The sequence below is a fragment of the Pseudidiomarina marina genome, from assembly GCF_003987045.1.
GTDB classification, from domain to species: domain Bacteria; phylum Pseudomonadota; class Gammaproteobacteria; order Enterobacterales; family Alteromonadaceae; genus Pseudidiomarina; species Pseudidiomarina marina.
The window spans coordinates 402,038-1,171,544 of the sequence record NZ_PIPZ01000001.1 but is presented as its reverse complement, the minus strand read 5'-3'; the positions used below and the strand labels follow the sequence as shown (position 1 = coordinate 1,171,544).

General features: G+C 47.1%; 715 protein-coding genes, 32 tRNA genes, 1 other RNA gene, 3 pseudogenes and 1 other annotated feature (1 of these 752 only partly in view). Of the genes and pseudogenes, 434 read left to right on the top strand and 317 right to left on the bottom strand.

Going from position 1 to position 769,507, the window contains the following annotated elements; genetic code table 11:
• Positions 1–440: 440 nt before the first annotated feature.
• The 4 genes from cysN to CWI76_RS05610 all read right to left on the bottom strand — a co-directional run bounded on the left by cysN (position 441) and on the right by CWI76_RS05610 (position 4,385).
• On the bottom strand, positions 441–1,847 hold the full coding sequence (gene cysN, locus CWI76_RS05625) for a sulfate adenylyltransferase subunit CysN (RefSeq protein WP_126759331.1): 1,407 nt from the start codon (positions 1,845–1,847) through the stop codon (positions 441–443).
• Between the two features lie 13 nt (positions 1,848–1,860).
• Positions 1,861–2,763, bottom strand: a complete 903-nt coding sequence (gene cysD / locus CWI76_RS05620; protein ID WP_126759330.1) for a sulfate adenylyltransferase subunit CysD — start codon at positions 2,761–2,763, stop codon at positions 1,861–1,863.
• A 94-nt stretch (positions 2,764–2,857) separates the two neighbouring features.
• Positions 2,858–4,147, bottom strand: a complete 1,290-nt coding sequence (locus CWI76_RS05615) for a HipA domain-containing protein (RefSeq protein ID WP_126759329.1) — start codon at positions 4,145–4,147, stop codon at positions 2,858–2,860.
• Between the two features lies 1 nt (position 4,148).
• Positions 4,149–4,385, bottom strand: coding sequence for a helix-turn-helix domain-containing protein (locus CWI76_RS05610; RefSeq protein ID WP_126759328.1), 237 nt, complete (start codon positions 4,383–4,385; stop codon positions 4,149–4,151).
• Between the two features lie 203 nt (positions 4,386–4,588).
• Here CWI76_RS05610 and cysC point away from each other — a divergent pair, with 203 nt between their 5' ends.
• Entirely contained in the window at positions 4,589–5,188 is a 600-nt protein-coding gene (gene cysC / locus CWI76_RS05605; protein WP_126759327.1) for an adenylyl-sulfate kinase, read from the top strand.
• Complete coding sequence (locus CWI76_RS05600) at positions 5,178–6,155, top strand: hypothetical protein (protein ID WP_126759326.1); 978 nt, start codon at positions 5,178–5,180, stop codon at positions 6,153–6,155. The genes cysC and CWI76_RS05600 overlap by 11 nt, the downstream gene beginning before the upstream one ends.
• Positions 6,156–6,207: 52 nt before the next feature.
• On the opposite strand, the gene CWI76_RS05595 is transcribed toward CWI76_RS05600, so the two are convergent.
• Both CWI76_RS05595 and CWI76_RS05590 read right to left on the bottom strand, forming a co-directional pair.
• Positions 6,208–6,489 (bottom strand): helix-turn-helix domain-containing protein, encoded by a 282-nt coding sequence (locus tag CWI76_RS05595; protein WP_126759325.1) that lies wholly within the window; start codon positions 6,487–6,489, stop codon positions 6,208–6,210.
• Positions 6,486–7,817, bottom strand: a complete 1,332-nt coding sequence (locus CWI76_RS05590) for a type II toxin-antitoxin system HipA family toxin (RefSeq protein WP_126759324.1) — start codon at positions 7,815–7,817, stop codon at positions 6,486–6,488. Before CWI76_RS05590 ends, CWI76_RS05595 begins: the two co-directional genes overlap by 4 nt.
• 242 nt (positions 7,818–8,059) lie before the next feature.
• Here CWI76_RS05590 and CWI76_RS05585 point away from each other — a divergent pair, with 242 nt between their 5' ends.
• From CWI76_RS05585 to galE, 5 genes are all read left to right on the top strand, one after another.
• Positions 8,060–9,196: an SEL1-like repeat protein gene (locus tag CWI76_RS05585; RefSeq protein ID WP_126759323.1), complete on the top strand. Its 1,137-nt coding sequence runs from the start codon at positions 8,060–8,062 to the stop codon at positions 9,194–9,196.
• Entirely contained in the window at positions 9,193–10,038 is an 846-nt protein-coding gene (locus CWI76_RS05580) for a sel1 repeat family protein (RefSeq protein ID WP_126759322.1), read from the top strand. The genes CWI76_RS05585 and CWI76_RS05580 overlap by 4 nt, the downstream gene beginning before the upstream one ends.
• A gap of 174 nt (positions 10,039–10,212) precedes the next feature.
• Complete coding sequence (locus tag CWI76_RS11685; protein WP_241967958.1) at positions 10,213–10,566, top strand: hypothetical protein; 354 nt, start codon at positions 10,213–10,215, stop codon at positions 10,564–10,566.
• Positions 10,518–12,110, top strand: a complete 1,593-nt coding sequence (locus tag CWI76_RS05575) for a polysaccharide biosynthesis protein (RefSeq protein WP_241967957.1) — start codon at positions 10,518–10,520, stop codon at positions 12,108–12,110. The genes CWI76_RS11685 and CWI76_RS05575 overlap by 49 nt, the downstream gene beginning before the upstream one ends.
• 102 nt (positions 12,111–12,212) lie before the next feature.
• Entirely contained in the window at positions 12,213–13,232 is a 1,020-nt protein-coding gene (gene galE, locus CWI76_RS05570; RefSeq protein WP_126759321.1) for a UDP-glucose 4-epimerase GalE, read from the top strand.
• Between the two features lie 65 nt (positions 13,233–13,297).
• Here the strand turns inward: galE and CWI76_RS05565 are convergent, their stop codons facing one another.
• Positions 13,298–14,680 (bottom strand): MBL fold metallo-hydrolase RNA specificity domain-containing protein, encoded by a 1,383-nt coding sequence (locus tag CWI76_RS05565; RefSeq protein WP_126759320.1) that lies wholly within the window; start codon positions 14,678–14,680, stop codon positions 13,298–13,300.
• Between the two features lie 175 nt (positions 14,681–14,855).
• Here CWI76_RS05565 and CWI76_RS05560 point away from each other — a divergent pair, with 175 nt between their 5' ends.
• The 5 genes from CWI76_RS05560 to pgsW all read left to right on the top strand — a co-directional run bounded on the left by CWI76_RS05560 (position 14,856) and on the right by pgsW (position 21,086).
• Positions 14,856–15,143: a hypothetical protein gene (locus tag CWI76_RS05560; protein ID WP_126759319.1), complete on the top strand. Its 288-nt coding sequence runs from the start codon at positions 14,856–14,858 to the stop codon at positions 15,141–15,143.
• A 97-nt stretch (positions 15,144–15,240) separates the two neighbouring features.
• The gene (locus CWI76_RS05555) at positions 15,241–17,937 is read left to right on the top strand and encodes a putative bifunctional diguanylate cyclase/phosphodiesterase (protein WP_126759318.1); all 2,697 of its coding nucleotides are present in this window, start codon (positions 15,241–15,243) and stop codon (positions 17,935–17,937) included.
• A gap of 192 nt (positions 17,938–18,129) precedes the next feature.
• The gene (gene pgsB, locus CWI76_RS05550; protein WP_126759317.1) at positions 18,130–19,335 is read left to right on the top strand and encodes a poly-gamma-glutamate synthase PgsB; all 1,206 of its coding nucleotides are present in this window, start codon (positions 18,130–18,132) and stop codon (positions 19,333–19,335) included.
• The gene (pgsC, locus tag CWI76_RS05545; RefSeq protein WP_126759316.1) at positions 19,332–19,907 is read left to right on the top strand and encodes a poly-gamma-glutamate biosynthesis protein PgsC; all 576 of its coding nucleotides are present in this window, start codon (positions 19,332–19,334) and stop codon (positions 19,905–19,907) included. The genes pgsB and pgsC overlap by 4 nt, the downstream gene beginning before the upstream one ends.
• Before the next feature lie 27 nt (positions 19,908–19,934).
• Complete coding sequence (gene pgsW, locus CWI76_RS05540) at positions 19,935–21,086, top strand: poly-gamma-glutamate system protein (RefSeq protein WP_126759315.1); 1,152 nt, start codon at positions 19,935–19,937, stop codon at positions 21,084–21,086.
• 574 nt (positions 21,087–21,660) lie between these two features.
• Here the strand turns inward: pgsW and CWI76_RS11620 are convergent.
• Complete coding sequence (locus CWI76_RS11620) at positions 21,661–21,816, bottom strand: hypothetical protein (RefSeq protein WP_198678563.1); 156 nt, start codon at positions 21,814–21,816, stop codon at positions 21,661–21,663.
• 207 nt (positions 21,817–22,023) lie between these two features.
• The gene (locus CWI76_RS05535) at positions 22,024–23,217 is read right to left on the bottom strand and encodes a DcaP family trimeric outer membrane transporter (RefSeq protein ID WP_198678562.1); all 1,194 of its coding nucleotides are present in this window, start codon (positions 23,215–23,217) and stop codon (positions 22,024–22,026) included.
• 371 nt (positions 23,218–23,588) lie between these two features.
• Between CWI76_RS05535 and acs the strand changes: the two genes are divergently transcribed.
• The 5 genes from acs (at position 23,589) to CWI76_RS05510 (ending at position 33,180) form a co-directional block, all read left to right on the top strand.
• Complete coding sequence (gene acs, locus CWI76_RS05530) at positions 23,589–25,532, top strand: acetate--CoA ligase (protein ID WP_126759314.1); 1,944 nt, start codon at positions 23,589–23,591, stop codon at positions 25,530–25,532.
• A gap of 188 nt (positions 25,533–25,720) precedes the next feature.
• Positions 25,721–26,368 carry a response regulator transcription factor gene (locus CWI76_RS05525; RefSeq protein WP_126759313.1) on the top strand — a complete coding sequence of 216 codons (648 nt, stop codon included), beginning with the start codon at positions 25,721–25,723 and terminating at the stop codon, positions 26,366–26,368.
• A 121-nt stretch (positions 26,369–26,489) separates the two neighbouring features.
• Positions 26,490–28,598, top strand: a complete 2,109-nt coding sequence (locus CWI76_RS05520) for an Ig-like domain-containing protein (RefSeq protein ID WP_126759312.1) — start codon at positions 26,490–26,492, stop codon at positions 28,596–28,598.
• A gap of 97 nt (positions 28,599–28,695) precedes the next feature.
• Complete coding sequence (locus CWI76_RS11745) at positions 28,696–32,625, top strand: S8 family serine peptidase (RefSeq protein ID WP_198678561.1); 3,930 nt, start codon at positions 28,696–28,698, stop codon at positions 32,623–32,625.
• 75 nt (positions 32,626–32,700) lie between these two features.
• The gene (locus tag CWI76_RS05510) at positions 32,701–33,180 is read left to right on the top strand and encodes a hypothetical protein (protein ID WP_126759311.1); all 480 of its coding nucleotides are present in this window, start codon (positions 32,701–32,703) and stop codon (positions 33,178–33,180) included.
• Between the two features lie 19 nt (positions 33,181–33,199).
• On the opposite strand, the gene CWI76_RS05505 is transcribed toward CWI76_RS05510, so the two are convergent.
• The gene (locus tag CWI76_RS05505) at positions 33,200–36,646 is read right to left on the bottom strand and encodes a PAS-domain containing protein (RefSeq protein WP_126759310.1); all 3,447 of its coding nucleotides are present in this window, start codon (positions 36,644–36,646) and stop codon (positions 33,200–33,202) included.
• A gap of 273 nt (positions 36,647–36,919) precedes the next feature.
• Between CWI76_RS05505 and CWI76_RS05500 the strand changes: the two genes are divergently transcribed.
• From CWI76_RS05500 to CWI76_RS05460, 10 genes are all read left to right on the top strand, one after another.
• Positions 36,920–37,186, top strand: a complete 267-nt coding sequence (locus CWI76_RS05500) for a DUF4212 domain-containing protein (protein ID WP_092856100.1) — start codon at positions 36,920–36,922, stop codon at positions 37,184–37,186.
• Between the two features lie 11 nt (positions 37,187–37,197).
• Positions 37,198–38,910 carry a sodium:solute symporter family protein gene (locus tag CWI76_RS05495; RefSeq protein WP_126759309.1) on the top strand — a complete coding sequence of 571 codons (1,713 nt, stop codon included), beginning with the start codon at positions 37,198–37,200 and terminating at the stop codon, positions 38,908–38,910.
• A gap of 134 nt (positions 38,911–39,044) precedes the next feature.
• Positions 39,045–41,039: a DUF294 nucleotidyltransferase-like domain-containing protein gene (locus CWI76_RS05490; RefSeq protein WP_241967956.1), complete on the top strand. Its 1,995-nt coding sequence runs from the start codon at positions 39,045–39,047 to the stop codon at positions 41,037–41,039.
• Positions 41,039–41,653, top strand: coding sequence for a 3'-5' exonuclease (locus CWI76_RS05485; protein WP_126759308.1), 615 nt, complete (start codon positions 41,039–41,041; stop codon positions 41,651–41,653). The genes CWI76_RS05490 and CWI76_RS05485 overlap by 1 nt, the downstream gene beginning before the upstream one ends.
• A 216-nt stretch (positions 41,654–41,869) precedes the next feature.
• Complete coding sequence (locus CWI76_RS05480) at positions 41,870–44,791, top strand: TonB-dependent receptor plug domain-containing protein (protein ID WP_126759307.1); 2,922 nt, start codon at positions 41,870–41,872, stop codon at positions 44,789–44,791.
• Between the two features lie 104 nt (positions 44,792–44,895).
• Positions 44,896–46,860: a S9 family peptidase gene (locus CWI76_RS05475; RefSeq protein ID WP_126759306.1), complete on the top strand. Its 1,965-nt coding sequence runs from the start codon at positions 44,896–44,898 to the stop codon at positions 46,858–46,860.
• 232 nt (positions 46,861–47,092) lie between these two features.
• Positions 47,093–48,625 carry a TonB-dependent receptor plug domain-containing protein gene (locus CWI76_RS11775; protein WP_338068854.1) on the top strand — a complete coding sequence of 511 codons (1,533 nt, stop codon included), beginning with the start codon at positions 47,093–47,095 and terminating at the stop codon, positions 48,623–48,625.
• Positions 48,603–49,919 (top strand): TonB-dependent receptor domain-containing protein, encoded by a 1,317-nt coding sequence (locus CWI76_RS11770; RefSeq protein ID WP_338068853.1) that lies wholly within the window; start codon positions 48,603–48,605, stop codon positions 49,917–49,919. Before CWI76_RS11775 ends, CWI76_RS11770 begins: the two co-directional genes overlap by 23 nt.
• A gap of 94 nt (positions 49,920–50,013) precedes the next feature.
• Positions 50,014–51,576: a tetratricopeptide repeat-containing sulfotransferase family protein gene (locus tag CWI76_RS05465; protein ID WP_126759305.1), complete on the top strand. Its 1,563-nt coding sequence runs from the start codon at positions 50,014–50,016 to the stop codon at positions 51,574–51,576.
• Positions 51,576–53,054: a tetratricopeptide repeat-containing sulfotransferase family protein gene (locus CWI76_RS05460; protein WP_126759304.1), complete on the top strand. Its 1,479-nt coding sequence runs from the start codon at positions 51,576–51,578 to the stop codon at positions 53,052–53,054. The genes CWI76_RS05465 and CWI76_RS05460 overlap by 1 nt, the downstream gene beginning before the upstream one ends.
• On the opposite strand, the gene CWI76_RS05455 is transcribed toward CWI76_RS05460, so the two are convergent.
• The 3 genes from CWI76_RS05455 to rpsT form a co-directional block, all read right to left on the bottom strand.
• Positions 53,043–54,653, bottom strand: a complete 1,611-nt coding sequence (locus CWI76_RS05455) for a tetratricopeptide repeat protein (RefSeq protein ID WP_126759303.1) — start codon at positions 54,651–54,653, stop codon at positions 53,043–53,045. The two genes, CWI76_RS05460 and CWI76_RS05455, sit on opposite strands and share 12 nt — an antisense overlap.
• Before the next feature lie 86 nt (positions 54,654–54,739).
• Positions 54,740–54,816 (bottom strand) — tRNA-Arg (locus CWI76_RS05450).
• 82 nt (positions 54,817–54,898) lie between these two features.
• A complete protein-coding gene (gene rpsT / locus CWI76_RS05445) occupies positions 54,899–55,159 on the bottom strand; it encodes a 30S ribosomal protein S20 (RefSeq protein ID WP_126759302.1) in 261 nt (86 codons plus the stop codon).
• A gap of 152 nt (positions 55,160–55,311) precedes the next feature.
• Between rpsT and CWI76_RS05440 the strand changes: the two genes are divergently transcribed.
• From CWI76_RS05440 to ispH, 9 genes are all read left to right on the top strand, one after another.
• Complete coding sequence (locus tag CWI76_RS05440) at positions 55,312–55,668, top strand: four helix bundle protein (RefSeq protein ID WP_126759301.1); 357 nt, start codon at positions 55,312–55,314, stop codon at positions 55,666–55,668.
• A 54-nt stretch (positions 55,669–55,722) separates the two neighbouring features.
• A complete protein-coding gene (murJ, locus tag CWI76_RS05435) occupies positions 55,723–57,282 on the top strand; it encodes a murein biosynthesis integral membrane protein MurJ (protein ID WP_126759300.1) in 1,560 nt (519 codons plus the stop codon).
• A 245-nt stretch (positions 57,283–57,527) separates the two neighbouring features.
• A complete protein-coding gene (locus CWI76_RS05430; RefSeq protein WP_126759299.1) occupies positions 57,528–57,806 on the top strand; it encodes a type II toxin-antitoxin system prevent-host-death family antitoxin in 279 nt (92 codons plus the stop codon).
• Positions 57,790–58,137, top strand: coding sequence for a hypothetical protein (locus CWI76_RS05425; protein ID WP_126759298.1), 348 nt, complete (start codon positions 57,790–57,792; stop codon positions 58,135–58,137). Before CWI76_RS05430 ends, CWI76_RS05425 begins: the two co-directional genes overlap by 17 nt.
• A gap of 81 nt (positions 58,138–58,218) precedes the next feature.
• Positions 58,219–59,145 carry a bifunctional riboflavin kinase/FAD synthetase gene (ribF, locus tag CWI76_RS05420; RefSeq protein ID WP_126759297.1) on the top strand — a complete coding sequence of 309 codons (927 nt, stop codon included), beginning with the start codon at positions 58,219–58,221 and terminating at the stop codon, positions 59,143–59,145.
• Between the two features lie 136 nt (positions 59,146–59,281).
• Positions 59,282–62,134 (top strand): isoleucine--tRNA ligase, encoded by a 2,853-nt coding sequence (gene ileS / locus CWI76_RS05415; RefSeq protein ID WP_126759296.1) that lies wholly within the window; start codon positions 59,282–59,284, stop codon positions 62,132–62,134.
• Positions 62,127–62,636: a signal peptidase II gene (lspA, locus tag CWI76_RS05410; RefSeq protein ID WP_241967955.1), complete on the top strand. Its 510-nt coding sequence runs from the start codon at positions 62,127–62,129 to the stop codon at positions 62,634–62,636. The genes ileS and lspA overlap by 8 nt, the downstream gene beginning before the upstream one ends.
• Positions 62,633–63,073 carry an FKBP-type peptidyl-prolyl cis-trans isomerase gene (fkpB, locus tag CWI76_RS05405; protein ID WP_126759294.1) on the top strand — a complete coding sequence of 147 codons (441 nt, stop codon included), beginning with the start codon at positions 62,633–62,635 and terminating at the stop codon, positions 63,071–63,073. The genes lspA and fkpB overlap by 4 nt, the downstream gene beginning before the upstream one ends.
• 114 nt (positions 63,074–63,187) lie before the next feature.
• Positions 63,188–64,129 (top strand): 4-hydroxy-3-methylbut-2-enyl diphosphate reductase, encoded by a 942-nt coding sequence (ispH, locus tag CWI76_RS05400; RefSeq protein WP_126759293.1) that lies wholly within the window; start codon positions 63,188–63,190, stop codon positions 64,127–64,129.
• A 108-nt stretch (positions 64,130–64,237) separates the two neighbouring features.
• Here ispH and CWI76_RS11740 read toward each other — a convergent pair whose 3' ends face one another.
• The gene (locus CWI76_RS11740; protein ID WP_126759292.1) at positions 64,238–64,621 is read right to left on the bottom strand and encodes a type IV pilin protein; all 384 of its coding nucleotides are present in this window, start codon (positions 64,619–64,621) and stop codon (positions 64,238–64,240) included.
• Positions 64,622–64,689: 68 nt separating this feature from the next.
• Between CWI76_RS11740 and CWI76_RS05390 the strand changes: the two genes are divergently transcribed.
• The 18 genes from CWI76_RS05390 (at position 64,690) to CWI76_RS05305 (ending at position 80,305) form a co-directional block, all read left to right on the top strand.
• Complete coding sequence (locus CWI76_RS05390; protein ID WP_126759291.1) at positions 64,690–65,217, top strand: GspH/FimT family protein; 528 nt, start codon at positions 64,690–64,692, stop codon at positions 65,215–65,217.
• Positions 65,211–65,822, top strand: a complete 612-nt coding sequence (locus CWI76_RS05385) for a prepilin-type N-terminal cleavage/methylation domain-containing protein (RefSeq protein ID WP_126759290.1) — start codon at positions 65,211–65,213, stop codon at positions 65,820–65,822. Before CWI76_RS05390 ends, CWI76_RS05385 begins: the two co-directional genes overlap by 7 nt.
• Positions 65,812–66,909, top strand: a complete 1,098-nt coding sequence (locus CWI76_RS05380; protein ID WP_126759289.1) for a pilus assembly PilX N-terminal domain-containing protein — start codon at positions 65,812–65,814, stop codon at positions 66,907–66,909. The genes CWI76_RS05385 and CWI76_RS05380 overlap by 11 nt, the downstream gene beginning before the upstream one ends.
• Positions 66,899–68,827: a type IV pilus modification PilV family protein gene (locus CWI76_RS05375; RefSeq protein WP_126759288.1), complete on the top strand. Its 1,929-nt coding sequence runs from the start codon at positions 66,899–66,901 to the stop codon at positions 68,825–68,827. The genes CWI76_RS05380 and CWI76_RS05375 overlap by 11 nt, the downstream gene beginning before the upstream one ends.
• Positions 68,828–68,907: 80 nt before the next feature.
• Positions 68,908–69,552: a cytochrome c biogenesis heme-transporting ATPase CcmA gene (gene ccmA, locus CWI76_RS05370; RefSeq protein WP_126759287.1), complete on the top strand. Its 645-nt coding sequence runs from the start codon at positions 68,908–68,910 to the stop codon at positions 69,550–69,552.
• Positions 69,545–70,228 carry a heme exporter protein CcmB gene (gene ccmB, locus CWI76_RS05365; protein ID WP_126759286.1) on the top strand — a complete coding sequence of 228 codons (684 nt, stop codon included), beginning with the start codon at positions 69,545–69,547 and terminating at the stop codon, positions 70,226–70,228. The genes ccmA and ccmB overlap by 8 nt, the downstream gene beginning before the upstream one ends.
• Position 70,229: 1 nt before the next feature.
• Positions 70,230–70,982 carry a heme ABC transporter permease gene (locus CWI76_RS05360; RefSeq protein ID WP_126759285.1) on the top strand — a complete coding sequence of 251 codons (753 nt, stop codon included), beginning with the start codon at positions 70,230–70,232 and terminating at the stop codon, positions 70,980–70,982.
• A complete protein-coding gene (gene ccmD, locus CWI76_RS05355; RefSeq protein WP_126759284.1) occupies positions 70,972–71,205 on the top strand; it encodes a heme exporter protein CcmD in 234 nt (77 codons plus the stop codon). Before CWI76_RS05360 ends, ccmD begins: the two co-directional genes overlap by 11 nt.
• Complete coding sequence (gene ccmE, locus CWI76_RS05350) at positions 71,189–71,713, top strand: cytochrome c maturation protein CcmE (RefSeq protein ID WP_126759283.1); 525 nt, start codon at positions 71,189–71,191, stop codon at positions 71,711–71,713. The genes ccmD and ccmE overlap by 17 nt, the downstream gene beginning before the upstream one ends.
• Positions 71,710–73,683 (top strand): heme lyase CcmF/NrfE family subunit, encoded by a 1,974-nt coding sequence (locus CWI76_RS05345; protein ID WP_126759282.1) that lies wholly within the window; start codon positions 71,710–71,712, stop codon positions 73,681–73,683. Before ccmE ends, CWI76_RS05345 begins: the two co-directional genes overlap by 4 nt.
• Positions 73,670–74,242: a DsbE family thiol:disulfide interchange protein gene (locus CWI76_RS05340; RefSeq protein ID WP_126759281.1), complete on the top strand. Its 573-nt coding sequence runs from the start codon at positions 73,670–73,672 to the stop codon at positions 74,240–74,242. Before CWI76_RS05345 ends, CWI76_RS05340 begins: the two co-directional genes overlap by 14 nt.
• Positions 74,242–74,727 carry a cytochrome c-type biogenesis protein gene (locus CWI76_RS05335; RefSeq protein ID WP_241967954.1) on the top strand — a complete coding sequence of 162 codons (486 nt, stop codon included), beginning with the start codon at positions 74,242–74,244 and terminating at the stop codon, positions 74,725–74,727. Before CWI76_RS05340 ends, CWI76_RS05335 begins: the two co-directional genes overlap by 1 nt.
• Positions 74,724–75,923: a c-type cytochrome biogenesis protein CcmI gene (ccmI, locus tag CWI76_RS05330; protein WP_126759280.1), complete on the top strand. Its 1,200-nt coding sequence runs from the start codon at positions 74,724–74,726 to the stop codon at positions 75,921–75,923. The genes CWI76_RS05335 and ccmI overlap by 4 nt, the downstream gene beginning before the upstream one ends.
• Positions 75,924–76,037: 114 nt before the next feature.
• Complete coding sequence (locus CWI76_RS05325) at positions 76,038–76,769, top strand: MlaA family lipoprotein (RefSeq protein WP_126759279.1); 732 nt, start codon at positions 76,038–76,040, stop codon at positions 76,767–76,769.
• A 97-nt stretch (positions 76,770–76,866) separates the two neighbouring features.
• Positions 76,867–78,363, top strand: a complete 1,497-nt coding sequence (locus tag CWI76_RS05320) for a peptide MFS transporter (RefSeq protein WP_126759278.1) — start codon at positions 76,867–76,869, stop codon at positions 78,361–78,363.
• A gap of 27 nt (positions 78,364–78,390) precedes the next feature.
• Complete coding sequence (gene galU, locus CWI76_RS05315; RefSeq protein WP_126759277.1) at positions 78,391–79,275, top strand: UTP--glucose-1-phosphate uridylyltransferase GalU; 885 nt, start codon at positions 78,391–78,393, stop codon at positions 79,273–79,275.
• 182 nt (positions 79,276–79,457) lie between these two features.
• Positions 79,458–79,766, top strand: coding sequence for a hypothetical protein (locus CWI76_RS05310; protein WP_126759276.1), 309 nt, complete (start codon positions 79,458–79,460; stop codon positions 79,764–79,766).
• 191 nt (positions 79,767–79,957) lie between these two features.
• Positions 79,958–80,305, top strand: a complete 348-nt coding sequence (locus CWI76_RS05305) for a hypothetical protein (protein WP_157980807.1) — start codon at positions 79,958–79,960, stop codon at positions 80,303–80,305.
• On the opposite strand, the gene cmoB is transcribed toward CWI76_RS05305, so the two are convergent.
• Positions 80,289–81,272 (bottom strand): tRNA 5-methoxyuridine(34)/uridine 5-oxyacetic acid(34) synthase CmoB, encoded by a 984-nt coding sequence (cmoB, locus tag CWI76_RS05300; RefSeq protein ID WP_404408441.1) that lies wholly within the window; start codon positions 81,270–81,272, stop codon positions 80,289–80,291. The genes CWI76_RS05305 and cmoB overlap by 17 nt on opposite strands.
• A gap of 38 nt (positions 81,273–81,310) precedes the next feature.
• Positions 81,311–82,042 carry a carboxy-S-adenosyl-L-methionine synthase CmoA gene (gene cmoA / locus CWI76_RS05295; RefSeq protein ID WP_126759274.1) on the bottom strand — a complete coding sequence of 244 codons (732 nt, stop codon included), beginning with the start codon at positions 82,040–82,042 and terminating at the stop codon, positions 81,311–81,313.
• Positions 82,043–82,219: 177 nt separating this feature from the next.
• Between cmoA and aspS the strand changes: the two genes are divergently transcribed.
• From aspS to CWI76_RS05215, 16 genes are all read left to right on the top strand, one after another.
• A complete protein-coding gene (gene aspS, locus CWI76_RS05290) occupies positions 82,220–83,986 on the top strand; it encodes an aspartate--tRNA ligase (RefSeq protein WP_126759273.1) in 1,767 nt (588 codons plus the stop codon).
• Between the two features lie 25 nt (positions 83,987–84,011).
• The gene (ruvC, locus tag CWI76_RS05285; RefSeq protein ID WP_126759272.1) at positions 84,012–84,533 is read left to right on the top strand and encodes a crossover junction endodeoxyribonuclease RuvC; all 522 of its coding nucleotides are present in this window, start codon (positions 84,012–84,014) and stop codon (positions 84,531–84,533) included.
• Positions 84,530–85,150, top strand: a complete 621-nt coding sequence (gene ruvA, locus CWI76_RS05280) for a Holliday junction branch migration protein RuvA (protein ID WP_126759271.1) — start codon at positions 84,530–84,532, stop codon at positions 85,148–85,150. The genes ruvC and ruvA overlap by 4 nt, the downstream gene beginning before the upstream one ends.
• A gap of 216 nt (positions 85,151–85,366) precedes the next feature.
• The gene (gene ruvB / locus CWI76_RS05275) at positions 85,367–86,368 is read left to right on the top strand and encodes a Holliday junction branch migration DNA helicase RuvB (protein WP_126759270.1); all 1,002 of its coding nucleotides are present in this window, start codon (positions 85,367–85,369) and stop codon (positions 86,366–86,368) included.
• A gap of 442 nt (positions 86,369–86,810) precedes the next feature.
• Positions 86,811–87,248 carry a tol-pal system-associated acyl-CoA thioesterase gene (ybgC, locus tag CWI76_RS05270; RefSeq protein WP_198678559.1) on the top strand — a complete coding sequence of 146 codons (438 nt, stop codon included), beginning with the start codon at positions 86,811–86,813 and terminating at the stop codon, positions 87,246–87,248.
• The gene (gene tolQ, locus CWI76_RS05265; RefSeq protein ID WP_126759269.1) at positions 87,238–87,933 is read left to right on the top strand and encodes a protein TolQ; all 696 of its coding nucleotides are present in this window, start codon (positions 87,238–87,240) and stop codon (positions 87,931–87,933) included. The genes ybgC and tolQ overlap by 11 nt, the downstream gene beginning before the upstream one ends.
• The gene (gene tolR / locus CWI76_RS05260; protein WP_126759268.1) at positions 87,930–88,364 is read left to right on the top strand and encodes a protein TolR; all 435 of its coding nucleotides are present in this window, start codon (positions 87,930–87,932) and stop codon (positions 88,362–88,364) included. Before tolQ ends, tolR begins: the two co-directional genes overlap by 4 nt.
• On the top strand, positions 88,364–89,290 hold the full coding sequence (tolA, locus tag CWI76_RS05255) for a cell envelope integrity protein TolA (RefSeq protein WP_241967953.1): 927 nt from the start codon (positions 88,364–88,366) through the stop codon (positions 89,288–89,290). Before tolR ends, tolA begins: the two co-directional genes overlap by 1 nt.
• Before the next feature lie 12 nt (positions 89,291–89,302).
• Positions 89,303–90,658, top strand: coding sequence for a Tol-Pal system beta propeller repeat protein TolB (tolB, locus tag CWI76_RS05250; protein ID WP_404408431.1), 1,356 nt, complete (start codon positions 89,303–89,305; stop codon positions 90,656–90,658).
• Between the two features lie 54 nt (positions 90,659–90,712).
• Entirely contained in the window at positions 90,713–91,252 is a 540-nt protein-coding gene (gene pal / locus CWI76_RS05245) for a peptidoglycan-associated lipoprotein Pal (RefSeq protein WP_126759266.1), read from the top strand.
• An 18-nt stretch (positions 91,253–91,270) separates the two neighbouring features.
• The gene (ybgF, locus tag CWI76_RS05240; protein WP_126759265.1) at positions 91,271–92,014 is read left to right on the top strand and encodes a tol-pal system protein YbgF; all 744 of its coding nucleotides are present in this window, start codon (positions 91,271–91,273) and stop codon (positions 92,012–92,014) included.
• A gap of 139 nt (positions 92,015–92,153) precedes the next feature.
• Positions 92,154–92,229: transfer RNA gene (locus CWI76_RS05235), tRNA-Lys, on the top strand.
• A gap of 31 nt (positions 92,230–92,260) precedes the next feature.
• Positions 92,261–92,336, top strand: a tRNA-Lys gene (locus CWI76_RS05230).
• 72 nt (positions 92,337–92,408) lie between these two features.
• Positions 92,409–93,455, top strand: coding sequence for a quinolinate synthase NadA (gene nadA, locus CWI76_RS05225; RefSeq protein WP_198678558.1), 1,047 nt, complete (start codon positions 92,409–92,411; stop codon positions 93,453–93,455).
• Positions 93,456–93,553: 98 nt separating this feature from the next.
• The gene (gltB, locus tag CWI76_RS05220) at positions 93,554–98,017 is read left to right on the top strand and encodes a glutamate synthase large subunit (RefSeq protein WP_126759264.1); all 4,464 of its coding nucleotides are present in this window, start codon (positions 93,554–93,556) and stop codon (positions 98,015–98,017) included.
• On the top strand, positions 98,017–99,432 hold the full coding sequence (locus tag CWI76_RS05215; protein WP_126759263.1) for an FAD-dependent oxidoreductase: 1,416 nt from the start codon (positions 98,017–98,019) through the stop codon (positions 99,430–99,432). Before gltB ends, CWI76_RS05215 begins: the two co-directional genes overlap by 1 nt.
• Positions 99,433–99,491: 59 nt before the next feature.
• Here CWI76_RS05215 and CWI76_RS05210 read toward each other — a convergent pair whose 3' ends face one another.
• The 5 genes from CWI76_RS05210 to CWI76_RS05190 all read right to left on the bottom strand — a co-directional run bounded on the left by CWI76_RS05210 (position 99,492) and on the right by CWI76_RS05190 (position 103,974).
• Positions 99,492–100,301, bottom strand: coding sequence for an SDR family oxidoreductase (locus CWI76_RS05210; RefSeq protein WP_126759262.1), 810 nt, complete (start codon positions 100,299–100,301; stop codon positions 99,492–99,494).
• A gap of 2 nt (positions 100,302–100,303) precedes the next feature.
• Entirely contained in the window at positions 100,304–101,083 is a 780-nt protein-coding gene (locus tag CWI76_RS05205; RefSeq protein WP_126759261.1) for a ZIP family metal transporter, read from the bottom strand.
• Positions 101,084–101,100: 17 nt separating this feature from the next.
• Complete coding sequence (ggt, locus tag CWI76_RS05200) at positions 101,101–102,825, bottom strand: gamma-glutamyltransferase (protein WP_126759260.1); 1,725 nt, start codon at positions 102,823–102,825, stop codon at positions 101,101–101,103.
• A gap of 92 nt (positions 102,826–102,917) precedes the next feature.
• A complete protein-coding gene (locus CWI76_RS05195; protein ID WP_126759259.1) occupies positions 102,918–103,232 on the bottom strand; it encodes a HigA family addiction module antitoxin in 315 nt (104 codons plus the stop codon).
• Between the two features lie 651 nt (positions 103,233–103,883).
• Positions 103,884–103,974: transfer RNA gene (locus CWI76_RS05190), tRNA-Ser, on the bottom strand.
• 285 nt (positions 103,975–104,259) lie between these two features.
• Here CWI76_RS05190 and CWI76_RS05185 point away from each other — a divergent pair.
• On the top strand, positions 104,260–106,131 hold the full coding sequence (locus CWI76_RS05185; protein ID WP_126759258.1) for a propionyl-CoA synthetase: 1,872 nt from the start codon (positions 104,260–104,262) through the stop codon (positions 106,129–106,131).
• Between the two features lie 12 nt (positions 106,132–106,143).
• On the opposite strand, the gene CWI76_RS05180 is transcribed toward CWI76_RS05185, so the two are convergent.
• The 6 genes from CWI76_RS05180 to CWI76_RS05155 form a co-directional block, all read right to left on the bottom strand.
• On the bottom strand, positions 106,144–107,127 hold the full coding sequence (locus CWI76_RS05180) for a mechanosensitive ion channel family protein (protein ID WP_126759257.1): 984 nt from the start codon (positions 107,125–107,127) through the stop codon (positions 106,144–106,146).
• A 6-nt stretch (positions 107,128–107,133) separates the two neighbouring features.
• Positions 107,134–107,607, bottom strand: coding sequence for a bacterioferritin (gene bfr, locus CWI76_RS05175; RefSeq protein ID WP_126759256.1), 474 nt, complete (start codon positions 107,605–107,607; stop codon positions 107,134–107,136).
• A gap of 9 nt (positions 107,608–107,616) precedes the next feature.
• Entirely contained in the window at positions 107,617–108,090 is a 474-nt protein-coding gene (gene bfr / locus CWI76_RS05170) for a bacterioferritin (RefSeq protein ID WP_126759255.1), read from the bottom strand.
• 33 nt (positions 108,091–108,123) lie between these two features.
• On the bottom strand, positions 108,124–108,345 hold the full coding sequence (locus tag CWI76_RS05165) for a bacterioferritin-associated ferredoxin (RefSeq protein WP_126759254.1): 222 nt from the start codon (positions 108,343–108,345) through the stop codon (positions 108,124–108,126).
• Positions 108,346–108,560: 215 nt separating this feature from the next.
• Positions 108,561–109,007, bottom strand: a complete 447-nt coding sequence (locus tag CWI76_RS05160; RefSeq protein ID WP_157980806.1) for a DUF3429 domain-containing protein — start codon at positions 109,005–109,007, stop codon at positions 108,561–108,563.
• A complete protein-coding gene (locus CWI76_RS05155) occupies positions 109,004–109,978 on the bottom strand; it encodes a calcium/sodium antiporter (RefSeq protein ID WP_126759252.1) in 975 nt (324 codons plus the stop codon). Before CWI76_RS05155 ends, CWI76_RS05160 begins: the two co-directional genes overlap by 4 nt.
• 115 nt (positions 109,979–110,093) lie before the next feature.
• Between CWI76_RS05155 and CWI76_RS05150 the strand changes: the two genes are divergently transcribed.
• Positions 110,094–111,059, top strand: coding sequence for a CorA family divalent cation transporter (locus CWI76_RS05150; protein WP_126759251.1), 966 nt, complete (start codon positions 110,094–110,096; stop codon positions 111,057–111,059).
• On the opposite strand, the gene CWI76_RS05145 is transcribed toward CWI76_RS05150, so the two are convergent.
• The 3 genes from CWI76_RS05145 to CWI76_RS05135 are packed head-to-tail and all read right to left on the bottom strand — an operon-like array spanning position 111,036 to position 114,839.
• Positions 111,036–112,160 (bottom strand): ABC transporter ATP-binding protein, encoded by a 1,125-nt coding sequence (locus CWI76_RS05145; RefSeq protein WP_126759250.1) that lies wholly within the window; start codon positions 112,158–112,160, stop codon positions 111,036–111,038. The genes CWI76_RS05150 and CWI76_RS05145 overlap by 24 nt on opposite strands.
• Entirely contained in the window at positions 112,141–113,811 is a 1,671-nt protein-coding gene (locus CWI76_RS05140; protein ID WP_126759249.1) for an ABC transporter permease, read from the bottom strand. The genes CWI76_RS05145 and CWI76_RS05140 overlap by 20 nt, the downstream gene beginning before the upstream one ends.
• Complete coding sequence (locus CWI76_RS05135; RefSeq protein ID WP_241967952.1) at positions 113,811–114,839, bottom strand: Fe(3+) ABC transporter substrate-binding protein; 1,029 nt, start codon at positions 114,837–114,839, stop codon at positions 113,811–113,813. Before CWI76_RS05135 ends, CWI76_RS05140 begins: the two co-directional genes overlap by 1 nt.
• Positions 114,840–114,985: 146 nt before the next feature.
• Between CWI76_RS05135 and CWI76_RS05130 the strand changes: the two genes are divergently transcribed.
• From CWI76_RS05130 to CWI76_RS05070, 13 genes are all read left to right on the top strand, one after another.
• A complete protein-coding gene (locus CWI76_RS05130) occupies positions 114,986–116,788 on the top strand; it encodes a cation:proton antiporter (RefSeq protein ID WP_126759248.1) in 1,803 nt (600 codons plus the stop codon).
• A 223-nt stretch (positions 116,789–117,011) separates the two neighbouring features.
• Entirely contained in the window at positions 117,012–117,491 is a 480-nt protein-coding gene (locus CWI76_RS05125; RefSeq protein WP_126759247.1) for a hypothetical protein, read from the top strand.
• 10 nt (positions 117,492–117,501) lie between these two features.
• Positions 117,502–117,816 carry a BolA/IbaG family iron-sulfur metabolism protein gene (locus CWI76_RS05120; RefSeq protein ID WP_126759246.1) on the top strand — a complete coding sequence of 105 codons (315 nt, stop codon included), beginning with the start codon at positions 117,502–117,504 and terminating at the stop codon, positions 117,814–117,816.
• A 92-nt stretch (positions 117,817–117,908) separates the two neighbouring features.
• Positions 117,909–119,087, top strand: coding sequence for an enoyl-ACP reductase FabV (gene fabV / locus CWI76_RS05115; protein WP_126759245.1), 1,179 nt, complete (start codon positions 117,909–117,911; stop codon positions 119,085–119,087).
• 269 nt (positions 119,088–119,356) lie between these two features.
• Positions 119,357–120,697, top strand: coding sequence for a Na(+)-translocating NADH-quinone reductase subunit A (locus tag CWI76_RS05110; protein ID WP_126759244.1), 1,341 nt, complete (start codon positions 119,357–119,359; stop codon positions 120,695–120,697).
• Between the two features lie 2 nt (positions 120,698–120,699).
• A complete protein-coding gene (locus tag CWI76_RS05105) occupies positions 120,700–121,899 on the top strand; it encodes an NADH:ubiquinone reductase (Na(+)-transporting) subunit B (RefSeq protein WP_092855951.1) in 1,200 nt (399 codons plus the stop codon).
• On the top strand, positions 121,892–122,668 hold the full coding sequence (locus CWI76_RS05100) for a Na(+)-translocating NADH-quinone reductase subunit C (RefSeq protein WP_126759243.1): 777 nt from the start codon (positions 121,892–121,894) through the stop codon (positions 122,666–122,668). Before CWI76_RS05105 ends, CWI76_RS05100 begins: the two co-directional genes overlap by 8 nt.
• On the top strand, positions 122,668–123,300 hold the full coding sequence (locus CWI76_RS05095) for an NADH:ubiquinone reductase (Na(+)-transporting) subunit D (RefSeq protein WP_126759242.1): 633 nt from the start codon (positions 122,668–122,670) through the stop codon (positions 123,298–123,300). The genes CWI76_RS05100 and CWI76_RS05095 overlap by 1 nt, the downstream gene beginning before the upstream one ends.
• Positions 123,301–123,310: 10 nt before the next feature.
• On the top strand, positions 123,311–123,919 hold the full coding sequence (nqrE, locus tag CWI76_RS05090; protein ID WP_126759241.1) for an NADH:ubiquinone reductase (Na(+)-transporting) subunit E: 609 nt from the start codon (positions 123,311–123,313) through the stop codon (positions 123,917–123,919).
• A 45-nt stretch (positions 123,920–123,964) separates the two neighbouring features.
• A complete protein-coding gene (gene nqrF / locus CWI76_RS05085; protein ID WP_420849466.1) occupies positions 123,965–125,206 on the top strand; it encodes an NADH:ubiquinone reductase (Na(+)-transporting) subunit F in 1,242 nt (413 codons plus the stop codon).
• 34 nt (positions 125,207–125,240) lie between these two features.
• Positions 125,241–126,263, top strand: a complete 1,023-nt coding sequence (locus CWI76_RS05080) for an FAD:protein FMN transferase (protein ID WP_126759240.1) — start codon at positions 125,241–125,243, stop codon at positions 126,261–126,263.
• 14 nt (positions 126,264–126,277) lie between these two features.
• On the top strand, positions 126,278–126,508 hold the full coding sequence (nqrM, locus tag CWI76_RS05075) for a (Na+)-NQR maturation NqrM (RefSeq protein WP_092855940.1): 231 nt from the start codon (positions 126,278–126,280) through the stop codon (positions 126,506–126,508).
• A gap of 18 nt (positions 126,509–126,526) precedes the next feature.
• On the top strand, positions 126,527–128,674 hold the full coding sequence (locus CWI76_RS05070) for an aminotransferase class V-fold PLP-dependent enzyme (RefSeq protein WP_126759239.1): 2,148 nt from the start codon (positions 126,527–126,529) through the stop codon (positions 128,672–128,674).
• On the opposite strand, the gene CWI76_RS05065 is transcribed toward CWI76_RS05070, so the two are convergent.
• The 4 genes from CWI76_RS05065 to CWI76_RS05050 form a co-directional block, all read right to left on the bottom strand.
• Complete coding sequence (locus tag CWI76_RS05065) at positions 128,627–129,604, bottom strand: WD40/YVTN/BNR-like repeat-containing protein (protein ID WP_126759238.1); 978 nt, start codon at positions 129,602–129,604, stop codon at positions 128,627–128,629. The two genes, CWI76_RS05070 and CWI76_RS05065, sit on opposite strands and share 48 nt — an antisense overlap.
• 62 nt (positions 129,605–129,666) lie before the next feature.
• Positions 129,667–131,898: a heavy metal translocating P-type ATPase gene (locus CWI76_RS05060; protein ID WP_126759237.1), complete on the bottom strand. Its 2,232-nt coding sequence runs from the start codon at positions 131,896–131,898 to the stop codon at positions 129,667–129,669.
• A 10-nt stretch (positions 131,899–131,908) separates the two neighbouring features.
• Positions 131,909–132,196 (bottom strand): metal-sensitive transcriptional regulator, encoded by a 288-nt coding sequence (locus CWI76_RS05055; protein ID WP_198678557.1) that lies wholly within the window; start codon positions 132,194–132,196, stop codon positions 131,909–131,911.
• A 223-nt stretch (positions 132,197–132,419) separates the two neighbouring features.
• A complete protein-coding gene (locus tag CWI76_RS05050) occupies positions 132,420–133,169 on the bottom strand; it encodes a YciK family oxidoreductase (RefSeq protein ID WP_126759381.1) in 750 nt (249 codons plus the stop codon).
• A gap of 258 nt (positions 133,170–133,427) precedes the next feature.
• Between CWI76_RS05050 and CWI76_RS05045 the strand changes: the two genes are divergently transcribed.
• From CWI76_RS05045 to CWI76_RS05030, 4 genes are read left to right on the top strand one after another with little or no spacing between them, the layout of a single operon-like run.
• Positions 133,428–135,890, top strand: coding sequence for a VolA/Pla-1 family phospholipase (locus CWI76_RS05045; protein ID WP_126759235.1), 2,463 nt, complete (start codon positions 133,428–133,430; stop codon positions 135,888–135,890).
• 60 nt (positions 135,891–135,950) lie between these two features.
• Complete coding sequence (gene sohB, locus CWI76_RS05040) at positions 135,951–136,949, top strand: protease SohB (RefSeq protein WP_126759234.1); 999 nt, start codon at positions 135,951–135,953, stop codon at positions 136,947–136,949.
• 46 nt (positions 136,950–136,995) lie between these two features.
• Positions 136,996–137,571 carry a DNA endonuclease SmrA gene (smrA, locus tag CWI76_RS05035; protein WP_126759233.1) on the top strand — a complete coding sequence of 192 codons (576 nt, stop codon included), beginning with the start codon at positions 136,996–136,998 and terminating at the stop codon, positions 137,569–137,571.
• A 14-nt stretch (positions 137,572–137,585) separates the two neighbouring features.
• A complete protein-coding gene (locus tag CWI76_RS05030; RefSeq protein WP_126759232.1) occupies positions 137,586–138,284 on the top strand; it encodes a hypothetical protein in 699 nt (232 codons plus the stop codon).
• Between the two features lie 119 nt (positions 138,285–138,403).
• Here the strand turns inward: CWI76_RS05030 and CWI76_RS05025 are convergent, their stop codons facing one another.
• Positions 138,404–139,690: a dicarboxylate/amino acid:cation symporter gene (locus CWI76_RS05025; RefSeq protein ID WP_126759231.1), complete on the bottom strand. Its 1,287-nt coding sequence runs from the start codon at positions 139,688–139,690 to the stop codon at positions 138,404–138,406.
• 196 nt (positions 139,691–139,886) lie between these two features.
• Between CWI76_RS05025 and olsF the strand changes: the two genes are divergently transcribed.
• On the top strand, positions 139,887–141,593 hold the full coding sequence (gene olsF / locus CWI76_RS05020) for a bifunctional ornithine lipid synthase OlsF (protein ID WP_126759230.1): 1,707 nt from the start codon (positions 139,887–139,889) through the stop codon (positions 141,591–141,593).
• Positions 141,594–141,657: 64 nt separating this feature from the next.
• On the opposite strand, the gene CWI76_RS05015 is transcribed toward olsF, so the two are convergent.
• Positions 141,658–142,254, bottom strand: a complete 597-nt coding sequence (locus CWI76_RS05015; RefSeq protein ID WP_126759229.1) for a Yip1 family protein — start codon at positions 142,252–142,254, stop codon at positions 141,658–141,660.
• Positions 142,255–142,445: 191 nt separating this feature from the next.
• Between CWI76_RS05015 and miaE the strand changes: the two genes are divergently transcribed.
• Entirely contained in the window at positions 142,446–143,195 is a 750-nt protein-coding gene (gene miaE / locus CWI76_RS05010) for a tRNA isopentenyl-2-thiomethyl-A-37 hydroxylase MiaE (protein ID WP_126759228.1), read from the top strand.
• A 20-nt stretch (positions 143,196–143,215) separates the two neighbouring features.
• Here miaE and CWI76_RS05005 read toward each other — a convergent pair whose 3' ends face one another.
• Both CWI76_RS05005 and CWI76_RS05000 read right to left on the bottom strand, forming a co-directional pair.
• The gene (locus tag CWI76_RS05005; RefSeq protein ID WP_126759227.1) at positions 143,216–143,959 is read right to left on the bottom strand and encodes a UDP-2,3-diacylglucosamine diphosphatase; all 744 of its coding nucleotides are present in this window, start codon (positions 143,957–143,959) and stop codon (positions 143,216–143,218) included.
• Positions 143,960–143,962: 3 nt separating this feature from the next.
• Positions 143,963–144,460: a peptidylprolyl isomerase gene (locus CWI76_RS05000; RefSeq protein ID WP_126759226.1), complete on the bottom strand. Its 498-nt coding sequence runs from the start codon at positions 144,458–144,460 to the stop codon at positions 143,963–143,965.
• A gap of 155 nt (positions 144,461–144,615) precedes the next feature.
• Here CWI76_RS05000 and cysS point away from each other — a divergent pair, with 155 nt between their 5' ends.
• The 3 genes from cysS to CWI76_RS04985 all read left to right on the top strand — a co-directional run bounded on the left by cysS (position 144,616) and on the right by CWI76_RS04985 (position 148,534).
• Complete coding sequence (cysS, locus tag CWI76_RS04995; protein WP_126759225.1) at positions 144,616–145,998, top strand: cysteine--tRNA ligase; 1,383 nt, start codon at positions 144,616–144,618, stop codon at positions 145,996–145,998.
• Between the two features lie 118 nt (positions 145,999–146,116).
• The gene (locus CWI76_RS04990; RefSeq protein WP_126759224.1) at positions 146,117–147,649 is read left to right on the top strand and encodes a M17 family metallopeptidase; all 1,533 of its coding nucleotides are present in this window, start codon (positions 146,117–146,119) and stop codon (positions 147,647–147,649) included.
• A gap of 30 nt (positions 147,650–147,679) precedes the next feature.
• Positions 147,680–148,534: an MBL fold metallo-hydrolase gene (locus tag CWI76_RS04985; RefSeq protein WP_198678556.1), complete on the top strand. Its 855-nt coding sequence runs from the start codon at positions 147,680–147,682 to the stop codon at positions 148,532–148,534.
• Positions 148,535–148,597: 63 nt separating this feature from the next.
• Here CWI76_RS04985 and CWI76_RS04980 read toward each other — a convergent pair whose 3' ends face one another.
• From CWI76_RS04980 to CWI76_RS04970, 3 genes are all read right to left on the bottom strand, one after another.
• Positions 148,598–148,996, bottom strand: a complete 399-nt coding sequence (locus CWI76_RS04980) for an acyl-CoA thioesterase (protein ID WP_126759223.1) — start codon at positions 148,994–148,996, stop codon at positions 148,598–148,600.
• A 54-nt stretch (positions 148,997–149,050) separates the two neighbouring features.
• The gene (locus tag CWI76_RS04975; RefSeq protein WP_241967951.1) at positions 149,051–151,123 is read right to left on the bottom strand and encodes a S9 family peptidase; all 2,073 of its coding nucleotides are present in this window, start codon (positions 151,121–151,123) and stop codon (positions 149,051–149,053) included.
• A gap of 322 nt (positions 151,124–151,445) precedes the next feature.
• Positions 151,446–153,608, bottom strand: coding sequence for a TonB-dependent receptor domain-containing protein (locus CWI76_RS04970; protein WP_126759221.1), 2,163 nt, complete (start codon positions 153,606–153,608; stop codon positions 151,446–151,448).
• A gap of 150 nt (positions 153,609–153,758) precedes the next feature.
• On the opposite strand from CWI76_RS04970, the gene CWI76_RS04965 reads away from it, so the two are divergent.
• The gene (locus tag CWI76_RS04965) at positions 153,759–155,387 is read left to right on the top strand and encodes a M28 family metallopeptidase (RefSeq protein WP_126759220.1); all 1,629 of its coding nucleotides are present in this window, start codon (positions 153,759–153,761) and stop codon (positions 155,385–155,387) included.
• A 207-nt stretch (positions 155,388–155,594) separates the two neighbouring features.
• Positions 155,595–158,540 carry a TonB-dependent receptor plug domain-containing protein gene (locus CWI76_RS04960; protein WP_198678555.1) on the top strand — a complete coding sequence of 982 codons (2,946 nt, stop codon included), beginning with the start codon at positions 155,595–155,597 and terminating at the stop codon, positions 158,538–158,540.
• A 79-nt stretch (positions 158,541–158,619) separates the two neighbouring features.
• On the opposite strand, the gene CWI76_RS04955 is transcribed toward CWI76_RS04960, so the two are convergent.
• Complete coding sequence (locus tag CWI76_RS04955; protein ID WP_126759219.1) at positions 158,620–160,995, bottom strand: zinc-dependent metalloprotease; 2,376 nt, start codon at positions 160,993–160,995, stop codon at positions 158,620–158,622.
• A 43-nt stretch (positions 160,996–161,038) separates the two neighbouring features.
• Here CWI76_RS04955 and CWI76_RS04950 point away from each other — a divergent pair, with 43 nt between their 5' ends.
• Positions 161,039–161,524 (top strand): HIT domain-containing protein, encoded by a 486-nt coding sequence (locus CWI76_RS04950; protein ID WP_126759218.1) that lies wholly within the window; start codon positions 161,039–161,041, stop codon positions 161,522–161,524.
• Here CWI76_RS04950 and fldB read toward each other — a convergent pair.
• Positions 161,499–162,032: a flavodoxin FldB gene (fldB, locus tag CWI76_RS04945; RefSeq protein WP_126759217.1), complete on the bottom strand. Its 534-nt coding sequence runs from the start codon at positions 162,030–162,032 to the stop codon at positions 161,499–161,501. The genes CWI76_RS04950 and fldB overlap by 26 nt on opposite strands.
• Positions 162,033–162,162: 130 nt before the next feature.
• Between fldB and CWI76_RS04940 the strand changes: the two genes are divergently transcribed.
• On the top strand, positions 162,163–162,450 hold the full coding sequence (locus CWI76_RS04940) for a YfcL family protein (RefSeq protein ID WP_126759216.1): 288 nt from the start codon (positions 162,163–162,165) through the stop codon (positions 162,448–162,450).
• On the opposite strand, the gene mnmC is transcribed toward CWI76_RS04940, so the two are convergent.
• Positions 162,407–164,293 carry a bifunctional tRNA (5-methylaminomethyl-2-thiouridine)(34)-methyltransferase MnmC2/FAD-dependent 5-carboxymethylaminomethyl-2-thiouridine(34) oxidoreductase MnmC1 gene (gene mnmC, locus CWI76_RS04935; RefSeq protein WP_126759215.1) on the bottom strand — a complete coding sequence of 629 codons (1,887 nt, stop codon included), beginning with the start codon at positions 164,291–164,293 and terminating at the stop codon, positions 162,407–162,409. The two genes, CWI76_RS04940 and mnmC, sit on opposite strands and share 44 nt — an antisense overlap.
• Before the next feature lie 133 nt (positions 164,294–164,426).
• On the opposite strand from mnmC, the gene fabB reads away from it, so the two are divergent.
• From fabB to purF, 10 genes are all read left to right on the top strand, one after another.
• Complete coding sequence (fabB, locus tag CWI76_RS04930; RefSeq protein ID WP_126759214.1) at positions 164,427–165,638, top strand: beta-ketoacyl-ACP synthase I; 1,212 nt, start codon at positions 164,427–164,429, stop codon at positions 165,636–165,638.
• 109 nt (positions 165,639–165,747) lie between these two features.
• Positions 165,748–166,959 (top strand): 4-phosphoerythronate dehydrogenase, encoded by a 1,212-nt coding sequence (locus tag CWI76_RS04925; protein ID WP_126759213.1) that lies wholly within the window; start codon positions 165,748–165,750, stop codon positions 166,957–166,959.
• Positions 166,959–167,975: an aspartate-semialdehyde dehydrogenase gene (locus tag CWI76_RS04920; RefSeq protein WP_126759212.1), complete on the top strand. Its 1,017-nt coding sequence runs from the start codon at positions 166,959–166,961 to the stop codon at positions 167,973–167,975. The genes CWI76_RS04925 and CWI76_RS04920 overlap by 1 nt, the downstream gene beginning before the upstream one ends.
• A 63-nt stretch (positions 167,976–168,038) precedes the next feature.
• On the top strand, positions 168,039–170,180 hold the full coding sequence (locus CWI76_RS04915; RefSeq protein WP_126759211.1) for a FimV/HubP family polar landmark protein: 2,142 nt from the start codon (positions 168,039–168,041) through the stop codon (positions 170,178–170,180).
• Entirely contained in the window at positions 170,180–170,977 is a 798-nt protein-coding gene (gene truA / locus CWI76_RS04910) for a tRNA pseudouridine(38-40) synthase TruA (protein WP_126759210.1), read from the top strand. Before CWI76_RS04915 ends, truA begins: the two co-directional genes overlap by 1 nt.
• A 99-nt stretch (positions 170,978–171,076) precedes the next feature.
• Positions 171,077–171,940 (top strand): acetyl-CoA carboxylase, carboxyltransferase subunit beta, encoded by an 864-nt coding sequence (accD, locus tag CWI76_RS04905; RefSeq protein WP_126759209.1) that lies wholly within the window; start codon positions 171,077–171,079, stop codon positions 171,938–171,940.
• 3 nt (positions 171,941–171,943) lie between these two features.
• Complete coding sequence (gene folC, locus CWI76_RS04900; RefSeq protein ID WP_126759208.1) at positions 171,944–173,227, top strand: bifunctional tetrahydrofolate synthase/dihydrofolate synthase; 1,284 nt, start codon at positions 171,944–171,946, stop codon at positions 173,225–173,227.
• Positions 173,228–173,230: 3 nt separating this feature from the next.
• A complete protein-coding gene (locus CWI76_RS04895; RefSeq protein ID WP_126759207.1) occupies positions 173,231–173,770 on the top strand; it encodes an SPOR domain-containing protein in 540 nt (179 codons plus the stop codon).
• A 72-nt stretch (positions 173,771–173,842) separates the two neighbouring features.
• Positions 173,843–174,334 (top strand): CvpA family protein, encoded by a 492-nt coding sequence (locus CWI76_RS04890; protein ID WP_126759206.1) that lies wholly within the window; start codon positions 173,843–173,845, stop codon positions 174,332–174,334.
• 15 nt (positions 174,335–174,349) lie between these two features.
• A complete protein-coding gene (purF, locus tag CWI76_RS04885) occupies positions 174,350–175,864 on the top strand; it encodes an amidophosphoribosyltransferase (protein WP_126759205.1) in 1,515 nt (504 codons plus the stop codon).
• 58 nt (positions 175,865–175,922) lie between these two features.
• Here purF and astB read toward each other — a convergent pair whose 3' ends face one another.
• On the bottom strand, positions 175,923–177,260 hold the full coding sequence (astB, locus tag CWI76_RS04880) for an N-succinylarginine dihydrolase (RefSeq protein WP_126759204.1): 1,338 nt from the start codon (positions 177,258–177,260) through the stop codon (positions 175,923–175,925).
• Between the two features lie 246 nt (positions 177,261–177,506).
• Between astB and topA the strand changes: the two genes are divergently transcribed.
• From topA to CWI76_RS04825, 11 genes are all read left to right on the top strand, one after another.
• The gene (gene topA / locus CWI76_RS04875; protein ID WP_126759203.1) at positions 177,507–180,140 is read left to right on the top strand and encodes a type I DNA topoisomerase; all 2,634 of its coding nucleotides are present in this window, start codon (positions 177,507–177,509) and stop codon (positions 180,138–180,140) included.
• Positions 180,141–180,247: 107 nt separating this feature from the next.
• The gene (locus tag CWI76_RS04870; RefSeq protein WP_126759202.1) at positions 180,248–180,682 is read left to right on the top strand and encodes a hypothetical protein; all 435 of its coding nucleotides are present in this window, start codon (positions 180,248–180,250) and stop codon (positions 180,680–180,682) included.
• Positions 180,679–182,160, top strand: a complete 1,482-nt coding sequence (locus CWI76_RS04865; RefSeq protein ID WP_126759201.1) for a hypothetical protein — start codon at positions 180,679–180,681, stop codon at positions 182,158–182,160. The genes CWI76_RS04870 and CWI76_RS04865 overlap by 4 nt, the downstream gene beginning before the upstream one ends.
• Positions 182,160–182,738 carry a hypothetical protein gene (locus tag CWI76_RS04860; protein ID WP_126759200.1) on the top strand — a complete coding sequence of 193 codons (579 nt, stop codon included), beginning with the start codon at positions 182,160–182,162 and terminating at the stop codon, positions 182,736–182,738. The genes CWI76_RS04865 and CWI76_RS04860 overlap by 1 nt, the downstream gene beginning before the upstream one ends.
• 9 nt (positions 182,739–182,747) lie before the next feature.
• On the top strand, positions 182,748–183,296 hold the full coding sequence (locus CWI76_RS04855; protein ID WP_126759199.1) for a hypothetical protein: 549 nt from the start codon (positions 182,748–182,750) through the stop codon (positions 183,294–183,296).
• Entirely contained in the window at positions 183,293–183,703 is a 411-nt protein-coding gene (locus CWI76_RS04850; protein WP_126759198.1) for a hypothetical protein, read from the top strand. The genes CWI76_RS04855 and CWI76_RS04850 overlap by 4 nt, the downstream gene beginning before the upstream one ends.
• 2 nt (positions 183,704–183,705) lie before the next feature.
• Positions 183,706–185,094: a GspE/PulE family protein gene (locus tag CWI76_RS04845; protein ID WP_126759197.1), complete on the top strand. Its 1,389-nt coding sequence runs from the start codon at positions 183,706–183,708 to the stop codon at positions 185,092–185,094.
• Positions 185,085–186,107 (top strand): type II secretion system F family protein, encoded by a 1,023-nt coding sequence (locus CWI76_RS04840; protein ID WP_126759196.1) that lies wholly within the window; start codon positions 185,085–185,087, stop codon positions 186,105–186,107. The genes CWI76_RS04845 and CWI76_RS04840 overlap by 10 nt, the downstream gene beginning before the upstream one ends.
• 66 nt (positions 186,108–186,173) lie before the next feature.
• Positions 186,174–186,614, top strand: a complete 441-nt coding sequence (locus CWI76_RS04835) for a type II secretion system protein (protein WP_126759195.1) — start codon at positions 186,174–186,176, stop codon at positions 186,612–186,614.
• A gap of 240 nt (positions 186,615–186,854) precedes the next feature.
• Positions 186,855–187,574: a type II secretion system protein gene (locus CWI76_RS04830; RefSeq protein WP_126759194.1), complete on the top strand. Its 720-nt coding sequence runs from the start codon at positions 186,855–186,857 to the stop codon at positions 187,572–187,574.
• Positions 187,547–188,266, top strand: coding sequence for a TadE/TadG family type IV pilus assembly protein (locus CWI76_RS04825; protein ID WP_157980805.1), 720 nt, complete (start codon positions 187,547–187,549; stop codon positions 188,264–188,266). Before CWI76_RS04830 ends, CWI76_RS04825 begins: the two co-directional genes overlap by 28 nt.
• A 2-nt stretch (positions 188,267–188,268) precedes the next feature.
• On the opposite strand, the gene folD is transcribed toward CWI76_RS04825, so the two are convergent.
• Positions 188,269–189,132 carry a bifunctional methylenetetrahydrofolate dehydrogenase/methenyltetrahydrofolate cyclohydrolase FolD gene (gene folD, locus CWI76_RS04820; RefSeq protein ID WP_126759192.1) on the bottom strand — a complete coding sequence of 288 codons (864 nt, stop codon included), beginning with the start codon at positions 189,130–189,132 and terminating at the stop codon, positions 188,269–188,271.
• 265 nt (positions 189,133–189,397) lie between these two features.
• Here folD and CWI76_RS04815 point away from each other — a divergent pair.
• The 12 genes from CWI76_RS04815 (at position 189,398) to ppiD (ending at position 199,667) form a co-directional block, all read left to right on the top strand.
• A tRNA-Pro gene (locus CWI76_RS04815) sits at positions 189,398–189,474 on the top strand.
• 18 nt (positions 189,475–189,492) lie between these two features.
• Positions 189,493–189,569: transfer RNA gene (locus CWI76_RS04810), tRNA-Arg, on the top strand.
• Positions 189,570–189,597: 28 nt separating this feature from the next.
• Positions 189,598–189,673 (top strand) — tRNA-His (locus CWI76_RS04805).
• A 38-nt stretch (positions 189,674–189,711) separates the two neighbouring features.
• Positions 189,712–189,788 (top strand) — tRNA-Pro (locus CWI76_RS04800).
• 109 nt (positions 189,789–189,897) lie between these two features.
• Positions 189,898–191,037 (top strand): GGDEF domain-containing protein, encoded by a 1,140-nt coding sequence (locus CWI76_RS04795; RefSeq protein WP_126759191.1) that lies wholly within the window; start codon positions 189,898–189,900, stop codon positions 191,035–191,037.
• A 164-nt stretch (positions 191,038–191,201) separates the two neighbouring features.
• Positions 191,202–192,500: a trigger factor gene (gene tig, locus CWI76_RS04790; protein WP_126759190.1), complete on the top strand. Its 1,299-nt coding sequence runs from the start codon at positions 191,202–191,204 to the stop codon at positions 192,498–192,500.
• Between the two features lie 107 nt (positions 192,501–192,607).
• Positions 192,608–193,225, top strand: coding sequence for an ATP-dependent Clp endopeptidase proteolytic subunit ClpP (clpP, locus tag CWI76_RS04785; RefSeq protein WP_126759189.1), 618 nt, complete (start codon positions 192,608–192,610; stop codon positions 193,223–193,225).
• Position 193,226: 1 nt separating this feature from the next.
• The gene (gene clpX / locus CWI76_RS04780) at positions 193,227–194,513 is read left to right on the top strand and encodes an ATP-dependent protease ATP-binding subunit ClpX (protein ID WP_126759188.1); all 1,287 of its coding nucleotides are present in this window, start codon (positions 193,227–193,229) and stop codon (positions 194,511–194,513) included.
• 144 nt (positions 194,514–194,657) lie between these two features.
• On the top strand, positions 194,658–197,006 hold the full coding sequence (gene lon, locus CWI76_RS04775) for an endopeptidase La (protein WP_126759187.1): 2,349 nt from the start codon (positions 194,658–194,660) through the stop codon (positions 197,004–197,006).
• A gap of 312 nt (positions 197,007–197,318) precedes the next feature.
• On the top strand, positions 197,319–197,591 hold the full coding sequence (hupB, locus tag CWI76_RS04770; protein ID WP_055438316.1) for a nucleoid-associated protein HU-beta: 273 nt from the start codon (positions 197,319–197,321) through the stop codon (positions 197,589–197,591).
• Positions 197,592–197,598: 7 nt separating this feature from the next.
• Positions 197,599–197,675, top strand: a tRNA-Asp gene (locus tag CWI76_RS04765).
• Positions 197,676–197,780: 105 nt separating this feature from the next.
• Positions 197,781–199,667, top strand: a complete 1,887-nt coding sequence (ppiD, locus tag CWI76_RS04760; protein WP_126759186.1) for a peptidylprolyl isomerase — start codon at positions 197,781–197,783, stop codon at positions 199,665–199,667.
• A 55-nt stretch (positions 199,668–199,722) separates the two neighbouring features.
• Here ppiD and CWI76_RS04755 read toward each other — a convergent pair whose 3' ends face one another.
• The 6 genes from CWI76_RS04755 to CWI76_RS04730 are packed head-to-tail and all read right to left on the bottom strand — an operon-like array spanning position 199,723 to position 206,631.
• Positions 199,723–201,444 (bottom strand): BatD family protein, encoded by a 1,722-nt coding sequence (locus CWI76_RS04755; RefSeq protein ID WP_126759185.1) that lies wholly within the window; start codon positions 201,442–201,444, stop codon positions 199,723–199,725.
• A complete protein-coding gene (locus tag CWI76_RS04750) occupies positions 201,438–203,243 on the bottom strand; it encodes a VWA domain-containing protein (protein WP_198678554.1) in 1,806 nt (601 codons plus the stop codon). The genes CWI76_RS04755 and CWI76_RS04750 overlap by 7 nt, the downstream gene beginning before the upstream one ends.
• Positions 203,236–204,222 carry a vWA domain-containing protein gene (locus CWI76_RS04745; protein ID WP_126759183.1) on the bottom strand — a complete coding sequence of 329 codons (987 nt, stop codon included), beginning with the start codon at positions 204,220–204,222 and terminating at the stop codon, positions 203,236–203,238. The genes CWI76_RS04750 and CWI76_RS04745 overlap by 8 nt, the downstream gene beginning before the upstream one ends.
• On the bottom strand, positions 204,215–204,697 hold the full coding sequence (locus CWI76_RS04740) for a DUF4381 domain-containing protein (protein ID WP_157980804.1): 483 nt from the start codon (positions 204,695–204,697) through the stop codon (positions 204,215–204,217). Before CWI76_RS04740 ends, CWI76_RS04745 begins: the two co-directional genes overlap by 8 nt.
• A complete protein-coding gene (locus CWI76_RS04735) occupies positions 204,694–205,674 on the bottom strand; it encodes a DUF58 domain-containing protein (protein ID WP_126759181.1) in 981 nt (326 codons plus the stop codon). Before CWI76_RS04735 ends, CWI76_RS04740 begins: the two co-directional genes overlap by 4 nt.
• On the bottom strand, positions 205,675–206,631 hold the full coding sequence (locus CWI76_RS04730) for an AAA family ATPase (protein ID WP_126759180.1): 957 nt from the start codon (positions 206,629–206,631) through the stop codon (positions 205,675–205,677).
• 172 nt (positions 206,632–206,803) lie between these two features.
• On the opposite strand from CWI76_RS04730, the gene fadI reads away from it, so the two are divergent.
• From fadI to CWI76_RS04715, 3 genes are read left to right on the top strand one after another with little or no spacing between them, the layout of a single operon-like run.
• Entirely contained in the window at positions 206,804–208,114 is a 1,311-nt protein-coding gene (gene fadI / locus CWI76_RS04725; protein WP_126759179.1) for an acetyl-CoA C-acyltransferase FadI, read from the top strand.
• Complete coding sequence (gene fadJ, locus CWI76_RS04720) at positions 208,114–210,237, top strand: fatty acid oxidation complex subunit alpha FadJ (protein ID WP_126759178.1); 2,124 nt, start codon at positions 208,114–208,116, stop codon at positions 210,235–210,237. Before fadI ends, fadJ begins: the two co-directional genes overlap by 1 nt.
• Positions 210,238–210,283: 46 nt before the next feature.
• Positions 210,284–210,481: a hypothetical protein gene (locus tag CWI76_RS04715; RefSeq protein WP_126759177.1), complete on the top strand. Its 198-nt coding sequence runs from the start codon at positions 210,284–210,286 to the stop codon at positions 210,479–210,481.
• On the opposite strand, the gene CWI76_RS04710 is transcribed toward CWI76_RS04715, so the two are convergent.
• The 5 genes from CWI76_RS04710 to nadK all read right to left on the bottom strand — a co-directional run bounded on the left by CWI76_RS04710 (position 210,456) and on the right by nadK (position 219,024).
• Complete coding sequence (locus tag CWI76_RS04710; RefSeq protein WP_126759176.1) at positions 210,456–213,050, bottom strand: EAL domain-containing protein; 2,595 nt, start codon at positions 213,048–213,050, stop codon at positions 210,456–210,458. The genes CWI76_RS04715 and CWI76_RS04710 overlap by 26 nt on opposite strands.
• A 71-nt stretch (positions 213,051–213,121) precedes the next feature.
• Positions 213,122–215,881 (bottom strand): insulinase family protein, encoded by a 2,760-nt coding sequence (locus CWI76_RS04705; RefSeq protein ID WP_126759175.1) that lies wholly within the window; start codon positions 215,879–215,881, stop codon positions 213,122–213,124.
• Positions 215,882–215,976: 95 nt separating this feature from the next.
• Entirely contained in the window at positions 215,977–216,330 is a 354-nt protein-coding gene (locus CWI76_RS04700) for an outer membrane protein assembly factor BamE (RefSeq protein WP_126759174.1), read from the bottom strand.
• 49 nt (positions 216,331–216,379) lie between these two features.
• The gene (recN, locus tag CWI76_RS04695) at positions 216,380–218,056 is read right to left on the bottom strand and encodes a DNA repair protein RecN (protein WP_126759173.1); all 1,677 of its coding nucleotides are present in this window, start codon (positions 218,054–218,056) and stop codon (positions 216,380–216,382) included.
• Between the two features lie 77 nt (positions 218,057–218,133).
• Positions 218,134–219,024, bottom strand: a complete 891-nt coding sequence (nadK, locus tag CWI76_RS04690) for an NAD(+) kinase (protein ID WP_126759172.1) — start codon at positions 219,022–219,024, stop codon at positions 218,134–218,136.
• A gap of 124 nt (positions 219,025–219,148) precedes the next feature.
• On the opposite strand from nadK, the gene grpE reads away from it, so the two are divergent.
• The 4 genes from grpE (at position 219,149) to CWI76_RS04670 (ending at position 223,996) form a co-directional block, all read left to right on the top strand.
• Complete coding sequence (gene grpE, locus CWI76_RS04685; protein WP_126759171.1) at positions 219,149–219,760, top strand: nucleotide exchange factor GrpE; 612 nt, start codon at positions 219,149–219,151, stop codon at positions 219,758–219,760.
• Between the two features lie 89 nt (positions 219,761–219,849).
• Entirely contained in the window at positions 219,850–221,760 is a 1,911-nt protein-coding gene (gene dnaK, locus CWI76_RS04680) for a molecular chaperone DnaK (RefSeq protein WP_126759170.1), read from the top strand.
• A 108-nt stretch (positions 221,761–221,868) separates the two neighbouring features.
• Positions 221,869–223,008, top strand: coding sequence for a molecular chaperone DnaJ (gene dnaJ / locus CWI76_RS04675; RefSeq protein ID WP_126759169.1), 1,140 nt, complete (start codon positions 221,869–221,871; stop codon positions 223,006–223,008).
• 175 nt (positions 223,009–223,183) lie between these two features.
• The gene (locus tag CWI76_RS04670; RefSeq protein WP_241967950.1) at positions 223,184–223,996 is read left to right on the top strand and encodes a M48 family metallopeptidase; all 813 of its coding nucleotides are present in this window, start codon (positions 223,184–223,186) and stop codon (positions 223,994–223,996) included.
• A gap of 162 nt (positions 223,997–224,158) precedes the next feature.
• Here the strand turns inward: CWI76_RS04670 and CWI76_RS04665 are convergent, their stop codons facing one another.
• On the bottom strand, positions 224,159–224,473 hold the full coding sequence (locus tag CWI76_RS04665) for a DMT family transporter (protein WP_126759168.1): 315 nt from the start codon (positions 224,471–224,473) through the stop codon (positions 224,159–224,161).
• 355 nt (positions 224,474–224,828) lie between these two features.
• On the opposite strand from CWI76_RS04665, the gene CWI76_RS04660 reads away from it, so the two are divergent.
• From CWI76_RS04660 to greA, 5 genes are all read left to right on the top strand, one after another.
• Positions 224,829–226,070 carry a dicarboxylate/amino acid:cation symporter gene (locus CWI76_RS04660; protein ID WP_126759167.1) on the top strand — a complete coding sequence of 414 codons (1,242 nt, stop codon included), beginning with the start codon at positions 224,829–224,831 and terminating at the stop codon, positions 226,068–226,070.
• 20 nt (positions 226,071–226,090) lie between these two features.
• Complete coding sequence (gene dapB / locus CWI76_RS04655) at positions 226,091–226,897, top strand: 4-hydroxy-tetrahydrodipicolinate reductase (protein ID WP_126759166.1); 807 nt, start codon at positions 226,091–226,093, stop codon at positions 226,895–226,897.
• A 243-nt stretch (positions 226,898–227,140) separates the two neighbouring features.
• Positions 227,141–228,280 (top strand): glutamine-hydrolyzing carbamoyl-phosphate synthase small subunit, encoded by a 1,140-nt coding sequence (carA, locus tag CWI76_RS04650; RefSeq protein WP_126759165.1) that lies wholly within the window; start codon positions 227,141–227,143, stop codon positions 228,278–228,280.
• A 2-nt stretch (positions 228,281–228,282) separates the two neighbouring features.
• Positions 228,283–231,507 (top strand): carbamoyl-phosphate synthase large subunit, encoded by a 3,225-nt coding sequence (gene carB, locus CWI76_RS04645; protein ID WP_126759164.1) that lies wholly within the window; start codon positions 228,283–228,285, stop codon positions 231,505–231,507.
• Positions 231,504–231,980: a transcription elongation factor GreA gene (gene greA / locus CWI76_RS04640; RefSeq protein ID WP_126759163.1), complete on the top strand. Its 477-nt coding sequence runs from the start codon at positions 231,504–231,506 to the stop codon at positions 231,978–231,980. The genes carB and greA overlap by 4 nt, the downstream gene beginning before the upstream one ends.
• A 23-nt stretch (positions 231,981–232,003) precedes the next feature.
• On the opposite strand, the gene CWI76_RS04635 is transcribed toward greA, so the two are convergent.
• On the bottom strand, positions 232,004–232,273 hold the full coding sequence (locus CWI76_RS04635) for a helix-turn-helix domain-containing protein (RefSeq protein WP_126759162.1): 270 nt from the start codon (positions 232,271–232,273) through the stop codon (positions 232,004–232,006).
• A gap of 151 nt (positions 232,274–232,424) precedes the next feature.
• Between CWI76_RS04635 and CWI76_RS04630 the strand changes: the two genes are divergently transcribed.
• The gene (locus tag CWI76_RS04630) at positions 232,425–232,904 is read left to right on the top strand and encodes a helix-turn-helix domain-containing protein (RefSeq protein WP_126759161.1); all 480 of its coding nucleotides are present in this window, start codon (positions 232,425–232,427) and stop codon (positions 232,902–232,904) included.
• A gap of 10 nt (positions 232,905–232,914) precedes the next feature.
• Here the strand turns inward: CWI76_RS04630 and yhbY are convergent, their stop codons facing one another.
• The gene (gene yhbY / locus CWI76_RS04625) at positions 232,915–233,223 is read right to left on the bottom strand and encodes a ribosome assembly RNA-binding protein YhbY (RefSeq protein ID WP_126759160.1); all 309 of its coding nucleotides are present in this window, start codon (positions 233,221–233,223) and stop codon (positions 232,915–232,917) included.
• A gap of 81 nt (positions 233,224–233,304) precedes the next feature.
• Here yhbY and rlmE point away from each other — a divergent pair, with 81 nt between their 5' ends.
• From rlmE to CWI76_RS04540, 17 genes are all read left to right on the top strand, one after another.
• Positions 233,305–233,931, top strand: coding sequence for a 23S rRNA (uridine(2552)-2'-O)-methyltransferase RlmE (gene rlmE, locus CWI76_RS04620; protein ID WP_126759159.1), 627 nt, complete (start codon positions 233,305–233,307; stop codon positions 233,929–233,931).
• 45 nt (positions 233,932–233,976) lie between these two features.
• Positions 233,977–235,902, top strand: coding sequence for an ATP-dependent zinc metalloprotease FtsH (gene ftsH, locus CWI76_RS04615; protein ID WP_126759158.1), 1,926 nt, complete (start codon positions 233,977–233,979; stop codon positions 235,900–235,902).
• Positions 235,903–235,961: 59 nt separating this feature from the next.
• Positions 235,962–236,780: a dihydropteroate synthase gene (gene folP, locus CWI76_RS04610; RefSeq protein ID WP_126759157.1), complete on the top strand. Its 819-nt coding sequence runs from the start codon at positions 235,962–235,964 to the stop codon at positions 236,778–236,780.
• Positions 236,777–238,117, top strand: coding sequence for a phosphoglucosamine mutase (gene glmM, locus CWI76_RS04605; RefSeq protein WP_126759156.1), 1,341 nt, complete (start codon positions 236,777–236,779; stop codon positions 238,115–238,117). The genes folP and glmM overlap by 4 nt, the downstream gene beginning before the upstream one ends.
• Positions 238,118–238,207: 90 nt before the next feature.
• A complete protein-coding gene (tpiA, locus tag CWI76_RS04600) occupies positions 238,208–238,972 on the top strand; it encodes a triose-phosphate isomerase (RefSeq protein WP_126759155.1) in 765 nt (254 codons plus the stop codon).
• A gap of 3 nt (positions 238,973–238,975) precedes the next feature.
• Complete coding sequence (gene secG / locus CWI76_RS04595; protein WP_126759154.1) at positions 238,976–239,302, top strand: preprotein translocase subunit SecG; 327 nt, start codon at positions 238,976–238,978, stop codon at positions 239,300–239,302.
• Between the two features lie 26 nt (positions 239,303–239,328).
• Positions 239,329–239,413 (top strand) — tRNA-Leu (locus CWI76_RS04590).
• A gap of 65 nt (positions 239,414–239,478) precedes the next feature.
• A tRNA-Met gene (locus tag CWI76_RS04585) sits at positions 239,479–239,555 on the top strand.
• Positions 239,556–239,714: 159 nt separating this feature from the next.
• Positions 239,715–240,173: a ribosome maturation factor RimP gene (rimP, locus tag CWI76_RS04580; RefSeq protein ID WP_126759153.1), complete on the top strand. Its 459-nt coding sequence runs from the start codon at positions 239,715–239,717 to the stop codon at positions 240,171–240,173.
• A 24-nt stretch (positions 240,174–240,197) separates the two neighbouring features.
• A complete protein-coding gene (nusA, locus tag CWI76_RS04575) occupies positions 240,198–241,697 on the top strand; it encodes a transcription termination factor NusA (RefSeq protein WP_126759152.1) in 1,500 nt (499 codons plus the stop codon).
• A gap of 23 nt (positions 241,698–241,720) precedes the next feature.
• Positions 241,721–244,393 carry a translation initiation factor IF-2 gene (gene infB, locus CWI76_RS04570; protein ID WP_126759151.1) on the top strand — a complete coding sequence of 891 codons (2,673 nt, stop codon included), beginning with the start codon at positions 241,721–241,723 and terminating at the stop codon, positions 244,391–244,393.
• A 6-nt stretch (positions 244,394–244,399) separates the two neighbouring features.
• Complete coding sequence (gene rbfA / locus CWI76_RS04565) at positions 244,400–244,819, top strand: 30S ribosome-binding factor RbfA (protein WP_126759150.1); 420 nt, start codon at positions 244,400–244,402, stop codon at positions 244,817–244,819.
• Positions 244,820–245,761 carry a tRNA pseudouridine(55) synthase TruB gene (gene truB, locus CWI76_RS04560; RefSeq protein ID WP_126759149.1) on the top strand — a complete coding sequence of 314 codons (942 nt, stop codon included), beginning with the start codon at positions 244,820–244,822 and terminating at the stop codon, positions 245,759–245,761.
• Positions 245,762–245,882: 121 nt separating this feature from the next.
• The gene (gene rpsO / locus CWI76_RS04555) at positions 245,883–246,152 is read left to right on the top strand and encodes a 30S ribosomal protein S15 (RefSeq protein ID WP_092855684.1); all 270 of its coding nucleotides are present in this window, start codon (positions 245,883–245,885) and stop codon (positions 246,150–246,152) included.
• Between the two features lie 178 nt (positions 246,153–246,330).
• The gene (pnp, locus tag CWI76_RS04550; protein WP_126759148.1) at positions 246,331–248,466 is read left to right on the top strand and encodes a polyribonucleotide nucleotidyltransferase; all 2,136 of its coding nucleotides are present in this window, start codon (positions 246,331–246,333) and stop codon (positions 248,464–248,466) included.
• Positions 248,467–248,613: 147 nt separating this feature from the next.
• Positions 248,614–249,510 carry a lipoprotein NlpI gene (gene nlpI / locus CWI76_RS04545; protein WP_126759147.1) on the top strand — a complete coding sequence of 299 codons (897 nt, stop codon included), beginning with the start codon at positions 248,614–248,616 and terminating at the stop codon, positions 249,508–249,510.
• Between the two features lie 12 nt (positions 249,511–249,522).
• The gene (locus tag CWI76_RS04540; RefSeq protein WP_126759146.1) at positions 249,523–250,350 is read left to right on the top strand and encodes a hypothetical protein; all 828 of its coding nucleotides are present in this window, start codon (positions 249,523–249,525) and stop codon (positions 250,348–250,350) included.
• On the opposite strand, the gene CWI76_RS04535 is transcribed toward CWI76_RS04540, so the two are convergent.
• The 23 genes from CWI76_RS04535 to CWI76_RS04425 all read right to left on the bottom strand — a co-directional run bounded on the left by CWI76_RS04535 (position 250,331) and on the right by CWI76_RS04425 (position 271,799).
• Positions 250,331–250,732 carry an MAPEG family protein gene (locus CWI76_RS04535; RefSeq protein WP_126759145.1) on the bottom strand — a complete coding sequence of 134 codons (402 nt, stop codon included), beginning with the start codon at positions 250,730–250,732 and terminating at the stop codon, positions 250,331–250,333. The genes CWI76_RS04540 and CWI76_RS04535 overlap by 20 nt on opposite strands.
• Positions 250,729–251,694, bottom strand: a complete 966-nt coding sequence (gene lipA, locus CWI76_RS04530) for a lipoyl synthase (RefSeq protein ID WP_126759144.1) — start codon at positions 251,692–251,694, stop codon at positions 250,729–250,731. The genes CWI76_RS04535 and lipA overlap by 4 nt, the downstream gene beginning before the upstream one ends.
• Entirely contained in the window at positions 251,678–252,343 is a 666-nt protein-coding gene (gene lipB, locus CWI76_RS04525; RefSeq protein ID WP_126759143.1) for a lipoyl(octanoyl) transferase LipB, read from the bottom strand. The genes lipA and lipB overlap by 17 nt, the downstream gene beginning before the upstream one ends.
• Positions 252,333–252,599: a DUF493 family protein YbeD gene (gene ybeD / locus CWI76_RS04520; protein ID WP_126759142.1), complete on the bottom strand. Its 267-nt coding sequence runs from the start codon at positions 252,597–252,599 to the stop codon at positions 252,333–252,335. The genes lipB and ybeD overlap by 11 nt, the downstream gene beginning before the upstream one ends.
• A gap of 3 nt (positions 252,600–252,602) precedes the next feature.
• Positions 252,603–253,451 carry an aminotransferase class IV gene (locus tag CWI76_RS04515; protein WP_157980803.1) on the bottom strand — a complete coding sequence of 283 codons (849 nt, stop codon included), beginning with the start codon at positions 253,449–253,451 and terminating at the stop codon, positions 252,603–252,605.
• Positions 253,452–253,474: 23 nt separating this feature from the next.
• A complete protein-coding gene (locus CWI76_RS04510) occupies positions 253,475–254,647 on the bottom strand; it encodes a serine hydrolase (protein ID WP_126759140.1) in 1,173 nt (390 codons plus the stop codon).
• A gap of 132 nt (positions 254,648–254,779) precedes the next feature.
• The gene (locus tag CWI76_RS04505) at positions 254,780–255,583 is read right to left on the bottom strand and encodes a septal ring lytic transglycosylase RlpA family protein (protein WP_126759139.1); all 804 of its coding nucleotides are present in this window, start codon (positions 255,581–255,583) and stop codon (positions 254,780–254,782) included.
• Between the two features lie 3 nt (positions 255,584–255,586).
• Positions 255,587–256,573, bottom strand: a complete 987-nt coding sequence (gene mltB, locus CWI76_RS04500; RefSeq protein ID WP_126759138.1) for a lytic murein transglycosylase B — start codon at positions 256,571–256,573, stop codon at positions 255,587–255,589.
• Positions 256,574–256,593: 20 nt separating this feature from the next.
• On the bottom strand, positions 256,594–257,721 hold the full coding sequence (gene rodA, locus CWI76_RS04495; RefSeq protein WP_420849465.1) for a rod shape-determining protein RodA: 1,128 nt from the start codon (positions 257,719–257,721) through the stop codon (positions 256,594–256,596).
• Positions 257,690–259,564: a penicillin-binding protein 2 gene (gene mrdA / locus CWI76_RS04490; RefSeq protein ID WP_126759136.1), complete on the bottom strand. Its 1,875-nt coding sequence runs from the start codon at positions 259,562–259,564 to the stop codon at positions 257,690–257,692. Before mrdA ends, rodA begins: the two co-directional genes overlap by 32 nt.
• Position 259,565: 1 nt before the next feature.
• Positions 259,566–260,036, bottom strand: a complete 471-nt coding sequence (gene rlmH, locus CWI76_RS04485) for a 23S rRNA (pseudouridine(1915)-N(3))-methyltransferase RlmH (protein ID WP_126759135.1) — start codon at positions 260,034–260,036, stop codon at positions 259,566–259,568.
• Entirely contained in the window at positions 260,036–260,359 is a 324-nt protein-coding gene (rsfS, locus tag CWI76_RS04480) for a ribosome silencing factor (RefSeq protein ID WP_126759134.1), read from the bottom strand. Before rsfS ends, rlmH begins: the two co-directional genes overlap by 1 nt.
• A gap of 83 nt (positions 260,360–260,442) precedes the next feature.
• Positions 260,443–261,072, bottom strand: coding sequence for a nicotinate-nucleotide adenylyltransferase (nadD, locus tag CWI76_RS04475; RefSeq protein WP_126759133.1), 630 nt, complete (start codon positions 261,070–261,072; stop codon positions 260,443–260,445).
• Complete coding sequence (holA, locus tag CWI76_RS04470; protein ID WP_126759132.1) at positions 261,069–262,088, bottom strand: DNA polymerase III subunit delta; 1,020 nt, start codon at positions 262,086–262,088, stop codon at positions 261,069–261,071. Before holA ends, nadD begins: the two co-directional genes overlap by 4 nt.
• 5 nt (positions 262,089–262,093) lie before the next feature.
• On the bottom strand, positions 262,094–262,582 hold the full coding sequence (locus CWI76_RS04465; protein ID WP_126759131.1) for an LPS-assembly lipoprotein LptE: 489 nt from the start codon (positions 262,580–262,582) through the stop codon (positions 262,094–262,096).
• 3 nt (positions 262,583–262,585) lie between these two features.
• Positions 262,586–265,171 (bottom strand): leucine--tRNA ligase, encoded by a 2,586-nt coding sequence (gene leuS, locus CWI76_RS04460; protein WP_198678573.1) that lies wholly within the window; start codon positions 265,169–265,171, stop codon positions 262,586–262,588.
• Between the two features lie 43 nt (positions 265,172–265,214).
• Positions 265,215–265,406: a hypothetical protein gene (locus CWI76_RS04455; RefSeq protein ID WP_126759129.1), complete on the bottom strand. Its 192-nt coding sequence runs from the start codon at positions 265,404–265,406 to the stop codon at positions 265,215–265,217.
• A gap of 63 nt (positions 265,407–265,469) precedes the next feature.
• On the bottom strand, positions 265,470–266,987 hold the full coding sequence (gene lnt, locus CWI76_RS04450; RefSeq protein WP_126759128.1) for an apolipoprotein N-acyltransferase: 1,518 nt from the start codon (positions 266,985–266,987) through the stop codon (positions 265,470–265,472).
• Positions 266,988–267,866: a CNNM family magnesium/cobalt transport protein CorC gene (gene corC, locus CWI76_RS04445; RefSeq protein ID WP_126759127.1), complete on the bottom strand. Its 879-nt coding sequence runs from the start codon at positions 267,864–267,866 to the stop codon at positions 266,988–266,990.
• Between the two features lie 18 nt (positions 267,867–267,884).
• Positions 267,885–268,367, bottom strand: a complete 483-nt coding sequence (gene ybeY, locus CWI76_RS04440; protein ID WP_126759126.1) for an rRNA maturation RNase YbeY — start codon at positions 268,365–268,367, stop codon at positions 267,885–267,887.
• Positions 268,364–269,353 carry a PhoH family protein gene (locus tag CWI76_RS04435; RefSeq protein WP_126759125.1) on the bottom strand — a complete coding sequence of 330 codons (990 nt, stop codon included), beginning with the start codon at positions 269,351–269,353 and terminating at the stop codon, positions 268,364–268,366. Before CWI76_RS04435 ends, ybeY begins: the two co-directional genes overlap by 4 nt.
• 15 nt (positions 269,354–269,368) lie before the next feature.
• Positions 269,369–270,811, bottom strand: coding sequence for a tRNA (N6-isopentenyl adenosine(37)-C2)-methylthiotransferase MiaB (gene miaB / locus CWI76_RS04430; RefSeq protein ID WP_126759124.1), 1,443 nt, complete (start codon positions 270,809–270,811; stop codon positions 269,369–269,371).
• Between the two features lie 103 nt (positions 270,812–270,914).
• A complete protein-coding gene (locus CWI76_RS04425; protein WP_126759123.1) occupies positions 270,915–271,799 on the bottom strand; it encodes a DMT family transporter in 885 nt (294 codons plus the stop codon).
• Positions 271,800–271,843: 44 nt separating this feature from the next.
• Here CWI76_RS04425 and CWI76_RS04420 point away from each other — a divergent pair, with 44 nt between their 5' ends.
• Both CWI76_RS04420 and CWI76_RS04415 read left to right on the top strand, forming a co-directional pair.
• On the top strand, positions 271,844–272,197 hold the full coding sequence (locus CWI76_RS04420) for a DMT family protein (RefSeq protein ID WP_126759122.1): 354 nt from the start codon (positions 271,844–271,846) through the stop codon (positions 272,195–272,197).
• Positions 272,198–272,211: 14 nt separating this feature from the next.
• A complete protein-coding gene (locus tag CWI76_RS04415) occupies positions 272,212–273,336 on the top strand; it encodes an FAD-dependent oxidoreductase (RefSeq protein WP_126759121.1) in 1,125 nt (374 codons plus the stop codon).
• Between the two features lie 175 nt (positions 273,337–273,511).
• On the opposite strand, the gene CWI76_RS04410 is transcribed toward CWI76_RS04415, so the two are convergent.
• The 8 genes from CWI76_RS04410 to CWI76_RS04375 all read right to left on the bottom strand — a co-directional run bounded on the left by CWI76_RS04410 (position 273,512) and on the right by CWI76_RS04375 (position 276,962).
• A tRNA-Leu gene (locus CWI76_RS04410) sits at positions 273,512–273,598 on the bottom strand.
• An 18-nt stretch (positions 273,599–273,616) separates the two neighbouring features.
• A tRNA-Gln gene (locus tag CWI76_RS04405) sits at positions 273,617–273,691 on the bottom strand.
• A gap of 30 nt (positions 273,692–273,721) precedes the next feature.
• Positions 273,722–273,796: transfer RNA gene (locus CWI76_RS04400), tRNA-Gln, on the bottom strand.
• Between the two features lie 28 nt (positions 273,797–273,824).
• Positions 273,825–273,909 (bottom strand) — tRNA-Leu (locus CWI76_RS04395).
• A 16-nt stretch (positions 273,910–273,925) separates the two neighbouring features.
• Positions 273,926–274,002 (bottom strand) — tRNA-Met (locus tag CWI76_RS04390).
• Positions 274,003–274,150: 148 nt separating this feature from the next.
• The gene (locus CWI76_RS04385; protein ID WP_126759120.1) at positions 274,151–274,867 is read right to left on the bottom strand and encodes an SIMPL domain-containing protein; all 717 of its coding nucleotides are present in this window, start codon (positions 274,865–274,867) and stop codon (positions 274,151–274,153) included.
• 34 nt (positions 274,868–274,901) lie between these two features.
• Positions 274,902–275,567, bottom strand: coding sequence for an SDR family oxidoreductase (locus CWI76_RS04380; protein WP_126759119.1), 666 nt, complete (start codon positions 275,565–275,567; stop codon positions 274,902–274,904).
• Positions 275,568–275,576: 9 nt separating this feature from the next.
• Positions 275,577–276,962: a class II fumarate hydratase gene (locus CWI76_RS04375; protein WP_126759118.1), complete on the bottom strand. Its 1,386-nt coding sequence runs from the start codon at positions 276,960–276,962 to the stop codon at positions 275,577–275,579.
• Between the two features lie 119 nt (positions 276,963–277,081).
• On the opposite strand from CWI76_RS04375, the gene CWI76_RS04370 reads away from it, so the two are divergent.
• From CWI76_RS04370 to CWI76_RS04345, 6 genes are read left to right on the top strand one after another with little or no spacing between them, the layout of a single operon-like run.
• On the top strand, positions 277,082–277,756 hold the full coding sequence (locus tag CWI76_RS04370) for a cupredoxin domain-containing protein (protein ID WP_126759117.1): 675 nt from the start codon (positions 277,082–277,084) through the stop codon (positions 277,754–277,756).
• A complete protein-coding gene (locus CWI76_RS04365; RefSeq protein WP_126759116.1) occupies positions 277,757–280,063 on the top strand; it encodes a bifunctional diguanylate cyclase/phosphodiesterase in 2,307 nt (768 codons plus the stop codon).
• Positions 280,056–280,907 (top strand): DUF3034 family protein, encoded by an 852-nt coding sequence (locus tag CWI76_RS04360; protein WP_126759115.1) that lies wholly within the window; start codon positions 280,056–280,058, stop codon positions 280,905–280,907. Before CWI76_RS04365 ends, CWI76_RS04360 begins: the two co-directional genes overlap by 8 nt.
• Before the next feature lie 10 nt (positions 280,908–280,917).
• Entirely contained in the window at positions 280,918–281,334 is a 417-nt protein-coding gene (locus tag CWI76_RS04355; protein WP_157980802.1) for a group I truncated hemoglobin, read from the top strand.
• 27 nt (positions 281,335–281,361) lie between these two features.
• Positions 281,362–282,738, top strand: coding sequence for a YfcC family protein (locus CWI76_RS04350; protein WP_126759113.1), 1,377 nt, complete (start codon positions 281,362–281,364; stop codon positions 282,736–282,738).
• Between the two features lie 41 nt (positions 282,739–282,779).
• A complete protein-coding gene (locus CWI76_RS04345; protein ID WP_198678553.1) occupies positions 282,780–283,679 on the top strand; it encodes a sulfurtransferase in 900 nt (299 codons plus the stop codon).
• Between the two features lie 12 nt (positions 283,680–283,691).
• On the opposite strand, the gene ychF is transcribed toward CWI76_RS04345, so the two are convergent.
• From ychF to lolB, 6 genes are all read right to left on the bottom strand, one after another.
• A complete protein-coding gene (gene ychF / locus CWI76_RS04340) occupies positions 283,692–284,783 on the bottom strand; it encodes a redox-regulated ATPase YchF (RefSeq protein WP_126759111.1) in 1,092 nt (363 codons plus the stop codon).
• Between the two features lie 2 nt (positions 284,784–284,785).
• Positions 284,786–285,379 (bottom strand): aminoacyl-tRNA hydrolase, encoded by a 594-nt coding sequence (pth, locus tag CWI76_RS04335; RefSeq protein WP_126759110.1) that lies wholly within the window; start codon positions 285,377–285,379, stop codon positions 284,786–284,788.
• Between the two features lie 6 nt (positions 285,380–285,385).
• On the bottom strand, positions 285,386–286,060 hold the full coding sequence (locus tag CWI76_RS04330; RefSeq protein WP_126759109.1) for a 50S ribosomal protein L25/general stress protein Ctc: 675 nt from the start codon (positions 286,058–286,060) through the stop codon (positions 285,386–285,388).
• A gap of 126 nt (positions 286,061–286,186) precedes the next feature.
• Complete coding sequence (locus CWI76_RS04325; protein ID WP_126759108.1) at positions 286,187–287,134, bottom strand: ribose-phosphate pyrophosphokinase; 948 nt, start codon at positions 287,132–287,134, stop codon at positions 286,187–286,189.
• A 1-nt stretch (position 287,135) separates the two neighbouring features.
• Positions 287,136–288,014 (bottom strand): 4-(cytidine 5'-diphospho)-2-C-methyl-D-erythritol kinase, encoded by an 879-nt coding sequence (gene ispE / locus CWI76_RS04320; RefSeq protein WP_126759107.1) that lies wholly within the window; start codon positions 288,012–288,014, stop codon positions 287,136–287,138.
• Complete coding sequence (gene lolB / locus CWI76_RS04315) at positions 288,002–288,634, bottom strand: lipoprotein insertase outer membrane protein LolB (protein WP_157980801.1); 633 nt, start codon at positions 288,632–288,634, stop codon at positions 288,002–288,004. The genes ispE and lolB overlap by 13 nt, the downstream gene beginning before the upstream one ends.
• 100 nt (positions 288,635–288,734) lie before the next feature.
• Between lolB and hemA the strand changes: the two genes are divergently transcribed.
• From hemA to kdsA, 8 genes and pseudogenes are all read left to right on the top strand, one after another.
• Complete coding sequence (gene hemA / locus CWI76_RS04310) at positions 288,735–289,985, top strand: glutamyl-tRNA reductase (RefSeq protein WP_126759105.1); 1,251 nt, start codon at positions 288,735–288,737, stop codon at positions 289,983–289,985.
• 15 nt (positions 289,986–290,000) lie between these two features.
• A complete protein-coding gene (prfA, locus tag CWI76_RS04305; RefSeq protein ID WP_126759377.1) occupies positions 290,001–291,089 on the top strand; it encodes a peptide chain release factor 1 in 1,089 nt (362 codons plus the stop codon).
• Positions 291,086–291,946: a peptide chain release factor N(5)-glutamine methyltransferase gene (gene prmC, locus CWI76_RS04300; RefSeq protein ID WP_241967948.1), complete on the top strand. Its 861-nt coding sequence runs from the start codon at positions 291,086–291,088 to the stop codon at positions 291,944–291,946. Before prfA ends, prmC begins: the two co-directional genes overlap by 4 nt.
• Positions 291,936–292,439 (top strand): annotated as a pseudogene (locus CWI76_RS04295) (response regulator); the annotation flags it as partial. The gene prmC and the pseudogene CWI76_RS04295, both read left to right, overlap by 11 nt.
• Positions 292,440–292,555: 116 nt before the next feature.
• On the top strand, positions 292,556–292,927 hold the full coding sequence (locus CWI76_RS04290) for a SirB2 family protein (protein WP_126759103.1): 372 nt from the start codon (positions 292,556–292,558) through the stop codon (positions 292,925–292,927).
• Between the two features lie 108 nt (positions 292,928–293,035).
• Positions 293,036–293,839 (top strand): SirB1 family protein, encoded by an 804-nt coding sequence (locus CWI76_RS04285; RefSeq protein ID WP_126759102.1) that lies wholly within the window; start codon positions 293,036–293,038, stop codon positions 293,837–293,839.
• Between the two features lie 25 nt (positions 293,840–293,864).
• A complete protein-coding gene (locus tag CWI76_RS04280; RefSeq protein WP_126759101.1) occupies positions 293,865–295,115 on the top strand; it encodes a DUF819 family protein in 1,251 nt (416 codons plus the stop codon).
• A gap of 40 nt (positions 295,116–295,155) precedes the next feature.
• On the top strand, positions 295,156–296,001 hold the full coding sequence (gene kdsA / locus CWI76_RS04275; RefSeq protein WP_126759375.1) for a 3-deoxy-8-phosphooctulonate synthase: 846 nt from the start codon (positions 295,156–295,158) through the stop codon (positions 295,999–296,001).
• A gap of 43 nt (positions 296,002–296,044) precedes the next feature.
• Here kdsA and CWI76_RS04270 read toward each other — a convergent pair whose 3' ends face one another.
• A complete protein-coding gene (locus tag CWI76_RS04270; protein WP_126759100.1) occupies positions 296,045–296,668 on the bottom strand; it encodes a hypothetical protein in 624 nt (207 codons plus the stop codon).
• Between the two features lie 112 nt (positions 296,669–296,780).
• On the opposite strand from CWI76_RS04270, the gene psrA reads away from it, so the two are divergent.
• Together psrA and CWI76_RS04260 are read left to right on the top strand one after the other, a co-directional pair.
• Positions 296,781–297,413 carry a TetR family transcriptional repressor PsrA gene (psrA, locus tag CWI76_RS04265; RefSeq protein WP_126759099.1) on the top strand — a complete coding sequence of 211 codons (633 nt, stop codon included), beginning with the start codon at positions 296,781–296,783 and terminating at the stop codon, positions 297,411–297,413.
• Positions 297,414–297,487: 74 nt separating this feature from the next.
• Positions 297,488–299,791: an acyl-CoA dehydrogenase gene (locus CWI76_RS04260; RefSeq protein WP_126759098.1), complete on the top strand. Its 2,304-nt coding sequence runs from the start codon at positions 297,488–297,490 to the stop codon at positions 299,789–299,791.
• Positions 299,792–299,854: 63 nt separating this feature from the next.
• On the opposite strand, the gene ettA is transcribed toward CWI76_RS04260, so the two are convergent.
• The gene (gene ettA, locus CWI76_RS04255; protein WP_126759097.1) at positions 299,855–301,522 is read right to left on the bottom strand and encodes an energy-dependent translational throttle protein EttA; all 1,668 of its coding nucleotides are present in this window, start codon (positions 301,520–301,522) and stop codon (positions 299,855–299,857) included.
• A 147-nt stretch (positions 301,523–301,669) separates the two neighbouring features.
• On the opposite strand from ettA, the gene glyA reads away from it, so the two are divergent.
• The 4 genes from glyA to ribBA are packed head-to-tail and all read left to right on the top strand — an operon-like array spanning position 301,670 to position 305,643.
• Complete coding sequence (gene glyA, locus CWI76_RS04250) at positions 301,670–302,926, top strand: serine hydroxymethyltransferase (protein ID WP_126759096.1); 1,257 nt, start codon at positions 301,670–301,672, stop codon at positions 302,924–302,926.
• 20 nt (positions 302,927–302,946) lie between these two features.
• A complete protein-coding gene (nrdR, locus tag CWI76_RS04245; protein WP_092855582.1) occupies positions 302,947–303,396 on the top strand; it encodes a transcriptional regulator NrdR in 450 nt (149 codons plus the stop codon).
• Positions 303,389–304,513 carry a bifunctional diaminohydroxyphosphoribosylaminopyrimidine deaminase/5-amino-6-(5-phosphoribosylamino)uracil reductase RibD gene (gene ribD / locus CWI76_RS04240; RefSeq protein ID WP_126759095.1) on the top strand — a complete coding sequence of 375 codons (1,125 nt, stop codon included), beginning with the start codon at positions 303,389–303,391 and terminating at the stop codon, positions 304,511–304,513. The genes nrdR and ribD overlap by 8 nt, the downstream gene beginning before the upstream one ends.
• Positions 304,510–305,643: a bifunctional 3,4-dihydroxy-2-butanone-4-phosphate synthase/GTP cyclohydrolase II gene (gene ribBA, locus CWI76_RS04235; protein ID WP_126759094.1), complete on the top strand. Its 1,134-nt coding sequence runs from the start codon at positions 304,510–304,512 to the stop codon at positions 305,641–305,643. Before ribD ends, ribBA begins: the two co-directional genes overlap by 4 nt.
• Here the strand turns inward: ribBA and CWI76_RS04230 are convergent, their stop codons facing one another.
• Genes CWI76_RS04230 through CWI76_RS04215 form a run of 4 tightly spaced genes read right to left on the bottom strand, consistent with a single transcriptional unit; the run spans position 305,644 to position 309,553 of the window.
• Positions 305,644–306,519, bottom strand: coding sequence for a ketopantoate reductase family protein (locus CWI76_RS04230; protein ID WP_126759093.1), 876 nt, complete (start codon positions 306,517–306,519; stop codon positions 305,644–305,646).
• Entirely contained in the window at positions 306,520–307,854 is a 1,335-nt protein-coding gene (locus tag CWI76_RS04225) for an AmpG family muropeptide MFS transporter (protein WP_241967946.1), read from the bottom strand.
• On the bottom strand, positions 307,851–308,435 hold the full coding sequence (locus CWI76_RS04220) for a peptidylprolyl isomerase (RefSeq protein ID WP_126759092.1): 585 nt from the start codon (positions 308,433–308,435) through the stop codon (positions 307,851–307,853). The genes CWI76_RS04225 and CWI76_RS04220 overlap by 4 nt, the downstream gene beginning before the upstream one ends.
• A gap of 2 nt (positions 308,436–308,437) precedes the next feature.
• Entirely contained in the window at positions 308,438–309,553 is a 1,116-nt protein-coding gene (locus CWI76_RS04215) for a methyltransferase (protein WP_126759091.1), read from the bottom strand.
• Between the two features lie 238 nt (positions 309,554–309,791).
• Here CWI76_RS04215 and CWI76_RS04210 point away from each other — a divergent pair, with 238 nt between their 5' ends.
• From CWI76_RS04210 to CWI76_RS04195, 4 genes are all read left to right on the top strand, one after another.
• Positions 309,792–310,883 carry a ketoacyl-ACP synthase III gene (locus CWI76_RS04210; RefSeq protein ID WP_126759090.1) on the top strand — a complete coding sequence of 364 codons (1,092 nt, stop codon included), beginning with the start codon at positions 309,792–309,794 and terminating at the stop codon, positions 310,881–310,883.
• On the top strand, positions 310,876–311,622 hold the full coding sequence (locus tag CWI76_RS04205) for an enoyl-CoA hydratase-related protein (protein ID WP_126759089.1): 747 nt from the start codon (positions 310,876–310,878) through the stop codon (positions 311,620–311,622). The genes CWI76_RS04210 and CWI76_RS04205 overlap by 8 nt, the downstream gene beginning before the upstream one ends.
• A gap of 89 nt (positions 311,623–311,711) precedes the next feature.
• Positions 311,712–311,809, top strand: an RNA gene (gene ffs, locus CWI76_RS04200) — signal recognition particle sRNA small type.
• Positions 311,810–312,024: 215 nt separating this feature from the next.
• Positions 312,025–313,119 carry a tryptophan 2,3-dioxygenase family protein gene (locus tag CWI76_RS04195; protein ID WP_126759088.1) on the top strand — a complete coding sequence of 365 codons (1,095 nt, stop codon included), beginning with the start codon at positions 312,025–312,027 and terminating at the stop codon, positions 313,117–313,119.
• Between the two features lies 1 nt (position 313,120).
• On the opposite strand, the gene priC is transcribed toward CWI76_RS04195, so the two are convergent.
• Positions 313,121–313,399: a primosomal replication protein PriC gene (gene priC, locus CWI76_RS04190; RefSeq protein ID WP_157980800.1), complete on the bottom strand. Its 279-nt coding sequence runs from the start codon at positions 313,397–313,399 to the stop codon at positions 313,121–313,123.
• Between the two features lie 394 nt (positions 313,400–313,793).
• Here priC and CWI76_RS04185 point away from each other — a divergent pair, with 394 nt between their 5' ends.
• From CWI76_RS04185 to CWI76_RS04090, 21 genes are all read left to right on the top strand, one after another.
• Positions 313,794–314,576 (top strand): DUF3450 domain-containing protein, encoded by a 783-nt coding sequence (locus tag CWI76_RS04185; protein ID WP_126759086.1) that lies wholly within the window; start codon positions 313,794–313,796, stop codon positions 314,574–314,576.
• Entirely contained in the window at positions 314,573–315,934 is a 1,362-nt protein-coding gene (locus CWI76_RS04180) for a MotA/TolQ/ExbB proton channel family protein (protein WP_126759085.1), read from the top strand. Before CWI76_RS04185 ends, CWI76_RS04180 begins: the two co-directional genes overlap by 4 nt.
• A 4-nt stretch (positions 315,935–315,938) precedes the next feature.
• Positions 315,939–316,463 (top strand): MotA/TolQ/ExbB proton channel family protein, encoded by a 525-nt coding sequence (locus CWI76_RS04175; RefSeq protein WP_126759084.1) that lies wholly within the window; start codon positions 315,939–315,941, stop codon positions 316,461–316,463.
• A 12-nt stretch (positions 316,464–316,475) separates the two neighbouring features.
• Positions 316,476–316,877 (top strand): ExbD/TolR family protein, encoded by a 402-nt coding sequence (locus CWI76_RS04170; RefSeq protein WP_092855554.1) that lies wholly within the window; start codon positions 316,476–316,478, stop codon positions 316,875–316,877.
• A 2-nt stretch (positions 316,878–316,879) separates the two neighbouring features.
• Positions 316,880–317,491 (top strand): energy transducer TonB, encoded by a 612-nt coding sequence (locus tag CWI76_RS04165; protein WP_092855552.1) that lies wholly within the window; start codon positions 316,880–316,882, stop codon positions 317,489–317,491.
• Positions 317,492–317,494: 3 nt separating this feature from the next.
• Positions 317,495–318,802, top strand: coding sequence for a tetratricopeptide repeat protein (locus CWI76_RS04160; protein WP_241967945.1), 1,308 nt, complete (start codon positions 317,495–317,497; stop codon positions 318,800–318,802).
• A 147-nt stretch (positions 318,803–318,949) separates the two neighbouring features.
• Positions 318,950–319,375: an HvfA family oxazolone/thioamide-modified RiPP metallophore gene (locus CWI76_RS04155; RefSeq protein ID WP_126759083.1), complete on the top strand. Its 426-nt coding sequence runs from the start codon at positions 318,950–318,952 to the stop codon at positions 319,373–319,375.
• Complete coding sequence (locus tag CWI76_RS04150; RefSeq protein ID WP_126759082.1) at positions 319,348–320,175, top strand: HvfB family MNIO-type RiPP peptide maturase; 828 nt, start codon at positions 319,348–319,350, stop codon at positions 320,173–320,175. Before CWI76_RS04155 ends, CWI76_RS04150 begins: the two co-directional genes overlap by 28 nt.
• A complete protein-coding gene (locus tag CWI76_RS04145; protein ID WP_126759081.1) occupies positions 320,172–320,933 on the top strand; it encodes an HvfC family RiPP maturation protein in 762 nt (253 codons plus the stop codon). The genes CWI76_RS04150 and CWI76_RS04145 overlap by 4 nt, the downstream gene beginning before the upstream one ends.
• A gap of 44 nt (positions 320,934–320,977) precedes the next feature.
• Positions 320,978–321,103: a hypothetical protein gene (locus tag CWI76_RS11735; RefSeq protein WP_276567247.1), complete on the top strand. Its 126-nt coding sequence runs from the start codon at positions 320,978–320,980 to the stop codon at positions 321,101–321,103.
• A 24-nt stretch (positions 321,104–321,127) separates the two neighbouring features.
• Complete coding sequence (locus CWI76_RS04140; protein ID WP_126759080.1) at positions 321,128–321,523, top strand: response regulator; 396 nt, start codon at positions 321,128–321,130, stop codon at positions 321,521–321,523.
• Between the two features lie 8 nt (positions 321,524–321,531).
• Positions 321,532–322,050, top strand: coding sequence for an adenine phosphoribosyltransferase (apt, locus tag CWI76_RS04135; protein ID WP_126759079.1), 519 nt, complete (start codon positions 321,532–321,534; stop codon positions 322,048–322,050).
• A 48-nt stretch (positions 322,051–322,098) separates the two neighbouring features.
• Positions 322,099–324,030 (top strand): DNA polymerase III subunit gamma/tau, encoded by a 1,932-nt coding sequence (dnaX, locus tag CWI76_RS04130; protein ID WP_126759078.1) that lies wholly within the window; start codon positions 322,099–322,101, stop codon positions 324,028–324,030.
• Positions 324,031–324,051: 21 nt separating this feature from the next.
• Positions 324,052–324,384, top strand: coding sequence for a YbaB/EbfC family nucleoid-associated protein (locus CWI76_RS04125; protein WP_092855538.1), 333 nt, complete (start codon positions 324,052–324,054; stop codon positions 324,382–324,384).
• Positions 324,385–324,397: 13 nt separating this feature from the next.
• A complete protein-coding gene (gene recR, locus CWI76_RS04120) occupies positions 324,398–325,006 on the top strand; it encodes a recombination mediator RecR (RefSeq protein ID WP_126759077.1) in 609 nt (202 codons plus the stop codon).
• A 113-nt stretch (positions 325,007–325,119) separates the two neighbouring features.
• A complete protein-coding gene (gene htpG / locus CWI76_RS04115) occupies positions 325,120–327,006 on the top strand; it encodes a molecular chaperone HtpG (protein WP_126759076.1) in 1,887 nt (628 codons plus the stop codon).
• A 162-nt stretch (positions 327,007–327,168) separates the two neighbouring features.
• A complete protein-coding gene (adk, locus tag CWI76_RS04110) occupies positions 327,169–327,813 on the top strand; it encodes an adenylate kinase (RefSeq protein ID WP_126759075.1) in 645 nt (214 codons plus the stop codon).
• A 104-nt stretch (positions 327,814–327,917) separates the two neighbouring features.
• Positions 327,918–328,322 (top strand): MAPEG family protein, encoded by a 405-nt coding sequence (locus CWI76_RS04105; protein ID WP_126759074.1) that lies wholly within the window; start codon positions 327,918–327,920, stop codon positions 328,320–328,322.
• Positions 328,319–329,122: an alpha/beta fold hydrolase gene (locus tag CWI76_RS04100; RefSeq protein WP_126759073.1), complete on the top strand. Its 804-nt coding sequence runs from the start codon at positions 328,319–328,321 to the stop codon at positions 329,120–329,122. The genes CWI76_RS04105 and CWI76_RS04100 overlap by 4 nt, the downstream gene beginning before the upstream one ends.
• On the top strand, positions 329,119–330,294 hold the full coding sequence (locus CWI76_RS04095; RefSeq protein ID WP_126759072.1) for an aminotransferase class V-fold PLP-dependent enzyme: 1,176 nt from the start codon (positions 329,119–329,121) through the stop codon (positions 330,292–330,294). Before CWI76_RS04100 ends, CWI76_RS04095 begins: the two co-directional genes overlap by 4 nt.
• Before the next feature lie 10 nt (positions 330,295–330,304).
• Positions 330,305–331,702, top strand: coding sequence for an MATE family efflux transporter (locus tag CWI76_RS04090; protein WP_241967944.1), 1,398 nt, complete (start codon positions 330,305–330,307; stop codon positions 331,700–331,702).
• Here CWI76_RS04090 and hisIE read toward each other — a convergent pair.
• From hisIE to hisG, 8 genes are read right to left on the bottom strand one after another with little or no spacing between them, the layout of a single operon-like run.
• Positions 331,693–332,307 (bottom strand): bifunctional phosphoribosyl-AMP cyclohydrolase/phosphoribosyl-ATP diphosphatase HisIE, encoded by a 615-nt coding sequence (gene hisIE / locus CWI76_RS04085; protein WP_126759071.1) that lies wholly within the window; start codon positions 332,305–332,307, stop codon positions 331,693–331,695. The genes CWI76_RS04090 and hisIE overlap by 10 nt on opposite strands.
• 21 nt (positions 332,308–332,328) lie before the next feature.
• The gene (hisF, locus tag CWI76_RS04080) at positions 332,329–333,105 is read right to left on the bottom strand and encodes an imidazole glycerol phosphate synthase subunit HisF (RefSeq protein WP_126759070.1); all 777 of its coding nucleotides are present in this window, start codon (positions 333,103–333,105) and stop codon (positions 332,329–332,331) included.
• Complete coding sequence (gene hisA / locus CWI76_RS04075) at positions 333,087–333,824, bottom strand: 1-(5-phosphoribosyl)-5-[(5-phosphoribosylamino)methylideneamino]imidazole-4-carboxamide isomerase (protein ID WP_126759069.1); 738 nt, start codon at positions 333,822–333,824, stop codon at positions 333,087–333,089. Before hisA ends, hisF begins: the two co-directional genes overlap by 19 nt.
• Positions 333,805–334,422 carry an imidazole glycerol phosphate synthase subunit HisH gene (hisH, locus tag CWI76_RS04070; RefSeq protein WP_126759068.1) on the bottom strand — a complete coding sequence of 206 codons (618 nt, stop codon included), beginning with the start codon at positions 334,420–334,422 and terminating at the stop codon, positions 333,805–333,807. Before hisH ends, hisA begins: the two co-directional genes overlap by 20 nt.
• Positions 334,419–335,504, bottom strand: a complete 1,086-nt coding sequence (gene hisB / locus CWI76_RS04065) for a bifunctional histidinol-phosphatase/imidazoleglycerol-phosphate dehydratase HisB (RefSeq protein WP_126759067.1) — start codon at positions 335,502–335,504, stop codon at positions 334,419–334,421. Before hisB ends, hisH begins: the two co-directional genes overlap by 4 nt.
• Positions 335,501–336,610 carry a histidinol-phosphate transaminase gene (gene hisC, locus CWI76_RS04060; protein WP_126759066.1) on the bottom strand — a complete coding sequence of 370 codons (1,110 nt, stop codon included), beginning with the start codon at positions 336,608–336,610 and terminating at the stop codon, positions 335,501–335,503. The genes hisB and hisC (CWI76_RS04060) overlap by 4 nt, the downstream gene beginning before the upstream one ends.
• Complete coding sequence (hisD, locus tag CWI76_RS04055) at positions 336,607–337,905, bottom strand: histidinol dehydrogenase (RefSeq protein ID WP_126759065.1); 1,299 nt, start codon at positions 337,903–337,905, stop codon at positions 336,607–336,609. Before hisD ends, hisC (CWI76_RS04060) begins: the two co-directional genes overlap by 4 nt.
• A 3-nt stretch (positions 337,906–337,908) precedes the next feature.
• Positions 337,909–338,817: an ATP phosphoribosyltransferase gene (gene hisG / locus CWI76_RS04050; protein WP_126759064.1), complete on the bottom strand. Its 909-nt coding sequence runs from the start codon at positions 338,815–338,817 to the stop codon at positions 337,909–337,911.
• A 436-nt stretch (positions 338,818–339,253) separates the two neighbouring features.
• On the opposite strand from hisG, the gene CWI76_RS04045 reads away from it, so the two are divergent.
• The 10 genes from CWI76_RS04045 to CWI76_RS04000 all read left to right on the top strand — a co-directional run bounded on the left by CWI76_RS04045 (position 339,254) and on the right by CWI76_RS04000 (position 348,797).
• A complete protein-coding gene (locus CWI76_RS04045) occupies positions 339,254–341,179 on the top strand; it encodes a DNA repair helicase YoaA (RefSeq protein WP_126759063.1) in 1,926 nt (641 codons plus the stop codon).
• On the top strand, positions 341,176–341,880 hold the full coding sequence (gene tsaB / locus CWI76_RS04040) for a tRNA (adenosine(37)-N6)-threonylcarbamoyltransferase complex dimerization subunit type 1 TsaB (RefSeq protein ID WP_241967943.1): 705 nt from the start codon (positions 341,176–341,178) through the stop codon (positions 341,878–341,880). Before CWI76_RS04045 ends, tsaB begins: the two co-directional genes overlap by 4 nt.
• Before the next feature lie 134 nt (positions 341,881–342,014).
• Positions 342,015–342,587 (top strand): Slp family lipoprotein, encoded by a 573-nt coding sequence (locus CWI76_RS04035; protein WP_126759062.1) that lies wholly within the window; start codon positions 342,015–342,017, stop codon positions 342,585–342,587.
• 19 nt (positions 342,588–342,606) lie between these two features.
• The gene (locus CWI76_RS04030) at positions 342,607–343,518 is read left to right on the top strand and encodes an alpha/beta fold hydrolase (RefSeq protein WP_126759061.1); all 912 of its coding nucleotides are present in this window, start codon (positions 342,607–342,609) and stop codon (positions 343,516–343,518) included.
• Between the two features lie 79 nt (positions 343,519–343,597).
• Positions 343,598–345,277: a long-chain-fatty-acid--CoA ligase FadD gene (gene fadD / locus CWI76_RS04025; protein WP_126759060.1), complete on the top strand. Its 1,680-nt coding sequence runs from the start codon at positions 343,598–343,600 to the stop codon at positions 345,275–345,277.
• 3 nt (positions 345,278–345,280) lie between these two features.
• Positions 345,281–346,414, top strand: a complete 1,134-nt coding sequence (gene rnd, locus CWI76_RS04020; protein ID WP_126759059.1) for a ribonuclease D — start codon at positions 345,281–345,283, stop codon at positions 346,412–346,414.
• Between the two features lie 2 nt (positions 346,415–346,416).
• A complete protein-coding gene (locus CWI76_RS04015; protein ID WP_126759058.1) occupies positions 346,417–346,698 on the top strand; it encodes a YcgL domain-containing protein in 282 nt (93 codons plus the stop codon).
• A 38-nt stretch (positions 346,699–346,736) separates the two neighbouring features.
• The gene (locus CWI76_RS04010; protein ID WP_241967970.1) at positions 346,737–347,684 is read left to right on the top strand and encodes a lytic murein transglycosylase; all 948 of its coding nucleotides are present in this window, start codon (positions 346,737–346,739) and stop codon (positions 347,682–347,684) included.
• A gap of 6 nt (positions 347,685–347,690) precedes the next feature.
• On the top strand, positions 347,691–348,335 hold the full coding sequence (locus CWI76_RS04005; RefSeq protein ID WP_126759056.1) for a fumarylacetoacetate hydrolase family protein: 645 nt from the start codon (positions 347,691–347,693) through the stop codon (positions 348,333–348,335).
• Between the two features lie 3 nt (positions 348,336–348,338).
• Positions 348,339–348,797, top strand: coding sequence for a YcgN family cysteine cluster protein (locus CWI76_RS04000; RefSeq protein WP_126759055.1), 459 nt, complete (start codon positions 348,339–348,341; stop codon positions 348,795–348,797).
• Here CWI76_RS04000 and dsbB read toward each other — a convergent pair.
• Positions 348,794–349,315, bottom strand: coding sequence for a disulfide bond formation protein DsbB (gene dsbB / locus CWI76_RS03995; protein WP_126759054.1), 522 nt, complete (start codon positions 349,313–349,315; stop codon positions 348,794–348,796). The two genes, CWI76_RS04000 and dsbB, sit on opposite strands and share 4 nt — an antisense overlap.
• Before the next feature lie 186 nt (positions 349,316–349,501).
• Here dsbB and fadR point away from each other — a divergent pair, with 186 nt between their 5' ends.
• Positions 349,502–350,212: a fatty acid metabolism transcriptional regulator FadR gene (gene fadR / locus CWI76_RS03990; protein ID WP_126759053.1), complete on the top strand. Its 711-nt coding sequence runs from the start codon at positions 349,502–349,504 to the stop codon at positions 350,210–350,212.
• A 47-nt stretch (positions 350,213–350,259) separates the two neighbouring features.
• On the opposite strand, the gene CWI76_RS03985 is transcribed toward fadR, so the two are convergent.
• Both CWI76_RS03985 and sodB read right to left on the bottom strand, forming a co-directional pair.
• Complete coding sequence (locus tag CWI76_RS03985) at positions 350,260–351,336, bottom strand: NADH:flavin oxidoreductase (RefSeq protein ID WP_126759052.1); 1,077 nt, start codon at positions 351,334–351,336, stop codon at positions 350,260–350,262.
• A 134-nt stretch (positions 351,337–351,470) separates the two neighbouring features.
• Positions 351,471–352,052, bottom strand: coding sequence for a superoxide dismutase [Fe] (gene sodB / locus CWI76_RS03980; RefSeq protein WP_126759051.1), 582 nt, complete (start codon positions 352,050–352,052; stop codon positions 351,471–351,473).
• 249 nt (positions 352,053–352,301) lie between these two features.
• On the opposite strand from sodB, the gene CWI76_RS03975 reads away from it, so the two are divergent.
• The 3 genes and pseudogenes from CWI76_RS03975 (at position 352,302) to CWI76_RS03965 (ending at position 355,989) form a co-directional block, all read left to right on the top strand.
• Complete coding sequence (locus tag CWI76_RS03975) at positions 352,302–352,640, top strand: Grx4 family monothiol glutaredoxin (protein ID WP_126759050.1); 339 nt, start codon at positions 352,302–352,304, stop codon at positions 352,638–352,640.
• A 27-nt stretch (positions 352,641–352,667) separates the two neighbouring features.
• Positions 352,668–353,273 (top strand): annotated as a pseudogene (locus CWI76_RS03970) (peroxiredoxin).
• Between the two features lie 250 nt (positions 353,274–353,523).
• Positions 353,524–355,989 carry an endonuclease gene (locus tag CWI76_RS03965; protein ID WP_126759049.1) on the top strand — a complete coding sequence of 822 codons (2,466 nt, stop codon included), beginning with the start codon at positions 353,524–353,526 and terminating at the stop codon, positions 355,987–355,989.
• Positions 355,990–356,039: 50 nt separating this feature from the next.
• On the opposite strand, the gene CWI76_RS03960 is transcribed toward CWI76_RS03965, so the two are convergent.
• Complete coding sequence (locus CWI76_RS03960; protein ID WP_126759048.1) at positions 356,040–356,732, bottom strand: aspartate/glutamate racemase family protein; 693 nt, start codon at positions 356,730–356,732, stop codon at positions 356,040–356,042.
• A 76-nt stretch (positions 356,733–356,808) separates the two neighbouring features.
• On the opposite strand from CWI76_RS03960, the gene CWI76_RS03955 reads away from it, so the two are divergent.
• The 6 genes from CWI76_RS03955 to CWI76_RS03930 all read left to right on the top strand — a co-directional run bounded on the left by CWI76_RS03955 (position 356,809) and on the right by CWI76_RS03930 (position 361,141).
• Positions 356,809–357,357 carry a DUF924 family protein gene (locus tag CWI76_RS03955; protein WP_126759047.1) on the top strand — a complete coding sequence of 183 codons (549 nt, stop codon included), beginning with the start codon at positions 356,809–356,811 and terminating at the stop codon, positions 357,355–357,357.
• Positions 357,357–358,154, top strand: a complete 798-nt coding sequence (locus CWI76_RS03950; RefSeq protein ID WP_126759046.1) for a DUF429 domain-containing protein — start codon at positions 357,357–357,359, stop codon at positions 358,152–358,154. Before CWI76_RS03955 ends, CWI76_RS03950 begins: the two co-directional genes overlap by 1 nt.
• Before the next feature lie 116 nt (positions 358,155–358,270).
• A complete protein-coding gene (locus tag CWI76_RS03945; protein WP_126759045.1) occupies positions 358,271–358,864 on the top strand; it encodes a cold shock and DUF1294 domain-containing protein in 594 nt (197 codons plus the stop codon).
• A gap of 51 nt (positions 358,865–358,915) precedes the next feature.
• Complete coding sequence (locus CWI76_RS03940) at positions 358,916–359,386, top strand: GNAT family N-acetyltransferase (RefSeq protein ID WP_126759044.1); 471 nt, start codon at positions 358,916–358,918, stop codon at positions 359,384–359,386.
• A 76-nt stretch (positions 359,387–359,462) separates the two neighbouring features.
• On the top strand, positions 359,463–360,728 hold the full coding sequence (locus CWI76_RS03935) for a DEAD/DEAH box helicase (RefSeq protein ID WP_126759043.1): 1,266 nt from the start codon (positions 359,463–359,465) through the stop codon (positions 360,726–360,728).
• A 17-nt stretch (positions 360,729–360,745) separates the two neighbouring features.
• Positions 360,746–361,141: a hypothetical protein gene (locus tag CWI76_RS03930; RefSeq protein WP_126759042.1), complete on the top strand. Its 396-nt coding sequence runs from the start codon at positions 360,746–360,748 to the stop codon at positions 361,139–361,141.
• A gap of 23 nt (positions 361,142–361,164) precedes the next feature.
• Here the strand turns inward: CWI76_RS03930 and CWI76_RS03925 are convergent, their stop codons facing one another.
• Positions 361,165–361,452, bottom strand: coding sequence for an alpha/beta hydrolase (locus tag CWI76_RS03925; protein WP_241967942.1), 288 nt, complete (start codon positions 361,450–361,452; stop codon positions 361,165–361,167).
• A 171-nt stretch (positions 361,453–361,623) separates the two neighbouring features.
• Between CWI76_RS03925 and CWI76_RS03920 the strand changes: the two genes are divergently transcribed.
• Positions 361,624–362,070 (top strand): hypothetical protein, encoded by a 447-nt coding sequence (locus CWI76_RS03920; protein WP_126759041.1) that lies wholly within the window; start codon positions 361,624–361,626, stop codon positions 362,068–362,070.
• A 291-nt stretch (positions 362,071–362,361) separates the two neighbouring features.
• Positions 362,362–362,721, top strand: a pseudogene (locus tag CWI76_RS03915) (DUF6988 family protein); the annotation flags it as partial.
• A gap of 66 nt (positions 362,722–362,787) precedes the next feature.
• On the opposite strand, the gene CWI76_RS03910 reads toward CWI76_RS03915, so the two are convergent.
• Positions 362,788–363,156, bottom strand: coding sequence for a VOC family protein (locus CWI76_RS03910; protein WP_126759040.1), 369 nt, complete (start codon positions 363,154–363,156; stop codon positions 362,788–362,790).
• Positions 363,146–364,015 (bottom strand): alpha/beta hydrolase, encoded by an 870-nt coding sequence (locus tag CWI76_RS03905; RefSeq protein WP_126759039.1) that lies wholly within the window; start codon positions 364,013–364,015, stop codon positions 363,146–363,148. The genes CWI76_RS03910 and CWI76_RS03905 overlap by 11 nt, the downstream gene beginning before the upstream one ends.
• A gap of 267 nt (positions 364,016–364,282) precedes the next feature.
• Between CWI76_RS03905 and CWI76_RS03900 the strand changes: the two genes are divergently transcribed.
• Positions 364,283–364,720, top strand: a complete 438-nt coding sequence (locus CWI76_RS03900) for a nucleoside deaminase (RefSeq protein ID WP_126759038.1) — start codon at positions 364,283–364,285, stop codon at positions 364,718–364,720.
• 10 nt (positions 364,721–364,730) lie between these two features.
• Here the strand turns inward: CWI76_RS03900 and CWI76_RS03895 are convergent, their stop codons facing one another.
• The 11 genes from CWI76_RS03895 to rsxA all read right to left on the bottom strand — a co-directional run bounded on the left by CWI76_RS03895 (position 364,731) and on the right by rsxA (position 372,991).
• The gene (locus tag CWI76_RS03895) at positions 364,731–365,327 is read right to left on the bottom strand and encodes a DUF2238 domain-containing protein (protein WP_126759037.1); all 597 of its coding nucleotides are present in this window, start codon (positions 365,325–365,327) and stop codon (positions 364,731–364,733) included.
• A 33-nt stretch (positions 365,328–365,360) separates the two neighbouring features.
• On the bottom strand, positions 365,361–366,056 hold the full coding sequence (locus tag CWI76_RS03890) for a DUF5020 family protein (RefSeq protein ID WP_241967941.1): 696 nt from the start codon (positions 366,054–366,056) through the stop codon (positions 365,361–365,363).
• Positions 366,057–366,164: 108 nt separating this feature from the next.
• Entirely contained in the window at positions 366,165–366,797 is a 633-nt protein-coding gene (rnt, locus tag CWI76_RS03885; protein ID WP_126759035.1) for a ribonuclease T, read from the bottom strand.
• A complete protein-coding gene (gene gloA / locus CWI76_RS03880) occupies positions 366,794–367,198 on the bottom strand; it encodes a lactoylglutathione lyase (RefSeq protein ID WP_126759034.1) in 405 nt (134 codons plus the stop codon). Before gloA ends, rnt begins: the two co-directional genes overlap by 4 nt.
• Positions 367,199–367,207: 9 nt before the next feature.
• Positions 367,208–367,846: an endonuclease III gene (gene nth / locus CWI76_RS03875; RefSeq protein WP_126759033.1), complete on the bottom strand. Its 639-nt coding sequence runs from the start codon at positions 367,844–367,846 to the stop codon at positions 367,208–367,210.
• A 5-nt stretch (positions 367,847–367,851) separates the two neighbouring features.
• Positions 367,852–368,553, bottom strand: a complete 702-nt coding sequence (locus tag CWI76_RS03870; RefSeq protein ID WP_126759032.1) for an electron transport complex subunit E — start codon at positions 368,551–368,553, stop codon at positions 367,852–367,854.
• Positions 368,550–369,197: an electron transport complex subunit RsxG gene (rsxG, locus tag CWI76_RS03865; protein ID WP_126759031.1), complete on the bottom strand. Its 648-nt coding sequence runs from the start codon at positions 369,195–369,197 to the stop codon at positions 368,550–368,552. Before rsxG ends, CWI76_RS03870 begins: the two co-directional genes overlap by 4 nt.
• Entirely contained in the window at positions 369,194–370,252 is a 1,059-nt protein-coding gene (rsxD, locus tag CWI76_RS03860; RefSeq protein ID WP_126759030.1) for an electron transport complex subunit RsxD, read from the bottom strand. The genes rsxG and rsxD overlap by 4 nt, the downstream gene beginning before the upstream one ends.
• Positions 370,249–371,847 carry an electron transport complex subunit RsxC gene (rsxC, locus tag CWI76_RS03855; protein WP_126759029.1) on the bottom strand — a complete coding sequence of 533 codons (1,599 nt, stop codon included), beginning with the start codon at positions 371,845–371,847 and terminating at the stop codon, positions 370,249–370,251. Before rsxC ends, rsxD begins: the two co-directional genes overlap by 4 nt.
• A complete protein-coding gene (rsxB, locus tag CWI76_RS03850; RefSeq protein ID WP_126759028.1) occupies positions 371,847–372,410 on the bottom strand; it encodes an electron transport complex subunit RsxB in 564 nt (187 codons plus the stop codon). The genes rsxC and rsxB overlap by 1 nt, the downstream gene beginning before the upstream one ends.
• Entirely contained in the window at positions 372,407–372,991 is a 585-nt protein-coding gene (gene rsxA, locus CWI76_RS03845) for an electron transport complex subunit RsxA (RefSeq protein WP_126759027.1), read from the bottom strand. Before rsxA ends, rsxB begins: the two co-directional genes overlap by 4 nt.
• A gap of 186 nt (positions 372,992–373,177) precedes the next feature.
• On the opposite strand from rsxA, the gene CWI76_RS03840 reads away from it, so the two are divergent.
• Together CWI76_RS03840 and CWI76_RS03835 are read left to right on the top strand one after the other, a co-directional pair.
• Positions 373,178–373,717 carry a phosphatase PAP2 family protein gene (locus CWI76_RS03840; protein ID WP_198678551.1) on the top strand — a complete coding sequence of 180 codons (540 nt, stop codon included), beginning with the start codon at positions 373,178–373,180 and terminating at the stop codon, positions 373,715–373,717.
• A 27-nt stretch (positions 373,718–373,744) separates the two neighbouring features.
• Positions 373,745–374,803, top strand: a complete 1,059-nt coding sequence (locus CWI76_RS03835; protein ID WP_126759026.1) for a glycosyltransferase family protein — start codon at positions 373,745–373,747, stop codon at positions 374,801–374,803.
• 1 nt (position 374,804) lies between these two features.
• Here the strand turns inward: CWI76_RS03835 and CWI76_RS03830 are convergent.
• From CWI76_RS03830 to CWI76_RS03820, 3 genes are all read right to left on the bottom strand, one after another.
• A tRNA-Asn gene (locus tag CWI76_RS03830) sits at positions 374,805–374,881 on the bottom strand.
• Between the two features lie 36 nt (positions 374,882–374,917).
• Positions 374,918–374,994, bottom strand: a tRNA-Asn gene (locus tag CWI76_RS03825).
• A 621-nt stretch (positions 374,995–375,615) separates the two neighbouring features.
• Positions 375,616–376,803, bottom strand: a complete 1,188-nt coding sequence (locus CWI76_RS03820) for a pyridoxal phosphate-dependent aminotransferase (protein WP_126759025.1) — start codon at positions 376,801–376,803, stop codon at positions 375,616–375,618.
• A gap of 154 nt (positions 376,804–376,957) precedes the next feature.
• Between CWI76_RS03820 and CWI76_RS03815 the strand changes: the two genes are divergently transcribed.
• The 4 genes from CWI76_RS03815 to CWI76_RS03800 all read left to right on the top strand — a co-directional run bounded on the left by CWI76_RS03815 (position 376,958) and on the right by CWI76_RS03800 (position 381,283).
• The gene (locus CWI76_RS03815; protein WP_126759024.1) at positions 376,958–378,376 is read left to right on the top strand and encodes an MATE family efflux transporter; all 1,419 of its coding nucleotides are present in this window, start codon (positions 376,958–376,960) and stop codon (positions 378,374–378,376) included.
• Positions 378,373–380,388: an excinuclease ABC subunit UvrB gene (gene uvrB, locus CWI76_RS03810; RefSeq protein WP_126759023.1), complete on the top strand. Its 2,016-nt coding sequence runs from the start codon at positions 378,373–378,375 to the stop codon at positions 380,386–380,388. Before CWI76_RS03815 ends, uvrB begins: the two co-directional genes overlap by 4 nt.
• 183 nt (positions 380,389–380,571) lie before the next feature.
• The gene (locus tag CWI76_RS03805; protein ID WP_126759022.1) at positions 380,572–380,781 is read left to right on the top strand and encodes a DUF2061 domain-containing protein; all 210 of its coding nucleotides are present in this window, start codon (positions 380,572–380,574) and stop codon (positions 380,779–380,781) included.
• Positions 380,782–380,812: 31 nt separating this feature from the next.
• Positions 380,813–381,283 carry a DUF2919 family protein gene (locus CWI76_RS03800; RefSeq protein WP_126759021.1) on the top strand — a complete coding sequence of 157 codons (471 nt, stop codon included), beginning with the start codon at positions 380,813–380,815 and terminating at the stop codon, positions 381,281–381,283.
• A 142-nt stretch (positions 381,284–381,425) separates the two neighbouring features.
• Here the strand turns inward: CWI76_RS03800 and CWI76_RS03795 are convergent.
• Positions 381,426–381,501: transfer RNA gene (locus CWI76_RS03795), tRNA-Val, on the bottom strand.
• Between the two features lie 27 nt (positions 381,502–381,528).
• Positions 381,529–381,604, bottom strand: a tRNA-Val gene (locus CWI76_RS03790).
• 248 nt (positions 381,605–381,852) lie between these two features.
• Between CWI76_RS03790 and gltX the strand changes: the two genes are divergently transcribed.
• From gltX to CWI76_RS03755, 7 genes are all read left to right on the top strand, one after another.
• A complete protein-coding gene (gene gltX, locus CWI76_RS03785) occupies positions 381,853–383,262 on the top strand; it encodes a glutamate--tRNA ligase (protein ID WP_126759020.1) in 1,410 nt (469 codons plus the stop codon).
• A 56-nt stretch (positions 383,263–383,318) separates the two neighbouring features.
• The gene (gene can, locus CWI76_RS03780; RefSeq protein ID WP_126759019.1) at positions 383,319–383,951 is read left to right on the top strand and encodes a carbonate dehydratase; all 633 of its coding nucleotides are present in this window, start codon (positions 383,319–383,321) and stop codon (positions 383,949–383,951) included.
• Positions 383,952–383,970: 19 nt separating this feature from the next.
• Complete coding sequence (locus CWI76_RS03775; RefSeq protein WP_126759018.1) at positions 383,971–384,582, top strand: class I SAM-dependent methyltransferase; 612 nt, start codon at positions 383,971–383,973, stop codon at positions 384,580–384,582.
• Positions 384,583–384,723: 141 nt separating this feature from the next.
• A tRNA-Ala gene (locus CWI76_RS03770) sits at positions 384,724–384,799 on the top strand.
• A 49-nt stretch (positions 384,800–384,848) separates the two neighbouring features.
• Positions 384,849–384,924 (top strand) — tRNA-Glu (locus CWI76_RS03765).
• Between the two features lie 103 nt (positions 384,925–385,027).
• Positions 385,028–385,103, top strand: a tRNA-Glu gene (locus CWI76_RS03760).
• Between the two features lie 111 nt (positions 385,104–385,214).
• Positions 385,215–385,290, top strand: a tRNA-Glu gene (locus CWI76_RS03755).
• Positions 385,291–385,470: 180 nt separating this feature from the next.
• Here CWI76_RS03755 and CWI76_RS03750 read toward each other — a convergent pair.
• On the bottom strand, positions 385,471–386,094 hold the full coding sequence (locus CWI76_RS03750) for an arylesterase (RefSeq protein ID WP_126759017.1): 624 nt from the start codon (positions 386,092–386,094) through the stop codon (positions 385,471–385,473).
• A 2-nt stretch (positions 386,095–386,096) separates the two neighbouring features.
• Here CWI76_RS03750 and CWI76_RS03745 point away from each other — a divergent pair, with 2 nt between their 5' ends.
• Positions 386,097–386,777 carry an ABC transporter ATP-binding protein gene (locus CWI76_RS03745; RefSeq protein WP_126759016.1) on the top strand — a complete coding sequence of 227 codons (681 nt, stop codon included), beginning with the start codon at positions 386,097–386,099 and terminating at the stop codon, positions 386,775–386,777.
• Positions 386,767–389,292, top strand: coding sequence for an ABC transporter permease (locus tag CWI76_RS03740; protein ID WP_126759015.1), 2,526 nt, complete (start codon positions 386,767–386,769; stop codon positions 389,290–389,292). Before CWI76_RS03745 ends, CWI76_RS03740 begins: the two co-directional genes overlap by 11 nt.
• A 21-nt stretch (positions 389,293–389,313) precedes the next feature.
• Here the strand turns inward: CWI76_RS03740 and CWI76_RS03735 are convergent, their stop codons facing one another.
• Genes CWI76_RS03735 through CWI76_RS03725 form a run of 3 tightly spaced genes read right to left on the bottom strand, consistent with a single transcriptional unit; the run spans position 389,314 to position 391,031 of the window.
• Complete coding sequence (locus tag CWI76_RS03735; RefSeq protein ID WP_126759014.1) at positions 389,314–390,171, bottom strand: alpha/beta hydrolase family protein; 858 nt, start codon at positions 390,169–390,171, stop codon at positions 389,314–389,316.
• Positions 390,172–390,177: 6 nt separating this feature from the next.
• A complete protein-coding gene (locus CWI76_RS03730; protein WP_126759013.1) occupies positions 390,178–390,477 on the bottom strand; it encodes a YciI family protein in 300 nt (99 codons plus the stop codon).
• On the bottom strand, positions 390,477–391,031 hold the full coding sequence (locus CWI76_RS03725; protein ID WP_126759012.1) for an inner membrane-spanning protein YciB: 555 nt from the start codon (positions 391,029–391,031) through the stop codon (positions 390,477–390,479). The genes CWI76_RS03730 and CWI76_RS03725 overlap by 1 nt, the downstream gene beginning before the upstream one ends.
• Positions 391,032–391,167: 136 nt before the next feature.
• Between CWI76_RS03725 and CWI76_RS03720 the strand changes: the two genes are divergently transcribed.
• Positions 391,168–392,073: a TIGR01777 family oxidoreductase gene (locus CWI76_RS03720; protein WP_126759011.1), complete on the top strand. Its 906-nt coding sequence runs from the start codon at positions 391,168–391,170 to the stop codon at positions 392,071–392,073.
• On the opposite strand, the gene trpA is transcribed toward CWI76_RS03720, so the two are convergent.
• From trpA to smpB, 7 genes are all read right to left on the bottom strand, one after another.
• Positions 392,045–392,854 (bottom strand): tryptophan synthase subunit alpha, encoded by an 810-nt coding sequence (trpA, locus tag CWI76_RS03715; RefSeq protein WP_126759010.1) that lies wholly within the window; start codon positions 392,852–392,854, stop codon positions 392,045–392,047. The genes CWI76_RS03720 and trpA overlap by 29 nt on opposite strands.
• On the bottom strand, positions 392,851–394,056 hold the full coding sequence (gene trpB, locus CWI76_RS03710; RefSeq protein WP_126759009.1) for a tryptophan synthase subunit beta: 1,206 nt from the start codon (positions 394,054–394,056) through the stop codon (positions 392,851–392,853). The genes trpA and trpB overlap by 4 nt, the downstream gene beginning before the upstream one ends.
• Positions 394,053–395,465 (bottom strand): bifunctional indole-3-glycerol-phosphate synthase TrpC/phosphoribosylanthranilate isomerase TrpF, encoded by a 1,413-nt coding sequence (trpCF, locus tag CWI76_RS03705; RefSeq protein WP_126759008.1) that lies wholly within the window; start codon positions 395,463–395,465, stop codon positions 394,053–394,055. The genes trpB and trpCF overlap by 4 nt, the downstream gene beginning before the upstream one ends.
• Positions 395,458–396,462 carry an anthranilate phosphoribosyltransferase gene (trpD, locus tag CWI76_RS03700; RefSeq protein WP_126759007.1) on the bottom strand — a complete coding sequence of 335 codons (1,005 nt, stop codon included), beginning with the start codon at positions 396,460–396,462 and terminating at the stop codon, positions 395,458–395,460. Before trpD ends, trpCF begins: the two co-directional genes overlap by 8 nt.
• Before the next feature lie 2 nt (positions 396,463–396,464).
• Entirely contained in the window at positions 396,465–397,106 is a 642-nt protein-coding gene (locus CWI76_RS03695; RefSeq protein WP_126759006.1) for an aminodeoxychorismate/anthranilate synthase component II, read from the bottom strand.
• The gene (locus CWI76_RS03690) at positions 397,096–398,712 is read right to left on the bottom strand and encodes an anthranilate synthase component 1 (RefSeq protein ID WP_276567246.1); all 1,617 of its coding nucleotides are present in this window, start codon (positions 398,710–398,712) and stop codon (positions 397,096–397,098) included. Before CWI76_RS03690 ends, CWI76_RS03695 begins: the two co-directional genes overlap by 11 nt.
• 95 nt (positions 398,713–398,807) lie before the next feature.
• Positions 398,808–398,905, bottom strand: a sequence feature (Trp leader region).
• Between the two features lie 137 nt (positions 398,906–399,042).
• Complete coding sequence (gene smpB, locus CWI76_RS03685) at positions 399,043–399,522, bottom strand: SsrA-binding protein SmpB (protein WP_126759005.1); 480 nt, start codon at positions 399,520–399,522, stop codon at positions 399,043–399,045.
• A gap of 140 nt (positions 399,523–399,662) precedes the next feature.
• Between smpB and CWI76_RS03680 the strand changes: the two genes are divergently transcribed.
• The 3 genes from CWI76_RS03680 to sixA are packed head-to-tail and all read left to right on the top strand — an operon-like array spanning position 399,663 to position 400,970.
• Positions 399,663–400,100, top strand: a complete 438-nt coding sequence (locus tag CWI76_RS03680) for a type II toxin-antitoxin system RatA family toxin (protein WP_126759004.1) — start codon at positions 399,663–399,665, stop codon at positions 400,098–400,100.
• 3 nt (positions 400,101–400,103) lie between these two features.
• Positions 400,104–400,475, top strand: coding sequence for an RnfH family protein (locus CWI76_RS03675; protein WP_126759003.1), 372 nt, complete (start codon positions 400,104–400,106; stop codon positions 400,473–400,475).
• 3 nt (positions 400,476–400,478) lie between these two features.
• Entirely contained in the window at positions 400,479–400,970 is a 492-nt protein-coding gene (sixA, locus tag CWI76_RS03670) for a phosphohistidine phosphatase SixA (RefSeq protein WP_126759002.1), read from the top strand.
• A 153-nt stretch (positions 400,971–401,123) separates the two neighbouring features.
• On the opposite strand, the gene smrB is transcribed toward sixA, so the two are convergent.
• Positions 401,124–401,627 (bottom strand): endonuclease SmrB, encoded by a 504-nt coding sequence (smrB, locus tag CWI76_RS03665; RefSeq protein ID WP_126759001.1) that lies wholly within the window; start codon positions 401,625–401,627, stop codon positions 401,124–401,126.
• Positions 401,628–401,728: 101 nt separating this feature from the next.
• Between smrB and prmB the strand changes: the two genes are divergently transcribed.
• The 5 genes from prmB to CWI76_RS03640 are packed head-to-tail and all read left to right on the top strand — an operon-like array spanning position 401,729 to position 405,622.
• Entirely contained in the window at positions 401,729–402,637 is a 909-nt protein-coding gene (gene prmB, locus CWI76_RS03660) for a 50S ribosomal protein L3 N(5)-glutamine methyltransferase (protein WP_241967940.1), read from the top strand.
• A 48-nt stretch (positions 402,638–402,685) separates the two neighbouring features.
• Positions 402,686–403,789 (top strand): chorismate synthase, encoded by a 1,104-nt coding sequence (gene aroC, locus CWI76_RS03655; protein ID WP_126759000.1) that lies wholly within the window; start codon positions 402,686–402,688, stop codon positions 403,787–403,789.
• Between the two features lie 30 nt (positions 403,790–403,819).
• Positions 403,820–404,356 carry an elongation factor P hydroxylase gene (locus tag CWI76_RS03650; RefSeq protein WP_126758999.1) on the top strand — a complete coding sequence of 179 codons (537 nt, stop codon included), beginning with the start codon at positions 403,820–403,822 and terminating at the stop codon, positions 404,354–404,356.
• Complete coding sequence (locus tag CWI76_RS03645) at positions 404,353–404,487, top strand: entericidin A/B family lipoprotein (RefSeq protein ID WP_156265926.1); 135 nt, start codon at positions 404,353–404,355, stop codon at positions 404,485–404,487. The genes CWI76_RS03650 and CWI76_RS03645 overlap by 4 nt, the downstream gene beginning before the upstream one ends.
• On the top strand, positions 404,480–405,622 hold the full coding sequence (locus CWI76_RS03640; protein ID WP_126758997.1) for an ATP-NAD kinase family protein: 1,143 nt from the start codon (positions 404,480–404,482) through the stop codon (positions 405,620–405,622). The genes CWI76_RS03645 and CWI76_RS03640 overlap by 8 nt, the downstream gene beginning before the upstream one ends.
• On the opposite strand, the gene CWI76_RS03635 is transcribed toward CWI76_RS03640, so the two are convergent.
• Positions 405,619–405,939 carry a 2Fe-2S iron-sulfur cluster-binding protein gene (locus CWI76_RS03635; protein ID WP_126758996.1) on the bottom strand — a complete coding sequence of 107 codons (321 nt, stop codon included), beginning with the start codon at positions 405,937–405,939 and terminating at the stop codon, positions 405,619–405,621. The genes CWI76_RS03640 and CWI76_RS03635 overlap by 4 nt on opposite strands.
• A 135-nt stretch (positions 405,940–406,074) precedes the next feature.
• Between CWI76_RS03635 and CWI76_RS03630 the strand changes: the two genes are divergently transcribed.
• Positions 406,075–407,376 (top strand): NCS2 family permease, encoded by a 1,302-nt coding sequence (locus CWI76_RS03630; protein ID WP_126758995.1) that lies wholly within the window; start codon positions 406,075–406,077, stop codon positions 407,374–407,376.
• Between the two features lie 5 nt (positions 407,377–407,381).
• Complete coding sequence (gene gpt / locus CWI76_RS03625; protein ID WP_126758994.1) at positions 407,382–407,867, top strand: xanthine phosphoribosyltransferase; 486 nt, start codon at positions 407,382–407,384, stop codon at positions 407,865–407,867.
• A gap of 86 nt (positions 407,868–407,953) precedes the next feature.
• Here gpt and CWI76_RS03620 read toward each other — a convergent pair whose 3' ends face one another.
• Both CWI76_RS03620 and tsaA read right to left on the bottom strand, forming a co-directional pair.
• Positions 407,954–409,660 carry a proline--tRNA ligase gene (locus CWI76_RS03620; protein WP_126758993.1) on the bottom strand — a complete coding sequence of 569 codons (1,707 nt, stop codon included), beginning with the start codon at positions 409,658–409,660 and terminating at the stop codon, positions 407,954–407,956.
• Positions 409,661–409,730: 70 nt separating this feature from the next.
• Positions 409,731–410,441, bottom strand: a complete 711-nt coding sequence (gene tsaA / locus CWI76_RS03615; RefSeq protein ID WP_126758992.1) for a tRNA (N6-threonylcarbamoyladenosine(37)-N6)-methyltransferase TrmO — start codon at positions 410,439–410,441, stop codon at positions 409,731–409,733.
• A 233-nt stretch (positions 410,442–410,674) separates the two neighbouring features.
• Between tsaA and CWI76_RS03610 the strand changes: the two genes are divergently transcribed.
• Complete coding sequence (locus CWI76_RS03610) at positions 410,675–411,322, top strand: hypothetical protein (protein ID WP_126758991.1); 648 nt, start codon at positions 410,675–410,677, stop codon at positions 411,320–411,322.
• 48 nt (positions 411,323–411,370) lie between these two features.
• On the opposite strand, the gene CWI76_RS03605 is transcribed toward CWI76_RS03610, so the two are convergent.
• From CWI76_RS03605 to CWI76_RS03560, 10 genes are all read right to left on the bottom strand, one after another.
• Positions 411,371–411,775 carry an H-NS family histone-like protein gene (locus CWI76_RS03605; protein ID WP_126758990.1) on the bottom strand — a complete coding sequence of 135 codons (405 nt, stop codon included), beginning with the start codon at positions 411,773–411,775 and terminating at the stop codon, positions 411,371–411,373.
• Positions 411,776–411,892: 117 nt separating this feature from the next.
• Positions 411,893–413,536: an electron transfer flavoprotein-ubiquinone oxidoreductase gene (locus tag CWI76_RS03600; protein WP_126758989.1), complete on the bottom strand. Its 1,644-nt coding sequence runs from the start codon at positions 413,534–413,536 to the stop codon at positions 411,893–411,895.
• Between the two features lie 3 nt (positions 413,537–413,539).
• Positions 413,540–415,753 (bottom strand): putative bifunctional diguanylate cyclase/phosphodiesterase, encoded by a 2,214-nt coding sequence (locus CWI76_RS03595; RefSeq protein WP_126758988.1) that lies wholly within the window; start codon positions 415,751–415,753, stop codon positions 413,540–413,542.
• Positions 415,754–415,775: 22 nt separating this feature from the next.
• Positions 415,776–417,719: an acetoacetate--CoA ligase gene (locus CWI76_RS03590; protein ID WP_126758987.1), complete on the bottom strand. Its 1,944-nt coding sequence runs from the start codon at positions 417,717–417,719 to the stop codon at positions 415,776–415,778.
• Positions 417,716–418,627, bottom strand: coding sequence for a hydroxymethylglutaryl-CoA lyase (locus CWI76_RS03585; protein WP_126758986.1), 912 nt, complete (start codon positions 418,625–418,627; stop codon positions 417,716–417,718). The genes CWI76_RS03590 and CWI76_RS03585 overlap by 4 nt, the downstream gene beginning before the upstream one ends.
• A 9-nt stretch (positions 418,628–418,636) precedes the next feature.
• Positions 418,637–420,595, bottom strand: a complete 1,959-nt coding sequence (locus CWI76_RS03580; RefSeq protein WP_126758985.1) for an acetyl/propionyl/methylcrotonyl-CoA carboxylase subunit alpha — start codon at positions 420,593–420,595, stop codon at positions 418,637–418,639.
• 13 nt (positions 420,596–420,608) lie between these two features.
• Positions 420,609–421,394, bottom strand: coding sequence for an enoyl-CoA hydratase-related protein (locus CWI76_RS03575; protein ID WP_126758984.1), 786 nt, complete (start codon positions 421,392–421,394; stop codon positions 420,609–420,611).
• Positions 421,395–421,403: 9 nt separating this feature from the next.
• Complete coding sequence (locus tag CWI76_RS03570) at positions 421,404–423,011, bottom strand: carboxyl transferase domain-containing protein (RefSeq protein WP_126758983.1); 1,608 nt, start codon at positions 423,009–423,011, stop codon at positions 421,404–421,406.
• A gap of 32 nt (positions 423,012–423,043) precedes the next feature.
• Entirely contained in the window at positions 423,044–424,213 is a 1,170-nt protein-coding gene (locus CWI76_RS03565; protein ID WP_126758982.1) for an isovaleryl-CoA dehydrogenase, read from the bottom strand.
• Positions 424,210–424,641: a MerR family transcriptional regulator gene (locus CWI76_RS03560; protein WP_126758981.1), complete on the bottom strand. Its 432-nt coding sequence runs from the start codon at positions 424,639–424,641 to the stop codon at positions 424,210–424,212. The genes CWI76_RS03565 and CWI76_RS03560 overlap by 4 nt, the downstream gene beginning before the upstream one ends.
• A gap of 191 nt (positions 424,642–424,832) precedes the next feature.
• On the opposite strand from CWI76_RS03560, the gene CWI76_RS03555 reads away from it, so the two are divergent.
• A complete protein-coding gene (locus CWI76_RS03555; protein WP_126758980.1) occupies positions 424,833–426,011 on the top strand; it encodes an acetyl-CoA C-acyltransferase in 1,179 nt (392 codons plus the stop codon).
• Here CWI76_RS03555 and CWI76_RS03550 read toward each other — a convergent pair.
• Both CWI76_RS03550 and CWI76_RS03545 read right to left on the bottom strand, forming a co-directional pair.
• Entirely contained in the window at positions 426,008–426,856 is an 849-nt protein-coding gene (locus tag CWI76_RS03550) for an EamA family transporter (protein ID WP_126758979.1), read from the bottom strand. The genes CWI76_RS03555 and CWI76_RS03550 overlap by 4 nt on opposite strands.
• 14 nt (positions 426,857–426,870) lie before the next feature.
• A complete protein-coding gene (locus CWI76_RS03545; RefSeq protein WP_126758978.1) occupies positions 426,871–427,758 on the bottom strand; it encodes an AraC family transcriptional regulator in 888 nt (295 codons plus the stop codon).
• A 291-nt stretch (positions 427,759–428,049) separates the two neighbouring features.
• Between CWI76_RS03545 and CWI76_RS03540 the strand changes: the two genes are divergently transcribed.
• The 8 genes from CWI76_RS03540 (at position 428,050) to rlmM (ending at position 436,477) form a co-directional block, all read left to right on the top strand.
• Entirely contained in the window at positions 428,050–429,549 is a 1,500-nt protein-coding gene (locus CWI76_RS03540; RefSeq protein ID WP_126758977.1) for a CoA-acylating methylmalonate-semialdehyde dehydrogenase, read from the top strand.
• A gap of 12 nt (positions 429,550–429,561) precedes the next feature.
• Complete coding sequence (locus CWI76_RS03535) at positions 429,562–430,719, top strand: acyl-CoA dehydrogenase family protein (protein ID WP_126758976.1); 1,158 nt, start codon at positions 429,562–429,564, stop codon at positions 430,717–430,719.
• 32 nt (positions 430,720–430,751) lie between these two features.
• A complete protein-coding gene (locus tag CWI76_RS03530; protein ID WP_126758975.1) occupies positions 430,752–431,876 on the top strand; it encodes an enoyl-CoA hydratase/isomerase family protein in 1,125 nt (374 codons plus the stop codon).
• A gap of 164 nt (positions 431,877–432,040) precedes the next feature.
• The gene (gene mmsB, locus CWI76_RS03525; RefSeq protein ID WP_126758974.1) at positions 432,041–432,934 is read left to right on the top strand and encodes a 3-hydroxyisobutyrate dehydrogenase; all 894 of its coding nucleotides are present in this window, start codon (positions 432,041–432,043) and stop codon (positions 432,932–432,934) included.
• Positions 432,935–432,955: 21 nt separating this feature from the next.
• Positions 432,956–433,720, top strand: a complete 765-nt coding sequence (locus CWI76_RS03520) for an SDR family oxidoreductase (RefSeq protein ID WP_126758973.1) — start codon at positions 432,956–432,958, stop codon at positions 433,718–433,720.
• A gap of 6 nt (positions 433,721–433,726) precedes the next feature.
• Positions 433,727–434,629, top strand: coding sequence for a transcriptional regulator GcvA (locus CWI76_RS03515; protein WP_198678571.1), 903 nt, complete (start codon positions 433,727–433,729; stop codon positions 434,627–434,629).
• Positions 434,622–435,257 carry an alpha/beta family hydrolase gene (locus tag CWI76_RS03510; protein WP_126758971.1) on the top strand — a complete coding sequence of 212 codons (636 nt, stop codon included), beginning with the start codon at positions 434,622–434,624 and terminating at the stop codon, positions 435,255–435,257. The genes CWI76_RS03515 and CWI76_RS03510 overlap by 8 nt, the downstream gene beginning before the upstream one ends.
• A 128-nt stretch (positions 435,258–435,385) precedes the next feature.
• Positions 435,386–436,477 (top strand): 23S rRNA (cytidine(2498)-2'-O)-methyltransferase RlmM, encoded by a 1,092-nt coding sequence (rlmM, locus tag CWI76_RS03505; RefSeq protein ID WP_126758970.1) that lies wholly within the window; start codon positions 435,386–435,388, stop codon positions 436,475–436,477.
• Between the two features lie 87 nt (positions 436,478–436,564).
• On the opposite strand, the gene CWI76_RS03500 is transcribed toward rlmM, so the two are convergent.
• The 4 genes from CWI76_RS03500 to queF all read right to left on the bottom strand — a co-directional run bounded on the left by CWI76_RS03500 (position 436,565) and on the right by queF (position 440,265).
• Positions 436,565–437,569, bottom strand: a complete 1,005-nt coding sequence (locus CWI76_RS03500) for an isocitrate dehydrogenase (protein ID WP_126758969.1) — start codon at positions 437,567–437,569, stop codon at positions 436,565–436,567.
• Between the two features lie 96 nt (positions 437,570–437,665).
• Complete coding sequence (locus tag CWI76_RS03495) at positions 437,666–438,037, bottom strand: DUF3192 domain-containing protein (protein ID WP_126758968.1); 372 nt, start codon at positions 438,035–438,037, stop codon at positions 437,666–437,668.
• A 22-nt stretch (positions 438,038–438,059) separates the two neighbouring features.
• Positions 438,060–439,415, bottom strand: a complete 1,356-nt coding sequence (gene ppnN / locus CWI76_RS03490) for a nucleotide 5'-monophosphate nucleosidase PpnN (RefSeq protein ID WP_126758967.1) — start codon at positions 439,413–439,415, stop codon at positions 438,060–438,062.
• Between the two features lie 19 nt (positions 439,416–439,434).
• On the bottom strand, positions 439,435–440,265 hold the full coding sequence (gene queF / locus CWI76_RS03485) for an NADPH-dependent 7-cyano-7-deazaguanine reductase QueF (RefSeq protein ID WP_126758966.1): 831 nt from the start codon (positions 440,263–440,265) through the stop codon (positions 439,435–439,437).
• A 95-nt stretch (positions 440,266–440,360) separates the two neighbouring features.
• Here queF and syd point away from each other — a divergent pair, with 95 nt between their 5' ends.
• From syd to CWI76_RS03470, 3 genes are all read left to right on the top strand, one after another.
• Positions 440,361–440,936, top strand: a complete 576-nt coding sequence (gene syd / locus CWI76_RS03480) for a SecY-interacting protein (RefSeq protein WP_126758965.1) — start codon at positions 440,361–440,363, stop codon at positions 440,934–440,936.
• Between the two features lie 129 nt (positions 440,937–441,065).
• The gene (locus tag CWI76_RS03475; RefSeq protein WP_126758964.1) at positions 441,066–441,728 is read left to right on the top strand and encodes a GNAT family N-acetyltransferase; all 663 of its coding nucleotides are present in this window, start codon (positions 441,066–441,068) and stop codon (positions 441,726–441,728) included.
• A complete protein-coding gene (locus CWI76_RS03470) occupies positions 441,715–442,050 on the top strand; it encodes an Mpo1-like protein (RefSeq protein WP_126758963.1) in 336 nt (111 codons plus the stop codon). The genes CWI76_RS03475 and CWI76_RS03470 overlap by 14 nt, the downstream gene beginning before the upstream one ends.
• Here the strand turns inward: CWI76_RS03470 and CWI76_RS03465 are convergent.
• Together CWI76_RS03465 and CWI76_RS03460 are read right to left on the bottom strand one after the other, a co-directional pair.
• Entirely contained in the window at positions 442,047–442,358 is a 312-nt protein-coding gene (locus CWI76_RS03465; protein WP_126758962.1) for a DUF3301 domain-containing protein, read from the bottom strand. The two genes, CWI76_RS03470 and CWI76_RS03465, sit on opposite strands and share 4 nt — an antisense overlap.
• The gene (locus CWI76_RS03460; protein ID WP_157980799.1) at positions 442,355–443,380 is read right to left on the bottom strand and encodes a DUF3549 family protein; all 1,026 of its coding nucleotides are present in this window, start codon (positions 443,378–443,380) and stop codon (positions 442,355–442,357) included. The genes CWI76_RS03465 and CWI76_RS03460 overlap by 4 nt, the downstream gene beginning before the upstream one ends.
• A gap of 72 nt (positions 443,381–443,452) precedes the next feature.
• Between CWI76_RS03460 and CWI76_RS03455 the strand changes: the two genes are divergently transcribed.
• Both CWI76_RS03455 and truC read left to right on the top strand, forming a co-directional pair.
• A complete protein-coding gene (locus CWI76_RS03455) occupies positions 443,453–443,797 on the top strand; it encodes a YqcC family protein (RefSeq protein ID WP_092855290.1) in 345 nt (114 codons plus the stop codon).
• Positions 443,790–444,527 carry a tRNA pseudouridine(65) synthase TruC gene (gene truC / locus CWI76_RS03450; RefSeq protein WP_126758960.1) on the top strand — a complete coding sequence of 246 codons (738 nt, stop codon included), beginning with the start codon at positions 443,790–443,792 and terminating at the stop codon, positions 444,525–444,527. Before CWI76_RS03455 ends, truC begins: the two co-directional genes overlap by 8 nt.
• Here truC and dapD read toward each other — a convergent pair.
• Genes dapD through map form a run of 3 tightly spaced genes read right to left on the bottom strand, consistent with a single transcriptional unit; the run spans position 444,524 to position 448,792 of the window.
• A complete protein-coding gene (gene dapD / locus CWI76_RS03445; protein ID WP_126758959.1) occupies positions 444,524–445,348 on the bottom strand; it encodes a 2,3,4,5-tetrahydropyridine-2,6-dicarboxylate N-succinyltransferase in 825 nt (274 codons plus the stop codon). The genes truC and dapD overlap by 4 nt on opposite strands.
• A 45-nt stretch (positions 445,349–445,393) precedes the next feature.
• The gene (glnD, locus tag CWI76_RS03440) at positions 445,394–447,997 is read right to left on the bottom strand and encodes a [protein-PII] uridylyltransferase (RefSeq protein WP_126758958.1); all 2,604 of its coding nucleotides are present in this window, start codon (positions 447,995–447,997) and stop codon (positions 445,394–445,396) included.
• Positions 447,998–448,003: 6 nt separating this feature from the next.
• Positions 448,004–448,792: a type I methionyl aminopeptidase gene (map, locus tag CWI76_RS03435; protein WP_126758957.1), complete on the bottom strand. Its 789-nt coding sequence runs from the start codon at positions 448,790–448,792 to the stop codon at positions 448,004–448,006.
• Positions 448,793–449,062: 270 nt separating this feature from the next.
• On the opposite strand from map, the gene rpsB reads away from it, so the two are divergent.
• The 17 genes from rpsB (at position 449,063) to CWI76_RS03350 (ending at position 465,873) form a co-directional block, all read left to right on the top strand.
• Positions 449,063–449,794, top strand: coding sequence for a 30S ribosomal protein S2 (gene rpsB, locus CWI76_RS03430; protein WP_126758956.1), 732 nt, complete (start codon positions 449,063–449,065; stop codon positions 449,792–449,794).
• A 25-nt stretch (positions 449,795–449,819) separates the two neighbouring features.
• Positions 449,820–450,698: a translation elongation factor Ts gene (gene tsf, locus CWI76_RS03425; protein WP_126758955.1), complete on the top strand. Its 879-nt coding sequence runs from the start codon at positions 449,820–449,822 to the stop codon at positions 450,696–450,698.
• A gap of 113 nt (positions 450,699–450,811) precedes the next feature.
• Complete coding sequence (gene pyrH / locus CWI76_RS03420) at positions 450,812–451,558, top strand: UMP kinase (RefSeq protein WP_092855274.1); 747 nt, start codon at positions 450,812–450,814, stop codon at positions 451,556–451,558.
• A 76-nt stretch (positions 451,559–451,634) separates the two neighbouring features.
• Positions 451,635–452,156, top strand: coding sequence for a ribosome recycling factor (frr, locus tag CWI76_RS03415; protein WP_404409981.1), 522 nt, complete (start codon positions 451,635–451,637; stop codon positions 452,154–452,156).
• Positions 452,157–452,237: 81 nt separating this feature from the next.
• The gene (gene uppS, locus CWI76_RS03410; protein ID WP_126758953.1) at positions 452,238–453,011 is read left to right on the top strand and encodes a polyprenyl diphosphate synthase; all 774 of its coding nucleotides are present in this window, start codon (positions 452,238–452,240) and stop codon (positions 453,009–453,011) included.
• Position 453,012: 1 nt separating this feature from the next.
• Positions 453,013–453,876: a phosphatidate cytidylyltransferase gene (locus tag CWI76_RS03405; protein WP_126758952.1), complete on the top strand. Its 864-nt coding sequence runs from the start codon at positions 453,013–453,015 to the stop codon at positions 453,874–453,876.
• Between the two features lies 1 nt (position 453,877).
• Entirely contained in the window at positions 453,878–455,068 is a 1,191-nt protein-coding gene (gene ispC, locus CWI76_RS03400; protein ID WP_126758951.1) for a 1-deoxy-D-xylulose-5-phosphate reductoisomerase, read from the top strand.
• Positions 455,068–456,423 (top strand): sigma E protease regulator RseP, encoded by a 1,356-nt coding sequence (gene rseP, locus CWI76_RS03395; RefSeq protein WP_126758950.1) that lies wholly within the window; start codon positions 455,068–455,070, stop codon positions 456,421–456,423. The genes ispC and rseP overlap by 1 nt, the downstream gene beginning before the upstream one ends.
• Positions 456,424–456,461: 38 nt before the next feature.
• The gene (gene bamA, locus CWI76_RS03390; protein WP_126758949.1) at positions 456,462–458,978 is read left to right on the top strand and encodes an outer membrane protein assembly factor BamA; all 2,517 of its coding nucleotides are present in this window, start codon (positions 456,462–456,464) and stop codon (positions 458,976–458,978) included.
• Between the two features lie 20 nt (positions 458,979–458,998).
• The gene (locus CWI76_RS03385) at positions 458,999–459,514 is read left to right on the top strand and encodes an OmpH/Skp family outer membrane protein (RefSeq protein ID WP_157980798.1); all 516 of its coding nucleotides are present in this window, start codon (positions 458,999–459,001) and stop codon (positions 459,512–459,514) included.
• A 4-nt stretch (positions 459,515–459,518) separates the two neighbouring features.
• Positions 459,519–460,538 (top strand): UDP-3-O-(3-hydroxymyristoyl)glucosamine N-acyltransferase, encoded by a 1,020-nt coding sequence (gene lpxD / locus CWI76_RS03380; RefSeq protein WP_126758947.1) that lies wholly within the window; start codon positions 459,519–459,521, stop codon positions 460,536–460,538.
• A 29-nt stretch (positions 460,539–460,567) separates the two neighbouring features.
• Entirely contained in the window at positions 460,568–461,020 is a 453-nt protein-coding gene (gene fabZ, locus CWI76_RS03375; RefSeq protein WP_126758946.1) for a 3-hydroxyacyl-ACP dehydratase FabZ, read from the top strand.
• Positions 461,021–461,788 (top strand): acyl-ACP--UDP-N-acetylglucosamine O-acyltransferase, encoded by a 768-nt coding sequence (gene lpxA, locus CWI76_RS03370; RefSeq protein ID WP_126758945.1) that lies wholly within the window; start codon positions 461,021–461,023, stop codon positions 461,786–461,788.
• Positions 461,789–461,809: 21 nt separating this feature from the next.
• Entirely contained in the window at positions 461,810–462,955 is a 1,146-nt protein-coding gene (lpxB, locus tag CWI76_RS03365) for a lipid-A-disaccharide synthase (protein WP_126758944.1), read from the top strand.
• A gap of 115 nt (positions 462,956–463,070) precedes the next feature.
• Positions 463,071–464,030, top strand: a complete 960-nt coding sequence (locus CWI76_RS03360; RefSeq protein ID WP_126758943.1) for a glutathione S-transferase family protein — start codon at positions 463,071–463,073, stop codon at positions 464,028–464,030.
• Positions 464,027–464,857 (top strand): pirin family protein, encoded by an 831-nt coding sequence (locus CWI76_RS03355; RefSeq protein WP_126758942.1) that lies wholly within the window; start codon positions 464,027–464,029, stop codon positions 464,855–464,857. The genes CWI76_RS03360 and CWI76_RS03355 overlap by 4 nt, the downstream gene beginning before the upstream one ends.
• A 44-nt stretch (positions 464,858–464,901) precedes the next feature.
• The gene (locus tag CWI76_RS03350) at positions 464,902–465,873 is read left to right on the top strand and encodes an NAD(P)H-quinone oxidoreductase (RefSeq protein WP_241967939.1); all 972 of its coding nucleotides are present in this window, start codon (positions 464,902–464,904) and stop codon (positions 465,871–465,873) included.
• An 8-nt stretch (positions 465,874–465,881) separates the two neighbouring features.
• Here the strand turns inward: CWI76_RS03350 and CWI76_RS03345 are convergent.
• Positions 465,882–465,966: transfer RNA gene (locus tag CWI76_RS03345), tRNA-Tyr, on the bottom strand.
• Positions 465,967–466,052: 86 nt separating this feature from the next.
• Here CWI76_RS03345 and xerD point away from each other — a divergent pair.
• The 5 genes from xerD to lysS all read left to right on the top strand — a co-directional run bounded on the left by xerD (position 466,053) and on the right by lysS (position 472,169).
• Positions 466,053–466,976 (top strand): site-specific tyrosine recombinase XerD, encoded by a 924-nt coding sequence (xerD, locus tag CWI76_RS03340; protein ID WP_126758941.1) that lies wholly within the window; start codon positions 466,053–466,055, stop codon positions 466,974–466,976.
• Positions 466,977–467,010: 34 nt separating this feature from the next.
• Positions 467,011–467,742, top strand: coding sequence for a bifunctional protein-disulfide isomerase/oxidoreductase DsbC (gene dsbC, locus CWI76_RS03335; protein WP_126758940.1), 732 nt, complete (start codon positions 467,011–467,013; stop codon positions 467,740–467,742).
• Between the two features lie 2 nt (positions 467,743–467,744).
• Positions 467,745–469,457 (top strand): single-stranded-DNA-specific exonuclease RecJ, encoded by a 1,713-nt coding sequence (recJ, locus tag CWI76_RS03330; protein ID WP_126758939.1) that lies wholly within the window; start codon positions 467,745–467,747, stop codon positions 469,455–469,457.
• A 57-nt stretch (positions 469,458–469,514) separates the two neighbouring features.
• Positions 469,515–470,613, top strand: a protein-coding gene (prfB, locus tag CWI76_RS03325; RefSeq protein WP_126758938.1) for a peptide chain release factor 2 whose coding sequence is annotated in 2 segments (ribosomal slippage) — positions 469,515–469,589 and positions 469,591–470,613 — 1,098 coding nt in all. Because the reading frame shifts where the segments join, the coding sequence is not laid out codon by codon here.
• A 47-nt stretch (positions 470,614–470,660) separates the two neighbouring features.
• On the top strand, positions 470,661–472,169 hold the full coding sequence (lysS, locus tag CWI76_RS03320) for a lysine--tRNA ligase (protein WP_126758937.1): 1,509 nt from the start codon (positions 470,661–470,663) through the stop codon (positions 472,167–472,169).
• 137 nt (positions 472,170–472,306) lie between these two features.
• Here the strand turns inward: lysS and CWI76_RS03315 are convergent, their stop codons facing one another.
• From CWI76_RS03315 to ygfZ, 3 genes are all read right to left on the bottom strand, one after another.
• A complete protein-coding gene (locus CWI76_RS03315; RefSeq protein ID WP_126758936.1) occupies positions 472,307–473,461 on the bottom strand; it encodes a trans-sulfuration enzyme family protein in 1,155 nt (384 codons plus the stop codon).
• A 105-nt stretch (positions 473,462–473,566) separates the two neighbouring features.
• Complete coding sequence (locus CWI76_RS03310; RefSeq protein WP_126758935.1) at positions 473,567–474,055, bottom strand: FKBP-type peptidyl-prolyl cis-trans isomerase; 489 nt, start codon at positions 474,053–474,055, stop codon at positions 473,567–473,569.
• Positions 474,052–474,996: a tRNA-modifying protein YgfZ gene (gene ygfZ, locus CWI76_RS03305; protein WP_126758934.1), complete on the bottom strand. Its 945-nt coding sequence runs from the start codon at positions 474,994–474,996 to the stop codon at positions 474,052–474,054. The genes CWI76_RS03310 and ygfZ overlap by 4 nt, the downstream gene beginning before the upstream one ends.
• A 108-nt stretch (positions 474,997–475,104) precedes the next feature.
• On the opposite strand from ygfZ, the gene CWI76_RS03300 reads away from it, so the two are divergent.
• Together CWI76_RS03300 and CWI76_RS03295 are read left to right on the top strand one after the other, a co-directional pair.
• Complete coding sequence (locus CWI76_RS03300; RefSeq protein WP_126758933.1) at positions 475,105–475,377, top strand: FAD assembly factor SdhE; 273 nt, start codon at positions 475,105–475,107, stop codon at positions 475,375–475,377.
• 17 nt (positions 475,378–475,394) lie between these two features.
• Positions 475,395–475,694 carry a YgfX family protein gene (locus tag CWI76_RS03295; RefSeq protein ID WP_126758932.1) on the top strand — a complete coding sequence of 100 codons (300 nt, stop codon included), beginning with the start codon at positions 475,395–475,397 and terminating at the stop codon, positions 475,692–475,694.
• On the opposite strand, the gene nadB is transcribed toward CWI76_RS03295, so the two are convergent.
• On the bottom strand, positions 475,638–477,239 hold the full coding sequence (nadB, locus tag CWI76_RS03290) for an L-aspartate oxidase (protein WP_126758931.1): 1,602 nt from the start codon (positions 477,237–477,239) through the stop codon (positions 475,638–475,640). The genes CWI76_RS03295 and nadB overlap by 57 nt on opposite strands.
• A 173-nt stretch (positions 477,240–477,412) precedes the next feature.
• On the opposite strand from nadB, the gene rpoE reads away from it, so the two are divergent.
• The 16 genes from rpoE (at position 477,413) to CWI76_RS03210 (ending at position 494,052) form a co-directional block, all read left to right on the top strand.
• Positions 477,413–477,991 carry an RNA polymerase sigma factor RpoE gene (gene rpoE, locus CWI76_RS03285; RefSeq protein ID WP_126758930.1) on the top strand — a complete coding sequence of 193 codons (579 nt, stop codon included), beginning with the start codon at positions 477,413–477,415 and terminating at the stop codon, positions 477,989–477,991.
• A 20-nt stretch (positions 477,992–478,011) separates the two neighbouring features.
• Positions 478,012–478,644: a sigma-E factor negative regulatory protein gene (locus CWI76_RS03280; RefSeq protein WP_126758929.1), complete on the top strand. Its 633-nt coding sequence runs from the start codon at positions 478,012–478,014 to the stop codon at positions 478,642–478,644.
• A complete protein-coding gene (locus CWI76_RS03275; RefSeq protein WP_126758928.1) occupies positions 478,637–479,629 on the top strand; it encodes a MucB/RseB C-terminal domain-containing protein in 993 nt (330 codons plus the stop codon). Before CWI76_RS03280 ends, CWI76_RS03275 begins: the two co-directional genes overlap by 8 nt.
• On the top strand, positions 479,626–480,060 hold the full coding sequence (locus CWI76_RS03270; protein ID WP_126758927.1) for a SoxR reducing system RseC family protein: 435 nt from the start codon (positions 479,626–479,628) through the stop codon (positions 480,058–480,060). Before CWI76_RS03275 ends, CWI76_RS03270 begins: the two co-directional genes overlap by 4 nt.
• Positions 480,061–480,152: 92 nt before the next feature.
• The gene (gene lepA / locus CWI76_RS03265; RefSeq protein WP_126758926.1) at positions 480,153–481,964 is read left to right on the top strand and encodes a translation elongation factor 4; all 1,812 of its coding nucleotides are present in this window, start codon (positions 480,153–480,155) and stop codon (positions 481,962–481,964) included.
• A 35-nt stretch (positions 481,965–481,999) separates the two neighbouring features.
• Positions 482,000–482,935: a signal peptidase I gene (gene lepB, locus CWI76_RS03260; protein WP_126758925.1), complete on the top strand. Its 936-nt coding sequence runs from the start codon at positions 482,000–482,002 to the stop codon at positions 482,933–482,935.
• Positions 482,936–482,938: 3 nt separating this feature from the next.
• Positions 482,939–483,634 (top strand): ribonuclease III, encoded by a 696-nt coding sequence (gene rnc, locus CWI76_RS03255; RefSeq protein WP_126758924.1) that lies wholly within the window; start codon positions 482,939–482,941, stop codon positions 483,632–483,634.
• Positions 483,631–484,539, top strand: a complete 909-nt coding sequence (era, locus tag CWI76_RS03250) for a GTPase Era (protein ID WP_126758923.1) — start codon at positions 483,631–483,633, stop codon at positions 484,537–484,539. The genes rnc and era overlap by 4 nt, the downstream gene beginning before the upstream one ends.
• 3 nt (positions 484,540–484,542) lie before the next feature.
• Entirely contained in the window at positions 484,543–485,244 is a 702-nt protein-coding gene (gene recO / locus CWI76_RS03245) for a DNA repair protein RecO (RefSeq protein ID WP_126758922.1), read from the top strand.
• A 14-nt stretch (positions 485,245–485,258) separates the two neighbouring features.
• Entirely contained in the window at positions 485,259–486,005 is a 747-nt protein-coding gene (pdxJ, locus tag CWI76_RS03240) for a pyridoxine 5'-phosphate synthase (RefSeq protein ID WP_126759366.1), read from the top strand.
• Positions 485,989–487,296: a 23S rRNA (uracil(1939)-C(5))-methyltransferase RlmD gene (gene rlmD, locus CWI76_RS03235; protein ID WP_126758921.1), complete on the top strand. Its 1,308-nt coding sequence runs from the start codon at positions 485,989–485,991 to the stop codon at positions 487,294–487,296. Before pdxJ ends, rlmD begins: the two co-directional genes overlap by 17 nt.
• Before the next feature lie 4 nt (positions 487,297–487,300).
• Positions 487,301–489,490: a GTP diphosphokinase gene (gene relA, locus CWI76_RS03230; RefSeq protein ID WP_126758920.1), complete on the top strand. Its 2,190-nt coding sequence runs from the start codon at positions 487,301–487,303 to the stop codon at positions 489,488–489,490.
• On the top strand, positions 489,487–490,290 hold the full coding sequence (mazG, locus tag CWI76_RS03225; RefSeq protein WP_126758919.1) for a nucleoside triphosphate pyrophosphohydrolase: 804 nt from the start codon (positions 489,487–489,489) through the stop codon (positions 490,288–490,290). Before relA ends, mazG begins: the two co-directional genes overlap by 4 nt.
• Before the next feature lie 146 nt (positions 490,291–490,436).
• On the top strand, positions 490,437–492,074 hold the full coding sequence (locus CWI76_RS03220) for a CTP synthase (protein WP_126758918.1): 1,638 nt from the start codon (positions 490,437–490,439) through the stop codon (positions 492,072–492,074).
• Between the two features lie 34 nt (positions 492,075–492,108).
• Entirely contained in the window at positions 492,109–493,407 is a 1,299-nt protein-coding gene (eno, locus tag CWI76_RS03215; RefSeq protein WP_126758917.1) for a phosphopyruvate hydratase, read from the top strand.
• 18 nt (positions 493,408–493,425) lie between these two features.
• The gene (locus tag CWI76_RS03210; protein WP_126758916.1) at positions 493,426–494,052 is read left to right on the top strand and encodes a hypothetical protein; all 627 of its coding nucleotides are present in this window, start codon (positions 493,426–493,428) and stop codon (positions 494,050–494,052) included.
• Here the strand turns inward: CWI76_RS03210 and CWI76_RS03205 are convergent.
• Positions 494,049–494,774: a sulfite exporter TauE/SafE family protein gene (locus tag CWI76_RS03205; RefSeq protein ID WP_126758915.1), complete on the bottom strand. Its 726-nt coding sequence runs from the start codon at positions 494,772–494,774 to the stop codon at positions 494,049–494,051. The two genes, CWI76_RS03210 and CWI76_RS03205, sit on opposite strands and share 4 nt — an antisense overlap.
• Positions 494,775–494,881: 107 nt before the next feature.
• Here CWI76_RS03205 and ftsB point away from each other — a divergent pair, with 107 nt between their 5' ends.
• The 9 genes from ftsB to rpoS are packed head-to-tail and all read left to right on the top strand — an operon-like array spanning position 494,882 to position 501,209.
• On the top strand, positions 494,882–495,169 hold the full coding sequence (gene ftsB, locus CWI76_RS03200) for a cell division protein FtsB (RefSeq protein WP_126758914.1): 288 nt from the start codon (positions 494,882–494,884) through the stop codon (positions 495,167–495,169).
• A 5-nt stretch (positions 495,170–495,174) separates the two neighbouring features.
• A complete protein-coding gene (gene ispD / locus CWI76_RS03195) occupies positions 495,175–495,897 on the top strand; it encodes a 2-C-methyl-D-erythritol 4-phosphate cytidylyltransferase (protein ID WP_126758913.1) in 723 nt (240 codons plus the stop codon).
• A complete protein-coding gene (gene ispF / locus CWI76_RS03190; protein WP_126758912.1) occupies positions 495,888–496,373 on the top strand; it encodes a 2-C-methyl-D-erythritol 2,4-cyclodiphosphate synthase in 486 nt (161 codons plus the stop codon). Before ispD ends, ispF begins: the two co-directional genes overlap by 10 nt.
• Entirely contained in the window at positions 496,366–497,436 is a 1,071-nt protein-coding gene (gene truD / locus CWI76_RS03185) for a tRNA pseudouridine(13) synthase TruD (RefSeq protein WP_198678550.1), read from the top strand. The genes ispF and truD overlap by 8 nt, the downstream gene beginning before the upstream one ends.
• 4 nt (positions 497,437–497,440) lie before the next feature.
• Positions 497,441–498,196 carry a 5'/3'-nucleotidase SurE gene (gene surE, locus CWI76_RS03180; protein ID WP_126758910.1) on the top strand — a complete coding sequence of 252 codons (756 nt, stop codon included), beginning with the start codon at positions 497,441–497,443 and terminating at the stop codon, positions 498,194–498,196.
• Entirely contained in the window at positions 498,193–498,828 is a 636-nt protein-coding gene (locus CWI76_RS03175) for a protein-L-isoaspartate(D-aspartate) O-methyltransferase (RefSeq protein ID WP_126758909.1), read from the top strand. The genes surE and CWI76_RS03175 overlap by 4 nt, the downstream gene beginning before the upstream one ends.
• Positions 498,825–499,403 (top strand): YqaA family protein, encoded by a 579-nt coding sequence (locus tag CWI76_RS03170; RefSeq protein WP_126758908.1) that lies wholly within the window; start codon positions 498,825–498,827, stop codon positions 499,401–499,403. Before CWI76_RS03175 ends, CWI76_RS03170 begins: the two co-directional genes overlap by 4 nt.
• Positions 499,339–500,244, top strand: coding sequence for a peptidoglycan DD-metalloendopeptidase family protein (locus tag CWI76_RS03165; RefSeq protein ID WP_241967937.1), 906 nt, complete (start codon positions 499,339–499,341; stop codon positions 500,242–500,244). The genes CWI76_RS03170 and CWI76_RS03165 overlap by 65 nt, the downstream gene beginning before the upstream one ends.
• Positions 500,241–501,209: an RNA polymerase sigma factor RpoS gene (gene rpoS / locus CWI76_RS03160; RefSeq protein ID WP_126758906.1), complete on the top strand. Its 969-nt coding sequence runs from the start codon at positions 500,241–500,243 to the stop codon at positions 501,207–501,209. The genes CWI76_RS03165 and rpoS overlap by 4 nt, the downstream gene beginning before the upstream one ends.
• A 42-nt stretch (positions 501,210–501,251) precedes the next feature.
• Here rpoS and mutS read toward each other — a convergent pair whose 3' ends face one another.
• Positions 501,252–503,834, bottom strand: coding sequence for a DNA mismatch repair protein MutS (mutS, locus tag CWI76_RS03155; RefSeq protein ID WP_126758905.1), 2,583 nt, complete (start codon positions 503,832–503,834; stop codon positions 501,252–501,254).
• A gap of 52 nt (positions 503,835–503,886) precedes the next feature.
• Here mutS and CWI76_RS03150 point away from each other — a divergent pair, with 52 nt between their 5' ends.
• From CWI76_RS03150 to CWI76_RS03140, 3 genes are read left to right on the top strand one after another with little or no spacing between them, the layout of a single operon-like run.
• The gene (locus CWI76_RS03150) at positions 503,887–504,369 is read left to right on the top strand and encodes a CinA family protein (protein WP_126758904.1); all 483 of its coding nucleotides are present in this window, start codon (positions 503,887–503,889) and stop codon (positions 504,367–504,369) included.
• 58 nt (positions 504,370–504,427) lie between these two features.
• A complete protein-coding gene (gene recA / locus CWI76_RS03145) occupies positions 504,428–505,495 on the top strand; it encodes a recombinase RecA (protein WP_126758903.1) in 1,068 nt (355 codons plus the stop codon).
• A gap of 26 nt (positions 505,496–505,521) precedes the next feature.
• Entirely contained in the window at positions 505,522–506,559 is a 1,038-nt protein-coding gene (locus tag CWI76_RS03140) for a patatin-like phospholipase family protein (RefSeq protein WP_126758902.1), read from the top strand.
• Positions 506,560–506,676: 117 nt separating this feature from the next.
• On the opposite strand, the gene putP is transcribed toward CWI76_RS03140, so the two are convergent.
• The 7 genes from putP to pspF are packed head-to-tail and all read right to left on the bottom strand — an operon-like array spanning position 506,677 to position 514,619.
• Complete coding sequence (gene putP / locus CWI76_RS03135; protein ID WP_126758901.1) at positions 506,677–508,200, bottom strand: sodium/proline symporter PutP; 1,524 nt, start codon at positions 508,198–508,200, stop codon at positions 506,677–506,679.
• Between the two features lie 4 nt (positions 508,201–508,204).
• Entirely contained in the window at positions 508,205–509,005 is an 801-nt protein-coding gene (locus CWI76_RS03130; protein ID WP_126758900.1) for a peptide ABC transporter ATP-binding protein, read from the bottom strand.
• Entirely contained in the window at positions 508,998–509,996 is a 999-nt protein-coding gene (locus CWI76_RS03125) for an oligopeptide/dipeptide ABC transporter ATP-binding protein (RefSeq protein ID WP_126758899.1), read from the bottom strand. The genes CWI76_RS03130 and CWI76_RS03125 overlap by 8 nt, the downstream gene beginning before the upstream one ends.
• Entirely contained in the window at positions 509,993–510,892 is a 900-nt protein-coding gene (locus tag CWI76_RS03120) for an ABC transporter permease subunit (protein WP_126758898.1), read from the bottom strand. The genes CWI76_RS03125 and CWI76_RS03120 overlap by 4 nt, the downstream gene beginning before the upstream one ends.
• Entirely contained in the window at positions 510,882–511,910 is a 1,029-nt protein-coding gene (locus CWI76_RS03115) for an ABC transporter permease (RefSeq protein WP_126758897.1), read from the bottom strand. Before CWI76_RS03115 ends, CWI76_RS03120 begins: the two co-directional genes overlap by 11 nt.
• A complete protein-coding gene (locus CWI76_RS03110) occupies positions 511,897–513,519 on the bottom strand; it encodes an ABC transporter substrate-binding protein (protein WP_126758896.1) in 1,623 nt (540 codons plus the stop codon). Before CWI76_RS03110 ends, CWI76_RS03115 begins: the two co-directional genes overlap by 14 nt.
• The gene (pspF, locus tag CWI76_RS03105; protein ID WP_126758895.1) at positions 513,519–514,619 is read right to left on the bottom strand and encodes a phage shock protein operon transcriptional activator; all 1,101 of its coding nucleotides are present in this window, start codon (positions 514,617–514,619) and stop codon (positions 513,519–513,521) included. The genes CWI76_RS03110 and pspF overlap by 1 nt, the downstream gene beginning before the upstream one ends.
• 214 nt (positions 514,620–514,833) lie before the next feature.
• Here pspF and pspA point away from each other — a divergent pair, with 214 nt between their 5' ends.
• The 12 genes from pspA to CWI76_RS03045 all read left to right on the top strand — a co-directional run bounded on the left by pspA (position 514,834) and on the right by CWI76_RS03045 (position 527,484).
• The gene (gene pspA, locus CWI76_RS03100; RefSeq protein ID WP_126758894.1) at positions 514,834–515,511 is read left to right on the top strand and encodes a phage shock protein PspA; all 678 of its coding nucleotides are present in this window, start codon (positions 514,834–514,836) and stop codon (positions 515,509–515,511) included.
• Positions 515,512–515,593: 82 nt separating this feature from the next.
• The gene (pspB, locus tag CWI76_RS03095) at positions 515,594–515,830 is read left to right on the top strand and encodes an envelope stress response membrane protein PspB (RefSeq protein ID WP_092855145.1); all 237 of its coding nucleotides are present in this window, start codon (positions 515,594–515,596) and stop codon (positions 515,828–515,830) included.
• Positions 515,827–516,222: an envelope stress response membrane protein PspC gene (pspC, locus tag CWI76_RS03090; RefSeq protein WP_126758893.1), complete on the top strand. Its 396-nt coding sequence runs from the start codon at positions 515,827–515,829 to the stop codon at positions 516,220–516,222. Before pspB ends, pspC begins: the two co-directional genes overlap by 4 nt.
• Positions 516,223–516,418: 196 nt before the next feature.
• Positions 516,419–517,660, top strand: coding sequence for a trans-sulfuration enzyme family protein (locus CWI76_RS03085; protein ID WP_126758892.1), 1,242 nt, complete (start codon positions 516,419–516,421; stop codon positions 517,658–517,660).
• Positions 517,653–518,456 carry a phenylalanine 4-monooxygenase gene (phhA, locus tag CWI76_RS03080; RefSeq protein ID WP_126758891.1) on the top strand — a complete coding sequence of 268 codons (804 nt, stop codon included), beginning with the start codon at positions 517,653–517,655 and terminating at the stop codon, positions 518,454–518,456. The genes CWI76_RS03085 and phhA overlap by 8 nt, the downstream gene beginning before the upstream one ends.
• A 40-nt stretch (positions 518,457–518,496) precedes the next feature.
• Entirely contained in the window at positions 518,497–518,841 is a 345-nt protein-coding gene (locus CWI76_RS03075; RefSeq protein WP_126758890.1) for a 4a-hydroxytetrahydrobiopterin dehydratase, read from the top strand.
• A 113-nt stretch (positions 518,842–518,954) separates the two neighbouring features.
• Positions 518,955–520,505: a transcriptional regulator TyrR gene (tyrR, locus tag CWI76_RS03070; protein ID WP_126758889.1), complete on the top strand. Its 1,551-nt coding sequence runs from the start codon at positions 518,955–518,957 to the stop codon at positions 520,503–520,505.
• A 485-nt stretch (positions 520,506–520,990) separates the two neighbouring features.
• Complete coding sequence (hppD, locus tag CWI76_RS03065; RefSeq protein WP_126758888.1) at positions 520,991–522,055, top strand: 4-hydroxyphenylpyruvate dioxygenase; 1,065 nt, start codon at positions 520,991–520,993, stop codon at positions 522,053–522,055.
• On the top strand, positions 522,048–523,193 hold the full coding sequence (locus tag CWI76_RS03060; protein WP_126758887.1) for a homogentisate 1,2-dioxygenase: 1,146 nt from the start codon (positions 522,048–522,050) through the stop codon (positions 523,191–523,193). The genes hppD and CWI76_RS03060 overlap by 8 nt, the downstream gene beginning before the upstream one ends.
• 6 nt (positions 523,194–523,199) lie before the next feature.
• A complete protein-coding gene (locus CWI76_RS03055; protein WP_126758886.1) occupies positions 523,200–524,225 on the top strand; it encodes a fumarylacetoacetate hydrolase family protein in 1,026 nt (341 codons plus the stop codon).
• Positions 524,226–524,239: 14 nt separating this feature from the next.
• Complete coding sequence (gene maiA / locus CWI76_RS03050; protein ID WP_126758885.1) at positions 524,240–524,881, top strand: maleylacetoacetate isomerase; 642 nt, start codon at positions 524,240–524,242, stop codon at positions 524,879–524,881.
• Between the two features lie 131 nt (positions 524,882–525,012).
• Complete coding sequence (locus CWI76_RS03045) at positions 525,013–527,484, top strand: S9 family peptidase (protein WP_126758884.1); 2,472 nt, start codon at positions 525,013–525,015, stop codon at positions 527,482–527,484.
• 92 nt (positions 527,485–527,576) lie between these two features.
• Here CWI76_RS03045 and rne read toward each other — a convergent pair whose 3' ends face one another.
• Positions 527,577–530,591 (bottom strand): ribonuclease E, encoded by a 3,015-nt coding sequence (gene rne, locus CWI76_RS03040; RefSeq protein WP_126758883.1) that lies wholly within the window; start codon positions 530,589–530,591, stop codon positions 527,577–527,579.
• 549 nt (positions 530,592–531,140) lie between these two features.
• Between rne and rluC the strand changes: the two genes are divergently transcribed.
• From rluC to CWI76_RS02960, 16 genes are all read left to right on the top strand, one after another.
• Complete coding sequence (gene rluC / locus CWI76_RS03035; RefSeq protein WP_126758882.1) at positions 531,141–532,106, top strand: 23S rRNA pseudouridine(955/2504/2580) synthase RluC; 966 nt, start codon at positions 531,141–531,143, stop codon at positions 532,104–532,106.
• Complete coding sequence (locus tag CWI76_RS03030; RefSeq protein ID WP_126758881.1) at positions 532,103–532,744, top strand: HAD family hydrolase; 642 nt, start codon at positions 532,103–532,105, stop codon at positions 532,742–532,744. The genes rluC and CWI76_RS03030 overlap by 4 nt, the downstream gene beginning before the upstream one ends.
• Before the next feature lie 39 nt (positions 532,745–532,783).
• A complete protein-coding gene (locus tag CWI76_RS03025; protein WP_198678549.1) occupies positions 532,784–533,392 on the top strand; it encodes a Maf family protein in 609 nt (202 codons plus the stop codon).
• A gap of 44 nt (positions 533,393–533,436) precedes the next feature.
• On the top strand, positions 533,437–533,961 hold the full coding sequence (gene yceD / locus CWI76_RS03020) for a 23S rRNA accumulation protein YceD (protein WP_126758880.1): 525 nt from the start codon (positions 533,437–533,439) through the stop codon (positions 533,959–533,961).
• Positions 533,962–533,980: 19 nt separating this feature from the next.
• Positions 533,981–534,151, top strand: coding sequence for a 50S ribosomal protein L32 (rpmF, locus tag CWI76_RS03015; protein WP_034729259.1), 171 nt, complete (start codon positions 533,981–533,983; stop codon positions 534,149–534,151).
• A gap of 21 nt (positions 534,152–534,172) precedes the next feature.
• Positions 534,173–535,201, top strand: a complete 1,029-nt coding sequence (gene plsX, locus CWI76_RS03010; protein WP_126758879.1) for a phosphate acyltransferase PlsX — start codon at positions 534,173–534,175, stop codon at positions 535,199–535,201.
• A gap of 8 nt (positions 535,202–535,209) precedes the next feature.
• Positions 535,210–536,169: a beta-ketoacyl-ACP synthase III gene (locus tag CWI76_RS03005; protein WP_126758878.1), complete on the top strand. Its 960-nt coding sequence runs from the start codon at positions 535,210–535,212 to the stop codon at positions 536,167–536,169.
• A 13-nt stretch (positions 536,170–536,182) separates the two neighbouring features.
• Positions 536,183–537,100 (top strand): ACP S-malonyltransferase, encoded by a 918-nt coding sequence (fabD, locus tag CWI76_RS03000; protein ID WP_126758877.1) that lies wholly within the window; start codon positions 536,183–536,185, stop codon positions 537,098–537,100.
• 1 nt (position 537,101) lies between these two features.
• A complete protein-coding gene (fabG, locus tag CWI76_RS02995) occupies positions 537,102–537,848 on the top strand; it encodes a 3-oxoacyl-ACP reductase FabG (RefSeq protein WP_126758876.1) in 747 nt (248 codons plus the stop codon).
• Between the two features lie 151 nt (positions 537,849–537,999).
• A complete protein-coding gene (gene acpP, locus CWI76_RS02990; RefSeq protein WP_126758875.1) occupies positions 538,000–538,239 on the top strand; it encodes an acyl carrier protein in 240 nt (79 codons plus the stop codon).
• A gap of 45 nt (positions 538,240–538,284) precedes the next feature.
• Positions 538,285–539,079: an aminodeoxychorismate lyase gene (gene pabC, locus CWI76_RS02985; protein WP_126758874.1), complete on the top strand. Its 795-nt coding sequence runs from the start codon at positions 538,285–538,287 to the stop codon at positions 539,077–539,079.
• Positions 539,046–540,065 carry an endolytic transglycosylase MltG gene (gene mltG, locus CWI76_RS02980; RefSeq protein WP_157980797.1) on the top strand — a complete coding sequence of 340 codons (1,020 nt, stop codon included), beginning with the start codon at positions 539,046–539,048 and terminating at the stop codon, positions 540,063–540,065. The genes pabC and mltG overlap by 34 nt, the downstream gene beginning before the upstream one ends.
• A complete protein-coding gene (gene tmk, locus CWI76_RS02975) occupies positions 540,065–540,697 on the top strand; it encodes a dTMP kinase (protein WP_126758872.1) in 633 nt (210 codons plus the stop codon). The genes mltG and tmk overlap by 1 nt, the downstream gene beginning before the upstream one ends.
• Positions 540,698–540,700: 3 nt before the next feature.
• A complete protein-coding gene (locus CWI76_RS02970) occupies positions 540,701–541,666 on the top strand; it encodes a hypothetical protein (RefSeq protein WP_126758871.1) in 966 nt (321 codons plus the stop codon).
• Positions 541,648–542,013: a PilZ domain-containing protein gene (locus CWI76_RS02965; protein ID WP_126758870.1), complete on the top strand. Its 366-nt coding sequence runs from the start codon at positions 541,648–541,650 to the stop codon at positions 542,011–542,013. The genes CWI76_RS02970 and CWI76_RS02965 overlap by 19 nt, the downstream gene beginning before the upstream one ends.
• 24 nt (positions 542,014–542,037) lie before the next feature.
• On the top strand, positions 542,038–542,820 hold the full coding sequence (locus CWI76_RS02960) for a TatD family hydrolase (protein WP_126758869.1): 783 nt from the start codon (positions 542,038–542,040) through the stop codon (positions 542,818–542,820).
• Between the two features lie 208 nt (positions 542,821–543,028).
• Here CWI76_RS02960 and CWI76_RS02955 read toward each other — a convergent pair whose 3' ends face one another.
• The 3 genes from CWI76_RS02955 to sppA are packed head-to-tail and all read right to left on the bottom strand — an operon-like array spanning position 543,029 to position 547,274.
• The gene (locus CWI76_RS02955; RefSeq protein ID WP_126758868.1) at positions 543,029–544,372 is read right to left on the bottom strand and encodes a sodium-dependent transporter; all 1,344 of its coding nucleotides are present in this window, start codon (positions 544,370–544,372) and stop codon (positions 543,029–543,031) included.
• Between the two features lie 34 nt (positions 544,373–544,406).
• Positions 544,407–545,417 (bottom strand): asparaginase, encoded by a 1,011-nt coding sequence (gene ansA, locus CWI76_RS02950; RefSeq protein WP_126758867.1) that lies wholly within the window; start codon positions 545,415–545,417, stop codon positions 544,407–544,409.
• Between the two features lie 3 nt (positions 545,418–545,420).
• Complete coding sequence (gene sppA / locus CWI76_RS02945; RefSeq protein ID WP_126758866.1) at positions 545,421–547,274, bottom strand: signal peptide peptidase SppA; 1,854 nt, start codon at positions 547,272–547,274, stop codon at positions 545,421–545,423.
• A gap of 148 nt (positions 547,275–547,422) precedes the next feature.
• On the opposite strand from sppA, the gene CWI76_RS02940 reads away from it, so the two are divergent.
• Positions 547,423–547,974, top strand: a complete 552-nt coding sequence (locus tag CWI76_RS02940) for a nitroreductase family protein (protein ID WP_126758865.1) — start codon at positions 547,423–547,425, stop codon at positions 547,972–547,974.
• A 58-nt stretch (positions 547,975–548,032) separates the two neighbouring features.
• On the opposite strand, the gene asnS is transcribed toward CWI76_RS02940, so the two are convergent.
• Positions 548,033–549,433, bottom strand: a complete 1,401-nt coding sequence (gene asnS, locus CWI76_RS02935; RefSeq protein WP_126758864.1) for an asparagine--tRNA ligase — start codon at positions 549,431–549,433, stop codon at positions 548,033–548,035.
• A gap of 83 nt (positions 549,434–549,516) precedes the next feature.
• On the bottom strand, positions 549,517–550,800 hold the full coding sequence (gene bioA, locus CWI76_RS02930; protein ID WP_126758863.1) for an adenosylmethionine--8-amino-7-oxononanoate transaminase: 1,284 nt from the start codon (positions 550,798–550,800) through the stop codon (positions 549,517–549,519).
• Between the two features lie 121 nt (positions 550,801–550,921).
• On the opposite strand from bioA, the gene bioB reads away from it, so the two are divergent.
• Genes bioB through bioD form a run of 4 tightly spaced genes read left to right on the top strand, consistent with a single transcriptional unit; the run spans position 550,922 to position 554,632 of the window.
• Entirely contained in the window at positions 550,922–551,962 is a 1,041-nt protein-coding gene (gene bioB / locus CWI76_RS02925; protein ID WP_126758862.1) for a biotin synthase BioB, read from the top strand.
• Positions 551,963–551,979: 17 nt separating this feature from the next.
• Positions 551,980–553,113, top strand: a complete 1,134-nt coding sequence (locus CWI76_RS02920) for an aminotransferase class I/II-fold pyridoxal phosphate-dependent enzyme (protein ID WP_126758861.1) — start codon at positions 551,980–551,982, stop codon at positions 553,111–553,113.
• Positions 553,110–553,895, top strand: coding sequence for a methyltransferase domain-containing protein (locus tag CWI76_RS02915; protein ID WP_126758860.1), 786 nt, complete (start codon positions 553,110–553,112; stop codon positions 553,893–553,895). Before CWI76_RS02920 ends, CWI76_RS02915 begins: the two co-directional genes overlap by 4 nt.
• Before the next feature lie 2 nt (positions 553,896–553,897).
• Positions 553,898–554,632, top strand: coding sequence for a dethiobiotin synthase (bioD, locus tag CWI76_RS02910; RefSeq protein ID WP_126758859.1), 735 nt, complete (start codon positions 553,898–553,900; stop codon positions 554,630–554,632).
• On the opposite strand, the gene pepE is transcribed toward bioD, so the two are convergent.
• Entirely contained in the window at positions 554,627–555,331 is a 705-nt protein-coding gene (gene pepE / locus CWI76_RS02905) for a dipeptidase PepE (protein ID WP_126758858.1), read from the bottom strand. The two genes, bioD and pepE, sit on opposite strands and share 6 nt — an antisense overlap.
• Before the next feature lie 150 nt (positions 555,332–555,481).
• Between pepE and htpX the strand changes: the two genes are divergently transcribed.
• The 3 genes from htpX to CWI76_RS02890 are packed head-to-tail and all read left to right on the top strand — an operon-like array spanning position 555,482 to position 558,588.
• Positions 555,482–556,354, top strand: coding sequence for a protease HtpX (gene htpX / locus CWI76_RS02900; RefSeq protein WP_126758857.1), 873 nt, complete (start codon positions 555,482–555,484; stop codon positions 556,352–556,354).
• A 16-nt stretch (positions 556,355–556,370) separates the two neighbouring features.
• The gene (locus tag CWI76_RS02895) at positions 556,371–557,729 is read left to right on the top strand and encodes a class II 3-deoxy-7-phosphoheptulonate synthase (protein ID WP_126758856.1); all 1,359 of its coding nucleotides are present in this window, start codon (positions 556,371–556,373) and stop codon (positions 557,727–557,729) included.
• Between the two features lie 28 nt (positions 557,730–557,757).
• Positions 557,758–558,588, top strand: coding sequence for a DUF1338 domain-containing protein (locus CWI76_RS02890; protein WP_126758855.1), 831 nt, complete (start codon positions 557,758–557,760; stop codon positions 558,586–558,588).
• Here CWI76_RS02890 and ppsR read toward each other — a convergent pair.
• On the bottom strand, positions 558,585–559,412 hold the full coding sequence (gene ppsR, locus CWI76_RS02885) for a posphoenolpyruvate synthetase regulatory kinase/phosphorylase PpsR (protein WP_126758854.1): 828 nt from the start codon (positions 559,410–559,412) through the stop codon (positions 558,585–558,587). The genes CWI76_RS02890 and ppsR overlap by 4 nt on opposite strands.
• 131 nt (positions 559,413–559,543) lie before the next feature.
• Between ppsR and ppsA the strand changes: the two genes are divergently transcribed.
• Together ppsA and ydiJ are read left to right on the top strand one after the other, a co-directional pair.
• Positions 559,544–561,925 (top strand): phosphoenolpyruvate synthase, encoded by a 2,382-nt coding sequence (gene ppsA / locus CWI76_RS02880; RefSeq protein ID WP_276567245.1) that lies wholly within the window; start codon positions 559,544–559,546, stop codon positions 561,923–561,925.
• A 29-nt stretch (positions 561,926–561,954) separates the two neighbouring features.
• Entirely contained in the window at positions 561,955–565,017 is a 3,063-nt protein-coding gene (gene ydiJ / locus CWI76_RS02875; RefSeq protein ID WP_126758853.1) for a D-2-hydroxyglutarate dehydrogenase YdiJ, read from the top strand.
• On the opposite strand, the gene CWI76_RS02870 is transcribed toward ydiJ, so the two are convergent.
• Positions 565,014–566,057 carry a Glu/Leu/Phe/Val dehydrogenase dimerization domain-containing protein gene (locus tag CWI76_RS02870; RefSeq protein WP_126758852.1) on the bottom strand — a complete coding sequence of 348 codons (1,044 nt, stop codon included), beginning with the start codon at positions 566,055–566,057 and terminating at the stop codon, positions 565,014–565,016. The two genes, ydiJ and CWI76_RS02870, sit on opposite strands and share 4 nt — an antisense overlap.
• A 223-nt stretch (positions 566,058–566,280) precedes the next feature.
• Here CWI76_RS02870 and CWI76_RS02865 point away from each other — a divergent pair, with 223 nt between their 5' ends.
• Complete coding sequence (locus CWI76_RS02865; protein WP_126758851.1) at positions 566,281–566,703, top strand: DUF4826 family protein; 423 nt, start codon at positions 566,281–566,283, stop codon at positions 566,701–566,703.
• Here CWI76_RS02865 and CWI76_RS02860 read toward each other — a convergent pair.
• From CWI76_RS02860 to CWI76_RS02840, 5 genes are read right to left on the bottom strand one after another with little or no spacing between them, the layout of a single operon-like run.
• On the bottom strand, positions 566,700–567,848 hold the full coding sequence (locus tag CWI76_RS02860; protein ID WP_126758850.1) for a cupin domain-containing protein: 1,149 nt from the start codon (positions 567,846–567,848) through the stop codon (positions 566,700–566,702). The genes CWI76_RS02865 and CWI76_RS02860 overlap by 4 nt on opposite strands.
• The gene (gene purB, locus CWI76_RS02855; RefSeq protein ID WP_126759363.1) at positions 567,845–569,218 is read right to left on the bottom strand and encodes an adenylosuccinate lyase; all 1,374 of its coding nucleotides are present in this window, start codon (positions 569,216–569,218) and stop codon (positions 567,845–567,847) included. Before purB ends, CWI76_RS02860 begins: the two co-directional genes overlap by 4 nt.
• A complete protein-coding gene (gene hflD, locus CWI76_RS02850; protein ID WP_126758849.1) occupies positions 569,218–569,877 on the bottom strand; it encodes a high frequency lysogenization protein HflD in 660 nt (219 codons plus the stop codon). The genes purB and hflD overlap by 1 nt, the downstream gene beginning before the upstream one ends.
• A complete protein-coding gene (gene mnmA, locus CWI76_RS02845) occupies positions 569,877–570,998 on the bottom strand; it encodes a tRNA 2-thiouridine(34) synthase MnmA (RefSeq protein WP_404409979.1) in 1,122 nt (373 codons plus the stop codon). The genes hflD and mnmA overlap by 1 nt, the downstream gene beginning before the upstream one ends.
• Before the next feature lie 49 nt (positions 570,999–571,047).
• Positions 571,048–571,665, bottom strand: coding sequence for a pseudouridine synthase (locus CWI76_RS02840; protein WP_126758847.1), 618 nt, complete (start codon positions 571,663–571,665; stop codon positions 571,048–571,050).
• 124 nt (positions 571,666–571,789) lie between these two features.
• Between CWI76_RS02840 and CWI76_RS02835 the strand changes: the two genes are divergently transcribed.
• Both CWI76_RS02835 and CWI76_RS02830 read left to right on the top strand, forming a co-directional pair.
• Entirely contained in the window at positions 571,790–572,602 is an 813-nt protein-coding gene (locus tag CWI76_RS02835; RefSeq protein WP_126758846.1) for a DUF2189 domain-containing protein, read from the top strand.
• 2 nt (positions 572,603–572,604) lie between these two features.
• Entirely contained in the window at positions 572,605–573,435 is an 831-nt protein-coding gene (locus CWI76_RS02830) for a glucosaminidase domain-containing protein (protein WP_126758845.1), read from the top strand.
• Here CWI76_RS02830 and ttcA read toward each other — a convergent pair.
• The 10 genes from ttcA to ccoN all read right to left on the bottom strand — a co-directional run bounded on the left by ttcA (position 573,410) and on the right by ccoN (position 582,498).
• Positions 573,410–574,363 (bottom strand): tRNA 2-thiocytidine(32) synthetase TtcA, encoded by a 954-nt coding sequence (gene ttcA / locus CWI76_RS02825; protein WP_126758844.1) that lies wholly within the window; start codon positions 574,361–574,363, stop codon positions 573,410–573,412. The genes CWI76_RS02830 and ttcA overlap by 26 nt on opposite strands.
• 46 nt (positions 574,364–574,409) lie before the next feature.
• Positions 574,410–575,339: a universal stress protein UspE gene (gene uspE, locus CWI76_RS02820; RefSeq protein ID WP_126758843.1), complete on the bottom strand. Its 930-nt coding sequence runs from the start codon at positions 575,337–575,339 to the stop codon at positions 574,410–574,412.
• A 69-nt stretch (positions 575,340–575,408) separates the two neighbouring features.
• Positions 575,409–576,080, bottom strand: a complete 672-nt coding sequence (locus tag CWI76_RS02815; RefSeq protein WP_241967936.1) for a sulfite exporter TauE/SafE family protein — start codon at positions 576,078–576,080, stop codon at positions 575,409–575,411.
• On the bottom strand, positions 576,058–576,270 hold the full coding sequence (gene ccoS / locus CWI76_RS02810; RefSeq protein ID WP_126758842.1) for a cbb3-type cytochrome oxidase assembly protein CcoS: 213 nt from the start codon (positions 576,268–576,270) through the stop codon (positions 576,058–576,060). The genes CWI76_RS02815 and ccoS overlap by 23 nt, the downstream gene beginning before the upstream one ends.
• The gene (locus tag CWI76_RS02805) at positions 576,270–578,699 is read right to left on the bottom strand and encodes a heavy metal translocating P-type ATPase (protein ID WP_126758841.1); all 2,430 of its coding nucleotides are present in this window, start codon (positions 578,697–578,699) and stop codon (positions 576,270–576,272) included. The genes ccoS and CWI76_RS02805 overlap by 1 nt, the downstream gene beginning before the upstream one ends.
• A gap of 3 nt (positions 578,700–578,702) precedes the next feature.
• Positions 578,703–579,200 carry a FixH family protein gene (locus tag CWI76_RS02800; protein WP_126758840.1) on the bottom strand — a complete coding sequence of 166 codons (498 nt, stop codon included), beginning with the start codon at positions 579,198–579,200 and terminating at the stop codon, positions 578,703–578,705.
• Positions 579,201–579,262: 62 nt separating this feature from the next.
• A complete protein-coding gene (gene ccoP / locus CWI76_RS02795) occupies positions 579,263–580,210 on the bottom strand; it encodes a cytochrome-c oxidase, cbb3-type subunit III (protein WP_126758839.1) in 948 nt (315 codons plus the stop codon).
• On the bottom strand, positions 580,203–580,394 hold the full coding sequence (locus CWI76_RS02790) for a cbb3-type cytochrome oxidase subunit 3 (RefSeq protein ID WP_126758838.1): 192 nt from the start codon (positions 580,392–580,394) through the stop codon (positions 580,203–580,205). The genes ccoP and CWI76_RS02790 overlap by 8 nt, the downstream gene beginning before the upstream one ends.
• A gap of 1 nt (position 580,395) precedes the next feature.
• Positions 580,396–581,016 (bottom strand): cytochrome-c oxidase, cbb3-type subunit II, encoded by a 621-nt coding sequence (ccoO, locus tag CWI76_RS02785; RefSeq protein WP_126758837.1) that lies wholly within the window; start codon positions 581,014–581,016, stop codon positions 580,396–580,398.
• A gap of 12 nt (positions 581,017–581,028) precedes the next feature.
• A complete protein-coding gene (ccoN, locus tag CWI76_RS02780) occupies positions 581,029–582,498 on the bottom strand; it encodes a cytochrome-c oxidase, cbb3-type subunit I (protein WP_126758836.1) in 1,470 nt (489 codons plus the stop codon).
• A gap of 223 nt (positions 582,499–582,721) precedes the next feature.
• On the opposite strand from ccoN, the gene CWI76_RS02775 reads away from it, so the two are divergent.
• The 9 genes from CWI76_RS02775 (at position 582,722) to fabA (ending at position 593,171) form a co-directional block, all read left to right on the top strand.
• The gene (locus CWI76_RS02775; protein ID WP_126758835.1) at positions 582,722–583,114 is read left to right on the top strand and encodes a hypothetical protein; all 393 of its coding nucleotides are present in this window, start codon (positions 582,722–582,724) and stop codon (positions 583,112–583,114) included.
• A 72-nt stretch (positions 583,115–583,186) separates the two neighbouring features.
• Positions 583,187–583,666 (top strand): NfeD family protein, encoded by a 480-nt coding sequence (locus CWI76_RS02770; protein ID WP_126758834.1) that lies wholly within the window; start codon positions 583,187–583,189, stop codon positions 583,664–583,666.
• The gene (locus CWI76_RS02765) at positions 583,663–584,589 is read left to right on the top strand and encodes an SPFH domain-containing protein (protein WP_126758833.1); all 927 of its coding nucleotides are present in this window, start codon (positions 583,663–583,665) and stop codon (positions 584,587–584,589) included. Before CWI76_RS02770 ends, CWI76_RS02765 begins: the two co-directional genes overlap by 4 nt.
• A 143-nt stretch (positions 584,590–584,732) precedes the next feature.
• The gene (locus CWI76_RS02760) at positions 584,733–585,779 is read left to right on the top strand and encodes an efflux RND transporter periplasmic adaptor subunit (RefSeq protein WP_126758832.1); all 1,047 of its coding nucleotides are present in this window, start codon (positions 584,733–584,735) and stop codon (positions 585,777–585,779) included.
• A complete protein-coding gene (locus CWI76_RS02755; RefSeq protein ID WP_126758831.1) occupies positions 585,776–588,862 on the top strand; it encodes an efflux RND transporter permease subunit in 3,087 nt (1,028 codons plus the stop codon). The genes CWI76_RS02760 and CWI76_RS02755 overlap by 4 nt, the downstream gene beginning before the upstream one ends.
• Positions 588,862–589,398 (top strand): SRPBCC family protein, encoded by a 537-nt coding sequence (locus CWI76_RS02750; RefSeq protein ID WP_126758830.1) that lies wholly within the window; start codon positions 588,862–588,864, stop codon positions 589,396–589,398. The genes CWI76_RS02755 and CWI76_RS02750 overlap by 1 nt, the downstream gene beginning before the upstream one ends.
• 310 nt (positions 589,399–589,708) lie before the next feature.
• Positions 589,709–590,569 carry a TraB/GumN family protein gene (locus CWI76_RS02745; protein WP_126758829.1) on the top strand — a complete coding sequence of 287 codons (861 nt, stop codon included), beginning with the start codon at positions 589,709–589,711 and terminating at the stop codon, positions 590,567–590,569.
• 67 nt (positions 590,570–590,636) lie between these two features.
• Positions 590,637–592,550, top strand: a complete 1,914-nt coding sequence (locus CWI76_RS02740) for an AAA family ATPase (protein ID WP_126758828.1) — start codon at positions 590,637–590,639, stop codon at positions 592,548–592,550.
• Positions 592,551–592,658: 108 nt separating this feature from the next.
• Positions 592,659–593,171 (top strand): 3-hydroxyacyl-[acyl-carrier-protein] dehydratase FabA, encoded by a 513-nt coding sequence (gene fabA, locus CWI76_RS02735; protein ID WP_126758827.1) that lies wholly within the window; start codon positions 592,659–592,661, stop codon positions 593,169–593,171.
• A gap of 65 nt (positions 593,172–593,236) precedes the next feature.
• Here the strand turns inward: fabA and rmf are convergent, their stop codons facing one another.
• From rmf to rlmKL, 5 genes are all read right to left on the bottom strand, one after another.
• Positions 593,237–593,410 (bottom strand): ribosome modulation factor, encoded by a 174-nt coding sequence (rmf, locus tag CWI76_RS02730; RefSeq protein ID WP_126758826.1) that lies wholly within the window; start codon positions 593,408–593,410, stop codon positions 593,237–593,239.
• 221 nt (positions 593,411–593,631) lie between these two features.
• Positions 593,632–595,380 carry a DUF3466 family protein gene (locus tag CWI76_RS02725; protein WP_126758825.1) on the bottom strand — a complete coding sequence of 583 codons (1,749 nt, stop codon included), beginning with the start codon at positions 595,378–595,380 and terminating at the stop codon, positions 593,632–593,634.
• A 7-nt stretch (positions 595,381–595,387) separates the two neighbouring features.
• Positions 595,388–597,295 carry an ATP-binding cassette ATPase Uup gene (uup, locus tag CWI76_RS02720; RefSeq protein WP_126758824.1) on the bottom strand — a complete coding sequence of 636 codons (1,908 nt, stop codon included), beginning with the start codon at positions 597,293–597,295 and terminating at the stop codon, positions 595,388–595,390.
• Positions 597,292–597,528 carry a glutaredoxin family protein gene (locus CWI76_RS02715; RefSeq protein ID WP_126758823.1) on the bottom strand — a complete coding sequence of 79 codons (237 nt, stop codon included), beginning with the start codon at positions 597,526–597,528 and terminating at the stop codon, positions 597,292–597,294. The genes uup and CWI76_RS02715 overlap by 4 nt, the downstream gene beginning before the upstream one ends.
• Positions 597,521–599,668, bottom strand: coding sequence for a bifunctional 23S rRNA (guanine(2069)-N(7))-methyltransferase RlmK/23S rRNA (guanine(2445)-N(2))-methyltransferase RlmL (gene rlmKL, locus CWI76_RS02710; protein WP_126758822.1), 2,148 nt, complete (start codon positions 599,666–599,668; stop codon positions 597,521–597,523). Before rlmKL ends, CWI76_RS02715 begins: the two co-directional genes overlap by 8 nt.
• 173 nt (positions 599,669–599,841) lie before the next feature.
• On the opposite strand from rlmKL, the gene CWI76_RS02705 reads away from it, so the two are divergent.
• Positions 599,842–599,918: transfer RNA gene (locus CWI76_RS02705), tRNA-Met, on the top strand.
• A gap of 125 nt (positions 599,919–600,043) precedes the next feature.
• Here the strand turns inward: CWI76_RS02705 and CWI76_RS02700 are convergent.
• The 16 genes from CWI76_RS02700 to CWI76_RS02625 form a co-directional block, all read right to left on the bottom strand.
• The gene (locus CWI76_RS02700; protein ID WP_198678548.1) at positions 600,044–601,747 is read right to left on the bottom strand and encodes a 5'-nucleotidase C-terminal domain-containing protein; all 1,704 of its coding nucleotides are present in this window, start codon (positions 601,745–601,747) and stop codon (positions 600,044–600,046) included.
• A 42-nt stretch (positions 601,748–601,789) separates the two neighbouring features.
• Entirely contained in the window at positions 601,790–602,338 is a 549-nt protein-coding gene (locus tag CWI76_RS02695) for a cell division protein ZapC domain-containing protein (protein ID WP_126758820.1), read from the bottom strand.
• A gap of 60 nt (positions 602,339–602,398) precedes the next feature.
• Positions 602,399–603,406 (bottom strand): quinone-dependent dihydroorotate dehydrogenase, encoded by a 1,008-nt coding sequence (locus tag CWI76_RS02690; RefSeq protein WP_126758819.1) that lies wholly within the window; start codon positions 603,404–603,406, stop codon positions 602,399–602,401.
• A 1-nt stretch (position 603,407) separates the two neighbouring features.
• Complete coding sequence (locus CWI76_RS02685) at positions 603,408–608,252, bottom strand: NAD-glutamate dehydrogenase (protein ID WP_126758818.1); 4,845 nt, start codon at positions 608,250–608,252, stop codon at positions 603,408–603,410.
• Between the two features lie 218 nt (positions 608,253–608,470).
• Positions 608,471–611,092: an aminopeptidase N gene (pepN, locus tag CWI76_RS02680; protein WP_126758817.1), complete on the bottom strand. Its 2,622-nt coding sequence runs from the start codon at positions 611,090–611,092 to the stop codon at positions 608,471–608,473.
• A gap of 22 nt (positions 611,093–611,114) precedes the next feature.
• The gene (gene nhaC / locus CWI76_RS02675; protein WP_126758816.1) at positions 611,115–612,578 is read right to left on the bottom strand and encodes a Na+/H+ antiporter NhaC; all 1,464 of its coding nucleotides are present in this window, start codon (positions 612,576–612,578) and stop codon (positions 611,115–611,117) included.
• Between the two features lie 22 nt (positions 612,579–612,600).
• On the bottom strand, positions 612,601–613,986 hold the full coding sequence (locus tag CWI76_RS02670; protein WP_126758815.1) for a sodium-dependent transporter: 1,386 nt from the start codon (positions 613,984–613,986) through the stop codon (positions 612,601–612,603).
• A 90-nt stretch (positions 613,987–614,076) separates the two neighbouring features.
• On the bottom strand, positions 614,077–616,143 hold the full coding sequence (gene prc, locus CWI76_RS02665) for a carboxy terminal-processing peptidase (protein WP_126758814.1): 2,067 nt from the start codon (positions 616,141–616,143) through the stop codon (positions 614,077–614,079).
• 12 nt (positions 616,144–616,155) lie between these two features.
• Positions 616,156–616,824, bottom strand: coding sequence for an RNA chaperone ProQ (gene proQ / locus CWI76_RS02660; RefSeq protein ID WP_126758813.1), 669 nt, complete (start codon positions 616,822–616,824; stop codon positions 616,156–616,158).
• Complete coding sequence (locus tag CWI76_RS02655; RefSeq protein ID WP_126758812.1) at positions 616,814–617,107, bottom strand: hypothetical protein; 294 nt, start codon at positions 617,105–617,107, stop codon at positions 616,814–616,816. The genes proQ and CWI76_RS02655 overlap by 11 nt, the downstream gene beginning before the upstream one ends.
• Positions 617,108–617,164: 57 nt before the next feature.
• Positions 617,165–617,626 carry a GAF domain-containing protein gene (locus CWI76_RS02650; protein ID WP_126758811.1) on the bottom strand — a complete coding sequence of 154 codons (462 nt, stop codon included), beginning with the start codon at positions 617,624–617,626 and terminating at the stop codon, positions 617,165–617,167.
• Between the two features lie 10 nt (positions 617,627–617,636).
• Positions 617,637–617,930: a YeaC family protein gene (locus tag CWI76_RS02645; RefSeq protein ID WP_126758810.1), complete on the bottom strand. Its 294-nt coding sequence runs from the start codon at positions 617,928–617,930 to the stop codon at positions 617,637–617,639.
• Positions 617,930–618,259 carry a hypothetical protein gene (locus CWI76_RS02640; RefSeq protein ID WP_126758809.1) on the bottom strand — a complete coding sequence of 110 codons (330 nt, stop codon included), beginning with the start codon at positions 618,257–618,259 and terminating at the stop codon, positions 617,930–617,932. The genes CWI76_RS02645 and CWI76_RS02640 overlap by 1 nt, the downstream gene beginning before the upstream one ends.
• A gap of 126 nt (positions 618,260–618,385) precedes the next feature.
• Positions 618,386–620,068: an alanine/glycine:cation symporter family protein gene (locus tag CWI76_RS02635; RefSeq protein ID WP_126758808.1), complete on the bottom strand. Its 1,683-nt coding sequence runs from the start codon at positions 620,066–620,068 to the stop codon at positions 618,386–618,388.
• 60 nt (positions 620,069–620,128) lie between these two features.
• A complete protein-coding gene (locus tag CWI76_RS02630) occupies positions 620,129–621,259 on the bottom strand; it encodes a M14 family metallopeptidase (protein WP_126758807.1) in 1,131 nt (376 codons plus the stop codon).
• Positions 621,260–621,320: 61 nt separating this feature from the next.
• Complete coding sequence (locus tag CWI76_RS02625) at positions 621,321–622,766, bottom strand: glyceraldehyde-3-phosphate dehydrogenase (RefSeq protein ID WP_126758806.1); 1,446 nt, start codon at positions 622,764–622,766, stop codon at positions 621,321–621,323.
• A gap of 143 nt (positions 622,767–622,909) precedes the next feature.
• On the opposite strand from CWI76_RS02625, the gene pyk reads away from it, so the two are divergent.
• The gene (pyk, locus tag CWI76_RS02620) at positions 622,910–624,346 is read left to right on the top strand and encodes a pyruvate kinase (RefSeq protein ID WP_126758805.1); all 1,437 of its coding nucleotides are present in this window, start codon (positions 622,910–622,912) and stop codon (positions 624,344–624,346) included.
• 73 nt (positions 624,347–624,419) lie between these two features.
• On the opposite strand, the gene CWI76_RS02615 is transcribed toward pyk, so the two are convergent.
• From CWI76_RS02615 to CWI76_RS02605, 3 genes are read right to left on the bottom strand one after another with little or no spacing between them, the layout of a single operon-like run.
• Positions 624,420–625,277 carry a DUF6279 family lipoprotein gene (locus tag CWI76_RS02615; protein WP_126758804.1) on the bottom strand — a complete coding sequence of 286 codons (858 nt, stop codon included), beginning with the start codon at positions 625,275–625,277 and terminating at the stop codon, positions 624,420–624,422.
• Positions 625,278–625,289: 12 nt separating this feature from the next.
• Positions 625,290–626,117, bottom strand: coding sequence for a LytR/AlgR family response regulator transcription factor (locus tag CWI76_RS02610; RefSeq protein ID WP_126758803.1), 828 nt, complete (start codon positions 626,115–626,117; stop codon positions 625,290–625,292).
• A 2-nt stretch (positions 626,118–626,119) separates the two neighbouring features.
• A complete protein-coding gene (locus CWI76_RS02605; protein ID WP_126758802.1) occupies positions 626,120–627,193 on the bottom strand; it encodes a sensor histidine kinase in 1,074 nt (357 codons plus the stop codon).
• Positions 627,194–627,344: 151 nt separating this feature from the next.
• Here CWI76_RS02605 and CWI76_RS02600 point away from each other — a divergent pair, with 151 nt between their 5' ends.
• A complete protein-coding gene (locus CWI76_RS02600) occupies positions 627,345–629,126 on the top strand; it encodes a M61 family metallopeptidase (RefSeq protein ID WP_126758801.1) in 1,782 nt (593 codons plus the stop codon).
• Here the strand turns inward: CWI76_RS02600 and CWI76_RS02595 are convergent.
• The 3 genes from CWI76_RS02595 to CWI76_RS02585 are packed head-to-tail and all read right to left on the bottom strand — an operon-like array spanning position 629,071 to position 631,524.
• Entirely contained in the window at positions 629,071–629,931 is an 861-nt protein-coding gene (locus CWI76_RS02595) for a M23 family metallopeptidase (protein ID WP_126758800.1), read from the bottom strand. The genes CWI76_RS02600 and CWI76_RS02595 overlap by 56 nt on opposite strands.
• Positions 629,924–630,805, bottom strand: a complete 882-nt coding sequence (locus CWI76_RS02590; protein WP_126758799.1) for a 6-carboxytetrahydropterin synthase — start codon at positions 630,803–630,805, stop codon at positions 629,924–629,926. Before CWI76_RS02590 ends, CWI76_RS02595 begins: the two co-directional genes overlap by 8 nt.
• A 50-nt stretch (positions 630,806–630,855) precedes the next feature.
• Complete coding sequence (locus CWI76_RS02585; protein ID WP_126758798.1) at positions 630,856–631,524, bottom strand: LysE family translocator; 669 nt, start codon at positions 631,522–631,524, stop codon at positions 630,856–630,858.
• Between the two features lie 45 nt (positions 631,525–631,569).
• On the opposite strand from CWI76_RS02585, the gene CWI76_RS02580 reads away from it, so the two are divergent.
• Positions 631,570–632,487 carry a LysR family transcriptional regulator gene (locus tag CWI76_RS02580; protein WP_126758797.1) on the top strand — a complete coding sequence of 306 codons (918 nt, stop codon included), beginning with the start codon at positions 631,570–631,572 and terminating at the stop codon, positions 632,485–632,487.
• Here CWI76_RS02580 and CWI76_RS02575 read toward each other — a convergent pair.
• From CWI76_RS02575 to CWI76_RS02530, 10 genes are all read right to left on the bottom strand, one after another.
• Positions 632,453–633,931, bottom strand: coding sequence for an FMN-binding glutamate synthase family protein (locus CWI76_RS02575; protein ID WP_126759361.1), 1,479 nt, complete (start codon positions 633,929–633,931; stop codon positions 632,453–632,455). The two genes, CWI76_RS02580 and CWI76_RS02575, sit on opposite strands and share 35 nt — an antisense overlap.
• 106 nt (positions 633,932–634,037) lie before the next feature.
• Positions 634,038–634,625: a CBS domain-containing protein gene (locus CWI76_RS02570; protein ID WP_126758796.1), complete on the bottom strand. Its 588-nt coding sequence runs from the start codon at positions 634,623–634,625 to the stop codon at positions 634,038–634,040.
• Positions 634,626–635,052: 427 nt separating this feature from the next.
• Positions 635,053–635,139, bottom strand: a tRNA-Leu gene (locus CWI76_RS02565).
• A gap of 28 nt (positions 635,140–635,167) precedes the next feature.
• Positions 635,168–635,241 (bottom strand) — tRNA-Cys (locus tag CWI76_RS02560).
• Positions 635,242–635,249: 8 nt separating this feature from the next.
• Positions 635,250–635,324 (bottom strand) — tRNA-Gly (locus tag CWI76_RS02555).
• A 79-nt stretch (positions 635,325–635,403) separates the two neighbouring features.
• A complete protein-coding gene (pgsA, locus tag CWI76_RS02550; protein ID WP_126758795.1) occupies positions 635,404–635,952 on the bottom strand; it encodes a CDP-diacylglycerol--glycerol-3-phosphate 3-phosphatidyltransferase in 549 nt (182 codons plus the stop codon).
• Between the two features lie 15 nt (positions 635,953–635,967).
• Positions 635,968–637,833: an excinuclease ABC subunit UvrC gene (gene uvrC / locus CWI76_RS02545; protein WP_126758794.1), complete on the bottom strand. Its 1,866-nt coding sequence runs from the start codon at positions 637,831–637,833 to the stop codon at positions 635,968–635,970.
• Entirely contained in the window at positions 637,826–638,485 is a 660-nt protein-coding gene (locus tag CWI76_RS02540) for a LuxR C-terminal-related transcriptional regulator (RefSeq protein WP_126758793.1), read from the bottom strand. Before CWI76_RS02540 ends, uvrC begins: the two co-directional genes overlap by 8 nt.
• Positions 638,486–638,625: 140 nt before the next feature.
• Positions 638,626–639,417, bottom strand: coding sequence for a thioesterase family protein (locus CWI76_RS02535; RefSeq protein ID WP_126758792.1), 792 nt, complete (start codon positions 639,415–639,417; stop codon positions 638,626–638,628).
• Between the two features lie 300 nt (positions 639,418–639,717).
• Positions 639,718–639,809, bottom strand: a tRNA-Ser gene (locus tag CWI76_RS02530).
• A 251-nt stretch (positions 639,810–640,060) separates the two neighbouring features.
• On the opposite strand from CWI76_RS02530, the gene CWI76_RS02525 reads away from it, so the two are divergent.
• Genes CWI76_RS02525 through CWI76_RS02505 form a run of 5 tightly spaced genes read left to right on the top strand, consistent with a single transcriptional unit; the run spans position 640,061 to position 642,169 of the window.
• Complete coding sequence (locus CWI76_RS02525; RefSeq protein ID WP_126758791.1) at positions 640,061–640,735, top strand: Bax inhibitor-1/YccA family protein; 675 nt, start codon at positions 640,061–640,063, stop codon at positions 640,733–640,735.
• Between the two features lie 13 nt (positions 640,736–640,748).
• Positions 640,749–641,117, top strand: a complete 369-nt coding sequence (locus CWI76_RS02520; protein ID WP_126758790.1) for a DsrE/DsrF/TusD sulfur relay family protein — start codon at positions 640,749–640,751, stop codon at positions 641,115–641,117.
• Positions 641,118–641,127: 10 nt separating this feature from the next.
• Positions 641,128–641,475 (top strand): DsrE family protein, encoded by a 348-nt coding sequence (locus CWI76_RS02515; RefSeq protein ID WP_126758789.1) that lies wholly within the window; start codon positions 641,128–641,130, stop codon positions 641,473–641,475.
• Between the two features lie 9 nt (positions 641,476–641,484).
• Complete coding sequence (locus CWI76_RS02510) at positions 641,485–641,802, top strand: hypothetical protein (protein ID WP_126758788.1); 318 nt, start codon at positions 641,485–641,487, stop codon at positions 641,800–641,802.
• Positions 641,803–641,839: 37 nt separating this feature from the next.
• Positions 641,840–642,169 carry a TusE/DsrC/DsvC family sulfur relay protein gene (locus CWI76_RS02505; protein WP_126758787.1) on the top strand — a complete coding sequence of 110 codons (330 nt, stop codon included), beginning with the start codon at positions 641,840–641,842 and terminating at the stop codon, positions 642,167–642,169.
• Positions 642,170–642,174: 5 nt separating this feature from the next.
• Here the strand turns inward: CWI76_RS02505 and serS are convergent, their stop codons facing one another.
• The 6 genes from serS to lrp form a co-directional block, all read right to left on the bottom strand.
• Positions 642,175–643,473 (bottom strand): serine--tRNA ligase, encoded by a 1,299-nt coding sequence (gene serS / locus CWI76_RS02500; protein ID WP_126758786.1) that lies wholly within the window; start codon positions 643,471–643,473, stop codon positions 642,175–642,177.
• 19 nt (positions 643,474–643,492) lie between these two features.
• Positions 643,493–643,858: a fluoride efflux transporter CrcB gene (gene crcB / locus CWI76_RS02495; RefSeq protein ID WP_126758785.1), complete on the bottom strand. Its 366-nt coding sequence runs from the start codon at positions 643,856–643,858 to the stop codon at positions 643,493–643,495.
• The gene (locus tag CWI76_RS02490) at positions 643,851–645,191 is read right to left on the bottom strand and encodes a replication-associated recombination protein A (RefSeq protein WP_126758784.1); all 1,341 of its coding nucleotides are present in this window, start codon (positions 645,189–645,191) and stop codon (positions 643,851–643,853) included. The genes crcB and CWI76_RS02490 overlap by 8 nt, the downstream gene beginning before the upstream one ends.
• On the bottom strand, positions 645,178–645,831 hold the full coding sequence (gene lolA / locus CWI76_RS02485; protein WP_126758783.1) for an outer membrane lipoprotein periplasmic chaperone LolA: 654 nt from the start codon (positions 645,829–645,831) through the stop codon (positions 645,178–645,180). Before lolA ends, CWI76_RS02490 begins: the two co-directional genes overlap by 14 nt.
• A gap of 24 nt (positions 645,832–645,855) precedes the next feature.
• Entirely contained in the window at positions 645,856–648,246 is a 2,391-nt protein-coding gene (locus CWI76_RS02480; RefSeq protein ID WP_126758782.1) for a DNA translocase FtsK, read from the bottom strand.
• A gap of 145 nt (positions 648,247–648,391) precedes the next feature.
• Positions 648,392–648,883, bottom strand: a complete 492-nt coding sequence (gene lrp, locus CWI76_RS02475) for a leucine-responsive transcriptional regulator Lrp (RefSeq protein ID WP_126758781.1) — start codon at positions 648,881–648,883, stop codon at positions 648,392–648,394.
• 168 nt (positions 648,884–649,051) lie between these two features.
• Here lrp and ald point away from each other — a divergent pair, with 168 nt between their 5' ends.
• The 4 genes from ald (at position 649,052) to infA (ending at position 652,391) form a co-directional block, all read left to right on the top strand.
• Positions 649,052–650,179 (top strand): alanine dehydrogenase, encoded by a 1,128-nt coding sequence (gene ald, locus CWI76_RS02470; protein ID WP_126758780.1) that lies wholly within the window; start codon positions 649,052–649,054, stop codon positions 650,177–650,179.
• A gap of 156 nt (positions 650,180–650,335) precedes the next feature.
• Positions 650,336–651,295, top strand: a complete 960-nt coding sequence (gene trxB / locus CWI76_RS02465) for a thioredoxin-disulfide reductase (protein ID WP_126758779.1) — start codon at positions 650,336–650,338, stop codon at positions 651,293–651,295.
• A 38-nt stretch (positions 651,296–651,333) separates the two neighbouring features.
• A complete protein-coding gene (gene aat / locus CWI76_RS02460) occupies positions 651,334–652,032 on the top strand; it encodes a leucyl/phenylalanyl-tRNA--protein transferase (RefSeq protein ID WP_241967935.1) in 699 nt (232 codons plus the stop codon).
• 140 nt (positions 652,033–652,172) lie between these two features.
• The gene (infA, locus tag CWI76_RS02455) at positions 652,173–652,391 is read left to right on the top strand and encodes a translation initiation factor IF-1 (protein WP_054487875.1); all 219 of its coding nucleotides are present in this window, start codon (positions 652,173–652,175) and stop codon (positions 652,389–652,391) included.
• A gap of 17 nt (positions 652,392–652,408) precedes the next feature.
• Here infA and clpA read toward each other — a convergent pair whose 3' ends face one another.
• Entirely contained in the window at positions 652,409–654,682 is a 2,274-nt protein-coding gene (gene clpA, locus CWI76_RS02450) for an ATP-dependent Clp protease ATP-binding subunit ClpA (protein WP_126758777.1), read from the bottom strand.
• Between the two features lie 40 nt (positions 654,683–654,722).
• Positions 654,723–655,031 (bottom strand): ATP-dependent Clp protease adapter ClpS, encoded by a 309-nt coding sequence (gene clpS, locus CWI76_RS02445; protein ID WP_126759360.1) that lies wholly within the window; start codon positions 655,029–655,031, stop codon positions 654,723–654,725.
• A 262-nt stretch (positions 655,032–655,293) separates the two neighbouring features.
• Here clpS and cspD point away from each other — a divergent pair, with 262 nt between their 5' ends.
• Positions 655,294–655,506, top strand: a complete 213-nt coding sequence (cspD, locus tag CWI76_RS02440) for a cold shock domain-containing protein CspD (RefSeq protein ID WP_126758776.1) — start codon at positions 655,294–655,296, stop codon at positions 655,504–655,506.
• A gap of 71 nt (positions 655,507–655,577) precedes the next feature.
• On the opposite strand, the gene yejK is transcribed toward cspD, so the two are convergent.
• Positions 655,578–656,621, bottom strand: a complete 1,044-nt coding sequence (gene yejK / locus CWI76_RS02435) for a nucleoid-associated protein YejK (RefSeq protein WP_126758775.1) — start codon at positions 656,619–656,621, stop codon at positions 655,578–655,580.
• A gap of 71 nt (positions 656,622–656,692) precedes the next feature.
• On the opposite strand from yejK, the gene CWI76_RS02430 reads away from it, so the two are divergent.
• The 3 genes from CWI76_RS02430 to CWI76_RS02420 all read left to right on the top strand — a co-directional run bounded on the left by CWI76_RS02430 (position 656,693) and on the right by CWI76_RS02420 (position 658,690).
• Positions 656,693–656,914 carry a YejL family protein gene (locus CWI76_RS02430; RefSeq protein ID WP_092854893.1) on the top strand — a complete coding sequence of 74 codons (222 nt, stop codon included), beginning with the start codon at positions 656,693–656,695 and terminating at the stop codon, positions 656,912–656,914.
• A gap of 15 nt (positions 656,915–656,929) precedes the next feature.
• Positions 656,930–658,546: a DUF3413 domain-containing protein gene (locus tag CWI76_RS02425; RefSeq protein WP_126758774.1), complete on the top strand. Its 1,617-nt coding sequence runs from the start codon at positions 656,930–656,932 to the stop codon at positions 658,544–658,546.
• A 67-nt stretch (positions 658,547–658,613) separates the two neighbouring features.
• Positions 658,614–658,690, top strand: a tRNA-Pro gene (locus CWI76_RS02420).
• Positions 658,691–658,701: 11 nt separating this feature from the next.
• Here CWI76_RS02420 and CWI76_RS02415 read toward each other — a convergent pair.
• The 8 genes from CWI76_RS02415 to CWI76_RS02380 all read right to left on the bottom strand — a co-directional run bounded on the left by CWI76_RS02415 (position 658,702) and on the right by CWI76_RS02380 (position 667,082).
• Positions 658,702–660,576, bottom strand: a complete 1,875-nt coding sequence (locus tag CWI76_RS02415; RefSeq protein ID WP_126758773.1) for a diguanylate cyclase domain-containing protein — start codon at positions 660,574–660,576, stop codon at positions 658,702–658,704.
• A gap of 118 nt (positions 660,577–660,694) precedes the next feature.
• Positions 660,695–662,095 carry a DUF3482 domain-containing protein gene (locus CWI76_RS02410; protein ID WP_126758772.1) on the bottom strand — a complete coding sequence of 467 codons (1,401 nt, stop codon included), beginning with the start codon at positions 662,093–662,095 and terminating at the stop codon, positions 660,695–660,697.
• Positions 662,083–663,396: a DUF2868 domain-containing protein gene (locus CWI76_RS02405; protein WP_126758771.1), complete on the bottom strand. Its 1,314-nt coding sequence runs from the start codon at positions 663,394–663,396 to the stop codon at positions 662,083–662,085. Before CWI76_RS02405 ends, CWI76_RS02410 begins: the two co-directional genes overlap by 13 nt.
• Positions 663,397–663,510: 114 nt before the next feature.
• The gene (locus CWI76_RS02400; protein WP_126758770.1) at positions 663,511–663,747 is read right to left on the bottom strand and encodes a hypothetical protein; all 237 of its coding nucleotides are present in this window, start codon (positions 663,745–663,747) and stop codon (positions 663,511–663,513) included.
• 140 nt (positions 663,748–663,887) lie between these two features.
• Positions 663,888–664,223: a YbjQ family protein gene (locus tag CWI76_RS02395; protein WP_126758769.1), complete on the bottom strand. Its 336-nt coding sequence runs from the start codon at positions 664,221–664,223 to the stop codon at positions 663,888–663,890.
• Positions 664,220–664,615: a zf-HC2 domain-containing protein gene (locus CWI76_RS02390; protein ID WP_420849468.1), complete on the bottom strand. Its 396-nt coding sequence runs from the start codon at positions 664,613–664,615 to the stop codon at positions 664,220–664,222. Before CWI76_RS02390 ends, CWI76_RS02395 begins: the two co-directional genes overlap by 4 nt.
• A 44-nt stretch (positions 664,616–664,659) precedes the next feature.
• Complete coding sequence (locus CWI76_RS02385) at positions 664,660–665,166, bottom strand: RNA polymerase sigma factor (RefSeq protein WP_126758767.1); 507 nt, start codon at positions 665,164–665,166, stop codon at positions 664,660–664,662.
• An 89-nt stretch (positions 665,167–665,255) separates the two neighbouring features.
• Entirely contained in the window at positions 665,256–667,082 is a 1,827-nt protein-coding gene (locus CWI76_RS02380) for an ABC transporter ATP-binding protein (protein WP_126758766.1), read from the bottom strand.
• 126 nt (positions 667,083–667,208) lie between these two features.
• Between CWI76_RS02380 and CWI76_RS02375 the strand changes: the two genes are divergently transcribed.
• Genes CWI76_RS02375 through CWI76_RS02365 form a run of 3 tightly spaced genes read left to right on the top strand, consistent with a single transcriptional unit; the run spans position 667,209 to position 670,234 of the window.
• Entirely contained in the window at positions 667,209–668,894 is a 1,686-nt protein-coding gene (locus tag CWI76_RS02375; RefSeq protein WP_126758765.1) for a carbon starvation CstA family protein, read from the top strand.
• Positions 668,895–668,903: 9 nt separating this feature from the next.
• Complete coding sequence (locus CWI76_RS02370) at positions 668,904–669,176, top strand: cory-CC-star protein (protein WP_126758764.1); 273 nt, start codon at positions 668,904–668,906, stop codon at positions 669,174–669,176.
• Between the two features lie 56 nt (positions 669,177–669,232).
• Positions 669,233–670,234: an ArsA family ATPase gene (locus CWI76_RS02365; protein ID WP_126758763.1), complete on the top strand. Its 1,002-nt coding sequence runs from the start codon at positions 669,233–669,235 to the stop codon at positions 670,232–670,234.
• Here the strand turns inward: CWI76_RS02365 and CWI76_RS02360 are convergent.
• Both CWI76_RS02360 and CWI76_RS02355 read right to left on the bottom strand, forming a co-directional pair.
• Positions 670,231–670,821: a YqaA family protein gene (locus tag CWI76_RS02360; protein WP_126758762.1), complete on the bottom strand. Its 591-nt coding sequence runs from the start codon at positions 670,819–670,821 to the stop codon at positions 670,231–670,233. The two genes, CWI76_RS02365 and CWI76_RS02360, sit on opposite strands and share 4 nt — an antisense overlap.
• A gap of 5 nt (positions 670,822–670,826) precedes the next feature.
• Positions 670,827–672,179, bottom strand: a complete 1,353-nt coding sequence (locus CWI76_RS02355) for a M28 family metallopeptidase (RefSeq protein ID WP_241967967.1) — start codon at positions 672,177–672,179, stop codon at positions 670,827–670,829.
• A 100-nt stretch (positions 672,180–672,279) separates the two neighbouring features.
• Here CWI76_RS02355 and CWI76_RS02350 point away from each other — a divergent pair, with 100 nt between their 5' ends.
• Positions 672,280–673,302, top strand: a complete 1,023-nt coding sequence (locus CWI76_RS02350; RefSeq protein ID WP_126758760.1) for a zinc-binding alcohol dehydrogenase family protein — start codon at positions 672,280–672,282, stop codon at positions 673,300–673,302.
• Between the two features lies 1 nt (position 673,303).
• On the opposite strand, the gene CWI76_RS02345 is transcribed toward CWI76_RS02350, so the two are convergent.
• Positions 673,304–673,747 (bottom strand): hypothetical protein, encoded by a 444-nt coding sequence (locus CWI76_RS02345; RefSeq protein ID WP_126758759.1) that lies wholly within the window; start codon positions 673,745–673,747, stop codon positions 673,304–673,306.
• A gap of 136 nt (positions 673,748–673,883) precedes the next feature.
• Between CWI76_RS02345 and CWI76_RS02340 the strand changes: the two genes are divergently transcribed.
• From CWI76_RS02340 to CWI76_RS02330, 3 genes are all read left to right on the top strand, one after another.
• A complete protein-coding gene (locus CWI76_RS02340) occupies positions 673,884–675,029 on the top strand; it encodes an efflux RND transporter periplasmic adaptor subunit (protein WP_126758758.1) in 1,146 nt (381 codons plus the stop codon).
• 3 nt (positions 675,030–675,032) lie between these two features.
• Positions 675,033–678,140 carry an efflux RND transporter permease subunit gene (locus CWI76_RS02335; protein ID WP_126758757.1) on the top strand — a complete coding sequence of 1,036 codons (3,108 nt, stop codon included), beginning with the start codon at positions 675,033–675,035 and terminating at the stop codon, positions 678,138–678,140.
• 68 nt (positions 678,141–678,208) lie between these two features.
• Positions 678,209–678,733, top strand: a complete 525-nt coding sequence (locus CWI76_RS02330) for a DUF2937 family protein (protein ID WP_126758756.1) — start codon at positions 678,209–678,211, stop codon at positions 678,731–678,733.
• Between the two features lie 2 nt (positions 678,734–678,735).
• On the opposite strand, the gene CWI76_RS02325 is transcribed toward CWI76_RS02330, so the two are convergent.
• The 5 genes from CWI76_RS02325 to CWI76_RS02305 all read right to left on the bottom strand — a co-directional run bounded on the left by CWI76_RS02325 (position 678,736) and on the right by CWI76_RS02305 (position 682,920).
• Positions 678,736–679,077 (bottom strand): hypothetical protein, encoded by a 342-nt coding sequence (locus CWI76_RS02325; protein ID WP_126758755.1) that lies wholly within the window; start codon positions 679,075–679,077, stop codon positions 678,736–678,738.
• Between the two features lie 52 nt (positions 679,078–679,129).
• Entirely contained in the window at positions 679,130–679,648 is a 519-nt protein-coding gene (locus tag CWI76_RS02320) for a YgjV family protein (RefSeq protein WP_126758754.1), read from the bottom strand.
• A 66-nt stretch (positions 679,649–679,714) separates the two neighbouring features.
• Positions 679,715–681,382, bottom strand: coding sequence for a M28 family metallopeptidase (locus CWI76_RS02315; RefSeq protein ID WP_126758753.1), 1,668 nt, complete (start codon positions 681,380–681,382; stop codon positions 679,715–679,717).
• A gap of 13 nt (positions 681,383–681,395) precedes the next feature.
• Positions 681,396–681,833: a DUF192 domain-containing protein gene (locus CWI76_RS02310; protein ID WP_126758752.1), complete on the bottom strand. Its 438-nt coding sequence runs from the start codon at positions 681,831–681,833 to the stop codon at positions 681,396–681,398.
• A gap of 121 nt (positions 681,834–681,954) precedes the next feature.
• Complete coding sequence (locus CWI76_RS02305) at positions 681,955–682,920, bottom strand: DUF4382 domain-containing protein (RefSeq protein WP_241967934.1); 966 nt, start codon at positions 682,918–682,920, stop codon at positions 681,955–681,957.
• A 200-nt stretch (positions 682,921–683,120) separates the two neighbouring features.
• On the opposite strand from CWI76_RS02305, the gene CWI76_RS02300 reads away from it, so the two are divergent.
• Together CWI76_RS02300 and CWI76_RS02295 are read left to right on the top strand one after the other, a co-directional pair.
• Complete coding sequence (locus CWI76_RS02300) at positions 683,121–684,050, top strand: gluconeogenesis factor YvcK family protein (RefSeq protein WP_126758751.1); 930 nt, start codon at positions 683,121–683,123, stop codon at positions 684,048–684,050.
• 9 nt (positions 684,051–684,059) lie between these two features.
• Positions 684,060–686,717, top strand: coding sequence for a M14 family metallopeptidase (locus CWI76_RS02295; protein ID WP_126758750.1), 2,658 nt, complete (start codon positions 684,060–684,062; stop codon positions 686,715–686,717).
• Here CWI76_RS02295 and dcd read toward each other — a convergent pair whose 3' ends face one another.
• Both dcd and apbC read right to left on the bottom strand, forming a co-directional pair.
• The gene (dcd, locus tag CWI76_RS02290) at positions 686,718–687,308 is read right to left on the bottom strand and encodes a dCTP deaminase (protein WP_126758749.1); all 591 of its coding nucleotides are present in this window, start codon (positions 687,306–687,308) and stop codon (positions 686,718–686,720) included.
• A 22-nt stretch (positions 687,309–687,330) separates the two neighbouring features.
• A complete protein-coding gene (gene apbC / locus CWI76_RS02285; RefSeq protein WP_241967933.1) occupies positions 687,331–688,395 on the bottom strand; it encodes an iron-sulfur cluster carrier protein ApbC in 1,065 nt (354 codons plus the stop codon).
• 116 nt (positions 688,396–688,511) lie between these two features.
• On the opposite strand from apbC, the gene metG reads away from it, so the two are divergent.
• From metG to msrB, 4 genes are read left to right on the top strand one after another with little or no spacing between them, the layout of a single operon-like run.
• Positions 688,512–690,545, top strand: a complete 2,034-nt coding sequence (gene metG / locus CWI76_RS02280) for a methionine--tRNA ligase (protein ID WP_126758748.1) — start codon at positions 688,512–688,514, stop codon at positions 690,543–690,545.
• Complete coding sequence (locus tag CWI76_RS02275) at positions 690,545–691,735, top strand: class I SAM-dependent rRNA methyltransferase (RefSeq protein WP_126758747.1); 1,191 nt, start codon at positions 690,545–690,547, stop codon at positions 691,733–691,735. The genes metG and CWI76_RS02275 overlap by 1 nt, the downstream gene beginning before the upstream one ends.
• Before the next feature lie 44 nt (positions 691,736–691,779).
• Entirely contained in the window at positions 691,780–692,151 is a 372-nt protein-coding gene (locus CWI76_RS02270) for a histidine triad nucleotide-binding protein (protein WP_126758746.1), read from the top strand.
• 6 nt (positions 692,152–692,157) lie between these two features.
• A complete protein-coding gene (gene msrB, locus CWI76_RS02265; RefSeq protein WP_126758745.1) occupies positions 692,158–692,601 on the top strand; it encodes a peptide-methionine (R)-S-oxide reductase MsrB in 444 nt (147 codons plus the stop codon).
• A 46-nt stretch (positions 692,602–692,647) separates the two neighbouring features.
• On the opposite strand, the gene ggt (CWI76_RS02260) is transcribed toward msrB, so the two are convergent.
• A complete protein-coding gene (ggt, locus tag CWI76_RS02260; RefSeq protein WP_126758744.1) occupies positions 692,648–694,399 on the bottom strand; it encodes a gamma-glutamyltransferase in 1,752 nt (583 codons plus the stop codon).
• 111 nt (positions 694,400–694,510) lie between these two features.
• On the opposite strand from ggt (CWI76_RS02260), the gene CWI76_RS02255 reads away from it, so the two are divergent.
• The gene (locus CWI76_RS02255) at positions 694,511–695,134 is read left to right on the top strand and encodes a rhomboid family intramembrane serine protease (protein WP_126758743.1); all 624 of its coding nucleotides are present in this window, start codon (positions 694,511–694,513) and stop codon (positions 695,132–695,134) included.
• 68 nt (positions 695,135–695,202) lie between these two features.
• Here the strand turns inward: CWI76_RS02255 and CWI76_RS02250 are convergent, their stop codons facing one another.
• From CWI76_RS02250 to gyrA, 11 genes are all read right to left on the bottom strand, one after another.
• A complete protein-coding gene (locus CWI76_RS02250; RefSeq protein WP_126758742.1) occupies positions 695,203–695,505 on the bottom strand; it encodes a ComEA family DNA-binding protein in 303 nt (100 codons plus the stop codon).
• A 124-nt stretch (positions 695,506–695,629) separates the two neighbouring features.
• On the bottom strand, positions 695,630–696,328 hold the full coding sequence (pyrF, locus tag CWI76_RS02245; protein ID WP_126758741.1) for an orotidine-5'-phosphate decarboxylase: 699 nt from the start codon (positions 696,326–696,328) through the stop codon (positions 695,630–695,632).
• On the bottom strand, positions 696,329–697,486 hold the full coding sequence (lapB, locus tag CWI76_RS02240) for a lipopolysaccharide assembly protein LapB (RefSeq protein WP_126758740.1): 1,158 nt from the start codon (positions 697,484–697,486) through the stop codon (positions 696,329–696,331).
• The gene (locus CWI76_RS02235) at positions 697,486–697,746 is read right to left on the bottom strand and encodes a lipopolysaccharide assembly protein LapA domain-containing protein (protein WP_157980796.1); all 261 of its coding nucleotides are present in this window, start codon (positions 697,744–697,746) and stop codon (positions 697,486–697,488) included. The genes lapB and CWI76_RS02235 overlap by 1 nt, the downstream gene beginning before the upstream one ends.
• Positions 697,747–697,822: 76 nt before the next feature.
• Entirely contained in the window at positions 697,823–698,107 is a 285-nt protein-coding gene (locus CWI76_RS02230) for an integration host factor subunit beta (RefSeq protein WP_126758738.1), read from the bottom strand.
• Between the two features lie 52 nt (positions 698,108–698,159).
• Positions 698,160–699,836 (bottom strand): 30S ribosomal protein S1, encoded by a 1,677-nt coding sequence (gene rpsA, locus CWI76_RS02225; RefSeq protein ID WP_126758737.1) that lies wholly within the window; start codon positions 699,834–699,836, stop codon positions 698,160–698,162.
• 112 nt (positions 699,837–699,948) lie between these two features.
• Positions 699,949–700,650 (bottom strand): (d)CMP kinase, encoded by a 702-nt coding sequence (gene cmk, locus CWI76_RS02220; protein WP_092854813.1) that lies wholly within the window; start codon positions 700,648–700,650, stop codon positions 699,949–699,951.
• A gap of 86 nt (positions 700,651–700,736) precedes the next feature.
• Positions 700,737–702,044: a 3-phosphoshikimate 1-carboxyvinyltransferase gene (gene aroA, locus CWI76_RS02215; RefSeq protein WP_126758736.1), complete on the bottom strand. Its 1,308-nt coding sequence runs from the start codon at positions 702,042–702,044 to the stop codon at positions 700,737–700,739.
• Between the two features lie 9 nt (positions 702,045–702,053).
• The gene (hisC, locus tag CWI76_RS02210; protein ID WP_126758735.1) at positions 702,054–703,154 is read right to left on the bottom strand and encodes a histidinol-phosphate transaminase; all 1,101 of its coding nucleotides are present in this window, start codon (positions 703,152–703,154) and stop codon (positions 702,054–702,056) included.
• 89 nt (positions 703,155–703,243) lie between these two features.
• A complete protein-coding gene (gene serC / locus CWI76_RS02205) occupies positions 703,244–704,326 on the bottom strand; it encodes a 3-phosphoserine/phosphohydroxythreonine transaminase (protein ID WP_126758734.1) in 1,083 nt (360 codons plus the stop codon).
• 4 nt (positions 704,327–704,330) lie between these two features.
• On the bottom strand, positions 704,331–706,985 hold the full coding sequence (gene gyrA, locus CWI76_RS02200) for a DNA topoisomerase (ATP-hydrolyzing) subunit A (protein ID WP_126758733.1): 2,655 nt from the start codon (positions 706,983–706,985) through the stop codon (positions 704,331–704,333).
• 142 nt (positions 706,986–707,127) lie between these two features.
• Between gyrA and ubiG the strand changes: the two genes are divergently transcribed.
• From ubiG to CWI76_RS02170, 6 genes are all read left to right on the top strand, one after another.
• A complete protein-coding gene (gene ubiG / locus CWI76_RS02195; protein ID WP_126758732.1) occupies positions 707,128–707,838 on the top strand; it encodes a bifunctional 2-polyprenyl-6-hydroxyphenol methylase/3-demethylubiquinol 3-O-methyltransferase UbiG in 711 nt (236 codons plus the stop codon).
• A complete protein-coding gene (locus tag CWI76_RS02190; protein ID WP_126758731.1) occupies positions 707,817–708,491 on the top strand; it encodes an HAD family hydrolase in 675 nt (224 codons plus the stop codon). Before ubiG ends, CWI76_RS02190 begins: the two co-directional genes overlap by 22 nt.
• A 378-nt stretch (positions 708,492–708,869) precedes the next feature.
• Positions 708,870–711,209 (top strand): class 1a ribonucleoside-diphosphate reductase subunit alpha, encoded by a 2,340-nt coding sequence (gene nrdA, locus CWI76_RS02185; protein WP_126758730.1) that lies wholly within the window; start codon positions 708,870–708,872, stop codon positions 711,207–711,209.
• A 37-nt stretch (positions 711,210–711,246) separates the two neighbouring features.
• Complete coding sequence (nrdB, locus tag CWI76_RS02180) at positions 711,247–712,377, top strand: class Ia ribonucleoside-diphosphate reductase subunit beta (RefSeq protein ID WP_126758729.1); 1,131 nt, start codon at positions 711,247–711,249, stop codon at positions 712,375–712,377.
• A 7-nt stretch (positions 712,378–712,384) separates the two neighbouring features.
• On the top strand, positions 712,385–712,648 hold the full coding sequence (gene yfaE / locus CWI76_RS02175; RefSeq protein ID WP_126758728.1) for a class I ribonucleotide reductase maintenance protein YfaE: 264 nt from the start codon (positions 712,385–712,387) through the stop codon (positions 712,646–712,648).
• Positions 712,649–712,752: 104 nt separating this feature from the next.
• Entirely contained in the window at positions 712,753–713,019 is a 267-nt protein-coding gene (locus CWI76_RS02170) for a GrxA family glutaredoxin (RefSeq protein ID WP_126758727.1), read from the top strand.
• On the opposite strand, the gene hrpA is transcribed toward CWI76_RS02170, so the two are convergent.
• The 3 genes from hrpA to CWI76_RS02155 are packed head-to-tail and all read right to left on the bottom strand — an operon-like array spanning position 713,005 to position 718,310.
• Complete coding sequence (gene hrpA, locus CWI76_RS02165; protein WP_126758726.1) at positions 713,005–716,745, bottom strand: ATP-dependent RNA helicase HrpA; 3,741 nt, start codon at positions 716,743–716,745, stop codon at positions 713,005–713,007. The two genes, CWI76_RS02170 and hrpA, sit on opposite strands and share 15 nt — an antisense overlap.
• Before the next feature lie 56 nt (positions 716,746–716,801).
• Entirely contained in the window at positions 716,802–717,221 is a 420-nt protein-coding gene (locus tag CWI76_RS02160; protein ID WP_126758725.1) for a CBS domain-containing protein, read from the bottom strand.
• Between the two features lie 54 nt (positions 717,222–717,275).
• Entirely contained in the window at positions 717,276–718,310 is a 1,035-nt protein-coding gene (locus CWI76_RS02155) for an isoaspartyl peptidase/L-asparaginase family protein (protein ID WP_126758724.1), read from the bottom strand.
• 287 nt (positions 718,311–718,597) lie between these two features.
• Between CWI76_RS02155 and sbcB the strand changes: the two genes are divergently transcribed.
• The gene (gene sbcB, locus CWI76_RS02150) at positions 718,598–720,031 is read left to right on the top strand and encodes an exodeoxyribonuclease I (RefSeq protein ID WP_126758723.1); all 1,434 of its coding nucleotides are present in this window, start codon (positions 718,598–718,600) and stop codon (positions 720,029–720,031) included.
• Between the two features lie 26 nt (positions 720,032–720,057).
• Positions 720,058–721,695: a GMC family oxidoreductase gene (locus CWI76_RS02145; RefSeq protein ID WP_126758722.1), complete on the top strand. Its 1,638-nt coding sequence runs from the start codon at positions 720,058–720,060 to the stop codon at positions 721,693–721,695.
• Positions 721,696–721,700: 5 nt separating this feature from the next.
• Here the strand turns inward: CWI76_RS02145 and CWI76_RS02140 are convergent, their stop codons facing one another.
• Positions 721,701–724,034: an efflux RND transporter permease subunit gene (locus CWI76_RS02140; RefSeq protein ID WP_126758721.1), complete on the bottom strand. Its 2,334-nt coding sequence runs from the start codon at positions 724,032–724,034 to the stop codon at positions 721,701–721,703.
• An 18-nt stretch (positions 724,035–724,052) separates the two neighbouring features.
• A complete protein-coding gene (locus tag CWI76_RS02135; RefSeq protein WP_198678547.1) occupies positions 724,053–725,213 on the bottom strand; it encodes a WD40/YVTN/BNR-like repeat-containing protein in 1,161 nt (386 codons plus the stop codon).
• Positions 725,214–725,435: 222 nt separating this feature from the next.
• Here CWI76_RS02135 and CWI76_RS02130 point away from each other — a divergent pair, with 222 nt between their 5' ends.
• The gene (locus tag CWI76_RS02130; RefSeq protein WP_126758719.1) at positions 725,436–726,791 is read left to right on the top strand and encodes a DUF1329 domain-containing protein; all 1,356 of its coding nucleotides are present in this window, start codon (positions 725,436–725,438) and stop codon (positions 726,789–726,791) included.
• Between the two features lie 85 nt (positions 726,792–726,876).
• Here CWI76_RS02130 and CWI76_RS02125 read toward each other — a convergent pair whose 3' ends face one another.
• Genes CWI76_RS02125 through CWI76_RS02110 form a run of 4 tightly spaced genes read right to left on the bottom strand, consistent with a single transcriptional unit; the run spans position 726,877 to position 730,199 of the window.
• Positions 726,877–727,746, bottom strand: coding sequence for an NAD(P)-dependent oxidoreductase (locus CWI76_RS02125; protein WP_126758718.1), 870 nt, complete (start codon positions 727,744–727,746; stop codon positions 726,877–726,879).
• Entirely contained in the window at positions 727,743–728,678 is a 936-nt protein-coding gene (locus CWI76_RS02120; protein WP_157980795.1) for a diacylglycerol/lipid kinase family protein, read from the bottom strand. Before CWI76_RS02120 ends, CWI76_RS02125 begins: the two co-directional genes overlap by 4 nt.
• Positions 728,671–729,444, bottom strand: coding sequence for a methyltransferase (locus CWI76_RS02115; protein WP_126758716.1), 774 nt, complete (start codon positions 729,442–729,444; stop codon positions 728,671–728,673). The genes CWI76_RS02120 and CWI76_RS02115 overlap by 8 nt, the downstream gene beginning before the upstream one ends.
• A complete protein-coding gene (locus CWI76_RS02110; protein WP_126758715.1) occupies positions 729,444–730,199 on the bottom strand; it encodes a Nif3-like dinuclear metal center hexameric protein in 756 nt (251 codons plus the stop codon). The genes CWI76_RS02115 and CWI76_RS02110 overlap by 1 nt, the downstream gene beginning before the upstream one ends.
• Positions 730,200–730,345: 146 nt before the next feature.
• On the opposite strand from CWI76_RS02110, the gene CWI76_RS02105 reads away from it, so the two are divergent.
• On the top strand, positions 730,346–730,759 hold the full coding sequence (locus CWI76_RS02105) for a hypothetical protein (RefSeq protein WP_126758714.1): 414 nt from the start codon (positions 730,346–730,348) through the stop codon (positions 730,757–730,759).
• A 49-nt stretch (positions 730,760–730,808) separates the two neighbouring features.
• Here CWI76_RS02105 and CWI76_RS02100 read toward each other — a convergent pair whose 3' ends face one another.
• Genes CWI76_RS02100 through CWI76_RS02055 form a run of 10 tightly spaced genes read right to left on the bottom strand, consistent with a single transcriptional unit; the run spans position 730,809 to position 739,254 of the window.
• Positions 730,809–731,339 carry a DUF3833 domain-containing protein gene (locus CWI76_RS02100; protein WP_241967932.1) on the bottom strand — a complete coding sequence of 177 codons (531 nt, stop codon included), beginning with the start codon at positions 731,337–731,339 and terminating at the stop codon, positions 730,809–730,811.
• Positions 731,336–731,878 carry a chalcone isomerase family protein gene (locus CWI76_RS02095; RefSeq protein WP_241967931.1) on the bottom strand — a complete coding sequence of 181 codons (543 nt, stop codon included), beginning with the start codon at positions 731,876–731,878 and terminating at the stop codon, positions 731,336–731,338. The genes CWI76_RS02100 and CWI76_RS02095 overlap by 4 nt, the downstream gene beginning before the upstream one ends.
• 18 nt (positions 731,879–731,896) lie before the next feature.
• Positions 731,897–732,430 carry a DUF2878 domain-containing protein gene (locus CWI76_RS02090; RefSeq protein ID WP_157980794.1) on the bottom strand — a complete coding sequence of 178 codons (534 nt, stop codon included), beginning with the start codon at positions 732,428–732,430 and terminating at the stop codon, positions 731,897–731,899.
• Positions 732,421–733,659, bottom strand: a complete 1,239-nt coding sequence (locus tag CWI76_RS02085) for an SAM-dependent methyltransferase (protein ID WP_126758712.1) — start codon at positions 733,657–733,659, stop codon at positions 732,421–732,423. Before CWI76_RS02085 ends, CWI76_RS02090 begins: the two co-directional genes overlap by 10 nt.
• A gap of 12 nt (positions 733,660–733,671) precedes the next feature.
• The gene (locus CWI76_RS02080; RefSeq protein ID WP_126758711.1) at positions 733,672–734,421 is read right to left on the bottom strand and encodes a DUF1365 domain-containing protein; all 750 of its coding nucleotides are present in this window, start codon (positions 734,419–734,421) and stop codon (positions 733,672–733,674) included.
• Entirely contained in the window at positions 734,411–735,691 is a 1,281-nt protein-coding gene (locus CWI76_RS02075; protein WP_126758710.1) for an NAD(P)/FAD-dependent oxidoreductase, read from the bottom strand. Before CWI76_RS02075 ends, CWI76_RS02080 begins: the two co-directional genes overlap by 11 nt.
• Positions 735,692–735,743: 52 nt before the next feature.
• The gene (locus CWI76_RS02070) at positions 735,744–736,460 is read right to left on the bottom strand and encodes an SDR family NAD(P)-dependent oxidoreductase (RefSeq protein ID WP_126758709.1); all 717 of its coding nucleotides are present in this window, start codon (positions 736,458–736,460) and stop codon (positions 735,744–735,746) included.
• Positions 736,457–736,894, bottom strand: coding sequence for a nuclear transport factor 2 family protein (locus CWI76_RS02065; RefSeq protein ID WP_126758708.1), 438 nt, complete (start codon positions 736,892–736,894; stop codon positions 736,457–736,459). The genes CWI76_RS02070 and CWI76_RS02065 overlap by 4 nt, the downstream gene beginning before the upstream one ends.
• A gap of 21 nt (positions 736,895–736,915) precedes the next feature.
• Positions 736,916–738,322 carry a deoxyribodipyrimidine photo-lyase gene (phrB, locus tag CWI76_RS02060; protein WP_126758707.1) on the bottom strand — a complete coding sequence of 469 codons (1,407 nt, stop codon included), beginning with the start codon at positions 738,320–738,322 and terminating at the stop codon, positions 736,916–736,918.
• The gene (locus CWI76_RS02055) at positions 738,319–739,254 is read right to left on the bottom strand and encodes a YbgA family protein (RefSeq protein ID WP_126758706.1); all 936 of its coding nucleotides are present in this window, start codon (positions 739,252–739,254) and stop codon (positions 738,319–738,321) included. The genes phrB and CWI76_RS02055 overlap by 4 nt, the downstream gene beginning before the upstream one ends.
• A gap of 137 nt (positions 739,255–739,391) precedes the next feature.
• Here CWI76_RS02055 and CWI76_RS02050 point away from each other — a divergent pair, with 137 nt between their 5' ends.
• The 3 genes from CWI76_RS02050 (at position 739,392) to CWI76_RS02040 (ending at position 741,386) form a co-directional block, all read left to right on the top strand.
• The gene (locus CWI76_RS02050; protein ID WP_126758705.1) at positions 739,392–740,015 is read left to right on the top strand and encodes an LON peptidase substrate-binding domain-containing protein; all 624 of its coding nucleotides are present in this window, start codon (positions 739,392–739,394) and stop codon (positions 740,013–740,015) included.
• Between the two features lie 125 nt (positions 740,016–740,140).
• Complete coding sequence (locus CWI76_RS02045) at positions 740,141–740,722, top strand: sigma-70 family RNA polymerase sigma factor (RefSeq protein WP_241967930.1); 582 nt, start codon at positions 740,141–740,143, stop codon at positions 740,720–740,722.
• A complete protein-coding gene (locus CWI76_RS02040) occupies positions 740,715–741,386 on the top strand; it encodes a ChrR family anti-sigma-E factor (RefSeq protein ID WP_126758703.1) in 672 nt (223 codons plus the stop codon). The genes CWI76_RS02045 and CWI76_RS02040 overlap by 8 nt, the downstream gene beginning before the upstream one ends.
• A gap of 70 nt (positions 741,387–741,456) precedes the next feature.
• Here the strand turns inward: CWI76_RS02040 and CWI76_RS02035 are convergent, their stop codons facing one another.
• The 7 genes from CWI76_RS02035 to thrS form a co-directional block, all read right to left on the bottom strand.
• Positions 741,457–741,747, bottom strand: a complete 291-nt coding sequence (locus tag CWI76_RS02035; protein ID WP_126758702.1) for an integration host factor subunit alpha — start codon at positions 741,745–741,747, stop codon at positions 741,457–741,459.
• Positions 741,748–741,750: 3 nt separating this feature from the next.
• Positions 741,751–744,138 (bottom strand): phenylalanine--tRNA ligase subunit beta, encoded by a 2,388-nt coding sequence (gene pheT, locus CWI76_RS02030; protein ID WP_126758701.1) that lies wholly within the window; start codon positions 744,136–744,138, stop codon positions 741,751–741,753.
• Positions 744,139–744,154: 16 nt separating this feature from the next.
• Positions 744,155–745,135 (bottom strand): phenylalanine--tRNA ligase subunit alpha, encoded by a 981-nt coding sequence (gene pheS / locus CWI76_RS02025; protein ID WP_126758700.1) that lies wholly within the window; start codon positions 745,133–745,135, stop codon positions 744,155–744,157.
• Between the two features lie 128 nt (positions 745,136–745,263).
• Positions 745,264–745,617, bottom strand: coding sequence for a 50S ribosomal protein L20 (rplT, locus tag CWI76_RS02020; protein WP_055437818.1), 354 nt, complete (start codon positions 745,615–745,617; stop codon positions 745,264–745,266).
• A 16-nt stretch (positions 745,618–745,633) separates the two neighbouring features.
• Complete coding sequence (rpmI, locus tag CWI76_RS02015) at positions 745,634–745,831, bottom strand: 50S ribosomal protein L35 (protein WP_034729724.1); 198 nt, start codon at positions 745,829–745,831, stop codon at positions 745,634–745,636.
• Positions 745,832–745,924: 93 nt separating this feature from the next.
• The gene (gene infC / locus CWI76_RS02010) at positions 745,925–746,467 is read right to left on the bottom strand and encodes a translation initiation factor IF-3 (RefSeq protein ID WP_126758699.1); all 543 of its coding nucleotides are present in this window, start codon (positions 746,465–746,467) and stop codon (positions 745,925–745,927) included.
• A 19-nt stretch (positions 746,468–746,486) separates the two neighbouring features.
• The gene (thrS, locus tag CWI76_RS02005; protein ID WP_126758698.1) at positions 746,487–748,403 is read right to left on the bottom strand and encodes a threonine--tRNA ligase; all 1,917 of its coding nucleotides are present in this window, start codon (positions 748,401–748,403) and stop codon (positions 746,487–746,489) included.
• A gap of 86 nt (positions 748,404–748,489) precedes the next feature.
• Between thrS and CWI76_RS02000 the strand changes: the two genes are divergently transcribed.
• Complete coding sequence (locus tag CWI76_RS02000; protein ID WP_126758697.1) at positions 748,490–749,395, top strand: DMT family transporter; 906 nt, start codon at positions 748,490–748,492, stop codon at positions 749,393–749,395.
• Positions 749,396–749,505: 110 nt separating this feature from the next.
• The gene (locus CWI76_RS01995) at positions 749,506–749,715 is read left to right on the top strand and encodes a CPXCG motif-containing cysteine-rich protein (protein WP_092854729.1); all 210 of its coding nucleotides are present in this window, start codon (positions 749,506–749,508) and stop codon (positions 749,713–749,715) included.
• On the opposite strand, the gene CWI76_RS01990 is transcribed toward CWI76_RS01995, so the two are convergent.
• Both CWI76_RS01990 and CWI76_RS01985 read right to left on the bottom strand, forming a co-directional pair.
• Positions 749,712–750,248 (bottom strand): hypothetical protein, encoded by a 537-nt coding sequence (locus tag CWI76_RS01990; RefSeq protein ID WP_126758696.1) that lies wholly within the window; start codon positions 750,246–750,248, stop codon positions 749,712–749,714. The genes CWI76_RS01995 and CWI76_RS01990 overlap by 4 nt on opposite strands.
• A gap of 14 nt (positions 750,249–750,262) precedes the next feature.
• Positions 750,263–750,868 (bottom strand): riboflavin synthase subunit alpha, encoded by a 606-nt coding sequence (locus CWI76_RS01985; RefSeq protein WP_126758695.1) that lies wholly within the window; start codon positions 750,866–750,868, stop codon positions 750,263–750,265.
• A 24-nt stretch (positions 750,869–750,892) separates the two neighbouring features.
• Between CWI76_RS01985 and CWI76_RS01980 the strand changes: the two genes are divergently transcribed.
• The 4 genes from CWI76_RS01980 to CWI76_RS01965 all read left to right on the top strand — a co-directional run bounded on the left by CWI76_RS01980 (position 750,893) and on the right by CWI76_RS01965 (position 754,545).
• Positions 750,893–751,960 (top strand): DUF3080 family protein, encoded by a 1,068-nt coding sequence (locus CWI76_RS01980; protein ID WP_126758694.1) that lies wholly within the window; start codon positions 750,893–750,895, stop codon positions 751,958–751,960.
• A 105-nt stretch (positions 751,961–752,065) separates the two neighbouring features.
• Positions 752,066–752,494 carry a DUF6746 family protein gene (locus tag CWI76_RS01975; RefSeq protein WP_126758693.1) on the top strand — a complete coding sequence of 143 codons (429 nt, stop codon included), beginning with the start codon at positions 752,066–752,068 and terminating at the stop codon, positions 752,492–752,494.
• Positions 752,494–753,330, top strand: coding sequence for an AAA family ATPase (locus CWI76_RS01970; protein ID WP_126758692.1), 837 nt, complete (start codon positions 752,494–752,496; stop codon positions 753,328–753,330). The genes CWI76_RS01975 and CWI76_RS01970 overlap by 1 nt, the downstream gene beginning before the upstream one ends.
• Positions 753,331–753,333: 3 nt before the next feature.
• A complete protein-coding gene (locus CWI76_RS01965) occupies positions 753,334–754,545 on the top strand; it encodes a vWA domain-containing protein (RefSeq protein ID WP_126758691.1) in 1,212 nt (403 codons plus the stop codon).
• On the opposite strand, the gene CWI76_RS01960 is transcribed toward CWI76_RS01965, so the two are convergent.
• Entirely contained in the window at positions 754,487–754,936 is a 450-nt protein-coding gene (locus CWI76_RS01960; protein WP_126758690.1) for an RrF2 family transcriptional regulator, read from the bottom strand. The two genes, CWI76_RS01965 and CWI76_RS01960, sit on opposite strands and share 59 nt — an antisense overlap.
• A gap of 112 nt (positions 754,937–755,048) precedes the next feature.
• Here CWI76_RS01960 and CWI76_RS01955 point away from each other — a divergent pair, with 112 nt between their 5' ends.
• The 7 genes from CWI76_RS01955 to CWI76_RS01925 all read left to right on the top strand — a co-directional run bounded on the left by CWI76_RS01955 (position 755,049) and on the right by CWI76_RS01925 (position 762,259).
• The gene (locus CWI76_RS01955; protein ID WP_126758689.1) at positions 755,049–755,282 is read left to right on the top strand and encodes a hypothetical protein; all 234 of its coding nucleotides are present in this window, start codon (positions 755,049–755,051) and stop codon (positions 755,280–755,282) included.
• Positions 755,283–755,393: 111 nt separating this feature from the next.
• On the top strand, positions 755,394–756,431 hold the full coding sequence (locus CWI76_RS01950; protein ID WP_126758688.1) for a cytochrome P450: 1,038 nt from the start codon (positions 755,394–755,396) through the stop codon (positions 756,429–756,431).
• Between the two features lie 58 nt (positions 756,432–756,489).
• Positions 756,490–757,137, top strand: coding sequence for a TetR/AcrR family transcriptional regulator (locus tag CWI76_RS01945; protein WP_126758687.1), 648 nt, complete (start codon positions 756,490–756,492; stop codon positions 757,135–757,137).
• 16 nt (positions 757,138–757,153) lie between these two features.
• Complete coding sequence (locus CWI76_RS01940; protein WP_126758686.1) at positions 757,154–758,812, top strand: isovaleryl-CoA dehydrogenase; 1,659 nt, start codon at positions 757,154–757,156, stop codon at positions 758,810–758,812.
• Between the two features lie 73 nt (positions 758,813–758,885).
• Positions 758,886–760,373, top strand: a complete 1,488-nt coding sequence (locus CWI76_RS01935) for a class I adenylate-forming enzyme family protein (protein ID WP_126758685.1) — start codon at positions 758,886–758,888, stop codon at positions 760,371–760,373.
• Positions 760,374–760,509: 136 nt separating this feature from the next.
• Positions 760,510–762,066 (top strand): AbgT family transporter, encoded by a 1,557-nt coding sequence (locus tag CWI76_RS01930; protein WP_126758684.1) that lies wholly within the window; start codon positions 760,510–760,512, stop codon positions 762,064–762,066.
• A 116-nt stretch (positions 762,067–762,182) separates the two neighbouring features.
• Positions 762,183–762,259 (top strand) — tRNA-Val (locus CWI76_RS01925).
• 235 nt (positions 762,260–762,494) lie between these two features.
• Here CWI76_RS01925 and CWI76_RS01920 read toward each other — a convergent pair.
• Together CWI76_RS01920 and CWI76_RS01915 are read right to left on the bottom strand one after the other, a co-directional pair.
• Positions 762,495–763,649: a PIN domain-containing protein gene (locus CWI76_RS01920; protein WP_126758683.1), complete on the bottom strand. Its 1,155-nt coding sequence runs from the start codon at positions 763,647–763,649 to the stop codon at positions 762,495–762,497.
• A 148-nt stretch (positions 763,650–763,797) separates the two neighbouring features.
• Positions 763,798–763,998: a helix-turn-helix domain-containing protein gene (locus CWI76_RS01915; protein ID WP_126758682.1), complete on the bottom strand. Its 201-nt coding sequence runs from the start codon at positions 763,996–763,998 to the stop codon at positions 763,798–763,800.
• Between the two features lie 133 nt (positions 763,999–764,131).
• Between CWI76_RS01915 and CWI76_RS01910 the strand changes: the two genes are divergently transcribed.
• Genes CWI76_RS01910 through CWI76_RS01900 form a run of 3 tightly spaced genes read left to right on the top strand, consistent with a single transcriptional unit; the run spans position 764,132 to position 766,613 of the window.
• Positions 764,132–764,341, top strand: coding sequence for a hypothetical protein (locus tag CWI76_RS01910; protein WP_126758681.1), 210 nt, complete (start codon positions 764,132–764,134; stop codon positions 764,339–764,341).
• Positions 764,342–764,353: 12 nt separating this feature from the next.
• Positions 764,354–765,541, top strand: a complete 1,188-nt coding sequence (locus CWI76_RS01905; RefSeq protein WP_126758680.1) for a site-specific integrase — start codon at positions 764,354–764,356, stop codon at positions 765,539–765,541.
• A gap of 1 nt (position 765,542) precedes the next feature.
• On the top strand, positions 765,543–766,613 hold the full coding sequence (locus tag CWI76_RS01900; protein ID WP_157980793.1) for an HD domain-containing protein: 1,071 nt from the start codon (positions 765,543–765,545) through the stop codon (positions 766,611–766,613).
• Here the strand turns inward: CWI76_RS01900 and CWI76_RS01895 are convergent.
• Positions 766,572–769,507: the end of a tyrosine-type recombinase/integrase gene (locus tag CWI76_RS01895; protein ID WP_126758678.1), read on the bottom strand. 2,956 nt of this gene lie beyond the right edge of the window; the window shows 2,936 of its 5,892 coding nt (coding positions 2,957–5,892); its start codon lies beyond the right edge, outside the window; the stop codon is at positions 766,572–766,574. The two genes, CWI76_RS01900 and CWI76_RS01895, sit on opposite strands and share 42 nt — an antisense overlap.

Below are 769,507 nucleotides of genomic sequence, written 5' to 3'. Positions count from 1 at the left end.
TCGTTTTGTTTCAGAATCGCTAAGATCTGACTGTCTGTGTATCGTGATTTGCGCATAGAAAACTCCTTCGTTTTAGTTTAACGGAATTTTCTACTTATAACTGCTCCGATTTTTCGGGGGGATTACAGAGATACTCAGGGAAATTTTGTCAAAATTTGTTCCTAAAGATGTAGAATTTGTTTTCTGTATCGTTCACAAAAATAGAGCGTTAAGTAATGCTCACGTTATCGGAAACTATATTTCTGGTCGATCAAAGGATTATGGTCTCAAGGAAAAAAACGTTGAATTAAATAATTTCTACAATGACATCATCACTCAGCCTTTAGATTTCTATGTAGAGAACTTTCCAGAATTAGCCTGTAATTAAATAGTTGAATATTGAGTAGGTGGGGTGCAGTCCTTACTCCGCACCCTGCGGGTTCGGCGTAAAAACTGCACCCTTACACTTCCTTGGCGCCCCAGTGGGGGAAGTGTTTGCGCACGTAGGCGTTGAGGTTTTTCTCGAATTCGCTGACTTCGCCGGGGGCGGCGGTTTGATCGGTCAAAGGCTGATGCACCATGCCGGCGCCGACGGTGGCGTTGGTGAGTTTGTCGATGAGAATGAAGGCGCCGGTGCTGCGGTTCATACGATACTTATCGAACACCACACGCTCGTGCACGTTTACATCCACTAAGCCAATTTCATTGAGCACCAAGGTTTCGGCATCGGCCTCTTCTAAGGTATTCACATCCACGCGGTAACGTACATTTTCCACCACACAGGTGGTGAGTTTGCTGCCCATCTTCAAGTAGTATTCTTTATACGGCACGAGGCCGTCCTCGTTTAACCACACCATTTTGGCGCGCAGCCGACTCGACATATGCGGCATGGCGTTCTTCTCAACAATCATATCCCCACGGCTAATATCAATTTCGTCATTCAGCGTCAGCGTCACTGCTTGCGGGGCTTGCGCTTGGCTGATCTCGCCGTCAAAGGTGTAAATGCTTTTGATGGTTGAAATTTTGCCCGATGGCAACACCCGAATGGTATCGCCTACTTGCACCGAGCCCGATGCGATGGTGCCTGCGTAACCACGAAAGTTTGGTGTTTCGGCGGTGTTGACGCGGTTCACGTACTGTACCGGGAAGCGAAAGTCGCTGTGATCGCCATCGCGATTAATTTCGAGTGTTTCGAGGTATTCCATCAGCGTGCGACCACGGAACCACGGCGTGTTCGCGCTTTTGTGCACCACGTTGTCACCGTCAAGCGCGCTAATTGGCACGAAGTGGATGTCTGGAATATCGAGCTGACCGGCTAGCTTCAGGTAATCGTCTTGAATGGCTTTGTAGCGGGCTTGGTCGTAGTTAATTAAATCAATTTTGTTAATGGCAACAATGGCGTGCTTGATGCCCAGCAAGCTGACGATGTAGCTGTGGCGCTTGGTTTGGGTTTGTACGCCTTTGCTGGCATCAATCAAGATTATGGCCAGTTCGCTGGTGCTGGCGCCGGTTGCCATATTGCGAGTGTATTGCTCGTGCCCGGGCGTGTCGGCAATGATGAACTTGCGCTTGTCGGTGCTGAAATAGCGGTACGCCACGTCAATGGTGATGCCTTGCTCGCGCTCGGATTGCAGGCCGTCGACTAAGAGTGAGAGGTCAACTCTGTCACCTGAGGTTTTCGAGTCTTTCGTGATAGTTGCCAGTTGGTCTTCATAGATCATTTTGCTGTCGTGCAGCAGGCGGCCAATGAGTGTGCTTTTGCCATCGTCGACGCTGCCGCAGGTGATAAAACGCAGCAGCTCTTTGTTCTCGTGCTGTTGTAGATATTTGAGAATATCTTGTTCGATTAATGGCGATGCGTGGCTCACTTTTTGTTCCTCATTAGAAATACCCTTCCATTTTCTTCTTTTCCATGGAGCTGTTGGCATCGTTGTCAATCACGCGCCCTTGGCGCTCTGAGGTGGTGGTGAGCAGCATTTCTTGGATAATTTCCGGCAACGTGGCGGCACTTGACTCGATAGCGCCGGTGAGCGGGTAGCAACCGAGGGTACGAAAGCGCACGGTTTTGAGCTCCGGCGTTTCGTTGTTTTCGAGCGGCATGCGCTCGTCATCGACCATGATTAAGGTGCCGCTGCGTTTCACCACTGGGCGCGGCTTGGCGAAATAAAGCTGCGGAATTTCGATGTTCTCGAGGTAGATATATTGCCAGATATCGAGTTCGGTCCAGTTACTCAGCGGGAACACGCGGATGCTCTCTTGCGGGTGCACTTTGCCGTTGTAGATGTTCCAGAGTTCTGGGCGTTGATTTTTCGGATCCCAGCGATGGTTCTTGTCGCGGAAACTATAGATGCGCTCTTTGGCTCGTGACTTTTCTTCGTCTCTTCTAGCACCGCCAAACGCCGCATCAAATTGATATTTGTTGAGGGCTTGTTTGAGCGCTTGGGTTTTCATCACGTCGGTGTGCACGGCGCTACCGTGGCTGAACGGGCCGATGCCTTGGCTGATGCCGTCGGGATTCGTATGCGTGATGAGCTCAAAACCGTGTTTCGCTGCCATGCGGTCACGAAATTCAATCATTTCTTTGAATTTCCAGGTGGTGTCGACATGTAGCAACGGAAACGGAATTTTGCCCGGCGCGAAGGCTTTGCGCGCAATGTGCAGCAGCACCGAGCTGTCTTTGCCCACCGAGTACAACATGACCGGATTGCGCAGTTCAGCCACCACCTCACGCATGATGTGAATGGCTTCGGCTTCGAGTTGCTGTAAGTGGGTGATTTGGTTCATGCGCTTGAGTTTATCTTATGTGGCTGGTGTGGGGAAGAGGTGGGGTGCAGTCCTTACTCCGCACCCCTCCTGGGTGCGGAGTAAGGACTGCACCCTAAACCTGCTCCGTTAGGGGGCGTATTGCCAAATACTGAAGCTGTCGAAGCATGCGTAGTTCACCGGCTTTGCCAGTGTAGTTTGGGCTGTGCTCAAGACGGGTGAGTTCATTATCCATCGCGTTAATGAGCTTGGCTTTGAGCTGTGAGATTTCTCGCTCCGCTATTTGAGGCTTGAGGTTAAATTGTTCGGCAACTTGGATGAGATCAGCATGCGTCACTTGACCAAAATAGGTTGCATTGCCCAAAGGCTGGGAAAGTTCTTGGTTCAGGCTATTGCCTACATCGGCATAGATGATGGTTGAAAGTAAATCGTAATGCGGCAGCAGTTCGAGGTCACCTTGCTGATAACTAAACGACAAATTCTTTAGGTGTGCATCGCCATTACCGGTAAAAAAGTTAAACAATACCCATCGAAATAGGCGCAGCGCAGTTAAGCCTTTACTACGGCACATGTCTTTGAGCTGCAGCAGCGTTTCGATGGTGTTCATGCGGTATTTTGCGCCGGCCGCAAGCCCCAGCAATTGGCATCCGTCAAGCACGTGTATTCGTTTTAGTTCAGGAAACTGCCCTGTGCGGTCAAAGCGCTCAACTAAATAGTATGCCTGAGGAACGTAATGAATTGCCACCATGGGAACAATAAGCCCGCAAGCGTGCGCTAACGTCATGGTGGTATACTCATTGCGTACGGTAAAGTGGTAGATGTCGGGTTGCGAATGCTCGGGCTTTAAAATGTGTGTTGACGGCATTTGCCCAATGGGCTCGTAGAGCTCGTGATGGCGCTGAACAACCAACATTTTATGCTGTGCTCCGGCTAGGGACATACGCTTGCGCTGCCGATTATTCATTGGGCTACGCGGTAAGTTTTTAATGCGCTGACTCAATTCTTCATTGGAAAGTAGGGCGATATCGCCGCTTGGAATGTCTAGTCCGGGTGGCAATAGTGTGAGTGCGCCAGCGGTTTCACCGCCAATAGCTTCGAGCATGCCAAAGGCATCTTCAACGCTAACTTTCAAATCTTTCGCCAATAATTGCCGCGCCATTTCTTCGGGAAGCAAGTTATCGAAAAACCACTGCACCGGTCGGTTGGTGCCGGTGTCGCTATGTATCTCGGCTTGCAGAGGTAAATAGGGTGCGAGCGGAAACGCGTGTGCTTGCCTCAACCAGCTTTCGACATACTGAAACTGCCACAAACCGTTATTCTCGCGCACGTCGCCAACGTATGTTGTGTTGATGAATACTTTGAGTTGGCGTGCTGCATTGGCTACAGCGGTTGATTGTGATGTCATGCTACTTTTCCTGTGCAAGCTGTTCAGGCACGTCTAAATAAACGCGTACGCCAAGCGTTTCTAGCATTTGCAGCGCTTTTTGCAGTTGCACAGAAGGCTTGCCGTTTTCGAACTGACTCACGAAGGTGAGGCCGCAGTTAGCCAACGAACCAGCAGTGAGTTGATCAAGTTGTTGTGCTTTGCGAGCTTTCTGCGCCCAGGCGCCAATCTCTTTTGCGGATGTCACTTCAATAAGCATCGTAGTCACCAAAAATTTATGCGATAGCATAAAAATAGGTGCTAGGATGCCAATTGTCAATTGATTTTATGCGATCGCATAAAAATGGGTGTTTTGGTGGCAATTTTCGAATGTTATTATGCGATCGCATAAATTGATTTCATGTTTAATTTTCGTGATATCCTTTTCGTTATTTTCAATCTTTAAATAATCGGATGTTAAAGATGACTACAAATATTGTCTGGCATGAGGCCTCGGTTTCAGCTGCGGAGCGCGCGGCGCAGAAAGGTCACAAGCCTTGCGTACTTTGGTATACCGGCCTGTCTGGATCGGGCAAGAGCACCATTGCCAACGCGGTAGATAGAAAGCTGTTTGAGCGCGGCTGCCATAGTTACGTGCTGGACGGCGACAATGTGCGCCACGGCCTGAACAAAGATTTGGGCTTTGACGATGCCTCGCGTGTTGAGAATATTCGTCGCATTACCGAAGTGGCGAACTTGATGACCAATGCCGGGCTGATTGTCGGCACCGCATTTATTTCGCCGTTTGTGGTCGATAGAGCGCAGGCGCGTTCTTTGGCTTCTGCTGACTTTATTGAAGTGTTTGTCGATACGCCTTTGGAAGTGTGCGAGCAACGTGATCCGAAAGGGCTGTATAAGAAGGCTCGCGCGGGCGAGATTCCGCATTTTACTGGGATTAGTTCGCCGTATGAGCCGCCCGTAGCGCCGGAGGTGCATTTACGTACGGCTTCGCTGAGCGTGGAAGAGGCGGCAGAGCAGGTGGTGCAGGCGCTGGTGGCGCGCGGGGTGCTGAATGTACGTTGATGTATTTAATGGCGATGCCGATGGTATTTTCTCTTTAATTCAGTTGCGTAAGGTGTTTCCGGTTGATGCTGCTTCGCAGGTGTTGATTAGCGGTGTGAAGCGTGACAATGCGTTGCTTGGGCGCGTGAGCAATTCGCAGGCTCGTGATGCCGTGGTGCATGCGTTGGATATTTCTTTTGATAAAAACACCGATGACTTGCGACGTCTGTTGTCGCAGGGCGCTTCGGTGTTTTATTGCGATCATCACCAGGCGCGCACGCTGTTTGAGCATGAGCGTTTGGAGTGCTTGATTGATTTTTCGCCGACGGTTTGTACCGGGCTACTGATGAATGCTTATTTAGATGGGCGTCAGCGGTTGTGGTCGGTGGCGGCGGCGTTTGGCGATAGTTTGAATAGTGTCGCTGAGGCTGAATGTGCGGCTTTAGGGCTGTCTGCTGCGGAGGTTTCTGCATTACGCGAACTGGGCGTGCTGGTGAATTACAACGGCTATGGCGCCTCGGTGGACGATTTGCATTTTGCGCCGGAGGATTTGTTTCGGGCGTTGATGGTTTACGATTCGCCGTTAGATGCGGTGGCTGACTCGGCGGTTGATGCGCCGTTTGCTGTGTTGCGTCGTGGTTTCGCTGAAGATATGGCGTTGGCTGCGACGGCCGATGTCGTGGCTTGTGACGATGTGGTGCGTGCGGTGATGTTGCCTGCTGAAGCGTGGGCGCGCCGCATTAGTGGCACCTTGGGGAATGATTTAGCGCATGCTAATCCATCGCAGGCGATTGTGATTGCGACGCCGAATGGGGATGGCGCCACGCTGACCGTGAGCTTACGGGCGCCGAAGGTTCGCCTTGAGGGCGCTGGGGATATCTGTGCGCGGTTTGATGGCGGCGGGCGGGCTGGCGCTGGTGGGGTGAATGCGTTGCCGGTTGATGCACTGGAAGAGTTTGTTGGCGCTGTCCGCGCATTTTATAAGTGAGAGGTGGGGTGCAGTCCTTACTCCGCCCCTGGGTCGGAGCAAGGACTGCACCCTACTTCAATTCCGAGCGTTGGCGAGGGAGTAGGGCGATTTCGAAGCCCATAAGTTTGAAGTACTTTTGTAAACTATCGAGTCGAGGGTTGCCGGCGTTGTTCTCGATGTCGCTGACAACTTGGCGACTAAGCCCTAACAGTTTGCAGACCTCTTCTTGACTCATGCGTAACCCTTCGGTGCGAATTCGCCGACCAACTTCTCCCATCGTAATTTCTCCGCGGAGCATTTGTTGCATGAGCTCCGCTTTCAACTCAAATCGATTGGTTTCAGGTTTATTCATAGTAATCCCCAACGTTTCAATTTTTCATTGGTATAAGACAGGGCCAACGCTGGGAAATCTATAATAGATTTCGGCACTTGGTAATGTTCAAGTGCATCTGTCAGCTTGGTGAGTTTCTCGGCGAGTTCGGTCAACTCATGTTTAAAGCGTTCTGGGTCACCGTATGATTGCAGCGCATCACAGAGTTGTAACCAATCGACTTGACCGGCACGTTCAAACTGATTTGACCAAGTGGTCGTGCGAATGATTTGTTCCGGATCAGCTTTCATTGGAGCAAAATCAAAAACCGGAGCCAGCGTGGTCGATGTCGCGGTTTTTAATACGGCGATGTTGCGACCATGATTATCGGTGTTGCCAAGTATCAGGTTCAACAAATCACGTTTTAGATAGTCAATCACTATCGACTCTGAGTCTTGTGAGTTAATCACGCCACATAATTTAGCTAAAACATCTTCATGCCGTAGGAAGGTACCGGCTTCTTTATTTAATAACGAATAAACCGACTCGAGACCATAGCGATGGATGCTGCTTTTGTTATGTACTCGGTCAAATCGTGGCAGCCATAACGAAGGCTGTCTTGCTCCTTCGATAAGTAACATTTGCGTGGTATCTATGGTGTTTATTTTCAACCACTCATCGAGTATCCGGTAATATGCAGCTTCGGCTCGAAGGATATCGGCATGAATGGACTCTTTGCCACGGGGAAACTTCACTAAATAATGAGCATCTGTTTGGATATCGCACTGTAGGGTGTCTATCCATACCTGTTGGTTGTCCGTGCGCCTTAATAATAACTTGGGCGCGGCGCCACCTGCACCAGTAGCGCCGCCAGAAAGTGCTCCGCGTGCACGAGCATAATCAAGAAAATCGTGATCACGCTCAACGACATCGCGTTGTGAAAACTTCATTGTTTCGAGTTCTGGGTGTGTTTCGGCTTGCGCTCGCTCGACGGACTCTTTGACTCGAATATTTCCAATTGGGCTGATAGCAGCTTGCGTTAGCAGAGAAATTGCCTGTTCTGCTGGTGATGCTTGTTGTAATCCAAGAATTTCTAGCCACTTTTGACGTGCATAACCTGTCGGTAATACGTCATCTAAGACTGCTGGCCAGCGTTTGAAGCTGGCGATATCCATTGGGTTTACTTCATAGTTCGAGGAAAAACTACGTGAGTTTCTTTCGCCAATATAATTGACAGCATAGCCATGCAGAACCTCGAATTTTACTGGGCTGCTTGCCCCTTGTTCGGGTAATTCGATCTGCAGCTTGTAGGCGTCTTGCCATTCACCGTCATTATGAAGCTGGAGTGTCACTTGCATTGTTTGTCTCACATTGAATTCCTGTCTAACAAAATAGACCTAATTGGTGGTTTTGTCAAAAACATGTCTATTAAAGCATGCGGAAAATGCAGATTACGAAGAAATTGTCTGATATGGTAGGCGGGAGGTGGGGTGCAGTCCTTTCTCCGCCCCTGGGTCGGAGTAAGGACTGCACCCCACCTTGACAACTGGGCGAGGGCGGCATAATTTTCAAAGGTTACCCTTTGTAAGGGTTCTATTGTGAGATGACGCTCATGCGCAACCTACTAATAATAGCGGTGCTGGTGTCGGCAATGGCTGACACAGCGAACGCCCAGACCAACCAAATGTTCGAGTCTGAGCCGGGCTTTTGGAAACTTGAAGAATTGATGTTGTGGCAATTGACGGATCCGGCTGAGCGCGGTGAAGTTCACGCAATTGCTAAACTCAACAGTCTTGTGAAGAAATGTTTAGCCAGCGCGGAATGCAAAGGCCCGCTTGCGAGCCGTGGTGTACGCCCGACGCAACAGCAACGTGAAGCTGCGGTAGCAGCGGCGAATTTAGCGGAGCTGTTTCTCGACAAGTCAGAGCAAGCTGGGCTAGAGCGTAATCCGACACTTTTTGTACGACTTCACACCTTCGCCAATAACTTAACCTATGCGCCAAGCACTTACGCTTTGGGGCGACAATTTCTTCGTGGCGGCATTGTAGCGAAAGACCCAGAGTATGGCGCGCAGTTGCTACAAAGTGCATTAGAGCGCGGGCATTTAAAATCGGGAATTGAACTGGGTTTGCATTACCGTTCCATCGGTTCGTCGCAAGCCGCGCTGGATGTTTTTAAGCAAGCGTTTGAGCTGCTTCGCGACGTAGAGAATCAGTATGAACCTTATGTGAATACTATTCACTCGAATTTACGCGAACTCGGCTATCCACTGGATAACGTGCTGGCACAGCGCAAGGCATCGATGACTTCAGCGTCAGCGCCTACCCCAAAACCACAAACTTCGAAGGTTCGCGACAATGTTGTAGAGCAAGCTCGGCAGTGCGCGGACGATCTCGAGAATATCGAGCGTCGCCGTTCTAGCTTGAGTCGGCAATTGCGATCAATTGATAGTCAATTGGATGATGTTGAGGGCGACATCAACGTGTTGCGAAATACGCGAGGCACGGTGCGTGGTACCCATGAAGGGGCTTTGGAAAGTTATGCGCGAAGTGGGCAGTTTAGTCGACTCGAGCAAGAGCGACGCGATTTGTTGCGCGAACGCGGGTATGTTGACCGTGATCTGCGTTCGTTGAAAGATTACAACCAAATGCGTCGAAGCGAATGCAATATTTCATTGTTTCGTGCCGAATACGATTTGGTCTGCAAAGGCAGAAGTAACAATACATTTTGTGAGAGGTTCAACTTGTGAGCACAAGCAAAAAATGGGTGTTATGGGGCTTTGTCGGCGTGCCAGTAGGTGCGGTTGCGTTACTGTTTACGGTGGGCCTGTTGAAAGATTTTGGACTACTACCCGAGCGTCTGCCTTGGCATGCCTCGGCTGCGGAGAAGTCGAGTTCAGTCTCTGGCGAAATGGGAAGTAAATCGGTTATTGCGGCACTTGGTGATAAGGAAGCTTCGACGCCAATGGGCGCACATGTTGCCCAGCATTGGACAGATTCGTGGCTACGAAATTACGATATTGTCCTTCAAGCGGTTCGCGGCGATAAAGCGGCGGAAGCACGTGTGCATGAGATATTGACCTTTTGCAGATCAGAAGCGGACTGCCCAGCACCGGAGAATTCGTTTACCCCAATTAGTAATGAGTTGGCCGATGTGGTGACGGCCAGATATCTGTTAGGTGCTTATTTTGTGCAGCAGGCGCGGGATACCGGTGAAGTTGAGGCCGGCAACCTTGGGTACAACTACCTAGCTTCTGCAACCAACTATAAGCACCCAGCGGGAGCATTTGCGTACGCGGAATTGTACGATGAAGGAAAGATTGCGGAGCGCGATACGAATGTAGCCTTCACCTTTTACCGCGAGGCGGCACTGTCAGGCTATTTCCCTGCGGCTTTGCGAGCGGCGGGTATCGCTGAATCTGTAAAGAGCTGGAAGTATGCACTTGAGTCGCTTCACTTAGCACAACGATATCCTCTCGCTGACGCGGATAGAGCTAAGATTCAGGAGGAGATCACGCGCATTGAGCATGTTGTGTTGAAAGATAGTTTAGTTACCGCCGAAGAACTCCCGCGTACCATCCGCCTATTTTGAATAAGGAGGGGTGCAGTCCTTGGACTGCACCCCACTTACGGCGCTTCGCGCCACCCGGCGTAGAACGCCGGGCTACTATTGCTACAATTCCTTAACACAGTTATAATTCTGTTGCTTTGGTATTAAAAAAACTTAACAAAACGGAATTATTTTGTACAAGGTTGTTGTTTTAGCGTGAAATTCTTAATGCCCGTACTGCAGCTACCGCGCTCTATGAAGCGCTTGGTGAGCTTGCTTGCTGATGCAATTGCCATCTTGGTTGCGTTGATTGTTGCGCACGTGTTGGCATATTTATACCAGCCGCCGAGCGATTTATTGCGCTGGGCGTTTTTGTATGTGGCGTTAACCATCGGTTCGCTGGCGGTGTTCACGAAGCTGGGGCTGTATCGTGCGGTGGTACGTTATGTCAGCTTCCGTGCGCTAGGTTCGGTGTTAGTTGGCGTTTTGTCTCTACGCTGTGGCTGTGGGCACTACGTACCATGCTACAGCTTGATTTCCCTGGGCACGCGGTGGCCAATTACGGCTTGATGGCACTGCTGATGATTGGCGGAAGTCGTCTGATTATGCGTGAGATTTACCATCGCATGGTGAGTCGTCGGAAGCGCCGCGTGCTTATTTACGGTGCAGGCTCGGCTGGCCGACAGCTGGCGCAGGCTCTGATGAACGGTGAGCAGTTTCATCCGGTGGTGTTCGTCGACGATGATCGAACATTACAACGCACGACCATTCTCGGTATTCCAGTCATTGACCCGTCGCAAGTGGAAGATGCGGTAAAAAGTGGTCAAATCGAACGTATTCTCTTAGCGTTACCGTCAGCCTCTCGCTCAGTGCGTAAGCAAATTCTTGAATCTCTGCAACCTTTGAATATTCGCGTGCAAACCATTCCCGGCATGGCCGACATGGTGAACGGCGATATCTCCATTGATAGCTTACAAGACGTCAACATTGAAGACTTGTTGGGGCGCGATCCGGTGGCGCCGGATACTACATTGATGCAAAAGCACATTCGCGAAAAGGTCGTGATGGTAACGGGCGCTGGAGGTTCAATTGGTTCTGAGTTGTGCCGCCAGATCATCTTGCAAAAGCCGCGCGCGTTGGTGTTGTTTGAGTTAAGCGAATACAGTTTGTACGCGATTGACCGCGAGCTACGTCAGTTATGTGACCGCCACGGTGTCAGCCTTGATATCTTCCCAATGATGGGGTCCGTGCAAAATCAGACGCGCGTTGAAGGCATTATGAAAGCGTTCAAGGTGCAGACGGTTTACCATGCGGCGGCCTATAAGCACGTGCCGCTGGTGGAATTTAATATGGTTGAAGGCGTGCGCAATAACGTGTTTGGCACTTGGGCGACGGCTGAAGCGGCGATTAACGCACGGGTTGAGCAGTTTGTGCTGATTTCAACGGATAAAGCGGTGCGGCCTACGAACGTGATGGGCACGACGAAACGCCTAGCAGAGCTTGTGTTGCAGTCGTTGGCTGCGCGCGAAGATGTGTTGACGCGTTTTTGCATGGTGCGATTCGGCAATGTGCTGGGTTCATCGGGTTCGGTGGTTCCGCTGTTTAAGCAACAGATTGAAAACGGTGGGCCGGTGACGGTGACGCATCCAGATATTACCCGTTATTTTATGACGATTCCTGAAGCGGCGCAGTTGGTGATACAGGCGGGCACTATGGGTTCGACCGGAGCAGTGTTCGTATTGGATATGGGTGAGCCGGTGCGCATTGTCGATATGGCGAAAAAGATGATTAACCTGTCGGGACTTGAACTGCGCTCGCGTGACAATCCAGATGGCGATATTGAGATTAGTTTTACTGGCTTGCGCCCCGGCGAGAAGCTCTTTGAAGAGTTGTTGATTGGCGATAATGTAGTGCCGTGTGCGCACCCGCGCATCATGCAGGCGCAGGAAGATTACATGTCGTGGACAGCGATGCACGATTTGCTGCAACTACTCGAAAATGCCTGTGAGCATGCATTGTATGACACCATCCGCACTCTTTTATTGCAGGCTCCCTGTGGCTATATGCCCACCGAAGATCACGTCAACGATTTACTCGCCCGCCCTCTTTTATAAGTTAAGAGGGGTGCAGTCCAAGGACTGCACCTGTATACTTCTTCGAGCTAAGAGGAGGGGTGCAGTCCTTGGACTGCACCCCACTTAACACAGGAGTTGGGAATGATTTTGGTGACTGGTGGTGCGGGCTACATTGGTTCGCATACGGTGGTCGAGCTGTTGCAAGCTGGCCACGACGTGTTGGTGTACGACAATTTCTGTAATAGCTCGTTGGAGAGCTTGCAGCGCGTCACGCAAATTACTGGCAAGGATGTAACCTGCGTGGAAGGAGACATTCGCGATGGTGAATTGCTACAACGCATTTTCGCTGAGAACGATATTACTGCGGTGGTGCATTTTGCTGGTTTGAAGGCTGTGGGTGAGAGCGTTTCTAAGCCACTTGAGTACTACGAGAACAACGTTACTGGCACGATGATTTTGCTACAGGTGATGGCTGAGCATAACGTGAAACGCATTGTATTTAGTTCGTCCGCGACGGTGTATGGCGACCCTGCAACGATGCCAATTCGTGAAGATTTTCCTACCGGTGGCACGACAAACCCTTACGGCACTTCCAAGTATATGGTCGAGCGCATGCTCGCGGACCTTTGCGTGGCTGATCCGCAATGGTCGGCCATTGTTTTGCGTTATTTTAATCCGGTTGGCGCCCATGAATCGGGACTGATTGGCGAAGATCCGAATGACATTCCCAACAACTTGCTACCTTACATTGCGCAGGTAGCAGTGGGACGCTTGCAGCAATTGAGCGTTTACGGTGACGACTATCCAACCAAAGATGGTACCGGCGTTCGCGATTATATTCATGTGGTTGATTTAGCCCTCGGCCATTTGGCAGCACTCGATAAACTGCAAAAGGCGACGGGTTTCGAGGCGGTCAATCTTGGTACTGGCAATGGTTATTCGGTGTTGGATATGGTGCATGCCTTTGAACAGGCATCTGGTCGACAAGTGCCGTATCAGATTGTGCAACGTCGCCCTGGCGATATCGCCGTGTGTTACGCCGACCCGTCGTATGCGCGCGAATCTCTTGGTTGGGAAGCAAGACGCGACCTTGCCACCATGATGACCGACGCCTGGCGCTGGCAATCGCAAAACCCGAATGGTTATAAGGGTGCAGCTTAAGGCGAATATTAAGGAGAGTACCCCCGAAGAGGGGTGCAGTCCAAGGACTGCACCCCACGTCCTGCTCAAATCACGGAACCAGTAATCAACCCAGATCGCTCTATCGCCTTGGCCAACACCTCTTTAGCCCCAGCTTCGCCATGCACTAACCGCATATCACGCACCGAACCCACGGTGGTCTGCAAAAACTCCAATAATTCTTTCTGGTCAGCATGCGCACTATAACCACCAAGCGTATGCACTTGCGCACGAATGTCGTAGCGCTCATGATCCAAAATCACATAACCACCGCGCGGGCCATAGTCCTGAATTTGTCGCCCCGGCGTGCCTTCGGCTTGATAACCAACAAAAACAACGTCGGTACGCGAATCGCCTAACAAAGCCTTCAAGTAATTCACGATACGTCCGCCGCTACACATGCCGCTGGCAGCCAACACAATGGCTGGCTCGCCGCTGTCGCGTAGCAAATCGACAATTTGCATATGTTGCTCGTGACTTTCTACAACATGGAGACGTTCAAAGTTCAGTGGATGGCGGTCATCCGCTAAGCGCTCTTTCGCTTCTTCGTCCCACAATGTCTTCAAGCGCCGATATTGTTTGGTGTACTGGCTTGCCAGTGGCGAATCCAATATTACCGTCATGGTGCGCCAGTCGGGGTCTTGGTGCATGATATCTTCAATTTCGTACAATAATTCTTGCGTACGGCCAATACTAAACGCCGGAATCAGTACTGTGCCACCGTCGGCATAAGCGCGTTCAATCACATCTTTCAAGCGTTGTTGGCGCGTGCTGCGATCTTCGTGAAAACGATCGCCGTAGGTGCTTTCCAACACCAGAAAATCTGCGTATTCCAACGGGGTTGGATCGCGCAGTAGCGGCGTATTCTTACAGCCTAAGTCGCCAGAAAATACCACGCGCACGGGGTGTTCGTGCACACCAACCTCAACCATTTGCTCAAACTCAACATAGGCCGAACCCATAATATGTCCGGCGTTGCGCAGACGAAGCCGCCAGCCTTGCTCTAACGCCAGCCAGCGATCAAGAGGGAGGGGTCGGAGTAAGGACTGCACCCCACTTAATACTTTAGCGGCGTGCGGAAAGCGGGTGATCTTCATCGCGTCGGCCAAAACGATTGGCAACAGCACCGCGGTAGCGGGGGTGCAATAGATGGGGCGGCGAAAGCCGGCAGCCATTAAGCTCGGCAAACGACCCACGTGGTCAATGTGACAGTGAGTGATTACCAGCCCAACAAGATGGTCAATCGGGAAGTCAATTTCTTGGATGCGACTTACTGTGTCGCTTTCAATCGAGAAATCGGCCACATCGCCGCCTTGAAATTGACCGCAATCAATAAGCATTGCGGCAGAATCGGTTAAAACGAATTCGTGGCAGGAGCCGGTAACACCTTGATGTGCACCATGATGTTTAACGCGCTGACGAACTTCCATGTTATCTCCTAAAATAAAGAAACAAATTAAGCAATAAAATTTAACAAAACGCTATTACCTATGTTTGGTTTTGTTTTCAAAAATATACGTTATTCTTTACATTGATTTTACGATTAGTGCACATGTTGGTGCATTTTTCAAAATAATTATAAAAAGTCACATGGAGAGTTGAAAATTGAGTGACCTAGAGACGACACAAGTAGTGGAGCCTGAGCACGTTGAAACGAGCGCGCATCGTAAACGTCGAAAGATATCGTTATATAACGGTACAGAGAAGTTGTCCGACCTTGGTGTACCCATGGCGGAGTCAAATGGCGCTGCCATCAAGCGGGCAATGGCAGAACTGCAGCGTTCACCAATTATGACGCACGCGGTATTTCGAGACCGTAAAGGGAAGCAGTGGGTCATTCCTCGCGCTATCTCTATTCTAAAGCGTCTAAAAATTCAATTGTTTGCTAACTAGCAGGTAACAAGCAAAATTTACATTTCTACGCTAGTCATTCTGTTTTTGTTGTGGTTATATTGGGGTCATAACAACAATAAGAAAACAGAGGCGGGGAATGCGCATAATTCAAGTCGATCAGCAGGCCAAAGCGGTCGTAAACCTAGTGATTGGCATCGCTTTGTTTATGGCTGCTTTTGTGATCTTGATGTATCGATTTTTGGAGCCCACCCAGCTTCAGCTTTATCACTCGCTTAGCTCATCCATTCTTATTGCCGCCGGGGCTAACGGCATCGCATTATTAACCTACGATTTAAATAGCAGCAAAGAGTGGAAATCTGGCGTTTCACGCTTGTTTGCCGTGCTCGCCATTATCGCGTCGGTTGATGGCTTCATGGGAAGCTTGTTTGACAGTTTTGACGCCCAGATTCATCAAAGTTTATATGTCACTTTGGGCATTGCTGGCCTTTGGATGGCGCTGCGCTTGCGTAACGTGGTTGCGATACGTGCGCAACGTATTCTTGCCGCATTGACAGCGCTGGCGTTGGCAGCTATTTTACTGATGCACTTTGTTACCGAAACACCGCTGTTAGCGCGTCATCCTACCGGTAGCTTAGTGGCGGGTGCTCTGGTATTACTCACCCTGATTGGGCTGTGGAACCAAAGCACAGCGACAGAAGGCGAATTGCCGTGTGTGAGTGTTTTGACAACCTCGGTTGCGGTGATTGGATTGCTCATTTCCTCTGCCATTGGTGTCACTCTATTTCATAACGAAATGAATGAATTACGCGATAAAGGGCGTGAGGCTGCCGTGGGGTTAAACTTGACTCGCCGCGCCGCAGGTAAAGAAAACGTGAGTACATTGCTGCGCTTAGCCGAGCGTTGGGAAAACTATCCGCAAACTATCCATGACGAACTCATGTCGCTTGATATGACGGCCGTTTTACGCGATGTCGATTTTCTTGAAAGCCTGATTTTACGTCGTGGAAACGAATTGGTTTGGGAGCGTTCGCGGCATCAAGATACCACCTATAAAGAGATGTACTTGGAAGACGGTTATTTGCAGCAGCAATTTGACCCAACCCGTAAAGGCGAAGTACAGATGCTGGTGGCATCGCGTTCGCGTACTGAAACCGGCGCTCGCTTATTTATTCATGTGCCTATCGATTTCAAAGATGATAACTACGAAACTGGTTATTGGGGCGTGTTAGCGGTTGTGAACGTACCGAAAATGTTGTCGAACAAGGCGCTGACTTATCGCTCACCAATTTATACCTATACCGCTATTTCGAACGGTATGTTGCTTGATGAATATGGGCACTGGGTATCGGATACCACGCTCGATTATTTACAGAATCGCGCATTGTTTTTATACGAAAGTGCGCTTCAGACAGAATTTACGAGCGGCACGCCAATTTATTCTTACATGTATGACCTCAAGGAAATGCAAGGGCGAGCGAATTTACAAACGTTAGTGACCTTTGCTGGCATTGCCATTGTGCTGTTCTCGGCACTTACCATTGAGCGTAACCGCGAGCTCGTGGTGCAGGGGCGTCAGCTGCGTTTCCAAGCTGAGCATGATGCGTTAACCGGATTGTATAATCGCACCACCATTGAGCGCATGATTGCGGATAGATTCCATAAGCAGCGTGATTTAACCGCGCTGTTCATTGACCTCGATGGGTTTACGCTGATCAACGATAGCTTGGGGTTACAGGTGGGTGACCGCTTACTTCAGGTGCTGGCGCAGCGATTAAGCAATATTGTTGGTAATCGTGGCATGTTGGCGCGTTTTGGCGGCGATGAATTCTTAATAGTGACGCAGAACATGCACGAAAATGAAGAAGCGGTGGCGGAATTAACCAGTAAGATTCTCAGTGCTGTCGCCCAGCCTTATCGCATTATGCATCATAAGATTTATCTGACTGCGAGTATTGGTGTGGCGCATCAAACCGAAGATCAATACGCACCGCTTGAGTTGATTCAACGCGCGGATATGGCGATGCACCAGGCGAAACGTCAGGGCCATAACCACGTGCAGATTTATCAAGACAGCATGAGCTTGCAGTTTAAGTCATCGGCGGCGATGCGTTCGAGCCTGCAAGAAGCGATTGAGAAGAATCAGCTAACACTGCATTATCAGCCAATTGTCCGCTGTAACGATGGCGCGACCATTGGTTACGAGGCGTTATTGCGCTGGGAACGTGAGCCTGGCAAGTTTATTTCGCCAACCGAGTTTATTCCGCTGGCTGAAATGACTGGACAGATTATTCCGCTCAGCGAGTGGGTGTTCCGTCGCGCTTGCGAGGCCGCGGTGAAGTTGCAAGAGCATGGGCCATGCAAGATGGCGGTAAACTTGTCGACGTTGCACTTTAATCGTACTGAATTTACGCCGTTCTTAGAACAAACGCTGGAAGAAACCGGGTGTAAGCCGGAGTGGCTAGAGCTTGAGCTAACCGAAAGCATTTTGATGGAAAATACGGATTACGCAGTGGAAGTTCTGCAGAATCTGCGGAACAAGAACATTACGATTTCATTGGATGATTTTGGTACCGGTTTCTCATCGTTGAGTTACTTAAAACGCTTGCCAGTAGATAAAGTGAAAATTGACCGTAGCTTCATTGCCGGTATTCGTACGCATCGTTCAGACCGTGTGTTGATTGGCTCGGTGATTAAAATTGCGCAGAGTCTCGATTTCGCGGTGGTTGCTGAGGGCGTCGAAACCCCACAACAAGCCGAATTTGTTACCGAGCTTGGCTGTAACTACATGCAAGGATTCTACTTCGGCCGCCCAGTGCCGCTAGAGGAACTGTAGCCCGGCGTTTAACGCCGGGTAGCGCGCAGCGCTGTTATTGTTCGGGCTTCTTCGATGACTAAAGCATTAACCGTGGCTACGCCACGTCCCGGCGTTTAACGCCGGGCTACGTAAAACATTCGTTAATTTCGATCTTTTGGTCTATTAATTACATACACTTATGTATGTAATTTACAATCTAAAGGCCAAACCATGTCATTTCCTGTGTTGCTAAGCATTGTGGTGGTGCTGTGGCTTCTGTTGGTTGCAGCGGGTACTTTTGAGGCACTGAGACACAAAATTCTTCTCCGAAATATTCCGGTAAGGGTGCATGTTAACGGCACCCGTGGCAAAACCAGTGTCACGCGACTGATTGCGGCTGGCTTGCGTGGTGGCGGCAAACGCGTGTGCGCCAAAACCACCGGATCAGCGGCTGCCATGACCGACCCAGATGGCCGTGAATTTCCTATCTACCGCATTAGCGGTGCCAACATTATTGAGCAAATGCGCATGCTAAAACGCATGGCGGTGCTGAAGCCTGAAGTGGTGGTGGTGGAGTGTATGGCGCTACAGCCGCACTACCAGAGCTTGAGTGAACTGCGCATGGTGCGTTCGAATGTGGGCGTCATTACCAACGCGCGGGCGGATCATCTCGATGTGATGGGCCCCGGTGAGCGTGATGTAGCGTTAGCGCTGGCAGGTAGCACACCGGTGCGAGGCAACCTATTCACTGCAGAGCGCGATTTACTCGAGGTATTTGAAGAATCTTGCCAAGACCGCCGTAGCCAACTTCATGGGGTTACTGAAGACGAAGTTGCTGCGATTCCTGAAGAAGTGCTCGCCGAATTTAAATATGCCGAACATGCAGAGAACGTCGCCTTGGCGCTGAAAGTTTGCGAGCACCTAGGAGTTAAGCGCGATGATGCCCTCAAAGGCATGCTGGCGTTAGAGCCGGAAGCGGGTGCTATGCAGGTGCTTCATGTTCGCTACTTTGAGCGTGAGCTGATTTTTGTGAATGCCTTCGCTGCGAATGATCCTGAATCGACCGGACGTATCTGGGAAAACATGCTCGAAAAGCATGGCCAAGGGCGGCACTCGATTATGCTGATTAATTGCCGCGCCGACCGCCCGCATCGCTCTCAGCAAATGGCTGAGGCGGTGGTGCAATGGTCGCCAGCCAGCAAGATTATATTGATGGGCTCGGGTTCATTTATTTTTGTGCGCGAGGCCATGAAATATGGACTCGATCCGGACAAGTTATTGGTCATGGAAGGCGCTCATATGACGGAGATAACCGAAGTTTTGCTGGAACAATCGCAAGGTAACGCGCTGATTGTGGGCATGTGTAATATTCATGGTGGCGGCGAGGAAGTCGCACGCTTTTTCCAAAACCGTGCAATTGATGAGGAAGACGTATGATAGCGCTCAATATTCTCGCCGTAGCTATCGGCATTGGTTTGTTTTTCACGCTACTGCTCACCCAAACCTTGGGATTAGCGGCTGGTGGTTTAGTGGTACCTGGTTATGTGGCGTTGCAATTGACCGATCCGCTTAGTCTAGCGCTAACATTGGTTGCGGCCTTCGTGACCTATCTCATCGTCAAAATTGTTTCGAGCTTCGTGATTGTTTATGGCCGCCGTCAAACCATCATCATGATTTTAACCGGTTACATTATTGCCGGGCTGTTCGATATGTTTATTGGCAACCTTGTGACCTGGACTGACCTACAAATGATAGCCGGCGTGGATGAAGCACAAGCCCAAGTGCAGCCACTGGAATCAAGCCTCATGATGGCGGTAATGGAGAGCAGCATTATTGGCTACATCATTCCCGGTTTAATTGCGATTTGGTTCGAGCGCCAAGGCGTGTTGCAAACTTTGTGTGGCTTGGCGGTAACCGCGGTATTAGTGCGCTTAGCGCTCATCGCGATTATGCCCGAGTCATTGCACATGTATGAAGCAAGCCGCGCATTTCAAATGCCAGGCTGGTAAGTCAGCGCCAACAGGAGAATTATTCACATGAGTAAATTTACCAAGATTTATTGGCGCTCATCAGGGGTGCCACTTTGGGGACAAGTCTTTTTAATTGCGCTGGCGGTACTGGCCTTTTTGCTGGCCGAGAACTTACGCCAACGCGATCCGGTGGTGGATAAAAACTACGCCACCATGGTGAACGCCGCGAAGATTATGCGCGAAGGCATGGATGTGTTGAAGCCATTGCGCGCGCAGCTTGCGCCAATTAACCCTGAATTTGATCCGCAGCGTTCTGGGTTAGTGGGCCTAGAAAATTCTGAGATTACCACCAACCAAGGTGGTCGCGAATCAAAGCAAACCACCGTGAACCCGAATTGGGCTGCCGTTGCTGTGAAGCTATTGGCCGATGCCGGTGTGGGCGAAGGTGACTTGGTTGCGGTGACCATTTCTGGCTCGTTTCCAGCGATAAACCTTGCTGTGTACTCAGCGCTTGAAGCGCTGGGCGCCGATGCGGTGATTATAGCTTCGGCATCATCGTCGCAATGGGGCGCGAACGTGCCGGGCTTCACTTGGCTTGATATGGAACGTGAACTGCGTAGCGCTGGTGTGATTTCATTGAAACCGATTTATGCCTCTTTGGGCGGTATTGAAGACCGAGGCATTGGCATTTCCGAAGAAGGTATTGCCATGCTCAAGCGCTCGATTGACCGCGCAGATATTAATTTGATTGAGCCTGCAAATTACCAAGAAGCGGTTGCTGACCGTATCGCTATTTTCCGTGAATACTCTGCCGAGCGCAGCTACAAAGCGTTCGTAAACGTCGGTGGTGGCGCCACCATTGTTGGCCCGCCGGGCATTGACGACATGTTCAAATCTGGCCTGCAAAAGGATGCGCCATCCCGCGCGTTCGCAGTCGATACGGTGATGGGCTATTTCTTACAAGAAGAAATTCCGGGAGTTCATTTTATCGGCATTAAAAATTTAGCAAACCGCTACGGCTTACCGATTGCGCCCGTTGAGTCAGTACCCGTTGGCAATGGTGGTATTTACTCGGCAACAGTCTACAACCGCTGGCTGGCAATTGCGCTTGGCTTGGGCCTCTTTGGCATGACTTGGTTGATTGTGCGCTCAGCTCGCATCACCAGCATCTTTAATCGCGCCGGCGGCCACGGCAAAATCACCAAACCGATGGTGTAGCCCGGCGTTCTACGCCGGGTAACGCGCAGCGTTGTTTGTTACTCGTTACTCGTTGTTCGTTGTTCGTTATTGGTTATTGGTTACTCGTTGTTCGTTAGTCGTTGTTCGTTGCACCAAAGCATGGTTCAAATAGAATCGATGTTTTGGGGCGTTTCATGAAAGATATATAGGTGTGTGGGGTGTCTCTGAAAAAAGACTGTTCAGTTGCATCAAAAAAGTAGCATTTTGGGGTGCCTTTTTTGTACCAAATTTGATGCAACTGAACACTAAAATTTTTAGGGGGTATGCACAGCTCTATCGTCTCCTAATATTTCCTGATAATTCGCAATTTCACCGAGCAATTTCGAATGTATCCAGCAAGCTTGGTCAGATATCAGTCGATATCAATCGCGTGTCAGGAAGGTATTAGTCAGGTATTAGTTAGGTATTAATCAGATATCAGTTAGGTATTAGTTAGGTATTAGTCAAGTATTAGTAAGGGTTCTGTCAGGTTTCAATCAGGCTTCGGTCGGGTATCAGTCTGGTATTAGTCATGTATCAGTCGCTGTCAGCCGTGTATCAGTCGATTAGGTTTCTAGCGTAGATTCCGCTGACTTTGCCATCTATTGAGTAATAGACGTAGTGGCACTGCGCCGATGTCGCCGATGTTGATTAAATAGGTTAACTCTGAGTCTGTTTCGACAGATGGTTGCCCTAAATCTTCTTTAAAACTCTCCGCGGTTGTACACAATTACAATTTCTTGTTTGTGATGAATAAAAAAATGGCTAGCCAACTAAATGACTAGCCATTTCTGCGTTGTGTCTTCGTCCTTCTTACTTCGTCTTTCGTCCTTCGTCTTTCGTCCTTCGCTTTTCGTTCTTCGTTTTTCGTTCTTCGTTCTTCGTCTTTCGCTTTTCCGAATAACGAGTAACGAGTAACGAATAACGCTTTTCGCTCTTAGAACGTGTACATCGCCATGAACTGGACGCGAGTTAAGTCGCCGTCCTGACCTGCGTCATTTTCACGTTGTGCCAGTGACACTTCGCCACCGAAGGTGAGCTTCGGGTCAACTGAGTGCATGACGTTGAAGCCAATGCGCTGGGTGAACTCAGTGGCCAATGAGCCTTCGAGGTTGTCGGTGTTGTCGGCCCAGCCGCGGCTGTAGACGATGTTAGAGCGGGTTTTGTCGCTCCAATGATGGCGATATGCAAAGGTCACGCCCATTACGTCGAGTGACTCGAGGCTGTTGTTCGGGTCAACGTAAGCGCCGTTGAAGGTGTTGAGGCCCATGTAGCGGCCGATACCTGAACCAGCGGTGAAGCTAGCACGGATGTCGTTACCGTTATCAAATGCCAATTTACCACCAAAAGTGACGCCGTAGCCGGTTGCTGTTTCGTCGCTACCGTCGCTATCGATGTCGTACGCTAATTGACGCACTAAGCCGGCAACACTGTAGCTGAAGTTGCCGCTCTTACCTTTATACTTTGCGGTAAAGTCAGGCATGATACCTTCGCTGGTGGCGGCACGAGATACCGCACCGGTACCCGCATCCACTAAGCTCACTGTGGTTTCTGGGTTCTCAATTGAGAAGCTCCATGCACCGCTGGTGTAGCGCACTTGCGGTTGACGCATGAACACCATACCGTCGGTTGCACCTATGAAATCAACAGATTCAGGCAAGATGCTCAAGTCTTGGAAGTTTGACCAAGCCTGACCAATCAACCAATTTTTGTATTGCAGGTAGGCTTGACGCAAGCGTGGCGCGTATGAGTTAGAGATACGCTCATCGCCACTTGGCACGGTCAAGAAGTCGATTTCGATACGACCGCTAATGTCTTCGCCATTTTCAAGCTTTTGCTTCACGTCGAAGAAGAAACGCGATTGACGGGCGTGGAAATCCGTTACCGCGTCATCGCCTTGACCGCCCACTGGCGTTAAGCTAGGAATATAGATCTGGCGACCGATGTTTTTGTCGGTACCGGCGCCGGCTGAACCGTCACCATAGTCAGAGATCATGGCATCGAGTTTTACATAGCCACTGAATGACCACTCTGGGCCTTCTGCAGCATGGGCGTTCGTGGCTAAGCCGCCTGCTAAGCCGACAAGTACTGCACTGGCAACTAGCGATTTGGTTAGTGTTTTGTGCAACATTGCTGTGCTCCTTTGGATTGAAAGCGTTAATCGTTATTCGTTATTGGTTACTCGTTGTAAATACTCAAAATTCGTCGTTGTTTCTTCGAATAACGAATAACGAGTAACGAATAACGTTAGTGAGTAAGCTTTTAACATGCGGGCGTAATTATCAATCTAGACTATGGTCTAATGGCTTGATCGCGCGCAATAACTGAAGGTATAGGCATTAAAAAAACGTTAGTCGTTATTGGTTATTCGTTATTCGTGGGTTTAGCTCGCTCGGTATATTGCAGTTAGATTTGCTCACTTTTTTGTGCGTTAGTTTTCGTTTTTTCGAATAACCAATAACGAATAACGAACAACGAATTTGCAGTTCAATGGGAGGTTTTATGCAACATGGGGTTTATAAAGTGCCGGCAGATGCGAAAGCGCGGGCATTGGTGAACAATGAACAGTACCTGGCGATGTACGAGCAGAGCGTGAAAGACCCTGAGGGTTTTTGGCGTGAGCAAGGGCAGCGTATTAGCTGGTTTAGCCCCTATTCGAAGGTGAAGAATACGAGTTTTGCGCCGGGCAATGTGAGCATAAAATGGTTTGAAGATGGCACCTTGAATGCGTGCTACAACTGCGTCGATCGGCACTTGGCGGAGCGCGGTGATAAAACGGCGATTATTTGGGAAGGTGATGACCCAAGTGTGAGCGACGAGATTAGCTATAAGCAATTGCATCAAGAAGTGTCACGTTTTGCGAATGGTTTGAAGAAGCTGGGCGTGCAGAAGGGTGACCGTGTGGCAATTTATATGCCGATGGTGCCGGAGGCGGCTTATGCGATGTTGGCGTGTGCGCGCATCGGTGCGGTGCATACGGTTATTTTTGGTGGCTTCTCGCCGAATGCAATTGCCGACCGCGTGAATGATTGCGGCGTGAAAGTGATTGTAACTGCGGATGGCGGCCGTCGTGGTGGTAAAACGACGCCACTGAAGGCGAATGTTGACGAAGCACTGCGTGGTGGTCGTTGTGCGACGGTTGAAAAGGTTGTGGTTGCGAAAGTAACGCACGGCGAAACCGAATGGGACGACAGCCGTGATGTGGCTTGGGATCAGTTGGTGAAAGATGTACCTGCTGAGTGCCAGCCAGAAGTGATGAATGCTGAAGACCCGCTGTTTATTTTGTATACCTCAGGTTCTACAGGCAAACCAAAGGGCGTGTTGCATACCACTGGTGGTTACATGGTGTATGCGTCAATGACGCACGAGTTGGTATTCGATTATCACGAAGATGATGTGTACTGGTGTGCAGCCGATGTGGGCTGGATTACTGGTCATAGCTACATTGTTTATGGGCCGTTAGCTAATGGCGCAACCACGTTGATTTTTGAAGGATTGCCAACGTATCCGGGCGTGGGTCGGATTGGTGAAGTGGTTGATAAGCACAGCGTCAATATTCTGTACACGGCACCAACGGCGATTCGTGCGTTGATGTCGAAAGGTACTGCTGCTGCGGAAACGTCTTCGCGTAAGTCATTGCGTACGTTGGGGTCAGTCGGTGAGCCGATTAATCCAGAGGCGTGGGAGTGGTATTACAAGGTGATCGGCGATAGCCGTTGTCCAATTGTGGATACGTGGTGGCAAACTGAAACGGGTGGCATCATGATCACGCCATTGCCGGGTGCGACTGATTTGAAACCAGGTTCGGCAACGCGTCCTTTCTTTGGTGTGCAGCCAGCGTTGGTGGATGCCGATGGCAACGAGCTTGAAGGCGCTGTTGATGGCAATTTGGTGATTAAAGATTCATGGCCAGGTCAAATGCGCACGCTATGGGGTGACCATGAGCGCTTTGAGCAAACCTATTTCTCTGCCTATAAAAACATGTATTTCACTGGTGATGGCGCGCGTCGTGACGAAGATGGTTTCTTCTGGATCACCGGCCGTGTGGACGACGTGTTGAACGTGTCGGGTCACCGTTTGGGTACGGCTGAAATTGAATCGGTGTTGGTTGAACACGAGAAGATTTCTGAGGCGGCGGTTGTGGGTTATCCGCACGACGTGAAAGGCCAGGGTATTTATGTGTATGTGTCAGCAATGGCCGGCACGGAGATTACCGATGAGCTGACCAAAGAAGTGCGCGACTGGGTGCGTAAAGAGTTAAGCCCAATTGCGACGCCAGATTTCATTCACTGGACAGCGGATTTGCCGAAGACGCGTTCGGGTAAAATCATGCGCCGCATTCTGCGTAAGATTGCCGCCAACGAATTCGAGAATTTAGGCGATACCTCTACGCTTGCCGATCCGTCTGTGGTAGATTCGTTAATCGAAAACCGATTGAATAAGTAGCCTGTCGTTTCACGACGGGTGACGCGCAGCGTCGTTATTGCCAGACTATCAGGTGATGCACGTAGAACGTGACCATCAGGTGATGCACGTAGAACGTGACTATCAGGTGATGCATCGGCATTATCGAAGTGTCGACAATAACCGTGCTGCGCACGTCCCGGCGTGAAACGCCGGGCTACGGGAATCCTATGGCGAAATTTTTAATAGCAGATGATCATCCGTTGTTTCGCGAGGCCCTGCAGGGGGCTCTCGCGAACCATTATCCTGAGCTTGAGTTACGTGAAGCGGGCGATTTAGACGCGACGCTTGCGGCGCTCAATGAAGATGATGATCTTGATTTACTTCTATTAGATTTGCACATGCCGGGCAGCGGCGATCTGTACGGCTTAATTCGTATACGCGAAGATTATCCGCTACTTCCCGTTGCCATTATTTCTGGTTCTGAAGATCCTGCCGTGGTTGCCAAATGCATTGGCTTCGGCGCGCTGGGTTTTATCCCGAAATCGCTTTCTTCAGCAAAGATTGCTGAGGCTATTGATGTGATTTTGCAAGGTGATACTTGGGTTCCGGCGGAAATGCGCGGGCGCCTCGATAACATCACCGATGAAGATCAAGAGCTTGCCAAGAAAGTTGCCGATCTCACCCCACAACAATACCGAGTACTTTTCCTGCTGCACGAAGGCTTATTAAACAAGCAAATTGCTTATCAGTTGAACATCACCGAAGCTACCGTGAAAGCGCACATTACTGCTATTTTCCGCAAACTCGGCGTTTATAGCCGTACTCAAGCGGTTTTGCTGGCTGAGCGTTTGCAGCTCGAACCCAACCCCACTTAAGCTGTAACAATTTGTAACAAATTTTAGCTTTTAATTATTTATTTGTTAAATCGTTGTCGGTAAGTTCTTAATTTACGACGGGAAATGTCGTACAAACACAACCGATAATTAAGGAAGATTTATGCAAATATATACAACAGTGCGTTGGCTTAGTTTGTTTTTCATAACCACATTGATATTTATCCCACCAACACAAGCAAAGCCTCAAGCGCCGCCATTAAAAGAAAACCCCGCCTCAGCAAAGAAGATTTCAACTGTCGTCAATTACGATAAATCCAATCAGCCAATCGCTATCTACAGCGCTTCTACTGAAAGCTCTGACCACATTCAATCAAGCGTTACAGCCGGAGAAGTATCCGCAGGGCAATTGATGACCATCACAACAATAGGTGCTTTAGGTCAGACTAATGAAGACGTCCAATTGACGATAGATTTTCCGAATAGCGAGCAAATTATCGTCGATGAATATTCCATAGAACTTACCGAAGTTTTGAGTTCAACGACGATGTCACTGTTTGAATCGTCAACAAATACATTCACTTGGTCGGGTAGGCAGACGGATGGCGCAGGTATATTAGAGTTTGTTGACGATGTTGATTTTGCTTATGCAAAGGTTGGCTTTGATGACCTCGTTGGCGTTCTATCTCCATATACAGAATGTCGATCAGGATGCGACGAAAAGCGTATCGAAATTGATATCAGTGGCTTTGGTTTTTGGGAGTATGAGGGACAAAACCAAACGTTATTCCAATTTTGGGAAAACGGTCTCATTCAAATTGGCGAGAGTGATGTTTCGTCAACTTGGAAACTACAGGAGTTGCCTTCGGCGACAACGCCAAATGGAATTATCGCACCTTTTTGGTCGGACTTTGAAGTGATGTCGGGTGTGGGAGAGTTGCGTTACAACCTTTTTGATGACGGATCCGATAAATGGCTTATTTTTGAGTGGTACAAGGTGCAAGAGTGGGGAGATACAACCGACTCCACATACACATTCAACGTTTGGTTTAGATTAGGCAGCAGCGAGGTCTATATTAACTATCTCGATGTTGATACGGCTGGCGTGCTCTCTTACGGCGCTATTGGTTTAGAAAGTTCAAATGGTGAGACAGGTCAGATGCTCTTCTATAATGGAGTAGGTGAATTTCCTGTTAATGGCAGTACCCTCTCAGCGCAATCATCGGGCAGACAAGCGGCCTCAACTCAAGTCGACATAAATGTAACCGTTCCTACCTTTGGTAGTGTCGGCTCGTTTGCCGTAGAAGGCATTCACGGTCAGTCAATTTCTGCCAATTTAATTGATGCGATAGGTTCGCCGGTACGTGAACTAACAACATTGCTGAATATATCGAGTGGTGCAGTGTCCTATGACGCAGAACTGTTACTACTGATTCAACCGGACGGCGATTTGAGCGTTGAAGTGACTGCGCAACCTGAGCATGGTTCGGTGAGCCTAGATGGCATGACGGCAACTTATACGCCAGATGCTGGCTACATAGGTGCCGACAGCTTTAGCTATCGCGTGGTGGATGCGGCTGGCGCCACGTCAACCGAGAATACGGTATCGATGACGGTTACCAACAGCGCACCAACCGTCACGGCGACAGCGCCAGAATCGGCCGAAAACGGTGACACCGTGGTGCTCGATGCATCATCGGCGGCGGATGCCGATGGCGATGCGTTAACCTACAGTTGGACACAAACCGCGGGTCCTGATCTTGAACTGAGTGGTGCTGATACAGCGCAAGCTTCGTTCACTGCACCGTTGTTTGAAGAGGACGATACTGATTTTGGTTTCGCGGTGACGGTAAGTGACGGCTTTGAGTCGGTAACCAGCGATGTGGTGGTGACTGTGCTAGCTGATCCGAACACGGCGCCGGTCATCAATATCAGTGCGCCAAGTTCAGTCAGTGCCGACACGATTGTGCGTTTAGACGCATCGGGCACAACGGATGCAGAAGACGATACATTGACCTTTAACTGGCAGTTTGCTGGTGGTACCACCGTGTCGTTGAACAACGCGAATACTGCAGTTGCGACGTTTACTGCGCCACGTGTATTTGAGCAGGCTCAGGCGAACTTTATGGTCACTGTTTCTGATGGTCGCGCGACCAGTCAGCAAATGGTTACGGTGACCATTGAGGCCGAGAAAAAATCAAGCGGTTCAATGCCTTGGCTGTTTATATTCATGGCATTGCCGTTGTTCTGGCTACGTCGTCGTAAAGGTTAAGTTAAAATAAATTTTTACAAAATTTATTCTTTTGTAATTTGGTCTAAAACGGCGATAGTATGAACTATTGCCGTTTTTTATGAGTATAAAAACAACTATGAAAACACTACAGACAACACTTGCAGTAACTATCGCGGCTTTGCTCTCAAGCGGAGCAACAGGGGCCGTTTATGCCACGGACATTCAGGTAAAAGTGAATGAGCGGACAGTAGCCGCACCCCAGCGAAAAATTCCACAGCCAGCTGAACAGCAAGTGCGTATTTCGGCGCCGAAGCGTTATTTGATTCAGTTGGAAGAGCCAAGTGTTGCGACTTATAAAGGCGGCATTGCGGGTTATGCGGCAACGGCTGCGACGGTGACTGGCGATGAGCGCTTTCAGCGTGGCTCGCGAGCGGTCGCCGATTATTCAAGCTACGTTCAAAAACGCCAGAAAGAAGTATTCAGCACGATTGCACAGCAAGTGCCGTCGGTGGCGATGAAGAAGCAAATGAAGCTCTTATTGAACGCTATGGTTGTTGAGTATGAGGGGGATGATTTAGCACAACGGTTGGCAGGCACGCCGGGTATTAAAGGTGTGTATGCGGATCGCGAAGTATATGTTCAAACGGATACCTCGAATGCACTGATTGAAGCGCCAGCTGTGTGGCAACAGTTAGGCGGACAAGCGCAGGCCGGCGCGGGCGTGAATATCGCTATTTTGGATACGGGTATCGACCCTGATCATATTATGTTTGAAGACAATGGCCACACACGCCCTGATCTCGGAGTGACCGACGATTACTGTGCCAGCACCCCAGCGTTTTGTAATGATAAGCTTGTTGTAGCACGTTATTTCTTGCCAGCTGGTTTTGATTTGCATCCTGACGAATTTGCCGATTCGCCAGAAGATTTGGATGGTCATGGTACACACGTTGCGGGAACCGCAGCGGGTAACCCGGTAAGCACCACGTTTAATGGTGTTGCGGTAAATTTCTCGGGCGTTGCTCCGGGCGCTAATTTGATGGTTTACAAGGCGTTGTGGGTCAATGCCGATGGCAATACCACCGGGTCTTCGATTAGCTTGGCGGAAGCGTTGGAAGCAGCGGCGAACGATGGCGCCGATGTGATTAATAACTCGTGGGGTAGCTTGGATAATGGTGTAGCGCCGTACGAGGCTGATATTGTTCGCGCCATTGATGCCATGGGTATTGTCAATGTAGCAGCTGCCGGCAACGATGGCCCAACAGAGAGCAGCATGGGCTGCCCAGCCTGTATTGACGAAATGTTGGCGGTTGCCAATACGCAAACGGGTCGCAGTTTCGCGGTGACAATGACACATAGTGATTATAGCAATGCGATTCCGGTGCTGATTGGACAAGGGGATTTCACTATTTCCTCACCAATTACTGGTGCTTTTCGCACTGTAAAGCGTGATGCACCGTCAAATCCACTAGCGTGTAGCAGTTTTAGCGCTGGTTTATTTACCAATGAAATTGTATTGGTTGAGCGTGGTACCTGTACCTTTGAGCAAAAGGCGAATAACTTGCAGGCCGCGGGCGCACGGGCCATGGTGTTGTATAACAACGTGGATGGTTCGATTAGTATGGAAATGGGGGCGGCAACGTTACCAAGCGTATCCATCGATCAAACGACTGGCGAACAGCTCGAGTCTGACTGGACTGCCGGTGAGCAAGTTACAATTAACCCACCTGAACGAGTGATTGATGAGTCGCTTCAAGATCGTTTGGCCAGCTCGAGTTCGCGAGGTCCGAATCGCGACAGTAGCATACTGAAACCAGAGGTAGCGGCGCCGGGTACTGGCATTCTTTCGGCGTACCCAGGTGGTCAAGTGGCATTGTTGAGCGGAACCTCGATGGCGAGTCCGCATGTGGCTGGTGCTGCCGCATTGTTGCGTGATCTGAAGCCAAACTGGACCAATAGCCAAATCAAATCGGTGTTGATGACCTCTGCCAATGCGAATGTTACGCAGAGCGACAATGACGCCCAAGCGACCCCGCATCAGGTGGGGGCTGGTCGCATCGATTTAGCGGCTGCTGTGGACTCTGGTCTTAGCTTTGACCGTGCTTCGTTAAACAATAATGCGTGTATCGGTATGTGTGACTTTGACCGTACACTCACCAATTTGACCGCGAGCGAGCAAACGTGGACGGTGGCTGCCACCTTTAATGACCCTAATATTACGGCAACATTCCCGACCTCGATTACGCTTGCTGCAAACGAGAGCAAAACCTTATCAGTGACCGTCAATACGGCTTTTGCTGAAGAGGGCTGGCAGTTTGGTGCGCTGACGTTGACATCCAACTCAGGCAATTATTCGCCAGCGCGACTACCGATTGCGGTGTTCACATCGCTTTCTGATGATTCCCGCATTATCTCTGGTGCTATCGCCTCAGGTGCTGCTGTTGCAGGTGAAGCGATGCAATTGCAACTGCGTGGTGGTTTGGGCTTTACTGACGGTACCACGGAATTCTCAGTGGCATTGCCAACTAGCGCCGGCATTTCGATTGATTATGACAATATTGGATTGCAGTTAACGCGTAGTACGCAAACGGCTTTTGACGTGAACGAAGCAACCGGCACCTTGGTTTGGCAAGGTGATCAAAATGATGCACCTGATTCAGCGGAAATTAGTGCAACAACTGGGTTCGCTTATGCGGGTATGTCGTTGGCAGATATTGCGGTAACTGAAGATATCAGTATTTCGAGTGTGTGTAGCGAAGGCTGTGACGATTTGGTTGCTGAAATTGAGCTAGAAGGCGAAGGGGCAACGTGGCGCTTCGATGGCTTTGAGCACAATATATTCTCGATGTGGAGCAACGGTTTGGTGGAGCTCGGTGAAAGCCGCGCATTATTCACGGCAAGCGCCGCAATGTTACCAAATGAAAATGAGCCGAACGGCATTGTTGCGCCATTTTGGACGGACTTGGAATTTGTTAATGGCGATGGCCAGATGAATTATGCCATTGTGACTGAAGGTACTGATACGTACTTAGTGCTTGAATGGGAGAACGCACGGAGTTGGGTTGCTTCTGGCGCTACTGATAGCGGTGTACGTTATACCTTTAACGTGTGGTTCAAGCTGGGAACCAACGAAGTGATTTACAATTACGTTGACGTGAATGGCGGCGCGCCAACTTACAACACGGCCGTTGGTTTGGAAAACTTCCGTGGCGATGTTGGGGCAACTTACTACTTCTCTGGTACCAGTACTGGAACGTATCCTGCAGACGGTGCAACCTTAGCCGCAAGCTTTAATTATGGTGAGCGTGCTGAAGTACGCATGGATGTACCCGCAACGGTAACTCATTTAGGCCCGCTGGCCGATGTTACGGTGGCAGGTACAGCCAACCGCTCGGTTGAAGTGGATTTCGCTGAGGCGACAGCTGAATTAGGGCACGAATTTGTGGTGCTGATGAATATCAGCAGTACCGATGCCGGTGAGCCAATTGAGTACGCCGCGCAATTACCAATTTCCGTGCAACCGGAAGGTGCTTTGACGGGGGCATTAGTGAGCCAACCTGAGCATGGTACAGCGAGCTTTAGCGGCGCTACTTTAACCTATACACCGGACACCGACTTCACGGGTAGCGACAGCTTTAACGTTCGGTTAGTGGACGAAGCTGGGTCGACAACGGCAACCGCCACGGTAACCGTTGAGGTGACTAATACGGCTCCGGTAGCAAGTATCGATGCACCAAACAGCGCCACCTCAGGTGAAACGGTGCGCTTAGATGCCTCCGGTAGCTCGGATGCGGATGGCGATAGTTTGGAATATGACTGGCAGGTGGTTAGCGGCACTGGCGTGACCTTATCGGGTGCCAATGCGGCGGTAGCGACCTTCACAGCGCCTGAGGTGACTACTGCGACGACCATTCAAGTGCGTGTGATTGTGTCAGACGGCATGGCCACTGCACAAGAAACCGTATCGGTGAGTATTACCCCACCAGAAAAAAGTTCAGGTGCTATGGGGTGGTTGCTGATGTTGTTGGCATTGCCGCTAGTATGGCTGCGTCGCCGTCAGGTTTAGCATGTTAAGTTGGTATAAATAAAAAAGAATCGGCGATAGGATGATTCTATCGCCGTGAATTAACGAGGTGTTGCTATGACGAAGGAACTATCGAAAGGGATAGGAAAAGGACTAAGTATTCTTGCTTTAGCGTTTGCCATGAGTGGTTGCGTTGATGCGGAGCAAGCCAATAGCGAAGGAAGATCGCCAATGTCAGATGAGAGAGAGCAAGAGCAAAGCGTCGATCCGGCAGCTGATGCTAATCGCGGCGCCCGTATTGCTGAGTTAGATAATCAAATTCGCACAATGGTTGGCGTAGCGCGTGCTGATTCACTGGATCAATGTCGTTTGGCAGCAGTTGGTAAACGTGCCTGTGGCGGCCCAGAATACTATATTGCCTATTCAACCAAAGTGACCGATGAAAAATCGTTGCAGAAGTTGGTCGATGAATACACGCAGTTGCGTATTGAGCACATTAATGCAACTCAGGAAATGAGCACCTGTGAGGTGATTCCTGAGCCGCAATTATCGCTTGAAAATGGTGTTTGCCGTGCTGTTGCGCACAGCACAATGTAAAACCTAAGAATCAAAAAACTTATTGCCGCTCCAAATATTTCAGCAGTGATTTGAGAGCGGCTGGCTTCACCGGTTTCGCCAAGAAGTGCAGATTCTGTTCGCGGGCTTGTTTGCGTACCGAATCGTCACGCATCGCAGTGACTAAAGCGCCTGATAAGTTATCGCCCCAGTAATGCCTTAGCGCCTTCGCTAAACTTAAACCGTCATGTTCATCGTCACCGAGCTGATAATCGAGCAGAATGCCGTCTGGACGTTCATGGCTGCTCGCATACTCCAACGCCGTGGCGCTACTGGTAAAGGTTTCAACAGTACATCCCCATTTTTCTAGCAAGGCGCGAAGTGCACTTAAATTTTCTTGGTCGTCATCAACACATACCATGAGCATGCCTTTGTTCACGTCGGCAGCGCTGGGTTGTTCTGGCTTTTCGTAAACCTGTGCTGGGCTACCAAGCGGTACTTGCACCGAGAAACAGCTACCAGAACCTTCGACCGTTTTTAAACGCAGCTCACAGTGCAACTGCTCGCTCATGCGTTTCGCCACGCTCAAGCCAAGGCCTACGCCTTCAACGCGCGTCTGTGAACCGCGATAAAATGCGTCAAAGATTCGGTGACGTTGTTGGGCGGTAATACCCGGGCCGGTATCATAGACCGCAATGAGGAGATGATTGCCGCGCTTACGAACCGCTAATAATACCTTGCCGTTGTCGCGGTTGTACTTCACCGCATTCGATAAAAAGTTTTGAATAATACGACGCAAGTAGGTTGGGTCGGTGTAAACCACACCGTCGTGCAGATGGGTCTTCAATGTTACCCCACGTTGCTCCGCCAACACGCCGTATTCATGTATTAGAGGCTCAAGAATCGTGCTTAAACGAACATGTCGGAAGTTTGGTTGCAGTGCGCCTTGATCCATCTTGGCAATCTGCAATAGGGTACTGAGCAAGTGTTCGGTGGACGCCAGCGCGGTATCTAGCTTGCTTAATAGCTGCAAGTTATTGGTATTGAGATTCGCTTCATCCATTGCCGACAGGTACAAACGAGCCGCGTTAAGTGGTTGTAAGATGTCATGACTGGCAAGCGCTAAAAATCGAGTTTTGGAGGCATTGGCTTCTTCGGCTTCTTGCGTCGCCTTTTTTAGCTCAACCTCAACTTTACGTCGCCGCTCAATCTCTTCTGTAAGCTCGTTATTGATTTCACGAATTTTCTTTTGGCGTACATTAATACGTTGTTCGAGGTCAATATTGGCTTCTTCGAGTGCCTGTTGGGTTTCAACGTGCTCGGTGATATCGGTGAATGAAGTGACAAAGCCGCCATTCGGTAGCGGATTACCCACCATTTCGATCACGCGACCATCGCCACGGCGCCGAATAAATCGGTGTGGCGAGCCCAGTTGCATGTGCTTTAAGCGCTTCGCGACCAGTTCATCAATTTCGCCTGGGCCGCATTCACCGCGTTCAGCGTTGTAACGAATCAGCGTGGCAATAGGTTGTCCCGGTTTCACCATGCCGTCAGGGTAGTCGAAGAGATCAAGGTAGCGCTTATTCCACGCCACCAAACGCAGTTCCGCATCGACAACTGAGATACCTTGCGCCAGGTTTTCGAGCGAGCTAAATAGAATGGATTGTTGGGTTTGTAGTGCTTGTGTGGTGTCATCGAAAAAGTGCACCACTTCTTCAAGATGCAAACGCCGATCACGTAAAGCCGCTTCAACCAATGAGCGTGCGGTAGCCGCCCCGAGTACACCGGTTAGCACGCGCTCGACGTAGTCGATAAATTCCCGCGAAGCCACGTCTTCTTTATTGGTGTGGCTGGTGTCGTCACCTTGCGATTCGGCAAAATAATCTAGTAACTGAGCGGTGCGTTGCTCGCCTACGAAAGTTTGCAGTAACAACATCATGTCGCCGTTGGTGGCTTGATGATGACGGCCAATGGTGTGTTCTTGCACACGCGAGCGCGGCTTCACAAACGCGGTGGCTTGTATCCGATCAATGAGGCGTGGCTGCGCGAGTAACGAGAACACAATATAGAACGCGGTATTGACCGCCAAGCTAATGACAGTGCCTTGCGTAATGACGCTGGTGTCGGTGCTGTCATGCGGCAAATACATTGGTACGGCGACGGCGAATAGCCAAGCAATCAGACCGGTACCTAAGCCGACATAAACGCCGCGTGCGTGACCGCGACGCCAATACAAGCCGCCTAATACCGCCGGTAATAATTGCAGTACAACTGAGAAGGCCAATAGGCCGATACTCACTAAGCCCGTTCCGGCTGCCCAGAAGTAATAACACAGATAACTAAGCAATAAGATTATTGCGATGGCGACGCGGCGAATAAGCAGCAAACGTTTCTGGAAGCTGGTCGGGAAACGGCTGCGACGTTGGAGGATGACTGGCATGATCACGTCGTTCGTGACCATGGTGCTGAGCGTGACTGACGCGATAATTACCATCGCCGTTGCCGCTGAGAAACCGCCGATAAAGATGAATACCGCCAGCCACGTTTGATCATGCAGCAGTGGTAAACGCAGCGCGTAAGTATCGCCATCAATGCCGTTGCCGAAAAACAGGCCGCCACTTAAGGCAATCGGCACAATCGCAACGGCAACTAACACTAAATACAGCGGGAAGCCCCAACGTGCGGTTTTCAGGTGGTTCACGTTAACGTTATCGACTACCGCAACGTGAAACTGGCGCGGTAGGCACAGAATGACGCCAGCAGCCATAAAGGTTTGCACAATAAAATCAAACTCAGTGACAGCTTCCCAACTCCAGGCTTTCGAGGTTGGCGTGGTGACTTGCTCCCACATGCTAACCGGCGATGCGTCGTTAAATAAGAAATAGGCAAACACCGCAGCCGCTAACAGAGCAAGCAGTTTCACAGCTGACTCAAAGGCAATGGCTAAAATCATTCCGTTACGGTATTCGGTCACCTCAATATGTCGGGTGCCAAAGAGCATCGCAAACACGGCCATAATCGCCGCTGCCACGAGTTCGTTTATCGAAAACTCGGTGAGTGCCGAGGTGTTCTCAGTAAGTACCACAAAGGTTAATCCGACCGCTTTTAATTGCAGCGCGATGTATGGAATTGTTGCCAGTGCGGCAATCAAGGTCACAAATAACGCTAAGCGTTGGCGTTTGCCATAACGGCTGGCAATAAAGTCGGCAATTGACGTGATATTCTGCTGCTTCGATACGCTCACCAACTTTTCAAGTAACGGTAGCGCGAAGATAAATAATAAGAACGGCCCCAACAAAATGGGTATATAGGCCCAGCCGTCAGTTGCCGCATTTCCCACCGCGCCATAGTACGTCCAACTGGTGCAATAGATTGCCAGTGACATACTGTAAATGATTGGTTTATAGCTGATTTTGTTGGCCAATGAGTTCGGTTTGTCGCCCCAATGTGCAACGGCAAAAAGCAAAGCGATGTAGGCCAATGAGGCTAAGATGAGTAGTAATGTCATTTGAAAATCAAAGTCGATATTAGCTATTAGATATTTGATATTAACATCAAGCGTTAAAAAGCAAAGACGATATTAGCTATTGGATATTGGAGCGGATGTATTGGTGTTTCATCTAATATCCAATATCTAATAGCTAATATCGCTTTTGCATGTCGTTAGACCAATGTCTTATTTCCCCTATTGCCATATCCCGTCTAGATTGCATAAGTGATTCTTTAAGTGAATAAATCACTCATAACAACATAAACAATAACAGAACAATCTGGAGGGCGTATGGCTTTCAAAAGCGAAGAACTCGCAAAAGCCTACTGGCGCGATAATATCAGCCTAGTACTGAAGTTGCTGGCGGTGTGGTTTATCGTTTCATACGGGTTTGGCATCATCCTAGTAGACTGGCTTAATCAGTTTACTTTCTTCGGCTTCAAGTTGGGCTTTTGGTTTGCCCAGCAAGGGTCAATTATCACCTTTGTTATTCTAATTTTCGTTTACGTGAAGCGTATGGCGGCTTTAGATAACAAATATGAAGTTCACGAAGAGTAAGGGGCCGAATCATGGATATTCAAACTCTCACGTTTATTATCGTCGGCCTGACGTTCGCACTCTATATTGCCATTGCAATTTGGTCACGCGCGGGCTCGACTTCTGACTTCTACGTAGCCAGTGGTGGCGTACACCCAGTCATGAATGGTATGGCAACAGCCGCCGACTGGATGTCTGCTGCATCGTTTATTTCAATGGCCGGTATTATCGCTTTCGCAGGTTACGACGGTAGTGTGTACCTTATGGGTTGGACCGGTGGTTACGTATTATTGGCTCTATGTTTGGCGCCATACTTGCGTAAGTTCGGTAAGTTCACCGTACCTGATTTCATCGGTGACCGTTACTATTCGCAAACTGCACGTACTATCGCTGTTATCTGCGCTATCTTGATCTCGTTTACTTATATTGCAGGTCAGATGCGTGGTGTGGGCGTGGTATTCTCGCGCTTCTTAGAAGTTGATATCGCAACGGGTGTATTCATCGGTGCGGTTATCGTGTTCTTCTATACTGTCCTGGGTGGTATGAAAGGTATTACCTATACGCAGGTTGCACAGTACTGTGTACTCGCGTTTGCGTACTTGGTACCAGCAATTTTCATCTCGATTTATATGACCGGTCACGTATTACCTCAAACTGGCTTTGGTGCAACCATTGCACAGGGGGTAGCTGGCGAGGGGACCTATTTGCTTGATAGGCTTGATGGCTTGTCCGCCGAGTTGGGGCTAGCCGCATATACTTCAGGTATTAAATCGAAGATTGACGTATTCGCAATTACTTGTGCGTTGATGGTTGGTACCGCTGGTTTGCCACACGTTATCGTTCGCTTCTTCACCGTACCAAAAGTACGTGATGCGCGTCGTTCAGCGGGTTGGGCATTGGTATTCATTTCTGTTGTTTACCTCACTGCGCCATCGATTGCTGGTTTCGCGAAAGTGAACTTGATCAACACGGTAAATGGTCCTGATCTGCAAGGCGTTGAGTATGAAGCGGCACCAGACTGGGTGAAAAACTGGGAAAAAACCGGTTTGATCACGTGGGAAGACAAGAACGACGACGGCAAGATGTTCTATTCAGGTGATGATCGCAACGAAATGACGGTTGATCGCGACATCATGGTACTGGCAAACCCTGAGATTGCTAACTTACCAGCTTGGGTTGTGGCATTGGTTGCTGCGGGTGGTGTTGCCGCCGCACTGTCAACTTCTGCAGGCTTGTTGTTGGTTATTTCAACCTCGGTTTCGCATGACTTACTGAAACGAACCTTGACGCCAAATATTACCGATAAGCAAGAGCTAATGTGGGCGCGCGTTGCTGCGGCCGTCGCGATTGCTTTGTCGACTTGGTTTGGTATCAATCCGCCCGGCTTCGTGGCGCAGGTGGTCGCCTTCGCGTTCGGCTTAGCCGCAGCGAGCTTCTTCCCTGCCATTATTCTGGGTATCTTCTACAAGCGCATGAATAGCACCGGTGCTATCGCCGGTATGATTGTGGGTATTGTGTTCACCTTGGCGTACATTATTTACTTCAAGTTTGTGAACCCAGCCGCAAATACTGCTGATAACTGGCTATTCGGTATCTCGCCTGAAGGTATTGGTACCATTGGTATGTTGCTAAACTTCATCGTGTCTTATTTGGTACATAAGATCACAGGTGATGCGCCGCAAGATACGCAAGATTTGGTGGAGTCGATTCGTTACCCGCGCGGTGCGGGTGGTGCGACGCACTAAAATACAAAGCCCGGCTTCACGCCGGGCTTTTTCGTTGTTCGTTATTCGTTAGTCGTTATTCGTTAAGGACTTTGATTTTTTTCCTGTTTCGAGTAACGATTAACGAATAACTAGTAACGCTTTCAAGGTGTTCAATGCAGCCGGAATTTACTGAGGTTCAGCGCTTTTTACTCGATTGCCCACCATTTGACGAATTAACCGGTGAGCAGCGACAGTGGGTGGCACAGAACATTGATGCCGCTTATGTCAATGAGCACAACGTGGACGCGCTGTTTAAGCAGCACAGCCCCGCGCTTTATATTGTGCGCTCGGGTGGTTTTGATTTGCTGGCGCCTGATGGACACTTGATTGAGCGTTTAGAATCGCATGACTTGTTTGGGTTTCCGTCGTTGTTAAGTGGTCGCCCCGTGGTGAACAAGCTCAAAGTGATTGAAGACGGCATTATTTATATTGTTTCGGCGGCGATGTTCGATAAATTACGGCAGCATGCGCGGGCCTTCGAACAATACTTCATTCGCGCCCACGGCCAACGCCTGCTAAGCGAAGTAGCCCGCCGTTCTCCTCGTGAGGTAGGGCCGGGACGTGGCGAAGCCACGGTTAATGCTGATGCGAGTAATAATCGCGATTTTAATGAAACGGAGAGATTAACCGCTAACGCGTCCCGGCCTTCAGTTACAGAAAAGTCGCCGGGCTACGATACCCTCGAGCTCACCATTGCGGAAGTGATTAGCCGCGAACCAGTTACGGTATCAAGTACGGCGTCCATTCGCGAAGCCGCCGAGCTCATGCGCGATGAAAAAGTCTCATCGGTGATGGTAACGGGGGCAGACCTTGGACTGCACCCCACCTCCTCTAAGCTTTTCGGCATTTTAACCGACCGCGATTTAAGAAATCGCGTCATCGCCCAAGGCCTAAGCTACGACATTCAAGTGAATGCCGTGATGACCCAAGCGCCGGCGACGGTTTACGGACGACAAACACTCATGGATGCGCTGACGTTAATGACACAGCACAACATTCACCATCTGCCAGTGTTAGACGACAATGACCAGCCGATTGGCATGATCACGAATACTGATTTAATGCGGCAACAGCGCAGTGAACCGGTGATGTTGATTAGTGCGATCAATAAGGCTGACACGCGCGAGCAATTAGTTGCTGAAGCACAACATATTCCAGCGTACATGCAAACCTTTGCGGCGCGCGTGCATGACACGACCATGGTGGGGCGTCTGTTAGCGTCATTAACCGACAGCATGACGCGCAAGTTGATTAGTTTATATGAGCAAGAGCACGGCGTTGCGCCGAGTGCTTACTGTTGGATAGCGTTCGGCTCACAGGGGCGGGAAGACCAGGTGCTCAGTTCAGACCAAGATAACGGTTTGTTGTTAGGCAACGGCTTGAACGAGCAACAGCTTGAGTGGTTTAAAGGGCTTGGTGAATATGTTTGCACCGGCTTAAATGAATGCGGTATTCCGCTGTGCCCTGGCGATATCATGGCGTCGAACCCTGATTGCCGACGCACGCTAGACGGCTGGCTCGACAGATTTCAAACTTGGACTGAGAGTCCAACACCAAAAGCACTGATGTACTGCCAGATATTTTTCGATTCACGCATGGTACACGGCAATAAACGCTTGTATCAACGTTATCGTGATGAAGTTGCCAAACTGGGCAAAAGTGAATTTTTCTTGGGTAACTTAGCGCGCTTGCAGGTTAGCGTTCAGGTGCCACTTGGCTTATTTAATCGATTTCGTGGTACCGAATCGGGTAAAGATAGCGATTTGATTAACATAAAGCGCTACGGCATTGCCCTGATTAATGACATTGTGCGAATTTATTCATTGCAAGCTGGGTTGACAGCACCTCAAACGTTGGTTCGCTTAGAGCAGTTGCGCGGCAGTAATTTACTGAACCGTAAGGATAACCAATCATTGGCGGAAGCATGGCAGTTTTTAACTCAATTGCGTTTGCAGCATCAGCTTGATATTTGGGGTACCGATAAATCGAAGAACGCTTTAGATCCGGATGAACTCAGTACGTTAACTCGACGGCAATTAAAAACGGCCTTTCGAATCATCAAAGATTGCCAGCAGGGTGTTGGTTTAAAATTTGGGCGTATTGGCTGATGTGGTCGGCAATAAAACGTTGGTGGCAAACACACAAAGCGCGCCGAAAGCCGTGGACGGAACATCGCTATATTGCGTTAGATATTGAAACCAGCGGCTTGGACCCTACCAACGATCAGATACTGGCAATTGCGTGGGTTGAGGTATCACCGCCTGTTATTCACTATACAACCGGTCGCTACTATCTCATTAAACACGATAAAACTGACTTGAAGCAGTCACCGGTGATTCATGGCTTGGTCAAGAAAGACTTCATTGAAACGTCAGAATTGTGTGATGTAATGAAAGCACTCGCTGCTGCGCTAAATAACAAAATATTAATTTGCCACCATATACAACTTGATTGGCGATTTCTAAAGCAGGCTGCCAAACACTGCGATATTCAACTTTCGCCGCTCGCGCTATTTGATACGTTGGCATTTGAGGCCAGCCGCTTGAAGCGTCAACAACATCATATTCAACGCGGTTCGCTGACCCTCTCAGCCTGCCGATCGCGCTATGGTCTCCCGGAATACGACTCGCATCATGCGTTTAGTGATGCTGTCGGTTGCGCTGAATTGATGCTCGCGCAAGGCTACAAGTTTGCAGGTAGTTCAAAAAGTTCAATATTTTGAAGCGTTTCTAGACAACTTTATGCGATTTTCGATGAGTGACGTTTTATTTATGTTGAAAATCCATTGAAATCAGTTAACGACTGTGGTTATCTAAGCAAGATTCTATGTCAGTTAGCAGTAACTTCATTAGAACACTCAGATTTCGGTACGAACGCTAATTATAAAAAAATGCTTGGTACTGAAGCAATTACAATAATAATCTCAGGGAGACTTAACATGGCTCAAAAGTCATTTTTGTCAGACTCAATCCGCGCCATCATGATGGCAGGTTTTGGTTCTGCGCTAATTGCAGCTCCTGCAATGGCTCAAGATCAAAACGAAGATGAACAAGAAGCTGAAAAAGCGGTTGAGAAAATTCAGGTAACTGGTTCTCGTATCCGTACCGATGGTTTGGACAGCCCAACACCAATCGAAATTATCACCACTGAAATTGCTGAAGACCAAGGTTTGAACACCTTGGGTGAATTGTTGCGTACGTCAACAGTTGCCTCTGGTTCTGACCAGTTGGTTTCTGCTTACTCAGTTGGTTTCGTAACTAACGGTGGTAGTGGTGCTGAATCAATCTCTATGCGTGGCCTTGGTGCCGGTCGTACCTTAGTACTCTTGAACGGCCGTCGTGCTGGTCCTGCTGGTACCCGTGGTACAGTTTCTGCATTTGACATGAACGCATTACCAATTAGCGTCATCGAGCGTGTTGAAATTCTGAAAGATGGTGCTTCTTCACTATACGGTTCTGATGCGGTTGCTGGTGTAATTAACATCATCACCAAGAAAGGTGAAGGCGGCCAAGTCAACGTTTCTGGTAACCAGCCGTTTGAAGGTGGCGGTGAAACTTATCGTTTCAACGCAACTTACGGTAGCGCATTTGATCGTGGTTCATGGCGTGCGGTTGTTGACCACAACGTGAACACTGGCTTGAAGCGTGCTGACCGTGACTACTTCGATTGTTCTACGCGTTACTTGTTTAGTGATATCGAAACTGGCGAGCGTGCTGATCCGATCGATCCGCGCACTGGTGAATATCACTGTAACGAAAGCGGCTTCGGTTTATGGCACTCAGGTTCTGCAGGCACTGGCCGTGTTCAGTACAACTATGGCGGTTATGATGTTCCGCATGTAACTGAAACAAACCCAAATATTACCGAAGCGCCTGAAGGTTGGTACTGGGCAGGTTATGATAAAGAGTCTGACGGTTTGTTAGATGGCGGCGGTCACCCGTTCCGTTTAGATCAAACCATGATTCCTGAAACAACCGTGAACTCTGCTTATGTGCAAGCCGACTATGACTTAACTGACACCATTTCTGCATACGGTGAGTTGTTGTATAGCCAGCGTGTGACTAAGTCTCGCAGTGCACGTCAATTCTGGCCAGCTGACTTAGTTGGATTCGTTCCAGTTAGCACAGTGCCTGGTTTTGATGGCGATAGCTGGGTTATGCCGGTTCATTATACTAATCACTATGGCAACGAAACCACTGTTGATTACAGCCGCATTGTACTTGGTTTAGAAGGTTCTATCGGCTTCTGGAACTGGGATGTTTCTTATCAACGTTCACAGAACGATGGTACTTACGAGCAAGATATCATTCTTCGCGACTCGATGTTGATGGCGCAAGAAACCTTGTTAGGCGTACCTTGTGAAGGTCGTGTCACTTCAATCTCTGGCAAAGCTTGCTATGAGTATGATTGGTTCGATCCACAAAACATTTATGGTAACCCAAGCCAAGAAGCTCGTGATTTCTTATTTGGTTACGATAAAGGTAACACTGAGTACAACCAAGACACGATTGATGCCTATATCACTGGTGACTTGTTCGAAATGCCAGCTGGACCAGTTGGTACAGCGGTAGGTGTTTACTGGCAGCGTGACGAAATCAATGACGTTCCTGGTGAAAATACTCGTGCAGGTAACTCATGGGGTCTCTCTGGTGCAGGTATTACAGCTGGTGAAGCGAAAACTACAGCGGCTTATGCTGAATTCCAAGTTCCGTTGTTACGCGACTTGCCATTTGTTGAAAGCTTAGATTTAACAACTTCTGGCCGTTGGACTGACGTAGATATCTACGGTAGTGATACGACGTTCAAGGTAAGCGCTAACTGGGAAATCGGCGCCGGCTTCCGTGTTCGTGCATCACGTGGTAGCTCTTTCCGTGCACCAGCGTTGTATGAATTGTTCTTGCAGAACCAAACTGGTTTCTTGGGACAAATCAACGATCCATGTTTGAACTGGACTGAGTCGACTAATCCTCAAGTTCGTGAAAACTGTGCTGCAGAAGGAATTCCTGAGTCATACACTACTCCTGTGGGCAGTAGCGGTTCTATGACCTCAATCACCGGTGGTGGTGCAGGTCAGTTGAAAGCTGAAACGTCAATCTCTGAAGGTATTGGTTTAGTTTACTCAACTGATGACGGCCGTTTCGCTGCGTCTGTTGATTACTACGACGTTGTAATCAGTGATCAGATTTCAAGCGTTGCAGGTAGTTCGGTATTGGGTCAGTGCTACACTTCAGAAGACTTCGCTAACGAGCCATTCTGTAACCAGATTACTCGTCGCGATGGTTCCGCAGATGGTGACTGGAGTATCCTAGAAGTTCGTGGTGGTTACTTGAACACGGCTCAACAGGTCGTTCGTGGTGTTGATATTGTTGTAACTTATCAAGATTCGTTTGACTTTGGTGACTTACGTATCAAGTTAGATCACACGAACCAGATCGAACGTTCATTCCAGCAATTCGCTACTGATACACCAGTACAATACATTGGTCGCATCGGTAACCCGCGCAACGTAGGTACTTTAAACACTACCTTGACGCGTGATGACTGGAGCTTCAACTGGAATATGGGCTACTACGATAATACTTCGAATTATCATGTGTTCGATACCAGCTCTACTACATACCGTGGTGAGACTGTTCGTTTCGTAGCTGAAACGCCAACTTACGTGTTGCATTCATTGTCTGCTAGCACTACTTTCAATGACAACATTGAAGTGACTCTTGGTGTAGGTAATATCTTTGATAAGCAACCGCCAAAAGTTAGTCCAGCTGCATCATATACTGTTGGTAACGTGCCATTGTTCGCATCTCAGCTCGACTACTTAGGTCGTCGTGCATTCTTCAACGTTTCTTACAACTTCTAAGTTGTGAAGGAATAGATGAGAAAGTGAATGACCAAAGCCCCACCTTGGTGGGGCTTTTTTTTGCTGAACAACAATAACAAAGCAAGACAGAACACGAGGTTAGGATGAAATTTTCTAATTTATGGTTGGTTGCCGCATTGGTTTTTCCGGTGCTTGCAAACACAGCAGAGATAAAAGATGAGGTGTTGGAGAACTACGCCAAACACGCGCAATACCTAGATGTGAAAATTTCTCCGAATGGAAAACACCTCGCAGCCACATCGCGAAATACAGATGGCGTTGTGCAGCTGACCGTTTTGGATATTAAAAACAATAAAATTCTTTCGGTTACCCAAGGTAAAGGCAATGAGTCTGTTGCCAGCTTTAATTGGGTGAACGATGGCCGTTTAATTATGACCATGGCCCGCGAAGTTGGCTCTTTGGATATGCCATTGCCAACTGGTGAGATTTTCGCGATGGATGCTGATGGTGGTAACCAGCTTATTCTGACTGGCCCTCGCTCTGACGGCGGCGAGTACGAATTTGCGCAAGTGTTAGATATGTTGCCTGATGAAGAAGACAATATTCTGATCTACACGCGTTCAATGACCTCGTCGGAGCCGTACTTAGATATCTACAGAATGCGCGCTAACTCGGGTCGCAAGCGCAGCGAAGGACGTATTCCATTAAAAGCCTATCGCAGCACCAATGTTCAGGTATTAGTTGATCGCGCAGGTATTGCACGGGTCGCCGTTGGTGTCGATCCGAAAGCTGATAATCGAGTGGTTATTTTGGCTCGTGAAGGCGCCAATAAAGAATGGTTCGAGCTAACCAGCTACGATGCTGATGAAGGCGGTTTTTCTCCGTTAGTCTTGAACGCCGATGCAACCAAAGTAATTGGTTTAAGTAATAGTGAAACCGATACACAAGCCATTGCCACACTTGATTTAAAAACCAAAGAAGAAACGGTTTTAGCGGAGCACCCAGGTACCGATTTGATGCCAATCATGAGTATCACCAAAGGTCGTGCTCAAGAGTTGGTGGGTGCCGCATTTGAATATGATGGCATTGACGCTGTATTTTTTGATGACATTCAAGACAAGCGTTATGTGCAAATTGTTCAATCACTGATGCAGAGCTTTCCGAATCACACGGTAAGCATTAACTCTGTCACTCATGATAATAACCAAGCAATCATTCGTGTGGGTTCGGTGAATTTGCCGACGATGTTTTATTTGTTCAATAGCCAACAAAATAAACTCATGCCGTTAGCGCCGGCAACGCCTTGGCTTAAAGCCAAAGAAATGCCGCAAACGCAGCTTATTTCTTATAAAACTCGCGACGGTTTAACCATTCGCGCATTACTCACCTTGCCGCGCGGTAAGAAAGCCGAAGACTTGCCGCTGATTTTGATTCCACACGGCGGTCCGCACGGTATTCGAGATACCTTAGGCCGTATTGATGGCGACGCGAAAGTATTTGCAGAGCACGGTTACGCGGTGTTGCAGCCTAACTTCCGTGGTTCAGGTGGTTATGGCCGCGAGTTCCTCGAGCTTGGCCACAAGAACTGGGGCACCACCATGATCAACGATATGACTGACGGTGTGCAGCATTTGATCAAAGAAAAAATTGCGAATGCCGACCGTATCTGTGTTTACGGCGCATCTTACGGTGGTTATGCGGCACTGCAGAGTGCGATTCGCGAGCCAGAACTTTATAAATGTACGGTTGGCTTCGTGGGCGTTTACGATTTAGAGCTTATGTATGAACAGGGCGATATCTCTGAAGCACAGGCTGGTCGTAACTATTTAGACCAGGTGCTACCAAGCACGAAAGAAGAACGCCAAGCGCAATCACCGGTACACAATACGGAAAAGCTGAAGGCCCCGGTATTCATCATTCAGGGTGGTCGCGATGTTCGTGTGCCGAAGGAACATGCATTCCGCCTACGCGATAAGCTAAAAGCACAAGATCACCCGTATGAATGGATGATGAAAGACGGCGAAGGCCATGGTTTTTATAAACCAGAGAATAATATTGAGCGCTGGGAACGTATGTTGACGTTCTTTGATAAGTATATCGGTGAATAAATATGGCTTAACCAATTGACCAAAAAAAGTTCCCTAAATGTGCAAAAAAAAATCATATTTAGCTACTTTTGTTCGTTAAGTAGGTTGCCGATATAGAATTTTTTGATTAGTATCGAGTACTGAGCGGTCAAGGTTTACGCTTTGTAAGCCGTGACCGTCGACGCACGAGGGCGTTCACGTGCCGACTTTAAACCTAGTAAATCACATTAAAGTGATCCAGGGAGAACACAGTATGTATACTAATAATAAATTAGCTAAGTCTATCCGCTTAGCACTTATGTTCGGTGGCGCTTCACTTGCGTTATCAGGCACTGCGGCAGCGCAGGACCAGTCTGGTGACGAAGCAGAAGTAGAAGCCCAAGAACGTATTACCGTAACAGGTTCACGTATCAAACGTACTGACTATGAATCAGCTAGCCCAGTACAAATCACTTCTTCTGAAGAAATCAAAAACTCTGGTTTTACCCGTATTGAAGATTTGATGAACAGCTTGCCACAAGTTGAAGCTGCACAAACTTCATTCATCGCGAACGGTGCATCAGGTGTAGCAACACTTGACCTTCGTGGTATCGGTACAAACCGTACGTTGGTATTGATGAATGGCCGCCGTCTGCAATCAGGTGGTATCTATTCACAAGCTGCTGACGTTAACCAAATTCCAGCAGCGCTTGTAGAGCGCGTTGAAGTTCTTACCGGTGGTGGTTCTGCTACTTACGGTGCGGATGCGGTAGCTGGTGTTGTTAACTTTGTAATGAAAGACGACTTCGAAGGCTTAGAAGTTAACGTTGGTGCTTCTGGTTATCAGCACAGCAACGGCAACGATTACATGCAAGGCCTGATGGATGCTCGCAACTTCGGTTACCCTACTGGTGGTAGCGGTATCGATGGTAAGTCATACAACGTCGATGTAACCATGGGTAGCAGCTTCGCTGACGGTAAAGGTCACGCAACAGCATACGCAACATGGCGTCAAATCAACGAGCTTCGTCAAGAATCTCGTGACTATTCATCATGTGCACTTAACGCAGCTGGTACTGCTTGTGGTGGTTCATCTACTGCACCATTACCAAATACCTTCTTCGCACCGATTGTTGATGGTGAATATGATCTTGACCAAGAAGTTTGGTGGTCATTAAACCAAGACGGTAGCTTCTCGCCGTATGATGGTTCTAACGTGTATAACTACGCGCCAGTTAACCACTTTATGCGTCCAGATACCCGTTACACTATGGGTGCGTTCGTTAACTATGAAGTAAACGACTCGTTCCGTCCGTACATGGAAATAAGCTACATGCATGACCGTACTATTGCTCAGATCGCTGAGTCAGGTACTTTCTATGCATTCCGTCAAGATATTGACATCAACAGCGCATTATTCAGTGATGCACAACGTGCTCAGTTCCGTAGCCAATTCGGTCCAGACGTAGAAACTATCGGTGCTTATATCGGTAAGCGTAACGTTGAAGGTGGCCCACGTATGAACAACCTGGAACACAGTGCGTTCCGTATGGTGTTCGGTGCTGAGGGTTACTTGAACTCAAACTGGTCATATGACGCGTCATTCCAGTATGGTTCAACCTCTTCAAATACCGCTTACATCAATGACTTCTACGTGAAGTATGTTCAAGATGCATTGGCTAATGCAGAATACGACGTATTCACTCCAGGTGGTGTTACTCGTGAGTCTGCTGATGCGTTAGGTGGTGTTGCAATCATGACGTGGTATCACGTCACAGCGTATCTTGAACGCTTACGTTACTGGTGAATTCGATGCAAGCTTGCCATCTTCTGACTTGCCTATGGCTGCAGTATTTGGTTTTGAAAACCGCGAAGTAGACTTCGAACGTACTGCTGACACTATTTATCAAGAAGGTGCATTGGCAGGCCAAGGTGGTCCAACTAACAGCTTAGCTGGTGGTTATAACGTTAAAGAATTGTTCGGTGAGTTGAGCATTCCAATTGCTGAAGGCCGTGACGGCATTGACAGCATGACTGTTGACTTAGGTGTACGTTTCTCTGACTACAGCACTTCTGGTAACGAAACGACCTACAAAGCGGCGTTGGATTACAACGTAACTGCTGATTGGAAAATTCGTGCTAGCTACAACCGTGCGGTACGTGCTCCGAACGTTGGTGAATTGTTCGCTGCAACTTCAATCGGTTTGTGGGGCGGTACTGACCCATGTGCGGGCGACACGCCTGAGTTCACTGCAGCGCAGTGTGCGAACACTGGTGTAAGTTCATCTCAGTACGGTAACATCGATGCGAACCCAGCGTCTCAGTACAACGGTTTGTTTGGTGGTAACACTGAATTGCAACCAGAAGTAGCTGATACCTACACGTTCGGCGTTGTGGCTAACCCAATGGATAACTTCAACTTCACTGCCGATTACTGGATCATTGAAATTGAAGAAGTTATCGGCACTTTGGGTGCGTCTAACACCTTACGTCTTTGTGGTTTGACTGGTGATGCTGTTTACTGTAACAACGTAAACCGTGCGCCTTCAGGCAGCTTGTGGCGTGGTAACGACGGCTTCGTTCGTGCAACTAACATCAACGTTGGTTCTGAAGAGTATAGCGGTGTTGATATCAACGCTAACTACACGCTTGAAGACGTGTTAGGCGGTACTATCACTGCACGTATGAACGGTTCATACTACCTTGAGAAGTACGCTGATAGCGTAGGTGAAGACTGTGCTGGTTTGATTAACTCAAACTGTTTCCCACAGCCAGACTGGCGTCACTCTTTAACCATGACTTATACTCCGGATGATATCTGGACTGCTCAGGTTAAATGGCGTTACTTCGGTGGTGTTGATTACAACGAAACTACAGATCAACTATTGTTAGGTAAAGGTATTGGTTCACAAAGCTACTTAGACGTAGTAGGTACTTTTGAAGTGAACGAAAATACTTCTGTTCTTGTTGGTATCAACAACATCCTAGATAAAGAGCCACCATTGGTAGGCGGTTCAATCTCTACTAACGCAAACACTGTTGCTGGTTTCTACGACACATTAGGTCGTTATGTCCACGCAAGCGTAACTTTCCGCTTCTAATAGCGAAAGAAATAGCGTTTAATAAAACGGCGACTTTTAGTCGCCGTTTTTTATTTCCCGCTATAAAAAATAACAGAACTCCAAGGGTTGTATCATGAGCGAGCAGTCACAGGTCACGAATATTCAAACAATAATTAATCACGTCACCAAGCTTTTGAAAAATGGTCAAGCAGCCGAAGCATTGGCATTCCTAGAGTCTTCTTTACAGAACGAACCTCAGTCTGCATCACTGCTGCACATGACTGCACAAGTGAAAAATAGACTAGGCGACGTTACCGGTGCGCTCAGTTATTTGAACAAAGCGATTGCAATTCTTCCTGAGCAGGTTGTGCTACAAATTGATCGTCTGTATGTTCTTGAGCGGTTGCGACAGCGCGAAACGCTTCACAAGGCGATAGAGCAAGCAGAACACGTAGAACCTGATAACCGACAATATCAACAGCAACTTGCGCGTTTCTATACGCAACTTGATAAGCCAGAACGCGCGTTATCGATCATCAAACGGCTACGAAAGCTGCATGCCGACGATACCGTATTGATGTTCGATGAAGCATTAAATACATGGTTTAATGGCGACGTTAAAGCGGCTGAAAAAATAACAGAATCGGTATGCGCAAGTGAGCCGGCACCATCGATGGCATTCTATGTACGTTCATTGCTACGCAAGCAAACCAAAGCTCGCAACCATATTGACGACATAGCTGCACGCGCACGCAAAACAGAGGTGGCTGATACGCCATTATGGTTTGCTTTAGCGAAAGAATATGATGATTTAGGCTTACATGAGTTGGCTGTTAATGCTGCGAATGTTGGCAATGCATTACAGAAGAAAATCACACCTTATAACGAAGCCGCAGAACTTGAAGCGCTGAAGCAGATACGCTTGGTAGCGAATTCTTGGAAAGGCCAGGGGCGCGGCAACAAGAAAACTGATGTTACACCGGTGTTCATTGTCGGTATGCCAAATACCGGAGCTACCCTAGTAGAGCGTATGTTGTCGGTAAGCCCACAGGTGAAATCACTCGGCGAATTCGCTGATTTTCCGTTGTTGTTAAACCAAGCCATTGAGCGCTACTTAGCTGAAAACAGCACCGCAACGCGTGAGCAAGCCATCACCGAGTTGAATTACACTGAGCTCGGTAAATCTTATTTAGCACAAATTTCCGAGGTAGCTGAGGGCCATTCGTTTGTCATCGATAAGCTGCCGTTCAACTTCTTATATTGTGGCATCATTCAGAAGGCGTTACCGACCGCGAAGATCATTCATGTTTCGCGTGACCCACTCGATACATGCTGGTCAATTTATCGCTCGTTGTATGCTGGGCGCTATGCTTATGCGTACAATCAAGCTGAACTGGGCCGTTACTATCAGCACTATCAAGAGATTATGGAAGCTTGGCACCACGCGCTTGGTGAGCAGTTACTGAATGTGTCCTATGAACAGCTGGTTGCCAATACCGAAGCAACTCAAGCACAACTGTCGAGTTTCTGTGGTTTGCCGCTTGTGAGCGACGAGAAGGCGATGGTTAATCAGGTGCCTAGCGTTTCAACTGCGCGTGGCGAGCCGATGACTACGAAGGTATATAAGCACGCAGTAGGACGTGCCAAACCTTATGCTGATTATCTGCAGGATCTTGTAGAAGCTTTGAATGACTGATGCACGTGCAAAACCAGCAACTCACGTATCTCACTGAACAATTGGCTAAGCAGCCTCACAATTTGGGGCTGCTTGATCAATTGGCCGCACTTTATCTTCAGTTGAAGCAGACAGAGCAAGCGTCTGATATCTATCTTCGCTATATTGCAGAACATAAAACGCATGCCGGCGCACAATTTAATTGTGCTTATTATGCGCGTTTGGCTGGACGCTATGAGCAGGCTATTGATTATTATCGACGGGCGTTGGCTTTAGGTATTGATGGTGCTGAAGAGGTGTACGCCAATATCGGTGTTATTTATAACGAGGGATTGTTGGATAATGACCATGCGCAAGAGGCCTTTAAACAAGCATTAACCATTAATCCGAGCTATGTTCCGGCGCTCTATAATTTAGCGAATAGCTACGAGCAAGACGGCGATAAGGCAAATGCAGCACACTATTTTAATCGTGTCATTGAACAGGAGCCGAATTTCGTCATGGCTTATGTGCGGCTAGCTGATGTGTACACGGCTGACACGGCTGACGATGCACTCATTCTTAAGCTTTTGGCTTTCTTTAAAGCCGCTGCATGCCCACTTGAAGAGCAAATCGACATTGCCTATGCGTTAGGTAAATTATTCGATGAATGCGGCAGTTACGACCAAGCTTGGCATTATTATTGTGAAGCCAATAACTTAAACGCGCGGACCATGCCGGCATGGTCGCGGAACGACCAATTGCGGTTGTTGAACGAAATAAAACAGACATTTTCAGCAGAATCATTCACCGCTGCGGCATCAGGCAACCTGCAACCAGTGTTTATTTGCGGCATGTATCGCTCCGGTTCAACGTTACTTGAGCAAATGCTTGGCGCGCATGATGCGATAACCAATGGCGGTGAGCTCGAATACTTCCCGCGTTTATGGCAAAGCGTTGAGCGCGAGGGTTTAAGTGCATATTGTTCAAAGATGTCTGAAGAGGATTTTAAGACGCTAGGTGAAGACTATACGCGTTTTGTTGAAACGCGATTTGAGAACGGCGGTATCGTCACCGATAAACGTCCCGACAATATTTGGCGTTTAGGGCTGATTAAACGTGCTGTTCCGAATGCCAAGTTTCTTGTGACGCAGCGCCAGTTATTGGATAACTGTTTATCGGTTTACTTTACTCGTTTGAATGCATCGATGAATTATGCGAATTCAATTCAAGATATTTTGGATTTTCTCGAATTGGAACAGCAGCTGTTGGCGCATTGGCAATCGATATTTGGCGATGACTTGATTGTTGTTGATTACGATAAACTCGTGCGCGATCCAGAAGCCACGTTGCGTCCGGTTTTTGAATGGCTTGGGCTGCCTTGGCAAAGTGACTGCTTGACGTTTCATCAACGCCACAATAGTGTGCGCACCGCCAGTGTCTGGCAAGTGCGACAACCGCTGTATCAACGTTCTTCTGGACGATTCAAAAACTACGAGCGGTTTCTATCAAGCCGGTGATATGTCGCATGGCGCCGTCATGCGTATGCCATCACCATGAAATGGAACGGTGCCGTGGAAGAAATAACTCGGAAAGAATACACAATAGCCAACTTGAGGGCATACCGCATAGGTACGCTCCTCAACACCAGGTAATTCGAGCCCCGACTCACCAAATTTAATCCAGCCCGCGTGAGTCGGGTCATCCTCTTTGACTTGCTTGGGCAACTGAATGTAAGTGCAGCATGAAATCCAGCCTTCGGGGTGAACATGATTCGAATGAAAGCCGTTTTCAGTCAAGCGAACCGACCATGCACCGGTGAAGCGAACGCCATCGGTTTTCCGAGATAACAATGGATGCTTCGAATCATTCGGTAATTGCGCAACATAGCTCTCGGCTGCTGTTGCAATCATTTGCTTGAAGGTTTGCAATATCGGTTGATTTTGCGCGAACAAGTTACCGACGGTTTGGGTACCATGGCGAACACTCTGATCGAGTGGTTGCTGATGCGTTTTATGCAGCTCTTGTAATGTTTCTGCGAGCTCAGACATAAAATGTTCCGTTGACGCATAGTCAGAAGGCGCCTGTAACGGAATGATCTTCACAAAATTAGAGTAGTCATTTAGACGTTCAGCCTGAGGGTTTTCCAGCGCATGGAGGCAAAGTGCTTTGTAAGCTATTACCTCTTGGCTGTGTGGGTGTAATTTCTCAGCCGCCTTCAAGTGCTCAAGCGCTGATTCAAACTGACCTTTGCGCATGAGTGTTGTGGCGATATCAATGCGGTGGCGGATCACATTTGGCTGCAATTGAAGCGCCTTATCAAAGCTCTCGAGTGCTTCATCAATGCGGTCAAAGCGGCTCAAAGCTGAACCTTTCAGGTGATGAAACTCCGCCCAGTCAGGAAATTTAGCCAATACGCCAGTACAAGTCTGGATACAGTTATCGTAACGCCCAGCCATTAGTTGATGCGCGGCAAGACTATATTTTAATGCTCTGGATTGCGGTAAACGTTGCAGCGCCGCGTCAATAGATGTCAAGAACTTCTCTTGTGGACCATGCTCCCAATAGAGTTTATTTAGCGCCACATGAGCATCAATGTATTCAGGTAATTGTTTGACGAGATTCAGTAATACCGCTTCAGTATCTTGGTAACGCTCTAAATCGTAATCAATACACGCTAGCAAATAATCAACCAGAGGCGAGGGTTGCGATAACTGTTGTTTCGCCTTTGCGATAGCTTGCAACGCTTGCTCGGGTAGTCCCATGCTGCGAAATAGTTGAGCATGAAGCAGATAAGGTTCGAATTGATTGGGGAGCTGGCGTTGTAATTCTTGGATATGCTCTTCGGCTAAGTTAAAAAAACCATGTTTGATGTACAAATTAATGAGCGTTTTCCGAGATGGCGCATGTTCTGGGTGATGTTTTAGAGCCACTTTCAAGTTTTCGGCTGCCGCTTTGGGCTGATACTGATGTTGTAAACTCAATGCGAGAATATGAAGGACATCGGGGTGCTTGGCATCGAAGCGAAGCAGATGCCGACATTGATGCTCCGCCTCTTTATACTGTTCTGCCCGAAAGGCACTGACAGCTTGTTTGAACAATTTTTGTACATCGGTCATGGTTACTACACTTTTTATTATTATTGTTGTGTAGATTTTGTACCATTGAGCGACGAATGGATCAAGTTTTGCGATGAATTACATGCTGGCGTCTCCGGCAGGAGTCGAACCTGCGACCTGCCCCTTAGGAGGGGGCTGCTCTATCCAGCTGAGCTACGGAGACACACACTTTATACTAGACATAAAAAAACCAGCCGCAGCTGGTTTTTCTAAATCGTACGTCGGTAACGCAACCGAACAGCGTCTTACAGAGCGCTGATTTTCGCGTTCAAACGACTCTTATGACGAGACGCTTTGTTTTTACCGATGAGACCTTTAGTCGCGTAACGGTCAAGTACCGGTTGAAGGCTAGTAAATGCCTGCTGTGCAGTCGCTTTATCGCCTGCTTCAATTGCAGCAGTTACTTTCTTCATCAAGGTACGCATCATTGAGCGACGGCTCGCGTTGTGGCGACGGTTCTTTTCCGCTTGTACCGCACGCTTTTTAGCAGACTTAATGTTAGCCAAGGTGAACTCCTAAAATTCGTTATCTATGTGCAATGGTTTTGTAGGGCGGGGAATATGCCTGTTTTCCGACTGAAAGTCAAGGACGATATTAGCTATTGGATATTAGATATTAGAAAAAAACGGGTAAGGTTGTGTGATACAGGGAGGTGTTCATGTTTAAAGATTTGAAAGTTTATAATTCGGCGATGGACTTATGTGTATCAGTCTATAAGATAACTGATAGTTTTCCGGGACATGAATTATTTGGGCTCGTTAGTCAAATGCGGCGCGCCGTCGTTTCTGTGTCTAGTAACATAGCGGAAGGAGCTGGTAGGGGCTCTTATAGAGAGCAAATACGATTCTATTATATTGCTCGTGGTTCTCTTGCTGAGTTGGAAACCCAGCTCGAAATAAGTTTTCGATTAGGTTACGTCGAGTATCGTTTACATACTGAAACTCGTCTCGTATATCGACTACTTAATGGTTTGATCAACTCAACCAAAAAGATGATGCTAGTAGATTCCGCTTAAGTAGGTTTTACTAATATCTAATATCCAATAGCTAATATCGTACTTGAGGTTTCATTGTCAAAGTCACTTGCTAAATCCGGCATCATTGTCAGCTTCATGACACTCATCTCGCGTGTGCTTGGGCTTGTGCGCGATGTGGTGATTGCGAACTTGATGGGGGCTGGGGCGGCGGCCGATGTGTTCTTCTTTGCGAACAAGATACCGAACTTTCTGCGTCGATTGTTTGCGGAAGGGGCGTTTGCGCAGGCGTTTGTGCCAGTTCTGACAGAGTATAAGCAGGGTAAGACGCTGGATGAACAGCGCTTGCTGATTGCTCGGGTGGCGGGTACGTTAGGTACGTTGGTTACGATTGTCACGCTGGTGGGTGTGATTGCATCACCCGTGGTGGCGGCGATGTTCGGTACGGGTTGGTTTCTGGATTGGTATCACGATGGTCCGCAGGGGCATAAGTTTGTGCTGGCGGCAGACTTGCTGCGTATTACGTTTCCGTATTTGTGGTTTATTACCTTTACCGCCTTAGCCGGCGCGATTTTAAATACGATTGGTAAGTTCGCGGTGGCGGCGTTTACGCCGGTATTTTTGAATATTGCGATTATTGTTTTTGCGATATGGCTTGGGCCGCAACTTGATCAACCCGAATATGCGCTAGCATGGGGTGTGTTTGTTGGTGGTGCCGTACAGTTCTTATTTCAAATTCCGTTTTTGAAGCGGGCAAGGTTATTGGTTCGTCCGCGATGGGGATGGCGTGACCCTGGCGTCACTAAAATCCGCACGTTAATGATTCCTGCCTTATTTGGGGTGTCGGTTAGTCAGATTAACCTACTACTGGATACGTTTATTGCATCGTTTTTAATGAGTGGTTCAATTAGCTGGTTATATTACTCCGACCGGTTATTGGAATTTCCGTTGGGATTATTTGGCATTGCGATTGCGACCGTTATTTTGCCAGCGTTAAGCTCACGTCATGTGGATAAATCGGCGGAGGAATTTAGTCGTACTTTAGACTGGGGTATTCGTACGGTTGTCTTGCTCGGTTTGCCGGCTATGTGTGGTTTGATTGTGCTTGCCGAACCGATGCTGATGGTGTTGTTCATGCGCGGTGAATTTACACCTGAAGATGCGCGCTTGGCCTCTTATAGTTTGTTTGCGTATGGCTCAGGCTTACTGAGTTTCATGTTGGTGAAGGTATTGGCGACTGGATTCTATTCACGCCAAGATACCAAGCGACCCGTGAAATACGGCATTATCGCCATGGTTTCAAACATGGTGTTCAATATCATTTTCGCGATTCCTTACGGATACGTCGGTTTGGCCATTGCAACGTCTCTTTCTGCCGCTGTTAACGCCGGTTTGTTGGGCTATAACCTGTGGCGCGACGGTGTGTTGAAACGCTACCCCGGCACGTTAACTTACCTCACGAAAGTGGCGCTCGCTGTGGCGGCGATGGTCGCGGTGGTGCTCTATCTTGTGCCTGCTCGTTCGTGGTGGCTTGCGGCTGAATTTGTTGATCGGGTCTGGCAGTTGGCGTTGTTGATTGGCGCGGGTGGGGGCACGTACTTACTCTCCCTCCTCCTCCTCCGCGTTGTGAAGAGCAAAAACGATATTAGCTATTAGATATTGGATATTAGAAGAGCTAGTACGATATTAGCTATTGGATATCAGATATTAGAAAAAGCCGAATAGTCAGAGCTAGTATCTGATATCTGAGTGCTAATATCGTTTTCGATTTCCTAATATCTAATATCCAATAGCTAATATCGCCTTTGTTTTTCGGTGGGTCTATATTTGGTCTTTATTTAGACTTATCCGCCATTCTCGTCTAATCTTATTCCTGAAACCACCAACAAGGAATAAGAGCCATGTATACCGTTAAACGCCCGCGCGTGACCACTGTTTCAGGGTTTAAGAAAGAAATTGCGACCATGGATGTGAATGAACCGGTTTTGGTGACCCAGAACGGTGAACCGTTGTATGTGGTGCAAGATCCTGCCCAATACGAAGCCATGCAAGAGCAGATGGCGATGTTGAAAATGATTGCATTGGCTGAAAAGGATGTTCGGTCTGGTCGTGTTGTTAGCCGCGAAGAGCTGTTCAAAGGATTGGCAGAGGAGCTCGGCGCAGATGACGATATCAATTGATTATACGAGCCATTTCCAATCGCAAGCTCGCGACCAGGTCAGGTTTCTTACAAAAAAAGTCGGGTATCGAGCGGCGCAAAAATATGTCGATACCGTGCTTGACCGATTCGAACAAAAAATTACGATGTTTCCGCAGGGGGGGGATCGATGCTTGGAAAGCGCCGAGTTAGGATTTGGTCAATATTATGAGTTTTTTGATACAAAAGCGCAGATTCGGGTTATTTATCGGCTTGCCGAGAGCGATGATTCTCTTATTTCAGCCTTGTTATTTTTGCGAACGAGGCAAGATCTGCGTGATCAGCTAATTCAGCTGGTATTAATGAGCCCTTAGTGTCTGGTTAGCGTTTGGCTTGCCTGTTATAATCGCCGCTTTGTTAATCACCTGAAATAACGACAGGCTTGCGACGCACTGATGCAGTTAATTCGCGGAATCCATAACATTCGATCTGAGCACCGTGGGTGTGTACTTACTATCGGCAACTTTGATGGTGTTCATTTGGGGCATCAAGCGGTGTTGGCGCAGGTAAAGGCGCAGGCGCTAGCACGCGGTGTTCCGGCGACGGTGATGACGTTTGAGCCGCAACCGCAAGAGCTGTTTCAGCCTGATAAAGCGCCGGCGCGGCTGACCAATTTTCGCGAAAAGCACATGGCGCTGCGTGAGCAGGGTATCGGTCGCCATATTGTCATCGAGTTTAATCGTAAATTTTCTAATCTGCCGGCACGCGAGTTTATCGAGCGAGTGCTGGTTGACATGCTCGGCGTGCAGTTTTTGGTGGTTGGCGATGATTTTCGCTTTGGTCACGGGCGTGAAGGCGATTTTGCAATGTTGCAACGTGCGGGCGCAGAGCTCGGCTTTGAGGTTGTTGATACACAAAGTTATCGCCAACAACAGCAGCGCGTCAGTAGCACAGCGATACGTCAATGTTTAAGCGATGGTGACTTTACTCAAGCAGCCGCGATGTTAGGTCGTCCTTATGCGTTTGAAGGTCGTGTGGTGCACGGTGAGAAAAAAGGTCGTACTATCGGCTTTCCAACCGCAAATATTCAGTTAAAACGGTTGCATTCGCCACTTCAGGGTGTATTTGCTGTGCAGGTACAATGCAATGATGGCAAAATGCATGCAGGCGTTGCTAATATTGGTAGACGCCCAACATTAAATGGTGAGCGGGTGCAGCTTGAGGTGCATTTGTTCGATTTTGTTGGTGATTTATATGGGCAGCAGTTGCGGGTGGTGCCGACGCATTTTATTCGCGCTGAGCAGAAGTTCGCTGATTTTGCGCAGCTACAGCAACAAATAGCCGCCGACGCTGAAAAAGCAAGAACGATATTAGCTATTTGATATTAGATATTAGAGCGGATTTATCGGGTATTTATGTTTTGTCTAATATCAAATATCTAATAGCTAATATCCTATTCGAATTCAAAAATTGAAATGAGCCATGGGGCACACTATGCCCTCGAAAAAGGAATCAAAGATGACCGACTACAAACACACACTGAATCTGCCGGAAACTGAGTTTCCGATGCGCGGGAATTTGGCGCAGCGAGAGCCGCAGATGTTGCAACAGTGGTACACAGATGACGTGTACGGCCTTATTCGCCAAGCGAAGGCGGGTCAGCCGGTGTTTATTTTGCATGATGGCCCTCCTTATGCGAACGGTGATATTCACATTGGTCACGCAGTGAATAAGATTTTGAAAGACATGATTGTGAAAGCGAAAACGCTGAGCGATTTTGATGCGCCTTATGTGCCTGGTTGGGATTGTCATGGCTTGCCAATTGAGCTGCAAGTTGAGAAGAAACATGGCAAGCCAGGTAAGAAACTCAGTGTGGCTGAGTTCCGTCAAAAATGCCGTGAGTATGCACTCACTCAGGTAGACGGTCAGCGTGAAGACTTTAAACGTTTGGGTGTGTTTGGTGATTGGGATAACCCTTATTTGACCATGAACCCGAAACAAGAAGCTGACAGTATTCGCGCGCTTGCAAAAATCATTGCCAATGGTCACATGCAACAAGGCTTTAAGCCGGTGCATTGGTGTACCGATTGTGGTTCTGCTCTAGCTGAAGCGGAAGTTGAGTATCAAGATAAGCGTTCACCAGCTATCGATGTTGGCTTTACGCCAGTGAACGAAAGTGAGTTGGTGGCTAAGTTTGATCACCCAGACGGCCATGCTGGCGAGGGTGAGGTGATGGTTGTGATTTGGACCACCACGCCGTGGACTATTCCAGCAAACCGTGCCATTTCGTTGCATCCGAGCCTTGATTATACGTTGGTTCAGGTTGAGGCGACGGATGAGCGCCCTGCCATGCGTTTGGTACTTGCTGATGAATTAGTGAAATCAGCCATGGAACGCTGGGGTATTGATGCTTATCACAAGCTTGGCTTCGCAAAAGGTGAAGCGCTTGAAAATGTGAAAGTGAATCATCCGTTATTTGCGGATGTTCAGGTGCCACTTATTCTTGGTGAGCACGTAACCACTGATTCTGGTACGGGCTGTGTGCACACGGCGCCAGGCCACGGTGTCGATGACTTTATTGTTGGTCAGCGTTACGGCATTGAAGTGTATAATCCAGTTGGCGATAACGGTGTGTATAAAGACGATACGCCGATGTTTGCTGGTCAGCACGTGATGAAGGCGAACCCGAATATTGTTGATGCGCTGCAAGAAGCTGGGCGATTGATCCATCACGAAGCGTATAACCACTCGTACCCACATTGCTGGCGCCACAAAACGCCAATTATTTTCCGTGCCACTCCGCAGTGGTTTATTAGTATGGATAAGCAAGGTTTGCGCGCCAAAGCATTAGAGCAAATTAAACAAGTGCGTTGGGTGCCAGAGTGGGGGCAAAGCCGCATCGAAAGCATGGTTGATGGTCGTCCTGACTGGTGTATTTCACGTCAACGCACGTGGGGTAATCCAATTGCTGTATTTGTGCGTCGTGACACTGACGAATTACATCCACGCACGCTGGAACTGATGGAAGAAGTCGCAAAACGTGTTGAAAAAGATGGCATTCAGGCGTGGTTCGATCTAGAACCTGAAGAGTTATTAGGCGATGAAGCCGTTGATTACCGTAAAGTGACTGACACCTTAGACGTGTGGTTCGATTCAGGTGTGACGCACGAAGCCGTTTTGAATAAAACGCCAGGCCTGCAGTGGCCAGCAGATTTGTATCTTGAAGGTTCTGATCAGCATCGTGGTTGGTTCCAATCGTCTTTGTTGACTGGTGTGGCGATGTATCAACAAGCACCATATAAGCAAGTGCTAACGCATGGTTTCACGGTTGATGGGCAAGGCCGCAAAATGTCGAAATCAATCGGCAACGTCATTGCGCCGCTTGAGGTGATGAACAAGTTAGGCGGTGATATCTTACGTTTGTGGGTTGCGGCAACGGATTATTCGGGCGAAATGACGGTTTCTGATGAAATCTTGAAGCGTTCCGCTGATAGCTACCGTCGTATTCGTAATACCTCACGTTTCTTGTTAGCGAACATTAACGAGTTTGAGCCAAGCAAACACGCTGTTGCTGCCGACGATATGGTTGCGATTGATAAGTGGATTGTTGCGCGTGCTGTTAGTTTACAAGAAGAGATTCTAAAAGCGTTAGACGACTACCAATTCCACGGCGTGGTGCAAAAAATTATGCACTTCTGCTCAATTGAGTTAGGTAGCTTCTACTTAGACGTGATTAAAGACCGTCAGTACACGGCAAAACGTGACAGTGTCGCGCGTCGTTCATGTCAGACCGCTTTGTATCACATTGCTGAAATGTTGGTACGCTGGTTGGCGCCTATTTGTAGTTTTACCGCGCAAGAAATTTGGGATGCGTTGCCGAAGCAGCTCGCCAATGGTGAAGCGCGTTCGCGTTATGTGTTTACCGAGAGTTGGTATCGCGAAGCGGCGCAAATTAGCGTGAGTCCAGCCGATAACGCCTTGTGGCAAACGGTGCTTGAGGTACGTGATGAAGTGAATCGTACGCTTGAGCAAGCGCGCCGTGATGATGTAATTGGCGGCAGCTTACAAGCCGAAGTGACTGTTTATGCGGTGGCCGACATTGCCGCACAACTATCTAGTCTTGAGGACGAGTTACGTTTTGCCTTTATTACGTCTGCTGTTGCCGTTGAAACGGTTGAGACGGCACCTGCAGGGGCTGTTGCAACAGAACTTGACGGCGTTTGGGTAAAAGTAGCGAAATCGGCGTACGAAAAATGCGAGCGCTGTTGGCATCACCGTGCAGAGGTTGGCACCATTGTTAGCCACCCGACGCTATGCCAACGCTGTGTAACAAACGTTGATGGAGCCGGAGAGGAGCGCCATTTTGCTTAAGCCAACTGATTTACAAAAGCGCGCCAGTGGGTTGCGCTTTTTGTGGTTAACCTTGCTGCTTATTGTTCTGGATCAATTTACCAAGCAATGGGTGATTCGTGTTTTCGATTTATACGAAAGCATTGAGGTGATGCCCTATTTAAATTTGACCTACGTGCGTAATATGGGTGCCGCCTTCAGCTTTTTGAGCGATCAAGGCGGCTGGCAGCGCTGGTTATTCACGTTTTTAGCGATAGCCGTTAGTGTGGTTCTGCTAATTTGGCTGCGCCGTAACCCGGCCAATATGTGGCGTCAAAATCTTGCCTTTGCGCTGATTCTGGCGGGTGCGATTGGTAATGTTATCGACCGTATAATATATGGTTACGTTATTGATTTTATTGATGTATATGTGAATGAGTGGCACTGGCCGGCATTTAACGTTGCCGATATGGCTATAACTATCGGTGCAGTTCTTATGCTATTAGAGGCGTTTTTTGAACAACGCCAGGAGCCACAGTCATGATCAGTCGTCTCCCGATCGAGCACGGTCGCGAAGTGATTTTGCATTTCACCATCAAATTAACCGATGATTCGGTTGCTGACAGTACTAAAATGTCAGGTAAACCAGCAAAGTTCCGTATGGGCGATGGCTCCTTAACGGAGAACTTTGAGTCGTGTTTGGTTGGTTTAAAAGCTGGCGATGCCCGCGAGTTTGAACTGGCACCAGAAGACGCTTTTGGTATGCCGAATAAAGATAACTATTATCAGGTAGATACCACCAAGTTCGGTGCAGATCGCCCTGAAGTTGGCCAAATTTTTACGTTTCCACAGCCTGATGGCACGGAGTTACCCGGTATTGTGCGGGCAATTAATGATCAGTTTGTGACGATTGATTTTAATCATCCGCTGGCTGGCCAGCGGGTGCGATTTGCCGTCGAAATTATTGAGGTAAACCCTTAAAAAAGCGAAAGCGATATTAGCTATTGGATATTTGATATTGGAACTGATGTATCGGGTATTTGTGTTTTCTCTAATATCTAATATCCAATAGCTAATATCGCACTTGGAGTTTTTATGAATATTGTTTTGGCGAATCCGCGTGGTTTTTGTGCCGGTGTTGACCGAGCGATTACTATAGTCGAGCGCGCATTAGAAATTTTTGAACCACCTATTTATGTGCGCCATGAAGTAGTACATAACAAATACGTGGTGGATTCGTTGCGTGCGCGCGGTGCTGTGTTTGTTGATGAGCTGCATGAAGTGCCTGACGATAGCATTGTGATTTTTTCTGCGCACGGCGTGTCGCAAGCGGTTCGTCAAGAGGCAAAAGACCGTGGTTTGCGAGTATTTGACGCAACCTGTCCGCTGGTGACGAAGGTGCATATGGAAGTGACGCGCGCAAGTCGCAAGGGGCATGAGTGTGTGCTGATCGGTCATGCGGGGCACCCAGAAGTAGAAGGCACCATGGGGCAGTACAATAACCCAAAAGGTGGAATCTACCTGGTGGAATCGGTTGACGATGTCGCAAAACTTGAGGTGAAAGATCCGAAACAATTGCACTACATGAGCCAAACCACGTTGTCGGTTGATGATACGGCTGACGTGATTGATGCGTTGCGTGACAAATTCCCAGAAGTGCAGGGGCCGCGCAAAGATGATATCTGTTATGCCACGCAAAACCGTCAAGACGCGGTACGCGAGCTGGCTGCTGAAGTGGATGTGCTTCTCGTTGTTGGCGCGCGAAATAGCTCGAATTCAAATCGCTTACGTGAATTAGCTGAAAAAATGGGTACGCCTGCGTACTTGATTGATGATGCTTCTTGCATTGATCAAGCGTGGCTCGATGGCAAAGAAAATGTCGGTGTGACTGCGGGGGCGTCAGCGCCGGAAGTTCTGGTTCGTGATGTGGTGAAAAAGCTGCAATCGTGGGGTGGAGAGACGGTTCAAGAGCGCAGCGGGCGCGAAGAAAATATCACTTTTTCTATCCCCCCAGAACTCCGCGTCGTCGAGCTGTAAAAACAAGTACGATATTGGCACTTAGATATTAGATATTAGAGCTAATGTATCGGGTACTTATGTTTTTTCTAATATCTAATATCCAATAGCTAATATCGCTTTAGCCTTTTACTGCCAACAGGTGGTGGGGGTTTTTTGGTCGTTCTGATTAATGCTCATTGTGGCACATTCTGTATCAGAAACCTGCGCACCTTTCGCTGTAGCCGTTAACGTATAGGTCTCGGCGCCAAGGTTCGACACACTAAAAGTGTAAAATTCGCTTGACGATGTAAAGCCAAGATCAGCTATTGTGGCATAGCTGGTATTGCGTAATCGATACTCTTCTTGGGCCATCTGTAATTTCATCAATTCGCCCATGGCGTCTGCTCTGCGGCTCTGTTTGACGTAGTCAGTAAAGTTCGGATATGCAATGGCTGCAATGATGCCGATAATTGCTACGACAATCATCAATTCAATCAGGGTCATGCCGGATAACTTTTTTTCAACTTGCATTTATTCCACCTGTTTATACTATGCTTAGTGCATGTGTTCATTAGTACGACAATTTTGGAACAAACGCAATGCGTCAAGGATTCACTTTACTAGAGCTTATCATCACGTTGTTAATTCTCAGCATTGTGCTGGGATGGGGTGTGCCTGCGACAATCGAAATGGCGCGAACTATGCGCCTACAGGGCGCTGCGCAAGATACCTACGCATTGCTGCAATACGCTCGCTCTGATGCGTTAAGTAGCGGCGAGAACCGTTTTGTGGTCTGGGATGATGAAAACGGTGATTGGTGTGCTGCGGTTGCCGTATCGAGTGACTGTGATTGCCTTACCGAAGATTGTTCAATTAACGGCGTGTTACGGCAAATTAATGGTACCGAGTATTCTGGCGTAACCATGGCGTCTGCTGCATTCTCTGCTGGTGACCATACCCGATTTGATGCGTTACGTGGTTTGGCTGAAGGGAACGCCGGTACGGTTAGTTATCAACTGCGTGACAGCAGTAACGCTGTAGAGCGAGAAGTGCGTGTGGTGGTCAGTACACTTGGCCGCTTGCGTTATTGCCAAGTTGGTGGTGTGGGGAGTTATCCGGCATGTTAAAGCAGCGCGGTTTATCACTTGTTGAATTAATGATCACCATTACGCTCGGCTTGATTTTAATGGCGGCGCTGACATCTGTGTTTTCGGCAACCCTTGGGACCAATTCGCGAAGCCTCCAGTTGAGTCAGCTCCAAGAAGAATCAACGGCAGTTATGGATTTGCTTTTGGGTGATTTGCGGCGAGCGGGATACCGCGGTAACGCGCATTTATTGGTGGTCGACCCAGATAACGCGGTGACGGCTTTCAACAATACGATTACGGTTTCACAGCATCCTAGCGAAGTCGGTTCGAGTTGCTTACTGTTTGAATATGACGCTGATAATGATGCGATTCATGACGGTGCTGTTGAGCAATTCGGTTATCGGTTGCGTAATGGCCAAGTTCAGCGTCGTCAGGGTGGCGCGACCTGTGACCAAGATGGTTGGGAAGGCTTAACCAGCCCCGATTTAATTCAAGTGGATGTGCTTGAGTTTATTCTTACCGAGCGCATGCTTGATGAAGTCAATGAACAAGTTGTCGAGGTATTGATGGTGGTGTCACTACCAAGTGACGCCCAAGTATCACGAGAGTTAGCAACAGAGGTGGTGCTTCGCAATGCGTTTTAAACAATCGGGCTTTGCCACAATCACAATTACGGTTTTATTACTCTCCATTATTATTTTGGTGACGCTTTATACCGCGCGCTTTAAAGTTCAAGAGCAGCGTATTACGCGCAATCACGCCAGCATGCAAGAAGCGACCTTGGTGGCCGATGCGGCGATTGAGCAAATTGTGATGGAGGTGAACGCGGAGAAATCAAACCTTAACCGCACCATTGACGGTGTTATTGGCGGTGCTCAATACAATGCAACGCTTTCGAGTACGCGGTTTGACGATACTATTCGCGGCGATGTGGATATTGTTGACGTGGTATTAACCGCCACATCGGCCGATGCGCGTGCGACACGAACCTTGCGCCAGCAAGTTGCGGTGCTTCCGATGATACGCTCGGCCCCAGATACACCGGTTGCGATTAAAGGCAGTATGAACGTTTCGGGTAACTTTGAGGTGGTAGCTAACCCTAACGGTGGTGGTGATGGTGTACCGTTATCGATTTGGACTGAAGGTGACGTTGATATTAACGGTAGCGGAACCACGTGTGGTCAGCAGGAATATAGTGAAGGTATGTGCTCGTCGCAACCGTTCAGTGAACGTGGCGACCACGGCGTTGATATCTTAGATAACGACCCTAATTTCCCTGATGACCTCTTAGAGTATTTGTTTGGCGTGCCCGAGCCGAAATGGGAAGAATTACGTGATTCTGCCAATCAGATTGTGAATGGCTGTGATTCAATTGGGCCTGCATCAACCGGCTTAATTTGGGTGATCGGTAATTGTTCACCTTCGGTTGATATTGGTTCCCCTGAAAATCCTGTAGCGTTGGTTATTCAAGATGGCGACTTGTCGATTAACGGTAATACGGTAGTCAATGGCTTGGTTTTCGCATTTAGAACGCCAGGTAACCTTGCTGATTATGAGTTAAAACTGAATGGTGGAGCGACCATTAACGGTGCTGTTATGGCTAACTTTGATCCAACTTTATCAAATGGAACACTGTTAGTTCGTTACCACGAAGAAATTCTCACTAATTTAGTCAGTAATGATGCTTTCAAACGAGTTTTGCGAGTAGGAGGAAGCTGGCGTGATTTCTAATTTTGCGAGTTCGGCGCAGAAGCGCGGATTTACCTTTGTTGAGGTGCTGGTTGCACTGGTAATTATTGCAATCGGTGTCACGGGTCTTGTTAGCTTGCAACGCACGTTCATGCAAAGTTCAGTAAGAGCTGCAGAACATGCTGCTGCTTTGAAGATAGCGCAACAGCGTCTTGAAGAATTACGTTTTGAGATTTATGCGGATATTGATTCGGGCACCGACAGTGTCGTTCTCGATGACAAGACGTATGCGGTTAGTTGGACGGTTGCGCCGCAATACTTTAATGGCTTATGGCGAACCACAGGTGATCCTGATTTGCCGAACCCATTACCGCCAACGCCGGACGCAAAGTCGGTGAATATTGAGGTGGCCTGGCAAATGCGGGGCGGGGAAGACCAGCTCTTAACTTTAGAAGGCTGGGTTGGCCGCATTGCGATGCGTGATGGTGGTCTGGCTGTAACCGCACCACCGCCGCGTAATGAGCCGAGTGTCACTTATAACCCAGGGGCTGCACCCGAGGTAATCGCGGTTAAATTGACTGAAGACGAGACGGCGACGCAGTACCAAGTGAAAGAAACCACGCGGCCAACACCGACAGTGATGCAGCGCGGCGACAAGTTAACCGTGCGATTTGATACCGTAACGTATGATGAAGCCACACAAACCCAGCGTGTTGAAGACTTTATCACGATTAATTGTTCGTGCATGTTTACTGGGTTTGAAGATAACGCGAATACGCCGCATCGGTTAATGCTGAAAGATGGTCGCTTGGTTTTAGATCCAAATGGTGGTCAAAAAACCAAGAAAATGACCGGTGTTGTGAACCCTGCTGTTTCTAACCAACCTGAGCTATGTACGCAATGTTGCCGTGACCACCATGATAACTCGACCATGGTTGCAGAGCAGGTTGTGTTTAAACATGACACAAACCGTAAAACCAACGGCAACCATCGCCATTTTTCTCGCGACGCCAGTGGCAACTTGGTTGAAGCAAACCAAGGCTCTAATAACGTGTACGAAGAATCATGTCGTATGCGTCGCATTGACGGCTGGTATGCCATGTATCCTGACTGGCAGTTCCACGCTGTAACCGCGACTTCGGCAAGTTTTTTGATTAACGAAACTGGCGCACAAACCTATACGCAGTATGTTCGAGATGTGGTGAAAGCGCTGGTGATGGGCAATGATCTTCCGGCGTCTCCAAGTGGTCGTGATATTTCTGTGACACCGGGCTCATACCAGCTCATCGGTCGCGGTATTTATTTGGATGATATGACTGATGCGCATTTGCAGGAAGTTAGACAATCGATTTTGAATAATGAACCTGACTGGATTGCTAAAGTACCATTTTATGAGGTCAACCTGACATTGTTGGGGGGCTGGGATACCACCAACACAGCGGTTGCTGATGTGACGAATGAGCCTATTCAGACGATCGTTGATCCTGAACAAAATTATTACGGTACCTACAGTCGCGGACGTATAAGTGCGCTCGATGGTGGTGTTGCAACAGTCACCATGAATGCGGCACTTGGTAACGCAAGTGTACTCGGAAGTAAACCAATTCATCCGCTGGAAGATGGCGAACTTAACAGCAGCGTCAATGTCACTGTTACCGCATCGGATGGTACAACACCGTTATACTCGGTTACCGGTGAAATTTACTGTCTTCAGTACAATGGCGATGCATGTAAAAACACGCACTATCGTGACGTTAGCGTCTCGGGTGTCGATGTTACCTGTACTTTCTCTAAACAAGGGAATGCAGATACTGGTGCGTATGCGTGTAATGGTATACCGGCGGGTACCTCAACCGTAATTAACTTCAGTAAATCTGGATTTACCTTCACGCCGTCTACAGTTGCGATTATTAACTTAAGTTCGAACGAAGTTCATAACGTACGAATGGACGAAAATTGATAGGTAAGGCTTATATGGCCTTGTAAACCTGTGGTACTATCGGGTCACTTTTTTTGACCCGATAGGTTGCCTCAACTCCAATGTCTGTTGTTATCGAAGCCAAACAACTCACGTCGGTACGTGCGGGACGCACGTTATTCTCCACACTCTCGCTGCAACTCGGCGCCGGTGAAATTCTCCATGTTGAGGGGCCAAACGGTGCGGGTAAGTCGACCTTACTTCGAATCATCGCTGGATTATTACAGCCACTTGAAGGTGAAGTGTGGTTATTTGGTGAACCACAACATCGAGATCCTGAGCTCTGGCAACGTCAAACCCTATTCATTGGGCATAAGCCGGCCGTAAAAGCTGAGCTCACCGCCTTAGAAAATCTTCATTTCCAGACACAACTTGATGGCGCCACTGATGTTGATGCGTGGCAGTTACTTGAAACAGTGGGCTTATTAGGGCTAGAAGACATTCCTGCACAGCAACTTTCGGCTGGCCAGCAACGACGCATTGCCTTGGCACGTCTTTGGTACAGCCAAGCCAAACTATGGATTCTTGATGAGCCTTTCACCGCGTTAGATACGTACGGGATTGAGTTACTCCATCAGCGTTTTCAACAGCATCTCGAAAATGGTGGTTCGCTTATTTTAACATCACATCAACCGCTGACGTGGTCGGGTGAACGATTACAGAAAATTCGAATCGAACATAACGACGAGGAGCTCACCGATGAATAAGGCGAGCTCCTGGCAGTTGATGACAACTGTGATGCGGCGCGATTTAGCCGTAGCGTTGCGCCGACGCAGCGATATTATCAACCCGCTGTTGTTTGTCGTGATTGTAGTGACCTTGTTTCCGTTAGCCGTAGGGCCCGGTCCTGATATTTTAGGGCGTATTGCTACTGGGGTGATCTGGGTGGCAGCGTTGTTGTCATCGTTACTCGGTTCTGAGCGCTTATTTCGCGATGATTTTTTGGATGGCAATTTAGAGCAACTGGTTTTATCGCCAGCGCCGCTGCCGTTGTTGGCGTTGGGCAAGGTTGCCGTGCACTGGTTGCTCAGTGGCTTGCCGTTGGTGATCCTCGCTCCGGTTTGTGCGTTATTACTTAAACTGCCGTTTGAAGCTTGGGGCACGTTGATGCTCACTCTCTTAGTAGGTACCCCAATGTTGAGTGCGATGACAGCCGTTGGTGCCGCATTGACAGTGAGTTTAGGGCGCGGTGGCGCCTTATTAAGCTTGTTATTGCTGCCATTGTTTATCCCTTTGTTGATATTTGCAGCGGCAGCAGTTGAGAGTACGCTGGTGGGTACATCTGCTTATGGGCAAGTGTTACTATTAGCCGGACTGATGTTATTGACGTTAATGTTGGCGCCTCTGGCCGTCGCAGCAGCAATTCGAGTGAGCGTGAATTAATATGTGGAAATGGTTACATCCGTACGCAAAAGGCGAAGCAACCTATCGATTATTAGGCTTATGGCAGCCGTGGTTAAGCGGTTTAGCCTTGGTTTTTGTAACCGTCGGGTTGGTGTGGGGATTGTTTTATGCACCACCTGATTATCAACAAGGCGATAGCTACCGCATCATTTTCATTCATGTTCCAAGCGCCATGTTCTCGATGGGGGCCTATACCGGAATGGCGATTGCGGCGTTGATTGCACTGGTGTGGCAAATTCGCACGGCTGAATGGGCGATTGCTGCCATTGCACCAGTTGGGGCGACGCTCACATTTGTTGCCCTATTCACTGGTGCCGTGTGGGGTAAGCCGATGTGGGGTACTTGGTGGGAATGGGATGCGCGCTTAACGTCACAACTTATTTTATTGTTTTTGTATATCGGTGTGCTGGCGCTTTACTATGCCTTCAATGACGCACGAACTGGCGCTAAAGCAGCTGCAATATTGGCTTTAGTTGGCGTAATTAATGTGCCGATTATTCACTTTTCGGTGTATTGGTGGAATTCATTGCATCAGGGAGCCACGATTACGAAATTCGAAAAACCGTCCATGCCACCTGAAATGCTTATCCCGTTATTGATTAGCATCGCCGGCTTTTTGTTCTTAACCGCTGCGCTGATAACACAACGGTTGCGTAATGAGATATTAAAGCAAGAGCTGCACCGTCCGTGGGCAATGGAGAAACTGGGTGTGGAGGCCAACCATGGCGTTTGATAGTTGGCAAGAAGTGATTTGGATGGGCGGCTATGGGTTTTATGTATGGCTCGCCTTCGGGGTTTCAATTTTAGCTATCGCAATATTAGTGGTGCACGGGTTGCTAACGCGCAAAAAATTAGCGCAAATGGCTGTAAAAAAACAGCAACAACAGCAACGTATCGCGCGTCGTAAACAGCAAGAGCGTCATAGGAGTATGGTGACCAATGATTCCACGTCGTAAAAAACGCCTCGCTTGGGTTTTATCTTTGGTGGTTGGCGTAGCCGCAGCCATTAGTTTGATTTTGTATGCGTTAACGCAAAACATTGACCTGTTTTATACCCCGTCAGAAATGATTGAAGGGAAGGGTGTTACTAAGGTTCGCCCAGAAGTAGGACAGCGTATACGAGTTGGCGGCATGGTTGTTGAAGGTTCGGTGAAGCGCAACCCGAAAACACTTGAAGTAAGTTTTCAGGTAACCGATACCGGCCCTGAAGTGACTGTACTCTACACCGGTATTTTGCCGGACTTGTTCCGTGAGGGGCAGGGTATTGTCGCGCAGGGCGTTTTGATTGAACCAACCGTGCTAAAAGCAACCGAAGTATTAGCGAAGCACGACGAAGAGTATATGCCTCCAGAATTGGCAGAAGCCATGAAGGGCATTAAACACGTCAATCCGAACCAGCCGGATTACACCGGTTCAAAAGCAGAAGATTCTGACCAACAAGACAGCTCTGGAAATAACCAATGATTGCTGAATTTGGACAATTAACGCTGGCGTTAGCGCTTGCGTTCTCCGTTTTACTCGCGATTTATCCATTATGGGGCGCTTGGCGCGGTCATAGCGGCGCGATGTTGCTGGCTCGGCCTCTTGCCTATGGTCAGTTCTTATTCACGGCGTTAGCTTACGCTGCGCTCACCTATGGCTTTATTGTTAACGACTTCAGCATTTCCTATGTGGCACACAATTCAAATACGGCGTTGCCGTTAGTGTATCGCATCACTGCTGTGTGGGGTTCACATGAAGGCTCGTTCTTGTTGTGGATGCTGATGCAGGCTGGCTGGATTGCAGCTGTCGCTATGTTTTCGCGGCGAATGCCATTAACCATGATGGCGCGGGTGTTGGCGGTGCTTGGGCTCATTAGCATCGGCTTTTACTTGTTCATGCTGAGTGTATCGAATCCGTTCGATAGGGCGTTACCACTGATTCCAGTGGATGGGCGTGACTTAAACCCGCTGTTACAAGACCCAGGCATGATCTTCCACCCGCCACTGTTATACATGGGTTATGTCGGCTTCTCGGTTGCCTTTGCTTTCGCAATTGCAGCACTTGTTAGTGGTAAGCTTGATGCTTCATGGGCGCGTTGGTCACGGCCGTGGGCGACGGCAGCTTGGTGCTTTTTAACCTTAGGTATTGCGCTGGGCAGTTGGTGGGCTTACTACGAATTAGGCTGGGGCGGATGGTGGTTCTGGGATCCGGTTGAGAACGCCAGTTTTATGCCGTGGCTGGTTGGTACTGCGTTGATTCACTCCTTAGCTGTTACGGAAAAACGGGGCGCGTTTAAATCGTGGACCGTGCTTTTAGCAATCTCCGCGTTCAGTTTGAGTTTGCTTGGTACCTTCTTGGTGCGTTCTGGTGTGATTGTCTCGGTGCATGCGTTTGCAACAGATCCTGCTCGTGGTCTATTTATTCTCGGCTTGCTAGCCGTTGTTATTGGTGGCTCGCTATTATTGTTTGCCTTGCGCGCTGGCGCCGTTAACAGCCAAACCAAATATGAAGCGGTGTCGCGTGAAGTGATGTTGCTTGGTAATAATATTTTATTAATGGCGGCAACCTTAGTTGTGCTCCTTGGCACGTTGTTGCCATTGGTTCACAAAGAACTTGGTCTGGGCTCAATATCGATTGGCGAGCCGTTCTTTAATCAAATGTTTACTTGGCTGATTGTGCCGTTTGTGTTGTTGATGGGCTTAGGGCCGCTATTGCGTTGGCGTCGCCAAGAGCTGAAGCCGTTAGCGACTGATTTGTTCCTTGCACTTGCTCTTGCTGTATTGCTTGGTTTCGCTCTGCCGTACGTGTTTGCCGATCAAGTTCTGGCAATGACGGTGTTAGGTTTGGTGATGGCGTTGTGGATTGTGATGACGCTGGTTACTGAGTTGAAGCAGCGTATACAGCAACGTGGTGAAGGGCTGGCTAGTCTAACTAAATTAGGGCGTAGCCACTGGGGTATGGTGCTTGGCCACCTCGGTTTTGCCGTGACACTGGTTGGTATTGCGGCGGTAAGCCAATACGAAGTTGAACGTGATGTCCGCTTGGCACCAGGTGAATCGGTACAAGTAGAACATTATCGTATTCAATTTGATTTACTTAGCGAGCAGCAGGGACCAAATTACACGACAGACCATGCTGAATTTAGTGTGTATAAAGATGATCGTAAAATTTCAGAGTTAGTCTCTGAAAAACGGTTCTATACGGTGCAGCGCATGAGCATGACCGAAGTCGGTTTAGACTCTGGCTTTTTACGTGACGTGTACGTCGCATTGGGCGAGCCATTACAAGATGACGAAAATCCGAATGCGTGGGCAGTACGCATCTACATTAAACCATTTGTGCGCTGGATTTGGCTTGGCGCCGTGATCATGGCTTTAGGTGGTGCATTAGCGATGAGTGACAAGCGTTATCGGTCACAGCGAAAACAGCGAGGTAACTATGGCACAGCGTAGTAAATTACGTTGGGTAATTTTGGCCCTGCCGTTGTTGGCATTTATATGGTTAACCCTATTTTTGTTGCGCGGCTTGTTTTCTGATCCAACCGAACTTAGCTCGGCACTCGTTGGAAAACCAGTGCCGCAGTTTACGGTGCCTGATATCTACGATACGAGTAAGATGCATACTGAAGCCGTGCTACAAGGTCGTCCGATGTTATTGAACGTATGGGCAACTTGGTGCCCAACGTGTCGCGCCGAGCATGAATATTTGAATAAGCTCGCAGCGGAAGGAGTTTATATTGTTGGTTTGAACTACAAAGATGACTCGCGTGCGAAAGCCGTCAACTGGCTCAACACCTTAGGTGATCCGTATCAACTCAATTTGTTTGACGAACGTGGCATGGTTGCCCTTGATTTCGGTGTATATGGCGCACCCGAAACGTTTTTGATTAACTCGGCTGGTGAAGTTGTCTATCGTCATGTGGGCGATGTAAACGACCGTGTTTGGAATACGATATTAAAACCACAGTACGACGAACTAATGCAGTCTTACCAAGGCGCAGGAGCGAAGTAATGATGAGAAACTTAATCACCATGCTCGTAGTCGCGTTTAGCGTGACCCTTAGTTCGTTAAGTGTCGCTTATGCGGTTAACCTTGAAACCTATAAATTCGATGACCCGCAGAAAGAAGCCTTATTCCGCGAGCTTATCGATGAGCTGCGCTGTCCGAAATGCCAAAATCAAACGATAGGCGATTCTGATGCGCCCTTAGCCAAAGATTTGCGTGACCGAACTTATATGATGGTGCAGCAAGGCGCATCGAAGCAGGAAGTGGTTGATTACATGGTTGCGCGCTATGGCGACTTTGCCTACTACCGACCGCCGGTTAAGGTGAGTACCGTTGTGTTATGGCTGGGTCCAGTTATTGTGATTTTAGTTGGCGCAGGTGTCATTTTGATGCGCGTACGAGCCCGCAATAACGCAGAAGTTGAGTTAAGTGAGCAGGAACAAGCGCAATTAGCCGCGCTGCGTGCTTCAAAACAGGATAAATCATCATGATTGTACACATTGCGTTGATTTTAGCCGTGGCATTGGCCGGTGGTTTATTTCTATTGCTAACCGGACGCCGCCAACGTGATCAGCAACGCACACGCTTAGACGTCAACCGCGAGTTATATGAGCAACGCAAACTTGAACTTGTGCAAGAGCGCGAAGACGGTTTGCTCACTCAAAACGCATTTGAGCGTGCTAACAATGAATTAGATAAACGTTTTGTTACTGAAAATACTGAGTTAGAGCAGTTGCATGATGAGCAAGTTGGTCGCAATATTTGGCTACCAGCGGTATTGGTGGTGGTGTTAACTGTCGTACTTTATAGCTTATTTGGTAGCTGGACGCTGCAACGTCAAGCCGATGAAGCCATACAAGCGCTCCCTGAATTAGGTAAAAAGGTACTCACCAACGACAGTGCGCAAACGACTCGCGAAGAACTTGAGACCTTTGCGCTGGGTTTACGTCAGCGCTTAGCGGGTGAACCGAATGATGCTGTCGCTTGGTTGGTTTATGCGCGCTCAATGACTGCTCTGGGTCAATTGGAGCAAGCCATTGAAGCTTATAAGAAGTCATTGAGCATGGAACCGAACCGTATCGGGACACTGCTGAGTTATGCACAGTTATTACTGCAAACGGGTGACGAAGAGATGATGCCGGAAGCGGCGACGATGCTACGCCGCGTACTCGAGCAAGAGCCAAACAACCAAGAAGGTCTTTCGTTATTGGGCTTTGTGGCTTTTCAGCGTGGTGATTGGGAGCAAGCCATCACAGCATGGGAGTTGTTATTACAACAAATTCCTGAGTCTGATGAACGCTATCAGCCGGTTGCAACAGCTGTTGCTGATGCACGGGAACGCCTCGAGGCAACGGAATTGGAACTGACTGTTACGGTCGATATTAGTGAAGAACGAATGGCTGACGTGCCCGAAGGTGCAACATTGTTTGTTTACGTACGCGCAGCTGATGGCCCAGGCATGCCAGCAGCGGTTGTTCGTCAGCCAGTTTCCGAGTTCCCGGTTACCGTCACCTTATCGGATGCTAACGCGATGCTACCGGACTATCGCTTGAGTCAATTGAACCAATGGCAGGTGATGGCTCGTATATCAGCTGATGAACAAATTGATGCGGCTGAGGGTGATTTGGATGCGGTGCCACTGATCATCGACCCAGCCACCACCACCGTGCGGTTAGTGATCAAGTAAACGCAAGTACGATATTAGCCGTTAGATATTAGATATTAGCTCGGCTGTTTTAGTTGTTTTCTAATATCTAATATCTAACGGCTAATAACGGTTTTGGTTTTTAAGGGAGTTTTTATGAACAGACTTTTAGCAATTGCTGCAGTTGCCTTATTGGCAAGCGGTTGCGCGAGCGCCCCACAGGACGATACTTGGGCTGACGAACGAGACCCGTTCGAGCAAGTAAACCGTGAAGTGTGGGACTTCAACGAAGAGCTTGATGATGCTGTGATCCGCCCCGCCGCAAAAGCATACAGCCACGTGCCAAAGCCGATGCGAAAAGGTTTGTCGAATGCGGTAGAAAATCTCGATGAAGTATCGTCGTTGGTCAATAATGCGCTTCAGGGCAAAGTGGTGGATGCTGGTGTGAGTTTCTGGCGTTTCACGATTAACAGCACCGTTGGTGTGCTTGGTATTTTTGATGTCGCTACTGAGATGGGAATTGAGCGTCGCGAAGAGGGTTTTGGCGAAGTATTGGCATCCTACGGTGTTGCTGATGGTCCCTACTTGATGCTACCTGGTCTTGGGCCAACCGTTGTGGTTGATCGTGGTGGTGATGTTGTTGATGGCATGTATTTCCCACTAGATAACTTGAGTGGACCGACAAGTGTGGCGCGTTGGATGATTAAAGGGCTCGAAGCGCGTATTCAACTGATGGACTTAGAGCCAATGTTGGAAGAATCTTTGGATCCGTATTCGTTCGTGAAAGAATCGTATTTTCAGCGCTGGCAAGACAAAGTTTACGATGGAAATCCGCCAGCACAGTCGGATGAAGAGGAACTGGACGACGATTTTTACGACCAGTTTTAAGCCTCGAAGCCTTGCACCATGCAAGGCTTCTGCGTTATAAAAGCCCGTCACTGTTATAACTTGAATAACGATAATTACATTTACTGAGGAATATTATATGAGCCAGGCGCCTGCGAAGTCTGAACTTTGGGGTCACCCGAAGGGCCTGTATGTGCTTTTTACTGCCGAAATGTGGGAGCGTTTCTCTTACTACGGCATGCGCGCATTGTTAGTACTTACTTTGGTTGCAGCAACTGAAGCGGCAAACCCAGGATTCGGCATGAGCGATGCGGATGCATTATCGCTTTATGGTATGTATACCGGTCTTGTTTATTTTACGCCGCTGATTGGTGGTTGGTTAGCTGATAACTATTTAGGACAGCGCCGCTCGATTCTACTCGGCGGTATTTTGATGGCTGCAGCGCAGTTCACCTTGTTTGCGGCGACCCCGCACAGCATTGAACTGTTCTACATCGGTTTAGGTATTTTGATAGCTGGTAACGGCCTATTTAAACCAAACATTTCGACCATTGTTGGTGATTTGTATCAACAAGGTGATGCACGTCGTGATAGTGCGTTCTCAATTTTCTACATGGGTATTAACTTAGGTGCGTTTATTGCGCCATTGGTTACCTCGACGTTGGGTGAGAGCCCTGATTATGGTTGGCGCTGGGGTTACTTTGCCGCTGGTATTGGTATGACGCTAGCCGTGATTACTCAAGGTTTATTCTTCCAGCGTTTCTTAGGCGATATTGGTAAAATTCCTGGTGCAAAACGTGACCGTGAAGCGGCCGGTGGTGTGAAGAAGCCACTATCAAAAGTTGAGCATGATCGCCTTCGCGTTATTTTGTTCCTATTTGTGTTCGTCACGGTGTTCTGGTTAGCGTTTGAGCAAGCCGGTGGTTTGATGAATATTTATGCTGATCGTTACACTGACCGTAGTTTTGGTGATTCGATTATTCCAGCTGGATATTTTCAATCGCTGAACCCGCTATTTATTCTGCTATTCGCACCTATTTTCTCCGTATTGTGGGTGTGGTTACACAAGAAAGATAAAAGCCCAGATGCGCCGATTAAGATTTTCGCAGGCTTGGTACTCACCTCAATTGGTTTCGTATTCTTGATTTTGGGCTTATTTGAGATTCAAGTAACCGGTCAAGCGAATATGATGTGGTTGATACTCGCGTATCTATTCCACACCTTGGGTGAACTTTGTATTTCGCCAGTTGGTTTGTCACTGATGACAAAACTCGCTCCGTTGCGTTTAGCATCATTAGTCATGGGTGTGTGGTTCTTGATGCCAGCGATTGCCAGCTACCTCGCGGGCATGGTTGGTGCATTCAGTGAAAATGCAGGCGAGTATGACTTCTCGATTCAAGTAGCAACGTCAATTGGCCTTGACCCAGGTTATGCAGGCTTATTAATGGTATTTGGTGGCGTAGCGGTAGGTTTACTATTTTTCGCTGTGGTTCTTTGGTTTATCTCTGGCATGCTTGTTAATTGGATGCATGGGGCAGAGCGTGTGGAGCCAAGAACGACGGCCGAAGGACTTGATCAAGAGCTGGAAGCTGTCGCCGAACACGAAGGCCTAGGCACAAAAGCTGAAAAGCAATAAAACATTAAACAATAGGATTTGTTGAACATGGTAAAAAAAGTTGTGATTCCGGTGGCAGGTCTGGGGACGCGGATGCTGCCAGCAACCAAAGCAATTCCAAAGGAAATGCTGCCGTTGGTTGACCGGCCGTTGATTCAGTATATTGTCGAAGAGTGCGCTGCAGCTGGGCTAACCGATATTATTTTGGTAACTCACTCAAGCAAAAGCGCTATCGAAAACCACTTCGACGCCAACTATGAATTAGAGGATATGCTGGAAAAACGGGCTAAAGATCAACTTTTAGCTGAAGTGCGGGCAATCTGCCCGCCTCAGGTTACCGTGATGGCCGTGCGCCAAGACGTTGCAAAAGGTCTTGGCCATGCCGTGCTTTGTGCGCGTCCATTGATTGAAGACCAGCCATTTGCAGTGGTACTGCCAGACGTATTGGTCGACTCAGCAAGCTGTGATTTAAGTCGAGATAACTTGGCCGAAATGGTCGCTAACTTTAACGCCTCTGGCGCAGCGCAGGTTATGGTCGAAAAAGTGCCGGCTGAGTTAGTTAATCAATATGGCGTTGCTGACATCAACGGCGTGGAGCTAGCGCCGGGCGAGCAGGCTTCAATTAAACGTTTAGTTGAAAAGCCGCCAGTTGATGAAGCACCATCGGATTTAGCTGTGGTTGGTCGCTACGTATTCCCAGCCGCCTTGTGGGCGCTACTGGAGAAGACACCGCCGGGCGCTGGCAATGAAATTCAGTTGACTGATGCAATGGCAATGCTGCTCGAGCAACAGCCGGTTAATGCCTATTACATGAAAGGCAAGAGCCATGATTGCGGCAACAAGCTAGGTTACACGCAAGCCTTCGTTGAACACGCCATGCGTCACCCAGCCCTCGGCACCGACTTCAAAGCCTGGCTCGCCAAGCAACGCTAATACCTTGACGTTTACAGCCCATCGCGTTGATGCTTAGAAGCCTTGACGTGATGGAGCTTATCCCACCTACATCTGAATATGTCAGCAATAAGCCAAAAAGCTAAGTGGATATGAATTAATTAAAGTCCGCCGGTTTGGTGAGTGCCTATACTTCCTCTTTTCTGTACTCTGGAAGCAAACCAATGAAATCTCCACAAGAACTGCAAGACGAAGTTGTCCGTAAGCTAGCGAAATTTATACGTACCGAACGTGAGTATAGAATGAGTCAGATAGCCTTTTCTGAGAGGTTGTATTGTGGTCGCGCAACCATTTCAAGAATGGAAAGTGGTCATAGTGTACGCAGTGAATATTTAATAGCGGCACTCGTCGAACTCGGTTTAGCCCCGAAATTCATTGAAATCCTTGATGCAGCGCTGGCTGAGCCGCCATCTAAACGCGAAAAGGATGAACGTCAACGAAGATTCGATGCCATTATGGCTCCCTATCTCTAAAGAACCGCAACATCAGTCAATTTGCACAGCCCAAGGCCCATAACTCAAAAATATCGTTATCGGAATAATAATCCAAGGTATCAATTAATGAACTAACGAGCAGAGAAGAGTGGGTATATGCCAATAAAAAATAAGTGTTCAGTTGCATCAAAAAGAGAGCAAAACGAGGTGGCTAAAATGCTCCATTTTTGATGCAACTGAACACTGAGAATAAAATAGGGTGGCATGCCTATGACTATGGCCATGCTTATGACTATGGCTATGCCTATGCCTATGACTATGGCTATGCCCATGCTTATGACCATGCCTATGACTATGGCCATACCTATGACCATGCCTATGCCCATGCCTATGCTTATGACCATGCCTATGCCTATGCTTATGACCATGCCTATGCCTATGCTTATGCCCATGCCTATGCTTATGCCCATGCCCATGCTTATGACTATGGCCATGCCTATGACCATCGGCGTAAGCTCGGGCATTCACGATGCTACGCATCACCCGGCGTAAAACGCCGGGCTACGGGTTGGCGATGATGACGGCGCGGCGGGGGGCGGGGTAGCCTTCGATGGTGCGGCTGCGGTCGTTTGGATCGAGGAAGTCGGCGAGTGATTGACCTTGCATCCATTCGGTGGCGCGTTGTTCTTCGAGGCTGGTGATGGATTCGTCGACCACGCGCGCGTTTTTGAAGCCGACTCGGCTCATCCAGTGTAATAGGGCTTTGGTGCTTGGGATAAACCAAACGTTGCGCATTTTGGCGTAGGTTTCGCCTGGCACTAAAACGGTATGTTCGTCGCCTTCAACCACCAATGTTTCGAGTACAAGTTCGCCGCCCGTTTTTAATTGGGCGCGAAGTTGTGTCAGGAAATCAATTGGCGAACGACGGTGGTATAAGACGCCCATGCTGAAGACGGTGTCAAACGCACGGAGTTCAGGAAGATCTTCGACACCGAGTGGAAACCAGTGGGCTCGTGCGGCAAGTTCGGCAGGCATGAAGTGCCGAATGGCCATAAACTGTGCCATAAACAACTGGCCTGGGTCGATGCCCCAAACTTGATCGGCGCCGGCTTCAAGCATGCGCCACAGGTGATAGCCACTGCCACAACCGATATCAAGTACTTGGCGGCCGCTGAGGTCGCCGTTATTGCTTAAATGGGGCAACACGCGCTGCCATTTAAAATCTGAACGCCATTCGGTGTCGATGTGCACGCCATGCAGGTCGAACGGTCCTTTGCGCCACGGTGTGAGTTGCATCATGAGGCCGCGAATACGGTTTTGCTCGCCTTCACTAATATTCTCGTTCGCTACGGTAATCGTATCAGCAAGAGAAACGTGTTGCGGTTCGATTTTAGGTAGTTGCGCAACGCAACGAAGCCACTTGGGTAATTCGCCGTGCTGTTGTTCTTTTTGCCATGTTTCTAACTGCGCTGGCAAGGTTGTAAGCCAATGCTGCAAAGGTGACTGGGCAACAGAGATAAGATCTTGGGCGAACAAATTCATCATTTCTCCGGTTAATTCTCGGCAAGTTATTTAACGGCTAGCTATTTAACGGCTAGTAGTGCCGCGAAATTGTAGCATTGGAACCACACTTGGGTGTGATTAAAGCCAATTTCGTGCAGGCGTTGATGGTGCGCCTCAAGTGTGTCGATGCGCATGACGTTCTCGATGGCTGCGCGTTTCTGGGCAATTTCGAGTTCACTGTAGCCGTTGGCGCGTTTGAATTCGTGGTGAATATCTACAAGCAGCTCGTTCATGTGCTCATCGGCACTGCGGAATTTTTCGCTCAACAACATTACGCCGCCCGGTTTTAGGCCGTCGTATATTTTTTTCAGTAAGTCGTAGCGCTGCTCTGGCGGCACGAACTGCAAGGTGAAGTTCATGGTCACCACGGAAGCACTTTTAATGTCAGACTGCTGGATGTCTTCGCAGCGCACACTCACAGGCACGTCGCTACGATAGCCTTGCAAGTGAAGCTTGCAACGCTCAACCATGGCTTCGGAATTGTCGATACCGATAACCTGAACGCCGCTAAGGTGCTGGCAGTTTTGGCGCATGGCTAATGTCGCAGCGCCTAACGAGCAGCCTAAATCATAGAGATTAGAGTCAGATTGTGCGAAGCGCTTAGTGAGCTGGCCAATGCCTTGCAAAATGCTTTGGTAGCCAGGTACGGAGCGGTTGATCATGTCGGGGAATACTTCCACCACGGTGTGATCAAACACAAAATCGCTGACTTGCGGCAATGGCTCTGCGAATATCGAATCTTTCTTCGTCATACGTCTCAATAATCTTTGGCTGACAGACACTCGATGTATTTTAACGTAACGTAGCCCGAAACAGTAGCACCATGGTTGTTCTCATTATTAAATTGCGCCGACAGTTACTGACATTCAGTGTAAGTCCGTTATAATGTGCAGCCTTGTAAATTCTTAATTTGTGGTAGGGATGATCCCATGCGTAGCCATTACTGTGGACAACTTGAAACGAGTCTTGTAGACCAATCCGTAACTTTGTGCGGTTGGGTGAATAAACGCCGTGATTTAGGTGGTTTGATTTTTATTGATATGCGCGACCGAACTGGTTTGGTGCAGGTGGTGTTTGATCCTGACCAAAAGGCGCTTTTCGAGACTGCAAACAAGCTACGTCAAGAGTTCTGTATTCGTTTAGTGGGCACCGTGCGTGCGCGTCCTGAAAGCCAGGTTAACAAAACTATGGCGACCGGTGCGGTTGAGGTGATGGCGACTGAGCTTGAAATTATTAGCCGTGCCGAGCCACTGCCAATTGATTTTAATCAGCAGGTAAGTGAAGAGCAGCGCTTGCGCTTCCGCTATTTGGACTTACGTCGTCCAAACATGAACCACAACTTACAGTTCCGAGCCAAAGTAACCAGCGCGGTTCGTCGTTTCTTAGATGACCATGGTTTTTTAGACATCGAAACACCAATGTTGACTCGAGCAACGCCTGAAGGCGCGCGTGATTACTTGGTGCCAAGCCGCACACACAAAGGGAAGTTCTTCGCATTGCCACAGTCGCCGCAGTTGTTTAAGCAGTTGCTGATGATGTCTGGTTTTGATCGTTACTACCAAATTGTGAAGTGTTTCCGTGACGAAGATTTACGGGCAGATCGCCAACCAGAATTTACGCAGATTGATATTGAAACATCGTTTATGTCGTCTGACCAAGTGATGGCGGTAACAGAACAGATGGTACGCAAGCTGTTCTCAGAAATGCTTGATGTTGATTTGGGTGATTTCCCGCGGATGACGTGGCACGAAGCGATGCGTCGCTTCGGTAGCGATAAGCCTGACTTGCGAAATCCACTTGAGTTAATTGACGTGGCTGACTTGCTCAAAGATGTTGAGTTTAAAGTGTTTGCCGGCCCAGCGAATGATCCGAAAGGGCGCGTCGCTGCGCTGAAAGTGCCAGGCAAAGCGGAAGCAATTTCACGCAAGAACATTGATGAATATACCAACTTTGTTGGTATCTATGGTGCGAAAGGCCTAGCGTGGATGAAAGTGAACGACTTGAGTGCGGGCCGCGACGGAATTCAGTCGCCGGTACTTAAGTTTATTCCAGATGCGGCACTTGAAGGCATCCTAACCCGTACTGAAGCGGCGAACGGTGATATCATTTTCTTCGGTGCGGACAAAGCAACTGTGGTTGCAGAAGCCATGGGTGCATTGCGCTTGAAGGTTGGCAACGATTTTGAACTCGTGAGTGACGAGTGGCGTCCTCTTTGGGTTGTCGACTTCCCGATGTTCGAAGAACACGAAGGCCGTTTGCATGCGATTCACCATCCGTTCACCGCGCCGGTTGGTGTGACCCCAGATGAATTGAAAGCGAACCCAGAAGCTGCGCTGTCGAATGCCTACGATATGGTGCTTAACGGCGTAGAAGTCGGCGGCGGTTCAGTTCGTATTCACAATAACGAAATGCAGCAAGCGGCGTTTGAAATTTTGGGTATTGGCAAAGACGAAGCGCAAGAGAAGTTTGGTTTCTTGCTTGAAGCCTTGAAGTACGGCACGCCGCCACATGCGGGCTTGGCCTTTGGTCTTGATCGTTTAGTGATGCTAATGGTAGGCGCAAGTTCTATTCGCGAAGTAATTGCATTCCCGAAAACAACAACCGCGGCGTGTGTATTGACTGACGCACCAGGCGTTGCCAACCCAGAGGCATTGGCAGAACTCAACGTTGCTGTTACCTTGAAGGACAGTGAATAAAATACCTTACTGATAGGAGCGAATCATGGCCATAATTCTGGGAATTGACCCAGGTTCACGCCTTACCGGCTATGGTGTGATTCGCCAATCAGGCAATCAAATTACCTATTTAGGCAGCGGCTGCATCAATGTGATGCGCAGCCTTAAAGGCGAAGCCGAACCAACTCTTGCCGATAAGCTCAAAGTTATCCATGATGGTATTGTTGAGCTTATTGCGCAGTTTCAACCGACTGAATTCGCTATTGAGCAAGTGTTTATGGCACGCAACCCTGATTCTGCGCTAAAGTTAGGTCAGGCTCGAGGTGCTGCGATTGTCGCTGCAGCCGGTGCTGGTTTGCCAGTGGCAGAATATGCTGCGCGTTTGGTGAAACAGGCGGTGGTAGGCACGGGTGCTGCTGACAAGACGCAAGTGCAGCACATGGTCATGGCGATGCTGAAACTGCAGCATAAGCCGCAAGCTGATGCCGCCGACGCGTTAGCTGTTGCGTTGTGCCATGCACATACACGCACACAACTCATACTAAAAACAACAAGGGGACGCGCGTGATTGGTCAATTAACAGGAACGTTAATCGCTAAGCAACCACCTGAAATTCTCATTGATGTACACGGCGTTGGCTATGAAGTTCAGATGCCGATGACTTGTTTGTATGAACTTCCAGATATTGGCGAGCAAGTAAAAATCATCACACACTTTGTGGTGCGTGAAGACGCGCAACTGCTTTATGGGTTTAATACGTTTGCAGAACGCATGCTATTTCGGCAACTGATAAAAGCGCAAGGTGTCGGCCCGAAGTTAGCCCTTACTATTATGTCTGGTATGACGGCGCATCAGTTTGTTCATGCTGTAACACACGATGATGTCTCCACGTTGGTTAAACTTCCGGGTGTAGGCCGCAAAACAGCGGAACGCTTAGTTGTTGAAATGCGCGACCGATTAAAAAATTGGGGTACGGCAACGCCTGCAACCGATGCTGCCCCAATTGACTTTGGTGAGATGAATCCAACGATTAGCGGTAGCTCGCCGCGCGACGACGCGCTGAGTGCATTGTTGGCGCTTGGCTACAAGCCAGCCCAAGCTGAGAAAGCTGTCGCGGCGGCACTCAAAGCTGAACCCGAAGCACCAAGCGAAGCCCTCATCCGCTTCGCGCTGAAGAATATGTAGCCCGGCGTTTCACGCCGGGTGGCGCGCAGCGCCGTGAATATCAGGGCTTCCGCGGTGTTCTATTCAGCGTACCAAGATGTGCGAAAATATAGAGATTAGTAGTAATTTGGGAGAATAACAGCGCGTTGCGCTACCCGGCGTTATAAAGTGTAACGACGGGCAATAACAGCGCGTTGCGCTACCCGGCGTGAAACGCCGGGCTACGGGGTGTTAACAATGATTGAGCCAGACCGCATAAATCAACCGCAGGCGAGCAGCGAAGATGAAGTGATTGATCGCGCTATTCGTCCTAAGCATCTTGCTGATTACACCGGCCAGAAGCATGTGGTTGAGCAAATGGAAATTTTTATTCAGGCCGCTAAGCAGCGTTCTGAGGCGCTCGATCACGTCTTGATTTTCGGGCCGCCAGGGCTAGGCAAAACAACCCTAGCGAACATTGTTGCCAATGAATTGAACGTAAATATCCGGCAAACTTCAGGGCCTGTGCTAGAAAAAGCGGGCGACCTTGCGGCATTGTTAACCAACCTTGAAGAGCATGATGTGCTGTTCATTGATGAAATTCACCGGTTGAGTCCGGTGGTTGAAGAAATCTTGTATCCGGCGATGGAAGATTATCAGCTCGATATTATGATTGGTGAAGGCCCTGCGGCTCGTTCGATTAAACTCGATCTTCCACCGTTTACGTTGGTGGGAGCGACAACGCGAGCTGGCGCTTTAACGTCGCCATTGCGTGACCGGTTTGGCATTGTCCAGCGGCTTGAGTTTTATAATGTGGAAGAGTTAACCACGATTATTCGTCGCTCAGCTAAATTCTTGAACTTGGATTTAGAAGCTGATGGAGCGCTAGAGATAGCGCGCCGCTCGCGCGGTACGCCGCGTATTGCAAATCGTTTGCTACGACGTGTGCGTGATTTTGCCGAGGTAAAGAATAGCGGTCATATTGATCAACCAACGGCGGCAGCTGCACTTGCGATGGTCGATGTTGACGAGGCGGGATTCGATTACATGGACCGCAAGTTGCTATTGGCAATTATCGAGAAGTTTATGGGCGGGCCAGTCGGGTTAGATAATTTGGCGGCAGCGATTGGCGAAGAGAAAGACACGATTGAAGATGTGTTGGAGCCTTATTTAATTCAGCAGGGGTTTTTGCAGCGAACTCCGCGGGGAAGAATAGCGACGCCACACGCCTACGCCCACTTCGGCTTAGGGAAAGACTAAAAGCGTTACTCGTTATTCGTTATTGGTTATTCGTGAGTTTAGCTCGCTGTTGAGCTCGGAATCAGATTTGCTCACTTTTTTGTGTGTTCGTTTTGGTTTCTCGTTTTCTTGTTTTTTCGAACAACGAATAACCAATAACGAATAACGAACAAAAAAAAGCCCGCTCATGGAGCGGGCAAAATACAGAACAACAAGGAAGTTAAATCCAGGGAACAATAACAGGAAGAAGTGACAACCGGTCTCTTCGTATCTGATATCTGACGCGCATTATACGGAGGACTGACCACCTTTCAAACGAGAAAAATTGTGTTTCACATTATTTTTACTAATGCGACTCTGGTTTTGGTGGTTAAAAAATGCGCTAACATAAATTGGTCAGACCAAAATATGGCTCGAATATTAAGGGTTTTGTAAAAATTGGTCAGATCGTTAAGATAAAAAAATGTCTGGTGTAAAATTGAACAAGTTAACATTTGAATGGCCGATTCGGGTCTATTACGAAGATACAGATGCTGGCGGTATCGTTTATTATGCGAACTATCTCAAATTCCTTGAGCGGGCGCGGACAGAATGGTTACGCTCTTTAGGGATTGAACAGGATACGTGGCTGTCGCATCGAATTGGTTTCGTCGTGCGCCAGGTGCAGATGGATTTACTGCAGCCGGCAAGATTTAATGATGAACTGATAGTAACGGTTGTGGTCGAACGCCTCGGAAAGGCGTCGGTGGTATTTACGCAGCAAGTGTTGCATGCCAATCGATCGGTTTTATGTCAGGCGCAAATTAAAGCTGCTTGTGTCAATTTAGGAGAATCTGGTGAGTCGGTGAAAGCGGTGCCGATGCCAGCAGAAATATTTGAGGTGTTAAAACGTGCAAACTGAATTGTCGATAACTGCGCTGATTTTAGAAGCTAGTATTGTTGTCCAGCTGGTAATGCTGTTGTTGTTAGCGTTCTCGGTGGTTGGTTGGATGATGATTTTTCAACGTGCGAAAATTATTAAAACAGCAACGCAACAAGCGTTAAGTTTTGAAGACCGGTTTTGGTCCGGTGTTGATTTGGCTCGTTTATTTCAGGAAGTTTCGGCGCGCGCACAAAACGCCTCAGGAATGGAAAAGATTTTTCACGCGGGCTTTAAAGAATTTGCCCGTTTACGCAAGAACGAAACGTTAAGCCAACAGCAGATGTTGGATGCGTCATACCGTGCAATGCGCGTGGTTCACTCACGCGAACTCGATCGTTTAGAGAGCAATTTGTCGTTTCTAGCGACAATCGGCTCAATTAGCCCTTACGTCGGCCTATTTGGCACGGTTTGGGGTATCATGAATGCGTTTATTGGCTTAGGAGCGGTGCAGCAAGCAACACTTGCTATGGTTGCACCAGGTATCGCTGAAGCACTGATTGCAACAGCGATGGGCTTATTTGCGGCAATTCCAGCAGTTATTGCATACAACCGATTTACATATCGTGTGGAAAAAGTAGATAACCAATACGTCAACTTTATGGACGAATTAATGGCGATATTGCAGCGCCAAGGTTCGCAATCAAAAGCAGGTGCTGCGGCATGATGACGGTAACGCGTCGGCGCCGGAAGCAGGTGTCGGAAATCAATGTGGTGCCATACATTGATGTCATGTTGGTTCTACTGATTATCTTTATGGTGACGGCACCATTGATTACGCAAGGTGTGAAAGTGGATTTGCCAAAAGCATCAGCGGAGCCGCTAGACCCTGAGAGTAAGCCGCCAATTGTTGCGTCAGTAGATAAGGATGGTAATTACTATTTGAGCACCAATAACGACCCCAATGCCGCTATGGATGTGGTTGATTTGGCGGTTGCTGTACAGGCTGAGCTTCAGGTAAGTCCTGATCGTCCCGTGGTTGTGAAAGGCGATGGTTCGGTACAATACAATCAGGTTGTCCAGTTAATGGTGCTGTTGCAGCGAGCTGGCGTACCGCAGGTTGGTTTGATGACAGATAACTCAGCAGGTGATCAGTAGTGGCAAAGAAGAGTTGGTCATGGCCTAGTGATTGGACAGTGCCTTTGGTACTGTCGCTGTTAGTGCATGTTGCGGTTGTCGGTTTGATGATCTTCGGCATGCATTTCCAGATGCCATTTGATAAGCCGCTCCAAGTAGAGCTATCAGCTCCTAACGCGCCACAACCTGATAATCAAGAAATTGTACAAGCTGTGACTGTTGACCAAGCGGCAGTTGAGAAGCGTGTAAATGAAATTCGTGAACGTGAGCGTCAAGCGGAGCAAGCTGAGCAACGACGCCAAGCTGAACTTGAACGCAAGGCAGCTGAGGCTCGCAAAGCACGCGAAGCAGAGCAACAGCGGTTACGTGAGTTGCAAAAGCAACAAGAAGATGAACGGCGTCGCTTAGAGCAGGAAAAAGCGGCAGCGAAGAAAGAGCGTGAAGAGGCTGAAAAAGCGGCTGCGGCTGCCGCCGAACGGCGTAAGCGTGAGGAAGAAGCGGCGGCCAAGGCTGAAGCGGAACGTCAACGCAAAGAAGAAGAGGCGCGCAAAGCTGAAGAAGAGCGTAAACGTCGTGAGCAAGAAGCGCGTGAACGTGCCGAGCGAGAGCGACAGTTGCAAGAAGAATTAGCCCGAGAAGCTCAAGAGCGTGCGGCGGCTCGACGCCAGCAAGTTCAAAGTGAGGTTGATCGATATTCAGCGCTGATCAGGAATACGGTTCAACGTAACTGGATTGTCGATGATTCGATGCGCGGTAAAGAATGCCGCTTAAATATCACCCTATCGCGAAGTGGTTTTGTTACTTCAGTAAGTGAAGGTGAGGGTGACCGCGCTGTGTGCGAATCGGCCCGACGCGCCATCTTGAAAATTGGTACACTACCGATGTCAAATGACCCAGACGTGTACGAAGAAATGAAAAATATTACGTTCCCATTTATCGCGGATTAAATGAAGAAGCTTATGATGAAGAAACTGCTCATTTGTGTTGTAACCGCGGCTAGTTTGCTGATTTCTAGCCAGCCGGCCAAAGCCTCACTTGAAATTGTCATTACTGGCGGTATCGATTCGGCGCGTCCTATTGCTGTCGTACCGTTTAAATGGTTGGGGAATGGTCCGAAGCCAGAGGGGCTTACGGAAGTTGTAGCTGCCGATTTAATGCGCAGTGGTAAATTTAATCCAATTCCGGTAAATGGTATGCCGCAGCGGCCATCAAGCTCCGCTGAAATCGATTATACAGCGTGGGCAGGTTTAGGCGTCGAGGCTGTACTGGTAGGCACGATTGAGCCACATTCGATGGATCGCTATACCGTCTCGTTTGAGATTGTTGATATTTTACGAGGGCAAATTACCAGCGGTACTCAAGTTCTTCGTAACGGTCAATTGGTGACATCAGAAGATCATATACTGGATGCACGCTCGAGTGTTATTTCAGGTGATCAATTCCGCCAGTACTCCCATCGTATTTCAGATATCTTTTACGAAACCTTAACCGGTCAACGCGGTGCGTTTATGACCCGTATAGCGTATGTTACTGTTAACCATGAGTTAGATAAGCCGTATGAGCTTGTGGTGGCGGACTACGATGGTTATAACGAGCGGGTGCTGCTACGTAGCCCTGAACCGTTGATGTCACCGTCTTGGTCGCCAGATGGAAATAAACTGGCGTATGTCAGCTTTGAGAACAAAAAACCTGAGATTTTCATTCAGGACATCTATACTCGTAGTCGAGAACGGATGACACAGTTCCCTGGCATTAATAGTAGTCCAGTGTTTTCGCCGGATGGCAAAAGCTTAGCTATGGTGCTATCGAAAGATGGCAACCCAGAACTTTACGTGATGGATATCGCGACAAAGCGTTTACGTCGAATTACGAATCATCACGCGATTGATACTGAGCCAGCTTGGTCGCCAGACGGTAACTCGCTGATTTTTACGTCAGAAAGGGGTGGCAGACCACAACTTTATAGCGTAAATTTAAGTTCAGGCCAGGTTCGCCGATTAACCTTTGAGGGCGAACAAAACTTGGGCGGAACGTATTCGCCAGACGGTAAGCAAGTGATTATGGTTAACCGGACACAAGGTAACTATCACATTGCACGTCAGGACTATCCAAATGGTACGATGCAGGTTTTAACGCAGACAGCTTTGGATGAGTCGCCAAGCTTGGCACCGAATGGTAGTATGGTGATTTACAGCACCACCCATAATAACCAGCAAGTACTGGCGCTGGTATCGGTAGACGGACGATTTAAAGCGCGTTTACCTGCGCGAGAAGGTGAAGTAAAATCACCGTCGTGGTCACCGTTTTTACGTTAGTACGAATGTTTTAAAGCAAGTTCAATCACTTACATGAAAGAAAGGAACGCGGACATGAACGCAAACAAAGCCTTAAAAAGTCTGTTCATTGCAGTACCTATGCTGACTCTTGCAGCATGTAGCTCTAACCAAGGTGCTGAGGAGGCTGTTGACCAGCAAACTAACCAGCAGCAAGAGCAGCAACAAGATCAATCAGGTGTTGATGTTGGCGCTGTAGAGCGTGAAAAAACTCCTGAAGAAATTCGCGCTGAAAAAGTTGCTGAATTGCGTCAAGAAAACATGGTTTTCTTCGCATTCGATGATTCACGTATTTCATCTGAGTATGCACAAGTATTAGCAGCGCACGCTGACTTCTTGGTTGAAAACCCGAACGTAACAGTAACTGTTGAAGGTCACTGTGACGAGCGTGGTACACCTGAGTACAACATCGCGTTGGGCGAGCGTCGTGCGAAAGCTGTTGCACAATACTTGCAGAACTTGGGCGTAAGCTCTAGCCAGATCACGACCGTTTCTTACGGTGAAGAGAAGCCGTTAATCAACGCTTCAAACAATGACGCCTACGCGAAAAACCGCCGCGGTGTACTCGTTTACTAAGTAACTCTGGTTGAGCCAATGCAAAAAGTAATCTTAGTATTGGCCTTTCTGATTCCCGGTGTCCTGCATGCGCAGGCACCGGTTTCTAAGTTAGGCAGTGGATCGTTAGAAGAACGTCTTAATCAACTCGAACGTGTTATGGATGCGCGTAATGCAGCGCAGATGGCACTGTTAGACCAAATGTCTCAGTTGCAAGATGAGGTTGCTGAACTTCGTGGTAAAACGGAAGAACACGCATATCAAATTGAGCAGATTCTGCAGCGTCAACGTGAAATCTATCAAGAAATCGATCGACGTTTAGCGTCACAGCCAGCAGCTCAATCACAACCGGCGCAAGTGAATACAACAGCGGTTGATACGAGTAGCTCAACGAATTACTCAGCAGATCTATCAGAAAACGAAGCTTACGAACAAGCCATTCAATTGGTTCTTCGCGATAAACGATATGATGCTGCAGTGCCAGCCTTTGAATCATTTATCGAAAAATATCCGAATTCTACGTACGTGCCAAACGCGCACTATTGGTTAGGTCAGTTGTTATTTGCTGAAAGCAAGTACGACCAAGCGAAAGGTCATTTTGCGACTGTTGTTAGTGACTTCCCAGATAGTAATAAGCGTGGTGATTGTCTTTTGAAACTGGGCATTATTGCGCAGCAGCAAGATGATAAAGCGAAAGCGCGCGAGTTATATAATCAGGTGATTAGCGAATATGCTGATTCGACGGAAGCTGGTTTAGCACGTAAACGCCTCGACAATTTGTAAAATTCCTGTAGAAAATTCGGGTAAATGTTCGCAAATTGAGCAAACGCACCCGATTCCTTCAATTTACAGTTGCAACGAGCGGCTTTTTAAGTAAACTATGCCGCCGTTGCCACTGATAAGTGTGTAACGCGAAAGTGATGGGTTGTTAGCTCAGTTGGTAGAGCAGTTGACTTTTAATCAATTGGTCGCAGGTTCGAATCCTGCACAACCCACCAATCACTCTCACCTCCTTCAAAGTTTTATTATGGGTTGTTAGCTCAGTTGGTAGAGCAGTTGACTTTTAATCAATTGGTCGCAGGTTCGAATCCTGCACAACCCACCACTTTATTTTTTCCCTTCGCGCCCCAATTTGATTTATAATCGTCAAACTTTTTTAAGGCATTGAAGTGGTACCATGAGCATTACGGCAGAAATTCAAGCACGGGTAATTGATAGCTTAGATTATCCATTCCCGCCTAAACCCAAAGCGCTATCAGACGCTGAAAAAGCAGAATACACCGCACGTATTAAACAATTATTACGTGAAAAGAATGCGGTATTGGTTGCGCATTATTACACCGATCCGGAAATTCAGGCTCTCGCTGAGGAAACTGGCGGTTGTGTAGCTGATTCGCTTGAAATGGCGAGATTTGGTGCGAAGCATGAAGCAGACACGCTGATTGTTGCTGGGGTGAAGTTCATGGGCGAAACCGCCAAGATTCTTACTCCGCATAAGCGCGTGCTGATGCCAACGCTAGAGGCGACTTGCTCGTTGGATATAGGCTGTCCTATTGAGGAATTCTCGCGGTTCTGCGATGAACACCCTGATCGTACTGTGGTGGTCTACGCGAACACCTCGGCAGCCGTTAAAGCACGGGCAGACTGGGTTGTCACTTCAAGTATTGCGCTTGAGGTTGTTGACCATCTTGATGCGAATGGCGAAAAGATTTTATGGGGACCTGATAAACATTTAGGGGCCTACATTGAGAAGCAAACAGGCGCTGACATGATCATGTGGCAGGGCGCTTGTATAGTTCACGATGAGTTTAAAACGAAAGCTCTCGAAGACTTGAAGCGTGTTTATCCAGATGCGGCAATTTTGGTCCATCCAGAGTCGCCACAGTCCGTCGTCGAAATGGCTGATGCCGTAGGTTCAACATCGCAGCTGATTAAAGCAAGCCAAGAGTTGCCAAATGATACCTTTATTGTGGCAACTGACCGTGGCATTTTCTATAAGATGCAGCAGTTGTCACCGAATAAACATTTCATTGAAGCGCCTACTGCTGGAAACGGTGCGACTTGTCGCAGCTGTGCTCATTGCCCGTGGATGGCCATGAACGGTCTTGTGGCAATTGCAGAAGCGCTTGAAAACGGTGGTGCAAAGCACGAGATTCATGTTGATGCAACATTGGCTGAACGAGCTTTGAAACCATTAAATCGCATGCTTCAGTTTAAAGGTTAGCGCCAACTCCAATCACCGTACTTTATAGTGATTATATTTGCGTCAAATTAACTTCATGCTTAAGGTGGATTATTCACTTTCTGCATGAGGTTGTATAAATGGCGCTCTATTCACATGACGACGTACGCGACAACTGTGGATTCGGACTGATTGCTCAAGTTGATGGGCAATCCAGTCACGCCATTATTACCAAGGCGATTACCGGGTTAGCAAACATGCAGCATCGCGGTGGTATTAATGCTGACGGCAAAACCGGCGATGGCTGCGGATTACTCCTCCAGTTACCCCAACAATTCTTTCGTGATTATGCGACGAAGCAGAATTGGCACCTGAGTAAGAAATTTGCCGTTGGCATGGTGTTCTTAAGTACGGCCCCAGAAACTCAAAAAACTCAGAAGCAAACTTTAGAAGCGGAATTGCGACGCGAAACGCTCAGTGTGGAAGGTTGGCGTGAAGTACCTACAAACGCTGACGTACTTGGTTCGATAGCGCGGACAACGCAACCAAGTATTCAACAGGTGATTGTCAGTGCCCCGCCTGGTTGGCGTAAAAAAGATTTAGAGCGACGGTTATACATGGCTCGGCGCAGAACCGAGCAATTGTTGGCTAACGACTCGAGTTTCTATGTGTGTTCACTTTCTTGCTTGGTTATCGTTTACAAAGGTCTGATGCTGGCGAAAGATCTTGCCAATTTCTACCTTGATTTAGCTGATCCAACGTTAACAACGAGCCATTGCGTATTTCACCAACGATTTTCAACTAATACTCAGCCACAGTGGCGCTTAGCTCAACCCTTTCGCTTTCTTGCACACAATGGCGAGATAAATGCCATTCGAGGCAATCGCCAGTGGGCCTTGGCGCGACAGTACAAATTCCACTCGCCGTTATTACCCGATTTGCAACAAGCAGCTCCGTTTGTAAACAGTGATGGCTCGGATTCATCGGCGTTGGATAATATGCTTGAATTACTTTTAGCCGGAGGCATGGATTTGTTTCGTGCACTACGGCTTTTAATTCCTCCAGCCTGGCAAGGTAATGCGACGATGTCTGACCCGTTGCGCGCTTTTTATGAATTTAATTCAATGCATATGGAGCCATGGGATGGTCCAGCCGGAATCGTCATGAGTAATGGACGGCAAGTTGCCTGTAGCTTAGATAGAAACGGATTGCGCCCCGCCCGCATGATTGCCACGAATGATGGTTTAGTTACTATCGCATCAGAGGTTGGAATTTGGGATTACAAAGACGAAGACGTGGTCGAGAAAGGACGGCTCGGGCCTGGTGAAATGGTGGCCATTGATACCTATACCGGGCGTATTTGGCGCAGTGGTGAAATTGACGACGATTTGCAGCAGCGACATCCTTATCGCGATTGGTTGAATCAGCATATCCGCCATCTTACGCCGTTTCGCGAGTGTGCTGCGGAACATCTTGGTCAGCGCCTATTTGACGACGCGACGATGGCTATTTATCACAAGTTACATATGTATAGCCGCGAAGAATTACTGCAAGTGCTGGCCGTGCTGGCGGAAGATGGTCATGAGGCAACTGGCTCGATGGGCGATGACACGCCAATCGCTGTTCTTTCGCAACAACCGCGCGATGTTTTTGATTATTTCCGCCAGCAATTTGCGCAAGTAACGAACCCGCCGATCGATCCAATTCGTGAACGACATGTCATGAGTCTCGCGACTTGTATTGGTCGCGAGCAAAATGTCTTTAATGAGACGTCAGGGTATGCGGAGCGCGTTGTGATTGAGTCACCGGTATTAATGTATACCGACCTCAAGCAGTTACGGGAGTTGCCAAGTGAACATTATAAATTAGCCGTTTTAAATCTAGGCTACGATGCGCATTCCGATAACTTGCAACAGGCGCTCGTCAAGTTAACGACGGAAGCCGTGAGGCTAGTACGCGATGAGGCTGTGGTGTTGGTTGTTTTGAGTGACCGAACCCTCAACAAAAATCATCATCTGATTCCGGCGGCACTGGCGGTGGGAGCAGTACAACAAGCATTAGTTCGTGAAAGTCTGCGTTGTGATTCGAATATTATTGTTGAAACTGGTGCGGTTCGCGATGCGCATCAAATGGCCGTGTTAATTGGACTTGGCGCTACCGCGGTATACCCATTTTTAGCGTATGAATCGATTGAACAACTGGTCGAGCGAGGCGATATCGACCTACCAGTTCGCGATGCACTGCAAAACTATCGTGAAGGGATCAATAAAGGGCTTTTGAAGATCATGTCCAAAATGGGCATCGCTACGGTTGCCAGTTACCGCGGTGCGTGTTTGTTTGAGATTGTTGGTTTAGCTGCTGAAGTTCGTGAGCGTTGTTTTGCGCATGCACCCGCTCGCATTGGCGGCGCCACCTTCGCAGATCTTGAGACACAAATTCAGAAGATATATTCAAAAGCATGGTCTAGCCATCATAAGATCACTGCCGGAGGCCTGCTGAAGTACGTGCACGGTGGTGAGTACCATGCTTACAACCCTGACGTGGTGATGAGTTTGCAGCAAGCTGTTAATCGAGGCGATGCAAATGCCTACCAACAATTTGCCGATCATGTTAATCAGCGTCCAATTAGCTTTATTCGGGACCTTTTGGTACCCACAGCCGTCGCCAAGCCGCTAGATATTTCTGAGGTGGAGGCTGCAACTGAACTATTCCATCGTTTTGATACGGCGGCCATGTCAATCGGCGCATTAAGCCCCGAGGCGCACGAAGCGTTAGCGCAAGGGATGAACCTGATTGGCGGACACTCTAATTCTGGTGAAGGGGGCGAAGACGCACGGCGTTTTGGTACGGATAAGAATTCGCGAATTAAGCAAGTTGCTTCGGGTCGGTTTGGGGTGACGCCGCACTACTTGGTAAACGCCGACGTACTACAAATAAAAATAGCTCAGGGCGCAAAACCCGGAGAAGGCGGGCAGCTTCCTGGTGAGAAGGTCACGGCTGAAATAGCGAAGCTACGCTATGCTGTGGCCGGCACGACATTAATTTCTCCGCCGCCGCATCATGATATCTATTCGATAGAAGATTTAGCGCAATTGATTTTCGATCTAAAACAAGTGAACCCAAAGGCTTTGGTTTCTGTAAAGCTCGTATCATCGCCGGGCATAGGCACCATCGCGACTGGTGTTGCAAAAGCTTATGCCGACTTAATTACCGTATCGGGCTATGACGGCGGTACCGGTGCTAGCCCGCTAACTTCCGTAAAACACGCTGGTTCTCCGTGGGAACTAGGGTTAGCAGAAGTTCACGAAGCGCTGGTGAGCAATAATCTGCGCCATAAAGTGCGTGTTCAAGTGGATGGTGGCTTAAAGACTGGGTTAGATGTGATCAAAGCGACTATTCTAGGTGCTGAGAGCTTTGGTTTTGGTACGGCACCAATGATTGCTTTGGGGTGTAAGTACCTGCGCATCTGTCACCTAAATAACTGTGCAACAGGTGTCGCAACGCAAGACGAAGCATTGCGCCGTGAGCACTTTACAGGCTTGCCGGAGCGGGTTGCTAAGTATTTTGAATTTGTCGCCGAAGAAGTACGGTTTTGGCTCGCACAACTTGGCGTGACACAGCTCACCGATCTCATCGGGCGAGTCGATCTGCTGACCCGCGTTGCCGGTGTAACACGAATGCAAGAGCAGTTAGATTTATCGAAATTACTTGAGGCTGCAGCCACTGATAATGGGCTACCACGCTATTGCACCGAAGCAAATATTCCGCATGACTCTGGCGAGTTAAATCGAGAGTTAATGGCGGTCACGCATGATGCTATCGAACAGCGATTAGGCGGTACATGGCAGTTTAAAATTCGCAATTATGATCGTGCTGTGGGGGCAAATTTAGCTGGTGCCATTGCGAAAAAATACGGCAACCAAGGTATGGCGCCGCATCCAATTACCCTGCAGTTTCAAGGCTCGGCAGGTCAAAGCTTTGGTGCATGGAATGCTGGCGGGTTGCGTCTTGAGCTCATCGGGGATGCCAACGATTACGTTGGCAAAGGTATTGCGGGCGGGCGAATTGTTTTACGTTTTCCGACGTCAGCCAACTACCGTAACGATAATCCAATCATCATGGGTAACACCTGTTTGTATGGGGCAACAGGCGGCAAAGTATTTGCTGCTGGTTGTGCTGGTGAACGATTTGCTGTGCGTAATTCTGGGGCAACAGCGGTCGTTGAGGGGGTGGGCGACCACGCTTGCGAATATATGACAGGCGGTATTGTTGTGGTGCTTGGTAACACAGGTATCAATTTTGGTGCAGGGATGACTGGCGGATTTGCTTTTGTTCAAGATTCCGACGGAAGCTTGAGTAAACGGATTAACGCTGAGCTCATTGAGCTTTGTACGGTTGAAGATGCGCGATCACAAGAGCTTTTACGGGGGCTGATTCATGAACACTATGAGCACACCGGCAGTGAGCGAGCGCATCAGTTACTAGCACAGGGGCAAACGACATTTTCGCAGTTTGTATTGGTGAAGCCAAAGGCGGTGCAGTTGGCTGATTTGGTCGGTCATCGCGCGCGATCAACGGCTGAACTGCGCGTGGAGGTGATGTAATGAGCAAGAACATCTATCAATTTCTTGATGTACAGCGTATCGATCCTCCCAAAAAAGCGTTGCGGGAGCGCCAAATTGAGTTTGTCGAAATTTACGAACCGATGTCGGAGCTACAAGCGCAAGGCCAGTCTGATCGTTGCTTAGATTGCGGCAACCCATACTGTGAATGGAAGTGTCCGGTGCACAATTATATTCCGCAGTGGCTGGAGCTGGTGCAGCAAGGTCGCATTTTTGAGGCCGCAGAGCTTTGTCATGAAACGAACAGTTTGCCCGAAGTATGCGGTCGCGTGTGTCCGCAAGATAGGCTGTGTGAGGGCGCGTGTACGCTCAATGATGACTACGGTGCGGTGACTATCGGCAGCATTGAGAAATACATTACCGATACCGCATTTGCGCAAGGGTGGCGACCCGATCTTTCCCATGTTGAAGCGACCGATTTCAAAGTCGCGGTGGTTGGCGCGGGACCTGCAGGATTAGCATGTGCGGATGTTTTGATTCGCCATGGTATTACGCCTGCTGTTTACGATAAATATCCAGAAATTGGTGGTTTACTGACGTACGGCATTCCGCCTTTTAAACTGGAAAAATCGGTACTTGAACGCCGTCGTGAGATATTCACCGATATGGGCATTCAATTTAAGTTAGGCGTGGAAGTTGGTCGCGATGTGCTATTTGCAGATCTTGTACAGAAGTATGATGCAGTATTTGTGGCATTAGGAACCTACCAAGCGCTTGACGGCAAACTCCAAGGCTTAGATGCCAAAGGTGTGCACCATGCGTTGGCGTACTTGATTGGCAATACTCAGACATTAATGAATGAACAGATGCCCGCGTATCCGCTGATAAATCTTGAAGGCAAAAGGGTTGTGGTTCTAGGCGGTGGTGATACTGGTATGGATTGCGTGAGAACGGCGATACGCCAGCAAGCTGAATCGGTGGTTTGTGCTTATCGACGTGACGAAGGCAACATGCCGGGCTCGCGTCGTGAAGTACAAAATGCTCGGGAAGAGGGCGTTCAGTTCGAGTTTAATTTGCAACCGATTGCAATTGAAAACAAAGAAAATCAGGTGGTGGGTGTGCGAATGATTCGTACCGAGCTGGGATCGCCTGATAGTAATGGACGACGTCGACCACAACCGGTACCCGATTCTGAGTTTGTGATGCCTGCAGATGCAGTTGTGATTGCTTTCGGTTATCAACCCAACCCACCGCAGTGGCTGCAAGATGAAGGTGTTGAACTGTCGGAGTGGGGCACGGTAATTGCCGACGAATCAAGTCGTTACCCACTACAAACCAGTAATCCGAAAATATTTTCTGGTGGCGATATGGTACGCGGTGCCGATTTAGTGGTTACCGCCATAGCCCAAGGCCGAGCCGCCGCACTCGGCATTGCTGATTATCTAACATCCGGTTAGTTGTATTTTATAGTTTTTTCCAATAACGAATAACCAATAACGAATAACGAATAACGCGATTAGAGATGCGGGTGGCGCAGTTGATAGCCGGTAGCTCGCATCTTAGCATTGCTGAGCCGCTTGCTGCCGCGAGGCCCGACTTCATTCGTGCGCTTTAACCCGTCAATCGAAACGCCAAGTTGCTGTGCGATGCGTGCATAGGCTTGTTCTTGCAAGAGTGGCTCGTTGTCGCTAACAACGTAGATTTCTTCTTGTTGCTCAGGATGCTGGAGTAAATAAGTAATAAATCCAGCGACATCGTCGCTATGAATGCGATTTGTCCATGCTGGGGTGATCACAGCAGTGCCGTCTTTAATTTGCTGCTTCAGACGCTCGCGACCCGGACCATAAATACCCGAACAACGTAACACCGAAACTTTCGCTGGGCTGCCAAGAATCACCTGTTCCGCTTGCAATAGCATTTCGCCACTATCGGAATCTGGTAACGTTGGGCTCGTTTCGTCAACCCACTCGCCATCGCGTTGGCCGTATACTCCGGTACTCGAAATATAAATAACTCGAGGCGCGGTAGTAAGTTGATGTAGCAAATGCTGTAGATGTCGGCATGGCACAACATAAGCTTGGTGGTAACCATCTCGACTGTAATTGGATGGTGTAAGAGTCATTACGATTGCATCAAATTGACGCGACAGTAATTGGTTTAAGTCGTGTTCACTATTGGCGTCGGCAGCGACGAGCTCAACGCCATTTATAATAGGTTTCGCTTCCGGTGTGCGACATGCCCCAACGACTTCCCAGCCAGATTCCAGTAACAAAGGTGCTGTGCGCTGGGCGATATCACCGTAACCTAACAAAAGTACCTTGGGCATGTTTAAACAGCTCCTAACCAAACGTCCAAAAATAGCATGACGACTAATCCAACCATGAGCCCTGCAGTAGCGCGGCTGTGATGACCGTGTCGGTGCGTTTCAGGAATGATCTCATGACTAATCACAAACAGCATAGCACCGGCAGCAAATACCAACCCCCAAGGTAACAACAGCTCAGATAGATTCACGAAAACGCCACCAAACAGGCCCCCGAGAGGCTCAATAAGCCCGGTTAATCCGGCAACTAAAAAGGCTTTGATATGACTGTAACCAACTGCTACCAAGCCAACGGCAACGGCTAGCCCTTCTGGTAGATTTTGCAACCCGATACCCAGTGCCAATGAAAAAGCTGTTTCCTGCTGACCGCTTCCATAAGCCACGCCTACAGCTAAGCCTTCAGGGAAATTATGAATCGCAATAGCAAATATAAATAACCATACGCCGGCAATTTTGTCGCTGTTAGGCCCCTCGACGCCACTGATAAAGTGTTCGTGCGGCACCATCCGATCAAATAGCGCGATGGCAAAAGCACCAAGTAAGATACCGATAACAGCTATCGCGGCCGGCCATGGACCAGGACCATAAATTTCGGTCGAAATATCAATTGATGGGACAATCAGTGAAAAAAAAGAAGCGGCGAGCATCACGCCTGCCGCAAAACCTAGTAGGGTATCGTTAAATCTTTCAGACGGCTTTTTTCCAATTAATATTGGCAGCGCCCCCACAGCTGTTAAACCACCAGTGATTGTACTCGCCAGTAACGCCGTGAGGACTAACTCCATGATTTATTCCTTTAGTTTTAATAACCTGCCGCATGACCGTCTTTACGGCTTTCTGATGCACCGTAATATACGCCTTCTTCATGATTACGCCAAATGGCTTGATAGCCGCCATACGGTCCCACAGCTTCTTGCAATGTATGCCCCATTTTGATGAGTTCGCGGCGGGTGTAATCGGAGAAACCATTCTCTAAACTAACGGCACCGCCATCGGTCATGACTTCACCCGTAGGCTGGCTCGAGCCGGTATGAAGAATTCGCGGCGCATCACCAGCTTCTTGTAGGTTCATGCCAAAATCAATCATATTGATGAGAATTTGTGCATGCATTTGCGGCTGCGTTGCACCCCCCATCACGCCATAACTCATAACTGGCTTACCATCTTTAGTGACGAAGGCGGGGATGATGGTATGAAACGGACGCTTGCCTGGCTCAAAAACGTTACGATGATTTTTATCAAGCGCAAATAATTCGCCACGGTTTTGAATCACAAAGCCAAGCCCTGTTGGCGTGATTCCTGAGCCCATGCCACGATAGTTGCTTTGAATGAGCGAGACCATGTTGCCATCGGCATCTGCAGTGGTGAGGTAAATGGTATCGCCTTCGGTTGGCGGATTGCCCGGTTCAAAAGATTTGCCAGCACGATTCATGTCAATGAGCTTCGCACGCTGTTTGGCGTAATCTTTGTCGAGTAAGCCTTGCACCGGTACTTCGTTAAAATCTGGGTCAGAGTAATATTTTGCGCGGTCTTCAAATGCCAATTTTTTTGCTTCAACAAATAAGTGAACATATTCAGGGCTATCAAAACCCATGCTAGCCAAGTCGTAGTTTTCTAGAATATTCAGGATTTGTTGAGCTGCGATGCCTTGTGTATTCGGCGGTAATTCCCACAAATCGTAGCCACGATAGTTGGTCGAAACAGGATTTATCCATGTTGATGTATGGCTCGCAAGATCGTCGTAACTTAAAAAACCACCATGCTTTTTCACAAAGGCATCGATGGTTTTGGCGATTTTGCCTTTATAAAACGCATCGCGACCTTCTTTTGCAATGAGTTTGTAGGTAGTGGCAAGGTCAGGGTTTTTGAACATTCTGCCTTTTTGCGGGGGGAGGCCATTCTTCATGAACACATCGGCAAAGCCCGGTTGATTTTTTAGTACGTCGGCGTTGCGCTCAAAATAGTAGGCAATCACTTCAGTAACTGGGAAACCGTTTTCAGCGTATTGAATAGCCGGTGCTAATACTTGTTCCATTGGCAATTTGCCGAATTTTTTATGCAGTTCAAACCAGCCATCAACTGCACCAGGTACAGAGAGCGGCAGAACCCCACGTGCAGGAATAGACTCATACCCGTTCTCTAAAAAGTAATCTAAGGTAAGCGACTTCGGCGAACGACCAGACGCATTCAGACCGTGCAGGCGCTTGCCTTCTGCGTCCCACACTATTGCATATAAATCACCGCCAATACCGTTGCCCGTTGGCTCAACAAGTCCGAGAAGCGCATTTGCTGCAATAGCGGCGTCAATAGCATTACCGCCTGCTTGCATAATTTCGAGTGCAACTTGAGTTGCGAGCGGTTGGCTGGTCGCTGCCATTGCATGTGGAGCCATGGCTTCTGAGCGGGTGGCAAAGTGATGACCAGTAATGCGATCTGCCGCCACTGCGTTGATGCTTGCAGCGCCGCAACTAAGCGCCAAAAGGCAACTTGCCGCCGCCACTTTTGATTTCTGAAAAAGAGACTTCATAATTAGACACTCCAATTTTTCGTGAGGTATCACTTCACTATATGGAGTGTGCATGGAATGAGCAATGTCCGTGATCGCAGATAACAGACCTACTACCGAGCCAACACCTCCTGACAAAATGGCTCAGCTTTGACTTTCGTGATGGATTGAGATGATTGCTGAATATCATACTGAGCTTGACGCGTTAGCCAGTACTCGGCGGAAACACCAGTTGCAACCTCTAACTTAAGAGCAAGTTCAACCGACACCCCAGTATGCCCATTAATGAAGCGCGATAATTGTTCACGTTTCATATATAACTTAGCCGCAGCTTCGGTTATTGAAATACCACAACGCTTCAGGAACCGATCATTCAGTACTTGCCCCGGGTGTTTGATTGCATGCTCTGTACTTGGTAATAGCTGCATAACTTATCCCTCTGAAAAATAATCGACATGGATAACAATGTTACCTCTATACTCGAAAGTGATAGCACCGCAAGATTCAACACCGTTGACGGTTAATACAACATTATTTACGCCGTGATATTGATAGACAGTCCAAAGTTTCGTGAAATCTTCTATGTGAAATTTGTCTGAGTTTAAATCAATTAAAATCTCCAAAATTTCAGATAATGTGGGTTCAGTAAAAGGTAAGCCTTCCACAATATTTTCACAGAAGAACGCCTCCAACGCTTTTGATCGAAAGTTATCAATTAAATAAACCTCCTTGTTTATTTTAGTTGAGCGTTCGTAACACATCAAGTTACGGAGATATTCAGGCAACGCAAGTGGGCAGGGGAGAGAATAACGAGAGGAAAGTAAATTTTTAAGATTACTAAAAATTATTTATCTATTTAAAAACAAAAAGATAAATCTAGATATTCCACTATATAAGGTCGTTAAATAGCTTTAATCGTATGTTTAATTACGAACGTGATGAGCTTCAAAAATGAAAAAACCGCCTGACGGCTGTGCCAAACGGCAATCCTGCCGTTTGGTCGAACCCTGAGAGTTCTCATCAAGTCCGCACTCTCCATCAGATACAAAAAAACCGCCTAACGGCGGTTCTCTTGTATCTGGCGGAGAGAGAGGGATTCGAACCCTCGATACGCGGTTAGCGTATACACACTTTCCAGGCGTGCTCCTTCAACCACTCGGACACCTCTCCTGAAGGTGGCGGTATGATAGGGAAAAGCCCCGGTTAAATCAACTAAGTTATAAAGGCAAAGGCGTTATTCGTTATTCGTTGCTCGTTATTCGTGAGATTAGTTCGCTGGTAAGAACGCAGATGTATTTGCTCACTTCTCTATGTGAGGGTTTCGGGTTTTCGTTTTTGCTTTATCGAGTAACGAATAACGACTAACGAACAACGGCTCTTCAGACCTAAGTCGTATGGGAAAAAGCTGGTAACGCGCTACATTAGACGAAGTAGTAGTAGATAAGGATTTTTACCATGAGTTACCCGCGCGAATACGAATCTTCATTACAACGCACCGAGGCGTTTTGGCTAAAGCAAGCAGGGCAGTTGCACTGGTTTAAGGAGCCGAGCAAAGCATGCCAGTTAAAGGCTAATGGAACGGCTGATTGGTTTGCGGATGGTGAGTTGAATGTGTCGTTTATGGCATTGGATTACCATGTTGATAACGGTAGGGGTGACCAAATTGCGCTGATTTATGACTCGCCAGTAACCGAAACGAAACAGCAGTATACATATCTTCAGTTGCGTGATGAAGTTGCCTTGTTTGCTGGGTTGTTAAAGAAACACCATGTCAAAAAAGGCGATCGTGTTGTTATTTATATGCCGATGATTCCGCAGGCAGCTATTGCGATGCTTGCTTGTGCCCGTTTAGGTGCGATTCATTCGGTGGTGTTTGGTGGTTTTGCACCCCATGAACTTGCTGTGAGAATTGATGATGCGACACCTAAGGTGGTAGTAACAGCTTCATGTGGTGTCGAGGTGAATCGCGTTATTCCGTACAAGCCGATGGTAGATAAAGCGATCGCTGAAGCCGTACACAAGCCAGCAAATGTGATGGTATATCAGCGTGAGCAATGTCATGCCGATTTAACTCAACCGGGCGACTTAGATTGGCAGGCTGAGGTTGCGAAAGTGACGCCAGCCGAATGCACCGTGGTACCAAGTACACATCCGCTGTATGTGTTGTATACATCGGGTACCACGGGTAAGCCAAAGGGCGTGGTACGCGATACCGGCGGCTACGCAGTAGCGCTTAAGTATTCCATGCAAACTGTTTATGACATCAAGCCGGGTCAGGTTATGTTTACGGCGTCGGATGTCGGCTGGGTTGTTGGTCATTCGTATATTGTTTATGGTCCATTGCTCGCTGGCGCGACGACTATTTTGTACGAAGGGAAGCCAGTAAGAACGCCCGATGCGGGCGCATTTTGGCGTATTTGTTCTGAGTATAAAGTTGCGGTTTTATTCAGCGCGCCAACTGCGTTTCGCGCGGTTAAAAAGGAAGATCCCGAAGGTAAGTTATTAGAGCAATATGATCTTAGTTCGTTAGAGCGTATTTATATGGCAGGAGAGCGTCTGGATCCGCCAACCTATGAATGGACGACCGAAGTTACCGGAAAGCCAGTTTATGACCATTGGTGGCAGACAGAATCTGGTTGGCCGATTTGCGCAAACCCAGTTGGTATTGCGGAGCATCCAATTAAGCCAGGCTCAGCGACCTTGCCAATGCCGGGTTACGATGTGCGTATTTTGGATTATAAAGGCCAAGAGATTGCTGCCAATGAGCAGGGTGCAGTAGCGATTAAGTTGCCGTTACCGCCAGGTTGCTTGACCACAATTTGGAATGATGAAGCGCGTTTTGTCAGTGGCTATTTGCGTGAGTTTGATGGTTACTATTCAACTGGCGACGGTGGTTATAAGGACGATGATGGTTACGTTTTTATTATGGGACGTACCGATGACGTCATTAATGTCGCCGGGCACCGTTTATCCACCGGCGAAATGGAAGAAGTTCTCGCGAAAGATACTGCCGTTGCCGAATGCGCAGTCATTGGTGTGCAAGACTCTTTAAAAGGCCAGGTACCCGTTGGTTTGGTGATTACGAAAGATGGCGTGACGATCAGTGATGACGAGTTGAGCTCTCGTCTTGTGCAACTGGTGCGGGATGAAATTGGTGCCGTCGCGTGTTTGAAGAAAATTTTAGTAGTACCGCGGCTACCCAAGACTCGCTCAGGTAAAATTTTGCGGCGCGTCTTGCGCCAAATTGCTGATGGCGAAGAGGTGGTGGTACCGTCAACGATTGATGACCCAACCTGTATTGACGAAATTCGCGAGCGCTTAAGCTAACTCGCGATTCGTTTAAAGTTCTTCGGCAGCGTCGTTTTCGGGGCGCTTCTTTGACTTCGATGCGGTGCTGCTTTTCTTTGCTTGCGTTTTTGAGAGTGACTCGGTTTGTACTCTTGCGTCGCTACTCCAACTACGAATATGCAAGTCGCGTTGCGGGAATGGAATCTCGATACCATGTTCTTCCAACGATGTATGAATTTCCCACATAAACGCTGCTTTGACGGCGCTTGGACGATTCACAGCCTCAGGTTTAAGCCAGACCACGAGTTCAAAGTTCAGCGAACTGTCGCCAAACTCAGTAAGCCATACTTGTGGTGGACGGTGACTATCATCATTCAGGGTATGCGGAACACGATCAGCGGCCTCGAGAACGGCTTTTCTGACCAGTTCTTTGTCGGTACCGTAAGCAACGCCGAAGCCAATCTTAATTCGGCGTAATGTATCGCGCATAGTCCAATTGGTGACGCGTCCGGCAACAAACTCCGAATTAGGGACAATAATATCGATGTTGTCATTGGTTGTGACAATGGTGCTGCGGATATTAATTTCTTTCACTTCGCCGGTAACACCTGACTCAAGTTCGACAAAATCGCCAACTTTTAAGGTTTTTTCGAATAACAACATGATGCCGGCGGTGAAGTTGCTGATGAGGTTTTGCAAACCAAAACCAACGCCCACACCAAGCGCACTAGCAAAGATGGCGAATTTTGTCAGATCAATGCCTACTGATGACACGGCAATCAAGGCACCAATCACCATCACCACGTAATGAGTGATACGTGTTAGTGCATAAACTGACGATTGCGCCATTGATTTACGATAGCTGGCAATACGACGCAGGGCATTCTGTAATAGCCGCGAGAAGATGTAAGTGACGACCAGTATCAGCACCACACGGAAAATCGAACCGTAGGTGATCGATGTTTCGCCTACTTTAACGAGTTCGGTTTGCAACCATCCAAACAAATGTTTCGTTTCAGCGAGAAATTGCTCCATGCAGCGTTATCCCATTTGTGCTTGTAAATAAAGCTCTAATCCTAACTTCTCGATGAGTTCTAATTGCTGGCGTAGCCAATAGGCATGATCTTCTTCCGTGTCTTTTAAGATTCCAATGAGCATATCTCGCGAGACAAAGTCACCGGCCTGTTCGCAAAACTTAATCACACTGCGCAGTGTTCGCGCATTGCCGTACTCCAATTCTAAATCGTTCGCGAGCATGGTAGGTACTTCGTTAGCAATGGTGTGAGGTTCGCGCCCATTCATATTGGGTTGACCACCCAGAAACAGAATGCGTCGAATCAGTAAATCGGCGTGTCCACGTTCGTCATCCACTTCGTGGTTAATGCGTTCATAGAGTTTTTCTAAACCCATATCTTCATAGATACGTGAATGCGCGGTGTATTGATCGATAGAGGTTAGCTCGTACGCAAGTAGCTTATTCAGTTGCTCTACAATGGCTTGATGGTCAAGATTCATGTTCACTCCTTATTCGCTATCAAGTTTGGTTTGTAAGTACTTCGCTAGACCAATCTTTTCGACCAAATCAAGCTGCGTTTCTAACCAGTCGAGATGCTCTTCTTGTTGTTCAAGTATTTCTGTTAATTCGTCACGGCTCACGTAATCCTGTGCACCCTCGCACACAGCAATTGCGGCGCGAATAGCGAGAACATCGTCCATTTGAACTTTGTGATCAAGCTGCAGCATTTCGTGCGGATCTTCACCAATATAGAGTTTGCCAAGATCTTGCAGGTTCGGCAGGCCACCTAAGAATAAAATACGCTCGATGATGTCATCAGCGTGTTTCATTTCATAAATAGATGCTTTATAGATTTTGCTATTGAGCTCACCAAATCCCCAGTTTTTGTACATGCGGGCATGCAAAAAATATTGATTAATAGCGGTAAGCTTGCGGGTGAGTATGCGATTAAGCTCTTGTAAAACCTTACTGTCGCCTTTCATGACTACAACTCCTAACTGTTATTTTCTAACAGCTTAAGCGTAGCACACCTCGACTGGCAATAAAGTTTCAGATTTTAATCGTGCATTACGTTCAGCGACGGCGTCTTTTACAATGTCTTTCGCACACTGATTACAGCAGCCACACTGCGTTCCAACGCCATATTGCTGGCGCAGTTCACGCATACTGCTTAAGCCATCGTCGACGGCACGACGAATGGTTTTATCTGTGACACCTTTGCATAGACATACGTACATAGTTAGCTCCGTACTTTAACGGAACTAATGATAACGCAAACAAGAATGATTCGCAATAAAAAATAAACGGCGTTATTCGTTAGTCGTTATTCGTTATTCGTGGGTTAGCTCGCTGGCGAGATAGCAGATGTATTTGCTCACTTTTCCATGTGCGGTTATTGGTGTTTTGTTTTTTCTTTTCCGAATAACCAATAACGAATAACGAATAACGTTTTTTACAGGCTGATGATGAGTAGGATGACGTGCAGTGCTACCACCGTAAATGTCAAACGGCCGCGCAACTCTAGATACCACGCATGTGCGCTGAGCTTGCGGCGTTCATAGTTAAGCCAGAATAGATGAAGTAGCGCTAGCACCGCTAAGAACGAAAGTGTTGAATCGCGACAAATGGGGAGCTGGGTTGCAACGAGCACGGCAAAGCCGGTAACGGACGGCACCATGCTCCATTGCAGGCTGCGGCGATGGTCGCGGTCGTCGTCGGTCATGCATAGTCCCCAATGGATACCGCCAAGGAAACTGAAAATAATAGCGCTATAAAGAATAAACAGTGTCATGGCGAGCTCGCCTTGAAGATCGAGCAACGCCATGACGGTCAACACAATAAACGGTGCAAGTCCTGCGAAGCCAAGGCGCTGAGCCGTATATTGTGAGATTAAATTCATGCGATAAATCCTGTTTGTAGTACGTAAATGGTGTAGCCAATATAGCATGCCACAAAGATGCCGCCATGAACTCGGTTTATACGATTCGGTCGGTTATTTGGGCGGAATGCAAAAATTAGCAACATAAAGGTTAATACGGTCATCATTAACCAATCGCGGCTTAACACCAATGGTTCAAGCGATATTGGTGTAATGGCACCGGCTATACCGACAACGGCGAGCGTATTAAACATGTTAGAGCCGATGACATTACCGAGCGCTAAGTCATGTTCATTTTTACGAACAGCAGCTATCGCCGATGCTAATTCGGGTAATGAGGTTCCGACTGCAACAACGGTGAGACCAATAACGAGATCGCTCACGCCTAATGCGGTCGCAATATCGACGGCGCCCCAAACTAGGATACGTGAGCTGATGATTAATAAGATCAACCCGACTACGAGCCAAGTAATTGCACGGCTTACTGGCATCGCTGTTTCTTTGAGTTCTTGATCAAATTCGCTACTTAATACGTCATCACTGCCGGTCATGCCTTGATAGATACTCCAGCCGAGATAGCTCGCAAAGATGGCCAGTAAAATCCAGGCTTCTAATTTCGTGATAAAGCCATCGACAAGTGGCCAAGCGGCCAGAAGGGTAATCGCTATGAGCATGGGCGCTTCGCGCTTTAATACCTGGCTGGCAACGGCTATTGGCGCCAAAATGGCAGTGATGCCTAAAATAAGTGCAATGTTCGTGATATTTGAGCCGTAGGCATTTCCTAGTGCAAGACCTGGATTACCTTGCGCGGAAGCTAAAGCGGAGACGACCATTTCAGGTGCTGAAGTACCAAAACCGATGATCACCATACCGATAAGGAGGGCAGGCATACCGAAGTGATTGGCTGTAGCAGCGGCACCATCAACAAATCGGTCGGCGCTCCAAACTAACAAAGCTAATCCAACAACAATGGCCGCAATCGCGAGTAACATAAAATTCCTTGGTGTTTTATTAAGTTGGTCAATATTTTAACTTGAATTCGTAGTACTTGTGAATGCAGTGTTGAACAGTTTAGACTGAAAGCACGAACAAAAAGAGGGTTTCGTTATGACGGACAAGCAGTTAGCTCGACCAGAATTTATGATTGATAGTTGGGATTTCAGTCAGCATCCTGCGCAACCGATTCATGACAAATTTCATGAACGACAAAATAGCTGGTTTCATTTTCAACGAAATATTCCCGGACTAGCCGATTGGCTCATTGACTCAGGCATTCCGGAACCGATTATTGATGCCGTTTTAGAGGAAGATACGCGACCTCGCTTTGATCGTCTAAATGATGGTTTTTTGCTTATTCTTCGCGGTGTAAATTTAGCTGAAAGTGATCAACCTGAAGACATGGTGAGTCTTCGTATTCTGTATTTTAAGGGGAACTTGTATAGTTTTCGCCGGCGTCCCGTTAAAGCTGTTCAGTTAATTCAACGTGCTTTGGAGCAACAACAAGGACCTCAATCATTACCTGATTTTATGTTGCATCTTGTCGATGAAATGACCAATAAAATTGAACAACTGCAAGATAACATTGAAGCCGAAATGGAAGCCTTGGAAGATGATGAACAAGGAACAACCAGCGAACGCCAGTCAGCGCTGACGCAATTGCATCGTCGCCTGCTACGACTAACACGCTTTGTTCGCCCTCAATTAACAGCCTTGGATAAGTTGGCCGCCGATAGCAGTAAATGGTTTGATGCCGATTGGACACAGTGGTTATTGAACGAGCGTGACAATACCCATCGTGAACTCGAAAATATGGAAATGTTGCTTGAGCAGGTGTGGATGTTGCGCGAGCACTTACAGCAGGATTTGGCGGAAAAGATGAATCGCAACACTTACTGGCTGTCGATGGTTGCTGGGGTGTTCTTGCCGATTAGTTTTCTGACCGGTTTGTTTGGCATCAATATAGGCGGAATGCCAGGCGTTGACGACAACAGCGCGTTTTGGATATTTAGCGCTGCGTTACTTATCATTGCCGTCGTTGAATTTTTATTATTACGCCGATTGCGTTTTTGGTAACACCGTTGGTAGCGGCTGCACAGTCGGGGCTTGATCGTGAAAACCTGGCAGTTCACAGTGATCTGCAGCAAATACAACGAGGTGATCAAACTCAGGTCTTAGGCCGATATTGGCACCGACAGTGAACTCTTCATGGGATGGACTTAGTGTCAGAATCTCAACGCCGCTTGCTAGTTCAATCGTATAAAGGTTGTGCGCACCACGGAAACCACGCGCTTTAATGGTGCCGCGAAGACGTGATGTTGGATCAGGAACTAAATCATCTGGACGTACAAGAAAGCTCACTGGTGTTCCTGCTGGAATTTGCAATAAGCTCGGGTGCTCAAGCATACCAAGTGGTGATGCCAACGAACCTTCCGTGTTCACGGTGCCTTGTAGCAAAACGCCGTGCCCGATAAAGTCAGCAACTAGCTGATGCTTTGGTTGGTGATACAGCTGATACGGGGTATCCCATTGCAACAATTCGCCTTGATACATGACACCAGCTTTGTCTGCCATGGCAAAGGCTTCTTGTTGATCGTGCGTGACTAATAACGCAGTAATTCCTTCTTTTTTCAACAACTCACGTACTTCGACAGCTAACCGTTCGCGCAACTCGGCATCGAGACTGGAGAATGGTTCATCAAGTAACAGCAATCGTGGCTTGGGCGCAAGAGCTCGGGCTAAAGCGATGCGTTGTTGCTGTCCCCCCGAAAGTTCGTGGGGGAAACGTTTGTGATATCCGGGTAAACCGATACGATCAAGGAGTTCATCTACGCGTTTGCTTCGCTCAATCGCGCTGGCCTTACGCATGCCAAAACTAATGTTGTCTTCAACGTTTAAGTGCGGAAATAAAGCAAAGTCTTGAAAAACCATGCCAACGCCACGCTGTTCAGGTGCTAACGTGTGTTTTTCATCGGATACACTTGAGTCGTCAATATGAATGAAGCCTGACTGTAACGCTTGAAAACCGGCAATGGCGCGCAATAACGTTGTTTTACCGCACCCGCTTGGGCCTAACAGGCAGCCAATTTCGCCTTGCTTGAGCTCCAAGGTAACGCCACGAACAATGTGTAGTGCACCGAAGCTAATGTGAATGTTATCAAGCTGTAACCGGGACAAACTCTTGCTCCTTTAATGCAGATTGTTGCGACTTTAACATAGCGCGAGACAATAAAATAACTGGAATCAGCCCTACCAATACCATCATCAATGCTGGCGGGCCAGCATCGGCTAGACGTTCGTCTCCTGCCATTTCGTATGCGCGAACGGCGAGGGTATTAAAGTCAAAAGGGCGCAATACCAAGGTTGCTGGTAGCTCTTTCAAAACATCGACACCAACTAAAATGAGTGCGGTAAGAACGCTTGGGCGTAACAATGGCAAATGAATTTTGCGCAATACCTGCAGTGGTTTGTAACCTTGAATACGTGCTGCTTCATCCATACTTGGACGAATCTCACCGAGCCCAGCCTGAATTGTCTGTAGCGAAACACTTAAAAAGCGAACGCTGTAGGCAAATAATAAGGCAAACACTGTACCCGATAATAATAATCCGGGATTCACACCGAACCACGATTCGCTAAGGGCAATGATGACGTGATCAATACTGGTAAGAAATACCATTAAGCCAACCGCTATCACTAGACCCGGAATGGCGTAGCCCAAACCTGCGAAGGCAACGCTGGTGCGGACAATTTTGGTTGGGATTTGGCGGCGACCATAGGCTAACCACAACGCCATTGTCACTACCAGAACAGCCGCAAGCACGGCAAGGCCAAAGCTATTCATCGTCAGTTGCCAAAACTCAGGATCTTGCCAGACTTCGCTGCGCTCAATCGACCAGCTTGTCAGTTGCAAAGCCGGTAAAATAAAGCCAAACAGTAATGGCAGCCAGCACGCAATACTCGCTGCAATGGCTTTCCATCCGTTCAGTTGAAATGGCGGCGCCGGGCGATTGTTGCGTTGATCGTATCGCGCTTGGCGACGCGACCAGCGCTCAATGAATATTAATAAAATAACTGCCACAAGTAGCATGCCAGCGAGTTGCAATGCGCCTTGTAAGTCTCCCAGGCCGTACCACGTTCTAAAAATACCGGTAGTAAATGTCGTGACGCCAAAATACTGGACGGTGCCATAATCGGCTAAGGTTTCCATCAATGCTAATGTGGCGCCAGTAACAATAGCGGGGCGAGCTAGCGGCAAGGCTAAACGTAGGAAGCATTGCCATGGGTTTAATCCTAAACTGCGTCCGGCTTCTAAGGTTGTCGCAGATTGTTGGATAAACGTCGCACGGGTAATGAGGTACACGTATGGAAACAGAACCAAACTCAGCACGACAATGGCACCACCAAGACTGCGAATCTCAGGAAACCAATAATCGCCGTAACCCCACCCAAACCAATCGCGCAAAGTCGATTGCACAGGACCGGCAAAGTCCAGCATGCCAGTATAGGTGTAGGCGGTAATGTAGGCGGGCATCGCCAGAGGGAGTAATAGCGCCCAACTGAGAATTCGTTGCCCTGGGAAGCGGCAAGCCGTTGTAAGCCATGCGGTAGTGACGCCAAGCGTAATAACACCGGCAGCGACACCCACTAACAGGATGATTGAATGTCGAATGTACTCCGGAACGACGGTGGCCCAAAGATGACTGAGCGTAGAGGTGTCGTTACTCCATACGAGTTGTAGCACCGACCAGCAAATAACGAGCAACGGCACGCCAATAACGACGGCCGTTGCAATTAATGTCAGTTGGCGCCACAAATTAAAGCGCATTAACGCCAGCCAGCTCGATTCATCAATTTAACGGCTGCAGCGTTATTTTCGCCTAAGAAAGTCATCGACAAATCATCAGCTTTGAAGTCGCCCCACGCCTGCAACGTCTCACTCCACTCAACGCCTTCGACGGCAGGGTACTCATTGTTGGTAGCCGCATACCAAGCTTGTGACTCAACCGACAGCAAAAACTCAATCAGTTGCTGCGCTTCAGTTTTGTTTTTTGCATGCTTGGTTAAGCCGATGCCAGAAACGTTCACATGAGTGCCGAAACTATCTTGGTTCGGCCAGAAAATTTTGAGTTTACTCGCGGCTTCACGTTGTTCAGCGTCATCGCCGGTCTGCATAAGACCAAAATAGTAAGTGTTTGCTACTGCTATATCGCAGACACCAGCTGCAGCGGCTTTTAACTGATCACGGTCACCGCCAACAGGTGGTTTCGCTAAATTATTTACGAGACCTTTTGCCCATGCTTCTGTTTTTTCTTCGCCCCAATGCTCAATCAAAGCAGCAGTAAGCGATTGGTTATAAATATTGTCTGATGAACGAATACAAACTTTCTTGTTCCACTCAGGTTTTGCCAAATCTTCATACCCAGTCAATTGGCTCGGGTCGACACGGTCAGCTGCATAAAAAATTGGGCGAGCGCGTAAGCTCAAACCAATCCAAAGGTTATCGGTACCGTGCAAATGTGCTGGCACGGACTCTAATGCTTTGGCTGATGTCAGCGGTTGGAATACGCCTGCTTCAGCGGCACGATGCAAGTTGCCAGCATCAACCGTTAGAAATAAATCCGCAGGGGTGTTTTTGCCTTCATTCTGTAAACGAGCGAGAAGGGCATCACCACCACCTGTTAAAAGGCGTACTTCAATACCGGTTTCTGCGGTAAACTTTTCTAAGACCGGCTTAATTAGCGCTTCTTTGCGCGCAGAATACAGGTTAACTGTAGCTGCTTGTGCTACCGTTGCTGTTAAACTTGCTGCAATCGCGGTTACAGTGAATATTTTACGCAACATAGTTGAACTCATGATTGAATACCTCGTATTGATGGGTTGAAGTATATCGAAAAAAGATAACGAACGATATTGATTCGCATTTGGTACCTACAAATAGTTTGACGCAAATGAGAATTGTTATCAACAACTGATTGTAAAAAAATACAAAAGGAAGACTTATGTCAAATATGTCAGCACTTGCATTGATTGGTGTGCTCTCAATTATGTGCCAGTGGGGCGCATGGCGGATGAAAGTGCCGGCAATTTTGCCGCTGTTAATTGTGGGGATTGTGATTGGGCCGATATTTGGCGTACTCGATCCGGACGCCGTGTTTGGTGATATTTTATTTCCATTAGTCTCGTTATCAGTTGCAATCATTCTGTTTGAAGGTTCGTTAACTCTCAAGTTTGAAGAGATACGTGGGCATGGCCGAATGGTAACGAACCTCGTCAGCATCGGTATGGTTGTCACCTGGGTGACTATTGCGATTGCTGCGTACTACCTGATTGGGTTTGGCTGGGAGCTCGCCGCGTTATTTGGCGCATTGGTTGTGGTCACAGGGCCGACAGTGATTATGCCGATGTTGCGCTCAGTGCGACCGTTGGCGCGACTCGGCAATATTCTGCGTTGGGAAGGCATCATCATTGATCCGATTGGCGCGTTATTAGCTGTGCTGGTCTATGAATTCATTATTTCGAGTCAGGGCGCTGGCTGGTCACAGGCATTACAGGCCTTTGCCACAACCATTGGCGTCGGCTTTGCACTTGGCTTTGCCGGCGGTAAATTACTCGGTTGGGCACTGATTAAAAATATCTTTCCGCACTACTTACGCAATGTCGCTACGTTAGCTGTGGTGTTAGGCGTCTTCGCGGTTTCAAATGCCATGCAACATGAGTCAGGCTTACTGACAGTAACCGTCATGGGAATGGTGATGGCGAATATGCGTGGTCTTGATTTAGATGAGATTCTTGAATTTAAGGAGACGCTGTCGGTACTTCTCATTTCAGGGCTATTTATTATTCTTGCGGCCCGAATACAGCCTGACGCATTTAATTCGCTTGGTTTGCCGGCAGTCGTTCTGTTGGCAATTATTATTTTTGTAGTGCGTCCACTGAGCGTGTGGTTGTCATCGATTGGTACGCAAACCGAATTCAAAGAGAAAGTCTTGCTCAGTTGGATTGCTCCGCGCGGTATTGTTGCTGCCGCAGTATCTGCATTGTTTGCATTGAAAATGCAGCAAGCCGGTTGGGAGCAAGCGGAAATACTTGTTCCTTTAGTTTTCTTGGTCATTTTAAGTACCGTCATTCTGCAAAGTTTAACGGCCAAACCTCTTGCTCATGCGCTGAAACTTCGGGAACCTCCCGCGCGTGGTTTTTTAATTTTCGGCGCAAATCCAACCGCGCGGTTGATTGCTAAATCGCTGCAAGAGAATAAATTTCCGGTGATTTTGGCTGACACTAACTGGGAGCACATCAAACAAGCCAGAATGGAAAATTTACCGGTTTACTTTGGCAACCCGACTTCCGAGCACGCGGAAAATAATATGGATTTAACCGGTATTGGCAACGTTCTAATTTTGTCGCCTTATCGGCAGTTAAACCCCGTGGTAGCGATGCATTTTATGGACTGGTTTGATGCAGAGAAGATCTTTGCGCTACATAGCACCGACCATGATGCGCCAGCGCGAAACCAATTACCGGACGTGTACCGTAAGCGCTTGAAACTATTCGGCAAGGGAGTCACGTTCTCAAAACTGGCAAGCCTGACCTTTCAAGGTGCGCAAGTTAAAACAACCGCATTAACTGAATCATTTCACTATGATGATTATCAGGATCGCTATGGTAACAGAGCGTTACCATTGTATGCACTGGATGAACGCGGGCATTGTCATTTATTCTCAAGTGACCAAACCTTTGAACCAAAGGCCGGTTGGCAGATTGTGGCATTGGTTAGTCCCGAGCAAGAATTGGACGGAAACTAACATTTTTTTAAATTAAATCGTTTTTAAAATTAAAAACTTATAAAAATGTTACCAAATTGTAATTGAAATGCGTTTTTTTATTAGATAAGATGCTCGCATGGATTTGGGATGACACTCATGGAATGACGTTATCCCCTCGAACACGGATGTTCCATCCTCTTTTTTCTTCCGCCAATAGTCTTTATACTGCAGAGCCATTCATTCGTTGTTTTGGAAACGCATCATGCCGTTTACTACGTGGCTTAAAGCAATCTATAAATCGATTCTATCGGGCACCTTAGCGCTGATGTTATTTGGGTGCGAGCCGCAACAGCCAGTTGATGAACTTGAACAACATGTTATTGCGATTGATCAAACTCAGTTACCAACCGGAAATTGGGCGTTATCTAACTCGGCAATTCAACTAAGTTTTTGCCGCGATCGCGTTAATGAAGCGCTGATGGCCGAGGCCGATGAGCTGAATCGTTGGCGCTTGGTTGGCGAACAATCGGTATTTCCAAAGAATCGTCGCGAAGGTCTACAGCAGCTCGTTGAGTTATATCGACAACACGGTGTGTTGTTATATCAACTATCGGGCAATTTCGGGGCGCAATGGTATCGGATTGCGTACCGTCCGAATGAACCTGAACCCAATGTTATTGATGCATTTGCTAAAATAGGGCGTGATTCGCGAATTTGCTTTAGCTCACTCGATAACGATTAGCGAGGCGCATATGACGACGCTGCAGGAAGTAATTCAAGACAAACTACTTACGGAATTTTCTCCTCTACACTTAGACGTTATTAACGAAAGCCACTTGCATGGTACGCCAAGCGATGACTCGCATTTTAAAGTAGTGATTGTGGCGGAACTGTTTGATGGTATGCGTTTATTACAACGCCATCGCGCAATAAACAAGATTTTAAGAGATGAGTTGGCGGGGCCTGTGCACGCATTAGCACTACATGTATATAGCCCAGTAGAGTGGCATCAGTTGCATGAAGTGCCGTCATCACCGGCGTGTCGAGGCGGCAGCAAGCTCGACTGAAGCTAACAGCTCAGATCACTTGCTGCACTGCAGTCGGTTACACTAGCCGCCATTTATATTGATATGAATTCAAAACAATAGGACATAACAACATGGTTATTCATCCAAAAATTCGCGGGTTTATTTGTACCAATGCGCATCCAGTAGGTTGTGCAGCACATGTTCAACAACAAATTGATTACGTGAAGCAACAACCGGCGTTGACTGACGTGCCCAAACGCGTTTTAGTCATTGGGTGTTCGACTGGATACGGCTTAGCGACGCGCATCAATGCTGCCTTCGGTGCCGGCGCGAAAACATTAGGTGTTTGTTTCGAAAAAGAGCCAACCGAAAAGAAAACAGCAACAGCAGGTTGGTATAACACGGCTGCATTTCACAGTGCGGCGAAAAAAGAAGGTTTATATGCGCACACCATCAATGGCGACGCCTTCTCAAACGAAATCAAACAAGAAGTGATTGCCAAAATTAAAGAAGATTTGGGGCAAGTCGACCTAGTGGTTTACAGCTTGGCATCACCAAAGCGCAAAGACCCAGAAACTGGTGAAGTTTACAGTTCAACTTTAAAGCCAGTTGGTCAGGCTTACACCACCAAAACTTATAATACTGACAAAGATGAAGTTTCTGAAATAACACTTGAGCCGGCTAACGAAGACGAAATTCAACAAACCATCAAAGTCATGGGCGGCGAAGACTGGGAACTTTGGTTGGCCGCATTGCATGATGCTGGTGTGCTTGCTCCGAATGCAAAAACCACAGCATATACCTACATTGGCAAAAAACTAACATGGCCAATTTATGGTCACGCGACTATTGGTAAAGCCAAAGAAGATCTTGATCGCGCGGCGGCGGCAATGCGTAGCCGTTATGCAGACATTCACCTCGAAGCTTATGTGTCTTCGTTGAAAGCCTTGGTTACACAAGCCAGCTCAGCGATTCCAGTTATGCCTTTGTACATCTCGCTTATTTACAAAGTGATGAAGGAAGAAGGAACTCACGAAGGATGTATTGAGCAGACTCATCGTTTATTACGCGATGCGCTTTATGCTGAAAATCCAAAACTGGATGAAGCAGGGCGCTTATTTATGAATGACTGGGAAACCAACGATCAAACTCAAGCAAAAATCGAGCAGCTCTGGAATCAAGTGACTCAAGATAACTTCCATCAGTTAGCTGACTATGCGGGTTATCACAGTGATTTCTTGCAGTTGTTCGGCTTTGGGATGGAAGGTGTTGATTATGACGCCGACGTCGATCCCGTCGTCACCTGGTAACCATATCAAAAGCGTTAATCGTTATTCGTTATTGGTTGTTCGTTAATGGTAATTAGTGTTTGTATTTAACGAATAACGACAAGCGAAGCGATCGAATAACGAACAACGGCTTTTTGGGGTTTTCGCATTTGTTTTACTGTGCAAAAGTGCTAAAATGCGCGCCCTAGGTGAAAATGGACAGAATTTGGTCAGTGTAGGCATTTAAACCTTCGTTTACATGCCTGCGCTGGAGTGAGATTAATCTTCCCTAACGAGTAGTGCAAACGCGTATGATTACGATCAAGAAAGGGCTGGATATCCCGATTTCGGGTGCGCCCCAGCAAACTATCGAGGATGGCCAAGCCATCACCACCGTTGCCGTACTGGGTGAAGAGTATGTGGGAATGCGCCCAACCATGCATGTCAAGGTTGAAGACCGCGTTAAAAAAGGCCAGGTACTTTTCGAAGACAAGAAAAACCCAGGGGTTAAATTCACTGCACCTGCTGCGGGCGTTGTTAAAGACGTGCTGCGTGGCGCAAAGCGAGTTTTGCAAGCCGTTGTCATTGAAATTGACGGCGATGAGCAAGAAACCTTTGCCAAATACGACAGTAACGAATTAGCGAGCCTTGATCGTGCAAAGGTCGTCGAGCAATTGAACAACTCAGGTCAATGGGTTGCATTGCGGACTCGTCCATTTAGCCGTTCACCAAAGCTTGACGCAGAGCCTACCGCAATTTTTGTCAACGCGATGGATACCAATCCATTAGCCGCTGACCCAGCCGTTATTATCAACGAACACAAACAAGCATTTATTGACGGTTTGAAAGTTCTTGGTAACTTGACCCAAGGCAAAGTTTTTGTGGTTAAGGCGGCTGATGCTGACGTTGATGTTGGCGATGCCAAAGTACAACTAGAGAGCTTTGCAGGACCTCATCCGGCGGGTTTAGTTGGTACCCATATTCACTTTTTGCAGCCAGTTTCAATGGCGAAGCATGTTTGGCATATCGGTTATCAAGACGTCATTGCTTACGGTAAGTTGTTTACTACTGGTGAACTATTTACTGACCGCGTTGTTGCTTTGGGTGGCCCGTGCACCAAAAAGCCGCGTTTGTTGCGCACGCGTTTAGGTGCAAACTTGCGTGAGCTTACCAAAGGTGAATTGGCGCAAGGCAACAATCGTATTGTCTCTGGTTCGGTGCTAAACGGCCATAAAGTTGACGATGCGCACCAATGGTTGGGTCGTTTCCATAACCAAGTCAGCGTATTAGCTGAAGGTGATCAAAAAGAATTCTTTGGCTGGATCAAACCTGGTGTTAATCAACACTCGGTTACTCGCGCTTATTTAGGCCATTTGAATCCGAAGAAATTGTTTGCGATGACTACTACCACTAACGGTTCTGACCGTTCGATGGTTCCAATCGGCAACTATGAGCGCGTGATGCCGCTTGATATTTTGCCAACGATTTTGCTACGTGACTTGCTCTCGGGTGACACTGAACAAGCTCAAAAATTGGGCTGTTTAGAGTTGGATGAAGAGGATTTAGCGCTGTGTTCTTATGTTTGCCCAGGCAAATACGAGTACGGTCCTGTGTTGCGTAACATGTTGACCGAAATTGAGAAAGAGGGCTGATCATGGGCTTGAAAAGTTTTCTTGAGAATATTGAGCCAAACTTTGAAAAAGGCGGTAAGTACGAGAAGTTTTATGCCTTATACGAAGCGGCTGCAACCATTTTCTATACGCCAGGTAAAGTAACCAAAGGCATTACCCACGTAAAAGACAGCGTTGATTTGAAACGTATTATGATCTTGGTGTGGATGATGACTTTCCCAGCAATGTTCTGGGGTATGTACAACATCGGTAACCAAGCGGCTATGGCATTGGTAAACGGTTACGAGCTCGCTGATATTTGGCAAGTAGGCTTGTTTACTGCACTAGGTGGCGATTTAAGCACAGCCGGTTGGGCTGGTAAGCTGTTTTATGGCGCTTGCTTCTTCGTTCCTGTTTACGCCACAACCTTTATTGTCGGTGGTTTCTGGGAAGTCTTATTTGCTTCAATTCGTAAGCATGAAATCAATGAAGGCTTCTTCGTAACGTCAGTATTGTTTGCATTGACGCTGCCAGCAACCATGCCATTGTGGCAAGTTGCTCTAGGTATCACCTTCGGTGTTGTGATTGGTAAAGAGGTATTCGGCGGTACTGGGCGTAACTTCTTAAACCCGGCACTGACTGGTCGCGCATTCTTGTACTTCGCGTTCCCGGCTTCTATTTCGGGAGAGCAAGTATGGACCGCGGTTGACGGCTTCTCGGGCGCCACACTGCTCGGTCAAGCAACGTCAAGCACAGACTACATTACTGACACCGCATTATGGTGGGATGCTTTCTTAGGCAACATTCAAGGTTCAATGGGTGAAGTATCGACCCTGATGATTCTTATTGGTGGTTTGGCGCTTATCTACTTCCGCATCGCGTCATGGCGCATCGTTTCTGGTGTGTTTGTTGGTATGGTGGCATTGTCATTCCTATTTAACATGCTTGGTAGCGATACCAACCCAATGTTTGCTATGCCGTGGTACTGGCACTTGGTCGTTGGTGGTTTCGCTTTCGGTATGATGTTCATGGCGACCGATCCAGTTTCAGCGTCGTTTACCAATAAAGGTAAGTTCGCTTACGGCTTCTTGATTGGTGCAATGACCGTACTTATCCGTGTGGTAAACCCTGCGTATCCAGAAGGTATTATGTTAGCGATTCTATTCGCCAACGTATTTGCCCCGCTGTTTGACCACTTTGTTGTTCAATCAAACATTAAACGGAGAATGGCACGCAATGGCTAAGAAAAACGAATCACTCGGCAAAACGCTATTTGTCGTAATCGCGCTCTGTTTAGTGTGTGCGATTATTGTGGCGGGCTCGGCGGTTGGTTTGAAACCGCTGCAGCAGAAAAATGCTGCATTAGATATGCAACGCAACGTGCTTGATGCGGCTGGCTTATTAACGCCTGAAACAGACGTTATTGCAGTATTTGAAGAGCGTGTTGAAACACGTTTGTTCAACCTAAATACGCTTGAGGAAGTCGATTCAGTCGATGGTAAAAATCCTACTGAATATGACCCGATTGCTTCTGCTAAAAAGGCAGGGTTAGGCACCAAGTTAGAAAAATCGAACGATTTGGCTGGCATTGGTTCTCGTGAAGACGTTGCTAAAGTTTACTTTATCAACGACAAACAAGGTGAGCTAGAAACGGTCGTTGTTTACATTCGTGGTTATGGCTTGTGGGGTACTATGTATGGCCTCATGGCTGTTGCGCCCGACATGAATACCGTGAAAGGCATCAACTATTACGAGCACACCGAAACTCCGGGCCTTGGCGGCGAAATCCAGAATCCAAACTGGACAGCGAGCTGGGAAGGCAAAGAAATTTATGAAAACGACAGTGTGGCATTGGAAGTTACAAAAAATGTAACTGACAAAGACCATCAAGTGGATGCACTCTCTGGTGCGACGCTAACTAGTAACGGTGTTGAAAACACCATGAAGTTCTGGTTCAGCGAAAACGCTTACGGCCCACTGTTTGATAAAATTCGCAAAGGGGAGCTGAACTAATGGCCAGTGCAAAAGAAGTCAAAGAGGTTCTATTTGGGCCGATTTTTGCCAACAACCCGATTGCCCTACAAATCTTAGGTATCTGCTCGGCGTTGGCAGTAACATCGAAAATGGAAAACACCTTGGTTATGTGTATCGCACTAACCTTCGTGACGGCATTTTCAAACCTATTTATTTCGATTATTCGAAACCATATTCCATCGAGCGTGCGAATTATTGTGCAAATGACCATTATCGCCAGCTTGGTAATTGTGGTTGACCAAGTTTTGCGAGCCTATGCATATAGCATCGCGAAGGAACTTTCGGTATTCGTTGGTTTGATTATTACCAACTGTATCGTTATGGGCCGTGCTGAAGCGTATGCGATGAAAAGCACGCCAGGTCTGTCATTCTTAGATGGTATTGGTAACGGTTTAGGCTACTCAGTGGTCTTGCTAACGGTTGGCTTTATTCGTGAACTGTTTGGTTCTGGTAGCTTGTTCGGTTATCAAATTATGCAGCTCGCTTCTGAAGGCGGTTGGTATCAACCAATTGGCTTGTTGGTATTGCCACCAAGTGCGTTCTTTATTATCGGTGGCTTCATTTGGGTACTGCGTACCTTCCGCACCGAGCAAGTAGAGCCGAAGGATTAAGGAGCAGACCATGGAAGCCTATATCAGTTTATTTATTAAATCGATTTTCGTTGAGAACTTAGCGTTATCGTTCTTCCTTGGTATGTGTACTTTCTTGGCAGTATCTAAGAAAGTTACCACTGCGTTTGGTTTGGGCGTTGCTGTTATTGTAGTACTAGGCATTTCAGTACCTGTTAACAACTTGGTTTACCACAACATCTTGGCACCTGGTGCATTAGATTGGGCTGGTTTCCCAGATGCCGACTTAAGTTTCTTGCGTTTCTTGACCTTTATCGGCGTTATTGCAGCGCTGGTACAGATTCTAGAAATGGCATTGGATAAATACGTACCAGCGTTATATAACGCGCTGGGTATTTTCTTGCCATTGATTACAGTGAACTGCGCAATTTTCGGTGGTGTTTCGTTCATGGTTGAGCGTGATTACACCTTTGGTGAGAGCGTAGTATACGGTATCGGTAGCGGAATTGGCTGGGCACTTGCGATTGTTGCTTTAGCAGCGGTACGTGAGAAGTTGAAATATGCTGATGTACCTGATGGCCTACGCGGCCTAGGTATTACCTTTATTTCAGTAGGTCTGATTGGTTTGGGCTTTATGTCATTCTCTGGCGTATCCCTGTAATAGCACCGGTAACGATAGAAACGGATTAACGAGAGGTACAAGTCGATGCAAGGGCAAGATTTGACACTAATAGCGCTCGGCGTAGGCATGTTTACCTTGATTGTATTGATTTTGGTTGCGGTGATTATGTTCGCCAAATCAAAATTGGTCCCTCAGGGTGATGTCGAGATTTTAATTAACGATGACGAAGACAAGAAAATTACCACACAACCTGGCACGAAGTTGCTAGGTGCGTTAGCTAACGCTGGTATTTTCGTATCGTCAGCGTGTGGTGGCGGTGGCTCATGTGGTCAGTGCCGCGTGGTTATCAAAGAAGGTGGCGGCGATATTTTGCCAACTGAGCGTGACCACATTAACCGCAAAGAAGCACGTGAAGGCTGCCGTTTATCATGTCAGGTAAACGTGAAGCAAAATATGAAAATCGAACTTCCAGAAGAAGTATTCGGTATTCGTAAATGGGATTGTACGGTTAAATCGAACAATAACGTTGCAACTTTCATCAAAGAATTTGTTGTTCAGCTACCTGAAGGCGAAGAAGTGCCATTCCGTGCTGGTGGTTACATTCAGATTGAATGCCCACCGCATCACGTGAAGTTTAAAGATTTCGACATCGAAGAAAAATTCCGTGGCGACTGGGAGCACTTTGGCTTCTTTAACCTCGAATCGAAAGTTGATGAAGAAGTTGTTCGTGCATACTCAATGGCGAACTACCCAGATGAAAAAGGCATTATCATGTTGAACGTGCGTATCGCTACGCCGCCACCGCGTGATATGAGCTTGCCACCAGGTAAAATGTCGTCTTACATCTTTAGCCTGAAGCCAGGTGATAAAGTGACGATTTCTGGACCATTTGGTGAATTCTTCGCGAAAGATACCAAAGCAGAAATGGTGTTTGTTGGCGGTGGTGCTGGTATGGCGCCAATGCGTTCACACATCTTCGACCAATTACGTCGCTTGAAGTCTGATCGTAAGATGACGTTCTGGTACGGCGCACGTTCGAAGAAAGAAATGTTCTATGTTGAAGATTTCGATATGTTGGCGCGTGAAAACGACAACTTCGAATGGCACGTTGCTTTATCTGATCCGCAACCAGAAGATAATTGGGAAGGTTACACCGGCTTTATCCACAATGTGTTGTATGAAAACTATCTGAAGGACCATGAAGCGCCAGAAGATTGTGAGTTTTACATGTGTGGACCACCGATGATGAACGCTGCGGTCATTAAAATGTTGAAAGACTTAGGTGTCGAAGACGAAAACATCTTGTTAGATGACTTCGGTGGCTAACCGTAACGGTTAACTGTAAGGTGAAATAAATCGGATGAAGATGAATCAATCATCGACTCTGCGAGTTTGGCTAGCCCTGTTAGGGCTGGCCTTTTTCGTTTCATGCACGCCTGCACCACAGCAAATTTCGGTGTCGGGTGAGACCATGGGTACGACCTACCATATCCGCTATGTAACTGCGAATCCGAATCACTCGCCGGAGCGTGTGAAAGAGCGTGTGGACGCTGTGCTAGAGCAAGTTAACAGCCAAATGTCGACATACGATCCGAACTCAGAGTTGTCGTTGTTTAATCAGCGTCAGACCACCGATCCGGTAGTTATTTCTCGTTCGTTAGAGACGGTTGTTCGCCGTGCACTCGAGATTGGTGCAGAAACGAATGGGCTGCTCGATGTTACTGTAGGGCCGTTAGTAAATTTATGGGGTTTTGGCCCACTAGGTCGCCCTGAGCGCGTGCCGTCGGAAGAGCAATTACAAGCTATTCGCAAACAAATTGGTTATCAATATTTAACCGTTGAAAACCATCAGTTAACTAAAGCGATTCCTGACTTGTATGTTGATTTGTCCACGATTGCGAAAGGCTATGGTGTTGATCGCGTTGCGGTGCTTCTGGAGCAGATGGAAATCAAGAACTACCTCGTAGAAATTGGTGGTGAGATGCGCATGCGTGGCACAAAGCCAGGTGAACAACCATGGCGAATTGCGGTTGAGCAGCCGGTTTCTTTGGATCGTGCGGTACAACGCATTATTGAGCCAGGTAACAATGCCGTTGCAACGTCAGGTGATTATCGTAACTACTTTGAGGAAGACGGCGTTCGCTATTCGCATATTATCGATCCGCGTACTGGGTATCCTATTCAGCACAATTTAGTTTCGGTAACGGTGATCAGCGAAACCTGTATGGATGCAGATGCTTATGCGACAGCGTTAACGGTAATGGGCGCTGAGCAAGCATTAGCGTTTGCGAACCAAAAAGGTCTCGCGGTGTTGCTAGTGACCCGTGAAAACGATCAATTTAAAGAGTACACTAGTACTGCATTCAAACGATTTGAGCAGTAGCTCAGGAGGTCCACATGGGCGTTTTTATTGCTGTATTCGTCATCATGTTGGTGGTGGTATTAGCCATGTCTGTGGGTTTCATCGCCCAACGTAAATCTATTTCCGGTAGTTGCGGCGGTATCTCGTCATTAGGTATGGAAAAGGCTTGCGACTGCAAAGATCCGTGCGATGATAAGAAAGCCCGCATGGCTGAAGAAGCTCGAGCTGCGAAAGAAAAGCAGTGGCAGGAAAATCGAATCGATTAAGTTGAAGGAGTTACACTGATGGTTACACCGGTACAAATTCGCCCGAAAACGGCTGAAATTTACCTTGATTGCAACGCAACAACACCGGTGTTACCTCAGATAGCTCAAGCCGTCGAACATGTGATGGAGCATGTGTTTGGAAACCCTTCTAGTAGTCATATCACCGGCCTTCAGGCTCGATATATTCTCGATAACACGCGTCGCCTTGGGCGCCAAGTTATTGGTGCACCGCGCGGGCGCCTATTTTTTACGAGCGGTGCAACCGAAGGTATTCAGACAGCGGTGCTATCGGCGTTAACGGCGGCGCGTAATAGCACGAATTTGGGCGGTAAACGTTGGTTACTCTATGGGGCAACCGAGCATAAGGCCGTACCGCAAGCGCTCGAGCACTGGAATAAGTTGCTACAGCTTAATGCTGAATTAAAGCCTATCCCTGTAGATAAACGCGGTAAATTAGACCTGCAATTTATTGCTGAGCATGTGGGCGCCGCGCACATGATTTGTACCATGGCCGTGAATAACGAAACGGGTGTAATGCAAGATTTAAGCGCCTTAGAAGAAGTTATTCGAGCCGAAAATACAACTGTCCCGTGGATGGTTGATTGCGTTCAAGCTCTCGGAAAGCAATCGCTGCAATTGAGTGAGACAACAATTGATTATGCGCCTTTCAGTGGTCACAAGCTTTATGGCCCTAAAGGGATTGGGTTTATGTATGTGCGTGAAAATGCGCCTTTTACGCCACTAATTATAGGTGGTGGTCAAGAGCAGGGGCAGCGCTCTGGAACCGAGAATCTACCGGGCATTGCTGCTTTACATGCGCTGTTTGAGTTGTTGTTAGATAAAGAGCAGCAAGTTTTTCAGAGCCACGCAGTTCTCGAAGGATATCGAGAAAAATTATTGAAAGCGTTGCGTAGCGCGTTTCCCACCTTGGTTTTGAATCATGAGCTTGCAGATTCAGTGCCAACAACCTTGAACTTTTCAGTACGTGGCGTTCCGTCGCGAGACATTATGGATGTATTTGATGCGGCGAATATTCGCGTCAGTTCCGGTTCGGCGTGTAGTTCTGGTGTCACCAGAAGCTTCGTGCTGGATGCCATGGGCTTAGAATCGTGGCGTTCTAGCTCGGCCATTCGTCTTTCATTCGGGCCCGCAACGTCACCGGCAATTATTGATGCTGCGTGCGAACGCATTCGTGATGCCGCGATGGCTTTACGCCAATCTTGTTTATTAGTGTCTGACACCAATGAAGATGTTGATAGCAACCTAGATGGGGTTGTTCAGCTTCGCTTTGATAGTCACTGTTGTTATTTGCTAATTGATAAAGCCGCTGGCGAGATGGCGGTGATCGATCCGGTGCCTGAGCTGGCTGAACGAATTGAACGTTTGGTAGCGTGCCAAAACTACCGGGTGAAGGCTGTATTGACAACCGAAGCACAGGCGGCAGACAGCCCCGCGGCGATGCTAGCTCAGCTTCTTTGTGCAAGTGGTTGTAGTGCCCAACGTGATGCCGTTGGTTGGCCATTGGATGCGGTTGGCGGCTGTGAAGCGCCGGTCGAGTGTCAAGTTGAAGTGTTCGGGTGCTTGCGTGTGGGCGCGAGACGTTTATATCGCGTTGGAACGCGAGAGCCGATGTTTTTGCTGAGCTCACCACTCACTAACGAGGTAGCCGCACCTCATGTCGATTTTGCATTTATTGGCGAACAGCATGATGTCAAAAAGCTTGCAAAGATTGTACATGAGCAAACACTATTGCTTGCTCGTCGTGATGATGCGTTTCGTGTGGTCGAGAAACTTTGTGAAGTTTCAGGTGATTGTTTGCCATGCCAACTTATTGATGTGTCACTTGAACAGCAGCAAGAATGGTTGGAGCAACCTGAAACCTTGGTTGTTGACGTGCGCGAACAGCAAGAGCATCAAGTTCGGAAATTATCGGTTGATGCCGAAGTGATTAACGTGCCGCTCACACGATTAGCGCAGTTTATTTATAGTCATCGAGCGCAATATAATCAGCGTCCAATTGTCTGTGTGTGCCGTTCCGGACACCGCAGCGCAGTGGCTGCGCAAGTGTTAGCTAGACACGGTTTTGAACAGGTCAGTCATTTGTCGGGCGGTACCGCACTACTCATCGAAGCTGATACGCGCAACAAAGCCATCTTTACCAACTAAATAACAGCGCTGATTAATACACGCGCTGTTCCAAATGTTGGCATCGCTCAGTTTTTCCCATGTCATATCGGCGCTGTTAAGATATGCAGCGCCATTCGGATTACTCACTAACATATCGCCATTCGGACGCACCGTTAAACTGTATAAGGCGCCATCAAAATCCGGCTCTGGTAGAGCGGCAAACTCGCCATTTTGATAACGCATGAGTCGCGGTACCGCGGACGGATCATTGAGGTCACCACCGGCGATAATGGCGTCGTTTTCAGACAATGGCCACACACTCGCAATGCCAGCACTCGGACCTGCGGGAAGCGGGGTATCAATGGCTTTAAAGCGAATACCAAAATTGCGCTTTAATAATAGTCGTGCCTTGCTTCCATTGGCCGTACCTATTGCCCACACGTTGTTGTTATAGCGCACGCATCCACCGCTAGCAGCTAATCCTCCTTCATCGGAAAGTGGTGCGCTATCAACGACATTACTTGCCGATAACCAGTTCCGGCCATCGGTACTCCGAACCATTTCCCAACGACCTTCAAGACTGTCCCCATAAACCCATGCTTCGCCACTGCTAGCCATGGCGATACAATTGAGAAACTGATTGGAGCCAGCACGAAACCGCAGCTGCCAGTTACGTCCACCATTCGATGTGTAGTAAACGCGTGAGTCGCCATTATCGCCAATACTTAATGCATAGGCATGATTTGCGTCGAGTGCTTCAATGTCACGAAACTGCAAGGTTTCGTTGGCGGGATTAAAATACTCCCACGTCTCACCGGCATCAGTGCTACGCGCAATCGTCGCATTTGAGCCACTTAGCCACACCACATTATTTGTCGGCGCACTGACACCAATCCAGTGCACATCAGGCTTGCTCTCTAAAGAGGTGACGCTTAATGCTGTTGCAACGACCAAACTGACCGCAATCATAAAACCTCGTTTTTTACTTAGCGAATGTCACTATCGTGGCTGTTTCAGCGCGCAAACACAAGCTAACTTCGACGCTTTGTTGGTAATCTTTGTAAACGCAGTGCGTTCAACACAACTGAAACCGAGCTCAATGCCATAGCGCCACCGGCTAACCAAGGTGCCAATAATCCAGCGGCAGCCACGGGAATACCTAACGTGTTATACGCGAATGCCCAGAATAAGTTTTGTCGAATATTACGAACGGTTTTATTGCTTACATACAATGCATCAACGAGACTTCGTAAGTCGGCTCGCATGAGCGCAATATTTGCGGTTTCTAAAGCGACATCGGTGCCAGTTCCCATGGCGATACCGACATGGGCCGTGGCGAGAGCAGGTGCATCGTTAATGCCGTCGCCAACCATTGCCACAATTTCGCCTTGATCACGCAGTTTTGTAATGTGCTCCGCTTTATTTTCCGGCAATACTTCAGCAAATATATGCTCAATACCAACTTGTTTCGCAATCGCCTCAGCAGTGCGTTGATTGTCACCCGTAATCATGACGACTTTGAGTCCGCGTTGCTTCAAGTTGGTAATTGCATCCTTCGAATACTCCCTCACCGTATCGGCGACAGCGACAAGGCCTACCAATTGCTTTTCAAAACCAATCAGCATTACGGTTTTACCTTCTTGCTCAAGCGCCTCTTTACGTTCGAGCCAAGCATTGCAGTCAATGTCATTTTCTTGCATTAGCCGAGTGGTACCGATATGCATCAGGTACGCCTTATTGTCGGTGTTCAATGTGGCTGAAACACCACGTCCTTCATGTGCTTTGAAGTTTTCGATAGCGATTGCTTTTGCATCGTCAGAAATACCCGCAACAACGGCCTGCGCGAGTGGATGCTCTGATTGTTGCTCAAGGGCTTTTACAGCAGCCTTCAATTGTCCCTCATTGAGTTGTCGCTCGGCCGTATTGAATTCAATATCAGTTAGTTTGGGTTTGCCTTCGGTGATTGTCCCGGTTTTATCTAGCACCACGGTGGTTACCGTGTGTGTGATTTCTAGGGTTTCACTTTGTTTAAACAACACGCCCATTTGGGCTGCACGACCCGAACCCGCCATAATTGACGTTGGTGTTGCCAACCCGAGCGCACAAGGACACGCGATAACAAGCACGGCAACTGTTGCCTCCAGCGCCGATCCGTAATCACCGGGCTGATACCAAAATGCCCAAACGAAAAAAGTAATAACCGCAATACCGAGTACCACTGGAACAAATATTGCGGACACTTGGTCGGCTAAACGCTGAATCGGGGCTTTTGACGTTTGTGCTTGCTCAACAACTTTAATAATCTGTGCTAGCGCAGAGTCTTTGCCAAGTTTCTTAACTTTAGCTTTCATAAAGCCATTTTTATTAATGGTGCCGCCAGTTAATGAATCACCTTGTTTTTTATCAACAGGAACACTTTCGCCCGTCAACATCGACTCATCAACCGCACTGTCGCCAGACATGACTTCACTGTCCGCCGGAACTTGTTGCCCAGGCTTGATGTGAATGACATCGCCCACCTTTAGTTCGGCCACGGCAACTTGTTCGGTTTCGCCGTCGTTACGTTCGCGCAACGCTTGTTTTGGTTGCAGGTTTAATAACTGCTTGATGGCTGCGGATGATCGCCCTTTGGCGCGAGCCTCAAACCACTTACCTAATACAATAAGCGTGATAAGAACGGCACTGGTTTCGAAATAAAGACCTTCGTGAATGACATGGTCACTCGCAAATGCGGCTAAAAATACGCTGTAAAAGTAGGCGGCTGATGTGCCGAGTGCAACGAGGACGTCCATATTGGCGGCACCGCCGCGCAGCGCGGTATAACTTCCTTTATAAAACTGCCAACCGATAATAAATTGCACGGGCGTTGCTAATGCCATTTGTACCCAGGGATTCATTAACCAATTCGGTACATAAATAGAGTCTGTCCAACTAAAATGGCCTAGCATGGTGTATAACAACGGCGCCGAAAGAATAGCCGCGGCAATAAATTTATAAAACTGAACTTGCTGCGCTCGCTCGCGCGAGTCGTCTGGCTCAGATTGCTCATGATCGATGACACTGGCGTCGTAACCTGCACCTTTCACCGCCTCGACTAATTTAGCAGCAGCAACATTGTTTGCCTCTACGGCGGCAATTTCGGTTGCAAAATTGACGTTTACCGAGCTAACACCATCGACACCTTGAAGTGCACGTTCAATTGTTTTTGCGCATCCGGCGCAACTCATTCCTGACAGCTGTAATTGATACTGTTGCGTTGCCATAGTTAGCTCCTTAGCGCTTCAATAAACGCTCAATAGTTGTATCTAGTTCGTCCAATACGCTCTCGTCACCCGATTGAATTCGCTGTTTGACACAGCTATGCATATGTTGCGTGAGTAACTTACGAGCGACGCCAGTCAGCGCTGCTTGCACCGATGCAATTTGATTTAGAACATCATCACAGTATGTGTCATTTTCAATCATTCGTTGCAGTCCGCGTACTTGCCCTTCGATGCGCGCAAGTCGCTGCTTGAGATTCTGCTTTAATTTATCTGGATGGGGGGTAACGGTGTGTTGCATCACGGTATCCTCAATGAAGTGATGCATATAATATAGGGGGCTACCCTATAAAGATCAAGTGCGTTATTCGTTAATCGTTATTCGTTATTCGGAAAAGCGAAAATAAAAAGGCGTTAAGACACGAAATCTCCGACGCACTGCGTGCGCGGAGATTTTTTTGTTTAAGTTTGTTTTAACCAGTAACGAACAACGAATAACGACTAACGAGTAACGCTTTCCGCAGTTATTGGGCGTTGAGGGACTGATTGTTGACGCCGATGCTATCGTCCGACATCAAATACACGTACGTCGGCATTAAATCTGCTGGCGTTTTAAGTTTATTCGGATCTTCCGCTGGGTAGGCTTTCGAACGCATGGTCGTGCGCGTTGCTCCGGGATTAATAACATTGACGCGCACGTTCGTGCCGTCATATTCATCAGCCATCACTTGAGCAAGACCTTCGGTGGCGAACTTGCTGACGGCATAAGGGCCCCAGAATGCGCGACCTTCACGACCTACACCGGATGATGTAAAGATGATGCTAGCGTGCGGCGCTTTTTTTAATGCTGGCATGAGCGCTTGAGTCATCATGAATTGTGCGGTCACGTTCACCTGCATAATGTCATTCCACGAGTCGTGATCAATATGTTCGAACGGTGATAATACGCCGAGTAAACTCGCATTTTGAAGTAAGCCATCTAAACGACCGAATTGTTCGATGATGGTTGCTGCCATGCCTTGGTAATGTGATTTTGTCGCACCTTTCATATCCAGCGGCACAATCGCGGGCTCTGGATGACCGGCGGCAATAATTTCGTCATAAACTGCCTCGAGCTTTTTGACTGTGCGACCAAGTAGAATCACCGTTGCGCCACAAGCAGCAAATGTTTTTGCTGCTTCACGGCCGATGCCATCACCGGCCCCGGTTACTAAAATAACCTTACCTGTTAGCGAACCTTCTTGGATGACGTAGTTTTTCGGATCATTATGCATTGCAGTCATTTTCGGCTTACACTCTTGTTTAACTGAATCTATGAATACGCTAAGTGTACTGGTTTTTGCTATTATTCTCAGTAGCTGGGGATAAATTATTGAGAAATACTTTCAAGTTAAGCTCAGACAGTGTATAAAATTTTGTTAATTAAAACGTCTTGTCGTACCAGTTTAAAAAAGCGATGATAGGCAAAATGAACAACAGCATCCTGCAGGTGCTCAATACATAACAACACGAACAAGGATTGGGGAAGCCTCATGAAAAAACTCTTGCTTGTAACTGCCATCGGTAGCGCGCTCAGCTTAGTTGGCTGTGGTAGCGGCGAAGATGCGCCAGAATCGGTAAAAACCGAATATCAAGTCGCAGCAACCCGTGCCGTTTTTGATCCATCAAATGGTGAAGTTCCGGTACCTAGTAATATACTTTTGAGCGGCACTGTTGACGGTACGCTCAATATTCCAGTGGCCGATCCGAGTAATGGTGGTGATCCGCAAGTTGCTATCAACGGCCTTGATGGTTGGGGTACGCATTCAACATTGACTTTTGATTTCTCGTTACCGGTTGACGAAAACGGTGATCAAGTTGTTGTTGATTCAGCTTCACTTGAAGCGGCAGGCTCAATTCGTGTGTTCGAAACCATTATGGGCGGCAGTGACGTGAGCGAATCATGCGCAGCTGCACCAAGCCCAGCAGTAACCTGTGCGGTGGCTGCGGAACTGGTGCATGGTGAAGATTTCATTGTGCGTGCAACCGGCGCTGGTGGTGTCGCTGTTATTCCATTAAAGCCATTCAAGGCCAAAACCGGTTACATGGCGGTACTAACAGACAATATCCAGGATTCTTTGGGACGTTCTGTGAAGCCATCACAGACCTATGGTTTAATGAAGCGCCCGGTAAGTACTGAGCCAGTATCTTCAGACCCAGCAGCCCAAAGCTTGCAAGGTTTGATTAACAGCCATGAAGCTGCGCTTGCGGCGGCTGGTGTTGATACCGATACGGTTATCTATACCTCGAGCTTTACAACACAATCGACAGCTGATGCGTTCCACATGGTGAAAACTATGATGGCAGCACAATTCTCTGCGACCGCTGCGGCGGGTACACCGTCACCATCGTTGGGCGTTGCGCCGTTGGGTTACAATGCCGCTCAAGCATTGGTTCAGGCTGGTGCTTTACCGAACGATCCGACGAATCCTGCTTATGCGGTATCGAGCACTGCACAAGTTTATGGCGGTCAAGTGACTTTGCCGTACTTCTCACCATTGCCATCTACTGAAAATCCAACAGCGCCTTTAACTGGTCGTTGGATGGCAAAATGTGATAGCGGCGTCTCTGTACTTGGTGCGATTCAAGCTGGTGCGATTGATCCAATGAATACCCCATCAATTGACCCGTCTTGGTTGAGTGGTGGTGCTGCGACCTTTATTCCGGCTTGGGTTCAAGCTTGTTTACAAGCGAGCACGCCAGAAGCAGTAGCCGCGATGGATTTCCCAGGTGTTGACGAAGAGCGTCACGTCACGAAATACAACCCAGTGCCAGCGGTGCAGGGCGATGTAACCGTGAATGCTGTGATGACCGTGCCAGACTTGGCAACGGTAAACGCGGTGCGCGGAGCTCAGGGGCTTGACCCAATCACTATGCCAGCTGATGGATGGCCGGTGGCGATTTTCCAACACGGTATTACGGCTTACAAAGAAACCTCATTGGCATTGGCCGGCATGATGGCATTGAACGGCGTTGCTACCGTGGCAATTGATCATCCACTACACGGTGACCGTGGTTTCGGTGCGATTAACGCGACTGCGGGTGAAGGTCCGGCAACGGCTTATATGAACTTAGGTAGCTTGCTGACGACGCGTGATAACTTGCGCCAGTCAGTTTCTGACTTGCTTGGTTTACGTTTAAGCTTGAATGCAACGAATGCTCCAATTGATGCCAGCCGTGTTTACTTTGCTGGTCATTCATTGGGTGCAATTGCCGGTACTGCGTTCAGTGCTGTGGCAAACACGCCAATGACGGGGCCTCTTGAAGCGGCAACGCCGTTGTTTGCAGTAAACGGTAGCTCATTGATGGCGCCAGGCGGAAGTATTGCTAATTTCTTGTTGGAATCAAACAGCTTTGGTCCGGTAATTAAGAGTCAATTGCTATATGCACAGAGTGCTGACTTTGCTGCGGCGGTGAATGCGACCGCTGAAGCTCAAGGCGTTGCACCAACTGACCCTGAGTTCCAAGGCCTGTTGATTGAGGTTTATGACCAATTCTGGGCGAGTTTGAGTGCCGCTGAGCAAGCAGGTATTAACGCTGTGTTCGAGCAGTTTGCTTTTGCAGCTCAAACTGTGGTTGATTCGGCAGACCCAATTAACTATACCGACACGTTGTTAGCAACTGAAACGCCTATCCACTTAATTGAAGTAGTGGGTGATGGTGGTGAAAACTTGCCAGACCAAGTGATTCCGAATGCGGTACAAGGTAAGCCTTTGGCTGGTACTGAGCCGTTAATTACAGCGCTTGGTTTAGAAACCGTTGCAGAAACGCTAGTTACTGTTGATGGTACGCCAGTATCAGGTGCAGTTCGCTTCACTGAGGGTAGCCATGGTTCAATTGTTGATCCATCAGCATCTCCTGCGGCGACTCAAGAAATGCAAACGCAAACAGCGGTTTGGTTCAGTACAGATAACACGGTTATCCCTGTTCAAAACCCAGATGTTGTGCAACCATAAGCAACATCGACGCGAGATTAAAAAGGCCGCTTCGACGGCCTTTTTTTATGGAGAAAACAAATGTGGGATATAGCACAAGACCTGATTCTATTTGTCTTAAAAGCCGCCATTATTGTGTTTGCGGTGATGATGATCGTCGGCGTTATGGCACAAGTAGCACAGCGGCAGAAGGGCAAAAAGGGTGAGCTCGTCATCGATCGGCTTTCTGATGATCTACGTGATGGTGTTCATCGATTGAAACTTGAATTGCTTGATAAAAAACACCGCAAGAAAGCGCAAAAGGCGCTTAAGAAAAAACAAAAAGAAGAAAAGAGCGATACACCACGTAAACGCATTTTTGTCATCGACTTTAAGGGAAGTATGGATGCCCATGAAGTCGACTCACTCCGTCGTGAAGTAAATGCGATTGTTGCTGTTGCTGAGCCGGGCGAGCAAGTCATGGTTCGTCTTGAAAGTCCAGGTGGTGTTGTTCACGGTTATGGCTTAGGTGCAGCTCAGTTACAGCGTTTGCGCGATGCACAACTCGAACTAATTGTCAGTGTTGATAAAGTCGCTGCAAGCGGCGGTTACATGATGGCATCCGTTGCGAACCATATCCAAGCCGCTCCATTTGCTATTATCGGTTCAATAGGTGTGCTCGCTCAGTTACCTAATTTTCACCGTTGGCTGAAAAAGCACGATGTTGATTTTGAACAAGTTACCGCGGGTGAATATAAGCGCACGTTAACGATGTTCGGTGAAAACACCGAGGAAGGACGTCGCAAGTTTAAACAAGATCTTGAGAATATCCATGAACAATTTAAAGAGCATATTCGTAAGTATCGGCCTGAGCTCAATTTTGACAAAGTCGCTACCGGCGAGTATTGGACCGCGCAAGAAGCTCTTGAATATGGCTTAGTCGATTCATTAACTACGAGCGATGCATGGTTGTTGGAACGTCGCGAGAGCCACGATATGTTCTTGGTGCGATATGTGGTCAAGAAGAACATTGGAGAGCGCGTGGGGCGCAATGTTTCTGCCGTGCTGTATGCCGTGAAGAACTTTCTCAGTAAAAATTAATCTTAGTAACCATGTGGTACGGGTAACGGGTTAAGTGAGGGAAACCATGAGCGATGATTTTGAGCTGTTTCGCCGTGAAATGACCGACGTCACTCCCCTTGCTGGGGAGGACGTTGCGGATATCCGAACAGCGTTTACACCTACTCTTGCGCAGCTAGAGCGCCGTAAAGCAGCAGAACAGCAGCTTGAGGAAGACATTAACTTCTTATCCACCGAATACGTGGAACTTGTTGAGCCGCTCGATACCATCGCGTTTCAGCGCGACGGTGTGCAACACGGTGTTTATAAGCGTTTGCGTTTAGGGCAATACCCAATTGAAGCCAGCTTGAACTTACATCACCACACTCTGCGAGAAGCGCGTGTTGCGTTATTTGAGTTCATTCAAGACTGTCATCGCAGTGGCGTTCGGTCAGCTTTAGTCATTCATGGTCAGGGGAAGCATTCCAAACCACACCCAGCACTGATTAAAAGTTACGTGAACAAATGGCTGCGCGAACTAGAGCCGGTGATGGCATTCCATAGTGCACAACGCCATCATGGTGGTAGTGGGGCCGTATACGTGATGTTGCGGAAGAATGCGACGCAAAAACAACTGAATCGAGAGCGACATCAACGCCGCTGAGGAGCTCTTTCGTCGTGAAAAAATATTTTGGTTTACGTGAAGCGATACTTGGTGTCGTGGTCGCTATGAATAGTTTACCAGCAAGTGCTGAGCAAACGATGTCGGAACGTCTGGGTGAGATCCTCGAACAGCGCGCTGACAGTCACCTTGATGCTGATTTTGCTTACAAAAATTTAGAGTTAGTGACGTTATTGGGCGAATTACGCGCTCACGAGATTCGACTCAGTACACGTGCAGTAGAATTAGATGCTGGCTTAAACGAGGTGTTACGTGCTGATTCGGTGATTGTCGAAGGGGAATGGTTAGGTAGCGGTCACAACACCTTAATCGTTGATTCAGTTACGGCAAAAGATGCCCAGTTGACTATTGCCTATTGGGACAAAGGCCAATCGAATCTTCATGCGTTATACAATGCAGCAAATCAACAAGCACAGTTACAACGTGCATCGCAGCCGATCATTTGGCAAATAAAACGAGCTTATCTGGACAACGTTGTACTCAATTTGTTTGATCAAGGACAACCCATTTTGAGTGTGCGTTTAGCATCGTTAGAGCTTCCTGAGGCGAGCGTTGATGATACTGCTGATGATTATATTGCGAGATTGTTGTGGCCGGTGTTGGAGCAGGTATTGGAGCAAGCGATGACGGGAAGTTCGGATGCGGTGGTTGATTATGGCCGTTTGACGCAATTCATCTGGCGCGAAATCCGTTAAAAACCGTTATTCGTTATTCGTCCGCTCACTTCGCTCACTGTTCGAACGCTTCGCTCTTCGAATAGTGCGAAGCACGGACGAACAGCGAAGCGTACGAACAACGAGTAACGCATTTGGTTTTAGAGGTTTCTTTCTTTTAGGTCGGCTTTGGCGTCGTTGAACACATCTTCATCCAACGCACCTTCACTTTTCGCCACAATCACTGAAACCATCGCATCACCAGTGACATTGACAGCCGTGCGAGTCATGTCGAGTAGGCGATCGACACCAATGATTAAGCCGATACCTTCAACAGGAAGGCCAACCTGGCCGAGGACCATGGCGAGCATAATCATGCCAACGCCTGGTACACCTGCAGTACCAACTGAAGCGAGTGTTGCGGTGAGGACGACCATAAGATAATCGGCGATGGTTAAATCAACTAAATAAACCTGCGCGATAAATACCGTAGCTACACCTTGCATAATAGCGGTGCCGTCCATGTTGATGGTTGCACCTAGTGGCACCGTAAATGAACCGACACTGTTATGTACGCCGAGGCGTTTGGTCACTGTCTCTAACGTGACCGGCATGGTGGCGTTAGAGCTTGCCGTACTAAAACCGAAAATTTGAACCTCACGCAGTTTGCGTAAGAAAATAATCGGATTCATGCCAGATAATCCTTTTAGAATAATCGGATAGGTGACTAGGGCATGAACAATGAGGACAAATAACACCAGCAAGAAATATTTGCCAAGACTGAAGATAGTCTCAAATGACGTTTCTGAAAACAGCTTCGCCATCAGCGCAAATACGCCATATGGTGCAATATTCATTAAGATAATGACTAACTTCATGATGACGTCGTTAAAGTCATCGAATAATGTTTTGATGCGTTCACCCGGTTTGCCAACTAATGCCATTGCGATACCGAATAACAGTGCAAAAACAATAATTTGCAGCATGTTCCCGTTGGCAAATGCATTAAATGGGTTGGTTGGGAATAAATCGATAATCACTTGAGCAAGCGATGGTGCTTGGGTAGGTTCGTAGGTTGCATCAGTGGCAAGCTCGATGCCGGTGCCGGGCTGCACAATGACCCCCATCGCGATGGCGAAGGTAATCGCGATGGCAGTGGTAATTAAATAAAGACCAACGGCTTTACCGCCGAGTCGACCCAATTTACTCGGATCACTTAACGAGCAGGTACCCACCACAAGTGACACGAAAACTAAAGGGACAACCAACATCTGTAGTGACGAAATGAAGATTTGGCCTACAACGTAGAACAAGCCTTTCGTTAGGTAACCTTCGACAATCGTGTTATCAGGGAAAATTGCCTTTAATAGAATGCCAACGGCAATACCGGCAAACATCCCGATAACAATACGGCTCGTGAGACTGAGCTTCTTTTTATTTTCAGACATAAATATTCCTTTCGATCACGTCGAGATAGGAGGTGACGTGTACGTAACAAATTGAGATCGGCTCAAGACTACCAGAATTCTTATTTAAACAGTAGCACTGTGCGTTTGACTGTCATTGAATTGCCATGAAAGTGCCAACGAACTGTCACTCTCTCAACCTATGCTAACGCAACAGACGCAGAATGAGAGAGTAACAATGATCGAAGTTGAGCAACTACTTAATAAGAATTTGCCTACTTTACACCATCACCAGTTGTTGCATAAATCTGCATTGTGGGTGTTGCGTGGGTTGTTGTGTGAGCGTGAAATAAAGCGCTTTGCCGAAGCTTACCCAAACCTTCAAGGGGTTGAATTTGTTGAGCATGTGCTTGATTTTTTCAACTTTAGTTTTACCGCTCGCGATAGCGAACTTGATAACATTCCGACCGAAGGTCGACTAATTATTGTCGCGAACCACCCGATCGGGTCGCTCGATGGCTTGGCTCTACTAAAGCTACTTAGCAGCGTGCGTAGTGATGTGAGAATACTCGCCAACGACTTGCTGCAGGCGATTGAGCCGTTGCAAGAATTACTGATTCCAGTGCCGGTATTCAAGTCCTCAACTACGGGGGGACGCAGTGAACCATTGCGACGTCTGTATCAGCACCTCGAAGATGAAGGGGTGTTGATTGTGTTCCCAGCTGGCGAAGTGTCACGATTGCGGCCGCAAGGGGTTCGTGATCATCACTGGAATACTGGCTTTTTGAAAATGGCTTTGCGTGCACAAGCGCCGATACTTCCCATTCACGTGAAAGCGCATAATTCAGCCTGGTTCTATGGTGCCTCAATGCTCTATAAACCCCTAGCAACGTTGCTCTTAGTGCAAGAGATGTTTCGGCAGCAACAGGGTCACATTGATTTTCGCATTGGTGAATTGGTACCGCTGAAATCATTTCAAATTGAGCAATTAACACTGTCGCAACGTGCGAAGATGTTTCGACGTCATGTTTACCGTCTTGGCCAGAATAAGAAGGGGGTTCTTAAAACCCAGCGACCAATTGCTCGGGCGGAGTCGCGGCAAGCGTTGAAAAAAGCTGTCGAGGCTTGCGAGCGACTGGGCAGTACGCAAGATGGCAAACATATCTATTTGTATCGATACGATGGGAATTCGCCGATTCTTCGCGAAATAGGAAGACTACGTGAAATCGCTTTTCGCGCGGTTGAAGAGGGTACTGGACGGCGGCGAGATCTCGATAATTTCGATACTTGGTATACCCAGTTAATTTTATGGGATGCCGAGGACTTAGAGATTGCTGGTGCGTATCGTCTTGGTGATGCGAACGCGATAGTCGCTGAACGTGGTTTGGAGGGACTCTATAGTCACTCGCTATTTCAATACCATCCTCATCGTATGGCGCCATTTATTGCACAGGGCTTAGAGCTTGGACGTAGCTTTGTGCAGCCGAAATATTGGGGTAAACGTAGTTTAGATTATCTCTGGCAAGGTATTGGCGCGTTACTGCAGCAACATCCGCAGTATCGCTATTTATTTGGTCCAGTGACGATGAGTGCAGGTTTGCCAAGCGTTGCGCAAGATGCGCTTGTGCAATTTTTTGGTGATCATTTTCCCGACCCAGATAACTTGGCTTTACCACGCACGCCATTTCTTCCAAACAGCCGACCGCTGCCTGATATCAGTGATGATTATGCGGATGATCTGCTTCATTTAAAGCATTTTCTAGCTCATCAAGGCGCTGCAATTCCGACGTTATTTAAACAATATGCTGACTTATGTGAAAAGGGTGGGGCGCGGTTTTTAGGTTTTAATGTCGATGCTAATTTTGCAAATGCAGTTGATGGCTTAGTTATGGTTGATATACAGCGTTTAAAAGAGCACAAAAGAAAGCGCTATATCGGGGGATAACAACCGGTGATTCGAGCTACAAAAAAAGCCCAGCTAATTCGCTGGGCTTTTTTTTAAATCACGGTTACATGTATTCAGGACCGAAGCCGTTGGTCCAAATAATCGCTGAGGTTACCATGAGTACAACCAGCATGATTAAGCCAGCAGTAACAACCGAAGAAGCATATAAAAAGCCGCGCTCTTCCGGAATGTGCATCAAAATGGGCACGCCTGAGTAGAGCAGGTAAACCGAATAGGCAACACCCGCTAAAAACACCATAGTGACGAACCACAATTCTGGGTACAATGACGCAATACCTGACATGATGACAGGCGTCGCTGTGTAGGCAGCCAGCTCTAGTGATTGGGTAAAGGTTGGCGCAGCGCCAAAGGTTTTTGCCATCCAATGAATTAAATAAGCGAGTGCAAAGGTTGCTGCGATTATGCCAACGTACATGGCAACGGCCATCAACATGGCACTGTTTTGAGTTAAAAAGGTGACTTCACGTGCGCCAATGCTCCAACCAATATGTGCGGATGCATAGTAAGCCGCCGCGCATGGTAACAACGCAACAATTAAGATGTGACTTAGTGCAAAGCTCATGCTTTCGTGACGTTGATCAATCGATTTCCATTCATCAACTGGATGAGCGTAAAGGCCCCAAATGTGATTTAAAATCATGACATACCTCAACTTCTGTTGTTGTCTGTAGTTACAGTTATTATTTTTTGACGCTTTTTTGCGCGCCTTGCATTCAATATTGGTCGGATTTTCAACAGAGTCAAGCCATTTTGATGCAAATAACCATATTTAATTTGTGTGATTAAAATTTGACCAATATTTTAACCCTGAGAGTTTAAAGAGAGCTTATCGTGGAGTCTTTGCTACAACCAATTCGTCAGTTTCTTCATTGTGACACGCCGCGCGAGTGGATAGAAACTGCCCGCGAGCCAGAAAACTTATCGATATTACTGATTGATCATTTAGTTTGCGAGCTCAAGGCCGCGCAATCAGCGATGTTACTGATTCGTCGTTACGCAGTTGATGCGGCAAGTGGCGATGCGCTATTGGCTTGGTTAAAGCCTTATGAAGATTTCACTTATCGGATGCAGGGGGATTGGCGACAGTTAGCGGCCCATGAGCGCCTGACAAAAGCGATGTTGCCAAAGCGAGATGCGCCGTATAGCCAAGAACTTATTGATAAAATGGTATTGCTTATCAAAGAGGAGCTGCATCATTTTTATCAAGTGCTGGAGATCATGGATGAGCTTGGCATTGCATACGAGAATATCAGCTCAAGCCGCTATGCCAGAGGAATGCTTAAGCACGTGCGTACGCATGAGCCGGCAACATTAATTGATAAATTAATCTGTGGCGCCTACATCGAAGCTCGCTCTTGCGAGCGCTTTGCTGCATTAGCACCTCATGTGGATCCGCAGTTGGCGAAATTTTACGTGAGTTTACTTCGTTCTGAAGCGCGTCATTTCCAAGACTACTTAGAATTGGCTGAGCAACTAGCCGGGCATTCGATTGATGAGCGGGTAAGGTTCTTTGGCGAGGTCGAAGCGCAGTTAATTCAATCACCAGATACTGAGTTTCGTTTTCATAGTGGGCCAGTTTAAGATTTGAGTCCCGCTAATGATTAATTATCAGATGCGATTGGGCTGACAATGAGTTCGCGCTCTGTGGCGGTTACCTTTAGAAAACTACCTTGTGTGTACCAGTCACCAAGAACAATGCGCTCAGCCATTTCGCCATTAGGTAATCGATGTTGGTGAACCGCTGGTCGATGGGTATGACCATGGATCATGCGTTGAACGTCATGTTCAATAAAGAGTTCGCGAACAGCATGTTCATTGGCATCCATAATTCGCAATTGCTGTTCAGTTAGTGGCTGTTGCGTTTTGCTTGACGCACGTAATTTATTAGCAATACGCATGCGTAAACTGAGCGGCAACGCCAGTAGTAGTTTCTGTACCCAGCGATTACGAATGACTTTACGAAATCGTTGGTAACTGACATCGTCTGTGCACAACGTGTCGCCGTGGAGAATAAGGGTCGGTACACCATACAGATCGACGATGCTTGGCTCTTTGAGTAGCTTGATGCCGGTTATTTGTGAAAATCGTGGGCCAATCAAAAAATCACGGTTACCAGCAATGAAATAAACTGGAACCCCGCTGTCGGTTAATTGCCGCAGCGCAACTTGCACTGCAGCAACGAAATCGCTGGTATCATCATCGCCAATCCACGCATCAAATAAATCGCCAAGAATATACAAAGCGTCGGCGTGAATTGCTTGCTCTTGCAAAAAGCGCTGAAACAAACCGGTAATATCCGGTCGCGCAGGACTTAAATGCAAATCGGAGATGAACCAAGTTGTCATGGATTACTCGCTGATTGTCGCGCTTTTAATAATCACGTCATCAACCGGAACATCTTGATGGAAGCCTGCGTGGCTAGTACGAACTGCTTCAATCGCAGTAACAACGTCCATGCCTTCAACAACTTCAGCAAAGACGCAGTATCCCCAGCCACCCATGCTTTCATTTTTGAAGTTAAGGAAATCGTTATCAGCAACGTTAATAAAGAACTGTGCAGTAGCTGAATGTGGATCTTGCGTACGTGCCATAGCAACGGTGCCACGATTGTTTTTCAAACCATTGTTCGCTTCGTTTTTAACCGGCGCGTGAGTGGGCTTTTGCACCATCTCTAGATTAAAACCACCACCTTGAATCATAAAGCCACGAATGACACGGTGGAATAACGTATTCTCATAAAAACCTTCACGCACATAAGTCAGGAAGTTTTCCACAGTTTTTGGTGCTTGTTCGGCGAATAACTTTAAGGTGATGTCGCCGTGATTGGTGTGTAGGGTTACCTGCATTGAGGATGCTCCATAATTAGTAACGAAATTGATGTTATATACAGATTTAATTGGTGTTGTAGTTTAGCATTGTTTGTGACCATGGCGCACCTTGCGTTATTATGTCAGCCTCTTTTGAATAGTGTTGTCATGCAGTGAGACAGGAGCAACTGTGCATGTTGAAAGTTTTTAATACGTTAACCCGCCAGAAAGAAGAGTTTAAGCCGATTACGCCAGGTGAAGTAAAGCTATATGTGTGCGGGGTAACTATTTACGATTACTGTCACATTGGTCATGCCCGTACTTATGTTGCCTTTGATGTTGTGGTGCGGTATCTGCGCTCACGTGGTTATAAGGTGAAATACGTTCGTAATATCACAGATGTTGATGACAAAATTATTCGCCGTGCCGCGGAAAATAACGAAAACATTAATGCAGTGACTGAGCGTTACACGCAAGCCATGCATGAAGACTTCGATGCGTTGAATTTAGTTCGACCAGACGTAGAGCCGACAGTTACTGGTCATATGGGCGACATTATCGCCATGATTGAAACACTGATTGCTAATGGTAATGCCTATATTGCTGGCGACGGTGATGTGTTGTTTGATGTGAGTACTTTTACACCGTACGGCAAGCTTAGCCGCCAGAACCTTGAACAACTGCAAGCCGGCGCCCGAGTCGATGTGGCGGATAACAAACAAGACCCACTCGACTTTGTTCTATGGAAACAAGCAAAAGCTGGTGAACCAAGTTGGCCATCGCCATGGGGCGCAGGTCGACCAGGCTGGCACATTGAGTGCTCTGCTATGAATAAACGGCACCTTGGTGAAAACTTCGATATTCATGGCGGTGGTTCCGATTTGATTTTTCCGCACCACGAAAACGAAGTGGCACAAAGCTGCTGTGCAAATCACAGCGACTATGTGAACTATTGGATGCATAGTGGCATGGTGCAGGTTGATGAAGTGAAGATGTCAAAATCCTTAGGAAACTTCTTCACGATTCGCGATGTACTTGCGCAATATGATGCGGAAACCGTGCGATATTTCCTGATTTCCAGCCACTATCGTTCGCAGTTGAACTATTCTAAAGACAACCTTGAGCAGGCGCGCGCTGGTTTAGAACGTCTGTATACCGCTTTACGTGATGCGCCAGAGAGCGGCGTTGATCCAGCACTAACCGCTTCGCACATCGAGCGCTTCAATGCGGCAATGGATGATGACTTTAATGTACCAGAAGCACTATCGGTGTTGTTTGAATTGGCGCGCGAGATAAACCGTACGGTGCAAAGTGAGCCGCAAAAAGCTGCGGCTTACGCCGCACAGCTGCGTGAGTTTGGGCATCTTCTCGGGTTACTTGAACAGCAACCAGAGGCCTTTTTACAAGGTGATGCTGCTGATGTTGATGTGGCAAAAATTGAAGCTTTGATTGCTGAGCGAAATGATGCGCGAGCGGCCAAAGATTGGGCTCGTGCTGATGCAGCGCGTGATGCGTTGAAGTCTATGAATATTGAATTAGAAGATGGTCCAACCGGCACCAAATGGCGCCGCATATAAAAGATAAAAGCGTTATTCGTTAATCGTACGCTTCGCTGTTCGTCCGTGCTACGCACTGTTCGAATAGCGAAGCGCACGAACAGCGAAGCGCACGAGCAACGAACAACGGGGTTTAATTATGGCATTTCCAACGGTTAATGTATTTGATAGTTACGCGGCGACAGCCGGTAGCGATTTTGACGCAGTCATTTTAATAGGTGATTTTGGCGAGACGATACCTGACGATTTCAGTGATTACGTGTCGCAGGCGCAGCAATTTGATGCGCGCGTTGGCAAGCACCCATTATTGGTTCCTGCAGATGTGGCCGGTGGTCGTTTGATTCTTGCGCCAACTGGACCATTAACTCGTGATTATGATGATGTTCGAAATATTAGTGACGCTGCTGGCGCCGCTGCACGAATTGCTCAACAAGCGGGTGTTACAAAGCCATTAATGATTGTATTTGGCGTGCCAAGCGAGGCTCGTTATGGCCAAGCGGAAGCCGTTGCTTACTGGGGCTTCTGCCAGGCTTTATATGAGCCACTAGAAGCACGTGAATATCATGGTGAAGAGGTGCTGGAAACCGTCACCAGCGTCGGAATTGTCGGCGCATTAGATGAAACTTGGTTGCAAGCTGTCGAAGCCGGTAAACGGGTAGCTCGCGATTTGGCGGGCACGGAACCTGAGCGCATGGCACCGCCGCGTTTTGCGGAATATTGCCAACAGGCGTTTGCGCATTCTCCGGTACGTGTCACCGTTATTGACGACGTGCAGCAACTTCAACATGAATATCCGCTACTGATGGCAGTAGCGCGAGCATCGTTAGGCGTTACGCGTCACCAACCATGTGTCGTGCGTTTAGAATATAAAGCCCCGGCAGCAGAGCAAACGTTAATGTTTGCTGGGAAAGGTATTGTCTACGATACCGGTGGTGCGGATGTGAAAACCGGTGGCCATATGGCTGGTATGAGCCGCGACAAAGGTGGCGCTGCTGGCGTAGCCGGTTTTGTAAAAACGGTCGCCGAGATGCGACCAGAAACCTTAAACGTAGTGGCTGAACTGGGGATTGTACGCAATAGTATTGGTGCTGATGCCTTTGTAGCTGATGAAATTATTACCGCGCACAGCGGTGTAAGAGTGCGTATTGGTAACACCGATGCGGAAGGTCGTTTAGTGTTAGCTGACTTGCTATCGCATCTACGCGAAGAAGCAACGGATTATCCTCGTCCACAATTATTTAGTGTGGCAACGTTAACGGGACATGCTGCATTAGCGAAGGGGCCATATACGGCATTGATCCCGAATGGGCCAGCGCGCGTAAATAAAGTGACAGAAAAACTATGGGAAGCTGGTGAAGTGTATGGCGACCCGACGGAAATTTCATGGTCACGACGTGAAGACTACGATTTTGTGCGTCCGCGAACCAAAGCAGACGACACGCTATCGAGTAATAACGGACCTTCAGCAACAACCAAACGCGGGCACCAATTTCCGATGGCATTTTTAGCAATTGCTTCAGGATTGGATAAGCATGGTACTGATAGTCAACAACCGCTGCCTTATGTGCATGTCGATATTGCTGGTAGTGGTGTGGAAGGTGGTGATTGGCAACACGGAAAGCCAACTGCAGCCCCGGTGACTTGTTTTGCTGGAAGTTATTTACACCAATAACGCAGACATCTTATTAACGGGAGATTCTCAATGCGTGGTTTGAAACTAGGATTAGTGAGTGCAGTTTTATTGTTTACAACAACGATGACTCAAGCACAGTCAAATATGGATGACGTGGAGATTAAAGCCACGCAATTGAGTGAACGAGTTTATATGCTAACTGGCATGGGCGGCAATATCGGCGTTTATGTTGGTGATGACGGCGTGGTTATGATTGACGCGCAATATAAAGGCCTGGCTGATAAAATTTCAGCAGCAATTGCAGAAATCTCTTCGCAACCCATTCGCACTTTAGTGAATACCCACTTTCATGGTGATCACACGGATGGCAACGCTGCATTTGCAAAGCAAGGCGTGAAAGTCGTGGCACATGAAAATGTGAAAACGCGTTTGGCCGCAAATGAGAAGTTTGATCGCGAAGGCCTTCCGACCATTACGTTTGATAAAGCACTTGAAGTAAAAACTGGTTCAACGGCTGTAAGATTGAAGCATTATCCGAACGGTCACACTGATGGTGATGTCGTGGTTTGGTTCCCTAGCAGCAACGTGATTCATGCCGGTGACTTGTTTTTTGTGGATCGCTTTCCGTTCATTGACTTGAATGCTGGCGGCAACGTTCAAGGCTTTATCGATAACGTTCGTGCGGTCATCGCAGATATTGATGGGGATACCCAAATCATTCCTGGTCATGGCGGCTTATCAAAGCGTAGTGACTGGTTGCGTTTGGTGCATATGATTGAAGCGACACGCGAAGAAGTGATGACGATGAAAGAACAAGGCTTGAGTGAAGACGAAGCTGTGGCAAAAGGTTTGAGTGACCAATGGGCCGATTGGGCATGGAACTTTATCACTGAAGAGCGCTGGATTCGTACACTTTACAAATAACGCTATGATTTTCTGATGGACAAAAAAAGCCGCTCGATGCGGCTTTTTTTATGCAAATAAATATTACGCCGGTGTTTCGATTGGTAGTGCGTCGAGCTCGGCTTTCGTTTTACCGTGCGGTTGGGGCGTGCGAGTTTCTGGATCAATATGAACGAAGACAATATCATCGGCCACACAAATGTTTTGTTTGGTTTGTTTGTTGCGAACCACACAAGTGAGGGTAACAGACGTTATGCCGACTTTTTTCACGCCCAAACCGAATTCAACCACGTCGCCTTGATAGGCCGATGTTTCAAACGCAATAGCGCCGATGTGTTTGGTAACTAAACTTTTTGCATCGAGTTGGCAAGCAGCAAAAATATAGGCTTCTTCGTCAATCCATTCGAGAATACGGCCACCAAATAAAGAGCCGGCAAAGTTAAGGTCGTTCGGCATAACGAGGCGACGAGATAAAAAGCGCATCAATGTTCACTCCTTGTGGGTTGGGATGCGCTTAGTATAACGTATTCATGAAACTTATCGTAAGTGTCGATTGAAAAACTCGGTGATCAATTGATAGCGATGGATACTCGCCTCACGGCCCCGAATTCCGTGGGCTTTACCAGGGTAGGCCATCATTTCAAATGGAATCATCGATTGTTGCAATCGGTGAGCTAGCATCGCGGTATGGATAAAGAGGACGTTATCATCAGCCATACCATGATAAATCATCAGGGGCTTGTTAAGGCTATCCGCATAGGTCAATACATTCGCTTGTTCATAGCCTTCAGGGTTATCCTGCGGTGTTCCCATGTAGCGTTCGGTATAGTGCGTGTCATAGAGAGCCCAATCGGTAACAGGCGCTCCAGCCACCGCCGCAGAGAATAACTCAGGTGCCCGCATGATTAAATGTAATGCCATGTAGCCACCGTAGCTATGTCCAAATACACCAATGCGATTGCTATTCACATAAGGTTGTTTAGCTAGCCATTGTGCACCAACCTTTTGGTCTGCCACTTCGAGCTCACTAAGTTGGCGATAAATGCCACTTTCAAACTGCCGACCACGATTGCCACTACCGCGATTATCTAATTTAAAGACAACGTAGCCTTGTTGAACAAGATATTGCGTGAAGTAATCGCCCCAGCTATTGGTAACACGTTGCGCACGAGGGCCGCCGTAGACCATCACGATGGCTGGATGATTCTGATTATCTGCAACTTGAGCTGGTTTATTAATTTGATAGTACAACCGCTGGCCATCTTCGGCTTCTAAATGACCGAATTCGGGATAGCTCCACGTTGCTAAGTACGGGCTAAGCGGATGGTTTTGGTCTAGCCGATTTTCATGCAGCCAAGTGATACGTTCACCAGTCGGTCCATGCAGACTGACCTGAGGTGGCTGTCGGCTACTTGAAAAGTAATCGATATAGCTGCGCCCATCGGCAGCAAATACCACCTCATGCATGCCGGCTCGGCTACTCAGTTGACTCGGCTGCCCGGGTGAACTGTTATTTAAATTCGCGCGATATAAATGGCGCTCTAATGGTGTCTGTTTTCGACCGGTAAAGTAGACAACACCAGTAATTTCATCAACATGGCTTAGGTTATCAACCATCCAGTCGCCACTGGTTAATTGCCGAATGAGGCTACCATCAGTGCGATAAAGGTAAAGATGCTTAAAACCACTACGCTCAGAAGCCCAAATAAAATATCGGCTATCGCTCAAAAAATAGAGGTCATCGTGTAAATTAACCCAAGTCGCGCTGGTTTCTTCTAGGATTGGCTTTGGCGACTTTTCATTTAATGAATGCAGAAAAAGCGTCAGTTTGTTCTGGCTACGGTTTTGCCACTGATAGCTGAAACTTTGGCTATTTGGAAGCCACTTAACGCGTGCTAAATACCCCGGTTCATCATGTTGGTCGGTTAAGTCTATCCAACGAATAGATACCGGCTCGGTCGGTGATTCTTCGTCGTCGCTTTTCGGTAATGCCTCGTTAACATTTAGCCAACCCAAATCGATTGTGACGTTGTTGGTACCGGCCGCAGGGTAGTGTTGTTCAACGAGCTCAGTGCGTTCAGCGTAAACATCAACCCGTTGTTGAATTTCAACAGGTGATAAATCAATGCGTGTCAACGCAATTTGCTGCTCATTGGGGCTCCACCAATAGCCAGTCATGCGTTTCATTTCTTCTTGCGCAACAAACTCTGCCGTCGCAAATTGTTCCGTTTCCGATTGGCGCTGCGTTAATTGATATGTCTCTCCTGACGCACGTTCGATGATAAATAAGTTGTAATCATGAACAAAGCTGATGAAATTACCTTGCGGCGAAAAGCGCGGGTCAGTTGCGAACGTGTTAGATGGGGTTAACCGATTTACCTTGCGGTTTTCTAAGTTAAATAAATAGAGTTCACCATTTAGAGGAAATAATAGCGCATCACCATCAGGGGACCACTGGTAATCGACGATGCCGCTTGCTTGAATCCGTAAGCGCTCGCGCCGCGCCTTTTCTTCGGCCGACAAGCGTTGATTCGGATCAAGTAAATCAGCTGCTTTGACGATAATGCGATGTTTATTTTCGCGCACATCATACAACCATAAATCTTGCACACTTGGGTTCTCTGCCGAGCCTGCTAAATAGCTAATCTGTAGGCCCGAAGGGGCGAACTGAATTTGTTGTGGTGCTTGGGTGGAAAGGTTGGGTGCTGAGAATATCCTCTCAATTGAGAGTGGTTCAATTTGTTGTATCGCATTTTGCGGGAGTGGCTTTGCGCCTATTGCAACACTAACGAACGTGCAGAGAAAGAATAAAGATTGTATTACACGAGTACAACGCATTGCGACCTAGCCCTGATTATTGAATCAACAATGACAGTTTATCAAAGCTAGGCGCAATACTTGTTACAGTGCGATAAAGCGCACGGTGAGTGCGCTAGAATTCACCTCGTATACCAATACTAAAGTTACGACCGCGCATTGGTGCATCCTCTTTTAAGAATGAAGAATGCACGTAGCCGAGTTCATCCGTGAGGTTATCAGCTTTAACATAAACGCTAATATTTTGCTTAGCGAGTGCTTGTGGGAACCAGTTAAACTGCGCATTCAACAAGCCAAAGCTTGCCGTTTGTTCTTCAAGGGCCGCGACATAAGTTTGTTTGTTATACCAAGTGTAGCCAAGTTTGGTTTCCCAACGGTCGGCAGAATATCGAAGTTCTGCACCAATGCGTTGAGAAGGAATACGCGGTAAGTTTTCGCCGCCATCACGAACTTTGGCTCTAACGTAATCGCTGAATCCGTGTAATTGCCACTGATCGTTAAACTCATATCGCGTGCTCAACTCATAACCATAGAGATCGACATCGCGCTGCACGTAACTAATGACCGGGAGGCCGTCGTCGTGGTCGTGGTCGTGTTCGCCACCTAGTTCACCTTCGTCGCCGTGTGCATCGCCATGCTCGTCTTCCAATTCAAGGTCAACGCTATTAATGTTTGTAAACGCGCCATATACGAAGTCATTTACGCGGTTATAAAACACATTCCAGTCCATGTGGAATTTGTTGTAATCCAGATGGATTCCGACATCGATGTTGTTTGACATTTCAACTTCTGGTGCGACTTCAGCTGGTTCGATGTGATAAACATGTTCAGCTTCTTCATGCACCGCATAGGCGAGACCAATTTCGTACGTTTGTGTGGCCAAATGAGCGCCATTGGAAAGCAATTCGTTTGCTGAAGGTGCACGTTGCGCATGGCTTAGATTCGTTGATAGCTGCATACCCTCAACCAATGGGTAGGTAAAACCAACTGATGCAGATACCGGCGTAAACGAGTAATCGTTTACATCGACGTCTTCTACGCGCGCTCCGAGCTGCCAATTTAGATTATCGAACTTGCGTTCGAGTAACCAAAATAGTCCGTGTTTAGTGGTAGAGGAGTTTGGCGTATAGGCCTCTTCGCCAAAAGCTTCTTGTTCTTGGTCGAAATAATGATAACCAAAGGCGCCCTCCCAGCCATAAAGGGCTTCATGATTTGCGGTTAATCGCAGTTCATGCTGATTATTAGTAAACGTAGTACTTGGTGCGCCATCTTCAATTTCTTGGTGTTGGTAGTCAGTAAAGCCATAACGCAACTCAACACGTTCAATTGAGTTGAAAGGATTTACCCAACCGCCGTGAACTTGAATACGATTTTGCCACATGTCAGCATAAGGACCTGCTTCAGTATGCTCATCGGCACCTGCAGGTTCATCTTCGCTGTGTTCATCCTCGCCATGAGCGTGGCCGGGAATACCATATTGTTGTTCTAAGCGACCGTAGGATGCTCCTAAATAACCACTATCGAAAATATAGCTCACACCGATATTGGCACCTTGGGCATCGATAAAACTGTTTTCAATTTCGTCAGTAGTTTCACCTTCATCATTGGTAAACTCAGGTACTTGGTAGTCATCGCTACGGCGTTTGAAGGCATCAAAGTGCCATACTGTATTTTTATGGTCACCGGTAAAGCCAACGGTGCCTTCGCGCAAGTTGCTCGCGCTATCAAATTTGGTTCCATAGAACCCTTGCGCTCCGCCGGTTAATTCTTGAGCAATACGATTATCAACTACGTTGACCACTCCGCCAATCGCACCAGAACCATAGAGAAGCGTTGCGGGACCACGGAAAATTTCAATTTGTTCAGCAACTGACGTTTCAGTTGTTACTGCGTGATCAGGCGAGCCGCGCGAAACATCGCCGCTATCAAGGCCATTTTGCGTTATTTTAACGCGCGGGCCGTCTAATCCGCGGATAATTGGGCTACTGGCGACCCCAGCAAAATGCGTCGCATTGACACCTGGCTCCTGCGCTAGCGATTCACCGAGCGTATGTGCGTGTTGTTCACGTAACTCATCGCCTGCCATCACCGAGATCGGTTGTGCTGATTCTAAAGCTGTTCTATTTAATGGGCTGGCGGTAACAACAATCACTTCGGTATCTTCGTGCTCATGGGCTTCTTGCTCAGTCTGTTGCGCTGATAAAGACGCGCTTGCCGTCAAACTGACAAAACTTGTTACGAATATTGCCAATGGGCTTTTACGAAACTGCGATACCATGGGTTGAAATCTCCGATAAGCTGCTTGTGTTGTAATGTTATAATATAACACTACATCAAGTTTTATCTTCTCGCAAGCGCTAGTATGCGGTGCAGAGGTTGGTTACACTCTCGGAGAACTTTTAATAATGACAATAATTGGACGTTAACTATGCGATTTTTTTCTTATATCGGTGCTATTGCGGTAGCACTGAGCCTCTCGGCTTGTGCCGATGAATCTCCATCGAATGAAGCAGTTAGTGCTGACGCTTTGGCATTACAAGCGCATCTTGAATTTTTGGCCAGCGATGATCTTGAGGGGCGCGACACCGGAAGCCGTGGCCATGAGATTGCGGCGAAGTACATTGCTGCTAAGTTTAAAAGCTTAGGTTTGGAACCTGCTGGCGATGACGGAACATACTTTCAGCGCATTAAATTTCGCCGCAGTTTTCTTGAAGAAAACAGTGCGTCGTTCACTTTGAACACCGGTGAAGACGAAATCAGTCTCGATTATCCGAAAGAATTTATTACTGGCCCCAGTGCATACAGTGAAGAAGATGACGTTGAAGCGCCATTAGTTTTCGTAGGTTACGGATTGGTTTCAGAAGCTTTTGGTATTAATGACTACGAAGGTCTTGATGTTGAAGGCAAGATTGTGGTTATGGTGAGTGGCCGTCCGGAAGAGCTTCCTAGCGAAGAGGGCGCTCATTTAAATAGTAGCAAAACAAAGTTCGCGGCAGAGCGCGGAGCGGTTGGCATCATTAATTTGCATACGCCGGCTCGTGAGAAGGTGCGTCCGTTCGAAGTTAGCGTGATGTATCAGCGTGCACCGAGCGTTCGTTGGTTACATCCAAACGGTGAACCTAACGTTGCGTTTAAGAATATCGCTGCATCAGCCTATGTTCAGCATGAAGCTGCTGAAAAATTATTCGTAAACGCGCCAGTTCAGCTAGAAGAAATTTTTGCCCAGCTGGAAGCTGGTGAATCGCCAAAAGGATTTGATTTAGGCGTAAGTGCCCGACTGCAACGTGCATCGCGTCACGAAGAAATAAGCAGCCCTAATGTAGCCGCCGTATTACCTGGCAGCGACGACAAATTAAAAAATGAATATGTGCTATATACCGCTCACTCAGATCACATTGGCATGACCAAAGATTTAAGCCAAGACGATCACATCAATAACGGCGCCATGGATAATGCGTCAGGTGTATCGGTGATGCTCGAAACAGCGCGTATGTTTAAAGAGAGCGGTCAGCAGCCGAAGCGCTCCATTATGTTTTTATCAATTACTGCCGAGGAACGCGGTCTGCTCGGCGCTGATTATTTCGCACACCACCCAACCGTGCCGTTGAGTCAGATTGTGGCAAACGTCAACCTTGATATGCCGGTATTACTGTACGACTTCGCTGATGTGATTGCGTTTGGCTCAACGCATTCGACTCTTGGTGATACGGTTGCGCGAGCTGCTGGTCAACTCGGTATTGATTTGAGCGAAGACCCAATGCCAGAACAGGCGATTTTCACCCGTTCAGATCACTATCCATTTGTGAAAAAAGGTGTACCTGCCGTATTTTTGATGACCGGATTCACTTCTAAAACGGAAGGTGAAGATGGCGGTGAAGTTTGGGGTGAATTCTTTGCTGAGCATTATCACCGTCCAAGTGATCAACCAGACTTACCAATTAATTATGAAGCCGGTGTTACTTTCACCAATATTAACTTTGCAATTGGTCAAGAAATAGCGAATCAAGTGGAACGTCCTCGCTGGTTACCAGAGAGTTTCTTCTCGCAGCTTGATTAAAAAACGGCTGATTATAAAGTGAGCAGGGGCGTTGCTTTTTTGAGCGACGCCTTTTTTTTATCGGATATATCCCGCAAAACAACTAATTTTCATTGTCCTTTTCCCTCGTCTTGGTAGTTTGCTCCGCCTTTTGCTCGAAAGAGCGGGAGATTTGGTAAGAGCAGCGAAGCTCTTACAACAAAAATAACTAAGACTTTATCTGGAGAGATGATGAAAAATAGTCGTATCGCCAAATCGGTACGTCTTGCGCTAGTGTTTGGCGCTGCTTCAACGCTGTTTTCAACAGGCGCGATGGCACAAGACGTAACTGATGCGGAAGAAAATATCGACACGGAAGAGCGTGCAGAGCGCATTACCGTTGTCGGTTCGCGTATTCGTTCTGATGGTTTAGATAATGATTCGCCACTTGAAGTGATTTCAACAGAAATTGCAGTCGAGCAGGGGTTAGGCACGTTAGGTGAATTGTTGCGTACGTCAACCGTTGCATCTGGTTCAAACCAGTTAACTTCTGCAATGTCGGTTGGCAGCGTGACGGAAGGTGGTGCTGGTAACGAATCGATTTCAATGCGCGGTCTTGGAGCCAACCGTACCTTGGTATTGTTGAATGGTCGTCGTGCAGGACCTGCTGGAACGCGTGGTCAGGTTGCAGCGTTCGATATGAACTCGATTCCAGTATCTGCGGTTGAACGTGTTGAAATCCTGAAAGATGGCGCTTCATCTTTGTATGGCTCTGATGCGGTTGCAGGTGTTATCAACATCATTACCAAAAAAGGTGATGACTCATCGTTCAACGTTAGTGCTAACCAGCCAATGGAATCGGGCGGCGAGAACTACCGTTTGAACGGTACGATTGGTCGTGCGTATAGCAAAGGTTCGGTACGTTTAGTTGCTGATTACCGAGTACAACAAGAACTCGCACGCGGCGATCGTGACCATTTTGCCTGTGGTCAGCGCATGTATTTTGACCAAGAAACCGGCGAACGTGCTGATCCAATCGATCCGCGTACGGGCGATTACCACTGTAACGATTTGCCATACGGTATGTGGATGTGGGATTACGGCGCAGAAGACTATATCTCGCTAATTCAAAACTACGATTATGATGGCTCAAAAACTGCAGCTGGTTTACCAACCTATGATCCGCAAAACCCAGGTGATATTGCGGTTCCTGAGGGCTGGTTCCCAGTTGGCTACGATAAAGTAAGCGATGGTTGGTCAGACGCTGATCACCCATTCCAAGACTTAGAAAGCATGATTCCACGCACTGAAGCGTGGTCATTGTATGGTCAGGCTGATTATGATTTGACCGACACCGTACGTTTTTACTCAGAGTTCTTGCATAGCCGTCGTGAAACTAAAATCAGCAGCTATCGCCAATTCTGGGAACCGTTCATCCCAGCTTGGTATGGTTTGGTTGAAGGTTGGGATGGTTATGTTGCCCTTGATCCAACTGCGGTAACCGACCATTCAGGTAGCACCACCACCATCGATTATACTCGCGGCGTTTTGGGCCTTGAAGGTTCCATTGGTTTTTGGAACTGGGACGTCTCTTGGCAGCGCAGCTTAAGTAGCGGTACTTATGCGACCAAAATCATCTATCAAGATGCTTTGGAAATGGCTGCAAATGCAATTTGGGGTGATCCGTGTGAAGGTGAACTCTCGCCAATTTCACAGCGTGAATGCTATGCGGTTGATTTCTTCGACCCAGAATACTTACGTGGAAACTTTGATCAAGGCACGCGCGACTTCTTGTTTGGCGTAGACCACGGTAAAACAATTTATAAGCAAGACACTGTTGATGCTTATATTACCGGTGACTTGTTCGACTTGCCTGCAGGTACTGTTGCAACAGCTGTTGGTATGGCTTACCAAACCGATGAAATCGTTGATACTCCAGGGGAAGCTACCTTAGCGAAAAACTCATGGGGTATGAGTAGCGCCGGTATTACTGCTGGTCGTCAAACCACAGTAGCTGCCTACGGTGAAGTTCAAGTACCAGTACTCCGTGACTTACCAGGTATTTACAACTTGGATGTAACGGGTTCTGCGCGCTGGACTGACGTAAACACCTACGGTAACGATACCACCTTTAAATTAGGCGTGAACTGGGCGATTACCGATAGCTTCCGAGTTCGTGCGTCGCGCGGTACATCGTTCCGTTCGCCAGCCTTGTTCGAATTGTACCTCGGTGACCAATCAGCATTCTTCGATCAGCGTAGCGATCCTTGCTGGAACTGGGCACAGCGTGAACAAGACGGCACCATCAACCCAACTGTACTGGCGAACTGTCAAGCAGATGGCATTCCAGGTGATTATGCTCAGGACTTCGGTTCAGGTACAGCATACACTGGCGGCGGCGCTGGCACATTACGTGCAGAAACCTCTGTTTCTGAAGGTATCGGTTTTGTTTGGTCGAGCCCTGAAGGCGTGTGGGCAACCTCGGTTGACTACTACAATGTTCAAATCGATAACCAAGTTGACGATTTGTCAGGCGTCCAGATTCTGAACCTGTGCTATACCTCTGAAAACTTCGAAAATGAACCATTCTGCGATCGCTTTACTCGTAACGACGGTAGCGAATCAGGCAACTGGGGTATCGACGAAGTGTATGGCGGCTACGTGAACGTTGCTAGCCAGAAAGTTCGTGGTATTGATACTGTCGTGAGCTATCAGGATGAAACTGATGCCGGTTTCTTGCGTGTACGTCTTGACCACACCGTCCAAATTGAACGCACTTATCGTCAATTTGAAGATAGTGCGCCAATTCAATACGTTGGTCGTTTAGGTAACCCACGCCACTCGGGTTCATTAACCGTATCACTTGAGCGTGATAGCTGGTCATATACCTGGGCTGCTCGTTACGTCGGTAAAGTAAACGATTATGATCGTTTCGCAAACGGCAATGAGACAACGTATCGTGGTACACCGGTAACCTTCATTGCTGAAGCACCGACCACGGTTTATCACACAGCGTCAGTCAACAAAAGTTTCGACAACAATGTTGATGTTACTTTAGGTATGACAAATGTGTTTGATAAGAAGCCTCCGATGGGTAGCCCATCAGCTGCTTACACCGTTGGTAATGCCATGTTGTACTCGCAGTACGATCAACTGGGTCGCCAGTTGTTCTTGAATGTTGGTTACTCGTTCTAAGCGATATAGCCATTCGTTCATAATAAAAACGCCAGCATCATGCTGGCGTTTTTTGTTCTTGTCGGCGTTAGCTCGGCGTTTAAATAGGAGAGCCTGGCGGTAATTCAGGCGCCGGCTTGAGCGGCCATGGTTTACCAGCAAACCATTGTTCCAATGCATACACAGCGTAATCACGATGAGCAGAATTCGGAGCCTGTTGCCAGCGTTCTAGTTGACGTTGTAAAAAGCTAAATATAGGCGCTTTCACCGAAGCACTTACTTTATCGTGACCATAAGTCGATACAACCACATCGAGAACCTCATAAGCTAAACGTTGTTCAAGTGTTGACGCATTAGCTTCATAGGCAGGCGTTATCGCGGCTTCAGCAACTTGATTAAGAAGAGCGGTTACGTCAGGAATGGCTTTATTGCGGCTGTGTTGTTGCTGTAATCGCTCGAGACGTTGCGAATTCAGCATCAAGTTCAACACAAATCGTGCAGAGCTTGCGGCCATGGTGTCAGGATCTGAAACGAGACCAGTCAAGCCGTTAAAACGCTCACGGTCATTACCTTCACCATAGGACGGTGGAGCAAGCAAGCTGATGATATGCTCTGGCAATGCAAGAGTTTCTGCACGTAATGTCTTACTCAACACTCGAATTGCGCGCAACTGTTGTGACGCGTTAACCGAGCGAATATCAATATCTCCCTCACCTTTTACGGCGTAGTCATAGTGCAGACCGGCGATCATCTTCACCGCCGCTTCGGCTTGATAACGATGTAACAGATACATTGGAACTAGCAGATTTTGTAACTCACTGAGCGGGCGGCCATCAGCAAGATTACCTAAACCGAACTGCTTTAGCGCGGTTTCACGCACTGCCAATACGCGCTCGAGTTCGGTAACTGCATCACTGCCATTATCCCATAAGTGGGCATCTGGATGCGCACCACCGGCAGCGCGAGCATCTCGGTCTGAAATGAAACTTAAGCCGAGACGACGATTCTGTTCTAAAACTGTGGCAGGGTCGCCCTTACCGTAGCCGTAAGCAATCACTTGCATATCCCATAAGCCAACGCCTTCGGTGTATGCATCGGCCAAGGTTAAACCACCGGTTTGGGTATCAATGCTGATCAATGGGTGCGGGTAGTCCATCACCGAGGCGCGATCATCGGCACTTGCGGCGAAGTTGTGTGCAATCCCAAGGGTATGGCCAATTTCGTGTGCTGAAAGTTGACGAATTCGGGCTAAAGCCATTTCTTCAATTTTCTTTTTAATTTGCGTTTGCTGCTCGGCATTGTCGGCTGCAAAAGGCGCTAATAAACCTTGCGCAATTAGCATATCTTGACGAACACGAAGCGAACCTAAGGTTACGTGTCCTTTGAGAATTTCGCCGGTACGCGGATCGATCACCGAGGCACCATAGGACCAACCACGAGTAGCGCGATGTACCCACTGTATCACGTTATAACGAACATCCATTGGGTCCGCGTCGGCAGGCAATTCGCGTACTTGGAAACCATTGGGTAAATCAATGGCAGCAAAGGCTTCAGCCCACCACCGACCGCCTTCTAGCAAGGCAGTTCGAACTGGTTCAGGGACACCTGGATCGAGGTAGTAAATAATGGGTTCGTCTTTACTGACGCGGTGGCGTGGAATGTACTGTACTGTGGTTGGTGCACCGAGTGGAGCGGCATAATCGCGGTGTGCTTCCGACCAAAAACCACTTTGTGGGTGAAATTCACGCGGCTGGTATTGAGAATCGGGCAAACGAATGAACGAATGGTGCAAATGCATGGTTAAGTGGTCGGCATCGGCGGCAACACTGCGCACGTATTGTCCGGTACCTTCACCACTAAACGTAATTTTTGCTTCGAGTTCGGTGTTGTCGGCAAACGATTTGCTACGCGCTGGATAAATCACCGATTTCTCGGTGCTGAGTTTATAGCTACCTTGCTTGGTATCTCGCAAACGTTTTACTACACCATGGGTGTCGCTCAATAAAAACGGTGTGTAATCAATTAACACATGATTTTCATCGCGCGCGACCACGCTAAAGCCCGCAATGACTGAATCGGCGAACGCTTCGTTGATACTTTGACGCTCTGCTTGATTGTCGCTATTCGCACGAAACTGAGTGTTGTGCTGCATCAACAGTACTTTATCACCTTCGATATAGAAGCTAGCGAGCCTCGTTGCGCCAAGTTGACCGCGATCTAGGCCAATATCGTTTGAGCCTAGGCCCCACGGTAAGCTCGTTTGATAAATAAACGGCTGATGTTGTTGTGGCACGAGCAAGTAAATTTTGCCCTGCTCTTGATCGTGATAAAAGGTGAAAAAGCCTTCATGTACACGCATCTCAGCGGTAAACTGGGTGACAGCTGAAGCTGTTGACTCAGTTTTTGAATTTGCAAAAGTGACAGTCGAAAAACTTGTGGTTATAAGTAAAAACGTAAATAAAACAATGCGTAGCATGATTTTGGCTCACCGTTTTAATAACTGATTTATGGATTATTGGATGCAAAACACAACCTCAAAAAACCGTTATAACAAACTCGCTGTGCAAAGTAACGTAGCGAATGCATTGAACGCGGTTGACGGTGACAAATTCACGTTAGATTCTCGCCTAGAAGCAGATAGTTTCTTATTGGCACGCTGGCCGCTGTGCGATGTTCGGCGCTTTGATGATCAGCGTTACGATTGGTTGATGTTAATACCGAGAGTACCTGATAGCGTTGAGTTTACCGATTTATCAGAGCTACAACAGCAGCAATTGGCGGTTGAAGTACAGCAAGTTTCGTTGTTATTAAAAGAGTTTGGTACGGGGCAAAAGCTAAATATTGGTGCACTCGGTAATGTAGTCAGTCAGTTGCACGTGCATTTGGTGATGCGTCATGCGCAAGATCCAGCGTGGCCTGGACCCGTGTGGGGACATTCAGCCGCCAAGCGCTTTGACGATGCGACCAAAGCGACAGAAGTTAAACGCTGGCAAGCTCTTCTTTGAGCTGCGCACACCACTGCTGTATGCGCTCTTCGCTGTATTCATATTGACTGTCTTCGTCGAGCGCTAAACCAACAAAAAATTCGCCATCGGCAGTCAATGCTTTTGAAGCGGCAAAGTCATACCCTTGATTTGGCCAGAAACCGATGCGAATGCAGCCTTGTGTGCCAGGATTGGCCGCCAATTCATCATGCAACATACCAAGCGCATCTTGAAACCAATCGGTATAACCGACCTGATCACCCATTCCGAACAAAGCAACAATTTTGCCGTTCAGCTGTAAATCCGCAATATCATTCCAATGACTTTCCCAATCTTCTTGAATTTCGCCGAAATCCCAAGTTGAAAGGCCAAAAATAATCACATCAAATTGCTCGGCGTCACGCAAAGGCACATCTTTAATATTGAATAACTCGATCTCACCCGGCGCAAACTGAGCTTGAATTTTCTCTGCTGCAATTTCAGTAAAACACGTGGTTGAGCCGTAAAATAAACCAATGCGTAAAGCCATGTCTTGTCGCCTAATCATTGATGAGTTCGAGGAATAAATGAGGTAGGTAGTGTATCAGAAATTACCGCTAATATGGTATGCTTGCGCATCGAATTCATTGAGCCAATCGAGTGTAACTAGGGGATATTTTATGGCATCGGCAGCATTTAACGACTACGTCCAATCACTTGAGCAAGTATTTGACGAGGTCGTCGCCACGGGCACTGATGATGAGCTGTTTGCTAGCGGCTATTTGCGCGGTCATTTTGACTTGGTCGTTGCGCAACTCGAACTGAATGATCATGCCAGTGCCGATGCTGTACTACCGAGCGTGCAAGCCTCTGTTGAACAGGCAAAACACGAGCTGGCGCCGGCCGATATGGCACATATTCAGGCTATGCTGAATCGACTTGAAGCCGTTGCGGCACAAGTCGCTTAATTAGCGCATCAGCCAGTGGTTGGGGTTCCCCAAGCCACTGGCTAACTAACAATTCAGCGCACAGCGGAGCACTGGTAAAGCCGCGTGAACCAAGGCCACTTACTACTCCTAAATTATCTGTTAACCAGCCGCAAGCCGGTAAATGGTCTCGCGTAGTATTGCGCAATGAGGCACGGTTGTTGACTGCGTTTAGCGGAAGTGTCCAAGCTTGTGCAAGATTATCTTGAAGCGTTAGTAAGTTTTCTTCAGTGTCAGCCGGTTCAATGTTTTGGTAACTCTCTTGCTTAAATTCACGGTTGTAGGTAGCACCTACACAATGAGTTAACTCGCCGTTGTGATTCTCAGCTGGCGTGAAATAACCTTTGTAGCACACAACCATCGGACAACTAGCGCTTACTTCGGTTGCCGCAACTTGCGTTACTTGGCCGCGTACATTCTGTGTTTCTATCTGCCATTGGGCTAGTAGCGTTGAGGTATTTGCTCCTGCGGCAACAATTAAAGTGCTGGCTTCATAACGCTTTCCGGAGCTTGCGTCCAGTCGCCAAGTGTTACTAGCCGTCTGTTGGAGTTCCGTGATTTCGGAAACTTCTGTAATGGCTAGACGCGCTCCACAGTTCTGCAATATTTGTTGAACTAAGCGTTGCGGCGGCACCCAACCTGAATTTGGATAAAATAATGCAGGCAGTGCAGGTAAGTACTCCCAAACTTGTTGTGTTTCTGCCGCAGTCAGTGACCTGACCAGGTCGGGCGCATAGCAACCGCTGTCAGCAATTTTCTGCTGGCGCTGTTCACGAATGGCATTAAAGGCAAGCTGAATCACACCGGTTGCATGCCATAAATTCGGACAATTGCTTTGATAAAACTGCCGCGCATGGTCAAACGCACTCACGTAAAACTGACTTAACGGACTGAGTTCTGCATGTAACAGCGGATACACCGCCCCCTGAGCGTTGCCGGAGGCACCATCGGCGATGCCTTGAGTAAGCAAGTGAACGGGGTAGCCGCGTTGGGTAAATGACCAGGCAAGGCACGCCGCGGCAATACCACCGCCTACAATCGTTACTGTTTCGGGCGGTCGCGGTGTAATGGTTGTTTCTTTATGAATTAGGCCACGAAGCATTTCGCGTTTGCGCCCAAAACCCTTGGCCTTAGTGACCGCAAAACCGGCTTCTTGCAAACCACGACGAACAGCACCTGCTGCTGTAAAAGTGGCAAAAGTACCTGAAGGTCGACAGCTTTTGGCCATGGCTTGATAAACATTGGCCTGCCACATTTGTGGGTTCTTATCAGGCGCGAAACCATCGAGAAACCAAGCGTCAACGCTGTTTTCAGCGTTCGGAAGCCAATTCGGCAATTGCTCATGAATATCACCAAACCACAAATCGATAATCACTCGGTTATTATCAAACTGCAGGCGGTGACATCCAGTTTGCGCTGCGGGATAGGCATCGAGTAACGCTTGAGCGAACGCCGCAAGCTCAGGAAAAGCACTGAGCGCCCGTTCAAGATCGGCCTTAACCAGAGGGTACTTTTCAAATGAAATAAAATGTAGCCGCTGATTAGCGGGCGCCGTTTGTTGAAACAACTGCCAACAGGCGAGAAAGTTCAATCCAGTACCAAATCCGGTTTCGGCAACGGTGAAGGTACTGTGCAAAGAGGTTTGCCAGCGTGTTGGGAGATCGTTATGCTGAAGAAACACGTAACGGCTTTCGGCTAATCCGTTTTCATTGTTAAAATAAATATCATCAAATTCAGTGGAAACAGGGACGCCTAAATGGTTAAAAGTAACCGTAGCAGTGGCAGGTTGCTCACTGATTGAACGTTTGTTGAATTGATGACTCACGGAATTTACCTACTGCAGTCAATGAAACATGCGTCATAGTGTAACAATATTTAGGTAAAAAGGCGGAAAGCAGACCACTTTTTTCAAGAAGTGAGCTACCATACAGCAGCGCTCAGCAAGACAGGATAATAGAATGAGAAGAGCAGTGATTACCGGTATGGGCATTGTGTCCAGTATCGGCGTGAACAAACAAGAGGTGTTGGAGTCGTTACAACAAGGACGCTCGGGCATCGAATTTTCTCAAGAATTTGCCGACATGGGATTACGGTGTCAGGTATGGGGACCAGTTCGTGCCAATCCAGCCGACCACATTGATCGTAAAGCACTTCGCTTTATGGGCGATTCAGCCGCTTATGCTTATATGGCAATGGCGCAAGCGATTGAAGATGCCGGTTTGACCAACGAGCAGGTTTCTAACCCGCGCACCGGTCTTGTGGTAGGTTCAGGCGGCGCGTCCGGCGAGCATCAAGTTGCGGCCGCTGACATTATGCGCGAAAAAGGCGTGAAACGAGTGGGCCCATATATGGTTCCGCGTTGCATGGCTTCAACAACTTCCGCATGTTTGGCGACGCCATTTCAAATAAAAGGTGTGAACTATTCAATTAGTTCAGCCTGCGCAACATCTGCACATTGTATCGGCCACGCATTAGAGTTGATTCAGTTTGGTAAGCAAGACCGCGTGTTCGCCGGTGGTGGCGAAGAATTGCATTGGACTCTTGGGATGGAGTTCGATGCTATGGGTGCGCTGTCAACCAAATACAATGAAACGCCAAGCAAAGCATCGCGTACTTACGATGTGGATCGTGATGGCTTCGTGCCAGCCGGTGGTGGCGGTATTTTGGTCATTGAAGAGCTAGAAACTGCCTTAGCCCGCGGTGCTCATATTTATGCTGAAATTGTTGGCTATGGCGCCACGTCAGATGGTTATGACATGGTTGCACCATCAGGTGAAGGTGCAGTGCGTTGTATGAAGATGGCGATGGATACTGTCGACACGCCAATTGACTACCTGAATACTCACGGTACCTCAACACCCGTCGGTGACACCAAAGAGCTTGAAGCTATTCGCGAAGTTTTTGGTGACCAGGCGCCGTATATCAGTGCAACCAAGGCGATGACCGGTCACGCGTTAGGTGCAGCAGGTGTACATGAAGCAATTTACTCATTGCTGATGTTGCAACATGGCTTCGTCGCACCATCCATTAACATCGAAAACTTAGACCCAGCGGCAGAGGGCATGAACATTGTTCGTGAACCGCAAAAAGCTGAGTTAACCACAGTGATGTCGAACAGTTTTGGTTTCGGTGGAACTAACGCAACGTTAGTTTTGCGTAAATATCAATAAAATTAACATCTTCATCATGCATACGGTGGTAAAAAGGTGCGCAAATGCGCACCTTTTTGTTGTATGCTCTTTAACAATTCATCCATCGTTATCTGACAAGGTTTGATTGATGCACCTTTTGGCCGATGCTTCGATGCCGCTGGTTGCCCAACTCGCTGAGACGTTTTCTGATGCGCTTCATGAGCAGGGCATCCCGTTTACGTTGAGTACCTTTCACGGCCGTCAACCTACACCTGAGCAACTTGCGAGTGCCGATTTGTTAATGATTCGCTCAATCACTCGAGTGGATGCTGAACTATTACGTCATGCGCCACGTTTAAAGTGGGTGGGCACAGCAACTATCGGTACCGAGCATGTTGATGCAGACGCGTGTCGGCACGCAGGCGTCGCTTTTGTTTCTACGCCAGGTGTGAACGCCAATGCGGTAGGCGATTATGTCGCCAGCGCCATTAGTAATATTGCGTTAGAACAGGGAGCTTTACCCGCTGGTGAGGTAGCAATTATTGGTGCCGGCCATACTGGGCGAGCTGCGGGCCAACGACTGCGCGGACTTGGTCTAAACGTTCATTTTTACGACCCGCCATTATTGCAAGCTGGCATGCATCCAACTGAAGTCGATGTGCATGCTGATTGGCAGCGAGTGCTAGCGAGCAAAGTCATTAGCTGCCATGTACCGTTGACGAAAAACGGTGAGTTTCCGACCTATCATTTATTTTCTGATAAAAGTATCGCTGCACTTACTGATGATTGCATTTTAATTAATGCGAGTCGCGGTGCCGTTGTTGCTGAGCAGGCATTACGATCAGCAAAACAGCGTAACCAACGGTTGCATGTTGTGCTGGATGTGTGGGAAAACGAACCTCAAATAGCGGCTGATTTATTGCCTTGGCTTCGCTATGCCACTGCGCATATTGCAGGCCACAGTGTTGCTGGTAAAGTGGGTGGTACATTGCGCTTGTTTGCGGAGTTAGCGGGCTTTCTCAAACAGCCTGATTTAGCATTACAACTGCCATCATTGCGGCGTTTATTAAAGCCTTGGCCAGAAGCCGTTCGGGAATATCGTTGGCAGACAGACGCAAGGCCAACATGGCAAATGCTAGCATCTTGGGTGCGTGACATTTATGATATACGCATCGACGATAATTTATTGCGTCAGGCGACCCCAGAACCAGCCGCGTTTGATGCTCTACGGCGTCATTATTCGGCGCGAGCAGAGTTATCACAGGGCATCGTAGTTGGTGGGCGTTGGCTAGCGCAACGTGAGTGGCAGAATCGTTTACAGCAGCTCACATTTTCACACATACAAAAGCAGGAGCAGTAATGTCACGAGCATTTAACGTCGCTGTACTTGGCGCGACCGGATTGGTTGGCCAGCATATGATTGAAATTCTTGAAGCGCGGGATTTTCCGGTCGCCCAATTGTTTCCATTAGCAAGTAGCCGCTCTGCTGGCTCAACGGTTACGTTCCGTGGCGAAGAAATCACGGTAGAAGATGCCGATACGTTTGACTGGAGCCAAGTCGAGCTTGGGTTCTTCTCTGCCGGTGGCAATATTTCGCGTATCTACGCGCCAAAAGCGGCCGATGCAGGCTGTGTGGTTATCGATAATACCTCCGAGTTTCGTTACGAACCGGATATCCCGCTAGTTGTGCCAGAAGTCAACGCGCATGCGTTAGCGGATTTCCGCAATCGCAATATCATCGCTAATCCGAATTGTTCAACGATTCAAATGTTAGTTGCATTGAAGCCAATTCACGATGCGGTTGGTATTGATCGCATCAACGTTGCGACCTATCAGTCGACCTCAGGAGCAGGCAAAGAAGCGATGGATGAGTTGGCGCAACAAACCGCAGCGCTATTGAATGGACGCCCAGTTGAAGTTGAGCGATTTAGTCGTCAAATCGCCTTCAACTGTATTCCACAGATTGATGTGTTTTTAGATAATGACTACACCAAAGAAGAAATGAAAATGGTGTGGGAAACACAAAAGATCTTTGGCGATGAGAGCATTCGGGTGAATGCAACGGCTGTGCGTGTGCCAGTATTTTTTGGTCATGCAGAGGCGATACATATTGAAACGCTACAACCGATTGATGCAGTGCAGGCAAAGGAATTGCTGCGTCACGCACCAGGTGTTGTCTTGTTTGACAATAACGATGATTTTCCGACACAAATAGGTAACGCTGCCGGACACGATGAAGTTTTTGTAGGACGCGTGCGCAACGATATCTCTCATCCACAAGGATTAAACTTGTGGGTTGTAGCTGATAATGTGCGTAAAGGCGCCGCGACAAACAGTATTCAGATTGCAGAACACTTAATTCGCGACTATATGTAAAACTATCCATCTTTCAATGCGGTACCGATAATTACAACGATTACAAAAGAGGGAACCAGCTCAATGAAACGGAATAGCTTGGCACTGGCGGCCGGTATAGCACTGGCACTCGGCTCGTCGGCAGTGGTTACTGCTGACGCGAGCTTTGTGAATACAAGTGCAGCGGCGATGCTGCAAGGTCAGGCCACGTCTCGATGGCAGCCTGATCGGTTCGGTCCAATTGTTTCGTCTGACACGTTGTGGTCAATCGCCATGTATTATGGCGATAAGACTGATCTGTCAGTCTATGAAATGATGGATTTATTCATTGAACTTAACCCTGAAGCGTTTATCAACGGTCGTGCTGACCGAATGATGGATGGCTATTATCTGAAGATTCCCGAAATAGCACAGCGTGCTCGCGCAGCAGACATCGAAAGTAGCTCTGCAGCAGCGACAACGGAATCGCCGAAGGTCACGACAAGTGATATTCCTGAAACGGATCCAAACGATACAACAGATGTTGTTGACGCCGACGAGTCTGAGGCAGATACGGATAGCCCAGTTGTAACGGAGACAGCATCTGGTAGCTCCGATCGCTCTACTGGTCGAGATGCTGCAGACGGTTCGAGTGTCGAATTTGATGTTGCTGAGCTGACGCAGTTGCGTACTCAACTGGCTGAATCGATTTCATTGATTGAACAATTAAATGCTGAAAATAGTGCGTTACAACAACGTCTTGATTCGGTGAATGCAGAGTTAGAACAGCTTCGTCTCAGGGTTGATGCTGAGCAAGTTGCTGAAGATGAATTGCAAGAGCAAATTGCAGCAGAGATTGTTGCGACGAAAATTGAGGCCGGTGAAACAGCTGAGGTATCGCCACAAACGCAACAGCCAGAAGAACCTTCAGCCTCTGCCGAGCAATCAGCGGCAACTGAAGAAAGTTCATCTGAGCCTGAGGCGGCAAGCGCAGATCGTTCGACTGCACAACAGCCAACGCAATCACAAGCAACAGAAACACAAGCCAGCGAACCGAACAAAGCCGAACCAAAAGCAGCTCAACCAAAGCCTGTTAAACGTAAACAGCAATCTGAGTACGAAGAGTTCTTGGATTGGTTGATGCAGCCGTTCCAATTAACACTGGCAATTCTCATTCCATTGCTACTCGCAGCCATCATTTGGTATGTGCTGTACGTGCGTCGCTTAAACCGCGAAACACTGGGCCCGTATAACGGCGCTATGCAAGCCGCTGAACAAGAACAGCAAGAGCAGGGTGGCAAGGAAGAAAAACTAAGTGCTTATGAAGAAGCTGAGCAGGCCGCTTTGGCTGAAGAAGCTGCTGATATGCCTGAGTTTGAGCGTATCGATGATGCAGAAGACGACGTTGTCGCTCAAGAAGCTGCAGCCGAGGATAGTCTTGAGGATGATTTATCAGCGCTTGATAGCAATGAAGATGAATTTGAACGCATAGACGAAACCGTTGATGATGAAGCTGATTTGGATACCTTATTGGCCTCTAGTTTCGATACCGAAGAAACAGCAACCACAACGGATGAGGATTTAGACACTGCAGACGTTGAGGTTGAACCAACCGCTGAAGTAGAGGTTGAGCGTGAAGTTGAGTCAGTAGAACAGTCGCAGCCGGAGTTAGACGAAGATGATTTGTCGCTAGAGTTTGATACAGAAATCGAACCAAAAGACGAGCCTAAAGTTGAAGCTAAACCGGTGGAATCAGAAAGTTCTGACGATGACGAAATGAGTTTAGATTTTCACATCGATGATGCAGAATCTGCAGCAGACGAACCAGTAGCTCCAGCTGTCGACGAAGCACCGGTGACTGACTTAGAGGTTGAGCTTGAGCAGTTTGAAGATGTTGATTTAAACGATATCGACCTCGAAGCTTTGACGACGGAAGAGGCCACCAAACCAGACGCTGAAGACGACGCTTCGGATGATACCGCATTCTTAGAGATTGATGCTCTGCTTGAAGAAGCAGAATCAGCAGATTCTGATTTTGATAGCCCACGGTTTGAGCGTGAATCGGGTCAAGTCGATGATAACGAGGAAACGCCATCGGGTATGATCGATCTTGCTCGCGCTTATTTAGAAATGGATGAGTATGAGTTGGCGCGAACAGAACTTGAAAAAGTGGCGCAGACTGATGACGAAGACGCAAAACGCGAAGCGGCAATGTTATTACAGAAAATTGAAGAACAGGGTCATTAATGAGTAGTACGCGCATTGCGCTTGGTATTGAATACGACGGGAGTCGGTATTTTGGGTGGCAACGACAGCGAGAAGTTGTCTGTGTTCAAGAAGTCTTAGAGCGCGCTTTAAGCAAAGTTGCCAACCATCCGGTAGAAGTTACCTGCGCAGGGCGCACCGATGCCGGTGTTCATGCAACGGGGCAGGTGGTGCACTTCGATTGTCAGTTTGAGCGGGCGATGCCTGCTTGGACCATGGGCGTGAATAGCAACCTCCCCGATTCTGTAGCGGTGCGTTGGGCGCGCGAGGTACCTGAATCGTTTAATGCGCGTTTCAGCGCGACCGGTCGACGCTACCGATACATTATTGCGAATCAAAAAATGCGTCCGGGTATCCTCGGTCGAGGCTTAAGTCATTATCATCAGCCACTTGACGCTGAACGTATGCACGAAGCGGCACAACACCTTATCGGTGAGCATGATTTTAGTGCGTTTCGAGCCGCTCAGTGCCAGTCGCACTCGCCAAATCGCTGCGTGACACGAATTGATGTGCGTCGCTATGGTGATTTCATTGTGGTTGATATTGCTGCCAATGCGTTCTTGCATCATATGGTACGCAACATTGTTGGTAGTTTGCTTGAGGTTGGCAAAGGCGAGCAGCCATCGTCTTGGCTTGCAACCTTATTGGCAGGGCGTGATAGAACACAAGCTGCAGCAACTGCGAAAGCCGAGGGATTATATTTGGTACAAGTGGACTATCCGCAAGAGTTTGATCTTCCGCAATTACCACCCGGTCCACTTTGGTTACCTGACTTATAAGACCACTTTTTGCTAAACTGATTTCATAGAATATGCTTTAATAGAGCGTATTTACTGGCAATTACGCCACCTGACTGAACAAGTTAACAACGGAATATTATGAGCTGGATAGAGCGAATTCTTGCAAAACCGAAAAGCAACAAACGCCGCAACATTCCGGAAGGAGTGTGGGCGAAGTGTACGAGTTGCGATGCTATTCTCTATAGTGCTGATTTAGAGCGCAGCTTGAACGTCTGCCCAAAGTGTGACCATCACATGCGCGTATCTGCGCGAGTGCGTTTGGCGAACTTTTTAGATGACGGCAAGGGCGAAGAGATCGGTGCAGAACTCGAGCCAAAAGACGTGCTCAAATTCCGTGATTCGAAAAAATATAAAGATCGTATCGCGGCGGCTCAGAAAGCGACCGGTGAGAAAGATGCGCTAGTGGCACAAAAAGGCCGCTTAAAGGGTATGCCGGTTGTTGCCGTGGCTTTTGAATTTGAGTTTATGGGCGGTTCGATGGCATCCGTTGTTGGTGCGCGTTTTGTTAAAGCGGCAGAAGTTTGCCTGCGTGAGCGTATTCCACTGATTTGTTTTTCAGCATCAGGCGGTGCTCGCATGCAAGAGGCGTTGTTGTCTTTGATGCAAATGGCAAAGACATCGGCAGCATTAGCACGTATGAGCGAAGAAGGTCTCCCGTTCATCTCAGTTCTTACCGACCCAACAATGGGTGGTGTATCAGCAAGTTTGGCTATGTTGGGCGATATCAATATCGCTGAACCGAAAGCTTTGATTGGTTTTGCTGGTCCGCGAGTGATTGAGCAGACCGTACGTGAAACTCTTCCTGAAGGTTTCCAGCGCGCCGAATTCCTTGTTGATCATGGCGCTGTAGATATGATTGTGGATCGCCGTCAGATGCGTAATCGAATTGCTGCCTTATTGGCAAAATTTCAGCACCTACCGGCCGTTGCTGACGAATATTAAGCGATGACTACCCCAGTTAAACCTTCCTCTTCAGCCGGGCTTAATGCCTGGCTGAGTTATTTAGAGCAACTGCATCCAAGTGCTATTGATATGGGACTTGAGCGTGTCAAAGCGGTTGCTGAACGGCTTGATCTCACCTCAACGAATGCGCAGGTATTTACTGTTGCCGGTACAAACGGCAAGGGCTCAACAGTTCGTTATCTAGAAACTATTCTGCGTTGTGCTGGCTACAGTACAGGTGTCTATATTTCGCCGCACCTGCACCACTATGCTGAACGTGTACGTATTAATGCCGAGCAACTTGCTGAAAACGAACATGTTGCAGCTTTCGCAGCAATCGACGAAGCGCGCGGAGACATATCACTCACCTATTTTGAATTCGGCACTTTAGCCGCGCTGTGGTTAATGAAACAGCGCGAGTTAGATGCTTGGATCCTTGAGGTTGGGCTAGGCGGACGGTTAGATGCGGTTAACATTATCGACGCCGATGTCGCGCTGTTAACCAGTGTCGGTATTGACCACATTGGTTTCCTCGGTGATGACCGCACCGGGATTGCTCGCGAGAAAGCCGGTATTTTCCGACCGCAACGTCCGGCAATTGTTGGCGAACCTGATTTTCCTGAAGTAGTCGCGAATGCAGCGTTAGCACAAGCGGTTGATCTTCGACGCGTCGGTAAAGATTTTCACTATCGCATGACTGGCGTTTCAACGTGGCAATTCCGCGATGACAATAATTTCTTGCAAGAGCTGCCATTGCCGCAATTACCGCTACCGAATGCCGCAACAACTATTGCTGCGCTCGCTGCTAGTAAATTACCGGTATCTGACAAAGCCATTCGTGAAGGTTTAAGCCAAGCTCGCGAGCCGGGGCGATTGCAGTTTTTAGCTGGTGATGGCAAAAACAGAGTCGATACGCTACTCGATGTGGCACATAATCCACATGCCGCGAATTATTTAGTGCAAGCGTTACTGAATCGTTATCCGCAGCGTGAGGTTGTTGCTGTGGTGGGTATGCTTCATGATAAAGATATTGCTGGTACATTAGCCGCTTTGCAGCCGGCTGTATCACGCTGGTACTTTGCTAGTTTGTCGGAACCTCGCGGTGCAACCGCAGCGCAACTATTAGAGCAGGCACCAAGTGATGCGACCAACACCGAATGTTTTGATAGTGTTTTGGCGGCTTACGAAAAAGCGCATCACGATGCTTTATCCAAGCAATCGTCACAACCGCTGGTATTGGTATGCGGCTCGTTTTACACTGTAGGGAAAATTCCAACAACGGAGTAGTTCATGGCCTCGCAGTTGCAAAATAGAATTGTCGGAAGCGTTATTCTGATTGCCCTCGCGGTAATTATTTTACCAGAACTGTTTGATGGTAAACCGCAGCAACAACAAGAGTCATTTGAGGCGATTCCGCTGCAACCAGAGGTTGAGGTTGCCGAGGTACCAGCAAAATCGGTTCCGCAACAAGAAGAACTTCCAGACTCACTTGAAAAAATTGAAACCCTCGAAATTGACGCCGATGATGCGCCTGCTATTAAAACGGCACAGAAGAGCACGCCAGATGCACCTAGTAACGCTGAACTACAGCAGCCGGGTTGGATTATTCAGTTAGGTGTATTTCGTAATCAGGCTTCTGTTGATCGCTTAGTAAAAGAGCTTCGCGCCGCCGGTTACCCAGCATACCGTGAAGTGGTTCAAACCGCCGATGGCCCGCGTAACAAACTACTGGTTGGCCCAGGCCTAGTAAAAGAAGAACTGGAAGCAGATCTACCAAAGTTAAGAGAATTAACTGATCTCAATGGTCGAGTTTTTCGCTACGAGCCATAATAATTTTGCGCAAAATGTCAGCCTTTCTGATACAATTCGCGCGAAATTTTAATCCGCTAGGGAATGCTAACAATGGTCTGGATTGATATCGCGATTTTAGTGGTAATAGGTCTTTCGACGTTAATCAGCTTAACCCGAGGCTTCGTCAAAGAAGCTCTATCATTAGCCATTTGGGTGGCTGCCTTTTTTATCGCAAAATTTTTCTATCTCGACCTCGCTACGCTGTTTACCGGTATTCAGGATGAAATGCTCCGTAACGCAGCTGCCGTCGCGGCATTATTTGTTGCAACGTTAATTGTTGGCTCCGTAGTGAATTATCTAATTGGCCGTCTTGTGGAGAGTACTGGTTTAACCGGCACCGATAGACTACTAGGCGGCTTATTTGGAGCGTTACGCGGTGTACTCATTGTCGCCGCGTTGCTATTTTTCATGGATTCTTTCACCGGTTTATCCGATGAACCATGGTGGCAAGCTTCAGAGTTAATTCCGCATTTCGGTGTGGTCATTCAGTGGTTTTTTGAATACTTGGAAAATACATCAAGTTTCTTACCCCAAAATGTTTAATGAGGTTGTTGTTGCATGTGTGGCATTGTTGGAATTGTAGGTAAAGACCCAGTCAATCAAGCGTTGTATGACGGTTTAACGATGCTACAGCATCGTGGCCAAGATGCCGCCGGTATCATGACCGTTGATAACGGCACACTGCGTTTACGTAAAGCCAATGGCTTGGTGCGCGATGTCTTTCATACGCGGCATATGCATCGTCTACAAGGTCGTATTGGTATTGGTCATGTTCGCTATCCTACTGCAGGTAGCTCGAGTTCCGCTGAAGCCCAACCGTTTTATGTCAACTCGCCATTTGGTATCGCTATGGCGCATAACGGGAACCTGACGAACGCTCATGAGTTGCAAGAGCAGTTGTTTGCGAAGGCTCGCCGTCACATCAACACCACTTCTGATTCTGAAATTCTTCTTAACGTATTCGCCCACGAACTGTATCAACAAGAAAGCTTGCGCTTAACACCGGAAGACGTGTTCGCAACCGTTGCTCGTGTGCATCGTCAAATTCGTGGCGCCTATGCCGTGGTTGCCATGATTATCGGTCACGGTATTGTCGCGTTTCGCGACCCGTGGGGTATTCGCCCATTAGTATTGGGTATGCGCGAGACTGCGAATGGCAATGAATATATTGTTGCCTCTGAAAGCGTTGCCGTTGATGGTACCGGTTTTAAATATGTGCGCGATGTTGAGCCTGGCGAAGCGATTTATATTACGGAAGATGGCGAATTGTTCTCGCGTCAGTGTGCTGATAATCCGCAGCACTGTCCGTGTATTTTTGAATATGTTTACTTTGCTCGCCCAGATTCATTTATCGATAAAGTGTCGGTGTATGCATCGCGCGTCAACATGGGCCGCAAGCTTGGCGAGAAGATTAAACGCGACTACGCCGATTTAGATATTGATGTGGTCATCCCAATTCCAGAAACGAGCTGTGATATCGCATTGGAAATGGCGAACATTTTAGATTTGCCGTATCGCCAAGGTTTTGTGAAAAACCGTTATATTGGCCGTACATTCATTATGCCTGGGCAAACTCAGCGCCGTAAATCGGTACGACGTAAACTGAATGCGATTAGCGCCGAATTCCGTGGCAAGAATGTTTTGTTGGTGGATGACTCCATTGTGCGCGGCACAACCTCTGAGCAGATTATTGAGATGGCACGTGAAGCGGGCGCGAAGAAAGTCTATTTCGCTTCAGCAGCACCAGAAATCCGTTTCCCGAACGTTTATGGCATTGATATGCCAAGTGCCAATGAATTGATTGGTCACGGTCGTGAGGCCTCAGAAATAAATGACTTGATAAAAGCCGATGGCCTGATTTATCAAGAACTCGACGACTTAATTGCCGCGGTTCAACAAGAGAACAAAGATATCACTCGTTTTGAAACCTCGGTATTCAATGGCGAGTATATTACTGGTGATATCAATCAGAGCTATCTAGATCGCTTAGATGCAGCCCGTAATGACGTTGCCCGCCATGGTAACGATCAAAGTGAAGATGCTAATCTCGAGCTTCACAACGAAGACGAATAAAGCGAATCAGCAATAAAAAAACGGACGCCTTGGCGTCCGTTTTTTGTTTCCACATAAATTAGAGCTGGAACGGATAGACCGAGCCGATTTTGAGAATTTGAGTTAACTCATCAAGTGCCGTACGCGATTCCATTAACAGCTGTGGGTCACGTAAATCGGCCACACTTAGCTCATCGCGGTAGTGTTTATCCACCCATTGGTTCAATCGAGCGAACAACTCGTCGTTCATGATGACCGCTGGGTTCACTGCCGCTAACTCAGTGTCGTTAAGCGCAACACGTAAACGTAGACATGCAGGACCACCGCCGTTACGCATGCTTTGCTTCACATCAAAGTAGTGAACTTGGCGAATTGGTGTATTGCGGGTCACCAAGTCAGCTAGGTAAGCTGCAACACGAGGATTTTCCTGACACTCAGTTGGTGCAATGATAGCCATCGTGCCATCTTGCATGGTCAGAAGCTGTGTATTGAACAAGTAGGTTTGTACTGCATCTTCAACTGACACTTCTGAGGTTTTAACTTCAACGAAGTGAACCGGTTCGTCGCCAAATTTGCGCTGAATTTCGGCGAATTTCGCTTCGGTATCTAAAAATGCTTGCTCGTGGTAGAACATGACATTTTGGTTGCCCACGGCAATCACGTCGTTGTGAAAAACACCTTGATCAATCACAGCTGGGTTCTGCTGAATATACACGGTGTTTTCGTCGCTCAACCCGTGTAACCGCGCAATAGCTTGTGACGCTTCATAAGTTTGACGCGCAGGAAATTTGCTTGGTGCCGGTTTGCTGCTATCAAAGGCGTAGCGACCAAAGGTGAAAATCTCAACACCGGCATGGCCATAGTTGCTGCACAAACGGGTATGGTTTGCTGCGCCTTCATCACCAAAGTGCTCGTTATCCGGCAAGTGAGTATGGTGTGCAAAGTAACGGTTGTTATTAAACATCGCCTGTAAAATACGACCACTGGTGGTCGGTTCCAGCGAGCGATGAAACTTATTGGTTAAGTTGGCTGGTGTAAAATGCACTTTGCCATCAGCGGTGTCCGCACCAGGTGATACCGTCGCGGCATTGGCTGTCCACATACTTGACGCTGAACAGACAGCTTGGAAAATCTCTGGCGCTTGTTGCGCGGCTTTGCTTAATACTTCGGCATCTGATCCGCTAAAGCCTAAGCGGCGTAAGGTTGCAACGTCAGGGCGTTCTTGTGGTGCTAAAACACCTTGAACCATGCCCATATCGTGCAGCGCCTTCATTTTCGCAAGACCTTGTTTAGCCGCAGATTTTGGACTAGAGGTAGATTTAGCATTGCTTAATGAAGCAACGTTTCCGAACGACAGCCCGGCATAATTGTGGGTTGGGCCAACCAGGCCATCGAAATTAACTTCATAGTGGTGCATGCTCAAACAAACCTCCATTGCAGTTGCAAGCGTTGAATTGTTGGCTATTATACCCGCAAGTTGGTCTTGGCGTAAGGGCTGAACGCCTTGATTTTATTGGTCTGATGCGCGTGTAAGTCAATTGGTGCATAGATATAAAGCAAAAACGTATTTTTATGATTTTTGTTCAGGGTGGTTGTGCAATAGCCGCAGAACAGATATATCTAAAAAAAGAATCCCACAAGCTTACGGATAAAAGAGAGTCGCATGGCAAAAGCGTTAGTTATTGTCGAGTCGCCAGCAAAAGCGAAGACAATTAATAAATATTTAGGGAATGATTTTGTGGTGAAATCGAGCGTGGGTCACGTTCGTGACTTACCGACAAAATCAACCGCGACCGTCAAAACCAAGCCGCCGGCTGAAGTTCGAAAGATGACGCCGGAGCAAAAAGAAGCTTATCGGCAAGAGCGTGAGTTCCAAAAATTAGTGGCCCGCATGGGTATTGATCCGCAACATGGGTGGGAAGCTCACTATGAAGTGTTGCCCGGCAAAGAAAAGGTTGTGGCTGAACTGAAGAAGCTCGCTGCGAAAGCTGATGCTATTTACCTCGCAACGGATTTGGACCGCGAGGGGGAAGCAATTGCTTGGCACTTACGAGAACTGATTGGCGGCGATGACAGCCGATTCCAGCGCGTGGTGTTTAATGAAATTACTAAAAAAGCCATTCAAGAAGCATTCTCTAATCCTGCTGCTTTGAATATTGACCGTGTGAATGCACAACAAACGCGTCGATTCCTCGACCGTGTTGTTGGCTTTATGGTGTCGCCATTATTGTGGAAGAAAATTGCGCGTGGGCTGTCAGCAGGTCGCGTACAATCGGTCGCGGTGCGCTTAGTGGTTGAGCGTGAGCGCGAAATCAAAGCTTTTGTGCCAGAAGAATATTGGGATATTTACGCCGATTTAGCGACGCAAAATAGTGATGAATTGCGCATGCAGGTGCAAAAGTATCTCGGCAAGACCTTTAAAGCGAACGATAAGGCCGCTGCCGACGCCGCTGTGGCTGCATTGAAGGGTGCCCAATACAAAGTCATAGACCGCGAAGATAAACCGACTAGCAGCCGTCCCTCGGCGCCGTACATTACGTCAACCCTGCAACAAGCCGCGAGTACGCGGTTAGGCTTTGGGGTGAAAAAGACCATGATGTTGGCACAGCGTTTGTACGAAGCGGGTCATATTACCTACATGCGTACCGACTCAACCAACTTGAGCCAAGAGGCTGTGGCTACTTGTCGAGACTACATTGGCAAGAACTTCGGCAGCGATTATTTGCCAGCGAAACCGAATGTTTATGGCTCTAAGCAAAACGCCCAAGAAGCCCACGAGGCCATTCGTCCTTCAAGTGTGGGCGTTAAGTCAGAAAATTTGCGGGATATGGAGCGTGATGCGCAACGTTTGTATGAGCTCATTTGGCGCCAATTTGTGGCGTGCCAAATGACGCCAGCGCAATACGATGCAACCACCATTTCCGTGCAAGCCGGTGATTATGAGCTGCGTGCCCGTGGGCGAGTGTTGCGCTTCCCAGGTTGGACCAAAGTGCAGCCGCCAGCAGGCTCGAAAAATAATGAAGATGCGACGTTGCCAGATGTGAAGAAAGGCGAGGAGCTGGCACTGCAGCAACTTGATCCGCAGCAACACTTTACCAAGCCGCCAGCACGCTTTAGCGAAGCCTCGTTGGTGAAAGAACTTGAGAAACGCGGTATCGGCCGGCCATCAACCTATGCATCGATTATTTCTACCATTCAAGACCGCGGCTATGTACGGGTAGAAAACCGTCGTTTCTATGCGGAGAAAATGGGCGAGATAGTGAATGACCGTTTGGTTGATAACTTCCCGCGCCTATTGAACTACAGCTTTACTGCTGAAATGGAGCAGGCGCTGGATGAAATAGCCGAAGGAAAACGGAATTGGAAAGCAACGCTAGATAAATTCTACGAAGATTTCAGTGCGAAATTACAACAAGCTGAAATGACACCAGAAGAGGGCGGCATGCGCCCGAATCAAATGGTGCTAACCGACATTAAATGTCCGAAGTGCGGTCGCCCGATGGGCATTCGCACCGCGTCAACCGGCGTGTTCTTAGGATGTTCTGGCTATGAACTGCCACCGAAAGAGCGTTGCACCCAAACCATGAACCTGTTGCCAGGTGAAGAAGCTGTACGCGTGAAAGACGATGACGACGAAGCGGAAACCATGGCGCTACGGGCGAAAAAACGCTGCCCGAAATGTGGCACCGCCATGGATAGCTACCTAATTGACCAAGAACGCAAACTGCACGTGTGTGGTAACAACCCAGCGTGTGATGGTTATGTGGTTGAACAGGGCGAGTTCCGCATTAAAGGTTACGATGGCCCGGTGCTTGAGTGTGACCGTTGTGGCAGTGACATGCAGTTGAAAACCGGCCGTTTTGGTAAGTATTTTGATTGTACCAATAGCGAGTGTAAGAATACCCGTAAGTTACTGAAAAACGGCCAACCAGCGCCACCAAAAGAAGACCCTGTGCCGTTCCCTGAACTACCATGTGAAGACTCGAACGCCTATTTCGTGTTGCGTGATGGGGCTTCGGGTGTGTTTTTGTCAGCGAATACCTTCCCGCGTTCACGTGAAACCCGTGCGGTGAAAGTGAGTGAGCTGAAGCGCTTTAAAGATCGCATTCCAAGCAAGTTCCATTACTTAGCGGAAGCGCCTGAAAAAGACGACGACGGCAACGAAGCCATTGTACGTTACAGCCGCAAGAACAAAGAACAGTACGTGATTACCGAAGTAAACGGTAAAGCCACCGGCTGGCAAGCGTTCTACCGTGACGGTGACTGGGAAGTGCAAGAAGGGAAAAAGCGTAAGTAATAATCGGCGCAGCAATGCGCCATCTCCACCTTGTTAGCCGCACATGGCTAGGCTAGATTAAAACCCTACTGCGAAGGAACGCAGTGCGTGGCTAACAAGGAGGTTTTATGGTTCATAAACCATGTCGGACGTCAGTCCATCAGTACGTCATCGCAAGCAGCTTAGCGCTGAGCTGCTTGTGGTCGGCGTCAGCATTCGCAACGTCTTGTCCGGTTTATAAGTTCTCCTCCACAACTAATAAAATTCCCTTTGACCAACGAAGAGGAAAGGATGGTTCTAATGCTCGTCAAAATAGATTGACGTTAAAGAAAGGACTTCTCCAACCGCAGCTCGAACAGTTTTTGCGTGATCAATTCGATATTGAAACTATCGATTGGCGCGTCTCTTCTCATTATCAATGGCCATCTAATTTCACTTTAACAGCAGACAGTACCGAAGCGCTTTTGGAACAGTTGTTAGTGCCGTATACGTTTGTAGTGACGATGTACTCAAATCATGCCGCAATTGTGAGTTATCGTTACGAAGCAACGGGAGCATTATGACTATGCGTAGTTTCGTTGTTTTACTATGTCTCGTTATCAACGGTTGCTCGATTGTTCAAGAGTCGGATTTGCAGCAACAGCACCAAAGTGCGAGTGAACGTCTCAGCAATTTGCAAGAGCTCGATAAAAAGCCACACCGGGTGAACTTTAAGAAGCAACTTTATGTTCCTCCACTACAGAAGAACACAGCGGATTTACCTGCATGGAGTGCACAACCCATCACCATATCAGCACAAGGTCTTGCGGTGGGTACATTGCTAACACAAGCCCTAGAGCCACATGGTGTCGTACCGTATTTTGATAATGAAAAACTATCGCAACAGCAAATCCATATGCAATTTTCCGGCTCGCTTGCCGAGCTATTACAACGAGTAGCGAGTCGGTATCGATGGCACCTTGAATGGCGAGATGAATTGTTGCTCGTTCATGAATTTGAAGTTGCCGAATTTGACGTTGCATTTATTGCTGGAGATACCAGCTACTTTTTAGGTAGTCGCGATCAGCAGCAACAAGGACAAAGTGCAACGTCTGAATTTACCCAAGCCAACGTGGTTAGCAGTAAAAGTGAACAGTACCTTAACTTTAGTAGCGATAAATTATCGGTTTGGATGGACCTAGAAAACGCCTTAACGATGTTGCTATCTGAGCAGGGGCGCTTGACCGTAAATCAAAGTTCGACATCTGTTTTGGTGCGAGATTATCCGCACCACGTTTCCCAAGTAAGAAATTACTTAAAACAGCAAAATGAGCGGCTTACCCGACAAGTCGCAATCGATGTGCAAATCATAGAAGTGACGTTTAACGATGCTCAGCAATTCGCAATTGACTGGGACGCTATTGTGAGAACAGCGGGAGGGGAAGGCGTACTCGGATTTGCGTCGGCTCAATTAAGCACTCTTAGCGGCGGCCAAGTTGTGTGGCAACAACAGCAGGGAAAGGCGGCAGGATCCCAATTATTGATTGATGCGCTACAACAGCAAGGACTTGTTCAAATCAGTAATCACCCGCGTGTTGTTAGTTTGAACAACCAGATAGCTAGAATTGTACTGGAAGATAATGCGACCTACCTAGCTGCCGCGGGTTCGGCGGCGACGGCAAATGTCGGTCGAGCCGATGTGTTGCAACCGGGGGTGGTTACGACGGGATTTGAGTTGTATTTATTGCCCAGTATTCGGGCTAATGAAGTTATTCTTCAATTATCTACAGAGCTCTCTGATCTTGAACGCATAGATGAGGTTCGTTCAGGTACACAGATGATCCAAACGCCGCACACCAATCGGAAGAAATTCTTCATGAAAGCATTAGTCGCTCACGACCAAACATTGTTAATGAGCGGCCTTAAAAATGAACGCCACTCAACGCTGCAGCAGAACAGTTGGTGGAGCACATTACTGGGCGGGCGTGATGAGCAGCAGCGTCGTCATAGTGAGACGTTAGTGTTGCTCACCCCACATATTATCAGTCGCGAGGTACAGTAATGATCGACTGGTGTATAGCTGGGTGGCGACAGCAATCCTCGCAGAAAGCCCAAATTTTAAATTGGCTCGCTGAGGCAAGAAAACTAGGTTTTGAGCGCTATAGTTTAGTCAAGCAAGGTCATCATTATTGGCTTTGTTGTTGCAACTATGCCGATGCTGACGTTGCTATTTATGTGCGTGAGCAGATTGAGTCGAATGCTGCGGTTTTTGTGCAACAGGAAAGTAATCAGTTGATATGCGTTGCATGGAATGGCGATACCTTACTAGGTGCAAGCCAATTTCCGGCAGATAGCCTGGGCGTTAAAAGTTTGTTCTTCATCACTCAGCACTGGGTCTCCAACGATGGAATGCGTTGTCCATTATTGATTGGCGGTCGTCGTACACGCGAACTCTTGGAGGCTCAGATAGGAAATGATATAGCGGTTTTAGAGGTAAGCGAAGTAAACCTCAATTCATATTCAAGAAGTTCAAAGTTACATTCAATTCGTCGCTCACCATTTTGGTTAAGGCGAAGAGTAGTCTTTGTCGCTATTAGCCTGGTTTTCGCAAGTGCAACGACAGTTAGTTGGGTCTATTAGCCTAAGCCTGTGGTTGCGTCAATTGCAGTAAGTTTACCCGCAAGCGAAGAAATTGAAGCTGTCAGCCCATCCTGGTCGGCAAGCCAATTAGCACACATAAATAAATTACTTGCAGAAGTAAGTTACCTAGCCGGCTGGGAGGTATTGCGTTGGCAACTCTCTGAGAATGGAGAACAACTTTGGTTGCAATCGAGCTATGGCTCAAAACAGGATTTACTCTCCCAACTTCCAAATCAATCTCAGTGGCGTTGGCATCAAAACGGCAATACGACCTACATCGAACGCGCGTTGCCGCAATCGGAGCCAACGTTACAAAATGACAATGTTACTGAGTTGAATTTAGAGCGGTTGGGGTTTGTTATAGAACGCGATGATTCCATTGTCACAATCAAGCACTCGGCTCTCGATACCACGCAAAGAAATGTCTGGCCGGCACTCATCAACTGGTTAACGCACCATCCTGAATCGATGCAGATTGTTACGGCAAAAGCGGAAGCGATTGGTTTTTATTGGTCGCTTTCAATAGAAGTTGATCATAAAAAGCAAGGAGCGCAATGATGATATGGACACTTACTGTTGTTATTGGCATGGCTGAATTGCCGGATTCAAATCGTACTATTCAAAAACTTAGAACGAGTGAACTCGAAGAGCGCCTTGCGCAGACGGAAGCAAAACGATTGCAGTTGGAACTTCAAATTGCCAAGGCTAAACACGCAATAGAAGGATTAAAGCCACCGACCGATGAAACCTCGGAAATTGATCATGAACTCGCGACTTATCAGCTTGTTGGTATTGTTTCGATTGCAGATAGGACGCATGTTGTACTGCGAAAAGGAGATGAACTAATTCGGCTCCGAAACGGTGAGCAGGGCGCGATGGATCTTCGAGCTGAAGTGCAATCAGGAAAAGTACGAATTTCACGTTTTGGGCATTTCCGCGATTTACCGCTGACTGAACGGTGGTAGTCATGCAGATATTGAATGATGAAGCGTTAACACAAATGACAGTAAGCCAAGCTGGTTTGGACTTGTGCGTTACCTTTAGCGATCGATACATGCAAGACGACGTGGCTGTCTTGATTAGTGCAGAAGGAATGCTGATTGCAAGTTTACCGGCCTGGCAACATCATTTTATAGCGCTGTTGAATATCGTTGCTCAAACAACACTCAATGGATTTGTTATTACACAATGGTGTCTGGCCAATGCTCGCTCGATTCGAAACTTGCTTCATGACACGACAGCTCAGGATTTGCAGTCGACTAGCCGAGAATTAATTGAACTTGATCACACTCGTGCTCAGCAGGCGCTAGAAGATCTTGTGCAGCAGGCTCTCGTATTACAGGCATCCGATATTCATTTACTTTTTTCACCGTCCCATGCCGCATTGCAGTTTCGAGTACACGGTCGCTTGGTAGGTAAAGTAGAGCGTAATCGAGAGTCTATGGCGGGTGCGATAGCTGCAGCGTTGAACACGCGTTCGGAAGACTTTCATGAACTATTTGATGAGCAGCGTTTATCTAGTGCAAGTATTTCAATGTCGCTTTTACATAGCGAGTGTATTCAGCGCATCCGATTGCGAGTACAAAAGTCACCAACTCGTAACGGTTTCGCGGTGACTATGCGGTTGCAGCAAGAGCAAAGTAAGATATTGAGGTTGCATGAGCTTGGTTTGAAAACCGAGGTTATTAGCAAGATAAAAAAAATTCTGACAGAACCCTCCGGATTGCTAATTGTAGCGGGACCCACTGGGCAAGGTAAGACAACTACCTTGGCTGCATTGAATGCTGAAATACCATCAACAGCCAAGGTGATTTCGTTAGAGGATCCCATCGAGATTATCCAACCGAATATTGAACAGAAGCCTGTCATTGCGGAACACCATGAATTGAACTTTGCCAATATGGTAAAGGTGGCGCTACGAGAAGATCCCGATGTTATCTCGATTAGCGAAATCCGAGATGAAGCCACTGCCAAAGCGGCTTTTACCGCAGCCTTAACAGGTCACTTGGTAACGGCAACGGTACATGCACACGATACTTTTGGCGTATTGAGTAGACTGCTCGATTTAGGTTTAACCGCCGAATCATTGGCTCAATTCGGTGTAATTCGAGGTATTTTGGCACAGCGACTGGTTTCTAAGATGTGCTTAGATTGCGAGGGCACTGATCGAGGATGTCCGCGCTGTCATGGCTCGGGAGTGGTAGGGCGACAGCTTGTCTGTGAGTTTTTGCTGGTTAATGAAAAAATTCGCCAGGCGTTGCAATCAAAACAATTTGAATGTTGCCGACGAGAACTAATTGAGCAAGGTTGGTTGTCGCTTGATGAACAATTATCGAGAGATTTCTCATGCGCCTAAGCCGACAGCGACAGCTGGCGTTTCTTGAGGATTTTGCCCTAGCGCTTGGCGATGGACTCAGCCCGTTGCAGTGTTGTCAGGATTTACTCGTAAACGCAAGACGATTGCACCTGCGTCAAGAAGAGTTAATTGCTTCACATTTAATTCGTCAGCTAAGTCACGGACGAGCCCTTGGGCCTTCATTACAGCAATGGTTTGCAGAAGATCTCGTGATGCTCGTTGCAGTTGGAGAGCATAGCGGAATTTTAGAGAAATTATTGCAACAACATCGACGTTTTGAAGTCGAGCGGCAAATAGCATGGCGTGAATTTTGGAAGCCATTACTTTATCCAATAGCGATGATGGCATTAGCTTTTATTGCCAGCCTCTTTATCGGTCGCGGCGTGATGCCCAAACTGGCTAAATCGATACCGGAATCCGAATGGCCGGAGTTAAGTTATTGGCTATTAATCCTGACTCACAGTGTGTGGTTACCATTATTAATTCTTTTGGTGATTATGGTGTTTGTTCTGGTTTGGGGGCCGCCAGGTGTGATCAATTTTAATTGGCGCTGGAGTCGTTGGTTAGCTGACTATGGAGCTTTTATGATTCAGCGCTATTTTCATGCTGTGCTCTTACTGCAGACCGTCACAGTCCTCCTTCAATCAGGCACTAATCTTGATAGGTCTTTAGCCGCTATGCAACGCTATGGCAGCAATGAATTAGGTAGTCATTTCAGTTTTATGCGACAACGATTAGCCGAAGGCGAACGCCGATTAGAGCAAATATTTGCCAGTGGATTGCTATCTTCGCGCATGTTATTTCGGTTGGGGAATGGTAGTCGTAATGCTACAGAACACGGGACTTTGCTGCGCGTAGCTGGTTATGCTTCGCAGGATGCACTGCAAGCGTTAGCACGGTTACGGACAGCCTTACAGACATTTTGCTATGGCCTTATTTTCGCGTTATTAGTCATCGTACTTGGAGGGATGGGAAGTATGTTGATGGCAATCACGCAACAAAGCATCGTTTAACTTATCGATGAATAGGTAAGTTAGTCGGTAATACTTAATCAATATGACAACAATGGAGTGTTAATTATGCGATCTCAACAGGGATTTACCTTTATTGAAATACTTACTGTTCTTTCAATTATTGCACTGGCTACAATTGGCTCATTAGCCTTACGTGACTGGGCAGTGGGGAATTCACGGGTTAGCGAGGCAAAAAGCCAAATTGTCACGATTCAATCGGGAGCGCAGTTATGGCGTCCGCGCACCGGTGACCTTACCGGCATTAGTATGACGGCTATGTCGAGTATTGCCGCCGTTCCTGAAACTTGGGGGGCTGGCACGAGCATTAATCCTTGGGGTGGTGATATTGCTATAGCCGTAGATGGTACCGATACTTCCGTCTATGTCATCACTGTGACTGGTATTGAGCAAGCGGCCGAGGGTGCACGTTTGGCCTATGATTTTACCGATTATGCAATCTCCAGTAACTTTTCTGGCGACACTTTAACCCTTCGTTTTCAGGGGTGATGAGTCATGTATAAGGCTTATCGGAGAGGGTTTGTTCTCTTAGAGTCGACATTTGGTATTGCAATGTTAGGGGTCGTTATAGCGAGTATTGCACTCGCTATACCTCGTATCAGCTCTGCGCTTGAGTCAGTTGAGAATGAAAATATTTCGGCTCAACAGATGGCAAAACAGCGTTTAGATTCTCAACTTTTTGCATATTTAAAGTTCGCAAACACTATTTGATGTGTGCACGGAGGCATTATGAAGCGGCTAGGATTCGTTATGCTTGAGGTGATTACGGCGATCGTCATTGTTAGCTCATTGTTGCTGATGATCAATCAAGCATGGGTCTTCAAGTCGTCACAACAACAACGATATGACTGGATTGTTGATGCGGAACAGTTACGACTTGTAGCGACCGATTTTTGGGCGAAAAACGGTGCTCCACCCTCAACAATGGCTGATCTCTTCACTGAGCGAGAAATTGAACAATTTCGATTGCCATGGCTGCAACAGTGGCAGTTTGCTTACAATGCTGAGTGGCTTGAATTAAGTGTTGTTGCGCCGTCTTCAGCTCAAGCTGGGTGGTTGGCTCAGCAAATTGCAGGGGCTTTTTCACGGGAGAATGAGTTCGTAATGCCCGTTTGGCAACCTCACGCACAGAGTGCGACCAGTGAAATCTATCTTCATCGAGTGGAACAATCTGAGAAACCTTATTTAAATGCAATGGCAACGGAGTTGGATATGGGGCTGTTTGATATAATCAACGTCAATAACCTCGATATGCAGCGCTTGACGGCAGATAATGTGAGAACAGATGAATTAGAGGCAACATCACTCAAAACAACGGAATTGTTTGTAACAACCTTGTATGCGCACGATGTCATTACGCCAACTACTAGCTTGCAGGAAGTTACTGACCGGCTCGCTGAATATGTTGAGTTATGGAAAGAATGTCAGTTGCAAGGAAAATGCAGTTAGTGCCTGCGACAACCACTCGCTATGAGTGCGGCACTGCGTTAGTTGAAACGCTTTTGATCTTGCCATTAATTACGTGGCTGATCCTCGCAAGTATTCAGTTGCTTTGGTTATTTTGGGCACAGCACACGTTGTACAATACAAGTCATTATGTTTTGCGTGCTGGCCAGTTACAGCACGGCGATAACACCAAAATGACTAATGTGTTGGCTTCCGGTATGGCTAGCACCCACCTGCAATGGCACACTGAAAATTCTAAACCTAACGACGATGAGTTGCGTGAGCACGCGTGGGTAGCGACTTTAAAGTCGATGATACACGCGAGACTTGCTGCAAAGATTGATGTTCATAGCCCGAATTCGGCAGCTATTAAAACGTTTTTGAAACCTCGATATGATTTGCGGCTTCAACAGTGGGTAAACGAATTGGCCATTGATCACGCAGCTGAAAGAATGAATCAGAGTGACGATAAGCAGGCTTGGCTAGCTGCACGTCAACTCGAAATTGAGATTTGGTGGTGTTTCCCGCTTGAAGTACCGTTTGTTGCAGGCGCATTACTAAGTTGGCGGCAGTTATTCGGAAGTGAATCTCATCGGTTTTGCCGACTCCGTGAGAGCATTATTGGAAAACCGCTTTGGCCGCTTATAACGCGGCGCAAAGGGCCAATGCTATCCGGATTTAGAGTTTCAGATTGACTTTATTTGAGCGGCGCATGCCAAGTATCACAGGCCTGCAAGGTGTTCTGCATCAGCGTTGCTACGGTCATCGGACCGACGCCGCCTGGTACTGGCGTAATGTAAGAGGCGCGCTGTTCAGCTGCGGCAAATTCAATGTCACCAACTAACTGGCCAGAAGGCAAACGGTTAATACCCACATCAATCACTACGGCGCCCGGTTTTACCCACTCGCCCGGAATGAAGTTTGGCTTGCCAACAGCAACGACAAGAACATCAGCACGTTGCACGTGCTCTTTTAAGTCATTGGTGAAGCGATGACAAACGGTGGTGGTGGCACCAGCTAGCAACAACTCTAGGCTCATTGGGCGGCCAACAATGTTAGACGCGCCAACTACCACGGCGTTTTTGCCATGTAAGTCTAAGCCAATGGAATCGAGTAGGGTGATCACACCGCGCGGGGTGCATGGGCGTAATGCCGGATTACGTTGGGCTAAACGGCCCATGTTGAACGGGTGAAAACCGTCAACGTCTTTGAATGGGTTAATGCGCTCGAGAATGGCTTGTGCATCTAAACCTTTTGGTAATGGCAACTGCACCAAAATACCGTCCACTTCAGCATCGATATTGAGTTGATCAATTAGCGCTTCCAGTTCTGCTTGTGTGGTTGTGGCTGGCAAATCGAATGCTTTAGAAACAATGCCTACTTCTTTGCAGGCGTTGCGTTTACTACCAACATAAACGGCAGAGGCTGGGTCTTCACCCACCATGACAACGGCAAGGCCGGGTGCTCGCGCTCCCGCAGCAAGACGTTTGGCAACGCCTCGTTTTACTTCATCACGAACTTGTTGAGCTACTTGTTTACCATCAATACGTTGCGCAGTCATTGCTGTGAACACCTTATTCGGTTGAATGCTGATATGTCGAGTTCATGGGCTGCTATTTTCGCATGTTTTTTGCTAAGGTTGTAGCGTCGATTGAGCGGGTACTGAAATGCGAAATGAATAAATTTCAGTCAGCCTGTTGGTATTTTCAGCAGTCAGACATTTTGGGCAAAAAAATGTTTGACGCGTTACGGCCCAACAGGTAATATTCGCCCCCGTTGTCAGGCCGCGTCCTGCACGGGATTTTAAAGACTTACAAGAAGTATGTCGGCGAGTAGCGCAGCTTGGTAGCGCACTTGTTTTGGGTACAAGGGGTCGCTGGTTCGAATCCAGTCTCGCCGACCATTTCTTCAAGTACGAATTGCGCCCGTAGCTCAGCTGGATAGAGCAACGGCCTTCTAAGCCGTCGGTCGCAGGTTCGAATCCTGCCGGGTGCGCCATTAAAGCCCTGGCACAATGTATGAAGTGGTGGCTGTAGCTCAGTTGGTAGAGCCCCGGATTGTGATTCCGGTTGTCGTGGGTTCAAGTCCCATCAGCCACCCCATTTCTCTGCTTCTCAGCAACATCTCAAAATTCTGAAGTCGGCGAGTAGCGCAGCTTGGTAGCGCACTTGTTTTGGGTACAAGGGGTCGCTGGTTCGAATCCAGTCTCGCCGACCATTCTTTCGATTCCTCTTTACTTTGCATAGATTTTTCTCGATAGTTGCGTATAATTTGGGCATCTGTTTAAAATTTGCTACAAGCTATAACAACTATAAGAGCTTATTTCATGCTAGAGAACATGCCAAAACAGCATGCTAACCATGCATCTTCAACAGAGGAAGGGTTTGGCTTGATGATTTCGGTCATCAGCATGCAACTCATCAATTCCACCCCTGATCAAAGTCAAACTCATATTGAGCATGCTCTGGCGTTATTGGGCCGTGGCGGTAGCAAAGACCGTTGTTATGTATTTGAATTCTCCGCTGACCATACCAGCATGTCGAATACATACGAGTGGACGAACGACGGTATTCAGGCGCATAAACCTGATTTACAAAATATTCCCGCTGAAACCATGCCGTATTTTTTTGAGCGAATGCTAAAAGACGGTCAAATTTTGGTTGACGACGCCAAGCTACTGTCGACAGAAGCTGGTGGTTTTCGTGATGAGTTAGTGCGTGAAAATATTCGCTCGATGATGGCCGTTGGCATGTATATGGAAGGTAAGCTGGTTGGCTTTGTCGGTTGCGATTTGGTGAATCGCCAGACCCAATGGGTGGAAGGCGATATACGACAGATGCGTCTGGTCGCCGACATGATCGCCAATACCATTGCCCGTCACAAAACCGAAGAGCAGTTACGTGCGACTGAAGCTCAGTTGCTCGAAGCGAACGCAAAACTGGCTCAATTGGCGCGCCAAGATAGTTTAACTGGTCTCGTCAATCGACGTGGTTTGGATGAGTGCCTTGAGCACGAGTTGCGGCGCGCTATTCGTGCAAAACATCCGTTGACATTATTGATGGTGGACGTTGACTTCTTTAAGCGCCTCAACGATGAGCATGGTCACCTGCATGGCGACGAAGTATTAAAAGCTGTGGCTGATATTTTGCAAAGTCATTTTAAACGCACGGGTGAATACGTTGCGCGTTTTGGTGGTGACGAATTTATGGTGGTTTGTCCACAATCTGAACCCGATGAATTAATTACTCAAGCGAAAAAAGTTCTCGCTCGCGTGCGCTTGCTGGAAACTCGTTTGGGTAGCCCTGTTACCGTGAGTATTGGTGTTCATTCGGATGTTCCGAAAGCCACCACGACCACGGACGACTTAATGCGAGAGGTTGATGTTGCGGTGTATTTTGCCAAGCAATGTGGCCGTAATCGCATCGAGGTAAATCCAAAAGCGCAGAGTCAATTAGCAACAAGCTAATACCGCGCTATCACCGCGCTAAGCGCAGAATCACAGCGCAATCGCCGCAAAAATGTCCGTTCCTACTCGACGTAGGCCCATGGCTTCGCTATAATGCGGCGTCATTTTGAAGGGCCCCGCTGGTAGTGGGCTCAGGCCAATAGTGAAGCCGAGGTAACAAAGCAATGCAGGTTTCTGTAGAGACAACCCAAGGATTAGAGCGTCGCGCCACGATCACCGTGCCAGCTGACGTTATCGAAAACGAAGTCAAGCGTCTGTTAAAAGACGAGTACCGTAACCGTCGTATCAACGGTTTCCGTAAAGGCAAAGTTCCACCAAATGTTTTGCAGAAGTTGTTTGGTAAAGAAGCGCGTGCGCGTGCTGCTTCAAACCTTATGCAGAGCAAATACTTCGAAGCGATGATGCAGGAAAAAATTAACCCAGTGGGTATGCCTGCCATTGAGCCAAAAGTAAACGAAGAAGGTAAAGATCTTCAATTCGTTGCTACTTTCGAAGTTTATCCAGAAGTTAAAGTTGCTGCTTTAGATAAATTAGCTGTTGAGAAACCAGACGTTGAAGTAACTGATAAAGACGTCGACAACATGTTAGAAACGTTACGTAAGCAGCACGCTAGCTGGAAAGAAATTAAGCGTAAGTCGAAAAAAGGTGAGCGTATCACGATCGACTTCACTGGCTCGGTAGATGGTGAAGAGTTCGAAGGTGGTAAAGCAACTGATTTCGCACTTGAGCTTGGCGAAGGCCGTATGATTCCTGGTTTTGAAGACCAAATTATTGGTATGAAAACTGGCGAAGAAAAAACCATTACGGTGACTTTCCCAGAAGATTACCACGCTGAAAACCTCAAAGGTAAAGAAGCGCAGTTCGTGATTGTGGCGAAGAAAGTTGAAGAACGCGACTTGCCAGAATTAACCGACGAATTCGTTGCTTTATTCGGTATTAAAGAAGGTGGCGTTGACGCATTGAAAGCTGAAGTTCGTAAGAATATGGAACGTGAGCTGAAAAATGCCGTGCAAAGCAAAGTGAAAGAGCAAGTTTTAAAAGGCTTGGTTGAGCACAACGACGTTGATTTGCCAAAAGCGATGGTTGACCAAGAAATTGATGTATTGCGTCGTCAAGCAATGCAACGTTTCGGTGGAAACCAAGCGCAATTGCCACAACTTCCAGCTGATTTGTTCGAAGAACAAGCAAAAGAGCGTGTGAAAGTTGGTTTGTTACTGGGTGAAGTGATTCGTGGTAACGAGTTGAAAGTTGACGATAAGAAAGTTGACGAGATCATCGAAAACAACGCATCTGCGTACGAAGATCCAACTGAAGTTATCGCTTACTACAAAGGTAACGAAGAAATGATGCAGCAAATTCGTAATGTTGCATTAGAAGAACAAGCAATTGAGTTCATTCTTTCTCAAGCAAAAGTTAAAGCAAAGAAAACCAGCTTTGACGAGTTGATGAACCCGAAAAAATAAAAGAGTTGCGAATACCGTCACAACAACGTTGACGGCATCGACTACAACTTGGTTTAATGGCTCGTATAAACTTATACGAGCCATTTTTATTTCAGGAGTCGTAAATTATGTCGGATATGGCGCTAGACCCAATGGCACAATTGGTGCCGATGGTAGTGGAACAGACAGCAAAAGGAGAGCGCTCGTACGATATCTACTCGCGCTTGTTGAAAGAGCGCGTAATTTTTTGTTGTGGTCAAGTTGAAGATCACATGGCCAACTTAATTGTGGCGCAATTGCTATTCTTAGAATCAGATAACCCAGATAAAGATATCTATTTGTATATCAACTCACCAGGTGGTGCTGTCACCGCGGGTATGGCGATTTACGATACCATGCGTTTCATTAAGCCTGACGTAAGTACCGTGTGTATGGGGCAGGCGGCGAGTATGGGGGCGTTCTTGTTGGCCGGCGGCGCCAAAGGTAAGCGTTTTTGTTTGCCCAACTCACGTGTGATGATTCACCAGCCACTGGGTGGCTTCCAAGGTCAGGCATCTGACTTCGAAATTCACGCGCGTCAGATTTTAGATATTAAAGATAAATTGAATCGTATGTTGGCCGAAAACACCGGCAAAGATTTAGAGCAAGTCGCAAAAGACACTGATCGTGATTACTTTATGTCTTCTGAAGAAGCAGTGAACTATGGTTTGGTAGATAAAGTATTAACGCAACGAGGCGGAGAATAGAATGACCGATAAAACTGAAGGTAATGGCGAAAAGCCGTTGTTTTGTACCTTCTGCGGAAAAAGTCAGCATGAGGTTCGCAAGCTAATTGCAGGGCCCTCGGTATTTATTTGTGATGAATGTGTCGACTTGTGTAACGATATTTTAGAAGAAGAAATTCAGAATATTGCGCCGCAAGAAGAGCAAAAGAAATTACCAACGCCACACGAAATCCGTGCGCATCTTGATGAATATGTCATTGGTCAAGAAATGGCGAAGAAAGTGTTGGCGGTTGCTGTATACAACCACTACAAACGCTTGGCAAATAACGAAACCAAGAGCAAAGACGACGAGTTGGTTGAGCTGGGTAAAAGTAATATTTTGCTGATTGGCCCAACCGGTAGTGGTAAGACTTATTTAGCAGAAACCCTGGCGCGGTTCTTGGATGTACCGTTCACGATGGCGGATGCCACAACATTAACCGAAGCGGGTTATGTGGGCGAAGACGTCGAAAATATCATCCAGAAGCTCCTGCAGAAGTGTGACTACGACGTTGAGAAAGCACAGCGTGGTATTGTTTACATTGACGAAATTGACAAAATTTCACGTAAATCGGATAACCCATCGATCACGCGTGACGTTTCAGGCGAGGGCGTTCAACAGGCTTTACTGAAGCTGATTGAAGGAACTGTCGCAGCGGTACCACCGCAAGGCGGGCGCAAGCACCCACAGCAAGAATTTTTGCAGGTAGATACCTCTAAGATTCTCTTTATTGCTGGTGGTGCGTTCGCTGGTCTCGACAAAGTCATTGAACAACGGATTAGCGTTGGCAGTGGTATTGGTTTTGGTGCTGAAGTGAAAAGCAAACAGCCTAAAGCGGAAGGCGTGACGTTAACGCAAGTTGAGCCAGAAGATTTGGTGAAATACGGTTTAATTCCAGAATTTATTGGCCGTTTACCAGTTCTCGCAACGTTGACCGAGTTGGATGAAGATGCTTTGGTGCAAATCTTGCGGGAACCGAAGAACGCACTCACCAAGCAATATGGCGCGTTGTTTAAGATGGAAGATGTTGAGCTGGAATTCCGCGACGATGCGTTGCGAGCTATTGCGCGCAAAGCAATGGCACGCAAAACAGGTGCTCGAGGGCTACGCTCAATTGTCGAAGCTGTGTTGCTGGATACCATGTATGACCTACCGACATTGGAAAATGTCAGCAAGGTTGTCATTGATGAATCTGTTATTAAAGGTGAGTCATCGCCGATTTTAATTTATGCGAATCAGCAAGATGAGAAGCACGCTTCAGGTGAATAACTTGCTTGTTTAGCATGAATTTTGTGCAAAAAGGGCCAATTAGGCCCTTTTTTTGTGCAAAACATTGAACTTTCGCTGGAGCGCCACATATTAAGAGGTAAGATAGAGTGACAATTGTCACGAACCGGTTACTTGGAGAAGTTTATGAGTGAAGAACGGATTGAGCGCTTAAGCATACCTGTGCTGCCCTTGCGCGACGTCGTCGTGTATCCGCATATGGTAATCCCTTTATTTGTCGGGCGTGAAAAGTCTATTCGTTGTTTAGAAGCAGCGATGGAACAGAACAAACAAATATTTTTGTCGGCACAAAAAGATGCGTCAGTTGATGAACCTGAGCAAGTCGATATTCATACGATTGGTACCGTCGCGACGATTTTGCAGTTATTAAAGTTGCCAGACGGTACCGTTAAAGTGTTGGTGGAAGGCAGCCAGCGCGCTGAGATAGAGCAGTTTGAACCTGAAGCCGATTTCTTCCGCGCGCAAGTGCATTATCTTGATTCGGAAGTCATGGACGAAAAAGAAGAAGAAGTGATGATTCGCTCGGCGATCAATCAGTTCGAAGGCTATGTGAAACTCAATAAGAAAATACCGCCAGAGGTTTTAACCAGCTTGTCGGGTATCGAAGAGGCCGATCGTTTGGCTGATACGATGGCTGCGCACATGCCGTTAAAACTCAATGATAAACAGAAAGTTCTCGAAATTACTGATGTGCGTGAGCGTCTCGAATTTTTGATGGCTCTGATGGAAGGCGAGATCGATCTGCTACAGGTTGAGAAACGCATTCGTTCGCGTGTTAAAAAGCAGATGGAAAAGAGTCAGCGCGAGTACTATTTGAATGAGCAAATGAAAGCCATTCAAAAAGAACTGGGCGAAATGGAAGATGGTCCTGACGAATTCGAAGCGCTGCAAAAGAAAATTGAAGACGCCAATATGCCTGAAGAGGCGGAAAAGAAAACTCGCGCCGAATTGCAGAAGTTGAAGATGATGTCACCGATGTCGGCTGAAGCTACGGTGGTGCGCGGCTATATCGATTGGATGGTTTCGGTGCCGTGGAAAAAACGCTCGCGTATCAAGAAGGATTTAGCGAACGCTGAGAAAATTCTTGATGCCGATCATTACGGTTTAGAGAAAGTAAAAGAACGTATTCTGGAATATTTGGCGGTTCAACAACGTACCAGTAAGGTTCGTGGCGCAATTTTGTGCTTAGTAGGGCCTCCGGGTGTCGGTAAAACCTCTTTGGGACAGTCGATTGCGAAGGCTACCGGGCGTAAATATATTCGCATGGCCTTAGGCGGCGTGCGTGATGAAGCGGAAATTCGCGGTCACCGTCGTACTTATATCGGTTCTATGCCGGGTAAGCTCATTCAAAAAATGGCGAAGGTTGGTGTTCGCAACCCGTTATTCTTGTTGGATGAAATCGACAAGATGGCCTCCGATATGCGTGGTGATCCAGCATCGGCTTTGCTAGAGGTGCTAGACCCTGAGCAAAACGTGAACTTCAACGATCATTATCTTGAGGTGGATTACGATTTGTCAGACGTGATGTTCGTGGCGACTTCGAACAGCATGAATATTCCAGGTCCACTACTAGACCGTATGGAAGTGATTCGTTTGTCGGGCTATACCGAGGATGAAAAGCTGAATATTGCCAAACGTCACTTGTTACCAAAACAAATTGAACGTAATGGATTGAAAAACAAAGAAATTAATGTCACCGATGATGCAATTATTGGCATTATACGTTATTACACTCGCGAAGCTGGCGTGCGTAATCTCGAGCGTGAAATTTCGCGTTTGTGTCGTAAGGCGGTGAAAAAGATTGTTCTGGATAAGCGTATCAAGCACGTTGAAATTACCGGCGATAATCTATCCGATTTCCTTGGTGTGCAGCGTTTTGACTACGGTAAAGCAGAGGAAAATAACCAAGTTGGTCAGGTGACTGGGTTGGCCTGGACTGAAGTTGGTGGTGATTTATTGACGATTGAAGCCACTAACGTTGCGGGCAAAGGCAAGATCACCTCAACAGGGTCATTAGGTGATGTGATGCAAGAGTCCATTCAAACGGCGCTTACGGTGGTGCGTAGCCGTGCGAATAAACTTGGCATTCCAGAAGACTTCCATGAAAAACGTGATATTCACGTGCATGTGCCGGAAGGGGCAACACCGAAAGATGGGCCCAGTGCCGGTATTGCGATGGTGACTGCATTAGTCAGTTCGTTAACGGGCATTCCAGTGCGTGCAGATGTCGCGATGACGGGGGAAATTACCCTGCGCGGCGAAGTATTAGCTATCGGTGGATTGAAAGAAAAACTGTTAGCCGCACATCGCGGTGGCATCAAACATGTTCTCATTCCGAAGGATAATGAGCGCGATTTGAAGGAAATTAGTGACGCTGTGAAGGGAGATTTGAAGATTCAGCCAGTGCAATGGATTGATGAAGTGTTGGCTGTTGCGCTCGAATCTGCGCCGAAAACCGGCGAAAAAACGGCTTAAAAACGTAAAAATGCGGTCTGGAAGGGTAAAATGTGCCTGTAGCCCGCATTCTTTCGTTAAAAAAATTGCTAAAAAGGGTTCTCAATCGGAAATCTTGTGGTAGCCTAGAGTCAAAGTGATTGGTCAGACTCAAACAAACAATGACTCTGGCATGCCACTTGAGTGATAGATTAATAAGGAAGATGTCTGCTAATCTGTCACTATCGCTTGAACAGTTAGTTTAAGCTTGTTATAACCTTCGCTGGCCCATTGAAAAACAGAACGCAATGGAACCATGCAAATCTGATAATAACAATCTAAGGGGATGATACTGTGAATAAGTCTCAGTTAGTTGATAAAATTGCAGACGGAGCAGAAATTTCTAAAGCTGCGGCTGGACGTGCTCTAGATTCTTTCATCGAAGCAGTAACTGACGCTTTGAAGAAAGGTGATCAAGTAGCATTAGTTGGTTTTGGTACTTTCAGTGTTCGTGAGCGTTCAGCACGTACTGGTCGTAACCCACAAACTGGCCAAACTATCCAAATCGCAGCTGCTAAAGTACCTTCTTTCAAAGCCGGTAAAGCACTGAAAGATTCAGTAAACTAATAAAAGCGGAGCGGTAGTTCAGCTGGTTAGAATACCGGCCTGTCACGCCGGGGGTCGCGGGTTCGAATCCCGTCCGTTCCGCCAGCACATGCTGAAAATAACCCGAAGCTTGTCTTCGGGTTATTTTTTTTCTGCAATAGCAGATATAATACCCGCCCAACAACGGGAATAATTGAGGTTTAGTGAGATATGTTGGACAGGATTCGTGAAGGGTCGCAAAGCTTTATAGTGAAAGCGATTCTAGTATTGATTGCCCTTACTTTTGCCTTAGCTGGAATTGGTGGTTACATCACTAATCAGCCAGAGCCATCGGTAGCCGTGGTTAACGGTGAGGAAATTACTCGGGTTGAATTTGATCGTGCTGTTGAAAATGAGCGCGCGCGTCAACAAGAACAGTTTGGTGATTTTTATGCCACACTGGCTGCTGACCCAGGCTTCAATCGGCAATTACGCCAACAAGTGTTGGATGATTTGATTAACCAGAAGCTTGTCGAAATATACTCGCGTGATGCGGGTTTACGTGTTTCTGATGAGCAGGTGAAAGCAGCGATTCGCGAAATCAGCGCTTTCCAAGTCGCTGGTCAATTTGATAATACAACCTATCAAATGACGCTGAGCGGTTTGGGCTACACACCAGATGGTTTCGCTGAGCTAATGCGTCGCGATTTAGCTCGCACGCAACTGCTTCAGGCGATGGTGGAGTCTGAATTTACGCTTCCGAGCGAAGCTGCAGCGGTGCAACGATTAGTAAACCAGAAGCGCAGCGGTGCCTATACGACGCTTGAGCTCGATAAATATATTGATGCTGTTGAAGTTGCGGACGCCGAACTTGAACAATGGTATCAAGAGAATCAACAGCGTTTTAATGTTGCTGAACAAGTCAAAGTTGAATTTGTTCAACTCGACGCTGATGTTGTTGCTGAGTCAGTTGAGATAGACGAGCGTGTCGTTCGCGAGTGGTACGACAATAATCAATCGCGTTATCAAACGGACGACCGTTATCGTTTCGCACACATCCTTATTGAAGGGGAAGGCGAAGCTGCAGAGAAAGAAGCTCAAGAAGTTTTAACGAAGTTAACTGAAGGTGCAGACTTTGCCGAACTTGCTGCTGAATATTCGGATGACATATTTACTGCTGAAGCCGGTGGTGATTTAGACTTTATTGAGGAAGGCACCATGGATCCGGCGTTTGATGAAGCAGCGTTTGCGCTCGAAAATGTTGGTGACATTACTGGCGTGGTGAGTACTTCATTTGGTTATCACATCATTAAGCTGACCGATATCGAAGAAGGTTCTTCAACCTCGTTCGAAGAAGTACGCGACGAGATTGTCGCTGAGATGCGAGATAGTCGTGTGAAACAAGCGTACTACGAGCTTCAACAGAAAGTGTCAGCACTTGCTTTTGATATTCCAGATACGTTGCAACCGGTTGCTGAAGAAACCGCGTTAACCGTTCGTCAGAGCGATTGGTTTAACCGTGATTCTGCGCCAACAGCATTAAATCATCCTGCGGTGATGGAACAGCTGTTTAATCGTGATTTTATTGATGAAGGCCTAAACAGTGACCTCATCGAAGTTAATGATAAGCAAGCAGTGGTTGCACGTGTTGTTGACTACAAACCAGCATCGACTAAATCGCTTGATGAGGTTCGTGCGCAGGTATTAGATAATGTACGTACCGAAAAAGCGCAAGCGGCAGCTCGTGAAGATGCCGAGGCCATGGCTACGCAGTTACGCAATGGCGAGTCACTTGATGTTGAATTAATTGCTTTAGAAGCTATCGATCGTCGTAACTCGGAAGTACCGCGTGCTGTGGTGCAGAGTTTGTTTGAGCAAGCCGTGCCGGCCGCCGATTCGGTGCAAGTGGCGGTAACTGAGTTAAACAGCGGTGCGTTGGCAGTTGTTCAACTAACTGATGTTATGGCCGGTGAAGTTGATGATGCGATGCAGGCACAAATGGCCGAGCAATTAACGAATAGTTTCACACAGCAAAGCTATGGTGCATTTATTGAAGCACTACGTGAAGAGGCTGATATCGAGATTCGCCTTGATGCACGCGGCAATACGACCGAATAATCGGAGATTGTCAGAGATAAAAACCCGGACTGAGTCCGGGTTTTTTTATGCACTTTTAAGATTGATTAGGATAAAGCGGAGCCAGAGTATTCTCTTTGGTCTTTAATGTCTTACGTTGCTTCTGTGCGGCTTTGACAGCTCTTATTAAAGCCTTACCTTCAAGCCATGTTGCACCGTTACCTGAAAAACGACAACGTTGTAGGTGATCTATCTGGCTGGATAGAGGTTGATGATTAAAGTAGTTTGCCAATTCGAATAGATCGTGCATTGGTAGCTTAAGTTTTTCCTGAGCCCACAGCCGAAGCGCTCGATCTGTTGCATTCGCATCGTTCTCGAGAGCAACCTTTTGTAAGTGATTCCAAGATGCCGAAGTGGTGTGATGTTTATTACTTACACTGACGGACTCGGCGGTGACGCTTGAACGACGGAACCACCACCATGCCCATAGGCTCAAAGTGGTAATCCAGAGCACCGCAAATACCACAGCTAAGTAGAAATAAATTGTATATTCCGACTTCGCTGATGATGAATTTTGCTGTGTTGGTTTATCGGTTACGACGTTTTCATCGCGAGTCGGTTCATTCACCACTGGTGTTGGGTCAACTTGCTGAGAACTGGGGCTTACTGTCAGTTTAATTGCTTCTGAAGAGGCGACTTGAGCTTCTCCAAGGCGCGTATTAAACCAATCCACCTCAACTTCCGGAATTGTAAATTCACCAGCTTGACGCGGAATAACAGCGATCGTTTGGCTGCGCTGGGCAATGACGCGACCATTGCGTGTTGTGCTAGCAAATTCTGGTGATTCTGGGTATACCGAAGCACCATCAATATTATCGAACGATAACGTCGGTAATTGCTCAGTACTGACGCCAATAGCGGTGATGCGATAGGTTAGGGTAATCGGTTGTCCTACTTCTATCGGCTGCTCTGAGTTCGCTCGTTCGACACTGACGCTAACGAGCTCAGAAGGAAGCCAGTGGCCACGCCAATCGGCTGGGCGCGGTAGAACTGTAATTGAAGTCGGTACAGCTACGGCACTAACTGGCTGAGTGGTTGCGATGGCTGAAAATACCGAGCGGCTTGAATCGCGTGTAATTTGTCCCTCAAACGCAGGGCCTTCTAAAGTCAGGTCACCTGAACGCTGTGGCGTGATTAAGTAGGTACGTTGAAATACTTGGTAGCGTTTCCCATTAATGATTTCGTAAGATTCCTCATCCTTGCCGAACTGGACCACTTCAGCATCTTTGAGGCTTGGGGCAATGAGATTACCGCTGTGCAAATTGGCGCTCAAGTACAACCGCGAAACCAATTTGAATTGCTGTTGTACATAAACACGTTTTGATTCTAACGATGTGCGAATAAAGGCTGGACGTTGCTCTAGTTCATCAACTGACGCTGCAGCATCTAAAATGGTTAATTCAATTGCATTGCTACGCGCGGCACCGATTTGAATGGGCGGGATTCTTACGATTCCAGGGCTTGATGGTGCTTGCAGGTTAACAATGAACGAGGTTGTGCGCGTCGTTTCTCCATTGATCACACTCGTTCTGCGTGACGACCGGACATTCAAAATACGAAAATCGCGCAGTTGTTGCTCTGCATCCCAAGCTGATTCGCTGACATCATCATTGATTGTAATCGTCAGAGTAAATGGCTCGCTTTGAATAATTGGATTCTTATCCACACTAGCAACGATCTCGGTTTCCTGCGCATCAACAGCTACAGAAAACCAGAACATCAGTGATAGCAATATTAATTTCAACGCTTTGTTTACCACGACTTTTCAACTCCTGGAGGCGGGCCCTGGCGACGTCGTTGCTGGGCTTCATACTGCATTTTATTACGTAATAACACAGCAGGATCATCGTCAATTCGATTTAACCACTGTTGCATTTGTTGCTGTAACTCTTCTTCTGATGGATCACCAAGCTGACTTTTTAGTGGTTGCTCTTCACCTGCACGTGCTTGCTGTTCGGTCTCTGTTTGTTCTTGTGCTTCAGCCTCTTGAGTTTGCTCATCAGATTCCTGTGGATTCTGCTGTGATTGTTGCGTTTCAGATTGATTTTGCTCGTCTTCTTGTTCGTTATTTTGCTCTGATTGCTGATCCGATTGCTGCTCCGATTGCTGCTCAGATTGCTGCGATTGCCCTTGCTGATTCTGTTGTCCTTGCTGGTTCTGCTGTTGTTGCTGTTGTTGCTTTTGTTCAGCAAGCTCCTCGGCTAAATCTAAATTTTGCTTCGCTTCAGACCAATCAGGTCGACGCTCCAAAGCCGCCGCATAGGCATTCTTTGCTTCATCGTAACGCTGCAGTTGCATCAAGCTATTGCCTTGATTGTAGAAGCCTTCAGCACTATCAAGTTGGGAGAAGTCAACCAGCGCTTGGTCATAATTCCCAGCCCGATAGTTGGCCGTACCTCGCTGCCAAGCATCGTCTGTGATGGTAGCAGCTCGTTCGTAGTTACCATCGTTTAAGGCTTGATCAGCTTGCTGATATGGGGTTTGCCACAGCTTTTCATGCCATGACAAAGGCTCTTGTTGTGCCGCATATACTGGTTGACCGAGTAAAAATACCAAGACAAATGGCGCAAGGCTTAGTACGCGACCGCGACGAGCTAATGGAAGTAGCAGTAGTAAAATAAGAGGAATCAACCATGGCCCTTGATCGGCCCATTGATCACCTGCTTGCAGGTTACTCTCATTACCTTCGCGAGTACTAGGCGCTTGCGACGTGAGATAAACGATATCTTGTTGATCGGTTCGAATTTGAATAAAGCGACCGTTGCTACGTTCAGCAAGCGATGGTAACCCGCCTACACTTAATTTGGGAATCACAACATTGTCATTACTATCGCGCAGTAAGCGACCATCGGGTAATTGAATAGGGGCGCCGTCTTCAGTGCCAACGGCGAGAATATTGAGCCGATGCGAGGTGCGATTGATGAAGTCGCCAATATCGATTTGATCACGACCATCAATACCGTCAGTAAGCCAGTAAATGTCACCTTCAGGGTAACCCGCTTCCTTTAGAAGTTGATCAGCTAATTCTAATGCGCGCACTGGATAACTGCCAGGAGTTGGCATGATATCTGGGCTCAGAGCTCGAATGAGGTTGGTTAAGTTGCCACCATCAGCAGTCAACGGACTGATGGTAAAAGCATCGCCTGCATAGGCAATGAGGCCGATATCGCCATCGATATGTTCAGTAACCAAATCCGTTGCCTTGAAGCGCATTTGACTCAGTCTGTTTGGCGATAAGTCGGTGCTATATACTGACAATGACATGTCCATAACCACAACTGAGCCCGCCTTCAGCTGATATACCGGTTGTGGTAATTTTTCCCAAGCAGGTCCAGCCAAAGCAACGGCGCCGAAACTTAGCGCCATACTCACGAGTAGTAACGGAAGACGAGTTCCTCGCTGTGCTTGCTGGCGTAGCAGTATGGCTTGTAGATGAGACGGGATGATCTTAGCCCACCCTTGTTTTTGCTGGGCATGGCGCCACGCCCACAAAGTAACAAGGATAATTGGCACCAAGGTCAGCAACCATAGTGGTCGGAGAAAATGGAAATCAGCCATGCTGCCTCCAAGTCCGCACGGTGGCATGGATAAATGCTAGGGCTAAAAACAGCCAAGCCAGTGCTAACGGCCAATGATAGAGTGCTGTTTGCGGTCGGCGTAGCTGGTTATCACCTTGTACCGGCTCGTAGGTATCAAGTTCAGTATAAATGCGTTCAAGTTCTTCTGTGCTACGAGCTCGAAAATATTCACCACCCGTTTCTTCGGCTAATTGTCTTAACATGTTTTCATCTAAATCGCGGCTTGGGTTAACCCGTCGCTGCCCGAAAAATCCATCAACGACAATTTCTTCTGCGCCCACGCCAATCGTATAAATTTTCACACCGTAGTATTTTGCAAGTTCGAGTGCTTGGGCAGGAGAGACGTTGCCGGCGGTATTTTGCCCATCGGTGACTAGAATTAAAATTTTATTGGTTTGCGGACGCTCAGCAAAACGTTTGGCCGTGAGTGCTATCGCATCACCGATTGCTGTACGCTCACCAATCAAACGTAAAACCGTTTCATCAAGCATCTTTTGTACGGTCGCTCGGTCAAAAGTCATGGGAGCTTGCACGTAGGCAGTATCCGCAAACAGTATCAATCCGAGGCGGTCGCCGACGCGACGTTCAATAAAATCATTCATGACATGCTTGAGCATTGTTAAGCGGTCAACTTGTTGTCCGTCAATGGCCATATCCGCAATTTCCATGCTGCCGGATAAATCAACGGCAATCATCATTTCACGAGCATCATTCTGGGCTGGGATCGGTTCACCAAGCCACTGCGGTCGCATTAATGCAATCACTAGAAGCGTCCACACTAAAACGCCAATGGCGTTTGCCCATCGACTATTACTTGGCTTAATTGTAGCCGATGCGACCGCTGGCAAATGAGTCATATTGAGTGGTTGCGTTGGCTGTGTGTGTGCACGTCGAAGCCATCGGTAAAGCAAGGGTACAGGCCAAACAAGCCCCGCCCAAAGCCAAGCGAAATCAATCATCGCCTTGCTCCTTCGTCTGCTTGGTGGAAAGCGGAAGTGCTTGTTTTAACCAGACCACTGCGAAGTCACGATATGGCTCAACCCATTGCTGTTGTGCCACGTGAGGTTGATAGCTCGCCTCACTTAATGACGCGAGCAATGGTTGGTATCGACGACGCTGACGCGAACTCAATTGCTCACTTAAAAAATCCCACCAGTTCAACGTATTATGGTGCGGTACATAGGCTAAAGTCGCCTGTTTTAATAGTAAGGTGATGGCACTGAGTGTTTCTGGTGGTTGTTGCCGTAGTTGACGCAACGCTAATCGACGGGGACGGCGTTTGCGATAGGCTCGTACACTCAAGACCATGGCGCTGATAACGGTAACCAAGGTTACTGCTGCAAGAATATACCAGCCAATGGCTAGCGGCCACCACGATGCCGCAGGGGCTGCCACAATGTCATTCATTTCAATAGGCTTGTCGAGTAATATCATAATAACTCTCCGGGCCATTGGTTTTCGAGCGCATCGGCCGAACTGATCATACGCAATGGACAACCAAGCTGTTGCCATTGCTTCACAACAGATTGTAAGCGTTGTTGTTGCGCATGTGCATAGGCGTGACGCTGATGTTTGTTAACCGGATCGACCACGACACTTAGTTCACCGTCGGTCATCGACAACGGTGTATGATCGGACACATTTGGCAACTGTAACTCAAGTGGGTCGATAATCGTAAACGGTACCAATTGGCAATGACGTTGCAGTGCCAAGCAATGACGCCATAGCGCTGGGTCGTCACTCAACCAATCACTGATTAAATAAATAATACTGCCGGGGCGCGCCAATTGTTGCATCCGCTCAAGCGCCTGCGGAAAGACATTTTGATGACGATGCTGCTGTTGCCAGCTGTCTACGGCCAGCTGTTGTTGTTCGACTAAGTGATGGATTACTTGCATGACGCCATGGTGGCGTGCTTGAGGCTTAATTTCTGCATGACCATATTGACTGGTCATGACCGCACCAATTCGATCGCCTCTTGCTACTGCGAGCCAGGCTAAAGACGCTGCTAAGTGACAAGCTTGCGCGGATTTAAACAAGAGCTGACTACCAAACTGCATACTGTCACTAAAATCAACAACTACAAACACTGGCCGCTCACGCTCTTCGCGAAACAATTTCGTATGCGGAGTGCCCGTGCGCGCGGTGACGCGCCAGTCTATAGCGCGGATATCATCACCTGCTTGATAGTGACGGAATTCATCAAACTCCATGCCACGACCTTTAAACTTGCTTAGTAATGCACCGCTAGCGCCGGGCGGCGGATGCAACCGCCGGAAACGCTGAAATGCGTTAACTTTACTGCGGTAATACATCAGTTCGTGACTATTGACGTGAACACCATCACTGCGCCATGTATTTAGCCATTGCGTGACAAGTTCAGGTGACATTAAGTGACGACGTGCGCTCATTTATGGTGCTGGAACTAACTGAATGATTTGCGCTAAAACTTGGTCAGCATCAATGCCATCGGCTTCTGCTTGGTAACTAAGAATAATTCGGTGACGCAATACTTTGGCATAAACTGCATGGATATCATCTGGGGTGACAAAGTTGCGTTGCTGTAACCAAGCACGAGCGCGCGCACAACGATCAAGAGCAATGGTTGCGCGTGGGCTGGCACCGTAATTTAACCAGCGCGCCAAGTCGCTGCTATAAAAGCTTGGCTCGCGTGTCGCGATGACCAATTGTACTAAATAGTTTTCAACCGCTTCATCCATGTAGATTCCAAGAACTTCTTTGCGTGCATTGAAGATATCTTGCTGTTTCAAAGGCTTCGGCATGTCCGCTTGGCCTTGTAACTCTTCACCGCGAGTCAGGCGTAAAATGTCGCGTTCAGTGTCGGCATTTGGATAACCCAAATTGAGATGCATTAAGAAGCGATCAAGTTGTGCTTCAGGAAGTGGGTAGGTACCTTCTTGCTCAAGCGGATTCTGGGTTGCCAACACCATAAATAGTTCTGGTAACGGATAGGTCTTTTGGCCGACCGTAATTTGGCGCTCGGCCATCGCTTCTAATAATGCAGACTGTACTTTCGCTGGCGCACGGTTTATCTCGTCTGCCAAAATAATGTTGTGAAACAGAGGCCCCTGTTGAAACACAAACTCGCCAGTTTCAGGTCGATAAATATCGGTACCGGTTAAATCGGCGGGCAGCAAGTCTGGGGTAAATTGCACGCGATGAAAACTGCCTTCAACCCCTTTTGCCAAGGCATTGACGGCTCGGGTTTTCGCAAGCCCTGGTGGTCCTTCTACCAACAAATGGCCATCGGCTAGTATGGCAACTAGCAGGCTTTCAGTGAAATCAGGTTGCCCTAATACTTGACTGTCGAGGTAGTTGCGTAATGCTTGAAACTGTTCAGCTGCCATCAGATTCCTCTGCTTTGTGTATATTACTTCTATACTATCGCTATACTCTATGTTCGCACTTTACCGAAAACAACGGTTTAATTCTCGCCAAAGACCCGTTAAAATTTGTAACTATCTATGAGGTCAGACCAGATTAAGGAATGACCATAACAAAACAACAGAGGACAAATCTATGGCCGCACGTCAGAATCTGACCACTGCTTCAGGCGACCGCATTGCGATTGTTGCCGGCTTGCGTACCCCGTTTGCAAAGCAGGCGACCTATTTCCATGGCGTTCCTGCATTGGATATGGGCAAAATGGTGGTGCAAGAGCTACTTAATCGCTACAGCTTAGACCCAAATGAAGTTGAGCAGTTGGTTTACGGACAAGTTGTCCAAATGCCAAAAGCACCAAACATTGCGCGCGAAATTGTTTTGGGCACAAGTCTTCCTGTATCGACTGATGCGTACAGTGTATCACGAGCCTGCGCGACCAGTTTTCAAACTACGGTCAACGTACTAGAAAGCATGTTGGTTGGAAACATTTCAGTCGGTATCGCCGGCGGCGCCGACTCGTCCTCAGTATTACCGATTGGCGTTTCGCGCTCGCTTGCGCACGCGCTTGTCGATTTAAATAAAGCGAAAACGCTAGGCCAGCGCTGGAATATTTTGAAGCGTTTGCGGTTTAAAGATTTAATGCCCGTGCCGCCAGCAATTGCTGAATACAGTACCGGTTTAACCATGGGTGACACAGCCGAACAGATGGCGAAAACGCACAATATAAGCCGAGCCGATCAGGATGCCTTGGCGCATCGTTCACATACATTGGCCCACGAAGCATGGGAGGCGGGTAAGTTAGATGCCGAAGTCATGACCGCTTATGCTGAGCCGTATAGTGATTTCTTGAAACGTGACAATACGGTTCGTAGTGATTCCAAATTGGATGGTTATGCGAAATTACGCCCGGTATTTGATCGTAAACATGGCACAGTGACTGCAGCGAATAGCACGGCGTTAACCGATGGTGCTAGCGCCATTTTATTGATGACTGAGAGCAAAGCGAAAGCGCTAGGCTATGAAGTTCTTGGTTATATCCGTAGCTACGCATTTAGTGCCATTGACGTTTGGGAAGATATGCTGATGGGCCCTTCGTATGCGACGCCGCTGGCACTTGATCGTGCCGGCATGAAGTTAAGCGATTTAACCTTAATTGAAATGCACGAAGCGTTTGCGGCACAGACGCTTGCTAACATGAAAATGTTTGCCAGCAAAAAATTTGCCGAAGAGAAGCTTGGTCGCAGCGAAGCGATTGGTGAAATCGACATGGATAAATTCAACGTCATGGGTGGCTCGTTAGCCTATGGGCACCCATTTGCGGCAACTGGTGCACGTCTAATTACCCAAACCCTCAATGAATTAAAACGCCGTGGTGGCGGTATCGGGTTAACCACAGCCTGTGCGGCTGGTGGTTTAGGTGCAGCAATGATTGTGGAGACGGAATAATGAGCCAGCAGAAAGCCTTTACGCTAGAGTTACGCGATGATCAGGTAGCTGTCATCCACATTGATGTGCCGGGCGAATCAATGAATACCTTGAAAGCTTCGTTTGCTGAAGAGGTGGCACACGTATTGAACCAGTTAGAGCAACAACACGATCTGAAAGGTGTTGTGGTGATCAGCGATAAACCGGGCTCATTTGTAGCTGGTGCTGATATTAGCATGATTGACGCTTGTGAAAATGCTGCCGATACGGAAAGCTTGGCACGCCAAGGTCAAGCGATGTTTGATCGCATTGAAAGTTTAAAAGTGCCGGTTGTGGCGGCGATTGATGGGGCTTGCTTGGGTGGTGGCTTAGAACTCGCCTTGGCGTGTCATTATCGTGTTGCGACGGACAGCGAGAAAACCATTATCGGTTTGCCAGAAGTGCAGCTTGGTTTATTACCTGGCTCGGGTGGTACGCAGCGTTTACCGCGTCTTATCGGAATCCAAAAAGCCTTGCCGTTAATTTTAACCGGCAAACAGTTACGAGCGAAACAAGCGAAGAAACTGGGTATTGTTGACGACGTTGTTCCCGCAACTATTTTGCTTGAGGCGGCAGTGAAGCTCGCACTAAGTAGCAAAGCAAAGGTGAAGCGTGTTCGCCATTCTTTATTCAACAAGTTACTTGAAGGCAGTGGTGTAGGTCGCGGCATAATTTTCTCGAAAGCTCGCGAGCAAGCGCAAGCAAAAGCGAAGGGCAATTATCCGGCACTTGATAAAATTATCGATACCATTGCCTATGGCGCTGATAAGGGTTTTGAGGCGGGGCTTGAGTTTGAAGCACGTTCGTTTGGTGAACTCGCGATGACGCCAGAATCAAAACAGCTACGCCATATCTTTTTTGCGACGACCGCAATGAAAAAAGAAACCGGAGCCGGCGATACCAAACCGCGTAAAATTGAGCGCGTGGGTGTACTTGGTGGTGGGTTAATGGGTGGTGGTATTGCGTATGTGACAGCAGCAAAAGCAGGGCTGCCAGCACGCATCAAAGATATTTCAGAGCAAGGTATTGTGCATGCTCTGAAGTATAGCTACGACTTATTACATAAAAAAGTGAAGCGGAAACATCTATCGCGCACCGAGCTTGAAGCAACCATGCTGCGATTGAGCGGTACACTTGACTACAGTGGTTTTGATCAAGTTGATGTCGTGATAGAAGCGGTATTTGAAGACCTAAAACTGAAGCAACAAATGGTTGCTGATATTGAGGCCGTTGCCGGTGAAAACACGATTTTTGCCACCAACACTTCGAGTTTACCGATTACCCAAATTGCCGCTGAGGCACAGCGCCCGGAAAACGTGATCGGATTACATTATTTTTCACCGGTTGATAAAATGCCATTGGCTGAGATTATTACCCATGCGGGAACCTCGGATGAAACTATTGCAACAACGGTTGCACTGGCCAAGAAGCAGGGTAAAACCCCAATTGTGGTAAAAGACGGCGCGGGCTTTTATGTCAACCGAATCTTGGCACCGTACATGAATGAGTCGGCGCGATTAGTTCTCGAAGGAGAGCCAATTGAAGCGGTGGATGGTGCATTGGTTAAGTTTGGCTTCCCAGTTGGGCCAATGAAATTGATGGACGAAGTGGGTATTGATGTGGCGGCGAAAGTCGCGCCAATCATGGCTGATGAATTAGGCGACCGATTCCGTGCGCCAGATGCGTTTGGCAAGTTATTGGATGATGAGCGCAAAGGTAAGAAGAACAAGAAGGGCTTTTATGCCTACTCGGGTAAGAAACCGGGTAAATCGGTTGATGAATCGGTATATGGTTTGTTAGGTATTAGTCCGTCAGCTAAGTTAGGTGGTGATGAAATCGCTCAGCGTACAGTGCTGTTGATGTTGAATGAAGCCGCCTACTGCTTGGACGAAGGCATTATCCGTAGTGCTCGCGATGGCGATATTGGTGCCATTTTCGGTATCGGGTTTCCACCTTTCCGCGGTGGTCCGTTCCGTTACATGGATGCCGTTGGTGTGGCTGAAATTGTTCGCCGCTTGCAGAATTATCAGCAGCAACATGGTGAACGTTATACCCCGGCACCATTGCTGGTTAAAATGGCAGAGAATAACGAGCGCTTTTATTAAGCGCTCGATGCTTTAAATTGAATTTGTTGTAAAAACTGGAGTTGAGATGTTTATTGCGCTGTGTTGTTTGTTGTCTGCGCTGACGTTATACATTCAAGCTTTAACCCATGCGATGGGGGCTAAACGTTGGGGAGCGATGGGTTTGTTATTTGGGCCGCTCGTATTACCAATGTTTTTCACCCATAAGCGGATGACATTATTGAAGGCGCAGGGGCGCGCTAATGTATCGATGCTGGTACGCTAATGTGTGCCAAGAAAGCATCACTGGTTAGCGGTTCTGCGAACAAGTAGCCTTGCGCAAATTCGCAGCTCAAGCGGCTTAGTGTGGCTGCTTGAGCTGTATTGACGACCCCTTCTGCAACAACGTCTAATCCCATGTTATGTGCCATGGCGACAATCGATGCAACCATGTTTCGATCGCGCTCAGCACCATTGATATCATCGACAAACGCTTTGTCGATTTTTAATGTTTGAATCGGGAAGCGCTTCAAGTAAGCGAGGGACGAGTAACCTGTACCAAAATCATCCAGTGCCAAGTGAATACCGCAGTTGTGCAATTCGGTCATAATTTCAATGGCACGTTCTGGATCTTCCATGACGACGCCTTCGGTTATCTCTAGCTCAAGATGTTTTGGTGCGAGCTGTTCTTCTTTTAAAATAGTCATGATGCGTTGCGTCAAGTCCGGTTGAATGAACTGCTTCGCTGACAAGTTGACGGCGACACGGCCTTGCACTGTTCCTTGTTTTACCCACTCGCGCATATCGCGACAGGTTTGACGTAAAACTTGCTCGCCCATTTCAATAATCAAACCAGTTTCTTCAGCGAGAGGAATAAATTCACTTGGACTAACCAGCCCGATACCCGGAATATTAAGACGTACCAAAGCTTCGAGACCAACAAACTCATAATTTCGAAGCGAAACTTTTGGCTGATACATCACTTGAATATGATTGTTGCGAAGCGCTTGCCGGAGTTGGTTCTCGACTTGCAAACGGCGTACGGCATTCTTATTCATCGATTCATTGAAGAATTGATAATTGTGGCCGCCGCGATTCTTCGCGTGATACATGGCAGTGTCTGCATTTTGCAGCAGTTCTTGCGACGAGGTGCCATCGTTGGGATAAACCACGATGCCGATGGAGCTTCCAATAACAATATCTTGTTGATTGACATGGAATGCTTCGCCAACTTGAGCGAGGATTTTCGTCGCGACATCAGTAATGACACTGAGGTCGCTTGTATCTTCGAGCATCAATACGAATTCATCGCCGCCTAGTCGGAAGAAAGTATCTTGCGGTCGACCCACCTCGGCAACACGTTCGGCCACTTGTAATAGTAATTGATCGCCAATGTCATGACCCAGTGAGTCGTTAATTTTCTTAAAATCATCCAAATCAAATAACAACAGTGCATGCTGAATTCGTTTACGCACCAAATTGGCATGGCTGACTTGGAAATAGGAACGATTGGGCAAGCCAGTAAGCGTATCGGTGTTCGATAAACGGCGTAATTCGCGTTCCGTCGATTTACGTTCAGTGATATCGGCAAAGGTAGCAACGTAATGTGAAATACGGTCGCTATCGTCGCGTATGGCATCTAACGTTAACTCCATTTGATACAAGCTACCGTCTTTGCGTAAATCTTCGACTTCGCCATGCCAACTGCCGTGTTGTTTTAACAAGCGCTTGATTTGTTCAATATATTCAGGGCTATAAAGCTGCAGTTGGAGCGGCCGATCAAGCATATCATCGCGAGAATAGCCGGTTATTTTGGCTACTGATGCGTTGGTCTCGATGACTTTAAAGTTGGCATCGTAAATACACACGCCATCGGAAATATTAGTGATGGATGTTGCGAGCATTTTCAAGCGTTCTTCAGCGGCAACCAGTGGTGTAATATCCTTCAGAGTACCGGTCATGCGCAACGGGTGTTGGTTTTCGTCGCGTTCAACCACTTTGCCGCGGTCGAGTACCGAAATCCAACCTTTGTCCGTTTTGACACGATAAGTCATCTCAAAATAGTTCGATGCGCCATCTAAGTGCTTGCGCAATTGCTGTTGCAACTTAGGTAGATCAAGAGGATGAATATTACTTGGGCTGCCTCGTTTACCTGATCGAATGTGATCAATCGGGAACTCGTTGAGGTACCGCCAACTATTGTGGCGGTGAATGGTGCCTTCAGGTACGTGCCAATCCCAAAGTTGATCACCACTTCCCCATAAGCTGAGCTTCAGGCGCTCTTCACTACTACGAAGTTGTTTAATTGCGAGATGACGAGCGCGAACAATAAAAAATACCGCCGCTAAAATGCCGAGCAAAAGTAATGCGTAGGCGCTAATAGCCCAAGGCGATAACCAACTAGGAGCTGCAACATCGAGCAAAATTTGGCGACGACCAGACCAACTGGTACCGTCATAGGAAGCTTCAACTTTAAATACGTATTGTCCGTAGCTTAAATTTGTATAAGTGGCGCGTCGATAATCATTATCGGTATAGACCCAGTCTCGATCAAAACCTTCGAGCTGATAGCGATAATAAAGTAATCGCGCATTCGGCGCATAAGGTGCACCAAATTCGATACTAAATGGGTCTTGGATGTCTGGGATATAAAGCGTTTCGGTGTTGTAGAGCTGCGGGCGGTTGCGTTGATCGAGTTGTTGCGCACTAACGGGCTGATTTGCGAGACGAAGGTTTATGAGTTCAACTTGCCAGTCTTGCGCTTGCAACGGGAATGACAGCGAAAACACCGAAACAATAACAATTGTCAGTGCTCTTAAGCGTAAACTGTAATAAAGCTGTTGCAGGCGTCGCACGCTTTTCCCCGAAATTGACTGTTTTATGTACAGCTCTTCTATTTGTTATGTTGTTCATCAAATTAAACAATTTAGCGGGATCTGTCAAAGTTCGCGGGGCATGCAGACAGAAACATTTGTCCTGAAACATTGTTAAAAATTTGTTTTGATTCGGTTTTGAATGCGTCGATAGTTAGTGTTTCAATCGCATCGGCTATTCTAGTTAGTCTTGAAAAATCATGATCTTGTTGTGTTATAGCACTCCACAATCGTTGACTACGTGAGCGTAAACTCGTGTCTTTTTCAGTCAACTGTTGCGTTAAACTCTGCCGTGCTTTGTCGAATTCTTCGGCAGAGATATCCGCTAATATCGTCGGAATCCCCTCAAAAAAGATTTTGATCGCCTGTTCTAGTTCCTGATTGTTCACGCGAGACGATTGCACATAAAACAACAGGTGAGGGTATTGTTGCATTGGTAAATAAGTTGTACCTACCAAATAGCCAAGTTGCTGTTCGGTGCGTAATTGTGCAAAAAAGCGTGGCTGTAACATTTGATTGAGCAACATAAACATGCCCTGTTGTTGCACAGTGTTTTGCATGGATTGTAAAACCGCTATTACTGCGTGATCAGGATGTTGTGTCTCAACGGCGATTGTTGCCGGTAGCTTGTTAAGTGCTGCTGGCGTCAAATCAATGGGTTCCAGAGGCCGAGTTAAATCCAGCCATTGCGCGAGAGCCTTATGGACAGAGGTTAATTGCTCAGCTTTTACGTCTCCATGGGCAAACATTTGTACTTGTGCCTGCGTAAACAAGCGCGGGCTACTTTCGCAGAAGCTTGTAAAATCTAATTGTTCCAACTCTACGGCTAAATCAATGACTGAATAGGTATGCGGCTGCAACTGTACGTTTAAATGTGAGAATAAAAAATTTAGCGGTTTGTGCAACAACGCTTGACGCCAGTTTGTCATCAAGCGTTGTCGTAAATCGAGCCAGCGCTGTTGACAAAAGGACGGTGAATGCATGGCTTGAATGAGTGTGTCAGTTAACTGGGGAACATAGTGTGCAGGGCCAGTCACGTGAAGCGTCATGCCTTGTTGTTGCGGATAGAGATTAAAATGCAATCCGGCAATTTCGGCATCGTAACACTGCTCATTTAACGTATCGAGCATCAATTCACACCATAGACGTGTTTGAGCAAAGTTTGCTGGATTTGCAACGACATTCGGAAGTTGAAAACCAAGATACAAATGAGCCTTCGGTTGTCGAAAATCAATATCGTGAAGATGCCAACAGGTCAATGCTGGAGCTGTTTGTTTCGCACGCGGTAAGCCGGTTGGCTCATCCGAGGTAATGGATTGTAATTGCCATGGTTCGGCGAGATAGGGGTTTGGATCCGGTAGCTTTACGTCTATTGGCGTAAACCCGCTGAATGCCTCAAGTTGTTGTTGAGAAAGTGCTCGCATTGCATAGTGACAACCGTAAATCGGCTCAACATTGTCCGTGGGCAAATCTTTATGGATGACCGTGACTCGCATGTTGTCTGGTCGCATACAATCCAAAAACTGGTGAGCTTTTGGTTGGAATAGACCATCCATTCGATAATCACCAAAAATAATGTCTTCAGCAATGTAGTGCTGCAAGTTAATAGCGAGTTGTGGCGCTAAATCGCTTGCCCGTGGCTGTTCCTGGAAATTAAAGGCATTCATGACACTTACGCGACGTTCGTTATAGCGCCATGAATTCAATCCCTGCTCACGAATCAGCTGAATGTAATGGAATAGGGCGCCAATGATTTCATCACGGTGCGCCATGCCCTGTTCAGTCAGCTGCATATTGATATTAAAATCTTTGAAGTTACTACCACTGATGCCGCCACCGGCAGCGAGGGTATTAATCCAATGCTTATCGCGTAGATAACCAAACAAACTACCGGGACCTTCATAACCCAAAAGGTGCGCAATATAACTTGTGGTCTTGTTTGCGTAATCGTCATTAATACCTGGCAAGGCAAATGTGATGATTAGCCGGCGGGCGTCTTTTAGTGGTTTAACGTGTAACTCAACACCGAGTTGCTCTGGTAAATACAGTGGCTCGTCAATATCCCAAACATCCGCACAGCCACTTTTTACCGCTTGTGCATGTGTACAGGCTAGCTCACTTAACTGCTCAAGTGGTTGCGGACCAAGTAACACTAAGGTCATGCGGCGTGCACAGTACCAACGTTTGAAAAAATCGCGCAACTGCTGCTGCAGTGAATTGTTCGGTTGGTCTTTTAAGGTGCTGAGATTACCCACCGAAAACTTACTGAAGGGGTGTTTCGGATTCGAAGTCGCTTTGTGAACTTGATATAACCGGCGCAACTCATCTTGGCGCTTTAGCTGGAACTCTGACTCAATTGACTGTAACTCTTTATCGATCCACTGTCGTGCAAACAACGGTTCGTGAAAAAATCGCATGAATCGATCGAGTGCTTGATCAAAATAGTTCGCATCAACAGTAAAATAGTAATTACTGAATTCAGTACCCGTCCAGGCATTATGGTTGCCGCCATGGGCACTAATAAAACTTTGGTAACTATTCGCATCTGGGTACTTTTCAGTGCCCAAAAACAACATGTGCTCAAGGAAGTGCGCCAAACCTTGCGCATGATGTGGATCGTGAAAATGCCCAGCAGCAACGGCGAGGGCCGCACTAGCTTGTCGCGCTTCAGCTTCGTGCACCAGAACGCAGCGCATGCCATTATCGAGCTCGATAATGCGATACTTGCGTTGATCGGTCGGGCTTTTGGTAATGTCTTGATCATCAATTATTACCCGAGCCGACACTGTGACTCCTGAGCTATCAGCCGCCATCGTGCTCCCTAAACTTGAACCTTCCGTGAATGCTTATCAAGCAAACATGGTCTGGAAGAAAGCTGGCGCGCAAAGTTTGTACGGACTGCGTGTACTTACTGCTCCAGCGGAGTATCGAAGTTCTCTGGCCGGTCGAAAGTGCCGTCGTAGGCAATCAATTGATCATTTTCGAAGGTTAACGTGACTTTATGTTGGTAGTCTTCGCTTCGACTGCGACCAGAATTTAATTTAAATACGTAATACCAAACATCTTGATCAAAAACATTTTCAGCGACAGGCTCACCAATAACGTAAGCAACTTGTTCTTTGGTCATACCGACCCGAAGTTGATCAACGTCACGTTGCTCAAGATAGTTACCTTGCGGTATATCGATCCGGTACACCCAACTGTCAAAAACGGAACATCCGCTAAGAATTAAAACACTACCTGCAATTACGAGAGCTTTCATAACACCTGCTGTTAATTTGTGATTCTGTTTGTGATGATAAACAAAGCACCTAACCGACCGCAAGTAATTCAGCAGCATTTGCTTTGGTTGCCGCAGTAATTTGATCGCCGCCTAGGAGGCGAGCGAGTTCGATAACTCGGTCATCTTGGTCGAGTCGAACCATGGTCGTTTCGGTACTTGCACCATCTGTGACTTTGTCTACACGAAGTTGCTGATGAGCTTTTGCAGCAACTTGCGGTAAGTGTGTGACACATATAACCTGATTTGATTCCCCAAGCTGACGTAATAATTTACCCACGGTTGCTGCCGTCGCACCACTCACGCCGACATCGACTTCGTCGAACATTAGTGTTGGCGTGATTAATTGGCTTGCGGTTATCACTTGAATCGCCAAACTAATACGCGATAGTTCGCCACCTGATGCGATTTTTGCAAGTGATTGTAAAGGTTGCCCTGGGTTGGTGGTGACGGTAAAGCAAACTTCATCGGTACCGAGACGCGTTGCCGGAGCTTGTGCCTGATGATTAACTTCAATCACAAATCGACCATGTGGCATGTTGAGCTGCTGCATACTTTTCGCTATGCGATCACTAAGTTCATGGGCTGCTTTTTCTCGGCTAGCCGATAATTTCGCTGCTGCTTTTCGATATGATTGTGCTGCGTGTTCAACACGCTCATCGATGTCAGCAGATTCCGCTTGATTTGTTTCAAGTTGCTCGAGTTCGGCAAGTAACTGTTGATGATGTTCGTACAATTGACCTGGCTCGAGTTGATGTTTGCGCGCCAGCTGAATGGCTTGCGAAACTCGTCGTTCAGCTAGTACGAGTTGTTCATCGTCAAGCTCGATATTGTCTTGATAGTGGCGTAGTTCGCGTGCCGCTTCCTCAACTTGGACGCTTGCTTCATTCAATATACGCACCGTTTCGGCGAGGTTAGGGTCGGTTTCTAACTGCTGTTCTAGGCGTGATAACGCGCTTTGCAGCAAGCTGTAAGCATTATTGTGCTCACCTTCATAAATAGCATTTAATGCAAAGGCTGAATCTTCCACCAAAGCGGCACTATTGGCGAGGCGCTTATGTTGCTGCTCAAGTTCTTCGAATTCGCCTTCAGCGAGAGCAAACTCGTTTAATTCAGAAACTTGATAACTGAGCAACTGGAGTCGCGACTCCATGTCTGCTTGCTGCTGGTGCAGCTGTTTTTGTTGTTTGCGTAAGCCGTACCAATTTTGGTACGCGGTTTGAACCTCATCGAGTAATGCTTGATGACGTGCGTAGGCATCGAGCAGATTCAACTGATGCTCAGGTCGCGTTAACAACTGGTGCTCGTGTTGACCATGAATATTAACTAACAGTGGGGCTAATAGCTTAAGCTGCGATGCGGTGACTGGATAGCCGTTGATCCACGCTTTTGAACGCCCTTCGCGGGTAATAATACGACGTAATACACAAGTACAAGCATCGTCGTCTTGCAGTTCTTGTTCGCGCAACCACTGTACGGCTGGGCTTTTGGTTGCAGCCAATTGAAAGGTAGCACTCACTTCAGCCTTTTCGGCATCGGCACGTATTAAATCAACGTCAGCACGATCACCTAAACATAAACCCAACGCATCGAGTGCGATAGACTTACCTGCACCGGTTTCGCCAGTAATGGCCGTCATGCCCGCGTTAAAATCGACATCAAGTTGACGAACAACCGCAAGGTTGCGAATTTGCATATGAAGCAGCATAGGACACCTCAAACACTGTGTATGTGTACAGTAGTTATACAGTATTTATACAGTAATGCAAGAGGGGTCCAAAAATTTTAAAACAGACGGCTACCCCAACCTAGTTTGTTTCTTAATACGCGATAGTAGCTGTGATCCTGTGGATGAACTAAGCGCAAACGATGCGGATGCTGTTGAATCACCACATCATCGCCGGGCTGTACGGTCATACGTACATGACCATCACAACTCAGTTGAAGACTATCGTTATCGGCCGCGGCACGCAGGCGAATAACACTATGGCCATCGACTACAATCGGGCGACTGCTTAGCGTGTGGGGAAACATGGGAACCATGGTAATAGCATCAAGACCTGGGGTAAGAATTGGTCCGCCGCCCGATAACGAGTAAGCGGTGGAACCGGTTGGGGTGCTGATAATGAGGCCGTCGGAGCGCTGTGAATAAACGAATTCATCATTGACATACACTTCAAATTCGATCATGTGCGCCACTTTGTCAGAGTGCAACACGACTTCGTTAATGGCGCGTCCAACACTTTTGGATTTCCCGCAATGAAATACTTCGGCTTGCAGCAGAAACCGACGTTCAGTTTGATAGTTGCCCTCGAGTACAGCTTTCAACTGCTCAATGACGTGGTCAGGATCAAGATCGGTCAAAAAACCGAGGTTGCCACGATTTACCCCAATCACTGCAATGTCGGCTTCACAAAGCACCCGCGCTGCGCCCAGCATGTTGCCGTCACCACCAACAACAACCGCTATATCGGCAGACTCTCCGATTCGATGTAGTGGTAATATCTGCGCTTGCGTTGACTTTAATTGCTCGGCTGTTCGCGCCTCAACGATCACCTCATAACCCATATTCAATAGGGTTTGTTCGAGTTTCAGCAAGGTCGCTCGCGTGGCTTCATGATTCACTTTGCCAAGCAGTGCAATGCGTCGAAATGCTGGATGCGTTGTAGTCGTCATGTTTTTTCCCTTTTTTTGCTGTGATGACTTGAATCATCACCAGCTGACCCCATAACTGCCTGCAGATAGTTATATCACAACAAATTATTGTTCATTTGTGAATTTCAACAAAGAGTACGCAGTTATGACCAAGAATGATTCAACCAAAGCCGCGCAAGCTGAACAGCAGCAAACGACGGAAACCCAAGCTGAGCAAATGGTTCAGGATGAGCAGGCCGAATCTCAAGCAACCGCAACTGAAACGGTAGATGAGAGCCAGCAACGCATTGAGGCGCTTGAGTTGGCGTTAAGCCAAGCTGAACAGCGTGCCGATGATGCCAATGATCGCGCAGTGCGTGCCGTAGCGGAAATGGAAAACGTTCGCCGTCGCTCAGCTCAAGATGTTGAGAAAGCGCATAAATTCGCGCTGGAAAAGTTTGCAGGTGAACTGTTGGATACGGTTGATAACCTTGAACGTGCGATGGACATTGCGAAGCAAGCCGATGATGTAAATCAGAACTTCTTTGAAGGCATTGAACTAACGCATAAAAACTTGCTGAGCACGCTAACAAAGTTCGGTGTTGAGGCCGTTGGTGCGGTTGGTGACACGTTCAACCCAGAATTACATCAAGCGATGGCAATGCAGCCATCAGAAGAGCATGAAAACAACACCGTGTTGGCGGTGATGCAGAAAGGTTACACCTTGAGCGGACGCTTGTTGCGCCCAGCCATGGTGATGGTGGTGAAAAATTCTTAATAACCCTACTTGGGGTGTTGAAAAGCGAAAAAACCACCCCATATTTGAGTTATCAAACCTGTTTTAGATTATGAAGTTGGAGACGAATCATGGGTAAAATTATCGGAATCGACTTAGGTACTACTAACTCGTGTGTAGCAGTACTTGATGGTGACAAACCGCGTGTTATTGAAAACGCAGAAGGCGATCGTACAACCCCGTCAGTGGTTGCATTCACTGATGATGGCGAAGTATTGGTGGGTTCACCTGCTAAGCGTCAAGCGGTAACGAACGCGAACAAAACTTTATTTGCGATTAAGCGCTTAATCGGTCGTCGTTTTAAAGACGAAGAAGTACAGCGCGATATCGGCATCATGCCTTTCAAAATTGTTGAAGCCGACAATGGCGATGCATGGGTGCAAATCAATGACGAGAAGAAAGCGCCACCGCAAATTTCTGCTGAAGTTTTGAAGAAAATGAAGAAAACTGCAGAAGACTTCTTGGGCGAAAAAGTGACTGAAGCTGTTATTACAGTTCCAGCTTACTTTAACGATGCGCAGCGCCAAGCAACCAAAGATGCAGGTCGTATTGCTGGCCTTGAAGTGAAGCGTATTATCAACGAGCCGACAGCAGCAGCTTTAGCATATGGCCTTGATAAGAAAAAAGGCGACAATATCATCGCAGTATACGACTTAGGTGGTGGTACGTTCGATATCTCAATTATTGAAATTGATGAAGTTGATGGCGACCATACCTTCGAAGTACTTGCCACTAACGGTGATACCCACTTAGGTGGTGAAGACTTCGATAACCGTTTGATCAACTACTTGGTTGAGCAGTTCAACAAAGATCAAGGCATTGACCTACGTAAAGATCCGCTCGCAATGCAACGTTTGAAAGAAGCAGCAGAGAAAGCAAAAATTGAGCTTTCTTCAGCGCAACAAACGGAAGTGAACTTACCGTACATCACTGCGGATGCGACTGGTCCGAAGCACTTAGCGATTAAAGTAACGCGTGCGAAGCTTGAGTCGTTGGTTGAAGACATGATTGCGAAAACCTTAGAGCCAGTGAAACAAGCGTTGAAAGATGCTGATTTGTCAGTGAGCGAAATTCACGACATTATTTTGGTGGGCGGTCAAACACGTATGCCAAAAGTTCAGCAAGCTGTAACTGATTTCTTCGGTAAAGAGCCACGTCGTGACGTTAACCCAGATGAAGCGGTTGCCGTAGGTGCAGCAGTACAAGCGGGTGTATTACAAGGTGACGTGAAAGACGTGTTGTTGCTTGACGTTACACCATTATCACTTGGTATTGAGACCATGGGTGGTGTCATGACCAAGTTGATTGAGAAGAACACGACGATTCCTACGAAGCAGTCGCAAACTTTCTCAACCGCAGAAGATAATCAAGCGGCGGTCACGGTGCATGTTATTCAAGGTGAGCGTAAGCGCGCCGCAGATAACAAGTCACTAGGTCAATTTAATTTAGAAGGTATTCGCCCAGCATCACGTGGCGTGCCGCAAATTGAAGTGACGTTTGATATTGATGCAGATGGTATCTTGCATGTATCAGCGAAAGACAAAGATACAGGTAAAGAGCAGAAAATTACCATTAAGGCTTCATCTGGCTTGAGCGATGATGAAGTAGAAAAAATGGTTCGCGATGCCGAAGCGCATGCGGAAGAAGACCGTAAATTCGAGGAGATGGTGCAGGTGCGTAACCAAGCGGATGCCTTGGTTCATGGTACCCGTAAGCAACTTGAAGAAGCGGGTGATGCGCTTGAAGCGAGCGATAAAGAAGCTATCGAGTCAGCCATTAGCGACTTAGAAGCAGCGATAAAAGGCTCTGACAAAGCTGAAATTGAAGCGAAACAGCAAGCATTGATTGAAGCGTCAGGCAAGTTGATGGAAGCAGCTCAAGCGAAAGCTCAACAGGCGGGCGACGCTGGCGACAGTGGCAAGCAAGATGCTGACGATGTTGTTGATGCTGAGTTTGAAGAAGTCAAAGACGACAAGAAATAAGAGCACGCCCACCGGGTGTCTGTAGTTCAACACACGGGGGTTGCCGAGGGGTAGCCTCCGTGTGCTTGTATCAGGCAGGAAGTAAAGGAACGTGGAAACCACATAATTATGTCGAAACCAGATTTTTATGAAGTGCTGGGTGTCAGCAAAGATGCCAGTGAACGCGACATCAAAAAAGCCTACAAAAAGTTGGCGATGAAGTACCATCCTGACCGTACCAAAGGCGATAAAGACCTCGAGATGAAATTCAAAGAGGTGCGTGCGGCGTACGAAGTATTATCAGATCCGCAAAAACGTGCGGCTTACGATCAATATGGTCATGCTGCATTTGAGCAAGGACAAGGTGGTTTTGGTGGTGGTGCAGGCGCCGCTGATTTTGCAGATATTTTTGGTGATGTGTTCGGTGATATTTTTGGTGGTGGCGGCCGTCGGGGGCGAGCGCAAGCGCAACGTGGCGCCGATTTACGCTACAACCTCGAACTTAGCTTAGAAGAAGCGGTTCGTGGCAAAGAAGTTGAGTTGAAAATACCAAAATTAAGCACTTGTGAAGACTGTGATGGTAGTGGTGCTAAAGCGGGTAGCGGAGCTGAAACTTGTAGCCATTGTCATGGTTCAGGTCAGATTCAAATGCGTCAGGGCTTTTTTGCGGTACAACAGCCATGTCCACACTGTCGAGGTCGCGGCAAAGTAATCAAAGACCCTTGCCGCACGTGTCACGGTGAAGGGCGGGTTGAGCGCACCAAAACCCTATCAGTTAAGATTCCAGCAGGCGTTGATACAGGCGACAGAATTCGCTTAAGTGGCGAAGGTGAAGCCGGTGAGATGGGCGCGCCGGCTGGCGATTTGTATGTGCAAGTGCATGTGCGTGAGCACCCAATCTTTGCACGTGATGGAAATAATCTATACTGTGAAGTACCACTTAGTTTCACTCGCGCCGCTTTGGGTGGAGACATCGAAGTACCAACTCTTGAAGGTAAAGTGAAACTGAAAGTTCCTGCCGAGACACAAACTGGTAAGTTGTTCCGTTTGCGTGGCAAAGGTGTGAAATCAGTTCGCACAGGCGCGGTAGGCGATTTGATTTGCAAAGTAGTGATTGAAACGCCGGTAAATTTATCGGAGCAACAACGCGACTTATTGCGTGAACTTGAAGAATCGATGGGCACAGGCGAAGAGGCGGGCAAGTATCGGCCGAAAGAAAAGGGCTTCTTTGATGGTGTCCGCAAATTCTTCGACGACCTTCGCGGATAGAATGAAAAGCGTTATTCGTTGTTCGTTATTGGTTATTCGTGAGATCGGGTAACCGATTGGTTTAAGTCTCCGCACAGAACAAAGCGATAATTTGGAAATTCGCTTAAGAGCGTGAAAAACCCACGAATAACGAATAACGAATAACGAATAACGAGAAACGCATTTAGGAGGGGTTATGGGTCATTGGATGAAAATCGGTATTGCCGCCTTAGCGAGCAGCCTAATACTAAGCGGATGCACTGAGTCGCCGACTGGGCGTAGTCAGTTGATGCTATTTTCCAGTGGTCAATTAGCCTCTTTGGGTGACGATAGCTACGCCCAATTAAAAGCGAAAGAAAAAATTAGTACCGATGCACGCACGAATGCTTACGTGCGTTGTATCACTGATGATTTGATTGCAGTTTTGCCAAGTCCTTGGCGGGACAGACAGTGGGACGTTACTGTATTCGATAGTGAGCAGGTAAACGCGTTTGCGCTACCCGGCGAAAATATCGGGGTGTATTCAGGGCTTTTAAAAATAGCTGAAAATCGGCATCAGTTGGCGGCGGTTATTGGTCATGAAATTGCCCACGTCATCGCTGACCACGGGAATGAGCGGATGTCGAATCAGTTTGCCGTTGGCCTAGGTTTACAGGTCGGTTCCGTCTTGGTTTCTGAAAATCTTGATAGCGAAACCGCGGCATTGGCAATGGCTGCGCTCGGTATTGGTGCGCAAGTTGGCGTTTTGTTGCCGTACTCACGTGTTCACGAAAGTGAATCAGATCAGTTAGGTATGGATTATATGGCAGCGGCCGGTTACAACCCAGCCGAAGCTGCTAATTTGTGGCGGAATATGGCCAAAATTGGCGGTGCTAATACGCCTGAATTTCTCTCAACGCATCCTTCACCACAGTCTCGTATTCAGGCATTAGAGGCGTATGCGCCTAAGGTTCAGGAGCTTTATCAGCAGGCAGCATCACAGCGCCGCAAACCGCTCTGCACCCTTTAAAAGTAAAGCGTTATTCGTTGTTCGTTACTCGTTATTCGGGGTTTTGTCACGCTCTTTAGCTTCGTTCAAAGTTATCACTAGGCTTTGTGCGGAAACCTGACCAACCAGTTGCTCGATCTCACGAATAACCAATAACGAATAACGAACAACGCTTTTGCATTTTTAGCTGGCGAGTTTCATTAGAATTAAGCCTGCGACAATCAATGCGGCAGCTAACAGCCTCAGGGGCGTGACAGGTTCGCCGAGAAACCAAATTCCTACTGCAAAAGCGCCTACCGCTCCAATTCCTGTCCAAATTGTGTAGGCCGTTCCGAGCGGAATAGTGCGCATGGCTACGGCAAGTAGCCAGAAGCTAATGAGCATCGCAATAATTGTGATGGTGGTAGCGAAGGGGCGAGTAAAGCCAAATGATTGCTTCATTGCAAACGCCCAAATAATTTCAAAAACACCTGCAGTAAAAAGATAGAGCCAAGCCATAGGGCGCTCCTGTTTTCCAGCGCCAGGTCGTCCTGGTCAGTTATCCCTTAGATAATTCGAGTGGGCCCAGATTGGGAGAGGTCGTCCTCTGCTGAGAATTCTATCACTCGGTTATAAGTCAGTCCAAAATGAACTAAAGCACGCCAGCCAGCGTTAGTACAATACAGCGCAAAAGCGTTATTCGTTGTTCGTTATTGGTTATTCGTGAGATCGCGCAACTGGTTGGTCAGGTTTCCGCACAAAGCCTAGTGATAACTTTGAACGGAGCTAAAGACCGTGACAAAACCACGAATAACCAATAACCAATAACGAACAACGAATAGCGAATAACGAATAACGTTCTTAAAGAGGTGTTATGTTTAAGGCTTGGTTTGCAATTCCATTTTGGCAGCGTGTACTTGGTGCTTTTGCGCTAGGTGTAATCATTGGTGTGGCGCAGCCTGAAGCCGCGCAAGCACTGCGTCCGCTAGGCACGTTGTTTATCAACGCGCTGAAAATGTTGGTGGCGCCGTTAATTTTCTTCGCCATTGTGAGTGCTATTTTGCAGCTTGGTAGCGGCGAAAAGGCTGGCAAAATCGGTGTGCAGACCATTGGTTTGTTTCTGCTGACGGCGGTCATAGCCAGTTTAATTGGATTATCTGTTGCGCAACTGTTAGACATTACCCCATCGCCTGATTTGGTTGCTGACAGTAATTACCAGCCTAAAGATGTGCCAGGGCCCATTGACGTATTTTTAAATTTTATTCCGACCAATCCAATTGCGGCATTGGCTGAAGGTAATGTCATTCAGATTGTGGTATTCGCGGCTCTTGTAGGTGTAGCAATTAATCAGTTGGGCGACGCAGCGAAGCCGTTTGGCGATGTCATGAAGGCTGGCGCTCAGGTGATGTATCGCATTACCAAGATGGTGCTTGAACTGACGCCGTTCGGCGTGTTGGGCTTGATGGCTTGGGTTGTCGGGCACTATGGATTAGCAAGCTTGACGCCGTTGGCGGCGTTTATTGGTGCGATTTATCTGGCATGTATTCTGCATATTGTATTGGTGTATGGCACCATGGTTCGTTTAGCCGGTATGTCGCCTTGGTTTTTCTTTAAATCGGTGTTCTCAGCGCAATTGGTCGCTTTTACAACCTGCAGTAGTTTCGGCACAATTCCGGCGGCGCACCAAGCGATTACGGAAAAATTGGGTGTTCAGAAAGAGTACGCTAGCTTTGTACTGCCCCTAGGTGCAACCATTAATATGGACGGTTGTGGTGGGATATACCCAGCGATTGCCTCTATCTTTATTGCACAAATTTACGGTATTCCGCTAGACTGGGCAGACTACATGTTGATTACGTTGACAGCTACGTTAGCGTCAGTGGGTACGGCAGGCGTACCTGGAACGGCGATGGTTATGTTAACAGTGACGCTGAACGCTATCGGATTACCGCTGGAGGGTATTGCGTTCATTGCTGCGATTGATCGCATTATCGATATGGCGCGAACCGCAACAAACGTGACCGGCGACATGGCTGTATCTGTCGTTCTCGGTAGAAGCAATCAGCAAGCACAGCCATCATCAAGCAACGCTCAACAAATAACCAATAACGATTAACGAATAACGATTAACGAGGAATTATGAAGCTAGGGATACTAGGTGCCAGCGGACGGATGGGGCAAGCCGTGATTGCCAACGCATCACGCCTCAACGCAACGGTAACAGCTGCGGTTGTCAGCGACCAATCTAGCCGCTACGGCGAGCCCATTTATCCCAACGCAGCTGAAGCTGGCGTGCGTTTTCAGCATGCCGGAGAGGTAAAGCCCGAGCAAGTGGATGTTTTTATCGACTTCTCGCTACCACAAGCGCTAGAAAATAATATCGCGCTAGCCAAACGGCTTCGCGTTCCGCTTGTTGTTTGTACAACAGGGTTAAGCGAGCAGCAACATTCGTTATTGGCGCAAGCTGGGCAGTCAATGCCAATTTTATATGCGGCAAACACGAGTGTAGGAATTACCTTGCTGCGACAATTGGTACAACTTACGGCAGCGGCTTTGCCGGATACCGATATTGAAATTTTTGAAGCTCACCACAGTGCCAAGCGTGATGCGCCATCGGGCACTGCGGTGGTACTTGGTGAAAGCGCCGCAGCGGGACGTGGTAAACGTTTATCAGAGCTCTCTGCTGGGGTGCGCGGCGATGGCGTGCGGGAACCTGGCTCTATCGGTTTTTCAGTGGTGCGTGCGGCTGATATTATTGGCGAGCACACGGTTTTGTTTGCGCATCCAGGCGAGCGTATTGAATTAACCCATCGTGTCAGTAATCGTCAAATTTTCGCACGTGGTGCCGTGCAAGCTGCAGAATGGTTGAAAGATCAGCCTTCGGGCTTGTATAGCATGGCTGATATGCTGCAATTAAAAACACTTTTGAAACAATTAATCTAGTCGAACAGGCTGGTGCTAGGTCTTTGTACAAATCACCAATTTTCAGTTTACGAAACGGCCGATTTTCTGTAGAATACGGTCAATTTGCCAGTAACATTTCGGGCAAGCTGAAACGCGCACTCCACTGGTACTCAAAAATGCGATTTTTAAATCACAATTTTTGAATATCCGACGCTGGTGCAAGGTAATCAACGGGGAAGTCATTTTTTGATTCACCCGTTTTTTTATGTACGGAGGTTAACCTTGAGTATTCTAGCGAGCCACTCAGCAAGTAAAGCCATTTTGGTACTTGCCGATGGGACTGTTTTTCACGGCACGGCCATTGGCGCCGGCGGTACCGCAGTTGGTGAAGTTGTTTTTAACACCGCCATGACCGGTTACCAAGAAATTCTCACCGACCCCTCCTACGCAGAACAGATCGTTACCCTTACTTATCCCCACATTGGCAATTACGGCACAAACCACGAAGATGAAGAATCTAATCGCGTGTGGGCGAAAGGATTGATTATTCGTGAAATGTCGTTGAAAGCGAGTAACTTCCGTCGTGAACAGTCACTGGGAGATTACCTGCGTCAACGTAACGTTGTGGGTATTGCGGACATTGATACCCGCAAACTGACACGCATTTTGCGTGAAAAGGGTGCGCAAAATGGTTGCATCATGGCTGGTGAAATTGACGTGGAAAAAGCGCTTGAACTCGCGCAGAACTTCCCAGGCTTAAAGGGCTTAGACCTTGCGAAGGAAGTCACGATTCGCACACCAGTTGAATGGACCAGCAAAAGCTGGAAGCTCGGTCAAGGTTTTAGCGAGCTAACGGACCCGAAATTCCACGTGGTTGCCTACGATTATGGCTGCAAGCGCAATATACTGCGGTTGCTCGCTGATCGTGGCTGTAAAGTGACAATGGTCCCTGCACAGACACCAGCAAAAGATGTGCTAGCGATGAAGCCCGATGGTGTGTTCTTGTCGAACGGCCCTGGCGACCCCGAACCGTGTGATTACGCGATACAAGCGATTCAGGAAATTATTGAAGCGCAAGTACCTATTTTCGGTATTTGTTTAGGTCACCAGTTGCTGGCTTTAGCAAGCGGTGCGCAAACCGTAAAAATGAAATTAGGTCACCATGGTGCCAACCATCCTGTGCAAGACTTGGCAAGCGGACGCGTCATGATTACCAGTCAAAACCATGGTTTTGCGGTAGATGAAACAACCTTGCCTGATAATCTTAAGGCGACCCATAAATCACTATTTGACGGTACCTTACAGGGTATTGAGCGAACGGATGTGAAGGCATTTAGCTTTCAAGGACACCCAGAAGCGAGCCCTGGCCCGAATGATGCGGCCCCGTTATTTGACCACTTTATTGAATTGATGAGCCAGTAACTATGCCAAAACGTACCGACATTAAAAGCATTCTAATTCTTGGTGCTGGTCCGATTGTAATCGGCCAAGCCTGCGAGTTCGACTACTCTGGTGCTCAAGCCTGTAAAGCGCTACGTGAGGAAGGTTACCGGGTAATTTTGGTGAACTCGAATCCAGCTACCATCATGACCGACCCTGAGATGGCTGATGTGACTTACATTGAGCCGATTCACTGGGAAGTGGTTGCGAAAATTATTGAGGTTGAGCGCCCTGACGCCGTGTTACCAACCATGGGTGGTCAAACAGCGCTTAACTGTGCACTAGAACTTGATAAGCACGGCGTATTGGAAAAATATGGCGTCGAAATGATTGGCGCTAATGCGGATGCCATCGATAAAGCGGAAGATCGCGACCGCTTCGACAAGGCGATGAAATCGATCGGTCTTGAAACGCCAAACGCGAAAGTTGCGCACAATTTACAAGAAGCCTTTGAGATTCAAGAAGAGTTCGGCTTCCCATTGATTATTCGTCCAAGTTTCACCATGGGTGGCAGCGGCGGCGGTATCGCCTATAACCGTGAAGAGTTTGAAGAAATTTGCCGTCGCGGTTTAGATTTATCACCGACCAAAGAATTGCTCATTGACCAATCATTAATTGGTTGGAAAGAATACGAAATGGAAGTGGTACGTGACCGTGCAGACAACTGCATTATCGTATGTGCCATTGAAAACTTTGACGCCATGGGCATTCATACCGGTGACTCCATCACCGTCGCACCATCACAAACCTTAACCGACAAAGAATACCAGTTGATGCGTGACGCAGCGATGGCTGTATTGCGTGAAATTGGTGTTGAAACCGGTGGTTCAAACGTTCAGTTTGGTGTTTGTCCTGATACTGGTCGTATGGTCGTGATTGAGATGAACCCGCGTGTGTCACGCTCTTCAGCGTTGGCGTCGAAAGCTACTGGCTTTCCAATTGCGAAAGTTGCAGCGAAATTGGCTGTTGGTTATACCCTTGATGAACTTGAAAATGAAATCACGGGTGGTGTGACGCCAGCTTCGTTTGAACCTGCGCTAGATTATGTTGTTACCAAAATCCCTCGCTTCAATTTCGAGAAATTTGCAGGCTGTAATGACCGCCTAACCACCCAAATGAAATCGGTGGGTGAAGTGATGGCCATTGGTCGTAACCAGCAAGAATCATTGCAAAAAGCGCTGCGTGGTTTGGAGATCGGCGTATCAGGGTTCGACCCGATGGTCGACATTAACGACCCTGAAGCCCGCGGAAAAGTGATTCGTGAGCTGAAAGAACCAGGTGCCGAACGTATTTTCTATATTGCCGATGCATTTCGCTTAGGCATGACGGTTCATGAAGTATTTGAGCTGACGCGCATTGATGAATGGTATCTCATTCAGATTGAAGAGATTGTGCTGCTTGAAGAAGAAGTACAAAAGCTCGGCATGGCGGGCTTAGATGCTCATGCCTTACGTTTATTGAAGCGTAAAGGCTTCGCTGACAAGCGCATCGCGGACTTACTCGACGTGGCCGAAACAGAAGTTCGTCGGCGTCGTAATGAACTGGGGATTCACCCGGTTTATAAGCGCGTGGATACTTGCGCGGCAGAATTTCGCTCAGACACGGCGTATATGTACTCAACGTATGACGAAGAGTGTGAGGCTGCGCCAAGCGATAAAGACAAAATCATGGTTATCGGTGGTGGTCCAAACCGTATCGGCCAAGGTATTGAGTTTGACTACTGTTGCGTGCACGCAGCCCTAGCGTTGCGTGAAGACGGTTACGAAACAATTATGGTGAACTGTAACCCTGAAACCGTTTCAACCGATTACGATACGTCGGACCGTTTGTATTTTGAACCAATTACTCTGGAAGACGTGTTGGAAATTGTGCGCGTCGAAAAACCAAAAGGTGTGATTGTTCAGTACGGCGGCCAAACGCCATTGAAATTAGCGCGTGAACTTGAAGCGAATGGGGTGCCAATCATTGGTACGTCGCCGGATGCAATTGACCGCGCAGAAGACCGTGAACGCTTCCAAAGTGCCGTACGCCGTTTAGGTTTAAAACAACCAGAAAATGCGACAGTTACTAAAGTTGATGAAGCGTTACGTGAAGCTGAACGTATTGGCTATCCGTTAGTTGTGCGTCCGTCATACGTGCTAGGCGGTCGTGCAATGGAAATTGTCTATGACGAGAGCGACTTATTACGTTATTTGACTGATGCTGTAAAAGTTTCGAATTCAGCACCAGTATTACTCGATCGTTTCTTAGATAACGCGATTGAAGTAGACGTTGATGCGATTTGTGACGGCAAAGATGTGCTCATTGGCGGTATAATGCAGCACATTGAACAAGCGGGTGTTCACTCTGGTGACTCGGCCTGTTCGTTACCGCCGTACTCATTAAGTGACAAGATTCAAGATGAGTTACGCGAGCAGATGAGTAAGTTAGCATTTGAACTCGGCGTAAACGGCCTGATGAACGCTCAATTTGCCATTAAAGATGACGAGATTTACCTCATTGAGGTGAATCCGCGTGCTGCTCGTACAGTACCGTTTGTGTCGAAAGCAACTGGGTTACCGCTAGCTAAAATTGCGGCTCGCGTTATGGTCGGTCAGTCGTTGGCTGAGCAAGGCTACACCGAAGAAGTGATTCCACCGTATTACTCAGTGAAAGAAGTGGTGATTCCATTTGCGAAGTTCCAAGGTGTCGACCCAATTCGCGGACCCGAAATGCGCTCGACTGGTGAAGTTATGGGCGTTGGCGAGAGCTTTGAAGAAGCCTACGCTAAAGCGAATCTTGGAGCTGGTGAAGCTTTAGCGAAAGCTGGTAAGGCATTATTGTCGGTACGTGACGGCGATAAAGCGCGTTTGTTTGATTTAGCGCGCGGACTCATCGGTTTAGGCTTTAACCTCGAAGCAACTCGCGGTACAGCAAAATTGCTGAACGACGATGGCATCGCCTGTTCCGTCGTGAACAAGCTACAAGAGGGGCGTCCGAATATTGTTGATGCAATTAAGAACGGCGAGTACAGTTACATTATTAATACGGTTGAAGGGCGTCAGGCAATAGAAGACTCGGTTTATATTCGCCGCGAAGCGCTCTTGAATAAAGTAACGTATACCACAACATTAAATGCAGCGTTTGCCACAGTGAAAGCTAACACCGCCGATGATCGTGCGCGTGTGAATTCACTTCAATCATTGCACAAAAGGGTTTTAGAACGATGAATCAGATTCCAATGACCACCCGCGGCGCGGAGATGCTGCGGGAGGAATTGAAGCGCTTAAAAACTGAAGATCGACCGCGTATTATTCAAGCGATCGCCGATGCGCGTGAGCATGGCGATCTTAAAGAAAATGCCGAATATCATGCAGCGCGTGAGCAACAAGGCTTTTGTGAAGGTCGAATTCAGGAAATTGAAGCGAAGCTTTCCAATGCGCAAATTATTGATGTGACCAAAGTGCCGAATCAAGGCAAAGTGATTTTTGGTGCAACGGTTACGGTGTATAACACAGTTACCGATAAAGAGATGACCTATCGGATTGTCGGTGACGACGAAGCTGATATAAAACAGAATCTTATTTCAATCAATTCACCGATTGCGCGTGCGCTTATCGGTAAAGAAATTGATGATGTTGCTCGTGTAAATACACCTAACGGCGAAGTTGAATATGAAGTTGTGAAGGTTGAATATATTTAGCGACCGGTACCAAGTTATATCAATTAGTCTTTTAACAGCGCGACCAGTTCGCGCTGTTTTTGTTTGCGCTGTTCCGCTGTCATCGGCTGGTGATGATACGCATCGATATCTGGAAATACCTCATCAATCTCCATACCCAATGCCTTCGCAATCGCTAATGCAACGGGCTGGGAGCGCGCTTTACGCGATGCTACCTTAGAGACCAGTGATGGGCTCTTACCCAACGCTTCTGCGATCATTGAAAAATCAAAACCGCGACGCATTAATTCCTTTTTGATTTGTTTACTGTCCATCAGGTATAGTGCTTATCTGTTCAAGTGTAGTGAATTACAAGTTCACAAAGAACTCTAAAAACAACTCAATTTAAGGTTAAATCTGTCATTTGATATTAAAAATGAAACAAAACCATTCAAATGACAGATTGGATAAAATAGACCACAGACTATGGCTAAAAGCAACTTTGATTTGCCAGACATTGATACCTGCATCGAGCGTTTAAAGCTGGTATCTAAACAGACTACAGCGAGCGCTGTTATGCGTTGGTTAGGGCTACCAGAAAGCACCTACAGTAATTGGAAGCGCCGAGGTTCAATCAATTACGATCGAGTCATTGAAGGTTTGTTGCGACAGAATGTGTCGTTAGATTGGTTGTTTGCACCCAATGTCGAATTGTTTTACCCCAATGTGAGTTTAACGGTCACAGAAAAGGATGGGGTGGCGTACTCGACCCCGTCGGTAGCTGATACTCTAAAAGCGCTGGAGTTTGTTGAACCGATAATGGAACAGCATCAGGTTCCAATGACCGAACAAAACCGTCAGTTCATGGCTGAAACCTTTTTTAAAAGGCGCGGTGATGCCATGTTATTAGAGACAGCGCTGCACCAAGTTGCATTAGCTCTCGCTACAGCGCAAAAAGAAAAGTAATAACAAAAAATTATGCGCGAGGTAGCTGAATTTTTGCAGCAGGACTTGGCTTATACATGGTCAGAATTTTCCCGACCACTTGTACTTTTGTAGCGCCGGTATGCGCGATAATCGTCGCATAAATTTGCTCACGCAATTCGCGATCTTCATCCGGCACCTTTACTTTAATTAATTCGTGGTGTTCGAGCGCCAACTCAATCTCTGCCATCACGCCCTCTGTAAGGCCATTAGCGCCTAATAACACCACTGGTTTCAGTGAATGAGCCAATGATTTTAAGTGCTGTTTTTGTTTATTGCTTAAGGTTACGGCCGTTGCCATGTAATATATCCCATCGAATGACTTGAATTTCCGCTATTCTACCGCCATCTGGGTAGAAGAAGCCAGTTTGGTAAGAGAAACATGACGAAAAAACGCTCCGCCAGCAGCAAACGTTGGCTCCAAGAACATTTTAGCGACCATTATGTGCAAAAAGCACAGAAAAAGGGGTATCGCTCACGTGCTGTATTTAAAATAGAAGAAATACAGCAGAAAGATAGAATTTTAAAGCAAGGGCAAACCGTGGTCGATCTCGGGGCGGCGCCTGGTGGCTGGTCGCAGTTTGTGGTGGATTCGTTGCACGGGAACTGTGAAGTCATTGCGTGCGATATTTTACCGATGGACCCAATCGCTGGTGTCGATTTCCTAGAAGGTGACTTTCGCGATGAGGAAGTTTTAACGGCGCTATTGAGCCGAATCGGCGGCAAAAACGTAGATGTAGTATTGTCAGATATGGCACCAAACATGAGTGGCAATGATAATGTTGATCAGCCACGTTCCATGTATCTCGTTGAATTAGCGTTGGATATGTGTCATCAGGTATTGAAACCAAATGGCAGTTTTGTCGTCAAAGTATTCCAAGGTGAAGGTTTTGAAGAATTTTTGAAAAACGTCCGTGCTGCATTTAAAACAGTGAAAACGCGTAAACCAGATTCATCGCGAGCCCGTTCACGAGAAGTGTATCTGGTAGCGACCGGTTACAAACTGTAGTACCCTGTAAGGCGTGCTACAAATGCAAACAAGAGGTAGTCAGCTTTGAGCGATATGGCAAAAAATCTCATTTTATGGCTGGTCATAGCCGTTGTTTTAATGACTGTATTCAACAATTTCAGTCAAAGCGGCGCTAATGGTCAACAAGTCGCGTACAGCCAATTCATTAACCAAGTTCACAATGGTGGTGTACGTTCGGTTGATATTGATGGGCGGATGATCACGGCACAATCGCGCAGTGGTGAACAATTTACCACGGTTGTCCCAACGCAGTACGATCCAAAACTATTGGATGACTTGCTCGAGAACAATGTTGAAGTAAACGGTAAGTTGCCAGAAGAACCAAGTGTATTGGCACAAATCTTTATTTCATGGTTCCCAATGTTGCTGTTGATTGGTGTGTGGATATTCTTCATGCGTCAAATGCAGGGCGGCGGTGGCCGTGGCGCGATGTCGTTCGGCAAGAGCAAAGCGCGTTTAATGAGCGAAGATCAAATTAAAACTACTTTTGCTGATGTTGCAGGCTGTGATGAAGCAAAAGAAGAAGTAAGTGAGTTAGTTGATTACCTGAAAGATCCAACCAAGTTCCAACACCTCGGTGGCAAAATTCCGAAAGGTGTCTTGATGGTCGGTCCTCCAGGTACTGGTAAAACGTTGCTTGCGAAAGCGATTGCCGGTGAAGCACGAGTGCCATTTTTCTCGATTTCAGGTTCTGATTTCGTCGAAATGTTTGTTGGTGTCGGTGCGTCACGTGTTCGCGATATGTTCGAGCAGGCGAAGAAAGCCGCACCATGTATCATTTTTATCGACGAAATAGATGCAGTGGGTCGTCAGCGTGGTGCCGGTTTAGGCGGTGGTCATGATGAGCGTGAGCAAACCTTGAACCAAATGCTCGTTGAAATGGATGGCTTTGAAGGCAACGAAGGTATTATCGTCATTGCTGCAACGAACCGTCCGGATGTTCTTGACCCAGCGTTATTGCGTCCAGGCCGTTTCGACCGTCAGGTTGTTGTCGGTTTGCCAGATGTGCGTGGCCGTGAACAAATTTTGAAAGTTCATATGCGTAAAGTTCCGCTTGGCAAAGATGTTGATGCATCGGTTATTGCCCGTGGTACACCGGGTTTCTCAGGTGCCGATTTGGCGAACTTAGTGAATGAAGCGGCGTTATTTGCAGCGCGCGGTAACAAGAAAGTTGTTGCCATGGAAGAGTTCGAGAAAGCGAAAGATAAGATTATGATGGGTGCGGAGCGCCGCTCCATGGTGATGACCGAAGAAGAGAAAGCGATGACCGCCTATCATGAAGCTGGGCACGCCATTGTTGGACGTTTAGTGCCAGAGCATGACCCTGTGTATAAGGTATCGATTATTCCACGTGGACGCGCGCTTGGCGTTACCATGTACCTGCCAGAACAAGATCGCGTAAGTCACTCCAAACAACATTTGGAAAGTATGATTTCGAGTTTGTTTGGTGGGCGAATTGCCGAAGCATTAATTTATGGCGATGAAAAAGTGACGACCGGAGCATCGAATGATATCGAGCGGGCAACGCAAATTGCACGGAAAATGGTCACCCAATGGGGTCTATCTGAGAAAATGGGACCGTTGCTTTACGCTGATGATGAGAACGAGGTATTTTTAGGTCGTTCGGTAACGCAACACAAACACATGTCGGACGAGACCGCACGAGCGATCGACCAAGAAGTGAAATTGTTTATTGATCGTAACTACGATCGAGCAAAACGAATCTTGGAAGAAAACATCGATATCTTGCATACCATGAAAGATGCGTTGATGAAGTATGAAACCATTGATGCGGATCAAATTGATGACTTAATGAACCGCCGCGATGTGCGTGAGCCACGAGATTGGCAAAAACGCGATAATAATAAGTCGGGCGGCGACGATGGCAAGGCTGAGGATAGCCAACCAGTGTCGACGAGTAAACCAGCTGGTGATACACCGGCAAGTTAATCAGTTGATAAAGCCCCGTCATGCGGGGCTTTTTTTTGAATAAAGTTAAGGTATGACTGATGGCTGACACACGCACACACATAGAGGTGATGGGCATTTTAAATGCCACACCCGATTCGTTTTCAGATGGCGGTAAATTTTATCACGTTGACCATGCGTTAAGGCAGGCTGAACAAATGGTTCAAGATGGCGCGGCTTGGTTAGACGTTGGTGGTGAGTCGACACGTCCCGGCAGTGAAGGGGTAAGCGTGGCGGAAGAGCTAGATCGCGTATTGCCCATCATTGAAAGATTACAAGCCAATTTCGATGTGCCAATTTCGGTGGATACTTGTAAAACGGCCGTGATGGCTGAAGCGCTGAAATTAAACATTGCAATGATAAATGACATTAACGCGTTGCGCGACGAGGGTGCAGAGCAATTATTAGCATCAGCGCCTGATGTAAAGGTTTGTCTGATGCACATGCAGGGTGAGCCACGTACAATGCAGCACGAACCGCGTTACGATGACGTTGTCAATGATGTGAAGCAGTTCTTGGATGGCCGCGTGAGAGCGTGTGTGAATGCTGGAATACAAAAAAATAACATATATCTCGATCCAGGCTTTGGCTTTGGTAAATCAGTCAGGCATAATTACCAGCTGCTACAAAGACTGCAGGCATTCCACGATATGCAATTACCATTACTCATTGGAATGTCACGTAAGTCAATGATCGGTCATGTGACTGGGCGTGAAGTGAGTGAACGCTTAGCAGGTAGCATTGCCGCGGCAACGATTGCCGCAATGAAAGGGGCACAGATTATTCGTGTGCATGATGTCAAGGAAACGGTTGATGCAATGAAGGTTGTTGCAGCAACCTTGGCGGGAGAATTCGCTTGAGTCAGCGTAAGTATTTTGGCACCGACGGTGTACGTGGTCGCGTCGGTGATTTTCCGATTACACCAGATTTCGCTGTGAAACTTGGTTGGGCAGCCGGCACGGTATTGTCGGCTAGTGGTAATCAGCGTGTATTAGTTGGTAAAGATACCCGTTTATCGGGTTATATGTTGGAGTCAGCGTTAGAAGCCGGATTATTATCGGCGGGCGTGAGTGTCGAGTTTCTAGGGCCAATGCCAACGCCGGCAGTCGCTTATTTAACACGTAATTTCCGTGCAGCTGCAGGAATCGTGATTAGCGCATCACACAACCCTTATTACGATAACGGTATCAAGTTCTTCTCTGATTCAGGGAGTAAATTACCTGACAGTGTTGAGGCTGAAATAGAGCGCCTCTTAGATGAACCTATTCGCTGCGTACCTTCAGAAAACATGGGGCGCGCAAGTCGAATAGATGACGCGCCGGGTCGATATATCGAGTTTTGTAAGAGCGTATTCCCATCTGATTTATCGCTAAAAGGGCTACGAATTGTTGTGGATTGTGCGCATGGCGCAACTTACCATATTGCGCCCGATGTATTGAAAGAGTTAGGTGCCGATATTTGGGAAATTGGGACCGAGCCGAATGGCGTCAACATTAACGAAAAATGCGGCGCGACCCATCTCGATGCATTGCGCGATAAAGTTTTAGAAGAAAAAGCCGACCTTGGCTTTGCGCTTGACGGTGATGGCGACCGCATCATGATGGTTACAGCCAGTGGTCGCATTGTTGATGGTGATGATATTATTTACATTTTGGCGCGTGCAGCCCAGCAAGATGGCTTGTTACAAGGCGGGATTGTCGGCACCTTGATGAGCAATTTTGCACTGGAAAAATTCTTCACTGACCGCCGTATTCCGTTTGTTCGGGCGAAAGTTGGCGACCGTTATGTAATGGAAGAACTGGTAAAGCGCGATTGGCGTATCGGTGGTGAAAATTCCGGGCATATAATCAATCGTCAGTTCCACAGTACCGGTGACGGCATTATCGCAGGTTTGCAAGTACTAACTGCGATGCAGCGTGAAGGGCGCACCTTAGATGAATTGCTGGAAAACTTTGTTAAATTCCCACAGGCGTTGGTGAATGTACGATTTAACTCTGACTCTGATCCGTTAGAAGCCGACACGGTGAAAGCAGTCGTTCAAGAGGTAGAACGTGCGTTGGGTAACAATGGTCGGGTGTTATTGCGTAAGTCAGGTACCGAGCCACTGATTCGCGTTATGGTGGAAGGCAAAGACGCAAAAACTGTACGCAAATTCGCCGAAGAAATAGCCAGCGAAGTTGAAGCGGCTAGTAATTAACCAGTGAAGCATTATTTCCGCATTCACTGCTTGTAAGTTGCGGCGAGGTTATGTAATATCTCGCCGCTCTCAACGAAGTCAGAGGTTTAGATGCAACGCCAACCGTTAGTTATAGCTAACTGGAAAATGAACGGTGACCGTCAATTGGTCACGGCCATGGCTGAAGCACTTCGCGACAGTTCAGCGCAACATGCGGATGTTAGTGTGGTGGTATGCCCACCGGCCGTATTATTGCCAGCTTGGCAACAAGCTGCATTTTACGACAACATCCAACTTGGTGCTCAAGATGCCAATGAGAACGCAAGCGGCGCCCATACGGGTGAACACAGTTTAGCGTTACTGGCGGAAGCCGGCGCAAGTGTTGTGTTGGTTGGTCACTCTGAACGTCGTCAATTCTACGGCGATAACGCGCAACGAATTGCTGCCAAAGTGAATCAGATTCTTGATGAGTCTGCAATGACGGTGGTGCTTTGTGTTGGTGAGAGTGCAGAGCAACGTAAGCAGCAGCAAACGTTTGACGTGGTTGCAGCACAGTTAGCCGAAGCATTGGCTACGCGTAGCAACTGTGAGCGTTTAGTGATTGCTTATGAACCAGTTTGGGCAATTGGAACCGGTTTAACCGCGAGTCCTGAACAAGCGCAAGAAGTGCATGCTTTTATTCGTAACTGGTTAAGTGAAAAATTCGGGCCTTCAGGCATTAACCTACAGATATTGTATGGTGGTAGCGTGAAGGCTGACAATGCCGAGCAGTTGTTTGCTCAGGCGGATATTGATGGTGGTTTGATAGGCGGCGCTAGCTTAGTCGAAGATCAATTTGTTGCGATTTGCAACGCTGCACAAGCCCGGAGTAAATAAGTTATGTACGAAATTTTATTGATTGCATACTTAATTGTTGCCTTAATTCTGATTGGTTTCATCATGATCCAACAGGGTAAAGGAGCTGATATGGGCGCGTCATTTGGTGCTGGAGCATCGAATACCGTGTTCGGTTCAAGCGGCTCAGGTAACTTTTTAACCCGTACGACTGCAATTTTAGCTGTTGTTTTTTTCATTCTTAGTTTGGTGCTCGGTAACCTGTCTTCAGGTAACGGCGATACCAAGAGTAACTTTGATGAAATTGAAGTGCCGGTTGAAGAAGTTCCAGCTGTTCCAACGAACGACAGTGACGTTCCTGGCGGCAATTAATTAAACGCGTTTAGCGTTCAAGTTTTGCGGATGTGGTGGAATTGGTAGACACGCTATCTTGAGGGGGTAGTGCTTTCGGGCGTGCGGGTTCAAGTCCCGCCATCCGCACCAAATTAGCAACCGGCCACGGTTGCGGTTTCAAGTCGAAACCCTTATAATATGGACACGTTTTCGGACGCGGGGTGGAGCAGTCTGGTAGCTCGTCGGGCTCATAACCCGAAGGTCGTAGGTTCAAATCCTGCCCCCGCAACCAATTACAAAAGGGTCCAGTGTTTTAAAAGCCCCGCAGCAGTTCGGGGCTTTTTACTATGTGACCTTTGCTGCGGCAAACTAATTTTGATGTATTAGTTTGAGTTGGCAGTCAATAACACTGGGCGTTTACGCCCTTTTTTGTTTTTAGGAGTTAGCAAACTTGGCTCGAATGGAAGACCGTTTATTTGACATGTTAGAACCGGCAGTTGCCGCCTTAGACTTCACCTTATGGGGTGTTGAATTCGTGCGCGCCGGCAAACACTCAACATTACGCGTATACATTGATCACGAAGATGGGGTCAGTGTGGATAATTGTGCTGACGTTAGTCATCAGGTTAGTGCAATTTTGGACGTTGAAGATCCAATTAAGAGTGAGTACTTCCTTGAGGTCTCCTCGCCAGGCATGGAGCGTCCGTTCTTCAAAGCCAGTCAGTATGCTGACTATTTAGGCGAAACGGCAGCGGTTGAGCTGACGATGGCGCAACAGGGAAAACGTAAATTTAAAGGCGTAATTGCCGCAGTAGATGGCGATTATATTGAATTCAATATTGATGGCGAGACGCTCAAAGTAGCGCAATCATCAATTAAGAAAGCTCATTTAGTTCCTCAGTTCAACTAAGGATTGCGTAGGCGAGGCAAAACAATGGCAAAAGAAATTTTATTGGTTGCAGAAGCGGTTTCAAACGAAAAAGACGTGTCAAAAGAGAAAATCTTTGAGGCGCTTGAATCTGCGCTTGCGCACGCAACTAAAAAGAAATACGAAGGTGATATCGATGTTCGCGTGAGTATTAATCGTCAAACGGGCGAATTTGATACGTATCGTCGTTGGTTAGTGGTTGACGACAGTGAGCAACCGCTAGAGCACCCATATCGCGAAATTAGCTTAGCTGCAGCTCAGTATGAAGATGAGACAGTTAACGCCGGCGATTATGTTGAAGAACAAATTGATTCAATTGAATTTGACCGTATTACCACGCAAACCGCAAAGCAAGTCATCGTACAAAAAGTACGTGAAGCTGAGCGGGCAAAAGTTGTTGACGAATACCGCGACCAGGTCGGTGAATTGGTTAGCGGTATTGTAAAGCGCGCGACGCGTGAACACGTGATTCTTGATTTGGGTAACAACGCGGAAGCGATTATTTATCGTGAAGAGTTATTGCCACGCGAATCATTCCGCGCTGGTGACCGTGTACGCGGTTTGTTGTATGACGTGCGTCCAGAAGCTCGTGGTGCGCAATTATTTGTCAGCCGTACACACCCAGACTTCTTGATTGAGTTGTTCCGTATTGAAGTGCCAGAAATTGGCGAAGAAATGATTGAAATTCGTGGCGCAGCGCGCGATCCAGGATCACGTGCAAAAATTGCTGTGAAAAGTAACGACCGCCGTATTGACCCTGTTGGTGCGTGTGTCGGTATGCGTGGTGCACGAGTTCAAGCGGTATCGGGTGAGCTCGGTGGTGAGCGCGTTGATATCGTATTGTGGGATGATAACCCAGCGCAATTTGTTATTAATGCGATGGCACCTGCTGAAGTTGCGTCAATTGTTGTTGACGAAGAAGCCCACACCATGGATATCGCAGTAGAAGAAGGTAATTTGGCACAGGCTATCGGTAAAGCTGGACAGAACGTACGTTTGGCTAGCCAGTTAACTGGTTGGCAATTAAACGTGATGTCAGTTGATGAATTCACCGAGAAGAACCAAGCTGAAGCGCAAAAAGTTTTAGATTTGTTCACATCGAAACTCGATATCGATGAAGACTTTGCTTCTGTACTTGTAGACGAAGGCTTCTCGACACTTGAAGAAATCGCTTATGTACCAGTCGATGAGTTATTAGACATCGAGGGTATGGATGAAGATATCGTTGAAGAATTGCGTACTCGTGCGAAAGCCGTATTAACGACGCAAGCATTAGCTAACGAAGAATCATTAGAAAGTGCTGAACCAGATGAAACGTTGTTAAACCTTGAAGGTTTAGATCGCCATTTAGCTTATGTGTTCGCAAGTCGTGGCGTCATTACCTTGGAAGACCTTGCTGAGCAAGGCATCGATGATTTAGCCGGAATTGACGAGTTAACCGAAGAGCGAGCAGGCGAGCTGATTATGCAAGCACGTAATATCTGCTGGTTCGGTAACGAAGAATAAGATCAACGGGGGTACTAGAGACTATGGAAGAAGTAACGCTGGATAAACTAGCTAAAGACGTCGGTACGACAGTTGATCGTTTGGTGCAACAGTTTGCGGAAGCAGGCATGAAAAAGCAGCCAGGCGACCGTGTCAACGAAGATGAAAAACAGGCCCTGTTAGCCCATTTAAATAAATCGCATGGTGGTAGTGGTCCAAGTGAGCCTGCCAAGATGACGTTGAAGCGAAAAGAAAAAAGCACGTTAAGCATTGGTGGTGGCCCAGGCCGCAGTAAATCAGTGCAAGTTGAAGTGCGTAAAAAACGTACTTACGTGAAGCGTTCTGCGCTTGAAGAGCAGCAAAAAGCGGATCAAGAAAAAGCAGAGCAAGAGCGTTTAGCGGCTGAAGCGAAACGCAAAGAAGAAGAAGCAAAAGCTGCAGCGGAAGCGAAAGCAAAAGCTGATGCGAAAGCTGCAGAAGAAAAAGCGAAGCAGGAAGCTGCACGAAAAGAGAAAGAAAAAGCGAAGGCGAAAGCTGAAGCTGAAAAACGTGCGGCAATGACACCTGAAGAGCGTAAGAAAGCTGACGAAGCAAAAGCAGAAGCTGAGCGTTTACGTAAAGCGCAAGAAGAAGAAGCGCGTAAAAAAGCTGAAGCAGAAGCGGCACGTCAAGCTGAAGAAGCGCGTCGCTTAGCAGAAGAAAACGAAGCGCGTTGGCAAGAAGAAGAAGCCAAACGTAAAAAAGCTGAACAAGAAGAAGTTCACTTTACCACCTCACAGACGGCGCAAGCCGCTGAAGATGAGCAAGACGAAGGTGAAGAACGTCGCGCGCGTCGCAATAAAACGAAACGTCGTGGCAAAGACGATGAACGTGATGAAGCACCGCGTCGTGAAAAGCGTCGTAAAGGTTCTAAGCGCTCGTCGTTGCAGCATGGTTTTAATAAGCCAGCGGCGCCAGTTGAGCGTGAAGTGAAGCTTGGTGAAACTATTACTGTTGGTGAGTTAGCGAACCGTATGGCGGTGAAGGCTGGCGAAGTGATCAAAACCATGATGAAAATGGGCGAAATGGTCACGATTAACCAAGTATTAGACCAAGAAACGGCCTCTTTGGTTGTTGAAGAAATGGGTCATAAAGTGGTGTTGGTGAGCGAAAACGCGCTTGAGCAAGAAATTCTTGCCGACCGTGATGAAGATAACAACCAACATCAGGTTTCACGTGCGCCAGTTGTTACTGTGATGGGCCACGTTGACCATGGTAAAACGTCATTACTTGACTACATTCGTAAAGCGAAAGTGGCAAGTGGCGAGGCCGGTGGTATTACCCAGCATATCGGTGCATACCACGTTGAAACTGACCACGGCATGATCACATTCTTGGATACCCCAGGTCACGCAGCGTTTACTTCAATGCGTGCTCGTGGTGCCAGTGCGACCGATATCGTTATCTTGGTTGTTGCCGCGGATGATGGCGTGATGCCACAAACTTTGGAAGCAATTCAGCACGCAAAAGCTGCTGGTGTTCCAGTTGTGGTTGCAATCAACAAAATGGATAAGCCAGAAGCCGATCCTGACCGTGTCAAGAATGAACTAGCGCAACGCGATGTAATCCCTGAAGAGTGGGGCGGTGACGTGATGTTCGTACCTGTATCTGCACATAGCGGTGAAGGTATTGAGCAGTTACTTGAATCCGTCTTGTTGCAAGCTGAAGTGCTTGATCTAAAAGCTAACGCGAGTGGTATGGCAAAAGGTATTGTGATTGAGTCGCGTCTTGATAAAGGGCGCGGTCCGGTTGCCTCAGTGTTGGTTCAAGAGGGTACTTTACGCCAAGGCGATATCGTTCTTTGTGGTCTTGAATATGGTCGTATTCGAGCCATGCGTGATGAAAACGGTAAAGAAATTAAAGAAGCCGGTCCATCGATTCCGGTTGAGATTCTCGGCTTATCGGGCGTACCGCAAGCTGGTGATGAAGCGACCGCTGTAAAAGATGAGCGTAAAGCACGTGAAGTGGCAAATTATCGTCAAGGCAAATATCGTGAAATTAAGCTAGCGAAACAGCAGAAAGCGAAGCTAGAAAATATGTTTGCGAATATGGCTGAAGGCGACGTGAAAGAATTGAACGTTGTATTGAAATCAGATGTACAGGGTTCTTTGGAAGCGATTGCCGATTCATTGATGAAGCTATCAACGGACGAAGTGAAGGTAAACATTATTGGTAGCGGCGTTGGTGGTATCACAGAAACTGACGCATCGTTAGCAAGTGCTTCCAACGCTATCGTTGTTGGCTTTAACGTACGTGCTGATGCTTCAGCGAAACGCGTCATTGAGCAAGAAGCCGTTGATTTACGCTACTACAGCGTTATCTATGATTTGATTGACGAAGTTAAAGCGGCCATGGGTGGCATGCTTTCGCCTGAGTTCAAGCAGCAAATCATTGGTTTGGCAGAAGTTCGCGATGTATTTAAGTCACCGAAGATTGGCGCTATTGCTGGTTGTATGGTTACTGAAGGTGTCGTGAAACGCTCAGCACCAATTCGTGTTCTTCGTGATAACGTGGTTATTTTCGAAGGCGAGCTTGACTCGTTACGTCGCTTCAAAGATGACGTACAAGAAGTTCGTAACGGCATGGAATGTGGTATTGGCGTGAAGAACTATAACGACGTGAAAGTCGGCGACCAAATTGAAGTATTTGAAACAGTTCAAGTAGAGCGGAGCCTATAAACCAATATGGCAAAAGACTTTAGCCGTACTGACCGAGTGGGTCAGCAATATCAGCGCGAAATTGCGATGATATTGCAGCGTGAAATTAAAGACCCACGCGTGTCAATGGTCACAGTATCCGACATTGAAGTGTCACGTGATCTTGCTTATGCAAAAGTATTCGTGACCTTCTTTAACGACGATGAGGCCTATGTAAAAACAGCATTGAAAGTGCTGAATGATGCGTCAGGCTTTATTCGTTCGTTGTTAGGTAAGCGCGTGCGAGCGCGTATTACCCCTGAACTGCGTTTTGTGCACGACCCTTCACTGAATGAGGGGATACGCATGTCGCGTTTGGTTGACGAAGCAATCCGTCGTGATTCGCATCGCAGCGATGATGCCGATGACGGTATTGAAACCAAACCGGATTCAAACGGAGACGAATAAATGGGACGACGTAAATCGGGCCGCAATGTTAGTGGCGTGATTTTGTTAGATAAGCCCCGTGATATCACATCAAACGCCGCACTCCAGCAAGTGCGGCGTTTTTTTAATGCCAATAAAGCGGGGCATACTGGTGCTTTAGATCCTTTAGCAACTGGTTTGTTACCATTGTGCTTTGGTGAGGCGACAAAAGTATCTCATTTTGCGTTAGAGGCGGATAAAACCTATCGTGTTGTCGCACAATTAGGTGCGAGAACAACGACCAGTGATGCTGAAGGTGAAGTGGAATGGCGCTGTGAGCCTTCTGCGTTAGAGTCACTAACACAAGCGCAAATAGAAAAAGCGATAGCGCATTTTGTTGGTGAACAAGCGCAGTCACCATCGATGTATTCAGCTTTAAAGCATGAGGGGCGACCGCTGTATTGGTATGCTCGCCAAGGCATTGAGGTGCCGCGTAAAACACGTCAAATCACCATTCATAAAATCAGCTTTGTTGAATGGGTTAATCATCAACTGACGTTGGAAGTGACCTGCTCCAAAGGCACCTATATTCGTACGCTTATTGATGACATGGGTCAGTTTTTGGGATGCGGTGCCTATGTTCAAGAACTGCATCGAAGCTGGATAGAGGGTGTTGAAGGGCCAATGTTGAGCTTAGCCGAAATTACTGAAGTTGCTCAGCAAACAAATCGTGAAGCCGGCGACTACGCTGCTCTTGACGCGTTATTGCAACCGAATGATTGTGTAATACGGCAAATTCAAGCGGTTTCAATTGATGCTGAAAACGCGATGCGATTTCAAAGTGGTAATCCGGCCAAAGTGTCCCTAGATGCGCCTACGAGTGCCGCGCCTTGGCGAGTTTTTCATGCTGATAGTGGTGAATTTCTTGGAATCGGCATCTGGCAAAATGGGGTTCTTTCACCAAAGCGCGTACTGAACTTGTAAAACCGAGTTTAACCGTTGTTGGCATTGCGTTTGAGCACATTCATGCGTATAATCCACAGCGATTTCGTCGGTGCTGAATTAGTGATTGGCACTGACATTCTTAAACAATCAGGAGTAATATATGTCACTAACTGCGGCACAAAAAGCGGAAATCGTTAAAGAATACGGTCAAGGCGAAAACGACACTGGTTCTCCAGAGGTTCAAGTTGCTTTGTTAACTGCGAACATTAACGAGCTGCAAAGCCACTTTAAAGAACACGCAAAAGATCACCACTCACGTCGTGGTCTGTTACGTATGGTTAGCCAACGTCGTAAATTGTTGGACTACTTGAAGCGTAAAAACAATCAGCGCTATGCAAGCCTGATTGAGCGACTCGGTTTACGTCGCTAAGCACTGTTCGAGCAAAGGGGCCTGTTGTGGCCCCTTTTTTGTTTAATGAAAAATCAAAGCGATATTGGATATTAGATATTGGATATTAGAGAAGCGAGCCGGCATTTAGCTAGTATCTAATATCTAGTAGCTAATAGCGCTTTAGAATTTAAAGAGAAAGAAGAAAGGAAAATAACACGTGAATCCGATTACAAAGAAATTTCAGTATGGTCAGCATACAGTAACATTAGAAACCGGCGCGATGGCGCGTCAAGCAACAGCAGCAGTACTTGCAAGCATGGACGACACCACCGTATTGGTTACCGTTGTCGCCAAGAAAGATGCGAAAGAAGGTCAAGATTTCTTCCCATTAACTGTAAACTATCAAGAGCGTACGTACGCTGCTGGTAAAATCCCAGGTGGTTTCTTCAAGCGTGAAGGCCGTCCTTCAGAAAACGAAACTCTAACGTCGCGTTTAATCGACCGCCCAATTCGTCCATTATTCCCTGAAGGTTTCAACAACGAAGTACAGGTTATTGCGACCGTTGTTTCAGTAAACCCACAAATTAACCCTGATATTGTTGCGTTAATTGGTACGTCTGCAGCGCTAGCTATTTCTGGTGTGCCGTTTGCAGGTCCAATTGGTGCGGCGCGAGTCGGTGTGGTTAACGATGAGTACGTACTCAACCCAACCATGGACGAACTGACAACATCGAAGCTTGATTTGGTTGTTGCTGGTACTTCAAGTGCTGTATTAATGGTTGAATCTGAAGCGCAGTTATTATCTGAAGATGCCATGTTAGGTGCAGTTGTTTATGGTCACGACCAAATGCAAACTGTTATCGATGCAATTAACGAATTTGCAGCTGAAGCTGGTAAAGAGAAGTGGGACTGGCAAGCGCCGGCAACCAATGATGGGTTGTTGAACAAGATTAAAGAGCTTGCGGAACAGGGTATTGGTGACGCTTATCGTATCACTGAGAAAGCACAGCGTTATGAGCAAATTGCAGCACTGAAAGCTGAAGTAACCGATAAGCTGGTTGCGGAAGACGAGACGCTGGATCCGAAAGAAATCGGTGATTTGTTCCATTCACTTGAAAGTAAAGTTGTGCGTAGCCGCATTATCGCTGGCGAGAAGCGTATCGACGGTCGTGACCCAGATATGGTTCGTGCATTGCACATTGCAACTGGCGTGCTTCCACGTACTCACGGTTCTGCTGTATTTACCCGTGGTGAAACACAAGCGTTAGTTACAGCAACTTTAGGTACAGAGCGTGATGCGCAAATGATTGACGACTTAACGGGTCGTACCGATAGCCGCTTCATGTTGCATTACAACTTCCCTCCATACTGTGTTGGCGAAACTGGCATGGTAGGTTCACCGAAGCGTCGTGAAATTGGTCACGGTCGTTTGGCGAAGCGCGGTGTACAGGCTGTTATGCCTTCGCAAGAAGAATTCCCATATACCATTCGTGTGGTTTCTGAAATTACCGAATCAAATGGCTCTAGCTCAATGGCGTCAGTTTGTGGTGCTTCGTTAGCGTTGATGGATGCTGGTGTTCCAATCAAGTCATCGGTGGCAGGTATTGCCATGGGCTTGGTGAAAGAAGGCGACAAGTTTGTTGTTCTTTCAGACATTTTGGGTGATGAAGATCACTTGGGCGACATGGACTTTAAAGTAGCGGGTAGCACAGAAGGTGTTACAGCGTTGCAGATGGATATTAAGATTGACGGTATCACCCGTGAAATCATGGAAATTGCATTAGCACAGGCAAAAGCTGCTCGTTTACACATTTTGAATGTGATGGACGATGCAATTTCAGGTGCGCGTACTGAGTTATCAAACTACGCGCCACGTTACACTACAATTAAAATCAATCCTGATAAGATTCGTGATGTCATTGGTAAAGGCGGCGCGGTTATTCGTGAATTAACTGAGAGCACCAATACCAACATTGAAATCAATGATGATGGTACCGTTCGTATCGCAGCAACTGACCAAGAATCTGCGGATGCGGCAATTGCTCGTATTGAAGAACTTACTGCCGAAGTAGAAGTTGGTCGTATTTATCAAGGTAAGGTTGCTCGCATCGTTGATTTCGGCGCGTTCGTGACGATTCTTCCAGGTAAAGACGGCTTGGTTCACATTTCACAAATTGCTGAAGAGCGAGTGAACGATGTGAATGAATACTTGAAGGTTGGCGATGTTGTACCAGTTAAAGTACTTGAAATTGACCGTCAAGGACGTGTTCGTTTGAGCATGAAGGATGCGGCTGACAAGCCAGCTGAAGCGCCTGCTCAAGAGACCTCAGAAGAGACCTCAAACGACGAGTAAGCTTTTAGGTACTTAGTGATTGAAAAAGCTGTGTTTGGGCGACCGAACACAGCTTTTTTTATTGATGTTTCTTAACATTCAATTTTCGTTTTTTGGTGCAATCTACGTTATTATGCTGTTAAGAGTTTCACAACAAGGTAGTCGTTCATGAAAATCCGTTTCGGGCTTGTTATTGCGCTGATGATGCTGTTGAGTGCGTGTGCGCAAACTGGGGAATCATCAGATTCGGCACTGACCAATTTATTTGTGGTGACGCCACAAGAGCCCGATGCCCGCTATCAACTAGAAATAGCGAAGCTGAACGAAATTGTTGCCCGTGATTTGGAGTTACCACAAGAAAGTCGTGCGGAACTTCTTTACCGTCGCGGTTCTTTGTACGATGCGTTGGGTTTGGTAACACTCGCCCGCATTGATTTTAATCACGCGTTAGAATACAACCCGCGCTTGGCCGACGCCTATAATTATCTCGGTATTCATTACACCCAAATGGAAGAGTTTAGCTACGCCTACGAAATGTTTGATGGTGTTTTAGAGCTCGAACCGGAACATCCGTATGCGGTGCTTAATCGCGGAGTGAATGCCTATTATGATGAACGTATCGACCTTGCTATTGACGATTTTAAACGATTCTTTGAGGCGCAACCGGATGATCCTTATCGGGTAATCTGGCTATTTTTAGCCGAAGTAGAAAACGATCCGACAGCTGCCCGTTTGAATTTAGCAAAACGTCGTGTTGAACATGGCAACACCGAATGGGGGTGGAGCCTTGTCGACTTAATGCTTGGGGCGATTGATGAGCAAACATTTTTGAATGGGTTTGCTGTTCGCGATTTAAAGCCTGATGAGACGCTGGCAGAGCGTATGTGTGAAACTTATTTCTATTTGGGTAAGTTAAAACAATTAGATGGTGATTTCTCTGCGGCATCTGTTTACTTTCGTCTGGCGATGAGTACAAATGTTTTTATGTTCTTGGAATATCGCTATGCAAATTTGGAGTTGCAACGCAGTAAACAAGCATTAGAAGCCAACTCACAGTCTAATTAATGGTCATTAACTGTGAAGCTATATAGCGCTTTGATTCTATCGATACTACTGAATCAAACTGTCAACGCAGCGAATCTACACGAACTTGCGGTAGACGCTATTACCATGCCAGCACACCGTATTTCGATGCAACAATGCGGTGTTATGGCACCTGTGACACTCTATCTACCCATGGCCCATGAACAACAGGTGCTCAATAACTTGTCACAGTGGCATCGACATCCCTTGGCTCAATTTGTTAACTGTTTTTCGGTGCAAACCTACCAATCTGAGCAGCTGCAGTGCGAGTTGACTGGAAGTCGTCAACGCATGTCGTGTGAATGGCATGCGGACGAAGATAGAGCAAATCGAGTGATTGTTTTTGTCACTCATCAGCAAGGTCTCGCAAGTAGTACCTCGACTCAAATCATACTTCCTGTAGAGGCATCATTATCACTCTTGGCTCATGAGATTGGTCACTGGTTAGGTTTGGTCGACGAATACGCAATGGCGCCTGAACTTGCTCGAAATTTCTGTCTGGGGCGGTATGAACATGATAGCGCCAACGTCGTCATTACTGACGAAAAATTCATGTCTGAAGTGCAATTACAACAGTTTTGGCGTCAACTTCCCTGGCACTTTGCCGTAGATGATTGGCGCCACTTAGCGACCGAGGTTGATGAAAACCGTTGGCGTCTAGGAACTCGCGGCAGTGCAATCGGGTTACACCCAGTCGCCACTTGCGATGCTGTAGAGGGAAGGTACGCATGGCGTCCAGTTGCGAACATGACGCCAATGCAGTACTACGATATCAATCAGTGGCCTGAATTATATCTTGAGCTTATTGCACACTCACGGTAATTGCTGTTTGCGCAATCATTAATACGGGGCAGAGCAGGGCGAAGAGCCATACTAAACTACGTAATTTGTCCCAGTTAGCGAGATAAAATACATGGTATGCAATACGAAACCCAATAAAACTAATGGCAAGCGTGGTGTTAAGTTCTGTGATCTGATTGGTGACGAGAACTAACAAAATGGCAGCCGCATAGAGCGGGAACGCTTCATAAGCATTATAGTGACCGGCAACGGCTCGTGCTCCAGCTCCAGTTAGGCGGCTTTGTTGTGCACGAGGATGGCGATTATCATAGCCTTTATCACGATTCTGAAAATAAACCACAGGGGCTTTTGCCGCAATTGGCAATAGCCCTGCAATTAGTAAGCACCAAATGAGCACACTCATTTGACTTCCTTACCGGCGGCTTGCATATCCGCATGATAAGACGAACGAACCAGTGGACCAGAAGCAATGTGGGTAAAGCCCATTTTCTCGCCCTCTTCACGGAACATATCAAATTCAGCTGGTGTAACATACCGAGTAACCGGTAGATGATGACGGCTCGGTTGTAAGTATTGACCAATGGTTAACATATCCACGTTATGAGCTCGCAAATCGCGCATCACGTCGAGAATTTCGTCATTCGTTTCACCTAAACCAACCATTAAACCGGATTTCGTACGAACGTCAGGACGTGCCTCTTTATAACGCTGCAACAAATCGAGCGACCATTGATAGTTGGCTCCTGGACGTGCGGCTTTATACATGCGCGGAACGGTTTCGAGGTTATGATTGAACACATCAGGCGCTTCATCGGTAAGTATGTCCAGAGCAACGTCCATGCGGCCACGGAAATCTGGAACGAGTACTTCAACTTGAATACCAGGACTTTGTGCTCGAATTTCTCGAATGCAATCAGCAAAGTGCTGCGCACCGCCATCACGAAGATCGTCACGGTCTACTGATGTCACAACCACATACTTCACTTTCATATCACGAATGGTGGCACCGAGTTTAACAGCTTCTTCTGGATCCACTGGAAGTGGGCGGCCATGCGCGACGTCACAAAACGGACAACGACGTGTACAAATAGCACCCAAAATCATGAAGGTTGCTGTACCGTGGTTGAAACATTCGGCAAGGTTAGGGCAAGACGCCTCTTCGCAAACCGAATGTAAGCCATGTTTACGCATCGCTTGTTTGATTTCGTCGATACGCTGAGTCGAGGCGGGTAACTTCACCTTCAACCACTCTGGCTTACGCAACATTTGGTCGCGCTCAGTAGGGACTATCTTGACTGGAATCAACGCCATTTTGTCGGCGTCACGCAGTTTAACTCCAGGTTCAACTCTAACTGGCTTTGACATAATCTTTCGCGAATCCTGTTTCTTCAGTCGTGTGTTCATAACCCAATAAGCGAGCAAATATTTGGGTTACATGCTGAGCCGCTTCACTGACACTTTGCGGCCCATTCAAGTCTTTACATTGCACCATTTGCATCCCCGCATAACCGCAAGGATTAATACGCAAGAATGGTTCAAGGTCCATATCCACATTTAAGGCTAATCCGTGAAACGAACAGCCTTTACGTATACGCAAACCAAGCGAACAAAGTTTTGAACCATCGACATATACGCCGGGCGCATCTGGACGCGCTGCAGCCTCAACCCCATATTCAGCCATCATTGCCACAATTGCATCTTCAATGGCGTTTACGAGTTGACGTACGCCCATTTTGCGGCGGCGAATATCAAGCAAGAAATAGACCACCAATTGGCCTGGCCCATGGTAGGTAACCTGACCACCGCGATCAACTTTCACAATAGGAATGTTGCCTGGTGCTAAAATGTGTTCTTCTTTACCGGCTTGTCCTTGAGTAAAAACCGGGTCGTGTTCGAGCACCCAAAGTTCATCAATTGTCTGTTCATCTCGCTCGTCGGTGAACGTTTGCATGGCAGCCCATACAGGTTCATAAGGCTGTCGACCGAGGTGACGAATAATTAACTTAGAGGACATAACGAACTTCTTCAATATCGGCTAAGGCGCGATACAGCGTTTCAATATGCTGTTGGCTCGTGACTTGTACTTTGATCGATACTGAATGGTAATTACCTTTGCTACTTGGTTTAACCGTTGGCGAATAATCGCCTGGCGCATGCTGCTGAGCTACGGCGACAACGCTGTCTGGTAACTCCGGTACAGCAAGCCCCATCACCTTAAACGTAAAGTGACATGGAAATTCTACCAACTCATCAAAGCGTGTTTTTTGCATGCTTTACTCCTGAATGAGATGTCGTTTGCTGGCGTGAAACGCCTCAGCTATTTGTGCGGTAATCACGCCGCATTGACCATTGCCGACAATTATATCATCAATTTGGCCAACCGGCTGTACTTCGCGGCTCGAGCTCGTCAAGAACACCTCATCAGCGTGTTGCAATTGGTTGACATCACAGACTACTTCGAACACTTCGATACCTAATTGTCGAGCTAGTTGAATTACCCATGTGCGGGTGATGCCGGCTAAAATCAAGTGGTCAGCGGGAGGTGTGTATAAAGCCCCCTGTTTTACCAGAAAATAATTACACGAAGCACCTTCGGTAATGCGACCATTACGATGTAATAATGGCTCGAGGGCACCTTTTTTAGCCGCTTCGCGCTTCAACATAATGTTCCCGAGTAAACTGATACTCTTGATGTCGCATCGGTGCCAACGAATATCTTCTAACACGGCAACTTTTACTGGTGTCGGTGTGTTCCAGTGAACCTGAAGCGGGGACACACTGGCATAGATTGTCGGTGTTAGTGGTTGGGTTGGTAGATGACTGCGTTGGCTGTCTGCACCAAAAGTTAATTGAATGTACACCAAACAGTCGTCAAGATTATTGCGATGTATCAAATCGCTTACAAGCTGATACCAAAACTCAGCAGCGATGGACTCAATCCCAATGGCTTCGGCGGAGCGTTGCAATCGCTGAATATGTAGATTGAGGAGAAAAGGGCGTCGCTGGTAGACGGGGACAACTTCATATACGCCATCTGCAAACAAAAAGCCTCGGTCAAAAACCGAGACTTTTGCGTTTTCATCGGCGACCCAGTCACCGTTTAAATAGACGAGGTTAGACACATTTGCTGCCTTAATAGAGGCGCTTAGCTTTCGCCTTCGCCACTAAATTGTTGTTTCGCCCAATCCATCAAACGCTTGAATACGCCACCCTGTTCAACTGAGTTTAGTGTCACCAGCGGGTAGCTAGCAATGTCTTCGCCTTCCAATTGAAGATAAACGGTACCAACTTGCGTCCCTTTTGCCAAAGGCGCTTCAAGCGTTTGGTTCAATTCAAAGTTTGCTTTCAAATTATTGCGTTGGCCCTTCGGTAAGGTAATCACAACGGGTTCAGTAACGCCGAGTTGAACAGTGTCTTGTTCGCCACCCCAAACGCGGTGATCAACAAAACTTTCGCCAGCTTGATATGCTGTAACGGTCTCATAATAACGGAAGCCGTAGTTGAGTAGCTTTTTACTTTCTACCTTGCGAGCTTGTTCACTTGAAGTACCCATAACGACAGCAATTAAACGGGTGTCCCCTTCGGTTGCTGATGAAACAAGGCTATAACCAGCTTCATTGGTATGGCCGGTTTTGATACCGTCAACATTCATACTGCGATCCCACAACAACGAATTGCGGTTGTATTGTTTGATATTGTTATAGGTAAATGATTTTTCGGCATATAGCGAATATTCTTCTGGAACATCGCGGATTAAAGCTTGAGCCAGCGTCGCCATGTCACGCGGCGAGCTATATTGATCGGGATCGGGTAAGCCATGACTGTTCGCAAAGCTCGAGTTACTCATCCCTAATTCAGCGGCATAGGTGTTCATTAAATCGGCAAACGCATCTTCGCTACCCGCAATGTGTTCGGCCATGGCGACACAGGCATCGTTGCCTGACGAAATCACAATACCGCGATTAAGATCGGCAACAGAAACTTGTTTACCAACTTCAATAAACATTTTTGACGACTCAGGGAAGTTCTTGGCCCACGCGTTATTACTGATGGTAACCATGTCGTCATTACTAATGCGCCCAGATTGCAACTCGCGCCCGATAATGTAACTGGTCATCATTTTGGTTAGACTGGCCGGTGATAATGCTTCATCGGGATTTCCTGAAGTTATGACGTGCCCGGTGGTGTAATCAATCAGTATGTAACCTTTGGCGTTGACTGATGGGGCCGGGGGAACGATTGCGGCTTGCGCGACAGCGGTAAACGCTACTGCGGTTAGGGCAACTGTGCGAACAAAATGACGAAGTACACGACGCATGTTAACTCTTCTCTATTTTTGTATTCTGGATGAATAATAAAGGGCGCTGAATATAGCATAAATTTCACTGCTGTAGCAGTCGCCGGGGCGATTCTGCCATAGCTTGCTATTTATTTCCGACCAACGTTGGTATCACGGAACTGCCACGCGAAAAGCATCGGGGTACCCAGCATTCCGTAACTGTTCAAGCAACTTATTGGTTTGTGGTTCAGCTAATGGACCTAAAACTACACGATATAGACCATTGTTTGGCTGAGTAGTTGCAGGTACTTGGTATAAATTCTGTAAGCGTTCTGCTTCAGCTTGTAATCGCTCTGAATCACTACCGGCATGAACTTGAATATAGAATTGTTCGATTGCGTCCATCTTAAGCGGCGGTGTAACGGCGAGCACTTCGTTTCCTGAACTTGGTTGCAGTGCCTCGACTTTGACCCGAGCTGTACCTGATTTAAGCATATCGAGTTTGTATGCTGCGACATACGACAAGTCGATGATACGGTTGCCATGAAACGGACCACGATCGTTAACACGAACAACAACACTTTTGTTGTTGTCGAGGTTGGTGACACGAACATATGTTGGCAGAGGGAGGGTCTTGTGCGCGGCACTCATGGCGTACATATCGTAAGTTTCGCCGTTTGAAGTGAGATGACCGTGGAACTTTTCACCGTACCACGATGCGATACCTTCTTGATTGAAATCACTTATGTCATCCAAAATATGCCACGTATTGCCGAATAGCGAGTAGCTTCGGTTGCCTTGGCGACTTGGTGGTTCAAAGCTCGGTTCAGGCTCCACAAGCTCGTCCGCGGTGGGCAGCCGAGATGGAATTGAATCATATTTCTGACTGTAGCGTGAGTTCGTTGATGAACTTGAACACGCACTCAGTAGAACAATAATCACCGCTGTAAGAGTAAACCGAAAACCTATCATCATGTCTTAGCGCGCTTGTTTTAGTTGTTGACTAAGTTGGTAGACGGCCATAGCGTATAACGGGCTATGGTTATATCGGGTAATAACATAAAAGTTATTGAATCCCAGCCAGTACTCATGGCCTTCCGCTAACTCAAACTCAAATACTTTGGCTTTGGCTTGCGCCGTCACGGCACTATTTTCTGGTAATTCTAGACCCTTCTGTTTCAATTCTGCAACTGAAGATTCTGGCTTTAACCCTTTATTCACCAGCTGTGCATGAGTTGACGATGTGGCTAATTTTATCGCCACAGGCTCATTTTTCTGCCAGCCATGTTCAGCGAAGTAATTGGCAACACTACCGATAGCATCCGTTGGATTACCCAAAAGGTCACGGATATTATCGCCATCGAAATCAACTGCATAATGCCGATATGATGATGAAATAAATTGCCCATAGCCCATGGCTCCCGCGTAGGATCCCATTAGGTCGCGCGCTGGCAACGACTCTTCGCGGGTTAACAGCATAAATTGCTCGAGCTCAGAGCGAAAAAACTTTGCGCGCGGCGGATAATGAAAACCTAAAGTATAAAGTGCATCTAAGACACTGTATTTACCGCGATATTCGCCATAAAACGTCTCAACGCCAATTATCGCTACAATAATTTCTGCCGGTACGCCAAATTCTTCTTCAGCACGAGTGAGTGTTTGCTGATGTTGCTGCCAGAATTTCAATCCAGCCTGCAAACGTTTTTCGGTGAGAAAAATTGGATAGTATTGGTACCATGGTTTGGCTTCCCATGGTCGCGCAATGGCTTCAAGAATAGTTTCATTACGCGACGCCTGTGCGAGCAGTGATTCAACTTCATTGCGCTGAAAACCATGCTTGGAAACCATTTGTTCGATAAATTGCTGACGTTGTTCTTGGTAATCGGAATTTGCCAACGCGGAGTGGCTGATAAAACTAAGCGCACTGCAAAAGGTGAGTGCCAGTGCTTTGCTGAAATTACCCATGAATTGTATTCCTTTTGTCGCTAATCATGCATGACTAAACGTTTATTCGTCGCAATCGCCATCAGTAAACCAAAACCTGCTAGCAAAGTCACCATGGAGGTGCCTCCGTAGCTAATCAGCGGTAAGGGTACACCAACAACTGGCAATAAGCCTGATACCATGCCGATATTTACAAGAACATAAACAAAAAACGTCAAGGTTAAACTGCCAGCAAGTAATTTTTGATAGACTCGTTGTGCGCGCATCGAAATAATCATGCCGCGAAAAATGACGAATCCATAGAGTAAGAAAAGGCCGATAACACCAACCAGACCAAATTCTTCACTAAAGACAGAGAAAATAAAGTCGGTATGGCGCTCAGGAAGAAATTCGAGTTGCGATTGCGTTCCTTGAAGCCACCCTTTGCCTTCAACACCACCCGAGCCAATGGCAATTTTGGATTGGATAATTTGGTAGCCAGCACCTAAAGGGTCGCGTTCAGGGTCTAAGAACGTCAACACACGTTGGCGTTGATATCCATGCATCAGAAAAAACCAGAGTACCGGAATAAATGCACCTAACGCCGCAGCAAAAAATGTGATTAAACGCCAGCTGATTCCAGATAAAAACAGGACGAAAACACCAGAACTTGCAATCAGGATTGACGTACCTAGGTCTGGTTGTTTGGCTATCATCAGGGTTGGTACCATCAATAACAAAAAGGCAGCAGCCATGCGACGTTTGGTCGGTGGAATACCATGTTCAGCAAGAAACCAAGCAATGGCCATGGGTACGGCAAGCTTCATTATTTCGGAGGGTTGAATTGTTACAACCCCGAGATTTAACCAACGTTGTGCCCCTTTGCTGGACTCGCCGAACAAGAGTACACCAAGTAGTAATACGACACCGATGGCAAACAGCGGAAGGGAGAAACGTTCAACAACACCAAGCGGAATCTGCGCAATTACCAGCATTGCTGTGAATGCAAGGCCAATGCGGATGACTTGTCGCTCGGTCATCGCAAGGTCTTGGCCACTCGCTGAATAAACGGTGACTAGACTCAGAATAGCCAAGGCGAGCAGCCCTAAAAAGAGCGGGCCATCAATATGAAAACGTTGCAGCCAATTGTTATTTTGCTCATTGCTGCGCATAACGCTGGTCCTGTTCAAAGTAAAAATCGAGTAACTTACGAGCCATCGGTGCGGCAACGCTGCCACCACCGCCGATGGTATTTTCTACGGCAATAACAACAACTAACTCAGGATTCTCAGCCGGCGCATAACCAACATACATCGCGTTATCGCGATATCGTTCATCAATTTCTTCGGCGTTATATTCTTCTTCTTGCCCAATGCTTCGAACCTGTGCTGTGCCCGTTTTACCGCCGCTTGTATACGCTGCGCCTCGGAACGAGTTATGAGCGGTACCCTTAATTGAACTGACAGTTAAATTCATCGCGCGTAATGCTACGTCCCAATTACGAGGGTTGGTTAAGGTAACGGGTTCACGATTTTCAACAACTGCAGGTAGCACCACTTCGCCCTCTTGGATAGCGTGTAGCAAGCGTGGCACGGGTCGTTCCCCTTTGTTAACTAAAACCGATGTACCAACAGCTAACTGTATTGGTGTGGTTGTCCAATAACTCTGACCAATGCCAATAGAAACTGTTTCACCCGCGTACCAAGGTTGATTGAAGCGAGCACGCTTCCAGCCTCTTGACGGCATCACTGCGGCTGATTCTTCAGCGATATCAATACCGGTGCGTGCACCAAATCCATACCGAATCATATCGTCATGAATCGTATCAATACCTAGTTTTAAAGCTAAGTCGTAATAGAACGTATCACAACTTTCAACAATCGCGTCGGTGACGTTAACCCAACCATGTCCCCAAGCTAACCAATCGCGATACCGATGATCAACGCCGTCGATTTGAAACCAGCCGGGATCCCAAATTTGAGTTGTGGGTGTAATTGTGCCTTGCTCAAGTCCCAATACAGCAAGCTGGGGTTTGACGGTAGATGCCGGAGGGTAACCACCTTGAGTTGAACGATTCAGTAGCGGTGAATGATGTGAATTAAGTAAGCTTTGGTACTGCGCGAACGAGATACCTTGGGCAAACCAGTTCGGGTCATAGCTAGGCTTACTCACCATAGCGCGAATGGCGCCATCGCGAGGATCCATCAAAATGATCGAACCGCGATCGTTACCCAAAAGGTCGAATGCGTATTGCTGTAATTCCACATCAAGTTCGAGGTGGAGATCTTGTCCCGGTATTGGGGGCTCAACAGAAAGTGTTCGAATATTTCGTCCGTGAATATCAACTTCTACTTGTTGATATCCAATGGTGCCGTGGAGTAATTCTTCGTAGTAGCGCTCGATTCCAAGTTTACCAATCACTCGAGTAGCAGCGTAGTTGGCTTGCTTGTCTTCTCCACGTAATTTAGTTAAGTCATTACGATTAATTTTTGCAACGTATCCAAGGGCGTGCGTAATCGCTTCGCCGTAAGGGTAATGTCGAACTAGACGAGCCTCAATACTTACCCCTGGAAACTCATGCTGACGCACAGCAAACCTTGCAGCCTGCTGTTCGGTCAGCCTATCTAATAAAATAATCTGATTAAAGCGTCGCTCGCGCCGTCTGCTTTCATGAAATTCATCAATCGTTTCTTGATCTATTTCAAGCAATTGTTGCAGTGCAGACAGTGTCTGATCCAAGTTTTGGACTTTCTCAGGGGTCACCTCGAGGCTCATAACCGGACGGTTTTCTGCGAGTATGCGACCGCGACGGTCGTAAATTAAACCTCGATTCGGGGCTAACGGAACAACTTTTATTCGATTGTCGTTTGAGCGCGTCTGAAAACTTTGGTGGTCAACTACCTGTAGGTGATACATGTTGGTAAATAACACGCCAAAAGCGATAACGACGATAATTAAACTAACAAAAACACGACGCCCAAACAGCGCTGATTCAGCATGATGATCTCGAATGGTGACGCGTTTTTGCTTCATATTACTCGCGATGATAAGGGTGGTTAGCTGTCACACTCCATGCACGGTACAAGCTTTCGGCAATCAGCACACGTACGAGAGGGTGTGGTAGAGTCAGCGCTGATAAAGACCAACGCTCGTCAGCTGCTGCGATACATTCAGGAGCCAAACCCTCTGGCCCGCCGACAAGCAGACTGACGTCACGTCCATCCATGAGCCAATATTCCAACCGCTGCGCTAATTGCGGGGTGGTCCAGCTTTTTCCCGTCACTTCCAACGTGACAATGCGATCGCCTTTTCCAACCGCCGCTAGCATGGCTTCGCCTTCTTGTCTAAGAATGCGTGGAATATCAGCGTTTTTCCCGCGTTTACCTGTAGCAATTTCAATCAGCTCAAGCTGGCAATCAGCGGGAAAACGTTTGGCGTAGGTTTGATAACCGGTGCTGACCCAATCAGGCATTTTTTGCCCAACAGCAATCAGCCGAATACGCATTACTTACGCCCCCAAAGCTTCTCAAGCTCATAGAAGTCGCGAATAGATTCTTGCATGATATGGACAACCACGTCACCGAGGTCAACAAGAACCCACTCTGAGTGCTCGTGGCCTTCAACACCAAGTGGGGCGACGCCGTGGTGTTTCGCTTCAGTTGCAACATAGTTGGCGATACTACGTACATGAGTTTTTGAGTTACCTGAACAGATGATCATATATTCAGCAACGTCTGTCTGATCGTGAACATCAAGTACTTTAACGTCACGGCCTTTAAGGTCTTCAACTTTTTCTACAACGAAATCGCGTAATTGTTCTGCTTGCAAGAGTTCCACACTCCAATAAATCGGCTAATAAAATAATGACATAAAACTGGCGTAGTTTACCACGAAGCGATAGTAAAAATCAGCTAACGATAGAGTTGGTGTGTTTGAATATAGTTTGCAACCGAACTTGGCACGAGATGTTGCCATGGCTGGTCAATTTGAATCGCGTTACGAATTGCCGTTGCTGATATATCAAACGCTGGCGTTTCAGCGAGATAGACACAACCGCTGGCGCGTTGATGAAGTGATTCTGGTTGCTTTACTTGTACCTTGTTTAACCACCGCTGCAGAGATTCGCTAAAGACGTTATGCGAATGAGGGCGCCGCATCACCACGAAGTGGGCGTGATCGAGCAAATGCTCCCAGTTGTGCCAACTTTGTAAACCGGCAAAAGCATCTTCACCAAGAATAAATACCAAGGTATCTGTTGGCCAGCGCTGATGAAATTGTTCTAAGGTTAATTGGGTGTACGATTTTCGTGATTGCAGTAGTTCCCAATTATCGGCGGAACAACTGGGAATTTCGGTAGCTGCTAGCGTTGCCATAGCGAATCGTTGTTCAGCGGTCGCTCCAGGATAACTTCGATGCGGTGGCTGGGCACTAGGTAACAAAATTAAGTGGTCACTATGTATTTGTTCACAGACGTTGGTGGCCGAACGCAAATGTCCCCAGTGAATCGGATCAAACGTGCCCCCCAAAATAGCTCGCATCATTGTGGAAGCCTACTCACTGCATCGGGGTGACAGTATAGAGTGACTAGGTGCGTTGCCAAGGTTCCATAATCTTCCCCAGAATCGCGCTTGAATGCGTACTCAAGGCGCGCCAATAGCTCTGCGGCCTTACTGATTGCCTGTGGTGACATGCGGTGACAAAAATTTCGATAGGGAGCTTCTTGATTACGCCAAACGCCATTTCTACGACAGGTATCGGCAAAATTATCAGCGTGCTTAAGCGTGCAAACGAGTTGCCATTCGCGTTGTAACATCCAGTTGAGTATGGCTTCTTCAACGTCGTCTTCAAGCAATCGAGCAAGGCGGTGAAGGGCATTGCTGAGATCGGCATGCAATATTGCCTCTTGCAGCGCAAACACGTTAAAACGACTTTGATCTTGCGCAGCTTGTTGAATCGATTCAGCTGAAATTGGCTGTGGTAAATCGGTCAGTGCCAGCTTTTGCAATTCTTGATCGAGCGCTAATAAGTTGCCTTCAAACCAATTGGCGAGTAATTGGTTGGCTTCTGGTTGCAATTGCAAATTGTAGCGTTGCGCACGCTGTTGAACAAACCTTGGTAGGCTGGCGCGATCAGGGCTATTAGCATTAACTACTGGACCAGCTGCCGTTAAATCTTTATACCACTTAGACTTAAGTTGCTCTTGCTTTAATTTGGGCCCGATAACAATCAGTATCTGCTCATCAAGAGGCGCTTGAGCATATTGTCGCAGTGCATCTGCGCCTTCGCGACCGGGTTTGCCCTCAGGTAACTCCAGTTCAAGGAGCTTTTGGCTTGAGAACAAACTCATGCTAGCGCTTTGATCGGCTAGCAGTCGCCAATCAAACTGGTTATCTTGAACATGTCGTTGCCGTTCATCGATGCCGTGCTCGCGCGCAATTTTTCGTAGCTGTTGTAGCGCATCATCGATTAACAATGGCGCATCACCAAACACACTGATTACTGCCGGCAAACCTCGCTGAGAAAATTGGTCATGCAGTTGTGCTGGTGTGAGTTGCATCGAGGCTACTCCGTTAGGTGTGCAATTGTTTGACGTAATAGCAACCGAGCAGCTTCTTCACGCATTTCTTGAACGAGAATTTCACGCTCGCGAGTTTTCGCTAAGGCAAAGTTAGGGTCGTCTTGATAATCGCGATAGACATCAACTTGCTGTCGGCCAGACGCTTCACCTTGTTCAATGAGCTGATAGTACACAGTGTAAATCATCTCATACTCAGCAACTTGGCCTGATTGTGACAACGATAGCGTGCGACGGTCGAGAGTATCATCAAGAATTTCAATGACTAGACCGTTTTGCTGCGAGGCTCCAACTTGCGCGCCAGCGAGGTTTAAGCGACGCTCTAAAACTTGTTTAAACTCACTAAAAGCGGGCGCTTCGATGCTTATCGTTTGCATTGCAGGTGGCAACTGATAATTATCACGTAACTGAAAGCCACAGCCAGTTAAGGCTGTGGCAATAAGTAAGATGGCTAATTTCAGTATCAAATGACGCATCAGTTAGTTCGCCACAATGTTGAACAGTTTGCCGGGAACGTAAATTTGTTTTCTAATCGTTTTCCCATCGATGAATTTCTGAACGTTTTCGTCGGCTAATGCAACCTCAGTAACTTGTTCTTGAGTGGCATCAGCAGGCACTGTAATTTTACTGCGAACCTTACCGTTCACCTGAACGACAACCAGTATCGACGTTTCAACTAATGCTTCTTGGTCAAACTCTGGCCAAACGGCAAAGTTCACATCGTCTTTGTGGCCAAGGGCTTGCCATAGTGCTTCGCTCAGATGCGGCGTCACCGGTGCTAGCATGAGTACCACTGCGTCAAGCGCTTCAGCCATAATGCCGCGATCTAAATCACTCTCAAGTGGCGCTTTCTGCAGGCGATTCAATAACTCCATTACGGCTGCAATGGCGGTATTAAAGTGCTGGCGACGACCCATGTCATCAGTTACTTTAGCTATCGTGCGATGGACTTCACGGCGTAACTCGCGTTGAGTCTCGTTTAACTCGCTCCATGCTTGGCTACGCGGTTGTTCAGCAACCTCTACGAAATCTGCGACGAGGCGCCAAACACGACGCAAGAATCGTTGTGCACCTTCGACTCCAGAATCCGCCCATTCCAACGTTGCTTCTGGTGGTGCCGCGAACATCATGAACAAACGTACAGTGTCTGCCCCGTATTTGTCGATCATCACCTGAGGGTCAATACCGTTGTTTTTTGATTTTGACATTTTAGTCATGCCGCCATGCTGCACTGGCTGACCATCGGTTTTCAAAATCGCTTTTGTAATACGACCTTTTTCGTCACGGCTAATTTCAACATCCAGCGGTGAGTACCAAGTGATTTTGCCGGATGCATCTTCACGGAAGTAGCTGTCGGCCAACACCATGCCTTGGGTTAATAGACGCTTGAACGGCTCATCTGAGCTCACTAACCCAGTATCACGCAACAGTTTGTGGAAGAAGCGAGCGTACAATAGATGAAGAATCGCATGTTCGATACCACCGATGTATTGATCAACGGGTAGCCAATAGTTTGCTTGTTCTGGATTCAGCATGCCATCGTGGAAATTGGCGCTACAGTAACGCGCGTAGTACCACGAAGATTCCATGAAGGTATCAAAGGTATCGGTTTCATGTTCCGCAGGCTCGCCGTGATAGGTTGTTTTACGCCAATTCTCATCAGCCTTAATGGGCGACGTAGTGCCATCCATGACAACATCTTCTGGTAAACGCACAGGAAGTTGATCTTCAGGAACCGGTACAGACTCTCCGTTTGGCAAGTTTAACATTGGGATTGGGGCACCCCAATAGCGCTGGCGCGAAACGCCCCAATCGCGCAGGCGATAATTTACTTGGCGACGACCAATACCACGTTGCTCTAGGTGTTCCGCAATGGCATTAAAGGCATCGTCGCTGGATAAACCGTTGTAGTCGCCTGAATTAATCGTTGTGCCCTTCGTCGTAATCGCACCCGAGTTTATGTCTTCATCACCAGATGTCGGATCGATAACGACCTGAATTGGCAAATGGTAAGCCGTAGCGAACTCCCAATCGCGTTGGTCGTGCGCTGGTACTGCCATGACTGCACCAGAGCCATAGTCCATTAACACAAAGTTGGCGACCCAGACCGGAATCGCTTCGCCTGTCATTGGATGAATAGCGCGTACGCCGGTATCCATGCCTTTCTTATCGATGGTTGCCAGCTCAGCTTCAGCCATCTTCGTGTTCTTAATGGATTCGATAAACGCGGCAAGTTCGGGGTTGTTGGCTGCTGCCTCTTGGGCTAGTGGATGCTGCGCCGCTACCGCCATATAGGTCACCCCAAAAAGCGTATCTGGACGTGTGGTGTAGACGGTTAATTGACGCTCACTATTGGCAATTGAAAAGTCAATTTCAACACCCTCTGAACGGCCAATCCAGTTGCGTTGCATGGTTTTCACTTGCTCAGGCCAACCTTCGAGTTGGTCAAGATCAGCCAGCAATTCTTCCGCATAGTCAGTAATCTTAATAAACCACTGTGGAATTTCTTTCTGCTCGACAATCGCCCCTGAACGCCAGCCGCGACCATCGATAACTTGCTCGTTCGCTAGTACCGTTTGATCGACTGGGTCCCAGTTCACTGTTGCATTTTTCTTATATACCAAACCTTTTTCGAATAGCTTGGTGAAAAACCATTGTTCCCAGCGGTAATACTCTGGTGTGCAGGTGGCAATTTCACGCGACCAATCATAACCAAAGCCCAAGGACTTTAATTGATTACGCATGTAGTCAATATTTTGATAAGTCCATTTCGCCGGTGCGGTTTGATTTTGGATAGCTGCATTTTCTGCGGGTAAGCCAAACGCATCCCAACCCATCGGCTGTAATACGTTTTTACCTTGCATACGTTGATAGCGGGCCACCACGTCGCCAAGCGTATAGTTACGTACGTGACCCATATGTAACTTACCGCTTGGGTAAGGGAACATTGATAAACAATAAAACTTCTCTTTGTTTGGGTCTTCAGTAACATTAAATACTTGGTCACGTTCCCAACGTTGTTGAACGGCTGGTTCAACAAGCGCTGGATCATATTGTTCCGCTATTTTTTTTGACATCTGGCTATCCATTCAACTGCTTATTATTTGATTAAAGTGCGTACCACATCATGAGCATGACAACGATACCGACAACGCCAAAGAATGCGTACTCGAGACGCTCACGCTGTTGCTCGTCACGATTCTCGTTACGGTGAAAAGCGAACATACCCAAACTGGTTAAACCGAGTGAGCCTGCACCAACTAAAACAGCAAATAATAAAGCGGCAATAAAGTTTTCCATGGCGATTCTCCATGCTGAGATTGATAAAAGTTTAATACACGAGATTGAATGAGCTTAGTTTACTTATTTTGAGCGTGCTTGACTACGACGAAGTGCTATCAACGTACTGACTAATGCCGTTAAAACAGCGATTAACCATGCTCCTATAGAACCAAACAGTTGATACAGCGTTTGCCCACGAACCATCGGCACTTCGGCACTTAATGCGGTTGAGGTAAACTGAGGTGCACGAGCTAATTCGTTTCCAAAGGCGTCGACTACTGCTGTAATACCGTTATTGGTTGCCCGCAACAAAGGGCGGCCCAACTCAAGTGCGCGCATGCGGGCAATTTGCATGTGCTGTGCCGGACCATGCGAGGCACCAAACCACGTGTCATTGCTCACCGTTAAAATATAGTCGGTACTGGCGGAAACGTTGGCACGCACTTGCGCAGGGAAAGCAATTTCATAACAAATAGCACCCGCGAGGTGGAATCCTTTGGCGCGTAAATTCGCCTGTTCATAATCGCCGCGAGTAAATGAACTCATCGGTAAATCAAACAGCGGTGCCAACGGTCGTAATAAATCTTCAAATGGAACAAACTCACCGATTGGCAGTAACTGATGTTTTTGATAACGATTGGTGTGACCGTGCGCGTATGGTTCAACTGGTTGATAAGGCGCATCAAGCCCCAATACAATCATGGTATTAAAATACTGACTGTTCTGGTAATCAATAATACCGGTAATCAACGTAGTATCCGTGTCTACCAACGCTTTGTGAATATTCTTTAGAACATCGTCGGTGTACGGCTCTGGCATCGTAACGGCCGATTCTGGCCAAACGATGATGTCATGGGTTGGATAATGCGGACGACTCAAATCCAAGTAAGTCATGAGTGACTGCCAATGCTGGTCAGGATTCCACTTAACAGACTGTTCTATGTTGCCTTGCACTAACAAAACCCGAGCTTCTTCTCCGGTTGTTTTTATGGGGCTAACCCACGGCAGGGCAAATGGAATAATAAGTAAGCCAAAGGCGACGAGTCCAAACTCTTTGCGTTGCTGTTCAAACCAGCAAAACAGTGAAATTGCAATCGACCACAGGATAACCGTAATTCCGACGCCACCCAACCATGGCGCATAATTACCAAGCCAGGCGTCGGTTTGTGTGTACCCGAGTTCGAGCCACGGGAAGCCGGTGAGAAACCAGCCGCGAATCGATTCACTAACGAGCCATGTGAGCGGTAGAATTCCTATCGCAAATACGCCAAGCCAGCGCTCAAAATATTTCCAAAGAAAGAGTGCGAGGGCAGGGAAAAGACTTAAATATAGAAACAATACGGCCAGCACCGCAATGGAGGCAATAACCGGCAGACCGCCAAATTGATCAATACTCACATAAATCCAACTTAGTCCGGTACTAAACCAGCCCAAGCCAAAGTAAAAGCCGATGCGCCATGCCATGTAAGGTGTCGCATGACGAGTTGTCAGTAGTAACCCGAATAGAACAGGTAGTACCAACCAAGCTTGTGAGAAAGGTGCGTAACTGAATATAAGGCTGCCACCGAGCAGCAACGCAACAATTCGGCGAGTATTCATCTAGTCGGCATCTACAACGTTAGTGGCATCCGTCATGGTTACCTGAAGTTGTTGAATTCGACGCTTATCAGCACCGGTGACTTTAAATAAAATACCACCTAGCGTGAGTTCTTCACCAACTTGCGGCAAATGGCCAAATCCGTGCGCAACCATGCCACCAATGGTGTCATATTCTTCATCGCCAAAAGTTGTATTGAAGTAGTCATTGAAGTCTTCAATGGTCGTCAGGGCCTTGACGGAATATCTGGATTTATTAATACGTCGAATATCAGCTTTATTATCTTCGTTGTAGTCAGTTTCGTCTTCAATTTCACCAACTATTTCTTCTAAGATATCTTCAATGGTTACTAGGCCTGACACACCGCCGTATTCATCGACAACAATGGCCATGTGATAGCGTTGAGAACGGAATTCTTTCAACAGCACATCAACGCGCTTACTCTCGGGAACAATCACCGCCGGTCGGATCACTTCAGATAAGGCAAACTCATGGTCGGTCATCCCAAATCCGTAAGCGAGCAAGTCTTTGGCGAGCAATATGCCTTCGACGTGATCTTTGTTCTCACTCACAACCGGGTAGCGGCTATGCTGCGAGTCAATCACGATAGGCAGAAACGATTCGACGCTTTGATTGATATCAATGGTCACCATTTGTGACCGCGGCACCATAATATCGCGAACTTTAAGCTCGGCGACATCAAGTACACCTTCGATCATCTCTTTGGTGTCGTTGTCAATTAAGTCGCGTTCTTCGGCGTCTTGGATTAAATCAACTAACTCTTCGCGGCTGTTCGGCTCTCCGGTAAAAAGTTGCAACAATTTGGTTGCCCACGTTTTACGCGCAGAACCGTTGGTAGAGTGTGGATTATCATCGCTCATGTGCTGTTTTTGCTCCATTTAATGCTGGTCGTCAGCGTGGTCATCAGCGTAAGGGTCAGCATACCCTAGTGCTGCTAAAATGTCTCTTTCGAGCTGTTCCATATGCTCGGCTTCGTCGTCTTCAATATGGTCATAACCTAGCAAATGCAAGGTTCCGTGTACAACCATATGCGCCCAATGTGCGATTAACGGCTTATTTTGTTCTCTCGCTTCCTTGGCAACCACTTCGGCGCAAATCACTAAATCGCCCAATAAGTTGATAGGCAACGGAATCGGCGATTCGAACGGAAACGATAACACGTTGGTTGCGTAGGTTTTGTTTCGGTACTGTTGATTTAGCGCAAGACCCTCTTCCGGATCAACAATGCGTAAGGTCAGTTCGGTTTCTGTGGTGCTGTTTAGATGATGCAACACCGCTTCAACCCATGCCTCAAAAGAAGCTTCTGACGGCAATTCGGCTGCATCGCAGGCAATTTGCACGTCGATAGTTACGTGGTTCATGAGTTTTCGTCAAACGCCTCATAGGCCTGCACAATGCGTTGCACCACTGGATGGCGCACAACATCAGAAGCTTGGAAGAAGGTGAAACTAACATCATCGACGTCTTTTAATACCTCGATGACGTGACGTAACCCTGATTTTTGGCCGCGTGGTAAGTCTACTTGGGTGATATCACCGGTAATAACGGCACATGAATTAAAGCCAATACGGGTGAGGAACATTTTCATTTGTTCACACGTGGTATTTTGGCTTTCATCAAGAATAATAAACGCGTCGTTCAGAGTGCGGCCGCGCATGTAGGCAAGCGGTGCAACTTCAATGACGTTTCGTTCAATCAGTTTTTCGACTTTTTCAAAGCCAAGCATTTCAAACAACGCGTCATATAACGGGCGTAAATAGGGGTCAACTTTTTGTGCTAGATCGCCTGGTAGGAAACCAAGCTTTTCGCCCGCTTCAACTGCTGGACGCGTTAATAGAATGCGACGGATTTCTTGACGTTCCAAGGCATCAACGGCACAGGCAACGGCCAAATAAGTTTTACCGGTACCGGCAGGACCCACGCCAAAGTTCACATCATGAGTCAAAATAGCGCGTACATACTCAGCCTGATTATGATTGCGCGGCTTAATTAACCCACGTTTGGTTTTGATGTGGGTCATTTTCTCTGCCGCGGGATCGTTATCAGGCGATTGCTCGAGCACTTTGGCTTGTTGTACTGCTAGATGTACCATCTGGGGTGTTACTTTGCCTTCCTCGCCTTTAACCGTCGCTGTTTCGACATAAAGGTCGCGCAGAATTTTAGCGCCTGCTTGCACCGTATGATTCGGTCCAATCAAACGAAATTCGTTGTGGCGATAACTAATTTCAATGCCTAGGCGACGTTCAATATGCTTTAAATTTTCATCTAAAGCGCCGCAAAGATCAGCAATACGGCGATTGTCGGCTGGTTCTAAATCAATGTCTAACGTACTAACAGTTTGACTCAAGGTTACCTCGTTAATTTAATTGGCTTGTGGCGGCACAAAGGTGGCGACACCCAATTCATCAGGCTGAGTTTTTGTCTGACGTGCGAGTATAGCTTGCGGCGATGTATCGACTCGTAAGCCCATATCGGACTCAACGCGCAAGACGTCACCACGCAGCGAGTTTACAAATACATCAGTGATTTTCACATCAACAAATTTACCAATCATATCTGGCGTACCGATAAAGTTCACAACGCGGTTGTTTTCGGTGCGGCCACTCAACTCCATTGGGTCTTTTTTCGATGGTCCAGTCACCAAAATACGCTGTTCAGTACCCAGCATTCGACGGGCGTGCGCATGCGCTTGTTGATTCAAGCGTTGTTGTAACAATTGCAGGCGCTGTTTCTTGGTGTCTTCGCTAACGTCATCTGGTAAATCAGCTGCAGGTGTACCAGGGCGCGCACTGTAGATGAAGCTGAAGCTCATGTCATAATCAATGGCTTGGATTAAATCCATTGTGGCTTCGAAATCAGCATCAGTTTCACCGGGGAATCCAATAATAAAGTCGGAACTCATGGCGATGTCTGGGCGAATTTTTTTCAGCTTACGGATCTGAGATTTATATTCGAGCGCCGTGTGACCGCGCTTCATTAATGTCAGAATACGATCAGAGCCACTTTGTACGGGTAAGTGTAAATGGCTTACCAGTTCTGGAATGGTTGCGTAAGCTTCAATGATATCGTCAGTAAACTCGACCGGATGAGATGTGGTGTAACGAATACGATCGATGCCATCAATAGCTGCCACAAGGTGCAATAGCTCGGCGAAACGGCAAACCGTTCCGTCATGATGCTCACCACGGAACGCATTCACGTTTTGTCCAAGTAGGTTTACTTCACGAACGCCTTGCTCAGCCAATTGTGCGATTTCAAATAATACGTCGTCAACTGGACGACTTACTTCTTCACCGCGAGTGTAGGGCACAACACAGAAGGTACAGTATTTGCTACAACCTTCCATAATTGACACGAACGCCGTCGGACCATCCGCTTTTGGTTCTGGTAAGCGGTCAAATTTTTCAATTTCAGGGAAAGAAATATCAACCATTGGTGTGTGGTTGGTTTGCACTTGTTTGACCATTTCAGGTAAGCGATGCAGAGTTTGCGGACCAAAGACGATATCAACGTAGGGCGCTCGTTGACGAATATGGTCACCTTCTTGCGATGCCACACAGCCACCAACACCTATGACGAGGTCAGGATTTTTATCCTTCAGGGTTTTCCAGCGTCCCAACTGATGGAACACCTTCTCTTGCGCTTTTTCGCGAATTGAGCAGGTATTGAGCAGGATCAAGTCAGCCTCTTCTGGCTCTGCAGCGACATCATAACCGTGAGTTGCTTTAAGTAGATCAGCCATTTTCGCTGAATCATACTCGTTCATCTGACAACCCCACGTTTTAATATATAACTTCTTACTCATAAACCTCTGCGCTCATCTACTTCGTTGCGTCGCTTATCGAATTGATACGACCACAAACGGACACCACATCTTAAAAGGGTAGCTATTTTAGCTTGAACCAAGCCTAACTGCCAACTTTGTGACCAGTTTCTGCCTTACGACGTGTACGAATTGCTAAATATCCAGCAACCGTAATAATCGAGGCGCCTAAAATCATACTCATGGTAATGGGTTCATCCCAGAACCAGTAACCCATGAGCGCCGCAAATATCACGGAGCTGTAGGTGAATACACCAACGCGCGCGGCCGGTGCTAAGGCAAAAGCCTTCGTCATGCCAAGCTGACCGGCGACTGCCAGACCACCCATGGCGGTAATACTTAACCAATGTTCACTGGCAATAGATTCGCCCCGCCAAATGAGTGGAATTGCTGAAATCACAGTCGCTAGCGTTGAGAAATAAAAGACAATTTTACTCGATGACTCCGTTGCTGACATCTGCCGGATCAATGTTTTGGTAAATGCGGCTAAACACGCTGCGATGAACGCGACGCCAATAATGGGAGATAACTGAGCTTGAGCGGGATTCAAAAAAATAAATACGCCGATAAAACCAATACCTATAGCAATCCAAGTTTGCGTGATCACGCGCTCGTTTAACCAAACTCGGCCGATAATTGGGATAATAAATGGCGACAATAATAAAACTAGAGTTGCTTGCGCGAGCGGTAAATTTGCAATGGCGTAAAAGAATAAATACATTGCCGCAAGACCAGCTAAACCGCGAGTTAAATGAAAACGCCAGGCTTTGGTTTTAAATGCGCTTGGACCTTTGCGCCATAACCATGGTAACAATACGACAAACGCCATTAAATTTCTGAAAAACACTAATTGTTCAGAGGGTAAATCAGTGCTCAAATATTTCACCAATGCACTGACACCTGCAAAACAAAGTTCGGCGCCAAGCACTAACGCAGAAGCAATGACCACCGTTCGTTGTGGGGTGTCCATAGAGTCCTTACGCGGTGTCTGAACCGCACCCAGAGAGAAGAATAATGAACCGTTATCTTATCACGATCACTTTACTTACGTTGAGCAATGTTTTTATGACTTTTGCGTGGTATGCACATTTAAAAAACATGGCTGATAAACCGTGGATTATGGCTGCTTTTGCGAGTTGGGGTATTGCCTTGGTTGAATATTTACTGCAAGTGCCAGCTAATCGGATTGGTTATGAAGTCATGAATCTTGGTCAATTAAAAATCCTACAAGAAGTGATCACGCTTTCAGTATTTGTGCCATTTGCTTTGTTCTACATGAAAGAAAAGTTAACGTGGGATTATTTATGGGCTGGGCTGTGTATTTGTGGTGCGGTATTTTTTATTATGCGCAGTAAGTTAACCGGTTAAATAGGGATTTTTTTATGAAAGTGGTCATTGTCGGCGGTGGTATGGTGGGCGCTGGTGCTGCTGTTTCCTTAGCGAAACAGGGGTATGAAGTAACTGTCATAGAAGCGGGCAAGGCCGTATCGAGTGGTGGTGACTGGGATCTGCGTATCTCATCCATTCACCTGCGTAATGTCGAGTGGCTTCATGAATTGGGTACGTGGTTAAATATTCGTGCTGAGCGGAAATTGATGTATACCGATTTGGCGGTGCAAACAGTGGATGGACAACGCTTGCAGTTCTCAAATCTAGACGCTGATGCGATAGCACTTGGCGCCATGGTTGAAAATAATGCGTTGCAAGAGGCGTTGTGGGAGCAATTCTCGGAGCACAATATTAGGGTATACAGCGAAACACGCGTCGAAACTTTTGACCTAGCTGATCGCAGTGTGACATTAAGCAACGGCGAAAAACTCTCATATGATTTGTTGTTGGGAGCCGACGGCGCACAATCGCAAGTGGCATTTGCCGCCCACATCGGTCAACGTGGTTGGGATTACGACATGCGCTGTCTGTTGGCGATTGCAGAGGTTGAGCAGCCCATACCGGCAACCACATGGGAAATATTCCGTAGTGAGGGACCGTTTGCACTATTACCGTTGAGTACTCATCAAGCGTGTTTAATCGACTACCGTTCAGAGTCGCAGTGGCAAGAGTTTAGCGGGAATAGCGATGCGGTAAAGCAAAGTTTGAACGAAGTTTTTGAGCCACATATTGGTCAACATACCGTCACGAAATTCGCGAGTTTTCCATTACGTCGACAGCGTGCCTTGCGCTATATCAGTCATGATTCGGTTGCCTTGATCGGTGATGCGGCGCATAGCATTCATCCGCTAGCGGGGCAGGGTGTGAACTTAGGCTTTGCTGATGTTCAGGAACTGACACGGCAACTCGTTAAACAGCCGCTTCCGCAGGCATTAGTTAATTATGAGCGGGTGCGTATGCAAGAGAATCAACAGATGATGCGAGCGATGGATGCGATTCACGTAGGCTTTCGTTCACAACATTTGTTGCCGCGAGGTTTGGTTGCGTTTGGTTTGGCGTTGGTCGGGAAAGTCGCACCGCTTAAACAAGCGCTAGTACGCAAAGCCATCGGCTTTTAGAGCGTTACTCGTTACTCGTTATTCGTTATTCGTTATTGGGTATTCGAAGGGGAAATTCAGGAAACAAAAAAGCGTCATTGGTTAATCGCAATTTGATGTTATTAGCTTTGACCAATAACGAATAACGACTAACCAATAACGCTTTCAGTCTGTTCATTGCGGTTCACCACCGAGGTGGTGCGGAGGGGGGGACTTGAACCCCCACGAGCGTTAGCTCACTAGCACCTGAAGCTAGCGCGTCTACCAATTCCGCCACCCCCGCAATACACAGGGGAAAAAGTGGCTGGGGTATCAGGATTTGAACCTGAGAATGGCGGGATCAAAACCCGCTGCCTTACCGCTTGGCTATACCCCAACACTGGGTGCATCAAGAAGAGAGTGGCGATGGCTGGGGTACCAGGATTTGAACCTGGGAATGGCGGGATCAAAACCCGCTGCCTTACCGCTTGGCTATACCCCAACTGAATATACCGCCTGACAGTTTGAGTTGGTGCGGACGGAGAGACTTGAACTCTCACGCCGTGAGGCACTGGAACCTAAATCCAGCGTGTCTACCAATTCCACCACGTCCGCCCAAAGGGAATTTGATTGGTGGCTACGGCGAGATTCGAACTTGCGACCCCAGCATTATGAGTGCTGTGCTCTAACCAGCTGAGCTACGTAGCCAACATCAAATTTTTATCAAACTGCACTCGTTGAGTGCGGCGCGTATTATGCAAATCAGGGGCGAAAGCGTCAACCTCTTTTTCTCAAAAAATCCATGATTTCTGCGCGATTGCTTAAAAAACGGATAGTTTGCTTATTTATTCGGCGACTAATCGACCAGTTGATACGAAACAGTGGATACAACACGCACTATTTTTAGGTGCGGCGTATTTGAGTCTCGATCATAAATACTGAATTGTCCCTGATTGGCACTGCGAATTTTGCCTAACTGACTTTCAGAATGTTCAGCGAAGCGTAATGCAACCTCTCGTGCATTGCGTGCGGATTCTTCAATCATACTTGGTTTAATAGCATTTAACCCGTTGAAATGATATTCGACGGCGCTTTCATAATTATTTCCGCTTAAGCTAACTCCCTGTTTACCAAGCTCCGATAATTGCTGACGCAATTCACGAACCCGATCGACTTTTTCAGTATATACCGTCAGTGTCTGTTCGCCGGTATAGCGCAAGCCGACGTCTTCAGTAGCCCAACGCTCGGCAAGTTTATCGAGTACATTCGGTGCAGACACTGACAACTCTGTTTCATCGAAACCATTAACTAAGAGAAAAGCGCGAACGGCTTGGATATCTTTATCAAGTTCTTCATATATCGTGTTTTGAGTGTTGCCAGCACGAACCACTTTCAATGGCCATATAGCGGTATCGGCTTTAACTTCTCGCTCAGCTAATCCTTTCACTTCAACCACGCGGTCGAAACTCCGGAAGTTTTGCACACTATTACTCAGTCCATAGCTGAGCAGACCGGCACTGATAATTGCACCGATGGTAAATATAACGGCATTGCTGGAACGAGAAGTTGTCATCGCTTTATCCTAGTCAGATTAGGGGAGGGTACGGTTACCACGGCAGTGAATCACCGTTGCTATGCCTAAATTGACCTGTGGTTTCAATGGATAGTTCATCGATACGTTGAATTAATCGTTCAGCTGCCGTATCAGCACTTATATCGCCCGCATTGTTGACCATCTCGGTTTGTACGAAGCCTGGATGTAGCATAGCGACAGCGATACCATCTTCTTTCAAATCGTTTGCTAGTGACACGCCTGCTGCATTCAAGGCAGCTTTGCTCATACGATAACCATAATAAGCGCCAGAACCATTGTCGGCCATTGATCCCATGCGACTTGTGATCATGATGACTTTGCTGCCTTTGTGAAGGTTGTTTCGCAGTGCATCAGTCACTAACAGAGGCCCCATGGCATTCACTTTGAATTGAGCTTCGATGGTTGATGTTGAGAGACTGCCAAGTTGTTCGCGTTCAAGCAGGCCTGCATTATTCACTAACGTATCGATGGGTTGTCCCTTTAACTGTTGACTCAGCTCGATAATACTTTCTGGGTTAGTCACATCGATATTCTCAATAATTGAAACGCCGAGTGCTTTGAGTTCGCTAGAAGCTTTACGGCAGACAGCGGTTACTTTGTTGCCGCGTTGCTTAAATTGTGTTGCTAAAGCTAAGCCGATGCCTCGGTTGGCGCCAGTAATTACAATATGCTGTGTCATTGTTACTCCTTAAATTAAGTTTTTAGGATTCAGCAACTGCTCGAGTTTTTCTTTTGGGATATCAGTCATTTCAATAGCGACTTCGAGAATAGGGCGCTGTTGCTGATAGGCTTGTTTGGCAATTTCAGCCGCTTTGTTGTAGCCAATTTCTCTATTCAAAGCGGTTACGAGTATCGGATTTTTTGCCAAGGCTTCATTTAAACGGTTGTGATTCACCGTAAATTCAGCAATAGCGCTGTCGGCAAGTGCATGTGCTGCGTTGCTAAGTAATTCGATGCTTTGCAATTGGTTAAAGGCAATCACTGGTAGCATCACGTTCAATTGAAAATTACCTTGCTGAGCGGCAATCGAAACGGTGTGATGGTTACCAGCAACCTGCGCGCAAACCATCGCTACAGCTTCGGGAATAACAGGATTTACTTTGCCAGGCATGATGCTACTACCAGGTTGTAAAGCTTTTAAACTAATTTCACCGAGCCCCGCCAATGGTCCGCTATTCATCCATCGCAAATCATTACTTATTTTCATCAATACAGCACTTAGTGCGTTGAGTTGGCCGCTTAGCATTAGGTTGACTTCCTGTCCGGCAATGCCCGCAAATGGGTTGCTGCTTGCTCGGAATTCGGTTGCGGTGCGCTGACTCAAGAAACGGCAAAACCGTTCGCCAAAATGTTCAGGTGCATTGATTCCTGAGCCAATCGCAGTGCCACCTTGAGGCAAGTTGCTGGCAAGCGATACTGCTTGATTTAAACCGCTTTCAACATGTTCAAGTTGCGTGCTCCAAGCGCGTAACTCTTGCGCCATGCTTAAAGGCATCGCGTCCATCAAATGAGTGCGACCGGTCTTAATGGTCTCAGTGAGTGTTTTCGCCTTACTTTCTATGGTTTGCTTTAAATGTGCCAGTGCGGGTAGCAAGCGTTGTCGCAGACTAAGTACACTGCTGACTAATATTGCAGTTGGAATAACGTCGTTGCTGCTTTGGCTGGCATTGACATGATCGTTCGGGTGAATTTGTTCATCGCAGAGTTTTTCAGCAAGTGAGGCTATTACCTCATTTATATTCATGTTGGTGCTGGTACCCGAGCCAGTCTGAAATATATCAAGCGGAAAGGCATTGTCGGCTTGCCCAGATAATATGGCCTCAACGGCCTTATGAATTGCGTTGGCTTGCTGTTCTGAAATCACTTTGGCTGCAAAGTTTGCGTCAGCAGCCGCGGCTTTTATATGGGCGAGAGTATGAATAAACGCAATGGGGAACTGCAGATTGCTTAACTGGAAATTTTGTCTCGCACGTTCGGTTTGGGCTCGCCATAGTGCGTCTTTGGGGACTCTAACTTGACCCATGCTATCGCTTTCAATTCGCGTATCTGTGTGTTGATTGTTACTTTGTTGCATGTTTTACCCCTGTGGGTTAACAAATGTAGTGCATTTGTTGAAGCTGATCAGTTAAGCTGATCTCAATCGATTAATTTTAGTACTTAATAGTAACCTTATCCCTAAAGCATGGGGTCACAATGACCAAGTTTCAAATCGTTTTGTTAATCACAGTATGGTTCACGCACAGTTGTTCGCCCGTTTCTGCGCAGGAGACCATGGCAAATGACACGTTGACGGTCACGGTGCTAGATCGTAATCAGCAACCACTGGCGCTTGCTGTGGTTAGCATCAACGGAGTTGAAAGTGCCAACCAAACATCAACAGTAGCGATTATGGATCAGGTTGATCGCTTGTTTGTGCCCTACGTGTTAGTGGTTCGAGAAAACTCTCAAGTTAAGTTCCCAAATAGCGATAATATTCGCCATCAAGTGTATTCATTTTCAGAAGTAAAACCGTTCGAACTGCCGTTATATAGCAACCGAGAAGCGCCTGAAATTCGATTCGAACAATCAGGCATTGTTGTGCTTGGTTGCAATATTCACGACCACATGCAGGCTTATATTTATGTGAGCCCTCATGAATTGTCTCGACAAACAGACAATGCCGGGCAGGTGATGTTGCCCGCTGGCGCAAGTAACGTGCATATTTGGTATCCATCGCTCACCGATACGGTGACTGACGAGATGGTCGTGCCGTTAGTTGAGGGACAAACGCAATTGACAGTAACGTTGCCAATACAAGCGCAACAACAAAATCCGCCGCCAGTGTCGGCACTGCAGCAGCGATTTAATCGTCGGAAAAATAATAACTAAATGAAAATAAAAAGTTTTCGCTCTCGACTCTTACTGGTATTTACCGCGCTTGCGAGTGCGGTTTTATTGTTTGCGCTTATTGCGATTTGGTTAGCTACATCGCAACAATCTGAGCGAACGTTAGAGCGTGAACTCGAAGTCAGCGAACGGGTTTTTGCCGAGCTCGTTGATGTTCGAGCTCAGCAGTTACAGCAAGCGGCCGAGGTATTAACGACTGATTTTGGGTTTCGCGAGGCCATTGCAAGCAGCGATGAAGATACCATTATTTCAGCGCTGGTAAATCATGGTCAACGCATCGGCACGGATCTGATCGTTGTGCAATCGCCCAAAGGTGAAGAAATCGCCGCAACACACTCCCCACAATTACTACCATCGCTGTCACTGTTAACAGACGCGCCAGTTAAAGCTCAATTCGTTACTGTTAACGAAGAAATTTTTCAAATCGTTACCGTGCCTGTGCGGGCGCCAAATTTAATTGCATGGGCAACGCTGGGGTTTGCCGTGGATGACGACTTTGCTGTTCTGATGCGGCAATTAACTCATGCTGATATTACATTTTTAAATCTGACTACGGGCGTTGTCTACGCGACGAGTTTAGCGACCGAGCAGCGGCAAATGATGGCGACAAACTCAAATAATTTACAACAAGCTTTAGCTGCCAATAATGTCGCAGCCCATGTATCGCTATTTAACGGCGATAGTGCCGCGCTCAATACTGAATCAAACTTGATGATTGTTTTCAGTACCGACAAGCTCGAGGCGACACAAGAGTTTTTAACCTTGCAACGTCAATATATTGGTATTGCTGTGGCAACATTAATATTTGCTGGACTGCTGGCGACAGTGACGGCGCGAAAAATAAGCCAACCGATAACCACACTAACTGATGCAGCAAAAAAACTTGGCGCAGGTGACTACCGCGAAGCCGTGACCATACAGCGCGCTGACGAATTTGGCGCGTTAAGTGATGCTTTTGAGGGCATGCGTCAAGGAATCGCTGAGCGCGAACAACAAATTATGTTTCAACTGGAGCATGATTTACTAACAGGTTTGCCAAATCGGGTTTCTATCCGAGCATCACTGAAACGTGCGATTGAATCGTCAGAAAGTGGTTATGTTGTCTTGTTGAATGTTGCCCGATTCGGCGAGGTTAATGATCGCTTTGGGCAGCAAGTGGGTGATGAACTTTTACGTATGATTGCACATCGTCTTCGTGATGCTGTGACGGCGAATTGGATAGTTGGTCACCTTGGCGGCGATGAGTTTGTTTTGGTTGGTAGGCAGCAAAGCGAGCCACAAGTAAACTCACTTATTACGGTGTTAAAGTCTGAGTTGAGTTCGCCTTGGTGGTATGAAGAAACCAGCTATTTGCTCGATTTCCATGCGGGGTACTTGGCCTATCCTCATGCTGCAGATGATGCTGATAGTTTACTACGTCGCGCACAGCTTTGTGCGCGTCAGGCAAAACGAGAAAACGTTTTTGCGGTAGTCTACAGTCAGGGAATGGATGAACAATATCTACGGCGTTTGCAAATTGTTCAAGCGTTACCGAGTGCGGTTCGCGAACAGCGTCTTCAATTACATTTTCAACCAAAACTTTCCTGTCAAAACGGGCAGGTTCTGGGCGTCGAAGCGTTACTAAGATGGCGCGATGAACAACTCGGCGTTGTACGGCCTGATGAATTTATTCCGTTGGCAGAACAGACCGGCGAAATTCAACGTTTAACGCGCTGGGTTTGCGGCGCTGCTTTAGATCAATTGCAGCTGTGGCATGAACAGGGGCTGCAACTGAGTTTAGCGATTAACTTATCAGCACTTGATCTGCAATGGCATGAATTAGTTGCCTTTGTCACGGACGCGGCTAAGCAGCGCGGTTTGTCGGCAGCATCGATTACTTTGGAGGTTACCGAGAGTGCGGTGATGGTTGACCCAGAGCAAGCTATTTTGCGGTTAGGAGAGTTGCGTCAGGCTGGATTTAAAATTGCAATTGACGATTATGGCACAGGATACGCTTCGTTGGCGCAACTCAAGCGGCTACCAGCTGATGAATTAAAACTGGATCGTTCGTTCATTCAGAACATTGCATCGTCAACTGCCGACCAAACCATTGTGCGCTCAACGATTTTACTGGCGCACGAACTCGAATTGACAACGGTTGCTGAAGGTATTGAAGAAGATTCGGCTTGGCAGGTATTAAAGCAATTAGGATGCGACACAGTGCAGGGTTTTTACTTCAGTCGACCGCTTGCGGCGGCGCAGTTCGAACAGTGGTTGCATCGTTACCAAAGAGAGATTAACCATGCGTAAATTAACTCGGGTTGCTGCCCCGGCTTTAGCCGTTGCCACGTTGTTCGTTAGTCATCATGCGATGGCTGATTTTGGCCGAATTATTGCAACTGGCGGATTAACCACTGTTGAAGGGAGTGGCGGTGGTGGTCTAGTGCCTTGGGCAACGCTTTCGAGCTATGCCGAAGAAGGGCAGTGGGGCGGAACAATCGCCTATAATCAAGTGAACCTTGATGACTACAAGTTAGCAGTAAAAGCCGCAACGATTTCTGTTGATAACCGTTGGGAATTTAGTGTCGCCAAGCAGCAGTTTGATTTATTAAGTCTTGGGGGCAGTCTGAAACAGGATATCTATGGCATCAAATATCGCCTCGGTGGTGATGTTTTGTATGGTGCAATGCCGCAATTTACTGTTGGCCTCCAGCATAAGCGAAATCAATCGTTTGACTTACCACAAGCGGTTGGCGCAAAAGATGATACAGGTACGGATATCTATTTCAGTGGCGCCAAAGTTTGGTTGGATGGAATATGGCATCGCACTTGGTTGGCGAACGTAACGTTACGTGCGACTAAAGCAAACGAAATGGGCCTACTTGGATTTGGTGGTGATGCCAACAACAGTTATGAGCTGCAAGGTGAAATTGCTGTCGGCATGTTTATTAACCGAAACTGGGCCGTTGGCGTTGAGTATCGGCAAAAACCAAATAATCTAGGGTTCGCAGAAGAACATGATTGGTACGATATTTTTATTGGTTGGTTTCCGCATAAGCGCATTGCGTTTGCGCTTGCCTACACACAGCTAGAATCAATCGCCGGTGCCGATGGCCAAGATGGCATTTATGGTTCGCTACAGGTCACATTTTAAGGGGGCGACGATGGCTCGAATATTTTTAGTAGCGATATGGCTGTTGTTAGCGGTTCCAGTTGTTGCCATGGAACGGACGCTGTACGACGAACTTGGTCAAGAACAAGGGATCAGCCAGCTGATGGAGGCCTTTATCCTTGAAATTGCCGAGGACGACCGGGTTATTCATCATTTTGAAAATGTCGATATCGATCGCTTTCACCGCATGCTGTCTGAACATATTTGTGAACTTTCTGGGGGACCCTGTAAGTATTCGGGGGAATCTATGGTAACGGTTCATACTGGAATGAATATTTCGCGGGCTGAATTTAATGCGGTGGTCGAGAACTTGATGACAGCCATGGATCAGCAGCAACTGGCAGTTAGTACACAAAACCGATTACTTGCTATACTCGCTTCATTCCATAAGGAAGTGATTTACCAATAACAAAAGAGAGAGCAGGTTTTCCCCGCCATGATAAAAATTAAAATACCGCACACCTTGGTGCTGATGCTGTATATGATGATTGCAGCATTGATTCTGACTTGGATAATTCCAGCTGGCGAATTTCAACGTACCGTTAATGATATTGGGCAAACCGTTGTCCAACCTGGCACCTATAGCGTTCTTGAAGAACAACCACTGCTGAGTCCGTTAACTCTGTTTACGGTCATTCCGCAAGCCTTAGGCGATGCTCAAGCCGTTATCTTCTTTGTTCTATTGATTGGCGGCGTCATGGGTATTTTACGTGCTACCGGTATGTTAGATGCGCTGATTGGCTTATTGCTAAAGAAGTTTGCTGATAAAACAGGATTATTAATTCTCGGCGGTATGCTGACATTCGGTATTTTCTCGGCATTAATCGGTGTTGCTGAAGAGTATTTGATTTTCGTTGCTATGTTAGTGGCGCTATGTCGAGCCTTGAAGCTTGATGGCATTACTGCCATGGGTATTTTGATTGTAGGATACGGAATTGGCTACGGTTTATCCCTGTTTAATCCGTTTACCTTACTCATTGCCCAAGCGGTCGCTGAAGTACCACCCGCTTCAGGTTTATGGTACCGGTTAGTTTTGTGGCCAGTGTTATTCGGTATTGGTTTTCATCATGTGTATGGTTATGCCAAACGCGTTGCCGCAGATCCTTCAGCGTCATTATTGGCTGATATCACTCCAGCTAAAACCACTGAACAAGAAGACTATCCGGCACTTGATGGACGTCACAAAATTATTCTACTAGGCTTTGTTGCTGTATTGGGCGTACTAATTTGGGGTATTAAAGTTCATGGTTGGTATTTGGTTGAACTTAGTGCGTTATTTTTAGGTTTCGGGTTATTTGCAGCTCTGATTGCTAAAATGAGTGCCAGTGATGCAGCTAACAAGTTCATTGAAGGTGCGGCTGAATTAACCGCTACGGCGCTACTGATTGGCTTTGCTCGTTCGATTGCTATGATTATGGAACAAGGTCAGGTTCTCGACACGGTTATTTATTATCTAGCGATGCCAGTGGAAGCGTTTGGGGCACATTTTGGCGCAGTCAGTATGCTGATTATTCAAAGCATCTTGAATCTGTTTATTCCTTCAGGAAGCGGTCAAGCCTTTGTGACTATGCCAATTATGGTACCAATAGCCGATACAGCTGGCATTGGTCGGCAAATTGCAGTGCTTGCATTCCAAATGGGGGATGGCTTGATGAATATGATTGTGCCAACTAATCCAGTATTAATGGGTATTCTAGGTTTGGCCGGTGTACCTTATGAGCGTTGGTTTAAATTCATCGCACCGCTTATGTTGAAGCTGCTATTCGCCTGTGCAATAGCGATGGTTGTTGCTGTAGCGATAGGTTATCAATAACTAAAAACGGATTAAATTGCGATATGGATAGTGCGTCTACAATGACTAAAGTTGAGGATGCCTCAGCGGTACAGGAAGCTGTGCCGCCATGTCTTGTATCGACACGATGGCTGGCGGCGAATTGTAAGAAAAGCCATGTTCATGTGTTGGATGCGAGCATGACTAAAGTTGTTGGGCGCACCCCACTGGAATACAACGAATTAACGGTTATTCCTAATTCAATCTATTTGGATTTAGAGCAACGATTAACCGACACCTCCGCGGCATTACCCAATACATTTCCTACTGCCGAGCAAGTGACATTAGCCCTGCAAGATCTGGGGGTTAATAAAACGGATACGGTGGTATTGTATGACAACCAAGGTATTTACTCGTCGCCACGAGCATGGGTCATACTAAAAGCCATGGGATTCGAGAACGTTTGTATTCTAGATGGTGGTTTGCCGCAATGGTTGGCTGATAATTATCCTGCTGGAACGGAGTATGCACTGCCACGGACTGCGCGGGGTAACTTCGTCGCTAAATTCAATAAGAACTGGCTGGTTTCGTCAAAAGAAGTACTTAAAGCAACCCAAAGCGGCTCAAGTAGTATTATTGATGCACGTTCGCCAGAGCGCTTTCTGGGCACCAAGCCAGAGCCGCGCGAAGGAATGCGTAGCGGCCATATTCGCAGCTCTTTTAATTTACCATTTCTCGAAGTACTCGATGATAACCGCTATAGAAAACCAGATGAACTCGAAGAAATGTTTATCTCGTTGGTGGGACCAAAATCACCCCATTTAATATTGACCTGTGGTTCAGGTATCACGGCATGTATTTTATTAGTTGCGGCAAGAATCGCCGGTTTTACTGAAGTGCAACTCTATGATGGGTCATGGTCCGAATGGGGCGCCAATCCACAACTCCCCATCGAACCAATCTCTTCTTCGAATAACGAGTAACCAATAACGCTTTTATACGTTAAACCGGAACAAGATCACGTCGCCATCTTTCACGATATAATCTTTACCTTCTTCACGACGCTTTCCAGCCTCTTTAGCGCCCTGTTCACCTTTGTACTCAATATAGTCATCATAACCAACAACCACGGCACGGATAAAACCTTTCTCAAAGTCAGTATGAATTTTGCCAGCTGCTTGTGGCGCCGTTGCGCCTACCGGAATAGTCCAAGCGCGAACTTCTTTGACACCAGCAGTGAAATAGGTTTGCAGATTCAATAGCTGATAGCCGCCACGAATAACACGGTTCAAGCCTGGTTCGGTTAAGCCCAAATCAGCCATAAACTCGGTTTTTTCTTCATCATCAAGCTCGGCAATTTCCGATTCGATTTCGGCACATACAGGAACAACAATCGCATTTTCTTTGCTGGCTATTTCACGCACTTTGTCGAGGTATGGATTGTTCTCAAAGCCATCGTCATTCACGTTGGCGATATACATGGTTGGCTTCATGGTGAGCAAATTGTAGCTTCGAATTGTCGCTTTTTCGTCGTCCGATAACGCTACCGAACGTGCCATTTCACCGTTCTCGAGAGCAGGTAATAGCTTTTGCAAAACAGCAATTTCAGCGGCCGCTTGTTTATCACCACCTTTGGCTTTTTTGCCCTGACGATGAATCGCTTTCTCGACACTATCTAAGTCAGCCAGCGCAAGCTCGGTGTTAATGACCTCGATGTCTTCAGCTGGATCAACCTTTCCGGCTACGTGAACAATGTTATCGTTCTCGAAACAACGAACCACATGACCAATCGCGTCTGTTTCACGAATGTTCGCTAAAAACTGGTTACCTAAACCTTCACCTTTTGAAGCACCTTTTACCAAACCTGCGATATCCACAAATTCCATGGTCGTTGGCACCACACGTTGTGGGTTCACAATTTTAGCGAGCTCGTCGAGACGTGGATCAGGTACCGCGACCACACCAGTATTTGGCTCAATGGTACAGAAAGGGAAGTTTGCAGCTTCAATACCTGCTTTGGTCAGCGCGTTAAACAGCGTTGATTTACCTACGTTCGGCAAGCCGACGATACCACACTTGAATCCCATGCTTATTTCTCTCTCTGTGCTTTGAAACTATGTAAATGCTGTGTTGCCGCACGCAGATCTTGCTGCATTAATATATCAATGCTGCGGCATGCTTCCGTAATGGTATCGTCCATCAATTGTTGCTCAGCTTGAGGTGCTTTACCGAGCACCCAACCGGTGACTTTGCTTTTATCACCAGGATGACCGATACCGATACGTAAGCGATGAAAATCAGGTGTTCCCAATCGTGCGACAATGTCTTTAATGCCATTGTGACCGCCTGTACCACCGCCAGTTTTAAACTTTGCCACACCCGGTGGCAGATCGAGCTCATCATACGCAACTAAAATTTCGTGCGGCTCAATTTTATAGAAGTTCGCGAGGGTCGCCACGGCATTGCCGCTTCGATTCATAAATTGCATTGGCAGCAATAGACGTAAATCCATGGCGCCTTTCTGAATACGTGCGGTATGACCGAAGAATTTGGTTTCAGGCTGAAGTGTTTGGCCGTGCATACGAGCATATTGCTCGACTAACCAGAAGCCTGCATTGTGACGTGTTTGGGAGTATTCGGGGCCTGGATTACCCAGGCCCACGAGTAAGCGAATGGTCGACATGAGACCTTATTCAGCGTCTTTGTCTTCTTCTTTCGCTTCTTTAGCGGTAGGAACTTCAGCAGATACTTCTTCTGCAGTTTCTTCCACTTCTTTTTCGATACGCGGCGCAGTAATTGAAACAACTGCTTGGTCGTGGTCTGCACCTTTCGTCAATTCAACTAACTCGACGCCTTTAGGCATGTTCAAGTCAGTTAAGTGCAAGGTTTCGCCCAGTTTCAAGTTCGCGATATCTACTTCAACGTACTCAGGCAGATCTTTTGGTAAGCAAGAAACTTCTAAGTCTGCAATGTGGTGAACCACAACGCCGCCTTCTTGTTTCACGCCAACTGCAGTTGCTTCATTGATGAAGTGAACAGGAACGTGAGTATGAAGTTTTTGACCTTTAACAACACGTTGGAAATCCAAGTGAGTTAATTTTGGCTTGTACGGGTGACGTTGAACGTCTTTCAAGATTGCTTCATGCTTCTTGCCGTCGATAACCAAAGTCAAAATGTGCGAGTAGAAAGCTTCATGGTCAGCCATGTTGTTCACTTTGTTGTGATCCAACGTGATTGAAACGGCTTCTTTATCGGCACCGTACAAAATTGCAGGCACTTTTTCCGCACGACGCAGGCGGCGGCTCGCACCTTTCCCTGTATCCGTACGGAGTTCTGCTTGAATAGTAAAATCGATAGTTGACATGTGGAGTGTCTCCGTTAAATAAAAATAAGCCGGATATTCGCGACCAAATACCCGACGTGTTCCTCAAAAATCTGTTTTGCTTATTTGAGGGCGCGAAATAGTACCACTGACGCCCTCAAACTTCAATCAATACTCGAACATTGCTGAGATTGATTCTTCGTTGCTGACGCGGCGTAGCGCTTCAGACAACATTCCGCTTAAGGTTAATTGATGTACCTTGTCTAAGGCCTTCATTTCAGCACTTAATGGAATGCTATCGGTAACAACAACACGGTCGATGTGTGAGTCACGAATATTTGCAAATGCATTGCCGGAGAAAACTGGGTGGGTTGCATAAGCAAATACACGGCGTGCACCGTTTTTCTTCAATGCTTCAGCGGCTTTACACAAAGTACCACCGGTATCGATCATATCATCAACAATAATGCAGTCGCGGTCTTGAATATCACCAATGATGTGCATCACTTGTGACTCGTTCGCACGCGGGCGGCGTTTATCGATAATGGCAAGATCGATGTCGTTGAGCAGTTTTGCAATCGCGCGAGCGCGAACCACACCACCAATATCAGGTGAAACAACAACTGGATTGTGGAATTCTTGCTGGCGTAAATGCTCCATCAATACTGGGCTGCCGAAGACGTTATCTACTGGTACGTCGAAGAAGCCTTGAATTTGTTCTGCGTGCAAATCAACCGTTAACACTCGGTCAACGCCAACACTTGATAAGAAGTCAGCGACAACTTTGGCGGTAATTGGAACGCGTGCCGAGCGTACTCGACGATCTTGGCGCGCATAACCGAAATATGGCATTACCGCAGTAATACGACCTGCAGAAGCGCGTCGCAGTGCATCAACCATCACGATAAGCTCCATGAGGTTGTCGTTAGTCGGTGCACAGGTTGATTGAATGATGAAAACATCAGAACCACGAACATTTTCATTGATCATGACACTGATTTCACCGTCACTAAAACGGCCAACTTCAGCATCACCAAGTTTGATATACAGGCGGTCGGCAATTTTTTGGGCGAGTTCTGGCGTCGCATTGCCAGCAAAGAGCTTCATGTCAGGCACACTAAACCTCAGTCTTGTTGGTTAGGTTCACAGTTGAAGCCTGCCGCAGTTGCTGGCAGACCGGGTTTTCATTGAGACCTCGCGCGACAAACCCTGTCCATTGTGCAGGCATCCTTTGCAGTGCAGCACGGGCATCTGTCTCGTTATCAAATCGACCGAAGATGCATGCACCCGTGCCAGTCAATCGAGACGGCGCGTATTCTACCAACCAGTCGAGGGCCTTGGCAACTTCTGGATAGAGTCGACGGACCAGCACTTCACAGTCATTGTTGGTGTTTTCCCAGCTCCATTGTGGCCATTTTAGCGGTGGATGCTGACGCGGAAGGTCAGGGTGTTTAAAAATACTTGGTGTACTAATTTGAACACCTGGATGAATGACTAAATACCAAGGACAGGGCGGTTGTGCAGGTTGTAAATACTCGCCAACGCCCTCCGCAAATGCGGCTTGTCCGCGCACAAATACAGGCACATCAGCACCGAGCTGTAGACCCATAGCGGCGAGTTCATCATCGTTTAGTGGCAACTGCCAAAGATGCCGTAGCGCAAGCAATGTTGTTGCTGCATCAGATGAACCACCGCCTAAACCACCACCAAAGGGCAGCTTTTTTTCAATATGGATATGAATACCGGGTAGCGATTGTGGAGCGGCTTCTGCTAATAACTTAGCCGCCTTAAGTACCAGATTATCATCGGTTTCTAACGATGGCTCAGAGCAGCTTATCGTGATCTCAGAGCTATCACGCAATTGAAATGATAATTCGTCACCGAAATCGACAAACTGAAATAAGGTTTGAAGGTTATGATAGCCATCAGCACGCTGGCCGACGATATGCAAAAATAGATTTAATTTGGCGACCGCGGGTAAAGTTAAAAGCGCCATTGCGAAACCTGCAGTTTTAACCGCCATGCGTCGGTTGTTAAGTTAATACTATGGGGTAAAAACGTGCCATTTATCAGTTCATATTCGCCGAGTTGTGCACGCCAAACTTGGTCAGCAGCCAACATGACAAAATTTGACAACAAGGCATAGGGCCGCTTTCGATATTGCTGCAACTGATACTGTTTCTCGACCATGTCTGGTAGTTCCTGACCGATGACAATTGCGCTAATCTGATTCATCGGTAAATCCAATCGAAAATATTGCCACAGTAATTCTTGCGCGGTTGTGGCACGATATTCTTTGCCATCTTCGTCGATTAAAACGGCTTGTCCATTTGACTGCTCAAGTTTCGCAAGGGTGCCGCGAAGCGGATGTGAAAAGCGCATCATTAATTGATCAGCACTTGAGGACCAATCGACATAAAGCCCGTGGCGATCATCTTCGCGTAAATCGAATAACGCCATTTGGCCACGCAAACGCCAGTTATCCAGTTGTTTGAGCTGCTGTTGCTGCGCTGTTACGGCCTTGGCATCAACATCACTCGTACTGGGGGGCTCGGGGACGCTGCTACAGGCAGTTAACCAAGCACTTGTGAGTACTACTAAAAGGAGACGTTTCATTGGTTTTGCTATCCCTGTTCGTGCGCTTTTCATCATGCGGGCTTTCACGTACAATTGCCAGCGTTTCGCAGTAGTTAGAGGCTCGCAATTTTTTGCTATTATGACCATTTTCGCGCTAGGTGTTAACCACAAAACCGCTTCCGTGTCGTTACGGGAGCAAGTCGCCTTCTCGCCAGAGCAGCTACATCAAGCGTTGCCAGCTTTGCGTGAGCAAACTGGCGTTGCTGAAGCCGTTATCTTATCTACTTGCAATCGTACTGAATTGTATTGTCATGGTGCGACATCCGCAGATATGTTGATTGGTTGGCTTGCAGGCTATCATCGCATTCCGTTGGAGCAACTGCGTGAACATTGTTATACCTATGAAGATGGGGCTGCCATTGAACACTTAATGGCGGTAGCGAGCGGTCTCGACTCGTTGGTTTTAGGCGAACCGCAAATTCTTGGCCAAGTGAAGCAAGCCTATCAGTTCGCGCGAAACCAGGCGAGTGTAGGCACGGTACTTGAGCGACTATTCCAAAGCACATTTCGGGTAGCAAAAACTGTCCGTAGTGAAACCAAAGTTGGCGAAAATGCGGTTTCCGTCGCGTTTGCCGCAGTAAACTTGGCGCGCCAAATTTTCGCTGAGTTACCTGAATCTCGGGTGTTGCTTGTTGGCGCTGGTGATACCGCAGAGCTCGTTGCGCAGCACTTAACTGAACATGGTGTGAAACAATTGATGGTGGCAAACCGAACGTTGGGCCGCGCAAGCGCGGTTGCCGAACGTTTCCAAGGTCAAGCGCATACGCTTGGCGAGCTACCGGAATTGCTCCCACAGGCTGACATTGTGATTAGTTCGACTGCGAGTCCGTTGCCGATTATCGGTAAAGGTTTGGTTGAACAAGCGCTGAAAACGCGGAAGCGCCAACCGATTTTGTTCATTGATTTAGCCGTGCCGCGAGATATTGAAGAACAAGTCAATGCGTTAGATGATGCTTTCTTGTACACGGTTGATGACCTACAAGGCATTATTACGGAAAACCTTCGTAACCGCGAAGAAGCCGCCGCTGAGGCGAAAATTATTATTGCTGAGCATTCCGAGGCCTTTACCGCTTGGATACGCCAGCTTGATCATGTCGACGTGATTCGTGATTTTCGCCAGCGTACTGAGCAGATGGCTGAAGAACAATTGCTACGCGCTCGCAATCAGTTAGCTGCAGGCAAAAGTGCCGACGATGTGTTGGGTGAGTTCGCCCAGCGTTTAACCAAACAATTTCTCCATCAGCCAACGCGAATGATGCGTGAAGCTGGCGCCGCGGGTGACTTCGAGACCTTAGCGGTATTTCAAAAATTGATAGCAGATGACGAGTAAGGTCCTCACCGCATGATGAATCCTTCGATTATTCGAAAACTAGAAGCATTGCTTGAACGCTATGAAGAAGTACAACACTTATTAAGTGACCCAGGCATTATTGCGGACCAAGATAAGTTTCGCGGCTTGTCGCGTGAATATTCTCAGTTGGAAGAATTGGTGAAATGTTTTACCAGTTACCAGCAAGCGCAAGCTGATGAGGCTGCAGCGCAAGAAATGATGCAAGAAGACGACGCTGAAATGCGCGAAATGGCAAAAGCTGAATTAGATGAAGCGAAGGTCAAGCAAGAAGAGCTTGAGCAGGAACTGCAAATTTTACTGCTACCAAAAGATCCGAATGACGATCGTCCGTGTTATCTCGAAATTCGTGCAGGTGCTGGTGGCGATGAAGCTGCCATTTTTGCGGGCGATTTATTCCGTATGTACAGCCGCTATGCTGAGCAACACGGTTGGCGTGTCAGTATGGTTAGCTGTAACGAGGGTGAGCATGGTGGCTATAAAGAAGTGATTGCGCACGTGTCTGGTGATGGGGCGTATGGTCGCTTTAAATTTGAATCGGGTGGTCACCGTGTGCAACGAGTACCAGAGACGGAATCTCAAGGTCGTGTGCACACTTCGGCCTGTACAGTTGCTGTGTTACCGGAAGTACCTGAGGCCGAAGCCATCGAAATTAATCCAGCTGACTTGCGCGTCGACACTTTCCGAGCTTCAGGGGCGGGTGGTCAGCACGTTAACCGAACCGACTCGGCGATTCGTATCACGCACATTCCAACTGGTTTCGTGGTGGAGTGCCAAGATGAGCGTTCGCAGCACAAAAACCGAGCCAAAGCGATGTCGGTGTTGCAAGCACGATTGCAACAAGCGGAGGATGAAAAGCGGCGTCAAGAAGAGCAATCAACGCGTCGTAGTTTAGTTGGTAGCGGCGATCGCTCAGAGCGTATTCGTACCTACAATTATCCGCAAGGGCGGGTCAGCGATCACCGTATCAATTTAACCTTGTATCGTTTGGATGAAGTTCTTGAAGGGGCATTAGATCTTATATTAGATGCCATTGTGCAAGAGCATCAGGCCGATCAGCTCGCAGCGCTTGCTGAGAGTCAATGATCACGACACCCATGACGATTGCTGAAGCGTTGCGATGGGCGACACAACAACTCACCAAGAGTGAGAGTGCAAAGCTTGACGCCGAAGTGTTGTTGGCGCACATCGTTGAACGTGATCGTACCTATTTGATCACTTGGCCCGATCGCTTATTGGAAGCCGCACAACAAGAACAATTTGCCGAACTCATAAAACAGCGCGAACACGGCGTTCCCGTTGCTCATTTAGTTGGGCAGCGTGAGTTCTGGTCGCTGCCATTAACAGTCAACAACAGCACGTTGATACCGCGCCCAGATACCGAAGTGTTAGTGGAGCACGCGCTAAGCTTAGCGTTACCGGTCGAATCTAAGGTGCTTGATTTAGGCACCGGAACCGGTGCTATCGCATTGGCATTAAAAAGTAGCCGGCCTACGTGGCAAGTTACTGCCGTGGATAAAATGTCCGAGGCCGTGGCACTTGCGCAACAGAATGCTGCCAACTTAAATCTCGATCTTACCGTTAAACAAAGTGATTGGTTCGCGGCAATCGAACCGCAACAGAAGTTTGATTTGATTGTTTCGAACCCGCCATATATTGACGCGAGCGACCCGCATCTCGAGCAAGGAGATGTAAGATTTGAGCCCAAAAGCGCGTTAGTCGCAGCAAATGAGGGCTTGTCGGATATCGACACAATTATTACGGGGGCAACGAATCATTTAGAACTGCAAGGTTGGTTATTGATTGAACACGGCTGGAAGCAGGGGGAAGCGGTTCGTGATTTGATGCAAAGGGCACGGTTTAATGCAGTTACGACTATTCGTGATTATGCTAATCTTGAGCGCGTGACACTCGGACAATGGAGTAATGCCAATGGCCAATGATTTCATCTTTGCTGAAGAGAATGAGCAAGAGGAAGTGCCTGATAACACAACGGAAGCGGGTTGGAAGGTATTAATTGTTGATGATGAGCGTGAAGTACATGCGGTAACTCGCTTGGCACTTATGGATTTAGTTTTTGAAGGTAAAGGCTTAAATTTTTTAAGTGCTTATTCGCGTCATGAAGCGGAGCAGTTGATTGCTGACCATGATGACATCGCCATTGTGTTGCTTGATGTGGTCATGGATACCGACGATGCTGGTTTGCAGGTTGCCAAGTATATTCGCGAAACGATAGGTAATCGCACCAGTCGTATTGTATTGCGGACAGGTCAACCGGGACAGGCGCCAGAGCGTTCGGTTGTGATTAACTACGATATCAACGATTACAAAGCGAAAACCGAATTAACAGCACAGAAATTATTTACCTGTGTGATGTCGGCACTGCGTTCTTACCGCGACATTATTCGAGTAAAAGAACAACTCGAGCGAGTTGAACATGAATTAAGTTTTTACCAAAACTGGTTGTTAGAACATCAACCGCAGGTGCGTCAGCAAGTTGCTGATGCCTATCAACGTTTAACCGAAAATAACGATTAGAAGGGACGTTCTTGATGTCATTCATAGCTCTAAAACACCTCCATGTCACCTTTGTTGCCATAAGTGTGGTATTATTTATGCTTCGTTTTTTCTGGCGCAGTATTGGTGCTGGAATCGCGAACCAGAAGTGGGTGAAAATTGTTCCGCACATTATCGATACAGCATTATTGCTGACAATTGTCGGGATGCTTATTCACTGGCAAATGTGGCCGTGGGAAACGCCATGGTTGATTAATAAAGTGATTGGTCTTGTAGGCTATATTTTGTTTGGTTTGGTGGCGATGAAGGCCTCAGTGAGCTGGCTACGTTATGTTGGCTTTGTGGGGGCGCTGAGTTGGATTATGTTTTTGCTTCACATTGCCTTCAGCAAACAAGCACTGATTTAAAAAAATCGTTATTCGTTATTGGTTATTCGTTACTCGAAGGTGTTTTGACGAATAACGACAAGGGAGCGTGAGCGACCGATCGAATAACGAATAACGAATTAAGGGTTTATGCGTTTTTCATATTTAGAACATGTGGCTCATGAAATTCTCCCAACTATTGAAATAGTCTGGGAGATTAGCCGTACCTTTCATTCCGATAGTGACCAGTACGTTAGCGATTATTATCAGCAAATACGCGAGATGACTCACAAACATGAAGCGCTGACCGGTATTGAAAAACTGCAAGCGGTTATTCAGGACTTTTATTTTGAGTTAGGGTTTAGTGACGCGCCCGAGCCCGCGGTTGGTGCTCAGCGAATTCTGCTCGATAGGGTTATTAGTTATCGCACAGGTTTACCAATTAGCTTGGCGCTTCTTCTGCAAGAAACGGCAGCTTATGCTGGTATTCAGACTGATTTAGTTGATTTTCCGGGATACCCATTGTTGCGATTTGATTTTGAGCAACAAAGTTATTTTGTTGATCCGCTGCATGGTGAATTACTCGAAGGTCACCAAGTGCAAGAACGTTTTGAAGACGTGACTGAAGATGCACTGGATTTTTCATGGGATATGTTTGAAGCTGCCGATCAGAAGACGATTCTGATGCGCTATTTGACTGAGCTAAAGCATGCGATGATTCATGACCGTGAATTTGCCAATGCACTTACCGTCGTTCATATGTTGCTGGCTATTTCTCCGGATGATCCGTATGAAATTCGTGATCGTGGTTATGTGTTAGAAGAGCTCGACTGCCAACAAGCAGCAGTTGACGATTACCAGTATTTTGTCGAACAATGCCCAGATGATCCAAGTGCACAGTTGTTGCGCTTGCAATTAGAAACGTGGGCGGCCCCCCAGCACGTCCTTCATTAAAAAAATAGAATAATAAGGGGTTCCTGTGGAAAGCTCTGCACTGATTACCAATGACGGTATTATTTTTGGCTTGCTGGCTGTAATTCTTGGTCTTATTTTTTACACGCAAAGCAGCTCAAATAGTTTTTGGCAAAAGTTTTATAAGTGGGTTCCAGCGCTATTACTTTGCTATTTTATTCCTTCGTTGCTCAACACCTTCGGTATTGTCGATGGCGCAAATACCGGAGTCTATCCGTTAGTGATGGATTATTTGCTACCAGCGTGTTTGGTTTTGCTGACCTTAAGTTTGGATTTGAAAGCAATTCTACGACTGGGCCCAAAACTCCTTATTCTCTTTTTAACCGGTACTGTCGGTATTGTTATCGGCGGGCCTATTGCGCTCTTGATTGTTAGCGCTATTTTCCCTGAAATGTTGGGTGGCGCGGGTCCGGATGCGGTTTGGCGTGGTATGACAACCATTGCTGGTAGCTGGATTGGCGGTGGCGCTAACCAAGCCGCAATGAAAGAAGTTTACGAAGTTGGCGGCGAAATTTTCTCGGCAATGGTCACCGTTGATATTATTGTGGCGAACTTATGGATGGCCGTATTGCTTTATATGGCCGCAAATAACAAAGCCATCGATAAACGCATTGGTGCAGACACAAGCGCGATTGAAGCAATTAAAGATCGTATGGAGCAGTACGAAGCTGAGCATCGTCGTGAATCAAAATTGCCAGATTTGATGTTTATTGTGGCGGTTGCTTTTGGTGTGACAGGCTTGTCGCATTGGGGTGCCGATGTGATTGCACCATACATTGCCGACCATGTTCCAGCTCTGAAAGACTTTAGCTTAGACAAAAAATTCTTCTGGTTGATTGTGATTGCGACCACGGTAGGCGTTGCACTGTCGTTTACGCCAGCACGTAAACTTGAAGGTGTTGGGGCATCGAAATATGGCTCCATGTTTGTTTATATTCTGGTTGCAACCATTGGTTTACATATGGATGTGACCGCCATTGTGGATGTACCAAAGTATTTCTTGATTGGTGCAATTTGGATGATTATTCACGCCAGTTTAATGTTGTTTGTCGCGCGCCTGCTTAAAGCGCCGGTGTTCTACATGGCGGTCGGTAGCCAAGCGAATGTTGGTGGTGCGGCTTCGGCACCAGTCGTCGCTTCAGCGTTTCATCCATCATTGGCGCCAGTCGGCGTGCTGTTGGCTGTGTTTGGTTATGCATTAGGCACCTACATGGCCTATATTTGTGGACAGATTTTGCGTGTCATTGCTACCGGCTAATACATGCAGTACATCGAGTTAAGTAAAGGATATCAACGTGATTAACACTCAGGTAATTAAAGTAGGTGACGTGCAGGTGGGCAACCATCTGCCGTTTGTGCTATTTGGCGGAATGAATGTTTTAGAATCGCGCGATTTAGCCATGCGCATTGCTGAGCATTACGTTGAAGTAACATCACGCCTTGGTATCCCGTATGTATTTAAGGCAAGCTTTGATAAAGCAAATCGCTCTTCCATTCATTCTTATCGCGGCCCAGGCCTTGATAAAGGCCTCGAAATTTTCGCTGAAATAAAACGCACCTTCAACGTGCCGATTATTACGGATGTGCACGAGCCTCACCAAGCCAAACCAGTTGCCGAAGTGGCCGATATTATTCAGTTACCGGCGTTTTTAGCGCGTCAAACCGATCTGGTCGTTGCCATGGCTGAAACTGGTGCGATTATCAATGTGAAGAAGCCGCAGTTTCTAGCGCCGCATGAAATGCGTCATATTCTGAAAAAATTTGGTGAAGCGGGTAATCACAATGTAATTCTGTGCGAGCGGGGCAGTTGCTTTGGTTACAATAACCTTGTGGTTGATATGCTTGGTATGGATGAAATGAAACAAATGGCACCGGTTATGTTTGACGCGACGCATGCGCTACAGCGCCCTGGTGGTCGTGAAGATTCAGCTGATGGCCGGCGTGCGCAAGCCGCTGTTCTTGCACGTTCAGGCTTGGCACTCGGTATTGCGGGATTGTTTATTGAAGCGCATCCAGAGCCTGATCAAGCAAAATGTGATGGCCCGTGTGCATTGCCTTTGGCAAAGTTAGAGCCCTATCTGCAGCAAATGAAAGCGGTTGATGAGTTGGTCAAAAGCTTTGCGCCGCTAGACACGAGTAACTAAGTACGATTTATGGAAACAAAAGGGCGCTCGTCGAGCGCCTTTTCTATTTAGGTCGCACGATATAAACAGCGTGCTTCTTGTCCTTAGAATTTGAAATCATGACGCTCTGATAAGTTGTATCAAACCATGGCGAGCTCACCATCTCTTGATGAAATTTCTGCATGTGGTCGATTGGTGTATCGGTACCCGTAAATTCAACACGACAAACGGTGGTTCGACATTCAACACCGCTTAATGTTGCTGACTGCAACGCTTCATTATCATCGTATAAGCGCACAATGCTGTCTTGCATGTTGTAGGCCCAATCTTGGTCGATTGATTCGGTATGAATACGTTGCTGTACCTCATCAATGTCAATTGCCTCGCGTAATAACTTTTCAATTTCGACGTCACGCTCAGCTTTGGTTACACGGGGTTGGTCGACTTCGGTTTCGCGGACTTGTTTTGCTTCGTAGGTGTCTGAATTTGTTTTTGGTGTGTCGTTGGCTGTGGTAGCAATAACTTCTATTTCTTCTTTGCCGTCAGCTCTGATTTCTTTTTCAACAACAATTTGTTTTGTGACTTGGGTCGCTGATGTGTCGACGGCGTTCGTCTCTGGTTGGCTCCAGAGTATATAGGCAAGAACTGCGATAATGGCTAAATAAACACCATGCATGGCTTTTGTCATTGTTATATTCCCGTCCTTTGGCTTGCGCTGATAAACAAACTGATTTAAATTAAAACGCATGTTTAAAATGTGCGTTCTAAACGTGCAAAACTAAAAAGTGAGACACGTTTTTATGGCAAAGCGAGTATCAACGAAAGATAAAATACTGAATGCTGCCGAGGCGCTGTTTGCCGAACATGGGTTTGAGCAAACTTCATTGCGCCAAATTACCGCAGATGCAGAGGTGAACCTCGCTTCGGTGAACTACCACTTTGGCTCAAAAAAGGCGCTGATTCAAGCCGTGATGGCACGCTACCTTGAAGTTTTAATGCCGGCGTTAGATCGGGAGCTTGCGGAGCTTGCGCAACGATCACAAGTAACCACTCGAGCGGTGTTTGATTGTTTTCGTGAACCGTTGAATGAGCTACGGCAAGTTCGCAAACATGGGCCAACTATTTTTTTAAGCTTGTTGGGGTATGCCTACGCTGATATCCAAGGGCATTTACGTCGCTACACCATGGACCATTTTGGTGATGTCATGCAGCGATTATTGGCTACCTTGCACCTCGCGAACCCACAATTGAGCCCAGTAGATATGTTCTGGCGCCTGCACTTTGTATTAGGTGCCACCGTTTTCGCCCAAGTATCAGGGCCTGCTCTGCGTGAAATTGCTGCTGCAGATTTTGGCGAAGCCATTGCTGCTGACCAAGTGATTGACCGTTTAATTCCGTTTTTAGCCGGTGGTGTCGATGCGCCTACCGAATAATCGACTATGCTTTTTAAAGTCATGATTGAGCATTCTTATATGCCCGTTGTACCGATAGGTTAAGGTGTTTTGAAATGGAAATTATTATTCTTTTAGTGGTTGTGGTGGTATTGCTCGTTGCTGTACCAGATATTCGCCGCAGCTTAATTACACGACCTGCATTTGCTTTCTTTAAGCGCGTACTGCCACCGTTATCGGCAACCGAACGTGAAGCGATGCAAGCAGGTGATACATGGTGGGACGCTGATCTTTTTAGTGGACGTCCAGATTGGCATAAATTTCACCAAACCAAAGCACCACGGTTTACTGAAGAAGAACAAGCGTTTATTGATAATCAATTAGAAACCTTGTTAGCGATGCTCGACGATTTCCGAATTGTTCAGCAAGATTCAGATTTGCCGAAAAAAGTATGGGATTATATTCGCAAAGAAAAATTCTTTGCGATGATTATTGGTAAAGAGTTTGGTGGTCTTGATTTTTCACCCGCTGCGAATTCTCACATTGTATCGCGTATTGCGTCACGCTCAATCAGTGCTGCGGTATCGGTCATGGTGCCGAATTCATTGGGTCCAGGTGAGTTACTCACGCATTACGGTACCGAAGATCAAAAGAACTATTGGTTGCCGCGCTTAGCGGATGGTACTGATATTCCGTGTTTTGCTTTAACTGGCCCTGAGGCCGGTTCTGACGCTGGCGCAATACCGGACACGGGAATTATTTGTAAAGGTGATTTTGAAGGCAAAGAAGTTGTTGGTATTCGCTTAAATTGGAGTAAGCGTTATATCACCTTAGCTCCGGTTGCCACGGTATTGGGTTTGGCGTTCAAATTGTACGATCCTGATGGATTGATGGGTGATAAAAAAGATGTTGGTATCACCTGTGCATTGATTCCAACGAGCCATCCTGGTGTTGAAATCGGTGAGCGTCATTTACCGTTAAATCAAGCGTTTATGAACGGCACTACATACGGTAAAGATGTCTTTATCCCATTGGACTGGATTATTGGTGGCAAGGATTACGCTGGTAAAGGCTGGCGCATGCTGATGGAGTGTTTGTCAGCAGGGCGAGGCATCAGTTTGCCAGCTCTTGCGGCCGCAACAGGTCATGTGACTGAACGTATGACCGGTGCCTATGCTTATGTGCGTCAACAATTTGGCATGCCAATTGGTTTGTTCGAAGGTGTACAAGCAGCCATGGGCAAAATTGGTGGTACCAACTATACCTTAGAGTCGATGCGTCGTTTAACGGTCACGGCGCTATGTGAGGGTAAAAGTCCTTCGGTTATCACGGCAATGACTAAATATCACATGACCGAAATGGGGCGTCAGGTGATGGATGCTGCCATGGACGTTCATGCCGGTAAAGGCATCCAATTAGGGCCGCGCAACTATTTGGGCCATGGCTATATGGCAACCCCAGTATCTATCACGGTTGAAGGTGCGAACATTCTCACCCGAAACTTGATGATTTTTGGGCAGGGTGCGACACGTTGTCATCCTTATGTGTTGGCGGAGATGGAAGCGGCGTCGAATCCGAATGAAGACGAGGGTTTGCAACAATTTGATAGCTTGTTACTCAAGCATATCGGTTTTGCGGCCGGGAATTTCTTCGGTAGTTTATTCATGGGATTAACTGGCGCGCGTTTTAATGCCAGCCCAATGAGCGGACCAACGGCACGTTATTACCAGCAACTGACGCGCATGAGTCGCGCACTGGCGTTAACTGCTGATATGGCCATGTTGGTGATGGGCGGCGATTTGAAGCGCCGCGAGATGCTGTCCGCTCGTTTGGGTGATGTACTAAGTCATTTATATATGGCATCGGCAGTGTTAAAACGCTACGAAGATGATGGTCGTCAGTCAGGTGATTTGCCGTTCGTTGAATATGCGCTTGAGCATCATTTGTACGAGATTGGTCAGGCATTTAAAGGCTTTTTTGCGAATTTCCCGAGCCGCATTGTGGCATGGACGTTACGTTTAGCTATTTTCCCATTAGGTATTCACTTTAACAAACCATCGGATGCCAATTTACAAGCCGTTGCGAAGAGCATGATGGAACCGGGCGTGACTCGCGATCGTCATACCTTCTTATGCTATTGGAAGAATGACGCGAAGGACATGACAGGGCACATGGAGCTTGCGTTCGCAGCCATGCGTGAGCATGCGGATGTATACAAACGCATTCGTAAGGCCGTGAAACTTGGTGATATTGCTGAAGATCTCAGTGGTGACGAACTGGTGAAGGCGGCTCGTAAAGCTGATGTGATTACCGCCGACGAAGCAAAATCGCTGAAGAAAACCGAGCAACTGCGTATGGCAGCGATTGGTGTTGATCAATTTGCGCCAGGGATTATTGAGCAACGCAAGTTTTACTCATAGCAGTAAACCTGAAACAAAAAAGGGCTGTCTCGACAGCCCTTTTTTTATACCAAATACCGACCATTAGACGCCAATCGGCTTGTAGCGAGTACGATGCGGTTCCATGGCCTGCTCGCCATGCGTTTTCTTCATATACTCTTCGTAGTCGGTGTAGTTTCCTTCGTAGAAGTTGATTTGACCTTCATCACGATAATCCAGAATATGCGTTGCGATACGGTCTAAGAACCAACGGTCGTGCGAGATGACTAAGGCTGAACCAGGGAATTCCAGCAACGCTTCTTCAAGTGCGCGCAAGGTTTCAACGTCAAGATCGTTGGTTGGTTCATCGAGCAACAAGAGGTTGCCGCCAGCTTTTAAAAGCTTGGCAAGGTGAACTCGGTTGCGCTCACCACCGGAAAGCTCGCCAATATGCTTTTGCTGGTCATTTCCGCGGAAGTTAAATCGGCCAACATATGCCCGGCTGTTAATCTCGAAGTTACCGATACGCAGAATATCTTGGCCATCAGAAATTTCCTGCCATACGGTATTTTTGTCGACCATACTGTCACGGAACTGATCAACACTCGCTAATTGAACGGTATCACCGAGTTCAACGGTTCCTGAGTCTGGCTGCTCTTTACCAGTAATCATGCGGAATAGCGTTGATTTACCAGCGCCGTTCGGGCCGATAATACCGACAATGGCGCCTTTTGGTACGCTGAAACTTAAATCATCAATCAACACGCGACCGTCATAGGCTTTTTTCAGGTGATTCACTTCAAGTACTTTGTCACCTAAGCGAGGGCCTGGTGGAATAAAGAGCTCGTTGGTCTCATTACGTTTTTGATAATCGCCACTTTGTAATTCTTCAAAGCGAGCCATACGTGCTTTGCTCTTCGCTTGACGACCTTTCGGATTTTGACGAACCCATTCAAGCTCTTGCTTAATGCTGCGCTGGCGGGCTTTTTCTTGCTTCTCTTCTTGCTCAAGTCGTTTTTCTTTTTGCTCAAGCCAAGACGAGTAGTTGCCTTCCCAAGGAATGCCGTAACCACGGTCTAGCTCGAGAATCCAGCCGGCTACGTTATCAAGGAAGTAACGGTCGTGGGTAATTGCTACGACTGTCCCTTCATAGTCGTGTAAGAAGCGTTCTAACCATGCGACAGATTCGGCATCCAAGTGGTTGGTTGGCTCATCAAGGAGCAACATGTCTGGTTTACTTAGTAATAAGCGGCAAATGGCGACACGACGGCGCTCACCACCGGAGAGTACTTTGATTTTCGTATCCCAAGGTGGCAAACGCAGTGAATCAGCGGCACGCTCAAGCATGTTCTCGATGTTGTGACCGTCTTTCGCTTGGATAATCGCTTCAAGCTGACCTTGTTTTTTTGCCAGTGCGTCAAAGTCTGCATTTTCATCCGCATAGGCAGCATACACTTGATCGAGTTCGGCTAGTGCGTTCTTCACATCCGCAACTGCTTCTTCAACCGTTTCGCGTACGGTTTTGTCTTCATCAAGTTGCGGCTCTTGTGGTAAATAACCAATTTGAATGCCAGCCAGTGGACGTGCTTCACCTTCGTATTCTTTATCAACGCCCGCCATGATGCGTAGCAACGTCGATTTACCCGCACCGTTCAAACCAAGCACACCAATTTTGGCGCCGGGGAAGAACGATAAGGAGATATCTTTTAAAATCGTCTTTTTCGGCGGGACGACTTTACTGACCCGCGACATGGAATAAATATATTGTGCCATAACAGCATGCGTTCCTTTTTGAGGCGATATGTATAAGCAAAAAACGTAATTGTTTATTTTAACCCTTAAGTTGGCGCTAACCCAAGTATATTGGTAAACTAGGCGCCACTTATTTTCGTTCGACAGTTTGTTAAGTCAGGAGCCCCGATGTTAAAACATGAAATGAATATTGCCGACTACGATGCAGATTTATGGCAGGCAATGACTGGCGAAGTTCAACGCCAAGAAGAGCATATTGAACTCATCGCTTCAGAAAACTACACCAGTCCGCGTGTACTTGAAGCACAGGGCTCGCAACTGACGAACAAATATGCCGAAGGTTACCCGCACAAGCGTTATTATGGCGGTTGTGAATACGTCGACGCAGTGGAAGATTTAGCCATTGAGCGTGCGAAAAAATTGTTTGGCGCGAAGTACGCGAACGTACAGCCACACGCTGGTTCACAAGCAAACTCAGCGGTATTTTTAGCATTATTGAATGCAGGCGATACTGTTCTTGGTATGAGCTTGGCCCACGGTGGTCACTTGACCCACGGCTCACATGTCAACTTCTCAGGTAAATTGTATAACGCCGTGCAGTATGGTTTGGACGAAGCGACCGGTGAAATCAACTACGCGGAAGTGCGCGAGCTAGCACTTGAGCACAAACCAAAAATGATTGTTGCGGGCTTCTCTGCTTATTCCGGTGTTGTCGATTGGGCAAAATTCCGTGAAATTGCCGATGAAGTTGGTGCTTATTTGTTAGTCGATATGGCACACGTTGCTGGCTTAGTGGCAGCTGGCTTATATCCAAACCCAGTGCCATTTGCTGACGTGGTCACTACCACCACGCACAAAACCTTAGCTGGCCCACGTAGCGGATTGATTTTGTCGGGTAAAGACGATGAAGATCTGCATAAGAAATTAAACAGTGGCGTATTTCCTGGTAGCCAAGGCGGTCCGTTGTGTCATGTCATCGCGGCTAAAGCTGTGGCATTTAAGGAAGCGATGGAGCCAGAGTTTAAAGCGTACCAGCAACAAGTGTTGGACAACGCAAACACGATGGTTAAAGTGATGCAATCGCGTGGCTACAAGATTGTTTCAGGCGGTACCAAGAACCACTTGTTCTTAGTCGACCTGATTGATAAAGATATCACTGGTAAAGATGCGGATGCTGCGCTTGGTCGCGCTTATATCACCGTGAATAAGAACTCGGTTCCAAATGATCCGCGCTCACCGTTTGTTACCTCTGGTTTGCGCCTCGGTACGCCAGCAATTACTCGTCGCGGCTTCAAGCAAGCCGAAGCAGAGCAAGTAGCAAACTGGATTTGTGACGTACTTGATAACATCAATGACGAAAGCGTAATTGAGCAAGTTCGTGAGCAAGTGAAAGCATTGTGTAAACAGTTTCCTGTTTATAATTAAATGAATTAAGGAACGAGCGTATGCATTGTCCTTTTTGTGGCACGCAAGATACCAAAGTGATTGATTCGCGCTTGGTGGCAGACGGCGCTTCCGTGCGCCGCCGCCGTGAGTGCACAGAGTGCAAAGAGCGCTTTACGACGTTTGAAACGGCAGAGCTAATCATGCCGCGCGTAATTAAATCAGACGGTACTCGTGAGCCATTTAACGAGGACAAGCTACGTAATGGTTTACTACGAGCGTTGGAAAAACGCCCAGTAAGCTTGGAAGCCATGGAGCAGGCGATTCAAAATGTGAAATCGTCTCTGCGTGCTACCGGAGAGCGCGAAATCACGAGCCAAGTCATCGGTGGACTCGTGATGGAAAATCTTAAAGCACTCGATAAGGTTGCGTATATTCGTTTTGCTTCGGTTTATCGTGCATTTGACGATATTCGTGAGTTTGGCGAGGAGATAGCACGGCTCAATGACTGATCCACAGGCTTGTCACCAACGTTTTATGCAACGCGCCCTTGAGCTTGCCGCTCAGGGGCGTTTTTCAACGGCGCCCAACCCAATGGTTGGTTGTGTCGTGGTTGCTGATGGCAAGATTGTGGGCGAAGGCTGGCATCAGCGAGCGGGTGAACCCCACGCTGAGGTATTTGCACTTCGTGAAGCGGGAGCGTTGGCTAAAGGGTCGACTGTCTATGTGACACTCGAGCCGTGTAGCCACTTTGGGCGCACGCCACCATGTGCCGATGCATTGATTAAGGCTAATGTAGCGACCGTGGTGGTGGCGATGAAAGATCCGAACCCGCTGGTTAGCGGCGAGGGTATTGAACGCCTGCGTGCGAATGGCATTGAAGTGCTGGTTGGTATTCTTGAACAGCAAGCGTTGGCGCTTAACAACGGCTTCGTGGCACGAATGCAACGCAAGCGGCCGTGGCTACGCGTGAAAATGGCGGCAAGCCTCGATGGTCGTACGGCATTATCAAATGGTGAAAGTCAGTGGATAAGCGGCACGGATTCACGTCGTGATGTGCACCGTTGGCGCGCTCAAAGTAGTGCCATTTTGAGTACTGCAAAAACAGTGTTGGCGGATAACGCGATTTTAACCGCTCGTCATCCGCAAGCTGAACGACAACCGACTCGTGTAATTATTGATTCGCAGGGGTTGTTAACGGGGCAAGAGGCCATATTTAAAGAGCCGTTCCCAATTATTCTGGTTCATGCACCCGACACGCCTGCGACGGCAGTCGAACGCGATTGGCCCGCGCATGTTGAATGCATAATGGTCGCTCGCACAAATATGCGGCACGTCGATTTAACGCAATTGATGCATGAACTGGCGGAGAAGCAAATCAACTCGGTTTGGACCGAATGCGGTGCGCAGCTGGCCGGTGCGTTATTAACCGCTGAATTAGTTGATGAATTGGTGCTTTATCTGGCACCAAAATTAATTGGCCATAGTGGCCACGGATTATTGAATTTGCCGGCATTTGCTCATATGAGTCAGGTGCCAGAACTAACTTTAAAAGATGTTCGTCAGGTTGCGGATGATATTCGAATTATCGCCGTTCCGCGCCGGGTGAGAGGAGACTTAACGTCGTGACTCGTTTAAACAGTGCTGCAGAAATCATTGAAGATATTCGTCAAGGCAAAATGGTGATCTTGATGGATGATGAAGATCGCGAGAATGAAGGCGATCTGATTCTTGCTGCCGAATGTGTCACACCGGCAGCAATTAATTTCATGGCGCGCTATGGACGCGGTCTGATTTGTCTCACTCTAACCGAAGAGCGTTGCAAACAATTACGCTTACCGTTGATGGTTGATCAAAACAACTCACCCTATGCCACAAATTTTACAGTTTCTATTGAAGCCGCCGAGGGCGTTACCACTGGAATTTCAGCGGCCGATAGAGCGCGTACGGTGCAAGCTGCGGTGGCAAAAGATGCGCAACCAGCCGATTTAGTAATGCCTGGCCACATATTTCCATTGAAAGCGAAGTCGGGTGGGGTATTGAACCGTGCCGGTCATACTGAGGCGGGCTGTGATCTTGCGCGTTTAGCGGGATTCGAACCAGCGGCTGTTATTGTCGAAATTCTCAATGAAGATGGCACTATGGCACGTCGTCCTGATCTCGAGAAGTTCGCTGCCGAACATGATTTGAAAATTGGTACGATTGCCGATTTAATTGAATACCGCTCGCTTAAAGAGAAAACCGTCGAGCGCAAAGCGCATTGCAAGTTACCAACCGCATACGGTGAGTTTGAGCTTATTACCTATCAAGATACGATTGATAAGCAAGTACATTATGCGCTAGTACATGGTGCGATTGATCCTGATAAACCGGTGAATGTTCGTGTTCATTTACAAGATACCTTTAATGATCTGTTTGCTACACAACGCGCTGCGAAGCGCAGCTGGCCATTAGGGCACGCAATGGAATACATCGGTCAAAATGACGGTGTTTTAGTAGTGATTGGTCGTCAACAGAGTCCACAACATATTTTAGAGCAGGTGATGAGCTTTGCCGCAGAAGACCGCGGCGAAGTGAAACCAACTGCAGCCGCTTCAAATGCCTCGCGTAACGTTGGTATCGGTTCGCAAATTTTGGCTGACTTAGGTGTTCATCATATGCACCTCATGAGTTCACCGAAACGCTACTCGGCGCTTTCAGGATTCGGGCTTGAGGTTGTCGATTTTATCGAAGATGAACAAGCTGGCGGTAACGAATAATTACACCGATAGTTCTAGAACGCGGCGCCACAGAGCTTCATTCGCTGGCGCTTCGGTTCCAGCGGCAGTGCTTTGGCGAGCGATGAAACCATTCAAATAGTCAATTTCGGTGCGGCGTTGCTGGCGTACATCCATGAGCATGGAGGAGTAGTTGTTCGCGGTATTTTTAATCACGCGTTTAGCACTTTCAACCAAATTATCAGCGTTTAATTGAATACCTTGATGTTCCGCTAACCAACAAATCTCTTCGGCAACTTGATGTTGTTGGTCGGCAATGTTGTGCTGTATTAGTTCGCCATTGCGGCAATTATGAATGACTGTGAACGGATTGATTAAACAGTTAATGGCAAGTTTATACCAACGACGTTGATTGATGGCGGGACTCCAGTTCAGAAGCGGTAAAGCATTATTTAAAACGCTAAATAGCTCAGCGGGTCGACTACTCGAAGCATGTTCCACACGTGCCCAACCGAGCCAACTCTCTCCAAGTCCGGCATGAACCACTTCTTTGCCATTCTTGTATGCCCCGTGTGTTGTCACCCAATGCAAAGCGCTCGCCGGCATAATGCTATTCTCGTTCTCTAGCATGCCGTTGTAGCTCAAGATAACGGACGAGCCCTCTGGCAATGGAGCCTGCTGTAATTCATCTAGAAAATGAGCGACGTCATAGGCTTTGATCGCTGCAAAAATTTGGGTGGGTTGCTCAATCGGAAACTGTTGTACACCAAACTCGAGATTATGCGCTGCATGAATAATTTCAATCGTATTTGGTGTTGCAGTCACGCGAGGTTTTATCGAGACATGTTCGCCAATGCGACGCAAGTTCACAGCCATTAAACTACCAACAGCGCCTGTTCCCACAACTAACCAGTGCATTTATTCGAGCTCCCGATGATAATTATGTTCTAAGCGCATGAGTGATTTCCGAAGCGCGAATAAAATTAACAGACTTGGCAGAACCATAACCGCCGTAAGAATAAAGAATAACTGCCAGTTTCCGTCTAGCCAGTTGACAACGTATCCACTGTACGATGAGAGCAGGGTACGCCCCAAATTACCAAGCGACGCAAATAAAGCATATTGAGTGGCGGTAAAAGCACGATTCGCCAACAAGCTAATAAAAGCGACAAAGGCGACGGTAGACCACGCCGCCGTAAAACCATCAATTATCACCGCGGCAAGGAACAGGTTCGTATTGGGGCCAACGCCGGCAATCCAAGCGAACATCAAATTCGATGCGGCCATCGCGATACCACCAAGCATGAGTCCTCGAACGATCCCTAAACGCAAGTTTACGAAACTGCCGAGAATGGCGAAAATGATAGTGACCCACCAGTTAACCATCTTTGAATACACCGCAATGTCGTCGTTGCTAAAGCCGACTTCTTTGTAAAAGACAATCGACATACGGCCAAGAAAAGCTTCGCCAATTTTAAACAGAAAAATAAATGACAGCATACCAACTGCGAGTTGCCAGCCATTTCGTTTAAAAAATTCAGTGATGGGGTCAACCAGCGTATTACGTAACCAATCGAGCCAATGATTAAAAGTTGGTATTGCGGGGCGATAACGAATCGATTCTCTTACGGCTATAACAAAAAGTAGCTGAACAACTATCACAAAGCACAATACAAAATAGGCATCTTCCCAGAATAGACTGGTACCATCGACAAGGAAAAAAGGAATAGCGCCAAGCCCACTGTAGCCACTCCACCAGCCTGCTGTAGCCATCGCCGCACCGGCTGATTGCAGACGAGCTTCATGCGGACCGAAGGTCTCGATGCGAAATGCATCAATGGCAATATCTTGCGTAGCTGAAAATATTGCGATGATGAGTGCCGCAAACGCAACCCACCATAAGTGCTCAACAACATTAATTTGCGTGAGAACGATAGTAGCCAGCAAGATGCCACTTAGGCACAGAATGATCCACGCGCGGCGTTGCCCGAACCAGCGATTCAATAGAGGTATTTTGACGCGATCGATCAGTGGTGACCATAACGCGTTGATAGAGTAGGCGACGAACACGACACCAAATAAACCGATAGCAGAACGATCAACACCGACTTCCTGTAACCAAGCTGACAACATGGAGCCAATCAGCACCCACGGAAAGCCACTGATTACGCCAAAGCCAAAGATTACCCAAACTCGGGGCTCACGATATACCGCGAGATCTGCGTACCAAGGTGCTGAATTTGAATAACTCACTGCTGAGGTACAACTTCAATCTTTTTCAATACCGGCGGCTGCTTCGGAACGTTTGGCCAACCCGTTTGCTCGTGATAAAACTCAGTTTCGACGCTTGCGAGTTTGTCGAGAACGTCTTCGCCAGAAACAACCCATCCGAACACCGCATAGCCCCATCCTTTGCTTGACGGGTTTAATGATTCGTTATCGTTCATGTTGAAATAAAACTGTCGTGTCGCCGAATGCGGATCGGATGTGCGCGCCATTGCTATGGTGCCGTAGTTATTGAGTTTACCGTTACCTGATTCATTGAAAATAGGATCAAACATGGTTTTAGCTTCGAAGTTTTCATCATAGCCGCCGCCTTGCACAACGAACCCCGGAATAATGCGATGGAATATGGTGTTGTTATAACTGCCTGCTTGTACGTACATCAAAAAGTTTTCTACTGTGATGGGCGCTTTAGCACGATCAAGCTCGACGACAATATCACCCTCAGTGGTAATGAATTTCACTTTGGGAAACAAGTTATCAGGTTGAATTTGTTCTGCAGAACTCATACTGCTGAAGAATATGACGACGGTTAAAAGCAGATAACGCATAATCATCCTCGTGCTTGAAAAATAACGAATTTACTGTTTTGTGCAATTTGGTGCACCGACTTAAATAAACGTTTCAACGGTTGATAATACGGTAGATGACGATTCGCCACTACCCATAACTCGCCATTTTTACGTAAAACTCGCCGACTATCTCTGAACATTTGTCGTGCGATATGCTCAGTAACTGCGTGTTCTTGATGAAACGGCGGATTACAGAGAATTAAGTCGGCGCTCTCGCTTGCCCTGTGAGCCAAGCAATCATCAACGTGGAAGTCATATTGCGATAATTGAGATGCCGGCAAGTTGCTGACAATATTGCGATGAGTGGATGCAATAGCTAAATAGGATTCATCGACAAAGGTGACCTCACTATTCGGAGATAACCGCGCATAGTACAACCCGAGTACTCCATTTCCGCAGCCTAAATCGATGACTTGTTCCGCCCCTGTGGGTGGCATGTTATCAAGCATAAAGCGGGCGCCAATATCGAGCTGATTGCGCGCAAATACACCGGCATGATGGTGCAGCGTCAGGTTAAATTCAGGCACTTCCCAGGAGCTCATGAAACGCGCCTGATCAAGCGCAATTGAGCGGGTTATCGCGCGAATGGTGCGACATTTTCTACGAATGAGTGAAACCTCGATCGTTTCACAGTATTGCGCAAATAAGTCACGTACTGCCGGAGTGAGAAGCTTACTTTTTGCCGCCGCAAAAATTGGTGTGCCAGCAGGCAGCTCTGCCGCAAGCTTCGCTAACTGGAATTCTAATAAACTCAGGCTCTTCGGAATTTTTAAATACACGACATCGCGATCATCAGGGAGCGACTCAAGCGGCGCAAGCGCTGTTAACGTATCGGGTAACTGATTCAGTTCAAGATTGTGTCGCCATCCACAATGGCTAACATACGAGTCGCTTTGGCTTGCAACATCAAGCCCTGCAAATGGCATCAGTAATGCGCCCCATTGATCATTAATTAATAATGGCCGTTGATCGTCACGTTCAACAATTAATTCGTGCAGTAATTCATCCGCAGCTTCCCATGCTTGCAAGGTGTCATGGGAACGGACGGGATAGCGCTGAAGTTGCCATGTGCCAGCGGCACTTGTTAGTAAGGTCATAAGCTCTTAATTCGTTAATCGTTACTCGTTATTCGTTAATCGTTATTCGTTATTCGTTACTCGTACGCTTCGCTGTTCGTCCGCTTCGCTATTCGAACAGCGCGAAGCGCGCACGAACAGTGAACGAAGTGAACGGACGAGTAACGAATAACGCCGTTATCAATGGTCGGACATTTCACTCGGTAACATTCGTGCTATGATAGCGAAAAACGACAGATGACTATATAGGTTTTAACTCGTGAAAAAATACGCAGAAATTACCGGTTGGGGAAAATGTTTGCCGCCAGCTGTGATGACCAATGATGATTTGGCGACATTTTTAGATACCTCAGATGAATGGATTCGCACACGTACCGGTATCGAAGAGCGCCGAGTAAGTGCTGTTGGTACTTCAAAAATGGCGACCGTGGCAGCGCGAAATGCGCTTGCGGCTGCAGGCTTAGATGCCGAAGAACTTGATCTGATTTTGGTTGGTACTTGTACACCAGATGAAATTATTCCGAACGTCGCTTCAGCGGTGCAACGTGACTTAGGTAACAAAACTGCTGCCGCGTTTGATTTAAACGCCGCATGCAGCAGCTTTCTATACGGTATGCATTACGCGACACAAGCAATTCGAACTGGTGCGCATAAAAAGGTGTTAATTATCGGTGCCGAGCGCCTAACGCGAATATTAGATTGGACGAAACGCGAAAGCGCCGTACTGTTTGGTGATGGCGCAGGTGCCATGATTCTGGAAGCGAGTGATGTCGAAAGCGGTTTATTAGCCTCGCATGTCACCTGTGATGCCGATGCACGCGATGTACTAGCGCTCGAGTTTGGTATGAGTTTTGACCGATTTGGTTTTGACGGCATCATGCCGTTTAACTTCATCGGCCAAGAGATTTTCAAAAGAGCGGTAAAAGGCATGAACACCGCTGTCGAGAAAGTTTTTGCAGAGACCGGCTTGACCACTGATGACATTGACTCACTTATTCCGCACCAAGCGAATAAGCGCTTGATCGATTATCTGGCGAAAATGTGCAAAGTACCGGAAGAGAAAACTGTCATTAACATTCAAAAATATGGCAACACGTCGTCAGCAACATTACCAATTGCGTTCTGTGAAGCGGTAGAGCAGGGGATTGTGAAGCCGGGCGATACGATTGTCTCTGCGGTATTTGGTGGTGGTTTAACCTGTGGCGCGGGAATTATTAAGTGGGGCCAACGGGTAACGCCTATTCGCGATAACAATGAAACGCTGCCAAGCAACGGCAAAACAGCACTCGACTTAATCTTACCGTTGTACGAAGGCACCAAAGCTGCTTGGGAAAAACGTGGCGATGAGTAATTTCGTTAAAGAGGAAGTTCGGCATAACGTACTTTGGTTGACGCTGGCGCGTCCAGAAAAAAAGAATGCGTTAACACAGGACATGTATACGGCGTTAAGTTCAGCTCTGCAGGCTGCTGATCGTGATAGTAAAATTGCGGCTGTTGTGTTGACCGGCGAGGGCGACAGCTTTACCGCTGGTAATGACCTAAATGACTTCTTGGCGATTGAAGATTTAGACGATAGCGCGCCGCCATTTGAGTTTCTCTACACCTTAAGTCGACTCAGCGTGCCGTTAGTAGCTGGCGTTAATGGCTTGGCAATTGGCATTGGTACAACCATATTGCTTCATTGCGATTTAGTCTATGCCAGTAACGATGCTGTATTCGCGTTGCCATTTATTAACCTAGGTTTAGTCCCAGAAGCAGCATCAAGCTTATTGCTGCCGCAGCAATGTGGTCACTTAAAGGCCTCAGAGTTGCTGTTGCTTGGTGATAATTTTGATGCGCACGCTGCATTAAGCTATGGATTAGTGAACAAAGTCGTTGCGCCAGATGAGCTACAAGATACGCTTGAACAGGTAGCTTCTGCGTTAGCCAACAAGCCACATGGTGGCTTACGCGCCGCGAAAAAGTTAATTAAACAACCCGCTGAACCGGTTGCAGATAGAATTGAGCGTGAAGCAAAGATATTTGCTCGTGCTCTTAGCTCTGAAGCCGCTCGCCAAGCGATTAAAGACCGCCTAAATAAGAAGAAATAGTCAAAAGTGCTTAATTTCTCAGCAGTCAGCTGTACTTGCCTTGCGAGTGCACTGGCTTTGAGGGATAATGCCCGCCGTTATGGTGACCTCATTGGTCCCCCCGCAACACGAACTGGCGAACCCGGTCAGGCCCGGAAGGGAGCAGCCGTAGTCAGGGATGTGGGTGCCGGGGTGCTGGCTGGTGAGGTCGCCACCCAATCTTCTTAAAAGCGTGATTCGTACGCTTCGCTGTTCGTCCGTTCACTTCGTTCTCTGTTCGTTCGCTGCGCTTTTCGTGAAAAGCGTTACTCGTTATTCGATCGCTTTGCTTGTCGTTATTGGAAAAAACAGACACACTAAAGCAAAGGCGTTACTCGAATAACGAATAACGGATAACGATTAACGAAAAACGAGATTTTCCCCATGCCGAAGAATGTGAAGCCGGTTTATTACGGCGACTACCTGCAACTTGATAAACTCCTAGATTCGCAACAACCACACAGCAAACAGTATGGGCCCGAAGCGCATGATGAGATGCTATTTATTATTGTGCACCAGGTGTATGAGCTTTGGTTTAAGCAAGTTCTGCATGAACTGCGTGCTATTTATAAAGAGTTTTGTGCCGAGCAACTTGATGATCGAGCGTTACAATTAGTTGCCCATCGCCTGCGCCGCGTGCTGACGATTCAAGACTTGATGAATGATCAAGTTGGCGTTATCGAAACGATGACGCCACAGGAATTTTTAGAGTTTCGCGATTATTTGGTTCCAGCCTCCGGTTTTCAAAGCATTCAATTCAAAGAGCTTGAGATAATATTGGGATTAACGCGTGATACGCGTATCGCTTTTGATCAGCAATCGTTTTACAACCGCCTCAGTGAGGAACATCGGGTCTACTTAGAGGAATTAGAAACGCACCCGAGTCTATTTGATTGTGTTGATCAATGGTTAGCTCGAATGCCGTTTTTACAGTTTGACGATTTTAGTTTTTGGGATGTTTATCAGCAGGCTGTGCAAAATTCACTGGATCGAGATGAAGAAATTATTCGCCAGAATGCAGCTGACGACGGTCAATTAGAAACAGAATTGGCGAGTTTACAGGTGAATCGGGACAACTTTTCGGCGTTATTTGATAACGAACGTTATAAATCGTTACAGGAAGATAACCGAGTGCGCTTATCGCAGCGGGCAATGTTGAGCGCGTTATTTATTACACAATATCGCGAAGAACCGGCATTTCATCTTGCTCATCAAGTGATTACGTCATTAGCCGAGATGGATGAGAAGCTTACAATTTGGCGTTATAAACATGCAATGATGGTGCAACGCATGCTCGGCACGAAAATCGGAACTGGTGGTTCGTCGGGGCATGATTATTTGCGCCGTACTACCGAGCAAAATAGAGTCTTTAAAGACTTTTTTGCGATGGCGACTTACTTACTACCGAAAAGCGCATTACCGGAGCTTCCAAGCGCGGTTCGGCAGGCGCTTGGGTTCTATTTTCGACACGACGATTAAGTTACCTACCTTGCTCTGCCCACCGAACTGCTTGATGCAACGCGCCTAATTGGTGCGCAATACGTTCAGACAACCACTGGCTTCTGCTGGTGGTTGTTGCGTTAATGAGGCTAAAAAGGTTTTGCCGAAGCTCCCGAATATAGTCGAGTGGCTGGTTGGCATCCTGGCTGAACAGCTGGGCATCAAACCAATCTGTAAAATTATCTTCATGGATATTCAAGCGCGTAATGCGTTGTTCTAAGGTATCGATTTCTTGCTCTAATCGACTTCGAAGTGTCATAGAAATTACTGTTTGGTTCGACATACAAAGCCTATTTTTTGCTAAAAATTGAATAAAAGGCGTTTATGTGAGTCTAACCCAAGTGGACGGCTTTCAAAAATGAAAGATTTTGTGGTCAAAAGGATGCGGGTAATTATGCAATTAAACACCGCTTTTATTCACAACTGTTAAGATGCTGTAAACGGTATTTTATCTATATTTAGTGTGAATTTTAGCTGATATCCGTTGTTGACATTGCCGCGTCGATCGTGGGAGTATTGATGCATTATTACCGTAGGCTTTCTATCGGTAATAGCTGCAAGTGTTGATTAAACTCTTTTCGTCACTCAAATAACTGGGAGGCTGGCGACATTAGGTCGTTGAGCTTAAAGTTAAGTCAAATTGGTTGGGAACTATGACCAAAGTAATCAATAAAAGCAAAGTTGCTGCAGCCCTTATCGGGATGTTCGCAATTGCAGGTAGCGCTAGCGCAGCTGCCCAAGACCTTTCTACGTTGCAAAACGAAGAAGCAAAAACTCACACTGCTGACAAGCGGTCTCAGCAAAAAATCGATTCTTTGTTCGAACAGAGCCAAGAGTTGTTATATGAGTACCGTGCAGTTGTAGACGAATACGAAAACCTAAAAGTCTACAATGATCACGTTCAGCGTCTCGTTGATGATCAAAATGCATCACTGGCTTCTCTACAGCGCCAGATCGACGGCATCGAAGCAACCAAGCAAGGCGTGGTTCCTTTGATGTACAAAATGATCGACGCTCTGGAGCAGTTTGTGGAGCTTGATCTGCCGATTCATAAAGAGCGTCGTATGGCTCGTGTTGAGCGTTTACGCGAAATCATGGGTGCTTCAAACGTCACGACCTCTGAGCAGTTCCGTCAAATCACTGAAGCTTATCAAGCTGAAATGGATTACGGCGCTGGTTTGATCGCATACGAAGGCAAGTTGCAGTTCGAAGGTGAAGAAATCTCTGTTGACTTCTTCCACTTAGGACGTGCTGCTTTAATGGCTCAATCTTTGGACCTGAAAAATGGTTGGATTTACAACAAAGAAGCGGGTGCATGGGAAGCTCTTGATGATGCTTACCTTGGCTCTTTGACCAAAGCAATTCGTATGGCGCGGAAGCAAACCGCACCAGATCTGATTAAACTGCCTATCTATGCAGCGGAGCGTGCAGAATGAACAAACTAGTGAAATCTTTGCTGGTCGCAGCAGCATTCTCATTATCAGCTGGCGCGAGCTCTGCTTACGCGCAAGATGAAGCTAAATCACTAGACCAACTTCTTGAACTAGTGAAAGAAAACCGTGCTGCCTCACAGCGTATTAATGCACAGCGCGAAGCTGAATTCACTTCAGAGCGTGCTGATAAGCAAGCATTATTGAACGACGCAAAACGTCAGCTAGCGAATGAAAAAGCTCGCGGCGAGCGTTTACAGGCTCAATTCGCTGAAAACGAAATCGCACTTGCTAACAAAGAGCAAGAGTTGCAAAACGCTCTTGGTACTTTGGGTGAAATCGTTGGTGTTGCACGTGGTGCAGCAAGCGACACGATTGGTCGTATCGCAACCTCTATCGTGAGCGCGCAGTATCCAGGTCGTGAAGACGTTTTGGAAACGATTGCTGAAGCGAAAGAAGTTCCAACGATTGCTGAGCTTGAAGAGCTTTGGTTAGCTTGGTTAACCGAAATGAAAGAGTCTGGCAAAGTTGTCACTTTTAACAGTGATGTTACCTTGCTTGACGGTTCAACTGAAAATCGCGATGTAACGCGTATCGGTGTATTTAACCTGATTTCACAAGGCGAATACTTCAACTACAACGACGCTGCTGAAGAAATTCAGCCATTAGGTCGTCAGCCAGAAGGTTATGTTTTGGCAACTGTTGAAGCGTTTGAAGACACTGAAACTGGTTACGAAGGTTTATACATTGACCCGGCTCGTGGTCAAATCTTGAACTTGGCAACTCAGAAAGCGACTCTTGAAGAGCGTTATCACCAAGGTGGCACAGTTGGTTACGTCATCACTGTTGCGCTTATCGTTGGTTTCTTGATTGCAATTTACAAGTTCATCACTTTAGGTATTGAGGGTGCGAAGATGCGTGCCCAGTTGAAAAACACTGCGAACCCATCTGACAAAAACGCACTTGGCCGTATCTTGAAAGTGTATCAAGAGAACAAAACTGCAGACACTGAGAACCTTGAGCTGAAACTTGACGAAGCTATCTTGCGTGAAACTCCAAGCATTGAAAGCGGCGTCAACATCATCAAGATTTTGGCAGCTATCGCGCCATTACTTGGTCTCTTAGGTACAGTTGTTGGTATGATCGGTACCTTCCAATCAATTACCTTGTTTGGTACTGGTGATCCGAAAATCATGGCAGGCGACATCTCAATGGCGTTGGTTACCACCGCATTAGGTCTGATTGCTGCGTTGCCATTGATTCTTGTACACGCGATTGTGGCATCACGCGCTAAGTCTATTGTTCATGTATTAGATGAACAGGCTGCAGGTATCGTCGCCGCGCACGCGGAGAAGAAGGAGTAATCCTATGGTCTACCTGGTGGAGCTCTGGGAATCTATCAGGGATTTTCTGGGTACCGGTGGCGACGTCTTGTACGTCGTCATGGGGGCGCTCTTTCTCATGTGGGTTCTCATGATTGAGCGCTATTGGTTCCTTACCGGCGTATTTCCTAAGCTGAAGAAGCAAATCATCAGCGATTGGGATGCACGGAAAGACACCACCTCATGGTACGCTCACAAAATCCGTGATGCATGGATTTCTGAAGCCAACGAAAAACTAAATGCGCGTATTTTGTTGATCAAAACCTGCGTAGCGATTTGTCCGTTAATCGGACTACTTGGTACCGTAACCGGTATGATTGCAGTATTTGAAATCATGGCCGTACAAGGTACTGGTAACCCACGCTTGATGGCGTCGGGTATTTCGATGGCAACAATCCCGACAATGGCGGGCATGGTTGCAGCATTGTCAGGTATGTTCTTCGCCTCTCGCTTAGAAGCACGGGTGCGTCGAGCGAAAGAAAAATTGATCGACAGTTTGCCACATCATTAAGAGAGAAGAATTATGGCACGTAAACGTTTTCGTGAAGAGGAAGATGCAGCGATCGATATGACGCCGATGCTCGACATCGTATTCATCATGTTGATCTTCTTCATCGTAACCACCTCTTTCGTTAAAGAAGCTGGTATTGACGTGAACAAGCCAGAAGCGAGTCAGGCAGAGAAAAAACCTTCTGCTAACATCTTTATCGCTATTCGTGCGAACGGCGAAGTATGGATGGACAAGCGTATGGTTGATGTAGAGCGTGTAGGCGCAAACATCGAACGTCTATTGGCAGAACAGCCAACTGATATCGTAGTGATTCAGGCGGACAAAGAAGCCAAGCATGGTGTTGTCGTTAAAGTCATGGATCAAATTAAGGAAGCGGGTATTGACAAGATATCCATAGCCGCAGAGGACGATTAATTATGGTGCGCTTTATAGTATCAATACTATTAGGTGCTGCAGCTACGTTCCTTCTGTTCGCTTTCATGGCTTTTTTGATTAGCGGCGGTGAGGGACGTAACGAAGGTCCACCACCGACTGCACCGATCGAACTTGTAACAACGCCACCGGATTCGGATGTGGATCAGCGTCGCCGTACGCCACCACCACCTCCGCCTCCACCTCAGCAACCGCCTGAGACTCCGCCAAACGAGCCTGATACGTCAGACTCAGATGGTATGAATCTTGATTTAGGTTTTGAGGTCGATGTAGGTGGAACCGATACAGGGCTAAATGCGGGCGGACTCATGGTTCGCGATGGTGAAGCAACACCTATCGTACGTATTAACCCGCGTTATCCGCCGGCTGCGGCACGTGACGGTATCCAAGGTTGGGTGCAACTACGTTTTACCATCGATGAAACAGGTGGAGTAACTGATGTTGAAGTTATCGACTCAGAACCACGCCGTGTATTCGACCAAGAAGCTCGCCGCGCATTGTTGCGTTGGAAATACAAGCCGAAGGTTGTTGATGGTAAAGCTGTACGCCAGCCAGGTCAGACAGTCCAGCTCGACTTCACGTTGGATATGGAGTAATAGATGATGCACAAAAAACTCACAACATTAATTAGTGCGAGTGTATTGTGTACTGTGATGGCAGCTGCTCCTGCGCCTGCCGCTTCACAAGAAATCAATTACAACTTGCCATCAGCTGAACAAGTCGAAGCTGCGAAGCAAAGCCGCCGTAATCAAACGGTAAGTGAACGCGTCGGTCGTCGTTTGATGACTGCATTGGATTTATACACTGAAGAAGAAGACACAAAGGGTGCTATCGCCATCTTGGTCGAAATCGATCCAAGCAGCGAATTTGATACCGCTTATGTCAACCGCTTTTTGGGTAATCTCTATGCAGCCGATGGCCAAGAGCGTAAAGCTTATGAGTTAGTGAAGCGTGCAGCAGATGCTGATGTGTTAGGTCATGCTGACCAAGCATTAGTATTAAAGCTGACTGCCGACCTAGCGTTACAGCTGGAAGAATATCGTAATGCGTTAACGTATTACGGTAAGTGGCTCCAGTTTACGGGTGAAGCTGATCCAGATGTGTTTTTGCGAATTGCTAACGCGTATTACGAGTTGAAGCAATTTGATAAAATTGTTCGTCCAGCTGATTTAGCGATTGAAGCGTTTGAATCAGAAGGCGAAGTAAACAAAAACCCATATGTATTGAAAGTTGCAGCCTTCTACGAAACAGAGCAGTACAAAGAAGCGATTAAAGTACTTGAAGTCGGTTTGAATAAACTGCCTACCGAAAAGGTATGGTGGAGTCAGTTAGGCATGCTTTATATGCTGACTGAGAACATCGACAAAGCGTTACAAACGTTAGAGATTGCGTATTTAGCGGGCTACATGGATAAAGAAAGCCAAATTAAGGCAATGATCCAGTTGTACGCGAACTCGCAAATTCCATACAAAGCAGCGACTCTTATGGTTAAGCATCTTGATGCTGGCGATATTGAGAAAACTGCGCGTAACTATCAAAGTGCGGCAAGTAGCTTTGAACAAGCTCGTGAATATGTTCGTGCAGCTGAAATGTACGGTCTGTCGGCGAATTTGCAAGAATCTCAATCTGAAAAAGCTGAGTTCTTCCGTCGCCAAGGCAACGCGTACCTTCGTGGTGAAGAGTACATGAAAGCGGCTGACGCTTACATGAAAGCTTTAGACCAAGGTATTGCTGAGCCAGGTCGCGTATATATGTCATTAACAGAAGCATATTTCTATGAAAATAACTTCCGTGAGGCATTAAAATACGTACAAGAAGCCAAAAAGCATCGCGATCAGCGTCGCAATGCGACGAGCTGGGAACAGTATATTCGTCAAAAAGCTTCAAACCGTGGCGTTTCACTGTAAGCTGAATACAGTACACTGTTAAAAATAAAGTAAAACCCCGCTGTCTAGCGGGGTTCTTTGTTTGTTCTGAACTATTGTTATAGAATATATTTCGAATTAAAAAAAGTGCTAGTCTATTGATCTAGAACAACACAAGAGGAACTACCAATGAAAGCGATGAAAAAGTCAGTTTCGGTAGCCGTAGGTGCATTATTAGTCGGTGCAGCCGGTGTAACAGCGTCAGCAAATCCATTTGGTTTTACCGAGTTACCAGGTGGCTATCAGCAAGAGCAACAACAGCAACAGCAACAAGAAATGCGTTGTGGTGGTAAGAAAGATGCCAAGAAAGCCAAAGAAGGGAAGTGTGGCGAAGGTAAATGTGGTGAAGGTAAGTGTGGTGGTGATAAAGCCAAAGAACACGCCGAAAAACACAAAGAAGGTAAATGTGGCGAAGGGAAGTGCGGCGAAGGCAAATGCGGTGGCGATAAAGCCATGGAAAAAATGGACGACAAAGCCAAAGAACGCATGAATGAAAAAGCCAAAGAAGGCAAATGTGGTGAAGGTAAATGCGGCGAAGGGAAGTGCGGCGCCTAGTTGGATTAGGATTACGACGGGAGTTCTTGTCTGACGTTTTGCAGAAGAATCCCGTCGTTGATTTTTGGGAGATAGCTCCAGAAAACTGGATTGAACGTGGCTATGAAGCGACGTACCAGCTTGATCTGCTACGTGAAAGATATCCTCTATTTTGTCATGGCCTTTCGTTATCGATTGGTAGCCCTGACCCACTCGATGAAGCTTTTATTTTAAAGGTTAAAGATTTTCTAGAGCGCTTTAACATTGAGCGATATAGCGAACATTTAAGCTATTGTTCGGCGGGTGGCCATCTTTATGATCTTTTACCTATCCCTTTTAGCGAAGAAGCTGCAGAATATGTGGCACAGCGAGTTAAGCGCGTGCAGGAGCTAATTGAGAGACCGCTCATATTAGAAAATGTATCATATTACTTGCCTGCTGCGACTGAACTGAGCGAACTTGAGTTTATAAATCAGGTTTTAACAACATCAAATTGTGAGTTGCTACTTGATGTGAATAATGTATTCGTCAATAGCGTCAATCACGGTTACGATCCTGTCGCCTTTATCAAAGGCCTCCCCTCAGAGAAAGTTAATTATGGCCATATTGCAGGTCATTTCGAAGAAGCCGAAGACCTATTAATTGATACGCATGGCGCTCCGATTCGGCCGGAAGTCTTTGATTTGCTGGAAGTAAGCTACCAGCATCATGGCCCGTTCCCAGTGCTACTTGAGCGAGATTTTAATATTCCACCGTTGGCTGAGTTGCTTGATGAAATGCAGGCCGTGAAAAAAGTAACCCAACAAACAGAATTTGTATGAGTGAGTTTCGACGGATTCAGGAGCAATGGTCACGATGGTTACGTGATCCTTTTCAGGCAGAACCACCACAAGGTGAGGCTCGCCGATTGAAAGTATATCAACGCTTGGTTCATAACAATATTGAGAGTTTTATAACTCGCGGCTTTCCAGTTTTATTTAGTACGTTTACAAATGAACAAGAGCGAGAGATTCTTCAATCTTTTATCGCTCAACATCATTCTAAATCACCATTATTTTCCGAAATCGGTGCAGAATTCACCGAATTTTTGGCAATTTATGAAGCCTCGTGGTTACCAGAATGGAGTTACCAACTTGCTTTGTACGAGCGTATGGAACTTGAAGTATATCACTATGATTCAGCATGTTTTCAGCCGCCCCTACACGTCGCATTAGACGCATCAGGTTGGCAAGTTAATCCGTCGTTACAGTGGCATGCATTCGACTACCCAGTACATACTATTCAACCTGATGTTACACCAAATGAACCGCTCAATCAGCCATGCTACTTAGCCGTTTATCGGGTTGATCAGATGCAGAACGGAAATTTGGAATCTAACGTCAAATTTCTGCAACTCAATGCGGTTACAATGTTGTTTGTGGATTACTTATTGCAGTGTTCTTCGAGCACCTTGGCGGAAGCCGCTGACTATTTATCGAGTCAGCTGCCACAGTTTACAAAGGAACAACTATATCAAGGCTTACTCGCAACGGTTCCTGAACTCTATCAAAGAGCCATGTTGTTCCCAAGCAGCAATTAAAGTATGATCCGCACCGCAAATTTTAGTCAGTGAGGATGTATTTTATGGCGCATAATGAAAACTTCCGAGATGAATCGGGCGTAAAAATGGGCTGGCTTGCAGTAATTGTATTTCTTGCAGTACCAGTGTTACCGGCGGTTTTGTCCTGGTATAAGTTCTTTTCAGCGTAAGCTGTTAACTTAAATAGGCATATTATGTCACTTCAATTATTGCTGGTTGAGGATAAACCAGCGACACGGGAGCAATTGCTACAGATTATTGAGCAAAGCCCGTTTACGGTAAGCTGTGCCAATGATGGCCTCGACGGCTTAAACCGTTCTAAAAGTCAGCATTTTGATGTGGTGTTGGTGGATCACAAGATGCCATTAATGGACGGCTTGGCGCTCATAAAAAATCTGCGTCAGTCGAAACACTACCAACAGACGCCAATTATTTTGATGACCACACAAGACGCTGCGCAAGTTCAACCGCTGGCAGACAAAGCCGGTGCTAACTTGTGCTTGCCAAAACCTGTCGAAGCGCAACGCTTATTGGGGTTACTCAATGATCTTGCTGCGACAACAGGTAATCCGCAACAAACAACTGCCTGAGATAATCAATGCAGATAGAAAGCTATATTCGAGCCATTCCGGACTACCCCAAGCCCGGCATATTATTTCGTGATATCACACCGTTACTTGCTGATGGTGAGGCATTTCGACATACCATTAATGTTCTTGCAGATCGTTATCGTGAACTAGGCGTTACCAAAATTGTTGGCATTGAAGCACGTGGTTTTATTTTTGCTACGGCGTTAGCGTACGCGATGGGGATTGGCTTTGTGCCGTTGCGCAAGCCGGGCAAGTTACCACGCAAAACCGTGTCACAAACTTATGCGCTTGAATACGGTGAAGACAAATTAGAGCTTCACGCAGACGACATTACCGCCGCTGATAAGGTGGTTGTGGTTGATGATTTACTGGCTACTGGCGGCACTATTTTAGCCGCGGTAGAAATGCTTAAAAAGCAGCAAGCGACCATTGTAGAATGCGCGTTTATAATCACGCTTGCAGATTTACCAGGTGCTCAGCGGTTACAACAAGCCAAGATTCCATACTATACCCTGTGCTCATTTTAAGGTAAGTTAGCTACTTATCTGAAGCGACAGATTGAGAAGATATTGGCCATGAGCTATCAAGTTCTCGCACGTAAGTGGCGACCCCGAAATTTTGGCGAAGTAGTTGGGCAACAACATGTGTTGAAGCCGCTATTCAATGCCTTACAAACAGGTCGATTGCATCATGCCTGGTTACTCACCGGTACTCGAGGTGTTGGTAAAACAACTATTGCTCGAATACTTGCAAAAAGCCTCAATTGCGAGCAAGGAATCACCGCGGAACCGTGCGGTCAATGCAGTGCCTGCACGGCTATCGATCAGGGACGCTTTGTTGATCTTCTAGAAATCGATGCCGCTTCACGAACCAAAGTTGAAGATACGCGCGAATTACTCGATAACGTGCAGTACGCACCAACGCAAGGTCGCTTTAAGGTCTATCTGATAGACGAAGTGCACATGTTATCGCGCCACAGCTTCAATGCCTTGTTAAAAACGCTTGAAGAGCCGCCTGAGCACGTTAAATTTTTATTAGCGACAACTGACCCGCAAAAACTGCCTATTACGGTGCTATCGCGCTGTTTGCAGTTCAATTTGAAAGCGTTGTCGCGCGATGAAATTGCCAACCACTTAATGCAGGTACTCAAATCCGAGAATATCGCTTTTGAGGAGCCGGCAATACAGGCGTTGGCGCGTGCAGCGCAAGGCAGTATGCGTGATGCTTTAAGTTTAACGGACCAAGCCATAGCGCAAGGCGACCATGCGGTAAGCATGCATGGCGTGCAACAAATGCTTGGCAGTGTTCCGAGTTTCCAATTAATTACCCTGATGCAAAATGTGTTGAGCGGTGATGCGGAAACAATGCTTAGTACGCTAGAGCAAGTTGCGGGACAAGTACCTGACCTCAGTGGATTATTGCCAGAGCTGCAAAACCTTATTCACCAGATGGCATTGTACAAAGCGGTGCCAGAAACCGCCCATGCCACCGGTTTAGAGCCAGCTGGGCAGCATTTAGCACAGCAGTTACCAGCTGAGTTATTACAGGTGTTCTACGACATATTGGTTCAAGGTCGTCGTGATTTGAATTATGCGAGTGATGTTCGTAGTGGTGTCGAAATGACGTTGCTGCGCTTAATGGCATTTCGGCCAGAATATCTTGAGGTAGTAGAAACGCCGGCAGAGATGGTCACCAAGGTAAAGCCGGTCACGGCAACAGCACCGCCGCCATCGGCCTTGACTGATGATATGCCAGCAGAGCCGGTGCATCAGATAGATGCTTCGAATCATCAGGATACGGCAAATTATGATGCGGTTGCTGATGAACCGGAATCAGAAGGGACGCAAGAGCCCACCCCGCAAAGTGATTTACAGGCGCTGTTAGCAACACGTAGCGCATTGGCGCAAAAAAAAAATCGTGAAGTAACACCACCGAGTGACACTGCCAACGAGCCTGCTCAGAAACAATCTGCAGTTGAACAAGCTGACACCAAGTTGAATCAACAGGCTGAGCTTGAATCGCCTCAAGAGCAGCTTCAAGAAGCTGCTCGACCAGCGACTCAACCAGTGGAAAACAAGCCTGTTGAGATGCCTGAGATTGATGCGCAAATCACCGATAGCACGCAACGGGCCGCAGAAATTGATCGCTGGTCGGCGATGATCGATGCGCTTGATTTGCATGGTTTAACGCGGCAGTTGGCGCGTAACAGCGTGTTGCAAAAAGAGCACGATCAATACGTTTTAATGGTGAGAAAAAACTGGGCCTACCTGTTGAATGATGGGGCCGTCGTCACCATTAAAGAAGCAATGGCGACACAATTTGATATGACGTTGCGTGATATATTGGTAGGCGATAGCGAGGCAGCGACGCCGGTTGAAATTCAGCAGCGCATTAATGCGCATCGATTGAGTGTAGCGCAGCAAACATTAGCGTCGGACTCAATTGCTCAGCAACTCGAAACTGAATTTGGAGCCCAGCTACAAGCTGATTCCGTCAAACCAGATTAATGATAGAAAACAGAGGTATTTATGTTTAAAGGTGGTGGTTTAGGCAACATGATGAAGCAGGCGCAGCAAATGCAGGAGCGTATGCAAAAGGCGCAGGCTGAAATCGCAAACCTTGAAGTAACGGGCGAAGCCGGTGCTGGTATGGTTAAAGTGACGATGTTAGGTAACCATAATGTTCGTCGCGTAAGCATTGACCCAAGCTTGTTTGAAGATGATGACAGCGAGATGATTGAAGATCTTGTTGCTGCGGCAATTAATGACGCGGTGCGTCGCGTTGAGCAAACCAGCAAAGAAAAAATGGCCGAAGTCACTGGCGGTATGAACTTACCACCAGGCTTTAAAATGCCTTTCTAAATACGGGTGAAGCATGCGTCTTAGTCCGGCAATACAAGAGCTCGTGCAAGCGTTACGGTTATTACCAGGTGTTGGCCCGAAGAGTGCGCAGCGCATGACGTTTCACTTGTTAGAGCGGCAGCGAGAGGGTGCCTTACGCTTAGCGCAGGCATTAACGGAAGCCGTTGAGAAAGTGGGGCATTGTAGTCAATGCCGCACGCTTACCGAAGAACAGATGTGTGCTATTTGCGCCAATACCAAGCGTCGTGAAAGCGGTTTGCTGTGTATTGTCGAGACACCTGCGGACGTTTTAGCTATAGAGCAGACCGGTCAGTATCAAGGCTGTTATTTTGTGCTTATGGGGCATTTGTCACCGTTGGATGGCATTGGCCCCGAAGATATCGGCTTGGATGTATTAGCAAAACGTTTGCAACAAGAAGCAATTGAAGAAATTATTTTAGCGACCAATCCAACGGTTGAAGGCGAGGCCACTGCCCACTTTATCGCCGATTTAGCGCGTTCTCGGAATATTCGAACTTCGCGCATTGCACATGGTGTGCCAGTAGGGGGCGAACTTGAATATGTTGATCAAGCGACATTGGGGCATGCCTTTAGTGGTCGTAAGGTTATCGATCACAACTAACGTTAATAAATTACTGAAAATGGCGCTTGAAAAGCGAAGCGCCATCCCCATCTTTCACCTATACCCATCTAATCATTGTTGATTAATCGAAAGATAGTGTAGGAGAAATCACTATGGCGGAGACCCGTCAAGCAGAAACCCACGGTTTTCAAACCGAAGTGAAGCAATTGCTTCATTTAATGATTCATTCCCTTTATTCAAATAAAGAAATCTTTCTGCGCGAGCTCGTATCGAATGCATCGGATGCTGCCGATAAGCTACGTTTTAAAGCGTTAAGCGATAGTAGCTTACTCGCTGATGATGCTGAGTTGTTCGTACGTGTTAGTGCTGACAAAGATGCCGGTACCATTACCATCAGTGATAACGGTATTGGTATGACGCGCGATGAAGTGATGACGAACTTAGGTACTATCGCAAAATCGGGTACCGCCGACTTCTTTAGCCAATTGTCTGGTGATCAAGCAAAAGATAGTCGTTTAATTGGTCAGTTTGGCGTTGGCTTCTATTCAGCATTTATTGTTGCTGATAGTGTAACCGTTCGTACCCGTGCCGCAGGCTCTGATACCGCCGTTGAGTGGTTCTCGCGTGGTGAAGGCGAATATGAGCTACGTGATATCGAAAAAGCAAAACGCGGTACCGATATTATCTTGCATTTGCGCGACGATGCGCATGAGTATCTCGATGAGTGGCGCCTGAAGAGTATCATTACAAAATACTCTGACCATTTAAGCATTCCTGTGCAAATGCCGAAACGTGATGACGACGACAAACAAGATGGCTGGGAAGCGGTTAACTCCGGTCAAGCGCTGTGGACTCGTGAAAAATCGGAAATATCGGATGACGAGTACAAGGAATTCTACAAAACCATAGCCCACGATTTTGATGAACCTTTGTTGTGGAGCCACAATAAGGTTGAAGGTACTTCAGAATATACAAGTCTACTTTACATTCCGAAACGCGCCCCGTGGGATTTATGGAACCGTGAAAACCAGCATGGTATTAAGTTGTATGTAAAACGCGTATTCATTATGGATGACGCCAAGCAATTAATGCCTACGTATCTGCGCTTTGTACGCGGTCTGATGGATTCATCTGATCTGCCATTGAACGTTTCGCGTGAAATTTTGCAGGACAACAAAATTACTCGCTCAATGCGCAATGGTAGTACTAAGAAAATCTTAAGTATGCTGAGCAAGCTCGCTAAAGATGACGCAGAGAAGTACCAAGAGTTTTGGAACACTTTTGGCGCGGTATTGAAAGAAGGACCAGCGGAAGATCATGGCAATCAAGAAACTATTGCAAGCTTGCTGCGTTTTGCCTCAACACATGAGGATACCAGTGAAGCCAAAGTGAGTTTGGATGCCTATATAGAACGCATGCCGGAAAAGCAGGAGAAGATTTACTACATTGTGGCCGATAGCTATGAAGCAGCGCGTGATAACCCAGCGTTAGAGATTTTCCGCAAAAAGGGCATTGAAGTATTGCTGTTATCAGAGCGCATCGATGAGTGGTTGATGAGCCATTTGACTGAGTACAAGGAAAAATCATTCCAGTCAGTAACTCGTGGTGATCTTGATCTTGGCGAACTTGATGATGCCGAAACGAAGAAGCAACACGAAGCTTCTGAAAAAGCCTTTAAGAAACAATTGAAGCGCTTTGAGAAAGCTTTAGGCGAAAATGTAAAATCGGTACGTGTAACGCATCGTTTGACTGACTCGCCGGCATGTATCGTTACGGATGATAATGATATGAGTACGCAAATGGCGAAGTTAATGGAAGCGGCCGGTCAAAAAGTACCAGAAACCAAGTATATTTTTGAAATTAACCCGGAACATACCTTGGTTCAGCGTATTGTCGCTTTGGATGATGACAGTCGCTTCAGCGAGTGGGCTCACGTATTGCTTGATCAAGCAACACTTGCCGAGCGGGGAAGCTTGAAAGATCCGGCTAAATTTGTTGCTCGCATGAACAAGTTGATGCTCGATTTAACGCAAGCATAAGCAAGTAAGCGGCAAAGTTGCGGAAAATTCCAGCAAATAGCTTTAGGATGAGCATTGTCCGACGAAAGTCGGCAATGCTCGGACTTGTAAAGCCTGTTGGTGCAAGGTAAAGTTCGACCTTAACTTATCCGCATCAAACAAATTAAGTAAAAGAGGTTGTTCATGCGCATTATCCTGTTGGGCGCGCCAGGCGCAGGGAAAGGTACACAAGCGCAGTTCTTAATGAAAACTTTTGGGATTCCGCAAATCTCAACGGGTGATATGTTACGAGCTGCAATTAAGGATGGTACCGACTTAGGTAAACAAGCCAAAGCGGTTATGGATGCCGGCAAATTAGTATCTGACGACATTATGATTGGCTTGGTCAAAGAGCGCGTGGCACAGCCTGATTGTCAAAATGGCTTTTTACTTGATGGTTTCCCGCGGACAATTCCTCAAGCAGACGGCATGCACGCTGCAGGTATCGACGTTGACGTGGTACTTGAATTTGATGTGCCGGATGAAGTGATTGTTGAACGTATGGCTGGTCGCCGTGTGCATCCGGGCTCAGGTCGCGTGTATCATGTGACTTACAATCCACCGAAAGTGGAAGGTAAGGATGATGAAACGGGTGATGATCTCGTGATTCGCGATGACGACAAAGAAGAAACCGTGCGTAAGCGCTTAGCAATTTATCATGAACAAACCGAGCCTTTAGTTGCATATTATCGTAAACTAGCTGAACAAGGTCAGGTTCAATTCCACAAAATTGATGGAACGGGTGACGTTGAAGACATTAGTAACGAGCTCGGTCGCTTGTTGAAATAAGCTTCGCGTAAATCTCAGAATTCCCAAAGCCCACCTTGTGTGGGCTTTTTTGTATAAAATAACTGTTTGTTCAACATTATTGGTTCATAAAAAGGATAACAATCATGGACATGACGTTAACGATTAGCATGTTGTATGCAGGCTTATTGACGCTGCTTTATGTTGCACTTTCGGTAAATGTTATTCGGTTGCGTTGGCGCGACCGTGTAGGAATTGGCACCGGTGACTCACAAGATTTGAAAGTAGCAGTACGCATTCATAGTAACTTTGCTGAGTATGTTCCATTGTCATTAATTCTGTTGATCTTGATGGAGTTGCAAGGTGCTTCAGCAATGCTTCTGCATGCACTAGGCGCTGCACTTTTTGTGGCACGGGTATGCCACGCTTTAGGGCTTACCATGTCGGTTGGACCTTCTTGGGCGCGCACAGTGGGAGTACTCGGAACCTTTGGTGTATTGCTGTTGCAAGCAGGTTTTGTCATCGGCGTATTCATTGGTGGCTCGTTATGACCTCATTACCTGGCGTGCATCGCTTCGGGGTAGCGGGAAAGCAACCGTTACTTTTATTGCACAGCTCGCAAAGTAATAGTGGCCAATGGCGTGGATTGATCGCGCAGTTGGAAGCCCAGTTTGATATTTTGGCCGTTGATTTATTAGGTTATGGTAAAGCGCCAGCCGCTGAGGATATCGAGCCCGAGGCATTTCGGTTTACCGATGAGCTACCGCGTGTTCTGGAAGCGGTTGCTGCTGCGCAGTGGCAACAACCCATTACCGTTGTCGGTCACTCATACGGTGGCGCGTTGGCATTGAAGATAGCCTTAGAAAAACCGATTTCGGTGCGTGAGTTGGTTGTATTTGAACCGGTGGCGTTTCATGTGCTTGAGGCGAATGAACCGGCGCGTATCGAGATTGAAAAAATAGCCGCGCAAATGTATCAGCATGATGCTGAAGCGGCGACGCGAGCCTTTGTCGACTACTGGAATCAGCCAGGCTATTTTGACGCATTACCCGATCGAATTCGTGCAGGCATGGTGCTGCAGGCAGGTAAAGTTACAAAGGATTTTGCAGCGCTGATGGGTGAACCGCATAAATTATCTGACTATCGTCACGTCGATATGCCGGTGCTGGTATTACAAGGCAAACATACTCAAGAAAGTGCCCGTTGTGTAGCGCATCATTTACTGCAAGTAATGCCAAATGCCAAAGAGAAAACGCTAGATTGCGGTCACATGGGACCAGTAACGCATGCGCAATTGGTGAACCCTGAAATTGTTGCGTTTGTCACGCAAGAGTACGAAGTGGTGGCATGAATCAGTTTGCTTTATTACGTGAGCACCCACAGCTCATTTATTTCGATAGCGCAGCAACCTGTCAGGTTCCTGACGTGGTTATGCACGCGTTTACCGATTACTATCAGCAGCATCACGCGAATGTTCACCGTGCAAGTCATCAACTTGGTCGTGCGGCAACCGATGAATTAGAGGCGGCGCGCGCGACGCTGGCGTCATTCATTGGGGCGAGTGCCGCTAATGTCGCGTTACTACCGTCGACTACCGCGGCACTCAATGGTTTAGCGCAGCAATTACCAGTGAAGTGGCAAGCTGGCGATGAAATTTTACTATCGAACGCCGAACACCACGCCAATATTTTACCGTGGCAACGCCTAGCAAAAGAACATCAGTTAACCCTGCGATATATTCCGATTGATCGGCAAACCGGTGACTTAGGCGACTGGCAAGCGCTACTCAACGAGCGCACGCGGGTGGTCAGTATCACCGCAGCCAGCAATATTACAGGTGCTTTGTTTTCGATTGAGCCGTTATTACAGGCGGCGCAAGCGCAAGGGGCTTGGACCATAATTGACGCCGCTCAAGCCGCCGCGCATAAGCCTATTCAAACCGCGGAACTTCATTGCGATGCGCTCGTTTTCAGTACGCACAAAGTGTATAGCGTGAATGGCTGTGCCGTGGTGTATTTGAGTGGTGCGCTGCGCGATAGCATGGCGCCGTTTCATGTTGGTGGCGGCATTGTACAGCGCGTCACGCCAACGGAAGCTGAATTTATTGATGGTATTCATAAATTTGAAGCCGGTAGCCCGAATACCGCGGCTGCGGTGGCTGCAGCGGCGGCGGTAACATGGCTTCAACAGCAAAAAGATGTCGCTCATTTAGCGCAGTTACGTCAACAACTGGTGCGTGAATTACACCAGCGCCCGTGGCTTACCGTATTGCCGAGTGGAGCTCAGGCAACACCCACCGTGGCCTTTTACAGCAACGTATTTCAAGCCTTTGATATTGCGGCCTGGCTCGACCAACATCAGATTGCCGTGCGCGCTGGGCATCACTGTGCACAATTATTATTGCAACAATGGCAGTTACCAGCGGTCGTCAGAATCTCTTTAGGAGCGTATAATACCGCTTCGCAATTAACCCGTTTACTCGAAACCTTGGACGCTGGCTGGGCCTTGTTCGGCTCAGACTAGGAGTAAAGAAGTGCAACAACCCAATCATTGGTGGACTGAGTCAATTAAATTAGCTCGGCTCACTGGCCCCATTTTGATCGCTCAACTAACGCAAATGTTGATGAGCGTTGTTGATACGTTGATGGCGGGCCGTGTCAGTGCCACTGATCTTGCGGCTGTTTCCGTCGGCGGCAGTATTTGGGTGCCGTCCACGTTAATTATCATGGGTTTGGCGTTAGCATTGGCGCCAATCATTTCCCATTTTGATGGAGCTGGGAAACACCACAAAGTCGCAAATATGGTGCAACAGGGTATTTACTCCGCACTGATTGGCGGCGTGTTGTGCTTTGCCGTCATTCAGGCTGCGCCGCTTATTCTTAACGCAATGTCGGTCGAAGATGAATTTCGCCGGGTGACGCTCGATTACGTATTTTATGTCAGCTTCGGCATTCCTGCGCTAGTGCTTTATATGGTACTGCGCAACTTTTGCGAAGGCTTATCACACACCGTTCCGTCGTTAGTCATCGGTGTGCTTGGCCTGTTGGTCAACATTCCAGTCAACTATATCTTTATTTATGGTGAATTTGGCATGCCAGCCCTTGGTGGTGCCGGCTGTGGTTTGGCGACGGCGATTGTGTTGTGGGTGATGGCGTTTGGGATGTTGGTTTATGTGTCGGTGGTTGAGCGTTTCAAGAAATTACAGATATTTAAGACATTCCATGCGCCGAACTGGGATGATATTTGGTATATCGTGCGCATTGGTTTTCCGATTGCAACGTCGATGTTTTTTGAAGTGAGTTTATTTGCCGCTGCCGCGTTGGTTATCGCTCCGCTTGGCGCCACGGTGGTCGCCAGTCATCAAATTGCTCTCAATATTTCATCATTAGTTTATATGGTGCCGTTAAGTTTATCGATGGCGGTGACGTTGCGGGTTGGTTTTGCGTTGGGAGCAGGGAACCCAGCGAACGCGATGTTAAGCCATAAGTTAGCCACGGTTTATGGCATGACATTTGCCGCCGTAAACGGATTAATTATGTATCTTGCAGGGGCGTGGTTAGCCAGCTTATACACCGATGACCAGGCAGTGATTCAGCTCTCGGCGACACTTATGGGATTGGCGGCAATTTTTACTCTATCTGACACCTTCCAGGCGATTGCGATGGGCACGTTGCGTGGCTACAAAGATACCAAAGTGGTGATGTTTATTACGTTTGTATCCTATTGGCCGTTTGGTTTGAGCCTAGGTATTATCTTGTCGCTGACTGACTGGATTGTGCCACCAATGGGTGCCGCTGGTATGTGGATAGGCTTTATTGTGGGCTTAAGTTGCGCAGCCGTACTGTTAAGCTGGCGACTGCTGGTTGTCAGTCGCCGTTATAAACTGGCTCATGCAGCGCGTTTTACCGAAGAATCAGCGGCTCACGACTGATGCCGCTGATGTAACACGTCCAACACATCGTTTATGGATAAATCGCGGGCCGCTAATGTCACCAGTAGGTGATAGAGCAAGTCTGCGCTTTCATTGAGGAGTTCTTTGGTATCGCCAGCCGCTGCGGCTAACGCAACTTCAACACCTTCCTCACCAACTTTTTGAGCCGCTCGTTTAACACCTTCGGCAAATAACGAAGCCGTATAGCTACTATCAACCGGCGCGCCCCGGCGAGATTCGATGGTATCCATTAAGCGTTGCAGCATCGGCTGTGATTGCGCATCGGTAAAGCAGCTTCGAGTGCCCAAATGACAGGTAGGGCCCGCCGGTTTAACCAGTATCAATAGGCTATCCTGATCGCAGTCGGTGTGAACGCTAACGAGTTCGAGCGTATTGCCAGAGCTTTCGCCTTTCGTCCACAATCGTTGTTTGCTGCGACTATAGAATGTCACTTTGTTGCTAGCTAAGGTTCGCTGCAGTGCCTCACTGTTCATATAGCCTTGCATTAGTACTTCGCCGCTTAAGGCATGTTGCACAATAGCAGGCAGTAGGTTGTCACCTTTGGCAAAATCGACCATGTCGATATTCGTTTGATTAATTCGCATGAGTTACTCCTTGTCGCGGCTTTACACCGGCCGAATGGCAATGCCTGCCCGCTGCAATGATTGCTTGAGTGCTTTAATCTCGATCATTCCTTTATGAAACACCGAGGCGGCAAGCGCACCGTCAACATCCGCTTGTTTAAATACTTGCTCAAAATGTTCCATGCTACCGGCGCCACCCGAAGCGATTAACGGTACCGGGCAATCGGCACGCAACATTTTCAGCTGCTCAATATCGTATCCCTTGCGCACGCCGTCTTGATTCATACAATTCAGGACGATTTCACCGGCACCACGAGCGATCACCTCACGTAACCAATCACGTGTTTGCCACGCGGTTTTTTGGGTACGCGTTTCATCACCGGTGAATTGATAGACCTCGTAGGCATTCGTTTCTGCGTTATAAAAACTATCGATACCTATCACAATGCACTGCTGTCCAAATTCTTCAACCAGTGCGTTGATCAGGTTTGGATCGCGCAGGGCAGGTGAGTTGATTGATATTTTGTCGGCGCCCATGGCTAGAATTTCTTGCGCTTGCGTAATCGAACTGATGCCACCGGCAACGGTAAATGGAATATCGATTAAGCGCGCAATGCGCTCAACCCATGATTTATCCACAACGCGAGCATCGGATGATGCGGTGATGTCATAAAATACTAATTCGTCAGCACCGGCTTGAGCATAACGCTCCGCTAATGGCTCAATGGCACCGATGACTTCGTGGTTGCGAAATTGAACACCTTTGACCACCTCGCCATTGCGAACATCAAGGCATGGTATTATGCGTTTGGCCAGCATTGTAATGCCTCCGTTAAGGTGAATTTTCCTGTCAACAACGCCTTACCGAGAATCACTGAGTCACAACGAATGGCCTGCAATGCCACTAAATCATCTAAACTGGCAACGCCGCCTGACGCCTGTAATTGTAGTTGGGGATAGCGCTGTTTGAGTTGCTGATAGAGCGCAACATTGGTACCAGTTAACATGCCATCGCGGCTTATATCAGTGCAGAGCACATGACGAAGCCCATAGGGTAAATAACTATCAATGAGGTCGGTCAGCGTTGTGGTCGACGTTTGCTGCCAGCCGTGCGTAGCAACATAAGCCACACCATCGTTATCGATATGAACGTCTAAGGCCAGCACAATGGCATCTGGGCCGTATTCTTGCAGCCATTGCTGTACCAGTTTTGGTTCGCGCACGGCGACTGAACCGACAACCGCACGCTGCACACCAGCTGCATAAAGTTGCTCAAGATCAGCTTGGTTGCGGATACCACCGCCTACTTGCACGTTCATGGTGGTACTTGCGGTAATGCCTTTGAGCAAATCTAATTGGCGTTGCGATGTATCACGCGCACCATCTAAATCGACTAAGTGTAACCATTCGGCACCCGCTTTTTCATAAGCTTCAACAAGCGTTAGCGGATTACTTGAATAAGTCGTTTGCCTTGCGAAATCACCTTGCTGTAAGCGCACAACTTCGCCATTAATCAAATCAAGCGCGGGTATCAGCATCAGTTAACTCCAAAAAGTTTTTTAATAATTGAGCGCCAGCTTGGCCAGAGCGTTCTGGGTGAAATTGCGCACCAAAATAGTTCTTATGCCGAATCATGGCTGCAAATTCTTGACCATAGCGGCATTGCGCGATAGTCGAGTCGTCTTTCGCAACGGCAAAGCTGTGCACAAAGTAAAACCAAGCTTCGGCATCCATATTGCGCAATAGCGGGTTGTCGCCAACAGCGCTTACCGTATTCCAACCCATGTGTGGTAAGGGGAGCTCGCCCGCTTGCAAACGTACGGTTTGTGCAGGAATCACGCCTAAACAATTCACTTCGCCTTCGGCTGACCAATCCGTTAACAATTGCATACCTAAACAAATACCTAACACCGGTTGCTGCAGGCTTTGCAAGGTTTCGACAAGTTCGAGACGCTGTAAGTTGCGCATGGCGGCTTGTGCTGTGCCAACACCGGGGAGAATTACCCGGTCAGCGGCGGCAATTCGAGCTGCATCGGCGGTAACGTCTGGGGTTACCCCCAGCCGTTCGAAAGCAAATCGTACCGAACTTAAATTCGCGCAAGCAGTGTCAACAATGACTAAGTTCTGTTGTGTCATGCCAACATTCCTTTACTCGATGGCAGTTCATCACTCGTACCCCGAGCAATGGCCTGACGCAAAGCACGGCCAAACACTTTAAATAAGCTCTCCACTTGGTGGTGCGCATTGCCCTCCGTGGTGCTTAAGTGCAGCGAAATGGCCATCGCGTCGCTCAACGAGCGGAAAAAGTGACTCACCATTTCGGTAGAGAGCTCACCAACATTGTCACGACTGAATTCTGCATTCCACTGCAAGTAAGGGCGCCCGGATAAATCAATCAAGCATTCTGCACGGCATTCATCCATCGGCAACGCAAAGCCAAAGCGGCCAATACCACGCTTATCACCTAATGCTTGGCGCAATGCCTGACCAAATGCTAGTGCGGTATCTTCAACCGTGTGATGTTCGTCGATGTGCAGGTCGCCAGCTACCTCAAGTGCCAGTGAGAAGCCACCGTGCGTGGCGATTTGCTCGAGCATGTGGTCAAAAAAACCAATACCTGTACGAATGCGAATCGGTTGGGATTTATCTAAATCTACCGCCACTTTGATATCGGTCTCGCGAGTTGTCCGCTGAACTTCAGCGATCCGCGGCTGGTTAATCAATGTGTGCGCAATATCTTGCCAAGTATTGTTCGTGCGGTCATAACGAATGCCCCGAATTCCCATGTTTTCGGCAAGCTGCATGTCGGTATCGCGATCGCCAATAACGTACGAGTCGGTGAAATCAACTTTACCTTGCACCAGGTAATCACGCACTAAGCCAAGTTTCGGCTTGCGGCACGAGCAGTTGTCTTCGTCAAAGTGCGGGCAAATCAACACATCGTCAAACTGCACACCTTGTGAGTTGAAAATTGCCATCATCAGATCATGCGGGGCATCAAAGTCGGATTGCGGAAAGCTATCGGTACCTAAACCGTCTTGATTCGATACCATCACCAGACGATAGCCTTTGTTTTGTAGCGCTAACAAGGTTGGAATCACCTGCGGCTCAAACACTAACTTCGCAATGCTATCTAACTGCTTATCCACTGGCGGCTCTTCAACCAACGTGCCATCGCGATCAATAAATAAAATTTTCTGTGGGCTACTTGAACTCATGGCAATACCTCCATTAACTGCTGCATCTCTGCTGCGCTTCCGATGCTGACGCGGACGCTGTTGTTTAGTCCGCGTTGTGCTGACTGATTACGAATTAAGACACCACCAAGACGACATTGCTCAACGAGCTGTTCCGCATTTTCGACATCCAGTAAGACAAAGTTGGTGCAGCTTGGCCAAACCTTTTTAATCCAAGGCTTATTTGCTATGGCTTCTACAAACGTTAGTCGTTGGGCTGTGGTTTCGGCAATTGCTTGCTGCATTGCCGCGATGCCCTCGGCAGATAGCGCTTTTTCAGCAATATCTAAGCACGGCTGTGGCATTGGGTAGGGCGCAATCACTTTACGTAGTACGTCAATGACATCTGTATTGGCTAGCGCAAAGCCACAGCGGATTGCCGCTAAGCCAAACGCTTTTGACAAGGTCCGCATCACCACAAGCTGCGGATACTTCGCAAGCCATTGGCTTACTTCATTCAATGCTTGAACGTTTCTGTTTGTCGCTAATTCATGTGCAGCAAACTCAATATAGGCTTCGTCCACAACCACAAGAGCTTGATCGCCAACGCTTTCAATCAGTCGCTTTAGTTCCACTAAATTTACGTTGTTGCCAAGCGGATTCGACGGGTTACAAACGAAGACCAATTTGATGCGTTGCGAGTTCGAAGCCATCGCATCTAACATGCCGTCCACATTCAACTGCAAGGTGCCGTCTTCGGCGCTAACTAGCGGTACATCAACCACACCAGCCCCTTGGGTTTGGGCGCTAATGGCGTACATACCGTAAGTGGGCGTAGTGATCATGATGGCATCTTGCCCAGGCTCGCAGAAGCTGCGAATGAGTAAATCAATCGCTTCGTCGCTGCCCCGACAGCTAAGCACTTGCTCAGCGCTGACTTGAGCATAGTTCGCGTAGGCTTGGTTGAGCGCCGCACTTTGAAAGCTTGGATAACGATTTAACTGTGTTGCCGTTTCCGCCAAAACCGGCGTGACAGGCGCTTCATTGGCATTCAGCCAAACCGCACCACCGCTCATGCTACGACGTGCCGATGCGTACGGCGTTAACTCAGCTAAGTGTGCACGTTGTAAGGTTGCCGCTAACGTCATGATTGATTCTCCAAGCGAATGCTGACGGCACGAGCGTGTGCTCGTAAACCTTCCGTTTCAGCCAGCGTGATAATTGCTTTACTCAGTTGCGCTAACCCCTGTTTGGAAACTGTTTGAGTGGTGTAGCGGCGATAAAAATCAAGCAGGCCTAGGCTACTGTAGTTGCGCGCAAAGCCATATGTCGGCAACACGTGATTTGTTCCGGTGGCGTAATCACCGCCAGACTCAGGGGTGTAGTGGCCGATAAAAATAGAGCCAGCTAACGTCAGTTGTGGAAGATACTGTTCCGCATCATCCAGCTGCACGGATAAGTGCTCAGGCGCGTAGCGTTGGCTGATCTGGCAAGCCTGTTCAAGCGATTCAGTTTGAATCAACGCACTTTGTTCTAGCGCCTTACGTGCTGTTGCAGATCGCGGTAGTACTTCAAGTTGCTGCTCGATAGCCGATTGCGTGGCTTCAATGAGAGACGCGCTTGGGCTGACCAAGATAACCTGTGAATCAGCGCCGTGTTCGGCTTGCGATAATAAGTCGGCCGCAACAAAAGCAGGATTGGCCGTGTCATCGGCAATTACTAGAAGCTCTGAAGGACCCGCCGGCATATCAATGGCCGGACCGCCATTACGCTGTGCCACTTGCTGTTTTGCTGCGGTTACAAAGCTATTCCCTGGGCCAAATATTTTTGCCACAGGCGCAATACTCTCGGTTCCTACTGCAAGTGCTGCAATCGCTTGCGCACCGCCACATCGATACACTTCGGTAATGCCACATTTTTGCGCCACATACATCAGCGCAGGGCTAAGCTCGCCGTTTTTATCTGGCGGGCTCACGAGCACACGACGTGGGTTATTCGCAATTTGTGCCGGTACACCTAACATCAGCGCGGTCGATGGCAATACGGCGGTACCTCCGGGAATATAAAGACCAACAGCGTTCAATGCGTCGAAGCGTTGCGTACAAACAACGCCCGGAGCGGTTTCAACGCGAATGTCTTGTGGTTGCTGCTGCAAGTGGAACGCACGAATGGTCGCATAGGCCGTATCAATCGCTTGTTGCACATCAGTCGAAAGTTTTCCCGCTTGCGCCGCAATTTCAGCCTCACTGTAGCGCAACTCACTTAATGTTTCGCAATCAAACTGACGGGTGTAGCGCAATACCGCGGCATCCCCTTCACTGGCAACCGCATTAATTATGGCTGCCACTTGCTGCTGCAATTCAACCGATTGGCTCTGTGCTGGTCGCGCAAGCACATCAGCTTGTTGTTGGTCGGATAATTGTGACCACTGAAATACGCGCATGGCTTACCCCATCATCTTCTCAATAGGCAACACTAAAATAGAGCTGCAACCAATTTCCTTTAATTCTTCCATGGTTTCCCAGAACAGTTTCTCAGTACTAACCACGTGTACCGCCACCAGTTCATCGGTGTGATTTAGTGGTAGCACAGTCGGTCGCTCTGCTCCAGGGAGTAGCTCCACTACCTGCTCGAGTGCTTTCACAGGTGCGTGCAGCATGATGTATTTGCTCTCGCGAGCCATTTGCACACCGTCAATACGCGGTAGTAATTGATCGATAATGGCCTGCTTGGCTGCAGATAAGGGCTCTGGACGTTGAATAAGCTGTGCCTGCGAACGGAATATCACTTCTTTCTCGACCAAACCATTGGCTTCTAAGGTAGCGCCGGTTGATACCAAATCACATACGGCGTCAGCCAGCCCCGCACGCGGTGCCACTTCCACGCTACCCGTAAGAATAGCGTTATTAGCTGCTACGCCACGTTGCTGTAAATAGTTCTGCAATAAGTATGGGTAGGTTGTTGCAATGCGCTTGCCGTCAAGATCTTGAATGCCGTTGTAGGCTTCCTCTTTCGGTACCGCTATGGATAAACGGCATTGCCCAAAGTCGAGTGCACGCAATCGTTGAACTTCACAGGCAAGTTGCGTCGCTTTGCGTTCAAGTCGTACTTCTTCGAGAACATTCTCGCCGACCAAGCCAAGGTCAACCACACCATCCATCACTAATCCAGGAATGTCATCGTCGCGCACTCGCAGCAAGTCAACAGGTTGGTTACTGCTGTGCGCTAATAAGCGAGCTTCGTGCAAACTGAATTTGAAACCACAAGCTTGCAGAAGGGAAATAGACTCTTTGCTCAAACGTCCTGATTTTTGAATCGCAATGGTTAAGCGCTGTGAATTTTTATCGACGACCATGTAAAACTCCTAATAAAAAACCCCGCAAAGGGCGCCTTGCGGGGTTCGTTATGAATTCAGTGAAGGCAGCCCCAAAATAATTGAGTTAGCCTTCAGAGAATTTCTGGGCTAACACGGATGTATGTGATGGTGGTGCTGCTTTAAAATCATAAAATCGTTGTTCGTTAATCGTTAATCGTTAATCGTTGTTCGTTATTCGAAGGCATTGTTTAGCTCTTCGATTAAAGTATGGGTTGATTGTATAGGTATTTTTATCGCTATCAACCAATAAAAACAAAGAAAATATAATTTCCTGTATCAAGTTGTATAGAAATATTGTTTATCGTACACCCCTCGAATAACAAATAACGAGTAACCAATAACGAACAACGAATAACGAGTAACGTGGTTGGGTTTTATGTTACATTTGTCGCATCACTAATTTCGAACCCAATTCATGTCTAAAGTTACCTCACAATTTCAAGCTGATGGCGTGCTGGCGCGCACCTTGCAGGGCTTTCGACCACGAGCGGCGCAGAGCGAGATGGCAGCGGCTGTCGAGCGTGCCTTAGTCAAAAAATCGCAACTCGTTGTCGAAGCGGAAACGGGAACCGGCAAAACCTTTGCGTATTTGGTGCCAGTATTACTGAATGATGGCAAAGCCATTATTTCGACCGGAACCAAAGCCTTGCAAGAACAGTTGTATCACCGTGATTTGCCGGCGTTGCGTGATGCTTTAGCGCCGAAAAAAATGGTCGCACTATTGAAAGGTCGCGCGAACTATTTATGTTTGCATCGGATGAATCAAGCTGTAGCGCACAGCGGTGAAATGAGTAAAGAGCTACAAGGTCAGTTAGTCGAAATCCGAAAATGGGCGCAACGTACTGATGATGGTGATGTGGGGACAATTAATATTCTGCAAGAAGACGCACCAATTCTGCCAACTGTAACGAGTACGGTCGACAATTGTTTGGGTCGTGATTGTCCCGATTATGAAGATTGCTATCTTGTGAAGGCGAGAAAGCGCGCGATGGATGCCGATTTAGTGGTGGTGAACCATCATTTGTTTTTTGCCGATATGGCGCTTAAGGATGTTGGTTTCGGAGAGCTGGTACCGCAAGCTGATGCCGTCATTTTTGATGAAGCGCACCAGTTGCCTGATATTGCTAGCCAGTATTTTGGTGAGGCGGTTTCGAGTCGACAATTGCAAGAATTAGCCCATGAGCTAAAAGTGCTGTACTTAACTGAATTAAAAGACTTGCGGCAATTAGATAAAGCCGCTGATAAGGTACTTGGTAGTTTAAATGACTGGCGTTTGGTGTTTCCCAAAGATCCGATGCGCGGTAATTGGCGTCAGTTTTCGCAACAGCCCGCAGTGCGATTGGCCGCTGATGTCGTGGCGGAGCATCTCACATTTTTGCGTGAGGTTTGCAAGAGTGCACTTGGGCGCAATCAAGATCTTGATAATGCTTATGAGCGCTGTGTGCAGTTTTTACATAAATGGGAACAACTGCAGGATGTAAGTCGCACGGGTTATAGTTTCTGGTTTGAAACCACGGCTCGACAAGTGACCTTGCATCAAACGCCATTAAGTGTCGCTGAAAAATTTGGTGGCTATCTTGAACGTAGCGAGATGGCGTGGGTATTCACCTCGGCAACGCTAGCAGTTGGTGAAGATTTTCGTCATTTTACTGAACAACTTGGTATTAACCATGCGGAAACGCTGTGTTTAGCAAGCCCGTTTAACTTCGCTGAACAGGCTTTACTGTGCCTACCGCGTTATTTACCGCAGCCGCACGAACGCGAAATGCCGGCAGCGCTACTCGATATTGTTGAACAAGTGATTGACCACAATCAAAGCGGTGGCACTTTTGTGTTATTCACGAGCCACCGTATGCTTCAGCTGATTGCAAAACAATTAGAGAATAAAACGGATCGGCCTCTTTTTGTACAAGGAAGCACTAGTAAACGTGAATTATTACAACAGTTTATCGCCGCTGGCAATGGCGTACTGCTTGGTACTGCATCGTTTTGGGAAGGCGTGGACGTACGCGGCGATGCACTGCGTTGCGTTATCATTGATAAATTGCCATTTGCGAGCCCCGACGATCCGTTATTGCAGGCCCGTGTGGAAGACTGTCGGTTACGTGGAGTTGACCCGTTTGCTCAGGTACAATTGCCGCAAGCTATTATCGCACTGAAGCAGGGCGCAGGACGCCTAATAAGGGATGCGGATGATCGCGGGGTATTGATTGTTTGTGATCAGCGATTAGTAACCAAGCCATATGGCGGGGTGTTCTTACAAAGCCTACCAACCATGCGCCGCACACGCGATTTAACGGTAGCGCTTGATTTTTTAGATACGTTGGAGAATTCAGAGTGAATTTGAATGCAGTGCTAGCACTTGATACTTCGACTGAGCAATGCTCGGTTGCGCTTAAGGTGGGCGACGTGATTGTCACCCGTGCCGCAGTGACTCCCCGAGAGCATTCACAGCGCATTTTAGGCTTCGTGCAAGAAGTGCTTGAAGAACAGCAAATTACACTTGCTGACCTTGATGCTTTGGTGGTTGGTAACGGTCCTGGCAGCTTTACTGGCGTGCGTATTGGTGTTTCTGTCGCTCAAGGTTTGGCGTTTAGTCACACTTTACCGATTTTTCCCGTCAGTACATTAACGGCACTTGCGCAGCAAGCTATCCGCAATCATGACGCTCAAGTCGTGATAAGTGCGATTGATGCAAGAATGCAGGAAATTTATGTCGCGCCGTTTCGCAATAATCAGGGTATGGCAGAACAATTAGCGCCTGAGCAAATGGCACCATTAGCGGATATTACGATGCAGTCGTGGTGGCCAGAGATTGCTGTTGGCAATTCGGTTATAGGGGCAGGAACCGGCTGGCAGGCCTATGGTGATGCGCTGAATTCGCCGGGCCTAGTGACGGTGCTTGATGACGTTACGTTACCACTTGCAGAGGATATACTGCGCTGGGCATTGGTTCACGGTAAACCTGTTGACGCTGCCGATCTGGAGCCGTTGTATGTACGTAATGAAGTTGCTTGGAAAAAGTTACCAGGACGTGAATAAAACGCCGGAACTTACTGAGCAGAAGCTCAATCAAAGTGCTATAACTAACACAGACTTTGCGAGTTTTTAGAAAGTTACTCGTATCCAGTTTGGATGTAGTTAGCATGATTAGAAAAGTCAGTGAGGTACCGATTATGAAACGTATAGTTCCCATTTTTGCAGCGCTGTTATTGACCGCTTGTTCATCAGTACCGGATGCACTACAAGTAGCTGACGAGGACGCTTTAGTTCCGTATAGTGCTGCACTTGAACAACCACAATCAGCGGTTGGCAAGACTGCTCGTTGGGGTGGGGTTGTGGCTGAAGTTCGCAACTCGGATAACGGTACTGTCATTGAAGTAGTGAACTTCGATTTGCACCGTTGGGGACGTCCTTTGACAAGTGATCAAAGCCAAGGCCGTTTTCGCGCAAAATTAAGTGGCTTTGTTGACCCAATGGTATGGAAGCAAGGTAGCTCTGTTACTTTCGTCGGCACCGTAGCCGAACCAGAAACCGGTACAATTGATGAATATACCTACTTGTTTCCGGTATTAAATGTCTCGAGCAAATACCTATGGCCGGTTCGTAAAGAGCCGACTCGTGTAGAAGTGAATTATGATGCGCTATGGTATCGCCATTATTGGTACACGCGCCCAGCCTATCCACGCCCGATTTATTACCCAGGCCCAGTGATGGAAAAAGGCTCTAAGCAGAATAAAGATAACTAAACAGAAGCTGTACGATTCAATGACTGAACAAACATTGGTATATCAACAGGCTCGGCAAGTTGCTGAGCCTGTTTCTTTTGAGTTGCCGTGGGGCGTGGTGCGCGGGCTCTGTTGGGGAAACCCAAAGGGTGAACCGTTACTAGCGCTGCATGGATGGTTAGATAATGCGCATAGTTTTCTGCCACTAGCCGATGCCTTTTTACAAAGCCCTCTTGCCGAAAACTATCATCTCATTGCGCTCGACTGGGCAGGGCATGGACACAGTGATCATCGTCCGGCAGGCAACTATTACCCATTTATGGATTACGTTTATGACCTTTGGCACATTTGTGAGCAACAACAGTGGCAACGTGTCAGTATTGTCGCTCACTCGATGGGCGCTTATGTCGCCAATATGTTTGCTGGCATTGCACCAGCAAAGGTTTCCTGGCTAGTAGCGATAGAAGCCTTTGGTCTGCTTGCTTCTAAAGCCAGCGACACCACTACCGATTTACGTCAAGGCTTTGAGAGTCGTTGGCAGCAACAATTCAAACATCGCCCACATTACCGTGATCTGCAAACCGCAATCATGGCGCGCAAACATGCTGGTGACTTTAGCCGTGACTTGGCGGCGATATTGGTCGAGCGCGGCATTGAGCAGCTTGGTGACAATGACTTTCGGTTTCGCGCCGATGGACAATTACGTCTAAAATCGCCAGTACGGCTGACTGCCGAACAAATTGCTGATGTACTAAAACATATCCAATGCCCGTTTACAGTCATTCTAGGAAGTACCGGTCATCAACGTCTGAAACAAGCGCTCGAGCAGTGGCAGGCGTTTGTTCCGCAACTTGAAGTTGCAGAAGTTGAAGGCGGTCATCACGTACATATGGAGCAACCAGCTGCGATTATTGGTGCATTATCACAGATGGTTCGTGCACACAACGGCTAGGCAACACTGGTCGGATATGCGATGATTGCGAGTTATTAACATATAAAAACGACATAAATTGTTCAGGAGCATGAAGCGCGTGGATAAAATTTGGCTTAAACGTTATCCAGCTGGCGTACCGGAGACTATTGATCCGGACCACTTTAATTCGCTGGTCGACATTTTCGAGCAAAGTATCCAAAACTATGGTGACAAAGTTGCCTATGTGAATATGGATACAGAACTAACTTTCAACGAACTTGACGTACTTTCTCGTCAATTCGCTGCATATTTGCAACAACAGGGCCTTAAAAAGGGCGATGCATTGGCAATTATGATGCCAAACTTGTTGCAGTATCCGATTGCGTTATTTGGTGCTTTGCGCGCAGGTCTTGTGGTTGTTAACGTAAACCCGCTTTATACGCCGCGAGAATTAAAGCATCAGCTATCTGATTCAAATGCAAAAGCAATTGTTATTCTCGATAACTTCGCACATACACTTGAAAAAGTTGAAGCTGACGTGCCGGTTGAGAATGTTATCTTAACCGCTATTGGTGACATGCTGCCGGCACCGAAACGTTGGATTGTGAATGCTGTCGTCAAATATGTGAAGAAAATGGTACCGAGCTATACGCTCAAAAATACCGTGAACTTCCGTAGTGCATTGAGTCAGGGCGAGAAGGCAAATTATGAACGTCCACAGCTCAACGGCGACGATCTTGCGTTTTTACAATACACCGGCGGCACCACTGGTTTAGCCAAAGGCGCGATGTTGTCGCACCGCAACATGGTGGCGAACTTAGAGATGGTTTCAGCAATTGTTGCGCCGTTGGTGAACGACGGCGAAGAGACCATAGTTACAGCACTTCCGCTCTATCATATCTTTGCCTTAACGGCGAATTGCTTAACCTTCATGAAGCACGGTGGTCGTAATATTCTGATCACGAATCCGCGTGACATGAAAGGGTTCGTCAAAGAACTGCAGAAGTACCCGTTCTCAATGATCTCTGGTGTGAATACCCTGTTTAACGGTTTACTTCATGCCGAGGGCTTTAAAGACTTAGATTTCTCGCACCTAAAAATTGCTCTTGGTGGCGGTATGGCGGTGCAGCGCTCAGTGGCTGAACAGTGGGAGCGCGTGACGAAATCACGTCTGCTAGAAGGTTACGGATTAACTGAATGTTCGCCGGTTGTTACGGTGAATCCAACGGACATCGAGCATTACAATGGCACCATAGGTATTCCGTTACCGTCTACTGATGTTCGTATTGTTGATACCGAAACCGGTGAAGAAGTTGCTCAAGGTGAACCGGGTGAAATTCAGGTTCGCGGGCCGCAAGTCATGGTCGGCTATTTGAACCGTCCTGAAGAAACCGAGAAAGTGATGAAAGAAGGCGGTTGGTTCGCGACTGGTGATATCGGTGTGATGGATGAAAATGGCTTTTTCAAAATTGTCGATCGTAAAAAAGACATGATTTTGGTTTCGGGCTTTAACGTATATCCAAATGAAATTGAAGATGTGATTGCCGATCATCCAAAAGTTCTCGAAGTTGCTGCCATTGGCGTACCTCATGAAGCATCAGGTGAGCAGGTTAAGGTATTTGTCGTGCGTAAAGACAACAGCTTAAGCGAAAAAGAGCTGATTAATTATGCGCGAGAAAATATGACTGGCTACAAAGTTCCTAAGTTAGTTGAGTTTCGTGACGAATTGCCAAAAAGTAACGTCGGCAAAATACTCCGTCGCGAGCTTCGCGACGAAGAAGAGGCAAAGTCGAACTAACACATGCTGCCATTTCAGCTTATTACTCGCCATGCTGACTTGCTTGCTTTTTGCGAGCAAGCTCGGCAAGCACCGTATCTAGCTCTTGATACTGAATTCGTTCGTACGCGTACTTATTATGCCCGTTTGGGTTTACTGCAGGTGCGCGCGGCCGATCAGTTAGTGCTGATTGATCCTACTTCAGGCGTAGATTTGGAGCCTTTTTGGCAATTGCTAAAAGATCCCAATGTTCATGTTGTCATACATGCTGGCGGTGAAGATTACGAAATCTTAGCGCAAAACATGGGGCAAATTCCTACCCATATTTTCGATACCCAGATTGCTTTAGCTTTTGCGGGGCATGGTGAGGCGATGGGGTATGCGGCGATGGTGAAACATTACAACGATGTTGAACTGGATAAATCACAATCGCGAACGGATTGGTTGCAGCGACCATTGTCTGCAGAACAACTTGATTATGCCGCAGCTGACGTTTTCTATTTGCATGATATCTATCCGCGCTTACGAGCTGAACTTAGCGATGAGAAGATTGCGCTAGTGGAAGCAGAAAGTGCTGAGCAAGTGATTCGTCGCGCGCAGCCGGTGCCACCGCAATGGTTGTATCTATTTTTTGGTAATGCTTGGCAATGTAATCAACAGCAACTTGCTGTATTACGTGAGTTAATGGCGTGGCGATTAGAACGTGCGAAGAAATCGGATATTCCGCTTGGTTTCGTGGCGAAAGATCATACGTTACTTGAGCTGGCGCGTCGTATGCCACAAAATCTTGGGCAATTACGCGGTATTATCGATTTATCGCCAGTAACGATTCGTTATGCCGGTGAATCATTGCTGACGGCCATTCGAGCTGGACAGGCAGCAGATAGCTTACCAGCGCCACTTGAGCGTTTGACTGATATGCGTGGTTATAAGCCGGTATTCAATGCGATTAAACAAGCGGTAGCGGCCCTAGCCAAAGAGTTAGGTGTCGAGCCTGGATTAATTGCATCGCGACGCCAAATCAATGATGTGATTCATTGGGCGTGGCAAGTACCTGAGGCAGCCAAGTCAGACCTGTCACTCCCTGACTTGTACCGAAGCTGGCGAGGGGCTAAGCTGAGAGCATCTTTGGAAGCGATATTACAGCGAGATCGTTAATCATGTTGTGTGCGATTTATCGCAGCCCGCGACGGGCTGATACCTATCTTTACATGCCGCATCCGGCGGACTTTACAAAAATCCCTGAACCTTTGCAGAAAAGCTTTGGTCAACCTATACACGTGATGACAATTGCGCTTAAAGCAGATCGCAAGTTAGCACGGTTAAGTGTTGAGGAGTTGACCAAGCACCTCAATGAAGCGGGATTTTATTTGCAGATGCCACCGAAAGAAGAAAATTTATTGGCTACGCATAAGCAACAACACCAGGAGTCTGCGTCATGATTCAAGTCGTCCGTAATCTAACTTTAGCGGTAATATTTATGGCGGTGCCCGGGATAGCAGTAGCTGAAGAAAAGGGCGAAGAGGGTTTTGCTACCTATGTTGAGCAGCTCAAGCAAGAGGCACTTGCTGATGGTTACAGCCAACAAACCTTAGAAACGGCATTTGCCAACGTTCAGTTTTACCAACGCTCAGTGAAAGCTGATCGTAATCAACCTGAATTCAAACTGACGCTTGATACCTATTTGCCGCGAGCAGTACCAGAGTGGAAGGCTAAAAAAGCAGTAGAAATGTACGAGCAGCATCGAGATTTACTCGAAAAGATTGGTGCCGAATACGGCGTGCAACCACGTTTTATTGTGGCGCTGTGGGGTATTGAAACGAATTTTGGTGCCTTTACAGGTGGTATGGATGTTATCTCTGCCTTAACTACCATGGCTTATGAAGGTCGTCGCGAGGAGTTCTTCAAGAAAGAACTTTGGCACGCACTGACGATTGTTGAAGAAGGTCATATTCCGATTGAGCAAATGAAGGGATCTTGGGCTGGCGCAATGGGGCAAGCGCAGTTTATGCCGAGTTCATTTATGTCATATGCGGTTGATTACGATGGCGACGGTCGTAAAGATATTTGGGGTTCGCAAGGCGACGTATTTGCCTCAGCGGCAAATTACCTGAAATCGGTTGGCTGGCGTGACGACGTTACTTGGGGCCGCCAGGTACAACTGCCTGAAGAATTTGATACTGAATTAGCTTCGTTGAAGGTGAAAAAGTCGTTGTCAGAATGGCAGGAACTCGGTGTCCGTCGCTACGATGGCGGCGATTTACCCAAGCGCGACGACATTGAAGCATCGGTGGTGATACCGGATGATAAACAAGGCCGTGTATTTTTAGCGTACAACAACTACGATGCGTTGATGCGTTGGAACCGCTCGCATTATTTTGTGGCGGCGGTAGGGTATTTGTCCGACCGTATTCGTTTCCCGAGGTAATCACGTATGGGATTACAACCGCCAAGTAAAATTGTCTGTGTAGGCCGTAACTATGTTGACCATGCCGCTGAACTAAATAATCCCGTGCCGACTCGGCCATTGTTATTTATGAAGCCGCCATCATCAATTACCCGCCTTCCTGAAGTGCGTATTCCAACCGACCAAGGCGAATGCCAACATGAAATTGAATTGGCTGTTTATATTGGCATTCCATTACGTAAAGCGACGCCAGAACAAGCAATAAAAGCCGTTGCAGGTTACGGTGTCGCGCTTGATTTAACGTTACGCCAAGTGCAAAGCGAACTAAAAGCACAAGGGCAACCGTGGGAGCGGGCGAAGGCATTCGATGGCTCATGTGTGCTCGGACCGATGGTTGAGCGTGTTGAATTTAATGCCGATGCAGATTTTGATATTGCGTTGTCGGTGAATGGTGAACTTCGACAGCACGGCAAATCAAGCGAAATGATTTTTGCTATTGCCGATTTGCTGGCGGATATTTCACAACAGTTTACGTTAGTGCCGGGTGATGTCGTTTTGACTGGAACGCCGGCTGGCGTCGCCGCGCTGGGTTTAGGCGATAAGCTTGAGTTAACCCTTAAAAATGACGGGCAGCAGTGGCGATGGTCTGGTGATGTGCGAGCAGCCGAGTAAACTGTGAGCGGTCAATTTTGGAAAGATAAAGCGTTAAACGAATTAACCCACGAGGAGTGGGAAAGTCTTTGTGATGGGTGCGGTAAGTGTTGCTTGCATAAGCTCATTGACGAATCTGACAACGACGAAGTGATTCACTATACCGATGTCAGTTGTCGATTACTCAATACCAAAACGGCGCAATGCTCAGATTACGCTAACCGTAAGCAGCATGTGCCGGACTGTGTTGTCATTACGCCAGACAACGTTTATGACTTAGACTACATGCCGACCAGCTGTGCTTATCGTCGTTTAGCCGAGGGGCGTGGGTTGGCCTCTTGGCACCCGTTGTATCATGCCGGTTCAAGGGTGCCAATGATTGCCGCTGGTATGAGCGCAGCAGGCTTAGTCGACAGCGAAGATGCAGTGGAAGAAGATCTCGAACTTCGTATTGTGACTTGGCCGCTACGCGATACCAATTAAACGGTTTTGAATTTCACCAAGCGCGCAAGAATAACGGCAATGGCGATAATCGTATAGGTTGCAAAGATCACCTGCATCCAGCCGGGCATACTTAAACCGGCAAATTGCCAGTCAATTTCCCCACATTGCCCAGGGGCAGCGAAGAAACTTGGAAACCATTCATGTAACGGCATCCAGCTAGGGAAGTTAGGGAAGGTGTCGCAAACAATAAACCACGAGTTTTCTGAATTTTGAATTTCGAGATGTTCACGGGCAATTAGCCAACCCCAAATAGCGGCAACTAGCCATCCGGCAAAACCCAGTAAACGAGTCACTAGGAGCTGCGGCGCGAACAGTGGAATTAATGCGGCTATACCAATGCCAAGTATGGCGGTGCGCTGATAAATACATTTCACACAGGGCTCTAAGCCAAGCTGGTATTGGAAAAACAACGCCGCTGCTAACAATGCAAAGCAGGATGCAGAAAGAATTGCCCAAGCGTTACGCTGTGCTGGAAGTTTGGCCAAAAAAGTTAGCATAAAATCACCGCCTTATAATTATTTGCCAAGAACCATACCTGAGCCTAAATTGATTGTCGATAAGATTGGGTTAAGAAGCTTTACAAAACTTGTCCGACCATTGAAAAGACTGATAGAATCAGGCAATGGATTATAACAAATAGTAACCCTACATTAGGTAACGTTATTCAAAATACAGGCCACTTCATGATTATTAAGGCACAAAGTCCAGCAGGTTTTGCCGAGGAATACATCGTAAAATCAATCTGGAACGGGCATTTTGCACCCGGCACTATCTTACCAGCAGAGCGTGAGTTGTCCGAGCTGATTGGTGTTACCCGTACGACCTTGCGCGAAGTGTTGCAGCGTTTGGCCCGTGATGGTTGGTTGACTATCCAGCATGGCAAGCCAACGCGGGTCAATAATTTTTGGGAAACGTCGGGGCTTAATATCCTTGAGACGCTAGCGCGACTTGATGAAGATGGCATGCCTGAGTTAGTCGATCAGTTACTATCTGCTCGCACCAACATTAGTGCTATCTATATTCGCCAAGCAGTTCGCAATGCACCAGATAAGGTTGTCGAACTATTAAAAGAAGCTGAGTCGCTTGAAGATTCAGCTGAAGCCTTTAGCCAATATGATTATCGTTTGAATCATGATCTTGCGATGGCATCTGGCAATCCAATTTACGTATTGGTATTGAATGGCTTTAAAGGATTATATTCACGCATTGGTAATTTCTATTTCTCAAACGATGATGCACGTAAGTTGGCTCGCAAGTACTACGCTGATTTAAGAGAAATGGCGGCTGACTCGCGCCGTGATGACGCGGTCTTATTGGTTCGTGAATATGGTTACCAATCAGGCCGTATCTGGCACAGCATGCGTGGTGATATCCCAGATAATCTAGTCGAATAAAGATGTTGTCGAGTAACCGCTGTTACTCGACAAAGCTTCAGTCTGATTTACTCGACGCCTTGCTCGGCGCGCCATTTCCACTCGTTCTCTAACGTGGCCTTTGGCAATAACATTTGAAAATCTAGATCCACCAATGTATCACCTGCTTTAAAACGCTCTGGGAAGTCTGGGTTCGCTAATGCTTTTTTACCTAAGGCAAGTAAAGCATTTGGGAATTTCGCGGCATAGTCCGCGTAATTCGTCTCATCAATTCCGCCATTGATTATCAAACCAACGTTCGTTTCAGCCGCAACAATGTCAGCCAGTGTTTTGTCACTGCCATCAGCAAAAGGCTTACGGGCAACTGATGTGTCGGTGGTATGAATAAAATCGACGCCGGCGTCAGCTAAAATACGCACTAATTTTACCGCTGCGGCTTCACCTTCAGGCCATTGATAGTCATTGTCGGTAACAGTAATCTGGCCGATTCGAATGCCAACCGCAAAGTTGTCACTGACGGCGCTACGGACAGCGCGAACGACGCGTTCAACAAACGCGATACGCTTATCGAGTGAGCCGCCAAATTCATCCTCACGTTGATTAAAGTGAGTACTCAAAAATTCATTCAATAAATACCCATTCGCAGCATGCAACTCAACGCCATCAAAGCCAATTTCTTCGGCTCTTTTTGCGGAAGCGACAAAACCATTTAGTGCATGTTCAAGGTCGCTCAGCGAAGCTTCTTTCGGCTCCAACCAACCTGGCACATCGCCGTATAAACTTAATGGCTCACCTTTGGGCTGCACAGTGCTTGGTGCTATTGGTTGATCAACGAAATTGCTGTGTTGCATTTGTGCGCCAGCGTGCATCAGTTGCATGATGGCTTTACTACCGGACGCATGAATGCGCTCAACAATATTTCGCCAAGCGTCAGCTTGCGCGGCATTAATGATACCAGGTTGATTCACATAGCCTTGTGCGGCGCGATCATCGGTGTAAACACCTTCGGTAATTACCAAACCGAAGCCGCCTTTGGCAAAGCGTTCGTAATAATCACCCATGATGGCGGTTGGAACACCATGCTCATCCGCACTGGTGCGCGTCATTGGTGCGACGGTAAAACGATTGGGTACATCAATAAACATAAGCCCTCACTTCAAATTAAGTTATATAACTTTAGTGGGGATGATTACGTGATTTACAAGGAAATTGATCAGGGCGGAAGGAATTAAAAAACGGCCAACACCTTATGGGCATTGGCCGTTTGAATAAATCAGACTTAAGCGAAGTTTTTCGCTACGAAGTCCCAGTTTACCAAGTTCCAGAACGCGTTTAAGTAGTTAGGACGCGCATTACGGTAATCGATGTAGTAAGCGTGCTCCCAAACATCAACGGTCAGGATAGGCGTTACTGACGAATCAGTTAATGGGGTTTCAGCGTTGCTGGTGTTCACGATTGCAACTGAACCGTCTGCTTTTTTCACCAACCAAGTCCAGCCAGAACCGAAGTTGCCAGCTGCTTGTGCGCTGAACTCTTCTTTGAACTTGTCGAACGAACCGAATGCTGCGTTAATTGCATCAGCAACAGCGCCAGTTGGCTTACCGCCGCCATTTGGGCTTAAACAATGCCAATAGAACGTGTGGTTCCAAACTTGAGCTGCGTTGTTAAATACGCCGCCTTTTGAAGTTTTGATAATATCTTCGAGTGACTTGCCTTCCATATCGGTGCCTTTTACCGCATCGTTCAGCTTAGTCACGTAAGTTTGGTGATGTTTACCATAGTGATATTCAATGGTTTCTGCTGAAATATGTGGCTCAAGTGCATTTTTCTCGTAAGGCAATGCTGGTAATTCAAATGCCATGTCGACTCTCCGTTGTTGTTGAGAAATGAATGTGTTGTACGTTTGATTGTTTGTTCTGAATTCCGGCTATTTTACCATTGAATTCAAAACTTGCCGTCACTATATAGTTAAATTGTGGCACAAAAGTTTATTTCAAGGGTTAACTTTACCCTAAAGTATAACTTCTTTATGACGGTTTCGCGTACTGAATGTGTTTTCTGAACATGGTATAATGCGCGCCGTTAGAAACGCTCATTACCTGAGGTAGTCATGGAAACTGTTGAAAAAATTAAGCAACAGATCGCAGAAAACCCGATTCTGTTGTACATGAAAGGTTCACCGAAGTTACCAAGCTGTGGCTTCTCATCGCAAGCTTCACAAGCTCTCATGAGCTGTGGTCAAGCTTTTGCGTATGTGGATATATTGCAAAACCCAGATATCCGCGCTGAATTGCCGAAATTTGCTGATTGGCCAACGTTCCCGCAATTGTGGGTTGAAGGCGAGTTAGTTGGTGGTTGTGACATTATTTTGGAAATGTTCCAAAAAGGCGAATTACAAGAATTAATTAACGAAGTTGCTGCGCGTCATCCGGCGCCAGAAGCTGAATAAACTTAAACAACTAAATGGAGATTAACCATGGGTGTATTAGTAGGTCGTAAGGCTCCTAACTTCACTGCAGCTGCCGTACTAGGTACTGGCGAAATTGTTGAAAACTTTAACTTGCACGAGCAAATTAAAGGCAAGAAAGCGGTTGTTTTCTTCTATCCACTCGACTTCACGTTCGTTTGTCCTTCTGAGTTGATCGCATTTGATCACCGTTTAGAAGAGTTCAAAAAGCGTGGCGTTGAAGTTATTGGTGTTTCTATCGATTCACAATTCACGCACAACGCATGGCGTAACACCGCTGAAGCAGACGGCGGTATCGGCCAAGTGAAATAACCATTGGTTGCAGACGTAAAACACTCAATTTGCCGTGCTTATGACGTTGAGCATCCAGAAGCGGGCGTTGCTTTCCGTGCATCATTCTTAATTGACGAAGACGGTTTAGTTCGTCACCAAATCGTAAACGACTTGCCATTAGGTCGTAACATTGACGAAATGATTCGTTTAGTTGACGCGTTGAACTTCCACCAGAAGCATGGCGATGTATGTCCAGCTGGTTGGAAAGAAGGTGATGAAGGTATGAAGGCTGATCCTAAGGGTGTTGCTGATTACCTTTCTAAGAACGCTAGCAAGCTGTAAAACAAAAAGCGTTATTGGTTATTCGTTATTCGGAAAACGAAAGACTAAAGAACAAGAGGTCGCCTTCGGGCGGCCTTTTTTATTTCTCAAAAATGTCATTGAAAATTAATAAAGAAGTGATTTAATGCGCTCGTTTACTGCAAAGGTTTGGTTAATTAATGATCAGATGTTTAATTATTGATTAAGCTTTATTTGCAATAAATATTCGATGTATACACCAATTATTTATAAAAATTATAAGGGTAAATCGATGAGCGTTCATTCAAAACAAGGCTTGTTAAAACAAAGCCTGCTCGCGGTAACTTGTTTTTCATTTTACTCACTTACAGCAATTGCAGCTCCACCTGCTGATTATTACAACTCAGTTGATCAAACCAACGCACAAACCTTACAACAATCGCTCCACGAAATTATTGATGATCACCAACGCTATCCATATACCTCAAGTAGCACCGATACTTGGGATATTTTAGAAGCAGCAGATGAAGATCCGGATAATTCGAATAATGTGATCGATGTTTATAAAAACGCCAGTTATGGAAAAGTTGGTGGTGGAAACACACTTTATAATCGCGAGCATAGCTGGCCAAAGTCTTATGGTTTTCCAAATGATGGCAGCTCAAATTATGCTTATACCGATGCTCATCATTTATTTATTTCAGATAGCAGCTATAACTCAAGCCGCAGTAATAAGCCTTATGCCAATTGCACGACGGCTTGTACTGAAAAGCCGACTGAATTCAATAATGGTCGAGGTGGTAGTTCAAGCGAATCAAATTGGACCGAGGGGTCTTTTGATACCGGCACTTGGGAAACCTGGTCAGGGCGTCGCGGCGATGTCGCTCGTGCACTCATGTACATGGCAGTGCGTTATGAAGGCGGTACGCATGGCGTGACTGGGTTTAGCGAGCCGGATCTGATTCTGACGGATGATCGCAATTTGATTGCTCAATCCAATCAGGGCGCAAACATCTCGGTCGCATACATGGGTTTGAAATCAGTCTTGCTGCAATGGCATCAAGAAGACCCCGTGGATGACTTGGAACGCCGTCGCAACGATATCGTGTATTCATTCCAAGGCAACCGTAATCCGTTTATTGATCACCCTGAATTCGCAACCTGTGTGTTTGAGAACATCTGTGATGGGAGCTCAGGTGGTGGTGGCGATACCACGGCACCAACAGCGCCGAGCTATGTGAGTGCTTCTGCAGGCAGCGGACTTATTGCCGTAGCTTGGAACCAAAATACCGAATCTGATCTCGCCGGTTATCACGTTTATCGAAGCACAATCGCTGGTAGTGGTTACAGTCGATTAACCAGTGCACTCGTTACTTCAGCAGCATATGATGATTACAGTGTTTCGGGTGGTACAACCTACTATTACGTTGTGACGGCAGTCGATACCTCAGGTAACGAATCGGTATTTAGTAATGAGGTTATTGCAACTGCAAACGGCGGAACACAAGCCGCAAGCGTTTGGATTAATGAAATCCACTACGATAATGATGGAATCGACACGGGCGAATTCGTTGAAGTGGCCGGCAGTGCAGGAAGCAATTTAAGTGGGTGGCAATTAGTAGCCTATAACGGTAACGGCGGAACAGCGTACGCGACCGCTAATTTGAGCGGTGTTCTGGCTGATCAAAGTGACGGATTCGGTACTTTAAGCGTTCCAATGAGCGGCTTGCAGAATGGCGCGCCGGATGGTGTGGCCTTAATTGATGCTCAAGGCAACGTGGTGCAGTTCTTAAGCTACGAAGGCGTTATGACCGCAGTTGATGGGCCAGCAGCTGGACAATCATCGCAAGATATTGGCGTTAGTGAAACCAGCTCGACGCCTGTCGGTTATTCGTTACAGCTTAGTGGCTCGGGCGAGCAATACAGTGATTTTACTTGGCAAGCCCCTCAAAGCGCAACTGCGGGTAGCGTTAACTCAGGCCAAAGCTTTGTGAGCAGTGAGCCGGTCAATACACCGCCAACAGCCGTATTTAACGCCACTTGTACCTACTTAGAATGTCAATTTGATGCGTCAGCAAGCAGCGATACTGATGGCAGTATTGTCTCCTATGATTGGAATTTTGGCGATGGCACAACAGCAACGGGCGCATTGAATAATCATTCGTTTTCAGCTGCTGGTGAATACTCTGTGACGCTCACTGTTTCCGATGACGCAGGTGCGACAGACGAAAGTGCTGCATTGGTTAATGTGAGTGCGCCGCCGGTTACTCCAGTTGTTTGGATTAATGAATTTCATTATGACAATAAAGGTGGTGACCGAAATGAGTTCGTTGAAGTAGCCGGTAACTCTGGCAGCGACCTCAGTGGCTGGACAATTTTGGGATACAACGGCAGCAATGGCGAAGTTTACGCGACTGTTGCACTTGCCGGAGTCATCAGCAATCAACAAGGTGGCTTCGGCACCTTAGCATTTGATTTTGCTGGCATGCAGAATGGTTCGCCTGATGGTCTCGCATTGATTGATGCTCAAGGAGAAGTGGTGCAGTTTATAAGCTACGAGGGCGTAATGACGGCAACATCTGGTCCAGCGGCGGGTATGCAGTCTGAGGCAATTGGTGTATCTGAAACTGCCAATTCATCTGCAAACGATTCACTGCAGTTGAGTGGTTCAGGAACCCAATATAGCGACTTTTTGTGGCAAAACCCGAGTCGCAGTACTCGAGGAAACCTTAATCAAGGTCAATCGTTCGGGTTTTAGAAAGAATTTAGGTTATGAGTCCTTCAAAGGTCGCCTTCGGGCGGCCTTTTTTATTTTCCGAGGGCGAATTTGACGGCTTGGTCGGCGTGAATTTCGGTTGTGTCGTACAGTTTTATTGATGTATCCGCCTGATCGATGAGTAACCCGATTTCGGTGCAGCCTAAAATGATGGCATCGGCGCCATATTCACCAAGCTTGTTGATAATATTTAAGTAATCTGCTTTTGATTGCGGTTCAATTTTGCCCAGACAAAGCTCTTTGAAAATCACTTCGTGAATACGGTTTCGTTCTCTTATTTCTGGAACAACAACGCAAATACCGTGCGACTCGAGGCGGTCACGGTAGAAATCTTGTTCCATGGTGAATTTGGTGCCGAGGAGTCCTACGGTGGTAATATTATCCGCTTGCAGTGCAGCCGCTGTTGCATCAGCAATGTGGAGTAGGGGGATGTTCACAGCAAGCTCAATTTCGGGTGATACTTTATGCATCGTATTGGTCGCAAGTAAAAGAAAGTCGGCGCCGGCCGTTTCGAGAGCTTGTGCAGCTTCAGCCAATATATCGGCCGTACCTGCCCAATCTCCGGCGTGTTGTAAGGGTTCTATTTCGGCGAAATCGACACTATAAAGAATGACTTTGGCTGAATGTAAACCGCCAAGCTGTTCGCGCACCTTCTGGTTAATCAACCGATAGTACGTTTGAGTCGATTCCCAACTCATACCGCCGATGATTCCGATTGTTTTCATGCGTCCTTACCCCCCTTAAACTTGTGCGCTTATTGATGAAGCGTTACATTCAATCAAGCACTAAGGAATTTATAGCATGAAATTATATGACTTTGCTGATGTTTTAAATTTTTGGTTTCACGAACTGACGCCTCAACAGTGGTTTGCTAAAAGTGACGTCTTAGACGAAACGATAAAGCGGCGATTTGGTACAACGCTTGAAGCGGCCTCTCAGGGTGAACTCTGGCAGTGGCGAGAGTCGGTTAAGGGGCGTCTCGCTGAAATTATCGTGTTGGACCAATTTTCGCGAAATGTTTACCGAGATACGCCAGCTTCGTTCGCGCAAGACGCAATGGCATTAGTACTGGCGCAAGAAGCTGTAGCATTAAAGGTAGATGCCGATTTTAATGCTGCCGAAAAGGCCTTCTTATATATGCCTTATATGCATAGTGAATCGGCATTGATTCATCAGCAAGCCGTTCAATTATTTAATCAACCCGGTTTAGAAACCAATTACGACTTCGAATTAAAACACAAAGAAATTATTGATAAGTACGGCCGCTATCCGCACCGTAACGCAATACTCGGGCGCGAATCTACAAATGAAGAATTGACGTTTTTACAGCAACCGGGTTCGTCGTTCTAATGTCTCGTTCGGTGTTTATTGGGGTTGATGTTTCGTGCGCGGTGAAAAAGCGCATTCCGATTGTATTTGTTGAAAAACGGGAAGGGCGATTAATTCCGTTGCCGCTGAAAGAACTTCCCTTCGCAGCGCCATATGGGCATGGCAACAAACTCGTTGTAGAGCACGAATATAATTTGAATTATGCGCGGCAGATTCGTGAATATATTATCGATGTTTGTCATTTTTATGGAGCAACGCCCGAGCGAATCGGTATTGATTCACCGTTGCGTCCACGCTCAAGCGCGTTGGATTACCGCATTGCGGAGCGCGAACTCAACCAAGCCGGTATTCGGTGTTATAAAACGCCGTCAAAGCCCGAATTTGATGAGATTATTCACAAAGTACGCCTTCACTTGGCTTCTGGTGGCGCAATTTCTCGCGTTCCTCATGCCATGCAACTTTGGATGCTTGCGGGCTTTGAAATTTCTCGAGAATTGGCAACCATAGCGCCGGTTCGCGAGGTATTCCCGCAGGCGAATATCCGCCGTTTATTGCCGAACGCGCCGCATAAAAGTGGTAAAGGTGTGCCACAGTTGCAACTAGAAGCAATCGCCCGCCATACCGGTTGGCCAGCTTCGCCTGAAGATTGGGCTCAGTTAAAGCAAATTAGCGCTGGCGGCACCCATGATCAGGTGGATGCGTACAGCGCAGCCTGGGTTGCTAGCTTAGACGATGATGACATTGATATTTTCGGTGATTTAGAAAAAGCCGATGCAATATGGATACCGGCAAAGAAGTTCTTAGCCGCGAAGGATTAGCAGACGGAACGCAAGAACAACGTAAAGCTGAATTTCGTCGTCGCTTTCTGTGAGACGAATTCGTAATATTGCGAAAGAGTTATCCGCAGAGTGTTTCGTTATAAGGACATAAAAGCATGCGACACAATGGCGTTTTGGTGAAATGGAATGAGGATAAAGGCTTTGGGTTTGTGCAAATGGCGAGCTCGCAGCAGCAAACGTTTGCGCATATAAAGGAATTTGAAAATCGACGCCGCAAGCCAAAAGTAGGTGACGAAGTTACCTTTAAATTACAGCAACAACCCGACGGTAAGCTTCGAGCGGTTGAGGTTACCTATGTTCGTGAGAGAACAGATTGGCTGATGTTACCCACATTACTTATCGCGATGGGGTATATTGGCGCGACCGGCTACGCAAGTTTACTAACGGATTTTCCGGTTGAAGTCTCTTGGATTTTTGCTTTGTTAAGTGCCGTTACCTATTTCTTTTATGCTATCGATAAACGAGCCGCTCAAAACGGCTATCAACGCACGCCAGAGAATGTTCTGCATTGGCTTTCATTTCTTGGAGGCTGGCCTGGTGCCTTAATTGCACAACAACAATTTCGCCATAAAACACGCAAAACTTCGTTTCGTGCGGTGTTTTACATGACGGTTATTCTGAATATTGCTGCCGTTTATTATCTCGTTTTTTACGGTGACGAACTGGGACTTCTTGGATGGGTGTCGTGAGGGATCTTGTGTATCAACTTATATTGCCGACGGCTAATTTGAAAGCGAGCTATGACGCTTATATCTTATATAGCTGAGCTTGGTAGCGAGGAGCGGTATCCGTTTCCGCTGGATTTTGATCACCGTGATTTTGAAGCTATGTTGGCTCGCATCGAAGGTATTCGCGACGGAACCAAGGTGCCTGATGGATTTGTGCAAAGCTCGACATTTTGGATGGTTGCGGGTGATGTAATCATCGGCTGCACAAATATTCGGCATCGGTTAAATGCTCAAATTGAGCACTGTGGCGGGCATATCGGTTTAAGTATTCGCCCATCCTTTCGCCGGCAAGGTTTGGGAATTAAATTACTCCAATTAAGCCTTGAGCAAGGTCGCAAACTAGGCATTCAAACTGCCCATATCCACTGTCATACACAAAATGTCGCTTCGCGCGCAATGATTGAAACGTGTGGTGGAGTTTTCCATTCCGAGATTAATGATAACGGAAGTTTGGTTAGCCGTTACCTAATAGAACTAACTTAAAGTGAAATTAACTGCGGTGTGAGCTTTAATCGGTTAGAATGCAACTTCTTATCACAATTGAGTTGCACATTTATACATGACTTTTTCTGAACTCGGTCTTTGCCCTGAAATTTTATCTGCCCTGACACGCCAAGGTTATACTGAACCAACCCCTATTCAAGCTCAAGCAATACCAGCCGTGTTAGCTGGTAAAGACGTGATGGCTGCAGCACAAACCGGCACCGGTAAAACCGCTGGCTTTACCTTACCGATTCTTGAAATGTTAAAAGATAATGAGCGTGCGAAAGCAAATACTGCACGTGTACTCATTTTGACGCCGACCCGTGAATTAGCTGCGCAAGTTGGTGAAAGCGTGATGAACTACGGCGCAGGCTTGCCGCTCAATTATGCTGTGGTATTCGGTGGCGTGAAAATTAATCCGCAGATGATGAAACTGCGCAAGGGCGTCGATATTCTGGTGGCAACGCCGGGGCGATTGCTCGACCTCTACCAGCAAAACGCCATTCGCTTTCCAAAACTTGAAATGCTGGTTCTTGATGAAGCAGACCGTATGCTCGATATGGGCTTCATTCATGACATTAAAAAAATCATCAAGTTACTGCCAGCCAAGCGCCAAACGTTGATGTTTTCAGCAACGTTCTCAGATGAGATTCGTACGCTTGCAAAAAGCCTAGTGAATAACCCAGTTGAAATTAGTGTTGCGCCGCCAAATGCGACTGCTGAGCGTATTGATCAGATCATGTATGCCGCACAAAAGAGTCAGAAGCCGCGCATGCTAATGCAAATTCTGCGCAACCTCAATTTGCCGCAAGTGATTGTGTTTTCGCGCACCAAACATGGCGCTAATCGCTTAGTAAAACAGTTGGATGGCGACGGATTTTTAGCTGCTGCAATTCATGGCAATAAAAGCCAAGGCGCACGTACTAAAGCTTTAGCTGACTTTAAGGCCGGCAAGGTACAAGTGTTGGTTGCGACGGACATTGCCGCCCGTGGCTTGGATATTGAAAAATTGCCGTATGTAATCAACTTCGATTTGCCGCAAGTGGCAGAAGATTACGTGCACCGTATTGGTCGTACTGGCCGCGCAGGGCAGGTTGGACACGCCATTTCGCTGGTCATGGACGAAGAGTTTAAAACACTCAAAGCCATCGAGAAACTGATTGGCCAGCCAATTGAGCGTCACAAGCTCGAAGGCTTTGCTGATGTTGAATTAAATGGCAAAACACCGGTACCAAAGAAAGCGCCACGCCCGCCGCGTCGCGCTGGAAAGCCACAGGGTAATAGTGATAAAAATTCTGGTGGCGGTAAAAAGCCATCGCGTGACCGCAAGCGTCGAACTTAACCAAGCCGGTAACTATTATGAATAACAGATACTTTGTTGTTATCGCTGCAGTTTTTATTCTTTCAGCTTGCACCACCGGCAAGCTGTTTTATATCGATAGGGCAGGCAATCGCACTCTAGGCTGCGAGGTCGAGTTCGTAGGCATGCCCAGCGTCGATAAATTTGCCGTTGAATATGCCTTAAGCCATTGCGCCAAACGTGCCGTCGAGGCAGGTCATCGTCTCGAGCAAGAACAAAAGTATTTGTTAGAACTGGATACGTCAATTCCTCCAGCGCCTTGCGGCAAGGCTTGGGATCATGAACTTGCTGAAGGTGAGTTCGACAGTGGCAACCTTTCAAAGAAAGAATATGGCTATATTGTGGCGCATATCGATATGGGGTTGGCGGTTGTGAACGAGTGTTCGTCTGGATGATGTCAGCTTATTGCTACCCAACCTTATGGATTCCCATAAATCCAGTCTAAACCTTGCGTTAGGGTCGTTGGAAATGCCGTGGCACCAGAGGTTAATTGAAAACTATATAGGCCATCAGTCAGGTAGATAACCGGATAAATCTTATCGGTATTAGAACGATACGAGCGCGGTGTCGTAATAAAAACTGGATAAACGAGTTTACTCTTGGGGTCGGTTAACTCCACTGTCCTGCTTCTTGGAATTTCTACAGCGCCGGTGGCTAAACTTAATGGGCAGAACATGAATAGGATGAGCATCCATACTAACTTCATTGCAGAATTCCTATCAGCTTAAGCAAGGCGCTCAGAATGGTTAACGTACTTAATCAGTTTTCATTTTTGCATTCAATAAGTTTTAGTGCGAACTTTTTTATATAAATCAATAATCTTTTGCTTATGTTCGCTGAAAGTGAATAATGAATTTTTATCACCGAGGAAGCGTTAATGATTTTTCAAGTTAAATGGCAGCAACTTGCCAAACATATGACGAAACATTTGTTTGTAGTGCTGTCGATTAGTTTTACGCTTCTGATGATTATTCGCTGGTTTTCTTTGTCTTTTGATGTTGTTCAGACCTTTGAACATATTGCTATTAATCAAATTCCGCTTGTGTACTTTGTTATTTTCCTTTTTAGTGCTTTTTTTGGTATTTCTTTGAGTTATCTACTCAAATGCGCATATGTTGAAATTGTTGGGGACGAGATCAGTGGGCGAAATTACTGGCTCCTGAAAAGACAGTTTCCCCTAAACGACATAGTGAAAGCCTACCCTTTTTCGAGCAATGGCATGCCCGTTGTGGTAGTCGATGCTGGTAAAAAAGGGGAAATTTTTATTCCGGTTCATATAGAAAATTCAGAATTATTATTCGGGATTTTAGACAAATATACGTGAATGATATATCAATTGAATCGAGCCTTACGATCAAGAGATTATGCTAAACATGAGTGGATTAACGTCTGTGTTCAGGATTATCGTATTTAAGGGTATATATCCGAAGCGATGGTAGAGAATCCTTTGCATCGGATGTCTAGTTCAGGGTTTGGTTGACGATTAATCCACTTAAAAGGGGATTATTGTGTTATTTCTTCGTGTCGTTTAATGTCTGTCATATAAAGTAAAACTAAGCTTTGATACCGTGCGCTCGTTATAGGATAACCGCACCTACCGTCTTGCGAATTAACACAAGAGACAGCTGAAAAAGCTAATAGACTTCCCATGCTCAGCGAAATGCTTGAGAACCTACAAGGTAAAGCTCCCCAAGAACCGTTGAATATGCTAATGGAATTCAAAGAGTACTCTTGGAAGCCCCTCAGCTCGTTTATCCACGGTGGTATTTACGCAATTAATCGTCACAGTAAAGGTTATCCACTTACTTTACTTGATCATATGGTCCGAATATCAAATGCTGTGTCTATAATGGTAGCCATGCTATTGGTTGTACTGCGTGGTGGAGGTGACCAGCTTGGGGAAATGCCCTCGATTCAAAGAGAATTTGCCGATTGCTTACCTGAAATTAAGTCGCAACTGCTTGATAAAAAATAATTTTTGTCGACATATCTTGATAAAAATTCCATTTGCAATACGTCCGTATTTGGCACAAACCAGCCATTAAACTACATCAGACCAAACAGCATATTCATTGCCGCTAGGGCAGGTGAAATGGAAGCGGCGCCCGCCAGGGAACTCAAAAATTGGCTTTATAATTGTGCCGCCAGCCTGTTCAACGCGTGTTTGACTAGCTTCAAGCTCTTTACTGTACAGCACGACTAGCGCGCTACCAGTGCTAGTCGATGCCACTAAGTCTGAGCTATAAAACCCACCATCAAGCCCTGCATTTTGTATGGCCGCGTAATCAGGGCCATAGTCGACAAAACCCCAACCGAAAGCCTTCGCGAAGAAGTCTTTTGTGCCTTCAATGTCGCGAGCTGGCAATTCAATGTAATTAATCTTCTCGTTATTGAAGTTTTTATTGTTCATTAAATATCCAGATCATCGTTTGGCGGTACGTTTCGCCCACAGTAGCAGCATGTGTACCATTTTCGATAATAAAGTGTTTGGATTGCCATGGCGAATTAGGCTGCTCATTCCAATAACTGGTCCAACGATTTGCAAATACCATTCGAGTTTCGCGGTCACGTGTGCCTGTAGCGACAGCGACTAAACCTTGGGAGTTTGGCGCTAAACTAGGTGCCTCAAAAAAGCGCGTTTGCCCCGGTGTAACTGTTGGGTTGCTCGCAATGCGCGCGTAGAACAAATCAGGGTCGGCTAGAGCTGACCACAGTGTGAAATATCCGCCACGCGATTGTCCAAATAAAATTCTTGTATCGGAATCGGCTCGATAGCTGTGTTCAATTCGCGGTATAAGTTCGGTTTTCAAGAATTTTAAAAACTGCGGTGCACCGTCTATTCCTAGTTTTCCGTCTGCGGCTGGCGCAGTAAAATCAATATCACGTTTGTTGATGTCGCCAAAGCCGCCGTATGCAATCCCGACTATGATCGCTTCAGGCAAATTTTCATCATAGGTCAAAAATAGGTGGGTAGGTGCAAGTAATGGAAAAAGGCTATCACCGTCCAGTAGGTAAACCACCGGATATTGTTTTGTGTTGGCATCGTACCCTTCAGGTAAGCGAACAAAGATATGATAAGGGCGTCCAACGGCAGTTGACTGTAGTTTGAAATAATCTCCGGCGAGTGCAGGAAGGTATTCAATGGGTGATATTTTATGTACTTGTTCAGAATCCTGAATAATTGCTGAATTTTTAGGTGGCGTGGAAGAGCAGGCCGCTAGAAGGCAAGTCATTGCTCCAATAAAAATAAGTGAGAATCGAAAGTTCATAGACTATCTCGTTGACTCTTCCAGTGCGCCGAATACTTGTCCGATTATTTTGTAGAGATCTTGCTGATCGAACTCGTACTCGGTTTCGGTTTGAACTCTATGTAAAAGGACTATATCAGAATCGGAGTAAACGCCAAGTATGTGGATGTCTAATCCAGAGCGATTAAAATAACAACTGACGACGAGTTTGCTTCGCAAATAGCATTTGTAACTGGCTGTTTCGCGTGCGATATTTCTGAATAATTAGGAGCAACAAGGAATAAAAAAATGGATAAATTTATGCAGGCCGCCATAGAGGAAGCCAAGAAAGGGATGGAAGAGGGCGGTGTGCCGATTGGTTCGGTCATTGTGCACAACGGTAAAATCATCGGTCGAGGGCATAACCGCCGTGTGCAAAGCGGCAGCCCGATTTTACACGGGGAAATGGATGCGTTTGAAAATGCTGGGCGTCAGCCTGCTAAGGTTTACCGTGAGTGCACCATTTATACCACGCTATCACCATGCTGCATGTGTTCGGGCGCTATCGAACTGTACGGTATTCCGCATGTGGTGGTCGGCGAAAATCAAACCTTTATGGGTGCCGAAGAACGCTTGCGTCAAGCCGGTGTGAAGGTTGACGTACTGCAAGATGCTACGTGTATCGAGTTGATGAATACGTTCATAGCTAACAACCCAGAACTCTGGAACGAAGATATCGGCGAATAACCACGAAAAGTTAGGTTCGTTGGCGGTATTTGGAGAACCAGAATAGCACCAATGCCGCCAATGCACCTAGCGTATCAGCGAGCATATCTTGTTGGGCGTCCCATTCATCACCTTGTGAGCCGAGAAATTCAATGCCGGCGTCGCCACCTTCAATGACTGCAAATTGCCACTCGATAATCTCGTATCCAGCGGCGACGGCCATAATAAAAAACAGTCCAAACAGCATGGCAGTGATAGGGCGGGCCCAATTTTTTCGTACGAGTAATTCTGCGGCTGCATAGGCATAGAAACCGACAGTAAAATGTGCAATTCGGTCGTAATGATTACGTTCGAAATCAAAGAACTCAGTGACCCACTCAAACGGTACACGCGCAAACGTGTAGTGTGCGCCAATGGTGTGCAAGATGAGTAAAACACTCATCAAAACATAGCTGGTGTTACTGAACTGGAATTGACGATAGGTGGCAACAAGGCCGATAAATATGGCTAAAATCGGCGTCATTTCAGCCCACCATACGCGCATATCGTACGGATTAATAAACGACCACACCATGGTGGCAACAATCACTACCGCAAGCATATGAGGAATTCTTTGTTGCCAAGCCATGAGCGCGTCCTTTTTAATTATTTTCGTTGAGCGTTATAAGTGAATTTTCACCAATAAATTTAGGTTACGTTCATCAACACCGTCAATGCCAAATTTATTATTCCAGTGCGCGTACTCAACACCAACATACAAACGGCTGTCGTAGCCAACCATTGGACCAATGTCATATTTCAGCTGTGAGGTGAAGTTCATTTCAGCGGCATGGCCTTCGCTGGCTGATGACCAGTCTAAGAATCCGTCGTAATAGAAGTTTTCCGCAAACGGAATGCCCCAAACTGCAGTTAGCTGGTAGTTGCTCTCATAAAATTCGTTGCTACGGCGATAGGCGTTGAGTTGTAAGTAATCAAAACCGGTTACATTCAGGTCAGTCCCCACGCCCACTAAGTAGTTATCGAATCCTTGCCCGACTTCCCATGTGGTTGCAATGTATGCCGCTTTAACCAAGCTTCCTTCCGCAAAATCGTACACTTTAAAACGCGGTGAAATTTCAGCGTAGGTTTCAGTAAAACCATCGTCTGATTTCAAGCGGTCAACGAATAAGAACGAGTCGCCCCAGCTATAACCGCCGGCATGTTCAAAGGTAAATACTTGACGGTCGGTGTCACCAACTTCGTAGTTGGAACCATTCAAGTAGGTTGCGCTAATGTCTTGCCAGAAGATTTCAGCGTTCGCGGTTGCGGAAAATAGGAGGCTGCCAGCAATGGCGGCATTAAGTAAGGTCTTGTTCATTGTCATCTCGTTTTTAAAAATTGGATACTAGCTATTGGATATTAGATATTAGAAAAACCTGAAACATCAGCGCTAATATCTAATATCCAATAGCTAATATCGTTCTTGTTATTTAAGTGGCCAGCCGCCGAGGGCTTGGTAGCGATTGACCATAAAACAAAACAGCTCAGCCGTACGCTCCGTGTCGTATACCGCTGAGTGCGCTTGCTTATTGTCAAACTCAATGCCCGCCGCTTGGCAGGCTTTAATCAACACAGTTTGGCCTAAGAACACGGCGGCGAGGGCTGCGGTGTCGAAGGTAACAAACGGATGAAACGGGTTGCGTTTTAGATTCGCGCGCTCAGCGGCAGCCATAACGAAGCCATGATCAAAGGTGGCGTTGTGGCCAACTAAGATGGAACGTTGGCAACCGGCGTCTTTTTGCGCTTTACGAATCGGTTTGAACATTTCTTTGAGGGCGCTGCCTTCTTCCACCGCTCCGCGTAAGGGCGAGTGCGGATCAATACCGTTGAAGTCTATGGCGGCTTGCTCAATGTTCGCGCCTTCAAACGGCTCAATGTGGTAATGCAAGGTCTGGTCAGGTACCAACAAGCCGTCATCATTGAATTTCAAGGTGACGGCGGCAATTTCCAAAAGTGCATCGGTTTTGGCGTTGAAACCGGCGGTTTCAACGTCAATAACTACCGGCATGTAGCCGCGAAAGCGCTGTTGCATTAACGCATTGGCGTTGTCGTTACTCATAAATCCCCAGGATTCTTGGCACTGCGCTCAATTAATTCAATGGCATAGCCGTCCGGATCGCGAACGAATGCAATAATGGTTTTACCGCCTTTAACCGGGCCTGGCTCGCGGTAAACATCGGCACCAGCTTCTTTCAATTTGTCACAGGTAGCATAAATATCTTCAACACCAATCGCGATGTGACCAAATGCGCCGCCATGCTCATAGTCGCTGACACCCCAGTTGTAGGTGAGCTCTAACACGGTATGATCAGCTTCATCGCCATAACCCACAAAAGCCAAGGAATACTTGTATTCTTCGTTGTCGGCAGTGCGGAGCAATTTCATGCCTAAGGCTTTGGTGTAAAAATCAATTGAGCGCTGCATATCGCCAACGCGTAACATGGTATGTAATAAACGCATGTGATGCTCCTATTCGTCCGAGGTTTTGTCTTTAAATTCGCATAAATCTTCAATAATGCAGCTGCCGCAACGTGGTTTGCGTGCAATGCACGTGTAACGACCGTGCAAGATGAACCAGTGGTGTGCATCCACTTTAAATTCTGTAGGAATAACTTTCTCTAAACGATCTTCGACGGCGCGTACTGTTTTGCCAGGGGCAAACTTGGTGCGGTTTGAGACGCGGAAAATATGGGTGTCGACCGCAATGGTTGGCCAACCGAAAGCAGTATTTAACACCACGTTGGCAGTTTTACGACCGACACCCGGCAGCGCTTCAAGGGCTGCGCGATCTTCAGGCACTTCACCATTGTAGTGATTCACCAGAATTTCGCAGGTTTTGATGACATTCTCAGCCTTGGCGTTAAATAGGCCGATGGTTTTGATGTGATCTTTGACGCCATCCACGCCTAAATCCAACATTGCCTGTGGCGTTGGAGCAGCGGGGAATAATTTACGTGTCGCTTTATTCACGCCCACATCGGTTGCTTGTGCTGAAAGCAGTACAGCAATCAGCAACTCAAAGGTTGAGTTGTATTCCAACTCTGTTGTTGGATTAGGATTATTTGCGCGTAAGCGCTCTAATATTTCAACGCGTTTTTGTTTGTTCATAGCTCTTATTGTGACGTCACTCGAGCACGAGTCACCTGTTTCTCCGGTTTCTCCGCATGGGCAGCACGATAATTATCAATCCAGTTCTTGCCGGCTATAATGAAGCCCATCACAATGAAGGCCCCTGGTGGCAATATGGCAAGCAGTAGCGGGTAGTCGACGCTAAACAACTCAACCCGTAGGTTGGCTGCCCATTCGCCGAGTAATAAGTTCGCACCATCAAATAGCGTACCGTTACCGAGTACCTCGCGAATACCGCCTAACAATACCAATATCGAGGTAAATCCAAGCCCCATCATCAAACCATCAAATGCCGCGTGATGCCATGGATTTTTCGAAGCGTAGGCTTCGGCACGCCCAATAATGGCACAGTTGGTAACAATCAGTGGAATGAAAATGCCAAGTGCTTGGTATAAACCGTACACGTATGCGTTCATGAGCAACTGAATGACCGTTACAAAGGTTGCGATAACCATAACAAACACAGGAATACGGATTTCTTTCGGTACAAATTCACGTACCAAGCTTACGGTAATGTTAGAACCAACCAGCACTAATAACGTGGCTAAACCAAGGCCAAGTGCGTTGGTCACCGTTGCGGTGACTGCCAACAGCGGACATAGCCCTAATAATTGCACTAGCGCTGGGTTATTGTTCCACAAACCTTGCCATGTGAGTTCTTTGTATGTGTTTACTTCGTTGCTCATGATGATGCTCCTGAGCTATCGGCATAACAGTTTGCTGGTGCAGCGAACCATTGCTGCTGGTTTTTTTCAAATATCAGGGCTGTACGTTTCACCGCTTGAACCACTGCGCGGGGAGTAATGGTTGCGCCGGTAAATTGGTCGAACATGCCGCCATCACGTTTGACAGCCCAGCGCGGGTCGTCTTCACCATTCACGCGCTGACCATTAAAGCTGGTGATCCAATCACTTTTTCGAATTTCGATTTTGTCGCCGAGTCCCGGAGTTTCTTGGTGCTGCAGAGTGCGTACGCCAGCAATTGATGCATCAGCGTTCAGTGCCACTAACAAATGAATAGCCCCGCTATAACCGTTAGGCGCTGTTACTTCTACAGCAACTGCTGTGGGCTCATTATTCACATAAGCGCGATAAACACGACGCGGTGCTGAGCCAAGATCAGGATGACGAATAACGGTACAACTTTGATACAAGTCGTTGTCATGCAGATTAGGTGGAATGATTTGATTCAATACCCGTAGTAACTCTTGTTCTTGTTGACGTGAAATCGGCTCTTTGGTCACGAGCGAGGTCATGATCACTAAAAACGTCGCGACAATGGCAAAGCCGGCCAAAATCAGTCCGTTGCGTCCCATACTTTTGAAAATCATGAGCGACCTCCGTGACCATAGGCAATCGGCTGGGTGTATTTATCAATGACTGGCACCGTCATATTCGCCAATAACACGGCAAAGGCAACAGCATCGGGGTAGCCTCCCCAGGTGCGAATAACGAATACCAAGAAGCCAACCAATAACCCAAATACCCAGCGCCCTTTGTTCGAGGTGGCCGCAGTGACTGGATCCGTCGCAATAAAAAACGCGCCGAGCATGGTGGCGCCACTTAAAGCGTGTAACATGGGTGTTATCGCTTGGTCTGGGTTAAATAGCCAGTAAATAGCGGCCGGTACCAACAGGCCAACGAGCATACCACCAGGAATATGCCAACTAATGATCTTTTGTTTGATGAGTACAAGGCCACCGAGTAAAAAGGCGATGTTGATCCATGCCCAACCTATGCCCGCAAGGTCATCAAATATTGGTTTAGTTAATGCTTCGCTTAGCGTCAACTGATGGTTCAAATCGTTGCGCAGGCTATCTAATGGCGTTGCCATAGTGATGCCGTCTGCACCCATACGCAGCTGTTCAAGATTGTAACCAGCTTGCGTATAACCGCTGAAAATTAGACTCACAGTGTCGTTCAACGAGACTTGCAGTTGGGCAAGTTCATTCGGTATTGGCCAACTGGTCATTTGAACGGGGAATGAAATAAGCAGCAACACGTAGCCAGCCATTGCCGGATTAAACAGGTTTTGTCCCACGCCACCGTATACGTGCTTCACCACGATGACGGCAAAGGCGGTACCCATCACAATAATCCACCACGGGGCAAGGGCAGGAATGCTAATGGCAAGCAGTACGGCGGTGACAATGGCCGTATGATCTTGCCATGCATGGGCAACCGGGCGACCTCGCATGCGCATGGCAAGCCCTTCAGCAACCCAAGCGGTTAACAATGCCAACGCCAGTTGCACATAAACCCCAAAACCGAAGAAATAGGTTTGTACCAGAACCCCAGGAATTAACGCCAAGTAGACCCAACGCATCACTTGTTGCGTGGTTCTGCGTTGATGTGCATGGGGTGAGGCCGCTATTTTAAAGGTCATGCGTCGTCACCTTCTTTATTCTTTTGTTGAGCCGCCGCAGCTTGTGCCGCTTTTCGTGCTTTAGCTCGGGCAATAGCTGCTTGTACCGCATCTTGCGGGTTATCGCCGCCTTGCGCCACAGCTTCAGCTTGGGCTTTCTTACGCGCTTCGGCGGCTTTACGATGACGCTCGAGACGCTCTTGCTTTTCGCGCTCAAGGCGTTCTTGACGCGCTTCAAAACGTTCGCGTGCAACTTCTGCTTTGGCCTTTTCACGAGCGATATTGCGAATTTCCGCTTTCGCTTTACGGTAGTAATGGACCAGCGGAATTTCGCTTGGACACACATAAGCACAGGCACCGCATTCAATACAGTCGAATAGGTTTTGCTGCTCTAAACCGTCATAGTCTTTCGCTTTTGCTAACCATTGCAATTGTTGCGGAAGTAGCTGAGCAGGGCACACGTCCGCGCAGGCACCACAACGAATACAAGCCATTTCATCTTGTGCGGGTGCAAGTTCTTGACTGCTTGGCACTAAAATACAGTTAGTAATTTTGACTACCGGCACAGACAAATCAGCGAGGGTAAAGCCCATCATCGGGCCGCCCATAATCACTCGTTGCTCTGGTTCAGGTTTAAAACCACATTGTGCCAATAAGTATGCAACTGGCGTACCTAAACGAACCCAGTAGTTTCCTGGCTTTTCAACATTTTCGCCGGTGACGGTAACCACTCGTTCTATCAACGGTTTGCCTTGCAGTACTGCTTGCGCAACGGCAAACGCCGTACCGACGTTTTGCATGACTAAGCCAATATCAATTGGCAAGCCGCGGCTTGGTACCTGACGACCGGTTAGCAGTTGAATCAGTTGCTTTTCGCCGCCTGATGGGTATTTCACAGGCACAACGCGCAGTGCGAGTTGTGGGTGTTTATCTAACAAAGCTTCGAATGCCGCGATTGCTTCAGGTTTGTTGGCTTCAATGGCGATTAAGGCTTTTTCACAGCCGGCAATGTGCAGCAGAATTTCAGTCCCATCGATGATTGTTTGCGCATGCTCACGCATGAGACGGTCATCGGCACTTATATAAGGCTCGCACTCCACACCGTTTATAATCAGGTAATCTAAAGGACGTTGTAACGCCAATTTTTGCGCGGTTGGAAAGCCAGCGCCGCCTAAACCGGCAATGCCTGCATTTTTAATTCGATCAAGTAATTCAGCGCGACTGAGTTGCGTGTAATCAGTTAATGGTTCGAGAGCAACGTGCTCATCGTTGCCATCGGCACGAATGGTAATCACCGTATCAGCTAAACCAGATGGGTGTGCGATGATGCCTGGGCCAATAGCCGCAATGGTCCCGGAAGTCGGGGCATGCACTGGCAAGCCGTTATTCGCTCCAACTTGAGTCAATACCTGGCCAGCTTTGACGTAATCACCCACCTGCACCAATAATTCTCCGGGTGCACCTGAGTGTTGCTTCACCGGCAAATAATATTCTTGTGCTAGGGCTAGGGGCGCTATTGGGGTTTGATTAGAAATCTCTTTTCGCTCCGGCGGATGAATACCGCCAGGAAACGTCCAAATATGGCCGGCTTCGATAGCTTTGGTTGCTACTGACATTAGTTTGACGACTCCACAACTCGAACAGGGATCTGTTGAAGATCCCACTGCCAATTATCCGGTCGCACTGGCACCGGAACCATGTCAATACAATCAACTGGGCATGGCTCAACACAAAGGTCGCAGCCCGTGCATTCGTGCGCAATCACGGTATGCATTTGTTTTGCTGCACCGAGGATGGCATCAACTGGGCAGGCCTGAATACATTTCGTACAACCGATACATTCGTCTTCGCGAATGACAGCGACTTTCTTCACATCTTCTTCGCCGTGGGCAGAATCCAGCGGTTTCGCTTCGACACCCATCAAGTCGGCGAGTGCATTGATGGTCGATTGACCACCGGGTGGGCACTTATTTATTTCATCGCCATTGGCAATGGCTTCAGCATACGGGCGACAGCCCGGATAACCACATTGACCGCACTGTGTTTGCGGCAAAATAGCGTCAATTTGGTCAACAATTGGATCGCTTTCCACACGGAATCGTACCGCGGCGAAGCCGAGAATAAGACCAAAAATAAGCGCAAGAACGCCAAATACAATGAGAGCGGTTACAACGGTCATGAGGTGGTCACCAAGCCGCTAAAGCCCATAAATGCGAGCGACATTAAGCCTGCGGTTATCATTGCCACAGCCGCGCCTTTAAAAGGAATGGGAACATCAGCCGCAGCTAAGCGCTCACGTAACGCTGAGAATAAAATAAGAACAAGGGAGAAGCCAAGAGCGGCACCAAAGCCATAAACGATTGATTCGATAAAATTATGCTGTTCATTAATGTTTAATAAGGCCACGCCAAGTACCGCACAGTTCGTGGTGATAAGTGGTAAAAATATACCTAGCAGGCGATATAACGTCGGGCTGGTTTTGTGCACGACCATTTCGGTGAATTGCACAACAACTGCAATCACTAAAATAAAACTCAACGTTTGCAACGCCATCAAATCGAGTGGCGCCAAAATATATTGATTCACCAAATAGCTCGAGACCGATGCTAATGTCAGTACAAACGTGGTTGCAGCGGACATACCGATAGCGGTTTCGAGCTTATTGGAAACTCCCATAAACGGGCATAAGCCGAGGAATTTAACCAATACGAAATTGTTGACTAGTACCGTTGCTACCAACAGCAGCAAGTAGTCACCCATGCGAAAATCCGTCCCATTACTTTGAATAGTGCCTATTATCGAATTTTTAGCGCTCTGAAACAACCGATGAACTGTAGTGTTATTCAAGTTTGTCATTGAATATTCATAAAACTGTCATGGTGCTGTTACGACAACTGTCTAAATTTCAACCAAGCCAGTAACGGCAAGCCACTTGAGGCCTTGAATATGACCACATTAATGGCTCGATGGATTGATAAGTTTAGTCAGTTTGATCAACGCAGTTTTCGTTGGTTAAACCTTCGACTAGAACGATGGTGTCGCCATCAACTCGTACGTTGGATTTCTCGCTCAGGTGATGGTTATGTGTACGCACTGATTGCCTTGATTATGGCTATTTATCTTGAGGCCGACAGTGTGATTCCGATCACGGCTTTGATAATCGGTTTTGCGATTGAAGTGCCGTTATTTTCATTGATTAAACGTATATTAAAGCGTCAGCGCCCATACCAAAAGAACCCGCAGTTTTCCTCAGTTATATTAGCGCATGATCAGTTCAGTTTCCCGTCAGGGCATACAACCGCTGCATTTTTGTTTGCGGGTATCATGAGCTCATTCTTTCCAACATGGTCGTGGCTTCTTTATATCTGGGCAAGCGCCATAGGTGCTTCACGCGTACTACTTGGAGTGCACTATCCGGGGGATATTCTAGCTGGTGCCGTGCTTGGTTATGTCATTAGTGGTTACGCAATTAGTCTGGCAGTTTAACGTCGTCATAAAATTCATGGAGGTAGTATGCGAATTTTAATTGGTGTTCAAGGAACCGGGAACGGCCATTTAAGTCGATGCTCTGCATTGGCTGAGGCGCTTAGTAACTATCCTGATATTCAAGTGCAGTTTTTAATTTCAGGTCGTGAAAAAAGTCAATTATTTGATATGGACGCTTTTGGGGATTGGCAATGGCGGCAGGGCCTTTCGTTTGTAGTTGAGCACGGCAAAGTAAATTTGTTTGAAACTGTGCGGCGCAATCAATGGCAACAGTTCTGGAAAGACGCACGTGAGCTGGATTTAAGTGATTATGATTTGGTCGTCAGTGATTATGAACCGATAACGGCATGGGCTGGACGCTTACAACGCAAAAAAGTGATTGGTTTAGGGCGTCAGTATGCCTTCTACAAACCAACACCAAGTTTACCTATTGCAGCGGCACATCGACAAATGTTGCGCTGGTTTGCGCCGGCAGATATTGCCGTAGGAATGCATTGGTTTGATGATGCGTCACACGTACTTCCGCCAATTATTCATCATCGGGGTCGCGATGCCGTTGTTCGACCGCGGCATTATGTTGTGTACTTGCCGTTTGAACCACTGGCAGCTGTACATAAGTTATTACAACCTTTTGAGAATGCGACATTTGATGTATTTCATCCGCAAGCTGAGCAACGAGAAGTCGGGCATATTCGGTATTTTGCGCCATCGCGCATTGGTTTTGCAGAGGTTGTAGCACGCGCAGAGGGAATTATCAGCAATGCCGGCTTTGAAACGTCTAGCGAAGCGCTGGCGACTGGCAAAAAGCTATTGGTTAAACCGTTAGCAGGCCAATTTGAGCAGGTAGCTAATGCTGAATGCTTGGAACGTTCGCGTTTAGCGCAGGTAATGTGGTCATTAGATACTGATGCGGTATCACAGTTCTTACAGTTGCAAAAAGGCAATTATTGTCGCTGGCCGAATGTGGCTCAAGCTGTTGCGGAGTGGTTAAGCGATGGCGCTGAAGAGCCAGTTCACCAATTAAGTGCACGACTTTGGCAACGTACAGAATTTGAAGACTACTTGGAATGTTTGAAGAGTTATTAAGTGGCTCCCCAGGTTGGATTCGAACCAACGACACATGGATTAACAGTCCACCGCTCTAACCAACTGAGCTACTGGGGAATACTTAAGGGGTATTCGGGGGTGTTGTAGATGTCTTGGCTCCCCAGGTTGGATTCGAACCAACGACACATGGATTAACAGTCCACCGCTCTAACCAACTGAGCTACTGGGGAACACATCTGACAACGGGTGCGAATGTTAAAGGCGGTTGCGGCCTCTGTCAATACTAAAAAATGCTGTTTGCTTGTTTTGTGCGCAAACCCTATGAAAAAATTAAAGTCAAGTAGTCACAATCCTTGTCTATATACCAAATGATATATGTTTGAGTTGTCCTTGGTTATCCACATGGAAGCCGATCGCACGTGTTTCAAAGGCTAGACAATCTTATCCACTAAATCTGTGGATAACCTTGTGGGAAACTGTGTGAGTTGCTTTTAACGGTGGGCTTTTCGGGCTGATTTAGCGATTGCTTAAAAATTGACTATGAAATTAAAAGTGTATATATAACAAATATTTATATGCGACCTTTACAGAGCCTTTAAAGTTTTTTAAGGCGACATGTCGTCCGTCGCATTTTGACGCAACGATTGTGTATTTCTTACCTGATTTGTACACAAAAGCGACGCTAATAGGGCGCTTATAAACCAGTGTTTTTGCGAAGATTAATTTTTTGTGACGAATATATTTTAAACAGGTGTTTTCGCAACGCTGTCATCGTCATGTCACATGAATATTTCATGAAAAAAGCCGCATTTTTGAGATGCGGCTTTCGTTGGTATGATTTGATACTGACTCTAAGCGTTTTCGGCAAACGCTTTAATACGTTTTACTGCCTCTTTTAACGTGTCGAGACTACAGGCGAATGAGAAGCGGCAGTGGCCTGGCGCACCAAAGGCGGTACCTGGTACTAATGCCACTTTGGCTTCATTCAAAATCATCTCGCACAATTCAACGTCTGAACTGGCGCCTTTTTGGCTGATTAGCTCATCAATATTAGCAAATGTATAGAAGGTGCCGTCACCAGCAATGCATTTCATGCCAGGAACTTCATTAAGGGCTTCTACGAGATAATCGTGGCGCTGTTTAAACGCTTTAACCATATCGGTGATACAGCTCTGGTCACCTTCCAGTGCAGCAAGCGCAGCCCATTGGCTGATGCTGGCTGGGTTTGAGGTGCTTTGCGATTGAATCTTCTTCATCGCGGCAATCAGTGGTTTTGGACCAGCCGCATAACCAATTCGCCAACCGGTCATGGCGTACGCTTTCGATACGCCTGACAAAATCACAATGCGGTCTTTCAAATCTGGCGCAACCATCGCAATGTTATGGAAGCTCTCGTCACTCCATAAAATGTGCTCGTACATATCGTCGGTGGCGATCAGAATTTGCGGATGTTGACGCAATACTTCGGCAAGGCTTTCTAATTCAGCTTTGGTATAAGCTGTTCCAGTCGGGTTTGATGGGCTATTCAAAAACATTAAACGTGTTTTCGGGGTAATTGCTGCAGCTAATTGCTCGGCAGTAATTTTATAGCGTTGCTCAATACCTGCCTCAATGAATTTCGGCACGGCGCCCACTAAGATGGACATATCCGGGTACGAAACCCAATACGGCGCTGGAATGAGTACTTCGTCACCAGGATTAAGCCAAGCGCTCAATAAATTAAAAATACTGTGCTTACCGCCAGCGGAAATGAGAATTTCGCTGGTTTCATAGGTTAAGCCGTTATCGCGCTTAAATTTATCGACCACGGCTTGCTTGAGTTGCGGTATACCGTCAACAGCAGTGTATTTCGTATGACCAGCATCAATCGCAGCTTTTGCTGCTGTTTTGACAAATTCGGGGGTATCGAAATCAGGTTCACCCACACCCAAACCAATCACATCATGGCCAGCAGCTTTGAGTTCGGCAGCTTTTTGCGAGACAGCAAGCGTTGGCGATGGTTGAATAGCGTTAACACGGTCAGATAGTTGGTATTTCACAGTGCGATCCTAAACATAGATGGGGTGAAAATGTTGCGGCTACTATATCGTTTTCACGGAATTTTGTCTATTGAGGCGCTGCTTATAACATAGCGAAAAAGCGCAAAATTCGTTACACTACGGCTTCTTTTTTCAATACCGGTATTAGATACACATGAGCCAAGCTGTAGCGGCAAAATCATTACTGCACGATCCTATTCAGCCCACTCTCTGGCGGATGACTTGGCCGGTGATCATTGGTGTGTTGACGCTAATTAGCTTTAACGTGGTTGATACTTTTTTCGTCGGTATGTTGGGCACAGACCCGTTGGCAGCCGTTAGTTTTACTTTTCCAGTCACCTTCACCATTGTGAGTTTAGCCATTGGTTTAGGAATTGGTACGTCCGCTGTTATTGCGCGCAAGCGGGGCTCCGGCCGAGAGGAACATGCCAAATTCGATGGCGCAACGGCGTTATCCGTGTCGGCACTATTAGTCATTATCTTGTCGGTCATTGGCTACCTCACCATGGATCCAATCTTCGCTGCGCTACGCGCCCAAGAGCGCTTGTTACCGTACATTCATGACTACATGACAATCTGGTTTTTAGGTGCTGTATTGTTGGTGACCCCAATGGTTGGCAATGCTGTATTACGCGCCGCAGGTGATACCCGAACACCGTCGTTGATCATGGCATCTGGCGGGCTACTTAACGCTATTTTTGATCCAATATTGATATTCGGTATAGGGCCGATTCCGGCGATGGGCGTGCAAGGCGCAGCGCTCGCAAGTTTAATTTCCTGGATTATTGGTTCGGCATTGGTGCTGTGGTATCTCAGCTACAAAGAGTTGTTATCACTCAAAGCGCCGGCTGATGCTAGTTGGTTGCGCTCAGCGCGGCAAATTTTGAATATCGGGATACCAGCGGCTGGTGCCAACATGCTAACCCCATTGGCTATGGCGGTTATTACTGCAATTATTGCGGCTTACGGGGCTCCGGCGGTTGCTGCATTTGGTGTCGGTACCCGACTTGAATCACTAGCAAGCGTGATAATTCTGGCGCTATCTATGTCGTTACCACCGTTGATTAGTCAAAATTTTGGTGCACACTCGTTTGATCGCGTTGGTGCTGCTTATCGGGTGGCGGTGCGCAGTGTGCTCATTGTTCAGCTATTTATTTATGGAGTGTTGGTTGCAACAGCACCATGGATTGCGGCTGCGTTTACGGATGATCCAGAAGTGGCACGACTGATTCGGTTGTTTATCTACATCATGCCACTTGGCTACGGGGTGCAGGGCGTGATTATTTTAACTAATTCGAGTTTGAATGCGCTGCACCGTCCGATGAATGCATTGGCATTGAGTATTGTCCGCTTATTTGTGATGTTCGTGCCGCTGAGTTGGTTAGGTGCCATTATTTATGACATTCCTGGGTTATTCGTTGGCGGCGTGATCGCTAACGTGATCACCGGCGTTATTGCATGGTTCTGGTTCCATCGTGGTTTACGCCTTGAGACAATGCATGAACGGAAAGAACATGCACATGATGCGCCAGAAGGCGTGGCAGACGGTGCGGCAGAAGGAGCAACCAAATGAGTCGAGCATTTGAACTCAAGTCTGATTATCAGCCAGCCGGCGATCAGCCTGCAGCCATCGAGCGCTTGGTTGATAACTTGGATGCGGGGTTAGCCCATCAAACCTTATTAGGCGTTACTGGCTCTGGTAAAACTTTCACCATGGCCAATGTGATTCAAAGAATCCAACGACCAACGCTCATTCTTGCGCATAACAAAACACTTGCTGCGCAGTTATATGGCGAGATGAAAGAATTCTTTCCAAATAATGCGGTTGAGTATTTCGTGTCTTATTACGATTACTATCAACCAGAAGCGTACGTTCCCACCACGGATACATTTATTGAGAAAGATGCGTCAATTAACGATCACATTGAGCAAATGCGGTTGTCGGCGACGAAAGCATTAATGGAGCGTCGTGATGTTGTGTTGGTGGCTTCGGTGTCATGTATTTATGGCTTAGGTGACCCTGAGTCATACATGAAAATGATGCTGCATTTGCGGCGCGGCGATTTGATTGATCAGCGGGATATTCTTCGACGCTTGGCACAATTGCAATATAAGCGTAACGATGCTGCGTTTGAGCGTGGTACGTATCGTGTGCGTGGTGAAGTGATTGATATATTCCCTGCTGAATCAGAGCAGTTAGCCATTCGCGTTGAATTGTTTGACGATGAAATTGATCGTATTAGCTTTTTTGAACCGTTGACAGGGCAGGTGACCGAAGCCGATGTTGCACGTGCAACCGTTTATCCTAAAACGCATTACGTTACGCCGCGCGAAACCATCTTAAATGCCATTGAGCGTATTAAAGAAGAGTTGAAAGAGCGTAAGCAACAGCTTCTGGATTCTAATAAATTGGTAGAAGAGCAGCGATTAAGTCAACGCACTCAATATGATATTGAAATGATGCTAGAGCTTGGTTATTGCTCGGGCATCGAAAACTATTCACGCTATTTATCAGGGCGTGCGCCGGGCGAGCCACCACCAACGCTCTTAGATTACTTGCCAGACGACGCGTTGCTCATTATAGATGAGTCACACGTGACCGTGTCGCAAATTGGTGCGATGTACAAAGGCGACCGTTCGCGCAAAGAAAACTTGGTCAATTATGGTTTCCGTTTACCGTCGGCCTTAGATAACCGACCGTTAAAGTTTGAAGAATTTGAAGCCATTGCACCGCAAACCATCTATGTTTCAGCGACACCAGGCAAGTATGAGATTGAAAAATCGGCAGGCGAAGTGGTGGAACAAGTTGTTCGCCCAACTGGACTGATTGACCCCGAAATCGAGATTCGTCCGGTTGCTACACAGGTTGATGACTTAATGTCGGAAGTGCGTTTGCGTGTCGAACGTAACGAACGTGTTCTTGCCACGACTTTAACCAAAAAAATGGCAGAAGATCTTTCTGATTACTTGGACGAACATGGCATTCGTGTGCGTTATTTGCATTCAGACATCGATACGGTCGAGCGCATGGAAATTATTCGAGATTTGCGTTTGGGTGAGTTCGATGTATTAGTCGGCATTAACTTACTACGTGAGGGCTTGGATATGCCTGAAGTGTCTCTCGTCGCTATTCTTGATGCCGACAAAGAGGGCTTCCTTCGCTCGGATCGCTCATTGATCCAAACCATTGGTCGCGCCGCTCGTAATCTCAACGGTCGCGCCATACTTTATGCGGATCGCATCACGGGCTCGATGCAGCGAGCCATTGACGAAACCGATCGCCGCCGCGCCAAGCAAGTTGCATATAACGAAGAGCACGGTATCACCCCGAAAGGCTTGAACAAACGTGTGACCGACGTGATGGACCTCGGTGGTGGCATTCGGGCACCGCGTCGCGAGAAACAGCGCGTATCTGAGCCCGACGTGGCTTACGATCCAGCAATGTATGATCCAAAAGCGTTGGTTCAAAAGATTGAGCAAACTGAAAAGGCGATGTATCAGGCGGCCAAAGATCTGGAATTCGAGAAGGCGGCGGCGTTGCGAGATGATGTAGCGAAACTCCGCGAACAACTTAAACTGCTTTAAGAGCGTTATTCGTTATTCGTTAGTCGTGCGCTGCGCTGTTCGAACAGAGAGCGAAGCGAACGTACGAATTACGAACAGCGGAGCGTACGAATAACGCTGTTATGGTTATCGGTTATTTCGGTTAGATAAATATATGGTAATTGATATTATCTATCCATGAACGAATTCATGGGGGATACCGATATGGCAAAAACAGTTTCTTTTGGTGTGATGCACGTTAGCGTAGCGTTCACCCTAGTATGGTTGATGACTGGAGATATTGTATTGGGTGGCGCCGTGGCATTGATCGAGCCAGTGGTTAACACTGTGGCCTATTATTTTCATGAAAAATTTTGGGCTGCACGGCAAATGCGTCGGCAGAGTCGACAAAATGATGCGGTGCACGTAGCATAGCGACACTTTTGGTTTGAGTTAGAGATGAGACGTGCAATTACTGCCTGGTGATGAACGCTATGTAACGCCAGACGGCAAATTAAAAATGCCGTTGAGCCTGCTTTTTATCTTGCTATTTTTTCTACGTGGCTATGCTGCGTGGATTATTTCGTTAACGTTCATGGAAGATCGTTCGCGGCTTCTTAAGTTCTTCTATACCAGCACTGAACAATTTGGTTTAGCCTTGCTCGTCGGCTTACCTGCTCTTTTTGTATTTATACTGCTCACGCAATTAAAGGCGGACATTCCGGAGTGGGTGGCTCGCTCATTTGCCGTTGTGCCAATTTTATTATGGGCTAGCTGGCTCATTGATGGCGTGTTGTTACTAAGCTTGATCAGTAATCTCTGGCCGACGTTTTCGTTGGTAAAGGCATTCTTATTATTTGGTTGGCTTGCAGCCGGCTGGATGTTGCTATTTTCACGTCACCTGAAGCGCTTCACAGCGTTAATCGTTATTCGTTAATCGAAGAGCAACGACGATATTAGATATTGGATATTGGATATTGGATATTGGATATTGAATATTGGATATTAGGAAACGCTTGGGCTATTAGAACTAATATCTAATATCCAATTGCTAATATCGCTTTTGCATTTCTAAGAAGTGGTGGATGGTACTGGGCTCGAACCAGTGACCCCCGCCTTGTAAGGGCGGTGCTCTCCCAGCTGAGCTAACCATCCATCAGGGAGACAGAGAAAATGAAGAAGTGGTGGATGGTACTGGGTTCGAACCAGTGACCCCCGCCTTGTAAGGGCGGTGCTCTCCCAGCTGAGCTAACCATCCTTTTCTCTGCGTTGCGGGGCGTATTATAGGGTGCTTAACGATACTGTCAACAGGAAATCTCACTTGATTTGTTCGACTGCTGATTTTTTCCCCGCTTTGCCGTAAAAATCAACATCCTGCTTTGTACCTACTTGCTAAAAACGCAATAATCTATGCTTTCGTCTAATGCGTCTGCCGCTGCTTCTTGGTAGAATACACACCTAACGAAACTGCAAAATAACCCGAATAATGCGGAGAAAGCAAGAATTATGACAGTGGTCACCCGATTTGCCCCAAGTCCTACTGGTTACCTTCACGTTGGTGGTGCACGCACCGCTTTGTACTCATGGTTGGTTGCTAAAGCGGCTGGCGGAAAGTTCGTACTGCGTATTGAAGATACGGATCGTGAGCGTTCAACTCAGCCAGCCATTGATGCCATTTTAGAAGGTATGGAATGGCTAGGTTTGAATTGGGATGAGGGTCCGTACTATCAAACCAAGCGTTTTGATCGCTACGAGCATTACATCGATAAACTGTTAGAAGAAGATAAAGCATACAAGTGTTATTGCTCAACTGAGCGGTTGGAAAAAATGCGCGAAGACCAAATGGCTCGTGGTGAGAAGCCTCGCTATGATGGTCATTGCCGCGATAACCCGAATGTATCTGGCGACAAATATGTGGTGCGCTTCCGTAACCCGCAACAAGGTAGTGTGAAGTTTCATGATCATATTCGCGGGCCAATTGAATTTGCGAACACCGAACTGGATGACTTAATTATTGCGCGTAGCGACGGTACGCCTACGTACAACTTCTGTGTGGTTATCGATGATTGGGAAATGAATATTACGCACGTGGTGCGTGGTGAAGATCACATTAATAATACGCCGCGTCAGATTAATATTTTACAAGCGCTTGGCGCACCGGTGCCAGAGTATGCGCATGTATCGATGATCTTAGGTGATGATGGTAAGAAATTATCAAAGCGTCATGGTGCGGTTAGCGTCATGCAATATCGCGATGACGGCTATTTGCCTGAAGCGGTATTGAACTATTTAGTACGCTTAGGCTGGTCGCACGGTGACCAAGAGATTTTTAGTGTTGATGAAATGGTGAAGCTATTTAGCCTTGATGATGTAAATAAAGCGGCATCGGCATTTAACACTGAGAAACTGAATTGGTTGAACCAGCATTATATGAAGTCACTCCCTGTTGAGCGCGTTGTTCCTTATTTACAATGGCACTTTACCGATCAAGCAATTGATGTGAGTCGCGGTCCAGCGCTTGAGAAGCTAATTCCGTTGATGGCCGATCGTGTGAAAACGCTAAAAGAAATGGCCGAGCAAAGCCGTTACTTCTATGAAGAGTATGAGGAATTTGACGAAGCCGCCGCCAAGAAGCATTTGCGTCCGGTAGCGCGCGAAGCTCTTGAAGCTGTCCAAGATCGTCTTGCATGCGTTGATAGTTGGAACGCGGCGAGTATTCAGGCTGCTATTCAGCAAACGGCCGATGACCTCGGCGTTGGCATGGGTAAAGTCGGCATGCCATTGCGTGTAGCGGTAACCGGTTCGGGTAATTCACCATCACTTGATGTGACGTTAGAATTATTGTCGCAAGAACAAGTGGTAGGACGTATTGCTCGTGCTATTTCGTTTATTATTGAACGTGAGCAAGCGCAGTAACTCGGAAAAGGCGCCAACTTGGCGCCTTTTTTCTATATCTCTCAGAGAATTAAAGCATGCTAGAAATTGATAAGTTGTTGGCTAACAACCAAGCTTGGGCGAAACGGATGCTCGAGCAAGATCCCACGTTTTTTAATAATTTGGTCGCGCAACAGACGCCAGAATATTTGTGGATTGGTTGTTCAGATAGCCGAGTTCCTGCCAATCAAGTTGTTGGCATGGCACCGGGTGAACTGTTTGTGCACCGTAACGTGGCAAATCAAGTCATTCAAACGGATTTTAACTGCTTGTCGGTGGTGCAATATGCGGTTGAAACACTCTTTGTAAAGCACATCTTAGTTGTTGGACATTATGGTTGTGGTGGCGTGCGAGCCGCCACGGAGAGTTGTAGCCACGGTTTAGTTGACCATTGGTTGTTTCCAATTAAAGATATTTATCGTATTCACCATGACGAACTTGAAAGCATTGTCGGTGACAAAGAGCGTTTGGATAGACTTTGCGAACTGAACGTGATTGAACAGGTGCGAAATTTGGCAAAGACGACAATTGTCCAACAGGCATGGGATCGTGGCCAAGAGTTAGCTATTCATGGCTGGGTTTATAGTATTGAGGACGGCTTAGTGCGAGACATGGAAGTGACGGTGCGTGATCGTGCATCATTAGAGCGAATTTATCACTTCGATGAGTAACACATAGGCGACATACCATATGGCAGATAATCATTGGGAAGACGTTTATAAAACAAAGGCAGTGGATCGTGTTAGTTGGTACCAGTCAAGGGCTGAAACTTCGCTGCGACTGATTACCGATACCGGTATGAGTCACGAAGCCGCGATTATTGATGTGGGGAGCGGGGCGTCGCGGTTAATCGATAACCTACTGGCCGCAGGCTTTGCCAATATCACCGCGCTTGATTTATCAGCAAGTGCATTAGCGACTTCGAAAAAACGTTTAAAAGCGAAAGCAGAGAATGTAACGTGGTTGGTGGGCGATGTACTCACCACGGCATTTGCTAAAGCGCAATTTTCAATTTGGCATGATCGCGCGGTGTTTCATTTTTTAATGACCCCAGAACAACAACAGTCTTATGTTACTCAAGCAGCAAAAGCTTTAGAGCAGGGCGGTTATGCGATTATTGCAACATTCGCTGAAGATGGCCCAGAAAAATGTAGTGGGCTACCCGTACAGCGCTATTCGGCGCAACAATTGGCTGAAGTTTTTGCTGAACACTTCACCTTAGTGCATACCGAGCGTGAAATTCACAAAACCCCGAACGGGTCTGAACAAAAGTTTAATTACTGCGTACTTAGACGAAATTGATCGGGATTTGTTCGAACTGACGCAAAATTCGGCAAACAAACAAAATTACCAAAAAAAAGGTTGACGGTAGTGCGCCAATTACCCTAGAATTCGCCCCGCTGTCAGGGTACTGATGCAGCACACGAATTTCAGTGTTGGTGTGGGGCTATAGCTCAGCTGGGAGAGCGCTTGCATGGCATGCAAGAGGTCAGCGGTTCGATCCCGCTTAGCTCCACCAAAGCTGCGCTTTACAGTAGTGAAAACTTGATAGTGATTTGTTCTGGTGCGTCCCCTTCGTCTAGAGGCCTAGGACACCGCCCTTTCACGGCGGTAACAGGGGTTCGAATCCCCTAGGGGACGCCACTCTATAGAACGTTAGTCGTTATTCGTTTTTCGTTACTCGAAAGAGCAAAACGAAGGTCAATAACGAATAACCAGTAACGAGTAACCAGAATGTTTGTCCGGGGTCCCCTTCGTCTAGAGGCCTAGGACACCGCCCTTTCACGGCGGTAACAGGGGTTCGAATCCCCTAGGGGACGCCACTTCTTTAAAAGCAAAAGCGTTATTCGTTATTCGTTATTCGTTATTGGTTATTCGAAAGAGTAAAACGATAACCAATAACGAATAACGAGTAACTAGCTTTTTCAGTCCTTGTCCCCTTCGTCTAGAGGCCTAGGACACCGCCCTTTCACGGCGGTAACAGGGGTTCGAATCCCCTAGGGGACGCCACTTCTTAAAAGCAAAAGCGTTATTCGTTATTCGAACGTTCGATTCGCTCACTCTTCGAAAAATCAAAATCAAAACCAAAACCAAAACCTAAGTCGTTAGTGCTTCTTTCTATCTTTAACGAATAACCAATAACGAATAACTAGTAACGTCTTTCCGAACAGCGTAGCGCACGAACAACGATCAACGCTTGTCAATCAATTCCAGTAGATGCGGTTCCATAATATCGGCGATGAGCGGCTGTGCCTCGCGATTCGGATGAATACCATCACCCTGCATCAAATCTTCATTCTCAATAATTTGTTCCATAAAGAAAGGAATGAGTGGAACTTGATGCTGCTCAGCTAAGTTTGGGAAAATGTCAGCGAACATTTCGCTGTAGCGCTGGCCGTAGTTCGGCGGAATTCTCACCTGACTTAACGCAACTTTAGCGTCCTGCTGTTGCAATTGCATGATAATCTGTACCAAATTGTCTGAAATAGTGGCTGGGTTAAAACCACGAAGACCGTCATTACCGCCAAGTTCGACGAATACGGCATCGGGTTGATGACGCTCAATAACCCCAGCTAAACGATTTAATGCACCTTGGGTGGTGTCGCCGCTAATACTGGCATTAATGAGCGTAATGTCGGGATATTTTTCGGCCCAGCGTTGTTGCAATACACCCACCCAGGACTCGCTTTGCGCCATGCCATAACCGGCACTTAGGCTATCACCTAAAACAACAAGTGAGACATTTGCCGAAACTGGACGTATAACAACGAACAATGCGACGATTACTAACAATTTAGCTAGGAAGTTTTTCATAAATGCTTATTCAAACCACTCAATTAGAAAAAAAAGTTACGACTCAAGACGGTATTCTACACATTTTACAGCCAATTGACCTGTCTATTGAAGCGGGCCAAACCGTTGCTATCGTGGGCGCATCAGGCTCAGGTAAATCGACCTTACTGTCTTTACTTGCGGGGTTAGACCTTGCAAGTGGCGGTGATGTTTCCATAGATAACGTAAATTTGGGAGATTTGGATGAGGAGCAACGTGCAAAAGTGCGCGCTGACAAAATTGGCTTCATTTTCCAGTCGTTTTTATTAATCCCGAGTTTGACTGCTCTAGAAAATGTGATGTTACCAGCTGAACTAGCCGGACATAAAAATGCTGAGCAACAGGCGCGAGAGCTGTTAACCAAAGTTGGATTAGGAGAGCGTTTAAAGCACTACCCAAACCAATTATCTGGCGGTGAACAACAACGGGTCGCGATTGCGCGCGCTTTCATCGGTACGCCGAAAATATTGTTCGCTGATGAGCCAACAGGAAACTTAGATGCTACTACCGGGCATAAAGTTGAAGATTTATTGTTTGAAATGAACAAGGAATCAGGCACAACGCTGGTTATGGTCACGCATGACCCTGAGTTAGCGAAGCGTTGTCAGCGTATTTTGAAGATGGATGCGGGGCGATTAACCGAGGTAAGCAACGATGTGGCATAAGATTTCATGGCGATTATTACGCCACGAGCTTAAGCGCGGCGAGTTGACAATTATGGCTGCGGCTATCGTGCTGTCAGTGACTGCGGTGTTGTCGTTGTCGTTATTCACCGAGCGTTTGCAATCGGGTTTGTTGGCTCGCAGCGCTGAGTTTCTCGCAGCTGACAGGGTATTAAGTTCGCGCCGACCAATTTCGGATGAGTGGTTGGAGCAAGCTCAGCAACGCGGATTAGATACCGCAAATCGGGTTGTATTCAATAGTATGGCTTTTGCCGACGATAATTTGGCACTCGTAGATATTAAAGCCGTGAGCGATGGCTATCCGTTGCGGGGTAGTTTACGCACAGCCTCTGAACCCTTTGGTGACGAAACGACAGTCATTAATCAGTTGCCAGGCGAGGGCGAGGCTTGGGTTGCTGCCGCCTTGTTTCAAGAGTTGGATCTCGAAGTTGGTGATACGCTTGAAATTGGGCAAAGTAAATTTAAGGTTTCTCGAGTGCTGACGTATGAGCCAGACGTCGGTTTCTCGGTATTTACGGATAGTCCCAATGTGCTCATTCATTATGATCAGCTCGAACAAACGGGCTTGATACAGCCGGGTTCACGGGTGCGTTATAACGTGCTGTTTGCCGGTACCGCTGAGCAACTCGATGGTTATTACGAGTGGTTGGCACCGCAACTTAATGATGACACGCATAACTGGCGAAGTATCGAGGATGGTGATAGCCCACTGGCTCGCAGTTTGCAACGCGCTGAACGGTTTATGTTGCTGGCAAGTTTATTGGGAGTGGTATTGGCCGCCACCGCGGTGGCTGTGGCCGCTCAACGATATTGCCAGCGGAACTACGATGTGGTCGCTATTTTCAAAACCCTTGGTGCTGAACGTCGACAAATTCAGCGGATTTTTATTCTGCATTTGTTACTACTGACTTTCATCAGTATTGGCGTCGGTTTATTGCTTGGGTGGGTAATCCAAGCGCAAGTGATTGAGTTTGTTGCCGCGCAGTTGGGTGCGGAGCTACCTGCGGCAGGCCTGAAACCTTACGTGTTAGCATCGGCAACAGGTCTGGTTAGTGCGGTCATGTTTACCCTCTATCCATTGCTACGTTTGATCGCCATTCCACCGCTACGGGTATTAAATCGAGAGCTTACCGGCACGGATAAACTACGTTGGTTGCATTGGATTGCATCGGCAGGAACCATCTATGCGTTATTGCTGATTTACAGTCAACAATGGTTACTTTCAACAGCGCTATTTGCCGGTGGTGCAGTGGCTGCCGTTTTGCTATTGGCCGTAGGTCGCTTATTTATTCGGGCGAGCCGACAGGCTGGTATGCAAGCTGGTAGTGCATGGCGTTTAGCGATGGCTGGCTTGCAGCGACGTGCGCAGGCCAATAGCGTGCAAATGTTAAGCTTCTCGACCGCGATTATGTTGCTGCTATTAGTATTAGCGCTACGCAATGAATTATTGGCCGATTGGGAACGCCAACTTCCTGATGATGCGCCAAACTATTTTATTGTGAATGTTGCGCCAGGTGATGTGGCGCAATTGGAGCAGCGTTTTGCCGCACGCGATATCGAATCAAATGATATGTATCCGGTGGTGCCGGGAAGGATGACAGCAGTTAATGGTGTTCCAGTTCGTGATGAGGTGACCAAAGAGGCCGGCGGCGATGAAGCAGATACGCAAACCAATAATGCCGAGCAACGCGAAGGCTTTGGGCGCGAACTTTCGCTGACCTGGCGAGATGATCTACCACCGAACAATACCATTGTTGCTGGTGAGTGGTGGGGTGACAATCCTCAGCCACAAGTATCTATTGAAGAAGAAGTTGCTGAGCGGATGCGTTTGTCGATTGGCGACGAGCTGGAATTTAATATCGGCGGCAATACATTCACGGTGCCGGTAACCAGCATCCGTAAGGTAAACTGGGGATCGTTGCAGCCGAATTTCTTCATGATATTTAACACCAGCACGTTAGAAGATTTCCCAGCGACGTTTATTTCGAGCTTTAATCTACCGAAAGAACGCCAAAGTGAACTTTATGAGCTGTTTAAGCCGTTCCCTGAAGTTTCATTAATTGATCTCGATGCGATTATGGAGCAATTACGTGAGGTGATTGACCAAGTCAGCATTGCCATTGCGTTTGTACTCGTACTGGTATTGATTGCTGGGATATTAGTGTTGTTGGCTCAGGTACAGGCGTCGATGGAAGAACGCCAGCAAGAATTAGTGATTTTGCGCACATTAGGGGCACCGGCGAAGCTACTTAGCCGTAGTGTTACTTACGAGTTTCTGATCCTCGGTGCAATTAGCGGCTTAATCGCAACCCTTGCAATGGAATTGTCGTTGTGGATTTTACAAACACAAGTATTTGAAATGGCGGCAACCATTCACTGGCGTTTCTGGTTAGTTGGTCCGCTGGCTGGTGCTATTGTCGTTGGAACATTAGGGCGATTGGCTTGTGCTCGATTAGTACGACGTAACACTGCGCAGTTAATTCGCAAGCTCGCGTAACTTTAACGCGAGCTTGTGACATTAAGAGTCGATCGCTTGGTCAATGTATTTTCCGAAAAGCTGCTGCCAATATGGTTGGTAGTCTTTTCGGAACACCGCAAAATGCCCAATACGTTTTAGCTGTAGGTTATTGGGGGAAATAACATGTCTTTGTTGAGGTGCATTGGCGTAAAAATCGTGCATGGCACGAATGTTGTGCGCGGTTAGCATTTCATCATCAGTAAAGCTTATTGATGTGATCGGTGTACGAATATTGGCATAGTGATCATATAGCTGTTCTGCACCCACCAAATAATCGGGATGCAAACACCAGCGACGCCATTGTTGCATGGCTGCGGCTGGCACATCTCCTACAATCCCCAGTTTTCGGCCTGGGAAATAACCACTCAGCGGTATTAACCATGGCGTAATCGCTCGCCATAATATCCATGATTTGTATTTCAGTTGTGGCTTTGTGTCTCGCCAAAAACCGGTTCCGGTAGCGACGGTGAGCATTTGTCGAACGTTTTGATTATTTGGGATCATGCCAAACAATTGACCACTAATGCTATGTGCGAACCAGAGTAAGGGTAACGACGGTTGTTGAGCGATTGCGTAGTCGATAACAGCGGCGGCATCGTAGGTGGCCCAATCGGTTACCGTGGTTTGGACGTGCCCTAGCGGCTTATCAATTGATGCGCCTATTCCGTAATAATCGAAACTGATGACATCAAATTGCTGTTCATTGAGCCACTGACAAAAATGTTGATAGAACGCCTGTGGTACCGCCATCGCTGGCGCCATGATGATGACACCCCGCGGATTTCGGGCGTGCCAATGGTAGGCAATAATCGTTCGTGCGGGCGCCGACTGAATACTGACGCGTCGTGGATTTTCCATAGGGTGCTAAGGTAATGCTTTGATGTAGGGTTTTACGGTAACTTTGGCGTATACACCAGCAGCAAAATAAGGGTCGGCATCAGCCCAGCGTTTTGCTTCTTCTAATGAATCGAATTCCGCGACAACCATCGAGCCGGTGAATCCAGCATCACCCGGGTCACTCGAGGCAATGGCAGGGCATGGGCCCGCAACAAGCAGTCGACCATCGGCTTGAAGTTGTTGCAGACGTTCTAAATGCGCAGGACGGGTTGCACGTCGCGCATCTAACGAGTTTGGCGCATCTTCAGCCCAAATAACAAACCACATTATTCAATTTCCTCTGCATCTTTTTCACGGTCAGTGTGATGTTTAAACATATAGGCGCCAGAGAACACACTAAAAATAAGTGTCGCTCCGAGTGTGCCGAAAACTTTGAAATTTACCCACGCATCTAAACTCATCATTTCAGCAATATAAACGTTGATAATCGCCAGCGAGAGAGAAAATATGACCCATGCGTAAGTCAGCCGTCGCCACGCAAATAGCGGCAAATTAATCTCGCTATCTAGCATGCTCTGGAGTGGACTACGTTTTTTCCACCACATGCCAATGAGCAAAAATAGAGCAATAGCAACGTAAATGACGGTGACTTTGATCTTCACGAACCATTCATCACGTAAAAACAAGGTAATACTTCCGAAAATCAGTACCGCCCACATGATTATCCAGTGGCGTGTGGTGACCGGCTCACGCATAAATTTCATGACGATGATTTGCATGACGGTGCCAATCATTAAAACGCCAGTCGCGATGAAAATATCGCCAAGCAGGTAAAAAATAAAAAATAAAATGATTGGTAAATATTCAAGTACTAACAACATGATGATGCCCGATTTATTCTTGTTCCCGCAGTGTGCCAGAAAAGTTTGTTAGGTACTAGATTCAGTGACTACACTTAAGCCAAGTAAGTGAGCGAAATAAGGTACAAGTATAGTTTTTCTACAGCGAGAGGCCAGCATGAAAATTTTGATTACAGGTGGCACGGGTTTAATCGGTTCAGCATTAATTCCACATTTATTGACGGATTATCAGGTTACCGTCATTAGTCGTAATCCGCAGCGCGCCATTCAACGTCTAGGCTCGCAAGTTCATGTGATCCGAAGCTTGGATGAAGTAACGGATATCAGTGATTATTTTGCGGTGATCAACTTGCAAGGTGAGGGGATTGCGGACAAACGTTGGAGCTCTCGACAAAAACTGCGAATTGAGCAAAGTCGTTGGAATATCACTCGGCAGTTGACCGAAGCGATTCAAGCAGCAGCGCAACCGCCGCAAGTATTTATCAGTGGCTCCGCAATTGGCTATTACGGTGCCCAAGGGAATACGCCTGTTACTGAGGCAACCAAAGTAGAGAAAGATGACTTTGCTCATCATTTATGTGCCGAATGGGAGCGGTTAGCATTAGCCGCTGAGTCAGAACAAACCCGTGTTTGTGTCGTGCGAACAGGCGTCGTTTTAGCGCCAAAAGGCGGTGCGCTACAAAAGATGTTACCACCTTATTTACTTGGCCTTGGCGGTCCTTTAGGAGACGGCAAACAAGGGTTTAGTTGGATTCAGTTAGACGACATGGTGGGAATTATTTTATTTTTGCTCGCCAACGAAAATACGCGTGGTATCTATAATGCAACAGCGCCACAGCCGGTTGAGCAAAGAGAGTTCAGTAAAACCGTGGCAAAAGTGTTACGAAAATCACACTTTATGCGGGTGCCAGCATGGACTTTAAAGCTAATGCTTGGCGAGATGTCACACATGTTACTAACCGGCCAGTTGGTTATTCCTGAGCGTCTGCAACAGGCCGGTTATCAATTTAAATATCCAAACGTTGAGGCTGCACTCAAACGATGCTTGTTGCCGCCTTCATAGTTTGAACAAACTGAGTGAGTTCATTCACTAATTGGTGCTCGTCGTGTTGGTGCTGCTCCAGAATTTTGACGATGGCTGAACCACAGATAGCACCTGCTGCGCCAGCGTCTAACGCCGATTTAACGTGTTCTGGTTTAGCGATGCCAAAACCGAGTAACGGCGGGGCACTTTGATTATGTCGTAAGTGCTCAATCACAGCACTTGCCGGAGCTTGCATTTGTGTTTCAGCACCAGTGACACCGGCACGGCTTAACAAATAAACATAGCCTTCACTGTGCTTAGCAACATTTGCCAATGTTTGCTCGGATGCATCGGGTGGCGCGATATAAATAGGTGCTACACCATGTCGTTTGGCGGCTTCAGCAAATTTTAATCCTTCGCGCACCGGTACGTCGGCAATGAGTACAGAATCGACACCAGCCTCGGCGCAGCGCTGATAGAATGACTCGGTGCCGTTACTGACAACAAGATTCGCGTAAACCAATAAACCGATAGGTAGTTCAGGGTAGTTTGAACGAACTTGTTGAATGACCGCAAAAGCATCAGATATGCGCGTACCCGCAGCAAGTGCGCGAATGTTCGCTTTTTGAATGGTCGGGCCATCGGCCACTGGATCAGAAAACGGTAATCCCAACTCGAGTGCATCGGCGCCGCCGTCAATAAGAGCTTCGATAACTTTGAGGCTTAACTCAGGTGTTGGATCGCCCAAGGTCACAAATGGGACAAACGCGCCTTGCCGTTTCGATTTTAACTGCTCAAACATATGTTGATAGCGATTCATGCCTGCTCTCCTTGCTGGAAAATACGGCGCACATGGTCAATGTCTTTATCGCCACGACCAGATAGGTTAATCAGTAATACTTTTGGTGCATCAGGTTCTGCTGCGCGACGAAGCGCGTAAGCGAGCGCATGGGCTGATTCGAGAGCCGGTATAATTCCTTCATGTTGCGCAAGAATTTGGAATGCATCCAATGCCTCTTGATCGGTCACTGACTCATAACGTGCACGCCCAATTTCCCTTAAATAAGCATGCTGTGGACCCACGCCAGGATAATCGAGACCAGCTGATACCGAATAACTTTCCTCAATTTGACCTTCGTCGGTTTGCATCAGGAATGATCGGCAGCCATGCAGAATGCCGGGTTTACCAGCGGTTAGTGTTGCGCCATGATGTGCTGTTTCAACGCCTTTACCGGCCGGTTCAACACCAACTAAAGCCACATCGGATTCGTCGATAAACTCGGCGAACATACCAATGGCATTGGAGCCACCGCCAACACAGGCAATGACTTCGTCAGGTAGGCGGCCAATGCGTTCGAGCATTTGTGCTTTGGCTTCGGCACCAATCATGCGGTGAAACTCACGCACAATGGTTGGGAATGGATGCGGACCAGCCGCAGTTCCGAGCAAATAATGGGTCGTACTATAGCTGGCAGTCCAGTCGCGCATCGCTTCGTTTACGGCGTCTTTTAAGGTGCCGCTGCCGGTATCGACTGGCACCACTTTGGCACCCATGAGTTCCATCCGAAATACATTCGGTTGTTGGCGCGCAACGTCTTTAGCGCCCATGTAAATAATACACTCGAGGTCTAATAGCGCACATGCAAGCGCGGTTGCTGTGCCATGCTGACCTGCGCCGGTTTCGGCGATGATGCGTTTTTTGCCCATACGCTTTGCCAGCAAGGCTTGGCCCAATACCTGGTTCGTCTTGTGGGCACCGCCGTGCAGCAAATCTTCGCGTTTCAGATAAATTTGCGTGCCATTGGGCGAATGCAACGGCAAATTGCGACAAAGCGATACAGGAGTAGGACGTCCTAGGTAATTCTTCAACAGGTCGGCGAATTCGGCCTGAAACTCAGAGTCTTGCTGAGCATCAATGAAAGCTTGTTCGAGCTGATCCAAGGCCGGCAACAAAATTTCAGGTACAAATTGGCCACCAAAGTCGCCAAAGTAAGCGGATAGTTTCTCAGTTGATTGGGTCATGATACTGCCTCCTGATCCGGCTGGATCTGGTTTTCTGATTTACCGTAAGTACGAATGTGTTCGAAAAATTTTAAGATTTTACCGGCGTCTTTGCGGCCTTTGGCGTACTCAACGCCCGAATTGACATCGAGTTGCGAAATTCCTGTTGTTTGCGCCTCGCTCAAGTTCGCAAGGCTTAATCCACCGGCGAATATACACTGACTTAATTGTTGTTCACTTAATCCTTTGAGCAGTGACCAATCAAACGGCTGGCCGCTACCACCAAAGCGATTATCGAGTAAAAATGCATCCACTTCGAGGTGTGGCAAGATGAGTGGCTCATCCACACCAATGGCTTTCCAAATCTTTGTAGTTGGCAGCGCTTTGCGTAACTCGCTAATGTAATCAATGTCTTCTTGACCGTGTAACTGCACAATCGCTAATTCTATGGATTGAGCTATTTCGATGACTTGCGCCAGCGGTTGATCGGCAAACACGCCAACAAAATTCAAGAGCGGCTCTGCGTGCACAATAGTCTGAGCTTGTTTTAAGCTGACATAGCGCGGTGAGTGTTCAACAAAAATTAATCCACCATACGCTGCACCGGCAGCACGGACGACGGTCGCATCGGCCGGCTCGGTTAGGCCGCAAACTTTGTGCTTTCCGTAAATTAGCTCACGGCAGGCTTGATCGACATTGTCGCACTGTGACAATGCGCTTCCAATCAAAAAGCCGTCGACATGGGCGGCCGCTTGTTGAATTTGCGCATGATTCGAATACCCCGATTCAGCCACAACTAAAACACCTTCGGGAATACGTTGACTCATATCAATACTGCGCTGCGGATTGATGGATAGGTCATGCAGGTTGCGATTGTTAATACCGATGATGTTTGCGTTTAAGGCTAACGCGCGCTCAAGTTCTGGTTCCGTGGCCACCTCGGTGAGTACATCAAGCTGCAATTCCGCAGCGAGTTCGGCTAATTGGCGGTACTCGTCATCAGTTAATACGGACAGCATTAATAAAATGGCATCGGCGCCAAAATGGCGAGCCAAAATAACCTGCTCTGGCATCACGATGAAATCTTTGCAGAGCACCGGCTGCGGCACAGCAGCAGCCACGGCAGCTAAATAGCGATAATCGCCTTGAAAGTAATCGGGCTCAGTGAGTACCGAAATGGCGTCGGCATATCGACTATAGGTTTGCGCCAAATTCACTGGATTAAAGTTGGGACGAATCAAGCCTTTCGATGGCGATGCTTTTTTGCATTCAAGAATAAAGCTAGCTCGTGGCTGCGCCAGTGCTTGGTATAAACTGCGTTGGCTTGGCGCCAACTGCTTTTCTATTGACGCGATATCCAATTGCGCCAAGAACGTTTGTACCGAGCTGCGGCGAGTTTCTACAATTTCGTTAAGTATTGAACTAGCCACGATTAAACTCCTGAAGTTTTTCTAAGTGCGTTAACGCGGCGCCTGATGCCAGATGGTCTTGTACAGCCGCTGTTGCCTGTTTTAAGTCGGCATACTGGTCAGTCACATAGAGCATGGCTGCAACGGTGACGGCAACAGCATTGGTTTGCGCTGGCGTTGCTGCGCCCGCTAAAACCTGCTTGAGTAATTGCGCATTATAATCCGCGTCGCCGCCAACTAACTCAGCCACTTGCGCTGGCTGTACGTCAAAATCAGCGGCATTGAGCGTGTATTCGGTCAGTTCGCCATCACGTAATTCAACCACATGGGTCGGACCATGTAAGGCAATCTCATCAAGCCCCGAACCGTGGACGACCATGGCTCGCCGACAACCCAATAACTTCAAAGTTTCTGCCATCGGCCGGCACCAGCTTGGATCATACACTCCGAGCACTTGTGCATCAGGGCGTGCAGGGTTAACCAGCGGCCCTAGCAAGTTGAATAAAGTGCGAGTTTTAAGCGTTTGTCGACTTGGCATGGCATAGCGAATGCCTGGGTGATAATGCGGTGCAAATAGAAAGCAAAAGTTAAACGTATCGAGTTGCTGCTCGGCAATCTCAGGATCTTGCGTTACTGATAAGCCGAGGCTCTCGAGAACATCTGCTGAGCCAGACCGCGATGACACGCTACGGTTACCATGCTTAGCCACAGCTAAGCCCATGCTGGCAGCAACTAACGCGGCGGTGGTCGAAATATTCATGGTGTTACTACCGTCGCCACCGGTACCACAACTATCGATAACGGCTCGGGTAGGGCGCTTAAATGGCTTTGCCGCACGTCGTAATGCTTGTGCAGCACCGGCCATTTCTTCGGGCTGTTCGCCACGAAGTTTCATTGCCGTTAATGCGGCGGTTATTTGAATGTCATTAAGCTCGCCCTTAACCAAATGGTCGAACAGCTTTTCTGCCTGTTGCAGGGTTAATGGCTCACCGTTGAGTAAAGAATGAAGTGCCTGCATGATTAACCCCCGTACGGCTCAGATCGGTATTGTTGAAATAAGTAGGCGACGGTTTGCGCTAATAGCTGCGTACCGCGGCTGGTCAAAATAGATTCCGGATGGAACTGAAAGCCGATAGCCTGAAATTCTGGGAATTCTGCCGCCATCGGAATTGCCCCCGTTGCCGCAAGAACTTTAATTGAGTCGGGCAACTTGTAGCCACACAATGAATGATAGCGAGCCACAGTTAATGGATTATCCAACTGTTCAAATATGCAATGTTGGCGAGTTTCGATCAGTGCTTTTTTGCCATGCACAATATCAGGGCACCGGTCCACCTCGCCGCCCGAGGCATGGATGAGCGCCTGAAAGCCAAGACAGATGCCAAGCATAGGGAAATGGCCTTGAGCGGCTTTTATCAACGCCAGCAAGTTGCCGGAATGAGCAGGGTGACCCGGCCCTGGCGATAAACATAAGAGCTGCCGCCCAGAATAGTCGCGCATGTTCGCTATCAACTGCTGCACGTCGATATCGTTGCGATAAACCACCAATGGGTAGCCAAGCTGGCGCAATTCATCTACGAGGTTGTAGCTGAATGAATCGAAGTTATCGAGCATCACAATGCGATCAGGGGCCGTTGTATGCGTTGTTGGATTAGCGAGCATTCGCAGCCTCCTGAATACGTTTATTGGCATGACGTACGGCTTCGATGACTGCACGCGCTTTGTTTTCGGTTTCGGCAACTTCTGCGGCAGGGTCGGAATCATGCACAACACCAGCGCCAGCTTGAATGGTCGCTAAGCCATCTTTGACAAAGGCCGAACGAATCACAATGCAGGTATCCATATCACCAGCACCATTGACATAGCCGACGGCACCGCCGTAGCTACCACGCCGTTGCTGTTCAACTTGGCGAATCAGCGTTGCTGCGCTAATTTTAGGTGCACCTACTAAGGTGCCCATATTCATGCAGGCGCGATAAGCATGGAACGCATCTAAATCGTCAGCCAATTGCGCGACTACCCGAGAAACTAAGTGCATGACATGCGAATAACGGTCGACTTGCAGCAAATCGGCGACGTAGCGTGTACCCGGCTGTGCAATACGAGCCAAATCGTTGCGTGCGAGGTCCACCAGCATCATATGTTCAGAGAGTTCTTTTTGATCTAAACGCAATTCAAGCTCTAAGCGACTATCTAGATCGGCGTGAATCGTACCATCGGCATTTTTACCGCGTGGACGAGTGCCGGCAATCGGGTATAACTCAACTTGATTAGTTGCTGCCGTGTATTTGAGCGCCGATTCGGGGGACGCGCCGAACAACTCGAAACTATCGGTACGCAGGTAAAACATATATGGCGACGGATTGGCCTTTTTAAGCTCTGCATAGGCTAATAAACTATCGCTGCATGGCAGTTGAAAACGCCGCGAAGGCACCACTTGAAAGATATCGCCAGCACTGATGTGTTCTTTCAGCTGCAGAACTTGTTGGGCAAACGCTTTGGCCGAAGGGGTTACCTTCAAAGCGTCATCAACACCTTGGTTTTTGCTTTGCTTTTGCATTGACGGAAATTGGCATAAGGCAGCAATTTGACCCACTTGCGCCGCTATATCCGCATAATATTCCGCACTCTGTGGTCCGCTAATAAGACTAGCTAGAAGCTCGGTTGTTTGCCGTTGGTGATCAATAACAAGCAAAGTTTCAGCGAGGTAGAATTGATAATCAGGACAGCTATTTTCAGCTGTTTCAACGTAGGGTAATTGCTCAAACGTTGCCACATAGTCATAGGCAAACACACCGCCGATAAATATCGCCATGGCATGCGGTGCACCAAGTTGCGCTTTGGTTTGTAGTTTTTGCTGAACAATTCGTAACGGTTCGACATTGCTAGGAGCACGTAACCGCGAATCTTCGTCTGCAACGGCCTTTGTTTGTTTGAACTCACACTGCAACTGTCGGTTGGTTGCCGTGACCTCGCAAACATCGCTACCAAGTGCGTCAAGCTGTTGCGCTAACCATGGTAATAGCGCTGCGCCATTATTGGTAAGCGCTTTAATGATGACGGTTTGGCCGTGACAGGTAAATTGCACGGCGGCATTCACCATGAGCAAGCTTTTGAGATTCTGCCGCGACTGAATTTCGGCAGAATCGAGCAATAAACTTGGCTGCTGCGGCGAGCAGAGCCTTTCGTATACGGCAAGCGTATCGGCTTGATACGGTAGCTTCATGCGTAAACTCGTCAAGAAGCCCGGTTGTTCAATAATATTCACGCTACAGTACTCTTTCTTGTTGAGTGATAGTCGATAACTTTTGGTTGTTCAAAGTTGTATAACTTTCTTTTGCCGCTTGATATCGATAAGCGTGAATAAAAAAACCCGCTTATCGAAGCGGGTTTGTAGCAAACGTGATTAACACGCACAGATACATCGCCCGCTAGCTCGGGAAATGCCACCACCAGTTTTTACGTAGTTGTGATTGCTGTGCCATTGTTATCACGGCTGCTTCCTTTATTTTGTAAACTAAATGACTAGCTTGTCTAATTGATGAGTCGAATGTATCGCGATTAAAAAGTGATGTCAACGCTCAATTGACAGTCGCTATTAACGAACGTTGTGCTTCATAATGCGCGCCTTTTGACGCTGCCAATCGCGTTCTTTAATGGTGTCGCGCTTATCGTGAGACTTCTTACCCTTGGCGAGGTAAATTTCTAACTTCACCAAATGCTTTTTCCAATACATTGCCGTGGCGACAATGGCGTAACCTTCGCGTTCACTGGCACCGATTAGTTTGTCGAGCTCGCGCTTTTTTAATAAGAGCTTGCGGGTGCGTTCAGGGTCGCACACAACGTGGCTTGAGGCTGAGATAAGTGGTTGAATTTGCGCACCAAGTAGATAGGCTTCGCCATTTTTGATGATGACGTAGGTGTCGCTAATGTTGACCTTACCAGCACGGATACTTTTTACTTCCCAACCTTGCAGGGCTAAGCCGGCCTCAAATTTATCTTCGAGGAAATATTCGTGCCGCGCTTTTTTATTCAACGCGATGGTATTTGAATTTTGATTTTTTTTAGTTTTGCTCATGCGCCGTATTATACCGATGGCAGGAAAAATTAAAATTTGTTTTATTGCAAAATCACGGGTTTATTTGCTCAATTTGAGAGGGTGATTCAATGTATGAAATGCGCTATCATGCGCATCATTTTAACCAAACGAGGACTGCGATGCCGACTATTGAACGGAGTGCTTTAGTACCATACAGCGATGCGCAAATGTACGCATTGGTGAATGACGTCGATCGTTATCCGGAGTTTGTGCCAGGTTGCCGCAGTGCATCGGTGCTAGAGAGCGATGAGCAAAATAAAGTCGCCCGTCTCGATATTTCTAAAGCCGGAATCAGTAAATCGTTCACAACACGTAATACGCTTGTACCGTTTGAACGAATTGATATGGTGCTTGTGGATGGACCGTTTCAGTATTTGCGTGGTGGCTGGAGTTTCCATAAGCTTGATGAACAGGCCTGCAAAATTGTGTTAAAGCTGGAATTCGAGTTTGCGAATCGTCTGCTCGGCATGGCATTTGGTAAAATTTTTAATGAGCTGCAAAGCCGCATGGTTGATGCGTTTGTACAGCGTGCACAACAAGTGTATGGGTCACAATAAATAATGGCACCGCAACAAATTCAAATTGAAGTAGCGTACGCAACGCCTGAACGTCAGCAAATTATTCCGCTGCGAGTTCCTGTCGGTACGATAGTTGAAGATGCGATTGAGCGTTCACAGATCAAACAATATTTCCCAGAAATTGATCTCTCGGAACAAAAGGTTGGTATCTGGAGTAAAGCGGTTAAGCTCGATCATGAATTACGAGAAGGTGATCGTATCGAAATTTACCGCCCACTTATTGCTGATCCTAAAGCGGTTAGACGCCGTCGTGCGGATCAAGCTATAGATGAGGGGCGAGCCGATCCGGTTACTGGTGGACGTCGACGTCGACGCCAAGATGAATCAGCTGATTCAGCTGAGGAGAACGAATAAGTCGTGGCTGTTACCCTGTTTATTATGCGCCATGGTGATGCTGAACCAGCGCAGGCATTAAAAGCTGATGCAATACGCCCGCTAAGCACGCTCGGTGAGAGTGAGGTGTTGGCAAGTGCCGATTGGCTGAAAAGCTACATGCAAGAACAGGGAACGCAATTCGATTGGTTATTAGCCAGCCCATTTATTCGTGCCCAGCAAACCGCGACCATTGTTGAATCCATTACTCCCGCCAGTCACCGCGATGTTGCTGATGATGCGATTCCTGAAAGCGATCCGCAAGAATTCTGTGATTGGTTTTTTGCAATGTTGCAAAGCCGCTATCCGAACGCTGAAACCATTGTGTTGGTGTCGCATATGCCGTTTGTGAGCTATCTTGTGGCGACGCTGGATAAGAAAACGCCGCCGTTGTTGTTTCCGACGGCTGGGATGGCGGAGTTGAAGTTGGATGTGGCGATGCAGCGAGCCGACTTCATCCGCATGGTCGTTCCTTAAAAACCGTTATTCGTTATTCGTGCGCTACGCTGTTCGTCCGCTGCGCTCTTCGAACAGTGCGAAGCACGGACGAACAGTGAGCGAAGCGAACGTACGAATAACGAATAACGAATAACGAATAACGAATAACGAATAACGAATAACGATTAACGATTAACGAATGAGGATGAGGAGGGCGGCGTTGCCACCGTGAGCCGCAGGCGCCTGATGAAACGCTCGCACCGCCGGATGCTGTACCAACCAATGCGGTAAATTCTCCTTTAAAATACCCTTCCCGTGACCACTCATAATGGAACAACAGTCAATATTCTGTTTTGTACAAGCATGCAGTAGCGCGGCGATTTCGCGCTTGGCCTCGGCTTGCGTCATACCGTGTAAATCAAGAAATAATTCGGGTGGATAATCGCCGCGGCGAAGCTGCTTGAGTAAGTGCGATGATTCGCCTTCTGCACAATAGCGTACGGGACCTTCGGGGAAATGCGCTCGAAAGGTATCAGAAAAGAAAAACTCCGCCTGCTGTTGGCGTTCAGGGGTATTCGAGCCTGAAGGTTTCCTGGCTCGTTTGGGGCGCGGCGCTTGCACGGTTTCGCTGCGAATGCGGCGATCGACCTTTACTTGCTCACGAAACAGTGCGAAATCGTCTGAATCTTCACTCATAACCACTCGATTTGTATCTATCAACGTACATCTTTGGATGCGAACTTAGTGCTATTAGGGTATCTTATGGCAAAGAACGGAACAACTTCGGAGAACCTACCTTGTCACAGGTAAATGTCACATTTACGCAAACCAATTTACATGATGCGCTGCGTTGGGCTGTCACCGCGATGCAGAGCGCAGATGTTTATTTTGGCCACGGCACCGATAACGCCTACAGCGAAGCGCAACTTTTGTTAGGGCATGTGACTCAGTTAAATTTTGAGCAACTCGCTATATTTGAGCAGGCCCACTTGCAAGAACACGAACTGGATGAGTTTGTGTCGTTGGTGACGACACGTATTGAAGAGCGGAAGCCAGCGGCTTATTTAATTGGCCAAGCATGGTTTGCTGGGCTGCCATTTATTGTTGACGAGCGCGTTCTGGTACCACGTTCGCCGATTGCGGAGTTGATCGAGAAGCGTTTTACACCGTGGCTAGCGCAAGAACCGAAGCGGATTCTTGATTTATGTACAGGAAGTGGTTGTATTGCTATTGCTTGTGCCTATGCATTTGATGAGGCCGATATTGATGCGTTGGATTTATCGTTAGATGCGCTTGCTGTTGCTGAAGAGAACATCGCGATGCATGGTTTAGAAGAGCGCGTTATTCCTATTCAGTCGAATTTGTATGATGGTGTGCCGAAGCAACGTTATGATCTTATTGTGACGAATCCACCGTATGTCGATGCCGAGGATATGGCGGATCTACCAGACGAATTTAGACATGAACCAGAACTTGGTCTCGCAGCTGGTGATGATGGCTTAGATTTAGTTCGTACCATTTTACGTGAAGCACCGGAACACTTGACCGAGCACGGTGTTTTGGTTTGTGAGGTAGGCAACTCATGGGTCGCTTTGGCCGAAGAGTTTCCTGAAGTTCCGTTTGATTGGGTTGAATTCGAGCGCGGTGGCGACGGTGTATTTGTGCTGACGTATGCCGACCTCGTTGCGCATCGCGAAAAATTTTAGCGCGAAACCACACGACTAGAACGTAACAACAACGACTGAGACAGAGTGATGGCAGCAAATACTTGGGGTGAATTATTTCGGGTCACAACTTTTGGCGAAAGCCACGGCGCTGCAATTGGCGCTGTTGTTGACGGCTGCCCGCCAGGCCTAGAGCTTTCTGAAGCAGATATTCAACCGTTCCTTGATCGTCGGAAACCTGGGCAAAATCGATTTACGACCGCCCGTCGTGAGGCGGATAGCGTAAAGATTCTCTCAGGCGTATTCGAAGGGAAAACGACCGGAACGCCGATTGGGCTACTCATTGAAAACACCGATCAGCGCAGTAAAGATTACGGTGATATAAAAGATAAATTCAGACCAGGCCACGCTGATTATACTTATGCCCACAAATATGGCGTGCGCGATTATCGCGGCGGTGGTCGTTCTTCGGCGCGCGAAACGGCGATGCGAGTTGCCGCTGGCGCTATTGCGCAAAAATACTTAGTCGAAAAGTTCGGTATTAAGTTTCACGCGGGCGTGGTTCAAATAGGTCCACATTGTACCGACCCTGGTCAGCCAGATTTTGCTTGGCAACATGTCGCTAGCGATCCATTATTTTGCCCAGACCGAACGATGTCAGAAGCGGCACAAGAGTACCTCAAACAGTTGTTGAAAGATGGCGATTCTGTTGGCGCGCGCGTACGTCTTGAGGTGACCGGCGTACCCGTTGGTTTAGGTGAACCGGTATTTGATCGTCTGGATGCTGATTTGGCGAAAGCGTTGATGAGTATCAATGCGGTAAAAGCAGTGAGCATCGGGGATGGATTCGCGGTTGCCGGTCAGCGCGGCAGTGAACATCGCGATGCCTTAACGCCGAAAGGTTTTGCTAGTAATCATGCTGGTGGGGTACTGGGTGGCATTAGCAGTGGTCAGCCAATTATCGCCGAAGTTGCGTTTAAACCAACGTCAAGCATCACCATTGCTGGTGAGACGATTGATATTCGCGGCGAAACAAGCTCAATTGTGACGCGTGGCCGCCATGATCCTTGTGTTGGAATCCGCGGTGTACCGGTGGTCGAAGCGATGGCTGCGTTGGTGATCATGGATCATTGGTTACGTCAGCGGGCGCAAAATGGCGACGTGCACGCTTGCGTTCCAAATATTGAATTATGACGTTGTTCTATCTAGGTGCTGTTGAGAAGTATGCCACAACATCATTATCAGCAACTCATTGAGCTGTTTGACCAGTGTTTTTATAGTGACTACAAAACCCGATTGGTCGCTGGAACCCATGAGCCCTATTATCAACCTATGCAACACGCAGATGATTATCATCAGATAGTTTTTGCGCATGGCTTTTTTGCTTCGGCTTTACATGAAATCGCTCACTGGTGCATTGCCGGTGAACAGCGTCGGCAACTATTTGATTATGGTTATTGGTATGAACCAGATGGCCGTGATGCAAAGCAACAAGCTGAATTTGAGCAAGTGGAGCGCAAACCCCAAGCATTAGAGTGGCTGTTTTCGTTGTGCGCGGGTGTGCCATTTCAGGTCAGCGTAGATAACTTAGGCGGTATTGAGGTAGATAGAATAGCGTTTACAAAAGCTGTTCAAGAACAATTATCTCGCTATATAATTGAAGGCATTCCGCCACGAGCGGAGAAATTTGCCCGAGCTTTGGCTGAGTTTTATCAACAGCCTTGGCCCGCAACAACAATAACTAAATGGAACATAACATGAAGAATCGCCATTTTATTATGCTTTTAGTCGCGTTAGGTTTGAGTAGCTGTGCCACTATTGAAGGCATCGGCAAGGATCTTGAGAGTGCCGGCGAAGCCATTCAAGAAGGTACCCGCGATAAAGGTGAATAAGACTCCGTTGTTTCGTATTGGTCTCATTGTCAATTCATACGCAGGTTTGGGCGGCTCCGTTGCTTTAAAAGGGAGTGACGGCGCCGACACGGCGAAGCGAGCACTTGAGTTGGGCGCAACGCCGAAAGCGCCGCTACGCGTAAACCAAGCACTTCAGGTTATTCAAGCCTATTCGAATCACGTTCAGTTTGTCACCGGTGCAAATGGCCTCGGTGAGGAGATGGTGCGTGAGCGCGGCTTTGCCTATGACGTCATATATACCCCAGAACAGTCGCTCACATCGGCGGACGATACGCGCGAGCTAGCTCAGTTATTAGCTAAGCGAGATGATATCGATTTACTTTTGTTTGCGGGCGGCGATGGCACCGCGCGCGACGTTTGCGCGGTCTATCCGGCCCACCGACCTGTGCTTGGTATTCCTGCCGGCGTGAAAATTCACTCAGGCGTTTATGCGATATCACCCACTGCTGCGGGCAAGGTGCTTGAGCAACTTATTCAAGGTCAACTGACCAGCGTGACCAATGCGGATGTAATGGATATTGATGAAGATGCGTTTCGTCAGGGGACGGTAAGAGCGCGTCGATATGGTGAAATGCTAGTTCCAGCGGAGCTGCGTTATGTACAAGCAGTAAAAATGGGTGGTAAAGAAAGCGATGAACTTGTACTCGCAGACATCGCCGCCGATGTGATTGAGAGCATGGACGATGATACGCTGTATATCATGGGTTCAGGCTCAACAGTGGCGTTTATCATGGAGGAATTAAACCTGCCAAATACGCTATTAGGTGTCGATGTGGTGCTAGCAGGAAAGGTGATTGCTAGCGACGTGACAGCTTCACAGCTTGAACAACTCATCCACGAGCATCAAGGCCCTGTGCGGTTGATTATTACCGTGATTGGTGGGCAAGGCCATATTTTTGGACGCGGTAATCAACAATTGAGCCCAGCAGTGATTCGCAGTATTGGTAAAGAGAACATTCAAATTGTGGCAACCAAAGCGAAGTTACAAGCGCTAGGCCAGCGTCCGCTGCTTGTAGATACTGGAGAACCTGAATTGGATGCCGAATTGTCCGGGCTCATGCGCGTGACAACCGGCTACCATGATGAAGTATTCGTGCGGATTGAAAGCGCTTAAAATTGCGATTTCGGTAAACGAACTACAATTCCATCTAACTCTTCGGTCATTTCGATTTGGCAACTGAGACGACTGTTATCTTGCGGGTCGATCACCATGTCCAACATGTCTTCTTCCATTTCACTCGCGGGTGGAATTTTGTTAACCCAGGCTGGATCAACATAGCAGTGGCACGTTGCACATGACATGACGCCACCACACTCGCCAAGAATACCGTCGATCATGTGATCAACCGCACCTTCCATCAGGTTTTGACCAACCTCAACTTCAGCTTCAAATTCGCCGCCTTGGGCATCAATGTATATGACTCGAGGCATGACTAAAAACTCCTTGAATAATGGTTGCGAAGTGCATTGAAGGCGAACAGGTTACCACATAATAGTGCGGCAAAAGCGATGAAATTATTGTAGAATACCGCAATTTTTTAATCAGCAGAGCGAGAGTGGGGGCTTATGCAGGCTTTATTGGAGCGATTGTTTCAAATCAAAGCGCAAGGAAGTACGGTAAAACGTGAAATCGTTGCGGGTATCACGACGTTTTTAACCATGGCGTATATTATTTTCGTCAATCCCTCAATGCTTAGCGAAGCGGGGATGGACTATGGTGCTGTTTTTGTCGCCACCTGTTTAGCTGCTGCTATTGGCTGTTTGGTGATGGGCTTATGGGCGAATTATCCTGTAGCTTTGGCTCCGGGGATGGGGCTCAACGCTTTTTTCACCTATAGTGTTGTACTCGGTATGGGGTACACGTGGCAGACGGCGCTCGGTGCGGTTTTCTTCTCCGGTATTTTATTCTTCTTACTCTCTGCTTTGCGTGTGCGTTCGTGGATCATTAATGCCATACCAGTAACGCTTCGACTCGCAATCGCCGCAGGTATCGGTGCTTTCTTAGCGCTTATAGGCCTAAAGAATGCCAACATTATTGTCGCGAACAATGCCACTTTAGTGTCGTTGGGAGACATGTCGCAACTGTCTGTGCTACTCGCTGGCGCGGGATTCTTTCTGATTATTGGTTTGGTTGCACGGGGTATTCAAGGTGCCGCGCTGATTAGTATACTTTTAGTGACCTTAGCCGGATTTTTGCTTGGCGATGTTCAGTATAATGGCATCGTTGCAGCGCCACCAAGCTTGGCACCAACGTTTATGCAAATGGACATTGCCGCTGCGTTCGATGTTGCCATGTTGAGCGTGATTTTTGCGTTCTTATTTGTCGACTTATTTGATACGTCGGGCACCTTAATGGCCGTCGCACAACGCGCTGGTTTAGCGAAGCCAGATGGTTCATTACCGCGTCTTGAACGCGCGTTGATGGCTGACAGTACCGCTACCATTGCAGGTGCCGCATTAGGTACGTCGACCACTACCAGTTACGTTGAATCAGCATCTGGTGTTGCGTCTGGTGGTAAGACTGGACTAACCGCAGTGGTGGTGGGGTTATTGTTCGTTTTGGCTATATTCTTCGCGCCGTTGGCGGGCATGGTTCCGGCTTATGCGACCGCCGGCGCTATTATTTACGTCTCGGTACTGATGCTGTTTACACTTCGTTCAGTGGATTGGGACGATATTACGGAAGCGGCTCCAGTCGCTGTTGTGCTATTGATGACGCCATTAACCTTCTCAATTGCTGACGGTATTGCGCTTGGATTTATTAGCTACGTTGTCGTGAAAGCGCTTGGAGGCAAAGTCCGTGAATTAAATTGGAGTGTTGCGGTATTAGCAGCGCTGTTTGTCGCTAAATTTATTTGGTTGGGGTAATCATTATGGGATGGCATTCAAATCGCGAGTTTTTCGTATCGTGGGAAGAGTTGCATCGGGCAACTAAGGAACTGGCGCGCCGCCAGTTACCAGCTGAACAATGGCGCGGCATTATTGCGGTAAGTCGTGGCGGCTTAGTGCCTGCAGCAATTGTTGCACGTGAGCTGAATGTACGTGTTGTCGACTCAGTTTGTGTGAGTTCATACGATCACGACAGCCAACGCGACAGCGTAACCATGCTCAAAGATGTGAACGCAACCGAAGATGGCGAAGGCTTCTTGGTTATTGATGACCTCGTTGATACCGGTAATACCTTGAAGTTTTTACGCGAGCGTTTTCCAAAAGCTAAATTTATCACGGTTTATGCAAAGCCAGCAGGTATGCAATTAGTTGATGATTTTGTTGCTGACCTTGAGCAAGAAACATGGATTCACTTCCCATGGGATATGCATTTGCACTATGTGGAGCCACTAGCGGGTTCTGAGAGTTAATCGCTAAGCTCAGTCATACGACGAATAAAAAAAGCCCGAATTAACTTATTCGGGCTTTTTTTATACTATTTAGACAGTTATAGGAGTTAAAATTTGCTCTGCAAATGCTGCAGAACTGAGTCAATGGCAAGTTTTTCTTTCTCGCCACTGCGCCGCGATTTGTATTCAACCGCTTGCTCATCAAGATTACGCTCACCAATCACGATCTGATGTGGAATTCCGATAAGCTCAAGATCGGCAAACATCACGCCTGGGCGCTCTTTGCGATCATCAAACAATACATCAATACCGGCCGCCGTTAACTCGGTGTAGAGCTTCTCAGCAACATCTTGCACTCGAGCTGACTTGTGCATATTCATCGGTACCAATGCTACTTGGAACGGTGCCAAAGCGTCAGGCCAAATGATGCCGTATTGATCGTGGTTCTGTTCAATGGCAGCCGCAACAATACGGGATACGCCGATACCGTAACAACCCATTGTTAAGGTTTCGTGTTTACCGGTTTCGGTCAATACACCAACTTTCATGGCTTCAGAATACTTCTTACCGAGTTGGAAAATATGACCCACTTCAATGCCACGTTTGATTTGCAGAGTGCCTTGACCACAGGGGCTTGGATCACCGGCCACCACATTACGCAGATCAAAGGTTTCTGGCAGGGCGACATCTCGCTCCCAATTGATATTAAAGTAGTGGAAGCCATCTTCGTTGGCACCAGCAGCGAAATCCGCCATGACTGCGACACTGCGATCAATAACCAATGGCATTGGCAAATTAACTGGGCCTAATGAGCCCGGGCCAGCGCCGATAGCCGCGCGAATTTCTTCATCCGTTGCAAATACCAGCGGGCTAGCGACCAACTGATGTTTCGCAGCTTTAATCTCGTTGAGTTCGTGATCGCCTCGAATAATCAAGGCAACCAGTTGACCTTCTTCAGCGCCGTGCACAATCAGTGTTTTGACGGTTTTTTCAACGGGCAACTTGAACTGCTCAACTAATGCAGCAATTGTTTTAGCATCAGGGGTGGCAACTTTTTCCATTGTAGCCGACGGCGCAGGGCGTTGTGTTGCAGGCGCTACAGCCTCAGCCATTTCAACGTTGGCGGCGTAGTCGGAGCTGTCTGAAAACGCAATGTCGTCTTCACCTGAGCTCGCTAACACATGAAACTCATGCGATGAGCTACCACCAATTGAGCCAGTGTCGGCAATAACCGGACGATAATCGAGACCGAGGCGCTCGAAGATGCGGCAGTAAGCTGCATGCATCACGTCATAGGTTTGCTGTAGGCTGTCTTGATCTAGATGGAATGAGTACGCATCTTTCATGATGAACTCGCGTGAGCGCATCACCCCAAAACGTGGGCGAATTTCGTCACGGAATTTGGTTTGAATTTGGAACATGTTCAACGGCAACTGTTTGTAGCTGCTAATCTCTTTGCGTGCTAATTCACTGATGACTTCTTCATGAGTTGGGCCTAATACGAAGTCACGGTTATTTCGGTCGTGTAAACGAAGTAGCTCAGGGCCGTAGTCATTCCAACGACCTGACTCTTCCCACAAATCAGCGGGTTGAACCATTGGCATAAGAACTTCTAGAGCACCAGCGCGTTCCATCTCTTCGCGAACGACACGCTCAACTTTACGTAACACACGTAAACCTGTCGGTGTCCACGTATAGAGTCCGGCGGCAACTTTACGAATCATACCGGCGCGCAGCATCAATTGATGACTGATAACTTCTGCATCGGCAGGTGTTTCTTTTAATGTTCCTAATAAATATTGGCTGGTACGCATGTGATCCTCAAATTCCAGCAAAATTCCAATGGTGTGATTACCGTGAAATTCTATCAGTAGCGGCGCTGTGTCAAAAGCCTTTACTGATACTTATTACATGATTTTGTTGATTCAGCACGCGCCAACGAATATTCACGTTGTATAACGTCATGCCGTATTCGCGTTCATCATCGTCGTGTTGCTGATAGGCGGGGCGAGGATCTTGCGCAAGTACTTGGGTTATTAGCGCTTGTAATTCCGGATATTGCGGCATTAGATGCTGCAGTTCATATAGTGCTTGATCACTGAAGGTAGTCATCAAATTTTTTTCTGGCGCGGTTGGCGCAAAGCCGCCAGTTGCCTCTGCTATGGCATCGGCGTAGGGCACGTAAGGCTTAATATCAACCACCGGTGTGTGATTTACCCAATCAGCACCTTGCACGTCAATAATCGTCTGCTTGTTTTGATGTTCGATATTGATCATTTGAACCACCGACAAACCGATATTATTGGGACGAAACGTCGAGCGAGTTGCAAATACGCCGCGTTTTTCGTTGCCACCCAGACGTGGAGGGCGTACCAGAGGTTTCCAACCCTGAGCTGTGGTTTGGTGAAATAAAAATAAAACCCAAATATGGGAGAACTCCTTCAAACCCCGAACACAATCAGGATGTCCATAATCACCTTGCAATACGATTCGAGCCTTTGCTGCAGAAACGAGTCCTGGTTGTCGCGGTACGGCAAACTTCTCGGGATAGGGGGATTCAATGAATCCTATCGGCTCAATGCTATGAGAAGTCATATTTGTATGCTTGGGCATGGTGAATGTATCTGGTCGAATCAAATTTGTGATATTTGAGCATAATTTTGTGAATTTGACTATTTTATGATGAAAAACGAATGCCGGATAAATTTATAACATATTGAATAATAAAGGATAAATAATTGGCATGATAATTGCTTTATAAACTTCGAGTGAATTTTCTACGTCCTATAACGACGATGACAACATGAATCATTACGGAGACAACAACAATGAACCGTCAACGCACCACTTGGAGTATTGCCCTAGGAATGATCGCAGGTATTACCGTGATCAGCTTGCCATTTACCGCAAATGCACAGCAGCATGAAAAGCACATCAATGCGGAATACAGCGTTTCCGCTGAAACAGAACTGAGCTTTGATTCTGGCGTGGGAACCATTACGTTTGAGCGCACAGAAGGCGATGTTATGGAAGTTTCTATTCGTGCCTACAAAGATGATGACACTGTATTTAACAAAGACGGTAATGTTGAAGATGCTGAACTTGTTGCCGAGCAAGCTGGAAATCAGTTAACACTGCGAGTTTCGAACCAAGATGGTATTCAATTGGATTGGGTTATTAAATTACCGCGAGTTAATCGTGTTGAAACCGATTTAGGCGTTGGTGAAATTAATGGCGATTTGTGGACCACTGATATACAAATTGATTTAGGTGTTGGTGAAGTTGATTTAGATATTTATGGCGACTATAAGACCATTAAAACAGATGTTGGTGTTGGTGACAGCACAATTAAAGGGTTAGGCAATATTGAAAATAATCGTTTTCTGATGACTGCCAATAGCCGTGCTAATTCTTCAGGTAAGCATCGAGTGAGTGTTGATACTGGTGTGGGTGATATCGATATTACTGTGCATTAATTGTATCAACAAACTCAAATAAAAAGCCCCGCTTGGCGGGGCTTTTTGTTACTTAATGAGAAAACTTTCTAACGATTTACCTGAGTCAACTGCGGCCTTTAATGCTTTTGGCATGCGACCTTGTCCGGTCCAAGTCACTCGATTACCTTCAGTGTCGGTAATTTCGTATTTAGGTGGTTTAGGAGCACGTTTTTTCGGTGTTTTTGTTGTAATTGAAGGTTCGCCAACAAGTTCAGCTAAATCAATACCAGCTTCATCGATAAAGCGTTTTACTTCTTCGATTTTTCGTTGTTTTTCAGCTTCAAGCTTTCTAAGTTCCGCTTCTTCTTCGCGACGCTCTTCGATTACTTTATTTAATTTTTCTCTTACTTCTTCTAACTCAGTGACAGATAATTCCTTTACTGCTGCCTTTAAACGTCGTCCATGGTTTAAAATTTTCAAAAACTCGCTCATATTTATTCCAATTTATTAACAATGTGTGTAATTAATTTAATACAGAGTTTATTAAGACGACAATCTTAAAAATTTGTCTTAAATATCTTACACACAAAGTTAATTCATTTAAATAAATTACATATTCGGGTAATTAGGTCCGCCAGTACCTTCTGGTGTTACCCACGTAATGTTTTGCGACGGATCTTTAATATCGCAAGTTTTACAATGAATACAGTTCTGAGCATTTATTTTAAATACAGCCTCACCATTTTCTTCCACCACTTCATAAACGCCAGCAGGGCAGTACCGTTGCGCAGGTTCGGCATATTCAGGAAGATTCACCTTCAATGGAATTGAACTGTCTTTTAACTGAAGGTGACATGGTTGATCTTCTTCATGGTTAGTATTTGATAAAAATACCGACGATAAACGGTCAAAAGTTAATTTATTATCGGGCTTTGGATATTCCAACGGTTTACATTCATTGGCTTTGCGCATTTGCCCGTGATCGGTGTTCTCATCTTTGATGGTGAACGGTAGTTTGCCGCCAAACAGATTCTGATCAATGGTGTTGTACGCTCCGCCCAAGATGGTGCCAAACTTGTGCACAGCTGGACCAAAATTACGTGAGCAATAAAGCTCTTCATAGAGCCATGATTTTTCAAAGCGTTCGGCAAAATCAGGCAGCTCAGCCGGTGTATCAGTGTTTTGTAACGCAGCAAAGATGCTTTCAGCAGCTATCATGCCAGATTTCATTGCCGTATGATTTCCTTTGATTTTGGCAAAGTTAAGCGTCCCGGCATTACACCCAACAAGCACACCTCCGGCAAACGTCATTTTCGGCAGTGCGTAGAATCCACCTTTTGTAATTGCTCGCGCGCCATAAGTTACTCGTTTGCCATCTTTTAAAGTTTTAGCAATTTCAGGATGTGTCTTGAATTTCTGGAATTCGCCAAATGGGTTTAAGTACGGGTTGCTGTAATTCAAGTCGACGATTAAACCAACGTACACTTGCCCATCTTCAGCGTGGTACAAGTAGCCACCGCCACTCGCCTCATCTGCAAGAGGCCAGCCTGTTGTATGAACCACTAAGCCGGGCTGATGCTGGTCTGCCGGGATGTCCCAGATTTCTTTGAATCCAATCGCATAGTGTTGCGGTGATTTCCCTTCGGCGAGGTTGAACTGCTGTTGTAAACGTTTACCTAGATGGCCTCGGCAGCCCTCGGCAAATACAGTGTATTTAGCGCGAAGTTCCATTCCAGGTTCAAATCCAGGTTTTTGTTCCCCTTTACTATCAAGCCCCATATCACCAGTAATGATGCCAGCAACGCGACCGTCTTCGACAATAATGTCGGCAGCCGGGAATCCGGGAAATATTTCGACACCAAGTTGTTCAGCTTGTTCTGCTAACCAACGGCAGACATTCCCCATGCTGGTGATGTAGTTGCCTTTGTTGTGGAATGTTTTAGGTACCATGAAGCCTGGCAATTTAGTCGCTTTCTCAGCGTTTTTAAACAACATGATTTCATCGCCAGTTACTTCTGTTTTGAGCGGCGCGCCACGTTCTTTCCAATCGGGAATTAATTCATTTAATGCGCGTGGTTCGAAAACCGCTCCTGATAAGATGTGGGCACCAACCTCTGAGCCTTTTTCGACTACGCAAATCATTAACTCTTGATTGCTCTCTTGCGCTTGCTGAGCAAGACGTATGGCGCAACTTAAACCGGCAGGGCCTGCACCTACGACGACGACATCAAATTCCATACTTTCGCGTTGCATAGTTTACTCCTGGTAAGGCGTGTCATTATTTGTTTGATCAGGATGTTCGAGCATACCTTGAACTTGTTCTGCAGGAACAGGGCGCGCGAGGAAGTAACCTTGCGCAGATAAACAATCACGCTGCAATAAAAAATCAATTTGCTGTTGTGTTTCTACACCGACAGCACATATGTGAATACCGCGTTCATGGGCAAATTTTATCATGGTGTCGGCAATTAACGCCTGCACTTTATTGTGCGGTATTTCTGAAAGCAATGCGTGGCTAATCTTTAATAGATAAGGCGGGCATAATTGCATCGCCTTCATTGTAATAAAGTTTAGGCCAGTGCCATCAACTGTTAGTTTAACGCCAATGGCCTTCAATTTCGCGAGTACCCCGTCTTCTTGACAAGCATGGCTACAATACAAATCTTCTCGAATTTCAATGTATAAATTCTCTGCCGGCACATTGTAGCGACGCAAGTTGGTTTGCAATAACTCTGGTAATTCAGGTAATGCTAACTGCTTGCCTGATAAATTGATGTGAATCGTTAATTGCGTATGATCGCTTGCTAGCCATTCACGATAATCATTTAACACTCGTTTTAACAAGTTGTCGGTAAGCGGCACAATTAAACCCGTGTCTTCAATGAGCGATAAGAACTCTTCCGGTAGTGCTAATTCACCATCGTCCTGACGCCAACGCATCAGTGCTTCTAGTCCAGTCACGTGTTTCGAGCGCAAATCAAAAATTGGCTGGTAGTGCACTTCAACGCGGTGCGCTTCCACAGCTTTATGCAGTTGCTCTAACAAAAATTGACGTTTAGATAGCTCCGATTGGTGCGACCGATTGTAAATATTGATGCCGTGGTAATCCGACTTTTTCGCTTGATTCAAAGCCGCATCCGTATGACGCAATAAATTATCTGCATCAAAATCTGCATCATTTGCAAAAGCGATACCCATTGACGCTGAGGCGTACACCTCGTGGCTATTGATGTAAAACTCAGGTTTTACAATTCTAACTAATTGATCGGCTATTTCTGTTGCTTGTTGATCGGTGGTTACACCTTCTTTGACAACAAGGAATTCATCACCGCCAATACGCGCGATAAAATCAAACTTAACCGGACAGCGTTGAATGCGGTGGGCAAGGCGACGCAGTAACTCATCGCCAATTTTATGACCAAGGGCGTTATTAATTTCTTTAAAGTGATCCACGTTGAGTTGAATAGCAACTAACTGACCTTGATGAATAGCTAGTTCGGGTAGGCGCTCGTGCAGGTACCGAAGCAGGGCGTTTCGATTCGGTACTTCAGTGAGTGCATCATGTTCCGAAAGGTAAGCTAATTGCTGCTCAATTTCTTCGCGTTTTTGTAATTGAAGCAACAAGTCTTCATTGTTGTTTTTGAGTTGTTCATAGCGCTGTTGCTGTAGCTTCATGCGAAACACTAACAACATGAAGAAACCCGTTAAAAACATACCGAGTAACGGCACGATATAGGAATTTACGACGTGCATTTCCGAAAATTTTAAAGGTGTTGGCCACACTAAAAATTGCCACTGCTGGTCGGCGACCCGTATCGTGAATTCCGCATTCCATTCGTTTTTTAATTCGGTGTTACCAGCGAATGCGTAGATGGCTTCGTTATTTTGCTTAACTTCAACTTGATAGCCTTCAATAATATGATGATGTATGGTGCTTTTGAGGAGTTCCTGCACAGCAACAACCATTGCAACATAGTAACGCTGTTCAACGTTTATAATGGGTAAAAACAAGGCCAAATCATGCTTATTAAGAGAGAGGTTGTGCGCCGGCATAAATACCGTGGCATCATTTGACTGCTGTAGCTTGAGTAGTTGCTCAGGATTACCTTGATAACTCTCTACAATAATTTGCTCGGAACCATTTAGTAATTCTTGATCAATAAAATTAAGTTGTTCATCAAGTACGGTAATGTGTTGTACGGATTGATAAAAAGAATTCACCGCGCGGCGAAGTTGTGGCAGTTGTTGTGCGGGTTCACTTTCACTCATCTTCAATAGCTCACCCGCAATTTCACCTGCATATAGCAAGCGAATTAAGCTTCCTCTTACGTTACTTTCTAAACTTTGTGCATCTGCTCGCATGCGTTCAGCAATGCGCTTATGGTCATATTGCTCGAGCAAAAGAGTCGCCGCAATTGTAATTGCGAGCCCAATGCCTGCGGTGATGATCAAAGAGCGCCATTGCTTCATGCTAGAGTTCCTAATTATATTTCTATTGATTTAGCTCAGCGCGGTCACGAAACTGCTCTAAGGCTTCAGGATTCGCTAATGCATCCGTGTTTTTAACCGTTTCACCGTGTACAACTTGGCGAACTGCTAGCTCGACAATCTTTCCACTAATCGTTCTTGGAATATCTGTCACTTGAGCAATGACCGCAGGAACGTGACGAGGCGTGGCATTTCGACGAATTATCTGGCGAATTTCTTGCTGCAATGCATCATCAAGCTTCAAACCTTCGCGCAAACGCACGAATAATACGACACGTTCATCGTCTTGCCAGCGTTGTCCAATGGCAATGCTCTCAAGCACACTATCAATCTTTTCAACTTGGCGATAGATTTCTGCTGTGCCGATACGCACGCCACCTGGGTTTAGCACGGCGTCGGAGCGGCCATAAATAATCACCCCGTCATGATCAGTAATTTCAGCATAGTCACCATGTGCCCAGGTATTCTCAAACCGCGCAAAATAGGCTTTAAAGTAGCGCTGACCATCGTTATCGTTCCAAAACCCGATCGGCATACACGGGAAGCTGTTACAACACACAAGCTCACCTTTTTCTTGCACCACGGCTTGGCCGTTGTCATTGAATACTTGCACGTCTAAACCGAGGCCTTTGCATTGAAGCTCACCGCGATATACCGGCAATATTGGATTGCCAAGAGCAAAGCATGAAACAATGTCGGTACCACCTGAAATTGATGATAAACACAGGTTAGACTTGATGTCGCGATAAACGAAATCAAAGCTCTCCGGTGCAAGCACTGAGCCGGTTGTTAGAATGGCTCGCAATGCCGTTAAATTGTGCACTGTTGCTGGTTTATACTCAGCTTTTTCTAGCGCCGACAGATATTTTGCGCTGGTACCGAAAACACTTATTTGTTCTTGTTCGGCAATATGCCAAAGTGCCGCCGGTTCTGGATAAAACGGTGAGCCATCAAATAGAACGAGCGTGGCGCCTTGAGCAAGGCCAGAGACCAGCCAGTTCCACATCATCCAGCCACAGGTTGTGAAGTAGAAAAACACATCGTCGCGATCAATATCAGTGTGCAATGCATGCTCTTTCATGTGCTGCAATAGTGTGCCGCCAATCCCGTGAACAATACATTTCGGTACGCCGGTCGTGCCAGAACTAAACATGATGTACAGCGGTGCATTAAACGGCATACGCACAAATTCTAATGTGTTTGCAGAACGATCTAAATAGTCGTTCCAAGCGACCGAGGTGGCGTCGTATTGATGGTTAAAACCTGCAAAATTAACAACGACCGTGGTTTCAACGGAAGTTAGCTCAGCACGAATAGCGTTCACTTTTTCGCTGATGTCGAGTTGCTTGCCGTTATAGAAATAGCCGTCGACAGTAATGAAAAGCTTTGGCTCAATTTGGCCAAACCGGTCGACCACGCCTTGTACGCCAAAGTCCGGTGAGCAACTCGACCAAATAGCGCCCAAGCTGGTGGTTGCGAGCATCGCAATAATGGTTTCAATACAGTTTGGCATCATCGCTGCAATGCGGTCGCCGGCGACAACACCCTGTTGCTTAAATGCTGCGGCTAAAGCCGCGACTTCATGGCGCAATTCGGCGTAAGTTAACTGTTGCCGAGCGCCGTTTTCGCCACGAAAAACTAAAGCAATGTGATCATCTTGATAGCGTAATAGATTTTCTGCAAAGTTTAGTCGCGCGTCAGGAAACCATTTTGCTCCAGGAATTTTAGTGCCATCGACAAGCGTGCGCTCACCGGCATCGCCGATGACATCAAAGTAATCCCAAATGTCGCGCCAGAACGCTTCGTGGTTTTGAACTGACCAATCATGTAGTTCGCTATATGTCGTTAAGTCGGCGCCGTGTTTGCGATTCACATTTTGCATGAAATCCGTCATGCGTGCGGCTGTTATTTGGCTTGAATCAGGTTGCCACATGATTTTCGTTGTCATTTTGTGTGTTCCTGTTTAGCTAGTTCTGCTAGTGCAACATTTGAGCGCGGGCCATGATTTAAGTGTTGGCAAATTGTCGCGCCAGCATGCACCAGCTGGTTAAGATCAATACCGGTTTCAATACCCATACCGTGCAACATGTAAATCACATCTTCGGTGGCAACGTTGCCGCTTGCGCCTTTGGCATATGGACAACCGCCAAGCCCAGCTACCGCGCTATCGATAGTTGCAACGCCCATGGGTAAGCAGCTAGAAATATTGGCAAGCGCTTGGCCGTAAGTATTATGGAAGTGTAATGCGAGTTGTTGCATCGGCACTTTGTCTGCTACGGCGCTCAACATTCGCTGCGCATGGAGTGGGGTACCGACACCGATGGTATCGCCTAGCGAAATTTCGTAACAGCCCATTTGCCAAAGTTTTTCGGCAACATAGGCGACGTCACTAAGACTAACTTCACCCTGATACGGGCAACCAAGAACACAGCTCACGTAACCGCGCACTTTCATATTTTGCGCTTGAGCTGCTTCGATAACCGGAGCAAATCGGTCAAGACTCTCAGCGATGCTACAATTGATATTCTTCTGGCTAAAAGCTTCTGACGCGGCGCCAAAAATTGCGACTTCATCGGCACCAGCAGCAACAGCCGCTTCAAAGCCTTTCAAATTGGGCGTTAAAGCGGCATAGGTACGACCGTCGAGGCGCTCGATACCGGTAAATACAGCGGCGCTATCGGCCATCTGCGGTACCCATTTAGGGCTGACAAATGCACCGGTCTCGATATAGGACAATCCAGCTCGGGCCAACGCATTCACGAGTTCAATTTTCGCCTCAACGGGCACAGCCTGCTCGTTTTGCAGCCCATCGCGTGGGCCTACTTCAACAATTCTTACCTGTTGCGGCAAACTCATGGGGTATCCTTATTCATCATTCAAACTAATCAATTCGGCGCCATCGCTGACAAGATCGCCAGCCTGATAATATACTTGGGCAACTTCGCCATCGCGTGGTGCACGAATCGTATATTCCATCTTCATCGCTTCCATAATTACGAGTGCTTGGTCTGCAGTCACTGTATCGCCAGCTTTAACCATCACTTGAACAACCGTACCGTTCATAGGAGCAGTGAGGCTACCAGCTGCCTTTTCTTGTTCAAGCGTATCAGTAACGTTATGACGATTGAACCGCAAACTGGCATGTTCAGTCATCACCACAATGTCGTGATCTGCACGCAAAATATGCGCTTGGAAGCGGTGGCCATTCTTGCTAAAGAACCATTGTTCGCCAATACGATCAGCTTGCCACGCATCGTTGTGGTCAATTTGATACCAAGCTTGGTCTCGTTCAACCAATTGGATATCATGCAGCGTTTCACCATATTGCAGACTGAGTGCAAATTGACGGGGTTGGTTTAAACGAAAACTATGTTGTGTAAACCATGGGTTTTGGTTATCAACTGATTTTTCAGTAAAACGCTCAGCTAAAGTTGCCATCACCGCATAGTCGTTTACTAAATGGCTGGTGTCTGGGAATAGATCCGCTTCATACTTTTCAATAAAGCGTGTGGTTAATTCAGCTTGGCCAAATTTCTTGTGACCCGCAATACGACGTAGGAAGTCGATATTAGTGCGCACACCAGCAACGCGGTAATCGTTTAGCGCCTGAATCAGTCGACGCAAAGCAACGGTGCGATTTTCGCCCCAAACAATGAGTTTGGCGATCATGGGATCATAATATGAGCTCACCTCATCACCAGCGACAACGCCGCTATCGACACGTACATAGTCGCTGCTTGTTGGTGGTTGCAGCACATGTAACGTTCCGGTACTTGGCAAAAACTCGTGCTCAGGGTCTTCGGCATAAATTCGCGCTTCAAATGAATGGCCGTTTACTTCAATCTGATCTTGAGCAAGTGGTAGGGGCTCGCCACTAGCCACCATCAGCTGCCATGCGACTAAGTCCTGGCCCGTAACCATTTCCGTGACCGGATGTTCAACTTGCAAACGGGTATTCATTTCCATGAAATAAAATTTATTGTCAGTGTCGAGCAAAAACTCAACTGTTCCCGCTCCCACATAATCAATGGCTTGTGCAGCACGCACAGCAGCTTCACCCATCGCTTGACGGGTGTTGGTACTCATGGACGGAGCTGGGGCTTCTTCAATGACTTTTTGATGGCGTCGTTGCACTGAGCAATCACGTTCCGCGAGATAGACCGCATTGCCGTGCTCATCACAGAACACTTGAATTTCGACATGGCGCGGGTTGCCGATGAATTTTTCTACGAGCATTTTGTCGTTGCCAAATGAAGCTTGTGCTTCGCGTTTGGCTGAGCTTAAGGCTTCATCAAACTGTTTCGCGTTTTCGACCACGCGCATGCCTTTACCGCCACCACCGTAGGCTGCTTTAAGTAGCACAGGGTAACCAATTTTTTCGGCTTCGGTGCGCAGTTTATCAGCGCTTTGCTCGCTACCGTGATAGCCCGGTACCAGTGGTACGCCAGCTTCGCTCATAATTGCCTTGGCAGCACTCTTCGAACCCATTGCAGCAATGGCGCTGGTTGGTGGCCCGACAAAGATAATGTTGTTGCTAGCACACGCATCGGCAAAATCTTCGTTTTCTGACAAAAAGCCATAGCCTGGGTGAATGGCGTCGGCGCCGGTTTTCTTTGCTGCGGCAATAATTTTGTCGATGACGAGGTAACTCTCCGCACTGGGTGCCGCACCAATATGAATACTTTCATCGGCTAACTGCACGTGTTGGGAGTGACGATCTGCATCTGAGTAAACTGCTACGGTACGAATACCCAGTTCTCGAGCCGTTTTAATAATGCGGCAAGCAATTTCGCCGCGGTTAGCAATTAGCAATTTTTGCAACATTGCTGTTCCTTAATTATTGAGTGGTTTTCCAGTTCGGCGCGCGTTTTTCTAAAAATGCACTGAGGCCCTCTTGACCTTCTGCCGAAACCCGAATTTCTGCGATACGTTCAATCGTCACGCGTCGTGTATTTGCGTTGAGCGGTTGCTGATCGATATCTAATGCAAGCTGCTTGGCCGCGGTAACGGCTGCAGGACTGTTGGCTACCAAACTATCGATTAATGGACGCACCGCGGTTTGTAGATCGTCAACGACTTCGTGTACTAATCCAATTTGGTGGGCAACATCGGCACTAAAGCGCTCGGCGGTAACCATATAGCGACGTGCTTGACGGGTGCCGATGGCGCGCATTACATACGGACTAATCACAGCTGGAATGAGGCCGATTTTTACTTCGCTCAAACAGAAGCTGCTAGCTGGCGTCGCGAGTGTTATATCACAACATGCCGCTAACCCGACTGCGCCACCAAATGCTGCGCCTTGTACTAAAGCGATGGTTGGTTTTGGTAGCTCGTCGAGCTCTTGCATGAGACGCGATAGTTCACCCGCGTCGGCAATATTCTCATCGTAATTTTTTGCAGCCATAGAGCGCATCCAGCCCAAATCAGCGCCCGCTGAGAAGTTCTTGCCATTCGATTGCAAAACGAGAACGCGAACATTGTCATTTGCGCGTACGCTTCCTAGCGCATGCAAGAGTTCAGCGATCATGCCGTCATCGAATGCATTGTGAACCTCTGGCCGATTTAACGTCAGATAAGCCACATGACCATTGACTGTCAGATCAATTGCTTGGTAAGCCATATCGCCTCCTTACATCCGGAATACGCCGAACTTGGTGTCGGCAATTGGTGCATTGTTGGCAGCGGCTAAGCTAAGCCCCAAAACGGTACGCGTTTGTGCTGGGTCAATAATGCCATCATCCCATAACCGTGCTGAAGCGTAGTAGGGGTGACCTTGCTTTTCATAGGTATCGATAATTGGCTGTTTAAGCTTTTGTTCGTCTTCGGCGCTCATTGTTTCGCCTTTGCGCGCCAGATTATCTTTAGTCACTTGCGCCATGACACCGGCAGCTTGTTCGCCGCCCATTACCGAGATACGTGCATTTGGCCACATGAACATCAACGTTGGATCATAGGCACGGCCACACATACCGTAGTTACCAGCACCATAACTACCGCCAATTAAAACAGTGAATTTAGGTACTTGAGCACAACTTACTGCGGTAACCATTTTGGCGCCGTGTTTTGCGATACCTTCAGCTTCGTATTTTTTACCAACCATGAAGCCAGTAATATTCTGTAAAAACACTAATGGAATTTTGCGTTGTGCGCATAACTCAATGAAGTGCGCACCTTTTTGTGCCGATTCTGAGAAAAGAATGCCGTTGTTGGCGACAATACCGACTGGGTAGCCGTGAATGCGAGCAAAACCGGTAACCAACGTGTTACCGTAATTTTGTTTAAACTCATCAAAATCGGAGTCATCAACAATACGTGCAATGACTTCACGCACGTCGTATGGTTTACGCAAGTCGGTACCAACGATGCCATATAACTCTTTCGCATCGAAGCGAGGCTCTTTTACTGCGCTCGGCTGAACTGGTTGTGCGCCACGATAATTTAAGCGCGCGACTGAGCGACGGGCGAGAGCCAAGGCATGTTCATCATTCATCGCAAAATGGTCAGCTACGCCAGATATGCGAGTATGAACATCGGCGCCACCGAGCTCCTCTGCGCTTACTTCTTCACCTGTGGCCGCTTTAACTAACGGTGGTCCGGCTAAGAAAATTGTGCCTTGTTCCTTGACGATGATACTTTCATCGGCCATCGCTGGCACGTACGCGCCACCCGCAGTACATAGGCCCATTACCACAGCAATCTGTGGAATTCCTTTTGCCGACATGTTGGCTTGATTGAAGAAGATACGGCCGAAGTGATCACGATCTGGGAATACTTCGTCTTGGCGCGGCAAGTTAGCGCCGCCTGAATCCACTAAATAGATACAGGGTAGGTGACAGCGCTCGGCAATTTCTTGTGCGCGAAGATGCTTTTTCACTGTTAACGGATAATAGGTGCCGCCTTTGACCGTTGCATCGTTGGCGACAATCATACATTGCACACCTTCAACACGACCAATTCCGGCAACCACTCCCGCAGCTGGAACGTAATCTTCGTAGCAATCCCATGCTGCAAATTGGCCAATCTCTAGAAATGGCGAACCGCTATCAAGTAATTTTTCGATCCGTTGGCGGGCTAGTAATTTACCGCGAGAAAGATGACGCTCTTGGTACTTTGGGCCGCCGCCTTGCTTAATTTGTTCGGCTTTGGCAAACAAATCATCAACCACTTCTTGCATGGCTTGTTGATTGGCCAAAAATGTTTCGTCTTTTGGGTTCACTGTGCTGGTTAATACCGTCACGATTGCGACTCCTGATAATTAGTTGCGCAAAATTAAGCTGACTCGCTGAATAGCTCGCGGCCTATCAACATACGGCGAATTTCTGAGGTGCCGGCGCCAATTTCATATAATTTTGCGTCGCGCAATAGGCGTCCGGTCGGATACTCGTTAATGTAACCGTTTCCGCCCAGTAATTGAATGGCATCAAGGGCTAATTGTGTCGCTAATTCAGCAGCATACAAAATGGCTCCCGCGGCATCTTTGCGCGTGGTTTCGCCGCGATCACATGATTGAGCTACGGCATACACATAAGCACGAGCTGCGTTTGTGCGGGTGTACATATCTGCTACTTTACCTTGTACTAACTGGAATTCGCCGATGGCTTTTCCGAATTGCTTGCGGTCGTGAACGTATGGAATCACCACATCAAGACAAGCTTGCATGATGCCGCATGGACCTGCTGCAAGCACAGCGCGCTCATAATCAAGACCGCTCATCAATACTTCAACGCCACAATCGACTTCGCCTAGAACGTTTTCAGCAGGAACCTTACAGTTGTCAAATACCAATTCGCAGGTATTCGAACCACGCATGCCTAATTTATCGAGTTTCTGTGCGGTGCTAAAACCAGCGAAATCTTTTTCAATTATAAAGGCAGTAATGCCGCGCGAGTTTTTATCTGGTGAGGTTTTTGCGTAAACCACAAGTACGTCTGCATCAGGACCATTTGTAATCCACATTTTATTGCCGTTTAGCACGTAGTGGTCGCCTTGCAATTCAGCACGTAACTTCATGCTCACGACGTCAGAGCCGGCATTCGGCTCGCTCATCGCCAGCGCACCAACATGCTCGCCACTACATAATTTGGGCAAATACTGTTCTTTTTGTGCCTGAGTGCCGTTGCGTGCAATTTGGTTCACACATAGGTTTGAATGTGCGCCATAACTTAAACCAACGGAAGCCGACGCGCGGCTAATTTCTTCCATTGCCACAACGTGTTCGAGATAACCAAGACCCGATCCACCGAACTCTTCAGGAACGGTCATGCCAAGTAAGCCGAGATCACCCATTTTGCGCCACAAATCAGCAGGAAACTCATTTTTTTCATCAATTTCCGCAGCGCGTGGTGCAATTTCATCACGCGCAAAGGCATTCACGGTTTCACGGATCATATCCGCGGTTTCGCCGAGGCCGAAATTAAAGGTGGTATACTGACTAATCATAACTGCTCCTGAGTTTCTGCTGTAGAACTCGTTGCGGACTGATTTGCTTCAATTTCGGCAAGTTCATCGCGACAACGATCTTCTAAGTTCGTAAGTTCTACTAAAAGAACCTTAATATCTTCAAGTTGCTGTTTGAGTGACATCTTCTTGTCATCAATCAACGCTAAAACGGTATGTAGCTGGCGTGCGCTGCTATTTTCCATGTCATACAAGTCAAACAAATTCTTGGTTTCTGCCAACGAGAACCCAAGCCGTTTACCCCTTAGAATAAGCTTCAAACGCACTCTGTCTTTATTCGTATAAAGTCGCGTTTGGCCTTGCCGTTTAGGCGAGAGCAGGCCTTGGTCTTCATAGAACCGAATGCTACGAGTGGTGATGTCGAATTCACGGGCTAATTCGCCGATGCTGTAGATGGTTGTTGCGTTCATTTTTGCTTGCTTGTCATGGTTGAGGGCGTTAAGCTTAAAACAAGTTGACGTTAACGTAAAGGTAAGAAAGCCCGAAAGCGATATTAGCTATTGGATATTAGATATTAGTTAAAACACCAAAGCCCGATACATCAGAGCTAATATCTAATATCCAATAGCTAATATCGAAGTGGGTCTTCAAGGGAGTATTTATGTCTGATGCAGTAGTAATTGTTGCCGCCAAACGCACCCCAATGGGTGGTTTTCAAGGCAGTTTGACCGAAGTGAGCGCCCCCAATTTAGGCGCGATCGCCATTAAAGCGGCGCTTGCAGAGAGTGGGTTGCAGGGCGACGATGTGCAGGAAGTCATTATGGGTAACGTGTTGCCGGCCGGTTTAGGGCAGGCGCCTGCGCGTCAGGCAACGTTGTATGCAGGGCTACCACGCAGTGCTGGTGCGACAACCATTAATAAAGTGTGTGGTTCTGGGTTGAAAGCGGTGATGTTCGCCCATGATTTAATTCATGTCGGCTCGGCTGATGTGGTGGTTGCTGGTGGCATGGAAAGCATGTCGAATGCGCCCTATTTATTGAAGAAAGCGCGTGCGGGTTTCCGCATGGGTCACGATGCCATTTATGATCACATGATGCTGGACGGTCTTGAAGATGCCTATGAAGGCAAAGCAATGGGGTGCTACGCACAAAGCACTGCAGATCAGTATGGTCTTGGTCGTGAAGCGATGGATAACTTTGCTTTAGCATCCTTGAGCCGAGCTCAAACAGCAATTAAAGACGGGTTGTTTAAAGATGAAATTGTGCCAGTGACTTACAGCACGCGTAAAGGTGATGTGACGGTTGAAATTGATGAACAACCGGGTAAGGCGATGCCCGAGAAAATTCCTGGTCTGCGTCCAGCTTTTGCTAAAGATGGCACCATCACGGCCGCGAATTCTAGTTCGATTTCTGATGGCGCTGCGGCATTGGTGTTGATGCGCGAAAGTGATGCGAAAGCTCGTGGTTTAAAACCATTAGCGCGTGTCGTAGGGCATGCAACACACTCGCAGGCTCCCGCTGAATTTACCGTGGCCCCAATTGGTGCAATGAATAAATTGCTCGACAAAGTTAAATGGCGCAAGGACGACGTTGATTTGTGGGAAATTAACGAAGCGTTTGCGATGGTAACGATGCTTGCCATGCAGCAACTAGATATTGACCATGACAAAGTGAACGTGCATGGCGGTGCTTGCGCACTTGGGCACCCAATCGGTGCGAGCGGCGCCCGCTTGTTGGTGACGCTACTACACGCGTTGAAACAACGCGGCAAGAAACGTGGCGTCACATCGCTCTGTATTGGTGGTGGTGAAGCCGTTGCTGTTGCTGTTGAAATGATTTAATCCGGTCGTTTCGACGCGAGCCATACTGAACTAATCAATATGGCACCACCGAGGACAAGCCGTGGCCAGTCTACGGCTTGCCCCCAAAACGCATAGTTTATCAGCAAGCCAGCTGGAATAAGCATATTGTTCATGGTGGCTAGTTGCGCAACGTTCACGCGCTTAGCACCAAGGTTCCATGCAAGGTAACCGAAGCCAGATGCGCCGAGGCCAAGCCACAATAAAATGCCCCATTCTAACTGGGTTGTCGGTAGTTTTGAGAAGTCGGCAAAGAGTACCATCGCTATACCAGATGCGGCGGTGGCACCAATAAAGAATAGAGCGAAGGCGTGTACTTGATTGCGACTATTACCGAGTTCAAGGCGTTTATAAAACACTTGTCCGGCAGCGAAACATAGGTTGGCTGCTTGAATCAGTAAAAAACCAATCACAAAAGAATCGCTCAGTGATTCAAAGCGGATGACAGCGGCACCAATGACTGCGACAACCGCAGCGAGCCACCAACGAGCCGGTAAATGGCGGCGTTGGAAAAATACATCGTCAATAAGCGTCACGTAAAGTGGCGTAAAAATGGTAAATAAAAGCACTTCAGGAACAGATAGATAAAGAAACGCGTGGTAGAGAAAGAGATACATCACGCCAATTTGAATGGCACCAATTACCGCGAGTTGCCACTGCTGGCGAAACGCAAGACGAGCAGGGCGCCACAGCGGTAAAAACAATGCTAACGCAAGGATCATGCGGATGAATACGGCGATATAACCGTCGACATGGCCGGCAAGAAACTCTCCAATGAGTGAAAAGCTTGCAGCCCACAGTGCGGTTACAGCCCAAAGTATCCACATAATTTTTTCCTTATTTATTGAGTGCTTTTGGTGGCAGAACTTTCGCGATAGTACTGCGGTGAAATACCCATCGTTTTCTTAAACAGTCGCGAAAAATAGTATGGGTCATCGAAGCCAAGTTGTTGACTGATTTGACGAATTGAATCGGTTGAGGCATCTAACAACTGGCACGCTATTTTAACCCGAATTTGGTTAAAGTAACGCATCGGGCTGGTGCCTGTGAATTGCTTAAATTTTTTGCTGAAATGGAAGCGTGATAAACCAGCAAAATCAGCAAAATCGTCTAGGCTTAAGTCGCGATGAGAGTTGTTGTACATGAAGCGCTCCAGCGCTGGCAAATCAAAGCCTTGTGGTGCTTGCATGGTTGCGGTTAAGCGCGGCAATTCGGCGATAATTCGCTGCAATAAGCTCGCTGCGACGACTGCTGCGGCAAATTGGTGACGCTGGGTTTGCAAGTTGAGTAGATCGGTAACCACTGGAACAAGTTGCCGCCAACGAGCTAGCGTTAATACCGGTTGCTGGTTGGTTAGCTCAAGAAATTCGAGGCATGCCGCTGCTGCGGAACCTTGAAAATGCGCCCAGTAGATGCTCCAGGGCTGCTCGTTGTGAGCAGCATAAGCGTGGGCTTGCCCAGCGGGTAATAGCAATAATTGTCCAGCACGCAGATTGCCGCTGGCAGTTTCGGTTCGATACCAGCCGCTACCGCGATGGCAAAATATGAGCAAGTAATCGGTATGTTGCTGGCGTTCTACTTGGTGTCCTTGGGCATCGACATAATGGCCATATGCAAGCGGATATAGATGCTTCGTCAGCGGGTGTCGAGATAGCTGTCGGGTCAATTGTAATGGCAAAACAACACGTGAACTTCCAGGTGGAAGTGGCCACGATGAAGGTTGGCTCATGGAAGACTCCCAGATCGCAATTTTGTCCATTATAGGGGCAAAATCGTCGATGTTAAAGGACTTCGAAAACAACGACAATGGATTAACAGCAAAAGCGTTAGTCGTTATTCGTTATTGGTTATTCGTGAGCGTTGTTCGCTCGTTAACTCTGTATCGAGGTTTGAGCGCTTTTCGATGTGAGAATTTTTGAACCATATTTGTTGGTTTTAGTCTTTTTCGAATAACGAATAACGAATAACGAATAACGAATAACGAATAACGAGTAACGAATTCAATAAAGAGGTTATACAGATGAGCAAGAAAGTTCCTTTATTTATCGACGGCGAATTCGTGCAGTCGAACACCAGTAACTGGATTGACGTGACCAACCCGGCCACGCAAGAAGTGATTGCGCAAGCACCTTGTGCAACACAGGACGAGATGAAGAAAGCGGTTGAGAGCGCGAAAAAAGCGTTTTTGACTTGGAAAGAAGTGCCGGTTTCTGAGCGCGCTCGTGTGATGATGCGTTATCAAGCGTTGCTGAAAGAGCACCATGATGAAATTGCTGAAATTCTTGCGAGCGAAACAGGCAAGACGTTTGATGATGCGAAGGGCGACGTATGGCGCGGCATCGAAGTGGTTGAACACGCAGCCAATATTCCATCATTGTTGATGGGGGAAACGGTTGAAAACGTTGCGCGCGGCATTGACAGCTATAGCTATACGCAGCCACTTGGCGTGTGTGCAGGTATTACGCCATTTAACTTCCCAGCGATGATTCCACTTTGGATGTTCCCATTGGCAATTGCCTGCGGTAATACATTTATTTTGAAGCCATCTGAGCAAGATCCTTTAACGCCAACGCGTTTGGTTGAATTGTTCGAGCAAGCAGGCGCTCCGAAAGGTGTGTTGCAGGTGATTCACGGTGGTAAAGAGCAGGTTGATTTCTTACTAGATGAGCCAGCGGTACGCGCGATTTCGTTTGTTGGTTCTGTGGCAGTAGGTCAATACATCTATCGTCGTGGCACTGAAAACATGAAACGCGTGCAAGCATTTGCGGGTGCGAAAAACCATTGCGTGATCATGCCTGATGCAAACAAATCACAAGTGATCAGCAACTTGGTTGGTGCCTCGGTTGGTGCTGCAGGGCAACGTTGTATGGCGATTTCTGTCGCGGTATTCGTTGGCGCAGCACGTGAGTGGATTCCTGAAGTTGCAGCAGAATTGGCGAAAGTGAAGCCAGGGGCCTGGAATGATACAAATGCGGCATACGGTCCATTGATCAGTCCACAAGCGAAGCAACGGGTAGAAAACTTCATCACACAAGGTCAGAAAGAGGGCGCTGAGCTCTTAGTGGACGGTCGTGATTGTAAAGTGGATGGATTCCCGAATGGTAATTGGGTTGGCCCAACGATGTTTAGTAAAGTAACGACCGATATGGAAATCTATAAGAACGAGATTTTTGGACCGGTACTTTGTGCCACTGAAGTTGAAACACTCGATGACGCGCTGGCACTAGTGAATGCGAATCCTTATGGTAATGGCACTTCAATTTTCACTGCTAGCGGCGCCGCGGCGCGCAAATACCAGCACAATGTTGAAGTGGGTCAAGTCGGTATCAATATTCCAATTCCGGTACCATTGCCGTTCTTCTCATTCACTGGCTGGAAAGGTTCGTTCTTTGGTGATTTGCATGCTTATGGTAAGCAAGCGGTGCGTTTCTACAGTGAAACCAAAACCATTACTGCGCGTTGGTTTGAAAGCGATATCGCTGATGCCAATGGTCCAAATATGACGATTCATTTGAAGTAATAGGACGTTGTCATGAATTTTAATTTAACTGACGACCAACAAGCTTTTGTCGATACGGCAAAAGCTTTTGCTGAGAAAGAACTAGCCCCGTTTGCTGCACAATGGGACGAAGAATCACACTTCCCAATTGAGGTATTCCGTAAAGCTGGTGAAATGGGCTTTATGGGCATGTATACCCCAGAAGACGCGGGCGGCTTCGGCATGAGCCGATTAGACGCTGCGTTGATTTTTGAGCAGTTATCGATGGGCTGTACGGCAACCACCGCCATGATGACCATTCACAACATGGTCACATGGATGATTGGTTCGTTTGCGAAACCAGATGTAATTGAACAATGGGTTCCAGAATTGGTTACGGGTGAAAAGTTAGGCTCTTACTGCTTAACTGAGCCAGGTGCCGGCTCTGACGCAGCAAGTTTACGCACCACCGCAAAGAAAGATGGCGATGAGTATGTGTTAAACGGTTCGAAAATGTTCATCTCAGGTGCTGGTAGTACCGACGTATTAGTCGTTATGGCGCGCACCGGCGAAGCTGGTCCGAAAGGTATTTCTGCGTTTGTTGTACCAGCCGATGCGGCGGGTATTAGTTACGGTAAAAAAGAAGCGAAAATGGGCTGGAATGCTCAGCCGACACGCTTGGTTACCTTCGAAGATGTTCGAATTCCAGCAGCTAATCTGCTTGGCGAAGAAGGTGAAGGCTTCAAATTCGCTATGATGGGATTGGACGGCGGTCGGATTAATATCGCGGTATGTTCTGTCGGAACAGCGCAAGCGGCGTTGGAAACTGCAACGAACTATATGCACGAACGTACGCAGTTTGGCAAAGAGTTGGGACATTTCCAAGCGTTACAGTTTAAGCTTGCTGATATGGCAACCGAGCTTGTTGCTGCGCGCCAAATGGTTCGCCTGGCAGCGTTTAAAGTGGATAGCAACGATCCGGACAAAACGACCTATTGTGCGATGGCAAAACGGTTTGCCACTGACGTTGGTTTCCAAGTATGTAATGAAGCGCTGCAAATTCACGGCGGTTACGGTTACATCAAAGAGTATCCACTGGAACGTCATGTGCGCGATGTCCGCGTGCATCAAATTCTTGAAGGCACCAACGAAATTATGCGGGTGATCATTGCACGCCGCTTACTCGCCGATATGGACCGAGCCATCCTTTAAGGGTGGCTTTTCTGTCTTAAAAGGAGGTCATAATGGATCCAGTAGTATTGTTCGACGAGCTTGAAGCAAGCAACGGCAAGCGCATTGGTGTGATCACGCTGAATTCAGAAAAATCATTGAATGCGTTGAGCTTGCCAATGATTCAACTTTTGCTACCGAAATTGCAGCAGTGGGCAGACGATGACGCCATAGCCTGTGTATTTATGCAAGGTGCCGGCGAAAAAGCTTTCTGTGCTGGTGGCGATATTGTTGCCATGTACAAAGCCATGCAAGCGAAGCCAGGTGTACTTGTTGACGAAGTTGCTGACTTTTTTAGCCAAGAATATCGACTCGACTACGCCATTCACACTTTCCCTAAGCCAATTGTGCTTTGGGGGCATGGCATTGTCATGGGTGGTGGCATGGGCCTGATGAACGGTGCGAGCCATCGGATTGTGACTGAGCGTTCGCTATTGGCGATGCCTGAGATAACGATCGGTTTATATCCTGATGTTGGTGCAACCCACTTCTTGAACCAAATGCCTGATGGCTGTGGTCTGTTTTTAGGTCTTACTGGCGCGCACATGAATGCCACTGATGCACTGTATCTCAAGTTAGCTGATCACTTTGTGGCGAGCACCAGCAAAGACGATGTGCTTGCCGGTTTAAAAGACATAAAGTGGGGTGATACGGCGGCACTAAACCACCAGAAAGTAACCGATGTTCTCAACGGTATTGGCATGCGCGATAGCAGTCAACGACCGGCTGGACAGGTAGAAGCGCATCAGCAATTAATTAAAAAGTTAACGCATGGCGCGGATATCGAGTCGGTTGTCACAGCAATCGTGAATGACAAGACGGATGACAAATGGCTTGCTCGTGCACGTCAAACACTAGCTGCAGGTTGTCCAATGACGGCGCATATTGTATGGAATCAATTACAACACGGTGCTGATTTGAGTTTAGCTGACTGCTTCCGTCTTGAATTAACATTATCGGTTCAATGTGCGATGCGCGGTGATTTCGCTGAGGGTATTCGGGCGTTGTTAATTGATAAAGATAAGCAGCCAAAGTGGCAGCATGGTTCGGTTGGTGAGGTTTCGGCGGAAGAGGTTGATGGCTTTTTCACGTCGCCGTGGGCGGCAAGCGAACACCCACTCGCAACTTTAGGTAAGTGATAAAAGCGTTATTCGTTATTCGTGCGTTCGCTTCGCTCACTGTTCGTACGTGCTTCGCACTATTCGAACAGCGCAGCGCACGAACAGCGATGCGGACGAATAACGAACAGCGAAGCGGACGAATAACGAACAACGAATAACGAACAACGAATAACGAGGTTTTTATGGCGAATGTTGGATTTATTGGGCTTGGCAATATGGGCGGCCCGATGGCTGCGAACCTTGTCAAAGGCGGCCATCAGGTCAACGTCTTTGATTTAGCCGAAGCGGCACTGCAGGCTGCGAAAGATGCAGGTTGTCGCGTGGCCAGTTCGGCGAATGAAGCAGCGCACGGCGTTGATTTTGTGATTACGATGTTACCTGCAGATAAACACGTTGAGAGTGTTTATTTAGGTGATAACGGCTTGATTCACGAATTGCCTAGCAGCACGCTTGTAATCGATTGCAGTACCATTAGCGCAGAAACCGCACGAAAGGTTGGACAGGCATTAGCAGCGGAAAATATTTCGTTTATCGATGCGCCAGTTTCTGGAGGTGTTGGTGGGGCGAAAGCCGGCACATTAACGTTCATTTGTGGTGGTGAAACCGCTGCAGTAGAGCGTGCGCGATATGTATTGCAGCACATGGGGAAAAACATTTTCCGCGCTGGTGATACGGGTGCGGGTCAAGTTGCGAAAATTTGCAATAACATGTTGCTGTCGGTGTTGATGGTCGGTACTTCAGAAGCGCTACAATTGGGTATTGCTCATGGGCTTGACCCGAAAGTGCTTTCGGAGATTATGTCGAAGAGTTCCGGTAGTAACTGGACTTTAGATGTATATAATCCTTGCCCTGGTGTGATGGATAATGTGCCATCGAGCAACGGCTACCAAGGTGGCTTTTTAGTTGATCTCATGAGTAAAGATCTTGGTTTGGCGCAACAAGCTGCGTTAGCGAGTGGCGCGGCGACGCCAATGGGTGGATTGACGCACAATTTATATCGCAGTTGGTCGCAGCTCGGACATGGTCGCGAAGACTTCTCGAGTATCTTTAATTTCGTTAAAGCGAATAAAAAATAACGGATAATTAGCGGATAAATTATGAAAATTGCTGAAAGTACCATTGTAATTACCGGTGGCGCACAAGGTTTAGGCCGCGCAATGGCGGAACATTTTGCCGCTGAGGGCGCGCAATTGGCGCTGATTGATATGAATGCCGATACGCTTACTGAAGCGGAAGGTATTTGCAGCGCTAAAGGTGCTAAGAAAGTAAAAGGTTACGTGGTTAACGTGACCGACGAGGCAGCAGTTGAGCAGGTGTTTAATGATATCGTTGCAGACATTGGTGCGGTTAACGTGCTGATCAATAACGCCGGTATTTTGCGCGACGGCATGTTGATTAAATGCAAAGACGGTGAAATTACTCACAAAATGCCACTGCAACAATTTCAATCTGTGCTAGATGTTAACCTAACCGGTAGCTTCTTGTGCGGCCGCGAGGCGTCTGCGCATATGGCAAAAGCTGGCAATGGCGGCGTTATCATTAATATTTCGAGCGTCGCGCGTGCCGGCAACATTGGCCAAACGAACTATGCGGCAACGAAAGCCGGTGTGGTTGCGATGACGGTGACATGGGCACGTGAGCTGGGTCGCTTTGGTATTCGTTGTGGTGCCATTGCACCAGGATTTATCGAAACGCCAATGACTGCGCAAATGAAGCCAGAAGCCGTGGAACGAGCCTTGAGCATGGTGCCGTTACGTCGTTGGGGGCAGCCAGAAGAGATTGCTCACAGTGCGCGTTATATTATTGAGAATGACTTCTTTAGCGGACGTGTGATAGAAATAGACGGTGGCGTTCGACTATAACGAGTACTGATGCGTAAATTACCCCCATTAAATGCCTTAAAAGCGTTTGAAGCAGCTGCCCGACACCTCAGTTTTACGAGGGCAGCTGATGAATTGTTTGTTACCCAAGCAGCGGTGAGTCACCAAGTAAAAGCGCTAGAGGAGTTTTTGGGGGTTCAATTATTCTTACGCCGCAATCGGTCGTTGTTACTCACCCCCGAAGGCCAAACCTACTATCTTGAACTAAAAGAAATTTTTGATCACATTGTTCAGGCCACTGAAAAGGTGAAGTTTGCGAGTCAACGAGGCTCGCTAACGATTTCATTACCCCCAAGTTTTGCCATTTTATGGTTCGTGCCGCGCTTGAGTCGATTTCGTGAGGCTTATCCGGATATCGATGTGCGCATTCGCGCCGTTGATGAAGTGGATGGCTCACTTACCGATGATGTCGACGTTGCTATTTATTACGGTGCTGGCAAATGGCCGGGCTTAAAAGCCTACAAGTTGCACAATGAATACCTGATTCCAGTATGTTCGCCACTGTTACTTAACGGTACCAAGCCTCTGCGTGAACCGCGCGATTTATTGAATCACACGTTGCTACATGATGAAACTCGCAACGCTTGGAAAGATTGGTTTAAGTTGGTTGGTATTGATAAAGATAAAGGCGATAACGGCCCAATTTTCAGCCATTCTAACTTAGCATTAAAAGCAGCTGTACATGGGCAGGGCATTGCGTTAGCGAATAACGTATTGGTTAAACCGGAAATTGATGCGGGGCATTTGATTCAAATATTCCCTGAAGCATTACCGCGACAAAAATCTTTTTATCTTGTTTGTCGTGACTCTCAGTCAGAAGTAGGTAAAATCGCCACCTTCCGAAATTGGCTACTACAAGTAGTCGAGGAAGAAGAGGACAGTTATGAGTGATAACCAGCGTGTTGCGATTCATCGCGATAACGCCGATGGTCAATATCGGGTGATTTTTGCACACGGTGCAGGTGCTGGTTTACAAAGCGATTTTATGCAATATGTCGCGTTAGCATTGGCGCTTAATGATATTGAAGTGATTCGCTTTAATTTTCCATATTGGCAAAAATTTATGGATTCAGGTGTGCGTCGCCCGCCGAATCGAATGCCGGAACTCGAGCATTGTATGCGCATCGTAGCAAGCCAGTTCAATGATGATAAACCTTTGTTTTTAATGGGTAAGTCAATGGGCTCGCGGGTAGCTTTTCGGCTTGCTGATGAACTGAATGCTAAAGCCGCCATCGCCTTAGGCTTTCCATTTCATCCAATTGGTAAACCTGACAATCTTAGACTGGATGACTTAAATAATCGCTGTGAACAGAACCTGATTATTCAAGGAACGCGCGATAACTTTGGTAAGCCTGAACAGGTACGCCATTATCAAATGCCGGCGAATGTTGCGGTAAAATGGATTGAGGGTGGTGATCATAGTCTTGAGCCAACGAAGCGCAGTGGCTATACGCGCGAGCAGTTATGGCAAGCAGCAGTAAACGAAGTATCGAAACTAATAAAAAGCGTTGTTCGCTAGTCGTCCGTTCACTTCGTTCACTGTTCGTGCGCTCTTCGCGCTGTTCGTGGAACCAAACCACGAAGAGCGCAGCGTTCGAACAGCGAAGCGATCGAATAACGAATAACGCTTTTACCAAGGGGTTATGAATGACCGGAATTGTGGCCTATTGTCGGCCCGGATTTGAAAATGATTGTGCCGCAGAACTGCAAGATAAAACCGCAGCGCTCGGCATTTATGGCTATTGCCAAACCAAGCCGCAGCAAGGCTTTGTGGTCTATCGCTGCCAATCGGAAGAAGCCGAGCATTTAGCGAAAAAATTAATTCTTACTGAATTAATCTTCACACGCCAATTCATCGTGATCTTGGCGCATGTCACCGAGCTGCCTCAAGAAGATCGGGTGAGTGCGGTGCAAGTCGCGCTACTCGACGAGGATGTGCAAGAGGCTTTTGCTGGCGTCAAACCCTGTGGTGATATTCGTGTGGAAACGCCGGATACCAATGATGGCAAAGAGCTGTCAAAGTTTTGTCGCAAATTCACTGTGCCATTACGTCAAGGGTTACGCAAAATTGACTGGTTAACTGCAAAAGAGAGCGACCGTCGACCGACGATACATGCGTTCTTTTTAAGTAATCAGGAAGTGTATATTGGCTTTTCCTACTCATTTAACCAATCGCCTTGGTTGATGGGTATTCCACGATTACGCTCGCCAAGTGATGCGCCAAGTCGTTCAACGCTAAAACTTGACGAAGCGTTTCAAGTGTTTGTGCCAGAGCATGAACGTGAAGAGCGGATTACCTCTGGAATGAATGCGGTTGACTTGGGCGCAGCGCCTGGTGGTTGGACGTATCAGTTGGTGCGTCGTGGGATGATGGTGCAAGCCGTTGATAATGGGCCCATGGCTGAAAGTTTGATGGAAACTGGTCAAGTAAAGCATATTCGTGAAGATGGCTTTAAGTATCGTCCGAAAAAGAAAAATGTGACTTGGTTGGTCTGCGATATGGTTGAGAAACCTGCTCGTGTAGGTGAATTAATGACGAGTTGGTTGATTGATGGTGATTGCAAGGAAGCGATTTTCAACTTGAAACTGCCAATGAAGCGACGCTACGCAGCAGTTGCGGAATATCTTGAACAGATTAAACAGACGCTTGTTGAGCAGGGGCGTGGTCGGTTTGAATTACAGGCCAAACAACTGTATCACGATCGCGAAGAGATCACGGTTCATATTCGCTGGCTGTAATTGCCACAGCACATTTTAATTCATATCTAAAAAAGCCCAGAACCGTTAGGAACTGGGCTTTTCGCTATTATCGTTAAGTAACTTATATTACAGGCGATCAATTACCGCTTGGGTGAAATCGGTTGTACCACCAGTACCACCTAAATCACGTGTGGTACGGTCGCCACTGGCAATTACGTCAGTAACGGCAGCAAGAATACGTTTTGCTTGATCTTGCATGCCTAGGTATTCGAGCATTTGAATGGCTGCCAAAATAACAGACGTTGGATTCGCTAAGTTTTGTCCAGCGATATCTGGCGCCGAGCCGTGAACCGCTTCAAAAATGGCTGATTTGTCGCCAATGTTAGCACCTGGTGCCATACCTAAGCCGCCAACTAAGCCAGCGCAGAGATCAGATAAAATATCACCAAATAAGTTAGTGGTAACAATCACATCAAACTGCTCAGGGTTCATGACAAGCTTCATGCACACCGCATCAACAATCATTTCGTCAGATTGAATATCTGGATATTCCGCTGCAATTTCACGCGCAACTTTAAGGAATAAACCTGACGTTGATTTCAAAATGTTAGCTTTATGAACCGCGGTTACTTTTTTACGGCCTTCACGACGCGCAAGTTCGTAAGCAAATCGAACAATACGTTCAGCGCCTGCGCGGGTGATTTTACTCATGGCTTGGGCTTCAGAACCGTCTTCGGAAACCACTTGGCCTAAGCCTGAGTACATGCCTTCGGTATTTTCACGCACAGTGATGATGTCGATATTTTCATAGCGTGCTTTAGTACCTTTAAACGATTTTACCGGTCGCACGTTAGCGTAAAGGTTGAATTGCTTGCGTAAGCTAACGTTGATAGAGGTGAAGCCTTCACCCACAGGAGTGGTGAGAGGGCCTTTTAAGGTTGCTTTGTTGCGCGCGATGGCATCAAGTGTCGCTTGTGGTAATAGCTCGCCAGTTTTTTCCAAGGCCGCTAAGCCAGCATCAGCGAATTCATAATTAAATTCGCAGCCGGCTTTATCAAGAATTTTTAATGTTGCATCGATGATATCGGGACCGATGCCATCACCTGGGATCACGGTAATTGTGGTGCTCATTGCTGGTACCTTCTTACTTCTTTGGTCGTCAAATGGGAGTACGAAATTGGCGCGAACTATAGCAGATTTCGGCGTGCTGAATGGTGTTAAGCGTCATTAAAACGATTGATATTCGCTATAAGCATCAGCACCCCAAGCAATGAGCTCACCATCTTTAAATAACAACGGCGTGCATTCATCGCGAGTCGTAATACCATCTGATTTCACATGATGGGTACGATAAAAAAGAATCAGCACTTCGCCATTATCGGTTGCTTTTGCTTCACTAATATCTGGCGAGCCGAGCAGCCGAATCACGTCATCGCGCGGTGTTCCGAGGTTTAATCGACCGATTTGTTTCAAATTAAAGGTTTCGCGTTCCTGCCAACTCATATTTTCAGGGTCGGCTTGATAAAAATGCAGAACCAGCGCAGCAGCTGCCGCATAAATGGCAAAGCCGATAAGTACGACCTTTAGCATCTTTGACATTGGCTGCGCCTCCCTAGCAATATTAATCAGTAATTACGCGATAACATGGATGATATACCGAACCTGGCAGTTTCATCCGGCTTTGTTCGACGAATGCCCGCAACAATACGTCCAACTTCTTCATCATGTCGCGTTCGCCATGAATTTCAAATACACCGTGCTTGCGAATCGCTCGAATACCGTCATCTTTCACGTTACCAGCAACAATGGCGGAAAACGCTCGTCGCAAATCGGCGGCTAAAGCTTGCGGCTCTTGTTCACGGTGAAGATTTAGGTTCCGCACATTATCGTGGTTTGGCACGAATGGACGTTGGAACGCTTCATCGATGTGCAAGGTCCAGTTAAAGCAATAAGAGTCACCAGTATCTCGGCGGTATTCTTTTACTGCTTGTGCGCCCTGAGTCATGGTTTTCGCAACCTCAGCTGGGTTGGCGATAATGATCTGATACAACTTACGCGCATCGTCACCCAAAGTAGCCGTAATAAAGTCATCAATCGCTTCAAAATAACCACGGCTACTCTCAGGGCCAGTCAAAATAATTGGTAGTACCTGACGCTGATTATTCGGGTGCATTAAGATACCGAGAATATAAAGTAGCTCTTCGGCTGTTCCTGCGCCACCTGGGAAAATCACGATACCGTGCGCACAGCGCACAAATGCTTCTAAACGTTTTTCGATATCAGGCAGAATGACTAACTCGTTAACAATTGGGTTAGGTGGTTCTGCCGCAATAATTCCTGGTTCAGTAAAACCTAAGTAACGTCCGTCCACAATACGTTGTTTGGCATGGCCAATAGTAGCGCCTTTCATAGGACCTTTCATGGCGCCAGGGCCACAGCCGGTACAAATATTCAAGCTACGCAGACCAAGTTGGTATCCAACTTCTTTGGTGTACTTATACTCAACTTCATTAATTGAGTGGCCTCCCCAACAGACAATCACATTGGGTTCAAGATTGGGTTGCACCACTTGCGCATTACGCAAAATATCGAATACGACGTGCGTAAGGGTATGGGTATCGGCCGAGTCGAGTGTTTGTGCGTTATAACGTTCACCAGTAAACAAGATATCGCGCAATACCGCTTCAACTAGCTCTTGCATACCGGCAATCAGTTTGCCATCCACAAAGGCTTCAGCCGGCGGATTGACCAACTCAAGTTGTACGCCGCGCTCGCACTTGATGACATTAACGTCAAAATCTTTATATTTTTCGAATATCTCTTCACTGCTATCGGTATTACTACCGGCATTTAAAACCGCCAAGCAACAGTTACGGAATAAGCGGTAGAGTTGCTCATCGCTACTTTGTTGTAATCGGTTAATTTCCAGTTGCGACAGCAGGCTCATGCTACCGCGAGGAGAAATTTTAAATCTCATATTATTTCCTTGTTCATTATTATTGGCGACTTAACCGCACAGACTGAGGTGTTGGCTCGAAATCAGAACGAAATGGATTTATATCCAAGCCACCGCGGCGTGTATAACGCGCGTAAACAGTTAACTGTGATGGTTTGAGTCGCGATTTTATATCCATATAAAGCCGTTCAACGCATTGCTCATGGAACTCATTGTGATGTCGAAATGAGATGATGTAGCGAAGAAGGGCTGCATGGTCAATTGCCGGACCGTGGTAGCGTATCAATACGGACCCCCAGTCTGGCTGATTTGTAATGAGACAGTTTGATTTTAACAGGTGACTGTGAAGTGTCTCAGACACCGTGTTATTCGAGCTCAACTGCAACAGCTCAGGATTATAGTCGTAACAATCTATTTCGATAGATTGCTCATCAATACAATGCCCCGGCAAATCGCCAAAAGCCATTCTTTGGGCTTGTTGTAGGGTATCAAGACGCACTGCAACAGAGGTGCCTGCACAGTTGGATAAATCGATAGCAAGTTGTTCTTGCACTTCAGCCCAACTATTCCAACGGCTTTCATTAAAACTATTAAGGTAAAGTTTGAATGACTTTGACTCGATGAGGTTGCTACTTGTACAAGGTACCCGAAACTCTGCTATCGCCACTTGCGGCACACCAAGACTATTCAACCACGATAGTTCGTAACCGTGCCAGATATCGTCCCCATGAAAAGGTAAACTAGCACCTTCTTCGAGGCCAATAGGCGTTCGGTTAAGCTGGCGTGGTACCGCCTGCAACAGCGAGGCGTCATAATGCGTTGGATATTGTGTGGGTTGTCCCAAATTTAAATGGGCAAGCTCTTGCTTCATCGATTTTAATTACCTGTTACACTACTATTTTTAATGCAGTCGGCCATTGTAGCGCCGCTATCATTGACTTACCAGAAAAACCATAGGGTTGATTCATGTCACTTGATTCCGTATTTGATCAATTTATTCACCGTTATCGCGCCGCCTACGCCGAAGCGAATACACCGTTACTAACAGAGGCGCATGACGATTGGCAAGCCCCCATTTATTGTCAACACCACGCTGACGAGACAGAAGCGAATGGGCAAGTTCAATGGCAACCTATTTTACAACAGGAACCGTTGCAATTTGATGATCTTGCTAATGCGCTTGAACAACCATTTCATCCGGACATTGCTATTTTTTACGGACGTTGGTTTGCAGCAGATCTCAATGTCGAGTACGACAATCATCCTTTAATTTTATTACAAAACCACTGTCGCGAAGACGGCGAGCGATTACAAGCCAATTTAGCGGGGCATGTGTTAATGAAGCGTCGTTTACGTCAACCGATTACCTTGTTTATTGGCTTGGCCGAAGAATCCGATGACTTGTTAATAACCGTTGATAACGAATCAGGCCAAGTAGGTTTAGAATTCGTAGGACAGCCACAACATGAAATATTGGCGCCATCATTGGCGGCTTTTATTGAAAAAATTAAACCAAGAATTGTCAGCGATGAAGAGGCGTAGGGTATAGCCAAATTGATCTGGATCAAGTAATTTGAGTGTGAGTTGTTTGTAATTGTAATGTATCCGAGCGTTGAGGTGGTATCGGTGTAGTAGCGCTCACCAAACCGAGTACGAAGGAAAGAGCCTATAATGACAACAATAAATCCCGCTCAATTACGTGAAGGGCAATTAACTTATTTAGTTGCTGAAGATTTAAAAATGGCAGCTTCGTTGCTGTATCAAGCCTATCATGATGATGCCTTACTGATGTCGATTTTTCAGGCGGATAAGCCGGATTATGAAAAACGTCTGCGAGCGGCGATACGTGAAGAATTGATGGCGTTTTGGGAAGCACAACAACCAATGCTGGGTGTTTTTGATGGTGAATCATTAATTGGGGTGGTTTGTTTGAACCAGCCTGGTAAGAGTTTCGGTCCAGGAAAATACTGGCACTGGCGCCTGAAAATGTTATTAACTGCAGGCTACGTTAGCACCATGCAACTGCTTGAAAAAGAACGTTTAATTCAGGAGATTATTGGTGGTGATGATTACCATATGCTGGCATTCATTGCGGTAAGTCCGCGATATCAGCAGCAAGGTTGGGGCGATCTATTAGTGCGCGCCGCGCAAGCGGCCTTGGATGAAGAACCTCAGTCACGCGGTCTAGCGGTTTATGTTACTCAACCACAGCACCTGAAGCTATTTGAACAAAATGGCTATGAGTTGGTTCAAGAGCTTGACGTTGGCGACATTCGTGGCAAATTATTGTTTCAGTCTCGTGGGCAAGCACAAGAGGTGAATCGTGCAATTTAAGAGTTTCTCTGAATTCTATCCGTATTACTTGGCGGAGCATGCTGACCCGCGTTGTCGGGCAATGCATTATATCGGTAGTACCTTGGTACTGGTGGTGCTTGCATATGCAGTATTTACACAGCAATGGCTCTGGTTATTAGCCATTCCATTGGTGGGGTATGGTTTTGCTTGGCTTGGGCACTTCGGTTTTGAACATAACAAGCCGGCGACTTTCAAGTATCCGGCTTATTCGTTATTGGGAGACTGGGTGATGTATGGTCAGTTTTTACTAAGCCTGATTGGAATTAAAACCGGACCAAAGAACTCTCGCCCATCTAATTAAATACTTGGCACTCGATGGGGCGGCACCTCAACATTAACTAAACGCAAATTCAGTAAGGTTGCTCGCCCGACGTATCGACTCTCGCCATCACTGCTAAAACCAAATTCATAGATGCTTAGCCAGCCAATGTGACGAGCTCGTTTAGCCGGGCGCCCACTTTGCCAGGCAATATCTAAAAACTGCAATTGATGTTGTTTGCAATACTGCTCAACATAGCGTCGTGCGTGCTCGGCCTGGCGTCGCCCTTGCCAAAATAATAAAACGACAAAGCCAACTACAAGCAATAATATGGCATCAGCCAAAATCATAACTTAGCTCCAATGAATTGTTGCCACGCCTGATAAAGCGCCACAGGTAAATCATTGCGTTGCACTAACCCCAAAGCAAATATTCGGGTCTCGGGTAACCGCAAAAGGTCGCGCACAATACCAGCAAACAGAGCCGCATTGTTAAGTTGAGCGACCCGGACAAGAAATGGCTCCATCAATTCACCGTGACCACATAAAGCCGGCCAGAGCCGTGCGACAATAATAACCAACTCATCTGCGGTTGCCACCGGCATACGCAGGGCTAACAACTCGTGTAACTGTGGCTCATTGGCGCAACCAGCGAGCGCTCGCAACGCATTGAGCCGCAATTGTTGCCGTGGTGCATTTATCAAAGACAGCAACTTGTCACTTAACTCTTGCGGCGGTTGCGTATGTTCGAGTGCCTCAGCTAAGGCATTTTGGAGTGCTTCCGGATAGCTTTCAAATTGCAATGCCAGCGCTTTTGTAACTTCTGGGTGAGCATGTAAGCGAACAACCACATCGTGGATGCCCTGTAGACCTAACTGTTGCCAACCTTCAGGAGTTGGCGAATGCAGTTCTTCGAGCGCCGCACGAAAATAGCGTGAAGGTGGGCGTTGCCAATTGGCGGTAAGTTGTGCGTGTATTGCCGCTCGTTTGGCTTCAGATGGCGTGAACAAATATGCTGACTGTTGTAACTGTTGCTCTTGCTCGTCATTGAGAGCCCCAGTAATTTGCTGGCCGAGCAATGCGATGACATGCGCCATAAACTCTTGCTGTGCCGCGTGGTTGAGCAAACCGCGTTCGTCGAGCGGCATTTTTAGGAACCACAAAAACGGTTCCGGCTGGTCAGCTTGTTGTTTCGGCCAAAACACCACCGCAAACCAAGCGTGGTCTTGCAGCGGGTAAGGGTAAGGGCGTTGTTGCGCGCAAATTGCGTTGAACGTGTCGGCATCTATAGCCTGAACGCGGCGGCCTAAATCGTAAACGAGATAATCGCTCTGGCTTTCGCTGAGTAACTCAGCTAGGTTTGTCATGGTCATGAAACTTGCAACATTTGTCATTTTGCTTAAAGATGTCGGCCATTATAACTAAAATAAGTCGTGGAGGTAGTCATGGACCAACGACAACGCGCAGCGCGTTTATTAGAACGAATTGAAGCCGAACTCAACTGTTTGGGCTTGTGGCAAACGCATTATCCTTCGGCGCAAGCGCTGGAAAGTACAGAACCGTTTGCAATGGATACGCTAGATTTTCACCAGTGGCTACAGTTTATTATGTTGCCGCGTATGTGGGCTATGCTTGATGGCGAACATCCACTACCGCAAAATATTGCCGTTAGTCCAATGGCCACCCATGTCTATCGTGAAGAGCTTGAGCACCATGAAGGGCTAATTTCAAGTTTGCGAGAATTCGATATTCTGCTGAGTGGGGCGGACCCGTTAGCTGAAGATGTCTAATTCAAACTCTGCTTCGAACTCGGAATTGACAATACTTTTCCATGACGACTACTTCGTTGCGATTGATAAACCGAGTGGTTTATTAGTCCATCGCAGTTGGATTGCGCGTGAGGCGACGGAGTTCGCACTGCAAAAGGTACGCGACCAAATTGGCCAACGCGTTTATCCGGTTCACCGTCTTGATCGACCAACCTCTGGTATTTTGCTGTTCGCTAAAGATGCCGATACCGCACGCTTAACCACCGAGTTATTTGCTAATCGTCAGGTACAGAAAACCTACCACGCCGTGGTTCGCGGTTATTTAAGCGATGGCATACTCGATTATCCGTTGAAAGAAGAATTGGATAAAATTGCTGATGCTCAGGCCGACCCGAATAAAGAGGCACAAGAAGCAGTGACTGAGTATCGTTGCCTCAAGCAAATTGAGTTACCGTTCGCTGTTGGGAAGCGTCACGCGACATCACGTTACTCACTAATGGAGCTCAAACCTAAGACAGGTCGAAAACATCAATTACGCCGTCATATGGCGCATTTGCGGCATCCCATTATCGGTGACAGCCATCATGGCGACGGTCGCCATAACCGATTTTTTCGAGAGCATTTTAACCTGCATCGTTTGATGCTGGCGGCAACCGAATTAGCGTTTGAACACCCATATACAAAAACGGCAGTTCGTATTGAACTGCCGTTGCCAGAAGATTTGTTACTGCCGTTTGTTGATTCGAATTAATCAGCTGCACGCAGAAGTTCGTTAATGCCGACTTTTGCGCGTGTTTTTGCGTCAACTTTCTTCACAATAATGGCCGCATACAAACTGTACGAGCCATCTTTTGAAGGTAAGTTACCCGGCACGACAACGGCTCCGGCAGGCACGCGACCGTAATGAATTTCGCCAGTTTCACGATCATAAATACGTGTGCTTTGACCAATGTAAACACCCATAGAGATGACCGCACCTTCCTCAACGATCACGCCTTCAACAATCTCCGAGCGCGCACCAATAAAGCAATTGTCTTCGATAATTGTTGGTGCTGCTTGCAGAGGTTCTAAAACACCGCCAATGCCAACGCCACCTGAGAGGTGCACGTTTTTACCGATTTGCGCACAGGAACCAACCGTTGCCCAGGTATCAACCATGGTTCCTTCATCGACAAAAGCACCAATATTGACGTAAGACGGCATTAGTACCACATTACGACCGATGAATGCGCCTTTACGCACCATTGCTGGTGGTACAACACGCATGCCTTCAGCACGAAAACGGGCATCATCATAGCCAATGAATTTACTATCAACTTTATCGAAGAAGCGGGTTTCGCCACCATTCATCAGGTGATTATCTTGTGTGCGAAACGATAATAGCACGGCCTTTTTTAACCACTCGTTGACGACCCATTGGCCGTCGACTTTTTCTGCGACGCGATATTCACCTTGATCGATTTTCTGAATGACCTCAGTTAAGTCGCGTTGCAGATCAGCGGGGACTCGGCTTGGTGAAATATCCGCTCGTTGCTCAAATGCGGCTTCAATTCGTTCTTGTAGTGTGCTCATGAAATATCCTATAACTACTTGATAATACGCCTGAAACGGCGCTTATTAATGATCGAGTGCAGCAATGATTTGCTCACGCAATAGCTGTTTCTGTTCGTTACTTAAGGCTTCATTACGACGGGTGGTCACGATAAATAAATCTTCCGCCTGCTCGCCAACCGTGGTGATTTTAGCGGTAAGTATGTTTAAATCCAATGCCTGTAGTACTTTTGCGACGCGGGCTACTAATCCGGGCCGGTCAAGCGCGGTTAGTTCAAATGCGGTACGACGAGGATTCCGCTCACTAACAAATTCAACTTTGGTGGCAACATTAAAACTACGCAGTCGTCGTGGTAAACGTCGTTGCGCGCTTGGCGCTGATTGTCGTTGTCGCAATACGTCGTGAAGCTGTTGTTTAAGGGATTCTATGCGACGGATGTCTGTGAGCGGCTCACCGTCGTCTTGAAGTACGACAAAGGTATCCATGACATAGCCATCGCGAGTCGCCAAAATCTGCGCATCGTGAATGCTAAGTGCCTGACTATCTAAGACTGCTGCCACTGCAGCAAATAAGTTTTCGTGTTCAAGATGATAAACAAATAATTCGGTCGTGCCTTGATTGTTTTCATCACCAACGAGAATCAGCGGTAACTGTTCATCCGACTCGAGCTGCAGAATATACTGTGAGTGCCAGGCAATTTGCTCGGGTTGATGCCGTAGAAAATAGTCCGCAGTAAACCGACTCCATAATTCATTGACTGCTTTTGCGGCAAAGCCGAGGCTGAGCAGTAGCCCCATGGCGTGTGCCTGATGCTGATGTATCCGCTGGCGCATTTCGCCAGCCGGTGACGGTTTACTTTGCGCAAGAAATTGTGCGGTTGATTGGTACAAATTCTCTAAAAGTGTCGCTTTCCAGTTATTCCACAAGCTGCTATTGGTGGCGCGAATGTCGGCAACAGTTAAGCAATACAAGTAATCTAAATAGCGACGGTTGCCAACTTGTTCTGCAAATTGTCGTACCACTTCAGGATCATGAATATCACGTTTTTGCGCGGTAACCGACATCACTAAGTGATGGCGTACCAACCAAGCGATCAGTTTGCCATCGTCAGGTTTTAACTCATGCAGGCGAGCAAAGTTTAAGGCGTCAATTTCGCCGAGTTCGGAGTGATCGCCGCCGCGACCTTTGGCAATGTCATGAAATATACCCGCAAGGTATAAAAGCTCGGGCTTATCCATGTTTTTCACAATCTCGGCACACAGCGGAAACTCCTCTGCATACTCCGAATCACTGTAACGGTATAAGTTTCGCACGAGTCGAAATGTGTGTTCGTCAACTGTATACGCATGAAAAAGGTCAAACTGCATTTGTCCAACAATTTGCTGCCATTGCGGTAAATAGTTAGCCATTAATTGATGTTTGTGCATCAGTCGAAATGCGTCGCCGCAGCCGTTGGGGTGACGCAACAGTTGCATAAACAGTTGGCGACATTCCGCGTCACTGTTTAAAGGCTGACGCAATTGCCGACGAGCGTTGCGTAATAACCGAAGTGTTTGTGCTTGTAACTGCTTTATTTGAGGATGTTTTGCCACCAACAACATGCACTGAAGTAAATTACGAGGCTCAGCAAAAACGTTTTCATGTCGAGCGGCAATCAAGGGGCCGTAGGCATCAAAATTGTCGTCAAGTTGCACCGGTTCAACGTGCTTACTGGTCAAGATACTTTGTTCGAAAAACTGCAGCAGCATGTCGTTGAGTTCAGTGACACCAACTACCGCGTTAAAGTAATCTTTCATTAAGGCTTCTACTGCATGTTTGCCCGGCTGACCATAACCCAACCGTGCGGCAACTCCCGGTTGGTAATCAAACAGTAATCGGTCTTCTTTTTTTTCGGCTTCTAAATGCAGAGCAAAGCGGATGCGCCCGAGCAACTGTTGATATTCTCTGAGCTCCAGAAGCTCTTCGGCGGTGATGTAGCCATGCTGAACTAAGGTCTCGTCATTTTGTGTGTGAAAATGACGTTTGGCGATCCAACTGATGGTTTGAATGTCACGTAAACCACCGGGGGTACTTTTGACGTTGGGCTCAAGGTTGTAGGCGGTGCCGTGATAGCGTTGATGACGCTCTTGTTGCTCGGCATATTTGGCTTGATAGTAAGCACGGCTCGACCACGGAAATTCACGTTGAACTTGCCATAAGAATTGCTCTGCTAGGGGTTTGTTGCCGCATAGTAAGCGCTGTTCTAACAAGCTGGTTGCGACGGTGACATCATCTGCCGCTTGCTCAATACACTGGGCTGGAGTTCGGACGCTGTGCCCAACATCAAGACGCAGATCCCACAAAAACTGGATGATATGCTGAATGTTCTCTTGTTCTGCCGATGATAGTGGTTCGGCATGAAGAAACAGTAAATCAATGTCCGATTGCGGATGCAGCGCACCACGACCGTAGCCACCGACAGCAATCAGGCTAAGGTGGCTTTGATCGAGGTGAAATTGTTGCCATAACTGCTGCAGTAATGTGTCGATAAATTCACTGCGGTGGGCGAGAAGAAAATCGATATCCGCGGTGACAAAGGCATCAGCCAGCCAAGTGTGGTAAGCCTCGAGGCATTCGCGCCCCGTACTCAAAGTGACCGGGTTGGGCCAACGGGGAGGGGCGCTAAGCATGATGCATTAACTCGTATGTCGAATAACGCGCGGCAGGTCTTCATCGCTACGCAGAGTTAGCACTTCAACACCATCTTCGGTAACTAATAATGTATGCTCCCATTGGGCGCTCAAGCTGCGATCTTTGGTTAATACTGTCCAACCATCGCGCATTAGTTTGGTGTGGCGTTTACCGGCGTTGATCATCGGTTCGATGGTAAAACACATACCCGGTTGCAGCAGATCGCCCGTGCCGGCTGTACCGTAGTGCAAAATTTGTGGCTCTTCATGGAATATTGCGCCAATGCCGTGTCCGCAATATTCGCGAACAACCGAATAGCCATGTTGTTCCGCATGCTTTTGAATAACCGCCGCAAAATCGCCTGTGCGCATACCTGGCTTGACCATTTTGATTGCCATGTACAAACACTCTTGGGTAACACGTATCAAGCGTTCAGCGAGGATGCTTGGTTTGCCAACGACAAACATCTTCGAGGTATCGCCGTGGTAGCCATCTAATTTCACGGTGACATCTAAATTCATGATGTCGCCTTCTTTGAGCGCCTTTTCATTTGGGATACCGTGACAAACCACATGATTTAATGAGGTGCAGACCGATTTCGGAAAACCGTGATAGTTTAAGGGAGCAGGAACAGCGCCATGGTCAACAATGTAATCGTGACAGATTTTGTCGATTTCTGCGGTGGTTACGCCAGCTTTTATATACGGGCCGATCATTTCTAAAACATCGGCAGCAAGCTTGCCGGCGGCACGCATTTTCTCGATTTCTTCTGGCGTTTTAATACTAATACTCATGAGGCTCTACAAGTTCCTGCTTAAGACAATAAAATTGTGCGTAGTTTACCAGCAAACCACAGCATCGTGAAGCATGGCGATAGGCATAGAAAACTTGATTTATACCGCTGGTTTATGGTATAAAGCGCCCGCAATTTCTGATTGCATGAAAACTAACTTAAACACACACATACATCGACACATAGCTCGGGGTGCCCAAAACACGATTGAACGTTGCGGGTCGAACTATGGGATGTATGGAGGCATAACCCCTTTAAAAGGAAAATTATCATGGCAAACGTGTCAATGCGTGACATGCTGAAAGCTGGTGTACACTTCGGTCACCAAACCCGTTTCTGGAACCCAAAAATGAAGCCGTTCATTTTTGGCGCGCGTAACAAGATTCATATCATCAACCTTGAGAAAACTGTTCCGATGTTCAACGATGCGTTGAACTTCTTGCAACACGTTGCTTCAAACAAAGGTAAAATTTTGTTTGTTGGTACTAAGCGTGCGGCATCAGACTCAGTACAAGAAGCTGCAATCAACTGTAAGCAGTTTTATGTAAATCATCGCTGGTTGGGTGGTATGTTGACGAACTGGAAAACTGTCCGTCAATCAATCAAGCGCTTGAAAGAACTCGAAACCATGAGCCAAGACGGCACTTTCGAAAAGCTAACCAAGAAAGAAGCGTTGGTTAATACCCGCGAAATGGAAAAGCTTGAGAAGAGCCTTGGTGGTATCAAAGATATGGCTGGCTTGCCAGATGTATTGTTTGTAATTGATGCTGATCACGAGCACATTGCAATTAAAGAAGCGAATAACTTGGGTATTCCAGTTATCTCGGTTGTTGATACTAACTCAAACCCTGATGGCGTTGATTACGTAATTCCTGGTAACGACGATGCGATTCGTGCAGTACAACTGTACTTGAATGCAGCAGCGGCAGCTATCAACGACGCGCGCGGCGCAGTTGTTGAAGGTAAAGCTGACGATTTCGTTGAAGCTGAAGAAACTGAATAAAGTCATCTGATTAGAGGACAAATACATGGCTATTACAGCAGCTCTGGTTAAAGAACTGCGCGAGCGCACTGGCGCTGGCATGATGGATTGCAAAAAGGCATTAGAAGAGACCGGCGGCGATATCGACGCGGCGATCGAGAATATGCGTAAAAGTGGTCAAGCGAAAGCAGCTAAGAAAGCTGGTCGCGTAGCTGCTGAAGGTGTAATCCTGACTAAGACTGAAGGTAACGTAGGTACTTTGGTTGAATTGAACTGTGAAACTGACTTCGTTGCACGTGATGACAACTTCTTATCATTCGGTGAGAAAGTTATCGAAGCGGCATTCGCCAACAAAGAAACTGACGTTGAGAAGCTTAAAGCGACCAACATCGGTGATGGTACTGTTGAAGAAGTTCGTGAAGCATTAGTTGCGAAAATCGGTGAGAACATGAACGTTCGCCGCGTTATCACTATTGAAGGTGGTGACTTGGTTGAAGCTTATGTTCACGGCGGTCGTATTGGTGTATTAGTTGCAATCACTGGTGGTGATTCTGACTTAGCTAAAGATTTAGCAATGCACGTTGCAGCTAGCGCGCCACAGTTTGTGAAGCCAGAAGACGTATCAGCTGAAGTGGTTGAGAAAGAGCGTGCAATTCAACTAGATATCGCAATGCAAAGTGGTAAGCCACAAGACATCGCTGAGAAAATGGTTGAAGGCCGTATGCGTAAATTCACTGGCGAGATCAGCTTAACTGGTCAAGCTTTCGTGAAAGACCCATCAATCACTGTTGCAGACTTACTGAAGCAGAAAAGCGCTGACGTTCTTACTTTTGTTCGCTTTGAAGTGGGCGAAGGTATTGAGAAGAAAGCTGAAGACTTCGCTGCTGAAGTTCAAGCGCAAATGGCAGCTGCGAAAAAGGCTTAATGCCAATGACGCTGCCGACGACAGACAGTCGATAATAGAAACCGCATCCTGCTCGGCAGGATGCGGTTTTTTTTAGGGTGAACCCCCTTAAAACCTGAACATGGAGCGAACTGATGACACCAAGTAGCAAACCTGCATACCGCCGTGTACTTTTGAAACTAAGCGGCGAGGCGTTGATGGGCGATGAACCATTTGGCATTGATGCAAAAGTTTTAGACCGCATGGCTCAGGAAATAAAAGAGTTGGTTGAACTGGGCGTTCAAGTTGGTTTGGTGATAGGTGGCGGTAACCTATTTCGTGGTGAAGGTTTAGCGAAAGCGGGTATGAATCGCGTCGTTGGCGACCATATGGGCATGTTGGCCACGGTGATGAATGGTTTAGCCATGCGTGATGCACTGCATCGTGCCTTCGTCAATGCACGTTTGATGTCAGCCATTGAGTTAAATGGCGTGTGTGACAGCTATAATTGGGCTGACGCAATCAGTTTATTAAAATCCGGCCGTGTGGTGATTTTCTCCGCCGGTACTGGTAATCCATTTTTTACCACTGATTCAGCCGCTTGCCTCCGAGGCATCGAAATTGAAGCTGATTTAGTGCTTAAAGGGACGAAAGTCGACGGCGTGTTTTCTGCCGACCCGGTGAAAGATCCTAATGCTAAATTATTCCGTCAAATTAGCTATAATGATGTGTTACAACAGCAACTTAAAGTGATGGACTTGGCGGCATTTACGCTTGCTCGCGACCATAACCTACCTATCCGTGTGTTCAACATGAATAAACCGGGTGCGTTAAGAGCCGTGATTATGGGCGAAGAAGAAGGTACACTAATAGCCAGTGAAAGCGTGATTGAGCAAGCATAAACCAACTTGTTTGTGCATTAAGAATTGAAAGGATAAAAACGTGATAAACGAAATTAAACAAGACGCTAAGCAGCGTATGGAAAAAAGCGTTGAAGCGCTGCGCTCACAAATTTCAAAAGTGCGCACTGGTCGCGCACATCCAAGCATTTTGGATGGCATTATGGTGCCTTATTACGGTGCGGATACCCCGTTGAAGCAATTAGCGAATATCACCGTTGAAGATTCGCGTACATTGGCTATTACCGTATTTGATAAATCATCAAGCGGTGCGGTTGAAAAGGCGATTATGACCTCGGATCTCGGATTGAACCCAGCGGCTGCTGGCACCGTGATTCGTGTGCCATTACCACCGCTGACTGAAGAGCGTCGTCGTGACTTGGTAAAAGTAGTGCGCGCGGAAGCAGAGCAGGGCCGCGTTGCGGTTCGTAATATCCGTCGCGATGCGAATACTGATCTGAAAGAATTATTGAAAGAAAAAGAAATTACAGAAGATGAAGAACGTAAAGCGACCGATGAAATTCAAAAGCTGACCGATACCTACATCGCAAAAATTGATGAGCTGCTGGCAGAAAAAGAAAAAGACTTGATGGAAGTTTAAGCAGTTACTCGTATTCCACGTTGGTGGACAGCGCCGTGTCAGGTATACTCGCACGGCGTTTTTTCTTGTATGGCATCACCTATGACAACAACGGAAGTCTCGACAATAAAAATTCCACGCCACGTGGCAATCATCATGGATGGCAACGGGCGTTGGGCGCAAATGCGTGGCAAGCGCCGCACAGCTGGTCATAAAGCGGGTGCAGAAGCGGTTCGCGCAGCGGTTGAATTTGCTCGTAAAAAGGGTATCGAATCGTTAACCTTGTTTGCGTTTAGTAGTGAAAACTGGAAGCGACCAGAACAAGAAGTTTCAGTACTGATGGAATTATTCATGACCGTATTGAAACGTGAAGTGAAAAAGCTACACAAATACAATGTACGTTTGCGAATCATTGGTGATAAGTCAGCATTTGGTGAACGCTTACAAAAGCAGATGCAGGAAGCGGAAGCGCTGACCGCCAGCAATACCGCGCTAAACCTGAATATCGCGGCGAATTATGGTGGCCATTGGGATATCACCCAAGCGGCGCGTAAATTAGCCGAGCAGGTTGCAGCTGGGCAGCTAACGCCGCAGCAAGTGACTGAAGAGCAACTAGCGAAGCAGCTTGAATTAGCCGATCAGCCTGTGCCAGATTTATTAATAAGAACAGGTGGCGAACACCGAATTAGCAATTTTCTGTTATGGCAATTAGCCTATGCAGAGTTTTACTTTAGTAAGGTATTATGGCCAGATTTTGATGACCGAGAATTTGCAGCTGCCATTGCAGATTTTAGCTGTCGCGAAAGACGTTTCGGACTCACCAGTGAGCAACTGCAACAAGCCATTTTAGATACCGACGTAACAACCGGGGATTAGTTTGCTGAAACAACGTTTATTAACTGCACTTATTTTAATCCCATTAGCTTTATATGCGGTGTTTGGGCTGCCATTGTTATGGTTTGCTATTGCCGTTATCGGGCTAATGACTGCCGGCGCCTGGGAATGGGCACCGCTTATGAATGTAACTCGTACGAGTGCACGTATAGCTTACACTGTGTTTGTTGCTGCTCTTCTCGGATTGTTGATGTGGTTAGTGCCGCTGGACAAAGTTTGGTTGGATGGCGCGCTTGATCCGATCATTTATACGTTGATTATTATTGGTTGCGTATGGTGGTTGGTCGCCACAGCACTGGTAATTAATTACCCGCGAAGCAGAAGAGTGTGGTCTCGCACGCGTTCGATTGTTGGCGTTTTTGGATTGTTGACTCTTATTCCTGCTTGGGCTGGCTTAGTTGCTGTTCGCTCTTTAAATTATGAGGAGCAGCCGTTATTTGGTGGTTTCGCCGTACTGTTTGTATTGCTATTAGTTTGGGCTGCAGACGTCGGAGCATACTTTGCTGGTGTAAAATATGGTCGCAACAAGCTGATGCCCTCGGTAAGCCCAGGTAAAACGATGGAAGGCTTGTGTGGTGGTATTACTTTGGCGTTTGTGGTCATGATGGTATTGGCTCACTGGCTAAAAATACCTGCCGAGCAATTTAGTGGCTACTACATTACCGGTTTAGTGACAGTGGTGGCGTCGGTATTTGGCGACTTGAACGAGAGTATGTTCAAGCGTTGTGCTGGCGTCAAAGACAGTGGCTCATTATTACCTGGTCACGGTGGTATACTTGACCGTATCGATAGTTTAACTGCCGCTTTACCGATATTTACGCTCTCCTACCTGTGGTTTTTAACCTGATATGAAGCAACGCGTTACCATTCTTGGAGCAACCGGTTCAATTGGCCAAAATACCTTGGCGGTAATGGCCAATCACCCTGAGCAATTTGAGCTATTTGCGGTTACCGCCAATGGCAACGTGGCCGACATGGCTGATATATGTCGACGCTTTAAACCACGTTTTGCGGTGATGGCAGACAAGCAAGCGGCGCAACGTTTACAACAAGAACTAAGTGATTGCGATTGTGAGGTTTTAGCGGGCGCTGAAGCTGTTATTGCGGTAGCTGCTGATTCTCAAGTCACTACCGTAATGGCGGCGATTGTGGGAGCGGCTGGTTTGCTACCAACGATGGCTGCAGTGAAAGCAGGTAAACGCGTCTTATTAGCTAATAAAGAAGCGTTAGTGATGTCTGGTCAGTTATTTATGGATGCGGTGGCCAAATACGGTGCAGAGTTATTACCTATCGATAGCGAGCACAATGCGATCTATCAGTGTTTGCCTCCTGAAGTGCAACAGCCGCTTGGACACGCTGATTTGGCGACTGCCGGTATTCACCAAATTTTACTGACAGGCTCTGGCGGCCCTTTTCGTGAGCTACCAATAGCCAAACTTGCGGAACAAACACCTGCGGCAGCGTGTAACCACCCAAACTGGTCGATGGGCCAGAAAATCTCGGTCGATTCGGCGACGATGTTGAACAAAGGCCTTGAGTATATTGAGGCGCGTTGGTTGTTTAACTGCAAAAAAGACCAGATACAAGTATTGGTGCACCCGCAAAGCGTGATCCATTCCATGGTTAGTTATATCGATGGTTCAGTAATTGCGCAATTGGGACAACCGGACATGCGCACGCCAATCGCTTATGGCCTCGGTTATCCCGAGCGTATTGAGAGCGGTGTTCAGGCGCTTGATTTTCTACAACTGAGTGAACTGACCTTCATGTCCGCTGACGCGGCACGCTATCCGTGTTTGCAATTAGCAATCGATGCGTGCTGGGAAGGGCAGTGGGCAACCACTAGTCTCAATGCTGCGAATGAAATTGCGGTGGCGGCATTTTTACAAGAACGCATTCCATTCACCGCAATTGGTGATATTTGTGATAGGGTGTTACAGCAATTAAACACCGTTGAATTAACATCGGTTGAAGCGCTAATTGAACTCGATAAAGAAGCGCGTGCAGTAGCACGACAGCAAGTGGAGCAAGTTTCGTAATGGGTAGTATTATTTGGTCGCTTGGTGCGTTCGTCATTACCCTTGGAATTTTGGTGACCTTTCATGAGTTTGGTCATTTTTGGGTGGCGCGTCGTTGTGGCGTTAAAGTCCTTACCTTCTCGGTCGGTTTTGGAAAGCCCATTTGGCAACGCCAAGCAGCCGATGGCACGGTCTATCAAGTTGGTATGATTCCACTTGGTGGTTATGTGCGCATGCTTGATGAGCGCGTAGATGATGTGCCTGTTGAACAACGGCACTTAAGTTTTAACTCAAAATCTGTGGCGCAGCGTGCTGCCGTGATTGCCGCCGGACCACTTGCTAATTTTATTCTCGCGATAGCTGTGCTGTGGCTTATGTTCTTGATTGGTGTGCCGTCGGTTAAACCAGTGATTGGCACCACGACACCGAACTCAATTGCCGATGCGGCAGGCATTGTAACGCCAGCAGAAATTGTTTCTGTGGATAATAAGCGCACCGCTGATTGGCAACAAGTAAACCTGAACCTTGCTGCTGCACTTGGCAATAACCAAGTTTTACTGCAAACGCGTGACGAAAATAATCGCTTGCGCGATTACACCTTGGATATTTCGCAATGGCGATTGGATGACAGTCAGCAACCGACGTTTTTAGCAATAGGTATGCAACCCTATCAGCCCGAGGTATCTCTTGAACTGAGTTATGTTGCGGAAAATTCACCAGCCGCGCAGGCTGGATTGCAGTTGCGTGATAAAATTCTTGAATTTAATGGAACTCCTGTTACTGATTGGCCTCAAACGAGAGACTTAATCGTACAAGCGCCGGGACAACAGGTCGACTTAACTATTGAACGTAATGGCGAACAGCGAGTTATTTCGGTTCGTCTCGGTAGTCGAGAAGTGAATCAGCAAGATATTGGCTTTTTAGGGGTAGAGCCGACCGTCGCACCATATCCTGAAGAGTACCGATTCACGCAACAATACGGTGTATTGGAAGGCCTCTGGAAAGGCGCTGAGCGCACATGGGAACTTATGGTTCTTAGCGTGAAAATGATTGGTAAGCTGGTTACCGGAACAGTTTCTGTTAGTAATTTGAGTGGGCCAGTTGCGATAGCGGAGGGAGCTGGAGCGACAGCCAGTTATGGATTCGTTTATTTTTTAGGGTTTCTAGCATTAATTAGTGTCAACTTGGGCATCATCAATTTAGTACCGCTACCGGTATTAGATGGCGGACACCTCGCATTTTTGGCCATAGAAGGCGCCAGAGGTAAACCCGTTTCAGATCGTGTTCAAGAGATTTGTTACCGTATTGGCGGTATTCTAATTTTTGCGTTAATGGCGATTGCAATCAGCAATGATATTTTGCGATTGTCTCAATGAAACGACATGTACAACATAAAACAATTAAGTAGCACAGAATGACGTTGAAACAGCTGTTTTTAAGCGCCCTCGTTGCAGCGGCGTCACTGCCGGCTTACGAGGCGAGTAGTGCAGAAAATAATTCACAAATAAATTTCGAAAAATTTGTCGTTGAAGACATTCGTGTTCGTGGTTTGCAGCGAGTCGCACTAGGGGCTGCGCTAACCTATATACCAATTCGAGTGGGTGACGAAGTAGATGCTAGCCGCATCCGCGCGAGTATTCGGTCGTTAAACTCGGCTGCATACTTTGAAAATATTGTCGTTAAACGCGACGGTAATACGTTAGTTTTCGAAGTTATTGAACGCCCAACAATTGCCAGTATTGAATTTGACGGTAACAAAGAAATTAAAGACGAGCAGTTAGAAGAGAGCTTAACGGACAGTGGTATTGTTGTCGGTGAGCAACTTGACCGCACCATGATCTCGTCAATTGAAACTGGGCTCGAAGATTTTTTCCACGGCGTTGGTAAATATAACGCGTCTGTTGAAATTAATGTGATTGAATTGCCCCGCAATCGTGTTCGTTTAGAACTGAAATTTGAAGAAGGCGATTCAGCAGAAATTCAACAGATTAATATTGTTGGTAATAGTAGTTTTACCGATGAACAGTTATTAGCCGACTTTGAATTGAAAGATAAATTGCCATGGTGGAATTTCATTGGCGAACGCCGTTATCAGAAACAACAGTTGTCCGGTGACCTTGAGAAACTAGAGAGTTTCTATCGCAACCGAGGTTACCTTGCTTTCCAGATTGAATCTGTCCAAGTCAGTATGACACCAGACAGAGAGGGCGTATACATCACGATTAACGTGAATGAAGGCGAAGTATATGACGTTCGCGAAGTAAACGTCATTGGTGATTTGAAAGGCCATGATGACGTGATAAAGCGACTTACGTCAATCGACCCGGGTACTCGGTATAATGCTGAGCAAATTACATTCCTAGAAGATGCTATCTCGCGTTATTACGGTCGTTTTGGCTATGCCTATCCTGAAGTGCGTGCTATTCCAGATATGCAAGAAGGGAGCAACGAAGTTGATTTGACCTTCTCGGTTAATCCTGGGCAACGGATTTACGTCGATAGAATCAATTTTATTGGTAACAACATTACCGCTGACGAAGTGTTACGTCGAGAAATGCGCCAACTTGAAGGCGCGCCACTGAATGACCAATTGATTGAGCAAAGTAAAGTTCGTTTAGAGCGCTTAGGTTATTTTGAAACAGTTGAAACATCGACCCGCAAATCGGATACCGAAGACGACCGCGTAGAAGTTGATTTTACGGTGAAAGAGCAACCGTCAGGAAGTTTTAATTTCACCTTAGGTTACGGCGACTATTCTGGTTTCCAAATTGGTCTTGGTTTGTCACAAGAAAACTTCTTAGGCTCGGGTAACCGAGCTGCGATTAATGTGAACACGAACCGTTATAATAAGAGCGCCTCGGTTTCTTATACCGACCGATATTTAACCAAGGATGGCGTGAGTTTATCTGGTCAGCTCTACGTGAGCGAGTTTGATGCGGGTAACCTTGAAAACTATATACGTTACAACAAGAAACAATACGGTATTGGTAGCTCAATCGGCTTCCCAATCAATGAAGTGACAAGTTTAAACTTTGGCGCGACGTACCGAAATGAGCAGATTAGTAACGTCGATAGCTATGAGCAAGTTTCACGCTTCTACCGCCCTTATTTGGATGAGCAAAACCCGAATTTAGGTGTGAAATTTGACATCTTTGAGCTTTCAGCAGGCATTAGCCGAGTGACATTGAATCGTGGCATGTTCCCTACGGCCGGCTCGTCAAATAGTTTAAGTGTGGAAGTGGCCACGCCAAATAGCGATGTGAATTACTTCCGCACGAACTATGACTATCGCCAATATTTCCCAATTACTGATAGCCATAGTTTTGTGTTTATGACGCGGTTACGGATTGGCTATGGTAACGGGTACGGAACCGATGAGAACGGAAACGAATACTTATTCCCTTTCTATGAGAACTTCCGCTTAGGTGGCCGCGATAACTTGCGCGGGTTTGAAGGAAACACCATTGGTCCACGCGCTATTTATCGGTATCCGCAAACGATTCCAGGCCAACCTGGTTATGATGGTATTCCACCCGGACTTCCTGCGTACCCTGGCGCAGACCAAGTTGCGGTAAGCCAATATTCAGTTGGTGGTAATGCAATGGCCGTAGGTGGGTTAGAATTGATTGTACCTACGCCGTTTATATCTGAAGAAAACAAAAATACGGTTCGTACCAGTTTTTATATTGATGTAGGTAACGTGTGGGATACGGAGTTTGACTACGCAACTTATAGCCAACTTGAGCTGCTTGGTAACTCAGAACCATTGAAAGATTACAGTGAGCCATCGCACTATCGCGCAGCGGCTGGTATTTCTATACAATGGATTTCACCAATGGGACCAATCACGTTATCATTCGGTCGGCCGATTAAATCAGAAGAGACCGATCGTACGCAGACGTTTACGTTCAATATCGGTACAACATTCTAATAAGTATCAAGGAGTTAATAGTGAAAGCTATCGTTAAATCTAGTATCGCAGTTGCTTTATTGTCATCTGCATTGTTTGCCAATGCGGCAGAAGCGCAACAGAAGATTGGTTTTGTTAGCATGCAAGAAGTTTTGTCTAACTTGCCACAAGCTCGTAATCTTGAACAACAAATTCAAGATGAGTTCAAAGGTCAGATTGAAGAAGTATCTAAACTTGAAGAACAAATGCGTGCTTTAAGTGAAAAAGCGCAGCGTGATGCATCGATCATGTCTCCAGCTGAGCGTGTAAAAATGGAACGCGAAATGGAAATGCTTGACACCACGCGTCAATTGAAAGTTAAAGCCCTTCGTGAAGACATGAATCGTCGAGGTAATGAAGTGCGTGATCAGTTAATGACTGAGGTCATGCGCAATGCTCAAGCTGTTGCCAGCGAGCAAAATTACGATGTGGTACTGCAAAGCAGCGCGCTCATTTATGCGGCAGATTCAGCTGATTTGACTGACGAAGTTGTCAATAAAATGACTGGTGGAAACTAAGTTAATGCAAACACTAACGTTGCAGCAGCTTGCTGACGCAATTGGTGCAGAAGTGCAGGGCGATGCCGCCCTCACGATAACCGGTGTTGCTACACTTGCCTCGGCTCAGCCGGGGCAAATTGCCTTTTTAGCCAATGAAAAATATCGTAGCCAACTTGATACTTCGCATGCGAGTGCGGTCATTGTGGCTCCCGATGTTGATGTCCCGAAAGGCATGTCGGCCTTGCGTACACGTAATCCTTATGCGGGATTCGCAAAAATTGCGCAGTTACTCGATACCACACCGAAACCAGCTGAAAGCATTCATGCCAGCGCGCAAATTCATCCCAGTGCAAAAATTGGGAAAAACGTGGCGATTGGAGCGAACGCAGTCATTGCTGAAAACGTGGTATTAGCCGACAATGTCACGATTGGTGTCGGCTGCTATGTTGGACCAGGCACTCAAATTGGTGCAAACACGCAACTTTGGCAACATGTTGTGATTTATCACAACTGTGTTATCGGTGAGCATTGCTTGGTGCATGCTGGCACCGTGATAGGAGCCGATGGTTTTGGTTGGGCTAATGAAGCTGGTAAGTGGATTAAAATTCCACAGCTAGGCCGCGTCGTCATTGGCGATCGTGTTGATATCGGTGCGAGTACCACCATTGACCGTGGTGCACTTGACGATACGATTATCAGCAATGGCGTGATTATTGATAATCAGTGCCAAATTGCGCATAACGTGTTTATTGATGAAGACACAGCGATTGCAGGCTGTACCGTTTTAGCGGGAAGCTGCCGTATTGGCAAGCGTTGCTTAATTGGTGGCGCAACTGCAATTAATGGTCACATTTCAATTTGCGACGACGTACAAATCAGTGGTTTCTCAATGGTTATTAAGGAAATTACTGAACCTGGCGCCTATGCTTCAGGTATTCCTGCTGCCCCACAACGGGAGTGGCGGCGCAATGGGGCACGTTATCGTCAGTTAGACGACTTGTTCCAGCGCGTTAAGAAAATTGAAAAACAACTCGAACAATAATTAATTAATGATAAAACGAGGATGACGCTTTGTCTGCAGATGGCGCATTTGATATTAAAGAAGTTCTTCGGTTATTACCGCACCGTTATCCATTTTTGCTCGTGGATAAAGTGGTTGCTTGTGACAATAAAACAACCATTCATGCGGTTAAGAATGTTTCGGTTAATGAACCTATTTTTACCGGGCATTTTCCCGAAAACCCGATTTTCCCGGGTGTATTAATCCTAGAAGCACTAGCGCAAGCGGCTGGTTTGCTTGGTTTCAAAATTACCGAAAGCAGCCCTGGCACGAATGACCTATACTTATTTGCAGGTGTTGATAACGCGCGCTTTAAACGGCAGGTGTTACCAGGTGATACCATGAACTTGCATGTAACGTTTGAAAAAGAACGCCGCGGTATCTGGGTGTTTAAAGGTCGTGCGGATGTTGACGGTGAGTTAGCATGTAGCTGCGATATCATTTGTGCAAGAAGGGAAGTCTAAGTGATTCATCCAACCGCGATTATTGATGACTCAGCACGCATTGGCAACAATGTTGAAATTGGTCCGTACACGATTGTTGGGTCACATGTTGAAATTGGTGACAATTGCGTCATTGGCCCCCACGTGGTGTTGCGTGGGCCAACGGTGTTGGGTAAGAATAACCGAATTTTTCAATTCGCATCGGTTGGCGAAGATTGCCAAGATAAAAAGTACAACGGTGAACCTACGCGGTTGGTGATTGGCGATAATAATGTCATTCGTGAGTGTGTAACTATTCATCGCGGTACGGTGCAAGATCAGGGATTAACCCAAATCGGTAGTAACAATCTGTTGATGGCTTATGTGCATGTTGCTCATGACTGTATGGTGGGTGATAACGTCATTCTTGCGAATAACACCACCTTGGCTGGACATGTGCATGTTGGCGACTGGGCGATTCTGGGTGGGTTTACCGGTGTGCATCAGTTTTGTCACATTGGTGCACATGCATTTACAGCGGTTAATTCAGTCGTGGTACAAGATATCCCCCCTTATATTATGGCGCAAGGACACAATGCGGCGCCGCGCACAATTAACGCCGAAGGGTTGAAGCGTCGCGGTTTCCAACCGAATCAGATTCTGAATATTAAGCGCGCATTTAAATTATTGTACCGCCAAGGTTTGACGATAAGCGAGGCGGTGGAAAAAATGCGCGATCTCGATGCTGATACTGAGCTGTCACCCTTAATTGATTTTGTTCAGAACAGCCAGCGTGGCATTATTCGTTAATTTCATTAACGACAAGGTACCATGACAACCTCAACAGCTCCTCTCATTGCGGTGATTGCCGGCGAACATTCGGGTGACTTACTCGGTGCCGGCATGTTGCGCGAGCTCCGCCGATTATACCCAAATGCTGAATTCATCGGCGTTGGTGGACCATTGATGCAAGCGCAAGGCCTACAAAGTCTCGTGCCCATGGAAGATTTGGCGGTAATGGGAATTGCTGAGGTGTTGGGTAGTCTGTTTAAACTGCTTGGCCACCGTCGCTTGCTGGTGAATACCTTTTTAGAGCGTCGCCCGGATGTTTTTATTGGTATAGATGCGCCAGATTTCAATTTACCTATTGCGAAACGTCTAAAAGCTGCCGGCATCAAAACCGTGCATTATGTCAGCCCTTCAGTGTGGGCATGGCGTCAAGGTCGTATTCATGGCATTAAACAAGCCGTGGATCATGTGTTGTGTCTATTACCATTCGAAAAAGCTTTTTACGATGAACACGAACTCGCGGCCACCTTTGTTGGGCATCCATTAGCCGATGCTATCCCAATGCAATGGCAGAAGAGTGATGCTCGTGCGCACCTTCAGCTTGATAACGTTTCACAATGGATTGGTGTTTTACCTGGCAGTCGCAAAGGCGAAATTGCACGCATGGCGCCATTGTTTTTGCAGGTTGCTAAGCGATTATATGCAGATAATCCAGCTTTAAAATTTGTGACGCCAATGATCAGTGCTGCGCGAGCCGAACAATTCAAAGTACTCCAGCAACAGATAGCGCCTGAACTCCCGTTAACGATGATTGATGGCCAGTCTCGTGACACCATGGCGGCGTGCGATGCGTTGTTACTTACATCGGGTACGGTTACTTTGGAAGCCATGTTAATTAAGCGACCAATGGTGGTTGCCTATAAATTTAACTGGTTAACGTATCAATTGATCAAGCGGCTGTTTAAAGCCCGATTTTTCAGTTTGCCTAACTTGCTCGCTGATGCGTTATTGGTTCCAGAATTCGCGCAAGAAGAGGCGACGGTTGATAATTTGACGGCAGCACTCGCATTACAACTCGAGCCGCAAGCTGAGCAAACAGTTGCGCGATTTGCTGAATTGCATCATCAATTAAAACAACATGCTGACGTGTTAAGTGCGCAAGTTGTGAGCCAGTTAATTTCTGATTAAGTGTCGATTATTCGATTTTTTCGAATATAAAGCCGCGAATTTCTCAATAATCATTCGATAACTTACCCGTTATACTCTATTCCAAGACATTCGAATTATCTTTAAGGAGATCGTCATGGGATTACTCGTCGACGGAAAATGGCAAGATAAGTGGTATGACACCGATAGTACCGGTGGCAAGTTCGAGCGCAGTGCGGCGCAGTTTCGGAATTGGATTGAAGCTGACGGCAACGCAAAATTTCCGGCACAAAGTGGTCGTTATCATTTGTATGTAAGTTTTGCGTGTCCTTGGGCGCATCGCACGCTTATTTTTCGTCAATTAAAAGAACTTGAATCACACATTAGTGTGTCTGTTGTGCATCCGTTGATGCTTGAAAACGGCTGGGAATTTGCAGATCAACCGCTAAATGATGGTCTATATAACTTAGACTTTCTGTATCAACTTTATCTAAAGGCTGATAGTCATTACAGTGGTCGCGTTACCGTTCCGGTACTTTGGGATAAACAACAACAAACCATCGTAAGCAATGAATCGGCGGATATTATTCGCATGTTTAATAGTGCTTTTAACGATATCACGGGCAATACGTTAGATTTTTATCCAGAGAAACTTCAACAAGACATTGATACCATCAATGACTACGTTTACGACCGCGTAAACAACGGTGTTTATAAGTGCGGCTTTGCTACCCAGCAAACTGCCTACGAAGAAGCATTTGAAGAGTTATTTGAGGCGCTTGATAAGTTAGAAGAGCGACTTGCGACGCAATCCTATTTGGTCGGTGAGACGTTAACTGAAGCAGACTGGCGTTTGTTTACCACATTGGTGCGCTTTGATTCCGTCTATGTGGGTCATTTCAAAACGAACAAGCGTCGTATTGTCGACTATCCTAACCTTTGGAACTATGTGAAAGCGTTATATCAAGTACCTGGTATTGCCGAAACGGTCGTTATGGATCATATCAAGCAACATTATTACGGCAGTCATCATATGATTAACCCGACAGGTATTGTTCCAGTGGGTCCTCAGATTGATTTTTTATCGTCGCACACGCGTAAAGAGGTGGTGTTATGAGTAATGTCATTTTAAGTCGTCACCGCGGTATGCCAGCTCAAGATGGCGCCGGTGTGAAATTGACGCGTATTGTGAACCAGCCAAGTCTGCGTTACCAAGATCCATTTTTAATGCTGGATGAGTTTCGCTCGGATAATCCAAACGATTACATCGCAGGATTTCCACCGCATCCGCACCGAGGTTTTGTTACTTTAACTTACATGCTGGCAGGTCGCATGGAACACAAAGATTCCAACGGCAATACCGGTGTGGTTGAGGCTGGTGGTGCTCAATGGATGAAAGCAGCACGCGGAATTATCCACGCCGAAATGCCAAAGCAAGAAGACGGGTTGATGTGGGGATTTCAACTTTGGATTAACCTGCCGGCTGCGCGCAAAATGGAAGCTGCCGATTGGGCGGACTATCCGCAAGCTAAGCTTGGGGTGGTAAATTATGACAACGCGGAAGTTCGCGTCATTGCCGGTCAATTAGATGGCCAAGAAGGGCCAATACAGCAACCTGAACAGCGGTTTCTGATGCTCGATGTTCGGCTCGATCAAGATGCAGAGCTAACGGTTCCAAGTCAACAGCAACAAACGCGTTTAGCCTATGTTTATGCCGGAACCGTGACCGTGAATGACAAACAAGTTGAACGTGGTGAATTAGTGCGCTTGAATCAAACCGATGACTTGCAGTTGAAATCGGTTAACAGTTCGGTGGGCATGATAATTCTAGCTGGCGAACCAATTGGTGAACCTATCGCGCAGTATGGACCCTTTGTGATGAATTCACAGGCAGAAATTGAACAGGCGTTGCGTGATTATCAATCGGGTAAACTAACCGCCTAACTAAGTTTCGGTTTCACTGAGGTGCCATTCAATAAGGAGAGCTTATGTCTGCAAGTATGCAAGTCATTGTTGCCGGTGAGCAGCAGAAGGTTCAATGGCAACACCGACTACAGCCACAAGTCGCTGCCGACGAAATACTCATTAAAGTTGCCTACAGTGGTATGAATCGAGCCGATTTAATGCAGTTGGCGGGGCATTACCCGCCGCCACCAGGGGCCTCTGATGTGCTTGGCTTAGAGGTGAGTGGTGTGGTTCATGTTGTCGGCACAAATGTGGGAGCCTTTAAAGTTGGCGATCGCGTGTGTGCGCTGTTAACCGGTGGCGGCTATGCGGAGTATGTCGCCGTACCCGCAGCACAAGTATTACCCGTTCCGGCAAAAATGGATCTTGCGCAAGCAGCGGGTATTTGTGAGGTTTTTGCCACGGCTTGGTATAACGTCTACGGTTTAGCGGCTGCACAACCGGGGGAACGCATTCTCGTCCATGCAGCGGCAAGTGGCGTTGGCCAAGCCTTGTTACAACTAGCACGTGAACGAGGTAATCCAACCTTCGCAACCGCGGGTAGTGACGAAAAACTTGCTCAAGCACAACAACTTGGTGCAGAAAAAGTGTGGAATCGCCGCAACGGTAGCTTTGTGGATGCGGTGAAGGCATGGGGTGGTGTCGATATCATTTTAGATCCAGTTGCTGGCGATTACGTGGCATGGGATCAACAAGTGCTGAATCAAGACGGTCGTTTAATTATTATTGGTTTAATGGGTGGGCGCGAGGCGCAACTTGATGCCGGTAGATTACTGATGAAACGCCAACGTATTATTGGTAGCACCCTAAGAAGCCAGCCGCTGCAAGTAAAAGCACGCATAATGGCCGAGTTATATGCTCATGTTTGGCCGTTATTTGAACAAGCAAGAATAACGCCAAATATTGATGAGGTAATTCCGGTTGGCGAGGTTGAGCAAGCCTTTCAGCGATTACGAGATAATGCCACGCAGGGTAAGCTAATTTTGGTTTGGTAGAAAAGAAGTGGTGGAGGGGGCAGGATTCGAACCTGCGAAGGCTGAGCCGTCAGATTTACAGTCTGATCCCTTTGACCGCTCGGGAACCCCTCCACGCGAGGGCGGCATAATAGCAGATTGAGAGTCGCTGTAAACCCGTTTATGATGATGCCATTGGAATTTAACAACGAAGTGAACCAATGAGCCCAGCAAAGTCAGTGGATGCTATACCTCTTGAAGTCGATGAAGAAATTGCTAGATTTCTTGACCGGTTGTGGTTAAAGCAGGGCGTGAGTCAGCACACCAGTGCAGCGTACCGTACTGATCTACGTAGTTTTCAGCGTTTTCTCAGTGAATATCAACAGTCGCAATTGCTTCAAGTAACAAGTACAGACCTTGAGCGCTACTTGTTGTGGCGCAGGCAAAATGGTTTTTCGCCACGTAGTACCTCTCGAGCGCTTAGCGCACTGAAGAAATTCTATCAGTATGCGGTAGCTGAGCGATTGTGCACGAGTGACCCGACCACACGCTTGGCTCGCCCGAAACAACCACAATCGATTCCACACAGTTTGTCTGAAGCGGAAGTTGAAGCGTTACTGACCGCTCCCGATATTGACGATCCGGTACAACTTCGCGACAAAGCCATGCTTGAAGTATTGTATGCAACCGGATTGCGAGTGACCGAATTAGTCAACTTACAAGTCGATCAAATCCACTTTCAGCAGGAGCTCGTGCGTGTTGTCGGTAAAGGCAATAAAGAGCGCTTGGTGCCATTAGGTGAAGAAGCCTTAGACTGGTTACAGCGCTATTTTCAAGACGGTCGTCTGCAATTGCATGCGCAGCCCAGCGACTGGGTATTTGTGACACGTCGCGGAGGGCCTTTGACGCGACAAGCATTTTGGCATCGAATTCGTTATTATGCCCAACGTGCAGATATACGTTCCCATTTGTCGCCGCATACATTACGTCATGCGTTTGCAACACACCTATTGAACCACGGTGCCGATTTGCGGGTGTTACAAATGTTATTGGGTCACAGTGACTTATCAACCACACAGATTTATACACATGTTGCGCGCGAACGTTTGCAGCAATTACACGCAAGCCATCATCCGCGTGCTTAGTTACTATTCGACAGCAGTTAAATTAGGATAATTCATGAAGTATTTGGCAGTTTTTGGTTTGAGTTTTTTGGCCTTGGCGTGCTCGCCTGAGCAAACAGCCACAACCGCGCCGAACGCACAGGTAGCGGATGAGGAATTTGATACCAGCCACATGCAGCGCATGGGGTTTGTGGTGGAATCTGCACGTCCAGCCCATATCGATGGCTTGATGGAAGTAATCACCGATCAAGGTTTAGTTTACGCCAGTAAAGATGGGCGTCATATTGTCAGTGGTCGTATTTACGAAATTACCGGCAGCGAGCCGAATAATGTCAGCGAAGCGGTACTTGAAGCCATGCGAGTGAAGGATTTAGCGCAGGTTGAGGATACTGTGATTGAATATACCGCGCCGAACGAAAAGCATGTAATTCATGTATTTACCGACACCAGTTGTGGCTATTGCCGACAGTTGCACGAACGCATCGACGAATACCTTGCCTTGGGCATTTCGGTGCGCTATTTAGCATGGCCGCGCAACGGCATGCAGAGCAACGCCGCGAGTGATTTGAAGAATGCGTGGTGTGCAGATGACCCACAAGCTGCGTTGAGCGCTGCAAAAAATGACGAAACAATAACGTCATCATCATGTAATGATCCGGTTGCGCAGCATTATGCACTTGGTCATAAGTTTGGTGTTCGTGGCACACCGGCCATTGTATTCGAGTCGGGACGTATGCTACCAGGCTATGTTCCACCTGAGCGTCTTGCTGCGGAACTTGATAAATAATCATGACTGATATCAGCATTCATCGTCGTCCCACTGTCGCAGTCGGCGATTGGGCTTCTGGCATGCCGCCACTATTGGCGCAAATTCTTGCTCGCCGAGGCATTGCCGAAACTCAGCAACTGGATCTCGGAGCCAAGCACTTACCACACTTTAATTTGCTGAAAGGTGCCGATGTTGCGGCAAAGATTCTTGCTGATGCGATTTTACAGCAACAAGCGATATGTATTTGCGGCGACTTTGATGCTGATGGCGCGACATCGACAGCTTTAATGGTTTCGGTACTTCAGGCATTAGATGCGCCGCAGGTTAGTTATATTGTGCCGAATCGTTTCGCTGATGGTTATGGCTTATCACCAGCGGTAGTGGCACAAGCACAACAGCAAGGCGCTCAGATAATCGTGACAGTTGATAGCGGCATATCGTGTCATGCAGGAGTTGCTGCAGCCAAAGCAGCGGGTATGACCGTGATAATTACTGATCACCATTTGCCGGGCGCAGAATTGCCGAATGCCGATGTTATTGTCAATCCGAATCAGCCCAACTGTGACTTTCCTAGCTCGAATATTGCTGGGGTAGGCGTTGCATTCTATGTGCTGTTGGCATTGCGTCATGAACTGCGTGAACGTGGCATCGAAACACCGAATTTAGCGCAATGGCTCGACTTAGTTGCAGTTGGTACTGTTGCTGACGTGGTGAAACTTGATGGCGTTAACCGCATTTTGGTGCAGCAGGGGTTACAGCGGATTCGGGCTGGTTATTGCCGTCCTGGCATCGCCGCATTACTTCAGGTTGCCAACCGTGACCCACAGCAGCTTCAAGCCAGCGATCTTGGCTTCGCTATCGGGCCACGAATCAATGCCGCCGGGCGATTAGATGATATGGCCGCCGGCATAGAATGCTTGCTCGCGGATAATTTGACGCAAGCCCAACAATACGCATTGCAACTTGATGCGTTAAATAAAGCGCGTCGCAATATCGAAACTGAAATGCGTGAAGAAGCTGAAGCCTATGTGGCACAACTCAATGCCGACCGTGACCGATTACCAGCCGCGCTGGTGCTCTACCAAGCAGGCTGGCATCAAGGCGTAGTTGGTATCGTAGCGGGGCGAGTTAAAGAGCAATGTCATCGACCGGTGATAGCCTTTGCCGACAGTGACGACGGTTATTTAAAGGGGTCGGCGCGCTCGATTCCGGGGTTACATATTCGCGACGTCTTAGAACGTGTGCATAGCTTACATCCAAACTTAATTGAACGGTTCGGTGGCCATGCTATGGCCGCTGGACTGACTCTCGCGCACGAAAATTTAAACGAATTTCGACAGGCGTTTACACAACAGGTTGAAACTTGGCTGGGTGACGAAGAGCTTACTTGCACCATTTGGTCGGACGGCGAGCTCGATGCGGATTATCTGCAAGAGCCATTTGTGCGCCAATTGGAAGCTTATGGACCGTGGGGACAAGGGTTTCCGGAGCCGATTTTCGATGGTGAGTTCCGCATTGTAAGTCAACGTTTGGTGGGGGAGCGTCATTTGAAATTGGTGCTTGAAACGCCACAACGTGTGGTTGTTGATGCGATTGCATTTAATATTGACTTAGAAACCTGGCCTGATGATTCCGTGCAGCGCGTGCATGCTGCCTATAAAGTTCAATTAAATCACTTTCGTGGACGCACTTCTGTGCAGCTACAACTAGAGCATTTTTACGCTTTGCGGTAGAATACGCCCCCTTTGTGAACAACCATGCAAACAACTTGCTATTGAGATTGAAAAACTATGTTCGAAACGAATGCTACTTATGTTGCGATAAAAGAAATGCGTAAACGCAGCGAGCTACTTCGGGGGTATCTTTGACTACACTCAGAAAGTAGAGCGCCTTGAAGAAGTGACTCGTGAGCTTGAAGACCCGAGCGTTTGGAACGACCAAGAACGTGCTCAGGCCTTAGGGAAAGAGCGCGCGAGTCTTGAACAAGTGGTTGAAACGTTGAACAATCTCGCGCAAGGGCTGGATGATGTTGAGGGTTTAGTCGAATTGGCGGTTGAAGCCGATGATGAAGAAACTTATAACGATGCGGTTGCTGAACTTGACCAATTAGAAGGGCAACTGGCAACACTCGAGTTCCGTAGAATGTTTTCTGGCGATCATGACGCCTCAGACTGTTATTTGGATATTCAAGCCGGTTCGGGTGGTACGGAAGCCCAAGACTGGGCGAACATGTTGTTGCGGATGTATTTGCGCTGGGCCGAATCGCATGATTTTAAAGCGGAAATTACGGAGCTTTCTGAAGGTGAAGTCGCTGGCATCAAATCAGTCACGGTGCGTGTACAAGGTGAATATGCTTACGGTTGGTTACGTACCGAAACCGGCGTACATCGATTAGTACGTAAATCACCTTTTGATTCAGGAAATCGTCGGCATACGTCGTTTGCTTCGGTGTTTGTCTATCCAGAGGTCGATGACTCTATCGAAATTGAAATTAATCCGGCCGACTTGCGCGTCGATACTTACCGTGCGTCAGGTGCCGGTGGTCAGCACGTTAACCGTACTGACTCGGCGATTCGTATTACACACGAACCTACCGGCGTGGTGGTGCAGTGCCAGAGCGACCGTTCACAGCATAAAAACCGTGATGCGGCGATGAAGCAATTACGAGCGAAGTTGTTTGAGTTAGAATTGCAAAAGCAATTAGCTGAAAAACAAGCGCTGGAAGATTCAAAGTCAGATATTGGTTGGGGCAGTCAGATCCGCTCTTACGTGCTCGATGATGCACGGATTAAAGATTTACGTACCGGTGTTGAAAACCGTAATACGCAAGCGGTACTTGATGGTGCGCTTGACCCATTTATTGAAGCAAGTTTGAAATCAGGTTTATAAATTGAAGTTGCAAGGCCTGAAGCCTTGCGAAAAGAGGAAACTTACCCATGAACGATAAAACGCAAGCCCCTGAGTTGGACGTCAATGAACAAATCGCCCAGCGCAAGGCTAAGCTTGCTGCGTTGCGCGAGCGAGGCGTAGCATTCCCGAATGATTTCCGTCGCGACAGTTTAGCTGCTGAATTGCATGAACAGTTTGATGGTTCTGAGAAAGAAGAACTCGCGGCGAAAGGCATTCGCGTCAGTGTTGCTGGTCGTATGATGACGCGTCGTATTATGGGCAAGGCTAGTTTTGCAACCATTCAAGATATGTCGGGCCAAATTCAACTGTATGTGGCGCGCGACAATCTGCCGGAAGGCTTTTATAACGAAGAATTCAAAAAGTGGGATCTCGGTGACATCGTTGGTGCCTCGGGAACGCTGTTTATCACCGGAACTGGTGAGTTGAGCGTACAAGTTGATGACGTTCGTCTATTGACTAAGGCGTTGCGTCCGTTACCTGATAAGTTCCATGGTTTATCGGACCAAGAGATGCGCTATCGTCAGCGCTACTTGGATTTGATTACTAATCAAGAGTCTCGCAATACCTTTATTGTGCGTTCAAAAGTGGTCGATTACATTCGCCGTTACTTAGCTGAAAAGCAGTTCTTGGAAGTCGAAACGCCGATGATGCAAACCATTCCAGGCGGCGCTGCTGCGCGTCCGTTTGTCACGCATCATAATGCCTTAGATATGCAGTTATATCTGCGTATTGCGCCTGAGCTTTATCTGAAGCGCTTGGTTGTGGGCGGTTTCGAAAAAGTATTTGAAATTAACCGTAACTTCCGTAACGAAGGTCTATCCACCCGTCACAACCCAGAGTTCACGATGCTTGAGTTCTACTGGGCCTATGCAGACTACCAAGACTTAATGGATTTAACGGAAGATATGCTACGTGGCATGACCACCGAAATTCTAGGGTCAGCGCAATTTGAAAGTGAAGGGGTTCAGTACGATTTCAGTAAGCCGTTTGCGCGAATGACGGTTAAAGAAGCGATTTTGGCGCACCTGCCAGCAGCAACCGATGCACAGCTTAATAGTATTGAGCAAGCAACGGCATTGGCTGAATCTTTAGGCATTAAAGTGAAGCCAAATTGGGGCTTGGGTAAAATCCAAATCGAGATTTTTGAAGAGGTTGCGGAACACAAGCTAATGCAACCAACCTTTATTACCGCTTACCCAGCTGAGGTTTCGCCATTGGCTCGTCGTAACGATAACGACCCATTTATTACCGACCGCTTTGAGTTCTTCGTGGGTGGACGTGAGCTGGCGAATGGCTTCTCGGAGCTTAACGACGCTGAAGATCAGGCAGAGCGCTTCCGTGAACAAGTTCAGCAAAAAGAAGCGGGTGACGATGAAGCGATGTTCTATGATGAAGATTACGTGACCGCTCTGGAGCACGGCTTACCGCCAACAGCGGGTGAGGGTATCGGGATTGATCGGTTGGTGATGTTGTTAACTGATTCGCCGTCAATTCGTGATGTGTTGTTGTTCCCGCACATGCGCCCACGTAAATAACGGCAAAAGCGATATTAGCTGTTAGATATTAGATATTAGAGGTGGCCCGGCGTTTTACGCCGGGCTTTTTCGTTTTACGAATAACCAGTAACGAACAACGAATAACGAGTAACCAGTAACCAGTAACCAGTAACCAGTTAGGCTTTAGGTAGCGCTTGTAACAAGTCGTTTAAGAGCTCGTTCTTATCTTCAATTCCAGCCGATAAGCGCAGTAAATCAGGTGGGCAGGGGGTGCCTGCACCTTCAACGCTGGCGCGATGTTCAATCAAACTTTCGACGCCGCCGAGTGACGTGGCGCGTTTCCATAGTTTGGTGTTCGCCGCAAGATGCACTGCTGCGCTCTCACCACCTTTAACGCGAATGGATAACATCCCACCGAAACCGCCATGCATTTGCTTACAGGCGACCGCATGCCCCGCAAAACTTGGTAATCCAGGATACAACACTTCAAGAATTTGTGGATGCTGTTCGAGTTGCTCAGCCAAGAACATGGCATTGCTGCAGCTCTCTCTTACCCGTAAGTGCATGGTCCGCATGCCGCGGAGCAATTGCGCTGCGTCATGCGGGCTAGGAACGGCGCCACCTTGTGCGCGCACCGCGCGAATACGCTGCCAATAAGGCGAGTCTTGTTTGGTAATTAGCGCACCAGCAATCACATCTGAGTGGCCGTTTAGATACTTCGTCGCGCTGTGCATGACAATATCTGCGCCTAGCGCGAGAGGTTGCGTCAGCAATGGTGTCGCACAAGTGGAATCGACAGCAACCGCAGCACCGGCTGACTTTGCTAATTCACTGATGGCGGCGATATCACTAATGGTCCACATTGGATTACCAGGGGTTTCTAGCCAAACCAACTTGGTTTGTTGCGGCTTGATTGCTGCAGCCACCGTTTCAAGATCAGTCATGTCGACAAAATCGATACGTAAACCCCAATCGGTGGCGAAGTTTAGCAGCCAATTGCGCAGTGCCCAATACATGACCGTTGGTGCAACCACATGATCACCGGGCTTTAAACCTAAAAATACGGCTGTAGCGGCCGCCATACCCGAGCCAAATAATAATGCTTGCTCGCCGCCTTCAAGTTGACATAACAACTGCTCAACAGGCTTATACGTTGGATTGTCTGCACGCGAATAGACGTTGCCAGTTGGGTAGGTATTATCCGCACCGCGAATGTAGGTGGTGGCTACGTGGATAGGGAGCACGACACCTTGACTTTCTTGGTCGATTTTACCGAGCGCCTGAGCAAGTGCTGTGGCAGCACTAAATGGATAAGCTTTGCTGTTAGTCATGAATAAAGTCACTTGTAAAAATTGCAAATGTGGCGATCAGTATACGCTGTATTACGCATAAAAAAACGCACCCGAAGGTGCGTTTTTGTCGCAATTTTCTGCGAATTAGCCGTGGTTATGGTTACCATCAGCATGCACGTGGCCGTGGTCCAATTCGCTTGGATCCGCATCACGCACTTCAACTACTTCAACGTCAAAGTTTAACGTTGTACCAGCTAACGGATGGTTGCCGTCGACCGTTACTTCGTCATCGCTCACGTCAACAATCATCACAGACTGCTCACCAGCATCAGTGCTAGCGCGGAACTGCATGCCAACAGCCACTTCGTTGTCACCAAATAAGCTGCGTGGAACGGTTTGAATAAGACCGTCGTGACGCTCGCCGTAGGCATCAGCTGGTTGAATTTCAGCTTCAAATTTGTCGCCAGTTGCTTTACCGTCAAGCGCGTTCTCAAGACCTTTAATCAACATACCGCGCCCAAAGATAAATTGTAGCGGTTGACCTTCTTTTGATTGATCCAGAACTTGGCCTTCGGCGGTTTTCACGGTGTAGTGAATTCCAACAACTTTGTCCTGGCTAATAGTTTGACTCATGATTCATCCAAGTTATAAGGCAGTGGGTAAATTTCCAAAAGACTCGCGTCATCATCTTTTACTCTTAGCTTAGTATCTGCCTCAATATCGCTTGGCAATACTGCTAATAGATCAAGTTGATTGTCAGCACGGCTCACTGCATTAATTACCGTACCGGCACGTCGCCAATTGTCACCAAGTTGCTGTTCCAGCGTGGCACCGGCTGAAACCGATTGCCCTTGGCCAACTAAACGAAACAGTGCTCGCTTCTGCTTGCCCAGATATTTCATCCGAGCGATGGTCTCTTGGCCGATATAACACCCCTTGGTAAAACTAATACCATGCAACGCCTGTACGTTCAGCATTTGGGGTACATACTCTAATAGTGTACCTGAAACTAGGGTCGGTCGACCACGTTCAATTTCAAGTGCATTCCAAGCATCCATTGAAGAATTCGTAGGGAAGTTATCACGTTCGGTTACCAAAAGGTACTGATCTGGCTGGCTACCCAAAGTTAATGCCACACCATCTGAAAACCCAGTAACCGCTTGTTTATCGGTAACGTTTAGCGGTTGTTCAAGCCACTCGGCTAAACGAGCTGGCGCCGCTGTACCGAATACGCCAAACAGTGATAATTGCTCAGACGCATCGACGATATCCGTTTTACTAAATACACCAAATTTTTGTAACTGGGCCAAACTGGCGGCAATCGCGTCTTTATGGCTAAGCAATAACACACTATCAGCAAAGCGAGTGACGAATAGCGTACTCATCGCTTTACCTTTATTGTCGCAGTGTGCGGCATATAACCAGCCATGGTCACTGAGTTGCTTCATGTCACAGGTTAATTGCCCCTGTAAAAACTCATCTGTTTGCGGACCGGTCAGACGAATAATGCCGTAATCTGTTAATGAAACCGTTACGTATTCAGGCTGAGCTTTGGTAAACTCTGTATCTAACACACGAAACCTCACTTTCTCATCGATAAACGAATAGATGGGGATGTTTTTTCATTATACAAGCCGTTTTATTTCGCGACGCATTATTTTTGTCGTAAAAGAAGGATTCGCATGGAAAAGTTGCAACAAAATGCCGACACATTGAAAGATAAAAATCGTCTTCGTTGGGCGTGCCGCCGCGGTATGTTAGAACTCGATGTTTTATTTATGCCATTCGTTGAAGAAGCTTACGATGATCTCAATGCACAACAGCAAGATGCTTTTCGACGCTTGTTAACGTGCGATGATCCAGATTTATTTGCGTGGTTTATGGGCCATCAAAAATGCGAAGATGACGAATTAGCAGCTATGGTAGCGTATATTCTTGGCCGCGTTAAAGTTTAACGCCAGGTGCATTTGTCATGCTTTGGCAATTGACGGTTCGGCCATGGGTATGGCTGCGGTCGCCAGCGTATGTATGGGGTGTGAATAACGAAACTGGTGTTTGGGTAAAACTCGACGATTTAGATCAAACCTGCTGGCACTTGCAGCCGTTATCGTGGGTTACTCCATGGGGCGCTTTGCTGATTCTGCACCATCCGAATACTGCGCGGCGCTGGTTATGGCTACCGCGCAGTTGGCTTGGCGATGCGCAATATCGACGATTAGCTCGATTTTTGTTGCGCTGGCGTCAATACGGTCGGCTTTGCCTCAGCGAGTAAATCAGGGTAGTCGAGGTTGTAATGCAGCCCGCGACTCTCATGTCGTGCCATGGCACTACGCACGATTAATTCAGCCACTTGCACCAAATTACGTAGCTCCAACAAATTATTACTTACTTTGAAGTGACTGTAATATTCATGGATTTCTTGTTGCAGCAGTTCGATACGGCGCAAAGCGCGCTGTAGCCGTTTGTTGGTTCTGACGATACCAACGTAGTCCCACATAAATAAACGTAATTCGTGCCAGTTATGTTGAATGATGACTTCTTCATCGGAATCGTTTACTTGGCTCTCGTCCCATGCGGGAAGATCGATACGCAACTGGACCTGCTGTAGTTGCTCGATGATATCGATCGCCGCAGCCCGTGCGAACACTAAGCATTCTAGCAACGAGTTGCTCGCCATACGGTTAGCTCCGTGCAAGCCGGTGTAGGCAACTTCGCCGATGGCATATAGGCTATTGAGTGCGGTTCGTGCGTGCAAATCGGTTTTCACACCGCCACAAGTGTAATGGGCTGCTGGAACAACTGGCATCGGCTCTTGACTGATATCTATCCCTAAACTTAAACACTTGTCATAAATATTCGGAAAGTGCTCTTGGATGAACGCTTTCGGCTTATGCGAAATATCCAAATACATACAATCCGCGCCAAGACGCTTCATTTCATAATCAATCGCTCTGGCAACCACATCACGTGGTGCTAGCTCTGCTGCCGGGTGAAACTCTGGCATAAAGCGACTGCCATCAGGGCGTCGTAATACAGCGCCTTCGCCGCGTAATGCTTCGGTTAGCAAGAAAGACTGCGCATTCGGATGAAACAAGCAGGTTGGATGAAACTGATTAAATTCCATGTTAGCGACTTGGCAGCCAGCTCGCCACGCCATGGCAATGCCATCGCCACTCGCAACATCGGGGTTGCTCGTATACTGATAAACTTTGCTAGCACCACCAGTGCACAAAGCCACAAATCGAGCAGCTATGGTTTCAACACGTTGATTTACGCGATTCAGTATGTACGCACCGTAGCATCGCTGTGCGCCGCCTACGTGCTTATGCGTGATCAAATCAACCGCATTCACGCGTTCTAGTATCGTAATATTCGGATGTCGTTTCGTTTGCTCGACCAAGGTCGTTTGCACGGCACGACCCGTCGCATCGGCAGCGTGCAAAATGCGGCGATGGCTATGGCCACCTTCTTGATTTAGGTGAAATTGACCATCATCGACGCGATCAAAACCAACGCCGATATCAATTAGCCATTGCAAGCTTTCTTTAGCGTGACTTGTGGTAAACTTAACCGCTTCAATGTCACATAATCCGGCACCGGCAACTAAAGTGTCTTCAACGTGGCTTTCAATGCTATCATTCTCATCGAATACAGCAGCGATACCGCCTTGTGCGTAGTAGGTTGAGCCTTCGGTTAACGGTCCTTTAGATAGCACGGTAACCTGGGCATGGTCAGCGAGTTGTAAAGCTAGGGTTAAACCAGCTGCGCCGCTACCAATAATGAGTACATCGCATTGATAATGTGACATTTGTTCCATAAAGTATGTGGGATAATTTGCGTGACAACACGCTGATCTGCCAAAGGAATAGAAGCGATTTTACTCTTTTGAATTTTTTTTGCGAACTTTTTACGAACACTTGGGTCATACTTTGCAAGTACGCAACGGGCCTAATATCTGACGTAGCTAGGGGTTGAGGAGAGCGGGCTCGGATGAGCGAACAAGAAACAGATAAAGCCCTGGTAGAACGAGTGCAACAGGGCGACCAAAGAGCCTTTGATTTGTTGGTAAAAAAATATCAGCACAAAGTGATGAGTCTGATATCACGCTACGTCAAACAACAGGCTGATGTGCCAGACGTAGCTCAAGAAACATTTGTGAAAGCCTATCGTGCATTAGCGAACTTTCGTGGCGATAGCGCGTTTTATACTTGGTTGTACCGCATAGCGGTGAACACTGCGAAAAACTATTTAGTGGCACAAGGGCGAAAACCACCAGCCAACGATGTTGACGCAGATGAAGCAGAATACTACGAAGGAAGCGGTGCTCTAAAAGATAGCGCTTCTCCAGAAAGTATGTTGTTAACGGATGAGATTCGTGACGTCGTAATGCGAACCATCGAGGATTTACCTGAAGATTTACGTCGTGCTATAACACTGCGTGAAATTGAAGGTTTAGGTTATGAAGAAATAGCCATTGAAATGGATTGTCCTATTGGCACGGTGCGTTCACGAATTTTCCGAGCGCGTGAAGCTATAGATCAACAATTACGGCCGTTATTAGAGCGCTAAACTGAATTTGAGGAAGCTTTATGTCTGATCGTCGCAAACAAAATGCCTCAGCATTACTTGATAATCACTTCGGTGATTCAGGTGCTGATGCTGAACGTCCATTTAATGCTGAACTTTCAGCATTGCTGGACGATGAACAGGCACGTGCTACATGGCAGCGCTACGCGTTGGTAGGGCACGTGATGCGGGGTGATGCGCAAACCAATCAACAGCTTGATATAAGCGCTCGTGTTGCCGCGCAAATTTCGCAAGAATCAGTGATCGTAAAACCGTCTGTACAACAAGGCGGTGCAATGGCGCGTGCGGCCAGTCGTTGGCTTAAACCTGCTGGTAGTATTGCTATTGCAGCGAGCGTTGCTGTGGTGGCCGTGCTTTCGGTACAGCAACCGGTTGTAGAAACTGAGCAGGCAACACCAAGTGTTACCTCGCCAGCGCTAATCACGAATCCGTTTGGTGGGCGTAACCCGGTAAGTTACAATACGATGGTTGAGACACAAGCGCCGTCAGAGGCAGAGATTGCTCAACAGCGCCAGTTGTTACAGTCGTATATGTTAGATCATCAGCGTCAATTGCAACTATCATTGCAAGCTGATAAAGAACAGCAGCAACAAGAATCATCAACCGTTGAGAAGTTAAACGAACAGAATGACTAAATACGTCGTCGCGATTGCACTTTGGTTTGTGGCAATCGCTCCTATCGGCGCGAGTGCTCAGCAAGAAGTTAATGCAGAACGCGCCGCCAATATGGGCCAGATTTGGTTTGACCGCATGGCTCGTTCGTTGCGTGACCTTAATTTTGAAGCGACCCTAGTCCAAAGCCAAGGTCAGAGAATACAACCGCTTCTGTGGTTTCATGGAAACTACGATCACAAGACCGACCTCGAATTATTAATTTATCTGAACGGCGCCGATACTCGTGCGCTACGTGTTGGTGATCAAACCTATTACTACTCGCAAGCAGGTGGCTCATATACGCTGCAATCGGATGTTACGATTGGCCTGATACCACCTGCGTTCTATGAACCATTTGCGAATATCAATCAGCATTATCAGGTTATTGCCAGTGGTGGAATGCGCGTGACAGGGCGTCCTGCTCAGTACCTACGATTAATCAGCCGTGATGACAACCGTTATCACTATGACCTATGGGTTGATCGTGATTCAGGGATGCTCTTAAAACTACAAATGATGACCCCACAAGGTGAAGTACTCGAACAATTACAATTAACATCGATTAGTTTTTCTGATCAAATACCTGAGCAACTCACCGAAGTGAGCGCAATTCAGCGGCCGCCTAAGTTATATGATACCCAGCAACTCGCTGAGCTTCGTTTCCCATTGCGCCCGAGTTGGTTACCTGCTGGTTTTGATTTGCGTCGTTCACACCATCGTCAGCTGTATGATACCCAGTTACCAACTGATTATTTTTTGTTTAGCGATGGACTGACGGAATTATCGATCTATGTGTCTGACCAACGCGCTCAAAAACTACCGAGTTTGGCATATCAAGGTCCTGAATCGCTTGTTAATACCTTTGTCGATGGGCATGCCGTGACCGTCGTTGGCAAATTGCCGGCTGATACGCTACGTCGGATAGCCGAGAATATGGCGATATCAACTCAGGAATCGCAACAGTGATTCGAGAGCTTGCCGAAGTGATCGCTGTAGAAAGCGATTCTTTATTAGTGTCTACCGAATTAAAAACCGGCTGTAACGGCTGTGCACAGCAGAATACTTGCGGTGCGGGGATTATTTCAAAGGCGTTCTCTGATCGCCGTGCTGAATTTCGCATTCATCGGCCAAAAGGGCAGTTTACTCCCGGTCAGCAAGTCGAGTTATTACTTCCTGAACAAGCACTTACACGTTACTCCCTGATGGTATATTTACTTCCAATTCTAGCCTTATTACTCATCGCAATTGCAACGCGGCAACTATTGTCGTGGCCAGAGGGATGGGTGATTCTTAGCGCTTTTAGTGGTTTTGCATTCAGCTTTTATCTATTGCGGCGTTGGTTACAGCAACGTGACATTCAGGTTGCGCAACTGTTGAGCGTGCAACAAATCGATTAAATTTACCCGAAATTCTTTGTCCCGAACCGCATAAATCAGTATGATCAGCGGTTAGTATTTATTCCTTATTTTTTGTTGTTGCGGGGGCATTAATGCCAGAGAAGGCGTTTAAGCAAGCAAATATTCGCAATTTTTCAATTATTGCGCACATCGACCATGGTAAGTCGACTCTTTCTGATCGTCTTATTCAGCACTGTGGCGGTTTAACTGACCGTGAAATGGCTGAACAAGTACTTGATTCAATGGATCTTGAACGCGAGCGTGGTATTACCATTAAAGCGCAGAGCGTAACCCTGCACTACACCGCACTCGACGGCGAGACTTATCAGCTAAACTTTATTGATACACCGGGGCACGTTGATTTTTCATACGAAGTATCACGTAGTTTGGCTGGTTGTGAAGGCGCCTTGTTGGTGGTTGATGCAGCACAAGGCGTTGAGGCACAAACCTTGGCCAACTGCTATACCGCAATTGAAATGGACCTTGAAGTAGTTCCGGTATTGAACAAAATCGATTTACCGCAGGCCGATCCAATGCGTGTTGCTGAAGAGATTGAAGATATTGTCGGCATTCAGGCGATTGACGCGGTGCAGTGTTCTGCCAAAACCGGTATCGGCATTGATGAAGTTTTAGAACGCATTGTTAAGCAAATACCGCCTCCACAAGGTGATCCTGACGATCCGTTACAAGCGTTAATCATCGATTCTTGGTTTGACAATTACCAAGGTGTGGTGAGTTTGGTGCGCGTTAAAAATGGCGTGTTACGTGCTGGCGATAAAATGAAAGTCATGTCGACTGGGCAGACGCACCAGATTGATAAAGTTGGATTTTTCTCACCCAAAGCAACAGAGACCGGTATTTTACGCTGTGGTGAAGTAGGGTTTGTTATTGCTGGTATTAAAGAAATTCACGGTGCGCCAGTAGGGGATACCCTGACTTTGGCGAAACAACCGGCTCCGCAACCATTACCGGGCTTTAAAAAAGTAAAGCCGCAGGTTTACGCGGGAATGTTCCCAATTTCGTCGGACGATTATGAAAACTTCCGTGATGCGTTGGCGAAACTTTCTTTGAACGATGCATCACTGTTCTATGAACCAGAGAACTCCGCAGCGCTTGGTTTTGGTTTCCGCGTGGGTTTTCTCGGTATGCTGCATATGGAGATTATTCAAGAGCGCCTAGAACGTGAATATGATATCGATTTGATTACTACTGCACCGACGGTGGTATATAAGGTTATCACCAAAGATGGTAAAGAACACAAGGTGGATAATCCTGCCAACTTGCCGGCCGTAAATGATATTGAAACCATTTACGAGCCTATTGTCGAAGCGAATATTCTCGTTCCACAAGAATATCTGGGGAACGTGATTACACTGTGTATTGATAAGCGCGGTGTACAAACGAAAATGGCTTATCATGGCAATCAAGTCGCAGTAACGTACGAATTGCCAATGGCTGAAGTGGTCATGGATTTCTTTGACCGTTTAAAATCAACGAGTCGCGGTTATGCGTCGCTTGATTATAACTTTAAACGCTTCCAAGAAGCGGACATGGTGCGAGTTGATGTGTTAATTAACGGCGACAAGGTGGATGCCTTGGCGATGATTACACACCGCGATAATTCTCAGGGCCGTGGTCGTGAATTGGTCGATAAAATGCGTGAGTTAATTCCAAGACAAATGTTCGATATCGCAATTCAGGCGACAATCGGCACACACGTTATCGCTCGCTCTACGGTGAAGCAATTGCGTAAAAACGTTACTGCGAAGTGTTATGGTGGTGACGTAAGTCGTAAGAAGAAACTGTTACAAAAACAAAAAGAAGGTAAAAAGCGAATGAAGCAGCTTGGTAACGTCGAAGTACCGCAAGAAGCATTTCTTGCTGTGCTGAAAGTTGGCAAGTAATGCAATTTGCTTAGTGCGCTAGGAATCAAAATTAAATGGCTAACTTTTATTCGATTGTGCTGACGCTAGTAACTATCGTTGCAGGTTTGATTTGGCTTTATGATGCTAAAATGAAAAAACCTGCGCGCTTGGCGACTATCGCTAAATTAGAAGAGCAGACGAACAAAACTTTGGATGATGAAGAACGTGAACGGGTTGCGCCGCAAGGTCGAGTGGCGGAATTTGCACAAAGTGTTTTCCCAATTTTGTTTATCATTTTAATTGTTCGTTCTTTTTTCTATGAGCCATTTCGAATTCCATCAGCATCGATGATGCCAACTATGCTGGCTGGCGATTTTGTGTTGGTACAAAAGTTTAGCTATGGTGTGCGTGATCCGCTATTTCGCACTGAATTGCTGGAAACTGGAAAACCAAACCGTGGCGATATTGCGGTGTTCAAATTTCCAGTCAACCCACAGGTTGATTTCATCAAACGTATTGTGGCAACGCCAGGTGATCGAATCATCTATCGTAATAAAACATTGTATTTAGAGCCTGCTTGCGTTGATAACTCGGCTGAATGCCCACAGTTGCAGGTAATTGAACGCAACGTACAACAGCAAGATGAAGTTTATTTCAGTCGTACTACACCATTGCAACGTTTTTCGGAGCAACTTGGTGAAGTGAAACATGAAATTCTCATCGATCCGACCGTAGCGCCTCGCACCGCTTACTATTTTCAACAAGCAGGCACAGCGGCTGACGAATGGATAGTGCCAGAAGGGCATTATTTTGCGATGGGTGATAATCGTGATAACTCTGAAGATAGTCGTTATTGGGGCTTTGTTCCGTATGAGAATTTAGTCGGCAAAGCGACATTTATTTGGATGAGTTTAGAGTTTGACCGCGGCCCTGATTCTTGGGTGCCAGAGTGGCTCCCAGATTGGGTTCCCTCGGGGGTTCGCTGGCATCGTCTTGGCAATGTGGAGTAGGGCGTGAGTTTACCGAAACCACCACTGAAACAACTTGAAAAATCTTTTGGTTATACCTTTAAAAATCGTGATGCGCTGACGCAGGCGCTGACGCACCGTAGTGCTGCGGCTAAACACAATGAACGTCTCGAGTTTCTCGGCGATTCAGTGTTAGGCATTATCATTAGTGAAGCGTTATTTGAACAATTCCCTGATATTGATGAAGGCGATTTAAGCCGCATGCGTGCAACGTTAGTGTGCGGGCGTAGTCTTGCGAAATTAGCGCAACGTTTCGATTTAGGGAAGTTTTTGGTGCTTGGCCCAGGTGAAATGAAGAGCGGTGGGCATCGTCGCGAATCAATACTCGCTGATGCGGTTGAGGCTTTACTAGGTGCCATGTATTTAGAAAGCAATTTGAACACTTGCCGCGAGGTTGTACTAAACTGGTATGCGAAACAATTAGCGGCAATCAAACCAGGTGTAAGTCATAAAGACCCGAAAACGCGATTGCAAGAGTATTTGCAGGGGCGCCAGTGCGCGCTTCCTGTTTATGAAGTTGTCGCGACACAGGGGCAAGCACATAACCAACAATTTACCGTAAGTTGTCAAGTTGATGGGTTAAAAGAGCCGATTCTAGGAACAGGAACGAGTCGCCGTAAAGCCGAACAACAAGCCGCAACCGAAGCGCTTGAACAACTTATTCAGCAGGATAATTCATGACGGAACCGCAACATAGTTCAGAATCAGCGTTTGTCGCCATTGTCGGGCGTCCGAATGTTGGGAAATCAACGCTACTTAATCGTATTCTCGGGCAAAAAATTAGTATTACCTCAAGCAAACCACAAACGACACGGCACCGCATTTTGGGGATCGAAACCGAAGGCGAGCGCCAAATTGTTTATGTGGACACACCGGGTCTTCACCAAGACGAAAAACGTGCGATTAATCGGTTAATGAATCGCGCAGCATCAAGCTCATTGAGTGGTGTCGAAGTGGTGTTATTTGTGGTTGAAGCGGGCAAGTGGGCCAGCGACGATGAAATGGTTCTCAATAAGCTGAAAAAATCAGAGCGCCCAGTTATTTTGGTCATTAATAAAATTGACCTGTTTAAAGATAAAACGGAGTTGCTACCGTATTTACAGCAGCTTGCCGAAAAGCATCAGTTCGCTGAAATCATCCCGTTATCAGCGGCAACCGGCGCGCAAGTGGAAGCCTTGCGACAAATCGTGCACAACTATGCACGTCCGGGCGTTCATCACTTTCCTGAGGACTATGTGACAGATCGCTCGCTACGCTTTATGGTGGCAGAAATTATTCGCGAGAAGCTCATGCGCTTTACCGGAGATGAATTGCCATACAGCACGACCGTTGAAATTGAACAATTCAAAACAGCGCCATCAGGCACGACGCATATCCATGCATTAATACTCGTTGAACGTGACGGCCAAAAACGCATGGTGATTGGTGCCGGCGGTAGTAAATTAAAAACCATCGGTACTGAGGCACGTCGAGATATTGAGCCTTTGGTTGGCGGTAAAGTTCACCTACAGTTGTGGGTGAAAGTGAAATCCGGCTGGGCTGATGATGAGCGTGCTTTACGTAGCTTAGGTTACGGCGAGGATTAAGCGGTGGAACCGGCGTTTGTATTGCATCGCTGGCCCTATCAAGACAGCAGTTTACTGGTTGAATTGTTCTCTGCTGAGCACGGTCGTTTTCGTGCCATTGCAAAGGGTGCGAAACGACCGAAAAGTGCTTGGCGCAGTATCTTGCAGCCTTTTACGCCATTGCAGATTAGTACGCGCGGCCGACATGAATTACAAACTTTGGTTGCCGCAGAAGCGCTGGATACCAGCCTGAATTTGAAAGGAACGTCACTCTATAGTGGCTTCTATGTCAATGAACTGGTGCAACGCCTGACTACGCCATACCACGTGGTTGATGGCCTGTTTCAAGATTATCAAGATACCTTGGAGTTGCTCACCCAAGTGAGTCATGTGGAGCCAATATTACGACGCTTTGAATGGCAATTACTCTGTCATTTAGGCCATGGCTTTGATTGGCACATGGACACCCACGAACAACCTATAATCGAAACTCAGACGTATCAATTTATACCTGAAGCTGGATTTTCCCTGACTCATGCCAGCAATCAGGTCGATATCATTGTGTTGAGTGGTGCCGATATTCTGCGACTCGGTGATTTTGAAGTTACCGATCAGCGCCTGCTAAACTTATTTAAACGACTGATGCGAGTGGCATTACAACCTTATTTAGGAAACCAACCGCTGCGTAGTCGCCAACTCTTTGTTCAATTTAAGGATTTGTCATGAATTCAACCGTTGGAATTGCGCCGATTTACTTAGGTGTCAACATTGACCATGTCGCCACTGTTCGTAATGCTCGTGGTGTTAGCTATCCCGATCCGGTAACGGCTGCGGCCATTGCTGAGCAGGCCGGTGCGGATGGTATTACCGTGCATTTACGCGAAGATCGCCGTCATATTAACGATCGCGATGTTGAGATTCTCGCAAAAACTTTGCAGACCCGTATGAACCTCGAGATGGCAGTTACTGACGAAATGTTAGCGATTGCCTGTCGTACCAAGCCGACTTTTTGTTGTTTAGTGCCAGAAAAGCGCGAAGAATTAACCACTGAAGGTGGTCTCGATGTTGCCGGCCAGCAAGCTAAGATCACCAAGGCGGTAGCGCAACTTGCCGAGCATGGAATTGCGACCAGCTTATTTATTGATGCGGATAAACGTCAAATTGATGCGGCCGTTGCTACAGGCGCTCCGATTATTGAGTTACACACCGGCCATTACGCTGAGCAGACTACTGAGAAAGCACAGTTGCAGGCACTCGCACAGTTACGAGATGCTGCAGAATATGCGCAGGCGGCGGGATTACAAGTGAATGCTGGACATGGTTTGCATTATCACAACACGGCGCCGATTGCGGCAATTCCACAGTTGGTTGAGCTGAATATTGGCCATGCAATTATTGCTCGAGCGGTGTTAGTTGGGCTTGAACAAGCAGTACGCGATATGAAAGCGATTATGCAACAGGCGCGGTTACATGGCTCAGTTTTATAAGCCGCAATCGCGAGCCACAAAACCACAGCGATTAACCGAACAGCAGGTTGTTGGTTTGGATCACCAAGGTCGAGGTATTATTCGTACCGCTACCGGTGTGCGGTTCGTGCCTGGGGCATTACCAACTGAGCGAGTAACCATTACCGTTCAAGGCAAACATGATGCGCAGCTAGAGCGAGTTCAAACGACGAGCAAGCAGCGCGTGACGCCGCTTTGTGCTTTTTATGAGCAATGCGGGGGCTGCGATTTGCAACACCTAGCGTTATCTGCGCAGCGTGAGCATAAGCAGCAGGTGGTGGCAGAAATACTCGCGAAATTTGGCCAAGTTGAAGCGCAGCAATGGCTCGAACCTTTGGCTGGCGACGATTGGCATTATCGTCGACGAGCACGGTTGGCGGTGCACTATGACGCCAAACGCCAGCAATTCAAGATGGGATTTAGAGCGCCGAAGAGCAAACGAATAACCGTGATTGATGCTTGCGTGGTGTTAGCTGAGAACCTAAATAGGCTCATTCCCCCGTTACAACTTCTGCTCCCTCAACTTGAGTTAGTCAAACAGCTAGGTCATGTTGAATTGATTGAATTTGAACATCAGGTCGTGGTGTTGTTGCGACTCCGAGAATGGCCAAACGAGAGCGATCAGAAGCAACTCCAGCAGTTTGCAGCGCACTACGAAGTAGCTGTATGGTGCGACACAGAACAACAGCTAGCACCGTTAACCGCATCAAATCCATTGAGCTATCGCACGGTGGGCGCGAGTATTAACTGTTCACCTACGAATTTCATGCAAGCGCATCGGCAGCTTAGTGAAAAAATGGTTGAACAAGCATTAACTTGGCTTGATATTCAGCCAAACGATAAAATTCTAGAGCTGTATGCTGGCAGTGGTAATTTCAGTTTACCGATGGCGTTAGCTGGAGCGCAAGTTACGGCGATTGAAGGCGTTGCGTCGATGGTTGAGCAACTTAAAGCCAATGCTCACAATGCTCAATTAAGTATTGCGGCATTTTGCACCGATCTTGAACAACCGTGGTCGCGCCAAGCCTGGAGCCAAGAGCAATTCACGAAAGTGTTGTTAGATCCTGCCCGCGCTGGAGCTCCGCAGGCTATTAAAGAAGTGGCTACACGACAACCGCAGAAAATTGTCTATGTTTCCTGTGCGCCCGATACCCTTGCTCGCGATGCAAAGGTACTGAAAGATAATGGTTATACCTTAAAACAAGCGCAAGTGGTTGACATGTTTCCGCAGACCCATCACATTGAGGTCATCACATTATTCGAACGGGAGTAACACGGTGGTTTGGGTGCGTAGTACGCATGTTGATAAGCCGCATCAGCATGGCGATTGGCTAGCAGAATTAGATTCGGACGAACGCTGTGCACAGCTACGTGAACATGCTGAGCGCCTAAAACACATTTGTGAAAGCTCGAAGCAGCCACAGCTTCTGGTGAAAGGCGAAGAGATGGTTGAGATTTTAATTGGTCTCAACCTTGATCAAGAATCACTCATTGCAGCGCTTTATAGTCCAGCCTTTGAATCCCAACTCATTGATTTAGAACAAGCTTTAGCGTGGGGTGGCAAAAGCCTTCCAGTATTACTTGAAGCAGTGCAACAAATGCAGACCATCAGTGCGCTGCAACACTTTCAACACGGTAAACCCAGTCTTGTACAAATAGACAATGTGCGGCGCATGCTACTGGCGATGGTTACCGACGTTCGGGCGGTATTAATCAAGCTAGCTGAACGTATCTGTTTTTTACGTGAAGTTAAAACGCTCGACGAAGAAACGCGTGTCCTTGCCGCCAAGGAGTGCAACGAAATTTATGCGCCGTTAGCCAATCGTCTTGGTATTGGTCAGCTCAAATGGGAACTTGAAGATCTCGCATTTCGCTATTTACATCCATCCACTTATAAAGCCATTGCAGCTCAACTACATGAACGGCGTATTGACCGTGAGATTTATATCAATGACTTTCTGCAAACATTACAACAAGCGCTAGATGACGAAGGGGTGCAGGCAACGGTTTATGGCCGGCCAAAACACATCTACTCAATTTGGCGCAAGATGCAGAAAAAGCATCTTAGCTTTGACCAGTTATACGATATTCGCGCGGTACGTATTATCACCGACTCGCTGAAAGACTGTTATGCAGCGCTTGGCGTTGTGCACAGTTTATGGCGTCATATTGCTTCGGAGTTTGATGATTACATCGCCACCCCCAAAGCCAATGGTTATCAGTCGATTCATACGGTGGTATTGGGTCCTCAAGATAAACATGTTGAAATTCAGATACGCACGCAGGCGATGCACGACGACGCCGAACTTGGTGTTGCCGCACATTGGATGTACAAAGAGGGCGGTGCTGCGGGTAAAGGTTCAGGCTTCGAAGAAAAGATAGCCTGGTTACGTAAATTGCTTGCCTGGCATGATGATATGGCTGGTCATGAAGGCCTTGTCGATGAAATACGTTCGCAAGTATTTGAAGACCGTGTCTATGTTTTTACGCCAAAAGGCGAAGTCATTGATTTACCTGCCGGTGCGACGCCGTTAGATTTTGCTTATTACATTCATTCACAGGTGGGGCACCGTTGTGTTGGTGCCAAAGTGGATGGTCATATTGTGCCGTTTACTTACCACTTGAAGAATGGCGAGCGAGTCGAAATTCTTACACAGAAAAATGCTCAACCACGCCGTGATTGGTTAAACCCTGCGAATGGTTATTTACAAACCTCGAGAGCACGCGGCAAAGTTGTTACCTATTTTAAAAAGCTTGATCGTGATAAAAACCTCAAAGCAGGCAAAGAGTTACTTGAAGCTGAGTTAGCGAAACATAATGTGCCATTGGCGCAAGCGGAAAGCATATTAGAACGCTTTAATATGGTGCATTTAGATGATTTACTCGCGGCAATTGGCGCTGGTGATGTACGGCTGCAACAAGTGGTCAACCAATTGCGCCCCGAAACCGACAGTGCAGCTGAACGCATCGAACGCTTAACCGCGCGTAAGGGAAAAGCAACTCGCAGTGGTAAACAAAGTGATGTAACGGTTGAAGGAATAGGTAACCTGTTGGTGCAGTTTGCGAAGTGCTGCCAACCGGTTCCCGGCGATTCGATTTTAGGATTTGTTACGCAAGGGCGCGGTGTTTCCGTGCATCGAACGGATTGTGAACAACTCAAACATTTATTGGAACAACATCCAGAGCGTGCATTAGAAGTTAGTTGGAGCCAAGCGAAACGCGGCAACTATCGGGTGAACATCCGCATTGACGCGGACGATCGTCAAGGCTTGTTGCATGATATTACGAGCGTCCTTGCGAACGAAAAAGTCAATGTCGCGCAACTTGATTCACGCTTGGATACAGCGACACGCCAAGCGCTGGTAACCGTTGGTATTATTGTAGCTGGTGCGGAAGATGTACAACGTCTACTCAATAGAATTGGACAGTTGAAAGGGATACACAACGTGGAAAGGGTCACACAATGAGTCAGTCAGAAAACTTTCAGGGGGTTGCGGCCCTACTGGAGGTCATGCGTCGATTACGGGATCCTAATGGCGGCTGTCCATGGGATTTAAAGCAATCTATGACGACGCTAATCCCATACACGATCGAAGAAGCATACGAAGTTGCTGCGGCTATTACCGAGGGCAATTTAGCGGAAATTAAAGATGAGTTAGGCGATTTATTGTTTCAGGTTGTTTTTTATACCCAACTGACTGCCGAGCAACAGCAATTTACCTTTGATGAGGTGGCACAACAGACGGCGGAGAAGCTTATTCGCCGCCACCCTCATGTATTTGGCGACAGTAACAGCCAAACTGATGAAGAGATTAAAGCTCAGTGGGAGCAGATAAAAACCGAGGAACGCGCTAAAAAAGGGCAGCATGAGAGTGTTTTTAACGGTATTCCAGATAATCTGCCGAGTATTTTACTAGCGCTTAAATTGCAGAAGCGAGCCGCCAATGTCGGTTTTGACTGGCCGAACATACAACCTGTTCTCGCCAAAATTCACGAAGAGATAGCCGAAGTTGAAGAGGAACTCGCCCGCGAGGAGCGTGATCAACAGGCGCTTGAAGCGGAAATTGGTGATGTTTTGTTTGCCGTAGTGAACTTAGCACGGCATGCTCAAGTTAACCCGGAGCATGCGCTACGACGCACGAATTTGAAATTCAAACGTCGTTTTCAAGCCATCGAGCAACGTTTACGCGAATTAGATAAGAATCCCGAGGAACTTAGCTTGGATGAACTTGAGAGCCATTGGCAAGCAGTGAAGACCGATGGGTGATTTGCTAAGTGAGTTAATAAATAGGGGAACAGCTAAGCAAAAGTTACCGATGATGCGATTTTAAATTGTCGGCAAGCGATGCTTCAGGTATACTGTTTTCCCGTCTTGAAGCAAATCCCTTTTTAACCTGACGACTTAGGTTTCGCATGACAACTAATTATATTTTCGTCACCGGCGGTGTTGTATCTTCGCTGGGCAAAGGCATTGCTGCAGCTTCACTGGCGGCAATTCTTGAAGCTCGTGGCCTAAAGGTCACGATTCTAAAACTCGATCCTTATATTAACGTCGATCCGGGCACCATGAGCCCAATTCAGCACGGTGAAGTATTTGTCACCGAAGATGGTGCTGAAACCGATCTTGATCTTGGTCACTATGAGCGCTTCATTCGCACGCGCATGACTAAGAAAAACAACTTCACTGCTGGCCGTGTCTACGAAGATATTATTCGTCGCGAACGTCGCGGTGAATTCCTTGGCGCAACCATTCAGGTTATCCCACACATCACCAACGAAATTAAGCGTCGTATTATTGATGGTGGTGCTGGATACGATATCGCTATTATCGAAATTGGCGGCACGGTTGGTGACATTGAGTCACAACCATTCCTTGAAGCTATTCGTCAGTTAGCCACTGAAGTAGGGCGTGACCGTACCTTGTTTATGCATCTAACCTTGGTGCCATTCTTGGGTGCGGCTGGTGAAGTGAAAACCAAGCCAACACAACACTCAGTGAAAGAATTACGTTCAATTGGTATTCAACCTGACATTTTGGTGTGTCGTTCAGACCGTGCGTTGCCGGCAAACGAGCGCGCGAAAATTGCATTGTTTACCAATGTGGAAGAAAAAGCTGTTATCGGCTTAAAAGATGTCGACAGTATTTATAAAATTCCAGCGATTTTGAAATCGCAAGGGTTGGACGAAATTGTCGTGCACCGCTTCCGCATGGATTGTCCAGAAGCTGATTTATCGGAGTGGGAACAAGTTCTTTACCAAGAATCTAATCCGAGTGGTGAAGTGACTATTGGGTTTGTGGGTAAATACATTGAATTACCAGACGCCTATAAGTCAGTAAACGAAGCCCTAGCACATGCAGGTTTAAAGAATCGATTAACCGTCAATATTCGATATATTGATGCGCAAGACGTCGAAACCAAAGGGGTGGCAAAACTTGCTGATGTAGACGCGATTATCGTACCTGGTGGTTTTGGTGAGCGCGGCATTCTCGGTAAAATTATGGCGGCTCAGTACGCTCGTGAAAACGGCATTCCGTATTTAGGTATCTGTTTGGGTATGCAAATTGCGTTGATTGAATATGCGCGTAATGTTGCGGGCCTTAAAAATGCTAATAGCACCGAATTTGATGCGAAAGCTGAGCATCCAGTGGTTGGCCTAATTACCGAATGGATGGACGCGAAAGGTCAAAAAGAATTACGCGATTCCAGTTCAGATTTGGGAGGCACGATGCGTTTAGGTGCCCAGCCATGTAACCTCGTGAAGGGTACCAAGGCGCGCGATCTTTATGGTAAAGATGTGATCAAAGAACGTCACCGTCACCGCTATGAAGTAAATGGTCATTACATTGAACAATTGGAACAAGCCGGCTTGAAAATTTCTGGCTGGTCGCATGATAATCGATTGGTTGAGATTATTGAGATTCCTGAGCATCCATGGTTTGTTGCAGCGCAGTTCCATCCGGAATTCACCTCAACACCGCGTGATGGGCACCCATTGTTCCGTGGCTTTATTGAAGCCGCAGGTATTTATCAGAAAAAGCGTCGCGCCTAGGCGTCGCGTGTATTAACAGGAGTAGGTTACTGTCATGGCAGCAATCAGCAAAATTGTAGCTCGTGAAATTATGGACTCACGCGGCAATCCAACCGTTGAAGCCGATGTGTTTTTAGATAACGGCCATTGGGGTCGCGCGGCAGCGCCGAGCGGTGCATCAACCGGTTCACGTGAAGCGTTAGAATTGCGCGATGGTGATCCGGCGCGCTATTTAGGTAAGGGCGTTGAAAAGGCTGTAGCCAATATTCATGACGCCATTGCGCCAGCATTAGCGGGCGTTGATGCCACTGACCAACAGCGTGTTGATCAGATTATGTTGGATCTTGATGGCACTGAAAATAAAGAAAAGCTGGGTGCCAACGCTATTTTGGCGGTGTCTTTAGCTGCAGCGAAAGCAGCGGCAAGTAGCAAAGGCATGCCATTGTATGCGCACATTGCTGAAATCAACGGTACAGCTGGTAAATTTAGCATGCCATTGCCAATGATGAATATTCTCAACGGCGGTGAACACGCTGACAACAATGTTGATATTCAAGAATTTATGATTCAACCAGTTGGCGCACGAAGCTTCAAAGAAGGTTTGCGAATGGGTGCGGAAATATTCCACGCCTTGAAAAAAGTGTTGCAAGCGCGCGGGTTAAGCACTGCCGTTGGTGACGAAGGAGGCTTTGCACCGAACCTCGCGAGCAACGAAGAAGCGCTTACCGTGATAGTTGAAGCGGTTGAAAAAGCGGGTTATCGCATGGGTGACGACGTTACGTTGGCTCTCGACTGTGCCGCATCTGAGTTCTATCGCGATGGCAAATATAACCTTGCGGGTGAAGGAAAATCGTTTGATGCCGCTGGTTTCGCAGAGTACCTTGACGGTCTGTGTCAGAGATACCCAATCATCTCAATTGAAGATGGTCTTGACGAAAGCGACTGGGATGGCTGGAAAGTCTTAACCGATCGTCTTGGTGACCGTGTGCAATTAGTCGGTGATGACCTATTTGTCACCAACACAAAAATTCTGCAACGCGGCATTGAGCAAGGTATTGGTAACTCCATTTTGATCAAATTTAACCAAATTGGTAGCTTGTCGGAAACTTTAGCGGCAATTCGTATGGCGCGTGAAGCTGGCTTTACCGCAGTTATTTCACATCGTTCAGGCGAAACTGAAGATGCGACCATCGCTGATTTGGCGGTCGGTACCGCGGCGGGACAAATTAAGACGGGCTCGTTGTGCCGTTCTGACCGCGTTGCTAAGTATAACCAGTTGCTGCGCATTGAAGCCGAACTGAATGGCGAAGCGCCATATCGTGGTCGTGCTGAAGTGAACGCGAAGCAAAGCTAAGCTGAACGGGTCACTACCGTGACACATCAAAGCGATATCTTTCAGCAGCTCACATCTACCTCGACGGTGGGTGTGAGCTCTGCTGTTTTTGCAGAGCTCTGTATGGCGTTATATGAGCGCGAACTAAAACAGCTCTCTCAGCAACCGCAGGTATCGATTTCTTTACTTCAACGGCGCTTACAAAGTCTGCCTTATCACGTTAAAAATGCCGCCCAAGGGATGTTAGAAAGTGACGCACCTTATACGCTCGATATTCAAAATGCGAGCTGGCAGACACCACAAAAACGGCAACTAAGCGTTAGCGCTACGCAACCGAGTAAATTACAGCGTTGGCTGACACACTCTGCACGCTTAGGTGATACTGTGCCTATTTTTGATTTTCGTCTGCCGATTCAGCAAGCTCGTTTAGATTCCATTGATCGAATCGATAAAGCGCAACAGCGTGTCCATTGCAACATGCATGGTTGGTTTTCATTTCAAGGTGAATGCCTCGAAGTAGAAGGGGATAAACTACGATTGTTGCGTCCTGATCATGCCAATTTAGCGCCCGCATTTTGCGGCCATCAATGGAATCACAAAGGCCGAATTGACCCACGAACGTTGGCGTTGCGCGAAGTCTTGTTGGCAACCACTGTTACTTTTTAAGCATTCCAAGCACCCGCAAAAGCGATTGCTCCGGCAATAATCACTAACAGAAGACTGAGCTTGCGAAATAGTCTTTCAGAAAGCTTATCGCTGATTTTGTGACCCAACCAAGCACCACTAATGGCACCAATGAGAAGACATATAACAATGGGAACATGCGCTGCTTCGTAGCGTTGCTGAACGCCAAACGACACAATATTGGTTAACGCTAACACCCAGAAGAAAATGGTTAGCGTTGCGCGAAAAGCAAGGCGATCGAGACCATTACCGGTTAAGAACAACACCACTGGTGGGCCACCAAGCGTCAAAGCACCGTTACTAAAACCAGCCAATAATCCCGTCACTGACTGCAATCCTGGTGTACTGCGATGCTTTAATTGCACCCCAAACCAAAATAGCAGCGCGACTGTTATCACCATAATAGCCATACCCATTTGTAGCCAATCTAAGCGAATATGATTGAGTAACCAGTTGCCAGCGAGTGTGCCCATAACCCCAGTTAATAATAGCCATCGCCACTGCCGAATTTGTACTGAATGTCGAAGCATCCAGGCGAGGTAAGTTGCCATGGCAAAATTTATTATCGACAAGGTAGGGGTAATGACACTCAAGGGCAGCAGCAAGGTGAGTAAAGGCACCGCAATCAGACCAGAACCGAATCCAGTAATACCTTGAAGGCATGCACCAATGAAAATAATCAAGGTGATCAACAGGTAATCCATAATAAAGACGCTCTCGATTAATCGTTGGGCTTTACGACAAAGGTCGATATACTAGCAGTACTGCTGCATTTATTTATAATAACGAACAACAGCAAGTGGGGACAGCTATGCGATTATTGAAACTCATCTTTATTGTCGCTCTCATTGCGCTTCAATATCGGCTGTGGTTCGGTAAAAACAGCTTACCAGATTATTGGCACTTACAGTCAGATGTGGTGCGACAAGCGGAAACCAATACACGATTAACGCAGCGCAACCAAGTGTTAGCGGCTGATATCGCGGATTTGCGCGAAGGTCAGGTTGCACTTGAAGAGCGCGCGCGTAACGAACTTGGGTTGATTAAGCGGCACGAAACCTTTTTCCGCATTGTGCCAGTGAAACAAACAACGAATTAATAGAGATGATGCATAACCAGCTTAAGGTTGCCGCAGTAATTCCTGCTGCCGGTATCGGCAGTCGTATGGGTCTGGCCGAGCCAAAACAGTATCTTCGCATTGCCGACAAAACAGTTCTTGAACACAGTGTCGCTGCTGTCGCTGCAGATAACCGTGTAGCTGCTATCTACATTGCTGTCGCCGCGGACGATATACGAGTGCAGTCAATCCATTTTAAAACGAACTGCCCAGTACATTTGGTTGTTGGCGGCGCCACTCGTGCCGCATCGGTATTTGCCGGCGTTGCAGCGGCACAAGCGGATGGCTTCCATTGGGTTGTGGTGCATGATGCTGCGCGACCGTGTTTACAATTGTCTGAATTGAAAGCTGTGATTGATGCAGGAATTGAACATGGCGATGGCGCCATTCTTGCTCTTCCTGTTGCCGATACCATCAAACAAACGCAAGTCGCTAAAGCCGATATTATTGCCAACAGTGTACCGCGCGAAGGATTATGGCGAGCGCTAACACCTCAAGTTTTCCGCGCCGAACAGCTTATTGAGGCACTGCGTCAGCTTGGGGTTGAGCATGCGGCAATTACCGATGAAGCCTCTGCCATTGAACTTACCGGTGGACATCCGAAGTTAGTGGTGGGGCAGCAAACCAATATTAAAATTACGCAGCCTGGTGACGAGCGCTTGGCGGCAATGTTTATCGCTTTAATGGCAAAGGAGCAAGCATGCGAATAGGGCACGGTTATGATGTGCATAAATTCGGTGGTGACGGGCCACTAACACTTGGTGGTATTCAAGTACCACATGAGCAAGGCTTGATTGCGCATTCTGACGGTGACGTCATATTACATGCAGTTGCTGATGCATTGCTTGGCGCAGTTGCCCTAGGCGATATTGGGCAACATTTTCCTGATACGGATGCACAATATGCCGGTGCTGATAGCGGAAAACTGTTACAGCATGTCTATCGGTTGGTTAAGCACCAAGGGTTCGAGCTGGGTAATCTCGATGTTACCGTCGTTGCCCAAGCCCCAAAACTGGCGGGCCACATTCCAGCCATGCGGGAGCGTATTGCTGCACTTTTAGCCGCCGATGTAAGCCAAATAAATGTGAAAGCGACGACGACCGAGAAGCTTGGTTTCGTCGGTCGAAAAGAGGGTATCGCTTGTCATGCCGTTGTTCTGTTGATGCCGAGTATTGCCCGTGACTGACGCCTATTTACATGGAATTCCGACCTGCCGTGGCACGTTTAAAGCTTCACCTGAAGATTTTCAGGTAACCGAAGTGTTGGCATTACCGGTTACTGAACCAAGCGAACAAGTCGGCGAGCATCAATGGCTATGGGTTAAGAAAAAAGGAGCGAACACTGCTTTTGTAGCCGGTCAATTAGCCAAGTTTGCGGGGGTAAAAGAACGAGATGTCAGCTTTTCCGGTTTAAAAGATCGCCATGCTGTTACGTACCAATGGTTTTCAGTGCAGCTACCAGGCCAAGCGCTGCTACCGTGGGAAACCCTAGAGCATCCTGAATTTTCGGTAGAAAAAGCCGCGCTGCAGCCCAAAAAACTTAAAACCGGAACGCACCGCGCTAATCATTTTGTATTGAAAATCCGAGATATTGATCAAACTGAACAATTTAAGCAACGCTGGCAGCAAATTGTCGAGCAAGGTGTGCCAAACTATTTTGGTGAACAGCGCTTTGGTCACAATGGTCAGAATATTGAGCAAGCCAAACGCTGGTTTTCGGGACAATTGAAACGCCGGTTAACCCGCAATCAAATCGGTTTATATTTATCAGCGGCTCGTTCATTTTTATTTAACCAAGTGGTAAGCGAACGCATTTCTACGCAACGTTTGATGCCGGAAATTGGCGATGCTGTCATGTTACAGGGTAGTCAGTCGTTTTTCGTTGTTGATACGTTAGACGCAAGTTTGTTTGAGCGCTATTCGCAGGGTGATATCATGTTGACAGCACCGTTGCCAGGCAGCGACAAATGGGCAAGCTCCGCGTCGATAGCAGAGTTTGAACAGTCGATTTGCCGGCGGTATCCAGAGTTAATGGACGGCTTAGCTAAACAGCGGGTTGACCATGCCCGTCGCCCATTACTGATGACGTTACAGAACCCGCAACTACGCTGGTTAGCAGATGATTGCGCTGAACTCGAGTTCTCATTGCCGCGTGGTAGTTTTGCCACGAGTGTATTACGTGAATTGATTTGTGATTCCATGAGTACTCCCAATAGCGCCCTAATTAGTGAACCAACACAAGGTAATTAAACTCATGATGAAGTTGTTAGTCAGCAACGACGATGGTGTACATGCACCCGGGATTGAAGCGCTCTACATGCGTTTAAAAGATATTGCTCAAGTTCGTGTTATTGCACCAGATCGCAACTGCAGCGGCGCCAGTAATTCGTTAACACTCCATAATCCGCTTCGGATGCAGCGTTTACCTAACGGCTTTTATTCACTGAACGGGACACCGACTGATTGTGTCCACCTCGGTACCAATTCGCCACTCGCTGATGATGTTGATTTGGTTGTTTCCGGCATTAATGATGGCCCAAACATGGGTGACGACGTGCTGTATTCAGGTACCGTTGCCGCGGCAATGGAAGGGCGCTTCATGGGCTTGCCTGCCATTGCGGTTTCGATGGGTTCACGTAGTGATGAGTACTACGATACGGCAGCTCAGGTTGTTGCGGATATTGTCAGCCGTATGGCAGAACAACCCCTGCGCTTGGACACCATTTTGAATATTAATGTACCAGCGGTACCGTATGACGATCTCAAAGGTTACAAAGTGACCCGTCTGGGGCGTCGTCACCGAGCCGAAACAATGGTGCAAAGCAAAGACCCTTTTGGTCGCGACATCTTTTGGTACGGTCCGATTGGTGGTCATCAAGACGATGCCGAGGGAACCGATTTTCACGCCGTGCGTGAAGGTTATGTCTCGATAACGCCGTTAAGTTTGGATATGACGGCGCGGAGTCATCAAGACACTTTGTCTAACTGGTTAACGAACACGACAACATGATTCAGAATTTTCAAGGTATGGCGCGTAAATTAGCGGATAAATTACGCGCTGAAGGCATTACTAATACGGCCGTGTTAAATGTCATTCGAACCACGCCCCGGCATTTGTTTATGCCCGAATCGCTCGCTCACAAAGCCTATGAAAATACAGCGCTGCCAATTGGCCAGGGACAAACTATTTCGCAGCCACTGATGGTTGCGTCAATGACGCAATTATTAATGCAACATGATTGTCAAAAAGTGTTAGAAATTGGTACAGGTAGTGGCTATCAAACAGCAATTTTGGCACAGTTAGTGAATCATGTTTATTCCGTGGAACGAATTGCTGAATTGCAGTATCAAGCCAAGCGAAGATTAAAGAAACTCGATTTACACAACGTATCAATGCGCCATGGCGATGGTTGGCAGGGGTGGGCAAGCAAAGCTCCATTCGATGGCATTATCGTCACTGCAGCTGCGAGTTCCATGCCGATGGCGTTACTACAACAGCTAACCGATGGCGGCGTGATGGTCATTCCAGTTGGCACCACCACACAACGACTCATTGTCGTGCGTCGTTTTGGCGACGAATTTGAACAAAAGGAATTGGGTGAAGTGAAATTTGTACCGTTAGTACCAGGGGCAACTACATGAAGCTATTTGGTTGGCTCTATGACAAAGTTTTAAGTTGGTCACAACATCGCCGCGCGCCGGCAATTCTTGCTGGGTTGAGTTTTTCTGAGTCGGTTATTTTTCCAATTCCACCGGATGTTATGCTAGCACCAATGGCGATGACACAGCCGCAGCGTGCTTGGCAGTTTGCTTGGATAACCACAATCGCATCAGTGCTTGGTGGTATTGCCGGCTATTGGCTAGGGTACTTCTTGTTTGATCCTGTCGTACTGCCGTTGGTTGAATGGGCAGGGTACGAAGAAAAATTGGCACGGGTTACCAGTTGGTTCCATGAATACGGTTTTTGGATAATTTTCATTGCCGGATTTTCGCCACTGCCGTATAAGCTATTTACTGTAACTGGCGGCATGCTGAGTGTGGCGTTTCTGCCATTTGTCTTAGGTTCTGTGATTAGCCGTGGCTTACGATTTTTTTTAGTGGCGTGGTTACTGAAAACAGGTGGACCGAAAATGGCGGTACAATTACGAACCTATGTTGACCGTATCGGTTGGGGGATGGTTATACTCGCCATCATCGCTTATGTGTGGACGCGTTAAACAGCTGATTGGGTTATCAATAGCGCTGATTCTAGTGCTTTCTGGGTGTGCGCAGCGGACTGAGCCAGCACCGGTTACCCGATTATATAAAGGCAAAACCATTCATGATTTTGAGCCGGCTAGTTTGACATCTCCCTCCTATACCGTCGAACAGGGCGATACACTTTATTCCATTGCGTTTCGTGCCAACGAAGATGTGCGAACATTGGCACAATGGAATAACATCCCAGCACCATATACGATAGTGCCGGGACAGAAATTGCGGTTAACGGCAACGGCTTCCGCAACGACGCCGACGAGACCAGCGAACACGTCACAAACCATTGCGTCGACGCCAAAGAAAGAGTATCGTGAACAGCAGAGTAAACAAAATAAAAGCAAGCCGTTAACAACAAAGCAACAGTCTGTAGCGAGTCGGCCATTGCCGCCGCAAAAAACAGAACCGGCACTCCCAGCAAGCAAAGATATTGTTTGGCAGTGGCCTAACAGCGGGCGTGTGTTGAAAGAGTTTTCAACAGCTGAAACGGGTAGCAAAGGCTTAGATATTGCCGGTAATCGCAACGATCCGATTTATGCCGCAGCCGCGGGGAAAGTGGTTTATGCAGGCAATGCATTAAAAGGGTATGGTCAGTTAATTATTTTGAAACATAACGATGACTATATTACGGCCTATGCCCATAACCAGAAGCTGTTAGTGAAAGAGCAACAATGGGTCAACAAAGGCGATGAAATCGCCGCCATGGGCGATACCGATGCGGAACGTGTGAAACTGCACTTTCAAGTGCGGTTTCGCGGAAAGTCGGTAAATCCACGGCACTATTTGCCTCGGGGGACACAATGAGTCGAGATCAGGAAGACATAGACGAAATTGATGAGCAAGAGTTGCTGTCAATGGAGCAATCTGCGCCCGATGACAGTGATGAGGCATTCGAAGAAATTCTTGCCAATCGTGTCAATTACCAAAAGAAAATGGACGCGACGCAGTTATATTTGAGTGAAATAGGTTACTCACCGCTGTTAAGTGCCGAAGAAGAAGTTCATTTTTCTCGTTTAGCCCGTAAAGGGGATGCTAAAGCACGAGCGCGCATGATTGAAAGTAACTTGCGCTTGGTTGTGAAGATTGCCCGTCGATATACCAACCGTGGATTGGCTCTACTTGATTTGGTTGAAGAGGGTAACCTCGGCCTCATTCGTGCGGTTGAAAAGTTTGATCCTGAACGTGGTTTTCGTTTTTCTACTTATGCGACTTGGTGGATTCGTCAGACCATTGAGCGCGCAATTATGAATCAAACGCGCACTATTCGCTTGCCTATTCATGTCGTCAAAGAGCTAAATAGTTACTTAAGAGCGGCTCGGGAATTAGCGCATACACTTGATCATGAACCAACCGCGGAAGATATTGCTGAAAAACTCGATGTTTCGGTAGCCGATGTGAGCCGGATGTTGCGTCTCAACGAACGAGTTACCTCTGTCGATACGCCTATGGGCGGTAGCGACAACGATAAAGCACTTGTCGATATGCTTACGGACGATAACGATTACGGTCCGGAAGGCGATATGCAAGAAGAAGACGTGCGCGATCACATCATGACTTGGTTGGAAAATTTAAATGAAAAGCAGCGTGAAGTATTGGCACGCCGTTTTGGTTTGTTAGGTTATGAGCCGGCCACGTTAGAAGATGTTGGACGTGAAATTGGTCTGACGCGTGAACGGGTGCGGCAAATACAAGTTGAAGCGTTACGACGTTTACGCGATATGCTTAGGCAGCAAGGCTTGAGCTTAGATTCATTGTTTCATCGCGATTAAATTGCAATTCGATTGTTATCGACGAACTCAATGCGCACAAGCTTAATCGCTAGTGCGCATTTTTTGTTGCCACTGCGCTAACCACGTTAGCGCCTCAATCGGCGTTAATTGATTTACATCTAAGTCAGCAAGCGCTTGTTCAAGCGCGCTCGGTTGAACTTCAAATAACGGCGCCTGTGCCGGCGCAGCAGATGCCTGAGCTGGCAGCGCTTCGACAACACCGTGATGATCACTTTCAAGTTGTTGTAGATACTGTTTTGCTTGCTGTAGCACGGAGGTTGGTAAGCCAGCAAGTTGTGCTACTTGCACGCCAAAACTACGACTCGCGGCACCGGTTTTAACCTTATGTTGGAAAGCAATGGTGTCGCCATGTTCTGTCGCTTCAACATGAACATTGAGCGCCCCCGCATGCTGACCGATGGTTTGTGTTAATTCAAAATAGTGTGTCGCAAATAACGTTAAGGCACGGTTTTTATCTAACAATGCTTCGGCACAGGCCCACGCTAAAGCAAGCCCGTCATAGGTTGATGTACCACGACCTATTTCATCCATAAGTACTAAGCTTTTGTCAGTAGCATTGTGCAAAATATTTGCTGCTTCAGTCATTTCGACCATAAACGTTGAACGCCCCGAAGCGAGATCATCGGAAGCGCCTATACGCGTAAAAATTCGATCGATAGGGCCAAATACCGCTTTTCTTGCAGGGACATAACTACCGCAATGCGCCATAATCGCAAGTAACGCAGTTTGCCGCATATACGTTGATTTACCACCCATATTCGGGCCGGTAATCAGAAGTAATCGTTGTTGTGGTGTTAGACTAACATCATTCGCAATAAACGGTTCTTGCTGTAACCGTTCAATCACCGGATGCCGCGCATCGCTGAGCTCAATTTGAACTTGTTCAACCAGTTCCGGACGCTGATATTGATAGGTAATTGCCTGTTCAGCAAAACTGCGAAGCACGTCGATTTCAGCTAATGCCAAAGCGGTACGTTGCAATGGTTGTAGATGTTCGGCTAATTGTTCAATGAGACTTTCGTATAGCCATTTTTCACGAGTAAGCGCACGGCTTTGGCTTTGAAGTACCTTATCTTCGTAGGTTTTTAACTCGGGAATTATATAGCGTTCAGCATTTTTTAATGTTTGGCGACGTTGGTAGTCGGCCGGAATTTGTGCGCTCGCGGCACGACTCGCCTCTAAATAGTAACCGTGAACTTTGTTGTAGCCGATTTTTAACGTCATGATACCAGTGCGCTGTCGCTCTCGTGCCTCAATTTGCTGAAGAAAATCGGTTGCGCCCGCGGCTAACTGGCGCTGTTCATCAAGCTCTTCGTCAAAACCGTCACGAATAACGCCGCCATCACGAATGAGCATGGGCGGTTGCTCGACAATCGCTTGTTCAAGTAAATCAGCAAGTTCAGGAAACGTAGAGATAGCTTGCTGCCATGGAGCCAGATTAGGATGTTGAATTAAGTTTTGAATACTGGGCAAGGTCTGCAGTGCAACGCGTAATCGAGCGAGATCACGAGGGCGTGCACTGCGTAAGCCGATACGGGTCAAAATACGTTCAACATCGCCGACTTGGCGTAACTGTTGGTGAAGTTCATGAAAATCAATTTGTTGGAGAGCACCAACCGCATCGTAACGACTGTTGAGTTGCTGATGTTGGCGTAAAGGGCGTTGTAGCCAACGTTGTAGCAAGCGGCTTCCCATGGCGGTACTGGTGCTATCCAGTACATCAAACAAAGCGGTTTTCTGTCCGCTTAGCGAGCGCACCAGTTCTAAATTTCGACGTGTTGCGGCATCGAGCATGATGGCTTCGTCGTAGCGTTCCGCGATAATCGATGTAATATGAGGTAATGCCGCGCGCTGCGTCGCTTTGACATAGGTTAAGATAGCACCGGCTGCGCCAACGGCAGTGCGTAGGTGACTAATACCGAATCCATCAAGGTGCGCTACCTGAAATTGGCGCAAGAGTAGCTGCTCAGAACTGGCAAAATCGAATTCCCATTCGGGGCGACGGCGACAACAGCTGCAATTCAATTCTTTGTCGCTAAATTGCCAAGTTTCTGGGTACAACACTTCAGCTGGTTGTAAACGTTCGAGTTCGGCACGAAGTTGCTCACGACTATTTGCCTCAAGTACCGTAAAACGACCACTTGCCATATCAAGGCAAGCAATGCCGAAGTTATCGCCGGGATTCACGGCAACCAGTAAATTTTCTTGTGCGGCGGGAAGCAAAGCTTCATCAGTCAGTGTGCCGGGGGTAAGAATCCGAACGACTTGGCGTTCAACGGGGCCTTTGCTGGTTGCGGGGTCGCCAATTTGCTCACAAATAGCGACCGATTCACCAAGTTCGAGTAAACGTGCTAAATAGTTTTCAGCTGCATGATAAGGCACGCCAGCCATTGGAATGGGGTGGCCGTTACTGCTTCCTCTCGCGGTTAGTGAAATATCAAGTAACTCAGCAGCGCGTTTTGCGTCATCATAGAAAAGTTCGTAAAAATCACCCATGCGATAGAATAATAGGGTATCAGCATGTTCTGCTTTTATCCGCAGATATTGCTGCATCATGGGCGTATGTGCTGAATTTTTTTGCGAGTTATTTTGTGGGTTCGACATGCCTGTTATTATCCGTATAGAGTCGATATACCGCGTATAAGGGAATAGTCAAATGGTATCACAAACACGTCACGATTTAGCAGTAGATTTAGGTAAGTGGTTACAACAACGTCAATGGCAAATTGTCACTGCGGAATCCTGCACTGGTGGTGGAATTGGTTATGCTATTAGTTCGATTCCTGGCAGCTCAGCGTGGTTTGCCGGTGGTTTTATCACATACACCAATACGCTCAAACATGAGCTATTGAATGTTCCTAATGTCACTTTGGCGCGCTATGGTGCTGTTTCGAGTGAAACGGCGGCAGCCATGGCCTCCGGTGCATTAGCGAATAGCGGTGGTGATGTGGCCATTGCGGTGACCGGAATCGCCGGTCCTGATGGAGGCACACCGGAAAAGCCAGTTGGTTTGGTATGGTTTGGATTAGCTTGGGAAAACCACTGTATAACTTGGCATAAAGTGTTTGCAGGGAGTCGAACGCAAGTTCGCAAGGCGACAATTGACGAGGCTTTGCGAAGTTTTGAAAAAATTACTTGATACTGTATAAATTTACAGTACACTTAGTTACAACATGACCAACAGAACGGACATTAACATGAGCAACGATAAACAAAAAGCACTCGACGCCGCGCTAGGGCAAATTGAACGTCAATTTGGTAAAGGTTCAATTATGCGCTTGGGTGATAACCAAGCAATGGACATCGAGTCAGTTTCAACTGGTTCATTAACACTGGATATCGCACTTGGTATTGGCGGGCTTCCATTTGGCCGTGTGGTTGAGATTTATGGACCTGAATCAAGTGGTAAAACAACGCTCACCTTACAAGTCATTGCAGAAGCGCAGAAGAAAGGAAAAACTTGTGCGTTTGTTGATGCGGAACATGCCCTTGATCCTATCTACGCCGAAAAGCTAGGTGTCAATGTTGATGAGTTACTTGTTTCACAGCCAGATACTGGTGAACAAGCACTAGAAATCTGTGACATGTTGGTGCGTTCAGGCGCCGTTGATGTCGTTGTGGTTGACTCGGTTGCGGCACTAACGCCAAGAGCTGAAATTGAAGGCGAAATGGGTGATAGCCATGTGGGGCTACAAGCACGCTTGATGTCGCAAGCTTTACGTAAATTGACTGCGAATATTAAGAAATCAAACAGCATGTGTATTTTTATCAACCAAATTCGAATGAAAATTGGTGTGATGTTTGGTAACCCAGAAACCACAACTGGCGGTAACGCGCTGAAATTCTACTCATCGGTACGTCTCGATATTCGTCGCACTGGTGCGGTAAAAGAAGGCGATGAAGTTGTTGGTAACGAAACCCGTGTGAAGGTGGTGAAAAACAAAGTTGCACCACCGTTCAAACAAGCTGAATTCCAAATCATGTATGGCGCCGGTATTTCGAAAGAAGGCGAGTTGATTGATCTTGGTGTGAAGCAAAAGATTATTGATAAAGCGGGTGCGTGGTATAGCTACAAAGGCGATAAGATTGGCCAAGGCAAAGCAAATGCGATGAAATTTATGCTCGATAACCCTGCGGTTGCTGCGGATATTGAGCAACAGATTCGCGAACAGCTATTAGCAAAACCTGTTAAAGGTAGTAAGTCTGCCGTAGCGGAAGTTGCTGAAGCAAAAGATGATGTTATGATGGATGACGATCTTATCTAACTCTCATTTTTTAGGACAATGTTACCATGAGTCAGTATGTTCAAGTCGCATTAGCGCTGGGTTCCGGCGCTGCCCGCGGATGGTCACACATTGGTGTGATTAAGGCCCTAAAAGATATGGGCATTGAAATTAACATGGTTGCAGGCACTTCAATCGGCTCCCTCGTGGGAGCCGGTTTTGCTTCTGGGCGTCTTAACGAACTCGAGGAGTGGGTTCGCGATATGGGACGTTGGGAAGTTTTCAATTTACTCGACTTTGGGTTAAGTCATGGTGGCATCATTCAAGGCGAGAAGGTTTTTAGTCACGCCCGCGACTTGTTTGGTGCAATTAATATTGAAGATATGCCGATTACCTATGGGGCTGTCGCGACTGATTTATTTACTGGGCGCGAGATATGGCTTCGAAAAGGTGATGTTTATGATGCTTCTCGAGCATCTTGCTCAATGCCAGGGTTATTAGCGCCGACCGGTGTTAAAGGTCGTTGGCTCGTTGATGGCGGCCTCGTCAATCCGGTTCCTGTATCGTTATGCCGAGCTCTCGGTTCCGACTTTGTGATTGCAGTGAATCTGAACTCGCAGCTGACAACAACAGCGATTGAAGCGCGGAATAAATATGTGGCTCCTGGTCATGAAAATTTGCGTAAGAATCAGAGTGAACCGCAGGCGGATGTACATGGCCACAACACGCCAACCACAACGGAAGCTTCCGAGGATGGCGTGCATCCAAGCGAGGATGCGGAGCAAGGTTTTTTCAAGAGTTTTTTGTCGACCAGTCAGCAATATTGGGATTCGATGAAAGATAAGTTTAATGGTCAATCTTATAAGGCCCCAGGCATGTTAGGTGTGATGGCTGGCTCGATTGATATTATGCAAGAACGTATCACGAAAGCTCGATTGGCTGGCGATCCGCCAGATATTTTAATTCAACCGAAACTTGGTCACATTAGTTTGATGGAGTTTGAGCGTGGTAATGAAGCGATTGATGTGGGATATGAAACGACGATGCGGATGAAAGATTTTATTTTGTCCGAACTTCAGCTCTTCTCCGAACGTCGCGGCGTGTAAAAAGCAAAGACGATATTAGCACTTAGATATTAGACAGAAAAAAGGCGCCTTGCGGCGCCTTTTGTTTTTGCTCTTTAGCTAATATCCAATATCTAAGTGCTAATATCGCTCTTGTAGTTAAGAGTGAATCACTTTTTCCATTTCTTCGAAGGTATCTTGTAACTCTTTAGCTGGATCAGCGGTCAAGTTACTGACAACGATGACTGCTAAAGTACAAACAATAAAGCCTGGAATAATTTCATAAACGATACTGCTCAATGTTGCGCCATCTGCAAGTACAGGCGCATAAATCCAGAAGAGCACTGTTGCTGCGCCTGATACCATGCCAGCTAATGCGCCATGACGGTTCATACGCTTCCAGAACAGACTCAGAATGATTACTGGGCCGAATGCAGCTCCGAAACCAGCCCAAGCGTTAGCAACGAGGCCTAGAATTGTATTATTCGGATCCCATGCCAGCGCAATAGCTACTAAAGATACTAACAGCACCGAAATTCGTCCGACAGTGACAAGTTCTCGATCGCTCGCATCACGACGCAAGAACGCTTTGTAAAAATCTTCGGTGAGTGAGCTTGATGTCACCAATAGCTGTGACGAAATTGTACTCATAATTGCCGCTAAAATAGCTGCCAATAGGAAACCAGAAATGAGGGGATGGAATAGAAACTGCGAGAAAATGATGAAAATAGTCTCAGCATCATTAAGCTGCATTTTGGTTTCCGCAACATAAGCGATGCCAACAAAGCCGGTTACCATCGCACCGATAATTGAAACAAACATCCAGCTGATACCGATACGACGAGCTGTCGGGATATCTTTTACCGAACGAATGGCCATAAAACGGACAATAATATGTGGCTGACCAAAATATCCAAGCCCCCAAGCGAGCAATGAAATAATGCCTAGAATGGATAACTGATTGAGCATTGGATCGGCGATAGAGCCATCTCGGAAGAACTTAAGAAAATCCGGGTTAATGGATTCTACCGTGCTGGTCACTTGACCGATGCCACCTAAATCGAAGATGGCGACTACCGGAACTAATACAAGCGCTACAAACATGATGCAGCCTTGCACAAAATCGGTCATCGATACCGCCAAGAAGCCGCCAAACAGTGTATATGCGCAGACGACACCAGCTGTTACCCATAAGCCCAAGCTATAATCAAGACCAAACGCTGAGCTCGCAAACAATTTACCGCCGGCCACTAAACTTGCCGACGTGTACAAGGTGAAGAAAATAATAATTACCACCGACGAAAATACGCGAAGCACGCGAGTTTTGTCGTCGAATCGGTTAGCGAAATAATCAGGTATAGTAATTGAGTCGTTCGCTACTTCGGTATAAGTGCGTAGCCGCGGCGCCACAATGAGATAGTTTAAATAGGCGCCAATAAGCAAACCGACAGCTATCCATAATTGTGAAACACCAGAGACATAAATCGCACCTGGAAGACCCATGAGCATCCAGCCGCTCATATCAGATGCGCCTGCTGATAATGCCGTAACACCGGGCCCTAAAGCTCTTCCCCCAAGCATGTAGCCAGAAACATCATCCGTTGATTTCTTGTAGGCATAAAAACCAATACCTAACATGGCAATAAAATAGAGTGCTAATGAAACGAGAGTACCTGTTTCCAAAGCCTTACTCCTGTGTTGTTGTGTGTTTAAGCGCTTTATTCAATTGCTCCGATTGCAGCAGTATTTTGGTCAACTGCTCTTTCGGATTTGTTAGTAGCGCCTGTGTGGAATCAAACTCAATCATTTTACCACGATGCATTATTAAGATCTTGTCAGCAAGGTGACGAACGATCTCCGGCGAATGTGACGCGAAAATGAAAGAAATACCCATATCTTCTTGTAGATCGAGTATTAAGTTAATAATTTGAGCTCTAATCGATGGATCCAATGAGGCGAATGCCTCGTCTGCGACGATAATTTGAGGTTCTAGGATTATTGCTCGCGCAATGCACACGCGTTGTTGTTGACCACTTGAAAGCATGTGCGGATAAAAATCAAAGTGATCTGGCAACAAGCCAACTTTTTGCAAGGTGACATATACGTGCTCTTGCCGTTCGGCTGGTGTCCACGCCGTATTGAAACGCAATGGTTCAAGTAACTGCTTGCCGATGGTTAACTGTGGATTGAGTGAACCGAAACTATCTTGGAAAATCATTCGGATTTCACGACAGCGTTGCTGATAATTGTTCGGATCGAGTAATTCGCCGTTTAAATAGATTTCCCCAGAAGTGGGAACTTCAGCACCAGCGATGAGTTTCGCTAGAGTTGACTTACCTGAGCCCGTTTCACCCATAATGGCGATAGTCTCGCCGCGTTTGACTGAAAAATTGATCGGTTCAAGCGCACAGACTCGGGTAGGGCGGAGCCAACCATTTTTAAAGCTATAATATTTGCTGAGGTTACGAACCTCCAATAGGTCAGTCATGATGCACAATCTCGATTAGCGGGAAGTGGCAAGCAAACTGATGCTGTTTCACTTTACTAAGGCGCGGTTGATGAATACATGCACGACGAGCGTTCGGACATCGAGGACCCAAGCGACATCCAATTGGCATGTGTTGCAATGTTGGAATAGCTCCCGTTAGAGTTGGTAATCGTGTCTTCGGCGCAACATCTTGGTTAAAGAAGCTCATTTTCAACATGGCATCGGTATACGGATGGAAAGGTTCACTCATGAGTTTTTCGGTGGGTCCTGTCTCCATTAATTGACCACAATAGACCAAACTCATGCGTTGCGTCTCAGGAATGATGGCCGTCAAATCCTGAGTAATCATCAAAATACTCATCCCTTGGCTTGCACTCAGTTTGGCAAGTAACCGATAAATCTGATTGCGAGTATTAGGCTCCATTGCCGTTGTGGGTTCATCGGCGATAAGTAGCTTGGGATTGTGAGCAATCGCCATTGCAATACTTACTTTCTGCGCGATACCCTCGGACAATTGCTGCGGATAACTGTTCATAACTTTGGCGGTATCTTTAATACCAACTCGATGCAGCAGCCGTTCTGCGCGAACTGTACGTGTCGCTTTGCGGCGCAGATAAATACCTTTCAGTTCGCTTTGTGGAATGGTCTCTCGCAGTTGCTCACCAACTTTGGTATTCGGATCAAGATAACTGCCTGGGTTCTGAAAAATCATCGCCATATCGCGGCCAGTGACGAGTCGGCGCTGCACGGGATTTAAAGCCAACAAATCATAATGCCGCCACCACAGTCTATCGGCAGTAATTTTCCAGCGTGGATTAATAAACCCCATTATTGCTTTTGCGAGCAAGCTTTTGCCAGAGCCTGATTCACCGACTAGCGTATGAATTTCACCTTCGGCAAGTTGCAAACTGAGCTTGTCGAGAACTTTTACCACGCCGGCACTTGTTTCGAGCTCGATGGTGAGGTTGCGAATATCTAAAATATTGCTCATGAGCCACGTATCCGTTCTTGAATTGCTGCGCGTAGGCTATCACCGAGCACATTTATTGAGAGCACGGTTAAAAACAGTGCAAGGCCCGGCAGTACCATCGTCCACGGTAATAGATATACCTGATCAAGGCTGCGTGCGAGCATGGTACCCCATTCTGGTGCTGGGGCTTGCACGCCTAGACCAAGAAAGCCTAACGCAGCAATATCGAGAATGGCTGTCGATAAGGCAAAAGTCACCTGCATGACAACAACAGACGTAATATTTGGGAAAATAACCCGGGTTAGAATGTACCAGCGTGAGCTACCGTTTAGTTTCGAGGCAATAACGTATTCTTTGTTGCGTTCCTCATAAAATGCGTTATGGACGCTATGAATGAACTGTGGAATTAATACGATTGTAATGGCAATCATCACTGTGTGTAGCGCCGGACCAAGAATAGCGATAATAATAAGCGCCAGCAGGAGCGATGGAATGGATAATACAACATCAAGCAGATGATTTAATGTGGAAGATTGAACGCCGCGACTCATCCCCGCCCAAGCACCAATTGCAATACCGATAAAGGCGGCGGCTGCAGTTGCCATAAGCGGATAGCCGAGACTATATACCGCACCAGATAACACACGCGATAATAAATCACGACCCAAATCATCGGTTCCAAAGAGAAATCGTATTTCACCATCGTCATGCCAAGCGGGGGGTTGCGAAATGGCATCGCTAAACTGAGCGTCAGGGCTATAGGGCGCAATAATCGGCGACAAAATCATCGCTAATAGCATAAAACTAAATATATAAAAGGCTGCTACCGCAAATGGATTAGTATTCATGTGCAGCCACAGCGAGCGCAATGGCGATGGTTCGCGATATTGGTAGTAGATACTGCGATTATTCTGCATCGATTTCTTTCCTTACCTGCGGATATCGCCAAGCGTGTAATAAATCGACGAATAGATTCACCAATAGAATCAGCGAGGCTAAAATAAGCAATCCGGCTTGAATCACTGGAAAATCGCGTTCATAAATACTCTTCACCAGCCAACTACCGAGCCCCGGCCAGTTAAAAATCACTTCGGTGATGACGATGTTGGTCATTAACACGCTAAATTGCAGTCCGAGCTGTCGCACAACGGGCTGCATCGCATTTGGCAGTGTATGCCGAAACATGATGGTTGAATCACTCAATCCACGCGCCCGCGCCGCTTTTATATAGTTTTGTTGAAGCACGTCGAGCACTGCATTGCGCATGATTCGAATCAGCATGGTAAGTGGCATCATCGCGAGAACAATGACCGGCACCCACAAATGATTTAGGGCGTCGTAAAATGCCGCTGTTTTAAACTGTGAATCACTTAACCAAATATCGATAAGAATTGAACCGGTTTGGGTTTCAATGGCATAGAGCGGATTAATTTGTCCCGAAATAGGGCTCCAGCCCAGTTTTACTGCGAATAGAAGGATAAACAACTGAGCTAACCAGAACACTGGAATTGAGTAGGCACTCAAACTAACGCCCATTACAATGCGATCCATTGGCCCGCGTTGTTGTACGGCAGCATAAACACCAAGCGGAATGCCTAATACCATTGCGAGAAACATGGCGAGTAAGCCAAGCTCAATGGTGGCACCTAATAACGGCTTTATTTCTGCAAATACTGGTTGTTGGGTTACCAATGATAGACCCCAATCACCTTGCAATAAATGACGAATAAATTCGCCATATTGCGTCACGATGCCATCTTCAAAGCCACGCGCGACATAAACCTCTTGATAAGCTAGTGGGTTACTGGCGGAAATTCCCGTCATATTGGTAACGGCATTGCCTGGATACCAATAATTCAAAGAGAATATCAGTAGTGACAATAGCCACAAGGTGACGATGAGTAGGACGATACGGCGTAAGCTATAGCGGAGCATCTTTTATCCTCCGCGCATAACGAAAGTTTATGCCACCATAAGGCGGAAGCTCCACCCCTTCGACATCGTCACGATGCGCTTGAAAACGCAATGAATTTGCTATTGGAACCAGAGGCGCCTGTTGCATAACAAAATCTTCAATCGCTTGATAAAGGTGTTTGCGCTGATCCAGATCACTCTCGGCAATCGCTTCAATGAGCAGCCGATCAAACTCAGGATTACACCATTGTGCACGGTTATTGCCAGAGCGGGCCGCTGCGCAACTGAGGGTGGGTCTAAAAAAATTATCGGGATCGGCGTTATCCGCAACCCATCCAATTAAAACACTATCGTGTTCACCTTCAACCAACCGTTGTCGGAAAGTGTTCCATTCGTAACTTACGATATTCGCCTGCACACCAACTTGAGCTAAATCGGATTGAATCAGCTCTGCCATACGTTGCGCGTTTGGGTTGTAGGCTCGTTGTACGGGCATCGCCCAAATGTCCATACTAAAACCATTCGGGAATCCTGCTTCAGCCAGCAATTCGCGCGCTTTCGCTGGATCATAAGGATAAGTTTGTTGCACTGGGCTGTATGCCCAAGAGGTTTCCGGTAACATGCCGGTTGCTAAGCGCGCGTTGCCACTATAGATAGTTTGAATAATTGCCGGGCGATTAATGGCATGTGCTAATGCCCGTCGAACAATTACATTATCGAAAGGCGGCTGTTTCGTATTAAAGGCCCAAAACGAAACATTAGGGCTAACTGAACTCCCAACTTCGATTTGTGCATCTTGGTCGAGTTGCGATAATTCGTTCACTAACGGATAGGGAATAACGTCGCATTCACCTGTTAGCAGTTTAAGCATGCGTTTATTGGCATTAGGCGTTATGACATAGACGAGTGTTTTAATCTCGGGCTGTTCGCGCCAATAATCTTTATGAGCACTGTAGCGAATGACGAAATCTTTGCGAAATAATTCAAACGCAAAAGGACCAGTGCCAACCGGTAGGCGATCGATTTGCTCCGGGTTACCCGCTGCAATAAGCTGTTGCCCGTACTCTTCCGATAGAATAACTGCAAAGTCTGTCGCTACATTCGCTAAAAACGAACTGTCAGATTGTGCGAGATGAAAATCAACGGTGTAATCGTCAATTTTTTCGACATGTTCAATCAGACGAATTAAGCCGCTCGAGCGAAAAAATGGATAACGACCGCCGTTGACCGGATAATAAGGGTGTTGTTCATTCAACCAACGTTGAAAGCTAAATAACACATCATCAGCATTAAAGGTACGCGTTGGTGTAAACCAATCCGTATGGTGAAAGTTAACGTCTTTACGCAAATTGAATCGATAACGCCGGCCATCGTCAAAAGATTGCCAGCCCCGAGCCAAAGCCGGTACGAACTGTTGTTGTTTCGCATCGTAATCGAGTAGCCGATCATAAAGTTGTGCTGAGGTTGCATCAACGGTGGTACCAGACGTTACTAACTGAGGATTAAATATCTCTGGATTACCTTCTGAGCAGTAGACTAAACCGTCTTGATAAACTTCACTATCAGTTTGTACCGGACCACAGGCGGCCAGCAATAAGGTGCCTGACGCTACCATCAGCTGTTTGAACATTAACCCTGTCCCTCAAGCAAAGCGTATTTTTTTAAGTAACCACGCAATTGATGATAGGTGAGTCCAAGCACTTCTGCTGTTTTCTTTTGGTTAAATTGTGCGTGTTGTAGAGCACGTTGAATGACTTCAATTTCAAATTCAGCGGTGACCTCTTTAAAATCAATACCGCCGTTGTCAAAATCAACACATACACCGACCGCTTCAGTACCACTCGGCGCTGGTGCGGGTGAGGTACGTTCGTTGGTGGCTGCGGTAGCAGCTTCCGTTTCAGCTTTTGGCTGCGAATTGCTTTCACGATGGGGCGCTGCCGCCGGTCGATAGGGACTGTTAAACGGGTCGATAATAATCTCACTGACAGGAACATGACCATTGCCAATTCGATAAACTGAACGCTCAACAACATTCTTTAACTCGCGTACGTTACCTGGCCAGTGATAATCGAGCAACGTTTTACGAGCCTGCTCGGTAAAACCGCTGAATAGCTCGTATTCTAACTCGCGCGCCATTTGAATGGCGAAGTGTTCGGCGAGTACCAAAATATCTTCACGGCGCTCCCTTAGTGGTGGCAAGGTGATGACATCAAATGCGAGACGGTCGAGTAAATCGGCGCGAAACTTGCCCGTTTCAGCTAGGGTAGGAAGATCTTCATTGGTCGCAGCAATTAAGCGAGTGTCGACGCGTACGGTTTTAGTACCACCGACGCGTTCAAACTCGCCATACTCGATGACGCGCAGAATTTTCTCCTGCACCAAAGCCGATGTATTCGCAAGCTCATCAAGAAACAAGCTACCGCCGTCAGCGCGCTCAAAGCGGCCTTCGTGGCGTTTTTGAGCGCCGGTAAACGCACCAGCCTCATGACCAAATAGCTCACTTTCCAAAAGGCTTTCACTAAGCGCTGCGCAGTTTAATTTGATGTAGTTTTGTTCCCAGCGTTTCGACAAAAAATGCAAGCGGGCGGCGATTAACTCTTTACCCGTGCCGCGTTCGCCGATAATTAAAACTGGTTTATTAAGAGGGGCAATCTGAGAAACTTGCTCAAGAACGGCAAGAAAGCTGTTAGCTTGTCCGATTAAATTATCAGCTTCGCGGAAGCGACTCATGGCTAGCACCACGCTGTTATTATCGTTATTGGTGAATTTGACTAATTATTAGTGTATTTCATAAGCACAGTGCGTCAAATCATTTTTTGCTAAATCCGAAAAAAACATTGAATTTAAACGGTTTAGAGCAATTTATAAAAGTTGGCACGGTATCTGCATAATATTTCAGCGAACAATAATTAAATTTCTATTGACGCTTTATGAGGACACAAACATGGGTATCTTTACACGTTTTACAGATATCGTAAATTCAAACCTGAACGCTTTATTGGATAAGGCAGAAGATCCTGAAAAAATGGTTCGTCTTATCATCCAAGAAATGGAAGACACATTAGTTGAGGTTCGTTCAACATCAGCTCGCTTGATTGCTGAGAAGAAAGACACTGAACGTCAACTAGCGCGTTTTGAAAAAGAAGTTGCGGAGTGGGATGCGAAAGCTGAACTTGCTCTGAGTAAAGATCGCGAAGACTTAGCACGGCTTGCTCTTGTTGAGAAACAAAAAGCAACAGCTGATGCAGAAAGTTTACAAGCTGACATCACTCGCATTGACGAACACTTGAACCGGTTAGGTGAAGAAGTGGGACAACTGCAAGAGAAATTGGCTGATGCCAAAGCTCGTCAGAAAACTATTATCATGCGTCAACGCGCGGTTAGCAGCCGTTTAGAAGTTAAAAAACGCATTGATAGTGGCAAAATCGACGACGCGATGTTGCGCTTTGAGCGATTTGAATCAAAAATTGATGACTTAGAGTCGCAAGTTGAAGCTTACGATCTTGGTAAGAAGACATTGCGTGATGAATTTGCGCAATTAGAAACTGATGACAAGATTACCGACGAGCTTGAGGCTTTAAAAGCCCGCGTTAAGAAAGATAAGACTGATAAAAAAGCTTAATTAGCGGAACGTTTACCAAACCATGATAGCGGGTGTCGCGCTAGGCACCCGAACTTTTTGAACGACGAGAGATGAGAAGCACATGGATATTATAGCCCCACTCATTGGCGCACCGATTATTTTGTTTATGATTTTTGTGGCGCCAATTTGGATCATCATGCACTACCGTAGTCAGCGTAAAATTGGTCAGGGCTTAAGCCAAGACGAATTGCTGCAACTACAAGAGCTAGCGCATCAAGCGGAACGCATGCGTGATCGAATTAAAACCCTAGAGTCAATTCTTGATGCGGAGTCACCAAAATGGAGAGACCGCGTATGAACCAGGATAATTGTCAACGCAGAACACTAATGCGCGATAAAGCCAAAGGCAAAATTGCCGGGGTATGCGCAGGTATAGCTGAATATTTTAATATTGAAGTGTGGTTGGTACGTATTATTGCCGTTACAGCACTTATTTTCAGTTCAAGCTTTGTAGCCGTCATTTATATTGCGATGTGGTTCATTCTTGACGAAAAAAAGTCGAATCCAGCCGACCAGCCATCACATCATCTTGGCGTTAAAACCAAAGTCTGGCAGGCTGGTGAACCACCACAGCGAGCGTTTCGTGAGATTAACCAAGAATTCAATGAGTTAGAGCAGTCTTTACAACGCATTGAGCGGTACATCACGTCAAACGCTTATAAAATTGATCGCGAACTCGATCGACTGTAACGATACGAGTTCGTTAGCAACACAGCGCACGAATACACCGTGAATACCCCGTTGTTCGGTTCTTCCGACAGCGGGGTTTTTTATGCAAGTGGCAAATTTCCGTTACAGCAAAACATGATCAACATCAAAGTTAGCTGTTGCGTTCAGATCGGCCTGAATGCAATCTGATGCGCAACAACGAGGAGATATTCTGCCAATGCGCACCAACAATAAAGATAAATCGCAATGGCAGCCAGCGACAGTGACGATTCATGGCGGTAAACGTCGTGATGAACATGGCGCATTGGTTGCACCACTGTATCAAACTGCGACGTTTTCATTCACGAACACGGCGCAAGGGTCAGCTCGTTTCGCTGGCGAAGAAGAAGGTTATATTTATAGTCGCTTGGGCAACCCAACAGTAACCGAGCTAGAAGAACGCGTTGCGGCGCTTGAAGGGTTTCCTGCTGCCGCCGCTGCCGCCACGGGGATGGGCGCGGTGTCGGCCAGTATGCTGGCATTTGTTGAGCAGGGCGATCACGTTTTAGTATCAGACGCAATTTATGGCTGTAGTTTTGCGTTGTTCTCTCATTTGTTCACGAAGTTTGGTATCGCTGTCGACTTTGTCGACATGGCGGATCTAGCGAAAACTCGTGCTGCGATACGTCCAAATACGAAATTGGTATTCCTTGAATCGCCAGTTAACCCGCATTTGAAAGTGATAGATATTCAAGCGATTGCCGATATTGCTCACGAAGTGAATGCGCGCTTGGTTGTTGATAATACGTTTATGACGCCCTTATTGCAGCAACCACGCAAGCAAGGTGCCGATCTCGTACTTCATAGTGCGACCAAATATTTGAATGGTCACGGCGACGTGGTTGCCGGTATTGTGTGTGGTAGCGAAGAAGATATTGAGCTCATTAAATTAACCACGCTGAAAGATATGGGCGCTACCATGAGCCCACACGATGCTTGGTTAATTCTGCGTGGTCTAAAGACGCTCGACGTACGTATGGAACGTCATTGTGCAAATGCGGTCAAAGTAGCTGAGTATTTGCGCGCAAAAGATCTGGTTAAAACCATGTATTTCCCAGGCTTTGCTGATCATCCGGCGCAAGCATTGATGGGTACCCAGATGCATGGCGCTGGTGCAGTGATTGCCTTTGAATTACATGGTGACATCAACACTGCGCGCCAGTTATTAGATAGCTTACAGTTAATTACAATAGCGGTAAGCTTAGGGGATGCCGAAACGTTAATTCAGCATCCAGCTTCGATGACGCACTCACCTTATACACCAGAGGCACGAGCAGCCGCGGGAATCAGTGATACGCTGATTCGAATTTCAGTTGGGCTTGAGGCCGTCGAAGATATTATTGCTGATTTGGAACAAGCGTTTGCTGCTTGTGCCAACAGCCAAATGACAACAACAGGGGAACAAGTACGCTATGGGTAAACAAAGCAACTATGTTTCACGACAGCCGGACGAAAACGGTATTATTGCGTGGAGTGGTGAAGAGAATGCGGTTTGGCACGACCTTGTGGAGCGCCAACTCAAGCATATTCCAGGTAAAGCCTGCGATGAATACATGCATGGCCTAGATTTATTGAATTTGCCACATGATAGAATTCCGCAACTTCATGAAATTAATGAAGTGTTACAAGAGACAACAGGTTGGCAGGTTGCGCAAGTACCAGCATTGATTCCATTTGATGAGTTTTTCCGCTTATTGGCGAATAAACAATTCCCAGTTGCGACGTTTATTCGTACCCGCGAAGAATTTGATTACTTGCAAGAGCCCGATATCTTTCACGAGATTTTCGGACACTGTCCGTTGTTAACGAATCCAGCTTTTGCGCACTTTACCCATCAATACGGTAAATTAGGCTTGAATGCGACGCCGAAAGAACGGGTTTATTTGGCACGTCTTTATTGGTTCACCGTTGAGTTTGGTTTGTTACAAACGAAAGACGGCTTGCGTATTTATGGCGGCGGTATTTTATCGTCACCTGGTGAAACCGAATATGCTATTTCGAGTGACAAGCCAGAGCGTAAGCCGCTAGTCCCATTGGATGCATTACGGACGCCGTATCGTATCGATATCATGCAGCCAATTTACTACACCATTGAAAGTACAGATCGGTTATTTGAAATTGCCGATTTGGATATTATGGCGTTGGTACGTGAAGCGATGGAATTGGGGTTATTTGAACCGAAGTTTCCGCCAAAACCGAAAACCGACGCTGCGTAAACTTATTGTTAGACACTAATAGAAGTAAATCGAGGAACGAATGTCAGAACTAAAACAACAAACCTGCGAAGCTTGTAATGCCAATGCACCTAAAGTAAGTGACGCTGAATTGGCTGAACTGATTCGTGAGATTCCAGATTGGACACCAGTAGTTCGTGACGGAGTGATGCAACTTGAACGCGAATTCAAATTCAAGAACTTTAAACAAGCGCTAGCATTCACGAATAAAGTGGGTGAAATTGCTGAAGCTGAATTTCATCACCCAACACTGGTTACCGAGTGGGGTAAAGTGACTGTCACGTGGTGGACTCACGCAATTAATGGTCTGCATAAGAATGACTTTATCATGGCCGCACGTACAGACGCAGTTTTAAACGACCAATAAATAGCGACACTTAGAACTGCTCGGACGACTTAAAAAAGCCCTTGAGGATGGTTATCCCGAGGGCTTTTTTGTGTATACTTTGCTTTACAGATAGACTAACAAAGCTGCTATTTATGCGTTTGGAAATAACCTGCGATGATCGTCTGGGTATTGCTCAGGACGTGCTACAAATATTGCGTGACCACGAAATAGATTTGCGTGGTATTGAAGTCGATCCGAAGGGCAAAATCTTCCTTAACTTTCCCGAATTGGAATTTAAAGACTTTCAGCATCTGATGCCGGAAATTCGACGCATTCCGAACGTGAAGGACGTTAAAACCATCGCGATTATGCCTTCTGAGCGCGAACATTTCGAATTTAAACTGCTACTTAGTAAGCTTCCAGATCCCATCCTATCGGTTGATAGCCGCGGCATGATCGATATTGCTAACGATGCAGCGCAACAAGTGCTGAGTGACAATCGTACTGAGCTTGTCGGGACGCTCATCGGCCAGTGGTTGAGCGGTTTTGCAGTACAGCGTTGGCTTGAGAAACAACCGACAGAACCAACCGTTCAGCAGATAAGTGCTGGTGGCTCAAAGTACTTTGCCGATCTGCTACCCATTTGGGTTGCCGATGATGCCGGTAAGAACAGTTTTGCTGGCGCGGTGATTACCTGTAAACCACAACCCTTGGTTGAGCAATGGCAACGTGGTGGTAATCATGATGTGTTCAGGCAAATTCTGGGCGAACACACAAGCATGAAGCGCTTAATTAAAGAAGCGGCGCGTATGGCTGAATTGAACGTACCGTTGTTAATTCAAGGTGAAACTGGTGTCGGCAAAGAGTTACTTGCCCGAGCCTGTCATCAAGCGAGTCATCGTGCGGATAAGCCATTTTTAGCCATCAACTGTGCTGCTTTACCCGATAACGTCGCCGAGAGTGAATTATTTGGTCACGGCAAAGGTAGTTTAGGACCGTACACTGAAGCGAAAAAGGGGATTTTTGAACAAGCAAACGGCGGTACCGTGCTACTTGACGCTGTTGGTGAAATGTCGAATGGCTTGCAAGCCAAGTTATTGCGTTTTATCCAAGATGGACGCTTCCGTCGAATCGGTGAAGAGCAAGAGGTGACTGTCGATGTACGGATTATCTGTTCAGCGCAAGACGATCTGATTGAACGCGTTGAAGCGGGCACATTTCGTGAAGACCTATTTTATCGCCTCAATGTATTAACGCTTCAAGTGCCATCGTTGCGTGAGCGCAAATCGGACATCAGCCTGCTAACCGACCATTTTACCGTGCAAGCTTGTCAGCGCTTAGGGCGAAGTTTAGTGATGGTTACCCGCGCCGCGCGTGAGGCGTTGCAACGGTATCAATGGCCGGGTAACGTGCGTCAACTCGAAAACGTGTTGTTCCGTTCTATTTCGATGTCAGAAGGCGATACCCTCGATATCAGTGATATACATCTTCCCGGTGCAGACAGCCTGCAGGAGAATGTGGCAGTCGATCTCGAAGAGGGTAGCTTGGACGAAGCCGTAAAGAAATTTGAGGCGACGATTCTTCGACGGTTATATCCGAGTTATCCGAGTACGAGGCAATTGGCGAAGAAGTTGGGGTTGTCGCATACGGCAGTAGCGAATAAGCTGCGCGACTACGGTATCGGCAAAACCCGCAAACGCTAGGAACGTTACTCGTTACTCGTTATTCGTTATTGGTTATTCGTTATTGGTTATTCGAGAAGACAAAAGCAACAACGTGTTTCGTGGTTCGTGCGCTTTGCTGTTCGTCCGCTTCGCTGTTCGGTAAATCCAAATGCACTCATTTTCGGAATTTCTTTTGCTGCAAGGAACTTGCGTTCTTTGCCTTGACCTTATCTTTAACGAATAACGAATAACGAATAACGAATAACGAATATCGCTGTTGTAGCTTTTTCTTTACAGTGCTTTTGGCTTCTGTAATGAAATCATGACAGCTTAACCCCTACATGCCAGCCTTTCTTGATCTGTATCAATATGTTTACATCTTGCTGTTTTTCTGCGCAGCCACTTGATCACAGTGCTGGGCTGGCGATTCACCACGTCTGTGCGCATAGTAGTATCGATACATTCTTTTTTGTGCGTCATTTTAACCAGAAGAGAACGCACTATTTTCGAATAACGAGGACACTATGACTGATATTAACTACAACCCATTACAAACTGACGGTTTTGAATTCGTTGAATACTCTGCGCCAGATGCAAATGGCATTGCGGCATTAAAAGATTTATTCACCAAGCTTGGTTTTACTGAAGTGGCGAAGCATAAAACGAAAGACGTTTGGTTGTACAAGCAGAACGACATTAATTTCATTGTGAACGCTGAAACCGGCGGGCAAGCTGAAGAGTTCGCGAAAGCTCACGGCCCAAGCGTTTGCGGTATGGCGTGGCGTGTTAAAGATGCACAACATGCATTTGACCATGCTGTTGCCAATGGCGCGAAGCCGTTCCAGCGTCACACCGCCGCAGGTGAAGAAGAGTTTCCTGCAGTGTATGGTATCGGCGAGAGTGTATTGTATTTCGTTGATAAAGATATCTACACCAATGACTTCAACTTCTACGACAACTGGGAAGCGAAGATGAAAGATCACGCTGCCGGATTGTATGAAGTCGATCACTTAACTCATAACGTATTCCGCGGCAATATGGATACTTGGGCTGGTTTTTATGAGCGAATCGGTAACTTCCGCGAAATCCGTTATTTCGATATTGAAGGTAAACTGACCGGCTTGTTGAGCCGTGCGATGACTGCACCATGCGGTAAGATTCGTATTCCAATTAATGAGTCACACGATGATAAATCGCAAATTGAAGAATATTTGCGTGAATACAACGGTGAAGGCATTCAGCACATTGCTTTAACATCCGATAATATTTACAAGACCGTGCGAGATTTGCGAGCGATTGGGATGGACTTCATGCCAACACCGGACACTTACTACGCGAAAATCGATGAGCGTGTTGAAGGCCACGAAGAAAATGTCGATGAATTACGTGAATTGCAGATTTTGATAGATGGTGCGCCGATGAAAGACGGTATTTTGCTCCAAATTTTTACCAAAACCGTGATTGGCCCAGTATTCTTTGAAATTATTCAGCGCAAAGGCAACGAAGGTTTCGGTGAAGGTAACTTCAAAGCGTTGTTTGAATCCATCGAAGAAGATCAAATTCGTCGTGGAGTATTAAGCGATGCGTAAATGGATTAGCTTTCCGAAACAAGTTGGCGTGGCCTCGAAGCAGGCGCACGCTGATTTTCCGGAGCAAGCGATCTTTGAACGCGAAGTAGGGCGTAGTGGTTTTTTTGGTCCCGCAACGCACTTTCATCATCGCCATGCTCCAACGGGTTGGAGTGATTGGGAAGGCGAGTTGCGTCCGCGTAACTTCGACTTTAATAAACTCGATAACGTCGCCACCGAATCACCGTGGCAAGTGCCAATGTTGCTGCATAATGCGCAGTGTAAATTCCGTATTTGGCATTGTCATGAGCGCATGGACTTTTTGGTTCGTAATGCCGATGGCGACGAGCTGCTATTCATTCACGAAGGGCGTGGCGAGCTGTTTTGCGACTATGGTCACATCACGCTCGAGAAAGGTGATTACTTCTCGATTCCGCGTTCGACCTCTTGGCGCATTGAGCCCCTAGAGCCGATGCAGATTGTGATGATTGAGGCGACCAATAGCGCTTATCAGTTACCAGAGAAAGGTCTGGTTGGTAATCATGCAATATTTGATCCGGCATGCCTTGATACACCAGATATCGACGCGGCGTTTAAAGCGCAATACAGCGAAGAGAGCTGGCAGGTTCAAGTGAAGCGTCATGGCAAAATCTCAGTGATTACCTATCCATTTAATCCGCTAGATGCCATTGGCTGGCACGGTGATTTAGCGCCAGTTCGAATTAATTGGCGTGATATTCGTCCGTTGATGAGCCACCGTTATCATTTACCACCGTCAGCGCATACCACATTTGTAGCTGATGGCTTTGTGGTGTGCACATTTGTACCGCGCCCAATTGAGTCTGATCCAGGTGCGTTAAAAGTACCGTTCTACCACAATAACGATGATTACGATGAAGTGTTGTTCTACCATGAAGGTGATTTCTTCAGTCGTGATAACATCGACAAAGGTATGGTAACCTTCCATCCAGCCGGATTTACGCACGGGCCGCATCCGAAGGCATTTCAGGCAGGTTTAGAGTATCGTAAAAAGTTCACCGACGAAGTTGCGGTGATGCTGGATACTCGCAATGCGCTAGAAATGGGCGATGTTTGCGCCAGCGTAGAAAATCCTGATTACGTAAATAGCTGGAAAGCTAAAGACGACAATAAGGCATAACGATTTATGAAGTTTGCAACGTATCGAAATGGAACCCGCGACGGCCAGTTAATGCTGGTTAGTCGCGATTTGAAGAAAGCAGTTGCGGTACCAGCAATTGCTGCCACGTTACAAGAAGTATTAGATGACTGGGATGCGGTTGCGCCGCAGTTAGAAAAAGCCTATCAAGCACTCAACAATGGTGAGATTGCCGACGCTGAAGCGTTTGATGAGAGCTTGTGTGAGTCACCATTGCCACGCGCTTATCAATGGGCAGACGGCAGTGCTTATGTGAATCACGTTGAATTGGTGCGTAAAGCACGCAACGCAGAAATGCCGCCGAGCTTTTGGACCGATCCATTAATGTATCAAGGTGGGTCAGATGACTTCCTTGGGCCAAAAGACGATATTGAAATGGCAGATACGTCATGGGGTATCGATTTTGAAGGCGAAATTGCGGTCATTACTGACGATGTACCAATGGGGGTTGAAGCCGCTGAAGCGGGTCAATATATCCGTTTACTCATGTTAGTGAACGATGTGTCATTGCGCGGCCTCATTCCAAATGAATTAGGTAAAGGCTTTGGTTTCTTTCAGTCAAAACCATCATCAGCATTCTCACCAGTTGCGGTAACGCCAGATGAGTTAGGTGAAAAATGGCGTGACAACAAGGTGCATTTGCCATTGTTGAGCTACTATAACGGGAAGCCTTTTGGTAAACCTAACGCTGGCGAAGACATGACTTTTGATTTCGCACAGCTCGTAGCACATGCTGCGAAGACGCGTCATTTGGGTGCTGGTGCGATTATTGGCTCAGGCACTGTTTCAAATAAGCAAGGCACCGATCACGGAAGTGCTATTGCTGAAGGCGGTGTCGGCTATAGTTGTATTGCTGAAGTTCGGATGATTGAAACCATCCGTGACGGGCAACCGAGCACTGGGTTTATGCAATTTGGTGACACCATCAAAATTGAAATGACAGATGCGCAAGGCCACAGTATTTTTGGCAGCATTGACCAAGAAGTAGTGCAGTATTCGCCATCTGACGAATAATTGCGGAGTTGATTATGGAGCTCTACGGCTACTGGCGTTCAAGCGCCAGTTACCGGGCGCGAATTGCGCTCAACTATAAACAGTTAGACTACAACTACATCCCGGTTCACCTCATTAAAGAGGGTGGCGAGCAACATAAGCAATCGTATCGTCAGCTGAATCCGAATGGGCTAGTACCGACGTTAGTTGATGGTAGCGTGATTTTGCATCAATCACTGGCAATTATGGAGTATTTGGATGAGAAGTATCCAGAGCCTTCATTATTGCCGGGAAATGCACAACGACGCGGCGCCATTCGAGCGCTTTCGTTAGATATCGCCAGTGAATTACAGCCGTTAATTAATTTGCGTGTGCAACAGTATTTGGTGCGTGAACTGGGTGCTGATGACAGTGCGAAGCAAGCCTGGTTGCAGCACTGGTTCCGGCAAAGCTTCACTGCATTTGAACGCAACTTAGAAGAGGTTTCTGGTAAGTATTGCGTCGGTGATGACTTTTCAATGGCCGATATCTGCTTAGTTCCGCAAGTGTATAGCGCTGAGCGGTTTGGTATTCCTCTTGATGAGTATCCGTTGCTGCGTGAAGTCTACGCGCGCCTCGTTGAGCTACCGTGGGTTGCCAAGGCGCATCCGAGTCAGCAGCCGGATGCGGAAAGCTAACCGCAATTACCTTGAACTTCATCGCACAAATTGAATGCCCAGCTCGTAAGTTGCTGGGCATTTTGTTTTAATGAAGCGATTATAAAAATATAGAGTTGTTCAATAAGGCTTGATTAACAAGGACCATAACAATGAAAACAAAAGTTGCAATAGCGATTGCCGCGGCTTTGATGAGTGCTTCGTGCGCAATGACCGAGGCGCCGACAGCACCACAGCAAACAACCCCGCCGACAGTATTAGCGACCGCCGAAAATAATCAGGCTATTGCTGGTCAAGAGTTGACGTTAAAGCAAATCATGTCGGATCAGGACTGGGTGGCGCGTTCGCCAACCAATGCTTATTGGATGCTTGATGGTAGCGGTGTGCTGTATCAACAGAAACGCGAAGGTTCACAACTTAGCGATTGGTATCATCAACCCCTCGATAAAGAAGCACATCAAGTTCCGTTGGATAAATTGCATAACTACGCGTACAACGATGGCATTTACAATGCGGATAAATCGCTGTTGGCGTATACCTTTGAAGGTAATATTTTCGTTCGTGATTTAACCAAGAACGAAACCCGCCAATTGACTCGTGATGAAGCGCGTCAATCGCAATTGGTTTTTCTAACTAACGGGCACTTGGCGTATCGTCAAGAAAATGACTTTTTCAGTGTTGACCCACGTACTGGTCTTACCCAACAAATTGCTTCTTTAGCATTGCGCGATGCACCCAAGGCGAATAGTGAACCGAAAGACTTTATCGCGCGCGAACAACAAGATCTGATTGTATTCGTTCAAGTTGAGCGCAAGAACAAAGCAGATCGTTTTGCGCAACAGCAACAACTGCAAGAAAAAAATGCATCATTGGCACCGCAACCGTTTTATCTGGGTGAGGGCAAACAAATTGTAGCAACCAGTTTGTCTCCAGCTGGCGATAAACTCATTGTTGCGATTAGCGCGCCGCAAAAGTGGCGAGAAGATGGCGATATTATGCCTAATTACGTGACAGAGGACGGCCGTATTGCGGCTGAGCCAGTGCGTTCACGTGTCGCTGACGCTAAGCCAGTTGAGCATGAAATTTTAGTACTTGATTTGAGCTCAGGTGAGCAAACGAAACTGACCTACAACACCTTGCCTGGTTGGGATGAAGATGTACTCGCTGAAGTTCGCCGTGAGAATTATGCGGCCGAGGGTAAAACATATCAATCAGAGAAGAAACCACGTCCAATTACGCTGATGCAGGATTGGGGTTGGCAAAGTGGTGCGATTCGTTGGACCGATGACGGAAAGCAAGCGGCGTTGATGTTAGAGGCGTGGGATAATAAAGATCGATGGATTGCTTCGGTCGATTTTGCTGGAAAGCGTTTCGTTAACCAAGATCGCCTGCACGACGAAGCATGGATTAACTACACCCATAATGAATTCGGCTTCTTACCCAATAGTGACACCTTATGGTTCCAATCGGAGGCCGATGGCTATTCACACTTGTATGTGAAACCTCTGAACGGCAAAACTAAGCAACTCACACAGGGTAAGTATGTTGTTGAAGATCCGACTGTAAGTAGCAATGGTGAATTCATTTACTTCAGTGCCAATAAGCCGCACCCAGGTAATTACGAAATTTACCGTGTGCGTACTGATAATGCTGAACTGGAACAATTGACCGCATTAGGCGGCATTAATAATTATGAATTGAGTCCACAAGAAGATCGTTTATTGATCAAGCATTCAACCGCATTGCAACCAGAGGAACTGTATGTTCAAGCTGTTGGTAGTGATTCGGCGCAACGCCTTACCAACACGGTCACCGAACAATTCATGAGTTTCGACTGGGTGGCGCCGGAAATTGTGCCTGTGCCGTCAAGCCACGTTGCGGATCCTATTTATACTCGTGTTTACTACCCGAAAGATTATGACCCGAATCGTGCCGAGAAATATCCTGCGGTCGTGTTTATTCACGGTGCCGGTTATCTACAAAACGCGCATGCGGGTTGGTCAGGCTATCAGCGTGAGTTCATGTTCCATACGTTCCTGACCCAACAAGGTTATGTTGTTCTGGATTTGGATTACCGCGGCTCAAAAGGCTATGGGCGTGATTGGCGTACGGCAATTTATCGTCAAATGGGTACCCCTGAAGTTGAAGATTTAGTTGATGTTGCGAAGTGGGCGGGAGAAAACGCCAATGTCGATACGAATCGTATGGGTACTTACGGTGGTTCTTACGGTGGTTTCTTGACCTTTATGGCCTTGTTTAAAGAGCCTGGTTTATTTAAAGCTGGCTCGGCATTACGTCCAGTAAGCGATTGGGCGCATTATAATACGGGCTATACGTCAAATATCTTGAATCTGCCAGATGATGATCCAATTGCGTACCGTCGCAGTTCGCCAATTTACTTCACTGAAGGTCTTGAAGATGCCTTGTTGATCAACTCGCCGATGGTTGATGATAATGTATTTTTCCAAGATAGTGTTCGTTTAGTGCAGCGTTTAATCGAACACGAAAAAGAAGACTTTGAGACAGCTATTTTCCCAGTAGAACCGCACGGTTTCCGTCAACCATCAAGCTGGTTGGATGAATATCGTCGGATTTTCAAATTATTCGAAGAGAACCTGAAGTAAATTCAGGTTTCCTCGAAACAGAAGTGAACGTCCATAAAAAATCCCAGCTATGACAGCTGGGATTTTTTTATCCTGCACAAAATGACCGCCTACTATTGGGTTTTGGTCATTTCTGCGTAAGTGACGGAACGTGCTTCGGTGAAACTCGCAGCGCGAGCATCTTTATTGAATGGCAAGCGTACGTCGCCAGATGCAATAGCTAGCGGTGTGAAGCTGTCGCTACGTTCTACGGCACTCGCTTTCGCCATCGGCGCTGTTGTGACGCGTCCACGAACATGTGGCTTCGTTGCCGCTGCAGGTTTCGTTTCAGCTTGCTCTGCGACAGGTTTAGCAACAGGTGACTGCTCTGCTGTTTCAACTTGCTCAGCCGGTTGTTCATCAGTTTTGCTTTCTTCAACGACTGGAACGTTGGTTTCAGTTGAAACCTCTGTTTTAGTTACAACTTCTGTTGTTGCTTCAACTTTTGTGTCAACCGCTTCATTGCTTGCAGGAATATCAACCGGAGCATCTTCTACCTCGGCCGAAGTTGCTGGTACAGAAACCTCTGGCTCGGCTGAGACTTCAGTAGTTTCGGCTTGCTCGACCGGCTTCGCTTCTGCAACCTTAGCGGTAGCTTCAGACGATTGAGATTCAACCACAGGCGTCTCTGCAACGTCTGTCTCTGTAGAATCATTTGTAGCATCTTCGCTTGACACATGGTCTTGTTCTGCTTTGCGACGTTGGCCAGCAGCACGTTGATGACGCGGTGAACGACGGCTACGATTGCGACCACGAGGTGTTGACGTGTCGCTATCGTCGGCGTTGTCGTTGGCTGCATCTGTTTGTACGTCAGTTGTTGCCGGTGCCGACTGAACCGCTTCAGACGCTACCACTTCAACTTGCGGAGCAGTGGCTGCATCCGAAGTCACCTTGGCTTCTGGTGCTGGTTGCTGTTCCGCATGGGGCTGTGGCGCAGTCTCTGGTGCCGCAGCTTGAACTGCTTCAACGTCTTTTTCACTAGCTTTCTCGCCAATTACACGCACCGATTGATCAAGCTTACGACGCTGACGGCGTTGCTTCGGAACCGATTTACGCTCTTCGGTCGCTGCTGGCTCAGTACTTTTCGTTTCAGTCGTTTTGGCCGCAACATTGGTATCTTGCTCAGCGTTTTGCTTGTTACGATTTCGGCCACCACGACGACGTCCACCGCGCTCATTGCGCTGCTCTTTTTGATCGTCCTTATTCGGCTTGTTGTCGCTTGCTTTAGCCGTCTCAGGCGCTGTAGTTTCTTTGTCTTGATCGCGACCGCGACCACGGTTATTACCGCGACGACGATTGTTGCCGCGATTATTACGGCGTTGATTATTGTTGTTACGACGTTGCTGATTCGACTTCTTATTCTTATCAGAATCGCTGCTTTCGTCGCTGCTGAATAGGCCAGCTAACCACTTGCCTAAGCGTGCGAACAAACCGGGGCCTGTATCCGCTTTTGCGGCAGGCTTCGTTGGTGCAGCAGGCGCAGGTGCTGGTGCGGCCGGAGCCTGTAAACCTTTCAATGCTGGCTCTTCAAAACTAGGTTTGTCTTTGTTGAGAACAACTTCAGTACTGGTATCTTCAGGCTTCTCAATTAACGTAAAGCTGTTAGCTTCTTCTAGCTCATCATTACGTAAACGCTTCACATCGAAATGCGGTGTTTCAAGATGTGGGTTCGGAATCACTAAAACTGAGACATCATGACGCTTCTCAATATCGAAAATTGATTGACGCTTTTCGTTCAGCAGATAAGTTGCAACTGTTACTGGGACTTGCGCTTGAACTTGAATGGTATTGTCTTTTAGCGCTTCTTCTTCAATTAGACGCAAAATAGACAATGCCAAAGATTCAGCTGAACGAATGGTACCGTGGCCGCTACAACGCGGGCAGACATGATTTGAAGCTTCACCAAGCGATGGACGTAAACGCTGACGCGACATTTCTAACAAGCCAAAACGTGAAATTCGCGCAACTTGAATGCGCGCACGGTCTTGCTTGAGGCTATCACGTAAACGATTTTCAACTTCACGTTGATGACGAGTAGGGGTCATATCGATAAAGTCGATAACGACCAAGCCGCCCACATCACGTAGACGCAATTGACGGGCAATTTCTTCAGCTGCTTCTAAATTCGTTTGAAACGCAGTTTCTTCAATATCGCCACCCTTGGTAGCCCGGGCCGAGTTGATATCGATTGACGTTAATGCTTCGGTTGGGTCAATAACAATGGAGCCGCCTGAAGGCAAACGAACTTCTCGTTGAAATGCTGATTCAATTTGGCTTTCAATTTGGTAATGATTAAAGAGCGGTACATCGCCTTGGTAAATTTTCACCCGATTGACGAAATCAGGGCGAATTAAGGTAACGTGATCACGAACTTGCTCGAACACCTTCTGGTTATCAATAAGCACTTCGCCAATATCACGGCGTAGGTAATCACGAATAGCGCGAAAAACGACGTTACTTTCTTGGTGAATCAAAAATGGCGCAGGGCGCGAGCTTGCTGCTTTCTCGATGGCATCCCAGTGATGTAAAAGAACATTTAAGTCCCACTCAAGTTCTTCTTGCGATTTACCAACGCCAGCGGTGCGCACAATCAAGCCCATGCTGCTTGGTAAGTTCAATGCGTCGAGTGTCGCTTTTAATTCACTGCGCTCATCACCTTCAATACGGCGGGAAATACCACCGGCACGAGGGTTGTTTGGCATTAAAACTAAGTAACTGCCGGCGAGTGAGATAAAGGTCGTTAATGCCGCGCCTTTTTGGCCACGTTCTTCTTTATCAATTTGAACGATAACTTCCTGGCCTTCAGAGATAACATCTTTGATATTTGGCCGACCGGAAAACGAATAACCGTCAGGGAAGTAGGTTTTAGCAATTTCTTTTAGGGGCAGAAAGCCATGGCGTTCGGCGCCGTAATCAACAAATGCGGCTTCTAAGCTAGGTTCGATGCGGGTAATTTTACCCTTATAAATATTGGCTTTTTTCTGTTCATGACCTGGGCTTTCAATATCCAGATCATATAGACGCTGGCCATCGACCAGCGCAACGCGCAATTCCTCTTGCTGCGTTGCATTAATTAACATTCTTTTCATTAGTTGTAGCTCGTTATGTCAGGCTACAACACAGTACGACAGGCGTTCGCCATCGCTATTTCGAGATTGAATTGTTTTCTATTAGGGTTACTAACTAACACCTAACATCCCCCGTTTTACTACTTGGTATAAACGTGAGACTTGCAATTTGTTACCAAGCCGAAATGCGCTTGTAAAGGCCATACTGCGTTGCAGCATTGGTTCTTCAATTTGGTTTGATTTATAAAAGGCGGTGCACTCAATCAATCTTCAAAACACAATTCGGTGAAGATGAGCCAACGATATTCCGTGCCATCAACTTCTCGATGCCGTTCTAAGTGAACCAGCTGTCGTAAGCTGAGGTGGATGAATTGGCAGTGATGCTTTCCGCTCAAACCACGCGTTAAATTTTTCTCTGTTCTTGCATCATAGCGGGCTTTTATCAGCTGCGCATGATGTACCGCTCTCTGTTAAACCGGTGCGGATTTTTCCGGTTCCTGATTATCCCACGAAAATCGTTGTAAATACAAGATGAACATTGTCAAGAGCTCATGCTAAAATCCGCGCCCTATGAGCGAACAAACAACAATTTCACAAGGTGTGCGTTTTCAAACCGTTGAATCGGGTTATCAAGATCAACGCATCGACAATTATTTACTTGCGCAGTTAAAAGGCGTACCCAAGTCTTTGGTGTACCGCATTCTGCGTAAAGGTGAGGTGCGGGTAAATAAAAAACGCGTCAAGCCGGAGTATAAGCTTCAAGTGGGCGATGTGATTCGCATTCCGCCAGTACGCGTGGCCGAGTCGAATCCGTTACCATCGGCCAATCTAGATCAAGTGCAAGCCTTGCAACATCAAATTCTATACGAAGACGACGTATTGATGGTGATGAATAAGCCGGCTGGGTTAGCGGTTCATGGTGGTTCAGGTTTGCAGTTTGGCTTAATCGAAAGCTTGCGCGCACTGCGCCCCGATGCGAAACAAATGGAACTTGTTCATCGACTAGACCGCGAAACGAGCGGCTGTATTCTGATTGCAAAACGCCGCTCAGCGTTGCGAAGCCTGCACGAGCAGTTACGCAACAAAACCATGGATAAGCAATATCTTGCTTTGGTGCGTGGGCATTGGCAAAAGCACGTGAAATTTATTGCCGCACCATTATTGAAGAATACGTTAAAGTCAGGTGAGCGCGTCGTTCGTGTCGATGCCGAGGGTAAGCCGTCAGAAACACGCTTTCGCATTGTTGAACAATTTACACAGTGCACCTTAGTAGAGGCGTCGCCGATTACCGGACGCACGCATCAAATTCGAGTACACGCTTTGCATGCTGGGCACCCAATTGCCTGTGATCCGAAATATGGCGATAGCGAATTTGACCAAGCCATGCAGCAAGTAGGACTGAATCGCTTATTTCTGCATGCTCACAAATTGACGTTCAAACATCCGCAAACGGGTAAAGAAGTTACGGTTAATGCGCCATTAGATGAAACGCTGCGACGCACATTAAAACAATTAGGTGGCCATAAATTTATATGAAGTATCCTCTGGTAATTTTTGACTGGGATGGCACCTTGATGGATTCGGTGGGGCGTATTGTCTCGTCGATGCAGCGCACGGCAGCTATCTTAAAATTGCCTGAACCGACGGTAACAGCGGTCCGTGAAATTATCGGGATTAGCCTAGAACCGGCGATTGAAACGTTGTTTGGCCGATTGTCGGCTTCGCAATTCGAACAGTTTATGACGGTTTATCGCCAGCAATACGTACACGATGATATTACGCCATCACCGCTATTCACTGGCGCTCGCGACACATTGGAAACGTTGCGTGAGCGAGGCTACACGTTGGCGGTAGCAACCGGTAAAGCGCGTCATGGTTTAGAACGTGTATGGGAAGAGGCTGATATTCGTCATCTGTTTCATACGTCACGCTGTGCTGATGAAACCGCATCAAAACCGAATCCCAAAATGCTATTGGATATTCTCGCCGAAACAGGATTCCGGACTGATCAAGCGGTTATGATAGGTGATTCAGTGCATGATATGCGCATGGCAGAAAATGCGCAGATGGCGCGTATAGGTGTGAGCTTTGGCGCCCATGACGCAAAGCGTCTGCAAAATCATCAGCCATTAGCTATCATTGACCAGCTGAGTGAACTGAACGACCACGTTTAAACTCAGTAATAACGAACACAAAACTTAATGAGTAACGTCATGATTGCATCGATCGTATTAGCATCGACATCGCCATTTCGTCGCGAGCTACTGAAGAAAGTGGTGAAAAACTTTACTGTCGCAGCACCGCTTGTCGATGAAACTCCGCAGCAACAAGAAGCGCCAGAACATCTGGTTGAGCGCTTAGCTATCGCGAAAGCGAAAGCGCTCGCCGCTGACTATCCTGCGCATGTACTAATTGGCTCCGATCAAGTTGCAGTGGTTGATGGTAAGATTCTAGGCAAGCCGGGTACGAGCGAGAATGCGGTAAAACAATTGCAGATGATGCGCGGCAAAACCGTGACGTTTTTAACTGGTTTAGCTGTTTACGATAGTGCGGAGCAGCGGCTACAGTCAGCAGTTGAGCCTTTTCATGTCACCTTTCGCGATATATCCGATGCTGAAATAGCGGCCTATGTGCAGCGTGAACAACCTCTGAATTGCGCCGGTAGCTTTAAAAGTGAAGCGCTAGGTATCAGTTTATTTTCGCGTTTGCATGGCGATGATCCAAACACATTGGTTGGCTTGCCGTTAATTCGCTTACTCGCAATGTTACGCGAGTGGGGAATTAATCCGTTAGTTGACGAAAACAGCGAGCAAAGCCAATAAAACCACTTGTGTTCAGCCGTTTAATCCTTTAACATTCGCGCCCTATGCAGAAGGTTCGAGTACCGATTACGGTAGATCCGGTTAAAAGTGCCGGCAAACAATTGACTTATATCGGAATCGTTCCGGGGAAGTCGCTTGTTCGTTTACAAGAGTTGTTGGTGGAAGCCTGCCCTGATATTGATGTATCACTTAATTTTGATATCGACGAGCAGGGCATTAAACGCATTCGCGGTGAGGCACAAGTTACTGTGCAAGCACGTTGCGAACGCTGTGGTGACCCAATGACGGTGCCGTTGCAGAGCACATTTATATATGCTCCGCTAACACGGCGGCAAACGGCCACCGATATGCCAGAGGAATACGAACCGATTGAACTGGATGAACTCGGTGAAGTTAATCTGCATGAACTTGTTGAAGATGAGCTGATATTGGCAATGCCTGTGGTGGTAAAACACGACGAGCGCGAATGTCGGGTAGATAGTAATGCAATGAAATGGGGAGTCATTGATGACTCGCCGGAAGCAAAGGATAATCCTTTTGCGGTGTTGCAAGAATTAAAGCGTAAATAAACTTAGGAGATAGCGTAAAATGGCTGTACAACAGAATCGGAAAAGTCGTTCGAAGCGCGACATGCGTCGTTCTCACGATGCACTGAGCGGCCCTACACTGTCGGTTGATTCTACCTCTGGTGAAACGCATCGTCGTCACCATGTAACAGCTGATGGTTTTTATAAAGGCCGTAAAGTAGTTAACAAGTAACCAGAATTGGAAAGTGAGGCAATGGCCACACTGACAACACTGGCACTTGATGCAATGGGGGGCGATCATGGCCCCTCAATTGTTATAGACGCCCTGCAAAGGGCGTTAGATGCATTTCCTGACGTTCATTTTTTGGTCGTCGGCGACGAAGACGAACTCCTTCCATTACTTACTCAAGCTAAGTTAGCGACTCATTCGCGGGTGACGTTGAAGCACGCGAGTCAAACTGTGACCATGACCGATAAGCCCGGTTATTCACTACGAGCGAAACCTGATTCATCAATGCGTGTTGCCTTAGAACTTGTTGCTGCCGAAGACGCTGCAGCCTGTGTTAGCGCAGGTAATACCGGCGCGTTGATGACAAAAGCGTATTTCACCTTAAAAACCTTACCCGGTGTATTGCGACCCGCACTCATGTCTGCGATACCGCAACAGCAGGGCGGTTCAGCGTTTGTGCTTGATTTAGGAGCGAACCCAGTTTGCGATTCCGATACGCTATTCCAATTTGGCGTGATGGGCTCGGTTGCAGCTCAAGAAGTACTGGGCATTGCCAAACCGCGAGTCGCATTGCTGAACATGGGTGAGGAAGAAATTAAAGGAAATGATGTGGTGAAAGCCACTGCTGCCTTGCTGCAACAATCGCACCATATTAATTATATTGGTTTTATTGAAGGCGATGATTTATTCGCTGGAAAAGCAGATGTGATTGTGTGTGATGGCTTTGTCGGCAATATCGCATTGAAAAGCTGTGAAGGTTTAGCTGAACTTTTATTGAACAATATCAAAGCAAATATTCATGCCCATTGGTTAACCCGGTGGTTCGTGAAACTCTTCTATCAACGTTTACAACGCTCATGGGATTGGTTGAAGCCCGACCACTACAATGGCGCGAGTTTGATAGGATTGCGTGGAGTGGTTATAAAAAGCCATGGTGATGCTAATGCGCGCGCATTCTATAGTGCCATTGAGCAAGCCGTGGAAGAAACTCAACGCGATCTACCAACACGAATTCGTGATCGAGTAGAACAAGTTCTGTTAGAGCAGGAATAAACGTTATTATGCCATCAGTAATCGCAGGAACTGGCCATTATTTACCGGCCCAGCGCCTGACCAACACTATGCTAGAACAGCGTGTGGATACAAGCCATGACTGGATTGTTGAACGCACCGGAATTCATGAGCGCCGTATTGCCGAGCCAGCTGAAAGTGCCGTAACGATGGGCGCTGCAGCTGCACGTCAAGCGTTACAAGCGGCAGGTATTAACGCCGATGATCTCGATTTGATTATTGTGGCGACCACGTCGGGTGAGCGCGCTTTCCCAAGCGTTGCTTGCGAAATTCAAGCGGCTCTTACCGAAAATAATATTCCAGCATTTGACGTTGCAGCGGCCTGTTCAGGTTTTATCTTTGCTTTGAGTGTGGCGGATCAATACATTCGCAGTGGCATGTATGAAAAAGTATTAGTGGTCGGCTCAGATGTTTTATCGCGGTTGTGTCATCCTGACGACCGCAATACACTGGTACTATTTGGTGATGGCGCTGGTGCCGTCGTACTTGAAGCAAGTGATCGCGCCGGTATTATGTCCACGCACTTGAACAGTGCCGGCGAGTTTGCTGATCTTTTAGGCGTGAACCATTTGTCGCGTACCTCACCTGAGCAATTGGGTGAAGCCTGGATGTATATGAAAGGCAACGAGGTATTTAAAGTTGCGGTAAGTAAGCTGAGTGAATTGGTGGTTGATACCTTAGCCGCCAATAATATGCAGGCGTCGGATCTCGATTGGTTAGTGCCACATCAAGCGAATTTGCGCATTATTAAAGCAACTGCAAAGAAGCTGAAAATGCCAATGGAACAAGTGATTACGACGTTAGAATATACTGGCAACACGTCGGCAGCTTCGGTTCCGATTGCACTCGATGTTGCCATTCGTGATGGTCGAATTCAGCGCGGTCAGAAATTATTATTAGAAGCCTTTGGCGGCGGATTCGCCTGGGGTTCAGCATTGATTGATTATTAATAAGGAAGCATTCATGCGAGCTTATGTTTTTCCGGGGCAAGGTTCACAAGCCGTTGGTATGTTAGCGGATGTCGCGACGCAGTATCCTGTCGTCGAAGAGACATTTGCCCAAGCTAGCGCGGTTCTCGGTTACGATTTGTGGAAGTTGGTGCAAGCTGGACCGGCAGAGCAACTCAACGAAACGCAGCGCACGCAACCGGCGCTGTTAGCCGCCAGTGTGGCGTTGTACCGCGTGTTAGAGCAGGCAGGTGTGCCAGCGCCAGAAATGATGGCTGGGCACAGCTTAGGGGAATATTCCGCATTGGTTTGTGCTGGTGCCTTAGCTTTTGAAGATGCGATTGTGCTAGTCGCTAAACGCGGCGAATTTATGCAAAGCGCGGTACCTGCCGGTATTGGTGCGATGGCCGCAATTATCGGCTTAGAGGATAAGTTAGTTGAACAGGCGTGTGCGGAGGTTGCGGGTGATGAAGTGGTGTCGGCGGTTAATTATAATTCGCCAGGCCAAGTGGTGATTGCCGGTCATAAAGCCGCCGTCGAACGCGCAGGAGAAGCTTGTATTAAAGCGGGGGCGAAACGTGCGCTACCGTTACCGGTGAGTGTACCATCGCATTGTTCGTTGATGCAGCCTGCTGCTGAGCAACTTGCGGTTGAGCTCGGTAAACTAACAGTGAAGACCCCTCAAGTGCCGGTGGTCAACAATGTTGATGTATCTGCGCCACGTGAAGCTGATGAAATTCGTGATGCGTTAGTTCGCCAATTGTATTCGCCAGTACGCTGGACCGAGACGATCCAATATCTCGCCGAGCAGGGTGTGACTGAAATTTACGAGATTGGTCCAGGTAAAGTATTAACTGGCTTAACCAAACGCATCGATAAATCGATTCAAGGCGACGCCGTAAATACGGTCGACGCTATTGCAGCAAGGAAATAATATGACTGATTTAATGAATCTTGATGGCCAAGTGGCCTTGGTTACAGGTGCTAGCCGAGGTATTGGTAAAGCGATTGCGCAGCAACTTGCAGCCCGCGGCGTAAAAGTTGTTGGTACAGCAACGACCGAGAGTGGCGCGAAAGCGATTAGCGATTATTTAGGTGCTGATGGTGAAGGCGTTGCATTGAATGTGACCGATGAAGCTAGCGTTGCGGCGGTGCTAAAACATATTGACGACACTTATGGTCAGCTCGATATTTTGGTAAATAACGCGGGTATTACCCGTGATAACTTACTGATGCGTATGAAAGACGATGAATGGGATAGTGTCATGGACACTAACTTGAAATCGGTCTACCGCTTGAGTAAAGGCGTGATGCGCGGCATGATGAAACGTCGCCAAGGCCGTATCATTAATATTTCATCGGTGGTGGGAACTACCGGAAACCCAGGGCAGACTAATTACTGTGCTGCAAAAGCTGGGTTGGCTGGTTTTACCAAAGCATTAGCAAAAGAAATTGCGGCGCGCGGTATTACCGTGAACTGCGTAGCGCCAGGTTTTATCGATACGGATATGACAAAGGCGTTGACAGACGATCAGAAACAAGCGATTTTTGCCAATATTCCGGCAGCGCGCTTAGGACAACCTGATGAAATTGCAGCTGCTGTGGTGTTTTTAGCATCGCCAGGCGCTGCGTATATTACGGGTGAGACCATTCACGTTAATGGCGGAATGGCCATGGTGTAAATGAATTCGACGGCAATTTTTGCTTCGGCAAACAAGCCAAGGGGTATGACCTGTCAAGGTTGGACCATTTTTTGCTTTATTATTGCCGTCGCATTCACTACACTAAGCCCAATTTTGAACTCATGACCTAAAATCAAGGGACATATATACAATGAGCACTATTGAAGAACGCGTTAAAAAAATCATCGTTGAACAACTAGGTGTTAAAGAAGAAGAAGTAAAACCAGAAGCTTCTTTCGAAAATGACCTAGGTGCAGATTCATTAGACATCGTAGAGTTAGTAATGGCTCTCGAAGAAGAATTTGAAACTGAAATTCCAGATGAAGAAGCTGAGAAGATCAGAACTGTTGAAGCTGCGATTGAGTATGTAAAAAGCCACTCAAACGACTAAGCAGATATAGCGAGAAGGGCGGAATGAGAATTCCGCCTTTTTTGTATGTGGCATAACGGCAAACCTATTTCCCAACCCGCACTTGATCGTGGCCTACAATTTGGCGACGGGCATTTCACTACACTCGTAATACGTCACGGTCAACCTGAATTTTGGCCCCGTCATTGGCAGCGTTTAACTGAAGCCAGTCAGCGCTTAGGAATGGCATTACCACCTCGTCACGAAATCGAACAGCTGTTTCAGCTCATTGTGCAACAACAACCTAATTGTGTAGTCAAAATAATTGTCACGCGCGGTTATAGTGAACGCGGCTATGCGCCGTCGGTCGATGGGTCAGTCAATTGGTATGTGACGACGGCTCCGTTACCGACATGGCAACAACGAGCCCTACACGTTGAACAAGCTGAATTTCAACTAGCAATTCAACCGCGGCTGGCCGGATTGAAAACACTAAATCGCCTCGAGCAGGTATTGCTGGCACAGGAGCGCACTGAACGCCAAGTTGATGACTTGATTGTGTGCGATAGTAGCCTTCACATTGTAGAGGCGATCAGTAGCAATTTATTCTGGTATGATGGCGTTAACTGGCGGATTCCGCAGTTAAAAAACGCCGGCATTGCCGGTATCATGCAAGCAGAAATTTGTGCTGCGGTGTTACCTAAAGCAATACCCACCAATGCGGTTTGGAACGATTTGATATCGGCTGACCAAGCCTTTGTGTGCAATACTGTGTTAGGGCCGCGTCCGATAGGCCAAATTGGCTCGCGTCAATTACCGCAGCAAGGATTACCAGAGGTTGTGAACACGTGGTATTTAAACGTTTTATCCAAATCTTCGTAGGCTTTACCGTTATCGCTGCTGCTGCAATTGTGGCCGGGCTAGGGTATAGCTATCAGCAACTACAGCAACCCCTTGATCTCGAGCAACCGATTTTGTTTGAAGTGAAGCGTGGTATGCATGCGCGAACTATTCTCGAGCAGCTCAATACGCAAGGTGCCGATATTCGTGTTACCCCTGTTTATGTAGCTAGTCGTTTGTTCGATATCCCACAACGTTTGCAAGCCGGTGTCTACGAAATTCATCCGAGCGATAACGTCGCGAATGTCTGGCGTAAACTACGTCAGGGTGAGCAATATTTATTTCAGGTAACCTTGGTTGAGGGAAGAACATTCGCTGAATGGTTATCGATTCTTGGTCAGGCGGATCGATTGATCATTAACGACCACGGTGCAGATCTCGCAACGGTTATCGAGCGTTTAAATGAGCGTTTAGGAACCACGCATACTTCATTTGAAGGGTTGTTATATCCCGATAGCTACAAGTATACGAGCGGAACCAAAGCTATCGATATATTGGTAAAAGCTTACCAAAGAATGCAATCCGAGCTGACAGAAATTTGGGCCCAACGAAGTGGCGATTTACCCTATGAAAAGCCGTACGAGTTGCTTATTATGGCCTCTATCATTGAAAAAGAGACGGGTATTGGTGGTGAGCGTGGCAAGGTTAGCTCAGTATTTATAAATCGACTGCGCAAAGGTATGCGTTTGCAGTCAGATCCGACAACTATTTATGGAATCGAAAATTTCGATGGCAATTTAACGCGCGTACATTTACGTGAGCTGACGCCATTTAATACATACCGCATTGATGGTTTGCCACCAACACCAATAGCGATGCCAAGTCGTGAAAGCTTAATTGCCGCGGCGCACCCTGAACAAACCGATTATTACTATTTTGTTGCTGATGGTTCTGGTGGACACGTGTTTTCAAAAACACTTGTTGAGCATAACCGTGCAGTGAATCGTTACCAAAGGAATCAAGGTTAATGCCACTGGGCAAATTTATTGTCATTGAAGGATTAGAAGGCGCCGGTAAAAGCTCAGCAATTGCCAGTGTGGTCGCCCATTTACACGCTAAAGGCATTGCAACGCAAACAGTGCGCGAACCCGGTGGTACGCCATTAGCTGAAGCAATTCGAGCGTTGGTAAAGCAAGACTGGGAAGAGCGCTTAACCGCTGAAACTGAATTGTTGCTCATGTACGCGAGCCGCGCCCAGTTAGTGGAAAACGTAATTAAACCAGCATTGCAAAAGGGCATGTGGGTCATAGCTGATCGTCATGACTTATCATCGCGTGCCTATCAAGGTGGTGGTCGGCAACTCGGTGATGAGAAACTAACAACACTTCGTCAGCTCGTACTTGGCGATTTCGTACCAGATTTAACGCTACTTTTAGATGTTGATCCGAAACAGGGATTGGAGCGCGCTCGTGAGCGCGGTGAACTTGACCGTATCGAACAAGAGGATCTTGCCTTCTTCGAGCGAACACGGGAACGATACTTACAAATTGCTCAAGATGAGCCAAATATTTGTGTCGTGAATAGCAACCAAGCGATGGCCGATGTTCATCGCGACTTATTGAATCAACTTGAGCAACATTTATTTCATGAGTATGGGTAAGAAATGAGTTTACCTTGGTTACGTGAACCCTGGCGGCAATTGGTTGCTGATTATCACAATCAGCGCTTTGGTCATGCCCATTGTATTCCTGATAGAAAAGGGGTAGGTGCCGAGGCCTATACACAGACTCTGGTGAAATTTTTGCTTTGCCTACAGCCACAGAAACAAGCTTGCGGTCAATGTAAAAGTTGTTTGTTAATGGAGGCAGGTACGCATCCAGATTATTACGAAGTAGCGAGTGAGGATAATCGAGCCATCGGGGTTGATAAAATTCGTGAGCTAACGCAGCAGCTACAACAAACAGCGAGTCAGCACGGAAGCAAAGTTGCGTGGATTAAGGATGCTCATCGTATGACGATTGAAGCGGCAAATGCGCTGTTAAAGACTCTCGAGGAGCCGAGTGGAAATACCTATTTGATACTCAGCCCTGAACGTACCAGTGACCTGTTACCAACGTTGCGTAGTCGTATGCGCCTACATACCTTTCACGAGCCAAATCAAACAGCCGTAGAAGATTGGTTAACACAGCAATTGGGGCGAACGTTATCGGAAGCTGAGCGGGTTCGTAGTCAGCAATTTCCGGGAGCTCCATTGACAGCCTTAGCGGCATTGAATGGCGAATTGGCAGATCCGGTCGACTTCGTTCAAGTTATCGCCAACGCCATGATATCCGAAACAGCGTGGCCCCAGCCCAAGAAAGATGATGTGCAACAATGGCTCGAAGCCTCATTGGCTTGGTTGCAAGAACTCATCCGTATCCGTCAGCGGGTTGCGCAACAACGATTACACTACCCGCAGCTTACTCTGGCCGCACAGGAATGGCTGCAACGAGAGCAGATATCTGTTACAACATTAAACGGTTGGCTCGCTTTATGTTATAATTTGCGCAAAATTACACGTGAACAGTCCGGCTTAAACCTACCATTATTATTACAACAACAGTGGTTACAATGGATACACAGACCGTAGCAGCTGACGCTGAAGCAGAGTTACCAAAGAAACGAATTGTGCTTGGCACTGAAGCGCAATTGCGACGTTATTACATGCCATTTATTAAAGGTGGCGGGTTGTTTCTGACAACCGATGAACCGCTGAAAATCGGGGATGCGTTTTTACTTGAAGTGCGTTTGTTTGGTGAACAAAACTCAGTATTGGTGAAATGCAAGGTTGTGTGGTTAGCGCCTTCTAAGCCTGGACGTCCGGAACAGCAGGGCGTTGGTGTGCAATTTATTGATGATAAAGCCATGTTAAAAAACATGATTGAATCAAAGTTAGCGGCTATTGGTAATACCGGCACACCGACCGCTACCATGTAATGCATCATTGAGTTTGGAGTTGTTGTGTTTGTCGATTCCCACTGTCATCTTGATAAAATTGATTTAGCAAATTTTAATGGCGATTTTGCAGCCATTGTTGAAGCTGCTCGTGCAGCTCAAGTTCAACACATGCTCTGTATTGGCGTGACGCTTGATGACTTTCCGGCAATGCGCGAGAAAGTAGCTGGTTTTTCTGACATCAGTATTACTTGTGGTGTTCATCCACTCTATGTCGCCAAGCATCCGCTAGATAAAGCGCAATTGCGAGAATGGGCCGCGTTGCCTGAGGTGGTTGCCATTGGTGAAACCGGCCTTGACTATTATTACGACCCAGAAAGTCGTCCCGTGCAGCAAGAAAGTTTTGCCTATCATATTGATCTTGCGAATGAATTAGACAAACCATTAATTATTCATACGCGCGATGCGCGCGACGACACCATCGCAATGCTGCGTGAAGGTAAAGCCGAGCGTTGTGGTGGTGTATTGCATTGTTTCACCGAATCACTAGAAATGGCGCAGCAAGCAATTGAACACCTTGATTTTTATATTTCCATTTCAGGAATCGCCTCGTTTCGCAACGCCACAGAATTGCGTGACGTCGTAAAAGCGTTACCACTTGAACGCCTGTTAATTGAAACTGATAGTCCTTGGTTGGCGCCGGTACCGCATCGAGGTAAAGAAAACCAGCCAGCTTTTGTTGCTGACGTTGCGAAATGTGTCGCGGATGTGAAAGGCGTGGCCTTATCTGAAGTGGCTGAAGTAACCACCCATAACTTCTATTCGTTGTTTAAACGAGTGCGAACATAAATTTGTACGTTTTTTACACAAAAAATTCGCATTTTAAAAATAACGATCTACACTAGATCTTACCCTCGACATTTATCGAGTTAGCGCACGGCTCAATCCCTTGAGCCATTCCCCTAAGCTCGGGACAACTTGGATTCGTCCCGAGCATTTTTTTGTCTAAAATTTATAATTATAAAACAAAAGGTTAACTCAAATGGGTAGATAAATTTTATCCACGCCATATGACTAATAAAATCAATATTGGACAGATGAATTTGACGTACCATGGCCAAACTTTCCAGAACCAAGTTTTATCAATTTCAGGCGCGCCTTCTTGAAGAGCTTTAAGCAAAAAATGCTGGCGAAGAATCCACGTTAGTAACAAACCAAATACAAGTGCTAGCAACGGTTGCATGTATACGGTTGTAAAGGTTACTACTGCGCCAAATAGGCTGGAAAAATTATAAATAATAATGGCTGAGATAAGACCAATTGTCGCGCCAACAACCCAAACCATTTGCGCACGTGATTGACCTGTTTCCTCAACGAGTGCATTGACCGGTGCTTCGAGCATGGAAATCGATGAGGTAATTGCAGCGATTACCATTAGTGCGAAGAAGGCGAGTCCTACCCATAATCCAGCTGATCCCATCGAATCAAACATCGCCGGCAACACGTTGAATACCAGTGTGTCGCTCGATAATAGTTGTCCAGCTTGGTCATAAATCACAACACCGAGTTCTTGCGCGGCAAACATCGCAGGCAGTATGAGTAGACCGGCTAAGAATGCGACAGATGTATCGAGTCCGGCAACCCAACCGGCGGTTTTCGGGAGGTGTTCATCTTTTGAGAGATAAGCACCATAGGTCATCATGCAGCAAACACCTAAAGAGAGCGAGAAAAACGCTTGCCCCATTGCTCGGATCACAAGGTTTGGATTCGTCACCTGCTCAAAATCAGGCGTGAGATACATTTTTAAGCCGTTAATAGCACCAGGCAGCGTTAGAATGTAAAGCGCCATGGCAATCAGTAGAACAAACAACAACGGCATAAGGCGACGCGACCAACGCTCAATGCCGTCAGTGACGCCAGAGCGCACGACATGAATGGTAAGCACAAGGAACAAGACCATCATGATTAAATTTCGTTCAACACCAAAACCGGTTAACCATGTGGCAGCAGTTTGAAACCCGAGCAACTCGGCCAAAGGTGCAAACATAAAGGCGAGCAGCCAACCTGAAACAATGGCGTAGAAGCTTAGAATTAGCGAGAGCACAGTTAACCCAACAATACCGGTAAATGCTCCAAAGCCACGCCAAAAAGGTTTCTCGCTAAGCGCTCGTAATGCCTCGACTGGATTACGTTGACGCATACGGCCAATAGTTAGCTCAGCGACCAGCATTGGATAGGCAAGTAGGGCAACCATCAAGAGATAGACCAATAAAAATGCACCACCGCCGTTTTGTGCAGCTTGGGTGGGGAATCCCCAAATGTTGCCAACACCAACAGCGGAGCCGGCTGCGGCAAGAATGAAACCGATACGAGATGAAAAAGCAGGAGATTTAAGAGCCATATTTTTTATTCTTGTTGTTCTGTTGTTATTCGGCTTAAGCGGTTAATTCACCACGTAAGTTAGTTTCAAGGAGATTATTTATTTCACGCTGAGTTAAATTCTGCGATAACAAATAATGTAGTTTTGTAAGCGCTGCTTCAATGGTCATATCGTGGCCGCTAACAACGCCGACTTGCGCTAGTGCGTTGCCGGTTGCGTAGCCGCCCATATTGACTTTGCCCTTGAAGCACTGTGTGCAATTAAGCACGACCGTACCTTGCTTGATCGCGCGCTGCAAGCTGGCGAGAAGCTTGGGATCTTGCGGGGCATTGCCAACGCCATAGCTTTGCATGATAAGGGCTTTTACTGGTTGCTGCAGCATGTTATCGAATATTGCTGCCGAAATACCTGGATATAACGTCACGACACCGATGGCTTGTGGCGTTACCGATGTTAAGCGTAGCGGTTCGTGCCCGATGTCTTTAATGGTTCCGGCATCAACAGTTATTTGTATGCCAGCTTTGAGGAGCGGCGCAAAATTTGGCGATGCAAATGCATTAAAGCCATTGGCATCGGCCTTCGTTGCACGGTTACCACGATACAGGGTGTTGTTGAAAAACAAACCCACTTCGTGAATTGGATAGTTTGCAGCAATGTATAGGGCATTCAAAAGGTTGGTTTGACCGTCTGAGCGTAATGCTGCTAGTGGAATTTGCGAACCTGTAATGATGACCGGCTTGGCTAAATTCTCAAACATGAATGATAACGCGGAAGCCGTGTAAGCCATGGTGTCGGTACCATGTAAAATCACGAAACCATCGTAGTCATTATAATTGTTTTGGATATCTTCGGCGATGTGTTGCCAATCCGCAGGGGACATATCCGATGAATCCATTAACGGGTCATATTCGTGAATGGTGAATTCAGGCATTTCATCCCGATAAAACTCGGGCATGCGTTTTACGCACTCGGTTAAAAAGCCAGACACAGGGATGTAACCCTGTGTCGACTTTTGCATACCAATTGTTCCGCCCGTGTAGGCGACATAAATACGTTTTTTAGTCATGAATCACTGCAGTGGACATAGTTCGCACAGTGCGTAAACACCGTTCGGGTCGTTAAATTTATCTAGTAATTTAACTTCCTGCCACACGCGTTGCAATTCCATTTCAATCGGTGAGTGATTTTTTTCGAATACCGACGCTGGTACCCAAGTGCTGGCTTGACCGAATAAATCACGCATGAATTTATCGCGCGCCGATAAGTCAGCTTCAATCACTTCAACATCGTATTCGACGACATCAGCTCGTTGCGCCGCGGCACGAATAGCATCATCTAGTTCACCGAGTTCATCAACGAGTCCAAATTGTTGAGCTTGATTACCTGTCCAAACGCGGCCTTGCGCAACGGCATGAACTTCGTCGTAGCTCATATCGCGGCTTTCAGCGACCATGTTGACAAAATCACGGTAGAACTTTTCAATGCTCATCTGCACAAGTTGCTTACCGCCATCATCAAGCCCGCGAGTCACGTCAAGCACCGGCAAATTGGTCGTGTGATAACCGTCGTTATGGACGCCAATTTCTGCCAGTGAGTTTTCGAAAGTAAAGAACATGCCGAATACGCCAATTGACCCAGTAATGGTTTCTGGTGCAGCCCATATCTCATCGGCACTTGCAGCAATCCAATAACCACCCGATGCAGCAACACTGCTCATTGAGGCGATAACTGGCTTGCCGGCTTTTTGTAATTCGAGCACTTCTTGACGAATAACCTCTGAAGCAAAACCACTGCCACCGGGACTATCAATACGCAGCACAACGGCTTTGACTTGATCGTCCAAACGCGCCTTGCGAAGCAATTCAGCCGTACTATCACCGCCAATCATGCCTGCTTTCTGATGGCCATCGACAATGACACCACGTGCGACCACGATCGCAATGTTATCGCGTTCTTTCGTTTCTTCTTGATACGCCTGACCATTCAACGATTCTAAATAGTTATCGTGGTTGATTTGGCGCCAGCTTTTTTCATCGTCATCAAGACCGGTTAGGCTGATCATTTCCTGACGGAATTGCTCACGAGAATATAAATCTGTTACCAAACCAGTACCGACAGCCATTTGTGCAAAATCGTTCTCATAGTCAGTCACAGCGGCCAAGAAATCGTCCATGTCGCCAGATAGTACGCGAGGGTCTAGTTCGCGCAGCGCTGCGATATCTGCTATGTAAGTTTGCCAAAGCTCATCGTACAAAATCTTGTTGGCCTCACGAGCTTCATCCGACATGTCGTTACGCGTATACGGTTCTACCGCTGACTTATAGGCACCCACTTTAAATACATGCGTGCTCACTTTTAATTTTTCGAGTAGCTCTTTGAAGTACAACCGGTATGAGCCATAACCTTCAAACATCATCATACCCAACGGGTTTAAATAAATTTTGTCGGCGTGGGCAGCAATGTAGTACTGGTCTTGACTATAAGCGTCGGCGTAAGTGATAACTGGCTTGCCACTTTCACGAAAGGCCATGAGTGCTTCGCCAAGAACATTCATTTTATTCAACCCACCACCGGCGAAGTTGCTGAGCTTTAATTGAATGCCACTGATGCGGTCATCGTTTGCCGCTTGCTCAATGGCAGTCACTGCGTCGCGCAGCAGAACTTCGGCTGGTTTCCCGCTACCGCCTAACATTTCGTCAAAGAATGCGTCGACCGGGTCAACCCACGTTTTTTCTTCAACTAAGCGACCGTTTAATTCGAGCACCAGTACACCGTTGTCAGGCACACGAATAGGTTCTTCATCGGCTGCGAAAAGACCAATAAAGACGAGCAAAACCAAGAAAAACACAATGTTTACAATGATTTTGCGAATAACGTTAATGAGACTAAAAAGTTTTTTGAAGACTGAAGCGATCCCGCTCATATAAAACAATCCCAAATTGAGTAGTAATGCTAGGAGATTACCGCAGAAATTACTCAGAAACTAGTAAGACAATGTAACAGAGCGTGATCATTTGCTAAGCTATCGAAAACTTGGTGAGGAAGCCAAATTCTACTTTTTTGAGGATGTTATGGACGCATTGGAACTTTTAACAACGCGCTCGTCAATGCCCCGTTTAATTGAACCGGGCCCGACGAACGAACAACTTGAATTGATGCTTAAAGCTGCGGCGCGAGCACCCGATCATATGGCGCTAATGCCGTATCATTTTATTATTTTTAGTGATGAAAAGCGTCAGCAGTTAGGCCAAATTTTCCAACGTGCAGCCGTCGCGCAAGGTCAGGCGGAAGCACAATGCGTGCAAGCAAGCCAACTACCATTGCGAGCGCCGATGGTGATTACGGTAGCGATGAAATACCAACAACACGATAAAGTACCACGTGATGAGCAGCTAGCGAGTGCGGCTTGTGCGACATTATTATTGCAGCAAGCGGCATTTTCGCAGGGGCTTGGCGCTATTTGGCGGACAGGTTGGTACGCTGAATCAGGGTTGGTGAAAACCGAACTTGGATTAAGCGAAGATGATGTTATTGTCGGCTTTTTGTATGTAGGCACACCGGCGGTACCAACACCGATCAAACCCAATAAGGAGTTGACCGGTAAAGTTCAGTTCTGGCAGTGAGTTCAATAAGATAAAAAAACCAGCCGAAGCTGGTTTTTTTATCGGCACGCTCGTTTCGTTAAAAATCGGCAGTTTTTGGTGCACGTGGGAATGGAATGACATCACGGATGTTTCCCATACCTGTTACATAAGTCACCAAACGCTCGAAGCCAAGCCCGAAGCCGGCGTGCGGCACGGTGCCGTAACGACGTAAATCGCGGTACCAGCCATAATCTTCGGTTGGTAGACCAAGTTCATGCATACGCGCGTCAAGGCGTTCTAGACGCTCTTCGCGCGCACTACCACCGATGATTTCACCGATACCTGGTGCTAACACATCCATTGCCGCAACCGTTTTACCGTCGTCGTTCTGGCGCATGTAGAAAGCTTTAATATCTTTCGGATAGTTTTTCAGAACGACCGGCGCACCGACATGCTCTTCAGCTAAGTAGCGTTCATGCTCAGATTGCAGGTCCATGCCCCATTCAACCGGGTATTCAAATTTCTTCCCACAGTTTTGCAGAATTTCAACCGCATCGGTGTAATCCATGTGCACGAACTTGTTGCTAACCACATGATTTAGGCGGTCAAGTACGCCTTTATCAACACGCTGTTGGAAAAATGCCATATCGTCAGCACGCTCTTGAAGAACTGCGTTGATACAGTATTTCAGCATATCTTCGGCTAAATAGGCGATGTCATTTAAATCAGCGAATGCGACTTCAGGTTCCACCATCCAAAATTCGGCCAAGTGACGACTTGTATTCGAATTCTCGGCACGGAAAGTAGGGCCAAAAGTATAGATTTTTGACAATGCGCAGGCGTAGGTTTCGCCATTAAGTTGACCGGAAACCGTCAAAAACGCTTCTTTTCCGAAAAAGTCTTTGCTGAAATCAATACCGCCATTATCGGTGTGCGGTAGGTTCATTAAATCCAGCGTAGAAACGCGGAACATTTCACCAGCACCTTCGGCATCGGAAGCGGTAATGATCGGTGTTGCTACCCATAAATAACCGCGTTCATGGAAAAAGCGATGCAATGCTTGTGCTAAGCAGTTACGTACGCGCATGACTGCACCAGTAATATTGGTGCGCGGGCGTAGATGTGCAAATTCACGCAGGTATTCCATTGAATGCGGTTTTGGCGACATCGGATAGGTATCCGGATCTTCCACAAAGCCATACACATGAACGGCTGTGGCTTGAATCTCGTAGCTTTGACCTTTACCAGCGTTTTCAGCCACTATACCGGTGATGGCAACGCTGCATCCGGTGGTCAGTTTGAGAACCTCATTGTCATAATTATCGAGATTATTCGGTACGACCGCCTGAATAGCGTCAAAACACGAACCATCATGCACGTTGATAAATGAAATGCCTGCTTTTGAATCACGGCGGGTACGAACCCAACCGCGTACAGTTACTTCATCACCAACGGCAACTTTTCCCGATAAAACATCGACAATTGTAGCGAAGGACATGGGCCTACAGACTCCGTTAGTTAAGGTATAAGAATAAAATAGGCTGATATGTTACCTTGCTTTGCGCCAGACTCAAGCGAAAATCACACCGACGCCGCGAGTAAGCACATGGTTTGGGTGATTTTGCTGAGTTGTTCGGGACGAATGACAAACGGTGGCATCACGTAAATCAGTTTCCCAAATGGTCGAATCCATACGCCGTGCTGCACACATAAGCGTTGTGCAGCGGCGACATCCACTGCGTGATTCATCTCGATGACGCCAATGGCACCAAAGCAGCGCACGTCGGCTACGTTCGGCAGGTGTCGTGCAGGTTCAAGTTCCGCTTGAAGCTGCGCGTTAATGTTATGAATTCGCTGCTGCCATGGGCTATCAAGCAGAACGTCAATGCTGGCACAGGCAATGGCACAGGCGAGCGGATTGCCCATAAAGGTAGGGCCATGCATAAATGCGCCCCCTGCAGGACCTCGACTGATAGTCTCGGCGATATCATCGCTACATAACACGGCTGCTTGCGTTAGATAGCCGCCGGTTAATGCTTTACCGAGGCACATAATATCTGGCGTGATGTTGGCGTACTCACAGGCAAATAACTTGCCGGTTCGACCGAACCCGGTTGCAATCTCATCCGCAATCAGTAACACATTATATTGGTCGCAGAGTTTGCGCGCGCCGCGCAGGTATTCAGGGTGATAAAAACGCATCCCCCCAGCACCTTGCACGATTGGCTCCAAAATCAAAGCGGCTAACTCGTGTTGATGCTGCTCAAGAAGTTTTTCCAGTGGGACTAAATAATCAGCGTGCCACGGTTGTTCGGGCGCGATATTCGGAATAGGGGCGAATAGCTGCTCTCTGAGGCTACCTTTAAATAAGCTATGCATGCCATTGACGGGATCACACACCGACATCGCGGCAAAGGTATCACCGTGATACCCGCCGCGAATGGTCGCCATTCTGTTCTTTTGCGGAAGATCGCGACTAAACCAGTATTGCACCGACATTTTAATCGCGACTTCAATGGAAACTGAGCCGGAGTCGGCAAGAAACACACGATTTAACCCGGCTGGTGTTAACTCTACGAGCTTTTGCGATAACCGAATTGCTGGTTCATGGGTGATACCACCAAACATCACGTGACTCATCTTTGTCATTTGTTCAGTCGCGGCTTGGTTTAGTTGCGGGTGGTTGTAACCGTGAATAGCCGCCCACCACGACGACATTCCATCAATCAATCGTGTACCGTCGCTAAGAATTAATTCGCAGCCTTCAGCCGCTTCAACCGGATACACCGGAAGTGGCTCGCTAAAGGAGGTGTAAGGGTGCCAGATGTGTTGGCGATCAAACTGCAAGTCGCTATTTGTGATCATTGATTAAATAATAGCCGATTGTAATTTAAATGAGTTAAATAAAGTTGACAGTCTAGGTAAACTCCGTACCCTGTGCAATATCAAATCACTATTTTTAAACGTTGTATCCAAGGATCTAACTATGTCGGCTGTCATTCGCCATGACTGGCAACTCAATGAAATTGAGGCTCTTTTTGCGCTACCTTTTAACGATCTATTGTTTCAAGCGCAGCAAGTTCATCGCGCCAACTTCGACGCCAATGCGGTACAGGTGAGTACCTTATTGTCGATTAAAACAGGTGCATGCCCTGAAGATTGTAAATATTGCCCACAGAGTGCGCATTATCGTACCGATGTGGACAAAGAACGGTTAATGGCAGTTGAGAAAGTTCTTGAAGAAGCTCGAGCGGCAAAAGCACAAGGTGCAAGTCGGTTTTGTATGGGCGCCGCTTGGCGTAACCCCAAAGACCGTGACATGCCGTATGTAATTGAAATGGTAAAAGGCGTGAAAGAGCTTGGCTTAGAAACCTGTATGACGTTAGGTATGTTAAGCCCACAACAAGCGCAAGCTCTGAAACAAGCTGGTCTTGATTACTACAATCATAACCTAGATACCTCCCCGGAATTTTATGGCGAGATTATTTCTACTCGTACGTACGCCGATAGATTGTCGACGTTACAAAATGTGCGAGATGCGGGTATGAAAGTATGTGCTGGTGGCATTGTTGGCATGGGAGAAAGTCGTCGTGATCGCGCCGGCTTATTGGCGCAATTGGCTAATTTACCGCAGCACCCAGAGAGTGTGCCGGTAAATATGTTGGTTAAAGTGCAAGGAACACCATTTGCCGAACTGGATGATCTCGATCCGTTTGAATTTGTGCGAACTATCGCGGTAGCTCGAATTTTGATGCCGCAAAGCTTTGTGCGTTTGTCGGCCGGGCGTGAAAGCATGAATGACCAATTGCAGGCATTATGTTTTATGGCGGGCGCAAACTCGATATTTTATGGCGAACGGCTGCTGACCACTGCCAACCCTGAAACCAATCGTGATTTGGCGCTGTTTGAGCGGCTTGGATTAAAGCCATTGGCGCACGAAGACTACAGCGATGATGTTCATGAAGCGGTTATTTCTGATGCTGTCGCTGAACAGCAGCAACCTGTGCGTTATTACGAAGTCAGTTGAGTAGGCCTGTTGGGTTTATGCATATTGCAAATCAGCTTTCATCTCAACTGAATCAATTGCGTCAGCAGCATCGATATCGAACGTTGACACAACGTCAATCGAGCGAAGTGCAATTCGGAAGCAATGATTATCTCGGGCTATCCTCGCACCCGAGGGTTAAAGCCGCGTATGCCGAAGGTATTCATCAATATGGCACTAGCAGTGGGGCTTCGCCGCTGGTTAGTGGCTATCAAGCGCCGCATGCGTATTTGCGTGAACAGCTGGCGCAATGGTTGGAACGCGAAGATGCGTTGTTGTTTAGTAGTGGGTTTGCCGCAAATCAATGCGCGATGCACGTGTTGGCACCAATGTATCAACGCGTCGTGCTGGACAAACTAAGTCATGCCTCATTGATTGATGGGGTGCGACATTTCGATCATTGGAAGCGATTTCATCATAATGATGTAGCTCACGCGAAGCAGTTATTGTTGTCAAAGGAAGCGAATTTATTAGTAACCGAGAGCGTTTTCAGTATGGATGGTGATAGGGCGCCATTAACCGAACTCGCGCAGTTGCAGGCTGACTTGTGGATTGATGATGCACACGGTATTGGTGTTTGTGGTGATGACGGTCGCAGCGTGGCAGGACAGCTTAGTGCGGCCCAAGTACCATTACTAACGATTACGTTTGGCAAGGGGTTAGGCGTTATGGGTGCCGCAATTGTGGGCTCATCGCTGATTATTGATTATTTAACGAATCATGCGCGAGAATTTATTTATTCAACGGCGATGCCGGCTGCGCAAGCACTTGCCGTAAGCACTGCGATTGATGTTGTGGCAAATACGGAAGGCACAACGCTTCGCCAGCGCTTAAACGATAATATTGGTTATTTTCGTGAGTGCTGTCGACTGCATGGCTTGCCGATTGGCGATAGCCATCACGCCATTCAAACACTGATTGTTGGTGAGGATGCTAAAGCGATGGCTTGGGGGCAAGCGCTAAAGACCCATGGTATTCAGTGTGGCGTGATTCGTCCGCCAACCGTGCCGCGAGGAAGCTCACGACTGCGCATGACCATTGCTGCAACGCACTCGAGAGCTCAAATTGATCATCTCGTAGCAGCTTTAGTTGCAAGTCGAGATTCACTGGATAGAGCAGAGATAACCTCGTGATTTCTGTTCTCTCGCTTCAAGAGCCGTCGCATAAACAAAAGATAGCAGCGTATTTTAGTCGCGCCGCACAATCCTATCAGCATCATAATGGCTTACAACGTTGGTGTGCGGCCAAGTTACTCGATTGGTTACCTGTAACGACCGGTGTGACAGCGGACATCGGCTGTGGCCCTGCGGTAAATACAGATGCGCTGCTGGCGCGTACAAATGACTACATTGGTCTTGATATCGCTGCAGGTATGCTGAGTGAGGCGCAACGCAATTATCCTAGTAACCTATGGCTGCGAGCCGATCTTGAGCAATTACCGTTTGGCGCCGCATCTATTGATACAATTTACGCAAACCTTGCGGTGCAATGGGCTGATGATTTGGCTGCGACATTAAATCATTGGCTTCAGGCAGTACGTCCTTCGGGGTGTATCGTTGCCAGTACGGTGTTAGCGGGATCATTATTACCGCTCGCCGATTACTTTAAGCAATATACTGGCGCCGCACGGCACAACCGATTCTACACAGCCGCAACCTTACAACATATTCTCAGTTCGCTTGATGGGGTAACTGTGCAATTTGAGGTTGAGCAAGTAACGGTGCCATATCAAAGTGTGCGTGGCATGTTGTATGACCTCAAAGGCATAGGTGCCAACTACCAACCACAGCCTCAACAAGCGCTGACCAAAAAGAGCCTTAGCCAGGTTGAAACCGCTATGGAGACTCATCGCACTAGTGACGGCGCGCTGCCATTAATGTGGACAATAGGCTTTATTAAATTAACTAAAGGTTAATCATGATTGTTAATAATGGAATTAAAAGGCCGGCATATTTGTTTGTGACGGGCACCGATACTGATGCAGGGAAAACTACCTGTGCAAGTGCGTTGCTACATGCACTGCGTGGTCAAGGGTATCGAGTTTGGCCGTTTAAACCTGTTGCAGCTGGCGCCGAGTTGGTTGATGGACAATTGCGCAATAGTGATGCGTTAAACCTGATGAACGCATGCGCTATTGAGTTAAACCATGAAAATTATTCCAAGGTGAACCCATATTGTTATGCGCCGCCAATTGCACCCCACATTGCCGCCTCGCAAGTAAAAAGCGAGCCAACCGTAAGCAGCATTATCGCCAAACTTGAATCTGCAATGATTGCCGAACATGAGTCCAAGCAACATGAGTTAGTGCTGATAGAAGGCGCGGGTGGTTGGCTTGTACCGCTGAACGAAAAAGAATCTCTGGCTGACGTTGCTAAACATTTACAAGCTCAGGTGTTGTTGGTTATCGGTATGAAACTTGGCTGTTTGAATCATGCTTTATTGACGGTAGAAGCGATACAACGAAGCGGTCTAAAACTAGCAGGATGGATTGCGAATCAGCCACAGAAAGTTCAAATGGCACATTACCAAGAAAGTTTAGAGACTCTGAAGCGGATGATCGATGCGCCTTGTATAGGCGAAGTGCCGTTTCACTCAAACCTGGATGAAACGACACTTGCGGAACACCTTAACCTGGCAATGCTACATTTATAACCATTGAGAACAGGCTTGCTCTGGCATTATTGGTTGTTTAATACCGCCCTTAAAAACATAACCTGGTGCATCGCCAAAGTAGTGCATTTGAGCACCGTTGATGCGCAGATAAGCACCCTCAGGAATTGCAATAATCGGCGTATTCGGCTCGATTGCCATGAACTCGCCGAGACGTTGATCGCGGGTTTCGCCATGAAAGCCTGGTGGTTGATAATCGGTATAATGAGGATTTAACTGCACAGGAACAAGATTTAATGCTTGAAACGAGGGTGGTTCAATAATCGGCATATCGTTCGTGGTACGAATACTTAAACCGGCGATGTTTGAGCCAGCACTCCAACCAATATAGGGGATGCCTGATTTTACTGCTGCTCTAATAGGTGCAATCAGCTTATTTTCATACAGTTTGGCAAGTAACTGAAAAGTGTTTCCACCACCAACCATAATAGCTTCAGCATGTTTGATAGCAGTAACGGGATCTGTTTCCGACTCAATTCCGTATATCTCAATGCCAGCTGGAGCGAGTGCTGCGCGCACTTTCTCGGTGTAAGCGGCATGAGAGAAGCCGACGCCAGCATAGGGAATAAATAAGATGCGACGTTGGCCGCAGTGCTCAGTAATAGGTTTGATGCATGGAGCAAGGTAGTCGCTGTCGCCAGCTCTTGAACTGCTTAGTAATAGAATTTGAGCGTCAGCCATTGATTTTTCTCCTTCGTTCGGCTCGCAAAAGGTTTGGTTGTGAAAGGGTATCAAAATAGTTATCAAAAAACATTCTAAAAGCCTTGTATTTCAAGGCTAACGCCCTTATAAATCGTGGTATCCGTTGAGGTCATTGTGAGGTTTTGAGAAATGTTTCGGATTGCTCTGTTTTTAGCAACAAACTTGGCGATTTTACTCGTTTTGGGTGTGGTGATGAATCTCGTGCTCCCTGCGCTGGGAGTCGAACCGACCCAATACCAAGGATTATTTATATTTGCTGCGCTGTTTGGCTTTGGTGGCGCTTTTATTTCGTTGGCGATGTCGAAGTGGCTCGCTAAACGCTCGGTAGGTGCCCAAGTGATTAATCAACCGCGCAATGGCACTGAACAATGGCTTGTAAATACGATCGCGACGCAAGCGCAAAAAGCCGGCATTCCAATGCCCGAGGTAGCTATCTATGATTCGCCAGAACCCAATGCATTCGCAACCGGCGCGAGTAAGAATAGCTCGTTAGTTGCGGTGAGCACTGGGTTACTACGCTCAATGAACCAAGATGAGGTTGAGGCGGTACTGGCACATGAAGTGAGTCATATTGCTAATGGTGATATGGTGACGCTGACCTTAATTCAGGGTGTTGTGAACACGTTTGTTATCTTTTTCGCTCGGGTAATTGCAGGCGTCATCGATAACGCAACGCGCAGTAACTCGCAAAATGGCCAAGGCCTCGGTGGTTTAGCGTATTTTGGTATCGTTATGGTGCTTGAATTAGTATTCGGCATTTTGGCAAGTGTTATTGTGATGTGGTTCTCACGTCAACGCGAGTTTCGAGCTGATGCTGGTTCAGCAAGTTTGGTTGGTAAGCAAAAAATGATTGCTGCGTTACGTCGTTTGCAAGGTGCACAAGAATCGACCCTCGATGGCTCGATGATGGCGTTTGGAATTCAAAGTAAGCGCAGTTTTAGTGAATTGTTTATGAGTCATCCACCACTTGCCAAACGTATTCGTGCATTAGAAAATTTATAATTATTTAAGGAATGTCATGACTAATTGGAGTGCCCGTAGCTGGCGGGATAAAGCTATTCAGCAACAACCGAATTATGCGTCGAAGACCGCGTTGCAGCAGGTTGAGCAGCAGTTGAAAACCTTCCCGCCGTTGGTATTTGCGGAAGAGATTCGTGCATTGCGGAGTCAGTTGGGGCGGGTCAGTCAAGGTCATGGCTTTTTATTGCAAGGCGGCGATTGTGCCGAAACGTTTAGCGATTTCACTGCACCGAAAATTCGCGACACGTTCAAGGTAATTCTGCAAATGGCGGTAGTACTGACCTTTGCCGGTTCGTGTCCGGTCACCAAGGTTGCGCGCATGGCAGGTCAGTACGCTAAACCGCGTTCGAGTGATTTCGAGACGGTGGATGGCGTGGCTCTACCGAGCTACCGTGGCGATATTATCAATGGTGCCGATTTCACTGCAGAAGCGCGTGAACCCGACCCGCAGCGGATGATCAATGCTTACCATCATTCTGCGGCTACGCTAAACCTGCTGCGCGCGTTTGCGCAGGGTGGTTTAGCTGATCTGCACAAGGTGCACAAATGGAACATGAGTTTCGTTGAAGCGAATCCGCTTAAAGAACAGTATCTGAGAGTTGCAGAGCAGATTCAGTCGGCATTGAAGTTCATGGAAGTTCTCGGCATTAACGCCCAGAGCAACGCCACCATCCACGAGACCCAGCTATTTACTTCGCACGAAGCACTGTTACTGCCGTACGAAGAAGCATTAACTCGCACTGATACGTTAACGGGCCTGCCTTACGATTGTTCGGCACATATGGTTTGGATTGGCGAGCGCACGCGGCAGCTCGATCATGCGCATGTGGAATTCATGCGCGGCATTCATAACCCACTAGGTGTGAAAATCGGGCCAACAACACATCCTGACGATGTGATTCGATTGTTAGATGTACTGAACCCAGGTAATGAACCTGGGCGTATGACCCTGATTACCCGTATGGGTGCAAATACACTGGCGGAGGCGTTGCCTGCTATTGTGCGTCGCGTCAAAGCTGAAGGTCGCCATGTGGTTTGGTCGAGTGACCCAATGCATGGCAACACGGTAAAAGCTGAAAATGGTCTTAAAACACGCAACTTTGATGCAATTCACCAAGAATTACGCCAGTTTTTCGCGGTACATCAGGCAGAGGGAACATATCCGGGCGGCGTTCATTTAGAAATGACCGGTGAGGATGTGACCGAATGTACTGGGGGCGCCTACCAAATTAGCGAAAGAGATTTAACGCAGCGCTATCGCACACAATGTGATCCTCGCTTGAATGCTGATCAAGTGTTAGAATTGGCGTTTCTGGTTGCCGAATCGCTAAAAGATGCGCGGCAAGGTCGCGGTTAACTCTGACATTTTCGAGGTTTAGTTGTATATGTCACACTCTGTTGAACAGTTTTTTGACAATTTATGGAATGACTACATTAAGTTGACGCCTTCGGCAGCAAAGGTACATCAAGTGCTTGGTCAAGGTCGTTCAATCATTAATGATCACGTTGCGTTTCGTACTTTTAACTTGGCTCCAGTGCGGTTAGAAACGCTGGCAAAGCATTTTGAAGCCATGGGTTACAAAGCTTGTGGCGATTATGCTTTTGAAGCGAAAAAGCTCGTCGCGAAACACTTTGAGCATAGCGATCCAACATTACCGAAGATTTTTATATCTGAGTTGCTGGTTGAGGAATTCTCGCCTGAGCTGCAACGTATTGTAAAATCATTGGTTGCTCAAATTGATGCTGCAGATGTTGCCAAACCAGAGTTTTTGTATTCAGGTGCGCATTGGCAAATTAGTAGCACCGACTATGAACAGTTGCTAGAAGAGAGCGAATACGCAGCTTGGATGGCGGCGTTTGGTTTCCGTGCAAACCACTTCACAGTCAATGTAAATGAGCTACCAGATTACGAATCACTTGAGCAAGTAAATGAAACGCTGAAACAAGCTGGTTTCCGTTTGAATACCTCTGGTGGTGAAATTAAAGGTTCGCGTGAGGTTTTTCTCGAGCAATCATCGACGATGGCCGACCACACAGCAGTGCGTTTTAGCGATATGGAAAAGGTTGTTCCAAGCTGTTTCTATGAGTTCGCTAAACGTTACGAAGTTGCTCCAAACCAATTGTATACTGGGTTTGTCGCAGCGTCGGCGGATAAAATCTTTGAAAGCACCAATGCTCGCGCTGATGCCAGCGCGGAGCAAGACGGCAGCGCTTAAAAACGGTGCCGTTCGAGATTGGTTTCTGCAAGAATTTTCGCAGCAATCTCTTCCACAGAAAAACGGGTTGAGTCGAGAAATGGAATGGCCTCGCGGCGGTACATCTTCTCGACCTCCTGCAACTCATAACGGCATTGCTGCATGGATGCATAACGGCTACCTTCTCTTCGCTTACTGCGAATTTCATGCAAGCGTTGCGGATCTAACGTCAACCCGTAAATTTTATGCCGGTAGGGTTTCAGCACTTTAGGCAACTGTAAATTCTCCATGTTATCGTCTTCAGTCAATGGATAATTTGCTGCTTTAATTCCGTAATGTAGCGCTAAGTAAAGACTAGTAGGGGTTTTCCCCGTACGCGAAACACCAAGCAAAATAATATCCGCTTCGTCATAGTCAGAAATATTGCTGCCATCATCATTCGCTAACGTATAGTTCACCGCATCAATGCGAAAATCATAGTTTTCCCGGACATCGTTATTTTCTTGAATGCCGTGAGTACGGTGGGTTTTGGGCTGAGCAGCCATGTTGAGTTCTTTACTTAGTGGCGCGACAAAGTAATCAAGAAAATCATAGCAACTGCCTTTTGACGAGGTAATTACGCGTTTAATATCAATACTCACAAAGGTGTGAAAGATAATTGGGCGCTCGCCAGACTCTTGATACGCTTGATTTATCTTATTGACCGCCAGCTCTGCTTTTTCAATGGTATCGACAAACGCCAGGGTTTTATGGATGACTTTTAATGGGAACATCGACAGCATGGCTTTGCCAAATGCTTCAGCAGTTAGGGCTGTGCCATCGGAAATGTAAAAAATTGTGCGCATTTTGGCAGTAATCCTTGCAGATAAAAGTGGATAAGATGTTAACTTGTGACGCCCCAGTGTGTAAAATACATTGCCATCCGGGCAGTCAATTAAGTGACTGTGTCACGCTAAAACTCCACGAGGAACTCAACGTGCAGAATAACGTACAAGATTATGTGCTTTGGTATGATCAATTAGGGATGAATGACGTCGGCCGCGTGGGCGGTAAAAACGCATCGCTTGGCGAAATGATAAGTCATTTGGCAGGCGCTGGCGTTGATGTGCCAAACGGATTTGCAACTACGGCAGAAGCATTCAATGAGTTTCTCGAGCAAAGTGGCGTGAATGAACGAATTCATGAAATTTTGGACGATCTTGATACTGATGACGTGAAAGCTTTGGCAGAAGCCGGAAAAAAGATTCGTCAATGGGTTATCGAAACCCCTTTCCAGCCTGAATTAGATCAAGCCATTCGTGCTGCATACGAGCAGTTGAGCGGTGGTAACGATGAAGTCAGTTTTGCTGTTCGGAGTTCGGCTACCGCAGAAGATATGCCAGATGCATCATTTGCGGGCCAACAAGAAACGTTTCTAAACGTTCGCGGCATTGATGCGATCATGGAAGCGATCAAGCACGTATTCGCCTCACTGTTTAATGACCGCGCAATTTCTTATCGTGTTCACCAAGGCTATGACCACCGTGGTGTTGCGCTTTCAGCGGGCATTCAACGCATGGTACGCAGTGATATTGCAGCTTCTGGTGTTATGTTCTCAATTGATACCGAGTCAGGCTTTGATCAAGTCGTCTTCATTACTTCATCGTATGGTTTGGGTGAAATGGTAGTGCAGGGCGCAGTAAACCCTGACGAGTTTTATGTGCATAAACCAACGCTCAAAGCGAACCGTCCAGCGGTATTACGTCGTAATTTGGGTAGCAAAAAAATCCAAATGATTTATTCCGATGCAACGGACCACGGCAAGCAAACCTCAATTGTCGATATCCCTGCAGAATTGTCTGACAAGTTCTCGATAACTGACGACGAAGTTGAAGCGCTTGCTCGCCAAGCGGTGATTATCGAGCAGCATTATGGTCGTCCAATGGATATCGAATGGGCGAAAGATGGTATCGACGGCAAACTTTATATTGTTCAAGCCCGACCAGAAACCGTGCAGTCGAACAAAACGGGTCAAGCGCTTGAGCGCTACGCATTGAAAGCAAAAAGTGACGTGATGGCAGAAGGTCGTGCTATCGGTCAAAAGATTGGCGCGGGTGTTGCGCGGGTTCTCAATGATATTTCAGAGATGGATAAAGTGCAGCCAGGCGATGTCTTGGTTACGGACATGACTGACCCAGATTGGGAACCAATCATGAAGCGCGCTTCAGCGATTGTGACCAACCGAGGTGGGCGTACTTGCCATGCAGCAATTATTGCGCGTGAGCTCGGTATTCCGGCGGTGGTTGGCTGTGGCGATGCCACTGACAAGATTGTTGCTGGTACTGCGGTAACAGTATCGTGCGCTGAAGGTGATACAGGCTACATCTACAACGGCGAGTTAGAGTTTGACGTAACCACGTCAGATGTTGGCGACATGCCAGCGTTACCGTTAAAAATCATGATGAACGTGGGTAACCCAGATCGCGCCTTCGATTTTGCGAGCTTGCCGCATGCAGGCGTTGGTTTAGCGCGTTTGGAGTTCATTATCAATCGTATGATTGGTGTGCATCCTAAAGCGTTGTTGAACTTCGACCAACAGAGCCCAGAGTTACAAGAGCAAATTCGTGGTTATATGGCAGGTTACGAAAGCCCTCGCGAATACTATGTTGGTAAGCTCACCGAAGGCATTGCCACCTTAGCTGCGGCTTTCTCACCAGAGCGCGTTATTGTTCGTATGTCTGATTTCAAATCGAACGAATATGCGAACTTGGTTGGCGGACGTCAGTACGAACCGCATGAAGAAAACCCAATGCTCGGTTTCCGTGGCGCTTCACGTTATATTTCAGAAGAATTCCGTGATTGTTTTGCGATGGAATGTGACGCCATCAAGCGCGTGCGTAATGATATGGGACTGACCAATGTTGAGGTCATGATTCCATTCGTTCGTACCCTTGAAGAAGGTCGAAAAGTTATTGAATTGCTTGCAGAGCAAGGCTTAGTGCAGGGCGAAAATGGTTTGCGGGTGATCATGATGTGCGAATTGCCATCGAATGCGCTATTAGCCGAGCAATTCCTTGATATTTTTGATGGTTTCTCAATTGGTTCAAACGATTTAACCCAATTAACTTTGGGTCTCGATCGCGACTCTGGCGTCATTGCACATTTATTTGATGAGCGTAATGAAGCTGTTAAAGCGATGTTAGCTATGGCAATTCAAGCAGCGAAAAAGAAAGGCAAGTACGTCGGTATTTGTGGCCAAGGTCCATCAGACCATGCTGACTTTGCTGCCTGGTTGGTTGAGCAAGGCATTGACTCAGTATCACTAAACCCTGACACGGTGGTTGAAACTTGGTTGTATCTAGCTGAGCATCACGCTTAACAGACACATGCAATAAGCGAGCGCGTTTTATGTCGAATTCGGATCACGTATTACCGGTATTTACAGCATTTGAACGGCGTGAAACGCGCGTCGAAACTATTTATCAAAATTACCTGTTAGCCCTTGAACAGGCTGGCTTCGACGGTGATATCGACGGTTCGTATAGCGGCCGTTTGATTGCAGCAACTGACAACAGCGTCTATCAGCAATTACCGCAAGCAGTGCTATACCCGCGTACTACTGCGGCGGTGCAGCAAGCATTCTCACTCGCACAGCAAGACGCCTTTCGTCGTATTCAGTTTTCACCGCGAGGCGGTGGTACCGGTACCAATGGGCAGTCGCTCACGGCTGGTATTGTGATTGATTTAAGCCGCTATTTTAATCACGTACTCGAAATTGATGCGGAAGCCAGCTGGGTTCGTTGCCAAACTGGTGTGGTCAAAGACGCACTCAATGATGCCGTACGTTCAGATGGCCTATTTTTCTCACCCGATTTATCTACCAGTAATCGTGCCACCATTGGCGGTATGATTAATACCGACGCATCGGGTCAGGGCTCGTTGGTTTACGGTAAAACCAGTGATCACATTCTTGAATTAAAAGCAGTTTTGCTCAACGGAGAATGCATCACCACGGTGCCGAAAAGTTTAGCCGAAGCAGAGCAAATTGCAGCCGGAGATAGTTTGGAGGCCGCCATTTATCGCCAAGCTATCGCAACTTGCGTCGAACAGCGTACTGCTATTGACGAAAAATTCCCGCCGTTGAATCGATTTTTAACCGGATATGATCTAAAGCATTGTTATGATCCGGAACGTCAACAAATTGATATTTCTCGGTTATTGGCGGGCTCCGAAGGCACCTTGGCTTGCATTGTTGAGGCACGCCTGAACCTGACGACTATTCCACGGCACAAAGTGCTGGTGAACGTGAAATACAGTGATTTTCATGCCGCATTACGTAATGCGCCGTTTTTAGTCAAAGCCAGAGCGACATCGGTTGAAACCATTGACAGTAACGTTTTAGATTTAGCCCGCAATGACATTATTTGGCATCAAGTAGCTGAGCAGCTACAAGATGTGCCAGATAAACCGATGCGTGGCATCAATATGGTGGAATTTACCGCCGTCGACGAAGCTGAAATCAATGACAAAGTGGATTGGCTAACCGAAACGCTTGATAAGCTTATTCAAGCAGAGCCGGAATTAGGTATTATTGGCTATCAAGTGTGTCGCGATGCAGCGAGCATTCAAACGATTTATGCGATGCGCAAGAAAGCGGTGGGATTACTTGGCGCGACAAAAGGGCGTCGAAAGCCAGTTGCCTTTGCCGAAGATACGGCCGTGCCACCGGAACAGTTGGCCGATTTTATTGCCGAGTTTCGAACGTTGCTCGATGAGCATCAATTGCATTACGGCATGTTCGGTCATGTTGATGCTGGCGTGTTACATGTACGTCCAGCATTGGATATGACTGATCCTGCGGACGAAGTATTGCTGCGTAAAATTAGTGACCAGGTAGCCGCTCTGACTGCTAAGTATGGCGGTTTGATGTGGGGTGAGCACGGTAAAGGCTATCGCTCTGAGTATGCGCCTAGCTTTTTCGGTGAAGCCTTGTATCAAGAAATACAGAAAATTAAAGCCGTTTTTGACCCGGATAACCGCTTAAACCCTGGAAAAATTTGTACGCCTTGGGGATCAGATGCGCAACTGGTTTCAGTCGATGCCACCAAACGTGGTTACTATGACCGACAAATACCTGTCAGTGTTCGCGATGATTACCAAGCGGCGATGAACTGCAACGGTAATGGCCTATGCTTTAATTATGCCACTGATTCGGCGATGTGTCCGTCGTTTAAAGCAACCGGCGATCGTCGTAATTCACCGAAAGGCCGAGCGACGCTTATTCGCGAATGGTTACGCTTAAATGCCGCGCAGAACTTTGCTCCTTCTGGATTTCCGAAGCAAACGCGTTTGGAATTATTGAAACAAGTTCCGAGTGCAGAGCAATTTGATTTTAATCACGAAGTTAAAGCCGCCATGGATAGTTGTTTGGCGTGTAAGGCTTGCGCAAGCCAGTGCCCAGTGAAGGTTGATGTGCCCAGCTTCCGTGCTAAATTTCTAGCCTGGTATTACGGTTTATATCGCCGTCAGAGCAAGGATTACTTGGTCAAGAATGTTGAATCATTGGGTCGTGTTATGGCGAAGTGGCCACGCGTCAGTAACTTCATTAGCCATAACCCTCTAAGCGCTTGGATTACACGAAAGTGGTTCGGATATGTCGATGCTCCTAAACTATCAGTACCTTCAACATCAGTGCGGTGGAAAGCACACCAATGGCCACAGTTAGATGAGAGACAATTAGCACAACTGACCGTTGAAGAGCGACAAAAATGCGTGGTGGTGGTGCAAGACCCGTTTACCAGTTTTTATGAAGCAGACTTGCTAGAAGCCTTCGGAAAAATTGCAGCACAGTTGGGTTATAAACCTGTGCTCTTGGCATTTAAAGGAAACGGCAAAGCGCAGCATGTAAAAGGCTTTTTAAATGAGTTTAGCCGCACGGTGGATACGGTTGTTAAGCAGCTAAATCACGTTGCAGCATTAGAGCTACCGATGATTGGGCTCGATGCATCCACGGTGTTATGTTTACATGACGAATATCGCGATTATACGAGTCAACCGATTAACTATCGTGTGCAGTTAGTGCAACGATGGTTGCTGGGTGTTTTACCTGAACGTGCATCAGCATTAGCGATGAAATCGCCACAGCAACGGCTACAGCTATTATCCCATTGCACAGAACAAACAGCACAGCCAAAAGCAGCCAACGAATGGCAGCAGATTTTTAATTTCTGGCAAATACCGCTACAAGTTGAAGCTACAGGGTGTTGTGGTATGGCTGGCACGTTTGGCCATGAAATTGAAAATCAGCAGGTTAGCCAAACACTTTATGATATGAGCTGGCGTCAGAAGGTTGAAAAACCAGAAGTTATCACGTTAGCAACAGGCTTTTCGTGTCGCTCGCAAATAAAACGAATGAGCATAAAAAAGCGGGCATTACACCCGCTTCAATGGTTAGCAGAAAACTGCGCTTAACGCGCAGCTTTCGCCTTAGCAATCACTTCACGAGCCATTTGATCGGCAATCTCGCCAGTCGGGCGCTTTTCAGCAGCCGAACGTGTAAAGATTTGATCTAAGGTGTCGTAAATGTCGCGTACGCGCTTGTCAGTTTCTTCACGGCTCATGTTCGCCGCTTCGCTACAGACGTGAATAACACCACCGGCGTTAATGACGTAATCTGGTGCATACAAGATGCCCATATCCATCACAATTTTGTCATGAGCAGGTGTCGCTAATTGGTTGTTTGCACTACCTGCAATGATTTTCGCTTTAATTTGCTTCAGCGTTTCATCATTAACGGTAGCGCCAAGAGCACATGGCGCATAAACATCTACATCAAGACCATAAATGTCATCTAAACCAACAACAGTAGCGTTCAGTTCTTCCGCTGCGCGTTGACAAGCTTCCTCGTTAATATCGGTTACGAATAACTGAGCACCTTCTTTAGCACAGTATTCAGCAAAGTCGTAACCAACAGCGCCAAGACCCTGAACAGCTATTTTCAAGCCATTGAGGTTGTCACTACCGAATTTATGCTTCGCCGCAGCTTTTAAACCTAAATAAGTACCAAGCGCAGTATGAGGTGAAGGATCACCTGCTTTTTCTGCGGTCCCAGCTACGTAGCTAGTTTCTTCAGCGACATAAGCGATATCGCTGGTGCGAATGTTCACGTCTTCGGCTGTGATATAACGACCGCTGAGCGAGTTGACAAAACGACCATAGGCACGCATTAATTCTGGTGTTTTAATTGTTTTAGCGTCGCCAATGATAACTGCTTTACCGCCACCAAGTGGCAAGCCGGCTAGGGCGCTTTTGTAAGTCATACCGCGAGACAGACGAAGTACGTCAGTTAGCGCTTCGGCTGAAGATGCATAATTCCACAAGCGAGTTCCGCCTAATGATGGGCCAAGCGTGGTGTCGTGGATGGCAATGATTGCTTTCAAACCTGTTTCTTTATCATGACAAAACACGACTTGTTCGTGTTGGTCGAACTCTTTGTGTTCGAATAGAGACATTCTAGGTATTCCTCGTTCATCCCAAAAATTGCGCGAACATTATCATTTTGACGGGTATTTCGCTAGTGAATTACTGAAATAAACTGTTAACGTTTACGTCAACTGTTGCAAGCAAAGTTTACACCCAGAAAAACCGTTGCGTTTGCGCTTGAAAGCGGTAGTATGACTGGGTGTTTACAGTGTATTTAACAACGAATAACAAGCAGTAAAGCGAGAATTAACTATGGCAGAACAACAACCTGAAGCAATGACCGAAGAACAAGTGTCAGCTTGGGTTCGTGAGCATTTTCAGGCCGCTAACAAATATTTGGCGGAACAGGGAATTATTAGCGACCAAATTTTATCGAAAGATAGCCGTTATCTAGCGCCGTATGTCGCGGTGTGGAAATTTAATACGCAAGATAAGAAAACGTTATGGGTTATTAACGGTGATGTACCAACTGACGTTATCGGTGAGAAAGCAGCAAAAGATGCCCGCGATGCCATGCGTTATTTCGCGTTGCGTTGGCAAATGCAAGCTGAAGGGGTGTTACAACAGGCTCAAAACGATCCTGAAAAGCAACGCTATGCAAATTATCTCGTGAATCGTGCAGAGAATTTGTATCAATTAAGTACAAGCAAAGATTTGTGGCAGCAGCAAGATTAATCTTGCTGCGTTACCACATCGATGATACCAGCATTAATGAGGTCGCAACATAAAATTGCGGCCTCTTTATTTGTCAAATGGTCGGCGATATTCGTCAACGCCAAGTCATCCCATAACTCACCCAGTACGCGTGCAAATGAGAGTAGGCTTTGCTCAATAGGCCACGCTTCGCCATTGCTATAGAGCATGTCTTGATTTGGGCCTAATAGAATTCTCGCGCCAGGCGTGCGGACAAGTAAAGTATCTTCCGACTCTGCTAATTCATTTAATTCGTCAGGAGTAATCGTGCCTTCTGGTTGCGGTAATGGTCGTTTACTTTGCGACATTACCAGCAACAAAGCATGGTCGAGGTCGAGCTGTTGCCATGATTGGAATAGAAACTCGCGCGCATGGGCGAGCTGCTTCGCATCGACAACGAACGCAGAACCAAAGTCATCTTGTTCAGCGTCACGATAGCGCGGTAATTTCACTTCGTTCAACTGGCTTAGGGTATCGGCAACTGAAGCGCCAAATTCCGCTGCATTTGGGGCGCGAAAACCGACCGAGTAATTCAGGCTTGGCTCAAGCGCAATGCCGTTGTGAGGGCATCCTGCTGGAATGTATAGCATGTCACCAGGTTCAAGCACCACATCAATGAGCGGCTCGAATTCATCCGCCAATTGCTTCAAGTCGGGGTGCGGACAATGCTCGTTGGCATTGGTAACTCGTGCACCAACTTGCCAGTGACGACGACCTAAACCTTGAATTATAAATACGTCATATTGATCTAAGTGGGGGCCGACACCACCATTTTCAGTAGCAAAACTGATCATCACATCATCGATGCGCCAGTCAGGTAGAAAGCGAAATGGGGCTATGAGTTGTTGTACTTCAGGTACCCATTCGTTCACCGACTGTACCAATAAGGTCCAACCTTCTTCGCCAAATTCTTCATACGACTCAAACGGTCCGTGCACCACGTTCCAAGTGTTGTCATGATTCTCGATGACACGCGAATCGACACCTTCTTCTAGCGCAAGACCGGCAAGAATCTCTGGTTCGATTAAATCATTGAATTGACTAAACGCACCGCGAATGAGGCGCGGCTGTTTCTGCCACGCCTCGCGTAAAAACTCGCGGGGGTCTAAGTTCAAGGTTAAGCTCATGCGTCAAGCTCATCAACAAAGGCAATGGCTCGACCAATATAGGTTGCCGGTGTTAATTGTTTAAGCTCTTCTTTTGCCGCATTAGGCATGTCTAGGTTATCAATAAACGTTGCCATGGCCGCTTGGTCAACACGTTTGCCGCGCGTCAATTCTTTGAGTTTTTCGTATGGCTTTTCAATGCCATAACGACGCATAACAGTTTGTACTGGTTCAGCTAAGAGTTCCCAGTTCGAGTCGAGCTCACGTAACAAGTTATCCGCGTTTACTTCAAGCTTACTGATGCCTTTTAAAGTTGCTTGATAAGCAATTAATGCATAGGCGAAGCCGACGCCTAAGTTACGCAGCACGGTTGAATCGGTAAGGTCACGCTGCCAGCGGCTTACTGGAAGCTTCTGCGCCAAATGCGCCATGATCGCGTTGGCAAGACCCAAGTTCCCCTCTGAATTTTCAAAATCAATCGGGTTAACTTTATGCGGCATAGTTGATGAACCAACTTCACCTGCAATAGTGCGTTGTTTGAAATGATTCAGGGCAATGTAACCCCACACATCGCGGTTAAAGTCGATCACAATCGTATTGAAACGTGCTACTGCGTCAAATAGCTCGGCAATGTAATCATGCGGCTCAATTTGCGTGGTGTAGGCGTTCCAACTAAGGCCGAGTGAGGTTACAAATTGCTCGGATACCTGATGCCAGTTTACGTTCGGGTAGGCCGCTAAATGCGCATTATAGTTACCAACCGCACCGTTAATTTTACCGAGTAAAGGCACCGCACAAAGTTGCTCTAACTGGCGTTGGAGACGAACAAAAACGTTCGCCATCTCTTTACCCATGGTTGTCGGGGTTGCTGGCTGACCATGAGTGCGAGCCATCATTGGCACCGTTTTATGTTCAATCGCTAAAGCTTTAATGGCTGCGGTAAGTTCACGCATACTTGGTAGCATGACTTCATTAAGCGCTTCACGCAACATCAGTGCATGAGACAGGTTATTAATATCTTCTGAGGTACAAGCAAAGTGAATGAATTCGCTAATCGCATTTAGCTCATTGTGCTCGGCTACTTTCTCTTTCAAAAAGTATTCAACGGCTTTCACATCATGATTGGTGGTACGCTCGATATCTTTCACTCGCTGTGCATCTTGCTCAGAGAAATTATCGATAATACCCTGCAAGAATGCATTCGCATCATTCGATAGTGCTGGTACTTCAGCTATTTCTGCGACAGCAGCTAACTGTTGAAGCCAACGGATCTCTACCACCACGCGATTTCGGATGAGTCCATATTCGCTGAACATAGGGCGTAAGGCAGCGGCTTTGCTACCGTAGCGGCCATCAACGGGCGACAAGGCGGTTAGTGCAGAAAGATTCATCATGATAAAGGCTCCGAGTGCTCACGTAATTCGCGTAGAAGTTGCTGGGCAATGCGTACCATACGCTGTCGATTGAAAATGAAATGGCGACGTTTGCCGCCAAGTTGCCGCCACAATACGGCATTTCGCACCCCGGCTAAGAGTAGGGCACGAATAAGATGCTGGTTACTAGGTTGCTGCAAAAATTCTTGTTTGCCATTAATTTTTAATGGCTGGCCTAATGGCGAAATTAAATCGCTGTAGGTACTTCCCATACTCGCGATAATTGTATCGTTACTAAACTGAAAATCATTCTTTTGTCGCTGCATCTGCGTAATGCGCTGACTCAATTCCTGCAATGCTTTACTGGAGTTACTTAAGCGGCGCTCCAAAGCGAGAATACCGACAACATAGCGGGTGACTTCCACGTCTTTGTCGCGCGTCGCCCCAATTTGCTGCAATAAACTCTCGAGTCCAAGGCGTAGTTCACTCAAATTGGGGTACATCGCTTTGACGCTATCAGGGTTTTGATTGAGTATGCTATCCATGATGACACGACCCGCATTGACTTCGCGAATACTGCCGAATCGCGCTACTTGCTTCACCGCCGCCGCTGCTTGGGTAAGGGCAGCTAGTGCAATCACGCGTTCAAACCATTCATCGCGTTGTAAGGCCGACATCAGAGTAATACCTCATGATCCGCAAGGCGCCGTTCAATTATTCCGCCACCCAGACAAACTTCGTGTTGATAGAAGACCGCCGATTGGCCAGGCGTAACTGCTGCGACAGGCTCATCAAACTCAACTTGAACCGAGCCATTAGGCATTGGAGTGACGCGACAAGGAATATCTTGCTGGCGATAGCGTGTTTTTACGACGCAGGTAAATGGTTCTTGGGGCTGTTCACGATCGACCCAGTGCAATTGTCCTGCAATTAAACCGGTCGAGTATAGGCGAGGGTGGTTTTTGCCCTGTGCTACAACCAAAACATTTCGTGCGACATCTTTATCAACAACATACCAAGGCTCATCGCTGGCATCGGCAAGGCCGCCTATATGCAGGCCTTTACGTTGCCCCAGAGTGTGATACATCAAGCCTTCGTGTTGGCCAAGTTCAACCCCGTCAACTGATTCAATTGGACCAGGTTGCGCCGGAAGATATTGCTGTAAGAAATCTTTGAATTTGCGTTCACCAATAAAGCAAATACCAGTTGAATCCTTTTTGTCGGCGGTTACCAGTCCTTGTTCTTCAGCAATGCGTCGCACCTCTGGCTTTTCAAGTTCACCAACTGGAAACAGGGTTTGAGCAACATGTGAGTGCGCCAACGTATAGAGGAAATAACTTTGGTCTTTATTGCTATCGAGACCACGCAATAGTTGAAACTTACCGTTCTGCTCGCGCCGGCGTACATAATGTCCGGTGGCGATGTAATCGGCACCTAAGGCTACTGCGGCAAACTCAAGGAAAGCCTTAAACTTAATTTCCTTGTTGCACATAATATCTGGGTTTGGCGTGCGTCCAGCACGGTACTCTTCTAAAAAGTACTCAAACACATTATCCCAATACTCTGCAGCGAAATTAACGGTGTGTAATGGAATACCTAATTTTTCGCAAACCGCCTCAGCGTCAGCTAAATCGCTGGCGGCAGCACAATATTCATCGGTATCGTCTTCTTCCCAATTTTTCATAAACAAGCCTTCAACTTGATAGCCTTGTTGCATGAGTAGGTACGCAGATACGGATGAGTCGACCCCACCTGACATTCCGACGATAACTTTTTTGTTGGCGTTTTCGCTTGGCATCACAGACATTTACTTCAATTACACTCACGGTTCATAATGGCCGCGGATTTTACCATACTGGGGGCTCTTCGCGCCACTCGCCTGGCTGTAATCCACGCAACAACCATTTACCTATGCCAGCTCGAATGAGACGAAGTGTTGGGTGACCGATAGCAGCCGTCATTCGACGTACTTGCCGATTGCGACCTTCGCTGATTTTGATACAAAGCCAGCAGTCAGGAACACTTTTGCGTTCACGTACGGGGGGATTTCGCGGCCAAAGGTTGTTCGGTTCGTCCATAATGAAAGCTTCGGCAGGTAGTGTCATACCGTCATTTAATTCAACACCGTCGCGCAACTGTTGCAATGCTGATTCTGTTGGAACTCCCTCAACTTGTACCCAATACGTTTTTGTCATCTTATGCTTTGGGTGGCTAATCTTGTGTTGAAGATCACCATCGTTGGTTAGTAACAGTAACCCCTCGCTATCTTTATCTAGGCGACCAGCAGGGTACACATCGTTAAATGGCACAAGACCCTTCAATGTTTGTTCGTCGTCGGAGCCAGAAAATTGACTTAATACGCCATACGGTTTGTTCAAGAGTACGAGTTTAGGGTTAGCTGGGCGAGGACGACTTGGTTTAGCTTTGCGCCTTGAAAATCGACGCTGCGGTTTACCCGTGTTCACAAGAACTCCTTGAATTGACAAAATTTAGAAACACATTATCCCACAAGTTCAGCGTAATGGCATTGGTAAGCGCTAAGGGCTTACCGTATAATCGCCTATGAAACACATTATGGAGAATAAACGCGTGTCAAATAACTCAAATAATACGGCACCTCAGTTAGCTGCTGGCGACTTCAGCCGAGCGTTACGTGGTGAGATCAAATTAACGATTGGTCCTTTATTACAACGTTCATGGGATATAACCCTGCGTTCACTACCATGGATGCTCGGCGTCTTTATTGGTGTGATGGTATTGAATATGGTGGTTTCTGAAATATTGATGACGCTACTACCATACGACGAGCAAGCCATGGCGAACCCGGAGAATATCGACTGGGAACAAGTAAATCTCGGCAATCTTGCGATAAGTAGTGTGCTACAAGAACTTATTTTGGCACCATTCACAGCGATGTTGGTTTTTGTTGGAATGTTGAATGCTATTGACCAAAAACCAAGCTTTGCCAAGCTACGTGGCGTATTACAGTTTGCACCTCAGCTGATGTTGGTGGCACTGTTTAAGATTGTCATTATGGCATTAGGTGTTGGAATTATCATTGGCGTCGTTTCGTTTATAAACGTTGCGCTTGCAATTGTGCTCGGTGTTCTTGCGGCAATTTATTTGCAACTGGTCATGATGTTAGCCGTACCACTTATTATTGATCGTCAACTGACCGCGTCTCGCGCTTTGATTGCATCATTTATGGTGATCAATAAAGCGATGTTCCCCGTACTCGGATTGATGGTGTTGGTTGGCATTATTGTATTGATAAGTGCACTACCGTTATTACTAGGTTTGATATTTACGTTACCAATGGCATTTAACGCAATTGGTGTTGTCTATAATGCCCTTGTTGGGTGCACAGATAACAGTCAAATAAGTCACGAATTTACGGAGTGATTATGCGATTTTTAGGCTGGATTGTTGCTGTCGTTTTGGTTGTGTTGGCAGTTTGGTTGCCAACACAACTGCACGTACAACCAGAAAGTACTAATGAACCGGAACCAACTGTTAAATTACCACAAGTTAGCACCATCACAGAGGTGCCTAATTTTAATCAAATTGCCGATGTGCGTGATAAGAAACAGGCATTTTTTGGTTTTTTAGCGCCTATTGTTCAGGCAGAAAATTCGACAATTGAACAAGAGCGTGAGCAAGTTATTCGTATTCAAGAGCATTTGCTGGCGGGCAAAAAACTGTCGAATGAGCAAACTAAAAAGTTCGCAACGATTGCTAAGCGTTACAATGTTGAAGTAGACACCAGCGATTATGAAGCGACATTAGCCGTTTTGTTGCGCCGTGTTGACGTGGTGCCTGAAGCGTTAGTACTGGTTCAAGCGGCAAATGAGTCAGGTTGGGGCACGTCACGCTTTGCCACCGAAGCGCTCAATTTCTTTGGTCAATGGTGCTTCCGCAAAGGCTGCGGCTTAGTGCCGGACTCTCGAATTGATGGTATGAATCATGAGGTGCGCAAATTCACCTCGGTGAATGCATCAGTAAGAAGCTATTTGCGTAATATTAATACGCATCCTGCGTATTTTGAATTACGTCGTTTGCGCGCCGAAAAACGCGCATCAGGGGCTGATGTTCGAGCGCTCGATTTAACGCCTGGGTTGCTTAGCTATTCAGAGCGGGGCGAAGAATACATACATGAATTGAACGCCATGATACGCGTTAATCGCCCAATAATTATCGATGTGCTTGAGCCTAGCTCAAATTCAGCACCCGAATAACGCCATTGCCGCCGGCTTGTTCTTGGTCGGCAGCATCATCTTCTTCATCGCGGTAATTCAAAAACTCTGTCGGCGCGCTGTGATCGAATGCTTGGTCGCCATCCGCGTTCGCTTCGCCGGTTGCTTGAATATTTTTGAAATCATAGAGTTCAGCATCGGCCAAGTGCGATGGCACAATATTTTGCAGTGCCGTAAACATGCTTTCAATGCGGCCAGGGTACTGACGATCCCATTGCTTCAATAAATCTTTGATAACTTTTCGCTGCAGGTTTTCCTGTGAACCGCACAAGTTACATGGAATTATTGGAAAGTTCATATGTTCTGCATACTTGGCAATGTCTTTTTCACGTGTGTAGGCAAGAGGGCGGATCACAACGTGTTTGCCGTTATCGCTGACCAATTTAGGAGGCATCGATTTCATTTTGCCACCATAGAACATGTTGAGCATCAGCGTTTCTAACATGTCATCACGATGGTGACCAAGTGCAATTTTTGTCGCACCGAGCTCTTCCGCTACGCGGTACAGTATGCCTCGGCGCAAGCGCGAGCAGAGCGAGCATGTGGTTTTCCCTTCAGGGATTTTCTCTTTTACAATACTGTAGGTGTCTTCTTCGATAATGCGAAAATCAACGCCTTCAGCGGCTAAATATTCTGGCAAAATGTGTTCAGGGAAGCCTGGTTGCTTCTGATCTAAATTGACCGCAACAATCTCGAATTTCACCGGTGCAATACGCTGTAAAAAACGAAGTATATCAAGCAACGTATAGCTGTCTTTACCGCCAGATAGACACACCATGATTTTGTCACCATCTTCGATCATATTGAAATCTTGGATAGCTTCGCCAACGGTGCGCCGAAGGCGTTTTTGTAACTTATTAAAGTTGTACTGTTGCTTTTTGGCTTGTGCCGTCGTTGTTGCTGCGCTCATGAACACCTTAACTACTTAAACGTTGATTCGAGAAAAACGGGCGCGATTATAACTTAATTGGCGACACAAATCCCTCAGGTTTTACGGCCAATAAATCGCAATTAATCGATTCGATGACGTGTTCTGCAGTATTTCCCAATAACGCAGCAGAAAAGCCGGTACGGCCAATGGTGCCAAGAACGACCAATTCGGCATCGAGTTCATCAGCGAGTTCTGGAATAACTTGTTCAGGGAGGCCTTCAAGCACATGTTGTTGTTCTGGTGGAATATGATAGGGCATAGCGTGCTCAGCTAGTGCAACTTTATGATTATCTTCAATTGTTTCACGGTAATTTGTAGTATCAAATTCAGGTATTTCTGCTGCGATGGTAATAGGTGCACCGGGAAACGCATTAACTAAGTGCACTTCGCTTTGTAAGCAGTTTGCAAAATCTATCGCCGCTTCAGTTACTTGGCGATTAAGCGAACGATGATGATCATGCTCACCAGTGGTGTGGATTGCTGCAAGTATTTTTCCATGCTCAGGCCAATCGTGTTCCTTCACTAGCAACACTTTACACGGCGCTTTCCGCAATAGGTGCCAATCAGTCGGGGTAAACAACAACGCAGCTAAGCCTTCACGCTCATGCGTGGCTTTAACAATAATGTCGTAATGACCTTCCATTGCAGTTTCGATGATGGCCTCAAATGGACGATTATGCCACAGCACTTTTACGTCAAAATTGATATCGCGGGTGTTGTAGTCTTCAAGTAAGTCGTTAATCCACACTTTACGATCGTTGATGAGGCTATCACGCATTGTATTGCGCTCATCCGCGGCCAACATGGTCGTCATCTCGTAGGAAAAATCATAGATAGATATCATGAAAGTGACGTGCGCGCCGCTAATTCGAGCGAGGTGTATGGCGCGATTTAAAGCTTTTTGTTGCTGCCGATCGGCATCTAAAACGGCTAGTATTTTCTTTACGCAAGTCATAAATCACCTCAGAGGTAACCAACGAATATGACTTGAGTCTAGCTAAATTTTTGATAAACAGCCAAATGATTAAACGAGTTGCAGTTGACGTACGGCAATAATCAATGTCCACAAACCGTAAACAATCATTAATGCGCCCATCAGTTGACGAAAACCTTTGGACTTAAACAGTTGTTGTATGCTGTGGCTAAGCCAACCAAACGCAAACATAGCGGGCAGGGTGCCGAGACCAAAGGCAATCATGAATAAGCCGCCTTGCATCGCTGAGCCGCTGATTGCAGCCCAACTTAATGCGCTATAAACCAGTCCACAGGGCAACCACCCCCATAACATGCCTGCACTAAATAGGCTGACGTAACTTGATTTGCGCTGTCGAAAACTTGCTGCGAACGGCTGAAGACGACGCCACAAGGGTTGGCCCAATCGTTCGAGATGACGCAAACCGAACCACCACTGCCCAAGATACAAACCAAATGCAATTAATACAAAAGCAGCAATGATACGCAGGCTAACAAGGCCTTGATCGGCGAGTCCGGCAATACTTCCAACGGCAGCCCCGATAAGAGCGCCGGCAATCGCATAGGAGGTGATTCTGCCGAGATTATAAATAAATAGTTGGGTTTTATTTACTTGACCAGCAAAGGCGCCAGCGATGCCGCCACACATCATGACGCAGTGCCCAGCGCCTGCTAAGCCCATTAGCAATGCGGCAAGCCAATCAACGTTCATTTGTATCGACATTGGCGCCCTTGCGGTGTTCTTTATCTTCTTCGGATTGCGGTTTAGTCCGTGAGTCATCGTCGAGTAATATGTTCATCCCGTGACGCTCAAGATCTTCAAATTGGTCGCTCTTAACCGCAAAAAAGAATACCGCAACCGCTATGACAACGAACAATAACGCGATGGGAATGAGTACGTATAAACTATCCATTATCGGTATAACCTCAGCGAGTTGAGTAACACGATCAAGGAGCTAAGTGACATGCCAATAGCTGCAATATACGGCGTAACGAAGCCCGCCATAGCTACCGGCAGAATACCAATATTGTAGATTAATGCCCATAGGATATTTTGTCGCAGGATTTTGCGCGCTTTTGACGTTATTTCGCTGAACTGATTGAGTGCACTAAATTGGTTTCGCAGTAATACGACATCGGCCGCAGTTCTTGCCAAATCGGCGGCATGGCCAAAAGTAATGGATACATCAGCTTGTGCTAATACAGGCCCATCATTAAGGCCGTCGCCAATCATCGCAACGGGTCCATCGATTTGAGCGCTCGTTAATTTATCCAGTTTGTCGGCAGGAAGTAAATTAGCAAAAACGTGTTTGATATTAAGCTGTTCTGCAATTTGTTCAGCTAATTCTAATCGATCACCGGTTAACATGATGACTTCAATACCGGCTGCTTGCATAGCGGCTATGGTCGCTTGGGTGTCATGACGAAGTTTATCACCTACCTGCATTTCAGCGAGGACATGTTGTGATGTCGCAAGAAATACCTGAGCGCTGGTTAATTTGGGGCTAAAAGTAGGGTGCCATTGTTGAATAAAACGTAGACTGCCAATACGAACTGGTGTTACGTGACCGTCAGTGCGCCAGTTTGCTTGAAGTCCATAACCTGCCTCATTTTGAACGTCAGCTACTGATTCACGGGCTTCGGTTAAATGCCGCAACGGTGCCGCAAGTGGATGTTCTGAGTGATTTTCTAAAGCTTGCGCCAATGCTTTCACTGTTATTTCGTCAGCATGTTCTTTATAGACATGTAATTGTTGGAGAGTGAATTCTCCGGTTGTCAACGTTCCCGTTTTATCAACGAATACAGTTTTTACATCGGGTAATATCTGCAATACATCGGCATTACGCAGTAAAATTCCACTTTTATTGAGTTTATGAATTGCTCCTGTAACAGCCGTAGGAGCTGCTAAGGCTAGGGCGCAAGGGCAGGTCGCCACCAGCACCGAGAGCGTTACCCAAAATGCTTCGGCGGGGTCAATTATGGTCCAAATCAAAAATGTTGCCGCCGCTAGCATCAAAATGCGCACTACAAATTTACTCGCCATACGCTCAGCGACGCGCGCTAGCTTTGGCTTCCGCGATAGGGCTAAGTCTTGGAGCTCGATGATACTGGCTAAAACGGTTTGTTGTTGGATTGCAGAAACCTTGATGCGAATGGCTTGATTTTGATTAATGCTACCGGCTAAAACGGTTTCATGCTGATACTTGTTCACCAGCCGGCTCTCGCCGGTTAAGATGCTTTCATTCACGCCCGCACTTTTACTCAATAGCTCACCGTCGGCGGGGATCGTTGCACCAGGTAAAACTTGAATAACATCACCGATTTGTAGCCGATTTACCGCGACTGACTCATACTCGCCGTTAGCTATTTCACGTTGCGCAATGGCAGGCAGTAATTTTACTAAATTTGCTGCGGCGCTGACCGCTTTTTGACGCGCAAGAAGCTCAAAATAGCGGCCTACCAATAAAAAGAATGTAAACATGGCGACCGATTCAAAATACACTTCGCCTTCGTTTATGAATGTTGCATATGCACTCGCGCCGTACGCCGAAAGTAAGGCAAATGTAACCGGAACATCCATATTCGGTTGTCCCGCCTGAATACTCCGAATAGCACTGATATAAAAGGGTTGCGCGCTATAAAGCAATACCGGCGTGGCCATAAAAAGACTGATCCACCACATAAATTGTCGCAGTTCAGCATCGAGATCACTTACAACGCCAAAATAGAGGCCAATAGCAAGCATCATGACTTGCATTGTCGCTAATCCAGCCACCCCAAGCCGAGTGACAAAATAGCGACGGCGTTGTTTAAATTCTTGTTCTTGGTTGGCAGCTTGAAAGGGTAATGCTCGATAGCCGAGTTCGGCGATGGCCTGTAGTATCTCACTGAGCTTCACTGCATCAGGTTGCCAGCGAATCGCCACTCGCTCTGTGGTTGCGTTTACTTGAACTTGCTGAACCCCTGCCAGTCGGCTGAGATGCTGTTCAATTAGCCAGGCACAGGCAGAACAAGTCATGCCATCGATAGATAAATTGATACTGCGCAAGCCGTCTTCTGAGCGCGTAAATTGCTGTTGCAGCTGCTCATCGTCATAGGCCGTTAATTGCTGCAACTCCTCAGGAACAAGTGGCACTTGCAGGGGGTTGCTGGTATCGCGATATTGATAAAAATGAAGTAGATTTTGCTGAGCTATGGTTTCAGCCACGGCCTGGCAACCATAGCAGCAAACTGAATAAGTTTTGTTATGTAACGTAACAGGGTAACCACCGTCTTCAGGCAAAGGCTGAAGACAATGGAAACATAGACCTTCAGGAACATCTGGCAATGTGCTGCTGGCCATGAATTAAACGCCGTATGTTAGCGGCTTAATAGCAAGCTCTCGATAAGCTGGAAGCTGAACTTGCTGCGTTACTCGCCAGCTATCGTCAAATGGCGTTATCGTAATCGTCCATTTGCCTTCTTCATTGTCTGGAAGACTGCCTCGATAAACACCTTGCGCATCGGCTGTTAAGGTTACAGTGAAATCTTTTTCCGCAAGCGTGGTGTGATAAAAGCTAACCTTGAGCGCACTAAACTGTTCCGGAGCGCCGCTATTATAAGTTAATGTAAACGCATTCTCCGATTGCTTAAACGTAAACTCAATGTTCAGGGCTTGTGCGGCTTGAACTTTTTCGACTTGAGCATTAATACCGCGTCCTTTCTTATAATAGTCATCCACAACCATTGGGTTATCTCCATAACCGCTTGCAATGGTTAATGTGATAATCATAGCGATAACAACAGAAAACGGGATGAGCATTAAGAACCACGGCCAAAACTGCTTATACCAAGGCTTTTCCATGCGACACAAACCTCAACTTATGTAATTTAAAGAAAAAGCCCCGCAGGAGCGGGGCTTTTCGATTAGTCCTGCGACAGTCCGTAAACGTACGAACTAATAACGTGGATTTTATCCTCTCCGAGGATATCTTTCCATGCTGGCATGACGCCGTTACGACCATTACGTAACGTTTCTTCGATAGCATCCTGTGAACCGCCATATAACCAAACGTTATCGGTTAAGTTTGGCGCGCCAAGTGCTTGGTTGCCTTTCCCATTTGGGCCATGACAAGCTGCGCAAGCTGCAAAATTTGATTCGCCAGCTTTAGCTAATTCTGGGTCAACCTTACGACCACTTAAACTCATAACATAATGCGCAAGTTCGGTAATTTGCTGATCATTAAATTGAGTTTGAGCTGGCATAACGCCATTGCGGCCTTCCATTAGAGAATGCTTAATGGCTTCTGGGCTGCCGCCATATAGCCAGTCATCATCGGTCAGGTTAGGGAAGCCTTTACCACCCATAGCATTTGAACCATGACACTGAGCACAGTTTTGAATGAATAGGCGTTGACCAATCTTAACCGCTTCAGGGTCTTGCGCCAATTCTTCAATCGGGCGCTCAGACAATGCAGCAAATACTGGGCCAAACTTTTCTTCTGCCTGGTCCATTTGACGATCATATTCAACAATCAAACCAGCTTCGCGAGCCGCTTCGGTTGCTTCTTTAGATTGCTCTAATGAACGAACGTCTTGGTTCGAGCTACTCCAGCCGAGTAGGCCAGTGAAGTTACCCAAACCAGGATACAGGGCTAAATACAAGAAACCCCAGACAATCGTGATCCAGAATAAAATGGTCCACCATTTCGGCATTGGGTTGTTAATTTCCACGATACCGTCAAATTCGTGATCCATTAATTCACCTTCTTTAATGCCGGTGTAATTGGTCATATTCCAGCGTAATAGCCAGATAATAAACACCAAGAAGGCTAAAGTTAGGACAATAATCCATGCACTCCAGAAGCTACTCATTATTCTTCGACTCCTGTTTAGTACTGTCTTTGGTTACAGACGATTTTTCATCTTCATCAAATATGGAGTTGGCGGCTTCATCAAAGTTCTTTTTTTGACCTTTGCTATAGGCCCACCAAACCACACCGATAAACAGTACGAAAACTAATACGGTGTAAAAACTACGCCAAGTGATGTAATCCATCTTACTCAGCCTGCGTTAAGCCAGTTCCAAGCACTTGCAGATATGCAATCAAGGCTTCCATTTCTGTCTTGCCTTCAACTGCAGCCTTTGCACCAGCGATATCTTCGTCAGTGTAAGGCACTCCAAATGAACGGAATACTTCCAATTTCTTAGCTGTTAACTCACCATCAAGTGTGTTTTCAGCAAGCCATGGAAAAGCCGGCATGTTTGATTCTGGAACCACATCACGCGGATTGATCAAGTGAACATAGTGCCATTCATCACTGTAACGACCACCAACCCGAGCCAAATCAGGACCTGTGCGTTTTGATCCCCATAGGAACGGGCGCTCCCACACATGTTCACCAGCGAGTGAATAGTGACCGTAACGTTCAGTTTCAGAGCGAAATGGACGAATCATCTGGCTGTGACAGTTGCTACATCCTTCGCGAATGTATATGTCACGACCCTCCATTTCTAAGGCAGTGTATGGTTTTAAACCAACCACTGGCTCATTCGTTTGTTTTTGGAAAACTAGCGGAGTAATTTCAACTAAACCGCCAATAGAGATGGCAATAGTCATAAGGACCGCCAACCAACCAACGCGTTTTTCAACGAATGCGTGAGTAACGTTTTTGCTCATTTCATCGTCTCCTTAAGCTGACTGAGTCGCTACTGCTGGAGCAGGCTTATGCTCGGGTGCGGTATCAACAAATTCAACGGTTGGTTTACCAGCGCGAATTGTGCGATACATATTGATTGCCATGAGCACCATACCGGTAACGATGAATAGGCCACCCACAAAGCGAATGAACCAGAATGGATAAGACGCTACGACACTTTCAACAAAACTGTAGGTTAGGGTACCATCAGTTGCATTGACAGCCCGCCACATCAAACCTTGCATTACACCCGAAATCCATAACGCTACGATATACAGAACAACGCCGATGGTGTGTAACCAGAAGTGAATATTAATCCAACGCACATTGTGCATTTGTGTTTGGTTCCACAAGCGTGGAATCAGGTAATACAACGAACCGATAGTAATCATTGCAACCCAACCCAATGCACCAGAATGAACGTGACCAACGGTCCAATCTGTATAGTGTGACAATGCGTTAACTGATTTAATCGCCATCATCGGGCCTTCGAACGTTGACATGCCGTAGAATGACAATGACACGATCAAGAAGCGTAAAATTGGGTCTGTTTTGAGCTTATGCCAAGCGCCAGACAAGGTCATGATACCGTTGATCATGCCGCCCCAAGATGGAACAAATAGAATCACCGACATCACCATACCTAATGACTGTGTCCAGTCAGGCAGAGCAGTGTAGTGCAAGTGGTGAGGGCCAGCCCAAATATATAGCGAGATAAGAGCCCAGAAGTGCACAACTGACAATCGGTAGGAATAAACCGGACGCTCAGCTTGTTTAGGTACAAAGTAGTACATCATACCTAAGAATCCGGCGGTTAATAGGAAACCTACCGCATTGTGGCCGTACCACCATTGAATCATCGCGTCGGTTGCCCCAGCATAAAGGCTGTAAGACTTGGTGAATGATACCGGGATAGCCATGCTGTTAACGATATGCAAAACGGCGATAGTGACGATAAAACCACCATAGAACCAGTTAGCAACATAAATGTGTGACGTTCTACGCTTCACTAAGGTACCAAAGAAAACAATAACATAGGCGATCCACACCAGCGCTATTAATATATCAATTGGCCACTCTAATTCTGCGTATTCTTTTGTGCTTGTTAGACCCATTGGCAGCGTGACAACAGCTGATAGAATAACCGCTTGCCAACCCCAGAATACAAAGCTCGCTAACTTATCGGAGAATAATGCTGTTTTACATGTCTTCTGAACAATGTAAAACGATGTTCCCATCAAAGCAGACGTACCAAATGCAAAAATTACCGCATTGGTATGCAATGGACGTAACCGCGAGTAGGTAAGCCATGGCGTGTCAAAGTTTAATTCTGGCCAGATCAGCTGCGCAGCAATAAGTACGCCGACTGTCATGCCAATGATTCCCCAAATAACGGTCATAATGGCGAACTGCCGTACAACCTTTAGGTTATATTCAATTTGTTGTGGATTCGTTTGGCTCATTTTTGTTTTCCGCGTTGATGCTCTGAAAATTTAAGACAGAGTAACGTGACAAATAATAGGTTGCCTGTCCGTTCCCTTATCGGTAGTTTGACAAACGGGTGTATTTTACGAGTTTTGAACCAAGAAAAACAGGCTGAAAACAGGAAAAATAAGCGGTTTACGGGCGCTTGGCGAAATAATGTACACTTCGGGCAATTCCATTTTTGAGGTAAAAAATACCCGCATGAAAGTTAAGGTCTTTATTTTCGCGCTGTTGAGCGTTTTCTTGTTAAGTAGTTGTGAACAACAACAACCTCCTGAACAGCATAGAACAAATGAAAAAATCTTCCATAAATTTGATCCGGATCAACCTCGGGTCGAAGAGCCGTTTGCAATTGAATTTACGGTGCCCGAGGGTCTAATTTTGGAGCAGGGTAAACTCGAGGGTGTTTCTATGTATATGGGCGTAATTCCGCTTGTCGTAGAACAAGAGACAGACACCACATGGCAGGTTAAAGTTTGGCTTGGTGCTTGTAGTGATCCACAAATGCGTTGGCAAGCTAGTGTGCCTTGGTACAATCAGGCGACCAACGTAAAAGGTTATTATCGGTTCGAATTCACCACGGAAACCAATTGAAACAATTAAAACAAGTGGTGGTTTTCAACGCATGCTATAGTTTTTATGGAACAAATTTAACAAGGTGGCTACATGTCTATCGCTTTAATATGGATTTTGGTCGGTGTGGTTTTGATTATCTCGGAGCTGTTGCTAACGAGTGTTGTTGCTGTATTTCTAGGCATTGGCGCGATTGTTACAGGGCTATTGGTACACTGGGGGTTGATTGATGATTTGGCAATTCAGTTTGCGGTTTTCGGAATTGTAAGTCTGGTCACGCTATTATTGGCTCGCGGGCGTATCAAGCGCTGGTTTACAGGCTATACGGCCGATGAAGACGAAACTCGGCCGAACTTCCAGCGTGATATTGGCGCGCGCGTGACTGTTGTCAAAGCGTTCAATCATGGTGCTGGGCGCGTCGTCTTAAATGGCGTTCAATGGGATGCGTTTTCAGAGGATGATTTACAAGTTGGTGATACGGCATGGGTGGTCGCGAATGAAGGCATTCAACTCACCGTACAAAAAGAAAGATTAACTGCAAGAAATCAGACAAAAGGAAGCGATAACTCATGAATGGTACCAATATTGAAACGGTCTTAGCGATTGGTTTTGCGATTGCTGTCGTTATTATAATTTTGAAGTCGGCGCGTATCGTGCCGCAACGCTCAAATTTTGTAATTGAACGCTTAGGGAAATATAGCCGAACGCTTGATTCAGGCTTTCACATTTTAATTCCTTTTATCGATAAAGTGGCTTATCAACATACTCTAAAAGAAGAAGTCATTGATGTTGAACGTCAAGCTTGTGTAACACGCGATAACATTCAAGTTGGTATTAATGGTGTGCTGTATATTCAAGTGGTCGATGCCCACAAAGCAAGTTATGGCATCAATGATTATCGCTATGCCGCTTCGCAGTTGGCACAAACAACCATGCGCTCAGTCATTGGTCAAACTGATTTAGATAAGACGTTTGAGGAACGCGCGCGAATTAACGAAATTGTTGTACAGGCACTTGATGAAGCAGCATCGCCATGGGGAATAAAGGTGTTGCGTTATGAAATTTCAGATATCGAATTGCCGATGAGCATCAAAGATGCGTTGGAACAGCAAATGCGTGCAGAACGTGAGCGTCGCGCCGCCATCGCAAAATCGGAAGGCGAGCGCCAAGCAATGATCAATGTTTCCGAGGGTCATAAGCAAGAAGTCATTAACCTTTCTGAAGCAGAAAAGCAGAAACAAATCAATGAAGCAGAAGGGCGCGCGCGTGAAATTGAACTGATTGCAGAAGCCACCGCCGAAGGTCTTGGGAAAATTGCTCTTGCAATTCAACAGCCTGGTGGTCAAGACGCAGTTAGTTTGCGCGTAGCTGAACAATATGTGAAGGAATTCGGTAACTTAGCAAAAGAAACCAATACTCTAATTTTACCTGCACAGCTCGCGGATATCGGCAGCGCCGTTGCCGGCTTGACCGAAATCATCAAGAAGAAGAGCTAACCCGCTATACTTCACTTTATTTGGCACAAATAGAAATCGAGCGTAAATAGAAGGTCGTTCATCGAAGATGGACGACCTTTTATGATCAATTTTGCGAAAATCTAACTACCTAGTGTAAGCAAACTATCAGATAGGAAATATTCATGCAGTGGTTGAATCGATTAGCGGTTATCGGATGTCTCGTTGTGGGTGCAAGTGTTATTCCTTCCTCACTTGCGCAACAATGGGGCGGAGACCGTGCCGCTTGGGTGGTGATGCAACCAGTTGGATTCGAGCGTGTACAACGCAGCGTTGAAGCGGTCGGCTATGCTGAAGCTCAGCGTTCAGTAGCATTGTATCCTGCAGTTGGTGATCTCGTCTTAGAAGTTAATTTTCAGCCCGGTGAACGTGTCGAACAAGGAGATGTCTTGGTGCGACTCGATGATCGTCAACAGCAAGTTGATCTTCAGCGCGCTCGAATTGAACTTGAGGACGCCGAGCGGACCGTCCGACGATTAACCACAAGTCGTCAGCAGGGCGCCATATCGCAAAGTGAGCTTGATATCGCTGTAACTGCAAGAGATTTGTTGAAGGTAGCAGCGCGAGAAGCCGAAATAGCTTATGAAGATCGCCAAGTGCGCGCACCATTTGATGGTGTTCTAGGAATAACGGATGTTGAACCTGGCGATAGAATTACCACCCAGACTTTAATTTCAACGATTGATAAACGTGAGCAACTTTACATTGATTTTAAGGCGCCCGAAGCAGCAATGGAGTTATTACAGCGTGGCGCAGAGTTGATTGTTCGTCCTTGGGCAAGTCGAGGGCAGGCAATACCAGCAGAGATTGTCGAAGTAGACTCTCGCGTTGATTTAACAAACCGAACCATTCGCGTTCGGGCAGCTATTGATAATAGTAACGATTTATATCGTCCGGGGATGAGTTTTCGTGCAGCGCTTACCTATCAAGGTGATAGTTATGCAGTAGTACCCGAAGCAGCCTTGATGTGGAGTGCTGATGGCGCCTATGTCTGGGTAGAGAAAGACGGTAAAGCGCAGCGGGTCGATGTCAATATCGAACAGCGATTGGAAGGTCGAATACTTGTTTCTGGTGAACTTCAATTGGGTGATAACCTAATTGTTGAAGGTGTACAAAGTTTACGAGCAGGTCAATCAGTTCGTGAAGCGCCAGCTGCGGAGTCGCAGTCATGAAATTTTCGCCGATGCTAAATGATTTACCCTCACTGGCAATTCGTCGCCCGATTTTAATTATCGTTCTGAATTTATTGATTATCATCGCGGGTTACGCAGCAATTAACGGCGTTGAAGTTCGTGAATTACCGGATGTTGACCGACCCATTGTAACGGTATCAGCAAGCTTCCCTGGTGCCGCTCCGGAAACCGTTGATACTGAGGTTACCAGTATCTTAGAAGGTGCCGCTGCTCGTGTGAGTGGCGTTAAGCAAATTCGTGCATCGAGTGAAGAAGGTAGCTCGCGTATTGTGGTTGAATTTCGACCGGGTATTGACCTTGATAGCGCCGCCAATGAAATGCGTGAAACGGTTAGTCAAGTCGAACGACGATTGCCCGAAGAGGTGGAAAACGTCGCAGTAATAAAAGCCGATAACGATGCGCAATCAGTTGTATCGCTTGCCGTTTCGAGTGCTACATTAGACCTCGAAACCTTAACTGAACGTGTTGAAACCGACCTTGCTCCCAATTTTTTAAGCGTTCCAGGTGTTGCTGATGTGCGTTTAAACGGTGATCGGCAACGCGTTCTGCGAGTAATTTTAGATCCTTTATTATTAGCGAGCTTTGAGTTAACCGTAAGTGACGTCGCTGACGTTTTAAGACAGGCGCCATTTGATGTTCCGGCTGGTAGCTTAAAATCGACAGATCAGCAGCTGATTGTTCGTGCGGACGCAAGCTCTGTAACCGTTGACGATGTTGAAAACATCGTGGTGCGTGATACGACACGAATTGGTGATATCGCGACGGTATTCTTTGGGCCGGCCGATGCCAGCAGTATGGTGCGCTTAGATGGTAAGCCAGTCATTGGCCTCGGTATCATTCGGCAAGCACGATCGAATACGATTGAAATTTCTGATGAAGTGCTTGAACTTGTTGATCGCTTGCAATTGCAGTATCCAGAATTAGATATTCAAGTCACGTCCGACGATGCGAAATTTATTCGAAGTTCGGTACAAGAGGTTTTTGTTTCCTTAGCTTTAACAATTGCTTTAGTTGTTGTAACGCTCTGGGTGTTCATCGGCTCTGGGCGTGCCACAATTATTCCAGCATTTGCAATACCGGTTGCATTAATCGGCTCGATTGCAGTGATATGGGTGCTTGGTTTCTCAATTAATATCTTGACCTTATTAGCGCTTGTACTTGCGACTGGTCTTATTGTTGATGATGCGATTGTCGTATCCGAAAATATTCAACGACGTCGAGGTCTTGGATTAGGCGCGCGAGCATCGGCAGTGGTTGGTACACGAGAAGTATTTTTTGCCGTTGTTGCGACAACCGCTGTACTTGTAGCTGTTTTTGTTCCAATTGCGTTTCTGCCGTCAACAGCAGGGCGATTATTCCGCGAATTTGGTGGGGTGCTTGCCACAGCTGTAATTATCTCATCTTTCGTAGCCTTGTCCTTAGTGCCGGCATTAACAGCCCGTCTTCCGCTGAAAGAAGCAAAAGAAACGCGGCTACAAAAAGTCGGTAGTAAGCTACGTGATATTTACGTAAAAACGCTTCATGTGGCACTCGATAAAGCGTTGCTGATATTTGTTGCTAGTACGGTTATCGCTGGCACAGCCGGTTATCTATACTTCCAAGTCGACAATGAACTCATGCCCAATGAAGACCGCGGCACCATCCGTATCTTTGCGCGTGGGCCTGATGGTGTCGGTATTGATTTTATGGATCGCCAAGCACAGAAGATGGAAGAAATTTTATTACCTTATGTGAATGGCGGAGCAGTCGACAGTATTAACACAGTCGTTGGGCAATGGGACCCCAACTTGGTGTTTATAACAGTACGTTTAACTGACTGGGAAGAACGCGATCAAAGTCAGCAAGACATCATTGATGAAATAAGCGGACCGTTAAGTGAAATTCCTGGCGCTCCAGCACGTGCGTTTGGTTCAAATAGCCTTAATTTGCGAGGCCAAGGTGGTGGTTTAGAGTTTGCCTTAACCGGCGATGAATATCCTGAAATCTTCCGCGCGGCGCAAAAATTCGCTGCTCGTTTACAGGATGAAATGCCTGAGGTTGGATTCCCTCGAATTGGTTACCAGCCGACGCAGCCCCAATTGCGCGTAAATATAGATCGTAAACGAGCGGAAGAGCTCGGCGTGCCTTTAGCTGATATTTCCACAACATTACGAGCGGCTATTAACGGTTTAGATGTAACCGATTTGAACATTGGTGACCAAGCGGTGCCAATTATGTTGCAAGCCCAGCGTGATTTAGTTCGTGATCCGACAGACATCATGAACCTGTACGTCGGCTCGCAAGCGACAGGTCTTGTCCCTCTATCGAGTTTGACCACATTAACTGAGGAGGGCGTTCCAGCTGAATTAGAGCGGCGTTCTCAACGACGAGCAATCCAAGTCGATATGCAGCAACCGAGTTCGATTCCGCTCGAGCAAGTTGTTGAGCGTATGCGCGAAATTGCTGCCGAAGAATTACCCAGTGGTATTGGGTTAGTTTTACTTGGCGAAGCTGAAGCCTATGAAGAAACTGCTCGTGAGGTGGCGCTGACGTATATTTTAGCTTTTATTATTGTTTTCTTGGTATTAGCGGCACAATTTGAAAGCGTGAATTCAGCCATAGTTGTTATGGCGACGGTGCCATTTGGTATTGCTGCGGCTTTCTTTGCGCTTTACGTTACTGGCACGTCCATCAACATATTCTCACAGATTGGTTTAGTCATGCTGATAGGACTTATCGCCAAGAACTCTATTCTATTGGTGGAGTTTGCCGATCAGCTTCGCGACCAAGGCGAAAGTGTGCGTCAAGCAATTGAAAATGCAGCGGAAATTCGTCTACGCCCAATTATGATGACGTTGGTATCAACCTTGTTAGGTGCGCTGCCTTTGATTCTTTCTATTGGTGCCGGCGCTGAATCGCGTAATGCAATTGGTTGGGTTGTATTTGGCGGTCTTGCCTTTGCTGTGCTATTTACTTTGTACTTAACGCCAGTTTTATATCTTGCTATCGCTCGATTTACTAAGCCGCGTGCCGATGAAACGAATCGGTTAGAAGACGAAATGAAGCGAGCAGGGGAATTGTAATGAATCGTATCCATCAGTTTCTTTTCGCCAATGCGTTGCTACTTACTGCAACGTTTACGCCAATCGAAAGCCAAGCTGAAGTGATTGACAGTAGTGCTCAGGGATTTACTCTTGAATTTAAACAAACCGTGAACGCTTCTATTACTGATGTCTATAATGGCTTAACCGATGACATTGGCCAGTGGTGGCTTGATGATCATACGTGGTTCGGCGAAGGCAAAAACATGAACCTAGATGCCGTAGCTGGTGGGTGTTTTTGTGAAATATTCGGTGACTCACAAGTTCAACACATGCAGGTTGCGATGGTTACCCCGAATCAATTCATTCGATTATTAGGAGGCTTGGGACCACTACAAGGCGAAGGTGTCACTGGTGTTATGGAATGGCGGTTAACTCAAATCGATGATGCCAGTACCGAGCTAACGGTTTTTTACCGTGTCGGCGGTTATACACCTAATGACCTAAGCCAATGGGCTCCTGCAGTTGAAAATGTTCTTCAACAACAAATGAGTGCAATGAAGACATTTGTAGAGTAACGACTTTTCGATTAAAAAGCCTCACATTAAACGCGTAATCTAATCCATATCCGAAATCGTTCGCTACGTGAAATCTGTATGATTTTGCGTAGCTGAACTGCCAATTTTTCAAAATACGCACGAATTAGCGCTATAAATGTAAGTCATCACATAACACCTATACACTGAATATAATACGATTTAACATAATATACATTATACGAAATTAATAATGTCTCGATAGAGGTGGGTTTCGTATTCGAAATCTAAACCCTTTTCGTTATATTCTCGGCTATATTCGATAGCCACATCTAAAGCTGGAGCACGCGCGATGAACTATTTGTTTGGTTTGATATTTTTAATTGTCAGTTCATGCAGTTTTGCAAATGTGTTTTATAAGATTGAACATCCATCGCAACCGACAGCTTATTTGTTCGGAACGATGCATATGGTTTGTGATGCGGATGCCAGAATTCCTCATGAAGTCACTTCAGCTTTTGCAGATGCCAATCAACTTGTTGTTGAAATAGATTTAACCGATAGCGAACAACAACGTTATTTACAGCAAAATGTGTCGCAGCAACCAGCTGACTATTTAGCGAAATATTTGACGCGAGACCAACAAATCACCCTACAAGGTATTGTGGAGAATGATTTGGGTTATCCGTATCAGCAAATTAAAAACCTCCGTCCGATCTTTATTAACGCCCTATTTCTTCAACATTTCCTGAATTGTACGTCGCAGCCTTTACTCCTTGATGAAACGCTGACGCAGCAAGCTCAGGCCAGTTCAAAAGAAATTGTTGGATTGGAAACTGTGGCCGAACAATTCGCGTTATTCGACAGCATTCCGCTGCAAGAACAAGTAGAAGCTCTGTACGAAATGGCGGCGAACCCACAACAAAATCAAGATGAATTGAAGGCGTTACAAGCGGTTTATCTCGATGATAATGGTGAGAAACTGTATGAAGTTATGCGTGGCCAAGCCGATTTTGACAACTTTGAACAGGCATTTTTAAGCCAGCGTAATAAAAACTGGATAGCTGAATTACCGGACCTTATTGCTACGAAGCCGACATTTATTGCGGTTGGCGCGGGTCATTTGGGTGGTACGAATGGATTATTAAATTTATTACGCCAGCATGGATATAAAATCACCCCAATTCCAATTAATTTTATTCCCCCTCAATAGTGTGACAAGACATGGCGTCGGGCGCTCACAGTGGTATCATGGGCGCGATAGAAAGGAGATTACTTATATGCGCATTGTTGCCGCAGCACTACAACCAAAGATTGATGAATGGGCGAATCAGCGCCCTACGGCCACGTCACCGAGTGCACTCGTTGGCCAACAGCGGGCCTTATCGGCTCTACAACAAGCGTTAAGCATTGCCGGACGTTATGCCCATGGGTTTGTTGTAACACCCGCAGGTATGCGCACCTACGACGTTCTCAATGAAGTTGAATCGAAACAACAATGGCTTCATGCAAATAAGTTCGATTGGGTTTACGTTGCCAACCCTGAGTCAGCAAATGAACCATTGTGTGTCAACTTACCGTGTGGCAAAGCGAATGATTTTTTAGTGAAATTGTGGGAGCTGTTGCAAGCTGATGTATCAGTACGAGCGCCGTTGCGTGATTTCATTCTAGAAACCTTTCCGAGCGATCGGGTTGCCAAATACATTGAGCTAATAATTGATAGAACGTTCGATGATTTGCCTGGCTCTGAATTGGCAACGGTTATTGTATCTCATGATGAAAATGAACCCTTTATGTTGTGCGATCGGGTCACTGAAGCGAGCCTCTTCGGTAGTATTCGCTTACAGAGTGTTGAAGGTACTATTTCGTCAGATTTGCATCTAATAGAAGCCGGAGCGGTTTTAAAGGCTAACGGTGGCGTACTCGCCATTGATGCAGAAGAACTGCTGATTCAACCAGGGTTGTGGCGCAAATTAAAGTATATTTTACGCACCAGCGAGTTTCATTGGCCGCAGCCAGGCGACGCAAATATTGCGGCATACTATCAACCGGAACCTATTCCGGTTCATATCAAAGTGTTATTGCTTGGTGAGCGCGATATCTACGCGCAACTTCGTGAACTCGACCGCGATTTCGACAATTTATTTCCATATTTAGCTGATTTCTCGAGTCATTACTCACTGCAAAATGCGCCATTAGCCCCCTACTTTGATTATCTCAGTTATGTTGAGCGAGAGTCAGCGGTGTTGCCTTTGGCTGCAGACGCATATGCTGCACTATTTAAATTTGTGACGCGAATTACCGATTTTCAAACCGAACTATCACTCGACACCATTGCCATTATGCAGCTCATGCGCGAAGCCTGTGCAATTGCCCAAACTTCTGCAAGTAAAGAGATTTCGGCCAGTCATTTACAACAAGCGCTAAAACAACGTCACGATCGCGATGGTTATATTGCCGAGTTGAGTCGCCGTGCGATTCTAGAGGGACAGGTTTATATTGCTACCGAAGGCGAAGTTGTTGGACAAATTAATGGTTTGACGGTGATTACTGCTGGTGGTCACGAGTTTGGTGAGCCAACTCGTATAACTGCAACCGTTCATTATGGTGATGGCGACATTATCGATATTGATCGAAAATCCGAGCTTAGTGGCAGTATTCACACCAAGGGGGTCATGATTTTAAGTGCTTATATTGCCAACGTATTTGCTCGCAATGAAGCCATGGCACTGTCAGCGACAATCGTCTTCGAACAATCCTATCATGAAGTTGATGGCGACAGCGCCTCACTGGCTGAGCTTTGTTGCTTATTATCAGCACTTGCAGAAGCTCCTATTCAGCAAGGTTTGGCGATTACCGGCGCGGTTGATCAATTTGGACGTGTGCAAGCCATTGGTGCAGTGAACGAAAAAATTGAAGGTTACTTTGAATTATGCCGAACCCGCGGTCTAACCGCTAAGCAAGGGGTTATTATTCCCGCTGCTAATTTGAGTCAACTCAACCTTTCTGACGAAGTGATTCAAGCAGTGGCTGATAATAAATTTCATGTTTATGCCATTGAACACGTTGGTGAAGCGCTCGAATTATTGACACAAACTGAGCAAAAACAATTATATGCGCGCATTGAACAACGCTTAAACGAGCTTCAACAAATTGAGCGTGAAGTTCCGTGGTGGCGGCGTTGGTTCAACTGAAAATACTTGTCGGACTTGTTAAGCGTACACGTGTTCGCTAATCTAGCGCCTATCTGTCTCACTCGATAGGCGTTACATTTGTGAAACGCAACACTCAACAAGGTATTTATGAAACAATCTAGCTTTACTCGTGAAGAGCTACTTGCATGCGCTCGTGGCGAAATGTTTGGTCCAGGCAACAGCCAACTCCCCGCTCCTAACATGTTAATGATGGATCGTGTTGTCGAGATTACTGAAGACGGCGGCGCGTATGGTAAGGGTTTTATTCACGCTGAGTTGGATATTACACCTGATCTTTGGTTCTTCGATTGCCATTTCATTGGTGATCCAGTGATGCCAGGTTGCTTAGGCCTCGATGCCATGTGGCAGCTTACTGGTTTCTTCCTTGCCTGTCTTGGTGGCCCTGGTCGCGGGCGTGCGCTTGGTGTTGGCGAAGTGAAATTCACTGGTCAAATTTTACCGACTGCGAAAAAAGTCAGCTATTTCATTGATATGAAGCGTGTTTTGAAACGCTCTTTGTATATGGGAATTGCAGATGGTCGTGTTGAAGTTGATGGTAAAACTATTTACACCGCGAAAGATCTTAAAGTTGGGTTGTTCACCGATACCTCAACATTTTAACGAGCATTCAATGTTAAAAAGCCCGCTCTGCGGGCTTTTTTGTAATTTTTATTTGCCTTGGGGTGTTAGCGAAATAAACCGCCGCCTCGCGCTTCCATCGCATCGCGCCAACCGCCTAACCACTGGGACCGTATGTCTTGATTCTGGTAGGGACATAGTTCTTTTGAACGACCAGATACTCCGGCTTTAAAACCTTGTGCGTGCGCACGTTCTAGGCGATCGCGTTTTTGTCGTTTCATAATTCACTTCCTCGTCCAGTTTTTGTTCGTGTGACTTATTAAGAAGAGCGCCGAACATTTTCTCTGAGAGAGTTCTTTAATTTTTCATGACGCTCTATTTAATAGATAGCAATTCTGTACGGGAGTTCAAATTAAAAAAACGGCGTATTCCAGAGCGACTTTTTAAGTCGATGAAAACACGCCGTTTATTAATTATTGGCTACTTAGAATAACTTGTTTAGTTAGCTTTCAAATTTGCGTCTAAGTGTAATAAGACCGCCAATCAATAACATAGACAAAATACCCCATGGGGTTGTAACCGCACCTTGGCGTACGATTTTATCCTCATCACTTGTACAGCCAGTAAATTCCCCACTCTCAGGGTTTAGTATGAGTGTTTCGGCTACCTGCTCGCTTTTTACCTCACCATTTTCATCGGTATACTCGCGTTCTTTGGTTGCTGTTACCAAAATTTGGTTTTGTTCATTCACAGAATCGGCTGACACAATAAAATAATCCGAATCGCAACCAATCGCTTCGTTAAGGTTAATCAAACCCTGATCTGGATTATTTAAATCAAAGTAATAGCCAACTCGACGCCGTGCGGAATCAATTTGCGTATCAATTTCCGCGCTACCGACGATGATTCCTTGATCATTAATGGCATTCGGATAGGTCGCCGAACCAACAAACAAGGTTGGCAAGGTTGTGAAGGTATCATCGGCTACTGAATAAGTGAACGGAACAGCGCGACGTGTTCCTTGAATATTTTGTAACACATAGCCAATCGCAATATCGTCATCGTTGATATCGGTTGCTGCACCCCAGAAATAATCTTCGCTTGTTGTTACGGCGCGTGTTTCACCATCCACAAATATTGCTGGCATTTTAATACGACCACCAACTGCTGGTTCATCACCATAGTACGTCCAACTCTGACCAACAGCGATACCGTTATTATTTACCGCAAAAGCGTATGTAGACCAATGAAAGTCATCACCTTCTATACGCTCCATTAATGGTGCGTAAGTGGTTTCACTAATAACAGCGCCCTGCGCATCTAACTGCCATACAGTGGCATGCATATCGTATATAGAGCCATTAGTGGCTAGTTGTGAGCCGCGGTTTGATAAATTACTCGCGGTACCACTTTGATAAGAATGCCAAGCACTCCACATGCAGGTGTACGGTGTCGTCGAAGCCGATGTGCTTGACTCTAATTCTGCACAGGTTTCAAGACGTGATTGGGCTTGCGGTGTGACAGCGACACTTTGAAAACCAACGGCAACATTGTTTTCATTAATGTCGAATAATCCAGATTCGCCACCTAATGCGGTTTGTTCTGCAGGTTCAAGCAACTGATAATTTGTGCCATCGTACCATAACGCCCGGCTCGTAAATTCTCGCTGAGCATAGTTAATAGTTACTGGATCAGGCGTTTCACCGCCCTCTTCTGCCTCTGGCTGAAACGTATGTTCGAAGCGTGTATAAGGCGCCGACGCAATTCCTACGCGAACATTATTTTGATTGAGGCCTAAAAATTGATGGTCAGCCGAGTTTTGTTGACTTGATGAAGCATTACCGGCGCTATTTAATAACGCTGGTAACGAAGTGGATTGGCCGTCATAGTCACCGGCAAAATTAACGGCAATACGCAACGTTGAAAGCGAGCCGTTAATCCGATCATCAAGTCGTTGAACGAGAGCCAAGTACTGTTCATAGGTCAATTCATCGGTAGTCGGATCAAACTCGGTTGAAATACCTGCATCGGCTAACAACGCTTCACTAATTAAGTCGAAATCGAGTTCGGCCGCCAAAGGTATACGCATGTGTAAAGCGGCTAAGCCTTGATCATTTATCGCGACGCCGTAGGTGTTTTGAACCGAATCCGGCGTAGTAATTGGCTGAACGGTGTAGTTTTGCGCTGCAGCAGAAGCGCCAATTGAAGAGGCGATTGTTGCTACAAGTATCTGGGTTTTAAACTGTTTCATAGATGGCTTAACTGCTCTCTTGTTGTAAATTTTCTAATTCATCCCAGCGTTCTAACGCTGCCATAAGCTCATTCTCTAACTCACCTAAACGCTCTAGTACAGGCGCTGTGACGGTGTGTGGCTGATTATAAAAATCAGGGTTATTTGCTTGTTGCTCTAATTGTTCTTGTTCTTGTTCAAGCGCAGCAATACGTTCCGGCAACATATCTAATTCGCGTTGCAACTTGTAGGATAACTTTTTCTTTGGCTCAGCAGAAGCCCGAGGCTTCGAATCTGGCTTGTCTGACCGAGCTTCTATTGCTTTAGTTCCCTGCTTTTCTTTTAGATAATGATTAATTTCAGCGAAGCCACCAAAAATTTCGGTGATAACACCGTCGCCTTCGAATAAAAGCACACTGGTTGCCGTATTATCAACAAATTCTCGGTCGTGACTAACAAGAATCACCGTACCTTGATAATCAGCTACTATTTGTTCTAATAACTCTAACGTATCAATATCCAAATCATTGGTCGGTTCATCGAGAATCAGGAAGTTACTTGGCTGCAAAAATAGTCGAGCCAATAACGCCCGATTCCGCTCTCCGCCGGACAAGGCTTTCACGGGCGTGCGAGCTTGCTTGGGTGAGAATAAGAAGTCTTGTAAGTAGCTTAGTATGTGCCGTGTTTTACCGTTATAGGTGACATCTTGCTTGCCATCACCAATATTTTCGGCAACTGATAGATCCGGATTTAATTGTGCACGATGCTGATCAAAATAAGCGACTTCAAGATTAGTTCCACGCTTGACGGAGCCTGAGTCTACCTGTTGTTGGCCCAGTAATACTCGAATTAACGTACTTTTACCGCAGCCGTTTGGTCCAACTAACGCGAGCTTATCGCCACGCTGTAAGGTCAAATTAAAGTCTTTGAGGATGATCTTGCCGTCGAAACTAAGTTGTAAGTTCTCCCCTTCAAACACTAACTTACCAGAACGGTTGGCTTCTTGAACAGCAAGCTTGGCCGAACCTTGTTGCTCGCGTCGCGCTTGGCGTTCTTTTCGTAAGGCTTGAAGAGCTCTCACCCGCCCTTCATTGCGTGTACGGCGGGCTTTAATGCCTTGGCGGATCCACGCTTCTTCTTGGGCTAACTTTTTATCAAATTCAGCGTTTTGATTGGCTTCGATTTCTAAAAGCTCTTGTTTTGCCGTGAGATATTTATCGTAATTTCCTGGAAAGCTAGTCAAATTGCCGCGGTCGAGATCAATGATACGTGTGGCGAGATTACGAATAAAAGCACGATCGTGACTGATAAATAGCACCGCGCCACGAAACTCTTTCACCATTGATTCAAGCCAAGTGACCATCTCAACGTCCAAATGGTTGGTTGGTTCGTCAAGCAACAACAAATCGGGATTAACAACTAAAGCCCGTGCAAGTGCTACGCGCCTTAGCCAGCCGCCAGACAACGAATCCATGGTGGCATCTTCTGGAAGTTCAAGTTGGCTCAAAATACTTTCAATTCGTGATTGTAGTTGCCAGCCGTCAGCGGCCTCGATTGCAGTTTGTAGCGTTGCCATGCGTTGCAAAACAGCATCATTATCAGGCTGTTCATTTAGCTCAAGTACAGCGTGATGGTATTGCTGAAGCGTTGCCCCAATATCTGCTAGGCCTTCTGCCACATAGTCATAGACCGATTGCGGGGAATTTGCAGGAGGATCTTGTGGTAACCGAGCAACAACGGTATCACCAACAACCTGAACCTCGCCATCATCAAGTAATACTTCGCCGGCAATTACTTTTAATAATGTCGACTTACCGGCCCCATTACGACCGACAATACAAACACGTTCGCCTGATTCGATAACAAGATCCGCATGATCAAGAATCGGATCATTACCAAAGGCGAGCTGTGCTTGATGTAAACGAACTAAATTCATGTCGTTAAAAAATCCTCTAGCGGTTGCTGAAACGGCCAACGCAACTCGGCGTCATCATGCGCACGAATTAATACTGGAATTAACCAGGCATATTCTTCTTGAAGGTCTGGCTGTTCGCTTATATCAACGATATGCAACCGAATTGGCTGTTCTGGCTGTGCTTGATGCAATAGTTTTAATGCTTCATCGCAAAGTGGACAATTCGGTTTCGTTAATAAGTAAAAATCAGTCACTTTGGCGAACCTTGAATAAATAATGGATGCCCTTGTGACGTGCAAAATCTGGTGAAATCGAGCGTTGTGTTAAGTCTTCAACAACTAAATAGGCTTCCGCTAACAACTCTTCATCTAACTTAAAGCGACGTTTGTTATTTGAAAATAAAATCACGCCGTTATCTTTCAATAAACGAGCCGCTAACTTAAGTAGCATCACGTGGTCGCGCTGAATGTCGAGAACATCTTCCATGCGCTTTGAATTCGAAAATGTTGGTGGATCTAAGAAGATAACATCGTAACGCTGCTGCGGGCGCTGTTCGCGTAACCACTGCATGCAGTCGGCTTGAATGAATTGGTATTGTCGACCAAATAACTTGTTTAGCGTGAAGTTGCGCTGCCCCCATGCTAAATATGTCTTTGATAAATCGACAGAAACAACTTCTTTAGCACCACCAAGCGCGGCATGAACAGATGCCGAGCACGTATACGCGAAAAGATTTAAGACCGACTTGTCCTCGCTGATTTTACCGAGCTCTCGTCGAGCCCACCGATGGTCGAGGAATAAGCCAGTATCCAAATAATCACTTAAATTCACCTCAAACTGAGCATTGTACTCGTGCACAATGCGCACTAAACCTCGAGGTTCTTGTTTTTGATACTGTTGCTTGCCGGACTGCTTCTGACGAACCTTTAACGTCATATGTTCTGCCGAAAAAGGTAGTTCTTGAGCCAATGTGTCAATCAAATACCATAAGCGATCTTTGGCTACCGCCTCCGGGATGTCTTTAGGCGCCGCATACTCTTGAATCACTAAACAATCATCATAAACGTCGACAGCCGCGTTGTACTCAGGAAGGTCAGCATCATATAGGCGCCAAGCGTTAACCCCTTCTTTTGCCGCCCATTTTTCTAATTTTTGCCAGTTTTTCTTAAGCCGGTTAGCTAGATCACTTGATTGCGTTTGAGTAAACTCTGGTTGCTCTTGTGTTAAGTCATATAGGGCTAAAGTGGTCTCGATTGCACCATTAAATAGCTTATATTTTCGGTTACTACGCAATTTCATACGTTTAAGAAGGGTATCGTCACCTGCAAGTACCCCAACCTGCCAACCATGGAAATGTTCGCGCAACTGCGCGCCGAAACGACGATATAACAGCAGTGTTTCAATCTCTTCGCCTAAACGCTCGCCGTATGGCGGGTTACAGATAAGTAACGGCGTTTCACCCGGCATTTCAGATAGCTCACTCGGTGCGGTCACTTGCTCAGCATTCATTCGCTGCCATTCACATAAGTTTGCGATTCCGAGTCGCGTTGCGTTTTGCTCAGCAATGGCGAGCATCTTCGCGTCATTGTCATAACCAATAAACCGTGCATCAGCCTGAGCTAAAGCCGAATCGAAACGCTGTTGCGCATCAGCACGAATTTGTTGCCAGATGGTCTCGTCATGCTTAGCGCAGCGCTGGAAGCCCCACTCTGTGCGAGTTAAACCTGGAGCGCGATCAAGACGAATCATTGCGGCCTCTAGCAACAAAGTTCCCGAGCCACAGAATGGGTCGAACACGAGATTCGTTTTATTCGTCATACCACTACGCAGAACAACCGCAGCCGCGAGTGTTTCTCTTAATGGCGCGCTACCTTGTTGTTGGCGATAGCCTCGTTTGTGAAGGCTCTCGCCCGCCAAATCGAGATACCAAGTTAATTTTTCTTTTTGAATGTGCGCGTTGATGCGAATATCTGGTAATTCTTTCGATACATTTGGTCGCGGCAATCCTTGCTCACGAAATCGGTCGACGATACCGTCTTTTATCAGCTGCGCGCCGAATTGGGTGTGACGAATTTCGTGATTACGCCCACTAAAATCAATAATAAAGGTTTGATCCGCTCTGAATATGTTTTCCCACTCTGTTTGCGCAACAGCTACTGGAATATCCTTCGCATTCTTAATAAAGGTTTCGCCAAGCGTTAATAGCACGCGGTTCGCAAGGCGAGTCCAGAGACAAACACGATAAGCATCAGCAAGCTCACCCTGAAACCAACAGCCGCCAGCAGTTTGCCGAACTTCAGAAACGCCAAGTTGGGTTAATTCATCAAATAAAAGAGGTTCAAGACCTTTGGCGCAAGTTGCGAATAAACGAAATGAAGTTGACTGTGTGGTCATGGATGCATCTAAGTTATGTAACATGGCGCTATTATAGCGAACTCACAGCCATGTGTATTGCGTGAATTGCTGGTTTATTGGGCGGTTGAACGTGAATCGTCTATTTAATAAGCGAACGGTTCAATCAGTGCTTGCGTTTACCTAGAGCAAGCTATAACATGCGCAGCATCGGACGCGGGGTGGAGCAGTCTGGTAGCTCGTCGGGCTCATAACCCGAAGGTCGTAGGTTCAAATCCTGCCCCCGCAACCAATTTCCTGAATACCTAAAAAACGTTAATCGTTATTAGTTATTCGTGAAACCAAAAACAAACCTAAAATCCCCTTCTGTTTTACTTCGAATAACCAACAACGAATAACGAATAACGAACAACGCTCTCAGTTCTTATCGATCTTCCAGTTTTGGTGGAGAGTGGCTGGATATCCCTCATCTCCCAACGAACGCAAATACTCAATCAATATATGCTGTATTTGATCAGGGCTACTATAAATAATTTGGCTACCATCTAAACCCGCAATGTCACCACCACCATTGGCACGATAGTTATTCGTCACCACCGCGTATTTTTGTTCATTTATGATCTCGGGTAAGGTTTGAACCCGCTTTCCTATTGGTTGGCTTGGGTCAATTTGGTAGTTAATTCCGCTAAATGTGTCGAATTGATAAGATGGGACGTCTGTGTTTATCCAAGACCAGCGATCTTCGGTAGTACCTAACTGCAATGCTGACGCGGCATCTTCAAACCAAGCCTTCAGCGTCGCTCCCGTCACGACGACAACATCTAAGGTATTTGGGTAGCGGTATAAATCGCCGATATCGCCGAGTGTCACCGCTCCTGCCTCAATTGAGGTGAAGTCATCTGATGCCGAAAGCGCGGCGTTAAACGGCGCGACCGCACTTAATCGAGGTAATTCTGTCCATGATTGCGCATTGGCTTGTGCGTAGCGATCAATATACCAAAGTTGTGCATCATGAATCAGCTGCATTGCCAAGGTTGGTTCAATGCGTGCCAATTGTTGGCTCAACGTTGCTTGTGAGTGCCCAATAGGCTGCTGCATAAACGCTAACGTCGCTTGGTGTGCAGGTTTTAGTTGATTAACGAGTAACTCGTCGCGCGAAGAAGTCACGCGTTCAACTTTGGCTGATTTCGATTGAACTTCCCAGCGCTTAAGTTGTTCGGAGTAATTGACGACAAAATTAATAATACCAAGGTGTTCTCCATGTACACCGGGTTGTACCGCGGGAATACCAAATACTGTGCCGTTTTTGCTATCAACTTGATCTAAGCCGTCGTAAACATCAGTTCCTGGAAATACTTCATGTTGGTGACCAAATATAATGCCATCGATTCCATCTATCTGGGCAAGTTCCCACACCCCCTGCTCGCTATCACCACCTTCACTGGTATGTTTCGGCATGCCTGTATGAGCCACTAGAATGACAATGTCAGCACCGTCATTCCGAGCTGCCTTAACAGCGCGCCGTGCTGCATCATACATTGGTTCGACGCTGACATGGTTGGTTAAATGATGAGTATCCCATTGCATAATTTGTGGTGGGAGCACACCAACCAAGCCAATATTTATTGTGTTCGTCGACGACGCATTTGGAACTGAACTGTTGGTCACAGTTTTTGGAATAATCACATAGGGCTTATGACGCAAATGTTGCTTGGCAAAGGATGAATTTGAATGCAGGTTAGCACTTAAAATAGGAGCTGAAACGCCGGCGTAGGCACGGGATAAATATTCAAGACCGTAATTGAATTCATGGTTTCCAAGGTTAACCGCATCATATCCCATGCTATTCAGCAAGCTGGCCAAGGGTAACTGCTCCTGCATTTTGGCCGCTGCAACCATGTAATCAGTGAATGGTGAGCCTTGAATTAAATCGCCATTTTCAATCAACACACTGATATCGGCAGAAGCTCTTGCTTGCTCGATTAATACTGCGGTGTGCGCTAAACCTTTGGCTTCAGGCTGCTGCGAAAAATAATTAAAACCCGTGAAGTGGCCATGAACATCACTGGTAGCCAGTATTCGAAGTGTTATTGATTCAGCATTTACAGCGGTACTGGCCATACAACAAATCCCAGCAACTAAATAGCGATACCACATGGCTAATTAGGCTTGTCGCAATGTTTCGGTGGTTGATTTAGATTGATTAAATGCCGGTTGAAGACGATTCGGCATTACTTTAATCACATCAAACTGTCGTAGCGATTTAATATCTGAAAGCGGAAACAGTTCAGCCAATACCATACATTCAACAAACTCACCTTCAATTGAACAGACCGCGCAAAGAACATCGGCTAAACCTGAGTTTAGGCGCACTAACAAGCCAACTTCTGGCTCATGGTCGAGCGCAACTTCAGCGGTTTGAAAATACCAACTTTGTGGCATTTGCGGACGCCCATAGCGTTGATAGATGGTGTGATTAAGAGCTGCTTCAAACATAACGTTAGGCGATAAACGTTGCGAAGCTTCAAGTGCATCGTAAAAACTTTGAAAAGTCGCTGCATCTTCCATCGAAAATGCAGCATTCATAGCGTGCAGCGGCACCAATCGCGAGGCTTTGTAAGGGGCGATATGAATCAGCCCTTGTTCAAGCTCAATTTGCAATTGTTGCTGGTCAGGATCGTAGACCCATCGCCATTGCGAAGTTGCGTGCACCCTATTTCCTTTTTTATTACGTTGTTAGATAACAAATAAAATATCGAAATACGGTGTTATTTACAAGGCATTCACAACATCGCGAATTAAACGCGGACCATGATAGATAAAACCGGTATAAATTTGCACTAAGCTTGCCCCCGCTTGCAGCTTTTCCTGCGCGGCTTGAGCACTATCAATACCACCAACCGCTATGATTGGTAGCTTCCCGTGAGCATGCTTCGCGATAACTTTAACGACATGTGTACTCACATCAAAAAGAACGCGTCCGCTTAAACCACCCGCTTCATCTGCATGAGGCAATCCGGCAACGGCATCGCGACTTAATGTGGTATTGGTCGCAATCACGGCATCAATTTCGTGTTGAACAAGTGCATCGGTGATGGCGCGAATACCATCATCGGTTAAATCTGGTGCTATTTTTACCGCAATAGGGACATATCTATCATGTTGCTTCGCAAGCTGCTGTTGTTCTTCTTTTAAAGCAGCAAGAAGTACATGCAAAGCGCTACCGTGCTGAAACTCACGCAATCCAGGCGTGTTTGGCGATGAGATATTCACGGTGATATAGCTAGCAAGCGCATAAACCTTGCGCATGCAGTGCAAATAGTCCTGTACCGCTTCGGCTTCCGGAGTGTCTTTATTTTTTCCGATGTTAATACCTAGCACACCTTGGTAACGAGCCAATTGCACTTGCTCTACAAGGTGATCGACGCCAAGGTTATTAAAGCCCATTCGATTGATGATTGCTTCTTTTTCAACAATACGGAATAAGCGAGGCTTCGGATTTCCAGGCTGCGGACGTGGTGTGACGGTGCCAACTTCAATAAAACCAAATCCCATTTGCGCAAATGCATCAATGCACTCGGCATTTTTATCCAAGCCAGCTGCTAAGCCGACTGGATTTGGAAAGTTAATTCCCATCACGGTGACCGGTTTGGCATGAACACGTTGTCGCCATGCCAACGAAAGCGGCGTGTGAGCAAAGCGTTTTAGCATACCTAAGGTGAGGTCGTGTGACTGTTCAGCATCTTTGCTGAACAGCCACTTGCGCATCAATCCGTACATGTTATGCGCTAACCGAAGTGCAATTGTGGTTCAACAACATCAACTCACGCAATGCAACAGAAAACTTGGCAAACTCGTGTGTCTTCGTTGTACGGAAATCAGAAAGCATGACTAACCAACGGTCTACAAACACCTTGTTGTCCGACAACCAAGACTCAACAATTTCGTCTGCATCTTTCTTCGCGTCTGCGGCTTTCAGCATGCTCATGGTTAATGAACGTTGTTGCCAATCCAATTCCTCACGAAATGCTGCGCGAGCCAGCGCTTGCCAATGGTTATCAACTGGCTGGCTGTTAATTTGATCTAAGAACCAGTGCAGTGATACGCGCGAGCCAAGTTTGAAGTAAGCTTGTGCGACGGTACTGACTTTGCGTCCAGTTTCATTGGTAATGTCAGCGATATCCAACGCTGAGAACAAGGTACTTAGCGTACCGATGTTATGTGCCAATTTCGCTGGAACCCCTTGCGCTTGCAGCTTGTCGATTTGTTTTTCGATTTGTGCACGCTCATCGTCAACCAAGTAATTCAGAACATTTTTACGCAAGTCATCAAAACTCGCTTTGTAAAAGTCCAAATGCTCTTGGATTGTCGTTAAATTCGGGTTGCGGTGACGCAAGAACCAGCGGGTAGCGCGACGAACTACGCGACGTAACTGGAACAACATATTGTTTTGAACATCGGCAGGAATCTTATTGTTTCCTGCTTCGATTTGCTCCATTAAACCACGCAAATCAAAACATTCGCGGGCAACAACATAGGCTGAGGCAACTTCAGCTTCGGTCGAGCCGGTTGCGTCAACTTTGCGATAGACAAAGTTAGGCCCCATGTCGTTCACAATATTGTTGGCTAAGCGTGTCGCAATAATCTGTGCGCGCAACGGGTGGTTTTCCATTGCTTCAGCGTACTTCTCTTGCAATGGTTTCGGGAACGCATTGATAAGCGAGCGAGCATGGAAAGGATCCGACATGATCGCATCGTCCAGCAATTGTTCTTTTAGAACCATTTTGCCGTAAGCCGTAATCACAGCAAGTTCTGGGCGAGTAAAGCCTTTACCTTGCGCTTGACGTTCTGCTAATTCATCGTCATCTGGCAAAAATTCAAGAGCACGGTTCAACTGCCCTTCACGCTCGAGGTGATGAATAAAGCGTTGTAGTTCTTTAATCTGATCTGAACCACGAATGGCCGTAACAGAAATAGACTGTGATTGACGGAAACAATCTTTAATCACGATCTGCGACACTTCATCTGTCATGTCATAGAGCAACTGATCGCGCTGTTTACGCGTTAAGTCACCGTTTGCTACTAAACCGTTCAGCAAAATCTTGATGTTTACTTCGTTATCCGAACAGTCAACACCACCCACGTTGTCGATAGCATCGGTGTTTATACGACCGCCATTGCGAGCGTATTCAATACGACCTAGTTGAGTGAAACCTAAGTTACCGCCCTCGCCGACAATTTTCGCGCGTAATTCTTTACCATTGACGCGCAAAGCATCGTTGGCGCGGTCACCCACATCGCTATCACTTTCTTTTACTGATTTAACGTAGGTACCGATACCACCATTCCATAGCAAATCGACGTTTAGCGTGAGTAACGCTTTGATCAATTCATTTGGGGTAAACGATTTCTTCTGAGTGTTAAATAGCTTTTTCATCTCAGGAGAAAGCTCAATTGCTTTCGCGCTGCGAGAGAAAATACCGCCACCTTCAGAAATCAATGATTTATCGAAATCTTCCCACGATGAACGAGGCAATTTAAACATCCGCTCGCGCTCAGCGTAGGTTTTTTCAGCATTCGGATTCGGATCCACAAAAATATGCATGTGGTTGAATGCACCAATGAGACGCGTATGCTTTGACAACAGCATGCCGTTACCAAATACGTCGCCAGCCATGTCACCAATACCCACCGCGGTAAAATCAGTGGTTTGACAGTCGATACCAATTTCACGGAAATGACGCTTCACGGATTCCCAAGCACCACGTGCTGTGATCCCCATCTTCTTATGGTCATAACCAACTGAACCACCAGACGCGAAGGCATCACCCAACCAGAAGTTGTACTCGGCAGAAATGCCGTTGGCGATGTCTGAAAACGTTGCGGTACCTTTGTCGGCTGCAACAACCAAATAAGTATCGTCTTCATCATGGCGTACAACGTCTTTTGGTGGAACGACTTCACCGTTGACGATGTTGTCAGTAATATCAAGCAATGCGCGAATAAACGTGCGGTAGCACGCTTTGCCTTCTTCAAAGAACGCTTCGCGCTCTTCCGGCAAATGTTTGCAGAAGAAACCACCCTTCGCACCAACTGGCACAATCACGGTGTTTTTCACTTGTTGTGCTTTTACCAAGCCCAAAACTTCGGTGCGGAAGTCTTCGCGGCGATCTGACCAACGCAAACCACCACGCGCAACTTTACCACCACGCAAGTGCACACCTTCAACCCGAGGCGAATACACGAAAATCTCGTATTTAGGTAATGGCAACGGCATTTCTGGAATCATCTCAGGCATGAACTTCACTGAAATGTATGGTTTTTCTTGCCCTTCAGCATCACCCTGGAAGAAGTTGGTGCGCAGTGCAGCCAAAATCAATTCAACATAACGGCGAATGATACGATCGTCATCGAGGTTTGCGACGTTCTCTAATTCAGAACTGATACGCGCTTCCAACGCCTCGATTTTCTTGTTCCGGCTCTTCTCTTTCGGGTCAAATTTCGAGTAGAACAATTTAACAATTAACTTCGCAATCAACGGATATTTGCTGAACGTGCTTTCAATATAAGACTGACTGAACGTTGTACCGATTTGACGCATGTATTTAGCGAACATACGCAAGATAACAACTTGGCGTCCGGTTAAACCAGCGCTTAATACCAAGCGGTTAAAGCCATCGTCCTCGTAGTGACCATCCCAAACTTGCGCAAAGGCGTTTTGGAAAACGTCACGGCTTGCTTCTAAATCTAACTTCGCGTTGCTGTGAAGCATTTGGAAATCAAGAATCCAAAATACACCGCCATCGGAAGTTTTAATTTGATACGGACTTTCACCGATAATGCGCAAACCAAAGTTTTCCAACATTGGTAGAACATCAGATAAGTGAATCGGCTCGTCTTTATGGAATAACTTTAAACGGATCTTTTTGCTGGTTTCGTTCTCTTCACGTGAACGATAAAACAGCATGCCCAATTTATGATCGTCATCAAGGGCTTCAACTTGCGCAATATCGGCAATCGCTACCGATGGAAGCACATCTTCTTTATAGGCACGCGGAAAGGCGTTAGCGTATTTTTTGTTTAAGGCGTTCGCTTTTGCTTCGCCAAATGTACTACTTAGAATGCGCTCAAAGTTATCTTCCCAAGTACGCGCCGCTTCAATAAGATTCTGTTCAAGTTCTTTCACGTCAATGTCCTGTACGTGTGCGCCAAGGCGAACGGTGTAATGCGTTCGAGCCAGCGATGATTCTGAAAAATAGGTAGTAAAATCGACTTCGCTTTCACTCGCGAAAGTACGCGCAAGAATTTGCTGTGTTTTTTGGCGTAATAACGTGTTGTAACGCTCTTTCGGTACGTAAACCATGCATGAAGCAAAGCGTCCAAAAATATCGCGGCGCACGAATACGCGGGTCATATCACGCTCTTGCATTTGCAAAACGCCAAGCCCTACTTCAAGCAAGTCATCTTCAGGCGCCTGAACAATTTCATCGCGCGGATAAGTTTCTAGAATATTTAATAGTGCTTTTGCCGCATGCGAGTTTGGCGCAAAGCCTGACGCTTCCATAACACGGCGGATCTTATCCCCTACCATTGGTACGTCGCGGGCACTATTGTTGTAGAAGCTACTTGAGTACAAACCGATGAATCGATCTTCACCAATCACTTTGCCGTTTTTATCAAAGCGCTTTACGCCAATGTAATCACAATAAGCAGGACGATGAACACGTGACTTGGTATTTGTTTTCGTCAGTAACAAAATATTCTCGTCAAACGTCATATCTCGCGCTACTTCTGGTAGCGATGATACTAAACGGTCTTTATTGGTTGCGCTTTTACGCATTAAACCAAGGCTTGATTCAACGTTTTGACGAATGACGTAGTCGCCTTCAACCGGCTTCAAGTCGTAACGACGATAGCCCATCAAGGTGAAGTTATCTTGCGCCAACCAAGCGAGAAAACGTTGCGCTTCTTTTAGCTGTTGCTGATCACCTGGATACTTGATGTCACTTAAGCTCTCAGCTATTTCGCTAAGACGCTCGCGCATGGGTAACCAGTCAGAAACCGATAAATTAATCTCATCCATCACCGAAGCCAGTTCTTTTTTCAATGTCGTAATGGCTTCTTTGCTGGTTTGACGGTCTACTTCAATCAAAAATACGGTGTCAACTTCGTTATCGTCATTGCGCGTACCAGCTTTTAATAACTCAACAATGTTATTATCCGCATCGCGTTTATGACTTATTGGTAAATGCAATAATAAATGTGAGGTGATTCCGAGACGTGACAGCGCCATACGAATCGAATCCACCATGAATGGACTATCGGATTGAATAATCTCGATAATGGTGTGGGCAGACTCCCAGCCATGCCGTGCTACTTCAGGATTATAAATTTTGATGAGGGCTTTCTCACCAGGAATATAATCATTGAAGCTATGCCATAAGCCCATCACCGCACCATACATGTCGCTGTCGTTGCGCAGCGAGAGATCATCCGGTGAGATATTGCGGAATAACCTCATCGCAAAATCGGAGATCAAATCGGCTCGACTGGTGGCTCGCTGCTGAATGAGATCAGCCACCTTCTGCAGTACAACGGGGATCTGGCCTTCGCCAAACGCATTCATGATGGTGTCCTTTTTACGTGATAGATATAACGAAGCGGCAACAATTACTTGGCGTAACTATCACCCAACGAAATAATTGCTATCATTGTCGGACATTTAGGTTGGTTATTCAATGCTTATTGTCATGAAAAAATCAGTGTTCAGACCACGAAATTCGGGGTCTGAACATGATTATGACGATGCTTTGCATGTTTATTACAAAAGCACTTCGGAATCGCTTAATTCGAGCCCAAACTTTGACTGATTTTTTCGTCTAAATCCGCTGCCAAATTTGGTAATTTTTGTAGCTTTTCTAGTTCAACTTTCAGCAACTGCTGGCGTTGTTGGTCAAATCGCCGCCACTGTGTCAGTGGCGTGACCAATCGCGCAGCAACCTGCGGGTTTTTGTCATTTAAATATTGAATCATTTCGCTGGTCATTTTATACCCTGCGCCGTCGATTCGATGAAACTGAGTCATATTGCGACCAAAGGTAGCAAACAATGCATATTGACGATTGGGATTATTGCGATCGAACTTCGCATGATGTTGCAACGAATTGACTGTTTCAACAACAGAGGCGTCCGGAGTACTCGCTTGAATAGCAAACCATTTATCTAGAACCAGTGGTGTATCCAGCCACTGCTGTTCAAATGCATCGAGTAACTCTCGTTTACAAGCAAGTTTCAGGTGAACAGCTATTTGTAACGCACTCTGTTGAGCCGTCATATTGTCCGCTTGCTTAAAGTAGTTCGCTACAACCGAGCTATATTGTTCAGGTAGCTGCAATGCAAGATAGTACAACGCGGTGTGCAACCAACTGCGATTCGCAATATCATCACCCGTCAATTTATACGTCGTCACCACTCGTGTATCCCAAACTTTGGCAAAGACCTTAAGGAGCTTCGCTGCAAGTTGTTGGCGCAATTCGTAGACCGCACCAAAAATCGCATCAATCGGGATTTCAGTTGGGTAATATTCAGCGATTTCCTCGACGGTTGGCGGAGTGAAAACGAGTGCCTTAAGTGCCGGATCAATATCTGCTTGAGCGAATTGCCTAAACGCTTCAGCAACCGACTCTGGAAGTATTAACGGTTGTTTTTGTTCAACCGCATCGCGAATCAGTTTTACGTAAATATGCTGCGCGGCTTCCCATCGAGTAACATCTTGTTCAGCGTGAGCCAATAACACAAGACTATCCGCAAAAATCTGCTCGGCATCAAGCTTCACTGGCGCACTAAAATTCTCCATCAGAGCAACGACTGGTCGCTCAGGAATGTCTCGAATTTCAAGCGTTTGGTATTCAGATGTCAATTCGAACAACGAACTACCGGATTCGTGGTCTCGCAGATTTTTGTTGACCAATGTCAGGCGTTTACCAGATTGCGAATAAGCACTAAGTAACACCGGAATATGTACTGGCAGTTTGGATGTTTGTCCCGGCGTTGCTGGCGTCATTTGCGAGAACTTTAAAGTTAATGTTTGCGCCTGCTCATTATAATCCTGCGTAACAGTTACTGTTGGGGTGCCAGCTTGGCTATACCAGCGTTTGAATACGTCTAAATTGAACTTATTTGCGTCAGCCATTGCTGCCACGAAATCGTCACAGGTAACAGCTTGCCCGTCATGACGTTCAACGTATAGCCTCATACCTGCCTGAAAGCCTTGTTCGCCCAGCAAGGTATGCAACATTCGAATTACTTCAGCCCCTTTATTATAGACAGTGACAGTATAGAAATTATTCATTTCTACTACCTTGTCAGGGCGAATAGGATGAGCCATCGGGCTGGCATCCTCGTTGAACTGATGGGTGCGTATAATGCGAATCGCATCGATACGATTCACAGCGCGCGAGCCCAAATCAGAGCTGAATTCTTGATCACGGAAAACCGTTAACCCTTCTTTTAAACTCAACTGGAACCAATCTCGGCAAGTAATTCGATTCCCAGTCCAGTTATGGAAGTACTCATGCCCTATTACCGATTCAACGTTCAAGAAATCTTGATCGGTTGCGGTTCTCGCATCTGCAAGTACATAGCGTGAGTTGAAAACGTTAAGGCCTTTATTTTCCATGGCGCCCATATTAAAGAAATCGACCGCGACAATCATATATATGTCAAGATCGTATTCTAATCCAAAACGTTCCTCGTCCCAGCGCATTGAATTTTTGAGCGAGGTCATTGCGAACTCGGCTTGCTTAAGATTGCCTTTGTCGACAAATAACTCAAGTCGCACTTCGCGCCCACTGCAAGTTGTGTAGTTGTCAGTAAGAACGTCAAAATCACCAGCAACTAATGCAAACAAATAAGCAGGTTTTGGATGCGGATCATGCCACGTTACCCAGTGCGTACCATCGTTATTATCACCTTGTTTAATGTTATTGCCGTTACTCAACAAATAAGGGTAACGTTGTTTATTAGCAATAATGGTAGTGGTGAATTCAGCCAACACGTCGGGACGATCTAGATAATAGGTGATGCGGCGAAACCCTTCAGCCTCACATTGCGTGCAAAAAGCCCCGCCCGACTTATATAGCCCCTCTAATGCGGTATTGGCTAACGGGTTAATCATGTTCGTTATAACGAGTTCAAATGGCGTTGCTGGCACTTGAATGATTTCAAGGTGCTTGTCGGTAATACGATAAGCGTCTGGTGAGAGCAATTCGCCGTTGAGTTCAAGCTGCTGTAAAGTTAAATGCTCACCGTGAAGACGCAATGACGGTTGCGCTTGTTGTGGCACAACCAACATTCGGTTGGTAACTATCGTGCGTTCTTCATCAAGTTGAAAAGTTAAATCAATACGCGGAATAAGAAATTCCGGAGCGCGATAATCGCTCCGGAACTTTGCTGTTGATGCTGTCATAACTACCTATAAACCGATTAATTTAAGCGGTGGCTTTTGCTGGTGGTAAACGCAGAATTCGAATGCCCGTGTAGGCATAAAATAATGCCATAAGCGGTGTTATCCAGTTAAAGAATGCGAACGGTGCATAAATCCAAGGACTAACACCCAATGCGCCCATCATGAAGGCACCACAGGTATTCCATGGAATTAATGCCGAAGTGAGTGTCGCACTATCTTCTAGTGTGCGTGATAACACACGCGGGTCAAGCCCGCGACGTTCGTATTCTTCACGGTACATGCGCCCTGGCAGAACAATCGCCATATATTGGTCAGCGGTTAATACATTAGCACCAAAACACGTGAATAACGTTGCGGCAATAAGGCTACCTAGCGACTTCACGTAACCAAGCAAACCTGCAATTAAACGCTGTAACAAGCCCAGTTTTTCCATAATAGCGCCAAAGGTCATGGCACTTAGAATCAACCAAACCGTGTTCAACATGCTAGACATCCCGCCACCACTAAGTAGGTCATCGAGGTCTGCTGAACCCGTTTCAATTGTCACACCGTCGCTCAGAGCGGTCCACACTACTTTTATGGTGCCCACCATTGAGGTATCGCCGCCAGCCAGCTTGCTAACCATTTCAGGCTGAAAAATCAGCGCCCAAACGCCGCCCAGCAATGCACCGAAAAATACCGTAGGAAGCGCTGGCTTGCGTGTTGCTGCCAAATACAGCAATACCAGCAGCGGTACTAACATCACCCAACCAATATTGAAGGTGTTACGTAGCTCCAATTGCATTCTTTCAAGTTCCAACAAGCTCACTGAGCTTTCAGCGTTAAAACCTAATAACACAAAGATAATTAGCGTAATAATGAATGCCGGACCCGCGGTGTATGCCATATAACGAATATGTGCAAATAATTCAGTACCAGCGACGGCCGGCGCTAAGTTCGTGGTATCGCTTAATGGTGACATTTTATCGCCAAAATAAGCACCTGAAACCACCGCACCAGCTGTAATTGCCGGTGATAAGTCCATTCCAGCAGCGACGCCCATTAGCGCCACACCGATGGTCGCCGCAGTTGTCCATGAACTACCAATGGCCAGCGAAATAATGGCACAAATTAAAGCAGTTGCCGCATAAAACCAGCTTGGGTTTAGCAGTTCCAGACCAAAGTAGATCATGCTAGGTACGGTACCGGCTAATAGCCACGTACCGATGAGAGAACCTACGGCTAGAATAATCAATAACGCGCCGAGCGCTACTGAAATCCCCTCTTTAATGCCATCCTCAATTTGTTCCCAACTTACCTTGTTATAGAAGCCTATAGCGAGCGCTACACCAGCAGCTACCCACAGCGCTATCTGATTTGGGCCATAAGAAGAATCTTCACCATAGAAATAAACCGAGAGCGCTAACATGACTATCAACGCTAAAAGCGGTATTGCTGCTTGCAATATGGTTGGAGTACGCAGCCCCACCTTTGTTGTATTTTGCATAAATATTCTCTAAACCCAGAAATTAAAACTGAATAATACCGATCAGTTGCAGAAAAATCAGAATAATTGCTATCGGCGCCAAATAGCGCACGATGAAGTGCCAAATTTTAAATGCTATTGGCTGCGTATCGAGCTCATCTTGGCTGTAACTTGTCTTCATCACCCAACCCGCAAAAATAGCGAGCAATAAACCACCTAACGGCAGCAGGATGTTTGACGTTGCGTAATCAATCACGTCAAACCAGCTTTTCAGCGATTTTTCTTCGCTAATTTGCCAGTTTAATTGTGTCCACTCTGCACCGCTGAAACTATAGATAGTAATCTGACCTAATAGCCATAATATGAAACCGGCTCCCATAGTTGCCGTCCAACGACCTAAATTGAAACGCTCTTCCAAAAAGGCAACGGCTGATTCAATCATCGCTATGGCGGAAGTAAATGCCGCAATGACGAGCATGATGAAGAATACGGTACCCAAAGCGGTGCCACCCGGCATTTGGCTAAATGCAACAGGTAAAGTTTGGAATATAAGCCCAGGCCCAGCTTCCGGTGCTAACTGACTGCCAAAAACGATAGGGAAAATAGCCAAACCAGCAAGCAAGGCAACAAACGTATCAGCTAGCGCAACCCACAACGATGTTTGAATAATCGAGGTCGACTTGGACAAGTAAGCGCCGTACATTATTACCACGCCAGAGGCTAAGCCGAGAGAAAAGAAAGCATGCCCGAGAGCTAACATCACGCCATTAATTGATAATTCTGAAAAATCAGGCGCGAACATGAACTCAATAGCTGCACCGAAATCACCGATATACGCTGCATAGCTAGCAAGCCCAATCAGCAACAGTACCATTGCTGGCAGCATCCAGGATACCGCGCGCTCAAGTCCGTCTTTAATGCCATTACCAACAACGAATACTACGCCGACAATAATCGTCGCATGCCAAAATGTAAGTTGCGCTGACGAACTCACTAACCCGTCGAAAATATCACTAATTTCGGCGACGCTGGCACCTGCAAAGGCGCCACTTCCAGCTTCAAATACGTAAGCCAGTGCCCAACCGGCAATTACCGCATAAAAGCTTAGTACCAAAAAGCCCGTAGCCATGCCCATCCAGCCGGTAATTTGCCACGCTTTACTACGACCGGATTCTTGTGCAACTTTTCGTGCTGCATAACCTGGGCTGTGCCTGCCGCGGCGACCAATTACAATCTCGGCAATCATGATTGGTAAGCCAATACCGGCGATACAAAGCAGATAAACAAGCACAAACGCCCCACCGCCATTCTCTCCTGTAATATAAGGAAACTTCCAAATATTACCGAGACCGACGGCGGCAGCTGTTGAGGCCAGAATAAAAAGTAAACGACTCGACCAGCGATTCGCAATAGAAGGAGACTCATGCATGACTGTTGTTGTCCGTATTTTATTATCGTTATTATTTTTTATAAAAAAGCCGCATATAGCGGCTTTTAGTCACTTACTACGAGCATTAAATTAATTCATTGCCAATTTATGTGCATCAATTAAAGCAAAGCTCAAGCTCACTGTTTCTTCGAGATAAGGATCATCAATTTCGAGATCACTTGGAATATCTTCTACCTTTTCAACCGGATCCATTCCTAAGCGCTGTAATCGCGCATTAGCACGCTGAAGCTTCTTCTCTTCTTCTTGTGCCTGCTCCGCTTTTCGCTCGTCCAAGACTAAACTGATCCAAGTTTTATCTTTTTCCTCTTGATATTTTTCAATATCTTGGAAAATAAATTTAAACTCTGGGTTCTTGGCTACTTGTGAATCCAGTTTATTCTGCCATTGCTCAAACGTTGTTGTTGGCAAGATATTTAATGGTTCGTACTTAGCCGCTGGGAGTTGATCCCATGGTAATGCATTTTCTTGGCTACTTTCGCCAAACTCTTCAGCATCAATAATCGATGGTAGTGTCAAGTCGGGTTCAACACCGCGCATTTGAGTACTGCCACCATTAATACGGTAAAACTTAGCAATGGTAAACTGCACGCTTCCCAATGGTTCTTCATAATTATCAAAAGGATACATTTGCAATGCGCGATGATGTTGAACGGTACCTTTACCATAGGTGTTTTCACCGACAATCACCGCACGTTGATAGTCTTGCAACGCTGCCGCAAAAATCTCTGATGCTGAAGCACTGTAACGATCTACCATCACCATTAAAGGGCCATCATAATAAGTTTTACCATCACGATCGCCATTAATATCTCGACGTTTACGGCCGTCAAGAATCTGCACTACGGGACCTTTATCAATAAATAAGCCTGTTAAGGTAATGGCTTCAGACAATGAACCACCGCCATTGCCACGTAAATCAATGACAATGCCTTCAACGTCTTGCTTTAGAGCTTCCGAAATAAGATTCTCAACATTCTCAGTGAGGCCATTATAAAAACCTGGAATTTCAATTACGCCCATCTTTCTACCGGCGTACTTCCCTTCTTCAGGCGATTCAATTTCAAGTTTTGCGGCGCGGTCTTCTAATTTGACTTTATCGCGCACAATCGCAATTTCTGTTGGCGTACTACCGGCACTTTGATTTGCTTTTAATACCTGCAAGATGACTGTTGAGCCCTTCGGACCTTTGATGAGTTCAACCACTTCATCGAGACGCCAACCAATAACGTCAACAAATTCGCGGTCTTCTTCATCACCTTGCGCAACGCCGACAATCTTATCATCAACGGCAAGCTCACCACTTTTATCGGCGGGGCCGCCTGGAACGAGGCTGCGAATAACGGTGTAGTCGTACTCGGCTTGCAGCACAGCACCTATCCCTTCGAGAGATAAGTTCATGTTTTGCTCAAAACGCTCGGCATTGCTTGGCGATAAATAACTCGTATGCGCTTCAACACTACGCGCAAAAGCATTCATAACGGTCTGGAACACGTCTTCGCTATTTGTCTGGGTGAGGCGCTTTAATGCATTGTTGTAGCGCTTACCTAGGGTTTCGACAACTTCAGGCCACTCTTTTCCAGCAAGTGTTAAATTCAACGCATCATATTTAACACGCTGACGCCATAACTCATCCAATTCATCGTTCGAAGTTGCCCACTCGGCATCTTCACGTTGGAAATGATACTTATCACCGGCGACGGTAAAGTCAAATGGCTGTTCTTCATCAAGTAGCGATAATGCGTAGGTGTAGCGTTCAAACCGACGATCGAGAGATTTACTATAAAGCGAGTAAGCCGCATTCAGTTTGCCGGTCAAAATCATGTCATCAAATAAATGCTTATATTCCTGTGCCTGCTCAACATCTTTGGCTAACAGAAACATTTTGCTGTAATCCAGCATCTCAAGATAACGTTCTAAAATTTGCTCCGACAACGCATTATCGAGTTCCATTTGCTTGAAATGGTCACGTGTAAAGAAGCGAGCAACGCGACCACTCGCAACAGCGTGTTGCTCTTGCGGTTTCAATTGCGGTAACTCATCTGGCGAGTGCGCGGGTGGAATCGCCCAGGCGGCGCTTGAAATAGCAGCTGCCAGCGAAACAATGAGAGCACTCTTAAACTTTACACGCTTAGTCATACTTCCCTACTCCTATTTGGTGACAAATACAGCGTTTACCTTCACTTTGACCGTCAGGCCGTTTTGAAGTTGCACATAAATGTCATCACGATCAATTTCTGTTACTTGCCCAGCAACTGGTGAGTTACCGGCTTTAACCTGAACCTGTTGACCAACCTTCAGATCAGAACCTGTTACAGCTTGCAAATCGAGCTTGGGTGCCGCTTTCGGTTTATTCGCAGCAGACTTAACGGCTGTCGGCTTTTTCCCCGGACGTTTCGCTCTTGCTTTACGAGCCTCTTGGTTGGCTGCTGCGGTTTTCGGTGCTTTAGCCGCTTGCTCTTTTCGTTTTGCTGCTGCGCGTTCAGCCGCCGCAGCTTTCGACTCAGCTAGCGTTTGCTCAGCATGTTGCTGGTGCTCTTCTTCAATAATACCTGCTTCGGCACCATCGAGATCAACACGTTTCGCACCAACTTTCACACTGCGCAGATAACGCCAGCTGTTGGTATAGTGGCGTAAAGCCGTCCGCAAACGTGTTTTGCTTACCGCATCATCATTTTCTAAACGGGTTGCTAAATCCTCAAAAATACCAATCTTCAAAGGCTGTGCATCACCTTCAAGTGAAAAACACTGCGGAAACTTTTCAGCAAGATAGGCAATTACTTCTTTGGTATTGGTAATCTTTTTAACGTCAGTCGTCATCTTCATCAAATTCCTGCTGACGTACGTCAGCTAGTTGCTCCATGATATACGCTTGCATTTCTTCGCTGTCGAGCCCAAGTAAATCGGGGTTCTCTATCCACTCGAACAGCACGCGGCGTACAACTTCTTCTAATTGGTCTATGCTGTCATCAGCTTCACTATAATCGACAATATAATGCAGCATCTCATTTATTTGATCTGCCGCTGCTTCTTCTTCGCCTTCAAAAAAGCGCATGTCGCTATAACTGACTAAATAGGCATAAATATCAAACTCACTATACATAAAGGCCTACTTCAGCACTATCTTTAGCGCCATCTTCACTACTATGCCGCTGGCAATTTAGCGCCAATTAAGTTGTTCAATAAATCGGCCTAATGCTGTTAATCCGTCAGCATCATCCTGAGTAAAACGCCCCACTAACGGGCTGTCTAAATCAAATACGCCAACCACTTCACCATCAACGATTAATGGCACAACCACCTCTGAGTTAGAGGCAGCATCACAGGCAATGTGCCCTTCGAACTCGTGAACATCAATCACCAGTTGGGTTTCGCGGGTGGTTGCTGCAGTACCGCAAACACCACGGCCAAAAGGTATGCGTAAGCAGGCCACTTTACCCTGAAATGGCCCTAACACCAAGGTGTTCGGGGCTCGAGTTAGGTAAAATCCGACCCAGTTGACGTCATTGAGAGTTTCATAAACCAAAGCGGATAAATTACTTAAGTTGGCAATTAAATCAGGCTCGCCGGCTGTAATCGCCTTGGCTTGTTCTAAAAGCATTTTATAATCAGTTGGTTGCATAGAGAGGTGCTTATATCTCGTTGGTACTACTATTAAGAGCGAAGCTGGCAATCGTATTTTCGCCTTTTAACTCAGCTTTCATATCACGTTTGCTGCGTGTGACTAACTGGCCATCGGCACCAATACGAAATGCTTCATCAGAGGGACAATAACGCGCCTGATAAGCCATCACGAGCTGGATACAATGTTCCCGTTGCTGGTCGGATAATTTAACGCCATCCGGCCACTTCCCTAACTCAACGGCTTGCAATAAGCGTTCGAAAGTATCCGGTGTAATCGAAGAAACTAAGTCGTCAAACTGCATTAACTACGACTCCTTTTTACAAAAACCAACCTAACCCGATTCACGACGAACCAAACTAGGCCGACAACCATTAACCCATAAGAAATCTTAGCAGCCCAAGTTTCAGGTAGCGGTTGCTGAATAAAATAGTAAGTGAACGCTGCAATGGCGATAAGCAATGCGAGCATTGATTGACCGACTATCTTCTCACGCTTTGCAGCCAGCATCCGTTGCAGTTCACGCTCGCGTTCATCATTAGATAGACCTGCCAGTTTGAATTCGCAGTGTGGACATTGAGTTGCTTTATCTGAAACGCGTTTTTTACATGCGGGGCAATCGATTAACGCCATGATGACCTCTTTTACTTCAACGTGAATAGGCAATATAAGGGATCTGATTGGAAATTCAAGCATCGCGCGGCTTTTAGATAGATTAAAACCCGCCGTAGCGGGTTTTAATTCGATGGCAACTGAAGCTTATTTCTCAATCTTTTTTGATTGTTCAGCATCAAAATCTTGCCAATATGCTTTCACGGTATCCTTCATTTCGCGTCTTAAAAGAACAATACCGAGTAAGTTAGGCAGCGTCATCAAAACAATGGCGACATAGGATAACGTCCACACTAACGTAGTATCGGCAAACGATGCGACAAAGAAACCAGCAACGTAAATAATGCGATACGGCATCACACCACGCTGACCGAACAGATAAACAACAGCACGGTCGCCATAGTACGACCAAGCAATTGCGGTTGAGAACGCAAATAACATCAAACTAATGGGGACAATATACTCACCCGCTTCACCTAAGAAGCCCATACTAAAGGCTTTGGCTGTTAGTGCCGCCGAGTGAATCAATGAATCACCAACGATGACGATATCTTCTTTCTTTAATTGTCCGTTTTCGATGCGTAAAACACCCGTGTATGGATCTTCACCAGCCACAATAAAGCGTACGTTTTCTGCAACTGAACGGGCGTGAAGCATGGTGTAACCGTTGCTAACTGGGCGACCATCACGAACTTGAATGGTACCGTTATACTTTTCAATCGTGTTTTCGTTTGTATCGTTTAAGTAATGATACAACGCTTCACGATCAGCTGCCTCAGCATCTGAGTAATGTCCAGCAACGATATCGAGGTCGGTACGAGAAAACGTATTTTCGTGCTTTTGTGACCAAACCCCCGATGACAAAATAACCAAACCAGTCAATGTACAAATGATAATGGTATCGATGAACGGCTCTAGAATCGATACCATACCTTCCGATACTGGTTCATCGGCTTTCGCTGATGCGTGCGCGATTGGCGCCGAACCTTGACCTGCTTCATTAGAGAATAAGCCACGGTTAACACCGCGGTTGAATGCGTAGGCAAACGTTGCTCCCAAGAAGCCGCCGGTTGCAGCAGAGCCAGTAAAGGCATCGGTGAAGATAGCGACAAACGATGGACCGATTTGATCGACATTGAAGAAAATGACGCTTAATGAGCCAATAATATAAAGCGCACCCATTATTGGAACAATCTTCGACGTCACTGCAGCAATACGCGTAATACCGCCAATGATAACCAGAGCCAGCAAGATAGCCAAAACACCGCCGACTAACATTGGGTCGAAGCCGAAGCTCATTTCCATACTTTGCGCGATGTTGTTAATCTGCGGCATGTTGCCGGTACCAAATGAACTGATAATGGTCGCAATGGCAAAAATTACTGCCAGCCATTTCATGTTCAAGCGGCGGTCCATGTAATACATTGGGCCACCAGCCATGGTGCCATCTTCTGTTTTTACGCGGTATTTATGTGATAGCGTAACCTCAACAAACTTGGTTGTCATACCAAGAAAAGCGGTCACCCACATCCAAAATAGCGCTGCCGGGCCACCCAAAAAGATTGCCAGTGCAACACCACCGATATTACCGGTACCCACAGTTCCCGATAATGCCGTTGATAAGGCTTGAAAGTGCGTTGTATCGCCTTCAGCGCCTTTCTTGTCAAACTTCCCAGTAACAACTTTCCAGGCGTGACCGAAGAAGCGTATTTGCGGAAACCCCAAATACAGCGTAAAGAAAATACCTACACCAAGTAGGATATAAGGAAAGTATGCCGCCGAGCCGAGATAACTATCGAGTAGCAGCAAAAAGTTGTTGATGGCTTCCAAGGTGTCCCCCTTGTCAAATTATTATTGTTGTTGTCCGCTGTTTAAACTAGCTTGCCCAGATTAACTGCGCAAGCTATTTGCGATTCCATAAATGGCGCTTAAAACATCCGCACCGAATTGTTGGCTACGATTTGCTGACCAACCGAAATCAACATCAGGCAGGTTCGCATTATCTTTGAACGGCATTTCTAAAGTAAATGCTAAACAGTTAAAGCGCTCACTAACTGCGTTGCTTGCCACGGTCAGGTTCGCTTCGCCCGGCTTATCTATCTCATAACCGTATTGGGTTTGAAACTCTGGGGTGATAGATAATAGAACCTGCTTGAACTGCTCACCTAACTGGTGGGTTTTATCGTTATAGCTCGGCACACCCTCACAACCCGCTAAAAAATTGTACGGTAATGCTTCATCGCCATGTACATCTAGATAAAAATCAACGCCAGTTTCTTGCATGGCGTTCAGCACGTAATAAACTTCAGGACTCTTCTCTAAAGATGGTTCAGCCCATTCACGGTTTAGGTTTACACCCGCGGCATTGGTGCGCAGATGACCACGAACGCTACCATCTGGATTCATGTTTGGGACAATATAGAACACACAGGTTTCGAGCAATTTGCGCGCAGCGCCGTCTTCATCATCAAGCAACCGACTCAGAAAACCTTCCATGAACCATTCCGCCATCGATTCGCCTGGATGTTGACGGGCTGTGATCCAGATCTTCGCTTTATGGTCCGCTGGTTCACCAACAACCAATAAATTCATATCACGGCCATCAAGCGTTGGGCCTAACAAGACATGTTCGCATTCAATCGACTGTTGTGCCCATTGAATGAGATCCATGTGGCGCTCGTACGAATATGGCGTAAAGTACGCATAATAAACGCTTTCTTGATCTGGGCTATGACGAATGACGAGCTCTTTACCGTTGTATTCAGTAGGCACTCGAAACCACGTCTCGCGGTCATAAGAAGCAAGCGCTGAATAGTCTTTCCATCCGTCAGGGTACGCTGATTTACCAGCATTAGTAATCGTCATGACGTGTTCAACACCCGGTTCGGCATACAGTTTAAAGTGAAACCACTGATAAAAATCAGATTCGTTGTCTTTACGAATGGCTAATTGAATTGCGCTTGGTTCATTTGCTTCAATAACTTCGATATTGCCGCTGTCGAACTGTGCTGTTATAAACATGAAATTCCTCGCTTCTAAAAACAGAAAAGCGCCCTACTCAGGCGCTTTTACATGAATTATCTTACTTCGGTAGGTTCAGCAATTGTTGCCCAGCCATTTGTTCAGCAACGCGAACTACCTGGCAGCTATAACCGAATTCGTTGTCATACCATACGTATAATACCGCACGATCTTCATCAACGATGGTCGCTTGTGAATCAACTACACCGGCGTAACGAGAACCAACTAAGTCGGTCGAAACAATTTCAGTTGATGCGGTGTAATCAATTTGCGCCTGCAAATCTGAATGCAATGCTTGGTCACGCAAAAATGCATTCAACTCATCTTTGCTGGTCGCTTTGTTCAAGTTCAGGTTCATAATGGCCATGGAAACATTCGGCGTTGGAACTCGAATCGCGTTACCCGTTAATTTGCCTGCCAACTCGGGTAACGCTTTCGCCACAGCCTTCGCCGCACCGGTTGAGGTAAGAACCATATTCAAGGGTGCAGAACGGCCACGACGCTCAGCTTTGTGGTAGTTATCAATTAAGTTTTGGTCATTGGTATACGAATGCACGGTTTCAACGTGGCCATTGCGAATACCATACGCGTCATTGACGACTTTCAATACTGGCGTAATTGCATTGGTGGTACAGCTTGCTGCACTAACGATGAGATCTTCAGGCTGAATATCCGTGTGATTAACACCATAAACAACATTCTTGATTTCGCCTTTAGCTGGCGCTGTTAACAGCACCTTCTTCACGCCTTTTGACTTCAAGTGCAAACCAAGACCAGCTTCATCTTTCCAGATACCCGTATTATCGATGATGATGGCATCGTTAATACCGTATTGCGTGTAATCAACTTGATCAGGGCCATCCGAGTAAATAACTTTTATGCTGGTGCCGTTGGCTTTAATCGCAGAATTTTCATGATCAACAGTGATTGAACCATTGAATGGGCCGTGGATTGAATCGCGACGCAACAAGCTAGCGCGCTTCTCTAGGTCGCCGTCACGACCACCACGCACAACAATGGCACGTAAGCGCATTTTGTTGTTGCTACCGTTGCGTTCAATCAGTAAGCGCGCTAACAAACGGCCGATACGTCCAAATCCGTACAAGACAACGTCTTGTGCTGGAATTTCATCTGCTTTGTCAACAATATCAACCAACTCGCGTTGCAAGTAAGCTTCAATGCTATCGCCCTTGCCCGCATCTTTGTGTAGGTAATTAAATGCAAGTTTACCAAGGTCAACACGCGCAGGCGCCAGTTTCATTTTGCTCAGCGCTTCAATAAACGGGAAGCTCTCACGCAAACGTAGCTTTACCCCCTCATGACGACGAATTAATCGGTGCGCCTTGATAATATTAATGGTATCGACGTTTAGCAGTGAACGACCATAAACCAAGATTTCCACACCGTAATTGCGATACAAACGACCAATGATAGGCTGCATCATTTCGGCGTATTCTTGGCGTTCCTGCCAACTTGCTAGGGTCAGATCCTGTTGCTGATCACTCATGAGGTTACCTTTCTGTTACGTAAATTTGACGGTTGCGTGAAAATTGGCGGGTATTGTACTGAAATACTCCGACGAGCGCCAGAATCTCTGTAACTGACGATAAGACATGGTATAATTTTTCACAAAACAACAGGAGTAAAGATATGTTACGGCGCACCAAAATTGTCACCACACTCGGCCCTGCTACCGATGACCCAGTAGTTCTTGAAGCTCTCATTAAAGCAGGCGCGAATGTCGTTCGACTTAACTTTTCCCATGGTGTCGCCGAAGACCATGAGCGTCGAGCAAATCAAGTACGTGAAATTGCAAACCGCCTCGGTACGCATGTTGCGATTCTTGGTGATTTACAGGGTCCTAAAATTCGTATCTCCAAATTTGAAAGTGGCGCTATTACGTTAGATGTAGGTGACGTGTTTGTTTTAGATGCGGCACTCGATAAAAATGCAGGCACTCAGCAGCGTGTCGGTATTGACTACAAAGAGCTACCACAAGATGTTAGCGAAGGCGATATTCTCCTGCTTGATGACGGCCGCGTTCGACTTCAGGTTGAAGATGTTAGCGGTTCACAAATCACCACGACGGTGACCGTGGGCGGCAAATTATCAAATAATAAAGGTATCAACCGTTTAGGCGGTGGCTTATCAGCCGCGGCATTAACCGAGAAAGATTTGCAAGATATTCAAACCGCAGCAAAAATTGGTGTTGATTACCTCGCTGTTAGCTTCCCAAGAAGTAGCGCCGATATTCACGAAGCCCGTCGTTTGCTACGCGCTGCTGAAGGTCGTGGATTAATTTGTGCCAAAATTGAACGAGCTGAGGCCGTTGCGACAGACGCTGCGTTAGACGATATTATTCGCGCTTCAGACGCGGTGATGGTTGCGCGTGGTGACCTTGGTGTAGAAATTGGTGATGCCCAATTAGTTGGTAAACAAAAGCGTATCATTGAGCGCGCACGCCAGTGCAATAAGGTTGTGATTACAGCAACCCAAATGATGGAATCGATGATTGAAAGCCCAATGCCAACACGAGCAGAAGTGATGGACGTTGCGAACGCTGTATTGGACGGTACCGATGCCGTGATGTTGTCCGCAGAAACAGCGGCTGGCAAATATCCAGTAGCGACAGTCAAGGCAATGGCTGAAATTTGTTTGGGTGCAGAAACGCATCCAAGTGTCACGATCGATAAGCATGATCTCGATGAGACCTTTACATCAATTCAAGAAGCAACGGCGATCAGCGCCATGTACGCAGCAACGCATTTGGCTGGTGTAAAAGCTATCATCGCGTTAACAGAATCGGGCTCGACGGCGAAACTCATGTCGCGCATCAATACCATACTGCCGATTTTTTCCTTATCGCGTCACCAAGAAAGTCGAGCACGTTGTGCCTTATATCGCGGCGTGTACCCTATCGCATTTGATTCAACCAAAAGTGAGCCACACCAACTTGTGACGGATGCAGTGAATGAAATCAAATTACGTGGCCACGTGGTACCTGGTGATTTAGTTATTCTCACGCATGGCGATGTGATGGAGACCGTTGGCTCCACTAATACCTGTAAGATTATTGAAGTAAAATAATAATTAACGGTTTAAATAAGAGGCTCGCTATAAGCGAGCCTTTTTATTTACGTAGGTTTTTATTTACGTAGGCTTATTTCGTTGAGAAATCTGCAGCAAGTTCGTTCATATCGTCGATATAGCCATCGAGCTTTGATATTACACGGCGACGTTGGCGGTCAGTGAGTGACTCATACAACTGATACATAAGAGCGATGGTCAATTGTTGATTGTGTTCGATATGTTGCACCAACTCGTCGGAACGCAAGTGCTGCGGCTGATAAAACAATTCTAGCAGTTCTTGCTGAAACTGGTCCTGCTGTTGGCGTCGTTCTAATGTTTGTGCAAATTCTTCGAGCCAACGTTCGTTGTAATCTAGCCAAAGCTCTCGGGTATCAAACCGTTCAACCACCCAGCCGTTAATTAAGCGCTCTTGTAATTTAGTCGTCTGCCCTAACCAGTTTCTCGCGTTTTTTTCTGCACGGCGGCGTACTTGTTTTACCCGTTCCGATCCCTCTACATCTGATAATTCTTCGCGTTCTTCTCGCTGCTTTTCACGTAAATTAGCTAGTAATTCAGATACTTGTTGATCGCTTAGCTGTGGTAGTAAATCAAGGGCATAGGGTTCAATACCTTGCAACATACGTTGCCAAACAATCAACAATTCTTCGTATAGAGCAACAAGATCCGCTTCGGTTAAGGTCTCAGTAGCGATCTTTTCACGGAGTTGCTGGAGTTGCTTGGAGTAATATGGCAATTCTGAAGTTGCATGCCACTGATGAAGCGTTGTTATTGCTTGATCAACAGATTGCTCTTGCTGGTTATTAAGCGATACATAATCATTCAATTTCCATTCAATTAATGTATCAGCAAAACGATATCCGAGTTGCGTTGAGCAAGCGCTGAGCAGAAGTGTTAAAACAACAACGACTACAATGCTTGCTCTCGGCATATGCTTACTCCATCAGGAATTGAGGATGAGTTTCTTAATTCTATCTTTGTAACTGCGGCTAACTTTTAATTCTTTACCATTACGAAGAACCAAATGGTACTCTCCGTTCTGCCGGCTACATAGCTTTTCAACATGTTCCATATTCACAATGGCCGAGCGATGAATTCGCTGAAACCGCTGCGGATTTAATTCTTCTTCTAACTCTTTCATCGTGCGTCGCAAAATGTGCGTTTCATTACAAGCATGAATACACATATAGTCACCTGCAGCATCAACCCATTCAATTGAATTGATCGCAACGCGGGTAATTTCGCCGCTTTCTTTTATCGCAATGTGTTCTGGGTAACGCGCTACACCAACATCTTCACCACTTGCTAAGCGCTTTAGAATAGCCTCGCAATCTTCACCCGTAGCATCTGCTAATAAGTTTAAGATACGATCTTGCTGTACTTTTTGTTCACGCGCGGCGAGACTTTTTTCAATACGTTGAATACTTTGCGCCAAGCGTTCGTGATCAACTGGCTTCAACAAATAATCAATGGCGCGCACTTCAAAGGCTTTTATGGCGTATTGGTCATAAGCTGTAACAAACACAATCAAGGGCATTTTATAGCCATGCGCTTGCACTTCACGTAGTAATTCGAAGCCGTTCATACCAGGCATTTGAATATCTAGAAACACCAAATCAGGCTGCTCGCGTCCAATAACCTCCAGCGCCTCTCGTGCGCTAGGACACTCTTGTAAGAGTTCAATTTGCTCAAACTCCTGCAAACGCACCACTAAACCACGTCGAGCGAGTGATTCATCATCGACAACTAAGGTGCGAATTTTATCAGTCATGCTTACTCTACCTGCTCTAATGGAATGCGAATTTCAATGCGTAAACCGCGCGGTTTGTTAGGTGTTAATGTAAATGAGTAATTCTTTCCATACAAGGCTTGTAATCGCTCACGTGTGTTCGCTAAGCCAACACCGCCTGATTCTGACAAGCTTTCGAGAGGTTTTGTGCAGCCTGGGCCATTATCAGCCACGGTAATTAGCAAATCTTCGCTAAATCGCTGAGCACGAACAACAACTTCACCACCCTCTTCCAACTTGGCAATGGCATACTTTATCGAATTTTCAATTAATGGTTGCAAAAATAAACTCGGCACCAATGCGTGCTTTACATCTTCATCAATATCAACCGTAACTTTCAAACGGTCATCAAAACGCACTTTTTCAATATCTAAATACAGCATCAAAGCATCTAACTCACGCTCAAGCGGTATTTTTTTAATCGGCTCATTATCTAAGCTAAAGCGCAAAAATAAACTGAGCTTCGACATCATGCGATTCGCTAAATCATTTTCCTTCACCAAAATCAGCGTTGAAATGGCATTTAGTGTGTTAAACAAAAAATGCGGGTTTAATTGATATCGCAACATTTTTAACTGTGCTTGATGCGCCATCGATGTTGCCATTAAAGCCTTTTGTTTCTCATCTTGTAGCATCTGGTAATACTTGATACCAAAATACAAACCACTCCAACTTAACATGATGTAAAACTTGGCAATTGTATTCTTAAAATAGAACCAATTACTATCGGGACTAAAACCGAACTTATAAATTTCCCAATACGTTGCGTTATCCACTACTGCCCACAATGCAGCACAGACATAGCTTGCAGCAAGCACCACCAAAATCAATAACCACGGGCTTGAATCCCATATCCGGCGGTATAGGTATCGAAGTGGTACCGTTAATAGAAAACCTGCATAGGCGCCAAGTAGCAGAATTAACACATAAATATCGCGCATTTCATGCATTAATGAGCCAATGTAATGCACTAAGGCATAACCACTCCAGCCGGCTGCTTGTAGAACCCAGAAAAAGCGATTACGGTCTTCTAACAGTTGTTTCCAATTATTCAGCATAAAGCCCCGAATGAGCGAAAGGTATTACCATCATTATACCGATTAAAATTCGCCAAGTGACATCCTTCATCGCAGTTCAACTGCTATATAGCGCGCTTCACCCGTGCTAAGATGTTTAACAAAAGCTAATTCAAGCATTTTGAGGATCGCTATGCTGCATTACCTAATTCGTGTTCAAGATGCCAACGCACACACCTTTTCGGTCACGATTGATATTCCCATTGTCAAAGCCCAAGAAGCTATTCATCTGAGCCTACCCGCTTGGATTCCAGGTAGCTATATGATCCGCGACTTTTCCAAAAACATCATTGGCATAAAAGCAGAACAACAAGGTAGTGCCTTGCCAATTGTGCATTGTGACAAGCAAACGTGGCGTATTGAAGCGCCAGAAGCCGGCATTGTTCAAGTAACCTACGAAGTTTACGCCTACGATTTAAGTGTGCGCAGTGCCTATTTAGATCAACACTGGGGTTTCTATAATCATTCAAGCTTGTGTATGGCTGTTGATGGGCGCACTAACGAGGCCTGTGGTGTGACTATCACTGCACATAATGGTTGGCATGTCGCAACAGGAATGCCACGCAAGCAAGGGCACCCTTTTGGGCCTGGCGAATTCGAAGCAGAGAGCTATGAGGCACTGATCGATTACCCAGTGCTGATGGGGCGTTTAGATATCCATGAATTCATTGCCGGTGGAATTAAACATTCCATGGTGTTCGCTGGCCGTCATTTTGGCGATGCCGACAGAATTTGTCGCGACGTGGCCGCTATTTGTGAATACCAAATAGAAATGTTTGGGCAAGAACCGCCTTTTAAAGAGTATTTATTCCTTACCATGGTGGTCGGCAAAGGCTTTGGCGGGCTTGAGCATCGGAACTCAACCGCATTAGTCTGTAGCCGTAAAGATCTTATCCTGCCAGGCAAAGCGCAAATCGACGCGGATTACCGGACGTTTTTAAGCTTATGTAGTCATGAATATTTTCACAGCTGGAATATAAAGACGCTGAAGCCGAAAACATTTATCCCGTATCAATTAGACAAAGAGCATTACACGGAGCAGCTATGGTTCTATGAAGGTGTGACATCCTATTTTGACGATTATGTTTTACACCAAGTGGGCCTTATTGATGCCCCAACCTATTTGAGCCTAGTTGGTGAAACCATTGCGCGAGTTCAGCGCGGTGCGGGCGTAGACAAGCAAACTGTTACCGAATCGAGCTTTCATGCGTGGACCAAATTTTATAAACAAGATGAAAACTCGCCCAATAGCATCGTTAGTTATTATGCCAAAGGTGCCTTGATAGCCTTGTGTCTTGATTTAACCTTGCGGCTTGAATCGAATCATCAAGTTACTCTCGGTCTACTCATGCATGATTTATGGCATCGCTACGGGAAAACCTTAGAAGGCACGGATGATGACACCGTGGTTGAATTTATTCGTGACAACTATGGCATTGACTTGTCAGGTTTCATTCATCAAGCACTTTACACCACTCAGCCGCTGCCAATCACCGAGCTACTAAACAAGTTTGGCGTGCAAGTAAAACGCGAAATCGGTGCTGACGATAACAGTTATGGCGGTAAACATGCGACCAATCAGTTACCTGTTGCACTTGGCGCAAAATACAAAGCATCCAATCAGGGCTTAGAGTTACAAGTGGTTTTTGATGCTGAAGCAGCCCAAGCGGCGGGCCTTAGTGCTAGCGATAGAATTATTGCTATCGATAACCTGCAAGTTACCGACAGCAATGTCAAAGAGGTGTTTGAACGATATAAACCTGACCAACAGGTTACTGTTCACGCATTTCGTCGCGATGAATTGATGCAACTTACACTAACCTGGCAAGCGCCGAAACAAACCAATTATTTGTTGAGCGTTAGCGCAGCTCAGCAGGTACAGGGTTGGTTGCAGTTGCCGAAAAATGCTCAATAACTAACGCTGGGTCAAGCCGTTGATGGCGCCAATTGACGCGCCAATCGAGGTGAGGCCCAGTCACTCGGCCTGTTGCACCAATATCTGCAATGCGTTGTCCCTGCTCGACTTCTTCACCAACCTTGACGTGTAGCTTGTGTAAATGAATATAGGTGCTGGTGACACCATAACCATGGTCAATAATTAATGTGCCACCGGAATAAAATAAATCATTCTCAGCAACAATCACTTTACCCGCCCAAGGTGCAATGACCGGGCTACCGGTTGGAGCTGCTACATCCAAACCAAAGTGCGGATTGCGCGGAGTACCGTTAAAAATACGTTGGCTACCGTAAACACCACTGATACGACCTTTCGCCGGCATGATGGCAGGCTCTAAAAAATCAAGACGCTCACTCACTGCATCATTTCGTGCTTTCCAGACTAAAGCTGCTTCGCGACGCGCGCGCTCTTGCTGTTGCGGATCAGGTGTAACGGTTTGTTGTGGCACGCCATCAACCCGATCAATTTTATATTCGCGTGGCGCGATATCGATCACCCGTTTAAATTCGCGCCCCTCATCCGTAAACAGTGACAACGTTTGAGGACCATGTTGATCTCGCCCAAACCCGAATACAACACGGTTATCTGGCGTTAATTTTAACGCTTGGCCATTAAGTTCCACGCGGGTTGCGCCGGTTATTTCAGCGATAATCAGGCCACCAGACGTTAACGCGCCAGACAGCTCAGCGTTTGGAGTTTCTGCCGCTACGGAGCCAAACCAGCAACCCAAAGTAACTATTGCTAACGCTGCGAGCTTACGCATAACCAATCGCCCCTTTCCCAACACCTTCGAAACCAGTGACTTGTATCGATTCATTCGGATGGCTACGTTTGATAGTTTGCGCCAGATAAGTGGCAATGCACTCAACCGTTGAATCTGTCGGAATGATGTAATTCTCAGCCACAGGTACGAGTAATTCAAACAACCCCTGATCAGCAATATAGCTATAACCCACGTGACTTTGCGCAGTAACGTGTTGGGCATATTGTGATCGTTGTAGCTGCGCAACTGGAACGACATCCTCTTCGGAGCCCAAATAAATATCTTGCCAGGTAGACGCCCATTGTTGTTCTAACGATTCAGAACGAGTCCCATTTAATGCGATATAGATACGCGAGCGGTGACCGTGAGCAATGCGCTGGCAATTACCATCATGTTTCTTCAAACCGTGCGTATAGTGGTAAAACGCCCCCGGAATTTCTTCGGCGCGCAATTGCAGTTCCAAGCCTTGTACATTATCTGGTAATTCGCGCTTTATGACTGCCCGCAGATAGTCAGTCACCGACGCCATGGTGACTCGTTGCGCGTCGATAAAGGCAAACGCATCAGCTGGACAAAATAAATGAATAGAGCGCTGCTCAGGCCGCATAAAATCGACCCAATAACTATTACCATCGTCATGATGAGTGACATGTGTATAGGCGTGTTCAGCTGGCACGGCAAGCTTGTGGTCGACAGCACCGTCAATAATTCGCTTGATTTGCTTTTTAACTCGACCAAAATCCAAAACCATCGATTGCTCGTTAAGCGAGCCATCAAGAATGATATCAACAATCCAACTCTCTCCTACCATGCCACGTTCGGGACACAGGTAAGAAAAATCAATAACGGTTAGATCGTTTACAAATAACTGCATAATTGTCTCTAATATCTCGAAAAATAAGCTCGTGCCAAGTATATCACCGCCTATGGCGTAGCGATAACTATGATCAACACAAACCAATCATAAATAAGTTTTGCACTCAATAGCAGCAATGCTGTGCCCATGGTGCGATCGATCCAATGGCTAATTGCCCACAGACGGCGATAAAATGGGCTCCAAGTTATCAATGTGGCAAGCAAGGCAAACCAAATACCCGTGGCAATGGCCATGTAAATGCCATAAAACAACTTCACGCTTGTTGGTGTTGCAGGGTTAATCACCGTACTAAACAAGGCTAAGAAAAACAGTGTTGCTTTTACGTTTAAGCCATTCGTAAGAAAGCCGACCCTAAACGCTTTGGCGGAGCTAATTTCACTTGCCTGTAGGTGGTGTTCGGGAGCTGAACCTTGACGCGGCTGAGATTGAATTGCTTGCCATCCGAGCCAGCCTAGATAGCCTGCTCCAACTAATAATAATGTGCCATATACCCAAGTGTAACGATGAATAATCAGTGCAACGCCAAGAACCGAATAGGCAACATGCAATAAGATGCCCGTGCCGATGCCTAACGCAACCCAACGTCCAACCCGTCGACCAAAACTCATGCTGTAACGCGTGGTGACAGCAAAGTCAGGACCGGGGCTGGCGACAGCCAATAAATGTAACGTGGCGATAGTTAAAAACTCTGCCCAATAGATTGCCAAATAATCCATTCTGATTTACTTTAAGTTAATTGGTTTTCGCGCTGGAATTCTAAAATGAAACAACAGAAACTCCCTTCTCTCAATGCGTTACGCGTATTTGCAGTTGCTGCACATGCCGAAAGTTTTAAACAGGCCGCACAGCAATTAGGCGTGTCGCAATCAAACATTACACGGCAAATTCAAGCACTTGAAGAGCAATTAGGGACACGTTTATTTCAACGAGATAATCGCGTTCACGCACTTACTACCGCAGGCGAGACGCTGGCCCCTGATCTCTTACGATTGTTTCGAGAACTGGATCGCACGGTTGATCGCGCTCGAAATATCGGTGATAGTGAGGCCACTACGTTACGCATTGCGCTTCCCGAAAGTTTTCTCCGCTGGTGGTTATCAAGTCGACTTGCCGAGTTTTACGCTTTATATCCACACATTCAGGTACAATTTAATACCGTATCACTGTTTCCAGATGCTTCAGAGCGCGCCAATATATGCTCCGAGCTTCAACATGAACAGCTTGATATTGCACTTCACTACGGACAACTTCGTGATCAGGCATTAAAACAGATGCCATTATACACGCCAACTTATGTTCCCGTCGCCCCTATTGATAGCGAAATCCCATTAGCGTCACGTCCGTGGTACGTTGACCCAAAAGCGCCGTATTGGCAACACTTTAAAAAAGCTCAATCTCATCTGGCTCGGCAGTTACAAACGCGTCACGTTGGCAACAGCAATATAGCTATTGATTTGTTGCATGGTACCGATAGCATTACCCTTATTGACCAACTGTATTTAACCCACCCACAGTTACAGCAGTTTGCTAAACACACCGAATATCAAGTGACGCTTCCAGAGCCCATTGCACTAGCAGTTAAACAGCGGCAACGTCAACCGGTCGCACTTGTGGCTTTTACCAAATGGTTACAGGCTCGATTACTTAGTTCGCAGGCGAATACCGTTCGGCAAGACTAATGCTATCGCCAGTATGGGTAACCACTCGCGCATGACGACGATTCAATTGACGCGGATCGGAAACACCACATGAATGCGCAATAATATTGACGCCGTACTCTAAATATTTATGGTAATTGGCAACGCGGACGCTTTTATCAGCTGGGTCCAACCCACGTTGAAGGCTCTTATCGTGGGTTGTAACGCCAGTTGGACAGGTGTTTTTGTTGCATTGCATGGCCTGTATGCAGCCCAACGAGAACATAAAACCGCGTGCAGACACCACAAAATCAGCACCAATTGCCAGCGCCCAAGCAACATCTGCTGGGGTTATCATTTTACCGGAAGCAACAATACGAATACGTTCCTTAAGCCCTGCTGCGGCCAACTTATCAACTAAAATTGGTAAACTTTCAGAGAGCTTTAAGCCGACATAATCCATTAATGGTTGCGGTGCAGAGCCTGTTCCGCCATCGGCACTATCTAAGGTAATAAAGTCAGGGGCTGAGGCTTCACCACGAGATTTTATCGTGGCAACGAGCTCGTCAATCCAATTAGGCTCCCCCATAACAAACTTAATGCCGGTTGGCTTCCCTGTGATGGTGCGTACACGATGGATAAAGTCGAGCAACTCGTCGTTATTGCTAATTTCAGGATGCCGATTTGGTGAAATGGAATCTTTGCCTTGTGGAATACCTCGAATTTCGGCGATTTCCGCATTGACTTTAATACCGGGAAGTATTCCGCCCTTGCCCGGCTTAGCGCCTTGACTGAGCTTGATTTCAAACATTTTTACGTGTTTTTTCGCAGCAATATCCCGCAATTTACCCTCGTGTAATTCACCGGTAGCGGTTCGCACACCGTATTTCGCGGTACCGATTTGAAAAACAAGATCGCACTCACCCACTAAGTGATAAGGACTAAGCCCTCCCTCGCCAGTATTCAGCCAACACCCAGCTAGTTTTGCTCCTTTTGATAGTGCGGTTACGGCAACTGGCGATAGTGCACCGTAACTCATTCCAGAGATGTGAAAATAACTGATTGGCGAGTATGGATACTCACAATTCGCGCCAATTGTTACAGGTTCAGGTTGTGTTTTATCCTCTTCCTGATGCGGATATGCGCTATTGGCAAAAATTATCGTGCCATTTTTAGTTAAATCTCGGGTCGAACCAAATGCGAGTGTTCTGTCTGCATTTTTTGCTGCGCGATAAACCCAACTGCGTTGTGCTCGGTTAAACGGCATCTCTTCCCTGTCCATGGCATAAAAATACTGCCGGAAAAATTCACCGAGATGCTCGAACATGTAACGGAATCGCCCAATAACTGGGAAGTTCCGTCGAATGGTATGGCGTGTTTGCCGTTTATCAATGACATACATGACGCCCACAGCAACCACACCCAGTAACAGGGCAAGTATAAAAAAGGCAACCAACCATTGCGCAATTACTAATAATGTTGTCATCCAGCCATTCACAGCAATTTCCCTTAGCATTATTGAAAAACCTTATACACAACATATAAAAAGCCCCCGCATTTGGCGAGGACTTCGTTCAATTTATTTGGTAAAACTAATTATCAGAGTGCTTAATGGCGCTAAACACTTCGGCGAAACTCGTCGCGCGCGGGTACAGGCGCACTGATTCGCCAGTTACTGCGAGTATTTTTAGCGACACGATCATGCCATGAAGTGCATTACTCTCTGTTATGACAATAAAATCACAACCAGCTTCTTGCATTGTTGCAGCAATATCGCCAATACGTGAGTTTTTTACCTGAGCAAGCGTAATCGATGGTAACCGCCGTAATGGCGTCATGACATACCCAACGGTTAGTTCGTGCCACGGTAACTGCAACAAGTTGGCAATAACGCCGCTTTGCCGACCATGTAAATCACGAGCCATCAATACTCCAACAATCGTGTTTTCGCTATCTACAACGGCCGCGTATCGTTTGTCCGTGCGGCTCAATAACTGCTCTGCATCGCCTACGCCCATCGACATCGGCAGAACGGCAAGTTGCAAGCTATTGAGCTTATCAACCACATGGGTTGCGCTTTGGTGCCAATCTAAATAGGTTGGCGCGGTACTTTTTTCCGGCAGCGGCAAAAAATTATCGGCTGGAACTGGCGCCCACCGAAGTGCGTGAAATTCAGACATAACTTACCTCTGTTCAATAATAATGAATTATTTAGTCGTTTATTTAAGCGACTGACAGAGGTGGGCCCCGAACGTAGTGAGTTTGTTTATGAGGTTGCGTATCAACAAAATAAACAGCGACAACGATATGCCCCAAATTAGGACAAGGTGTTGTGTGGTTTTGAGTAACGGCGCCGTCATCAGATTCGTCAGAATATTGACGTTCGGGCGCGACAGAGTATGCAAAGGAATCTTGCGCTAGTTGATAGCCATCGATAGTCGTGAGGGTACCCTGCGGGCTGAGCCACAGTAACGACAAAACAATGGGGAATAAACACGCTCGAAGTAAATACACAAGAAGTCTTTAGTAATTGATATACATCAAAGATAAGGACGTTTCGTCGCAATAACAAGGTGTCGGAATAAAAATAATGAACTTTAAAAAGAATGGTGCCCGGGGCCGGACTTGAACCGGCACGCTGTTACCAGCGAGGGATTTTAAATCCCTTGTGTCTACCAATTTCACCACCCGGGCATTCTGTATTGCCTGAGGTACTCTTCAATGGAGGCGGGTCCCGGAGTCGAACCGAGATCCACGGATTTGCAATCCGCTGCATAGCCATTCTGCCAACCCGCCATTGAATTTGGAGCGGGAAACGAGATTCGAACTCGCGACCCCAACCTTGGCAAGGTTGTGCTCTACCACTGAGCTATTCCCGCATCCAGTGCTTGCGCATTCTACTGTCTATTTCGGCGAGGTCAACGACTTTTTCGCTTGAAAGCGTTCGTTTGGCTATTTTTAATCCACTTGGCTTAAATCTGACCAAGCAGCGCGCAAATATTCCCACATTGACCATAACGTTAGAACGAACGCAGCATACAATAAAATCGTTGCGGTGACGATAACAAATGTATTCGCCTCCCAAATTAATCCACCAATGGCGACCATTTGTGCAATCGTCTTAAATTTACCCAAACTAGAAACCTTCACCTGTTCTTGTCGACCAATTTGTGCCATCCATTCGCGTAACGCCGAAATTACCAGTTCACGGCTGATAATGGTTAATGCGGGTATACTAATCCACCAGGTGGCATAGTGCTCAACCACAACCACTAACGATGCTGCAACCATGACTTTATCGGCCACTGGGTCTAAAAATGCACCGAACTTGGTAAATTGATTAAACTTCCGTGCTACCCAACCATCAAGTGCGTCGGTGATACCGGCAACAGCAAAGACAAATGCAGCCCAAAAATGAGCTTCTTGCCCTGGTAGATAATAAATAATCAAAAATACCGGTATCAGTATGATCCGAAAGCTCGTTAGAACGTTTGGAATGTTCCACATTTGTAATTTTATCCTCTATTCATCGCGAAAAGCATGGTAGATAGTTTCTGCCAATTCACGACTAATTCCTGGTACCGCGATAAGTTGCTCAATACTAGCTTGTTTTACTTCCTGTAATCCACCAAGATTTTGCAATAATTTCTGCCGACGCTTAGCCCCTATTCCCGGAATATCTTCTAATTTTGAAGTGCGCCTAACTTTTGCTCGACGCTGTCGGTGTCCGGTTATAGCAAAGCGATGCGACTCATCGCGAATGTGTTGCACCAAGTGCAACGCCGGTGCATCGGCAGCAAGCGGGATGGTTTCATGACTACCAGCTAAAATAAGCGTTTCTAGGCCAGGTTTACGCGATTCGCCTTTTGCAACACCAATTAGCATAGGAGGTTTCACGCCGGCATCGACACCCCAATCATTAAAGTAACTTTCCGCTTGGGCTAATTGTCCTTTGCCACCGTCGATGAATAGAATGTCTGGAATGGCTGATTTCCCTTCATCGCTTAAAAGCGCTGCATCGAAACGTCGCTGGAGAGCTTGCGCCATCGCAGCATAATCATCTCCAGGGGTAATGCCTTTAATGTTAAAACGGCGATAATCCGATTTTTTTGGCCCTTGCCGATCAAACACCACGCAAGATGCTACCGTTTCTTGTCCCATGGTGTGGCTGATATCAAAACATTCCATGCGTTGAATTGGGTTTTCAAGATCGAGTACCTGTTCGAGTTGTTGCAAGCGCATCACCATGGTGTTTTCTTGATTCAGCTTACCCTCTAGCGCATTCAATGCATTCTTCTGCGCTAATATTTGGTACTGTTTGCGTTCGCCTCGTACGTTATGGGTCATGCGTACTTTTTGTGCAAGAGCTTGCTCTAGCACTTGCAGGTTATGCTCAGGATCAAGAACCTGTGCGGCATTCGCTTCCGGTAGAATTATTTCCCGCGGTAATCGGCGCCCGACTTGATCGTTCAAATAGAATTGCAGCATAAATGCCAGCAATATCTCAGAGTCATCGGTATTGGCTGGAACCTTCGGAAAGTAGCTGCGGCTTCCTTGCACAGCGCCTTCGCGAATAAACAGCAGATGCACTGCAGCAATACCGCCACGACGAATAAACCCAATTACATCAAGCTCTTGTTGATTTCCGGTTACCGCGTTACGCTCTTGTACTTTGCGCATAGCCGCTATCTGATCACGAAACCGAGCCGCACGTTCAAAATCAAGTGATTCACTGGCTTGTTCCATTCGTTGCACCAGTTGGTCAATCACCTGCTGATTCTTACCGAGTAAGAAGGCCTTCGCTAAATCGACCTGCTCTTGGTATTCGCTATCTGTACAATAACCTTCGACACACGGCGCTAAGCAACGTTTTAGCTGATATTGTAAACAAGGTCGACTACGCGCGCGATAGTATGAATCTTCGCATTGGCGAACGGGGAAAATTTTCTGCATGAGACGCAAACTTTCACGTACCGCTACGCCACTTGGGAAAGGCCCAAAGTAATCCCCTTTTTCTCGACGCGCACCACGATGAAATGCCAAGCGCGGATGTTGATGAGAACTAACAAAGATGTAAGGGTAAGACTTATCGTCGCGTAACAACACGTTATAACGTGGCCGATATTTCTTAATGAAATTATTTTCAAGGATAAGGGCTTCAGCTTCGGTATTAGTAACCGTCACATCCATTGAAGCAATTTGTTTGACTAACGTTTGGGTTTTTGGCGTGTCAATATTTTGTCGAAAATAACTGCTGACACGCTTTTTAAGATCTTTCGCCTTCCCCACATAAATAACAACACCATCATTATCGTACATCCGGTATACGCCCGGCTGATGAGTCAAATGCTGAATAAATGTCTTGGAGTTAAATTGCGAGTCAGTCATACCTTTGCGTTGGGTCGATTTCAACAAGACCTGATTGTATCGCAAGATGCGTCAATTCGACATCTCCTGCGACACCAAGTTTGCTAAAAATGCGATAACGGAAGGTATTCACTGTTTTGCTGCTTATATTAAGGTACTTGGCGATATCCACAACACGAATACCACGCCCTAACATTTGCGTCACTTGTAACTCGCGATCGCTAAGTGATTTAAGTAATCGGCGAAAGCTCTGACTACGAGGATTTTTTGCCAAATATTCGGCAACTTCGCTCGCAACATACATTTGTCCACGGCTAACATTGGCGCACGCCCGCTCAAACTCCTCATAACGTGCGTTAGTTAACAGAAAACCATCAACTTTGTTTGTATTACATTGAAAATCCAATACATCTTGGAAATTTTCAGCCCAGAGTATGATCTGAAGATCATTGTGTCGTCGGTGTAACCGGCGCCAACTTTCTATCGTCCCATCACCTGCAAGTCGACTGGATAAAATGACAGCTGCGAACGGATGATTTTTAACTTCATCGCGTAATTCATTCATGGTCGAAACACTTGCTACAACGCGGTATTTATTATTATGTGAGCTTAATGTTGTGTACATACCCGCACGCAACAAATCACTCGGTATTGCAATGATAAAGTCGGTCATGACGACACGTTCCTTGTGTGGTTAGCTTAGCAACTTATTCACTAAGTGAACTCAGATATGACCTATCTTTGAACTAAAATCAACAATAAAATCATAAAATTACATCATAATCAGCAAATAGCTTACAAAGTGAAGATAAGTTAACCAAACACCGTCACAGTTTGTCGGCTGATGGCTACTAATTTACCTTTATCATCCCATATGTGAGCATGCGTGTGCCCATAGCCGTCTGCCGCGTAATCGATATAAGCCACATATTGCCACCAATCATGACTGCTTTTTTCCGAATCTAACGGTTCAGGGAATTCGATGGTCCAGGTTAACGAACTTGCTGGTGCCGGCTCGCTTAAATGTGGTAACAAAGCTGGTGGCCAGGCATCCACCAAACCGAGAAGTAAACCAATGGAAATCGGGTGGCGTTCCTCGCTATAACGCATCCAACCACCGAACTCGCGTGACTTATTACCGGTAAATGGTAGTCCTCCTACCGATACTGAGTAGTCGTAGTGATGCGTAAATTCGGGAAGAATAGCCACCTTTGGAAATGATGGTCCATGTTCGCGACTAGGTACCTGCGCTGTTGGCGTATCAGTTACCCGCACTGCCGATGGTCTAGAGCGACCATAACTGGCCAAGGCTGCTAGAACGACGGCGTTATCTTGCTCAATTTCAACGGCAATTTGCGTTACGTTTTTACCTTCACGCAGTATTCGCCGTTTTAACACGGCCATCCCAGCTTGAATCGGTGCGACAAACGATACCGTAAATGCACGCAGTGCTTGCTCTTCACTGGCACCATAATGAGCGTGCTGCCAGGCAATTGCAGCGGTTAGCCCGCCAAACAGCGCACGCCCCTGCCCCCAACCTTCTGGAAGCTGAATGGTTTGCTCTGCGGATTGATCAATCTGCTTCAACACATCCGTAAATAACATGAAACCTCCAAGTTCGTTACTCGTTAGTCGTTACTCGTTAGTCATTACTCGTTATTCGTTATTGGTTATTCGAGAAAGCAAAGACCAAACACCAAAATCTCCGAGCCGTAAAGTGAGAAAAAACTGAGCGGTACACACCAGCGAACCAATCTCACGAGTAACGAACAACGAATAACGAACAACGAACAACGAACAACGCTTTTGCCGTTAGTATACACAGGTACGACCAGATGAAAACGTCAGAATTTACAGGCATAGAAACGAAAAAGCCCGCTCATTTGAGCGGGCTTTCGAGAATAGTGGCGGAGAGAGAGGGATTCGAACCCCCGGTGGGCGCGAGCCCACGCCTGATTTCAAGTCAGGTGCATTCAACCGAACTCTGCCATCTCTCCGCGGTCATATGAGGTGTGTGCCTCAAGACGAAGCGAATGATAAAGAGGTGAAACACGCTTGTAAAGTAAAAATTTAATTCAAGTGGATCGTTTGCTGGCATTTTATACAATCAGTAGACGTTTTCACTTGAAAACATTGCCTTGTGCACCCATTTTTACGGTACACTGTTACCTAGTCATGTTGGTAAGTTAACTTATTCGAAAGAATTAAGACGCAAATTAAGACATTTAGGACAACAACGGAGATATCCATGAGTAACCAAGCTCACATTTCAACCTCGCAGCGCAGCGAGACGGTATTGCAGACCAATAAAGTATTGCGTAACACGTATATGCTACTCGGTCTTACCCTGGCGTTCAGTGCGCTTACAGCATTCCTGTCAGCGAGCATGAATTTACCTCACCCGGGTTTGATTATTACCTTGGTTGGCTTTTATGGCTTGTTGTTCTTAGTGCACAAAACTGCCAACAGCGGCGTCGGCTTGCTTTCAGTGTTCGCACTAACAGGCTTCATGGGTTACACCCTAGGTCCGATTCTTGGCATGATTAGTGCGATTGGCCCAACTGGCGATCAAATTATTATGACTGCGCTTGGCGGCACCGCCTTAATTTTCTTTGCGTTATCAGCTTATGTGCTGACAACCAAGAAAGATATGTCGTTTTTAGGCGGCATGATGATGGCATTATTTGTTGTGCTTATTGTTGCATTCATCGCCAACATCTTCTTGAATATGCCGGCATTAAGCTTGACGTTGTCAGCGTTATTTATCTTATTCTCAGCGGGCGCCATTTTAATGCAAACCAGCTCAATCATTCATGGCGGCGAGCGCAACTATGTTCTAGCAACCGTGACTCTTTACGTTTCGATTTATAATATTTTCGTCAGCCTGTTGAACATTCTTATGGCATTCGGCGGCGACGAATAAGCAAGGAAAACTCGTGGCACGGATTGTCATTGCTTTACACGCAGCGCCTGCTGCTGACACCCCAGCCCAACATCGCAGCCTGTTAGCGTACCAATACGCGCAGGCTGCGCTTGTTTCTGGGCACCAGATTGATATGGTTTTTTTCTACAGTGACGCTGTTTTGCATGCCGCTAAGCGCCAAAATTCTGGTGCAGCACATCAAGCTGTTTCACAGTGGCAACAATTAGCAAGTCAGCATAATGTGCCGCTCGTTATTTGTAATACAGTAGCCGAAGTTGACCACCAAATGACGACAGAAGATTTGGTTTCACCGTTTCAGAACGGTGGCTTAACTGAATTTTCAATGGCGGCAGCTGCTGCCGATCACGTGATTCAATTTTAAAGGTTATCTTGTGAGTATTGCCGTTATTCAAACCCAAAATGCAAAGCACAACGTCGCCTGGCACGGTCAAGATATGCTACTCGCATTGGCGAGTATGGATCTCAATCCACAATTAATTCTCACCGGCGGCGGCATTGAGTTATGGTTAAACAACCATGATGAAATACGCAATAATCGCTCGCTGCAAAAGCGTTATGCCATGCTGGAGTTATTCGACTGCCCTGCTCCTTGGATAAATCAGCGAGAGCTTGATGCGGTAGGTTATGATGCCGATGATTTTATTGCTGAAGTTGAAATTCTCGACGATGACGCGTGGCAGCAGCGACTTGCAGATTTAACCAAAGTGCTTACCTACTAAAGGCCAACCATGATTGATACAGCTGCATTAGACCATCCAAAATCAGCGGTGCTCGTGGTACGTCATTGGCCAAGCGAGAAATGGCTAGCACAGTGGTTAAGCCCGAACGCAACGCTAATATTGAGTGAACAAGCGCTTATCGATGTAATCAATGATCCATCGCTAATTGAACGACTATCGATAACGCCCTACGCACTGCACAGCGAACTAAAACTATTAGGCGTTGATGAACTACCGGCTTCTATCATACAGCTTGGTGATGCGCGCTGGGTGGAGCTTTCTTTAGACGCATCAACGTACATGGTGTGGGATAATCCGCAAAGCTAATTTCTTTCACTGATAAATTATTCATTAGAGTAAAAGCATGTTTGAATTGAACGGACGCCAATACGAGACTGACAAGCACGAGTATTTAGCGCACTTTGATGAGTGGTCGCCAGAGCTTGCTGAATACATTGCGACGCTGGAAAATATTGAGCTAACCGATGCGCATTGGGAAGTTGTTCATTTCGTGCGGGAATTTTATCAAACTTACGATACTAGCCCAGCGATGCGGGTGCTGGTTAAAGCCATTGGACAAAGTTTGGGACCAGACAAAGCAAATAGTATGTATTTGTACAAATTATTTCCTAAGGGTCCAGCGAAGCAAGCGACGCGCATAGCGGGCTTACCTAAGCCCGCCAAGTGCATTTAGATTATTTATGACGCATTGATTTGCGTCATTCCCCCCATATACGGCTGAAGCGCCGCTGGAATCGCAACGGAACCGTCCGCTTGCTGGAAGTTTTCAAGTAAGGCCACTAAGGTACGGCCTACCGCCAAACCTGAACCGTTTAATGTATGCATTAATTCTGGTTTCTTCGCACCTTTACGGCGGAATCGCGCTTGCATACGGCGAGCTTGGAAATCCCACATGTTTGAGCACGAGCTAATTTCACGGTACTTACCTTGCGTTGGCAACCAAACCTCTAAATCGTAGGTTTTTGCTGCCCCAAAGCCCATATCGCCTGTACACAATAATACTTTCCGATATGGCAACTCCAGCAATTGTAAAACACGCTCCGCATGCCCTGTTAGCTTTTCTAGAGCATCCATTGAATCCTCTGGCTTCACCAGCCACACCAATTCAACTTTATCAAATTGATGCTGACGAATAAGTCCACGGGTATCACGACCGTGTGAACCTGCTTCGCTACGGAAGCATGGCGTATGGGCAGCATACTGTATTGGCAACTGGCTTTCGTCGGCAATCTCATCACGCCATAGATTTGTTAATGGTACTTCGGCTGTTGGAATTAATGACAACGGTACCTGATTTTCAGTTGCACCTTGCACATGGAACAAGTCTTCACCAAATTTTGGTAACTGCCCGGTGCCAAATAACGTGTCATGGTTCACTAAGTACGGTACATAAGTTTCTTGATAGCCGTGCTCAGCAGTGTGTAAATCCAGCATAAATTGGGTTAACGCCCGATGTAGACGTGCAATGTGGCCACGCAGCACGACAAAACGTGCACCAGCAAGCTTTGAACCAGCATCAAAATCCATTCCGTTGTTCAACGCGATGGCAACATCGACGTGATCTTTCGGTTCAAAACTGAACTGGCGTGGCTCGCCCCAACGACTAACTTCTACGTTGTCTTCTTCATCGGCGCCTAATGGTACTTCGGCGTCTGGTAAGTTTGGCACACCAGCGATAATGGTCTGTAATTCGTTTTGAACATCTGTGAGTTCTTGTTTGGCTGCTTCCAATTGCTCACCGAGATCATCCACTGCGGCCAACAATGGCGCAATATCCTCACCTTTTGCTTTTGCCTGACCAATCGCTTTTGATCGGGAATTACGCTCTGCCTGAAGTGTTTCTGTACGAACTTGCAAGTCTTTACGCTTATTCTCCAGCGCATCAAGGCGTGCGACATCTAATTCAAAACCGCGAGTCGTTTTAAGACGTTCTGCAGTTTCTGTGAGTTCACTACGAAATAACTTAGCGTCTAACATGTGTTTCCCAAATCAAAAGTTATGACTTTAACCACAGCGCAAAGAGCACTGCAGCAATGCATCCAAAAGTATTTAAAAGTGCGTAAACAAGGGCTTTCAACCATTCACCCTGCTGTGCCATAAGTACCACATCGAGTGAAAATGTCGAAAATGTTGTAAAGGCACCTAGAACGCCAACACCGAGCAACAACCAAAGCTGTTGGTTCGCTCCTTCTTGTTGTACTTGCCAGGCGAATAACAGCGCCAGTAAAAATGAGCCTGTTATGTTAACGATTAGTGTGGCGAAAGGAAATAATTTGCTGAGATTAATTAACCACAATCCCATACCGTAGCGCGCCATGGCACCGATTGCTCCACCTATGGCTACCCACATCAAGTTAATCATCGTCGCCCCGCTGCCAAATACTGTTTTGATGTTGCTGCTTCATCCAATTAAGCTTCTCTTGCAATTGCTTTTCAAGCCCGCGGTCATTCGGCTGATACAAGGTAACGGCCGCTATTGCACTCGGTAAATAGCGTTCACCCGCAACAAAAGCGTGCGGATAATCATGCGCATAGCGATAATCGACGCCATAACCTTCGGCTTTATGAAGTAACGTTGGGGCATTCGTCAGGTGTTTCGGTACCGGTAAATCAGGATACTGCTCAGCAAGCTTTTTCGCCTGATTAAACGCGCTATAAACCGCATTACTTTTCGGTGCCATCGCACAAAAAATTAAGGCCTGCGCAATCGCTCGTTCGCCTTCAACTGGCCCTACGCGGTTAAAGGTATCCCACGCATTCAGCGCGAGTTGCATGGCGCGCGGATCGGCATTGCCGATATCCTCGGAGGCTATAGCTAAAATGCGTCGTGCCACTATTAAGGGGTCGCCACCACCTTGTAGAATACGTGCATACCAATATAACGCGCCGTCTGGAGACGATCCGCGTACTGATTTATGTAGTGCTGAGAGCAGCTCGTAGTAGGCATCACCTTGTTTGTCGAATACCGCTTGGCGACTGCCGACAGCTTCTTGAACAAGGTTTAAATCGATCTGCTTATCGACCGCAGCATCAGCACAAATCTCAAGAAAATTAAGCGCTCGACGCGCATCACCAGCGGCAGCATAAATTAAATACTTGAGCGCATTTTCCGCCAGCACTAAATGGCGCGCTCCAAGGCCACGTTCGGTATCATCAAGCGCTTGGCGAATCACTTGCTCTATATCAGCATCATCAAGATGTTTTAATCGGTACACGCGGGTACGCGATAACAAAGCATTGTTGAGCTCGAAAGCCGGATTCTCAGTGGTTGCGCCAACAAAAATAATGGTGCCATCTTCAATATGTGGCAAAAACGCATCTTGTTGGCTTTTGTTAAAACGATGCACTTCATCTACAAATAACACGGTGCGCCGCTGTTGTGATTGGGCGCGTTGTTTTGCTGTATCAATAGCCGCACGAATGTCTTTCACGCCAGCTGTCACCGCACTAATTCTATCAAGCGTTGCATCAGCGCTGTGCGTTACCATCTCTGCTAAGGTTGTCTTCCCGGTGCCCGGAGGCCCCCACAGAATCATGGAATGCAAAAGCCCCCGGTTGATCGCTTCATAAAGCGGCTTACCAGGGGCTAAAAGATGCGACTGCCCAATATACTCATCAAGCCGCCGCGGCCGCATTCGTGCGGCTAGCGGCCTGAAATCCGGCTCTAAATTTAACCGACCGTTAACGTTGGTCATCCACGTCAATTCCTTCCGGCACCTCAAATTTAAATAAATCACGATTTAAAGCACGGTTGAGCTGAACGTTTTCAAGCTCGATGGTACTAATTTGACCTTGTCCGTCGTCTAGAATAATTCGTTGCAGTTTGGCTTGCTCGCCTTTTTCACTGAACACGAGTTGCAAACTCTGTGTGCTATCGGCGCTTGGCAATGGCTGCAATGCAAAGCTATTCGCTTCGGCTTTAACTTCATAGTCTGCCCAAGCTTGACTATCACCATCTAACAACAACAATAACGGACTCTGTGCCACGGCTTCGGCTTGCGCATACACCGTTACCTGCTCAACAAATGGATTGTAGTACCAAAGATTTTGGCCATCAGCTACCATCAAGGTTTCATCTGGTGCATCGGTTTGCCAATGTAATAAATTAGGTCGGGCAAGCGCCATATGACCATATAGCTGCTGAACTAGCTCACCGTTCATATCGGTAACTTCTTGCGAGAAATCTGCTTCTAGGGTTGTTAAGCCATCAAGCCGCGTCAATAACGCTTGGCGGTCAGCGTCTGAAGCCATCGCAGGAAGCACCAGCGTTGCGCTCATCATAGTGCTTACAATAGTGCCTACAAAAACCGTCGAAACTTTCTTTAATACGTTCATAATTTATTCCGTTACCACTTCAAATTAATCGCGCGGTGGGCGCGGGGCGAGAACTTCGCGTTGGCCATTATTTCCAGCACTACTAACGACACCACTTGCTTCCATTTGTTCCACAATTCGAGCGGCGCGATTGTAACCAATTCTGAATTTACGCTGCACACTCGATACCGAAACACGACGCGTTTCAGTAACAAATGCAACGGCTTCGTCGTAAAGTGGGTCACTTTCCTCGTCGCCAAGATCAAGTTGCTCACCTGGCAACAAATTGTCTTCATCTAAACTGCCGTTGAGTATTTCATCCAGATAGTTTGGCTTACCACGCTTTTTCCAGTCGGCAACAACGGCGTGAACTTCATGATCATCCACAAATGCACCGTGCACCCGCGTAGGTACACCGCTTCCAGGTGGCAGATAAAGCATATCACCCTGCCCCAACAGCTGATCTGCACCAGGCTGATCAAGAATAGTACGCGAATCAATTTTGGACTGAACTTGGAACGCAATCCGCGTTGGAATATTGGCCTTGATCAAACCTGTGATAACGTCAACAGACGGCCGCTGCGTAGCCAAAATTAAATGAATTCCTGCGGCACGAGCCTTTTGTGCGATACGTGCGATAAGCTCTTCAACTTTTTTACCGACAATCATCATCATGTCGGCAAATTCGTCAATCACCACGACAATGCTTGGCAACTTCTCCAAGTATGGAGGCAATTCATCCATCGAATCACCCGGTTTCCATATCGGGTCACGTAACGGTTCACCCGCGTCTTTCGCTTCTTGAACCTTATGGTTATACCCCTTCAGGTTACGCACCCCAAGAGCCGACATTAATTTATAACGTCGTTCCATTTCGCCAACACACCAACGTAACGCATTCGCCGCATCTTTCATGTCAGTCACTACTTCCGTGAGCAGGTGTGGAATGCCCTCATATACCGACAGTTCAAGCATTTTCGGGTCAATCATGATTAAACGCACATCCTCTGGCGAGCTCTTATATAGCAAGCTGAGAATCATAACGTTAACACCCACTGATTTACCCGAGCCAGTGGTACCTGCGACCAAAAGATGCGGCATCTTAGCGAGATCGACTACCACGGGCGCACCGGAAATACCTTTACCAAGCACCATGGTTAATGGCGATTGACTTTGCTGGAATGCATCACAGGCAATGACTTCACTAAAAAATACCGTTTCACGAGATTTATTCGGCAATTCCAAGCCAACATATGATTTACCAGGAATCACTTCCACTACGCGCACCGAAATGGCACTTAGCGAACGTGCGATATCTTTATCAAGGTTTGAAATTTTTGAAACCTTAACACCGGGTGCCAAATCAAGTTCAAAGCGAGTGATTACCGGGCCAGGTTGCACGTTAGCAACCTTTACTTCGACGCCAAAGTCTTGCAATACCGCCTCAACGGTTTGGCTAATCTGTTGTAATTCGTCCGGTGTTAACGGATTACCCGTCTTATTCGGCCGATCAAGTAATTCAATCGATGGCAACGGATCGACGCTTAAAACGGGGGCTTCGTTATCGTCGTCATCGGTTCCTGCATTCTCAGTAGCTGGCGGCTGCTTAGGCTTTGGTTTAAAGCGAGCATCGTCAGACTTATTCGGTGCCTCTTTGGCTGATTTGAAATCATCGGTTATTTGTTCGCCAGGAAATGGTTCGTCATCATCAAGCGCCGACAACGTCAAATCTAAATCAAGCTCAGGCTCTTGCCGAATTGTTGTTGCCGGCAGTGTTTTCTGACTCGGCGATAATTTCTCGGGAGATTTCGGTTTGTCAGCTTTCACAGGACGCTCGTAACTTTGTGCTTTGTTTACGAGTTTCTTTACTAATCCAACTAAACCGACCGTTCCGGTGATGGTTACTTCACCCAACTTATCCGCTAACCAAATCCACGAAATACCTGTAACTAAAGTTAAACCGGTGCATAAAAAGGTTAATAACAACAGCGTGGTGCCAATAAGATTAAAGTATGGCAATAGTGACGAACTGATCACATCACCAACTACTCCACCGGCTGAAAATGAATAAATATCACTGAAATTAAGAGCAGCCAGCGCTGATGCGCCTACTAAGGTAAGAACCAAGCCAATTAACCGCAAACCAACGGCTAAATAATCAAGCTCGAGCAATTTGTGCGGCTGGCGAAACATCATATAGCCCAGTGAGGCCAAACCAAATGGAATTAAATACGCGACAAAGCCAAACGCAAACAGCAAAGCGTCAGCGAACCATGCGCCAATAGCGCCGGCAGCATTATGAATATTCCCTTCATAGCTTGTTTGTGACCAACTGGGGTCTGCTGGATTAAAGCTCGCTAATGCTAGAAATAGAAAGATAGCAAAAGCGCCGCAGAGTAAGAGCCCAACTTCTAAAACGCGTTGTACACCGCTCATATACCACTCCAGCTCACTGATTGACTTACCATAGGGTTCTGTCGTCCTTTTGTTCTGAGCTTCATATTCTTATTATTCTGAATTTCTTATTGAAGCTATTGTAACTTGCTTGACCACGTTATTCAGCTATTTATCCTGCCTTTTCTTAACCTTTAATGAGCACTTTATTATCGTCTTTTACTTCTTCCATCACCACATAAGTACGTGATTCATTCACGCCAGGCATGGTTAAGATGGTTTCGCCCAACAGCTTACGATACGCCGGCATGTCTGGCACGCGCGCTTTAATCAAAAAATCAAAATCGCCGGCTACAAGGTGACACTCGAGAATTTCAGGTGTTTTGCGCACGGCTTCACTAAATTCAGCGAAGGCATCGGACGATGTTCGTGTCAGTGTTATTTCTACAAACACCATTAAGTTTGCGCCGAGTTTAGCGGGATTGATACGGGCATGATAACTATCAATCACCCCTTCCCGTTCAAGCTTGCGTACACGCTCGTTACAGGCGGTAGGACTAAGACCAACGCGCTGAGCAAGATTAACGTTGCTGATGCGCCCATCGTCTTGCAGAATACGCAAAATCTTCCGATCAATTCTATCGATAGTTATTTCCACTGGATCTTCGGCATTAAACATTGTTTTTCTCTATTTTATATATTCCATACCTATTTATAGCCTATAAATCGACATAAAAAAAGTACGAAACACACCTACCTAATCATCTATAATTGCCGCCGAAATAAGTAGCTATCATAAAGCTATGTAACAAACTTAACGACAAGTCATTATCGGAGACGCACAACCATGCTAATTGGTGTACCTAAAGAGATTAAAAACCACGAGTATCGTATTGGATTAACCCCTGCGGCAGTTCGCGAATATGTTGCCCATGGTCATCAAGTGATGGTTGAGCAAAACGGCGGTTTAGCAATTGGTTTCACCAACGAAGATTACGAGCAAGCTGGTGCGACAATTGTTGCCGACGCCAAAGAGATTTTTGCTAAAGCAGAAATGATCATCAAGGTAAAAGAGCCACAGCCACACGAGTGTGAACAATTGCGTGAAGGCCAAATTCTTTATACTTACCTGCACCTTGCGCCAGACCCAGTGCAAACTGAATTGTTAGCAAAAGCTGGTGTAACCGCTATTGCCTACGAAACAGTAACCGATCGCAACGGCGGTTTGCCGTTATTAGCACCAATGAGTGAAGTGGCTGGCCGTATGTCGATTCAAGCCGGTGCTCACCATTTAGAGAAAGCGAATGGCGGTAGCGGCACCTTATTGGGTGGCGTCCCAGGTGTAGCGCCTGCGAAGGTACTCGTCATCGGTGGTGGCGTGGTTGGTACTCAGGCAGCGAAAATGGCTGTTGGTATGGGCGCAGATGTCACCATTCTCGACCGTTCGTTGCCGCGCTTACGTCAGTTAGACGATATCTTCGGTGGTCGCGTGAAAACTATCTATTCAACTGTTGATGCTATTGATGTGTTCTCTCGTGAAGCTGATTTAGTCATCGGTGCGGTTCTAATTCCTGGCGCTGCAGCACCGAAATTATTAACTCGCGAACACCTACAGAACATGAAACCTGGTTCTGTTGTTGTTGACGTCGCAATTGACCAAGGTGGCTGTTTTGAAACATCAAAAGCAACCACACACCAAGACCCAACCTACGTTGTTGAAGATGTTATTCACTACTGTGTAGCGAACATGCCAGGTGGTGTTGCGCGTACTTCAACTATCGCACTGAACAACGCCACCTTGCCATTTGGCTTGGCGTTAGCGAACAAAGGTTTGAAGGCGATGGCAGACGACCCGCATTTATTAAATGGCTTGAACATGCATAAAGGTAAAATCACTTACAAAGCAGTTCACGACGATTTAGGTGCACAGCTTGGCCTTGATTATCAAGACCCTGCGGAAGCTATCAAAGCGTAAACCGTTCTTGGCTTTTGTGCCGGAGCGATAGCTTGACAAGACCCGCCGTGGATTTCCACCGCGGGTCTCTTGTTTCAAGGGCTTGTAATCCCTACAATCACCCCCATAGTGTCAAGTATCTAGCCAAAAAATAAAGAACAACGGAGTACCAAACTTATGGCTGAAGCCAAACATTGCCGCCTGCTGATCCTCGGTTCAGGCCCAGCGGGTTACACCGCAGCTGTCTATGCGGCACGCGCAAACTTAAATCCTGTATTAGTCACCGGTATGCAGCAAGGCGGTCAGTTGACCACCACAACGGATGTCGAAAACTGGCCGGGCGATCCAGAAGGTCTTACTGGCCCTGATCTGATGGTTCGTATGCAACAACACGCCGAAAAATTTAATACAGAAATGATTTTTGATCATATCAATCGCGTTGATTTTTCAAGCAAACCATTAAAATTGTTTGGTGATTCAGGCGAATACACAGCCGATGCCGTGATTATTGCAACCGGTGCTTCTGCGAAATATCTTGGATTAGACTCTGAAGAAGCATTTATGGGTCGCGGTGTTTCTGCCTGCGCAACCTGTGATGGTTTCTTCTATCGCAATCAAAAAGTAGCTGTCGTTGGCGGTGGTAATACAGCCGTTGAAGAAGCACTATACTTAGCCAACATTGCCAGTGAAGTTCACGTGATTCATCGCCGTGATACCTTCCGTGCTGAAAAGATCTTAGTCGACCGACTAATGGACAAAGCCTCTAATGGCAACGTCACCTTGCATCTCAATAAAACTTTGGACGAAGTGTTAGGTGACGATGCTGGCGTAACCGGTGTACGTATTAAAGATACACAAGATGGCGCACTGTCTGAACTCGACGTGATGGGTTGCTTTATTGCCATTGGCCACCAGCCGAACACGGGTATTTTTGCCGATCAACTTGAGATGCACGATGGTTACATTGTGGTGAAATCAGGATTGCACGGTAATGCAACAGCAACCAGCGTTCCTGGCGTATTTGCTGCCGGCGACGTGATGGATCATATCTATCGTCAGGCAATTACCTCGGCAGGTACCGGCTGTATGGCTGCCCTCGATGCCGAACGCTACCTTGATGGATTAACCAAAGCTTAGGGCCTTGGTTAACCGCCTAGGGAAAAGAGAGAACTCTGGTGTTGTTTGAACTTACGACCAATTCGGTCTGGTTTCCATCGCCAGAGTTCGCTTTACGCGACCCCGATGGCCTACTCGCATTCGGTGGCGATTTGTCACCAGAACGTCTTATTGAAGCCTATAAACACGGTATCTTCCCTTGGTATAGCGCGGAAGACCCGATTTTATGGTGGAGTCCTGACCCACGCACGGTTTTTACCGCCGAAAGTCTTCATGTAAGCCGTTCTATGCAACGTTTTTTAAAACGAACGTCATTCCAAGTAACGTTGAACTACGCCTTCAACGAAGTCATACAAGCCTGCGCGAATGTTCACGAACGCGCAAACCGAGGCGTTTGGATACACCCCGAAATGCAATTAGCCTATACTAGGCTGCATCAATTGGGCCACGCTCATTCGGTGGAAGTATGGCACGAAAGTCAGTTAGTTGGCGGGCTATATGGTATGAGTGTTGGTAATATCTTTTGCGCTGAGAGTATGTTTCACACTCAAACCAACGCCAGCAAAACGGCGCTGCTCGTTTTCGCTCACGAGTTCTTCGCCGCCGGCGGTCAATTGATTGACGCCCAAATTCGCAATGAGCACACGACAAGCCTTGGCGCCCAAGATATTTCGCGGCAGCATTATTTGCGTAAATTACGCACACAAAAGAGTACATTGCGTACAAATTTCTGGACACCGACCCGTCTAAAAGCTTGAACAATCAAGATAAGCAGTGGCAATTGTCATTAAAAACGGCTAAAATTCTGCCACTTTTCGCGGCGTAAGCCTTATTACGTTAGCAATTTAATAAAATTTGCGACTTCATCGCATCATTAGAAAATTTATCGAGGACTTGAATGGCAAAAGAAGACAGTATTGAAATGCAAGGCACGGTATTAGAAACCCTGCCGAATACAATGTTTCGTGTTGAGCTAGAGAACGGCCACGTGGTGACCGCTCATATTTCTGGCAAAATGCGCAAGCACTACATTCGCATTTTAACCGGTGACACTGTCACGGTGCAGCTTACTCCTTACGACCTAACCAAAGGCCGTATCGTCTTCCGCGCCCGTTAATTCAGGCCACTCGCGGTTCAATCAGTGGTTGAACCGCGCGCCTCCCGCTCTTCAATTTTAAGTTCTAACTGACCTTTCGCAACGGACACGGTAACCGCACCACCATGAGCGAGTTTTCCAAACAAAATTTCGTTCGCTAATGGTTTTTTTAGATGCTCTTGAATCACTCGCGCCATTGGTCGTGCCCCCATCGCTTTATCGTAACCTTTTTCGGCTAACCAGCGAATCGCGGCCGGCTCAAGTTCAAGCGACACATGTTTCTTATCCAACTGCGCTTGAAGCTCGCAAATAAACTTATCAACCACCTGCTCTATCACTTCTTGATTCAAGTGATTGAACCAGACGATGCCGTCTAAGCGATTACGAAATTCCGGTGAGAATGTCCGATTAATCTCAACCATTGCATCAGGCGCATGATCTTGCTGTTGAAAACCAATTGACTGACGCACTGTTTCTTGCACGCCAGCGTTGGTTGTCATCACCACAATCACATTTCTAAAATCAGCTTTGCGGCCGTTATTATCGGTCAATGTTCCGTGATCCATTACTTGCAACAGAATATTATAAATGTCGCTATGTGCTTTCTCGATTTCATCTAACAGCAACACGCAATGCGGATGTTTGATCACCGCATCGGTTAATAAACCACCCTGTTCAAAACCCACGTAGCCTGGCGGTGCACCAATCAAACGGCTCACGGCATGGCGTTCCATGTATTCCGACATATCAAACCGAACAAATTCGATACCCAATACCTTTGCTAGCTGCTGGGTTATTTCAGTTTTGCCAACCCCGGTAGGGCCAGCAAATAGAAACGAGCCGATTGGCTTATGTTCTTGCCCTAATCCTGAACGCGATAACCGAATTGCAGCCGTCAGTTGATCAATGGCTTGATCTTGTCCAAACACCACGAGTTTCAAATTACGGTCGAGATTTTTCAAAATCTGCTGATCGCTGCGCGATACCGATTGTTCTGGAATACGGGCAATTTTTGCAATAATACTTTCAATATCTTGCACACCAATGGTTTTTTTGCGTTTCGATGGCGGCAATAATCGCTGACTGGCGCCGGCTTCATCCAGTACATCAATCGCTTTGTCTGGCAAATGACGCTCGTTGATGTAGCGCGCCGATAGCTCCGCTGCTGCCCGAATTGCTGGCTGGGTATATCGAATGCCATGATGTTCCTCATAGCGTTCTTTTAACCCCTGTAGAATTCGCGTGGTATCGTCAACCGAAGGCTCTGCGACATCAATCTTTTGAAAACGGCGCACCAACGCGCGATCTTTCTCAAAAATATTTTTATATTCAGTGTATGTGGTCGAACCAATGCATTTAAGTTCACCGCTACTCAACAGCGGTTTCAGTAGGTTAGAAGCATCTAATACCCCACCGCTGGCGGCACCCGCACCGATAATCGTGTGAATTTCATCAATAAATAAAATAGCATCAGGTTGTTCGGCAAGCTCTTTTAATAATTGTTTAAAGCGCTTCTCAAAGTCGCCTCGATACTTCGTGCCCGCTAATAAACCGCCCATATCTAACGAATAAATGACGGCGTTATGCATTACCTCTGGCACATCATCCGTCACAATTCGATGTGCTAAACCTTCCGCAATTGCAGTTTTACCTACCCCAGCTTCGCCTACCAATAGCGGGTTGTTCTTGCGGCGACGACAGAGTACCTGAATGCAACGCTCCAACTCAAAATCGCGGCCGATTAATGGATCAATTTTACCCTCGCGAGCGCGCGCATTTAAATTCGTACAGAAACGTTTCAGAAAGCTCTGCTGTTCTTCGGCTTGTGCTTCAATTGTCTCGGCATCGCTACTATCGGTTTGCGATGATTCATCATCAATTTTCGTCATCCCGTGCGATAAATAATGAACCACATCAAGCCGTGTAATATCGTGTTTATTTAATAAATACACCGCATGGGATTCTTGTTCACCGAAAATCGCCACCAACACATTAGCGCCGGTTACTTCGCTGTTACCTGAAGATTGAACGTGGAATACGGCACGTTGCAATACACGCTGAAAACCCAGCGTCGGTTGCGTATCCGTGTCAGCACTCTCATCATCGAAACTCGGTGTACTGCGGTCAACGTAGCTCAATAATTCTTGCTTTAACTGAGTGAACTCTAGCCCACATGCACGCAAAGCTTGCGCAGCTTCTGGATTATCCAGCAACGCTAATAGGAGATGCTCTACCGTCATTAACTCGTGACGGTGGTCTCGGGCTAACCGAAACGCATCATTTAATGTAATTTCTAGCGCTTTATTTAACATGAGCTACTCCTTAAAAGGCTCAGTGTACAGCTTGCAAGCCTCAGGCTTTTTCCATTGAGCACAACAACGGATGTTGGTGCTCACGGGCATACTGGTTCACTTGTACTACTTTGGTTTCCGCAATTTCTGCAGAATAGACGCCACAAATGGCACGTCCTTTATAATGAATGGTCAACATCGTATCGGTTGCCCGCTCTTGATCCATTCGAAAAAACTTAATCAATACTTCAACGACAAAATCCATCGGGGTGTAGTCGTCATTATTTAATATCACCTTATACATCGGTGGCGGCTGTAACTTTTGCTTTTCTGCAACGCGTTCGCTGCCTTGTTGGTGATGATCTGCCATACCCATGGATGACCCTTTCTTTATATATAGTAGCTATTTGCGCAAATGGCTTAAAAATTTGTAAGTTCGGTGAAAAATACCCACCTTCCGACTCAATTTGTTCACAAAACAATCAAAAAACGGCTTGACTATCACCAGAACTCACCTAGAGTAAAACATGGTGTTAACAAAGCGACATTTCAAGTGTTTCGAACATGTCGGTTGGTTAGCAACCATTCTAACAATAACTAAATTTTAAATGCAGAATAAAGGAAGTAGAAGTATGGCAACCGGTAAAGTGAAATGGTTCAATAATTCCAAGGGTTTTGGCTTTATCGAGGCAGAAGATCGCGAAGGCGATATTTTTGCGCATTACTCAACGATTGATATGGAAGGCTATCGCACGCTGAAAGCTGGACAAGATGTTGAGTTTCAACTCGAGGAAGGTCCAAAAGGTCTTCATGCAACCAACATTATTCCGGTGCAAGGTAAGTAAATAACACGCCGCACGCACCATTTAAAACGCCGACTTTTAGGTCGGCGTTTTTCGTTCTGTCCTGCTCGAGTTTAACTATCAATGCCAAAATAACGGCGTAATTGGTCACGCAAATTCGGTGGCGTGCCGTGAATCGTTAATTTATCCGAATGCGCATCATATTCTACTCGAGCACCAAGTAACTCTTGGTCAAAGCCAACACTCAAGCCACCACCTTGTCCTTGAAACTTCACCAGTTTACGCAGTGTACTTCTATCTGCTCGAATTTCTTCTGGTAACGGTTGTGCTTGCTCAGCGGTGAAATCTGCAAAACTTCGCTCCGCTGGTACAGCCTGTTGTAACTGCTCCGATAAGTCTTTGACGCGCACCGGTTCGTTACTTTTCCATGAATTGTCACAGATATCATACACCGATTTACGCAATGTATTGGCCTGTTCGGTAGGAATCTCAGAAGCTTTCACATAGTCGTGCAGGCTTTCAACTAACTGTTGTGATTGCTTTTTCGCGTTTAAACCTTCCGCACATCCTAAAAAATCTAGGAAGAAATCAGAGACTTTGCGCCCAACCCGGCCTTTAATAAATGAGATATACGTCGCTGATTCTGGCTCTTCTTGCCACTCAGTCAGGTTAATCGTGGCTGCTAATTGAACCTTATTAATATCAAGCTGTGATGAACGATCCACTGACAAATCCGGGGCAATGGAAACACCATCTTTACTCGGCAGGAATGCGACGACTAAATAATCCTGGCCCAGCTCGGTGTAGCTTGCGATTACCAAAAAACCATCTTCTAAAATGCCATAGTGCTGCAGTTGTTGATGAAGAATCTTTGCCGCCTGCTGCGAAAAGCCAACAAATTCGTCTTCACCCTTCCGCCAAGCTTTCAATTTATCAGGAAACTCACTTATTTGATGTTCTTCGGCATCATCGTTGACGGGGTCAATAAAGCGCGCATAACCTTTGCTTGGTTTCGCGTTATAGACTTCAGTTAACTCACTCAACAACAGACCAACTTCGTCATTAATTGCCAGTGTTGTCGGTGCCACCCGCAGACCAATCTGCCCGTCATTGGTATAGAATTGATGGATAATGCTATGTTTCACATCAGCTTGCATGTTATCTCGGTGTCCTCTGTGATTCCCTGTGATACTATGTGTGCTAGTTTAACATGTTGAGATTTAAAACCATGCCGATTGTTTCGAAATACGATGTAAAAACCCAACAACAACTACTTGATGCTGTGATTGATGTCTTGAATCAACACAAAGCACCAACCGATTTAGCCTTGATGACGCTCGGCAATGCCGTTTCAAATATCATTAATGCCAGCTATAAATCAGAAGATGCGTACAAGGTTGCTGAACAATTTGGCAAAGTACTGCTACAATCGATGGAAAAACAAGCATAAAGGTTCAGTCACCGCATGAAACAACGTAAACAACGTCGCGACAAAATTGCTCGATTAATTAGCTGGGGCCACTGGTTTACGTTTTTCAATATCTTACTTGTATTAGCGATAGGCACACTCTACATCGAGGCAACGGAAGCACCTGGTAGCGCGCTGGGTGTACTTTATCTCATCATGAATTGGCTTGGGCATTTTGCCTTTTTGCCGTTCATTGTATTTATTATTCTCATTTTTCCTTTTTGCCTACTTATTCCATATACCCGAATACTCCGCGGTATCGCAACGTTAGTGGCCTCATTTGGCCTCATCGCACTCGTTGCAGACGCGCTGTTTTACCGTCAATACGGCTATCATTTAAACACGTATTCATTATCCCAATTGGCTACCGATGCAGAAACGGCATTCGCCGGGGCTAGTTTTTTGATTTTATTGGGTATGCTACTCATCTTCGTCGTTCTGTTAATTTTCGAGCTAGGCCTAGCCAATATTGCGTGGAAACGACTTGACCAACTACAACAAAAACACTGGGGTAACGCATTTAGTGCAGTTTTCGTCTTGTGCTTTTTAGCCAGTCATAGCATTCACATCTGGGCTGATGCGGTGTTCTACACCCCGATTACCAAGCAAGACGACATGTTTCCGTTAAGTTATCCAACCACAGCCAAAACCTTGATGAGCAAACACGGGTTATTGGTTGAACAGCGTCTTGAAGCAACTGAAAACCTCATTCGTCAAGGCACCGCAGTTAACCTGGCTTATCCAAGCCGCGCCCTGCAATGCGCGCGCGTGCCCGAAGCTCCGAATACGCTCGTGATTGCGTTGAATCAACTTGATACAACGACAGTGACAGCATTGCTGCACGAATTCCCAGAATTGACACAATATGAAAGTCCTGTACTCGGTCATCGCAATAGCACCAGCGGCCTGTTTGAACTTATGTACGCCCTGCCCGATCTTTATCAGGCACCAATAGAGCACGCCAATAAGCAACCGGTCTATTTTTCAACATTACGCGACTACCGTGTCGAGGTGGCACTGCAAAACCAATTGCAAACATCGTCGCTTCCAGGTGCACTCAACGAATTTACCGCGTTTAATTTACCAGAACCTTCGGCCTTTATCGGCCTCGCTACTGCTGACACCATGACAACCGAGATGAAACGCATATTGCGTCGACAAATCGATCAGCAAACGCAAGTTGTTGTCGTAGGTATTCAACCGCAACAACCCGCGGGTAAAGAAGCGCTGTCAATAACTGCCATGCAAGTACCGTTATTGTACACCGTCGGCATTTCTTTGAAGCCGCAGCCTTTGGTATTGCTTACCGATATCATGCCGACTATTTTGGCGCGCTACATTAATTGCGTTGATGAAGCTGATGCGTATTCGATTGGTATCGATTTGTCGGCGGAGCAACGACGACTCCCCGTCATGACTAGTTTCGGTCACGATCTCGTCGTTTATGATGAAGAAATGACATCGATAATCCAAGCCGACGCAAGTATTCGTACGTTTGATAATCAAGAACAGAAGCTATTACCTGGTGTATCGCCCGCAACCCCAGTTTTGGTTGACGGTATTCGTAGACTAAAACGCTTCAGTCAAGAGCAACAATCTACCGTGGTTGACTAATAAAGCATCAGTTGGTGCGCTGGCTACTTGCCTATTTGATGGTTATCGGTAATATAGCCAACTCGGTCGGCGTGTAGCGCAGCTTGGTAGCGCACTGTCATGGGGTGTCAGGGGTCGCTGGTTCAAATCCAGTCACGCCGACCAATTAATTTTCTCTACTCCGCGAAGCAAAATTGGTTACGTCCCCCCTCTTTTGCTTTATACATGGCGGCATCAGCAATTTTCAGTAACTGCTTCGGCGTATCCGCATGGTCGGGGTACAACGCAACACCCATCGAGGCGCCAATCTGTAAAGTCAACGTACCGATACGAAATGGCTTTTGTAACGCCACAATGACTTCACCAGCAATTTTCTCGATATCGCTTCGCTGTTGTATGTTCTCGATTAAAATAACGAATTCATCACCACCTAAACGTCCAACAATATCCGACGAACGCAAACACTCGCGAACACGCGGACCTATTGCCTGTAACAATGCGTCACCAACATCGTGACCGTGTGTGTCATTCACAGGTTTAAAGAAGTCTAAATCAAAAAACAGCAACGCGCAGGATTGTTTCGATAGATTGGTTCGCTTAATAGCATCATCGAGATGTTGTAACACCGCAAAACGATTGGGTAAATGAGTGAGCGTGTCAGTCAAAGCCAACTGCTGAAGACGCTCTTGGGCGTGTTTTTCTGCCGAAATATCGTTAAAAATATGAATCAACTGAAGCGCCCGGCCATCATTATTGCGAACGGGGGTGATGGTTTGCAACGCAGGAAACGACTGACCGCCTGGCTTTTTATACCAGACCTCCCCTTGCCAGCTATCATTTTTCTGAATATGGCGCCGCACTTGTCGTTGAATCTCATTGGTCATACGACCGTCATCGATAAACGCCAATAAACAGGTGTTTTTTATCTTATCAACTTCAATATTAAACAACTGCACAAAGGCCTTATTAGCTCGCAATATGATTAACGAGTTATCAGTAATCACAATGGCTTCTTGCGCTTTTTCAAACACCGTATTTGCTAGTTTTAACTTGCGATTCGATTCACGAAGTTGTCGATGTTGCGCCAGTTGCGCCCGAATGATTGGTTGCGAATATTTGTGCAGCCACCAAGCTCCGATAGTTACCGCAATAAGTATAACCAGAGCGACTGATGCAAACTCGGTAACTAACGCACCAAAAACTGAAGTTTCAGCATGAATCACCACCAGCCCCCACGCCGAATCGCTGAAAGGAATAAAGTAATGTAGTCGCGGGGCTTCTTTCGAGGTATCGCGATAGACAAACGGAACATTACCGTACGCCGCAATATAAAATGACTCGTTAGAACCAAATTCACGTTGTTTCAGTTGATTGGAAACTTGATCAAACTCGATATATAAACGCTCGCGGGAGTTAACAAGACGGAAGTTTGTGCTCTGCCCGAAGGTATTTAGCTCTCGCACAATATCAAGAATTTCGGTTGGCCCAAAAAGTAGAATATCGATACCAATGGTGCGTTTGTCTTCGTCAACGATAGGTGCTGCTGCTGAAATAAAGAGGTCATCATCAACCGTCACATAATGCATGCCGTACGGTCTTAATTGTTGCCAATCGAGATTCAATTTTGCATCGAGTAATGAACTTGCGGGGCCATCGTATTGGGCCACAATTTCTCCGCTGTTAGTCACTCTCACGCCGGCAACTAGATTCGGGATAAAGGCGGCAGCATCGGTAATGCGATCGCGAGTTTCTTGCACCAGTTGGGCGATATCTAACTCGCCAGCAGAGTAGGCAATCAAAGCCTTCCTAATTTGGGTACGACTGGCAAACTGTTTCGCAATTGATTGGTAATGCTGAAGTTGCTTTTGCACCGACATTGCTTGAGCTGATGCATAAGCTAAGCCGGTGCGTTCTTGCGACTGAGAAATGTAAAACGAAAGAGGAAGTAGTGTCGCCAAACTTGCAACAATGCCAGTCAGCAAAATACCCCACACGACTCTGCGTATCAGCGTACGATATTTTCCTGAAATGTCCGTAGCAGTTTGACCCACCGCATATCCTTAAGCTGGTTTTTGAATGACTGCGTAACATCCTTTATTTAATGACAGTATAGCTAAGTTTGTCGGAACTTTATGCAGCTAAGTGTAGGTAATCAGCTACCCATAACGGCTAATTCGCATGACTCCAGAAACCGCGGCAGAGCTCAGTTACGTCGCGCACACATTCCTGACGTTGCGCATCTCGCACAAAACTACGCTGATTTAAGCTCGACCATTGAGGATGTCGGCGCGCTAATTTCAACCTCCCCGACAAGGCTCGCAAAAACTGTTCTCGTAATTTTGACGATTGCGTCACTAATAATAAATCCTGCGAACCATGTCCTCGGGTCGCCAATTGTTGTAGCAAATTTAATTGCCGCAATGTTAGTAACTTTAAAATCTCATCATCAACAATGAGTTCACGCTCACCCTTAAAGTGGCCAAGCAATTTCTTCCCGTAGTGATTCCAACCTTGCCAAATACCACCAATTGCGGCACCAACCGCGGTACCGGCGCCTAAGCTCATACCACCAACCATTAAATCAATACCGGCACCAATCGCCGCACCGCTACCGACCCCGACACTGGTCTTTATGCCAAATTCCTTGAGTGTTTCTAACTCAAATAGGTCATCTTTCCAAGTACCGTCAGTGAGGCGCAACTGCTGCAAGCGAACATGTTCTAAACGAAACGCATATAGCGCAAGCATTTCTGTCACACAATTACGCTCGCGTCGTTTTACCAAGTTTTGCATCTGCTCAACAATTGGTTTCAGTTGGGCATCGTCAACATCCGCTTTAACGTGCTCATGAAATGCTGCGACATCAACCAGTAATTCGGCTATTTGAGTTAAACCCGTGTTTAGACGATGTGCACGTTGTTGAGTGCGATACTCAGCCAATTGCTCTAATTGGTGCTGGAACCCAGGTACTATCGCGCTTAGCCGGTTGAATAAAATGGCTTCGCCACCTTCCGGTGGACTCACTGCATCGAACTCAATATGCGCATGCAAGTTAACTTTGGTGAGAGCTAACTTCCATTCATTTACATTATTTGGTTTTTTTGCAGTGAAATTGAGAATTGGTAATATCGGTTTGCCACAGCGCGCAAGAACGCTTAACTCGTCCTGATACTTGGGTAACACCGGATCACGCACGTCGATAACGTACAAGGCCGCGTGACATTTTAATAATTGACGCAGTACCTTTGATTCTTGTTCAAACTCATGAGCCGCCGCCATCGTGTTCAAAAAGTGACGCACCTGCGCTGGTCCATCGTGACGAAAACTCGATTCGCTTTTTACCAAATGTTCATATAAGTCAGACCCGGCCTCTAACCCTGGCGTATCGAATAACCGAAGTAGTATTTGGCCATCGGCGTCAACATCAATGCTAGTGACTTCACGTGTTGTGCTTGGTCGCGAGTCGACCTCACCGAACTGGCTGTCATGCAACAATGTTCGCATTAAGGATGTCTTACCTGTGTTGGTATGGCCAACAACAGCCAACATGAGTGCGTTTACTGCTTCCATTTCACGCCCTCCTCAGTTAAGCACTCTTGCCAATGAATAATACGTTTTTCATCGGTGTTCTCAGGAATCACTAAAGTGGCTTCAACGTTTAAACAATATTGCTGAAGCAGCGTCAAAAAGCGCATTGCAGCTCTGTCGGGGGTTAACTGGGCATTTAAACGCACGGTTAAGTGACCTACTGGATGCTCATCCAAGCGAGCTAGCAACCGTTGTTTGTCGTCACTTCGGGCAATCACTCCGGCATACCAGTTTTCTTGTTGATGCTGTTTCAACCAAGTCGAATCGGCCTCATGATCGAGGCTTATTACGAGTTCGCCGTGACCAGGCTTCGGCGTCCGCCACTGTGCTGTATCAATTCCTGAAACATCACTATCAGCATCAACTAATTCGGTTGCCGCTGATACCGTTAACTTGCGAATAATTGGCGCGTAGCCAGGTAGCGTCAAATCAATCGTCATTTTGCGAATTCGCGAAATTAAGACGCTGATAGAACCAATCAAAAATATCAATCGCCAAGCAACACCGTAAATGATAACGCAGCTAAGTAACCAACGTCCGGCTTCAAGCTGCGCGCTTTCACGAGGCTGATCCCAAAGTGCTGCAACCGAAGGTGCCTCAACACCAAATAAACTGGGAATTAAACCAATAACACTCACCCAGCTCTGTAGTGTTTCGGCTGGCCAAATGGTCGTTGCCCAAGTAAAAGCGTACGCGCTAGTGCTCAAGTGGAAGAATAATACAAACCATACTGCCAGCATAAATAATGTCCAATAACCGTGCGTTAGCGCGGCACCTGCCGGTTTAGTCAAACCGTACTGATTGGCGATGGTGAGTAAGGTATTATTGAATTGTTGGTTATACTGGCGTTGGCCGATATGCTCTAACCCCCACAATGAAATTCGCCCAACCCAACCAAAACTATCTTTGATAATGAGCGAGAAGCACCATAGAACAAACAAGATGATGTGTAAGCCAAGTAGCATCATCAAGGCATAACTTAACGATATCGGTTGCGTAACGCTTAAAGTGCCGCGAACAATCGCAATGGCACCCATAATGGCGAAAACACTGAGAAGAATAGCAATGAGGCGCCGAAAATGATCCCAAACGCGGAGTTGATGAACGAGTCCAAGCCGAGCTGCTAATAACTCAGCACGTTTGAATACGCGCTGTTCCATTGTTGGCAACTGGCGAGCTTGTTGTTCGATGGCATCGGCGCGTTGAAAGCCATTTTGTAATTCATGGCGGCGAACGAGTTCCGCCATCCATACTGAGCGAAAACGAGAGAATATTTTAAGCATTGAACCGCTGTCTACTTAGCTAAACTGCATTGTAATTATTATTTTCAATAGCCTTCATTTAACCTGAGAAGCAGTCGATTTACAACGCTTGATTCGGGTATTTCTAACGAAGATTTATAATTGCGTACGTTGACGGCATGTTGCTTCAGATAAGTCGTAATTCACACTTACATAATGACCATTCGGGCAAACCAACTTTTCTGAATCTTTTTTATTATTGGAAGATAACTGCGTTAATTTCACCGCCCAATCGTTTAAGTTCACGTTTGGGGTCATATCAATTTGCTGGTCGCGGTTATAGTACTGAAACGCAACGCCGCCGAAGATAAGGAGCAACAATAATTTGCGCATGGCTATTTCCACCTAATTTACAATCAAATAAGAAAATGGCAATTTTGCCCTCAATGCAGCATTGAGTCTAAGCAAAACTTGCTATTTGCACCGTAAATTTACGGTAAAGCCAGTGTAAATTTTGGTCTGTATTTTTAACTTTATGATTTCGCTTGAGTTAACTTAACCGCAGTACCATAGGCTAATAATTCTGCTGCACCATGCGCAAGCATTGAAGTACTGAAACGCACATCAATCACTGCGTCGGCGCCTAGTGTTCGAGCTTCATCGACCATTCTATCTAAAGCCTGTTCGCGGCTCTCGCCAAGTAGTTTGGTGTAATCATGAATTTCACCACCGACAATATTTCTAAAAGCAGCCAAAATATCTCGACCAAGATGACGCGCTCGAATGGTATTCCCGCGTACTAAACCCAGATGCTCGGTAATTTTAAACCCAGCAATATGGTCACTACTCACAACTCGCACGTGTTTCATAATTGTACCTTCTTGTACCGATCATTCTTAGCGGCAATCCATCGTTGGCGTGCCACCGCTCCAAACAAGAGTAAAAACCCAAGCCCTAAACTGCTAGTGACGAGTTTGAGTGCCATCGGTATCGATTCATCCGACCAATAGCTAAAAATTCCATATATCGCGAGCAACGACAACGTGGTTAATACAAGAACCCATCCCGCGATGAACACCCATCGACTCGGCTTATCCTTGTCGAATTTCGCCAGAAGTTGCCCATCATCAAATTTCGGTATCGCATTGCGCAGTTGCTCTCGCATACCTTGTAACTCTTTTAATTCGCTCTGACACCCCGCACACTCGGCTAGGTGATGATGCAATTGTTGCTGCTGCTGTTGCGTCAATTCATTATCCATGAAACCAGAAATTAGCGTTGCTGCCTGTTCGCATGTTAAACCACTCATTTTTCACCTCGTTGCAACGTCTCTAACACCTGTTTTAAAGCTAGCCGGGCGCGATGTAACCGCGACATAACGGTACCTTGTTCAAGCTGCATAATTTGGGTTATATCGGCATAGCTACAGCCATTAATTTCACGTAAGACAATAATTTCGCGCTGTTCAATCGGTAACTTCTGAAGCGCCATTCTTACCATTTGTTGGGTCTGCCAAGTTTCGAACTGGTGTTCAGGCTCAATCATGGTTGGCGCTTGCTGCTCATAATCTTCGCCCCCTAAGCCTTGCTCTTTGCGCTGACGCCGAATGACGTCAATCGCCGCATTATGAACGGCGCGCAAAAGCCAAGCTTTCAACTGGTGTTTATCAGTTGGCATATCGGTAACCGTCAACGCCCTTTCTAACACCTGTTGCACACTATCGGCAGCACGCTGCTCGCATTGCTGGATAGCCATGGCATGTGTCATAGCATCGGCTATCAATGGTTTAAGCAGCGCCAAGCGTTCAGACATATGAGTTCCTAATTAAATAGTCGCTTACCTATAAAACGAATGAAGCAGTGTGTTTATTCCCTCAAATACAAAATAAATTTTGGTTTTAATTAATCTGGAAGAAAACCGCCCGATTGACGCGCCCATAACTGCGCATACAAACCGCCATGAGCCAGTAATTCTTCGTGGCTCCCTTGCTCTACAATTCTTCCCTCATCCATCACTACTAATCGATCCATAGCAGCAATGGTCGATAAACGGTGCGCAATCGCGATAACCGTTTTACCTTCCATTAAGCGATATAGGTTTTCTTGTATCGCCGCTTCCACTTCAGAATCGAGCGCTGATGTTGCTTCATCAAGAATTAGAATTGGTGCGTCTTTCAACATCACTCGCGCAATCGCAATACGTTGACGCTGCCCACCCGAGAGTTTTACGCCACGCTCGCCGACATGCGCGTCATAACCTCGTCGCCCCTGTGAATCTTCTAAGTCGGCAATAAATACGTCCGCTTCGGCTCGATGCGCGGCTTGCTCTATCATTTCTTGTGTTGCGTCAGGGCGTCCGTATGCAATGTTCCCCCGCACCGATCGATGTAATAACGACGTATCCTGTGTCACCATGCCAATGTGCTGACGTAGACTTTCTTGGGTAACTGTTGAAATATCTTGACCATCAATGGTGATACGCCCATCTCGAACTTCATAAAATCGTAGCAATAGGTTAACCAACGTCGATTTACCAGCGCCTGAGCGGCCTACCAAACCAATTTTTTCACCTGCTTTAATGGCGAGATCAAGGTCACGTAATATCGGTTTGTCCTCGCTATAGTAGAAATTAAGATGTTCGAAATGTATATCGCCTTGCTGAACCTTAAGTGGCATTGCATTTGGCTTATCTTGAATATCCTGTGGCACTGAGACAGTCTTAATGCCATCTTGAACGGTGCCGATATTTTCGAACAGCGACGAAATTTCCCACATAATCCACTGGCTCATACCCCACAAGCGCAACACTAAACTCAGTGCAACGGCAATGGCGCCAACTGTAATCAAACTTTCAACCCAAAGGTAAATCGCTAAAAAGCCAACACTGAATAGCAAGAGTGAATTGAGCAGATAGAGGCACGTATAAAGCTTCGTTACAAGGCGCATTTGGCGGTGCACTGTGCCTAAAAAATCGCTCATCCCTTCTTTTGCAAATGCCAATTCCCGTTGTGCATGCGAAAACAACTTAACGGTTTGTATGTTGGTATAGCTGTCGACAATGCGTCCCGTCATCACTGAGCGCGCATCAGCTTGATCTGCCGCCACTTTGCCAAGGCGCGGTACGAAATAGCGCAAAAGCACCACGTATAAACCTAGCCAAGCAATTAACGGTAACGCTAATCGCCAATCGGCGGCACCGATAATCACCACGGTACCGATAAAATATACGGTCACATAATTCAGTACATCAAACAGTTTAATGACGCACTCGCGCACCGCCAAAGCGGTCTGCATAACTTTTGTCGCAATGCGGCCAGCGAATTCGTCCTGATAGAATGTGACCGATTGGTTTAAAAGGTACTTGTGAACTAACCAGCGGATTCTCATCGGATAATTGCCTAACAGACTTTGATAGGTAATCAATGAATGCAGAATAACTAACAGCGGCAGTCCAATTAGAACAACTATCGCCATTCCGGTCAGACCCCAAAACTGCTCTTCCACGAAAGTTTCGCGATTTTGCTCCGCTAACCAATCAACAATGTTGCCAATAAAACTAAATAACCAAACTTCGGTGAGTGCAATAAGCATCATTAACGTGCCGGCGGTGAGAATAAAGGGCCACGCACCTTTGCTGTAATACAAACAAAACGCCACCAAGGTTTTCGGCGGTTGCTCGGGGTTACCATCTGGAAATGGTTTAAGACGTCGTTCAAACCAACTGAACATGAATAATCCTTAATTGCAGGTTGCACGTAACAAGCTAGACTTTGGTCGTATGTCAGTTGTTAGTATGCATGAAGTACCATAACGCAGTTATTGTTGTACCAATAATAAACTAAAAAGGGTAACGCCATGAATGCAATTCTGCTAATGCTACTCGGATTAGGCGCGATGTTTTTAGGCTATGTGTTTTATTCAAAATTTGTAGCTGAAAAGATTTTCAAACTTGATCCAAATTTCCGAACGCCTGCTCATGAGTTTGAGGACGGTGTTGATTTTGTTCCAACCAACAAATATGTTCTTTGGGGACACCACTTCACCTCGGTTGCGGGCGCAGCGCCTATCATAGGCCCTGCGATTGCCGTTATCTGGGGTTGGGTCCCAGCCTTTTTGTGGGTCGTCTTCGGTACCATCTTCTTTGCTGGCGTGCACGACGCTGGTGCGATTTGGGCATCGAACCGAAATAAGGCTCGTTCCATTGGAGCATTAACGGGTGATGTGGTTGGCAAGCGTTCGCAAAGCTTGTTTATGATCGTCATTTTCCTTGTACTGCTTATGGTCAATGCCGTATTTGCGACTGCCATTTCAGGGTTACTGATCAACTTCCCAAGCTCAGTTGTGCCTGTTTGGGGTGCAATTTTTGTCGCCTTAATCATCGGTCAGTTTATTTTCCGCAAATGGATGAACCTTGGTACCGTATCTATTCTTGGTGTTATCGCTCTCTATGCATTGATTTACACTGGACCTTCGTTCCCAATCACATTACCTGAAACTGTGTTTGGTGTATCTGATAACGCGCAATGGATTATTATCCTGTTCCTATACGCTGCTATTGCGTCGTTATTGCCAGTTTGGATGCTGTTGCAACCACGTGATTACATCAACGGCCTGCAATTGTTTATTGGTCTGATTTTAGTTTATGGCGCTGTGCTAATCAGTGGCCCTGAATTGGTTGCCCCAGCATTTAATACGAACACGCCGGAAGGTACACCGAGTTTAGTACCGCTCCTATTTGTGACTATCGCTTGCGGTGCTATTTCTGGCTTCCACGGCTTAGTCGCATCTGGAACAACCTCAAAGCAATTGGACAAAGAAACTGATGCGCGTTTTGTTGGTTACTTTGGTGCCATTGGCGAGGGTTCGCTATCACTCGCCACCATCATTGCTGCGACTGCGGGTTTCGCGACTTTAGCTGACTGGCAAGCGGTATATCACAGCTTTGGTCAAGGCGGCGTATCTGCCTTCGTTGAGGGCGGTGCCAATATCTTAAATAACGGTATTGGGCTTGATGTCGAGTTATCACAAACATTGCTAACCGTCATGGCAGTGCTGTTTGCGGGTACCACCATGGATACCGGTTTACGTCTACAACGGTATATTTTCCAAGAGTGGGGAAATATCTACAACATTAAGTGGATGGAAAAAGCTGCACCGGCAACACTACTCGCTGTTGCTTCATGTCTGTTGCTTGCTTTTGGCGCGGGCGGCGCCGACGGTGCCGGTGGTCTACTGATTTGGCCGTTATTCGGTACTACCAATCAATTACTAGCAGGTTTAACGCTATTAGTCATCACAACAATGCTGGTTAAACTTGGGCGGCCGATGTACGTGACCTTGGTACCGTTGTTATTCTTGTTGGTGATGACTATCTATGCCCTACTTATTCAGCTCATGGGCTTCTATCAGAAGTCAGACTGGTTCTTGTTCGGTTTAGATTTAGTGGTACTTGTTGCAGCGATTTGGATTGCCTTAGAAGCTGCAGGTACGTTAACGCGCCTTCGTCGCGAAATACGTCAATCAACGCAATCGGCTGAATAAGGAAACATAATGAAAATACGAGCAATTGTTGAATGGTTAAAACAGGCTAACGAGTACGCAACCAATGTGTATAACGCGCCCTACCGTTCAGCCATTGCTCGCGCTAAGCGGGATGAGGATGATTTATTTATGCTGTTAGTTTTTTCAGAACTAATGGGCGTTCCAAATCCCGCTTCTTATTATACGCTTGAGTTACAGCCGCTATTGTTAGAGCGGTTTCACGAATGGCATCTGAGAATGGGGATGGAACACTCTCCACTTGACGGTTTTCGTTGTTGCTAAACAGCGGCAAACGTATCTCGATAGTCTGCTTTTTATTCTAATCTCACGGTGGCCTGATGTTCTCGCTTAATACCAAAAAACTCATTTTTGTCGGTGGTAAAGGTGGTGTTGGGAAAACGACAATTTCCTCTGCCATCGCCCTGCAACAAGCTGAACTCGGACGCAAGGTACTACTTATCTCGACCGATCCTGCGCACAGCCTGGCCGATGCATTTGATCAACCTATCGGTGATTCTAAAGCTAGAGTGGCTGCGGGTGTTGATGCGCTCGAGATCGATCCCGATCGCGAAGTTGATGCACATATTGAACGTGTGATGCGCACCATGAAGCGATTCAGTAAACCGGACATGTTTCCAGAAATTGAGCGGCAAATGCGTTTAACGCAACAATCGCCGGGCGCCCAAGAAGCGGCATTATTAGAGCGTATTGCGCGTATTATTGATGAAGAACCAGAACACTACGACGTGATAATTTTCGATACCGCGCCAACCGGCCATACCCTGCGACTATTAAGCCTTCCTGAAGCTATGGCTGCATGGACGCAAGGCCTATTGAAACAAAGCCAGAAAGCCAAACAACTCGAAGGCGTGCTGGAACATCTGTCACCAAAAGCGGGTAAAGACATTACCAACCCAATGGCGGACCCGACCCAGCATGAAACGGCAACGATGGATGATCGCACCGCGGAAATTACCGAAACACTATTAGGTCGTCAGCGTTTGTTTCATCGTATTCGGCATGTACTAACTGACCCACAGCAAACTGGGTTAGTGTTTGTGTTAACACCAGAGAAACTACCGATTTTAGAAACAACACGTGCTGTTGCGGCATTAAAATCTGAACATCTACCAATTGCAGGCTTGGTGGTTAACCGTAATTTACCTGATTTAATTGATAGTGACTTCTTTGCTCAACGCCGTCAGCAAGAATCGATTTATCGAGAAGAGATTGAAAACACATTTGCCGATTTACCACGTGCCTATTTGCCATTGTTTCCAACCGATTTACACGGTTTAGCAGCATTGCAGAAGGTTTGTGCCGAATTACCAAGTGATTAAATGAGCAAATAGCTGCCGTAGACGACGATGCCGATAGCAAGAAGCCACCACCCTGCTCGTCGACTTTGCTGCTGCCACCAGTCTAAAACGCGTTCGCCAAACCAATAAACTAGTAACGCGAGGCCGTAATAGCGAATGCCTCGCGCTATCGTCGCAGCTAACATGAATAATAAAAATGGATATTCTGCGCTACCCGCTGCGAGCATACCCACTTGGAATGGTACTGGGGTAATGCCAACCAGCAATAACGTAGCGAAGCCATGCTCTTCAAATCGCACTGTGAAGGCCTCAAAGGCATTCTGATAACCCAGCGCAGTCAGCACCCAATCACCGAAATCATCCAGAAACCAAAAGCCAATGCTATAACCGATGCTAGCCCCTACCAAACAACCTAGTAACGTTGCTGTGGCAATTGCCCAGAGACGATCTTGCTGATGCAGCAATAACGGTATCAGAATCAGTTCAAGTGGAATGGGAATGATTAAACTTTCGAGCAAAGAGGCAATAAAAATTAGCGGAAGAATGGCTTTAGAATCAGCAAAACGCGCCAACCAACGGTCGGCGCGTTTGTTATTTGTAGCTTGCATAAATGTTATTCACCAAATGCACCAGCTGCACCTGGGTAAACCACCGGGCTTTCAAAGTCATCTTGACTGACACTCGCAACCCCGAAGAAATAATTGTCAATAACGATATTCTCAAGTGTGTACTCGGTCACATTGCCAACATAACGGCTAAATTCCCAGTTTGGTGCATCCGTGTGGCGCCAATAGATGCGGTACCCTTTCACATGCTCTTTTTCAGCTTCTGAAGGCGCAGCCCAACTTAACGTTGTGCTTGGACTTACTGCTCCAGCAATTTTAACTTCCGCTGGTGGGCTCGGCGCCCATGCCATGCTAGCTAAAGATACCGCATTCAAAGCGGTTAACTTAGCTGCGTAATCAAAATCAACACCATCAATGGTATCACCATAGGCAATGCCATTTTCAACCCGTAAATCTTGGTGCTGACGGTTGTAGTTTTCGTTGGTTTCCATAATGCGTACACCCGGGAAACCAAGGTCGTTAAACGGGCGATGATGCCCACCACGCGCAAAACGATCTAAGCGATAAATCACCATCGTATCAAGGTTTGGTATATAGCGATCGGCCATCCAATCGATATAACGTGCAACATTTCGACTTGGCGAATCAACCTCACCGCCGGTGAATCGACGACGGCGGATATCTTCAGGGGTTTCATCTTGGCGCGTCCCTTCAGCAAAAATACGCGCTGTGGTGTTGTTAATGACACCATTAATCCCCTCGATATTACCAATCATATCGTTGTTCAATACGGCCTTAATACGCCAACCGTCTTGCTTGACTTGCTCAGCCATAATCTGGCCGCCAAATAACCCCTGCTCTTCACCTGCTAATGCGGCATAAACAATGCTTCCGGCAAATTTGTATTTGCTCAGTACGCGTGCGGCCTCAAGTGTACCGGCGACTCCTGACGCATTATCATTCGCGCCTGGAGCATCCGAGGTGTAATTCATGACATCACTCACGCGCGAATCAATATCACCTGACATAATCACGTAACGCGAAGGATCAACAGTGCCTTTTTGCACGGCAATCACACTGACCACCTCGACCGGTTCAGGAATGCGTGGCTCGTCAGATATAACACGTGATTGATAATAGACCTCGAGGCAGCCACCACATTCAGCCGAAATTTTATCAAACTCGGCCTTAATCCAGCGGCGTGCAGCACCAATACCACGCGTATCCGATTCTGTTTCTGACAACGTATGGCGGGTGCCGAAACTCACAAGTTTTTCAATGTCGGTTTCAATTCGCTCCGCTGAGACGGCTTGTTGGATGGCGTGCAGTTGCGGCTGATCCGTATATTCAACATCCGCGTGTGCACTGACGGCAAAAACACCCACAGCGACAGACGACATTAGCGCCCACGGTTTAAAGTTCATGGCGACTTCCTCTAGTTGGTCTGTTTAGAATAACGTACTATACCTTTATACGTTATGCATAAAAGAGGACGCAACCATGAAAGCAGTTGGTTATCGACACTCTGGGTCGATTGATACAGAAAATGCGTTAATTGACACTACGGTACCCGATCCGGTGCTTGGACCAAACGATATTTTGGTGGCAGTTTACGGGATTGGGGTTAATCCAGTTGATACAAAAATACGATCACGGCGCGAGCCAGATACGGGTCAAATCGGTATCCTTGGTTGGGATGCCGCAGGTACCGTGCTGAGCGTTGGAGAAAATGTCTTTGACTTCAAAGAAGGTGACGAAGTCTGGTATGCCGGTGCAGTCAATCGCCAAGGCTGTAATGCACAGTACCAAGTTGTTGATGCTCGTATTGTTAGTAAAAAACCCAAATCGTTGGCTTTTGCAGAAGCCGCGGCAATGCCATTAACGTTTCTTACAGCATGGGAGCTTTTATTTGACCGGCTTGCACTCTCAGTAGATAGCTCAGCTACATTGCTTATAACCGGCGCAGCCGGCGGCGTTGGTTCGGCGATGCTGCAGTTGGCAGCACTCAATAATAACCTCACGACCATCGCGACAGCATCGCGCCCCGAATCACAGCAATGGGTGAAAAAGATGGGCGCCGATATTGTTATCGATCATAGCCAAGCGTTGGCGCCTCAGTTAAAGCAACATGGTATTGAACAGGTGACGCATGTTGCGAGCCTTACTCATACCGATAATCATTTTACCGCACTGGTCGACTTATTAGCGCCACAAGGTCATTTTGCCCTGATTGATGACCCAGAGCAGCCATTAGATATTAAGCTCATGAAACAAAAAAGTATCGCACTGCATTGGGAATTTATGTTTACTCGCTCGTTATTTGAAACGGCGGACATGCACCGACAAGGCCAGATCTTAAATGAAGTTGCCGAATTAACAGATGCAGGTCGCCTTATCAGCACAAAAACCCAGCATTTCGGTGAACTCAGTGCCGCTAATCTAATCCGTGCGCATCGACAACTCGAAACGCACAGCACGATCGGCAAAATCGTTTTAGATGGTTACAACGCGCCACTTGCTTAGCTTAAGTGGCGCATTGATCACCAGTGAAGCGCAATTCAAATAACAGTGCTTCACTGCGATCTAAATAGCGAATCAGCAAAAACTCAGCATGCTCTCGATAGTACGTTAACATCTCACTTTCACAGTATTGTTGTTGCATTGCCGGCTCAATTTGCTGACGAATTTCATCGACATTGTGTTGATACTTATCGACATCCACCAAACTATAGATAAATCGCATACCGTAATTGACAACTTCTGCACGTTCGAAGCGAGTCTGTTTATCCAACAGTCGTGGTAAGTCTCGATTTAATTTTCCAGAGCGTTCGAGTAACTCTTGATACAAATCGTTACGATTTTTTGTCGTGTTACTTTTCACCAACTGGCTATATACCACAATGGCCAACAAGCCAAGCGCGAGCACACCAAGACTAAGTAAAATCTGGCGTTTAAAGCGATTTGTCATAAACTTCACCTATAATTTGCACTTAATTATTAGATTGAACGTATGGAAAATATTCGTGACCTTCACTTACAAACATACATGAATGTATGTATAATTAGCGGCATTAAAAATCATTAACCAAATACGAGGTATTTACATGCAACAACGTTTTCGTAAGCCGTTGTTCGTATCTGTGTTAGCAAGCTCTATTTTGCTAGCTAGTTGTGGCGATGCCGAGCAAAACGCACAAGACGCAGCTCAACAACAGCAAATGACTGTTGGCGTTGTCACCATTAGCACACGTGATGTTGATTTAACCACTACCCTTCCAGGTCGTGCAAGTGCATTTCGAGTAGCGGAAGTTCGCCCGCAAGTAAGTGGTATTCTCGAAAAGCGTTTATTCGAGGAAGGTTCGATGGTCACTGCTGGCCAACAGTTATACCAAATTGATGCCGCCATGTTCGAAGCCGATCTTGCTAGCGCAAAAGCTGAAACCGCACGAGCTCAGGCTGCCGTTAAGTCAACGAAGTCACGCTTCGAACGAAGCCAAGAGTTGTTACAGGATAAAGCAATCAGCCAACAAGATTTTGATGAAGCTGAAGCCGCCTATTTACAGGCAGAAGCGCAACTAAAAGTGGCTCAAGCCAACTTAGCCCGCGCCGAGCTCAACCTAGAATATACCCAAGTTAAAGCGCCGATTGATGGCCGTATTGGTCGCTCACAGCTAACTGAAGGTGCGCTATTAAGTGTTGGCCAATCACAAGCGCTAACGACTATCACTCAGCTTGATCCAATTTATGTCGACATTGCGCAAAGTACAAGTGATTACCTAGCCTTGCAACAAGCGATTGCCGACGGTCGCATCGAAACCGACTCGGAAAACCGTGCGGAAGTTACCGTGCAAGTTGGTGAAAACAGGAACTTCAGTACCAAAGGTGAATTACTTTTCAACGAAGTGACTGTTGACCCACAAACCAGCGCAATCACACTGCGGGCGCGTCTCGCTAACCCGAATCATGCAATTTTGCCTGGCATGTATGTTCGTGCTGAAGTCGGAACCGGTAACTTAAAGAACGCAATACTAGCCCCGCAAACTGGTGTCAGTCGTGATCCTCGCGGTCGCGCCATTGCCTTTGTTGTGAATTCGAAAGGTGAAGTTGAGCAGCGCTATCTGCAAGTAGAACGTACTGTCGGCACCGATTGGGTGGTCACGGATGGCTTAAAAGCAGGTGACCAAGTGATTGTTGAAGGGTTGCAAAAAATTCAACCTGGCATGCCTGTAAAAACTGAAGAAGTGAAGTAAATCATGGCTAAGTTTTTTATCGATCGCCCAATATTCGCATGGGTTATCGCTATCGTCATCATGCTTGCTGGTGGCCTAGCGGTAACGCAGCTACCAGTTGAACAATATCCTGAAATTGCACCACCTTCAGTGCAGATTAACGCAAGCTATCCAGGCGCTACCGCAGCGACCTTGGAAGAAAGCGTGACCCAGGTTATTGAACAAAACATGAACGGTATTGATAACCTCAAATACTTTTCATCAACGAGTGATTCTGCCGGAAACGCGAGTATAACCCTCACCTTCGAGGCTGGTACTGACGCTGATATTGCGCAAGTTCAAGTTCAGAACAAACTGCAACTTGCTTTGCCTTTATTACCACAGGAAGTGCAAAATCAGGGACTTGTTGTAGCTAAGTCGAACAACTCATTTTTGTTAGTTGCAGCGCTCATCTCAAGTAATCCAGAGATTACTCAGATTGACCTAGGCGACTATATCGCAAGCAACATGCAAGACCCGATAAGTCGGACCCCGGGCGTTGGTAACGTCCGATTGTTTGGTGCGCCATATGCCATGCGTATCTGGCTCGATCCGGATAAACTGGTTCGCTACAACATGAGTACCTTAGACGTAGTCATGGCACTTCGTGAGCAAAACAACCAAGTTGCTGCTGGTCAAATTGGCGGTACACCAGCCGTTGAAAATCAGCGCCTTACTGCATCGATTATCGCCCAAACGCGGCTCGAAACTGTTGAACAGTTTGAAGATGTACTGTTGCGCGTCAATAGCGATGGCTCAAAAGTCACCGTTGGAGATGTTGCTGAAGTTGAACTCGGTGGCCAAGATTACGGCACCATTGCACGCTATAACCGACAAGCAGCAAGCGGCCTTGCAGTCAACCTTGCAACGGGCGCTAACGCACTTGATACGGCTGAAGCGGTCAAGGCAAAACTAGCCGACTTAGAGCAATTCTTCCCCGAAGGCGTTGAGCTAGTTATTCCTTACGACACCACGCCATTCGTGGAAATTTCGATTAAAGAAGTGGTGAAAATTCTATTTGAAGCCGTTGTTTTGGTTTTCATCTTGATGTTCATCTTCTTGCAAAATCTGCGCGCGACAATCATCCCGTCACTCGCCATTCCAGTCGTTCTGCTTGGTACATTCGGCATCATGTCCGTGCTGGGTTTCTCGATTAATACCTTGACGATGTTTGGTTTAGTACTAGCGATAGGTCTTTTGGTTGACGATGCCATTGTTGTTGTTGAGAACGTTGAGCGTTTAATGAGCGAAGAAAAGCTCACACCGCGACAGGCAACGATTAAGTCGATGCAACAAATTACCGGCGCCCTCGTCGCGATTGGCCTCGTTATGGCCGCCGTATTTGTGCCCATGGCTTTCTTCGGTGGTTCGACCGGTGCGGTTTATCGCCAGTTCTCGATAACGATTATTTCTGCGATGTCATTATCCGTATTAGTGGCCATTATCTTCACACCGTCATTGTGTGCGACGATACTTAAGCCTCTCAATCACGATCATGAAGCCAAAGGTATTCTCGGCTGGTTTAACCGCAACCTAGAACGTGCAACGAAAAAATACACGAACTCCGTACAATCGATTATTAAACGAAGCGTACGTTTTGTCGTCATTTACCTCGGGCTTGTCGTGGTATTGGGTTTCTTGTTTGCACGCATGCCAAGTTCCTTCATACCCAATGAAGATCGCGGCGTATTTCTGACACAAATGCAATTACCTTCGGGTGCAACGCAAGAGCAATCACGCGAAACCATGACCAAAATCGAAGATTATTATCTTGAAGAAGCGCAAGGTATTCGTTCGATCTTCTCAGTTGTTGGTTTTAGTTTCAGCGGTCAAGGTCAAAACTCTGGACTCGCGTTCGTCCGATTAGAGGATTGGAGTGAGCGAACGTCACCGGAGCTACAAATTGATGCCATTATTGGTCAGGCCTTTGGCTATTTCGCGCAAATTCGCGAAGCGATGGTGTTTGCCTTCAACCTTCCGTCGATTCCTGAACTTGGCACCGCAAGTGGTTTCAACTTATATATTCAAGATCGCGGTGGTCTCGGTCACGAAGGCTTGCTTGAAGCGCGCAACCAGTTGCTTGGAATGGCCGCGGAAGAGCCAATGCTTTCAGGAGTGCGACCAAACGGCCTCGAAGATACCGCTCAACTCCGTGTTGACGTTGATTATGAGAAAGCAAAAGCATTGGGGTTAAGCATCAGCGATATTAATGCAACCTTATCTAATGCTTTTGGTACGACCTATGTCAACGACTTTGTCGATCGCGGTCGAGTGAAGAAGGTTTATCTGCAGGGTATTCCAGAAGCGCGTATGACCCCGTCTGATATCGGTAAGTGGTATGTCCGCAATGCGACGGGTGAAATGGTATCGTTTGCCTCGTTCTCAACTGCTCATTGGGATTTCGGGCCACAGCGTCTTGAACGCTACAACGGCGTACCTTCGATGAATATTCAAGGTGAAGCAGCATCTGGTTACTCATCGGGTGATGCCATGCGAAAAATGGAAGAGCTCATTGCGCAGTTACCTCAAGGTATCGGCTTTGAATGGACGGGCATTTCATTAGAGGAACGTACGTCAGGCGATCAGGCACCATTGTTGTATGCCCTATCGCTTCTGATTGTATTCTTATGCTTAGCGGCGTTGTACGAAAGTTGGTCAATTCCGTTTTCAGTTATGCTCGTCGTTCCGCTTGGTATTCTTGGCGCGGTCATTGCAGCAACAATGCGTGGCCTTGAGAACGATGTGTATTTCCAAGTTGGTTTGTTAACGACGGTGGGTGTATCGGCACGTAACGCGATACTCATTGTTGAATTTGCAAAAGATTTACAAGCCCAAGGAAAAGAGCTTTTGCAAGCGACACTCGAAGCAGTGCGTTTACGTTTACGCCCTATTCTAATGACCTCATTAGCCTTTACTTTTGGTGTGCTCCCGCTAGCATTATCAACGGGTGCAGGCGCGGTAAGTCGTCAAGCAATTGGTACAGGTGTTATCGGAGGAATGTTAGGTGGTACTATCTTAGCCATCTTCTTTGTTCCACTCCTGTTCTATATTGTGCGACGGACATTCCCTCCCAAGCCGCCATACGAGGACTAATAGGGACTAGCAGCCTTAAATAAGAACGTGCTAAGGTTGAGTGGTGTTCTGCCACTCAACCTTTTTTTATGCTGCATCGTTATTTTGTTTTAGCCATTGCTTTAGTCGCTGTATTGATTGGGGTTCAGGTACCAAATTTTATCACTCAATATCAGCAGCGATTGGATTCGCAGCTAACAGAAGCAATGGTGTATTACAAAGAGTATCAACAGATTGCCGATAAGTACTTAAACGGCGATATGAATGCACTAATTCAAATGCACGAAGAAAGCGATAACCCGGTCTTTAAAGATGAGGCTGTACCGATTCGTGAATTAATACAGCGTGTTGATTTGTACCGCCACGAACAGCAACAGTTACAACAAGGCTATTTGAAACAGCTTTGGTTTGTCGCGACTGAAGCAAACCGTGAAATGGTTGATAACACCTGGCGTGCATACAGCTTTAACGTACCTCTAACGCGTCAGGCAGTGTTTTCAGGCGTCATTGCCGCCCTACTCGCGGTATTCATATTCGATGGCTGTATCGGCGGTTGTAAGCTGGTGTATCGTCGCTGGCAACGTAAACGCCACCAGCCACAACGCCACGCTTAAATTTAGCGACGTTCGTCACTGTCCTTTACTTGATACTCGCCTTCGATAACTGAACTGTCTTGGCGGTTTTGTTGTTGCTCGCGTTGCTGTTGATAGTGGCGACGTGCTTGTTGTTGCGCTTGGCGAGTTGCCTTGGTGAATTGCCACATCTGTTTCATTTCACGACGTTTACGCCACATCAACGGCAGTAGCAAAATCCAACCGAATAGTAGCATTAGCAAACCCAAGCTTAGTCCAACCACTAACAACAAACCAAATAGTAGCCAACTGAGCACGACAATAAATGGATTCGCTCCCGGTTGCGGTTTGATTTTGTTCTGCCACTGTCGAATGTATATCAGCATTGTCTTTTCACTTCATTGTAAATGTATCGCGTTCTTTAAGACTATATTGGGATCAATTTGGTTCAGACAAGCGTCCGCGGCGATGATCTTGTAACAATTTAAGAACGATGCTGGTTAAATTCACAATATTAAACACCGTGCCCGACACGCTACCCACCATGATTGCATAAGCTAAACCTAGCAATTCAGCTAGCAAAAACCATTGCCGAATGCGGTGCGGATCATTGAGCACAATCGAGCCAACCGTAAAAATAATTGATGAAGTGTACGCCACCAATAGCGGCACTATCGGCGCATCGGTTGTTAGCTCCCAACCTAAAAATACGAAATTAACGAGGACAAAGCCCCACAGCACCAGAGGCCCGCGCCAACGTAGGGCAATAATATTCCGTACAACCGCAATGGCGGTGACAACGCACCCTGCAATTGCGCCTAACATAAAAAAATGCAATGACAGTGCGCCAAGAGCACAGGCGCTAACAATGCGATAACGATTTGCCGTACTTTGGCGGTAGGCAATAAAATTCGCAATCAGCGCAAATAATCCGAATAATTCAGCAATGGAAATCACAAATCACCATAAAAAAACGGTAATGAGATCAATCATCGTCTCATTACCGTTCACATTTAACGTCAGTTATTGGCGTTCACTAGCGCTAGCGTCGCGAATACCACGGAATTCATTTCCTGGATACCAGTTTGGCCATTCATCGCTATTTGCCAACTCCTGCCCAACCCAGTAGTACAGCCATAAATCTTGCTGCACACCGCGCAAATCCCACTCAGGATCAAACTCATCCGCTGGTTTATGATAGGCGTCACGAACATAGTCAGCTCGTTTCTGTTTACCATATTCTTCACCAAACTCAATGTGGTCGTTACCGCCTTTCGCGTACAACATTGGTACACCGCGCTTCGCCAAGTTGAAATGATCTGAGCGATAAAATGAACCCGCTTCGGGTGTAGGCTCCGGAGCGATATAACGATCTTGCTCCGCAACGTACTTGGCAAGATATTCTTCCATTTCAGAATTACCATGGCCGACAACAACCATGTCGCGCATTGGACCATAAACGTTAAGTACGTCAGTGTTAATACCACCAACAGCTTTGCTCAACGGCAGCATTGGGTTATCTGCATACCAATCAGAGCCGAGCAAGCCTCGCTCTTCAGCAGTAACTAATACAAACACAATAGAACGCTCTGGTTGTGGCTGACTGGCGAAAAACTCTGCTAATGCCATAACCCCAGCAGTACCACTCGCATTATCCTGCGCACCATTATAAATACCGTCATCAGGATTAATCGGGTCAACCCCCATGTGGTCCCAATGCGCCATATAAATTACGTGTTCTTCAGGTTTTGATTTGCCTTCAATATAACCAATTAAATTCGGCGAGTTGAGGTAATCAAACTTAGTAGCCACACGAATCGACATGCCCGTGTCTAACGTTACCGGTTTAAAATCAGGTTGTTGAGCGGCCTCGCGCATTTCTTGGTAACTACTGCCAAGGCGCGCAAATAAGGTGTCTGCGCTTTCCTCAGTAATCCAACCTTCAATAGCCACGCGATCCATATTTTTATTCTCGCGAGCTAAATCGAAACGCATCGGTGAGCCCCCGGCTATAACACCCCAGCCATAGCCCGCAGGCCCTGTTTCGTGGATAACAATAGCGCCAGCAGCACCCTGCCGAGCCGCTTCTTCAAACTTGTATGTCCAGCGACCGTAATAAGTCATCGCCTTGCCATTAAACACTTCAGGATCTTGCGTATCGAAACCAGGATCATTTACGAGCATGACCACGGTTTTGCCTTCAACATTGAGACCTTCATAATCGTTCCAGCCAAATTCTGGCGCCACAATACCGTAACCGACGAACACCATCTCACTGTTATCGAGTTCAATGTCTTCTTGCACACGCGGGCTCCAAGCCATCATTTCTGTGCGGTACTCAAACGAATCGAGGTCATCTGCACTAAAACTCATTGCTGAAACTTGGGTTGGCAACATACGTACTAAAGGAACTTGTTGTTGATAATTATTGTTTTCCGAGTCGTAAGGCTTTAAACCCCATTCACGAAATTTTCCCTCAACAAATGCAACAGTTTTCTTTTCGCCTTCAGAGGCTGGTGCACGCCCTTCAAACTCGTCAGAGCTTAAAGTTTCTAAGTAACTGGTGTAGTTCTCGTTAAAACTATATGGATCTACACTTGCGTGAGGTTGTTCGCCTGTACTGCTCTGCTCAGCCGGACTGCATGCAGCGAGCATCAATCCGACGGCAGCAAGTACCGAGAGGTGTTTCATTTTATAATTCTCCTTATTCACACTGTTTGAATTTGCGCCCTAAACCAATATTAAAGCGTTCAAAATAACCTTTATTTAGTTCAACAGCACCATAATACGGGACGCCAGGTCGATAGGCTGGACAACGATTGGGATCAATACTCGGGCAAGGTTCCATGGTAATGATGGATACAATTTTCATATCGCTGTCTAAATAGGCGATATCGAGTGGTATCAATGTGTTATACATCCAAAAGCCTGCGGTCGCGGGCCGCTCGGAGGTATATTTGAACCACATACCGGCATGTTCGGCGAGTGATTCACGCCCCATTAAACCACGCGCTCGCGACTCGAACGTGTCGGCTATTTCTACCTGAATACGATGCGGGTGCTCATCGATACATAATTCGACCGTATCAGCCGCCATCCCTGATAGCGGCAGCAGCAATGCGCCTAGCATTATCGCTTTCATAAAATACCCTGTACTTGGTTTAAATTGCCTTTAGTATCGCTTGAATAGCCCCAGAAAAAAAGGCAAAAAAAAGCCCCCAATGAAGGAGGCTCAACGGGAGAGATTAAAAGCTCAATCTCAATTACTCAATGGTAACGGTCGTAACGGTTTCACCTGCTTCCACAGTAACGTTTTGTGCACCGATGAACACAATATCATCATCGGCTTCAGGGTCATCTGTGGTGTTACAAGTCCAAGCTGCGGTGTAGTCACCCGCCGCGACAAATCCGATTTCGAAGTTATATGCCGCCGCACCGTCAAATAGAACCGACGTTGCTGCATAAGCTTCGGTTTCTTCTGTGCCGCCAAAATCTGCCATGCTTTCGAGCGTGACATCAGCGCCTGGATATAAATAAACAGCGGCAACTGGCTCACTGGTATCCGCCGGGGCGACAGTACAGTCGTTCTCAATTAATAACGCTTCAGCAAGCGTTCCTTCAATGTGACCAACTTCCATATTATCAACTAAACGCACGCCACGTGGTTTTAAGAAATAGCCAGCTTGACCGACCGGATTCACCAACGCTTGACGTAAATCGAACTCGATTGTGTACGCCACGTTGCTACCGGCGTCGAGCGTAAAGCTATCGAACTTCAATTCATTCGACGGCACTGACAGTGGGATGCGCTCTTCACCGACAAGTACGTATGAGCCTTCGGCCATTTCTAAACGTAATTGACCATAGGTACCGGCTGGCACCTCAACCCCAGACAACAAATCCTCTGATTCCGAACCGGTAAACTCGAGTAAGTTAATACCGCGAGTATTCGGAATAACATTACCATCCGCATCCAAACAGGCATCATTGGCTTCAATCGTGTTGGTGTCTTCGCCAATCGTAAATGTTTGTGAGCCTTGCAGATTGCCCACTAGCTCAACACTGTGAAAGCAAGCCCATACCTCATCCGCTGCATCCACTGGCGCATCACTCACGCCCAAACTAAACATCGCGGTGTTCGAGTCATTCGAATCAGAACCACACGCAGAAAGTAAGGCAGACGTCGTAATGACGGCCGCCAAGGTTGTTAACTTACGATTCAGTAACATAAAACACCTCTTGTGCTATGAAAGTTGCAGTATTTATAGCAAAGGTATCTCACTGTAACTAACTATTTACCCACCTTTTACGTTGCTGAAATTAAGTGAATATTCGCACCTAAACACAGCATTTAGCTAAGCCGAAACATTGATTGTGTATGCATTAGCGCTTAAAGTAGCGCAGATTATGACAACAACATGAAGCTAACATGAACCAGCATTACGTTCAGGTAACACCAGTTGATCCGACCCCACATGCGATTGCGCAATTGCAATGCGTGACCGCTATTGGTGGTGGGCATGGGCTGGGGCGAGTACTCAAGACGTTATCTTTTCTTGAACGTCGATTGATCGGCATCGTCGCGACCACAGATGATGGTGGTGCCAGCGGTTTGTTACGCCGTCATCATGAGTGTATCGCATGGGGAGACATTCGAAACTGTTTGTCACAACTTGCTCAGCATCCACTTGCCGCCGACGTATTAAACTTCCGATTTAGCTCAGATCACGAGTTAAAAGGTCATAATTTGGGGAATTTAATTCTATATACGCTCGATCAAATTAGTGCGCGCCCCCTCGACGGCATTCAATTATTAAGTCGCTTATTGAATATTAATACACGCTTATTGCCAATGTCAGAAATGCCGGTTGATTTGGTGGCATCGACCTATGATGGCCTCGAATGCTTTGGCGAACTTCATGTTGATGGATTGCTGCGGATGCCAAAAAAACTCGGCTTGTCGCACCCAGTAACACCAACCCCCGAAGCGCTTGCGCATATTCGTCGAAGCGATTTAATCATTCTCGGCCCTGGGAGTTTTCTGACTTCGGTTATGCCGCCGTTGCTGGTGGACGAATTTGCGCAAACTATCGCAGATAGTAAAGCACCTGTCATATTTGTTGATAATCTAGCTGCTGAACATAGCCCTGCGGGTGAGTTATCGCTGAGTGAACGGTTGCAGTGGATGACCGATCAACTTGGATTTAATCTGGTTGATGCGGTTATCACCAATAACCCCGATAAGCAGCTTCAAGTACCGGTTTTTGATCATGTCAGCGCCGCTCAAGAAGCCCCCCAGCGACACGAGCCAAGTTCATTATTAGCGGCATTAAATGCCGCAGTCACTCACTTTTGTTGAGGAATAACCATGCGTTTTAAAAAACTTTTAGCGGTATCTTGCATTGCCGCGGCGTTACAGTTGACGACCACTGCTAACGCACAAGAGCTCGGTTTGGATGTAAATTATGATCCGGCGGTACCAACTCTTGACGAATTGCTCGGCTATCCGGCTGGATCTCGCATCAGTAGCCCTGATGCTATTCAAAGTTATTTTGAACAAATCGCCGAGAAATACCCAAGTCAGGTCAAACTGATTAATTACGGCAAAACGTGGGAAGGTCGCGATTTATTTTTCGTCGTGCTTTCAAGTGCCAAGAACATGCAAGGCTTTGAACAGTACCAACAAGGTATTCAGAAACTCAGCAATGCAAATAAAACAAGTGCTTCAGAAGCACAGCAATTGATTAAGTCACTACCAGCCAGTGTTTGGCTCTCTTATGGCGTACACGGAAATGAAATTTCTTCGCCTGAAGCGGCCATGCTAACGGCGTATCATTTATTGGCAGCTACCGATACCAAGACCAAAAGCTACCTTGATAACACCTTGGTGTTTATTGACCCAATGCAAAACCCTGATGGTCGCGCACGCTTTGTTGCGCGCTATTACATGACCACCGGTATTCAACATAGTGCCGACCGTAACTCTGCTGAGCATAATGAGCCTTGGCCAAGCGGTCGTTCAAACCACTATCTATTCGACTTGAACCGCGATTGGTTAGCTTTAACGCAACCGGAAATTGCTGGTCAGGTTGATGCCCTGCTCGAAAATATGCCATTAGTATTTGTTGACTTGCACGAAATGGGCGGTGATACCAGTTATTACTTCACACCAGAAGCTGATCCATATAATCCGCTAATCACCCCAAAACAGCGTGAAACGCTTTGGGCAATTGGCGAAAACAATGGTCGTTGGTTCGATGAGCGCGGCTATGATTACTTCACCCGCGAAATTTTTGATGCGTTCTATCCAGGTTACGGCGCCAGTTGGCCGCTTTATCATGGTTCTATTTCGATGACCTATGAAATGGCATCAGCCCGTGGTCACGTATTCCGTACCAAAGATGGCGAGATTCTTACCTACGGTGACGGTGTTCAACGTCACTTCGTGGCCTCAATGTCGACGATTGAAAGTGTTTCGCAACAGCGTGAGAAGCTACTTGCTAACTTCTGGAACTACCGCAAACAAGGCATTGAAATTGGTAAGGACAGCAAACAACGTACCTACCTGTTCTCCGGCAAAGATGATGCTGCTGCAGCGCAAAAGTTAGCGGGCTTATTAACCCGTCACGGCGTGGAAGTACAGCAAGCACAAGAAAGTTTTAGTGTATGTGGCGTCAACTATCCAGCTGGCAGTTTCTGGGTCGATTCAGCGCAGCCCGCACATTACATGGTGCGTACTATGCTGGATAAAAGCATCGCTATGGACGACGACTTTTTAGAAGAACAAGAACGTCGTCGTGCCAATAACTTACCGGACGAAATCTACGACGTCACCGCATGGTCATTACCATTGATGTTCAACGTGGATTATCAAACCTGTAACCGCGTACCAAATGCGGATAGCCAAGTTGCCTCACGTGACTTAATTAAGCCTGGTAAAGTCGTCAATAAAGACGCTAAAGTTGCATTCATTGTGCCTTGGGGTGACATGAACGCAGGTCGCTTCCTCACCACTGCGGTGCAAGCTGGTTATACGGTTAAGCGTGCAGATATGGCATTTAAGCACAAGAATGGCACCACCTATCCAGCGGGTAGTTTAATTTTGACAACTGCGGAGAACCCAGATATTCATGCCGCAGTAGAACACCTCGCTGAAGCAACTGGCGCAACCGTTTATGGTGTTGATAGCAGTTGGGTAACCGAAGGACCAAGCTTTGGTTCAAATAACACCAAACGTATCCATGCACCGAACGTTTTAATGCTATGGGATGAACCAGTATCGAGCCTAAACGCTGGCCATACACGTTTTGTTCTTGAGCAACAGTTTGGCTATCCAGTAACGGCAATGCGTGCAGAAAACATGGCGCGTGCCGACTTATCACATTACCAAGTGCTGATTATTCCTGCGGTATACGGCAATCTTGCCAACAGCTTAGGCGATGCTGGCAAAGCCAATCTTACCAATTGGGTCGAGCGCGGTGGCGTGTTGATTACCTTAGGTAATTCAACTCAGTGGGCGGTTGATTCCGAATTACTAAGTAGCGCGTTAGAACGAGTTATTACTGACGATCCAAAAGGTCACGGTAAAGAAAAGCGCGTTGACGGCATGGTTCTTGAATCAAAAGCGCAATTGATGCACTACATTACGCCTGATTCGGCCGATCCTTACTGGACCTCAGGTGTTCTAACGAACCTCGATGTCGATCAAGAGCATTGGTTAAGCGCTGGCGTCAAACCAAACTTAGTCAGCATCACCGTCGGTAACCAAATTTACCGTCCGCTGAGTATTGAAAATGGTCGCAACATTGTCAGTTATTCTGAAGATGTATTAGCAAGCGGTTACTTGTGGGCTGAGAACCAAAAGCAATTGCAATATAAGCCGTATTTAATGTGGCAACCGCGTCAGAAAGGTATGGTGATTAGCTTTACCCAAGAGCCGACTTACCGTGCTTATCTTGATGGTTTGAATGTGTTGTTATTAAACGCGATTTTCGGTGGTGCCGCGCACGCGACACCACTACGTTAATTAAGCGTTTTTATCGGCGCCAATGCGCGATGCAACGGCGCCGCGTTGATCTTTATATTTTGCGTCTTTACGACTACTGTAAGGGCGCAAACAATCTTCCTCGAGCAACTCAAAACTTAGCGCACCAATTTTCATCAATGGTCTTAGCGCTAGCGGTAACTTTCCGCTATTAAAGAATTCAAGCACCACCTGCCCTGACCAACCTGGGTCAATTCGATGTGCAGTTACGTGTACCATTAAACCCAAGCGCGCTAATGACGAGCGACCATCGAGCCAACCCACCATATTCGCCGGCAGCGTTACCGATTCGTGAGTTACCGCTAATGCAAATTCGCCTGGATGAATAAAGAATGCTTGATCGGGCGTTAACACAATCGCCTCACTCATCACTGACTTGATTGCTCGGTCTATTTCGTCGCGCGGTCCACTAATATCAATAAATGGTGCGGCATGGTCTTGTAACACTCGAAATTCGTTACCTAAATGAATATCAACCGTCACGCCGCTGATATCTTCAGGCACCGGGCGCGGATCAAGCACAATGCGGCCATCATCGAGATATTGCTCAATTTGTCCATCAGTTAAACGCATCCGAAGAAAGTCCTCATCATTATTATTGTGTGCGACCTGGCTTGGTCTGGGCTTGCTGATAAAGCTCTGCAGCGAGCTGCGCAGCACTGTCCTTCATCATTAAGCTAAGTTCGTGCTCAGGTTGTTCGGCAACTAACGGCTTGCCTTCGTCCAATCCCGAGCGTATCCGAGCATCAAGCGGCCACTGCCCCAACAGCGGTACTTGCTCGCGTTGCGCCACTTTTGCGCCACCTTCGGTTCCAAAGATAGCATCGCGATGACCGCATTGGCTACACTGGTAATAACTCATATTTTCAATCAAACCGGTAATCGGCACGCCAACTTTGCGAAACATCGTAATGCCCTTTTCGGCATCTGCTAATGCCACGGTTTGCGGCGTTGTCACAATCACGGCACCGGTGATTGGTAATTTCTGCGCAAAGGTGAGCTGGATATCGCCGGTACCCGGCGGCATATCCACAATCAAGTAGTCTAGTCTTGGCCACTTGGTATCGCGAAATAACTGCTGTAACGCGGCACTAGCCATTGGACCACGCCAAATTGCGGCATCTTTAGTATCGGTTAAATAACCAAGTGAACTCACCCAAATACCATGCCGCTGATGCGGGATCATTTTTTGTTGGGCGTTAATCTCGAGTTTTTCTTCTTGGCCACCGAGCATGGTTGGTAACGATGGACCATACACATCAGCATCTAAGATACCAACGTTTGCACCAAGTTGGTGCAATGCCAGCGCCAATTGAACACTAACCGAGGATTTACCAACACCGCCTTTACCTGATGATACGACAATCACATTGCCAAAAGTCATCGGTAATTCTGGTTGTGAATTCGGTAACTTGGCAATAATCCGTTTTAACGTCCACTTGAACTGCCCTAATTCTGAATGCTGTTTGAGCGGCTCGAGAATTCGCTCATCCGCGGCAAACGGTACGGTTAACAGTGCGTTTTGTCCGTCAATTGTCACCCAATTTTCGGGAATGGTACGCGACCAATGAGGAAGTTTGACTTGTGCGAGCATCTGACTAAGTTGCGGTTGGGATGATGCGGTTCCATGACTCTTTGATTTTTTAAAACGACCAAACATTTAGTTCTCCCACAACTGGCATGAACCCGCATGATACGGTGAGTTCGGCTGGATTGCCAGCGCTGATTCAGGTACACTTCTAGCCTTTCAGTAACGCAGAATTAATGGAAACATTCATGCCGACAGCTACTCGCAAAATTCTGGTCACCAACGCATTGCCTTATGCTAATGGGCCTATCCACATTGGGCACATGTTGGGCTACATCCAAGCCGACATTTGGGTTCGTTTTCAAAAACTCCGTGGTCACGAATGCCACTATGTTTGTGCTGATGACGCACACGGTACCCCGATTATGCTAAAAGCTCAGCAACTTGGTATTGAGCCAGAGCAGATGATTGCGGAAATGAACGCGGCACACCAAGCAGATTTTGCAGACTTTCATGTGGCGTTTGATCATTATCATTCAACGCACAGTGACGAGAACCGTGAACTTGCCGAATTAATTTACACGCGTTTACGTGACAATGGTTACATTAAAACCAAGACCATTGAGCAGCTTTATGACCCGCAGAAGCAAATGTTTTTGCCTGACCGTTTTGTTAAAGGTGACTGTCCAAAATGTGGTGCCACCGATCAATACGGTGATAACTGCGACGTTTGTGGCGCTACCTACGCGCCAACAGAGTTAAAAAATCCGAAGTCGGCAGTATCAGGCGCAACACCTGAGTTACGTCAGTCTGAACACTACTTCTTCGATTTACCTGCCTTTGAGAACATGCTCAAAGAATGGACCCGCTCAGGTTCCCTTCAGGATGAGATGGCAAATAAGCTCAACGAGTGGTTCGAGTCAGGCCTACAGATGTGGGACATCAGTCGCGATGCGCCCTACTTTGGTTTTGAGATTCCAGATGCGCCGGGCAAGTATTTTTACGTTTGGCTTGACGCACCAATTGGCTACATGGGTAGTTTCAAACATTATTGTAATACCACAGGCAAAGCTGATTTTGACACGTACTGGCAAGTTGGCAGCGATGCTGAGCTTTATCACTTTATTGGTAAAGATATTATCTATTTCCACAGCCTATTTTGGCCATCCATGCTCAAAGGTGCAAATTTCCGTCAACCAACGAACGTCTGGGCGCACGGTTTTATTACCGTAAACGGCACGAAAATGTCGAAGTCCAAAGGCACCTTCGTCATGGCGCGTACCTATTTAGATCATTTAGATCCGGATTACCTGCGCTATTACTTCGCGGCGAAGCTGACTAATCGGATTGACGATTTAGATTTGAATCTCACCGACTTTGCCCAACGCGTGAACGCTGACTTAGTTGGTAAAGTCGTCAACATCGCGAGCCGTTGTGCTGGTTTTATTAGTAAAAAATTCGACGGTAAACTGGCCGCAACCATCAGCGATACTAGCCTGCTGGATGAATTCCAAGCAGCGGCTGAAAGCATCGCTCAAGCGTATGAGAAACGCGAATTTTCTAAAGCAATGCGCGATATTATGACGCTGGCTGATAAAGCAAACTTCTACATTGCTGAAAAAGAGCCATGGCAATTAATTAAAGACCCAGCCAAAGCAGACGAAGTACACGAAATTTGCTCTATCGGAATTAATTTGTTCCGCTTATTAATGATTTACTTAACACCGGTGGTGCCAGCGCTGGCGGAGCGAGTTCAAGCATTCTTAAACGACGAATTTAACTGGGACAGCCATCAGGTGATTTTAAAAGATCACGCAATTAGCCCATTCAAAGCCCTATTACAACGTATTGAAATGGAAAAAGTTGAAGCCATGATTGAAGATTCAAAAGCACAAAATGAAGCGGCTGCCGCTGCGCCAACTAGCAATGGCGAGTTAGAACGCGATCCGATTAGTGCAGAAATTAACTATGACGATTTCGCTAAGGTTGATTTGCGTGTTGCCCTTATCGCCAACGCAGAACACGTGGAAGGCGCTGATAAACTGCTGAAGTTAACGCTCGATTTAGGTGGCGAAACACGCCAAGTATTTGCGGGTATTAAGTCGGCTTATGCACCTGAAAAGCTCATCGGTCAGCACACCGTTATGGTAGCTAACTTAGCGCCACGCAAAATGCGCTTTGGTATGTCAGAGGGCATGGTATTAGCTGCGGGCCCTGGTGGCGAAGAGTTGTTTATTCTTAACCCGCATGATGGTGCGAAACCTGGGATGCGTGTGAAATAATGGTGGCGACTATTCACCTGCTTGCAGGCAAAGAAAAATCATTGCGTCGTTTACACCCTTGGGTATTCAGCGGCGCCATCGCCCGAGTGAAGGGCAACCCTGCGGCAGGTGAAACTGTCTCGATACACAGCGCCGACGGCGACTGGTTGGGTTATGCAGCATGGTCACCCCAGTCACAAATCCGAGCTCGAGTTTGGAGTTTTCAACAAAACGACACCATTAATGCGGACTTTTTCAAACAACGCATTGCTGCGGCTAAAGCCCTTCGCGACGGCCTCAACATTCAAAGTAATGCATACCGATTAGTTGCCGCCGAAGCAGACCAATTGCCGGGCATTACCATTGATAAATACGACAACTGGTTGGTATGTCAATTACTCAGCACCGGAGCTGACTACTGGCGTGACGCGATTGTCGCGGCGTTACGTGACCTTTTTCCAGAGTGCAGTATCTTTGAGCGTTCGGATGTTGATGTGCGCCAAAAGGAAGGTTTGCAACCGCTCGTGCAACTCTTGCATAGCGACAACGGCGAGCTACCACCGGCCACCTTATGGATTGAGGAACACGGCTTGCAACTCGGTGTCGATATTCAAGGTGGTCATAAAACCGGTTACTACCTCGACCAGCGTGATAGCCGTGCCGCAATTCAAAAGTATGCTGCCGGCAAACGCGTTCTTAATGCTTTTAGTTACACTGGTGGTTTTGGTCTCTACGCTGCAGCGGCTGGTGCCGCAGAAGTCGTCAACCTTGATGTATCAGCGCCGGCACTTGAACAAGCCGTACAAAATCATACGCGCAACCAGCTTTCAAATGACACGCTGACGAATTTGCAAGAAGATGTATTTGAAGCACTCCGTAAGTTTCATCAAAGTGGCGAACGATTCGATGTGATCGTTCTTGACCCGCCGAAATTTGTTGATAGCAAGGCGAACCTCATGCGTGCTTGTCGTGGCTATAAAGATATTAACCGTCTCGCCTGTATGATTTTGAAGCCCGGTGGCACCCTGTTCACATTCTCGTGCTCAGGATTGCTCTCTGGTGAGTTATTCCAGAAAGTTGTTGCCGATGCGGCGCTTGATGCGAAGCGCCCGATGCATATTATTGAACGACTGTTTCAGGGCGCCGATCACCCAGTACGAACCAACTTCCCTGAGTCATTGTACTTGAAGGGATTGGTACTTCGCGGTTGATTTCGCTAGAGTATGGTTAATTAAAAAATCAAAAGGTGAATGGCATGAGCACAACTATTTTTGACAAAATTATTGCCAAAGAAATACCAGCAGAAATTGTCTATGAGGACGAGCTGAGTCTTGCCTTTAAGGATATCAATCCGCAGGCACCGGTACACCTTTTGATCATTCCAAAGCGACGCATTGCTACAATCAACGATATTGAAGAAGACGATCGTGAATTAGTCGGCCACTTGTACATTGTTGCAGCCCGATTAGCGCAGCAATTTGGCTTTGCGAAAGACGGTTACCGCGTTGTCATGAACTGCAATGAGGATGGTGGTCAATCGGTTTACCACATTCACTTGCACTTACTTGCCGGTGTTACCATGGGCTGGCCGCCGTTTGCCAACAATCGTCCTAAGCAAGTTGGTTAATTGCGTATGGCGACTTTTAAAAAGCCAAGTGCTGAAGAGTTGAAACAACGTCTTACTGACATGCAGTATTACGTCACCCAAGAAGATGGTACTGAACCACCTTTTCAAAACGCCTATTGGAATGAAAAACGTCGTGGTATCTACGTTGATGTTGTCAGTGGTGAGCCACTCTATTCGTCAGCGGATAAATTTGATTCCAGTTGCGGTTGGCCAAGTTTTACAAAAACCATCGACGAGCAGGCTGTTACCGAGCACCAAGATTTGAAATTCGGTATGGTTCGTACTGAAATCCGCAGTGCTCATGCAGATTCTCACCTCGGCCATGTATTTGACGATGGTCCCTTGCCTCTCGGAACTCGCCATTGCGTCAATTCAGCAGCGGTTGAGTTTATTCCCCTTGAAGAAATGGAAGCGCGTGGTTACGGCGACTGGATTAAGTACGTTACCTGAGTACAGTACCTCGCTAGGTCATCTAGCCGCCGATTTAATCCATGTTCTATCGGTTACCTGCTGCAATACCTTCACGACGCGGATCAGCACCGCCATATAAGGTGCCATCGCTAAGCAAGCTAATACCGTGCAAGCCGCTATTTAAATCTTGCACCGTCACTTCGTGACCACGCTGGCGCAATTCGTCAGCAAGTGTTTCAAGGGCGGTTCCTTTCTCTAAACTTGTTGCGCCATTTAAGTTCGTTACATGCGGCAAATCGATAGCAGCTTGCATATCAAGATTCCAATCTAATAAGGCAACCAACGTTTGTGCTACGTAATTTATGATACGTGCGCCACCAGGTGAGCCAACGGCATGTAATGGTGCACCGTTAGCATCAAATACCATCATCGGCGACATCGAGCTACGCGGCCGCTTGCCTGGTTCAACACGGTTAGCGACCGGCTCACCATTAACCTCTGGCATGATTGAAAAGTCCGTTAATTGATTATTGAGCAAAAAGCCTGCGGCCATAACACCGGAGCCAAAGCCCATTTCAATGCTTGATGTCATCGAAAGTACGTTACCTTCGGCATCAACAATGCTGACATGAGTGGTATTCGGAAATTCGGGCGATTGATCGTCGGCATAACTATATTGCGTAAACACACCCGCTTGTGCGCGTCCCATATCACTGTCTTGAATAAGACGTGCACGTTCGCTCAAATAACTTTTATTCAAGAGTTCAGTCACCGGTACATCCACGAAATCACTATCGGCGATATAACGATTACGATCAGCAAACGCTAAACGTGATGCCTGAGTAAAATGATGAATCGCTGTTTCAGAATTTACCGCCCACTCACTGACAGGGAAATTCTCCAAAATACCAAGTAGTTGCAATACAGTAATGCCACCCGAACTCGGTGGACCCATGCCACAAACTTCGTAAACACGGTATTCGGCACACACTGGCTTACGGATAAGCGCCTGATAACTAGCTAAATCGTTTTGCTGTAACACGCCCGGATTTATCGGCGCGTGTTGCACTGCCGCGACAATGGCATCTGCAATTTCGCCTTGATAAAAAGCATCCGCGCCTTGCTCAGCAATGAGACGCAGGGTACGAGCGTATTCTGGATTCTTTTTGATTGTTCCAGCCTGCAAAGCTTCACCATTTGGATAAAAATACTCTTTGCCAGGTGACATCCGCAGTAAACCTGGGCTTAGTTCTAATTCAAGCAATTTTTCCAAACGCTCGCCAACTTCAAAGCCCTGCTCGGCTTTGTCGATCGTTTCAGAAAATAATTCAGACCACGCCAACTTGCCCCAACGCTGGTGCGCCAATTCGAGCCCTCGAAGAATGCCAGGTGTTCCTACTGAACGACCACCGGTTACTGCATCCATAAATTGCTTTGGCGGTTGCCCTTGAGCATCAAGGAACAGCTCTGGTGTCGCGGTCATCGGTGCCGTTTCGCGGGCATCAATGGTGTATAGTTGCTGTTCTTCAGCATCCCAATACAATATAAAACCACCGCCACCTAACCCTGACGATTGCGGCTCGGTGAGCGTTAGCATGGATTGCACTGCCACCGCCGCATCGACCGCAGTGCCGCCAGCAGAAAGAATAGCCTCACCCGCACGGGCAGCCGCTGGGGTAGCAGCCGCAACCATATGTTGCGTAGCCTGAACCCCCGACTTCTCCACAAAACCGGTCGCAGCTTCAGGATCTAAAGCCGTCGTTTTATCTGCTTTGGATGGTGAGACATCACTGCACGCTGAAATGACTAACGCAGCGAACAACATCAAATAGCGCATTGTTATTATCCTTGTTAAGCGAATTCTTGGCTGTTGAAGGTTTACAGCCACGCGAATAACCACTTATCATACGGGCTCAAGCAGATCAGAACAATCATAAAAAGGTCGCGTATGTCAGAGCGTATTCAGGTTATCATTGCCTCAGCACTTATTGCCGTAATTGCAATTTGGTTGCCGTTCTATCAAGCCGAAACAGGCTCATTACTCGACCAGTATGACTACTACGCTAATGTTATTTGGCAAGAGCCATGGCGTATTTTTACCGCCCACATCTTCCATCTTGACGCAACACACGCCGTCACAAACGCAATAGCTCTGGTACTCGTAACGCTCTTTTTTGCACACCACTTTAGCGTTCGCACTTGGTTCAACGCGGTAATTGTCATTACCGTCATTTGCATCGTAGTTGTGTGGCTAATTGGCACACCAGAGCGCTTTGTCGGCTTATCAGCGCTGATTCATGGTTTGCTGTTGACCAGCCTATTACTAGAATGGTCACAACAGAACTACGCTCGAACCGACTGGTTATCGCCACTAGCAATCGGCTTATTGGTATTGAAGGTTTTACTTGAAATTATCGGGGTTATGCACAGCGCTATCTTGCTTAGTGCTGGCGCAGACTATGGCTATATCCATTTAGCCGGACTGGTTGGCGGCGTAATCGCATGGCGTTTGCACCGAAAGCGTTTGGCCTCGATCACCTCAAAACCGAGACCACCCGCTAACAACGAATAACCAATAGCTAATAGCTAATAGCTAATATCCAATAGCTAATATCCAATAGCTAATATCGATTTAGCTTTTTAAAGCACTATCCGATCTTTATTCAGCTCAAGCATTCGCGGGCCAATACCCTTCACCTGCATCAACTGATTAATATCCGTGAACTGCCCAAGTTCCTCACGAAGCTTAACAATATCCTTTGCACGCTTAATCCCGACACCCGTTAGCGCATATGCCAACTGTTCTGCATCGGCGGTATTAATATTAATGCCTGCACTTTGGCTCGCAGCTTGGATAGGGGCAGCAATCGCAGTCGCCTGTAACGGCGAAAGCATCACCAAAGGTGCAACCATCGAAGTGAAAATCAGTGTTTTCCGTAACATAAACTCTCCTCAGTAACGTAGATTAAAAGCATCAATAGAGGCTTTAGCACGTGCACAATCATTTCATTGTGCACGCGAGAGAGTTTAAGAGGAATTTAAAGGCGGTGCTAAAAATTAAAACGGATTACGCTGTCAGAGAAGCCTGTATTTCAGTTAACGCAGCTACCGGATCGGGTGCCTGGGTAATCGGACGACCAATAACTAACACTTCGATACCCAAGGCCGCAGCCTCTGGTGGCGTCATCACACGACGCTGATCACCCTGCTCTGAACCGACAGGACGTATTCCTGGCGTTACTCGAATGAAGCCAGCACCACAAATTGATGCAATAGCCTCAGCTTCCCAGGCAGAGCAAACAACACCATCTAGCCCTGCAGCCTTAGTGAGCTTAGCGAGCTTCAATACGTGTTCAGCCGGAGGAACATTAATGCCAACTTCCTGCAAGTCTTCAGCACTCATGCTGGTTAATACCGTTACCGCAATCACGTAGGGTCGGTTTGGCATATCTGCAACCGCATCGCGCGCGGCCTCTAGCATCCGCCGCCCACCACTCGCGTGCACATTCACCATCCACACGCCGAGTTCAGCTGCCGCGCGCACGGCTTTATTGACCGTATTGGGAATATCATGAAATTTCAAATCAAGAAAAACTTTAAATCCACGCTGAACAAGTTCTCTCACAAACTCCGGTCCAGCGCTAGTGAATAGCTCTTTGCCAACTTTCAATCCACATTGCTGCGGCGAAAGCTTATCAATCAATGGCCTCGCCGCTTCGGCATTGGCATAATCTAAGGCGACAAAAATTAACGATTGTTGACTCATTTATTCTCCATCTAGCCCAATAATGGGCTTAATTTCGCCCCATGTACGGCATGACGGACAATGCCAATACAGAGTACTTCCCGAAAAACCACAATGCCGACAGCGATACTTGGGTCGCTGTTGCATCTGTTGTTGCACCATACGTTGCAACATTTTTAAACTGTCTCGCGCTTTACCTACATCGGCAGCTCGAATATGAAAATCCATAAGCTTGTGAAAGCCTTTCATCGTTGGATTCTCTAACAGCGTGTTCTGCACAAACTGTTCAGCGGCTTCAATGCCATTCTCGCGCGCTATCATTTCCGACAGCATCACCGCAGCCGAAGTTGAATGGGCTGATTTGACACATTGATGTAAAAACTGGATAAGCCCGCCGAGGTCTTGCAGTTCGTCATAACAGGCTCTAATCAGTGGCAACGCCTCGCTAATAAATTCAGCGTCCTCATCAAGAATACCAACTAGCATTTTTTGCGCTTTACGATACAAGCCTTGGTTGTACCACATGCGCCCCAACGCCAACGCGGCACGAACACAATCCGGATCATGCTGACGCGCTTTTAAATAATATTTTTCGGCATGCTCGGTATCGTTTTGCCGCTCGGCAAGTTCACAATATAGTTGCGCGACAAGCAACTCAGCACTGCGATCATAACGCATCAATTTCAACGCAACTTTAATTGCCTTGTCCCACTCGTGCGTTGATTCATATAGCTCTAATAGATGGCGTTGGCAGGCCTCACGGAACTGCTTATCGCTTTGCAACGCTATTAGCATTTCTTCGGCACGATCATAAATACCGGCAGCTAAATAATCTAAACCAAGTTCGAACATTGCTTGGCGGCGATCTTGCTCACTGATAGTTGGCCGTGAGGTCAGGTTCTGATGAATTTTTATCGCTCGGTCGAGCTCACCACGACGTCGAAATAACTTACCTAAAGCCCAGTGAGTCTCTAAGGTATCGGAATCGACATCTAATAACTCGATAAACAAATCAACCGCTTTATCGGGTTGATCGGAGAGTAATAAATGAAGGCCGGTGACATATTGGCGTGAAAACTGCTCTTGTTCTTGCCGGTTCTCATTACGAACGCTATTACGCCCCATGAACCAACCATAGGCAGCAGCAACCGGAAGTAACAGAAACAGTAATTCTAACATTAAGCAGTGCTCTTAGAATTCACCAATTGTTTTTTGAGTTTACGAATGTCGCGTCGCAGCATCCATTGCGCACCTAGCATACTTAAAAGGCCAATAATAAAGCCTACGGCTAAGAATAACGCCGTTAACGTTGCCACACTAATTTGTTGTTGCGCGACAATAAAATCAACCGCAATAACCTGCTTATTCAACGCGCCAAAGGCGACGGCTATTAGGAACAAAACTATCAAAGGAAGGCTAACAAAAATGAATCGAATCATATTCTTTCCTGTCTCGCGCATATAAAAAAACGGCATGCTTACTATAGCATGCCGTTTTCGTTAACTCGACGTTAAATTATCCGATGTTATCGACCCGCTCTCGCAGTTCTTTACCCGGTTTAAAGTGCGGAACGTATTTCGCGTCTAATTGCACTTTTTCACCGGTTTTCGGATTTCGCCCTTCACGTGGGGCTCGATAATGCAGCGAAAAACTACCGAATCCACGTATCTCGATACGTCCACCAGAGGCCATATACTGTGCCATCTGCTCGATAAGTTCTTTAACCGCATCTTCAACCTGACGCGGAGATAGCTCTGGGTACAACTTCGTTAACTGGGAAATCAGTTCCGATTTTGTCATCACATGCTCCTCTACTAATGCGTCAATGCATCAAGCCCACGTTCAGCTAATTTTAGTCGTCGCTCTTAGCCGCTTTGAAGGCTTCAGCCATTGCGTTTGTGAAATCAGCTTCGTCTTGCTGTTTGTTCACAGACTCAAGAGCTTCTTTCTCTTCAACTTCGTCTTTCGCGCGAATTGACAGGCTCAAGGTACGGTTTTTACGGTCTACGCCCATGAAACGAGCTTCAACTTCGTCGCCTACTTTCAATTCAGTGGTCGCATCTTCAACGCGGTCACGTGAAATGTCAGCTACGCGAACGTAACCTTCAACGCTGTCAGCTAGCTCAACTTTAGCGCCTTTGGCATCAACTTCGATGACCTTACCTTTAACAATAGCACCTTTTTTGTTAGCTGCTAGGTAATTGTTAAACGGATCTTCTTCAAGTTGCTTAATACCCAAAGAAATGCGCTCACGCTCAGCGTCAACTTGTAATACAACAGCAGTAACTTCTTCGCCTTTCTTGAAGTCGCGAACCGCTTCTTCACCAGTTGCGTTCCAGCTAATGTCTGACAAGTGAACCAAACCGTCGATGCCGCCATCAAGACCGATGAAGATACCGAAGTCAGTGATTGACTTGATCTTACCAGACACTTTGTCGCCCTTGTTGAAGTTCTTCGCGAACTCTTCCCACGGGTTAGCTTTACACTGTTTCAGGCCAAGTGAAATACGACGACGTTCTTCGTCGATTTCAAGAACCATAACTTCAACAACGTCATCCAAGTTAACAACTTTAGATGGATGTACGTTCTTGTTGGTCCAATCCATTTCTGAAACGTGAACCAAACCTTCAACGCCTTCTTCGATTTCAACGAAGCAACCGTAGTCAGTTAAGTTGGTTACGCGACCAGTCAAACGGTGACCTTCTGGGTAACGTGCTGCGATATCAGCCCATGGATCAGCACCTAACTGCTTCAGACCCAATGATACGCGAGTACGGTCACGGTCAAACTTCAATACTTTCACGTTGATTTCGTCGCCAACGTTCACAACTTCGCTTGGGTGCTTAACGCGTTTCCAAGCCATGTCGGTGATGTGCAACAAGCCGTCAACGCCGCCCAAGTCTACGAATGCACCGTAATCAGTAAGGTTCTTAACGATACCTTTAACTTCTTGGCCTTCTTGTAGGTTCTCAAGCAACTCATCGCGCTCTGCACTGTTCTCAGTTTCAATCACTGCACGACGTGAAACAACAACGTTGTTGCGCTTCTGGTCAAGCTTGATAACTTTGAACTCTAATTCTTTGTTTTCGAGGTGCGTGGTTTCACGAACCGGACGAACGTCTACCAATGAACCTGGCAAGAACGCGCGTACGCCACCCAAATCAACTGTGAAGCCGCCTTTAACTTTACCGCTGATTAAGCCAGTAACAGTTTCTTGGTCTTCGTATGCTTTCTCAAGCTGCAACCAAGCTTCGTAGCGCTTCGCTTTCTCGCGAGACAGGATAGTTTCACCAAATCCGTCTTCAACGGCGTCCAGGGCAACGTCGATTTCGTCGCCAACTTGAACTTCGACAACGCCTTCAGCGTTACGGAATTGTTCAACTGGGATAGCACTTTCAGATTTCAGACCGGCGTCAACAAGAACAACGTCACGGTTGATAGCTACGATGGTGCCTTTAACGATAGAACCTGGGCGAGTTTCGACCTCTTTGAGGCTTTCTTCAAACAGTTGTGCAAAATTTTCTGACATATGTGTTAACTACTTTTAGTTAAGTACTTCCACCAAGCACTCCCGAATGGCGGGGTTGTTAAAATTGATCTGATGGCTTTCCTTGCTACAGACCCCTAAGCTGATAGCTCGATTAGCTACCCGTCTCAGATTGAGTCAATTTGCCATGAGCAAACTGCAGAATTTGATCAACCACTTCAGTGATGCTCAAATTCGTTGAATCTATAAATAACGAACCCTCAGCAGCACGTAGTGGCGCAACCGAGCGGTTCGTGTCCCGATCATCACGTTCGCGAATTTCGGTGATTAATTGGTCGATTTTAGCATCGATTCCCTTTTCCTGCAATTGCTCAAAGCGACGACGTGCGCGCTCTTCGGGGCTTGCAGTCAAAAATATCTTCGCCGCAGCGTCAGGGAATACAACTGTACCCATATCACGCCCATCAGCAACCAAGCCTGGCAGCTCTTTAAAAGCACGTTGGCGGCGCAATAACGCTTCGCGAACTCGTGGTAATGCGGCAACCTTAGAAGCCATATTCGCCACGTCTTGAGTGCGAATGGTCATGGTGACATCTTCGCCCTCTAAAATAATATGGGTGAGTTCCGGATCTTCTTCGACATCAAACTTCACATCCAAAGAACCAGCTAGCGCCACCAAGCTCTCTTCGTCGTCAGCTGCAAATCCATGATGCAATGCTGCGAGCGCGAGTACGCGATAAATTGCGCCGCTGTCGAGTAAGTGCCAACCGAGTTGATCAGCTAGAATTCGACTGACGGTTCCTTTACCTGATCCGCTTGGGCCATCAATAGTGATAACAGGTGTGTTTTTGGTCATGCGATCCTCTACCAAATAAAAGCGCGGCAATTATACGGATCTGGCAGAAAATTGCACCCTAAATTGGTGAACGTTCCGTGATATCTCTATGAAGATTGCGTGATCGCACGAAATTCATCGAAGAATTTTGGGTAGGTTTTTGAACAGCATTGCGGGTCAGAAATTGTCACACCTGCTTCGCTAAATCCTAATAATGCAAAACACATTGCCATGCGATGATCGTTGTAAGTCGCAATGTCAGCATGCTTGATGGCGTCAGGTGGTGTGACCGAAATAGCGTCTTCGGTTTCCACGACGTGGGCACCCACTTTACGTAATTCGGTGGCCATCGCTTCGAGCCGGTCAGTTTCTTTTATACGCCAGTTAGCTATATTCCGAATGTGAGTTGTGCCTTTAGCGAACAGTGCCAATGTGGCAAACGTCATCGCAGCATCTGGAATCGCATTTAAATCGGCATCCAATGCGCGTAACTCGCCACGCGACACGGTAATTGAATGCGGCGCAACCTGCACATCTGCACCCATTTCCGCTAAATAATCGGCAAATTTTACATCGCCTTGAATGCTCTCGCTACCCACGCCATGCACCGTTAACGGGCCACCACCAATTGCTGCAGCAGCGAGCCAATAAGACGCAGCGCTCGCATCCCCCTCAACCCAATATTTGCCCGGGCTTTGGTAAGTTTGTTGCCCTGGTATCAAGAATTCTTGACGACAAATACGATGTACCTCAATACCAAAACGTTTCAGCATAGCCAGCGTCAGTTCAATATAAGGCCAAGATACAACCGTTCCGGTAAGCTGGAGTACGCTATCTTGTTGGAGTAACGGTAATGCCATGAGCATGGCTGAAATGTATTGGCTTGAGGCGCTGCCATCAATAGTCAGCAGGCCGCCTTGAAGACCGCCTTTCACCTCAATTGGTGGATACCCTTCATGCTGCAAACAGGTGAGTTCAGCACCACCGGCGCGCAAGGCGTCGACTAACGCTTGTACTGGGCGTTCTTGCATCCGCGCATCGCCGGTTAAAATGCAGTCATGCTTGTGTAACGTCGCACTTAACACAGCCAATAATGGCCGCATCGCCGTGCCAGCATTCCCTAAATCGAGTGCTTTCGGTTGCTTTGGCCAGCGGCCACCACAACCGGTTACTTTAATTGTTGTGCTGGCCTCGTCGGCAACGTCAATTTCAACGCCAAGTTCGATTAGAGCTTCGAGCATGCGTTCGGTGTCGTCGCTTCGCAGCACATTGGTCAAGTTAGTCTCTTGCCCATTGGCACACAGTGCCGCCATCAATAACGCACGATTAGCGATACTTTTCGAGCCGGGCAGTGTCACATCGCCATGACACTGCTGCAGGTTCTTAAGTGTTATTGATGGGGAGCCTGAGGTCATATGACTGCGCTATAAAATGGTTTTCATTGCATCAATGAAGGCTTGGTTTTCACTCGGCAAGCCAATACTAACACGCAAATGATTCGGCAACTGATAGCCGGCCACCGGACGCACAATAACACCAGCTCGAAGTAACTTTTGATACATGTCACCAGCTTCCGAGCCAACTTCAATGGTCAAGAAGTTGCCGTGCGAAGGAATATAGTTCAAACCATTTTCCTCGCAAAACGCTACGAGCTGCTGCATGCCTTCTTTGTTCACGCGAATGGATTCCGCTAGGTACTTGTCATCATCCAGCACCACTTCTGCCGCGCGTAAACTTAAGCTATTCATATTAAAAGGCTGGCGAATACGGTTCATCAAGTCGGCAATGTCCGGATGCGAAATCGCATATCCTGCGCGCAAACCAGCTAAACCGTAAGCTTTTGAGAAAGTACGACTAACAATCAAATTCGGATATTTTGCGACCCACTCGACCGACGGCGCGCGTTCGGCTTCGTCCACGTACTCGTAGTAGGCTTCATCGAGAACCACCAAAACATTACTTGGTACTTGATCAATAAACTCCGCCAATGCCTCGGTACTTAAAAACGTGCCAGTTGGGTTATTCGGGTTAGCAATAAAAATCATCCGCGTCTTTGGTGTAATCGCCTTCAGCATCGCTGGCAAATCATGTCCATAATCTTTCGCTGGAACGGCTACGCCTGTTGCGCCAATGGCCTGCGTTACCAGCGGATACACCACAAACGCGTGCTGCGCAAAAATCACCTCATGGCTGGCATTTACAAACGTGCGAGCTAATAACTCAAGCACATCATTCGACCCATTACCCAAGGTTATTTGATTGGCATTAACGCCAGCCTTGGTCGCTAATTTACTTTTCAAGTAAAAGCCGTTGGCATCGGGATAACGCGCCAATCCATTCAAAGCATCTTGCAACGCTGCTTTTACCTTCGCGCTCAACCCCAGCGGGTTCTCGTTCGAAGCTAACTTTACAATATTCTTAATTCCAAGCTCGCGCTCCACTTCTTCAATGGGCTTGCCCGCCTGATAAGGGCTTAAGTTACGAACCCCAGGATTCGCTAATTCTTTGGCATTAAATTCAGTCATAGAAATCGTTACTCGTTGTTCGTTACTCGTTATTGGTTTTCATTCATCGAATAACGACTAACGAATAACCAATAACGCTTTTATGTTTTTTAGGCTTTGCGCTCGAATTCGCGCATAAACTCAACTAACGCATCCACCCCAGCCATCGGCATCGCATTGTAAATACTTGCACGCATGCCACCGACAAAACGGTGCCCTTTTAGCCCCAACAGCCCAGCTTGTTCCGCTTGCTTTAAGAAATCACCGTCGAGGCGTTCGTCAGCCAGCAAGAATGGTACGTTCATATTGGAGCGATAGTTAGGGTGAACTGGATTACTATAGAAGTCAGAGCTGTCAATATATTGATACAGTTTATTCGCTTTCGCGTGGTTTAACTGCCCCATGGCCTCGACACCGCCTTGGCGTTTGAGCCATTGGAAAACCAGCGCAGACAAATACCAAGCAAAGGTATTCGGGGTGTTATACATCGAGCGTTCTTTGGCCTGAACGGTGTAATCCATAATCGTCGATGTATTGCCTTGGGCGTGGCCAAGCAAATCATCACGTACTATCGCAATGGCGAATCCAGACGGACCAATATTCTTTTGTGCGCCAGCGTAAATGACACCAAAACGGCTAACGTCGAGTGGCTCAGACAGAATGTTAGATGACATATCGGCGACGATTGGTGCATTCACATCAGGAATGTCATGTAGCGCAATGCCATCCACCGTTTCATTTGGGCAATAATGGAAATAAGCCGCATTGTCTGACAATTGCCAGCTTTCGCGCGGTGCTAATGCTTTGCCCCGCTCCGTTTGCACAGAAGAGCCGACAACATTCACATGTTGTACGTATTTTTGCGCTTCGCGAATAGCAAAGTCAGACCAAATACCGCAATTCAGGTAATCGACAGTAGCATTTGGTCCCGCAATATTTTGCGGCACCGCGCTAAACTGACCACGGCCACCACCGTGCATAAACAGCACCTGATAGTTATTCGGAATGGCCATCAAATCGCGCAAGTCTTGCTCGGCTTGCTCGGCCATCCGAATAAAAATCGGATCGCGATGACTAATCTCCATCACTGAAATACCCAGGTTGTTCCAATCTAGGAACTCTTCCTGGGCTTGTTTCATGACCTCTGCCGGCAGCATTGCCGGCCCCGCAGAAAAGTTAAACGGGGCACTCATGCAATTATTCCTCACTTACATCGTCAACCGCTGCGTCATCATCCGCATCGTCATCTAACAGCTCGCTGGTGTCCTCACCTTCTACCGGCTCGTTCAACAGCGCATCAGTTTCGTCATCTTCGTCAACTTCATCAATACGCTGCATGCCAACAACTTGTTCATCGGCACCGGTACGAATCAAGCGCACACCTTGGGTGTTACGCCCAACAATCGACACTTCGCTAACGCGGGTACGTACCAGTGTACCTTTGTTACTAATCAGCATGATTTGGTTCGCTTCAACCACTTCCATGGCGCCAACCACTTGACCGTTGCGCTCACTGACTTTAATTGAAACCACACCTTTGGTTGCGCGGCTCTTCGCTGGGTAATCAGTAATTGGTGTGCGTTTACCGTAACCATTTTCGGTTACTGTAAGAATACACGGCACTTCTTCTTCGATGGTTCTTGGCACAATGAGTGATACGACACTCTGACCTTCACCAAGGCGAATTCCGCGCACACCGGTTGCGGTGCGTCCCATTGAACGCACTTGATCTTCGCTAAAGCGCACCACTTTGCCGCCGTCAGAGAACAACATGATCTCATCGCCAGCCGTGGTCACGTCAACACCAATCAATTCATCACCATCATTGAGGTTCAGAGCAATGATCCCGCCGCTACGTGGACGTGAGTAGGCTTCCATTGGCGTTTTCTTCACGGTGCCCTTACGGGTTGCCATGACAATATATTTATCTTCTGGGTAGTCGCGGGTTGGCAAGATTGCAGTGATTCGCTCACCCTCTTCCAGTGGCAACAGATTCACAATCGGTCGACCACGTGCAGTGCGTGTGGCCAGCGGTAAATTGTAAACCTTCATCCAATAAATTCGGCCGCGAGTCGAGAAGCACAAAATTGTATCGTGCGTATTGGCTACCCATAATCGTTCAATGAAGTCTTCATCTTTCATCTTGGTCGCTGATTTACCTTTGCCACCACGACGCTGTGCTTCATATTCCGTTAACGGCTGATACTTCACATAACCATGGTGCGACAACGTCACTACCACGTCTTCTTCATTTATCAAATCTTCCATGCTGATATCGTGCGCCGCCGCAGTGATTTCGGTACGACGTGCATCACCGTATTCCGCCTTCACTTTTTCTAGCTCTTCACGAATCACTTCCATCAAACGCTCAGCGCTATTCAAGATGTGCAGCAATTCTTCAATTTGTTGTAACAGGTTCTTGTATTCTTCAAGAATCTTTTCGTGTTCAAGACCAGTTAACTTGTGCAAACGCAAATCAAGAATGGCTTGGGCCTGTTCTTCAGTCAGATAGTACTGACCGTCACGAATACCAAATTCAGCGCTCAAATGATCAGGACGCGCCGCATCAACACCAGCGCGCTCTAGCATGGCCGCTACATCGCCCAATTGCCAAGCACGGCTGGTTAAGCCAGCTTTCGCATCAGCTGCGGTTTGCGAGCGACGAATCAATTCAATCACTTCATCGATATTGGCAAGCGCAATCGCTAAACCTTCTAAGATATGAGCACGTTCACGCGCTTTGCGTAATTCATACACCGAGCGACGTGTCACCACTTCACGACGGTGTAGAATAAAGCATTCCAACATATCGCGAAGGTTAAACAAGCGCGGCTGGTTTTTATCCAGTGCCACCATGTTAATACCGAACACCACTTGCATTTGCGTGTTGGCATATAAGTGGTTCAAGATAACTTCAGAAACTTCACCACGTTTCAGTTCAATAACAATGCGCATGCCGTCTTTATCTGACTCATCGCGCAAACCACTGATACCTTCAAGGCGCTTTTCTTTCACCAGCTCAGCGATTTTCTCAATCAGCTTCGCTTTGTTCACCTGATATGGAATTTCCGTAACAATAATCGCTTCGCGACCATTACTATCGGTTTCAATTTCCGCTTTTGCGCGCAAGTGAATACGACCACGACCGGTTTTATAAGCTTCAATAATACCGGCACGGCCAGAAATACTTGCCGCAGTTGGAAAGTCTGGTCCTGGGATATATTCCATCAATTCATCAATTTGAATATCCGGATTATCAATCATTGCCAAGCAACCATTCACAACTTCAGTTAAGTTGTGTGGCGGAATATTGGTTGCCATACCCACCGCAATACCTGATGAGCCGTTAACCAGAAGGTTCGGTACGCGAGTTGGTAACACTTCAGGAATTTGTTCCGTGCCATCGTAGTTCGGCACAAAGTCGACGGTTTCTTTGTCGAGATCGGAGAGTAATTCGCTGGCTATTTTTGCCATTCTGATTTCGGTATAACGCATGGCTGCTGCGGAGTCACCATCAACCGAACCAAAGTTACCCTGGCCATCAACCAGCATATACCGCAGCGAGAATGGCTGCGCCATACGAACAATGGTGTCATATACGGCACTATCACCATGCGGGTGATATTTACCAATCACGTCACCAACAATACGGGCCGACTTTTTGTATGGCTTGTTGAAATCATTGCGTAGTTCATTCATCGCGAATAACACGCGACGGTGAACTGGCTTGAGACCATCACGTACATCCGGCAATGCCCGACCTACAATTACACTCATCGCGTAATCGAGGTATGAACTTTTCAGTTCATCTTCAATATTGACCGGAACGACTTCTCTGGCGAGATCACTCATAGTAGTTATATCCCTAAACGCTCTGTCTTTCTTATAATTCGTACGATAGCGCATTGTACCCGTAGCGAGCTGCTATCGCATCTTTTTTTATCCCTGTAGGTTGAGTACACTGTACCGACTTTTAAGCCGTAGCAGAAGCCCTATGACCGCAAATTCGAACGTAGATCCAGCAGAAATTGAAAAATTTAGTGCCATCGCCTCCCGTTGGTGGGACCCAGAAGGCGAATTCAAACCATTACACCTGATTAACCCGTTGCGCCTCGATTTTATTTTGCGCCACTGTGATGGTGTTTTTGGACAACGCGTTCTTGATATTGGCTGCGGTGGAGGCTTATTAGCTGAAGGGTTAGCGAAAGCTGGGGCAACCGTCACCGGTATTGATATGGCGGAGCAGTCGTTACAAGTTGCACGTTTGCATGCCCTCGAAAGTCAGTTGCAAATTGACTACCTATGTGTTCCTGCCGAGCACTTTGCCAGCGAACACGCCGAACAATTTGACGTGGTTACCTGTTTAGAAATGCTCGAACACGTACCCGACCCGAGTGCTATCGTGAAGGCAGCGGCTGATGCGGTGAAGCCAGGCGGTTACGTATTTTTTTCAACGTTGAACCGAAACGTGAAATCTTGGTTATTAGGTATTGTTGCGGCGGAATATGTATTGGGTTGGGTGCCAAAAGGCACGCATCAACACCAAAAATTTATTCAGCCCGCCGAATTGCTCCGTATGACCGATGCCGCCGGATTGGAAGCGCAAGCCATGACTGGTATGCATTATTTACCTTGGCGCGGTTTTTTCCTTGATGATTCGAATGTGGATGTGAATTACATCGTATGTCTACACAAACCAAAGTAGTACCGCCAAAAGCGGTGTTGTTTGACCTCGATGGTACATTGTTAGATACCGCACCCGATTTGGGCGCTGCATTAAACACCGTGCTAGCCGCCGAGCAGCGTCCATTAATTAGTGCTGCAGAATATACGCCGCTGGCGTCGCATGGTTCTGCTGGACTATTGCGCTATGCCTATGGCGATGAGTTTGACCAACGTCGCGATGAACTGCGCCAAGCGTTTCTAGCCGCCTATGCCGAGCAAATTGCCGTGCATACGCAGTTATTTGATGGCGTAGCTAACTTACTGGAACAGCTAAGCCAGCAACAAATTGCCGTAGCTATTGTCACCAACAAACCTCAAGCACTCACGCAACAATTAGTGCCACAGTATCCGCAACTAGCAAGTATAAAAGTGGTCGTGAGTGGCGATACACTGCCAGTAGCTAAGCCAGACCCAGCTCCATTGCTACACGCAGCAACGCACCTTGGTATTGCTGCGCAACATTGTTGGTACGTTGGTGACGCCGAGCGTGATATTGAAGCCGGGCTGCGCGCCAATATGTTCACCGTGTTAGCAGAATATGGCTATATCAGTGTGACTGACGACACACAGGCTTGGGGCGCACATGCAAAAATTTCCCACCCGCTTGATCTTCCTCAATTGTGGTCGAATTAATCAAATAACACTATATCTTGTGGGTGAATCGATTCACCCATCAAGATCTTGTAAAAGCCTTGTTATACGTGCCTTATAAATTTGTTATCTGAACATCTCATTTAAAAGACAAAAATATAATAAGAAAAATTTTTTTCCTGCTTGATTTTTCTAAGTCGCTTTATTGGCAAGCGTTTTAGCGAAAGCCCCTACTTCACCCACTCATTTACACTGGTTTTTAACGGTAATTTCACTTGATCAGCGTACGATAAGTGCTAGGATACAGGTCATTCAGCCAACCCAAGATGTTGTGTAAAAAACGCACGAGCGACGTCCTGTCGCACCATATCTTGTGGCTACATAAAAAACACATAACAACAACGACTATGGATGCGCCTCATGAATCAACAGCTCTTCGTAACTAAGCGTAGCGGCGAACGTGAACCTCTGAATTTGGACAAAATCCACCGCGTTATTAGCTGGGCCGCAGAAGGCCTCAACGACGTGTCAGTGTCACAAGTTGAAATCAAATCACATATTCAGTTTTACGATGGCATTAAAACTGAAGACATTCATGAAACCATTATCAAAGCGGCCGCCGACTTAATTTCTGAGGAAGCACCAGATTATCAATATATGGCTGCACGCTTAGCTATTTTCCATTTGCGCAAGTTGGCGTACGGCAAGTTCGAGCCGCCTCACTTGTATGATCAAGTGACGAAAATGGTTGAGTCGGGTCGCTATGATAAACACCTGCTAACCGACTATAGCAAAGAAGAATTTGAGCAAATGAATGATTTCATTGATCATTCGCGCGATTTGAATTTCTCTTATGCGGCGGTGAAACAGTTGGAAGGTAAATACCTTGTTCAGAACCGCGTCACTGGCGATATCTACGAAAGCGCGCAATTCTTGTATGTCTTAGTTGCCGCGTGCTTGTTTGCTAACTATCCAAAAGAAACACGCTTAGATTACGTAAAACGATTTTACGACGCGACATCGCAGTTCAAAATCTCATTACCAACCCCAATTATGGCGGGTGTGCGCACACCGACTCGTCAATTTAGCTCGTGCGTATTAATTGAAGCCGGCGATAGCCTCGATTCCATAAACGCCACCGCAAGCGCCATCGTGAAATATGTGTCGCAACGTGCAGGTATCGGTATTAACGCCGGTCGCATTCGTGCACTCGGTAGCCCAATTCGTGGTGGCGAAGCGTTCCATACTGGTTGTATTCCATTCTATAAATACTTCCAAACAGCGGTGAAAAGCTGTTCACAAGGCGGTGTTCGTGGCGGCGCAGCCACCCTCTTCTACCCACTGTGGCATTTAGAAGTTGAAAGCCTTTTGGTACTCAAGAACAACCGTGGTGTTGAAGAAAACCGCGTTCGTCACCTCGATTACGGCGTGCAATTTAACCGAGTGATGTATCAACGCTTAATTAAAGACGATTACATCACCCTGTTTAGTCCGTCGGACGTGCCGGGCTTATACGATGCCTTCTTCGCTGACCAAGATGAATTTGAGCGCTTGTATAAACAGTACGAAGCCGACGAGTCAATTCGTAAGAAGCGCATTAAAGCCATTGAATTATTCAGTCTGTTCATGCAAGAGCGTGCGAGCACGGGCCGCATCTACTTGCAAAACGTTGACCATTGCAATACTCACAGCCCATTTGATCCGAAAGTGGCGCCGATTCGCCAGAGCAACTTGTGTCTGGAAATCGCTCTGCCAACGAAGCCGTTGGCGCACGTGAACGATGAAGAAGGTGAAATTGCCCTATGCACGCTGTCCGCCTTTAACCTAGGCGCGATCAAATCACTGGATGACTTGGAAGAGATGGCTGAATTAGCCGTGCGCGCGCTCGACAGCCTCCTCGACTATCAAGAATACCCAGTGCCGGCAGCGCGTAATGCCACCATGGGGCGTCGTACCTTAGGTATCGGTGTAATCAACTACGCCTATTATTTAGCGAAAAATGGCGTGCGTTATTCTGACGGGTCAGCGAATGGCCTCACCCACCGTACTTTCGAGGCTATTCAGTACTATCTGATGAAAGCGTCGATGAACTTGGCGAAAGAAATGGGTGCGTGTCCGAAGTTTAATGAAACAACCTACTCAAAAGGCATTATGCCAATTGATACCTACAAGAAAGATCTCGATGCCGTGTGCAGCGAGCCATTGCATTACGATTGGGATAGTTTACGCGAAGACGTTAAGAAATACGGCATGCGTAACTCAACCTTATCAGCGTTGATGCCATCAGAAACGTCGTCGCAAATATCGAATGCGACCAATGGTATTGAGCCGCCACGCGGACATATCAGCGTAAAAGCATCAAAAGACGGTATCACCAAGCAAGTTGTACCTGAGTACGAAACGTTGAAGCACGCGTATGAATTACTATGGCAAATTCCAAGTAACAAAGGTTATTTAGAGCTTGTCGGTATTATGCAGAAGTTTGTCGATCAAACCATTTCAGCCAATACAAACTACGACCCGAACAAATTTGAAGCGGGCAAAGTGCCAATGAAGCAGTTATTACAAGACTTGCTTTATGCGTACAAACTTGGCGTGAAAACATTGTATTACCACAACACGCGTGACGGTGCGTCTGACAATCAGGTTGACCTACGCGATAAAGTTGAAGCCAAAACACGTGAAGTAGAAAACCAACAAGCAACCGTAGCCGTAGTCGAAGAAGACGACGATTGCGCCGGCGGTGCTTGCAAAATTTAACAACGTGGAACGGCCAACAATTAAGGTGCGCTAAATTATGAGTTATTCAACGTTTAATCAAAATCAGAGTAACCCGCTACACGAACCGATGTTTTTTGGTAATTCGGTGAACGTGGCGCGTTATGACCAACAAAAACACAGTATTTTTGAAAAGCTCATCGAGAAACAAATCAGCTTCTTCTGGCGTCCAGAAGAAGTTGACGTGAGCCGCGACCGCGTTGATTTTCAGGCACTTACCGAAAGTGAAAAGCACATTTTTATTTCGAACCTGAAATATCAAACGTTGCTCGATTCGGTACAAGGCCGTAGCCCGAACATTGCGTTGCTACCAATTGTATCCATTCCAGAGCTCGAAACTTGGATTGAGACCTGGTCGTTTTTTGAAACGATTCACTCGCGCTCGTACACGCATATTTTGCGTAATCTCTTTACTGACCCGAGTGAAGTTTTCGAAGACATCGTCATCAACGAAGAAATTCAAAAACGCGCTATCGACATATCGCAATATTACGACGATTTAATTTTCTACACCCAACTTTGGCAAACCCACGGTGAAGGTGAATGGGAAGTTGATGGCGAAATGCATACGGTGAACATGCGTGAGCTCAAGAAAAAGTTATTCTTGTGCATCAATTCAGTCAATGCGCTTGAAGCAATTCGCTTCTACGTGAGCTTTGCCTGTACGTTTGCCTTTGCCGAGCGTGATCTAATGGAAGGTAACTCCAAGATCATTCGTTTAATTGCTCGTGACGAAAACCTCCACTTGGTTTCAACCCAGCAAATCCTAAACCTCTGGCAATACGGCAAGGACGACCCTGAAATGAAAGAAATTGCCGAAGAGCTTCGCGACGAAGCACTCGCAATTTTTATGAAGGCCGTTGAGCAAGAAAAGCAGTGGGCACACTACCTGTTCCGCAACGGTTCAATGATTGGTTTGAACGAAGAAATGCTCTGCCAATATGTTGAATATATTGCCAATATGCGAATGGAAGCGATTGGCTTTGACGCACCATTCAAACAGCGCAGTAACCCATTACCATGGATGAATAAATATCTTGTCTCTGACAACGTTCAAGTTGCACCACAAGAAGCTGAAATCACATCTTACTTAGTGGGCCAAATCGATAGCGAAGTGAGTGCCGCCGATTTGGGAGACTTCGAACTTTAATTCTCCCATGAGCCAGCTTTTTAAAGTTAAAGTCAACGGTCAGCACGAGCTGACCGTTGATGCTTCACAAGGTACAACTCTGCTTGAAGCAATGGAACAAGCCGGCTTAGAACCGCATTACCATTGCCGTAATGGCTTTTGCGGCGCTTGCCGAGTGCAACTTGTTAGCGGTGAAGTCGATTATTTGAACGACCCACTCGCGTTTATCCGACCTGGCGACTGCCTCGCCTGCTGCTGTACCGCAAAAACCGACCTCGAAATTAATCAATAAATCGACAAAATCGATAATCCATATCAACGAAACCCATTGGCATCTCATCGTTGTTTATAGGAAAATACGCGGTAATTATTGCTTTTTAAAAATAGGAGTAGCGAATGTTCACTGTGATCTTTGGTCGTCCTGGCTGTCCATACTGCGTACGCGCTGTAAAAATTGCTGAGAAATTAGCAGAAGACCGTGACGACTTTGAGTTCCGTTACATCGACATGCACGCCGAAGGCATCAGCAAGGCGGATTTAGAAAAAACTGTCGGCAAGCCGGTGTTAACCGTGCCACAGATCTTTGTAGACGAGCAGCACATTGGCGGTTGCGATGATTTTGAAGCTTACGCGCGCGCTAACCTTGGCTTATACGCTAGTTAAGGCTTGTCGCACCCGTTTTTCAGAGATTGGGAAACGGGTGCCTAAGGTTTGAGCAAACAAACTCACTCGAAGTTCTTCAATCATCCAACGAATGTCTTTCACTGCCTTAGGTATCTCCTGACCCTTTTGATATTTCGCCAACAACGCTTGGTAATCTTGTTGCAGACCAGTCACTGTCAGCGTGTGTAGTCGGTCTTTATTCGGATCAACCGGTAGTTTTTCAAGACGACGTTCAATCGCTTGCAAATACCTCACAATATCCGCTAGGCGGGCTGCACCAACATCGCTTACAAAGCCACGATAAACAAGATGGTCCAGCTGTTCTTTAATATCTCCATGAGCCTGAATTTGATCCAGACTCACCTTGCCTTTTAAACGTTTTCGAATGGTTTGGCTTTGTATTAAACACGGCTCGACCAAGTTCGCAATGGCCGTGACGCGCTCATTTAATTCCGCACGAGCAACCTCATAAAGCTGCTGAAATGTTTCAGCATCGCGCGCATTATTAGCCTCGATCAATTCATCCAAGGCAGCAACAATGCAGTCATTGATTAAATCATCAACCTTCCCCCAAGGATTGTAATACATCGCCAATTTCGCTTTATTTGACAGCGATTGCTGTAAATAACGAACCGGCGACGGTAGCTGCGCAAGAAGTAGTTGGCGTAAGCCCTGCCGATGCGCTTGCTGCGCTTGTGCTGACGTATCAAATAACTCTTGACGCACCCCTTCACCATCGGGAACGAGGGCTGGGTAAGCTTTAATCGCATAACCTTGTTGTTGTCTCTCAAGGGTATCTGGCAATGCACCGAAAACCCATTCGGTTGCAGCGGTCTGTGTCGGTTCGGTTCGTTGCACAGCACGTTTCAGCGCATGCTTCACTTGCCCCTGCATGGCTTGTTGCAAACTCTCTAAGTCACGGCTCATTCGCAAGGTTTCACCGCGCTCATCTAACACCGCATAATTCATCCGCAAGTGCTGTGGCAGTTGCGTCGCATCCCACGCCTCTGCCGGAACAGTGACCCCGGTCATACGCCGTAACTTAGCCGCTAAAGCATCTAACAATGGCGTAGTTGCAATAACTTCGGCACTGCAGTCAGCCAAGAATGCTTGCGCATAGTTTGGTGCTGGCACAAAGTTTCGTCGTAAAGTTTTAGGCAGCGATTTAATCCAGGCCACGACTAAATCATGTCGCAACGCTGGAATTAACCAATCAAATCCATGCGTTGTCAGCTGATTCAGCAGCGCCAGAGGCACTTCAACCGTCACACCATCATCCGCGGCATTCGGATCAAAGACATAACGTAACTTTAGGCGCAGGTTCCCTTGTTGCCACGTCTCGGGATAATCCAACTCGGTAACATGAGAGGCATCCTGCGCCATCAAATCATCGCGCTCAAAACGTAATAACTGCGGTTGTCGTTTTACTGCCTTATGCCACCACCCGCTGAGTAGCTGTTCGTTATAAATACCAGCTGGGATCTCGCGGTCATAGGCGTCAAACAACGCTGCGTCATCAACCAGAATATCGCGACGCCGCGATTTCTCCTCCAGCATCCGCACATCATCAATTAACGCCCGATTATGTGCGATAAACGGTAAGTCACGATTCAACTGGCCTTGCACTAGGCCTTCGCGAATAAAAATTTCACGCGCTTCAGCGGCATTCACCGGACCGTATTGAACCTTTCGACGCGGCACGATAATCAGGCCAAATAGCGTGACCTGCTCGTCGGCGATAACCGAGCCCTGCTTCTTTGAAAAATGTGGCTCAAAATAATTACGCTTCACCAAGTGCATGGCCGCCGGCTCAATCCATTCCGGTTCGATACGTGCGTTCATTCGGGCATACAGCCTTGATGTCTCTACCAGCTCAGCAGCCATCACCCACTTGGGCGATTTCTTGAACAAGCCAGAACCAGGAAAAATATAAAATTTACGGTTACGCGCACCAAGATACTCGTGGCCTTCTTGCTTCTGCCCTAATTGCGACAACATACCGGTTAACAGTGCGCGATGAACGGCTTCGTAAGAAGCTGGTTCTTGGTTAATTCGAAACCCTAAACCGCGCACCGTTTGCCGTACTTGCGTATAAACATCTTGCCATTCACGTACGCGCAGAAAGTGCAGGAACTCCTGTTTCAAACGTTTTCTGAATTGCGTTTTAGACAACTCATGTTGCAATTCAGATAAGTAACCCCAGAGCTTTAGGAAGCCCATAAAGTCAGAATCTTTATCGTGAAAACGTTGATGTAACTCATCCGCCTTTTGCGAACCTTGCTGCGGACGCTCACGCGGATCTTGAATACTCAGTGCGGCTACAATCACCATTACTTCTTGCATGCAGCCATAATCGTTAGCCGCCAATACCATGCGAGCCAATCGCGGATCCAACGGTAATTGTGCCAGCTGACGTCCAACCGCTGTTAATCGCGGACCTTGATAACCACCGCGTGATTTTTGACGATTTTGCCGACAACCACTCGAGGCAATGGCATGCAGTTCTTGGAGTAAGTTAACCCCATCGTTAATGTAGCGTTCGTCAGGTCGTTCAATGAATGGAAACTTTCGAATATCCCCTAACTTCGCCGAAGTCATTTGAAGAATAACCGCCGCAAGATTGGTGCGAAGTATTTCAGGGTCAGTGTATTCAGGGCGAGCGAGAAAATCCTCCTCACTATACAGTCGAATACAGACGCCAGGCGCGACACGGCCGCATCGCCCTGCCCGCTGATTAGCGCTAGCTTGCGAGATTTTCTCAATGGGTAGTCGTTGTACTTTGGTGCGATAACTGTAGCGACTAATTCGTGCGGTACCCGGATCAATGACATAACGAATACCCGGTACGGTTAGAGAGGTTTCAGCCACGTTTGTTGCAATGACCACACGGCGCATTGTGTGGGGTTGAAATATGCGATTTTGCTCAGCCGCTGATAAGCGCGCAAATAACGGTAAAACTTCAGTATTTGCCAACTTTAGTTCACCAATGGCTTCGGCAAAATCGCGAATTTCACGTTCACCACTAGCAAAAATGAGTACATCGCCCGCTGCTTCACGCTGTAATTCTTGTACCGCATCACAAACACCCTGAACAACATCCAAGTCATCATCATCCGTATCGGCATCCTGTAGCGGACGATAACGAATTTCTACAGGGTAAGTGCGTCCGCTGACAGTAATGATTGGTGCCGCATTGAAATGTTTCGAGAAACGTTCAGTTTCAATGGTAGCCGAGGTAATGATCAGTTTTAACTCAGGTCGTTTCGGCAATAAAGTCGATAAGACGCCTAACAGAAAATCGATATTCAGACTGCGCTCATGCGCTTCATCAATAATAATAGCATCGTATTTTGAGAGCAGACGATCGGTTTGCAGTTCAGCCAGCAACATCCCATCCGTTACCAACTTAATTCGCGTTCCTACTGCTGTTTGGTCTTGAAATCGAACTTTGTAGCCGACCACCGTACCCAGCTCGGTTTGCAGTTCTTGGGCAATACGAGCAGCAACACTACGAGCAGCTAATCGGCGCGGTTGCGTATGGCCTATCATGCGTCCTTCATCCGCATTGCCATAGCCCATCTCAAGCAGCATCTTCGGTAACTGAGTTGTTTTACCAGAACCCGTCTCACCAGCAATAATCACCACTTGGTGTTTGGCAATTGCGGTTTGAATAGTCTGTTTTTCTTGTACGACAGGTAAGTCAGCTGGAAATTGAATGGCGCGCACGTCAGTCCTAAGTCATAAAAAAGCTGACGCTAGTTTACCAGCGTCAGCCCTTGATGTTAACGGCGAGAGTACCCATCACGTAAATGTAAATCGATTGCCCGCAATACATCCGTTCTTGTGATCACGCCTATTAACTGGCGTTCAGTATCAACCACTGGGTACATCTTTGGTTTATTGGCTGTCATTTGCTGCGCCAAATCGGTGATAGATGAATCCGCATCCACCGTCACCACATCGCCACGATACATACAGTCACCGACCGTGGCACTTTGTTCATTGTGATAGGTATCGCGCAACATCGTCGCCAAGCAGTCTTGTTCAGACAAAAAGCCCACTAACTTATGTTGTGCATCGACCACCGGACCGCCACGCTGATTACTTTGTAGCAACACTGATACGGCGGCTTCAATTGACATCTCGGGTGAAAAACTCACGGGATGACGATTCATATAATCAACGACCTTTAATGAATGCATGGCGTACCTCTCTTGTTGAACCTAAAAAGTTAAACAACCATGCATTCAGTATAGTCAATCGTTATAAATGGCAACCTCAGCTGGTGCATTACCTATACGTTGCGCGCGATACATACCCTCGGTATTAAATGGCATATGCACATTGCCATCTTTATCGACAATAATGACACCACCCGTACCACCTTGCGGTAGCAACACATCATGAATCACGGCATCGCCCGCGGTCACAACATCAACTTGCTGATATTTCATGCGCGAACAAATGTCAGCTGCGACATGGTAGCGAATAAAGTATTCGCCATGCCCTGTTGCAGAAACCGCGCAACTTTCGTTATCAGCCCACGTGCCTGCGCCAATAATCGGTGAATCACCTACACGGCCGTAGCGTTTACCAGTCATACCGCCGGTTGAGGTGGCTGCCGCTAGGTTTCCATGCTTGTCACGAGCCACAGCACCAACCGTACCGTATTTAAAGTTATCGTCCATGGTAACCCAAGCTTGTTTATCGCGCGGGTTGCCCACTTGCTCTTTCATGCGCTGCAACGCTTGGTAACGGGCTTCGGTGTTAAAGTAACTATTGTCGACTTGTTCAAGGCCTTGCTCACGCGAAAACTGCTCGGCACCTGCACCACTTAGCATGACATGCACCGATTCTTCCATGACCTTGCGTGCCAGTGCAATCGGGCTTTTGACTGTTTTAACGCTCGCAACCGCACCCGCTTCGCGCGTTTTACCATCCATAATTGAGGCATCAAGTTCATGTTCACCGTCCCAGTTGTAGACAGCCCCAACGCCAGCGTTAAATAATGGTGACGCTTCCATAATCTGAACCGCAGCAATCACAGCATCCATACTAGTACCACCATTCGCTAATACGGCATGCCCAGCGTTAATCGCCTCATTTAATTTTGCTTTATAAGCACGCTCACGCTCTGGCGTCATGCTTTCACGAGTAATCGTGCCAGCTCCACCATGAATAGCGATTGCAAAGGTTTCATCGGCGGCTTTTTTACCATGGTCGTCAGCAAAAGCATTGTTTGCTGTAATGCCAAACAAGCCCATTGCGGCAATTAGTGCGATACGTTTCATAAAAACCTCGTTGTTCGTTAATCGATAATCGTTATTCGTTAATCGTTAATCGTTATTCGTTAATCGTTATTCGTTATTGGTTATTCGATACTAGCAGAGTTCGGTTCTTTGAATACAGTTGTTCTAACGCTCGTGTATTTCGTTTTACCGCTTTTAGCTTTCCCGAATAACGAATAACCAATAACGAATAACGCCTTTTCTCTTGTTTCCGAATAACGCCTTTGTTTTATTACTTCATTCAGTTAATCTGAAAGTAAGAATTTCAACAAAAACATCACGGATCTTAAATGACTCAGCCGACCTTCTATTGGCACGACTACGAAACTTGGGGTGCGAATCCACAAATCGATCGACCAGCACAATTTGCAGGTTTGCGAACCACCCTAGATTTTGAACCCGTTGGTCGACCGTTAACGATTTATTGCCAACCCACACCTGATTTTCTGCCGCATCCACAAGCCGTTATGATTACCGGTATTACGCCGCAACATGCATTGGCGCAAGGGATGAATGAATCGGCCTTTGCTGAGAAAATTGCGGCACAGATGAGCGAGCCGAATACAACGATTATTGGCTACAACAATATTGCTTTTGATGACGAAGTTACGCGGCATTTGTTTTATCGTAATTTTATCGACCCCTATGCGCACACTTGGCAGGATAATAATTCACGTTGGGATCTCATTGATCTGATGCGTGCTTGTTACGCATTGCGCCCTGAAGGCATTGAGTGGCCTTATCATGACGACGGACGGGTAAGCATGCGCCTTGAGGATCTTACTCGCGTAAATAACATTGAGCACGGTCAAGCCCACGATGCCATGGCCGATGTGTATGCCACCATTGAAATGGCAAAAAAAGTGAAGCAAGCACAACCACGATTATTTGACTATGCCTACAGCATGCGTCGTAAGCAAGCAGTGAAAGACTTTGTACAACTCACCACCTTTACACCTCTTGCGCATGTCAGCGGTTTTTATGGCGCTCAAAATGGCTATCTTAGTGTGATTATGCCCCTTGCCTACCATCCTGAACAACCCAACACGGTGGTGTATTGGGATCTTCGTTGTGATCCACGCAAACTGATGTCACTTTCTGAAGATGACATGATTGAACGACGATTTACACGGCGTTCGACGCTTCTAGAACACAATCTGATGCCGTTTGGTGGCGGTCAATTCGCACTCAATAAATGTCCGTTCATTGCGCCGCTGAAAGTGATCGATGAATCCGCACAGTCGCGCTGGCAACTCAACTTAGCGCAGCTCGAACAAAATCGGCAGTATTTGATAACTCAGCCTGAATTACGTGAACGTATTGTGGCTGCGTGCATTTATGCCCGAGAGTTTGAAGCCGTTACCGACCCTGATTTGATGTTGTATAGCGGTGACTTCTTCAGCGATCAAGATCGCTCAAACATGGCTATCATTCGGGCAACCGAACCCGACCAGCTCGCTGGTCTTGAGCTTAATTTTGCCGATGCACGCCTCAGTGAAATGTTCTTCAGATACCGTGCTCGTAATTTCCCAAGCACTTTAAATGATAGCGAGTTACATCGATGGCGGGCATTTTGCCAACAGCGCTTGCTTGAACCATCTGGGCGGGCCCTAAGTGCCGAACAATTCATGCAAGAACTTGAGCAAGCAAGTAGTCAATATGCTGACTCTGCCAAACATATGCGATTACTCAACGACTTGTATCGCTACGTACAAAGTCTTTAATTATCAACAAATCACGAGATAGCGTCATGAACCAAACGGCGTTGCATTTTGATTATATTATTGTCGGTGGTGGCACGGCTGGCTGCGTTCTTGCCGAGCGCTTATCTGCTTGTGGCAACTACCGCGTTGCTCTATTTGAAGCGGGTAGCGAAGGTCAATCGCCGTTTAGCGACATGCCCGGCGGTGTTATTCGGTTTATGCATAGCAAAGTCTTTAATTGGCTATATCGTAGCGCCGACAAGGCGCCGCTGCGTAATGGCAAGGGTCTCTATACCCCGCGCGGCAAGGGTCTCGGCGGTAGTAGCTTAATTAATGCCATGATTTATACCCGTGGTGTTGCGAGTGATTACGACCATTGGGCCGCGGTCAGTTCAGCTGACTGGCGCTGGCAAAACGTTCTTGAACGCTTTCGTAAACTTGAATGCAATCAACGTGGCGCCAATGAATACCATGGTGCTGATGGTCCGCTAAAAGTCAGTGATGTTCCGGTTTATTTTAACGCCGCACAAAAGTTTGTCGAAGCTGGCGTTGCTGCAGGTATTCCATTTAATTCAGACTTTAATGGCGAACAGCTCTACGGTGTGGGGCCATTTCAATTCACTATTTTTGAAAACGCTCGTTTCAGTGCACGAAAAGCCTTCCTCGACCCAGCGCGCCAGCGCTCAAATTTAACGGTATTCACGCACAGTTTGGTGGAGCGCATTACAGTGGAAGGTTCGGGTGGAAATAAACGCGCCAATGGCATTCAATTTAGCCGACGAGGAAAATCCTACGTTGCCACCGCGCACCGCGAGGTTATTATTGCTGGCGGCGCAATCAATTCACCGCAATTACTATTGCTCTCAGGTATAGGACCCAAGGCGCAGTTGGATAAGCATGGCATACCCGTGGTCGCCAATAGCCCAGAGGTTGGTAAAAATCTACAAGATCATGTAGACGTGATGATTCATTATCGGAATCAGCTTAAAGATGGCATCAGTATTACGCCTCGCGGTGCACTGAAGATGGCAGCCGCTTGGTGGCAGTATAAACGTCACAAAACGGGCCCCCTCGCAGTTTCGCCAGCGGAAGTTGGTGGCTTTATAAAAAGCCACCCTAAGCTTTCTGATCCTGACCTTCAATTACACTTTGTTTCAACACGATTTAATGATAGCGGCTGGGATTTATGGCCAGCATTCACACACGGCTACGCTTGCCATGTTTGCGTATTACGACCAAAAGCCCGTGGTGAGTTACGTCTCGCAAGTCGCGACCCAGCTCAACCGCCACATTTTGAATATAACTTCCTCGACAATGAGGCCGACAAAGCGGCTCTACTCTCCGGGGTTAAACAGGTACGAGAAATCATGCGACAAGCGCCGTTGCAGTCACACAATGGCGGTGAGGTTTGGCCAGGCGAAACGAACTCTGATGAAGAGCTACTTGAACGAATTACGGCGAATATCGGCTTGATCTACCATCCCACCAGCACCTGTCGCATGGGCAACGATGCCAATGCAGTGGTTGATCCGCAGTTACGCGTCAATGGCGTGAGTAACTTACGCGTCATCGACGCGTCGATAATGCCGACTGTGGTGAGTGGAAACACCAACGCACCAACCATGGTGATTGCAGATATTGGCGCCGACTTTGTTCTCGCCGACGCCGAATCTGTGGTGAACTAAATCAATTAGTGAATTTGCTTGCCGAAGCGCGCAAAGAAGCGCGCTAAGGCTGGTATAAGAATTAACGCACCCAACATGTTCCAGAGGAACATAAAGGTCAGCAAAATTCCCATATCGGCTTGGAATTTAATCGGCGAGAATATCCAAGTTGCAACACCAATCGCTAGGGTCAAACCCGTGAAGCCGACAGCTTTACCGGTGCTATCCAATGCATACTTGTAACTGTCGTTCAGGTGCATGCCTTGTGCCAAGCCTTCACGAATTTTGGTGTAAATATAAATACCGTAATCCACACCAATACCAACACCCAGTGCAATCACCGGCAAGGTGGCGACTTTCACACCAATGCCCAGCACCGCCATTAAGCCTTGACTCATGATAGTGGTTAACATGAGCGGCAGAACAATACAGGTGACTGTTCGAATGCTACGGAAGGTTATCAAACAGAGCACAATAACCACCCCGTAAACCCACAGCAGCATTTTCGTTTGCGCCGATTCAATCACCGAGTTGGTCGCAGCCTCAATCCCTGAATTACCTGCCGCCATCAGCAATTCTAATCCCTCTTGCTGATACTGTTGATTAAAGGCATTCACCGAGGCGACAACGGTTTGTAGGGTTTCAGCTTTGTGGTCGTTTAAATAAATAATAATGGGTGCCATAGAGCAATCAGGGTTGATTAATCCTGGTGGTGTACGACCGGTATTCGCATTCAATACATATTGATTGCGGTTCAGGCTAAACCATTTCAGGTTACCCTCATTTAATCCAAATGACCCCATTTTCGCGACATAAACAACTGATTTCACGTCTTGTACGCCCGGCGTATTTTCCATATGCCAGCTAAAACGATCCATCAGTTCTAGGTTGTCATAGGCAATACACTGACTGGGCGCAGTTTCAGCCATAACCACAAAAATGTCGGTACTCGAGCTGTAATTATCAACAATGAATTGATTATCTAAGTTGTAGCGACTATCAGGACGTAACTCTGGCGCACCAGCATCTAAATCGCCAATCTTCATTTGTTGACTGTAAACCAGCCCCCATGTCAGACCAACTAATGCGACTATTAGCGCGCTGTAGGCCCACTTTGGTTGCGAGAAACGACCAAAGAAAGCCAACATTGGATGTTGTTCTTCGCGGGTGGCACGCACGTAATCCACGCCTTTCACCGATACGCCAGTGTACGACATGATGATTGGCAACAGACCTAAGTTGGTCAATACCACAACCGCAACACCAATACTTGCGGCAATTGCTAGTTCTTGAATTACTTCGATGTCAATAACCATCAATGTGGTGAAACCAATTGCATCAGAAATCAGCGCAGTTAAACCAGCGATATATAGTGAACGGAAAGCTAATCGACTTGCAGCGAATTTATCGTGGCCATCAACACGGTTGTTGCTAATCGCATTAATAATTTGCACGCCGTGGCTCACACCAATGGCGAATACTAAGAACGGTACAAGCATGGAGTACGGGTTAATTCCCGAACCAATCAATTTGATAATACCGAGCTGCCACACAACGGCGATAATCGAACACGACAGCACCGCAAAAGCGCTTCGCCAGCAACGGCTATACCAGAACAGCATTAATAAGGTGATCACAATCGCAATCACAAAGAACAAGCCGACCTGATATGCCCCTTCAATGAGATCACCAATAACTTTGGCGAAACCCGTAATATGAATTTTAACGTTCTCAGTTTGATACTTATCGCGAATGCGTTCTTCGAGCTGCTGCGAAAACTGTTGGTAATCTAAAGCTTCACCAGTATCTGGATTCACTTCATTCAGCGGTACCAAAATCAAAGCTGATTGAAAGTTGTTCGCAACTAGGTTGCCCACTTCACCCGAACGCAACACGTTCGTGCGCAGTTGATCTAAAGAATTCTCGGAGGCATCCCAGTTATCAGGAATAACCGGCCCACCCACAAAACCTTCTTCGGTTACTTCGCTCCAGCGAACATTGGGCGTCCAAATACTTTTTAAGCCACTGCGGTTTACACCCGGAATAAAAAATACTTCATCGGTAATTTCTTGAAGTGTTTTTTGAAAGTCTGCGGTAAAGATACTGCCCTCAGTGGTTTCAACGGCGATACGTACCACATTACCTAAGCTAGCGAGATCTTCTTGGTGCTTAAAATAGTTTTGTATAAATTCATGTTTGGTCGGGATCATTTTGGTGAAGCTAGCTTCAGGACGAACCTGACTAGCATGCCACGCTAAAAACGCAGTTAAGACTGCGAAAATCACAAACCACAATGGACGAAAATTGAAGAGCGCGCGCTCTAGCCACACACTTTTTGACTCAATAGACTGTTCAGACATGCTGCTATTGTTCCTTTATTATTCTTGGGTTTGTGCTGAAGATTCGAAATCTGTAATTTCGAGAACGCCGCGCTGACCAACCACCGTCAATCGACCGTCGCCATGCGCAACGAGATCGGTAAGCGCCGCGCCAGAACTATGCGTCATCTGCTTAATGTTCCCCGCGGCATCAACCCAACCGATAACGCCAGCATTTCCTACCAAGTAAACACCGCCACTTGGTGCATCTACTACAGAATTAATGTTCACGTTGTCAGGCAATTTGATTTGATTAAAGCTGTCACCTTGATCATCGCTGACAAAAATATTGCCGCGCAATCCAGCTACCCATAGACGGTTCTGGGTATCGATGTGTAAACCAAAAAACGACCCGTAATAAGGTGAATCAAGTAAATCCCATGAATCACCCATATCTGCGCTACGGAAAATCTGACCACCCTCGCCTGCAATATAAACATATTGCTCATCTGAGGTGAGCGCATTCAAATGAAAACCATCAAGATTAGCTAAACGCTCATCAAGAATCTCCCAGTTTTCACCACCATCGCGGGACCGTACCAAGGTACCGTAGGCACCCACAGCAAAAATCACATCACGATTAACCGCCCGAATATCGAGAAAAGGTTTTGTAGGACCTTCCTCTTCAGCAACGAAAGCCATATCTAATAAGTAGGTTGCATTGTCTAATTCAAACGCAAGCTCATCTTCACGCTCAACGTTTGAGCCATCGAGTTGTTCAAGTTCTTCAGTAAGTTCATCAACAACGATTTGGAAGTGTGCTTTTTGTAATTCAGTAAACTCAAAACCATCGAGTTGAAGTTGCCATGTTTTACCACCATCGTTTGTGGCAGCAATCACGCCATGATGACCAGCGGCCCAACCGTGATCGGCATCAACAAAATCGACCGACGTAAATAATACACTGGTTGGCATATCTGCTTGTTGCCAGTCACTCTGGCCTGGCTCACGGTACAGAACTACCCCGTAATCGCCAACGGCAACCGTATAATTCGAAGTTTGGGTGATTTCGGTAAGCACCGCTCGTGGTGCTTTTGCGGCCTTCATTGCTGGTGCATTAATTACTTCATAATCAGTAATCGTGTCTGCATTAGCAAACCCAGGCGCGCCATATAAGGCTGCGATTACTGCTGCACCAGCATAAGCTGTCGCTTTTATCATGGAACCCTCGTAAAAATTTTGAGTCTTATATCTTGTTAAATAGTTGCAAATTTCCCATTCGCGATACATGCTATGGAAAAATAACTAGAGGTCAAACCAGCTGATACCTTACAACGAACGCTGTTTTAACGCTAGTATCAGTTGGCCATTTAAATTTGTTAAGTTTTGATGTAGCTTTATTGCGGTAAAGCAAGCATATCAAGAACAACAAGGAAAAGCACAATGAATAAAATGATGCTAAAAGCCGGTATTTTTGCGCTATCTGTTGTGTCCGCTACGGTCATGGCAAAAGTTAGCCCAGAAGAAGCGGCGCGTTTGGGGAATGAACTAACGCCAGTAGGTGCTGTGAAAGCAGGCAATGCTGACGGCTCTATCCCTGAGTGGACAGGTGGTTACAGCAAGCAAGCAGATGGTGAAGCGCCAGAGCGACCAGCTGATCCGTTCGCCGATGAACAACCACTATATACCATCACCGCTGAAAACGTTGACGAGTACAAAGACCTGCTGTCAGCTGGTCAAATGGCAATGTTCAAAAAATATCCTGATTACAAAATGCATGTGTACCCAACGCACCGCACTGCTGCCTATCCGCAAGACGTGTATGACGTCATCGCGAAAAATGCGACAAATGCTGAACTGGTTTCTGGCGGTAACGGCTTAGCCAACTTTGAAAAACACGTGCCTTTCCCAATACCGGCCAATGGTCTTGAGATAATCTGGAACCACATTACTCGCTATCGAGGCGGTGCTGTTCAACGCTTGGTGAACCAGTTCCCAGTTCTTGAAAACGGTGATTTTGTTCCGGTATTACTGCGCGAATCACTGGTATTCCCTGAATATTTGAAAACCGGTCGCGAATCTGCTGATGACAACGTGTTGTTCTACTTCTTGCAAGAAGTATTAGCACCAGCACGTATGACCGGTACCGTGTTGCTTGTGCATGAAACGATTGACCAAGTAGAAGAATCACGCCGTGCGTGGTTATATAACGCCGGTCAGCGTCGTGTTCGTAAAGCACCATCGGTTGCTTATGACGGTCCAGGTACTGCATCTGACGGCTTACGTACTTCTGACGGCCTTGATATGTTCAACGGTGCACCAGATAAGTACAATTGGGAACTTGTTGGCAAGAAAGAAATGTTGATTCCATACAACAACTACAAGTTGATGGATACCAGCTTGTCATATGACGACATCATCGGCCCAGGTCACATGAACCAAGACTACGTGCGTTATGAAAAGCACCGTGTTTGGGAAGTGAAAGGGACTTTGAAAGACGGCGAGCGTCACATTTACGCAACGCGTCACATGTTTATCGATGAAGATACTTGGACAGCGTCTGTAATTGACCATTATGACGGCCGTGGCGAGCTATGGCGTGTTGCTGAAGCTTACAACACTCAGTTCTACTATCACGATACCCCGTGGATGGCAGCTGAAGCATTGTATGACTTGAACTCAGGTCGTTACATTCTGCTTGGTCTGGCGAACGAAGAAAGTGAATACATGAACTTCGATATCGAGCCAGTACGTGGCGACTTCTCTACCGGCGCACTCCGTCGTATGGGTATTCGCTAAATCGAGCATGAGCCTCAGGCTTAAAGAAAACCCCAGCTTTTGGCTGGGGTTTTTTATTGGCTGATATCAATTGGGTTAATAGCAATTATTTTTCGAGGCGCGCCAATAAACTCGATGTATCCCAACGAGAGCCACCCATTTTCTGTACTTCAGCGTAAAATTGATCAACTAATGCCGTCAATGGCATGCTTAAGCCCTGACGTTCCGCTTCACTGAGCGCAATTTTCAAATCTTTACGCATCCAATCAACCGCAAAACCATGCTCATAATGTTGTTCCCACATGGTTTTATAACGATTCTTCATTTGCCATGAGCCAGCCGCACCTTGGCTGATCGCATTGATTAAAGTGTCAGGGTCTAAACCAACTTTGCGCGCTAGCTGCAGGCCTTCTGATAAACCTTGAACTACCCCAGCAATACAAATCTGATTCACCATTTTGGCCAACTGACCGTGACCTGCTGGGCCCATATATTCCCGAGTTTTGGCGTAGCAGGTGAGCGCTTGATTAACTCGGTCAAACGCTTCTTTGTCGCCACCAATCATAGCTGTTAACACGCCGTTTTCGGCGCCCTGCTGCCCACCCGAAACGGGGGCATCTAAAAAGCCAACACCGCGTTCATGACACGCTTGAGCAAGTTCTTTGGCAAGTTCAGCCGAGGCTGTGGTGTGATCAATGAGAACACTTCCTTGCTTCATCGTAGCCAAAACACCGTTGTCACCATAAACCACACTCCGAACATCGTCGTCGTTGCCAACGCATAACATCACAAATTCAGCTCCTTCAGCGGCTGCTGCGGGCGTCTCGGCAAATTCACCGTGATAGGTTTGTGCCCATTTTTGCGCCTTCGCTGTGGTTCGATTATACACCTTGGTGGTAAAGCCACCTTGTTGCAGGTGTCCCGCCATCGGATAGCCCATCACGCCTAAACCAATAAATGCACAGCTGCTACTCATGAATTATCCCCTTTCGTTATCTCAAAATATGGTACTGACACTAAAATAGTAACGGTTGCGATAGACACCGTTGCAGGTCCTTGAAAGTAAATATCACCATCGAGTTCAAGAACATGCTCCGTATCGCCAAGTTGAAATTTATTGCCACGTTCAAAGTCGATACTCGCCGTGGTTTCAATACGCCCTCTAAGAACGTTCAGTAAGGCTTTGACTTGTCGCCAGCGCGGCATTTTCGGCACCCGAATGCGTGCTAGCATGGCATTGCGTCTATCGGCCTGTGGATGGACTAAAAAGCCACCGCCAATATAGCGACCTAACGCCACAAATTGACCGTCATCCCAATAATTGCCGCGGCGTACGCGCGAACGGCTTGTCATTGAGCCGAACAGATAACGGGCCAGCGCAATCAGGTAACTTAAATGCCCTGCACTTTGCTTTAACCAATGCGGCTGTAGGCGCATGAGGTCAACGCTTAAGCCTGTTCCGACGTGGTTAACGAAATAGCGACTTTGGTCATTCGATTGCACATAGCCAACCGCTTCAACTTGCGTTGCGAACTCCGCCTTCATGCGCCAGTTCCAGTGCTTCAAGTTGTGATCTCGAGCAAAGTCATTGCCAGTGCCAACTGGTATCACCGTCAGAGCTACCTGCCGGTGCCGCTCAGCTTGAATCAGCGCATTCACTACAATATTAATGCTACCATCACCACCTATCACCACGCATTCTTGAGCGCGCTCGCTCACCTGCATCAATTGTGTTTGATCGCGTACTGAACTAGCTGAGCTTGGTAATAAGGTCACGTCACATGCACCACTCACAAAAAATGTCTGATAGCGATTAGCCAATCGCCGCGCACGTTGGCTCAGTTGATTGTAGTAAATGACAACCTTGCGTTTAGCTTCCGTTCGTTCAGAGTTCGGGCGTTCAGGCATGTTCAATTTGCCAATGTAAATAACGACCGATATCAACGAACGGTGATTGTTGGTTATACCGAAGTTCGAGGGCGAGCAATTCATCAAAACGTTTCTGATCATCGCGGTTTCGCAAGTAATCATGAAAGCAGCGCACGCCAGTGCGTTGCGTCACTTTTAACTGCAATGCCTCGAGCCATTGGCGCATGTCATTCGGATTAATTGGCTGTTGCGGGCTCATTCGTACGGTCTTTTTCACGGTTAAATCAGCTTGCACATAATCGAAGTTGCCAAAAATTATATTCGCAAGAATCTTGGCGTCGCGGTTGTAAAACATCAACGATAAACGCCCGTTGGCATGCATTAATTGCTTTAATGTGACAAGCGCTTGTTGTGGGTCAACCAACCACTCTAATACAGCATGACAGAGCACAATGTCATAGCGCTGCTGTAGAAGCTCAGGCAAGCCCTGTAACGGCGCTACATGATAGGTGTAATGCTGCGCCAACCCATGCTGCTCGTGCAGTGCCTGTGCTTCACCGACTATCTCGGCGGAAATATCTGTGTGCGTCACCTCACAGCCCGCTTGCGCAAACAACATCGACAGTTGACCTAACCCACCGCCAACATCCAACACCCGTAATTTCGCGGCGTTGCCTGGTTGCGGTAACCAGGCTTGCAAATCACGTTCGAGCACTGCAAGACGCAACCTACCTTTGTTGGTGGCATAGATATTGCGCGAAAATTTTTGCGTGATGCCCTCAAAGCTTTGATCACGTTTGGCCATTACGCAGGGTTCTCAATATCAATGAACACATGAACTAAGCCAAATTTCTCGGCTAAATGCTCGCCCAACGCGCGAATACCATAACGCTCAGTAGCGTGGTGCCCCGCGGCAAAATAAGCCAGGCCCTGCTCTTGCGCACTGTGTGTGGTTTGCTCAGATATTTCGCCACTTAAAAAAGCATCAAAACCGGCCGCAGCGGCATGATCGATATATCCCTGACCACCGCCGGTACACCACGCAATTCGAGAAATCGGCTGGTCACAGTCGATCCGTACAGTTAACGGACGCTGTAAACAACGACCGATATGCTCGCCAAGCTCTTCGGAAGTTATCGGCTGCGGTAAAGTGCAGCCCATTACGACGCCTTCTGGATCCACACTCAACAGTGGTTGAGGTTGCGGCCAGCCAAATAATTCTGCCAACTGTGCGTTATTACCAAACTCTGGGTGCACATCCAGCGGCAAATGATAACCAAACAGATTGATATCGGCTTGCAACAACGCCTGAATACGACGCTTCTTCATTCCGGTAATCACCGCGGGCTCACTTTTCCAAAAATAGCCATGGTGCACCAAAATGGTATCCGCGCCCTGTTCTATAGCGGCATCAATCAATGCTTGGCTAGCGGTCACACCAGTGACAATTTTGCGGATGTCTTGGCGACCTTCAATTTGCAACCCATTCGGACAATAATCACGAATACGATCGATTTGTAATAATTCACTGAGATAATTCTGAAGCTCGGAACGTTGCACAATGTCCTCGTTTCTGCTGAAAATTTGATGATACGGTGTGTTTTTAGCATATATTTTGGACAATTAAGTCAGACATTAGACAATATGCTTAAAAAACGGTATAAAAATGAAACACACACACATGATAACGCTATAGGATAGTATCCATGAGCAAACTTGATAAAGACCAAGTGCTTGCTGATTTTACTGCAGCATACCAGCAAGCTCACGGTAAAAAACCAAAAATTGAAGCAAAAGGCGGCTGGTACAGCGTTGATGGCGGTAAAAATGTACGTCTTGCACAACTTGCCGAAGAAGCTGAAAGCTTAGCCGGTGGCGCCGCGAAAAAACCAGCGGCAAAAGCTGAGAAAAAGACTGAGAAAAAAGCGGAACCAGCGAAGAAAGCCGCACCCGCTAAAAAAGCGACAACAAAAGCAGCACCAAAAGCAGCTGCCAAGTCTGATACAAAGGGTGCTAAAGTTGCGAAATCTGCGAAAGGCGGTTTGACAGCGAAGGAATTATGGCGCCAACGACTTGAGCAAGACAGCACGTTATCACGCCTTCCTCGTGGCTACGATTAATTGTTAACGCACACAAAAAAGGGACGATATCGTCCCTTTTTTATTGCATTTATTTCTTACCGATGTACAGCGTGATTTCGCCAACGGGCAGGCCGAACTTATACATTTGCGTACGATTGATCATATTATCTTCATCAACCAAGTACAGCCAATCATCAAGTTTTACTGAAAATGGCTCGCCATCGCGCTCAATAATCAGTGTATAGCTCCAATTTAAGACGTTACCTGCGGTTGTGCCCTCAGCAACACCTTCAACGTCACTAGCCCGTCCTTCGTAGCTGTTTTCACCAGTTTTTGTAATGTACCAAATACGCTCTTGCTCACTACCATCGGCATAATAGAATTGCTCGTCTAGCACTCCTTCGTTGCCATCCCACGTGCCCTTTAAGTCAGCGCGAAAACGCTGAATCACTTTACCGCTATAATCTTGCACCATTCCGTAAGCAACTAATTCGCCATCAAAGAACTCTTCAAGTTTTAACTGCGGTTCTTCGCCTTGGTAATCTTCAATATTCGCGGAGCAACCAACCAACAAGCTGAGTGCACTCGCCGCCGCCAGCATCTTTAGAAATTTCATCATTGCACTCCTATTAATTCGTCACGCTCTTTTTTAAAGCGAGAGTTTTTATCAAGCCAGATAGCGAGGAAGTCGTCAGTGAACTGCGCTGAATTAATTTCTCCGAGTTCGCCTGAAGGTCCGAAAAATTTGGCATGCCCCTGCTCAGTTTCAAGCAAAGTAATACAATCGCCCTCTTTCACATTGGGCCACATGTCACGCAGGTCATCGAGCCACTGCTGGTGTTCATCACTCATCGTGATACCCAGACGCTCCCATTCTTCGGCCGTCGTATCAACTAAGTCGTTAGCTTTGATATCGCGCAGGTAGCTCAACTGCAACGCGCGCTGTTCGGCGCTGTCTAGTGAGCCCGTGTCGGTACGCAACTCGGCATCATAAACATCCCAGAACCAAACACTGAGACGGGTTTCGCCTACTTTTTGTAACGTCTCAAAAGCATCAACTGAGCATTGCGATGCGAGTGCGGGCGAACTAAATCCACCCATAACGAATGCCGAAGAAACAAATAGCCCGTTTCGTAAATAAGCAAATAACTTGGTCATGATGTACCTCCTCGTTGGTTAGCTCGCGGTTTTCACAAAACGCGGCATTAACCAAGCAAATATCACCATATATACGGCCCACAGCGCCGCATAGATTACCCACAGCTGCCACTCAGGTGAATTAAGTTCAGCAGCACCCAAGCGTATACCAATCGCGTAGGTTAAAGGTCCAGAGGCGATGCCGAGTAAAGCCCCCCATAACGGCCGCCCAGCTAAGCCGCTAAGCGTATTCATAAGCATGCCGACAAAGCCAAGCCAGAGTAAGATAAGCCAAACAGGTAAAAAACCGCCACTAAAGGTAAGAATACCAACAGCAACCACAGTCGCCTCGAGCGCTAAACCTAACAGCACAAGAATAATATAGAGTGTCCAATTAAACTCGCTACTCCGGATGGCTAAAACCACTTGAAGTGCCACTAAGATGACGGTTGTGATCAACCAATCGGCGCGACCTGCAACAGCGCTGAGCCAGACTAAATCAAATAGAAACAGTCCGGCCAGTTTAGGCAGCCAGGTACGAGCGACCTGGCGCGATTTCTCATTTAACGACACTGTGGTTTGGTTGCCACAAGTTGCACCGCCGATACGGTGCGCTCACGGAAACCACCTTCGCAATAGCACAAATAATAGTTCCACATTCGACCAAAACGCTCATCGTAACCATGTTGCATCAATTGTGGATGGGCATGGTTAAATTGCACACGCCAATCAGCCAAGGTTTGCGCGTAGTCATAACCAATATCATCAATGTGACGAATGACCATGTCGGTTTGCTCGGTAAACATTTCCACCATCATCGTTAATGACGGCAAAAAGCCACCCGGGAAGATATATTTTTGAATAAAATCAACAGAGTTGGCGTAACTCTTCATGCGCTGATCGGCAATGGTAATCGCCTGCAACGCCATCTTGCCATTTGGCTTTAGTAATCGATTACAGGTTTTGAAGAAAGTTGGCATATATTTACGACCAACCGCTTCAATCATCTCCACCGATACCAATTTGTCGTAAGTACCGGTTAGATCGCGGTAATCTTCTTTGAGTAGCGTTATCAAATGGCCAAGGCCCTCGCGCTCAATGAGTTCCTTTGTATAACTAAACTGCTCTTCTGAAATCGTCGTAGTCGTTACTTTGCAGCCATAATTTTTCGCTGCAAATACCGCAAGACCACCCCAACCGGTTCCAATTTCAAGCAAATGATCAGCGGCCGTTAACTCAAGACTGTCGCACAAGCGCTTCAGTTTATGCTGCTGCGCTTCGGCAAGGGTTGCATCTTTATCTGGATACACCGCACTTGAATACTGTAACGCTGGGTCTAAAAACGCCTGATATAAATCATTCCCTAAATCATAGTGCGCTGAAATATTCTCTTTCGCTTGGCGTTTGCTATTGTTACGACGCCAGTGCTGAAATTTTTGAATTGGCAACAAAATCCAACTGAGTTTGGCTTCAGCCGCATCGAGAGCCGGCAAATTGCGCGCAAACACCTGAATAACATGGGTTAAATTAGGGGTCGTCCAACTTTCATCCATAAACAATTCGGCCGCGCCAATGCTGCCACCGAATAAAAAGCGACGATAGAAATCAGGTTTCTGAATATCAATTTCGGCTTTTAGTGTGTTTTTTTCAGAGCCGAAACGGCCAACGACTTGACCACGCTCTTTCACCACTAAATAGCCTTCGGTTAACCGGCCAAGCAAGCTCAACACGGTCTTTCGTAATACTTTATCGATACTACCTAAATCGTTCTGCATAACCGTCAATGCATTCTCTTTGTACATTAGAACAAACCCTTATTTAGACTTATCGGTGTTGGGATGTGTGTACACTGGTGTGCCCTTCAACCACAACCGTAACGCCTGCCAATAGATGGCACTCACTGTGCCCAACGTATTAATTGGATACCTTAGTAATACGTTACGAATGGATTTCGAGTTCAATTCAACACGCGTTAATTTTACTGTGGCACTAAAGTCGCGCTTTTTCGCATGCACATCGAGATGCACCATAGCGTGGTGCCCCGGCGTAGGCTGCGGCGGAATCAGTTGCCAGTGGTAGCGCATATCGATTGGATTAAACGGCGATACATGGAAAGCTTTGTCATGCACTAAAGCCTGCGATAAATCCAGCGCATAATAGTGACGTTCGTTCCATGGTGTATTACTGACTTCAGCTAGCATGTAGCTGTAATCGGTTTGGCCTTCAGGTTGCACGAAGTAACAGTTCAAGGGGCTAAAATATAAACCAAACGTGCGTACGGCGCCGAGAAAAAACACCCGGCCTTTTATTTCATGCCCAGTTAGCTGGGCAAGCTTATCGCGCACAGCTTGCGCTAAATCGCCTTGGCTGCCACGTAGGTAATCCTTGCGCCGAAACCATAACGGCGCAAAGCCCCGAGCAGAAAACCACCGACTTTGTGCGGCAACTTGGTCAAGTTCATCAAGGGCAAGCCACCACTGCGCAATGCTATAACTAAATGCATGTTGTGTGGGGCGGTACCGTGCGTGATGCACGTGCCCTTTTAAAATCGCGCTAGTTAACATCCCAGTCAATTCCTAAGCGTCTAGCCACATCAACTGCACTGCGCACGCCATCTTCGTGAAAACCGTTATACCAGTAAGCGCCCGTGAAGTGGCAATGATGATGCCCGCAAATACGCTCGCGTTGTGCCCGCGCTTGCATCGATGCCACGCTATATACTGGATGGGCGTAATGGTAAGTTCCCAAGATTTTCGCTGGTTGAATAGCCGACGTGTTATTTAGGGTCACGCAGAATACCTCCGGCGCTTCAATGCGCTGCAAGATATTCATATTATAGCTCACCGAGCTTGGTCGAGTGCGTGCATCGTCATCGTTGTGTAATAAGTAATTCCAACTCGCCCAAGCACGTTTACTGCGCGGCAACAAACGTACATCGGTATGCAACACCACCTCGTTCATTTGGTATGGAATATTGCCGAGAACGTGTTGTTCAGCCTCAGTTGGTTGCGCCAACAAAGCAAGAGCTTCATCACTATGGCACGCGAACACCACTTCATCGAAATCTTGCATGCTGCCATCGGCAAATTCGAGGGTAATAGCACTTGCGCGTTCAGGTAATTCACGATGTACCGCAACAATCGTCGCGTTAAGCGTGATGTTATCGGCAAAACCAGCCGTGAGCGGCTTAATGTAGGCACTTGAGCCTCCAATAATGGTGTGCCATTGCGGTCTATCCGCGACATTTAACAAACCGTGATTGGAGAAAAACCGTAAGAAAAAACCGAGTGGAAAAGCTTCAGCTTCTTTTAAGCTGGCGCTCCATATCGCGGCAACCATTGGTAACAAGTAAAGTTCGCTTACTTCGTGCGAAATGTTCTGTTGCTGTAAAAACTCACCAAGCGTGAGTTCATCAAGGTTCTCGCCACGTTCGTATGCTGCTTTGGCTGCTTTGTTAAAGCGTAAAATACCGTTAATGAGTCGATAAAATTTTGGTGAAAATAGGTTTTTACGTTGCGCAAACAAGGTATTGAGGTTGTGGCCGTTGTACTCTAATCCAGTGTCTGGATCGCGCACACTAAAACTCATTTCGGTATCTTGCCAAGCCACATTCAGTTCGCGCATGAGCGCACGAAAATAAGGATAAGTACGATCATTAAAAACGATAAACCCAGTATCGACCGCGTAATTTTCGCCATGAACGTTGACCGATACCGTATGGGTGTGCCCACCAATATAATCATTTTTTTCAAATACTTGAACATCATGTTGCTTGTGCAACAAATAGGCCGAGGTGAGGCCCGCAATACCTGAGCCGATAATGGCAATCTTCATGCAACTACTTCTCCGTGAGAAAACGTCGTTGGGCGTTCTCGCTGGTTTCTGGTTAAGCCATTCGCTTAGACAACGCCACCTGCCAAGATTGCGGTAAGCGCGACATTAATTTCAAAAACCAACCAAACACCGTTGGAAAGGTTATATCCGTGGTTCCTTTACGAATTCCTTTACGGATTCGATCAGAGGCAAATTCAACTGACACGCGCATCGGCATCTCGAAATCATTAGCATCAGTCATTGGCGTTTCAACAAAGCCAGGCGATACGGTAAGCACTTGAATGCCTTTCGGTTCGAGATCGACTTGCAAGCTGCGCGCAATGTATTGAATGGCGGCCTTTGAACCACCATAGGCTTCAGCACGAGTAAATGGCAGTAGACGCGCCGTACTGCCAACGAACACTAACTTGCTACCGGCTTTCAAATTCGGCAACAACGCCTCAACACAACGCATCATGCCAAACACGTTGACTTCAAACACACGCTCGAACATCGCTGCCTCGAAGCGGTCAATATCAACATATTCACATACCCCGGCAGACAGAATGACCAAGTCAACGTCGGTATAAACAGCAAGTGCTTGCTGAGTTTGATCGGCATCGCTTACATCTAAGCGTTGCGCCGCAATATTGTTTGGGAAACGTTGCTCTAATTCAGCCAGTACGTCGGTGTTTCGGCCGCAGGCAATAACGGTATGTCCTTCGCTAGCGTAATCCATGGCCACTTGTTTGCCGATGCCTGAGGTAGCACCTGTGATCAAAATATTCATGATGATTTCACCCGCGTTTTAATCTTATCAATCACATAGCCAATCACTGGAATGTGTTCATACAACATCGCGCCGGCGTCGTAATAGTCGGTTTGCGATAAAATTTTATCGTTCTCAAGTTTCAAATGACTGGTACCAGGAACGACAATCTCGCGCCCTTGAGCTAACTTAGGATGCTTCAAGCGCATCTGCCAACTCACAAACACGTCATCGCCCTGCCTTGCTCGCTCCGCAAAAGCAAAGTGGCAGTATTCGATGCCCTTGATGGTGTTACGGAAGTAGGTTTTAAGGTTATCTAAACCCTGCACATGATGAATTGGGTCGACAAAGGTCACGTCGTTGCAATACAACGTATCAAGTGCAGCAATACTATCTTCATTTAAGTCGTCATAAAGCCGTTCAAGCTGTTCAACGATATCTGCCACACTAGTCATGATTCCCCCGTTGTTCCGTGTTCATAAAGCCTTAAAAGCTGATAGAAAACGCTCCCTTGCTTGTTTGTGATTCACAATAGGAGCCGGATAATCATCTCGACCACGTTGTTTTAACCATGCAGCCGGCGCATGGATTTGTTTGGCCGGACAATCGTTTAATTGTTTGACCCATTTACGAATATAGCTACCGTCGGGATCAACTTTTTCGCTTTGTAAGGTTGGATTAAATACCCGAAAGTAAGGCGCTGCATCTGTACCTGTTGAAGCACTCCACTGCCAGCCACCATTGTTCGCAGCAAAACTGCCATCGATGAGATGTTGCATAAAAAATCGTTCACCCCAGCGCCAATCTATCATGAGGTCTTTCACTAAAAAATGCGCCACTATCATGCGTACGCGATTATGCATCCAACCTTCAGAAGCGAGTTGACGCATACCAGCATCAACAATCGGATACCCTGTTTCACCGCGACACCACGCATCAAATTCGGCTTCATTATTGCGCCATTGCATGGCAGCGGTATGCTTCAAAAACGCCTTGCCATAACTTAAGCGTGGCACATGCTGCATTAAGTGCAAATAAAACTCGCGCCATATCAGCTCGTTTAACCAAGTATCAGCGCCCTTGTCTAACCCAGCGGGAAAGTTCGGGCTTTGTTGTGCCAGCAAATGAATCGCTTGCCATGGCGATAAAATACCAAGCTCCCAATACGGCGACAGTCTCGAGGTTGTATCTAAGCCTGGCATGTCGCGCTCAGCGGCATAACTATCAACGTTCTCGTCGAGATAACGATGCAACGCTTCGCGAGCGGCGGTCTCGCCAACTTCCCAGGCGCTCGAATCGCGCTGCGGATAATCGATTTCCGGAATGGCTGCCACCGGAACAGACTGGCGCTTTGGTAAGGTAGTTAGAGGTGGAAGCCCTTTATCCGTCAGGTACTCTCGCCACGCTTTCGCAAATGGCGTGAATTTCTGATACATGCTCCCTGCTTGCGTGGTAATAATTGGCGGCACCACCAAGCTACCGTGGTGTTGGTGCACGGCCACGTTATGGTCTTCTAACACAGCTTTCACCGCTCGATCACGGCGCTGCTCATGCACAGGATATTCGGCATTAAAATGTAGTTCAGTCAGCTCATGTTCTTGGGCAAAACGCTTGACCGCTTTTGCCGCTTTCGCCCACGAATCAATCACCTCGATCGACAAGGCAATACCATGTTCCGCCGCATCCTTCACAAACTCCTGTAAGTGTTGACGCAATAAATCCCACTTTATCGGCGCCCAATCATGCTCACGCATTTGTTCTGGGCTCAACAGTAACAGCGCAGGAACGGCACGTTCGGCGCCATTAACCTTACTTGCTGCCGCCACCGCTGGGTTGGCAGCTAAGCGTACATCGCCACGAAACCACACCCCAGCGTAACTCACAACGCGTACCTCAACTTTAAATCTGCTGGGTACGGATTTAAATACCGCTGTCCCTGCAAATAGTCATTCGGATATTCACGCAGATAATGACGTAACAACGTCAGCGGCGCTAATAGTGGCTGCACGCCGTCGTGATAATCCATAATCAAGGCACTGAGCTCAGCCTTTTGTTCTTTGCTGAGGTATTGACCGAAATAGCCCTGAATATGCTGCAATACGTTGGTGTGATTGGCGCGTGTCGCCGGCTTACCTAACGCCGTCATAATGGCTTCAATATACTGCTTCGCAAAACTCGCATCGATATTTTGTTGATCAGCCACTAATCGGCCTAAGCGACGATACTCCGCTTGGTTGTGCGCCAGTAACAATAACTTCAATTCGGTGTGGAAATTCAGCAAATCAGCTTTGCGCAGCGGCTGTGGTAATTGTTGCCACGCATGATAAACAAACACGCGCATGACAAAATTCTCACGCAATGGCGCATCGTTTAATCGGCCGTCTTCTTCCAACGGTAATGCGGGATGTAATTCGCGTAGGCGTTTCACGAAAATACCTTCCGCTTCTTTGCGCGCATAGCCCGTGTCCGGATCATAAAGCTTCACCCGCTCCATGCCACAACTTGGCGATTTGGCACACAGAACATAGCCACTGAGCTGTTTTAAATGCGGTTGCGCTTTATCCGCAAAGTGACTCAGTTTTTCGGTAACATCCTCACCTGTTTTCGGAACAACCGCACGCACTCCGTGGTCGTGTTGCTCTAAACGAATGGTAGGACGCGGCACTGGCATGCCAATACCAACTTCCGGACATAACTTAACGAACTCAACATGCCGCTGTAGCTCGTTAGCACAAAAATCAGATCGCTTATGGCCACCATCAAATCGCACTTGGTCGCCCAATAAGCAGGCACTGATACCAACTTTTATTGTCACCGTGACACTCCTTGGTTGTGACTTTCATTCTAGCCTGACGAAAATTACGAAAAATAGCTACAAAAGTTCACCCGAATTAATCCAAAACAAAAAATCGTGCGTAATTGCGTTAACTGTCATCTAAGAGGTTAGCAATAATGACTCAAGCGCAACAAACAATGCCTTTATTTCCGTTGTCGGGGCACGTGTTACCTGGCGGTACCATGCGATTGCGCATTTTTGAGCCTCGTTACATTCGGATGGTCAAAGAAGCCTGTAACGGCACGTCATGCCGCCCCATTGGAATGTGCATGTTAAATGAAAATGGTGATCGCGATTTGAATACGCACATTCATCCGATTGGCACTGCCGCAACCATTATCGATTTTGAACAACTGCCCGACGGGTTACTCGGAATTACGGTAGCTGGCCAATATTTATTTAGAATTGCGGATATCCAGGTTCAAGACGATGGCCTTCGTGTTGGTCATACCGATGATGTCAGCGCATGGCCATCCCAGGCTTTGAGCGCGGCCGATAAATTTTTAGCTGAGCAACTCGTGGAAATTTACAATACCTATCCTGAGTTGGCCGTAGCGTATAACAACGAGCAACTGCAACGGGCTGATTGGGTGTGCTTACGTTGGCTCGAGTTAGTGCCAGTAAGCGCGCAAACCAAACAAGAATTGCTGCAAGCGCCGACCGCTGATGCGGCATTGACCTTTTTACGTGATCTGGTCATCGAGAGTAAGCAAGACAACGAACAACAAGCCGCAGGATAAATTTTGAACACGATTGTGATCCAGTCGCAAAATAACTGCGTAAAACTCAGACAATATGTTGAATATCCTGGTGGGTATAAACTACTATGCAGACAGCAACTCATAGAATAACTAAACGGAACACTATGTCTTCTGCGCAGCCGGATAATCCCGAGCACGCTGCCGAATTACTTGCGAAGATAGCTGCTGAACAATCACGAGCTGCATTTAGCGAATTATTTCGTTATTTTGCGCCGCGTTTGCAGGCCTACGCTACCCGCCAATTTGGTAACGAGCAAACCGCCATGGACTTGGTTCAGGAAACCATGACCAATGTTTGGCACAAAGCCCACTTGTTCAAACCTGACCGAGGCTCAGCCGCTACTTGGATATTTACCATTGCGCGTAACATTCGTTTTGATTTGTTACGTAAAAATAAGTATCGCCAAAATGATTTGAGTGCGGACGATTTGTGGCCGGTATTAGCCGAAACAAACGACTCACTCGATGATGATTACGCACTCGATAATGATTTACTTATGCAGCAGTTGGCTGTGTATTGTGAGCAATTACCGAAAGCACAACGGACCGTGATTGAACTTATTTACATCGAAGGCAAGTCGCAGCAAGAAGTTGCCGACGCCCTTGAAATTCCGTTGGGTACGGTTAAATCACGCACCCGTTTAGCATTACAGAAATTGAAAGAGTTGATACAGCACGATGATTAAATTCCACCCTTCAGAACAGCACTTAGTGCTTTATGCCGCTGGCGAACTCAGCCCTGCCATGTTGATGATGGTTGGAACCCACGTGGATATGTGTCCGAAGTGCCAAGCTCATGTGCAAGATATTGAGCAACATATGGCCACGAAGTTATTTGGTGAAACGGAAACGGCTAGTATTGTTCACGGGTTCGATGAGCAAGCCATGTTACAGGCAATTTTCAATTCACAATCGCCTGCGGGCTCTGCCGCGCCGGCTGCAAACGACAGTCTCTATCTCGAGGGACAACGCTTTGCACTGCCGCCGACGTTAGCACGCAACTCGCACCGCATTGGCGAGTGGAGCCGCTTACCAGGTAAACTTTGGCGCGCACCAGTACGCGTGGGTGGCGAAGAGATGCTTAACTTCATTTACATGGGTGAGCATGCTTCCTTGCCAGAGCATACCCACAAAGGCAACGAAGCAACCTTAGTGGTGAATGGTGTGTTTAATGATGAGCATAATGAGTATCGTGATGGTGACTTCATGTTACTTGATGAGCATCACAAGCATTCACCGGCAACCCAAGATCACGACTGTTTGACCATTGCGGCGCTTGATGGGCCGTTGCATTTCACAACAGGTTTAAGTCGATTATTGAATCCGTTTAGTAGTCTGTTTTTTAAATAAAACAAGCAGATACAAAAAGGCCGCTTCAATAGCGGCCTTTTTTATGTCGTGTTTCATGACGCGAGTACATTTACTTTTTGGCAGTACTAACGCGTTGTTTTAGCTTCTGACCAGGACGGAATGTCACCACCCGTCGTGCAGAAATAGGAATATCTTCACCGGTTTTCGGGTTCCGTCCCGGTCGTTGATTTTTAGTGCGTAGCTCGAAATTACCAAAACCTGATAATTTCACCTCTTCCCCACTTTCCAACGCTCGTCTAATTTCCTCAAAGAAGTTCTCGACCAGGTCTTTAGCATCACGTTTGTTTAAACCAAATTTTTCAAACAAATGCTCGGCCATTTCTGCTTTGGTCAGCGCCATAGCTTACTCCCTTAGGGTTGCCCCGAATTCAGATGTTAGCATCTCAACAACCGCTTTCACGGCTGTATTGATTTCATTGTCTTCAAGAGTGCGCTCAGGATGCTGCAATGTCAACGACAGTGCTAAACTGCGATGCCCTTCAGCTACCCCAGCCCCTTGATATACATCGAATAAGTTTAGGTCAACTAAATGATTTACGCCAATATTTTCAATTGCTGCGAAAATTTCACCCGCTGCAATTGAATCTTTTACCACAATGGCTAAATCACGACGAATCGATGGGTATTTCGAAATCGGCTGTGCTTGCGGCACTGTGCGCTTAGCAATCGCATCGAGTTCTAGTTCAAACACGAAGGTACGACCATTTAAGCCGAGCTTCTTCTCAAACTGCGGGTGCACCGCGCCCACATAACCAACACGTTTCTCGCCACGGAAAATCGCAGCCGATTGGCCTGGGTGCAACGCTGGGTGTTGATCGGCAACAAAACGAAACGCATGCGCAGCGCCAGTTAACGCGAGCAGTGCCTCAACATCGCCTTTGATGTCGTAAAAATCGACTGCACGTTCACCGTCACTCCAATGTTCTGGATAGGCTTTACCCGCACGGATGCCGGCGACCATGGGCTGTTGTACAACGCCATTCTCGGCTTTCTCATCAGGCAAGAAGCGCAATCCGGTTTCACAGAACGCTAAGCTTTGTTGTTGGCGTTTTTGGTTGTGTGCCACAGCCCCAATCAAACCCGGCCATAAGCTAACGCGCATCGACGACATCTCAACCGAAATTGGGAATGGCAACGTTAAAGCGGCGGTTTCATCAAATAACATGGCTTGATGTTTTGGGTCAACGAAGCTGTAGGTAATCGCTTCTTGATAACCACGATCAATCAACGTGCGCTTCATACCGCCTGCGCTTAACTGGGCTTCTTGGCGTGGAATCATTCGCAATTGCGCCGCTGGCGCCGCCGCTTGAATGCGGTGATAACCATAGATACGGGCTACTTCTTCAATCAAATCTTCTTCAATACTGATATCGAATCGGAATGTTGGTACTGTCACATTCCAACCAGAATCGGTGGTGATAACCACGAACCCGAGACGCTGCAGAATTTCAGTGACTTCTTCGGTGGCAATGCGAATACCAAGCACACGCTCTAAACGCTCTGCATGCAAGGTGACATGCGCCGCTTCAGGTAAATGCGCAACACTGACGGCCTCAACAATTGGGCCAGCTTCGCCGCCACAAATCTCGAGTAATAGTGCCGTTGCACGTTCCATCGCGGTACGTTGCAGTTCTGGGTCAACACCACGCTCATAGCGATGCGAAGCGTCCGTATGCAAACCGAAACGACGGGCGCGACCAGCAATCGCATCGGGGCTAAAGAACGCACTCTCTAAAAACACGTTTGTGGTGTTTTCAGTCACACCGCTGCCTTCGCCGCCGAAAATACCGGCCATCGCGAGTGGTTTTTGCTCATCGGCAATGACTAATACATCGTTTTGCAAGGTCACTTCGTTACCATCAAGTAACGTCAGTTTTTCTTCTGGCTTCGCCATACGCACATGCACAGCGCCTGCTAACTTATCGTTATCGAAGGCATGCATTGGGTGACCCAACTCGAGTAGCACATAGTTGGTAATATCAACCACAGGGTCAATGCTACGAACACCGCTGCGACGCAAGCGTTCTTGCAACCACAACGGTGAGCTCGCACTGACATTAACGTTACGAACCACACGGCCTAAATAACGCGGACATGCCGCTGGTGCATCAAGTACTACCGCACGCTCCTCGTCATGAGCCGCCGGAACAGCTTTAATTTCTGGCTCAGTGACTTCTAGACGATTCAATACGCCAACTTCACGCGCAATACCACGTAAACCTAAACAATCGGCACGGTTTGGCGTTAAATCAACGTCCAAAACCACATCGTTGAGCTCTAAATACTCGCGATAATCCATGCCTATCGGTGCATCGAGCGGCAATTCAATAATACCGTCATGATCGTCGCTCAGCCCTAACTCTGAGCTCGAGCACAACATACCGTGTGACGGCTGACCGCGCAGTTTCGCCTTCTTAATTTTGAAATCACCTGGTAATACAGCGCCAACGGTTGCTACAGCAACTTTCAGGCCCTGACGGCAGTTTGGTGCACCGCAAACAATTGTCGCCAACTCATCAGCGCCAACGTTTACTTCCGTCACTTGCAGCTTATCGGCATCTGGATGCTGCCAGCATTTCACAACTTCGCCTACAACCACGCCGGAGAACACTTCTGCCACTGGCTCAATGCCGTCCACTTCAAGGCCGGCCATACTTAACTGTTCAGATAACGCCACGCTATCTAGCGCAGGATTCACCCAGGTACGTAACCACTGTTCACTAAATTTCATCTGCTTACCCGGCTAATTAGTTGAATTGTTTCAAGAAACGCACGTCATTTTCGAAAAATGCGCGCAAGTCATTGACGCCATAGCGGAGCATAGTCAAACGCTCAACGCCCATACCGAAGGCAAAGCCCGTGTATTTTTCACTATCAATACCAACCGCTTGTAAAACACTTGGGTGAACCATGCCACAACCAAGTACTTCAAGCCATTTGCAATCTTTACGGCGTACATCAACCTCTGCTGAAGGCTCAGTAAACGGGAAGTACGATGGACGGAAACGTACTTCGAGCTCTTCTTCAAAGAAGTTCACTAAAAAGTCTTCTAAAATACCCTTTAACTGCGTGAAACTCACGTCAGTGTCTACCATCAAACCTTCTACCTGATGGAACATTGGCGTATGTGTTTGATCGTAGTCATTCCGATACACGCGACCAGGCGAAATAATTCGCAATGGTGGTTGCTCTTGCTCCATGGTACGAATTTGAACGCCTGAGGTTTGCGTACGTAACATGGTGGTTGGCGTGAAATAGAACGTATCGTGATCAGCACGCGCTGGATGATTCGCTGGAATATTCAACGCATCAAAGTTATGGAAGTCATCTTCCACTTCAGGGCCTTCCACCGTACGAAAACCTAAATCACCAAAAAACGCTTCAATGCGCTGAATGGTTTTCGTGACTGGGTGAAAGCCACCAAGCTGAGCACGACGGCCTGGCAAGCTCACATCAATGCGCTCGGCGGCAAGTTTTTGCGCGAGCTCAGCTTGTTTTAATTCGTTGTTACGTGCGTTGATTAACTCTTGCACACGTTGTTTGGCTTCGTTAATGGCTTGTCCTGCCGCAGGACGCTCTTCTGGGCTTAGCTTGCCTAAGCTTTTCAACTGCTCAGTTAATTGGCCTTTTTTACCCATATATTCCACTCGAACAGCGTCGAGTTCTTGCGGGGTCGTTGCGTGTGCAACGGCTGCTTCAGCGGCAGCAACAATGTCAGATAACGCCATGATCGTCCTCAGTTATGACCCGTGCGGTTTCACGATGATTTTTCAAAACTAAATAAAGTGCTCAATGATACCGAAAAAGCACAAAAAAAGGGAGCAGTTACGCTCCCTTTTTCAACTTTTCAACCTGCTTACAGAGAGCCTTTCGCTTTCTCTACCAAGGCAGCAAAACCGTTTTGGTCGTGAACTGCGATGTCAGCAAGGATTTTACGATCGATTTCTACAGATGCTTTTTTCAAGCCATTGATAAAGCGGCTGTATGACAAACCGTTTTGACGCGCTGCAGCGTTGATACGAACAATCCACAATTGACGGAATTGACGTTTCTTCGCACGGCGGTCGCGGTATGCGTACTGACCTGCTTTGATAACAGCTTGCTTCGCTACGCGATAAACGCGTGAACGAGCACCATAATAACCTTTCGCCTGCTTCAGGACTTTCTTGTGACGCGCACGCGCGATCACACCACGTTTTACTCGTGCCATTTGCTATCTCCTTCCCTTACGCGAATGGTAACATACGCTGAACTAAGCCAACATCAGACTCGTGCACCATGCTCTTCGCACGTAGGTGACGCTTCCGCTTTGAGCTCTTTTTGGTCAGGATGTGACGCAAATGAGACTGTTTACATTTGAAGCCGCCTGAAGCGGTTTTCTTAAAGCGCTTCGATGCGCCTTTCTTGGATTTCATTTTCGGCATGAAAATTACTCCGCATTGTTAATTAAAAGTGTAACAGGGTGAGTTTGGTTCTTACTTGTTCAAGTAAAAAACCGCCCTACTTGTGTACCACAGTTACTTCTTAGCAGGGGCCAGAACCATAATCATCTGGCGACCCTCAGCACGTCTTGGGAACGATTCGCAAGTTGAAATTTCGGCTAGGTCATTCTTAATGCGCTCTAGCAGTTCGATACCCAACTCTTGATGTGCCATTTCCCGGCCACGGAAACGGATAGTGACTTTCGTTTTGTCACCTCCCTCCAGAAAGCGAGTCAGGTTGCGCAGTTTTACCTGATAATCGCCCTCGTCAGTTCCAGGACGGAATTTAACTTCCTTCACCTGGATCTGTTTCTGGTTTTTCTTTTGCTCTTTCGCGTTCTTAGCTTTCTCGTAGAGGAACTTACCATAATCCATCAGACGACAAACTGGTGGCTCCGCATTTGGGCTAATTTCCACCAGATCAACACCAGCCTCTTCGGCTGCAGTAAGAGCTTCTTGAATACCTACGACGCCAATCTGTTCACCTTCAACACCAATGAGTCGTACTTCATTGACGCGAATTTCTTCGTTGATCCGATTTTTGTCACCAGCTTTCTGAGTTCTTTTTCCGCCTTTAATGGGTCATTCCTCCAGTCAATTAACTAATTTTGCGGCTGTTTACTTCGTCGCTGAGCTCAGCAATAAACTGCTGTAGCCCTTTAACACCATGGTCTTCACCACGACGAGTACGCACCGCAACCGCCTGGTTTTCGACTTCTTTATCGCCGACAACCAATAAGTATGGAACACGTTTTAGAGTGTGCTCGCGGATTTTAAAGCCTATTTTCTCATTTCTCAAGTCAGCAATGGCTCTAAATCCAAGTTTATTCAATTCTTTTACTGTTTTGATGGCATAATCGCGCTGATTATCGGTAATATTCATCACCACAACCTGCGTTGGTGCCAACCAAGTCGGGAAATATCCCGCATATTCTTCAATGATAATTCCCATAAAGCGCTCAAGTGAGCCCAAAATGGCACGGTGAATCATCACCGGTGTGTGACGCTCGTTATCTTCGCCCACATAAGTCGCGCCTAATCGACCTGGTAACGCGAAGTCGAGTTGCACAGTACCGCACTGCCAAGCACGACCTAGACAGTCATGCAGGGTAAATTCAATTTTCGGACCATAGAACGCGCCCTCACCCGGCAAGTACTCAAACTCAATGCCGTTACTCTTCAGGGCATCGGCTAACGCTTGTTCGGCGTGATCCCAAGTGGCGTCGTCGCCCAAGCGCTTTTCTGGACGCGTTGATAGCTTGACCACGATGTTGTCGAAACCAAACGTTTTATAGGTTTCGTACACCATCTTAATACAGCCACTCACTTCTTCTTGCACTTGTGCATCGGTACAGAAAATATGCGCATCATCTTGGGTAAAACCACGTACACGCATCAAGCCGTGCAATGCGCCTGATGGCTCATTCCGGTGACACGAACCGAACTCAGCCATACGCAGTGGCAAATCACGGTAAGATTTTAGCCCTTGATTGAAAATCTGCACGTGACCTGGGCAGTTCATCGGTTTAATCGCATATTCACGGTTTTCTGATGCGGTGGTAAACATCAGCTCTGAGAACTTCTCCCAGTGGCCAGAACGCTCCCACAACACGCGGTCCATCATCAACGGACCTTTTACTTCCTGATACTGATACTCGCGTAACTTTTCACGAATAAAACGCTCAAGCTCAAGGAACACTGTCCAACCATTGTTATGCCAGAACACCATACCTGGTGCTTCTTCTTGCCAATGGAACAAGTCTTGGGTTTTACCAATTTTACGGTGGTCGCGTTTTTCCGCTTCTTCTAAGCGCTGCAAATACGCTTTCAATTGCTTCTTATCAGCCCACGCGGTGCCATAAATACGCTGCAACATTTTGTTGTCAGATTTACCACGCCAGTAGGCACCTGCCACCTTCATAATTTTGAAGTGTTGGCAAAAACGCATATTGGGTACGTGCGGACCACGACACATGTCGACGTATTCTTCGTGATGATACAAACCCGGACGATCATCGCGACTAATATCATCATCTAAAATTTCAATTTTATACGGCTCATGGCGGCTCACGAACGTTTCACGGGCTTCGGCCCAGCTCACCTTCTTTTTCACCACGTCGTATTCAGTTTTTGCCAGCTCAAGCATACGCTTTTCGAGCGCTTGCAAATCATCTGCAGTTAACGTGTGCTCCATATCGACGTCATAATAAAAACCGTTATCGATAACCGGACCAATCGCCATTTTTGCATCTGGGAACATTTGCTTCAGGGCATGGCCTAGCAAATGCGCACAGCTGTGACGAATAATATGAATACCATCGTCGTCTTTTGGCGTAATGATCTGAACGGTCGCGTCATCGGTAATTAAGTCACAAGCATCAGCTAATTCACCATTTATACGCCCGGCCACAGTCGCTTTGGCTAAACCAGGGCCAATATCTTGGGCAACGTCGAGAATAGAAACAGGCTTGTCGAATGAACGTTTACTTCCGTCGGGGAGCGTTACTACAGGCATTATTTTCTGTCCTTTTTACAGTGGTGGCACCTACCAAGTGTCACTTGTTATTTTGAAAGGCCACACTATAGCGTATGATGCCCGCCATGGAAACCCTAACCGCCACAATCATTGGCCCTCTGGCCGCATTAACCGCTGCGTTATTTTGGGCGCTGGCGACCCTTTTATATAGCCAAGCTGGCAGTTATTTGTCGGCTGCCCAACTGAATCTGGTGAAAGGCATCGTCGCTTGTCCACTATTGGTGCTGGCTGGTTGGTTTACCGGTCAGTTATTAGCGATTGAAGGTAACCTCGCGACTTACCTGCTACTTGCGAGCGGCGTTATCGGTATAACTCTAGGTGATACCCTGTATTTCGCTGCTTTGCGACGCTTGGGCCCTTGGCACACCATGCTACTTGAATATCTTGCGCCACCATTTGCCGCATTGCTTGCATGGATACTGTTGGCACAAGGTATGCGCTGGTTCGAAGTGGTTGCTGCTTTGGTGATTATTAGCGGTATTTTTGTGGTCATCAGCGAGAAGCCGAAAAGTGCCGAGCGCGTGCAACTGAATATGAGTGGCATTGCCGCAGGTGTCGGTGCCGCACTCTGTCAGGCCTTGGGCCTCGTCATGTCGTTTCATGCCTTACAAGAATTTGAAATGAGTCCGTTAAATGCGGCGTTGCTGCGATTGCTCGCCGGCACTTTCGCGTTGACCATTGCTTTACTGCTACTCAAACCCAGCTTGATTCAATCCACCCGCTCAGCGCTGCGCCATACTTCTATTCCATGGCTGCTCGTGGCAATTGTCATGGGCACCTTCTTAGCCATTTGGCTGCAGCAGACCGCGATTGCCTACATCAACCCAGGCCTGGCACAAACCTTGCTTGCCACCGCGCCACTATGGCTCATTCCTATTCAGTGGCTGCGAGGCCAGCCATTATCAGCGCGCAGCATTGTCGGTGCACTTATTGCTGTAGGTGGCATCGCACTATTATTTGGAATTCAATAAGTTAGGTTTTGCCTACGCCAAATTGGGTTAAATTCGAGTGAACTTCCAAGCAAAATTTCAATTCTAAGCCATACTCAAAGGTAGTTACTGAATAGCACTTGGAGGTATTCATGAACGCCGACAAACTGTATGACGCCGGCTTACGCTGCCCCTACTGCGGGCATCACGTTCACGTGAGTATTGACGCCTCAGCGGGCGATCAAGATTATCAAGATGAATGCCGCGCCTGCGGCGCCGACATTCACTTGTTAGTGAAACTCGACGAAGTTAACGACAAAATATTTGTCCGCGTCGCCAGCGACGACGAGAATTTCTATTAACGTTGAACCACTTCAACACGCATAGCAGCTAACCGCTGAAGTAATTGTTTGTGGCGAAAGAGCGGCCACCATTCGTACAAAAATATTTGTAACGGCTGCCACATCGCGACCCAACACACGATGAGAAGTCCTTCAGATACAAAATCCAATGGCTTCGAGTGTGGAAAATAGTGCTGAAGCGCATCACTTGCGCCAAAGCAGATAATCAAGAAGATAACACCGACCAGTAAACTGAATCGTCCGCGGCGCATCAGGCGGCTGAACTCTTGACCTGAACGCGCGACACTTGCAGTAAAGTAACTTCGTACCGCGTCACTAACTCGCGATTGAGCGCGTTCAATATCGGCAACTTCGGTCACTGTAATTTGTAGCTTAAATGAACCATGACGGGGATGTTCTTGCGCCCATCCTAAGATGAACTCCTCGGCAGCAGGATCTAGATCGCGTCCAACAAACGGCGATGGATCAAACGAGTTGAACAGTTGTTCGACGGTGCGTAACTGCAACTTAATAATATGTTCGTTGTTTTCCACACCGTTCTACCTCGTTACATAACGCCGCGTTGATTTAACACTCGTTCAACGGTTTCAACAATGGTCATGGTTTGCTGATCGAATTCAAGATTGACGATGTCAGCATGTTCCAAATTGGTTAAACGCAGTGTTTCTGGAATCAAATGTAAGCTAAAACGGTTACTTTCGACTTGCCCGACCGTTAAACTTGCACCGTTGACACTAATAAAGCCTTTCGCCAATACATAGGCCTTGAACGATTCAGGAAACTCAATCCACAATGCCAGATTATCGGTGCTGCGCTCACGTTTCACAATGGCGCCGGTGCAATGAATATGACCCGATACATAATGACCACCCATTTCATCGCCAACTTTTAATGAGCGCTCAAAATTGACTTTATCACCCACCGCTAATCTGCCAATGTTAGTTAACCGTAAGGTTTCATCAATAATGTCAAAACTCACAGTGGTTTCAGTAAATGCCACTACGGTTAAACAACAACCGTTAATCGCAATACTTGCGCCTAGCGCTACGTTATGCAGAAACTCTGGTGAAACTTCGACAGTGAGTTGGCGAAAGTTGTCGCGATCGTGTAACTGGGCAACCGTCGCCTGAGTTTGTACAATTCCAGTAAACATGATGTCTCTTTAAAGGCTTTATGAATGACACAGATTGTAACGCTAAAACAACTTATTGGCTACGCTAGACGGGTGGGTGCGGCGGTTATCCTATTGCTAGCGGCAACCGCCTGCAGCCCTGCGCCAAGCGGTCTAATGCAACTGCATGATTACCAGCAGCGGGTTGCCAATACGTTGTCGCGCGAAGCAATGCCCTATCAGCCACAAACACCAGAACAGATTCCCGCTGCCCGCGAACTGCGTGTGACGATTCCGCGTCTGCAATTATCATTGTTAGACTCAATGCGATTGGATACCTGTCGCGCCGGTTCGCTCATAGCCGAACGTAACAGCTCACTCGGCCGATTAACCAGTGGTGTAATGCGTTATTATCACGATCGCGAGTTGTTAGATGCGTTGTACGACTGTGCCGAACAATTAGAAACCAGCGAGCCCGAACTTGCACAGCGTGTACGCCAACAGGCACAAGCAAAGCAAGCCACGATGCCGCAATTGCGTATGCAGGCGATTGTTTCAGATGATAGCCTGCGCAATGTTTTGCGTAAGGCAGACAGAGCATTACCTGAAGTTGAAGGCGCACAGCTCGCGCCACTTTTTCAAGCCTTCAATATCATTTTAAACACGCTAAATAACGACGCTGAATTGCCAGCAGAAAATCAGCTCGAACAAGCCCTTGAAGCATTGGCGAAAAGCGCCTACTTAAGCCAATTATGGCGAGCGTTATTCGATAACCAACAATACCTACAACAGCTCAACCCCTTAGTGATTAACATAAGCGCGGAAGCGGGCTGTTTAAGCAAAGGTGTACCGGAACGCGCGCGCGTTTTACGACAGGTTTTTATTGCACGCTTTAGCGGCCCAGTACAACAACACATTAGTGCGCTGGTGCGGCAAGCTCAGCAACTTGAAGCGTATTTAGATGCACTTTATGCAGAACCAGAATTATTGCAAACACAACCCACCCTGGTTAAGTGGAATAACTACCTGCGGCATATCGCCGCACTTGATGATCAACTGGTTGCAGAAACCCGTAACCACGTTGAATTTTGGCAACAATTATTTACTGACTGCGAGTTTACGCCCGGCGCCTAATTCGAGAATAAGCGGGTATAAACAGTTGGCGACACCGACAAAAAATGGTAATTTGTTGATAACGATTCTCATTAACGAACTGAATTTCGCTTACAAGGAGCACCTATGAAACTTTTATCAATTGCAAGCGCCATTGCGCTTTCCTTTGCGTTTGCAGCAGCACCTGTCATGGCTCATGACGATGGTAAAAAAGATCACAAACATGAAGAACAAGAGCGCCCTGATCATTACAAAGGCAAGCCTTCGGAAAATCTTGTTCAGGCGCTAAATAACTTGCGTGAGTACAACAAGCTTTTGAACGCTGAACTGCAAGGCGAATTAACGCCGCAGAAAATGGCAGAAATTCATCAATTGACGTATACCCTTGAGCGCGCGCTTGAGCGTATTGACCATGAAGTGGATGAAATGAAAGAAGTATTAGAGGAAGTGCATTTGGGTTCTGAGCGTATGGAACTGGATAAAGTGAAGAAAAACGGCGCTAAATACCTCGATTCATCAAACAAGTTAGTTGAAGCTGGCCGAGCGTACAAATAATGAGTTTTAAAAGTACCGACAGCTATATCGTGGCCGATGACCTCGGCCTTGCGGTCAATGCGGCAGTAACCCTCGAAAAGCCACTGCTACTCAAAGGTGAACCCGGTACTGGTAAAACCCGGCTGGCGGAAGAACTCGCCGCCAGTTTGGGGGTGCCGCTGATTCGTTGGCAAATTAAATCGACAACCAAAGCGCAACAAGGCTTGTACGAGTACGACGCCGTATCGCGGTTGCGTGATAGCCAGCTCGGTAGCGATAAAGTGCATGACATTGCCAACTACATAAAGCCAGGCAAATTATGGCAAGCCTTTACTGCGGCTGAACGCCCCGTACTGCTCATCGATGAGATTGATAAGGCGGACATCGAATTTCCGAATGACCTCTTGCACGAGCTCGATCAGATGGAATTTCACGTGTACGAGACTGGCGAGCAAGTACGCGCCGAACATCGCCCGATTGTCATCATCACCTCAAATAATGAGAAAGAACTACCGGACGCGTTTTTGCGCCGTTGCTTCTTTCACTACATCAAGTTTCCGGATGCCGACACTTTGGCGCAAATTGTGCAGGTGCACTACCCTGATATTCGCAAAGACTTGCTTAGCACCGCACTCGAAGTGTTCTTTGATTTACGCCAAGTGCCAAGCTTGAAAAAGAAACCGTCAACGTCGGAGCTGATCGATTGGTTGAAGCTGTTGTTGGCCGAAGACATCAAACCGGCGGAGCTTACCAAGAGCAATGGCTTAATGCCGATGTTTGGTGCGTTGCTGAAAAACGAACAAGACGTGCAGCTGGTTGAAAAATTAGCGTTTATGGCACGCCGTCAGTCATCCTAATTTATGCTCATTGAGTTTTTCTTATGCCTGCGTAAGCACGGCCTCAAAACCAGCCTCACCGAGCTTTTAGACTTGCTCGGTGCGCTGGAGCGCGGTGTCGTATTTGGTAGCGTGGATGACTTTTACACCCTCGCCCGATTAGTGTTGGTGAAAGACGAAAGCCAGTACGATCGTTTTGATCGGGCGTTTGCTGAATACTTTGAAGGCGTTGAACAGGTGGACTTAGCCGCAGCTATTCCCGCCGATTGGCTTGAGCGCAGTCTGCAACGGCAGTTGAGTGACGAAGATAAAGCGAAACTGCAATCACTCGGCGGCCTTGATGAGCTGCTGAAAACCTTCCGCGAGCGCCTCGCTGAACAACAAAAGCGACACGCTGGTGGCAATAAATGGATTGGTACAGGCGGCACCTCGCCGTTTGGCGCCTACGGTTATCATCCTGAAGGCATTCGTATTGGCCAAGATGGTAGCAACGCACGACGTGCCGTGAAGGTATGGGATAAACGTGAGTTTCGTGATCTCGATGGTGACGCCGAGTTAGCGAATCGAAACCTGCAATTGGCGCTACGCAAACTACGAAAGTTTGCACGCACCGGCGCCGCCGAAGAGCTGGATTTAAACGGCACCATTCGTGCTACATCGCAAAAAGGCGGATTACTCGATCTGCAATGGCAACCAGAACGTCATAACGCCGTGAAAGTCTTGTTGCTATTTGATGTCGGTGGCTCAATGGATGACTACATTTACGAGTGCGAACAATTATTCGCCGCCGCTCGCAACGAATTCAAGCATCTCGAGTTTTTCTATTTTCACAATTGCGTGTACGAGCACGTTTGGAAGGACAATAATCGGCGTTACGACGAAAAGCTACCGCTGCTAGAGCTGATTAATCGCTATGGCCGTGATTACAAGCTGATATTTGTCGGCGATGCCACCATGGGGCCATATGAAATTGCCTACCCCGGCGGTAGCGTCGAACATTGGAATGAAGAGCCAGGCGCGGTATGGATGCAACGCCTACTAAACCATTTTACCGATGCGGTATGGTTGAACCCGCAGCCAACCAGTCACTGGCGCTACTATCAATCGATTGATTTAATGCAGCAGTTGATGAGCCAACGCATGTATCCGTTGACTCTCGACGGCATTAGCGCTGCCATTACGACGCTGTTGAAAAAATCTGTCGCAGCTGCGGCGCCTTCACCATTAAACTCTTAAGCGAATACTGGCTTAGGTAGTCATAAAACAACTCTTTACCACGTGCGACAATACCCTTCAGTTCGCACGCTGGTAGCGCCACACAGTATGGATTTTCACACTCAATCCATTTTTCATCGCCTTCAAGCTGGCGAATCACAAACGCAAGTGAGATATCTTCCGGTTTTTTCGCCAGTAAAAATCCACCGTTCTTACCTCGACGCGTTTCAATGAGTTCTAATCGCCCCAAATGATGTACCACTTTATTCACATGGTTGGCTGACAGACCAAAGGTGTCACAGATTTCACGAATTGTGGCTAGCTTCGGCTCGGCGCAGTTTTCATCTGCTTCAAAGCTCGCCAAATACATCAAAATGCGCAAGCCATAGTCTGTATATTTTTTCAGCTGCATAGATTGTCCAAAAAGGTACATTTTCGAAGCATTATAGTATAGCAAACCTTGATCTCCATCAAACATGCATTCATAATGCGTTTTATATAAACATGTATTGGAGATGTATTTTATGAATCAGCAAAGTTCCGGTCATAAATTACTCAAGGGCGCTAACTTGGCCATGGTGATTTTCTTAATCTTATTCTTAGTAGTCGCCTATTTAGCTTGGGGATTAGAAGCGCAGTTTCCATTGATGGTGATTGCCGTATTACATTTCTTACAAATATTATTGGCCGGTTTGTTTAAGCTTTCGTACGTGGTGCGATTAATCGCGCAAAACCAATTAGGCCGTCCATTGCACTAATGGTTTTTAATTGGTTTTCAATTTTGGGTAATTGGTTTGACCAAACGCAAAGAATTCACCAGCTAGTTTCATATACTGACACTTACATACATTTCAGTTGTGGAGGTGATCATGAGCGCTGTATTAACCCGTCATCATGATGTACTCGCTGCGCTTCATGCGCCTGAGCAATTTAGTAATAAGGTTTCCTCTCATTTAAACGTGCCAAATGGTATGGATGGTGCTGAGCACCTGGCTTACCGCGCTCTTATTGAACCATTCTTTAGCGACGTTGTACTCACCCAATTTCAGCCTAAATTGCAAGTGGTGATTGACGAACTTCTCGTTAATCTTGATGCGTATGATGACGTGGAAGTAATGGCGACGCTTGGTCATCCATTTGCACTGCGAGCGCAGTGTGCATTTATGGGATGGCCCGTGGCATTGGAGCAACGTTTGACTGAATGGATCGACGCGCAAAATGCAGCGACCTTGGCGCAAGACCGCCCTACTCTGCGGCGCTTGGCTGATGAATTTAGCGATATCGTTATCGAACAATTTGATCGCGCTCGGCGTGGCGAAGGTGACCCGGACTCTATTACCGCACAGCTCACACGGTTGCGCTTAAATGGTACCCCTGTAAGTGATGACTATTTAGTCAGCATTGTGCGCAATTGGACGGTCGGCGAACTCGGCACCATTGCCGCTGCCATTGGTTCAATTGTCGGATTTCTTGCACAAAATCAGGTTGTACAAAAGCAATTGCGCGAAGCACCAATGCACATTGATCATGCTATTAATGAAATACTACGGCTTGATGCGCCGTTGTTGACCAATCGCCGTCGCACCACCTGCTCTGTTAAGTTCGGTGATATGTCGTATGAAGCGGATACCACGGTGACCATCGATTGGCGCGCAGCAAACAACGACCCAAAGGTGTTTGTCGAACCCCACCAATTTAAATGGGATCGCGACCCTCACTTGAATCTGCTCTACGGTGCGGGCGTTCATGTATGCCCAGGCAAACCATTAGCGCAACTTGAGCTTGGTTTGTTCACACGCAGTTTGCTCAATAAATTTGAAACCATTCAACTCGGTGAGCAACCATTCGAACGCGCACAACCGCCGCGTGGTGGCTATCGCCGTATCTGGGTGAAATTTAATCATTGATCTAAAAACTGAATCATGATTCACTTCTTGGTGTACACGACAACAAACCAAGAAGCATATGGCCTATCGAGAAACATCGCGAGTGCGCGAGCGCAAGCAAGCCACTCGCACGAATATTCTGACAAATGCTTTAGCATTGCTTAATGAAGTCGGTTTTGGCGGCTTGCAAATGGCTACCCTCGCCCAACGCTGTTCGGTCGCTACCGGCACGTTATATCGTTATTTCCCATCTAAAGAAGACTTATGCACAGCGGTTTTTGAGCACGCAACCGAAATTGAAATCGCACAAGTGCAACAACACCTTGAAGCACCAGAGACCTCTGCAGATGGGCTCCCCGCCGCCGATCGCATTGCCGATGCGTTAACTACCTTTGCCAAACGGGCACTGCGCGCACCAGTCACTGCATGGGCACTAATTGCCGAGCCGGTTGAGCCTGCCGTGGTTGCCGCTCGTTTGCGTTACCGTGAACGCTATGCGGGATTATTCGCACAAGCAATTCAACAAGGCATACGGGATAAAACACTCCCACCACAAGACAGTGCACTCAGTAGTCGCGCGTTGGTTGGCGCTATTGCCGAAGCGTTAATCGGCCCACTTGCTCACAAAAGCGAATTTGATCCAAACCAAGCCATTACCAACAGCGTGCGCTTTTGCTTACAAGCTATCACCGCCAGCAGCTATACCGATAGCGATACGAAAGGCTAACAAAGGAATCATAACCATGAACACAACCGACCGATTTCTGGCGCAAACTCACACCGTTGAGAACCAACCACAGGCATTAGAAGACTACAACCTCTTCGCTGAAGACCAAGCCTTGCAAGAAGCGGTGAAGCGTGAGGGAGCTGCATGGGCCGAACAAGAATTGCTGCGCTTCGGCGCCGAATGCGGTTTACCCGAGCGTATCGCTCTGGGCTTCGCTGCGAATGCCAACAAACCGCAATTGGTTACTCATGACCGTTTCGGACATCGCATCGATCAAATCGAATTTCACCCAAGCTATCATCAGCTTATGGATATTGCGATCAGCGAAGGCTTACATGCGAGCCCTTGGGCGAATCCAAAGCCCGGCGCTCATGTTGCGCGTGCCGCAAAATATTATCTTCACACGCAAGTCGAGGCCGCCCATGGTTGCCCGATTACCATGACATTTGCTGCTATTCCGGCATTGCAACACCAACCCGACCTGTTAGCAAAATTTGGCCCGAAGATTATGGCGCCTGACTATGACGGACGTAATGTTCCCGACACCATGAAACACGGTATGACCATTGGCATGGCCATGACTGAAAAGCAAGGTGGTTCGGACGTACGAAGCAACACCACGAAAGCATATGCCATCGGTGCAGAAGGCTCTGGGCAAGCGTACGAGCTTGTCGGTCATAAGTGGTTTGTATCAGCACCAATGTGCGATGCCTTTTTAGTACTGGCGCAAACCGATAAAGGGCTGTCGTGCTTTCTATTACCGCGTTGGCGTCCCGATGGCAGCAAAAACGCCCTACACATTCAGCAATTGAAAAACAAAATGGGCAACGTCGCAAATGCCTCGAGCGAATGCGAGCTACGTGGTGCTTTTGCCTGGATGGTTGGCGAAGAAGGCCGTGGTGTGCGTACCATCATTGAAATGGTCGCGATGACACGCTATGACTGCATGATTGGTTCATCATCAGGTATGCGTCAAGCGACTGTGCAAGCGGTTCACCATGCTCGGCATCGCAGCGCCTTTGGCGCAACACTGGTTGATCAGCCGTTAATGCAAAACGTGTTGGCCGATCTTGCCCTCGAAAGCGAAGCGGCAATGACCTTAACCATGCGCATGGCACGTGCTATGGACCAACAAGACAATGAGCACGAACGATTATTAGCGCGTATCGCCACACCAATTGGCAAGTATTGGATTTGTAAACGCACACCAAACCACGCCTATGAGGCCATGGAAGCCATTGGCGGTATGGGCGTGATGGAAAACACCATCATGCCACGATTGTTCCGAGAATCACCTGTAAACGCCATTTGGGAAGGTAGCGGCAACGTCCAGTGCCTCGATATCTTACGTGCGATTCAGAAAGAACCTGACGTGTTAGAGGCCTATTTTAACGAGCTTCACCGTGCGGCTGGCACCGATAAACGCTTTGATGCCTTTGTTACCAAACTAAAAGCAGATTTTAGTAACACGCCAAAAGACCAATGGCAGTATCAAGCGCGCTATTTCGCCGACCATATGGCGCTTGCGCTGCAGGGAGCATTATTGCTGCAGCACGCCCCTGCCTACATTGCCGATGCCTTTTGCGCGGCTCGCTTGAGTGCCCACACCAGCGCCAACTACGGCTGCTTACCAACCGGCCTCGACCACCGCGCCATTCTCAGTAGAACACTGTAGCCCGGCGTTATACGCCGGGTGGCGCAAAGCGCCGTTATCGCCGACTGAAAAAAATAAAAACAAGGAGCCCAACATGATCATCCCAGCATACGTCGCCCGCAACGCGCGCAAGTACCCCAACCAAGAAGCCGTTATCGACGGTAGCCTGCGTGCCACCTGGCAGCAACTCGATCAACACGTCAACCAATTCGCCGAGCATCTCGCCTGCGATCACAATATTAAAGCCGGCGACCGCGTTTGCCTCGTGCTGCCGAACAATTACGCATTTATCGTGGCGCATTTCGCCATACAACGTCTGGGCGCCATCGTTGCCCCTATTAACGTGAAACTTACCGCTACCGAGTTAGCCTATATTTTTGAGAACGCTGAAGCCAGTTTGGTCATCACTTGCGATTTAACCAGCGACCAAGCACTCAAAGCCTGCGGCGTAAGTAAGTTACCAAGCCTTGTCATCAACGACATGCCAGCACACGCCACAGAAAATAGTAGCGGACGTCAGTTCGAAACACTCAACGAACAAGCGATTACCGAATCAGCAACCTTACTTTACACCTCCGGCACGACCGGCCGCCCCAAAGGTGTGTTGTTCGACCACAAAGCCCTATTATTCGTGGGTATGATGTTTGCCACTGAAATGCACTACGGTCCACAAAGCCGTTTGTTGTCGCTAATGCCATTTACTCATTCTGCTCCCCTGAATCTGTCGTTGGTTGGCGGTACCTTGGTTGGCAGTACTCATGTGATTGCCCCAACTTTCACTCCCGATCTCCTACTTGGACTCGTACAAAAAGAGCGCACCACACACTTTTTTGGCGCGCCAGTTGCGTATTTGCTCACCGCACAGCACCCTGAAATCGCCCACGCTGATTTCAGCAGCATGAGCCATTGGATTTACGGCGGTGGCCCACTTGCCGGTGATCATGCACGCCGGGTACAGCAAACCTTCCGTAGCGACCAGTTCTACTGCGTTTACGGCTTAACCGAAGCGGGCCCAACAGGCAGTTTATTGCTACCAAACGAACATACCGACAAAGCGGGTTCCGTCGGCCAGCGCGCCGCGGCGTTCACGGAAATACGTGTGGTCAATGCGAGCGGTAAAATAGCCGACATTGACGAAGCCGGCGAAATTCACATTGGCGGTGAAGGCGTCATGCGCGAATACTGGCACAATGAACAAGCAACCCGTGAGATATTTACCGACGATGGCTGGATTCGCACCGGCGACATTGGCGTACGCGACGCCGATGGCTTTTACTGGGTGAAAGACCGCATTAAAGATCTCATCATTAGCGGCGGCGTAAACGTCTACCCACGTGAAGTGGAAGATGCTTTAGCGAGCCACCCCGCGGTGCTTGAAGCGGCCGTGATTGGGGTACCGCATGATGAATGGGGTGAAACCGTGAAAGCCTGCGTGGTGCTTCGCGAAACCATCGATGAAGCTGAACTGCGCACCCACGTTGCCGAGCGACTCGCCGACTACAAACGACCGCGCGTGTATGCCTTCATGGATGAACTCCCCCACAACGCGAACGGGAAAGTGCTCAAACACCAACTGCGCTAACCGAAACCCACTCGGCAAAGGAATGCCGAGTGCTACGAATCGGCCCAAGTCGCCGCCAACCCTCGACACCACCAACAAACTTTAATACCATCAGCCAAACCCTAACCAATAACCAACAATTAATTAGGAAGTACCCGTGTCATCCAACCAAACTCCAGCCTCCGAAAACGGTGGCTTCATCGCGTTTGTTGAACGTGCCGGCAAACGGATCCCAGACCCCGTTATCATTTTCATTTATTTTCTCGCTGGTGCCCTTCTACTTACCTGGGCCATCGGTGGCCTAACCTTCACAACCTACGGTGGTGACGGGCAACCCATCGAGTACGAAATTCGGAACATGCTGGCCACAGAAAACGTGATTTGGTTGTTCGACAATGCGCTACTGGCAAACTGGCTTGGCTTTGGCGGCGGTGTACTTGGCGTCATCTTAATTGTCATGCTCGGCGTTGGCGTTGCTGAACATTCCGGATTATTCGCTGCCATCTTGAAAAAAGTTTCACGCGGACTGCCGCTTAACTGGCTGCCACTATTTTTAGTTTTCATCGGTATTATGAGCTCCATTGCCACCGATGCCGGTTATCTCATCCTAATTCCACTCGCCGGCCTTTTATACGCCGGCCTCGGCAAAAATCCGCTCATTGGCATGGCCGCGGCCTTTGCAGGCGTATCAGCAGGCTTCAGCGCCAACCTCATTCCAGCGACACCAATTGACGTGATTATCGGCGTAAACGCCAAAGTTTTCGCCGAAGCGCAAGGTATTCCATTCGTCAACGCAGGCGGTGAGGCCTTAACCCCAGCCACCATGAACTACTATTTCATTTTGGCTTCAACATTCATCCTCGGTGGTGTTGGCGCATGGGTCACTCTTAAGTTTGTGCAACCGCGCCTTGAGCAAAAGCCGTACACCATTCCAGAAGAGCTCAAGCTCGACGATTTCAACGTTACCAAAGAAGAGAAACGTGGTTTACGCGCTGCTGGCATTGCACTGGTGGTGGCGTTAATTGCTATTTACGGCCTAGCTGTTGGCCCCCTTGCGCCGTACGAAAATGAACAAGGCGCAACAGTCACCCCCTATTTAAACAATGTGATTCTGCTTATAACCTTCGTATTTTTAGCGGTGGGTGTTGCATTTGGTGTTGCCAGCGGTCGCTTTAAGTCCATGCAAGACGTGGTAAAAGCCATGGTCAAGCAAATGGATACCATGGGCTACATTCTGGTACTCACGTTTTTCTGTTATAACTTTTTAGGCGTACTGAGCCACAGTGGCTTAGGCGCATATATCACCTATTTAGGTGCGACATTACTGACAAACCTCGGCCTACAAAGCTTCCCAGTACTACTGCTGATTGGCTTTATCATTGTGACCGCCATTATCAACATTTTTGTGGGTGGTTTAACGTCGAAGTGGATGTTGCTTGGCCCCATTTTTATTCCGATGTTGTATCTCGTGAATAACGAAATGACGCCAGACCTCGTTGCCGCAGCCTTCCGTGTTGCTGATTCATCCACGAATATCATTACCCCAATGATGAGTTACGCCGGCATTATTCTTGCGTTTATGCGCAAATATAATCCACAGTTAACCTTTGGCGAGATGATTGCGATGATGTTGCCATATTCGCTGGCATTTATGGTGGTATGGACGGCATTACTCGTGGCGTTCTTCAGCTTCGGCATACCGCTTGGGTTCTAGCGGCTGGTTGAAAGTTATTCAATTGAACCGCGGCGGCGCAAAAAGCACTTGCACCGCCGCATTGGAATGACTAATATAGCGCCCGTTCGCATTCGTGAACGTCAGTAATACAATGTGCGTCCGTAGCTCAGTTGGTTAGAGCACTACCTTGACATGGTAGGGGTCGGTAGTTCGAGTCTACTCGGACGCACCATCTTCTTAAAGTTCCAAATCCCTTGAATTTATTGACTTGCAGCCGTGTTGGTTGGCTTGATGTTTTGTGCGTTTTTGTGACCATATTGGGGCTTGTGACCAAATGGTGACCAAACGGTGACCATGGTCGATTTTTAATATAAAAGCATTAAGTGTAGAACCTGAGTTCTGAAACACATCGTTTAGATGGTAACAAGTGAATAATTATTCAAAGCTACCTAGTTTGAATGATTTACTTATTCTTTTGAATCAGATCTTGAGCTCTCTGAGTCATCACTGTCTTGATTGTCTTCGGAGTCATTGTTCTGTCGAGCCTTTGCATTACGCAACATCCCGTTGCCGGCCTTATTTATTTCTGCCGCAAATTTTTGTGCTTGACCGACCAAGCCACTTTTAGATTCGCGAAATGCCCTCATTGAAGGGTTACTCTCTAAACTAGCCATCTGTGCCGCTGTCTTTAAAATATCACTGTTCCAATATTTTTGAGCCTCTAGCATGCTTTGAAAACTAGGGTTAGCCTCGAGGGCTGCTAACTGGTTAGCGACAGAACCAGCTATTCCCGTACCATATAATTGGAAGTAATCTCGCAGTCTATCGGAAAGATTAAGTTGCTGCTCTTCTAAATTAATTTCATCTATTTCTTCACGTGAAAGCTCGATATCTAGATCAATACCGTTAACCTCAGCAAAATCTCGAATACCACCTAATGTTTCATCAAATACGAAAATCTGCGGCGAATTTGGTAACGCTTTGATTTCTTGCATTAGAAAAGCATTTAGAAACAAGGATTTTTCATGTTTTGTAGCAAAATCACTATCACTGGTTATCAGCCATAGTTTGGTTTTGCCACGCAATTTTGTTAAAAGTTGTTCCCAAAGTAACTCATCACCCAAAGGCCCCTTCTTTCCAGGGGGATTTCCCAGCTCTTTTCTAAGCCGAGCACGTTCAAGTTCATCATCGTTTGCCTCAACTGCGCGAGAGAATATACTAGAGAGGGATATTGAAACTTCATCTTCGGATTTTGTGGTTAACGCTAGTAGTTCTCTACTATAGTCCTTCAGTTGCTGCGCTTTCCGGCCTACCGTATTTTTGATCTCGCCAAGCTCCTCCGACAAACTCGATTTATCACCAGAAAATCCATCGCCAAAATGCTCAGGTAATTTCACATTGTCAATTGAGACCGCCTTAATTTTATTCGCAAGGAAATCAGATAGAACTTTTACTTTATTTCTGTTTACTTCGTTAACTAGCTGAGAAGTAACAAATATGTACTCGCTGACTCGACTAAGGTACTTTAAAATTTGTAGCCCCGTATCTCTTCGGTAAAGATCTAGGTACTTATTGGCGTCTATAACTATTAAGCACTCAAAGTCGTCCTTAACGTCATTCATTTTTATTTATCCTGCTTCTTGTACCGCCAATAAAATATTGCCAACCCGCCAACAATAAATATTAACGGAGCAATGAGCATCAATGTCGCCTGTGTATTCGTCATAATAGTTCCCTCTGCTGGCTTGGCTAGCGAATGTTACTAACGCCCTACTTTTCGTAATTGAACAAATCACCTGGTTCGCATTTAAGTGCGTGGCATAGCTTATCAATTACCTCTAAATCAACACGCGCTGCTTTACCGTGATACATCCGATGCAGTGTGTTTCGATTTACGCCCGAAAGCTTTTCTAAATCAGTCATGTTAATGCGTCGCTCAGCCATCACAACATGAAGTCGCAGCTCGATCATAGACTCTCCAGTTACATTTGGTACCTAATTAGTTACCAAACGTGTTGCATTAGTATTTTTTTACTGTATATTGCGACTGTATAGGTACATGACGCACCTATATAGATTAAATTCGTAACTAGGAGATATTACTATGAGTCGAACCTATCTTACAACTGACGAACTCTCGTCTCGCATTAAATATGAGCCACGCACTATCCGTAACTACCTAAAAGATTCGGTATTGCTAGAGGGCATTCATTACTTCCGCCCATTTGGTGGCCGCAAGATTCTCTACATCTGGGAAAAGGTCGAGGCAGAAATGATGTCTTCGGTGTTTATGGGTAACAAGGCGATCGGCTAAGGAGACGTACAAATGGCATCAATTAATAGCCGAGCAGGCAAGCTTATTGTTGACTTCCGCTACGAGGGCCAACGTTGTCGCGAAACCACCGCATTTAAAGATACTGCGGGCAATCGTCGAAAGTTGTCAGTACTAATTGAGCGAATGGAAGCTGAGATAACTCTTGGAACTTTCAAGTACGAAGAATATTTCCCGAATTCCGCGCGCGGTAAGAAGCTTTCTCAGGTAGCCAAACTACGCGCTGCAGCTCATGAATCCGTTACACCACTGTTCGAGAGTTTTTCTGAACTTTGGTTTCGGGAGCGCGAGGGGGAATGGCGCAAAAGTTATCAAAAGAACATTCGCTATACACTCGATGCCTATCTTTTACCGCACCTAGGTGAGTTTAAGCTAAATGAAATTAGCAAAGCTAAAATCATGGATTTTCGCTCGAAGCTACTTGCGACGACAACGCCTACCGGGAAAAAGCTCGGGAACGATCGAATTAACAAAATCATGAGCTATGCGCGCATGATTATCACCGAAGCCTCTGAGCGTTTTGAATTCAGCAACCCCTGGCTAAATATCAAGCCACTGAAAGTGCCACGCTCAGATATCGAGCCATTTAATTTAAACGAAATACGCCGCTTTCTAGACGGTGTTCGGCCCGACTTTCAAAACTATTACGCCGTTCGTTTTTTCACAGGCATGAGAACCGGCGAAATAGACGGTTTGTATTGGGAACATGTAGATTTAAAAAATCGACAAGTTCTCGTGCGCCAAGCCATTGTCGACAATGAGATTGTCGAAACAAAAACAGACGGATCATTTCGTGAAATCGATATGAGCCAGATAGTTTATGACGCATTCATGGCGCAAAAGCGAATGACATACGGAAAAAGCAAATTCGTCTTTTGTTCACCAGAAGGCTCCAACCTGTGCCATCGCAACGTCACCAAGCGTATTTGGTATCCAACCCTTGAGTATCTTGGCTTGGCTAAACGAAAGCCCTATCAGACGCGCCACACAACGGCATCGCTTTGGCTCGCTGCTGGCGAAAATGCAGAATGGATTGCGCGCCAACTTGGCCATGCCAACACTCAGATGCTCTTCAAGATATATTCGCGCTATGTGCCTAATTTAACGCGTAAAGATGGTTCATTGTTCGACAAAGTTATTAAAAACAGTCTTTCAAGTTCACACGATGAACAGGAGATCTAATATGTTTGATAGTCCAAATTTTTACCCTAAATCGAACTTCGGAACTGGCATTCAGACTAATGCAAATGGTTTTGTGCACCACCGACTGCATACCATAAAAGATGCCTGTCACGTTGAATATATCACTGGTGTTTATCGACTAACGGCTGTAAATATTAAAATAGCGAGAAACAATGAGCCTTTCGTTTTACTGAGGCTAAGCGACAACACCGGCGATATTGACGCTATTCTTTGGCCAGAGCGTAAAGCGCATAACTGGCAACCGCCCTACGCCAATTCGGTGAATGAATGCTTTTACGTTACGGGGAAAGTTGAATATTTCAAACCTCGGAAAGGTTTTGCTAATTTATACCTCCCGAGCAACCCGCTAGTTCGCGGAACGATAGTTATTGATGATATTCGTCGTGCTACTCAAGACGACATCAAAAATACAAAAACGCTAGCAACATTACCGCGGATTTGGTGCCCAAACAAAGCTATTTTTGAAAAGCTTATCAAGACCGCTGAGAATATTGAGAGTGATTCGTTGCAACGCTTTGTCTGTCGGGTGCTAGAGCAACCAGTGGTTGCTAAAAAGTTTCTTACGGCACCGGCAAGTACTAAATATCATCATTCGTACCCAGGTGGCTTGCTTGAGCACTCAATTGAAGTCGCATGTATTGTGAATAATATTGAACTATACCGGTCTGCGACGGAGAAGGAACTCGCCACCGTTGGGGCGCTTTTCCACGATCTTGGCAAGATTCGTAGTTACGATGACAACGGGTATATGTCACTGAATGGTCGCTTAACCAACCACAGCGCACAAACTCTGGAAATTTGCGCTGAGTCTTTAGCCGTTTTAGAGCAAGAAGAATATCGTTATGCCGAAGCCCTCCGACATATTTGGACATGCGCAACGCCAGGTGCCCGCTATGGTCAACCGGCAAAATTCGCTATCGCTCATGCGGTGCAAGCAGCGGACCGACTAAGCGCAGAATTTGGTAATGAAAACGTGGCATTTTCTAACGCTAACTCATGCGCTCAAAAATCAGCTCGGATCGGACAACTCGAGTATCTTCGTGTTATTTAGCTCATTGATGCCGGCATCACCATCACTTTTAGACTGGCTAATGTCGGCATCGTCCCCTTTCTCTAATACGTCGTCTGGTAATTCCGCACGAACCATAATTGCGACCATCGCGAATACGTATTTAAGTAACGACGTCGATTGAAATTTCGCGTTTTGTTGCCGCTTATCCGGATCTGGATGCTTTAATCGCAAGTAAAACTCAGGCTTACCCTGCTTCTTTATTTTAACCACTGGTCGCTTCGTCGTTATCACTAGCGATGTTAGAAACGTTAACGCATTTGCTTTGTCTTTTTTTCTTGTCGCCAAGCGAATAAACCAGCTTTTTAAACTAACATATGGCTGCATGCTACTGACAAACCAGTTTAAAGTTTCCTCATCTCTGAAACGCGCACCGGGCTCGTCTGGGTGAATGTTTTTTATAAAATAGTCAGCTAAGGCTAATACTAGTTTTTGCTTCTCAACGGATGGTGTATTAACCATTTGGTTGATCATATTTCGTGCTATATTTCGTTCTTTTTTGGTATAAGGTTTCAACGGCATATATACATTTTTGGCTTCGTCTTGTTTGCTTATCAGCCGCCGATTTTTTATTAATGTATGCTCTCTTAACAAAATTCTCGCCTGCTCGCGATAACGCTCAATTAAGCTCTCGTCAACTTGATATAGCTGACTAATTTCACGATTTGATTTACCGTCCACCACGGCTTGTAGAATATCATGCACATCACTCGCGCTCGGTTTAAGGAGTAACGTATCTGACGCAAATTCAATGACTTTTGTGGGCCGAGGAGTGATTTCGCGGATATACGTCTTATTAGTTTTCGCTAGGTACTCAAGTAAAGTTTTCGCATCAACATAATCTGATTTTCGTCGCGGCCGCTTTCTGTTTAAGCTTTCGGACTTCTTATCTGGCAGGCAAATCTGCGCGATTTGTTTGTCCGATAACGTGGTAAATGCTTTTACTTCGTCGCGTGTATAGTGCCAGTACGTTTCAGATATTTTTATATGACGTATTAGTGCTGAAAAATGGATGTAACTCTTGAATGTTACTGATGGTGAGGTATGTCCGGCCACCATAGCCAGTGCATAGTAACGATCAATATTGACCGCGACACCACCTAGCGTCCCCTTGATGATTTGATGTGCACTTTTTTCGTCATGCCCAGTCAAACAGCAAAACAGCTCAATCTCATTCTCGATAAGAAGTTGAAGATTACTTAATGCGGTGTGCCGAAAGTGCTGAAATGTCAATTTTTTGAGCCCACTCAATGCCCGCATCCAAGCAACAATTGACTGTTTTATAAGCCAGTCTGGCCAAACTTTTCTCGGCGAATCAGCGTCACAAAAAAGAAGTTCATTACGTTTTTTACAGCGTGCGGTACGTCGCTCTACCCACATATTGAACAGTCGTAGTTCGTCCTTGGTCAGTAGGCAGAAAGCAGCAACATCTCGACGCGATGAGATAGACTTTAATCGTCCAAATGGGTTATTTCTTACGCGTATCCAGCGCTCTTTTATCGTTGTAATATCTTTAATTGTTAAGGTTAAAATTTCATTAATCCGCATCCCCGTTCGGTACGCCAGAATAGTGATGATTTGCAGTGCAAATTTTGTATCATCGTCGCAACCACGCGTGACCGGCAATTTCGCAAGAATAGCTTGATAGAGCTGGTGAGGTATATACCCCGCACGCACATGCTCCTTTCGTTGTGAAATTGTAGACCGGATAGGCTCATCCAAAGGCGGCAATTGGTACTCGCTTTGGAGGTACTTGTGCAGGCGCTCAAATGTATCGCATAAGTAGTTATATGACTTAAAGCTTTTTTCGCGCTCAATTTGTTCTTCGTGACGCTTTAGATGGCGTTTCTTTTCGTGTTCGCGCTCATCTTTTGATAGCCCTGCTTCTATCTTTGCAGCGCCAGGCGAGTCTTCCGCACCAACATCGCTTTCGATATCATCTTGCGTTTCACTCTGTGTAAACTCAATTGCGTTGCGATATAAATCGTGAAAGTCCGCACCTGATAGTTCTGACAGATCATCGATAACAACAGTAGCCATAAGCCAATTCAATGTGATAGCTGAATGATAACGTCTAACGGAACTTACCCCGTTTTTTCGAATCTTGAGATGAAAAATGAACCAATTTAGCAAATACACAACGGAATCTGTTGCAGCATACTTTTCTATTAATTTTTCAAGTTCAACAATGACTTGGTTCTTGCTCAAATTGCTGTTAGCTCTGAATAGCCTGGTGAGAGCTTGATAAAGGTCTAAAGAATCCAACCCAATCGCTTGCTTCACGCGTTTGCGTTTTTCTCGTCCCTCGCTTTGAGGTTCATCCGCGTTTTTCGCCTCAAAACTCAACTTAGCGACGCTTGGTGGTGTCAGCACGTCATTAAGCGTTGGCTGTATAGAATACTCAAAATTTTCTTGTGGTAGCGAATAGGTTTCGATCATCGAATTCGCCGTATGGCGCAAAGCAAACGAATAATCGCGACATACGCTCGCAACAGCATCAACTGCAAACTTAAATAACGCTGCTACCGCAACCGAACTTCCATCGTACGAAAGAAAAGGTCGAGACAGGCGCGCTAATAATTTGCTTGATTGAAGAATTTTAGGTATATCACTGAGCTTGTCATTTATCGATTTAGATTTTCGCGCTATTAGTTCAGTAACCAACCCTACTTGTAATCCGTTCAGAAAAATATATTCAAGGTGTACCGCACCAGATTCATGATTCAAGTCGTTTACTACGGATGTTTCGTTGCTTGCTAAAGGTAGCCATATCAAGCGATCGTTGTTTAGTACTGATGTGTGCAGCTTCAAACCTTCATAACTCTGCGTAAATAATTTTTGTAGCCAGCGTTTTGAGTTTTGCGATGATTGCGTTG

What these genes read in the sequence shown, in the direction of transcription:
- CWI76_RS05105 (WP_092855951.1), top strand. Translation starts at nt 120,700, where the DNA reads ATGGGCTTGAAAAGTTTTCTTGAGAATATTGAGCCAAACTTTGAAAAA.
- uppS (WP_126758953.1), top strand. Translation starts at nt 452,238, where the DNA reads ATGACAACAACGGAAGTCTCGACAATAAAAATTCCACGCCACGTGGCA.
- CWI76_RS03605 (WP_126758990.1), bottom strand. Translation starts at nt 411,775, where the DNA reads ATGAGCGAGTTTTTGAAAATTTTAAACCATGGACGACGTTTAAAGGCA.
- CWI76_RS05325 (WP_126759279.1), top strand. Translation starts at nt 76,038, where the DNA reads ATGAACAGACTTTTAGCAATTGCTGCAGTTGCCTTATTGGCAAGCGGT.
- infB (WP_126759151.1), top strand. Translation starts at nt 241,721, where the DNA reads ATGGAAGAAGTAACGCTGGATAAACTAGCTAAAGACGTCGGTACGACA.
- bfr (WP_126759256.1), bottom strand. Translation starts at nt 107,607, where the DNA reads ATGAATCTTGACCATCAAGCCATTGTAGAGCAACTGAATAAGCTACTT.
- CWI76_RS03495 (WP_126758968.1), bottom strand. Translation starts at nt 438,037, where the DNA reads ATGTCAAAGATGCTAAAGGTCGTACTTATCGGCTTTGCCATTTATGCG.
- CWI76_RS03530 (WP_126758975.1), top strand. Translation starts at nt 430,752, where the DNA reads ATGGATCCAGTAGTATTGTTCGACGAGCTTGAAGCAAGCAACGGCAAG.
- CWI76_RS03455 (WP_092855290.1), top strand. Translation starts at nt 443,453, where the DNA reads ATGGACCAACGACAACGCGCAGCGCGTTTATTAGAACGAATTGAAGCC.
- tig (WP_126759190.1), top strand. Translation starts at nt 191,202, where the DNA reads ATGCAGGTTTCTGTAGAGACAACCCAAGGATTAGAGCGTCGCGCCACG.
- CWI76_RS02920 (WP_126758861.1), top strand. Translation starts at nt 551,980, where the DNA reads ATGCATATTGCAAATCAGCTTTCATCTCAACTGAATCAATTGCGTCAG.
- psrA (WP_126759099.1), top strand. Translation starts at nt 296,781, where the DNA reads ATGGCAAAGCGAGTATCAACGAAAGATAAAATACTGAATGCTGCCGAG.
- pspF (WP_126758895.1), bottom strand. Translation starts at nt 514,619, where the DNA reads ATGAGTCGCTTCCGCGAAGCTGATAATTTAATCGGACAAGCTAACAGC.
- CWI76_RS02745 (WP_126758829.1), top strand. Translation starts at nt 589,709, where the DNA reads ATGAACTATTTGTTTGGTTTGATATTTTTAATTGTCAGTTCATGCAGT.
- CWI76_RS03645 (WP_156265926.1), top strand. Translation starts at nt 404,353, where the DNA reads ATGAAGAATCGCCATTTTATTATGCTTTTAGTCGCGTTAGGTTTGAGT.
- CWI76_RS04915 (WP_126759211.1), top strand. Translation starts at nt 168,039, where the DNA reads ATGAAACGGAATAGCTTGGCACTGGCGGCCGGTATAGCACTGGCACTC.
- CWI76_RS04230 (WP_126759093.1), bottom strand. Translation starts at nt 306,519, where the DNA reads ATGCACTGGTTAGTTGTGGGAACAGGCGCTGTTGGTAGTTTAATGGCT.
- CWI76_RS01905 (WP_126758680.1), top strand. Translation starts at nt 764,354, where the DNA reads ATGGCATCAATTAATAGCCGAGCAGGCAAGCTTATTGTTGACTTCCGC.
- CWI76_RS05425 (WP_126759298.1), top strand. Translation starts at nt 57,790, where the DNA reads ATGACGATATCAATTGATTATACGAGCCATTTCCAATCGCAAGCTCGC.
- CWI76_RS05135 (WP_241967952.1), bottom strand. Translation starts at nt 114,839, where the DNA reads ATGAGTTCAACTATGTTGCGTAAAATATTCACTGTAACCGCGATTGCA.
- greA (WP_126759163.1), top strand. Translation starts at nt 231,504, where the DNA reads ATGAATCAGATTCCAATGACCACCCGCGGCGCGGAGATGCTGCGGGAG.
- CWI76_RS02345 (WP_126758759.1), bottom strand. Translation starts at nt 673,747, where the DNA reads ATGACAAATCGCTTTAAACGCCAGATTTTACTTAGTCTTGGTGTGCTC.
- lepB (WP_126758925.1), top strand. Translation starts at nt 482,000, where the DNA reads ATGGCTAACTTTTATTCGATTGTGCTGACGCTAGTAACTATCGTTGCA.
- uup (WP_126758824.1), bottom strand. Translation starts at nt 597,295, where the DNA reads ATGAATTTAGTTCGTTTACATCAAGCACAGCTCGCCTTTGGTAATGAT.
- CWI76_RS02535 (WP_126758792.1), bottom strand. Translation starts at nt 639,417, where the DNA reads ATGTTATTTACGGATGTGTTGAAGCAGATTGATCAATCCGCAGAGCAA.
- ggt (WP_126759260.1), bottom strand. Translation starts at nt 102,825, where the DNA reads ATGAAGTCTCTTTTTCAGAAATCAAAAGTGGCGGCGGCAAGTTGCCTT.
- rsxD (WP_126759030.1), bottom strand. Translation starts at nt 370,252, where the DNA reads ATGACCTTTAAAATAGCGGCCTCACCCCATGCACATCAACGCAGAACC.
- CWI76_RS03750 (WP_126759017.1), bottom strand. Translation starts at nt 386,094, where the DNA reads ATGAAAAACTTCCTAGCTAAATTGTTAGTAATCGTCGCATTGTTCGTT.
- rpoS (WP_126758906.1), top strand. Translation starts at nt 500,241, where the DNA reads ATGAGTCGAGATCAGGAAGACATAGACGAAATTGATGAGCAAGAGTTG.
- CWI76_RS02505 (WP_126758787.1), top strand. Translation starts at nt 641,840, where the DNA reads ATGTTTGAATTGAACGGACGCCAATACGAGACTGACAAGCACGAGTAT.
- CWI76_RS05100 (WP_126759243.1), top strand. Translation starts at nt 121,892, where the DNA reads ATGGCTAAGAAAAACGAATCACTCGGCAAAACGCTATTTGTCGTAATC.
- CWI76_RS02305 (WP_241967934.1), bottom strand. Translation starts at nt 682,920, where the DNA reads ATGTTACTGAATCGTAAGTTAACAACCTTGGCGGCCGTCATTACGACG.
- metG (WP_126758748.1), top strand. Translation starts at nt 688,512, where the DNA reads ATGCCGACAGCTACTCGCAAAATTCTGGTCACCAACGCATTGCCTTAT.
- bioB (WP_126758862.1), top strand. Translation starts at nt 550,922, where the DNA reads ATGTCGGCTGTCATTCGCCATGACTGGCAACTCAATGAAATTGAGGCT.
- CWI76_RS05005 (WP_126759227.1), bottom strand. Translation starts at nt 143,959, where the DNA reads ATGACAACTTGGTTCATCTCCGATTTGCATTTAAGTCCTGCGCGACCG.
- pgsC (WP_126759316.1), top strand. Translation starts at nt 19,332, where the DNA reads ATGATAGCGCTCAATATTCTCGCCGTAGCTATCGGCATTGGTTTGTTT.
- rsxG (WP_126759031.1), bottom strand. Translation starts at nt 369,197, where the DNA reads ATGATTTTCAAAAGTATGGGACGCAACGGACTGATTTTGGCCGGCTTT.
- CWI76_RS04840 (WP_126759196.1), top strand. Translation starts at nt 185,085, where the DNA reads ATGCGCCTAAGCCGACAGCGACAGCTGGCGTTTCTTGAGGATTTTGCC.
- eno (WP_126758917.1), top strand. Translation starts at nt 492,109, where the DNA reads ATGGCAGCAATCAGCAAAATTGTAGCTCGTGAAATTATGGACTCACGC.
- CWI76_RS02430 (WP_092854893.1), top strand. Translation starts at nt 656,693, where the DNA reads ATGCCGATTGTTTCGAAATACGATGTAAAAACCCAACAACAACTACTT.
- CWI76_RS05065 (WP_126759238.1), bottom strand. Translation starts at nt 129,604, where the DNA reads ATGATTGCGGTCAGTTTGGTCGTTGCAACAGCATTAAGCGTCACCTCT.
- CWI76_RS05015 (WP_126759229.1), bottom strand. Translation starts at nt 142,254, where the DNA reads ATGATTTTAAATCACATTTGGGGCCTTTACGCTCATCCAGTTGATGAA.
- CWI76_RS02400 (WP_126758770.1), bottom strand. Translation starts at nt 663,747, where the DNA reads ATGCGCAAATTATTGTTGCTCCTTATCTTCGGCGGCGTTGCGTTTCAG.
- gpt (WP_126758994.1), top strand. Translation starts at nt 407,382, where the DNA reads ATGGGATGGCATTCAAATCGCGAGTTTTTCGTATCGTGGGAAGAGTTG.
- CWI76_RS02640 (WP_126758809.1), bottom strand. Translation starts at nt 618,259, where the DNA reads ATGGCGTTAATCGATTGCCCCGCATGTAAAAAACGCGTTTCAGATAAA.
- fabB (WP_126759214.1), top strand. Translation starts at nt 164,427, where the DNA reads ATGAGAAGAGCAGTGATTACCGGTATGGGCATTGTGTCCAGTATCGGC.
- aroC (WP_126759000.1), top strand. Translation starts at nt 402,686, where the DNA reads ATGGCAGCAAATACTTGGGGTGAATTATTTCGGGTCACAACTTTTGGC.
- CWI76_RS04350 (WP_126759113.1), top strand. Translation starts at nt 281,362, where the DNA reads ATGATAAAAATTAAAATACCGCACACCTTGGTGCTGATGCTGTATATG.
- rlmD (WP_126758921.1), top strand. Translation starts at nt 485,989, where the DNA reads ATGGCTCAGTTTTATAAGCCGCAATCGCGAGCCACAAAACCACAGCGA.
- CWI76_RS05215 (WP_126759263.1), top strand. Translation starts at nt 98,017, where the DNA reads ATGAGCAAGAACATCTATCAATTTCTTGATGTACAGCGTATCGATCCT.
- sodB (WP_126759051.1), bottom strand. Translation starts at nt 352,052, where the DNA reads ATGGCATTTGAATTACCAGCATTGCCTTACGAGAAAAATGCACTTGAG.
- CWI76_RS04030 (WP_126759061.1), top strand. Translation starts at nt 342,607, where the DNA reads ATGACTGAACAAACATTGGTATATCAACAGGCTCGGCAAGTTGCTGAG.
- CWI76_RS02075 (WP_126758710.1), bottom strand. Translation starts at nt 735,691, where the DNA reads ATGAAGATTGCCATTATCGGCTCAGGTATTGCGGGCCTCACCTCGGCC.
- ispH (WP_126759293.1), top strand. Translation starts at nt 63,188, where the DNA reads ATGAATATTGTTTTGGCGAATCCGCGTGGTTTTTGTGCCGGTGTTGAC.
- bamA (WP_126758949.1), top strand. Translation starts at nt 456,462, where the DNA reads ATGACGTTGAAACAGCTGTTTTTAAGCGCCCTCGTTGCAGCGGCGTCA.
- CWI76_RS02645 (WP_126758810.1), bottom strand. Translation starts at nt 617,930, where the DNA reads ATGCAGTTTGACGACTTAGTTTCTTCGATTACACCGGATACTTTCGAA.
- CWI76_RS05565 (WP_126759320.1), bottom strand. Translation starts at nt 14,680, where the DNA reads ATGGAAGTTCGTCAGCGCGTTAAACATCATGGTGCACATCAAGGTGTT.
- CWI76_RS04950 (WP_126759218.1), top strand. Translation starts at nt 161,039, where the DNA reads ATGCAAAACACAACCTCAAAAAACCGTTATAACAAACTCGCTGTGCAA.
- lon (WP_126759187.1), top strand. Translation starts at nt 194,658, where the DNA reads ATGAGTGAAGAACGGATTGAGCGCTTAAGCATACCTGTGCTGCCCTTG.
- CWI76_RS03315 (WP_126758936.1), bottom strand. Translation starts at nt 473,461, where the DNA reads ATGACTAACAGCAAAGCTTATCCATTTAGTGCTGCCACAGCACTTGCT.
- sbcB (WP_126758723.1), top strand. Translation starts at nt 718,598, where the DNA reads ATGACTCAGCCGACCTTCTATTGGCACGACTACGAAACTTGGGGTGCG.
- CWI76_RS02965 (WP_126758870.1), top strand. Translation starts at nt 541,648, where the DNA reads ATGGATACACAGACCGTAGCAGCTGACGCTGAAGCAGAGTTACCAAAG.
- CWI76_RS03890 (WP_241967941.1), bottom strand. Translation starts at nt 366,056, where the DNA reads ATGAACAAGACCTTACTTAATGCCGCCATTGCTGGCAGCCTCCTATTT.
- CWI76_RS03940 (WP_126759044.1), top strand. Translation starts at nt 358,916, where the DNA reads ATGACGCTTATATCTTATATAGCTGAGCTTGGTAGCGAGGAGCGGTAT.
- nrdA (WP_126758730.1), top strand. Translation starts at nt 708,870, where the DNA reads ATGAATCAACAGCTCTTCGTAACTAAGCGTAGCGGCGAACGTGAACCT.
- nadA (WP_198678558.1), top strand. Translation starts at nt 92,409, where the DNA reads ATGAGCATTACGGCAGAAATTCAAGCACGGGTAATTGATAGCTTAGAT.
- CWI76_RS02570 (WP_126758796.1), bottom strand. Translation starts at nt 634,625, where the DNA reads ATGTCTGAATTTCACGCACTTCGGTGGGCGCCAGTTCCAGCCGATAAT.
- miaB (WP_126759124.1), bottom strand. Translation starts at nt 270,811, where the DNA reads ATGAGTAAGAAGTTATATATTAAAACGTGGGGTTGTCAGATGAACGAG.
- CWI76_RS04195 (WP_126759088.1), top strand. Translation starts at nt 312,025, where the DNA reads ATGCCGAAGAATGTGAAGCCGGTTTATTACGGCGACTACCTGCAACTT.
- CWI76_RS02120 (WP_157980795.1), bottom strand. Translation starts at nt 728,678, where the DNA reads ATGCCTGAACGCCCGAACTCTGAACGAACGGAAGCTAAACGCAAGGTT.
- CWI76_RS04920 (WP_126759212.1), top strand. Translation starts at nt 166,959, where the DNA reads ATGTCACGAGCATTTAACGTCGCTGTACTTGGCGCGACCGGATTGGTT.
- corC (WP_126759127.1), bottom strand. Translation starts at nt 267,866, where the DNA reads ATGAGCGATGATAATCCACACTCTACCAACGGTTCTGCGCGTAAAACG.
- CWI76_RS04045 (WP_126759063.1), top strand. Translation starts at nt 339,254, where the DNA reads ATGTCTAAAGTTACCTCACAATTTCAAGCTGATGGCGTGCTGGCGCGC.
- smrB (WP_126759001.1), bottom strand. Translation starts at nt 401,627, where the DNA reads ATGAGTGAAGATTCAGACGATTTCGCACTGTTTCGTGAGCAAGTAAAG.
- CWI76_RS05500 (WP_092856100.1), top strand. Translation starts at nt 36,920, where the DNA reads ATGGCTTTCAAAAGCGAAGAACTCGCAAAAGCCTACTGGCGCGATAAT.
- folP (WP_126759157.1), top strand. Translation starts at nt 235,962, where the DNA reads ATGGCTGACACACGCACACACATAGAGGTGATGGGCATTTTAAATGCC.
- hflD (WP_126758849.1), bottom strand. Translation starts at nt 569,877, where the DNA reads ATGTCGGCCTTACAACGCGATGAATGGTTTGAACGCGTGATTGCACTA.
- CWI76_RS02335 (WP_126758757.1), top strand. Translation starts at nt 675,033, where the DNA reads ATGGCTAAGTTTTTTATCGATCGCCCAATATTCGCATGGGTTATCGCT.
- CWI76_RS02080 (WP_126758711.1), bottom strand. Translation starts at nt 734,421, where the DNA reads ATGTTAACTAGCGCGATTTTAAAAGGGCACGTGCATCACGCACGGTAC.
- infA (WP_054487875.1), top strand. Translation starts at nt 652,173, where the DNA reads ATGGCAAAAGAAGACAGTATTGAAATGCAAGGCACGGTATTAGAAACC.
- ttcA (WP_126758844.1), bottom strand. Translation starts at nt 574,363, where the DNA reads ATGAGCGCAGCAACAACGACGGCACAAGCCAAAAAGCAACAGTACAAC.
- pgsW (WP_126759315.1), top strand. Translation starts at nt 19,935, where the DNA reads ATGAGTAAATTTACCAAGATTTATTGGCGCTCATCAGGGGTGCCACTT.
- CWI76_RS04175 (WP_126759084.1), top strand. Translation starts at nt 315,939, where the DNA reads ATGGTCTACCTGGTGGAGCTCTGGGAATCTATCAGGGATTTTCTGGGT.
- CWI76_RS01910 (WP_126758681.1), top strand. Translation starts at nt 764,132, where the DNA reads ATGAGTCGAACCTATCTTACAACTGACGAACTCTCGTCTCGCATTAAA.
- CWI76_RS02405 (WP_126758771.1), bottom strand. Translation starts at nt 663,396, where the DNA reads ATGCTTAAAATATTCTCTCGTTTTCGCTCAGTATGGATGGCGGAACTC.
- CWI76_RS02490 (WP_126758784.1), bottom strand. Translation starts at nt 645,191, where the DNA reads ATGACCAACGTTAACGGTCGGTTAAATTTAGAGCCGGATTTCAGGCCG.
- glnD (WP_126758958.1), bottom strand. Translation starts at nt 447,997, where the DNA reads ATGCTTAGCGCCCCTCCCCGTTGGCCCAACCCGGTCACTTTGAGTACG.
- recN (WP_126759173.1), bottom strand. Translation starts at nt 218,056, where the DNA reads ATGCTGCTTCATATGCAAATTCGCAACCTTGCGGTTGTTCGTCAACTT.
- purB (WP_126759363.1), bottom strand. Translation starts at nt 569,218, where the DNA reads ATGAATCTTTCTGCACTAACCGCCTTGTCGCCCGTTGATGGCCGCTAC.
- CWI76_RS05490 (WP_241967956.1), top strand. Translation starts at nt 39,045, where the DNA reads ATGCAGCCGGAATTTACTGAGGTTCAGCGCTTTTTACTCGATTGCCCA.
- CWI76_RS01915 (WP_126758682.1), bottom strand. Translation starts at nt 763,998, where the DNA reads ATGATCGAGCTGCGACTTCATGTTGTGATGGCTGAGCGACGCATTAAC.
- CWI76_RS03835 (WP_126759026.1), top strand. Translation starts at nt 373,745, where the DNA reads ATGCGAATTTTAATTGGTGTTCAAGGAACCGGGAACGGCCATTTAAGT.
- CWI76_RS02625 (WP_126758806.1), bottom strand. Translation starts at nt 622,766, where the DNA reads ATGAGTGATCAGCAACAGGATCTGACCCTAGCAAGTTGGCAGGAACGC.
- CWI76_RS03025 (WP_198678549.1), top strand. Translation starts at nt 532,784, where the DNA reads ATGATTGCATCGATCGTATTAGCATCGACATCGCCATTTCGTCGCGAG.
- CWI76_RS04160 (WP_241967945.1), top strand. Translation starts at nt 317,495, where the DNA reads ATGATGCACAAAAAACTCACAACATTAATTAGTGCGAGTGTATTGTGT.
- CWI76_RS04895 (WP_126759207.1), top strand. Translation starts at nt 173,231, where the DNA reads ATGGCCTCGCAGTTGCAAAATAGAATTGTCGGAAGCGTTATTCTGATT.
- CWI76_RS05320 (WP_126759278.1), top strand. Translation starts at nt 76,867, where the DNA reads ATGAGCCAGGCGCCTGCGAAGTCTGAACTTTGGGGTCACCCGAAGGGC.
- rnd (WP_126759059.1), top strand. Translation starts at nt 345,281, where the DNA reads ATGCTGCCATTTCAGCTTATTACTCGCCATGCTGACTTGCTTGCTTTT.
- ispF (WP_126758912.1), top strand. Translation starts at nt 495,888, where the DNA reads ATGCGAATAGGGCACGGTTATGATGTGCATAAATTCGGTGGTGACGGG.
- CWI76_RS03545 (WP_126758978.1), bottom strand. Translation starts at nt 427,758, where the DNA reads ATGAGCCAACCTTCATCGTGGCCACTTCCACCTGGAAGTTCACGTGTT.
- CWI76_RS03500 (WP_126758969.1), bottom strand. Translation starts at nt 437,569, where the DNA reads ATGAGCACCACAATTACCGTGATCCCAGGTGATGGCATCGGTCCCGAT.
- astB (WP_126759204.1), bottom strand. Translation starts at nt 177,260, where the DNA reads ATGCACCACTATGAAGTTAATTTCGATGGCCTGGTTGGCCCAACCCAC.
- CWI76_RS02340 (WP_126758758.1), top strand. Translation starts at nt 673,884, where the DNA reads ATGCAACAACGTTTTCGTAAGCCGTTGTTCGTATCTGTGTTAGCAAGC.
- hisIE (WP_126759071.1), bottom strand. Translation starts at nt 332,307, where the DNA reads ATGCGAATTAATCAAACGAATATCGACATGGTCGATTTTGCCAAAGGT.
- rsxC (WP_126759029.1), bottom strand. Translation starts at nt 371,847, where the DNA reads ATGTCAGTAGCAACCAAAGCTATCGAAGCCGGCCATATTTGGACGTTT.
- CWI76_RS03075 (WP_126758890.1), top strand. Translation starts at nt 518,497, where the DNA reads ATGTCAGAACTAAAACAACAAACCTGCGAAGCTTGTAATGCCAATGCA.
- CWI76_RS04145 (WP_126759081.1), top strand. Translation starts at nt 320,172, where the DNA reads ATGAGTGAGTTTCGACGGATTCAGGAGCAATGGTCACGATGGTTACGT.
- htpX (WP_126758857.1), top strand. Translation starts at nt 555,482, where the DNA reads ATGTTTCGGATTGCTCTGTTTTTAGCAACAAACTTGGCGATTTTACTC.
- smrA (WP_126759233.1), top strand. Translation starts at nt 136,996, where the DNA reads ATGAGCGATGATTTTGAGCTGTTTCGCCGTGAAATGACCGACGTCACT.
- CWI76_RS05345 (WP_126759282.1), top strand. Translation starts at nt 71,710, where the DNA reads ATGATTGCTGAATTTGGACAATTAACGCTGGCGTTAGCGCTTGCGTTC.
- CWI76_RS03725 (WP_126759012.1), bottom strand. Translation starts at nt 391,031, where the DNA reads ATGTTGTTAGTACTTGAATATTTACCAATCATTTTATTTTTTATTTTT.
- CWI76_RS05185 (WP_126759258.1), top strand. Translation starts at nt 104,260, where the DNA reads ATGAGTTACCCGCGCGAATACGAATCTTCATTACAACGCACCGAGGCG.
- pepE (WP_126758858.1), bottom strand. Translation starts at nt 555,331, where the DNA reads ATGGCTGACGCTCAAATTCTATTACTAAGCAGTTCAAGAGCTGGCGAC.
- accD (WP_126759209.1), top strand. Translation starts at nt 171,077, where the DNA reads ATGAGCTGGATAGAGCGAATTCTTGCAAAACCGAAAAGCAACAAACGC.
- CWI76_RS02690 (WP_126758819.1), bottom strand. Translation starts at nt 603,406, where the DNA reads ATGTACGGATTGATGCGCAAGTGGCTGTTCAGCAAAGATGCTGAACAG.
- CWI76_RS03520 (WP_126758973.1), top strand. Translation starts at nt 432,956, where the DNA reads ATGAAAATTGCTGAAAGTACCATTGTAATTACCGGTGGCGCACAAGGT.
- CWI76_RS02315 (WP_126758753.1), bottom strand. Translation starts at nt 681,382, where the DNA reads ATGAAACACCTCTCGGTACTTGCTGCCGTCGGATTGATGCTCGCTGCA.
- rne (WP_126758883.1), bottom strand. Translation starts at nt 530,591, where the DNA reads ATGAAAAGAATGTTAATTAATGCAACGCAGCAAGAGGAATTGCGCGTT.
- CWI76_RS04385 (WP_126759120.1), bottom strand. Translation starts at nt 274,867, where the DNA reads ATGACAACTTCTCGTTCCAGCAATGCCGTTATATTTACCATCGGTGCA.
- CWI76_RS04095 (WP_126759072.1), top strand. Translation starts at nt 329,119, where the DNA reads ATGAATCAGTTTGCTTTATTACGTGAGCACCCACAGCTCATTTATTTC.
- clpS (WP_126759360.1), bottom strand. Translation starts at nt 655,031, where the DNA reads ATGGCAGATCATCACCAACAAGGCAGCGAACGCGTTGCAGAAAAGCAA.
- CWI76_RS02580 (WP_126758797.1), top strand. Translation starts at nt 631,570, where the DNA reads ATGAAACAACAGAAACTCCCTTCTCTCAATGCGTTACGCGTATTTGCA.
- CWI76_RS03730 (WP_126759013.1), bottom strand. Translation starts at nt 390,477, where the DNA reads ATGTGGTTTGTTATTTGGGCTGAAGATGCGCCAAACTCGTTAGATGCG.
- dnaJ (WP_126759169.1), top strand. Translation starts at nt 221,869, where the DNA reads ATGTCGAAACCAGATTTTTATGAAGTGCTGGGTGTCAGCAAAGATGCC.
- CWI76_RS04860 (WP_126759200.1), top strand. Translation starts at nt 182,160, where the DNA reads ATGATCGACTGGTGTATAGCTGGGTGGCGACAGCAATCCTCGCAGAAA.
- CWI76_RS05060 (WP_126759237.1), bottom strand. Translation starts at nt 131,898, where the DNA reads ATGGCAACGCAACAGTATCAATTACAGCTGTCAGGAATGAGTTGCGCC.
- CWI76_RS04700 (WP_126759174.1), bottom strand. Translation starts at nt 216,330, where the DNA reads ATGAAAGCTCTCGTAATTGCAGGTAGTGTTTTAATTCTTAGCGGATGT.
- ruvB (WP_126759270.1), top strand. Translation starts at nt 85,367, where the DNA reads ATGATTGAGCCAGACCGCATAAATCAACCGCAGGCGAGCAGCGAAGAT.
- dsbB (WP_126759054.1), bottom strand. Translation starts at nt 349,315, where the DNA reads ATGCTAACTTTTTTGGCCAAACTTCCAGCACAGCGTAACGCTTGGGCA.
- fkpB (WP_126759294.1), top strand. Translation starts at nt 62,633, where the DNA reads ATGATCAGTCGTCTCCCGATCGAGCACGGTCGCGAAGTGATTTTGCAT.
- CWI76_RS02740 (WP_126758828.1), top strand. Translation starts at nt 590,637, where the DNA reads ATGCGCATTGTTGCCGCAGCACTACAACCAAAGATTGATGAATGGGCG.
- CWI76_RS03565 (WP_126758982.1), bottom strand. Translation starts at nt 424,213, where the DNA reads ATGATTAGTCAGTATACCACCTTTAATTTCGGCCTCGGCGAAACCGCG.
- nrdR (WP_092855582.1), top strand. Translation starts at nt 302,947, where the DNA reads ATGCATTGTCCTTTTTGTGGCACGCAAGATACCAAAGTGATTGATTCG.
- nth (WP_126759033.1), bottom strand. Translation starts at nt 367,846, where the DNA reads ATGAACAAACAAAAACGCGTTGAAATATTAGAGCGCTTACGCGCAAAT.
- CWI76_RS03165 (WP_241967937.1), top strand. Translation starts at nt 499,339, where the DNA reads ATGTTGACCGTATCGGTTGGGGGATGGTTATACTCGCCATCATCGCTT.
- bioA (WP_126758863.1), bottom strand. Translation starts at nt 550,800, where the DNA reads ATGATCACAAATAGCGACTTGCAGTTTGATCGCCAACACATCTGGCAC.
- CWI76_RS02805 (WP_126758841.1), bottom strand. Translation starts at nt 578,699, where the DNA reads ATGGCCAGCAGCACATTGCCAGATGTTCCTGAAGGTCTATGTTTCCAT.
- CWI76_RS04360 (WP_126759115.1), top strand. Translation starts at nt 280,056, where the DNA reads ATGCGTAAATTAACTCGGGTTGCTGCCCCGGCTTTAGCCGTTGCCACG.
- CWI76_RS02765 (WP_126758833.1), top strand. Translation starts at nt 583,663, where the DNA reads ATGAATGGTACCAATATTGAAACGGTCTTAGCGATTGGTTTTGCGATT.
- rbfA (WP_126759150.1), top strand. Translation starts at nt 244,400, where the DNA reads ATGGCAAAAGACTTTAGCCGTACTGACCGAGTGGGTCAGCAATATCAG.
- CWI76_RS03925 (WP_241967942.1), bottom strand. Translation starts at nt 361,452, where the DNA reads ATGAAGTTAGTATGGATGCTCATCCTATTCATGTTCTGCCCATTAAGT.
- CWI76_RS05595 (WP_126759325.1), bottom strand. Translation starts at nt 6,489, where the DNA reads ATGAATAAACCTGAAACCAATCGATTTGAGTTGAAAGCGGAGCTCATG.
- CWI76_RS04960 (WP_198678555.1), top strand. Translation starts at nt 155,595, where the DNA reads ATGATGAAAAATAGTCGTATCGCCAAATCGGTACGTCTTGCGCTAGTG.
- cmk (WP_092854813.1), bottom strand. Translation starts at nt 700,650, where the DNA reads ATGACCAAAAACACACCTGTTATCACTATTGATGGCCCAAGCGGATCA.
- CWI76_RS04740 (WP_157980804.1), bottom strand. Translation starts at nt 204,697, where the DNA reads ATGATATTACTCGACAAGCCTATTGAAATGAATGACATTGTGGCAGCC.
- yhbY (WP_126759160.1), bottom strand. Translation starts at nt 233,223, where the DNA reads ATGGCAACGGCCGTAACCTTAAGCAATAAACAAAAACAGCACTTAAAA.
- cspD (WP_126758776.1), top strand. Translation starts at nt 655,294, where the DNA reads ATGGCAACCGGTAAAGTGAAATGGTTCAATAATTCCAAGGGTTTTGGC.
- CWI76_RS04010 (WP_241967970.1), top strand. Translation starts at nt 346,737, where the DNA reads ATGGCGGTGCCCGGGATAGCAGTAGCTGAAGAAAAGGGCGAAGAGGGT.
- CWI76_RS01940 (WP_126758686.1), top strand. Translation starts at nt 757,154, where the DNA reads ATGAACACAACCGACCGATTTCTGGCGCAAACTCACACCGTTGAGAAC.
- CWI76_RS11740 (WP_126759292.1), bottom strand. Translation starts at nt 64,621, where the DNA reads ATGCAAGTTGAAAAAAAGTTATCCGGCATGACCCTGATTGAATTGATG.
- CWI76_RS03905 (WP_126759039.1), bottom strand. Translation starts at nt 364,015, where the DNA reads ATGAACTTTCGATTCTCACTTATTTTTATTGGAGCAATGACTTGCCTT.
- CWI76_RS05025 (WP_126759231.1), bottom strand. Translation starts at nt 139,690, where the DNA reads ATGTCTGAAAATAAAAAGAAGCTCAGTCTCACGAGCCGTATTGTTATC.
- CWI76_RS02160 (WP_126758725.1), bottom strand. Translation starts at nt 717,221, where the DNA reads ATGCATTCATTAAAGGTCGTTGATTATATGAATCGTCATCCCGTGAGT.
- CWI76_RS02250 (WP_126758742.1), bottom strand. Translation starts at nt 695,505, where the DNA reads ATGTTACGGAAAACACTGATTTTCACTTCGATGGTTGCACCTTTGGTG.
- CWI76_RS04220 (WP_126759092.1), bottom strand. Translation starts at nt 308,435, where the DNA reads ATGCGTTATCTGCTTTTAACCGTCGTCATATTCTTCAGCAGTATGAGT.
- CWI76_RS02870 (WP_126758852.1), bottom strand. Translation starts at nt 566,057, where the DNA reads ATGTCTCTATTCGAACACAAAGAGTTCGACCAACACGAACAAGTCGTG.
- CWI76_RS03680 (WP_126759004.1), top strand. Translation starts at nt 399,663, where the DNA reads ATGCCGACTATTGAACGGAGTGCTTTAGTACCATACAGCGATGCGCAA.
- trxB (WP_126758779.1), top strand. Translation starts at nt 650,336, where the DNA reads ATGGCTGAAGCCAAACATTGCCGCCTGCTGATCCTCGGTTCAGGCCCA.
- CWI76_RS03125 (WP_126758899.1), bottom strand. Translation starts at nt 509,996, where the DNA reads ATGAGCAATATTTTAGATATTCGCAACCTCACCATCGAGCTCGAAACA.
- CWI76_RS04955 (WP_126759219.1), bottom strand. Translation starts at nt 160,995, where the DNA reads ATGCTACGCATTGTTTTATTTACGTTTTTACTTATAACCACAAGTTTT.
- gltB (WP_126759264.1), top strand. Translation starts at nt 93,554, where the DNA reads ATGGCGCTCTATTCACATGACGACGTACGCGACAACTGTGGATTCGGA.
- CWI76_RS03510 (WP_126758971.1), top strand. Translation starts at nt 434,622, where the DNA reads ATGAGTGATAACCAGCGTGTTGCGATTCATCGCGATAACGCCGATGGT.
- CWI76_RS02065 (WP_126758708.1), bottom strand. Translation starts at nt 736,894, where the DNA reads ATGACTAGTGTGGCAGATATCGTTGAACAGCTTGAACGGCTTTATGAC.
- CWI76_RS02365 (WP_126758763.1), top strand. Translation starts at nt 669,233, where the DNA reads ATGTTCTCGCTTAATACCAAAAAACTCATTTTTGTCGGTGGTAAAGGT.
- CWI76_RS03740 (WP_126759015.1), top strand. Translation starts at nt 386,767, where the DNA reads ATGTGGCATAAGATTTCATGGCGATTATTACGCCACGAGCTTAAGCGC.
- pgsA (WP_126758795.1), bottom strand. Translation starts at nt 635,952, where the DNA reads ATGTGGAACATTCCAAACGTTCTAACGAGCTTTCGGATCATACTGATA.
- CWI76_RS02595 (WP_126758800.1), bottom strand. Translation starts at nt 629,931, where the DNA reads ATGCGTAAGCTCGCAGCGTTAGCAATAGTTACTTTGGGTTGCTGGTTT.
- CWI76_RS05305 (WP_157980807.1), top strand. Translation starts at nt 79,958, where the DNA reads ATGCAACTGAACACTGAGAATAAAATAGGGTGGCATGCCTATGACTAT.
- CWI76_RS05600 (WP_126759326.1), top strand. Translation starts at nt 5,178, where the DNA reads ATGTACGTTGATGTATTTAATGGCGATGCCGATGGTATTTTCTCTTTA.
- sppA (WP_126758866.1), bottom strand. Translation starts at nt 547,274, where the DNA reads ATGAGCGGGATCGCTTCAGTCTTCAAAAAACTTTTTAGTCTCATTAAC.
- CWI76_RS03300 (WP_126758933.1), top strand. Translation starts at nt 475,105, where the DNA reads ATGGAAAAGTTGCAACAAAATGCCGACACATTGAAAGATAAAAATCGT.
- mrdA (WP_126759136.1), bottom strand. Translation starts at nt 259,564, where the DNA reads ATGAAGCAAAAACGCGTCACCATTCGAGATCATCATGCTGAATCAGCG.
- CWI76_RS04845 (WP_126759197.1), top strand. Translation starts at nt 183,706, where the DNA reads ATGCAGATATTGAATGATGAAGCGTTAACACAAATGACAGTAAGCCAA.
- CWI76_RS02895 (WP_126758856.1), top strand. Translation starts at nt 556,371, where the DNA reads ATGACTAATTGGAGTGCCCGTAGCTGGCGGGATAAAGCTATTCAGCAA.
- CWI76_RS02275 (WP_126758747.1), top strand. Translation starts at nt 690,545, where the DNA reads ATGGTGGCGACTATTCACCTGCTTGCAGGCAAAGAAAAATCATTGCGT.
- CWI76_RS05380 (WP_126759289.1), top strand. Translation starts at nt 65,812, where the DNA reads ATGCGTTTTAAACAATCGGGCTTTGCCACAATCACAATTACGGTTTTA.
- tmk (WP_126758872.1), top strand. Translation starts at nt 540,065, where the DNA reads ATGCCACTGGGCAAATTTATTGTCATTGAAGGATTAGAAGGCGCCGGT.
- lolA (WP_126758783.1), bottom strand. Translation starts at nt 645,831, where the DNA reads ATGAACGTATTAAAGAAAGTTTCGACGGTTTTTGTAGGCACTATTGTA.
- CWI76_RS05150 (WP_126759251.1), top strand. Translation starts at nt 110,094, where the DNA reads ATGACGGACAAGCAGTTAGCTCGACCAGAATTTATGATTGATAGTTGG.
- uspE (WP_126758843.1), bottom strand. Translation starts at nt 575,339, where the DNA reads ATGACTTGCGTAAAGAAAATACTAGCCGTTTTAGATGCCGATCGGCAG.
- CWI76_RS03675 (WP_126759003.1), top strand. Translation starts at nt 400,104, where the DNA reads ATGGCACCGCAACAAATTCAAATTGAAGTAGCGTACGCAACGCCTGAA.
- CWI76_RS04465 (WP_126759131.1), bottom strand. Translation starts at nt 262,582, where the DNA reads ATGCGTCATTTGATACTGAAATTAGCCATCTTACTTATTGCCACAGCC.
- CWI76_RS04365 (WP_126759116.1), top strand. Translation starts at nt 277,757, where the DNA reads ATGAAAATAAAAAGTTTTCGCTCTCGACTCTTACTGGTATTTACCGCG.
- trpB (WP_126759009.1), bottom strand. Translation starts at nt 394,056, where the DNA reads ATGACCCAATCAACTGAGAAACTATCCGCTTACTTTGGCGACTTTGGT.
- CWI76_RS04965 (WP_126759220.1), top strand. Translation starts at nt 153,759, where the DNA reads ATGCGATTTTTTTCTTATATCGGTGCTATTGCGGTAGCACTGAGCCTC.
- fadI (WP_126759179.1), top strand. Translation starts at nt 206,804, where the DNA reads ATGGCCGCACGTCAGAATCTGACCACTGCTTCAGGCGACCGCATTGCG.
- CWI76_RS03060 (WP_126758887.1), top strand. Translation starts at nt 522,048, where the DNA reads ATGCGTAAATGGATTAGCTTTCCGAAACAAGTTGGCGTGGCCTCGAAG.
- CWI76_RS01995 (WP_092854729.1), top strand. Translation starts at nt 749,506, where the DNA reads ATGAACGCCGACAAACTGTATGACGCCGGCTTACGCTGCCCCTACTGC.
- ruvC (WP_126759272.1), top strand. Translation starts at nt 84,012, where the DNA reads ATGGCCATAATTCTGGGAATTGACCCAGGTTCACGCCTTACCGGCTAT.
- CWI76_RS02140 (WP_126758721.1), bottom strand. Translation starts at nt 724,034, where the DNA reads ATGTCTGAACAGTCTATTGAGTCAAAAAGTGTGTGGCTAGAGCGCGCG.
- prmC (WP_241967948.1), top strand. Translation starts at nt 291,086, where the DNA reads ATGATCACGACACCCATGACGATTGCTGAAGCGTTGCGATGGGCGACA.
- CWI76_RS05390 (WP_126759291.1), top strand. Translation starts at nt 64,690, where the DNA reads ATGCGTCAAGGATTCACTTTACTAGAGCTTATCATCACGTTGTTAATT.
- CWI76_RS02070 (WP_126758709.1), bottom strand. Translation starts at nt 736,460, where the DNA reads ATGAATATTTTGATCACAGGTGCTACCTCAGGCATCGGCAAACAAGTG.
- rluC (WP_126758882.1), top strand. Translation starts at nt 531,141, where the DNA reads ATGAGCGAACAAACAACAATTTCACAAGGTGTGCGTTTTCAAACCGTT.
- CWI76_RS04990 (WP_126759224.1), top strand. Translation starts at nt 146,117, where the DNA reads ATGGCATTTCCAACGGTTAATGTATTTGATAGTTACGCGGCGACAGCC.
- CWI76_RS02655 (WP_126758812.1), bottom strand. Translation starts at nt 617,107, where the DNA reads ATGTATAGTGAGTTTGATATTTATGCCTATTTAGTCAGTTATAGCGAC.
- CWI76_RS03175 (WP_126758909.1), top strand. Translation starts at nt 498,193, where the DNA reads ATGATTCAGAATTTTCAAGGTATGGCGCGTAAATTAGCGGATAAATTA.
- CWI76_RS02605 (WP_126758802.1), bottom strand. Translation starts at nt 627,193, where the DNA reads ATGCTGAATAATTGGAAACAACTGTTAGAAGACCGTAATCGCTTTTTC.
- lepA (WP_126758926.1), top strand. Translation starts at nt 480,153, where the DNA reads ATGCCAGAGAAGGCGTTTAAGCAAGCAAATATTCGCAATTTTTCAATT.
- CWI76_RS04155 (WP_126759083.1), top strand. Translation starts at nt 318,950, where the DNA reads ATGAAAGCGATGAAAAAGTCAGTTTCGGTAGCCGTAGGTGCATTATTA.
- clpX (WP_126759188.1), top strand. Translation starts at nt 193,227, where the DNA reads ATGACCGATAAAACTGAAGGTAATGGCGAAAAGCCGTTGTTTTGTACC.
- rmf (WP_126758826.1), bottom strand. Translation starts at nt 593,410, where the DNA reads ATGAAACGACAAAAACGCGATCGCCTAGAACGTGCGCACGCACAAGGT.
- ybeY (WP_126759126.1), bottom strand. Translation starts at nt 268,367, where the DNA reads ATGAACCACGTAACTATCGACGTGCAAATTGCCTGCGATGCAGCCGAA.
- CWI76_RS03985 (WP_126759052.1), bottom strand. Translation starts at nt 351,336, where the DNA reads ATGTTTATTGATGTACCCAATCGTTTTACCGTCGCACCAATGACGCGC.
- CWI76_RS03595 (WP_126758988.1), bottom strand. Translation starts at nt 415,753, where the DNA reads ATGAAGCAATGGCGCTCTTTGATCATCACCGCAGGCATTGGGCTCGCA.
- hisF (WP_126759070.1), bottom strand. Translation starts at nt 333,105, where the DNA reads ATGCTGGCCAAACGCATAATACCATGCCTTGATGTTCGCAATGGCGAG.
- CWI76_RS04750 (WP_198678554.1), bottom strand. Translation starts at nt 203,243, where the DNA reads ATGGCTGATTTCCATTTTCTCCGACCACTATGGTTGCTGACCTTGGTG.
- map (WP_126758957.1), bottom strand. Translation starts at nt 448,792, where the DNA reads ATGAGTATTAGTATTAAAACGCCAGAAGAAATCGAGAAAATGCGTGCC.
- holA (WP_126759132.1), bottom strand. Translation starts at nt 262,088, where the DNA reads ATGCAACTCACACCAGCACAACTGCATGACCAATTTTCTCAGCGAGGT.
- CWI76_RS03555 (WP_126758980.1), top strand. Translation starts at nt 424,833, where the DNA reads ATGTCTGATGCAGTAGTAATTGTTGCCGCCAAACGCACCCCAATGGGT.
- CWI76_RS03895 (WP_126759037.1), bottom strand. Translation starts at nt 365,327, where the DNA reads ATGGCTTGGCAACAAAGAATTCCTCATATGCTTGCGGTAGTGATTGTT.
- CWI76_RS04925 (WP_126759213.1), top strand. Translation starts at nt 165,748, where the DNA reads ATGCACCTTTTGGCCGATGCTTCGATGCCGCTGGTTGCCCAACTCGCT.
- fabG (WP_126758876.1), top strand. Translation starts at nt 537,102, where the DNA reads ATGACTGATTTAATGAATCTTGATGGCCAAGTGGCCTTGGTTACAGGT.
- CWI76_RS02370 (WP_126758764.1), top strand. Translation starts at nt 668,904, where the DNA reads ATGAAAATACGAGCAATTGTTGAATGGTTAAAACAGGCTAACGAGTAC.
- truC (WP_126758960.1), top strand. Translation starts at nt 443,790, where the DNA reads ATGTCTAATTCAAACTCTGCTTCGAACTCGGAATTGACAATACTTTTC.
- mmsB (WP_126758974.1), top strand. Translation starts at nt 432,041, where the DNA reads ATGGCGAATGTTGGATTTATTGGGCTTGGCAATATGGGCGGCCCGATG.
- pepN (WP_126758817.1), bottom strand. Translation starts at nt 611,092, where the DNA reads ATGACAGCATCAACAGCAAAGTTCCGGAGCGATTATCGCGCTCCGGAA.
- CWI76_RS04150 (WP_126759082.1), top strand. Translation starts at nt 319,348, where the DNA reads ATGCGGCGAAGGGAAGTGCGGCGCCTAGTTGGATTAGGATTACGACGG.
- CWI76_RS03945 (WP_126759045.1), top strand. Translation starts at nt 358,271, where the DNA reads ATGCGACACAATGGCGTTTTGGTGAAATGGAATGAGGATAAAGGCTTT.
- CWI76_RS04165 (WP_092855552.1), top strand. Translation starts at nt 316,880, where the DNA reads ATGGTGCGCTTTATAGTATCAATACTATTAGGTGCTGCAGCTACGTTC.
- CWI76_RS03635 (WP_126758996.1), bottom strand. Translation starts at nt 405,939, where the DNA reads ATGCCTCGAGTCATATACATTGATGCCCAAGGCGGCGAATTTGAAGCT.
- CWI76_RS05610 (WP_126759328.1), bottom strand. Translation starts at nt 4,385, where the DNA reads ATGCTTATTGAAGTGACATCCGCAAAAGAGATTGGCGCCTGGGCGCAG.
- CWI76_RS03295 (WP_126758932.1), top strand. Translation starts at nt 475,395, where the DNA reads ATGCTTTGGCAATTGACGGTTCGGCCATGGGTATGGCTGCGGTCGCCA.
- clpA (WP_126758777.1), bottom strand. Translation starts at nt 654,682, where the DNA reads ATGTTAAATAAAGCGCTAGAAATTACATTAAATGATGCGTTTCGGTTA.
- CWI76_RS03005 (WP_126758878.1), top strand. Translation starts at nt 535,210, where the DNA reads ATGCCATCAGTAATCGCAGGAACTGGCCATTATTTACCGGCCCAGCGC.
- CWI76_RS05510 (WP_126759311.1), top strand. Translation starts at nt 32,701, where the DNA reads ATGACGAAGGAACTATCGAAAGGGATAGGAAAAGGACTAAGTATTCTT.
- tyrR (WP_126758889.1), top strand. Translation starts at nt 518,955, where the DNA reads ATGCGTTTGGAAATAACCTGCGATGATCGTCTGGGTATTGCTCAGGAC.
- phhA (WP_126758891.1), top strand. Translation starts at nt 517,653, where the DNA reads ATGGGTAAACAAAGCAACTATGTTTCACGACAGCCGGACGAAAACGGT.
- CWI76_RS05165 (WP_126759254.1), bottom strand. Translation starts at nt 108,345, where the DNA reads ATGTACGTATGTCTATGCAAAGGTGTCACAGATAAAACCATTCGTCGT.
- hemA (WP_126759105.1), top strand. Translation starts at nt 288,735, where the DNA reads ATGACCATTTTCGCGCTAGGTGTTAACCACAAAACCGCTTCCGTGTCG.
- plsX (WP_126758879.1), top strand. Translation starts at nt 534,173, where the DNA reads ATGGCCACACTGACAACACTGGCACTTGATGCAATGGGGGGCGATCAT.
- xerD (WP_126758941.1), top strand. Translation starts at nt 466,053, where the DNA reads ATGAGCCCAGCAAAGTCAGTGGATGCTATACCTCTTGAAGTCGATGAA.
- CWI76_RS03650 (WP_126758999.1), top strand. Translation starts at nt 403,820, where the DNA reads ATGCCACAACATCATTATCAGCAACTCATTGAGCTGTTTGACCAGTGT.
- CWI76_RS04035 (WP_126759062.1), top strand. Translation starts at nt 342,015, where the DNA reads ATGAAACGTATAGTTCCCATTTTTGCAGCGCTGTTATTGACCGCTTGT.
- CWI76_RS02770 (WP_126758834.1), top strand. Translation starts at nt 583,187, where the DNA reads ATGTCTATCGCTTTAATATGGATTTTGGTCGGTGTGGTTTTGATTATC.
- rpmF (WP_034729259.1), top strand. Translation starts at nt 533,981, where the DNA reads ATGGCTGTACAACAGAATCGGAAAAGTCGTTCGAAGCGCGACATGCGT.
- CWI76_RS04100 (WP_126759073.1), top strand. Translation starts at nt 328,319, where the DNA reads ATGACCTCATTACCTGGCGTGCATCGCTTCGGGGTAGCGGGAAAGCAA.
- cmoB (WP_404408441.1), bottom strand. Translation starts at nt 81,272, where the DNA reads ATGATGAATTTGTTCGCCCAAGATCTTATCTCTGTTGCCCAGTCACCT.
- CWI76_RS03935 (WP_126759043.1), top strand. Translation starts at nt 359,463, where the DNA reads ATGACTTTTTCTGAACTCGGTCTTTGCCCTGAAATTTTATCTGCCCTG.
- CWI76_RS04380 (WP_126759119.1), bottom strand. Translation starts at nt 275,567, where the DNA reads ATGACACAGCATATTGTAATTACTGGCGCCAACCGAGGCATCGGCTTA.
- mazG (WP_126758919.1), top strand. Translation starts at nt 489,487, where the DNA reads ATGAGTCAGTCAGAAAACTTTCAGGGGGTTGCGGCCCTACTGGAGGTC.
- pal (WP_126759266.1), top strand. Translation starts at nt 90,713, where the DNA reads ATGAACGCAAACAAAGCCTTAAAAAGTCTGTTCATTGCAGTACCTATG.
- CWI76_RS03120 (WP_126758898.1), bottom strand. Translation starts at nt 510,892, where the DNA reads ATGCAGAATAATCGCAGTATCTACTACCAATATCGCGAACCATCGCCA.
- lnt (WP_126759128.1), bottom strand. Translation starts at nt 266,987, where the DNA reads ATGAATACTCGCCGAATTGTTGCGTTGCTGCTCGGTGGCAGCCTTATA.
- CWI76_RS04795 (WP_126759191.1), top strand. Translation starts at nt 189,898, where the DNA reads ATGCTAGAGAACATGCCAAAACAGCATGCTAACCATGCATCTTCAACA.
- grpE (WP_126759171.1), top strand. Translation starts at nt 219,149, where the DNA reads ATGACCAAGAATGATTCAACCAAAGCCGCGCAAGCTGAACAGCAGCAA.
- tsf (WP_126758955.1), top strand. Translation starts at nt 449,820, where the DNA reads ATGGCTATTACAGCAGCTCTGGTTAAAGAACTGCGCGAGCGCACTGGC.
- CWI76_RS02955 (WP_126758868.1), bottom strand. Translation starts at nt 544,372, where the DNA reads ATGGCTCTTAAATCTCCTGCTTTTTCATCTCGTATCGGTTTCATTCTT.
- CWI76_RS05615 (WP_126759329.1), bottom strand. Translation starts at nt 4,147, where the DNA reads ATGACATCACAATCAACCGCTGTAGCCAATGCAGCACGCCAACTCAAA.
- CWI76_RS03600 (WP_126758989.1), bottom strand. Translation starts at nt 413,536, where the DNA reads ATGCAACGCGAAAGTATGGAATTTGATGTCGTCGTCGTAGGTGCAGGC.
- CWI76_RS05195 (WP_126759259.1), bottom strand. Translation starts at nt 103,232, where the DNA reads ATGCAGCTATTACCAAGTACAGAGCATGCAATCAAACACCCGGGGCAA.
- hisD (WP_126759065.1), bottom strand. Translation starts at nt 337,905, where the DNA reads ATGCGCGTATTTCAGTGGTCACAATTATCCGACCAACAACAAGCTGAT.
- secG (WP_126759154.1), top strand. Translation starts at nt 238,976, where the DNA reads ATGTACGAAATTTTATTGATTGCATACTTAATTGTTGCCTTAATTCTG.
- CWI76_RS02670 (WP_126758815.1), bottom strand. Translation starts at nt 613,986, where the DNA reads ATGCATGAGTCTCCTTCTATTGCGAATCGCTGGTCGAGTCGTTTACTT.
- dnaK (WP_126759170.1), top strand. Translation starts at nt 219,850, where the DNA reads ATGGGTAAAATTATCGGAATCGACTTAGGTACTACTAACTCGTGTGTA.
- ccmI (WP_126759280.1), top strand. Translation starts at nt 74,724, where the DNA reads ATGATTGTACACATTGCGTTGATTTTAGCCGTGGCATTGGCCGGTGGT.
- CWI76_RS05310 (WP_126759276.1), top strand. Translation starts at nt 79,458, where the DNA reads ATGAAATCTCCACAAGAACTGCAAGACGAAGTTGTCCGTAAGCTAGCG.
- pspA (WP_126758894.1), top strand. Translation starts at nt 514,834, where the DNA reads ATGGGTATCTTTACACGTTTTACAGATATCGTAAATTCAAACCTGAAC.
- CWI76_RS04665 (WP_126759168.1), bottom strand. Translation starts at nt 224,473, where the DNA reads ATGGCTTGGCTCTATCTTTTTACTGCAGGTGTTTTTGAAATTATTTGG.
- CWI76_RS02540 (WP_126758793.1), bottom strand. Translation starts at nt 638,485, where the DNA reads ATGACCGACTTTATCATTGCAATACCGAGTGATTTGTTGCGTGCGGGT.
- lrp (WP_126758781.1), bottom strand. Translation starts at nt 648,883, where the DNA reads ATGTTTAATGCCGAAGATCCAGTGGAAATAACTATCGATAGAATTGAT.
- rpsB (WP_126758956.1), top strand. Translation starts at nt 449,063, where the DNA reads ATGGCAAACGTGTCAATGCGTGACATGCTGAAAGCTGGTGTACACTTC.
- dcd (WP_126758749.1), bottom strand. Translation starts at nt 687,308, where the DNA reads ATGCGTTTAACTGATGGACAAATTGAGCAATATCTCGATGATGGCCGC.
- CWI76_RS02610 (WP_126758803.1), bottom strand. Translation starts at nt 626,117, where the DNA reads ATGACTGATAAAATTCGCACCTTAGTTGTCGATGATGAATCACTCGCT.
- acpP (WP_126758875.1), top strand. Translation starts at nt 538,000, where the DNA reads ATGAGCACTATTGAAGAACGCGTTAAAAAAATCATCGTTGAACAACTA.
- CWI76_RS03140 (WP_126758902.1), top strand. Translation starts at nt 505,522, where the DNA reads ATGAGTCAGTATGTTCAAGTCGCATTAGCGCTGGGTTCCGGCGCTGCC.
- lipB (WP_126759143.1), bottom strand. Translation starts at nt 252,343, where the DNA reads ATGTCCTCTAAGTTAATTATTCGTCACCTCGGTCGACAGCCTTATGAA.
- ansA (WP_126758867.1), bottom strand. Translation starts at nt 545,417, where the DNA reads ATGACTAAAAAACGTATTTATGTCGCCTACACGGGCGGAACAATTGGT.
- nadK (WP_126759172.1), bottom strand. Translation starts at nt 219,024, where the DNA reads ATGACGACTACAACGCATCCAGCATTTCGACGCATTGCACTGCTTGGC.
- ccmE (WP_126759283.1), top strand. Translation starts at nt 71,189, where the DNA reads ATGATTCCACGTCGTAAAAAACGCCTCGCTTGGGTTTTATCTTTGGTG.
- pyrF (WP_126758741.1), bottom strand. Translation starts at nt 696,328, where the DNA reads ATGAGTCAACAATCGTTAATTTTTGTCGCCTTAGATTATGCCAATGCC.
- gltX (WP_126759020.1), top strand. Translation starts at nt 381,853, where the DNA reads ATGACAGTGGTCACCCGATTTGCCCCAAGTCCTACTGGTTACCTTCAC.
- pheT (WP_126758701.1), bottom strand. Translation starts at nt 744,138, where the DNA reads ATGAAATTTAGTGAACAGTGGTTACGTACCTGGGTGAATCCTGCGCTA.
- apbC (WP_241967933.1), bottom strand. Translation starts at nt 688,395, where the DNA reads ATGTTTGGTCGTTTTAAAAAATCAAAGAGTCATGGAACCGCATCATCC.
- rpsO (WP_092855684.1), top strand. Translation starts at nt 245,883, where the DNA reads ATGTCACTAACTGCGGCACAAAAAGCGGAAATCGTTAAAGAATACGGT.
- CWI76_RS02190 (WP_126758731.1), top strand. Translation starts at nt 707,817, where the DNA reads ATGTCTACACAAACCAAAGTAGTACCGCCAAAAGCGGTGTTGTTTGAC.
- ybgC (WP_198678559.1), top strand. Translation starts at nt 86,811, where the DNA reads ATGTCTGGTGTAAAATTGAACAAGTTAACATTTGAATGGCCGATTCGG.
- CWI76_RS04635 (WP_126759162.1), bottom strand. Translation starts at nt 232,273, where the DNA reads ATGGACAGTAAACAAATCAAAAAGGAATTAATGCGTCGCGGTTTTGAT.
- bioD (WP_126758859.1), top strand. Translation starts at nt 553,898, where the DNA reads ATGATTGTTAATAATGGAATTAAAAGGCCGGCATATTTGTTTGTGACG.
- CWI76_RS04415 (WP_126759121.1), top strand. Translation starts at nt 272,212, where the DNA reads ATGAAAGTGGTCATTGTCGGCGGTGGTATGGTGGGCGCTGGTGCTGCT.
- CWI76_RS01935 (WP_126758685.1), top strand. Translation starts at nt 758,886, where the DNA reads ATGATCATCCCAGCATACGTCGCCCGCAACGCGCGCAAGTACCCCAAC.
- CWI76_RS03620 (WP_126758993.1), bottom strand. Translation starts at nt 409,660, where the DNA reads ATGCGTACCAGCCAATATTTATTAGGAACATTAAAAGAAACACCTGCC.
- asnS (WP_126758864.1), bottom strand. Translation starts at nt 549,433, where the DNA reads ATGTCCTTCGCTACAATTGTCGATGTTTTATCGGGAAAAGTTGCCGTT.
- yejK (WP_126758775.1), bottom strand. Translation starts at nt 656,621, where the DNA reads ATGCAAGCTGATGTGAAACATAGCATTATCCATCAATTCTATACCAAT.
- CWI76_RS02325 (WP_126758755.1), bottom strand. Translation starts at nt 679,077, where the DNA reads ATGCTGATATACATTCGACAGTGGCAGAACAAAATCAAACCGCAACCG.
- cysS (WP_126759225.1), top strand. Translation starts at nt 144,616, where the DNA reads ATGTTGAAAGTTTTTAATACGTTAACCCGCCAGAAAGAAGAGTTTAAG.
- trpD (WP_126759007.1), bottom strand. Translation starts at nt 396,462, where the DNA reads ATGCAGGCACTTCATTCTTTACTCAACGGTGAGCCATTAACCCTGCAA.
- lysS (WP_126758937.1), top strand. Translation starts at nt 470,661, where the DNA reads ATGAACGATAAAACGCAAGCCCCTGAGTTGGACGTCAATGAACAAATC.
- CWI76_RS05485 (WP_126759308.1), top strand. Translation starts at nt 41,039, where the DNA reads ATGTGGTCGGCAATAAAACGTTGGTGGCAAACACACAAAGCGCGCCGA.
- CWI76_RS04890 (WP_126759206.1), top strand. Translation starts at nt 173,843, where the DNA reads ATGGTCTGGATTGATATCGCGATTTTAGTGGTAATAGGTCTTTCGACG.
- rlmKL (WP_126758822.1), bottom strand. Translation starts at nt 599,668, where the DNA reads ATGACCACACAGTCAACTTCATTTCGTTTATTCGCAACTTGCGCCAAA.
- rpsA (WP_126758737.1), bottom strand. Translation starts at nt 699,836, where the DNA reads ATGTCAGAAAATTTTGCACAACTGTTTGAAGAAAGCCTCAAAGAGGTC.
- CWI76_RS03590 (WP_126758987.1), bottom strand. Translation starts at nt 417,719, where the DNA reads ATGACAACGAAAATCATGTGGCAACCTGATTCAAGCCAAATAACAGCC.
- CWI76_RS03275 (WP_126758928.1), top strand. Translation starts at nt 478,637, where the DNA reads ATGACTAAATACGTCGTCGCGATTGCACTTTGGTTTGTGGCAATCGCT.
- CWI76_RS04260 (WP_126759098.1), top strand. Translation starts at nt 297,488, where the DNA reads ATGGAAATTATTATTCTTTTAGTGGTTGTGGTGGTATTGCTCGTTGCT.
- fadR (WP_126759053.1), top strand. Translation starts at nt 349,502, where the DNA reads ATGATTATTAAGGCACAAAGTCCAGCAGGTTTTGCCGAGGAATACATC.
- CWI76_RS02125 (WP_126758718.1), bottom strand. Translation starts at nt 727,746, where the DNA reads ATGAGTAGCAGCTGTGCATTTATTGGTTTAGGCGTGATGGGCTATCCG.
- CWI76_RS04510 (WP_126759140.1), bottom strand. Translation starts at nt 254,647, where the DNA reads ATGCGTCGTGTACTTCGTCATTTTGTTCGCACAGTTGCCCTAACCGCA.
- CWI76_RS03955 (WP_126759047.1), top strand. Translation starts at nt 356,809, where the DNA reads ATGAAATTATATGACTTTGCTGATGTTTTAAATTTTTGGTTTCACGAA.
- CWI76_RS05520 (WP_126759312.1), top strand. Translation starts at nt 26,490, where the DNA reads ATGCAAATATATACAACAGTGCGTTGGCTTAGTTTGTTTTTCATAACC.
- ychF (WP_126759111.1), bottom strand. Translation starts at nt 284,783, where the DNA reads ATGGGATTCAAGTGTGGTATCGTCGGCTTGCCGAACGTAGGTAAATCA.
- topA (WP_126759203.1), top strand. Translation starts at nt 177,507, where the DNA reads ATGGCAAAAGCGTTAGTTATTGTCGAGTCGCCAGCAAAAGCGAAGACA.
- ccmB (WP_126759286.1), top strand. Translation starts at nt 69,545, where the DNA reads ATGAATAAGGCGAGCTCCTGGCAGTTGATGACAACTGTGATGCGGCGC.
- ribD (WP_126759095.1), top strand. Translation starts at nt 303,389, where the DNA reads ATGACTGATCCACAGGCTTGTCACCAACGTTTTATGCAACGCGCCCTT.
- CWI76_RS04980 (WP_126759223.1), bottom strand. Translation starts at nt 148,996, where the DNA reads ATGCGCTTTTTATCTCGTCGCCTCGTTATGCCGAACGACCTTAACTTT.
- rseP (WP_126758950.1), top strand. Translation starts at nt 455,068, where the DNA reads ATGGGTAGTATTATTTGGTCGCTTGGTGCGTTCGTCATTACCCTTGGA.
- CWI76_RS05465 (WP_126759305.1), top strand. Translation starts at nt 50,014, where the DNA reads ATGAGCGAGCAGTCACAGGTCACGAATATTCAAACAATAATTAATCAC.
- folC (WP_126759208.1), top strand. Translation starts at nt 171,944, where the DNA reads ATGACTACCCCAGTTAAACCTTCCTCTTCAGCCGGGCTTAATGCCTGG.
- yfaE (WP_126758728.1), top strand. Translation starts at nt 712,385, where the DNA reads ATGAGCCAGCTTTTTAAAGTTAAAGTCAACGGTCAGCACGAGCTGACC.
- priC (WP_157980800.1), bottom strand. Translation starts at nt 313,399, where the DNA reads ATGACACTTCGAAGTCGATTAGAGCAAGAAATCGATACCTTAGAACAA.
- CWI76_RS03870 (WP_126759032.1), bottom strand. Translation starts at nt 368,553, where the DNA reads ATGAGCAACGAAGTAAACACATACAAAGAACTCACATGGCAAGGTTTG.
- serS (WP_126758786.1), bottom strand. Translation starts at nt 643,473, where the DNA reads ATGTTAGACGCTAAGTTATTTCGTAGTGAACTCACAGAAACTGCAGAA.
- trpA (WP_126759010.1), bottom strand. Translation starts at nt 392,854, where the DNA reads ATGAATCGCTATCAACATATGTTTGAGCAGTTAAAATCGAAACGGCAA.
- ispE (WP_126759107.1), bottom strand. Translation starts at nt 288,014, where the DNA reads ATGGCGCTTTTAACTTTACCCGCGGTCGCCAAATTAAATCTATTTTTG.
- tsaA (WP_126758992.1), bottom strand. Translation starts at nt 410,441, where the DNA reads ATGACTTCTCATAGCATTGAGCCGATAGGATTCATTGAATCCCCCTAT.
- CWI76_RS05210 (WP_126759262.1), bottom strand. Translation starts at nt 100,301, where the DNA reads ATGCCCAAGGTACTTTTGTTAGGTTACGGTGATATCGCCCAGCGCACA.
- CWI76_RS02790 (WP_126758838.1), bottom strand. Translation starts at nt 580,394, where the DNA reads ATGGATTACATCACTTGGCGTAGTTTTTACACCGTATTAGTTTTCGTA.
- CWI76_RS02000 (WP_126758697.1), top strand. Translation starts at nt 748,490, where the DNA reads ATGGAAACCCTAACCGCCACAATCATTGGCCCTCTGGCCGCATTAACC.
- CWI76_RS03085 (WP_126758892.1), top strand. Translation starts at nt 516,419, where the DNA reads ATGCGCACCAACAATAAAGATAAATCGCAATGGCAGCCAGCGACAGTG.
- CWI76_RS01950 (WP_126758688.1), top strand. Translation starts at nt 755,394, where the DNA reads ATGAGCGCTGTATTAACCCGTCATCATGATGTACTCGCTGCGCTTCAT.
- queF (WP_126758966.1), bottom strand. Translation starts at nt 440,265, where the DNA reads ATGAAGCAAGAGCTTGCCCATTTAAATTTGGGACAACCCACACAATAT.
- CWI76_RS02755 (WP_126758831.1), top strand. Translation starts at nt 585,776, where the DNA reads ATGAAATTTTCGCCGATGCTAAATGATTTACCCTCACTGGCAATTCGT.
- CWI76_RS01900 (WP_157980793.1), top strand. Translation starts at nt 765,543, where the DNA reads ATGTTTGATAGTCCAAATTTTTACCCTAAATCGAACTTCGGAACTGGC.
- CWI76_RS02725 (WP_126758825.1), bottom strand. Translation starts at nt 595,380, where the DNA reads ATGAAACAGTTTAAAACCCAGATACTTGTAGCAACAATCGCCTCTTCA.
- CWI76_RS04290 (WP_126759103.1), top strand. Translation starts at nt 292,556, where the DNA reads ATGTCATTCATAGCTCTAAAACACCTCCATGTCACCTTTGTTGCCATA.
- hppD (WP_126758888.1), top strand. Translation starts at nt 520,991, where the DNA reads ATGACTGATATTAACTACAACCCATTACAAACTGACGGTTTTGAATTC.
- truB (WP_126759149.1), top strand. Translation starts at nt 244,820, where the DNA reads ATGGGACGACGTAAATCGGGCCGCAATGTTAGTGGCGTGATTTTGTTA.
- CWI76_RS03130 (WP_126758900.1), bottom strand. Translation starts at nt 509,005, where the DNA reads ATGACTGACCTATTGGAGGTTCGTAACCTCAGCAAATATTATAGCTTT.
- CWI76_RS05050 (WP_126759381.1), bottom strand. Translation starts at nt 133,169, where the DNA reads ATGCATAATGATCCGAAAAACTACGTCATCCAAGAAGGTTCGCTAACA.
- CWI76_RS04125 (WP_092855538.1), top strand. Translation starts at nt 324,052, where the DNA reads ATGTTTAAAGGTGGTGGTTTAGGCAACATGATGAAGCAGGCGCAGCAA.
- tolB (WP_404408431.1), top strand. Translation starts at nt 89,303, where the DNA reads ATGATGAAGAAACTGCTCATTTGTGTTGTAACCGCGGCTAGTTTGCTG.
- CWI76_RS04660 (WP_126759167.1), top strand. Translation starts at nt 224,829, where the DNA reads ATGTTTAAGGCTTGGTTTGCAATTCCATTTTGGCAGCGTGTACTTGGT.
- CWI76_RS03580 (WP_126758985.1), bottom strand. Translation starts at nt 420,595, where the DNA reads ATGTTGCAAAAATTGCTAATTGCTAACCGCGGCGAAATTGCTTGCCGC.
- CWI76_RS03550 (WP_126758979.1), bottom strand. Translation starts at nt 426,856, where the DNA reads ATGTGGATACTTTGGGCTGTAACCGCACTGTGGGCTGCAAGCTTTTCA.
- hisH (WP_126759068.1), bottom strand. Translation starts at nt 334,422, where the DNA reads ATGACACAACAGAACTTAGTCATTGTTGACACTGCTTGCGCGAATTTA.
- dnaX (WP_126759078.1), top strand. Translation starts at nt 322,099, where the DNA reads ATGAGCTATCAAGTTCTCGCACGTAAGTGGCGACCCCGAAATTTTGGC.
- CWI76_RS05340 (WP_126759281.1), top strand. Translation starts at nt 73,670, where the DNA reads ATGGCACAGCGTAGTAAATTACGTTGGGTAATTTTGGCCCTGCCGTTG.
- CWI76_RS02750 (WP_126758830.1), top strand. Translation starts at nt 588,862, where the DNA reads ATGAATCGTATCCATCAGTTTCTTTTCGCCAATGCGTTGCTACTTACT.
- hisA (WP_126759069.1), bottom strand. Translation starts at nt 333,824, where the DNA reads ATGCTGATACCCGCGCTTGATTTGATTAATGGCGAAGTTGTGCGCTTA.
- CWI76_RS03205 (WP_126758915.1), bottom strand. Translation starts at nt 494,774, where the DNA reads ATGGATTACCTGTTGATCACCTTGATTATTTTCATTGGTGCATGCCTT.
- hisG (WP_126759064.1), bottom strand. Translation starts at nt 338,817, where the DNA reads ATGGTCGTCGATAAAAATTCACAGCGCTTAACCATTGCGATTCAAAAA.
- CWI76_RS03310 (WP_126758935.1), bottom strand. Translation starts at nt 474,055, where the DNA reads ATGAGTCAAACTATTAGCCAGGACAAAGTTGTTGGAATTCACTACACC.
- ispC (WP_126758951.1), top strand. Translation starts at nt 453,878, where the DNA reads ATGAAGCAACGCGTTACCATTCTTGGAGCAACCGGTTCAATTGGCCAA.
- purF (WP_126759205.1), top strand. Translation starts at nt 174,350, where the DNA reads ATGTGTGGCATTGTTGGAATTGTAGGTAAAGACCCAGTCAATCAAGCG.
- CWI76_RS04345 (WP_198678553.1), top strand. Translation starts at nt 282,780, where the DNA reads ATGACTAAAGTTGAGGATGCCTCAGCGGTACAGGAAGCTGTGCCGCCA.
- CWI76_RS03460 (WP_157980799.1), bottom strand. Translation starts at nt 443,380, where the DNA reads ATGACCATGACAAACCTAGCTGAGTTACTCAGCGAAAGCCAGAGCGAT.
- yceD (WP_126758880.1), top strand. Translation starts at nt 533,437, where the DNA reads ATGCAGAAGGTTCGAGTACCGATTACGGTAGATCCGGTTAAAAGTGCC.
- CWI76_RS04535 (WP_126759145.1), bottom strand. Translation starts at nt 250,732, where the DNA reads ATGAGTGTGCTCATTTGGTGCTTACTAATTGCAGGGCTATTGCCAATT.
- acs (WP_126759314.1), top strand. Translation starts at nt 23,589, where the DNA reads ATGCAACATGGGGTTTATAAAGTGCCGGCAGATGCGAAAGCGCGGGCA.
- ybgF (WP_126759265.1), top strand. Translation starts at nt 91,271, where the DNA reads ATGCAAAAAGTAATCTTAGTATTGGCCTTTCTGATTCCCGGTGTCCTG.
- CWI76_RS04735 (WP_126759181.1), bottom strand. Translation starts at nt 205,674, where the DNA reads ATGAGCGCACGTCGTCACTTAATGTCACCTGAACTTGTCACGCAATGG.
- ybeD (WP_126759142.1), bottom strand. Translation starts at nt 252,599, where the DNA reads ATGCAAAAAACACGCTTTGATGAGTTGGTAGAATTTCCATGTCACTTT.
- cysC (WP_126759327.1), top strand. Translation starts at nt 4,589, where the DNA reads ATGACTACAAATATTGTCTGGCATGAGGCCTCGGTTTCAGCTGCGGAG.
- fldB (WP_126759217.1), bottom strand. Translation starts at nt 162,032, where the DNA reads ATGGCTTTACGCATTGGTTTATTTTACGGCTCAACCACGTGTTTTACT.
- rnt (WP_126759035.1), bottom strand. Translation starts at nt 366,797, where the DNA reads ATGAGTAACGACAACGCCAATGCGTTAATGCAACAGCGCTTTCGCGGC.
- CWI76_RS05575 (WP_241967957.1), top strand. Translation starts at nt 10,518, where the DNA reads ATGCTACAGCTTGATTTCCCTGGGCACGCGGTGGCCAATTACGGCTTG.
- ggt (WP_126758744.1), bottom strand. Translation starts at nt 694,399, where the DNA reads ATGCGCTATTTGATGTTGTTCGCTGCGTTAGTCATTTCAGCGTGCAGT.
- CWI76_RS04185 (WP_126759086.1), top strand. Translation starts at nt 313,794, where the DNA reads ATGACCAAAGTAATCAATAAAAGCAAAGTTGCTGCAGCCCTTATCGGG.
- CWI76_RS05335 (WP_241967954.1), top strand. Translation starts at nt 74,242, where the DNA reads ATGATGAGAAACTTAATCACCATGCTCGTAGTCGCGTTTAGCGTGACC.
- CWI76_RS05155 (WP_126759252.1), bottom strand. Translation starts at nt 109,978, where the DNA reads ATGTTACTCGCGATTGCGGCCATTGTTGTTGGATTAGCTTTGTTAGTT.
- era (WP_126758923.1), top strand. Translation starts at nt 483,631, where the DNA reads ATGACGGAACCGCAACATAGTTCAGAATCAGCGTTTGTCGCCATTGTC.
- rpmI (WP_034729724.1), bottom strand. Translation starts at nt 745,831, where the DNA reads ATGCCGAAAATGAAATCCAAGAAAGGCGCATCGAAGCGCTTTAAGAAA.
- CWI76_RS02575 (WP_126759361.1), bottom strand. Translation starts at nt 633,931, where the DNA reads ATGACAACATTATTAGTAATTGCGCAATGGTTGGTTGCCTTTTTTATA.
- nqrM (WP_092855940.1), top strand. Translation starts at nt 126,278, where the DNA reads ATGGGCGTTTTTATTGCTGTATTCGTCATCATGTTGGTGGTGGTATTA.
- CWI76_RS05460 (WP_126759304.1), top strand. Translation starts at nt 51,576, where the DNA reads ATGCACGTGCAAAACCAGCAACTCACGTATCTCACTGAACAATTGGCT.
- CWI76_RS03920 (WP_126759041.1), top strand. Translation starts at nt 361,624, where the DNA reads ATGATTTTTCAAGTTAAATGGCAGCAACTTGCCAAACATATGACGAAA.
- CWI76_RS01960 (WP_126758690.1), bottom strand. Translation starts at nt 754,936, where the DNA reads ATGCAGCTGAAAAAATATACAGACTATGGCTTGCGCATTTTGATGTAT.
- CWI76_RS03045 (WP_126758884.1), top strand. Translation starts at nt 525,013, where the DNA reads ATGAAAACAAAAGTTGCAATAGCGATTGCCGCGGCTTTGATGAGTGCT.
- carB (WP_126759164.1), top strand. Translation starts at nt 228,283, where the DNA reads ATGCCAAAACGTACCGACATTAAAAGCATTCTAATTCTTGGTGCTGGT.
- rlmM (WP_126758970.1), top strand. Translation starts at nt 435,386, where the DNA reads ATGACCGGAATTGTGGCCTATTGTCGGCCCGGATTTGAAAATGATTGT.
- CWI76_RS02295 (WP_126758750.1), top strand. Translation starts at nt 684,060, where the DNA reads ATGCGTTTTAAAAAACTTTTAGCGGTATCTTGCATTGCCGCGGCGTTA.
- CWI76_RS02040 (WP_126758703.1), top strand. Translation starts at nt 740,715, where the DNA reads ATGATTAAATTCCACCCTTCAGAACAGCACTTAGTGCTTTATGCCGCT.
- CWI76_RS01975 (WP_126758693.1), top strand. Translation starts at nt 752,066, where the DNA reads ATGAAACTTTTATCAATTGCAAGCGCCATTGCGCTTTCCTTTGCGTTT.
- CWI76_RS05110 (WP_126759244.1), top strand. Translation starts at nt 119,357, where the DNA reads ATGATTACGATCAAGAAAGGGCTGGATATCCCGATTTCGGGTGCGCCC.
- pspB (WP_092855145.1), top strand. Translation starts at nt 515,594, where the DNA reads ATGGATATTATAGCCCCACTCATTGGCGCACCGATTATTTTGTTTATG.
- CWI76_RS03695 (WP_126759006.1), bottom strand. Translation starts at nt 397,106, where the DNA reads ATGCTCGCTAATCCAACAACGCATACAACGGCCCCTGATCGCATTGTG.
- ileS (WP_126759296.1), top strand. Translation starts at nt 59,282, where the DNA reads ATGACCGACTACAAACACACACTGAATCTGCCGGAAACTGAGTTTCCG.
- hisC (WP_126758735.1), bottom strand. Translation starts at nt 703,154, where the DNA reads ATGACTGAATTTAATGCCAAAGAATTAGCGAATCCTGGGGTTCGTAAC.
- cmoA (WP_126759274.1), bottom strand. Translation starts at nt 82,042, where the DNA reads ATGACGAAGAAAGATTCGATATTCGCAGAGCCATTGCCGCAAGTCAGC.
- CWI76_RS05360 (WP_126759285.1), top strand. Translation starts at nt 70,230, where the DNA reads ATGTGGAAATGGTTACATCCGTACGCAAAAGGCGAAGCAACCTATCGA.
- CWI76_RS05045 (WP_126759235.1), top strand. Translation starts at nt 133,428, where the DNA reads ATGAAAAAACTCTTGCTTGTAACTGCCATCGGTAGCGCGCTCAGCTTA.
- gloA (WP_126759034.1), bottom strand. Translation starts at nt 367,198, where the DNA reads ATGCGTTTATTACATACCATGTTACGCGTTGGCGATATGCAGCGCTCA.
- CWI76_RS02100 (WP_241967932.1), bottom strand. Translation starts at nt 731,339, where the DNA reads ATGATGAAATTTCTAAAGATGCTGGCGGCGGCGAGTGCACTCAGCTTG.
- truA (WP_126759210.1), top strand. Translation starts at nt 170,180, where the DNA reads ATGAGTAGTACGCGCATTGCGCTTGGTATTGAATACGACGGGAGTCGG.
- CWI76_RS04730 (WP_126759180.1), bottom strand. Translation starts at nt 206,631, where the DNA reads ATGGCAGCTGAACAGTTTCAAGCATTACGCAACTACCTCGACAGTCAA.
- CWI76_RS03965 (WP_126759049.1), top strand. Translation starts at nt 353,524, where the DNA reads ATGAGCGTTCATTCAAAACAAGGCTTGTTAAAACAAAGCCTGCTCGCG.
- ettA (WP_126759097.1), bottom strand. Translation starts at nt 301,522, where the DNA reads ATGGCACAATATATTTATTCCATGTCGCGGGTCAGTAAAGTCGTCCCG.
- lapB (WP_126758740.1), bottom strand. Translation starts at nt 697,486, where the DNA reads ATGTTAGAATTACTGTTTCTGTTACTTCCGGTTGCTGCTGCCTATGGT.
- CWI76_RS04970 (WP_126759221.1), bottom strand. Translation starts at nt 153,608, where the DNA reads ATGGTATCGCAGTTTCGTAAAAGCCCATTGGCAATATTCGTAACAAGT.
- CWI76_RS05070 (WP_126759239.1), top strand. Translation starts at nt 126,527, where the DNA reads ATGGTTACACCGGTACAAATTCGCCCGAAAACGGCTGAAATTTACCTT.
- CWI76_RS02130 (WP_126758719.1), top strand. Translation starts at nt 725,436, where the DNA reads ATGAATAAAATGATGCTAAAAGCCGGTATTTTTGCGCTATCTGTTGTG.
- CWI76_RS04825 (WP_157980805.1), top strand. Translation starts at nt 187,547, where the DNA reads ATGTCAGTTGCAAGGAAAATGCAGTTAGTGCCTGCGACAACCACTCGC.
- CWI76_RS04425 (WP_126759123.1), bottom strand. Translation starts at nt 271,799, where the DNA reads ATGGACACCCCACAACGAACGGTGGTCATTGCTTCTGCGTTAGTGCTT.
- mnmA (WP_404409979.1), bottom strand. Translation starts at nt 570,998, where the DNA reads ATGCCAAGCGAAAACGCCAACAAAAAAGTTATCGTCGGAATGTCAGGT.
- CWI76_RS01955 (WP_126758689.1), top strand. Translation starts at nt 755,049, where the DNA reads ATGAATCAGCAAAGTTCCGGTCATAAATTACTCAAGGGCGCTAACTTG.
- CWI76_RS05385 (WP_126759290.1), top strand. Translation starts at nt 65,211, where the DNA reads ATGTTAAAGCAGCGCGGTTTATCACTTGTTGAATTAATGATCACCATT.
- CWI76_RS03030 (WP_126758881.1), top strand. Translation starts at nt 532,103, where the DNA reads ATGAAGTATCCTCTGGTAATTTTTGACTGGGATGGCACCTTGATGGAT.
- syd (WP_126758965.1), top strand. Translation starts at nt 440,361, where the DNA reads ATGTCACTTGATTCCGTATTTGATCAATTTATTCACCGTTATCGCGCC.
- CWI76_RS02630 (WP_126758807.1), bottom strand. Translation starts at nt 621,259, where the DNA reads ATGTTTATAACAGCACAGTTCGACAGCGGCAATATCGAAGTTATTGAA.
- CWI76_RS04285 (WP_126759102.1), top strand. Translation starts at nt 293,036, where the DNA reads ATGCGTTTTTCATATTTAGAACATGTGGCTCATGAAATTCTCCCAACT.
- CWI76_RS03630 (WP_126758995.1), top strand. Translation starts at nt 406,075, where the DNA reads ATGCAGGCTTTATTGGAGCGATTGTTTCAAATCAAAGCGCAAGGAAGT.
- CWI76_RS02310 (WP_126758752.1), bottom strand. Translation starts at nt 681,833, where the DNA reads ATGAAAGCGATAATGCTAGGCGCATTGCTGCTGCCGCTATCAGGGATG.
- mutS (WP_126758905.1), bottom strand. Translation starts at nt 503,834, where the DNA reads ATGTCGAACCCACAAAATAACTCGCAAAAAAATTCAGCACATACGCCC.
- CWI76_RS05080 (WP_126759240.1), top strand. Translation starts at nt 125,241, where the DNA reads ATGAAGATGAATCAATCATCGACTCTGCGAGTTTGGCTAGCCCTGTTA.
- ccoP (WP_126758839.1), bottom strand. Translation starts at nt 580,210, where the DNA reads ATGAGTAGCTTCTGGAGTGCATGGATTATTGTCCTAACTTTAGCCTTC.
- lolB (WP_157980801.1), bottom strand. Translation starts at nt 288,634, where the DNA reads ATGAAACGTCTCCTTTTAGTAGTACTCACAAGTGCTTGGTTAACTGCC.
- nrdB (WP_126758729.1), top strand. Translation starts at nt 711,247, where the DNA reads ATGAGTTATTCAACGTTTAATCAAAATCAGAGTAACCCGCTACACGAA.
- CWI76_RS04985 (WP_198678556.1), top strand. Translation starts at nt 147,680, where the DNA reads ATGCGTGGTTTGAAACTAGGATTAGTGAGTGCAGTTTTATTGTTTACA.
- CWI76_RS03115 (WP_126758897.1), bottom strand. Translation starts at nt 511,910, where the DNA reads ATGCTCCGCTATAGCTTACGCCGTATCGTCCTACTCATCGTCACCTTG.
- CWI76_RS03815 (WP_126759024.1), top strand. Translation starts at nt 376,958, where the DNA reads ATGAGCCAAGCTGTAGCGGCAAAATCATTACTGCACGATCCTATTCAG.
- CWI76_RS03355 (WP_126758942.1), top strand. Translation starts at nt 464,027, where the DNA reads ATGAGTAATGTCATTTTAAGTCGTCACCGCGGTATGCCAGCTCAAGAT.
- CWI76_RS04005 (WP_126759056.1), top strand. Translation starts at nt 347,691, where the DNA reads ATGGGATTACAACCGCCAAGTAAAATTGTCTGTGTAGGCCGTAACTAT.
- dsbC (WP_126758940.1), top strand. Translation starts at nt 467,011, where the DNA reads ATGAAGTATTTGGCAGTTTTTGGTTTGAGTTTTTTGGCCTTGGCGTGC.
- CWI76_RS05000 (WP_126759226.1), bottom strand. Translation starts at nt 144,460, where the DNA reads ATGCAGGTAACCCTACACACCAATCACGGCGACATCACCTTAAAGTTA.
- CWI76_RS05505 (WP_126759310.1), bottom strand. Translation starts at nt 36,646, where the DNA reads ATGACATTACTACTCATCTTAGCCTCATTGGCCTACATCGCTTTGCTT.
- recA (WP_126758903.1), top strand. Translation starts at nt 504,428, where the DNA reads ATGAGCAACGATAAACAAAAAGCACTCGACGCCGCGCTAGGGCAAATT.
- mltB (WP_126759138.1), bottom strand. Translation starts at nt 256,573, where the DNA reads ATGGGTAATTTCAGCAAAGCACTGGCACTCACCTTTTGCAGTGCGCTT.
- CWI76_RS05585 (WP_126759323.1), top strand. Translation starts at nt 8,060, where the DNA reads ATGCGCAACCTACTAATAATAGCGGTGCTGGTGTCGGCAATGGCTGAC.
- hisB (WP_126759067.1), bottom strand. Translation starts at nt 335,504, where the DNA reads ATGAGTTCAAGTAGCCCACAGAAAATTTTATTTATTGATCGCGATGGC.
- CWI76_RS05475 (WP_126759306.1), top strand. Translation starts at nt 44,896, where the DNA reads ATGAAATTTTCTAATTTATGGTTGGTTGCCGCATTGGTTTTTCCGGTG.
- CWI76_RS02700 (WP_198678548.1), bottom strand. Translation starts at nt 601,747, where the DNA reads ATGGCCAGTACCGCTGTAAATGCTGAATCAATAACACTTCGAATACTG.
- clpP (WP_126759189.1), top strand. Translation starts at nt 192,608, where the DNA reads ATGTCGGATATGGCGCTAGACCCAATGGCACAATTGGTGCCGATGGTA.
- fabA (WP_126758827.1), top strand. Translation starts at nt 592,659, where the DNA reads ATGAAACAATCTAGCTTTACTCGTGAAGAGCTACTTGCATGCGCTCGT.
- CWI76_RS03930 (WP_126759042.1), top strand. Translation starts at nt 360,746, where the DNA reads ATGAATAACAGATACTTTGTTGTTATCGCTGCAGTTTTTATTCTTTCA.
- msrB (WP_126758745.1), top strand. Translation starts at nt 692,158, where the DNA reads ATGGCGACTTTTAAAAAGCCAAGTGCTGAAGAGTTGAAACAACGTCTT.
- CWI76_RS01920 (WP_126758683.1), bottom strand. Translation starts at nt 763,649, where the DNA reads ATGAATGACGTTAAGGACGACTTTGAGTGCTTAATAGTTATAGACGCC.
- CWI76_RS03280 (WP_126758929.1), top strand. Translation starts at nt 478,012, where the DNA reads ATGTCTGATCGTCGCAAACAAAATGCCTCAGCATTACTTGATAATCAC.
- CWI76_RS02615 (WP_126758804.1), bottom strand. Translation starts at nt 625,277, where the DNA reads ATGCCGAGAGCAAGCATTGTAGTCGTTGTTGTTTTAACACTTCTGCTC.
- pyrH (WP_092855274.1), top strand. Translation starts at nt 450,812, where the DNA reads ATGACACCAAGTAGCAAACCTGCATACCGCCGTGTACTTTTGAAACTA.
- ydiJ (WP_126758853.1), top strand. Translation starts at nt 561,955, where the DNA reads ATGTCGAATTCGGATCACGTATTACCGGTATTTACAGCATTTGAACGG.
- crcB (WP_126758785.1), bottom strand. Translation starts at nt 643,858, where the DNA reads ATGATTAACTTGATGTGGGTAGCCATAGGTGGAGCAATCGGTGCCATG.
- tpiA (WP_126759155.1), top strand. Translation starts at nt 238,208, where the DNA reads ATGCAACGCCAACCGTTAGTTATAGCTAACTGGAAAATGAACGGTGAC.
- CWI76_RS02300 (WP_126758751.1), top strand. Translation starts at nt 683,121, where the DNA reads ATGAACCAGCATTACGTTCAGGTAACACCAGTTGATCCGACCCCACAT.
- CWI76_RS04370 (WP_126759117.1), top strand. Translation starts at nt 277,082, where the DNA reads ATGACCAAGTTTCAAATCGTTTTGTTAATCACAGTATGGTTCACGCAC.
- CWI76_RS03900 (WP_126759038.1), top strand. Translation starts at nt 364,283, where the DNA reads ATGGATAAATTTATGCAGGCCGCCATAGAGGAAGCCAAGAAAGGGATG.
- CWI76_RS04830 (WP_126759194.1), top strand. Translation starts at nt 186,855, where the DNA reads ATGAAGCGGCTAGGATTCGTTATGCTTGAGGTGATTACGGCGATCGTC.
- ppsR (WP_126758854.1), bottom strand. Translation starts at nt 559,412, where the DNA reads ATGCGCACAATTTTTTACATTTCCGATGGCACAGCCCTAACTGCTGAA.
- CWI76_RS02650 (WP_126758811.1), bottom strand. Translation starts at nt 617,626, where the DNA reads ATGCAACCAACTGATTATAAAATGCTTTTAGAACAAGCCAAGGCGATT.
- galE (WP_126759321.1), top strand. Translation starts at nt 12,213, where the DNA reads ATGATTTTGGTGACTGGTGGTGCGGGCTACATTGGTTCGCATACGGTG.
- CWI76_RS04205 (WP_126759089.1), top strand. Translation starts at nt 310,876, where the DNA reads ATGAGTAATTTCGTTAAAGAGGAAGTTCGGCATAACGTACTTTGGTTG.
- rpoE (WP_126758930.1), top strand. Translation starts at nt 477,413, where the DNA reads ATGAGCGAACAAGAAACAGATAAAGCCCTGGTAGAACGAGTGCAACAG.
- fabD (WP_126758877.1), top strand. Translation starts at nt 536,183, where the DNA reads ATGCGAGCTTATGTTTTTCCGGGGCAAGGTTCACAAGCCGTTGGTATG.
- hisC (WP_126759066.1), bottom strand. Translation starts at nt 336,610, where the DNA reads ATGACGTTAGCGGCAACCTTACAACGTGCACACTTAGCTGAGTTAACG.
- CWI76_RS02145 (WP_126758722.1), top strand. Translation starts at nt 720,058, where the DNA reads ATGAACCAAACGGCGTTGCATTTTGATTATATTATTGTCGGTGGTGGC.
- CWI76_RS05120 (WP_126759246.1), top strand. Translation starts at nt 117,502, where the DNA reads ATGACGACGCTGCAGGAAGTAATTCAAGACAAACTACTTACGGAATTT.
- CWI76_RS04015 (WP_126759058.1), top strand. Translation starts at nt 346,417, where the DNA reads ATGTTGTGTGCGATTTATCGCAGCCCGCGACGGGCTGATACCTATCTT.
- galU (WP_126759277.1), top strand. Translation starts at nt 78,391, where the DNA reads ATGGTAAAAAAAGTTGTGATTCCGGTGGCAGGTCTGGGGACGCGGATG.
- CWI76_RS02155 (WP_126758724.1), bottom strand. Translation starts at nt 718,310, where the DNA reads ATGAAACGTATCGCACTAATTGCCGCAATGGGCTTGTTTGGCATTACA.
- CWI76_RS02860 (WP_126758850.1), bottom strand. Translation starts at nt 567,848, where the DNA reads ATGAGCTTAACCTTGAACTTAGACCCCCGCGAGTTTTTACGCGAGGCG.
- CWI76_RS02360 (WP_126758762.1), bottom strand. Translation starts at nt 670,821, where the DNA reads ATGCAAGCTACAAATAACAAACGCGCCGACCGTTGGTTGGCGCGTTTT.
- CWI76_RS03055 (WP_126758886.1), top strand. Translation starts at nt 523,200, where the DNA reads ATGAAGTTTGCAACGTATCGAAATGGAACCCGCGACGGCCAGTTAATG.
- fabV (WP_126759245.1), top strand. Translation starts at nt 117,909, where the DNA reads ATGGTTATTCATCCAAAAATTCGCGGGTTTATTTGTACCAATGCGCAT.
- CWI76_RS03745 (WP_126759016.1), top strand. Translation starts at nt 386,097, where the DNA reads ATGCTTATTCAAACCACTCAATTAGAAAAAAAAGTTACGACTCAAGAC.
- CWI76_RS04670 (WP_241967950.1), top strand. Translation starts at nt 223,184, where the DNA reads ATGGGTCATTGGATGAAAATCGGTATTGCCGCCTTAGCGAGCAGCCTA.
- recR (WP_126759077.1), top strand. Translation starts at nt 324,398, where the DNA reads ATGCGTCTTAGTCCGGCAATACAAGAGCTCGTGCAAGCGTTACGGTTA.
- CWI76_RS04420 (WP_126759122.1), top strand. Translation starts at nt 271,844, where the DNA reads ATGAACCGTTATCTTATCACGATCACTTTACTTACGTTGAGCAATGTT.
- CWI76_RS02600 (WP_126758801.1), top strand. Translation starts at nt 627,345, where the DNA reads ATGCTGCATTACCTAATTCGTGTTCAAGATGCCAACGCACACACCTTT.
- CWI76_RS05130 (WP_126759248.1), top strand. Translation starts at nt 114,986, where the DNA reads ATGTCAAATATGTCAGCACTTGCATTGATTGGTGTGCTCTCAATTATG.
- CWI76_RS02095 (WP_241967931.1), bottom strand. Translation starts at nt 731,878, where the DNA reads ATGACCAAGTTATTTGCTTATTTACGAAACGGGCTATTTGTTTCTTCG.
- CWI76_RS03840 (WP_198678551.1), top strand. Translation starts at nt 373,178, where the DNA reads ATGACCACATTAATGGCTCGATGGATTGATAAGTTTAGTCAGTTTGAT.
- CWI76_RS02255 (WP_126758743.1), top strand. Translation starts at nt 694,511, where the DNA reads ATGTCAGAGCGTATTCAGGTTATCATTGCCTCAGCACTTATTGCCGTA.
- CWI76_RS04180 (WP_126759085.1), top strand. Translation starts at nt 314,573, where the DNA reads ATGAACAAACTAGTGAAATCTTTGCTGGTCGCAGCAGCATTCTCATTA.
- CWI76_RS03475 (WP_126758964.1), top strand. Translation starts at nt 441,066, where the DNA reads ATGACAACAATAAATCCCGCTCAATTACGTGAAGGGCAATTAACTTAT.
- CWI76_RS05440 (WP_126759301.1), top strand. Translation starts at nt 55,312, where the DNA reads ATGTTTAAAGATTTGAAAGTTTATAATTCGGCGATGGACTTATGTGTA.
- proQ (WP_126758813.1), bottom strand. Translation starts at nt 616,824, where the DNA reads ATGACGACTGACGTTAAAAAGATTACCAATACCAAAGAAGTAATTGCC.
- CWI76_RS04705 (WP_126759175.1), bottom strand. Translation starts at nt 215,881, where the DNA reads ATGGCGGCTGATAGCTCAGGAGTCACAGTGTCGGCTCGGGTAATAATT.
- CWI76_RS02940 (WP_126758865.1), top strand. Translation starts at nt 547,423, where the DNA reads ATGGACGCATTGGAACTTTTAACAACGCGCTCGTCAATGCCCCGTTTA.
- olsF (WP_126759230.1), top strand. Translation starts at nt 139,887, where the DNA reads ATGATCGAAGTTGAGCAACTACTTAATAAGAATTTGCCTACTTTACAC.
- ald (WP_126758780.1), top strand. Translation starts at nt 649,052, where the DNA reads ATGCTAATTGGTGTACCTAAAGAGATTAAAAACCACGAGTATCGTATT.
- rlmE (WP_126759159.1), top strand. Translation starts at nt 233,305, where the DNA reads ATGACGAAAAAACGCTCCGCCAGCAGCAAACGTTGGCTCCAAGAACAT.
- recJ (WP_126758939.1), top strand. Translation starts at nt 467,745, where the DNA reads ATGACTGATATCAGCATTCATCGTCGTCCCACTGTCGCAGTCGGCGAT.
- ppnN (WP_126758967.1), bottom strand. Translation starts at nt 439,415, where the DNA reads ATGAGATTTAAAATTTCTCCTCGCGGTAGCATGAGCCTGCTGTCGCAA.
- CWI76_RS04375 (WP_126759118.1), bottom strand. Translation starts at nt 276,962, where the DNA reads ATGCAACAAAGTAACAATCAACACACAGATACGCGAATTGAAAGCGAT.
- CWI76_RS11775 (WP_338068854.1), top strand. Translation starts at nt 47,093, where the DNA reads ATGTATACTAATAATAAATTAGCTAAGTCTATCCGCTTAGCACTTATG.
- CWI76_RS03540 (WP_126758977.1), top strand. Translation starts at nt 428,050, where the DNA reads ATGAGCAAGAAAGTTCCTTTATTTATCGACGGCGAATTCGTGCAGTCG.
- CWI76_RS05180 (WP_126759257.1), bottom strand. Translation starts at nt 107,127, where the DNA reads ATGGAGCAATTTCTCGCTGAAACGAAACATTTGTTTGGATGGTTGCAA.
- CWI76_RS04745 (WP_126759183.1), bottom strand. Translation starts at nt 204,222, where the DNA reads ATGATTGATTTCGCTTGGCTTTGGGCGGGGCTTGTTTGGCCTGTACCC.
- nusA (WP_126759152.1), top strand. Translation starts at nt 240,198, where the DNA reads ATGGCAAAAGAAATTTTATTGGTTGCAGAAGCGGTTTCAAACGAAAAA.
- CWI76_RS04330 (WP_126759109.1), bottom strand. Translation starts at nt 286,060, where the DNA reads ATGTCAACTATCGATTTTACTATTCAAGCAGAACTCCGTACGGATACA.
- CWI76_RS02410 (WP_126758772.1), bottom strand. Translation starts at nt 662,095, where the DNA reads ATGGAAGCAGTAAACGCACTCATGTTGGCTGTTGTTGGCCATACCAAC.
- CWI76_RS04850 (WP_126759198.1), top strand. Translation starts at nt 183,293, where the DNA reads ATGATGATATGGACACTTACTGTTGTTATTGGCATGGCTGAATTGCCG.
- CWI76_RS02385 (WP_126758767.1), bottom strand. Translation starts at nt 665,166, where the DNA reads ATGTCTGAACGCTTGGCGCTGCTTAAACCATTGATAGCCGATGCTATG.
- adk (WP_126759075.1), top strand. Translation starts at nt 327,169, where the DNA reads ATGCGCATTATCCTGTTGGGCGCGCCAGGCGCAGGGAAAGGTACACAA.
- rsxB (WP_126759028.1), bottom strand. Translation starts at nt 372,410, where the DNA reads ATGACCGTTGTAACCGCTCTCATTGTATTTGGCGTTCTTGCGCTTATT.
- CWI76_RS05480 (WP_126759307.1), top strand. Translation starts at nt 41,870, where the DNA reads ATGGCTCAAAAGTCATTTTTGTCAGACTCAATCCGCGCCATCATGATG.
- CWI76_RS05160 (WP_157980806.1), bottom strand. Translation starts at nt 109,007, where the DNA reads ATGAATTTAATCTCACAATATACGGCTCAGCGCCTTGGCTTCGCAGGA.
- CWI76_RS03950 (WP_126759046.1), top strand. Translation starts at nt 357,357, where the DNA reads ATGTCTCGTTCGGTGTTTATTGGGGTTGATGTTTCGTGCGCGGTGAAA.
- CWI76_RS02375 (WP_126758765.1), top strand. Translation starts at nt 667,209, where the DNA reads ATGAATGCAATTCTGCTAATGCTACTCGGATTAGGCGCGATGTTTTTA.
- CWI76_RS04270 (WP_126759100.1), bottom strand. Translation starts at nt 296,668, where the DNA reads ATGACAAAAGCCATGCATGGTGTTTATTTAGCCATTATCGCAGTTCTT.
- can (WP_126759019.1), top strand. Translation starts at nt 383,319, where the DNA reads ATGCTAGAAATTGATAAGTTGTTGGCTAACAACCAAGCTTGGGCGAAA.
- CWI76_RS04140 (WP_126759080.1), top strand. Translation starts at nt 321,128, where the DNA reads ATGTCACTTCAATTATTGCTGGTTGAGGATAAACCAGCGACACGGGAG.
- CWI76_RS02510 (WP_126758788.1), top strand. Translation starts at nt 641,485, where the DNA reads ATGATTGATACAGCTGCATTAGACCATCCAAAATCAGCGGTGCTCGTG.
- htpG (WP_126759076.1), top strand. Translation starts at nt 325,120, where the DNA reads ATGGCGGAGACCCGTCAAGCAGAAACCCACGGTTTTCAAACCGAAGTG.
- dapD (WP_126758959.1), bottom strand. Translation starts at nt 445,348, where the DNA reads ATGAGCACACTACAAGAACGAATTGAAGCCGCATTTGAGCAACGAGCG.
- ccoS (WP_126758842.1), bottom strand. Translation starts at nt 576,270, where the DNA reads ATGGATAGTTTATACGTACTCATTCCCATCGCGTTATTGTTCGTTGTC.
- CWI76_RS02170 (WP_126758727.1), top strand. Translation starts at nt 712,753, where the DNA reads ATGTTCACTGTGATCTTTGGTCGTCCTGGCTGTCCATACTGCGTACGC.
- CWI76_RS01945 (WP_126758687.1), top strand. Translation starts at nt 756,490, where the DNA reads ATGGCCTATCGAGAAACATCGCGAGTGCGCGAGCGCAAGCAAGCCACT.
- CWI76_RS02330 (WP_126758756.1), top strand. Translation starts at nt 678,209, where the DNA reads ATGCTGCATCGTTATTTTGTTTTAGCCATTGCTTTAGTCGCTGTATTG.
- CWI76_RS02135 (WP_198678547.1), bottom strand. Translation starts at nt 725,213, where the DNA reads ATGATAAAAGCGACAGCTTATGCTGGTGCAGCAGTAATCGCAGCCTTA.
- CWI76_RS04940 (WP_126759216.1), top strand. Translation starts at nt 162,163, where the DNA reads ATGGCATCGGCAGCATTTAACGACTACGTCCAATCACTTGAGCAAGTA.
- CWI76_RS02815 (WP_241967936.1), bottom strand. Translation starts at nt 576,080, where the DNA reads ATGTCGATACAAATGAACGTTGATTGGCTTGCCGCATTGCTAATGGGC.
- nadD (WP_126759133.1), bottom strand. Translation starts at nt 261,072, where the DNA reads ATGATGCGAGCTATTTTGGGGGGCACGTTTGATCCGATTCACTGGGGA.
- CWI76_RS02685 (WP_126758818.1), bottom strand. Translation starts at nt 608,252, where the DNA reads ATGAATGCGTTTGGCGAAGGCCAGATCCCCGTTGTACTGCAGAAGGTG.
- CWI76_RS02270 (WP_126758746.1), top strand. Translation starts at nt 691,780, where the DNA reads ATGAGCACAACTATTTTTGACAAAATTATTGCCAAAGAAATACCAGCA.
- ccoN (WP_126758836.1), bottom strand. Translation starts at nt 582,498, where the DNA reads ATGAGCCAAACGAATCCACAACAAATTGAATATAACCTAAAGGTTGTA.
- CWI76_RS02380 (WP_126758766.1), bottom strand. Translation starts at nt 667,082, where the DNA reads ATGTTCAGTTGGTTTGAACGACGTCTTAAACCATTTCCAGATGGTAAC.
- CWI76_RS04870 (WP_126759202.1), top strand. Translation starts at nt 180,248, where the DNA reads ATGGTTCATAAACCATGTCGGACGTCAGTCCATCAGTACGTCATCGCA.
- glyA (WP_126759096.1), top strand. Translation starts at nt 301,670, where the DNA reads ATGTTAAAACATGAAATGAATATTGCCGACTACGATGCAGATTTATGG.
- CWI76_RS02235 (WP_157980796.1), bottom strand. Translation starts at nt 697,746, where the DNA reads ATGATTCGATTCATTTTTGTTAGCCTTCCTTTGATAGTTTTGTTCCTA.
- CWI76_RS03610 (WP_126758991.1), top strand. Translation starts at nt 410,675, where the DNA reads ATGAACCGTCAACGCACCACTTGGAGTATTGCCCTAGGAATGATCGCA.
- CWI76_RS02865 (WP_126758851.1), top strand. Translation starts at nt 566,281, where the DNA reads ATGGCAGAACAACAACCTGAAGCAATGACCGAAGAACAAGTGTCAGCT.
- CWI76_RS02800 (WP_126758840.1), bottom strand. Translation starts at nt 579,200, where the DNA reads ATGGAAAAGCCTTGGTATAAGCAGTTTTGGCCGTGGTTCTTAATGCTC.
- tolR (WP_126759268.1), top strand. Translation starts at nt 87,930, where the DNA reads ATGATGACGGTAACGCGTCGGCGCCGGAAGCAGGTGTCGGAAATCAAT.
- CWI76_RS04215 (WP_126759091.1), bottom strand. Translation starts at nt 309,553, where the DNA reads ATGACCTTACTAACAAGTGCCGCTGGCACATGGCAACTTCAGCGCTAT.
- CWI76_RS03975 (WP_126759050.1), top strand. Translation starts at nt 352,302, where the DNA reads ATGGAAACTGTTGAAAAAATTAAGCAACAGATCGCAGAAAACCCGATT.
- CWI76_RS02395 (WP_126758769.1), bottom strand. Translation starts at nt 664,223, where the DNA reads ATGAAACACGTGCGAGTTGTGAGTAGTGACCATATTGCTGGGTTTAAA.
- pspC (WP_126758893.1), top strand. Translation starts at nt 515,827, where the DNA reads ATGAACCAGGATAATTGTCAACGCAGAACACTAATGCGCGATAAAGCC.
- CWI76_RS03560 (WP_126758981.1), bottom strand. Translation starts at nt 424,641, where the DNA reads ATGAACGCAACAACCATCTACAGCATCGGCGAATTAGCCCGTGAATTC.
- CWI76_RS04630 (WP_126759161.1), top strand. Translation starts at nt 232,425, where the DNA reads ATGGCTAAAAGCAACTTTGATTTGCCAGACATTGATACCTGCATCGAG.
- CWI76_RS02115 (WP_126758716.1), bottom strand. Translation starts at nt 729,444, where the DNA reads ATGGCCAAACGTGATCAAAGCTTTGAGGGCATCACGCAAAAATTTTCG.
- CWI76_RS03350 (WP_241967939.1), top strand. Translation starts at nt 464,902, where the DNA reads ATGTCTGCAAGTATGCAAGTCATTGTTGCCGGTGAGCAGCAGAAGGTT.
- uvrC (WP_126758794.1), bottom strand. Translation starts at nt 637,833, where the DNA reads ATGACTGACTCGCAATTTAACTCCAAGACATTTATTCAGCATTTGACT.
- CWI76_RS03575 (WP_126758984.1), bottom strand. Translation starts at nt 421,394, where the DNA reads ATGGCTTACCAAGCAATTGATCTGACAGTCAATGGTCATGTGGCTTAT.
- ccmA (WP_126759287.1), top strand. Translation starts at nt 68,908, where the DNA reads ATGTCTGTTGTTATCGAAGCCAAACAACTCACGTCGGTACGTGCGGGA.
- ribF (WP_126759297.1), top strand. Translation starts at nt 58,219, where the DNA reads ATGCAGTTAATTCGCGGAATCCATAACATTCGATCTGAGCACCGTGGG.
- apt (WP_126759079.1), top strand. Translation starts at nt 321,532, where the DNA reads ATGCAGATAGAAAGCTATATTCGAGCCATTCCGGACTACCCCAAGCCC.
- CWI76_RS05205 (WP_126759261.1), bottom strand. Translation starts at nt 101,083, where the DNA reads ATGGAGTTAGTCCTCACGGCGTTACTGGCGAGTACAATCACTGGTGGT.
- pgsB (WP_126759317.1), top strand. Translation starts at nt 18,130, where the DNA reads ATGTCATTTCCTGTGTTGCTAAGCATTGTGGTGGTGCTGTGGCTTCTG.
- CWI76_RS02050 (WP_126758705.1), top strand. Translation starts at nt 739,392, where the DNA reads ATGACTCAAGCGCAACAAACAATGCCTTTATTTCCGTTGTCGGGGCAC.
- ftsB (WP_126758914.1), top strand. Translation starts at nt 494,882, where the DNA reads ATGCGATTATTGAAACTCATCTTTATTGTCGCTCTCATTGCGCTTCAA.
- CWI76_RS02045 (WP_241967930.1), top strand. Translation starts at nt 740,141, where the DNA reads ATGTCTTCTGCGCAGCCGGATAATCCCGAGCACGCTGCCGAATTACTT.
- bfr (WP_126759255.1), bottom strand. Translation starts at nt 108,090, where the DNA reads ATGAAAGGCGACAGTAAGGTTTTACAAGAGCTTAATCGCATACTCACC.
- CWI76_RS02085 (WP_126758712.1), bottom strand. Translation starts at nt 733,659, where the DNA reads ATGTACAAAGAGAATGCATTGACGGTTATGCAGAACGATTTAGGTAGT.
- CWI76_RS02105 (WP_126758714.1), top strand. Translation starts at nt 730,346, where the DNA reads ATGAGCAAACTTGATAAAGACCAAGTGCTTGCTGATTTTACTGCAGCA.
- CWI76_RS05495 (WP_126759309.1), top strand. Translation starts at nt 37,198, where the DNA reads ATGGATATTCAAACTCTCACGTTTATTATCGTCGGCCTGACGTTCGCA.
- CWI76_RS02585 (WP_126758798.1), bottom strand. Translation starts at nt 631,524, where the DNA reads ATGGATTATTTGGCAATCTATTGGGCAGAGTTTTTAACTATCGCCACG.
- lpxB (WP_126758944.1), top strand. Translation starts at nt 461,810, where the DNA reads ATGACAACCTCAACAGCTCCTCTCATTGCGGTGATTGCCGGCGAACAT.
- nadB (WP_126758931.1), bottom strand. Translation starts at nt 477,239, where the DNA reads ATGGAACAAATGTCACATTATCAATGCGATGTACTCATTATTGGTAGC.
- pabC (WP_126758874.1), top strand. Translation starts at nt 538,285, where the DNA reads ATGTGGCATAACGGCAAACCTATTTCCCAACCCGCACTTGATCGTGGC.
- CWI76_RS03535 (WP_126758976.1), top strand. Translation starts at nt 429,562, where the DNA reads ATGAATTTTAATTTAACTGACGACCAACAAGCTTTTGTCGATACGGCA.
- CWI76_RS05125 (WP_126759247.1), top strand. Translation starts at nt 117,012, where the DNA reads ATGCCGTTTACTACGTGGCTTAAAGCAATCTATAAATCGATTCTATCG.
- aspS (WP_126759273.1), top strand. Translation starts at nt 82,220, where the DNA reads ATGCGTAGCCATTACTGTGGACAACTTGAAACGAGTCTTGTAGACCAA.
- CWI76_RS05430 (WP_126759299.1), top strand. Translation starts at nt 57,528, where the DNA reads ATGTATACCGTTAAACGCCCGCGCGTGACCACTGTTTCAGGGTTTAAG.
- CWI76_RS01965 (WP_126758691.1), top strand. Translation starts at nt 753,334, where the DNA reads ATGCTCATTGAGTTTTTCTTATGCCTGCGTAAGCACGGCCTCAAAACC.
- sohB (WP_126759234.1), top strand. Translation starts at nt 135,951, where the DNA reads ATGTGGGATATAGCACAAGACCTGATTCTATTTGTCTTAAAAGCCGCC.
- CWI76_RS03220 (WP_126758918.1), top strand. Translation starts at nt 490,437, where the DNA reads ATGACAACTAATTATATTTTCGTCACCGGCGGTGTTGTATCTTCGCTG.
- CWI76_RS03465 (WP_126758962.1), bottom strand. Translation starts at nt 442,358, where the DNA reads ATGATTTTGGCTGATGCCATATTATTGCTTGTAGTTGGCTTTGTCGTT.
- CWI76_RS05455 (WP_126759303.1), bottom strand. Translation starts at nt 54,653, where the DNA reads ATGACCGATGTACAAAAATTGTTCAAACAAGCTGTCAGTGCCTTTCGG.
- nqrF (WP_420849466.1), top strand. Translation starts at nt 123,965, where the DNA reads ATGCAAGGGCAAGATTTGACACTAATAGCGCTCGGCGTAGGCATGTTT.
- maiA (WP_126758885.1), top strand. Translation starts at nt 524,240, where the DNA reads ATGGAGCTCTACGGCTACTGGCGTTCAAGCGCCAGTTACCGGGCGCGA.
- CWI76_RS11745 (WP_198678561.1), top strand. Translation starts at nt 28,696, where the DNA reads ATGAAAACACTACAGACAACACTTGCAGTAACTATCGCGGCTTTGCTC.
- CWI76_RS04505 (WP_126759139.1), bottom strand. Translation starts at nt 255,583, where the DNA reads ATGATGATAGGTTTTCGGTTTACTCTTACAGCGGTGATTATTGTTCTA.
- nlpI (WP_126759147.1), top strand. Translation starts at nt 248,614, where the DNA reads ATGAAAATCCGTTTCGGGCTTGTTATTGCGCTGATGATGCTGTTGAGT.
- CWI76_RS03805 (WP_126759022.1), top strand. Translation starts at nt 380,572, where the DNA reads ATGGCAAAAACAGTTTCTTTTGGTGTGATGCACGTTAGCGTAGCGTTC.
- nhaC (WP_126758816.1), bottom strand. Translation starts at nt 612,578, where the DNA reads ATGCAAAATACAACAAAGGTGGGGCTGCGTACTCCAACCATATTGCAA.
- CWI76_RS04835 (WP_126759195.1), top strand. Translation starts at nt 186,174, where the DNA reads ATGCGATCTCAACAGGGATTTACCTTTATTGAAATACTTACTGTTCTT.
- prfA (WP_126759377.1), top strand. Translation starts at nt 290,001, where the DNA reads ATGAATCCTTCGATTATTCGAAAACTAGAAGCATTGCTTGAACGCTAT.
- pth (WP_126759110.1), bottom strand. Translation starts at nt 285,379, where the DNA reads ATGTCGACCATTCGCTTACTCGTGGGCCTGGGTAATCCAGGCCCCGAA.
- CWI76_RS05535 (WP_198678562.1), bottom strand. Translation starts at nt 23,217, where the DNA reads ATGTTGCACAAAACACTAACCAAATCGCTAGTTGCCAGTGCAGTACTT.
- CWI76_RS05095 (WP_126759242.1), top strand. Translation starts at nt 122,668, where the DNA reads ATGGCCAGTGCAAAAGAAGTCAAAGAGGTTCTATTTGGGCCGATTTTT.
- thrS (WP_126758698.1), bottom strand. Translation starts at nt 748,403, where the DNA reads ATGCCTGTAGTAACGCTCCCCGACGGAAGTAAACGTTCATTCGACAAG.
- ispD (WP_126758913.1), top strand. Translation starts at nt 495,175, where the DNA reads ATGATGCATAACCAGCTTAAGGTTGCCGCAGTAATTCCTGCTGCCGGT.
- CWI76_RS04170 (WP_092855554.1), top strand. Translation starts at nt 316,476, where the DNA reads ATGGCACGTAAACGTTTTCGTGAAGAGGAAGATGCAGCGATCGATATG.
- CWI76_RS03170 (WP_126758908.1), top strand. Translation starts at nt 498,825, where the DNA reads ATGAAGCTATTTGGTTGGCTCTATGACAAAGTTTTAAGTTGGTCACAA.
- pyk (WP_126758805.1), top strand. Translation starts at nt 622,910, where the DNA reads ATGTTACGGCGCACCAAAATTGTCACCACACTCGGCCCTGCTACCGAT.
- CWI76_RS04455 (WP_126759129.1), bottom strand. Translation starts at nt 265,406, where the DNA reads ATGGAAAACTTTATTGCCGCTTTATTATTTGCTGTTTTAGTTGGTGCA.
- CWI76_RS03585 (WP_126758986.1), bottom strand. Translation starts at nt 418,627, where the DNA reads ATGAGTTTGCCGCAACAGGTAAGAATTGTTGAAGTAGGCCCACGCGAT.
- pheS (WP_126758700.1), bottom strand. Translation starts at nt 745,135, where the DNA reads ATGGCGTTATCTGACATTGTTGCTGCCGCTGAAGCAGCCGTTGCACAC.
- CWI76_RS02890 (WP_126758855.1), top strand. Translation starts at nt 557,758, where the DNA reads ATGTCACACTCTGTTGAACAGTTTTTTGACAATTTATGGAATGACTAC.
- CWI76_RS11735 (WP_276567247.1), top strand. Translation starts at nt 320,978, where the DNA reads ATGGCGCATAATGAAAACTTCCGAGATGAATCGGGCGTAAAAATGGGC.
- CWI76_RS03150 (WP_126758904.1), top strand. Translation starts at nt 503,887, where the DNA reads ATGGTATCACAAACACGTCACGATTTAGCAGTAGATTTAGGTAAGTGG.
- ccmD (WP_126759284.1), top strand. Translation starts at nt 70,972, where the DNA reads ATGGCGTTTGATAGTTGGCAAGAAGTGATTTGGATGGGCGGCTATGGG.
- CWI76_RS02350 (WP_126758760.1), top strand. Translation starts at nt 672,280, where the DNA reads ATGAAAGCAGTTGGTTATCGACACTCTGGGTCGATTGATACAGAAAAT.
- lipA (WP_126759144.1), bottom strand. Translation starts at nt 251,694, where the DNA reads ATGTCAAAGCCAGTTAGAGTTGAACCTGGAGTTAAACTGCGTGACGCC.
- CWI76_RS01970 (WP_126758692.1), top strand. Translation starts at nt 752,494, where the DNA reads ATGAGTTTTAAAAGTACCGACAGCTATATCGTGGCCGATGACCTCGGC.
- CWI76_RS04355 (WP_157980802.1), top strand. Translation starts at nt 280,918, where the DNA reads ATGGCTCGAATATTTTTAGTAGCGATATGGCTGTTGTTAGCGGTTCCA.
- CWI76_RS03110 (WP_126758896.1), bottom strand. Translation starts at nt 513,519, where the DNA reads ATGTTCAAACAGCTGATGGTAGCGTCAGGCACCTTATTGCTGGCCGCC.
- serC (WP_126758734.1), bottom strand. Translation starts at nt 704,326, where the DNA reads ATGAGTGCCCCGTTTAACTTTTCTGCGGGGCCGGCAATGCTGCCGGCA.
- lpxD (WP_126758947.1), top strand. Translation starts at nt 459,519, where the DNA reads ATGCAAACACTAACGTTGCAGCAGCTTGCTGACGCAATTGGTGCAGAA.
- ppiD (WP_126759186.1), top strand. Translation starts at nt 197,781, where the DNA reads ATGTTGGACAGGATTCGTGAAGGGTCGCAAAGCTTTATAGTGAAAGCG.
- rlmH (WP_126759135.1), bottom strand. Translation starts at nt 260,036, where the DNA reads ATGCGTATTCGGCTGATTGCTGTTGGGCAAAAAATGCCTGATTGGGTC.
- nqrE (WP_126759241.1), top strand. Translation starts at nt 123,311, where the DNA reads ATGGAAGCCTATATCAGTTTATTTATTAAATCGATTTTCGTTGAGAAC.
- CWI76_RS02390 (WP_420849468.1), bottom strand. Translation starts at nt 664,615, where the DNA reads ATGGATAATGAATTGACGCAACAGCAGCAGCAACAATTGCATCATCAC.
- CWI76_RS01980 (WP_126758694.1), top strand. Translation starts at nt 750,893, where the DNA reads ATGACACAGATTGTAACGCTAAAACAACTTATTGGCTACGCTAGACGG.
- surE (WP_126758910.1), top strand. Translation starts at nt 497,441, where the DNA reads ATGATGAAGTTGTTAGTCAGCAACGACGATGGTGTACATGCACCCGGG.
- CWI76_RS04865 (WP_126759201.1), top strand. Translation starts at nt 180,679, where the DNA reads ATGACTATGCGTAGTTTCGTTGTTTTACTATGTCTCGTTATCAACGGT.
- CWI76_RS01985 (WP_126758695.1), bottom strand. Translation starts at nt 750,868, where the DNA reads ATGTTTACTGGAATTGTACAAACTCAGGCGACGGTTGCCCAGTTACAC.
- CWI76_RS02775 (WP_126758835.1), top strand. Translation starts at nt 582,722, where the DNA reads ATGAAAGTTAAGGTCTTTATTTTCGCGCTGTTGAGCGTTTTCTTGTTA.
- ubiG (WP_126758732.1), top strand. Translation starts at nt 707,128, where the DNA reads ATGACCGCAAATTCGAACGTAGATCCAGCAGAAATTGAAAAATTTAGT.
- CWI76_RS02590 (WP_126758799.1), bottom strand. Translation starts at nt 630,805, where the DNA reads ATGCAGTTATTTGTAAACGATCTAACCGTTATTGATTTTTCTTACCTG.
- folD (WP_126759192.1), bottom strand. Translation starts at nt 189,132, where the DNA reads ATGACTGCGCAACGTATTGATGGTAAACAAGTAGCTCAACAAGTTCGT.
- CWI76_RS02830 (WP_126758845.1), top strand. Translation starts at nt 572,605, where the DNA reads ATGCGATTTTTAGGCTGGATTGTTGCTGTCGTTTTGGTTGTGTTGGCA.
- CWI76_RS03775 (WP_126759018.1), top strand. Translation starts at nt 383,971, where the DNA reads ATGGCAGATAATCATTGGGAAGACGTTTATAAAACAAAGGCAGTGGAT.
- ccoO (WP_126758837.1), bottom strand. Translation starts at nt 581,016, where the DNA reads ATGAGCAAAAACGTTACTCACGCATTCGTTGAAAAACGCGTTGGTTGG.
- fadJ (WP_126759178.1), top strand. Translation starts at nt 208,114, where the DNA reads ATGAGCCAGCAGAAAGCCTTTACGCTAGAGTTACGCGATGATCAGGTA.
- CWI76_RS05525 (WP_126759313.1), top strand. Translation starts at nt 25,721, where the DNA reads ATGGCGAAATTTTTAATAGCAGATGATCATCCGTTGTTTCGCGAGGCC.
- CWI76_RS02230 (WP_126758738.1), bottom strand. Translation starts at nt 698,107, where the DNA reads ATGACAAAATCGGAACTGATTTCCCAGTTAACGAAGTTGTACCCAGAG.
- CWI76_RS02035 (WP_126758702.1), bottom strand. Translation starts at nt 741,747, where the DNA reads ATGGCGCTGACCAAAGCAGAAATGGCCGAGCATTTGTTTGAAAAATTT.
- rsxA (WP_126759027.1), bottom strand. Translation starts at nt 372,991, where the DNA reads ATGGGTGACTACTTGCTGCTGTTGGTAGCAACGGTACTAGTCAACAAT.
- frr (WP_404409981.1), top strand. Translation starts at nt 451,635, where the DNA reads ATGGAAAAAAGCGTTGAAGCGCTGCGCTCACAAATTTCAAAAGTGCGC.
- CWI76_RS02355 (WP_241967967.1), bottom strand. Translation starts at nt 672,179, where the DNA reads ATGTCGTCTGTCGCTGTGGGTGTTTTTGCCGTCAGTGCACACGCGGAT.
- cysD (WP_126759330.1), bottom strand. Translation starts at nt 2,763, where the DNA reads ATGAACCAAATCACCCACTTACAGCAACTCGAAGCCGAAGCCATTCAC.
- gyrA (WP_126758733.1), bottom strand. Translation starts at nt 706,985, where the DNA reads ATGAGTGATCTCGCCAGAGAAGTCGTTCCGGTCAATATTGAAGATGAA.
- CWI76_RS04715 (WP_126759177.1), top strand. Translation starts at nt 210,284, where the DNA reads ATGTTTATTGCGCTGTGTTGTTTGTTGTCTGCGCTGACGTTATACATT.
- CWI76_RS03720 (WP_126759011.1), top strand. Translation starts at nt 391,168, where the DNA reads ATGAAAATTTTGATTACAGGTGGCACGGGTTTAATCGGTTCAGCATTA.
- CWI76_RS03360 (WP_126758943.1), top strand. Translation starts at nt 463,071, where the DNA reads ATGGGATTACTCGTCGACGGAAAATGGCAAGATAAGTGGTATGACACC.
- CWI76_RS05140 (WP_126759249.1), bottom strand. Translation starts at nt 113,811, where the DNA reads ATGCGCTTTAATTTGTGGCGCCAACTGACATTAATTGCAACGGCCGTC.
- CWI76_RS03960 (WP_126759048.1), bottom strand. Translation starts at nt 356,732, where the DNA reads ATGAAAACAATCGGAATCATCGGCGGTATGAGTTGGGAATCGACTCAA.
- CWI76_RS02525 (WP_126758791.1), top strand. Translation starts at nt 640,061, where the DNA reads ATGAGTAACCAAGCTCACATTTCAACCTCGCAGCGCAGCGAGACGGTA.
- CWI76_RS02970 (WP_126758871.1), top strand. Translation starts at nt 540,701, where the DNA reads ATGAGTTTACCTTGGTTACGTGAACCCTGGCGGCAATTGGTTGCTGAT.
- CWI76_RS04105 (WP_126759074.1), top strand. Translation starts at nt 327,918, where the DNA reads ATGGACATGACGTTAACGATTAGCATGTTGTATGCAGGCTTATTGACG.
- CWI76_RS03735 (WP_126759014.1), bottom strand. Translation starts at nt 390,171, where the DNA reads ATGGAAAATCCACGACGCGTCAGTATTCAGTCGGCGCCCGCACGAACG.
- CWI76_RS02480 (WP_126758782.1), bottom strand. Translation starts at nt 648,246, where the DNA reads ATGAGCGGTGTACAACGCGTTTTAGAAGTTGGGCTCTTACTCTGCGGC.
- prc (WP_126758814.1), bottom strand. Translation starts at nt 616,143, where the DNA reads ATGACTAAGCGTGTAAAGTTTAAGAGTGCTCTCATTGTTTCGCTGGCA.
- CWI76_RS02760 (WP_126758832.1), top strand. Translation starts at nt 584,733, where the DNA reads ATGCAGTGGTTGAATCGATTAGCGGTTATCGGATGTCTCGTTGTGGGT.
- CWI76_RS03910 (WP_126759040.1), bottom strand. Translation starts at nt 363,156, where the DNA reads ATGAACAATAAAAACTTCAATAACGAGAAGATTAATTACATTGAATTG.
- uvrB (WP_126759023.1), top strand. Translation starts at nt 378,373, where the DNA reads ATGAGTCGAGCATTTGAACTCAAGTCTGATTATCAGCCAGCCGGCGAT.
- smpB (WP_126759005.1), bottom strand. Translation starts at nt 399,522, where the DNA reads ATGAGCAAAACTAAAAAAAATCAAAATTCAAATACCATCGCGTTGAAT.
- CWI76_RS02425 (WP_126758774.1), top strand. Translation starts at nt 656,930, where the DNA reads ATGAAACAACGTAAACAACGTCGCGACAAAATTGCTCGATTAATTAGC.
- CWI76_RS05055 (WP_198678557.1), bottom strand. Translation starts at nt 132,196, where the DNA reads ATGCAACACACCGTTACCCCCCATCCAGATAAATTAAAGCAGAATCTC.
- rplT (WP_055437818.1), bottom strand. Translation starts at nt 745,617, where the DNA reads ATGGCACGAGTAAAACGTGGTGTGATCGCGCGTGCGCGTCACAAGAAA.
- aroA (WP_126758736.1), bottom strand. Translation starts at nt 702,044, where the DNA reads ATGACCTCAGGCTCCCCATCAATAACACTTAAGAACCTGCAGCAGTGT.
- CWI76_RS05555 (WP_126759318.1), top strand. Translation starts at nt 15,241, where the DNA reads ATGCGCATAATTCAAGTCGATCAGCAGGCCAAAGCGGTCGTAAACCTA.